At 51.2% G+C, this 726,903-nt stretch carries 749 protein-coding genes, 34 tRNA genes, 2 rRNA genes, 1 other RNA gene, 1 pseudogene and 1 riboswitch (1 of these 788 only partly in view); of the genes and pseudogenes, 349 read left to right on the forward strand and 438 right to left on the reverse strand.

Going from position 1 to position 726,903, the window contains the following annotated elements; genetic code table 11:
- Window positions 1-173, reverse strand: the beginning of a protein-coding gene (locus WC813_00925; GenBank protein MFA5946567.1) for a hypothetical protein. It extends 1,927 nt beyond the left edge of the window; only the first 173 of its 2,100 coding nucleotides appear in the window; it begins with the start codon at window positions 171-173; the stop codon falls past the left edge of the window.
- A 51-nt stretch (window positions 174-224) separates the two neighbouring features.
- Here WC813_00925 and WC813_00930 point away from each other — a divergent pair, with 51 nt between their 5' ends.
- From WC813_00930 to WC813_00965, 8 genes are all read left to right on the forward strand, one after another.
- Window positions 225-854: a hypothetical protein gene (locus WC813_00930; GenBank protein MFA5946568.1), complete on the forward strand. Its 630-nt coding sequence runs from the start codon at window positions 225-227 to the stop codon at window positions 852-854.
- Window positions 851-1,222: a hypothetical protein gene (locus tag WC813_00935; GenBank protein ID MFA5946569.1), complete on the forward strand. Its 372-nt coding sequence runs from the start codon at window positions 851-853 to the stop codon at window positions 1,220-1,222. The genes WC813_00930 and WC813_00935 overlap by 4 nt, the downstream gene beginning before the upstream one ends.
- 71 nt (window positions 1,223-1,293) lie before the next feature.
- Window positions 1,294-2,715, forward strand: a complete 1,422-nt coding sequence (locus tag WC813_00940; protein ID MFA5946570.1) for a hypothetical protein — start codon at window positions 1,294-1,296, stop codon at window positions 2,713-2,715.
- Between the two features lies 1 nt (window position 2,716).
- A complete protein-coding gene (locus WC813_00945; GenBank protein ID MFA5946571.1) occupies window positions 2,717-3,751 on the forward strand; it encodes a glycosyltransferase family 2 protein in 1,035 nt (344 codons plus the stop codon).
- Between the two features lie 5 nt (window positions 3,752-3,756).
- Window positions 3,757-5,844: a DUF4012 domain-containing protein gene (locus tag WC813_00950; GenBank protein ID MFA5946572.1), complete on the forward strand. Its 2,088-nt coding sequence runs from the start codon at window positions 3,757-3,759 to the stop codon at window positions 5,842-5,844.
- A gap of 9 nt (window positions 5,845-5,853) precedes the next feature.
- Window positions 5,854-6,858, forward strand: a complete 1,005-nt coding sequence (locus WC813_00955) for a rod shape-determining protein (GenBank protein MFA5946573.1) — start codon at window positions 5,854-5,856, stop codon at window positions 6,856-6,858.
- 1 nt (window position 6,859) lies between these two features.
- Complete coding sequence (locus WC813_00960; GenBank protein MFA5946574.1) at window positions 6,860-7,948, forward strand: glycosyltransferase family 1 protein; 1,089 nt, start codon at window positions 6,860-6,862, stop codon at window positions 7,946-7,948.
- 3 nt (window positions 7,949-7,951) lie between these two features.
- Window positions 7,952-8,719, forward strand: a complete 768-nt coding sequence (locus WC813_00965; GenBank protein ID MFA5946575.1) for a helix-turn-helix domain-containing protein — start codon at window positions 7,952-7,954, stop codon at window positions 8,717-8,719.
- 66 nt (window positions 8,720-8,785) lie between these two features.
- Here the strand turns inward: WC813_00965 and WC813_00970 are convergent, their stop codons facing one another.
- The 4 genes from WC813_00970 to WC813_00985 all read right to left on the reverse strand — a co-directional run bounded on the left by WC813_00970 (window position 8,786) and on the right by WC813_00985 (window position 11,063).
- Window positions 8,786-9,277, reverse strand: a complete 492-nt coding sequence (locus WC813_00970) for a hypothetical protein (GenBank protein MFA5946576.1) — start codon at window positions 9,275-9,277, stop codon at window positions 8,786-8,788.
- A gap of 308 nt (window positions 9,278-9,585) precedes the next feature.
- Window positions 9,586-10,461 carry a hypothetical protein gene (locus tag WC813_00975; protein MFA5946577.1) on the reverse strand — a complete coding sequence of 292 codons (876 nt, stop codon included), beginning with the start codon at window positions 10,459-10,461 and terminating at the stop codon, window positions 9,586-9,588.
- Between the two features lie 141 nt (window positions 10,462-10,602).
- Window positions 10,603-10,830 (reverse strand): hypothetical protein, encoded by a 228-nt coding sequence (locus WC813_00980; protein ID MFA5946578.1) that lies wholly within the window; start codon window positions 10,828-10,830, stop codon window positions 10,603-10,605.
- Window positions 10,830-11,063 (reverse strand): hypothetical protein, encoded by a 234-nt coding sequence (locus WC813_00985; protein ID MFA5946579.1) that lies wholly within the window; start codon window positions 11,061-11,063, stop codon window positions 10,830-10,832. The genes WC813_00980 and WC813_00985 overlap by 1 nt, the downstream gene beginning before the upstream one ends.
- Before the next feature lie 223 nt (window positions 11,064-11,286).
- On the opposite strand from WC813_00985, the gene WC813_00990 reads away from it, so the two are divergent.
- From WC813_00990 to WC813_01020, 7 genes are read left to right on the forward strand one after another with little or no spacing between them, the layout of a single operon-like run.
- On the forward strand, window positions 11,287-12,162 hold the full coding sequence (locus tag WC813_00990) for an AAA family ATPase (GenBank protein ID MFA5946580.1): 876 nt from the start codon (window positions 11,287-11,289) through the stop codon (window positions 12,160-12,162).
- The gene (locus WC813_00995) at window positions 12,159-13,223 is read left to right on the forward strand and encodes a hypothetical protein (protein MFA5946581.1); all 1,065 of its coding nucleotides are present in this window, start codon (window positions 12,159-12,161) and stop codon (window positions 13,221-13,223) included. Before WC813_00990 ends, WC813_00995 begins: the two co-directional genes overlap by 4 nt.
- Before the next feature lie 60 nt (window positions 13,224-13,283).
- Window positions 13,284-13,823, forward strand: a complete 540-nt coding sequence (gene frr / locus WC813_01000; protein ID MFA5946582.1) for a ribosome recycling factor — start codon at window positions 13,284-13,286, stop codon at window positions 13,821-13,823.
- 11 nt (window positions 13,824-13,834) lie between these two features.
- Window positions 13,835-15,142, forward strand: coding sequence for a glycine--tRNA ligase (locus WC813_01005; GenBank protein ID MFA5946583.1), 1,308 nt, complete (start codon window positions 13,835-13,837; stop codon window positions 15,140-15,142).
- A 2-nt stretch (window positions 15,143-15,144) separates the two neighbouring features.
- The gene (locus WC813_01010) at window positions 15,145-16,416 is read left to right on the forward strand and encodes a pitrilysin family protein (protein ID MFA5946584.1); all 1,272 of its coding nucleotides are present in this window, start codon (window positions 15,145-15,147) and stop codon (window positions 16,414-16,416) included.
- Between the two features lie 26 nt (window positions 16,417-16,442).
- Window positions 16,443-17,180, forward strand: coding sequence for a triose-phosphate isomerase (locus tag WC813_01015; protein ID MFA5946585.1), 738 nt, complete (start codon window positions 16,443-16,445; stop codon window positions 17,178-17,180).
- Window positions 17,171-17,941 (forward strand): tetratricopeptide repeat protein, encoded by a 771-nt coding sequence (locus WC813_01020; GenBank protein MFA5946586.1) that lies wholly within the window; start codon window positions 17,171-17,173, stop codon window positions 17,939-17,941. Before WC813_01015 ends, WC813_01020 begins: the two co-directional genes overlap by 10 nt.
- A gap of 8 nt (window positions 17,942-17,949) precedes the next feature.
- Here the strand turns inward: WC813_01020 and rpmG are convergent, their stop codons facing one another.
- Together rpmG and WC813_01030 are read right to left on the reverse strand one after the other, a co-directional pair.
- Window positions 17,950-18,105 (reverse strand): 50S ribosomal protein L33, encoded by a 156-nt coding sequence (gene rpmG / locus WC813_01025; GenBank protein MFA5946587.1) that lies wholly within the window; start codon window positions 18,103-18,105, stop codon window positions 17,950-17,952.
- Between the two features lie 57 nt (window positions 18,106-18,162).
- Window positions 18,163-18,237: transfer RNA gene (locus WC813_01030), tRNA-Thr, on the reverse strand.
- 87 nt (window positions 18,238-18,324) lie between these two features.
- Between WC813_01030 and WC813_01035 the strand changes: the two genes are divergently transcribed.
- The 3 genes from WC813_01035 to WC813_01045 all read left to right on the forward strand — a co-directional run bounded on the left by WC813_01035 (window position 18,325) and on the right by WC813_01045 (window position 18,800).
- A tRNA-Thr gene (locus WC813_01035) sits at window positions 18,325-18,400 on the forward strand.
- 30 nt (window positions 18,401-18,430) lie between these two features.
- Window positions 18,431-18,516 (forward strand) — tRNA-Tyr (locus WC813_01040).
- Between the two features lie 77 nt (window positions 18,517-18,593).
- Entirely contained in the window at window positions 18,594-18,800 is a 207-nt protein-coding gene (locus WC813_01045; GenBank protein ID MFA5946588.1) for a DUF5668 domain-containing protein, read from the forward strand.
- Window positions 18,801-18,894: 94 nt separating this feature from the next.
- Here WC813_01045 and WC813_01050 read toward each other — a convergent pair whose 3' ends face one another.
- The 6 genes from WC813_01050 to WC813_01075 all read right to left on the reverse strand — a co-directional run bounded on the left by WC813_01050 (window position 18,895) and on the right by WC813_01075 (window position 26,954).
- Window positions 18,895-19,140 (reverse strand): hypothetical protein, encoded by a 246-nt coding sequence (locus WC813_01050; protein ID MFA5946589.1) that lies wholly within the window; start codon window positions 19,138-19,140, stop codon window positions 18,895-18,897.
- A gap of 127 nt (window positions 19,141-19,267) precedes the next feature.
- Window positions 19,268-22,105, reverse strand: coding sequence for an Ig-like domain-containing protein (locus WC813_01055; GenBank protein MFA5946590.1), 2,838 nt, complete (start codon window positions 22,103-22,105; stop codon window positions 19,268-19,270).
- A 59-nt stretch (window positions 22,106-22,164) separates the two neighbouring features.
- On the reverse strand, window positions 22,165-23,457 hold the full coding sequence (locus WC813_01060; protein ID MFA5946591.1) for a ferric reductase-like transmembrane domain-containing protein: 1,293 nt from the start codon (window positions 23,455-23,457) through the stop codon (window positions 22,165-22,167).
- Between the two features lies 1 nt (window position 23,458).
- A complete protein-coding gene (locus tag WC813_01065; GenBank protein MFA5946592.1) occupies window positions 23,459-25,321 on the reverse strand; it encodes an adenylate/guanylate cyclase domain-containing protein in 1,863 nt (620 codons plus the stop codon).
- A gap of 3 nt (window positions 25,322-25,324) precedes the next feature.
- The gene (locus tag WC813_01070; protein MFA5946593.1) at window positions 25,325-26,341 is read right to left on the reverse strand and encodes a FecR family protein; all 1,017 of its coding nucleotides are present in this window, start codon (window positions 26,339-26,341) and stop codon (window positions 25,325-25,327) included.
- A 97-nt stretch (window positions 26,342-26,438) separates the two neighbouring features.
- Window positions 26,439-26,954: a hypothetical protein gene (locus tag WC813_01075; GenBank protein MFA5946594.1), complete on the reverse strand. Its 516-nt coding sequence runs from the start codon at window positions 26,952-26,954 to the stop codon at window positions 26,439-26,441.
- Window positions 26,955-27,191: 237 nt separating this feature from the next.
- Here WC813_01075 and pyrH point away from each other — a divergent pair, with 237 nt between their 5' ends.
- On the forward strand, window positions 27,192-27,941 hold the full coding sequence (pyrH, locus tag WC813_01080) for a UMP kinase (GenBank protein MFA5946595.1): 750 nt from the start codon (window positions 27,192-27,194) through the stop codon (window positions 27,939-27,941).
- Window positions 27,942-28,098: 157 nt separating this feature from the next.
- Here pyrH and WC813_01085 read toward each other — a convergent pair whose 3' ends face one another.
- Complete coding sequence (locus WC813_01085) at window positions 28,099-28,482, reverse strand: hypothetical protein (protein MFA5946596.1); 384 nt, start codon at window positions 28,480-28,482, stop codon at window positions 28,099-28,101.
- Between the two features lie 68 nt (window positions 28,483-28,550).
- On the opposite strand from WC813_01085, the gene WC813_01090 reads away from it, so the two are divergent.
- Complete coding sequence (locus tag WC813_01090) at window positions 28,551-29,054, forward strand: hypothetical protein (protein ID MFA5946597.1); 504 nt, start codon at window positions 28,551-28,553, stop codon at window positions 29,052-29,054.
- Window positions 29,055-29,064: 10 nt separating this feature from the next.
- Here the strand turns inward: WC813_01090 and WC813_01095 are convergent, their stop codons facing one another.
- From WC813_01095 to WC813_01125, 7 genes are all read right to left on the reverse strand, one after another.
- A complete protein-coding gene (locus WC813_01095) occupies window positions 29,065-29,679 on the reverse strand; it encodes a hypothetical protein (protein ID MFA5946598.1) in 615 nt (204 codons plus the stop codon).
- Window positions 29,680-29,686: 7 nt separating this feature from the next.
- On the reverse strand, window positions 29,687-30,280 hold the full coding sequence (locus WC813_01100; protein MFA5946599.1) for a class F sortase: 594 nt from the start codon (window positions 30,278-30,280) through the stop codon (window positions 29,687-29,689).
- Window positions 30,281-30,327: 47 nt separating this feature from the next.
- Window positions 30,328-31,743, reverse strand: a complete 1,416-nt coding sequence (locus tag WC813_01105) for an ice-binding family protein (GenBank protein ID MFA5946600.1) — start codon at window positions 31,741-31,743, stop codon at window positions 30,328-30,330.
- 124 nt (window positions 31,744-31,867) lie between these two features.
- Window positions 31,868-33,097, reverse strand: a complete 1,230-nt coding sequence (locus tag WC813_01110; protein ID MFA5946601.1) for a multicopper oxidase domain-containing protein — start codon at window positions 33,095-33,097, stop codon at window positions 31,868-31,870.
- A gap of 25 nt (window positions 33,098-33,122) precedes the next feature.
- The gene (locus WC813_01115) at window positions 33,123-34,328 is read right to left on the reverse strand and encodes an ABC transporter permease (protein ID MFA5946602.1); all 1,206 of its coding nucleotides are present in this window, start codon (window positions 34,326-34,328) and stop codon (window positions 33,123-33,125) included.
- Window positions 34,325-35,143, reverse strand: a complete 819-nt coding sequence (locus WC813_01120; GenBank protein ID MFA5946603.1) for an ABC transporter ATP-binding protein — start codon at window positions 35,141-35,143, stop codon at window positions 34,325-34,327. Before WC813_01120 ends, WC813_01115 begins: the two co-directional genes overlap by 4 nt.
- Window positions 35,144-35,194: 51 nt before the next feature.
- Window positions 35,195-36,865, reverse strand: coding sequence for a biotin/lipoyl-binding protein (locus WC813_01125; protein MFA5946604.1), 1,671 nt, complete (start codon window positions 36,863-36,865; stop codon window positions 35,195-35,197).
- A 201-nt stretch (window positions 36,866-37,066) separates the two neighbouring features.
- Here WC813_01125 and WC813_01130 point away from each other — a divergent pair, with 201 nt between their 5' ends.
- Together WC813_01130 and WC813_01135 are read left to right on the forward strand one after the other, a co-directional pair.
- Window positions 37,067-38,257: a hypothetical protein gene (locus tag WC813_01130; protein ID MFA5946605.1), complete on the forward strand. Its 1,191-nt coding sequence runs from the start codon at window positions 37,067-37,069 to the stop codon at window positions 38,255-38,257.
- Between the two features lie 81 nt (window positions 38,258-38,338).
- Window positions 38,339-39,493 carry a hypothetical protein gene (locus tag WC813_01135; protein MFA5946606.1) on the forward strand — a complete coding sequence of 385 codons (1,155 nt, stop codon included), beginning with the start codon at window positions 38,339-38,341 and terminating at the stop codon, window positions 39,491-39,493.
- Between the two features lie 174 nt (window positions 39,494-39,667).
- Here the strand turns inward: WC813_01135 and WC813_01140 are convergent, their stop codons facing one another.
- From WC813_01140 to WC813_01155, 4 genes are read right to left on the reverse strand one after another with little or no spacing between them, the layout of a single operon-like run.
- Complete coding sequence (locus tag WC813_01140; GenBank protein ID MFA5946607.1) at window positions 39,668-40,363, reverse strand: alpha/beta family hydrolase; 696 nt, start codon at window positions 40,361-40,363, stop codon at window positions 39,668-39,670.
- Window positions 40,347-41,240, reverse strand: a complete 894-nt coding sequence (gene prs, locus WC813_01145; GenBank protein ID MFA5946608.1) for a ribose-phosphate diphosphokinase — start codon at window positions 41,238-41,240, stop codon at window positions 40,347-40,349. Before prs (WC813_01145) ends, WC813_01140 begins: the two co-directional genes overlap by 17 nt.
- On the reverse strand, window positions 41,237-41,869 hold the full coding sequence (locus tag WC813_01150) for a phosphoribosyltransferase family protein (GenBank protein MFA5946609.1): 633 nt from the start codon (window positions 41,867-41,869) through the stop codon (window positions 41,237-41,239). Before WC813_01150 ends, prs (WC813_01145) begins: the two co-directional genes overlap by 4 nt.
- Window positions 41,870-41,877: 8 nt before the next feature.
- The gene (locus tag WC813_01155; protein MFA5946610.1) at window positions 41,878-42,231 is read right to left on the reverse strand and encodes a rhodanese-like domain-containing protein; all 354 of its coding nucleotides are present in this window, start codon (window positions 42,229-42,231) and stop codon (window positions 41,878-41,880) included.
- A gap of 206 nt (window positions 42,232-42,437) precedes the next feature.
- Here WC813_01155 and WC813_01160 point away from each other — a divergent pair, with 206 nt between their 5' ends.
- Window positions 42,438-42,740: a hypothetical protein gene (locus tag WC813_01160; GenBank protein MFA5946611.1), complete on the forward strand. Its 303-nt coding sequence runs from the start codon at window positions 42,438-42,440 to the stop codon at window positions 42,738-42,740.
- A 105-nt stretch (window positions 42,741-42,845) separates the two neighbouring features.
- Here the strand turns inward: WC813_01160 and WC813_01165 are convergent, their stop codons facing one another.
- The 8 genes from WC813_01165 to WC813_01200 form a co-directional block, all read right to left on the reverse strand.
- Complete coding sequence (locus WC813_01165) at window positions 42,846-43,133, reverse strand: type II toxin-antitoxin system RelE/ParE family toxin (protein MFA5946612.1); 288 nt, start codon at window positions 43,131-43,133, stop codon at window positions 42,846-42,848.
- Entirely contained in the window at window positions 43,130-43,351 is a 222-nt protein-coding gene (locus WC813_01170) for a hypothetical protein (protein ID MFA5946613.1), read from the reverse strand. The genes WC813_01165 and WC813_01170 overlap by 4 nt, the downstream gene beginning before the upstream one ends.
- Window positions 43,352-43,494: 143 nt before the next feature.
- Window positions 43,495-44,352, reverse strand: coding sequence for a hypothetical protein (locus WC813_01175; protein MFA5946614.1), 858 nt, complete (start codon window positions 44,350-44,352; stop codon window positions 43,495-43,497).
- 92 nt (window positions 44,353-44,444) lie between these two features.
- Window positions 44,445-44,765 (reverse strand): hypothetical protein, encoded by a 321-nt coding sequence (locus tag WC813_01180; GenBank protein ID MFA5946615.1) that lies wholly within the window; start codon window positions 44,763-44,765, stop codon window positions 44,445-44,447.
- A 15-nt stretch (window positions 44,766-44,780) separates the two neighbouring features.
- Window positions 44,781-45,083 (reverse strand): hypothetical protein, encoded by a 303-nt coding sequence (locus WC813_01185; protein MFA5946616.1) that lies wholly within the window; start codon window positions 45,081-45,083, stop codon window positions 44,781-44,783.
- Window positions 45,084-45,170: 87 nt separating this feature from the next.
- Entirely contained in the window at window positions 45,171-45,452 is a 282-nt protein-coding gene (locus tag WC813_01190) for a hypothetical protein (protein MFA5946617.1), read from the reverse strand.
- 58 nt (window positions 45,453-45,510) lie between these two features.
- Window positions 45,511-45,585, reverse strand: a tRNA-Trp gene (locus WC813_01195).
- The gene (locus tag WC813_01200; GenBank protein ID MFA5946618.1) at window positions 45,576-46,250 is read right to left on the reverse strand and encodes a hypothetical protein; all 675 of its coding nucleotides are present in this window, start codon (window positions 46,248-46,250) and stop codon (window positions 45,576-45,578) included. Before WC813_01200 ends, WC813_01195 begins: the two co-directional genes overlap by 10 nt.
- A gap of 108 nt (window positions 46,251-46,358) precedes the next feature.
- Between WC813_01200 and WC813_01205 the strand changes: the two genes are divergently transcribed.
- Both WC813_01205 and WC813_01210 read left to right on the forward strand, forming a co-directional pair.
- Complete coding sequence (locus WC813_01205) at window positions 46,359-46,889, forward strand: DUF1003 domain-containing protein (GenBank protein ID MFA5946619.1); 531 nt, start codon at window positions 46,359-46,361, stop codon at window positions 46,887-46,889.
- Between the two features lie 16 nt (window positions 46,890-46,905).
- A complete protein-coding gene (locus WC813_01210; GenBank protein ID MFA5946620.1) occupies window positions 46,906-48,660 on the forward strand; it encodes an ABC-F family ATP-binding cassette domain-containing protein in 1,755 nt (584 codons plus the stop codon).
- Between the two features lie 19 nt (window positions 48,661-48,679).
- On the opposite strand, the gene WC813_01215 is transcribed toward WC813_01210, so the two are convergent.
- The 6 genes from WC813_01215 to WC813_01240 form a co-directional block, all read right to left on the reverse strand.
- Window positions 48,680-49,228 carry an NUDIX hydrolase gene (locus WC813_01215; GenBank protein ID MFA5946621.1) on the reverse strand — a complete coding sequence of 183 codons (549 nt, stop codon included), beginning with the start codon at window positions 49,226-49,228 and terminating at the stop codon, window positions 48,680-48,682.
- A gap of 3 nt (window positions 49,229-49,231) precedes the next feature.
- A complete protein-coding gene (locus tag WC813_01220) occupies window positions 49,232-49,573 on the reverse strand; it encodes a cupin domain-containing protein (protein MFA5946622.1) in 342 nt (113 codons plus the stop codon).
- A 2-nt stretch (window positions 49,574-49,575) separates the two neighbouring features.
- Window positions 49,576-49,908 (reverse strand): ASCH domain-containing protein, encoded by a 333-nt coding sequence (locus WC813_01225; GenBank protein ID MFA5946623.1) that lies wholly within the window; start codon window positions 49,906-49,908, stop codon window positions 49,576-49,578.
- Window positions 49,909-49,975: 67 nt separating this feature from the next.
- Window positions 49,976-50,323 carry an SEC-C domain-containing protein gene (locus WC813_01230; GenBank protein ID MFA5946624.1) on the reverse strand — a complete coding sequence of 116 codons (348 nt, stop codon included), beginning with the start codon at window positions 50,321-50,323 and terminating at the stop codon, window positions 49,976-49,978.
- Between the two features lie 4 nt (window positions 50,324-50,327).
- Window positions 50,328-51,074 carry a slipin family protein gene (locus WC813_01235; GenBank protein MFA5946625.1) on the reverse strand — a complete coding sequence of 249 codons (747 nt, stop codon included), beginning with the start codon at window positions 51,072-51,074 and terminating at the stop codon, window positions 50,328-50,330.
- Between the two features lie 9 nt (window positions 51,075-51,083).
- Window positions 51,084-51,965, reverse strand: a complete 882-nt coding sequence (locus WC813_01240) for an NAD(P)H-dependent glycerol-3-phosphate dehydrogenase (protein MFA5946626.1) — start codon at window positions 51,963-51,965, stop codon at window positions 51,084-51,086.
- Window positions 51,966-52,022: 57 nt separating this feature from the next.
- Between WC813_01240 and WC813_01245 the strand changes: the two genes are divergently transcribed.
- The 3 genes from WC813_01245 to WC813_01255 all read left to right on the forward strand — a co-directional run bounded on the left by WC813_01245 (window position 52,023) and on the right by WC813_01255 (window position 54,920).
- Window positions 52,023-53,258: a trypsin-like peptidase domain-containing protein gene (locus WC813_01245; protein ID MFA5946627.1), complete on the forward strand. Its 1,236-nt coding sequence runs from the start codon at window positions 52,023-52,025 to the stop codon at window positions 53,256-53,258.
- Between the two features lie 87 nt (window positions 53,259-53,345).
- On the forward strand, window positions 53,346-53,627 hold the full coding sequence (locus tag WC813_01250) for an HU family DNA-binding protein (protein ID MFA5946628.1): 282 nt from the start codon (window positions 53,346-53,348) through the stop codon (window positions 53,625-53,627).
- A 78-nt stretch (window positions 53,628-53,705) separates the two neighbouring features.
- Complete coding sequence (locus tag WC813_01255; GenBank protein MFA5946629.1) at window positions 53,706-54,920, forward strand: hypothetical protein; 1,215 nt, start codon at window positions 53,706-53,708, stop codon at window positions 54,918-54,920.
- A 43-nt stretch (window positions 54,921-54,963) separates the two neighbouring features.
- Here the strand turns inward: WC813_01255 and rpmB are convergent, their stop codons facing one another.
- A complete protein-coding gene (rpmB, locus tag WC813_01260; protein ID MFA5946630.1) occupies window positions 54,964-55,194 on the reverse strand; it encodes a 50S ribosomal protein L28 in 231 nt (76 codons plus the stop codon).
- 87 nt (window positions 55,195-55,281) lie between these two features.
- Between rpmB and WC813_01265 the strand changes: the two genes are divergently transcribed.
- The 11 genes from WC813_01265 to WC813_01315 all read left to right on the forward strand — a co-directional run bounded on the left by WC813_01265 (window position 55,282) and on the right by WC813_01315 (window position 72,210).
- Entirely contained in the window at window positions 55,282-56,640 is a 1,359-nt protein-coding gene (locus WC813_01265; GenBank protein ID MFA5946631.1) for a hypothetical protein, read from the forward strand.
- Window positions 56,641-56,668: 28 nt separating this feature from the next.
- Window positions 56,669-57,343, forward strand: a complete 675-nt coding sequence (locus WC813_01270) for an RNA methyltransferase (GenBank protein MFA5946632.1) — start codon at window positions 56,669-56,671, stop codon at window positions 57,341-57,343.
- Entirely contained in the window at window positions 57,327-58,487 is a 1,161-nt protein-coding gene (gene tgt / locus WC813_01275; protein ID MFA5946633.1) for a tRNA guanosine(34) transglycosylase Tgt, read from the forward strand. Before WC813_01270 ends, tgt begins: the two co-directional genes overlap by 17 nt.
- A gap of 21 nt (window positions 58,488-58,508) precedes the next feature.
- Window positions 58,509-58,883, forward strand: a complete 375-nt coding sequence (locus WC813_01280) for a four helix bundle protein (GenBank protein MFA5946634.1) — start codon at window positions 58,509-58,511, stop codon at window positions 58,881-58,883.
- A 145-nt stretch (window positions 58,884-59,028) separates the two neighbouring features.
- Window positions 59,029-59,325, forward strand: coding sequence for a hypothetical protein (locus WC813_01285; protein ID MFA5946635.1), 297 nt, complete (start codon window positions 59,029-59,031; stop codon window positions 59,323-59,325).
- Window positions 59,315-61,909, forward strand: coding sequence for an ATP-dependent Clp protease ATP-binding subunit (locus WC813_01290; protein MFA5946636.1), 2,595 nt, complete (start codon window positions 59,315-59,317; stop codon window positions 61,907-61,909). The genes WC813_01285 and WC813_01290 overlap by 11 nt, the downstream gene beginning before the upstream one ends.
- An 89-nt stretch (window positions 61,910-61,998) precedes the next feature.
- Window positions 61,999-63,030, forward strand: a complete 1,032-nt coding sequence (locus WC813_01295; GenBank protein MFA5946637.1) for an MraY family glycosyltransferase — start codon at window positions 61,999-62,001, stop codon at window positions 63,028-63,030.
- 35 nt (window positions 63,031-63,065) lie between these two features.
- Window positions 63,066-63,551, forward strand: a complete 486-nt coding sequence (locus WC813_01300) for a DUF192 domain-containing protein (protein ID MFA5946638.1) — start codon at window positions 63,066-63,068, stop codon at window positions 63,549-63,551.
- A 95-nt stretch (window positions 63,552-63,646) separates the two neighbouring features.
- On the forward strand, window positions 63,647-67,993 hold the full coding sequence (locus WC813_01305) for a hypothetical protein (protein ID MFA5946639.1): 4,347 nt from the start codon (window positions 63,647-63,649) through the stop codon (window positions 67,991-67,993).
- Between the two features lie 211 nt (window positions 67,994-68,204).
- Window positions 68,205-71,621 (forward strand): hypothetical protein, encoded by a 3,417-nt coding sequence (locus WC813_01310; GenBank protein ID MFA5946640.1) that lies wholly within the window; start codon window positions 68,205-68,207, stop codon window positions 71,619-71,621.
- Complete coding sequence (locus WC813_01315) at window positions 71,590-72,210, forward strand: sortase (protein MFA5946641.1); 621 nt, start codon at window positions 71,590-71,592, stop codon at window positions 72,208-72,210. Before WC813_01310 ends, WC813_01315 begins: the two co-directional genes overlap by 32 nt.
- Here WC813_01315 and WC813_01320 read toward each other — a convergent pair.
- Complete coding sequence (locus WC813_01320) at window positions 72,207-73,214, reverse strand: CAP domain-containing protein (GenBank protein ID MFA5946642.1); 1,008 nt, start codon at window positions 73,212-73,214, stop codon at window positions 72,207-72,209. The two genes, WC813_01315 and WC813_01320, sit on opposite strands and share 4 nt — an antisense overlap.
- A 245-nt stretch (window positions 73,215-73,459) precedes the next feature.
- On the opposite strand from WC813_01320, the gene rplU reads away from it, so the two are divergent.
- Complete coding sequence (gene rplU / locus WC813_01325; protein ID MFA5946643.1) at window positions 73,460-73,771, forward strand: 50S ribosomal protein L21; 312 nt, start codon at window positions 73,460-73,462, stop codon at window positions 73,769-73,771.
- A gap of 82 nt (window positions 73,772-73,853) precedes the next feature.
- On the opposite strand, the gene WC813_01330 is transcribed toward rplU, so the two are convergent.
- The 4 genes from WC813_01330 to dnaB all read right to left on the reverse strand — a co-directional run bounded on the left by WC813_01330 (window position 73,854) and on the right by dnaB (window position 77,888).
- Entirely contained in the window at window positions 73,854-74,522 is a 669-nt protein-coding gene (locus tag WC813_01330) for a hypothetical protein (GenBank protein ID MFA5946644.1), read from the reverse strand.
- Window positions 74,523-75,264: 742 nt separating this feature from the next.
- The gene (gene recR, locus WC813_01335) at window positions 75,265-75,864 is read right to left on the reverse strand and encodes a recombination mediator RecR (protein MFA5946645.1); all 600 of its coding nucleotides are present in this window, start codon (window positions 75,862-75,864) and stop codon (window positions 75,265-75,267) included.
- Window positions 75,865-76,058: 194 nt separating this feature from the next.
- A complete protein-coding gene (locus WC813_01340; GenBank protein ID MFA5946646.1) occupies window positions 76,059-76,364 on the reverse strand; it encodes a YbaB/EbfC family nucleoid-associated protein in 306 nt (101 codons plus the stop codon).
- Between the two features lie 9 nt (window positions 76,365-76,373).
- Window positions 76,374-77,888: a replicative DNA helicase gene (dnaB, locus tag WC813_01345; GenBank protein MFA5946647.1), complete on the reverse strand. Its 1,515-nt coding sequence runs from the start codon at window positions 77,886-77,888 to the stop codon at window positions 76,374-76,376.
- Window positions 77,889-77,964: 76 nt separating this feature from the next.
- Between dnaB and WC813_01350 the strand changes: the two genes are divergently transcribed.
- Window positions 77,965-79,104 carry an aromatic amino acid transport family protein gene (locus WC813_01350; protein ID MFA5946648.1) on the forward strand — a complete coding sequence of 380 codons (1,140 nt, stop codon included), beginning with the start codon at window positions 77,965-77,967 and terminating at the stop codon, window positions 79,102-79,104.
- On the opposite strand, the gene WC813_01355 is transcribed toward WC813_01350, so the two are convergent.
- From WC813_01355 to WC813_01380, 6 genes are all read right to left on the reverse strand, one after another.
- Window positions 79,101-79,946: a bifunctional 5,10-methylenetetrahydrofolate dehydrogenase/5,10-methenyltetrahydrofolate cyclohydrolase gene (locus tag WC813_01355; GenBank protein MFA5946649.1), complete on the reverse strand. Its 846-nt coding sequence runs from the start codon at window positions 79,944-79,946 to the stop codon at window positions 79,101-79,103. The genes WC813_01350 and WC813_01355 overlap by 4 nt on opposite strands.
- A 2-nt stretch (window positions 79,947-79,948) precedes the next feature.
- A complete protein-coding gene (gene glyA, locus WC813_01360) occupies window positions 79,949-81,184 on the reverse strand; it encodes a serine hydroxymethyltransferase (GenBank protein ID MFA5946650.1) in 1,236 nt (411 codons plus the stop codon).
- A 183-nt stretch (window positions 81,185-81,367) separates the two neighbouring features.
- Window positions 81,368-81,718: a hypothetical protein gene (locus WC813_01365; protein MFA5946651.1), complete on the reverse strand. Its 351-nt coding sequence runs from the start codon at window positions 81,716-81,718 to the stop codon at window positions 81,368-81,370.
- 128 nt (window positions 81,719-81,846) lie between these two features.
- Window positions 81,847-82,137: a hypothetical protein gene (locus WC813_01370; protein MFA5946652.1), complete on the reverse strand. Its 291-nt coding sequence runs from the start codon at window positions 82,135-82,137 to the stop codon at window positions 81,847-81,849.
- Window positions 82,138-82,264: 127 nt separating this feature from the next.
- Complete coding sequence (locus tag WC813_01375) at window positions 82,265-83,092, reverse strand: hypothetical protein (protein ID MFA5946653.1); 828 nt, start codon at window positions 83,090-83,092, stop codon at window positions 82,265-82,267.
- Window positions 83,093-83,216: 124 nt separating this feature from the next.
- Window positions 83,217-83,483 (reverse strand): hypothetical protein, encoded by a 267-nt coding sequence (locus tag WC813_01380; protein ID MFA5946654.1) that lies wholly within the window; start codon window positions 83,481-83,483, stop codon window positions 83,217-83,219.
- A 101-nt stretch (window positions 83,484-83,584) separates the two neighbouring features.
- On the opposite strand from WC813_01380, the gene murB reads away from it, so the two are divergent.
- From murB to murC, 4 genes are all read left to right on the forward strand, one after another.
- The gene (murB, locus tag WC813_01385) at window positions 83,585-84,544 is read left to right on the forward strand and encodes a UDP-N-acetylmuramate dehydrogenase (GenBank protein ID MFA5946655.1); all 960 of its coding nucleotides are present in this window, start codon (window positions 83,585-83,587) and stop codon (window positions 84,542-84,544) included.
- A 3-nt stretch (window positions 84,545-84,547) separates the two neighbouring features.
- The gene (locus WC813_01390) at window positions 84,548-84,916 is read left to right on the forward strand and encodes a hypothetical protein (GenBank protein ID MFA5946656.1); all 369 of its coding nucleotides are present in this window, start codon (window positions 84,548-84,550) and stop codon (window positions 84,914-84,916) included.
- Between the two features lie 103 nt (window positions 84,917-85,019).
- Complete coding sequence (raiA, locus tag WC813_01395; GenBank protein MFA5946657.1) at window positions 85,020-85,322, forward strand: ribosome-associated translation inhibitor RaiA; 303 nt, start codon at window positions 85,020-85,022, stop codon at window positions 85,320-85,322.
- 2 nt (window positions 85,323-85,324) lie between these two features.
- Window positions 85,325-86,719 carry a UDP-N-acetylmuramate--L-alanine ligase gene (gene murC / locus WC813_01400; GenBank protein MFA5946658.1) on the forward strand — a complete coding sequence of 465 codons (1,395 nt, stop codon included), beginning with the start codon at window positions 85,325-85,327 and terminating at the stop codon, window positions 86,717-86,719.
- 46 nt (window positions 86,720-86,765) lie between these two features.
- On the opposite strand, the gene WC813_01405 is transcribed toward murC, so the two are convergent.
- Entirely contained in the window at window positions 86,766-87,140 is a 375-nt protein-coding gene (locus WC813_01405; GenBank protein MFA5946659.1) for a hypothetical protein, read from the reverse strand.
- 94 nt (window positions 87,141-87,234) lie between these two features.
- On the opposite strand from WC813_01405, the gene secA reads away from it, so the two are divergent.
- Genes secA through murI form a run of 3 tightly spaced genes read left to right on the forward strand, consistent with a single transcriptional unit; the run spans window position 87,235 to window position 91,131 of the window.
- The gene (gene secA / locus WC813_01410; protein MFA5946660.1) at window positions 87,235-89,889 is read left to right on the forward strand and encodes a preprotein translocase subunit SecA; all 2,655 of its coding nucleotides are present in this window, start codon (window positions 87,235-87,237) and stop codon (window positions 89,887-89,889) included.
- A 1-nt stretch (window position 89,890) separates the two neighbouring features.
- Window positions 89,891-90,325 carry an NUDIX domain-containing protein gene (locus WC813_01415; GenBank protein ID MFA5946661.1) on the forward strand — a complete coding sequence of 145 codons (435 nt, stop codon included), beginning with the start codon at window positions 89,891-89,893 and terminating at the stop codon, window positions 90,323-90,325.
- Window positions 90,322-91,131, forward strand: coding sequence for a glutamate racemase (murI, locus tag WC813_01420; protein MFA5946662.1), 810 nt, complete (start codon window positions 90,322-90,324; stop codon window positions 91,129-91,131). Before WC813_01415 ends, murI begins: the two co-directional genes overlap by 4 nt.
- On the opposite strand, the gene WC813_01425 is transcribed toward murI, so the two are convergent.
- On the reverse strand, window positions 91,100-92,110 hold the full coding sequence (locus WC813_01425) for a rhodanese-related sulfurtransferase (protein MFA5946663.1): 1,011 nt from the start codon (window positions 92,108-92,110) through the stop codon (window positions 91,100-91,102). The genes murI and WC813_01425 overlap by 32 nt on opposite strands.
- A 73-nt stretch (window positions 92,111-92,183) precedes the next feature.
- Between WC813_01425 and WC813_01430 the strand changes: the two genes are divergently transcribed.
- The 8 genes from WC813_01430 (at window position 92,184) to WC813_01465 (ending at window position 101,364) form a co-directional block, all read left to right on the forward strand.
- Window positions 92,184-92,531: a hypothetical protein gene (locus tag WC813_01430; protein ID MFA5946664.1), complete on the forward strand. Its 348-nt coding sequence runs from the start codon at window positions 92,184-92,186 to the stop codon at window positions 92,529-92,531.
- 74 nt (window positions 92,532-92,605) lie between these two features.
- Complete coding sequence (gene secD / locus WC813_01435; GenBank protein ID MFA5946665.1) at window positions 92,606-94,672, forward strand: protein translocase subunit SecD; 2,067 nt, start codon at window positions 92,606-92,608, stop codon at window positions 94,670-94,672.
- A 4-nt stretch (window positions 94,673-94,676) separates the two neighbouring features.
- A complete protein-coding gene (gene secF, locus WC813_01440; GenBank protein MFA5946666.1) occupies window positions 94,677-95,570 on the forward strand; it encodes a protein translocase subunit SecF in 894 nt (297 codons plus the stop codon).
- A gap of 32 nt (window positions 95,571-95,602) precedes the next feature.
- Complete coding sequence (locus tag WC813_01445; protein MFA5946667.1) at window positions 95,603-97,075, forward strand: hypothetical protein; 1,473 nt, start codon at window positions 95,603-95,605, stop codon at window positions 97,073-97,075.
- Window positions 97,076-97,078: 3 nt separating this feature from the next.
- Window positions 97,079-98,986, forward strand: a complete 1,908-nt coding sequence (locus tag WC813_01450) for a type IV secretion system DNA-binding domain-containing protein (protein MFA5946668.1) — start codon at window positions 97,079-97,081, stop codon at window positions 98,984-98,986.
- A gap of 2 nt (window positions 98,987-98,988) precedes the next feature.
- Complete coding sequence (gene uppP / locus WC813_01455; GenBank protein MFA5946669.1) at window positions 98,989-99,789, forward strand: undecaprenyl-diphosphatase UppP; 801 nt, start codon at window positions 98,989-98,991, stop codon at window positions 99,787-99,789.
- A 62-nt stretch (window positions 99,790-99,851) separates the two neighbouring features.
- Entirely contained in the window at window positions 99,852-100,706 is an 855-nt protein-coding gene (locus tag WC813_01460) for a class I SAM-dependent methyltransferase (protein ID MFA5946670.1), read from the forward strand.
- A 1-nt stretch (window position 100,707) separates the two neighbouring features.
- Complete coding sequence (locus tag WC813_01465; GenBank protein MFA5946671.1) at window positions 100,708-101,364, forward strand: RluA family pseudouridine synthase; 657 nt, start codon at window positions 100,708-100,710, stop codon at window positions 101,362-101,364.
- A gap of 50 nt (window positions 101,365-101,414) precedes the next feature.
- On the opposite strand, the gene WC813_01470 is transcribed toward WC813_01465, so the two are convergent.
- The gene (locus tag WC813_01470; GenBank protein MFA5946672.1) at window positions 101,415-101,783 is read right to left on the reverse strand and encodes a hypothetical protein; all 369 of its coding nucleotides are present in this window, start codon (window positions 101,781-101,783) and stop codon (window positions 101,415-101,417) included.
- A gap of 80 nt (window positions 101,784-101,863) precedes the next feature.
- Here WC813_01470 and mnmA point away from each other — a divergent pair, with 80 nt between their 5' ends.
- The gene (mnmA, locus tag WC813_01475) at window positions 101,864-102,967 is read left to right on the forward strand and encodes a tRNA 2-thiouridine(34) synthase MnmA (GenBank protein MFA5946673.1); all 1,104 of its coding nucleotides are present in this window, start codon (window positions 101,864-101,866) and stop codon (window positions 102,965-102,967) included.
- A gap of 4 nt (window positions 102,968-102,971) precedes the next feature.
- Complete coding sequence (locus tag WC813_01480) at window positions 102,972-103,895, forward strand: DUF475 domain-containing protein (GenBank protein MFA5946674.1); 924 nt, start codon at window positions 102,972-102,974, stop codon at window positions 103,893-103,895.
- A gap of 37 nt (window positions 103,896-103,932) precedes the next feature.
- On the opposite strand, the gene WC813_01485 is transcribed toward WC813_01480, so the two are convergent.
- Entirely contained in the window at window positions 103,933-104,448 is a 516-nt protein-coding gene (locus WC813_01485) for a hypothetical protein (protein MFA5946675.1), read from the reverse strand.
- A 58-nt stretch (window positions 104,449-104,506) separates the two neighbouring features.
- Window positions 104,507-104,926 carry a hypothetical protein gene (locus WC813_01490; GenBank protein ID MFA5946676.1) on the reverse strand — a complete coding sequence of 140 codons (420 nt, stop codon included), beginning with the start codon at window positions 104,924-104,926 and terminating at the stop codon, window positions 104,507-104,509.
- Window positions 104,927-105,038: 112 nt separating this feature from the next.
- On the opposite strand from WC813_01490, the gene lepA reads away from it, so the two are divergent.
- The 8 genes from lepA (at window position 105,039) to WC813_01530 (ending at window position 112,336) form a co-directional block, all read left to right on the forward strand.
- Window positions 105,039-106,838, forward strand: coding sequence for a translation elongation factor 4 (lepA, locus tag WC813_01495; protein ID MFA5946677.1), 1,800 nt, complete (start codon window positions 105,039-105,041; stop codon window positions 106,836-106,838).
- Between the two features lie 63 nt (window positions 106,839-106,901).
- Window positions 106,902-107,213: a hypothetical protein gene (locus tag WC813_01500; GenBank protein ID MFA5946678.1), complete on the forward strand. Its 312-nt coding sequence runs from the start codon at window positions 106,902-106,904 to the stop codon at window positions 107,211-107,213.
- Between the two features lie 198 nt (window positions 107,214-107,411).
- On the forward strand, window positions 107,412-109,109 hold the full coding sequence (recJ, locus tag WC813_01505; protein MFA5946679.1) for a single-stranded-DNA-specific exonuclease RecJ: 1,698 nt from the start codon (window positions 107,412-107,414) through the stop codon (window positions 109,107-109,109).
- On the forward strand, window positions 109,103-109,528 hold the full coding sequence (locus WC813_01510) for a ribonuclease HI family protein (protein ID MFA5946680.1): 426 nt from the start codon (window positions 109,103-109,105) through the stop codon (window positions 109,526-109,528). The genes recJ and WC813_01510 overlap by 7 nt, the downstream gene beginning before the upstream one ends.
- A gap of 11 nt (window positions 109,529-109,539) precedes the next feature.
- The gene (gene pilM, locus WC813_01515) at window positions 109,540-110,676 is read left to right on the forward strand and encodes a type IV pilus assembly protein PilM (GenBank protein ID MFA5946681.1); all 1,137 of its coding nucleotides are present in this window, start codon (window positions 109,540-109,542) and stop codon (window positions 110,674-110,676) included.
- A 1-nt stretch (window position 110,677) separates the two neighbouring features.
- Entirely contained in the window at window positions 110,678-111,055 is a 378-nt protein-coding gene (locus tag WC813_01520; protein ID MFA5946682.1) for a hypothetical protein, read from the forward strand.
- The gene (locus WC813_01525; protein MFA5946683.1) at window positions 111,052-111,537 is read left to right on the forward strand and encodes a hypothetical protein; all 486 of its coding nucleotides are present in this window, start codon (window positions 111,052-111,054) and stop codon (window positions 111,535-111,537) included. Before WC813_01520 ends, WC813_01525 begins: the two co-directional genes overlap by 4 nt.
- Before the next feature lie 4 nt (window positions 111,538-111,541).
- The gene (locus WC813_01530) at window positions 111,542-112,336 is read left to right on the forward strand and encodes a prepilin peptidase (GenBank protein ID MFA5946684.1); all 795 of its coding nucleotides are present in this window, start codon (window positions 111,542-111,544) and stop codon (window positions 112,334-112,336) included.
- A gap of 2 nt (window positions 112,337-112,338) precedes the next feature.
- On the opposite strand, the gene arfB is transcribed toward WC813_01530, so the two are convergent.
- Both arfB and WC813_01540 read right to left on the reverse strand, forming a co-directional pair.
- Complete coding sequence (gene arfB / locus WC813_01535; protein MFA5946685.1) at window positions 112,339-112,743, reverse strand: alternative ribosome rescue aminoacyl-tRNA hydrolase ArfB; 405 nt, start codon at window positions 112,741-112,743, stop codon at window positions 112,339-112,341.
- Window positions 112,724-113,068 carry a helix-turn-helix transcriptional regulator gene (locus WC813_01540; protein MFA5946686.1) on the reverse strand — a complete coding sequence of 115 codons (345 nt, stop codon included), beginning with the start codon at window positions 113,066-113,068 and terminating at the stop codon, window positions 112,724-112,726. Before WC813_01540 ends, arfB begins: the two co-directional genes overlap by 20 nt.
- Before the next feature lie 705 nt (window positions 113,069-113,773).
- On the opposite strand from WC813_01540, the gene ligA reads away from it, so the two are divergent.
- From ligA to WC813_01565, 5 genes are read left to right on the forward strand one after another with little or no spacing between them, the layout of a single operon-like run.
- Complete coding sequence (gene ligA / locus WC813_01545) at window positions 113,774-115,747, forward strand: NAD-dependent DNA ligase LigA (protein ID MFA5946687.1); 1,974 nt, start codon at window positions 113,774-113,776, stop codon at window positions 115,745-115,747.
- Window positions 115,748-115,753: 6 nt separating this feature from the next.
- Window positions 115,754-116,038: an Asp-tRNA(Asn)/Glu-tRNA(Gln) amidotransferase subunit GatC gene (gene gatC, locus WC813_01550; protein ID MFA5946688.1), complete on the forward strand. Its 285-nt coding sequence runs from the start codon at window positions 115,754-115,756 to the stop codon at window positions 116,036-116,038.
- Between the two features lie 3 nt (window positions 116,039-116,041).
- Window positions 116,042-117,490, forward strand: coding sequence for an Asp-tRNA(Asn)/Glu-tRNA(Gln) amidotransferase subunit GatA (gatA, locus tag WC813_01555; GenBank protein ID MFA5946689.1), 1,449 nt, complete (start codon window positions 116,042-116,044; stop codon window positions 117,488-117,490).
- On the forward strand, window positions 117,487-118,257 hold the full coding sequence (gene lgt, locus WC813_01560) for a prolipoprotein diacylglyceryl transferase (GenBank protein MFA5946690.1): 771 nt from the start codon (window positions 117,487-117,489) through the stop codon (window positions 118,255-118,257). Before gatA ends, lgt begins: the two co-directional genes overlap by 4 nt.
- A 36-nt stretch (window positions 118,258-118,293) precedes the next feature.
- Window positions 118,294-119,046 carry a thioredoxin domain-containing protein gene (locus WC813_01565; protein MFA5946691.1) on the forward strand — a complete coding sequence of 251 codons (753 nt, stop codon included), beginning with the start codon at window positions 118,294-118,296 and terminating at the stop codon, window positions 119,044-119,046.
- Window positions 119,047-119,097: 51 nt separating this feature from the next.
- On the opposite strand, the gene WC813_01570 is transcribed toward WC813_01565, so the two are convergent.
- Complete coding sequence (locus tag WC813_01570; GenBank protein ID MFA5946692.1) at window positions 119,098-119,472, reverse strand: hypothetical protein; 375 nt, start codon at window positions 119,470-119,472, stop codon at window positions 119,098-119,100.
- A gap of 82 nt (window positions 119,473-119,554) precedes the next feature.
- On the opposite strand from WC813_01570, the gene WC813_01575 reads away from it, so the two are divergent.
- Window positions 119,555-120,046 (forward strand): hypothetical protein, encoded by a 492-nt coding sequence (locus tag WC813_01575; GenBank protein MFA5946693.1) that lies wholly within the window; start codon window positions 119,555-119,557, stop codon window positions 120,044-120,046.
- A 1-nt stretch (window position 120,047) separates the two neighbouring features.
- Entirely contained in the window at window positions 120,048-120,926 is an 879-nt protein-coding gene (locus WC813_01580) for an FAD:protein FMN transferase (protein ID MFA5946694.1), read from the forward strand.
- Between the two features lie 35 nt (window positions 120,927-120,961).
- On the opposite strand, the gene WC813_01585 is transcribed toward WC813_01580, so the two are convergent.
- From WC813_01585 to WC813_01595, 3 genes are all read right to left on the reverse strand, one after another.
- Window positions 120,962-121,037: transfer RNA gene (locus tag WC813_01585), tRNA-Pro, on the reverse strand.
- A gap of 24 nt (window positions 121,038-121,061) precedes the next feature.
- Window positions 121,062-121,149: transfer RNA gene (locus tag WC813_01590), tRNA-Ser, on the reverse strand.
- A gap of 15 nt (window positions 121,150-121,164) precedes the next feature.
- Window positions 121,165-121,239: transfer RNA gene (locus WC813_01595), tRNA-Pro, on the reverse strand.
- A gap of 104 nt (window positions 121,240-121,343) precedes the next feature.
- Here WC813_01595 and WC813_01600 point away from each other — a divergent pair.
- From WC813_01600 to WC813_01700, 21 genes are all read left to right on the forward strand, one after another.
- Complete coding sequence (locus WC813_01600; GenBank protein ID MFA5946695.1) at window positions 121,344-121,820, forward strand: hypothetical protein; 477 nt, start codon at window positions 121,344-121,346, stop codon at window positions 121,818-121,820.
- A 21-nt stretch (window positions 121,821-121,841) separates the two neighbouring features.
- Complete coding sequence (locus WC813_01605; protein ID MFA5946696.1) at window positions 121,842-122,435, forward strand: hypothetical protein; 594 nt, start codon at window positions 121,842-121,844, stop codon at window positions 122,433-122,435.
- A 6-nt stretch (window positions 122,436-122,441) separates the two neighbouring features.
- Entirely contained in the window at window positions 122,442-122,990 is a 549-nt protein-coding gene (locus WC813_01610) for a hypothetical protein (GenBank protein MFA5946697.1), read from the forward strand.
- 77 nt (window positions 122,991-123,067) lie between these two features.
- Entirely contained in the window at window positions 123,068-123,778 is a 711-nt protein-coding gene (locus WC813_01615; protein ID MFA5946698.1) for a hypothetical protein, read from the forward strand.
- Entirely contained in the window at window positions 123,775-124,299 is a 525-nt protein-coding gene (locus tag WC813_01620; GenBank protein MFA5946699.1) for a nucleotide exchange factor GrpE, read from the forward strand. Before WC813_01615 ends, WC813_01620 begins: the two co-directional genes overlap by 4 nt.
- Before the next feature lies 1 nt (window position 124,300).
- Window positions 124,301-126,199, forward strand: a complete 1,899-nt coding sequence (gene dnaK / locus WC813_01625) for a molecular chaperone DnaK (protein ID MFA5946700.1) — start codon at window positions 124,301-124,303, stop codon at window positions 126,197-126,199.
- Window positions 126,200-126,214: 15 nt separating this feature from the next.
- On the forward strand, window positions 126,215-126,598 hold the full coding sequence (locus WC813_01630) for a hypothetical protein (GenBank protein ID MFA5946701.1): 384 nt from the start codon (window positions 126,215-126,217) through the stop codon (window positions 126,596-126,598).
- Window positions 126,599-126,633: 35 nt separating this feature from the next.
- Window positions 126,634-126,825 carry a hypothetical protein gene (locus WC813_01635; protein ID MFA5946702.1) on the forward strand — a complete coding sequence of 64 codons (192 nt, stop codon included), beginning with the start codon at window positions 126,634-126,636 and terminating at the stop codon, window positions 126,823-126,825.
- Between the two features lie 36 nt (window positions 126,826-126,861).
- Window positions 126,862-127,221 carry a four helix bundle protein gene (locus WC813_01640; GenBank protein ID MFA5946703.1) on the forward strand — a complete coding sequence of 120 codons (360 nt, stop codon included), beginning with the start codon at window positions 126,862-126,864 and terminating at the stop codon, window positions 127,219-127,221.
- 43 nt (window positions 127,222-127,264) lie between these two features.
- Entirely contained in the window at window positions 127,265-128,317 is a 1,053-nt protein-coding gene (gene dnaJ, locus WC813_01645) for a molecular chaperone DnaJ (GenBank protein ID MFA5946704.1), read from the forward strand.
- Window positions 128,318-128,384: 67 nt separating this feature from the next.
- Entirely contained in the window at window positions 128,385-128,984 is a 600-nt protein-coding gene (locus WC813_01650; GenBank protein ID MFA5946705.1) for a hypothetical protein, read from the forward strand.
- A 56-nt stretch (window positions 128,985-129,040) separates the two neighbouring features.
- Window positions 129,041-130,423: a cysteine--tRNA ligase gene (cysS, locus tag WC813_01655; GenBank protein MFA5946706.1), complete on the forward strand. Its 1,383-nt coding sequence runs from the start codon at window positions 129,041-129,043 to the stop codon at window positions 130,421-130,423.
- 75 nt (window positions 130,424-130,498) lie between these two features.
- Complete coding sequence (locus tag WC813_01660) at window positions 130,499-131,011, forward strand: ORF6N domain-containing protein (protein ID MFA5946707.1); 513 nt, start codon at window positions 130,499-130,501, stop codon at window positions 131,009-131,011.
- 49 nt (window positions 131,012-131,060) lie between these two features.
- A complete protein-coding gene (locus WC813_01665; protein MFA5946708.1) occupies window positions 131,061-131,507 on the forward strand; it encodes a hypothetical protein in 447 nt (148 codons plus the stop codon).
- 376 nt (window positions 131,508-131,883) lie between these two features.
- A complete protein-coding gene (locus WC813_01670; protein MFA5946709.1) occupies window positions 131,884-132,408 on the forward strand; it encodes a hypothetical protein in 525 nt (174 codons plus the stop codon).
- Window positions 132,405-134,999: a type IV secretion system DNA-binding domain-containing protein gene (locus WC813_01675; GenBank protein ID MFA5946710.1), complete on the forward strand. Its 2,595-nt coding sequence runs from the start codon at window positions 132,405-132,407 to the stop codon at window positions 134,997-134,999. Before WC813_01670 ends, WC813_01675 begins: the two co-directional genes overlap by 4 nt.
- Before the next feature lie 146 nt (window positions 135,000-135,145).
- Complete coding sequence (locus WC813_01680; GenBank protein MFA5946711.1) at window positions 135,146-135,538, forward strand: hypothetical protein; 393 nt, start codon at window positions 135,146-135,148, stop codon at window positions 135,536-135,538.
- Between the two features lie 152 nt (window positions 135,539-135,690).
- Entirely contained in the window at window positions 135,691-137,370 is a 1,680-nt protein-coding gene (gene dnaX, locus WC813_01685) for a DNA polymerase III subunit gamma/tau (protein ID MFA5946712.1), read from the forward strand.
- A gap of 29 nt (window positions 137,371-137,399) precedes the next feature.
- A complete protein-coding gene (locus WC813_01690) occupies window positions 137,400-138,683 on the forward strand; it encodes an FAD-dependent oxidoreductase (protein MFA5946713.1) in 1,284 nt (427 codons plus the stop codon).
- Between the two features lie 53 nt (window positions 138,684-138,736).
- A tRNA-Gln gene (locus WC813_01695) sits at window positions 138,737-138,810 on the forward strand.
- A gap of 174 nt (window positions 138,811-138,984) precedes the next feature.
- On the forward strand, window positions 138,985-139,155 hold the full coding sequence (locus tag WC813_01700) for a hypothetical protein (GenBank protein MFA5946714.1): 171 nt from the start codon (window positions 138,985-138,987) through the stop codon (window positions 139,153-139,155).
- Between the two features lie 29 nt (window positions 139,156-139,184).
- On the opposite strand, the gene dusB is transcribed toward WC813_01700, so the two are convergent.
- From dusB to WC813_01735, 7 genes are all read right to left on the reverse strand, one after another.
- Window positions 139,185-140,147: a tRNA dihydrouridine synthase DusB gene (dusB, locus tag WC813_01705; protein ID MFA5946715.1), complete on the reverse strand. Its 963-nt coding sequence runs from the start codon at window positions 140,145-140,147 to the stop codon at window positions 139,185-139,187.
- Window positions 140,148-140,238: 91 nt separating this feature from the next.
- Entirely contained in the window at window positions 140,239-140,832 is a 594-nt protein-coding gene (locus WC813_01710; GenBank protein MFA5946716.1) for an AAA family ATPase, read from the reverse strand.
- The gene (locus tag WC813_01715; GenBank protein ID MFA5946717.1) at window positions 140,765-141,805 is read right to left on the reverse strand and encodes a hypothetical protein; all 1,041 of its coding nucleotides are present in this window, start codon (window positions 141,803-141,805) and stop codon (window positions 140,765-140,767) included. The genes WC813_01710 and WC813_01715 overlap by 68 nt, the downstream gene beginning before the upstream one ends.
- Window position 141,806: 1 nt before the next feature.
- A complete protein-coding gene (locus WC813_01720; protein ID MFA5946718.1) occupies window positions 141,807-142,856 on the reverse strand; it encodes a hypothetical protein in 1,050 nt (349 codons plus the stop codon).
- A gap of 35 nt (window positions 142,857-142,891) precedes the next feature.
- Window positions 142,892-144,121: an ABC transporter permease gene (locus WC813_01725; protein MFA5946719.1), complete on the reverse strand. Its 1,230-nt coding sequence runs from the start codon at window positions 144,119-144,121 to the stop codon at window positions 142,892-142,894.
- Window positions 144,118-144,780, reverse strand: a complete 663-nt coding sequence (locus tag WC813_01730) for an ABC transporter ATP-binding protein (GenBank protein ID MFA5946720.1) — start codon at window positions 144,778-144,780, stop codon at window positions 144,118-144,120. The genes WC813_01725 and WC813_01730 overlap by 4 nt, the downstream gene beginning before the upstream one ends.
- Window positions 144,781-144,782: 2 nt before the next feature.
- Window positions 144,783-146,513 (reverse strand): efflux RND transporter periplasmic adaptor subunit, encoded by a 1,731-nt coding sequence (locus WC813_01735; protein MFA5946721.1) that lies wholly within the window; start codon window positions 146,511-146,513, stop codon window positions 144,783-144,785.
- Between the two features lie 80 nt (window positions 146,514-146,593).
- On the opposite strand from WC813_01735, the gene WC813_01740 reads away from it, so the two are divergent.
- Together WC813_01740 and WC813_01745 are read left to right on the forward strand one after the other, a co-directional pair.
- The gene (locus tag WC813_01740; protein MFA5946722.1) at window positions 146,594-146,824 is read left to right on the forward strand and encodes a hypothetical protein; all 231 of its coding nucleotides are present in this window, start codon (window positions 146,594-146,596) and stop codon (window positions 146,822-146,824) included.
- Window positions 146,825-146,827: 3 nt separating this feature from the next.
- The gene (locus WC813_01745; GenBank protein MFA5946723.1) at window positions 146,828-148,171 is read left to right on the forward strand and encodes an MBL fold metallo-hydrolase; all 1,344 of its coding nucleotides are present in this window, start codon (window positions 146,828-146,830) and stop codon (window positions 148,169-148,171) included.
- 4 nt (window positions 148,172-148,175) lie between these two features.
- Here WC813_01745 and WC813_01750 read toward each other — a convergent pair whose 3' ends face one another.
- Entirely contained in the window at window positions 148,176-148,694 is a 519-nt protein-coding gene (locus WC813_01750; protein ID MFA5946724.1) for a hypothetical protein, read from the reverse strand.
- Between the two features lie 77 nt (window positions 148,695-148,771).
- Between WC813_01750 and WC813_01755 the strand changes: the two genes are divergently transcribed.
- Both WC813_01755 and WC813_01760 read left to right on the forward strand, forming a co-directional pair.
- Window positions 148,772-149,035, forward strand: coding sequence for a thioredoxin family protein (locus tag WC813_01755; GenBank protein ID MFA5946725.1), 264 nt, complete (start codon window positions 148,772-148,774; stop codon window positions 149,033-149,035).
- Window position 149,036: 1 nt separating this feature from the next.
- Window positions 149,037-149,936: a hypothetical protein gene (locus WC813_01760; GenBank protein MFA5946726.1), complete on the forward strand. Its 900-nt coding sequence runs from the start codon at window positions 149,037-149,039 to the stop codon at window positions 149,934-149,936.
- Between the two features lie 33 nt (window positions 149,937-149,969).
- Here the strand turns inward: WC813_01760 and era are convergent, their stop codons facing one another.
- Window positions 149,970-150,821: a GTPase Era gene (era, locus tag WC813_01765; protein MFA5946727.1), complete on the reverse strand. Its 852-nt coding sequence runs from the start codon at window positions 150,819-150,821 to the stop codon at window positions 149,970-149,972.
- A 97-nt stretch (window positions 150,822-150,918) separates the two neighbouring features.
- Between era and WC813_01770 the strand changes: the two genes are divergently transcribed.
- Together WC813_01770 and uppS are read left to right on the forward strand one after the other, a co-directional pair.
- Window positions 150,919-151,737, forward strand: coding sequence for a hypothetical protein (locus tag WC813_01770; protein ID MFA5946728.1), 819 nt, complete (start codon window positions 150,919-150,921; stop codon window positions 151,735-151,737).
- A gap of 76 nt (window positions 151,738-151,813) precedes the next feature.
- Window positions 151,814-152,596, forward strand: coding sequence for a polyprenyl diphosphate synthase (uppS, locus tag WC813_01775; protein ID MFA5946729.1), 783 nt, complete (start codon window positions 151,814-151,816; stop codon window positions 152,594-152,596).
- A gap of 510 nt (window positions 152,597-153,106) precedes the next feature.
- Here the strand turns inward: uppS and rlmD are convergent.
- From rlmD to WC813_01795, 4 genes are all read right to left on the reverse strand, one after another.
- Window positions 153,107-154,246 carry a 23S rRNA (uracil(1939)-C(5))-methyltransferase RlmD gene (gene rlmD / locus WC813_01780; GenBank protein ID MFA5946730.1) on the reverse strand — a complete coding sequence of 380 codons (1,140 nt, stop codon included), beginning with the start codon at window positions 154,244-154,246 and terminating at the stop codon, window positions 153,107-153,109.
- A 114-nt stretch (window positions 154,247-154,360) separates the two neighbouring features.
- Window positions 154,361-154,654 carry a hypothetical protein gene (locus tag WC813_01785; GenBank protein MFA5946731.1) on the reverse strand — a complete coding sequence of 98 codons (294 nt, stop codon included), beginning with the start codon at window positions 154,652-154,654 and terminating at the stop codon, window positions 154,361-154,363.
- Between the two features lie 137 nt (window positions 154,655-154,791).
- Window positions 154,792-154,868 (reverse strand) — tRNA-Arg (locus WC813_01790).
- On the reverse strand, window positions 154,859-155,287 hold the full coding sequence (locus WC813_01795) for a TrmH family RNA methyltransferase (GenBank protein MFA5946732.1): 429 nt from the start codon (window positions 155,285-155,287) through the stop codon (window positions 154,859-154,861). Before WC813_01795 ends, WC813_01790 begins: the two co-directional genes overlap by 10 nt.
- A 519-nt stretch (window positions 155,288-155,806) precedes the next feature.
- On the opposite strand from WC813_01795, the gene WC813_01800 reads away from it, so the two are divergent.
- The 7 genes from WC813_01800 (at window position 155,807) to WC813_01830 (ending at window position 163,343) form a co-directional block, all read left to right on the forward strand.
- Window positions 155,807-156,532 carry a glycosyltransferase gene (locus tag WC813_01800; protein MFA5946733.1) on the forward strand — a complete coding sequence of 242 codons (726 nt, stop codon included), beginning with the start codon at window positions 155,807-155,809 and terminating at the stop codon, window positions 156,530-156,532.
- 41 nt (window positions 156,533-156,573) lie between these two features.
- Window positions 156,574-157,854: a PKD domain-containing protein gene (locus WC813_01805; GenBank protein MFA5946734.1), complete on the forward strand. Its 1,281-nt coding sequence runs from the start codon at window positions 156,574-156,576 to the stop codon at window positions 157,852-157,854.
- Window positions 157,851-159,473 (forward strand): murein biosynthesis integral membrane protein MurJ, encoded by a 1,623-nt coding sequence (gene murJ, locus WC813_01810; GenBank protein MFA5946735.1) that lies wholly within the window; start codon window positions 157,851-157,853, stop codon window positions 159,471-159,473. The genes WC813_01805 and murJ overlap by 4 nt, the downstream gene beginning before the upstream one ends.
- Before the next feature lie 36 nt (window positions 159,474-159,509).
- Complete coding sequence (locus WC813_01815) at window positions 159,510-159,692, forward strand: hypothetical protein (GenBank protein MFA5946736.1); 183 nt, start codon at window positions 159,510-159,512, stop codon at window positions 159,690-159,692.
- Between the two features lie 83 nt (window positions 159,693-159,775).
- Window positions 159,776-161,551, forward strand: a complete 1,776-nt coding sequence (locus WC813_01820; GenBank protein MFA5946737.1) for an alanine--tRNA ligase — start codon at window positions 159,776-159,778, stop codon at window positions 161,549-161,551.
- A 74-nt stretch (window positions 161,552-161,625) separates the two neighbouring features.
- Window positions 161,626-162,453, forward strand: a complete 828-nt coding sequence (locus tag WC813_01825) for a hypothetical protein (GenBank protein MFA5946738.1) — start codon at window positions 161,626-161,628, stop codon at window positions 162,451-162,453.
- Between the two features lie 44 nt (window positions 162,454-162,497).
- Window positions 162,498-163,343: a RimK family alpha-L-glutamate ligase gene (locus tag WC813_01830; protein ID MFA5946739.1), complete on the forward strand. Its 846-nt coding sequence runs from the start codon at window positions 162,498-162,500 to the stop codon at window positions 163,341-163,343.
- 46 nt (window positions 163,344-163,389) lie between these two features.
- Here WC813_01830 and WC813_01835 read toward each other — a convergent pair whose 3' ends face one another.
- Both WC813_01835 and WC813_01840 read right to left on the reverse strand, forming a co-directional pair.
- Complete coding sequence (locus WC813_01835; GenBank protein MFA5946740.1) at window positions 163,390-164,355, reverse strand: D-alanine--D-alanine ligase; 966 nt, start codon at window positions 164,353-164,355, stop codon at window positions 163,390-163,392.
- A 117-nt stretch (window positions 164,356-164,472) separates the two neighbouring features.
- Complete coding sequence (locus WC813_01840) at window positions 164,473-164,805, reverse strand: hypothetical protein (protein ID MFA5946741.1); 333 nt, start codon at window positions 164,803-164,805, stop codon at window positions 164,473-164,475.
- A 164-nt stretch (window positions 164,806-164,969) separates the two neighbouring features.
- Here WC813_01840 and infA point away from each other — a divergent pair, with 164 nt between their 5' ends.
- The 20 genes from infA to WC813_01940 all read left to right on the forward strand — a co-directional run bounded on the left by infA (window position 164,970) and on the right by WC813_01940 (window position 179,811).
- Window positions 164,970-165,185, forward strand: coding sequence for a translation initiation factor IF-1 (gene infA, locus WC813_01845; protein MFA5946742.1), 216 nt, complete (start codon window positions 164,970-164,972; stop codon window positions 165,183-165,185).
- An 81-nt stretch (window positions 165,186-165,266) separates the two neighbouring features.
- Window positions 165,267-165,380, forward strand: a complete 114-nt coding sequence (gene rpmJ / locus WC813_01850) for a 50S ribosomal protein L36 (GenBank protein ID MFA5946743.1) — start codon at window positions 165,267-165,269, stop codon at window positions 165,378-165,380.
- 2 nt (window positions 165,381-165,382) lie between these two features.
- Complete coding sequence (gene rpsM / locus WC813_01855; GenBank protein MFA5946744.1) at window positions 165,383-165,769, forward strand: 30S ribosomal protein S13; 387 nt, start codon at window positions 165,383-165,385, stop codon at window positions 165,767-165,769.
- 93 nt (window positions 165,770-165,862) lie between these two features.
- Window positions 165,863-166,246 (forward strand): 30S ribosomal protein S11, encoded by a 384-nt coding sequence (gene rpsK, locus WC813_01860; GenBank protein ID MFA5946745.1) that lies wholly within the window; start codon window positions 165,863-165,865, stop codon window positions 166,244-166,246.
- A 9-nt stretch (window positions 166,247-166,255) separates the two neighbouring features.
- Window positions 166,256-166,879 carry a 30S ribosomal protein S4 gene (gene rpsD / locus WC813_01865; GenBank protein MFA5946746.1) on the forward strand — a complete coding sequence of 208 codons (624 nt, stop codon included), beginning with the start codon at window positions 166,256-166,258 and terminating at the stop codon, window positions 166,877-166,879.
- A gap of 30 nt (window positions 166,880-166,909) precedes the next feature.
- Window positions 166,910-167,659 carry a DNA-directed RNA polymerase subunit alpha gene (locus WC813_01870; GenBank protein MFA5946747.1) on the forward strand — a complete coding sequence of 250 codons (750 nt, stop codon included), beginning with the start codon at window positions 166,910-166,912 and terminating at the stop codon, window positions 167,657-167,659.
- Window positions 167,660-167,661: 2 nt separating this feature from the next.
- A complete protein-coding gene (gene rplQ / locus WC813_01875; GenBank protein ID MFA5946748.1) occupies window positions 167,662-168,012 on the forward strand; it encodes a 50S ribosomal protein L17 in 351 nt (116 codons plus the stop codon).
- A gap of 1 nt (window position 168,013) precedes the next feature.
- The gene (rplM, locus tag WC813_01880) at window positions 168,014-168,370 is read left to right on the forward strand and encodes a 50S ribosomal protein L13 (protein MFA5946749.1); all 357 of its coding nucleotides are present in this window, start codon (window positions 168,014-168,016) and stop codon (window positions 168,368-168,370) included.
- 1 nt (window position 168,371) lies between these two features.
- Window positions 168,372-168,767 carry a 30S ribosomal protein S9 gene (gene rpsI, locus WC813_01885; protein ID MFA5946750.1) on the forward strand — a complete coding sequence of 132 codons (396 nt, stop codon included), beginning with the start codon at window positions 168,372-168,374 and terminating at the stop codon, window positions 168,765-168,767.
- 56 nt (window positions 168,768-168,823) lie between these two features.
- Window positions 168,824-169,837, forward strand: coding sequence for a DUF4328 domain-containing protein (locus WC813_01890; protein ID MFA5946751.1), 1,014 nt, complete (start codon window positions 168,824-168,826; stop codon window positions 169,835-169,837).
- A gap of 99 nt (window positions 169,838-169,936) precedes the next feature.
- Entirely contained in the window at window positions 169,937-170,401 is a 465-nt protein-coding gene (locus tag WC813_01895; protein MFA5946752.1) for a hypothetical protein, read from the forward strand.
- Between the two features lie 100 nt (window positions 170,402-170,501).
- A complete protein-coding gene (locus tag WC813_01900) occupies window positions 170,502-171,965 on the forward strand; it encodes a flippase (GenBank protein ID MFA5946753.1) in 1,464 nt (487 codons plus the stop codon).
- Window positions 171,962-173,077 (forward strand): glycosyltransferase family 4 protein, encoded by a 1,116-nt coding sequence (locus tag WC813_01905; GenBank protein ID MFA5946754.1) that lies wholly within the window; start codon window positions 171,962-171,964, stop codon window positions 173,075-173,077. The genes WC813_01900 and WC813_01905 overlap by 4 nt, the downstream gene beginning before the upstream one ends.
- A complete protein-coding gene (locus tag WC813_01910; GenBank protein ID MFA5946755.1) occupies window positions 173,061-173,618 on the forward strand; it encodes a hypothetical protein in 558 nt (185 codons plus the stop codon). Before WC813_01905 ends, WC813_01910 begins: the two co-directional genes overlap by 17 nt.
- A gap of 3 nt (window positions 173,619-173,621) precedes the next feature.
- Window positions 173,622-174,335 carry a glycosyltransferase family A protein gene (locus tag WC813_01915; protein MFA5946756.1) on the forward strand — a complete coding sequence of 238 codons (714 nt, stop codon included), beginning with the start codon at window positions 173,622-173,624 and terminating at the stop codon, window positions 174,333-174,335.
- Between the two features lie 99 nt (window positions 174,336-174,434).
- Entirely contained in the window at window positions 174,435-175,301 is an 867-nt protein-coding gene (locus WC813_01920) for a glycosyltransferase family 2 protein (GenBank protein ID MFA5946757.1), read from the forward strand.
- Between the two features lie 80 nt (window positions 175,302-175,381).
- Window positions 175,382-175,942: a LemA family protein gene (locus tag WC813_01925; GenBank protein MFA5946758.1), complete on the forward strand. Its 561-nt coding sequence runs from the start codon at window positions 175,382-175,384 to the stop codon at window positions 175,940-175,942.
- Window positions 175,943-175,944: 2 nt separating this feature from the next.
- Complete coding sequence (locus WC813_01930) at window positions 175,945-177,645, forward strand: DUF2207 domain-containing protein (protein MFA5946759.1); 1,701 nt, start codon at window positions 175,945-175,947, stop codon at window positions 177,643-177,645.
- Window positions 177,646-177,653: 8 nt separating this feature from the next.
- Window positions 177,654-179,237, forward strand: coding sequence for a hypothetical protein (locus WC813_01935; protein ID MFA5946760.1), 1,584 nt, complete (start codon window positions 177,654-177,656; stop codon window positions 179,235-179,237).
- Between the two features lie 58 nt (window positions 179,238-179,295).
- The gene (locus WC813_01940) at window positions 179,296-179,811 is read left to right on the forward strand and encodes a hypothetical protein (GenBank protein ID MFA5946761.1); all 516 of its coding nucleotides are present in this window, start codon (window positions 179,296-179,298) and stop codon (window positions 179,809-179,811) included.
- Between the two features lie 54 nt (window positions 179,812-179,865).
- Here the strand turns inward: WC813_01940 and fmt are convergent, their stop codons facing one another.
- The 5 genes from fmt to WC813_01965 are packed head-to-tail and all read right to left on the reverse strand — an operon-like array spanning window position 179,866 to window position 185,081.
- Window positions 179,866-180,804, reverse strand: coding sequence for a methionyl-tRNA formyltransferase (gene fmt / locus WC813_01945; protein MFA5946762.1), 939 nt, complete (start codon window positions 180,802-180,804; stop codon window positions 179,866-179,868).
- Window positions 180,725-181,204 carry a peptide deformylase gene (gene def, locus WC813_01950; GenBank protein ID MFA5946763.1) on the reverse strand — a complete coding sequence of 160 codons (480 nt, stop codon included), beginning with the start codon at window positions 181,202-181,204 and terminating at the stop codon, window positions 180,725-180,727. The genes fmt and def overlap by 80 nt, the downstream gene beginning before the upstream one ends.
- On the reverse strand, window positions 181,170-182,912 hold the full coding sequence (locus WC813_01955) for a helicase-related protein (GenBank protein ID MFA5946764.1): 1,743 nt from the start codon (window positions 182,910-182,912) through the stop codon (window positions 181,170-181,172). The genes def and WC813_01955 overlap by 35 nt, the downstream gene beginning before the upstream one ends.
- Complete coding sequence (locus WC813_01960) at window positions 182,909-183,667, reverse strand: class III extradiol dioxygenase subunit B-like domain-containing protein (protein MFA5946765.1); 759 nt, start codon at window positions 183,665-183,667, stop codon at window positions 182,909-182,911. Before WC813_01960 ends, WC813_01955 begins: the two co-directional genes overlap by 4 nt.
- A 4-nt stretch (window positions 183,668-183,671) precedes the next feature.
- Window positions 183,672-185,081 (reverse strand): hypothetical protein, encoded by a 1,410-nt coding sequence (locus WC813_01965; protein ID MFA5946766.1) that lies wholly within the window; start codon window positions 185,079-185,081, stop codon window positions 183,672-183,674.
- A gap of 48 nt (window positions 185,082-185,129) precedes the next feature.
- Here WC813_01965 and WC813_01970 point away from each other — a divergent pair, with 48 nt between their 5' ends.
- Window positions 185,130-185,657 (forward strand): Gmad2 immunoglobulin-like domain-containing protein, encoded by a 528-nt coding sequence (locus tag WC813_01970; GenBank protein MFA5946767.1) that lies wholly within the window; start codon window positions 185,130-185,132, stop codon window positions 185,655-185,657.
- Between the two features lie 7 nt (window positions 185,658-185,664).
- On the forward strand, window positions 185,665-186,171 hold the full coding sequence (locus WC813_01975) for an inorganic diphosphatase (GenBank protein ID MFA5946768.1): 507 nt from the start codon (window positions 185,665-185,667) through the stop codon (window positions 186,169-186,171).
- Window positions 186,172-186,233: 62 nt separating this feature from the next.
- Here the strand turns inward: WC813_01975 and WC813_01980 are convergent, their stop codons facing one another.
- Both WC813_01980 and clpB read right to left on the reverse strand, forming a co-directional pair.
- On the reverse strand, window positions 186,234-187,166 hold the full coding sequence (locus WC813_01980; protein MFA5946769.1) for a hypothetical protein: 933 nt from the start codon (window positions 187,164-187,166) through the stop codon (window positions 186,234-186,236).
- A 178-nt stretch (window positions 187,167-187,344) separates the two neighbouring features.
- The gene (gene clpB, locus WC813_01985) at window positions 187,345-189,975 is read right to left on the reverse strand and encodes an ATP-dependent chaperone ClpB (GenBank protein ID MFA5946770.1); all 2,631 of its coding nucleotides are present in this window, start codon (window positions 189,973-189,975) and stop codon (window positions 187,345-187,347) included.
- A gap of 86 nt (window positions 189,976-190,061) precedes the next feature.
- Between clpB and WC813_01990 the strand changes: the two genes are divergently transcribed.
- From WC813_01990 to WC813_02005, 4 genes are read left to right on the forward strand one after another with little or no spacing between them, the layout of a single operon-like run.
- Window positions 190,062-190,490, forward strand: coding sequence for a hypothetical protein (locus WC813_01990; GenBank protein ID MFA5946771.1), 429 nt, complete (start codon window positions 190,062-190,064; stop codon window positions 190,488-190,490).
- A 20-nt stretch (window positions 190,491-190,510) separates the two neighbouring features.
- Complete coding sequence (locus tag WC813_01995; protein MFA5946772.1) at window positions 190,511-191,332, forward strand: WecB/TagA/CpsF family glycosyltransferase; 822 nt, start codon at window positions 190,511-190,513, stop codon at window positions 191,330-191,332.
- 15 nt (window positions 191,333-191,347) lie between these two features.
- Window positions 191,348-192,811, forward strand: coding sequence for a glutamate--tRNA ligase (gene gltX / locus WC813_02000; GenBank protein MFA5946773.1), 1,464 nt, complete (start codon window positions 191,348-191,350; stop codon window positions 192,809-192,811).
- 53 nt (window positions 192,812-192,864) lie between these two features.
- Complete coding sequence (locus WC813_02005; GenBank protein MFA5946774.1) at window positions 192,865-194,070, forward strand: peptidoglycan DD-metalloendopeptidase family protein; 1,206 nt, start codon at window positions 192,865-192,867, stop codon at window positions 194,068-194,070.
- Window positions 194,071-194,537: 467 nt separating this feature from the next.
- On the opposite strand, the gene bcp is transcribed toward WC813_02005, so the two are convergent.
- The 15 genes from bcp to WC813_02080 form a co-directional block, all read right to left on the reverse strand.
- Complete coding sequence (gene bcp / locus WC813_02010) at window positions 194,538-195,011, reverse strand: thioredoxin-dependent thiol peroxidase (protein MFA5946775.1); 474 nt, start codon at window positions 195,009-195,011, stop codon at window positions 194,538-194,540.
- Between the two features lie 102 nt (window positions 195,012-195,113).
- Entirely contained in the window at window positions 195,114-195,482 is a 369-nt protein-coding gene (locus WC813_02015) for a phosphomannose isomerase type II C-terminal cupin domain (GenBank protein ID MFA5946776.1), read from the reverse strand.
- A gap of 14 nt (window positions 195,483-195,496) precedes the next feature.
- Complete coding sequence (locus tag WC813_02020; GenBank protein MFA5946777.1) at window positions 195,497-196,366, reverse strand: hypothetical protein; 870 nt, start codon at window positions 196,364-196,366, stop codon at window positions 195,497-195,499.
- Between the two features lie 9 nt (window positions 196,367-196,375).
- Window positions 196,376-197,521 (reverse strand): alanine racemase, encoded by a 1,146-nt coding sequence (gene alr, locus WC813_02025; GenBank protein ID MFA5946778.1) that lies wholly within the window; start codon window positions 197,519-197,521, stop codon window positions 196,376-196,378.
- A 2-nt stretch (window positions 197,522-197,523) separates the two neighbouring features.
- A complete protein-coding gene (gene serS, locus WC813_02030) occupies window positions 197,524-198,786 on the reverse strand; it encodes a serine--tRNA ligase (protein ID MFA5946779.1) in 1,263 nt (420 codons plus the stop codon).
- Window positions 198,783-199,184, reverse strand: coding sequence for an adenylyltransferase/cytidyltransferase family protein (locus tag WC813_02035; GenBank protein ID MFA5946780.1), 402 nt, complete (start codon window positions 199,182-199,184; stop codon window positions 198,783-198,785). Before WC813_02035 ends, serS begins: the two co-directional genes overlap by 4 nt.
- Window positions 199,181-200,665 (reverse strand): lysine--tRNA ligase, encoded by a 1,485-nt coding sequence (gene lysS, locus WC813_02040; GenBank protein ID MFA5946781.1) that lies wholly within the window; start codon window positions 200,663-200,665, stop codon window positions 199,181-199,183. Before lysS ends, WC813_02035 begins: the two co-directional genes overlap by 4 nt.
- A gap of 2 nt (window positions 200,666-200,667) precedes the next feature.
- A complete protein-coding gene (gene greA / locus WC813_02045) occupies window positions 200,668-201,129 on the reverse strand; it encodes a transcription elongation factor GreA (protein ID MFA5946782.1) in 462 nt (153 codons plus the stop codon).
- A 58-nt stretch (window positions 201,130-201,187) separates the two neighbouring features.
- Window positions 201,188-203,098 (reverse strand): penicillin-binding protein 2, encoded by a 1,911-nt coding sequence (gene mrdA / locus WC813_02050; GenBank protein MFA5946783.1) that lies wholly within the window; start codon window positions 203,096-203,098, stop codon window positions 201,188-201,190.
- Window positions 203,076-203,591 carry a hypothetical protein gene (locus WC813_02055; GenBank protein ID MFA5946784.1) on the reverse strand — a complete coding sequence of 172 codons (516 nt, stop codon included), beginning with the start codon at window positions 203,589-203,591 and terminating at the stop codon, window positions 203,076-203,078. Before WC813_02055 ends, mrdA begins: the two co-directional genes overlap by 23 nt.
- Before the next feature lies 1 nt (window position 203,592).
- Entirely contained in the window at window positions 203,593-204,396 is an 804-nt protein-coding gene (mreC, locus tag WC813_02060) for a rod shape-determining protein MreC (GenBank protein MFA5946785.1), read from the reverse strand.
- A 6-nt stretch (window positions 204,397-204,402) separates the two neighbouring features.
- Complete coding sequence (locus WC813_02065) at window positions 204,403-205,443, reverse strand: rod shape-determining protein (GenBank protein MFA5946786.1); 1,041 nt, start codon at window positions 205,441-205,443, stop codon at window positions 204,403-204,405.
- A gap of 85 nt (window positions 205,444-205,528) precedes the next feature.
- Entirely contained in the window at window positions 205,529-205,930 is a 402-nt protein-coding gene (locus WC813_02070; GenBank protein MFA5946787.1) for a hypothetical protein, read from the reverse strand.
- 10 nt (window positions 205,931-205,940) lie between these two features.
- On the reverse strand, window positions 205,941-206,252 hold the full coding sequence (locus tag WC813_02075) for a hypothetical protein (GenBank protein ID MFA5946788.1): 312 nt from the start codon (window positions 206,250-206,252) through the stop codon (window positions 205,941-205,943).
- A gap of 85 nt (window positions 206,253-206,337) precedes the next feature.
- Window positions 206,338-209,322: an ATP-dependent DNA helicase gene (locus WC813_02080; GenBank protein MFA5946789.1), complete on the reverse strand. Its 2,985-nt coding sequence runs from the start codon at window positions 209,320-209,322 to the stop codon at window positions 206,338-206,340.
- A 48-nt stretch (window positions 209,323-209,370) separates the two neighbouring features.
- On the opposite strand from WC813_02080, the gene WC813_02085 reads away from it, so the two are divergent.
- Window positions 209,371-209,709 (forward strand): hypothetical protein, encoded by a 339-nt coding sequence (locus WC813_02085; GenBank protein ID MFA5946790.1) that lies wholly within the window; start codon window positions 209,371-209,373, stop codon window positions 209,707-209,709.
- 48 nt (window positions 209,710-209,757) lie between these two features.
- Here the strand turns inward: WC813_02085 and atpC are convergent, their stop codons facing one another.
- The 14 genes from atpC to WC813_02155 all read right to left on the reverse strand — a co-directional run bounded on the left by atpC (window position 209,758) and on the right by WC813_02155 (window position 221,209).
- Window positions 209,758-210,195 (reverse strand): ATP synthase F1 subunit epsilon, encoded by a 438-nt coding sequence (atpC, locus tag WC813_02090; protein MFA5946791.1) that lies wholly within the window; start codon window positions 210,193-210,195, stop codon window positions 209,758-209,760.
- Window positions 210,196-210,280: 85 nt separating this feature from the next.
- Window positions 210,281-211,645, reverse strand: a complete 1,365-nt coding sequence (atpD, locus tag WC813_02095; protein ID MFA5946792.1) for a F0F1 ATP synthase subunit beta — start codon at window positions 211,643-211,645, stop codon at window positions 210,281-210,283.
- Between the two features lie 6 nt (window positions 211,646-211,651).
- A complete protein-coding gene (atpG, locus tag WC813_02100; GenBank protein MFA5946793.1) occupies window positions 211,652-212,512 on the reverse strand; it encodes an ATP synthase F1 subunit gamma in 861 nt (286 codons plus the stop codon).
- Window positions 212,513-212,517: 5 nt separating this feature from the next.
- Complete coding sequence (atpA, locus tag WC813_02105) at window positions 212,518-214,026, reverse strand: F0F1 ATP synthase subunit alpha (GenBank protein MFA5946794.1); 1,509 nt, start codon at window positions 214,024-214,026, stop codon at window positions 212,518-212,520.
- A gap of 1 nt (window position 214,027) precedes the next feature.
- The gene (locus WC813_02110; GenBank protein MFA5946795.1) at window positions 214,028-214,411 is read right to left on the reverse strand and encodes a F0F1 ATP synthase subunit delta; all 384 of its coding nucleotides are present in this window, start codon (window positions 214,409-214,411) and stop codon (window positions 214,028-214,030) included.
- 1 nt (window position 214,412) lies between these two features.
- Complete coding sequence (locus WC813_02115; GenBank protein MFA5946796.1) at window positions 214,413-214,955, reverse strand: ATP synthase F0 subunit B; 543 nt, start codon at window positions 214,953-214,955, stop codon at window positions 214,413-214,415.
- 28 nt (window positions 214,956-214,983) lie between these two features.
- The gene (locus WC813_02120; protein ID MFA5946797.1) at window positions 214,984-215,202 is read right to left on the reverse strand and encodes an ATP synthase F0 subunit C; all 219 of its coding nucleotides are present in this window, start codon (window positions 215,200-215,202) and stop codon (window positions 214,984-214,986) included.
- A 102-nt stretch (window positions 215,203-215,304) separates the two neighbouring features.
- Window positions 215,305-216,153, reverse strand: coding sequence for a F0F1 ATP synthase subunit A (atpB, locus tag WC813_02125; GenBank protein MFA5946798.1), 849 nt, complete (start codon window positions 216,151-216,153; stop codon window positions 215,305-215,307).
- The gene (locus WC813_02130) at window positions 216,092-216,352 is read right to left on the reverse strand and encodes a hypothetical protein (GenBank protein ID MFA5946799.1); all 261 of its coding nucleotides are present in this window, start codon (window positions 216,350-216,352) and stop codon (window positions 216,092-216,094) included. The genes atpB and WC813_02130 overlap by 62 nt, the downstream gene beginning before the upstream one ends.
- A gap of 55 nt (window positions 216,353-216,407) precedes the next feature.
- Complete coding sequence (locus WC813_02135; GenBank protein MFA5946800.1) at window positions 216,408-217,268, reverse strand: TatD family hydrolase; 861 nt, start codon at window positions 217,266-217,268, stop codon at window positions 216,408-216,410.
- Between the two features lie 7 nt (window positions 217,269-217,275).
- Window positions 217,276-217,755 carry a CvpA family protein gene (locus WC813_02140; protein ID MFA5946801.1) on the reverse strand — a complete coding sequence of 160 codons (480 nt, stop codon included), beginning with the start codon at window positions 217,753-217,755 and terminating at the stop codon, window positions 217,276-217,278.
- A gap of 70 nt (window positions 217,756-217,825) precedes the next feature.
- A complete protein-coding gene (gene metG / locus WC813_02145; protein ID MFA5946802.1) occupies window positions 217,826-219,268 on the reverse strand; it encodes a methionine--tRNA ligase in 1,443 nt (480 codons plus the stop codon).
- A gap of 56 nt (window positions 219,269-219,324) precedes the next feature.
- Window positions 219,325-220,020 (reverse strand): 16S rRNA (cytidine(1402)-2'-O)-methyltransferase, encoded by a 696-nt coding sequence (gene rsmI, locus WC813_02150; protein ID MFA5946803.1) that lies wholly within the window; start codon window positions 220,018-220,020, stop codon window positions 219,325-219,327.
- A complete protein-coding gene (locus WC813_02155) occupies window positions 220,007-221,209 on the reverse strand; it encodes a DUF3179 domain-containing (seleno)protein (protein MFA5946804.1) in 1,203 nt (400 codons plus the stop codon). The genes rsmI and WC813_02155 overlap by 14 nt, the downstream gene beginning before the upstream one ends.
- A gap of 118 nt (window positions 221,210-221,327) precedes the next feature.
- Between WC813_02155 and WC813_02160 the strand changes: the two genes are divergently transcribed.
- Window positions 221,328-221,852, forward strand: coding sequence for a peroxiredoxin (locus tag WC813_02160; GenBank protein MFA5946805.1), 525 nt, complete (start codon window positions 221,328-221,330; stop codon window positions 221,850-221,852).
- A 764-nt stretch (window positions 221,853-222,616) separates the two neighbouring features.
- Here the strand turns inward: WC813_02160 and WC813_02165 are convergent.
- Window positions 222,617-224,116, reverse strand: a complete 1,500-nt coding sequence (locus WC813_02165) for a leucyl aminopeptidase (protein ID MFA5946806.1) — start codon at window positions 224,114-224,116, stop codon at window positions 222,617-222,619.
- Between the two features lie 59 nt (window positions 224,117-224,175).
- Between WC813_02165 and WC813_02170 the strand changes: the two genes are divergently transcribed.
- From WC813_02170 to WC813_02180, 3 genes are all read left to right on the forward strand, one after another.
- On the forward strand, window positions 224,176-224,544 hold the full coding sequence (locus tag WC813_02170; protein MFA5946807.1) for a hypothetical protein: 369 nt from the start codon (window positions 224,176-224,178) through the stop codon (window positions 224,542-224,544).
- Between the two features lie 102 nt (window positions 224,545-224,646).
- Entirely contained in the window at window positions 224,647-224,784 is a 138-nt protein-coding gene (locus tag WC813_02175; GenBank protein MFA5946808.1) for a hypothetical protein, read from the forward strand.
- Window positions 224,785-224,883: 99 nt separating this feature from the next.
- The gene (locus WC813_02180; GenBank protein MFA5946809.1) at window positions 224,884-225,381 is read left to right on the forward strand and encodes a hypothetical protein; all 498 of its coding nucleotides are present in this window, start codon (window positions 224,884-224,886) and stop codon (window positions 225,379-225,381) included.
- A 34-nt stretch (window positions 225,382-225,415) separates the two neighbouring features.
- On the opposite strand, the gene WC813_02185 is transcribed toward WC813_02180, so the two are convergent.
- Complete coding sequence (locus WC813_02185; GenBank protein MFA5946810.1) at window positions 225,416-226,435, reverse strand: hypothetical protein; 1,020 nt, start codon at window positions 226,433-226,435, stop codon at window positions 225,416-225,418.
- Between the two features lie 66 nt (window positions 226,436-226,501).
- Complete coding sequence (locus WC813_02190) at window positions 226,502-227,329, reverse strand: TspO/MBR family protein (protein MFA5946811.1); 828 nt, start codon at window positions 227,327-227,329, stop codon at window positions 226,502-226,504.
- A gap of 22 nt (window positions 227,330-227,351) precedes the next feature.
- Here WC813_02190 and WC813_02195 point away from each other — a divergent pair, with 22 nt between their 5' ends.
- Window positions 227,352-228,251 (forward strand): hypothetical protein, encoded by a 900-nt coding sequence (locus WC813_02195; protein MFA5946812.1) that lies wholly within the window; start codon window positions 227,352-227,354, stop codon window positions 228,249-228,251.
- Here the strand turns inward: WC813_02195 and WC813_02200 are convergent.
- The 7 genes from WC813_02200 to WC813_02230 form a co-directional block, all read right to left on the reverse strand.
- A complete protein-coding gene (locus tag WC813_02200) occupies window positions 228,226-228,732 on the reverse strand; it encodes an SRPBCC family protein (protein MFA5946813.1) in 507 nt (168 codons plus the stop codon). The two genes, WC813_02195 and WC813_02200, sit on opposite strands and share 26 nt — an antisense overlap.
- A gap of 46 nt (window positions 228,733-228,778) precedes the next feature.
- Entirely contained in the window at window positions 228,779-229,147 is a 369-nt protein-coding gene (locus WC813_02205; GenBank protein MFA5946814.1) for a DoxX family membrane protein, read from the reverse strand.
- 72 nt (window positions 229,148-229,219) lie between these two features.
- Entirely contained in the window at window positions 229,220-229,834 is a 615-nt protein-coding gene (locus tag WC813_02210) for a hypothetical protein (GenBank protein MFA5946815.1), read from the reverse strand.
- 48 nt (window positions 229,835-229,882) lie between these two features.
- Window positions 229,883-231,334, reverse strand: coding sequence for an ATP-binding cassette domain-containing protein (locus WC813_02215; GenBank protein MFA5946816.1), 1,452 nt, complete (start codon window positions 231,332-231,334; stop codon window positions 229,883-229,885).
- Window positions 231,335-231,717: 383 nt separating this feature from the next.
- Window positions 231,718-232,014, reverse strand: a complete 297-nt coding sequence (locus WC813_02220) for a HigA family addiction module antitoxin (GenBank protein MFA5946817.1) — start codon at window positions 232,012-232,014, stop codon at window positions 231,718-231,720.
- A gap of 1 nt (window position 232,015) precedes the next feature.
- The gene (locus WC813_02225; GenBank protein MFA5946818.1) at window positions 232,016-232,300 is read right to left on the reverse strand and encodes a type II toxin-antitoxin system RelE/ParE family toxin; all 285 of its coding nucleotides are present in this window, start codon (window positions 232,298-232,300) and stop codon (window positions 232,016-232,018) included.
- 45 nt (window positions 232,301-232,345) lie between these two features.
- Window positions 232,346-234,022: a helix-turn-helix domain-containing protein gene (locus tag WC813_02230; protein ID MFA5946819.1), complete on the reverse strand. Its 1,677-nt coding sequence runs from the start codon at window positions 234,020-234,022 to the stop codon at window positions 232,346-232,348.
- Between the two features lie 91 nt (window positions 234,023-234,113).
- On the opposite strand from WC813_02230, the gene WC813_02235 reads away from it, so the two are divergent.
- On the forward strand, window positions 234,114-234,548 hold the full coding sequence (locus WC813_02235; protein MFA5946820.1) for a hypothetical protein: 435 nt from the start codon (window positions 234,114-234,116) through the stop codon (window positions 234,546-234,548).
- Window positions 234,549-234,593: 45 nt separating this feature from the next.
- Here WC813_02235 and eno (WC813_02240) read toward each other — a convergent pair whose 3' ends face one another.
- The 6 genes from eno (WC813_02240) to WC813_02265 all read right to left on the reverse strand — a co-directional run bounded on the left by eno (WC813_02240) (window position 234,594) and on the right by WC813_02265 (window position 239,469).
- On the reverse strand, window positions 234,594-235,898 hold the full coding sequence (eno, locus tag WC813_02240; GenBank protein MFA5946821.1) for a phosphopyruvate hydratase: 1,305 nt from the start codon (window positions 235,896-235,898) through the stop codon (window positions 234,594-234,596).
- A gap of 7 nt (window positions 235,899-235,905) precedes the next feature.
- Complete coding sequence (locus tag WC813_02245; protein MFA5946822.1) at window positions 235,906-236,163, reverse strand: hypothetical protein; 258 nt, start codon at window positions 236,161-236,163, stop codon at window positions 235,906-235,908.
- 153 nt (window positions 236,164-236,316) lie between these two features.
- Window positions 236,317-236,502 (reverse strand): hypothetical protein, encoded by a 186-nt coding sequence (locus WC813_02250; protein ID MFA5946823.1) that lies wholly within the window; start codon window positions 236,500-236,502, stop codon window positions 236,317-236,319.
- A 6-nt stretch (window positions 236,503-236,508) separates the two neighbouring features.
- Window positions 236,509-237,837: a hypothetical protein gene (locus WC813_02255; protein MFA5946824.1), complete on the reverse strand. Its 1,329-nt coding sequence runs from the start codon at window positions 237,835-237,837 to the stop codon at window positions 236,509-236,511.
- A 12-nt stretch (window positions 237,838-237,849) separates the two neighbouring features.
- Window positions 237,850-238,266: a hypothetical protein gene (locus WC813_02260; protein MFA5946825.1), complete on the reverse strand. Its 417-nt coding sequence runs from the start codon at window positions 238,264-238,266 to the stop codon at window positions 237,850-237,852.
- 33 nt (window positions 238,267-238,299) lie between these two features.
- Window positions 238,300-239,469, reverse strand: a complete 1,170-nt coding sequence (locus WC813_02265; protein ID MFA5946826.1) for a glycosyltransferase family 4 protein — start codon at window positions 239,467-239,469, stop codon at window positions 238,300-238,302.
- 54 nt (window positions 239,470-239,523) lie between these two features.
- On the opposite strand from WC813_02265, the gene WC813_02270 reads away from it, so the two are divergent.
- Window positions 239,524-240,867, forward strand: coding sequence for a glycosyltransferase family A protein (locus tag WC813_02270; protein ID MFA5946827.1), 1,344 nt, complete (start codon window positions 239,524-239,526; stop codon window positions 240,865-240,867).
- 39 nt (window positions 240,868-240,906) lie between these two features.
- Here the strand turns inward: WC813_02270 and WC813_02275 are convergent, their stop codons facing one another.
- Together WC813_02275 and WC813_02280 are read right to left on the reverse strand one after the other, a co-directional pair.
- Window positions 240,907-241,344 carry a CxxC-x17-CxxC domain-containing protein gene (locus tag WC813_02275; GenBank protein MFA5946828.1) on the reverse strand — a complete coding sequence of 146 codons (438 nt, stop codon included), beginning with the start codon at window positions 241,342-241,344 and terminating at the stop codon, window positions 240,907-240,909.
- A 61-nt stretch (window positions 241,345-241,405) separates the two neighbouring features.
- Window positions 241,406-242,644, reverse strand: coding sequence for an NAD(P)/FAD-dependent oxidoreductase (locus tag WC813_02280; protein ID MFA5946829.1), 1,239 nt, complete (start codon window positions 242,642-242,644; stop codon window positions 241,406-241,408).
- 133 nt (window positions 242,645-242,777) lie between these two features.
- Here WC813_02280 and WC813_02285 point away from each other — a divergent pair, with 133 nt between their 5' ends.
- Window positions 242,778-243,698, forward strand: a complete 921-nt coding sequence (locus WC813_02285; protein ID MFA5946830.1) for a glycosyltransferase — start codon at window positions 242,778-242,780, stop codon at window positions 243,696-243,698.
- A gap of 8 nt (window positions 243,699-243,706) precedes the next feature.
- Here the strand turns inward: WC813_02285 and WC813_02290 are convergent, their stop codons facing one another.
- From WC813_02290 to WC813_02320, 7 genes are all read right to left on the reverse strand, one after another.
- Window positions 243,707-244,414 carry a hypothetical protein gene (locus WC813_02290; GenBank protein ID MFA5946831.1) on the reverse strand — a complete coding sequence of 236 codons (708 nt, stop codon included), beginning with the start codon at window positions 244,412-244,414 and terminating at the stop codon, window positions 243,707-243,709.
- 16 nt (window positions 244,415-244,430) lie between these two features.
- The gene (locus WC813_02295) at window positions 244,431-249,545 is read right to left on the reverse strand and encodes a hypothetical protein (GenBank protein ID MFA5946832.1); all 5,115 of its coding nucleotides are present in this window, start codon (window positions 249,543-249,545) and stop codon (window positions 244,431-244,433) included.
- Between the two features lie 122 nt (window positions 249,546-249,667).
- Window positions 249,668-249,847 (reverse strand): PLDc N-terminal domain-containing protein, encoded by a 180-nt coding sequence (locus WC813_02300; protein MFA5946833.1) that lies wholly within the window; start codon window positions 249,845-249,847, stop codon window positions 249,668-249,670.
- A 47-nt stretch (window positions 249,848-249,894) separates the two neighbouring features.
- Window positions 249,895-250,953, reverse strand: a complete 1,059-nt coding sequence (locus WC813_02305; protein ID MFA5946834.1) for a DUF2914 domain-containing protein — start codon at window positions 250,951-250,953, stop codon at window positions 249,895-249,897.
- A gap of 109 nt (window positions 250,954-251,062) precedes the next feature.
- Window positions 251,063-252,853: a glycoside hydrolase family 3 protein gene (locus WC813_02310; GenBank protein ID MFA5946835.1), complete on the reverse strand. Its 1,791-nt coding sequence runs from the start codon at window positions 252,851-252,853 to the stop codon at window positions 251,063-251,065.
- 142 nt (window positions 252,854-252,995) lie between these two features.
- A complete protein-coding gene (yihA, locus tag WC813_02315; GenBank protein ID MFA5946836.1) occupies window positions 252,996-253,571 on the reverse strand; it encodes a ribosome biogenesis GTP-binding protein YihA/YsxC in 576 nt (191 codons plus the stop codon).
- A gap of 37 nt (window positions 253,572-253,608) precedes the next feature.
- Window positions 253,609-254,094, reverse strand: coding sequence for a leucine-rich repeat domain-containing protein (locus tag WC813_02320; GenBank protein ID MFA5946837.1), 486 nt, complete (start codon window positions 254,092-254,094; stop codon window positions 253,609-253,611).
- 99 nt (window positions 254,095-254,193) lie between these two features.
- On the opposite strand from WC813_02320, the gene WC813_02325 reads away from it, so the two are divergent.
- A complete protein-coding gene (locus tag WC813_02325; protein MFA5946838.1) occupies window positions 254,194-254,562 on the forward strand; it encodes a hypothetical protein in 369 nt (122 codons plus the stop codon).
- Between the two features lie 116 nt (window positions 254,563-254,678).
- On the opposite strand, the gene WC813_02330 is transcribed toward WC813_02325, so the two are convergent.
- The 6 genes from WC813_02330 to WC813_02355 all read right to left on the reverse strand — a co-directional run bounded on the left by WC813_02330 (window position 254,679) and on the right by WC813_02355 (window position 257,063).
- Window positions 254,679-254,828, reverse strand: coding sequence for a lmo0937 family membrane protein (locus tag WC813_02330; protein MFA5946839.1), 150 nt, complete (start codon window positions 254,826-254,828; stop codon window positions 254,679-254,681).
- 3 nt (window positions 254,829-254,831) lie between these two features.
- A complete protein-coding gene (locus WC813_02335; protein MFA5946840.1) occupies window positions 254,832-255,158 on the reverse strand; it encodes a hypothetical protein in 327 nt (108 codons plus the stop codon).
- A 3-nt stretch (window positions 255,159-255,161) separates the two neighbouring features.
- A complete protein-coding gene (locus tag WC813_02340) occupies window positions 255,162-255,410 on the reverse strand; it encodes a GIY-YIG nuclease family protein (protein MFA5946841.1) in 249 nt (82 codons plus the stop codon).
- A 10-nt stretch (window positions 255,411-255,420) separates the two neighbouring features.
- Window positions 255,421-255,876 carry an SRPBCC domain-containing protein gene (locus WC813_02345; protein ID MFA5946842.1) on the reverse strand — a complete coding sequence of 152 codons (456 nt, stop codon included), beginning with the start codon at window positions 255,874-255,876 and terminating at the stop codon, window positions 255,421-255,423.
- Window positions 255,877-255,885: 9 nt separating this feature from the next.
- Window positions 255,886-256,197, reverse strand: a complete 312-nt coding sequence (locus tag WC813_02350) for a hypothetical protein (protein ID MFA5946843.1) — start codon at window positions 256,195-256,197, stop codon at window positions 255,886-255,888.
- 74 nt (window positions 256,198-256,271) lie between these two features.
- Window positions 256,272-257,063 (reverse strand): hypothetical protein, encoded by a 792-nt coding sequence (locus WC813_02355; GenBank protein MFA5946844.1) that lies wholly within the window; start codon window positions 257,061-257,063, stop codon window positions 256,272-256,274.
- A gap of 128 nt (window positions 257,064-257,191) precedes the next feature.
- On the opposite strand from WC813_02355, the gene WC813_02360 reads away from it, so the two are divergent.
- On the forward strand, window positions 257,192-257,488 hold the full coding sequence (locus WC813_02360) for a hypothetical protein (protein ID MFA5946845.1): 297 nt from the start codon (window positions 257,192-257,194) through the stop codon (window positions 257,486-257,488).
- A gap of 30 nt (window positions 257,489-257,518) precedes the next feature.
- Here WC813_02360 and WC813_02365 read toward each other — a convergent pair whose 3' ends face one another.
- Complete coding sequence (locus WC813_02365) at window positions 257,519-258,463, reverse strand: hypothetical protein (GenBank protein MFA5946846.1); 945 nt, start codon at window positions 258,461-258,463, stop codon at window positions 257,519-257,521.
- Window positions 258,464-258,609: 146 nt separating this feature from the next.
- Between WC813_02365 and WC813_02370 the strand changes: the two genes are divergently transcribed.
- Together WC813_02370 and WC813_02375 are read left to right on the forward strand one after the other, a co-directional pair.
- A complete protein-coding gene (locus WC813_02370; GenBank protein ID MFA5946847.1) occupies window positions 258,610-259,863 on the forward strand; it encodes a peptidase U32 family protein in 1,254 nt (417 codons plus the stop codon).
- Between the two features lies 1 nt (window position 259,864).
- Window positions 259,865-260,101: a ferredoxin gene (locus WC813_02375; protein ID MFA5946848.1), complete on the forward strand. Its 237-nt coding sequence runs from the start codon at window positions 259,865-259,867 to the stop codon at window positions 260,099-260,101.
- A 54-nt stretch (window positions 260,102-260,155) separates the two neighbouring features.
- Here WC813_02375 and WC813_02380 read toward each other — a convergent pair whose 3' ends face one another.
- From WC813_02380 to WC813_02390, 3 genes are all read right to left on the reverse strand, one after another.
- Window positions 260,156-260,551 carry a hypothetical protein gene (locus tag WC813_02380; protein ID MFA5946849.1) on the reverse strand — a complete coding sequence of 132 codons (396 nt, stop codon included), beginning with the start codon at window positions 260,549-260,551 and terminating at the stop codon, window positions 260,156-260,158.
- 82 nt (window positions 260,552-260,633) lie between these two features.
- Window positions 260,634-261,029, reverse strand: a complete 396-nt coding sequence (locus WC813_02385; GenBank protein MFA5946850.1) for a cupin domain-containing protein — start codon at window positions 261,027-261,029, stop codon at window positions 260,634-260,636.
- An 18-nt stretch (window positions 261,030-261,047) separates the two neighbouring features.
- Window positions 261,048-261,356 (reverse strand): YdeI/OmpD-associated family protein, encoded by a 309-nt coding sequence (locus WC813_02390; protein ID MFA5946851.1) that lies wholly within the window; start codon window positions 261,354-261,356, stop codon window positions 261,048-261,050.
- Window positions 261,357-261,564: 208 nt separating this feature from the next.
- Between WC813_02390 and WC813_02395 the strand changes: the two genes are divergently transcribed.
- Window positions 261,565-262,509: a hypothetical protein gene (locus WC813_02395; GenBank protein ID MFA5946852.1), complete on the forward strand. Its 945-nt coding sequence runs from the start codon at window positions 261,565-261,567 to the stop codon at window positions 262,507-262,509.
- A gap of 135 nt (window positions 262,510-262,644) precedes the next feature.
- On the opposite strand, the gene WC813_02400 is transcribed toward WC813_02395, so the two are convergent.
- Window positions 262,645-263,613: a Gfo/Idh/MocA family oxidoreductase gene (locus tag WC813_02400; protein MFA5946853.1), complete on the reverse strand. Its 969-nt coding sequence runs from the start codon at window positions 263,611-263,613 to the stop codon at window positions 262,645-262,647.
- 45 nt (window positions 263,614-263,658) lie between these two features.
- Between WC813_02400 and WC813_02405 the strand changes: the two genes are divergently transcribed.
- Window positions 263,659-263,856, forward strand: a complete 198-nt coding sequence (locus WC813_02405) for a hypothetical protein (protein MFA5946854.1) — start codon at window positions 263,659-263,661, stop codon at window positions 263,854-263,856.
- 213 nt (window positions 263,857-264,069) lie between these two features.
- Here WC813_02405 and WC813_02410 read toward each other — a convergent pair whose 3' ends face one another.
- The 3 genes from WC813_02410 to WC813_02420 form a co-directional block, all read right to left on the reverse strand.
- On the reverse strand, window positions 264,070-265,017 hold the full coding sequence (locus tag WC813_02410; protein ID MFA5946855.1) for a hypothetical protein: 948 nt from the start codon (window positions 265,015-265,017) through the stop codon (window positions 264,070-264,072).
- 1 nt (window position 265,018) lies between these two features.
- Window positions 265,019-267,001: an ATP-binding protein gene (locus WC813_02415; GenBank protein ID MFA5946856.1), complete on the reverse strand. Its 1,983-nt coding sequence runs from the start codon at window positions 266,999-267,001 to the stop codon at window positions 265,019-265,021.
- A 459-nt stretch (window positions 267,002-267,460) separates the two neighbouring features.
- Window positions 267,461-267,535, reverse strand: a tRNA-Asn gene (locus tag WC813_02420).
- 46 nt (window positions 267,536-267,581) lie between these two features.
- On the opposite strand from WC813_02420, the gene WC813_02425 reads away from it, so the two are divergent.
- The 3 genes from WC813_02425 to WC813_02435 are packed head-to-tail and all read left to right on the forward strand — an operon-like array spanning window position 267,582 to window position 268,795.
- Complete coding sequence (locus WC813_02425) at window positions 267,582-267,962, forward strand: DUF2809 domain-containing protein (GenBank protein ID MFA5946857.1); 381 nt, start codon at window positions 267,582-267,584, stop codon at window positions 267,960-267,962.
- A gap of 50 nt (window positions 267,963-268,012) precedes the next feature.
- On the forward strand, window positions 268,013-268,471 hold the full coding sequence (locus tag WC813_02430; GenBank protein MFA5946858.1) for a hypothetical protein: 459 nt from the start codon (window positions 268,013-268,015) through the stop codon (window positions 268,469-268,471).
- Window positions 268,472-268,498: 27 nt separating this feature from the next.
- Window positions 268,499-268,795 (forward strand): SemiSWEET family transporter, encoded by a 297-nt coding sequence (locus WC813_02435; GenBank protein ID MFA5946859.1) that lies wholly within the window; start codon window positions 268,499-268,501, stop codon window positions 268,793-268,795.
- 19 nt (window positions 268,796-268,814) lie between these two features.
- Here the strand turns inward: WC813_02435 and WC813_02440 are convergent, their stop codons facing one another.
- The 5 genes from WC813_02440 to WC813_02460 form a co-directional block, all read right to left on the reverse strand.
- On the reverse strand, window positions 268,815-269,237 hold the full coding sequence (locus tag WC813_02440) for a hypothetical protein (GenBank protein ID MFA5946860.1): 423 nt from the start codon (window positions 269,235-269,237) through the stop codon (window positions 268,815-268,817).
- A gap of 7 nt (window positions 269,238-269,244) precedes the next feature.
- A complete protein-coding gene (locus WC813_02445; GenBank protein ID MFA5946861.1) occupies window positions 269,245-269,748 on the reverse strand; it encodes a GreA/GreB family elongation factor in 504 nt (167 codons plus the stop codon).
- A 1-nt stretch (window position 269,749) separates the two neighbouring features.
- The gene (locus tag WC813_02450) at window positions 269,750-270,955 is read right to left on the reverse strand and encodes a hypothetical protein (protein ID MFA5946862.1); all 1,206 of its coding nucleotides are present in this window, start codon (window positions 270,953-270,955) and stop codon (window positions 269,750-269,752) included.
- Between the two features lie 83 nt (window positions 270,956-271,038).
- Entirely contained in the window at window positions 271,039-273,615 is a 2,577-nt protein-coding gene (locus WC813_02455; GenBank protein ID MFA5946863.1) for a putative metal-binding motif-containing protein, read from the reverse strand.
- Window positions 273,616-273,866: 251 nt separating this feature from the next.
- A complete protein-coding gene (locus WC813_02460) occupies window positions 273,867-274,286 on the reverse strand; it encodes a MopE-related protein (GenBank protein ID MFA5946864.1) in 420 nt (139 codons plus the stop codon).
- A gap of 158 nt (window positions 274,287-274,444) precedes the next feature.
- Between WC813_02460 and typA the strand changes: the two genes are divergently transcribed.
- On the forward strand, window positions 274,445-276,256 hold the full coding sequence (gene typA / locus WC813_02465; GenBank protein MFA5946865.1) for a translational GTPase TypA: 1,812 nt from the start codon (window positions 274,445-274,447) through the stop codon (window positions 276,254-276,256).
- Window positions 276,257-276,352: 96 nt separating this feature from the next.
- Window positions 276,353-277,696, forward strand: coding sequence for a hypothetical protein (locus WC813_02470; protein ID MFA5946866.1), 1,344 nt, complete (start codon window positions 276,353-276,355; stop codon window positions 277,694-277,696).
- Window positions 277,697-277,743: 47 nt separating this feature from the next.
- On the opposite strand, the gene WC813_02475 is transcribed toward WC813_02470, so the two are convergent.
- From WC813_02475 to WC813_02500, 6 genes are all read right to left on the reverse strand, one after another.
- Window positions 277,744-278,817 carry a sigma-70 family RNA polymerase sigma factor gene (locus tag WC813_02475; protein MFA5946867.1) on the reverse strand — a complete coding sequence of 358 codons (1,074 nt, stop codon included), beginning with the start codon at window positions 278,815-278,817 and terminating at the stop codon, window positions 277,744-277,746.
- A 226-nt stretch (window positions 278,818-279,043) separates the two neighbouring features.
- Window positions 279,044-280,927, reverse strand: coding sequence for a DNA primase (gene dnaG, locus WC813_02480; protein MFA5946868.1), 1,884 nt, complete (start codon window positions 280,925-280,927; stop codon window positions 279,044-279,046).
- Between the two features lie 151 nt (window positions 280,928-281,078).
- Window positions 281,079-281,522: a hypothetical protein gene (locus tag WC813_02485; protein ID MFA5946869.1), complete on the reverse strand. Its 444-nt coding sequence runs from the start codon at window positions 281,520-281,522 to the stop codon at window positions 281,079-281,081.
- Window positions 281,519-282,007: a YbhB/YbcL family Raf kinase inhibitor-like protein gene (locus WC813_02490; protein MFA5946870.1), complete on the reverse strand. Its 489-nt coding sequence runs from the start codon at window positions 282,005-282,007 to the stop codon at window positions 281,519-281,521. The genes WC813_02485 and WC813_02490 overlap by 4 nt, the downstream gene beginning before the upstream one ends.
- A gap of 74 nt (window positions 282,008-282,081) precedes the next feature.
- Window positions 282,082-282,657 carry a thermonuclease family protein gene (locus WC813_02495; GenBank protein MFA5946871.1) on the reverse strand — a complete coding sequence of 192 codons (576 nt, stop codon included), beginning with the start codon at window positions 282,655-282,657 and terminating at the stop codon, window positions 282,082-282,084.
- Window positions 282,658-282,659: 2 nt separating this feature from the next.
- On the reverse strand, window positions 282,660-283,232 hold the full coding sequence (locus WC813_02500) for a carotenoid biosynthesis protein (protein MFA5946872.1): 573 nt from the start codon (window positions 283,230-283,232) through the stop codon (window positions 282,660-282,662).
- Between the two features lie 48 nt (window positions 283,233-283,280).
- On the opposite strand from WC813_02500, the gene WC813_02505 reads away from it, so the two are divergent.
- On the forward strand, window positions 283,281-283,808 hold the full coding sequence (locus WC813_02505) for a hypothetical protein (GenBank protein MFA5946873.1): 528 nt from the start codon (window positions 283,281-283,283) through the stop codon (window positions 283,806-283,808).
- An 86-nt stretch (window positions 283,809-283,894) separates the two neighbouring features.
- On the opposite strand, the gene WC813_02510 is transcribed toward WC813_02505, so the two are convergent.
- Together WC813_02510 and WC813_02515 are read right to left on the reverse strand one after the other, a co-directional pair.
- Window positions 283,895-283,969, reverse strand: a tRNA-Glu gene (locus WC813_02510).
- Between the two features lie 84 nt (window positions 283,970-284,053).
- Complete coding sequence (locus WC813_02515) at window positions 284,054-284,353, reverse strand: hypothetical protein (GenBank protein ID MFA5946874.1); 300 nt, start codon at window positions 284,351-284,353, stop codon at window positions 284,054-284,056.
- Window positions 284,354-284,630: 277 nt separating this feature from the next.
- Here WC813_02515 and WC813_02520 point away from each other — a divergent pair, with 277 nt between their 5' ends.
- Together WC813_02520 and glmS are read left to right on the forward strand one after the other, a co-directional pair.
- A complete protein-coding gene (locus WC813_02520) occupies window positions 284,631-284,789 on the forward strand; it encodes a hypothetical protein (GenBank protein MFA5946875.1) in 159 nt (52 codons plus the stop codon).
- A gap of 445 nt (window positions 284,790-285,234) precedes the next feature.
- On the forward strand, window positions 285,235-287,064 hold the full coding sequence (glmS, locus tag WC813_02525; protein ID MFA5946876.1) for a glutamine--fructose-6-phosphate transaminase (isomerizing): 1,830 nt from the start codon (window positions 285,235-285,237) through the stop codon (window positions 287,062-287,064).
- Window positions 287,065-287,433: 369 nt separating this feature from the next.
- Here glmS and WC813_02530 read toward each other — a convergent pair whose 3' ends face one another.
- The 17 genes from WC813_02530 to WC813_02610 form a co-directional block, all read right to left on the reverse strand.
- Complete coding sequence (locus tag WC813_02530; GenBank protein MFA5946877.1) at window positions 287,434-288,726, reverse strand: Mur ligase family protein; 1,293 nt, start codon at window positions 288,724-288,726, stop codon at window positions 287,434-287,436.
- Between the two features lie 12 nt (window positions 288,727-288,738).
- Complete coding sequence (locus tag WC813_02535) at window positions 288,739-290,643, reverse strand: penicillin-binding protein 2 (GenBank protein MFA5946878.1); 1,905 nt, start codon at window positions 290,641-290,643, stop codon at window positions 288,739-288,741.
- A 15-nt stretch (window positions 290,644-290,658) separates the two neighbouring features.
- On the reverse strand, window positions 290,659-291,087 hold the full coding sequence (locus WC813_02540; GenBank protein MFA5946879.1) for a hypothetical protein: 429 nt from the start codon (window positions 291,085-291,087) through the stop codon (window positions 290,659-290,661).
- Between the two features lie 110 nt (window positions 291,088-291,197).
- Complete coding sequence (locus WC813_02545) at window positions 291,198-293,102, reverse strand: ribonucleoside-diphosphate reductase subunit alpha (GenBank protein ID MFA5946880.1); 1,905 nt, start codon at window positions 293,100-293,102, stop codon at window positions 291,198-291,200.
- A 9-nt stretch (window positions 293,103-293,111) separates the two neighbouring features.
- Window positions 293,112-294,050 carry a ribonucleotide-diphosphate reductase subunit beta gene (locus WC813_02550; protein ID MFA5946881.1) on the reverse strand — a complete coding sequence of 313 codons (939 nt, stop codon included), beginning with the start codon at window positions 294,048-294,050 and terminating at the stop codon, window positions 293,112-293,114.
- 270 nt (window positions 294,051-294,320) lie between these two features.
- Window positions 294,321-295,070: a phosphodiester glycosidase family protein gene (locus tag WC813_02555; GenBank protein MFA5946882.1), complete on the reverse strand. Its 750-nt coding sequence runs from the start codon at window positions 295,068-295,070 to the stop codon at window positions 294,321-294,323.
- A gap of 87 nt (window positions 295,071-295,157) precedes the next feature.
- Entirely contained in the window at window positions 295,158-295,733 is a 576-nt protein-coding gene (locus tag WC813_02560) for a ribonuclease H-like domain-containing protein (GenBank protein MFA5946883.1), read from the reverse strand.
- Window positions 295,726-296,268, reverse strand: a complete 543-nt coding sequence (locus WC813_02565) for a DoxX family protein (protein ID MFA5946884.1) — start codon at window positions 296,266-296,268, stop codon at window positions 295,726-295,728. Before WC813_02565 ends, WC813_02560 begins: the two co-directional genes overlap by 8 nt.
- Entirely contained in the window at window positions 296,265-297,671 is a 1,407-nt protein-coding gene (locus WC813_02570) for an NAD(P)/FAD-dependent oxidoreductase (GenBank protein ID MFA5946885.1), read from the reverse strand. The genes WC813_02565 and WC813_02570 overlap by 4 nt, the downstream gene beginning before the upstream one ends.
- Window positions 297,672-297,674: 3 nt before the next feature.
- Window positions 297,675-298,682 (reverse strand): beta-galactosidase, encoded by a 1,008-nt coding sequence (locus WC813_02575; GenBank protein MFA5946886.1) that lies wholly within the window; start codon window positions 298,680-298,682, stop codon window positions 297,675-297,677.
- Window positions 298,660-300,228, reverse strand: a complete 1,569-nt coding sequence (locus WC813_02580) for a hypothetical protein (protein MFA5946887.1) — start codon at window positions 300,226-300,228, stop codon at window positions 298,660-298,662. The genes WC813_02575 and WC813_02580 overlap by 23 nt, the downstream gene beginning before the upstream one ends.
- Window positions 300,229-300,231: 3 nt before the next feature.
- Entirely contained in the window at window positions 300,232-300,981 is a 750-nt protein-coding gene (locus WC813_02585) for a TIGR00730 family Rossman fold protein (GenBank protein MFA5946888.1), read from the reverse strand.
- A 58-nt stretch (window positions 300,982-301,039) separates the two neighbouring features.
- Window positions 301,040-303,148 carry an Ig-like domain-containing protein gene (locus WC813_02590; GenBank protein ID MFA5946889.1) on the reverse strand — a complete coding sequence of 703 codons (2,109 nt, stop codon included), beginning with the start codon at window positions 303,146-303,148 and terminating at the stop codon, window positions 301,040-301,042.
- Window positions 303,149-303,195: 47 nt separating this feature from the next.
- Window positions 303,196-304,461 (reverse strand): UDP-glucose/GDP-mannose dehydrogenase family protein, encoded by a 1,266-nt coding sequence (locus WC813_02595; protein ID MFA5946890.1) that lies wholly within the window; start codon window positions 304,459-304,461, stop codon window positions 303,196-303,198.
- Between the two features lie 24 nt (window positions 304,462-304,485).
- Entirely contained in the window at window positions 304,486-305,046 is a 561-nt protein-coding gene (locus tag WC813_02600; protein MFA5946891.1) for a hypothetical protein, read from the reverse strand.
- A 2-nt stretch (window positions 305,047-305,048) separates the two neighbouring features.
- Entirely contained in the window at window positions 305,049-306,197 is a 1,149-nt protein-coding gene (locus WC813_02605; GenBank protein ID MFA5946892.1) for a malic enzyme-like NAD(P)-binding protein, read from the reverse strand.
- Window positions 306,198-306,207: 10 nt separating this feature from the next.
- A complete protein-coding gene (locus WC813_02610) occupies window positions 306,208-306,636 on the reverse strand; it encodes an NUDIX hydrolase (GenBank protein MFA5946893.1) in 429 nt (142 codons plus the stop codon).
- A gap of 103 nt (window positions 306,637-306,739) precedes the next feature.
- Here WC813_02610 and WC813_02615 point away from each other — a divergent pair, with 103 nt between their 5' ends.
- Window positions 306,740-306,898, forward strand: coding sequence for a hypothetical protein (locus WC813_02615; protein MFA5946894.1), 159 nt, complete (start codon window positions 306,740-306,742; stop codon window positions 306,896-306,898).
- Between the two features lie 46 nt (window positions 306,899-306,944).
- On the opposite strand, the gene WC813_02620 is transcribed toward WC813_02615, so the two are convergent.
- Entirely contained in the window at window positions 306,945-309,068 is a 2,124-nt protein-coding gene (locus WC813_02620) for an ATP-dependent helicase (protein MFA5946895.1), read from the reverse strand.
- Window positions 309,069-309,141: 73 nt separating this feature from the next.
- Window positions 309,142-309,624, reverse strand: coding sequence for a type II secretion system protein (locus tag WC813_02625; protein MFA5946896.1), 483 nt, complete (start codon window positions 309,622-309,624; stop codon window positions 309,142-309,144).
- Window positions 309,625-309,761: 137 nt separating this feature from the next.
- Between WC813_02625 and WC813_02630 the strand changes: the two genes are divergently transcribed.
- The 6 genes from WC813_02630 to WC813_02655 are packed head-to-tail and all read left to right on the forward strand — an operon-like array spanning window position 309,762 to window position 314,471.
- Window positions 309,762-311,066: a GspE/PulE family protein gene (locus tag WC813_02630; GenBank protein ID MFA5946897.1), complete on the forward strand. Its 1,305-nt coding sequence runs from the start codon at window positions 309,762-309,764 to the stop codon at window positions 311,064-311,066.
- Between the two features lie 3 nt (window positions 311,067-311,069).
- A complete protein-coding gene (locus WC813_02635; GenBank protein ID MFA5946898.1) occupies window positions 311,070-312,152 on the forward strand; it encodes a type II secretion system F family protein in 1,083 nt (360 codons plus the stop codon).
- A gap of 1 nt (window position 312,153) precedes the next feature.
- Entirely contained in the window at window positions 312,154-312,648 is a 495-nt protein-coding gene (locus tag WC813_02640; protein MFA5946899.1) for a type II secretion system protein, read from the forward strand.
- 3 nt (window positions 312,649-312,651) lie between these two features.
- Window positions 312,652-313,533 (forward strand): hypothetical protein, encoded by an 882-nt coding sequence (locus tag WC813_02645; GenBank protein MFA5946900.1) that lies wholly within the window; start codon window positions 312,652-312,654, stop codon window positions 313,531-313,533.
- A 1-nt stretch (window position 313,534) separates the two neighbouring features.
- Window positions 313,535-314,086 (forward strand): hypothetical protein, encoded by a 552-nt coding sequence (locus tag WC813_02650; protein MFA5946901.1) that lies wholly within the window; start codon window positions 313,535-313,537, stop codon window positions 314,084-314,086.
- 1 nt (window position 314,087) lies between these two features.
- Window positions 314,088-314,471 carry a hypothetical protein gene (locus WC813_02655; protein MFA5946902.1) on the forward strand — a complete coding sequence of 128 codons (384 nt, stop codon included), beginning with the start codon at window positions 314,088-314,090 and terminating at the stop codon, window positions 314,469-314,471.
- A 10-nt stretch (window positions 314,472-314,481) separates the two neighbouring features.
- On the opposite strand, the gene mltG is transcribed toward WC813_02655, so the two are convergent.
- The 10 genes from mltG to mraZ form a co-directional block, all read right to left on the reverse strand.
- The gene (mltG, locus tag WC813_02660; protein MFA5946903.1) at window positions 314,482-315,510 is read right to left on the reverse strand and encodes an endolytic transglycosylase MltG; all 1,029 of its coding nucleotides are present in this window, start codon (window positions 315,508-315,510) and stop codon (window positions 314,482-314,484) included.
- A gap of 4 nt (window positions 315,511-315,514) precedes the next feature.
- Window positions 315,515-316,255: an NDP-sugar synthase gene (locus tag WC813_02665; GenBank protein MFA5946904.1), complete on the reverse strand. Its 741-nt coding sequence runs from the start codon at window positions 316,253-316,255 to the stop codon at window positions 315,515-315,517.
- Window positions 316,256-316,342: 87 nt separating this feature from the next.
- Complete coding sequence (locus tag WC813_02670) at window positions 316,343-316,834, reverse strand: phosphatase PAP2 family protein (protein ID MFA5946905.1); 492 nt, start codon at window positions 316,832-316,834, stop codon at window positions 316,343-316,345.
- A gap of 144 nt (window positions 316,835-316,978) precedes the next feature.
- Entirely contained in the window at window positions 316,979-317,794 is an 816-nt protein-coding gene (locus tag WC813_02675) for a hypothetical protein (protein ID MFA5946906.1), read from the reverse strand.
- Window positions 317,795-317,924: 130 nt separating this feature from the next.
- The gene (locus tag WC813_02680; protein ID MFA5946907.1) at window positions 317,925-318,497 is read right to left on the reverse strand and encodes a hypothetical protein; all 573 of its coding nucleotides are present in this window, start codon (window positions 318,495-318,497) and stop codon (window positions 317,925-317,927) included.
- A gap of 67 nt (window positions 318,498-318,564) precedes the next feature.
- Window positions 318,565-320,007 carry an HD domain-containing protein gene (locus WC813_02685; protein ID MFA5946908.1) on the reverse strand — a complete coding sequence of 481 codons (1,443 nt, stop codon included), beginning with the start codon at window positions 320,005-320,007 and terminating at the stop codon, window positions 318,565-318,567.
- Window positions 320,008-320,104: 97 nt separating this feature from the next.
- Window positions 320,105-321,700: a 2,3-bisphosphoglycerate-independent phosphoglycerate mutase gene (gene gpmI, locus WC813_02690; protein MFA5946909.1), complete on the reverse strand. Its 1,596-nt coding sequence runs from the start codon at window positions 321,698-321,700 to the stop codon at window positions 320,105-320,107.
- Window positions 321,701-321,727: 27 nt separating this feature from the next.
- Window positions 321,728-322,048 (reverse strand): hypothetical protein, encoded by a 321-nt coding sequence (locus tag WC813_02695; GenBank protein MFA5946910.1) that lies wholly within the window; start codon window positions 322,046-322,048, stop codon window positions 321,728-321,730.
- A 14-nt stretch (window positions 322,049-322,062) separates the two neighbouring features.
- On the reverse strand, window positions 322,063-322,911 hold the full coding sequence (gene rsmH / locus WC813_02700) for a 16S rRNA (cytosine(1402)-N(4))-methyltransferase RsmH (protein MFA5946911.1): 849 nt from the start codon (window positions 322,909-322,911) through the stop codon (window positions 322,063-322,065).
- Window positions 322,912-322,944: 33 nt separating this feature from the next.
- Window positions 322,945-323,370 carry a division/cell wall cluster transcriptional repressor MraZ gene (gene mraZ, locus WC813_02705; GenBank protein MFA5946912.1) on the reverse strand — a complete coding sequence of 142 codons (426 nt, stop codon included), beginning with the start codon at window positions 323,368-323,370 and terminating at the stop codon, window positions 322,945-322,947.
- Window positions 323,371-323,708: 338 nt separating this feature from the next.
- Here mraZ and WC813_02710 point away from each other — a divergent pair, with 338 nt between their 5' ends.
- Window positions 323,709-324,047, forward strand: coding sequence for a hypothetical protein (locus WC813_02710; protein ID MFA5946913.1), 339 nt, complete (start codon window positions 323,709-323,711; stop codon window positions 324,045-324,047).
- 46 nt (window positions 324,048-324,093) lie between these two features.
- Here WC813_02710 and WC813_02715 read toward each other — a convergent pair whose 3' ends face one another.
- The gene (locus WC813_02715; protein ID MFA5946914.1) at window positions 324,094-325,446 is read right to left on the reverse strand and encodes a UvrB/UvrC motif-containing protein; all 1,353 of its coding nucleotides are present in this window, start codon (window positions 325,444-325,446) and stop codon (window positions 324,094-324,096) included.
- Between the two features lie 38 nt (window positions 325,447-325,484).
- Between WC813_02715 and WC813_02720 the strand changes: the two genes are divergently transcribed.
- Window positions 325,485-325,970 carry a vitamin K epoxide reductase family protein gene (locus WC813_02720; GenBank protein ID MFA5946915.1) on the forward strand — a complete coding sequence of 162 codons (486 nt, stop codon included), beginning with the start codon at window positions 325,485-325,487 and terminating at the stop codon, window positions 325,968-325,970.
- A 216-nt stretch (window positions 325,971-326,186) separates the two neighbouring features.
- Here the strand turns inward: WC813_02720 and uvrA are convergent, their stop codons facing one another.
- Window positions 326,187-328,718: an excinuclease ABC subunit UvrA gene (gene uvrA / locus WC813_02725; protein ID MFA5946916.1), complete on the reverse strand. Its 2,532-nt coding sequence runs from the start codon at window positions 328,716-328,718 to the stop codon at window positions 326,187-326,189.
- Window positions 328,719-328,753: 35 nt separating this feature from the next.
- Here uvrA and WC813_02730 point away from each other — a divergent pair, with 35 nt between their 5' ends.
- Window positions 328,754-329,137 carry a hypothetical protein gene (locus WC813_02730; protein MFA5946917.1) on the forward strand — a complete coding sequence of 128 codons (384 nt, stop codon included), beginning with the start codon at window positions 328,754-328,756 and terminating at the stop codon, window positions 329,135-329,137.
- On the opposite strand, the gene uvrB is transcribed toward WC813_02730, so the two are convergent.
- Window positions 329,127-331,184, reverse strand: a complete 2,058-nt coding sequence (gene uvrB, locus WC813_02735) for an excinuclease ABC subunit UvrB (GenBank protein MFA5946918.1) — start codon at window positions 331,182-331,184, stop codon at window positions 329,127-329,129. The two genes, WC813_02730 and uvrB, sit on opposite strands and share 11 nt — an antisense overlap.
- Before the next feature lie 170 nt (window positions 331,185-331,354).
- Entirely contained in the window at window positions 331,355-331,993 is a 639-nt protein-coding gene (locus WC813_02740) for a hypothetical protein (protein MFA5946919.1), read from the reverse strand.
- 159 nt (window positions 331,994-332,152) lie between these two features.
- On the opposite strand from WC813_02740, the gene WC813_02745 reads away from it, so the two are divergent.
- Entirely contained in the window at window positions 332,153-332,683 is a 531-nt protein-coding gene (locus WC813_02745; protein MFA5946920.1) for a hypothetical protein, read from the forward strand.
- 60 nt (window positions 332,684-332,743) lie between these two features.
- Here the strand turns inward: WC813_02745 and WC813_02750 are convergent, their stop codons facing one another.
- From WC813_02750 to ftsE, 5 genes are all read right to left on the reverse strand, one after another.
- The gene (locus WC813_02750) at window positions 332,744-333,235 is read right to left on the reverse strand and encodes an adenylyltransferase/cytidyltransferase family protein (protein MFA5946921.1); all 492 of its coding nucleotides are present in this window, start codon (window positions 333,233-333,235) and stop codon (window positions 332,744-332,746) included.
- 23 nt (window positions 333,236-333,258) lie between these two features.
- The gene (locus tag WC813_02755; GenBank protein MFA5946922.1) at window positions 333,259-334,035 is read right to left on the reverse strand and encodes a hypothetical protein; all 777 of its coding nucleotides are present in this window, start codon (window positions 334,033-334,035) and stop codon (window positions 333,259-333,261) included.
- 70 nt (window positions 334,036-334,105) lie between these two features.
- Window positions 334,106-334,179 (reverse strand) — tRNA-Gln (locus tag WC813_02760).
- A gap of 50 nt (window positions 334,180-334,229) precedes the next feature.
- Complete coding sequence (locus tag WC813_02765) at window positions 334,230-335,141, reverse strand: permease-like cell division protein FtsX (protein ID MFA5946923.1); 912 nt, start codon at window positions 335,139-335,141, stop codon at window positions 334,230-334,232.
- Window position 335,142: 1 nt separating this feature from the next.
- The gene (gene ftsE, locus WC813_02770) at window positions 335,143-335,826 is read right to left on the reverse strand and encodes a cell division ATP-binding protein FtsE (protein ID MFA5946924.1); all 684 of its coding nucleotides are present in this window, start codon (window positions 335,824-335,826) and stop codon (window positions 335,143-335,145) included.
- A gap of 86 nt (window positions 335,827-335,912) precedes the next feature.
- Here ftsE and WC813_02775 point away from each other — a divergent pair.
- Window positions 335,913-335,987 (forward strand) — tRNA-Gly (locus WC813_02775).
- Between the two features lie 4 nt (window positions 335,988-335,991).
- Window positions 335,992-336,067, forward strand: a tRNA-Thr gene (locus WC813_02780).
- A 34-nt stretch (window positions 336,068-336,101) separates the two neighbouring features.
- On the opposite strand, the gene WC813_02785 is transcribed toward WC813_02780, so the two are convergent.
- From WC813_02785 to WC813_02805, 5 genes are read right to left on the reverse strand one after another with little or no spacing between them, the layout of a single operon-like run.
- The gene (locus tag WC813_02785; GenBank protein ID MFA5946925.1) at window positions 336,102-336,821 is read right to left on the reverse strand and encodes a peptidylprolyl isomerase; all 720 of its coding nucleotides are present in this window, start codon (window positions 336,819-336,821) and stop codon (window positions 336,102-336,104) included.
- The gene (locus tag WC813_02790; protein MFA5946926.1) at window positions 336,818-337,231 is read right to left on the reverse strand and encodes a septum formation initiator family protein; all 414 of its coding nucleotides are present in this window, start codon (window positions 337,229-337,231) and stop codon (window positions 336,818-336,820) included. Before WC813_02790 ends, WC813_02785 begins: the two co-directional genes overlap by 4 nt.
- The gene (locus tag WC813_02795; GenBank protein ID MFA5946927.1) at window positions 337,228-338,499 is read right to left on the reverse strand and encodes a UDP-N-acetylmuramoyl-L-alanyl-D-glutamate--2,6-diaminopimelate ligase; all 1,272 of its coding nucleotides are present in this window, start codon (window positions 338,497-338,499) and stop codon (window positions 337,228-337,230) included. Before WC813_02795 ends, WC813_02790 begins: the two co-directional genes overlap by 4 nt.
- A gap of 44 nt (window positions 338,500-338,543) precedes the next feature.
- Window positions 338,544-340,001 (reverse strand): UDP-N-acetylmuramoyl-L-alanine--D-glutamate ligase, encoded by a 1,458-nt coding sequence (gene murD, locus WC813_02800; protein MFA5946928.1) that lies wholly within the window; start codon window positions 339,999-340,001, stop codon window positions 338,544-338,546.
- Window positions 340,002-340,013: 12 nt separating this feature from the next.
- Window positions 340,014-342,530, reverse strand: a complete 2,517-nt coding sequence (locus tag WC813_02805) for a cation-transporting P-type ATPase (protein ID MFA5946929.1) — start codon at window positions 342,528-342,530, stop codon at window positions 340,014-340,016.
- A gap of 67 nt (window positions 342,531-342,597) precedes the next feature.
- Between WC813_02805 and WC813_02810 the strand changes: the two genes are divergently transcribed.
- Window positions 342,598-342,948: a hypothetical protein gene (locus WC813_02810; protein ID MFA5946930.1), complete on the forward strand. Its 351-nt coding sequence runs from the start codon at window positions 342,598-342,600 to the stop codon at window positions 342,946-342,948.
- Between the two features lie 61 nt (window positions 342,949-343,009).
- Here WC813_02810 and WC813_02815 read toward each other — a convergent pair.
- Window positions 343,010-343,084: transfer RNA gene (locus WC813_02815), tRNA-Lys, on the reverse strand.
- 132 nt (window positions 343,085-343,216) lie between these two features.
- On the opposite strand from WC813_02815, the gene WC813_02820 reads away from it, so the two are divergent.
- The 3 genes from WC813_02820 to WC813_02830 all read left to right on the forward strand — a co-directional run bounded on the left by WC813_02820 (window position 343,217) and on the right by WC813_02830 (window position 345,037).
- Window positions 343,217-343,747 (forward strand): YdcF family protein, encoded by a 531-nt coding sequence (locus WC813_02820; GenBank protein ID MFA5946931.1) that lies wholly within the window; start codon window positions 343,217-343,219, stop codon window positions 343,745-343,747.
- A gap of 346 nt (window positions 343,748-344,093) precedes the next feature.
- On the forward strand, window positions 344,094-344,456 hold the full coding sequence (locus WC813_02825) for a hypothetical protein (GenBank protein ID MFA5946932.1): 363 nt from the start codon (window positions 344,094-344,096) through the stop codon (window positions 344,454-344,456).
- A 236-nt stretch (window positions 344,457-344,692) separates the two neighbouring features.
- Window positions 344,693-345,037, forward strand: coding sequence for a hypothetical protein (locus WC813_02830; protein MFA5946933.1), 345 nt, complete (start codon window positions 344,693-344,695; stop codon window positions 345,035-345,037).
- 47 nt (window positions 345,038-345,084) lie between these two features.
- Here WC813_02830 and WC813_02835 read toward each other — a convergent pair whose 3' ends face one another.
- From WC813_02835 to WC813_02860, 6 genes are read right to left on the reverse strand one after another with little or no spacing between them, the layout of a single operon-like run.
- Complete coding sequence (locus tag WC813_02835) at window positions 345,085-345,777, reverse strand: hypothetical protein (protein MFA5946934.1); 693 nt, start codon at window positions 345,775-345,777, stop codon at window positions 345,085-345,087.
- Window positions 345,743-346,837: a UDP-N-acetylglucosamine--N-acetylmuramyl-(pentapeptide) pyrophosphoryl-undecaprenol N-acetylglucosamine transferase gene (locus tag WC813_02840; GenBank protein MFA5946935.1), complete on the reverse strand. Its 1,095-nt coding sequence runs from the start codon at window positions 346,835-346,837 to the stop codon at window positions 345,743-345,745. The genes WC813_02835 and WC813_02840 overlap by 35 nt, the downstream gene beginning before the upstream one ends.
- Window positions 346,834-347,925 (reverse strand): putative lipid II flippase FtsW, encoded by a 1,092-nt coding sequence (ftsW, locus tag WC813_02845; GenBank protein ID MFA5946936.1) that lies wholly within the window; start codon window positions 347,923-347,925, stop codon window positions 346,834-346,836. The genes WC813_02840 and ftsW overlap by 4 nt, the downstream gene beginning before the upstream one ends.
- Before the next feature lie 2 nt (window positions 347,926-347,927).
- Window positions 347,928-348,998: a phospho-N-acetylmuramoyl-pentapeptide-transferase gene (gene mraY, locus WC813_02850; protein MFA5946937.1), complete on the reverse strand. Its 1,071-nt coding sequence runs from the start codon at window positions 348,996-348,998 to the stop codon at window positions 347,928-347,930.
- Window positions 348,991-349,383 carry a hypothetical protein gene (locus tag WC813_02855; GenBank protein MFA5946938.1) on the reverse strand — a complete coding sequence of 131 codons (393 nt, stop codon included), beginning with the start codon at window positions 349,381-349,383 and terminating at the stop codon, window positions 348,991-348,993. Before WC813_02855 ends, mraY begins: the two co-directional genes overlap by 8 nt.
- A 3-nt stretch (window positions 349,384-349,386) precedes the next feature.
- The gene (locus WC813_02860) at window positions 349,387-349,614 is read right to left on the reverse strand and encodes a NifU family protein (protein MFA5946939.1); all 228 of its coding nucleotides are present in this window, start codon (window positions 349,612-349,614) and stop codon (window positions 349,387-349,389) included.
- 79 nt (window positions 349,615-349,693) lie between these two features.
- Here WC813_02860 and rpmA point away from each other — a divergent pair, with 79 nt between their 5' ends.
- Window positions 349,694-349,966 carry a 50S ribosomal protein L27 gene (rpmA, locus tag WC813_02865; GenBank protein ID MFA5946940.1) on the forward strand — a complete coding sequence of 91 codons (273 nt, stop codon included), beginning with the start codon at window positions 349,694-349,696 and terminating at the stop codon, window positions 349,964-349,966.
- Between the two features lie 118 nt (window positions 349,967-350,084).
- Here the strand turns inward: rpmA and WC813_02870 are convergent, their stop codons facing one another.
- From WC813_02870 to WC813_02885, 4 genes are read right to left on the reverse strand one after another with little or no spacing between them, the layout of a single operon-like run.
- On the reverse strand, window positions 350,085-351,704 hold the full coding sequence (locus tag WC813_02870) for a CTP synthase (GenBank protein ID MFA5946941.1): 1,620 nt from the start codon (window positions 351,702-351,704) through the stop codon (window positions 350,085-350,087).
- An 18-nt stretch (window positions 351,705-351,722) separates the two neighbouring features.
- Window positions 351,723-352,142 (reverse strand): 50S ribosomal protein L9, encoded by a 420-nt coding sequence (rplI, locus tag WC813_02875; protein MFA5946942.1) that lies wholly within the window; start codon window positions 352,140-352,142, stop codon window positions 351,723-351,725.
- The gene (locus tag WC813_02880) at window positions 352,085-352,642 is read right to left on the reverse strand and encodes an NUDIX domain-containing protein (GenBank protein ID MFA5946943.1); all 558 of its coding nucleotides are present in this window, start codon (window positions 352,640-352,642) and stop codon (window positions 352,085-352,087) included. The genes rplI and WC813_02880 overlap by 58 nt, the downstream gene beginning before the upstream one ends.
- A complete protein-coding gene (locus WC813_02885) occupies window positions 352,590-353,795 on the reverse strand; it encodes a S41 family peptidase (GenBank protein ID MFA5946944.1) in 1,206 nt (401 codons plus the stop codon). The genes WC813_02880 and WC813_02885 overlap by 53 nt, the downstream gene beginning before the upstream one ends.
- A gap of 50 nt (window positions 353,796-353,845) precedes the next feature.
- Between WC813_02885 and WC813_02890 the strand changes: the two genes are divergently transcribed.
- Genes WC813_02890 through WC813_02905 form a run of 4 tightly spaced genes read left to right on the forward strand, consistent with a single transcriptional unit; the run spans window position 353,846 to window position 357,459 of the window.
- The gene (locus tag WC813_02890) at window positions 353,846-355,036 is read left to right on the forward strand and encodes a PEGA domain-containing protein (GenBank protein MFA5946945.1); all 1,191 of its coding nucleotides are present in this window, start codon (window positions 353,846-353,848) and stop codon (window positions 355,034-355,036) included.
- A gap of 17 nt (window positions 355,037-355,053) precedes the next feature.
- Window positions 355,054-355,893, forward strand: coding sequence for a glycosyltransferase family 2 protein (locus WC813_02895; protein ID MFA5946946.1), 840 nt, complete (start codon window positions 355,054-355,056; stop codon window positions 355,891-355,893).
- Window positions 355,883-356,977, forward strand: coding sequence for a glycosyltransferase family 2 protein (locus WC813_02900; GenBank protein MFA5946947.1), 1,095 nt, complete (start codon window positions 355,883-355,885; stop codon window positions 356,975-356,977). Before WC813_02895 ends, WC813_02900 begins: the two co-directional genes overlap by 11 nt.
- Window positions 356,978-357,027: 50 nt before the next feature.
- Entirely contained in the window at window positions 357,028-357,459 is a 432-nt protein-coding gene (locus WC813_02905) for a GNAT family N-acetyltransferase (GenBank protein MFA5946948.1), read from the forward strand.
- Between the two features lie 52 nt (window positions 357,460-357,511).
- Here WC813_02905 and WC813_02910 read toward each other — a convergent pair whose 3' ends face one another.
- The 10 genes from WC813_02910 to WC813_02955 all read right to left on the reverse strand — a co-directional run bounded on the left by WC813_02910 (window position 357,512) and on the right by WC813_02955 (window position 367,021).
- Window positions 357,512-358,591, reverse strand: a complete 1,080-nt coding sequence (locus tag WC813_02910) for a glucose-1-phosphate thymidylyltransferase (GenBank protein MFA5946949.1) — start codon at window positions 358,589-358,591, stop codon at window positions 357,512-357,514.
- A 70-nt stretch (window positions 358,592-358,661) separates the two neighbouring features.
- Window positions 358,662-359,528 carry an inositol monophosphatase family protein gene (locus tag WC813_02915; GenBank protein ID MFA5946950.1) on the reverse strand — a complete coding sequence of 289 codons (867 nt, stop codon included), beginning with the start codon at window positions 359,526-359,528 and terminating at the stop codon, window positions 358,662-358,664.
- Window positions 359,529-359,624: 96 nt separating this feature from the next.
- Window positions 359,625-360,323, reverse strand: coding sequence for an NUDIX domain-containing protein (locus WC813_02920; protein ID MFA5946951.1), 699 nt, complete (start codon window positions 360,321-360,323; stop codon window positions 359,625-359,627).
- Window positions 360,324-360,388: 65 nt separating this feature from the next.
- Complete coding sequence (locus tag WC813_02925; protein ID MFA5946952.1) at window positions 360,389-361,246, reverse strand: sugar nucleotide-binding protein; 858 nt, start codon at window positions 361,244-361,246, stop codon at window positions 360,389-360,391.
- Complete coding sequence (gene rfbB / locus WC813_02930) at window positions 361,243-362,262, reverse strand: dTDP-glucose 4,6-dehydratase (GenBank protein ID MFA5946953.1); 1,020 nt, start codon at window positions 362,260-362,262, stop codon at window positions 361,243-361,245. Before rfbB ends, WC813_02925 begins: the two co-directional genes overlap by 4 nt.
- Before the next feature lie 16 nt (window positions 362,263-362,278).
- Complete coding sequence (locus WC813_02935) at window positions 362,279-362,731, reverse strand: NUDIX domain-containing protein (GenBank protein MFA5946954.1); 453 nt, start codon at window positions 362,729-362,731, stop codon at window positions 362,279-362,281.
- A gap of 1 nt (window position 362,732) precedes the next feature.
- A complete protein-coding gene (locus WC813_02940) occupies window positions 362,733-363,308 on the reverse strand; it encodes an HIT family protein (protein ID MFA5946955.1) in 576 nt (191 codons plus the stop codon).
- A gap of 1 nt (window position 363,309) precedes the next feature.
- Window positions 363,310-364,755, reverse strand: coding sequence for a hypothetical protein (locus tag WC813_02945; protein ID MFA5946956.1), 1,446 nt, complete (start codon window positions 364,753-364,755; stop codon window positions 363,310-363,312).
- On the reverse strand, window positions 364,733-366,421 hold the full coding sequence (locus WC813_02950) for a hypothetical protein (protein MFA5946957.1): 1,689 nt from the start codon (window positions 366,419-366,421) through the stop codon (window positions 364,733-364,735). Before WC813_02950 ends, WC813_02945 begins: the two co-directional genes overlap by 23 nt.
- A 12-nt stretch (window positions 366,422-366,433) precedes the next feature.
- On the reverse strand, window positions 366,434-367,021 hold the full coding sequence (locus WC813_02955; GenBank protein MFA5946958.1) for a CDP-alcohol phosphatidyltransferase family protein: 588 nt from the start codon (window positions 367,019-367,021) through the stop codon (window positions 366,434-366,436).
- A gap of 19 nt (window positions 367,022-367,040) precedes the next feature.
- Between WC813_02955 and WC813_02960 the strand changes: the two genes are divergently transcribed.
- Window positions 367,041-369,011 (forward strand): hypothetical protein, encoded by a 1,971-nt coding sequence (locus tag WC813_02960; protein MFA5946959.1) that lies wholly within the window; start codon window positions 367,041-367,043, stop codon window positions 369,009-369,011.
- Between the two features lie 65 nt (window positions 369,012-369,076).
- Here WC813_02960 and WC813_02965 read toward each other — a convergent pair whose 3' ends face one another.
- The 12 genes from WC813_02965 to WC813_03020 form a co-directional block, all read right to left on the reverse strand.
- Window positions 369,077-369,379, reverse strand: coding sequence for a GIY-YIG nuclease family protein (locus tag WC813_02965; GenBank protein ID MFA5946960.1), 303 nt, complete (start codon window positions 369,377-369,379; stop codon window positions 369,077-369,079).
- 173 nt (window positions 369,380-369,552) lie between these two features.
- On the reverse strand, window positions 369,553-370,782 hold the full coding sequence (locus WC813_02970; GenBank protein MFA5946961.1) for a glycosyltransferase family 4 protein: 1,230 nt from the start codon (window positions 370,780-370,782) through the stop codon (window positions 369,553-369,555).
- Window positions 370,779-371,855, reverse strand: a complete 1,077-nt coding sequence (locus tag WC813_02975; GenBank protein MFA5946962.1) for a glycosyltransferase family 4 protein — start codon at window positions 371,853-371,855, stop codon at window positions 370,779-370,781. Before WC813_02975 ends, WC813_02970 begins: the two co-directional genes overlap by 4 nt.
- Before the next feature lie 7 nt (window positions 371,856-371,862).
- The gene (locus WC813_02980) at window positions 371,863-372,198 is read right to left on the reverse strand and encodes a DUF2304 domain-containing protein (protein MFA5946963.1); all 336 of its coding nucleotides are present in this window, start codon (window positions 372,196-372,198) and stop codon (window positions 371,863-371,865) included.
- Between the two features lies 1 nt (window position 372,199).
- Window positions 372,200-372,877 carry a glycosyltransferase family 2 protein gene (locus tag WC813_02985; GenBank protein MFA5946964.1) on the reverse strand — a complete coding sequence of 226 codons (678 nt, stop codon included), beginning with the start codon at window positions 372,875-372,877 and terminating at the stop codon, window positions 372,200-372,202.
- 12 nt (window positions 372,878-372,889) lie between these two features.
- Complete coding sequence (locus WC813_02990; protein MFA5946965.1) at window positions 372,890-373,909, reverse strand: NAD-dependent epimerase/dehydratase family protein; 1,020 nt, start codon at window positions 373,907-373,909, stop codon at window positions 372,890-372,892.
- A gap of 9 nt (window positions 373,910-373,918) precedes the next feature.
- The gene (locus tag WC813_02995) at window positions 373,919-376,000 is read right to left on the reverse strand and encodes a S8 family peptidase (GenBank protein ID MFA5946966.1); all 2,082 of its coding nucleotides are present in this window, start codon (window positions 375,998-376,000) and stop codon (window positions 373,919-373,921) included.
- A 21-nt stretch (window positions 376,001-376,021) separates the two neighbouring features.
- Window positions 376,022-376,723, reverse strand: coding sequence for a hypothetical protein (locus tag WC813_03000; GenBank protein ID MFA5946967.1), 702 nt, complete (start codon window positions 376,721-376,723; stop codon window positions 376,022-376,024).
- A gap of 101 nt (window positions 376,724-376,824) precedes the next feature.
- Window positions 376,825-379,707, reverse strand: coding sequence for a putative metal-binding motif-containing protein (locus tag WC813_03005; protein MFA5946968.1), 2,883 nt, complete (start codon window positions 379,705-379,707; stop codon window positions 376,825-376,827).
- 214 nt (window positions 379,708-379,921) lie between these two features.
- Window positions 379,922-384,175: a hypothetical protein gene (locus WC813_03010; protein MFA5946969.1), complete on the reverse strand. Its 4,254-nt coding sequence runs from the start codon at window positions 384,173-384,175 to the stop codon at window positions 379,922-379,924.
- 161 nt (window positions 384,176-384,336) lie between these two features.
- Complete coding sequence (locus tag WC813_03015; protein ID MFA5946970.1) at window positions 384,337-385,497, reverse strand: DUF5667 domain-containing protein; 1,161 nt, start codon at window positions 385,495-385,497, stop codon at window positions 384,337-384,339.
- Window positions 385,472-386,023 carry a sigma-70 family RNA polymerase sigma factor gene (locus WC813_03020; protein ID MFA5946971.1) on the reverse strand — a complete coding sequence of 184 codons (552 nt, stop codon included), beginning with the start codon at window positions 386,021-386,023 and terminating at the stop codon, window positions 385,472-385,474. Before WC813_03020 ends, WC813_03015 begins: the two co-directional genes overlap by 26 nt.
- 146 nt (window positions 386,024-386,169) lie before the next feature.
- On the opposite strand from WC813_03020, the gene WC813_03025 reads away from it, so the two are divergent.
- The 4 genes from WC813_03025 (at window position 386,170) to WC813_03040 (ending at window position 393,241) form a co-directional block, all read left to right on the forward strand.
- Window positions 386,170-386,445, forward strand: a complete 276-nt coding sequence (locus WC813_03025) for a helix-turn-helix domain-containing protein (GenBank protein ID MFA5946972.1) — start codon at window positions 386,170-386,172, stop codon at window positions 386,443-386,445.
- A 113-nt stretch (window positions 386,446-386,558) separates the two neighbouring features.
- Window positions 386,559-392,231, forward strand: coding sequence for a SpvB/TcaC N-terminal domain-containing protein (locus WC813_03030; protein MFA5946973.1), 5,673 nt, complete (start codon window positions 386,559-386,561; stop codon window positions 392,229-392,231).
- A gap of 9 nt (window positions 392,232-392,240) precedes the next feature.
- Window positions 392,241-392,630 (forward strand): hypothetical protein, encoded by a 390-nt coding sequence (locus tag WC813_03035; GenBank protein ID MFA5946974.1) that lies wholly within the window; start codon window positions 392,241-392,243, stop codon window positions 392,628-392,630.
- Window positions 392,631-392,872: 242 nt separating this feature from the next.
- Entirely contained in the window at window positions 392,873-393,241 is a 369-nt protein-coding gene (locus WC813_03040) for a hypothetical protein (GenBank protein ID MFA5946975.1), read from the forward strand.
- A gap of 35 nt (window positions 393,242-393,276) precedes the next feature.
- On the opposite strand, the gene WC813_03045 is transcribed toward WC813_03040, so the two are convergent.
- Window positions 393,277-394,437, reverse strand: a complete 1,161-nt coding sequence (locus WC813_03045) for a glycosyltransferase family 4 protein (GenBank protein MFA5946976.1) — start codon at window positions 394,435-394,437, stop codon at window positions 393,277-393,279.
- A 163-nt stretch (window positions 394,438-394,600) separates the two neighbouring features.
- Here WC813_03045 and WC813_03050 point away from each other — a divergent pair, with 163 nt between their 5' ends.
- Window positions 394,601-395,047, forward strand: a complete 447-nt coding sequence (locus WC813_03050) for a DNA-directed RNA polymerase subunit alpha C-terminal domain-containing protein (protein ID MFA5946977.1) — start codon at window positions 394,601-394,603, stop codon at window positions 395,045-395,047.
- A gap of 80 nt (window positions 395,048-395,127) precedes the next feature.
- Here WC813_03050 and WC813_03055 read toward each other — a convergent pair whose 3' ends face one another.
- Genes WC813_03055 through WC813_03070 form a run of 4 tightly spaced genes read right to left on the reverse strand, consistent with a single transcriptional unit; the run spans window position 395,128 to window position 398,234 of the window.
- Complete coding sequence (locus WC813_03055) at window positions 395,128-395,952, reverse strand: C39 family peptidase (protein MFA5946978.1); 825 nt, start codon at window positions 395,950-395,952, stop codon at window positions 395,128-395,130.
- A 1-nt stretch (window position 395,953) separates the two neighbouring features.
- Window positions 395,954-397,342: a TM0106 family RecB-like putative nuclease gene (locus tag WC813_03060; protein ID MFA5946979.1), complete on the reverse strand. Its 1,389-nt coding sequence runs from the start codon at window positions 397,340-397,342 to the stop codon at window positions 395,954-395,956.
- Entirely contained in the window at window positions 397,339-398,010 is a 672-nt protein-coding gene (locus WC813_03065) for a peptidylprolyl isomerase (GenBank protein MFA5946980.1), read from the reverse strand. The genes WC813_03060 and WC813_03065 overlap by 4 nt, the downstream gene beginning before the upstream one ends.
- Before the next feature lie 5 nt (window positions 398,011-398,015).
- The gene (locus WC813_03070) at window positions 398,016-398,234 is read right to left on the reverse strand and encodes a hypothetical protein (protein ID MFA5946981.1); all 219 of its coding nucleotides are present in this window, start codon (window positions 398,232-398,234) and stop codon (window positions 398,016-398,018) included.
- Window positions 398,235-398,327: 93 nt separating this feature from the next.
- On the opposite strand from WC813_03070, the gene WC813_03075 reads away from it, so the two are divergent.
- A complete protein-coding gene (locus WC813_03075) occupies window positions 398,328-398,717 on the forward strand; it encodes a DUF1294 domain-containing protein (protein MFA5946982.1) in 390 nt (129 codons plus the stop codon).
- On the opposite strand, the gene WC813_03080 is transcribed toward WC813_03075, so the two are convergent.
- The gene (locus tag WC813_03080; protein ID MFA5946983.1) at window positions 398,718-399,755 is read right to left on the reverse strand and encodes a methionine adenosyltransferase domain-containing protein; all 1,038 of its coding nucleotides are present in this window, start codon (window positions 399,753-399,755) and stop codon (window positions 398,718-398,720) included.
- 115 nt (window positions 399,756-399,870) lie between these two features.
- Here WC813_03080 and WC813_03085 point away from each other — a divergent pair, with 115 nt between their 5' ends.
- The 5 genes from WC813_03085 (at window position 399,871) to WC813_03105 (ending at window position 404,090) form a co-directional block, all read left to right on the forward strand.
- Window positions 399,871-400,362: a hypothetical protein gene (locus WC813_03085; protein MFA5946984.1), complete on the forward strand. Its 492-nt coding sequence runs from the start codon at window positions 399,871-399,873 to the stop codon at window positions 400,360-400,362.
- 151 nt (window positions 400,363-400,513) lie between these two features.
- Window positions 400,514-401,359, forward strand: coding sequence for a hypothetical protein (locus tag WC813_03090; protein MFA5946985.1), 846 nt, complete (start codon window positions 400,514-400,516; stop codon window positions 401,357-401,359).
- Between the two features lie 210 nt (window positions 401,360-401,569).
- On the forward strand, window positions 401,570-403,117 hold the full coding sequence (locus WC813_03095) for a DEAD/DEAH box helicase (protein ID MFA5946986.1): 1,548 nt from the start codon (window positions 401,570-401,572) through the stop codon (window positions 403,115-403,117).
- A gap of 103 nt (window positions 403,118-403,220) precedes the next feature.
- Window positions 403,221-403,622, forward strand: a complete 402-nt coding sequence (locus WC813_03100) for a hypothetical protein (GenBank protein ID MFA5946987.1) — start codon at window positions 403,221-403,223, stop codon at window positions 403,620-403,622.
- Between the two features lie 207 nt (window positions 403,623-403,829).
- The gene (locus tag WC813_03105) at window positions 403,830-404,090 is read left to right on the forward strand and encodes a hypothetical protein (GenBank protein MFA5946988.1); all 261 of its coding nucleotides are present in this window, start codon (window positions 403,830-403,832) and stop codon (window positions 404,088-404,090) included.
- A gap of 38 nt (window positions 404,091-404,128) precedes the next feature.
- Here the strand turns inward: WC813_03105 and WC813_03110 are convergent, their stop codons facing one another.
- Complete coding sequence (locus WC813_03110) at window positions 404,129-404,644, reverse strand: hypothetical protein (protein MFA5946989.1); 516 nt, start codon at window positions 404,642-404,644, stop codon at window positions 404,129-404,131.
- A gap of 114 nt (window positions 404,645-404,758) precedes the next feature.
- Between WC813_03110 and lexA the strand changes: the two genes are divergently transcribed.
- Genes lexA through WC813_03130 form a run of 4 tightly spaced genes read left to right on the forward strand, consistent with a single transcriptional unit; the run spans window position 404,759 to window position 407,153 of the window.
- Window positions 404,759-405,379 (forward strand): transcriptional repressor LexA, encoded by a 621-nt coding sequence (gene lexA, locus WC813_03115; protein ID MFA5946990.1) that lies wholly within the window; start codon window positions 404,759-404,761, stop codon window positions 405,377-405,379.
- A 41-nt stretch (window positions 405,380-405,420) separates the two neighbouring features.
- Complete coding sequence (locus WC813_03120) at window positions 405,421-405,612, forward strand: hypothetical protein (protein MFA5946991.1); 192 nt, start codon at window positions 405,421-405,423, stop codon at window positions 405,610-405,612.
- A gap of 18 nt (window positions 405,613-405,630) precedes the next feature.
- Entirely contained in the window at window positions 405,631-405,876 is a 246-nt protein-coding gene (locus WC813_03125; GenBank protein ID MFA5946992.1) for a hypothetical protein, read from the forward strand.
- A gap of 2 nt (window positions 405,877-405,878) precedes the next feature.
- Window positions 405,879-407,153 (forward strand): DNA polymerase IV, encoded by a 1,275-nt coding sequence (locus WC813_03130; protein ID MFA5946993.1) that lies wholly within the window; start codon window positions 405,879-405,881, stop codon window positions 407,151-407,153.
- Here the strand turns inward: WC813_03130 and eno (WC813_03135) are convergent.
- The 8 genes from eno (WC813_03135) to rpsB are packed head-to-tail and all read right to left on the reverse strand — an operon-like array spanning window position 407,150 to window position 414,581.
- Window positions 407,150-408,415 carry a phosphopyruvate hydratase gene (eno, locus tag WC813_03135; GenBank protein MFA5946994.1) on the reverse strand — a complete coding sequence of 422 codons (1,266 nt, stop codon included), beginning with the start codon at window positions 408,413-408,415 and terminating at the stop codon, window positions 407,150-407,152. The genes WC813_03130 and eno (WC813_03135) overlap by 4 nt on opposite strands.
- Window positions 408,416-408,417: 2 nt before the next feature.
- Window positions 408,418-409,203: an SIMPL domain-containing protein gene (locus tag WC813_03140; protein MFA5946995.1), complete on the reverse strand. Its 786-nt coding sequence runs from the start codon at window positions 409,201-409,203 to the stop codon at window positions 408,418-408,420.
- A 53-nt stretch (window positions 409,204-409,256) separates the two neighbouring features.
- Window positions 409,257-410,384 carry a phosphoglycerate kinase gene (locus WC813_03145; GenBank protein MFA5946996.1) on the reverse strand — a complete coding sequence of 376 codons (1,128 nt, stop codon included), beginning with the start codon at window positions 410,382-410,384 and terminating at the stop codon, window positions 409,257-409,259.
- Between the two features lie 2 nt (window positions 410,385-410,386).
- Window positions 410,387-411,649: an NAD(P)/FAD-dependent oxidoreductase gene (locus WC813_03150; protein MFA5946997.1), complete on the reverse strand. Its 1,263-nt coding sequence runs from the start codon at window positions 411,647-411,649 to the stop codon at window positions 410,387-410,389.
- Window positions 411,650-411,652: 3 nt separating this feature from the next.
- Window positions 411,653-412,060, reverse strand: coding sequence for a hypothetical protein (locus WC813_03155; GenBank protein ID MFA5946998.1), 408 nt, complete (start codon window positions 412,058-412,060; stop codon window positions 411,653-411,655).
- A gap of 2 nt (window positions 412,061-412,062) precedes the next feature.
- Complete coding sequence (gene gap / locus WC813_03160) at window positions 412,063-413,073, reverse strand: type I glyceraldehyde-3-phosphate dehydrogenase (protein ID MFA5946999.1); 1,011 nt, start codon at window positions 413,071-413,073, stop codon at window positions 412,063-412,065.
- A gap of 57 nt (window positions 413,074-413,130) precedes the next feature.
- A complete protein-coding gene (gene tsf, locus WC813_03165; GenBank protein MFA5947000.1) occupies window positions 413,131-413,724 on the reverse strand; it encodes a translation elongation factor Ts in 594 nt (197 codons plus the stop codon).
- 11 nt (window positions 413,725-413,735) lie between these two features.
- Entirely contained in the window at window positions 413,736-414,581 is an 846-nt protein-coding gene (gene rpsB, locus WC813_03170; GenBank protein ID MFA5947001.1) for a 30S ribosomal protein S2, read from the reverse strand.
- A gap of 240 nt (window positions 414,582-414,821) precedes the next feature.
- Here rpsB and WC813_03175 point away from each other — a divergent pair, with 240 nt between their 5' ends.
- Complete coding sequence (locus WC813_03175; protein ID MFA5947002.1) at window positions 414,822-415,076, forward strand: hypothetical protein; 255 nt, start codon at window positions 414,822-414,824, stop codon at window positions 415,074-415,076.
- 52 nt (window positions 415,077-415,128) lie between these two features.
- Here WC813_03175 and WC813_03180 read toward each other — a convergent pair whose 3' ends face one another.
- Together WC813_03180 and queA are read right to left on the reverse strand one after the other, a co-directional pair.
- Window positions 415,129-415,683 carry a non-canonical purine NTP pyrophosphatase gene (locus WC813_03180; GenBank protein MFA5947003.1) on the reverse strand — a complete coding sequence of 185 codons (555 nt, stop codon included), beginning with the start codon at window positions 415,681-415,683 and terminating at the stop codon, window positions 415,129-415,131.
- A 27-nt stretch (window positions 415,684-415,710) separates the two neighbouring features.
- Window positions 415,711-416,718, reverse strand: coding sequence for a tRNA preQ1(34) S-adenosylmethionine ribosyltransferase-isomerase QueA (gene queA / locus WC813_03185; GenBank protein ID MFA5947004.1), 1,008 nt, complete (start codon window positions 416,716-416,718; stop codon window positions 415,711-415,713).
- 46 nt (window positions 416,719-416,764) lie between these two features.
- On the opposite strand from queA, the gene rpmE reads away from it, so the two are divergent.
- The 3 genes from rpmE (at window position 416,765) to prmC (ending at window position 419,251) form a co-directional block, all read left to right on the forward strand.
- The gene (gene rpmE, locus WC813_03190; GenBank protein ID MFA5947005.1) at window positions 416,765-417,076 is read left to right on the forward strand and encodes a 50S ribosomal protein L31; all 312 of its coding nucleotides are present in this window, start codon (window positions 416,765-416,767) and stop codon (window positions 417,074-417,076) included.
- 90 nt (window positions 417,077-417,166) lie between these two features.
- Window positions 417,167-418,249: a peptide chain release factor 1 gene (prfA, locus tag WC813_03195; GenBank protein MFA5947006.1), complete on the forward strand. Its 1,083-nt coding sequence runs from the start codon at window positions 417,167-417,169 to the stop codon at window positions 418,247-418,249.
- A 78-nt stretch (window positions 418,250-418,327) separates the two neighbouring features.
- The gene (gene prmC / locus WC813_03200; GenBank protein ID MFA5947007.1) at window positions 418,328-419,251 is read left to right on the forward strand and encodes a peptide chain release factor N(5)-glutamine methyltransferase; all 924 of its coding nucleotides are present in this window, start codon (window positions 418,328-418,330) and stop codon (window positions 419,249-419,251) included.
- On the opposite strand, the gene WC813_03205 is transcribed toward prmC, so the two are convergent.
- From WC813_03205 to WC813_03220, 4 genes are all read right to left on the reverse strand, one after another.
- Window positions 419,190-420,350 (reverse strand): DUF3048 domain-containing protein, encoded by a 1,161-nt coding sequence (locus WC813_03205; GenBank protein MFA5947008.1) that lies wholly within the window; start codon window positions 420,348-420,350, stop codon window positions 419,190-419,192. The two genes, prmC and WC813_03205, sit on opposite strands and share 62 nt — an antisense overlap.
- A 64-nt stretch (window positions 420,351-420,414) precedes the next feature.
- Entirely contained in the window at window positions 420,415-421,122 is a 708-nt protein-coding gene (locus WC813_03210; protein ID MFA5947009.1) for a 50S ribosomal protein L25, read from the reverse strand.
- A 40-nt stretch (window positions 421,123-421,162) separates the two neighbouring features.
- A complete protein-coding gene (locus tag WC813_03215) occupies window positions 421,163-422,236 on the reverse strand; it encodes an FtsW/RodA/SpoVE family cell cycle protein (protein ID MFA5947010.1) in 1,074 nt (357 codons plus the stop codon).
- A gap of 12 nt (window positions 422,237-422,248) precedes the next feature.
- The gene (locus WC813_03220) at window positions 422,249-423,157 is read right to left on the reverse strand and encodes a hypothetical protein (GenBank protein MFA5947011.1); all 909 of its coding nucleotides are present in this window, start codon (window positions 423,155-423,157) and stop codon (window positions 422,249-422,251) included.
- 107 nt (window positions 423,158-423,264) lie between these two features.
- Here WC813_03220 and gyrB point away from each other — a divergent pair, with 107 nt between their 5' ends.
- Window positions 423,265-425,286: a DNA topoisomerase (ATP-hydrolyzing) subunit B gene (gene gyrB, locus WC813_03225; GenBank protein MFA5947012.1), complete on the forward strand. Its 2,022-nt coding sequence runs from the start codon at window positions 423,265-423,267 to the stop codon at window positions 425,284-425,286.
- 104 nt (window positions 425,287-425,390) lie between these two features.
- Here gyrB and WC813_03230 read toward each other — a convergent pair whose 3' ends face one another.
- A complete protein-coding gene (locus WC813_03230) occupies window positions 425,391-425,819 on the reverse strand; it encodes a hypothetical protein (GenBank protein MFA5947013.1) in 429 nt (142 codons plus the stop codon).
- Between the two features lie 230 nt (window positions 425,820-426,049).
- Between WC813_03230 and secE the strand changes: the two genes are divergently transcribed.
- The 6 genes from secE to WC813_03260 all read left to right on the forward strand — a co-directional run bounded on the left by secE (window position 426,050) and on the right by WC813_03260 (window position 429,647).
- Window positions 426,050-426,262, forward strand: coding sequence for a preprotein translocase subunit SecE (gene secE / locus WC813_03235; protein MFA5947014.1), 213 nt, complete (start codon window positions 426,050-426,052; stop codon window positions 426,260-426,262).
- A 5-nt stretch (window positions 426,263-426,267) separates the two neighbouring features.
- Window positions 426,268-426,813 carry a transcription termination/antitermination protein NusG gene (gene nusG, locus WC813_03240; GenBank protein MFA5947015.1) on the forward strand — a complete coding sequence of 182 codons (546 nt, stop codon included), beginning with the start codon at window positions 426,268-426,270 and terminating at the stop codon, window positions 426,811-426,813.
- 53 nt (window positions 426,814-426,866) lie between these two features.
- On the forward strand, window positions 426,867-427,274 hold the full coding sequence (locus WC813_03245) for a hypothetical protein (GenBank protein ID MFA5947016.1): 408 nt from the start codon (window positions 426,867-426,869) through the stop codon (window positions 427,272-427,274).
- Between the two features lie 140 nt (window positions 427,275-427,414).
- Window positions 427,415-427,840 carry a 50S ribosomal protein L11 gene (gene rplK, locus WC813_03250; GenBank protein ID MFA5947017.1) on the forward strand — a complete coding sequence of 142 codons (426 nt, stop codon included), beginning with the start codon at window positions 427,415-427,417 and terminating at the stop codon, window positions 427,838-427,840.
- A 69-nt stretch (window positions 427,841-427,909) separates the two neighbouring features.
- Window positions 427,910-428,593 carry a 50S ribosomal protein L1 gene (rplA, locus tag WC813_03255; GenBank protein MFA5947018.1) on the forward strand — a complete coding sequence of 228 codons (684 nt, stop codon included), beginning with the start codon at window positions 427,910-427,912 and terminating at the stop codon, window positions 428,591-428,593.
- A 61-nt stretch (window positions 428,594-428,654) separates the two neighbouring features.
- Window positions 428,655-429,647 carry a hypothetical protein gene (locus WC813_03260; GenBank protein ID MFA5947019.1) on the forward strand — a complete coding sequence of 331 codons (993 nt, stop codon included), beginning with the start codon at window positions 428,655-428,657 and terminating at the stop codon, window positions 429,645-429,647.
- Here WC813_03260 and WC813_03265 read toward each other — a convergent pair.
- On the reverse strand, window positions 429,642-430,193 hold the full coding sequence (locus tag WC813_03265; protein ID MFA5947020.1) for a hypothetical protein: 552 nt from the start codon (window positions 430,191-430,193) through the stop codon (window positions 429,642-429,644). The two genes, WC813_03260 and WC813_03265, sit on opposite strands and share 6 nt — an antisense overlap.
- Before the next feature lie 64 nt (window positions 430,194-430,257).
- On the opposite strand from WC813_03265, the gene WC813_03270 reads away from it, so the two are divergent.
- Window positions 430,258-430,809 carry an adenylyltransferase/cytidyltransferase family protein gene (locus WC813_03270; GenBank protein MFA5947021.1) on the forward strand — a complete coding sequence of 184 codons (552 nt, stop codon included), beginning with the start codon at window positions 430,258-430,260 and terminating at the stop codon, window positions 430,807-430,809.
- A gap of 98 nt (window positions 430,810-430,907) precedes the next feature.
- Window positions 430,908-431,720, forward strand: coding sequence for a deaminase (locus tag WC813_03275; GenBank protein ID MFA5947022.1), 813 nt, complete (start codon window positions 430,908-430,910; stop codon window positions 431,718-431,720).
- Here WC813_03275 and WC813_03280 read toward each other — a convergent pair.
- From WC813_03280 to WC813_03290, 3 genes are all read right to left on the reverse strand, one after another.
- Entirely contained in the window at window positions 431,717-432,157 is a 441-nt protein-coding gene (locus tag WC813_03280; protein MFA5947023.1) for a hypothetical protein, read from the reverse strand. The genes WC813_03275 and WC813_03280 overlap by 4 nt on opposite strands.
- A gap of 80 nt (window positions 432,158-432,237) precedes the next feature.
- Complete coding sequence (thyA, locus tag WC813_03285; GenBank protein ID MFA5947024.1) at window positions 432,238-433,128, reverse strand: thymidylate synthase; 891 nt, start codon at window positions 433,126-433,128, stop codon at window positions 432,238-432,240.
- A 101-nt stretch (window positions 433,129-433,229) separates the two neighbouring features.
- Window positions 433,230-433,772, reverse strand: a complete 543-nt coding sequence (locus WC813_03290) for a hypothetical protein (GenBank protein ID MFA5947025.1) — start codon at window positions 433,770-433,772, stop codon at window positions 433,230-433,232.
- On the opposite strand from WC813_03290, the gene WC813_03295 reads away from it, so the two are divergent.
- The 5 genes from WC813_03295 (at window position 433,762) to gatB (ending at window position 437,905) form a co-directional block, all read left to right on the forward strand.
- Entirely contained in the window at window positions 433,762-434,286 is a 525-nt protein-coding gene (locus tag WC813_03295) for a dihydrofolate reductase family protein (GenBank protein ID MFA5947026.1), read from the forward strand. The two genes, WC813_03290 and WC813_03295, sit on opposite strands and share 11 nt — an antisense overlap.
- An 81-nt stretch (window positions 434,287-434,367) precedes the next feature.
- Window positions 434,368-434,790 carry a dUTP diphosphatase gene (locus WC813_03300; GenBank protein ID MFA5947027.1) on the forward strand — a complete coding sequence of 141 codons (423 nt, stop codon included), beginning with the start codon at window positions 434,368-434,370 and terminating at the stop codon, window positions 434,788-434,790.
- A gap of 14 nt (window positions 434,791-434,804) precedes the next feature.
- Window positions 434,805-435,665 (forward strand): hypothetical protein, encoded by an 861-nt coding sequence (locus WC813_03305; GenBank protein ID MFA5947028.1) that lies wholly within the window; start codon window positions 434,805-434,807, stop codon window positions 435,663-435,665.
- A complete protein-coding gene (locus WC813_03310) occupies window positions 435,637-436,380 on the forward strand; it encodes a hypothetical protein (GenBank protein MFA5947029.1) in 744 nt (247 codons plus the stop codon). Before WC813_03305 ends, WC813_03310 begins: the two co-directional genes overlap by 29 nt.
- Before the next feature lie 13 nt (window positions 436,381-436,393).
- Window positions 436,394-437,905, forward strand: coding sequence for an Asp-tRNA(Asn)/Glu-tRNA(Gln) amidotransferase subunit GatB (gatB, locus tag WC813_03315; protein ID MFA5947030.1), 1,512 nt, complete (start codon window positions 436,394-436,396; stop codon window positions 437,903-437,905).
- Here gatB and miaA read toward each other — a convergent pair.
- Window positions 437,886-438,860 (reverse strand): tRNA (adenosine(37)-N6)-dimethylallyltransferase MiaA, encoded by a 975-nt coding sequence (miaA, locus tag WC813_03320; GenBank protein ID MFA5947031.1) that lies wholly within the window; start codon window positions 438,858-438,860, stop codon window positions 437,886-437,888. The genes gatB and miaA overlap by 20 nt on opposite strands.
- Before the next feature lie 54 nt (window positions 438,861-438,914).
- On the opposite strand from miaA, the gene WC813_03325 reads away from it, so the two are divergent.
- Entirely contained in the window at window positions 438,915-439,235 is a 321-nt protein-coding gene (locus WC813_03325; GenBank protein ID MFA5947032.1) for a hypothetical protein, read from the forward strand.
- Between the two features lie 54 nt (window positions 439,236-439,289).
- Here WC813_03325 and WC813_03330 read toward each other — a convergent pair whose 3' ends face one another.
- The gene (locus WC813_03330) at window positions 439,290-439,940 is read right to left on the reverse strand and encodes a hypothetical protein (protein ID MFA5947033.1); all 651 of its coding nucleotides are present in this window, start codon (window positions 439,938-439,940) and stop codon (window positions 439,290-439,292) included.
- Between the two features lie 115 nt (window positions 439,941-440,055).
- On the opposite strand from WC813_03330, the gene WC813_03335 reads away from it, so the two are divergent.
- The 3 genes from WC813_03335 to WC813_03345 are packed head-to-tail and all read left to right on the forward strand — an operon-like array spanning window position 440,056 to window position 443,336.
- Window positions 440,056-441,822 (forward strand): hypothetical protein, encoded by a 1,767-nt coding sequence (locus tag WC813_03335; GenBank protein ID MFA5947034.1) that lies wholly within the window; start codon window positions 440,056-440,058, stop codon window positions 441,820-441,822.
- A 9-nt stretch (window positions 441,823-441,831) separates the two neighbouring features.
- Entirely contained in the window at window positions 441,832-442,962 is a 1,131-nt protein-coding gene (locus tag WC813_03340) for a hypothetical protein (GenBank protein MFA5947035.1), read from the forward strand.
- A gap of 8 nt (window positions 442,963-442,970) precedes the next feature.
- Window positions 442,971-443,336, forward strand: coding sequence for a hypothetical protein (locus tag WC813_03345; GenBank protein MFA5947036.1), 366 nt, complete (start codon window positions 442,971-442,973; stop codon window positions 443,334-443,336).
- Here WC813_03345 and thrS read toward each other — a convergent pair.
- Window positions 443,320-445,065: a threonine--tRNA ligase gene (thrS, locus tag WC813_03350; protein ID MFA5947037.1), complete on the reverse strand. Its 1,746-nt coding sequence runs from the start codon at window positions 445,063-445,065 to the stop codon at window positions 443,320-443,322. The genes WC813_03345 and thrS overlap by 17 nt on opposite strands.
- Window positions 445,066-445,380: 315 nt before the next feature.
- Here thrS and WC813_03355 point away from each other — a divergent pair, with 315 nt between their 5' ends.
- Window positions 445,381-445,812, forward strand: coding sequence for a hypothetical protein (locus WC813_03355; GenBank protein ID MFA5947038.1), 432 nt, complete (start codon window positions 445,381-445,383; stop codon window positions 445,810-445,812).
- 60 nt (window positions 445,813-445,872) lie between these two features.
- On the opposite strand, the gene WC813_03360 is transcribed toward WC813_03355, so the two are convergent.
- Together WC813_03360 and WC813_03365 are read right to left on the reverse strand one after the other, a co-directional pair.
- Window positions 445,873-447,093 carry a hypothetical protein gene (locus WC813_03360; protein MFA5947039.1) on the reverse strand — a complete coding sequence of 407 codons (1,221 nt, stop codon included), beginning with the start codon at window positions 447,091-447,093 and terminating at the stop codon, window positions 445,873-445,875.
- A gap of 19 nt (window positions 447,094-447,112) precedes the next feature.
- The gene (locus WC813_03365; GenBank protein ID MFA5947040.1) at window positions 447,113-450,649 is read right to left on the reverse strand and encodes a DNA polymerase III subunit alpha; all 3,537 of its coding nucleotides are present in this window, start codon (window positions 450,647-450,649) and stop codon (window positions 447,113-447,115) included.
- 117 nt (window positions 450,650-450,766) lie between these two features.
- Here WC813_03365 and WC813_03370 point away from each other — a divergent pair, with 117 nt between their 5' ends.
- Window positions 450,767-451,414 (forward strand): hypothetical protein, encoded by a 648-nt coding sequence (locus WC813_03370; GenBank protein MFA5947041.1) that lies wholly within the window; start codon window positions 450,767-450,769, stop codon window positions 451,412-451,414.
- Between the two features lie 79 nt (window positions 451,415-451,493).
- A riboswitch (SAM riboswitch) is annotated at window positions 451,494-451,590 on the forward strand.
- A 28-nt stretch (window positions 451,591-451,618) separates the two neighbouring features.
- Entirely contained in the window at window positions 451,619-452,578 is a 960-nt protein-coding gene (metK, locus tag WC813_03375) for a methionine adenosyltransferase (protein ID MFA5947042.1), read from the forward strand.
- Here the strand turns inward: metK and WC813_03380 are convergent.
- From WC813_03380 to WC813_03415, 8 genes are all read right to left on the reverse strand, one after another.
- Window positions 452,575-452,826 carry a DUF1653 domain-containing protein gene (locus WC813_03380; GenBank protein MFA5947043.1) on the reverse strand — a complete coding sequence of 84 codons (252 nt, stop codon included), beginning with the start codon at window positions 452,824-452,826 and terminating at the stop codon, window positions 452,575-452,577. The two genes, metK and WC813_03380, sit on opposite strands and share 4 nt — an antisense overlap.
- Window positions 452,823-453,848, reverse strand: coding sequence for a DUF2779 domain-containing protein (locus tag WC813_03385; GenBank protein MFA5947044.1), 1,026 nt, complete (start codon window positions 453,846-453,848; stop codon window positions 452,823-452,825). Before WC813_03385 ends, WC813_03380 begins: the two co-directional genes overlap by 4 nt.
- A 12-nt stretch (window positions 453,849-453,860) precedes the next feature.
- Window positions 453,861-454,175 carry a hypothetical protein gene (locus WC813_03390; protein MFA5947045.1) on the reverse strand — a complete coding sequence of 105 codons (315 nt, stop codon included), beginning with the start codon at window positions 454,173-454,175 and terminating at the stop codon, window positions 453,861-453,863.
- A 10-nt stretch (window positions 454,176-454,185) separates the two neighbouring features.
- Window positions 454,186-454,512 carry an HNH endonuclease gene (locus WC813_03395; GenBank protein MFA5947046.1) on the reverse strand — a complete coding sequence of 109 codons (327 nt, stop codon included), beginning with the start codon at window positions 454,510-454,512 and terminating at the stop codon, window positions 454,186-454,188.
- Between the two features lie 102 nt (window positions 454,513-454,614).
- On the reverse strand, window positions 454,615-455,331 hold the full coding sequence (locus tag WC813_03400; protein MFA5947047.1) for a hypothetical protein: 717 nt from the start codon (window positions 455,329-455,331) through the stop codon (window positions 454,615-454,617).
- A complete protein-coding gene (locus WC813_03405; protein ID MFA5947048.1) occupies window positions 455,328-456,065 on the reverse strand; it encodes a hypothetical protein in 738 nt (245 codons plus the stop codon). Before WC813_03405 ends, WC813_03400 begins: the two co-directional genes overlap by 4 nt.
- Window positions 456,066-456,079: 14 nt before the next feature.
- Window positions 456,080-458,503, reverse strand: coding sequence for an N-6 DNA methylase (locus WC813_03410; GenBank protein MFA5947049.1), 2,424 nt, complete (start codon window positions 458,501-458,503; stop codon window positions 456,080-456,082).
- Between the two features lie 2 nt (window positions 458,504-458,505).
- The gene (locus WC813_03415) at window positions 458,506-461,073 is read right to left on the reverse strand and encodes a DEAD/DEAH box helicase family protein (protein ID MFA5947050.1); all 2,568 of its coding nucleotides are present in this window, start codon (window positions 461,071-461,073) and stop codon (window positions 458,506-458,508) included.
- A 191-nt stretch (window positions 461,074-461,264) separates the two neighbouring features.
- On the opposite strand from WC813_03415, the gene WC813_03420 reads away from it, so the two are divergent.
- Complete coding sequence (locus WC813_03420) at window positions 461,265-461,474, forward strand: DUF3892 domain-containing protein (GenBank protein MFA5947051.1); 210 nt, start codon at window positions 461,265-461,267, stop codon at window positions 461,472-461,474.
- Window positions 461,475-461,720: 246 nt separating this feature from the next.
- Here the strand turns inward: WC813_03420 and WC813_03425 are convergent, their stop codons facing one another.
- Both WC813_03425 and WC813_03430 read right to left on the reverse strand, forming a co-directional pair.
- The gene (locus WC813_03425; protein ID MFA5947052.1) at window positions 461,721-463,268 is read right to left on the reverse strand and encodes an AAA family ATPase; all 1,548 of its coding nucleotides are present in this window, start codon (window positions 463,266-463,268) and stop codon (window positions 461,721-461,723) included.
- A gap of 55 nt (window positions 463,269-463,323) precedes the next feature.
- A pseudogene (locus tag WC813_03430) lies at window positions 463,324-463,426 on the reverse strand.
- A gap of 109 nt (window positions 463,427-463,535) precedes the next feature.
- On the opposite strand from WC813_03430, the gene WC813_03435 reads away from it, so the two are divergent.
- Complete coding sequence (locus tag WC813_03435) at window positions 463,536-464,075, forward strand: M48 family metallopeptidase (protein MFA5947053.1); 540 nt, start codon at window positions 463,536-463,538, stop codon at window positions 464,073-464,075.
- Window positions 464,076-464,100: 25 nt separating this feature from the next.
- On the opposite strand, the gene WC813_03440 is transcribed toward WC813_03435, so the two are convergent.
- The 8 genes from WC813_03440 to WC813_03475 all read right to left on the reverse strand — a co-directional run bounded on the left by WC813_03440 (window position 464,101) and on the right by WC813_03475 (window position 472,209).
- Window positions 464,101-464,379, reverse strand: coding sequence for a hypothetical protein (locus WC813_03440; GenBank protein MFA5947054.1), 279 nt, complete (start codon window positions 464,377-464,379; stop codon window positions 464,101-464,103).
- 2 nt (window positions 464,380-464,381) lie between these two features.
- The gene (locus WC813_03445; GenBank protein ID MFA5947055.1) at window positions 464,382-464,699 is read right to left on the reverse strand and encodes a hypothetical protein; all 318 of its coding nucleotides are present in this window, start codon (window positions 464,697-464,699) and stop codon (window positions 464,382-464,384) included.
- A gap of 18 nt (window positions 464,700-464,717) precedes the next feature.
- Window positions 464,718-465,335 (reverse strand): hypothetical protein, encoded by a 618-nt coding sequence (locus WC813_03450; protein ID MFA5947056.1) that lies wholly within the window; start codon window positions 465,333-465,335, stop codon window positions 464,718-464,720.
- Window positions 465,317-466,045 carry a hypothetical protein gene (locus WC813_03455; GenBank protein MFA5947057.1) on the reverse strand — a complete coding sequence of 243 codons (729 nt, stop codon included), beginning with the start codon at window positions 466,043-466,045 and terminating at the stop codon, window positions 465,317-465,319. The genes WC813_03450 and WC813_03455 overlap by 19 nt, the downstream gene beginning before the upstream one ends.
- 15 nt (window positions 466,046-466,060) lie before the next feature.
- A complete protein-coding gene (gene pheT, locus WC813_03460; GenBank protein ID MFA5947058.1) occupies window positions 466,061-468,481 on the reverse strand; it encodes a phenylalanine--tRNA ligase subunit beta in 2,421 nt (806 codons plus the stop codon).
- A gap of 101 nt (window positions 468,482-468,582) precedes the next feature.
- Window positions 468,583-469,665: a phenylalanine--tRNA ligase subunit alpha gene (gene pheS / locus WC813_03465; GenBank protein MFA5947059.1), complete on the reverse strand. Its 1,083-nt coding sequence runs from the start codon at window positions 469,663-469,665 to the stop codon at window positions 468,583-468,585.
- A 108-nt stretch (window positions 469,666-469,773) separates the two neighbouring features.
- Window positions 469,774-470,856: a M50 family metallopeptidase gene (locus tag WC813_03470; GenBank protein MFA5947060.1), complete on the reverse strand. Its 1,083-nt coding sequence runs from the start codon at window positions 470,854-470,856 to the stop codon at window positions 469,774-469,776.
- Between the two features lie 18 nt (window positions 470,857-470,874).
- Entirely contained in the window at window positions 470,875-472,209 is a 1,335-nt protein-coding gene (locus tag WC813_03475) for a phosphomannomutase/phosphoglucomutase (protein ID MFA5947061.1), read from the reverse strand.
- A 57-nt stretch (window positions 472,210-472,266) separates the two neighbouring features.
- Between WC813_03475 and WC813_03480 the strand changes: the two genes are divergently transcribed.
- The 11 genes from WC813_03480 (at window position 472,267) to WC813_03530 (ending at window position 484,921) form a co-directional block, all read left to right on the forward strand.
- Window positions 472,267-472,818, forward strand: a complete 552-nt coding sequence (locus WC813_03480; GenBank protein MFA5947062.1) for a LemA family protein — start codon at window positions 472,267-472,269, stop codon at window positions 472,816-472,818.
- A gap of 104 nt (window positions 472,819-472,922) precedes the next feature.
- Window positions 472,923-473,795, forward strand: a complete 873-nt coding sequence (locus WC813_03485) for a M48 family metallopeptidase (GenBank protein MFA5947063.1) — start codon at window positions 472,923-472,925, stop codon at window positions 473,793-473,795.
- Between the two features lie 96 nt (window positions 473,796-473,891).
- Window positions 473,892-476,198 (forward strand): ATP-dependent Clp protease ATP-binding subunit, encoded by a 2,307-nt coding sequence (locus WC813_03490; protein MFA5947064.1) that lies wholly within the window; start codon window positions 473,892-473,894, stop codon window positions 476,196-476,198.
- 20 nt (window positions 476,199-476,218) lie between these two features.
- Window positions 476,219-477,181 carry a hypothetical protein gene (locus WC813_03495; protein MFA5947065.1) on the forward strand — a complete coding sequence of 321 codons (963 nt, stop codon included), beginning with the start codon at window positions 476,219-476,221 and terminating at the stop codon, window positions 477,179-477,181.
- Between the two features lies 1 nt (window position 477,182).
- Window positions 477,183-478,409, forward strand: a complete 1,227-nt coding sequence (locus WC813_03500) for a hypothetical protein (protein ID MFA5947066.1) — start codon at window positions 477,183-477,185, stop codon at window positions 478,407-478,409.
- Window positions 478,410-478,411: 2 nt separating this feature from the next.
- Complete coding sequence (locus tag WC813_03505; GenBank protein MFA5947067.1) at window positions 478,412-479,053, forward strand: thioredoxin domain-containing protein; 642 nt, start codon at window positions 478,412-478,414, stop codon at window positions 479,051-479,053.
- A complete protein-coding gene (locus WC813_03510; GenBank protein ID MFA5947068.1) occupies window positions 479,050-480,408 on the forward strand; it encodes a 3D domain-containing protein in 1,359 nt (452 codons plus the stop codon). The genes WC813_03505 and WC813_03510 overlap by 4 nt, the downstream gene beginning before the upstream one ends.
- 3 nt (window positions 480,409-480,411) lie before the next feature.
- Window positions 480,412-481,683 carry a DNA repair protein RadA gene (gene radA, locus WC813_03515; protein ID MFA5947069.1) on the forward strand — a complete coding sequence of 424 codons (1,272 nt, stop codon included), beginning with the start codon at window positions 480,412-480,414 and terminating at the stop codon, window positions 481,681-481,683.
- A gap of 62 nt (window positions 481,684-481,745) precedes the next feature.
- Window positions 481,746-482,036, forward strand: coding sequence for a GIY-YIG nuclease family protein (locus WC813_03520; GenBank protein MFA5947070.1), 291 nt, complete (start codon window positions 481,746-481,748; stop codon window positions 482,034-482,036).
- A gap of 175 nt (window positions 482,037-482,211) precedes the next feature.
- Window positions 482,212-483,210 carry an AAA family ATPase gene (locus WC813_03525; protein MFA5947071.1) on the forward strand — a complete coding sequence of 333 codons (999 nt, stop codon included), beginning with the start codon at window positions 482,212-482,214 and terminating at the stop codon, window positions 483,208-483,210.
- Between the two features lies 1 nt (window position 483,211).
- Window positions 483,212-484,921, forward strand: a complete 1,710-nt coding sequence (locus tag WC813_03530; GenBank protein ID MFA5947072.1) for a hypothetical protein — start codon at window positions 483,212-483,214, stop codon at window positions 484,919-484,921.
- Between the two features lie 238 nt (window positions 484,922-485,159).
- Here WC813_03530 and recG read toward each other — a convergent pair whose 3' ends face one another.
- Entirely contained in the window at window positions 485,160-487,235 is a 2,076-nt protein-coding gene (recG, locus tag WC813_03535; protein ID MFA5947073.1) for an ATP-dependent DNA helicase RecG, read from the reverse strand.
- Window positions 487,236-487,642: 407 nt separating this feature from the next.
- On the opposite strand from recG, the gene WC813_03540 reads away from it, so the two are divergent.
- Genes WC813_03540 through WC813_03550 form a run of 3 tightly spaced genes read left to right on the forward strand, consistent with a single transcriptional unit; the run spans window position 487,643 to window position 490,231 of the window.
- A complete protein-coding gene (locus WC813_03540) occupies window positions 487,643-488,017 on the forward strand; it encodes a hypothetical protein (GenBank protein MFA5947074.1) in 375 nt (124 codons plus the stop codon).
- A 1-nt stretch (window position 488,018) separates the two neighbouring features.
- Entirely contained in the window at window positions 488,019-489,587 is a 1,569-nt protein-coding gene (locus tag WC813_03545; GenBank protein MFA5947075.1) for a hypothetical protein, read from the forward strand.
- A 5-nt stretch (window positions 489,588-489,592) separates the two neighbouring features.
- A complete protein-coding gene (locus WC813_03550; GenBank protein ID MFA5947076.1) occupies window positions 489,593-490,231 on the forward strand; it encodes an L-threonylcarbamoyladenylate synthase in 639 nt (212 codons plus the stop codon).
- Here the strand turns inward: WC813_03550 and WC813_03555 are convergent.
- A complete protein-coding gene (locus WC813_03555; protein ID MFA5947077.1) occupies window positions 490,209-490,763 on the reverse strand; it encodes an rRNA adenine N-6-methyltransferase family protein in 555 nt (184 codons plus the stop codon). The two genes, WC813_03550 and WC813_03555, sit on opposite strands and share 23 nt — an antisense overlap.
- Window positions 490,764-490,826: 63 nt before the next feature.
- On the opposite strand from WC813_03555, the gene WC813_03560 reads away from it, so the two are divergent.
- Both WC813_03560 and WC813_03565 read left to right on the forward strand, forming a co-directional pair.
- Complete coding sequence (locus tag WC813_03560) at window positions 490,827-491,084, forward strand: hypothetical protein (protein MFA5947078.1); 258 nt, start codon at window positions 490,827-490,829, stop codon at window positions 491,082-491,084.
- Entirely contained in the window at window positions 491,065-491,868 is an 804-nt protein-coding gene (locus WC813_03565; protein ID MFA5947079.1) for a hypothetical protein, read from the forward strand. Before WC813_03560 ends, WC813_03565 begins: the two co-directional genes overlap by 20 nt.
- Before the next feature lie 63 nt (window positions 491,869-491,931).
- Here WC813_03565 and WC813_03570 read toward each other — a convergent pair.
- Both WC813_03570 and WC813_03575 read right to left on the reverse strand, forming a co-directional pair.
- A tRNA-Ser gene (locus WC813_03570) sits at window positions 491,932-492,019 on the reverse strand.
- A 20-nt stretch (window positions 492,020-492,039) separates the two neighbouring features.
- A tRNA-Ser gene (locus WC813_03575) sits at window positions 492,040-492,129 on the reverse strand.
- A gap of 77 nt (window positions 492,130-492,206) precedes the next feature.
- Here WC813_03575 and WC813_03580 point away from each other — a divergent pair.
- From WC813_03580 to WC813_03605, 6 genes are all read left to right on the forward strand, one after another.
- The gene (locus tag WC813_03580) at window positions 492,207-492,734 is read left to right on the forward strand and encodes a hypothetical protein (GenBank protein ID MFA5947080.1); all 528 of its coding nucleotides are present in this window, start codon (window positions 492,207-492,209) and stop codon (window positions 492,732-492,734) included.
- A 34-nt stretch (window positions 492,735-492,768) separates the two neighbouring features.
- A tRNA-Arg gene (locus WC813_03585) sits at window positions 492,769-492,845 on the forward strand.
- A gap of 51 nt (window positions 492,846-492,896) precedes the next feature.
- Entirely contained in the window at window positions 492,897-494,600 is a 1,704-nt protein-coding gene (locus tag WC813_03590) for an ABC transporter ATP-binding protein (protein MFA5947081.1), read from the forward strand.
- Window positions 494,584-496,323, forward strand: a complete 1,740-nt coding sequence (locus WC813_03595) for an ABC transporter ATP-binding protein (GenBank protein ID MFA5947082.1) — start codon at window positions 494,584-494,586, stop codon at window positions 496,321-496,323. The genes WC813_03590 and WC813_03595 overlap by 17 nt, the downstream gene beginning before the upstream one ends.
- Before the next feature lie 64 nt (window positions 496,324-496,387).
- Window positions 496,388-497,164, forward strand: coding sequence for a DUF5677 domain-containing protein (locus WC813_03600; protein MFA5947083.1), 777 nt, complete (start codon window positions 496,388-496,390; stop codon window positions 497,162-497,164).
- Window positions 497,165-497,269: 105 nt separating this feature from the next.
- A complete protein-coding gene (locus tag WC813_03605) occupies window positions 497,270-497,758 on the forward strand; it encodes a hypothetical protein (protein MFA5947084.1) in 489 nt (162 codons plus the stop codon).
- 43 nt (window positions 497,759-497,801) lie between these two features.
- On the opposite strand, the gene WC813_03610 is transcribed toward WC813_03605, so the two are convergent.
- Window positions 497,802-498,233: a hypothetical protein gene (locus tag WC813_03610; protein ID MFA5947085.1), complete on the reverse strand. Its 432-nt coding sequence runs from the start codon at window positions 498,231-498,233 to the stop codon at window positions 497,802-497,804.
- A gap of 78 nt (window positions 498,234-498,311) precedes the next feature.
- Between WC813_03610 and WC813_03615 the strand changes: the two genes are divergently transcribed.
- On the forward strand, window positions 498,312-499,319 hold the full coding sequence (locus WC813_03615; protein ID MFA5947086.1) for a transporter substrate-binding domain-containing protein: 1,008 nt from the start codon (window positions 498,312-498,314) through the stop codon (window positions 499,317-499,319).
- Here WC813_03615 and WC813_03620 read toward each other — a convergent pair.
- From WC813_03620 to WC813_03675, 12 genes are all read right to left on the reverse strand, one after another.
- Window positions 499,316-500,122, reverse strand: a complete 807-nt coding sequence (locus WC813_03620) for a metal ABC transporter permease (protein ID MFA5947087.1) — start codon at window positions 500,120-500,122, stop codon at window positions 499,316-499,318. The genes WC813_03615 and WC813_03620 overlap by 4 nt on opposite strands.
- Window positions 500,115-501,155 carry a YibE/F family protein gene (locus WC813_03625; protein ID MFA5947088.1) on the reverse strand — a complete coding sequence of 347 codons (1,041 nt, stop codon included), beginning with the start codon at window positions 501,153-501,155 and terminating at the stop codon, window positions 500,115-500,117. Before WC813_03625 ends, WC813_03620 begins: the two co-directional genes overlap by 8 nt.
- A 1-nt stretch (window position 501,156) precedes the next feature.
- Entirely contained in the window at window positions 501,157-501,834 is a 678-nt protein-coding gene (locus tag WC813_03630) for a metal ABC transporter ATP-binding protein (protein ID MFA5947089.1), read from the reverse strand.
- A gap of 18 nt (window positions 501,835-501,852) precedes the next feature.
- Window positions 501,853-502,533 carry a phosphoribosyltransferase family protein gene (locus WC813_03635; GenBank protein ID MFA5947090.1) on the reverse strand — a complete coding sequence of 227 codons (681 nt, stop codon included), beginning with the start codon at window positions 502,531-502,533 and terminating at the stop codon, window positions 501,853-501,855.
- Window positions 502,500-503,060: a hypothetical protein gene (locus WC813_03640; GenBank protein MFA5947091.1), complete on the reverse strand. Its 561-nt coding sequence runs from the start codon at window positions 503,058-503,060 to the stop codon at window positions 502,500-502,502. Before WC813_03640 ends, WC813_03635 begins: the two co-directional genes overlap by 34 nt.
- A 3-nt stretch (window positions 503,061-503,063) precedes the next feature.
- On the reverse strand, window positions 503,064-504,983 hold the full coding sequence (locus tag WC813_03645) for a DUF87 domain-containing protein (GenBank protein ID MFA5947092.1): 1,920 nt from the start codon (window positions 504,981-504,983) through the stop codon (window positions 503,064-503,066).
- A gap of 1 nt (window position 504,984) precedes the next feature.
- The gene (locus tag WC813_03650) at window positions 504,985-505,680 is read right to left on the reverse strand and encodes a hypothetical protein (protein ID MFA5947093.1); all 696 of its coding nucleotides are present in this window, start codon (window positions 505,678-505,680) and stop codon (window positions 504,985-504,987) included.
- Window positions 505,681-505,686: 6 nt separating this feature from the next.
- The gene (locus WC813_03655) at window positions 505,687-506,127 is read right to left on the reverse strand and encodes a PrgI family protein (protein ID MFA5947094.1); all 441 of its coding nucleotides are present in this window, start codon (window positions 506,125-506,127) and stop codon (window positions 505,687-505,689) included.
- Window positions 506,128-506,142: 15 nt separating this feature from the next.
- Window positions 506,143-507,750, reverse strand: coding sequence for a hypothetical protein (locus WC813_03660; protein ID MFA5947095.1), 1,608 nt, complete (start codon window positions 507,748-507,750; stop codon window positions 506,143-506,145).
- An 18-nt stretch (window positions 507,751-507,768) separates the two neighbouring features.
- Window positions 507,769-510,645 carry a hypothetical protein gene (locus WC813_03665; GenBank protein MFA5947096.1) on the reverse strand — a complete coding sequence of 959 codons (2,877 nt, stop codon included), beginning with the start codon at window positions 510,643-510,645 and terminating at the stop codon, window positions 507,769-507,771.
- 68 nt (window positions 510,646-510,713) lie between these two features.
- A complete protein-coding gene (locus WC813_03670) occupies window positions 510,714-512,462 on the reverse strand; it encodes a M23 family metallopeptidase (protein MFA5947097.1) in 1,749 nt (582 codons plus the stop codon).
- A gap of 462 nt (window positions 512,463-512,924) precedes the next feature.
- Window positions 512,925-513,146, reverse strand: a complete 222-nt coding sequence (locus WC813_03675; protein MFA5947098.1) for a hypothetical protein — start codon at window positions 513,144-513,146, stop codon at window positions 512,925-512,927.
- Window positions 513,147-513,321: 175 nt separating this feature from the next.
- Here WC813_03675 and WC813_03680 point away from each other — a divergent pair, with 175 nt between their 5' ends.
- From WC813_03680 to WC813_03700, 5 genes are all read left to right on the forward strand, one after another.
- The gene (locus WC813_03680; GenBank protein ID MFA5947099.1) at window positions 513,322-513,603 is read left to right on the forward strand and encodes a hypothetical protein; all 282 of its coding nucleotides are present in this window, start codon (window positions 513,322-513,324) and stop codon (window positions 513,601-513,603) included.
- A 96-nt stretch (window positions 513,604-513,699) separates the two neighbouring features.
- Window positions 513,700-514,155, forward strand: coding sequence for an HIT family protein (locus tag WC813_03685; GenBank protein ID MFA5947100.1), 456 nt, complete (start codon window positions 513,700-513,702; stop codon window positions 514,153-514,155).
- A gap of 90 nt (window positions 514,156-514,245) precedes the next feature.
- Window positions 514,246-514,680: an NUDIX domain-containing protein gene (locus WC813_03690; GenBank protein MFA5947101.1), complete on the forward strand. Its 435-nt coding sequence runs from the start codon at window positions 514,246-514,248 to the stop codon at window positions 514,678-514,680.
- A 173-nt stretch (window positions 514,681-514,853) separates the two neighbouring features.
- Entirely contained in the window at window positions 514,854-515,621 is a 768-nt protein-coding gene (locus tag WC813_03695) for a hypothetical protein (protein MFA5947102.1), read from the forward strand.
- A gap of 170 nt (window positions 515,622-515,791) precedes the next feature.
- Window positions 515,792-516,394 (forward strand): transposase, encoded by a 603-nt coding sequence (locus WC813_03700; GenBank protein ID MFA5947103.1) that lies wholly within the window; start codon window positions 515,792-515,794, stop codon window positions 516,392-516,394.
- Between the two features lie 39 nt (window positions 516,395-516,433).
- On the opposite strand, the gene WC813_03705 is transcribed toward WC813_03700, so the two are convergent.
- The 23 genes from WC813_03705 to WC813_03815 all read right to left on the reverse strand — a co-directional run bounded on the left by WC813_03705 (window position 516,434) and on the right by WC813_03815 (window position 540,154).
- Complete coding sequence (locus WC813_03705) at window positions 516,434-525,037, reverse strand: hypothetical protein (GenBank protein MFA5947104.1); 8,604 nt, start codon at window positions 525,035-525,037, stop codon at window positions 516,434-516,436.
- Window positions 525,038-525,157: 120 nt separating this feature from the next.
- Window positions 525,158-525,844: a hypothetical protein gene (locus tag WC813_03710; GenBank protein ID MFA5947105.1), complete on the reverse strand. Its 687-nt coding sequence runs from the start codon at window positions 525,842-525,844 to the stop codon at window positions 525,158-525,160.
- Window positions 525,845-525,945: 101 nt separating this feature from the next.
- Entirely contained in the window at window positions 525,946-526,719 is a 774-nt protein-coding gene (gene rsmA / locus WC813_03715; GenBank protein MFA5947106.1) for a 16S rRNA (adenine(1518)-N(6)/adenine(1519)-N(6))-dimethyltransferase RsmA, read from the reverse strand.
- Complete coding sequence (locus tag WC813_03720) at window positions 526,680-527,609, reverse strand: NAD-dependent epimerase/dehydratase family protein (protein MFA5947107.1); 930 nt, start codon at window positions 527,607-527,609, stop codon at window positions 526,680-526,682. The genes rsmA and WC813_03720 overlap by 40 nt, the downstream gene beginning before the upstream one ends.
- 12 nt (window positions 527,610-527,621) lie before the next feature.
- Window positions 527,622-528,731, reverse strand: a complete 1,110-nt coding sequence (gene prfB, locus WC813_03725) for a peptide chain release factor 2 (GenBank protein ID MFA5947108.1) — start codon at window positions 528,729-528,731, stop codon at window positions 527,622-527,624.
- A 10-nt stretch (window positions 528,732-528,741) separates the two neighbouring features.
- Complete coding sequence (locus WC813_03730) at window positions 528,742-529,149, reverse strand: hypothetical protein (protein MFA5947109.1); 408 nt, start codon at window positions 529,147-529,149, stop codon at window positions 528,742-528,744.
- An 84-nt stretch (window positions 529,150-529,233) separates the two neighbouring features.
- Window positions 529,234-529,470, reverse strand: coding sequence for a hypothetical protein (locus tag WC813_03735; protein MFA5947110.1), 237 nt, complete (start codon window positions 529,468-529,470; stop codon window positions 529,234-529,236).
- Between the two features lie 124 nt (window positions 529,471-529,594).
- Window positions 529,595-531,217 (reverse strand): chaperonin GroEL, encoded by a 1,623-nt coding sequence (gene groL, locus WC813_03740; protein ID MFA5947111.1) that lies wholly within the window; start codon window positions 531,215-531,217, stop codon window positions 529,595-529,597.
- A gap of 83 nt (window positions 531,218-531,300) precedes the next feature.
- Complete coding sequence (locus WC813_03745; protein ID MFA5947112.1) at window positions 531,301-531,603, reverse strand: co-chaperone GroES; 303 nt, start codon at window positions 531,601-531,603, stop codon at window positions 531,301-531,303.
- A 102-nt stretch (window positions 531,604-531,705) separates the two neighbouring features.
- Window positions 531,706-532,110 carry a hypothetical protein gene (locus tag WC813_03750; protein MFA5947113.1) on the reverse strand — a complete coding sequence of 135 codons (405 nt, stop codon included), beginning with the start codon at window positions 532,108-532,110 and terminating at the stop codon, window positions 531,706-531,708.
- A gap of 57 nt (window positions 532,111-532,167) precedes the next feature.
- Window positions 532,168-533,487: an O-antigen ligase family protein gene (locus WC813_03755; protein ID MFA5947114.1), complete on the reverse strand. Its 1,320-nt coding sequence runs from the start codon at window positions 533,485-533,487 to the stop codon at window positions 532,168-532,170.
- Window positions 533,484-534,383, reverse strand: a complete 900-nt coding sequence (locus WC813_03760) for a hypothetical protein (protein ID MFA5947115.1) — start codon at window positions 534,381-534,383, stop codon at window positions 533,484-533,486. The genes WC813_03755 and WC813_03760 overlap by 4 nt, the downstream gene beginning before the upstream one ends.
- Window positions 534,373-535,389, reverse strand: coding sequence for a lysylphosphatidylglycerol synthase transmembrane domain-containing protein (locus WC813_03765; GenBank protein MFA5947116.1), 1,017 nt, complete (start codon window positions 535,387-535,389; stop codon window positions 534,373-534,375). The genes WC813_03760 and WC813_03765 overlap by 11 nt, the downstream gene beginning before the upstream one ends.
- A gap of 60 nt (window positions 535,390-535,449) precedes the next feature.
- Entirely contained in the window at window positions 535,450-536,232 is a 783-nt protein-coding gene (locus WC813_03770) for a YidC/Oxa1 family membrane protein insertase (protein ID MFA5947117.1), read from the reverse strand.
- Window positions 536,233-536,234: 2 nt separating this feature from the next.
- Window positions 536,235-537,482, reverse strand: coding sequence for a transcription termination factor NusA (gene nusA, locus WC813_03775; GenBank protein MFA5947118.1), 1,248 nt, complete (start codon window positions 537,480-537,482; stop codon window positions 536,235-536,237).
- A 65-nt stretch (window positions 537,483-537,547) separates the two neighbouring features.
- Window positions 537,548-537,982, reverse strand: a complete 435-nt coding sequence (locus tag WC813_03780; GenBank protein MFA5947119.1) for an HIT family protein — start codon at window positions 537,980-537,982, stop codon at window positions 537,548-537,550.
- 4 nt (window positions 537,983-537,986) lie between these two features.
- Window positions 537,987-538,319 (reverse strand): hypothetical protein, encoded by a 333-nt coding sequence (locus WC813_03785; protein ID MFA5947120.1) that lies wholly within the window; start codon window positions 538,317-538,319, stop codon window positions 537,987-537,989.
- Between the two features lie 2 nt (window positions 538,320-538,321).
- A complete protein-coding gene (locus WC813_03790) occupies window positions 538,322-538,678 on the reverse strand; it encodes a YraN family protein (GenBank protein MFA5947121.1) in 357 nt (118 codons plus the stop codon).
- A 1-nt stretch (window position 538,679) separates the two neighbouring features.
- A complete protein-coding gene (locus tag WC813_03795) occupies window positions 538,680-539,084 on the reverse strand; it encodes a hypothetical protein (protein ID MFA5947122.1) in 405 nt (134 codons plus the stop codon).
- A gap of 42 nt (window positions 539,085-539,126) precedes the next feature.
- Window positions 539,127-539,672, reverse strand: a complete 546-nt coding sequence (locus WC813_03800; GenBank protein ID MFA5947123.1) for a methyltransferase domain-containing protein — start codon at window positions 539,670-539,672, stop codon at window positions 539,127-539,129.
- Between the two features lie 15 nt (window positions 539,673-539,687).
- Window positions 539,688-539,930, reverse strand: coding sequence for a hypothetical protein (locus WC813_03805; protein ID MFA5947124.1), 243 nt, complete (start codon window positions 539,928-539,930; stop codon window positions 539,688-539,690).
- A 70-nt stretch (window positions 539,931-540,000) separates the two neighbouring features.
- Window positions 540,001-540,076 (reverse strand) — tRNA-Ala (locus WC813_03810).
- A gap of 1 nt (window position 540,077) precedes the next feature.
- Window positions 540,078-540,154, reverse strand: a tRNA-Val gene (locus WC813_03815).
- A gap of 87 nt (window positions 540,155-540,241) precedes the next feature.
- Here WC813_03815 and WC813_03820 point away from each other — a divergent pair.
- Window positions 540,242-540,326 (forward strand) — tRNA-Leu (locus tag WC813_03820).
- 63 nt (window positions 540,327-540,389) lie between these two features.
- Window positions 540,390-541,103 carry a thioredoxin domain-containing protein gene (locus WC813_03825; GenBank protein MFA5947125.1) on the forward strand — a complete coding sequence of 238 codons (714 nt, stop codon included), beginning with the start codon at window positions 540,390-540,392 and terminating at the stop codon, window positions 541,101-541,103.
- Here WC813_03825 and WC813_03830 read toward each other — a convergent pair.
- Genes WC813_03830 through WC813_03845 form a run of 4 tightly spaced genes read right to left on the reverse strand, consistent with a single transcriptional unit; the run spans window position 541,072 to window position 544,322 of the window.
- Window positions 541,072-541,566 carry a hypothetical protein gene (locus tag WC813_03830; protein MFA5947126.1) on the reverse strand — a complete coding sequence of 165 codons (495 nt, stop codon included), beginning with the start codon at window positions 541,564-541,566 and terminating at the stop codon, window positions 541,072-541,074. The genes WC813_03825 and WC813_03830 overlap by 32 nt on opposite strands.
- A 2-nt stretch (window positions 541,567-541,568) precedes the next feature.
- Window positions 541,569-542,273 carry an anaerobic ribonucleoside-triphosphate reductase activating protein gene (locus WC813_03835; GenBank protein ID MFA5947127.1) on the reverse strand — a complete coding sequence of 235 codons (705 nt, stop codon included), beginning with the start codon at window positions 542,271-542,273 and terminating at the stop codon, window positions 541,569-541,571.
- Entirely contained in the window at window positions 542,267-542,458 is a 192-nt protein-coding gene (nrdD, locus tag WC813_03840) for an anaerobic ribonucleoside-triphosphate reductase (GenBank protein ID MFA5947128.1), read from the reverse strand. The genes WC813_03835 and nrdD overlap by 7 nt, the downstream gene beginning before the upstream one ends.
- A gap of 19 nt (window positions 542,459-542,477) precedes the next feature.
- A complete protein-coding gene (locus tag WC813_03845) occupies window positions 542,478-544,322 on the reverse strand; it encodes a ribonucleoside triphosphate reductase (protein ID MFA5947129.1) in 1,845 nt (614 codons plus the stop codon).
- A gap of 406 nt (window positions 544,323-544,728) precedes the next feature.
- On the opposite strand from WC813_03845, the gene WC813_03850 reads away from it, so the two are divergent.
- A complete protein-coding gene (locus tag WC813_03850) occupies window positions 544,729-545,214 on the forward strand; it encodes a vitamin K epoxide reductase family protein (GenBank protein ID MFA5947130.1) in 486 nt (161 codons plus the stop codon).
- Here WC813_03850 and WC813_03855 read toward each other — a convergent pair.
- The 5 genes from WC813_03855 to WC813_03875 all read right to left on the reverse strand — a co-directional run bounded on the left by WC813_03855 (window position 545,165) and on the right by WC813_03875 (window position 551,877).
- Window positions 545,165-545,905 (reverse strand): diacylglycerol kinase family protein, encoded by a 741-nt coding sequence (locus tag WC813_03855; GenBank protein MFA5947131.1) that lies wholly within the window; start codon window positions 545,903-545,905, stop codon window positions 545,165-545,167. The genes WC813_03850 and WC813_03855 overlap by 50 nt on opposite strands.
- Before the next feature lie 12 nt (window positions 545,906-545,917).
- The gene (locus tag WC813_03860; GenBank protein ID MFA5947132.1) at window positions 545,918-546,283 is read right to left on the reverse strand and encodes a polymer-forming cytoskeletal protein; all 366 of its coding nucleotides are present in this window, start codon (window positions 546,281-546,283) and stop codon (window positions 545,918-545,920) included.
- A 95-nt stretch (window positions 546,284-546,378) separates the two neighbouring features.
- A complete protein-coding gene (gene argS / locus WC813_03865) occupies window positions 546,379-548,082 on the reverse strand; it encodes an arginine--tRNA ligase (GenBank protein MFA5947133.1) in 1,704 nt (567 codons plus the stop codon).
- A gap of 2 nt (window positions 548,083-548,084) precedes the next feature.
- Complete coding sequence (tyrS, locus tag WC813_03870; protein ID MFA5947134.1) at window positions 548,085-549,275, reverse strand: tyrosine--tRNA ligase; 1,191 nt, start codon at window positions 549,273-549,275, stop codon at window positions 548,085-548,087.
- A 10-nt stretch (window positions 549,276-549,285) separates the two neighbouring features.
- Window positions 549,286-551,877, reverse strand: a complete 2,592-nt coding sequence (locus WC813_03875) for a valine--tRNA ligase (GenBank protein ID MFA5947135.1) — start codon at window positions 551,875-551,877, stop codon at window positions 549,286-549,288.
- Window positions 551,878-551,969: 92 nt separating this feature from the next.
- Here WC813_03875 and WC813_03880 point away from each other — a divergent pair, with 92 nt between their 5' ends.
- The 4 genes from WC813_03880 to WC813_03895 all read left to right on the forward strand — a co-directional run bounded on the left by WC813_03880 (window position 551,970) and on the right by WC813_03895 (window position 556,248).
- Complete coding sequence (locus tag WC813_03880) at window positions 551,970-552,830, forward strand: hypothetical protein (protein MFA5947136.1); 861 nt, start codon at window positions 551,970-551,972, stop codon at window positions 552,828-552,830.
- Between the two features lie 84 nt (window positions 552,831-552,914).
- Window positions 552,915-553,592 (forward strand): HAD family phosphatase, encoded by a 678-nt coding sequence (locus tag WC813_03885; GenBank protein ID MFA5947137.1) that lies wholly within the window; start codon window positions 552,915-552,917, stop codon window positions 553,590-553,592.
- A 164-nt stretch (window positions 553,593-553,756) separates the two neighbouring features.
- Window positions 553,757-554,890 (forward strand): hypothetical protein, encoded by a 1,134-nt coding sequence (locus WC813_03890; GenBank protein ID MFA5947138.1) that lies wholly within the window; start codon window positions 553,757-553,759, stop codon window positions 554,888-554,890.
- Entirely contained in the window at window positions 554,890-556,248 is a 1,359-nt protein-coding gene (locus tag WC813_03895; GenBank protein ID MFA5947139.1) for a hypothetical protein, read from the forward strand. Before WC813_03890 ends, WC813_03895 begins: the two co-directional genes overlap by 1 nt.
- Before the next feature lie 85 nt (window positions 556,249-556,333).
- Here WC813_03895 and WC813_03900 read toward each other — a convergent pair whose 3' ends face one another.
- From WC813_03900 to WC813_03925, 6 genes are all read right to left on the reverse strand, one after another.
- Window positions 556,334-557,068, reverse strand: coding sequence for a hypothetical protein (locus WC813_03900; protein ID MFA5947140.1), 735 nt, complete (start codon window positions 557,066-557,068; stop codon window positions 556,334-556,336).
- Between the two features lies 1 nt (window position 557,069).
- Window positions 557,070-557,630, reverse strand: a complete 561-nt coding sequence (locus tag WC813_03905) for a sigma-70 family RNA polymerase sigma factor (protein MFA5947141.1) — start codon at window positions 557,628-557,630, stop codon at window positions 557,070-557,072.
- A gap of 74 nt (window positions 557,631-557,704) precedes the next feature.
- A tRNA-Val gene (locus WC813_03910) sits at window positions 557,705-557,781 on the reverse strand.
- Window positions 557,782-557,819: 38 nt separating this feature from the next.
- Entirely contained in the window at window positions 557,820-558,224 is a 405-nt protein-coding gene (locus WC813_03915; protein ID MFA5947142.1) for a hypothetical protein, read from the reverse strand.
- Between the two features lie 3 nt (window positions 558,225-558,227).
- Entirely contained in the window at window positions 558,228-558,386 is a 159-nt protein-coding gene (locus tag WC813_03920) for a hypothetical protein (GenBank protein ID MFA5947143.1), read from the reverse strand.
- Window positions 558,387-558,403: 17 nt separating this feature from the next.
- A tRNA-Ile gene (locus tag WC813_03925) sits at window positions 558,404-558,480 on the reverse strand.
- 72 nt (window positions 558,481-558,552) lie between these two features.
- On the opposite strand from WC813_03925, the gene WC813_03930 reads away from it, so the two are divergent.
- From WC813_03930 to WC813_03940, 3 genes are read left to right on the forward strand one after another with little or no spacing between them, the layout of a single operon-like run.
- A complete protein-coding gene (locus tag WC813_03930) occupies window positions 558,553-559,455 on the forward strand; it encodes an RluA family pseudouridine synthase (protein ID MFA5947144.1) in 903 nt (300 codons plus the stop codon).
- Window positions 559,452-560,006, forward strand: a complete 555-nt coding sequence (locus WC813_03935; GenBank protein MFA5947145.1) for a cytidylate kinase family protein — start codon at window positions 559,452-559,454, stop codon at window positions 560,004-560,006. The genes WC813_03930 and WC813_03935 overlap by 4 nt, the downstream gene beginning before the upstream one ends.
- 12 nt (window positions 560,007-560,018) lie before the next feature.
- Window positions 560,019-560,357, forward strand: coding sequence for a 50S ribosomal protein L19 (locus WC813_03940; protein ID MFA5947146.1), 339 nt, complete (start codon window positions 560,019-560,021; stop codon window positions 560,355-560,357).
- A 52-nt stretch (window positions 560,358-560,409) separates the two neighbouring features.
- Here WC813_03940 and WC813_03945 read toward each other — a convergent pair whose 3' ends face one another.
- Both WC813_03945 and WC813_03950 read right to left on the reverse strand, forming a co-directional pair.
- The gene (locus tag WC813_03945) at window positions 560,410-561,696 is read right to left on the reverse strand and encodes a pilin (GenBank protein ID MFA5947147.1); all 1,287 of its coding nucleotides are present in this window, start codon (window positions 561,694-561,696) and stop codon (window positions 560,410-560,412) included.
- Window positions 561,697-561,838: 142 nt separating this feature from the next.
- Window positions 561,839-562,582: a DsbA family protein gene (locus WC813_03950; protein MFA5947148.1), complete on the reverse strand. Its 744-nt coding sequence runs from the start codon at window positions 562,580-562,582 to the stop codon at window positions 561,839-561,841.
- Between the two features lie 47 nt (window positions 562,583-562,629).
- Here WC813_03950 and secG point away from each other — a divergent pair, with 47 nt between their 5' ends.
- From secG to WC813_03985, 7 genes are all read left to right on the forward strand, one after another.
- Entirely contained in the window at window positions 562,630-562,845 is a 216-nt protein-coding gene (secG, locus tag WC813_03955) for a preprotein translocase subunit SecG (protein MFA5947149.1), read from the forward strand.
- Between the two features lie 60 nt (window positions 562,846-562,905).
- The gene (locus tag WC813_03960) at window positions 562,906-564,708 is read left to right on the forward strand and encodes a peptide ABC transporter substrate-binding protein (GenBank protein MFA5947150.1); all 1,803 of its coding nucleotides are present in this window, start codon (window positions 562,906-562,908) and stop codon (window positions 564,706-564,708) included.
- A 61-nt stretch (window positions 564,709-564,769) separates the two neighbouring features.
- A tRNA-Leu gene (locus WC813_03965) sits at window positions 564,770-564,856 on the forward strand.
- 245 nt (window positions 564,857-565,101) lie between these two features.
- Window positions 565,102-566,796, forward strand: a complete 1,695-nt coding sequence (locus tag WC813_03970; GenBank protein ID MFA5947151.1) for a ribonuclease J — start codon at window positions 565,102-565,104, stop codon at window positions 566,794-566,796.
- An 84-nt stretch (window positions 566,797-566,880) separates the two neighbouring features.
- On the forward strand, window positions 566,881-567,864 hold the full coding sequence (trpS, locus tag WC813_03975; protein MFA5947152.1) for a tryptophan--tRNA ligase: 984 nt from the start codon (window positions 566,881-566,883) through the stop codon (window positions 567,862-567,864).
- Window positions 567,865-567,999: 135 nt separating this feature from the next.
- Window positions 568,000-568,188, forward strand: a complete 189-nt coding sequence (locus tag WC813_03980) for a hypothetical protein (protein ID MFA5947153.1) — start codon at window positions 568,000-568,002, stop codon at window positions 568,186-568,188.
- A 33-nt stretch (window positions 568,189-568,221) separates the two neighbouring features.
- Window positions 568,222-568,464: a hypothetical protein gene (locus WC813_03985; GenBank protein ID MFA5947154.1), complete on the forward strand. Its 243-nt coding sequence runs from the start codon at window positions 568,222-568,224 to the stop codon at window positions 568,462-568,464.
- 32 nt (window positions 568,465-568,496) lie between these two features.
- On the opposite strand, the gene WC813_03990 is transcribed toward WC813_03985, so the two are convergent.
- Window positions 568,497-568,883, reverse strand: coding sequence for a hypothetical protein (locus WC813_03990; protein MFA5947155.1), 387 nt, complete (start codon window positions 568,881-568,883; stop codon window positions 568,497-568,499).
- Between WC813_03990 and WC813_03995 the strand changes: the two genes are divergently transcribed.
- The 6 genes from WC813_03995 to WC813_04020 all read left to right on the forward strand — a co-directional run bounded on the left by WC813_03995 (window position 568,872) and on the right by WC813_04020 (window position 574,300).
- Window positions 568,872-569,246: a hypothetical protein gene (locus WC813_03995; protein ID MFA5947156.1), complete on the forward strand. Its 375-nt coding sequence runs from the start codon at window positions 568,872-568,874 to the stop codon at window positions 569,244-569,246. The genes WC813_03990 and WC813_03995 overlap by 12 nt on opposite strands.
- Before the next feature lie 169 nt (window positions 569,247-569,415).
- On the forward strand, window positions 569,416-570,024 hold the full coding sequence (locus WC813_04000; GenBank protein MFA5947157.1) for a hypothetical protein: 609 nt from the start codon (window positions 569,416-569,418) through the stop codon (window positions 570,022-570,024).
- Window positions 570,025-570,112: 88 nt separating this feature from the next.
- An RNA gene (gene rnpB / locus WC813_04005) (RNase P RNA component class A) lies at window positions 570,113-570,595 on the forward strand.
- Window positions 570,596-570,642: 47 nt separating this feature from the next.
- The gene (locus WC813_04010; protein MFA5947158.1) at window positions 570,643-572,043 is read left to right on the forward strand and encodes a sugar transferase; all 1,401 of its coding nucleotides are present in this window, start codon (window positions 570,643-570,645) and stop codon (window positions 572,041-572,043) included.
- Window positions 572,044-572,052: 9 nt separating this feature from the next.
- Window positions 572,053-573,159, forward strand: a complete 1,107-nt coding sequence (locus WC813_04015) for a glycosyltransferase (protein MFA5947159.1) — start codon at window positions 572,053-572,055, stop codon at window positions 573,157-573,159.
- Complete coding sequence (locus WC813_04020; protein ID MFA5947160.1) at window positions 573,143-574,300, forward strand: glycosyltransferase family 1 protein; 1,158 nt, start codon at window positions 573,143-573,145, stop codon at window positions 574,298-574,300. Before WC813_04015 ends, WC813_04020 begins: the two co-directional genes overlap by 17 nt.
- Here WC813_04020 and WC813_04025 read toward each other — a convergent pair.
- Genes WC813_04025 through WC813_04035 form a run of 3 tightly spaced genes read right to left on the reverse strand, consistent with a single transcriptional unit; the run spans window position 574,297 to window position 579,752 of the window.
- Window positions 574,297-576,174 carry a hypothetical protein gene (locus WC813_04025; GenBank protein ID MFA5947161.1) on the reverse strand — a complete coding sequence of 626 codons (1,878 nt, stop codon included), beginning with the start codon at window positions 576,172-576,174 and terminating at the stop codon, window positions 574,297-574,299. The two genes, WC813_04020 and WC813_04025, sit on opposite strands and share 4 nt — an antisense overlap.
- A gap of 3 nt (window positions 576,175-576,177) precedes the next feature.
- Window positions 576,178-578,613, reverse strand: coding sequence for a DUF4012 domain-containing protein (locus WC813_04030; protein MFA5947162.1), 2,436 nt, complete (start codon window positions 578,611-578,613; stop codon window positions 576,178-576,180).
- 2 nt (window positions 578,614-578,615) lie between these two features.
- Complete coding sequence (locus WC813_04035; protein ID MFA5947163.1) at window positions 578,616-579,752, reverse strand: glycosyltransferase family 1 protein; 1,137 nt, start codon at window positions 579,750-579,752, stop codon at window positions 578,616-578,618.
- Between the two features lie 121 nt (window positions 579,753-579,873).
- Between WC813_04035 and WC813_04040 the strand changes: the two genes are divergently transcribed.
- Window positions 579,874-580,107, forward strand: coding sequence for a hypothetical protein (locus WC813_04040; GenBank protein MFA5947164.1), 234 nt, complete (start codon window positions 579,874-579,876; stop codon window positions 580,105-580,107).
- A 720-nt stretch (window positions 580,108-580,827) separates the two neighbouring features.
- Here the strand turns inward: WC813_04040 and WC813_04045 are convergent.
- Genes WC813_04045 through WC813_04060 form a run of 4 tightly spaced genes read right to left on the reverse strand, consistent with a single transcriptional unit; the run spans window position 580,828 to window position 584,255 of the window.
- On the reverse strand, window positions 580,828-581,793 hold the full coding sequence (locus WC813_04045) for a peptidoglycan bridge formation glycyltransferase FemA/FemB family protein (protein ID MFA5947165.1): 966 nt from the start codon (window positions 581,791-581,793) through the stop codon (window positions 580,828-580,830).
- 5 nt (window positions 581,794-581,798) lie between these two features.
- On the reverse strand, window positions 581,799-582,347 hold the full coding sequence (gene ruvA / locus WC813_04050) for a Holliday junction branch migration protein RuvA (GenBank protein ID MFA5947166.1): 549 nt from the start codon (window positions 582,345-582,347) through the stop codon (window positions 581,799-581,801).
- Window positions 582,344-583,420, reverse strand: a complete 1,077-nt coding sequence (locus WC813_04055) for a hypothetical protein (GenBank protein MFA5947167.1) — start codon at window positions 583,418-583,420, stop codon at window positions 582,344-582,346. Before WC813_04055 ends, ruvA begins: the two co-directional genes overlap by 4 nt.
- Window positions 583,421-583,424: 4 nt before the next feature.
- Entirely contained in the window at window positions 583,425-584,255 is an 831-nt protein-coding gene (locus WC813_04060) for a hypothetical protein (GenBank protein ID MFA5947168.1), read from the reverse strand.
- Between the two features lie 61 nt (window positions 584,256-584,316).
- Here WC813_04060 and WC813_04065 point away from each other — a divergent pair, with 61 nt between their 5' ends.
- Window positions 584,317-584,748, forward strand: a complete 432-nt coding sequence (locus tag WC813_04065) for an ATP-binding protein (protein ID MFA5947169.1) — start codon at window positions 584,317-584,319, stop codon at window positions 584,746-584,748.
- A gap of 64 nt (window positions 584,749-584,812) precedes the next feature.
- Here the strand turns inward: WC813_04065 and WC813_04070 are convergent, their stop codons facing one another.
- The 3 genes from WC813_04070 to WC813_04080 all read right to left on the reverse strand — a co-directional run bounded on the left by WC813_04070 (window position 584,813) and on the right by WC813_04080 (window position 586,918).
- Complete coding sequence (locus WC813_04070) at window positions 584,813-585,130, reverse strand: hypothetical protein (protein ID MFA5947170.1); 318 nt, start codon at window positions 585,128-585,130, stop codon at window positions 584,813-584,815.
- Window positions 585,131-585,134: 4 nt separating this feature from the next.
- Window positions 585,135-585,617 carry a hypothetical protein gene (locus WC813_04075; protein MFA5947171.1) on the reverse strand — a complete coding sequence of 161 codons (483 nt, stop codon included), beginning with the start codon at window positions 585,615-585,617 and terminating at the stop codon, window positions 585,135-585,137.
- Window positions 585,618-586,135: 518 nt separating this feature from the next.
- On the reverse strand, window positions 586,136-586,918 hold the full coding sequence (locus tag WC813_04080; GenBank protein MFA5947172.1) for a hypothetical protein: 783 nt from the start codon (window positions 586,916-586,918) through the stop codon (window positions 586,136-586,138).
- Between the two features lie 115 nt (window positions 586,919-587,033).
- On the opposite strand from WC813_04080, the gene WC813_04085 reads away from it, so the two are divergent.
- Window positions 587,034-587,369 carry a hypothetical protein gene (locus tag WC813_04085; protein ID MFA5947173.1) on the forward strand — a complete coding sequence of 112 codons (336 nt, stop codon included), beginning with the start codon at window positions 587,034-587,036 and terminating at the stop codon, window positions 587,367-587,369.
- A gap of 81 nt (window positions 587,370-587,450) precedes the next feature.
- Here the strand turns inward: WC813_04085 and WC813_04090 are convergent, their stop codons facing one another.
- A complete protein-coding gene (locus WC813_04090; GenBank protein MFA5947174.1) occupies window positions 587,451-587,858 on the reverse strand; it encodes a hypothetical protein in 408 nt (135 codons plus the stop codon).
- Window positions 587,859-588,236: 378 nt separating this feature from the next.
- Between WC813_04090 and WC813_04095 the strand changes: the two genes are divergently transcribed.
- On the forward strand, window positions 588,237-588,473 hold the full coding sequence (locus WC813_04095; protein ID MFA5947175.1) for a hypothetical protein: 237 nt from the start codon (window positions 588,237-588,239) through the stop codon (window positions 588,471-588,473).
- 63 nt (window positions 588,474-588,536) lie between these two features.
- Here the strand turns inward: WC813_04095 and ileS are convergent, their stop codons facing one another.
- Together ileS and WC813_04105 are read right to left on the reverse strand one after the other, a co-directional pair.
- Window positions 588,537-591,401, reverse strand: coding sequence for an isoleucine--tRNA ligase (gene ileS / locus WC813_04100; protein MFA5947176.1), 2,865 nt, complete (start codon window positions 591,399-591,401; stop codon window positions 588,537-588,539).
- A 70-nt stretch (window positions 591,402-591,471) separates the two neighbouring features.
- Window positions 591,472-591,846: a hypothetical protein gene (locus WC813_04105; GenBank protein ID MFA5947177.1), complete on the reverse strand. Its 375-nt coding sequence runs from the start codon at window positions 591,844-591,846 to the stop codon at window positions 591,472-591,474.
- Window positions 591,847-591,979: 133 nt separating this feature from the next.
- Between WC813_04105 and WC813_04110 the strand changes: the two genes are divergently transcribed.
- From WC813_04110 to WC813_04135, 6 genes are all read left to right on the forward strand, one after another.
- Window positions 591,980-592,429: an RpiB/LacA/LacB family sugar-phosphate isomerase gene (locus WC813_04110; protein ID MFA5947178.1), complete on the forward strand. Its 450-nt coding sequence runs from the start codon at window positions 591,980-591,982 to the stop codon at window positions 592,427-592,429.
- A 2-nt stretch (window positions 592,430-592,431) separates the two neighbouring features.
- Window positions 592,432-593,088: a hypothetical protein gene (locus WC813_04115; GenBank protein ID MFA5947179.1), complete on the forward strand. Its 657-nt coding sequence runs from the start codon at window positions 592,432-592,434 to the stop codon at window positions 593,086-593,088.
- 21 nt (window positions 593,089-593,109) lie between these two features.
- Window positions 593,110-593,901, forward strand: coding sequence for a hypothetical protein (locus WC813_04120; GenBank protein MFA5947180.1), 792 nt, complete (start codon window positions 593,110-593,112; stop codon window positions 593,899-593,901).
- Between the two features lie 84 nt (window positions 593,902-593,985).
- Window positions 593,986-594,870 carry a transketolase gene (locus WC813_04125; GenBank protein ID MFA5947181.1) on the forward strand — a complete coding sequence of 295 codons (885 nt, stop codon included), beginning with the start codon at window positions 593,986-593,988 and terminating at the stop codon, window positions 594,868-594,870.
- Between the two features lie 23 nt (window positions 594,871-594,893).
- Window positions 594,894-595,880, forward strand: coding sequence for a DUF4349 domain-containing protein (locus WC813_04130; protein ID MFA5947182.1), 987 nt, complete (start codon window positions 594,894-594,896; stop codon window positions 595,878-595,880).
- Between the two features lies 1 nt (window position 595,881).
- Window positions 595,882-596,892, forward strand: a complete 1,011-nt coding sequence (locus WC813_04135; GenBank protein ID MFA5947183.1) for a transketolase C-terminal domain-containing protein — start codon at window positions 595,882-595,884, stop codon at window positions 596,890-596,892.
- A gap of 66 nt (window positions 596,893-596,958) precedes the next feature.
- Here WC813_04135 and WC813_04140 read toward each other — a convergent pair whose 3' ends face one another.
- Entirely contained in the window at window positions 596,959-597,429 is a 471-nt protein-coding gene (locus WC813_04140; protein MFA5947184.1) for a hypothetical protein, read from the reverse strand.
- A 40-nt stretch (window positions 597,430-597,469) separates the two neighbouring features.
- Between WC813_04140 and WC813_04145 the strand changes: the two genes are divergently transcribed.
- The 9 genes from WC813_04145 (at window position 597,470) to WC813_04185 (ending at window position 604,495) form a co-directional block, all read left to right on the forward strand.
- Window positions 597,470-598,189: a pseudouridine synthase gene (locus WC813_04145; protein ID MFA5947185.1), complete on the forward strand. Its 720-nt coding sequence runs from the start codon at window positions 597,470-597,472 to the stop codon at window positions 598,187-598,189.
- A gap of 1 nt (window position 598,190) precedes the next feature.
- Complete coding sequence (locus WC813_04150) at window positions 598,191-598,727, forward strand: methyltransferase (protein MFA5947186.1); 537 nt, start codon at window positions 598,191-598,193, stop codon at window positions 598,725-598,727.
- A 6-nt stretch (window positions 598,728-598,733) separates the two neighbouring features.
- Complete coding sequence (locus WC813_04155; GenBank protein MFA5947187.1) at window positions 598,734-599,702, forward strand: carbohydrate kinase family protein; 969 nt, start codon at window positions 598,734-598,736, stop codon at window positions 599,700-599,702.
- Window positions 599,703-599,708: 6 nt separating this feature from the next.
- Window positions 599,709-600,539: a DUF2090 domain-containing protein gene (locus WC813_04160; GenBank protein MFA5947188.1), complete on the forward strand. Its 831-nt coding sequence runs from the start codon at window positions 599,709-599,711 to the stop codon at window positions 600,537-600,539.
- An 11-nt stretch (window positions 600,540-600,550) separates the two neighbouring features.
- Entirely contained in the window at window positions 600,551-601,525 is a 975-nt protein-coding gene (locus WC813_04165) for a carbohydrate kinase family protein (protein MFA5947189.1), read from the forward strand.
- 16 nt (window positions 601,526-601,541) lie between these two features.
- Window positions 601,542-601,709, forward strand: a complete 168-nt coding sequence (locus WC813_04170; protein ID MFA5947190.1) for a hypothetical protein — start codon at window positions 601,542-601,544, stop codon at window positions 601,707-601,709.
- A 30-nt stretch (window positions 601,710-601,739) separates the two neighbouring features.
- Window positions 601,740-602,471 (forward strand): hypothetical protein, encoded by a 732-nt coding sequence (locus WC813_04175; GenBank protein MFA5947191.1) that lies wholly within the window; start codon window positions 601,740-601,742, stop codon window positions 602,469-602,471.
- Between the two features lie 3 nt (window positions 602,472-602,474).
- Entirely contained in the window at window positions 602,475-603,464 is a 990-nt protein-coding gene (locus WC813_04180; GenBank protein MFA5947192.1) for a D-glycerate dehydrogenase, read from the forward strand.
- A 119-nt stretch (window positions 603,465-603,583) separates the two neighbouring features.
- Window positions 603,584-604,495 carry a 2OG-Fe(II) oxygenase family protein gene (locus WC813_04185; protein MFA5947193.1) on the forward strand — a complete coding sequence of 304 codons (912 nt, stop codon included), beginning with the start codon at window positions 603,584-603,586 and terminating at the stop codon, window positions 604,493-604,495.
- Between the two features lie 61 nt (window positions 604,496-604,556).
- On the opposite strand, the gene WC813_04190 is transcribed toward WC813_04185, so the two are convergent.
- The 4 genes from WC813_04190 to WC813_04205 all read right to left on the reverse strand — a co-directional run bounded on the left by WC813_04190 (window position 604,557) and on the right by WC813_04205 (window position 607,943).
- Window positions 604,557-604,985 (reverse strand): hypothetical protein, encoded by a 429-nt coding sequence (locus tag WC813_04190; protein MFA5947194.1) that lies wholly within the window; start codon window positions 604,983-604,985, stop codon window positions 604,557-604,559.
- A 112-nt stretch (window positions 604,986-605,097) separates the two neighbouring features.
- Window positions 605,098-605,173 (reverse strand) — tRNA-Ala (locus WC813_04195).
- Between the two features lie 56 nt (window positions 605,174-605,229).
- Window positions 605,230-605,799, reverse strand: coding sequence for a hypothetical protein (locus WC813_04200; protein ID MFA5947195.1), 570 nt, complete (start codon window positions 605,797-605,799; stop codon window positions 605,230-605,232).
- Window positions 605,769-607,943, reverse strand: a complete 2,175-nt coding sequence (locus WC813_04205; protein ID MFA5947196.1) for a DUF3160 domain-containing protein — start codon at window positions 607,941-607,943, stop codon at window positions 605,769-605,771. Before WC813_04205 ends, WC813_04200 begins: the two co-directional genes overlap by 31 nt.
- Before the next feature lie 39 nt (window positions 607,944-607,982).
- Between WC813_04205 and WC813_04210 the strand changes: the two genes are divergently transcribed.
- A complete protein-coding gene (locus WC813_04210; GenBank protein MFA5947197.1) occupies window positions 607,983-609,365 on the forward strand; it encodes a L,D-transpeptidase family protein in 1,383 nt (460 codons plus the stop codon).
- Window positions 609,366-609,677: 312 nt separating this feature from the next.
- Here WC813_04210 and WC813_04215 read toward each other — a convergent pair whose 3' ends face one another.
- The 4 genes from WC813_04215 to WC813_04230 form a co-directional block, all read right to left on the reverse strand.
- Window positions 609,678-610,901, reverse strand: a complete 1,224-nt coding sequence (locus WC813_04215) for an endonuclease Q family protein (protein MFA5947198.1) — start codon at window positions 610,899-610,901, stop codon at window positions 609,678-609,680.
- A 1-nt stretch (window position 610,902) separates the two neighbouring features.
- Window positions 610,903-611,541, reverse strand: a complete 639-nt coding sequence (locus WC813_04220) for a hypothetical protein (GenBank protein ID MFA5947199.1) — start codon at window positions 611,539-611,541, stop codon at window positions 610,903-610,905.
- 99 nt (window positions 611,542-611,640) lie between these two features.
- Window positions 611,641-612,399: a helix-turn-helix domain-containing protein gene (locus WC813_04225; protein ID MFA5947200.1), complete on the reverse strand. Its 759-nt coding sequence runs from the start codon at window positions 612,397-612,399 to the stop codon at window positions 611,641-611,643.
- Window positions 612,396-613,172, reverse strand: coding sequence for an NTP transferase domain-containing protein (locus WC813_04230; GenBank protein ID MFA5947201.1), 777 nt, complete (start codon window positions 613,170-613,172; stop codon window positions 612,396-612,398). Before WC813_04230 ends, WC813_04225 begins: the two co-directional genes overlap by 4 nt.
- Before the next feature lie 292 nt (window positions 613,173-613,464).
- On the opposite strand from WC813_04230, the gene WC813_04235 reads away from it, so the two are divergent.
- The 4 genes from WC813_04235 to WC813_04250 all read left to right on the forward strand — a co-directional run bounded on the left by WC813_04235 (window position 613,465) and on the right by WC813_04250 (window position 615,637).
- Window positions 613,465-613,896 carry a hypothetical protein gene (locus WC813_04235; protein ID MFA5947202.1) on the forward strand — a complete coding sequence of 144 codons (432 nt, stop codon included), beginning with the start codon at window positions 613,465-613,467 and terminating at the stop codon, window positions 613,894-613,896.
- A 145-nt stretch (window positions 613,897-614,041) separates the two neighbouring features.
- Window positions 614,042-614,245, forward strand: a complete 204-nt coding sequence (locus WC813_04240) for a hypothetical protein (GenBank protein MFA5947203.1) — start codon at window positions 614,042-614,044, stop codon at window positions 614,243-614,245.
- A 131-nt stretch (window positions 614,246-614,376) separates the two neighbouring features.
- Window positions 614,377-614,736 carry a hypothetical protein gene (locus WC813_04245; GenBank protein MFA5947204.1) on the forward strand — a complete coding sequence of 120 codons (360 nt, stop codon included), beginning with the start codon at window positions 614,377-614,379 and terminating at the stop codon, window positions 614,734-614,736.
- Between the two features lie 169 nt (window positions 614,737-614,905).
- On the forward strand, window positions 614,906-615,637 hold the full coding sequence (locus WC813_04250; GenBank protein ID MFA5947205.1) for a hypothetical protein: 732 nt from the start codon (window positions 614,906-614,908) through the stop codon (window positions 615,635-615,637).
- Window positions 615,638-615,747: 110 nt separating this feature from the next.
- Here WC813_04250 and rrf read toward each other — a convergent pair.
- Both rrf and WC813_04260 read right to left on the reverse strand, forming a co-directional pair.
- A 5S ribosomal RNA gene (gene rrf / locus WC813_04255) occupies window positions 615,748-615,856 on the reverse strand.
- 81 nt (window positions 615,857-615,937) lie between these two features.
- Window positions 615,938-618,967, reverse strand: a 23S ribosomal RNA gene (locus WC813_04260).
- Between the two features lie 196 nt (window positions 618,968-619,163).
- Here WC813_04260 and WC813_04265 point away from each other — a divergent pair.
- Complete coding sequence (locus WC813_04265) at window positions 619,164-619,586, forward strand: 23S rRNA (pseudouridine(1915)-N(3))-methyltransferase RlmH (protein MFA5947206.1); 423 nt, start codon at window positions 619,164-619,166, stop codon at window positions 619,584-619,586.
- 322 nt (window positions 619,587-619,908) lie between these two features.
- On the opposite strand, the gene WC813_04270 is transcribed toward WC813_04265, so the two are convergent.
- The 4 genes from WC813_04270 to WC813_04285 form a co-directional block, all read right to left on the reverse strand.
- Window positions 619,909-620,421: a hypothetical protein gene (locus WC813_04270; GenBank protein ID MFA5947207.1), complete on the reverse strand. Its 513-nt coding sequence runs from the start codon at window positions 620,419-620,421 to the stop codon at window positions 619,909-619,911.
- A gap of 6 nt (window positions 620,422-620,427) precedes the next feature.
- Window positions 620,428-621,024, reverse strand: a complete 597-nt coding sequence (locus WC813_04275; protein MFA5947208.1) for an alpha/beta fold hydrolase — start codon at window positions 621,022-621,024, stop codon at window positions 620,428-620,430.
- 97 nt (window positions 621,025-621,121) lie between these two features.
- Entirely contained in the window at window positions 621,122-622,288 is a 1,167-nt protein-coding gene (locus WC813_04280; protein MFA5947209.1) for a TMEM43 family protein, read from the reverse strand.
- Between the two features lie 36 nt (window positions 622,289-622,324).
- Complete coding sequence (locus WC813_04285) at window positions 622,325-623,308, reverse strand: C39 family peptidase (protein MFA5947210.1); 984 nt, start codon at window positions 623,306-623,308, stop codon at window positions 622,325-622,327.
- Window positions 623,309-623,363: 55 nt separating this feature from the next.
- On the opposite strand from WC813_04285, the gene WC813_04290 reads away from it, so the two are divergent.
- From WC813_04290 to WC813_04325, 8 genes are all read left to right on the forward strand, one after another.
- Window positions 623,364-623,448 (forward strand) — tRNA-Leu (locus WC813_04290).
- A 203-nt stretch (window positions 623,449-623,651) separates the two neighbouring features.
- The gene (locus WC813_04295; protein MFA5947211.1) at window positions 623,652-625,475 is read left to right on the forward strand and encodes a lamin tail domain-containing protein; all 1,824 of its coding nucleotides are present in this window, start codon (window positions 623,652-623,654) and stop codon (window positions 625,473-625,475) included.
- A 56-nt stretch (window positions 625,476-625,531) separates the two neighbouring features.
- Complete coding sequence (locus tag WC813_04300; GenBank protein ID MFA5947212.1) at window positions 625,532-625,777, forward strand: hypothetical protein; 246 nt, start codon at window positions 625,532-625,534, stop codon at window positions 625,775-625,777.
- Window positions 625,778-625,852: 75 nt separating this feature from the next.
- Window positions 625,853-626,164, forward strand: a complete 312-nt coding sequence (locus tag WC813_04305) for a hypothetical protein (protein MFA5947213.1) — start codon at window positions 625,853-625,855, stop codon at window positions 626,162-626,164.
- A 53-nt stretch (window positions 626,165-626,217) separates the two neighbouring features.
- A tRNA-Gly gene (locus WC813_04310) sits at window positions 626,218-626,292 on the forward strand.
- Window positions 626,293-626,429: 137 nt separating this feature from the next.
- Window positions 626,430-627,566, forward strand: coding sequence for a hypothetical protein (locus WC813_04315; protein MFA5947214.1), 1,137 nt, complete (start codon window positions 626,430-626,432; stop codon window positions 627,564-627,566).
- 64 nt (window positions 627,567-627,630) lie between these two features.
- On the forward strand, window positions 627,631-628,335 hold the full coding sequence (locus WC813_04320) for a hypothetical protein (protein ID MFA5947215.1): 705 nt from the start codon (window positions 627,631-627,633) through the stop codon (window positions 628,333-628,335).
- A gap of 11 nt (window positions 628,336-628,346) precedes the next feature.
- Complete coding sequence (locus WC813_04325) at window positions 628,347-629,384, forward strand: CapA family protein (GenBank protein ID MFA5947216.1); 1,038 nt, start codon at window positions 628,347-628,349, stop codon at window positions 629,382-629,384.
- A gap of 23 nt (window positions 629,385-629,407) precedes the next feature.
- Here the strand turns inward: WC813_04325 and WC813_04330 are convergent, their stop codons facing one another.
- Both WC813_04330 and WC813_04335 read right to left on the reverse strand, forming a co-directional pair.
- On the reverse strand, window positions 629,408-630,727 hold the full coding sequence (locus WC813_04330) for a hypothetical protein (protein ID MFA5947217.1): 1,320 nt from the start codon (window positions 630,725-630,727) through the stop codon (window positions 629,408-629,410).
- A 40-nt stretch (window positions 630,728-630,767) separates the two neighbouring features.
- Window positions 630,768-631,244, reverse strand: a complete 477-nt coding sequence (locus WC813_04335) for an NUDIX domain-containing protein (GenBank protein MFA5947218.1) — start codon at window positions 631,242-631,244, stop codon at window positions 630,768-630,770.
- 34 nt (window positions 631,245-631,278) lie between these two features.
- Here WC813_04335 and WC813_04340 point away from each other — a divergent pair, with 34 nt between their 5' ends.
- Window positions 631,279-632,808 (forward strand): DUF4173 domain-containing protein, encoded by a 1,530-nt coding sequence (locus tag WC813_04340; GenBank protein ID MFA5947219.1) that lies wholly within the window; start codon window positions 631,279-631,281, stop codon window positions 632,806-632,808.
- Between the two features lie 53 nt (window positions 632,809-632,861).
- On the opposite strand, the gene WC813_04345 is transcribed toward WC813_04340, so the two are convergent.
- Together WC813_04345 and WC813_04350 are read right to left on the reverse strand one after the other, a co-directional pair.
- Entirely contained in the window at window positions 632,862-633,563 is a 702-nt protein-coding gene (locus tag WC813_04345) for a hypothetical protein (GenBank protein MFA5947220.1), read from the reverse strand.
- 97 nt (window positions 633,564-633,660) lie between these two features.
- A tRNA-Leu gene (locus tag WC813_04350) sits at window positions 633,661-633,747 on the reverse strand.
- Between the two features lie 109 nt (window positions 633,748-633,856).
- Between WC813_04350 and WC813_04355 the strand changes: the two genes are divergently transcribed.
- Window positions 633,857-634,405, forward strand: coding sequence for a hypothetical protein (locus WC813_04355; protein ID MFA5947221.1), 549 nt, complete (start codon window positions 633,857-633,859; stop codon window positions 634,403-634,405).
- 57 nt (window positions 634,406-634,462) lie between these two features.
- Here the strand turns inward: WC813_04355 and WC813_04360 are convergent, their stop codons facing one another.
- Window positions 634,463-634,816: a hypothetical protein gene (locus WC813_04360; GenBank protein MFA5947222.1), complete on the reverse strand. Its 354-nt coding sequence runs from the start codon at window positions 634,814-634,816 to the stop codon at window positions 634,463-634,465.
- Window positions 634,817-634,930: 114 nt separating this feature from the next.
- Between WC813_04360 and ruvB the strand changes: the two genes are divergently transcribed.
- From ruvB to WC813_04375, 3 genes are read left to right on the forward strand one after another with little or no spacing between them, the layout of a single operon-like run.
- Complete coding sequence (ruvB, locus tag WC813_04365; GenBank protein MFA5947223.1) at window positions 634,931-635,941, forward strand: Holliday junction branch migration DNA helicase RuvB; 1,011 nt, start codon at window positions 634,931-634,933, stop codon at window positions 635,939-635,941.
- 36 nt (window positions 635,942-635,977) lie between these two features.
- Window positions 635,978-636,247, forward strand: a complete 270-nt coding sequence (locus WC813_04370) for a hypothetical protein (GenBank protein MFA5947224.1) — start codon at window positions 635,978-635,980, stop codon at window positions 636,245-636,247.
- Window positions 636,244-636,816 carry a PH domain-containing protein gene (locus tag WC813_04375; GenBank protein MFA5947225.1) on the forward strand — a complete coding sequence of 191 codons (573 nt, stop codon included), beginning with the start codon at window positions 636,244-636,246 and terminating at the stop codon, window positions 636,814-636,816. Before WC813_04370 ends, WC813_04375 begins: the two co-directional genes overlap by 4 nt.
- 26 nt (window positions 636,817-636,842) lie before the next feature.
- On the opposite strand, the gene WC813_04380 is transcribed toward WC813_04375, so the two are convergent.
- The 4 genes from WC813_04380 to WC813_04395 all read right to left on the reverse strand — a co-directional run bounded on the left by WC813_04380 (window position 636,843) and on the right by WC813_04395 (window position 643,149).
- The gene (locus tag WC813_04380) at window positions 636,843-638,675 is read right to left on the reverse strand and encodes a SpoIID/LytB domain-containing protein (protein ID MFA5947226.1); all 1,833 of its coding nucleotides are present in this window, start codon (window positions 638,673-638,675) and stop codon (window positions 636,843-636,845) included.
- Window positions 638,676-638,774: 99 nt separating this feature from the next.
- Window positions 638,775-640,019: an O-antigen ligase family protein gene (locus tag WC813_04385; GenBank protein ID MFA5947227.1), complete on the reverse strand. Its 1,245-nt coding sequence runs from the start codon at window positions 640,017-640,019 to the stop codon at window positions 638,775-638,777.
- Window positions 640,020-640,025: 6 nt separating this feature from the next.
- Entirely contained in the window at window positions 640,026-641,486 is a 1,461-nt protein-coding gene (locus WC813_04390) for a flippase (protein MFA5947228.1), read from the reverse strand.
- 97 nt (window positions 641,487-641,583) lie between these two features.
- Complete coding sequence (locus WC813_04395; GenBank protein MFA5947229.1) at window positions 641,584-643,149, reverse strand: hypothetical protein; 1,566 nt, start codon at window positions 643,147-643,149, stop codon at window positions 641,584-641,586.
- A gap of 250 nt (window positions 643,150-643,399) precedes the next feature.
- On the opposite strand from WC813_04395, the gene WC813_04400 reads away from it, so the two are divergent.
- Both WC813_04400 and WC813_04405 read left to right on the forward strand, forming a co-directional pair.
- Window positions 643,400-644,173, forward strand: coding sequence for a hypothetical protein (locus WC813_04400; protein ID MFA5947230.1), 774 nt, complete (start codon window positions 643,400-643,402; stop codon window positions 644,171-644,173).
- 118 nt (window positions 644,174-644,291) lie between these two features.
- Window positions 644,292-644,939 (forward strand): hypothetical protein, encoded by a 648-nt coding sequence (locus WC813_04405; protein MFA5947231.1) that lies wholly within the window; start codon window positions 644,292-644,294, stop codon window positions 644,937-644,939.
- Window positions 644,940-645,039: 100 nt separating this feature from the next.
- Here WC813_04405 and WC813_04410 read toward each other — a convergent pair whose 3' ends face one another.
- The 10 genes from WC813_04410 to WC813_04455 all read right to left on the reverse strand — a co-directional run bounded on the left by WC813_04410 (window position 645,040) and on the right by WC813_04455 (window position 651,807).
- The gene (locus WC813_04410; protein MFA5947232.1) at window positions 645,040-645,420 is read right to left on the reverse strand and encodes a hypothetical protein; all 381 of its coding nucleotides are present in this window, start codon (window positions 645,418-645,420) and stop codon (window positions 645,040-645,042) included.
- A gap of 70 nt (window positions 645,421-645,490) precedes the next feature.
- Window positions 645,491-645,877, reverse strand: a complete 387-nt coding sequence (locus tag WC813_04415; protein ID MFA5947233.1) for a hypothetical protein — start codon at window positions 645,875-645,877, stop codon at window positions 645,491-645,493.
- 1 nt (window position 645,878) lies between these two features.
- Window positions 645,879-646,271, reverse strand: a complete 393-nt coding sequence (locus tag WC813_04420; protein MFA5947234.1) for a hypothetical protein — start codon at window positions 646,269-646,271, stop codon at window positions 645,879-645,881.
- A 47-nt stretch (window positions 646,272-646,318) separates the two neighbouring features.
- Window positions 646,319-646,729, reverse strand: a complete 411-nt coding sequence (locus tag WC813_04425) for a pilin (protein MFA5947235.1) — start codon at window positions 646,727-646,729, stop codon at window positions 646,319-646,321.
- Window positions 646,730-646,785: 56 nt separating this feature from the next.
- Complete coding sequence (locus WC813_04430; protein ID MFA5947236.1) at window positions 646,786-647,370, reverse strand: pilin; 585 nt, start codon at window positions 647,368-647,370, stop codon at window positions 646,786-646,788.
- 1 nt (window position 647,371) lies between these two features.
- Entirely contained in the window at window positions 647,372-647,908 is a 537-nt protein-coding gene (locus tag WC813_04435; GenBank protein ID MFA5947237.1) for a pilin, read from the reverse strand.
- A 19-nt stretch (window positions 647,909-647,927) separates the two neighbouring features.
- Window positions 647,928-649,313 (reverse strand): extracellular solute-binding protein, encoded by a 1,386-nt coding sequence (locus WC813_04440; protein ID MFA5947238.1) that lies wholly within the window; start codon window positions 649,311-649,313, stop codon window positions 647,928-647,930.
- Complete coding sequence (locus WC813_04445) at window positions 649,306-649,866, reverse strand: class I SAM-dependent methyltransferase (protein ID MFA5947239.1); 561 nt, start codon at window positions 649,864-649,866, stop codon at window positions 649,306-649,308. Before WC813_04445 ends, WC813_04440 begins: the two co-directional genes overlap by 8 nt.
- An 86-nt stretch (window positions 649,867-649,952) precedes the next feature.
- Window positions 649,953-650,837, reverse strand: coding sequence for a UTP--glucose-1-phosphate uridylyltransferase GalU (gene galU, locus WC813_04450; protein ID MFA5947240.1), 885 nt, complete (start codon window positions 650,835-650,837; stop codon window positions 649,953-649,955).
- 94 nt (window positions 650,838-650,931) lie between these two features.
- A complete protein-coding gene (locus WC813_04455) occupies window positions 650,932-651,807 on the reverse strand; it encodes a methyltransferase domain-containing protein (protein MFA5947241.1) in 876 nt (291 codons plus the stop codon).
- Window positions 651,808-651,832: 25 nt separating this feature from the next.
- Here WC813_04455 and WC813_04460 point away from each other — a divergent pair, with 25 nt between their 5' ends.
- Entirely contained in the window at window positions 651,833-652,444 is a 612-nt protein-coding gene (locus WC813_04460) for a methyltransferase domain-containing protein (protein ID MFA5947242.1), read from the forward strand.
- A 28-nt stretch (window positions 652,445-652,472) separates the two neighbouring features.
- Here the strand turns inward: WC813_04460 and WC813_04465 are convergent, their stop codons facing one another.
- Together WC813_04465 and prs (WC813_04470) are read right to left on the reverse strand one after the other, a co-directional pair.
- The gene (locus tag WC813_04465; protein MFA5947243.1) at window positions 652,473-653,534 is read right to left on the reverse strand and encodes a DUF84 family protein; all 1,062 of its coding nucleotides are present in this window, start codon (window positions 653,532-653,534) and stop codon (window positions 652,473-652,475) included.
- Between the two features lie 9 nt (window positions 653,535-653,543).
- On the reverse strand, window positions 653,544-654,503 hold the full coding sequence (gene prs, locus WC813_04470) for a ribose-phosphate diphosphokinase (GenBank protein ID MFA5947244.1): 960 nt from the start codon (window positions 654,501-654,503) through the stop codon (window positions 653,544-653,546).
- A 119-nt stretch (window positions 654,504-654,622) separates the two neighbouring features.
- Here prs (WC813_04470) and WC813_04475 point away from each other — a divergent pair, with 119 nt between their 5' ends.
- Window positions 654,623-655,399: a helix-turn-helix domain-containing protein gene (locus tag WC813_04475; protein ID MFA5947245.1), complete on the forward strand. Its 777-nt coding sequence runs from the start codon at window positions 654,623-654,625 to the stop codon at window positions 655,397-655,399.
- A 9-nt stretch (window positions 655,400-655,408) separates the two neighbouring features.
- On the opposite strand, the gene WC813_04480 is transcribed toward WC813_04475, so the two are convergent.
- Genes WC813_04480 through WC813_04495 form a run of 4 tightly spaced genes read right to left on the reverse strand, consistent with a single transcriptional unit; the run spans window position 655,409 to window position 656,931 of the window.
- Window positions 655,409-655,876 (reverse strand): HIT family protein, encoded by a 468-nt coding sequence (locus WC813_04480; protein MFA5947246.1) that lies wholly within the window; start codon window positions 655,874-655,876, stop codon window positions 655,409-655,411.
- A 33-nt stretch (window positions 655,877-655,909) separates the two neighbouring features.
- On the reverse strand, window positions 655,910-656,320 hold the full coding sequence (locus WC813_04485; protein MFA5947247.1) for an NUDIX hydrolase: 411 nt from the start codon (window positions 656,318-656,320) through the stop codon (window positions 655,910-655,912).
- Entirely contained in the window at window positions 656,317-656,673 is a 357-nt protein-coding gene (locus WC813_04490; protein ID MFA5947248.1) for a hypothetical protein, read from the reverse strand. Before WC813_04490 ends, WC813_04485 begins: the two co-directional genes overlap by 4 nt.
- An 18-nt stretch (window positions 656,674-656,691) precedes the next feature.
- Window positions 656,692-656,931 (reverse strand): hypothetical protein, encoded by a 240-nt coding sequence (locus tag WC813_04495; GenBank protein MFA5947249.1) that lies wholly within the window; start codon window positions 656,929-656,931, stop codon window positions 656,692-656,694.
- A 73-nt stretch (window positions 656,932-657,004) separates the two neighbouring features.
- Here WC813_04495 and WC813_04500 point away from each other — a divergent pair.
- Window positions 657,005-657,094, forward strand: a tRNA-Ser gene (locus WC813_04500).
- 108 nt (window positions 657,095-657,202) lie between these two features.
- On the opposite strand, the gene WC813_04505 is transcribed toward WC813_04500, so the two are convergent.
- Window positions 657,203-657,922 carry a hypothetical protein gene (locus tag WC813_04505; GenBank protein ID MFA5947250.1) on the reverse strand — a complete coding sequence of 240 codons (720 nt, stop codon included), beginning with the start codon at window positions 657,920-657,922 and terminating at the stop codon, window positions 657,203-657,205.
- A 4-nt stretch (window positions 657,923-657,926) separates the two neighbouring features.
- Window positions 657,927-658,592 (reverse strand): hypothetical protein, encoded by a 666-nt coding sequence (locus WC813_04510; protein ID MFA5947251.1) that lies wholly within the window; start codon window positions 658,590-658,592, stop codon window positions 657,927-657,929.
- Between the two features lie 250 nt (window positions 658,593-658,842).
- Between WC813_04510 and WC813_04515 the strand changes: the two genes are divergently transcribed.
- The 3 genes from WC813_04515 to WC813_04525 all read left to right on the forward strand — a co-directional run bounded on the left by WC813_04515 (window position 658,843) and on the right by WC813_04525 (window position 661,087).
- Window positions 658,843-659,754 carry an EamA family transporter gene (locus WC813_04515; protein ID MFA5947252.1) on the forward strand — a complete coding sequence of 304 codons (912 nt, stop codon included), beginning with the start codon at window positions 658,843-658,845 and terminating at the stop codon, window positions 659,752-659,754.
- 3 nt (window positions 659,755-659,757) lie between these two features.
- Entirely contained in the window at window positions 659,758-660,567 is an 810-nt protein-coding gene (locus tag WC813_04520) for an endonuclease/exonuclease/phosphatase family protein (GenBank protein ID MFA5947253.1), read from the forward strand.
- A 103-nt stretch (window positions 660,568-660,670) separates the two neighbouring features.
- The gene (locus WC813_04525; protein ID MFA5947254.1) at window positions 660,671-661,087 is read left to right on the forward strand and encodes a hypothetical protein; all 417 of its coding nucleotides are present in this window, start codon (window positions 660,671-660,673) and stop codon (window positions 661,085-661,087) included.
- Between the two features lie 58 nt (window positions 661,088-661,145).
- Here the strand turns inward: WC813_04525 and WC813_04530 are convergent, their stop codons facing one another.
- The 7 genes from WC813_04530 to WC813_04560 form a co-directional block, all read right to left on the reverse strand.
- On the reverse strand, window positions 661,146-662,210 hold the full coding sequence (locus WC813_04530) for a bifunctional phosphoglucose/phosphomannose isomerase (GenBank protein MFA5947255.1): 1,065 nt from the start codon (window positions 662,208-662,210) through the stop codon (window positions 661,146-661,148).
- A complete protein-coding gene (locus WC813_04535) occupies window positions 662,200-663,363 on the reverse strand; it encodes an FAD-dependent oxidoreductase (GenBank protein MFA5947256.1) in 1,164 nt (387 codons plus the stop codon). The genes WC813_04530 and WC813_04535 overlap by 11 nt, the downstream gene beginning before the upstream one ends.
- 1 nt (window position 663,364) lies before the next feature.
- Entirely contained in the window at window positions 663,365-663,631 is a 267-nt protein-coding gene (locus tag WC813_04540; GenBank protein MFA5947257.1) for a ferredoxin, read from the reverse strand.
- A 117-nt stretch (window positions 663,632-663,748) separates the two neighbouring features.
- Complete coding sequence (locus WC813_04545; GenBank protein MFA5947258.1) at window positions 663,749-664,381, reverse strand: class I SAM-dependent methyltransferase; 633 nt, start codon at window positions 664,379-664,381, stop codon at window positions 663,749-663,751.
- A gap of 39 nt (window positions 664,382-664,420) precedes the next feature.
- Complete coding sequence (locus WC813_04550) at window positions 664,421-665,566, reverse strand: cysteine desulfurase family protein (GenBank protein ID MFA5947259.1); 1,146 nt, start codon at window positions 665,564-665,566, stop codon at window positions 664,421-664,423.
- A gap of 11 nt (window positions 665,567-665,577) precedes the next feature.
- A complete protein-coding gene (locus WC813_04555; GenBank protein MFA5947260.1) occupies window positions 665,578-666,573 on the reverse strand; it encodes a redoxin domain-containing protein in 996 nt (331 codons plus the stop codon).
- A gap of 1 nt (window position 666,574) precedes the next feature.
- On the reverse strand, window positions 666,575-667,279 hold the full coding sequence (locus tag WC813_04560) for a VIT1/CCC1 transporter family protein (protein MFA5947261.1): 705 nt from the start codon (window positions 667,277-667,279) through the stop codon (window positions 666,575-666,577).
- A gap of 96 nt (window positions 667,280-667,375) precedes the next feature.
- On the opposite strand from WC813_04560, the gene WC813_04565 reads away from it, so the two are divergent.
- Window positions 667,376-667,786, forward strand: a complete 411-nt coding sequence (locus WC813_04565) for a hypothetical protein (GenBank protein ID MFA5947262.1) — start codon at window positions 667,376-667,378, stop codon at window positions 667,784-667,786.
- A gap of 36 nt (window positions 667,787-667,822) precedes the next feature.
- Here WC813_04565 and WC813_04570 read toward each other — a convergent pair whose 3' ends face one another.
- The gene (locus WC813_04570; GenBank protein MFA5947263.1) at window positions 667,823-669,622 is read right to left on the reverse strand and encodes an ABC transporter ATP-binding protein; all 1,800 of its coding nucleotides are present in this window, start codon (window positions 669,620-669,622) and stop codon (window positions 667,823-667,825) included.
- Between the two features lie 47 nt (window positions 669,623-669,669).
- On the opposite strand from WC813_04570, the gene WC813_04575 reads away from it, so the two are divergent.
- A tRNA-Cys gene (locus tag WC813_04575) sits at window positions 669,670-669,745 on the forward strand.
- Between the two features lie 184 nt (window positions 669,746-669,929).
- Here the strand turns inward: WC813_04575 and WC813_04580 are convergent.
- Entirely contained in the window at window positions 669,930-670,478 is a 549-nt protein-coding gene (locus WC813_04580) for a hypothetical protein (protein MFA5947264.1), read from the reverse strand.
- A gap of 100 nt (window positions 670,479-670,578) precedes the next feature.
- Complete coding sequence (locus WC813_04585) at window positions 670,579-673,440, reverse strand: PBP1A family penicillin-binding protein (protein MFA5947265.1); 2,862 nt, start codon at window positions 673,438-673,440, stop codon at window positions 670,579-670,581.
- A 140-nt stretch (window positions 673,441-673,580) separates the two neighbouring features.
- On the opposite strand from WC813_04585, the gene WC813_04590 reads away from it, so the two are divergent.
- Window positions 673,581-674,105: a hypothetical protein gene (locus tag WC813_04590; protein ID MFA5947266.1), complete on the forward strand. Its 525-nt coding sequence runs from the start codon at window positions 673,581-673,583 to the stop codon at window positions 674,103-674,105.
- 36 nt (window positions 674,106-674,141) lie between these two features.
- Here WC813_04590 and dnaN read toward each other — a convergent pair whose 3' ends face one another.
- Together dnaN and dnaA are read right to left on the reverse strand one after the other, a co-directional pair.
- Entirely contained in the window at window positions 674,142-675,275 is a 1,134-nt protein-coding gene (dnaN, locus tag WC813_04595; GenBank protein MFA5947267.1) for a DNA polymerase III subunit beta, read from the reverse strand.
- Window positions 675,276-675,630: 355 nt separating this feature from the next.
- Complete coding sequence (gene dnaA, locus WC813_04600; GenBank protein MFA5947268.1) at window positions 675,631-677,034, reverse strand: chromosomal replication initiator protein DnaA; 1,404 nt, start codon at window positions 677,032-677,034, stop codon at window positions 675,631-675,633.
- A 301-nt stretch (window positions 677,035-677,335) separates the two neighbouring features.
- On the opposite strand from dnaA, the gene rpmH reads away from it, so the two are divergent.
- From rpmH to yidD, 3 genes are all read left to right on the forward strand, one after another.
- Window positions 677,336-677,488: a 50S ribosomal protein L34 gene (gene rpmH, locus WC813_04605; GenBank protein MFA5947269.1), complete on the forward strand. Its 153-nt coding sequence runs from the start codon at window positions 677,336-677,338 to the stop codon at window positions 677,486-677,488.
- 54 nt (window positions 677,489-677,542) lie between these two features.
- Window positions 677,543-677,884 (forward strand): ribonuclease P protein component, encoded by a 342-nt coding sequence (gene rnpA / locus WC813_04610; protein MFA5947270.1) that lies wholly within the window; start codon window positions 677,543-677,545, stop codon window positions 677,882-677,884.
- Between the two features lie 70 nt (window positions 677,885-677,954).
- Complete coding sequence (gene yidD / locus WC813_04615; GenBank protein ID MFA5947271.1) at window positions 677,955-678,119, forward strand: membrane protein insertion efficiency factor YidD; 165 nt, start codon at window positions 677,955-677,957, stop codon at window positions 678,117-678,119.
- Here the strand turns inward: yidD and WC813_04620 are convergent.
- The 4 genes from WC813_04620 to tig all read right to left on the reverse strand — a co-directional run bounded on the left by WC813_04620 (window position 678,091) and on the right by tig (window position 681,086).
- Window positions 678,091-678,360, reverse strand: coding sequence for a DUF167 domain-containing protein (locus WC813_04620; GenBank protein ID MFA5947272.1), 270 nt, complete (start codon window positions 678,358-678,360; stop codon window positions 678,091-678,093). The two genes, yidD and WC813_04620, sit on opposite strands and share 29 nt — an antisense overlap.
- A gap of 1 nt (window position 678,361) precedes the next feature.
- Window positions 678,362-679,210: a deoxyribonuclease IV gene (locus WC813_04625; GenBank protein MFA5947273.1), complete on the reverse strand. Its 849-nt coding sequence runs from the start codon at window positions 679,208-679,210 to the stop codon at window positions 678,362-678,364.
- A 102-nt stretch (window positions 679,211-679,312) separates the two neighbouring features.
- Window positions 679,313-679,654 (reverse strand): hypothetical protein, encoded by a 342-nt coding sequence (locus WC813_04630; GenBank protein ID MFA5947274.1) that lies wholly within the window; start codon window positions 679,652-679,654, stop codon window positions 679,313-679,315.
- Window positions 679,655-679,796: 142 nt separating this feature from the next.
- A complete protein-coding gene (gene tig / locus WC813_04635) occupies window positions 679,797-681,086 on the reverse strand; it encodes a trigger factor (protein ID MFA5947275.1) in 1,290 nt (429 codons plus the stop codon).
- 145 nt (window positions 681,087-681,231) lie between these two features.
- Between tig and WC813_04640 the strand changes: the two genes are divergently transcribed.
- Window positions 681,232-682,524, forward strand: coding sequence for a M23 family metallopeptidase (locus tag WC813_04640; protein ID MFA5947276.1), 1,293 nt, complete (start codon window positions 681,232-681,234; stop codon window positions 682,522-682,524).
- Here the strand turns inward: WC813_04640 and WC813_04645 are convergent.
- The 9 genes from WC813_04645 to WC813_04685 form a co-directional block, all read right to left on the reverse strand.
- Window positions 682,496-684,070 carry a YifB family Mg chelatase-like AAA ATPase gene (locus tag WC813_04645; GenBank protein MFA5947277.1) on the reverse strand — a complete coding sequence of 525 codons (1,575 nt, stop codon included), beginning with the start codon at window positions 684,068-684,070 and terminating at the stop codon, window positions 682,496-682,498. The two genes, WC813_04640 and WC813_04645, sit on opposite strands and share 29 nt — an antisense overlap.
- Before the next feature lie 27 nt (window positions 684,071-684,097).
- Entirely contained in the window at window positions 684,098-684,562 is a 465-nt protein-coding gene (locus WC813_04650; GenBank protein MFA5947278.1) for a signal peptidase II, read from the reverse strand.
- 1 nt (window position 684,563) lies between these two features.
- Window positions 684,564-684,947 carry a TraR/DksA C4-type zinc finger protein gene (locus tag WC813_04655; protein MFA5947279.1) on the reverse strand — a complete coding sequence of 128 codons (384 nt, stop codon included), beginning with the start codon at window positions 684,945-684,947 and terminating at the stop codon, window positions 684,564-684,566.
- A 563-nt stretch (window positions 684,948-685,510) separates the two neighbouring features.
- Window positions 685,511-686,734 (reverse strand): hypothetical protein, encoded by a 1,224-nt coding sequence (locus WC813_04660; protein ID MFA5947280.1) that lies wholly within the window; start codon window positions 686,732-686,734, stop codon window positions 685,511-685,513.
- A 41-nt stretch (window positions 686,735-686,775) separates the two neighbouring features.
- Complete coding sequence (gene pnp, locus WC813_04665; protein ID MFA5947281.1) at window positions 686,776-689,001, reverse strand: polyribonucleotide nucleotidyltransferase; 2,226 nt, start codon at window positions 688,999-689,001, stop codon at window positions 686,776-686,778.
- A 116-nt stretch (window positions 689,002-689,117) separates the two neighbouring features.
- On the reverse strand, window positions 689,118-689,771 hold the full coding sequence (locus tag WC813_04670) for an NYN domain-containing protein (protein ID MFA5947282.1): 654 nt from the start codon (window positions 689,769-689,771) through the stop codon (window positions 689,118-689,120).
- Between the two features lie 73 nt (window positions 689,772-689,844).
- Window positions 689,845-690,111: a 30S ribosomal protein S15 gene (gene rpsO / locus WC813_04675; GenBank protein ID MFA5947283.1), complete on the reverse strand. Its 267-nt coding sequence runs from the start codon at window positions 690,109-690,111 to the stop codon at window positions 689,845-689,847.
- A gap of 181 nt (window positions 690,112-690,292) precedes the next feature.
- Window positions 690,293-690,481 (reverse strand): hypothetical protein, encoded by a 189-nt coding sequence (locus tag WC813_04680; GenBank protein ID MFA5947284.1) that lies wholly within the window; start codon window positions 690,479-690,481, stop codon window positions 690,293-690,295.
- Window positions 690,481-690,702 (reverse strand): hypothetical protein, encoded by a 222-nt coding sequence (locus WC813_04685; GenBank protein ID MFA5947285.1) that lies wholly within the window; start codon window positions 690,700-690,702, stop codon window positions 690,481-690,483. Before WC813_04685 ends, WC813_04680 begins: the two co-directional genes overlap by 1 nt.
- 126 nt (window positions 690,703-690,828) lie before the next feature.
- On the opposite strand from WC813_04685, the gene xerA reads away from it, so the two are divergent.
- Together xerA and WC813_04695 are read left to right on the forward strand one after the other, a co-directional pair.
- A complete protein-coding gene (gene xerA / locus WC813_04690) occupies window positions 690,829-691,758 on the forward strand; it encodes a site-specific tyrosine recombinase/integron integrase (protein ID MFA5947286.1) in 930 nt (309 codons plus the stop codon).
- A 66-nt stretch (window positions 691,759-691,824) separates the two neighbouring features.
- Window positions 691,825-692,595, forward strand: a complete 771-nt coding sequence (locus WC813_04695) for a hypothetical protein (GenBank protein ID MFA5947287.1) — start codon at window positions 691,825-691,827, stop codon at window positions 692,593-692,595.
- Window positions 692,596-692,637: 42 nt separating this feature from the next.
- Here the strand turns inward: WC813_04695 and WC813_04700 are convergent.
- Window positions 692,638-692,712: transfer RNA gene (locus WC813_04700), tRNA-His, on the reverse strand.
- Between the two features lie 82 nt (window positions 692,713-692,794).
- A tRNA-Arg gene (locus tag WC813_04705) sits at window positions 692,795-692,869 on the reverse strand.
- Between the two features lie 154 nt (window positions 692,870-693,023).
- On the opposite strand from WC813_04705, the gene WC813_04710 reads away from it, so the two are divergent.
- Complete coding sequence (locus WC813_04710) at window positions 693,024-694,013, forward strand: hypothetical protein (protein ID MFA5947288.1); 990 nt, start codon at window positions 693,024-693,026, stop codon at window positions 694,011-694,013.
- A 50-nt stretch (window positions 694,014-694,063) separates the two neighbouring features.
- Here the strand turns inward: WC813_04710 and WC813_04715 are convergent, their stop codons facing one another.
- Window positions 694,064-695,314: an NAD(P)/FAD-dependent oxidoreductase gene (locus WC813_04715; protein ID MFA5947289.1), complete on the reverse strand. Its 1,251-nt coding sequence runs from the start codon at window positions 695,312-695,314 to the stop codon at window positions 694,064-694,066.
- Between the two features lie 35 nt (window positions 695,315-695,349).
- Between WC813_04715 and polA the strand changes: the two genes are divergently transcribed.
- Window positions 695,350-697,980, forward strand: coding sequence for a DNA polymerase I (gene polA / locus WC813_04720; GenBank protein MFA5947290.1), 2,631 nt, complete (start codon window positions 695,350-695,352; stop codon window positions 697,978-697,980).
- Window positions 697,981-698,037: 57 nt separating this feature from the next.
- On the opposite strand, the gene WC813_04725 is transcribed toward polA, so the two are convergent.
- Window positions 698,038-698,676, reverse strand: a complete 639-nt coding sequence (locus WC813_04725; protein MFA5947291.1) for a hypothetical protein — start codon at window positions 698,674-698,676, stop codon at window positions 698,038-698,040.
- Between the two features lie 20 nt (window positions 698,677-698,696).
- Between WC813_04725 and holA the strand changes: the two genes are divergently transcribed.
- Both holA and rpsT read left to right on the forward strand, forming a co-directional pair.
- Window positions 698,697-699,668, forward strand: coding sequence for a DNA polymerase III subunit delta (holA, locus tag WC813_04730; protein MFA5947292.1), 972 nt, complete (start codon window positions 698,697-698,699; stop codon window positions 699,666-699,668).
- A 121-nt stretch (window positions 699,669-699,789) separates the two neighbouring features.
- Window positions 699,790-700,056, forward strand: coding sequence for a 30S ribosomal protein S20 (gene rpsT / locus WC813_04735; protein MFA5947293.1), 267 nt, complete (start codon window positions 699,790-699,792; stop codon window positions 700,054-700,056).
- Window positions 700,057-700,154: 98 nt separating this feature from the next.
- Here rpsT and WC813_04740 read toward each other — a convergent pair whose 3' ends face one another.
- The gene (locus WC813_04740) at window positions 700,155-701,258 is read right to left on the reverse strand and encodes a DNA recombination protein RmuC (GenBank protein ID MFA5947294.1); all 1,104 of its coding nucleotides are present in this window, start codon (window positions 701,256-701,258) and stop codon (window positions 700,155-700,157) included.
- A gap of 131 nt (window positions 701,259-701,389) precedes the next feature.
- Between WC813_04740 and WC813_04745 the strand changes: the two genes are divergently transcribed.
- From WC813_04745 to WC813_04775, 7 genes are all read left to right on the forward strand, one after another.
- Window positions 701,390-701,465, forward strand: a tRNA-Arg gene (locus WC813_04745).
- 162 nt (window positions 701,466-701,627) lie between these two features.
- Window positions 701,628-701,703: transfer RNA gene (locus tag WC813_04750), tRNA-Ala, on the forward strand.
- A 595-nt stretch (window positions 701,704-702,298) separates the two neighbouring features.
- On the forward strand, window positions 702,299-703,135 hold the full coding sequence (locus WC813_04755; GenBank protein ID MFA5947295.1) for a hypothetical protein: 837 nt from the start codon (window positions 702,299-702,301) through the stop codon (window positions 703,133-703,135).
- A 1-nt stretch (window position 703,136) separates the two neighbouring features.
- Window positions 703,137-704,000, forward strand: coding sequence for a hypothetical protein (locus tag WC813_04760; protein ID MFA5947296.1), 864 nt, complete (start codon window positions 703,137-703,139; stop codon window positions 703,998-704,000).
- Between the two features lie 112 nt (window positions 704,001-704,112).
- A complete protein-coding gene (locus WC813_04765) occupies window positions 704,113-706,458 on the forward strand; it encodes a carboxypeptidase-like regulatory domain-containing protein (protein ID MFA5947297.1) in 2,346 nt (781 codons plus the stop codon).
- Between the two features lie 7 nt (window positions 706,459-706,465).
- A complete protein-coding gene (locus WC813_04770; GenBank protein ID MFA5947298.1) occupies window positions 706,466-710,527 on the forward strand; it encodes a hypothetical protein in 4,062 nt (1,353 codons plus the stop codon).
- A gap of 8 nt (window positions 710,528-710,535) precedes the next feature.
- Entirely contained in the window at window positions 710,536-712,890 is a 2,355-nt protein-coding gene (locus WC813_04775) for a tetratricopeptide repeat protein (protein ID MFA5947299.1), read from the forward strand.
- A 59-nt stretch (window positions 712,891-712,949) separates the two neighbouring features.
- On the opposite strand, the gene WC813_04780 is transcribed toward WC813_04775, so the two are convergent.
- On the reverse strand, window positions 712,950-713,648 hold the full coding sequence (locus WC813_04780; GenBank protein ID MFA5947300.1) for a hypothetical protein: 699 nt from the start codon (window positions 713,646-713,648) through the stop codon (window positions 712,950-712,952).
- 112 nt (window positions 713,649-713,760) lie between these two features.
- Window positions 713,761-714,306, reverse strand: a complete 546-nt coding sequence (locus WC813_04785; GenBank protein ID MFA5947301.1) for a hypothetical protein — start codon at window positions 714,304-714,306, stop codon at window positions 713,761-713,763.
- 104 nt (window positions 714,307-714,410) lie between these two features.
- Here WC813_04785 and ychF point away from each other — a divergent pair, with 104 nt between their 5' ends.
- Both ychF and WC813_04795 read left to right on the forward strand, forming a co-directional pair.
- Window positions 714,411-715,487 carry a redox-regulated ATPase YchF gene (gene ychF, locus WC813_04790; GenBank protein MFA5947302.1) on the forward strand — a complete coding sequence of 359 codons (1,077 nt, stop codon included), beginning with the start codon at window positions 714,411-714,413 and terminating at the stop codon, window positions 715,485-715,487.
- A gap of 212 nt (window positions 715,488-715,699) precedes the next feature.
- Complete coding sequence (locus WC813_04795) at window positions 715,700-716,710, forward strand: hypothetical protein (GenBank protein MFA5947303.1); 1,011 nt, start codon at window positions 715,700-715,702, stop codon at window positions 716,708-716,710.
- A gap of 111 nt (window positions 716,711-716,821) precedes the next feature.
- Here the strand turns inward: WC813_04795 and WC813_04800 are convergent, their stop codons facing one another.
- The gene (locus WC813_04800) at window positions 716,822-717,286 is read right to left on the reverse strand and encodes a hypothetical protein (GenBank protein MFA5947304.1); all 465 of its coding nucleotides are present in this window, start codon (window positions 717,284-717,286) and stop codon (window positions 716,822-716,824) included.
- A gap of 38 nt (window positions 717,287-717,324) precedes the next feature.
- Window positions 717,325-718,500 (reverse strand): DNA methyltransferase, encoded by a 1,176-nt coding sequence (locus WC813_04805; GenBank protein MFA5947305.1) that lies wholly within the window; start codon window positions 718,498-718,500, stop codon window positions 717,325-717,327.
- Window positions 718,501-718,627: 127 nt separating this feature from the next.
- On the opposite strand from WC813_04805, the gene rpsF reads away from it, so the two are divergent.
- Genes rpsF through WC813_04835 form a run of 6 tightly spaced genes read left to right on the forward strand, consistent with a single transcriptional unit; the run spans window position 718,628 to window position 723,679 of the window.
- Window positions 718,628-719,110 carry a 30S ribosomal protein S6 gene (gene rpsF, locus WC813_04810; protein MFA5947306.1) on the forward strand — a complete coding sequence of 161 codons (483 nt, stop codon included), beginning with the start codon at window positions 718,628-718,630 and terminating at the stop codon, window positions 719,108-719,110.
- 12 nt (window positions 719,111-719,122) lie between these two features.
- Window positions 719,123-719,596: a single-stranded DNA-binding protein gene (locus WC813_04815; GenBank protein ID MFA5947307.1), complete on the forward strand. Its 474-nt coding sequence runs from the start codon at window positions 719,123-719,125 to the stop codon at window positions 719,594-719,596.
- 2 nt (window positions 719,597-719,598) lie between these two features.
- Window positions 719,599-719,829, forward strand: coding sequence for a 30S ribosomal protein S18 (rpsR, locus tag WC813_04820; GenBank protein MFA5947308.1), 231 nt, complete (start codon window positions 719,599-719,601; stop codon window positions 719,827-719,829).
- A gap of 2 nt (window positions 719,830-719,831) precedes the next feature.
- Window positions 719,832-720,755: an amino acid--tRNA ligase-related protein gene (locus WC813_04825; protein MFA5947309.1), complete on the forward strand. Its 924-nt coding sequence runs from the start codon at window positions 719,832-719,834 to the stop codon at window positions 720,753-720,755.
- A 1-nt stretch (window position 720,756) separates the two neighbouring features.
- Complete coding sequence (gene efp, locus WC813_04830; protein MFA5947310.1) at window positions 720,757-721,323, forward strand: elongation factor P; 567 nt, start codon at window positions 720,757-720,759, stop codon at window positions 721,321-721,323.
- Between the two features lie 58 nt (window positions 721,324-721,381).
- A complete protein-coding gene (locus tag WC813_04835; protein ID MFA5947311.1) occupies window positions 721,382-723,679 on the forward strand; it encodes a DNA translocase FtsK 4TM domain-containing protein in 2,298 nt (765 codons plus the stop codon).
- A gap of 54 nt (window positions 723,680-723,733) precedes the next feature.
- Here the strand turns inward: WC813_04835 and WC813_04840 are convergent, their stop codons facing one another.
- The gene (locus WC813_04840; GenBank protein MFA5947312.1) at window positions 723,734-724,048 is read right to left on the reverse strand and encodes a hypothetical protein; all 315 of its coding nucleotides are present in this window, start codon (window positions 724,046-724,048) and stop codon (window positions 723,734-723,736) included.
- A gap of 93 nt (window positions 724,049-724,141) precedes the next feature.
- On the opposite strand from WC813_04840, the gene WC813_04845 reads away from it, so the two are divergent.
- The 3 genes from WC813_04845 (at window position 724,142) to WC813_04855 (ending at window position 726,378) form a co-directional block, all read left to right on the forward strand.
- Window positions 724,142-724,840, forward strand: a complete 699-nt coding sequence (locus WC813_04845; protein MFA5947313.1) for a helix-turn-helix domain-containing protein — start codon at window positions 724,142-724,144, stop codon at window positions 724,838-724,840.
- 81 nt (window positions 724,841-724,921) lie between these two features.
- On the forward strand, window positions 724,922-725,995 hold the full coding sequence (gene recA, locus WC813_04850; protein ID MFA5947314.1) for a recombinase RecA: 1,074 nt from the start codon (window positions 724,922-724,924) through the stop codon (window positions 725,993-725,995).
- Window positions 725,996-726,012: 17 nt separating this feature from the next.
- Window positions 726,013-726,378 carry an inorganic diphosphatase gene (locus WC813_04855; GenBank protein ID MFA5947315.1) on the forward strand — a complete coding sequence of 122 codons (366 nt, stop codon included), beginning with the start codon at window positions 726,013-726,015 and terminating at the stop codon, window positions 726,376-726,378.
- The last annotated feature ends 525 nt before the right edge of the window (window positions 726,379-726,903 follow it).

Below are 726,903 nucleotides of genomic sequence, written 5' to 3' on the forward strand. Positions count from 1 at the left end.
ATGTGTAGCAGGCGATCTCGACCTTCTTCATCCTTGGAATCAATCACCATGACGCCAAAAATCGCACTCTTTCCTCCGGGGAGAGAGTGAAGCATTGTTTTGGCGCCCATCTGCGGACGCTGGGGGAGCACAAGCAGCTCGCCACTTTTCACGCTGTGTTGGTATTCCGCCATGGTTGCTATTCTTCTGAACTTTCAGTATACAGTATACTCAAAGTACTCATTATGGATACCCCTAAGAGTGAAGAAGAGTTCGAAGGCGGGGCTTTTCGCATAGAACAACTCTTTGGTTCGCGAACGCGTGCTCGGCTATTGAGCGTCTTTTTGGAGCATGCGGATCGCGCTTTTTATGTTCGAGAATTGGCACGGCGAGTGGATGCCCAGATTAACGCTGTACGCCGTGAACTTAAGAACCTTCTCGCGATTGGGATTGTTATTGAAGGCGAGGAGAAGGAATCAACTGATAAAGAAAATAAGAGGTTCTATCGGGCGGACTCGAATTTTCCACTATTTGATGACTTAAAAGCGGTGATGAAAAAAGCGGCGGTTCTTATGAATCGTTCCTTGCTTGAAGCGCTCAAGGCCGCGGGAGAAGTTGATCTTGTGCTCCTTACGGGAAAGTTTACGGAGTCGGCCAATGTTCCTACTGATGTGCTGATTGTGGGCGATATTGTTCCGGACGCCGTGCAGAAAGCCGTGCAGGAGTTCGAGCGCGAGATTGGCCGAGAAGTGAACTACACTTTTATGCCGCGCGAAGAGTTCAAATATCGCTCGGACGTAGGCGATCGGTTTTTGACTTCGCTCTTGAGCGGCAAGCGAATAGTGCTTTTAGATGCGCTTGAAAAGAAGCTATGATTTTGACGCTCGATGGTCACGACATCACGCAGCTCTCGCTCGGTCTCGTCAACGACGACCGAACGGAGTTTGTGCCCCCGCAAATCATTCCCTGCGTCCCAGAGGGTTATCTTGGTATCATTGATGGGTTTTTGCAGGCCCATGAGCTAGGGCTATCTAGGGTGACCGGGATCGTAGTGTCCTCGACCGACGGTTCGGCAACCGCGTTACGCGTTTCCCACGCGATTGCTAATGCCTGGGGATTTGCCCGCGGGATTCCGCTTTACCGATCGCTTGAGGCTTCTCCGCTGGCCATTCTTCTGCCTGAATATAGGGAGACTGCACATGTGACGGCGAGAAAGAAGGATGCATTGTATAGAAAAACATGAACCAAACTTTTGGCCAATACGGGAAACACAGATTCTGGGAAATGGTCCCGGGAGCTTTAGTCTGGTCGGTTTTGCTGAGCTCGCTTTTCTTGTCGCTCTTTGCGCCGACTGTGGCGATTGTTTGTATCATCATCTTTGATCTTTATTGGATGCTGCGGGTATTTTATTTTGTTATTCACGTGGTAGCGGCTTACAGTTCTTACAGACAGACTTTGAAGGTTGATTGGCGGAAGAAGGTGGAGGAATTGCCGGGTTACGAACGTCTGTACCACGTAATCATGCTGCCGACGTTCCAAGAAGATCTTCAGATTGTCGAGGAAGCTTTCGAATCACTCCTGCGTACGAAGTATCGAACTGACCGCATGATTGTGGTACTCGGCGGCGAAGAACGTGATGAGGTTAATTTCCGTAGCTATCAACAGGTGATCGAAGGGCGTTACGCGGGGAAGTTTGCGAAGTTGTTATTTACAGTTCATCCGAAAGATATTCCCGGCGAGATTCCGGGCAAAGGTTCGAACTTGAAACACATGGCCACCGTTCTTCAGGGGGTGATCGACGAGCTCCAGATTCCGTACGAGGACATTGTTGTCTCTGCCTTTGATGTTGATACGGTGGCGCATGAAATGTACTTTGCGCGGCTGGCGCATTTGTACCTCACTGAGCCGAATCCGACGCGCAGCTCTTATCAGCCGGTGACGCTTTTTTCCAACAACATTTGGTCCGCGGCCGCGCCGATCCGTATTGCCGCGTTCGGTACGACTTTTTGGTTGCTCGGCGAACTAGTTCGACCGGAAAGAATGTGGACCTTTTCTTCGCACTCCATGCCGTGGCAGATGCTTGTCGATGTCGGTTTTTGGGAGCCGGATTTGGTGAGCGAAGACTCGCGCATCTTCATGCAGGCACTTTTACATTATGACGGCGCATATCGGGTGACTCCGGTGTTCTTGCCGGTCTCGATGGACACTGTCGCAGGCGGCTCGTATCTTCAAAGCCTGGTTGCTCTTTACAAGCAGCAACGCCGTTGGGCGTGGGGCGTGGAACACTTGCCGTACATGATGACCAAGTTTCCGCAGCATCCAAAACTTTCTTGGAAAATTAAGGCGCTCTATCTCACTAATTATCTAGAGGGCATGTTGACCTGGTCCACGGCGCCGTTTCTAATTTTCGGTCTTGGATACATTCCGTTTTTGACCGTTCATGATGCCACGAGTGCGCTCGTGGTAAATTCGCCTTACACGCTGGAGTTTATGATGCGTGCAGCCACAGGCGGTACGCTTGTGACCGGTATCTTGAGCTATTTCTTGTTACCTCGAAGGCCAAATACGACCACGCGTTGGCAATGGGTGACGATGATTCTGCAATGGGTACTTTTACCGGTGACCTTCATTCTTTTTGGTGCGTTGCCAGCGCTTGATGCTCAGACTCGGCTCATGCTTGGCAAGTATCTTGGTTTTAACGTCACGAGAAAGGACGCGTCTTCGCGCAAGAAATAATATGGATGTCATTGCTCATCTTTTGACCTGGAATGGCGAGAAGTATCTTGCTGATTTGTTTGCATCGCTCGACCAGCAATCGCTACGACCGACGCTGCGGGTGGTAGATAACGGCAGCACGGATGGTTCAGTGACGTTCATTCATGAACGCGCCTCTCAGTCGCTCGTGGCACGCAACGTGAAGAACCTGGGTTTTGCCGGCGGGCACAATCAGCTTTTTACGTTTACCTTCGAGCACCTGACTGAGCATGAACTTGCACACACGGGAATTCTGCTCGTGAATCAGGACATGGTGCTTGATCGAGGTTTGGTTGAGCAGCTGGCCAAAGCACTGGAGGCCGACCCGACGCTCGCGGCAGTCCAACCGAAAATTTATCGGGCCTTTCGTAACGCCGATGAGGTCTTCGATGGCACAAAATCCGATGTGCTCGATACGACAGGGCTCGAGCTCACCCGATCTTGGAGATTCGAAGACCGCGGAGCCGGGGAGATTGACCATGGGCAGTTTGATGCGAAAGCAGACTTGATTGGGGCCTGTGGTGCGCTCGTGATGTTTCGAGCGTCGGCCTTAAAAGAGGTCACGACCAACGGCGAAGTTTTCGACGGTGATTTTTTTGCGTACAGAGAGGACTGCGATCTTGCCCTTAGACTTAAACGTGCTGGTTGGAACACTGCTTTTGTTCCGACTGCCAAGGCTTGGCACTACCGCGGAATGTTCGGCGCGCAAAAGCGTAGCTGGTTTGAACGCTTGCGCGACCGTCAGGGTAGGAGTCCATTTTTGGCCGCTCTGGCTCAAAGAAACCAGCTCCTCATGCTAATCAAAAACCTGCCGTGCAGCGAGGTTTTCCGATCGGGACCGTTTATTCTTTTCCACGAAGTTACCCGTCTGACGTATTCGTTCTTTTTTGAGCGCGAGACTCGCAAGCTGCTTCTTCGGTTCATTCCATTTGCTCTGCGGGCACTCAAAAAGCGCAAGGCAATCTTTGGTTCTGCAAAAGTTCCGTCCACGGTATTTAGGAAGTACGTGGTAAAATAGGGTTGATGCACCCGACGAATTTTTTAGAGCCGGAGGCGGGAGTGCACTTGCCAAAGCTACCGGAACAGGCTCCGGAGCTTCACCATGCACACCCCTCAAGAAAAAGACGACGCCGAAAAATGACTCGACGGATTGTTTATATTTTGTTGGCGACGGCGTTTATAGCCGTGGCTATATTTTTGGGTATTGGCGGATCAAAGCTCGCTCAAGATTCGCTGGCCCTGAAGGCTGCTGGGGAAGGTGCTAAGACGGCGCTAGAAAACGGTGACGTTCAGGGTGCGCATGTGGCTCTCGGCGAGGTAGTTACAGGGATTCACGCAGTTAGGGCTGACCTTTCTTATTTTGGATTTGTGAAGACCGTACCGTTATTGGGCGACCAAGTAACAGGCGCGGAGGCGACGCTTGATGCAGCTGGTCAGGCTGCGGACGCACTCTATTCTGGTTTGACGGTTTTTCTTGACGCTCTATCTTCTGTTGAGGGCGCGTCGGACCTTATCGGCGTGGGGAGCGGTGCTGGTGAATCAAGGTCCTACAGTACGTTGACTGAAGAAGAAAAATATTTATTGTTGCATTCGTTGTCAGTCGCGCTTCCGGAACTCAGACGCATGCAAGTAAATCTGCGCTTGGCCAAGTTGGACCTTGACCGGCTCGACTCGCTGAACCTGGCACCGCAGTTTGCGCGAGCCGTACTGCCGTTGCAACAGAAGCTGCCGGAATTAATTGACGCCGTAGATATTGTCGTGCCCTTTGCGGCTATCGCCCCTCAATTCGCAGGACTCGGGAGCGAGCATCAGTTTTTGCTCATGTTCTTGAATAACCATGAGCTCAGACCGGGCGGGGGATTTATTGGTAACTATGCGCTTTTGACCATGAAGAACGGAGACATCAAGTCCATGGTGACGGATGATTCCTATGCTGTTGATGCTCTGGTTCTTGGACATCCTGATTATCACGTTGAGCCACCAATCGCCCTCAAACGGTTCATGAACCTAAGCAATTGGTATTTCCGTGATTCCAATTGGTCGCCTGATTTTAAAGAAAGTTCAGAAGTTAGCGTGCAACTCATGCGCCAGGAATTTGCCTACGGTGGAAAACCAGTTCCCAATCTGGCCGGTACGATTGGTATTACGACGGACTTTTTATCGCGGGTAATTGAGTTCATCGGACCCATTACGGTGGATGGCGAGACGTTTACCAGTGATAACGTGACGGATAAGCTGGAATATATCGTGGAACAAGCATTTGATTGTGCTAATGCTCCGCTGGCAGACCGCGCTCGTTGTGTGAATGTGCCCGTTTCACAACGCAAGCTCATTATTAAGCACATGACGGAGGTCATGATGGATCGTCTGAAGGGACTTTCGCCCTCTAAATGGCCAGCCTTTTTCCGTGTCCTCCATGAGGCCTTCGCTAAAAAGGAAATTGTTTTCATGAGCATGGATGGCAAGACGCAGGCCGTGATTGAAGACGCGGGCTGGGGCGGGGTGCTGAATCCTATCGCTTCCGACGATGTGTTCATGATGGTGGACGCCAATATGGGTGCTTATAAAACTGACCGTGTAGTGGATAGAGAAGTCACCTATTCTGTGAGACCAAACGGCGCTGGCTTCCGGGCGACCGCTAGTATTCAGTATGCGAACACGGCGACTAAGAAAGATTACCGGACGATCGATTATCGGACTTACTCGCGAGTTTACGCTCCGCTTGGCTCGACGCTAGTTTCAACCACCGGCGCTTCGCTGTCTGTGCCGCAATGCAACCCGCAGTACTTCCCGAACACTCCGTCCACCTTTGACGAGGTAGGTTTAACCAGCTTTGGGGCCTGTGTATTTGTGCCGATTGGCCAAACCCGTACTCTGACCTTCACCTATGACCTACCAGCTCATGTGGTGGATGCTATTCGGCGAGGCGACTACGCGCTCCAGGTCTATAAACAGATAGGCGCACGGGATAACCTTTTGACTATAGATGAGGACTTTGGTAAGGCAGTGAGGGACGCTACTCCCGCGGAATCGCCGATTGATTGGGGTGACAAGAAATATCATTTGGAGACGGTTTTAGACACTGATAAAGAGTTTCGCGTGAGACTGTAAAGGCTTTCTATGTTCGGCAAAAAGTTAGGCATTGACCTTGGCACTACCACGGTCCTCGTGTTCGTCCCTAAACGGGGGATCATAATTAATGAGCCTTCTGTAGTTGCGATTTCTAAGGCGGATAAGACCGTGTTGGCCGTTGGCAAAGAAGCGAAGGACATGCTTGGCCGTACGCCGGATACTATTATTGCGCGCCGGCCGCTGAAGGACGGCGTTATTGCGGATTATCGGACTACGGAGGCCATGCTCCGTTATTTTATTAACAAGGCGCTCGGCGGTGTTCGCATGTTTCGCCCAGAGGTGATGATTGCGGTGCCGGGTGGGATCACTTCTACTGAGCGACGCGCAGTTATTGACGCCGCGCTTTCTGCTGGTGCAAAAGCTGCGTACATTATTAAGCAGCCTGTTGTGGCTGCTATTGGCGCGAACATTCCGATTGGCAGTCCGAATGGCCACATGATTGTGGAGATTGGAGGAGGCACGAGCGAGATGGCCGTGATTTCCCTTGGCGGCATTGTCGCATCGACTTCGGTGCGCATCGGGGGAGTGAAATTTGATGCTGCCATCCAGGAATTTGTCCGTCGGACATACAATCTTGCGATTGGTGAACGCACCGCGGAAGACATGAAGATCCGCGTCGGCTCCGCTATGTATCTAGAAGAAAAGCTGCGCATGGAAATCAAGGGGCGCGACATGATCACAGGTCTCCCCAAGATTATCGAGGTTTCGAGCGACGACGTGACCGAGGCGATTCAGCCTTTACTTGAAGGTATCATCACCGCACTTAAAGAAGTTTTGCACGAAACGCCTCCGGAACTTTCGGCAGACGTGATGGACAAGGGAATCGTTATTTCCGGCGGTTCGAGCCAGTTGCGTAACATGGATCGGCTCATTGCAGAGGCTACAAGCGTTCCTACATACGTCGCCGACGACCCGCAGCTTTGCGTGGCTCGTGGAACCGGTCTAGCTCTCGAGAACCTGGACGCATATAAGAGAAGTCTGTTTAATGCTTAGCATGAAAACGATTGGCATAGACGCGTCAGCACTTTTGAAGGCGAACCCGACCGGCGTAGAAAATTACGCCCGGTTGCTTTTGGGCGAGATGATGAAAACCCCGCTGCAGGAGGGGGAGTCCGTCGTTCTCTACGCGCGCGGCGAGCAACCGAGCGACCTCGGTCTTCCTGCTGGTTGGACTTGGAAGGCGTTGCCTTTTTGGTTCCCTAAAGGCTGGACGCATTTTAGATTAGCTAAAGAACTTTTTCAGCATCCGGTAAGCGTGTTTTTTTCTCCCGCGCACGAAGTTCCACTCGCGACTGGTTCGGCGAAAGTGGTGACGACCGTGCACGATGTAGTTTTTGCAAAGTATCCAAAGCTCTACTCGCCGCTGCAAAATATCCGACAACGTGCTGCAGTGAAACATGCCGTGCGAGTCGCGTCTAAGATTCTGACGGTGAGCGCGAATACCAAGCGAGATTTGATGTCCCTTTTTAAGGCGAGCGAGGAGAAGATCATCGTCACGCATCTGGCGTCGTCGATTGAGCCGCGCTCCGTTGAGACGAAAGCTGGCGAGAAGTATTTTTTGTATATTGGACGAATCGAAGAAAAGAAAAATGTTGGTCTGCTCGTGGAGGCGTTCAGACAGTTCAAGGAATTGATGCCTGCAGGGGATACTACGAAGCTTGTTCTCGTCGGAGGGATTGGATATGGCGGGGAGAGGATCCTGGGCGCGGCGCAAGGGTTTGGCGACGCCAAACCCTTACATCTAGGATATGTGCCGAACGAGGAGATTCCTGGTCTCTATGCGGGCGCAATTGCCTTCGTTTTTCCGTCGCACGATGAAGGGTTTGGCCTGCCGATTCTCGACGCTATGAAGATGGGGACGCCTACGCTTGTGAGTGATATCCCGGTCTTTCATGAAGTTGCTGGTTCGGCTGCTGAATACGCTTCGCCGAACGACGCGACGGCGTTTGCGGTCAAGATGAAAGCGCTTGTTGAAAATCCTGCGTTGCGTTCGTCACTTTCGTTGCGCGGTATGGCGCAGGCGGAAAAATATTCCTGGACAGACACGGCTCGACTAACTTGGCATGCCTTGCGCAGCGTCTAACATATGCAAGACGAATTATTAGAGGGACTGGCTCGCCTAGGTTTTACCGATAAAGAAGCCAAGGTTTTCATTGCGCTGTTGGCACACGCCGGTGCCAGCGCTCAGGAGGTGGCGATGGATAGTGCGTTACCACGGGCGACGGTATATGACATTCTGGCTGACCTTATTGGCCGCGGTTATGCTACGGTGGGCGAGGGGGAGTTTGGACGGCGTTATTTTCCTCAGCCACCGGAGAAAATTTTAAAGCTACTGGAAGATCAGCAGGATGTTATTGAGAAACGTTTAAGCGACGCGGTGGCGATTGTGCCAATGCTGAACGTGTTGTACTCGCCGATGGGCGCTCGCCCACGCGTTAGATATCGCGAAGGTTTACATGGTCTTCGGCAACTGCAGGCCGAGTATGGCGCGCTAGAGGGCGACTATATTCAAATGGTTGGATTGGACGCTTTCCTGAAGCTGCATGACCCTGATCGGACCGACGACTATCGCGACACGCTGCAGACTGGTCAGCGCAAGATTCGAACAATCTTTGTTACTACAGATCCCTCGCTCGTGCCCAAGATTCCTGGGATGGAAACGGTGGTCCTTTCGCCCGGAGTTTTGCCTATAGAGGGCGAGATGACGGTTTGCGGTGACCGAGTCGCCTTCTTTTCTTACAAAGATGACATCATCGCGGTTGAGATTCACTCTGCACAAATCGCGGGAGTTTGTAGGGAAACGCTCGAACTCGCCTGGAATTACGCCAAGCTGCTGGAAGAAAAGTTAAAATGAAAAACGCCCGCGTACACGATGTACGAGGCGCTTGTTTTTCGAGCCAGCTTAAGGCGTGGCTTGTGCCTAGGTTGGGTTATTACCGAACCGTCGGGCGATGAATCGCTCCGGCGGCCCGTGAACCCAGTTGAGGGCGTACCAGGCCAAGGCGGCCAGAGGCAAGGAGATGATCAGATGGCTCCCAAAGGTCCCGCGGAATGGCCCGTCATAGACGGGATGCCACAGAACCCACTGGATGTGCCACCAGAGGTAGAATGCGCTCCAGGCGGCTAAGAGACGCGTCAATGTGTCTGACTGGGCGTGCTCATCCGCGTTAAAGAATCTGAAGATCCAGAACGGGATGAAGAATGCTGCCAGCGTCACGGTCAGGGCCAGGGCATTGGCGAGCCCAGGATTCTTTCTCAGCTCTTCAAGGGACAGGACCAGGATGGCCGAGCCCACGAGCATCAGCACGCCGGTTGTGAAGGTCAGGAAGCCGGCGCCTCCACCTCCTCCGCCACCACCCCCACCTCCGCTGCCGGACGCTTTGGCCGGTGCGGGCCCATGATGATCTGACATGAGAGTCTCCAAGTTCTAAGAGAAAATTGTCCGCACATCCCTGGGGAGAGGAGCCCAGTGACCGGCCGAAGACGGTATGGGCTGTGACAGTTACACTGCAGAAGAAGAAAGCCGGAGCCTAATTCTCTACCAAACTGCCGAAGCACTACGCCACTTGCGCAGAATAATGCTCCAACTCTCTCCTCCAGAGATGTAGGGACAATTGTGAAAGGCAGGTCACACGCATGCCTCGATCTTTTTAGATCAAGGAATATGTGTGACCCGTGAAGGAGAAGTGTTGCTTCTCAATTCACGGGATGGGCCTACTTTTACATAGGCGAGGTGTGGCGGCGCCGGTCGCGGCGTCCGTTGACGCTCTTGCACTGGACCCCGCGCCGGGCGTCCTTCCAGCTCACCCGCCGGGGCAGGTGATCGCGACAGCACTTGCGGTTCAGGACGAATTCCACGTACCCCGGCTTGTCCCGGAACACGTCGCGGACCTTCGGGCGGTAGGCTGTGGCCAACCACTCCAAGTCGTCGGAGCGGAAGCGCAACTCGTCCTCGATCGTGACGCCGGAGTCAAACGGGTCGCGTGCGGTCTCGGATTCCAGGAAGTTGACCCAGGCTTCCGAACCGTCTTCCTCGTCGTCGACGTCGGTCAGGTCCCAGTAGGAATCCGTGTCGTCGTCGAGACCCCGCCAGCTTTCGTTGAGCGGGTTCAGGAGGTCGAAGTTGCGCGCCGTGTTCTTCACGGGCGTTTCTTCCACGACGAGCACGGCGTCCATCTCCTTGCGGGAGAGGACCGTGATCAGTGCGTTGCCCTTCGGAGTCCAGTAGCCAGCGTCGACATCGTCTTTGAGACCGAACTTGCCGTAGGCGTTGTAGTCCGTGTCCCAGTCTTCGTCGCCGTGCTCGAGCGCCATCTTGGCGTACTCGTCGGGCTCCGCGTTCGGGGCGACGTTGTCATCGCTTTCGAGCTCAACCTCGTCGTTCTCCTCGTTGTCGACCGACTCCGGTTCGTCCACGACCATTTCATGGGTCATCAACTCCACCTGCTTCGGTTTGATCATTTGGAAGAGATCGACGTTGGCCATCGCCACTTCGTCAAAGAGGTCGTCCGCATCAAGCGTGACGCCTTCGAAGATACCGAACTGATCTGCGGTCAGGCCGTCGACTTCTTCGTGAGCGAACTGGATAACGAACATTAGATTCTCCGGGGTGGAGTTCGGGCGGTGAGTTGTGAGCAGTGCGGGAAAGCACGGTCACACGCATGGCTCGATCCTAGGATCAAGCAATCTGTGTGACCCGTGAAGGAGAGGCGGTTCCTCTAATTCACGGGTAAGCGATCAGTTTTCCGTCGAGACGATGTATTCGTCTCCGACGTGATCGATCAGGATGATCAGGAGACGCGACTTCAGTTCAAGGTCGTCGACGTCACCTTCTGCCAGGATTGGTACCGTGCTCGGACTGTCCCAAGCGAAGTGGTCCCGGTGGCACTCCTCATCGAGAATGATCAGTGGTAGCTCTGCGAGATGGCCTCCCAGCGCTTCTTCGGCTGCTGAGCGGTGACCCATCAGGTCACCATCCGCGGTTTATGCTTAGCGGCCAGGGCTGCTTTGCGACGCGCTTCGGAGCGAGCGTCCCAGGCGTCTTCAATGCGCACCACGACGGCCGGATTGTCCTCGAGCGTATCAAGGCTCGTAGTTGGGTCGGCGGCGAGCATGATGTCCGCTTGGTCTTCTGCGCTCAGTTTGTGCTGGCGTCGACGAATACGTTCGCGGTGTTCTTGGTCTAAGGGGAAGGGCATGGTGCCTTCTCCGCGGGGTACGAGGGTTTCGTTTTTCTGGCTTTAAAAGCCAGCCTGGCAGGGATTGCCAGAGAAGTAGTGTAGCATAAAAAGCGACTTTTGTCAAGGTAAAATGCTTGTAAAATGGCTAATATTAGTTAAAAAAGCTAAGAAAGTTAAAAAGGTTAAAAAAGTGGGAAAATCCAGTATTCAATAAAATGCTCCATGATATAATCCTTCCACTATGCATTCTGCTTTTGGTGACATCATTGGCCACGAATTACAGCTTTCGTATTTGAGCAAAACGCTCGAACGTGGGAGTACGGCGCATGCTTATATTTTCGCGGGTCCGCGGGGCGTAGGCAAGACGGCTATTGCTGAACGCTTCGCGTGTGCGCTTTTGGGGACGCAACAAGCTGCGTCCGTACAGGCGCATCCGGATTTTATGCGGGTCTCACGGCCTGTCGAAGAAACGGAAGGCGGGAGAAAGAGAGATATTTCTATTGAATCCGTTCGCGAACTCACGGCTCGGTTGTCACTCGCTGCAATTCATGGAACGAAAGTGGCGATTATTGACGACGCTGACGCCATGGGGATTGGGGCGCAGAATGCACTTTTGAAAACACTGGAAGAACCATCCGGTCACGCGATCATTATTTTGATCACGGATGATATAGAAGAAATCCTACCAACTATTCGTTCTCGTTCGGTGCCGCTCGCGTTTGCTCGCGTTCGTTCGGAGTCAGTGGAGCTGGCATTGACTGAACGTGGCACTTCCCCAGAACTGGCGCGGGAAATTTGTTTGCGTTCGCTTGGCCGGCCGGGAGTAGCGCTAGCCTTGCTTGATATGGAGGTGTTTCAGTCAGTTAAAGATGCCGAGGCAAAAATTCGCGCCTTCCTAGAGAAGCCTCGGGCTCAGCAGATCGCTGAGGTTGGTAAACTTGCCAAGGCAGAAAGTTCCGGGGAACGTGAAGCTTGGTTTGAAACGCTTGCCCGTGAGCTACGGATGGATTTGCCACGCCGGGCGGACGCTCTGTCCGCGCTCTTGGACGCCAGGTCATCATTAAAAAAGAATGCTAATACCTCTTTAGCACTTGAACATATTGCGCTTTCTCTATGAAAAAACTTCTCATGGTTGCGGGTTTGTCGATCGTCTTGCTCGGAGCTGGTTGCGCGGGATCAAAGGCTCCAGCGAGCGGAGCTGGCGGCGTGTACGGCACCACAGACGGCGGCCGATCATGGATTGCGATGAATTCTTTGCCGCTCCCAACCGGTGTTAGCTCTATTTCCGGAGCCGACATCACTTCACTAACCCGCGATCCAAGCAACGCTAACGTGGTCTACGCTGGAACTCTGGCGAATGGCCTTTTGATGAGTTTCGACGCCGGCAAGAGCTGGCAGCGTCCGCCGGAAGATAAGGCGTTCGAGGCGGTTAAGACCGGCGCTGTCCTTGATATAGAAATTGATTCTCAGCGTCCTTGCGTCTGGTATATCTTGAAGTCTGATCGGTTGATGAAAACTGATACTTGCGGCCGAAGCTACGCGCAGATTTATCAGGAAGGCCGAGCCAACCAGAAGCTGACAGCTCTGGCCCTTGATTGGTATAACCCGTCTATTGTCTGGCTCGGCTCAACCGCCGGTGACGTCTACAAGTCAGCTGATGCTGGAGCAACTTGGGCTAGCGCTACTAAACTTAAGGATGACATCAGCGCCATTGAAGTTAGCCGATCTGACAGCCGGGTGGTGCTCGTGGCTTCGCTTAGACGAGGAGCTTCTCGCTCTACGGACAGCGGAGCTACTTGGGTAGACCAGGAAAAAGATTTGAAATCATTTGCTAAGGCTTCAAACATTCATGGTTTTGCGGAGACGACAGATGGAAAAACCTTGGTCATGAATACTGACTACGGAATTTTTACTTCTGCTGATGCCGGGGCTACTTGGACACCGTTAACTCTTGTCACCGCCCATGGCGAAGTGAAGATTACGGCCGTGGGTGTAGCTCCAAAGAATGGCAAGGTGATTGTTTACGGTACGAGCTCAACTTTGTATCGATCAGTTAACGGCGGACAGGCTTGGACCACGACCGATCTGCCAACCTCACGCATGGCCTCAGCCTTCCTATTTTCGACCGACAATGACGCGTCCATGCTCTTAGGTGTTCAGGCACCAGTGAAGAAGTAGTTGGATGCCCGTTTTGCCCGACTTGCCCGTTTTGCCCTCTTCACATAAACTCAGCTCACTATGTCCCTACTCGACGAATACAAGCCAGAGTTTGAGAAAATTGTTGATCATTTGATTGATGAATTATCGGTTATCCGTACTGGTCGAGCCAGCCCGGCACTCGTTGAGAACATTCAGGTTGAAGCATACGGCACTTTCCAGCCCGTGAAAGCGGTTGCTTCGATGTCCACACCCGACGCGAAGACGCTTGAGATCACGCCGTGGGACACTTCTGTTTTGAAGGCTATTGAAACCGCGATTATCAAGTCCGACATCGGCATCAATCCGGTCGTGGACGGAAAAATGGTACGTTTGAACATGCCGATGATGACGGAAGAAACGCGCAAGAAAATGGTGAAGGTGATGAACGAAAAACTTGAAGACTCCCGCGTACACATTCGCAAGGTTCGCGAAGAAGCCAAAAAGAAAGTTTCCGCCATGGAAGGCGGGCAGGACGTGGTTCGCAAAGAACTCGAAGCCCTGGAAAAGATGGTGAAAGGATACGTTGAAAAGATTGACGCCGTGGGGGAGAAGAAGGAGAAAGAAGTAATGTCGATCTAGCCAAACAATTTATGTCTGTTTCCATGGATACACTGGTTACGCTGTGTAAGACTCGTGGTTTTATTTTTCCTGGCTCTGACATTTACGGTGGTCTAGCCAACTCCTGGGACTACGGTCCACTTGGCGTTGAACTGAAGAACAACATAAAGCAGGCCTGGTGGAAGAAGTTTGTTACGGGTCGTCTCGATATGGTCGGACTCGATGCTGCGCTTTTGATGAATCCCAAAGTTTGGGAAGCGTCTGGCCACGTCGCGACATTCACCGACCCGCTTGTTGAGTGTAAAGAATGTCACGAACGGTATCGCGCCGATAAAATTGACCTCGCCGCTCCCTGCGCGAAGTGTGGAAAAAAGGGCACGTTTACGGAGCCAGCCACCTTTAACCTAATGATGAAAACGTGGCTTGGTCCAAAAGAGGATGCAACAGCTACGGTGTATTTCCGTCCGGAAACTGCTCAGGCTATCTTTGTCGATTTTCCGCTCGTTCTTACTGCTTCGAGAAAGCGCGTTCCATTTGGCATCGGCCAGATCGGAAAAGCCTTCCGCAACGAGATTACGCCGGGAAACTTTATTTTTCGCCAGCGCGAGTTTGAACAGATGGAGATTGAGTATTTTGTGCACCCTGATAATTGGGAGAAGGCGTTTGAGATGTGGCTTGGGCTCATGCACGAGTGGGTAACTGAGTGTGGTATCGCTCCTGCGAGTGTTGTTGATCATGAGATCGACAAGGCTGATCTGGCGCACTATTCAAAGAGAACGGTGGATATTGAATATCACTATCCGTTCGGCCTTGAGGAGCTTTACGGTTTGGCGTATCGCACGGATTTCGATCTGACGAATCACGCGAAGGCATCTGGCAAAGAGATCATTTACACGGATCCAATGACGAACGAAAAATACGTTCCGCATGTCATTGAGCCGTCGTTTGGCGTGGACCGTACATTGCTCGCGGTGCTTCTTTCGGCGTATTCAGAAGAAGAAGTAGAAGGCGAGAAGCGTGTAGTTCTAAAGTTCCCGAAGCATTTGGCGCCAATTAAAGTTGCGGTGTTGCCCCTTTCAAAGAAGGACGAGCTGTCGAGCATCGCTGAGCCCCTGGCTGAAAAACTCGCCAAGAAATTCCGGACCGAATACGACGAAACGCAGTCCATTGGTAAGCGGTATCGCCGCCAAGACGAAATCGGCACGCCATTCTGTGTGACGGTTGACTTTGAAACACTCAACGACCAGGCCGTGACTGTGCGTGAAAGAGATTCCATGAAACAGGAACGTGTGAAACTTGATGAACTTGAGGCCTACCTCGATAATGCCCTGAAGAGCTAATTATGTTCACCACCCACAAACTCAAAAACGGAGCGCGCGTAGTGCTTTCGCCTTACGGCGGCACGGAAGCGGCGACAATTCTCGTCATGTTTAAAGTTGGTTCCCGAGATGAAGATTTGAAAGTGTGGGGCGGAAGCCACTTCATTGAGCACTTGATGTTCAAGGGCACAAAGAAGCGTCCAGAGACCATGGATATTACGCGGGAGCTTGACCAATACGGCGCCGAGTTTAATGCGTATACAGGCAAGGACCTGACGGCCTATTATGTAAAAATTACGGCTGAGCGTTTGCCGGTAGCAGTTGATCTCTTGGAAGATATGCTGTTTCATTCAAAATTCGACGGCAAAGAAATGGCCAAAGAGAAGAAGGTGATTCAGGAAGAGATTAAGATGTATGAGGAAAACCCAATCATGCACCTTGAGGACATGCTTGAGGAAGCCATGTTTGACGGTCATGTGCTAGGGCGAAACATTGCTGGCACTGGCGAGACCATGACTAAGATGAAGCGTGATGACGTGATTAAATATCGCGATCAGTTTTACGTGCCGGAGAATATGGTCGTGATTGTTTCCGGAAAAGTACCAAAAGATATTTTGAAGTTGCTCGAATCAGGTTTTGGCAAAATACCTCATGCCAAGCGGGCAATGTTTGAAAACGTATACCTGCCAGGCAAGCATCAGGCGAGTGTGCTTCGCCGTCAGGAGAAGCCGCTGGAGCAGATTCAGGTAGCGCTTGGGTTCCCCATTCCGGGCCGAGCTCATGATGACTCTTATGCTATTAAAGTACTAGCTACTATTCTGGGCGGTACAATGAGTTCACGTTTGTTTATCCAGGTGCGCGAGAAGCGCGGGCTCTGTTACACGGTGCGAGCGAACGCCGAACAGTATGATGACGTAGGCTTGCTCTCGGTGCGCGCCGGATTGGATGCTAAGCGTCTGCCTTTGGCCGCTAAGACAATCATTGCCGAGCTCAAGAAGATGGCTAAAGACGGAGTCACTTCTAAAGAGCTGTCAGATGCCAAAGAGCACTGGCGCGGAGCTTTGACACTGCAGCTTGAAGATTCTTCCGCCCGGGCTGAATTCTTCGGCCGCCAGGAGTTGTTTGAGGGGAAGGTTGAGACGCTCGATGCTCGTATGAATAGGGTGAACGCAGTTAAGGCTGGCGATATTAAGCGCGTGGCTCGGGAGTATTTGAATCCCGCGAAGATGTCACTGGCGGTCATTGGTCCATACAAGACGGATGCGGAAGTATTAAAGATGTTTGGAATCAAGTAGGGGCGGGGCTAGCCCCGTCCGTACATATGAAATACATTGTAGCGAATTGGAAAATGAATCTCGGAATCAGGGAATCCGTAGCACTGGCACGCGGAACACTTTTGGCGCTCCAGGGAAAGGAGATAGTGCCCGAGGTGATTTTGTGTCCGTCCGCCACGGCGCTGGCGGAGGTGCATAAGACGCTCGCGCGCACGCGGATGCATCTTGGCGCGCAGAACGTGGGTCCAGGGCGTTCTGGCGCCTTTACGGGGGAGGAGGGCGTGGCCCAGCTTGAGGATGTAGGATGTAAGTATGTCATTCTTGGCCATTCGGAGAGCAGAGCTTTGGGTGAAGGGCCGGAGACGATTGCGAAAAAAATGGCCGCAGTGTGGGAATCAGCGTCTTTGACGCCGATTCTTTGTGTGAGCGAGATGGGGGAGTTGAAATCATCGTTGAGTTTGGTTAAGCCGTCACGGAGCAAAAAATTGTTTTTAGCCTATGAGCCAACTTGGGCAATCGGCACCGGGAACCCGGCTACCCCCGCCGACGCCGTGCGCGAACTGACCGCGCTTAAAACAGAGTTGACGGCGATAGGCTTTTCAGCTGATGCACTTGTAATGCTGTATGGCGGTTCAACTAATGCCGAGAACGCGTATTCGTACCTGCGCGAACCTGTTATTGATGGACTGCTTGTAGGCGGAGCAAGTCTGAAGGTTCAGGAGATTACCGGTATTATTAACGCTGCGCATGAGGTCATAACCGCCTCGCCTGAAATATGGTCTTAACCATTATTCTCATCTCGGTGTTCGTGCTGTCTGTGGGCGTTCTCGGCGTCCTTTTAGTGCGCAAGGCACCGAGTGTTTTAGTGATTGATCCTTCCGCCTCGAAAGATGCTAAAGCTAAGGAGTTGAAGCGTGATATTTTAAAGAAACGCCTTGAACGAGCTACGGCAGTTCCTATTAGTAGCGCGCGCGATGTGTTGGTTGCGCCTTTTGTATTTATGCAACGAGCTGTGCGGTCAGTGGCCGGCCAGCTTAAGGCGCTTGAGGATTCTTATGCCAAGCTCCAGAAAGGCGGGAAACCGGTTAATGAAGATGCTGTTCGCCAACTGTTTGAAGAATCTGAAGCTGCTTTTCGTGCCGGGAGAACAGATGACGCAGAAAAGAGGTTGATTGAGCTCATCAGCTTGAACCCAAAGTATGCTGAGGCGTATGAGCTTTTGGGGCGTGTATATATGCAGACAAAGGACTATGCGCTCGCTCGCGAAACGTTATTGCATGTACTGAAGCTCTCGCCCAAGAACGCGAGTGTCTATGCTAGCTTAGGCGAGGTGTCGGAACTGGAGGGCAAGGTTGAGGCCGCGTACGAGGCTTATAAGAGGGCGATGGAGTTGAGCCCGAATAACCCTAAGTATTTAGATTTCTTTATTTCAGCTGCTATTACGGCGGACAATTTTGAAGAGGCTAAGGAAGCGTTGGAACGTCTGAAGGAGGTTAATCCACAAAATCAAAAGATCGCGGAATTTTCCGCGATCCTTCTCAAGTAACGCGTTCGTTACTTTGTTTCTTTGTGCGGCGTGTGCTTCTTACACGGCTTGCAGTGCTTCAAAAGCTCAAGGCGATCCTTCAGCGTTTTCTTGTTCTTCTTGGAGCGGTAGTTCAAGGACTTACAGACCGTGCACTCCAGCTTAATGAGGTTGTCTTGGGACATAAATGGGGTTCAGTGAAATCGGGGGAATAGTAAGGAAATTGTCTAATCTTGTCAATCTGGAGCCGTTGATGGGGATTGAACCCATGGCCTCTTCCTTACCAAGGAAGTGCTCTACCACTGAGCTACAACGGCGTAAAAAGCAGGGAAATTGTAACAGGGACCCCACAGGTAGTCAATTGCAATGCTTAAAGGGCTGTGATACGATTTTGCCACTTTTAGGCCGACATAGCTCAGCTGGTAGAGCAACGGTTTTGTAAACCGTAGGTCGTCGGTTCAAGCCCGACTGTCGGCTCCATAAAGTTTTGATAGGTAGTATTGCTGATTTGGGTAGATACTCAAGTGGTCAACGAGGGGAGACTGTAAATCTCCTGGAGCAATCCTTCGTAGGTTCGAATCCTGCTCTACCCACCAAAGACCTCCTAGCAATAGGAGGTTTTTGTATATAAAGTCCGTGTATACTGTTGATAGTTAATTCTTTTCATTATTCTATGCACGACGGAGGTATGTGCGGTTGTCCACATCACAAGTTGGTTCCGTTAATCATTGTGATAGTTGGTGTAGCCTTTTTGCTACAAACGCTTGGTGTTTTGACGGCGGCCACGGTTAGCATGGTTTGGCCGATTGGCTTGATCATGATCGGACTGATGAAACTAAGCAGTGGCATGTGCGGCTGCTGTTCCATGAAGAAGAAGTAGAGTGAGAAACCAAAAGCACGAAGTCTCGCTAAAATTTGAGTCGGGTTACCTCCTAAAAATTTTATCAAGACTTCGTGCTTTTGGTTTTAGGGAGTTACTTAGTCGCGCGGAAGCCGAACTGTGCACCGAAGATGGCTCCTAAGATGGCGCCGAAGATCATAGCGGCCATGCCCATTTGGCCAAGCCAGTGTTCCCAGAGGTTATTGTAGGGGACTGGGTCAATTGAGATGATCAAGGTTACAACAAAGGCAATGGCTAGACCCGCTGCCGCACCGATGAGTGAGCAGGTAACGGCGTAGCCAATAATTGTGGCCAAATCCCGATTATTTTTTGAAGTCATAATGACTTAAGGATTAATTATTAATGTTATCACGCACCGAGCAGACATCTAAATACAGAGTATCCAATTATAGCCAGCAAGTAAATAAAACACGCCCAGGATTTTTCCGGGGCGTGTTTTAGATGGACTATCGATTAAGGAAGGCGCGGGTCTGCATGATGTTGCGGTTCACGATGTCAGAACCAGTCATATCTGAGCCGTGACCGAAGTGCGTGTAGATGGTGGAGGGGATATCTATCACATAGTCAGCCCAGGTTGAGCCGTAGAGCGTGTTGGCGACTGTTTCGCTCGGAACCCAGCGGAGTGAGACTTCATGCAGGCCATCAAGGCTTGTCTCTAGAGCGTAGACACGCGGGTCGGACACGATCTTCACGAGGACCACGCCTGACTTTGGCAACATGGGTTTGCCCATGGTGAGCGTGCTTAGGGTGGCGTCAGTCACCGTCCGAACCGTTGCCCAGGATGAGTAATGGGTAAAGTATGTTTGAGAATCTTGGAATGGTCGGCGCAATAGGTTGGCATCAATGTAGTAGACGGTCGAGTAGTGCTCACCGCGCAAGACATCGCCAGCGGAGACTACGTTGATCACTTCTGGCAGGCCAGTAAGTGGTGAGGTGCCGGTACCGGTGGTCGGCTGACTCTGTGGCGGAACCGGAGTAGGCGTAGCTGTGGTCGTACCAACTATGCTTAGAGTCGAGTCAGAAGTATCGCTGGCCAGGAAGACGCTACCGTCATAGCCTTCAGCTTTTATCCAGACGGTTGAACTAGTAAGGTCCGGAACTGTCCAGTTGTACGTGCCGCTGCCTGCCAAGTTGGAAGCTATGGCGGTGTACGTTCCACCGGTTGAGGTAGCGTAGGAAAGATTTGTAGTATTGATGTTAGAGCCTGTCCAAACAATCGAAACTATGTCTCCAGCGTGGTAGACCTGCCCGCCATTGGGCGAATTGACTGCAATGGAATGGGTCAAAGGCGTGGATGTTCCGCTGCCGGTACCGCCCGCAGTGGTGCAGCTGGTGGTGGTGGTGAATGACCAGTCGCCGGTTGAGGGACCGGTGGTGACAAGCGTAGTTGGGGAGCCAGCTGACGCGCTGATTGTGGCTTCCGCCGTAGCTACGGTATAGGCCGTGTTACAGCTTAATGTCGGCAGGGCAATAGTGACAATTGTGTCGCCTGCAGAAAAGACGGCACTTTGTGTGCCAGTTGGGTTTGGGGTGATGGTAAATTGAGTGGCCTCGTTGAACGTCGTGGTCATGGCCTCTGAGAAAGTGATTACAATAGATGCGGTACGGCTGACGCCGGTGGCGGCGCTAGCTGGCGAGACTGTAGACACGACTGGCGCGGCTAGGTCTGAAATAGTTTCATTGGCCGTAGCGCCAGTGATGTGGGCGGCATTAGCCACGGTAGCCGCGTCCTTCCATTTAGCCGAAAGATCGCCGGAGATGGCGGTTGAACCGGCGCCTGTGTTCACGGTTACCTGCGCGGTTACGCCGGTTACTTGGAGCGTGGCGCTGGCGCCGGCTGGATCAGAGAGAGTGGCCGAACCGAAGGTGGCTGCTGTACCGTCAGGTAAAAGTGTAGTCGGAAGGTCGGCTGCTACAGGGGCAGCGCCATCATCCGTGTCCACGTTTTCCGACCAAATGTAATCAATACGGTCGATCATACCGTTAGTGTTTGTGTCCCTAACCTCCACTGTCTTGATGATTGGTTTGGCAGAGTCGGTGAAGGTGAGCTGGGCCTGTGCGCCAACGTAACCAGTGGAATTGGTGGCGGCATCAACCAGGTTAAAAGCACCGGCCGAGGAAATGGTGAGTGAGGTGGACGCGGTATCAACTACCGTTGATTCAGTACCGAGCGGAACGCTGACAGATGAGACTGTGCCGGTGGCTAGATCCGTGCTCCCAGCACCAAAGGCGGCACTAGTGAAATCGCCCACGCCAGTAAGGCTTAGGCTGGCAGCGGTAATTACGCTAGAAGCGGTGATGGATTCAGAGAAGGTGAAGGTGAATTGATCAATTTTTCCGTCATTATCACTATCTTCGTAGGCGGCGTCTTTGAGGCTTGGACCGGCGGCATCAGCAAAGGTAATGCCAAGCGCTCCTAAGGTAGTATTCGTGTTTGTGCCGTCCGTGAGTGAAAAGGCATTCTGTGTGCTAACGGCTATAGCTGCGCCTCCGTTATTAGTATCTACCACTGTAGACTCTGTACCGAGAGTGATTACTTTGAAAGCCACGCTACCAGTGATGAGGTCTGTGGCGTCCGCACCAAAAGCTGCACTGGTGAAATCTCCGACACTTGTCAGAAGAAGATCATTGTTAGCAAGAACGCTGGCGGCCGTTACGGTTTCCGAGAACACCACCATGAGGGCATCTATTTTCCCATCTGGAGTAACATCCGCATCGCGGTATTCTCCGGCATATATCACCGGAGCTGCACCATCCGCTTCTGTGTTTACTGCACCAGCGCCGTCCCCGGTAGCAATGGCGTTTAATTCTTCATCGGAGTCACAAATTGAAGGCGTGGCCCCGAGCGTACAAGTACCAAAAGTAACGGCCGTGTAAATAAGTTCGACCGCGGAAGCGGAAGTATCAATATCCAGATCTGCGTCTCCCTCGTTTAAGTTTACTTGAATGGTGACCGGATTAGCGGCGGCTGCCGAGGTGATTGAGACCGAGGCGAGAGCTACATCCAACCCATCGTCCGTGACTGATAGTCCGTAGGGTGACGCGCCCTGGAGGACCCAGGTATCGAGCGAAGTGTTTAAAATGCTAAAGGTAATGCGGTCGATTTTTCCGTTGGCGTTTGTATCAAGCAGAGTAACTGCACTTGAGGTTGCTCCGTCCACCGCCGCGTGAGCTATCGGCGTCTTCATGAGCAGTGTTGAAGCGATTGACGAACAAACGAGCGCTATCGCGACGAACGCGAATAAGCGGGTTGAAGACCGGCGAAGTGACGTGGCTATTGGCATAGACAAGGTCAAAAATAAAAGAGTATGTCCAGATTATAGCAGGCTTTAGCCACTTTTGGTTATTTGGGTGGAAGAAGAGTCCGGGTAGCGAACCGTTCCGTATGAATGCGCCCAGGTTTGACCCCGTGCTTACTGAAATCTGTCTCAAGTGCCTGCATCATGGGGGCGGGGCCGCATATTAGGACATCGTCAGTGTTTATGAGATCGAGGCCGTCTTTTATGAGAGCGTCAACGGTGCAGTAGCCTTTGTCCGCGGTAATCCAGATATGAACCTTAAGGCCGGGATAGTTTTTGACAGCTTCATTAAGCAGTGTTTGGCCAACTTCTTCGCCGGCAGTTTTGATCGAGTAGTAAAGATCGACCGAATAACCCAGCGGAAGAGATGAGGCAAGGGAAAGAAACGGCGTAATGCCTATGCCACCGCCAATCCACAGCTGTCGTTTGCCTCCGAGTGCATAGGAAAAATTGCCGAAAGGACCCTCTACGTCCACATGGGTTCCAGGTTTCAGGTTTTCGAATTTGTTTGTGTCGTCGCCAAGCATCTTGGCCATAAAAACTAATTCATCGCCCGAACCTTCTTTTGAGACAATCGAAAATGGATGCTCATCTACGATACTCGGGTCATGGATGGTGAGATAGGCAAACTGACCGGCGCGGAAAGACAGATTTTTCTTAATTGGTTTGAGCGTGAGTTTGACGACCGTTCCGAGTGTCTCGAGTCGCTCCAGGGTAAACGGTGTTTTGCGGACAAAATATTTCCTGAAGAGAATGCGGTAGTAAATAGCGCCAATACCCAGCAGTCCGAAGATCCCTACGATAATGCGAACAGTTGGGGTGAACGCGATTGACCCGTCGATGAAAAAACCGTGTAGCGCGCCAAGTAGGAAGGCTAGTCCCATGAAGCGGTGAATTCTTTTCCAGACGTGATAGGGAAGCGAGACAAAGAAGGTGGCGATCATGACGATGACGAGTGTCAGCAGGGCAAGAAAACCAAACGCCTTGAAAATCAGGTTATAGGCGTTCAGGAAGGGCAAGAAGTTTTCAGGCGAGGCGATGAGCGTCGGACCAAAGAGGAGAGCGGGATGGAGGACTAGGAGGACGGTCGCGATCGTGCCGCACCATTGGTGAAACCGGTATGACATGGCTAGGTTGCCGAATATTTTTTCGAAGACTGGCAGACGCATCGACAACAAGAGGGCGAGGGTAAACAGCGTGAAGCCAAGGATGGCAAAATACTGGCCGAGCGAAAAGGAGAAGCCGGTAGCGCTCGAAAACACTAGTGGATTGACGCGAAGCCAGAGGACGCTCGGCAATAGGATGATGAGGAAGACTACGAGAAGACCTTTTTTCATATTATTTTTCTTTGGCGGTGTAAGAGCCGTCCCATGAATCTCCCGGCGGGTGTGCTTTGAGATATTTCGTGCGCTCAAGAAAGACCGCTGACGGCTTATCAGTCTTCGCGAGAGACTCGAAAATGCCCGCTGATTCATCCCATCGCTGTTCACGATAGAGGCTGAGCGCTATTTCAAAGTTTTCGATGTCGTTCTTCGCGAGCTGGTCTACTTGAGCGGATTCCTCGACAAGTTCATAGACGCATACTGGCTTGGTTCGTCCCTTCACGGCCACGAGGTCCAGTTCACGAACGACGAATGCCTCGCCAAGTTTCTTTCGAGTCGATTCGCTAATGAGAATGGTGGCTCCATACTGCTTGGTGAGCCCTTCGAGTCGAGAGGCTAGGTTCACGTCGTCACCAATGACGGTGTAGTCGAACCGTTGCTTGGAGCCCATGTTGCCTACCAACACCTCACCGGTGTTGAGGCCTACGCCGATGTCGATTCTCGGCTTCCCAGATTTTGACCACCCCTCCTGCAGCTCTACGAGCTTGCGTTTCATTTTTACTGCGGTCATGGCCGCGCGGACGGCATGATCTTCTTGGGTGATCGGCGCTCCCCAAAACGCCATGATTGCGTCGCCAATGTATTTGTCGACAACGCCCTCAGACGAAAGAACGATGTCCGTCATGGCGGTGAGATACTCGTTCAGAAACGGGACGAGCTCTTCAGGTTTCATCTTTTCTGATAGCGATGTAAAGCCGCGGATGTCTGAGAACAAAATGGTGAGCTCGCGTTTCACCCCGCCAAGTTCAAGCTTGGTTTCGCCCTTCACGAGCTTCTCGATAACTGCCGGAGCGAGGTAGTGGGCGAAGGCTGCATGGATGAAGCGGCGCTGGTTCTGTTCGGCGAGATAGCGGGAAGCGAGGTCAACGCCACCAATGAGCGTAATGAGCAAAGTGGGCGCAAGAATGGGTAGAAGAAGGTCAGTGGTAGCGAGCCCGACGACGAGGAGTAAATAGGCAATGAGCAGTGCGAGAATGAAGACGGCCAGATATCTGAGTCTGAGTATGATTGATGCGAGGACGACGATGAGCGCGAGAGCCAGAAGAAGCAGTGCGCGCTCGTGCAGAGATGGCGTACGCAAAGACCGTCCTTCAGAAAAAGCGTTCAGGATGTTTGCCTGAACCTCTACGCCTGGCATGAGACCTTTCGGCGTAAGGACAATGTCATGAAGATCCGGGGCGGTGGCGCCTACCAGTACAAATTTTTGTTTGAAGAACGCTGCTGGTACTTTGCCACTGACAACGTCAGCGAATGAAACCTGTTGAAAGGAGCCGGCCGGGCCGATGTACGGAATCCGTGTAGGCACACCGCTTGCCGGAATCCATTCGGCGACTGATTCTGTGAGGCTCCCTTTGATGATAGCGCTCCGCACCACGCCGTCAGGATCAGTAATGAGTGTGGTTAAGCCTGTTCCTTCCGGTTCAAAGAGTGGAAGGGGATTGAGCCCGGGTTCTGAAGCCAGGATAATCTTTTTTGCAGCTTTTATGGCCTGGGCGAGTTTTACATCCTCATCTGGCGCACTGGTTTCTGAAAAGGTTACGTCATACCCGACGTTGCGGGCTGCTGTTTGTCGTAAGAAATCAATAAGTTGCGCATGAATACTTCTTGGCCATGGCCACACGCCAAACTCCTGAATACTTTTATTATCAATGGCCACGATAACAATGCCTGTTGTTTCCGGATGAGAAACGATGAGCCTGTCGGTAAGCCGGCTGTCGGCCACTGCGAAATAGTTGGCCGAATCCAAAAGTCCGAGCGTTAAAACGCAAACAAGTCCGAAGAGTGCAACAAAGAGCTGGCGGCGGACGGACGTTTTCACAGTTTAGTAGAGCCGTGGGACAATAACTTTGGGCTCGGTGACGATCGGTTCAGTATTTAGCGGATACGTTTGTGATTCGCCGGGCAAGCCTTGGATTATGATTGACTCCACTGAAGTGGTTGTAGTGATTTCCGGTTTGATAGTTGCTGGAGCTGTTGGGAGATCGTTATGGCGCACACTTTCAAGACGTGTGAGGAGTTTAGTGCGCAGACCAAATCGTTTCTTGAGCGCTTCTTTCTTTTGGCCGTCAAACGCAGCCGCGAGCCTAAGCGGTTCGGCAATCCGAGTGAAGGTCATGAGCTGAGACAGCTTCTTGTGCCACTTGGCGCGGATGCGGGCGTCAAAATCAACATCGCGTTGGCGGTTTTTGGAAATCCAATCAACAAACTTGTCATCGGGAATATCTTTCCGCGTAATGGCGAACCGGCCAGCATCTTTGGCTATTTGGGCGTGCTGTCCGCTCCTGATGGACTGTGAGTCCGTCGGGGTTTTGATGTTGACCGTGTGGTCGTCAACGTACACCCACGCTCCACCATCCGGGAGTGCGCTGACCGAAAAGACCGTACCGCGAACGGTGGCCACGGTTGACTCGGTCCGTACGTTGAAGCCGGAGTCAGGAGAGACGAAGTCGAAAAGCCTGGACCATAGTTTGCCCGTAGAGAGAAAAACACTGCCTAAGAAGACATCCGGGGTATTCGCGTTCCACACGGCGTCAGTGAGCGTTATTTCTGTATCGTGGTCTAGCCTGATTTCACCTTGATCAAAGAGATTGATGCTTGCTTCTCCGGTGCTATCGGTTTTGAGCGAGTCACCTGGGATAATGACGGCGCCTTCCGTGGCCTCGATCCACGTTTCGGTGTTTATCTGTTTGAGCTCGACGCGTCCGGCTTCAACATGGAGCGTGGCCGGTTCGTTTGGTACAGACAGTGGGGCAGTAGCCGCGCCAACGGCCAGCGAGAAACCACCGACTCCCAAGCTCACGAGCATAATGAACGCCACGAACCATTTGTAGGCTTGCATATTGACGGCCAGCGTACACGAGCGGGACTGAGCTGTGAAGTTAACTTTCCCCTCAATAACAAACATCCGGATGACCGGATGTTTGGGTTTAGTTAGACTATCTGTTTGGCATGCCCATGTGTCGCGCTCCAACTTTATGAATCCCACCCATCATGGGCCGGCCGAAGCCGGGGAGGAGATTGGTAGGGATGTCATTGTCTTTCATCCAGGTTTTAATCTCGTCCATGTGCGTCTTCATGATCTTCTCTATTTCTTGGGGAGTTTTGCCTTGTAGGTTTGGTTTGTTGGTTTGTAGCTCCTTGAATTTTGCGGTGATCAAGTCGGCTTGCGCTTGGGTAATTTTTCCGTCTGTCACAGCCTTTGCAAGTTTATCTGCGGCGTGACTTTCAAACCCGGCCCGATGTTCGGCTTGGCCTAGAGCACGCTGTTCATCAAAAACTTTCTGCACTTCGTCTTTGCTTAGATTGAATTTTGTAGCGATGGCCTGCACCAGGCTATCGGCTCGTGGGTGGGCGGGGGTTTCTGCGGCAAAGGCAGTACCGATACCAACCGATCCTGCGCCAATAGTAGCGGTAGCCACGGCTGCGATGAATGCTTTTTGCATGGAGGTCATAGAACAAAAGGTGAATGATAAGAGCTGAGCGCTCACCCTGTACTACACCTTGACCGGGGGATTATTTCATCGGGTTTGTGACTACGAATGTTCGCCGTTTTTTTTGGGACTCCGAATGTCTTCGTAAAAATTGGAGTCGGATTACCTCCTAACAATTTTTTCGAAAACATTCTGCGTCCCTTATCCAAGGCCAGCATTGACGAGTGACGCCTTCATCCGTATAACGGAGAGCAAAATATGTCTGACCAAATGGGTAGTTTGAAATACAAACGGGTACTGTTGAAACTTTCCGGGGAAGCTCTTGGCGGGGGAGAAAAAGGCATCATTCATCCTGATCGGCTCGAGCGTTTTGCGTCCGAGATTAAGGAGGCGGCCGAGAGGGGCGTCGAGGTCGCGGTAGTTGTCGGTGGAGGGAATATCTTTAGAGGTAGGACAGCTGACGAGCTAAAGATTCCCAAAGAAACAGGGGATCACATGGGGATGCTCGCGACCATGCTGAACGCGCTCGCCTTACAAAGCGCGCTCGAGAACCTCGGCGTAAAGACCCGAGTGATGTCCGCCATCGAAATGCACCGCATTGCCGAACCGTACATTCAACGTAGAGCCGAGCGCCACCTAGAAAAGGGGCGCGTTGTTATTTTTGGCGCCGGGACTGGCAACCCGCACTTTACGACTGACACGGCGGCGGTCCTCCGAGGTGCCGAGATCAAAGCAGATATTGTTATGAAGGCGACCAATGTGAACGGCGTCTTTGAAAAAGACCCAAAGCATCATCCGGATGCTCGGCGCTTTACTCGATTATCCTTCGATGAGGCGATCAACAGGCAATTGAACGTGATGGACTCAACCGCTCTCGCCTTAAGCAGAGATCGAAAATTACCGATCCTCGTTTTTAGCTTGTCGGAACCCGGGAATATTACAAAAGCCTTGCTTGGAGAAGACGACGGGACACTGGTGAGCTGTGATGAGGTGTGCTTGCTCGTCTAGTGTTAGTCTTCTTTTGGAACTTCAATGTAGGCCCAGATGTCACAATGTAAACAGCGCCACTGAATGGCCTTATATTTTTTCCCGCTATTTGATGTGGTGACACTGGTACTAAGATCTTTCATTGAGCGATCGCAGGTAGGGCAAGTCATAAATAAATCTATTGAATACAGCTTCTAGCCTTTAGATAATCGCTCGGGCCAATAGCTGAGCCATTCTCAATTTCTTGGACGCGGGCTGCTCCAAGTTTGGTCGTGAAGCAAGCAAGCTGAGCGGCAGTGATGGAGGTAGGCAACGTTTTAGTGTTTACACCTAGGGACTCCAGGGTTTTTTCTTGTTCGGTGGTTAAGAGGGGATGATCGTATGTACTGACGGCGGAACCGGTTTGTGATTTGATGATGGCGGAGGGGAGATCTTGAATGCCGATACCGAAGGGCTTATAAATGGCCAGTATGAGCACTAGGCTGAGCACGAGGAGTACAAAAAATGCCCCTAAAATAGCCAGAACTATTAAGATGATCTTTTTCACGGGAATATCTTTCATATATTTGTAGCGTATCACGCTCGGCAAACTTGTGCTACGCTTAGTAAAATACTTATTTCTTGCATTTTATGTTGTCAAAACAGCAACAGATTATCGTTCTAGGGAGTGTGCTCGGAGGAGTGGTGGTTATTGGTCTTTTGGTGTCAGTTCTCAGTAAGAAGCCGGTCTCCGTTCCCGCCGCGCAAATTCCTTCAACGGTTTCAGAAGTTCCAACTGAAGTTCCGGCTGCAGCTCCGGTCGAGCCAGTTCCAACCAAACCCACGCCCGCTAAGAAACCAGCTACGATCACACCAGCGGTTCAAACGTACGATCAAATTGTTGAGTCCTATAAGGCGAGCGGGTACCGTTTTCAGTTTTCAACCTGCTCTGGCTCGCCGGGTTCTATTACGATAAAAAAGGGTCTTAAGTTTATGATGGATAATCGTGACGCGGTATCACATGCCTTTGTGGTCGGGTCGCAGAAGTTCACTATTGGTAAATACGGCTACAAGATTGTAACCGCAAGCGAGCTTGGCAAACTTAATATCACCTGCGACGGCCGCGGTTCAGCCACCTTGAACGTTCAGCCGTAATCACTCTGGATCACTCGGGCCAGTCTACAAGTTCGCCCATCCGTTTTTCAATATCGTCCGCTTTCCTGAGGCGGGCGATTTGATTTCTGTTCAAAATGGCTGAGTGAGGAATCTCGAGCAGATACTCGGGGATATACCAAATTGATTCCTCGCTCGTCTCCCAGCCCTGTTTGTCGAAGCGTGAGAGATCTATAGGTTTCGAAAATGCTCGCAGCGTTTTCGCTCTCGTCGATTGCAAAAAGTACTCGTGAAAATAACTCATCACGAGCTCGCGGATTGTTCTATACACGGGCTCCCGATACCGGAGAACGCCGTGATTTGTTTTGGAAATAGCACCCCAGTGACCATGAATCTGATAAACGGCAAGCACGTGATCGTAATCGTTCTTGGTGGACTCGAGATCGACAATGAGCGGTGGAAAACCATTAGCCCTGAGCGCGGCGGCTGCGAACATAGCTCCCTCAATACACTGAGCGTTTCGTTCTTGGAGTACACGGCGTGGCGATAGGCAGGTGTCGTTATCGCCTAATACTCTGTACGTCAGTGTGTTTACGAAGTCTTGAATTTTTGCTGGAGTCGTCAATGTTTCTAGAAGACGACGTTCGTCTGCGGTCCACGATGCCATACTCGATCTAGATTTTTTTATCAGTGAATACAACGAGTCTTTCTGAATACTGTTTAGTAATTTTGTTCCAAACCCCGCCGCAAGTGATTAGATTTAAATGGGCTTGGCTGTCACTTGAAGTAAAGACAGATGCGGCATCGGTAGCGGGGTCAAACTTTTTTACTTCTCGAACGATGAAAATTACTTTGGCGCCGGTTGCGTCTTCAATGATAACTTCTTGTCCGGGTTTTACTTTATACAGTCTTTTGAAGACGGCTGAGGATTCATTGAACCAGTTAACATGGCCGTCAATAACAGCGCTACCAATTTCACCCGGACGTGGACCGAGCTCGTACCAGGCCGCGTTCAAAGGGTTCTTTGGCACGTCCATGGCGCCTTGGGGCGTCAGGGCCACTTTCTCAATAGCCGCATTCACTCCGATGCTCGGAATGATAATGCGGTCAGATTTTTTGGTATTTTTTTCTGTAGCCACTTCCAAGGCTGGTTCTATCTGTACTGCGAGCGCTGGATCCGTGCTGGTTTTTACAGCGCGGGGTTCCGGAATTTTTAGAGCGGCAGCGTAAGAGAAAGCACCGTGATAAAGGAGAAGAGAGAAGAGCACTAAGAAACCCGTGAAGCCGATAAGGGTATGCTTGAGGATCTTTAGTATTAGGCCGTGCGTTTTTTTCGTAGGACGAAGAAGAGTGAGGCTGCAGAAAGGCCGGTAGCTAGGGCGCCCCAGACGAGTGTGTTTTCAGGAGGGGTGAAGCCGGTGTTTGGGAAGGTTGGAACTGCGCTAGCCACCACAACTGTAGCGACGGCCACGTCTCTCACGGTGTAGCCGTTTCCAGAGCCTGTAGCTGTAACTGTGTTGGTCGTGGTAGCGGTGAGGTTTGTTCTGCAGGTGTAGGTCCATGTTTCTGATGGATCAAGCAGGTTATCGCTATTGGTGTCTCCGGAGACAAATACTACCGGGGAGCATTTATCATCAGTTAGGTAGACGTTGCTGAGCGGTACCGTGCCTGGGTTGGTTACTCGTTTTGTGTAAGTTACCATTCCTCCGCCGAAGGGTAGAGTGAACGGAGCGGGGACTTTTGTGATGTGAATGAGGGGTGGAACTACTGGCGTACCTACTACTACCGTAGCGCTAGCAATGTCCACGGAGCTCAATCCATTAGCCCAGCCCGTGGCCACGACAGTGTTAGTGTGGGTTTCGGTTAGTGTTGTGGTGCAGGTGTGCACCCAGACTTCACCAAGATCAAGCACGGAGTCTCTGTCGGTATCGCCAGACTGGAGAACGATGGGGCTGCAGGTGTCGCCTACGAGCGTGACGTTCGTCATTGGTACCGTGCCAATGTTTCTGGCTGTATAGGTGTAGGTGACTGAACCGGGGCCTAGTGGCAAAGAGAGTGGGCTTGGGACTTTTACTACATCAATAAGCGGTGGAACGGGAGGGATGATGGCCGGTGAGCCGATGTCATTATTCGTAACGATGCAAAATAGATGTTCGGCAGCGTGTAAGTACATTACTCCATCTGCATCACAGTCGCCGGAAAATGAGGCCGTATAGCCTGCGCCGTTACTCTCGGTTACTTGGTATCGGGAAGAGTTCGCGACGTAGCTGTTGGTGGAGCCGGAGAGTACCTGGGTGCTGTTTACAAAAAGCGGGAAATCATCAAAGGTAGCAGTTCCGCCGTTATCGTTGATTACGTTTTTAACTACGTTGATAGTTCCGGTGTACTGGGTAGAGCCTTCGCTAGAGGTGGCGGCGCAGGTTGGTTCAGTGATTTGGTTGTTATCCATGGTCACCTGAGTAGCAGCCCAGGCCCGACCCTGTAGGGCTACGCCGGAAACGAATGAGATTAATCCGGTGTTTGTGATGATGGTTCCCTTGATGCTCCCAGCTGCGGCAAAGGTCATGGAAGTGGGAATTTGCCAATAAACATTACAGGCCGTGGCACCACCGGTTAAAACCATGGTACCGCCGGCGGTCTGGGCAATACTTGAGGTGCTGCGGAATATATAAACGCCGGCACCGTTTAAGGTCAGGGTAGAGTTAAAAGCGGTGGCTGCTACGTCATACATCGCAACGCGATACAGATTAAGATAATTACTTGAAGGATAGCACGTTTCTTCTATGAATCTTCGTCCCCACTTTAATGTGGGGATATTCAGCTACGGCCGGCGTACCGGTTAATTTGACGATCGCTTATTCCGATGATGATTCTGACGGTAGAGCAGTAAAGATGTCTGGATTCTCTGGCCCTGTCACCTCAAGAACTGCCCATGCGCCTTTATTCATACGAGCCAGGGCGTGATCCACTAGGAGGTATTTTCCAGGAACATTGACAGTGAACTCAACGATCGTAGCCCCGCCCGGCAGGACAGTTGTTGTCTGAACATTTTTATAGATAGCGGAGCCTTCACCTATAGCCGCTTCGGGATAGACGACATCAAAGATTTCTCCGATTAGGTGCAATGAAGAAACTAGGTTGACCCCGCCGTTTCCCACGTACATACGGACACGGTCGCCTACCTGTGCTTTCATGCGAGGCGTATTTTCGATTCGTCCGTTCATGGTGACGTAGGTCGGATCGCCATCGATGAGTCCTTTAGAATTGAAGACTACCAGCCCTTTCTTGCCAATTTCACCGCGCGTATAGAGTTCGCCCTGCATGACATAGAACTCTTTATCAACCGGTGCCAGGCCGCCAGTAGGCTCGACTAGGATTAGTCCGTACTGGCCATGGGAGTTATGCGTGCTGACATTCGGCATCGCGCAGTGATATTCGTACAAGCCAGGATTTAAGGCCTGCCAGCGGAAAGTTTTTGTTTCGCCGGGTTCGACGTTAGTTACCGCCGCGCCACCGCCCGGTCCGGTTACGGCATGTAGATCAATGTTGTGCGGGTGGAGGCTTGTTTGGTCGTTTGTCAGACTGAGCTCAACCGTGTCGCCAACTAGCACTCGGTACATGGGTCCTGGAACACTGCCGTCATAGGTCCAGTAATTAAAGAAGATCCCCGGAGCAATTTCCGAGATGACTTCTTTAGCGGTGACAGAAATTTTGATTGTTGCCGGAGCTCTGTTGCCGATGGGCACTGGTACGTCATTTGGGTCTCGACCGATATCTTGAACGCGCGGAATGTTGTTCTCATGGAAAAGGAAATTGAGGGCTGAAAAGAAGGGAAGCGAAGCGGGTTTCCCGTCGTGGGTCATGGCGTGCATGGTGGGCGGCATGGCGAAGTTGATTGGATATGAGACATCTGCTAGAACAAAAACTAGAACCGCAATCACGAGCGCCACGGCTCCAAGGTCAATATGTTTACGGGTTTGTTTGTCAGATTTTTTTCTGAGTAGCAGTAGTCCGATGAAAACGAAGATCGTGGCGGCTAATCCAAGGATGACGGCAAACAACTGGATAAACAGAGGGAAGAACATACTGGAGTTAGATATTTATAGTTCACTATTCATACCGCAGGGCCTCTGCCGGTTCAAGGCGCGCTGCGGCGCGAGCAGGGAGAAAACCGGCTACAATACCAACGATAAAGGTAAAGACGAGTAGGGCCAATGCGCCCAAGTAGTCAACTCCGGCCCAAGAGAACAGCCCAGGAACCCCGGCTTGGGCTGCGAACCGGGAGATGATGTCTGCAAAAATAAGACCGAAGGCAATGCCAAAGACTCCGCCGACTGTTCCAATGATGCCCGATTCAATTAAGAAAAGCATGAGAATTGCTTCGCGGGTGGCGCCTATTGCCTTCATGATGCCGATCTGTTTAGTCCGTTCAAAGACGGATGTATACATGGTGTTCATGATACCGATTCCGCCCACCATTAAAGACACCAGCGCAATGATCATGAGAAAAATTTCAATCATGTTCAATACGTTATCTACGAGTAGATTCGCCTTGTCTGGTGTCAGGATAGTGAAATCCTGGACTACGGATTGTTTGCCAAGCTGATATTTAACCTCTTGTGCCACATACTTAGGATCGGCCGTTGGCAGTACTTTAATGACCGCCGAGTAAGCTACGCCGGCCGTGCCGGTTAACGCCTTAAACGAGTCAAAAGAAATGAAGATAGCGTTGTCGTGGCTTTGTTCGCCTTGAGAGGTAGCGATACCCACGACGCTGAACTTTTTTGCTTTAATAATGATTTCACTGCCGAGCGGGATGGCATCTTTAAAGAGCTCTCTCGAAGCCGAGTAACCGATTACTACCTCGTTCACGCTGTCGTTTGCGGGATAGCGTCCCTGTTCAAGCCGGCCACCTTGAGATTGTTCAAGAATTTCTTTGTAGTTATCCCAATTTTGGGCGTGGAGCATGACCGATTGTTTTTCGCCGTGATATTCCGCGGTTACGATTCCAGTTTCAACAGGCAGGACAAACTTAACGCCATTAACATTTTCCAGATCCATTAAGTCTGCGGTTCTGAATCTTGCGCCGCCAAGCAGGCCAAGAATCGGATTTGATTCTTTGCCTGGGAAGACCATGATCAGATCCGGACTAAACATCTGAAGTGTTCCTTGTACTGCTTGTTTAATGCCGTTTCCGAGGGCAAGGATAACGGCCACCAGCATGATACCGACAACAATCCCGAGAACCGTCAACCAGCTTCGCAGCGGGCGAAAGCGAAGGCCTCTGAAAATAAGTTGGAAAAAGTTTCCGATCATATTTTTCTGGAAAAAGTTCGGAGTTTGGGCCGGCTTGGCACTGGTAAGCCGTCTTGGATGGTGATGATCTGATCCGCACTTTCCGCAATTCTGGCGTCATGGCTTACCACAACGAGAGTTTTTTTCTCTTTACGATGCAGAGTAATGAGTGTTTGAAGAATTTTGGTGCCGGTTTGGGAATCAAGATTTCCCGTGGGTTCATCTCCGAGCACAATAGCAGGGTTATTTATAAGCGCGCGTACGAGAGCTACGCGTTGTTGTTCTCCTCCGGAGAGTTGAGTCGGCCTATGGCCGAGCCGGCCGCTGAGCCCGACGTTGTTAAAGAGCAGTTCGGTAGCGGATCTATTTGCGGTCTGACCAGCAAAGATAAGCGGGAGCACGGCATTTTCATACGCAGTGAGCCAGGGGATGAGATTGTACTGTTGAAAAATGAATCCAAATGTTCTTGACCGTAACATTGCCCGAGCATCTTCAGAGAGCGAATCGGCATCTTTGTCTTTGATGAAGACTCGGCCGGTTGAAGGCCGATCAAGGAGGCCGATGAGGTTGAGCAGGGTACTTTTTCCGGAACCGCTCGCCCCAATAATAACTACGAAATCACCTTCCCAGACGTTTAGGTCGAAGCCTCTGATAACCGTTGTTTCAACCGCCCCGGTACGAAATATCTTTTTAACATTTTCTAGCCGAATGAGGGGAGTGCCGAGGAATTTTTCTGGATTGGCAACAAATCTTGTTTGGCAGGCAGACCCACAAAACTCAAAGGTTTTCTTTCTATAGCCATGCGAAATAACTTCTTTAAGTCCTTTGAGCCGCATCCCGCACACGGGATCGTTTCCTTTGCTTGTTCGTCCGGTAGGCATAGCGGGCTATGTTGCTGAAGCGACCAGCTCGTCTCCCTCTTGTACCCCGGAAATAATTTCTACGAATTCATCATTTACAATCCCGGTTTGAACTTCTATTTCCGTTAGTTCTTTTCCATGTTTTATGAGTACAAACTGTAGCCCGTCTCGATTGCTGACCATGAAAAGAGGAGCGTAAAGAGCGTTCTCTTTTTCGGCGATGCGAATCAATACGTCAGCGCTCATCCGGCGTCTGAGCTCTTCAGTTGATTCGGCGATGGTCATGTTTACGATGTAGTAGGTGTCTGCGTCGCGCACAACCTCTTTGGGATCAATAGAGACGATTTCGCCGGTGTACGTTTTATTTGGAAAGGCGTCGAAAATAATGGAAACACGGTTGCCATTTCCGGCGTGGATCTTAGGAATATCTAATTCCGATATCTCCGACTGAATTTTAACGCCGGCCGTGGCTAGGGAGATGGCCGGCATGCCCTCTAGGCTTTGTTGGTACTGTTCATTTTGTTTGACCCATACTTTGGTAATGACGGCATCGGCTGGGGCAAAAAGGCTGGAATCTTTAATTTTTTTGTTGGCAATGCCGATATTTGCGTCAATGACAGAGATGGCTGACTGTGCTTGGCTGATGCCGGCGTCCGCGGAGGCCATTTGCGCTTCTGCTTGTCTGACAACTGCTTCTTGAACGGCGATTTCTTCACTGGCGGTTCCGGTCTTAAGCGCGGAGAGCTGCTGTTCAGCCACAGCTAGAGAGGCAGCGGCCGCCTGTTGTGACGTGTTGGCGTTGGTTACGTTTTTGGTGGCGGTATTTACGGCTGATCTTGCCAGAGATACGTCTGTTTGCCAGCCGGAAATGGTCAGAGAAGTAACGCTGCCGGTTGAAATGGCGCCATTGAGGGCGAGCGCTAAATCATTAAGGAAAACTGAGACGGTTTCTAGGTTTACTTCCGAGGTTGAAGCAATTGCCGTGGACGTTGTTTGAGTTAGCAGGGAAGATTGCCAGGAATCTAACATGGCCTCAATAGCGACGCGTTGAATTTCAAGAGTGTTCCTGAGTCCGTCGTCTACGATTAGAAAGGCGAGGATAGGATGATCCGTTCGCGGGTTATCAAACATTTGGTCGGCGGTAGTTCGTATGGCGTCATCAGCGGCAGTGTAAGCAACATTTGCCGCGTCAAAAAGAACTTCATTCGCTCCACTAACTGCCAGCCGCGCAGCAGCTGTTTGCGCCGTTTGAACCTCTATAGTTTCTGGCAGGGTTCCGCGTTTGAGCGCAGCTAGCCGAGCCAGTGCGGCGTCTACTGCGGCGCGTGCTTCTGCTTTTTGTGCTAGGGCGTTTGTCAGCATGGCCTTTGCTTGCGTGCGTTCAGCTAGGAGCCTGGAAAGTTCGAGCGTTGCAGTGGTTGTATCAAGTCTCATGAGAAAGGCGCCCTTCTTCACGGTTTGTCCCTCCTCTACGGCTACTTCTTGTACGTTGCCGAAGCTATTGAAGGCCATGTCATACTCGCGTTCGGCTGCTACTTCACCGCGGACGCGGAGCTCGTCTTGAATATTTCCCCGCTTAACTATGTATGTCAAAGGCGCTGAAACGTCTTTTAGAAAATATCGGGAATAGACCCAGTAGGAAACAAAGGCGCTGCCGAGAGCTACCAGCAAGATGATCAGAAGCGTTATTTTTTTCATAACGGAGGAGGATTAGCTATCTTGATTCGCCAATCTTAACTTTGTGAAGATATTCAAAGGCAGCTTTCGCATACAATTGACACAAGAGGAGCCGTACACTCCTGTTCGGCTCCTCTTATTAATCTAATTGTATATAGAATAGCACATATATTCCGCTAACCCCACGCCCCAGTAATATACGGGTATAATGCGTTCATCTATATGAACATTCCTTTTTTTCGTATCGCGGCGACAGCTATCTGTTCACTTGGTTTCTTGTTGATTAGTTCCACTTCAGTCTTCGCGGCGGACTCTGTCCGGCCAACGGTTGGCACGGTTTTGCCAACGTCTGCCGTCGCGGGGGTACCAGTGAATATCACAGTGTCGTATGCAGACGATGATTCGGGAGTAACATTGTGTGAGTTGTATGTGGAATTTAATAATGAAGGAGTGATGACGCTGTCGGGCGGGGTAGCGAGCAGGGCATATACTTTTCCCAGCAAAGGCGTCTATACATTGTTCGTCCACTGTAAGGATGCGGCCGGCAATGCACAGAACGGACATAATACGGCGGTCAACGTTTCAGCCGCTCCCAATAACGGCGACGTAATTGTGCCGGTGGTAGGGCAGATCACCCCGGCGGCGGCCCAGATTAATGTGGCCGTGAACCTGCAGGCGTCTTATTCTGATGCCGGGGGAGTCACGGCGTGCCGTTTGATTGTTGGGGGGTTTGATAATGGAGCGATGACACTTTCTGCCGGAGTAGCAAGTCGATCATTCGTGTTCGATTCCACCGGCTCATATTCAGTGCATGCTCAGTGCGTGGATGCCGGTGGTAACATTGGCGTCGGGTCGAGTGTGACCGTGGTTGTTTCTAGTGCAGCAGTTCCATCTACGGTGATTGTGACTCCGGTGGAAGTAGTGCCACCGACGGCCGCGCCAACTACTACTCCTGGCTTGGTCAAACTTATCTGTCCCTCGGTGGCGGCCGCTGACCACCCGTGTCATTCCGTCTATTATCGAGCGAGTGATGGTACTCGTCACGCCTTTCCAAACGAACGGGTTTTCTTGACTTGGTACTCTGATTTTTCGAGCGTGACCGAGATTAGTTCGTCTGATATGGCCGCTCTACAGCTAGGAAAGAACGTGACTTACAGGCCAGGCGTCCGTATGGTGAAGTTCACCACGGACAATAAAGTGTACGCTGTTGATCAGGGCGGGGTTTTGCGCTGGGTTTCCAGCGAAGCTATGGCTATGAGTCTCTATGGCAGCGATTGGAATAAAAAAATCGACGATATTGCTGATGTCTTCGTTTCTAACTACGACCGAACCGGTGCCGAGATCATGAACGATTCTGATTACTCTCCGTCAATAGTTACCAATGAAGTTGAGAGTATTGAAGAAAATTTCTAGAAATACACAAAAGTCTGTTGCATCTATGGTCGCAGAATAAGCGAATGAGGGGTATCATGGATAAAATTAAATACGCGTTTTATGAAATCATTACGTATCTTCATGGTAGTTGCTCTTGCGGCGTTTGGCCTGATGGGTCAGGTCCGTCCTGTCTTCGCCGCCAGTGCGGGCGATGTCGTTGTTTGTCCGGAGTCCAGTTCCGTATATTATCTTGGTGAAGATGGGAAACGGTACGTTTACCAGAATGAGCAGACCTATTTTAGTTGGTATGACAATTTCGACATGGTGCAGACGGTTAGTTGCCGAGACCTGGCGGCATTTCCGCTCGCCGGGGTTGTTTGGTACCAGGCAGGAACATCGCTCGTAAAAATCCCAAGCGCCCCGACTGTATATGCGGTTGAACCTAGCGGTGTCTTGCGCCCGCTAGCGAGCGAGGCGGAAGCGATCACGCTTTTCGGACCGGACTGGGCCGACCGCGTGGACGATGTTTCGGAAGCTTTCTGGCCGCAGTATTCGGTTGGTAATAAGCTCGAGGCCGGCGAAATTCCGGAGGGGACTATTTTAAAAGATGATGTTGGCGATTTGTTCCGATACCAAGATTTAGATAACGACACTCAGGACGAAGCTGTAGAGTTTGACGAGCTCGATGATGATCACGTGCTGGACAATTTTGCGCTTGACCTTGAAGAAACGGCGGCGGAGCTTGATATTAAGATTGAACGGGTTGAGCTTGAGGGATTGTCTGAGACATTGATTGATCTGCTGCGCTCAGCGCTCGACGAAGATGTCTTTGTACCAGGGGGTGAAGAAGTTGAGGTGATGGATTTGAACGAATTGGATAAAGAGGCAGACAATGATAACGACGGGCTTTCCAATGAGGAAGACCTTGATGACGATGACGATGGCAAGCTCGACAGAGAGGATGCTGATCCGCTGGACCATGATAACGATGGGCTAGATGACGCGGCGGATAGTGACGATGACGAGGACGGAATTCGGGACGTCAACGACAGCGACCTGCTCGATCATGATAACGACGGGTTAGATGATGAGGAGGATGCGGATGATGACGGGGATGGTATTAAGGACGTTAGCGACAGTAAGGACGCTGACCACGATAACGACGGGTTGGAGGATGCGGAGGATCTTGACGATGACGGGGATGGGGTCAAGGATGTGGAAGATGCGGATGACGATGAGAGCGAATCAGCGGAAACTGAAGACAGTATCAACTGATAGCATGACGGAGGCGGTTAGGCAGAAAATTCAGGCTACGCCCCTCTGTAGTCACCTGACCACAAAACCATCAGCCGTAAGGCTGATGGTTTTGTGGTAGGGACTAGTGCGTGTCATTAGAGCTGTTAACCAGTTTTCTACGCCTTAGGAACGAAGAGCTTCAAAATAAGTAAATTAAGTATTTTCCGAATTAGGCAGGGAGATTTCTTTTAACCGCGATTCTTGTGGGCTTGGTGTGTGCTCAGTAAACCAGGCGATTGCCAGCTGAGATACTTGTTCCAGGGCGCCTGGTTCCTCAAAGAGATGAGTCGCTCCTGGAATAATCGATAATTGTTTTACTCCGGCCAACTGATTATATGAGTCCCGATTTAGGGCGAGGACTTCATCATCAGCTCCGCCAATAATGAAGAGGGTTGGCACAGTGACTTGTGAAAGACTGTCGCCGGCTAAGTCTGTACGTCCGCCGCGTGAAACAACGGCTGAGACTTCCTGTGGACTTTGGGCGGCTACAATGAGCGCCGCGGCCGCACCGGTGCTGGCGCCGAACAGTCCGAATGGTAAATGTTTGGTGTTTTCTTGGGCGCGTAACCAGGTTAGCGTTTGAGCTAGTCGCCTGACGAGGAGCTCGATATCAAATCTAGTGGCGTACGTTTTGTCCTCAGCCTCGGTGAGTAGATCAAAGAGCAGACTCCCGATACCTGTTTGATATAGACTATCAGCCACGAATTCGTTGCGCGGACTGAGCCTACTACTGCCGCTACCATGCACAAATACCACGAGTAGCGTGGCTTTAGGCGGGAGACGAATAATTCCTTCCAGCGACTGTCCGTCAACGGGAATTGAGATGTTTGATTTAATTGGTCTCGACATATTCTTTGAGCGCTTGTCCAAGCAGCGGAGCTACGGAAATAACCGAAACCCAAGGCATATTTGTTCTCGGCGCGAGCGTATCAGTGACGATAATTTCCTGGACGCCAACATCCTTGAGCTCTTTCCACGCTTCACCCGTAAATAGCCCATGCGTTACCATGATAAGGATTTCTTCCACACCCTTGTCTTGCAGCTGACGGCAGGCTTGAAGAAGCGTAGCCCCTGTATCGAGTTGGTCGTCAATTAGCACGCAGCGCTTGCCCACCTCGCCCACCAGATCGTGCACGGTAACGCCGTCCGGTGTCCTTTCTTTTTTAAAGTACGCCACGGGATTTGCTGATTGAAGGGCGCGAGCGACGGCTTCGCATCGAGGAATAGCGCCATTATCTGGAGCAACCAGCGTGGCATCTGTCCAATTTTTTTTCCGTATTTCTTCGCCGAAGAGAGGAGCAGGGGAGAGGGAGACGAGTTCGACTGGCATTAGCTCACGATCGTGTTCGCTGTGAAGATCTATGGTGATGATCGTATCAATGCCTGACGCCTTAGCAAGAGAGCCGACCCAGGCTGTGGTCAGACTCAACCCAGACTTCACTTTGTCATGCCGCGTATAAGCAGCGAAAGGGAGAATTGCGAGCACGCTTTTCGCTCCCTCTTTTTTCAGTGTATGGGCCGCGAGTAACGTGCCGAACAGGGAATCGTCTGGTGGGGTGAATGAACCGAATAAGAGAGCGGCTTCTCCGTTTACGGGAGAGCAATTAGTTATGTACATCTCCCGATTATCGTAACGCCGCAACTCGAGCGTTCCAGGCTTATAAAGTGATGACTTACTGAGAACACGTGACAGCGGGTGCAGTATTTCGGTTGAAAAAAATTTCATAGAGCAAGATCACTCATCATTTCTATCACTTCTTCGTCGGATACCTGGCTGAAGTTTTTATAGTAAAAACCAATTGATCCTTGAAATTGAAGCGGGCGCTTGAGAACAATGAGGCGATCAACCAGTTTTTCTAGTTCTCTAATAGTATCTCTAGGGGCTACAGGCACGGCCAGTACGACGGCTGACGGTTCCTTGGCTCTCGCTTCATCAATTGCCGCTTTCATGGTTAAACCGGTAGCTATTCCATCGTCCACAATGATCGCGGTTTTGCCTTTGACATCAACTGGCGTTCGGTCAGCCAGGTATTTGACGCGCCTTCTTGCCGCCTCGCCGCGCTGCCGTTCTACCTCGGCCTCAAACCAGGCCGGATCTATCCGTGAAACTTCTAATTCATTTTTTATGACTTTCCCTTTTTCTGAAACGGACGCAATGGCATATTCCGGGTTATCCGGGTGCCCAATTTTTCTTGGAATGAGCAGGTCTAGCGGTGCATGGAGATGTTGGGCGACAATTTTGCCGAGCGCTACGCCGCCTCGGGGGAGTGCAAATACAACTACGGGTTTGTCCTTGTATTCCTCCAGGCTCGTGGCGAGGAGAAACCCCGCCGCGTTTCTATCCGCAAAAGGCATATTAATTACTAGGCATTCGTCACTTCACAGTAGCCCGTGTAGCCACCCTCTAGGTTACGGATATTCTTATAGCCAAGTTTGAGGAGTGCTTGTCCGCAGAGTGCTGAACGGCCACCAGTTGCGCACTGCACAACGATTGGGGCATTTTTGTCCGGTACAATTTCTGAAATTTTGAATTCCACTAAGCCGCGGGGGAGGTGAACGGCGCCTTGAATATGCCCCGCATCCCACTCGTTCCGCTCCCGAACATCCAGCAGTGTGTGAGCCTCTCCTCTCTCGCGAAGTGCTAAATAATCCTGACAAGTGATGGCGGGAACTTCTGCTTTTGCCTGCGCTACCAAATCTTGTGCGGTCATTTCCATAGGGATGATAGTTATTATGCCTGAAGTGTACCCCATAGCTTATGTATTCGGTAAAACAAAAACACCAGCCGTGCGGCTGATGGGTTTGTGGCAGGGGCTAGTACGTGACGTTAGAACTTTAACTTGGGAATCTTCGCGGGAGCCTCTTCATTTTTCTTGACTATTCTCAATATTTCTGATACGATATTTCGTTACATGGAGTGAAAATGATCAAGAAAATCGGCAAGGTAACGCGCGTGGCGAGCAGCCCCGCAGGCGACAATCGATCGGTATTTACCAAGCTCAAACTGACGGGGTTCAGCCACACGGTGTCGGCCTATCACTTGCCCCGGATTAATGTGGGCGAGAACGTGGCCATCTACTCGGAGGGCGATTCTTGGAAGCAGGAGGAAGATGACGAGGGGAGCGTCCAGCCTTGCCAGATCGAGATTCTCGGCAAGGGGGGAGAGGTGTTGTTCACCTGGTTCCGTACCTTTGTTGCCGTCAATCGCTACATGGAAGAAAAGTAACTACAGCACACGACATCCAGGAGACCGCCAACGAAGCGCGGCGCTCCCCCGGGTGTCGTTCTTTATTTAGAGTGTGACGATACGGCATTTTCAGATTAATCGAAGTTAGAACTCTTTCCGTACTCGGTTCATGAGCATTTTATACACCACGGAACGATGCTCGATTAGGTAGATATTGATCTTTTTGCCTTTGATGCGAAAAATGACGCGATAATCCCCGACACGGAGTTTTCGATCACCGCTTTTCGAGTGCCGAAGGGGAATCCCAAATACCTCCGGCCTCGTCATCAACTTTGTTTCGATCGCGCTTTTGGTTCGTTTCCTGATTGCCGCACCCAACTTCGGAATATCTTCTTTTACAACGAGCGGATGATAGGAGACGGCAAAACTCATACCCATGCATCATCATGGGAGATAAATTTGCCCTTTACCTTTTCACGTTTATTTACAAGTTCGACGAACACCGCATCTTCCTCGATTTCGAGCGCGGCGCGAACGAGCTCCAAAGTCTTGGCAGCAACTGACGTCTGATCACGAACCGCGAGCTTTTCAAGAGCTCGACCCATGTCCGCCGTGACTGAAAGATTAATTCGCTGTTTGGTAGTGGGCATAGAATAATGAAAGTGTAACACCGCAGTAACACCTGGTCAAACAGTTTATCACAACAAAAAATCCAGCCATTGCTTGCTGAATGTTTTGTGGTAGGGGTTACTCTGCGACGTTAGAACTCTAACTCTGGTTATGGCTTCGTAGATTAATAGAATTTGACCTGTACTGCGGAAGTCGTAGGAGGAATAGAGACAAGCGCCCGACCACCGCCCGGTAAGCTGAAGGAAATTCCTGGGGCAGATGTTTGCAGATCTGTGGGCCAAGGGGGAGCGGTCCCTCCATCAATGACCGCACAGGGCGCTGTTTGGGGTTTTGGAAGCTGGAACAATGCTGACTGCCCTTCAGAGGTTACGACGACTCCCTCTATGGTAGTGGTTTTCTGAATGTCGTATTTTCCGTCTTGTGTAATGGCCTCCTCGTACTGGCAAGCATCAGGAGTTGCTTGAAGCGCGATGGTGTAGGACGGATATCCAGGCTTGATGAGCGTGAGGTCTTCAACTGCTCCCCAGTCTTCGGCGTACGTGGACCGGATTGTTTCTTTCCCATTCTGGTAAACGATGTCGGTATAGTCCGCTCCTTCTGAATAGCCCTCCACCAGTTGTAAAATAAACGCAGACTCACTTTTCGTATATGACCAATCAATAAATGGATACGTAGTAAGATCGTCTTGCGTGTAGACGACGGATTCTCTGCCGAGCGAGTCTTTTTTGACGAGGATAAATTGTTTATCAGTCACTCGCCCTTCCCATGTGGAGTCACCAAAAGACGCGATCTTGACTAGGCTATTAACATAATAGTCATTCGGGTGGGGTTCGGGCGAGGTTTTGGTCGTGGTCTTGGGAGATATTGCCGGCCGGGAATAAGCCGGGTTCGCGGGAGCGCTAACATGTTTATTATTTGAAGGAAAGACACGAGATATGGATCCAGCAATTGCAATGGTCATCAGAATTACCGACAGGATAATGATTACAAGATTGCGCTGACGAGACACCTTTGTCTTCATATTATGCGAGGGTAGCAAGAAAAACAAAAACCGGCCAGCAATTATACTGGTCGGGCTTTGGCAGGGGCTAGTACGCGACGTTAGAACTTTAATCATCCTCTCATCGCATTCCACTGCTGAATATCTTCGTCGCTCTTGCACCAATATCCGCCAATTACTTCAGACATCCAGGCGTCGTCGGCTCCTATTCGACGATATTGTTTATCGGGGTGAAATAGCTCGCATTTTAACCGTCGTATTACTGAGTATTGATAGCGTCCACCTGAGCCGGGGAAGATGGTCATTCTTCCGTCTGCCATGAGCGACCAAAAGAACCCGAGATCAACTAGAATAATGAAAGTTAAAGTAATGAAGGTCGTAGTAAGGACCGTTGCGCCTATCAGGCCACCGATTAGTTGAAGTCGACTTTTCATACTTGATGAATAATATCACTCAAGCGTATACCGCTCGTCCAAATTTACTTTGAGTTTTGAAAGCACGGGATTTGGTAGGTTCTCTTGAACCCGCTCGATCTGCGCACCCGGCACAACAGAAAGAATGTAGTTTTTCATCGGCGACGCATCAGATCCGGTCAGTACCGCGAATCGAACGATCACTCCGTCCTCGTCATTTTCTACTAAAAGATTCTCGCCGAGTTGATTGGCAAATTTTCGTAACCGACCGCGGAGCATCACACCCTGGAGGGAAGTTGATGATGTCATTTCGTAGATATCCCAATGAAGAAGCTCCATATTATCGATAAGCCTATCATAAAAGAAAAGACCAGCAATTTCTGCTGATCTTGTCTTGGCAGGGGCTAGTGCGTGACGTTAGAACTATCATGGCCCATGCGACGACCTGAATCGCTCTATATCGTTGTCGCTCATACACCAGTAGCTGCCGTTTATTGTATCGGTTGACCAGGCGTCTTCGCCGATTAATCGGTATTCCTTCCCTGGGTGAAAGACTTTGCAGGCCAACATATTTCTCAATGAGAATATGTATCTCGGCGGGCCACCAAGTATGACGACTGGGAAGAAAAAATCCAAAAAGAAATACATACCCGCCAGCAATATCATGGCAACTATAAGAGCTCGTTTGAGGTTTTTGCTGAATTTCATAGTGTGCCCGTTTATTGATTATAACAAAAACCGGCCAGCTTGACGACTGGTCGGGCTTTGGCAGGGGAACTGGGATTCGAACCCAGAACTTTTCTTTTGGAGAGAAAAATGATAGCCATTTCACTATTCCCCTTTAGTTTCGTTTGCGAATGCATGGTATATGGCGGCGATGGTTTTTGCAACCTTCGCGTCATGATATCTGATGGAAATGCAGCCTTCGTAGTCAGGATGGATTTGAAGGCCGGAGTGTGGTTTATGGAAAGATTTATTGAATTGACCTTGTGGGATGTTGGTTAATTGAGACCAAAATAGCTTTTGCGTCTTTTCATTGTGATACGAGTGCAGGTGCATGAGTACTCTGAACTTTCTTTCATCTAGTTCAAATCCGCTTCTCATGGCTTTCAAAAAAGAGACGATTAGTTCCGGGTCAGAGTTTGTAAAGCGAAGCGTAGAAAAATTAGTTTTTTCTCCCTCGCACCAGTAAAGTAATGCGGTTGTTAATCGCCAAAAATTAGCGGAGGCAGATTTTAATATCCTATTTACATCTTTTTTGGCAGCTACCTCTCTAGTTCGTTGCTCAAAGGTGCGTCTGGCTTTGCTTGCGGCTCTTCCTTTTTCTCGCCCACTCAGCTGTGCTTGTTCGAGTGTAAGTCTGATCGATTTTGGGAGTACGATTTTACGTACCCAGAGTGAGACGGTACTTTTTGCAAGACCGGTTTTATGAGCGATGGTTCCAATTGAATCTCCTTTCTTACGCAGGGTCGACACAAGGTTCTTTATTTTTTTATCGTATGCCATAGTGTATATAACCGCTTGTGATGGTTCGATTATATCATGGCGTTGCGATGTCACGTGAACTTTGTTTGCTTCATCGGCATTGATAGTCTGTGGTATTATTTTGTTGATATGACTCCAAGGAGGAAAGGTTCGGCCAAAAAAGATACAGCTAAACCCGAGAGAGCGTCGCTTAGAACAGCGGCGATTTTTGCGCAGAAGATGAATGATCGGCGGAGTTATAGTCAGAAAGCGGCTGACGCGCTTACCCAGTATTTTGGTCGCATGTGGTTTTTGCTTGCGAATGGCCTATTTTTTCTGGTGTGGGTGTTAGTGAATGTCGGTGCTATACCATTCATCCCAGTCTTTGATCCATTTCCGTTTTTCCTGCTAACCACCTTTGTTTCTCTCGAGGCGATTTTGTTGGCAGTAACGGTTTTAATTTCTGAGAACCGTGCGGCCCGAGTCGCGGAGCTGCGCGAAGAAATGGATTTCCAAGTGAATGTTCAATCGGAACGGGAGATTACGAAGATTCTGCACATGGTAGATGAAATCCGAACGGCCATGAAGATGAAGTCAAAGCATGATCCAGAGCTAGCGGCGATGAAAGAAACGATTGACGTTGACAGGCTGGGCGAAGAAATTGAAGAAGAGATGGGGTAGTGGTAGGCTGTTCCGCATGAACCGGCCCTTGCTCGAGGTGAAAAATTTGCACAAGACGTACGGCAAGCAGGTTGTCCTTGATGACCTATCTTTTGTGGTATCTGAAGGACAGAAGATTGCCCTTATTGGCCGGAACGGGGCGGGGAAGTCGACGCTTTTGAATATCCTTATTGGTAAAGAAGAATCTGATAAGGGCGAAGTAGTCATTTTGCCGTGGACGCGCGTTGGCGTGGTTGCTCAGCACGAAGTGCTGCCGGAGGACATGACCACTGAGCAATTCCTTGAGGCTCGCGGCGGGAAGCCACAGTGGGAAATAAGAAAACTTGCAGCGAAGTTTGGTTTGGGCGAAAGGGAGCTCAATCTTCCGCCATCGAAACTCTCTGGCGGTTATCAAATGCGCGTGAAAATTGTCGCCATGTTACTTGCCGAGCCGAATCTCTTGCTCCTCGACGAGCCGGTGAACTATCTCGACTTGTCGACCTTGCTTCTCCTTGAAAGATTCCTCGCTGAGTACGAGGGAAGTTTTATCGTGACGGCGCACGATCGAGAATTCCTCCAGAATACCTGTACGGATACTTTTGAAATTGAACGCGCCGAGCTGACCACATATCCTGGAGCTGTTGAAGAATACTTTGCGTGGAAAGAAGAACAAAAAGAATTTCAGTTAAGAACAAATAAAAGGTTGAAGCGGGAAATCGCACATCACCAGGATTTCGTCGATCGATTCAGATTCAAAGCGAGCCAGGCCTCGAGAGCTCAAAGTAAGATTAAGCACATCGCAAAACTGCGTCATCAAATTGCCGCTGTTCACGGCGCGTTGGCTACTTCGAGGATTGTCATTCCGACACCGCACGTTGTTCCCGGTACTGCTGTTCGAGCCGATAAACTTTCGGTTGGCTACGGCGACAAAGTGATTGCGAGTGATATCACTTTCGAGTTCAAGCGCGGTGAGAAGATCGTTATCGCCGGAGAAAATGGAAAGGGTAAGTCGACGTTGCTCAAAACCCTCGCAGGTAAACTCGAACCGCTTGCTGGGTCATATAAGTGGTTCTATAAAGCGGACATCGGGTATTACGACCAGAAAACGGATGCCTCGTTGATTCCTCAAGAGACGATTCTCGCCTATTTGACGAAGATGGCGCCAGTCATGACTTCTGGCGAACGAATCCTGATGATGGCGGGGAACTTCTTATTTAGAAATGATGACCTGGAGAAAACTTGCAGCGTTCTGTCCGGTGGCGAACGGGCTCGGCTGTGTTTGGCCGGCATTTTGCTGCGCGAGCATAACGTCCTCATTCTCGACGAGCCGACTAACCATTTGGATGTTGAAACCGCCGAAGCTCTGGCCCTCGCCCTTAAGGAGTACGGAGGCACGGTTATCTTTGTGTCCCATGCTCGAACTTTCGTGAATGCGTTGGCTGATCAAATCTACGAGATTCGAGGAGGCACATTGAGGCATTACATTGGGACGTATGAGGAGTACGTGGATGATCTAGCAGAGCTAGCTGATGCTTCAGTAGCCGAGGTGACGACGAAGAAAGACAACTCTGCCGCCCGCATTGAAGCCAACGCTTTACAGAAAGAAGAACGCAAGCGTCAGGACAAATTAAAACAAAAACTCGCTGGCTTGGAAAAAGAGCGAAGCGAGATTTTGGCGTACTTTTTTGAGAATCCGACGGACTACGCACCGGCCAAAGCTACAAGGCTCAAGGAGATTGATGAGGAGATCGAGAAAATCATTCGACAGTCCCCGACACCAGGAGGGGCCTAGAGGCGGTGCAATTGGGTCGCTATTTAAATAGCACCTTCCTGAGTTCTTCGATATTTCCCTCGGCCTTCATTCGATAGACCAGATTTGAACTCTCTTTTTCAAGGAATGTTGAGGAACGAACCTTTTCGACGAATTCATCAAATGTGTACTCTTCCGGATAGATTTTCTCTCCGGGGTCGAGTTTTTGTTCGGCGACCTTTTTGCAGTTCCGGGCAATGAACACGCACATCTTCCACTCCATTTTGCCGAACGAATCATAGGTCCAAAGAAGTTCCCAGTCGTCAGATGCTAAGCCCGTCTCTTCCAGGAGCTCTCGTTTTGCGGTTTCCAGATCCGTTTCTCCTTCCTCTTGTCGCCCACCAATGAAAGAATATTTTTCCTCGGCAAGTGGCTGCTGTTCGCGTGCGAGAATGATTTTATCTCCCATAACGGGAATGACTTGAATAGTTGCGGGCCGCTTTAGTCGCTCAAATGTTGCCATTGAGCCATCGAACATTTCTTGCTCCCATTGGTATACGTCAAAAATAACACCTTTAAATACTCGTTTTGCTGAAGCGGGAATTTTCATAATTTAATTGACCTGCCTATGTTGCTCCGGATACCACGCCGGCGTGCAGGGAAGGAATACCGTAAGCGTTCCTTCCCAGTGGTACTTTTCTCCAGGCTCAATGACGACGAGGTCGCCTTCGTTAAGCGGAACTTCGACTCCCTCGACGACTACTTTCCCCGAGCCCTTGATGACATAACCCATCTCTTTACATTTGAGGTTTGTTACTCTGCCTTGTGACGGGTATCTTCCAGTAATTTCCGCCACCGCGCCGTTCATTTCCTTGTCATCTGAAGGGTATCCAAAGACAACGCAGTTTTCGTTGTTGCTATGCTGTTGTACTTGAGATTTTTGAACGATCCGCATATCTATTTTATGGGCTCGAATTTCAGCATCTTAACCATCGTATCCTCCGTTACTTGGTCACCGTAATACTTTTTGTACGCCCGCAGTCGGTCATCAGCGTCTTTGAAGCGTTCGTGTCCTTCGGAGATTTCGTCTTCGCCCGTAATATCGCCGAGTCTTTTCTCGCGTACGGCCGTGATACGAGCACTGGCGAATTCTTTGCCCGTGTCTTTATCGATGAATATCAATTCATCGCCTACTTGGAGATTTTTCTCGTCGAACAACCTCCACGTCGACGTCTTCTCGCCGGAAAGGACGAGTGGGACGAGGTTAGGGGCAAATTTGAGAGTTTTCATATATGCAATCCAATAGCCCACCTCTAGATCCTTCGCCTACGCTCAGGATCGAATGCTGTTGGCCAACCTACACACCATGGCACTCTTTAAACTTTTTTCCGCTGCCGCAGAAGCAGTCAGAAAGTTCCTCTTCCAGTTTACCGATTTCGCTTTTTGAACTCCCTGGATTGAGACGGAGACGGTAAAGGCGCTGGTAGGGGCCGGTGTGTTGTCTGATTTCTTCGAGGGCTGACTTCCATTCTTCAAATTCGGTGGCAGAGTCGGCCTTTTGCTGCAGTTCTTGTTCGCGGTCGACAATTTCTTGTGGAATGACTACGGGATATCTTTCTAGGTAGGTGGCAAACTTCTGGTGATTCTCCACGAAGTGATCCGTACGCTTCATTCGAGCTTCCCGTTCTTGGTCGCCGGTATCCATAAGGTTATTTCTTAAATCCCGTCATCGCCTGTAAAATCTCGAGCGGCACTGTGAAGACCACTGTGTTTGATGCATCTGAGCTGATGTCGTTGATGGCGTTCAGCGTGCGCAGATGGAGAGCTCCTGGAGTTTCGGCGAGTAACTTAGCGGCCTTTGAAAGGTTTTCGGCAGCGGCTAGTTCACCTTCGGCGTTAATGATAACGGCGCGGCGCTCGCGTTCGGCTTCAGCTTGTTTTCCAATCGTTCTGACCATGTCACCGAGCAAGTTGATATCTTTTAACTCGACCGAGGTGACTTCAACGCCCCAGGCGAGGGTGACTTCGTCCACTTGCTTTTCAATCTTTTCGGAAATGGTAGCGCGCTGAGAGAGAAGTTCGTCGAGCGTGACCTCGCCAATGATGTTGCGCATGGTGGTTTGGGCCAGTTGAAGGACGGCGTAGCTCACATTTTCTACATCAATGATTGCCTTGGCGGGATCAACAATCTTGTAGTAAATGACGGCGTTGATTTTAGCGGACACGTTGTCTTTGGTGATTGTTTCTTGCGATGGGACGTCTACGGCTTTTAAGCGGAGGTCAACTTTACGCATAAATTGAAAGACGGGAATCACCACGCGCCAGCCCGGTTCCGCCATGCTCGAATATCTACCCATGGTGAATCTGATACCGCGCTCGTACTGGTTGACTTGCTTCAACGTGGCGAGAAACAAGACGCCGAGCCCGATGATAACGGGAAACAATAGTTCAAGCATATCTATTGATTAAAGAAAACGAGTTATTTTAGAGGCAGGAACGTTGCCTGCCGTTACGTCTATAAGGTAGTGAAGAAAGGGTAGACGCGCAAGATCATCCGCCAGGAGCTTTTTGAAGCAGGGAATACTCATGGTGCCTTCGCTTTTTAGTTCAGCACCGATCACGTTTTTGCCGATAGCTATGCCGACCATGTGATTGCGGGAATTAGTGCTTTCGCCGGTAGTGAATAGATCACCTAAGCCAGCCTCAGAGAGCACGGTGCTGGCCTTACCACCTAGCTTACTAATAATTTGTCTCATTTCTTTGACCGCCCGAGACATGAGTACACCTTTGGCGTTGACGCCGAGCTCGAGTCCGTCGGCGATACCCAGGCCGAGCACGTAGGTATTTTTTAGCACTCCGCATAAAGCAACCCCGCGGACATCAGCCGTTCCGCGAATATGCAAAACAGTTCCTTTGAAGAGTGAAATGACGAGCTTGCGCACATCCGTATCTGCGCTTCCAATAATTCCGGTGGTATGTTTGCCGGCCATTAGTTCTTCTGCAATCATCGGGCCGGCCAGGATGCCGACCGGATGTCCCGGAACCATTTCTTGTAAGAGTATGTCTGTAGTTTTACAGGTTTCGGCTTCAATGCCTTTTGATAGGGAGATGAGCGGTACCCCCTCCTTTAGATGAAGGTGGACCGAATGTAGAACGCCGCGCAGAGTCCAGGAAGGAATACATAGAAAAATAAGGTCACTGGCCTCGACTACCGATTCTAAAGTGCCTTGGTTGGGATATTTTTCTGTGTTGACATCCCAGGGTCTTATTACGATATCTGGTTTCCCTTTGAGTACCGAGTGAATGGCTGAACCAATTTCTCCGTAGCCGATAATGCCAATGTTCATATGAAAGAATTATACCAGTTGACTAGTAATAGAGGATAGGCAAATAATATTTACACTATGGATAATGAATCTTTAAAGAAATCTTTTTTGTTTGGGTTTCTGGGTGCCTGTGCTTGTAACGCGATGTTGATTTTTGGGGTGGTGGCTGTCATAAAACATACTGACGTTGGCTCTTGGGTGGCACAAAATCTGAATATTCAGCCGGCGGCGGCCTCGAGTTCGCCAGTGATCCTGACTGACTCGACGGGTAAAGCCGACAATATTGTCAGCGTGGTAGAAAAGGCGAATCCAGCGGTAGTCGCGATCGTTATTAGTAAGGACGTGCCGGTGATGGAGCAATACATGCAGAATTTCAATCCGTTCGGAAACGGCAGGGGAGGATTTCAGATTCCGCAGTACCGCCAGAACGGAACTAAGAAGCAGGAAGTAGGCGGGGGAAGCGGGTTTTTTGTGAGCGATGACGGTTATCTCGTGTCGAACGCCCACGTGGTGGCTGATGACTCGGCCGAATACACCGTATTTTTGACCGACGGAACAAAGTACGAGGCGAAGATGATCGCCAAAGATACCGTGCTCGACATCGCCCTCTTAAAGGTGGAGGCGAAGGGCGTGCCATATCTTTCGTTCGGCGATTCTGAGTCGCTCAAGGTGGGCCAGTCGGTGATTGCTATTGGGAATGCGCTCGGCGAATACCGCAACACCGTTTCCGCGGGCGTGGTGTCTGGTCTTGCTCGATCCGTCTCGGCTTCGACAAATTATGGAAATTCGGAAACCTTGCCGAACGTGATTCAGACTGATGCAGCGATTAATCCGGGGAACTCGGGCGGACCGCTCCTTGACCTCGTTGGCCATGTCATCGGAGTAAACGTGGCGGCGAGTACGGGCGGGGCAGAAAATATTGGTTTCGCGTTGCCAGCGAATGCCGTGAAGAAGGCGGTTGATTCGATCAAGGAGAACGGACGGGTCATTCGACCATACATCGGCGTTCGCTACATCCCGATCACCGACGAGGTGAAGAATGCGAATGATCTAACCGTTGATTATGGGGTACTTGTGCTGCGCGGGGCGAGGATGGGCGATCTAGCAGTTGTCCCCGGTTCGCCTGCTGACAAGGCGGGACTAGAGGAGAACGATATTATTCTGGAAATTAATGGTGAGAAGGTGACCTCAAAGACGCCTCTTGAAAATATGATCGCCTCGCACAGTGTGGGCGACAAGATTTCGCTCAAGATTCAACATGATGGGAAGGATAAGACGGTGACCGTAACTTTAGAGGAGCGAAAAACCGATTAGTTGGGCTTGTGGATAGTTTTTCCCAGCATTTTAAGGCCTGTGCTACGCTTGCCGGCGTAAAAGGTTAATGAATTAAAGAATTTCCATATGGCACGTCTAACGAAGGCACAGATCATGACCGCACTTTCAGAAACCTGGGGCGTCTCCAAGAAGGATGCTTCTGACATGTATGACAAGTTCATGGCTGTAGTTTTCTCTGAGATCAAGCGCTCTGGCGAGTTCGTTATGCCAGGCCTCGGCAAGCTCGTTAAGAAGAACCGTCCAGCACGCATGGGCCGCAACCCAGCCACTGGCGAGACCATCAAGATCCCAGCCAAGACCGTTCTCAAGTTCGGCGTTAGCAAAGCAGCTAAGGAAGCTCTTCTCTAATTTCAGAGAAGTTAAGCACACGTTAAAACAAAAATCCTCGACAACAGTCGGGGATTTTTGATAAAAGGGGTACAGACTATGCGTCGCCTAGTAACCATTATCCCAACCAGCTTTGTTCTAGCCGCGATGGTTTTGTTTGGGGCGTTTGTTAACCAGCCTTCTGCTCCTCATGATTTGGCTGCGGCCGAACCGGCGGTGAAGGACGCTGTGGCCGTTGTTTTGAAGAGCCGAGAAGCAGAGATTTTGCGCTCTGATGACGCTTCTTTTGGCGACAAGGACACCATTAATATCCTGACCCTCGGGCTGGACTCGCGTAAGGAGGGAGCTTACGCGCATTGCGACGCCATTCACATGGTGAGCCTGAACGTGAAGACGTGGACGATGACCATCATCTCGGTGCCTCGCGGAACTTCTACTTCGTTGCCGCCCATTGCTGGCCACACTTATTTGCCGACCGACTATTACCTAGCGAATGCTTGTTACTTTGGCGGACTCGACTACGGGGTGAAGCGGATAGAGCAGGTGGCCGGCGTGAAAGCTGACTACGTAGCCACCGTTGGTTTTTCTGAGGCGATTGGGATTTTTCGAGCGCTCAATCTGCCGACTACTGACACGCTCGAGTTTTTGAGACATCGACGAAGCTACCAAATTGGCGATCCACAAAGAAGCGCCAACCAGGGCGTGTTCATGAAAGACATTTTGCTCAAGCTCACGAGCGGGGATAAGATTCCCACTCCGTTCCTGTATCTCATGTACAAGTTCGTACATACAGATATGGACTTCGCGACGGTGAAAGCACTTTATGATGCGTACTACGCGGCGGGGATTGGCCAGCATCCGGAGTCTGTTGCCTTGGCCATCAAGCCTGAGTATGCAGTGAAGGAAATGCATTTTGATTCGACGAACGCTGATGAACAGGTGGGCGCACTAATCGACTTTTTAAAGGGCAAGGTTTCCAAAGATGATTTGTCGCTGCGCACGATTGATGACGTTCAGACTGAACTTGTTACGTATTTGCGAGCTGGGTTATCGAATGACGAAGTAGTGGCACGAGTGTACGGTGCGCAGTTGTGGCAACAGGTGGAAGATGATGACGTGCGCGAAGAACTTGAATTTAGATACCTTGATAAATATGTTTTGCAGATCGTCGAGCAAGACCCGCAGGCCGCCGAGCAAACCATTAGTGATTACATTTTAGTGAAAGACTATTACGGATTGACGGAGTGGAAAGATAAGGGCGCCAGGTTGCTTGACTCCTTCCTCCGGCTTCATCCAGAACTTGCTCCTGAATAGCAAAACCCGCCGTCCAGCTTACGCAGGACAGGCGGGTTTTTAGTTACGAGGCGAGCTTACGAAGGTCGAACATTTTTCCTTCCTTCATCCACTTTCTAAGCGTGCGGAGACCGCGACCAGAAACTGTGATCCGGTGGGCTTTCCCAGTAGCCGGGTTCACGACCGTTCTCGGCTGGAGATTCGGCATCTGGCGGCGCTTCGTCTTCACGTTGGAGTGGCTGACGTTGTTACCCGTCAGTGGCCGCTTGCCCGTAATAGCGCAGACTTTGGCCATACGAAACGAAAATTAAGACTGTAGGAGTTTACTTGAAAGGAGGAATTACGTCAAACGGTAACTCACCTTTGTTATACTTCATTCAATATGAAAGAGCTTCACGGGGGAGAGGGCGCGGCGCATGTGGTGGCCGTGAGCATGGGCTATGGGCATGAACGGGCGGCGTCTAGCCTCAAGCCTTTTGCGGTGGACAAGAACATTATTATCGCTAATGACTATCCAGGCATTCCGGATAATGACAGAAATACCTGGGCCTTAAGCAGGCGCTGGTATGAACGAATTTCTCGGTTTAAGAAGTTTCCAGTGGTGGGCGAGGCCGTATTTAGCCTCCTTGATTGGTCACAGCAAATCGAGCCTTTTTATCCCCGCCGTGACCTGTCTGAGCCGACTCTTCAGCTTCGGAGCACCTACGCGCTTATTCGGCAAAGGGGCTGGTGCAAACATCTCGTGGAGACGCTTGCTAAGCATCCTAAACCGCTGGTCTCAACGTTTATGAGTCCGGCTTTTGCGGCCGAAGAATATAACTATCCCGAAGATATTTATATTGTGTGTTGTGATGCGGACGTTGCCCGCCCATGGGCGCCACTTAATCCGTACAAGAGTCGCATTAAATATCTTGCGCCCACGGGTCGAGTTGCAGAACGGTTGCAGCTTTACGGTGTTAAGAGCGAGAACATCATGCTCACGGGATTTCCGTTGCCGATGGAAGCCGTTGGCGGTCCGGAAGCAAAACAAGCAATCAGCGACCTGTCCCGTCGCATGTGCCACCTTGACCCGAAGGGTATCTTTTTGTCACAAGCCGCGGTCATGCTGGAGGCGCAGATGGGCTCTTTGTTTTGCGAGAATGTAAAGAAAAAAAATGGCAACGCAGTCTCCGTGACGTTTGCTATTGGTGGCGCTGGCGCTCAGCGCGAGATAGGGGCGACGGCAGCGAAGTCTCTCGCGCAAAGTATCCTGGCCGGTAAACTCCAACTCAATCTCATCGCGGGCATCCGGCCAGAAGTCGGCGAATATTTCCGTGGGGAGCTCAAGAAAGCTGGACTAATGGACGCATTGAACGACGGTCGCGTGGTCATTGTTGAGAACAAAGATCGCAACCAGTATTTCTCGACGTTTAATAAGCTGATGATGGAGACCGACATTCTTTGGACAAAGCCGTCCGAGCTTTCGTTCTACGCCGGTCTTGGTATTCCTATTTTAATGTCACCAACGGTGGGAAGCCAAGAAGACTTCAACCGCGACTGGCTCTTCCAGGTAGGCGCCGGAGTCATGGCGCTTGATCCCCGTTACGCTGACGAATGGCTCTGGGACTGGATTAACGGCGGCGCCTTTGCCCGCATGGCTTGGAACGGGTATATCAACGCTCCCACCCACGGCGCTTATAGAATCGAAGACGTGGTGAGGGGTCGGCCGTTTACTATGCATGCATTGCCGATTGTGGTTTAATCCGTGCAAATCAATATAAACAATAACTGTGTCCCTCGAAATAGCAAAACAGAAGCTAGTTAAGGAGTTAGTCAGCAACAAAAAAGCGCGCCGGGAGCACGGGATGTTTTTGATTGAAGGAGCAAAGTTCATTAAAGACGCTAAGAAGTACCTGGAGTTTTCGTTTACAGACAAGGACGTGGCAAACTTCCGCGAATTGATTTCGACCGAAACGCCCCAGAATGTTGCTGGCGTAGCAAAGATTCCGCAGTTTACCCTCGATAACGTCAAGAAGTGCAAAGTGATCGTTGTTCTTGATAACGTGCAGGACCCAGGGAATGTGGGAACGATTATGCGCGTGTGTTTGGCTTTCGATGCCGGACTCATTCTCGTCGAGTCCGCTGATCCAACCAACCCGAAATCTGTTCGCGCAAGCGCTGCGTCTATGCTGAAAACCCCATGGATTGAGGTTTCCAAATCCGACGCCCCAGAAGTGATCGCGAGTTTGGGTAGACCTGTCTACAAACTCGAGCTCAGAGGCGATGCAAAGATGATTAGCGAGATTCCGAAGGGGCCACTCGTGATTGTGGCTGGTAATGAGGGCAGGGGAGTGACGCTCGAACTCCCAGATGCATCAAGCGTGTATATTCCGCAGAATGTGGAACTGGAGTCCTTGAACGTGGCGATTGCCACCAGCATCGCACTCTATGAGCTCACCGTTTAAGGTTTCGAATACCAAGGGTCTGGCGCGTGCGGGGGAATTAACGACCGCTCATGGAGTTATAAAGACTCCAGTATTTATGCCGATCGCCACTTCTGGCGCGATCAAGACAATGACCGCAGAAGAAACGAAGGCTCTCGGCGCACAGATCATCCTCGGCAACACCTATCATTTGCTTTTGCGTACTGGGGAGGCGGACATGAAGACGTTCGGCGGGCTTCACAAATTCATGAACTGGAACGGACCGATTTTGACAGACTCCGGCGGTTACCAGGTTTTTTCACTCGCCAAGCTGAACAAGACGGATGAAGACGGTGTGACATTCCAATCGCATATCGACGGACACACTATTCGATTAACCGCCGAAGATTCGATGCGTATTCAGGCTGGGATCGGTTCAGACATTCGCATGCAGTTTGATGATGTTGCTGCGGGACTATCGACGCGCGAGAGATACGAGGAAGCGATGGAACGGTCGTTGCGCTGGGCGGAGAGGTCAAAAACGGCGTTTAAAAATTGGTCGACGCATGGGTCGACCCCTACGCCGCTTCTCTTCGGCATCATCCAGGGTGGAACCTACGAAGACCTGCGTGCCCGTTCACTCGAGGGTCTTGTCCGAACTGATTTCGACGGCTACGCCATTGGTGGTCTTTCTGTCGGCGAGCACCGGGAGGACACGTTCCGTATTGTGAAGAATCTAGCTTCGAAAATGCCAGACGACAAGCCTCGGTACTTCATGGGTGGGGGAATGCCTGAAGAAATCATGTATTACGTCGCCCACGGCGTGGACATGTTCGACTGTGTCATTCCGACCAGACATGCACGCCACGGACAGATTTTCGTTTGGAAGGGCAACCCCGCCGATTGCGTCGCCGAAGCCTTTACTCGAGCCCAGGATGACTCGGCTGATTTCAGAATTGCTGAAGCCATGTACGAAAAAGTCGCCATTACCAATGAACAGTACACGCTCGACCAGTCGCCGATTGATGCGTTCAATGATTGCGAGACCTCGAAGACTTACACGAAAGCCTACTTACGACACTTATTTAAGAATGGGGAAATGCTTGGGATGAAATTAGCGACGGCACAGAATCTGCGCTTCTATATAAGGATGATGGAGGAGCTGAGGAAAGTGATAGAGTTGTAAAGTTATAAAGTTGTAAAGATTGTGGAACCTGAGAAGGTGAAGTCATTTAGAGATTTGAGAACCTGGCAGGAGGCCCAGGCGTTGGCGGTCGAGATTTATCGATTGACCGAGTCATTCCCGAAGGAAGAAAAGTACGGACTCATCGCCCAACTGCGTTCTGCGGCGGTTTCGGTGCCAAGCAATATTGCAGAAGGAAAGGGGAGAAACACACCGAAGGATTTTATTCGTTTTCTCATTATGGCCCGGGGTTCCACTCAAGAGATATTAAGTCAGGTCGATTTTGCGGTCCGAGTTGGATACTGTTCGGTAGTGATCGGAGAGGTTTTTCGGAATCGTTATCAGGGGCTTTGTGCAGGAATTAATGCTCACATCGGGTCCCTTTCTCTTCAGGGTTAGCTTTACAACTTTACAACTCTATAACTTTACAACTTCTCCTGTATACTTTCCCTGTATGCCCTCGATCGAGGCCTCTTTCCGCATAGTAAGGGATTTAACCCTCGATCTTTTGTATTTCCCGATTTGGTGGTATTCGACGGGTTTGATGGAAAGAGTTAACGGGGCGGGGGAGTTGATTACGGGGGCGAGTAGGAGTTTGCAGATTGGACTTTGGATCAGAAATATTTTTGTACCAATGTACGGGGCGTATGACTGGCAGAGTCGGTTGATTAGTGTGTTCATGAGATGCGTGCAGATTGTCGCTCGAGTCATCGCCCTCGTGTTCTGGGTTCTCGTCGCCTTCGCATTCTTCGCGCTGTACGTCTTTGGACCGATCATGCTCATCCTGCTTTTTGCGTATCACGCGTTCTTGTCCGGACAAGCTTCCTATTATGGCGCGTAATCAACTACCACTTCCGGGGATGCGCGCGGGGGATGAGGTTTTTATTTGGCGAAAAGAAATTGATGCAGTGTCTATTGCGCACGAGCGAGGATTAAGAAAAGCCCGAAAAGCATTCGCAGCTGTGGCGTTTGTGCTAGGGGCATTGTCGATTGTGATATTCGCTGCGATCGTGAGGACGTGGCAAGCCACGTCCGTACAACAATTTTTGGATCCGCATCCGGTGATTGTTTTTTTGCCGTTGGGATTTTTGCTCATGTTATTCGCGTACTTTGAGCGGAAGATTTCGTCGCCCATCCCCTTATCATTCTCGAAGAATATTTCCGCTGATTTTGAGGAGTCCGTGAGCGAGAAATCGAGTGAGCTCTCGCTGTACGCGGCTGATGAGGCGGTGAAGACGGTCGAAGACTCGTATCTTTTAGCGAAGAAAAATGGCGATGCTGACGTTGGTCCGGCGCATTTATTCGCCGGATCCCTTGGTTCGCGACCGGGGCAGATTTTGTTTGCGCGTCTTGGACTGACGATTGATTCAGTTCGGGATCCGTTGCGTCGAAAGTTATCGGCTGAGCCGAAGGGTGATACAGCGATTGCCGAGCGTGGCGCACATGTCCTGGCACTCGCAGGTATTACTGCTGTAAAAGGAGGCCGGGCACATCTGACGAGTCTAGACATCTTTGCTGCCGCCTACCAGTCCGACGAATTTTTCAAACAGTTATTCGACGAGCAGGGGATTCCGCAGACAGAACTCGAAAATGCTTTGCACTGGATGAGAATCTCGGAAGAACAGCAGGAGCGGTATAAGGTGTTTCGTCAGGCTGCCGCGTTCAAGCCACAGAACAACATGGACCGCGCCATGACGGCCATTGCGACGCCGTTTCTCGACTCCGTGAGCGAGGATCTGACCCGTGCGTCGGCTCGGGGATACACGGAGCTGCTGGTAGGACGCGACGAAGAAATTCAGTCAATCTTTAGAGCTATCGAAGGCGGGGGAACGAGTGTGGTCCTGGTCGGCCCGTCCGGCGTTGGCAAGAGTGCAATCATCGAGGGTATCGCAGACCTCATGGTCGAGGAGCGCGTACCGAGAGTGCTCGAAGACAAGCGACTTTTGAAACTTTCAGTCCCGCATATTGTGAGCGCGCAGGGAGGGAACGGCGCTGAAGAACGTTTCTTGCACGCCATGAATGAAGTCGGCCATTCTGGGAACATCGTTCTTGTCATTGAGAATATCGACGAACTAGTGGGAGTCGGAAATTCTATAGATCTTTCGAGCATCCTCGCGAGCGAACTCGAAAAGGGTTATACGTTCGTGATCGCGACAACAACTGCCCAAGGATACGCGGATAAAATCGAACGATCGGTGATTGGCAGAAGGCTCGAGCGCGTACAGATTGCGGAGCCAGCGCGTGATCTCGCTATCCGTATTGTCGAGTCCAAAGTTGGCCTGATGGAGGCGAAGAATCATGTGGTGTTCACGTATGGCGCCGTTGCGTCGGCCGTCGACCTCTCGCTTCGATACTTGCACGATAGCGTTTTGCCGGACAATGCAATCTCTCTTTTAAAAGAAGTTGCCCTCACGGTAGGGAAGCGGAGTCAGAAAATTACATGGGTGGTGAAAGAGGACGTTGCATCAATGGTCGAACTCAAGACGAAGATTCCGGTGAGCGATGTGAAAGAAGGCGAGGGTGCAAAATTGCTCAACCTCGAAGAGAAGCTCCACGAAAGAATCATCGGCCAGGAACACGCTGTCGCCGCAGTATCTAGTGCTCTCCGTCGAGCAAGAACCGAGCTTAGAAGCACCGGCAAACCGATTGCCAACTTTTTGTTCCTCGGTCCTACCGGTGTAGGTAAGACCGAACTCGCCAAAGCAACGAGTGAAGTGTTCTTCGGCAACGAGAACGCTATGGTTCGGTTTGACATGTCGGAATATCAAGCGGCCGAGTCCGTCACTCGACTCATTGGCGGTAACGGACAGACGGGGCTTTTGACCGAGGCGATCCGAAGAAACCCTTTCTCATTATTGCTACTCGACGAACTTGAAAAAGCTTCTCCGGATATTTTGAATTTGTTCTTGCAAGTCATGGATGATGGCCGACTCACGGACGGCCTTGGTCAAACGGTTGATTTTACGAATGTGATTCTCATCGCAACAAGTAATGCGGGAACGCAATACATTCAAGACGAGGTAGCGAAGGGTGCGGAACTCTCGACTATTAAAGAAGCGTTGCTCGCCACAGAACTGCGATCACTTTTTAGACCAGAATTCCTGAACCGTTTTAATGACGTGATCGTGTTTGCACCGTTGACCGAAGCTGATGTGACCGCGATCGCCTACTTGCTCGTTGAAAAAGTGAAGAAGCAAATTGAGGCCAAGGGCATGACGCTTGAGGTGACGGACGCTGCTATCCACGAGCTCGGCCGCCAGGGATTTGATCCGAAATTTGGTGCCCGACCTCTCAGACGCACCATTGAGGAGAAACTCGAGAATAAACTTGCTGACGAACTGTTAAAGGGAAATATCGCTCGCCGAGACACGGTCGTCTTTGACGAAGGCGGGAAAATTGAGGTAAGAAAAGCCCAGAAACTTTAGCTCTTATCCCATCCTGAGCGAGAGCGAAGGATCCGACTTTCCCCTCTGAGGGTCGGACTCTTCGCAAAGCTCAGAGTGGAGACAATGCTATGCCAGTGTGGTTTCCACTCCCCATTGCTCTCGCATTTGTTGTATCCGCGAGCGTTACGCCGCTCGTGATTTTGCTTGCGACGAAATTTGGCCTCGTCGACGAGCCAACGGGAGGACGGAAGATTCACCGCGTGTCAACGCCACTGCTTGGAGGAGCTGCAGTCTTCCTCGGCTTCTTCGTTCCGACCGTGCTCGTGCTTGGGTTTTCCAACCATCTCACCTCCGGTGAAATTGATCTTACGCAGTACTTGGGATTTTTTGCTGCTGCGCTCATGCTCATGATCGGCGGAGCACTCGACGACAAGCTTGGACTCTCGCCTAAATATAGCGTGTGGTTCCCCGTACTCGCGGCACTCATCGCGAGTCTAGTGGGTATTGGCGTGTCGAAGCTGACGAACCCAGTTGGCGACGCGATCATTGTCAGTTCGATGGCCTCCGCAATCATTACTTTCGTCTGGCTTCTCGTGATGAGCTATGCGACCAAGCTGCTCGACGGAGTTGACGGACTTACGACGAGCGTAGCGACGATCGCTTCACTAATGATCGCAGCCCTCGCCTTGACCAAGATGTACTTCCAACCGGACGTCGTTCTCCTCGCTCTCATGTTTGTCGCAGCGCTCGTTGGTTTCCTGCTCTGGAACCTGCCTGTTGCGCGTATCTTCTTGGGCGAAGGGGGAAGCACCTTCCTTGGGTTTACCCTGGGCGTGCTTTCCATTATTGCTGGGAGTAAAATGGTGACACTCCTTCTTGTCCTTGGCGTGCCATGTCTCGACGTCATCCAGGTGATGTATCGACGGCTGCGCGAGCATCGCTCAATCACGAGCGGGGACAGATACCATTTCCATCACCTCTTGTTCGACGCGGGACTCTCTGAGTGGCAAGTGGTTGCGGTGTATGCGTCATTCTCGTTATTGTTCGGCCTGACGACGCTCTTCTTTTCCCATTTGATTAAATTGGTTATCCTGGCAGGGTTGGTATTTCTGTTTATGGGTGTCGTTCGGACGCTTGCTCGACGGTCTCAGGCTTTATAACTTTACAACTTTATTACTTTATAACTTCTCAGCTTATGTCAGAACATCACGAAGGCATGCCGGGAGTGGTACGAACAAGTTTGTGGATTTTAGGTATTTTTGTGGCACTGATGATTGGTCTCACTGTTTACTCGAAGATCGCTTTACCGGTGATTGCGCAGACGGTCACTATTGGTGGAAGAAGCCATACGGTGCTGGTGGCTAATACCCCAACTGCGCGGTACCAAGGATTGTCCGGCAGAACGGCAGATAAGCTTGGCGCAGAGGGTATGATGTTCACCTTCGGTAACAGCGAAGAGAGGACCTTTGAAATGCGCGGGATGTTATTTTCGCTCGATTTTTTGTGGGTACAAAACGGTTCGATCGTGAGAATTGATGAAAACATCCAGGCTCCACAAAAAAATGAAAAACCGGCTCAAATTTCTTCTAAACCAGCTTCTGCGGATACTGTTTTTGAATTTCCGGCGGGCTTTGCCGCTAGAAATGGTTTGAGGATCGGAGACCGCATCTCTGGGCGCTAGAGGATAACTGAATATTTGCTGGAGAGGTAAGAGTATAATGTAAAGGATTTTGAATCTGATTTTGTTCGGTTACCCGCATTATTTGAAGATATAGTATGAAGAAAATTCTTATCATCTTGGGGGTGGCTGGATCAATGGCTATTTCCTTTTTGTTCCTCTTTAAGATTCCGTTGACCCACGCCGTTGCCTTCACGTGGGATGGCGGCGGTACAACTGATAACTGGAGTGATTGCGCTAACTGGGTGGGTGACGCTTGTCCAACGGCGAGCGACACGGTTGTTTTTGACGCTACTTCTGCCGCGGCGCCACATAATAATTCAACGATTGATGCTGGATTTGGCTCGGCTATTGGCGGGATCACCATCGCTACCGGGTATACTGGCACGATTACTCAGGGCACGGCCCTCACTATTGGTTCCGGCGGGTATACTGAGGCTTCGACAACGGGTACTTGGACAGGCGGCTCGTCCGCCCTCACGATAAACGGTGCGTTCTCAATTACGGCCGGTGCCTACACACCAACCTCTGGTACTTGGACCTTGAATGGAAATTTTTCCATGACCGGCGGAACAATGGCCGGCACGGGTAAGACTTTGATCGTTAGTTCAAGTTTAAGCACGTTTACTTATACTGCCGGGACAGGGAACTTTAACGTCGGGCCAGGAGATACGGGCGTAGCTGTCACGATTAGTTCTAACAGTTCGGCTAAGACAATTAAAACCGGAACTACGCTTATCGCTACGATCAGCGGAGACCCATACATGACTATTGAGGCTGGGGCGTCTCTCACGACTATTGGCGATTCCCTATATTATATCTTTACAAACAACGGTAGTTATACAAACGGAGCCGGTTATTTTCGTGCTGAAAGTACAGCTACTTTCAGCGGTACTACAAATAATCTAGACGCAGCTACCGGGGTCCAGGTTGGTCTTGCTTTCTCCCCGAATGGACCATTTACGATCGGTTCCGGTGCCACACTTACGCTGAACCCCGCGGTCACCACTCTTTATATTGGAGGTGCATACAATAACCAAGGAACATTTAATGTAAGCGGACGAACTCTTGAGTTTGATTCGGGTTACGGTGCCGGCCAAATCACCAATTATTACGGAGCGGTGAGTACTGGCGATTATTCGGCTCTTACTGGTGCCAGCGTTACAATCGGTAAGGCAGCGGGCGCAGCTTTTACTGTGCTTGCCAACCAAAGCATTACCGCTTCTACAGTAACAGGCGCCACTCCAAGTATAGTTGTAGATGCCTTAGGAACACTGACGACTACTGGTGATTTCAGAGTCCACAGACTAACTAACAACGGAAACTTTGTCATGGGTACTGCCGGTTTTTTTCATGCAGAACGTGGTGTTACCTTTGACGGCGCCACTAATGATTTGAGCAATGCTACGGACTTTCAGGTTGGTATGGCCTATAATCCACCGGAAAATATGGTTATTGGATCAGGTGATACGCTCACGCTGAATCCGGCCGTTACCACCCTTTATATTGCTGGTGCATTTGATAATAACGGCACTTTTAACATTTCTGGTCGAGTGCTTAATTTTGGCGCTAGCTGGGGTTCATCTGAAATCATGCACTATACGGGGGTCACTAATACTGGGGATTTTAATACTATCACTGGAGCGACCGTGGTTCTAGCTAAAACTGGTGGGTCATCATTTACGGTCCGTAACGGACAAACTATCGCCGCCTCCGATACCGGTTCTGGCTTTAATCTAGTCATTGATTCGGGCGGAACGTTGAATACCACGGGGAATATTAACGTGTTTACTTTGACTAATAATGGCGCCTTTACAATGGTCGGTTCCGGAACGTTCGTATCAACTAACGGTTCTACTTTAAACGGCACGGTTAATGATTTTACTAATGCGACATCAATGAACATTGCGACTGGCTATAATCCGGCGGGGTTGTTTTCTATCGGTTCAGGTAAGACTGTTCTCTTTGGCGGATCGGGAATCACTGTCGGCGGAAGTTTTACAAATAGTGGAACGCTTACTTCTACCGCACCGATGACATTTGCTAGCGGGTATGGCAATTGCACGCTCACTACTGGCGAGGCTTTTGGTGGGGGCATCATCGTGAATAAGGGTTCTGGTCAGAGTGTTATTCTGGCCCAAAACACCGTAGTCAATGGCGACGTTACTATCACCGCCGGTGTACTTGATGTTTCTGCTTCTAACTATAGTTTGACCGTGGGCGGGAATTGGTCCAACAGCGCAACGTTTACGCCTCGGTCTGGAACGGTAACCTTGAACGGGACTGACCAGAGCGTCACCGGAAACACCACTTTCTATAATCTTACAAAAACGGTAACCGTGGCCCGGACTCTAACCTTTGCCGCTAGCTCAACAACGACTATTTCAAACACCCTCACGCTCCAAGGCGCAGTTGGTCAGAGACTTTCACTTCGGAGCTCGACGCCAGCAACTCAAGCGAACATCAATCCGCAGGGAACTCGCGTTTTAGCTTCGCTGGACGTGAAGGACAACAATAATACAAACGTTACCCAAATGTCCTGTATAGATGATTGTTTTGATAGCGGCAACAATACCAATTGGTTCTTGAGCGCCGCTGTGCCTGGTGTAACTCTCGTCGAGAGTGCTAGTTCGACGGATGTTACGGAAGGTGGAGCGACGGACACATATTCTGCGGTTTTAGATAAATTGCCGACTGCCAACGTGGTGGTCACGGCTACTGGCAATGCCGATGCTACAGTCAGCGGCCCGCTAACATTTACCACGGTTAATTGGGCCACACCACAGACTTTTACGGTTACAGCTGTGAACGATTTGATCGATGAAACGAGTCCGGAGAATGCCGCAATTACTCATGCTGTGACCTCGGCTGATCTGGGTTATGACGGACTTTCAGTGGCGAGCGTTACTGCTCATGTAACTGATAATGACACCGCTGGCGTCACGGTTGGCGCGATCTCTGGCCACACCACTGAGTTGCTTGGCACGGCGACGTTTACCGTTGTTCTCGACACTCAGCCAACTGCCGATGTTGCTATTGGTGTAACCTCCGACAACACAGCCGAGGGCACTGTATCCGCAGCATCGCTAACCTTTACAAGTGTGAACTGGGCTACTCCGCAGACGATTACGGTTACTGGAGTTAATGATTCTATTGATGACGGTAACATTACCTATCACATTGTTCTGGCTACAGCCTCCTCCGCTGACTTAATTTATAACGTTATCAATCCCGCTGACGTAACCGTCATCAATGACGATAATGACACTGTAGGAAACTCAGTAGTTGAATCTGCCGGGACAACGGACGTAACGGAGGGCGGAGCAACGGATTCCTACACGATCGTTCTGCTCACTGAGCCAGTGACAAATGTAACGGTTACGGTATTTCCCGACGTCCAGGTAGAGGTTGATTCGTCCAGTGTTATTTTTACTACGCTCAACTGGAACGTTCCGCAGACAATAACTGTGACTGCAGCTAATGACGCCGTCGTTGAGGGTAATCACACGGGTACCATTACGCATACAGCATCTTCTGCCGATCCTCTCTATAACGGTATCGCTATCGCGTCTGTCGTGGCTAATGTCACGGACAATGATAGGGCTGGTTCCTCTGGTTATTCTCCGCCACAGATCGTTATTCGCCCACCAACCATCAATGTTATTGCTCCAGTCGAGGCGGATCGTCTTCTGGGTGGCCAGCCTTACCTCATCACTTGGAGTACAGGCGGAGAGTATGTGAATTATGCCGACATCTCTTATTCAATTGATGGAGGTTGGAACTATACTCTCGTGGAACAGGGCGTTAGAAATTCCGGAAGTTATCAGTGGGCGGTGCCAAATATCAGCACATCGTCAGCTATAGTAAAAGTTGCTCTAACTGATTTGACAACGCAGGCCGTAACGGGAACTTCCGGGGTATTTACCATTCAGATTCCTCCCGAACCAGTCATTGAGACCCCGCCAACTCCAAACGTCGATGTTCCGTCTGTTCCTATATTTCCGGAAGGGGTAACTCCGGTTACGACTGGGGAGTATATTCGGTCTTCGTCCTATACCACCGTGTATCTTGTTGAGCCGGGTCTAACTCGTCGTCCGTTTGCTAACCCTCAAATATTCCACACCTATCAATCGACGTTCGACAACGTACGGGTAGTTACGGACGCTACATTGTCGTTTCTTGCTTTGGGGTCTCCTATGCCTCCGAAGCCTGGCGTTGTTCTAGTGAAGGTTCAGACATCTCCGAAGGTTTCTTCGGTGGCGGATGAGGGCGTTATTCACCATATTCCGAATGAAGATATGGCCGCCAGTCTTTTTGGCAGTAGCTGGGCAGATTATGTGATTGATATTCCTTCAACGCTCATGAACGAGCTTAACGAAGGCACACCGATGACTGGAGATGAGGTTATCGATAGATCGATTCTAAGGCGCCGGATTGAGCTTTGATTAGCTCCCCAAAAAAAATTCCGGGATATATTTCCCGGGATTTTAGTTTCAGTTATTTTGCAACTGCACTGAAAATATCGGTTGTCGTCAGACCCTCGCTTTCGGCTGGATTTATTAATAAAAATCATGTTATCATTGGGCACATCGTAATGGTTTGTTAGACAGTTTTGGTGACTTACATTAAGCTATTGCTTTCTATCCTTACTGTTCTATGCAATTCATCCAGGGGCTCATTTCAGCTGCACGACGCGCAACAAGAAAATTCAATAAAAAAGGTAGCGGGATGGCCAGGTCATTTTTGGCTCCTACCGCCTTCATTGTGTTATTTTTATATACTACGTCCATCTTGACGCAGACTATTTCTGTTGACGCTGCGGACTCTAACCTTGATCTCGTTCCGTTCCGGTTGTCGGGATCAATGACCAATGACGTTACAAGCCAGTCTGGAGCAGGTGCTTTTGCAAACGGAAGTTTGCGGGGCTATTCAGAAGCCGCTTGTATTCCTTTTGTATTGTCGCTTGAAAATACGAATGACAGTGCAGGAAATATTGTCGCTCAAATTCAGCATGACTATTCAGCAACCGGTGAAGCCTTTACTCAACTGGAGAATATCACCTCCCTTTTGCCAAACCCTCTTCTGGCGGATGATTTGAATGACTTTGTGTATGCCGGGACACAGCTTTCTAACGGAACAACCGTTGGTGGCGCGCTGACCGTGAGTGTTTCTGGTCCAGTTTCTAATAATAATGATTCGAAGCGTACTTATAGTATTACGGCAAATGGCGTTCCAGCTCAGACAACAGTGCAGGTGGTCTTTTGTGCCAGATTAGGTGTTGACGCTAGTGCAGCTAACGGTGCCAGCTTGGATGTTCGTTTTTCGAATGGTGGCGCTCAGCCGTCAGGGGTGAATCCTAATGACGTGGTCCAGCTTCCTTCGCTGACGATCACTAAAATTGTGTCTGGTGGCACCGCTCAGCCATCCGACTGGTCATTTACGGTTACTCCGGGCATTGATGGCATTTCAGCATCTAGTGTAGTTAATATTCCGGCCAACCAGTCATCTGTTGTGCTTGATAATGTTCGAGCAAATGGCACGCAGGCCTTCACGGTGACTGAAGGTGCCGGACCTTCTGGATATGCCTTTTCAAGCGGATCGGGAACGAACTGCGTCTTTAGTGGTGCGACCGCCACCGCAACGGTGACGGCTGATTTTACGGGCGTCAATGCCTCTTGTGCCTTCACTAACGCTCAATTGACGCAGCCTCAGCTGACTATCATTAAACAGGTGGTGAACGATAACGGTGGCACCGCGGTGGCTGCGAATTTCTCCTTTGAGGTTACTGCTAATAATCCTTCATCAGCGTTTGTGTCTGGTTCGGAGACCGGCATTACTATTACTCTTGATCCAGGTGCTTATTCAGTGGCTGAAATAGCCAATATTGGTTACTCTGATTCACCTAGCGCTGATTGTTCGGGCACTATTGCTTACGGGGAAGCCAAGACCTGTACTATCACGAACAACGATATCCCTGGCACCCTGACGGTCATTAAACAGGTAGATAACACGGCTGGCGGGACCATGAGTTCAAAAGATTTTTTAATGACCGTGACCGGATCATTCCCAAACTCAGTTCAGTCAACTCAATCATTTGAGGGGTCATTGTTTGGTACTTTGGTGCAGATGAATGCTGGTGCGTATTCGGTTGACGAGAGCTTGGCGGTGAATTATTCCGGTCAGAAGAGCGCTGATTGTTCAGGCACTATTTCTAACGGTGAAGCTAAGACCTGTACTATCACTAACACCTACGCGGTTCCTTCGCCAACTCAGGGTACGATCATCGTGCAGAAGCATGTGGTCAACGACAGCGGATTCGGCACTAAGGTAGCAGCGGATTTCATGCTGGAAGTTCGTGATACGCATGGCGCCGTAATTCCGGTCACTGGTGATGAGGCCGGGGTATCTGTCTTGGTTGATCCGGGTCAGTACGCGGTTTCTGAAGCTATAGATCCAGCCTATGCTCAATCATTCGGCGCAGGTTGTGCTGGTAGCATTGCGGTTGGCGAAACCCGAATTTGTGTAGTGACGAATGACGATCGCCCGGCTCTTTTGCCAACCCAGGACATCTTGCCTTCTGTACAATGCGTCGCTCCAACCAACCACAATACTTACATTGCTTACTTCGGCTTCAACAACACAAACCAGACCGCTGTCTATCTGCCCATTGGTGCAGATAACTCAGTGACCGGGGGAGGATTGCAGGGCAATAGCTATGGTCAGCCAGAGATCTTTGCCGCTGGTGCTTCAGCCGCCTACCCTGATGCTGCATTTTCAGTTGAGTTTGATGGCACGCCAGTAACCTGGGCATTAACTGTGGCTAACGACATGACCCCAGCTACCGCGTCATCTTCTAGCGAGGCCTGTCCAACGATTGAGCCTGCGCGGCTGCACGTTTTCGGTATCATCACTAACGATAATGGCGGTCCAACCCTAAACGTTTATGAGACGGCATCGACCTTGCAGAGTGCAGGCCCGAACCAAACATTTGAGAACGATAATGATGGGGTGTGGCTAACTGTTAATCCTGGAACCTACAGCTTAACTTCTTCTGATGAAGCTGGATACGTAGTTTCATACAGCCCAGACTGTGTGGGTAGTATTGTTCAGGGTGAGACTAAGATTTGTACTGTCACGTATGACGATCTGCCAGGCGAAAATGAAGATGGCTTTATTCGCGTCACTAAAGTCATCACCAACTATACTTCTGAGGAAGTTCTAGTGACTGATTTCGTGCTCAATGTTCGCACCTCCAGAATTAGACGAACCTCGATTCGTGGTACAGATGTAGACTCTGGAGTTGAGAATGCTTTTGCACCTGAGACTTATCAGATCAGCGAAACACCGGCTGAAAGTCAGACTTTCACCGCTGAGGATTACACAGCAGTATTCTCTGGCGACTGTTCAGACGCTGGCGTCATTGTGGTAGAAAGCGGTCAACACTATTCCTGTACCATCACAAACACTTTCGGTACTGCGCCAACTAGCGGTGGCGGGGGAGGTGGAAATGGTGGTGGGGGCGGCGGTGGAGGAGGAGGTATGACTCGGACTACTGGCGTCACTGTGATCACCAATGTGATCAATAACAACGGTGGCAGCTTGTTAGCTCCGTCCTTTGAGGCCCACGTTAATGGTGAAGATCCTGCACTGACCTCAACGTTTAACATGTCAGCCATTTCCACGATCAGCTTTGCTGGCAACACTGGCGGGGTAAACGTGGCTTTATCAGCTGGTTCATATACGGTCACACAGACCAACTCATCCGGGTATGCAGTTACTATGAGCGCTGGTTGTTCCGGTACGCTTATCACGGGCCAAGTTGCTACTTGTATCATCACCAATGATGATCTAGCGGCCGCAGCTGTAACTCCTGTTCCAATTCCGGCGCCAACTCCGCTTGTGCTTGGCGATACTGATACGGCTGATAACGCGGTAGTTTTGCCTACGCCCACCCCAGAGGTTTTGGGCGCTACTGACGAAGAATTGCCACGCACTGGATTCCCAGTAGGCATGTTGGTAGTCTGGATTGGCGGTGCGGCATATGTCGCTTCAAGAGCTAGTAAAAAACAATAAGCATTGGGGAAGAAGCATCCTGATTTTCTTCGGGGTGCTTTTTCTTTCGCTGTTCATCGCGGAAGTGGATTATGCCTTTAAGAATTTGAAGGTCTTTTTTATCCGAGAAATGGCCAATGAAGTGTCGGTCGAGGACTCGCTCCAAGTTTTATACGTCCCCGATACGCTTAGCATTCCGTCGCTGCAGATTTCTGCACCGATTATCTACATCACTAAAAAGGGCGAGGGTGCTTATTCCGAAGCCCTGGCCAGAGGCGTAGTCCATTATCCGGGTACGGCCATGCCGGGTGAGTTTGGCAACGTCTACATTTTCGGTCACTCTAGTGACTTGCCGTGGTCAATCGGCCAATACAAAACCATCTTTGCTCCTTTGCCGCAAATTCAGAACGGCGAAAAAATTACCTTGACCGATCACGCTGGCCGGCAGTTTGTCTATGAAGTTTTTGAGACTAAGGTAGTCATGCCCAATGATCTGTCAGTGTTAAGCCAATACGAATTTAAAGAAAAGCTACTCTCCGTTCAGACTTCTTACCCGCTTGGAACCGCTCTTAAACGGTTTATAGTGCTAGCCAGACTGCTTGAAGACTAGATAGCCATGAGAATGATAGCAATGCCGATGACTCCAAGCACGTGAGCGGCGAGCGGCAGACGACGCCAGTGCATTTTGGCAATAAGAGTAATGAGGAGCAGAGAAGAAAGAAAGATGATGGCGATTAAATAGACTTTGGTCACGGAATCATTCAGGCCGCCAAGTTTTATTCCGAAAACCTTTGCTTCTGGCTGGCTGCTGCCAAAGGCGTATAGGTCTTGCGTAGTTGAGGTTGGGGCAATGATGGCTGCTGACTCTACTTTTTGTTCATTGTTGTCTGAGGCGATCACCATTAATTCCTGTCCAGAATTTGGGATCGTCTTGGTGTTGACCGGAACCGAACCAGTCCATTCGCCGGCGACTGATTTTTTCAGCGGGACAGAGACAGTACCCAGCTGGGCCGAGACCGCAGTAGCTTCGGTATTTTTTACGGAGATGTGATACGAAGCTTTGGCGGGGGTTACAACTGTTGTTTCGATTGGAAGAGGCTCCTCGGTTGGCTTGTTTAGTCGCGTCTGGTCCGAGAGTACTGCGGCCACAACTACCGGCTCACCAAAGTGTTGAACCACAAAAATAGCTGGATACCCGTTGTATTCTCCCTGCGCAACTCCTACGCCGATATCCGTGTAGCGGGTGTCTACTATGTTCGCGCGGTGGGTGGGACTGGCCATCCAGCCGGCGGTTACGTCTTCAGCTTGGGTGAAGTAAACGGCCAGGTTTTCGCCGGCGTTCTGATAGTAATAGCCCTGTCCCTTGATCCATGACCATGGCGTTACTCCGTCCGGCGAAGTATGGGCAAAGTACTGATGGGCGAGCATGTCTTCTGCTTTTGCTTGGGCAGATGCGTCGAGCCTGTAATTTTCGACGAGTTGGGTGAGGCTGAGGCTCGTTCTCGATGAGTTAGTCAACGAGATGATGTTATTTGGAGTGATCGCCGACGAATATAGACTTGCGGCCGGTAGGGCGATAGCGGTTGCTAAAACAACAAATTTGAGTCCCACCATTCCCACAGAATACCCAAAAAGCGCCCCATGGCTCAAGACATGCGGGGTGTGCTTGTTCCCGTGGTGCGGGACAAAGTGGTTTTTCAAAAACCCTTTTATTCCTTTGCTTTTCACAGTTATGCCTCCATTGTACCATGCAGAGGTTGACTAATCCTCCCGTGTCCGTTACACTTTTGCCGTTAATCATTGGCTTGCGTAGGGCTTAAGTTCAGGGAAACCTGACGCCTGGGCAGCACTAAATTATTATGTACGCAGTAATTACCACTGGCGGTAAGCAGTACCTTGTAAAAGAGGGACTCAAACTCCAGGTAGAAAAAATTGACCTTGAAGTGGGTAAGACTATTTCTTTCCCGGCCATGCTCGTGTCTAACGAGGACGGAACGGACGTGAAGGTCGGCAACCCAGAAGTAAAGGGTGTGTCCGTCTCGGCAAAAATCGCCGAACAGGGCCGCGATACTAAGATCTCTGTGATCAAGTATAAGCGCAAGGTCCGCTATCGCCGCAACGTCGGCCATCGCCAGCCCTTCACCATCATCGAAATCGAAAAGATTTCCTAAACAAGAATGAGGCCCCCGGGCCTCGTTTTTGTTTGAAAAAGAAACCCCCTCCGCGCGCCACGTTGGCGGGGAGGGGCAGAGACTAGGGCGCCTTCGGCGGTTCCCAGTCAGGAGGGATGATCGCGGCGGCGTGGAGATTGCCGGTAGCGATTTGTTTTTGGAGAGTTTCCATGGCCGGATTGTACCGATTCCGTCCGTCGCAGTATGACGGCGAATGTGGTCGGTTACGGCTTTGTCGGCACCTGATGAGGAACTCGCCCATGGTGGTTCCTTTGAACCAATGGTAGCGTTTTCCGTCCTTCCAGATTGGCACCTCACCGTACGTTTCGGGCGCTCCGTTGAGTGCTTTGATAAACGTTGGCTCCTCCCAGTAGGGAGGCCGCCAGCCTGCAGTGAGCGATCGAGTACTTTGTGGCAGTCTCAGCTTCTCTTCCAGCTCTCCAAAGACGTCGGGGCGCATTGGATAACCCTTGCCGGACTTACCCTCGATGCGGAGCATGTATGCTTCGCCTACGAAGACGACACCACGGTTGTGCAGGTATTTGAATACCTTTTGCGATAGGCCCACTTCAGAAATCCGCGTGGACATCTTGCTGAATAGCTCTGTATGTTCCTCGGTTTTACCGCTCAGCGGTCTCTGGATGAAGTTTTGGAGGGCAGTTTTTAGCACCTCGTTTTCCTCATTGGAACGGGCGCCTGCATGTGCCAGGCGGCGAGCTTCGTCGAGTAGGCCAACGAGCGGATAGGACATCTGATCCTCCAGTCAGTGTTGTGCGGTCGATGATAGTCGACAAGAAAGCGTAGCAGTTTGCAAGGATTTTTGCAAGTTTTATAGTTAATATTGGCTACATTGTTTGACAATTATTCAAAAGGTTGGTCTACTCCAGCTCGCATTAAGGAGGTAGGGATGCCGTTTAATCCGTTTGAGGATGTTCGGCAGCCCTGCAAAACAGAGGGTTGCCCGCGCAAAGCGTTTAGTGGTGATGGGCTGTGCACGGTTTGTGTCTCCAGAGCGACTGTGGCGAAGCATTTCGGCATAGAGCCTGCGTCTGTTTCTGTCGCTCCCGACACGCCTGTTGCTGAACGATGCGCTATTCCTGGTTGTGGCAGTCGCCGGGTGTATCGCGAGTGGTGTATGCCGCATTTGGTGGTATTCGCTAATCTGTTTCGGCTGACGAAGCTGAAGAAGGGTCATGGGAGAGAAATCCTGTGCATTGAGCCGGGCTGTGGGAAAACCGCTGACTCCCGTCACCGATGCGGATCCCATCTTCATCGTTGGCGGAAGGCGTTCAAGGCGGTGGGGCAGCCGTTTCCAAAAGTTAAGAAACCACCGCCGACACCGTGCCCGGTTCCTGGGTGTGGTGATACGGTCAGGGTTAGAGGATTTTGCTTGAAACACTTCGGTGATGTGAATTATGCCGTTCGGGCTAACATCGTTAAAGCCGCGTGAGTCGGGTGAGGCTTCGTGCCGGCAGACTAGCTGCCGGTTTTTTTTATGTTTCACTTCTTCCATTCAGTGCACTTGCCAGCGTTACTTCGTCTGCATACTCAATATCAGCGCCCATGGGGAGGCCGCGGGCAAGCCTCGTAATCTTTTTGTCGACGCCTTTTAAGAGGCGGCTTAAATATAAAATAGTAGTTTCGCCATGAACGTCCGGAGAGAAGGCTAAAATAATTTCTTTGATTCCGAGGTCTGCCTTGAGCCGGTCGTTCAGCTGGCGGACGTTCAGTGTGTCTGGCGTATAGCCGTCGATTGGATTTAACACGCCACCGAGCACGAAGTACCGGCCTTTGTACATGCCGGTCGCCTCAATGGTCGAAATATCTCGCGCTTCAGCCACGACGCAGAGGACATCGGTTGCACGCCGAGCATCCGAGCAGATATCGCAGATGCTACTTTCGGCGTAGGTAAAACACGTGGTACAGGTAGCCACGCGTTTGAGGTTTTCGATCGCGCGTGCCACGAGATCGAGCTCGTCCTTTCTCAGATGCAGCAGCGCAAAAACATACCGAAGCGCAGTCTTCGGCCCAACTCCCGGCAATCGACCCATAGCCGCCATTGCGTTGTGAATTGGAGCGGGGAATTTTCTCATGCAAATGCATCCATCAGGTGTCAGGTTTCAGGTTTTGGAGCCTGAACAAAGAATCCAATTTCGTCCCCACTCTGAGCCATGCGAAGAGTCCGACCCTCAGAGGGGAAAGTCGGATCCTTCGCTCTCGCTCAGGATGGGATCCAATTCAGTAATTCTCCTTCCTTAACCTGACACCTGAAACCTGATGGTTCAGGTTAGCCTCCGATTCCCTTCATCATATCTCCCAGTGCTCCCATTCCGCCCATGGCCTGCATTTTTTTCATGAGCTCGCCCTGGAGTTTCTTGTTTACGTCCGTAATGGCTTCTTTGACCCCTTGTTCGGTTCGAGATTTATCGAGTCCTTCCTCGATTGCAACTCCGAGCACTTCATGGCTGCCGTTCATGGTGATCATGACTTTACCGCCAGCACCAGAGCCAACTATTACAACTTCGTCTAACATGGCTTTCATCTTCTTGCCTTCGTCACGCATTTCTTTGAATTGTTTCAATTTGTTGAACATAGGTTTTAATTATACTGGCTTGAAGCCTTTAGGGGGAATACCGGGAGGGAGGTTGCGGTTTTGGAGATTAGGAGCGGGAGGTTGTTGGTGGTCGGAGGTTGGCGGTTGGGGGAACGGATTCGATGCCGTGGTTGGGGTCGACCCATGCGTCGACCCGCCAGCCGACCCTCCTGAATACCGCGTATCCATATTTTTGAATGACGCTCGGGCCGCATCCCAGAAGAGTTTCACCATGCCCGTTGGACCGTTACGGTGTTTAGCAATGTGCAGCTCGGCGCTCGATTTCTCCTCCGGCGTTAATTCTTCCGGCTGATAGTTTCTGTCGGCTGCTTTGCGATATAAGAACATGACCACGTCAGCGTCTTGCTCGATTGATCCTGAGTCACGCAAGTGAGCAAGGCGCGGGATGGCTGGTTTCTGAAGTTCGACGGCACGCGAGAGCTGAGCAAGGGCGAGCACGGGGATGTTTAACTCGCGGGCGATTTGTTTCAGTCCTCGAGAGATCTCGGCCACTTCCTGAACGCGGTTATCGGTTTTCTGTCTGGCTTCCATGAGCTGCAAGTAGTCGATCACGATCATGGAGAGTCCGTGCTCGCTTTGCAATCTTCGAGCCTTAGTTCTGATACTCATGATACTGGCAGTCGGCGAGTCATCAATGAAGATGGGAGCCTCGGACAATCTGCCGAGGGCGTCGCCGATGCGTGGGAAATCATCGTCCTTGTCGCTAAGTCGGCCTGTACGGAGCTTCCAAAGGTCCACGCCTGCTTCTGCACAGATCATGCGGTCTACTAGCTGCTCCTTGGCCATTTCTAGAGAGAAGAGGCCTACCGGTAGTTTTGTCTTCATGGCCACGGCCCGCATGATGTCTAGTGCAAAGGAGGTTTTGCCCACGGATGGACGGGCCGCGAGAATGATGAGATCGGATCTTTGCAGACCAGCGAGTAGGTTGTCGACGCCCGTAAACCCTGTTGGCACACCGCGGAGCTTCCCTGGATCTTTGTGAAGTTCATCGATACGTTCAAACGCGGCGGTGAGCACTGAGTGAAGCGGGAAGAATGTTTGTTTGATGAAGTTTGTGGAAACACTAAAAAGTTTTTGCTCGGCTTCGTCTAAAACGGAATCAACATCGTTTTCTTCATCAAAACCAAGTTCGGAAATTTCGCCAGCAGCTTTTAAGAGTCTGCGGAGTGCAGCTTTCTTGCTGACAATTTCTGCGTAGTGCGCCGAGTGTGCGCCGGTCGTGACCGAGTTGGTGAGTTCGACGAGCGCCGTACGTCCGCCAATATTTTTGAGCGTGCCTTTTTCATCGAGTCTGTTGCCAACGGTTAATAGATCAACCGGTTCGTGTCGCTCAAACAACTCGACCATTGTTTCAAAAATAATGCGGTGAGAATCCTTGTAAAAATCTTCCGGTCGTAAAATATCGCCCACTTTCAACATGACTTCTTGATCTAGAAAAAGCGCGCCTAAAATAGACTGTTCAGCTTCAAGATTATGCGGCGGAATTCTTCCCACAGTGGCCATAGACGTACGGATGGTAACCTGGCCGTCAAGCGAGGGGAAGTGGACGAAGCGGGGATAAGCTATAATGAGGGTAATTATGGAGGCTAGACAGGTATGGACAGGAATGAGGCCGCTTTTAGGCACCGTGATCGGGGTGGGTATTTTTGGGCTACCCTACGCCTTTGCCCAGGTTGGTTTTGCTATTGGGCTAGTCGCTCTGGTGGCCGTTGGCTTCTTGAGTTTGATGGCGCTGTTGCTTTATTCGGATTTAATTTTGATTAGAAATGGCCACGGACGGTATCTATCAGTAGTTGGCCATGAATTAAACGGTGTAGAAAAGGTGCTGGCGGGTATTGCGTACTTTGGGGCGCACTACGGAGCCTTGCTGGCTTATGTGATCGTAGGCGGATCATTCGCTCATGCCGTTTTCTCTCAGTTTTTGGGCGGTTCAGAGCTTATTTATCTGCTAGTTTTTTGGTTAGTCGGCTCGCTGTTAGCCGGCGGCGGGTTATCTTTCTTGGTACGTTTGCAAGGGATTTTGTTTCCGTTAATTTTGCTGCTCGTGATTATTCACGCGTTCGTCTTGGCGCATCATATGTCAGTTTCAAACCTCGCTAGTTTTCAACCGCAGAATACGGTTTTATCGCTGGGTATTTTATTGTTCGCCTTTAGCGGTTTGTCGGCTGTGCCTGACATGCGGGACATCCTTAAGAGAAATCGAAAATTAATGCGCAGGTCGCTCATTGTGGGCATGACAGTGATTGGTATTCTCTATGCGGTATTTAGTTTTTTGGTGGTTGGCGTCACGGGAGTCGGGACTTCGTCGGAGGCAATTACTGGACTCGCGCCAATTATTGGGCCTTTAGCTGAATCTCTCGGCTCACTTCTCGGGCTTGGAATCGTGATGAGCGCCTATTTATCAACTACGGTTAGCCTGACGAACGCTCTGGTTTATGACTGGCGGATGGGGTATTTGTTGGCCTGGGGCGCGGTGGTTGCTTTGCCGATGATTTTTGTCTTAGCTGGCGCTACTAACTTTATCTCAGTCATTGGTTTGACTGGTGGCATTTTAGGTTCGCTGTTGGGTATCTTCTTGATTTTAGCCTATGAACGCGCCAGAATTTCCCATGACATACCAAAAAACACCCTGTCTATTCCGCAGTGGTTAGTGTTACTAACTTTCTTTATGTACTCAGGGATGCTGCTCTTAACTATCACTGAACTGGTCCAGGGCTAGTTGTGATTAAGCGCTCGGTCTTGTAACTCTTTCGCCTTGATGACATTCATGAGGAGATAGGCCACGGTAAGCGGGCCGACACCTCCAGGAACCGGGGATAGGAAACCAGCGTGGCCGAGGAGGTTTTCTGAAGCGTCACCAGTGGTTTTGCCATTCGTTTTGTTTGTACCAACATCAATAACAATAGCCGCATCTTTTACTTTGTCCTTGGTCAGAAAATTAGCCTCGCCCACGGCCACAACCAAAATATCGGCGGCCCGAGTGATAGCCTCAATTCCCGGGGCATCTTTTCTAACAAATGTGGCCGAGATTCCGGCCTCGCGCATGAGTTCAATAATTGGTTCGGCAAAGATTTCTGAGTTGCCAATGATCACCCCATGTTTGCCAGAAACTGGCTGACGTGAGGCTTGGACTAGACGCATGATAGATAGAGCTACCGGCGGGACAAGGACTGGGGCGTTCTGGAGCAGAGCCTTACGATTTTCTGGGTGAAAGCCGTCTATGTCTTTAACTGGGTGGATAGCAGAGATAACGGCGTCTGTGTCTTGGTTAGGTAGAGGGAGCTGGACCAAAATTCCGTTAATGTCTTTGCGGGCATTCAGCTCGTTAATCTTTTCGACGATATGTTCTGTTGACGCATCATTGGTGTACTGATGGCGCTCGACGTAAATCCCAACCTCTTTTGCCGCTTTTTCTTTGAGGCTCACATAGAGCGAGCTGGCTGGATTATCGCCCACTAGAATCACGGCCAGTCCCGGCGGGTGCTCAAAACCGGCTACACGCTTGGTAGCTTTGTTTCGAATGGTTTTGGCCAGGACGGAGCCGTTCAGGATCTCGGTCATAATTACATGTAGAGCGGGAACTGGGACATGAATTGTTTTACTTCTTCTTTGATTTTTGCGAGCTCGGCCGGATCTGCTTTGGCCATGATGGCTCGGTCGAGCCATTCGCTGACTTTCACTATATCATTTTCCTTGAGCCCTCTAGTGGTAATGGCCGGCGTACCGAGACGGATGCCGGACGGATCCATGGGGGAGCGCGGGTCATCTGGGATCATGTTTTTGTTCACGGTGATCCCTGCTTCATCAAGCGCGTGCTGCGCTTCACCGCCGGTGACACCCTTCGAAGAAACATCCACAAGCAACAAATGGTTGTCCGTCCCGCCGAACATGAGTTTGTAGCCCTTGGCCGAGAGTTCTCGTTCAAAGACTTTGGCGTTCAGTTTGATTTGTTTAGCATACTCTTTGAACTCTGGCTTGAGTGCTTCGCCAAAAGCAACGGCCTTAGCGGCAATAACGTTCATGTGTGGACCGCCCTGTAAACCTGGGAACACTGTTTTGTCTATTTGCTTGGCGAACTTTTCCTTGCACATGATCATGCCGCCGCGTGGTCCGCGGAGGGTCTTGTGTGTGGTGGTGGTGACGACGTCAAATAAGGGGACCGGGTTGTTCATCTCGCCTGCCGCGATTAGCCCGGCGATGTGCGCAATATCTGCCATCGTCATCGCCCCGACCTCGTCAGCAATTTGTTTTACTCGCGCGTAGTCGATCTCTCTTGAGTACGCGGAATAACCGACGAGGATCAATTTCGGTTTATGCTCCCGCGCCATGCTCGCCAAATTGTCATAGTCGAGTTTGCCAGCCGCATCAGTCTTATAACGGATAAAGTTGTAACGCTTAGCGCTATCGGTAACGGGGTGACCGTGCGTTAAATGTCCACCGTGAGACAGATCCATGCCGAGCACAGTGTCACCCGGCTGCAAAAGTGCAGTGTAGACTGCAATGTTGGCCGGTGCACCAGAATGCGGCTGGACGTTCACGTGTTCTGCGCCAAAGAGTTGTTTAGCGCGATCAATCGCTGTTTGTTCGAGCACATCCACCGCATAGCAACCGCCGTAATAGCGTTTGCCGGGATAGCCTTCGGCATATTTGTTCGTGGCCACAGAGCCGAGAGCTGAGAGCACAGCGGGCGAGACAAAGTTTTCACTGGGGATGAGCTCAAGTCCCTCGCGCTCGCGTGTGAGTTCGAGCTCTAAGGCGTCAGCAATCGCGGAGTCTGCAGTTTTGAGGTCTTCGTACATATGGGGGAAAGTGTAGTCGAATTTTATTCGTCTGTCATCCTGAGGAGCACGGCGACGAAGGATCTGAATGGTTAACCAATCAGATTCTTCGCAACGCTCAGAATGACTGAAACAAAAATCCCCTCATTTCCGAGAGGAGTTTTGGGGTGCGCGGAACCTCGTGGGGTTCCGCGGAAGGGGTGGCTACTTGGCCGCGGCGTTGCGCTCGCGGTTGGTCTGGCCGGGGGCCTGGCGCATGGCCAGGACGTCGTTGGACATCTTCTTGAAGGTCTTTTCGAGGTTGGTGACCTTGTTCGCGAAGCTGTCCCTGATGGCCAGCTGATCGTCCTTGAAGGTCGGCATGAAGTCGAACTCGAGGGAGTTGTCCTTCATGGTGATCTTGAAGGTGCCGGTCAGGCGGCGTCGGACCATGACGAGGGTGTCCTCATCCTTGAGCTCCTGGGCCTTGGTCCAGACCGCGCGGATGCGGTCCATGTAATTCTGCGTGGTCAGCGGAGCGCGCTCGAGGCGCTTGGGGGGCTTGACGGTCGGCATCGGTTCCTCACTTTTTGCAATGCTCGTAAGAGCGGTTAGCTGGGGAATAATGCCTGATCAAACACAACGAGTCAAACGAAAACCCCCACATTGCTGCGGGGGCTGTGTGCCTCGGGGAGGCGGACGAATTACGCGGCCAGGCGGACAGGCCGTTTACCGCGTTTCTTCAGGAAGGCGTTGTAGTCCTTCAGGAAGGCGTCGCGGATCTTGTTGAAGTCCACGATGAACGGGCGAGCTACGTGCACGCCGCCCTCGAGCGTCGGCACGGCGCCGTAGGTGATGCGGTTGTTGGCCACGGTAACGCCGAACTTCTGCAGCTCAGCCATGGCCTTCTTGGCCGTAGCCACCTCTCCCTTGTCCATCGACTGTTCCATGACCTGGATCCACTCGACGAGCTCGTTGATAGCCTTCTGAATCATGTTGACCGTCACTAGTCACCTCCAAAACTTTGAGCTTTCCGAACCAGCTATCATAACGAAAAATCCAACCCATGTCAAACAAAAACCCCCTCGTTGCCGAGGGGGATGCGTAGTGTCACGCGAGCCGCTAGGGAGCTAGGGGAGGCGCCGTAATGGCGGCATCCGTCGTTCCGTCTGCGAGCGGATCCACGGACTTCATGAGGGTCTCCATGATGGACAGTCGAACGTCCATCTCTTTGAGATCCTTTTTGAAGAGCACGTTCTGCCCATCGGTCAGATCCCGCAGGCCGGCAACCTCCGTCTGCAGGGACGTGACGTTCGTTTCGAGGACGGAGACCTTGCTCTGCAGCGAGGTGACCTCGCCCTGCAGGTCGGCGATGTTGACCTCGAACCCCGCGCTTTTTTCCTGGAGCTCCGCGATGACTTCGTAGAGAGCGTCGACGCGGGTGGACGCGATCTTGATCTTTTCGTCCTGCAGATCGAACTCTTCTCCGATCATCTCCTTCATCTCCTTCCACCAGATATTGGCGGAGGAGTTTCGGAGCGTCGGTGCCGACGTCATGAAGGCGGACACGTCGTCCATGCTCTTGATGATTTTGCCCTTCACCGCCTGCTGCCACATCGTCTTCACGTCCTTGCTCGAGTCGCTTTGCGACACGCACTCCATGTACGCGAGGTACAGGACGGTCCACTGGTCTCCGGTAAGGTCCAGATCTACGACCTCGCCCTCCACGTACAGGGAGGCGTTGTTTTTGACGCCGACCTGCGCCGTGCCGGTCTTCGCGACCACGTCCGCCTGACCTTCAGCTGAAACATCTTGCGCGTTCTCGGTCGTCTCCTTGTACTTGGCGTATTGAAACGCTTCCCACGGTACCGGACCGCAGACTTTGTCCACGTGGATGTCTTCCGACCGCTTGATTTCTTTTCCGAACGCAACACTTCCAATCAGGAACATAATCAGACTCAGCACGTCGCCTCCTATTGTGAGCGGGACGGAGCGTACAGAGATTTTTCGCTTTCGTCAAACAAAAACCCCCTCGCGAGAGAGGGGGGGGGGCGGATGTATACCGCACGGGGAGCTAGGCCGGAACCGAGACCTTGATCCCGAGCTCGTCGAGGCCGGTCTGGAGGGTCTGGATCATGTCGCGGGCCTTCTTCTTGAGCCGGCGTTTGGGAGGGAGGATCATCTTCTCGTGGAAGTCGATGATGTTGTTGTCCCGGGCGATCTGCTCGCCGATGTTCTCGCAGGTGAGCTTGATGGCGTCCACGCGGTCGTAGTACTTCTGATCCTTGAGCACGATCCACAGCGCTTTGTGGAATTCCTGCCATTCGCGAAACGTCTTCATGCTACCTCCTGTATCGGTTGCTTGAGCCGACGGTATAGGATAGTATAAAGTATCAGAAAATGCAAGTTATAAAGTGATAAAGTTGTAAAGGAAATCCCGATATGATCGAAGAACTAAAGCAGCGATTTGGAGCGCAGTTCAAAGAGAATGAACCACTCGCAAAACACGTGAACATGAAAATCGGCGGGCCGGCGAAGTTTTTTGTTGAGGCGAAGTCTGTGCAGGATGTTGCGGATGCAGTGAAGCTAGCCAAAGAAAACGGGCTCAAGTTTTTTGTGCTTGGCGGAGGATCGAACACTTTGGTCGCTGATGAGGGATTCAACGGACTGGTGATCAAAATTGCGATGCGCAATATTTCGATTAACGGAGATACTGTTGTGGCCGAAGCTGGGGCCATTTCGGCGAGTGTCGCTCGCCAGACAGCAACTGCGGGCCTTCGAGGTTTCGAGTGGGCCGTTTCGTTGCCAGGTACGATCGGAGGAGCTGTGCGAGGAAACGCCGGATGCTTCGGTGGCGAGACGAAAGATAATTTGGTGTCCGTGAAATTGCTTCGAGAAGGCGAGGTTATTAACGTCGCCGCTGCTGATTTGAAGATGAAATATCGTCACAGCGCTTTGAAAGAACTCGGAAACCATGACGTGGTGCTCGAGGCGACGTTCAAGCTTACTCCTGGTGACAAGACCGAGGCATTAGCACTCATCGATTCAAACCTCGACAAGCGAAAGAAGACTCAGCCTCTCGGTGCCGCCAGCGCCGGCTGCATGTTTAAGAATTTTGAATATACGGATGAGTCCACACTCGAAAAATTAAAACAGGATGCTGATGTGCCGGAGGCGATGCTGAAGTCTAAACGTCTGGCTGCTGGTTGGCTTATCGACCAAGCTGGACTTAAGGGTGCAAAGATGGGGGATGCTATGGTTTCTACGGAGCACGGCAACTTCCTTATGAACACCGGAAAAGCCACGGCTAGCCAGATTGCGGAATTGATCTCTCTTGTCAAAATGAAGATTCGAAATAACTACGGAATTCAACTAGAGGAGGAAGTACAGTTTTTGGGGTAGGATTTGCGCGGTGATTTCTTCCGTGTTACCATCATCTGTTCGAAGATAAACACGGAGGGTGCCATGAAGATCCTTGATTTGAAGCTAGGTGACCTGTTCTATTGTGTTGAAAACGCTTCGATGACGGCCAGGGGACGGCAGGGGGGCGCAGAGCTTCTCAAGGAAAGGACGTTTCTCGTCATAAGATCTCCATACTCAGAACACGTCGGTATGGGCGAGATGGCGATGCTCGTTGAAATTGTCCCGGTCGAGGTATCAAACGAGCCTCCGGTCGTCGTTCACCAGGCTGAAGTCCTCATTCTCGAGACTGTTGGTTATACCAATCCCGAGGTGCGCAAGCTCGGACAGCTGAGGATGGCCTTCATCCATTGACTCGCCGTCGATCGTTCCAGAGCCCGTTTCCTCAACGCGAGGGGACGGGTGTTTCATTTTGTCCACTTTCAACTTTTAGCTTTTCCCTTTAGACTACAGCTATATGAACATTTCTGAAATCAAGGGCACGAACATGGAGCTGACAGAGGCAATTAAGACGTACGTTGTAGAAAAACTAGACATGCTTGATAAATTTACGGAGCGTTATAACCCATGTGTAGTGGCGGTTGATGTGGGCAAGACCAGCAATCATCATAATAAGGGCGAGATTTTCCGTGCTGAATTTAACATGAGCATTCCTGGTGAACTTTTGCGAGCTGAATGTGTGAAGGATGATTTGTACGCCGCAATTGATGAGGCGAAGGATGACTTGAAGAGACAGCTCGTTGATCGCAAGGAGCGGTAATTGTGTTTCTCGACCAATATTCTAAAGTGCACTGTATCGGAGTAGGTGGCATCGGCATTAGTGCCGTGGCCAAGTTTTTGGTGGTCAAGGGGAAAGATGTGAGCGGGTCCGACGCCGTGGCGTCAGCGATTGTGGATTCGGTAAAAATGCTTCTGGCGAAGGGGCTTGGCGGCGCCAAGCCCGTACACCAGGAGATCTGGATAGGATCGAAGCCGGAAAATATTTCCAAGGAAATTGATTTGATTGTGTATTCCGAAGCTGTGCCTGCAGATCATCCCGAGCGTGTGAAGGCGGCTGAGCTCGGCATTCCACAGCTTGGGCATTTTGATTTCTTGGGCGAGTTGTCGAAGGAGTACCGAACCATCTGCGTGACGGGAACGAATGGGAAGTCGACCACCACGGCCATGACGGGCAAGATTTTTGAAGAGGCAGGCCTCGACCCGACTGTGTTTGTTGGTACGCTCGTCCCTGGCTGGGAACTGGGCAACCTGCGCGTCGGCGCGAGCGACATTCTTATTATCGAGGGCGACGAGTACAAACAGAAGATGGTGAAGCTCTGGCCAGAGACCACGGTGATTACGAATATTGCGGAAGATCATTTGGATGTATACCGGGACCTCGAACATATCATTTCGACCTTCGCCGAGTGCGCTGATAAGACTAAGGGCATGGTCCTCTTAAACCGAGACGATAAAAATTCAATGCAGCTTTATAGCCCGCAGCGCCGGACGTTTGGGCGTTATGCTACGCCGGTCTATTACCGAGTGAATGAACGTAAGGTAGTGCCAGGCGGTCAGGAGTTTGTATTCGATGGACCGATGAATTTGGGGTCTATCGAGTTAAAAATTCCCGGCGAGTTTAACGCCTACAACGCTGTGGCAGCGGCAGCGGTGGCTCGTGAGTACGACATTCACATGACGCATATTCAGAAAGCCATGAAAGCATTTCCTGGCGTGTGGCGCAGATTCGAAAGAGTTGGTGAGTACCGGGGCGCAGAAATTATTTCCGATTACGGCCATCATCCTGATGCGATCCGAGGGACGATCGAGGCTGCTCGCGAATTGTTTCCAAACCGTCGAATTGTCTTGTGCTTCCAGCCTCATCAACATTCTCGCACAAAGGCGCTGTTTGCAGATTTTGTGAAAAGTTTTACGTACGCTGATGCTGTTGTTCTGCCAGAGATCTATCACGTCGAAGGACGCAACGAAGAAGAAGGCAAGATTTCGAGCCAAGATTTGCTCGATGCACTGCAGCCAACGTTCGACAAGCCGATGTTTTACGCGAAGGATCTTGACGAGGCACAGAGAATACTCGAAAAAGAAATTCAAGCAGGTGACGTTGTCCTTATCATGGGTGCGGGGAATGTTGATGACCTTGCTCGGAAACTTGTTCAATAAAAACCGCCGCCCCGTGTGCAGGGCGGCGTGTCGATGAACGTGTGAACTACCTGATCGGCGGTTCTGCAGTCAGCTGTCTGTCTTGGTTCGTGAGTTCAACCAGACCCGCGATGCTGCCGCTGCGGAAGAGGATGTTGCCGAGCAAGGTACGTACGAGCCGGGCGTGCGGCTGGCTGAAATTGCACTGGAGCTGCCAGAGGGTCCGGTCCAGTTCCCACGGTTTTGGTTTTTCCCCGGGCACGCGGACATCCAGTACGGCAAGGCGTGCTTCGATGGCTTTTCCTTGGTGAGAGGAGAGGCGGTTGTAGACACGAATGTCTTCCAGGATGCCCTTGCGGAAGATTCCGTTTGAAATGAAGCTAACGGGTTGCCGCTTCCACTTTTCGGCTTCGAGAAAGAACTTGTCGAAATCTGATTGCATGGTGCCTCCGGAAAATGCTGGCTCAAGTTAGCAGGTTCCTTGAAATATCTCAAGCCTTCAGGCAAGATACCCGAGCCGTACATAACATCAAACTATGTCCTTGTTGACCAAGATTTTTGGAGACCCGAACGCTAAAGTAGTTAAAAACCTGCGAGCCGAGGTGGATAAAATTAACGCTCTTGAACCGGTTATTTCGGCGCTTCCTAACGAGGCTCTGGCTGCAAAGACGGCAGAATTTAAAGAGAAACTTTCAAAGGGCGCCAAACTTGATGACATTGTGCATGAGGCGTTTGCTGTGGTGCGCGAGGCGTCCAAGCGCACACTCGGCCAGCGGCAGTATGACGTGCAGATGATGGGAGGGCTTACGCTCCACCGCGGAGGAATTGCAGAAATGAGAACCGGTGAAGGAAAGACGCTCACCGCCAATGCGGCAGTATATTTGAACGCGCTCACAGAAAAGGGTGTCCATTTGATTACGGTGAATGATTACTTAGCCAAGCGCGATGCAGTGTGGATGGGTCAGGTGTTCCATTTTCTCGGTCTCTCGGTTGGCGTGATCCAGCACGAAGGCGGTTATCGCTACGATGAAAAATTTAAAGTAGAAAAGCCTGCAGAAGAGGTTGCCGCTGAAGAAAAAGCGCGGGATACAAAAGGATCATTCTTTGTGCAGATGGATTTCTTGCGCCCGTGTTCGCGCAAGGACGCGTACGCTGCAGATATTACATACGGCACAAACAACGAATTCGGTTTTGACTATTTGCGCGACAACATGGCAGGACGTGTTGAAGACTTGTCACAACGCGGTTTGCATTTTGCGATTGTGGACGAAGTCGATTCTATTCTTGTTGACGAAGCCCGTACGCCGCTCATTATTTCGGCGCCCGCAGAAGAATCTGCCGATCTTTACTACAAGTTCGCGGAGCTTATTAAAGGATTGGTTATTAAGGACGACTTTAATCTCGACGAGAAGCTTAAGGCTGCTACGTTTACGGAGCCTGGCCTCCAAAAGTTGGAAGTGCTGCTCGGGGTGAAGAACATTTATGAGGAAGGCTTGCAGATGGTGCACCACGCGGAACAGGCGCTCCGGGCGCACGCTATGTTTAAGGTTGATCGTGATTACGTCGTACGCGATGGGGAAGTGATCATCGTTGACGAATTCACCGGTCGATTAATGGAAGGCCGTCGCTATTCCGAGGGTCTCCACCAAGCGATTGAAGCCAAAGAAGGCGTAAAGATTCAGCGCGAGAGCAAGACGCTCGCCACCATTACGTTCCAAAACTATTTCCGCTTGTATGAGAAGCTTGGTGGTATGACAGGTACGGCCGCGACTGAGGCTGAAGAGTTTGAGAAAATCTATAAGCTAGAAGTCACCCAGATTCCAACTAACCGCGACAACAACCGCAAAGATTTACCGGACCGTATCTATAAGAATGAGCTAGGCAAATGGATGGCGGTGGTACGTGAAGCAAAAGAGCGACATGAAAAGGGCCAGCCCGTACTGATCGGCACGGTGTCGATTGATAAGAACGAACGCTTGTCAGCTTTGTTGCATGCCGCTGGCGTGCCACACAAAATGTTGAATGCCAAGAACCACGAGAAAGAAGGTGAGGTCATTGCGCAGGCTGGACGCAAGGGTGCGGTGACGCTCGCCACTAACATGGCCGGTCGCGGGGTGGACATTATTCTTGGCGGCAACCCGCCGGATAAGGCTGAGGCTGAAGAAGTCCGCGCCCTTGGTGGTCTGCATGTTATTGGTACGGAACGACACGAGTCTCGCCGCATCGACAATCAGTTGCGGGGTCGGGCTGGCCGTCAGGGCGATCCTGGTAGCACCCAGTTCTTTGTCTCGCTTGATGACGATCTCATGCGCGTCTTCGGCACTGACCGTGTGAAGGGCATGATGAACTCGCTCGGAATCGACGACGAAACACCAATCGAGAGCGGTATGGTGACTCGTTCGCTTGAGAAGGCGCAGGAACGAGTTGAGTCTCATCACTTCGATACTCGCAAACATGTTTTGGAATATGACGACGTGCTCAACCGCCATCGTTTGACGGTGTATAGCGAGCGCAAGGATCTGTTAACTGGTCGAGAAATAAATCCGCACACTGAAGTGATGCGGATGGTTGAGTCTGAAGTTGAGCGTATTATTTTCTTCCATACCTCTAAACAGGATGTCGAAGTTCCGGCCGAGTTCGCTGACCAACCAAAAGGAGATTGGAATCCTAAAGAGATCGTCGAAGCACTTTCAACCATCACGCCATTGTCTAGCGAAGCATCAGCGAAAGTCGGTGAGACCTTGAAGATGATTTCGCGCGATAAAGAAGAGCTCGCTCGTCAGCGTACGGCGGTGATTGAAACCGTTATGGCTGAAGTGAACGCGAAGTATGCGGAGGTAGCGGAAAAAGTTTCTGATCCGCAGACTATCGAACGCCTCGAACGCGCAACACTCTTGCGTGCGACCGATAACCTTTGGATGAGACATCTGGATGACATGACTTATTTGCGTCGCACTATTGGTCTCCAGGGTTATGCCCAGCGCGATCCGCTCGTGGAGTACAAGAAAGAAGCCTTCCGTATTTACGGCGAGATGCGCCACGCCATCATGCGCGAGGTCGCCTACAATATCTTCAAGATTTTCGATCAAGCCATCCAAGCCCGCGCCGCCATCGACGCCGCTCCAAAGATGATGAAGATGCTGAATAGTATGTTGGGCGGGGGAGGAAACAGTTCGAAGACGGGAGGGTAGTATGTCTGATCTCATCGAACCATATTCCGTTCCTCGTGTGGGCGTGGGTGTTATTGTATTGCGCGATGGAAAGTTTCTCCTTGGTAAGCGACGAAACGCTCACGGAGAAGGGGAGTGGGCGTTGATAGGCGGGAAGCTTGATCATGGAGAGTCGATCGAGGATTGTGCGCGTCGAGAGATCCACGAGGAGTCTGGTATGGAGATTGCCAATATCAGATTCACCACCTTGTTTAATAGTGTCCGATATCCACCGAAGCATTTTTTGGCAATTGGGGTAGTAGCCGATTGGGTTTCTGGAGAGGCGCAGGTTTATCCGGCAGAGAAGATTTCTGAGTGGGGTTGGTTCGATTTTGACCAGTTGCCAGCACCGATGTTTCTAGACTCGTTGACTCTCATTCAGAACTATCGGTCCGGCAAACTATTTTCAGACCTATGATCGGCGTCTTTGATTCCGGTCTCGGTGGCCTTGTCATCATGAAGGAACTCGACAAACAGTTTCCCGAATATTCTTTTTTGTATTTGGGTGATAACGCGCGAGCACCATACGGATCGAAAACTCCTGAGCAGGTGTACGAGTACACGTTGCAGGCGGTCGAGTATCTGTTCGCAGAGGGATGCGAGCTTGTCATTCTGGCGTGCAACACGGCGAGTGCGAATGCGCTCCGACGAATTCAGCAGGAGGTTCTGCCAGCGAAGTATCCAGGGAAGCGGGTGCTAGGGATTCTCGTTCCGACTGTCGAGCAGGTACATGGCGGAACTATTGGGATTTTTGCGACTCCGGGAACGGTGAAGAGTGAGGCGTATGTTCATGAAATCATGAAGCGCCAGCCAACGGCGGAGGTATTTCAAGTTGCGTGCCCGACGTTAGTTGGGATGATCGAAGCGGGGGAGAGCGCTGAGAAGATTTTGGTCGAAGTTGAGAAATACGTCGCCGAATTGAAGATGGTGATGGGCGAGAAGTTTCCGCCAGAAAATGTTTTACTCGGCTGCACCCATTTTCCGCTCGTGCATCACCTCTTCGTAAAAGCGTTGCCAGCGAGCGCGAACGTCTACGACCAAGCGAGCATGGTGGCGAAGAGCTTGCGTGGCTACCTTTTACGACACTTGGAGTTGGACGCGAAATTAGCGAAGAGCTCGTCGAGAACCTTTATGACAACTGGAGAAGCCGGCGATGTAGAAAAGAAAGCCAGTGCGTTTTACGGCGTGCCCGTTAGCTTTGAGACAGTGAAGATAGGACTTTAAGCGTAGCTTTTTGGCCTTTGCGGAGTTTGACGCGTTCGTCCATGGGCAACGCGACTATTTGTCGACACTCGTCTGAACAAGCGCCGAGCAGAGAGGTCGCGCAATTGGCGCATTGAATAAATAGCGCATGACACATGTCATTAGGGCAGTTGGTGTAAGTATCAGCGGGGGAGGCGCAGTTAAAACATTTGCCAATCACGTCGTCCGTCACTTTCTCAGCGCCGCGACCGTCAAACACATAATTCTTACCGATGAACTTGGACGCGAGTCCTTGTTCTTCAATCTCGTGCTTGTAGTTAATGATGCCGCCGTAGAGCTGGTTTACGTCCGCAAAGCCATGATGTTTCAAAAAGGCGCTCGCTTTTTCACAACGAATACCGCCCGTGCAATAAAGCAAAATCTTTTCGTCTTTTTTATCAGCGAGTGTATTGATCACTTCCTGTAGTTCTTCTCCGAAGGTTTGTGAGTTGGGTGTGACCGCGCCGTCAAAGTGACCAATGTCGCTCTCGTACTTGTTACGCATGTCGACGACTGTGGCGCCGTTGTTCATCTCTTCGTGAAACTGGACGGCATTCAAATGTTTACCGACATTTGTGATGTCGTAAGTATCCGCCGGGAGATTGTCGGCTACAATTTGTCGTTTAACTTTGATTGCGAGTTTCCAGAAGGCGATTGTTGGTTCCTCGATCGCATACTTGAATGGCACGTTTGCGAAGTATGGTGATGCGTCGATCAACGCGCGGAACTTTTCGACATTTGGCTTCGGTAAACTAATTTGAGCGTTGATGCCCTCGCGTGACACGTACACTCGACCAAGAACACCGAGTTCCGTCCACGAAACAAAAAGCTCATCACGCAGTTTCTCTGGTTCCTCGACAATCACGTAGCGGTAAAACGAAAGCGTCTGCCGCGGGGCAGTTTCTTGGGCTAATTTCGCCAGAGCCTGCTCGTGGCTCAAGTGGTTTGCGAGTTTACGCATATTGATGAAGGACTCTACCTTAATATCCCTTATGTTACAATAATCGCCGTTCACGAGATTCATCAACGAACATATGCAATCACTTGAAGAGGTCTACACCCGTTTGAAGACAAAGAAGGCAGAGCGGAAGGATTTGCGGACGTCGTTCCAGGATCAGTTGAGAAATAGTGCCCAGTATACGGAAATTTCAGAAAAGATTGCGGAGCTTAAGCTTCAGAAGAAGGCCATTGAGAACGAGATTTTGTCTAAAGAGATGGATAAGGCTAAGTTGGAGGAGATTAACGTTGATATTAAGAGCGATGCCGAGCTATTGACCGATATTTGTTTGAACAAGTTCATTGCTGGCGAGCCAGTGCAGTATGTTGATGAGATTTCCGTGACTTGGGTGCCAGCGTTCCAGGTGAGGTTCATTAAGTCGTAATCGACCCCAACACAAGCCCGGGGATAACCTGGGCTTGTGTTTTTTGTTTGAGTTCACTAAAATGCCCGGGAACTATGAAAAAACTTGGTGGAGTGATGCTCGTACTCGCATTCCTGCTTTTTGGACTTTTTAGCTATCCACAGCCGTGGAATAAGGCCATGGCTGGTATGAAAGATAAGGTGGGATTCCACCTTCCGTATATTCCGGATTTGCCGTTTACCTTAGGTCTAGATCTGAAGGGCGGGGCGCACCTAGTTTATGAAGCGGACATGTCACTCATTCCGGACGGCGATAAATCGGACGCTCTGGCTGGTGTGCGTGACGTTGTTGAACGCCGGGTAAACTCCTTTGGCGTTGCTGAACCGCTAGTTGAAACGACCATCGCTGATGGCAAGTATCGCGTTATAGTGGATCTTCCAGGCATTACGAACGTAGCTGAAGCCGTCAAGAACATTGGCGAGACCCCGGTGCTTGAGTTTAAGACGCCGGATGAAAACCCTAAGCTTGATCCTACAGCTGAACAGCAAGCGCAGATTGAGGCCGCTCAGAAGACTGAGCGTAAAGCCGCGTTGGCCGTATTGGAGCTCGCGCTGAAGCGTGGCGCTGACTTTGCAGCGTTAGCTAAAGAATATTCGATTGATCCGGCTGCCGGTGGCGCGGGCACTCCGCAGATTACCCTGGAGGGCTCGGGCACGGTCACTACCGGCAACGGCGGTGATTTAGGCTTCCTCATGAGTGATGACTCAGAGTACGGAGGATTTATTTCTGAAATAGAAAAGAAACGTTTGCGCACGGGGGTGGTTGACGGCCTTTATGAAGGGACCAGCCGCATCCATATCATGAAGTACGTGTCACGGAAGAACGTAGTAGAGCCGGCGGCTTCCCACATCTTGATTTGTTACGCCGGTGCGACCAGCTGTCAGAGCGACCGCACAAAAGAAGAAGCGCTTAAGCTGATCACTGACCTCAAGGGTCAGGCCACAAAGTCCAATTTTGCCGAACTTGCTAAAACGAACAGCGATGACCCAGGCAGTAAGGACGGCGGCGGAGAGCTTGGTTTTGTGAAAGAGGGAATGATGGTGAAACCTTTTGAAGAGGCACTCTTCGCGCTTAAAGACGGACAGTTCTCTGACATCGTCACGACAGATTTTGGTTACCACCTTATTTACAGACCAAAGAGTCAGACGGTTAAGGCCTACGAACTGGCTCACATTGAAATGCCGTGGACCACGGCTTCTGACCTGATTAAGGTTGATCCTTGGAAGAACACTGCTTTGTCCGGCAAGGACGTGAAGCGCGCTTCCGTTGCTTTTGATCCAAATACGGGCGCTCCTTATATTGTGCTTGATTTCAACGCTGAAGGCGCAAAACTCTTTGGCGAGTTAACGAGTGCTAATGTTGGCAAGGTGATTGGTATTTTCTTGGACGGCAACCCGGTGACCACGCCAGTGGTGAATGAGGCTATCTACGGCGGGACCGCGCAGATTACCGGCGCCTACACGCTTGAGGAAGCCAAGACCACTGCTCAGCGCTTGAACGCTGGCGCTCTGCCAGTACCGATTAAGGTGGTTAGCCAGCAGACTATTGGCGCTTCGCTCGGCGAGTCATCACTTACTAAGTCTATTGAAGCCGGTTTGGTTGGCATCATTCTGGTCGCGATCTTCATGTTGCTTTACTACCGTCTTCCTGGAGTTATGGCTGTTTTGGCTCTCGCGTTTTATTCAGTCGCTGTGTTGGCTTTCTTTAAGGCTTTCCATGTGACTATGACGCTGTCAGGTATAGCCGGCTTTGTCTTTTCGCTTGGTATTGCGGTGGACGCGAACGTACTCGTCTTCGAACGTCTCAAGGAAGAACTTTGGAGCGGCCGAGACCTCCCGAGCGCCGTGACCGAAGCATTCCACCGTGCCTGGCCGTCTATTCGGGATGGTAACTTGACCACACTCATCGCCACACTCGTGCTCTATTCTATGAGCACTGGCTTTATTCGCGGCTTCGCATTGACGCTGACTATTGGTGTGCTGGTTTCAATGTTCTCCTCCATGGTCGTTACCAAGTTCTTCATGGTGCGGGTGGCTAAGTTTAAAAAGCTGAGAACTCGGCTGTTTTACAGAGGCTACAAATCCGTAAAGGCTGTAAAGTAACCCTATGAAAAACGTAAATATCATTGGTTACTCAAAAGTTTGGCTGGCCTTGTCCGGCCTGATTGTTGGTCTAGCTGTGGTTTCTATCGCCTTCTTCGGCTTGAACTTCGGCATTGATTTTACTGGTGGCAGCTTGCTTGAGATTCACGGAGTTGAGTCATCCGTTGAAGACGTGCGCAAAGCCGTTGAGGCCACTGGCCACGAAGCGACGGTTCAAGAGAGTGATACCGGTGCTTATTTTGTTCGTCTCTCGCCCATCAGCGAAGAAGAACATCAGGCAGTGTTGGCTGCGATCAAGAAGATTTCGCCCAAGACTGAGGAAGTTAAGTTTGACTCCGTCGGTCCAACTATTGGTAATGAACTCAAGAAGGCTTCCGTTACCGCGCTAGTTTTTCTGTTGGTTCTCATCGGCGCGTACATCGCTTGGGCTTTCCGTAAAGTGTCTTACCCGGTTAAGAGCTGGAAGTATGGCGTCGTCACTATGGTCGCAGCGTTTCATGACGTCATTATTCCGATGGGTGCTTTTGCTGTCCTTGGAAAGGTTTTTGGCTATCAGGTTGATACGGCTTTCGTGGCCGCCATGCTGACCATTCTCGGTTATTCGATCAATGACACTATCGTGGTGCTTGATCGTACTCGCGAAAACTTGTTCCGCCACCGCTACGCTGACCAAACTTTCGGCGAGATTGTGAACACTAGCATCATTGAAACCCTCGGTCGTTCGCTCAATACCACACTTGCAACCATTATTCCGCTGATCGCCATCTTCTTCTTGGGTGGAGAGACGACTCGTCCGTTCGTGCTCGCCCTGATCATCGGTATTATTTCTGGTGCGTATTCCTCGATCTTCGTGGCCAGCCCGCTCTTGGTAGCCATGCAGAAACTTGGCAAGAAGTAGACTGTAGGATGTGGTATCCTATACCCATCCTTATGCTCGGAATTATTCTCAATCTCCCGCCTGCGGTTACCGGCTATTTGGCTGTAACCCCGCCGGAGGTGATGGCCGCTCAGGCTCTTCTAGTTTTTGGTTGGATCCCGATCTTTGCAGTTATTGTTTGGGGCATGACTCACGTCTGGGTTGATTACAAACAAGAGCAGTACGCCCACCATCAAGAATACGTGCTCATGGAGGTGACCGTGCCACAGACGGCCATCCAGACACCTAAGGGCATGGATAACTTTTTTTCTAACTTGGCTGGGACACGCAGTTCTATTACTTGGCGCGAACATTGGCTGTTAGGTAAGGAACAGGCAGTTTTTTCTTTTGAGATAGCTAGCCATGAGGGCAGCATTCACTTTTATATTCGTTGTACTGAAAAATTGCGGGATTTGGTGGAGGCTGATCTGTACGCTCAGTATCCAGAAGCCCAAATAACGGAGGTAGAAGATTACGTACATAACATTCCCACGAAATACCCGGATAATGAGTGGGAGGCTTTTGGTGCCGAGTTTGTTTTGTCTAAACCGCAGTATTTTCCCATCCGGACCTACGAAGATTTTGAGCACCAGGGAGAAAAAGATTTCAAGTTTAAGGACCCGTTGTTTCCTATTTTGGAGTTGATGGGCAAGATGCGGGCGGGCGAGAATTTTTGGATTCAAATTGTGCTTCGCATGCCGCATGATCAGGACTGGACTAAGCCAGGTCTTGAGTTTGTGAATAAGATCATGGGCAAAGAAGAGAAGCATAAGACCACCATGATGCAGGAATTAGGCGGCATGGTGTCTGGTATTCCCAAAGAGGTAGCTAGACAACTGTTTGTGGGCGGGGAAGCTGGCGGGGCGGAAAAAAAGCCTGCCAAGAGTGATTTTCAGATGTTTAAATTGACGCCGGCCGATAAAACACAGATTGAAGGCGTGACTGATAAAATTTCTAAGGTCGGTTGGCAGTCAAAAATTCGCGTGGTCTATTCTGGCAAAAAGACTAACTTTAGAAAGGGTATGATGGCGGCCGGCATGAAGGGCATGATGCTGACTTATGCTAACTCCGTGTTGAACCAGTTCGGCATGCACGGGCCGTCTATTCCAAAGGACGATTATTTCTGGATGGCTTGGCAGTACGCCGGAAAACAATCAAAACTTACTTCACGCTACGCTAAGCGCTCGCTTGGTCCGGGTGCTACACCGTGCATTTTAAACTCTGAAGAGCTGGCTACGCTTTGGCACTTCCCAGGAGCGGACTCTCGAACGCCAGTCTTGACCGCTCAGGGATCTAGGAGGGCGGAGGCTCCTGGCGGTTTGCCTATGGCTCCGGTTGGTGAACCAGAGATGGTGGATTGGAAGAAAATGCAGGGTAACAAACCTTCGGCACCGACTGATGAAGAAATAGAGCGAGCCTTCTCTCTTCCTACTCCGCACTCGCCATCTGCGCCGGAGGATGAGGCTCCTAGTAACCTGCCGGTTTAGCCTATGATGCGCTACGAGCACGATCACGAGAACGACATCATCTATTTTGGCCAGACCAACTTCCGTAATGCCATGCGGAAATTTGGCATTAAAACAGATGACCGCCGGCGTCACATGTATATTATCGGGAAGACGGGTATGGGCAAGACCACCCTGCTCGAGAACATGATTCTGGCCGATATTTACGCTGGTCACGGTTGCTGTTACGTGGATCCGCACGGTGATACTGCGGAGAAAATTATTGACTTCATTCCGTCCTGGCGCATTAATGACGTGGTGTATTTCAATCCGTCAGATGTTGAGCATCCCATCGGTTTTAACATTCTTGAGGCTACGGATCCAAAGATGAAGAACCTGGTGGCGGCGGCCCTCATGTCCATCTTTAAGAAGATTTGGGAGAACGTGTGGAGCGCCCGCATGGAGTACATCTTGAACAATACTATTTTGGCGCTTCTTGATACCCCAGGGACTACGCTTCTCGGCGTGAACCGCATGCTGTCTGATAAAGATTACCGCTTGGAAATCGTGAAGAATATCCAGGATCCAATTGTGAAGCAGTTTTGGGTGCAGGAGTTTGCGGCTTATGACGCAAAGTTCGCGTCAGAAGCGGTGGCGCCTATTCAGAACAAGGTTGGCCAGTTCCTTTCCTCTTCCGTCATGCGCAACATCGTGGCGCAGGCGAAGTCTTCAATTAACATCAGACAGATGATGGATGAGCAAAAGATTTTTATTATCAACCTTTCAAAAGGCCGGGTGGGAGAAGATGCGATGCGTCTACTCGGGGGCATGTTGATTACAAAAATTCAGATTGCGGCCATGGAGCGAGTGGATATTCCTGAGAAGGAGCGCGTTGATTTTTACTTGTACGTGGATGAATTCCAGAATTTTGCCGTGGATAGTTTTGCGAGTATTTTGTCTGAAGCTCGCAAATACCGCCTAAACCTCATCATGGCGCACCAGTACATTGCCCAGCTGGATAGTTCAACCAGCACCGCTGTTCGTGACGCGGTGTTTGGTAACGTGGGTACGATTATTACCTTCCGCGTAGGCTCGCCAGACGCCATCTTCATGGAGAATGAGTTTATGCCGCGCTTCTTGCCGGATGACCTTATCAATCTCCCCAAGTACGGTATTTATTTGAAGCTCATGATTGACGGCGTTTCCAGTCAGCCGTTTTCCGCCTTTACCTTGCCGGCCATTAGCCAGAAGACAGACAGCTCGCAAAAAATTATCGAGCAATCTCGTGAACGTTACGCGGGTAACCGCGAGCAGATTGAAGAGCGCGTGTCGGTGTGGAGCGGATTTGGTGCCGATGTTGATGTGGAGAAGATGATTAAAGATGTGACGACCGCCAAGAAGGAAGCAAAGAAAGCGCGATTTGCGTTTGAATACGCCTGTACACGTTGTGGCAAGAGCTTCACGTTGCCCATCGAGCTCGACAAATCCCGGCCTATTTATTGCGAAGAATGCAAACCGATTATTGACGCTGAACGGCAAAAGTCTAAGGACAGAGGTGGTAAACGCTATGACGTTCCCGCACCAGTCGCATCACTCCCTGCGCCAAAGGTTGTTGACGGTGCATTGGTCGAAAAGCCAGCCCCCGCAGTTTCCCCGGCTTCACTCGACTCACTGAAACCCGCCGTTCCCGCTTCTGCTCCGGTCAGAGCATTGCCTGTTCCCTCGAGGGTTGCTGCGCCCGTTCCGGGCGCCCCGAGTGGTCTCACTGATTCCCAGAAGAAACGCCGCCGCAGAAAGAAGAAGCCTCAGGCTGTTGTTCCAGGCGCACCGGCGAGAGAACCGATGTCCGTTCCTCATCCTGTTTCACCGACCGCTCCGGTGGTACCTCGACCAACCCCAGTAACGCCACCCAAACCCGTTCTTCCCGGTGAGCGCATTTCGTTTGAAGAGTAAGTATGCCCATTCTTCATGCGATTATCCTTGGGTTAGTTCAGGGGCTGACGGAATTTTTGCCGGTTTCTAGTTCTGGTCACTTGATTGTTTTTCCGGAATTGCTTGGCTGGGATGTTTCGAGTGTGACCTTTGATGTAGCTATTCACGTGGCGACACTCGGGGCCATTGTTGTGGCGCTTAAAGACGACATAATAAAAGTTATTAAGGGCATAGTTAAAAATAACGAGAACGACAAATCGTTGGCCCTGAAGATCGTTGTCGCCACCATTCCAGCCGTAGTGATCGGCGGACTGTTCCATAACGCCTTCGAGTCTTGGCGGTCAATGACCGTCGTGGGCGCGATGTTGATTGTTTGGGGCGTGGTTTTGTTTGTGGCTGACGAGGTGGCCAAACGTACACCGCGAATGGTGCTCTTGACTGAAAAAATGCCTTGGTTGGCGGTTTTGTTGATTGGCTTGGCTCAGGTGTTGGCATTTGTGCCAGGTACATCTCGTTCCGGCGTCACTATGAGCGTTGGTCTATTAGCCGGCCTGTCAAAAGAAACGGCGGCTAAGTTTTCTTTTTTTCTGGCCATTCCGGCTATCCTGGGGGCGGGCGCGGTGACCTTTCTGGAGGTTCTTCAGAACGGTCTAGACGTGCCGATCCCGTCTTTGGTTGCTGGCTCAATTGCTGCCTTCGTATCTGGCATTTTTGCTATTAGATTCCTCCTTTTGATCATTAAGAAATGGTCATTTGCTCCCTTTGCCATCTATCGGGTAGTGTTTGGCGTGATTCTGCTTATTGTCTCAGTATTAAAGTATTAAAGCGTAAAGTGTTAAAGTCTGACGAATTGGCTTTAATACTTTAAAACTTTATTCTTTACTCTATGCTTAACCGAGAATCTGCTGTTTGGAAAGATTATGCTTTGCTCGACTCCGGTGACGGAGAAAAGTGCGAGCTTTTTGGCGGGGTGCTGATGGTTCGTCCTGAGCCACAGGCTCTTTGGCGAAAGGCGGATGCATCAAAGCATTGGCCCGAGGCGCATTTGGTTTACTCTCGTAAAGGTAAAGAAGGGGAGTGGCAGGTGAACAGCGAGGTGCCAGAATCTTGGGAGGTGAAGTGGGAGGATCTGACTTTTATTGTCAGACCGACTAACTTCAAGCACACGGGACTTTTTCCTGAGCAGGCGAGCAACTGGAAATATCTTCGCGAGAATATTAAGCCGGGCATGAAGGTTTTGAACTTGTTCGGTTACACGGGCGGCGCATCAGTTGCGGCGGCCTCGAGAGACGCCGAAGTTACACATCTCGACGCCAGCAAGCCGGTTGTCACCTGGACGAAGGAGAACCTGGAGGCTTCAGGACTTGGCGATAAAAAGGTTCGCCTCATTGTTGACGATGCTATTGCGTTTGTCGCGCGAGAAATTCGTCGAGGAAATGTCTATGATGCGATTCTGATGGACCCGCCAGCTTTCGGTCGCGGACCAGAGGGAGAGGTTTGGCAGTTTGAAACAAATCTTCCAGCGCTCATTGAGTCTTGCACGCAGATTCTGAATAAAGATCATGGATTGCTCCTCGTTAATGCTTATTCACTAGGTTATCCAGCGACGGCGATCGAAAACCTTGTGCGGTCGACAGTCCCGTTCGCCAAGAATATTGAGAGCGTCGAGCTTACTCTTAAGGAACAATCGGCGAGAGGATTTGAATTACCGACAGGTGTCGTCATCAGAGCTACTTGGTAATGTGGAGATTCTCTACGAAGATAACCACGTCATTGCCGTAAACAAGCCGCATGGCATGTTGACCCAAGGGGATGACACGAATGATGTTTCACTTTTTGATGAGGTGAAAAAGTTCATCAAAGAACGGGACCAGAAGCCGGGAAATGTTTTTGTTGGTCTTTTGCATCGGTTGGATCGACCAGTCGGCGGAGTTGTGTTGTTTGCAAAAACAAGTAAGGGAGCGTCGAGAATTTCCGAGCAGATTCGCAATCACTCTGTCGAAAAAGTGTACTGGGCAGTCGTTGAAGGAAAGCCGGAGCGACAAGCCGGCGAGGTGATTCAATGGCTCGTGAAGGATGAAGCCAAAAATATCGTGACGCCATTTGACCACGAGGTTACGGGGTCTTTGAAAGCCGAACTTGCCTATAAAGTTTTGAACACGAAAGAAGGGAGATCATTAGTTGAAATCCACCCTAAGACCGGCCGCCCGCACCAAATCCGCGTTGCCATGTCTTCACTCGGCACGCCGATTGTGGGCGATCTGAAATATGGTGCGAAGACAAAGCTGGAACATGACATTGCTTTGTTCGCGCGGTCATTTTCATTTGCTGGCCCGACGACGAAAGAGCGAATCACGGCGATTGCCGAGCCGACTTTGCCCGTTTTTGCGAATATGTAAAAAAACTCGCCGGCCCCCGAGAACGGAGGTCGGCGGACGAGGAGCTGATGTTACGTGAAGCGCACATGTAAAAATGTTGTTTCCAGCGGATGGTCGCCTTCGGCGATGAGCGCCCATTTCGCGGATTTCTCTCTCCAGGTGAGCCGATCAATCCGACGATCGAGGATCCGCTCCACGGACAGCCGGATCACGAGCTCGTGTCCATATCCCTGCGTCATGATTATATGGACGCTTTTCAGGTCACAGTAGACTCGTTCGGACGCGAGCCGTCCCACGCCATCGTGGCCAGATACCATGAGGGAGAGGAGACATCTGTGGAGGTCGTGTATGTCCTCTAATTCTTGTCTGCTGTCAGGATTCCCACGGACTAAGGCCTTAATAAACTGCTGTTCGGGGGCACTGAGCGGAAAGGCGGGCATGTATCCTCCGGGAAACGCCGCGAGTTTAGAAGATAATTAGTCACTTGTAAAGACTGGGTAATGTTGTAAAGTAATCAGTTATGGAAAATAATTCCAAAGCTAAAAGCCTAGAGCCCCGTCAAAGGGTACTCCTCGGCATGTCCGGCGGCGTTGACAGTTCAGTATCGGCTATTTTGTTATTGGAGCAGGGGTATGAAGTCATTGGGGGGTTCATGAAAAACTGGTCGGCTGGCGCTGGCACAGAAGAATGTGATTGGCGAGATGAACGAAGAGATGCGATGCGCGTGGCCGCGCAGCTGGGAATAGAGTTCCACACGTTCGACTTTGAGGACGAGTACCGCAAGCTGGTCTACGAATACATGATCAGCGAGTACAAGGCGGGGAGAACGCCGAATCCTGACGTGCTTTGTAATAAGTACATGAAGTTTGATTTGTTCTTGCGCGAAGCCGATAAACTCAGCTGTGATTTTATTGCCACGGGACATTACGCTCGAAAGACTGTCGACGAGAATGGTGTCGCGCATCTCTTGGCGGGTGTTGATGCGAACAAAGACCAAAGCTATTTTTTGTGTCAGCTAACGCAGGAGCAGATTTCGCGTTCCCTGTTCCCGATCGGTCATCTCGAGAAGCCGAAGGTGCGTGAGCTTGCGAAAGCTCATGACCTTGTAGTGGCTGATAAAAAAGATAGCCAGGGGATTTGTTTTATTGGACAAGTCACCATGAAAGACTTTCTAGCAGAGCGCATAACTCCGCACGAGGGAAATATTGTGACGACTGACGGAAAGATTATCGGTCAGCATCAGGGCTTCGAGTTCTATACCATTGGCCAGCGTGAAGGTCTCGGCATTGGCGGGGGAACGCCGCTCTATGTGGTTGAGCGTAAACCCGAGACGAACGAGGTGATTGTGGCCGTTGGCGATGAGGATCCGGCCTTGTATCGCTCGACACTAACTGCGACGGATATAACGGAAACTATCCCAGGGAATCTTAACAAGTACGCTGGTAAGAAAATTCAAGCTCGAGTTCGTTATCGCCAGCCACTCGCCGCGTGTTCGCTGACCTCAAGCATGCGACCCGCAACTATTTCCGTTCTGTTCGATGTTCCTCAAAGAGCGATTGCTTCCGGACAATTTGTTGCCTTTTATGATGGGGAAGAGCTTCTCGGTTCAGGTATAATTGCATAATCCTATGTTTACTTTTGCCATGTTGTTTACGGTCATCGGGTTATCTTTGTTCGAGGTTATCTCGAGCATCGACAATGCCATCATTAACGCCGAGGTACTAGGCGGGATGAGTGCAAAAGCTCGCCGGTGGTTTCTCTTTTGGGGCATCCTGTTTGCCGTTTTCGTTGTTCGCGGGACGTTGCCGTGGTTGATTGTTTGGGCAGCGACTCCCTCGCTTGGTTTGCTCGGTTCCCTGACCGCCACGTTCAGCAACGATCCAAGTGTCCATGCAGCTATCGAATCATCTTCGCCCATTTTGCTTATGGGCGGCGGAGTATTTTTGCTCTTCTTGTTTCTGCACTGGCTATTCCTTGAGCCGAAAACCTTTGGACTGCCCGGAGAAAAGTTTATTCTTCGTCAGGGGGTTTGGTTTTATGCGGCGGTTTCTATCGCCCTAACTTTGATCGTTTGGTATGCCATGGCCATTAACCCGATGCTAGCTTTTGGTGCAGTGGTGGGCTCAACCGCCTTCTTCATTACGCACGGCTTTAAACAGAACGCGGAAGAAGCCGAGAAAACACTCATGCATGGCCAGAATCACATGTCTGATATCAGCAAGATTCTCTACCTGGAGGTTATTGACATGACTTTTTCTATTGATGGTGTGCTCGGCGCTTTTGCTTTCACCATGGCCGTGCCGCTTATTCTGCTCGGTAATGGTATAGGTGCGATTGTTGTTCGTTGGATCACGGTTTCAAATATCGAACGCATCAAGAAGTACCCACTCCTGAAGAATGCCGCCATGTACTCCGTTTTGGCGCTTGGTGCCATCATGCTCGCCCACGCTTTTGGGGCCCACGTGCCAGAATGGCTGAGTCCGACCATTACTACTTTTATCATCGCCTTCTTCGTTTTACGATCATTTCAGACTAAGCCAAAAACAACTTAAAAAAATCGAGCCGCCGGTAGGGCGAGCTCGACGAATATTAGAACGGAACCGCCAGGTTGAGCCCCGGGTTTATTACCCAGAGATCTTCCCCGATCATGTAAGCACCCTGGCAGACCACGCTGACAGCCACTTCGTCCTTGAACAGGTAAGTGGCGCCGGGGCCAAAAGCCAGGACGGGAATGGTGCCCTCGCTCGTGGTGTCCTGCAGGAGCGCCGGGACAAGGTCCAGTCCGACATGCTCACTGACGGCGTAGTCGAACGTGGCGGTCAAGGCGAAGCCCCAGGCACCAGAGCCGGGCGCGGCTTCGATGGTGAGACTGGGAATGAAACCGAGATGCTCTGACAGCGGCAGGTATACGCTCGGACCGAAGTAGATGTATTTGGCCTCCAAGCCGTGTTTCAGCGTGACCACGCCAAATCCGCCGACGTTCATGCTCACGGGCAGTTTGGTAGGCTCTTCGGCGAGCGAGACAGACGCGAGGAGCGTCAAGAATACGGGGATCATCTTTACCTCCGGCGGAATAGTGGCAGAGCAGTCTTGACTCGTCAACAAAAAAACGCCCCCGCAGCGTTAGGTGTACGGGAGGCGTGGAGTTGCAGAACGATATCGATCAGGTTTTGGGCGGCGTGTGCGGCATCGTTCCTGCTAGGATTGCGTCGTAATGCTTGAGCCGGTAGTTAATAAGTTTTCGTTGTCTTATTAATGCCTTGCGGGTCGGCATTTTGATCGATCTTGCAGATCCGATTTCCTCAGCGGTCTCGAGCGGAGGAATGAACGGAATCTTGAGGGCGAGACACAGGTCTTCGGCGAACGTCAGATTGAGCGAAAGATTCATCTCCCGCAGGATATCCTTTACTTCACTCAACATTCCGCGGGTGAAGCCTTTGTTGTTGAGGAGTGTTTGCTCGGTTGTTCTTGCAAGGTCATAGACCCGCCAGATGGACTGACTCACGAGAAGCTCTGATGTTTTATCGGACAGCCCTATGCCGTCGGTACTTCTTGATAGGTGCCAGTATGCTCGTGTTCGCATTGCCTCTGTAAGCGTAAGAGTTGTCATGACCGCGCTCCCCATGTCGGAATCGACTGGTGATATTAGTGTATTTTTGCTATTTCGTCAATCTTTGCGTACACTTGCGCCTACTATGGTTCCCCAGGATCGCATCAGAAATTTCTGTATTATCGCGCACATTGACCACGGAAAGTCCACGCTGTCGGACCGGTTGCTTGAGATTACGGGAACTGTCGCGAGCCGGAACATGAAGGACCAGCTTTTGGATTCCATGGATATTGAACGTGAGCGGGGCATCACCATTAAGCTCGCGCCGGCTAGAATGAACTGGAAGAAGAATGATGTTGAGTTTACTCTGAACCTGATCGACACCCCGGGGCACATTGACTTCAACTATGAGGTTTCTCGATCGCTCGCCGCAGTAGACGGCGCCGTGCTTCTCGTCGACGCGACGCAGGGGGTTCAAGCACAAACCGTTGCGAACCTTTATTTGGCTATCGAGCAGAACTTGGAGATTATTCCGGTGCTGAACAAGATTGACCTTCCGGCCGCTGACGTACCGAGACGAAAGGCTGAACTGGTAAAACTGTTGGGTTGCAAAGAAGAAGACGTGCTGGCGGTTTCGGGCAAGACGGGGGAGGGAGTTCGCGAGTTGCTCGACGTGATCATTGATCGCATCCCGGCACCCGCCGGGGACCCGAGCGGCGCACCTCGCGCGTTGATTTTTGATTCTGCCTACGATGATTATAAGGGTGTGGTTGCATATGTGAGAGTTGTCGACGGCACATTCAAGAAGCGCGAAAAACTGCACATGAACGCTACGCAGTCTGACGGCGAAATTCTTGAGATTGGCGCACTCAAGCCAAAGTTTTTTCAGCTTGATGAACTCGAGACGGGGCAGATTGGGTACATCGTCACTGGTCTCAAAGACATTCGTGCGTGTCGCGTGGGAGACACCATTGCGCACTTGGGCGAGACCGCAAAGTCCCTCGACGGGTACCGCGAAGTAAAGCCAATGGTTTATGCCGGCGTTTTTCCGGCACAGGGAGATGAATATGGTGCGCTGCGGGACGCGATGGATCGCCTGAAGCTCAATGACGCCGCCTTGATGTTCGAGCCTGAACATTCGCCCGCGCTTGGCTACGGTTTTCGTTGCGGATTTTTGGGCATGCTCCACCTTGAAATCTTGAAGGAGCGCCTTTCTCGCGAGTACACGATCGATCTTATCGTCACTTTGCCGTCGGTTGCGTATCGCGTGTACATGGCCGGGACCGAGGAATATCGCGTCATCAAGGGTGCGCTCGACCTCCCAGATCCGTCGCATATTTCAAAGATCGAGGAACCGTGGGCGAAGGTCGACATTATTACGCCCGCTGACTATATCGGTAACGTGATGACCTTGTGTCAGGAACGCCGAGGGATCTATGTGAATACGGATTATCTCTCGGAAGGGCGCGCGATGTTGCATTACGAGTTGCCGTTGTCCGCGATCATTGTTGATTTCAACGACAGACTAAAGAGCGCGTCGAGCGGTTACGGCTCCATGAGCTACGAAATATTCGAATATCGAGTAGCAGACGTTGTGAAGCTCGACATCATGGTTGCTGATGACACCGTCGACGCCTTCGCCATGCTCGTGTACCGAGATGAAGCTGAGCCAGTTGGTCGCAAGGTGCTCGACATCCTCAAAGAAACCATCCCGCGCATGCAGTTCGTGATCAAACTCCAAGCTGCCGTGGGTGGCAAGATTGTGGCTGCCGAGAGAATCTCTGCGATGAGAAAAGATGTGACCGGCGACTTGTACGGCGGTGACTACACCCGAAAATTGAAGCTCCTCCAGAAGCAAAAGAAGGGTAAAGCTAAAATGATGGCCATGGGAGTAGGAAGCGTTGAGATCCCAAGTGAGGCGTATATGAAAGTACTAAAAAGATAGCCAATATTGGCTAATAAAAGCAGAAAATGGCTTGACAAAAGGCCATTTTTTTGCTATACTGAAATGGTTTTCTCACACCGTTTGGAGGTTCAAATGACCGCTTCAACCAAGCCCCGTTTGATCATCTTCTCCTCGATCGGCAACATCCCGCAGAAGACCGACAGGGATCTCAAGGAAGGCGACCTGAATTGCGCTGCGTGGCACATCAGCGATTGGCCGTTTGAGTGGTGGGCCATCGTGTACCGGCCCAAGACCAACGAGGTCTTCAGGCTCCACTGTTCCGACGGAGAAGACGGGGGCTACACCCCGGACCTTCCCAGCGGAAAGCTGCCGGACCATGTCATCATCCCCAAGCAGAAGCCGCGAAAGTACTGACCGCACCCCGAAGAGCCCACCGGCCTTCGCGGTGCGGTTCTTCTTTTTCATCCACCACCCCTCTACCATCGATGGGGCAATTTCGCTACCATGTCGGAATGAAAATCTCGAAAAAAACGATACAGAGATTCTGGGCGGTTATTGCGGGGTTGATTTTGGTTTCTATGCTGGTGTCCATGGTGGCTTTTGGTTTTTAGCATGAAAAAGATTTGGGATATTAAGCCGAGGACGGAGGTTTCTTTGCTGCAGCAGATTCTCGTGAACCGAGGAGTCCCCGCGACGAACGTCGAGGAATTTTTAGTGCCAAATTTTGAGCGTGACACCCACTCTTTTGATAAATTTACGAAGATGCCAATTGCTGTTGCGAGACTATTCGACGCGCTGGCGAATGAGGAGAAGATTGTGATTCATGGTGATTACGACGCTGATGGCGTGAGTGGGACGAGCCTTTTGTATGCGGCTATTCGGGACATTTGCAAGGCTCTCGAAATCCCTTTTATGGTCGAGGCTTTCCTGCCTGACCGCGAGAAGGATGGCTATGGAGTAGCGATGCACAATGTCGAAAGATTTGCGCGCGAGGGGGTCCGCCTTCTGATTACTGTTGATTGTGGTATCGCGAACGGGCTTGAGCTTGGACGGGCGCATGAACTCGGCGTCGACTCTATAGTCTGTGACCACCACCAAATGGGCGATCATTTCCCAGAACACTCGATTATTCTGCACCCGTTGGCGCCGGGGGAGACGTATCCGAATAAGACGCTGTGCGGAACCGGCGTAGCGTATAAGTTTGCGTGTGGCCTTATTAACGAGGCACGAAACCATGGCGCCGACATTCCTGAAGGCTACGAAAAGTGGATGCTCGACCTAGTAGCAGTCGCGACTGTCACCGATGTCATGCCATTAATCGGCGAGAACCGCGCGCTCGAATTTTTCGGTCTCAAGGTTCTGCAGAAGACTCGCCGACCTGGACTGAAGGCGTTGATCGACAGCACAGGAACGGAGCCGGCGGATATAGACACTCAAGCTATCGGATTCCGGATCGGACCTCGCTTGAACGCAGCCGGAAGACTTTCGAGTGCTAAGATTGCGTTTGATGCGCTTTCGGCGGATACGTTCGAGGAAGCTGCGGCGCCGGTTGTCCGGCTCGAAGCACTGAATAAAGAACGGCAAGCGTTGTTTGCGGAGATGTATAAGATTGCGAAGGAGCAGGTGAAGGGGCATGGCGACGCCATGCCCGTACTTGTGGTGCATTCTGAGGGTTGGTTGCCAGGTATTGTCGGGCTCATCGCAGGTCGATTAGTTAGCGAATTTGGGAAGCCAGCCTTTGCGTTTACAAATGTAGGCGAGCACGTTGTTGGCTCTGGCCGTTCGCTCGGCGGATTGCATTTAGTTGAGGCGATGAACTCATGCGGCGATCTTTTTGTGAAGAAGGGCGGACATCCGCAGGCGTGTGGCTTGACGTTACACTCGACGGAAACGGTCCCGTTATTTAGAGAACAGGTGAACACGTTTGCGCGTGCGTATTTTGGCGAAGTAGGACCCGTCGACAAGCTGTTGATCGATGCCGAGGTTCCACTGGCCGAAGTGACCTTCGAACTCCTCAAGATGTTGAACTCATGTCAGCCGTTTGGGGAGGGGAATAGACCACCGGTGTTTTCAGCGACCAAGCTTAAAGTCCGCGAGGTTATGCCCATGGGTGCCACGGGTGCGCACGTTCGCCTTAATGTGAATGACGACGTCGGCCTCCCGTTCAAGCTCGTGGGATTCTCCATGGGCCATCTTCTTGGCACTGTGAAGATCGGCGACACCATCGATGTTGCCTATGAAGCGGGGGAGAACGAATGGAATGGGCGCAAAGAGGTACAATATCGGATAATCGATGTGAATATATGTTGAAACCGGTGATCATTTACGCAGACGGAGGAGCGCGAGGAAATCCGGGACCAGCGGCTGGGGCCGCGGTGTTATTTGAGAAGAACGACGACGGCTCACGCGGGCAGCGGGTTGCTGAGGCTTGGAAATATTTTCCGCATGCCACGAACAATGTAGCCGAATATACGGGAATTATCGTCGGTCTCCAGAAGGCTCATGAGCTTGGCTATAATGTTGTCGAGTATTTTCTTGATTCAGAACTCGCCGTGAAACAGCAGCTTGGCATCTATCGAGTTAAAAATCCCGAACTCGCCAAGTTATTTCTTGAAATCCACAATCTGAAAACCCATTTTCGCAGCGTAAAGTTCACGCACGTTCGCCGAGAATACAATACGGAGGCTGATGCGGTCGTAAATAGAGTCATCGATGAAAATGTGCTATAATTTCACCATCTATGGCCCTCTTTGGCGGGAAGAAAGCTGAACCGACAAGTCAAGGTTTGCTTGGCGTTGATTTGGGTACGGCAGGCATGAAAATTGTGGAGCTCGCGCCAGCAGAAGGTGGACGCATGAAGCTTGTAACGTATGGATACGCGGAACCGTCTGTCCCGGTGGGCGCTCGTGCTACGCCTCTTGATGATCTTCCAAAGACGGAAGCAGTTTTGAAGCGTATTTTGGCAGAAGGCGGGTTTACAGCTAAGCGGGCGGTGGCTGCCTTGCCTACCACGAACGTTTTTCACGCAATTATTTCTATTCCCGTGCCGAAGAATCCGAAAGAAGAATTAAAGGGACTCATTGAGCAGCAGTCCCGCAAGCTGTTGCCGCTCCCGCTCGAAGAGATGGTGCTCGATACGAATGTTCTCGATAAGCATTTATTGACTGAAACTATTTCGCCAACTGCGGTTCAGTCTGCGCAGACCGGAGTGACGGGAAATGGCATGGAAACTAAGTTCATGCGCGTCCTCATCACGGCTGCACCGAAGACACTGGTGGCGTCTTACGTTACTTTGTTTAAGGACCTTGGAATCGAGCTCATGTCGCTCGAAACTGAAACTTTCGCCATGACTCGCTCACTGGTGGGCAAAGAAAAGTCGCACGTGTTGCTTGTTGATGTTGGAGCGGAGCGCTCTAACTTGGCCATTGTCGACCAGGGTATCCCGCTTCTAACTCGAGTGATTAAGGGCGGTGGGAACGCGATCACTCAGGCATTGTCGCAAACTATGGGTATAGGATTTGATGAGGCTGACGCTATGAAGCGTGATTTGGGATTTGCGGCTGACGGGAAACTTCCGCTGCCGATTCTTGAAGCTTTGAAACCGATCGTGCATGAAATTCGTTACGCCCTTGGGCTGTACGCCGAACAGGTAGGGGGCTCTGCTAAACCAGTTGAAAAGATTGTGGTGACAGGCGGCTCGGCTCACTTGCCTGGACTTAGCCAGTATTTGACGCAGTCGCTCAACATGAACGTGTACTTGGGCGACCCGTGGGCCAGAGTGCTGGCGCCGGCTGGGTTACGAGGTATCCTAGAAGAGATCGGGCCGAGATTCTCTGTGGCTGTTGGCTTAGCTGAACGGCTAGAGGAGAAGATTTAGTATGGTCACAAAACCTTCCGTCATGTTTGTCATGGGGGATCAGAAGCTACGAGCCATTTTGATGGCTCGTTTTGAGCGTGAAGGCTGGCAGGCTGACGGAGCTGACGACCGCGTGGAGGGCGAGCGTAAATCCGTCAGGCTTCGCCCAAAGATTTTTGCTCTAGAATGGTTTGAGGGGGCTGAACCGATGAAGAAGTTGTTAAAGCATTTTCGCTCCTTGCCTACCTTGCACACGGCGAAAATAATTTTCTTCCTTAAACATCCGTCGCGCGAACGTGTTGATGAAGCTCGCTTATCAGGGGCCGATGGCGTTATGCTATGGGGGAGCTTGTCCCCACGGGAGGTTATAAAATCGTTTTCTAAACTTTTATCGGTATGAGCAAAGTAGAATTATTGACCGTGGGGTTAGTTATAGGTGTCGTGGGTATAGCCTCCGGCTTGTCTATCATGAACGCGCGTTCACATGCTCGTGATATCGCCCGCCTAGCCCACGTGCAGGAGATCGGCATCGGACTTGAGCTCTATTTTAATCAGCGCGGTGCTTACCCGGTAGCGCAGGGTGTGACCGCGCTTGGCCAGCCCACCACTGCTTGTTTGTCTGAGGACGGTTTCTCCGGACCATGTTCGGCCGGGAGCGTCCAAGCGCCGTATATTGAATTTATTCCTTCGCCGACCGCTACCGGTCTGGCGGGAAAATCGTCGTGCGCGGGGCTAAAGAACGCTTACTGTTACGCCACTGACGGTACTACTTACCGCGTGCAATTTGAGCTTGAGGCAGCAAATAAATTGATCGGTTTAGTTAAAGGTGCTAATTGCGCCACAGAATCCGGCTTCAAGCCGGGAGCCTGTCAGGCCTACTAAAATTATGACTATTGCTCTTTTGACTTTGGCCGCGGGAGTGCTTGGCTTGTTTCTGGGGGCTATTCTGAACGCTAAGATTTTGCGTTCAGAGGAGTCTATGGAGTTTACGAGCGAGCGAAAATGCGGCTTGTGCGCCGTGTCTTTATCTCATAGCGAGATGTTGCCGATTGTGGGCTACCTGGCCATGAAGGGCCGGTGCAAGAAATGTAAATCTGTGGTGCCTTGGCAGTATCCAGCAACGGAATTAGCTATTGGTATTCTCTTCGCACTCTTTGCGGCTCGTGCCTTGTTGCATGTCGAGCTTCCCGACTTCGTAACGGCAAATGAAACCGGTGTGTTGTTTTTGCGCGATGCCATCATGATCCTCGCCCTGTCCTTAGTCTTCATGTTTGATTTCAGGGCTTCAGTCATTCCTGATCGCGTGACCATTCCAACTATCATCATTGCGATCATCATGAATCTCTGGCTCGGTATGGATCCGGTGATGATGTTGCTCGGCGGTTTGATCATCGGCGGGTTCTTCGCGGTTCAGTATCTCTTGTCTAACGGTCGCTGGGTTGGCGGGGGAGACGTGCGCATGGGCTTGCTGATGGGCTTTTTGCTCGGCCCAGTGCTCGGCGTGGTCGGTCTTTTCTTATCTTATGTGTTCGGCGCGCTGATTGGAATCTTCCTATTGACCGTTAAAAAACGTGAGCTTGATAGCCACGTTCCCTTTGGCACATTCCTTGCTCTCGCCACTTTCGTCTGCATGCTCTACGGCGAGCGATTGCTCAACTGGTACATGAGCATGTTCAGCTAACACTAGAAGAAAAGATACTCAATGATGCTCCGGCGAATTTTTTTCTTGGTGTTTAATTTTTTACTTTCGAGTCGTCTCTCTTTCGAGCCTCTCGTCGGTTTTGTCGGCACACGAACTTTGAGTGGTAGTAGGGCTTTTTCTACTAGACTATCTAACTTTTTAATCACTCGTTCTTTATTTTGCAATTGCGAGCGAGTTTCATCGGATTGTAAAATAACTTCATTTTTCCAGGTGAGGTAGGGGGCGAGTTCTTTGGTTAGCCTAATCTTTTCATCGGTTGAATAGGCCCGGGAACCCCAAATATCCCAACGGAGTTTGGCTTTGGAGGAAACTTTATTCACGTTCTGTCCTCCGGGACCGCTAGAGCGGGCAAATGTAATTTGGAGTTCATGCATGGGCACCGGCATACGGGGAAAGTATACCCTTCATTGCCTTGAAAAATGAAACGAATTGCAATCTTTGATCCTTCAGCATTTTTTTCCCCTCGTCTGTCAGTTTGTAGTAGCGTCGAGGCTTTGATGTAACAGTAGATTTAAAAGAACTGTAAACCAGCCCCTGATCTTCTAGTCTGTAGAGTAGGGGATAGATAGTTCCTTCTTTCAAATCAAACGCGCCATCAGTTTTGAGTTTGATGTTCTGGATAATCTCGTAGCCATACGACTGCCCTCGCGAAAGGGTTTCGAGCACTACAAGATCAAGTGCGCCTTTTAGTATTTCTTTTGAGAATTTCATAGAGTTTCCTTCGAAGGAACCGTGGAGGAAAGAGGAAAAAGCCAGCAATACCGCACCAGAGGATGCCTGTAAAGATAGGAAGTAGTGTATTCAGCCCAGCGGACAAGAGGGATTGCATGAAGGGCATTCGGAGGAAGAACGTGGGGACGCCGGTTCGATGGAAGAGAAGATAGAGAGGAGCGAGGATAATAAGCCATGGCACCATGAAAATTGAGGACCCGATATTGCTCAACGTGTGCTGAAGATTTTGAAAGGTACCTGCATTGGCGTCATATGTCGTATGCGGCAATGCTTGAAACTGGGTGAAGAGAAAAGCGACAGTTCCGATAGCGATCATTGCGACAATTTTTCGGTTACGCCTCGGACGAGCGTAGACATTGAATGTCTCAGCGAGTTCGGAGGAGTTGCCGACGGAGGCGGGGTCTCCCGAGTCTTCTATATGATCTGAAAGTTCCTGAAGATACCTGCTCTGCCTGGCGTCGGAAACTAAGTCCCGGGTGTCTAGTGTGTCTTTGGGCATAGAAAAAAAGTGCTATGTAATACATACTATGTATCACATAGTATCTTTTTGGCTACCGCGTTATACACATCCCTCTGCTCCGTTCGCGTTTCTCCTCCTTTCTCAGGAGGAGTGAGAGGAGGTTCAGTGGGTCGACCTCTCCCTATTAAAAGGTTTCAGGATTTGATACTATCTCAGCATTGTATATGACGAAACCAGAGGCTAAAGAGCGTATTGCCAAGCTCCGAGAGGCGATTAATAAATACCGCTACGAGTACCATGTACTTGATAAGCTTAGTATTTCTGAGTCTGCGCTTGATGCTTTGAAACATGAATTGAAACAGCTCGAGGACGAGCATCCAGATTTGATTACGGCTGATTCGCCAACCCAGCGTGTGGCGGGCGCCGCGCTTGATAAGTTTTCTAAGATTGAACACGTGACACCCATGTTAAGCATGGAAGACGTTTTTACTATTGCTGAGTTTGAAGATTGGGCCAAGAGAATCACTAAGCTTGAAGAGGGTAAAGAGCAGGAGATGTACTCCATGTTGAAGATCGACGGCTTGGCTGTCTCGCTCGTATACGTGGATGGTCAGCTGGTTTCTGCCGCCACGCGTGGTGACGGCAAGATTGGCGAGGATGTGACGCTGAACGTGAAGACTATTGAAGCGGTGCCGTTGTCGATTGATGCAAGGGGACGCGTCGAAATTCGCGGTGAAATCTTTATGCCTCGCAAGGCGTTCGACAAGATGAATGCTGAGCGAGCAAATAAGGGAGAAGAGACTTTTGCGAACCCGAGAAACGTGAGCGCGGGCAGTATTCGACAGCTCGATCCACGAGTGACGGCCAGCCGGCCGCTCGATTTTTTTGCGTGGCAGGTGCTCGATGGAGAAACGAAGACACAAGTCCAATCAGTCGAGAAATTGCATGAGTTTGGTTTCAAGACATCTCCCGGTGAGCTGACCAAGACGGTCGTGGATGTTGAGAACTTCTATAAAAAGATGCAGAAACAGCGCGAGAAGCTAGACTATTGGATTGATGGCGTGGTGGTTAGAGTGAATGACCTCGACGTTTTTAGGAAACTTGGCGTAGTTGGTAAAACTCCGCGCGGCATTATTGCTTTTAAATTCCCGCCAGAAGAAGCGACAACTATTGTCGAGTCTGTTGATTGGTTTGTTGGCCGGACAGGTTCGCTTACGCCCGTGGCCAATGTTCGAGCTACGTTCATTGCCGGGACAACGGTGACGCACGCCACGCTCCACAATGCCGACGAGATCGAACGGCTCGGTCTGAAGACGGGCGATACAGTTATTCTGACTAAGGCCGGAGATATTATCCCGAAGATCGTGAAGGTGCTTACCGAGCTTCGTACGGGGAAGGAACTGCCCATCGAAATTCCTGAAAAGTGTCCCGTGTGCGGTTCGCCCATTGAGCGACGCGAGGGCGAAGTTGCTTATTACTGTACGAACAAAAACTGTTTTGCCATGGAAGAGGAAAATCTGGTTCATGCGGCTAAAGCTTTTGAGATTGACGGACTCGGCTGGAAGATTATTGAAAAATTGTTGACGGCCGGGCTAATTAAAACTCCGCCGGATATTTTCCGCTTAAGTGCGGACGATCTGATTAATGTTGAAGGATTCGCCGAGCTGTCCTCGAAAAAACTCTATGACCAGATTCAATCCAAGAAAGAAATTGATCTAGCCGACTTCATCGTCGCCCTTGGCATCAGACATGTTGGCGAAGAAACGGCGTTCTCGCTCGCGACTTCATTCGGTTCGATCGACAAACTCGCGGCGGCTTCGAAAGAAGAACTAGAGAACGTGCCAGATATTGGCGGAGTGGTAGCCGAATCTATCGCTGAATTCTTTGGGAGTGATCGAGGCAAGCAAATGCTCGAAGACTATTGGGCTGTCGGCGTGACGGTTTCGAAAGCCAAAGCAATCAAGCGAGTGCTCGACGGCAAAACATTCGTGATCACCGGAACCCTCGAAAAACTTGGTCGCGAAGAAGCGAAAGATACCGTTCGGATGCTTGGTGGTGGTGTCTCCGAATCCGTCAGCAAAAAGACTGATTACGTAGTAGTTGGCGAAAATCCTGGCAGCAAAGCGGCTAAAGCTGAGGAACTTGGCGTACAGATATTGTCGGAATCTGAGTTTTTGCGTATGGTAGGCCGGAATTAGAACATTATGGATATTGATATTTCCCACGTAGCCAAGTTGGCGAGACTTAAGCTAACTGAAGCCGAGCAGAAGACACTCGCCGAACAGTTGCCGGGTATTGTTGACTACATTGCCAAGCTGCAAGAAGTGAATACTAATGATATTGACGCTCGGGCGTATCTGACAGATGCGACGAATGTTTTTCGTGAGGACGAAGTTGTTTCGACTATCGAGGAACGCGATGCAGTTGTGGCTGGGTTCCCAAAGAAAGGAGGAAACGCGCTTGAAGTACCCGGTGTTTTTGAAAAGTAAATTATGGATGCTTTTAAAACGGTACGAGAAATTCGTGACGCGATTCGGGATGGGAAGCTGACGGCTGTTGAAGCTACAGAGTCAACCTTAGCAGATATCAAAAAGCGTGATGGCGAAATTCACGCATTCTTGGAGTTGTTTGAAACAGACGCGCTTGCCCAGGCTAAGAAGATAGATGAGTTGAAGAAAAATGGGGAAGTCTTGCCGCCCCTCGCTGGTGTTCCGGTCGCAATCAAAGACAACATGCTCTACAAGGGGCATACGGCAAGTTGCGGTTCAAAAATTCTCGCCGAGTACAAGAGCGCGTACACCTGTACCGCTGTTCAGAGACTTGTCGATGCGGGCGCGGTGATTATCGGTCGTACAAACATGGACGAGTTCGCCATGGGATCGTCTACGGAGACGAGTGCCTTTGGAAATACGATGAACCCATGGGATAAGAAGAAGGTTCCTGGCGGTTCGTCTGGTGGTTCAGCTGCTGCCGTGGCTGCAGGCTTTGTCCCGGCCTCCCTCGGTTCTGATACGGGTGGTTCGATCAGGCAGCCGGCGTCACTCACGGGTATTGTTGGCCTGAAGCCAACGTACGGTCGAGTTTCGCGTTATGGTGTAACAGCGTTGTCATCCAGCCTCGACCAAATTGGTCCATTTGCTCATACCGTTGAAGATGCGGCGATGATTCTTGAGGCCATAGAAGGACGCGATGAGCATGATGCAACAAGTGTCGACCTTGAAGAAACGACTGTTGGTGAATTGTTGACCCCGGACTTCAAGGGCTTGCGAGTTGGCGTACCGAAAGAATATTTTATTGACGGGATGGACGAGGATATCGCTAAACTGACACGCGAGGCTATAGAAGTGTTTAGAAAAGGGGGAGCTGAAATTATCGAGATGTCTCTGCCACTTACGCCTTACGCCTTGCCAACATACTACATCATTCAGCCAGCTGAAGCGTCGAGCAACTTAGCTAGGTTTGACGGCATGCGTTACGGCACTCGCGCACCTGGGACGCTTGAGGAAAGTTATTTGAACGCTCGTGGTGATGGCTTCGGCGCAGAGGTCAAACGACGTATCATGCTCGGCACGTTTATTCTGTCCGCCGGTTATTTTGACGCCTTTTACAAGAAAGCCCTGGCTGTAAGAACTGCTCTCAGAAAAGAATTTGATGAGGCTTTCAAGCAGGTCGACGTGATCATCGGTCCAACCTCGCCAACTGTTGCTTGGAACTTGGGCGAGAAGTTCAATGACCCGCTGGCTATGTACTTGGCCGACATCTTTACGACTGCTGGGAACATTGCCGGTATTCCCGGAATTTCGATTCCTTGTGGTTTTGCGCATGATCTTCCGGTAGGTCTCCAGCTCCAGGCCAAACCTTTTGGCGAAGCTGTCCTCTTCCGCGCCGCCGCCGCCTACGAGAAACAGACTGGCTGGAATAAATACTATCCAAAAGCATGATTCCCTTTATTGAGTGGCACACAATCCAGTTTGGCCCAATAACCCTTCAAGTTTGGGGATTATTCGTGGCTCTTGGTTTTCTGCTTGGTGGGTACATGGCGGCCCGCATGGCAAAGGCCCGGGGGGAGAATCCGAACGTGGTGTATGAGCTTGGGCCGTGGTTGATTCTCGCCGGACTAGTCGGCGGCAGACTGGGCGACGTACTGTTATATCGTCCCGGCTTCTACCTTCAGAATCCGCTCGAGATCATCATGTTGTGGCACGGGGGAGCGAGTTTTTTTGGCGGATTGATTGCGTGTATTGCCGTGATCGTTTGGTATCTGCGTAAGAAGCAGCTCGACTTCTGGAAGTACGCTGATGTCATGGCGTTTGGTTTGCCATTTGGTTACGCGCTCGCGCGGGTTGGCTGCTTTCTCATCCATGACCATCCAGGGACAGCGACTGATTTTATCCTTGGCGTGAGATATCCTGACGGCATTATTCGCCACGATCTAGGTCTTTACCACATGATCGACGGCGCAATCCTCGGCCTCTTGTTTTTGTGGCTCTCGCGGAAACCTCGTCCGGTGGGTATGTACCTGGCGACATTTACAGTATGGTACGGCGTCACCCGTTTCTTTTTAGATTTTCTCCGCGCCGCCGAAACCATGTATCTTGGTCTGACTCCCGCGCAATATCTTTCTATCGGCCTCGTTATTTTTGGCGTCTGGCTTTTCCGACGCATGTGGACAACGTCGTTCGTGAACGACGTTGTGGATAACACATAGCTCGAAAACTTCCTAGATAAAGTAAACTTGGCCGGTATGAATGAACAAATCCAGCCACAGCCAGCTCCTCAGGTCCCACAGACAGCAAACGGTTTCTTTGATGGAAACCCACGCACCATGTACGCGTTCGGTTTGGTGACTGGTCTTGCCTTGGCACTTCTTTTAAATAATTTTACGGGCATCTCCTTGGCCTCTAACGGCGCACGCACTCCGCTCCCCAGCACTCCGCCTTCCCAGCAGGATCCTGGTACCCCGCCAGCCGCCGGTCCGCTGGCTGCAGTTCAGCCGAACGAGCACATTAAGGGCGATTTGAAGAAAGCTAAGGTGCTCGTTGTTGAGTATTCCGATTTCCAGTGCCCATTCTGTGGGCAGCATCATCCGTCACTTCAGCAGATGGTGTCTGACTACGGCGATCAAGTGGCCTGGGTTATGCGCAACTTCCCGCTCACGAGCATTCATCCGAATGCCGTGCCGGCAGCTAACGCCGCAGAATGTGCTTCAGAACAGGGTAAATATTGGGAATTCGGCGACGTACTCATGGAGAACCAGACTTCACTTAGCGACGACTACTACAAGACAGTTGCTGGTAATTTGAAGTTGAACATGAAGAAGTTTAATGACTGTTACGCCAACAAGAAGTATCAGTCAGTAATTGATGCCGATGTGGACAGCGGCAGCGTGGCCGGCGTCAATGGCACTCCAGCCACCTTCATTAACGGTCAATTAGTTTCTGGTGCGGTTCCGTACTCAACACTCAAGTCAATGATTGATGCTGAGTTGGCAAAATAAAGTTATTAAATAACTACAAAAACATCGAGCCTAGCGCTCGATGTTTTTGATTTAGCCGAATAATTTTGCGAAGAGACCCTTTTTAGCTTTTTTTACCTGTTGATTCGTTCGGTTATCCGTTTTGGCTTCGTGATTCACCCAGCCATTAATTCTTGCCATCTCTTTCTCAATCGTTGGCCCGTCATATTCGCCGGAGTGGGCGTGGCCCTCACCGTAGCTAGGTTTCTTTTGGTCTAGATGCAGATTAAATGAAACCGATGACGCGTCGCCTTCAACGTATAGGTGGAAGCGCGGATAGAACTCCGGAGTCAGACGGATAACAAAACTTTCCTCGCCAGTTTGCGGGTCACGGAAAGGGGAATAACCAGCCTTGCGTAGGACGGCGAGGGGATTTTGAACGACGGTTGCAGGGTAAGCTTTTTTCATACTGCTGAAATATATCACCAGAAAGGATTGTAGACACGTGCGGAGGCTGGTACAGTTCCTCCGTTATTTTTTTCTTTTTTGTATGCGCAAGCAATCAGTTGATACATATTTGAAGACGGCGGGAGCTGTCACCATGGCGGCGTTGGTACTTATTGGCGCCGGCTGCGCCGGGAACGCTCCGGTAGTTACAGAATCAACCGTACAGGAGGTAGCTGAAGGAGAATCGCCTTTCGAGCCAGTTGCCACGCCCACGGACAAACCGGCGGTTGTTTCTAATGTCTACAAGAATGGAACTTATACCGCTGTTGGCAACTACAATTCGCCGGCCGGCTCTGAAGAAATCAAGGTGACCATTACGCTCAAAGAGGACATTATTACTGATGCTACCGTGGTAGCCATGGCGACTAACCCAAAGTCTGTCTTCATGCAGGGGCGTTTTATTGAAGGCTACAAGACGCTCGTGATCGGGAAGAAAATCGACGAGGTACAATTGACCGTTGTTTCAGGTTCTTCATTGACCCCAAAGGGTTTCATAGAAGCATTGGCAGAGATTAAGGCGCAGGCCAAGGTCTAATATGATTGAACGGTTCGAATTCGACGCGATCGGGACCCACTGGACCGTTGATATTTTGGGCGAAATCACTTCAGACGCGCTGACAGAGCTGAAACGTCGAATCGCAGAACGGATCGAAACATTCGATCAAACATATTCGCGTTTTCGGGATGATTCGCTCGTCACGCAGATAGCAAAAAAAGAAGGGGTGTACGCCTTCCCAAGGGATGCGAAGCCTCTTTTTGCTTTGTACGAGCAGGTGTATCGCTCGACGAACGGACACGTTACGCCGCTCATTGGCCAGGTGCTCGTGGACGCCGGCTATGATGCGCAGTATTCATTAGTTGAAGGCACACTGACGAGTCCGCCGCCTTGGGAAGATGTTATGAAGTTCGATCCTTCCAATAATCATCTCGTGGTCATGCATCCCGGCGTACTCCTTGATTTTGGCGCGGCGGGCAAGGGCTACCTTATAGATATTGTTGGCGAGCTCATTGAGCGCGAAGGATTCCCGGCCTACATGATTAACGCGGGCGGCGACATTCGCCACCGAGGAGCTGAAGCGATTCGCGTAGGACTTGAACACCCCGACAGACTGGACATGGTCATCGGCACAGTGCTGATCCAAAACCAAAGTATTTGTGGTTCAGCTGGTAATCGCCGGACGTGGGGGAGGTTTCATCACATCATTGACCCGTTTAAGCTTGAAAGCCCGCGCCACATTATTGCGATTTGGACGCTCGCGAGTTCCACCCTCCTCGCCGACGCGATGACGACGGCCTTTATGTTCGCCGATGCCGACGTTTTACGACGCGAGTATCCGGTGGGTTATCTCATCATGTACGCGGATTACACTTTCAAATATTCTTTCGGTTTCGAGCCCGGTATTTTTGCGGAATAAAACAAAAACACCCGCATCTTGTGCAAGTGATTTTATGGTCGGGCTGGCGGGACTCGAACCCACGGCCTCTTCGTCCCGAACGAAGCGCGCTACCAACTGCGCTACAGCCCGTCGATGAATCAATATATAAATCAATGGCGGAAGGGGCGAGATTCGAACTCGCGGTGAGTTTCCCCACACACGCTTTCCAAGCGTGCGCACTAGGCCACTATGCGACCCTTCCGTATTTTTTTCTCAATGGTCGGGCTGGCGGGGGTTGAACCCACGACCTCTTGCACCCCATGCAAGCGCGCTACCACTGCGCTACAGCCCGTCTGTAGAACGGCCATAGAGTACCGTATCTTTTCTGCAGGCGCAAGAACGACGTTCTTGTCGTTTTTCTTGTATACTAGGATCAACTTATTGATCATCATCTGTATGCCTGAAGGAATGGGCTCGCCGGAGAGAAAACTGTTTGATCCCGCAAAGAAGGTCGAGAACAAGGCTTCTTTTGCGGCCATGAATAAAGAACTGGGGGTGAGGCCGGCCGTTGAGGCTGCGGGCAGATGGAAGAAGGTTGATCGTTCTGAAAAGAAAGCGGAAGTCGTTCCAGTCCAAGAGTTAGCTCAGGATTCGTTGTCAGAAGATGACATTGGGACGGATGAACAAGAATTAGCTGTAGAGAATAAAGAAAATGAAGCTGACGCGCTGTTGGATCAATGGGTCGATTATTTATCTGATCCGGGGGTTAGCATGATGTCAGAGTCGGGTAAGGTGTTGGTTGACGTCCAGAAGCTTTATGATCTGGGACTGACCGAGAAGAGCTTGGGCGATATTCGGAAGAAAGCTGCGGCCAGAAGCGCCCCAGTCAAACGTGACGTATACGGACAGGCCGGACAGGAGAAGGCCGCATAACTACGGGTAAATAAATAATTTATGCAGAAGACAAAACACGCTGAACGAGGGGATAACCGTGAGACACTGGTCGAACATCGCGACACTTATGAACAGTGGCGCGAGCTTTTGGTTGCTGAGCACATTCTGTCTGAAAACGGTCTGATTGATGTTGAGCTGCTCGAAAAGAAACACCCGAACGTGCTCGATAAGAACCAAATTATTTGGCTTGAGGCCATGCAGAAGGGCGAGATTATTGAAGAGGGGGACGACGTTGAACTGGACGATCCCGAGGCTGTCGAAGAAGCCCAACCAGTGACTCCTGTTAAACAGCCGGCTGAAAACCGTGAACCCGAACCTGAACCAGAGGCTGCTGAAGATGAGTCTGTCGAAGAAGTTGATAAGGATCTAGCTCTGCCGCCTGTGCCTAAGAAAAATCGCAAGGCAAAGGCTGAGGCTGAGCGGACTTATAAAATTGGCGATGTCTTTAAAATTCAAGTTGAGGCGGGCAATGCACCGGAAGAGGTGACCGTGACAAAAATAACTAGGGACGCAATTCATTTGGCCCCTTCTGAAGATGATGAGTCCGAGTATTCAGTTCGCCCTGAGGAGTTAGCGGAGATGATCGTTTCATAGCTGTCTATGATGGGCGAACGCCGGCAAGAATCAGCTCCGCCAATGTCTGAGCGTGAAGCTCGGAAGGTTAAGCTTGGAGAAAAACTGAAGCAGTTGTACGCGGAAGAGGACGCATATAAAGAGCATGGTGATGCTGGCGAATTAGCTACGGTTGAGGATGAAATTCAGAATGTTCAGCTAGAGATGGATGATGTCCCCAAGACTAAGTGGGCCGAGATTAAGGCTAATGCCCGAGCAAAGGATAAGGCTGAGGTCAGGCGGATCATGGGTGATCAATATATTCCTGAACACACCATTTCTGATAGACCTATTTCTGAGTTAGCTGGAGAAGCGGCGGCCGATGTAGAGCAACGGGAAAACGAAGAGATTCTTTTGGATCCTCGCGAGATGTTTGCTGATGCGGCTGATGCCGATGAGCGTGGGGAGTCAATCACTGGAGTTGGATCAACCGAATACGCGTCACTCAAGCGCGCTGATCGGGAAGCCAGAGTAGCGGTGCTGAAGAAAGCGGTTGAGAAGATGTTCAAGGAAACAAGTACCAAGAAGGTTGCTTGATACGTCGTTCGCGAACGACGTATCTTGACACTATAAACTGGCAGTCTATAATTGAGAGTGCTAATGTACTCTCTTTTATGTTGAATGAACGCCAGGCCCAGGTCTTGCGCTATATCGTTGACGAATACGTCCGTACAGCGGAACCGGTCAGCTCTAAGGGGCTGTGTGACCGCTACGCGCTTGACTGTTCGTCCGCTACGGTCAGAAATGACATGGCTGTGCTAGAGGCCGAGGGTCTCGTGACCCAGCCACATACGTCGGCTGGCAGAGTGCCGACGGAACTCGGGTATCGGTACTACATCGCGAACTCGATTCCATCTGACAGGCCGCGGACAGTGCATATCAATGTCACCATTAAAGCCATCGGTCGAGCGCCGGACTTTGAAGAACGGCTGAAGGGTCTCGGTGAAGCGCTAGCTGATGCGTCCGGCGATGCGGTGATGCTCGCGACTACTAAACCTTGGAGTGCCACGCTCGGCATTCCGAACCTGCTGCGCAAACCCGATTTTAGAACCGAAGAATCAATTCTCAAGTTAGCCGAGTCACTTGACCAGTTCGACGGCGCGTTACGAACGCTCCTACACAAAACCGACGATGACGTGCAAGTAATTCTAGGCGAAGGCAATCCGTTCGGGTCAGACCTCGGCAGCGTTGTCATCAGACATAGATTACCTGACGGCGAACGCGGCATCATGGGCATAGTTGGCCCCATGCGCATGGACTACGGCAGAAACATCGCCCTCTTAAACCAGGCGAAGAAAATGATTGAGCAACCATTATTAGTATGAGCGAAGAACCGAAAAATGTAGATGTAGGGGTCGACCCAGGCGTCGACCCAATACCGAACGATTTGGAAATCAAATGCGCCGAATATCTCTCCGGCTGGAAGCGCGCCTTAGCCGATTACGAAAATCTGCAGAAATCGAACGCCCAAACCCGAGAAGAAGACCGCCGACGTGTGCGGATGGGCATGGCCGACGATTTGCTCCCCGTCATCGACAACTTCGGCTACGTGACAAAGCATGTGCCCGACGTTTCCGGATGCAGCGATGAGTTCAAGAAAAAGTTCGACACCTGGTTTACCGGTATCCAACACATCGATCGACAATTCACTGAAGCCTTGAAAGGTCTCGGCGTCGAAGCGATCGAATCCGTTGGTAAGCCATTTGACCCAAAATTGCACGAAGCTGGCGGGTCGAAAAAGGACGAATCGAAGCCAGACGGCGAAGTGCTTGAAGAAATAATTAAAGGCTGGAAGTTTGGTGATGTTGTTTTGCGACCATCAAAAGTAATTGTGAATGAAAAATAATATGGGAAAAATTCTTGGAATCGATTTGGGAACTACGAACTCCTGCATGGCCGTGATGGAAGGCGGACAGCCGAAGGTTCTTGAAAACAAAGAGGGAATGCGCACCACGCCGTCCATGGTTGGATTGACGAAGGGCGCGGAGCGCGTTGTTGGCATGCCGGCTAAGCGACAGGCGGTGACGAACCCGAAGAATACCCTTTACTCCGTGAAGCGCCTTATTGGACGCCGGTTTTCTGATAGTGAAGTGCAGCGCGATATCAAGATGATGCCGTACGAAATTGTGCAGCGCGGCGAGGGTGTTGCTATTAAGCTCGGCGACAAAGATTTTTCGCCACAGGAAATTGCGGCGATGATTCTTGGAAAGATGAAGGCTGATGCAGAAGAGAAGCTTGGCGAAAAGATTTCTGAGGCAATCATCACCGTTCCAGCGTATTTTGATGACGCTCAGCGTCAGGCCACGAAAGATGCAGGCGAGATCGCCGGCCTCAAGGTTTTGCGTATCATCAATGAACCAACTGCTGCAGCTCTTGCCTACGGCTTCGACAAGAAAGTTGGTCAGAAGATTGCGGTGTATGACCTCGGAGGCGGAACGTTCGACGTTTCGGTTCTCGACGTATCCGAGGGAACTGTCGAGGTATTAGCGACCAACGGTGATACGCACCTGGGTGGTGATGACTTCGACATGGTCATCATGAAATGGATCATGGACGAGTTTAAGAAACTCGAGGGCGTTGACCTCGGAGGCGATGCGCTTGCTATGCAGCGTATTAAAGATGCGGCCGAGAGAGCGAAGATCGAACTCTCGACGGCGAATGAAACGGAAATCAACCAGCCGTTCATTACATCTGGTGCAGAAGGTCCAAAGCATCTGGTGCTGAAGCTTACGCGTGCGAAGCTTGAAGAACTCGTCATGCCACTCATAGAGAAGACCTTTGGTCCCGTGAAGCAGGCAATTGCTGATGCTAAGCTCGACGCGAAATCTATCGGTGAGATTGTTATGGTGGGTGGAATGACCCGCATGCCGTTGGTTTTGAAGAAGGTAGAAGAATACTTCGGTAAGAAACCAAACGTCACCGTGAACCCGGATGAAGTTGTGGCCGTGGGCGCAGCGATTCAGGCTGGTGTTCTCCAGGGCGACGTGAAGGACATTTTGCTCCTCGACGTGACCCCGCTTTCCCTTGGTCTTGAAACGATGGGTAATGTGTTTACTAAGGTCATCGACAAGAACACGACCATTCCAACTTCCAAGTCTCAAGTATTCTCGACGGCCACGGATAACCAGCCGGCCGTGACGATTCGTATTGCCCAGGGCGAGCGCTCCATGTTCGGCGATAACAAGTTGCTCGGACAGTTCGACCTTTCCGGTATTCCGCCAGCCCCGCGCGGTGTTCCGCAGATTGAGGTGAAGTTCGATATCGACGCGAACGGCATCTTGCACGTTTCGGCGACCGATAAGGCTTCGAACAAGACGCAAACGATTGCAATCACGTCGTCTTCTGGACTTTCAAAGGACGAAATCGAGAAAATGAAGCAGGACGCTGAAGCCCACGCAGATGAGGATAAGAAAAAGCGCGATTTGTCCGAAACCCGCAACATTGCTGATACAACCGTGTACACTGTTGAGAAGATGATGGTAGATTTCAAGGACAAGATGTCTGACGACGAAAAGAAAGACCTCCAGACCAAGATCGACGCCGTGAAAGCTGTGAAGGACGGCGAGGATGTCGAAAAGATGAAGTCTACGGCCGAAGAACTCTCGAAAGCCGCACAAACAATTGGCGCCAAGATGTATCAGCAGAACCCCACGCCAGAAACCGCACCAGCTGGTGAAGCAAAGCCGGAAACGAAAGATGCAGAGTTTACGGAGAAGAAGGATAACGGACAGGGATCTTCCTCATAATTCATAACTCATCTTGTGAACCCCACCAAAGAATACGCCTTGATCTGTGAGTTCGCTTCAATGAGCGTCAACGGACTCCAGAGCTACATTCATGTATTCGACCGCACCACGTTCCAGCCGGGCGCGCCGGTGGCGTTGCGTGGGTTCTTTGCGACGCGATTGACTAACCTTCCGGAGGAGAGCGACATGGAGGTTTATGTGACGGACGGATCGAATACCCTCGTAGACGGCGGGCAGTTGTTTAAGAACAAGATTAAGGGCCCGGCCGCCAACCTGGTTGCACGGATTCCTAATCTTCCCGTAAAGTCTGTTGGCGAGTACCGCATCTGGGCGCGTGTTGACGGCGGAGAGCCGGTGCACCTCTGCACCTGGGAGGCCGTCACACAACCCACCGCTTAACCCACTCATTAACCTTCTCTTTTACCTACTTCTCTATGTCATTTATAGACAAGCTCAAGGGCATGTTCGGCCCCAAGCACGCACATCATCCGCACGAACACTCGCGGGAGGAATGTGATTGTGAAAACGATCCAGAGGCAAAGGAGGTTTGCGAGTGCGGAAAAGAAAACTGCACGCCGGAGAATTGTGAGAAAGAAGGCGGTTGTGATTGCGGGCATGCACACTAGTGTAAAACGTAAAGTGTTAAAGTATTAAAGTCTGATGTGATCAAGAGGAAAGAATTTTTGCAGTTTGAGAATCTTGAAGTATGGAAAAAATCGCGAGAGCTGGTTTCTTTCATCTACTCCTCAACTAGACTGATACAGGACCGAAGTTTCAAAGATCAACTTCAGCGTGCGGGACTGTCCATAATGAATAATTTGGCCGAAGGGCATGAAGCTGGCTCGGCGAAAGCGAATATTCGATACTTGAAGATCGCGAAGGCATCCAGCGGCGAAGTGAGATCGATGTTTTACGCAGCAAAAGATCTCAAGTTTGTGGGTGCGGAGAGATCGACGGACGGGATTACTCGAGCTACCGAGATTTCGAAAATGATCACCGGATACATCAAGAGCCTTCAGTAGGATTTCAGACTTTAATCTTTACGCTTTAATACTTTAATCTCCTGTGCCCAAAGACTACTACTCAATCTTGGGCGTCGACAAGTCCGCCAACGAGGACGAGGTTAAGCGTGCCTTTAGAAAACTGGCGCATGAGCATCATCCTGATAAGGGAGGGAAGGAGGAGAAGTTCAAGGAGATCAATGAGGCGTACCAAGTACTCGGCGATAAGGAGAAGCGCGCGAGATATGACCAGTACGGAAGCGCCGAGGGGCCTCAAGGCTTTGGAGGTTTTGGTGGCGGTGGATCTGGGTTCGAGGGATTCGACCCGAACCAGTTTGGCGATCTCGGCGATATTTTTGGAAATTTCTTTGGCGGGGGAGGAAGAGGTCGAACGCAGAAAGGCTCTGATTTACAAATGGATGTCACGCTCACTTTTTCGGAGAGCGTGTTTGGGGTGACTCGAGAAATTAATTTGAACAAGTCGAACGCGTGTGACCGTTGTGCAGGACTCGGCGGAGAGCCGGGAAGCAAAATGCATGAATGCGAGACTTGTAAGGGTAAAGGATTCGTCGTTGTGAATCAGCGGACGCTTTTGGGAACCATGCAGGTTCGCCAGAATTGTTCTACGTGTCATGGCAAGGGCGAGAAGCCGGAGAAGGTTTGTTCAACCTGCAACGGACAAGGAACCGTGCGTTCGAAGAAGACACTTCGAGTTGATATTCCAGCGGGAGTTGAAGACCGCATGCAAGTGCGCGTACGCGGCGAGGGCGAGAGCATTGGCGTGGCTGGTGAACCCGGCGACCTCTATTTGAACTTGCACGTTACGGCCGACAAGCGATTCAACCGAGACGGCTCGACTATCTATTCTGAAAAGAACATCGGCTTCACTCAGGCAGCACTTGGCGACAGCGTCGAAATTGATACCGTTGATGGGAAAGTCGACCTGAAGATTCCCGCCGGCACACAGTCCGGAACCGAGCTAAGGCTACGAGGCAAGGGAGTGCCGACCGGTCGCGGACGGGGTGATCATATTGTGGTTATTAAGGTAACAACGCCGACTAAACTCGATAAAAAAACACGAGACTTTTTAGAGCAAGCAAATTTGCGGGAGGCTTAGTGTTTGTAAGCTCGTGTATATTTTTTCGGGATGTGTTAACCTCCGAATGTTTTATAGGGGGGGTAACATGGTTTATCGGACATTCGACGTGACTGACGTGGGGAAGGTGGCGATTGCCTTCTATGATCGGGGGCCGTTTGACGAGGTGGTGTGGAGCGTGATTGCTGAGGTGAAGGGGAACCTGCTGATTCCTGCCGTGTGTCGTTCCCAGCTTGGGCTCAGATCCTTTGAGCGGCTGGAAGATGGTGAGATCGTAGCCCGCTACGCGGGCGGAGGTCTTAACAAATTCCCGTGCGACGCTTTCTTCATTGGCACGCCGGAAGAATGTGCCAAGGAGTGGAACTCGAAGATGAAGAAGTACTTGCCGCAAATCACGAAAGTCGTGGAGAACGTGGGTTTCGAAGTACCCATCCCTGACTACCTGATTCGCCAAGTCATGTTGCTCAAAGATCACGGGCAAGATGCTATTTTGCTCGCCCTTGATGGGGTAGCGGTGCGGAGTGACGGACGGGTAGAGCTCTTCCAGCGGCCACCGAAAACCGGCACCTACATCCTTCCGCGAGAGATTTCTCGGATCCCTGAGCGTCGGTACAAGAACCTCAAGTTCACGTACACGCCGGCGGAGGCCAGCGAGGAGCCGTTTCTCGTGCAACTCGCGTCGTTGTGACCGTTTGCGTTGACCGCTTGCTCTTCATGGGGCGAGCGGTTATTCTTTTACTAACTATGTTGCCCATTTTCTTCACGAACACCCTGTCTAAAGCTAAAGAGGAGTTCAAACCCCTCGTGCCTAAAAAAGCGGGCGTCTATACGTGCGGTCCGACCGTTTATGACCGAGCACATATCGGGAATTTGCGGTCGTTTATTTTTGCTGATGTACTTCGTCGAACACTCGAAGCAAACGGCTACGAGGTGAAGCACGTTATCAACATTACGGACGTCGGTCATCTTGTCAGTGATGCTGATGAGGGCGAGGATAAGATGGAGAAGGGTTCAAAGCGGGCAGGGAAGACTGCATGGGAAGTGGCCGAGGAGTACACGAAGTTATATTTGGCTGATTCCGAGCGATTGAATTTGCTCGAGCCGACCGTTCGACCAAAGGCGACAGATCACATCAAAGAGCAAGTAGAGATGATCGAGGCGCTCGAAAAGAACGGACACACATATCGGATAACTGATGGCATCTATTTCGATACTTCAACGTTGGCAGATTATGGTCGACTCTCCGGTCAGAAACTTGAAGACAAAGAGGCTGGTGCTCGAGTAGACATGGGCGAGAAGAAAAATACGTCAGATTTCGCGCTCTGGAAGTTTTCGCCGGAGGGGGAGAAGCGGCAGATGGAATGGGAATCTCCTTGGGGCGTTGGTTTCCCAGGTTGGCATATTGAATGCTCGGCCATGAGCGAGAAGTATCTTGGCGTGCCGTTCGACATCCACACTGGCGGAATCGACCATATCGCTGTTCATCATGAGAACGAACTCGCACAAACCGAGGGAGCTCGAGGCAAGCTCGAAGCCAACTATTGGCTACACAACGAGTTTCTGATGGTTGATGGGGGCAAGATGAGCAAATCGCTCGGGAATGGTTATACGATTGCGGACATTGCCGACAAAGGCTTCTCGCCGATGGCTTTTAGATACTTTGTGCTCGGTGCGCACTACAAGACCCCGCAGAACTTCACCTGGGAGGCGATGACGGGTGCGCAGAATGCTCTCGATAACCTAATCGACGCAGCCCGTGAGTTGCCAGAGCCGAGCGAGGTAGACGAAGTACTAAAGGAAAAGTTTTTGACGATTATTAATAATGATCTTGATACGCCAAATGCGTTGGCGTGCCTTTTTGAGGTGTTGAAGGATGACGGTCTCATGCCGGCCACCATTTCCGCTACGCTCACATTCTTTGACTCGGTGCTTGGTCTCGGACTCTATCGGTACATTGGCATTCCTCTCCTCGTCCCACAGGAAGTCGAGGAGCTCGCCGAACAACGCGCTGAGGCACGAAAAGAAAAGAACTGGAAAGAATCTGACAGACTCCGCGACGTCATTGCGGGTCTTGGTTTCGTTGTCGAAGATGGCAAAGTGGGGCAGAAGATTCGTGAACGTCGATAAAACTGAAAGTCACAGATTGTGACTTCCAAACTTGAAATCACAAATTGTGATATCAAGTTATAAATTTCAACAGATATGAGTAAACCAGATATTTCTCTGATTCCGGGTGAGCGAATTGAGTCGCGTATTTTTTTTGTCAGGGGCAAGAAGATCATGTTTGATCGGCATCTGGCCGAGCTCTACGGCGTGACAACGGGCGCTCTCAACCAGGCTGTCGTCCGCAACAAGTCTCGATTCCCTGAAGACTTCATGTTTCGTCTAACAAAAGAAGAGATCGAGGTTTTCAAATCACAATTTGTGATTTCAAACCGTTCACTTATTCGAGGGCGGTACGTTCCTTATGCGTTCACAGAACAGGGTGTAGCTATGCTGTCGACCGTTCTTAAGAGCAAGAAAGCGATCCAGGTAAACATCCAAATCATTCGAACCTTTACGAAGCTTCGTGAGATGATCGCGAGCAATGCGGAGTTGCGAAAGAAGCTTGATAATCTTGAACGGAAATACGACGATCAATTCAGCGCGGTTTTTAAGGCGATCAAATCGCTGATTATTGAGAAGGACGTCCCGAAGAAGCCGATTGGGTTTTAGTTGACGTAGGCTGTTGAAAGGTCTACTTTGGTTTGGCTTTGGAGGCACCATGGACGAAGTGCGTATTGGTCCGGGAGTGAAAGTAAGGACGTTGACGCGACAGGTGCTCGAGCGTGGCCCGGTAACGGGAATGTTCCGTCCCTACACGCGTGGAGCTGACGACGTAACCACGCACGCGGCTGAGCCAAACCGTCGGGCGTTGAGCGGGTTCATGTTTTCCGTTCAGGGGCAGACTGAAGAGCACATGCTTCACTACGAGCACAAGCTCGTGGAGGACTATTGTCGGAGCAACAACGTGGAGTTCAGTGGCTATGCGCGGCTGTCGCTTGATGGTGACGTACTCGTCCTGCAGCCGCTCAGCCGTCACGGCGAGCCAGCCAGTCCGCCGCACCGCATCCCGTTTGTTCCGAAGATGGACTCGGCTAAAGAGCCGGCCCGACAGATGTTCCTCATCGAGACACCGAGCGACGAAGCTCCAGAGCCAAAGAAAAAGTGACACGTTTTCGTATAGGCCGTCCGGCGTCCCGGGCGGCTTTTCCTTTTGGATACAAAAAAGCCGCCGAGCCCGTATAGGGTCAACAGCGGATTTTTATTTCGGCACAAGCACCTCTGCCATGACAAGCAAGAAAGAGGGCTTAAACAGTAGACCTGGTCTAGATACTATCCGGACGCTTTAACCTTTACCTAGGACGTGAGTCTTCGTGAAGGGGAATACTGTTCAATTACCTTTCTACTGCGTAACAAGCTGTTCGCTCTAGAAACCTCTGAAATCGTTGCTTTTTGCAAAAAGTCACGTATTCAAGAAGAGATTATTATACCACAACGGTGGGTTTCTGTCAATGCTGGCGCGGTTTGTATGATAAAATACTGTTATGGCCTTTGATTTGACATCACCGTCGCCGGAGATTAAGAAATCGCCGGAAGTTCTACAAACCCCTGAGGCCCAGGAGGTTTCAGTTGAAGTTCCGCATGTAGAGCCGGTGGTTGAACCGCAGCCAGCAACTCAACAGCCTGCGTCAGAACCTGAAGTTGTTGTTGTTCCCGCCGCTCCGGTTGCAACTAACGTTCAGATGGCGACCGATGATAAGTACGCGCGTATTTATAAAAAAGTTGATGACGCCTTTGGAAATAAACGAATAGCCCCGCTCTTTAAGGGGCTGTCTCCGGCGGGTCAGCAGGAAGCTTTAACCGAGGGCGCAAAGCTTACGCGGAGGATTGCGGACATGATTTATCGGAATGATTTAAAGGATCATGAAGTGCTCGTTGGGACACGAAAATGGCTGAGTATTTTTCCAAAGCACGAAAAGAAGACACAAAAAGCATTTTTGGAACAAGAGGCCAAGCTTGATCTTGAGACAGCTCAACGAATTGCGGAAGAAGAAAAGCAAATTCTGTGATCGAAGACGGAGGAATTCAACTTGCACAAAATGATCTCGGCTTAGGAGCTGATCCAATTTTTGGTTCAACAGACACTGCGGGGATTGCTGAGCAGGCGGCGCAGTTTGATTGGGTGTCTTTGGCCTTGCCAATCGGCCTCGTACTCGGGTTAGTTTTCTTTTTTGCTCTACTAATAAATATCGTTCGCACAGCCCTGCACAAGCGCGCGCACGCCCGCGGTGGAGAGGAGCAGCTTATTACCTATCGGATCACTGTTCCCAAGTTTAAGAGTGAGGAAGAGGCTAAGAGCAGTGATTCGGCTCAGCAGACGAAAGAAAAAGTAGCTATTGCGGAGAGCATTTTTGCGGCCTTTGGCGGCTTAAAGCCAGATTCCGGCATTCACGCCTGGCTGTACGGCGAAGCTGACATCTTTTCGTTTGAGATGGTGGCCATGGATAAGCTCGTCACCTTCTTTGCGACGGTTCCCAAGAAGTACGCTAACTTCTTCGAAGAACAGATGCACGCGCAATATCCAGACGCGTACATTGAAGATGCAGGGGATTACAACATGTTTTCACCTACGGGCGTGGTGCTCGGTGGCTACTTGAAGCTGAAGCGAACAAGCGCGTTCCCCATTAAGACATATAAGGAGCTGGAGGTTGATCCGCTTAACTCGCTGACCAACGCGTTATCGAAAGTTGCCGAGGGCGACGGTCTCGCTATCCAGGTGCTCGTTCGACCAGCTCATCACCATTGGCGCGAGAAGGGCATGAAGATTGTGAAGAACATGCAGAAGGGGATGACGCTCGAGCAGGCACTCAAAGGCAGCAGCGAAGGAGGAATCGGTTCTTGGTTTGAAAGCAAAGAAGACAAAGAAAAGGCCAAGGAGAAACTGCGTGAGCGCAAGATGTCGGCTGCGGAGACGAAGATGCTCGAAGGCATTGAAAACAAACTAAGCAAGGCAGGACTCGAAACAAATGTTCGTGTTATTGCTTCAGCCTCGAGCCCCGAGGCTGCGCAGTTGTATCTGACGAACGTGATTCAAGCGTTCAGCCAATACAACATTTACGAATACGGTAATTCCTTTGAAAAGAGCATCCCGAGTTCTAAGAAAGCCATTATCGAAGGATTCATTTTCCGAACATTCGCCGAAGGGCAGAAACTCGTCATGAATACTGAGGAGCTGGCTTCACTTTGGCATTTGCCGCTTTCGACGAGTGATACGCCAAACATCCGCTGGATGCTCGCCAAGACTGCGCCAGTGCCGACGAATATCCCTACAGAAGGGTTGTGGCTCGGTACCAACACCTATCGCGGAAAGACGACAAATGTGTTCATTAAGGATGCGGACAGACGTCGTCACATGTATCTCATTGGTAAAACCGGATCCGGTAAGTCTGAGTTTATTAAGAACTTGGCCATCCAGGATATTCGCGCCGGAAAAGGTGTCTGTATTGTTGACCCGCACGGAGACTTGGCTGACGGCGTACTCGAATTGATTCCGAAAGAGAGAATCGACGACGTCATTTACTTCAATCCTTCGGATACGGATAAGCCGATGGGACTCAACATGCTCGAGTGCCCGAGCGAGGACATGCGTGATTTTGCGGTGCAGGAAATGATTAACATCTTCATGATGCTTTTTCCGCCAGAGATGATCGGTCCAATGTTTGAGCACCAGATGCGTAACTACATGTTGACCTTGATGGCTGACATCGAAAATCCTGGAACGCTCGTCGAAATCCCTCGAATGATCGCGGATGAGGAATTCCAGAAGAAGTGGGTGGCGAAGGTCAAAGATCCGGTTGTTCGAAGTTTTTGGGAAGATGAGATGGCGAAGACTTCTGATTACCACAAATCAGAAATGATGGGCTACCTTGTTTCAAAGGTTGGTCGTTTCGTCGAAAACGAGATGATGCGTAACATCATTGGCCAATCAAAATCGGCCTTCAACTTCCGCGAGATCATGGATACTGGAAAGATTTTACTCATTAACTTGTCGAAGGGTAAGACCGGTGAAGTGAACGCGTCGCTGCTTGGTTTGATCATTGTGGCGAAGATTCAGATGGCCGCTTTTGGTCGAGCTGACATGCCAGAGAAAGACAGAAAAGATTTCTATCTGTATATCGACGAATTCCAGAACTTTGTCACGCCGTCTATTGCGACCATCTTGTCCGAGGCTCGAAAGTACCGACTCAACTTGATCATGGCTCACCAGTACATGGGCCAGCTGACAAAGGACGGTAAGTCCGAGATTCGCGATGCGGTTATTGGTAACGTTGGTTCCACCTTCGTCGCTCGCGTCGGTCCGGATGACATTGACGTGCTTGGCAAGATTTTCGAGCCGACCTTCTCCGGCTATGACCTCATGAATACCCAGTTCCTCTACTGGAGCGTGAAGATTATTATCGATGGCGCTCAGGCTCAGCCCTTTACGCTTAAGGTCAACGAAAAAGAAGACGGCAATCCCAAAGTTGGTGCCGCCCTCAAGGAGATTTCGAGAATCATGTACGGCCGAGATAAGGACGAGGTAGAAGCCGACATTGCTGAACGTTCGGGGCTTAATCTGAAGAAGAAGGTCATCCCGCCTCCACCTCCGCCACCGGCTTAAACCCCGGTGGTTTTTGGTTGACGCGACTCATCTAATATGTTATACATTAGTGTCGTTTTGACGATAGAGAGACCGCTTCCCGCGGTCCTCGAGGAGTGTGGCTCATGGCAACGGACCCTAATACAAGCACCATAATGGATGAGCCCATGAGCTCTCCAGAGAAGCAGGAGGAGAGACGTAGGTGGCTAGAGGACATCGCCGCCCACCAGCAGATCATGGATGACGGCGTGCTTGCGCTTGAAACGCTTGACTTCACGAACCTCTCTGATGTGATCGGATGGATCGAAAAGATCCGTGGTAGCACCGCTCACGTAGGTGTGAAAGTACCGGTACAGCAGATCGTGGTTGCGTTCAACGCGAAGGGCTATTTCGGTGCTCGCGCCGTTAGCAGCACCGATCTCGAAAACAACGAGGAATTGTACGCTCGGCACCTCGTTGGAAACGTGCTGAACTATCTGACAAGGGATGGCAGCGTTCACCAGGTGGTCGATTCCTTTGCGGAGCAATGGCGCAAGAAGTTCAACCGTCCCGCGCGCTGACATCAGTAGTCGTCCGTTCAAGCCTCGTACCTCACGGTGCGGGGCTCTTCTTTTTGTTGATATTTGCATCCACGCCGACGTTAGGAGGGGTAGAATTTCATGTGTGTGGTTTGATTGTTTTTTCTGATGAATACAGTTAGTCTAGTGGCACTATGGCCGAAGCTCTGTACCGAAAATACCGACCAAATACGTTTGCGGAAGTGGCTGAACAGCAGCATGTTGTTCGGACTGTAACCAACCAGTTGCGAGATGGGAAAGTGGCCCACGCCTATCTTTTTGCGGGTCCTAGGGGCGTAGGGAAGACAACTATTGCGAGACTGCTCGCTAAGGCTTTGAATTGTGAAACGCGCAAAGAGGGTGAGGCTGAACCGTGTGGAGCTTGCGGGGCGTGTTTGGAGATGCGTCAGGGCAGGTTCATGGATCTAGTGGAGATTGACGCTGCTAGCCAGAGCAAGGTTGAAGAGACCCGCGAGAACATCATTGAGAACGTCCGCTTTGCGCCCACGCGCGGGAAGTTCAAGGTGTTTATCATTGACGAGGTGCACATGTTGTCGACCGCGTCATTCAACGCCATTTTGAAGACACTTGAAGAACCACCGGCTCATGTAGTTTTTATTTTGGCGACCACCGAACTCCATAAAATCCCGGCGACGATTATTTCCCGCTGCCAGCGGTTTGATTTCCATCGAGTTCCTCCGAAAGAGATGATCGAGAGACTACAAACTATTTCTAAAGCTGAAGGATTCACCGTCGACGAGAAGGTTCTCGCGTCCATCGCGCGCTTGAGTGAAGGATGTCTTCGAGATGCTGAGAGCCTTCTCGGTCAGCTTTTTTCACTCGGTGAAACTACTATTGGCGAGGATCAGGCCTCGCTCATTTTGCCAGCCACCCATACCGGCACAGTGGCGGAGATTGCGGAGGCGGTAGCGAAGAAAGATGTAGAAACCGCGCTTAAGACCGTGAATAGTTTTGTGGACGGGGGAGGATCACTCCGCCATTTGATCGACGAGCTGCTAGAGTATGTACGTTCGATGCTGTTTGCATCGCTCGGATTCTTGTCTACTGAACAGTACGACCCGTCGACGCTCCAGAAACTGAATGCGACTGCGAAGCTTGCGTCTTCGGACGTCCACCGAAGGTTCCTCGATGCGCTTTTGACTGCCAGAACCAGACAGAGTATTTCCGCGTTGCCGCAGATTCCGCTAGAGATTGCGATTGTGGAGGCGACGGGAGGGCAAGACGGGCTAAACGGGCAAATCGGGCATTCAGAACCAAGACCAGTTGTCGCTCCAGCTCCTGCCCCAACTCCGACACCAGCACCGGCTTTTGTTCGACCAACGGCGCCACCTCCACAGCCTCTTCAACCTTCACAACCTTCCTCCGCTTTCCAGGTTTCAGATTTTGATCTCCCGCCATCTACGATGGATACTGAGCATGCCACGCCGCCGCCTGTTACGGGTGCGGGGTTGATAACCCCTCCTTCTCAGGCCTCGGCGCCGACCACTGGTGCCCTGCCATTCACACTCGACGAGCTTATTGAGAAATGGGGACGCTGTTGCGCACACGTGGGGGAGAGGAACATGTCTATGCCGCTCATTTTGGGTTCGTCGAAGCCGGTGGCGATTGATGGCTCAACCATTACTATCAGCCTCGCCTATCAGTTCCACGTAAAGGCCATGGAAGACCAAAAGAGCCAACGGCTAGTTCAGGAAGCTATCGGCGCCATCATGATGGCTATGCCCACGCAAATTCTCTGCATCATTGAAAAAGGGAAGGAGCCGAACAACCCGGTTGATACCTTGGTTGAGGCGTTTGGCGGGCAAGTGCTTTAACTCAAAGCGTATACTGTCTGCCATATCCTATGAAGAAGAAAGCAGTGGCGGTGGTAGGTGGAGGTGTAGCGGGTTTGTCGGCCGCCTACCGGTTATTACAAAGTGGTCAGTGCGAGGTGGACATTTTTGAAGCGAAATCGTATCTGGGGGGCAGAATTCAAAGCCGAGAGGTGCAGGGTCAAAAGATCGACTTCGGGGGATTTTTGATTTATCCATGGTACACGCATTGTCATCAGCTACTAAAGGATCTTGATCTTGAGCGTTTGCTGACGCGAACGCCAATTAAGGAACTCTACTACGTGCTCGAGAAGAACGGTTCGCCCTTGAAACTTCAAGAAATTCCTTTTTCTAAAATACAGACCTTACAGATTTGGTCGAAATCTCTTTTGCGATTATTACCGGAAAAAGATGTGGCTGATCCAGGTCTTGATCGCTTTGATCGCAAAACAATCTCAGAATACGTGCGTTCAAGCTTGGACGTCGCCACCCACGCGGGTTTATTTGAAACTTATCTTGATACCCTGAACCAGGGGTATTGCTACGGTCCGGTTAGTTCAGTTAAGGCTTCTTTCATGGCACCCATTTTCCGCCAAACTGCACTTTATGGTGATGTGCGCAGTACTTCTTATTTTTCACATGGCACGAGCGCTATTATTGATCAGTTAGCTACGGAAATTACTCGTTTGGGCGGACGGATTCACTTGGGTACGCCAATCACTCATGTAAAAGGTCGAACTCTAATGAGCGACGGGCAAAGTTTTAAAAACCAGGCGGTCATCTTTGCTCAGAACGTTACACCGGACTTGTATAGAGACATTTTAAAGGGCGTAGAGGCGGAGTGTTGGTACACGCATTTTGTGACCGCGACGGTTAAACTGGATGTTCAGCCTAAATGCCGAGAAACCGATGACTGGGGGGCTATATTCTATGCGCCGGACGAATTATTGAGCCAGCAGGTTCTGTCAGCGATTAACTTGGATGTTCTGTACGGACCGCACTTGAGAAACTATGTGACTCTAAACGTGATTATTCGGGGCGACAGGGATCAGCCGATCGCGGCGTCTAAAGTGAAAGCAAAGCTGCAAGCAGAAATCCTGGAACTTTTTCCAGAGTGCTCAACGGCTAGTATTGAAGCTTTTGTCCATTGGGAGAAGACTATGCCGGTGGCTCAAGAGGCCTTTGTGGAGGCTGTTAGAGCGGCTCAGGGAAAGAATCGGTATTATTTTGCCGGGGATTTCCTTGGAGCGCCGAGCATCGAAGCCGCCATTTCAACCGGCAAAGCCGCTGCCCAAGGTGTTATTGACGCTTTATAACGGTTTTGACATTAAGGTAGAAACCTCGTATTCTTCTGGTCGAAACTAACTAATCCGAGATCGTCTAACGGCAGGACAGAGGACTCTGAATCCTCTAATCATGGTTCGAATCCATGTCTCGGAACCAAAAAAATACAACCGTACGGTTGTATTTTTTTGCCCTGAGCGAGGCTTTCCGGTCGAGTCGAAGGGCCTCGGCTCAGTAAATAAGAAATATCCACAGTTCCCGGGGTGCGGGGGGCTATTGCATTATTGTGGGAGGTCTATAATATACCGGCACTTAAATAATTTAGTATTGCGTATGTCTACTGCAACCGCATCTGAATTGGAGCTTTTGGTCTTGGGTATGGATGGGGACGATATGGATAAGGATGCTGATACCGATGAGGAGGTAGAGCCAGAGGATGGCGATTTGGAAAATGCAGCCACGGGTGAGGGTGAGGGTGAGGTAGATCCAGCCATGGCTGAATAATAATAACCCGTCGGGAAACCGGCGGGTATTTATTTCAGAAACAGGTCGAGCACTGAAAGGAGCTCGTCTTTTGTTTTTGCGGTCATCATGGCGTCACGGTGCTGCTTGGCGTTTGGCTGTCCTTTGAAGTACCAGGAGAGGTGCTTGCGGAAGGTGTTTACGCCGTGCTCGCCGTATTCTTCGAGGTGGAGATCGAGGTGACGCTTCACGACACGGATTCGTTCCTCCATGGTGATGACTGGCGGTGTTTGCCCGCGAGCAATCATGGCGTAGTCGCGGAAGATCCAGGGGTTGCCGAGCGCACCACGGGCAATGAGTACGCCGTCGCACTGGGAAACCTCGAGTGCTTTGTTAATGAGCTCGGCCTTATGAACGTCGCCGTTACATAGAACGGGGATCTTTACCTGCTTCTTGGCCTCGCCAATCATGGCCCAATCGGACACGCCCGAGTAGCCCATGGCCTTCGTTCTACCATGAATGGTGACGAGGTCGGCACCAGCAGCTTCGACCACTTTAATAAACTCGAGACACTCATGCGGGTCGCTCCAACCGAGGCGGATCTTGACCGAGAGCGGGACGGTAATGACGGCTTTAATGGCCTTGATAATCTCGGCTGCTCGAACCGGGTCCTTCATGAGCGCTGCGCCGTTAAAATTGTGAACGATTTTGTAAACAGGACAGCCCATGTTGATATCGAATCCTTCCGGATGATATTCGGCCTCGATAATCTTTGCAGCCTCGGCCATTGTCGCTGGGTCTGAACCGAAGAGCTGCTGGACGAGGGGGCGCTCGTCATCATGGATAGCTGCCATGCCCAGGGTCTTCTCGTTGCCTCTGACGACAGCCTCGCTCGACACCATTTCTCGAAAAACAACCGGCGAATCCGCGCCGGATACCTCCTTTACCAGACGACAAAAAGCACTGTCCGTCATGTCAGCCATGGGCGAAAGCGCAATAATCGGGCGGGGGAGTTTGGACCAGTCGAGTATCATAGGTCGTTCAGTCATCCTGAGGAGCTCTTAGCGACGAAGGATCTGATTGGTTAACCATTCAGATTCTTCGCTACGCTCAGAATGACTGACTTTACGGTTTCTTTATCACTTCGTCAAACCCCTCTTCTACCGTCGGCCACTCGGCTACTTCATCGAGCTTTCTGATCATCTCGGGCGTCACCGTCGCTCTGAATCCCGATGACGGAGACTTCGACAATCTTTCGATGCAAACATCTGCCGGGGTCTTCACGGCAATGGCGATTTTTCGATACTCCGGTAACTGCTGGATAAAGGCGCGTGACAATTTCTGCAGGTGAGTGCCGTCACAAATAATTGTGTTCGCATCAGACACCTTGATACGCTCGACCATCTCATTCACGTACAGCACCGTGAGCGCGTCATTCATCGCGTTCGCTTCTTTTGTTTCGCGTGCTCTCGATACAGGCTCAGCGATCTGCTCGGCCAGATTCTTCGCAATCATCTGCTTCACCGGATCCTTCAGCATGGCCTCGACTATTTCATCGCGCGATAATACAACACCACCGCGCTCGGATTTGAGTGCGGCGGCGATTGTTGATTTCCCCGAATAGGGAAGACCGGAGAGCACGATGAGGGTTTTAGTAGCAATAGTCGTAGATACAGTTTGGAGTGAGTTTTGTTTCTGGCAGGAGACGTATGATTCCATCGGCAGAGGCTTTTAGTGTGGGAATTTCTTTCGGATCATAGTAATGGAGGTCTAGTTCCATGAGTCCGTAGTAACCATTTTGCAGGTTGGATTGCATCTCTTCTTTTTTTGCTACGCGCATCGTGATTGTTGGGCGGTAGACGAGCCCGGCACCGCCCCGTTCCGGTACCCCTTCTTTGAATGGTGTGTCGAGAGTGTAGGCGCTGACTTCTGCATCAGGATATCCGCTATCTTTGAGAATCGATTTGGTGATGTGCTTGCAAGCGTCTACATCGGCGGCGACTTGTGGGTAGATCTCTGCGAAAAAGTTTGCCGCAACGGCGATATCGTCGGCTACCCCAATAGCGCAGGAAAGTGTATTCCATTTTACATCTTCAGAGCTGATCCATCCCTCGTTGCCGTTTAATAACGATACGGTAATTTCTGGATCTCCTTCGCCGAAGAATCCGTAGCCCTGTTTCTCTTTTTTAAATGCAATACTGAAAGGTCTTGTGTTCCAGGGCGCTGCGAAGTTTCCCGACCATGCCATCAGGGTTGAAGGGACGCTGATTTGTTCAAACCGACCCGATAGACGGTGGACGTTGAAATCCGTTATGGAAGAATTGCCAACTCTTGGCGATGTATACGTTCTTAGCCAGTAGTCGCTCACGCTTTCTTGCATGTACGTCAGATATTTTTCCAGGGTTGGAGCCTGATAGGGGTCAGAGAATCGCTCCCAAACAGGACCCGGGGTCTCCGGTATTAGTGCTGGGGAAACAACTTCCTTCGGTGGCGTGTTCGAAGGAACTGCCACCACATGCTCAGCCAGCGTCGGAGTCGGCGTTGGGGTTGGCGTGACGACTTGCGGATTCACCGCCGTGATTTTGGTTTCCTGGGTCGACAAGACTGCCACTGCTCCAAGCCCACCGGCGAGGAATGCCAAGACGGTGATGAGGAGAATGAGCGGGAGCTTGTTCATTTTTTCGTTCGACATATTAGTAGCAATTATCATAACCGCACCAGCCGTCGACTTTGAGATCGCCCATGAGGGAGACGATGAGGTCGGCTGCGGGGGTGAGGACGGAGACTTTGTCCTTACCCGTTGTTCGGAGATACATTTCAACCATGGAGAAATGGCCCTGCTGCGCAGCCTCAATCATTTCTTCTTTTTTCGCGGACTTCATGACGATGGTTGGACGATAGATACCGCCTTCTCCACCCATCCAGCCGTCACCGCCGTCAAAATAAGCAAAGGGGGTATTGAGCGTGTAGGCTTTTACTCCTGCGTAATTCTTGCTTGGGACATCCATTGAGGTGATATGCGAACAGATACCCTTGTCGGTGAGTGCTTGTGGGTAGGCATGGACAAACATGTTCGCCATGAAGGTCACGTCTTCAGCGGTATTTGCAGGACATACGACGGCCGTCCACGGTATGCCGTTCTTTGTGTCGATTCCCGCTACGTACCCGCCAATATACCGAACATTTATAGAATTGCCGAAATCAAATGTGCCTGACCCTTTGGCTTTGGAGAATTCAATGGAAAAATGTCCTGAGGTCCATGGCGTGGTTGTTACCGTCGGCCAGGTTGTGAGGGAGGCGGGGATAGAAACTTGAGGAAGCTGCTCTACCCAGTGATCAAGGTCAAGATCCACAACGCCAGAAGCCCCGACGCGCGTGGACGAGTAGGTTTTCAGCCAATACTCGCTGACGGTTTTTTCAAGGATGTAGCGGTATTCATCGAGCGACGCAACACTCGATGGGGATCTTCCTGTGTAGTCCAGGATAGAAATTCCTTGTGCGTACGTGCTCACAGGCGTGCCGGAGATAACTGGCTCGGCTGGGGGAGTGACGGGCGTGGTTGGGGTTGTCGTCGGTTTTGTCGGTGACGGGAGCGATAAGGTTGGCGGTGTAGTTACCTTGATAGTTGCCGGTGAAGGGGCTGGGGTTTGTAGACTCATGAGAGCCACGGTGCCAAGCGAGCCAGCCAAGACGGCCACGGCAGCTATAAGAAGCGTATACGAGACTCGTGCTGACTCCTTCATAAAAAAATAGTTACTATTGCCAAAAGTATAGCATCTTATTCGTAGCGAAGAGCTTCAATTGGATCAAGCTTTGCTGCACGTCTGGCGGGGTAGTAGCCGAAGATGATGCCGACGGCTCCGGAGACGAGGACGGAGGCGACGATGGCGGATGGCGGGATGACCAATTTCCAGCCTTCGACAGCCTGTGAGAGGCCAAGGGCGATGAGTGCAGCGGAACCGACGCCGATGATGATGCCAAGCACGCCGCCGAACGAGGTGAGAAAGACGGCTTCGAGTAAGAACTGGCGCAAAATTTCTTTTTCTGTGGCGCCGATCGCTTTTCTGAGGCCAATTTCTTTCGTTCGTTCGGTCACGGAGACAAGCATGATGTTCATGATACCAATACCGCCAACGATAAGCGAGATGGCCGCGATGGAGGCAAGAAGGAGTGTCAGCGCAGTGCCGACCACGCCAATAACGGCCACGGCGTCGCCTTGCGTTGAAACAGAGAAGTCGTCTTTGGACAGCTCGCCGTTTGGGTTCACAAGGTCATGCTCATCGCGCAAGATGAGGCGCGCTTCTTCTTTGGCGTCGTCAATATCGCCCACGGCTTTTGCAGCGATGTAGGTGATGTGATCAATACCGAGGACGTCGCGCTGCGCAGTGGTAACCGGCACATGGATGTAGCTATCGACATTCTGGAAGAAGCGCGAGCCTTGCGCTGCGAGTACTCCGATCACTCGGAGGGTTGAATTTTTTACGGTAATCTTTTTGCCAATGGGATCATTATCGCCAAAGAGGTTCGTGGCGGCGTCTGAGCCGAGTACGGCCACTTTCGCGTAGTCTTCCACATCAGAGGTGTCGATGTAACGGCCAATGGCAACTTCTGCCGGAAAGACATCAAGCTGGTATTCGTCCACGCCGGTGATCTGGGCAATGACGTTGGCGTCCGCGCTCTTCACGGTGCTCGAGCTGATGAGTTGCGCGGACACAAAAGCAAACGGTCCTTTACGGAGGGCGTAGACGTCATCGAGCGTCAACACTTGTTCCGTAAACGGTGACGGCGGGCCGCTTGTCTGTTCGCTGGAGCCGGATTCCACAAAAATTTGGTCACTGCCCAAGTCTGCAATTTGGTTCAAAATAAGCGCCTGCGCTCCCTGGCCGATCGAGAGCATCAAAATCACAGCAGCGATACCGATAACAATGCCAAGCACGGTCAAGATTGATCGTGATTTGTTTTGCACGAGAGAAGTGACGGCTGAAACGGTGAGGTCATGAAACATCATACGATTTTTCCGTCCTTCAAGCGGACAATACGTTTAGCGTGGGCAGCGATGTCCGGCTCGTGCGTGACCATGACGATGGTTCGGCCTTCGGCGTTCAAGCGTTTTAAGATATCCATGACTTGTTCGCTGGATTTAGAGTCTAGGTTGCCGGTTGGTTCGTCCGCGAAAATCACCTTCGGATCATTAACGAGCGCTCGTGCAATGGCTACGCGCTGGCGCTGGCCGCCAGAAATTTGGTTTGGCAAATGATCCAGTCGGTCGCCCAGGCCGACGGATTTCAAGGCTTCTTCGGCCAATCGCTTCCGCTCGGGTCCCGCGGTTCCTTTATAGGTGAGGGGGAGCATGACGTTTTCCAGCACGGTTGCCTTTGGAAGCAGGTGAAACGCTTGAAAGACAAAACCCACTTCGTTGCGGCGCATTTGTGCGAGTTCATCTTGGGAGAAACCCGCTACATTTTTACCATTGAACAAATAGTCGCCGCTGAGCGGTTTGTCGAGGAATCCGAGGATGTGCATGAGGGTCGACTTGCCGGAGCCGGACGGTCCCATGAGAGCTACAAAATCACCAGCGTCAATGGCGAGGTTGATGCCGTGAAGTACAGGAGTAGTGACGTCGCCGTTTACGTACTCTTTGGCAAGGTTTTTGAGTTCAATAAGCACAATTATTTCTTGATTGAAATCACAATCGTCTCACCTTCAGTCAAACCGGTGAGAATTTCCGTAACGCCGCCGTCTGCGCGGAGGCCGATGGTGACTTCTTTTTCAACGAGGGCTTCATTCACGAGCACGCGGACGATTTTCTTTCCGTCTTTTTCCAGGACGGCGCGGGTAGGGACAGAGAGTGAGTTGGTGTGCAAGTCTGTTGCGACCGTGACGTCTGCGGACATACCGCTTCTGAGTTCGGCCAGGCGCGGCCCCTCGGTCACCGCTACGCGCGCTTCATAGAACACCACGCCTTCAATTATCTTTTCTGAAAGATCAAGGGACGTCAGTAAGCCGGTGAACTCCACGTCTGCGCCAAAAGCGTCAAAGGTAATAGTTGCGGAGTCGCCGAGGGCTACGTGCGTGACATCACTTTCGGAAACGTCGACGATAACCTCGAATGCGGGTTTGCTTGGAGAAACGCTGATCACGGCGCGGCCGGGTTCTGCAGCCTCGCCAACACGAAGATTAATCTTGCCCACCTGGCCATCGAGCGGGGAGATGATGGTTGATTTTGCGTAGCGCGCCCAGGCAGCATCTACACTGGCTTCATAGGGAGCAAGATCGACGGCTCGCGGACCGGCGATGAGTTTGTTGTATGTGGCGTGTGCTTTCTGCAGGGCTGCTTGTGCGCTTGTGGCGTCCGCAATTGCCTTGGTGTTTTCTTGTTCAGCGGTGCGCTGTGCATTTTCAAGGTTGAGTTCAGCGGTGCGGACGCTATGAACGGCGCTGAGCGCGTTGTTTGTTTTATTGTCGATAGCTCTCGTGAGACTGACGCGTGCAGACTCAACGTTCGATCGAGCAGAATCAATTCCAGCCTTGTAGGCGATGAGATCGGTGAGTGAAAGATCGACGGAATCAGCACTGGTCGCGTCTAGCATTTGGCGAGTAAAGAGCAGCGTACTGCCGGTTTCTTCGAGTGCTCGGCGGGTGATCGCTACGGCGTTTGCGTCGCCGGCAAGGAATGCCGCTTCAGCCAGGTCTCTGTCCGTGCGGGCAAACGCAAAGAAATCTTTAGCACGCTGAACCGTAGCCGGATTGAGTGCGCCAAGTTCGCGTTCGAATTCGTTTCCAAAGAGGAGATTTTCTAAACCGAGCAATTCGTCGGCTTTAGAAAGACCCGTACGGACAGCGGCGAGTCCTGCGTTCTCGGCATCAAAAAGCGCGCGCGCATCATCCTGGGCGGTTTGGGCTGCCTCGTCCGTCGCTTTCTCAAGCGTGTCTTCGGCCATGGTGATTGAGGAGTCGTTTAACGCCTTAATGAGACTAATCGAGTTGTTGGCAAACCGGGCTGCGGACTCGGCACTAAGCACATCACTATAGGCCGCGCTAATATCTTCTTCACGGGAGCCGGCACGTTCTCGATCAAGATCGGCCTGGGCCCGGCGGGCGTCTCCCGCAAGGTCGGCGGCCGAGAGTGTTGCGAGGACTTGGCCTTGGCGGATGAAATCGCCAACCTTTACGTTTACGGACGTAATGTTTCCGTTAGACTGGAAGCTCAGATCAGCATGAGTAAGAGGGTAGAGCGAGCCGGTAATGTCTACCGTTTTACTGATATCCGCACGTTTAACAGTGTCCGTTAGGTAGATTTCTTTGGCTTGGCCCTGGCTCGCCAAGAAGCTAATGATAAGCACGGCCGCTAAAATGACGGCGATAATGAGGGTGGTTCTGCGGGAAAGAGGGTATTTCATAACTGGCGGACGTTACGCGTCTTTGCCTATCTTTGCAAGTCCCCGTGATACAATTTGTTCATCGAATTAATTGAGCTCGTATGGTTGAGAATCTGACGTTTTCGGTAGAAGAATTGTTTGAAGAAGTGGTTGCGGCCGGGGTTGAGCAAGCGGTGAATGAAGAGACGGCGTATTTTGACCTGGTGGATAGCGTTATTGAAGAGCACAGGAGTATTGGCGAGCTGCATGACGACCAGAATTTGGACGCGCACGCGGATGTGCTCAAGGCTCGGTTTGCTGAGTATCTGAAGCGTCTTGAGGAACAGGGATAAAATATGCGCTTGTCATTTCACGGGGCGACCGAAGAAGTGACGGGCTCATGTTTTTTATTGGAGTCTGGTGAGGCTAGGATTTTGATCGACTGCGGCATGAAGCAGGGGGAGCGTATGTGCGTGATGCGCAGTATTGACCCGTTTAGTTTTGACGTGACCAAGCTGACCGCGGTCCTGGTGACTCATGCACACTTTGACCATACTGGCCGATTACCAGAGTTGACCAAGCTCGGTTATCAGGGACCGATCTACATGACGGCGCCAACTAAAGCGTTGACGGATATTATTCTGGAGGATTCGCTCAAGATCATGGGCGAAAATGCTAAAAGATGTGGTGATCCAGTGCCGTACGAGAAAGCAGATAAGGATAAGGCGATGTTACAAATAGCGGGTGTAAATTATCACACGGCCTTTGAACCGGCGCCTGGAATATCCGTTATGTTCCATGACGCTGGACATATCCTTGGTTCGTCTTTTATTTCGGTCGAGTGTGAAGGAAAGAAGGTAGTATTCTCGGGAGATATCGGCAACGATGACACGCCAATTTTGGGCGAAACGGAAATGCTCCACTCGGCGAATTATGTTGTGTGCGAGGCCACGTACGGCGACCGCGACCATGAACCGACGCGGATGCGGGCGGGACATTTGAAGGACTTTGTAAAAAAAGTTATTGGCCGGCATGGAACGCTGATCGTTCCCGCGTTTTCTGTCGAGCGTACCCAGGAGCTTTTGTACGAACTCGACCAGCTCATTACGAATGGGGAGATCCCAAAGGTTCCCATTTATCTTGATAGTCCGCTCGCCATCCGCGCCACGGAGATTTATCGACACTATAAAGATTATCTGTTGCTTGACCATCCCGCGATTGCCGGCCACGATTTCTTTGCGTTTCCTGGCCTGCACGAGACGCTTCATACGGACGCTTCAAAGGCGATCAACGAGGATCACCGGCCGAAGATTATTATTGCTGGGAACGGCATGATGACCGGTGGGCGAGTACTGCATCATCTTATTCGCTATTTGCCTGACCCGAAGTCCGGTTTGCTCGTCGTCGGTTTCCAGGCGCCGGGCACGCTCGGGCGACGAATCCAGGAGCGCGTGCCAACTGTTAAAATTTTTGGCGAGGAGATTACTGTACAGGCTGAGGTGGGGAATATTGAGTCTTTCTCGGCGCACGGCGATAGAGCGAAGCTCGCGCGTTGGCTGCATGCCAAAGCCGGACATATTGAAAAGGTATTTTTAGTGCACGGGGAAATGCACACCAAAGAAGAATTTAAAAAGTACCTCGGTCAGACCATGTCTGCCGAGATACTCATTCCTCGCTTGAACGAGGTGTTTGAATTGTAGGCCGTTATTTGGGTTGAGTGTTATTTGAACTGAGCGCCCATTCGTAAAAGGTGCGTGCAGACGAGGCTGAGGGGTTGAAGTTATAAAGTTCAGGAGTTGTAACATTGTGGAGAGTGTCGACGGAATACGCCGCCTTGTTCGTGATATCGACTACATCAAGTTTATCGAGCCAAGAGTAAAAGATAAAACTCATGGTTCCGGTAGCATGCACGGTGGTGTCGCGAACGGAGATATCGACCGGGCCGGTTGTGATAACGCGACCCTCGCGCATGGCGAGTTTTGGCGTATTTGTGGACGTGTCTTCAAGTGTGAGCGTAGTATTTTCCGCGAGCGAAATCCTGGTAGCGCCAATATTATAGGCCTTAAAACCAGAAGCGGCAGTCTTTAAATCTTCACCTCGGCGGACAGTCTCTGAGCCGCCGATTTGATAGGCTGAGGGCTGTTTTGGCTCGTTTAGTCTTAGATACGTCAGAAGACCGAAACTCCCGAGGATAACGATGATAGCTAAAATTCGAGACTTCATAATGCTTAATATCGTATCAAGCTACCCGTGGGAAGTCTAAGCGTGGTAATATTTCCTTACGATTATCTGAACTTATTATGGCTCTCTTTGAATACTACGGTGACACCTGTCCGCATTGCATCACCATGAAGCCGCTTGTGGAAGAAGTAGAAAAAGAACTCGGCGTACAAGTTGAGAAGCTCGAAGTTTGGAACAATGAAGAAAATCTAAAAAAGCTAGAAGCGGTAGATAATGGTCGCTGTGGGGGAGTGCCGTTCTTCTATAACAGCGAGACTGATGATTTTATTTGTGGTTCGGCCAATAAAGAAAGACTGCTAGCCTGGGCGACTGGTAAGAAATAATATGCGTTGGTTAGCCGCCTCAACCTTGGTCATGTTGCTCGGCGCAGGCTGTGTTAATTTGCCATTTGGCGAACAAGCACCAGAAATGTCCGCCGAGGAGTTGGATTTTATGGTGGGCGATGGTTTTGAGATTTCGCAAAGCGCTTTTTCTTTTGGCCTGGGGGAAACTATTCTTAAGAACGTGACCGTTGAAGAGCATCAGTCAACTCGGTACGCGGTTTTGTCTTGGACTATGGACGTGAAGCAGGAGACGGCTGCTAGTAAAACTGCCCGTGATTACGCCATGACTCACGCGCCGGTTGGGGAAGACGCTGTCATTCCTGAACCGGTGTATGAGAATGTGACGCTTAAGGGGGTGGTGCGGACAGATTCCCTGGCTAACGCCGAACGCCTGCTTTTGCCTTCGTATTGGCCAGAGGGCGAGTATGACGTTTCGCACATGGGCAATAGTGTGATTTGGCTGTCTAACCAGCAGTATGCGGAATTGCTTGCCACTCGTTCGTCACATGTACAGCTTGGTTTGTTTGATTCGACCCTCAAGGACGCACTCGACTTTACGGAGTCGGCAAAGTCGGCGCTCGATAGACTACAAGGGAAGATTGCGGCCACGCCCACCTCAAATAAAGATTTTACTAAACTTTCTGCCAAGGGCGACTGGGGGAGCTACACCTTAAAGGTGAACGGTGAGGATGTTCGAGTGAGAACCATTGAAGCCGCGAACGCTTTTGCGAACTACACCATTCTGGCCAACGCAGATAATCCGGTGATTCTTAAGGTCTCGATTCTTCCTTGGGCTCTTGGACCGAGCCTCTTCACCTCGCTGAACGAACTGAAGGACGAACTTGGGTATTCGGTGAAGAGTGTCTCCATGCAACGAGCAGAGCTTGGTAACACCGAATAAATAAAAAATCTCCCGTTATTGGGAGATTTTTTATTAGGTAAGCTTTTTCAGCCAATCCGGGTTGACATCAACTGTCAGATCTAGGAAGTATTTGGTGTTGGTCACGGCTTCAAGTTCGCGGCGAGTTGACTGACCGATTTCTTTGATACCTCGGCCGCCGGCGCCGATGATCATGCGTTTGTAGCGTTCGGCAGTCGTGTAAATAACAGCTTTGACGTACATGGTGCCGTCCTTGCGTTTATCGATCTCCTCAACCTCCACATGGGTGGTGTAGGGAACTTCTTCGCGCAGACGCAAGAACAATTTTTCGCGGATAATTTCAGCCAGCCATGATTCGTTGCTCTGGTTTGTCACTTGGAATTCCGGGTACATGAGTTCGCCCTCGCGCAGCTGAGCAAAAATCCAGCGCGTCACCATGTCCATGTCTGTGCCGTTCTTCGCGGAAACTTCCGCGTAGGCGTCAAACTTGGTGGCGAGGTCTCTGTAGTAATCTATATACCGACGCGCGTCTTTGTCGTCGATCTTGTTAATGACCAAAAGTTTCGGCTGTGTGGAATGTTCGATCAATTTGAACGAAGCCTTTTCTTCGTCGCCAATGGCGCGGGTAGGATCAACGACGTAAAGAATAGCGTCAACTTCTTTGAGCGAATCTTTGGCGTACTGCAAGAGACGTTTGGTCAGCGGATCGCCGGCTTTCTGCATGATGCCCGGGGTATCTACAAGTACAGCCTGGCCGAGCGGCGAGGTGATAACGCCTTGAATAGGCTGGCGGGTGGTTTGCGGCTTTGGGGTAGTGATAGCCACCTTAGAACCGACGAGCGCGTTTAAAAGCGTGGATTTACCCACGTTAGAACGGCCAATGATAGCGACAAATCCAGATTTCATAGAAGTGATGATAGTACAGAATAACTTAGTTTTGTACAACTTTGGTTGCGATTGTCCTAAATATGTAGTAAACTCTAGCAAATCTTTAATGATTCCTATGGACATGAATTTCACTTGGAAACAGGCCGAGTCACTTTCACCGGGCCAGCTCGCTATTCAGGGTATTGAGCTCGCAACTAAGACTTGGGGCCAGTTTGTGAAGTTTGTACTGGCCGTCGTGGCTGGTGAAATCGTGGTTGGCGTTGGTTCGATGATCCTGATTACGGTTGGTGCTGGGTTGCTTAAGGGCGTAGGTTTCGCACTAGCGGCCATTGTGTGCGCCGTGGTGATGGCACTTTTCATGCTCGCAGTTGGCGTAGGCGCTGTTCGTCTCTCGCTTGCGGTGGTTGACGGCAAGAAGCTGTCTCTCAAAGAGATCTTTGCGATTGACGGGACCATGGTCGGCACACTTATTGCTGCTTACGTTTTGTACTTGGTCGCTGTTATCGTCGGCACTTTCGTGTTGATTGTTCCAGGTATCATGATCGCTCTTGGCTGTACCTTTGCCTTGTTCGTGATCGTTGATAAGAAGGACGTTGGTCCAGTGCAGGCACTGAAAGCTAGCTGGGCAATGACGAACGGTGATCTCTTGAGTATCGCCTTGCTCTCTTCGGCTATTGGTTTGATTGCTTACATCGTTATTCTCCCAGCCTACGAAATTTTCGTGATCGGTTTCATGCTGACGGGACTTTTGGCCGCGATTAAGATGGCGACGCTCGGTGCACTGTTCATGGGTCTCTTGGCCTTTGTCCTCGGCGTGGCTTTGTTTGTTTGGGTAGTCTTGGTCATGATCGGTGGTTTTCTCTCCTACGCTTTGGCCTACCGCAAGTTGTCCGTCTCCCGCGCTAGCGTGATGGAAACGGCGATGCGTTCCTAATATTTTCGGTGTTGGGGTCGACCCATGCGTCGACCCATTGAAGGGCCTGGTGGATAAAACCGCCGGGCCTTCTTCTATGAAAAAAATTCTCAAATATATCTTGTATCTTATTTACGAAAAGCGTCTCGCCAAGAGATTGCTCGTTGGTCCTGCGCCAAAGCATCTTGGCGTGATTCTCGACGGCAACCGCCGGTACGCGAAGACACTTGGTCTGCCCGTTACGGAAGGACATAAGTATGGCGCCAGGAAGGTGAAAGAACTTTTTTCTTGGTGTATTGAATTTAAAATTCCAGTAGTGACTGTTTGGGGTTTTAGCACACAGAATTTTTCTAGGGATCCCGGAGAAATCAAGGTGCTCATGGATCTAATTGTCGAGCAGGCCAATGCCATGCGCGTGGACGAAGATTTTAAAAAGAACGACATCCGCGTAAAAGTTATTGGCCGAGTCGACCAAATGCCAGTTGACGTCCGCGAAGCACTCGCCAAACTTGAAGCGTCGACTGCAGACCGAAAAGGCATGCTCGTCCAGCTCGCGCTCGGTTACGGTGGCCGTGAAGAAATCGTCGACGCCGCGAAAGCCTATTTGTCGACAGCCGAGAAGTCGGGGAAGTCGCTTCATGACGCTATCTGTGGACTAACCGAGGAATCACTCTCGACGCATCTCTATTCCGGCGATGTTCCTGACCCCGATTTCATTATTCGTACTTCCGGTGAGGTTCGGTTATCCGGTTTCCTGCTCTGGCAGGCAGCCTATAGCGAATACTACTTCCTGGACGTAAACTGGCCAGCCTTTAGACGAATCGACTTTTTGCGTGCATTACGATCGTTCCAGGCGAGACAGAGACGGTTTGGAAAATAGCCAATATTAGCAATAAAACCGCCTTCCGGGCTTGACGGAAGGTGGTTTTTGTGTTATAGTAAAAAGGTTAGTTAAATTGGCGACCAGTTAGGCCTCGAGGCTAAAGAGCCGGTCAATCTGGTAACCATTAGGAGCCCAAAGGCTGAAATGCCGATCAATTGCCCTCGGGCAGTGAACGTGTAACTCACGCGTCAGGGATAGATGCCGATAACCTAATACGGCATTGAGTCACCACCACCGAGCGATTAGGCGCCCGCGTCATAGCCCCCTTGCATTCAAACGCAAATCGTATCCATCCAACATACAAACTACCCGTAGACCTGGCAATTCTGCCTTTGGTCCACAAGCGTCTTTCCTAGGAAGCGCAATCAATCAGTCCGGTAGTGCTGATACTTCACGGAGGTGAAGTTGGATGAGAATCACGAAATGCTCTTGCAGGGGGGCATTTTATTTATTTTAAACCAAAACCCCGGAATTTCTTCCGGGGTGTTTTCTTTACTCTTTAATACTTTACGCTTTACGCACCAGCTTGGTGACAAGCTCCACATGCGGCGTGTGGGGGAACATGTCGATAGCTCTCATGGCCTCGACATCGTAGTATTTTTCGAGGATTACCATTTCACGGGCAAAGTTCTTGTAGTTACAAGAGACGTAGACGATTGTTTCTGGCTTGGCTGCGATAACGTCTTGGAGAACTTTGTCGACCATACCTCCGCGGGGCGGGTCGAGGATAACTACATCCGCGCCGGTTTTCATCCAGTCGAAGTCTTCGGTTTTTACGTCATGGAACTCGATGCTCGCGTTATTGAGCTCGGCGTTTACTTTAGCGTCGACAATTGCCTCTTTAACCATCTCAACGCCAAGCGTGCGCTTGAATGAGGCGGCGAGAGCGACGGCGAAGAAGCCGGTGCCACAATACAAGTCCATGAGGGTCTTCTTGGTTGTGCCGACGGCGCCATTCGTGGCGAACTCGCGAACCGTATCAAGGAGCTGAGCCGCGCCCTGGGGGTTTGTCTGGAAGAAGGCGTTTGGGGAAATGCGGAAGCGGTAGCCGGCGATGGATTCCTCGATCATTCCAGGACCAGAGATGGTTCTGAGCTCGTCGCCGAAAGAGACATCACTGATGGTGTGATTGATCGACCACACGACGGTGGTTGCTTTCGATGTAGCGGCGAGTTCTTCGAGGGCTTTCTTTGCCGCAGCTTCCTCGTCTGCGTCCTTAGGCGCGCTCGTGACGATGATGATCATGGTCTCGCCGAGCGTTGTTGAGCGGATTACTGCGTAACGCAAGAAGCCTACATTGGCTTTGCGGTCGTAGAAAGAAAGGCCGCACTTCTTGGCCCAGTCGCGGGAGATGAAGAACGCGTCTTCGATTTTTTGATCGGCAATGAAGCAGGGGTGATTGTCGATGACGCTCCACCATTTGCCCTTTTCGCGCAGGCCTACGTTGCCTTGCCAGTCGATAACAAAGTCCATTCGGTTGCGGTAATGATGGGTGACGGGGGAGGCGGCGATTTCTTCGACTTTGAGATCGAGCTTCTTAATGGCAAACGAGCCATTGATGTCGGCAAGTTTTTGTTTGAGCTGTTTCTCGTACGGGATGTGTGACCAGCCGCAGGAGCCGCAGCGTTCGGGATTAGGACATTGCATATAAATTTGCGCGAACTGTACGGAAAAAATAGACTGAAGTCAATAAAATGGAGACGTCCGCGGGGCCGAAGCGCCGCGGACGCGAGGGTAACGTGGCATGCTGGAGCATGTCTCCTACGCCGCTTTCCTGGCCTGTTTGATGGTTTCCGCGAACGGAACCGGTAACAGGGACAGTGAACGGTCGAAGAGATGGGTGAAGAGGGCGTTGACCACGCTCTCGAATTGGAGCTCACGGCCGTGATTGGCCGCAAGGGTGTCGTGCAGCTCCCGGGCGAGCTGTTGCTCTTCCGGGGTTCTGGTTTCGGACGGTGCGTGCTTGACCGTGCCGTAATCATGCAGCTCGACTATGTCATCCCAGGTAATACGTCCTGCCTGGATCAGGGAGCAGAGGCTCTTCGGTGTTTCCATGTCTGCCGGGGAATCCGGCGGAACGGGTGGTATTGACCCACTCATGGCAGCCCTCCTTTAAGGCCAGGTTGAGCATATGACAAAATAGGAAAAAAGAGAATAGATAACAAAAAACCGACTATTTAGTCGGATTCTTGTGGTGCGCTTGAGACGATTCGAACGTCTGACCCCTTCCTTCGGAGGGAAGTGCTCTATCCAGCTGAGCTACAAGCGCGAAATGATGTACATAGCGACACCGGAGGCGACAGAAACGTTTAATGATTGTTTCTTGGCCATTGGGATCGTAACGAGTCCGTTGAGGAGTCCTTGAGTCTCAGCGTCGATTCCCTCTACCTCGTTGCCGAGGACGAGAGCAATCTTGCTGGATTCGAGCGATTCAATAGCTTCTCCGCCCGTCTCTAAACCGAGGACACGATAGCCGTTTTTCTTGAGCGAAGCAATGACCTCAATAATATCGCCCGATTCCCAAGCGACGAGCTGTTCTGCGCCGAGTGCTACTTTGGCGATTTCTTTTCTTGGTGGCTTCTCCGTAAACCCCGTTAAATAAAGTTTCTCAACCCCAAAAGCCGCCGCATTCCGAAAAATAGAGCCGATGTTATGGAGCGAACGAATATTGTGGGCAATCACGATCACAGTTCCGCCATTCTAGCCAAAGAAGGAACTTTTTGCTAGTCTTCGCCGGTCACCCAGGAGATTGCATGTTGTTCGAACGTTTGTCGCCAGACGGTGTGCTCGAGGTGCTCTTGCCTCGGTTCAAAGAGTTGAGGTGGTGGACGTATGGAGAGCGGCGCCAAGTGTTGGCCGATATTGATGCAGAGCATCGCCTCGTTATGACAGTGCTTGATCCAGTCAACATGCCGCAACGATGCATCGAGATCTGCATTCGCAAGCAGAGGGATGGTCGTCTGATCGACGCTCCGCTGATACGTTTCCGTACTTCTCATGTGAATGACCCGCGTCCTACGCAGATACGTGACATGTGGTCCTACGCGTTGGGGTGCGCCGAGACCCGAGCGGTAACGTTAGGCGATTCTGTCGCTGTCTAGATGCCTTGAGTTTTACGTTAGGAGCTTGGCCTGTGCCTGGCTCTTTTTTTGTTTGGTTCTTGGTTCTTTGATTGATTTTTCCCCTTTTGCTATCCTTCTGGCATATATGCCATCATTCGTCGTCGTTATTCCAACCAAGAACGAGGAAGAGTATTTGCCACGGTTGATTGAGTCTTTGAAGAAACAGACTTTGCAACCTAACGAGGTCGTGCTCGCGGATGCTGGGTCAACTGACCAGACTACGCAGATTGCGGAGGCAGCGGGGATGCGGGCAGTTGAAGGCGGACTCCCGGGGCCGGGAAGGAATGCGGGCGCGCAGGCCACGAAGAGTGATCTTATCTTTTTTATCGACGCCGATATAGTTTTGCCTGATCCTCAGTTTTTTGCGAAAGCTATTGCGGATTTCGAAAAGCGACAGCTGGGCGTGGGTACATTCGACCTCCAACTCGTGAAAGGATCGTGGGTCGAGCATCTTGGCCATAAAATTTACAACGCCTACGTACGCTTCTGGGGCGGCTGGAATGCACACGCCATGGGCGGATGTATTTTAGTTCGTAGGAGCGTTCATGAAGCGATCAACGGGTTTGATCCAACCGTGTTATTCTGCGAGGATAACCATTACGGTAAACGAGCGCACAAGATTATGCCCTTTGGCGTGATTAACGGCGTAAAAATTGGCGTGACTAACCGCCGGCTGGCGCGAGATGGCGGTCTGACGATTGTTGTTAAATACTTGTTGGCTGAACTGCATATTATTTTTTTGGGGCCGATTAGAACCAATTGGTTTAAGTACGAATTTGGCTACAAGAAGGGAATGGGTAAGGGGGAGTAAAGACGGACGAAATCGTGCTACAATAAAGAAAATACACCACTATGCGATATTTTCTTTCGCTTGTCGTCGCGTGTCTGACGCTTTTGCCGTACTCGGCTTTAGCGGCTACGCCTGACCTTTCAATCAAAGCGTCCAGCATCCGTTTCTCGCAACCAACGCTGTACGCCGGTGATCATATCCGGGTTTACGCCACGATTAAGAATGAAGGCGAGGTAGACACCATGGCTCAGGTGTTCTTTTATCAAGGTCCAACCTTAGTCGGCACGAGCCAGGTGGTTTCGGTAGTGGCTGGAGGCAACGGGGATGATGTGTATGTGGACTTTACGGTTCCGCAAACTGCCTTCAATATTTTGGCGCGTATTCAAGGCCAAGATCCAGGCGACGTAGTGGCTGCTAATGATGAGGCCATGACGTCGCTCTATACGCCGGTAATTGACGGCGACCGCGATGGAATTGCTGACGGTATTGATAATTGTCTAAACGCCGCCAATGCTGATCAGCTTGATACTGACCATGACGGAGCGGGGAACGCCTGTGACAGCGATGACGATAATGATGGTGTCTCAGACACTACAGAAATCGCCAACGGCACTTCGCCCACTAATGCCGACACAGACGGTGATGGCTCGCCAGACGGCAGTGACGCCTTCCCGCTTGATCCGAATCGTTCTACTAACCCACAGCCAGTCGTGGTTGCGCAGGCACCAACTGGTGGTTCAAGTGGATCGACGGGGGTGTCGACCCCTACAGCGCCAGTAGCGCCGACAAAACCCGCACCGGTTATCGCAAGTGCGACAGATGAATCTCCAGATCCTCAGGTTGCCGGTGATGCCGATTCATTAGGTGGGGCAGAACCCGTAGAATCCAGCACGCCGGATAATGGAGGAACGGATCTCGCTCTTGCCGATGCATCGGGCGCCTCGGCTAACGAAAGCGCGAGCGAGTCACCGACCATGTTGACCCTAGGAGATTTGAAACTGTCGCCCGAGGCCCGTTTCAGCTTTCGGCAAATTGATTGGCGGACGTATGAATTTGATGCTAAACCACAAGGTGAAGTAGCGGGTGCTTTTGGGTGGGACTTCGGCGACGGTTCAACTAGTGTGAACAGTAAAGTTACGCACACTTTTCCTAGAGCAGGCGATTATAAAGTGACGCTTGCGGTCGCTACGGATGACGGGAAAATGTTCACGGATTCGCAGGTAATCAGTATTTCATTCTTCCATCTTGGTAATCCATTGGTTGATCTGGTATTGTCGCTTCTCCTCTTGCTATTGCTCGCGCTCACTATCTACATCTACCGGCTCCGCAGACAGTCTCTATGATCCGGAAATTGTTTAGTGCCTCATCTACCGTCGCTTCCGCAGCTTTTATTGTGGGAGCGATGTCGCTTTTATCACGGATCGCTGGCTTAGTCCGCGACCGGGTGCTTATTGGTGCGTTCAACGGACAATCCGGGAACGTCTTGGACGTTTATTACCAGTCGTTCCGCTTACCGGATTTATTTTTTCAATTACTGGTAGTTGGCGCTGTCTCAGCTAGTTTTATTCCGGTCTTCACTAGAGCCTGGGCGGGAGACGATAAGACTCGGGCCTGGAAGTACGCGAACAATGTTTTGCATGCCGTAGTTTTATTGTTCGCGGTTATTTCGGCTGTGGCTATCCTTGGCGCACCGGCTTTGGCTCCGCTCTTGGCTCCTGGGTTTACTGTAGAAAAACAGATGGCGGTGGCGGAGATGACGCGGATTATTTTCTTGGGTCAGTTATTCTTTGCCGCTTCAATTGTTTTTGGTTCGATTCTTCAAGGCACTAAACGATTCTTTTTGCCCGCCTTTGCGCCAATTGTCTATAACGCCGGTATTATCTTGGGTGCGCTGTTCATCGTCCCGGTGGTCGGTCCGATTGGTTTGGCTTGGGGCGTGGTCCTCGGTTCGTGTCTCCACATGCTGGTTCAGTTGATTGGGGCAATTTCTGTTGGCTATAGGTATCAGCCATATCTGCATCTTAAAGATCCGGACTTCCTATTAACCGCTAAACAGACTCTGCCTCGCGTGCTCGGTTTAGCAGTTAATCAGATCGAGTTTTTGCTCATGAGTATTCTCGCGACTTATATTGCAGCTGGAGCGGTGCGAGATCTGAACTTGGCGTACACCTTGAACTTTGTTCCGATTGGTATTGTCGCCGTTTCCTACGCTATCGCTGCCTATCCAACCTTTTGCGAGCGGGCTGCGGCCAAAGATTTGGCCGGTTTACGCGCTACGTTTTCGCTGACTATGCGTCAGGTAATGTTCTTCATGATCCCGGCGACTGTTTTGTTTTTGTTACTCCGTGCCCAGATTGTTCGCGTAGTTTATGGAGCTGACGGACTTGATTGGCCGGCGACTATTTCTATTGCTGATACGTTGGCGATCTTCGCGCTCAGTTTCTTTGCTCAGGCAGCCAACTTTATTCTGGTCCGAGTTTATTACGCCCTAGAGGACACCATGACGCCGTTTATTTTCGCCTTGCTTGGCGGTCTCTTAGCGGTTGGCACGGCTGTGCCGTTGTCACAGGCTTACGGCACTTTTGGTCTAGCTATTGCTTTTTCTGGCTCAGCCATGATTCAGGCCGCTTTTCTTTGGGTGTTTCTCCATCATAAAATTGGCGGACTGGATGAAAAGAAAATTTTGTACTCGGTCTTTGTATTTTCGTTGGCCGGCATCCTCTCAGCATTTGCGACTCAAGGAGCTAAGTACGGCGTGGTGAAATATATTACGCTTGATACTTTTGCTAACGTCTTTTTGCAGTTTTCAGTGGCGAGCGTAGTCGGTCTTGGTGTTTATCTCTTAGCTGCTTACTTTTTCAAGAGTCCCGAGCTACGCAGTATTACTGCCGGCCTACAAAAGAAATTCCTGAAGGCCGCCCAGCCGGCTGAAGTGGGAGACGTGACTTCAGCTGGTACATAGTCAAATGTTTTGTTACCCTCACGCCCGGAGGTGCTTGTGTTGCTTTTTTTCGTGTCCTTGGCTCACGCGTTTCCTGATGCTCCGTACAACATGCACGACGAATTGTCGGGCAAAAATGGAGACCCCGCGAATTTTCTCCGGGCACTCGGCGTCGGCGTAGTCCTGTTCGTCGTGGTCGCCGGCATTTTCTGGTTGGTTACGCCGAAAGAAAAACAGTGATCAGTTCTCGTCCAGCCGTCCGGCACCTCGGGCGGCTTCTTTTATTGCGAAAGTTTCGCAAATACGTTACCCTTTTCCCATCTATGATCACTGCGAATGACCTCAGAAAGAAGTACGTTGAGTTCTTCAAATCAAAGAACCACGTGGAAATCCCCTCGGCGTCTGTTGTTCCGGAAAATGACCCAACGGTGCTTTTTACGACTGCAGGCATGCACCCCTTAGTGCCGTATCTTTTGGGCGAGCCGCATCCAGCGGGAAAGAGACTCGTCGACTATCAGCGTTGTATCCGCACTGGCGATATTGATGATGTGGGCGATGACACTCATCTAACATTTTTTACAATGTTGGGAAACTGGTCGCTCGGCGATTATTTTAAGAAGGAGTCTATCGAGTGGAGCTTCGAGTTTTTGACGAATTCCGAATGGCTGAATATTCCGCTCTCGCACTTGTCGTTTACTGTTTTCGAGGGAGACGCGAATACGCCATTTGATCAAGAAGCCTATGATCATTGGATTCGTCTAGGAGTTTCACCGGAAAGAATCGCCAAACTCGGCAAAGAAGATAACTGGTGGGGACCGGCAGGGAAGACTGGCCCATGCGGTCCGGACACAGAGATTTTTTATTGGGTAGGGAAGGGCGAGCCGACCGGCAACAAAGGCACGCATTCCAAAGAATGGATGGAGATTTGGAATAACGTGTTCATGCAGTTTAACAAGCAGGAAGACGGCACATTGTTGCCACTCGAGAACGGGAGTGTAGACACGGGAATGGGCATGGAACGGACGATCGTTGCGCTGCAGCACCGCTCGAACGTGTACGAGACCGAACTGTTTTCAAGCGTGCTCAAGAAACTCGAAGAACTGTCTGGTTTTGAATATGCCGCTGCGCCAGAGACGATGAAGTCGATGAGAATTATTGCAGATCATCTTCGCGCTGCCTCAATCATGTTCATGGACGGTGTTGAACCGAGCAACAAGGACCAGGGCTATATTCTCCGCCGATTAATTCGTCGCGCGATTCGTCACGCCAAGAAGCTGGGTATCGATACACAGAAACTGATTGCGCCAATTGTCGATGAAATTGTTTCTTCACTCGGTGAAGCGTATCCAAAGCTGGTCGAGAAGCGCGACGTGATTGTACTTGGCGTTGAGACTGAAGCGAAGAAGTTCGAGAAAACACTCGCCCAGGGACTGCGCGAATTCCAGAAGATGTTTGAGAAGAACAAGGCTATTTCCGGCGAAGATGCGTTTAATCTGTACCAGTCGTACGGTTTTCCACTCGAAGTAACACACGAGCTTGCACATGAGCAGGGACAGGAGGTTGATCGCGAGGCTTTCGCCGCTGAATTCAAGAAGCACCAGGACCTGTCCCGACAAGGAGCAGAGAAGAAATTCGCCGGTGGTCTTGCCGATCACTCGGTAGAGACGACGAGACTCCACACCGCAACGCATTTGCTTCACCAGGCTCTTCGAAACGTTCTCGGCGACCATGTAGAACAGCGCGGCAGCAATATTACTGCTGAGCGTTTGCGTTTCGATTTTTCGCATAACACCAAGATGACACCGGAGGAGATAGCGAAGGTTGAGGCTATCGTCAACGAGCAGATTAAGAAGGACATGACCGTGACTGCGGCGCAGTTGAGTGTGGAGGAGGCTAAAGCATCTGGAGCGATCGGCTTGTTCGAAGACAAATACGCGAATATCGGCGGGAAGATTAATGTCTATACAATCGGTGATTTTTCAAAAGAAATTTGCGGCGGTCCGCATGTGCAACACACCGGTGAGCTTGGTGGCTTCAAGATCCAGAAAGAAGAAGCCGTCTCCTCGGGCGTGAGACGTATCAAGGCGATCTTGGGCTAATTAGCTTCATCGAGCACGATGTCGGGGTCGACCTATGCGTCGACCCTTTTAGTTTCATGTATACTTTCCTCATTATGGAATCCAAATCTCATTTTCTCGTTCACTTCATTCCCGGCATGCTGCTCGGATCCGTTGTGGGCCTCGCGTTTGGGTCGCTGCTCGTGGCGAGTCAGATTCCGCGTGTGGTAGTCCCGGCGAGTGAATGTGCGGGTTCTTTCAAGGATTTGTCATGGAAACCAATTGACGAACATAATTTCGGTATCTATCTAAAAAACATGAAGGTTGCTGAAGTTGATTTTCCAGATGGTTTATTTAACCCGGGAAATTTTTATCAGGTGAATCCCGACTCGAATAACGCGTATCTAGATTTTAATCCAGATGGACTCGGAGGATACATTTTGTATCCAGTTACTTATGACATGATTCGTGTGAATACTTGCACGGGCAAGGTTGATCGTTTGCTCGACTCAACATTTGGCCAGGGAGGCATTCGTCAGGGATTAGATATTTCACCAAATGAAAAATATTTGGCGGAATTCTTTCAGGATATTGGCCCAATCACGTCATTACGTATAGTGAGCACCGACAACGTAAACATCACTAGCGATTATTCACTGCCGGATCAGAAGTACACGCAGTTCGATGCTAAGTTTTCAAAAGACGGCACGCAGGTCATCGTCATCGCAGCTCTTGGAGACGCCGAGCATGAAAAGGGCATTAGATGGGTGTTCGATATGGCGACTCGTAGTTTTATTGGCCAGGGTGAACTGACGGAGACAAACAAATGGTGTCCGACCAATTATTGGACACTTTTCATAAATAAAAATGGAAATGTCGGCGTCGCTCCAGCCAACGACCTCTCTTCGGCGCTTTGTGGCGGCGGACCGACCGGGGGGCGTTGAGTAGGGTTTTACAACCGAATCCCGATACGCTACCGTCCTAAGGTATGCGCGTCGGGATTTTGATTTCAGTCCAACAATTTGAGTCCGTGGTGGGTGTTGAGCGTCTGGAAGAAACAGCGCGTCTTTTGGGGCACGAACCGATTCGGATTTATGAAACTTCCATAACCCTTTCTCACCCTTTCTCACCCTTTCGAACCTTCCCTGAGGTAATTATCGTTCGACCAAACTTCACCGAGGAACCCTCCCATCATCAGGCGATGTACGACGGACTTCGAGTTGCGGGTGTTCGACTAGTTAATGGGGAAGTTCTTCGCACAAAAAATAAATTGCTTCAGCGAGTTGATTTGCTCTCGGCGGGCATAGATATGCCAAGGGGGATGATTGTGCAGAATACTGGAACGGCGGTGCAGTGCGCGAATGAGGTTCGATATCCCGTCATTATAAAAGTGCCATTTGGGACGAAGGGCAAGGGGGTTTTCTATGCGCCAAGCGAAGAAGTCTTACGACCAATCGCTGATTACATTTCTGTTCGTGATAAGAATCCATTTATTGTCGAGGAGTTCATTGCCGAAGCAAATCGTTCTGACATTCGAGTCTTTGTTATTGGCGGGGAAGTGATTGCGGGTATGCAGCTCGATGCGCCAGCAGGGGATGTTCGCAGTAACGCAGGAGGCACTGGCCAGACTGTCGAGCTGACAGACGAAGAGCGCGCGATGGCGATCAAAGCAACGGCGACGATGAAACTCGATATTGCCGGCGTCGACATCCTTAGATCGAATCGCGGTCCGCTCGTTATGGAAGTCAACGCCAACCCCGGCTTCAAAGAACTTGAACGCGTGACTGGAGTCGATGTCGCAAAAAAGATTGTCGAGTTTGCCATAAAAAAATAACCCGCCTGCCCTCTGATAGCCGGGCGGCGGGTCGTCGAGTCGTGGCCTACGCGGCGGGAGGGAATTCTTCCTGCTCACACGTGGCGCTCTGGAGAATGGCTTCGCACAGCTCACCGTAGTTCATGCCGGACGCGGCGGCGGACATGGGGGAGAGGCTGGTGGGGGTCATGCCCGGGATCGTGTTGATTTCCAGGAAGATAGGGGTTGGAACGAGACGTCCGGCGTCGGGGATGATGAAATCTACGCGCGACAGACCTCGGCAGCCGAGTGTCTTGTGGATCGTCTCGGCTGCAGTAGTGGCATACAGGGCGGTATGAGCCGCCAGTTGAGCGGGGCACTCGTACTTCGCCTCGCCTTTCTGGTACTTGGACTCGAAAGAGAAGATTCCTGATTTCGGCTCGATACTGACCACGGAAAGCGCTCGGCCATTCAGAACTGGTACGGTGATTTCCTCGCCCTGGATGAACTTCTCTACCAAGACTATGGAGTCGAACTTCCGAGCTTTAGTCACTGCGGCAACAAGCTCTTCCCGGGTTTTCACTTTGGTGATTCCGATGGACGAGCCGGTATTTCGGGGCTTTACCATGAGCGGAAATGAGAGCCGTCCGGGATTTGGTTCCCAGCCAGGTCTTACCACCAGGTATTCCGCCATCTCCACCCATTTGGACGCGACCCCATCCATCACTTGATGCGTCATGAGCTTGTCCATGGCACTCGCTGACGCCTGCACACCGCTACCGGTGTAGGGGATGCCCATGGTCTCGAGCAAGCCCTGGACGCAGCCGTCTTCGCCGAACTTGCCGTGGAGTGCCACGAACGCGACGTCGATGTTCGCGTTGCGAATAGTCTTGTCGGCGTGGCGGTCAATGAGCACCTCGACGGCATTCCAGCCCCGCTCACGCAGTGCGTTCAAGATGCCCTGCCCGCTTGCGATCGAAACAGCTCGTTCCGCTGACAAGCCTCCCATAAGCACGCCAACCCGTACTTTCCCCTTTTTAAATGGTGTGTTCATTCGTCCTCCTTAGTGAAACTTCAATGCGTCGGCGACTATATCTCATCGTCAAAAACCAAGCAAAAAGAAACCCCGCCAGCTTTCGCGGACGGGGCGTGATGGTGACAGCTCGCCGATCTACAGGGTCGGGAGGGACTCGAGGACCACATAATAATATCGTCGTTCCTCGTCCCGTTTTCTGACGAGCTTTCCGAGTTCGTTTTGGTTCAACGCACCAGGCCTGGATTTCATGGTGATCTCCGTGTTGATCTCGGCCAGCCGGGTCTGCACCGTGGCTTTGAGCCTCACGTAGGCCACAATGAGCTCGTCCACGAGCTTGGCGTCATCGCCAACCCGATCAATGCACATAGGGACGATCATTCTTCGGTCGATCTCCGCTTTTCCCCTCAGCTGGTTCTCGATTCTTTCGATTTTTTCCCGAAAATCGTTAATGTGCTCCAGTGCGGTCATGAGTCACTCCAATGAAAGCCTGGGTAATTTGGCTCATTTTAGGGATTTTGTCCACTCCACAGCCATTTCTTGACACTCCCAGGGTCTCCGAGTACAATTCCCCCGCATTTCTGTGTAGAGGTTTCTTGTTTAATCCTAGCGCACTCTGGTATATTCCAACGGCTATGGCCGAAAAAGATTTTCTAGAAATGCGCGGGGAGGTGCTGGAATCGCTTCCTGGTGGAGCGTTCCGCATCAAACTCGAGAACGACATGGAAGTCATTGGTCACCTTGCGGGTAAACTCCGTAAGAACCGCATCCGGGTAATGCCCGGTGATGACGTCAAGTGTGAGATCAGTCCTTATGATCTCACCAAGGCTCGAATAACGTTTCGCTTCTAAGCGAACGGCATCTCGAGCTTCTGCCAAATCATCCAAGTATTATAGGATGATTTTGCTTACAAGAATACTTGTAACCACTTTATGAAAGTCCGCTCGTCTGTTAAGCCAATCTGCCGTGACTGTAAGGTCATCCGCCGTGAGGGCCGTGTTCGTGTCATTTGTAAAACTCCTAAGCATAAGCAGCGCCAAGGCTAACTATGGCTAGAATCGCCGGTGTCACAATCCCAGCTCAGAAGCGCATTGTTATCGGACTCCAATACATTTATGGAGTAGGTCAGACGCGCGCTCATGACGTTTTGAAGAGAGCAGGTGTCTCAGAAGACATCCGCGCTAAGGACTTGAGCCTTGACCAGGAAAACGCTATTCGCGTAATCGTGGAAAAGGATTTCCGCGTAGAGGGTGAACTCAGACGCGAGAAACTTTCAAACATCAAGCGTTTGAAGGATATCGGTGCACGTCGTGGCATCCGCCACTCCAAGAACCTGCCGGTTCGCGGACAGCGCACTAAGTCTAACTCCCGCACTACGCGTGGCAACGTTCGTAAGACTGCAGGCAGCGGCCGCCGTGTCCTGACCAAGACCTAATCTATGATTGACGAAGAAGTAAAAACAGACGCTCCAGTGCTTGATGGCGCAGGTGAAGCCGTCGTAACGGGTGCCAAGCCTAAGTCAGACAAGATGATGACGGCTAAGGGCAAGAAGCGCACTTTGCGCCAGATCCCAGCCGGCCGTGCTTACGTGCACGCCAGCTTTAACAACACTATCGTGTCCCTGACGGACCCGAACGGTAACCTTGTTGCTTGGGCATCTGCAGGTAACTGCGGTTTCAAGGGTCCAAAGAAAGCTACCCCATACGCCGCCTCCGTGGTGGTGAAGAAGGCGGCTGATAAGGCCAACTTGTTCGGTCTTAAGGACGTGCACGTGTTTGTCACCGGTATCGGCAACGGCCGTGACGGTGCGCTCCGTGCTTTGAACGCCAGTGGTTTCAACGTGCTCTCTATTAAAGACATGACTCCGGTTCCGCATAACGGCTGCCGCCCCCGCCGGGCTCGCCGCGTGTAATTTCTCCCTATGGGTAAAACTCTCATTCCACGAGGTAAGATGTCCCGCCGTGAAGGCGTGGCCATTTCTACCAGCTCGAGCGTCCTCAAAGTGATGCAGAAGCGTCCGTATTCTCCAGGCGTGCACGGCAAGCCTGGCATGCGCCCACCCAAGGTGAGCGCTTACGGTACTCAGCTTCGCGAGAAGCAGAAGGCCAAGCGCCTCTACGGTATTATGGAACGCCAGTTCCGTAACTACTTTGAAAAAGCCAAGAAGCTCACTGGTAACACCGGTGAATACTTGACGCGTTTCCTGGAAATGCGTTTGGACAACGCCGTGTTCCGCATGGGCATGGCTAAGACTCGCCCTCAGGCTCGCCAGATGGTGAGCCACGGTATGATCATGGTGAACGGCGGAAAAGTGAATATCCCGTCCTACCAGGTCAACGTGGGTGATATCGTTGAAATCCGCACGAACAAGCAGGCCAAGAAACTCTTTACGGATCTTGCCGAACGCCAGAAGACGCACAATGTCCCTGGTTGGCTCGCTCGTGAAGAGGCCATGAAGGGAAAAGTTGTCAGCATTCCAGCGGGCGAGGACCTCAAGGAAGCGTTTGACCCTAAACTCGTCGTCGAATTTTATTCAATGCGCTAAGCGTAATTGCTTACCGCTTATACACGATGTATGGAAACCATTTTCCTGCCTTCAAAGATGTACTTCACTCCAGGCAACACTCCGTCTGAAGCAGTACTCACGATCGAACCGCTCCACCACGGGTACGGCACTACAGTTGGCAACGCGCTCCGCCGCGTGCTTCTGTCCTCACTCCCGGGTGCTGCAGTCACGGCCATGAAAGTGAAGGGCGCCCAGCACGAGTTTTCAGCAGTGACTGGCGTAAAGGAAGATGTACTGGACATCATGCTGAACTTGAAGAAGCTCCGCCTGCGTGTCCATTCTGATGAACCGGTCATTCTCAAGCTTCAAAAGAAGGGCGAGGGTCCCGTCACGGCCGATGACATTACGGCCAACGGTGACGTAGAGATTGTGAACAAGGACTTGGTCATTGCCACGCTGACGGACTCTAAGGTGACGCTCGACATGGAAATCACGGTTTCCAAGGGCCGCGGCTACCTCCCAACAGAGGAGCGCGAAGAAGCGCCTACGGAGATTGGCGTGATCGCCATTGACGCGATGTTCTCTCCAGTACGCACGGTGGGTCTCAAAGTAGAGAACACCCGCGTGGGCGAGATCACAAACTACGACAAGCTACTCATGACCATTGAGACGGACGGTTCCATCACTCCACAGGAAGCTGTCGAGCAGGCCACGAAGATCATGCTGAACCACTTCACTTGGATCCAGAGCCAGCTGAACAATTCTGAATTAACTGAACAAATCAACCGCGCCTCGGAGGAAGCGCCTAAGGAAGAGTAAGTATGCGCCATCGCGATAAGATAAAGAAATTGAGCCGCAAGGCACCAGCACGTAAGGCCCTTCTCCGGGACCTCGCGTTGGCTTTGATCACGTACGAGCGAGTTGAAACCTCTCTTGGCCGCGCCAAAGTTGCCCGCCCGCTGATTGAAAAACTCATTACTGTCGCGAAGCGCAATGATTTGCCTTCCCGCCGCTACTTGCTCGGATTTTTCACCACGGAACAGCCGGTGAAGAAGCTGATTGAGGTGCTTGGACCACGCTACGCTACGCGCGCCGGTGGTTACATCCGTTTGACCAAGCTTGGCACACGCCAGGGCGACCGCGCAGAAACGGCGTTGATCGAACTTGTCTAATATGGAAAAAATCGAACGCAAAACAACTAGCTTTGATGCCACGGACAGAGCTCCTGGCCGCTTGGCTTCAGAGATCGCTCGCGCTCTCATGGGCAAGACTTCAGTTGCTTACCAGTCTAACGTAGACGCCGGAGACTTTGTCATTGTGAAGAACGCTGGCAAGATGAAGTGGACCGGTAAGAAGATGGACCAGAAGGTTTATCATCACCACACCGCTCATCCAGGTGGTCTCCGCACGAAGAGCTTGAAAGATATGTGGAAGGCAGACCCAACGGAAGTTCTTCGCATGGCTGTGTCCCGCATGTTGCCTAAGAACAAGCACCGCACGCCTCGGATGATTCGCTTGACCGTTGAATAATATGGCCGAAAAATATTTCCAAGCACTTGGTCGCCGTAAGACGGCTGTCTGTCAGGCCCGCCTCACCCCAGGCGGTTCCGGCGTCATTACCGTTAACGGTAAGAAATTTGAAGAGTTCTTCACCACGGAGGCCCTCCGCGGCATGGTCATGCGCCCGCTCAAAGAAGTTGGCAAGACCGAGAAGGTAGACGTTTCGCTCAAGACCTCAGGCGGTGGCATCATCGGCCAGGCAGATGCGTCACGTTTGGCAATTGCTCGCGCTTTGATTCTGCTCGAAGTTCCACTTCGCCCAGCCCTCAAGGCAGCCCATCTTCTGACCCGCGATCCACGCAAGAAGGAACGCAAGAAGCCAGGTAAGCACGGCGCTCGTCGCTCACCACAGTGGAGAAAGCGTTAAACTAAAAACAAAAGACGGTGTTCCCGTCTTTTGTGTTATTGTGAGAAAATATTTATATGGCTATAAAAAATCGCAAGTTGGTCGGTATCCTTCTCATCGTTCTTCCTCCGCTTGTGCTCATGTGCACGCTCGCCATGTACGCAATTTCGTCGTTTGTGCTTTCGCAATTGGTAACGTCCACGAGTGTCCAGCAGTCATTATTGAGCATTCCAGAGGCTCATGCTGCTCCGCTGACCGATACTCCGAGTGAGTTTGGAACGCCCGTTCCGCTGAGACAAGATTTTGCCGAATCCACCGGTTTAGGTGTTGCTCAACGTTCTGATGAAGGTGATTTGCCATCTACAGTTGGAAATCTCATGAAGGTTGGTTTGGGACTCCTCGGTATCTTCGCGTTGTTGGGTGTGCTATTCGGTATGCCGTTCGGTATCTACTTGATCGCGACTGACGATTCGAAGTCGGAACACAAGGCAATCTCGGTTCTGCCGTTACACGGTCAGCAAACCATCTTCCTCTTTTTTGCGGGTACGGTTGTTTTGTTAAATGTGATTGGGATCGGACTTAGTATTCATAGCTACCTGACTGTCCAGATGGATCCGCTGAACGATCAATGGTCTATTGCAGCGTTTATACTCGGGGGCATCGCCTCGTTCTCAATGTTTATCTCTTGCATCATCTATCTCTTCTGGCTTGGTCGAGCGGCTAATAACTTGTCCGTGCATCACAAGCTTAAGGATTCATCAGGCTGGTTGGTTTGGGGGCACATAATTCCGCTCTACAGCATGTTTCATCCTATCATCGCTTGGCCACGTTTTTGGAACGAGGTTGTAGCTTTTAAGCATTTGTCGCTCGACAAGAAAAATCGCGGTAAGTACGCCATCATTGTCTTCTTTGTGGCGACTGTTGTAAGCGCTATTCTGCCCTTCTTCCACGTGGCCATGAACCCTGGTCTGAGTGAAGCCGTTCTCCAAAACATCGCCCTATTCACGGGTCTTCAGCAACTCATGACCATCACTTGCGGTGTCGCTCTGATTGCCTTCGTGCAATCGGTCACCGAGGCCCTCGAAGGTTAAGCACACTGCCCACCAACAAGAATCCCTCGAAAGAGGGGTTTTTGTTTTGACGAAAGCGAATAGTAGTGATACGCTCTTTCGTCTTTCTGCGGAGGCAACATGAAGACGAGGGACAAGGGTGCGCGACAGTTGGATGAGCACGAGATCGGGACGGTGACGAAGGAATGTCTGGAAGTGAAGGAGGACGTGCAGTTTTCCATTCGCGTCAGTGATGTGAGCGAGGTAGTAGTGTTCGCGCTCGCCGTCTGGGATCCGGACGAGCAGGAGACCGTGGAATACCCCGTGGACGTCACTCTCGAGCTCGCCCTTGTGTACAAGGACAAGGCGAAGGCTGTGCAGGCCTTCCTGACTGAGCAGGAGGGGGCATTCGACCCTGCCGACTTTGCACCGGGAGCGGTGGCGAAGCGGATCATGGACGGCGGGAAGCTGTTCCTGGAGGCGGGAGGCACGGAGATGAACGCCTACTTCTCGTTTGGCTCCTACGGGGACATGGTTTCCATGGAGCGCGAAGAGGCCGAGCGGTTTGTGGTCTTCGACGAAGGCGACGGCTCGGAGGACGAATAGCTACGCATTCGCGTAGGGAGTGACCGGTATCTCGTGCGCGCCCAGCAATGGGCGCGCGCTTTGTTTTTTACGGGGTTTTAGCGTATAGTAGGGGGTAAATATGTCCCAACTTGCTAGGAATACGTTCCTTTTAACGGCAGCGTCTATAGGGCAAAAAGCGATTGCTTTTATCTATTTTGCGGTCATCGCAAGGACGATTGGGGCGGATGCGACGGGATCATACTTTTTGGCACTGGCGTTGACGACTACGTTGGGAGCTATCGACGATGTCGGACTCACCTCGGTGCTGGTGCGCGAAGTAGCAAGGGAGCCGAAGCAGGCGCTTGAGTATGCGCGGAATGTTATAGGCAATAAGTTGCTGTTGATTCCGATCACCGTGCTACTCGCGTTTCTTGCACCCCGGTTGCTCGGCTTCAGCGTAGAGGCGACCATGTTGACGCAGATTGCGGTGTTCGTGATGTTGCTCGACACCATTTCCTTATCCATGTACGGCGTCTTGCGAGGGCAACAGAATTTGAAGTTTGAGTCGATTGGCATTTTCATCGGTCAGTCATTGACCACGCTTGCCGGAGGAGTCGCGCTGTACCTTGGGACGCACGATTTGCGATGGCTGATCGTCGCACTCATTGTGGGCAGTGGTTGGAACGCGGCGTTTGCGGCGTATAACGTGGTTCGACGGCTCGGCATTCAGGCACTCATGCCGAGTTACTCGCTCGGCTGGAAGCCACTCAAGATGGCGAGCATGTTTTTCGTCGCGGCCGTGTTCGTGAAGATTTATTCTTACGTCGACTCATTCACACTGAATATGGTTCTCGGTGCGGGCGCGGTAGGTGTCTACGCGGTGGCCTATAAACTCACATATTCCTTTCAGTTCCTACCACTCGCATTTATCGGTGCCTTGTACCCAACGATGAGCGCCCAGGCGCATAGCCCGGAGAAACTGAAACAAACGCTTCTTTCTGCCGAGTGGTATCTGGCCCTGCTGGCCGCGCCGGTTGTCTTTGGTCTTTTTGCCCTTGCTCCCGAGATAATTAACTTTTTCTACGGTGTTAAATTTGCAGACGCGGCGCCGACGCTACAGATTTTGGTCTTCGCTTTGCTTTTTATCTTCCTCGATTTCCCGATCGGTGCTTTGCTGAACGCGAGCGGACGGCAGGCGACGAAGACGGGAATTATGGGAGTAACGATGATCATTAACATTGTTGCTAATTTGCTCTTGATTCCTGTGCTCGGTATTCCTGGTGCAGGTGTTTCGGCACTGCTCTGTTTTTCATTTATGTTTTTTGCGGGGTTCTATTTTGTTCGCCAGTCTGTAGACGTTACCGTGTATGACATTGTGTCCTTTACTGGAGGATCGATCGCTGCGGGAGGTGTGATGGCGGCGGTTGTCATTATTTCGAAAGCATTTATTCCGTGGTTCGCGACCATCCCTCTGGGCGGGCTCGTCTTCTTTGGCGTCGCCTTTGCTACGAAGTCGCTAACACTCGACCACCTGAAGTCCCTTGGTCGTTTGCTTCCGGGGATGAAGTCCACGAACGTAAAGGAGGAGATTGCGGAAGTATGAGGCGCATCGTGATCCCAACGCTCGAAAAAGCTGACGGCCGTGGAGGAATTGGCCGTTACATTGACGCGATAGTTTCGACGTACCCTGATGCTAAGGTTGTTCGACTAGAGGATGCAAAATATCCGACGATCTATCGCGCGATCTCCCCGTATAATCGTGATTTTGTACAATTTGTACATGAAGTGATTCCTGTAGGAACTGTGGCGTGGCTTTTGCGAAAATCGTACATCATTTTTTTGCATGGTAAGGATTTTGATCTCGCCCGAAGAAATGTTTGGAAGCGGTGGTTAACCAAGCGGATCCTGAGGGGAGCGGAGGCGGTGGTGGTGAATTCTGAGGGGCTAAAGAAGGAGGTAGACGCGTTCGTCGGGGCTGAACGCGTTCAGCCCATACTCTGCGTCTATCCTCCTGTGAGTGATGAGATGGTAGAGGCGTCGAAGGGGACGAGAAAGGGCAAAGGCTGGACGGATTTGAGGGATCTGGCGAAGTTGGCGGCGGGAGCGATCGGATTGTCGATTACCGCCCCCCAGCCCCCTCCTTCGAAAGGAGGGGGAGCCACCCTGACCACACTGATCACGGTCGCGAGGCTCGTTGAGCGGAAAGGGCACCTGAAGGTTCTCGACGCGATGGTGAAGTTGCCGAATACGAAATACGTCATCGTCGGTGATGGGCCGATGAGGGAGAAGATTGAGATGCGCGTGGCAGAACTTGGTCTGTCCGAGCGGGTGACGATCATGACGGATATTGCCGACGAAGACCTGCCGACTCTGTATGCTGATGCAGACATTTTTGTGATGCCGACCACGCAGTCGAAGACTGACCGTGAAGGATTCGGCATTGTGTACCTCGAGGCAAACCTTTTCGGCCTGCCAGTTGTCGGTACACGTACTGGGGGCGTGGCTGAGGCCATACTCGACGGAAAGACGGGGGTGCTTGTTGAGGACGCTACCGACGACCTCGTAAGGGGTTTGCAGGTGCTGATCGACAGTCCCGAGCTCCGTTCGGCCATGGGCTCCCGCGGTCGCGTGAGAGTCCTCGAGCAGTTTACGAGAGAGGAACAGATGGGTAAGCTTAAAGAAATAATTGAAGCTTCGTATGACAAGCGAACATAAGCCATTTTCTTGGTTGAGGACAAGGGAATTCTGGTTCTTTTTCGTTTCGCAATTCGTGCTGGTACTTGCGATTGCGTATGTGTTAAGTCCGTACGAGTTTACGGCGTTCGATCTTCATCCAGGCCGGAATACGCTCGCATTTCGTAATAATTGGTTGACGGTGATCATCTCTTTATCTTTAGCTCAATTGTTAACCGCGGCGCTTCTTCCGAAGATCGCTTTTTGGAAAATGGCGGTTCTTGTTGTGCTTAATGCTTCGTCTTTTTTTCTTCAGCCATACGGGTCAATCGGCGTCGCATTGGCACTCGTTTGGCGAACGCTTTCCTGGAAGCGTCTTCACGAGTATGGGAATGGAGTTCGAACGGTATTTGGTGTTTTCATGGCCGCGCTTTTTTATGCAATGACAGTAGCGGGGCTAATGATCATCGTATTTACCTTGGCAGTAGTGACTGTCTTCATTATTATTTTCGTAGCGTTCCTTCCAGCTGGTTTTCAGATTGGTCAGGAAATTGGTCGAAATATCCCGCCACCATCTCTATAATCTGTGTCATCATTGATTTCTGTCATCATTCCCACATACGAACACGCTGAATCAATCTCGGCGTGTTTGGATTCGGTTTTTGCGCAGACATACAGCCCCATCGAGGTAATCGTTGTCGACGATGGCTCGACGGACAACACGCAGGAGGTTTTGAAGAAGTACGAGGGGAAGATTGTTTCCGTTAAGCAGGAGAACCAGGGATCCAATCCGGCGCGCAATCGAGGGCTTCAGGAGGCGCAGGGGGAGTTCGTGATTTTTGTTGATGCGGATGTGATTATGGAGAAGGAGATGCTCGAGAAGATGACAAAGACACTCGCCGAGCATCCTGAGGCGAGTTATGCGTATTCGGGTTTCTCATTTGGTTGGAAGACGTTTTGGGGCACGACTTTTAATGCCGAAAAGCTAAAGCAAATGAATTTCATTCATACCACGTCACTTGCTCGTCGCGCCGACTTTCCGGGATTCGATAATGCGATCAAGCGTCTGCAAGATTGGGATGTCTGGTTGACTATGCTCGAACACGGCAAAAAAGGCATTCTTGTTCCTGGCGTTCTATTCCAGGTCGGCATTCATGGAACGTCCCGAATCGGCTCGGCCTGGCTGCCAAAGTTTGTGTATCAGTTGCCCTGGAACCTCTCGCCCTGGAAACCGGTGAGTATTAAGAAATATGAAGCGGCTCGGGCTATAATTGCCGAGAAGCACAAGTTATCTCCCTAAGATTGGTGCATCCACTCTGAGCCATGCGAAGAGTCCGACCCTCAGAGGGGAAAGTCGGATCCTTCGCTCTCGCTCAGGATGGAGACACTCGAAAATACTATGAATACTGAACTAAGAGATGTCACCATTGTCATTGTCACTTATAAGACTGATCCCGCGGTGCTCCGCGAGTGCTTCATGAGTCTCGCTGCGGCGAGGGACGTCAATTTCGACGTGGTGATTGTCGACAATGCTGGTGATAAAAAGATGCCGAACTTTGTGCATGAGATTCTGCCGGAGGCGCAGGTGGTTGTGAATGAACAGAATCGAGGCTTCGCGGCGGCGGTCAACGTTGGTCTCAAGCAGACGACGGGTCGTTACGCACTGCTTTTGAATCCGGACACCATTGTCCCGCCGGGGGTGATGGCGAAGATGATTCGTCATCTCGACGAGGACAAAGAGGTCGGAATCGGTAGCTGTGTTATTCGGTATCCCGACGGTTCGCACCAGGAGAGCATTCGCCGGTTTCCAACCTTGCTCGACCAGCTGGAGATTCTTTTCAAGCTGCCACACGTATTCAAGCACCTAAAAGCCGTCGACCATTACATGATGCGGGATGTCGACCCACTCCAGACGCATGATGTCGATTCCATCATGGGTGCGTTCATGTTTATTCGCCGAGAGGTGATGGACAAGGTTGGTCTCCTCGACGAACGGTATTTTATTTGGTTCGAAGAAGTAGATTACTGCAAGATGACGGTGGACGCGGGGTTCAAGGTTCGCTCGTACGGCGATTGTGAGATCATCCATCACAAGGGCCACAGCTTCAATAAAGTCGCGACGATTAGAAAGCAGAAGTGGATTCGCCAAAGTCTGCGCAAGTACATGAAGAAGCATCACGGAATTCTACCGTGGCTACTCTTATGGGCGTTGACCCCTAAGTTTATTGTGCTCGCATACCTGGCTGCTTGGTTAAAGAAAACTTAATCCGTCATTCTGAGCGTAGCGAAGAATCTGAATGGTCAACCAATCAGATCCTTCGGCAAAGCCTCAGGATGACTCATAATATGCTTCCCATTGTCATCGTAGCGGTACTTGGTGCAGTGATTACAGCGATTATTCTTACGTTTAACAAGCTCATCAGAAACAATAATCGTACAAAGAACGCGTTGTCAGACGTGGATGTCCAGCTCAAGCGACGCTATGACCTGGTACCGAACTTGGTCGAGGTCGTGAAGGGCTATCAACAGCACGAAGCTTCGGTCCTTGAGGAAGTGACGCTCGCGCGTACAGCGGCGATTGGGGTACAACGTGGGACTATTGCCGAGAGAGCCGTGGCCGAGACTGCACTTTCCGGTGCACTCAAGAGTTTCTTTATGGTGGCCGAGAATTATCCTGATCTCAAAGCTTCCGAAAACTTTAAGCAGTTGCAGATGCAATTGGTTACGCTCGAAGATGATATTCAGTCTGCTCGTCGCTACTACAACGCTTGCGTGCGTGAAATGAATACGGCTACTCAAGTATTTCCGTCGAGCATCGTAGCCTTGGCCTTTGGATTCAAGGAGGGCGAGTTTTTTGGTGCCGATGAAAAAGAAAAGGCGAATGTGAACGTCTCCTTTGCAAGGTAACTATGGCCGATGAACTGATCAAAAGTTTTGACGCTAAGCTCGACGTCGCAAAAGACGGTAAGGTGCATGTCACTGAGACTATTCGCTTTGATTTTGGCAACAACCAAAAGCATGGCATTTTTCGCGATATTCCGCTGACAGCCGTTGACGGACCGAATATCGGTATTACGGTAAACAGCGTCACGAATGAGACGGGCGGTTCGTATCGTTATGTCGAGTCCGTAGACCGCGGAGTGCTCGATATCAAAATCGGCGATGGCAACGTGACGGTGACGGGGGAGAAGGTCTATGTCATTGATTACGTCGTGACGAATGCAATCAGACCCTTTGAGGACCATGACGAGCTGTATTGGAACGTGACGGGAAACGAGTGGGTCGTTCCGATCGAGCGAGTCTCTATGACGGCTGGTGTTGAGGGTCTGCTAATCGACAAGTTGCAGACGGCTTGTTTTATTGGCGAGGTAGGAAGCACCGAGAGCTGCAATCAGAATTTCTCTTCAGATTCAACTACATTTCGTACAGTCAACCCTCCTGCTCGGCCGCTTGCTCCAGGGGAGGGAATGACTGTCGTCTTGGGTTTCCCGCTTGGCATCGTGAACGACACGGTAGTCGAGACTCCGGTTTCGAGTGGCTCGACAGATTTTTCGTTTTCCGACGGTGATTGGATTTTTCTTTTGGTGCCGCTTCTTTTTCTGATCGCTGTTGGGGGAGTGACTATTGTTGTCATCTCAAAACTTTTCAAGAAACAAGGTTACAAGGGGCCGATTGTTGTGCAGTACAAACCACCGGAGGGATTACGACCGATCGATGTCGGCTCTATCCTCGACAAATCGGTAGACACAAAGGACATTTCCTCGGTCATTCTTGATTTGGCTGTTCGCGGGTACATCAAGATCAGATATACCGTTCAAGAAATAAAATTCTGGCCCGATAAAAAAGATTTTGAGCTCATCAAACTGAAGGACGGATCCACGTTGAAGCATCCCGGAGAGAAGATTCTTTTCGAGTTGTTCTTTGCGGGTCGTGAGCGTGTGATGTTGAGCGAGATGTTGGCCGATAAGGACGCGTTTCACGCTGATATCATGAAGATTAAAGAGAACACGGGAGAGTATCTGCGCGGAGAGGGATATTACGACCAAGCGTCCAAGGAGCGGGCGGACAAGCAGATGCAACAGCTGGCGCTAGCTATGGGAGTCACGATTGTTGTTTCTTTCCTTATCAGTTTTGTGACGGCTGGGATTGGAATGGTGCTCTTCTTTCCAGCCATTCTGTATATCATTTTACGCATGGCAGGTGCCTCAAATTTAGCAAAGCAGTTTACGCCGAAAGGCATAGCCGCACAGGGGGAGATTACGGGGTTTAAGGAGTTTCTGCAGCTGACAGAAAAAGATAAGCTCGAATTACTGAACGCGCCGAAGCTGGAACCAGAGACATTCGAAAAGTATTTACCGTTTGCCATGGCGCTCGGGGTTGAAAGCCAATGGGCCAAGAAGTTTGAAGGTCTCTATCAGTCAACGCCAAATTGGTACGAGGATCCCGGTCACAATGTATTTTCGAGTACACTACTTATTGGCAACCTCCAGCAGTTTAATAGCGCGTTTAGCCAGACTGTAGTGAGCTCCGCACCAAAGTCTTCCAGCAGCGGGTTCTCGGGCGGCTCGTCAGGGGGAGGATCAGGCGGCGGGGGAGGAGGTAGCTGGTAACCTAGATTATGATCAATCAATTTTTTGACAAACGTTCACTCTACGTCTTGCTCGGCTTGCTCGGCGCGCATATTCTGGCGGCGCTCGTGCAACACTCGTGGGTTTCGATTTTTCCCGTGGCTGTGGCAGCGATAGTGACATTTGCACTTTCGATGAAGCGCCTGGAGTGGGGAATCGCTTTGGCATTCCTCGAAATCTTTGTTGGCGGACACGGACATCTCTTCGACCTGTCGTCGATTGGCATGCCGATCTCCATACGTATCGCAATTTTCCTAGGCGTCATGGGCGCGTTTGCGCTACGTGTCGTGACCAAGCAATCGACGTTGTTATGGAATCCTAGGCGCGATGTGCCGTGGGTCGTCTTCGGCCTCGCCGTTGTCCTCGGTGCACTTGTCGGTTTCTTGCAGAATGACAAGGGCAATGCTTTTGACGACTTCAATTCTTACCTGCCGATTCTCTACGTACTACCGATCATTTCCATTCACTGGGATAACGCGAAGAAACGTCTGATGCTCATGACGCTCGCGGTATCGGCCGTGTGGGTTGCTGGCACAACGCTCGGGCTACTGTTCGCCTTCACGCATTTGCCTGGAAAGGTGTTGACTCACGTCTATACATTCGTGCGTGATGCGCGGTTATTTGAAATTACCCTGCTCACCGCACCGGTAAAAATGGCTGCATTTTTTCCGAACGGCGCCTGGTATTTCCGGGTCTTTGGACAGAGCCAGATTATAGTAGCGGCGTTTGCGCTGTTGTTTTTATCTGGGGTCGTGTCAATACCGACTACGCGACGGGAGAAGCTGGCGAGCGCAGGTGTTTTGGCCATCTGTTTTGCCGGCTTACTCGCCGGTCTATCTAGAACCTTTGTTATTGCGGCGGTTCCGGCTGGTGCTCTGCTTTTGGTGTATTCGTTGTTACTTAAAAAGACTATTTGGGAGCGGGTAAACAGAAAGAGCGTGTTATTTTTTGGAATTGTCACGAGCCTTGCTCTGACGTGGCTGATGGTAGTTTTTCCATTGCCCGTCCGACCTGATTTTACTCAGTCAGCTTTTTATAAGGCTGACGCCGGGCAAGATCGAAACCTTGCAGTGTCGAGCCGCTGGAACCTTCTGCCGCCAATGATGACCGAGATCATGAAATCGCCGGTGGTTGGTTCGGGTTTCGGCCAAGAAGTGACCTTCATTTCTGATGATCCCCGGGTTCGAGCAATTAATGGCACTGGCGAGTGGACGACGTATAGGTTTGAATGGGGCTATCAAGACTTGTGGCTCAAAACCGGCCTCCTTGGCCTGGTCGCTATTTTATTGATCGCGGCCTCGTATGCGATTGCGACTCAGACGCATTTGCGCAAGGGACATGATGATCAATGGATCTTGATTGGTCTCCTGTCTTCGATCGTCTTTCTGCTTTCGGTTCATGTCTTTACGCCGTATCTGAATCATCCGCTGGGCCTCTCGCTGCTTCTCCTGCCGCTCGTTTTCCTGGCGTTCGAGGATCCAAAGCTAAAGACGCGAGCCGAGCTTTCCCGTCCAATGGTCCGGGCTCCACAAGGCCTTGGTGCGGCTGTGGCAACTTCAGCAACGGCTGAATAACTCGGTTGAGATAAACCTGTCCTGCCGTTATACTCGAGCAAATTCTTTACCGTGTTCTATGATGGATTACAGAAAGGCACTAGGAGTTGCAGTTGTGGCCATTTCTCTAATGGGTGCAGGTTGTGCGGGCTCAACTCCGTCCGCGGCTACGCCTACCTCTCAAGTTCCAGCGGCCGTTCCAGCTCCAGTAGCAGAAGTACCGAAGGGTCCGATGAAGTTTTCAGAAGCGAAGTCAGATCTTTTTGGGATTTCCGGAAAGTACAGTGCGTTGCTTATTTCGAGCGGTGCAGGAACGTGTCTAACTAAGATGCCATACACGGATCTCTCGTTCTCACCGTCTGCTCCAGGTAGTAATTTTATGCTTAGAGACAAAGGTGAGACGATTGATGCCAAGAAATCATCATCTACCCCTGGCAGCATGATGTTTGACGGCAAGACTGTAGATGGCAAAGATGTTCGTTGCATCATGCGAGTACCTTTTGCCGGTGAAGCAGCTACGCTTTCCTGTGCCGATGCAGCCGAAAAGGAGGTCTGTTCAGCTACGTACGCATCCCTCATGCTGAACCCACTCTAATAATCATGTTTGGCAAGTATTTGAAAACCGAGCACATGCTCGGTTTTCGTTTTGCTAGAGTAATTTACCGTAGCCTCTGGTGAAGTCTGCGATAGGCATCGGCTTTCCGCCTTCTGGTTGGACTTCTTGGATGTCGAGCTTTCCGTCCGCGAGTTTGGCCCTGAGGATTTTGACGCGGAGTTCTTTGCCGTCATGTTTAACAAGCGTCCAAATACCGGGCCAAGGATTTAGGGCACGGATTTTCCGGTCGAGGATTATGGGATCTTCCGAGAGCGAAATCTTGCCGTTTTCGCGGGTGAGGATTTTACACAGCGTGGCCCGTTCGTGGTCCTGTTCGACCGGGACGATGTTGCCCTCGTGAAATGCTTTGAGGGTTTTGCGAAGCAACGGTTCACCGAGTGCGACAACTTTGTCGGTGAGCGTCGCGACGGTCTCGTCGTCAGCGATGTCGAGTTCTTCTTGTGCCAGAATCGGGCCGTGGTCCATGAGTGCATCGATCTTCATGATCGTCACGGCCGTCTGTTTATCACCAGCTGTAAGCGCGGCTTGCATCGGCGACGGACCGCGATATTTGGGAAGCTTCGACGGGTGGACATTGACGCAGCCTAAGCGCGGCATATCGAGCAAAGCCTGCGGGAGAATTCGACCATAGGCCACAATAACGAAAATATCAGCCTTTAGTCCTTCAATAGCTTTTAAGAAGAATTCGTCCTTAATTTTTGTTGGTTGATAAACGGGTACGCATTTTTCTAGGGCGAGGGTCTTTACGGGAGGAGGCGTCAAGATTTTCATCCGGCCAACGGGTTCGTCGGGCTGGGTGACTACGCCAACAACATGAAAATACGGGTCGTCAATTAAACCTGAAAGAAACCGGGCGGCAAATTCCGGCGTGCCGAAGAACGCGACGCGGAGCTTAGATCCGGCTTGACCCGGTCTTTCGCAGCTCTGTGGCTCGGTCAATAAAAAGGATGCCGTCAAGGTGGTCGATTTCATGTTGGAAAATGATAGCAAGAAGTCCGGTGGCCCGAACAGTGAGTTCGTTGCCGTCTTCCTGTAGTGCCTTAACGGTAACAGAACGGTGGCGTTTCACAATGCCCCAAATCCCAGGCACGGATAGGCAGCCTTCCTCACTGTCTACGAGTTTAAAGGCCCGCTCCGTGATTTCTGGGTTAATAAAGGCCGTTGGACCGTCTTTGGTCTCCGCAATGATCACACGGTCATGTACGCCCGTCTGCGGGGCCGCAATTCCCACACCGTTTTCCTCTTTCATCGTAGCTTTTAAATCGGCGATGAGTTTGTTAAATGGTTTGGTTTTCAAACGCGAAACATCTACGGGGGCGGACACCACGCGGAGTTCTTTATTTGGGTTCTTGAGGACTGGCAGAGGGGGCATAAGAGGTGTCGGGGGTGATTTTGATGGAGTCGGGGAGTAGGTGTAGCGGCAAGGCGGCGCCTTGTCCGTACGCCGAGGGGGATCTGATTTCGATTGCATCGCCATGAGGGCGAGCGAATTGTTTGAGGGATTCGGGCAGGTCGCCGAGGGTCGTGCCATCGAGGAGATAACGGGAAGCGAAGGGAGGGAGTTTGTAGCGGACGCGGAGTTCGCGTTCGTTGGTTATGAACTGATCAAGTCTGAGCATCGGCTGGATAATGTCGGGCAGCCAGGTTTGGATGATGCATTCGGCGCCTTCACGTTTTGCCAAGAGCACAAGGCGGGAAAGTTTCCTGGCCGTTTCTTCGGCGCTTCGGAAATCATCATTCTGTAGACCGAGATCGCCGGCAAGGTCAGCTACGACTCCGAGGGTCATTTTATCAAACGGTTTGTGAAAGGAGCTAAAGAAGTATTCAGTGACGAGGAGAATATTGGCGTCGGGATTTTCGATTTTGCCCTTCTCGATCACGCCGATTTTCTCGCCAGGAAATTGTTTCTGCAGGTCGTCTGAGACCTTTGCTCCGCCTATCCCGCGAAGATGAATCTTGGCCTTGCCGCAGGAGGGACAAACTTCCGGCAGCCACATCTCCGTCCCACAATGGGCGCAGACCAAATCGTCTTTCCGAACACTCGGCACGTTTCCGCACGTTCCGCATAAGGGAATGTGGCCGCAGGCTCCACATTGGAGACGCTTGGCAACACCCTTACGATTAAGGAAAAGTAGCACTTTTTTTCCTGAAAGTAAAGTCTGCTCCATGACTTCGAGTAATAAAGCGGAGATGAGGTCAAGGGAGGTACGTTCAAGGGGGTCTTTAAGGGAAACCAGGTTGCAGGTTGCAGGTTGCAGGTTAGAGAGTCCATTTAACTCCTCGAGTCGCGGTAGAGGGTCGACGAAGAAGAGTTTGGCCTTGTGTTGGGCGGCTAGAAGTTTGGCGGCTTCGCGGGCGTCGAAGCGAGGGTTCCTTCGAGTACTTGCGTGTTCGTTGTTGCCGGAGTCGAGGACCACGATGGCGGAGATTTTTTGGGCAGAAAGAAGGGAAGCTAGACGAGTACCGACAAGGAGCTTTATTTTGCCCTGTCTCCAGGCTGATGCAATTGACGACCGTTCTTTCGGTTTTGTGTGACCGTGCAGCATGGCGCCGGTGCCAACGAGTTCCACGTCGCGCTCTGTAGGAACGAGTACGAGAACCTGGTCCTTGGCAGATTTTTGTAGAGCGTGCACTAGGACCACACCGAGCGCGAAGTCACCGACGATTGCTTGGGTGGATTCTGCTTTGCCTAGTATTTCCGTAACCTGTTCGACGTCAGTACGTTTTACCGAGTGTGAGGATTTTTGAGGGACGGCAGTAAACGCGGGGGAGGCGTATGGGCTCGGGGCGAGGGCGTGAAGTAGGCTCGACGGAGATTGGGCAATGCATGAGGCGATGCGCTCGATACGTTCGACATCGCGAATGGAGCACCACTCACGTAAGGCTACGGAGCGGACGGGGGCGAGTTTGCGAGCTTCGGAGGTTAGTTTTATTCCGCGAACAACACCGACAATTTCTCGCCCGTGAAAAAGTACATTTACTAAATCGCCCACGCCGACTTCCATGGAGTCGGGGATTTGATAATCGAAAAAAGAAAAACGGCGGGGGAGGCGCAGACTAGGAATGACCTCAGCAATCACAGGACAAAATTAACCACGGCGTACCCGACGCCGAACGGTTTAGCGTAGGAGAGAAGCTCGGGCGTAGTATTCACGCCGTCTAAGGCGCCGAACAACATACAGATTTGGCGATAGGATGTGTCTTGCGCTTTAGTGATGTCATCGGGATTTACTTGGAGAAGGCCGGAGCTGTTCCTTTCCTTTAAGAAAGTAACAAGTTTTTCGTTAAAATCTTCAGCATCTTCCGCGTGTCCCATATCGCCCGTGGCGATGAGCGCGATGCGCTTGTCACTTTGCGAAACAATATGTTGGAGAGTGTTGCCAAAAGAGAAGTGGGCTTTGCCATCAAGCGATGACGGAGCGACGGGGACGATCCGAATATCTTTGAGGTGACTCGTCAAATAATGGAGAGGGACGGTGGACGGAAATGCCAGTTTTTCATCCGTTGAAAGGGAGACCGGGATGCCATTTTTTCTGGCAAATCTTTGGAGCGTATCAATGAAGCCAAAATCCGGGTGATAGGTTTTGTGATAATCCAGATCACCGACAGCTGAGAGATCAGCCGTATAAGGATCTGCTACATTAATTGAAAAAGCGTCCTCATAAACTGGCGTGCCATGAGACAGAATGACGATGGTGTCTGGATGGGCGGCATAAAGATCATCGGCGAGTTCATGCAGGGCCTCTACGGTCTCTTTGGCTTCAGGAAATCTAGTTGTATTAATTCCCGGCATGAGGAGGGGGGAATTTGGGACAAATCCAGCGAAGACGAGCATAAAATTATTTCAAGGCCGTTTGGACTTTGTCTTCAGGCGCGGACGTAAGCGGCTCGCCCAGCGGGTGCAAGTTTAAGACGCTCTGCGGAACGGTGACGATATTTTTCCAGGAGTAGCCGTAGGAGGTGAAGACAGATTCTGTCGGAATGGAGCGACGCAGGCCGTCGGAAATCACGAAAACTGCCGGAGCGTCGTTAACTTTGACGAGCATCCCGTCAGTTAGACCCACGGCACGACCTTCTTTGTACTGTTCAACGTCAATCGCGTCCGCTGGGAAGAGGGCGTCGTTCGGGAAGCGAGCCAGGAGAACACTCTTGTCCAGGACCGCGTGGCGCGTACCATTTTCAATATAGAACACCGCGCCGTTTGATTTCAACTGTAAGAGCCGACCTTGAGGGTAAAGCGTTTTGGCCGTGATAGCCTCGCCTACGTCATATGCTGAGGCGTCGCTTGAGGAGATAGCGACGACTTCATCTTCCGAGAACCCAATCGCGCGGAAGGTGTCCATGGTGTCGATATGTCTGAGCGAGTCATCGACTAGGAGTGAAATTTGTCCGGCTTCGTCCTTGACCAGCGTGTAGTTTGGCAGGCTGATTGTTTTGCCGATTGCAAAACGTTCGAGCGTGTCTTTTGAGGTTTTTACAACCAGGCTCGTGTTGAAACGCGAACGGAGTGCCGATTGGCTGGTAATCGCTCGGCGATAACCATCTTGAATCAGCCATACACCGGAATCGCCGGGGACCTGCATGAGCGTTCCGTCAGGATAATCGCGTCCGAACCATGCATTCCAAAGCGTAGCAAAATTTTTATTGCCGTGGATGTGCGGGGTGTAGGCGTAGAGGGCAGCTGTGGCTGCATTGGCAGGAATCACTGTAGTGCCATCAATGGTAACCGGTTTGCCAGGACCGTACTTTCCGTAGGTTACGCCGCGTGCGTCAATATCAGCCATGTAGCCTTCAATAAACTGTAACCCAGCTGAATTGATCTGCTTGGCGAACCCCTGGAACCGAGACATGGTGCTGTTACCAACATGACAACTGTCACAAACGCCGTAACCCGTAGCCCAATCAAGCTGTCCACGAGATGGTTCCTTGTCTGTAATTAAGCTCTGTTCTTTTTGGAGGAGGACGAGGAGAACCTGCGGATTGATACCGTAGGTTTGGCTAGTGGCGTAAATAATCTGCGCGGCGTTTCTGTAGAGACCGTTCACGTCTTCAGTTCTATAATTCGCTAGATAGCCGCGGGAAAGGAAGGCGGCGATCTGCGGAAAATCCATAGTCGATGAATCACGCATCTCTTCATCGGAAATAATATAGTTGGGGTCAAAAGCGAGGACTCGAGAGGTCGGGATGAGGGCGGGGGAGAGGAGGAGTCCAGTGGCGGCTAAAAAGGCGAACATCTTGGAATGCTGCATATACGTCCAGTATACAAAACTTACGCTTTGCCGTATACTTTGGCACATATGTTAAAGAAAATGCTTATCGGCGTTGCCATGTTTGCCACCCTCGGTCCGGGGTGTGTATCGACGCAGGTCACGGTCTCTCAAGAAAAGTTTCTTGCGTGCCAGCAGGCGGGTGGATCAACAGTGCAGGTTTATCCTCGTCGATGTCAAACAGAACATAACGTGCAATATGAAGAAGAGGCTGTTAGTAACTACGGCGATAAAATTTCGTTTATCCGTCTGAACGCCCCTTGGCCAACAGTGCCGGTGAATGGTTCGGTGACCGTAACCGGGGAAGCACGAACTTGGTATTTTGAGGCAAGTTTCCCAGTGACAGTCGAAACGCCTTCTGGTACGGTACTCGGGACCGGGATTGCGCAGGCTCAGGGAGATTGGATGACCGATGCATTTGTTCCTTTTGAAGTGACCGTCAATTTCACCCCACAACCAGCGTTCACCCAGGGGTTCATGGTCTTCCATAAAGACAATCCGTCCGGGTTGCCTGAACACGATGACTACATGAAGGTGCCGATTACATTTGGTAATTAATAATGCTATGAAACTCTCTATCGGTTCGAAGGCTCCAGAAGTTTGTCAGGCAATTATTGAGGTTCCAAAGGGATCTCAGAACAAGTACGAGTTTGATAAAGAACAGGGGATCGTGAAGCTGGACCGTGTGCTCTTTGCTCCCATGTTCTACCCCGCTGATTACGGTTTCTTCCCAGAGACCCTAGGCGGCGATGGCGACCCGATTGACGTCCTCGTGCTTGTGACGAACCCGCTTCATCCAGGGGTAGCTGTCGACGTTCGCCCCATTGGTGTGCTCGTCATGAGTGATGACAAGGGTCAGGATGAGAAGGTGCTCGCTGTAGCCAAGGACGATATCCGCTTCAAGCACATTAATGACTTGGCCGACGTGACTCAGCACATCAAAGATGAAATCGCCTTCTTCTTTCAGTACTACAAGCTACTCGAAAAGAAAGCGGTGAACATTGAAGGCTGGAAGGATGCCGCCGCAGCCAAAGCGATCATCGTTGAGGCGATGGCGAGAGCGAAGGCATAGTTTAAAAAGAAGACCCGCTCATCAAGCCTAGCTCGACGGGCGGGTTTTTACGTTTGAGTGACTTACGGACTCTGCGTCGGCGCGGACTGCTGCGCCACGAGCTCGTTAAACACTTCTGTTTTCAGCTCGTTGACCAGCTCCTCGTCTCCGACGTGCTTGAGCATGTCTTCAAGCGGGCCCTTGATCGCCTGGGCGTGCTTGGTCCGGCCCACGGTAGTCTTCATGGCGTCGAACATGTAGAGCATCCGAATGACGTCCTTGGCCATGCCGCTCACGCGGTCCTCTTCACTATCCAGCCGTCGCTGCAATTTGTCGACCGTGTTCACGAGGTTCGGCTTTTCGTACCACATGACGTCGAAGGCTTTTTCCACGAACGCATGTGTAGATCCATACCTGGCCATGATGCGCAGCGCCTGTTCAGCGGGGACCGACATCATGCTCGGCCAGGGGGTTTGGTCGGAGCGTCGGTTTTGGACACTTTGGATTTTCATCCAGCAACTTTCGTCCGGGCCATTTATAGGCGATGCCCACTCGATCTGCCAGACCAGCTTCGGGTCGCCGTCGGTGATGATGACACTACGTCTCCACCACCCGCCATGGGCAACCTTACAGTGGAAGGCAAGTGTTTCCGCTTCCAACGGGACACTCCGCGGGTCGTAGTCGTGGTGGTGGTATTCACCCATCTTAGTGAGATAGTGGTGAAGCCAGTACACATCGATGTACTCGCGTTTGTAATCTGCGAGATGGAAAAGGGTGAACATCACGCCAGCGAGGCAGAAGATACACCCGAAAAGTCCGGTTAGTCCTCCGAGAATAGTGACCACCGCATAGTCTACATCTCTAAGTTTCTCGACCAACCTTCCCATCACGACGATCGGAGCAATGATCAGGACGAGACCGATGCACGTTTGATACATCGCTGACTTTAGACCGTCCTTATAGAACAGTTTGTACGGTCGACCGGCTGCCCTTCGACAGGCATCGCATTCTTTCATCTCTTCTCCCGCAGGGCAGACTTGTTTCATTCTGCCGGGTTGGAGTGCTAGGAAGGGCTATTCCGCCGGGATGGCGGACGTTCCTTTCGAAGCACAGATGCTGGCTTTCCAGCAGGGACATGTAATCATTTTTTGCAGATAAAATCAAAAAAGAGGCCCGGGAAGCCTCTTTTTTGCTTTACTTTGTTTTGATTTCAATCTCGTCTTTCTTCGCATCGACAGTAACTGATCCGTCCTCCTTCACTTCGCCCGAGACGATCTTCATCGCTAATGGGTCAAGGATCATGTGCTGGATGACGCGCTTGAGGGGGCGGGCGCCGTAGTGAGGATCGTAGCCCTTTTCAGCGAGGAGCTTTTTCGCACGCTCCGTGACCTTGAGGGAGATGTTGCGCTGTTCTTTGAGGCGGGCAGCGACGAGTTGTAGCTGGAGGTCCACAACGCCCTCGATGTTGTCTGCCGTGAGCGCGTGGAAGACGATGATGTCGTCTATACGGTTCAAGAACTCGGGACGGAACTGATCCTTCAAGAGTTCCATGATCTTGTTTTTGGTAATGTCGCCGGCCTCCGTTTTCGATTCGCCGAAGCCGATACCGTCGAGCTTACCGTTTGAGAGGATCGCCTCAGAGCCGATGTTGCTCGTCATGATGACAATGGTGTTCTTGAAGTTGACGACTCGTCCTTTCGCGTCGGTCAATCGACCGTCTTCGAGAATCTGCAAGAGCAAGTTGAAGACCTCGGGATGAGCCTTTTCAATTTCGTCGAAGAGAACTACGGCGTAGGGATGACGGCGAACCATGTCCGTCAACTGACCGCCTTCGTCATAGCCAACGTACCCCGGGGGAGAGCCGATCATCTTGCTGACGCTGTGGCGTTCCATGTATTCGCTCATGTCGAGACGCACCAGGGACTTCTCGTCATTGAACATGAAGCCGGCCAGCGCCTTAGCAAGCTCTGTCTTTCCAACGCCAGTTGGACCTAAGAAGATGAAAGAGCCAATAGGGCGCTTCTCCTCACTGATGCCAGCGCGGGAGCGTCTGAGTGCATTGGAGACAGCGGTGATGGCCTCCTCTTGGCCAACCACGCGATGCTTTAGTTCATCTTCCATGCGCGCCAGTTTTGACATCTCGCTCTCGAGCATTTTGGAAACCGGAATGTTCGTCCAGCGGGCAACTACATGTGCAATGTCTTCTTCGGTAATGACCTCTTTGAGTAACCCGCGCTCAGCCTGGAACTTGCGAAGTTCATTCTCTAGCTTTTCGAGTTCGGTACGCTTGGCGGGAATATTGCCGTAGCGAATCTCGGCGACAATCTCCAGATTGCCCCGGCGCTCCTCAAAGTCAGCCTCGCTCGTCAATTTGTCGAGCTCAGCTTTTACCTCTCGGATTTTGCTAATGATATCTTTTTCGCCTTTCCAGCGGAGTTCAAGCGCTTCGGATTTCTCCTTAACATCGGCAAGTAGTTTCTCAATATCCTTGAGGCGATCCTTAGAATCCTTGTCTTCTTCCTTGAGGAGAGCTCGGCGTTCAATGTCGAGTCTCATCTCCTCGCGCTTGAATCGGTCGAGTTCTTCAGGCATCGACTCGATTTGGAGACGCAGGGCACTCGCGGCTTCGTCAATAAGGTCGACGGCTTTGTCCGGGAGTTGTCGGTCGGAAATGTACCGAGCTGAGAGCTCCACGGCCGAAACAATCGCGCCGTCAGCAATACGCACGCCGTGGTGAAGCTCGTATTTTTCCTTGAGACCACGCAACATGGCAATGGCATCAGGAATGTTTGGCTCATGGACAAAAATTGGCTGGAAGCGGCGTTCCAAGGCCTGATCCTTTTCAATGTACTTGTGATACTCCTTGGTCGTAGTGGCACCCACAACACGAAGCTCGCCTCGTGCGAGGGCAGGTTTGAGGAGGTTGCTCGCGTCCATAGGGGACTCGTCGCTTTTTCCTGCGCCGACCAGCATGTGAAGCTCGTCAATAAACAGAATGTACTTGCCGGACGCCTGTTGGATTTCTCGCATGACGGCCTTCAAGCGTTCTTCAAATTCCCCGCGGAACTTTGTACCAGCAATCAGCGCGCCCAAGTCGAGCGAGACCACTTCTTTGTTCTTGAGGGTCTCAGGAACGTCACCGGCAACAATACGCTGAGCGAGGCCTTCCACTATAGATGTTTTGCCTACGCCAGCTTCACCGATCAAGACCGGATTATTTTTTGTTCGTCTGGAAAGAACCTGCATGACGCGGCGAATTTCTTCGTCTCGACCAATGATCGGGTCAAGCTTGCCGTGGCGCGCGCGTTCGGTAAGATTCAAACTATATTTTTCAATGGCTTGGAATTTGGCTTCCGGTTCTGCGGAGTCCACTTTCTGTCCGCCGCGTAATTCCTTAAGAGCACCGAGAACCCGTTCTTCAGCGATAGCGTGAACGGAGAGAAGCTCATGCAGAAGACGGTCGCCAATTAAACCAAGGAACAAATGTTCCGTAGAAATATATTCATCACCAAACGATTTTGCTTTTTGGGTGGCTACTTGGAGTGCCTGGGCGAGCGGGGGAGTAAGCATGACTTGGCCGCCGGGAGCCCGTTCTACAGTTTGTACCTTAGGAAGGGACTCAAGCACGCGACCAATATCAGAACGCAAGGCCGGAATAGACACTTCCATTTTTTTAAGCACGGTGACTACGAACCCCTCTTCTTGGGCGACAAGCGAGGTTAAAAGATGGATGGGTTCGACCCCCTGCTGGCCATTGGCGTGCGCAATCATTTGCGCTTCTTGAATGGCCTCTTGAGATTTGCTGGTGAAATTATTTGGCGTCATATTAGCAATCTCTATGTTAGAGTGCTAAAGCACCCGTGTCAACTTGTTTTTCCACGCCTATTTTGTATAATAGGGACAGTCATTTTATGATCAAATCTTTTCTCAAACTTTTTGGCCCGGCCATCTTGGTATACGGTCTAAACTTCATGGCGGTAGCGACCGGAGTGTACGGAATGGTGCCGTGGTTTGATAGTGTTATGCACTTTTCGGGCGGGGTCGCTATGGCCATGTTAGCCTACGGTCTTTGGGGCATGGGCCTTGGCCTATATGACAAGAAGGTCATGGACAGTATACCCGTTCTAATTCAAGTAATTACGGTTATCGGTTTTGTTTCGTTCATTGGGGTCGCTTGGGAGTGGCATGAGTTCTTGATTGATCAAATGCACCTCAGGAATCTGGTTGCGTTTATCCCGATGCAGCCTGGAATAGGGGACACTATGAAAGATTTGTTTCTGGACATTTTAGGAGCCACCTTGTATTCAGGCGCAATGACCTTTGTTTTGCGACGCAAGTAACAGTGTTTTACGACGCAACTATGCCAACGGGTTCTCATAAAATTCTCGGGGTTCGCCTTGATGACCTAACCGAGGCGGAACTGCGCGCCAAGCTTGTTAGTTTTCTGCGCGGTGACAAACCGAAAGTTGTGGTGACGCCAAATCCGGAATTTCTGTTGTCCGCCATGCAGGACCCGGAGTTTAGAACTATTCTTGATCGCGCCGATCTGTCGATTCCCGATGGCGCTGGATTGCGCTTTGCGAGTGCCGCCCTTGAAGACATGGAGGTCCTGAAGACACGGCACACGGGCGTGGCCACACTCGAACTGTTAGCTGCACTTTGTTCGCTCGAAGGTAAACGCCTTCTGCTTTTAGGCGGTTCCGGCAAAGATCCTGAAATCGTGGCCGCTGGTTTTAAGGTTAAATTTCCTACACTCGACGTAGTGCCTCTTGATCCCGGCATTGTCGACGACGTGACACCGAGACTCTCTGAAGCAGTCCTCGCTCGTCTGGCCTCACTCGAGCCCGTCGTCATCGCTGTGGCGCTTGGACAGGGGCGGGGACGCCGGCAGGGAAAACAGGAAAAGGTGATGGCGGCCATGAAGGATAGATTACCGTCTGTACGCTTGCTGATTGGGGTTGGCGGAGCTATCCACACCCTGTCGCATCCCAAGTTGATTCCGCCGCTTGCCTGGCGCCAACGTGGAGTAGAATGGCTGTGGCGTCTGATCAAGCAACCCTGGCGTTGGCAGCGTATTGGCCGGGCGGTCGTCATTTTCCCCGTAGTTGTCGCCTGGGAAGCTCTGATGCGGAAACGATTCGTAACTGCAGTCAAACGAGTGTCACACGAATTGTTTCGATAACCCTTTTCTCTTTCTATGTCTGTTAGAACTCGCATCGCACCCTCGCCAACCGGCTACATGCACATTGGAACGCTACACACAGCGCTGTTTAATTATTTCTTCGCAAAAAAGCACGGTGGCGAGTTTATCATCCGTATTGAAGATACGGATCAGAAGCGTTTAGTAGATGGCGCTGTCGAAAACCTCTTGCAGACCATGAAGATACTGGGTCTCACACATGACGAGGGTCCGGTGTTGCTCGCTGACGGTACGCTTGATGAAAAAGGCGCGTTCGGCCCGTATGTGCAGTCACAGCGGCTCGAGCTTTATAAACGGCACGCCGAGCAATTGCTTGCGGAAGGACATGCCTATCGCTGTTTTTGTACTTCTGCGAGGCTCGAAGAGATGCGCGCGGTACAAACCGCCGCCAAGCAGACACCGAGATATGACCGCACGTGTTTGAAAATGTCGCCGGCTGAAGTACAGGCGAAGATTTCCGCGGGCGAGACGTTTGTTCTTCGCATGCAGGTTCCGGAAGGGTCGACCACCTTTAATGATTTGGTGCGCGGCAACGTGACTATCAGCCACAACGAAATCGACGACCAGGTGATTATGAAGACAGACGGTTTTCCTACATACCACTTGGCGGTAGTCGTCGATGATCACCTCATGGACATTACGCATGTGTTGCGCGGCGAGGAGTGGTTGCCGAGCACGCCCAAGCAGACAATTCTGTACGCTATGTTTGGTTGGAAGGCGCCGGAATTCGGGCACGTTCCGCTCTTGCTGAATGCAGATAAGTCGAAACTCTCAAAGCGTCAGGGGGATGTTGCAGTCGAGGATTACTTAAAGAAGGGCTACTTGCCACAGACGCTGATTAACTTTGTGGGCACGCTCGGCTTTAACCCGAAGTCTGATCAAGAACTCTACACGCTCTCCGAGCTCACGGAATTGTTTGATATCTCGCGCGTAAATAAGGGCGGCGCGGTGTTGAACCACGAGAAACTGGACTGGATGAACCATCACTACGTGAATGCGCTGGGGAATGACGCGCTTCTCGCAACACTCGCTGCGTTCGCTCCAGAGCTCGACTTGGCAGATGAGACCGCCAAGAGAGCGGTGATTGTGGAAAAGTCCCGTGTGAATACACTGGTTGAACTCGTAGCGGCCGCGCATAATAAATTGGCGTTGCCGGAATACAATGCAACTATTCTGGTATGGAAAAAAGCAGATGCCGCAGATGCAAAACTTCAGCTTTCTGGCGTGAAGGAGTTTCTCTCGGCGAGTGACGAGCAGGTCTTTGCGGATATTCTGGTTCTCGAGAAGAGCGTAAAAGAGTATATTAGCAACAAGGGACTATCCGCCGGTAATGTGTTGTGGCCATTGCGCGTGTCTCTGTCCGGCGCTGAAAAGTCTGCAAGTCCATTCGAGCTCCTTTGGGCTTTAGGGAAGAACGAATCGATTAAGCGGATGACGCTGGCTATTGAAAGACTGGACTAGTGTTTTGCGACACTTGTTGGATAATGGTTGGACACCGGAAACCCGATGGTCATATGCGTCGATGGGGGATAGGGGAGACACTCATGGTTATTGCCCTGCTCGCAAGTGCTGCGAGTCCTGCTTTCGTGTCGGCGGAAAATGATCCTGTAGATCCAGCTCAGTTGCAAAAAGAAATTGCTGACCGTAAGGCACAAATTCAAACTATTAATTCTAAACTTGGAGACTACAAAAAGAAAATAGTTGAGTACGCGAAGAAATCATCATCGCTCATGAATGAGATCGCGTTGATTGAGAATGACACGGCCATGGGCCAGCTTGATGTTCTGGCTACGGAGGCTGAAGTTGATACCGCTCAGTTGGAGCTACAGATTGTGAATGGCCAGATTGATGAAACGAACGCGAAACTCACGCATGAACGTGATTTACTCGCTAGCATGCTGTTGGCTATTCATAAACAAGACGCTCAAGGTGGCGCCTTTGAGCTTCTGGTTAACGCTAAAACGTTCGATGACGTGTTTAAGGCCGCCTCGGACCTTCATGCGGTGAATGGCGATTTACGGAAGACAGTCGCCGCCACAAAGACCACCCGTGAGTCGCTGCAGGATGACCTTGAAACACAGACGGATAAGCTGCAAGGACTTGAAGAGCTTAGAGTGAAGCTCGAAGTCCAGATTCGTCGGCTGCAGGAAAAGAAAGCCGCAAAGGAAGTGTTGGCCGCGCAGACTCAAAGCTCAGAACAAGAATACCGAGAATTAGTTGGCGAACTAAGACAAGAGCAACAAGCCATCGCATACCGCATTAACGAACTGCAGAACGAAGTTGATGCCAGTATTGATCTAAGCGACCCAAATCCGAGCGCCATTACTTGGCCGGTTCGTGGAATCATCACTACATTATTTCACGACCCTACGTACCCGTTCAGATACCTGTTCGAACATTCCGGACTAGATATCGCCGTACCGCAGGGCACGCCGCTTGAAGCAGCTGCGCCGGGTGTTGTCGCTTGGGCACGTACCGGAACCCGGGATTACGGTAACTATGTCATGATCATTCACACTAACGGTTTAGCCACGCTGTACGCGCACTTGTCGCGAATTGACGTGAAGCAGGATCAGATTGTGAGTCGCGGGGATATTATTGGGTTATCAGGCGGCAGGCCTGGTAGTCCTGGTGCAGGCTTGTCTACGGGACCGCACGTGCACTTTGAGGTGCGTAAAGGAGGCATTCCAGTAAACCCACTTCCTTTTTTACCTAAATAGACCTGTATTGGTAGCCCTCGTTTAACACAGCGCATTTAAATCGGTCGTCGTATTTTCGCGTGTAGGGACGAGCGAGTTAACACCTAGGAGGTAGTCTAGGTTCATCGTGGTCAAAACTACTCAGTAATAGCGATTCGTTAAATAGAGCGGATAGTGGAGAACAAGGCGTATTACTGAGATTTACTCCTATATAGGATGATTACAGCCCTGTAGTGTCGTAGAAGATATATTGTGCGACGCCACTTTACTTTCTTTTTTTATCCTCAATACAACCCAATTAACATCCCCCACTACCCCGTCTATCAAAAGCGTAGAGGTGGGTGGATCTCGAACTTCTTGTCGCTCCCTCTACCGTGAATTTAACTTGTCGCCGAATTGTTCGTTCTCGTTTTCTCGATCGTATAAAACAAATGACCGACAGAGCGAAAGCCTGTCGGTCATTTTTCCTATTCCAGTCCCCCACCGTTTTAAACGCTCTGGAATGTTTTGAGGTCTGCTAGTACCTCTGCAATATGTTCTGCGGGCTTTACACCTTGATAAACCTTCTGCACGGCGCCTTCGGGGTTGATGAGATACGTGTTGCGATAAATGCCCTCGTAGTTACGGCCCATGAATTTCTTCTGACCGAATGAACCGTAGGCTTTCGCGATAACGTTGTCTGTATCGACGAGAAGTGGAAACTTCAGTTTGTGCTTAGAGGCAAACTTGCCGTGGCTCGACTGCGTGTCACCGGATACACCAAGGACGACTGTGCCGATGTCTGTCAGGTCTTGCGTGGCATCACGGAACGAACAGACCTCAACTGTACAGCCAGGCGTCATATCCTTTGGGTAGAAAAACAGGACGACCCATTTACCGCGGTACATGTCGAGCGAGTGCGTCTTGCCATCTTGATCGATCATGGAAAAGGCAGGAGCTGTTTTCTGTTCAAGTTCATGCATAGGATATGTTTTGTGACGTCCTCAGGTTATCGAGGAATTTCTATTTTGTTTTGAGAGGTATATTGATACCCCCAGTTTAACACAACGCATTTAAATCGGTCGCTATTTTCGTCCAAAATCATCATCGAACCGTTCAATGTCATCTTCCCCAAAATATGTTCCGCGCTGGACCTCGATTACCATGAGCGGTTCGTCTCCGGGATTCGCGAGACGATGTTTTGAACCTTGCACGATAAGAATGGTGTCGCCAGGAACGTGTCGTGTTGTGACATCGTCGAGTGTAATGTCCGCGATGCCAGCAATGACCACCCAATGTTCGGTACGCTGCTTGTGGCGCTGATACGAAATGCGCTTGCCGGGATGTAAAATGAGACGCTTCACCTTATGGTTCTGCGTGTCCTCTAAAACAATGAACCGTCCCCAGGGACGATCTTCCGCGTAACCGGCCGGTAATAAAATAAATTGCTCCATACAACCAGAATAGCTTACTTCATGTACACGCGATTGCCAAACCGCAGATCAATGTAGGACATTCCTTCAATCTCTTGCTGTTGCGAAAGGACCGAGGAAAACGTCCGCAACTGTTCATTTATAGGGTGTTCTAGGTCAACATAGATGACGTATGGTTTTTCGATTGTATCGACAAAAAGCCAGGTATCTTTGCGTTTTTCAAGCTCGTACCGATGTGGCGTAAGGCCAAGCGCCCGCAGGCCCTTATCAAGCTCGCCAAGCGCCGTGAGCATCTTTGGTGAATAAATCGGTTCGTTCAAATCAGCCTGAACTCCTTCGCGCAGGAGAATTTTTGGAATCTTATCTAAAGGCAGGGCAGGGGGAAGCGCTCGGGAATCAAGAAGCGCTATTTCATCGCTAGAAAGAGACCGTAAAACCTGCCCTCCAAGGTCAGTTAAGAGCCAATTGTCGTTTGAATGGACAAGTACCATAACCACGTCTTCGTTAATTGCGACGTGGAGCGTGTTGCCGTTGATTACAATATCAGCATGATCAATAGGGAGGTTGCGGGTCAGCCGATCCGCCAGCTTATTCGGGCTAAAGAGCAGCTTATTTGAACGTGTAAAAAACAGGGCAACGCGTTCAGCCAACTCGTCCTCGATTTCTTTTTTTACCACGCTTTGATCAAGGCACGCTGTGCCGGCTATATCAATGGTCGAGAGGGTGAACTGCGGCTGTGACAATATCCGCACGCCGAGCGTACCTCCGCCAAGCGGCAGCGCGATGGCAGAAAAGCCGAACAGCCATCGCTTCCAGCGAGGCATTTTTGGCGCGGGGAAGAGGGGATTGGTCCTCCCCTCTCCTCCCCTGCCCTTGGCAATAGATGCTCGAAAGAAATCACGCATGCTGCTATTTTAACCGACGATAACTCTCGGGAGAAGCGGATTGATCCTGGTGACGACTTCGTAATTGATTGTACCTAGTTTTTCGGCCAGCTCGTCTGCGAGAATAGTTTGCACACCATCACGACCGAGTAAAGTGACGGGTGTTTGTGGTGACAATGTTCCAGGAACAGTCGACACATCCACCATCATCATGTTCATGCAAATACGGCCGAGAACTGGGCATCGTGTCCCGTGGATGATAACGGAGCCGTTGTTCGAGAAGCCTCTGTCAAAGCCGTCGTAATACCCTACCGGGAGCACAGCTACTCTGGTTAGTCGGTTCACGATCACCGTTGGGCCGTAGCCGATAGCAGCACCAGCGTGGACATCCTTTACTTGGGCGATAGATGTCTTCCAAGACAATACCGGCTTTAAGTCGGCGTGGCGCTTACCAAGCGTGCCAGCGCGTTTTGCGTCAGTCGATGGCCACAAACCGTAGAGGTTAATGCCGTAACGAATGTGCGTACCATGGTTCAGTTCATGTATGATGCCGGCCGCCGAGCACGCAATATGTAGGTGTTCGGGTTGATGGCCTTTGCGCGTAATTTCATTAACCGCCTTCCAAAAGACGTCATATTGCCCCGCGGTGACTTTTGCGAGTGACAAGTCCTCGGCGCTCGAAAGATGAGAAGCGACACTGACGACGTAAACAAGACCGCAAGAAAACTTCAGTTCATCAAGCAGTCCGGCGAGTTCCCTTTCCTCGGCGCCCAGTCTGTGCAACCCGGTTTCAACCTCAAGCGTAATCATGGCAGGGATACTAAGCGTCCGAGCCGTTTCTCGAATAGCCTTAAGTTCCGCCAGACTAGCGACCATTTGAATCATCTTTCCTCGCACCACGTCATCGAGTCTTTCAGGGATGGTCGCGCCCATGATGAAGATAACGGCGTTTGGGTTCTGTGAGCGCACGATCATCGCTTCGTCAACGCTGTCAACGCCGTAGAGTTCGACATTCTCATTCTTGAGGACCGAAACGACCTCTGTTAGGCCGTGACCGTAGGCGTTCGCTTTCACGACTGCACAAAAACGAACGCCAGGATTTAGCGTTCGCTTCAGTTCAGATACATTATGCTGAAGCGCCGGGGCGGAGATTTCAACCCAGGTGCGATGGCGCATAGTTAGCTGATTTTTGCCTTGCCGCCCATGAATGGCCTCAAGACTTCTGGAATCGTGACCGAACCGTCGGCGTTCTGGAAGTTTTCGAGAATGACGGCCATGATGCGGCCGATAGCGAAGGCGGTGCCATTCAAGGTATGTACGAACATAGTCTCCCCTGCCCCAGTTTTGTACCGAGTGTTCAGACGGCGGGATTGAAAGTCAGTGCACGTGCTGGTCGAATGCGTTTCACGGTAGGTGTCCTGCGTTGGCATCCAGCACTCGATGTCGTATTTGCGAGCCGCCGGGAGACCCAGATCCCCGGTGCACTGTTTGATGACGCGGTACGGCACGCCGAGACCCTTTACCAAGTCTTCCTCGATCGAAAGAAGCAATTCGTGCTCAGCATCCGAATTTTCCGGCGTGGTATAGCTGAACATTTCAATCTTCTGGAATTCGTGCATGCGAATTATGCCTTTTGTGTCCTTCCCATAGCTGCCCGCCTCGCGACGGAAGGCGTTTGATAAACTCACGTAACGAAGCGGCAATTTCTTCTCGCTCAAAATTTGATCTACATGCAAGCCGCCGAGCGGTTGTTCGGCTGTGCCGATGAGGTAGAGGTTATCTTTCGGGAAGTAATAAATTTCATCGTGGCCGCCGTGCTCCAGGTAACCCATGGCGCGCATCGTGTGGGCGTTCACAAGGTGCGGAACAACGACCGGAGTAAAGCCGCTCTGCATGACGCGACCCATGGCGTACTGAACAATCGCGTAGGCTAAGCCTGCGCCGTCGCCAATCAAATAGTTGAAACGGGAGGCGCTAACCTTTGCCGCCTGCTCAACGTCGATAATGCCCAAAGCTTCGCCAAGTTGAAGGTGATCCTTGATCGGAAAATCAAAAACCGGCTTCTCGCCAACCTCACGCAAAACCTCGTTTTCAGACTCGTCTTTGCCGATCTTCACGTCTGCAAGCGAAGGGTTAGGAATATGGAAGAGCAAGTTTTCAAGGTCAGTCTCGATAGGCGTCAGCTCCGAGGAGAGAACGCTCGCTCGCTGATCGACTTCACGCATTGAACCGATGAGTTGCTTACGTTCTTCTGCTGTGGCCATGGGGATGCGCTTTGAAACGTCATTTTTCTGGGCATTGATGCCTTCCAGCTCTGTTTTAAGCAGCCGAACGCGGCGGTCAAGCTCAAGGATTCGCTCGACATCTATTTCAATATTCTTGGCGCGCGAGGCGTCGCGGAAGAAATTTGGATTCTCACGAAACAGTTTCATGTCGATCATACGATTTTCGAGGACTTGTATTTATCTGGTTCGAACGGTGAGAGCGTAACAGTCTTTACTTGTTTACCAGTTTTCTCAAGAAACTTCAAAAAGTTTTCCTTCAGTTCAACCTGGTCATAGCCAAAGGCAACAATGTCCGGATGCACGCGATTGAGAATATTATAGGTGCCATTTTCTTTGTCACTGGTCGCGATCTGATCAACCAGTCCGCTGGCCATGAGTGCGTCACGGCGCTCTTCAAAAAGGAACTTCGGCATACGCCCCTTGATCCGCTCGATGACGTTGTCAGGCGCGAGAGCCGCAACCACATGCTCGCCCTGTCCCCTAGCTTGTTTTAACATCGCCTCGTGGCCGGGGTGCAGACCATCGAACGAACCGAAAACTAAGACGGTCTTCATACTTGGTCGGGTTTTTCCGGTTTCAACGTTGGGAACAAAATAACTTCCTTCAAGTTTGGTGCGCCGGTTAAGAAGGCAACGAATCTGTCGATACCGATGCCCACGCCGCTGGTTGGCGGCATGGCGTGCTCGATAGCTGATAGGAAAGCTTCGTCCAGGTGCTGAGCCTCCTCGCTCCCCTCTTCGCGGAGCTGTTCTTGGGCGACAAACCGGGCGCGTTGATCGATCGGGTCATTTAGCTCATGGTAGTACGCATTAACTACTTCCGCGCCCTGGATGACGAGCTGGACGGTTGAGCTCCTTGTTTTATCAACTGGGTGAGCTTTCGCGAGCGGCTTCAAATCAACGGGATAGTCAAAAATCCAAATAGGACCTTCAAGCGTCGGTCGAGCCGTCCGCTTCCAGAGTTCATCAAGATGTTCGCCCATGCCAACGCACTTACTGAAGTCGATCTTGACCTTTGCCTTTTTTACCGCAGCAACAACGTCTTTGGTCGAGGTCAGTTCGTCTATATCGATTCCGCAAGCGTCGAGAATCGCCTCGCGGAATGTCTTACGGGGCCATGGTCCTGCGAAGTCGATCTCCTTAGAGCTTTCCGAAGCCGCGACTTTCAGCGTTCCGAGACTCTCAGCAATCACCGTGGTCAACAATTCTTCAAGAAATGAAATAAACGCATCTTTGTTCGCGTAGGCCCAGTAGAGCTCCAGCATGGTGAACTCCGGGTTGTGCGAGTAGTCAATCCCTTCATTTCTAAAGCAACGGCCAATCTCATAAATCTTTTCGAAACCGCCAACCACTAGACGCTTCAAGTAAAGTTCAGGCGCGATACGCAAAAAGAAATCCGCACCAAGGGCGTTGTGATGGGTGACAAACGGCCTGGCCGAAGCGCCACCGGGGATTGGCTGTAGGATAGGCGTTTCGACCTCAAGAAAACCTCGAGTATCCAGATAGGCGCGCAGACCCGAGACAATCTTCGAGCGAATACGGAAACGTTCGCGCACGGCGGCGTTCACAATGAGATCAAGCTCGCGCTCTCGATAGCGAGTTTCGACGTCTGACAGCCCATGCCACTTCTCGGGGAGCGGCTTAAGAGCCTTCGACAAAATTCGGATAGCGGTCACGAGTACGGACTTCTCGCCGGTTTTAGTGACATAGGCTCGCCCCTTGGCCTCAAGGATATCGCCCACGTCAGCGTGCGACAAAAAGAAATCGTACTCGGTCTCTAAATCGGTTTTCCGCAAAACAACCTGCATCACACCGGAGTCATCCTGGACTTTTAAGAACGACAACGCGCCAATATCCCGAATGGCCATGGCTCGGCCGCAGATGACAATTGTTTCTTCGGACTTCTCAAGCTGCTCGAATGACGCGAGAGCTTCGGTCACGAGGTGTGTCCGCTCGGAATTATCCGGATACGGATTGACGTTACTTGTCTGAAGAGACTGTAACCGTGTTAACCGGTCCTGTTCTTCGCGAGTCATAGTTAGACGATCGAAAGGATTTCGTAAGTCATAGTGCCGGACGGAACTTTGGCTTCTACCGTCTCCCCTACTCCCTTGCCAAGAAAGGCGCTGCCAAGCGGCGAAACGTTGCTTATTTTTCCCTCCATCGGGTTAGCTTCGTTCTCACCAACGATCTCGTATGTTTTCTCTTGTCCGCCAATCTTCACCTTAAAAGATGAACCGAGGCCAATGGAGCCGCCTTTCTTTTCTTCAACTACCACTGCAGTTGAAAGCATTTCGGTAATTTCAATAATTCTGCTTTCATTCAAACCTTGTTGTTCGCGCGCTTCATGATAAGCGAAGTTTTCTGACAGATCACCCATCTCTTTAGCTTCACTAATACGCTGGGCAATTTCTGGGCGGATAACTTTAATGCGATTAGCCAGTTCTTTCGTTACCTCGGCTAATCCTGAGGCCGAAATATAGGTCACGTTGTTTTCCATAAAAGAAGAAAAGACGCGCCCCAAATGGACTCGCGTTATGAGGCCATTATGCCCAGGATTAGCGGGGAGTCAAGTACCATTGGAGTATATCTCGGGCTACTGGCGTGGCTAGGGTGGCATCGCCCCCTTCTTCAACGATAACCGCGATAGCGATCGTCGGGTGATCAAAAGGGGCAAAACCAGTAAACCAAGAGTGCGGAACCTTTTTAGCGTTCCACTGCGCAGTTCCTGTTTTTCCCGCCGCCGTCACCGGTAGCTGCTGCAGTGAGCTCGCCGTTCCGTTGGTGACGGTTGTCCGCATGGCATCTCGGATAATACTGACAGTTTTTGGGTCAGCTACCGAGACTGCCGAAGAGCCACCCCCTATCACCAAATGCGGCGTATACATTAAGCCGTTATTGGCTACCGCGGCCGTCCCGCGAACCATCTGAAGCGGGGTAACAAGAATATCGCCCTGCCCAATGGAAGCGTTGTAGGTGTCGCCGATATACCAAGGCTCGCCTTTGACCTCCTGTTTCCATGCTTTGCTCGGCAAGAATCCGGCAGCCTCACCAGGCAAATCGATACCCGTTTTTATGCCCAGACCAAATTTTCTAGCCCAGTCCATAAGCTTCTCAATACCAAGTCCTTTAAATGATTCATTACCGCCGCCGATCATGTAAAAGTAAGTGTTCACCGAGTCCGCAATGGCGTGATAGACGTTAGTCAACCCGTGGCCGCCAGGCCGCCAATCCGGAAAGAACCGGTCACCAAGCTGAAGACCGCCGGTCGATAAAAAAGTTGTCTGCGGAGTCACGATTCCTTCAGCCAAGGCAGCGGTCGCGAAAAACGGTTTGATCGTTGAACCGGACGGGTACGTGCCGGCGGTTGCTCGGGGAAAGAGCGGGGCATTCGGGTCATTCACCAGCCGGTCATAATCTTCTTGCGAGATGCCTTTAGAAAATTTATTCGCGTCATATGCCGGATAGGACACAAGTGCGAGCACTTCCCCGTTCTGCGGATTCATCGCCACCACCGCCGCACGCTTCACCGAACGATTTTTTAAATGATTAGCCAGAACAAGCTCCGAGTAGGCCTGCAAGCGGGCATCAATGGTTAACTTAAGATTTTGGCCGTCGACCGGATCCGTATGCGACAGTATGCGCAGCGGCGCGCCTTGGGCATTAACTTCAAACACGTCTTCACCGTATGTTCCCCGAAGTTCAGCTTCGTGCGAGGATTCAACCCCCTGCTTGCCAATAGTATCGAATGAACGATATCCCTCATCCCTCAGGGCTGCATATTCAGCTTCGTTCACGCCTGACGTGTAGCCGATGACATGCGAGAGCGAAGGAATAGCATCTGTCGGATAGCCTCGCTTGGGAGCAAGTTCGACTGATAGCCCGGGAATTGACCGCCCAGAGCTCATAAACGATAAGACCTTTTCGTAAGATAGGTCTTTGGCTAGCAAAATTTCCTCTACGTCTCCAGCCTCATTGGCATTTTTCTCCAGCTCGGCTAGCGTTAAATTAAAGGCGGCGGCAGCCTGTGAAAAAATGTCCTGCCGCGTAACAATAAACGGCCAGGACCAGGCTTTAGTTTGTGGCGGCAAAATGGACGTGTAACCGACCAATCTAAATGAAGGCAGGTTTTCGGCCAAGGGAATATTGTTGCGGTCAACCAAGATACCCCTATGTGCCGGAATAGCATGAACGCGGATACGATTGGCTTCGGCAAGTGCTCGATAATGATTACCATTGACTACTTGTAGGTAAGCGCTCTTACTCAGAAAAATGGCCCCGACCAAGGTAAAGGCTAGGACACCCCAAAGAAAACGGCGTCTGTCTATGGGCGAAGAAACTGTAGCGCGCGACATGGAACGGCTGGGGTCAGCCATCACGTCATCCACATTACTCTCTACGGACATAGCCCAGTCACCAGCGGCCTCGCCGATCCCGAAAATACCGTTACCGTTCTCCTCGGACTTCATAGGTTTCGCTTTTAGTCACGAACCGTTTGCCAAACCCTGACATGGTCCGTTCAAGCACGAGCGAAGCGACGACAGCCAAGAGTGCAGTCATCGCCGCTAAAAACAGACCCATCCACGGAAAAAAACCATGAACCCGAGCGACCACGCCGAATCTCAATAAAAAGTACACCGAACCGGTAACTAGGGCGAGCCCACCAAAGGCCGCGAGCGAGCGCCTGGCGAACACATGGGTTGATAGACCATAGGCAGTAAACACACAAATGAACGCCACCACAAGTAAACCAACTGGCGCTAAACCGGACAGGATCATGGCGGAAGTTGAGGCTAAAAAGAACAGCGCACCTAACTCAAATGACACCCGGTGCATTAAAGCCAGGGCCAACACCAGGGAGGGCGGAATCAGCCTCCAAGGCAACGGCAGGACAACAAAAACAGTCTCCTCCATGAGAAAAGTGACGAGCATGACTACGGCTGCCAACAAACCCATGGTCATATTAAGATGCGCTGGGCGGAAGAATTAAAACATGAGACCACTCGAGGGGGTCAGCAAACGGCTCAAGGAGAGCGCTCTTAAATGGAGCGCTGGGCAAATCGATCACTTCAGTAACCGTGCCGAGCAGCAAGCCTTCGGGAATATTTCCATTAAGTCCGCTCGTCGTGACCACGTCGCCTCGCGCCACGTCTGCATCACGCGGAATAAAATTAATATTCATCACGGCTCCATTGCGCCCCTCGGCGAGCCCAATGGTCCGCTTCTTGCCGATGATCGCCGCCGGAACCTTACTTTCAATTCCGGTTAACAACGTAACCAAACTGCTATGCTCATCAATGCTCTTGATTGTGCCCAGAACCACACCCTGTCCTACAACCACTACTGAACCTTCTTTCACCCCATCGGCACGGCCGCGGTCAATCACCACCCGCAACGGGTCTTCCGGCAGTGACTTGGCAATTATCATCGCAGCTATTCCTGCAGTATTGACGTGCTCAGTGTAAGCCAGCTCTTCACGCAATTCCGCATTTTCATCTTTCAGTTTTTCAAATTCGACAGCATCTCGAGCCAGGGCTGTTTTATCTTCCAAACAAACGGATAATCTAGCGGTCAACGAATCTTCTGAGGCAAAGAAACGCGTTACCCCGCGGGAAATAACCGCTCCGGCGTCAGACAGTATCCCCTCTCCGGTCCGAATGCCCCCGCCGATGATTGGCAAACGTTTGACAATAAAGAACACAACGATCACCGCCAGAAACGCGAGGAGAGGCTTGAGCCTTGAAAAAAGTGTGGGCTTGTCTAACACACGCGGTTAGTTATTAGCGGTTGGCAGCGACACATCCTTTAGGAAGTCTGGCCTATCCAGAAGAGCTCCAGCTCCACGCACCGTGCAGGTCAATGGATCGTCAGCAATCCGCACCGGGATATCAGTTTCGCGAGCGATAGTTTTATCGATCCCCTTCAACAGTGCCCCGCCCCCGGCGAGCACCAAGCCTCGTTCATAGATATCAGCAACGATTTCCGGCGGCGTAATCTCAATAGTTGCCTTGATGTTCTCCACGATCATTTGAACGTTTCGGTAGATCGCTTCGCGGATCTGAGCATCAGTCACCATGACCTGCCGAGGAAGCCCGTTAATTAAATAGCGGCCGCGCATTTCCATCTCCATCGGTGAACCCAAATCCATGGTCGTACCAATTCTCCATTTCACTTCTTCCGCCACGCGTTCACCGATCAACAAGTTAAAAACGTCGCGGGCGTACTGCGTGATACTCTTCGTCATTTCATCGCCAGCCACGGTCAATGACTTCCAGGTGACAATCCCGCCGAGAGCGACCACGGCAATCTCTGTTGTTCCCCCGCCAATATCCACAATCATGCTGCCCACGGAATCCTCTACAGGCAGCCCAGCACCGATAGCTGCACAGAGCGGAGCTTCAACTAGAAATGCTTCGCGAGCTCCGGCCGAGAGCGCGGCGTCTTCAACAGCCTTGCGTTCTACTTCTGTAATCTCGAGCGGAACAGACATCACCATGCGCGGGCGCGGGACGAGAGTGAAGGTGTCCTCATGCACTTTGTCTACAAAGTACTTCAACATTTTTTCCGTAATTTCAAAATCGGAAATGACACCCTTGGTCAACGGACGCGTGGTCACAATATGCGGCGGTGTTTTGCCAAGCATATCTTTGGCTGAAGTACCAACGGCCAGAATGTGATTCGTGCGGGTGTTAACGGCAACAATCGACGGCTCGTGCATCACGATTCCACGCTCACGCACAAAAACTCGGGTATTTGAGGTTCCGAGGTCAATCGCAATATCTTTTGAAAATCGTCCAAAAACTCGGCTGAACATAGGCTGTCCGCTCGCATTTCATCACGGGTCACTCGCACAAACAAGGAGGGGTGTGGGCTAAGTACTGAGCCCGGGAGGATTACGTCTATTCGGTGGGATGCTCAAATGATCTCCGATCTTGGAAAATGAGAAAGAAAAACTCGATGAGCGCCAAAAGGCCAATGAGTACAAGTAGAACGGGGCTCGAGAACATCTCAAGACTCATGAAGACTAAAGAGACGATAATCAGCACACTCAATAAAACACTCTGTCTAAAAGAGCGAATAACCGCCACCCCAGCCCCTGCTTCTGGGAATCTACTCGCGCGGAGAACCGTGCCTATAATAGTCAGGAGCCCAGCCAAACCACTGCCTAGCGTGATGTAAAAAATCGCCAAAGCTAACGGGCCGGCGGTAAAAGGGTCCATCGCCTGAAGAATAATGACCCAAGCGACTAAGGAAACGGTTGTCCCGAGAGCAAGAATAGCAATGTACTGTCGAAGGTTCATAGCAGCCTCATTATATATCCATAAACGCTTCTGGCCGAAGCTTGGCCACACAGATGATAGAGAGCTGCGGAAAATCTTCCTCGAGCAACCGGGCAACCTGTGGCGCAACCGTATCAGCCTCATACCGGGCAGTTGGATTTTGGCAGGCAATCGTCACCTCCTTATCCTTGAAACTCAAAATTTTCATGTCGCGCTGAAACTCCGGCGGGATAAGGGCAACAAGCTTCTCCTGCGCCTTCCGGACCACCTGAGCAGCCAAAACCTGCTTGCCAATACCATGGCGAGCGAGAATTGAATCAGTAAGACTGCCGAATGTTTTCATAAGAAGCGTAAAGTATTAAAGAATAAAGCGTAAAGTTCTGAATGGATTTCAGGCTTTAATACTTTAATCTTTACGTTTTACTCTATTACTGTTGCGAGAACGGGCAGATATCTTTAAAGTCACAATACTTACAGGTAAACGGTCCGGGTTTTGGCTCGAAGGTACTGGTTCTAATGGCGCCCACAGTGTCCTTGATTTCGTCCAACAGCTTTTCCTTGTCCTTGTCAGTCGGCGCAAAGCTCATCGTCTCATTTGTTTCGACATAATAGTACGTCAACGCCTTCACGACGAGGGGCGGGTTAAAGCACTGCTCGGCCGCAAGGGCGTAGAGGACCAGCTGACGGCGATCGTCCCACTCTAATTTTTCTTTAGCCCGGCCTGTTTTGTAGTCAATGATTTCTACGCCGCCTTCTACGGAATCAATTCTGTCGATCCGACCCTTCATGAGAATATCGCCGATCTTAAGCGTAAAGCCAGCTTCAAGCAGAAATGGCTTCGGCTGGTTTTCGACGACCTTGCGATGAAAGACCGTGAGAGCATCAACTCCCTGCCGTCGGTACTGCTCTCGGGTCTTTGAATCCGGGTACCACTCGTCGATGAACGTAGCTGCGTACATCTCGAGCAACTGACGTTCTGAGGGAAGATGGTAGGTACTAGGTGATGGGCTACTGAAGAGATCCACCTGAATGTCGGTTTGGTCGGGGAGCATGGCTTTGACGAATTTCTCGAGCGTCAAGTGCATGCTTTGACCAAAGCTGAATTGATGACGGCCAAAGGTAGGAATTTTGAGAATGTGTGCGTACTTATACTGGAGAGGACAGGAACCGAAGGCGGCGACCTGAGAAAAAGAAAACTTTGTCGGCAACTTTATTTCGGCCTCACCGGAGCTGACCACAACCTTGCCTCGTTCATCGAGAATATCATCCGTCGTTGTTTTCTTTTTCTTCTCCGTCGGTTGAACCTCGTAGCCGAGTTCGGCAAGGAATCGGGACGGCTTGCGCTTACGGGTTCCACCATAGTCTTCCGCCGAACACAAATACAGCCCTTCTTTGGCGCGGGTAATAGCGACGTAGAATAGGCGTCGCTCCTCGGCCACGTGGTCATCAAGAGCCGCATCGACTTTTCTTACTAGCGTTGGGGGGAGAGGCAGCTGGTCGCTCCTTGAGACGGACGGGAACCGCTGTTCAATCATGTTCACCACGAACACATACTTAAACTCCAAACCCTTAGCGGCGTGAATGGTCATGATGTTAACCACATCCGGCCCCTCCTCATTATCCGGTTTCAAACCGCCCGCCTCTCCTGCCTCACGTTCGGCGTCGAACTCCTCTAAGAACCCGGGGAGTAATTTGTTGTCCGGGCTAGCAATAACGTAACGTTTCAGGCGAGCGAGAAATCCTTCGAGGTGCCTGAATATCTCCTGCTGTTCAGCCTCGGGGAGAATTTTCAGGTCGCCGAGGAGCCCGGTGTCCTTGAGGACGGATACGAATAATTCGGTAACCGGGAGACGCTTAGCCTTCTCCCGAAGTTCTTCGATGATCCGTGTGATCTGCATGACACGGTTGCGGCCGTCGAGTGACAGACCAATCGCCTGCGTCATAGACCGCATGCCGTCGATAATTGCGCCTCCGGATTTACGGCGAACATAGCGCATGAGTTCGGACAGGTCGTTCTCGGTCAGACCAAGCCGTGGGTGACTCAGCAACCGATACATGGCCGGGGAATGATAAGGCTCGCACACGGCACGCATGTAGGCCATGGAGTCGAGAATAATCGGTTTCGTGTACAGGCCAGAAAGCGCCACGAAGTGATACGGAACTCCGACTCGCTCAAGAGCCTCGAGGAATGGGTCCGTGGCGTCATTAGAACGAGCAAGGATGGCAAAATCACTCCACTCCGCTTCCCCACTTTCGTGCTTAGCGATTATTTCGTTCACGACTGACTCTACTTCTTCGGTACTCGTCGCGCAGTGGAGATGATGAACAAGGCCGTTCGTCTCGGTGTGCGACTGTAGCTTCTTCGACAGGCCCTCACTCGCCTCAAGACGGTGTGGGTTGTTCGTTTGGATCAACTTGTAGGCAGCGTCAAGAATGGTTGCGCCGCTTCGATAGTTTCGCGTCAACACCACGCGTGCTGCATCTGGGAAGTCCGTACGGAACTCTAGAATATTGGCGAGGGCTGCCCCACGGAACTTATAAATAGCCTGATCATCATCCCCCACTACCGTGATATTTCGTGGTTCGTGCACGAGAATCTTTACGAGTTCGTTCTGAATGCTGTTCGTATCTTGGAACTCGTCGACAATAATGTATTTAAAACGCCGCTTGTATTCCTCAAGAACATTTGGCCGAGTTTTAAAGAGCTCGAGAGTCAACAAAAGCAGACCGCCGAAATCAATAGCGTGTTGCTCGGATAACAACTTTTCGTACATAGCGTACGCGCTCGAAAGTTCTTCCCACTTCTGGAGTTCGAGTTTCGAAGAGTCATCCTGAGGCCCCGCCGAAGGATCTGATTGGCCATTCAGATTCTTCGCTCCGCTCAGAATGACTGATTTCAAGTCCTCGACCGCAACCAAATATTTCTCCGGCGTAATACCTTCGTCTTTGGCGCGCGAAAAATGCTGGAGCAATTGCCTTAAGAACTTGGTCGGCGAGCCGCGGGGCTTAAAATAGTCGAGCTCAAATCTGTCGATGTTCCGGCGCATGAGTAGCCAACAATCGACCTCTGTGTACATTTTAAAGTCCGAGGGAATCCCAATATGAATGCCGTGCTCACGTAAAACTTTTTCGCAAAAAGAGTGAAATGTCGAGATCGAGAGGTCGAGGTAACCCATCGGCAACAATCGGTCGACGCGCTCCTCCATTTCATTCGCGGCTTTGTCCGTAAAGGTCAACGCCAGGATTTCGTTCGGCTCGGCTAGCTTTTGTTCAATCAGCCAAGCAATACGCGTGGTTACTACCTTAGTCTTACCCGTACCAGCACCAGCAATAATCATGAGCGGGCCTTCCCCGTGGGTCACGGCTGCCAATTGTTCCGAGTTCAAGCCATCAAGTAAGGAGTTTGCGTCCATAGTCCGGCTATTGTAACCTCATTACAGACCTTCTCAGCTAGAGGGGGTGTGGAGGGAACCGTGGCTGATCTCCTTACGCCCGGGGAATACGAAGAAGAGATGACAGATGCGAACGGTCGTCGGGCCATCACGCTCAAGGTTATCGATATCACCGGTGACTTCGAAGACGCAGATCAGACTCTGCTCGTCTACTACGGGATCGACGAAACCGACAAGCTCGTAGTTCAACTAGTGGAAGACCGGATTACCTCCAAACGGCGATCCCTCATCCTCCCGCGTGAAGCCTACGACAACATTCCACCCGTCACCATCCAGCGATTTATCGGTGCCAGCCGTCGGGTGGCCGTCGTAGTCGTTGCCCGTCTGGTCCGCGAGAACGACAAATGAACGTCCTAACGAAAGAGCCCCAACGCATCGCGCGAAGGGGCTCTCTTTTTATTCTGGAAGATTTCTCTGTTTACCCTTTCCTTTGAGCGCAACGCGGTAGCGCGCAAGTTCGCGTTCGAGGTGGGCGGCAGCGTCAGCGTAACTGACGGCGTCTTTACCGCGGGCAGCGGTCAAAGCTTCCTCGGCACGTTTCTTGGCTTCCTCGATAGCTCCGAGCTCAAGCTCATGAGAATGCTCGGCGGTCTCAGCCAGGATGAGAATGTTGTTCCCAGGTTCGATCTTGAGGAGCCCACCGGAGACAGCGAGGAGTTCCTGGTTTTCACCAGTTCCAACACGCATCTCGCCTGGCATCAGAAGCGTGGCGAGCGGAATATGTCCGGGTAAGATAGTAATCTCGCCAGCTTCCGTCATCACGGTCAAAGAAGGCGTCTCGCCTTCAGCAACCACCCGGTCGGGAGTGACTAGTTTGTATTTAAGAGTTCCCATATGGTTCCCATCCTGAGCTATGCGAAGGATCCGACCCTCAGAGGGGAAAGTCGGACTCTTCGCTCTCGCTCAGAGTGGAGACGAATTACTTCGAAACTTCCTCGATCGATCCCTTCATGTAGAAAGATTGCTCTGGCTTGTCGTCGTGCTTACCCTCTAGGATCTCCTTGAATGAGCGGACAGTGTCTTTGAGGGACACATACTTACCTGGCGAGCCAGTAAACTGCTCAGCGACGTTAAAGGGCTGGGAGAGGAACTTCTGAATCTTGCGGGCGCGGGCTACGGTCTGCTTGTCATCTGGAGAAAGCTCGTCCATACCAAGAATGGCAATGATGTCCTGGAGGTCCTTATAGCGCTGCAAAACTTTCTGGACAGCACGAGCTACATCGTAATGTTCCTGACCAACAATGTTCGGGTCAAGAATGGTCGAGCTTGAGTCGAGTGGGTCAACGGCTGGATAAATGGCGAGCTCAGACAAAGCGCGGGAAAGAACCACTGTCGAGTCGAGGTGACCGAACGTCGTCGCTGGAGCTGGATCGGTAAGGTCGTCTGCAGGAACGTAAACAGCCTGAATAGAGGTGATCGAACCTTTCGTGGTCGAAGTAATGCGCTCCTGAAGAAGACCCATTTCTGTAGCCAAGTTTGGCTGGTAACCCACAGCAGACGGGATGCGACCAAGAAGGGACGACATTTCAGCGCCGGCCTGCGTAAAGCGGAAGATGTTGTCGATGAACATTAGAACATCGCGGCCTTCGTCATCGCGGAAATACTCGGCGAGAGTAAGACCAGTCAAAGCGACACGAGCGCGAGCACCTGGTGGTTCGTTCATCTGTCCGAAGACGAGCGCCGTCTTTTCAAGAACTTTCGAGTCCTTCATTTCCATGTACAAGTCGTTTCCTTCGCGAGTTCTTTCGCCGACGCCAGCGAAGACAGAGTAACCACCGTGCTCTTTAGCGATGTTATGGATGAGTTCCTGAATGAGCACGGTCTTACCCACACCAGCGCCGCCAAAAAGACCGGTCTTTCCACCTTTCAAGATAGGACAGATGAGGTCAATGACTTTAATACCTGTTTCAAAAACCTGAGCTTCCGTGGACTGCTCGGTGAAAGGTGGAGCTTCGCGGTGAATAGGATCCTTGCGCTTGCCCTTTACTGGACCAAGGCCATCAATCGGCTCGCCAGTCACATCAAGCATACGACCAAGGGTCTCGGGACCGACGGGCACAGAAATCGGCTTGTCAGTCGCCGTCACTTCGCTACCGCGAGTAAGACCGTCCGTAGCGCCCATGGCGATAGTGCGGACAATACCACCTTCAAGGTGCTGAGCGGCTTCAAGCGTCAAAAGAGTCGAACCGTTTTTTACGGTCAGAGCTGAGAGTACCGGGGGGAGTTCACCTTCAAAGCGGACGTCCACCACCGCACCAATGATTTGAGAAATTATTCCTTTCATATGTTTTTATTCTAGAGCTGCCTTACCCGAGCTGATTTCTGCAATCTCCTGCGTGATGCCCGCCTGACGTGCCTGGTTGTAAGTAAATGTGAGGGCGTCGAGCATGTCCTTAGCTGCGTCTGAAGCATTCTTCATGGCGAGCATGCGCGCCGCGTGTTCACTGGCCCCAGATTCCAGCAGTGACTGCCAGAGCATGGTTCTGGCAACTGCCGGAAGCATTCGGTCGAAGACATCCGCGGGAGAAGGTTCGAAGAGGATTTCTTCTGACTTCTCACCAGTCTTCTCAAACTTCATTGGCAGAAGGTCGATCATTTCTGGCTTCTGAGAGATACCCGAGATGAAATGTGTAAACCCGATTGTAACTTTCTTATATTCGCCCTTCATGAAGGCGTCTAGCGCTAGACGCGCGACGGGGAGTAAATCAGCGAAAGCGGGATTGTTCGACAAGGCTCCGAAGCGGGCAATTACTTTAACCCCTGCCCTATCCATAGCGTCTCCGCCCTTTTTGCCCACTGCTACAACATCGAGCTTCTCCGTTCCCGTGTTACGCGCGAACTCGAGCGCGAGGCGTGCGAGGTTTACGTTAAGTCCTCCAGCCAGTCCTCGGTCAGAGGAGAAAAGCACCAGGAGTGTTTTTTCAGCTTTTGGATTTCCGGTGAGCAAAAGGTTCTGAACATTGGCAGGTGCTCCGGCGGCGGCCGAGCGCATAGCCTCAGTCACCGTTTCCGCATAAGAGCGGCTCCGCAAGGCAGACTGAACCGCGCGGCGCATCTTAGATGCAGCCACTAGTTCCATAGCCTTCGTGATCTTGCGCGTGTTTTTCACGGACTTGATCCGAAGGCGAATTGCCTTTTTGGACTGAGCCATAGCGTTTAGGCTTTCTTGAAGCCTTCAATGAAACTCTTAAGTAACTTCTCCAGCTCGGCCTTATTCTCGGCGACCAAATCCTTCTTCTCGGTAATATCTTTGAGCACGTTAGCGCCTACGCCGTGCATCAGGGCCAAGAACTCTTCTTCAAAGCGCAAAATATCAGCCACTGGAATAGAATCGAGCAAGCCGTTGTTTAGGGCGTACACCACCACCGCTTGTTCGGCGAAACTCATTGGCGAATACTGCTTCTGCTTCATGAGCTCCATGGAGCGGCGACCGCGTTCGATCTGCTTCTTGGTAGCTTCGTCGAGATCTGTAGCAAACTGCGCGAACGCTTCAAGCTCACGGAACTGTGCGAGGTCAACTTTGAGGGTCTTAGCTACGTTCTTAATGGCCTTAGTTTGGGCGGCCGAACCCACACGCGACACCGAGAGACCGATGTTCAAAGCTGGGCGCTGACCCTTGTAGAAGAGATCGGACTCAAGGTAGATCTGACCGTCCGTAATTGAAATTACGTTAGTCGGAATGTACGCAGCTACGTCACCTCCCTGGGTTTCAATGATTGGAAGAGCGGTGATAGATCCCCCGCCGTTTTCTTTGTTAACCCGAGCTGAACGCTCAAGCAAACGAGAGTGCAAGTAGAAAACGTCACCTGGATAAGCCTCGCGTCCTGGTGGGCGGCGCAAGAGCAAGGAGATTTCACGATAAGCCCAGGCGTGCTTAGAAAGATCGTCGTAAACGATCAGCACGTCTTCGCCCTTCGCCATGAAGTACTCAGCAATAGCACAGCCAGAGTATGGCGCAATGTAAAGCATGGCGGCTGGATCAGAAGCGCCGGCCAAGACAATCGTGGTGTATTCCATGGCTCCTGCTTTTTCAAAGCGGGCACGGATCTGTGCGACTTTCGATTCCTTCTGACCAATAGCGACGTAAACGCATTTCACGTTGCCGCCTTTCTGGTTCAAAATCGTATCAATAGCAATAGCTGTCTTGCCGGTCTGGCGGTCACCAATGATTAGCTCGCGCTGGCCGCGGCCAATCGGGATCAAGGCGTCAATCGCCTTAATGCCTGTCTGCATCGGCACGCCCACAGCCTCACGAGCCATGACGCCCGGCGCAATTTTCTCAACTGGCACGAAGGTGGTATCAGTCACCGCACCCTTGCCGTCAATTGGATTACCAAGAGCATCCACTACGCGGCCAATAATGCCGTCACCCACCGGAATAGATAAAATGCGGCCAGTGGCCTTAACAGAGTCACCTGCTTTAGTCGTCGGACTAGCAGTCAGCAAAATTGCACCGGTTGTTTCTTCCTCAAGGTTTAGGGCGATACCAAAAGTGCCGCCGCCGAAATCAAGCATTTCTTGGCTCATGACGTTAGACAACCCGCTCATGCGGGCCACACCGTCAGAGAAAGAAACGATTGTTCCAACTCGCTCTTCTTCAACGCCTGATTTAAAGGCGGCTACCTGAGCACGCAATGATTCAATGATATCCATTTTTTTGGCCATACTATGCGAGCAAGGTGTTCTTCAGTCTTTGGAGGGCACCAATAATGGAACCGTCCAGTCGCCTATCATCAATCCGGATCACAGCCCCGCCCATTAGCCGCTCGTCTACCCGCTCAATCAGCTCGGCTCCTTTGACAGAGTCTTCCAGTTGCTGACGAGCGGTCTTGGAAAGTTCGTGGGCAGAGAGAACAGTGACCTTGCTGGCGCCAAACTTATTACGCCAGGCTTGATGGATTTCTTTCTCCAGTTCGCGCCAGCGGCCGAGCAAACTTTCTTCCTGAAGAAAACGGACAATTTTGACCATTTCTTTCTCAACCTCGGCCGGCTTGAGCTCGGCGAGCTGTTCGACGATACTCCGCGCAAGAGGTTTCAAGCTTTTCTTCATATTAAGTGAGCTTGCGCACCACCTCTTCGGCGAGCGATTTTGATTTCTTCTCGTCCATATCAGTTGAAATGATTTTAGCCGCGGCTTTCACCGCAATTTCCACCAGATCTTTTCTGGCTTCAATCATCATGGCCGTGTGTTCGTCTTTCAGCTGCTCTTTGCCCTTCTGAATGACGCGTTCCACTTCCCGCTTAGCGGCCTCAACCATCTCCACTTTACGAGCCTCAGCTTCCAGCACCGTTTTAGCATGCAATTCCTGAGCCTCTTTCTGCGCTGACGCTAACAGTGCGGCCCGTTCTTTTTCATTAGCCAGGACGCGCTTCTCAATTTCCTGAGCGTCTTTCACGCTCTTCTCAATCCGCGCTTCACGCTCAGCCAGCATCTTGAGAATTGGCTTGTACGCAAAAATCCACAACACCCCAAGAACGATGAGGAAGTTAACCAGCTGACCAGCAAACAGCGCGGGCTGCAGACCAAAGGTCTGAGCAACTCCGGCAATGCCTGCTGGCGCAGCTTCTTCTGAGTGTGTGGTGGATTCGGCCATAGCTCGACGTTAAACAAGGCTCACTTTTTTAGAGGGTGAAGGCAATGATCAAAGCGTAAATAGCGATAGCTTCAGCAAAGGCCATGCCGAGCAACATTGGCACGAAGATCTTACCAGCTGCGTCTGGGTTGCGGCCGATGCTGTTCATAGCAGCGTAGCCAATCAAACCAATGCTGAAGGCTGGAGCAAAACCACCAACTGCGATAGCCAAGGCCTTAGCAATTAACAACATCGTTTCTGCGTTCATAACGTATACATTTAATGGTTATAACTTACGGCTTGGAGACTAGGGGTATCTGCCCTAACCTGCAACCCGCAACCTGTAACCAGCAACCTGTAACCAATCGAATTAGTGCGCCTTGGCCTCGTGATGTTCCTCGTCCCCATGTCCGTGCGAGTCCGTGGCCACGGTCAAGAACGCCAAGACAAGGATAGAGAACACCGTGGCCTGAATAGCGCCGACGAGAATCTCCAAGAACATGAAAGGGATAGGAAGAACAAACGAAAACAAACTCATCATCACGCCGATTAAAATTTCTCCAGCAAAAACGTTGCCGAACAAACGTAGCGACAGCGAAACAATTTTAGCGAATTCACTCACGATCTCAATGAGCCCTACGCCGAACTCAATGATAGCCACTGCAATGGCCGTTGGCCCCTTAGGAATAGCTAGGAAGATGCCGCGAATGTTCATGAATTTGCTGCCGTAGTTTACGAGCCCAGTAGCTTTCACTCCGGCAATCTGCACAATGGCCACGGAAAAAACCGCGATCGCCAGGGTAAAGTTCAAGTCAGCTGCGGCTGGTCTAAAAAGCGGCAAAAAACCATGCTCACCACCGGTCCAACCGATTGTTCCTGTACCCGGCAACAAGCCCATCCAATTGTTCACTAGGATGTACAAAAACAAAGTGGCGACCACCGGAAAGAACATGAGGGCTCGTTTCCGGTCACCAGTCACTTTCTGCACTTCACTCAGAAGTCCTTCGATGACGGCTTCAATCAAATTGTGCACGCCGCGCGGAACAATCGTTTTGCGACGGGAGGCAATAAACGCCACAACGCAAAACGCCGCCACTGAGATCCAAGCGTTCAGCAAGGAGTTTGTGACTGTGAACTGACCAATATTGAACAACGGCTCAGCTGCCAGAGCGGCGAAGCTCATCTTGAGACCGGTTGAGTTGTTGGAACGATCGGCCATACTGAGAAATCTTTTTCGCGAGGACAAGAGCCGTCAGAATGAAGGCAGCTACCAGGAGGGCGAGAAAGATGGTGGTCGGAAGGTGGAACGCGTTCTTGATCACGACCGCCGCAACTGCCGGAACCAGAATGGTCCCGAGCACGTCTGCAAACGCCCGCAAGGCAAACACATAGTATTTCCGCACATCATCCCCTGCCATAAAACGCGGGTAGTATATGTGATCCTGAGCTGAGGGTCAAGAAGAGTGTGGAGAATTACAAACCAAACAGCCTCATAGCGTTTTCTGTAGTAACCCTAGCCACTTCATCCACGCTCACCCCCTTCAACTTCGCGATAGTCTCGGCAACATGCACAACGTTACTCGGCTCGTTCCGTTTCCCGCGCATGGGTGCTGGCGATAGGTACGGCGAGTCTGTTTCAACTAAAATTTGTTCCAACGGAATCTCTTTCACAGCGGCCATGACGTTTTTGCCAAAGGTCACGATGCCGGTGATAGAAACATAAAAACCTATCTCTCTATACTTAGCGGCTTCTTCAGCTGAGCCGGTAAAACAATGAATAACGCCCCGGCGCTTCAGACCGCCGTTATCGATTTCATCCTTCAATAATTGGAATTGATCTGCGTGAGCGTCTCGGCAGTGAATGACAATCGGCTTTGACGATTGTGTCGCAAAACGCATTTGTTCACGTACCGCTAAAGACTGTTCGGCCTTTAAGGTTTCTAAATCAACCCCGGGCGGAACTCGAAAATAATCTAAACCAAATTCGCCAATCGCCACTACTTTTGGATGCTTGACTAGCTCGCCGTAATAAGCGGCGTCAAAATGTTCAGCCCGAGTCTTAATCTTCACGCCATGCGTGTGTTGAGGGTCACTCGGCGATAGCTCATTGTCATCAGCAAATTCCTGAGCGTGCAAGTGGTTCGGGTGAAGCCCGATGGTGCACCATACCCCGTCATAACGCTCGGCCAAGGCCAAACCATTCTTACTCGTCGTGGACTGGGTTCCCACGGTAATCATCCCTACGCCGTTCTTGAGCGACCGTTCGACAACCTCGTCCATATCATCCTTGAAGGCCTGGAAGTGAACGTGGCAATGCGTGTCGATGAATTTCATAGTGTTCCTACAGGACGTTCATCTTCACGAGCGCATTTATAGCATTGGACACGGTATACGACTGCACAAAAGCATTTCTAATATCACTCTGCGGGAAAAAGTTCACCGTAGCAAAGGCAATAGCTAAGGCCACCATACCAGCTTCGACCGCGCCAACCGCAAAGCCCAGGATGCTGTTCAACATGCTAATCCCGGGAATAATTGAAAGTACTTTGCGAGCCAGATCAAGCAGCGTGATCACGAAGCCCATCAGCTTCGTCAAAACCAGGGTCACCAGCAAAAAGACGATAATAAACAGAACGGGGTTACCGCTGAAATGCCAGCCGCTCACGCTTTCAAACCAGGCCACCCCCCAGGTGGCGATAACCACGGAAACTGCCAAGGCAATCAGACTGCCAGCCATCTTAACAAAGCCCTTGTGCCAGCCCTGAAGACAGAGAAGGAGTGCAAGAACTGCGAAAACAATGTCGACAAAGATTGGTTGCATAGGGGGTCATTCTGAGGAGCTCCGAGCGACGAAGAATCTGAATGGTAACCAATCAGATCCTTCACTACGTTCAGGATGACTGAACATCCTCTCGTTTCGGGAACAGTGGCTCGCCATGAATGAGCTTCTCCGTATTATAACGCTTTAGAATCTCTTCACTCGTGGCAGGGATGACCGGAGCCAAAGCACTTGCTACCCAGCGGATCATGGCCGCTAGTTCTGCCAGGGACTTCTTTGCTGCCTCTGCATCCATTTTGACGAGTCTGAAGGGAGCCTCGACGTCGATTTTGTGATTGGCCGAGTCGATGACTGTCCAAACGTGCTCGATGTACTGTTTGAAGTTGTATTCAGCGAGCGAGGCGTCGAGCGACTTGTCGAGCCCCGCATGGTCGAATACTGCCTCACCAACTACTCCTTCAAAATACTTGTTCGCCATGGCGGCTACGCGGCCGGCCAGGTTCCCCAGGTTGTTGGCTAGCTCGTTATAGCGTTCTTCCATGCGCATTTCTGAATAGTCACCGTCCGTGCCGGTTGGCATTTCGCGTAACAAGAAATAGCGGACAGCATCCGTGCCGTATTTCGCGACAAGGTCCTTTGGATTAATCACGTTGCCGAGCGACTTGCTCATCTTCTGTCCGTTTACCGTGATGAACGAGTGAATGAAGATCTGCTTGCTCATTGGTAGGCCAGCCGAAAGCAGCATGCCCTGCCACATCGCACTCTGCTGTCTCAAGTTGTCGATTCCGGCTACCTGGACACCGGGCCAGAATTTCTCGAAGTCGCCCTTCTTTGGCCAGTCGAGAGTTGAAATATAGTTTACCAGCGCATCGAACCAGACGTACATGACGTGTTCCTCGTCACCCGGCACCGCAATGCCCCACGGCATCTTTTCTTTAAGGCGCGAGATGCTGAAATCGTTCAAACCGCCTTTCACGAAGTTTTTAATCTCGTTGAACTTTTCGTTCGGGATAACGAAATCTGGGTGTGCGGCGTAATGGTCGAGAATCGCCTTCTCATACTTTGACCAGCGGAAGAAATAGTTTTCTTCATCACGAAGTTCTATCTCCATCTTCGGGTGAACCGGGCATTTGCCGTCGACGAGGTCCGAATCTGTCTTTTCGAGCTCGCAACCAACGCAATATTTGGTCTGGTACTGCTTCTTATAAATGTCACCTGACGCATCACCACGCTTCCAAAATTCCTGCGCGGCTTCGATGTGTTTCTGGTCAGTCGTGCGAATGAAATGCGTGTACGTTAAGTTGAGCTGATCGCGCAGCTCGTGAAACTTGGCCGCGTACTCATCGCAATAGGCCTTTGGGTCTACGCCGAGTTCAAGAGCTTTCTTGTAAATCTTCTGGCCGTGCTCATCAGTACCAGTATTAAAAATCACCTTATCACCTTTTGCTCGGTGATACCGTGCGATCATGTCCGCCTGGATGATCTCAAGCGCAAACCCAATATGCGGATCGGCGTTGACGTACGGAAGTGTGGTGGTGATGTAGTAGTTTGGCATAAGTGATGTCAAAGTTTGTCCAGGATATCTAGGACAAACACGGAGTTCAAGTAGCTTTAACGCTTGCCAACCACAACCACGAACTCTCCCTTCATACTCGTCTCCTTCAGGGCTTTCAGTACCTCAACAGCTGTTCCACGATATATTGTCTCATGTAACTTGGTCAGCTCGCGGCAAACCACGAGGGGCTTAGGGCAAGAGCTGAGGGACTCGAGGGCTTTTTCGATCCGATGAGTTGCTTCGTAAAATACTTGTACGTGGTCAGCCTCAATGACTTCACGGAAGAAGGTCTCTCTCCCCTTCTTGTGTGGTGGGAAGCCAAGGAAAGTGAAACGGTCGAGCGGGAATCCAGAAATCGATAGCGCGGCAATAATTGCACTCGCTCCGGGGATTGGCGTTACGGTAATTCCGTTCGCCACCGCGTCGGCCACGAGGAATCCACCAGGGTCTGAGATAGCCGGCGTTCCCGCATCTGTGACGAGCGCGATCTTCTTGCCCTCAAGGAGCATCTCGACTATGTGCTTGCGCTTGAGCGGGTCCGTGTGTTCGTGAAAACTCATCGTGCTCGGCGTAATCTTGAGATGCGCCAAGAGTCGGCTGGTGACTCGAGTGTCCTCGCACAACACAAGATCGACAGAACCAAGGATCTCCTTCGCGCGCGCAGAAATATCACCGAGGTTACCAATCGGCGTGGCGACAATGAAGAGCCTGCCCTGAGCAGGGTCGAAGGGTTGGCCTTTAGAATCCGACATTTATTTCAGTTGGCGCTGGCGTAGGCGCTGGTATGTTTGCCTGATCGAACATTTCATCGCCCAGGAGCTTGGCCGTTGGGAAATGAGAAACATAAGCGAAAGCAAAGTAGCGGGCGCTCGGGAAAATCTCCGCCAGCTGTTTGCCTTTAAGCTTACCCTTAATGCAGAGTCCTTCCGGAGTCCAACGAGAATCTGTTTCTTTGTCCTTGGTCTCGCCATTTTCCTTAATAAAGGTCAAGGTCCGGTCACCAATAGTTCGGTTGAACAGATGAACTTGGTTGTGCTCGCTCACGAACGCCACGTAATCAGCCTGACCAAAACCTGCCTCGGCTGAAAAGTAGTTTGGCTCTTTAACGAATGACAAGAACTTGGCCGTTGCCCCCACGTGCGTCTCACCGAACTGAAAATCCTGCACCACATCTTTTGAACCTAGACGAGTATCGGTTTTGTTAACCGGGAAAAAAAGCGAGGTATTCTTTTCGTAGTTGCCGTAAGGATGACGGCGGTAGTCACGAACAAAACCAGTTTCCGTAGACAGAGCCTCCCCATTGGGATTGGCCTTCTTCCAGGCATCCCAGGTCATAACAACGCTTGAGTAACGAGTGAGTGACGTGGCGTGATCATGACCAGCGACGAGCGCGCCTGAAGCCTGGTCCCACAAATTCGTAGTAGTTGAGTCGTAAAATACCGGACAGTTGTTATAAACTTGGCCGTTGTCGCCAAAGTTTCTAGTGACGCCGTCCTCAACTACGCGGTCATAGACCACCGCGCTGCCACACAAGGGCGAGTACGAAACGAGCAACTCCCTATTGCCGAACTTGTCATTCACTATCTGGTGCCAGCTTAAAATTTGAAAAGAGTAAAACCGGTGCTGACCGTCTACTTCAACATCAAGACCTTCCACCGTGTCATCCAATACTTCATCCGCCGTAGCTACCGAGACATACACAGGAGCGTTCAGGGCCGGGATACCATCCTTCCCCATGCCGTTGTCATAAAGTTCATCCGGCGGCACAAAATAGTTAACCCCGTTCTTCATGACCGGCGTGGAGTACGTGCCGCCCGCCACATTCGGCCAGCGTCCGTCAGCCGGCATAATAGACAAACGCCAAGCACGTACCGAAACTAGAAGCACGAGGACAATCAAACCGACAATTAAGGGGAGAAATTTTTGCAGCTGTTTCTTCATAGGAATGCATACAGAGTAATGGGAACTGAGTAAAACGTAAAGTGGTAAAGTATTGAAGCCTGAAATCACTCCGTAGGCTTTACGGTTTACCCATTAATACTTTATACTTACACAACCTATGATCTCCATCAACAAATCGGCTCCTAGTTTTGAAAATGTGACCTCGTATACAAAGGGCGAATTCACTAAAACAAGCCTCAAGGATTACCAAGGCGGCTGGCTTATCTTATTTTTCTACCCACGTGACTTCACTTTTATCTGCCCTACGGAAATTAAGGGCTTCCAGAAAATGGAGGCAGACTTTGCCAAACTCGGTGCAAAGGTGGTCGGCGCGTCCACGGACTCTGAGTGGAGCCATAAAAACTGGTTCGAGAAAGACTTGCCAGAAGTCACCTATCCTATCCTGGCTGATACCACGCAACGCGTCTCCAGAGACTACGGTGTGCTGAACGAAGATGACGGCAGCGCTGACCGCGGGCTATTCATCATTGATCCAGAAGGAATTGTGAAGTACGCAGTGATTTCTGCTGGCTCTGTAGGCCGCTCGGTTAAAGAAGTTCTGCGAGTACTCGAGGCACTTCAGTCCGGCGAGCTGTGTCCTGTAGAATGGGAACCTGGCGAGAAGACACTCGGAAAAGCATAATTTAGCTAATACTGGCTATATAAACAGAGAAACGGCTTGACAATAGGCCGTTTTTTTGATATACTAATTCTTGTCGAATGTGGCGGTACGTAGACCAAGAGGGGCCCTGCCTCAACTAGCGAACACGCACCACACGTTAGGCACCCAAGCCAGGACCGCGAACCCCACGACCCTAACCGGAATTGTGCCCTCTGAAATTATGGGGGTGTGCGGTAGGAGCAAGGTACGCTGTTGGGAACGGCGATCGGAACCTGGTGATTCTCTGCCAGACCGAACCTCAGACAACGAGTTAATACCTCGGGTCAGAGGTCAGATGATGAGATAGCAACGGAGGGTTCAAAAGCGCGCAGTAATTCAAAAACGCGCAGGACCCAGTCCAACCGGTGCGAACCGTGCTGGCCGGCCAAACCGACCAACAAGGAAGAGGACTAGGAAGCCGATGGTGGACGAGAGGACGCTCTCGTTAGGAAGCATCAGGCAACCGAAATATAAAAAGGCCGTGGATCCACGCACAGGCCAACGCGCACAAAAAATTAAACGCGCGTCTTGACTCGCTCGTTACGTCCTAGGGTGACTTTCCAAGTTCGCCACCGCTGAGCTCGCTCGGCGATGACGGCTCGTAACGATCGCTTGATCCCCCACTTGCAAACGATGCAAGGAGGGGGATTTCGCTTTTTATAGATACGAGAATAAATAAAAATAGTGTTGACGAGAAATTGTTAGGAGGTAATCCGACTCCAATTTCGAGACAACACTATTTTTATTTATTCGAGATTCTGAACGTACTTGACGAGCGTCCCGACTCCGAATCCTGTTCCGCCTTTTCCAACATACGTCGACAGTGGTCTCTCGGCAAAAGCGGGGCCGGCGATGTCTAAGTGAACCCACGGCGTGTTGTCCTCCACAAACTCGGCCAAGAACAAACCAGCTGTCAGAGCTCCCCCGTAACGCGAAGTTGAAATGTTACGTAGGTCCGCCACCTCAGACTTAACAAGTGAGGCGTAGCGCTCAAAGAGTGGGAGCTCCCAGGTGCGCTCCCCCGCCTCTTCAGATGCGTCCAGAACTTCTTTCATGAGCTTCTTGTCATTCCCCATAGCTCCGGCTACTTCCTCCCCCAGCGCAGCGACTACAGCACCAGTCAGCGTAGCGAGGTCGATCATCGCGTCCGGCTTCACTTCGCGCTGAATGTACGTCATCGCGTCAGCCAGCGTGAGGCGACCTTCTGCGTCCGTATTCAGTACCTCGATTGTTTTTCCGTTCATCGATTTAACGACGTCTCCAGGCTTAGTCGAGTGTCCGCTTGGCATGTTCTCAGTGGCAGCGATAACGCCGTGGATGTTTACGCGTGGTTTCAATCTGGAAAGCGTAGCAAAAAAACCAAGCACGGCCGCTGCTCCCGCCATATCGCACTTCATGGTCATCATGCCGTCAGCAGGCTTGAGTGAAAGGCCACCCGAATCGAACGTCACACCTTTCCCGACAACAGTTACAGTCTTCTTTGAGGGTCTCGGCGATTTGTAAATCAGATGAATAAACTTTGGCTCTTGCCCACTGCCTTTTGCGACAGATAAGTAAGACCCCATCCCGAGCTTCTCACATTCTGCAGCCTCGAGAATTTTTACGTCGACCATCTCGTTTGAGGACTTGGCAATTTCGATCGCTGCGTCTGCAAGGAGTGAAGGTGTCATATGTCCTCCCGGCGTGTTCACGAGGTCACGAGCTACAGTCAACCCGTCGCACAACGTCTCGGCGTGTTCCACTGCCTTCCGCATGGCCAGTAACTGCCCACGTTCTTCCGTCGCGACTACGAACAGGTCGAGATGTTTATTGCTCGCTTCCTTCTTATACGTGTCGAACGAGTAGTCGCTCAGAATCGCAGCCGTTGCTGCGGCCTCTGCAATGGCTGACTTCGACAACTCCTTAGGCAAAATCAAACCAACAGACTTCATGCCGTTTTTTCTGGCCATGCCTGTAGCCATCCCAACGGCTTCACGAATGGCCTGGAGATTTGATGACTTCTTCTCCCCCAACCCGATCACAAGAATTGCGTCCGCATTGCCACCAACCGGGAGTTGGAGCGAAACCGTCTCGTACAGCTTCCCCGCAAATCCTGTCCGCTCAACAGACACCATGAATCTATCGACAAGTTCCGCCGGAATCCCCTTCACGTTCTTAATGCTAAAAGTCTTCCCGCCAAACACCGGAATAACAATCAGGTTCGCCTGACATGTTCCCGCCGTAGCCTTGAGGACGTTGATCTGCATATAGTGTATTTTTCGCGCATTTTTGGAGATTAGTCAACCCTTGTGTCTCTCCTATCTTTATGATAGTGTTTACGGTTACTTTGGAGGTCCCCATGCTCCCCTTTTCAGCGTTCGTGCTCTCTACGCTCATTGTGGTAACTGCCTTAATAGATTTCTTCCTGCCACGCTCCACCTGTTTCAGGGAGTACGTCATTGCCATCCGGGTGGCACTCTTAGTTCTTTCCGTCTTTACCGTCGCCATAGGTGGTCTGACAAAGGAGCAGATATACTTCACCATATCCTACAGCGCCATTCTCGGCGGTAATCTGCTGAGCCTGGCAACCGGGATCTATAGCTGGGTGCAGCCCCACGAGAAGTCCGCGCCAAACGGAAGGAAGTCCGTACCAGACGGAAAAAATGTTTTCGAGCCTCCAGGCAGTGACTCGTGAGCCGGCAGAACCACGCTGCCGGCAATTATTTTTAAAATATGCTAAGGCTTGACGAAAATTTGGGTTACTGTATAATCCCGGCCATATTATTGGGTCGATTTTATGCCACAACGACAACACACATCCCGCAAGGACCAGAACGCTATGTTCGCTGTTAAGCGAAAGGAGGCTGAGTTCCGCCGCCGCAAGCAGAAGGCCCTCCGTCTTGGAAAGCTGGAAGCGAAAGCCAAAGCAAAGTAAAAATGAACCGCCTATAGACGAAAGTCAGGGCGGTTTTACTTTTGTGCGTCTTTTCGCTAAGGTAACGCGAGTTCATTCAACCCGTACACGGAGGCAATCATGGTTACGCTTCCGTACTTCACGGACGTCCATTTTGATCAGGTCATGCGCCAAGAACTGCAAATGACCAGACTGGCACTGGCCTCAGAACGAAACATCATCTTCCGAACCTTTCCCTGTCTCATGGGTAATGAGTCACGGCGCGTCCTCAGAGACAAACGCTACCGCTTTCTCTGCTGGTTCATAGCCATGTGCGAACACTGGAATACGTGCGTCACCCTATGTTCGGAACTTGATGACATGGTCCGAGCGGATCTACTAGCCGAGAACGAGGACATAATGGTGGTGGCTCACGCGGTGTTCCAGCTCGAGGCATTAAAGCAAGCAGTCAGTACGCAAATCACGCTGGCTGAGCATTTGACCAGCGAGTTCGGTCCGATGGGCACAGCTCCCGCGACAAAAGGACGCCACGTCCGGACAACCCACGTCAAAGAGCTCGCCATGTCACTCGAGCGAACCGCCGCTCGACTCCGCAAATTGTATCCTCATGGACCGTAATCCGCCTTCCCAGCGCATGGGTCTGGCGGATTTTTTATAGCGCCTCTTTCAACCACTGTCCGTTTTCGAAAACAACCGTACCGTCGATCAGCACCCGCGTGACATCAGCAAAAACATCAACGTGGAACTTTGAGTGCTTGCGCGAGAATCCCTCTTTTGCATAAATTGCATGTTTGCCACCGAGGGAGAAATGCACACCGCATTTACGCTCGTAGGTTCCAATATCTGGCACCGTTCGCTCTTTAGTGAAGGCTCGGTTCAAACTGAGACCGAGCTCACGCAGGATAGCAATCTCTTCACGCACCTCTTCAAGGACTGCATCAAATTCCGGTGTTGAATTTCTCGTGTCGACCACAACGCCATGCTCGACGATAATTTCAATAGGTTCAGGGGGAATATTCGTAAAGAAATGACGATCGCCAAACGCGTGCAGCTTTACCGAACCATTCACGTTCTCTAAGTTTTTTGGTTCAGTAAACACCTCGCCGATTGGGAACATGCCGCCCCAGTTTTTCATGCCGGAATAATCCCCCACGTTTAGCTTGGCATCTTCGAATGGTCCCTCGTAGCGGAGCTCGCATCCAGGAGACTCCACAACAATTTCTTTTGCGCTATCAACCTTCGCCTTGAGCTTTGAACCGACGCCTCGATAATAGTCCTTGTCGTAATGAAGCGAGTCTACGTAAATGCCGACGGTCTCGTCCGTATCCATGCGCGCCAGGTGCGGGTGCTCGATGACTTTCAGACCCTTCTTAAAAAGTTCGACCCGAATACGAAATTCGTTCAGACGAAAACTTCCAGACTGAATGAGGACGACAAGGTCGCCGGACTCAAGCGCCATCAATGATTCAACGATCTCCGTCGCGCGAAGCTCGTCAAAAAGAATATGCTCGGCAGCTGGCAAGGCTGATTTGTAGGCTTCAACAAGTACCTGGCTGAGCGCACACCCCTCATCAAAAACAACAATGGCCCTGTGTGATACGTCGTGTTCGAAAACGTCCCGCACGATGCCGAGGACGTTCTCTGCAGCTCTTTGTTGGAGGTCTTTTTCCATAAGGGAGAAGTTTACGCGAAATCCAAGAAATGGCCAACTTCACCCCTTCGGTGTCGTAAAACACTTTTAGGGAAGCCTGATTATCAGCTTGGCGCTTTCCAGTCCTGCATCTACTAGCGTCAGATGATACGGGCCAACATCCGCATTTTTGACTGTCACAGTCCCTAGGCGAACCTGAGAATTCACCCCGTCCAGGATAGCCGTGAACTCAGGCGACAGCTCCCCCTGCCAAATGCATTGAACGTCAGCAGGGCAACGGGAATCATTCACCCGATCAAGAGTGAGGGACAAATGGCTGTCGATCACTTTCTTCACGCCCGTAGCAAACGTAAAGGTCGATGATTTAGGCTGGCTAACCTCGTCTACCCTGTCACCAGGCATGGGCAAGGAGACACCGTTGTTGGCGACTGGGGCGGCCGGATTTAGCAAAACGATTTCAACATTTAACACGGTAGCGAACGACACCCACAAAAAATATGGAACGAGCAGACCAGCAGCTATTTTTGAAACCTTCAGGTTAGCAAAAATCAGCACCAGTACGGAGAATCCAAGGATGCCGGCCGTAACAGCAGCGGCAGTCAGATCATGGAGGCTGAAAAACACAAAACTCCACAACACGTTCAAGAGGCCGTTGGTGACGTAGAGCGGACCGACCGATTTAAAGAAGTGTTTTCCGGCGGCGTTCCAAGAAAAGATTATCGAGGCAGCTAAAAGAGCGAAGAGGAGAGTCCAAACTAGTCCAATAATGTTCCCAGCTGGCGCGTACGACGGAAGACGCAGGGTTTGATACCATGGCGCGAGGCCGGACATAGTGAAGGCGCTCCCCAGTCCGCTAACCGCACAAACAAAGACTACGGCAGCAAAAACCCGAATCCCAATTTCATTTTTTGGCATACTTTCACAGTATACCGTTCCTATGGACACACGTCGCCTAAAATATGTGAACGACATCTCCCCCCTCTACCAATCGGGGTCCTTACCGCCGTATGACGCTACCCGCTGGGCGTCTGAGGCGCAGATGAGCGTAGACGACATGGTTTATCGCCCAAACGGTTTTACGACCACAGTCTTCAGGAATCCGTTGTTTACGTGGAAACGGTCTTTTTCTACGGATAATAATCCGGTCCCTTCGTCATTTGCCAGTGCGGGGTTGATAACCCCGTCTTCTCGATCGTTGATCTTCATTGACGAATGGGTACCGGGGTTCGGTAACGATATTTCCAAACACGGTTATTCTTCTTTTGGCGCGCCGAGGAAGCATGCTATTGCCGAGGTTCCTCTTGAGGGCTTAGTTGAACAGAACTGGAGCACCAACGCCCGCCGACATCTCAAAACATTTCAAAAACAAACAGACGTCACTATTCGCCTAGGCACATACGATGAAATCAAACTGCCATATAAACTATCGAGCGTCCCGACCAACATGCGGGCCAGCATGTGCCACTTAGTTGACCGGCATCTGCAGGCGCATCCAGAAACCGTCGAGGTGCTTGTAGCTGAGTCTAAAACACACGGCATCGTGGCGGCCTTCGTCGCCGGTAATTGTACCGAAGCTTCGTCGAGTTTCTATCTCCTCGGCTTCTACTTATCGCCAGCCCGCGAGTCCCAGGCCATGACCGGTCTGATTCATCACTGGTTCGAGCGCACTCGATCAAGCGGGCTCAAGCTCTGCAACTTCGGCGACATCTGCGGACCCAACCCGCTCCCCCTCCAATCGGATCGAGGATACTCAATCTTCAAAACGCACTTTGGCGTGCGTCGAATTCATTACCCGGGGAGCCATTGGAAGATTAAATTTTCTCCACCATGGTTTTAAGGGGCTTCAGCGTATAGCGCATCATTGCCTGAATAGCGGGCACGAAAAAGAAATTCAAAAAACCAAAACTCTGGACGGTTTCGTCTTCCATCGCCCACGTAAGTTTAGTTCCGCCACTCCCTGTTGGTTCAAGGGTAAAGGTAACCTTCGTAATTGAACGAGTCGGCGAGGGTCTACCCTTCCCGTAAGTTGAACCATACGGAACTTCCGTTCTAAACTCGAACAATGTTGGCTTGCTGTATCGTAGAATCTCGCCGTTATAACGCATGACTGCCTGGGTGTATTTGTGAGAGATGAGATCAATGAACTTTGTCCCAACCGGATTAGACTCGTCGAAGCCATTCGGAAATTCAGTACTAATTATGCTGTATATGCCGCCGAAGCTTTTCTGCATCCATACAGTCCGTTTAGCCGGGTCGGCCACGAATGGAAAAACTATCTCCGGGGCGGCTGCAATTTCGATCGAGGCTTGATAGTTCATACAAGTCTTAAAGTCGTCTAGCTCTTTAGATGTCGTTCTTGCATACTTAAGAAAGATTCTGAGAAAGAAGCATCAGCAACGCCGCAGCCAGGGCGATGTTCTTTTGGAAATTCACCATGTTGGCCATGTGCGCCTGCGGATCAGTATCGGCCCAGAAGTTATGAAGTGTAACGGCTGCAATCACCAAAAATGCGATCAACCCGCCATAAGAATAAGGCAGGTACATTTGGGTCATGATACCGACGCCGCCGAGCACGAGCAGGGCGCCAGTAATATAGACGCTAGCCAGGGCTGCGGGAAGTTTCTTACTCGCCACCCAACCGGCCATGTCCTTACCCTTGGCAAAGTGCATTAAACCAGAAAATGTGAAGTAGGCGCCCAAAAACACTTGTCCCACGAGAAAAAGGTTATTCATATGCAGATACGATAGCACGTAGCCTAGAAACACAAAACCGCCCTGGCCTAAGTCAAAGGGGCGGTTCGTGCCTTAGTTCGTAACGAGGGTCAGCTCACGATCAATGGCAACAAGCTCAGTGACTAGGTCTGAGATCAAACTCTCCTCCTCGCTAGCCTTTTTCTTTTCGGGAATAGCAACAAGTGCAACCAGAAAACAAAGCGCTGAAAGCAGAGTTCCCATAGCCGTTGCGTCCTGCGCCGCGGAAATGGTCGCCTTATGAGTAATGTTTGAAATCTCAATGGACACTGATTCTGGCAAAGCTATGCCCATATGCCCCTTTGCCCCGAGCGCGATATCCCAGGTTTGGGCGGCGAGGCGGCGTGAAAAATGCCCCTTATACATTTCGGGAATGACCTGGCTTTTCTGGACACCGACCGACAATTGTAAAGAGAGGGCGCTTACAAAAAATGCGGAAACAATGGCCAGGATGAGAGTCAACCCAAGAAGCACCAGCCATGACCGATAGATCCGCGGGAGGGACAAGCCTAGGAAAGCTCCAGAGAGCGCAAACACCGGAACCAGATCAATGGCCGTCATATGCACGTCAAGGACATTCCACGCCACCAAAAAAGTAGCGCTCAAAAGAAAAAGGGCCACATGCACCATGCGTTCGCGAGAAATAGTGGGTAGAGACTGGGCATCCATAGAACGGGACAGCCTAGCCCAAAACACCAGAATTGTCAAACTTTTACGCTAAAGCTGGGCAAGATTCAGCTCTTCGCCAAACCTAATCTGGCTGACAAAGTCCGGGGCGTGGGAAACCATAACAATCGTTCCCTCGTAGGCGTCTAGGGCTTTGGCGATAACTGGCAGATGGCGGAAGTTGATGTGGTTGGTGGGCTCGTCCAAAATCAATAAACCAGGCTTCTGGATGACAAAACGCGCAAAACAGAGCAAGCCTTTCTGTCCTTCGGAAAGCGAACCAACTCTAGTGGCGAGGGCATCGCCGTTCAAAAGAAACATGGCGCCGGTTTTTCTGATAGTTTCGTTGTCTGGAACCGGCATCATCTCAGCCAACGAGTCATAGGCGGACTTGCCGAAGTCGAGGCCTGAAAAATCCTGACGGTAATAGCCAACGCGTACGTCCTTGGCAATCTTTGCTCCCTCGTCCTTGCCCTCGGCGAGCGTGCGCAAGAAAGTGCTCTTACCAATACCGTTTGGTCCGGAGATCAAAAGTTTCTGGCCCTTGCGCAAATAAACCTTCACCGGCTTATCTTCCGGTTCGTGATTCTTAATGACCTTAATAGAAGAAATAGACAACACGTTATCACTCCACGGTTGTGCTGGAATCTGGAAAGCACGAATCGTCCGGTCATCTTTCTTCACGTCAACCATGTTCTCTTCTGCTTCTTCTACCTGGTCCTTCAGCTTGCTCGCGAGTTTGCGCATCTTTCCGCCTTTGTGCGCGAAGAAGTTTACCTTGTCTTTTCTATCTTGAATCTCTTTGAGCAGGCGAGCGTTCTTCATTTGCTCACGCTCAACACGCGCCGTGATTTGCACAACCACGTCAGCATAGTTACCGTCGTACTTATCGACCTTCCCGGTGTACACATCAAGGTGCAACACGCCGTCAGTAAACGAGTTCAAAAAGTCTGCATCGTGGGAAATAACCAGCACCGTTTTTTCGTACATGATCAAAAACGCCGTCAGCTCGGCAATGCCGTCAGAGTCCAGGTTATTCGTCGGCTCATCGAGCAACAGAATGTCAGGTTCTTGGATAAGTGCGTAGGCGAGGAGCAAACGAGCCTGTTGTCCACCAGAGAATTCCTTGATGATCTTTTCGAGCGGTGCGACGAGGTTCACAACCGCGAGCACGTCGGTGATTCTCTTGTCGAGGTCGTAATGCTTCTCTGTAAACGCCGAGGCAAAAAACTCCCGAACTGAAAAGCCGAGTTTCTCGAGTGGCATTACCTGGGTAGCAATCGCGATACTCGCGCCCTGTTTAATATGGATCTCGCCACGATCTGGCTTTAATGCACCGGTGAGCAATTTGAAAATGGTGCTCTTCCCCGCCCCGTTCTGGCCCATGACCGTCAGCTTGCTATTCTCACGTACCGAAAAATCGGCTTCGTCGAGGAGTGGGTTCTCCGCGTCGTAGCCAAACGTCACTCCCTGAAACCGAACAATGACATCTCCATGGTCCATAAAAGTGGCGGGATCATACACTAAAGGACTGAAAATAGCCAAATTTTGTTGACTAAAGCCAAAAAGATGTTTATTCTGAAGTGGGGTAAAATCACTCATTGGAGGCTGCGTGTCTCAGACTGAATCGGCTCAACAAGTACAAAGTCAACCGTCCATTTTCGACTGGACTCTGACGGTGTGCATGCTCATCTCAACAGTTCTTATCTTCGCCATCGTGATGATATCGATCATCACGCCCCCGCTCATTCTCCTCAGTTGTCCGCTCGCTACCTCTCATCTCGTTTGTCTCGTCATACTCCACTACAAGGGCGCAACTCGTTCCTAAAGTCGCCCCGCTCCGCGAAACACCTCGACCGAGGATCGCGTTAGCGGGGTGTTTCATTTTAGGCAGCCTGAAATACTCGGACTTGTTTTTCGATGGTCCTTGACCAACTCTCGCCGAGGATCTCGAGATCGTAGTGCGCCTGGAGGTTCATCCAAAATTCAGGACTATTGCCAAAATATTTTGCGAGTCGGAGAGCGGTGTCGGGACTGATGGCGCGATCGCCGTGGACAATCTCGTTAATGCGACGGGCAGGAACATTAATATCTTTGGCGAGCCGGTACTGGGTGAGCTCGAACGGAACCAAAAAGTCTTCAAGCAGGATCTCGCCGGGATGAATGGGTTTAAGTTTTTTCATATTATTTGTGATAATCGATCAGACAGACTTCGTATGCATTTCCCTCTCTCCAGCTGAATCGGATTCGCCATTGATCGTTCACCCTGATGCTGTACTTGTCCGAATCTTTCCCCTTTAACTTCTCAAGTCGATTGCCCGGCGGGACTTTGAGATCCTCGAGTTTTGCTGCGGCGTGAACGTGCAGAATTTTTCGCAGTGCAGCTCTCTGCAGCTCGACGGAGTATCTTCGCACGATCGTCCTCCGAAAAATATGCTCCGTGTCGGCGTCACCAAATGATCGGATCATACAGCTGAATGATAACGTAATGCGTTATTAGTAGTCAAGGCTCTACTAAAAATAGAACAACCTGGCCAACTTAATATCATCGTACGAGTACTTACGGTTCAGATGTGTGAGTACCGGGCTCAGTTGCTGGGTTTTCAACTTTCGGAAAGCACCATGAATGTCAGCCAAAGCTTTCTCGTTCTTAAGGTGTTCCAGACCTGTCTTTGGCAAGCCGCCGAGCTCTTTCAATTTCTCGAGGTGCTCGATAATAGTTCCGGCCTTTCTCCCCCGCTCGGCCGCTACCTCGTCGATAGTTTTACCCTCGAGTAGAAGCGCGAGCGTTTGTTCGTAGCGCGGCTCCTTACTACGCTTAGTTGGCGTTAACGGGGCGGCGAGCATTTCAATGGGTGTGCGAGCAGTCACCCGGCCTCCACAAGCGACAATAAAACCCTTTTGCTTGAGTTCGAGTTTTGACGCATCGGCGCTGCCATACTTCTCGCGCGCAATATCTGACTCCTCTCTAAACTGACCGTCTTGAACCAGGACATTCTGGTCGACCTCAAGCGCTCGTTCATTCAAACCGCCGAGGAACAAGCCGTCGAGGGTACGCACGCGCGACAGTGCAACATAACCTTGTCCGAAAGCAAACGCACCAGAAAGATCAACATACGCCGCGTCGAGCGACATCCCCTGACTCTTGTGTACGGTCATCGCCCAAGCTAGCCGAAGCGGGATTTGCGAAATCGCGGCGAGCGACCGCGACTCTCCCTCAATAGCCCAGCTGGCAGGCTTAGCCTCAATAGTTCTGCCTGACCGCGTCTTCACGATCGGGAATCCCGTGTCTCTCGAAAATCCCTCTACCTCCCCCGTCGTACCGTTAACGTAACCATCGTCGAAGTTGTTGCGAGTGAACATAACTCGTGCGCCGACCTTCAAGTCGAGTCTCTCGGGCGACAAACAACCGCGTCGTAAAGCCTCGCACATTTTAGGATTTCCCATGTCTACCATCTTAAATGACTTCACTTCGCCCGGGATCTTCGCGAGTTGCGCGGTGTTTATACGATCGACATCAGCATTGTGCGGGAACAGTTTCGTAATCTCCACGCCCGAGCCTACTGGCTGTTGGCGAGCGAGCAATCGCTCCCTATGTTCCTCGGGCACGCGCCCCGAACGCAAAGATGTCAGCACCTCCAAGAACGCCGGGTCTTCCTGGCGGTGTTGTTCGCTCAAATAGCAAATAATAGGCTTGGCGGAATGCCAGGCATCAGCCATGAATGAAAACTCAGCCGGTTCTTCGTCGTTCCGACTCACCGGTGGGAGCTGGAAGAAGTCACCAACGAAGATTACTTGCATTCCGCCAAACGGCGCGTGGTTCTCGCGGACTCCGCGCAGCACGGCGTCGACGAGCCCCAATATATTCGCGTCGAGCATGGACACCTCGTCAATAATCAAAACATGCATGTTGCGCATGCGCTTAGCCACTCGATCGTTCGTCCCGATCTCGCGAATGTCGTACTTACTGAGATCCTTCTTAATGCCGATCCCGCTCCACGAATGGATAGTCAACCCGCCAATATGGGTCGCCGCGATGCCGGTCGAAGCGGTAATGGCCGGTTCGACCCCGTGGGTACGCAAATAGTGCACATATTCGCGCACCGTATGGCTCTTGCCCGCGCCTGGCTCCCCCGTGAGGAAGACGTTGGCGCCCGTTTTCAGAATGGTCAAAGCTTCGGCTTGGGTCATAGTTGCGACATTCTACCACCCTCGGGCGTAGCCCTATCCCCTACGGGCGAGCCATGCTACCCTTTACCCACTAACTCTTTGTTAATTGGTTATGACAAAGTCATTTTTGGCCAAGTTTGGACTAACGCTCGGCGCGATTGCCTTAGTAGGTGCCGGCTGTGCCGGCGGATCATCCGGTTCCCCAGCTGACGCCTTCAAAAAAGGTCTAGAGGAAGCAAATACGGCCAATGCAAACGTGCAGGTTACCTCCCCTAAAGCTAACGAAACCGTGACGACCGTCCCACTCCAGGTAACCGGAACAGGCGCCACGCCAGGAGCAGCGGTTTACGCGGGTTTGTATGAATTCGGTAATAAGAATGTGGAAGTCCAGGTCACGGCTGACGACAAGGGTGCCTTTTACTTCAAAGAAATCTGGATGATGGGAGAACATGATCCAAAGATTGAACTGCGGGTAGGGGAAAAAGACGAGGCCGGCAATTTAATCAAGTTTACAAAAGTTCCGCTCACTTTCTCCGCCGGCAACTAATACAAACCAAAAACCATCGAGCTCGACTCGATGGTTTTTTTGTTCCTAACCTACGTTCTTAATATTCCCGAAGGCGCTCATACCAGGATACATGGCCACGGCCCCAAGTTCTTCTTCAATACGCATCAGCTGGTTGTACTTGGCCACGCGCTCAGACCTGTTGGCCGAGCCAGTCTTGATCATTCCTGTACCGAGGCCGACAACAAGGTCAGCGATGGTCGTATCTTCGGTCTCGCCGGAACGATGTGAGACAACTGCGGACCACTTAGCCGCGTGCGCCAGGTTCACGGCCTCGATAGTTTCTGACATGGAACCGATTTGGTTGATCTTGATCAGCGCAGAGTTCGCGAGTTTGTCTTTAATGGCTTTCTTGATGATCTTCGGGTTGGTCACAAGGAGATCATCTCCCATGATCTGAATTTTCTTGCCGAGCGTGATGTAAAGCTTCTTCCAATTCTCCCAATCATCCTCGCCCAAACCATCTTCAATAGAAATGATCGGATACTTGCTCACCCAATCTACCCAGAACGCAATCATCTCCTCCGAGTTCAACACTCGGCCATCACGCTTCAAATTATATTTGCCGTTGTCCCACAGCGCACTGCAAGCCGGATCGAGGGCAAGATAAATGTCTTCGCCGGGTTTGTAGCCAGCCTTCTCAATGGCCTCCACAATAATCTGCGGGTAGTCATCGTTCGACTTCATAGCCGGAGCAAAACCGCCCTCGTCTCCCACGGTCGTTGTCAGTCCGCGATCATGCAGGAGTTTCTTCAGCACATGGAAAACTTCTGCACTCCAGCGCACGGCTTCCTTGAGGCTCGGTGCGCCAATAGCCGCAATCTTGTACTCTTGGAAGTCTGACGACCCTTCCGCGTGGAGTCCGCCATTCAAAATATTAAACATCGGCACCGGCATGACGTACGGCGTATTTGGTCGATACTTTTCTTTGATGTATTGGTAAATAGGCAGGTTAGACGTTGCTGCGCCAGCCTTCAAGACTGCGAGTGAGACGCCGAGGATAGCGTTCGCGCCGAGTCTGCCTTTATTCTCTGTGCCGTCCAGATCGATCATCATCTTGTCTATCTTCTCAAGCTCGAGCGGGTCTTGACCGATGACGAGCTTGGCAATTTCCGTATTCACAAAATTAACCGCGTTCAAGACACCTTTGCCCGCGTAGCGCTTCTTGTCGCCGTCACGCAGTTCAATAGCCTCCCGTTTGCCAGTCGAGGCTCCCGAAGGAACCGAAGCACGTACCATCTCTCCTGAGTCGATCACAAGGTCTACTTCGACTGTCGGGTTGCCACGAGAGTCCAGAATTTCTCGTCCGTGAATTTCAGAAATTTTTGCCATATTACTTCTATTGTACCGCAATCTTGGCTAGGAACGCCGACAAACACTGTGATGACTGATCAAATTCTTTTTGTTTCATCGAGCCTGTCCTCAAGTTCTCGTGCATAATACCAAGCACCTGTTGAATTGCGGCCGCACATTCCTCAGGAGTTTTTAAAACCTTGCCACCTAAAATTAGCGGCGGGTGATCTGCCCAAAAATAATCCATCAGCCACACCGCGCCACAGTCTGGGCAGTCGCGAATCTCCAGTCGTGGATAGGACATATTCGGATACTCCGGCGCATAACAAAGCCCGCAATGGACTCCGGGAATCCGTACTTCCTCGCCAAAAATATCAGCCCCGCTGTAGTAAAAATCTGTTCTGTTTTCTGTGCAGGAGGGGCAGGGCATAGCTAAAAAACTGAGTTATTATCGGTCTCACTGCTGAAGGATATCGGCATGCAATTCCTCCACCGATTGGTACGCCTTCCCATGCGCGAGAGCCTCATCAGCTTCCTTCATGAGCTGTCGCTGTTGTTTACTACTCAGGTTCATCGCGCTCAAGGTGCCGTCCTTGCAGGAGTAATAGCTGGAATGACTACTTTTGCAGATCGTGCATTTCATAAGTGATTAGCTTTGGAGTTCTTTAATGTCCTCCCTATACTGCTCCGTCCGCGTCATAACTTGATCCCCGTAAAAACGGAATCGCGTGTTAGTCGAACCGCTGAAGTAGCGCATAGCCGCCGCCCACTCCCCCTCGTCACCACCGCCAGCTCCGTCGTTCATAAGCTTTAGAGCCGAAGCAACAAAAGCGTCACGAATATCCCACGGGTCCGCCGCCTGGCCAGTGAGCTTAGTTACTTTAGATGAGTAGCCGACCCAGGTAGACGGAATGAACTGGGCCGGGCCCATGGCGCCACCCCAGCCAATCTGTCCGCCGGATTTGTCACGCATGGGGCAAGAGATGGGCGTGCCTTCGGGACTTCGGTCGAGGTCATCCATAATCGCCAAGAATGGCGTGTGGTCGCGCGTCGGCTTCATGACTACTTTCCAATTCTTGCTTGGCGGATCGCCCACACGATTACACGTGCCGACGTTTGAACCGAGATTTGATTCTTGGCTTAGTACCGATAGTAGGAAGGCCGGTTCAATTCCCGTTTGATCGCCAACCCACGTAGCAATCTTGACGGCCTCGCCAAAAGTGATGTGCGTATTCCCAGTATCGAGCAGTTCGTAAATACGGTTTCTAATGGCAGCGGCCTGCGCCTTATGATCGCCAAGCTCGGCCTGATATTCGGCTTCCTGTCCCTTCGTCTCCGTTAGGAGCGTCTTCTGTTCACCCACACTCATCCGCAAACTTACCTGTTGGAGGCCATGCAGAGCCTGCAACCTAGCCGCTTCTTCTTGTTCAAGCGCGTACTCAGACTCCTGCTCGGCGAGCTTAACCGACGTCTCCTTCGCTCGAACAACCGCTCCCGACAAATCTCCGGTTAACTGCTGATATTCGTTAGCTGTATCTAAAACATCAAAAATATTCTTACTGGAAATAAACGTCAGTAGAAGATTTTTATTATCCGCCACGTGTAGTCGTCGAATAACTTGAGCTAGCTGGTCACGGAGAATTTCTCGCTGTTTCTCATTATCCTGAAGCGCGATCTGCGCGTCTTGCAAGCGGTTCTCAGCATCACTCAAGGTTACCTCGGTGGACTTGATCTGCAATTGCAACAGCGCCTGTTGCTGTCCCAGCGCCTTAATCTTATTCGCGAGTGTCTTCGCCTGTCCCTGCGTCTTGGCGATCTCAGCCTTGTCCTCAGCAATTTGCCGTTCGATTTCTTTTAACTGCTGTTGAAGTGGTGTCAGCGTGTCATCGGCGTGAGTGATTGAGGAAACTCGAAAAGAGGTCACGACGAGGAGTGTGAGAAGACCAATACCAAGTTTTCGATGACGACCGCTGTTCACTGCCCAATAATACTACCGAGCAAGTTTAAGCGGAACCAAGAGCGTATTTACCCAATCGTAATTATCGTCGACGTTATAAAATTCGAGTGTAAACGCACCATCGGGAACGCTCGTCATAATCGGGCTTGGCATAGTGAAATTCCCAGCCGCATCAGGATCTGCATATGTCAGAGAGACTGGATTTTCACCCACCAGCACCGCGACATATACCGACTTACCAGCTGGAGCTTGGCCAGTAATAGTGTACTCGTCCGTAACCGTCGAACCGGCCTTGGGCGAGGTGACACTGATGGTCGAAGTTGAGGCTAAATTAGTCGAGTCTGGCGCGGGAGTGCCCGGCGTCACTGAAGACGAAGTTGTGCAGCCTGCGCCCATGAGTGAAAGAACCGCCACCACGGACAAAACTCGGCCGACCAAAGACATGTGCATAGGGGGAGAATTACTTACGGCCAGTATAACGCATTATTTTTTCTTTTTGGCCGATCTATCCTGAGCGATAATTTCTGTATAGAAAGCCTTCATCTGCTGGGCCATACGTTTGGTAGTAAAAACCTCCGCCGTCGCTCTGGCCTCTTGGGAAAGTCTTGTTCGCAAAGCGTTATCCTGCAAAAGTTGCTTAATCACTGTCTGAGCTTCTTTCGTGGAATGCACAATGTACCCGTTCTTCCCGTTCACAATGATCTCTGGCGCAACGCCAACCGCAAAGGTAACCGGCACCAGTCCACGAGACATCCCCTCGATCAAACTCAAGCTGAATCCCTCGTACCGTGAAGAGATGAACAGCACGCTGCCAGACCAAGCATCAAGTAAAGCGGGAATCTGCTCTTTCAAGGTATTCAGCTGAAGGACCGTATTCTTAAAATGCGTTTCCATCCACGGGATCAGCGTCTTGCTATCAGTCATGCCGACGATCATCTTTGGCACACTCGGCAATTTGAGAAAGATATGTGCGAGACGGTCAAAACCCTTCAGCTTCAGCGTAAACACATCGCCCCCTAAGCGACCAAGAAAAACCACCCCCGGCGTGGTCTCGCCAGTGTGTTTGTTCGGAAGAAACCAGTAATCTTCAATGGCATTATGAATGAGGCGGATGTGCTCCGTCTTAACCCCCATCTCTTGTAGCTCCTCGACCACCCCTTGCGACGTCGCGATAACTCCCTCAGCGCGTTTGGCGACATACTCCTCAATCTCCGCCACATCTCTGAGCGGCCGGCGAGTCTTCACGTTCAGTTCAGTGATCGCACCCTGTTTTCGCAACGCGTACCACTGCTCACGAACCTCTCGTTCATCAGGATCTTTGGCTTGTGGAACCGCCTTCAAGAATCCGTAGGTAGTTGATCCAAAATGAGACACCACCGGAATAGAAAACGGCAACAGGGCAATCGGCGTATACGTGGTTCCTTGAATCAAATCACAATGCTTCAGGATGGTCCGATGTTTCTCGAGCAACGACTGAAAGAAAAAAATGTTCTTCAGGCCTTTGAGGTGCACCGGAGCGTCCAACAAATTATCTCGCGGATAGAATTCTCGCACAGAGACCCCCAACGCCGAGAGGCTTTTACGGATCAGGTCATTAATGTACCAAGCTCCGGTACCTACTTTTTTTCCGGAATGGATCAGGGCGATTCGCATAGAATGATAAGAAATGATACAGTGAAATTCAATTTTCCCTATACTACCCGCTTTATGCAATTGATGAAAGGCTTCTCCCTTGATCTCTATCCGACGCCTGACCTCACCCGAGCCGCGCAGGCGATAGAATCACAGCTCGCAAGCTACCGTCTACCACTCCCGCCACTCGCACAAACATGCGTCTTGACCATATTCGTACCCATGTTTAATGAAAGTCTCCGGCGTCTCAAAACACAACTCGACGCTTTTGCTAAGCAACAACTCCCCCGGGATATGTTCGAGGTTGTCTATCTCGTGAACAACGGCGAAGATGCATCTTCTGAGGTGCGCCAAGAAAACGCTCGGACCATGGATTATCTCCAAAGGTCTCCGCATGGCCTCCCTATTCGTCTTCTTGATCGCAGCTCACGGGGGCAAGAAATCCTGCACTGCAACGTCGGCAAGGCCAGAAACTTTGGGCTCCACGCAATAGCCAAAAGGTATCTTGAACAAGAGCGGGATGGCGTCCTGGTGCATATTGACGCTGATACGTTCCCGGAAGATCCGACATATCTTCAGAAAGTCTATCGAGCCTTCCAAAAAACGCCATCGGCCATTGCGGCCTCAGGGGGGTTGCGTATGATTCTCGACATGGACAATCCTGATCCACAAAAAACTGCCTTCTTCAAAAAACATATCAGCGCGCTCCGAAACTTTGGAAAATGGTACCACCTCTCGCACGCCTTAAATGCCACGGACGATAAACTTTCTCCCTGGATGACCCCAACGACCTTGTCTGGTCCTCATATGATCAGCCGGGTCGTGGCGAGTGTCTGCGCCGGAGGGATACCTGACGCTTCGCTTGGCGAAGATGCGATGTTCGGTTTCAATCTGGAACAGTACGCAAAAAAGATTCATGGCGTCTTCTTGAGTAAACGAGATGTCTGGTTTTTACGCATGGCCATCCGTGAGTCGACGCGCGCCGGCGCGTCATACGCCGAAGTGTTCCGAAATATTGCTGAACACAACGGCCGGCCGATCGTGCGCAATCCGCAGACTCCGCGGTACCAAGACTTCCTCAGGGACGAACTTCGACAACTCCAGCAGCAGCCCGAGAAACACGTGCAGGAACTGGCTCTCTTCTTTCACCTCCCCGAGGAACAGCTGACACGGCTTTCAGCGCAGCTCAAACGTAACGCGATCGATGAACTCATCCCGACACTGGAAATCTGGTTTAAAAAAGAACACCTCACAAACCAGGCAACATTTAACCTGCTTTTTAAAGCAAAATACAAATCCGAGTTCCCACTCACGCCGTACCGGCTTGCTTGGTTACGCACGCTTGTCTACGCGAATCCAAAAAGAAAGGCCTACGCCAAAAACGCGATTAAATACTTCTCTAATTTTAAGGCCCGATAAAACAAAAAACCGTCATTGCTGACGGTTCTCTGCGTTTCATTATTCTTTGGAAACCGTGAGAGCCTTCAAGATTGCTTCAAGCTTGCTGTTCATGATGCGCATTTCTCCAAGTACTTCGGCCAGCTGACGATCATTGCTTGGGCGCTCTGGAGCGCGTTCAGCACGCTCTGGACGATCAAAGCTGCGGTCTGGTCCACGGTCAAAGCTGCGGTCAAATCCACGGTCACCACCGCGGTCATCGCGGAAGGAGCGCTTCTCTGGGTAAGCTGGACGATCATCCTGGTTTTCATCGCGTCTGAAACAGTCGCTACAGAAAACTGGCTTGCGACCATTCGGCTTGAATGGAACTTCGCAGGTCTTGTTACACGCGCTACAGACAGCCTCGTGCATCTCCATGGGGCGTGAATCACTGCCACCATAACTCTTCTTCTTATCCTTCCAACCACCGGCACTCTTGGCCTTAAAGCTATTAAACATAGGGGCTTGCGCTCATTGCTACTCGTTTCTTAAAGTGATTGGCGAATATTAGCGGAAAAAATCATTCTTGGCAAGTGCTGACCCCAACCAGGCGTCCGGCAGCCCAAGAAGCCTGTAAATTGAACCCGCCGGTGTACCCGTCCACGTCCATGATCTCCCCCGCGAAATAGAGGCCCGGGCAGATTTTCGACTCCATGGTATTTGGATCAATTTCGTCTAGGCTGACTCCCCCAGCTGTTACGAACTCGTCGCCAGCTCCTCGCTGGATCACCGAAAGAGGAATTGCCTTCAGCCAAGAAAGCGCCTTATTAATTTCTTTCTTCGAAACCTGATTCGCGCGCTTTGAGGTCGAGATGTCGAGCTCGGCCACGATGATCTCGGCGAGAGACCTCGGGATCAGCAAACTCAACACGTTATCGAATTGTTTGTTGTAATTTTCTGTACAGATCGTTTCGAATCTCACTCGCAGATCGTCGAGCGTCTCGTCCGAGAACAGGTCAATGGTGATCTCTAGTGGATTAGTCGCGTCGTACTTTTCAAATGCAACCAGCGAAGACAACGCAAAGACCGCGGGACCGCTCACGCCTTTATGAGTAAACAAAAATGGTCCGGTAAAATGTGGTTTCTTGTCCCGCTTCGCCATAATCGTCGCCTTCTCGAATGACAGACCCGAAATCTTCGATGGCCAGGTCTCTTTTGTGAAGAACGCGTTCAAGCTCGGCGCGAGCGAAGTGATCGAGTGACCCAAAGACGCGGCGAAGGCGTAACCATCACCCGTCGAACCTGTTTGTCGATACGCCTGTCCGCCCGTGGTCAACACAAGTTTGTCGACAATAACGGGCGCGATCTGGTCTTTGGTATTCACGTAGAACTCGTCACCGCGTTTTTCGACGGACACCACGGACTTCTTCAGCATCACGTGGACCTTCGAGTCAGCAAACATCTGCTCAAACACGCCGACGATGTCATGGCCGTCGTCAGAAACAGGAAAAACTCGAAGGTCGTTCTGCGTCTTGAGTGGAACGCCGTGAGACTCGAACCACTCATACACGGCTTCCGGTGGAAACGCATACATGGCGTGGGTCAAAAACTTCCCCCCGCGCGGGTACTTAGTCAGCACAGTCTTCACGTCGAGGATGCCCGTCGTCACATTGCACCGCCCGCCTCCCGAGATGATCACTTTCTTTCCCAATCCATCGTTGCGATCCAACAGAAAAATCTCCGCCGAGGGGTCAGCCTCGTGGATAGTAGCGGCACACATCATGCCCGCTGCTCCCCCGCCAATAATCGCGACGCGCATACGGCGCAGATGTTAGCAGAAATCTATTGCCAAAACAAATATGAACCAGCCTGCTATACTGAAGTCATGAAGATCGCTACAAATGTACAACGCGATGCCTTTGGCGGGATTACTATTTCTAATCTCGCTCTCTTTGAGCGGAAACATTCGAAAAAAATGGGACGTCCTTATTGAAACAACTAAAAATATCTTGCGAAAAGAAGCACCAGATATTGTCCTTATTAACGGGACGTATTCTGCACCATGGATTCTGGCCCAAGCAGCCCAGGAGCTTGGCATTCCGATGGTTTTGCGTTACGCGGGCGTGCTGCAAAAAGAAGTTGGCAACAAGGGATATTTCGTCCGAAGGCGGTTGCTCACCTACGAACAGTCAATAGTCTCAGCAGCCAATGCCATTATTTTTCCATCAACGTTATGTCGAAAAGTCGTTGAGCACGAAATTGTCCATCGGTCGGTAAAAAAAGGCATCGTCATTCCGAACCCCGTCTCGCATGTTGGGACGGTTCATCAAAAACACTCGCGAAAGGCGCGCTTCACCATGGCGGCGATTGGACGCTGGTCCGCCATCAAAAATTTCCAAGCCTTTCTAGCACTCCATGATGCCCTTCAGGAAGAACAATGGCCGCATCGGGCCATCATGGTGACCTCATTCTGGGATGAACGGTTTGGGATCTCAGAAACCATCGAGCGAAAAGATCCGATGAATCAGGAAGACTTGCAAACATTCTATCAGTCACTTGATCTGCTAGTTGTCCCGTCGCATTTCGAAACGTTCTGTAATGTAGCGGCCGAGGCGTTAGTTCACGGCTGTTCTGTCTTAGTGTCAGAAAATATTGGGATTGCAGACGTACTTCGCAAGGCCGGACTTGATCGAATGGTCATCAAATCATTCGCAGACCCCGCCGTTGTGGTGGCTGCGGTCAAACGCCTGTCAAAAACAAAACTGAGCACTAAAGAACACAAGCTAATTGTAAAACTCCTCGACCCTCAAGAAATTCATGAAGGGATCGTCCGAGTACTTAACCAGGTACTTGAAGGCGACTCGCTCGCGTAACCTCTTTGTTATTTCTTTTCGCTCCAAGGTATCAGTGTGTTTCCAATGTCCAGAACAATTTTGTTCTCTGACTTGGCAATTTCTGGTCCGATAATTTTTCCTCCAGGACCCGCACTAAATAAAACCAGTTGCATTCCCGAGTGGAGAGCAGCTGCAACAGCCTCGTCATTATCTTCCCAACTATTCTTTGGAAAACCGGCAAATCGTACAGGCTTCGAAAATGAATAGTGGGTATTAAAATTATCGACAATCTGTTGGTAATCTCGATGCATAATAAATACGCCATCGCTCGCCTCAATCAGCGTCTGGACCATCTCCTTCGACCAATCATTCACAAAGAAATTATCAAAATAGTACGGACGAGGTTTAAAGAAATTATATAAATAATACTGCGGAAATGAGATACCAGAAATTGATGGTGCAAAATATGTACAGTTATTGCCAGCGATTTCAATCTTTTTCTGCGGGTCGCTGACCGATATCCCCTCCACACCGAGTCTCACATTCCAATTGTCACTTGCTTTGTTAAAAGTGGTAAATGGTTTATTTATATCCGCCTCCAATATTTTTCGTTCGCCATCCCCCATCCGCACCACAGATAGGCTTTCCTTGTTTAGAATCGCACATCCCACAAGTGCATACAGGGATTTTGGGCTCAAGGTCTTGAGACAGATCTCCCTTTCAAGGTCAGTCAATTTTTTAATCGAGAAGATCATAAAAGTTATTGATATTTCAACGAGCCGAAGAGCGCCATCTGTCTAAGCAGGCTAATCCTTCACCAGGCAAAGAATCAGTGTAGCCGTCAATGCCCATTCCGTCACTTGGATACGTCACTGCTTTTCTTGCGGTAAGTGAATTGTAGTCACTCGCAGTAGAAATTTCCTTCCCAAGTGTGTACCCATCAAAATTAACGACGTCAATGATGGTTTTATTCCAATTCTTTCCGTAAAGAGCCGAGGCCAGTTCTTCGCTCACTATCCAACGGAGCACCGAGCCTTTTTCAATCGCGTAGACTTTTGAATCTTCTGGCCGCTTGATCATGAGCACTCCCGGAGCAAAGGACACATCCGCGCCACGCCCAAGTTTACTGAAAAGCTCCTGGTCAACAATCGCAAGATCCCCGTAATCACAATACCAGGTGAAAAAAATGCGTTCTCTTGGAAAAGGATGAGCCAGTCCATCGGCACCGATGTAGTAGACCGCTTGGTTACCCTTGACCTTTAGCAGGGCATGCATCGGAATTCCCAGCTGTTTCAGACCTTCCAAACCTGGCTTGATCCCTTCTCCCGGTACAACATCAAACGATTGCTCTTCAATTGAAATGGTGACCTGTGCATCGTCCTGTACAGGCAAACCTTTTGCTATTCCCGTAACTAGCCCCTTATTCGTGGTCGTTTCTGTAATCATATCCATGCATGAATAAACCCAAATCTCATCCGGATCTAGCTTTCCATCATTATCAACGTCTCCTGATGCGTACGAAACTGGCTCACAATAATCATCGGTCACCTCAACATCTGTTATATGAACCGTGCCGGGGTTAGAAACCTTATAGGTAAAGGTGGCCTGTCCGCCGGTAGAGGGCAGGAACGTGGGGATAGCTGACTTATCCAGAGAGATGCCAATACTTACTCCTAATTCCATAACTGGCACATACAATTCCGCCGTATCTGTTATTTGGCGGCCACTGTGTTCCGCGGTCACGGTCGCGATATTGAACGTACTCTTATCAAGGACCGTAGAGCATGAATATTTCCAAACTTCGGCTAAGCCAAGGGTACCGTCACCGTCTGTATCTCCTCCGCTAAATGTCACCGGCCAACATGTGTCATCAGTCACCCGAATGTTATATAAAACAGTGTTCCCGCTGTTAAATACCTTATAGCCGTATATCACTGGCAGTCCCACAGAAGACAGCGTCGGAGGCACGGTGTCTTTTGTGAGCCGGATAGAGGCAATCTGAACATTCAGGAAACCGGCTTGTTGCGGAGAAGAGACGGAAAAAGGACTGACTGCCAACACATTGCTGTCATTATCAGCTGCGTCGCTGACCGTAATCGTGCAATTGTTATACGAACCGACGGTTAAGGTTGAAAAAGTAATGGTATTGTCACCTGCGGTTGCGTTCACAGTTACGCTCGTACAGCCACCGCCGTACGTAATCACGCCCGCTGAAGTGGAGTTAAATACGTATGACGGCGTAGTATCAATGGTGGGCGTATAAACAGGTGTAACTTCAAAGAGAAAAGGGGCGACGGTATCAATCTCAATATTTTTATTAGCTCCAAGCGAACCCGTAGCTCCAGGAATCGGTAAAGTGAGCAAAGCTGAATTACCGGCCTGATCTTCAATACTTCCACCATCATAGGTGAGTGCCGAAGAGTTCAGGTAGTCAAGGCGAGACGCCGAGTCGCCTGAACTAACGGTGTAATTAAAAGTTAAAATGGAAGAATTAGAACCGCTCACATAGATGGCATGAGCATTGATCGAGCCGGTTTCAAGAGTGATTCTCGGCAAACCGGAAGCAATCACCACCTCATCAAAGGCGACTTGAATTGGAATAACCGCCCCTACACCGTAGATGCCATTGGCTACCGATGAAGTTACATTAATCACCAGCGGGATAGACGTGTTCACTGTAAACGGAGTGACCGCCAAGGCCACGTTTTCGTTACCTGCAGTATCTCTGACTTTAACAGTACAGTTATTGTGAAGGCCGTCTGCTAGGGTATTAAAAGTAATGAGATTTGACCCAGAAACAGCGGAGGTCATACCGCTCGAACAGTCACCACCAAAAATAATCGTACCCGCCTCACTAGAATTGAACGTATAGGCTGGCGTCGGATCATTCGTAAAGGTGTCAACGGGGGTGGTTTCTGACAACGTAGGTGTGATTGAATCAATGAGGAGCGCCGAAGTTGCACTTAATGAACCAATTCCCCCGGGAGATGGCAAAACAAGGTCAGCGTTATTACCCGCTAGATCCATGATTGTCCCACCGCCAAGAGACAACGCTGACACGCTTGCGTAATCAAGATCCGATGCCAGCATATCCGCGCCAACAGTAAAGCGGAAAAGGAGTTCGTGATCACCGGAACCGCTGACGTATGTAGCAACGGCCGCGACCGGCGCAGTGTTTAAGGTCAGTTCGGGCGTGTTGGTCACCACCACCGTCTCGCTCCAATGTACGAGCAAAGTAATTACCGAACCGGCCGCATAGGCGCCATTCGCGGTCACACTAAACACATCATTCACAAACGGCGCCGTAGTATCAGCCGTCGTTGGCACGATAACTAAAGCCTTGTTCGCACCAAGTGATCCTGCAGCGCCTGGCGCTGGCAGCGTCAAAACAGCCGGATCAGCGGCGGCGTCTTTAATTGTGCCTCCATTCAAGGTTAGCGAAGTAGTAGCTAAATAATCTAGGTCTAAACTTGCATTTCCAGTCTGAACGTAATAATCGAAGGTTAGAGTGTCCGTACCATTTCCTGCTTCGTACAGGGCGTACTCATCCGTGTCGCCCGTTTCAAGCTGGAGCCTGGGTCTATTTGTAACATACACCGTTTCGTTGAAGGTAATGGTAATCGGAATCGCGGCGCCTGGTGCATATTCCCCATTGGGGCTAGATGAGGTGACATTCATAACAGACGGCGGGGTGGTATCTACCTCGAACGTAGAAACAACCAGCAAAGCACTCGGATTTCCTGCCGAATCCGTTACCGTAATACGACAATTGTCATGTACGCCGTCGGCCAAGGTGTTAAACGTGACCGTGGTGTTCCCCGCGTTGGCGGATGTATTAGCGCTTGAACAATCGCCCAAATATGAGATGGTGCCAGACTCAGTAGAGAAGAATGTGTAATCCGGCGTCACGTCAAGAGTTTCAACCGGAACCGGCGTCGTTTCCGAGAGCACGGGCGCATCAGTATCGACCGTAAAAGCACTGACCGCCAAGAGGTTGCTCTGGTTAGTCGCCGCGTCTGTTAGTCTAATCGTACAGTTGTTATGCAAACCCTGTCCTAGGGAATTAAAGGTAATGGTATTAGTACCTACCACCGCATCACTAGTTGAACTTGCACAATCACCTGTATAAGCGATTGTGCCTACTTCGTCCGAACTAAATGAATAATCAGGGGTGATGTCTGAAGTAGCTGTGGGCACCGGAGTCACTTCCGCGATAGTCGGCGCCGTCACATCAATAGTGAAGGCGGAGACAGCTAAAATCGCGCTAATGTTACCAGCCGTATCAGTAACTCGAATCGTGCAATTAGTGTGCGAACCGGCTCCGAGCGTATTAAACGAAATAGCGTTAGACCCGGCCACCGCGGTTGTAATGCTGCTCGAACAGTCTCCACCGTAGGCAATAGAACCAGCCTCGTTTGAAGTAAACGTATAAGCTGGCGTAGTGTCATTAGTTGGGCTAGATACCGGAACACTTTCTGTTAGAGTCGGCACCGCAGTATCTATCACCTGACTGGCAGCGTTCAGGAGGGCTCCGTCAGTTGGTCCGTCGTTAGTTGAGGCTACAAACACGCCAACATCGCCGTTTTGGCTGACTACCAAGTCCCCGCCAGCGTCTGAGTACACCGGTAGCAAAAAGGTTAAAAGAGAATTGTTGGTTGGCGTACCGGCAATGTCCGTTGTCACGTAAAGCCGCAAGCCTCCAGCTGGAATTGTGTCCGTCAGCGAGCCGAGGCGCCATTCTTGATTATTGGTCGAGTTAACCGTCATGGTGCCGAGAACTACATCCTGAGCGTTCTGGAAACCGGCTGTAGTTCCATTCTCCTTCCACACTTTTACGGCAGCAATATCCGTGGCGTTAACTGCTCCGCCGTTATTTCTGACGCCCAAGCCCCGCAATTGATCCGCCTGAATATCAAGTACACTATTTGGCGCAGCGCCGCCAGCCGTACCCTGATCCACCACGATACTCCGGGTTGAATCTATCGGCGACGAACCCGTGTACCCGCAACCCTGCGTACCTGCTCCAGCCCCATCACAGTCAGCGGCAAAGTTCACCAACGCGTTCCCAGCCACCAGACCGGCCAACGAATACACGTTATCGTCAGCAGTTGAAGAATAGGTTAGTTCGCCCGCAAAGTTTTCAATAAAAATATCTTCACCGTTATCATAAGCAGCATCACCGTCACCACCCATGGCCACGGAAGTAGCGAAAGCCCAAGCATTGGTGACTTCAGTAGCGGCGGCTGTAGCAGAAGTACCTAAAATGTAAGTGCCGTTGTCACTCCCGGCGTTGCCACAGTTACCGTCCGTATCAATCCTAACAGCCGTTGGAGCCGTCAGACTGTTCGTGCAAACAGCCCGCCCTCCCTGAGCGATGTTATTGCCCATGGCCACCAGAGCCCCGCCAATATCAATTGAGGCGCTGACCGTGCCAATGCCGGTCGTAGTAGAACCATCGCCGTCCACTAGCGTATCAGCGGCGGAGGTGTAGACACTGTCCGCATCGAGATCACGCACAACCTGTTCGGTTCCCTGGAACCCGCCCGTACCATCCTCTTTATAACCAACACCGTTCACCGAGCCAAGGGCTGTAAAAATAGACAAAACGTTCCCTTGAAAGAACGTAGCCGAGCCAGCCTTCTTTACAATATCCGCGGTGTACGCCGTTCCGTTCCACGCGTCAGGTATCCCAACATCGAGCACCAAAATATTCGTCGCGTTGGCCTTGGCTCTGGCCGCCGGGGCGCCGTTATTTGTGTAATGCGTCAGCAGTGCTGCGACCGCTATTTCCGTTCTGTGAAGTCTTGAGCTTAGAACGAGCGCGATCGTCGAACCGCCAATCAACGTCACAGCCAGAAGCATTACTGCACGGGTCTGTTTATGCATAAACATTTAGTAGATTACGCTGAGTATAGCAGTTTTTGCACTACAAAAAAACATACCCCCCTTTGGGAGGGTATGTAAAAAACTGCTTGGCTACCCCAAGTAGAACCATGGAAGTATGCGTCTTACTTTCCGCGCCCTAGGAAGTAATAGATCAGCAGACCGACAAGCGGGAAAAGCAGAATGAGCAAGGTCCAAAGTAACTTTGTAACCATGTCCTTTGAACTCTTGAAGATTTCGATGATCACGACAATGTCGAGGATCAAAATGATCAAACCAATCAACCCACCGAAGCGAAAGTCCATAGAAATAGATAATGGATACTGAATACAAAGAGTATACGCTATTCCCGTTACGGTGCGGATACCGTAAACGGAACACGACCCAACACCTGCCCTCGCTCTGTTTCAATACTCACCCGCCATCTGCCCGGAGCGAGATTCGACTTATACGTATAGCCCCGGTAGCCAGCGCTTCTCCCTCCTACCATGGGAAATGACAGCCGGCTTTGTGTGACCCATTTTCGCTCATCTGCATCATAGAATTGCCACTCATGGTAGATCACCGTGCTCAAATTCGTAGGGGCAAAGATGGCCGTGTAGGCATACACTCTGCCGGCTGAACCTGCCCTAATTTTCTGACCAGGTATAAGACTGGCGAGCAATGATTCTGGTTGTCCAACGAGCTCGTACCCACCGTTCCGAACCACAATGTCTTCATACATTCCCGCATCTCTGATAGAAAGCGGTATGGGAGGAATAATATTCAAAAAGTAGAGCGCGTTCATGCTGATGAAGACGGCCGCTACAGCAAAAAGAATTTGTGTGCGCTGCTTCCGAATGTGGGGAGTAAAGTATGCGAGCACAAGGGTAAACAAGACTACAAAGAGCACGCCCGTAACTCCTGCGGATACAAACGTCCAGGCGCTCAGTGAAGTGAAGACAAACGGAAACAACAGCGTAAAATAGGAGAAGACAATAAACGCGTAGACGCCCACCTGGACTTTTGGCAAGAGATAAAAGTGCCGGAAGACTTCGTTTGAAGCCATGAGAAGCACAATGAGGATCATGATCGGCCAGCTCGCAGAAACAGACCCGCTGAACCAGTAGAAAAGCAACGAGGAGCTTAACAGCGAACCAAAACTGATCTGCAAAAGAAACGGCATCCCTGCACGAAGATATTTCAAGATGATGTTTTGAGGCACCGTCTGCCTTCCGTCATAGATGTTGCTATACATGATGGCAAAACCGGAAAACAAGGCGTGGGCGCCAAGGAGAAGAAATGTGCTATTTATCTGGAGGGCGCGGAAGGTAACAATGTCAACCAAGAAACCGAACAAGAGCAGGCTCGGGATCAGCACCCGTTCATACTTCTCGTAAAAAGCGCGCAATTGTTTATCGAGTCTGGCCATGCACCGTTAGTTGGTTCGCGATACCTCCTTGCCGACACTATATGCCGGGAGGAAACCTTCGGGAAGGTCACGCACCGGCTAGTCGCACTGTAGCACTAAATTAATTAGATTAATCAAGCGGTTTGCAAACAGGTGAGTTGGCCACTAACAAGGTAGTGGTCAGTCCGTAACCATAAGCCCAGCTCGCTTTGAGCTTGGTGGCGCGCGTCATTGGCAGATCACTCATGCTTGATGGCCAAGTGAAGGGGAGCTTTCCAGTGAATGGTTCATCGCCGAACAAGACATCGGCTAAACCCTGGCCCTCTGTGCCGGGCAGCCAAGCCATGACCAATGAATCCCAGTTCCCTACCTGATCAGCGATGATCATTGGTCTGCCGCCGAGTAAAATAACCACTACTTTATCGGCTTTTTCTTTTACTCGAAGGATAATATCTAGATCGTGCTGGTCGAGATGTAGGTCTGCGCGATCCCCCACTCCCTCCGCGTATGGTTTCTCGCCAACAACTACAATCGCCACCGAAGCATGAGCCTTAAAATATCCGTCAGCGGAAAAGTCCACGACCGTGCTAGGCGAAACGGTGGCTCTGACAGCTTCAAGGATGGTGGTACCGGGCGTGATCTCGCCCAGACCACCCTGCCAGGTCATGGTCCAACCACCAGATTGCATACCAATGTCATCCGCCCCCGCCCCGGCCACCAGAATGAGCGGAGTAGTCTTAGGCAGCGGCAAGAGGTTATCCTCATTCTTAAGGAGTACAGCCGACTGCGATACTGCCTGACGAGCCAGTTCGCGGTGAGCGAGCGAGCCAATAGCACCTACGTCAGGTAGGACGTACTCGTCACTGTCAAAGTAACCCTTCTCAAACTTTACCCGGAGAATTCTACTGACCGCGTCATCAACTCTCGACTCGGCCACTTCTTTGCTGTCCACGGCTAACGTAAGTTCGTGAATAAAAACTTCCGGCTCTTTCGACAGCATCACCATGTCCAAACCGGCGTTCACCGAGCGGACAATATTCGCGTGGTAATCCGGTCCCAAGCTTTTCAACCCATCCCAATCGGAAACTACAAAACCCGTAAAACCCAGCTCGGTCTTCAATATGTCTGTCAGGAGGTGCTGGTCAATGTGAATCTTTGTTAACCGCCAAGAATTAAGTGACACCATGACGGTTTTAGCCCCAGCCTGAAGAGCCGCCTTAAAAGGTGGCAAATAGACTTTTTTAAGTTCTGTCTCAGAAATCTCCGAACCTCCCTGGTCAATCGCATATTGCTCGTGCCCAGAAGTTCCCCACACGGCTGCCCCAGCACTCACGTAATGCTTAGCCGTAGCAAGTACGCCCTCAGCTTGCAAACCCTTTATATAAGCGGCACCGAGCTGGCCTACCAGTTCAGTATTCTCAGAGAAACCCTCATATGTTCTTCCCCAGCGATAATCCTGCGGAACCTCCAGCGCCGGTGCAAAATCCCAAAAAATACCGGTAGCGGCTAATTCCTGAGCGGTGGCCGCGCCAATTCTTTCTACCAGTTCTGGGTTACGCGTGGCACCGAGTCCGATATTATGCGGAAAAATAGTTGCGCCGTAGACATTGCCATGGCCATGCACGGCGTCAATGCCGTACAACAACGGAATATGCCAACGCGACGTGACCCGCGAAGATTCGTAGCTCTCTACCATGGTCCGCCACGCGTCGGACGTGTTGACCGTCGGGACAGCCCCGCCGCCTGATAAAACTGCCCCCAGCTGAAGCTGGCTAACCTGTTCCGGTGATACAGAGCGAATATCAGCCATGGTCATCTGGCCAATCTTCTCCGTAAGCGACATCCGTCCGACTAAATCCTGAACACGTTTTTCCACGGACAGCGCCTGATCTTCATAAGGCAAGCTTGCTGATTGTGGCATAACTGGTTGATTAACAAAATCATCGGCCGCCCAAAGTGGTGGGGCCAGCAATAACACGATGAAAAAGATAATTAGCGGCTTAATCCAGATCATCAAGTCAATGTAGCTGACTCACCTGGAATGTCAACTAATTTTTTGCGTATTATTTTACTTTTACTGCCCGTTCAACCTCCTGCCAAATTTCATTTCTATTCTTGGCCGAATCGACAGAATGTTCGATAACCTTTACGCCAGGATATTTTTCGGCGAGCGCGTCGTGCAGCTTAGTCACTTCGAGCCTCTTCAACTGATCCATCTTATTCGCAATGAGCACAAACGGAATCTTATTTGCTTGCAGCCAGCCGAGCATTTCTGCGTCAAGCGCACTCAAAGGAATTCTCGCATCGATAATTAAAAGAACGAGCTTTAAGTGCGGTGACTCCTTTAAATAGTCCAGGATCATGTCCGCAAAGGCTTCACGCTGTTGGAGCGATTTTCGAGCATACCCGTAGCCCGGCAGATCGACAAGGAAGAACTTCTCGTTAATCTCGTACATGTTAATCGTCTGCGTTCTGCCCGGTTGCGAAGACACGCGTGCGAGGTTCTTTCTGCTCGTCAGATGGTTAATCATGGAGGACTTCCCCACATTCGACCTTCCCACCATGGCCACATGCGGCTTCTTCTCCTTTGGTAGTCCATCGAGTGAAACAGCGCTTGAGTGATAGGTGGCGGAGATCATATTTTGTCTAAAGTGTAGCCCAAAAGACAAAATTGAACTACTCAATGATCGTAGTGTTCGTCAGTTTTAGTCGAATTCCGGCGAGGTCTGGCTGGGATACATCATTACCTCGGAGATCAAGAAGACGGAGATTACTTAACTGACCGAGCTCGTTGGGCAGGCCAGTCAGCTGATTATTAGACAGGTCAAGTGCTTCCAGTTTTGACAGCTGACCAATTTCCGACGGCACACCGGTCATCTGATTCCTACTAGCATTCAGCAAGCGCAGATTTTTCAGCTGACCGATTTGTGACGGCAAAGCACCGGTCAACGAGTTGTTAGAAAGGTTGAGTTCGGTCAGATCTCCCCGATCAAAGATATTGCCTGGAACAGCCGTTAGCCCGGTCCCACTTAAATCCATCTTGGTCGATAACATTCCAGATTCGGCAAAGTTATTAACTTTAGAAGCCAACTCATTACTAGCGCACCCAGCCCCAAGCAAGACAACTCCCATAACCAAGCTAAGTGCAAAAGGCAGCTTCATAGAACTTCACGCTACCACGAATATTCGATTGTGACGATCGATTGACAAAACCACTCTCAACCGCTATGCTTTTATGTTCCTTGGAGGTACACCGTGAGTTTGCAACGATTCATCATTCACTTCCCCGAGCCGAACGACGGCAAGGGTCCGGACACACTGGAATACATTTCGGTCGATTCCGAGTCCGATGTCAGTGCGGAGACCGTGCTCAATATGCTCTCGGGTCTCCATCTCGGCTGGTCAGATCCCGCGGTACGTGTGGTCAAAGAAACAAAGGAGATGGTGCCGACGCTCGAAGAGTTCGTCACCGCCCGCCTGGAACACATCATCAAGAGGCTGGACCGTACTCCTGAGGGATTCGTCAAGGAGTCAAAGGGACACCGCACAACCCGGCTCAGAGAGAAGCGCGACGCCGAGGCTCTGCTCAAGCACAAACTCGTTGAGATCAAGCGTCTGACCGGCAAGTGACCCCTCCGTCAATACCCCGTTGATTGTCCGCCCACCGGCACGATCAGCGGGTGATTTTTTTCCAGTAAAAAAAGAGCAAAATATCTTCGCTCTTTTCTCTTATTGATTCGCCTAACCTACACCGGGCTTTGACCCTTAATTAGTCTAATGAGAACCACGATCACCGCAATCACGAGGAGAATGTGAATGAATCCACCGAGCGTGTTTGCGCTGACAACACCCAGTAGCCAGAGAATGATGAGGATAACGGCGATGGTCCACAACATAGGTTAGGCTTTATGGTCGGCTTTATATTCTGCCTCCATCTCGTGCCACTTGGCTTGGAGCGTGTGCACGAGTGAGTTTCTGGCGTCAATGACGAGCGCCTTGTCCTTGGCGTATTCGTCTACTACCTTTTCCACCAACTCATTGTACTTATCCTGCGTCACGTCCTCGAGCTCATGAAGCGCCTTGGTCAGATGCTTAGCAATGGACTTCAAATCTTTTTGTAAATCTTCACTGAGGTCTTTACCCTCTTTAGTCATGGCAAAACCAATCGCTGCGCCCGCGGTCAAAATACCGCCCAAGATGAGTCCTTTCTTAAAAATATTTTTCATATCTTAAACTCTACCACACATTTTCTCCTTTTCTTTCTTTGTCAATCTCTTCACCTCCGCTTCTCGAACCCTCGCCGCAGTCGCGGATTTCATCTTCTTCGAATACGCCAACACTACAGGCCCAAACGCCCGTGTGTACTTCGCGCCCTTACCGGCGTTGTGAACCAAAACACGAGCAGCCACGTCTGTGGTGATGCCCGTGTAAAGGCTGCCGTTCTTGCAGCGGACGATGTAGAGGAACCACGCAGGAATATGGTGTGCGTTATGACCGTTCGACAATTTCCTTCAGCTTTGCCAATGCCTTTGGCCAAGTGTCATTGAACATTTCTGCAAGTTCCGAAGCACCTTCAAGATCGACGGCGACTTCCGTGCCGCTATCAACGGTAGTGAATGTGTAGTTTTCAAATGCGTTTGCCCACTTCTTTACCTCATCGCTCGTCGTATCTTCCACACCATTTTTATACAGCCCATAGTGGTGCAGAGAAATAAACTCATACGGTTTGTTCTCTACAACTTCCGCCACCATTCCGCCTTCTACGCCGTCTCTTGGATCAGGGCCAAGGAAGAGCATCTTGGATCCCTTGCTCCAGTCACCCTTGAAATACGATCCCGCGTTAAAGGCTGCGGTCCACTCTCGATAGCTCTGGTCTTCAAGCATGGTGCTCCATACTTTTTCTTTTGGAGCGTTGATAACAACGGTGTAGTGCAATTTTTCCATAAAATATATTTAAAGTTTCGCCATTGATACTGCGAATTCTTCGTCCGTAGCCTGTTCTCCGTCAAGCTCGGCAAAATGATGTGCTTGCCAGTACGGAAGTTCACTCATGTTCTTTCTCGTCAAACGTTCTGCGAGTGATCGATCTCCCCCGGCAACCGCGTCCAAGAAGAACAACACGCCGCCTTCGAATATCTCTTCGGCCGGCTTGATCTGACCCTCGACCGAATCAAACTTACACACCGGCCCATCCGGTGATTCGAATCCCATATCGCCCGCATGTGCTCCCTCCAGTGGCATTCCGCACGTGATACATGATTTCATATGGGGATAGATTACCATCTGCGCCTAACCTCGACAATACAAAAATCCCAGCGTTGCAGCTGGGATTTTGATTCTTAGTAGCTCGTCTCGCACTTGGCGAAATCGAGATCGCTAGTAGAATAGGTATCGTGTTCCCAGTTCTTCAGCACGGCTACGAGCTTTGAGACATCGTTTGATGTACACGTTCGCGTCACCTCAACGGAACCCGCGATCATTGATTCGACATATCGTTGCATCATTTCTACTGCTGCGGCTCTCGCGATCTCCTGAGGAGTCTTCCCTGCGGCCACCTGCGCTTCATATGCACCGCGCTCTTCAGGCGTCAGGGTATTCAGTTCTTCTTCTGTCAAAGGAAGTGCGCCGGCAATTTGCTCCTGAACGGCGTTAGGAACAACCCCGCTCGCAACGAGTTTATCAAACCAGTCCGCGCCGAAAACAACTTTCATACCAGTCGTCTCTGTAGCGAACGTATACGACTTTCCGTCGCTCGACATACGGAAATCCATCGTCGACGCATGCCACATGCTGACGCCAGGCATGAGCTGTCTGAGGCCTTCTCCCCAAAAGTGCGCATTTTTCTTTGCAGAAACTGCATTATAGAAACACGGAACATTGTGGTCGCAATTCACCACATTGGGAACAGCGATCGGAGTAAGGAGGGGCACGGCTTTTTCCGGTTCGATTGCCGTCTCTTCTTTTTCAACTTCCGTTGCCTCCACCGGAGCTTCAGCTTCGACAGACACCTCAGCGACAGGCATCGAGACTTCAGTTTGAGCTTCAGAACGAGGCTGCAGAGCAAAGGCCACCCCTCCCCCAATCAGGGAAAGCCCCAAAACCGCAAGCAGGATAGACAGTTTAGTATTCATATATGGAACCTATATTAGCGGAAAAATGAGGAAAAGTCAAGGAAAAACCGAAGGCGAAAACATTGACTTTCCTTGAAAATCTCGTTACAGTGCCCCGTTACGCATTTCCCGTTACCAGGAGTGACAAAATGGCCACGACCATCAAGAAACTCAAGCCCAAGGGCGGGTTCGAAATCAATGACAAGCGGTTCAAGATCCCGGTCCACGTCACGTCCACCTGCCCGCACTGCGGCAAAAGCGTGAAGAAGAAACTGGATGAAACCGATGGGGAGAGCTACCTCAGCTTCCCGAAGATAGGAGTGCCGATCGATCTCAACTTCTGGCATTACTTCGAGGGCAACAAGCACGCCGAGGCCGACGACCACGAGTGGACCGTCAGGGTCATCCTGGATTTCACGCTCACACTCACACCGGAACAGAAGTGACTTATTGGACCGCTCGCAAGGGCGGTTTTTTTATTGGTACTGAATAAACGACGGCTGGGGTGTGAGTTTGAGAATCTCGGCCGGGGTCATCAGGCGGGAGCCGGCGTAGCGGGTGTCATTGCGATAAAATAACTTGAAGCCGGTAAATTGGACTGGATAGAGATGAATAAACGCATGGTACGTTGCCCGCTTCGCAGCCGGATAGCCCCAGCCGTCCATATCCATAACAAATTGTACTTCGGGTAGTGGTGTGATCTTATCCGAGTTTGTCACCATGGCTTTTGTGTAGCGATGAACGACGAGGACCTTAGGCGGGAGATTATTTTCTTTGACGAGTCCGGCCAAGTAGTCGGCAATAGCGTTGAGTTCTACAGCGTCGACGGTTCCTACGCGCGTGCCTGGCCGGCTGCCGGATTTCTTCATGGCAAATTCTGGATCAATCGCCAGGTGCACGTTCGGCAAAGACAAGTATGGTTCGAGTTCTTTCACTTCGGTCATGACCTCAGACAACCCCGCTTGCACTTCAAGAATGACGATGCCGTCAACTTGATCAGCCATGGTAATTGCCTTTTGGATTTGCGAATCTGGCATGCGCCAGCGATATTTTCCGTCGGCACCAGGAGCTCGTTGCGCAGTGACGGCGATGTAGTCGATTGCTGGAACAACGGGCGTCGTTGGATCCGCTGTCTTCCAGGCTTCGACCTCGATCTTCAAACGTCTGATCACTTCGTCAGTCGAATACTGACCAAGCACGCCCATCCCTTTTGAATAAAAATTGCCGTAGTACGCCACAATGCGATTGAATGGCAAGAGCGCATCAACATTCGGATACACCGCCTTGGCCGGCCACAACCCCGGCTCCTCGTCCTCTTTCAAATGTGCGAGCTCTCGAAGCTTCAAATTATACGCGGCCGTTCCTTCGGCGGTTAGCTCAGCCCCAACAACGCGTTCCGGTAATAAAAAAGACCAGATCATTACCAACGTAAACGCTGATACAAAAATCGCCCCGGACGCTTGTAGAACCCCTCTCTTCAGCATAGCCAAACGAGTATAACAAAATTTAAGCCTCAATGATGAAATAGTAGCTTTTGTTAAATATTGAGAGTACGCTTTCGCCTATTATGATTTTCACCAAACACATCAAACTCCTGGCCCCAGCCGGCAGCTACGAATCTTTACAGGCAGCTATTAAAGCCGGTGCGCACGCTGTTTACTTCGGCGTTACGCAGCTGAATATGCGGGCGGTGGCGGCAGCTAACTTTGATCTGAATGATTTAGCGGAAATCGCCCGTATTTGTCATGAAGCCGGCATCGAGGCCCATCTGACAATGAATACTATTCTTTATGAGCACGATCAAGTCCTCATGAAGAAAATCCTCGACGCGGCCAAAGCCAGCAACGTCGACGCCATCATCGCTAATGATATCTCGGCCATACTATATGCCAGAAGCATTGGCTTGAATGTTCATATTTCAACCATGCAATCCATTTCAAATTATGATTCGGTAAAATACTTTGCGCAGTTTGCGGATGTGATCGTGCTCGCTCGCGAAGTCACCATCCCAATGATGAAACGCATTCACGAGCAGATTGTCGAAAATGATTTGCGAGGCCCCAAAGGTGAAATCATCCAGCTTGAAGTCTTTGCCCACGGCGCGCTCTGTATTGCGGTCAGCGGACAGTGTTTTATGTCCCTTTATAATGACAACTCCAGCGCCTGCCGCGGGGCCTGCCGCCAAGAATGCCGACGCGAATATCAGATAATCGACAAAGAATCGGGTCACGAAATGACTTTGAGAAACAATTACGTCATGAGTCCAACCGACTTGTGTACTATTGATATCCTGGATCAATTGGTCGATGCCGGAGTCACAGTTTTGAAATTCGAGGGCCGGGGTCGTCCGCCAGAATATGTAGACACGGTCATATCAACCTACAAAGAAGCCTTACAAGCTGTCGAGGACGGAACATACGCCAAAGAAAAGTTCCCCGGCTGGCTCGCCAAGCTAGGCGAGGTCTACAACCGCAAATTCAGCACTGGCTATTATCTCGGTAGACAAGGCGGCTTCTGGACAGAGACCAGCAGCAATCAAGCCACCGAAGAACGCGTATTCGTGGGTAAAATTACAAAATATTTTGCTCAGCCTAAAGTAGCTGAGGTGATTCTTGAGGCAAGCGACTTAAAAATCGGAGAAAAAATAATCATCACCGGCAAAACTACCGGCCTAGTTCGCGCCACCGTTACGGAAATGCGCGATGAACAAACACAGCCAATTGAAACTGCCCACAAACAAATCATCACCCTACCGATTGACTCAATCGTCCGCACGAATGACAAACTCTACAAACTCATTCCACGAGCTGATTTTGTTTAGTATGAAATTCTTCACCATTACCCATGAGCGGGCCGACTGCATAGGCTGCGGCTCATGCGAATATGAAGCACCTCAAACCTGGGAGCTTGATCCAACCAATGGCCTATCAAGACTTAAAGGAGGAACAGAGAAGGGCAAATACACTACCGTTGAAATAGACGAAATGGATCTGGCCGCCAATCAACGAGCCTGCGATAGCTGTCCGATGAGAATTATCTCCATCCAAGAAAAAAAGTAGCTACAAAAAACCCCAGCAAATCCGCTGGGGTTTTTTGGTTCAATCCGCGATCACTTAGTAAGTGGACAATGAAACGTTGATGGTGGTTTCGCCACCTACAGAGAAAATGCTGATGGGCATGGACTGATTGCCCTTCTCCCAAACTGCCGCGACGCTCTTCTCTTTTCGTTCTGCAGTGTTCTTCCAACCGGCTGCCGTTAACTGTTCTGAGTACCAGGCATACACCACTTCCTTACTGTCCGAGGTAGTCATGTCTAATGAATCAGCTGAAGCGTCATCAACCTTACCGTTCGCGTATACCGGAATCGCCTTTGGAAAATCCGCTGGCAAAGAGATACCCTTATCAGCTACCGCTGAACTTCCCGACGTTGATGTGGAAGCACCTCCCGCGCAACCTGCGCCCAAAAGCACCATAGCCAAGGCTGGAGCAAGCAAAGCGAACTTTTTCATAGCAAGCGAATAATAGTCAGACTTCACCTAGAGTAGCGAAACCGGTCTGAAGATGCAAAACAAAAGTCCCCACCTCACTCTTCTATGCTTCAGTGGTCTTTCCATCGAAATGCTCCGTGTCCGCTTCTGCCTCGGCTTTGGTCTTATGAATGACGCCGTCACGATGATGCGGTGGCATGTAGAGCGTATAGAGTTTCATGGCATCAGAGCCGCTATTGATAATATTGTGTCTGGCTCCGGCGGGAACAATAATTACGCTCCCGTCAGTAATGTCATGTGCAACGCCGTCCAAGACCGCTTTGCCGGCCCCCTTCTCCACCCGCAAAAACTGATCAACATCATGCACCTCTTCGCCAATTTCTTCTGCTGGCAAAAGCGACATGAGGACGAGCTGGCTGTTCTTATCCGTGTACAACACTTTTCTAAAGTTATCATTCTCGAGCGACAACCTTTCAATATTTGCTACGTATCCTTGCATAGATATCCGTTTACTATTTTATCTTTTAGATCGTTTATCAAGCACCCACTTCACCGATGGACTGACTGCCTTATCCGTACGGTGAGGGCAGCCAATCCAGCAGCACGGTCGTCGCTTCCCCTCTTTCAGTTCGGTCACCGTTCTTTTGACGTGATCTTTTCTTGTCTCTTCCTGTTTGACAAAGGTCACCCAACAAATCCATTCGTTGCGCGCAAGGGGCGTAATATCTTCCCAAGCCGCTAGCGCCTTTTTGTCAGCCATGAGCGCCTTCCCGAGATCGGGCGGCATCAGATGAACCGTACCAACAGGTAGTGTGTCTTTTTTCATAGGCTTCCATGCGCCTCACCTCCCGCTACGACTCGATTACATCACGCTTAATACGGTAACAGCAATCATCATACAGCCGAGCGCCCCACCAGCCATAAAAAAGCCACGAAAATAGCTAGATCGCTAGTAATTTATTGACAAAATGGCCCAGATCCGCTACAAATCCCTGTTGTTCTTTCAGAAAAATCAAGTAATTTTGGAGGTTCCATTGGAAACTGCAATCGTCAATCGTCCTGAGGTTACCGCCATTACCTCATTCCGCCGGACCGGCGTCCTGATGTTCGAGCTCGAGATGTTCCGTCCCAACGGCGAGAACATCATCGCGCAGACGCACGCGTTTGCCATCTTGCAGAAATACTTCGAGGCCTCAGCGACCGACCAGCAGGTAGTCACGTTGCCCGTCGCCTTGAAAAAGGCACGCATCGGCCCGCTGGAAATAGATGGCGGCTATCAGGGCTTTCCAGCGAAGCTCTTGGTTCCTACACAGGCCCTCGCCACTCCAATCGCGTCGGGCTGTCTCCTGCAGAAGGCTCAGGAGACGGTGAACCATCCGATCGTGAAGGCTCTGTCTGGAGAGATGCCCTACCAGGGCGAGCGGTACGACATGCACATCACCGGCTCTGACCGGAAAGGTGTGCTCATCGTGCGCGCCTCCCAAATCAATCTTGGCGACATAGGTGCACAGAGGCCGACGGTGAGAATCTACGCCCTGGACCCAAAGTGGAAGGGCGAAGAACCCTATCTGCGCGTTACAGGTCCGCCCGGCGATACATTCGCGCGTTCCGGTGCTTGCACGCATTTGCGCGAGCAAGTGAAGCGCGCAGAACGGGTGGCTGCGGAGATCACGGAAGCTTTCCGCACCATGACCCCGGAAAATCCACCCCAGTTGCCGGACGACGTGAAGCGCGACCTCGACCTCCTCGGCGAACACGCACTCGACAACTGGTGCGAGGGAGCCGTCAAAGGGGATGCAAACGCGGTTCGGCAGTTAGCGGGCAAAGCCTGCTCCATCAGAGTGAGAATCCTGATGCGAGAAAAAATCAGCAACGGTTCAGACTTCACGTCTGGATTCCCACTGATCAGTCCCGGCATTTGTATCCTCCCTCTCAACATGGCGAAAACGCTACTCGAACTCTGCGACGCCAGCCGGTAGACGTCGACCTTCCGCCACGAGCGCCCACTGTATACAGTGGGCGCTTTTACATTCCCTAAAAAATAAGACCCCAGCATTACTGCTGAGGCCGTAGGGGTGGTCCCGACGCACCGCGAGGCGCGCCGAGATCAGTGGCTAGTAACGGATGTTGCGGATACTGACGCGCTGCACGCCTTCGTTCTGCAGAACGATACCCGCCTCGGTGTTCATCAGCATCTCCGCTGGCAACAGGTAGCCCGAATGGCCTGGGGTGAGCAGGGAGTCGTGGAAGTCGGTCATGACCTTCTGGAGCCGGCCTTCGTAGTCGATGGCCAGGCCGGGCACCACTTCGGCGGTCTTGTGGTCGTGGTCGTACACGGTGGCCTGCGCCATCATCATGTCCAGAGCCACTTCACCGCACTCGAATCGGACACGGCACCACTCCGGGTACACATGTTCCTTCAGACGACGGGTGCCGCGGAAACGGAAGGTGATCCCGTCATCGCGCCGGCCCACCGCGTCGTAGTGATCGAACCCGTCCTGGAGTTTCCAGGCCTCGAAACTTTGAATGCCGAACAGGGCATTCATCAGATCGACCTCGTGGTTGATGTGGTCGAGCAGGAGGCTGCGGGTGTGCTTCCAGGCGTTCGACGGCGCGTGGTAGGAGAAATCGAAGTCGAAGCTGACCACCTTGCCAAACCGCTCTAGGAACCCGGGCTTGTCCGGCTGCGAACCCAAGCCGTCTTGCAACCAGCAGATCGGTCTATCGAACCGGCGCGGGTGGCAGGACGTGAGGATAAGCCGCTTCTTCTCAGCCAGGTCGAACGCGGCTTCCAGCTGAGCGAGATCCTGACCAGGGACCATGAGCGGCTTCTCGCAGAAGACGTGCTTCCCCGCCACGAGCGCGCTCTCGATCTGCCCCAGATGGTACTCATCCGGAGAACAGATCATCACGGCGACGATCTCCTTGTCGGCCAGGAGCTCTGCGAGCGAGGCGTATTTCTTGTTGCTCTCGATCATCTCCATGGCCTTGGGATCCGGGTCCCAAACGCCGTGAGTGGTGAAGTCATCCAGGTAGTTCTTGGCATGATGTTCCGCGTGCGTACCGCAACCGATAATTCCCATCAAACGTGACATTGTTGTAGCCCTCCGTAAAATTAATGCGGCCTAATGTTAGCAAAAAAATACAAAAAAGTCAAGCAAAAAAACAAAGAACCGACACCATTGCTGATGTCAGTTCCATGTGGCTCCCTAGATTATCTTTTTACCGAACTGGGGAGTATCTACGCCGAAGTGAAGATCGGCATGGATAAGATGCGAGCAAATTGTGAATTTATCCGATTGCCATCCCAACAATTTGCAAAATAAAACCTAAAGCAAATAGTAAGAATGCAAAGATTCCCAATCGGCGATCTTTTAGATGTTTTTTCTGCGTATAGTTGCCGTCTACATCCATTTGCGTAATAAAGTCGTCATCGACATTCCTCTTGGTGATTAGGAACGGATATATAGCCACAATTGATGCAACCGTATTAAAGATCAACCCCGAGATAATTACACCGTTACTTAATGTCATATCTGCTAAAATAAACGTTCTAATCTTTCGGGTATCAATACTTCCTCAAGATCCCCACCATCATTCCGTTTGTAGAAAAACAATTTTGCCAAATTCAAATTTTGATCCTGCAATTTTACTGCATCTTCCTGTTCAAGGCGATCTCCAACAACGATCACTACCAATCTCTTTATACCAAATATTGCAAGCTTCTCTTTGAATCTAGCGAGAATAAACCTTAACGCTTCATAATTTTTTGAAGTGAAATATCGAATTTCGATTGCGGTGGGTTTACCAAGTTTCTTAGAATAGAGAAGACCGTCTAGAATAAGATCCTTTTTTCCTTCCATTGTCAGTTTAACTTGGGATTTATATTTTTCACCATATCTCTCAATAAGCCTCGTCTGAAGAATCGTCTCAATTCTCGAAGCTTTTTCATACCGATCAACATTCTTTTGATCTAGAGTGGCAGCGTCTTGTTTGTTGCTTAGTGCATTAGCGGATGTTTTTGAAGAAACCTCAACTTTCTTAGTTTTTGGCTCTGTCTCGATCATTTCCTGAATTGTTTTTTTCTTTGCTTCAGCATCAGTGGCACTTGATTCGACTACGGCGGCATTTATTCCATCTGATCCCACGTGAGTCATTCTATTTTTAATGAAGTGATCTATGGCATCGTGATGTCGCCATAGGATGATGAGAGCAATGAAAAGTATTGAAGCAGACCAAGAGGTTAAAATTATTTTGAGATATTCGTCGATAACAAATAAAATTGTCTCCACACCAAATTGAACTTTGAATAAAGCGACTATTAATGAGATCGTAAACGCCAAAAGCAAACCATAAGGAAGCGCTACCTTACAAAGAAGGTAAAATACCTTCGCAATAATCGTTCCACAGCTTTTTAAAAAGCCGAGGGTGTAATACCAAATCTTTCTAAAAATATTTTTCGTAAAAAGCAAGAGTCGTTTGACCATATCAAACTAAATTAACACTTGCTTCAGTGACGATTTCTTCAGGAGAAGCGAAGTCCTTGGCTATCAAATTTTGATCGATTTGTAATTTGTCTTGGATAAACTGATGTCTGAGTTTTGCGGCGGTCAAAACCTCGCTCCATGTTCGAACGTAAATTTTATAGTTTCCTTTATTGAAAACTAAGCCCTTATTTTTCTCGCCATGATTTTTATTATTTTCAATCTCATCTTCTATATAACTATCCATGCGGTTGCCCACAAGAATAAATTCCCAATGCATATTTGAGGCATTGAAATCAGCAACCGACAAAATTACACTCATGTATTTTTTGACCTGAGATAACTCTTCCTCACCCAAGATTACAGATGGTCTCTTTAATTCAACGACAATATTTTCAATTGTACTTATTGTTTTATTTTGCCTGCACAAGAAAAGATCCATTTCCTTATTTTTGTCCCTATGCTTAATAGAAATCGTTTCTATCTCCCCACCAAGATGCTCATGATAATTAGCGAGTGCTTTTTCAAATTTTTGTTCGGTGGATGCTAATAGATGGTATTGCTCTCCAAAAATCCAATAATTTAGATCAAGAAATTTTTGGAGATGATCACGTTCGTTTGCATTAAAAGAAGTTTTGAAAACTAAATCATTCAACTGATCAAGAGCAATGAAACGCTCTTTGATCAAACGCGTGGCATGAATAATATTTGATAGATGCGTCACCTTAAGTAACTCGCACAATTCATCAATATCTTCTGAATCCAATTCAAGTACAGCCTTGAGAATCTCAAATATCTTTTCTTTCTCTCCCGATTCCAACAATACATTTAATAGTCCAACCAACGTCTTCTTCTCCTCGATGGAAGAAGTGGAGAAAATCTTTGGTTGAACTTGATACAGTCCTTTGATTACTTCTTCAAGCTCATTCTTTTTAACAAGATCCCATTGGTCTGTACCAAATTTCGGAATAATCCCTTTGCTCTCATATTCCTCAATCAACTGTTTCGCGTAGTTAGCCAAAAATGGCTTACGTTTTTTTCTTAAAAACTGAGTTAATTCTTTTTCTAAAAACTTAAATTCTGCGTCAGATTTAGAGTGACCGAAAAGAGTGCGATCTTCTTCCCCAGAACCGCCCTCGGCATTAAACTCATCGAAATAATCGCTCTTAATGTAGACGCTATGATAAAAGCTATCGCCTTTGTTATTTAATTTTGTTGTCTCTTTCCAGATCTCATCATCTTTTGAATTAACAAGGTAATAGCGGGAATACTCGTCGTGAAGTTGCCTACTCCAACGAACAAAATTAATTTCAAACTCTGTATTTGATGCAGGATAAATAAATTTTGTTGAAGCTTGCTCTCCAATTATTGAAGCGTAGTCGAGTGGCTTGCCGTTGATAAGAACGGCGAATCCTCGTTTTTTGTTTAATTCCAAAAACCAGCCGAATTCAGCTTTTAAATATGCTTCTACCTTATCCTGAAACATCGTAAACGTGAGGGAGTTTACAGAGTCGAAGGTAACGGTAGTCCCAGTATTTTTTTCAGCAGACTTCTTAGGGGTCGAAGAGTTGGTCTCGTAGTGGTTTAACTTTTGAGATTCGATGGTGATGTCGTATTCAAATACCTCGTCTTTGTTTTTAAATCTTGTAGTCCATACAGCCCTCTCTGAAAAAGTAAAAAAGGTAAGGCGACCAATCCCGTTTCTTCCGTGCGTTAAGGACTTGTTCCTGGAAGGACTTTTAGCCATTTTTTCGGATTGAAAAAACGGTCTAAATTTTTGATCAAGAAGGCTTTTATCGATACCGCTTCCATTGTCGGAAATACTCAGGCTTCGAATCCCACCAAGACCCTCCACGTCCACATCTATTCTGACATCCGTTGCGCCAGCATCGAAGCCATTCCAAATAAATTCAGCAAAAGCTTCTTCGGCGGTGTATTTACGTAAGATTTGCTTTATCCCTCTTTCGTTCACTTCAATGATTGCCATAAGCTTATACCGATTCTATCAGTTTAAGCAGACTTAGCAACCGACTCTCGTAGTACAAAAACGTATTGAATTTATGGCTTAATTAATGCCTCCATTCCGTCAACAAGTTTCACTTCAAATTTGCTCAATCCAAGGAGCAATGGATCCCGTAGCGTACGCCAGCGAGGTTCAGAGGCTTGAGGGGGAGCTTCAGGAAGTCGAAAAGAATCTCATAGCCACAAAGGAAACAGCCGAAGAAATGCTTAACACCATTTTAGAGTTTTCCGAACTCGTAAAAATGGCTAGCATCACATATAAATACGCGAATCCTCGTGAACGTCACAATCTTCTCACGCAAGCGTTTACCGAACTCAGATTAGCGAACGATGACTTTACATACGATCCAAAAGAGGGCTTTTTAAAGCTTTTTCAGCGACACGATAAAAAGAAAACACACCTTGATGAACAAGATGTGGTTTCTGGCTCGGGGGGTGGGGCTCGAACCCACGACCCAAGGATTAACAGTCCTTTGCTCTGCCACTGAGCTACCCCCGAATATTAGGCTATTTCAACAATAACCCGTCGGTAGTATAAAGAGCGTATGCAAAAAAGGCAAGTAAATGAATTGCGTACTGTTTTTGGAGTTTTGGCCATCATCAGCCTTCTTTTTGGACTTCTCATCTTTTTCTTTGTCCACAGCGGTTTTCTCCGTAACTACGGCGGTGATGTGGTGGCGGTTACTTTCCTGTATTCGCTGCTTAGACTCACCCTTAGCCCAAAACCAAAAACCGCGGCGGGCATGGTGTTTGCCGTGGCGGTGTTCATTGAAGTTCTTCAGGCGCTCGTCAGCCTCCCCCATTCAACCGTAACAACTTTAACGCTCGGGAGTACGTTTGATCCCCTGGACCTGCTCGCCTATTTCCTGACCGTACTTGCGCTCTACTTGCTCGACAACGGTTTGCGCGCTTCTCTTGCAAAGTGAACCAGAGGCGCTCGAATGGTCTGATGTTTTGTTATACTCCGTTGGAACGTATGAACAAAAAAATACTGCTTGCGATTATCAACATCGTCGGGCTATGCATTGTCATCGCCGCAGTCACCATTGGGCTTGTCAATCACAACCAATGGATGGGACCCGTACTCATTGGTCTTGGCATCCTTTGCCTGCTAAGCCTCGTGCCATTTAAAGTAAAGGTCACATCCGCAGGCCCGGATATTCTTTTTGGAATCATCGATAACGGTATATTGGCCATCATGGCGATTTTTGGTGGTCATTTTGGTGGAATTGCGGGCGCGGTCCTAGGTGGAGTTGTGGGAAACGCCATTACTGACGGCATCGCGGGTATTTTTGAAGGATACATCGCGGAAAAGTTCGACTCTCAGGACCTTTCAAGTCATCGAACGCTGCTCAAATCAGCTGTAGGAAAAATGGCGGGATGCCTTCTGAGCGCCGGAGCCGTGCTGGTTGTTGCAGAAGTATTCGGCTGGTAATTCGTCAAAAACACAACCAAGAAACCTATGCGCCCTCCTTTTCTCGGGCTTATGAATAATCAGCGCCATAAACACGCCATTGACTACGTAGCCGATGTGAATAGCGGTGTTTCCGCCGTAGCCCTTTTACCGCAACTCATTACGGTCTTGGGACACAAAAGTACTGTAGGACTCTCGCCGCTAACATTTTTCTTGATTGCGCTCAATAGTTCCGTATGGTTTGCGTATGGAATCCATCGTCATGCACCCCCGCTCATTATTTCATCCTCGCTAAACGCGCTTGTGTCGATCGTAATTTTAGGCGCCATGTACATCTGGGCATAATGCGAAAGCCGATGACGCACTATTCACTCTTACGTGGCTTGCGCTTTTCTTCCTCGGCCGCGGAGTTATGAGTGTCCTTCGGCATGCGCTCCTGGTTAGCAATAGCGTCCTTCATTAAGCTCTTTTTATCTGCCTCAGTCATCGGTCTCAAGGGTTCGACGTACCTGGGAATAGGTTTAGGGGTAACAATTTTTGCCGGCGAAGGTTTCGATTCCTTGATTGTCGTTTGCTTCATCGCTTCTTTCACTTTCTCGAGTAGCACCGCCCCATCATGCTTTCTGTAGGCCGGGAAGGAATTAATGGCCAGATAAATACGACGGTTCAAATCAGCCCACGGTTTTTGTTTTGGGTCTTTAGGAAACTTTTCCGCCTCCTTGGCAATGTTTTCAAGCTCTGTCTTTGAATACGTCGGCCCGCTTCGGCCGTGCTCTGGGGTAGACATAAAAATATTAGTTTACGGATTTGATTTCAATTTTCGCCAGCCCGTTTCCAATATGTTTATCATACACGTCTCCCGCGCTATGGCCCAAGAGCGCCGCCCCAAGCGGACTGGAACGAGAAATCTTGCCTAATCCGGGAGCTGTTTCTAAGGAGCCAAGAATGGTGACGGTGAGGGGCGAGCCATTCAACAGCAATGAGATGGTTGAACCCACGTGCACTTTGCCGTCAGCTGTCCCTTGTTCGATCACCCGCGCATTGGTGATACGGTCTTTCAAATTTTCTATTCTGCCGTCCATTGACCGGAGCGTAGATTTAGCCACGTGATACCCAAAATTTTCCGAGCGGTCCCCCATCTCAGCGAGTCTCTGAACTTCGAGCAGCTGTTTCGGACGCTCGGTTTTAACCAGACGATCGAGAGTTCGTTTCATGCTGTCGAGCGCAGTCTGCGTCACGAACCGATCCGGTTCCTCAACCTTCTTCAATGTTTCCGAACGCCGAGTAGGGACTCTCATACTAAAAAGTAACGCGAATACCAGACAGCGTGACGCCGGACTTCACCACGGTAAATGGAGTTTTCAAGCCGTGCTGCGGGGCGTGTTCGATGACGGATGATTCAAGAAACAGAGCATTCCGTTCATCTGTATCCTCGGCGAGCTTCGACGCAATGTTCACGGGCGAGCCGGCGATTTGTTCTTTGCCCTGTCCCATGTCGAACAGCAAGACCTCGCCCGACACAACCGCAATATTACAGGTCAGTTCGGCCTCCTGTGCAGTGGCGTGAAGCGCGATTGATAAATCGACAGCTTCACTAGAGCTCTCGAGCGTAATAATCATGAGCGAGCCGTTCGCGCTGACCAAGTTTGCGCTGTATTTACGCAGTACCTCATTCATGAGCGAATTCGTAGCTACGCCTTGGGCTAGCTGGTCCAAGAGTAAAGGTTCGTGTCCGTGGAACACCCGAACAAGCACCACGGTTCGAGCAATCAATCGTTCTTTCTCAAGAGCAGCGATCGCCTCTGGATTAGTTGCATCGAGTTTACGGAGGGCGTCGGCGAATCCTGAATCAAATGGGGCCGGGAACACCACATCGTCGCCCTTGGCTACCGGCGAAATATCCGCCACGTTTTCTAATACAAAAAATTCCGCGCGCTCTTTGTCAACCTTAAATGTATCGCCAATTGCTTTCTTTACTTCGGCCGATATCATGACCTCCCCCGCCTTGGATTCTTCTTCTGTTACCTGCTCGACGGCATCGGCGTCTGCTCCGTATAATCCACCGCCAATCTCGTAAGAAAGTCCGACGTGAATACCGAGTCCGACTTTGACGGTGCAGCGTGCCGCTTCTTTCTGGAGGGCGAGCATCTGGCCCACCACCGTGGCCGCTGGAATACTTTCTGGATAGAACATCTGCGTGTTGTCCGCAATCCAAATACCAATCGGCTTCCCGCCAATGGCCTTGCCGTAAGCATGAATCAGTTCTTTCGGCTCGCTCACTAGCTTCATCACTTCGATCAGCGATTTATTCATCGAAAGTTTTGAAAGACCGGCTGAATCTGAAGAAACAATTATCCCTTCTCTTTTGTATGGAGCGAGCAACTTCTCGTGGGTTTCTGGAGTGCCGTCACTTTTGACCCACTCCTCAATTAAATCAACGGGAATCTCGCCTGCAATGTCTTGCGACAGATCAGCGAAAACTGACTGAAAATGCTTATTTTGCATACGGCCATCAGATTAGCATAAAAAAAGAGCGGGCGCCCATGGACCGTGAAGTCCAAGGGCACCCGCGTGAGAGAGCTGACTGCCTACTTGACGCTGCCGCCGTAGCGCTTGCCGGTACCGTCCGCGACATAGGTGATGTCACCCGTGTTCTGGCTGACGGTGTACCCGCCGGTCGGACCGGTGGCGCTCAGGATGTGGCCGCCGTGCACGTTGCTGGCACACCAGTCGGCGTCGTTGTTCAGCCAGCACTGGATGGACAACGTGTCGTTGCGCATGGTGGTCAGCTGCACGGTCACCACGGACCCGCTGCGGATGGCCGTGGAAACCACCGCGCCCGTATTGACGTTCTTCACCTCGAAGTTGTTGAGGGTCATGCCCGTCGCCGCGGCGTCGAGCGTGAACGTCCAGGTGTTCGTGGTCCGGCCAGTCGAGCTCGTACCGTCCTGCCCGTTGCAGTCCTGATCGTGGCCGTCGACCGAGAGGTCGAGGGCGCCAGGGTACGTGTCGCTCCGGGTGTCATCGCAGTCACCCGAGGCCGCCACGTAGCCGGCCGGCTGGGAAGCCTGCGCGACCGAGACGAGCGGGTTGCCGAACTTGTCGCTGTCACCGTCCTTGTACCAGGTGTTCGTGGACGGCAGCGAACAGACCAAGTCCCCGCCCGAGCAATCGTCGTCCACGGCATTGCCGCAGACCTCCACCGCTCCCGGCTTCACGGCGGCATTGCCGTCGTTGCAGTCGGTCTTGTCCGTCACGTAGCCCACGGGCTGGGAAGCCTGCAGGAGGGTGACGAGCGGGTTGCCGAACTTGTCAGCGTCCTTGTCTTCATACCAGGAGACCGCGCAGACCGCGTCACCGCCCGAGCAGTCCTCATCCAGGTTGTTGCCACAGGTGTCCGTGGCCCCGGGGAACTGGAGCGGGTTGCTGTCGTTGCAGTCATCCACGAGCACGGTGCTCGCCGCCTCGTTGGCGTCCAGACAGTCCAGATCCGTACTGATGATCGCGGTGGACTGGTTGGCCACGGACCGGTGCTTGTCGTTGTCGCCGTCCAGGTAGCACGACTCGAGCGAGTCGCAGTTCTGGTCCACGCCGTCACCGGCCTGTTCGATCGCACCGGGGTGGATCATGGCCCTGATGTCGTCGCAGTCGGTGGCGGGGTCCGTGGCCTTCGCCTCGAACGGATCCGCGCAGCTGACGTTGGCGCTGCCGATCGGCAGGTTCAGGCTCGTGCGGAACGTGTCGTCATCGAGGTCAATGTAGCAGACCTCCGTCCCCGTGCAGTCCTCGTCGATCTCGTTGCCGATGATCTCAGACGCCAGCGGATGGACCGTGGCCTTCGTGTCGTCGCAGTCGGTCGAGAGCGCCACGTAGCCCGCGGGGGCCACATTGACGTTCACGGTGGTCGGCTGCGACAGGTTTCCGTACCCATCCACGTCCGCGTCCTTGTAGAACGTGAACGTGCTGGTCGAGCACACGTTGCCTTCGTCGATTCCGCTGACGCAGTTGTTGTCCTGCGCGTCGCAGATCTCCACCGCCCCAGGCTTCACGGCGGAATTGCCGTCGTTGCAGTCCGTGGCACTGGCCACGTACCCAGCCGGCTGGCCAACCTGCACGGTGAACACGAGCGCGTTCCCGAACAGATCGCCGTCCTTGTCCTGGTACCAGGTGGTGCCATTCACGCACACGTTCCCTTCGTCGATTCCGCTCACGCAGTTGTTGTCCTGCGCGTCGCACACCTCGGTCGCGCCGGGCTTCACGGCGGAATTGCCGTCGTTGCAGTCCGTCGAGTTGTTCACGTAGCCCGCGGGGGCAACGTTCACATTGACCGTGGTCGGCGACGAGAGGTTCCCGAAGCCGTCCGTGTCCACGTCCTTCCAGAACGTGTAGGTGTTGCTCGAGGGGCCGTCCTTGCCGTCGCAGTTCTGGTCCACGCCATCGACCGTGGGGTCGGGGGCGTTCGGATTCACCGCCGCATTCGCGTCGTTGCAATCCGTGTTGTTGGCCACGAACCCGACAGCCGGAACGGCGCTCGTACCGCCGGCGGAATTGCCGAAGGTGTCGCCGTCCCCGTCCTTGGAGTACACCACGCTGCCCTTGTCGGAGGTCAGCGTGTTGCAGTCATCGTCGAGGCCGTTGTTCAGCACCTCCGCGCGGTCCACGTTGATGGCCGCGTTCGCGTCATCACACTCGCCGGCGGGCTCGGAGAAGTAGGCTTCCCCGCTGCTCTCGCAGTCACCGTCGGGCGAGGTGAAGAACGTCTCCAGCCGGTGACCGTCGTTGTCACCGTCCGTCCAGCACTTGACGGAGTTCGCGTTCGGCTCGTCCACCTGCAAGTTGCAGTTGTCGTCGTAGCCGTTCTGCTGCTCCTGCGCGCTCGGGAAGATGGCGCTATCCGCGTCATCGCAGTCGCCGATCCGCTTGGACTTGCCAGCGGGCACGACCGTGACGCACGTCGGAGTCTCCATGGCCCCCCAGCCGTCACCGTCTTCATCGTCCGTCACCGGCGATTCCGTAAGGGTACAGTACGCGTGGCGGGCGGCGTCGTTCGGATCCGCCTCGTGCACCGTGGCCCCGCTGTCAAGAGCGGTGTCCTCGGTCAGGTCCTGGTTGTCACACGCGCCGATGGAAAGGAAGCCCATGAGCACGAACAGTCGATTCTTCATCTCTACCTCCTGGCTGGTTAGCCGTTACACTGTCTTCTCGAACTCACACACTAATGAAAGAAGTCCCCAAATGCGTTCGATGGAACATTTGAGGAACGGGTGACCTTATAGAATTTACTGACTATTGTCAAAAGATTCGGCTTCGATCAGCGAAAAATGCACACAAGGCGTTGATTAGTGGCTATTATTAGCAAAAAAAAGACGGCCCATACCCTAAGGCTGGTGCCGTTTTGTTCGATGAGAAGCTGATATCAACGATTCGCGTCCTGACCGTCGCAATCCTGATCGTGGCCGTCGACCGAGAGGTCAGGGGCTCCAGGATACGTATCGCTTCGAGCGTCATCGCAATCACCGGAGACCACGACGAAACCCGGAGGGGCCACGTTCGTCTTCGTCATCCGCCACCGCGCTGCACTCCCGTACCTATCGCTGTCACCGTCGCGGTACCAGGTAAACGTACCCGGGCCGCACATGTCATCCTCGTCTACGAGTCCGTCGCAGTCGTTGTCGATCCCATCACATGACTCGACGATAGTCTTGCAAACAACCGGCTGATCACGCGTGGTGACGGACTGCTTGAATTGCCCAATTCGGATCCCGATCGCGGTAAGGAGGAGGCACAGCGAGAGCACAAGGACGATTGCCCCACACCGACCACGCGATTCGAACATATTCATGAAACCCCCAAAATGGTCGTCTTCTGCCCGGAATGGGTGGATGACGAACGGGAAAGGTTAGCAAAATTATGTGAAATTGTCAACCAAAATGGTGCTAAAGCTGGCTAAAACTTTGACAATTTACGGTTTGCCCTATATACTTCCGCCCACTTATGGAATTCCGAAATATTGCAATTATTGCTCACGTTGACCACGGTAAGACCACGCTTGTGGACGCCATGCTCAAGCAATCCGGTACGTTCAATGAACGTGACGTGATTGAGAATTGTGTCATGGATAGTAACGAGCTTGAACGCGAGCGCGGCATTACCATTTATGCCAAGAACACCGCCATTGTGGTGGATGGCATTAAGATCAACATTGTTGATACCCCAGGCCACGCTGACTTCGGCTCTGAAGTAGAACGCGTGCTCCGTATGGTGGACTCGGTGCTGTTGCTGGTGGACGCCTACGAAGGCCCGATGCCGCAGACAAAGTTTGTGCTCCGCAAGTCGCTCGCCCTCGGTCTTAAGCCGATTGTGGTGATTAACAAGATCGACAAGCCAACGGCTCGCCCAGACTGGGTGCTGAACCAGATTTTCGATTTGTTCGTCGAGCTCGGCGCCACGGATGCCCAGCTTGATTTCAAGCACATCTACTCTATTGGACGCGATGGCATAGCTAAGATGGAGCTGACGGACGAGAGCAAGGATCTTCGCCCGCTGTTCGATTTGATTTTGAAGACTGTTCCCCCAGCTAAGAGTGAAACTGAAAAGCCGATGCTCATGCAGGTAGCGAACCTTAAATACGATAACTACGTTGGTCGTATTGCGGTTGGTCGAATTGTTGAGGGTATTGTAAAGATGAACTCGACCGTTACCGTTATTAAACAGGACGGCACGCGCTACACCGGCAAGATCACGAAGCTTTACACCCACCAGGGTTTGACGAAGGTAGAAGTGAACGAAGCTGTGGCTGGCGACATTGTGCAGGTGGCCGGTTTCCCGGACATTTACGTAGGCGAAACGATCGCCGAGTCTCCTGATGCTGAAGCTTTGCCGACTCTCGCTATCGACGGCCCGACCTTGACCATGAACTTCATGCCGAACTCTTCCCCGTTTGCGGGACGAGAAGGCTCGCTTGTTACTTCTCGCCAGATTCGCGAGCGTTTGGAACGCGAGCTTGAAATCAACGTTGGACTCCAGGTTGCTTTCCCGGAAAGCGATGGTGAGTTCCGTGTTTCTGGCCGCGGTGAAATGCACCTGGCAATTTTGATCGAACAGATGCGCCGCGAAGGCTTTGAGCTCCAGGTGTCCCAGCCGCAAGTAATCATGAAGACGGAAAATGGCGTGAAGATGGAACCCATGGAATCGGTAGTGATTGACGTACCGGATGAGTACGCCGGCTCAGTGATTGAAAAGCTCGGCAAGCGTAAGGGTGACATGACGAACATGATGAGCGAAAACGGTTCAACCCGTTTGGAGTACACCATGCCAACCCGCGGTATTCTTGGCTTCCGCACGGAGTTCATGACGATTACCAAGGGCCAAGGTACGTTCTCCCACATTTTCTCCGGCTATGCTCCGCATAAGGGCGAAATCACCCGCCGCACTTCCGGCTCCATCATCTCCGGTGAAACCGGTAAGACCACACCGTACGCTCTCGCTATGGTCCAGGAACGCGGTGCCATGTTCGTGGCTCCTGGTACGGAAATTTACGAGGGCATGGTGATTGGCGAAAGCGCCAAGGAAACCATGACCGTGAACGCGGTCAAGGAAAAGCAGCTGACCAACATGCGTGCCTCTTCCGCTGACCATATCGTCGTGATTACTCCAGCGATCGACATGAACTTGGAACGTGCTCTCGAATACATCGACTCCGATGAATACGTGGAAGTCACGCCACAGAACGTCCGCATGCGCAAGAAGTACCTGACCGAAACAGAACGCAAGCGCTCGGGTAGATCCAACGCGAATGATGTTTAAATAAAAAGACCCTCCGCACATTGACGGAGGGCTCTTTTTTTGCTAGCCTTACATGTCTCCTTATGGAGATTCCTTCACAATCACCCAGGAGTTTTCATGGAAAAGTCAGCTAGGAATATCATAACCTTTAGAGGTGAATTCCCTGATTCTCTGCTCGTTCCCGCCAAGATGATCGCCGACGCGTTAGCTCCGTACGACGCCCTCACTGATGCGTTTGAACAGCCGGGTGACACAATCGCCCTGTTCGAACTACTTGATCTAGAAGGTTGTTTCACCGAAGAGCTCATCCGCCACATCCCCGCTGGCGCCAGTCTGCTCAACGAATACTCCGTCAGCCAAATCAAGGTCTGTAGGTCGCTGCGCGAACACCGCCGGTATCTCCAGCGACTCAACAACTCGCTGAAACGCATCATGCGCGAGCTTAAGGCAAACGGCTTTCCGATCACGTGCATACTGCTGAACGAGATGATCGCGACCATGGATCATCAGGATCTCGGGACACAAATTCAGTCCATGGGACTAATGGCCACCAAAACAGCTCGGCATGAGAGCAGCGTGGCTTACAAGATCCCACCCGGCGACGTTATTCGGTCAAACCGCGACTTCGCCTGGTACGAAATCGCCGAGGCAGCCAGCCGAACGCCTCAAAACAAGTTCAAGACCATCATCGGAATGAAAACCGTACGGGACATGATGAAAACGGTCGACCTCCTGTTTCTGAAACGCAAGGCCGTCTCTATGAAGTATCGGTTCGCTGTTGGACTCAACGTTCCACATCTCACTTTCTGCTTCATGGCGAGCAATCACTTGCTCAGCGTCTGCAAGCTCGCAGCCATAGACATCAAGACCAAAACAATCGTGGCCGACGCGGAAGTTGCCAGGGACAACGGCGAAATCACCTTCGCCGGATGCAATTTTCTGTCTGTCGCCACAGCCTTTCAAGTGTTCAACGCCAAGCGCGGGTATATGTTTTTGCGCGACATCGTGTCAGCGAACCTATACGCGTTACTCACTGAGGGCCAGATCCAGGAACGCGAATACATTACAGAGACCGAAACGGGACCAAACGTGCCTGCAGATGTGCCTATCGCCGTAACCGGCGTCCTCGAAAACGCACAGCAGGCAGAACAGACGGTCGGAACCTCAACCGCGGATGTGACTGAGCGGTTGTCCGAGGAAACACCACCAGAGGTCTGTGTTCCCTCGCCCACGGTGGTGGGCAAAGGACGGTTCGGCTACCGCAACATCCTCGCCACGCTGTTCCGGTTCGGAGTGACTATAGAAAAAGGGGGCCGACACGTGAAACTAAGGTTCGGGGATAAAACCACCCCATTCCTGAACCGGCATCAGAAAGAAGATCCAGTTCACAACAGACTAAACCTGTTCCGTGCTCTGGAGGCTCTCGGCATTCCGAAAGACCAGTTCGTCAGCTCACTGTAACAACGTAAAAGGCCGTCCGGACGCAAGTCTGGACGGCCTCATTCTTTTTAATAATCCCTCAGCTTCTGAATAATTTCCTTCTGCTGAATCTTCTCAAGGGCCTTCGCCTCAATCTGACGAATGCGTTCGCGGGTGACGTCGAATTCGCGACCCACTTCTTCGAGCGTATGGGACACGCCGTCTTCCAGGCCGAAACGCATTTCAAGGATCTTCTGTTCGCGGGGCGTGAGGTCACGCATGGCCTCGAGCACGTAGTCCTTAAGGAGCTGGCGGGCAGCGGCTTTGTCTGGGGACAGATTCTTCACGTCAACCACGAAGTCGCCGAGCGTAGAATCATCGTCATCATCACCTACCGAAGTATCAAGCGAAACAGTTTCCTGGGAGATTTTTTGGATGTGCTGAACCTTCTCAAGCGCGAGCCCCATTTCTGCGGCCAGTTCTTCGAGCAATGGTTCACGGCCAAGATCCTGAATGAGGCGGCGCTCAACCTGTTTGTAGCGGTTGATCGTCTCCACCATGTGAACCGGAATACGAATGGTCCTAGATTGGTCGGCCAGCGCGCGGGTAATGGCCTGGCGAATCCACCACGTGGCGTACGTAGAGAACTTGTAGCCTTTGCGGTACTCGAACTTTTTAACAGCTCGAAACAAGCCGACGTTACCTTCCTGAATCAAATCGAGAAGTGACAATTGCTTGCCGACGAACTTCTTGGCAATAGAAACCACAAGACGCAGGTTCGCCTCAATCAAACGACGCTCTGCTTCTTTCTCGTTGCGTTCTTTGCGCTTGGCGAGGGCGACTTCTTCTTCGGCGTTCAAGAGTGGAATCTTGCCGATCTCGCGCAAGTACATCTGAATAGAATCCTGCGTCAGCTCGGACGAGAGGACGCTGTCAGACTTCTTATCTACCGTCATGCGCAGCTTCTCGTACACGTCGTCACGGCTCTTGCCGCCGCCGAGCAATCCGCCCTGCATTTCTACGAAGTGCAAACCTTTCTTTTCGAGACGATCAAGAAACTCGTCGAACAATTCGAGATGATCCTCAATGTAATTAAAAGCAAACATCACTTCACTTTCCGTCACGAAGCCGCGGGTCATGCCACGCTCTACCAGACGAGCCATAGCCTCTTCTGTAGGCGGCGGGCTCTTTTTGTCAACAATGAGCTTCACTGGCGGCTGTTTAGCGCCGTCCTTAAAAACCTTAGAAGATTTCTGAACTTTCTTAAGGCTTGCTACCGGCTTTCTAGCTGGCGAGCTCTTGCCCTTCACTGCCGGCTTCTTAACCACTGGCTTTTTAAAAACAACTGACTGTTTCTTCGCCATAAAAAAAGACCGCGAGCCCGTGAAGTTATTCGCGGGGGTGCAGTAGAAGAGCAAAATCATCCATGAGCGCGGTCAAGCGGGCGTGATCTCCGGAAATTTCAGCTTCCCGAATTTCTGCCTCAAGTGCCTTCCGGCGGGACTTTTCTCGCTCGTCCTTAAAGAGAATAAGATGGCGGTCTACCTCGGCACGCACGTCTTTTGGCGGCAGACGGGCAAGCATCTCGTCAATCTTGAGTGCGAGGGCATCGAGCAGTTTGAGCAGCTCAGGTGCGTTCACACTCTCGAGATGTGCGCGTAGTCGTGTAAAAAGCGATTGCTTTTGGGGTGCGGCACTCAGTTCCGTTTGCGCGGAATTATATACCAGGTCCATATGAGTGTAAAGCGACTTCCACGGATCCCGCAAAACCTCTGTGGGAACACGAGAAAGAATCTCCCCCGCCGCTTTCTCGTACTTGAAGCAAACGCCGAGGAGAAAGACGGCGGCTTGAGTAGGTTTGTCGAGATCTGGAGAGAAAGAAGGTTGCGGAGGTTGTGCAGGTTGAGCAGGTTTTGGAGTCTGACTTGCCTGAGCTTTGTCGGGGAACGTCTTCACAACTTTATACCCCTGAGCCATGGTTCGTAAAACGTCGACGCTCACGTGCGTGGCGTCTGACAGGCGCATCAAATACAAGTGTCGTTCATCTTCTCGAGTAAGCCCCGCCACTTGTGGCAGAAGTTCGTCAACCAATCGACGGCGAGCCTCCACGCTTACGTCCTGCTTTTCATTGAATACTCGAAGGGTCTTTTCGAAATAATACTCAACAATCTCAATAGAGTGCGCCGCAATCTTTTGCCAGAGCTCGGGGTCTTTTCGGACAACATCATCTGGGTCCTTCCCGGCTCCTTCAGGAATCACGAGACAACGAATTGATACGTCGAGCGTCGGTTCTTTCTTCTGCAGTTCAAGCGCGAGGGCGAACACACGCTTGGCAGCGGCGAATCCGGCGGCGTCGTCATCAAGACAAAAAACCAAACGCTTTGTGTAACGGAAAAGCGTCCGGAGCTGCGTCTCGGTGAGGGCCGTGCCCGAACTCGCCACAACGTTTTCGACTCCCGCCATGTGGGACGCGATCACGTCCAGGTTTCCTTCAACAATAATTACTTCGCCCGCTTTTCGAATCCCCGACTTCGCCAAATGCAAACCATAAAGGACAGCTCCCTTGTGATAAATGGGCGTTTCTGGAGAGTTGATGTATTTCGCTTCGTCCGGCAATCCTCCAGGCAATATGCGCGCTGTGAAGCCGACCACGCGACCATTCGCGTCGGACAATGGAACCATCAAACGACTACGGAATCTGTCGATGAGTCCGGAACCGTTCTTACGACGATGACAAAGTCCACTTTCAACAAGCGCTCCCTCGGCAAATCCTTTCTTCTGCAAATGAAGCGCGAGGGCGTCCCAATCGTTCGTAGACGTGCCGAGACGAAATTTGATTTGCAGTGCTGGCGGAAATTTTCGCGTCAACAAATAATTGCGGGCAATTCCCGTGAGCGATGACGCGGCGAGGACGCCTTCGTAAAACTTCGTCGCCTCCTCATGAATTTTATAGATGACGTCTGCTCGATTGGCCTCGGCGGTCGGCTTGTACTCGGGAAGTTCTATGCCCGCGCGCTTGGCGAGCATTTTTAAGGCTTCGATAAAATTGAGTCCTTCCATCTCCATGACAAAAGAAAATACGTCTCCGCCTTTGTCACAGCCGAAGCATTTGAAAATCTGTCGCTCCCGAGAAACGTGAAAACTCGGCGAGCGCTCAGCATGAAACGGACACAGGCCCTTAAAAGCGCCCGAGCCCGCAGGCTTGAGCGTCACATACTCGGCAATCACTTCCGCAATATCGAGCTTTTGCTTGATCTCCTCTTTGGCGTCCATGGCGTCATCCTAGTCTATCGCACCTTCCTCCCGCAACCGCTCCTGTTTACGCTTTTCCCCGCCATTGTATGCTACCTCTTTATAGGTCAAAACAGACCCTCGTGGGATCTGTTTGACGACTGCGTGGACTTTTTCAGAAAAGGTCATGAACTTATTTGCGGCCGAAAAATTTGGCGATGCGACCAAAGACAGATTGCTTTGGTTTAAGGTGTGCGGGAAAACCCTTACCGATCAGCTCATCCTGACCAGCGTTTTGTGTGTAGGTTCGTCCTGTTAATCGTCCGATCTCTGGTTTTTTTAAATACGGAATACTGGTGGGGTTCGGGACGATTGTTACTCCTGCCGAAACCGCCTTCGCTCGTTCCTTCTCTAAGCTCGCTTTGTTATTTTTTATACGCTGTTCTATTGCTTCGGGCGTAAGGTGAGGGACTTCGGGCGGTTCCTCGTTATTCAACGCATGTATAACGGCTCGTTCTGTGTGAACAGGTTCTATCTCCGCAGGCTCGCTCTGCAAATAAAAATTCTCGCGCTTGGGACCACTGCCCATATCATATGGGTCTACCTCGCTCACGATCTCGGGGTTCTTTCTCTTCATACTTTAACCGTTGCTTTCGAGGCTTTGCTTATCCGCGCTTCCTTTTTCACCCGCTGATAACGGCCGGTTAAAAATGCCGAGCTCAAAATGTGCCCTTCCAAGGCTTTCTCAAGCACCGGACGAGATGACTCATGCGGAACTTCAAGCTCCTTATCTAAGGCGTAAATGGCAAAACGATACACATGTTCGCCGTAACTTGGGCACGGGCCGCCGTAACCGACTTCTGAGAAGTCAGTCTCCCCCTCACGCGCGCCCGCGGGCACAGAGTCTTCCTTGATCACCCGCGTATCAGGAGAAATATTCCACACTGACCAATGCAACCAATTTCCACTAGGCGAGTCCGGGTCATCAACCATGAGTACTAAACTCTTTGCAGCGGCTGGTACTGCATCAATCCGTAATTCTGGATTTACGTCGTCACCGTCACAAGTAAATTGAGGAGGAATCCGATCACCGTTTTTAAATTCGGGAGATGAGATGCGCATATCTCCTCGCATGATAGTGTTGTGCAGAAAGAGCGACAAGATGATTCATACACATGTGCACACTCATCTTGACGTTACGGATTTCCGTTACATGTGTCCGGAGACCACAGTCCAATTTTTTTCGTCTTAGCCTCCGCTTCTGCGGCTCGATAGACTTTTTGATTAACGTACGGCGTGTTGTACGTGTACTCATGAGCGTATCCGTCTTTGATCATTTGCAAATTAATATCCGTACCGTCAGCGGTGTACACGTAACGCAACCAACGATCATACTTATCCTCACTGGCCTGCGAAGGATCAGTCGATAAACGAACCGACGATACATTTAAAAGGGCCTTCAGATGCTCAGTAGCCTCATGGCCAAAACACTCCACCGGCTTGCGCGGATCCACACTTTCCGGTGTATTGATACCAATCAACCGCACCTTATACTTGTCGGTGTCGCTAAAGGCCACCTCAATCGTGTCGCCGTCAACCACTCGCGATAATACCGTGTAGCCCTCGGGGACATTTCTGTAGTCTGCTTTACTGACTTCTTCGTCGAGCGTCGAAAACTGGGGAGGCGTGGTCGAAGCCTGCCAAACACCAAGCGCGATTACGACGATCGAGAAAATTGCCCCAAGCAATTTCTGCTGTTGCGATTTGCTCATACTTAATTTCCTGAAGTCCAGCCATGTCTCTTGAGATCAAACCAGGAAATAGCGAGCACAAATAGCAATCCAAAAATCGCGGGCATGATTAATCCGTGACGAATTGATTGCAAAGTAGCGAGCGCAACAAAGATCAAGAGGAGTGCGACAGCTTTCTCGCTTCTCAAATTATTCGGTAAAACAAACGCGGCCAGCGAACCAGTAAACAGTATGCCCACAAAATTTGCTACTGGAACGTTTAGGTACTCTCCCCCATTTCTAAACGCCCATAAGCCTTCTGCGACCGCGCCCGGCTCGACTATTAAATCAACCGCCAACAACACCAAAGCTACGGTTAGCATAAAAGGCAGGCCTCTAGGCACGCCCGCGCGGTTGGCTAGGGCGGTCGCACCCGCAAACACTAAAGGGAAACCAAGAACAAACAACAGCGGGACCTGCAGAATAGCCAATCCCCAACCGCTCCCGTACCAAAAATAGCCGTAAGGAAAGCCAGTTTTCAAAGCGATAACGTTCATGACCAGACTAAAGGCCAATAAACCCATGAACCACAGGACATTCTTTTGCGTAGGCAGCATATGCCCCAATAATACCAGAACACTTTACAAAAAACTCTCCCGAGCGCTATGCTGATCAGCCACTTTCAAGGAGTTCCCATGTCTCACGTTCCTCCGCCCGCCGGAGCGATGTCCGGCATGTACTCGCGTCTTCGTACGTCTCTTTCAAGTATCGAGCCAGGACAGTGGGCCTGGATGTCCCTCTTCTTGACCATCGGCGTCGTCTTCTTCCTCTGGAAGAATGTGTACGTGGCCGGAATGAGCCTCGAGAAGTCCGTTCTGTTCCTGATACCGCTCGTACCCATAAAGGCCGTCAGTGGGTACATCTTCGCGCCCGTGCGCGACAAGCTCTTGACCTACGTGAAGAACAAATACCCGCGTTGGGTAGTAAAGTGCTTCGTCTACGCCGTGGACATGACTGTCGGCTGGACGATCATCGCAGTCTTCTGCGTAGACCCAGAGCTGTTCCCGCGAGCGATGACCTTCACCTTTGGATCATCGTTCGTCATCTACACGCCGGTCGAGTACGCGCAGAAATGGCTCCAAGAAAAGTTCGAAGGCGCCGGTGCGTTCTTCCCGTTTTTCAGGAAACCGTAAGTTCCCCGTCAGCCGGCATCCCTCATATGGGGTGCCGGTATTCTTTTTACCATACAAAAAACCAACTCATGGCTGAGCTGGTTTTTTGGTGACCTCACCGGGAATCGAACCCGGATCTGCACCGTGAGAGGGTGCCGTCCTAACCGTTAGACGATGAGGCCAAAATTGTAGGCGAACAGTAACAAAAAGATCACTATCCGTCAAAAAAGGAAACGCCGTCGAGCTGGGCTCGACGGCGGAAGAACCTACACCTTTTCCTGTTCCGGAGCCCAGTGAACGCTGAGGTACTGCGGATCCGGGTCATCGTGCTGCGTGGCAATGGTGCAGCTTGCGTCGCGAGAGCCGTCCTCGTTGAAGCGGACGATGATCTCCCCTGGAATGTCGAACTGCAGGCCATGAGAGGCCGGCGCTCCTTCAGGCAGTTGACCGAGCGGTGGTCCAGACAGTGCCCGGATCCAACGTTTGGCGGTATTGATGTCAGGAGCCTCTTTCAGGATTCCCCGAATGGCGATCCTGAGTTGATCAGGATTCTCAAATGTTGACATGGAACCCTCGGGTTGTAATTGGTGCAAACAGATTCTACGGAACATTACCGAAGAAACGTAACAATAAACCTTCGTTCCGTCTATACGGAAACGCCAGCGAGCGGACGTGCCCTACAACGCAGCGACTGGGAGAGCCATCCGATGAGGTCGTCGAAAAACCACCTCTGTCGTGGATTGGTTTTTTGTAGCCTTGCATTATTTGACTGGATATTTTCTATAGCGTAATAATGTGTCGTTCGATCCAAAATACTAGCTTTCGAGCACAGGAGAATGAATCATGGAAGTCAGACCGATCGCCGGAGCAGTTATCGTTGTCGCTATATGCGCACTCGGCTCTTTCACCGTCTGGGTGACCCAAGACATGACCCCGCTCCCCTGGACCGTGGCGGGAATCGCGATATGCGTCGTGATGTTCCCGTGGATCGAGAAGAAGTAGTGTACACGCTCATTTGAGCGGCTGGAATGCTCGACGTTGCCCGATCCTAACGGATCGGGTGTTTTTTATTCGAATTATTTCAATCAAAAAGAAAACCGTCCGGAGCTGAGGCTCGACGGACGGCGGTGAGGGATGCTCCAGCGAGAAGGGCGTGAAACGCCAGGGGGGACGGACGCGCCAGACAATGCAGCAACTAGGGGAAGGACGTCCGCTGAACGACGTTACGTCTTCTCGCCAGAGCAAGTGAAAAGTGAGGAATGTTCCGGGCTCAACCCCTGCAGGAGGTTGCTGTCGGCCACGACACCGACGATTGGAGGAGACACAATTGCCTAGAGGCGAGCCCGGAACACGTTTTCTATAACGGACAAGATATTAACATGCTTTCCTTGCCCGGTCTAGAGCAAGCGTGACAATATAAGTCCTGTCAGTTTTAAGATAAACGCCTATGTGTGGCATAATCGGCTTTGTTGGTAACGAAGATAGTGTCAATTATTTAATTGACGGTCTGTGCATCCTGGAAAACCGCGGATATGACTCGGCGGGAATCGCCACGATTGGCAAGGACAAAGTCCTGACCGCTACAAAGTTTGCGAGCCGAGGAACTTCAGACGCTATCGCGACACTCAAAGAGCACGGCGCTGCGCACGTGGGCCATCAGGTTGGAATCGGCCACACGCGCTGGGCCACACACGGGGGCAAGACGGACGCGAACGCCCACCCACACATGGATGCGAAAAATCGCGTGGCTGTTGTTCATAACGGGGTCATCGAAAATTACCAGGAGCTGAGATCGACACTCGAATCAACTGGAATCACGTTCCGATCGGAAACGGATACGGAAGTTATCGCCCAGCTGATCGGCAAATTTCTTGACGACGGCCTGTCGCTTGCGGACGCGGTGAAGGCCGCATTGCAGAGACTGGAGGGCACATGGGGACTTGGTGTCCTCTCCCCCCTCATGCCCGATACGATTATTACTGCGCGAAACGGGAGCCCGATCGTAATCGGCCTTGCTCCCGGAAAAGCATTCATCGCGTCTGAGCCAGCGGCTTTCGGAATGGCGACTCGCGATTTCATCTCTCTGCAAAACGGCGAGATGGCGTTTGTGCGCGCGGACGGCTCAGGACTCGATCTCACTCGAGTAGAAAAAGCAGCTGATGATGTGATCACCGCAACTCCTGCGCCATTCCCCCACTGGACTATCAAAGAAATTCTCGAACAGCCCGAAGCGGTCAAGCGCACACTGAACCACGGCGCTCGGCTAAAGGACGACGTCAGCGTGAAACTCGGCGGACTTGAATCGCGGGCTGAAGAGTTATTGTCCATCCGCCATTTAGTCATCGCCGCGTGCGGAACTAGTTATCACGCAGGATTGTACGGCGCGCTGGCCATGCGAGCCATGAAATCATTTCAAACCGTCCAAGTTGTCGACGCGTCCGAGCTAACCATGCATCACTTCCCCATGAACGGCGCGGGGCTCCTCGTTATTTCGCAATCCGGCGAAACGAAAGATGTGCATCGAGCCGTGATCATGGCGGAGAACCTCGGTATCCCGTCGTTCTCGATTGTGAACGCCGTTGGTTCACTCATTGCGCGCTCGACAAAATGCGGAGTCTACTTAAATGCAGGACGCGAGCATGCTGTAGCTTCAACCAAGGCGTTCGTGACACAGGTCACGGCGCTTGAACTAGTCGCCACCTGGTTCGCAGAAAAGCGCGACATGGAAGTAAACCGGCGTCGCACACTGCTCGAGGATCTGCGACGCCTGCCGACGAACATTCAGATGACATTCTCGGTGCGCGAACAGTGCCAAAAGATCGCCGCGACGCTCATCAATACCGAGCATCTCTTTGTGCTCGGCAAAGGTGCTGGCGAACCGATCGCTCGAGAAGGCGCGCTTAAAATTAAAGAAATTACTTACCTGCACGCTGAAGGCTACCCAGGCGGCGCACTTAAGCACGGACCCTTTGCCCTTATCACAGAAGGCACGCCCGTCATTCTTCTCATCTTAAATGATCGTCATGCAGGCCTCATGAAAACGGCGGCTGAGGAAGTAAAGGCCAGAGGCGCACGAAACATTATCATCACGGACGAGCCTTCTCTTGCTCGAGGAATCGCTGATCCGAATGATGTCATCGTCATCCCACCAGACGGCGTACTGACGGGTCTGCTAACGACAGTGCCGCTTCAATTCCTCGCCTACGAACTCGCAGTATTAAAAGGCATCAATCCGGACAAGCCGAGAAATCTGGCGAAAGCTGTCACCGTTGATTGAGTAAATGGAAACCCCCTCGCGGAAAGCCGAGAGGGGGTCTTAAGAACGAAGAAACAACGAGTAAAAAGAACACGTGAAATGCGGCCTGCCAGACCCGGTCGTGATGTCTCACGCTTCTCCCTCTACCCTAGGCTGAACTCAACGCTCAAAGCCTTTGGGCAACCATTCCCGCCTCTCGGTACGTTAGAGCTTCAGAGCAATCGTCTGCCGCCCTTTTTTTGCTCTTTTCTCACAAGCTCGATAACGCGAGGTGTCACACCAGGGGTGTGTGGCCCGTGCGGCTCTCAGTTCCAGGTCTGGCAGACCGAGCGGGATAATACACAAAATTGACCCAGAGGTCAACTTTGTGCCTAACGTTAGATATGTTTGTTAACTGTTTAGCCAATATTCCTCCTGCCGAACGAGGAGTTCGGGAGCCTTGAGTGGCTCCCCCATGATGTCCTTGACGGCTTTTTCCATGCGCATGGACTGCGAGCCTTTTATAAGGACGACGTCGCCTTTTTGGATGTTTGCGTCCAGATATCGGCCGGCTTCGACAGATGTGCTAAAGCGTTCAACCTTGTCCTTCGGCAGGCCAGCGGCAATAGCGGCTTCGGCAGCCAGGCCCATTCCTGGACCGACGGCGATGAACAGATCGCACGCACGAGCTACATGGGCGCCTACAGCGCGATGTTCTGATTCGGTTCGAGGGCCGAGTTCGGCCATATCGCCCAAGACGGCGATGCGGCGGTCACGCTCTTCTCCGGGCGTGAAGCGCATGAGAGCGTCAAGGGCAACGCTTACCGAGGCGGGCGCAGCGTTATACGAGTCGTCGAGTACGAGCGCGCCCTTAATTCCTGGGAGTGGATTCAATCTGCCGTTAATTGGCAGCATGCCTTTTTCCAGAGCTCGCACCGCGTCAGAAAGCGGGACGCCGAGCTTCGTGGCAACAGCTACAGCAGCCACGGCTGCAGACATAGCGCCCATCGACACACAGTTTTTGAGTGCTATTTCCATCTCGTCAGTCTTCGTCTTAAGAGTGGCTCGCATGATGGCGAACGTTTCTCCCGGGTCAAAGCTTTCTTCAAGCTTCGTTTCAATACGAACATTCTCGGCGCGCACGTCGCCGGCGTCAATCCCGTACATCTCAACTCTTGCCTCCGAGTATCGGCTGGACAGCAAAGAAACAACCTCATCATTCGCGTTCAGTAGCACGAGGCCGTCCCGTTTTACTGCATCGCCAAGAGACGCTTTTTCCTCGATCAAGGCTTCAATGGCTGGATAGTTTGAAAGATGCACCGAAGAAATAGCTGTGATGACGGCGATGTCCGGCTTGGCAATTGATGCAAGATACGAAATGTCTCCCGGTTTGTCAGCACCGTACTCAAGCACCAAATATTCCGGCATCTCTTTCATGGTGACTGCCCGCTTCCAAAGCTTAAACCATCCCCAAGCATCTTTCCCGGGACTCTTCTCACCGAGAATGGCTAAAGGCAAACCGAATTCATTATTATAATTCTTCATTGGCGAACGGACTCGGTATTTTGCCTCAAGCGCGATGGCGATAGCTGATCTAGTCGAGGTCTTACCAACCGAACCAGTAACGGCAATCACCGTTGGCTTAAATTTAGCGAGTTGGCGTTTAGCAACTCCGGCAATGATCTTCTGAACAAGCTTTTTCATATTAACCTTATTTTACTCTATCTTCCTTTCCGGTGCTATCCCGTAATACTCAAGCAGGAACTTTGCAATCTTGCCGAAGACCGGCGCAGCCGTGGCTTCAGCAAAAAGCACGTCCTTTGGTTCCTCAATCTTTACAATCATGGCGAACTTAGGATCATGCACCGGCGCGTAACCAGCAAACGAACCGTTAAAGGCAGTCTCCGAATACTTGCCGTGCGACGCCACCTGAGCAGTACCGGTTTTTCCGGCTACGTAATAGCCAGGCACGCCGGCCTTCTTTCCGTGCCCATACTCGACTACAGACACCAACATGGCGCCAATAGTCGTCGAGGTGTGTGCTGAAATAACTTGTCTAACAGGTTCTGGCGCGATCTGTTCGATAGTTCCATCGGCGTGACGGAATTCGCTCACAATGTGCGGCTTCATGTACGTGCCCCCGTTAGCCAGGGCAGCGAAGGCGGCGACAATCTGGATGGGCGTCATGGTCACGCCCTGTCCGAAGGCAGCTGTAGCCGCGTACACCTCTGCGGGTTCATTCAACGGCGCAATGGTTCCCGTGGACTCGCTCTTGAGCTCAATGCCGGTCAACGCGCCGAAGCCGTAGCGAGTAAAATATTCACGGAGAACGTCTCGGCCCATGTGGCGCATCGTCCAAACCATGCCCGTGTTAATGGACTGTTCAAGGACTTCAATCATGGACACCGTACCAAAGATTTTGTCGTTGGCGTTCTTAATGGTCACATCGTCAACATCCACGCTCCCGGTATCCGTAAACGTGCTTTCTGGCTTGACCGCGTCAACGTCAAGCGCCGCCGCCATGGTCAGTGGCTTGATAATAGAACCTGGTTCATACGGCGTAAAAATAGCCGGGTTGTTGTAGACGGAAAAGTCGTCCACCTTGCCGTATGTGGCCGGGTCAAAATCTGGGAAGCCGCACATGGCAATCACCGCACCAGTTTTTGGCTCCATGATCACGAGCGCTCCACCTTTAGCTTCATAACGGCTGACGGCTTCCTTTAAGATCGCGCACGCCTTCACCTGCACGGTTCGGTCAATTGTTAACAGCACATCACCACCGTCAACCGCTGGCGTGAATTGCCGGCCGCCTACACCTAAAAGGGCGCCGGAACGAGAAACCTGCGAGTACAGTGTCCCGATCGTGCCTGACAAAAAATCGTTAAAAAAACCCTCTATCCCGTAAAAGCCTTTCGGCTTGGTCTTGTCGTCCTTCCCTAGGAAACCAAGCACATGCCCGCCAAAATCTGGTTCGGGGTATGAGCGAGCGTTTTCAAGGTCATAGGTGAGGGCCTCCTCGCCTAGCCCTTTTAAAAGCTCAAGTTGTTCTTGAGAAACACCGTGGGCGACAGGCTCATACGGATCATCTTTCTTAGAAAGCCGAGCAATCAAGGCTTGCACAGCGTTCGGGTGTTCTTTTAATTCCGACTCAAACAACGCGGGAATATCATCGATGTTTTCCGGCAACATCACGCCGCGCTTTTCCAAGATTTGTTTCTTTACGTCTTTTGCGTCCGTGATTCTGTCAGCCCGTTCAAGGCTAGCGATCAACTCGAGCTCGGCACCTTCGTCAAGTCCCGGCAACGACAAAATTTTAGCCACGCTCGTCCCGAGCACCACCGGGTCTTTCACTTTACGGGGATCGGCGTAGACAAAGCCTTTCTGAGTGGTGGTGGCGACCGGGTATTCCGTGGGGTCGTTAAAATCTTTCACAAAAATTCGACCGCGCTCTGGAACGAGCTCTTCGTACAAAGTATGCCGACCATCAGCTAGCGCGTTATAAAAACTCGCCCCCAGCACTTGGATGGAAAAAAGCTTAAAACTAATAGTGCCTAGGAACGCTATAAAGAAGAGCCGAATGGCGCTTATTCTCCAAGAGCGTCCCGAGGCACTCTTTTTCATACGCCGAAAGGGCGATTAGGCTTCCTGCAGGTCTTCTTCAGTCAACTTCACGCCGTAAGCGGCGGTTTTATCGCCGGTCGCTTCTTCTTCCATGATACGAACAATCTCCCCGTCGCCAGAAGCGTAATCCTTAAAGGTCATAACTTTGCTTCCCTCCTCAGCACTCATAGTAGCTGTGCCTTCCGTGGCCAGTTCATGGTCTTCTCCGCCGTAGACAACGATGTCATCCTCGACCTCCAGTTCTTCGTTAATATCCTCGAACAAAATAATCTCCTCCCCCTCAGGGTCAAGCGACAGCCAAACCCCTTCCACGCTAGGCACCCAATACACCTTTTCACCGGTTTCGAGCGAGATAGTCTCTACACCGCGAGGTTTAAAGGTTTTATCACGAACCACAATAGCGGCGTCATTTCCCAAAACTTCAAGCGCTTGAGCGATTTCCATATTTTTTGTAAGAGGAGAAAAAACCAAAAAGAGATAACGGCCTGATTATACCCATCATCTCTTTCCAGCAAACTTATTGTCCACAAGCGGGAACCTACCCTAGAAACGTTTTATTGGCAAACGGCGCATTCTTCATTCGCAATATCGCGCTTTTCAGAAGCCATGCCGATGGAGTCTGCCTCAATGGGCGCCGCAGAGCGGAGGTAGTAGAGGGACTTCACACCCAGCTTCCACGCCATCATGTGTACTTCATTCATGTACTTGCCTGACACCGGGGTCTGGAAGAACACGTTCAAAGACTGAGCTTGATCGATATATGGCTGGCGATCGGCGGCCTGCTGCACAATTTCCCGCATGTTCATCTCGTAACCAGTGCGGAAGATAGCCTTCTCTTCTGGCGAGAGGAACGTCAGGTTCGCCACACTGCCTTTATCCGCAATAACACGCTTCCAAACGTCTGATGTGTTCATCCCCTTCTTTTCGAGGAAATTCTCCAGGTGGCGGTTCTTTACCAGGAAGCTACCCGACAAAGTCTTTTGGAGGTATGCGTTTCCAGCAATTGGTTCGATAGCTGGCGTTGCTTCACCGCACAAGAAGGCAGTAGAAGCGGTCGGTTGAATGCTCGTCACATAGCTGTTGCGCTGGGTGCCGCCATCAAGTGGCAAACCCCTCTCTTCGCCTAGCTTCTTTGACGCACCACGCGCTGCCGTGCCGAACTTCTCGAAGATTTGTTTGTTCAGCAACCGAGCCTGCACGGACTCGAAGGGAATCCCCTTGCTCATCAAATATCCATGGTAGCCCATGACGCCAAAGCCGATAGAACGCTCGCTCTTCACGGAGAAAATAGCCTTCACGTATTCTTTTTGGTCAGCCTGCTCGCAGAATGTTTCAAGATTATTGTCGAGCGCTTTCACGGCTGCATAAGCCACTGCGTCAATCTGATCAGCGAATTCATCCCAGCGTTCCAAGTTGATCGAGCCCAAACAACAAACAGCCGTGCGCTTCTCATTAGTTGGCAAAACGATTTCCGTACACAAGTTACTCTGGCGTACCTCAAGCCCTAAATCTTTATGGTGCTGTGGCCGAGCCTTATTAACAGTATCAATGAAAATCATGTACGGTTCGCCCGTTTCGGCGCGCATAGACAAGATCTTGCGCCACATGGTCAACGCGTCCAGCTCTTTCGCGACCTTCTTCGAGTGCGGGTCGACGAGGTTATACGGCTTACCAGCCTCAACTGCCTGCATGAACTCATCAGTAATAACAATGCCGTTATTAATGTTCATGCACTTGCGGTCCTGGTCTCCACCTGGCTTGCGCATTTCTAGGAAGTCTTCGATATCCGGATGATCGATGCGCAAATACGCAGCAGCCGCACCTCGACGCACGCCATTACGAGCAATCGCGATCGTTTCCGAATCCATGATCTTCAAGAACGGAATAACGCCGGATGAACGAAGGCCCGACGAAATAAGCGGTGCGTTCTGTCCGCGCAACTGTGACCAATCGGTACCAATGCCTCCTCCGTACTTAGCAAGGAAAGCGTTCTCGCGGAAGATGTCGAAAATCCCGCCGAGGTCATCCGGCACTGTGTTCAAAAAACAAGAAATTGGAAGGCCCTTCTTTGTCCCAATGTTCATGAGCGTAGGCGAAGACGGCAAGTACCAGTTCTTGCTCATGATGTCATACAGAAACTGCGCGTGAGCTTTATCCCCGCGAGCCTGACCGGTAGCAATGCGGGCAAAAAACATTTGCGGATCCTCAATCACCTGCCCTGCAACATTGCGAAGCGCGTAGCGATCACGGAAGTTCTCTAGACCAAAATACGTAAAGTTCTTGTTGCGCTCTGGCACCAGAACGATCGAGTCCTGAACCTCTCGACACTCCGGCAGGTAGTATTCAGAATCCCAGCTCCCCTTGCCCTTGGTCGACTCAAGAATCTCGGCCAACAACATGTCGCGTGCAGCGACGAGATCATTCGCAGACAAAGCATCGATCACGCTCGGATAACCCATAAAAAAATATTAGGTCCAATCTTCTAATACCGCGCCCTTAGAATATTCCGTAGCCCTGCTCTCAAAGAAGTTCGCGTGCTCTTTGGCATTAATCATGGTGTCAAGCCATTCCAAAGGATTATTCACGTTATAAACCGCATCAAGCCCGAGATCATTCAGCCGACGATCGGCAATGAAACGAATGTACTGCTTCACGTCCTCAGGCTTGAGTCCAGCGACAGCTCCCATGTCAAAACAAGTATCGATGAAGTTATCTTCGAGTTTAACCATGTCATCACAAGCACTCGTCAATTTCTTTCTAAACTGATCTGTCCACAAATAACGATGCTCGGCCATGAGATCTCGGAACATGTGGCAGACGCCTTTACTGTGCAGGCTCTCGTCACGAATACTCCAAGTAACAATCTGTCCTACGCCCTTCATCTTGCCCATGCGCGGGAAGTTCATGAGGATAGCGAAAGAAGAAAAGAGGCTTACGCCCTCCATAAAACCGCCGAAGACGGCGAGGTTTGTGGCAAGGTCCTCAACGTTATGAACATCGAACTGCTGAATATAATCGTATTTAGCCTTCATTGAGGCAAAGTCCAGAAAGGCCGAGTACTCCTTCTCCGGGAGACCTAACGAGTCGTTCAAGTACGAATAAGCCCAGACATGCACGCTCTCCATGGCCGCAAAGGCCGAAAGCATCATCTTGATTTCCGGCTTTGGGAAGGCCGGAATGAGCTTTTGGTTGTAATTGTTGTTCACCTCAATGTCTCCCTGAGTGAAAAAGCGGAGGATTTGGATGATCAAGTTAGATTCCTCTTTACTAAGTCTGAACCGATAGTCGGCGATGTCGCTTTCCATGGGCACTTCTGTTGGCAGCCAATGCGCTTGGTTCTGTTTCTGGAAATATTCGTAGTACTGCGGGTATTCAAATGGCCGGTACACCTTCCGGGGCGTCAGCATGGTGGAAGTCTTACCCTTTTCCGGAGCAGCAAAGGTGGTCAGGGATGTTTGATACATAGCGATCGGACTCATATCTCCTTTTTTTGCTTTTTGATGAAAAATAGACCCAAATGGGGTCCATTTCTTATGGAATCCCCCACCGACGGCGTACACAACAGGTTGTGTACTGCCCGATTAGTATACCACTACCCCTAGTGTTAGGGTAACTCTTGGGGATAAGGCCGGAACGTGGCGAAGTTGAGCGCAGACTCCCCCGTTGCGTCGCAAAAATTACTTTGAGCCGACAATGACATTCGGCACCGGAGCTGACGGCTCGTCAAAAATTCTCTTCCCATCTGTGTATGAAACGCCGGTGGAAGGGCCGCCGTCTAGGTTACCGGCCAGTGTGAAGCCTTCGGGCTGGCTAAGGAGCCATGAGGCGGCCTCATAGAGCGAGATGCTGCCTTGCTCTACGATGATGAGATACACGCTACCCCTTGCGTCTTCGGCGAGGATCGTGCGGGCGGCGCGCAGGCCGGTATCTGCTTTTACGAGGGACTGGCCGTTTGCAATAAGCGTGGGGAACGAGAGGAACCCATTCGTGGGAGCCTCGGCGCGCGGTGCGTCCGGGAGATAGGAAAGTTCGAGCCGGTCGTCTTGTGCCTCGACCAGGAACGAATAACTAGCTGCCGTTTGCTGGTCCTCAACCTTAGGCCACTCTGTAGTGCTCGACAAACCGTTGAGCGTATAAAAGCCCGTTGGCGTGCTCTTCTCATCAAAATAGGCGCCATTAACTACAAGATCTGCGCCCGTCTTTGACCGCCATTCCTTTACGTTCTTCGGCGCTGATGGATCGTTCATGAGGCTCATCGAAAGGCCCTGCGCAGTGAGGTCGATCACGTCAAAAATAATATGCCGATCGTCGATCTCAAGCGTTCGTCGTGAGAGTCCCGCTGGCAACTGCTCGCGCAATAAGAAAACCGAACCGGCAACGACGGAGAGAAAAGCGGATGCTATGAGAAGTACGACAAGTTTTTTCATAATCGAGTCATCCTGAGCATAGCGAAGGATCTGATTGGTAACCATTCAGATTCTTCGTCGCTCGGAGCTCCTCAGAATGACTGAACATCAAAACCCGAGCGTCATGTTAACGGTGGTTGTTGGCTTCTCCTCGGCAAAGTTAACGGGAATGGCCTGGCGCTCGCCTTTGCGGTCGTCAAAGAGCAGATAGCCATTCTTCCGACCGAACTCGTAGACCTCTTTAGTCACTTTCACATCTTGCAGACAGTATTCTCGAATAGCCTCAATATTCCCCTCCTTCCACCAAGCGACCGCCTGCAGACCGTGCGCGGATTTTTCGATGCCAACCGTAGCCTGGCCAACGGCGTCGAGCTTGATTCTGTAGCCGAGTGCTTTGTTAATATGGACGAGCATGTCCAATTGGGCGAGGTTCAACAAATTGCCCGTGTAATAGTTATTTAAAACCGGCATGTCGAAGCCAATGGAGTTGTAGCCAATAATGCGGCCAGACTTTTCGAGTCGCGCAAAAAGCTTTGGCAACTCTGGCTCTAGGTACGACTCGTACGTATCAGTCTCGTAAAAGTAGACGCCCACGAGCGAAACCTTCAATTTATCAGTAAAATATCCGCCAACCTCATCAAAAGTATTCTGGGTTTCAATGTCCAAGACCACTTCATTATTCATACCATTTTGTAATCGGAGTCTCAGCGTACACGTACAAACGCCATTTTTCAATGGGGTACTTTGTTAAAATTTTGCGAGCGATCAACCCGTCCACAGAATATCTGCCGGGACCGGAGAACATGAGAAGCGAAGCAATGCCGAACAGTAGAGTTTGAGTTTGCAAGTCACCGCTAAAGGCAAACGGAATCTGCTCAAACATGATGGCAAAAAACATTTCCACTAAAATGGCCATGCCCACAAATCTGGTCAGCACCCCCGGAATAGTCATGACTCCACCGACAATTTCGATGACTGAAAAAACGATGATTAGTGTGAGTTGCCATTCGTGTGGCAGCTGAGCTAAGAGCGAGTCTTTGTTATGTCTGACAAAAGTAAACCGAGAAATACCTTCAAGAATCAGCACAACACCGAATACAATTCTGACTGGAATCATGCCCCAGGCTGGACGAGTTCTGGTAAAGGTCAGCCAAATCTTGGCGTTTTGCTCTTTTAAACGTTCGAGTTTCTCTTCTTTTATCTGAATAAACTTTTTCATACTTCAAGGGCTGAAATAGCTTCCGAATAGGTTGGATAAGCTCGTAAACCAGCGCGAACTGCGCTAAACGGTAAACCATGACGCATGGCCAGCGCAAGTTCATGGATCACCTCCCCCGCCCGCTCGCTCAGCATATGACCGCCAAGGATTAAATCGGTTTTCTTGTCGACAACCACCTTCAGCACCCCCGTCTGCTTGCCATCGACCGCGGCTCGGGCGAGCGTATGGATGGCCGTTCGATAAATCACAGTTTCGAATCCGGACTTCACAGCCTCGGCTTGAGTGAGGCCGACGCTCGCTAGCTCAGGGTCAATGAAGGTTACCCGAGGGATAACTGAGAGATCGGTGTCATACGCCTCTTTTGGCTTGATCGCATTCCAGCCGGCAATAAAACCTTCGTAATGCGCGGTATGAGTGAACATAAGACGGCCAGAAACGTCCCCCGCTAGCAAGATGTGCTTGGCGTTGGTCTGCATTTTGCTATTGACGAGCACTCGACCAGTCTTCTCAACTTTAACCTTCGCTCGCTCAAGCGCTAGGTTAGCAATGTTCGGCATTTTACCAGCGGCCACTAAAACAGCCTCCACCCAAATATATTGCCGTGGACGTTTGCCGACTTGATAAGTAACTTTAGTTCCCCACTTTTCATTTAATAAACCCAGCGGTTTAGTTTTTGCTAAAACGGTGACGTCTAAATCTTTAAGCGCGGTTTCGGCGAGCAGTGAAAGTTCCTCGTCCTCATGAATCAAGAGATGATCAGCGGGCTCGATGAGCGTTGTCTTCACGCCGACCGAAGCAAAAAAAGTAGCAAATTCACAGCCCACTGGTCCCCCGCCAATAATCGCGATCGATTTTGGCAAACGCGGCAGGCTAACGGCATCAGCATAACCGAGCACCTCAACATCCTCTAGGCCGGCAATCGGCGGAACCAAATCGGTAGTGCCGGTAGCTATAACAATCGACTTCGCCTTCAGCACTCGCGAACCAGCTCGCAAAGTATGGGCATCTTCAAAAACTGCCTTGCCTCTTATCACATCAACCCCCTGACTTTTCAGATAATTCTCAAGGCGGCCACCACCGACGATCGCCTGGATCACCGACTCTTTTCGGGCCATGGCTCGCTTTAGATCAAATCGCGGAGAGCCAAGTACGCCGAACTCTAGACCATCTTTAAGAAAACTTTTGTACATCTTGGCCGAGGCGAGCAACGACTTGGTAGGCACGCAGGCTCGGTTGGGACACTCTCCGCCGAGATTTCCTGATTCAATCAAGCAAATACGTGATGCCCCAGCTGCCTTAGCCCCTTCAACCGCGGCCATGCCGGCACCCCCGCCGCCAATAATCACCACCTCAAAAGTTGTGGAAGCAGAGGAGGTTGCGGATAGCTTGGAAGATCGTTTCATACTTTATCTGAAGATGGTTCTGGCTTCGTCATAAAGCCGCGAGTTGCCATGAGCCTTTAGGAAGTACCACCATTCTACGCCCCACAAATATACCTCAGAAAACCCGGTTCGTTTGGCAAAAGCTACATGGTCGCGCAACCGTTCTGCAGGGAAAGCCGTATACGCCTTAGCCAAATCTTCCGGCATATTGCCACCGTCAAACCACGGCTCGGCCTGAAGCTCAGAAATGATAGTTTGCTTCACCCAGAGGGCAATGGTTTGGCGCTCGACTGCATACCAAGCCGCAGAATGCGGGTAAACCACCGGACCAATATGCTTGTTCCACACCACCCTATACAGACTTACCCCAAGCACATCAGCACTCTTAGCCAGATCTAGCCACGGTTCGCTTTCACCGCTGACGGTTAGCTGAATATCATGTGTAGGATCCGTTAACCGAACTGCTTCAATCTCTCGCTTGAGTAAACTTAGGTCAGGCGGAGGACAAAGACCAAAAGGAAACAGCGGCTCGTTCTCTACTTGATAGCGCAAGAGTGCCGGACTGTCTTTGTAGCGTTCCACAGTAGTCTCAAGGAAACCTACTAGATCATCACCGTAGGCCGGCGTCCCAATTTCGTCCTGAATAAAAGCTGGCAAATGGCATTCTGGCCAACGTGGAACTTTGGCTCCGATAACTAGCGTAATCTTCACCCCGCGTTTAGCGGCTTCCTGCATGAAGTAATCCGTCTCCTGCCAATCATACTGGCCGCGTATTTTCTCAGTCTCGTTCCAGTAAACCGGCACGCGAATGTACTTCACTCCTAGATCATCCATGAGGCTCAGGTACGTCTCCCAAGCGTTCAATTTGAGATACCTGGCCTGAGGCGCAGAAAACGTCACCCCAAAGTTAACTGATCGCGGCCATAGAAATATTTTACCGAAGACAAGCGTCGCGACGAGAAAAAGGAGGACAAAGAAAAGTCCTCCGAGCACCTGAGGAACACGCAGATTAAATTTGTTCGCGTTTTTCACGGATATAAGCTAGCCAACCCTCAATAAACTGAATGGCGACTTTAAGCGGAGCTTCAATGATGAAGTCAAAGAAATAAATAAACACATTGATTTTAGAAACTTTTTCTGATAGCCAAGAGCCGGCACGAACTATCGGCAAGAGCAAAATATCAAAGATGGTGCCAAAGAAGCCGCTCCTGGAATCAGAAGCGATCACGTCATTGGCGCTGGTACGAATACGGATACCGAAGAACGTTACCAGCGAGATAAAGAACAGGAAGAGACCGATGGACAACGCATGGAACTGAGCCAAGTGCAGCACCCAGGCAATAGCTCCGTAGACGCCAGCGAATAATAAGGCGTATATAGCGTCAAAGAAAATTTGCCACTTGCCACGAACGATCCGTTTCACGCGCACATGAAGAACCGGATGGTCAGCGCCAACCGAGAGCGCACGGATTGCATTTTTATAGTCCTCGGTATTTTGTTTCTCCGGGATCTTAATGGTGAGCGAAATAATGGCCAAGAAAATAGGATGGAACAGAATATTTACGAAGAGCGGATAAAGCGGAGCCTTGCCCTGAAAAAAGATGGCATCATAAGGCACTTCCAACAACATCGCCAAAAACATCTTCGTGATGATCAAGAAAATAATAGCTCGGACGGTGGTGCGGCGGAGGCGAACCTTAAAATCCTTAGTTCTGACCGAGAGCGCCTCAGTCACGGCCGAATCAAGCTCGGCCGGATCCTCATGAACGTCTTCCTTGGCACCCTTCAGGACATCGCCGAGCACACGGAAGATGCCGGCGCGTCTACGCAATAGTCTAGTCAGCCGCTCGGTTAGCGGATGTGTAATCTGGCCCTCAATAGCACTAACTACAGCCGGGAGATTAGCCGCAATCTCGGCCACGAGCGGATCTGTGGCCGTGGCTTCCCGCCAGGTAGGATAATAGAGAGTAAATAAACGGAAACGCAGAGTAGCCGGGGTAGATTTCAAAAGCGAACGATGAACGGCCACGTAAAAACGCAAATCCTTATCTTCCGCTGAAATGGCTAAGGTCGGGTCCCATTCAGTGCGAACTTTCATCTCTTCATACATGAAGCTAGCCAGCGCCTCATCGGCATTGGGCGGTTGAAGCAAGTACTCAATCTCCGTCGCGAGGATATCGAGCACCACGTGAAAAAGTACATCTGCCTGTTCCTTGTCTACTTCGGCGGATTTAAGCAAGACTTCGTACTTCGCGAGAATCGGTGCGATCTGGTGGACAAAAGACGTTGGGACAACTTTGTTCGGCAAGTACTTCGCCCAAACTAGTTCACGCAGAAGATTTCCGGCGGTGCTTTCAAGACTAGCGTGCGTACCAACGTAGCGTTTCAAAATTCGCAAAATTGCGTTGCGACGAAGCAAGTGCTCTTCCTGATACTCTAAAGAATTCCTAATTTTTTCGTAAATAGAGGCTGCGGTGGATGCCGGAGCGCTCACCTCAATAAACTCATCGCTCGCTTTAGAGCCAAAAGCCTTATCCGGAACTAGATGCTGGGCCAGGCGCAAAAGACGTTCGGACATAAATTAAAAGAAGTGCCGTTCTGATGTTTTCTTGCAAATATCGTAGGCTTCCTCTGCCGTATCCACAATCCTAACCAAATCTAGATCTTTTCTATCAACGGCGTCCATCTTAGCATAAACCTCACTCTGAATCCAGTTCCATAGACCGCCCCAAAACTCCTTACCGACCAGGACGATGGGGATGTGTTCTGACTTGCCAGTTTGGATCAACGTAATAATTTCAAACATCTCATCAAGCGTCCCGAACCCGCCTGGAAAAAAGACGTAGGCCTGGCTAGAAGCAGCCAGCATCACCTTCCGGGTAAAGAAATAATAAAAGGCCTTGCTGTCAGTCACGTATGGATTGATTCTTTGCTCTTTAGGCAACTGAATGTTAAGACCAACGGAACGAGCTCCAACTTCAAATGCCCCTTTGTTAGCCGCCTCCATGATGCCAGGCCCGCCGCCAGTCACCACCGTAAAGCCTCCCTTGCCAAGCAAGGCGCCAAGTTTAACCGCCTCTCCGTACCAGCGCTGGCCCGGCGGGATACGCGCCGAACCAAAAACTGAAACCTCTTTTTTTGTAGTAGACAAAAACTGGAAGCCCTCAACAAACTCCGCCATGATCCGAAAAATTCGCCACGTGATATCACTCATGCGTGGCGGCGCACCTAGGTCACGACAAATTTTCTTTTCCTCATCCGTAAGCGGTATCCTAGCGTGGGGATCATGCTGTTTCCCGCTCACAGATTTTGAGCCTCCGAACATATCCATACGGTAACTATTGTAACACAAAACACGCGCCCCATTCAGATGGAGCGCGTGTTTTTTTCTAGTGTGAGTTGAGAGCTGACCGGGTCTTCATGTTCGTCATGTTCACCGGGAAAGCAGTGTCAATCTCTTTTCCTAGCGTAAATTTCTTATAGAAGGCTGGGGACACGTCAATCACGTAGTCTGCCCAGTGAGTGCCAAACACATATTCGGCCGTCATCTCATTAGGAACCTCTCTTAGAATGGTATTGCCAGAAGCGTCATTCTCCAGGGCGTACACTTCGGTAGCGCTCTGAATTTTGACGAGAACTGTTCCGGCCTTCGGCAAGACGAGAGACCCCATTGGATAATTCGCCAAAGCTTCATCCGGCAAGGTCTTCACTACGTCCCATGAATCCTGGTAGGTGAAATAAGTTTGTTCGTCGATCAATACATGGCGCACCATATCAGCACTCACGTAGTAGACGGTGGACCAAGAAGTTCCGCGAATATAATCGCCGGCCATGACGCCATTACCATCAACCAATGCGCTGTCAGTGGTACCGAGCACCTGGGCTGGCGGGGCAACTGGGGTGATTACCGCCGCTGGTGCCGGGTCAATACCTGGAAGATTCGGAGCAATGTAACCGCTACCACCCCGACTACCACCAGAAGACTGGTTTGTAGTGAAAGTAATGGTACGACGCGCTGTCCGATTGCCACGCAAGTCTGTCATGTCAAGCACTACGCCCCTGCGCATTGCTGCACCAATCTGTATGTGATACGTGTTATTAATCAGCAAATCTGTGTCCGGATTTAATGTCACAACAGGACCAAAGCCCCCAACTATACTGGATTGTTCCTGCAAACTAACGGAAGAAGAAGCAATGGAATCTGTTGAGATATCCTCCGAGAAAGTGAGCGCTAAATCTGACGACAAATTAGCCAGATTGCCACCGTCTGCAGGCGTTGATGACACAAGAACCGGAGCGGCTCCGTCAAAAACCTCTAACGTGGCATAAAACTGCTGATAGGCCCGGGACTGGTTGCCACTTGAATCAGTAAGCAGGAAGTCTGGACCATCAGTTACATCCGCAATAGAGAAAGCTGAACCAGCTCCCGTAGAAACTACAGAAGATTCAACCAACGGCAAACGGATCGTAGAGGAATCAACCGTAATCAGGTCAGTCGAGTCATTACCAAAACTTACACCGGCAAAACCACCATTTCCTACAATCATCAGGGAATTTGGTGCGAGCGAGCTCGAAGACGCACTCACGGTCTCCGTCAACTCAAGATCAAGGCTGTCAATCATGCCATCGGCATCACCATCAAGGTAAGTCAAAGACTTCATGAGCGGCTTAGCCAAGTCAACAACTGAAGCCTGGGGCTGTGCGCCCACGTTCAAATCAGGGTTCAAGAAGACATCGGACGCGCTATAAGTAGGCGTCGTAGCTAAGGCGAAGGCGCCAGAATCATCATGCGTGTCAATAGCTGAGCCTTCGCTCAACAGAACGGAAACCCATTTCATGTCTACACCAATTTCAAGATTACCGCTGATACCGTCTGGGCCAACGGCAGCTACGGTCGTACCCGTAAAATCACCGGCATTAGCTATTTCAAAACTACTAACAGAAAAGAAGGCTCCATCGGAAAGCGCCTCAGAATACCGGACAATCAAATGGTCGATTTTTCCGTTCCAGTTATCATCCGTATACTCGATTGAGCGGATCACCGGACCGGCGCCGTCTGTAGCCGTCACTGAACCGTCGGCAGAAGAACCGGAAGTATCAAGAACCCCGTTCACGAGAACGTTACAGGTAACACCGGTATCCATATATATCACACTCTCTTCAGTGATAGAGAGTGAGACGGAGTCAGGTCCAGTTGAAGCAGCTGCGGTAACTGGAAAAGCTGGAGTGAAAAAGGTGCAGCTAGCGGTAGAAAAATCCGAGGCGGCCAAAGAAGTCGCGTCAATCGGGCCGGAAAAAGTGACATCAATGTGATCGAGTCGACCGTTATGATCAGCGTCTCGCATGACAGCGCCGGAAACCGTGGTGACAGAAACCGCGAACGCCGCAGAAGGCAGCGCGGCAACGCCTGAACCCACTAACATCAATGAAAAAATACCGGCGATAGATTTACGAATATTCATAGGAATAACAATAATTACTGCGCGAAATAGTAACATAAAAACCGACTTTTGTCAATGTAAAAGCCAGTTTTACAAGGCTGTTTCTACTGTTTCCTTAGGAATCCTCGGGCATCAAGTACAACCCCGCTGCGAACCCGTGTTCGAAGTTCGGACAACGAGTAAGAGGCGAATTCTGGCCATTCCGTTAACAGGGCCAAGGCGTCTGCACCGCGCAGGGATGATTCTGGATCAAGCGCCACCTCAACCAAAGGGAACTGCCCCCTAATTTTCTCCCCAACTTTTGGATCACACGTAACAACAGATGCGCCTTCGCGCAACAAACGATCAATAAAGTATAACGCCGGGGATTCGCGCGTGTCATCCGTTCCCGCTTTATAAGAAACACCCCAGAGAACGATACGTTTCCCGCGCACTCCGCCAAGCGAGTTCGATAACGATTCATACATTCGTACGCGCTGGCCTACGTTTACCCGGTCAACCTCCGGAATGATCTGAAACCTGTAGCCTGCCTCTTTGCCGGCAACTACTAGAGCCCGCACATCTTTTGGCAAACAACTTCCGCCATAGCCAATGCCTGGTTTTAAAAACTTCGGCCCGATACGGCTATCAAGACCCATGCCCTTGGCCACATCCTGGGCGGAAGCACCAACAAGCTCGGCGTAATTAGCGATCTCATTAATAAAACTAATTTTTGTGGCGAGAAAGGCGTTCGCTGCGTATTTAGTAAGTTCACTGGTGGGAATATTTGTAGAAACCAACGGAATACCGCGGGCGATGAGCGGTGCATAGAGCTCGCGCAAAGCTGATTCGCCAGTCTCGCCTTCTGATCCAATAATAATGCGCTCAGGTTCGAGCGAATCTTTGACCGCACTGCCCTCGGCTAAAAATTCAGGATTTGAAGCAACCGCATATGGCTGCGTCACACCGCGCAAACGTAGTTCCTCGCCGATAATTTCCTGACAGTGCTTGCCCGTGCCCGGCGGAACTGTAGAGCGGACAACAAACACGCTTCCCCGCTCAATGCCTCGCCCAAAATCACGTGCAACGTCATAGACCGCAGAAAGGTCAGCGGCGCCGTTGGGGAGTGGCGGCGTACCGACAGAACAAAGCACGATATCTGTCTGCGCGACGGTATCAAGCGTGGCGGCAGAAATGATCAAATTCCCCGTTGAAAGACCCGCAGAAAACAGCTCGGGCAAGCCGGGCTCAAAAAACGGCAAATCGCCCCTCTTCAGGGCGATGATCCTCTCTTCACGATTGTCCGTTAAAACGACATCGTGTCCCAGGTGTGCAAGCACGGCTGCGGAAATAATCCCCACCCAACCGGCCCCAACCACAGTTACTTTCATACCCATCAGGTTTCAGGTGTCAGGTTAAAACGACGCCTCGGCCACCTTCTGCCCTTTTTGGTCGGCTGATTTCTGCTCCTTCATGATGACGAGCGTCCGGTAAGCGTCAGGTTCAGCAATACCACTAAGCGCGCCCGCCGTAAAGTCCGCTACCCAGCTGCCATCCGCTCTCGGCGACAAGTCCCCCATTCGCTTAACATCGGCCAATCCATCTTTCAAGAGCCAGACTGCGTACGTTTGAGTGAGACCGTCTATTCCTGGAAGATACACGATCAAGTGATAATCGGCACTTTTTTCTCCAGGGGTTCTATTTGCCACACCCGTCGCTTTACCGTCAGTTGAAGAAATAATATCCGAGCGGAAAAGCATGGGTTCGGCCGCGGAAACTGAGCCAGGAGAAAGTAAATCGGTCACCGTCCCGGAACCAGCCGCAATTTTTTCCGTAGTTGACGCACCGCCGCGCAGCCAATTCATACCGCCCCAAAATAGCCCTCCTCCAAGGACAATAAGAAAAGCTGAAGACAAGAGCGACCGGCCAAATGAGGATCGTTTTCGGCGAGTGTGCCGAAAAACGCGTTGGGTCATAATTAGGCCTGGAGGATTGCGCGCCTAATACTCTCCGCAGGGTTCTCCTCCAAGATGCTAGGTAGTATACACTGTTTTTCTGGGCTTTTTACTGTCCCAGCCAGAGCCTGTGCAGCAGCCAGTTTCATCTTCGAGGTTAGTCGGCGAACACGGCCATCGAGCAAGCCTCGAAACAGTCCGGGATACACGAGAACATTGTTAACTTGATTTGGATAATCAGAACGTCCAGTGGCGATAACTTCCGCTCCCCCAACAAGCGCTTCTTCCGGCATTATTTCCGGCGTGGGATTCGCCAGCGCAAAGATAATTGAGCGCGGAGCCATGGTCGAAACCATCTCGCGGGTCACGAGACCTGGACGACTCACGCCGATAAACACATCAGCGTCTTTAAGAGCATCGGCGAGCGTTCCAAGTTTCCCGTCGAGGTTAATGATCTTCGCGAGTCTATCTTTTTCTGAGTTCATTTTCTCACGGCCGAGGGCGATAATGCCGACAGAGTCGAGAAGATCAATCTTCGTGGCGCCTGCGTCGATCAAAAGCTGAGTGATCGCAATGCCTGCCGCACCAGCGCCACTAATAACCATGCGAACATTCGACAATTCCTTCCCGACAACTTTCAAAGCATTGAACAGTCCACCAACAACCACAATCGCCGTGCAGTGCTGATCGTCGTGCATGACGGGAATGTCGAGCTCCTCGGTTAATCGACGCTCAATCTCGAAGCATGCCGGAGCTGCGATATCTTCAAGATGGATTCCTCCGAACGTCGGCGCAATCATTTTCACGGCCTGCACAATGTCGTCGACGTTCTTACTCGCAAGGACAATCGGCATGGCGTCTATGTCTGCATACTTCTTGTACAAGACCGCCTTCCCTTCCATCACCGGGAGTCCCGCCATCGGACCAATATCGCCCAAACCAAGCACCGAAGTGCCATCGCTTACCACCGCCACCGTGTTGCCCTTCATGGTCAGCTCGTAAGCAAGCTCCGGGTTCTTCTGAATCGCCAAACACGGCTCAGCTACGCCCGGGGTGTACGCAATAGATAAATCATCCTTGGTTTCAAGGGGCATCTTTGAAGTAATGGCCCATTTACCCTTCTTTTCTTTATGAGCAGCTAAGGAGAGCGCGGCGTAGTCTTTCTTTTCCATAAAACGAAAGTTATCGTTGGGCAAAATATTCTGTCACTGCCGTATATTCCTCCTCATTTGAGAACTCCTCTCGCATGAATGTTTTCTCGTTCGGGTTGATCCATTCAGCGCCGGCATGCTCGTCCGATAACACTTCAGTGCCCGAGACGTACTCGGCTTCAAATACCGTGAGAAATACGTATCGATCCATGGTCTTGAGATATCTGCGAAACTGGCATGCGACTGCACCGAGCGTATAAACGATGCCTTCACCCAGCTCTTCCCGAATTTCGCGGGTAAGCGCGTTCTGCAATGGCGTAGTGTATTCGTCGTTATCAATGCGGCCGCCAGGAAAGTCGTATTTGCCACTATGCATCTTTAAAAACAGATATTTCCCGTCTTTCTTCAAAAGAATCTTCTGACCCACATGAAAAAGCCCGTAGTCTTTCTTCATTTCCATAGTGAGAGGATATTACTCCCAGACCCTGACGCCAGGAAGGGTCTAGAGGTGGATGAATTAGAAAGTGCCCGGGATTCCTGTAATATCTTTCAAGGAGGTTCGAATGTCTCGTGGGAAGCCGAAGGACAAGACAGAGAAGCAGAATCCGCAGAAGAAACCTGTGAACCGGTACCTGATCATCAAGCCCGCGCTAGAAGCGGACGCAAAGCTCGCGACCCGATCAATGCAGGTCATTCGTCACCGCCATTGCAAGGTGCGCTAGTTCAAATCGTCGCCACCGCCCGGAACCACGCCGAGCGGTATTTTTTTTAGTAATCTCCCAAAAAACTAGTCGGCATTTTCTTTTGGACACGCTCGCCGTTATTGTCGAGAACGATTGTGGGCTCGTCGTCATACACGTTCGCGGAAGGCTGACGAGGAGTAGTCGAACGATACGCAGTCGACGCGCCCCAGGAAGGGATGCTGGTTTTAAGGCGGATTTCTTCGATGAGTTCTTTGGGGATTTCGTCGAGGAATTGAGACGGCTGGCGAATCTCAACGGATTCATAGCCGGTTGTTACTGGGTATGTGAAATAGAGATTTCGGCGGGCGCGGGTTGCAGCTACATAAAAGAGTCGTCGCTCCTCGGCCATGCCGTTCTCCTCGCTATACGCCCGCGAGTGTGGGAATGCTCCTTCGGCGAGGTGAATGATAAAGACGCTGTCCCATTCGAGTCCCTTTGCTTGGTGAATGGTCGAAAGAATCAATTTGTCTCCCCCGTCTTCTTCCCTCGGTTTTTCAGGATCTTGCAACGTCACGCCAAAGTCGCCGGTAAGTGTTACCGCGTCCAAGAAGTCACCCAGCTTCTCGTACTGCTCGGCGAACAAGCCGAACTGCTCAAGATCCTCCTGCCTATCACGAGCATTTTGATATTCGGCTTCTAAGTATTGTTTGTAGACATCACTCGACGCAAAAGCACGCAACATTCCGGCGGGCGAAGATTCAGCCAACATGGCGCCGAAAATCTGCACGCACTTCTGCCAGCCGAGTGCAGCTTTGGCGCCAAGCGGAGGAAAGCTGACGATCGCTGACTGCGCGTCCGGCAACTCGCCCAAGTAGTTAGCGGCCTTGCTCGCCGTCACGAGACCCATGCCTGGGTGAATCTGAAGCGCCCGCATCCAAGCCATGCCGTCTTTTACATTTCGGATTACTCGAAGGTGAGCAATGGCGTCCTTCACATGCGCGCGCTCGAAGAACTTTAGTCCCCCGCGATATTCATAGGGAATATTCCGCCGCATGAGTTCAAATTCCAATGACTGCGAGTGAAACGCGGCTCTAAATAGCACAGCGATGCTTCTCATTGGCGCGCCTTCGTCGATCAACTCAAAAATCTGCTCGGTGACATATTGTGCCTCCTGCCTTTCGTCTGTCGCCGGGACAAGAGACGGCTTGTCACCGTGCGCGACGACGGCCGTCAGATCCTTCGAAAACTGTTCCTTGTTATTCTTAATAACAGCGTTCGCAACAGCCAGAATTTCCGGCGTCGATCGGTAGTTCGTGACTAATCGAAACACCTGCGCGTTCTCGTACCGCTTCGGGAAGTCGAGAATGTTTTTGATCTCGGCAGCTCGAAAAGAATAGATGCTCTGCGCGTCATCACCAACGACTAATAAGTTCCCATTCACGCTCGACAACAAGTGAACGATCTCGGCCTGGATCATGTTTGTATCCTGGAACTCGTCGACCAAAACATAAGCGAACTTGTTACCGAGTTTCTGTCGAAGATCGTCGTCGCGTTGCAGGAGTTCGAGGAGCTTTACGAGGAGATCGTCAAAATCCATGGCCTTCTGGCGCTCTTTTTCTTTGCCGTACATGTCGATCACGGCCAGAATGTCGTCCTTAAAACCTACAAGTGCGGGATGCTTCCACTCGATGACCTCATCAGCAGACTTGCGCGCGTTGACCGCATAGGAACCGATCGACCGGCACACCGACGGCGACGGAAACCGCTCCCCCGTAATCTTCACGTGTCGCTCTTTAATACAAAGCTTCATCATGTCATTCGCGTCCTCTTCGTCCAAAATCGAAAAGTCTCGACCAAAAACTGTCCGGTCGCCGTACATGCGCAAAAGTCTGTTCGCGATCGAGTGAAATGTGCCAGCCCATAACCCTTGCGGGAATACCTTAAGCAAGGCTTCCGAGCGCGTCATCATTTCCTTGGCGGCCTTATTAGTAAACGTCAAAAGCAAAATACGATCAGGCGGTACGCCATGTTCGAGCAACCATGCCACGCGATACGTGACTGTTCGCGTCTTGCCAGAACCCGCACCAGCGAGCACCAAGCATGGCCCATCACCGTTCTCAACAACTGCGTACTGTTCATCGTTTAATTCGGCTTTATAGTTTATGTTTAAATGGACCTGACCGCCGCCGGAGAGTACGAATTCCTTCATAGATGCGCCCAGATTAACATAAATAAAAAGACGAAGCCATGCGGCTCCGTCTCTTTAAAACTATATCTGCCAATTATCGGCTGAGTGAGATAGGTGCATTTTCTGGGTCACAAGCACCCGCAGTCAGCGTACCGGAAGCATTCCTGATCAAATAGTAATCAGTCTTGGTGGCGGCGCCGCTGGTTGGGTCCATCGGGACGCTGCCGAGGTAGCCAGCTGTTTGCAAGGCTGTAAGATCTGCACAAGCAGCGGCCGTGGTCTGAGCCGTACAACCTGTGTCACAACCGATAGCATCAGTTCCAATCACGTAAGCCGTTCCCGCAGTCATCGCGGCAACCGAAGCTATATAGGCACCGCCGTTATCAACCTGCGCCGTCTTCAGCGCAGCCACGATGTTTGTAACATCACTTGAACGACGTGAATCGCGGGCATCGGCGAAACGCTTAGCTGGGTTAAGAGCTACGAAAACTGCAGCGGCCAGCACCACGATAATAGCGATTACAATCAATAACTCAATAAGAGTGAATCCTTTTCTCTCCCGCTGCACGCTCTTCATAAAAATTGATTCGTTTAAGAATAAACATATTATAATCTATTTTTACCGGTATCAGGCGCAGCTGCTGTTTAATGTGCATAACCTCATGCACACCCGCCCTCACCAAAAGCCAGTCTAGCAACTATAATGATACGTATATGGCCACCGAAAAAAAACCTAAAATCATCAAATTAATCACCAAGGGGCCTAAAACAACGAATGGCAACCTTCCATCAAAAAAAGACGTTGAAGATCTCATTGCCAAAGCAATTGCCGGTACTACATCAGATGCAGCCGTTAGGCTCTTTGAGATGATCATGATCTTTGCTCATGCTGCCCGCGCCTCAGACGTTCATCTTGAACCGTGGAAGGATCACGCTATTATCCGCATTAGAATAGACGGCATTCTTCATGATGAATTCACTCTGGATACCGATCTCCATACCCAGTTAGTAGCCCGTATAAAGATTCTAACCCGGATGCGAACCGACGAGCATCATGGCCCGCAAGATGGAAGATTTAAATTTACTTCTCCGCTCGGAGACGTGGATGTTCGCGTCTCAATTCTGCCCGATTCCTTTGGCGAAAAAGGGGTTTTACGCCTCCTCTCCAGCCAATCGCATCAATTAACGCTTGAACAGCTTGGTTTTTGTGAAGAAGATTTGGCTCGTATCACTAGAGCCATAAAAAAACCTTGGGGCATGATTCTAGCCACCGGTCCAACGGGCAGCGGAAAAACTACGAGTATTTACGCGATTCTTGAAGTAATTAACAGGCGAGAAGTAAATATCGCCACCATTGAGGATCCAGTTGAATTTGAAATCCCCGGAGTCAATCAAAGCCAGGTTGATCACGTGGCTAAACTGACATTTGCTACCGGCCTACGAGCGCTATTGCGACAAGATCCGGATGTTATCATGGTCGGAGAAATTAGAGACGAGGAAACTGCAAAAATTGCGGTCAATGCGGCCCTGACCGGACACAAACTCCTATCCACTCTCCACACCAATAACGCCGCCACCAGCATTCCGCGGCTTATCGATATGGGCGTTGAGCCTTTTCTTATCTCGTCTACATTTATCTGCGCCATCGCCCAAAGACTGGTTAGACGCGTCTGCAAAGATTGCGTAGAAACACAAAACTTGGGAATTGCTGAAGGAAGTAAAATGTTGCACAAACAAACAGCCGATGCTCTTTTCAAAGATAGGAAGACCATCGAAATCGCCAAAGCTAAGGGCTGCACAAAATGCAACGATACCGGGTATAAAGGGCGAATCGGTATTTATGAGGTACTAGAAAACTCCGTCGCCATTCAAAGCCTCATCAATAAGCGGGCAACGAGTGATGAAATTCAAGAGGTAGCAAAAAAAGAAGGCATGACCACTATCATGGAGGATGGCGTGCGAAAAGTCCTAACCAAGGAGACCACGATAGAAGAACTTAGTCGCGTCATGGAAGAGTAAGGTATGAACAGCAAAAAAAAATCTGGAGTGAGTCTTTACACTAAACTCTCAGTTCAGCTGTCGCTGACTGAGCAGCTTCTGCTGACTAAATATTTAGCTGTGCTGCTCAAATCTGGACTACCGATTGATGATGCGATTGAAATTCTTTCGAACCAGTCAAAAGGCTCCTTAAAAACGATCTTAACCAGCCTCAGGGAATCTGTTAGAAGCGGCAACACACTGGCTGACGGCCTGGAAAAATTTCCTCATGTTTTCTCCACGACCTTCATAAACCTGATTCGAGCCGGCGAAAACTCAGGAACGCTCCAGGGAAATCTTCAGCAACTAGCTGATCAGATGCAAAAAGAACACGACCTGCGGGTAAAAATCCGGAGTGCCATGATGTATCCGTCCATTGTTTTCATGAGCGCTATCACTATCTGTACTGGAATTGTTGTCTTTGTCCTGCCGAATATTACCGCGCTCTTCAAATCTCTTGATGTTCCGTTGCCTTGGACTACCAAAGTTCTCCTCTGGATTGCCTTCGTAGTCCAACATTATGGAATTTTGATTGCCACGGTTACAATCGCGTCAATCGTCATATTCATGTTTATTCGTAATTTATCTTTCGTAAAACCAATAACGCATTTCTTAACCCTCCGTGCGCCAGTTTTAGGAAAAATCGTCAGAAATACTAATCTAGCCAGAATCATGCGACTGCTCGGCACCCTTCTTAACACCGGTATGGCGCTTGACGAAGCCCTGCCGGTAACCGTTTCTGTAATTAAAAACCACTACTACAAACGCCTCTTTACTAAAATGGAAACTACTGTTTCCGAAGGAAATACTATTACCGTAGCTCTCGCCTCGAATAATTATCTTGTTCCGCCCATCGCCCTGCGACTAATCAGAGTCGGCGAGGAAACTGGCACCCTAGGAGAAATGCTCATCTACCTAGCTAATTTTTATGAACAAGAAATTGATGAAGCGACAAAAAACGTCACCACGCTCATTGAACCAATCATGATTGTCGGGATCGGACTCATGGTTGCCTTGCTGGCCTTCTCTATCATCTCGCCTATTTACCAAGTAGTCGGCTCTATCTAACGTGAACAATCCAAAAGGCTTCACATTTCTAGAGATCATCATCACCCTCGGGGTCTTCGGGATTCTTTTTTCAATCTCCGGAATAGCCTTAACAAAATTTCAACAATCCGTAGCCTCAAGTGCCAGCGACCGCGAGATCCTCCATATTCTATCAACCGCCGCCCGTAAAGCCCGCCACGGCCAAGGGGGCGCTCCTTGGGGGGTTTATATTCCCTACAGTGAAAGCACGAGAGCAACAACGACCGTCACGGTCTTTTGCGGAGCCACCTACGCCACCAGAGATATAACCTGTGACGACGTCTACACGGTTAGCAACAATATCCATTTTTTGGCCGTAGATTTTAGTGGAGCAGCTCCAGACACTACAAATGATCATGAAATAGTTTTTAACCCGCTCTCTGGGTCTACCGCCCAATACGGCTCAATCTCACTTGGCTGGTATAACACTACTCGCTCGTTGTCCATTAGTCCGGACGGCTTTGTAAATAGGCAATAATCTATGCGTAACTCCAGACGTTCTATTCAAAGAGGCTCATTGCTTCTTGAAGCCATCGTGGCAATTGGCGCCACCGCATCTTTCATGACGGCGTTGATCGGTTTTGTAGTTGTCGCCAACCGTGGCAGTGACCGAGCCCAAGAAATCCAACAGTCGTTATGGAATACAAATGAAGGCGCCGAAGCGCTTAGAACCATCTCCTTCGCCAGCCTAACAGATACGCTAACCGGCGCCCTGACCTTCGTAGCTCCCGCCTGGGCATTAGCCACTAACGGACCGCAAACCTTAGCCGATGGTTCAACTCGAATAGTTAAAATATACCCAGTCTACAGAGATGCGTCCTGTAATGTGGTGGTCTCTGGAGGCACTGCTGATCCAGATAGCAAAAAAATTATTAGCGAAACTAGCTGGATCGATACCGCTGGCAGAACCCATACCACCTCAACCACTACGCTGCGCACAAACTGGCTAAACCCGACTGGCACTTGTTTTGCCCCTAGACAGGCTGGACAGGTCAGCTTCGCCGTTAATGCAGCCCAATTCTATGGAGGCAAACAGCTTAGAGAACTTTATTTCACCAACACCGGTGGAACGAGCGTGACAATCGATAAAATAACCTTCACCTGGAGCAACGGTTCTGAATTCGATCAATTGTTCATCGATAACTCAAAAGTCTGGTCAACCTCTGGTCCGGGTACGCCCACGGGAGTCGATGTTTATTCAGGAACCACGCTCGACATCCAAAATTTCACCATGGCGCCAGGACAAACTTCGCAAATCACCAAGGGACAATTTGAAGATCTAATGTCGGGTGCTTCAATGACCATGTCCGTAACCTTTGCCGACGGCTCGGTCTTCACTTCAGGTTCGTTCAATCCCCTTTAGTATGAACAACAAAGGCACAACTCTGCTTGAGACCGTTCTCTACATTGGCATCGTGATGATCGTCTTGCCGACCTTCGTAATGTTTCTAATAAACCTGTGGCAGACTTACACCTTGCTTGATGCTCGTTCTAGAATAGAACAAACTGCCTCAGTAGTGTTTTTGGAACTACAAAACTCACTCACTGAGGCTGATGCAATTAGCATTAGTACCTCTACCCTGGCAAATGACAGCGGAGTTTTAAAATTTCTTGATGCCACGGGACAACTAGTAACCATTGACCGACCAACCGTAGCGGTGACCTTAGTTGGAGCACCGCAAAATGTACGGAGATTACGGATGCAAAAAGGCACAAACCCAGCAACCTATCTGACAGATCCGGAGATAGACGTGACCCAATGGCGCATAGAGGCAATTCGGACCGACGCGACCCTATCCGGTCTAAGAATAAGTTACGATATGGCCATGCTGAATCCCGGGATCGGCGCCTATCGTCATTCCGCCTTCTCGGCTGATACTACCTTTGCTCTCTCCGGACACACTATAGAAAATTAATATGCTCGTCCGCTCGCCCAAAGGTGTCGTCCTTCTCTACACCATGCTAGTCATGGGCTCTGCTAGCCTATTGGCCCTCACTATCCTTGCTCATGGAAGCATGGGTGGGTTCATTGACGCTAACCATGAGGTGGCCACGCTCCAGGTCAGATCATCCGTCATGGGCTGTACTGACGAATTTATTATTCAGCTCAAAAAAAATAGTGGCTACGCACCGGCTACTATTCCAGTTGGAACCGCAACCTGTACGCTCACCGTAACCGCCAACGGAACTACTCGTTCGGGCCTAATCAAGCTCACTCAAAATAACATCACCCGCGGGGTGCGTGTAGACATGGAGACGAGTCCTTTTTCCGTCACTCAAGTAACTGAAACCTTACAATAATTTTTTCAATCTACCTGAGATACTTCGCCTTATTTTGAATATGCTGTTCAAACGTCTCGGCGTAGTACACATTCCCTAAATCATCAGTCAAGAAATACAGGTAGCCGTTAGTCGCCGGATGAATAACGGCTGTCAGCGCATTCATCCCTGGATTGCTAATGGGGCCCGGAGGCAGGCCAGGATTCTTGTACGTGTTATAAGGCGAAACGGTGTCACGCTCGTTTAATGAGATGGACGGATCCTTGCCACCGGTCACATAATTTACTGTGGAGTCTGCCTGCAGAGCCATGCCGATAGACAGGCGCTTCAAGAAAATATCCGCCACGTTTTTCATTTCTGAGGGCTTCCGCACTTCGCGCTCAACAATTGAAGCCAGAGTCAAAATTTCGTGCATGGTCATACCCTTAGCGTCCCCAGTGGGTTCGTCTAGTCCATCCACCTTTTCTTCCATGGTGTCGATCAGCTTCTGCACTACGTCGTCAGCGGTTGCGTCGGCAAAAAACCGATATGTATCAGGAAAAAGATAGCCTTCAAGATCAACGTCGTCCGGCTTCTGGGCGCGCACCACGAATGGATGCGTTTCGAACTTCGAATATTGCCCCGTGGCCTTTGACCAATCCTCGGCAGAAATTTTGAACTTAGTCTGTACCAGCTCGCCCATCTGCTTGAGGGTCAAGCCTTCGGGGAACGTGATTGAGATATCCGTGACCTCGCTCGTAGTCAGATGCGCTAAAATATCTGCGTAGCTCTGGCCAGGGGTAAATGAATAAACACCAGTTTGTACGTCATCAGTCAGCCCGGCAAACTCTGCCGCTACGCGAAACCAAAGTGCATTCGCAATAATGCCACGCTCTTTAAGCAACGTAGCGTAATTCGAGAAGGAACCGCCCGGTGAAACCGTAAAGGAAATTGCCGGAGTACCCGCTTTTGGCGTTTGAAAAAAAATGTGGTTGATTTGATTTACGGCCACTACCAAGCAAACCAGCCCGATCGCAGCAGCAAGAATAAGCGCACGGACAAGAAGACGAAGAATATTCATAGGTTTACAATGCCCTATTTTTCAAAAAATCCTCAACCCGTGCGAGTCTCTCGTGCGTCCCGGAATCAAACCAAGGTTCTGTACCGTGATAGAAGCCGAGTGTGCGGCCGGATTTCGACAAAGCTGGCCAAACATGTGTTTCGTGAGAAAGCGGCATCTCATCTGGCGCGATGTCGAGCACGTCCGGCGTCATAATATACCAGCCAGAAGAAACGAACACGGAGGGCGACGCAGCACGCAACGGCTCGGCGAGGCTTCTATCAACGTACGCATTGAGCTTAGTCTTATCGGTATTCGTATCGAGAATCTCGTAGTTGTTGGCCGTCTCGCTCGGAATAGAAATACCGGCAATAGTCGCCGTGGCCCCAGTTTCCTCGTGACGTTTTAAAAAAGCCGAAACATCAATCCAAAAGAGATTATCCGCGTTGGCTACAATAAACTTTTCGTCGAGCTGAGATTTATCGACTAACTTCATCCAGCCGCCGGTGCCCATCATTTCTGGCTCGCGCAGGTATGTCAGCTCCAGGCCCATGGACGAACCGTCGCCGTAGGTTTCCTCAATGAGGTGGCCGAGATAGGCAGTCGAGATCGCCACGTTCGTAATGCCCGCAGCTTTCAAATGTTCAAGGACGTACGTCATCATTGGCTTGCCCAAAATTGGCACCAAGGGCTTAGGCATGGTGTCGGTCAGGGGGGCGAGACGCGTACCTCGACCGCCGGCAAGTAAGATGGCTTGAATGGGCATAACGAAACGTAAAGTATTAAAGAATAAAGTGTTAAAGCCACTCAGAAACTTTAATACTTTAATCTTTACGCTTTATTCTTATAACAATTAATACATTACCCCAAACCCAATCCCCAGGACAAACCCAACCAGTACATCGCCAAAGTAGTGCACGCCGACCACAATACGCCCCAGGCCAATCAACATCTCGGCGATCACAAACAAAATAGCGAGAGAAACGAGGATCAAGGGATTTGGAAAATGTACTTGGAGCAAAATGACGGTCGCGACTGCTGCAGAAATGGTCGCATGCCCGCTCGGGAGGGAGTACGTGCGCCACCACATTTTGTAGCCGGTCTTCTCCTCAAACTTGGGCCGCGCGCGTCCCACAATCGCTTGCGTGCTGATGGTCAAAATCCAAGACGAAAAAGCGATCAGCGGCAACACCCACCAAGCTAACCAGCCAAGTAAGCCAAGCGCCACCCACGCTATTACATAAACATTAATCAGCTGGACGGCAAAGAAATACCACAATTTATAGTGTGGCTTGCCCCAAGCTTCAATCCGTGTGCTGAGCGGTTTGTCTAAGTTGAAATCCATGTCAGCAGAATATCATTTCTTCCCTCTTTTCAAAAGCCCTCGGGCGTAGCCCTAAGTACATCTATCAGTCCCTACGGGCGAGCCCCGCCGCCAGGGTATTGGCGACGGAGCGTTTTGAGCGATTAGAAAGTTTCCCTGTGGTCTTTACTGATTAGTCGTGCAAAACGTCCCGTTTGTTGTTTCACCCCCAATATAAGACGGCGTGTACCAGATTCGAGCGATAACGCACGCATTGTCCTTCCACTCGAATGCGACAGGGCCAAGGCCTCCCGGAGAATTAGAATCCCCTTCCTGAATAAACGTGAAGCCTTGCGTGGTGAACGGCGTATTCATTTCGGAAAGCCTACCAATACTGTCCGTCGTACCAGTTAACAAATCGAAAATATAGAGGTCTGGAGCTGGTGTATCGCCCGTAGAACGCGAATCATCAAACGGGATGAAAGCGATCTTAGTTTGATCTGGAGATACTCTGACTTGAGAAGAAGCAAGATGCATGCCTGGTGCGAAGGCAATAACTTCCTGGGGTATAACATCACTCTTTGTGAGATCAATTGTGTATACCTTCACTGGATTAAAATCACTTCCTTCGCCAAGTAAATTGACGAATACTCGCCCGTCGTATCCGATCTGCGGAACAGCAACGAGCTCAACAAAGCTGTCTCCGCGGTCGAGAATTAGCTTCTTCTCACCCGTTGTCCTATCAAGCTGATAGAGCTTATTTCCAAACGGAGCATCAGGATATGTTTTCTCTACAAACAACAATGGTGGAACTGCACCCTTGCCTGTCAGACCATCATCCCCATAGGGAATCGCCGTCTTCCCGGGGATTGCCGGTGCGCCAAGTTTCACCATGGCATAGCCGAGCGTAGCGGTTTCAACAACCATGAGCGCGACCAACATCATGATAATGATGGCGTGGGTTCCGTTCTTGTGGCCTGTGGCCATTGGCATTTCGGCCATATAGAAGAAGAAGAAGAAGAATTACTTGTTCTCAGTATACATGAGCGCAACCTTAAACGCCCCGCCGCCAGGATATTGGCGACGGAGCGTTTTTAATGCGAGAGTAATTTCCTCTTCCCTGGACATGATGCTATTTCGCCTTGAATGTTTTTATAATTGCGCTCGTTTCTGCAAGCATCTCAAACTGCTTTGGATCATCAATTCCTCCGCGGCCAGCGTTATCTCCGCCACCGACGTAGTAATAACTGAAGCCATTCTTTGAGGTAATGAACGTATTCGGGTAATCAATAATCATCGGATCCTTCGCGTAGGCGTCGGCAACCACCTGAATAGTGATGTATCGAGCAGGATCGTTCTCAGCCGTAAGAGTTGCCTGGTACGTCATCTGTGTGACCTCAGGAGAGTAGTCCTCCTTTTCATGGATCATTCCCCAAGATGTGGGGAGCACAAGAGAAAAACTGTACACATCGCTGGTGTATTCAGTTCCCTGTGGCGTGATTCGAATATATGAGTGCAGACCGCGAGATTCATCGCCGGTCAAGGTATCGATATTTGGCGGAGTGTCTGACGCTACAATCGGCGAAGTGGTCGTTGATGGAACAGTCTTTACGATACTGTTCTTTGCCGGCGCAGGCGTTGCTGCTGGCTTAGACACTATATAGCCGAGGGCTACCGCCTCGAGTACAACCAAAACCACTAGCATAAGGCTCACGAGCATCCAAGGGCTTCTGTGGTGCATTGAAGACATTTCGTCCATATAAGGATAAAAATTATTTGTTCTCAGTATACATGAACTCCCGCACAAAAACGCGGGCGTCGTCTGGAGTTTCGAGCTGGCCTTCGTCGCGAGCTGACTCTACCGCCTTCATAACCTCGCCAATCTTCGGACCGGGGGTCATATTGAATTCGGCCATCAGTTCAGCGCCGGTGAGAAGCGGTATTTTAGCCGCGGATTCTAGGTCAAACTTTTTCACCGTTTCACGTAAGTACAAACCGGGCGTGTAGTCTACTTTAGCTGCGTCAGTCCCCCGTCCGCGAGTGTCAGACTCGGTCACCGCTAGGAAGGCCTCGAGCGAGGTACCGCCCAAGCGCTTGATTAACCGGCGCACGGCGTTGGCGTATTGTTTTTCATTGAGTTCGCCTTTTTGAAAAGAACGATAAAGCATGGTCGGCTTCAGGTGATCACGAACAATGGCGGCTACGTCATGGGTAACGTCATCGCCAAAGGTAAATTTCTGCAAGAAAGATTTAGTCAGCGAAACGCCAGCTTCTTCGTGACCCAGAGCGCGAATTTTACCGTCGATTGTTTTGGTAACCAGTGGTTTGCCGATGTCATGGCACACCGCCCCAAGCATCGCGATCGTGTCGTCGGGGTCAACCTTTACGTCGACCCTCCCCCGCACGATCCGCGCGCATTCGTCTACGGCGAGCAAGGTGTGAATCCAAACATCGCCCTCGGGGTGCCAGTCGGGCTCTTGGGGAGTGCCAATCATCGCGAACAACTCCGGGTAGTAGCGTTCAATGATGCCGAGGTCGCGCATGAGTGTGAAACCGATCGAAGGCTTTGGAGATTTGAGCAACAGCTTTTTCCATTCATCAGTGACACGTTCCTTCGAGAGTTCGCCGAGCGCCCCGTCTTCCACCATCTGCTTCATGAGCGCGAAGGTCTTTGGTTCGACCGAGAGACCGAACCGTGCCGCAAACTGCACGCCGCGAAAAACACGGAGAGGATCCTCAACAAATGTCTTCTCGTCGACGACACGCAAAAGTTTATTCGCGAGGTCAACACGTCCGCTGTACGGGTCGATCGTTTCGTTCGTCGACACATCCATCGCAATCGCGTTGATGGTAAAGTCGCGCCGACGCAAGGCTGCCTCGACGGAGAGTGACGGGTCACCGATCACTTCGAACCCTTTGTGACCCTTCCCTGTTTTTGACTCTGTTCGAGGAATGGCCACATCGAGCATCCTCCCCTCATCGAGCGAAACTTTGTACACACCAAATGAGGCGCCGACAACATCAACTTGCGTAAAAAGTTCTCGCAAAATCTTTTCGAGCGCGTCCGGTTCGATCCCGTAGACCTCAACATCAGCATCTTTCGTCGGCACGCCGAGGAACAGGTCGCGAACTGCCCCGCCAACCAAAAGAGCGCGCGGAACTTTCCCGGAGAGTGTAGAGACGGCGTCTTTTAGGATTTTATCTGATAGTTGCATATTCTGTCTCCACTCTGAGCCATGCGAAGAGTCCGACCCTCACCGGTGAAAGTCGGATCCTTCGCTCTCGCTCAGGATGGATGCGGGATCGTCGAGTCTATAGCAAGGGAGTACCGGTCATGTCAGGCGGTTGCGGTATTCCAAGAATGGCAAGCATGGTTGGGGCAACGTCAGCGAGCATGCCAACGGGTGGCATAAGGGAGAGATCGCCATTAGGCACGTCACCGGCAATTGACTGTTTGCCCTCAAACTGATTGCCGATAATAAAGAACGGAACAGGATTTGTGCTGTGCTCTTTATCCATGGCGTGTGTCTGGAGGTTCAGCACTTCTTCCGCGTTGCCATGATCAGCCGTGATCAATAAGACGCCATCGTGCTTCAAAATGGTTTCCACTAGCCGGCCAACGCACGCGTCGACAGCTTCAACGGCCTTGATCGTCGCCTCTAAGTTACCCGTATGCCCCACCATGTCTGGGTTAGCAAAGTTACCAATAATGACGTCATAGTTTCCGCGCTCGATCTCCGCGATCACTCGGTCAGTCACGGCCACGGCACTCATTTCTGGCACGGCGTCATAACTCGCCACGTGAGGCGATGGAATAAGTGCGCGATCTTCGTTAGGAAAGGCTTCCTCCCGCGTACCGTTCATGAAGAAGGTAACGTGCGCGTATTTTTCTGTTTCGGCAATGTGAAGTTGAACGAGTCCAGCCTTAGAAATAGTCTCCGCCAGTGAATTCTCGATGACGATTGGCGGGAAGGCAACGTCTACCGGCAATCCCTTTTCATAATCAGTCATGGTGACAAAAACAAGATCCTTGATGTACTCACGCGTAAACTTTTCAAAAGTCGGCAACACAAAGGCCCGCGTTAGCTCACGTGAACGATCTGGGCGAAAATTAAAGAAGAGCACAGCATCACCCATATTTACGGTCGCGACCGGTTTGTTACCTTTCACAATTACTGTGGGCGGGAATTCTTCATCGTAAACCTCTTTTGAATAACTGTCTTGAAGTGCAGCGAAAGGATCTTCAGAAGTTTTATCGGACTGGCCAAGGGCGATAGTGTTATAAGCCTTCTCTACGCGATCCCAACGGTTGTCACGATCCATAGCAAAGTATCGCCCCATAAGCGAGGCGATCTCGCCCACTCCGTACTCCTTCATCTTGGCATCCAAATTGCGGATGAAATCAATTCCTGAGTTATAAAGGGTGTCGCGACCATCAAGAATAGCGTGTACGGCAACTTTTTTGATGCCTGCTTCCTTACACATGCGCAAAAGCGCGTAACAATGATCATCGTACGAGTGGACTTTACCACTCGAAACAAGACCGAGGAGATGCAGGGTGCCACCACTTGATTTCACTGTGGAGATCGCTTTGGCGAGTGCGGGGTTAGACGCAAACGAACCGTCTACCACGGCCTTGTTAATTCTCGGTAAAGTTTGGTAATACACACGGCCCGCACCAATCGCCAAGTGGCCCACTTCCGAGTTCCCCATCTCGCCCCAAGAAAGTCCCACCTCCTCGCTCGAAGCCCGCAAGGTCATGACCGGGTAGCGGCTGGTCAGCATGTCAAATGTCGGTTTTTTGGCCCGAGTGATGGCGTTTCCTTCAGAATCCGGGGCAACGCCAAAACCATCAAGGACAAAAAGGACAGCTGGCCGCGGACGGCCACCGGGATTTGGTGAATCCATACCGAACCATTTTAGCACGAAAATATACTACCTCCCAAGAGCCACTTCATTAGAAGAAATCTTCATGTACTTCACTTCTACTGGCTCAACCAGGCCCAAAAAAGCTTGCCGATCAGAAATGCTGGCGAGTGAACGCAAACGATCAATCTCTGTTAAAAGCCGATCGCTATCATGGGCGAGCGACTGGCGCTGATTTTCTAAATCGCGAATCGTGTAAGCTTTCATGGACGCCTCGTTCATTTGAAAAACATACAACAGTCCAAAAACCAGGGCGACTATGCCAAAAAGGGCCTGCAGCATCTTCTGCTTAGCGGCACTGCCCAAAAAATTGTTTCCTCCTTCTGACATATCCTCCGATATGGTTATGCACGCACCGCGATCCGCAATTTTGCACTGCGCGATCTTGGATTAGTTCGTATCTCTTCCTCGCTGGCCTCGATCGGCTTTTTGGTTGTGCCCTTCAAGACTGCGCTGTCCTTGAAAAAGTTTTTGACCATTCGGTCTTCCAGCGAGTGGAACGTGATGATGGCAATTCTGCCCCCCGGATTCAGTATCTGTTCAGCGGCTTTAAGTCCGCGCTCAAGCTCGCCAAGTTCATCATTGACCGCAATGCGCAAGGCTTGAAAAGTTCGAGTCGCCGGATGAATTTTACCGCGCCCCTTTGAGAGGCTGGCGATAAAATCCGCGAGTTCAAGCGTGGTCGCGAACTTCTTCTCTTTCCGTTTGTCCGTGATTGCCTTAGCTATCTGGTTCGCGAAAGGTTCCTCGCTATAGATCCGCAGCATCGCTGCAATCTCTTCGCGCGGTGCACCATTCACAATGTCCGCGGCCGTCTCCCCCTTTGACGCGTCATAACGCATATCAAGCGGTCCGTCCTTCATGAAGGAAAACCCGCGCGTGGCGTCATCAACGTGCATGGACGAGAAACCGAGGTCGAACAGAATGGCATCTGCCTTTTCCACGTGCGCCACCATGTTCCCGAAAGAATCATGGACATAGGTCACGCGGTCAGAGCTACCCTTCATGCCGTCACAAGCAATTTCGAGATTTCTTGCATCTCGATCAAAGCCGATGAGCCGGCCGCTTGGTGCGGTGGCTGCGAGCATGAGTGCGGCGTGCCCTCCTCCGCCAAGCGTGCCGTCAATGACGGTTTCGCCCGGCCGTAGCGCCAAGCCTTCTAATACCTCTTTCGCGAGAACGGGAATGTGCATAAGGGCAAAACGGGCTAGTGGGCAAAATGGGCATTAAATTCCTCCCAATTGCTCTGCAATGGCGCCGGAATCGGCTTCGGCCTTCTTTGCGTATGCATTCCACGCATCCTCGTCCCAAATTTCCAAACGATTCTGAATACCGACCACGACCGCGTTCTTTTTTAGTCCGGCGAATGTCCGAAGATATTCGGGAACTACAAAGCGTCCGTGGCTATCTAACTCGACGTCCATTGCGCCTGCGAGCATAAAGCGCGCAAAAGCTCTAGAGTTGGCTTGTCCCAGGGGCAAACTAGCGATTTTTTCCGCCAGCTTTCCCCACTCTTCCAAGGGCAAGACAAACAGTGAAGTGTCGAGGCCTCGCGTCACCACCGCTCCTTGCGCTAAGGCCCCGCGAAACTTCACCGGAACGCTGAAGCGTCCCTTGTCGTCGATGGTGATGTGGTATTCGCCAATGAACATAGCGGTGTGTGTTCCGTCACGAGCATTTGATGCCGAGAGGTGTTCAAATGTTCATGACGGGGGAAATTCCTCGAAGGGAGGCCTATAACAAACCAACGCACGACCCCACTTCGTACTTGCTTCGGATGATACCATCCCACTTTAGCCCACTCAATGCCATTTCATCCCACTTGGGGATAACAAATAGGGGTCGACGCATGGATCAACCCCTACCACGATCCGATGTAAGGGCGGACCCATGCGTCCGCCCCTTTACGAAACTCCTGAAATATGCTATATAAATAGACGCTTTCCATCCCAGAAAGCTAAAACTCCGCGCCCCGAGGTTCCCCTTGTCCATGGACCGCTCCCCGCAAGAACCCGAGATCGCCAGAACGACCACCATCGTGCTGAGTGTATTCATCGGCATCCTGTTCATCACACTCTTCATCGGCATGACCATTCTGGCCATGACCGGATGTGAGGCTTCGCCTACGCCGATTCCGTGCGTACCGCCGGCGATCGATCTGCACGAGGCCAAGTACCTGGCGCTGTGCGACGACTACAAGACCGCTGCCGGAGTGTCAGATCCGCTCACCGGCCAGGACTGCGAGGACTTCCTCCAAATGGCCTGGACCACGAGCGACGAGACCGTCAGTCCCGACTTCGCCCTGCCCGCGGATTGCCTGTCGGAGTAACAGAAAAGGGAGCGCAAGCTCCCCCGTCTAAGCCCCCACGCACACGTTATGCGCGGGGGTTTTGCTTTTTAGGAATGCCGGAACGTTGCGCCCGCAGCACTCGATGATAACTTCCTGCAAATCTATGCGCTTCGTCGCGAACTTTTTGAAGAGTTTCCTTAAAGGCTTCGGCAACTCTTCGCAGATCAGCGTTTGATTGGTCGAAAACTAAACGATCCTGTTTACGATCAAAGCCTTTGGCGATACCAATAATCGGCACTTTGATCTCCATCTCGTCTAGCACTTCGCGGACTCGATTCACCTGACCCTCTCCCCCGTCGATAACCAGCAAGTCGGCCCGTGGCCAGTCGTCATGCGAGAACCGGCGGCGAATAACTTCTTCCATGGCTCGCACATCGTCAGTGCCCTCGAAGCCCTTGATTCTGAACTTTCGATATTCGTCCTTCGCCGGCTTACCATTCTCGAACACGGTCATCGCCGCGACGTTCGACGTTCCAGAAATGTGAGCAATGTCATACGCCTCAATTCTACCGAGAGCATTAATGTGACCCGTGTCAATGTCACGCAATGGCAACGTCGACGGTTCATCTTCACGAGTGATTAGAGCGACGTCTTGAATGTGCTCGAGCGCAAACAATTCATCACGCAATTTTGCAGCGACCTCAAACTCGCCCTGCTTCGCCGCAACCTCCATCTCCTTTCGCATCGACTTCACTATTCGATCTTTCTTGCCCTCAAAAAATAACTGGAAATTCTTGATAATTTTTCTGTACGCCGTTTTATTGATCGCGCCCGTACATACGCCGGGACACTTTCCGATTTGTGCATCGAAACACGGCCGTGGCAAGGCGGGGTTAGTAACCCCGCCTTCCGACGCGACCGGTGGTTCACACGTCGACCACGGCAGCGCTCGGCGAATGAGATTAAGCGCGGTGCGCAATGACCGACCGCTCACATACGGTCCGTACACAGCAATAAACTTTCTCTTGGCGAGGGCTGACAATTTCCGCTCAAACGGCTTAATGCCAAGACGCTCGAGATCGAAGCCTCTCATCAAGACTGGCCGAGGAAACTCGTCGTTAGTCAAACACAAGTACAGAAAACTTTTGTCATCGAGCAACATCACGTTGTACGGTGGCTCGTTCGCTTTAATCTGGTTCGCTTCGAGCACGAGAGCCTCGATCACCGTCGGCGTCTGGATGTAATCGATCCGTCGAATTTTGCTCACGAGCTCGCCGATCCGGGCGTCATGGGCCTTCGTAAAATACGAACCAACACGCTTCTTCAAGCTGGTTGCTTTCCCCACGTAAAGCAGTTTTCCCCCTTCGTCATAATGAAAATACACTCCCGGGGAATCCGGAAGCTCGCCGTGAAGGATTTTGACGTACTCGGGAATCATGTCTTCTTTTATAGCAGTTCTGCTATCATGTGGGCAATATGGGAAATATCTTCTTTCTACTCTTGGCTTTTATTGGTGTCATCAACACTACATACCTCATCATCAAACGAAGAAAGGGAAAGGCGCCTATATGTCCCCTCAGAGGGGATTGTGCGATGGTCCTCAATAGCAAATACACCAAGACTTTTGGAATACACAATGATGTCATCGGGCTCGCCTATTTCATAGCCGTTCTCCTGACCCCGGTCGTCGTTCTCGCGACACTCATATACGGATCAGACGAAACGTTCGCCCTAGGTATCACAACGCTGACGCTGCTCATAGGAACATTCGTAGCCATACACGTCGGAACCTTTCTTGCGACGGTCATGACCATCCGGCTCCTCTACGTGCAATTCTTTATCATCAAAAAGATGTGTTTCTGGTGTCTCATCTCTTCCTTCTGCGTACTCGGAATGACTGCCATGCTCATGCCGTCGCTCGTTACTGATATCTCAAATTTCCTATCTGCGAGCGCTGGTTAGTTCTTGTGTTCAGGACTCTTTTCGCCCTCCTCATGACTCTCCGCATGCTATTTCTCCAGTTTTTTGTCATTAAAAAGATGTGTTTTTGGTGCCTTTTGTCATTTGATATGTTCATCATTATTCACTAGTATTACCGGTTCACGTTTCACGGAATGTTTCTTGCAATTCCCCCAAAACCTCCACCCCGGAACCAACGTGGTTCCGGGTGTTTTTTTTTTACTTCAAGTATTTCTTCAGATACTGACCGGTGAAACTTTTTGGCTTGCGGGCGATGTCTTCCGGCGTACCAACAGCCACGACTGTCCCACCAAGGTCACCTCCTTCAGGACCCATGTCAATCAGCCAGTCAGCAGTTTTAATCACGTCGAGGTTATGTTCGATAACGACCATCGTATTCCCCTTATCGACTAAACGATGGAGTACTTCGAGCAACTGCTTCACATCGTCGAAGTGTAAACCCGTCGTCGGTTCATCGAGGAGGTAAAGCGTCTTCCCGGTTTGTCTGCGGGCGAGTTCGGAGGCAAGTTTTACGCGCTGAGCTTCGCCACCGGATAAAGTAGTCGCACTCTGGCCGATTTTAATATAGCTCAAGCCGACCTCGTTCAAGGCTTTTAGCTTCGTGTCGACATCCGGAATATCCTTAAAGAACTTCGCCCCCTCTTCGACCGTCATTTCTAGCACGTCCGAGATGTTTTTATCCTTGAAAGTTACTTCGAGCGTTTCACGGTTAAAGCGCTTGCCCTTACACACTTCACAGGTCACATAGACAGTCGGCAGGAAGTGCATTTCAATTTCGATTAACCCATGTCCTTCGCAATGCTCGCAACGACCGCCGGGTACGTTGAAGCTAAAGCGACCGGGCTTGTAACCGCGGAATCTTGCCTCCTCAGTCGACGCAAACAAATCGCGAATCGGTCCCCACGCCCCCGTGTACGTCGCAGGGTTCGAACGAGGCGTACGGCCAATGGCGCCTTGGTCGATCAAAATAGCCTTGTCGATATATTCCACGCCTAGCACGGCCGTCGCTTTCCCGCCCTTATCTTTTCCGCCGTTTAATTTGTGATTAATAGTTTGATACATCACGTCATGCGCCAAGGTCGATTTGCCCGAACCCGAAACGCCGGTGACGCACACAAATTTACGCAACGGGAAATCAACATCTACATTCTTCAAGTTATTTTCGACGGCTCCACGAACCTTAATTACGCCGTGTTCTTTCGTTCGTCGTTCTGCGGGAACAGGAATCTTCAAGTCGCCACGCAGATACCCCGCCGTTCTTGATTTCTTGTCTTTGAAAATCTCGGGCGTGGTACCAATAGCGACCACCTCTCCCCCATGAACGCCGGCTCCGGGACCAATCTCGACCATGAAGTCACAGGCACGAATAGTGTCCTCGTCATGTTCAACGACGAGCACGGTATTTCCGATATCACGCAAGTTTTCAAGTGTCTTAATTAGACGCTCGTTATCTCTTTGATGCAGGCCGATGGTTGGCTCGTCGAGCACATACATCGCGCCGACCAATTTCGATCCAATCTGCGATGCAAGACGAATACGCTGTGCTTCGCCACCGGACAATGTGCCGGCCGTACGGTTGAGCGTCAGATAATGGAGGCCGACATCTAACATGAAGCTCATGCGGTTTTCGATTTCCTTCAAAATGGTCGCCGCAATTACTTGCTCACGCTCGGTCAGTTTCAATTCGAGGAAGAATTGGATGGCTCCGTCAACTGAAAGATTCGTCACGTCGACGATCGATTTACCGCCAACGTAAACGTGCAACGCTTCTTCGCGCAGACGTTTGCCGTGACAGGTCAGACACGGCTCGTCGGAGAATAACTCGACGGTTCCCAAGCCTGAACACGCCGGACACGCGCCATACGGCGAGTTGAACGAAAACAAACGAGGTTCGATCTCGGGGAATGAGAAACCGTCATCAGGACAGCTGAATTTACTTGAAAGCAATCGATCTCCGTTCGGTGTAAGCACCTGAACTAGGCTCTGACCGCGATCAACAGCCTGCTCGAGTGCATCGCTCAAACGCTGGCGTGCGTCAGGAAGTGCGCTCGCCGGAATAGTGTCGATCACGACTTCGATTGTATGTTGCTGATACCGCGAGAGTTCGATCTTCTCGCTCAAGCGGTGCATCTTGCCGTCGATTCTAACTTTCGCAAAACCAGAATTATAAAGATCGTAGAGCAACTGGTAGTACTCGCCCTTGCGACCGCGGACGACTGGGGCAAGAATGACGACCTCGCGGTCGTATTTGCCCTCACCCCTACCCTCTCCCCTACGGGGAGAGGGAGAAGCGACCATTAGATCCTTCAGAACGATGTCGACCATTTCGTCGATCGTCAGTTTTTCGATCTTACGACCACACTTAACACAGTGTGGTTCGCCGACGCGGGCGTACAAGACACGCAGGTAGTCGTAAATCTCGGTAATGGTGGCGATCGTACTCCGAGGATTCCGTGAGTGCGCTTTCTGGTCAATGGAAATCGCGGGCGAGAGACCCTCGATTTCATCTACATCTGGCTTCTGCATGCCGCCCAAAAACTGGCGAGCATACGCCGAGAGAGATTCCACATACCGGCGCTGACCTTCAGCAAAAATGGTGTCAAAAGCCAGGCTGGATTTGCCCGAACCAGAAAGGCCCGTAAAACATACGAGCTTGTTTCTGGGGATCTCAAGCGAGATATTTTTCAGGTTATGTTCCCGGGCACCTTTGATTTTTATCTTGTCTTGCATATAGAATAGAGACGCACACATACTTAGGAGGCAACATGGGCGGCGGAGGACTAACAAGCGTCTACGGTGAACCGATTACAGAACCCGAGGACTCACTCCCGCGAGATCTCTCGACCGTGACCGAGACGGCCGACCCGGGTGGCGACTTTGTGGGCCGGGCAGAGGCGCCGGCACACAAGTCCTACGGGCCGTGGTGGGAGCAGCTCAAGCCGCACAGAAACGCGATCAAGAAGCCGCGGCACCAAGAGGAGTTTGACGAACTCATGACCATCTGCGTCAAGTCAGAAGAACCAGGCATGGGTAGTCTGCGCGGTGCGTGCGTCCGCCAGCTGCGTATCTTCTACGCTAAATATCTGCACGACGAACAGGCCAATCTGGAATCTACCCTCAGCGAACTTCCGGAAAGCCTCACGGCGTGACCTTCTTCCGAGCTCCCCGGTTCTTACCGCGGGGGCTCGTACTTTTTTTAGCAGCTAATTCTTTTTCTAACTCGACTAGTTCGTCACGTAACAACGCAGCTGTTTCAAAGAGCAAATTCTCGGCCGCCCGTTTCATGTCATCTTTCTTGTCCCGGATAGCTTCTTCGAGTTCTTCTGGGCTAGCCGTCATTTCAATCTTCAGAATCTTCTTCACCTTTTCTTCATCGATTCCATCCGCGCCGAGCATCTTTCTGATATCGCCGATTTTTTTCTCGATGCTCTTCGGCGTAATGCCGTGGTCAGCGTTGTACTTGAGCTGAATCTTTCGACGTCTATCTGTTTCAGCGAGTGCTCGATTGAGTGAGCCGGTCATGTGATCGGCATAGAGCAGGACAAGTCCGTTCACGTTACGAGCCGCACGACCGATTGTTTGAATGAGCGACGTTTCGCTACGCAGGAACCCTTCTTTGTCCGCGTCGAGAATACCGATCAGCGACACCTCCGGCAGGTCGAGTCCTTCACGCAACAAGTTCACGCCAACCAACACGTCATACACGCCTTTACGCAAGTCCGACAAAATGGTGATGCGTTCGAGTGTTTCGATGTCGGAGTGGAGATAGGCGACGTTCATGCCATCCTCCTTCAAATAACCCGCCAGGTCCTCGGCCATCTTTTTGGTTAACGTCGTAATCAACGCTCGTTCACCCTCCGCGACTCGCACTTTGATGCGCGCCATGATGTCTTTCACCTGTCCGGGATAGTCGTCAGTGGCGGTTACCGGCAAAATAATGGTCTGCGGATCAACGAGTCCAGTAGGACGAATGATCTGTTCGACAATGGCGTTTGACGTCTCGCGTTCGTACGGGCCAGGCGTGGCGGACACATAAAGGGTCTGTCCCGTGCGCTCAATAAATTCATCAAACTTCAGTGGGCGGTTGTCCTTAGCGCTCGGCAAGCGGAAGCCGTGATCGACGAGCGTTTGTTTACGCGCTTGGTCACCGGCGAACATGCCGCCAATCTGCGGCAGCGTGACGTGGGATTCATCAATGATGGTCAGAAAGTCTTTCGGGAAGTACGAGATTAGACTCGACGGCGGTTCGCCCACAGTGCGACCGTCAAAGTGACGCGAATAGTTTTCAATGCCGTTACAGTATCCAATATTTTTGATCATCTCCAAATCATACTTTGTCCGGCGCGACAAACGCTCATACTCAAGTACTTTTCCTTCAGCGTCGAGTTCTTTCAGGCGTTCGGCGAGTTCATGCTCGATGGCCCGGTACGCTCGCTCTCGCTCATCGAGTGAAGCCATGAAGTGTTTGGCGGGAAAAATCCAAGTGTCTTTCAGCTTCTCGTCGATCTCTCGCGTAATGTGATTTAATCTAAAAATTTCCGCAATCTTAGAACCGTCGAAAACTATTCTGAACAAGATTTCCTCGTTCACCGGCATGATTTCCACCACATCGCCGCGCGCACGGAAATGGCCTCGCGTGAGGTCAGTGTTAGTGCGTGTGAACTGCATATCAATCAGCTTGCGCATCATCTCGTCGCGCTCAACTATGTCACCCTCGATCAAATGCAATACTTCTTTCTCATATGCTTCCGGCGAACCTAAACCATAAATGCAGGACACCGAAGCGACGATGATTACATCGCGTCGGGTCAAGAGCGCCGAGGTAGCTGCGTGCCGTAGACGATCAATCTCCTCGTTAATCGTCGCTTCTTTTTCAATGTAGGTATCCGTCCGCGGCATGTACGCCTCTGGCTGGTAGTAATCGTAATACGAAACAAAATACTCAACAGCGTTGTTTGGAAAAAACTCTCTAAACTCCTGACACAACTGCGCGGCCAACGTCTTGTTATGGGCAATGACGAGCGTAGGGCGCTGAACATTCTGAATCACGTTCGCCATGGTGAACGTTTTGCCGGAACCCGTAACTCCAAGAAGAGTCTGTCTATCCAGACCTTTATTGAGTCCGTCGGTCAACAACTCAATCGCCTTTGGCTGATCTCCGGCTGGTTTGTACTCAGATTTAAGATCGAACTTCATATGAATAGACAAAGGCCCCAAGAGCCGGGGCTCTAGGGGTATGTTCGTATTTTGTACGGTTACAATAACATGGCTCTTTTCTGGTGTCGAGAGTTGTCCACAAATTCGTTGAATAAAAAAAACGGCTCTTCCCGGGTGGGCAGAAGCCGTCACTGGCACAGAACTCCCAGCTAACTGTCCGCCACCCGCTCCTTCAGGTACTTCCGGAATATCGCCGAAACCTCTCGTCGCTCCCGCGGAGCGAGCAGGGGCAGAAAATCTCGGGGAGCATATTCCTTCTCTCGTTCGACTGACCCGAGGAAAAGAATCTGGTAGCTAAGGTCGGACGTTCCATTCTTTGGAACGGTCACCGCGTAATCACCGATCCCGCGGATCCGTAGAATGCGAACCGTCTTTGATTCATCGTCGCCGAGAGCGAGATGTAGGCCGTTCGCCATACCCACCTCCTCTTCAGGAGCGAACTGTACCTTGAGGGTGCCGTGATTGGACACAGTTTTCTGTATTTTCAGACCACGCTCCTGGCTAGCGCGCAGCAGATCGGCATAGGTAATGAGCTGCTTCCCGTAGGCCGATACCCGCTTGCCCACAACGTGAACCAGGGCAATAAGCACCACCACGCCCAGAACACCAGTGCAGGCCACCAAGAAGGTCCGAAAGGCATACGGCGCCGAATAGACCTGCCAGAACACCAAGATATCGCCGACGAGCACGATCAAGAAAATAGCAACGAAGCTCAACAGGGAAAGCGCGGCAAAGATCACCGCTTCAGTCCATGACGGAACACGAATGTCGTATTTTGACTTCTTCACGTTTCCTCCAAAAGGCCTGCTTATATTAGCGAAAAAAATAAGAATTGTCAAGCGATGAGCTCAAGGTTTAAAGCCTCACCCAACATCTGCCGGGGGTTCGGTAAATTACTAGGATTAATGGGGTTTTCGTTTGACAAAACTGAAAAAATATGGCTAAATATGGCCACGTTTTTTGGATCAACTCGGAGGTACTCCATGGAAATGACCGATGCGCTCGCCGCAGTCTTTGACCCGCATTACTCAAACCCCCGGCTGCAGGCGCTCCGCGACCTCATGCGGGATCCGGCGTGGGCGGCGATCATCACGGATCACGAAGTGACCCGGATCACCGGAAACCCCAAGGACTACGTGGAAGTGACCATCCTGACCGCGAGCGTGCTCCTCAAGTCCCCCATGGCGGGCGTGGCGCTCGAGCGACTGCAGGAATACCTGACGTCGTCCACGACATTTAACCAATCGATGGTCAGGCTCCGAGTGATCACAGTTGCCGGCGACACCCTTTGCTTGCGCAGGAACTTCATACGTGAGCTCAGTGAACTCATTGACGTACTCGAAAAAACGCTCGTAAGCGTCGCCCTGAGCTGGCCTCGGGAGAATGAGAAAGACGCTGAAACCATCCTCGACGGCCGTGCACTCGACGCCTTCCGCAGGCGGTGCATCAAGGAAGGTCTCGAGAGCGTAGGCGCGTAACGCCCAGAGGGCCCGTACCCAGTATCCCCGCTTACCGTAAAAAGTAAGACGGGGATTCTTTTAACCGTTGGTCTTAGCAATTACCATTTCGACAACATCCATAGCACCCGCTGGAACCTTCTTGCGCCAGTCGTGATTTTTTGAAGCGATCATCTTGCGGATGTCCTCGCCCACAATCCCGGGAACAGGGACAATTTTCTTAGTGGCGATCTTTTTGTTCTCGAAAATTTTACGCACATTCTCGTCGCCGCTCCAGACAATTGCGTCGCTTGGGTTTCCGGCAGCATCAAGAACGTGATGCGCCCATGACTCATCTGACTCCGTGTCTTTCACCGCCACAATAGTCGCGTCCATGATGTCAGCCGACAATAACGCAGCGCTAATCATCTCGCGGCGTTCATCAAGTGAAAATGGATCTTCGGCACTTCTTGGGTCTTTGGCTTCGCAAATAACAATGGTCGCGTTGCCGCAGGCCTTCATCATGCCCTGGACCACCATGAGATGGCCGTTATGAAAAGGCTGAAACCGACCGGGAAAGATACAGATGTCCATAAGAAAAGGTGTTAGGTGGTAGGTTATGGGTTGCCTGACAATAATTCTTGCAGAACAGCCGGTGGCACGTCAATCTCAGAAATCTCATTCGTCCACTGAGAATCTTGAGCCAAGTCTTCAAGATGTGAAATCTCGTGGGCATCTTGTCCGGCGATAGTAGACATGATCGTATCAACGGCAACTGGATCCAGACTGGCTAGAAAACCTTGCCCAGACAGAATACCATCACGCAATGAAGCGTGGCAGGGGTATGAGCGGAAAAGAAAGGCCAGTAAACGTTCTCGCTCAAGCAGTGATAACGCCTCAATGAATGGCCCCTTGCTCCAGCTTCTGCCCTGTGAGGTTTCGCGTGACGGGACTACCCAAGTACCGAGCCCCCAATCAGCCACGCTCCCGAGAGCCATTCTAAACGGTGCTTGAACTGCCGTCTTGGCTCGACGTATATGGAGCCCTCCCCCATCAGCTCGCACAAAATCCTGCTCGACAACCTCATCTTTGGTTAAATCTAATAAATGCACGTTCGAATATAAGTTAGGTATCTCCTCAAGTCCGGCTGCTTGGAAGGCCTTCATAGCGCCCCTCTCTGGCGCATCACCAATGACTACCGGGGCATTCGTATAAAGGCGTAGAACGTCGAGTGTGCCCCTTAAACTCTCAAGTACGTCTCTTGAGACATCCACATACACAAAAACATAACTGGCGTCCTTCAGTTTTCGCAAAAACTCATGCCCCAAATCATCCACTGCCTTCCGGGCAGCTCGACGTTTATCCTCCCCCTCAGTGAACGCTACGTGAACCATAGTATGGGTATGGTACAACAAAAAAACACCGGTGCAGGACAAAAAAATCCAACCTTGCGGTTGGATTTTTTGGTTCGGGGACTTGGAATCGAACCAAGATTCATGGCTTCAAAGGCCACTGTCCTGCCGTTAGACGATCCCCGAGTAGTTGAAAACTTGGGAAATCGTACTCTATCGCGCCGGAAAAATCAACCCTAGATCTTCAAATATTTTCGCATAGCCATGAAAGACGTGGCCATGCTTAAGAACGACAAGGTCAAGAACTCGAGCAAAAAGAGGATCGGCCCCTTGGAGTAGAAGAAACCTAACAGATTTAAATCCACGCCAGCAAAAAAAGCGTTAATGGCTGGCTGCCAAACTTTCAATAAGCCATACATCAGACCGGCGACTACCGCCGTGGCCACCAATGAGTAAACAACCCCCTCTATCAAAAATGGAGCGCGGATAAACCAATCATGCGCACCAACTAGCCGCATGACGGCTATTTCATCGCGATGCACATAAATAGCCACGCGAACCGTGTTAAAAACCATCAGGAGCGCGATCATAGCGAAGAAGCCGGCCACGATCAGTCCACCGTAACGCACTTTATCACTGAGCGCGGTCAGAGACCGCACTACATCCTCATAGTCAGCCTGGCCGGTCTCCTCAATGTGCGGTGAGAACTCAGGAGTATTAACCGCTTGAAGAATAAACGGAATATCAGCCGGCGACCGAGAGCTTACCCTTAAAGTGTCGCCGAGCGGGTTAGAGCCGATTTCGTCGAGCGCGGCCAGAATATCGGCGTCACCGGCATGCTTGGCCTTGAAATCAATCAATGCTTCATCGGCCGGTACGGCGATGACTTGCTTGACCTGAGCCAGCCCGGTCAAATAACCGCGAATGGCCGCCTGAGTATCCTGGCTAGTGCCTTTTTTCAAATAAACGTCTACATGAACCCGGCTCTCTATTGAGCTAATAGTGGACTGACCCACTACGTTCATAAACACAACAGCGTTCACGGTGATAAGTGTCAGGAGAAAAACGCTAGTCGTCACAAAGGACAACCAAAAGTTTCTAAAAATGCTCTGAAAAGCGAATTTAATGGTGCGCAGAATGGATCGCATATCAGACAATGTGATATTTACCGTGAGCAGCATCACCAGCAATCTTGCCCCGGTTGATACTAATCACTCGACGATTCAAAGCGTTAACAATGTCTCGATCATGAGTTACGAGAACGACAGTCGTGCCGAACTCATTAATCTTTTTTAAGAGCGATAAAATCTCCTGCGCCGTAATAGCGTCGAGATTTCCAGTCGGCTCATCGGCCAGCATGATCTTTGGCCGGTGAACCAGCGCCCGGGCAATTGAAACACGCTGCTGCTCGCCTCCCGAAAGTTCCTGCGGGAAGCGGTGGCCTTTTTCTCCCAGGCCGACAATCTTTAAAACATGCGGAACTACCTCGCGAATCCGAGCTCCTGGTGCGCCAGCGACTTCTAAAGCAAAGGCTACGTTCTCGTACGCGGTTTTCTGCTGTAATAATTTGAAATCCTGAAAAACCATCCCAATCTGCCGGCGCAGGCCCGGAACGTCTGCCCTGTGGATATTTGTGATATCCCAATCACCAACCTTAACTACCCCCGCCGTTGGCCGTTCTTCGGCAAACAAAATCTTGGCGAGCGTAGACTTCCCGCTGCCAGAAACGCCAACAACGGACACAAACTCCCCCGACCGAATATGAAGACTCACGCCATCCAAGGCGCGGATATCTGGCTTATAGACCTTAGAGATGTTTTCGAACGTGATCATGTAGAACTAGTATAGCAGAGGCCAAAGCTGCGCAGGATGGGGCAGCTAGACGCATAAATAGGCCTATGCTAGTATTCTTCGCGATTGCAGGAGTAGTTCAGTGGTAGAACATTTGCTTCCCAAGCAAAGGGTCGCGGGTTCGAGTCCCGTCTCCTGCTCCAATACGCCGATTTAGCTCAGCTGGTAGAGCAATGCTTTCGTAAAGCAGAGGTCCCGAGTTCAAATCTCGGAATCGGCTCCAGGAAAAATCATTCCGCAAGGGATGGTTTTTCTTTTTACCACACAAATATCCACGGGCGGTTGTTTTTGGCGGATTTGGTGATGATTTCTGGGAGTTCTTTCTTTTTTAAAGCAATGCCGTAAACACGAGGAATATCTGAAACTTTAGTCAGTAGCCAATAGGCGTCCGAACCGTTCAAAGTTTCCGAAACATCTTTAACGGACAAACTAAAAATCGGGCTCATCCAGGCCGGCGATCCGCTGACAGTCACGTTTCCCAAGTCGCCGTTCAGCCTAGCCGATGAATCTTCCGAATAGCGCATGGCCGCATCCGTAAACGGGAGACCATCGTTCACGATCCTCGAGCGTAAACCGTCCAACCGCAGCTTCACGTCGGACTGCAGTTCGATCGACGAAAATACAGCGGCATTCGCGGCCTTGGAAAGCTCGACAACCCCGGCCACGGGATCTTCGCGGTTTCGTTGGTCAAACGGAGCCTTCGTTTGCTTCAGGATGTTCCGCACTCGAGCTTCGTAAACCGTTTCTTGCAGACCAAGTTCAATCGCCTCGCCTTTCTTCATCGAAACGTCCTCGTTGCGAGCGACTTGAGCAAACGCAGCCACGCGCGGGTACCAAATAAGTCGACCGCCGACCACGCCAGCCGGTAAAACAAAATGCGACAGTGATAGAAACGGACCCGACAACGGATGAAAAACAAAAACAATAAAATTTAGACCCAAATAACCCGCCATGAGGAGACGAACCAATGTCCTCATAGCTTGCTCATGTCCTCAAACTTGGTGCGATCAAAGAAATAATAAAACCAACGAGTAGGATTGTTAACGCCTGCAAGCGAATCCGTTGCGCCGAGCACTTTTCCGGAGGTCACTGGAATCGCGGATTGGCCAGCGTCAACTACCAACAGAGTTTCGCCAGGCTTGGCAAGTCCCTCTTTAGTTCGCGCCTGTCCTTCGAGGTAATATTGGCTCGAGAGTTTATCAATGAGATCAAGGAACTCCAGTTTCTTGCCGTCAAGCCTGTAATTCTCCGCTTCGAGCGAGGCAATCTGCGCAGCAATTTCGCGTTCGCGCAGGTATTCTCGGCCAAAACCGAACACAAAAATTCCGGCCACAATCATCGTCGCCAAAAGAAAGATACCTTTTTTTCCGCCGCCTCCCTTGCTCATACGCTCTTATGATACCCCATCTCACCTAATAGCTCACGCGCTACTTTTCTGTCATCCCAAGCAATTTTTTTGCCTCCAGCCACCGCCATGACTGGTTCTGAACCTTTGCCCGTCAAAAGCACTACGTCGCCTGCCTCTGCCAAGCTGAAAGCTTTTTTAATCGCTTCTTTGCGGTCGTCGACCAAAAACAAATCGGTTCCCTCAACCTTCCCCGCTTCTTGTGCACCGCGAGCTACGGCCTCGATAATTTCACGCGGATCCTCGTCGTATGGATCCTCATTGGTCACAATAACGACAGCCTCATACTCACCAGCAAGCTTGCCAATAATCGGCCGTCGAGCAATATCTCTCCCTCCCCCAGCTGAACCGTGAACGCCAATCAATCGCGAACCTTTCACCGCGTCGAACAGCGCCTCAAGCGCATACGGCTCGTAGGCGTAATCGACAATGACCATAAACGGCTGACCTTGATCGATCTTCTCAAAACGCCCAGCGAGTGGTCGCAGTAAACTCGCAGCGTCCATCACGCGCTTCAACGGGAAACCAAGGGACTCGACCGTCGCAATTGCCGCGAGTGCGTTCTTCTGTTCAAACTCGGCTCGCAGTGGCAGCTTGTCGACAGGATGTGCAACGTCACCGACACGAATCAGTTTATCGGCAAAGCTAAACGACACGCGCCTGTCAGCCGGAAAACTTGCGAAATACGCCGCGTGCTCGTCATCACTATTCACCACGATCGTTTTCGGCACGTCATGCCCCTCTAGTCTCTTCTTTCGTCGAGCGGTCAAATGTTCGAACAATTTCCCTTTCGCCTTTCTGTAATTATCAAAACCGCCATGCGCCTCTATGTGCTCTGGGGTGAGGTTCGTAAACACTGCGACATCGTAATTGATGCCCAAATGTCGAAATTGGTCGAGTCCCTGGCTACTCGTTTCGATAATGGCGTACGAACATTTGGCCTTTACCATCTCGCCCAAAATATTCTGCAAATAAAACCGTCCCGGCATGGTCATCTTCATCTTATTCTCAACTTCTTTTCCAGCAATGGAAAACCCCGCCGTCGATGTATAACCAACCGTCTCACCGAGATTCGTCAAAATCTGGGCGATGAAATTAACGGTCGAGCTCTTCCCGTTCGTCCCCGTTACACCGATGACGATCAGCTTCTCCGACGGATGCCGATAAACCGCCTCTGCCGTTTTAGCGAGGACGTAGTGGTAGGCTTGAAGCGCTGGTCGAGGAATCATTTTCTTGAGCTGGTGCAGCATAGATCGTTTCGAAGTTCCTCCGACTTTCTATTTTCTACTTCTAACTACAGATTTCTTACCTCTTCTCTGAACTGCTCGCCGCGATCGAATTCGTTCTTGAAAATATTAAAGCTAGCTGCGCCTGGAGACAGAAGAACGATGTCGCCGGTTTCCGCAAGTTTACGAGATTTCTGAACCGCCTCTTTCATATTGGCTGCGTGCTCGATCGGTACTTTGCCGAGTAGCCCCTTCTCGATGATATCTGAAGCATCGCCAGGGAACAGAACGACAGCCTTACAGCCCTTAGCAGCCTCAGCGATCATTTCTTCGTACGGCAATTTCTTATCTACACCGCCAGCAATGAGAATAGCTTTCTTGTCCTTGCCATAAACTTTTAGCGCAGCAACAACCGCAGTTGGCGCGGTGGCCGCCGTGTCATTGATGTACATAATCTCGTCGACCTCACGGACGAGCTCCTGACGGTCAGGAACCCCCTTGAACTCCTTGAGGACTTTCGCCACACCTTCGACCGTAACCCCGCGCAACATAGCGGCACAAGCAGCCGAGAGAACATTTTCTAGGTTGTGTTCGCCCTGAAGTGCGACGTCTTTATAGGCACAGATGGGAGTTTCGACGCCGTCTTTACGGAAAATAACAGCCTCGCCCTTCAAGAAACAGCCGTTAGCTTTTCCGTCATCAGTCTTCGAGAACCAGTACAGTTTGCCCTTTACGCGTGGTTCCATCGAACGCACTAAATCGTGATCGCGATTTAACACAGTGTACTGCTCGGGAGTTTGGTACTCGAAAATAATCTCCTTGGACTTTTGATAGTCTTCGAAAGACGCGTAACGGTTCAAGTGATCCGGAAAGACGTTTGTGAGCACCGCGATGTCTGGGCCTTTCTTCATCTCGGCGAAGGCTCCCGGCAAACTCTCTAGCAACCATGATGAAAGCTCGAGCACGACTGGTCGCTTAATGTCAGAGACAAGTAGATCATCCAGAAACTCGAGTGGCGATACCTTCACGTTACCCGCAATAATCGTCTCAGGATCCATGGTCTTCACCATCTCGCCCAAGAGCAACGTGGTGGTAGTCTTCCCCTTCGTGCCGGTAACCGCGATGATCTCATGCGGGTAGTAGCGGAAGAACAAGCTCACGTCGGATTCAATGTGAATGTTTTGTGCTTTGGCTTGCTGCACAAATTCGCTCTCACTAGGAACTCCAGGATTCTGCACGACACAGTCGACGCCGGTGAAATCTTCCTTTCTGTGCTCGCCCAAAATAAAGAGCGGCTGATAAATGGTGCGATCTGGGTAGAGTTCCTTGTATTTATTAAACCATTCCATGACCAGGTCCACGGACTCCTTCAGCTCCTTCTCGTCCTTCAAGTCCGTGATAACCGTCTGCGCCTCATGACGCATCAGCCACTTAGCGGTCCCAAGCCCGCTGCCCTGCTTGTATCGACCCAACCCCATAACCGTTACAATTGCGTCCTTGAAACTAGCGATTTTGCTCAGATCCATAATGCGGACATTCTACATGATGCCTCTTGATTCAGGAATAACTAGGTGTTTAAGACTTTCAAAGAGGCCGAGCTTCACCAGAAGCACAAGGAAAAGCCCGACGAACCCGATAACTGGCAAAAGCGACAAGCCAAAAATATCGCGCAGGCTAGGAATGGCCAAAACTAGACCGACTGAGATTAAACTAGCCAGAACAGCCGGTAGAAATGCTCGGTTACGTTCAGTAGCACGCGTAAACGCATAGCCTCGCAAGTGACGAATCACGAACACGGCAATTACGCCGTCCAAACAGAGCGACAGGAAGAGAACGGTCCGAACAACTTCAACCGGCATCTGCCAGCCAGACAAGACTGCCTCCATCACGAGGAGCGAAATAACTGAGACGGCGCCGATCGCGCCCATGAGGGCCAGTAAATTAGAATTGATAACCGCCTCATCTTTCTTTCTCGCGCCAGCTCGCATGATACCCGGCTCGGCTGACTCAAAGGCCAGAGCCATAGCCGGGAACCCATCAGTCACCACGTTTATGAAGAGCAGGTGGATGGGTAGGAACGGCACCGGAATGTTAGCTACAAGCGCAAAGACAATCACGGCCACCTCGCTCAAACTGAAGGTCATGAGATAGGCTACAACTTTACGCACGTTGTCATACAACACCCGTCCTTCGCGAATAGCGGAGAGCAGAGTGGCGATGTTGTCATCAAGCAAGACCATATCAGCCGCTTCCTTGGCCACGTCTGTGCCGCTACCCATCGCTACCCCGATATCTGCTGTCTTCAGCGCCGGCGCGTCATTCACGCCATCACCAGTCATCGCTACGACATGGCCAGCCTGCTGGAAGATCTTCACAATACGCACCTTATCTTCAGGCAGAACTCGGGCAAAGACGCGAATCGAGTTAATTCGTTTTAACAACTGTCGATCGTCGAGCGTCGCCAGCTCGGCATGCGACACCACAGCCCCGGCGTGGATGGAGAGACCGAGGGCGGCAGCGATTCCGCGCGCCGTATCTTCATGATCGCCCGTCACCATGACCGTACGCACGCCAGCGAGCAAAGCGTTGGCTACCACATGTTTAGCCTCAACCCGCAAAGGGTCGCGTAAACTCAGAAAGCCAAGCGGTTCGAGATCCTGGACTGCTTCGACATTTAGCTTTTCGCCATGCCAAGATTTTTTAGCCAGCAACAAAACGCGCAAACCCTTTGACATGAGTTCTTTGTGCGTGGTCTTCAACTTCTCGAGTGCGTCAGGGTAAAGATCGAGGTGTTCGAACAAAATATCCGGAGCGCCCATCACACAAAGCGTTTCTTCGTTATTTGCTTTAGAAACTACGGCCGAGAATTTTCGTTTTGAATCAAAGGGCAACTCGTGAATCACCTCGGCGGCTTGTACGTCGATGTTCCGTTCAATGAGATACGCCTGGCCAGCCTTTTCGAGCGGTGACGAGTGGCCGTCTTCCAGTTTCAAAAGCGCCGACAGCACATTCAGCGACTCGTCGTCCCCATCAAACAACTCAACCTTCATTTCGCCGGTCGTCAGCGTGCCCGTTTTATCCATGCACATCACGGTCACAGCGCCAAGTGTTTCCGCGGCTACCATGCGACGCATCAGCGCTCCGCGTTTGGCCATACGGCGCATCGCGGCCACGAAGATGACCGTTAGCGCTACGGTTAAACCCTCCGGTACAGCGGCCACAGCCAGCGCCGCGGCGAGCGTCAGCATAGAAACCATCGGTTCGCCCCGAGCAATCCCCAGAATAAATACAGCTACCGCAATTAGTGCAATAAAAATGGTTATCCGTCGCGAAAATCGCTTCAGCTCGCCGGTCAACGGCGTGTCCATCTTGGCTGCACCGAAAACAAGTTGAGCAATTTTTCCAAACGCCGTCTGTTCGCCCACCGCCACCACGACCACCTGTGCCTTACCAGCCACCACGACCGTTCCAGCAAACATCATGCAGGTCTGTTCAACGATCGACGCTTCTGATTTGACGTGGTGACTGGATTTCTCGACCGGTTCAGACTCCCCCGTTAAAGGCGCCTCGTTTGTTAAACAATTACTCGCTGACAGCACCCGCGCATCCGCCACAATTTTGTCGCCGCTCGTTAAGTGCATGATATCGCCTGGCACCACGTCTTCTGCGGCGACGGTCATGAGAACACCCGATCGACGAACGACAGCCGTTCTCGGCAACAGTTGTGCGAGTGCAAAGAGCGCCCGGTCTGCACGGTACTCCTGAAAGAAACCGAGCGTAACATTAAACAACACAATAAAAATAATAAGCACCGCGTCCTGCCACTCGCTTGAGAACGCGCTCAACGCCACCGCAACAGCCAGAATGAGCATGAACGGGCTCACAAACTGGTTCATCAAAATCTTAAACGCGCTTGTCGCCCGCGGTTTCTTAAGCCTCGGCAACTCCGCCAGCCGTTTCTTCGCCTCAGCTTCCGACAACCCTTCGCGCCCCGAACCAAGCGACGCCAAAACCTCCCCCGCCCCCAAATGATGCCAAATCAACCCCTCAGTCATATTGGGATCATTTTATCACCTAATTGCCTCCTGCGGGCAAATGGCATAGGCTTATCCGGGAGGTTTCATGAGCCATCGCCAATTGGTTCGGACCGCGTCACGGAGACTGGTTCACAATTTCATTTGGCATCATCTCAAAAATACGCCCTGCGAAGAGGGTCGAAAAGTTGAGATCCCGTCCATCTCGGCCTTTGACCATGCGTTCATGGTCTACTGGAACGCGATAGAACAGCGGCACAAGCAAACGTGCAAACCCTGTAAAGAAATACAGGCCTGTTTCTTTGGCGATACGATCCAGAAACTGCGGCCAGATCCCGTCACCGGAGTATCCGTTTACTTCCACGAATATCTCCTCGCCAACGGCCAGTTCGACCTCGTCACCGGCCACGGCACGGTTCTCCTCGAAGCCCTGCGTTGAAAGACGTGGGGCTATTCTTTTCTCGGCAAAAAGAAAATCCCCGATTTCTCGGAGATGTTCTTGGTGCGCCGGGTGGGGATCGAACCCACGACCATAGGCTTAAAAGGCCTGTGCTCTACCACTGAGCTACCAGCGCATAGCTTGTAACGGCGGGAATCGTACACGAAAATCCCCTATTTGGCAACTACGCAATCATGCAGGGATTGCGGATTATCTCGTAATCTGCTATCATTATCCGTTCCTTTCACGGAGGTGACTCTTGGCAAAAGTGTTGTTCATTCCGAGTTGCGAAGTGGCGGCCATCGACACCCTCGAGGGCACGGAGACGGAAATCCGCTTGAAAGCGGGGCTCGAAGAGTGGAAAAAGGGAGCGTTCGACGTCATCGCCGTGGCTGGCGGGGTGTACCTACCGCCGGAGCTGCAGACGCGACCGTCGGGAACCCTCATGAAGGAGTGGCTCCTCACGCGCGGACTCACGGAGCACCAGGTGGTGGCCGAGACGAACTCTCGGGACACGTACGAGAACATCTCCGGCGTGGTCTCTGCACTCTGGGGACGGCCGATCGAACGAATCGCCGTCATCACGCAGTGGCAGCACGCGTTGCGGTTCTGGGTGACCTTCCGACGCGCCCACGGCGTGAAGGCGGAGATCATCCCGTTGTGGTACTCCCCCGGGCTGAGTCGGTTCCTCAAAGAGTGGCTGTTCCTGCTCATTCACGTGTTCGATGCCACAGGAACAAGTCCGCTCGTCATGAAGAACAAACAGAACTGCACGTTCCCCAAGCCGGCGACCAGCTGACAGGAACATCTCGCGACAACCCCGCACCAAGTGCGGGGTATTTTTTTGACAAAACACCTCTTTTTTGCTAATATTTCTGGTCGATTCTCCTTTCAATGTAGAGGAGTTCGATCACCTTTAGGGAATAATAATCCCAATGTGGATTTTATTTCTGAGTGGCAGACTTCTCAAGGGAATGTCTACAGACCTGGGTACGGAGGCAAAAAAAACGCTCGCAGCCGGAAACGGTAGCGAGCCACGTCGTTCACGAACGACGTAGCGGGTCAACCCAAGTTCGGAGAGTTTCATGGGCAAGCAAGTCATCATCCGGCGTCGCGGAACCGCGGCCTACGAGAGGGCGGTCGGTGTGTACGTGCAAGAAGGACAAGTGTTCGGCGACACCAAGTACATCGACCCGCAGGCAGAAATATTAAAAGCCACTGGCAGGCTCCTCGATCGGGGCATGTGCATCCTGGACTTTGCGAGCGGCATCAAGGCGTCAGGCTGCGTGGTCTGGATCGACGAACGGCGAAAGGGCCGTCTCTACTCGTTCAAGGCGTTCATTGACTACTCCCCAACCGGCTTTTACTCGGACTACTACATGTTCGGACTGCTGTGGGGACGAGGTCAATGGAACCTCCTTAAGGACGGTTTCGCCCGCGACGTACCGCTCCGCGATCAGACCTACACATTGGGGACGCTCGTGGACGCTGGCATCATCCGCGTGTGACAACTCGAACATCCCGATCGGACATCCGGTCGGGACTTTACTTTCTTACCACATTTTGCTATCGTTCTCTGTTCCTTCATGGAGGTTACATGCCAGATGTTTTGCCATTCACTCAGAATCGCGCACGAAGGTTGATCGTTCCCGATACAAGGTCGAGCGAATGCATCGCCCTGCCTCCACCGACCCACTCGAGTCCCCCAGAAGAGAGGAAGATCGCTTACCGTACGTCCGAAACGATGCGTCTGCAGATCCTCCGGGATCACAAGTTCGTGGAAGACGTTCAGGCCTTGCTCACCGGCGAACGGTGGCTTCTCGAGCCAACGTCAACCGCTATCTTCAACCACCATCACAAGTACCAGATCGATGCCAAACCACAACGACAGTCGTGGCGAAAACGTGGTGACATGAAGTCGAGCGATGCGGGGCGTTACTGTGTGGGTTGCCGGTGGCAAGTAGCGGATCATCTGGCTCCCCATCTGCTTGCTATCGTTCCCTCCATCTCCCGCAAGCGAGCCGAGGCGTTCATCAACCACGGCCACACGATCGTTGAGCGACGGGGCCAATACTCAACTCGCCGCTAAAACCATCAGTTCCCGTCAGGCCCTGCACCACGTGCGGGGTTCTTTTTTTAGTACCTTCCGCACTGAACTTCGTTGCCGTTGGAAATTATTTCGGCAAAGGGACCCGTCGATAAACTGATGCGGAAGAAACGGCTTGAAAGTTTAAAATCTATGCCAGTCGGTGTGTCTGTCCAGTAGGTCACGATCCTGCCCGTGCGGGCGTCTACAATGGCGAAGCCTTCATGTTTCTGAGCGTCGTCAGACGGCATGCCCCAGCGAGACACCACGTAAGCGCCGGCGAAGTTTACCCCGCGAGCGACGTCTTTGGTGATGGCGGTGCGATACCTTGCGGCGTCAGGCCATGTCGAGAAATCCGGCCGGTGCGGGCGGCCTTTGTAGAATTCTGTGGCGGGATAGTCAGCAAACTCGCCTTGCACGCCGTAGCCGCACTCGGGAGCGGGATCGGTGGCGGGAGCAGTCGAGTAGTCGGAGGGAGTGACGAGAGGAACGGGAGAGGGCGTAGGTGGGCGTGTGTCTTGTGTCTCAAAAACAACGAGTTTGCCACCGGGAAAGACGCAAGTAGGTTTTTGAGCATTCCATAGCCACTCCCCGCCCTGCTCTTCGCAGGATGACCGATAGGAGGCCGAGGTTGGTTCGCCGCCGGTGAAAAATTTAAAAAGAAGAACGAAAGCAATGAGGCCGAAAAAGACGGTCGGCGACAAAAGTTTAACCCAATGTTTGTCCGGCATTTCCCAGGTCATGGATACACTCTACCGCCGACACAAGTTTTTCGTCGAGTTCAAACGCGAACAACTTTCCTGCAGCTTCCGACAGATCCGCTCGCTTCAGGTCATCGTGCGAAAGTTTTTGGATTACTTGAAGAAGGTTTTGCGGAGTTGCGCCTGGAGACAAGACGAAACAGGCGCCGCGAGATTCGACAGCCTGCGCGTTTTGTTCTTGATGCGAACCAGCGATTGGAATCAAGATGGTCGGTTTCTTGAGTGCAGCTACTTCCATGATGGTTCCCATGCCCGCACGGGCGACGACGACATCCGCAAGTGCATACGCATCAGCCAGCGACTCGCCCAAAAACTCAACGGCTTTATAACCGTCGCCGATCTTTTCCAGAGCTGGCAGCATCTTGCCCTTCCCCGTTAAGTGAATAACATTCGCGGATTTCACGAGCTCAGGACCAATGGTCACAAACATGTCGTTCATGCTAGCCGCGCCAGTACCGCCGCCAATAATAAGGACTGTTGGCAATGGCCGATGAAGCCCAAATCTTTCGCGAGCCAGATGCGCTTCGCCGAGCAACATGGACTTCCTAACGGACCCACCAGCCACCTCGGTCTTCCCTTTTGGAAAGACTGAAAGATTTTCTGGCCAAGTGACGAAAATCTTTTTCGCAATTTTTGCCATCAGTTTGTTGGCAATGCCCGGCGTCACATCAAGCTGCTCGATTACCACGGGGATTCCAAGAACCTTCGCCATGAATGCGACAGGCACACTCACGTAGGCGCCCGCGCTTACAACAGTCAACGGCTCGATATCCTGGAGCATCGAGTATGCCTTGATCGAACTCACAATAAATTGCGGAATAATAAACGGCAGCGTCCAAAGTCTAGTACGGTCCAACTTGGGCGCCGAGAGCACTCTAAACTCGTAGCCGTCACGCTCGACCAGTTCTCGCTCGGGTCCCTCCGGCGTACCGATCCAAACAATTTTCACCTCCGGATTTCTGTCACGCAAAAGCCGCGCCGCTGACAAAAGCGGAGTGACCGGACCAAGCGTACCTCCACCGGTGAATAAAACGGTTTTCATACCTCTTTCATCTCCTTCGAAATATTCAGGAGTATCCCCGCTGCCGTTAAGCATACCGCAAGTGACGTTCCGCCGTAGCTGACAAACGGGAGCGGTACACCGGTGATGGGCAGAACGCCAACCATGGCGCCAATATTCACGAACGCTTGAATACCGATCCAGGCCACAATCCCGACAGCGAGGTATCGGCCAAAAGCATCAGGCGCCTTATCAGCGATCGTCAGGCCTCGCCAAAGAAAGGCGACGTAGAGGACCAGAAAAGCCAAGATAAGAATAAAGCCCAGTTCCTCACCGGCCACGGCAAAAATGCTGTCGCCTTCTACTTCTGGCAAATACTGAAACTTCTGCACACTATGCCCGTAGCCTCGGCCAAAGATTCCACCGGAACCAATGGCGAGCAAGGCTTGGTTAATATGATAGCCAACCCCCTGCGGGTCGAGCTCTGGATGCAGGAAGGTCATGAACCGGGCGGCTCGATAGGGTGAAAACCTTATCAAAAGCCAAAATAAACCGGCGCCAAGTCCGCCAAAGATAAAAAAATATCTGAGCGGCGCCCCCGCCACAAAATAAACGGCCAGCGACATCGCAACAATAATGGCCATTGATCCGGTATCGGGCTCGAGAATTAAGAGGCCCATCACAATGCCAAGGATGGTCATGAACGGAATCAGTCCGGTATTTATGTTGTGCAAATCGTCCTTTGATCGTTTCTCCATCCATGCCGCAAGGTAGATCAAGAAAGTAAGTTTAACGATCTCAGACGGCTGAATGGAAAAACTGCCAAGTGTAATCCAACTCTTAGATGAACCAAAGTCAGCCTGCAATCCGGGAACGAACACCAAGACAAGAAGACCAATCGAAACGAGCAACATGAGAAACGCATAATCTCGGTAAAACGAGTACGGAATCCGGGAAGCGATAACAGCGCCAATGACACCCGGAATGAGACCGAAGATCACCTGGTGCTTCAAAAAATAGTAGCCGTCGTGAAACTTATCAAAGCCAAGCGGCCAGGACGCAGATGCCAACATCGCCAGGCCGAAGAGCACGAGACCGGAAAGCAGGACCAAGAGTGTTCGGTCCGACATAGCTAAGAAAAGAAACTTGGATCAAGAAGGGCAAGGATCAGGCCAATTCCGGCGCCGATCCACGAAATTACCCAAAAGCGCATGACCACTTTTGGCTCTGGCCAGCCCTTGGCCTCAAAGTGATGATGAATAGGCGCGATCAAAAATACTTTCTTCTGCAAAAGTTTCATTTTGACGAGTTTCTTCGAGGCGATCTGAATCAAGGTGGTGAGCGCTTCGACTACAAACACGATACCGATGATCGGCAAAAGGGCTACCGTGTTTGTCAGCATCGCCACCACTCCGAGCGTGACCCCAAGACTCATTGCCCCTGTATCCCCCATAATAAAACGCGCCGGATAGATGTTGAACCAGAGGAAGGCAAGCGTCGCGCCAACAATGACTCCGCACAGGGCGGCCAGTTCAAATTTACCCTCGAGCAAAGCAATAATGGCGTAGGCGGCAAAGGCCGAGGCGAGCGTTCCACCAGCCAGTCCGTCAAGCCCATCAGTCTGATTAACGGAGAACGAAGTAGCGACAATGACGAGGATAAAAAGGAGAATGTACCAAGGTCCAATGGAAATATCGCCGGCAAAAGGAATGTGGAGCGCGTCAAAACCAAGTTTAAAATAAAACCACCACGCGCCGATAGCCGCAATAATAGTGTAGAGGACTATTCGCTCGCGGAAACGAATTCCGCCACCGTCAGGACCGATCTTCAAGATATTAAATAGGTCGTCGACTATACCCACCAAACCAGCGGCCACGAGCACGGCGAGCGGGAGCCAAGTCTGTGAGCGCGTCAGAAAACTTAACGGAGCAAGAGGGCTGCTGGGAAATAACCCGGCGATCAAGGCAAAAAATAAGGCCAAAAACAGCGCCGTACCCCACATGAGAGTTCCGCCCATAGTGGGCACGCCAGCTTTCTTTTTGTGCAGCTCCGCAAACATGGGCGCCTTCACCGCGCTCCGAATACTTTTGCCTAAGCGGTACTTATACAAAAAGTGCGTTAAAGCCGGCGTCCAGGCTATAGCCACGACAAAAGCTAAAGTAGAGAGGAGGAGTATTTTGCCAATCGCGAAGGGATCAACCATACGAGATGTTCAAGAGGATAATGAAGATGGTAGCCACAAAGAGAATCGATTCTATAAACAAAGTGGCTCCGGCCGCCATATATGAAAGTGCCCGCTCGCCCTTCATGAAATAACGAATCAGTCCCATATTGAGTAACAGCATAACCAATCCAATCGTTGGCACAGTATAAATTCTCCACCATTCGCCGATGGTGTCTACGCCAAAATGAATATTGTAGTGAAGCGGAACCGCTGTTTGGCCGTAAACCATGGGCAACACCCGCCAAGAAATAAGAGCGATCTCCGTCAGGATCAACAACACACAAATGATAGGCACGAAACGAAAAAAACCGACGCTCCAGAGCCGTTGATCACTGCCTTCGTGCAAGGTAAATAATGAGCGCATGTGCTAAGCAACCTGAACCACTTCTTTAATTTGAGGCACCGTTTCATGCAACATGACCGCCACCCCGTCTTGAAGCGTAACGGCCTGGAGCATACAAGAAGAACACATACCCGTAAAACGAACCTTCACCACTCCCGAAGCTTCGTCACAATCCACTAATTCTATGCCCCCGGCATGGATTTTAAGGGCTTCTGACACCCCCAAAAGGGCCTTTTCAACAGCTTCACGCATAGCATTTTCATTATACACCTCTAATCCTTGACTAATTATACGGTTTCGCGTAATCTTCCGCCATTCGTATTTACTTTCTATGGCACATAAACTTGCCCAAGGTTCTACAAGAAACGGCCGAGATTCGCAACCCAAGCAGCTTGGCGTTAAGCGTTCTGATGGCACCACCGTCAAAACCGGCGAAATTTTGATCCGCCAGCGCGGTACCAAAATCCACCCTGGAAAGAACGTGAAAGTCGGTACCGACTTCACTATCTACGCCATGAAGGACGGCGTAGTAAAGTTCATGAAGAAGCAATCCCCGAACTTCGTGGGTGCGCTCAAACTCCGCACTTACGTGTCCGTTGTCTAAATACTCCAAACCCAAAAACGAGCCCGAAAGGGCTCGTTTTTGTATCGCGGGCGGGAATAATACTGTCGCGATGAGGCTGCTTAGTCGGTAATCCGACGACAGCCGAAGAGCAACAGTATTATTCCCGCCCAGTAAGGAGAGCCACAAAGAGCGGGTGTGGAGCTAGCGGCCGGCTTTGGAACTCGGGGTGAAACTGCACGCCTACAAAGAACGGATGCTCTTTGTGCTCGATCATTTCTACGAGTGAGCCGTCGGGCGAGGTGCCGGCAATTATCAAACCAGCCTGTTCAAGCTCGACGCGAAAAGTATTGTTGAACTCATAGCGGTGACGGTGTCGCTCTGAGATCGTCGTGCGCCCGTAAGCATCGATTGACTTCGTGCCAGGTGCTAAGAGACAGTCATAGGAACCGAGGCGGAGCGTTCCGCCGTACTTACCCTTCTCCACATTCTCGTCCTGTCCCGGAAGAAAATCAATCACCGGATGACTAGTCAATTTGTCGATCTCGGTCGTGTTCGCATCAGCCCAACCGAGCACGTTCCGGGCGTATTCGATAACCGCCAATTGCATGCCGTAACACAGACCGAGGTACGGAATCTTGTTCTTGCGGGCGAACTCGATGACTTTTATTTTCCCCTCGATGCCACGCGAACCGAACCCGCCAGGGACGACGATCGCCTGGAGATCTCTAAGCGATTCTAACTTGTCCGGATTCTGATCAAACTCTTCAGCATTCAACCACTCGATCACCGGTTTAACGCCAACAGCCGCGCCAGCATGCTTGATCGCTTCAAGCACCGAGAGATACACGTCCGATAACACAAAGTCGCCGGTAGAAAAATACTTGCCAACCACGCCCACGCGGATTTCCTTTTGCGCCGATCGAATCTTAGCCGTGAAGGCGTTCCATTCCTCCAGCTTGTTGCCGTGTGGCATAAGGCCAAAGCTGTGCAGAATCTTCATGGCGAATTCCTGACCTTCAAAGATATCGGGAATGTCGTAAATGCTTTTTACGTCCGGAGCGGAGATAATATGCTCGGCCGGAACAGCACAAAACTGCGCGATCTTTTCCTTACGAGGCTTATCGATCGGCATTTCTGAGCGACCAACAATAAAGTTTGGAAGAATTCCCGTACCGTTTAACTCGCGTACGGCGTACTGAGTAGGCTTCGTCTTCATCTCACCAATTGATCTCGGCACCGGCAAATAACTAACGAGTACAAACTGCACGCGGTCGCGTCCGAGCTCGCCCTGCATCATGCGGGCAGCTTCAAGGAACAAAATGTTCTGGTACTCGCCGACCGTCCCGCCGACCTCGATAATCGTAATATCGGCCTGTGCATTTTCTGCTGCAGCTTTGATTCGTCGGATGATCTCCTCGGGAACATGTGGAACTACCTCCACACACTTCCCGCCGTACTCTAGATTCCGCTCGCGGGCGATGACCGATTGGTAGACTCGACCCGTCGTCATGTAGTTGAGACGAGTAATGTCTTCGTTTAAAAAGCGTTCGTAGGTTCCAATATCTTGATCGGTCTCGTCGCCGTCGATGGTTACAAAAACTTCACCATGTTCCAAAGGATTCATCGTTCCCGCGTCTACGTTTACGTAAGGATCGATCTTCATCATCGTAATTTTGTACCCTTTAGCCTTAAGTGTAAGGGCCAAAGCCGCACTCGATGTCCCCTTGCCCACACCACTCATGACTCCGCCCACAATAAACAAGTAGGAATGTTGCATAAAAAGAAGAGCCGACCATTAGGCCGGCTCTAGGGTAACCTTTATTTGTGCTTCGAAGCCAGAGGAGAACTCCACAGGGACATCTGAAGTTGTAAAGTTGTTGAGTTGTAAAGTTTTAATAGCGTCCTTAGGCACAGTGTAGCCGAGTTCCTTCAGCCCCTTTCTGATCTCGGTGGCAGTGACTGCGGACTTTGGTTTGCCTTTGACCGACTTCACCGGGATGACAACCTCGAGACCGTCAATCTCGGCTGCCAGTTTCTCTTCTGCCAGTTCAGCCTTTGTTGGCTCTTGGCTCTTGATCTCCTTTAGTGTCTTCTCTCCGCCCTCGACAGCAAGGTGCTGAGGAAACAAAAAATGCGTAGCGTACCCTTCCGGGACTTCTACACTTTGGCCTTCGGCGCCAAGCGACGCGACGTTTTCCAAGAGGGTGACGAGCATAGGCGTAATGCCTTCTTGATTATACCAAGCATATCCTTGTAGCTCGAACGTTTAAGCAGTTCATCGGCCGGGACCCAGGCTACGTCCTTAATGGTCTCCCCCTGTTCCTGCGGCGCTGGTTTTATCAGGATGGCGTCCGGATGGGCTTCGAACAAGAAATAGTGGATGTACTTATGGATCAGGCTGCCCTTATGGACGAAGCGATCGCGGAACCAGATGTCGATCGTGTCGAGTCTGGCGATGGTTCTGAGGCGCGTGAGTCCCATCTCTTCACGAATCTCGCGCACGGCCGCTTCCCGGTAGCGCTCGTCCAGCTTCACATGGCCTTTGGGGAACGCCCATTTGCCGTAACTATCCACGACCATCGCAAAGACCACGCCGGTTTTTGTGCGCTTGAAAACTAAGCCTCCAGCGGAGACTTCCGTGCGGTGCTTGCCTCCTCCTGGCTTATTTCTTGAGGAGATCGATCGCCTTTTGAAGTTGGGGGTCTCGGTTTGCATGTAAGTCTTCTACCGTAAATGGGACAACCGTGTCAGGCATGATGCCTTCTTTATCAATCGACCGGCCAAGCGGAGTCAACCAGCGAGCCACGGTAATCTTCACCGCGCTGCCATCTGGCAAATCATGATATTCCTGAACCGAACCTTTACCGAATGTTTTCTCGCCGACCAAACCTGCAAAGTGATAATCCTGTAAGGCACCGGACAAAATTTCCGAAGCCGAGGCCGAACCGCCGTTCACAAGCACCATGGTTGGCATCTTCGAGAGAAGATTGTTTCCGCGGGCAATTGTCTCGGTACGCTTGCCGCGCACTTCTTCCATGACCGCGGTTTTACCATCCATCCAATAACCGGCCAGATTAATTGCCGAATCGAGCAGACCACCTGGATCATTCCGCAGGTCCACAACCAAGCCCTGGGCATTTTTCTTCATGATGTCCGTTACGGCGTCAGCAAACAATTTAGTTGTGTCTTCGTTAAAGATCGTCACGGTAATCACCGCGATGCCATCATCACGCATTTTCCACGTTACACTCTTCACGGAGATTTCATCGCGAGTAATCTCCACTGTCTTTGGCGTCTTTGCGCCTTTAGAAAGAATCACGAGCTTCACTGACGTGCCCTTTTCACCGCGAATCTTTTTCACTGCCTCATCAACACTCATGCCGGTAGTATCGACCGTATCAATCGCCAAAATATGATCCTCAGCCAAGATGCCGGCTTTATCAGCCGGCGTCCCCGGCAGTGGGGCGATCACGGTAATAAAACCGTCTTTATCAAGGCCGATCTGAGCGCCGATACCAAAAAACGTACCGTCCAGTTCGTCATTAAACGCTTGCGCGCTCTCCGGATCAAAAAATGTAGAGTAGTGGTCCTGCAAACCAAACACCATACCATCGAGCGCACCGTAAAAGAGATCTTTATCTGAAACTGGCTGGTCAACGTACTGTGATTTAGCTAACTTCCAAACATCCCAAAACATATTAAAGTCCACGTCCTTCAGGGCGAAAGGCGGGAGTGCGCCCATGTTAGAGATGGTATCGGAGCTTGGAGCAGCCCCGCTGACAGACGGCACTCGGCCGGCAATAAAGCCCCCAGAGAAAACCGCCGCGGACCCGACTACCAAAATAAGTGCCTTAAAAGAATGGGGCAAAGAAGAGGGAGACATTCTCATAGATTTCTAAGCCATGCTACCATACTGATATGCGTAAAACAACCCGCCAAATCCTCTTTTTCTTCTTTGCTGGGGCTTTCTTAGTATCTGCACCGCTCGTGGTGCTCTACACCGCTGGCTACCGGTTAAGTTTGAACAACTACCGCGTGCTGGAAACGGGCGCGATTGCCACCAGCACCAGTCCACGGGGAGCAACTGTGTTGGTTGACGCCAAAAAAGAATCGGCCAAAACCCCAGCCGTGATTCAGAATATTTTACCGCATGACACGCGCGTCAGGTTTGAACGCGCCGGCTATATTCCCTGGGAACAAACCGTACCGGTCAGCGCCGGCCGAACCACCTACGTTTCGGCGGTGCTCTTTGCAGACACTGAGCCAGAAAAGTTTATGGCGTTTGGCACAGGCTCGGTCTTTGCCCATTCAACCAACGGCCGATATCTCTTGATCCTAAATCCAGACATGGATGGCACAAACGTGACCCTCTACGATAATTTGACTCGTTTTGCCAAAACGCTGTCCAAGTTGCCACACGCCACGACTCCTTACAGCGCAGCCTACGGGGAAAGCGAAAATCTTTTTGTCGTCTCAGCCGGTGGTACGCCGGTCATCGGCTTCACCGTTAACGGCGAACGAGTGGACGGCAACGCGATTCCCCGGACCGGTACAAATGCTCCGGTCACGCTTGTGGACAACGGGGAGAATGTAGAAGTCCGCCCGGCTCGGAGTAATACGCAAACTGTCCTAGCGCTTCTACCGAAGGGGGCGTACTCGACCGTTGCCTTTGATGATGAATTTGTGGTTTTGAAAGATGAGCGTCGGGTCCTAACTGTTGTTTCGCTGGCTGGAAATAATGCCATCTCTCTAGACTCCCCCGCCGTCACGCTCAGCTGGTTGCCTGATTTTCATCTCCTAGCCTGGTCTGATGGCGTTGAAGTCAACAGCTATGACGCCACCACCGGTGAGCGGACATTCTTCACCCGCCAAAGCGATCTCATCACCTCGCTTGCTTGGCATCCAAGCGGTTCGGCAGTCCTAGTCGGCACCTCGACGCACATCACAGCCATAGACAAAGAGGCCTTCAATAACCGTGTTTCAACCTTACTCTTGGACTCAAAATCTGCTCTCCTTGATATGTGGCTCGATAAAGCCGGCAAAAACCTCTACATCATTAGGAATAGAGATGGATTCCCTACTCTTGAACGAAGAAGGCTGGTGCAGTAAGGTGGGAGGAGAAGTTTATGACCGATGTAACAGTGGTATTTGTAAACTATAAAATGAAGGATGATATCCTCCGCGCGGCCGCGGCGGTCCTTTCTGACCTGGATGATTCTTCACTATCGGCTGAAGTGGTGGTGGTCGATAACTCACAAAACGCGGACGGCATCCGTGAGGCACTCGCCCAAGCGCTCCCTCGCGTGCGGTACGTAGATGCCGGCGGGAATGTGGGTTTTGGCAAAGGAAACACTATTGGCTTCAAGGCATTCCCAGCGCGCTATTATTTTGCGCTGAACCGAGACACGGATATTGCCAAAGGGACAAAGACCATGGAGCGCCTCATCGCCTTCATGGACGCCAACCCGCTCGTGGGCATCTGCGGACCCAAACTGGTCTACCCGGACGGCCGTCTGCAGTATTCCTGCTACCGGTTTGATCTCCCGTCGCTGTTTATCAAACCGTTCAAGCAGGCCCGGCTCGATGGAAAATTGCCGCTTGCCAAGAGACTCGTCGACCGCCTGCAGATGACGGATTTCGACCATGAATCCACCAGACCCGTCGATTGGGTTCTCGGCGCGGCGCTACTTGTGAGGGGCGAGGCTATCCAAGAGGTGGGCTGGTTTGACGAGCGCTATTTCATGTACTTGGAAGATTGCGACTGGTGCCGAACCATGTGGGAAAAAGGGTGGAAAGTCTATTACGTCCATGACGTAGAGATCACCCATGTACACGAACGACAGAGCGCCAGAGTTCCTGGTATTCTGTCCGCGATTCTAAAAAACAAACTCGCGCGAGTCCACGGCGCCAGCTGGCTCCGCTATCTTTCAAAGTGGGCGTTCAAACACCGCAACTATGCCGAATAAAAAAGTAGCTGTTATTTATCTGTCGTTTCATTCGGAGCCGTACTTCCCGGATGTTGTCGACGCGCTCAAAAAACTGAACTACCCGAAAGAGCTGATGGAATTTGTTATCGTCGACAACCCGCATCCTGTTCATGGCCTATCAAAAGCATACGTCGAGGAGCACATCCTCCCCATCTCTGGAACGGAGATTCCTCACGTCACCTATCTCCCCCAGCCGGAAAACGGCGGCTTCGGTATTGGCAACAACGCCGGCGTCACGTGGGCGCTTGAACATGAGTGTGACTACGTCTTCTTCCACAATAATGACGCCGCCCTGGGTGAGGATTGCATCTTAAAACTCGTCGAAGCAATGGAGGCAGATTCGACTATTGGTATTGCGCAGTCGATGGTCCTGCTCTTCAACAACAAGGAGCTTGTAAACACGTCGGGCAATGCTTTTCACTATCTCGGCTTTGGCTATTGCAACGACTACATGAAGAAGCTGGCCGATCTTCATCTGCCGGCTGTATATGACGTTCCCTACGCCAGCGGTGCAGCACTCATGGTCAGCGCAAGTGTCCTTCGAAAATTTGGTGCGTGGGATGAAGACTTTTTCATGTATCACGAAGACCTGGAGTGGTCCCTGCGTCTCAGAATCAACAAACTCCGCGCAGTCTGCGTTCGCGATTCCCTCTTCTATCACAAGTACGAATTCTCGAAATCGATTACGAAGTTCTTCTGGATGGAACGCAACCGTTACGCCGTGCTCCTCATGTTCTTCAAGTGGCCGACGTTGCTTCTTATTCTTCCGATCCTTGGTCCCCTCGAACTCGGCCTTTGGGTCTTTGCGCTTAAAGGCGGTTGGGTAAGCGAGCGCGTCAAAGTCCTCAAATACTGGATCAAGCCGTCGAACTGGAAACTGTGGTTGTCAAAACGAAAAAAGACGCAGGCTATGCGTCAGATTTCCGATAAAGCAATTCTCGAAACCTGCGTCGGCTCCATTCTCTTCCAGGAATCTTCGATGGAGTCCCCGATCGTCACCAAGTTCGCAAACCCGATTATGGAGTTGTATTTCAAAATCGTGAAAGCAATTGTCCGATGGTAGTCCCCTTTTAAAAGAATTGGGGAATTGGTACCCTCTCCCCGGAGGTTTCCATGTATCCCATTGTGCGTTGTGACAATTCTCCGCATACCGTGCGCAGGTATCTACCGGAAGTGAACAGGCTGTGTGCTCGCATTAGTCCGAACCATGAAGAAGTCACGTTTAGTGCGCTCATGGAAAGCGCGCTCAAGAGCTGTCTTCTTTTCTGCTGGGATCAAGATTCAAGCCTGGCGGGCATGGGCATGCTGAGCGCCGTGCCGAGCTTCCATCCGTACGGCATCATCGACTACGTGGTCGTCGACGAACGTCACGAGGGCAAAGGCGTTGGGAAAATGATCATGCACGCGCTCATCAACGACGCGCGAGCGCTCAAGCTCCATCACATCGATCTCACGAGCAAGCCCTCTCGGGAACGGGCGAACAAGCTCTACCCTAAGCTCGGGTTCGAACTCCGTGAAACGAACGTCTACCGGCTCAAACTCTGAGCTCAAACAAAAATGCCCGCCAGTCCGGAACACGGACGGCGGGCTATTATTTTTATAATTCTACTCGTGCATGGTCTCCAACGACCAACTTGTGACCATGTGGCAATGATTCTTCAACTCGTGTCACAACTGCGTTCTTGCCGATGAGGCTATCGACGATACGCTTGCCGCAGCGAATAGCAGCGCCGTCAAAGACGATGGAGTGCTCTATTTCTGTACCGTCAACGGTAACGGAGTTGCCAATAGCGGTGTAGGGACCAATGTACGCGTCGTTAATAATGCAACCTTCGCCGATGACAACAGGACCGCGGATCAAAACCTTGGGGCCGATTTTTGTGCCGGCGCCAACGCTGACCTTGCCCTGGATAACTGCACCGTCCATGACCTCACCCTGCATAACGGTTTTTTCAATGGGCAGTTCGTTCAAGAAAAGTGCGTTGCCCTCAAGCAAGTCTTCTGGATTACCCGTATCTTTCCACCAGCCAGTAATTTCTTCGTGGCCAACGTTGTAGTTGTTCTGCAGAAGCCAGGTGTGAATATCAGAAATTTCATACTCGCCTCTAGCAGATGGCTGAATGTGCTTAAACGCCTCAAAAAAACTCTTGTCGTAGACGTAAATACCCGTCACCGCGTACTGGCTCTTGGGGTTTGCAGGCTTCTCCTCTACGCTCGTAATTTTTCCAGCTTCGTTAAAAACAGGCACGCCAAAACGGTTTGGGTTCTTCACGCGGGAGAGAGCGAGCAAGCAGTTCAACTTTTCAGTTTCAAACTTATCGACAAAACGCTTCAAGCTACCGAGCACAATGTTGTCGCCTAGGAAAAAGATAAAAGGCTCATCTCCCAAAAATGCCTGTTGCGCGTTCACGGCGTGCGCAATACCAAGCGGCCCGCCTGGCTGTTCAAGATAAGAAAGTTTTGCCCCAAATTTGCTGCCGTCGCCAAAAGCTGCGGCAATTTCCGTGTCTCCTGCGTTGACGTTGATTCCAATCTCCGTAATCCCCGCGTCAACGAGTTTTTCAATGGCATACCCAAGCATCGGCTTATTCGCCAATGGGATAAGGTGCTTATTCAAAGTCCACGTAATCGGTCGCAACCGTGTGGCACGTCCCCCAGCTGTCAAAAGTGCTTTCATAGCACAGGGAACATTAGCAAAGAAAAGCGCCCGGCGTCAACGAAGACGACGGGCGTTCGAGACTAAGGGCCTACCTGTTCAATCGTTCGAGCAGCTGCTCGGCGATCCGCATGTTGGCGGCCAAGATGCAGGGAGTCTGCGTCTTGAAGTCGTACGTGCGCGTGCCGAGGTCCTTCCCGTCCCAGTCCACCGCCACGCCGCCCGAACCTTTTACGAGCGCGTACCCGGCGCCCAGCTCATGCTGTTTCTGGCGATCGCAGACGAACGCCACAGCCTGACCGCTCGCCACGGAAGCCATTTCGTAGGCTGCGGAGCCAGGCGAACGAAGCCAGCCTTTCTCCCCTGCAAACGCACGGAAGAGCTTCTCCCGATTCTCCGGGTAGTACATCTCGCCGATGACGTTCATGCGCCCGAGATCGAGCGTGCCGACGTCCATAGTCGATCCGAACGCGTGGTACGACTTGCCGCTACGAAGTCGAGTCGAGTATCGAGACTCTTTAGAGCGCCAAGTGGCGGTCCAGCTATCACGCAACGTACCACGCAAGTCGAGCACGGCGACGTCAGTGATGTCCGCAAAGGTAGCTCCCGCCTTCTTGTTCAACACTGTCACGACGGCGGTGACGGGGAATCCCGTCATGCCACCGGCGTGCAGATAGTTCAAGGATCCGTCGAGCGGATCCACCGTAACCCACGTGTGCGAAGGATCATCCGTGTCCTTGTCCGGCAATCCCTCCACGCTGATGCACGCTCCGGGAAAAACTTTCCGGAACTGCTCGGCCAGATACTGACCGATGACCTTGTCTGCAGTGAGCTCGGTGTCATTCTGCAGATCACCGAATGCCCCGCCTGCTCGGGAAATGTCTTTTCCTGTTTTCAATTCGCGCAAACGCTTCTTCGCCAACAGAAGTGTCTGTAGCAATACCGCTGATGATTTCATGAAACCTCCGCCGGGAATGTGCCATATTTCTCTACAAATGAAAAGCGCCCGACGAATCGTATCGTCAGGCGCCTGAAGTTGTGTAGCGTGCCGCGGCTAGCTCTTCAGCATGCCCCAGAGCCGGCCGACGCCAGCGACGGTGAACATGTCGCCGAGCATGATGGCCTCGAGCGCCGGGATGAAATGGCAGCCCGTGATCTGCTCGGCCGCACGGTTCTCCTTGTCCACGGTGACGGCGGACTTCCGGAACTTCACCAGACCGTTCTTGGTGACGAGAAGGCCGGGCGACACTTCTACCGTAGAGAACTTCACGCCCTCATCGACCTGGACGGTTTCGAAGAAAGCGCTATTCGGGTTTGTGGGCTTGCCCGGGAGGAGCCGAAGGCTTCCCACGAACTTGCCGACTTCTTCCGCGAGCTCACGCTCGGCACCGACCCAGTGGGGCTCTCCGGGCTTCAGGAACCCACGCGGGACGTTCAACACCTTCCCGCCCTGGTTCGGCCTGTCCTGCTCCACCACGCCGATCAGCAAGTTGCCGTCAACCGTTGCGTACGGAACGATGACTGCTCCGCCGCCGCCGTTCTCGTGGAACGCCCACGAGTCGAAGTTCCCGCCCGGGTTCTTCCCGTACGCGAGCGTACCGTATTTCGGATTCGTCAGCTCCATGTAGGCGAGCTGGCTCAAATCCGCTTCGGTTCCGTCCCGGAGATGGCCCTTGGCTTTCCAACCCACATTCACCCCGTCCACAATCGGACGAATCAACGTGGGAAACTCATTCGTATCAGGATCACTCATCGTACCTCCTTAGTCCGCAAGGGACCCCGTAACCTACATGACGCAAAAAAATTGTGCAAGAAAGCCTATAAAAGGGCTCCTTTTACGCGTGCGGCGTATTTCTCCATGGTATCGCGTAACGCAATTGAAATCGGGCGCATCGAAATACCAAACTCGCCGAGGCGTTCAGAGGCGAGGAAGTTATTTGAGCGTAGTTTGGTCGCTAAGCCCTGGGCGACCAGGTCTTCGGCGGTGATCCACTCATTGGTATGTGCGGGATTTACAAGCTCGACGTACAGCGCCATGAGCTCGCGATGCTTCATAGTGCCGGGGTTTGTCACGTGAAAAATACCGGGAGCTTTTTTCTCCATGAGCTGATAAAAAACGGCAAGCATATCGTCAATCACCGTGACGGAGTTTTCGACGTCAATGATCTTTGGATATTTGGAAAGCTTGTCGATGAGATTTCTCGAGCCCGGAATATGATCAATCGGCATGCGCACACGGCCGATGCCGACGTTTGGCAAAGTCGACAACATCAAGTCTGCGGCCAACTTTGACCGTGAGTACACAGGCTCTGGATTTCCATGGTCATTTTCTCGCCAGGCTTTGTCCGGGTGCGGAGAATCGCCGTAGTAAATACAACCAGAACCCATGTGCAAAAGATACACCCTTGCTTCTTGGCACGCGTCAGCAATCAGCATCGGCAAAATAGCGTTGCCACGCATGGTAGCCACACGGTTATCAACCACATCGCACCAGTCCACGTTTGGCTTGCCGGTCACACCAATAGCGTTCAAGACAGCGTCAGGCTGGTACTTCTTAATCTCGGCCAAAGCATCCTCGCGACTTGAAATACGCTGATCAGAAAGAATCGCGTCATCTCCCCACGCACCCTTAGCGCGTGCGCCTAGGAAGCCCTTACCCAAGATTAAAATCCTCATACTTTAATGTGTTCGTTGACGCCTTTTGATCGCTCTATTGCACGCGCAGCCCAATCCTGGTGCGCCAAGAACCACTCTACAGTCTCCTTCATACCCTGCTCAAATGTTTCGCGGCCATACTTAGGTTTCCAGCCGAGCTCGCGACGCAATTTTTCACTCGACAATGAATACCGGCGGTCATGCGCAGGACGATCAGTCACATATGTCAGCAAATCTTCCGGCTTGCCGAGCATTTTCAAAATCATCTTGGCTAAATCAATATTCGCCCACTCGTTGTCTGCGCCGATATTATAAACCCCGCCAAACTTTCCGCGCTCGAGAACGGCAAGAATGGCCGAACAATGGTCTTCAACATGCAGCCAATCGCGAACATATTTTCCGTCACCGTAGAGCGGAAGTTTTTCGTCGCGCAATGCACGCGTGATGAAAAACGGAATAATCTTTTCTGGAAAATGATACGGGCCGTAATTATTCGCCGCGTGGGTGACAATCACCGGGAGGCCATAGGTTTGGTGATACGCGCGACACAGCAAATCCCCGCCAGCTTTACTGGCCGAGTACGGAGAATTCGGTTCAAAGGTGTCAGTCTCCACTTTCGGAAAACCGGAATCAAGGTCTAACGCGCCATACACTTCGTCCGTCGAGATGTGTACGAACGCGGTGGTCTTATGTTTCTTTACGGCTTCGAGCAAAACCTGAACGCCCTGCACGTTCGTTCGTACAAAGTCTGCAGCTCCCCCATGAATAGAACGATCAACATGCGTTTCTGCGGCGAAGTTGACGATGGCATCTGGCTTGAAATCTTCAAAAACTTTGTCGACAAATCCCGGAGCCGCAATATCGCCCTGTACAAACTTGTAGCGCGGATCCCCCTCGATGTCTTTCAAATTCTCCGGATTGCCCGCGTAGGTCAGAAGATCAAAGTTCAAAATCTGCACAAACCGGCGCTCGCGCAAAACATGGCGAACAAAGTTCGAGCCAATAAACCCCGCGCCTCCGGTAACGAGCAATTTCATATCACCTGTTACGTTACTAACCTTCTACTCGATCGTCAACTTCTGCGTAATGTTCGCCATTTTTCATCCCCTCAAAAACAATCTTGAGCTTGGAAATGAGGTTGTCCGGCAAGGCGTCGTAACCGAACCAGCCGAGGTCATCGCACTTCTCCGGCTCAATATTCTTCGGCTCCCCCTCCCACGCCTTGATTCTGAAGTACGCGTCGACTCTATCTCCGTCAGTCGCGAAAGGTCGGTGAAGTGTAAACACGAACTCCGCATCTTCCGGCTTGATCGTAATGCCGAGTTCTTCGTGTGCCTCGCGTGCGACAGCTTCGCGAAGTGTCTGCCCGCCATCATGATGCCCGGCCGGCAAGCCGTACATACCATCCATGTATCCCGTATTAGCACGGCGCATCAAAAAAATCTGCCCGTCCCGCTCTAGAATCATGTACACGGCCACGATGCTTTTGAAGCGTTCTTTGGTCATACTACAGCTTTGCCCGAATCTCATCAGCAACAGCTTGGAGCTCTTCCTTCACCGGGTGCGTCTTCACAAAACTGCGCACGTCGCCGTTATAGCGGGGCATGATGTGGATGTGCGTGTGCAGCACTTCCTGGCCGGCGTCAAAGCCGTGATTCATGCCGAGGTTATAACCAGATGCGCCGACAGCTTTCACAATCTTTGGCGCGAGGTCGTGGATTACTTTCATGAGCTCGAGGGAATCCTCGACGGAACCTGCGGCGAGATCGTTTGCATGGTTCTTCGGAATCACGAGCGTGTGGCCTTTTGCGACAGGGTTAATATCGAGGAAAGCGATAACCTTATCATTCTCGTAAATCTTAAGCGCGGGAATATTGCCAGCCACAATCTCACAGAAGATGCAGGACATAGTTTTTGGTTTAAAATTATTGGTTGAAAGAAAATAGAACAGCGCGGTCGCAAAGATGAGCCACGGAAACGGAAAGGCGTAACTCACAAACCCCGGCGCACGCCATTCAATAAACAAGAAGACCGCGGTCGCGATGGCTGACACTTTAAAGGCAAAATCGTAAGTAGCTTTCATATTACCAGATGAGGTCTTTCACGAATGCCTTGAGGGATGAGGCGAGCGAGCGGAACGTCAGGGGCGGTTTCTTGAAGGTGATGTCAATAGCGTGAATGTTCACTCCCCCGTCTTTTTCTTTCACGAGCGGCGCCGAAAGCACAAACTTGTAGGCTCCCCGTTCTTTGGCCAACGTTCTCAAATCGAATGTCGACGTCGCCACTCGCCAGTCACCCTCTTTCATCTGCGGCGGGAAGTACGCGATCAATGCTTTAAAAGCCTCTGGCGCGGCGGTGAAGTTTGTAAACCCCGCGGGCTCTGGCGCGAAAAATAGCGCGTCAGCAAGCGCAAAGAACCCTTCACCCGTAACCTTCACGCTTCCTCCCGGAAGAATAATCGCCGAGATATCGCGCACTGCAGTGATGCCCGTCCGTTTGGCGCGCACGGTGTCTAGCGTGATAGGCGTAGCGCCAAAGATCGCGGAACCCAGCGCGTCCGCGGTAAGCGGTTCGACCGCAATCTTCTTAGCGTTTGTATTGAGAGCGACAGGACCAACATGCGCGGCGAGCGTGATGGAATTCTTAACGACCAGATAATTCTGTTTAGTAGTAAAAGTCGAAAACACCACGTCAGACGTCCCCGAGAGCACGATGCGATATACACCTGCCGGCAAACCGTCAGGGGCGATCGTTACAGACTGGAGCGATCCCATTAAACCGTCAGCCGTGGCATTGCCGTCATCTGCAAATCCTTGTTCGGCAACCATCTCACCGTTCTTTGTGTAGACGCGAATTGCGCCTTCATCGGCACCGACGACTTGGTTCAGGTCAGACGCGTTAATGGTGATCTTCAGCGTCTCCCCATCTCCAATAGCCGTAAAAAGTTCATGCGGTCCCTGGAGCGAAAGAGAAAAAGTATGTTCTCTCTTTGAGCTCGTAGCTCCTCTGGGCGGGGCCCAGGGAAGTGCTGCCCGATAAACCCCAATTTCAGAATCCTTAATAGCTGAAGGGTCTGCACCCACAAATTCTTGGCGAACAAAGGCATTGATATTTGCTCCGAGCTTGGCGACTGGTCTCCCCGTCCAGCCATTTGCCTCCAGATTTTCAACAACAGTATTAGCGAACGGGCGAAAATCAAAAGCCTGAGCAAACAAATCCTTCAGCACGCCAAGCTCAAGGATGGCGTGACTGCCTGTGTTGAACGACAATTTCACGTCAGCCGTCTCCCAACCTCCTGGTGGAGCAAACACCGAAAAATAGACGGGCTCGTCGAGTAGCTTCACGGATCCATTTTCGACTTTGCCGACTCGCTCGCTCGGTAAAAGCGACTGAATAAAGGGCGAGGAATCGCCGACCACATAGCGGACCGTCTTCACGCCGGACAGTCCGAGATAATTATAAAGAAGACCGAGGAAGAGGATGATTGGAACGACAACAACGCCTATTTTAACGAGCGGTGACTTTTTCATGTGAGAATTTATACAGGGACTCTTCATGCATGGTTTCCACAAGCTCGATCTTGAGGCCAAGGGCTTTCAGTTTATCGCCATTCAGGTAGTCGAGGTCTGCCTGTGGGAACGTAATGCCAAAGTAATACGTTGGCACGTCTTTCACAAGTTCCGGCAGTGCAGCGTAAGTTTTATCATCGCGCAACGGAACAATTACTCGACGATACGGGAACAAATATTTGTCCGAACGATCAACTACGATCACCGATTCCGGCTCGGTCAAAGTCATGATCCGCGCGCGTTTGCCAATGAACGAATCCATCGCGCGACGCGAGGCCAAGATGCCGTCGTGGCCGAAGAAGACGAGGTTTACATTCGCGGTGAGACCGGCCAAGACGGCGAGGATGAGGACGAGGCGCGCAAGTACTCGAAGCAACCGTCGCGCACCCTGACCACCCTGAGACTCCCCCGTAGCATCCTCTTTGAAAGAGGGGGAATTCCCCAATACCCGCCAGAGTGACAACACGAAGTACGCGGCGAAGGGAATGGAGAGCGCGAAAATCGGTAGCCAATAACGGACGTGAGAATTACCAATTGTCACCAAGTCGGTGTTTGGATTATCGAAAAAGTTCCAACTGCCATAGAATGCAAACAAAGAGCCTGCGACAAGAATCGAAATCACCGTCAATGTTTTCCACGCTTTGTTTTTGTCGAATCTCCGCAGGACAAGGAGCAAGAAACCAAACACCGACGCGATCGTCATCCATGGATACAGCACGATGCCGTAGTTCCAAACATTGTTCATCACCGCGCGGGGATGAAAACCGAAAGGCGTCGCGGTAGGGGTCGACCCTTGCGTCGACCCTCCTTCGACAGCGATCGCAGGTGTAGTCGGTGGAATGTTGTACCCCGTCACCAAAGGAGATCCGTAGACCCAAGAATTCGAGGCACCGATAGCCAACCCCATGAGGCCTAACCCAAAAAGAAAGGACGCGATATTCCGCCAACCAATAATGTTGCGATAGGCGATAAGGAGGCCGAGAGCGATTGGCAAAACCCAGGCGGCTTCGCTCAACCGGAAGAAAAGTGCGGTGCCGACCATGATTCCCGAAAGCACGAACTCGAGCCGGCGGAATTCTCGAGTAAAGAGTGACCTTGTCCCGAACGGTCGGGCGACGGCAAAGAACACCGCAAAAATCAAGAAGTCGACAAACGCCACGTTGTGCATCATGACGCGCCCAGAAAAATACAAATAGGCGGGATGCGCCATTAGAAACAACGCCGATAGATCAGCTAATCCGTCATCCTCAAACACTTTCTGCAGGACGGCTCGAAAAGCCAAGACACCTAACAGGGCGAGCACTGGAGTTAATAAGAGTCCGCCGGCATCGCCAAAGCCCATCATTAAGACACCGGCTAAAAGTGGCAGACCAAGAAAACTGCCGGGTACTAAAAATTCGCCCATCACCGCTACACTCCGCGGATGAATGAGACCGCCAAGTTTTTCATTAAAGGTTTCGTGAACGGCCAAAGAACCAATGTCGGCAAACTGTTTAGCAAAAAAGAAGGCCGCATTTTCATCCGGGGAAACGAACACTCGCTCGCCGTAGGCGCTCAAGCACAAAGTCGAAACAAAAAAAGAAACAATTATCAGGCCCTTCAAAAAATCCTTTAAAAATCGGCTCATAACGGCCGTATCCTACAAGGAATAGGTCACAACTGCAATAAAGGCAAAGACGAGCGAAATCCCGAGCGTTACCTCGCCAAAACTGATCATCCCAGGGTTATTCGTCATGATACCAATGAGCAGTACGGTCATGCTCAGCACCTGTAAAATCATCTTTGTTTTGCCCCACCAGTTAGCCATCATGACCACCATCCCGCGTTTAGTACTGGCCCAAAGAATGGACGGCATGACGTCGAGCACCAGGGCCAGAATGATAATAATCGGATGGTAGTAATTGATCGCGACCAGCAAAGCCGTTCCACCGATCAACAGCTTGTCAGCCAGCGGGTCGAAAAATATACCCCACGGAGTAATCTGATTACGGACGCGGGCAAGCGAACCATCAAGTGCGTCAGTGAAGGCTGCGAAGATAAAAGCTGGAACGGCGAGGGTAAAATAACCCTTCATAAAAAGATAAAAAATGACCGGCGTAAACAACAGCCGGAACGCCGTGACGTAATTCGGCTTCACAAAAGCCGGGACAAACGGCAGCACAAGCGCCTTCATCACTTTGTCATGCGGATAGAGCTTTGGGGCTGTAGTTTGCACTGTTTCTTCCATACAAGTACCATCATTTTACATGTTTACCCGCTTTCTTCAAGCCATCATTTCCGCCGGTGCCGCCCTGGCTGTCTTTAGCATTCTAGCCACCGGAATGTATTATGTCATGCCGGTAACAACCATCGGCCTGATTGTGTGTGCGGTGGCCGGCTCGGCGATCGTCGCCGTCATCCTGAGGAGCTCCGCGACGAAGGATCTGATTGGCAGTGTCATCCCGATAACGGAGGGATCAGAACGGTTACCAATCAGATCCTTCGCTACGCTCAGGATGACTGCATTACTTTCAGTCTCCCTCCTCTCGCTCGGCCTCTGGTGGCACGCGGTGCTCACACATCCCATTCTCGAATCCGTACGGTCGCCGTGGCTGGTTATCAATTCGGCGAATTTGCTGTGGCTGTTTATCCCGGCGGTTTGTGCGGCGGTTTTATTGATAGGAGGACGCGAGGACGGGGCGAGCCCCGTCCGTACAGCCGCGGGGTTCGGTGTAATCGTAATCACGTTATTTTCCGCGTTGTCATTTGCCGCTGCGGCATATCCCCTCGGTTTCGGTTTTGATCCGTTTCTGCATCGAGCGACCATCCAACATATCGCTGAGCATGGGACGATCACGCCGAAGCCGCTCTACTACATTGGCGAATATGTGATCGAATTGTTTGCGATGAAGGTGCTCCATTTGCCACTCATGTTGGTCGACGTATTCTTGGTGCCGCTCTTGGCGGCGACGTTGATTCCGGCGGCGGTGTTTTTGCGGGCGATACGCCAGGGCGGGGCAAGCCCCGCCCCTACCGCGGCGATTTTATTATTTCTACCTATCGCCGCATTTGTCCAAACCACACCGCAGGCGTTGGCGTTCGTTTTTACAACGGTCGCGATATTGATCACGCAAAATACAAAAACCGACAGCGGGGTTAAAAACCCCGCCTTCCCGATAATCCCATCGATCTTTGCCGTTGCGGCGCTGACCGCGCATCCGATTGCCGGACTCCTCGCCGTCTTCTTCGTCGTTTTGAATTTCTTGGCCGATAAGAAACGCGCGTGGTTCATCTGGACGTCCGTCTTGGCGACATTCGCCCTTCCCTTTGCATTTATTGCGCAGTCGTTCAAAGCACATCAGCCTTTTGGCATTCAAATCCCAGGGCTTCACGAAATTGCAGCCCTGCCCCTGTCCTCATTCTTTGGCACGCATTTCAACGCCTGGGGCGACACGGCGTATTTGGTGATCGGGAACATGTTCCTCGTCACGGTGACGATCGGGATTTTCGGTGCATGGCGAATGCACAAGGGGGCGCCGCAAGGGGCGTCCGTACGATGGATTCCCTTGATTTGCGCGGGGATTGCGTTTTCGAACTTCTTGATCTTGGGATTATTCTTTGAGTTCCCTTTCTTAATTTCGTACGAACGGACGGATTTTGCGGCGCGGATGCTCACCCTGACGGTGTTGTTTTTGATGCCGTATATGCCGTACGCGATGACGCGTGCGAAGGGCGGGGCAAGCCCCGCCCTTACAGCGCGACGCGCGTTTGGTGTCGCCATTGTCGGCGTTGTATTTGTATCGTCGGTGTACGGCGCGTTCCCACGGTACGACGCATATGCATCTTCAGCGGGGTTCAATGTGACAAAGGCGGACTTTGACGCCGTTAAGGCCATCGAAGAATACGCCGCCGGACGGGATTACGTCGTTCTTGCGAACCAGGCCACATCGTCCGCGGCCATCTCGACTCTCGGTTTCAAAAAATATTATCACGGCGACATCTACTTCTACCCTATCCCCACTGGCGGCCAGCTGTACCAACTCTATCTCGCCATGGCTGACAAACCGCGTGAAGCGATCATCGACAAAGCTCGTGCACTCACCGGCGCCCAACTGGTCTTCTTCGTCATGGACGATTATTGGTGGGACTCCAAACGCGTCGTGGAACAAACAAAAACCATCACGGACATCACCTGGACCTTCGGCGACCACGAGGTGATGGTGATGGTGTTTGAGTAGGATGGATTGGTCCTGATCAGGATCCATCCTGAGCGCGAGCGAAGGATCAGACCCTCCCCTCCACCTCAGGAGAGCTCGACGAGCTTCTCAAACAGGTCTTCCCACTTCGGATTCTTCGAGGTAACGAGCTCAGCCTTCCTCGCTCGGTTCCATCCCTTCAATTGTTTCTCTCGAAATAATGCCGTGTCTCGATCTGGAGTAGTTTCAAAATAGACGAGCTTCACACAGTTATTCTTACTTGCAAATCCAGGCACGAGTTTATCTTTATGTTGCTGAATCCGTTCCGGCAATTGCGTGCTCATCCCAATATACAAAACATTGTTCGTTGGGCTCGCCATGATGTAGACGCCACATGAATCGTCATTCATACAATGCTTGGAGGTGAAAGTCTGACTCTTCGCTCTCGCTCAGAGTGGGGACCATGATAAATTCTCAAGCATTCCATCCTGAGCCATGCGAAGGATCAAACTTTCACCGGTGAGGGTCGGACTCTTCGCGCTCGCTCAGAGTGGAGACCGGAATAATTCGCAAGCGATCCATCCTACCGCCCCACAATCATTCTCTCTTTCCGGTGCTTGATGGCTTCTGCACAAACACGCTCTAGTCGCTCTGCGTACTTCGGCAGCGAATAGTCGGCGACTGTTTTACTAGTCTCGTCGCGGCGCTGGGCGAATTCGTCCTTGCGTTGATCTAGGATTGTGAGCGCGCGCAAGAAGTCGCCTCGGTCGCCGGGGATAAACAGGAAGCCGTTTTTACCTTCCTCCACCAGTTCGCCCACGCCGCCAATTCTCGAAGCCAGAATCGGCAAACCAGCCTGGAGGCCTTCGTAAATAACCGTTGGAGAATTCTCGTAACACAGGCTCGGCACGACGAGTGCGTCAACAACTCCAAACACGTTCACAATCTCCCCCGGCGGCATGTAACCCAAGTAAGTGATGCGTTCGTTTTCGCTGGCGTGCTTCTCTGTCCACTTTCTGAGCACCCCGTCACCCGCAATCATGAGGCGCGCATCAATCGGCAAGGTCGAAATAGCGTCGACCAAAAAGGCTAGACCCTTATGCTGGGCGAGCTGGCCCACGAACAAAAGTTTCAGCGGTCCGCCAGAACGGCCTTTCTTTGGCGAAATATCATAGGTCGGTGCCGGGTTAGGCATCACCTCAATGTTAGTACCCGTGAAAAAGCCGGACCGGCGATACATGCGCTCAAGATAATGCGACGGCGAAATAACGACGTCCGGATTCTTAAATTTAGCGCGACAAAAAAGCTGGTACACCTTATAGAACGGTTTAATGAACCACGGCGTCTGCTCTTTACCGAACATGACGAGGCCGGAGGGAACGATAAGCTGCAAATCGTGAATCACGTGCACATGCGGAATCTTCATCTGACGCATGACCTTCGGAATAGACAGGCCGAGTCCTTTTAGGTTATGCGTAATGACCACGTCCGGCTGTTCATTAACCATAACCTTGCGCACCACCTCCGCTCCATGTCCAGAGAAGCCGTCTATTAGATGCCAAAATAATCTGATGAGCCACGGATATTTATAATCGTTCAACGTGAAGTACAAATTGCGCGGATAAAAACGATAAACACGCTCAACCGTTGAGCGATCCAAAATAATTCCCCTCCCTTCAGAGCGCGGCTGGCCGGTAATCACAAACACGTCATGTCCACGAGCCAGGAGTTCCTGGACCGTGCGAACAATGACCGTTTCAGCTCCCCCGCGGGCGTGGGGCGGATAGAGATTTGTAATGATTCCTATCTTCATACCTTGAGTACTCCGTTATACGCCTGGAGCAATTGGCGTGCAATAGCCCCGCTGTCATACCTTTCCATAACACGTACGCGAGCGGCTGAGCCCATGATTACTGCGTCTTCTGGGCGATCGGCGAACTTCTGAAGCTGGTACGCCAAATCATCTACGTCACCAGGTTTGGCGAGGTAGCCCGTACGGCCTTTTTCGACGAGTGTCCTGACGCCAGGAAGGTCGCTGACAACCGAAGGCAGGCCTGAAGCAGCGGCCTCGAGGGTGACGAGACCGAAGGCTTCCCCGCCGTTAATGCTCGGCAGTACGTGCACATCTGCAGAGCGATAGACGTTCGGCAGTTCTGTGTCTGACACGCGACCGAGAAATTTCACGCGGTCGGCGATCATCAAGTCAGAGGCGAGGCGCTCGTAGAATGCCTTGAGGTCGCCATCGCCGGCAATCACGAGTCGGGCACTCGGCGCAAGTTTAGCGAAGGCACGCAGAAGAATATCCACGCCTTTGAAGTCGTGCGCTTTGTCGAGGCCGCCGACGAAGAGGTAGACCACCGACTTCCCCGTAGCCCCCTCTTTGAAAGAGGGGGAACACGCCACACCCGGCGCGAAGCGCGTGCTGTCCACGCCGAAAGGCATTTCGGTCAGGCCGTCGTGAGAGAGACCGGAGGCTTCTGCGTACTCAAGCGAGCTCACGAAAATCTTTTTGGCGATGAGAAAAATAAATGGTTCGATGAACCAACGATGCAAGGTAAAAATAACGTTGCGCCAATCCTTTGTCACGGCCTTCATGTGATACGTGAGTACAAGAGGCGTTTTGTGAATTATCGACGCGAGCACAGCAAACACGTCCATGCCGTAACACGGATAGTGAACGTGGATCACGTCGAAGCCTTTCAGCTTCATGACAAGTGACGGCATCAACGCTGCGTTGCCGTACGCAAAGAGTGACTTGGTCGTGCTCGGCTCAAAAACGACCACATCATGGCCAAGGGCTTTAAGAGCGTTGGTCTGGGCTTCGGCAACATGTCCAATACCCCCCTTATAAGGAGGGAAAACTGCGGAAACGACAGCAATTCGCATAGATGCCCTATTCGTTGGGCTTTTTGACGTTCTCAATGGCTACCGCCCGCACAAGCGATGTCATCTCCGCGGACAGCTTCTGCTGGGCAATCATGAGCCGATACACGGTGAACGTAAGGACCACAATGGCAGAGTAGACAATGACGTCTGCGCCGCGGCCGATGCCAACAAAGTTAGCAACAATGTTCGCTAAGTTCGGCACGAGCGCGACCGCGATAACGACGATCCACAAAAGCGTGAAGGCGATGGCCCAATATTTGGAAGCTTCTTTTTTGGAATACTGCTTCCACGTTTTATAAATGGCGTACGCAGCGAATGAAACAAGGATGATTTGGAAAATCATATTAGCCAACAAGTTTCTTTTTCAAAATATCGGTAGCCGTAGCCATTGCTTTTAGCGTTGATTGTCCCTTCTGCAACGTCTCCTCGCTGTAGCGAATGGTCACGGGACGCTCGACGTACTTTAAACGCTTGTTCACAATAATGTCGAGAATCTCTGAAGCATGCGCCATGCGGTCGAGTGAAATACGAACCGACAAACCGGCGTTCCTCGAGAAAGCTCGAAAGCCGTTATGAGTATCGGTCACTTTAATGCCAGAAAGTCCGCGCGTAAACAGAACTCCAAGCAGGATCATCGCTCGGCGAAGTCCTGGCATATTCTCCGCTTCGCGCCCAAGAAAACGAGAGCCGAGCACCACGTCAGCCTCGCCCTTCATGATTGGTTCGAGCATCAGCGGAATCTCACCTCCCCGCATCTGCCCATCAGCGTCAAAATGCACAATCGCCTCCGCGCCAAGAACGTTAAGCGCGTAGTCCATGCCAGTTTGGAGCGACGCCCCCTGGCCGCGGTTTAATATATGCGTCAGCACATGCGCACCGGCTTTACTAGCAACCTCGCCGGTCTTGTCTCGACTCCCGTCATCGACAACTACCGCGAATGGCACGTACGCCAAAGCATCGCGAACTGCGTCTGCAATCCGCGCTTCTTCGTTATAGCCAGCAATAACCGCCACCACGCGCATAGATGGGGTTATCTAACCTATATTTCCACCATTCGTCAAAAGAACCTTATTAGCACGAACGTAATCTATTGCTTTCTTAAGTCCGTCCTCAGTCCTAACGAGCGGAATCCAACCAAGCTTTTCACGAGCTTTATTCAAGGATGGGAGACCAAGCGGCACCATGTGGGCTGCCTGAGCCTCATAACTAATCGCCACTTCCTCACTTTCCGTCAGCGTCATGATCTGTTTGGCGATATCTGAAATTTTCACCTCAACATCGCTGCCAAGATTTACGGGACCAATCCCCTTCTCCGCCCGCATCAGACGCGTCAAACCGTCTACCACATCTGTGACATAGGCCAGTGTTGTCGTTGAGTTCTCATCGCCCATGATTACAATTGGCTGTCCGTCAAGCACATTTAAAATAAAATCTGGAATCTGGTGGCCCTGGAACAACGGCATGCGCGGACCGAAGGTCCTAAAGATACGGGCAATCTTGCAATCCAATCCGTAAACATCCGCATAAGTGGTGAACATGGTTTCTGCGAAGCGTTTGCCTTCGTTAAAGCAGGCACGGGGGTTCAAATGATCTAGCACGCCGAGCTCTGACTCATCAATCCCTGCTTTTATGCTCGCATCACGGGCGCCATAAACTGTAGCCGAGGAAGTTAAAAGGGCACGCGACTTATATTTAACCGCCAAATCAAGAACATTTTTAGTACCCAATGAATTAGTGAGCAAAGCCGGCATCCGATACTTTTCAAAACCTTTTACGGCTGTGGGCAGGGCCAAATGATAAATTTCCTGGACACCGAGAAATTTTACTTTAAATGGTTCGAGCTCCGGAAAGGTCTCAAGGTCGAACGGAACGGAAATGTCGAGCTTCAAAAACTGGAAGTCGGGATTGCGCAAAAGCGATTCAATATTGCGAACATGCCCCGTAGAAAAGTCATCGACGCAGATGACGTGATTCCCTTCTTTGAGAAGCACGTCGCACAAAAACGATCCAATAAATCCTGCGCCTCCCGTAACCAAGACATTTTTTTTATCCATATTATTTATTTACCAAGCTCCAAGTGAAGTGCCCAAAGAGCCGATAAGTTTAGAGCCAAGTGTGCCCATTATATTCCCATGCGAAGTAAAAACCTGTACTTCACCGGCGCCATGTTCTGGGGCCACCACAATATCCTCTTTACCGTCTACATCTATGTCTGAAACGGCTACCACCGCGCCGGTTTTAGAAGATTGATCACCCACCCAGAACTGTCCCCATACCGCACCAATCTTGTTAAAGATGCGGATATTGGAGGCCCCTGGCGCACGCGGGGCGGTCACAATCTCGTCTCGATCGTCGCCGTCAAAGTCGCCGGACGACAGTGAGATGCCATAAGTCATGGTTGGCGCATATGCCAAGAAATCCACCAAAGCTTTTCCATCATTATCATACACGGCTACACGGGGGATTCCAGACAAGGCGCCAAACACCATTTCTTGATCATAGTCCTCATCAATGTCAGCCACCGTGGCGGTGAGCGGAGTGTCGGCGGCGAACCCGACCACCGGAAACCGGAATTTCTCTACACCATCTTGGCCGAACACCACAGCATCAGTGCTGACTCCGGCCCCAACCACGGCTACAATGTCATCCGAAAAATCCCCGTCCACATCACCCAGGGCCACAGAGACTCCTTGTCTTGTTTTCTCATCAAAAGCAAAGAACGAACGAATGAGTGCGCCAGTAGCGGTGAAAATTCGTATCTGTGGACCGCCGCCTTTTCCAGCCGAAGCAATAACCTCAGGAACACCATCGCCCGTCAGATCAGCCAGGCCCACCCGAACACCGCCCAGAAAAGTTGGCGCAAAAACATAGAACTCTGCATATGGCGTACCGTCAGCCTTATATACTCTGACGTTCGGCGGCTCGCCAGGCGCTGCGCCGAGGGCAATAAACGAATATGCCGAATCTCCAGTCAAACCGCCACTACTCGCCGCTGGCGGCTTAGTGGTTGAAGGAATTGGCGCAACTGGGAGTGGTCCGGCCGGGGCGGTGCCCGCCAATGATTGAGCCACGGATAGCGCGCGAGCGATATTCAATCGGCCGACGCCTAGCGAACCCGGACCAGATAAGGTCACTTTCACCGGGTCAACCGACAGCTTGATGGCAGTCCTGACTTGATCAACCGTCAGCGTTGGGAAAGCTGAAAGCATCAAGGCGGCGGCTCCGGCCACCATTGGGCTAGCGGCGGACGTGCCATCCCAAGAAAGCTGGGTACCAAATAATCCAGTGTCTCCGTCACTCAAAGTTAAACCCTGAATATTCGTGCCGGGCGCGCTTAAATCCGCACAGGCGTTTCCAAAATTAGTGAATTCAGTTTCAGAATCACTCTCGTCAGTAGCGGCCACGCCGATCACCCAATCCTCCGTTTCTGATCTGAAACAGGCCGGGTAGACCGGCGAGCTGTTCACATCCCTTCCATCATTCCCGAGCGCGGCCGTAATGGTCACCCCGGCATGATAAGCATCAATCACCGCCTGCCGCAAAGCCGAACCAGACACGTCCCCCACAAAACTGAGATTAATTACTTTCGCCCCATTTTTCACCGCGTAACGAATAGCGCTGGTCGCCTCCTCTTCTCCCCCGCCGCCTTGTTCATCTAAAATTCTGAGCGGCATGATACGAACGTGCCAATTAATTCCCGCGTAACCAATACTATTATTCGTGGCTGCTCCAATAATGCCGGAGATCAGAGTTCCGTGCGATGTAGCAAGCGCTGAAGAATTCGCGTCCGGAATAGTCCCCTTGGGAACCGGAGAATTGTCATGATCCACAAAATCCCAACCTTCGACATCATCAACATATCCGTTCCGATCATCATCCAGGCCATTGCCCGGAATCTCATTAGTGTTCTTCCAAAGATTGTGGACTAAATCTGGATGATCAAGATCCACCCCAGTATCAAGAACGGCCACGATCACCGAGCCATCACCGACCGACGTATCCCAAGCGGCCTCAACATTAATCAGGCGCAAGTACCACTGCTCAGCAAGATATGGATCGTTCGGGGTTTTTGCCAAGACGCACAAAGGCGGGGTTAATAACCCCGCCATCACAAAACAGATCGCGACGTTCCCAAGAAAGCGCATATGCGCACAGTATACCCGAACCTACTTCACAATACATGTCGTTTTCAGGGCCTGGAGTTCATCCGCAATACTTTGGTTCTTGGGCGAAAGAGTTTTGGCTACAGAAAAATGGTCAATAGCGCGTTGGCAATCTCCAGCGTTCTGATACCACCGACCAAGCTGCACCATGTTCCAGGAAGTCTGCCCGCGCTTGGCCACGTAAACTTCTAAAAGTTTTTTCACCGAATCCTGGTCAGCCGGGAAATGCACCTCCAAGAGCTCGACTAAATTAATATAAAAACTTTCTGGTCCCTGGCCAGCACTGAGTTCTATAGCGTGCTCAAAGGCTTTTCTGGCACCAGAATAATCACCCATCTTGGCCAGTACGTTGCCGTAAGAATTGGTTGCCGCGTAGTTAAGCGGATTGCCTTTTAGTTCGGCTTCATATGCTTCACGAGAAGTGATCAGGTCGCCAAGAACCAAGGCATAGTTACCCACCGCATCATATCTATTCAAATTCACCTCTCCGCCATCAGCCTGATCAGCCGCTAAAGCTGCCTGCGCGGTCCTCAATTGATTCTCAACATACGCCCGCGTAGCTGGATCCATATCAACCTGAACATAAGTGGTCAGTCCGCGATATTTAGCCGACGGTCCAACCAAGAGGAAAACTCCATACCCTAAAGACAGGAGAAGAACGAGAGAAACGGCACCAATAATATAGTGTGTGCGAGTCAAAGCCATATGGGCGAAAGTATAGAAAAACCTGGTAAAAAGAGCAACCCCGCGTTTCATCCCTGTACCCTCAAGCGAGAGGGAGGATAAAACACGGGGTCACGATGGTCTCACTGTACGGTAGCTGCCCCGATCCACGCTTCGGTGAACCCGACCAGGTCAGTGGCCGTGACGCCACCGGCGCAGAGGACGAACCCTTCGGTCGTATTCCCAGCGGTCAGCCAGGTCACCACCTGCCGATCCGTACCGGCAAGCACGGTCGACGTCGAGTAGAGCTCTGTAGCGGCCACATGATCAACCACGTAGTCAGACAACCGATACACTCGGAGGATCTGTCCGTTGGTCGACGACTGGTTAGCGTAGTCGAACGTCATGGCGTACTTGTTCCCTACGCCCGCGGTAAAGGTGTACGCACGACACTCGTCCGCAATACCGGCCGCACCACCAGTGTTGTCAAAGTACGCAGCGTTCCGCGTACTCCCGAGCGTGGTGGTGAAAGCGAGCGGTCCAGTAGGTCCCCAAGTGGAGGGTCGACCGAGCGTGTACGAGTACGTCGTCCAACTTGAGAGCGCCCCGCACCCCATCGTCACGTCACACGAGTTGCCAATGAGGTTCGGTCCCGTGAACCGAGCGACGAGCGCGCTGCCGGAAACTGCAAAGGTGGTCACTCCGTCCGTGTGGGCAAAGGTACCGTCACAGTTGTCATCAGACGCCGTCTTGGACGACTCCGCCACGCCCGGGTGGACGAACGGCGCACGGTCGTCACAGTCACCGGCGGCCGAAGCGTAGCCAACGGGCGCACTGCACGCTTGCTTGGTTGGCGCAGATGTTCCGTACCCATCAGCGTCAAGGTCCTGGAAGAATGTCGGCATAACGCCTTCGTCAATCCCGGACCCGCAGTTGTTGTCTACCCCGTCGCAGACCTCTACGGCCCCGGGGTTCACGAACTTGTCAGTGTCATTGCAGTCCGTCGAGACGCTGGCGAACCCGGCCGGAGCCGAGCAAGCAGCAATAGTCGACGTCGGAATTCCGTACGCGTCTCCGTCACCATCCTGGTAGTAGGTGTTCTTCACGCCTTCGTCAACTGCAGTATCGCAGTCATCGTCGGCCCCGTTGCACGCCTCAGCGGCCACGGGATTGATCAGGCTCTTCGTGTCGTCGCAGTCCGTGCTGTTGGCTGCGAAGCCGACGGGCAGGCTGCAGGCGAGCGTGGTGACGAGCACGTTGCCGTACTGATCACCGTCTGTATCCGCGAAGTAAGTGTTCTTCACGCCTTCGTCAATTCCGCCTTCGCAGTCGTCGTCCACCCCGTTACAGACTTCCGTCTTCCCGGGATTTACGCCGCTCTTGGCGTCATCGCAGTCAGTCGCGTTGAGCACATAACCCGCGGGCGGGCTGCACTGACTGACGGATTTGGAGCTGTCCCCATAACCGTCATTGTCACTGTCCCGATAGTACGTGGCACTGCCAGTGGCGCCGTTATCCACGGAGCCGTCGCAGTTGTCGTCCTTACCGTTGCAGACTTCCGTTCCGGCAGGGCTGACGAGCGCAGTTGCGTCATCGCAGTCCGTGGAGGCGGCTACATACCCGGCCGGAGCCGAGCACGCTTTGGTCGAGGTGACTCCCCCGTACCCATCTTTGTCGCCATCCAAGTACCACGTCTTTGCGTCAGCAGCGTTGTCGTCGATCTTGCCATCGCAGTTATCGTCGAGACTGTTGCACACCTCCGTGGCGCTCGGGTTCACAGACTTGCTCGCGTCGTTGCAGTCGCTCTCATTGGCCACGTACCCGGCGGGCGGCGTGCAGGCTTCCGTAGAAGTCCCGCCGCCAAACCCGTCACCGTCCGTGTCCTTGTAGAACGTCAGCAAGACGCCTTGATCGATGACGCCGTCACAGTCGTCATCACGGTCGTTGCAGACTTCGCTCTCGTCCGGGTTAACGGCCGGACGGGCGTCATCGCAATCACCGTTCACGAGCGTGTACCCGGCCGGAGCCGAGCACGCCTGTTTGAACACGTCAGAACCGTAGTTGTCCTTGTCCGTGTCCTGGTAGAACGCGATGAGCGTCCCTTCGTCGATCCCATCCGCGCAGTTGTTGTCCACCCCATCGCACACCTCTGTGGCGGCAGGGTTGACCTCAAACGCAGAGTCGTCGCACTCGAGACAAGCAAAGAAGCCGTCTCCGTCACCGTCCTCTGCGCCGTAAAAGCCGTCGCAGTTGAGGTCCTCCGGGTCCGTGCAACTCTCGGCCGCACCCGGATAGACTGCGGCATTCCCGTCATCACAATCCTTACTCTGGGCTGCGTACCCTTCCGGCATCTCACAGGCCAGAATCTGACCAGACTTGCTGTTCGTACCAACTCCGTCCTGGTCAGCGTCCTTGTAGAACTTGTCCTGACCGATCACGGAAGCGTCTTCGTCGTCCACGAGCAAGTCGCAGTCGTTATCAATGAGGTCGCAGACCTCCTGTGCGACCGGATTGACGGTGGGGTTGTTGTCATCGCAGTCAACAAAGCCATCGAACCCGTCTTCGTCATCGTCTTTGATCTCCACCTCCGTCGTCTTGCCGTCGCAGTTCCGGTCGACACCGTCGCCAGGAAAGTCAGGAATACTCGGGTTGATGTCAGGATCCGTGTCATCGCAGTCATCGGCGTTGTACACGAGTCCCTCAACTCCGTAGACCTCACAGCCCCAGAGCTCGGCACTGCCGTCTCCAAAACCATCACTATCTTTGTCCGCGTAGCGCGGCAAACGCTGATCGCTGCCCGCGTCTCCCTCCTCGCAGTCATTATCAATCCCGTCACACGGAATTTCCTCGACTGCCGGGAGGTCATTCTCCTCATCGGTATCACCATCCCAAACGTTCGGGTGAACCAACGCGTCATTGTCGTCGCAGTCATCAATTTCCACGAAGAATCCATCGCCGTCCGCATCAACTAGCGGAATGTGATCCGGCAGGATCAACGCGCAACCAGAGAACATGAACGAAGCCATAACCAAACAGTTGCTGTAACGCATTGAAGCACCCCTAAAAGCTGTGGCTTGATAGCCGTTTTCGTAACTCAAGGCCAAATAAAAATAGCAAAAAAATGCTGTTTTGTCAAGTATTTTACCTAATGTTAGCGAAGAAAAACCAAAATCCCCCTCAGCTTTCGCTTTGGGGGATTTTGCTGTCTTAAACCTTTTGGCTTAGGACGTCACACTAGTCTTAGAAGACCAATGTTCCGCCGGAGACCGTGAGGCTGTCGACCAAGTACGAACCCCAGTAATCACCGGTGTTCGTAGCCGAAGCTGCGGAGTTAGTTCCATCATCCTGCCAGAGCAAGGTGCCCGGGAGGCGCTGGATGTCGTCCGTAAGATCGTATGCCGTACCAGTGAGCGTAGCATCAGATGTGTAGATTCTGGAACCAAGGTATCCACGAACAACGTAGAGGTTGTGAGTTGCGATACCGGTCACCAACATCTTTTCATCTGTAGAAGCCACCGTCGTAGCATCAGCCGTGCTGTAGTTGATCACATCGCCTACCTTGAAGGCAGTGCCGTCATCAACTGCGAGCGTGTTAGCCGTTTCCAAGAGATCCGTCACGTTCGAAGCGTCAGCAACGTTCAAGTACGTTGAAACGATTGGATCGGTCGGAAGATCGAAACGGATAGAGTCGTCGTTGGCTGAGCTTGCACCAGTTGAGTCAAAGTACACAGCGAAGTTATTCGAGGTGCCCTTAGCTACAACCTCAGCAACTGGGAGCGCGATGCCCACAAAGCTGAGATCCTGGGTGAAGTTCGTAGTGTCACAAGCTGCACCTGTTGACTGGTAAAGTGTCCAGTCAGCATCTGCAGTGTCCAACGTCTGAGACGTGCCATCCATCGTCAAGTTGTATAGATCGAAGTCGGCAGTCGTCGTTGCGACAGCTGGGTTATCCGTGTCACATTCGTTCCAGTCAACACTGGTAGCGTCTGTGTTGGAAGTGTCGTTATCCGTCAAAGTCACCTTGAAGAGCAGCTTGTTCAATACTACGTCTTCGTTAGAAGAAGCAGCAACTGAGAAGCGGAGCACTTCAGAGCGGCCTGGAACAGCGCTACCGGAAGGTGAAGAGGAGCTGAGTGTAACCACCGGCTTAGTTTCCTTAACCACGAAGGTAGGAACACTGTCGGTTGCGAACACATCATCACCAAGATCAGCAATTCCTGAAGCTGCCTCGTCAAGCGTGAAGCCAGAACCGGCTCCAGTTGCCTTGAACGATTCGCTGCCGGAGTTGTCTCCATCAGAGAAGGCCATACGGATCTTTTCGTTGCTGGTAGCGGAACCACCAGAATCACGATCCGTAGGAGGCAAGTTCACGTAGACCTTAACATCCTTAGGTGTACCAACCGGTACGTACATCAATAGACCAGAGAACGTCGCAGCGTTTCCAGACATAGAGGCCGTAGCCGTACCCGTGGTGCCGTCGGCCTTAGGGTAAGAGAGGGTCACGAGAGAGATGTTGTTAGCGTAGACACTGGAATCAGCTGTAGAAGCCGTTCCAAGCATATCGTCTTCAGCCTGTTCTTCCGTGAAAGACAGCGTCTGAACGTTGAAGGATTCAAGTGTCGCTGCGAAGCGATACTGAGCTACTTCTACGTTGTTGGTACCTGTCAGCGCGAAGTCTGCGCTTGGGGTGCTTGAACCAACAGTCACTGAAAGCGTACCGGAATCAGATACCGTGACAGTGCGAGTAGGTGCAGTTCCACCGTTCACCGCGTTGCCCGTAGCTGTAACCGAGTTGCTTGAAGAATCTTCAGCTGTAATGTTGGTACCAGCCAAAGCGATGTCGAATGCGAAGAACGCATCGCCAGTCGTTGAGGTGTTAGCAAAGTTACACTGAACAGTCATGTTCTTAACGGCACCGGCTGCAATAGTCCAGCTCATGGTGCTGAAACGAATAGTCTGACCGTTAGTTGCTGGAGCTTCTGGACCGGCTACGCGCGTAACACCGTCATAGAGCGAGCAGGAGTCAACGTAATCGTTAACGTCTGCGCTCTCAGAGGTTGTGCTAACGCCACCACCGATATCGTAAGTACCGCTCACAGACGTGTCCTGACCGTAAGCAGAAAGCGTCAGGTCAGTGATCGTTACTGGAGAAGCCAAACCAGTAGTCATAGTGAAGCCGACCACAGATACGTTCTGTGTACCGTCAACAGTGGTGACGCTGGTTGGCGTGCTGGCCAAGGAAACTACCAAGGAAGCCTGTCTGGCAACCTGGGTGTAACCAGTGATGTCTGAACCAGGGATGATATCCGCGGTAGCAAGAGCATCGCCGTTCGTGTCTTCCGTAACAAGACCACTCATGTCAAAGATGGCAGCAAGGGATTCACCAGAGGTGAGGCCGTTGTCTACGTCAGCCGTGACCGCCAAGTTCAATGTCTCACCGGCGTTCAAGGAGAAGTCATCTGTGAAGTCAATGATCTGAAGAGCGTCTTCTGCAGTACCAGTCAAGCTGGTTTCTGAAGAAGCGTCATCCGTAGTCGTGTCAAGCTCCAAAGGACCCATGATTACAGCGCCGGTGTCAGCGTTGATGATCTTGATGTCCTTCAAGTTAGCTTCAGAACCGGAGTTAATCAAACCGTCATCATCAGCGTCACCAGTTTCCTGACCTTCTGTAACGGTGCCATCGTCGTCATCATCAGCAGCTACCTGGATGTCCAGGTCCTTAATGGTGATGAACTGAGTAGCCGTGACCGAGAATTTCAAGAGGGTCTGGTCCTGAGAATCTACCTGGACGTCGCCAGCAGCTGGGCCATTGAAAGCAAACGTAAGTTTGCCGCCCTTAACCGTGCTGAAGGAACAGTTACCAGATGAAGATGTGCAGGAAGCACCGTCATAAGTACCAACGGTTCCGGTATCAACCGTGAGGCCGAATCCGAAGTCACCGCCGATAGCTACGATGTCAACATTGTTGTCGATGAACACCTTAACGGTGTCAGCTGACTGTCCACCAATATCCGCGGATACTGAGAAGATGTTGTTGCCACCTTCATTGATGTGGAAAGGATGTGCGGAGAGATCAAAGACCACCCAGTCACCGGAGGAGTTAACACCAGTGGTAAGAAGAACACTGCCATCCCACAGACGGAAGTCTGAGTGATCAGAAGCGTTGTCTACCTTAACGGTGATAGCGGAGATGTCAGCTGCTTCGGAGCCGTTAGCGGCTGCCTTGAAGGAACCGATTTCTGCATCCTGAGCGCCAACCGTTGGGTCAGCGATCGTGCCGGACTTTGTGATCAAGAGAGTTCCAGCATCAGCACCAGTGAAGGTGAAGATGTTACCCGTGATTGGGAAGGAACCGCTCACTGATCCTGCAGACACTACGTCAGCAGAGTTGGCAACCTTGAAGCCGAACGTATCAGCTGCTACCTGGGAGGTGGAAGTGGTCACGCGCACCGTGTAGGTGTGCATGCTGTTGGCAGCGATGGAGCGGTTCAAGTTGTTGAAAGATACCTGGCGAGTGGAGGAGTTCACAGTGCGTGATTCCGTCAAACGCGTGCTACCTTCGTACAAGTAAACGCTAGAAATGTTGTTGGTGGAACCAGCTCCAATCATGGAGAGGGTTACGCCGCTAAACGTTGCTGCTGCGCTACCTGCCTGTACGTTGAAAGAAAAGACCTGCACGGAGTTCGATCCACCTGGGAGCGAAGCGCCGGCTGGCATGGAAGAAGCTGCGGAGACCGTCAGGCCGCCCGTAGAAACTACCGTACCAGTTACCGTCTGTGCGTCATCGGACACCGAAGCTTCCTTCGTGGTCAAATCTGCACCAGCGGACAAGGCACTATCTACAACACCGGCGCCATCCATGACGTACATGGACTGGAGACCGTTAGCTGACATACCAGCTGAGGATACCAAGCGCTTTGCACCATCCCAGTTAAGGTAGGTGTTTCCAGCACTCGAGTACATCATGCCGTTGTAAGCTGTTGCACTCATAAGAGATGCACCAACCGTGTAGTCCGTGAAGAAGACATCTGGCACGTCCATGATGCGCTGGTTCCAGTCGGATCCAGCGTAAGCGACGGCCACTGCTTCTGTTTCAATCCAGTAAATCTTACCGTTGCGGCCTACTGCGTAGGTCTTCGGGTCAGAGGTCACCTTGATCCATGAAGAACCTGGGCGGAACACGATGTTGCCACCAAGAGTAATGTCAGAGATCGTGCTGTCAGAGACAGTCATGACGCCGCTGAAATCAGCTACGCCAGAGCTGTTGGAGTGCCAGCTTGAGTATGTTTTGAGGTTAGGGTACGTGTAGCGCATACCGTCATAACCGTAGTAGTAAACCGTAGAGAGCGAAGCGCTCCGGATACGGTCACCAGCGGCTGCAGCGTGCGTCACGGCTGGGCTCATAAGAGCACCGGCGCCAATCGAGAAAGCGATCGTCGCTGCAGCTACTGCGGCAGAGAGAGCGCGCTTTCCTGTTTCTAGAACATGTTGCATAAAGTTACAGAAACCATTTTCCCCTTTTAAGGGGTAAAGAGATAGAGGTTTGCACGGGCCTGCGGCCCCGACCTTTGAAGCGTGCTTACCCGGGATGCGTTGAACGCAGTCCCTTTCGGGAGGGCATCGTGCGATGCCCTGCCTGAAGGAAATGCCTTGCTCTATTCTGAGACGGGGACGGGGCAAGCCCCGTCCGTACAACTCGCTTCGCTCGTTGCCGCTTCGGCTTTGGCGGCTTCTTCCGCGGCCTTAGCGTCGGCTTCGGCCTTAGCTTCGGCGTCAGCCCTGGTCTGCATAATGAGGATTTCTGTTTCCGCAATGTTCGCCTCAAGTTTGAGCAGTTCTGCGTCTATCCCCTGGAGCGTAGCGAAGGCGCTTCTGTAACCACCGGCGGCGAAACCGTTCATAGCCTCCGGAATCTGTAGCTTGGTTTGCTTAATCACGTAGCTCAGTCTCTTTAGGTCATCGCCGGAAGGAATCCCCTTCACTCCGTCAAACATCTTCACTCCGAGCACCGTCTTGCTAATAGTGTCTAACCGATGCTCATCGAAGGTTTGTCTGGCCTCTATAGATCCGAGCTCCTTAGTGAACATGGCCTTCAGTTCAACGGTTGATTTCTCTGTAGCTCCTTGCTCATGGACATCTACCGCAACGGTAGTTGCGACAGTCTGCGCCTCCTTCACGGCCTGCTTTGCGTCAACGGTTTCCGTGCCGGCTGCTGAAGTTGAGTTGGTCGATGCCGTTTCTTCGATCACTGCCTTCATCGAGTCGATCTTATTCTGCACGTCAGTCACGACGGCGAGTGCCGTGGACGAACCAACACTGTCTTTCAAGTTTTTCAAATCGGCTGAGGCCTGAGAAAGTTCCGAGGCGTATTCCACCATGGCTGTCTTAGCGAGTGCCTGATGGCCCTCGTCCGTAGATCCTGATGAGCGAAGTTCTGCCGCTTCTCGCAATCTGCGCTCGGCGAACTCGGTATGGAGCACAGCGCGACGATCGAGCGACGCCAACCGAAGCTGAGCCTGTTCCGTAATACGTTTTACTGAGTAGAGGGTTTCGCCCGGCAAGCTCGACGAAGCCGCGCTCACCGTAGAAAGACTACCGGCAAAAAGAGTAACTGAAGCCACACCGATAGTTACCGGCTTAGAAATAAAAGAACTGACATACCAAGAGACGTAAGACTTGGAAGTCTGGCGAACTGGCAAGTCAGCGCTCACACGTGAAAGGAGGCGGGACTTAGCCGCGCCGTGCTCAGAAAGAGAAAGGGCCCCTGCTCGGGGATTATTTTTCAAACTCTTAAGTTGTGATAGAAGGTTCGACACAAAGTTCTTGGAGTGCTTTTTTGGCCCGGTGAAGGGTTACTCTGACATTATTCGGTGTCTGTTCAAGCGTACTCGCGATCTCGCTAATACTTAGCTCGTTCAAATACCTGAGCACTAGCACCTCACGGTATTCATCCTTGAGAAGTTTCATCTTCTCTATAAGGTCATCGCTCTCCCCTTTCTGCGTGACTTCTTCAACCAAGGAACCGCTCGCAGGAACCTGTTCTAGCACCGAGTCCTCGACCACCTCCACCGGCGTATTCTTCCTATAGAAGTCCGCGGTGATGTTTCGGGCGATCCGGAAGAGCAAAGCTCCTACGTTATCTACCGCACTCGACGTCATGTATTCCCAACCGCGGAGAAACACCTCGCTCGTGATCTCCTCGGCGTCCTCTTTGCGAGGGACCTTAAAGACCAGGAACCGACGAATGCGGTCAGCATGGATGTCATACAACTCTCCGTACGCGTCCGTGTCCTTGAACCGGTACACGCGGAAGGCGAGGAATTTTTGACGGTAAGCTGACATGTATGAAGTCGTTGTTAATCGGAAAACATTACAGTCTAGAGAAAATGTTGGCAAGATTAGCCACATGCCTCCTCTTGACCAGCTTTCTGAGTTTGTCTACACTAGTATGGACAAGTAAAAAAGTTTGTCCACGCTAGTGTAGCATTATGCAAACGCCCATTCGCCTCTCCGTTTCTGAAGCTTCGAAGCTATTCGGTGTCAGCCCGCGGACTGTTCGCCGTGCAGTCTCCGATGGAGCTGTAACCTATATAGTCGTTCAAGGGCGGTATAAAATTACATTCGAGTCCTTGCTCAAGTGGAGCCAAGAAACCACGACCGTCAAAAACAAGCTGAACAAGTCCGGTCTTGGCCAGTACGTTGGCCAGTGGAAGATCAAAAACAAACTCTACTCCCCCAACCCAAAATCGCTTGAAAATGAGTAATTAAAACCCGCCTGTCCGGCACAACTGGAAGGCGGATTTTTGTTATCCACATCAACCAACCTTTAGAGGCCGCTTTCGTGTTAGAACGAGCATAAGAATTAAATGAACGCTCTATGAGAAAGCTGCTTCGTTCGGGATTCATAGCAACACTCTGTGTGCTCGCAACTACCCTGCCGGTGCGTGCGATAGAACAAGACAGTTCGCCGTTTATCGCATCCACACCAGTTCGTGTTGCTCCAGAAGACTCTTCGGGGTCTTTTTCATATTCCTATCCCATCTCCGTTCCACCCGGACGCAATGCCATGCAGCCAAACATTTCGCTATCTTATAACAGCGGCGTCGCGGATGACGCTAGTATTACGGGCTACGGCTGGAGCCCCTCAATCCCAAAGATTGAGCGGGTCAACAAACGCGGGGTCGACAAGCTTTACAACAGACACGACTTCACTTCTTCGCTTGGCGGAGAGCTGGTCGACGTATTGTTGTCCGATGGTTCGCACGGAACCTATGCGGTCAAAGTCGAAAATGGAAATTTCCTTACCTACGTTTACAACACGAACGAAACCTGGACGGTGACGGACATGCTTGGCACGCAATACACCTTCGGCGGGAGCAGCAACTCGCGGGTCATTGACCCTGCCAACAGTTCTCACGTCTTCTCTTGGTACCTCACAGAAACTCGTGACACGAATGACAACGTCGTCACCTACTCATATTCCAGTACCAATAACCAGGTTTATCCGAGCAACATTAACTATACTGGACACGCCAACACTGCCGGTATTTTTGACATCGCCTTTACTCTGGAAGCAAGCTCGACCACAAACGAATCATTCGCCACGGGATTCTCTGTAAAAACCGGCCAGCGAATTTCCGCGATTACCGTAAAAGTGAATAATACAAATGTTCGTATCTACGACATTAACTATACGGTCGGAGACAACACCACCCGACCGCTTCTTTCAAGTATCACAGAGACCGGGATAGACGAGGCTAGCAACAGCATCACTAAACCCGCTACCACGTTTACATATTCCGCAAGCCACCGGACCTGGACGGAAGATACGACTGCCTCTATTCCTATTGCCATAGCGGCAGGAGGCGCGTCTAGCATCGGCACGTTTGTCTTTGATGTAAATGGAGATTCGCTGCCAGACATCGTAAAATCATTAATAATTGACAACGGCGGCACGCCCATCATTGAACGTGGAGTATATCTGAACGATGGAAATAACAACTGGGTAGAAGATGCAGGCTACACCATTCCAGTCTATTTCGCTGGTAATGGCTATGACCAAGGCGTGCGCATCGCCGATTTTAACGGTGACGGCTATCAGGACATTTTGAAAGCGCGGAGAGATCAGAACACCGGTGTTTTATACAGCGAAGTCTATATCAACGATGGCGATGGAACTGGGTGGACCCAAGATACTACAGTTGTCATTCCTACAGCCTTTGATAACTCAACAAGGATTTTTGATGTGAACGGAGATGGTCTTCCTGATATTGTCTATGGACGAATGAATCAATGGACAGCTGCGATCGAGAGCGAGTTCTACATCAACAATGGCGACGGAACTGGCTGGACCCTGGATGGAAATTATGTACTGCCGATAAACATTTCCACTGAAAAGGGAAAAGATGCGGCGTTCCGAACGGCCGACGTCAACGGCGATGGGTTAACAGACCTCCTGCAAGCCGTATCAACAACCAACGAGGTCTATATCAATAAGGGGAACGGAACTGGGTGGATCAAAAACACCAGCTACGTCATTCCCGCAACCTTCCTCGCGACAGGAAAAGATACCGGCACGCGGCTTCTTGATATTAACGGAGATGGTCTCACGGACGTCTTCCACTCTCGTCTTGACTCAACAGGAAACCCTGAAAGCAACCTCTACATCAACCGGGGAGGAGAGGAGGGATGGGTTGAAGATACAAACTTTCAAGGAGCGCCGGTCGCCATGACTACCAGCGCTGGCGCTGACCGTGGCGTCCGAGAAGATAATTTCTCTGGATCGATGTTGACGGACTTCATGCACTCCGTTAGAACCGGAACGCCCGAGGTTCTCTATACCTACCTGTTCGTCCAAGACGGAGGCAGGGGCGATCTTCTAACTAGCGTCTCATCAACAAGCGGAGCGACGACAGATGTAGCCTACACCTCTTCCACCGTTCCCAACCCCTCACTTCCTTTCTCTCTTCAAGTTGTCGATACCATCACGACGGATGACGGATTCGGGAATGTTTCAACGCAATCTTATACATACGAAAATGGTTCATTTTACTACAACAATGAATACGACAGAAAGTTCGCTGGGTTCGGAAAAGTAACGACAACGGACGGGCTTGGAAATGTGACGATTAGCTATTACCATCAGGGAAATACTTCGGACTCCGCTCATGGCGAAGCAACGGATGACGTCAGCAAGCTCCTACATCGCTATCGCGAAGAACAATACGACAGTAATGGAAACCTCTATCGCACGACAATTGACACGTGGGTTAATACTGACATCGGAAATGGCAGAGACTTTGTCTACAAAACGCAGACACTGGTCATGGACTACGATGGTGATGCCGATCACCGGGATACTGCCGTTCGGTATACATACAATACGAACAACGGAAACCTCGTTGAGAAAATCGAGTATGGTCTTGGCACTGGAAACGATAACGGATCCTTTACGGATTCTGGCACGGATGATCGGACGACTGCCTACGCCTACGCGCAGTGGACGAGCGGTGAATCCGGCTACCTGGCCTCCGAAACGCTCACGGATCATGTCATTGACACCATTCGCCGAACTACCAGGTTCTATGACGGGAACACGACTAACGCCGTAAGCATTGGCAACGTTACGCGAGAGGTGAAAAAGATTTCGGCTACTGAAAATGCGGAAACAAACTTCGCCTATGACGCGTATGGTTTCCGTACGGCAGTGATTGATGCAAATGGCAATACTACAACCATTACTCCCGACGCAGTGGAACTCTATCCGGCGAGCGTCACAAACGATCTCAGTCAAGTCACTGAGTACGTCTATGATTACTCGTCAGGCAAGGTTATAGAGACCACGGATGCGAACGGCTTCATCAGCCAGACGGTGCTGGACGGATTCGATCGTCCTATCACAGAAAAGAAACCAAATCCGTCATCGCCGGCGTCACTCTTGAACGTTCGCACGTTCTCATATGACGACGTAAGTTTCCCTTCTTCGATCCATGAATCAGACCTGTTCGACGGTTTAATACAGAAAGAAACCTACACGTATTTTGACGGTTTCAGCCGGCCAGTGCAGACCCGCGAAGAAGCGGCCAGCAGCTACAGCGTGATCGACACCGCGTATGACGAACGTGGAGATGTGAAGAAGGCCTCCCTTCCCTATTCTTCTGCCGGCTCAGGCCACACGAGCCCAACCACTACCGTCGCGCTCTACGAGACTTACGCCCGTGACGCACTACATCGTCTCACCAGCAAAACAAATGCTGCAGGAAGCACCGTCACGAGTTACGACGAAGGTATTTCAACAGAAACAGACGCGGAAAATAACACCAAGAAATATCACTGGGATGGTTTCGGTCGGCTCGAGAGTGTCATTGAAGTCATCGATGCGACCGAGCTCGAAACGTCTTACGAGTACGATGCTGCCGGAAATCTTACCGGACTAACAGACGCGGAAAATAACATTCGCACGTTTGCATACAACGGCCTTGGCAACCGGACTGCGATGACTGATCTCCACGCAAGCGGCGATATTTATTTTGGCGAATGGAGCTACGGTTTCGATCCCCTGGGCAACATGATTCAAGCCGTGAGCCCGAACGGTGTCACCACTACCTACGCGTACGACGAGCTCAATCGCCTTAAAACAGAAAACGCCTCCGGCACTAGCGGCACAGACCTCACGTACACCTATGATTCCTGCACGAACGGTGTTGGCAAGCGTTGCTCCGCTGCGGTTCTGGGAGGCGCAACCACCGCCTACACGTATGACGCGTTGGGACGCACGGCGACTGAAGTAAAAACCATCAGCGGCATTGGCTACACCACCGCCTACGCGTACGATCGCCAGAACAACGTGTCGACCGTCACCTACCCAGACACCAGCACGGCAACCTACGCGCTCAATAGCGCCGGGCAGATTACTTCTGCAGCGTTCGATGACGTTCACGGAGCTCCCGTCACCGAAGTCAGCAGCATTACCTACGGTCCGCACGGCAAAGTGACGGCAGCTACTTACGGCAACGGAGTTACTTCCACCTGGAGCTATGATGCAGCAGAGCTCTATCGCCTCCAGAACAAGACCACCACGTCAGGCACGAATGGCATCGAAAACTTCATCTACGGTTATGATAACGTAGGCAATCTTGCAACACTCGCAGACGCTTCATCGCTCTACGGCAGCCTGGCCATCACCTACGGCTACGATGACCTCTACCGCCTCACGGGTGCCGACTCCGTCAGCGCAGACAGTGCGCTCGACTACACAAAAACCTGGTCCTACACGGACATTGGCAACATTGTCTCTTCCTCAGACAAGGGTTCTTATACGTACGGCGGCACAGCCTCCGGCAACTACGCCAACCCTCACGCCCCTACTCACATTGGCAGCAGCACCACGCTGACGTACGACTACAATGGCAACATGACCGGTGACGGGACGTGGACAAATACTTGGGATCATCGGAATCAGCTTCTCACTTCAGTAGACGGAACAACGACGGTCACTTATCAGTACGACGACGCTGGTAACCGTGTGGTCCAGGATGGCTCGGGTGCGACCAGAATCTATCCGAATTCGTATTACTCCGTAGACGGATCCAACGTCGATCGCAACATTCTCGTCGGCGCCCTCGGCTCCGTAGCCACCTCAAACTGGAATGGTACAGTCGACAGCATCACCTACCATCACACTGACCACCTCGGTGGAACCCATATTGAAACCAACGAAAACGGGGCTACGGTTGAGTACATCATCTATTCTCCATTCGGTGGAACGCTCGTTGACGTAAAAACCGGAGCGTATGAGAACAAAAACAAATACACAGGAAAAGAAAAGGATATAGATACAGGTTGGTATTATTACGGTGCACGTTATTACAATGCGGAGAATGGAGTATTCTTGAGTGAGGACCCGGTGTTCTTGAACATGGGAACTTCGAATCATGAGTCCGAACAGAAACGTGTACTTACAGATCCTCAGCTTGGCAACAGTTACGCATACGCACGTGAGAATCCAATCACATATGTGGACCCCAACGGAGAGTTCATCCCTGTACTGGTGGCCGGACTTCTAGCAATGGCTCCTGAGATCGCTACAACGAGTGCGATCATAGCGAGTGGCGTTGGAGTTGCGGTCTTGGGCAACGCCCTAGACGTCGCCAGAAATCCGAATTCAAGCATGGTCGAGAGGCTGATGGCTGGAGCAGACGTAGCGGGCATAATTACCCCGTTTGGTGCGACCGAAAGACTCGGCACCCAAGGCTTCAGATCATTCACCGCATTCAAACGATTTGCCGGAGCGGCGGGCGAAGGACGGCAATGGCACCATATCGTCGAACAAAGTGCATCTAATATTGAACGATTTGGAGGGCAGGCAATCCACAGTACAGACAACCTCATCAGTCTTCCAAAAGAAATCCATCAACAAGTCAGTGGATATTATTCTTCAAAAATTCCTGAACTAACCGGAAATCAAACGGTTCGAGAGTGGCTCAGGCCACAATCCTTCGAAAAACAGGTAGAATTCGGCAAACGGATGCTCGATAAATTCACCAAGTAATACATGAATATGAGTAATCAACTATCTCCATCAAACAAAAAAACGCTTCTCTTGAGCCTCAATACACTCATTCGAAAGAACGGTGCGGAATCACTAAATAGGATCGCTAATAATGAATACGAGAAGCTATTCTTTTATCCTCCAAATGAAAAGCTAACGGGAACAGAATCAGAAATGTTAATAGCCCTCCAGAAGAATCCGGCCATCTATCCTGTACTTCAAAAAATTATCACAAACGAATCTGCACGGGTAATTTTTGAACTACTCAATTGGGTGGATGGAACCGGCGATCCAGATGGACCATGGAGCGGAGTAGCTCTCGTCGATAGAACGAGTGATGAAGACACGGAGATGCTGCATGATGCATTCTTGGAGGCTTACTGGGAGACACAATCCTGATCCACCAAACACAAAACCACCCTCATGATCTCTACCTCCTCACAAATGCCGACTCCGTCAGCGCAGACAGTGCGCTCGACTACACAAAAACCTGGTCCTACACGGGCATTGGCAACATTGCCTCTTCCTCAGATAAGGGTTCTTATACGTACGGCGGCACAGCCTCCGGCAACTACGCCAACCCTCACGCCCCTACTCACATTGGCAGCAGCACCACGCTGACGTACGACTACAATGGCAACATGACCGGTGACGGGACGTGGACAAATACTTGGGATCATCGGAATCAGCTTCTCACTTCAGTAGACGGAACAACGACGGTCACTTATCAGTACGACGATGCCGGTAGTCGTGTTCTTCGGGACGGCTCGGGTGCAGCGAGAATCTATCCGAACTCTTATTACTCGGTAGACGGCACGAATGTTGATCGCAACATCCTCGTCGGCGCTCTCGGATCCGTCGCAACATCGACTTGGAACGCTTCTACTGCCACGACCATCTACCATCACACGGACCACTTTGGTGGAACACACGTCGAAACGGATGAGAACGGTGATGCAATCGAATACAACATCTACTCCCCCAACCCAAAATCGCTTGAAAATGAGTAAACAGAAAACCGTCGAGCTGAGCTCGACGGTTTTCGTTATCGGGTTGCGAGAACGGGCTTTGCTTGGCTCGCGTGCTCTTCGTAGACATGAAGCGTCTTCTTCGAAATCGCGTCCCAGTTGAACGTGTCCTCTACATAATGACGAGCCACGTGTCCCATGGAGGCGGCCTTCATAGGGTCCTCTGTTAGCTCGATAATCTTCTCGGCGAGTTCGTTAATATTTCCCGGCTTGAATGGAATACCGTGGTCACCAATTGCCTCCATGTTCTCCGGAATACTCGCGGCAATCACAGCCTTGCCGTAGCTCATCGCTTCAAGAATGGCGATCGAGAGGCCTTCGCTGATGGAAGGGTGCACGATGAACCGGGAGCCCATGAAGATGGACTCAAGCGTTTCTCCGCGCTGGTAACCGGTGAAGATAATTGAATCATCGCCCTTTGCCATCTCCTTCAGTTCTCGAACATACGCGTCCGTAAAAGCTGAGTCTCCCACGATTGCGAGCTTCAAATCTTTGAAAAGCTCTGGTCGGAGTTCGCGGGCCTTCTTCCAGCCAGAAATAAGCGTGTGCTGGCCCTTGTGGCGGACAAGTCGCGACACCATGGCGATGTACCCAAATGGCTCAAGCTTAAATGGCTTGAGTAAAATTGGGTCAGCGGAGGCTCGACGTGGCGAAATACCGTTAGGGATATACGTGGCAGTGACGCCGTATTCTTTCTTCACGTAGTCGCGAAGAACTTTCGATACTGTGATCGTTTCGTGCGGAAAAGTAATGGCGCAGTATTCACCCAAATGCAACATCAAACGCGCCAACGGATTCCATTTATCATGGAAGCGGTCAATGGCGTGGAATGTAACCACCACGCGGGCGCGAGGGGCTAGGACGCGAGGAATCCACGAGAGCAGGGACTGCCCGACTCCGTGAAAATGGTAGACGTCCGGACGTACAAAGAAACAGGCGTGCATGGTTGAAAGAAAAGTATGCGAAATTGCGTCCAGCATCTTCGTCTTAATGCTCGGCAAGCGAACAACCCGGATACCGTTAAACATTTTTGTACCGCGCGGCGTATACCAAAAACGCGCGTAAGCAATTACGGTGTTGTCGAGTCTCACCAAGCGGGTAGCCAACTCCGTGACATGCGTTTCCACGCCGCCGAAAATATTTGGCACTCCCTTTTGTCCAATCATGGCAATTTTCATAACCGCCAATCTTAGCAGAAAAATGGCTTTCTGTCAACCCAAAACTCGCCTTTTTTCGCTAGGTTCAGCGGTAAGTATAGCCTACTTTTGGTTGACTTTTCGCTCAAAAAATGGTACTGTGTGTAGTCGACCTCGCGTTGAGGTTGCACATTAAGGAGACGTCATGAAAGTGCTCACCTGTGACAAAGTTCTTGGTTGGCCGACGCGAGCAAACAACCTGTACCTCGCGCTCCAGTACACAATCGAGATCCTACAGCTCTCGATCACCGCGTCGAAACGCGCAAAAAAGGCGAACATCGAGTTCGTCTGGCAGCTGATCGAGAAGTCCGAGGTCGAGTACCTGAATGAAGAGATTTTTACCAAGAAAGACCTGTCGGAAATAAAAGAGAGTCTGGGCAAGGATGGGCCGAAACTGGGCGTGCAGCTCTCCTGGGAGCTCAAGATCGCGCTCGGGATCCCAACCAATGGCACGGAACCACGCGAACGCGCAATTCCGAGCGAAGCCCTGCCCACGGTCAAAGAGCTGAACGAACGGATCAACCGTCTCATCTGGCTCCGCGACAACTACGACGCCGTGAAAGCGGGGCTGAAGGCCTTCGACAGTCCGTGACGCTCAAGCATACGACAACAAAACACCCCACCCTCTCACCGGCACGAGCCGGAACGTTGAGAGAACGGGGTGTTGTTTTTTTATTTTGGCTCAATGACGACTACTCGAGTAGCACCGTTGGCTGGGTCGCCGTTGTTCCAGTCACCGATGGCGGACATGAAGATGCCTTCGTTATAGGAGTAGTTTTCGCCGTGGCGGGTGCCGGGATCGTTCGTGATAAATTTTCCGTCTTTGGTGTAGCCGCGGATAACTAGCATGTGATAGAGCGGGCCCTCGCCTGTAAAGAACGGATTGCCGAGCTCTCGACCGGCGGCGGGAACAATGATGGGATAGCCTTTGCGCAAAAGTTCCTTGAGTTCTTCCGCGGTCGGATCCTCAACTACACGCGCCGAAAAATCAGAATATTTTTGAATAGTGTCGACCGTCTGTTCGGCCGTCATACTTAGACCGTAACTCAAAGATTCTTCGAGCGTGGTCATCTTCAAATATTGGTCATCAGCAAATTGTGGGTCAACTGTTTTGGCTCCGCGGTAAAACTCGAGTGTCATCAAGATTGAAGCCTCCTCACAGGTTTCTTCATGATACGGATCCCAAATCATAAAGGGCGCCTGGGAGGCGAACGGGACCGCGAGATTGAATTCGATGGGAGACGCGGGAACATCGGCAGGCGGGGTTTCTAACCCCGCATCTGGTGTTCCCGTCGGGAGCGGCGCCGAAGGTGCGACAGGCTCCACAACTGGCGTCTCAACAATTTGGTCATGCGCCACGGAAGGAACGGTGGCCGTGGGGACATCGGGCTGAGATAGATAGGATTTTACTTTTAATCCTCCAGCGATCACGACGATGATCAAAATCGGCCAAAAAGATTTCCACGTCAGTGATCGCTTTGCTTTGTATGGTTGCATACTATTTCAAGTTCTTCTCGGCCCATTCTTTCAAGAGGAGCGTAGCACGAACGTCATCTTCGTTGTACTCGATGATATCTTTAAGCGCAGCTTCATCACCCTTGGTCAGCCATTCGTTAAACCAGAGCACCGAGTTCAAGCCGGACGCGTCCTGGTGCCGCCACTTAAAGCCGAGGAACTGTGCAATGTCTTTTAGCGAATAGAACGAGAGCGGAAAGACGACCGCTTCGCGCAAACGAATCAGAAGATCAACGCCCTGTTCTTCGAGCATCTGCAGCGTGTCGATGGGTGTTCCGTATTTCTCGCCGAGATCCTTGAATGTTGCCTGCTCGCTCCAACCGTAATGATAAATCGGCACGCCAGGATAATTTTTCATGAACGCCACAAAATCTTCCCACGCCCTGCGCTCGTCCTTTGGATCTTTGGCTAGGAACGAATGGTACACGTCGATGCCATCGCCCTTCTCAAGCACGCCGAAGAGATAATGCACGTCGCGGAGTGGATCAGACTCGACGTCAACAATCAACGCGAGATCGCTCTTGGGAAGATCCACGGAACCGACCTTGAGAAATCTATTTTCGAGCAGTGCCCGAGCCTGCAGATGCAAAAAAGTTAGACGTTCGCGCGTGATGCCTGTCACCCTTCCCGCAATGAGATCCAGATGAAGACGTGCGAAGTCTGTAACGGTCTTAAATCCCGCAGCTTCCAGCTCTTTCACCTCGCTCCGCCAGATTCTATTCAGACGCGACAAGGAATCACACTCGATAGCTTCTACTTTGCACGCGGAAAACCACGGCGACTGTTTGCAGTCGCTCGTCAAAAAATGCGGCTCCTCCTCCCCGTCCATAATTCTCTCAATCGAGTCGAGCGTCAGACGGTATTTCACCGCGGTCTCTTCGAGCAAGTAGCTCTCGACCTCTTTGTTGGGATGCATGATGTAACCCTGTAGTGGCCGAGTGCTCTGAATTAGGTTCAATAACTCTGCGTAGAAACACCCTTGAAGTCTATATTCATCTTTTAGTCGGCTAGACCGTTTAATGTCACAGGCTACGTAGTAATAGTCGCCAAGTTTTGACCGTCCCTCAACTCGCTCGAGAAGATCTGGTTCGGCAACAAATCGACCATGAACCAAGACTCCTCCGTAAATAGTCGGCGTGCCCTTCCTCATCTCTTCGAGAGTTTTTTCGAAGGCCTCCCCAACCTCCCCAACCCTCTCGACCTCCACCACCTTCTTCCCTTTTAGCATCTCCTTTTCATGCGATGGCAAAAGACCGTCCTGTTGGAGGCGGTCTTTTAGCTGATTCTCTGCCCTCGCCTCTTTAGCGTCATGAGAAATCCACGAGGGGCATTTGAGATACTGATAGAAATGTTTTTGAGTTATTCGTTTCATTTTACGTCTTCGACCGTCACTTTTACTATCTTCTGCTCAGCGAGCGGACGGTCGCCGCCATCAACCGTTGTTCCTGCAATCGCATCAACGAACTCCAAGCCGGAAGTCACTTTGCCAAAAATGGAATAAAGATGAGGGAGCGGAACGTCCTGGTGCATGATAAAGAACTGGCTGCCGTTTGTATTCGGACCAGAGTTAGCCATGGCCACCGTGCCGCGCTCGTATGTATGGGTATCATTAAGTTCGTCTTCAAACTTATATCCCGGGCCGCCCATACCGGTACCGGTAGGATCTCCGCCCTGGATCATGAAGCCCTTAATAACACGGTGAAAAATTAGTCCGTCATAGTAACCCTTGCTCGCCAGCGAGACAAAGTTGGAAACTGTCAGCGGAGCAGTGTCTGGATAGAGCTGGATGACAATATCGCCCTTCGCAGTCGTTAAACGAATCTGCTTGTTTTCGATCTCGCTAGGGGTTAGTTTGCCTGGAAACGTGTTGGCCATAGGAGCAGTTGTTTTTGAAGATGAAAAATCCGACGATGGTTTTACCACAGCGTCGGAAGATTCGGAAGGGGTCGGTAACGTAACCGAACCCTGCACACAACCCGCGCCGAGAAAAAGCGGGGTTAATAACCCCGCCATCACGAAAGCAACAGGAGCAATGCGCATAGAATTTACTGTTGGTAAGTGAGTTGGGTCTTCAGCTGAGCTACCTCTGCGTGGGAGAGGTTCAGCGCGTAAACCGTAGTGAACAACACGGCTGACAACGAGAACACTAACACCAGCATGAGCGCCGTCAAATCCATACTGCCAACCGGCAAAAGGTGGCAGCTACGGCACACAGTTCCTGAGTGCGGCATGTTTGATGCCGTAGACATTACTTTCGTCTTCATAGATTTTGCACGTGGCTTTTTTGCAGTTTGAATTGGCGTGGACATATCCTCCGACATAGAAGTATTCTTATGACTACCGCCCAAGTATAACATATGCGCCCACGCGACATCAGATTAAAATCCCCACACACCCGCGCGCTTGTTCCCTGGCTATTTTTCTCGTTCGCCTCGGCTTTATTAATTGGAAACTACTTTCATTTTTCGTGGTTGCTTGCACTTTTTATCGGTCTCAACATCGGCGCCTTCCTGTTGTACGGTCTCGACAAAATGATTGCCGGCACCGGAAGCCAACGCATCCCCGAGCGTATTCTTTGGCTCTCAGCATTTCTTGGCGGATCGATCGGCGCCGTTACTGGCATGTATTTATTTCGCCATAAAACAAAGAAGACGAGTTTTCAGCTCGTCCTCGCCATCCTTGTCCTTGTCCAAATTGCGCTAGTAGTTCTGTATCTCAAATATCACACGTCCATTCTTACCCAGTAACTATTCCTCCCATGGCACCCCCTCTCGGCCGAACATGCCGTATGTGGCACATGACGTATAAAAAGGGCGGCGCAAGTTAAAGCGTTCGACAATTGCTTCTGGACGAAAGTCGAAGCGGTCTTTGACGACCTGGGAAAGGTCTGTTCCGTCACCCGCACGAGCCGACAATAAAACTGGGTCAGCGAGACCCACGGCGTAAACGGCGTGAACGAGGACGTTGCTCGCTAAACCTTCTTTGACTAGCTCGCGCGCGGCGTAACGGGACATGTAGGTGCCGGCGCGGGCGGGCTTGAGCGGATCTTTGCCGGCGAGCGCAACTCCCCCGTGCGGAAGAAGTCCACCATATGCGTCAGCGAGAATTTTTCTGCCAGATACGCCGGCGTTCAATGCAAAACCACCGTTCGTAAACGGACCGCTCGGGTTAATAAATAATTTTACTCCTTCGACGTTTCCAAGAACCGGAGCGACAGCATGCTCGAGCAACAGCGACTGCACCTGCGACACATCCATGTTCGCGTCGTGCTCGGCGATCACGGTTACATGCTCGACGCTCTTGCCGTCCATGACTAACTGAATCTTCCCGTCGGGCTTGAGCCAAGAAAATCGAGGATCGGTTTGTCTGAGGTCGTCGATGCGTCGCGCGAGTGCGTGAACAAGAACAACAGGCAACGGCAAAAGTTCGCGCGTTTCTTTTGTTGCGTATCCGTAAATGATCGCCGTCCCCTGTGCTCCCCCGCCACGCTGACGTGGGACATCGCCGACGCCGTTCACCGACGGCTTTTCAATGTTCACAAAAAATTCGAGCGAGTCTGTATAGCCAATCCCGCCGTACGCTTTGCGCGCAACTTCCGCCACATCGAAATCGGCTTTCGAATCTGCCACGCCGCCCATCATCACCATACCGTTACTGCCGAGCGCCTGAATGTCGAGCTTGCTCAAGGGATCACGACGCAAATACTCGTCCACAATAGACTCAACCAAAATATCGCAGATTTTATCCGGATGTCCGGACAGTGGCGCTTCGACTGCTTTGAACATAAGTGACCTGAGTTTAAAGAGTAAAGCGTAAAGAGTAAAGAACGGAAGTGAACATTGACTTCCTACCCGTCTTCTGACATGATTATTCGTTACTCGTTCCCTCAAAACTCGCCCTTTGGAGACGCTCGTGGACACCGCAGTCACCATCAAAATTTACGACAAAACCATCGATCTCCCAGATATCAAGCTATCCGACATACCACTCGAGAAACTTGTCGCGCTCCTCGAGCAGACATCGCACGTGACGTTCACCGTGCGTTCGACACCGAAAGCCGTGAAGATCGTACAAGAGCTCGCCCACCTGAACGGAATGTCTAACCTGTCTCACAAGCAGCTCCTAACTCTCGCATCGCCGATCGAGCAACTATCGCTCGACACTCGTTGCAAGACCAGCCTCATCATCGACGCGGAACCGCCCCATCTGCTCCAGCTAGAGTTCATCTGGGAACTGTGCGAAAAGACGGAATCGGAAGTCAGGCGGATCAAACGTATCGGCGCGAAATCCCTCACCCGCATCGTGGAATCCCTGGCAAAACAGAATCTTACGCTGGGCATGAAAGATGAGATCGGCAAGATCAGGCATCTCCTCCCGAAGCGCGAACCGTGATTTAACCACCGCAACCCGCCCCGCACCTCTCGCCAGCTCGAAGCTGGAACGATTGAGAGCGCGGGGTGTTTATTTTTGTTGACTTTTTAGCTGACATTTGCTACAATTATCCGTTACTCGTTCTGTTATAACCCTTTGTTTTGGAGGATACATGCCTGAAATTACGAAAGAACAGCTGGACCTCATCCGCACACGCTGTAGCTGGCTCCTGACCGCGGTTCGTCAAGGGCAAGTGTCGCCTGAGCTGGCACTCAAGGGACTGGAAGAGCTCATTGGCGCGGAGGCCCTCAAGGCCCGCCAAACGCTCCCGAAAAATCCCTACAGAATCTCCGTGAAGGCGGCCATCACGCAGCTACGCAGAATGAACAAGACGCTCAACCTCGGCTTCTCTGAAGATGAGGTCATTGAGCTCGAAGACACCGCGCCGGCCTGGCCCGATGGAAAGTACATGTTTCGCGTGATGCGCCCGCGTCTGGACACTGGCGACAACAAAGTCCTCGACACGTTCAACATGCACCTCGCGTGCATCGACAACGTGCGCGGACTGTCCGGAGTGTGGAAGAAAAAAGACCTCCGTCGGACGGACTTCAAGCTCTCCTTGGCCGGCGGGGACGCTACGCATACGCGCGGGCTCAGCTGGGCCATCATCAATGCGCATGGACGGCTGCGACTCACTGCGGAAAACAAGATTCCGCCGGAAGCTGCGGCCGACGAAGCCTTGGCGCTCGCCTGGCAATTCCCGAAATACATGACCGAAAACGCCGGACTCCGGCACTGGCTCATGGGCTACCAGATGAGTCAGAGACCCTTCGAAGAAAGCGATCTGGCCGCTAGGGAGCCTGGCAACGAAGAACAACAGCACTTCCTCGCCGTGAGCGTCGGAAAAGTAGGACAGCAAATCCGTCTCAACAACGAATGGACCTACCCTGGCAAACGCGAACAGTACAAGGCACTGAGGTCAGAGGCCGGCCAATGCTTCCCCGTCATTGCCGGTTAGATCACCCAACACGCCCCGCCTTTCTCACCAGCCACTGCTGGAACCATGAGAGTGCGGGGTGTTTATTTTTGGGCTAAAGTTTGACTATTTACTGGGTATAGTGTATACTTCCGCCTTAGATATTTGTGCCATTTCAGGCACCTCGAACTCCGGTTTTTTGCAGATTTTGCAGCGAAATCATAGGGGTCCGGGTATCAATCTAATACCCTTATGGTTAATGCCACCGAGGCGCAAAGCGTAAGCTTTGACGATCTCCCTTTGGCTCCGCAGATGAAAGAAATCTTGCGTAGCTACAAGTTTGTAACGCCTACTCCTATTCAAATCAAAGCCATCCCAGTCGCCATGACTGGTGGTGATGTTATTGGCATTGCGCAAACTGGTACCGGTAAGACTCTGGCTTTCGGCTTACCGATGATTGAACGACTCGCCCGCCACAAGGGCCGTGGTCTAGTTATTTTGCCGACCCGTGAACTCGCCCTCCAAGTTGAGGAAGAGTTAAACAAACTTGGCAGCAAGCTTGGCATGAAAACTGTGGTCCTGATTGGCGGCGCCAACATGGGCAAACAAATTCGTGATCTTAAAGCTAAGCCCCACGTTATTGTTTGCACTCCAGGTCGTCTAATTGACCACATGGAGCAAAAGACACTCAGTCTAGCTGACGTGAAAATTTTAGTACTCGACGAAGCTGACCGCATGCTTGATATGGGTTTTGCTCCGCAGTTGGCGCGCATCATGACGGCCGTTCCTAAGGATCGCCAAACGCTTTTGTTCTCCGCCACCATGCCGCAAGACATTGTGACTATTGCGAACAAGCATATGAAGACACCGGTGCGCATTGAAGTTGCCCAACAGGGCACAGCTTCTGAGCGCGTGTCTCAGGAGCTCATCATTGTTCACAAAGCTGAAAAGTTGTCGCTCTTAAAAACTATCTTGAGCGAATACAAGGGAACCATCTTGGTCTTCTCTCGTACTAAGCACGGCGCCAAGAAAATTTGTGCTGCTGTGAAAGTTATGGGCCACACGTCGGCTGAACTGCACGCGAATAAATCCTTGAGCCAACGCCGCGAAGCACTTGAAGGCTTCAAGATTGGCCGCTATCGCGTCTTGATCGCTACGGATATTGCTGCTCGTGGAATTGACGTTAAGGGCATTGAGCTCGTCATTAACTATGACTTGCCAGATGCTTCTGAAGACTACGTCCACCGCATTGGCCGCACCGGCCGTGCTGGTAAAGAAGGCAAGGCAATTTCTTTTGCTACACCTGATCAAACTACGGATGTTCGCTCTATTGAACGCTTGATCCGCATGAAGTTGCCAGTCAGCAAGCGCACAGGCCTGACGCGCATTGAATTCCCAGCGGGATCTGATGACCGTTACCCATCCCACGGTGCGCGCCCATTCTCTGGACCACGCGCCGGCTCTGGCTCTTCAGCCATCAAGCCTTACAGCAAGTACCGCGCTCAGGGTTCTTCTTCCTCACGCCCAGCTGCTCGCACACCATACGTAGGCAAGTCTTACCCGGTGCCAGCGCCAAGTGCGTTTGGTGCCCCTAAAGTAGCGAGCACGAGCGAATACTCGACACCAGCTCCTCGCCCCGCAACAAGCTCTCGCCCTCCCTTCAAAAAGGACGGCTTCAAGGGTCGCAGCGGTGCTAAGGGCAAGGCTCGCGGTTTCCGCAAGTACGAACCAGCCGAACGTTTTGACAAAGACGATTCCGCACCCGCGACCGGTCAGTACTCGTTCAAAACAACGATCTAATGAAAAGCGCCTCGCAAGAGGCGCTTTTCTATTTCATTGACATTTTGCTCTCTTTCCGCTAGAATAATCAGTCGACCTTCATCCCGTCGGCACAGGAGGACGTTTGAAAAACTGGATTGAACTTTATATTGCGTGGTACGGCCGCGACCCACATGACGATCATGATCGTTGTCGCGGTCAGGAGACGCTGAACTTCTACGCGGAGCCGCTTCCGTTTCACGAGCGTACGCTCGACCGCATCCGTCATCTGGCGATGATCGACTTCGACTTCGGTGAAAACCCCCTCCACGCTGACGAACCCCCGGACGAGGAGCGCGTCATTATCCAGGAAATTGCCTTCCGCGTCGTCGGCAGCGAACTGCCCACACCGAACGGAGACACCAGCATCCCGGAGGCCTACGTCGAGGCGCTTCTATATCTGCGGAATACCTGCCACGAAAAACTGCAGATGATGATCGATGATACGATCTGGTGGCTCTTACACACCTATCGGATCGGCAACTGATCCCGCCCCGCGACCATGTCGTGCGGGCGGATTCTTTTTTATCCACACCTCGATTACGTGTGGCTCGGAAACGTGGTGCAATAGAAGGGTAAGAAATCAAACTCCCCATTAACTTGGCGGGGTTTATTTTTTTGAAAAATCTTAATAAACGGAGGGCCTATGTGAACAAATAACGGTGCGGTATACTTTATTCAATAACTGTTTTCTATGAACGAACAGAAATTCAGGGAATCGCTCACGCAGGACTTCAAGGGAATCCTCATACAGGCACTTACCGACCAATCTCGCGATATGCGCGATTACACAGATGAACGGGTCGCGGTGTCCGAAGCTCGTCTCGAAAAAAGAATCGACGAATCGGAAAATAGAATTCTTGACGCAATCGCCGAAACACAAGATATGTTCATCAAGCCCAAACTTGAGGATCATGAACGACGCCTCCTGAAACTAGAAGCAAAAATTGCCTAACAGAAAACCCGCCGTCCCCAAGGGACAGGCGGGTTTTTCTATTTAATCTTGAACGAGTCAAAGATCGACGAGATATCTTTCATCGGCTCTGCATAAACGTCCTGTCGGCCATCATACAAATACGACCATTCCTGACTATTCCTGGTGACTACTCCGCCGTAAAAAGCGCTTAAGGAGTTCTGACCGAGGAACGTATCCTCTGCGGGAATTGATTTGTGACCTTTATACTTAAGATCAACTTTTATCACGGCAAAAAGTGGCACCATGTCTGCCCCAAAACCAAAAGTTCTAACTTTTCCCGGCACATCAAAATCTGGTGGTCCGCTCTCGCCTACGTATCCACCAAAATCCTCGACGCTCTCCACACCAAACCAGCTATTGGGAAAGGTTAACGAATAACTCAGATCTCCCGTATATTCAAACGTGACCGGGCCTAACTCTGACTCGTCTGCCGGCATGGAGGTTTCTGTACTTGGCGACGGAGCGGTCGGTGAATTAGTGCAGCCCGCACCGAGAAGCGAGAGTACGAAGAGAGAAAAATAAATCTTTTTCATATGCAAAGATGGTAGCACGACCAAGAGACGACAACTTATCCCCACGAACTTCTTGCGTTCGGTTCCTGTTCGGCTATGATCAAGACAAGACCGAACGTAATACAGACATAAACTATGACCTCACTTCCCCCGCTGACCAAGAAGCAACGCGAAGTACTAGATTGCATTGAAGCTTTCGTACGGAAAAACAGCTACACGCCGTCGTACCGAGAGATCGCCGAGGAATTAGGTCTATCGTCCCCCGCCACGGTACATCAGCACATTCGCGCGCTGTGCGATAAAGGCGTGATCAACACAGGAGAACATGGCATTGCGAGATCAATTGAAGTAGTCGAGACCGAACCATTGTCCCCAATGGCGATCATGCTGCCGCTCGCCGGACTCATCACCGCTGGCGAGCCGATCGAAGCCATAGAGACTCGAGAGACTATCTGCGTGCCGACAGACTTTGTACTGGATTCAATGAACTCGTATGTGCTCAAGGTCAAAGGCAGATCGATGATCGAGGATGGCATCTTTGACGGAGACTTTGTGGTCATTGAACGGAATCCTTCGCCAAAAAATGGAGACATCGTTGTAGCCTTGCTCGATAACGCTTTTGCCACACTCAAAAGATTCTACCGAGAAAAAGACCACATCCGCCTGCAGCCAGCCAACAGCACCATGAAGCCATTCATCATCAAAGGTGACCTTAACATTCAGGGAGTCGTCCGCGCAGTACTGAGAAAGTTCTAATTCTACAACTTTATAACTTTACAACTCTAGAACTCCTCACTATGTCCATATTAGCTCTTCGCCACATTCAAGTGGCGCCTGATTATCGCGTCTCAGTGGTGACTGTTCGTGACCGAAACAAACGCATTTCAAAACTCCGCATTCATCGCCGTAAGATCAAACAACATTTCAGAACAATCCTAGCTCAGCTTTCTCTACCGAGAACGATCCATCTTCGTTACAAGCTTCGATAATTCCTAAAGGAGGACCATATGCACGAATATCTCAATGACCCAGTTGACGTAGACGTAGCGTTTGCGGGACGGAAAGTGCGACCAAGCAAAGTCACTTGGGGCAAGCGAGAGTATGCAGTTAATAAAGTAAATTTAGTTCACGGCGCTCGTGAGGGAGCAAAGCGGATATTCTATTTCTCCGTTTCGGACGCCGTTAACTTCATGAAGCTGAGACTTGATACAGAAACTTTAGAGTGGAGGCTGGTTGAGATGTATTCGTCGTAAGTATGCGTATCATCCTGCACGTCGACTTCAATTCATTCTTTGCGTCAGTCGAGCAGCAGGCCAACCCCTTTCTTCGAGGGAAACCGATTGCGGTTGCGGGAAAGGGACGGGAATCGATTGATGTGTCAGCGACTCATGCGGGACGGGCGAGGGTCGACATCGGGCAACTGAGATACACGAGAAGCGTGGTCACTACTGCCTCGCGCGAGGCGAAGAAACGGGGAGTTAAGACAGCCATGGCTACTTGGGAAGCCAGAAAGCTGTGCCCCGAACTTATCATCATTCCAGGCGATCCGCACAAATACAGTGTGATCACCGCACGACTGATGAAACTTCTTCGCTTAACCGCCGACGCGGTAGAACAGTTCAGTACGGACGAGGCCTTTGCTGACATTACCGCAGCGAGCGGCGGGGACTACTTTGGCGCAACATTACTCGCCGAGCAGCTGCGATCCGATATTCGTCGAGATTGCGGCGAGTACTGCACGGCTTCAATTGGCATCGCACCAAATCGCCTAATAGCCAAACTAGCTTCTGAATCCCATAAGCCGGATGGCCTCACGGTTGTCCGGCCAGAAGCCGTTCTTGATTTTATTGACTCACGTCCGCTTGGGGACTTTTGTGGCATTGGTTTTAAAATCGAAAAACATCTAAACATGCTCGGCGCGACTACCACAAAAACAATGCGCGAGCTTTCTTACGCCCAACTCCGTACCGAATTCAAAAGTTACGGTGATTTTTTGTACGCCGCCGCTCGAGGCCTGGGCGATGATTCAGTTTTCAACGACACCGACGATCCTAAGTCCGTCGGTCACTCTTACACCTTCCCCACCAGCCTAGACAATGACCGGGACGTCCGCCGGCATCTCCTCGCCCTCGCTGACCGGGTTTCCTGGCGCATGCGCAAACAAGGACTAGCTGGCACGCATGTCACCACCTACGCGAGATATGATGACATGGGCGGCGTGGGCTTTGGCAAACAATTTAAGGAACCAATGTTCGATGGGCTCGCTATTGCTAATACAGCGCTATCAATTCTGCTCCCAAACCTTTCAATCCCCCGAGGCATCAGGCTCCTCGGCGTCAGCGTAAGCGGACTCGTCAAGCTGGCCGGAGCCAACCCCCTCCTTCCAAGGGACATCAAAAACCGAAACGCGCTCATCTCGCTCGATAAAATATCGACTAAATATGGAGGTGGCACCTGGCAACGACTCTCAACCCTCGGCACTGTCTTCAAAGAACGCGTTAGCGGATGGCACTATGACCATGAAGTCTAACTGTCCACCTCTTCTTCAATCTCAAGTAGCCGATTGTATTTCGCGAGACGCTCCGAACGTGATGGCGCGCCAGTCTTAATGTATTCAGCGTTCACGGCAACGGCCAGATCGGCAATGGTCGTATCGGTCGTCTCCCCGGAACGGTGTGAGATAACCATTTTGTATTTTTGTTTCTGACCGTATTCGATGGTGTCGATCGTTTCCGAGAGCGTGCCGATCTGGTTAGGTTTGATAAGCACTGCGTTTGCGCAGTGTTCGGCCACCCCGCGTTTAACGCGTTCTATGTTAGTTACGAACAAGTCGTCACCGATCAAAAGAAGTTTATCGCCTAGTCGTTTGGTCAGCTTCTGCCAGCCGCTCCAAGCATCCTCCGCCAAACCGTCTTCAACAGACAACATGGGATACTTTTCCAGCCACTCTTCATACAAACCGATCATCTCATCTTCCGCCATCTTTCGCCGATCAGTATTTAATATGTATCTGCCGGTTCGCTCGTCGAAAAACTCACTCGCGGCCACGTCAATTCCAAAGTGTATCTGTTTGCCTAGTTTGTAACCCGCAGCTTTAGTTGCTTTTACTAGGTACTCGAGCGCCGCTTCGGTCTTGCCAACGTCTGGAGCATATCCGCCCTCGTTCCCTACGTCTGTATCGAGTCCGTCTTTACGAAGAACATCGCCGAGAGCATGAAAGATCTCACTGCCAGCCTGAAGTTGCTTCGAGTATTTTTTAATGCCATCAGGCACAATAATAAACTCCTGCATGTCTAAGTTCGTATCCGCATGCCGTCCCCCGTTAAACACGTTCATGAGCGGAGTTGGAAGATTCCAAGTCTTGTGGTTAATACCAAATATTGCCCGCAGATGAACATATAACGGAGTGCCAGCTCGACGAGCTCCGGCGTGCACACAAGCCATCGATACACCAAGAATCGCGTTAGCACCCAGCTTGGCCTTGTTATCAGTCCCGTCAAGAACTCTCATTACATCGTCAATCTTCCGCACATCAAAAACGTCCATTCCACGAATAGCTTTTGCAATGGGACCGTTCACGTTATTCACGGCCTTCATGACGCCAAGGCCTCGATACCGCTTCTTGTCGCCATCGCGGAGTTCAAGCGCCTCATGTACCCCCGTTGACGCACCCGAAGGAACCGAAGCCGATCCCCTCGTGCCATTTCTGAGCGTAACCGTAACGTTGACCGTCGGATTTCCACGGGAGTCCAGAATCTCATGAGCGTGAACCTCGGAAATCCTGTCTAACATATTTATTCGATGGCAAACTCGATCTGCACGGTCTTAGAAACCTCGGTCTGACCGGGCTGCAAACTAGGAGCCTCGCCAGCACCGCCCATGGCTTTCATACTATCAAAAGCGTAAGGATAGGGAGACGGTGAATTGTCATATTCTGAATAAGAAATTACGCCGCCAAGTCTAGCGTGCATAGCAGTTGCGATAGCCGCTGCCTGTTCATAGGCTTTAGCGATGGCATTCTTACGAGCTTCCGCCTCTACCGCGGCCGGTTCCTCAACCGTATATCGTAAACCGCTGATGTTAGTCGCGCCGAGCGACAAAACTTTAGCTAAAACGCTGCCGGCAATATCAGTATTACGAATTTTAACCGTCAGGGTCTCATTCGCGTCATAACCAACAACTCTGGCAGGAGAAACGTCATAGTCATAGGACGGATTAACGCTGTAATTGGAAGTTTGGATATCCTTAGCATCTACGCCGAGCGCTTTCACCGCTGCAATAATCGCGTTAGCCTTACTGGCGTTATCAAATCCCGCTTTATCCGGAGTGCTCGCCGTATTGCTCACACCCAGGTCTACCGTAGCCACGTCGGGAGCAACACTGGCTGTATCAGTCGCTGACACAGAAATAGATGGCGGCTGACGATCAGCAACTCCAATTCTATTTGTCTCAGCCAAGGACTTCCTAATCAGCACGCCCGTATACACAATTCCGTAGACAAGAAAAATAGCGAGCAGAAGCGCAAACAATTTATTCTCACTCCACTGCGGCCAAAATCCGCCCGAAGATTCTTTAGGCATAAAACGTAAAGAAAAAAGTATTAAAGCGTAAAGTACTAAGTGAATAATACCATCTATGCCTGGAGAGCTTCGAGTCCGGGGAGTTTTTCTCCAGACAGAAGGGCGAGCATAGCACCGCCACCCGTCGACACATGCGTGAAGCCCTTGAGGAGATCCAATGACTCAAGAAACTCGACGGTGTCTCCCCCGCCAACGATTGCAGTTTTTGGCAGAGCGTCACCAATAGCTTTGGCAACAGCCTTAGTTCCCGCTCGAGCCCCAGGTTCTTCGATTATGCCCATCGGGCCATTCCAGAGGACGCTCATCGCGCCGGCAATTTTTAATGCATACAACTCAGTCGTCTTAGGGCCGATGTCGATCACGCGTGAAGCACCCTCTATGTGCAGGTCCTCGGGCAGAATAATTTTCTCCATGTATCTTCGTAACAGACTCTCCGCCGCCTTCACGTCTTCTACTTTCATGTCTTTCTTCACTTTCTCGGGAAGTGGTCTATCAAGCGCATGCAAGAGCGGCAAACAGAGCGCTCCGCCCACGAGAACGACATCCGCCGGCTCGGCCAGGTGTTCGACTAGCGGCAACTTCGTCGCAAGCTTGGCCCCGCCGAGCACAACGACGTATGGATGACTGTGCTGCTTCTCGAGCGTCCTTACTTCACGAACAACGAGTTCGCCCGCAAAGCTCGGAAGCTCGCGGGTAATGGCGTCGACCGACGCATGCGCCCGATGACACACGCCAAAGGCGTTATTCACGTACACATCCGCCAAGCGCGCGAGGGATTTTGCGAAAGCAACGCTATTTTCTTCTTCGCCAGGATCAAAACGTAGATTTTCGAGCATGAGAATCTCGCCTGCGTCAGCACCAAGCACCTCGCGCTCGACAGCCTGCCCGACGATACCAGATAACACGCGCACAGGCTTGCCAAGCTTCTCCGCGAGCAGTCTAGCAATGGGCACAACCGACAATTGATCGTCGACTTTTCCGCCGGGGTCGCCGAGATGCGTCGCCAAGATGATTCGGGCTCCATGCGCCCTAAGCTTCACAATCTCCGGAATCGTTTGTTGCAACCGCCCATACGCGCCATCCTTTGCCTGGCCTCGAACCACCGGGACATTACCGTCGATACGCAAAAAGACCCGCGTGCCTAATGTAATATCGGAAGATGTCCAAGTTCGGAGATGCATAACTAATCATTCTTATTATACAAAACAATTCCTTTTAGCCATTTCCGCAGGGCGTATGGCCAAGGGAGGATAGAAAAGAAATAGCGGCCATCAACTAGCCGACGAAGATAAAAGGCTAGCGGGCCTTTAATAGAAAGGCCAAAGACGTAACCAACGCCGTATGTACCGCCAACGGCAATCAAAGAATCCCAACGCGCTCTAAAGGGATACGCCGTCATCGAACGACCGGTGAGTTGCGCAATAAGATTCTTAGCGATCCATTTCGCTTGAGCAACTCCGCTCTGCGCAGTCATTGGCTCGACTGAATTAGAAAGCGGATTCATAAGCGAAGCACAGTCCCCGGCGCAATAGACATTCTTCTTACCCTTCACGGCAAACATCGGATCAACCAGAATTCTGCCTTTTGGATCCAGTGGCAGACCCAGGCTCTTGATAACAGAAACCGGCGCGACTCCCCCGCTCCAAATCGCCAAATCACAGGGATGAACCATGGCGTCACCCGCGGCATTCTTGAGCTCAATTACTTTCTGGTTAACAGACATAACCGCCAGATTGCACAGCACATTAACACCTAGTTTTTCTAAACGCTTCGTAGCTGCGCGCGTTAGCGAATCCGGAAAGGCCCCGAGCGGACATTTTCTATCGATCAATGACACTTTTACTGCGCCAGTTGCAAGCTCGCCACGTTCTATTTGTTTTCGAATAGACATCATGAACTCACCGGCAAATTCAACTCCGGTTGGTCCGGCGCCGATAATAGAAATGTTCTTTTGGTTAGCTGATGAAGCATCAACCAGCAAATCCCTAACCTGTCTCTCAATATCTACCGCATCAGATGCAGATTTCAGCGGCGAACAATGTTCCGGCAAGCCGGGAATACCGAAATAATTAGACTCAGTTCCGAGCGCAATAATCAAAATGCTATAACGAACTGTTAAACCGTCAGCCAGAAATACTGAACGCGATCGAAAATCAACACCGGTAATCGCTTCCTGGCGAAAACGGACATCCTTGTATCCCGGGATCCCCACAAATGGCACGCTCGCCGAAGTGTAGAGCTGGCAACGGCCCTTCCGACCATCATTCCTCGACAAATAGCCTGAGCTCACCTCATACAGCCAGGGTGTATAGGTGTGCGACGAAGATTTATCGATCACAGTCACTTCACAAGACTTCCCAACCACCCCCGCTTTAACAAGTCTCCGCGCCAAAGTAAGGCCGACAAAGCCCCCGCCTAAAATAACAATATTCTCCTTCTGGCTCATATGTTAGGAAAAGAGGAACTTAACGACCGCACTGGGGTTTTTAATGTTACGAAGAATCAAACCGTTGAGTCCGAAGGCGTTACCCAGACCGCCAGCAAGTCCCATAAGGGCCACACTCACTACTATAAGCTGTGGCCAGATGAGCATCTTCAGCATGGGGAGCGGCATAAGCATAATATCGAGCACGATCAAGGCCAGGAGCACGACTAGGCTAGCGGGTCTCACAAGAAGTCCGGCGATGAATAGAACACCGATCACGAGCGCGAATGGTTCAAGCCAAAATAGAAACGTGGTGTGATAAGACATGACGAGTATAGCGCCGAAAGCTATGCGCAGAAGCACGAGCGCCGGCCCAAAAAGCTGTTCATTCGTTCCTGCTATGATTCGACCAAGCATTGTTTGCACTCTCATACTTAGAGTTTATGTGCGGCAGCCATGAGAACAACTTCAACCAGTCTGTTTGAATAGCCCCACTCGTTGTCATACCAAGCGACGACTTTTACGAGGTTGCCAGCGACGACATTTGTGAGTTCGGCGTCGACGATTGCCGATCGAGAGTCGCCAACATAATCACTCGAAACGAGCGGCTCAAAACTGACACCGAGAATGCCTTTGAATCTTGGCGTCTCGCTCGCCTTTACGAGCGCGTCATTCACTTCTTCAATAGTCACATCGCGTTTGAGGACGAAGGTCATATCGGAAAGCGAGACCGTCGCGAGCGGGACACGAATAGATAGGCCGTCAAACTTTTCTTTAAGTACTGGAATAGTTTCGGTGACCGCAATAGCGGCACCGGTTGAAGTTGGCACCAGGTTCTCAGCCGCGGCTCGACCCTCCCGAAGATCCTTTCTCGGCGAATCAACAAGAGCCTGCGAGGCGGTGTAACCATGAACCGTGGTCATGATCGCTTTTTCTATGCCAAAGGCTTCCTCAATAACCGCTGTAACCGGAGCGACGCAATTAGTAGTGCACGACGCATTATTGATCACGGCATGGCGATCAGTGGCTATGCCGTCACAATTCACGCCTCGAACATAAGTAGGCACATCTCCCCCCTTGGCTGGGGCCGACAAAACTACGCTCTTAGCGCCGGCCTTAATATGAGCCTCAGCTTTTTCCTGAGTAGTGAAAAAACCGGTTGATTCAATAACCACATCAATACCCAGTTTCTTCCAGGGCAACATGGCCGGATCTTTCTCGGCTAGTAACTCGACTTTCTTCCCGCCAATCACGAGCGAGTTGCCCTCAGCTACAACCTCCACGTCCCACAAACCATAATTAGTATCGTGCTTCAGCAAGTAAGCCAAGGTCTTAGCGTCAGTTAAATCATTAATCGCCACAACATCGAATCCATTCTTACCCCAACCCACCTTCAGCGCGCTTCGACCGATTCGCCCAAAACCATTGATTGCAATTTTTGCCATAAAAAAGAAAAGCCTTCGGAGGTATTTTACCACGAAGGCTCTCTTTTTATTCGTCACTTATGCGCCCAACTGCATTCTCACGAAGCGGCCAATCTTCAGACTCTCGCCAATGGAGAGCACTTTGCTTTCCATGAGCTGCTGAACCGTCATTGAATCGTCTTTCACGAAGGGCTGATCCATGAGACAGATTTCTGCGAAGTACTTGGCCAGTTTACCCTCAATGATCTTCTCGGCTACCTCAGCCGGCTTGCCTTCAGCGGCCAGCTGCTCCATGTAAATCGCCTTTTCGCGATCAACCGTTTCCTGCGGGACGTCCTCGCGTGAGCGATAGATTGGACCGGCAGCGGCGATATGCATAGCTAAGTCCTGACAAAGGGACTGGAACTGTTCAGTACGCGCCACGAAGTCCGTTTCGCACATAACTTCTACGAGTACTGAGAGCTTACCGTTGCCGTGCGTGTACGCATGGACGCGGCCTTCGCCCGTCACGCGATCAGATTTCTTGGCGGCCTTCATGGCTCCACTCTTGCGAAGTCCGTCAATGGCCTTTTCCATGTCACCGTCAGCCTCCGTGAGCGCTTTCTTGGCATCCATCATGCCTGCGCCCGTCATGTCGCGAAGTTTTGCGACGTCACCTGCGGTAAATGCCATATCTGTAGGGATTATTTCTTTACTTCAGCTACTTTCTTAGCAGCCAGTTCTTCTTTCACCTTTTCGTCAATGTCCTGGACAGCGTCATGAGACTTTTCGGAAACCTTCACATCATCTGCTTCGGCATCAAACTTTTTGATTGGCGCCAGAGCCGCTGCACGTAGTGTAGCATTCTTGGTCTTACCTTCCTTCACTGCTTCAGAAATCATCTTGGTGATGAGGTCAATGCTGGCGGAAGCGTCGTCGTTGCCAGGGATAACGTACTGGATACCTGTGGAGTTTACGTTGCTGTCTACCAAAGCGACGATTGGTACTTTAACCGTTGTAGCTTCGCGGACAACCGTCTTTTCAATGCGCGCGTCCAAAATGAACACAGCTTCTGGCAAGCGAGTCATGGTGGAGATACCACCGATCTTCTCATCAAGTTCAGCAATTTCACGATCAAACTGGAGCTGTTCCAGCTTGGTGTACTTGCGGAGTTCACCCTTCTCGCGCTTATCCTTCAAATCCAAGTAGTGGCGGATGAGGCGCTGGATCTGTGGGAAGTTTGTGAGCGTACCGCCCAACCAGCGAACGTTCACGTACGGCATACCGCACTCCTTACCGTACTTAGCAATAATATCCTGAGCCTGGCTCTTAGTGCCGACGAGCAAAATGCTGCCGCCCTTAGCCACCACGTCAGTGACGAAAGTCATAGCCTTCTCAAGCTGAGCCTGAGTCTTCTCTACGTCAATTACGTGCACGCCCTGGCGAATTCCGAAAATAAACGGTCTCATCTTTGGGTGCCACTTAGCGGACTGGTGTCCAAAGTGCACGCCCGACTTCAACATCTCTTCAATGCTTGGCATTTTAGCCATAATGTTTCCTTTTTAACCTCGATTCCCTGCTACCGGGCCCCGTCGATTACTCGACAAGGGAAGGTTCGATAGCGTTTGTAGTGGGAATCTGTGAATTAATAGTTTCTAAATCCCTAACGGGACGGCGGTAGAGTACTTGATCAAAAAGCTCCGGTCAAGTAGGATCCGGGGGTCTTTTAGGGGGATAAGATGTCTGAGGTTAGCGCAAAAAAGAAACCAAGCCGCCCCGGCGCACAGTTTGTGGTTCGCTGCGAACCAGAGCTCGCCACAAAGGTTAAGGAAAGGGCGAAAGCTCACGGACGGAAAACAGAGCCGTATATCCGAGAGCTTCTCATGGAGGACGTGACAAAACCCGCTCCCGTAGCTCCCCCGGTTCCCTTACACCCGCTCGAGGCGCGGATCGAGCTCATGCTCAAAGCGATGCGCCTCCAAGAAATGTTTCGCGGGATCGAGATTCCGCTCACACTCCCGGGCGATGCAGTGTCAGTGAGATGACTCCAATTCGCGAACCCCGTACTGGCCACATGCCGGTGCGGGGTCTTTTTTTTTAGAGGGTGATGCCGGCTTCCTGGAGTTTTTCTTTCATGGCGAGGAAGGCTTTTGTGCGGTGGGAGATTTGGATCTTTCGTTCGGGTCCCATTTGGGCGAAGGTTTCGGTCTGGCCGTCGGGAATGAAGTAGAAATCAAATCCCCAACCTTTGCCGTCTGTTTTTGCTACATGACGGCCGTAGAGCGTTTCGAGCACAATGATCTCATGTTCTGCATCTTTGTAGGCTACAGCGCACAACACTTTTGCTTTGCTATTACCCGTCTTTTCAATATTCGCCATGACGCCGTCATGCAGGCCGGCTTTTTCCCAAAATTTTACAAAAGGCCCTGGAAAGCCATTAACGGCCTCGACCTCATAGGAGACATCTTCGACGAGCACAGGTGCGCCGACCCACTTAAAGGCGGCCTGAAGTTTCTCGGTCACGATCTCCTTGAGATCCATCGATTGTTTTTCGGGGAGATCAATCTTTGTACTCATGAGTCCGGGCATGTCCAAAATGGCAGCCACTTCTCGGCGTTTGTTTTCGTTACCGGTGACGAAGGTGATATTCATACAAGGTGTTAGGTGATAGGTGGTAGGTTACCTGATGAACATCGCGTCGCCGAAGGAGAAGAAACGATAGTCGTTTGTCTTGGCAGCTTCGTATGCAGCGAGCATACGCTCTCGGCTGGAAAATGACGAGACGAGGACAAGCAACGTTGATTTTGGGAGGTGGAAGTTGGTAATCAAACCATCAATCACTTTAAACTCGAACCCTGGCGTAATGAAGATATTGATCTCGCCTTCGTAGCCCACGAGCGAACCCCGCGTCGACGCAATGCCCTCGAGCACTCTTGTCGTCGTTGTCCCGACCGCGATCACGCGACGTCCCTCGGATTTGGCGGCATTGATCCGTTCGGCGGTCTCTTTCGAAAGACTCACCCACTCGCTGTGCATTTCGTGCTCTTCAAGGGTTTCTGTTTTTACCGGACGAAAAGTGCCAATGCCGACATGAAGCACGACTTCCTCGATTTGTACGCCTTTTGCTTTTATCTTTTCGAGGAGTTCTGGCGTAAAGTGAAAGCCTGCGGTTGGAGCGGCGACGGAGCCAACTTGCTTAGCGTAAATGGTTTGATACTTCGACTCGTCCTTGAGAGAACCTTCGACGTACGGCGGTGTTGGGATATCCCCATATTTGTCACAGAAGACGAGCATCTCCGCGGCGGTCATCCCTGTTCTCAAAATAACGACCCCGTCGGTACTTTTTTCTTGCACGATGAATTCGTGCGCTGCGACGTTAATAACGTCGCCTTCTCGAAATTTGCGACCGGGTTTTAATAACACCTCGGCCTCGCCCTCTTTTATTCGAAGAACGAAAATCTCCAATCCCTCCTTTAAAAGACGGGCCTTAAATACCTTCGAGGTATTAAAAACCAGCACGTCACCGGCTTTTAGCTCCTCGATAATATTGAAAAACTGCTTATGTTGGACCTCTCCTGTTGCCCGGTCGACAACCATCAATTTGGAGTGATCCCGGGGTTCAACTGAAGATTGGGCGATAAATCGCTCGGGGAGATCGTAGTCGAATAAGCTGATGGGGGTATTCATTTGACAAAGACTAGCCCATTTTGTACTATTTGGCCAATCTTTTCTTATGAAAGCCGATATCCACCCAACGTATTTTGAGAACGCCGTAATCGCTTGCGCTTGCGGAGCTAACTATAAGACCGGTTCTACCCAGGAACGGATCGATATTGAATTGTGCGCCGCTTGTCACCCATTCTTCACCGGTAAGCAGAAGATTGTAGATGCTGCTCGCCGTGTGGAAAAGTTTGCTACTCGTTCTACTGAGAAGGCTGCTTCCGTAAAAACCTCAGCTGACAAGACCGCTGAAAAGGCCGCTCGCTCCAAAGCCAAGGCCACTAAGAAAGCTGCCCGCGATACTTCCATTAAAACAGCACGTTAGGAAAACACAACGCCTGGTCGCCAACGCGACGGGCGTTTTTGTTTATCTGTAATGTTCAATGTTGAATGTGTAATGTACGATACCTCTACTATGGATTTCGCTTCGGCAATTGCCGTGAAAAGACAAGAATTTCAGAAGCTTGAACAGGCCCTCATGGACCCGGCTGTTTTGGCTGACCGTAAAAAGTTGAAGGAAACCAACCAGGCTTACCAGGGCATGCGCAAAACCATGGAAGCTGCGGCGGCCTACGAGAAAGTCGCAAATGACCTCGATGGCGCAAAGAAGACCCTCCATGATACGGATCCAGACATGCGAGCAATGGCAGAGGCCGAAGTCGCAGAACTAGAACCTAAGTTGCCCGCACTTGAACGTACCCTCGAACTTGAACTCGTGCCAAAAGACCCAATTGACGAGAACGACGCTATTGTGGAAATCCGTGCTGGCGCAGGAGGAGATGAAGCTGCACTTTTTGCATCTGAACTTTTCCGCATGTATGTGCGCTATGCAGAACGCCACGGCTGGAAGGCGAGCGTTATCTCTCAGAGCCAGAGCGACTTGGGCGGTTTCAAAGAGGTAATCTTCGAGATCGGGGGTCCAGGTGCATACGGTACAATGAAACTTGAAAGTGGAGTTCATCGCGTACAGCGCGTGCCGGATACGGAGAAAGCTGGTCGAGTTCACACCTCAACAATTACCGTCGCCGTTCTTCCTAAACTTGAGGAGGAAGACTTCGAGCTCAATCCGAAGGACCTCACCATCGAAGCGACCACGTCGCAGGGAGCTGGCGGACAGAGCGTGAACACCACATATTCCGCATGTCGCATTGTCCACGTGCCAACGGGTCTCACGGTGCACTGTCAGGACGAACGTTCGTTCTCCCAGAACCGCGAACGTGCCTTATCGGTTCTCCGCGCCCGTGTGTATGCCGCCGAGCAGGAAAAGAAGCGTGCCGCCCTGGAAGCCGAACGCCGAGGACAGATTGGAACGGGTGATCGATCGGAGAAAATCCGCACATATAACTTTCCTCAGGACCGCATTACCGACCACCGTCTGAAGCAGTCATGGCACGGCCTTCCAGGAATCATGGACGGAGATATTGAGGATATTATCGAAGCCCTCCGTCTGGCCAGCCGAGATGAGAAGTTTGGAGCGATTATCGAGGATGAAGAGTAATCAGGACGTCTCCACTCTGAGCCATGCGAAGAGTCCGACCCTCAGAGGGGAAAGTCGGATCCTTCGCTCTCGCTCAGGATGGAGACACTCGATCACATGACCATCTTCGAAGCACTAACGGTTGGTGCTGACAGACTCAAATCGACTCAGCACGAAAAACTACAGGCGCCGGGGAGCCCCAAGCTCGACGCGCAAGTTTTGCTTTCGTTTGTGCTCGGCAAACCATCGAGCTATCTGTTTGCACATGGAGACGATGCTGTCGATGCGCCCGCACTCGACCGGTACCTCGCATTCATCGAACGGCGCATAACGCATGAACCGATTGCGTACATCACGGGCGAAAAAGAATTCTTCAAGCGTCCATTCATCGTGACACCGGCAACATTAATCCCTCGACCCGACACGGAGGTTCTCGTCGAAGAAGCATTGAAGGCCGCTAAGCCAGACTCGGTCTTTCTCGACATCGGCACGGGCAGCGGTGCGATCGCAATTACGCTCGCAGCAGAATCTTCGAGCGGGGTCTTCGCGACGGACATTTCAGCCGAGGCACTCGACGTTGCAGTGCGTAATGCAAACAAACTCGGCGTTGCTGACCGTGTCATATTCCTGCATGGCGACCTGCTTAAACCATTCATCGAGAAGCTCAGAGAATGGAAAGATAAGGCTAGTATTCCTTCCCTCATTATCACGGCAAATCTTCCCTACATCGCCCGCCGACAATACGAAGGGCTAGACCCAGACGTGCTCAACTTTGAACCAAAAAGCGCGCTCCTCGCAGGAATTGACGGGCTTGATCTCTACGATCAATTGCTCGACGAACTCTACGAATCACGCGCTCTTTTCCCAGCCGACCTTCAATTACTTATCGAGATCGATCCCTCGCAAGCATTTTCTGCCGAACGCTTGATCAAACACTACTTCCCGAAAGCGTCGATCTCACTTATTGCTGATTTGTCACGTCAACCGCGGGTGCTTTTGGCTGTGATTCCGACACGTTCTTAAGGTCAGGAACAACTTCCATCCAGGTCTTTCCGGCGTTCATAGCAATTTCTGAACCTCCAAGGTCAATAAAGCGTAGGCGGTCAGTCCGCTCGTGTTTTACCCATCTTGCCTCAAGACCCTGCTCACCGTTCTGATACACAAGCGCCAGCGACTCACCCTCCCCCGTTGTGCGAATATGGCGTCGACCAGTGGAGTCCACAACAGAAATATCACTTGCAAAAACGATGACGTTATTTGCCGTGATGTTTGCGCCCGAGCTGGTCTTCATCATCTGTTTGCCCTGGTAGCGAATATACAAATTCGTAGCTTTGTCATACTCCCACGTCACGTCATACGTTGAGCCGCTCTCCCAGTCGATCACCGGTGAGATCTCCTTGCCAGAGGCCTCTCCGTCAACAAACAACCACGACGTGTAGGCCTTCGTACTCCTACCAATCTCGTCTAACGAACTCATGAGCAGATCCATCGACGTGTAGACGTTATGCGGAGCAAAGCGCCCCACATTATCGCGCCAGAAATATTCGCTCTGGAAAAACTGGTCAAAATCACGCGTCGTTCCATTCTTATGAATGAGGTCGAGTGCCTCTGGGCTGCCGCCAACGTGTGCGTAAATAGATTCAAACTCATCTGCCCAGTCCAAGTAATACGGACGAGCCGAACGTACTGGACCGATCTTCTTTGAAACCGCTCCTTCCTCAAAGAAGGTGATGAACCGCGGAATATTTCCTTCCACTGGTGCTTCAATCACAAAGAACGCCTGGTCAAGTCCAGACAACGGCCACGCTTCATACGAGTTCTCGATCATGACAGCAAATACTTGTGGAAGCGTGGTGAGAGGTGCGGGAATAACAAGGCCGGTCAAGGGATCCCGAGGGAACGCATCAGCCGATTCAGCGATGACCGGTACCGGAGCGATCTTGGCGGTAAATGACCGTCTGATCACGAGCGCAGAAACGCCAACGGTCATGATGGCCACGATCGCTAACACCGGAAGAACGCGTGACCAGCTGGCTTTCCTAGCGACGCCAACAAAAGCGCCCCGCAATTCCGGGATAGTCTGTTTAAAACGTCCTTTAATATATTTGAGTCGGGATTGCATAGGTCTTATTTAGTATACCAATTGAAAATCCCCCTTCGCCAAGCTTCCGGGGGACTTTCTTTGCTTACTTTTTGTCTGACTTTTCTTTCTTCTCTGGCTTTGCGTCAGCCGGAGCAGCACCTTCAGCACCAGGTTCTTCTTTCTTCTCTGTAAGAACCTCTACCTTGGACACGTCAGTGTCAACGGCTGCATCAAGAGCGGCCATTTCAGCTTCAGAACGAGGCGGCTGAACCGTAGCTACAGTTTGCTCGGCCCAGGTCTTGACTTCAATACCTTCTGGCAACTTCACATTCTTCACGCGGATCATATCATCAAAGGTCACAAGAGCGGAGATATCTACCTCGATCTCATGCACGAGCGCATCTGGAAGAGAGAGCACTTCCACTTCCTCCAAGGACTGAACGAGGGTACCACCGAGAGTTTTCACGGCTGGCGCTTCGCCCACGAGCTTGAGTGGAATCTTGGCTTCAATCTTGCGCTTCAAGTCCACGCGGCGGAAGTCCACATGCGTGAAAAAGTCCGTGAGAACGTTGCGCTGAATGTCAGCAATAAGCACTGGGTGCGTCTTGCCATCAATCTCCAGGTCAACGACCATGGATTCGCCGGCCTTAGCGTAAATTTTATTAAAGGCGTTGCGGTCAACGGTCACAGAGACCGGAGCCGTTACTTCGAAACCGTACATAACTCCTGGAACTTTTCCTTCAGCGCGAAGGATATTCGTCTTTCGGCCCTTCTCCTGTCGGAGCCCGGCGGTAATTTGAGCGTGTTGCATAGTGGCGGTATTTTACTGATTTCTGCGGAGAAGTCAAGCCTTATCCCCTAGTTTTAGACGCCACGCTCTCAACCATACCCAAGAGAGCCAAAGAAAGCATAAGCGAGGTGCCGCCGTAGCTAACCAAAGGAAGCGGGATGCCCGTAGCGGGCATGAGGGCTAGGTTCGCCCCCACATGAATGACGATTTGCATGAAAAAGAGAGCTAGCACTCCTATAACAAGGTAAGAGCCGAAGAAATCCCGGCCCCTGTAAGCTAATAGGAGCATGCGAGAAAGAAGGAGGAGAAACCCGCCAAAAAGCAGCATGATGCCCACAAACCCTAACTCCTCTCCAATAACCGCAAAGATAAAGTCTGACTGACTCTCAGGAAGGAATCGAAGCTGGCTCTGGCTCCCCCCGCCAAGACCTCGACCAATGATGCCACCGGAACCGATGGCCACCAGCGCCTGCGTCACGTTGTAGCCGGAACCCTGAGGATCAGAAGCGGGATTCATAAAAGTCAGAATGCGTTCGCGCTGGTAGCTAGCAAACAAGGCAAACCAGCCGATCAAAAATCCGCCGAGTAGAATTCCGGAAACTGTAGCGACGTGCTGGGCACGCAAGCCGGCAAAAAAAGCCATCACAAACCAGATACCACACAACAAAAGCGCACTGCCAAAGTCTGGTTGTAGTAGGACGAGAAATACAGGAAGGCCGAGGCGAATACCACTCCCAAAAAATTCTCGCCAAGCGAATGGTCTCTCGGCGTCGTCAGCGAAATACCGGGCGAGCTCCAGAATAAGGCCAAGCTTCATAATCTCCACCGGCTGAAAAGCGAATCCGCCAACAATGTACCAACCTGTCGTACCGTTCAACGTCGAGCCGAGCACAAAGAGACCAAGGAGCGAGAGAACTCCCACGCCATACATAATGCGGGCGTACGAACGAAAAATTTGATAATTCGCCCGAGCGGCGAGCACGGCAACGACTAAGCCGAGAACAAGTGCGATCAGCTGCTTCTCGACGAACGCCGAATGTCCGCCACGAGACAACTCGACGGAAGCAATAGCCGCAATGCCAATAGAAAAAAGCAAAAAACCCGCAAGCACTAATAGCCAATCAAAGCGGCGCATACTCTGCCTCTTTTACTCTCCTAGCGGATTCATGTAAACGCCGTCATCAAAAAAGTTTATGGCCGGGGTAATTTTTACGCCGGCTCCGGCTGGAACGGGCTGAAACCACCTGACGCTTACAGGCCTAGACTCGCCGGCCATGAAAGATGAAACCGTAACCTCCTGAATGGCAACCGGATTACCACCGCGAACTAATTGAATAATAAATTTTGGTTCCCAATAGCTATAGGCGGTACGATTTTCCACCGTAAAATCCGTCCGAGCTACTGCGCTCTTCCCAATCACAATATCAGCGGCCGAAACAATATTAGAGACAGGAAACTCATTGTGGTTGGTCAGAAAGGCAGCCGTATCCGCAATCAGATGACGATTAACTCTGTGCCAAACGATATCTCTGAGGACAATCTGTGGATTCTTAGCTAGGCTGTCTGTTTTTACATGAAGCACAGTCAGCGGCCGGGATTCGCCGGGATTCAAAAAACTGATCACTGGCTCTGTTTCACCGCCATCATAAGAAAAGGCGTAAGAAAAAGTTACATACCACTCGCTATTTGGGTTAGTCGCGTCAGCCAGGAAGTCTGTGGTTCCAGTGTCTCCGGCCAAGGCCTTAGCATTACCCACCTCCAGCGACTCGGCGGCCTGAGCCAAAACGAGCGCATGGGTGTTGCCACTGTTCGCTAACATCCCCGCCGCCTGTCTGGAATCGGCAAAACTGCCAGAAATTATGTAGACCGGTACGGTGGCCACGAAAATGATCAGCAAAATCACATCTGCCATGCCCCACAGAATAATCCCCCACTGTTTTATTTTGGGCGCAGCCTCAAGAATGGTCACGTCCCGGCGGTACGCGCCCTCAATAGCCCTATACTCGCCCGCCAACGGATTTGGGGGAACGGTTTTTTCGTTCGCCTGCTCAGCCATATTTCATCAAACATTTTACCACATCCCGGGGTTGTTCGGCATCCGTTAACGTGATACGATGGACGCCGAACGAGGGTCGACACCTGGGTCGACCCCTACCTCAAAATATGGCCTCAAAACCCGACGCAAAATCATCCGACTACAGCGCGAAAAATATTACAGTCCTGGAGGGACTTGATCCGGTGCGCAAGCGCCCGGGCATGTACATTGGCTCAACCGGCCCCGAAGGTCTCCACCATCTTATTTGGGAGGTGGTAGACAACTGTTTTGATGAAGCCATGGCCGGCCACGCCTCCATGATCACTGTCCATGTCCAACCGGACAACTGGATTAGTGTTGAAGATGACGGCCGCGGTATCCCTGTAGACATTCACCCCGAGCAAAAGATTTCGGCTCTCGAACTTGTCCTGACCAAGCTGCACGCCGGAGGTAAATTTGGTGGCGAAGCTTCTGGATATAAGGTGTCTGGTGGTTTGCACGGTGTTGGCGTATCTGTCGTGAACGCACTTTCCGATCATCTGAAGGCCGAGGTTCATCGCGACGGCGAAATTTGGGTGCAGGAATATAAGAAAGGCATCCCAGTAGCAAAAGTGAAGGCTATTGGCAAAACCAAAAAGCGCGGAACCATCATCAGTTTTCACGCTGACAAAACAATTTTTGAGTCTATCGAGTTCAAGCTCGACACTATCATTGACCACTTGCGCCAGCAGGCATATCTAACCGCCGGGATTCACCTTGAAATTATCGACGAAACCGGCGCCACACCAAAGCCCTACGGCTTCTTCTTTGAAGGAGGCGTAGCCTCATACGTTCGCCATCTTAACGAACGCAAAGAGGCCAAGCACCCGAGCGTGTTCTACGTGCACAAGGCCGTAGAAAACTGTGATGTCGAAGTCGCCTTGCAATACACGACGGAGTACCACGAGAGCGTGTATTGTTACGCAAACAACATCGTGAACCCTGAAGGCGGTACCCACATGAACGGCTTTAAAACCGCGCTCACTCGCGTCTTGAATAGCTACGCACGCGTGAAGGGTTATCTCAAAGAGAAAGACCCAAGCCTGACTGGCGATGATGCTCGAGAAGGCCTGACGGCAGTGATCAGCGTCAAGATTCCTGAACCGCAGTTTGAAGGTCAAACCAAGGGCAAACTTGGCAACCAGGAAGTAAAAACCGCGGTTGACGCCGTCTTTGGCGAAGCGCTCCAAATTTTCCTAGAGGAACACCCGCGTGATGCCGAAGAAATAATCGGTAAATGTTTATTGTCCGCTCGTGCCCGCGCGGCTGCCCGCGCCGCCCGCGATACCGTACTCCGTAAGGGTGTGCTCGACGGCCTGACTCTTCCCGGTAAGTTATCCGACTGCTCAAGCAAAGACTCCACGAGCACCGAGCTATTCATCGTTGAGGGAGACTCCGCAGGCGGCTCAGCTAAACAAGCTCGCAACCGCGAGTTCCAAGCCATTCTTCCTCTGCGCGGTAAAATCCTGAACGTTGAACGCGCTCGGCTCGATAAACTCCTGGCCAACAATGAAGTAAAGAACCTGGTCATTGCGCTCGGTACAAACATCGGCGAAGCTTTTGACATTACGGCCATGAGATATGGCCGAGTAGTCATCATGACCGACGCTGACGTGGACGGCGCGCACATTCGCACACTTCTGTTGACGCTCTTCTATCGTCACTTCCCACAACTAGTTAGCAACGGCAACATCTACATTGCCATGCCTCCACTCTTCCGAATCCAAGTTGGCAAGGAAGTTCGCTATGCCTTCGCCGAAGAGGAAAAAATTCAGTTCGTCAAAGAAATGACCGGCGGCAAGGGCGAAGAAGCGCTAAAAAATCATGGCGAGACCACACCGCTTGAAGAAGGCGAAGAAACCATGACTGAAGTAGTTACTGCTTCCGGCGTAAAGGTGAACATTCAGCGCTACAAGGGTCTTGGTGAAATGAACCCCGATCAGCTCTGGGAAACCACCATGGATCCAGGCACGCGCAAGATGAAACTGGTTACCATTGAAGACGCTGCCCTAGCTGACGAAACATTCGACATTCTCATGGGTGCTGATGTAGCCCCACGCAAGAAATTCATCCAAACACACGCTAAAGACGTAGCCAACCTCGACGTCTAACACCAAAACAAAACACCAGCATTGCCTAGAAATTTGAGTCGGATTACCTCCTAAAAATTTCTCGACAATACTGGTGTTTTGTTTTGGAAAGGCTCTGCCTTAGGTTACGGAGCTACCGGAGTGGTGCCCGGGGTCTCACCGGTTGGGGCGCCAATGTTGATTGGGGCGACTTCGATGATCTTCTTGTTGATTGGATCGTAAAGAATTGCCTTTTTGGCCGTGGCATAAAGAAGAACCTTGTAACCCCTCTCAGCGCTAGCGAAGAACGCCTGGCTCTTCAACTGCTCCGGATCAGTCACCGTGGCGATAGTTGGCTCTTCGCCCTGTGGAAGGACAATCAACCTACCGACTTCTCTGATCAAATCTACGACTTCCTGCTTAGCTACTAACTGAGGATCGGCGCTCAACTTCTTAACTTTTATGACTAGATAACCGTTACCAGCCAGCGAAAGGAGCAGAAAAGCTAAAAGGACCGGGGCCAGCAATCTCTCGCTTATCCCTCCAGTAACCTTCGGTGAAGTTGATTTTTCCATAGAAAAGTACCGGTGAAATTCCTCCATACTTTAGCACACCTCCCTACTTTACGCGCTGGTCATGTGTACCAAGAAACTATAGTGCGCCTCTGGAACAGGCCCAGCGAATTGGTTGCAATGAAAGGCATACCTTCTTCCCACAGGCCTTAGCCGAACAGCTTGCCAAGCTGAAAACTCTTTGCTATAGTATAGCCAAGAACTTCCCCGTCAGGGGATTTTTAAAATCTTATATGTTTAGTCTCACTAAGAATCCAGTGACCCGCTACTTCCTGGACGTCCGGGATGAAATCAAGAAAGTAACCTGGCCCACCCAGAAACAAGCCCTCATGTATTCCGGCTTCGTGATTGGCGGCTGCCTGGTGATTGGTACGTACTTCGGACTCATTGACCACCTCTTTACCATTGGCCTCCAAGCTTTGGTTGGCCTGGTGGCCAGCAAATAATTTCTATGGCCAAACAAACCGCTAATTACGGCCGGCGCTGGTACGCTATCCACACTTACTCCGGCTATGAGGAGAACGTGACAGAAAGCTTGAAACAGCGTATCGACACGATGGACATGAGTGAGAAAATTTTTAATGTCATCGTTCCGAAAGAAAAGAAAATCAAAATCAAGAACGGGGCGCGAAAAGTCATTGAAGAGAAAATCTTCCCTGGCTACGTGCTTGTTGAAATGATCGTGACGGATGACTCTTGGTACGTTGTTCGCAATACGCCAAACGTCACCGGTTTCATTGGCACCGGCAACACCCCGACACCAATCGCCCAGGAGGAAGTAGACGCGCTTATGAAACGCGTCGGTGTCTCAGAACCTGAATTCAAGATTGACGTATCTAAGGGCGACACAGTTGCCATTACGGACGGCCCCTTCAAAGCCCAGCAAGGCAAGGTGGAAGAAGTGGACGAAGCCCGTGGCAAGATCAAAGTCATGGTCTCTATGTTCGGCCGCGAGACTCCTCTCGAGCTCGATTTCCTCCAAGTCAAAAAGGTCTAGAACCAAAGCGAGCCACCCGGCTCGTTTTGTATTACCGAGTATAATGAGGACATATGCACAAAGGCTCATCATGGATTCTGCGTCTGTACTTTGCAGTAATCGCTGCGATCACGCTCATCACACTTATGTTCGGGGCGATTGACCTCCTGGCCACGGGGCTCAAGACGTACGTCATCACGGCCGCGGACGCACCAGACTACATGGAAACATGTGACGGCTCTATCCTGGCTAGCCGCAACCCGGCACCTGTACCCACGCCAAAAGACTATCCGATAGTCACCACGGAACAGCTAACGAAAGAATGTGAAGCTCGCAATAAAGAAAACATCGCCAGCTACAACCGCATGAAGGCCAGCAACGCCGTCAGAAACCTGGCCCTCATCATCATTGCCGCCCCGCTCTTTGGACTGCACTTCCGGTTCGTATATAAGGACTGGATTGAAGAACATAAAGGTAAGTAAAAAAATCGAGCCACGCCCCTATGGGGCGTGGCTCTTGAGTATATTTGACATTTTTCGCAAATAACCGCACTATTCCGCTCGTAATTCACGAGGTAGTCGCTCGGGTAAATTCCCGGGAATCTACTATAAAAACACTCGTTATGGCCAAGAAGATCAAGGCTATTATCAAGGTTCAGGCAATTGGTGGTGCAGCTACTCCGGCCCCGCCGCTTGGTCCAGTGCTCGGTCAGCAGGGTATTAACATCCAGGCTTTCGTCCAGGAATTCAATGCGAAGACCCAGGACCGCCGTGGAGAAACTGTGCCAGCCCTCATCACTATTTATGATGATCGCTCGTTCTCCTTCATCCTGAAGACCGCTCCGGCTTCAGACATGATCAAGAAGATTCTGAACCTCAAGGCAGGTTCTGGAAAGCCATTGACCGAGAAAGTCGGCAAGCTAACTAAGGCTCAGCTCCGCGATATCGCTGAGCGCAAGATGCCAGACTTGAACACCAAGGATGTAGACGCGGCCATGAAGATCATCGCTGGGACTGCACGTCAGATGGGAGTGGATGTAGAGGCGTAAGTGATAAAGTTATAAAGTTGTAAAGTAATAAAGTGGGAGCCCAAAAGGCATTAAAACCACACCAAACATATGCACGGTAAACGATTCACAGAATTGAAAACGACGGTTGAAAAGAAACTCTACAACGTAAAGGACGCCGTTGATCTCGTCAAAAAGGACGCGACCGCCAAGTTCGATGAAACTGTTGAGTTGCACTTCAACCTCGGGATTGATCCAAAGATGGGCGACCAGCTCATCCGCGGTACCATCACCCTCCCTCACGGGACGGGTAAGAGCAAGAAAGTTGTTGCATTCGTTGACGCTGGCAACGAAGCAGCTGCCAAGGCTGCTGGTGCCGACATCATTGGTAACGAAGAGTACCTCGAGAACCTGGTAAAGACCGGCAAGATCGACTTCGACGTCGCCGTTGCTGTGCCAAGCATGATGCCTAAGCTGGCCAAGGCCGCTAAGATCCTCGGACCTCGCGGACTCATGCCTAACCCAAAGACGGACACTGTTGGACCAAACATCACCAAGATGGTGGAAGAACAGAAGGCTGGTAAGCTGTCTTTCAAGAATGACAACACCGCTAACGTCCACATGATTGTGGGCAAGGCGTCATTCCCGGCCGAGAAGCTGGTCAGCAACGTGAACGCGGCTATGGACGCCATCAGCCGCGCCAAGCCACAGAGTGCCAAAGGTATCTACATGAAGTCTGTCACCATGACTTCTACAATGGGACCCGCTGTGCGTTTGGAAGTTATCGCCTTATAAGAGAGAGGCACCGAGATTCCCTCGGTGCTTTTCTTTTTGCGCGCCTGTATACTTGGGCCATATGGCTGAAGGGAGTCGAGGCGAACCGCGCGTCCAGGAAAAATCTTGGCTTGAGCGGCAACGTGAGAAAACGCGTCTGGCAGCAGTTGCCGGCGCGCTTGCGGTTGGCACGGTCGGCGACGAACCGATACCGGTTCACCATCGAAAGATTGAGGTGATCGTGGAAGAACCTGAGCTGAACCCGGTGTTTGATCGTCCGGAATTTTTTGAGCGCGGCCGGGGGCGTCTCACAAAAGAAGAACAACCAGACAGAATCAAAGAGCTGCCAAATGGCGAGGTCGTGTTTAAGGATACGGGCCTCACATTTTACAAAGTAGAACCCGGCGACACGATTTCCGAAATTCGCGAGCGGCTTTCGCGGTATCCGGAATACTCGCATCTCAAGAGTCAGAAAGTGAAACTCGAATCATTTAACATTCCACCGCTTGAACTGAAGGCTGGCATGTGGCTCCCAATTCCCATGGAGAACGCTGATCGGTTGCTCACGGACGAGGAATTTGAACGCTACGCCAAACTTGCCGTAAAGGACATGAGCGAGAACGAAGGACCGTATCACAAGTCTGTCGAAAAGATTCTCCGTAAAATTTCACCAGATGAACTTGTGGCATCTCTTGAGGCAGTAGCGAAACAAGAATCCGGAGGAAAACCCATTGGCCAGTTTGAATTTCACCGGTACGAACCATCACACGACACGTTCTCCTATTCCCTCTTTCACGTCCTTATGGAAGGACCGGGACTTGAGGCTCGACGAAACCTCGATCTCACCGAGGGACAAACCTATCATCCGCAAAATGCCGTGGAGCTTATGGTGGGGTTCCTAGTAGAAAAGGGCGAGGAAATAGACGTGAACCCCGCGTCACTATTCCCGCTTGATAAAGGCAATCATGCGGAAAAATTTGCACGGTTCTATAACGGCGCGGGATGGAAACGCACAAATCCGGACTACACAAAAGATCTCCTGGGGTATTACAAAGAAGCACTGGAGAATCTATGATCCGCAGTTTTCTTTCTGGTTCTCCGCTTTTTTGATGGCATTAACGGTTACTGCTTTGTTAAGCTTATCCTGGACATCGCCGAGCTCGTACCCAATGATGAGCACCACGCTGTCATATGCAGCAATGGGATACTCGCGAATGTCGTTGATCTTCTTCCCGTTTACATAACCGTAGATTCCCTTCTCACTTAAATTCTCCGGCGCAAACTGCTGGTGGGTCTGCAAGTATTCAACCAGATTCTTCCAGGTCGTGCCCGCGCGGTGCACGTGAACTACATCACCGACTCCATTATGGAGATCCAGAGTTTCGTCCTTTTCGTCATCCGTTTTGTTTGAACCAACATCGCATGGCGCCAATTCCATGTATTCCATGGCTGAAAAGTCCTGCAACACGTCGTCCACATAAATCTGGAAGCCGGCGTGATAATGGACAGATTCTACCTCTGGAGCAACGACTGCGGTTGGCCGAAAAACAAAAGCCAAGACCCCGGCAAGCAAAAAAAATACCCCAAGTCCAAAAACTGGCCTCAGCCGACGATCAATCATAGAAAAGTTTTCATACACATCCTACTCTTTCCGCGCATATCTGCAATTGCTAAGGTGTGGACGTATGCATATCCCCCAGCGCTATATCACGGACACCGCGGAGCTCAAGAAGATAGTGGAAAGCATGAAAACGCTGGGCATGAAGATTGTCCTGACTCAAGGCGTTTATGACCTAATCCATGAAGGTCATGCCCTTTATTTAGAGAAGGCCAAGGCACTGGGCGATGTTCTCATAGTCGCTGTCGACTCCGATGAACTGACAAAGATCCGAAAAGGTCCTAAGCGTCCGATTGTCCCCCAAAATGAGCGTGTGAACATGTTGTTGCACTTGAGGCACGTCGATATCGTGACCATCAAAGAAGCTCATCAAGGGCTGGGCGACGTCATTCAAGCTGTGCGACCTGATGTCATGGTGTTTTCGGGATCGACCAAGGATATTACGCCGGAACATGTAGCTGAGTACAAAGACTGTTGCGGTGAAATTGTCGTCCTCCCCCCACAGGCGACTACGACTACTACGGCTCGCGTTCGCAATTTAACGATCGAGGGCGCCGAAAAACTCGCCAAAGAAGTAAACGAACTCATCGCCAAGTTTCTACAACAGATCGGCGAGTAATCATCGGCCGCAAACCTGTTGCCCCAAAATTTGGAGTCGGCAACGAATAAGTACGCCTCCTAACAAATTTTGTGACAACAAGTTTTCGTCCTCCCTGTATGCTTATTGCATTCGTGCCGGTGCTGCATAAGGGCTATGTTGAGCTCTTCAGAAAGTATCCGGGGCAGCTCGGCCTTCTTGGAGCAGATGTTATCTCAGATTTCACCTCGCTCATCAGGGACCTTCGAGTGATCGACCCGGCGGAGATGCGAAAGGCTGTTTTCTCTTTAGAATTGTTTGACGAGGTGTTTGTGATGAATAAGCTCGCTCTCGAAGCGCTCGACGGCCAGTCCCTCATCATGCCGGAAGACGACATTTCACACGCGATCCACGCCCAATATTTCCCGAACGCTGAAGTGATCTTTGAGCCGATCTTTTTACGCTGGGACCGGCAGATCTCGACTGCTGAGCATATTGTCGACCCTCAGCGAGTGATCTCGCACGAAGAACTCCACAAACACCTCATCAACTTAGCGAGCATAGAATCTGCCAAAAGTGCTGACTGGTGGCGGCAGATTGGGGCGCTAATCGTGAAGGACGGCATTATCGTGGCCCAAGCGCACAACCATCATCTCCCCACAGACTTTCACCTGAGCGCGCATGGTGACCCCAGGAGCAACTTTGACGCCGGTACGAACCTAGACATCTACACGTCTATTCACGGCGAAGCAAGCGCTATTGCTCAAGCCGCACGAGACGGCATCGGTCTCAAGGGTTCCTCGCTGTACTCAACCGTCTTCCCCTGCCCCAACTGCGCCCGAATCATCTGCGAAGCGGGAATATCGAAGGTGTATTACGAGAAAGGCTACTCACGCGTAGATGCGGAACAAATTTTTAAGGCGTTTAACGTTGAGATAATTCTCGTCGCCTAACCAATCCGACACAGGACGCCTTTCGACGAATCGTATTCAGGACTATCAGGATCGCCTTGGACGACTTGTGCGTGAAGATGGGTAACCGAAGCTCCTGTGTATTTGGTGTCGCCAAAACGCATCATGAGGGCTCCCCCGGCCATATTCCTTGTTTTCGAGAGCTCGACGACGATGTCCTGAAGTTCGCTCCAGGCTTCCTTAGACAACTCCGAAACCGTCTCGATGTGCGTCTTGTGCACGAGTAGCAAATGCTGCTTCACCGGCTTATACGGATAGGCGTTGTCCGTCACTAACCAGTACGTCTTTTCGACGATCGGATTCGGGTGAATTCTGTGAATGTGTTCGGGACAAAAAGGACAGATTTTCTCTTTGGCGATGTCGTCGATAACTTTGGCGTAACCGCCGCGTTGGGAGTTGAAAGGGTTAACGTAGTTCATAGTTTCTCCACTCTGAGTCTTGCGAAGAGTCCGACCCTCAGAGGAGAGAGTCGGATCCTTCGCTCTCGCTCAGGATGGGATCAGACAGGCGTGGGGATCAACATCGCAGGATGCGCTTGATATTCAGTGACGACGAAGTGTTCGGGACGGAAGGCAAAGATGTCGGTGATAGACGGATCGATGGTCATGGTTGGGAACGGCTTTGGTTCGCGAGCGAGGAGTTCCTTCACCTTCTCGTACTGACTTTCGTAGATGTGTGCGTCGCTGATGGTGTAGACGAGTTCCTTGGGGGTATAGCCCGTTACCTGGCCGATCATCATGAGGAAAGCGGCGTACTGGATGAAGTTAAAAACGACGCCGACAGGGATATCGCCCGAGCGTTGAAAATGGTGCACGGAAATTTCCTTCGTTTCCGGATACACAAGAATGTGCAGGTAGCCGTGGCATGGGGCGACGACAACCTTGCGCGGAGGCAAACTCGAGTTCTGAATGCAGTACTGCGGAATCCAGGGAGAAATGATGTGCGTGCGTAGGTTTGGCTTGTCTTTAATCTGCTGGACGACTTCTTTAATTTGATTGAACGGTGCTCCTTCGGCGGTCGGAAACGCAGTCCATGCTGGTCCGTAAGAACCGGGACCAAGGTCGCCTTCGGGGAGCCCGAAAATATCGCAGCGTTCTTTTGTGACCCACTTCTTCCACCAGGCGCAGCCCCATTCGGTCAGCTCCGCCTGCGTTCTGGCGCCGTGCAGAAAGGCGATGTGTTCGGCCAAGGCGCCGATCATGAACTTCCCCGATAGATCGCGCTCGGTAATCATGGGGAAACCATTTTCAAAGAGAAAACGCATCTGGTGGCCAAGCACCATTTTGGACTTCTCGCCTTGAATCGGTGAAACTTCGACGCCCTCGCGCATAATGCGTTCAAGCAAATCATGATACTGATGATCCGGCGTGCGTTCGGCGTAAGGTTTCATACGGAGTGATGTTATAGGTAATCAGAAATTTAGGAAACCTATAAACGGGGATAATTAAAGAGCCCGACGCATCTGCGCCGGGCCCACGATGATCCTCACTTCTAGCCGATCGGGAAGTTCACAGGTACCGCACGAGTGACCCCGGGATCTTCGTAGAACTTCTGGCGAGGACGGAAGAAGTGCATGTGACGATGAACGATGGTGCGGCCGGAGATGGCCGGATCGCCGAACCGCCATCCGACTCCTCCGCCCTGCCAGCCCAGCTCTTTCGTTACGAAGTCGTACGCTTCGCCGAGGGCAAGCCAGTCGGACAGGCACATCTCCTCGCCGTGGTGAAGCGGGTAGAAGAGCAGGTGGTCGTCCACCTCCTGTCCCTCCGTGTCCCGACGCTTAGGACGGCACTCGCACAAAACCCAGTCGTGAGCCTCCCAAACGATCCGCTGATCGTTCGGGAAGCCCGGCGCACAGAAGATGCATTCGCCGGTGCGAGCTGATTCGAGCAACTGTTCGTAATACGCGGGACTGCGCTTGGCGTAATCCACATTGGCAACCGGAGACTTCATCCAATCAGGAACCTTAGACATTTGACCTCCTTGATCTCGCGGCGAAAAGGTACCATACTCTTCCCAATCTATGAAAACCATTCTCCTGGCTGCTGTTACCGCTAATGGCTTCATTGCCCGTTCAACCAATGAACTCGCCAATTGGACCAGCAAAGAAGACAAGAAACTGTTCGTCGAAGAAACCAAAAAAGCAGGCGTCATGATCATGGGTCGGACAACTTTTGCGACCATTGGAAAACCCTTGCCAGGCCGGCTGATCATAGTGCTAACCGAAAAACCCGAAGAAGTTGCCGTGGTTCCTGGAAGCGTGGAAACCGCGTCCGGTGATTTGAAAATGATCCTCGAAAACCTTGAAAAGCGTGGCTATTCGTCGGTGATCGTTGCTGGGGGCTCAAATGTCTACTCACAATTCTTAAATGCAGGCTTAGTTGACGAACTTTTACTCACAGTTGAGGCGGTCATGTTCACAGACGGCATCAGACTGACCCAAAATCTCACCCGCGAAATTACCCTTGAACTCTTGAGTGTCGAAAAACTTGGAGAGAAGAGCGTTCTTTTCCGCTACTCGACACATCTGTCCACATCTCCTCGTTGATTTGTTTCCCGGGTGATGGCACATTCGGCTCTGAAGCCGACGCACCCCATGCTTGTACGTCGGCTTTTACAATACGCACCTATGCAAGTCATCATTCGCAGGCTTACTCCGGAAGTTCCAATGCCTGAATACAAAACTTCAGGCGCCTGTGCGTTCGACATTGCGGTGATTGAAGAAGGAGTCTTGCAGCCGAATGAACGCCGACCATTCCGGACCGGACTAGTCGTCAAAGTACCAGACGGACATATTCTTTTACTCGCCCCTCGCTCAAGTAATGCCAAAAAAGGCGTCAGACTAGCAAATGGCATAGGCTACATTGACCGCGATTACTGCGGACCAACAGACGAGCTCTTCGCCTACCTCCATAATGTCGGGAACGAACCATACACGGTTCAAAAAGGCGAAAGAATCATGCAGGGCGTTATTGTTCCCTGCCCAGTCGTCACCTTCATCGAAGGCGAAACGGGAAACGCTGACCGAGGCGGATTTGGGACAACGGGATGATATAATCCCGCCATATGGCTTCTCTCATCTCTCTTGGGCAAGTGATCGATAAGACAATCGCCCACTATCGCAAACACTTTGTTGAACTCTTGAGCATTACGACTTGGATAGTCATCGCTTCAGTGCCCGCAGCGGCCGCTAAGATTTTGCAGCCATACACGGCTGGTACTGAACCTACGCCACTCCATATTTTCTATCTGGTCTTGAGCTACTCGGGCGCCATTCTGTTGGCAGTAGTCAGCACCTGGGTTTTACTAAGCATCATCATTGCGGTGGCCGAAGAAGCCTCCGGCACGACCCGTGACCAGAAAGCTCAAGGCAAAAAAGCCTGGAAATTATTTTTCTCTTACGTCTGGGTATCTATTCTGGTCTCCCTCGTCATGGCGTTAATTCTAGTTCCGCCATTCCTCGGGCTGGTCCTCATCATCATTGATGCTGCTCGCAATACGTCCACCGTTCTATCATCAATTGGCGGCGTACTGCTCTTCGTGGGAGCGCTCGTTTCTTTCATTCTCCTCGTTAAATACAGTATTCAGTACGGCTTCGCCCCATACTCGCTGGTCTTAGAAAACGAGCATGGCGTTAAAGCACTTCAACACTCAGCTACGCTCGTCTCCGGACGCTGGTGGGGCACGTTCTTCCGTTTTGTGGTCCCCAAGCTCATCTATGCGCTGGTAGTTTTTGTCCTGAATTTCCTCCTCTTGGCGGTCCTCGCCATTCTCCTCATTGTTCTACTCGGTGAAGGCCAGCTCTACCAAGGGATTGGCAATGCGACCTGGCTTATATTAAGCTCAGTCGTAACGGCGCTCTCGCTACCGCTTATTGCCGTAACGGACTTCTACATTTATGACAGCCTCAGAACTACCCGAAGTTAAGCCCTCTCTTCCTAGCGTCTCTTCTCTCATTTCGACTTCCTACAAGTTCCTAGCCACTCCCCCGCACACCTCCGTGCTCTTTGGCTTTGCCGGCTGGCTCTTGATACCTATTCTACTGAACCTTGGCTCAACTTTTCTGAGCCCGCAGGTGGGCGAAGTGGTTAATCTAATTTCCAACATCCTGGTCTTTGGTCTCTCCCTCTGGGCAACCGCTGCCATGACCATCATGATCACCGGTTTAGTCCGTCCCGATCTGGCGCCAAAAGATGTAGCCACGAGCGTCAGTGAACTAGCGTGGCGACGTGCCCCATCACTCCTCTGGGTTGGGCTGTTAGTTGCTGTTCTGCAAGCCTTTGGTCTCCTCCTGCTCGTCATCCCTGGGATTATCTTCACTGTTTGGTTCGCCTTTGCTGAAACCGAAGTGATTCTTACCGGGGCTGGCGTCTTCTCAGCCATGGAACAAAGTCGCGAGCGAGTACGAGGGCAATTCTTCCCAGTACTCTGGCGCATGGTGGCTTTCTCGCTACTACTGACCACACTAGTCATGATGATTATTTGGCCCGTGCTGGTCCTCTCCGGCAATACCGATCTAATGATTGTCCTCACCACTCCCCCGGCGTGGTTAGACACTCTCATGAGCCTCCTTTCCGTCCTCCTCATGCCCCTCATTTTGACCTACGAACTCCATCTTTACTTTAGCCTCCGAAAGCCGTAAGGTACTCACCGATATGAAACTCGAACCAGTCATCGGATTAGAAACGCACGTCCAGCTGAACACCAAGACTAAGCTCTTTTGTTCTTGTTCGGCACACGTGAATGACGCTGAGCCAAATGCAAACGTCTGCCCGGTCTGCACCGGACATCCAGGTACGCTCCCGGTGCCTAACCGTCAGGCCATTTCTTGGGCTGTCATGCTCGGTCTAGCACTTGAAGGACGCATTACGCCAAAGAGCAAGTTTGACCGCAAGAACTATTTCTACCCAGACCTGCCAAAGGCCTATCAAATTTCGCAGTTTGACCTCCCGATCATGAGCGAAGGAAAGCTCGATGTAGAAATCCCCGGCGAAAACAGAGTCGCTCGTATTCGCATTGAACGCATGCACTTGGAGGAAGATGCCGCTAAAAATATTCACGGTGAAAACGGCAAGACGTATGTGGATTTCAACCGCGGGGGCACGCCTCTGTGCGAAATTGTTACTCGACCAGATTTCAGAACAGCTGCCGAAGCAAAAGCGTATGTCCAGGAAATTCGCTTGATTGTCCGCACTCTTGGCATTAGCGAGGGCGATCTCGAAAAAGGTCACCTGCGTTGCGACGTGAACATTTCGATGCGCGAAGTCGACGACAATGGCAAACCAGTTTCGCCGGACCTGTCGCCCAAGACTGAAATCAAGAACATCAACTCTTTTAGAGCTATCGAACGTGCCATTGCCTACGAGATCAAGCGCCAGACAGCCCTTTGGGAAGAAGGCAACGCGCCTAAAATTACAATTACTAGAGGCTGGAACGATGCCAAGCAGATGACAGAAGGTCAGCGCGAAAAAGAAGACTCAGCTGATTACAGATATTTCCCGGAACCGGACATCCCACCACTGGAGCTTGAGAGCATCGCAAAGGACGCCAAGCATTTCATGCCAGAACTCCCCGCCGCTAAACGTCTCCGCCTAAAGCGCGAATACGGCCTTAAGGATGATGACATCAAGCAGATTGTGGATGATCCCGCGCTCGCCAATTTCACCGAGAACGCCATGAGCGAACTTGGCGCGTGGCTCGAAGCGAGACCAGATACAACCCCGGAACAAGTCGAGGAAGAACGCCGCAAGCTGACTAAGCTGTTCTCCGGCTGGTTGCTGTCAAAGCTCATGGGTCTGCTCCAGGAACGCGGAAGTGACGTGCGGATCATGAAACTTACTCCAGAAAACTTCGCGGAATTCATCACGCTCCTAGCCGACGGAAGAATTACCGGCCCGAAGGGACTTGAAGTGCTCGGTAAGATGCTCGACGACGGTTCAGACCCATCTCATGTAATAGACGAACTCGGTGCAACGCGAATGGACGATCTCTCGGCGCTACAGAAAATTGTCGAAACAGTTGTAGAAGAAAACCCCAAAGAAGTTACGCGCTACAAAGCCGGAGAAACAAAACTCCTGCAGTTCCTAGTCGGACAGGTCATGAAAATCTCAAAAGGAAACGCTGATCCTGAGAAGACAGCGAGCGTCATTAAGAACGTACTCGGATAGCTTCAGCTACAGCCTCCTTTGCACTCGCGACCCAAGTGATTCGCGAGTCATGCTTGAACCACGTTTCCTGCCGTTTGGCGTAATGACGCGTATCAATCTTGATACGCGTTATTGCATTAGAAAGAGTACTTTTTGCGTCCAAGAATTCGCAGATTTGGCGGTAGCCGATTCCCGTCATGCCCGGGGCCTCACTGCCGTACTTAGCGCGGAGGGCGCGGACTTCGTCCACCAGCCCTTTTGCGACCATAATGTCTACGCGGGTGTCGAGCCTGTCGTAGAGTGTCTCGCGAGGCACGCTCATACCGATCATGACGGGTTCATAAATCTTTTCGCCCCAAGAACGAGATTCGGCCAGCGGTTTTCCTGTGCCTCGAAGGATCTCGAGGGCGCGTTCGAGCCTTCTCCGATTCTTTTCGTCGATTGTGGTCGCTGCGTCAGGATCCAATTCGGCGATCTCATCAAACAGTTCAGTGTCACTCTTTGTAGCAACCTCCACGCGGAAGTTTGGATTCGGTGGAACCTCGGCAAAAGTTGGTCTGTCGACCACAGCGCGAATATACAAACCCGTACCGCCAACAAGAATTGGCATTTTCCCGCGCTTAACAATATCCGCAATTTTCTTATCCGCATACGCCTGAAACTCGGAGACCGTGTAAACCTCGTCGGGGTCAGCGATGTCGAGACCCCAGTGAGGGATGCCGTCCACCATCAGAGGTCGTTCCTGGCCCAAGCCCGACCATCCACCCGGGTTAACCTCCTCCCTTCCGCCTCCTTGGTAAGGAGGAGGGGTCCAATCCCGGACACCCTCAGGTTTGGCCGTTCCGATGTCCATCCCCTTATAAATAGTTCGAGAATCGGCGCAAATCACTTCCCCATCCACCGCCCGGGCAACCGCAAGACCAGCGTCGGTTTTACCGGAAGCTGTGGGGCCAAGAATGACGATAAGTTTTTGCATACTGTGTATAGTTAACTATATAACAAATGTTCCATAAAGTACCATCAGGACAATATGAACATGGAAAGAGGACCTAAATTTGTAATCGAGAGAAAGCCGACTGAGGAAGATAGAAAAAAATCCGAAGCCGCCTACGAGCAAGCGCACATGAATAGGACGGGGATAGAACTCCTACCGGATGACCCCATCAATCTCGCCCTCGAAGCGCAAGAAAAGGCAGCTGCCGAGAAAGTGGCGGTTCGCGAGGCCTATAAAAATCGCTCACCGGAAGTCGTCGCGGCAGCGAAAGCACGTGAAGTCACGCTCGAATCACAGGTGGCACGTTTCAAAGCCGAGGCACTTAAAGCCTACGACGAAGATCAAGAAGCTGCATAAAAAAAGGCGCGAGCGTTCCCGTGGGAGCGCTCGCGTTTGTTGTGACCCTAGAACTTAGGACTTAGGAGACGCCTGACGGATCACGCGCCCGGCCGGCAGCTGATCCTCCACACACCGATAGACAGTGATGAGAAGGAGACTACAGTGAGACCAAGCCGTCGAATCCTTGTACTTTTCCGGGTTCGTGGTCTTCAGGCCGAGCGCCTGACGAATAGGCCGGTAGAATTCCTTCTTGTAGTACTCGGTCCGCGAAAATGCCTCGCGCTCAGCACATTCGAGGCTGTGCAGCATGTCGCTGTCACTGGTCTCGGCGAGCTCCTGCCGCACGGCCCGGATTACGTCTGCGCTGGGATCGTGGAGCTTGAAGGCCGAAGACTCGAGCAGAGCTTTGAGAGCCCCGATCAGATCAGCTGCCTCGCTACCCATGATTAGCTTGTTTCTCACCCGAATCTCGACCAACTCCTGGATCAAGGCCCCCAGGTTCGGCCAACGCTTCTCCCGCATGCTGGCAGTCAGCCAAGAGGCAATGACCTCCGGGCTGGCCGGCTCAAGCGGTTCTGATGGCGGCGGCGGAGGCGGAATGGCCAGCTGGACGCCTGGCTTGACTCGCTTGGCCGACTTAAAGTCGATCTTGATGACCTTCGACTCCCCCGTCGGGCTGACTGGTGTAGAGCTCCCGACGTACTTGCCTGTGAAATTCAACACATTGTCACGTTCAGAAATGGACATGCTTCCCCCTGGCATGAGGCTAAAACTAGCAGAAAATAAGCGTTTTGTCAACTGATGTATACTTGTAGCAATCATTCCCCCTTATTTTGTTATGGCCAACGCGGATTCAATCAACGAGATCCAAATAGATTCCTCACCCCTGGAAGAAGCAGAGGTGACGTGGTCTGGCGAAGCTAAAATCACCCCCATGCCGTCTCCGGAGGGTGTACCCGAACGCGGACCGGAAAAGCCCGCCACCACCCCAGTTGAGCGCCTAGGAAATAATGGCGAAATTGAGGTCTGGAACGCTTATGCTTTAGATACGGATAAAGGTAAAGTGTATTTTATTAACCAAAGAAATAAGGAACGCTGGGCGATGGTCCCGGAAGCAGAATGGCTGGTGGAGCAGGAATTACTTGAGGCGACTAAAAAATTCTCTGGAGGCAAAACTTGGAGTACGTTCACTTCCCTACTCACCGAATCAAAAGATGGGTCGGCTGAACAAACAAAACTGAAAGAATACCTAGACCAAAATAAGGGTCGAATCTTGGAGTTTGCCGCCTGGATGGCCAAAGAGTACAAAATCTCCAAAGAACAGGCCATCGAGCACACTAAGGAAAAAGTAAAAGCCGAGGCCGACAAAGCAACCGACAAGCGCTATTTCGAACTCGACTACGCCGTCATCGCTAAAGCAATCAATGAAGAAACGAGCGCTTTTAAAGTCCGCGAATGGGCCACGGAAGACGCCATACTAACGGCTCGTGAAAAAAGCGCAGCCGTGGTCAACTGGATCTCTCGCCAAGTGCAAATTGGAGAGGCTAAACCTTCGGAAGAAGTGACTTTAAATTTGGATCTTAGACGAGCGATTCGTGGTGATCAAAAATTGGAACGTCTAATGCTTGACCATGAGCTGGAAAAACCAGCAAATAAGGCCGATCTTGAAACGCCACTGGCCGCACTTTATGCCAAAGTAGCTACCGAGCTAGACGCTCTTTACGGTGAAATTAAAAATAGCCAGCCGTCGCTTGGAGAACTCCGCCAAGAGAGTGAAACGCTGATTAATGACTTCAAACTTTACAGCTACGCAGCCGCGCGTGACTTAGCCAAAAGTGCTTCTGACTTAAGTCCCCAGCTAAAAGAGTTCTTTGGCTTATCAGCCGAAACCAAGACAAAACGAGCTTCTAAAACAAAGGCTAGCAAGCCGTTAGAACCCATTAGTGAAGCTTTCGGCGGGCGAATTAAAAATATCCAAAACATTCCAGGCGACACAGGTGCTGATGAAGTTCCGTTTGGTTTTGCTAATCCGGAACAAGTCTCCGTCTCTAACAGAGAGGCTCCCCAGAATCTCCCAGTCGAACCAGAAAAGGCAGAGATTACGGCAGTAATGCCCAAACGGCCAAAGCAGGTCACGCGCCGGTACGTAGTCCCCGAAGCGCCCAGAACCATCAGCGAACAGCTCCAAAACCTTCCGGAGACGATTGAAGCCGAGAAAACGGAGCTCATCACGCCGGAAGAGAGACAGGCATCTTTAGCTAAAACAAAAATCGAGAAACCACCCAGAATCAAATCAAAAGCCAGGATGATTCTGGATCAGTCGTTGATGGAGGAGGGAAAGGCTAGTGAGCCAGGCTGGCTCGAGACACAGAACGCTGACGTTATCCCGCTCCCAGAAAAAGAACAACCTCTAGAACCAGGGACGGATGTTCCAAAGTCGCGCAAAGCAAAAGAACTCGAGGCAGACTTCGATAAAGCGCATGAACCGCGCATGAGTACTTTTGAAGAACAGTATCTGCCGAGTAAGAGCAGAAATCGTCCGAATATCTTTAAACGCATGTGGAATGCTTTATTCGAAGCAGAAGACGCGGCGTTCGAAGAATAACCAAGACATATGCAAATGTACAAATTCCCCAACTCGGATGCCATTCCTGGAGCGCCAAAACGAATGTTCAGTCCCAAACGACCACCAGTAGGCGAAGAACGCGCCGACCACACAAAAGCTCTGTTTGAAGCACAGGCTGAAAGACGAGCGAAGACGCCAGAAAATAACAGTCGCGTCGCAATTACCGGAGCAGATGGAAAAGAATACACCGGCACGGTGTTATTAGCTGATGCAGAAGCTGGGACTTATGAGGCTGTCTACAGAAATGACAAGGGCGAGTTGGTAGTGGTCGAACAAAACGTCGAGCAGGCTGAAGCGCCAAAGGCCGAGGCGGTCGAAGCCAAGGAGGCAGCTCCGGAGGTTTCGGCTGAGCAGGTAGTCGAGGCAAAGATGGAAGAACTGAAAGAAGAACAAGAAGGAATGGCCGCTAAACTCAAAAAAGGAGCCACAGGCTTCATGAAGAGTTTTAGTAAATATTTTGCTGCAAAAACTGGTGAACCGTTGAATGAAGATGCTTGGTTAGCCGAGGGCGATAAAATGACGGAGGTTAATGAAGAAGCGCAGGACGCACTCGAGCAGACATCCTCAGCTAAGAACATTAAAGCTGCAGCCATGGAGCTTGGTGTTGGCGTATTTGAACAAAGCGCTATTCCAAAGATGATGAAAGCTGTGGCCGAAACCGTCGCCGCAGATTTAGTCACTGATGAACTTACCCCGGGACGAAAATATATGGAGCGCGCCGCCTCTTGGCTGTCCGAAAAATTATCGCCGGTTGATTTTGAGATGGATGAAATCAACAAAGCAGAAGGCAGTCTTGAGTTTAGCAAAATGGCCCTTGAACAGAGCGTCTCGGCAGAAAATACTAAACTAGACAATGCTGTCACGGATCGCCGGCTAGAGAAACTCAAGGCAAAACTAGCCAAAAGCATTGGCGCTAAAGCAAAACTCATGACTCAGCCAAAAAACATGAGTCTGAGCGGACGACGGGACCCTCTGCGCGAACTTTCAGCCTCGATCGAAGCACAGTCAGGTGAAATCAGCGCTGAACTCGCAGATAGAGCCACACTTCTTGAGGCACTTAAAACTATTAGCGGCGCGGAACAAACAAAAGACGAGCTCGACGAACTACTCGCTGCTTAAACTATATTATGGAGAACGCAAAGGAGAAGATTCAAGGGATTCTAGATCGAGCACCGTTGCCAGTTCAGATGCGTGCCTATTACAAGGCTCGACTGGAACGTGAAGGCGTTACGCCGATTTTGATCGAGAGCATCAAGAGCGCTATGCGCGCACTTGAGAATGACGCTTTCGGTCGAACCGGCATCACGGTAGACGAAGACGATGACGTAGAAATTCAAAAAGCGGTCAACATGTATTCATCTGCAGTTGCAAAGGCTGCCGATGCTTACTTGAAGGCCGCTAATGAAGCCGTGGCTCAAACTGTGAAAATAACTGGTAAAGCTACTAAGAAGATTGAGAAGGCGGAGGTGGAGCTGCTTAAACAGGCAGCCTAGCCTCGTCAGCGATACGTGAGAGAAGATCCGCTTGCGTAATAGTGAGCGGATTTTCTGTTCCAAAGACTTTTACCTGCAGGTCTCCCCCGTTGGCTTCTTTTTCGCCAATAACTATAGTCCACGGGACTTTGGACATAGCTGCTTCGCGGATTTTTTTGCCGAGTTTTTCAGAAGAATCGTCGAGCGACACGCGGACACCGGCTTCGACAAGTTTCTGCTTCAACTCAGCGGCGAACGGCACAAATGAGTCAGCCACCGTGGCCAAACGAACCTGTTCAGGCGCGAGCCAGAATGGGAAGGCGCCGGCGTAGTGCTCAATCATGATGCCGATGAAGCGTTCAACGGAACCAAGGATGGCGCGGTGAATCATGACCGGGCGCTTTTTTGTATTGTCGGCGTCTGTGTACTCGAGCTCAAAGCGTTCGGGCAGGTTGAAATCGAGCTGGATAGTGGCCAACTGCCATTCACGGCCAATAGCATCTGTAGCGATGAAGTCGATCTTCGGACCGTAGAAGGCAGCTTCGCCAATTCCCCACTCAAAAGCCTCGCCTACTTCCGCGCGGAGGATGCCTTCAAGGGTGCTAATCGCGTTCTGCCAGACTTCTTTGCCACCCAAGTACTTCTCAGGCTCTTTCTCGTCCCAGATCGATAGACGAGGGCGGATGGACATGCCAAAAGCCTTATAAAACTTCTTCACGATCTCATAAATGTTCTTCGCCTCCACTTCAACCTGATCCATGCGACAGAACACGTGGGCGTCGTCCTGAGTAATCGAGCGAACCCTCGACAATCCTTGGAGCTGGCCGGTGTTCTCGTCGCGATAAACCGTTGTGACCTCAGAGAAACGCAAAGGCAAGTCGCGATAGCTACGAGGACGAGAAGCGAAAATCTGCGTGTGGTGCGGACAGTTCATCGGCTTCAGCACGAAAGTTTCGTCCGTCTTCTTGCTCGACACGTGGAAGATGTCGTCGGCAAATTTATCCCAGTGGCCAGAAGTCTTATAAAGATCTGCCTTGGCCATATGTGGAATGTTCACTTTCTGATAGCCGTACGGCTTCATGAGCGCCCAAACAAAGTTTGTCAGCCCTTCGCGCAACAGAGTTCCCCGAGGAGTAAAGAGAGGGAGACCGGGACCAACGAGTGACGAGAAGGCGAAGAGATCAAGCTCTACGCCGAGCTTGCGGTGGTCACGCTTCTTAGCCTCTTCCTGCATCTTCTCGTAGGCTTCAAGCTCAACGGCAGTGCCAAAGGCCAAACCGTAAATACGCGTCAGCTGCGCGTTCTTCTCGTCTCCGCGCCAGTAGGCACCGGCGAGCTTAGTCAGCTTGAAAGAGTTAACGTCCACGCGCGACAAATCCTCGTCATGTCCGCCGCGACAGAGGTCAACATACGTTCCCGAGGTGTAGAGCGACAATGTCTGGCCTTCAGTGGCGAACTCCCGGATAAGCTCAAGTTTAAACTGGTTGTCGGCGAACAATTTCTCGGCTTCTGCCTTTGTGATCTCGGAGCGGTCAAACGAGGTGAACATGGAGATCATCTTGCGCATCTGTTTCTGGATCTTTGGGAGATCATCCTCCGAAATAGGAGTTGAAAACTGGAAGTCGTAATAGAAACCGTCGTCGATCGCTGGTCCGATCGTGCGTTTGGCATCTGGATAGAGTTCGAGAACTGCCGCGGCTAGTAAGTGAGCAAGTGAGTGTCGGCGGTGTTCGAGTTCTTGTGGAGACATATATAGAGATTAAAAAACGGCCCAAACCTTCAAATAAAGGCCTAAGCCGGGACCAGGATTTCTCCCGGTGGTTCCACCCGTATTCCCTTTACAGGGCACTTTTCTGAATTGTCTTTTCGCTCGCGGATTCGTGGTCCGGTCAGTGCGAATAGAGACATGATAAACCTCCTAGGAATGATGTCAAATGTGGACAAGGCGGTCATTTTATGATAACCTTTCTGGTCACGACGAGACGCATTCCGCAACTCGTTTCGACACCTCCTAGCAATAGCTCGGAGTTCACGGGTCTGCCGCCCATTCACCAAGAGGTGCAAAATGGCAGCGTTCACCATCCCGTCAGTCCTGATCGAGACCACCCGTCAGCTGAACCAGCTACTCGGAATCAACCTCGGAGTTCCCCTCAGTGGAATGTTACCGAAAGAATGCAGCGAAGACATCGGAGTGGCTATCGAGCTCTACTTCCCCAACTGCTCCGACGACTCATTCCGGCGGGTCAAAATCGAAGCCGGCATCCACACGGGAGTCTCTGACGATGTACGGAAGACTGGTCTCTCCCGTTGGGTTGCACTCGAGCACGTATCCTTCCGAGGCTGGCTGCTGCCCGGCCGCAAGCTCGGACGAGATCTTCTTCAGAGGCTCGAGCGCATTGAGGTCGAGGTCACGGGGAAGGATTCTCCCCAACTCGGTTGTTCGTTCGCGCTCAATCTCCACCAAATGGACCTACTGAAGTGGGTAGACGTCGCCTAGCCAACACCGCCAACGAAAAACCGACCCCGCAGGGTCAGTCTCTCGGGGCGGTTTTTTTAATTACTTAGGATCTACTATTTCAATCTTAATATGATCCTTAAGCGTTGGCACGCGCTTCAGCCAGAATGGGGTGAAGGAAACCGTGACCTCCCGTACGCCGTCGTTGGAGCGGAGAAGCGTGAGGACTTCATTTGGCGAACGGCCGACGAAGCGGTCCTTACTCAAAGCGGAAGATTCGAGCGAGAGACGAGCAGTGCCGTCCAAGTAAATCGAGATTCTGGCCTCGCCGGTTTTTGCGTCAGCTGCTTCAACCTTCACTTGCATACCGTCCACGTTAACCTTAGTCGCCTCGTAACCTTCTGAAATACGCTTCTGGAACAAGTTCTGCGCGTAGGTCTTAACGAGGTCACCCTGATAGTAAACGCCGGTTACATCGAGTGACAGCGTCAAAGTAAACGATCCAGTCTGCGTACCAACAGGGACATCCGTTTTCTGATCAACCACGCTCGACTTCAAAGAGATGCCATTGAGCGCTAGGTCAAGACCCTGTGCGAACTCTGCCTCGGCCTGCTTCAGCAAGTCGTCCGATAGAGCGGCGACAGCATCCGTAATATCCTTTTCAGTCAGTGAGCGAACATAGACTACGCCGCCGACCATGGGATTCGAGCTCGCACCCGTGATCAGCTTCTGGGCGTTAGCGTTCAAGCCAGGAACTGTAAACTTAGCTGGATCAATCTCCCCGCCCTTGCCGGGCAGATCAGCATGAACTATGGCCTCAACTTTACCATTAGCTGGCACATTAACGGCCTTATCGATCCTGAAAAGTACGCCCGTATCAGAGAGTAAACGCGTGGTAGCTACCAGTGCCTGCGCAGAAGTACCAGCGTTCGTGATAGTCACCGTGCCGCCAGCCTTAGCTTCAACGGCCTGGGAGCCTTCGCTTGGCAAAGTAAAGGTCTTTGAGCTAGTAAAAGTCTTCTCTTTCACGGCACCAGCGATCTGACCGTCCGCGGTTGGATTAGCCACTACATCAGCCACCGCATTCACAGTGATAAGTTTTGGATTGGCGACGATCTTGATCGTAGCGCGGGAGACCGACAAATAAAGTACGGCCAAAAGCAAGGCAAAGGTCAGGGCCACGAAAACCACCGCAATTCTCTGATAGAGACGAAGTGACCGGGAGAGCGGTTTTTTTCCGGCACTGACAAACTTGGCCCCACCATATCTGGTGGATGGTGGCGGTGGCGGAGCTGGCGGACGTTTCAAAGAAGAGGCAGACATAGATAGTGCAATTATAGCACTAGTATTTGACGTTTTCTTCCCCAACTATTTCACCGACTTTGCGGGCGACCTCTCGAGTGGCAGCGACACAGTATTCTGTCGCGATTTTCTTGGGCTCGCCAGCGCTCATGACCTCGAGATGTACACGAACCGTGCCAGGTGAAGCTCGGAAGATGTCGCGTAGCTTCATGATCATTTCATTGGATGGTCGATCCGGCACCTTGATGGTGAAGGTTGTAGGTTGCTGGGTGTTGGTCGTCGGGGAGAATTCAACCTTCTTTGGTGCGACACGCTCCGCATCAAATCCGCCCTGGCCAAGCATGCCGGCGATTTCGGGAATTTCAGCCTCGGTAAAGGAGATGACGCCGTCGACGAGGATCGAATGCTCTTCGATCTCTGAATCTTCGCGCTTGCGGACAGATACTTTGCCGGTGATGACCACGAAGGCGTCAGGATTCAGCTTTTCGCGAACAACAACGTAAGTCTTTGGGAAAACCACGCACTCCACTCCCCCACTTGGGTCTTCGATTCGCACAAAGGCCATGGGTTCGTTCTTCGCTTTAGTGTAGATCTGCTTCACCGCAGCAATAACACCACAAACTTTCACCATGGTCTTGTCCGTAAGCTCGTTGATCTTTTTAGTCGGCACGACGAACCGCGAGAATTGGTCGAAGAATAGTCCAGCCGGGTGACTCGACACATACAAACCGAGCAATTCTTTTTCCCAGGCCAGCATGGCGCTCTTAGGAATCGGATCAGCTGGGCGAAGAATGAGTTTCTTCGAGTTCATCTCCGGCGTCAGCTCGAACAATGACGACTGGTTCCGTTCGCGCTCTTCGTTCACCTGCTTGTTGTACATGACGAGGCTGTCGAGGTTGGTCACGAGCGTGATTCGGTCGCCGAACTTATCGAACGCGCCGGTCTTAAGCAAAGCCTCGAGCGTTTTCTTGTTAAACGCACGTGAATTGACTCGAGCCAAGAAGTCCGGAAGATCAAGAAACGGTCCGCCCTTCTTACGCTCCTTCACAATCAGTTCAGCAACCTCCGTGCCCACGTTCTTAATAGCCATGAGTCCCCAGCGAATGTTCGTAGTCCCCTTCACCACCGCAAAACCCGCGAATGATTCGTTCACGTCCGGCGGCAACACCTTCATGCCCATGCGGGTACACTCGTCCACCTCAATGGTGATGCGGTCGATATTCCCCGCGTCCGAGTTCATGAGCGCCGCCATGAAGCAGGCCGGGTAATACGCCTTCAGGTACGCGGTGCGATACGCAATCATGGCATAACAGGCCGCGTGCGATTTGTTAAACCCGTAAGCGGCAAAGTCCTCCAGCTTTTGGAAAATCTTCACAGCTACCTGCTCCTTAACGCCATTCTTCATGGCGCCTTCTACAAATTTCACTTTCATCTTGGCCATGAGTTCAGCAATCTTCTTGCCCATGGCTTTACGCAAACTGTCAGCTTCTCCCCCAGTGAAACCAGCGAGGTCCTTCGACACCTGCATAACCTGCTCCTGGTAAACAGGAATACCGTACGTTTCCTTAAACGCGTTTTCCATTAAAGGATGCTCGTAGATAACCTTTTCGAGTCCGTGCTTTCGACGAATGTAGCTTTCAATAAACTGCATCGGTCCCGGGCGGTACAGGGACACCATAGCGATGATGTCCTCGAAGGCACTCGGCTGAAGTTCCTTGATGTAACGCTTCATGCCGTCGGATTCCAACTGAAAGACGCCAGTAGTTTCAGCGCGACCAAGAAGAGCAAAAACTTTCGGATCTTTTAAGTTGATGGTGTCAATATCAATCACGTCGCCGGTGACAGCTTTAATGATCGCCATCGCGTCCTCAATCACCGTTAAGTTCGACAACCCAAGGAAGTCCATCTTCACCAGGCCCGCTGCTTCAGACGAGTTCAACGAATACTGCGTGATGAGGGCCATGTCTTCGTGCTGACCAGCCTGCAGCGGCGCTCGCTCGACGAGCGGACGATCGCCGATCACAATTCCGCAGGCGTGCTGAGACGCATGACGAGGGTTACCTTCAAGTTTCATGGCGAGATCAATCACCCGGCGGGCCATGGGATTGCCCTCATACATCATCTTCATGTCCGGCGCCTCGACAATGGCCACCTTGAGCGGTGTATGTTTGCCCTGCACGGGCGGCGGAACGACTTTCGCGATTTGATCTCCTTCCTGGAACGAAAGGCCAAGAACACGCGACGCATCGCGAATGGCAGCGCGCGGCATAAGTGTTCCGAAAGTAATAATGCCAGCCACGTGGTCAGCGCCATACTTGGCCGTCACATACTCAAGCACCTTGCCGCGACCAGTATCAGCAAAGTCCGTATCAATATCTGGCAAACTAATACGATCAGGGTTCAAGAAACGCTCGAAGAGCAGGCCGTAGGCAAGTGGGTCGATGTCCGTAATCTTCAGCGCGTAAGCGATGATGGAACCAGCGGCCGAGCCACGACCAGGACCCACGAGCACGCCGTGATCTTTAGCCCACACAATGTAATCTTGCACGATTAAGAAGTATGACGGGAAGCCCATCTTCACGATAGTCGAGTACTCAAACTCGAACCGCTCCATCACGGCCGGCGAGATCGGGTTGCCATAGCGAAACTCGAGGCCCTTCAGACACAGCTCGCGCAACTCTTCCGCGTCTGTTTTGCCTGGTGGCAAAGGATAATTTGGCAAAAAGTTCTTGCCGAGTTCCATCTGGAAGTTGATTCTGTCCGCAATCTTTCGAGTATTCTCGAACGCTTCTGGAGTGTCAGCGAACGCGTGCATGATCTCGGCCGGCTCGCCAAAAGAGAGATCAACCTCGTCCGTGCTGGTCCGTCTGTACTCCTCGAGCGTTCGGCCGCGCTGAATACAAAGCTGAGCTTCGTAACCTTCGCGATCTTCCGTGTCCAAATAGAAGGTATTTCGAGTGGCAACGAGTGGCGCGCCAGTCTCGATGGAGAGCTTTCGAAACGCCTCATTCACTTCAACCTGTCTTGGCATGTCCGGATGATGAATCATCTCCAAGAAAAAGTTTTCTTTACCAAAAATATCCTGATACTCAGCAATCAATGTTTTAGCTTTTTCGAGATCTCCATTACTCGCCGCATTAGGAATCTCGCCGGCGACCGCGCCAGAGAGTGCGATAAGTCCCTTCGAGTGCGCTCGCAGATATTCTTTATCGACACGCGGCTTGTAGTAGAAACCTTCAAGGAACCCCGCCGTCACGATCTTACAAATATTTCTGTAGCCTTCTTCGTTCTCAATTAAAAGAACAAGCCGGTACGGTCGATCATCTAGCCGAGCCCGTCGATCAGTCATGCGGTGTTGCGCGATATACATGTCGACCCCAAGGATCGGCTTCATCTCCGCATCCTTACACGCCTTGAAAAACTCGACCGCCCCGTAAAGGTTCGCATTATCCGTCAGCGCCACGGCCGTCATGCCGAGTTCTTTAGCACGCTTAACCACCGCTTTTGGCTTTGGCAGCGCCTCAAGCAGTGAATAGTGCGAATGATTGTGGAGATAGACGAAGTCCTTCGATTCCATGTGGCTGAATGGTAGAAGGTAGAGGGTAGAAGGGCAATGCGTAAATCCCCAATACATTCAATGCTTCCCCAGGTTATCCACAGGAGTTTGACCTGGCATAAGCAGAGTTCCACTACTATGCCGCCGGGAGGAATCATGATTGGACTCAAAAACCTTGCTAATGATGGAAAACGCCGCCCGGAAATCCTGGTGGATATGGACGATGTACTCGTAGATTGGCGAGGTGAAGCCCTCCGCCAAGCGACCGATCACCCAGAGTTGAGGAGACTCCTCGACGCGGAAGCCTGGACGCATCACGATCTGTTTACAAGCGTACGGGACGTCTGCGGAGCCCACCTGAATGCGGAACTCTACCGCGTTATTGAGCAACCGCACTTCCACCGCGATCTCCCGTGGATCCCCGGAGGGAAAGAGGCGCTGGCAGACATGGAAGAGCTGGGCTACGAGGTGCGGATTGTCACCTGGCCATGGGCCGGTCATCAAACTTGCGCCTCGGAAAAGCTGGAAAGCGTCCGGCGCCATCTGGGACGCGCCTGGGAGTCCCGTGTCATCATCACAAGCGAGAAAGCGGCCGTACTCGGCCAAGTGCTGATTGATGACAAGCCGCACGCTGGCACGCTGGACGGCTACCCGCCGCCTTGGGTCCATGTGCTCTTTGAAGATTCACCCGTGTGTGTGAAAAAGTTTGCTACGCACCCGCCGGAATATCGCCTCCCCAACTGGTCAAAGTGGCGAGAGGTCATTCAACCGCTGGTTTCGCGGTAAGCCCCATCGCCGTCCGTCACTACGGACGGCTTTTCTTTTTTTGGGACATCAATTACAATACGGTTGTTCCAAAATTGAATACGTATCAAGAGTCCGTCGAGGGTCCTGGCCCAATGACACGGCAGCAGCCTACGCAAGTAAGGTGCTAACTCCAGCCCTAACGGGAAAGATAATTATTATCCGACGCCGTCATGGCGTTTTTTTATGCTCACTCCCCTAATCTATACCGTCGAATCCGTCACAGTTGGTCATCCGGACAAAGTCTGCGATCAGATTTCCGATGCAATTCTCGACGCGTGTGTAAAGCAAGACCCAAATAGTCGTGTCGCGATTGAAACATTCGGCAGTCATGGACTCTTAGTTCTTGGCGGTGAGATTACGACGAAGGCGAAGGTCGATTATTCAGCGATCGCGCTCAAGGTCTACAGAGATATTGGTTACACGGATGATCTCAAAGTCCTCGTCCATATCACCGAGCAGTCCCCGGACATCGCCCAAGGCGTAGACACCGGCGGCGCAGGTGACCAAGGAATTATGTACGGCTTTGCCACGGACGAAACGCCAGAGTTCCTCCCCCGCGGCCTGGTGTACGTTCGACAATTAACCGACAAACTGACGGAACTCAGAAAATCCGGCGAGGTTGCTTGGTTGAAACCCGACGGTAAGGCGCAGATTACGATGCAAAACGGCAAAGCGACGGTCGTTTTAATCAGCACACAGCATGACGAAGCCGTCTCTCAGGATGAGATCAGAAAAACCCTCATCGAAAAAGTCATCTACGCCGTCATCCCCGAAGAATATCGCGCACTAGGAATGGAAATCCTCACAAACCCCACGGGCAAGTTTGTCATTGGCGGATTTGCTGCAGACACCGGACTCACTGGTCGAAAGTTGGCCGTCGACTCCTATGGCGGAATCGTCGCCCACGGCGGTGGTGCTACAGCCGGCAAAGACATGACCAAGGTCGACAGATCAGCCGCCCGCAAAGCCCGCGAAGTCGCCCTCGACATTGTTAAATCTGGAAAGGCGCACGAGTGTTTGATTTCCGTGGCCTACGCAATTGGCAAAGCCGAACCCGTCATGCTTTGGGCACAAAACGAAAACCAAGAAGACATCACCCCATTACTCGCCGGAATTAGTTTCTTGCCGAAGGATCTCCGCTAGTCCTCTCTCGTGAATCTCCGCACCGACTCCCCTTTCAACTCAACCATCTCTCCCCATTCTCGCAATGGTCGCGTAAAAAATGGCGCGTCGGGGTTTTCGTACAGAGGTTCGTACACCACCATCCACTCGGCGTCATTCGAGTGCTCGGCGAGCAAGATAATCCGATACAGGTCGCCTTTGTAATGGCGATACGTCTCCCCCGCCTTGGGGGCGTCGGGTGGGAGGGGTGGGACGGGGTCTCCTCTCATAGTGCAGCGAGAAATTTCTTGTAGATCTCAACCATCGCCAGCGTGTCCAGTTCGCAATAGGCGAGCATGTCTTTGCGTAGCTGAGATTTTGTTTCGGGAGCCGCCCCGGGATCAGTCAGAACGGGCCAGCTAGCAGAGGCCGTGCCGCCTTCATGAATCGTCAGGGCGTCGTAGGAGAGCTCGGGACACATGACGGGGAGCACTTTTTTGAGTGATGCGCTGCCACCAAAACGGGAGTCGTCGTAATAGCCCTTACTCACGATAGTCTTCAAATCAAACATTCGCTCATTCAAAGACGACATGAACGCGTCATACTTCGGCACCATGCGGGCGAGCTCGGCGTTGCGTGCAGCTTCAAAGGACATATGCCAAACGATCACACCCCCTGTGTCACCAACATGTCCCCGCAGGGATTCGACGAGAGTCGCGGCCGGGTCTGCGAACTCGTCCATCAAAAATTCGACGTGCTCGAGTCCCGCGTCCGGCGACGTGAGAATATGAATCGAGTATTGAAACGGGCATTGCTGATACGGTCGATATCCGTCAAACGGCGGAATAGCGGGTCCGTAGGTTTCGTAGTCGAGGAAATAGAGGGGATACTCGAGCGCGTCCAGCTCTTCACGAATAGCCTCCTTGTTCACGGTCAGCCCAGGTTTCCCCGAAGACACAATGGGTTCTTCGACCTCGCCTTCGATAGCCTGCAAGATACACGCCCGGAATTCGCATTTGGCCGGATCAGTACAATTTTTAATAATGTCGAGGTTCGGCTCAGTCCCCCATCCCAAAACCGCCAGCGCACGAGGGATTTCCTTCCTGCACAACGGCAACAATTCTTCGACCTCATGCGTCACGTCCGTCCGCGCGAACAATTTCTCTGGGTCGATTGCACCCTGCTTCACATACTGGTTGTCGATGTGGACGTGGACGGTTTTTCTAATCTTCAGCCCCGCATCTTCTAGACATACGCGCTGGAACGCCATATCCATCAAATGCTCCGGCTTCACCTGGGTAGTGCTTTTCACCTCTAGCAGATCTCAAGAATCATCGCTATTCTTTTTCAGGATATCCGCGCGACACGTGATCTCCCCGGCCATAAACGTTGGCTGGAGTAAAACCTTCGCACCGTCAGCGATAGCCTTCTCCGTATTCCCCGCCCCAGCCTTCCCAAAGCCCATCACGTTCACGCCCTTTGGGTATAACTTCATCGCCCACGCATCCACCTCGTTGCCGGTTGTGAAAGCTCTCAATGTATCGGCGTCGAACGCCGGCGCAAGATCGGGGCGTTGCTTGAAGAGCCAAAGTTCGCACGAGCAACGAAGAAATTGGTTGAAGTTAGACTTCGAGATCATAGGCTATCGATCAGTTACTCAACGATCGGAGATATTCTTTAACCGGCTCTGCTACTGTTTCTTCGCTTATGTTTCTCTCAATACAATAAGCCGTCTTGAACCAAACTGACAGATCCTTCGCTCCTCTACTCGAGTTACAACTTCCACAGCAAATAGCGGCATAAAACTTCTCATTAAAAGGGCCGTCATTATGAAAGTGCTCAATAGTAGCTCTATCTTTGTAGTGATCCTTCGTGCCGATGCCACCACCCATCACCTTGCGACAATAAACACACGCACTGTCTCTTGCGCGAATCTCCGCCTCGTCACTAGCTGAGATACCGTAGGTGTTGGACATAAATAATAGCGGGGGCTACGAAGCACCATCTTACAATCGAAAGCTCGAGGAGCAGCGGAGGAAGGAGGTGAAGTGAGATTTGGAGAGCATAGACATGACCAACTATACAACCTTTCCATTCAGATAATTCGTAGCGATGTCCCGAAAAACTGCCTCAGAGAGTTCGAAGTTGAATAAACGGAAAAGTTCATCTGTGACATTCCTCGCCAAAAGGAAGATCTCTTCATCATTATTCAATTTATCAATATTCGTAGTTAAAACCGTCTCACTCGTTTTCTCTCTAACGCATAAGTATTCCCAAAAAAGCATTCGTGAAGAATTTGCCGACATCAGCCGTCTCCCTTGAAGTTGATGGTGACGAACGGTGATAGATACGGTGGTGTCGCCGGCGATCTTTGCTAAGCGAAAAAAATTACGGAGATACATCAATGTTTCCGTCACTCGAATGATACGCGTATCGAAAAATACCGCGTTCTCTTTACGCTCATCTTCAAAGATTGTTTTGTATAAATAGAAAGCCCCGATCGCGTTCCAAGCCCAAAAATCTAAACTTCCTCGGCTTTTGTCGAATACCCGAGCAACGTGACCATCACGATCAGGTTGCGGCTTAAACTCACTACGATCCAAAAATACAGCAATCGGCCAACCAAACGTCTTAATTGTAGAATCCTTTGCCCAAGTGAGGATATCTCTCTTTTGAAGGCTAAGCTCATTATCAAAAAATACCTCAACCTCCATAATCCCTCTTTTTTTATCCAACGGAATGGACCTAGCTTCAGTCTTCATTCTATCGAACCACTGTTTTTGATTTGCGGTCATAAACCATTCTTTTTATCATCCTGCTCTCTAGCCTGCTTTTGTACAAGTTGCCACACCTTTTCACACCCCCTATGAATCAAAGAAATTGCGTCGCTCAGGTCCTTGGAGTCACCTTTCTCGTCTCTGCCATATAGATATTTCCTATCTTGCACTGCCCAGGCATCACCCAAAACCGTTCTAAGTTGAATTTCACAATGCAAATCACGCGCGATTCGGTCGTATCTCATTGTCTTGGTTACAGTAAAATGGATTGCGTCATAAAACGGACTTGATCGTCTATCCAGTGTAGCAGTGTCAGTTTTATTGTTAGTCAATCCTAAAGGAGGTTGATTCCTCATTGGAGTCTTAGTGTCGAATACACCATGTTCATCTTTCGATGTTTTTACACACTTACCCTCAAGGCGATATGCCTTCAATTCATTGTCTAATCGGTCAGCAAATTTCCAGAGATCGTCTGCACAATTCAACGTAACCCTTACCCCTGCTATGTCTTTAAAAGAAAATAGACTTTTATACTTTTTCTTCCCAGAGTTTTTATTCCCATCATTATAATTCTCTAAAATCTTACCGATGTCTTTTATATTCTTTCTAGCGCCGATTGTCTCCACATCGATTCCAGCCTCCTCACACTCCTCACAGATCTGGTTTACAAACCGTAGAATATTTCTTTGCAACTTTAAATACACAGGAGCCCAAACCACATATTCCTCTCTAATCTTATCCTCAGCCTTCATAAAACCCGCTTGGGTCAATCGCTCCAAAGCTTCGCGATCGTTTCTTTAGTTTTTTGCTCGTAAATCTCAATCAGTTTCTTGGCAGATTCCATGAGCACACGCTCAGCCTCGATTTTTTCCACTATTTGTTTTTGGATGACAAGAGGTGGAAGAGGGATTATTACATTTCTAACGATCTCGGAATTAAGATTTCTAACTACCCCACCCGTAGCGGCGTTCTCGAATTGTTCCACCACAATATCTGAACTCAGAATGTAGTACAGAAAATCTTTTCCGATCTTCTTAGCGTCTTCGGTTAAGCGCAACCAACCGTCATGAATATATCCGTCAATTTTCATTATATATGGACGCCCAAAACTCATTGAGTTTGAAAGTACAAAATCACCAACAACGACTTTACGAGATTTTTCTGCGCCCTCCTTTGTCACTCTCTCCGCCGTATGAGTAATATATTTATCAGCATTTTTTGTATCCCCAATTTTTACCCAATTAAATCCATCTGAGCTCTCTGTTATAAACTTATCTATCGGGCGCGGCGATGCCCCTCTTTCGATTTTACAAACTTCGCTGATTTTTACCTTCTCCCACTCTAAACCGATGTCAATTTTTGGTTTCCAATTTTGAGCGATTTGTTTCGCGCCAGCTATGATACCTGCGTAGCCGCTCAACTCCGCCACGATTTGCTCTTGAAATTCGAGGGAAGGAAGAGGAATCTTGAATTTAGAATATTGAGATATCCAGTATCGCTTGTGCTCACCGGGAGTAAACGGGATATTCTGCATTACGTAATAGACATAGCGTATGTTCGCCAACTCTTTTTTTGTGTGTAGTATCTTCATTGCGGAAGACTTCACCTTGAACGGAAAATCGACAAATTTAGTTGCGGTTGTAAAATCATCAAATATTATCACTGGCAACCCCTCACGAAAAATACCCGTCGTCTCGTTGGTGTGGCCCAATACAAACGTCTTCCCTGCAGTGAGAACGGGGGTCAGATATTCATCTTTATAATCAACGGATTCGACCAAATACTTAGTGGGCTGCTCGTAGTCCAGAACCTCGCCCAATTCTACCATCGGCCATTTTACGTTCGAGTGATCCATAGCGACCCGATATCGATCCGCGGAGAGATTGTAATCATCATTCTTCGCTATGTCCGTTTTTTCTACATAAATAACGTGCGCATCTTGAGCTTTCTTTCCCTTGGTCCATTCTCTCAAGATATTGACGGATGCAGGTAGATCGTTCTTGCCGATGGGTCTACGAGTAGCACCGAGGTCGAATCCATCGTTTTCTATCTTAATAAATACTATTTCATTGAGCGTTTTGGCCAAAGTCACGTCAAAGAAAAGGATGCTTGTTTTGACGCCGGCGTATGGATTAAATACACCACCGGGAAGACTCACGACAGCAAAAAGACCATCTTCTACCAGATTCTTTCTTAGTTGTTTATACGCGCTACCCGACTGAAAGATGACCCCTTCTGGCACAATCACGCCCGCCCGGCCGCCTGGTCGCAAGTGGCTCATGATGTAATCGACGAAAAGCACCTCCGCACGGTTAGATTGAACTCCAAATTTAGTATGCGGCTTAATCCCGCCTTTTGGAGACATGAATGGTGGGTTAGCTAAGATCACATCGAACTTATCGTTCCAACGCTCGTCGCTGGAAAGAGAGTCATACTGGAAAATCTTTGGATTCTTAAATTGGTGGAGGTATGTATTTACCTGGGCAATACGAACCATTCCAGGATCTATATCGTAACCCTCAAAATTATTCATCAGCTTGCGCTTCTCGTCTGGAGTAAGCGGTTTCTCTTTCTTTTCTGGGTCATCCTTACCATCGTGTTGCTCTAAAATGTGCCTATACGAGCTCACCAAAAATCCACCCGTTCCACAGGCAGGATCGAGGACCTTATCATCTTTGGTTGGGTTAACTACATCTACAATGAAATCGATAATGTGACGCGGCGTGCGAAACTGGCCGGCATCACCCTGGCTAGACATGATCGAAAGAAGGTATTCGTATGCGTTACCAAGTTCTTCGGAATGCGAATAATCAAAATAGTTAATTTCATTCAAAAACAAACCGAGAACTTCAGGCGATCTGTATGGCAAAAAAGCGGACTTAAAGATTCCACGAAATAATTCTGGTAGCTGTTTCGCCTCAGAAAACTTCAGAAGCGCTTCAGAATAGAGATTCATGCGCTCCTGGTTGCCCATACGTTGATCCATGAGGCGCGTCCAAGCGTAACGCTCGAGCTCACCCACGAAGAAGGACGGATCTCCGCCAGCCTTAATAGCAGCCTGATCCATGTCATCCATGAACTTATAGATAAGTGCGTTGGTGATCTGGTCAATTTGAGATGTTGGATTTGGCACTACGCCTACCAAAACCTGGCGAGCAGCATCAATGTGGCGTTTTGTTTCGGTATTCATACTTATCCTAAATTGGTTAGCTGATAAGCGTAGTCACGGACATATTGCGGAACTGTAGTTTTGAACCCGTTAAGTTTTTGATAGTCATCGAAATCAAATGAACCACGAACATTAAATTCGGCCGGCTTGTTCTGCTTTACAATGTCGCGAACCTCTTCGTCCACAATATACGCCTTAAAGAAGTTTTTGGTTGGTTGGTAGTGTTCCTGGTCTACTTCATAAATATCCATGAACTTCTGCCACTCTGACTCCAGAACGTCATCCTTCATCTCGAATGTATCTTTTTCACCAAATGCTACCTGCAAAAACTCTCGAACGGTGATCCGGCGATCAACACCGAAAATTTTACGGATCTTATCAAGGTTAAGGAAGTATTTTGGCTTGTCGAAAATCTGCTTTTTCGCAAAATCCTCGGCGCCTTCGGTGTCGCCATTACTCCAGAGATTCTTAAGCGTTTCATTGCCTAGCACATCTTCCTCAACAGCACGCTTAAAACCTTCACGATCAATTCGCATGCCTTCCTCACCGACTGGAGTCTCCGAAATAGTGGCCAGCTCGTCAGAAGTGGCCAAATCCACGATCCCCTTAAATATCTTCTTGCCATTCTCATCTACAAATTCTCCCTGCGCTAATTCCTTACCCGTTGCGGTCTTTTTCTCCTCTGCCTTCTTAACTACCGGAAGCTTGATCTTCTCGTCGTACTTGAATTCTTTTTCAAAATACTCGCACGTGGCAAAGAAATCGAAAAACTTAAACTTGTCTTTAGCTACCGCGATAACATCACTGTCTTTATAATCCTTATGTTCAAACAAATATGTTCTAGTTCCACGTCCCTTTATCTGAACAAAATCTGCCGGACTAAAAACCGGACGCATTAGACCAATGTTGAGAAGATCCTGACAGTCGTATCCCGTGGTCATCATGCCGACAGTAACAACAACGCGTGTCTTGCCCGTATCATATCCCTCCGGCTCCTTTGCATGACCGCCGAGGCGGTTATTCGCAAAATTAATGGTCATTTGTTGTGCATCTTGCACCTGAGAAGTAACCTGCATGGCAAAATCAGATTCTCCGTATTGTTTTGGCCACTTTTCAAACGCTAATCTATTGAGAATATTAGTGACTCGCGCTGCATGTTTCTGTGAGACACAAAAGACAATGGACTTGCCGAATAATTGAACGCCCAATTTTTCTGCCACTGGATCAAAGATGCCGTTATCAACAAATGCCTTACACATGGCAATATTCGTTTCTTCGTTGAAAAACTTTCGCTCGTAGTGCTTTGCGCTATATGTCTCGTCGACCGTTTCTCCACTTTCAGCTGCAGTGTGAACGCTATACCCTTTTTCCGACAACAACTCAGTCGTGATTTCCGTTCTTGCGTCTACTATCACGGGATTAATCAAATACCCATCTTTTACACCAGACAACAAATCATATCTAAATGTAGGCTCGCCGGATTCGCAGCCGAAGGTCTTGTACGTGCTTAAAAGCACACGTCGCTCATATTCACGCTGAGTATCCGCGTCCTCAGCGTCTACGCCCTTTAAGTAGTCCTTCGGAGTCGCGGTTAAACCGAGCTTATAGCCAACAAAGTATTCGAATACTGCCCGACTATTACCACCAATTGAACGGTGAGCTTCGTCAGAAATCACTAGCTCAAAATCTGTGGGTGAAAATTCTTTCTTATACCGATCACCTGCCATGAAAGATTGAATGGTCGAAACCACTACACTCGCATTCTGCCAAGAATCACGGCTCTCTTTATAGATAACACTTCTAAAATCCTTTCCAAGATACTGAGAAAATGCCTTCTGCGCCTGGTCCTCAAGCTCGATTCTGTCCACTAAGAATAAAACACGACGAGCATTGCCAGATTTCAGGAAAAGCTTAATAACCGCCGCAGAAATAAGTGTCTTGCCGGTACCCGTCGCCATTTCAAACAAGAATCTTTGTTTTCCCTCCTTGGCTGACTCTTGCAACGCCTTGATTGCCTGTACTTGATACGGACGAAGCTGTTTAAGATTATTATTTCTCAAAAATTCGCTTCGCGTTTCCGCATCCTTAAATGCTGGATCCTTAAAAAATCCAGGCATCTGCGTATCTACTACATAGTTCCCATCAACTAACGTTTTTGCTAGTTCGTCAGGATTCGGGGTGTATTTCTCATATTGTGTAATGGAATCCTGAGTGGGAAAACGAGAAATAGTATCAGGATTTCCTTGCTTTGTATCCCAAAAATAGTGAATATTCCCATTTGAAAGAATGATAAATCTCGCTCCAACATTCCGAGCATAATTCCTCGCCTGTTCTTTTGCTGACAAAGGATCAACAGACTCTTTTTTAGCCTCAACCACAACTAATGGCCTACCGTCTTTATCTAAAAGAAGAAAATCTATAAAACCATGAGCCTCATACTCAAAATCATCGCCAAGATCAGCGTATTTCACGCCTGGCTCCAGCTGAATATTCGCCCTGCCCTTCTTCTTATCATCCTCAAACCGCCAGCCTGATTCTTCGAGGAGTTTGTTAATCTTTATTCTAGCCTTAGCCTCTTTTGCATTTGCCATAGTCCTGGAGATTCTATCACCGGTCTAAAAACCCCGCCACATCAAGTAAAGTCAGCTTGCCGACGAGTGCATGCCTTATGCGCAAAGTATCCCCTTCCCCCGAAGCCTATTATCAGCGAGTATAGGCATGGCGGATCGGGAGGTGGTCGAACCCGCGAAGTCAATTAATATTAACCCCAGTACACACACCTATGACAGACATCAAAGGGAACCAGGACGGACCCGGCGGTCGAAACGAAACGTATAAAATCGGTTCGCGCCGTGAAGTCCCCCGAGTGCAGGCAGTACGAGAGGTAAAGGCCGGAACACACGACGGAGCTCATGTGGTCAAAATCAATGGCCGGGAGTACGTTCGTGACAATCCGGACAGCTCCAAGCGTGACAACGTCAACCAACGTTAAGGTTAATGGAAAAGCTGCACGAGTAGATAGAGCCCGCTCGGAAGGAGTAAATGAGGCAGTTGTAATCTGAAAATGGCGCTCGAAAGGTAGCACCTTCCAAAGTCACACAAAACCCCGTCGGCCAGGCGGGGTTTTGCTTACGCTCTCTCTTCATCTTCGCGGTTTTGAAGTCTTCGCCTCCCCTATAAAGGGACTGCTGCGGGTGCCCGCCGTAGTCAGTAAACCTATGGCTTTAAACATCTGCGCTTACTGCGTCTTCTCACCTGTGAGTAAAAAGTCTAACTCGTTGTCAAAGATTCTTTTAAATTCCGATCGTGGATCCGCATGATCAATAATCTGTTTTGCAACTAGATGGGCGTATTTATCTTTAATTATTCCCTCAGGATAATTAATCCTGTGATCTACGCTGCATCCAGAAAGTTCAGCATCGAAATCATTCTTCATTTCATTATCGTAGTAATCTTCAATCTGCTTCCTTGATAATACAACGAAACGTTTGGCCGCGATATCCACGTTCATCTTCTGCATCTTCTTGTATTCGGGAGTATTTTGGTATTCAGGATCAGTGGGGCTATCAATGATAATGCTGTATTTATCGTAGTAAAATGGGTTGCACTTAAGGAGTGTCTGCTCGGTGTTGAACCTTCGAATGTGTTCTGCAAAAAGTGGTACATTATTTGCCCCTGCGGCTGAAATAAACCCCCAATTCTTCACGATCCCTTTCTTCTTTAATGCGTCAAGCAATTTTTGAAGACTAGCCTCCTCGAGAAGACAATAATTTTCAACGTAGCCAAAATCCGTCTCGTCAGCCCCCACCATCTTTGCAGCAATATAGTTAACGCTCTGATCATCGAACCCGTCGTTGCCTTTCCCCGGATTACCGTGCTCGTCTACGGTTTGTCCGCCATCAATTAAATATACCTTTTGATCTCTTGGAAAACTTCCGGATTTCGAAACAATAAATGGCGAATGTGTAGTTACGAAAAACATTGCGTTATTGACTGATGATAAATCGTTTAAGATTTTTGGAACCAATTTTTGATACTCAGGGTGAAGAGATGTTTCCGGTTCCTCGATGCAGATGATGTGAAAATAATTTGGGACCTCCGGTCTATCGTTCCTTTTGTAGGACTCCAAATCATTGATCAATTTCTGCAAATTGAAATAAATCGAAATAAGGCGGATTTGTCCAGACGACAATGCCTTGAGATTAATTCTAGAGCCATCTTCAAGAAGTAACTGAATTGATTCAACGCCCGCTGCCGATCTCATTACGTTCGTCACGGGAGAGTTGGTGTATCGATGTCTATTAATGAAATCTCTTAGATCACGTTCTAAAATGAAACTCGGCAACTTATCAAGATTGATCGCGAGACCCTCCTTGTGGGGCAACGTTCGTCTTGTGTCACTGAAATCGAAATATCGGGCAATATCTCCTAGGGGGAGAGTTGTGGCCCCTCCTTCAGCCTTCTGCATAACAGCTTTCCCATTTTTAATGAGTGAGGGATCCAGATGCACGTTTACTGTATTGCCTATTCCTTCCGGCTCGTCATATGAATACGAGAAGTTGAAGTCTGGATGGAATACTTCGAGAGGATCGCCAAAGGCCTCGTCGATGTTGGCGTCACTACGATTGTAATATTGGGAATTAAAAGCCATCATGATCAATTCGAGAACCGAGCTTTTTCCTGCGCCGTTTTTTCCAATTAAATAATTGACCTTCTTTAATTTTGTAATTTCAAATGATGAAGCCTTGATATTTTTATACCCAGAGATACTTAATTTGCTCAACATAAACTCCATTTGATCTTACGCGTTATTAAAAACCGCCACGCAAAGTGACGGTTTTTGGAGGGCCCGGAAGGAATCGAACCTACTTCGGGGCATTGCAGTGCTGACATCGAGGATATCGTCACTGTCAGTGCCTCTTGTCCGCCACTGGACTCGGGCCCATATACCAAGGCTAACACGCATCAATCTTGAGGTCGAGCGACGGAAACGGGGATAACTTATGAAACGCATAAGGGGGCTCCGGGATGACTTCCTGCTACCATTCTCCCTATGCCCCTCCCTCTCTTCACCTTAAAACGCCACCCCCGCTCCCGAGGCGTTCGTATTCGTATTCGTATTGGGGCTGATGGGCAGTGTACGGTCACGGCGCATAAACGAGTCCCCGTCTGGATGATCAACCAATTTGTAGAGCAAAAGTCCGCTTGGATCCAAGAACACGTCGCCAAAGCCAAAAGCAGGCCGCAGAGTTTGCTTCATGGGGGTACGAAGGCGGATTACACTCGCCTAAAAGTACGCGCGCTTGAGCTGGCGCATGCAAGGCTCGAATATTTCAATGCAGTCTACAAGCTCACCTACAAAAAAGTTTCTATTCGCAATCAAAAAACCCGCTGGGGCAGTTGTACAAGTAATGGGGCGTTGAGTTTTAATTATCGGATCGTGCAACTGTCGGCGGAACAGGTTGATTACATCGTTGTTCATGAACTCTGCCACCTGGCGCAGATGAATCACTCGGTGAAGTTTTGGAGGTTGGTTGAGAAAACTATTCCAGACCACAAACGACTCCGAGCGACGATTAGGAACGCAAAGTAAAACCCCGCCATTACAGCGGGGATTTTTACTTTTTCTTTTTTGCATTCACGAACTGCAGCGCGATGGCGAGGAGCGTTGGGATGGTAAAACCGATCAACAGCGGCCATGCGACAACCCATTCTTCGTGCGGATAACAGTATGCAGGAACGTCGCCGGCGAATAACGCAACCTTACAGATCGCGCTGCCTTCTACAAGCATTTTTCTTACGAGCAGCCCCGAGGGCACTGCAATAAGCCACGCGCCCAAACAAAGGCCAAGAAGAAAACCTCGATGCTTTATTAGTAAATTCCCGAGGTTCTTCATAGTTACATCACATCCTCATCCTCCCCCTTATACGTCTTTTTTTCTTTCACCGTGTAACCGTCTCTTGATTTGAGTGCTTCCATGATTCGGCGGACACCGTCAGCAATACCGGTGATGAGAGCGACGTTGCCGTCAAACTTCCGCTTCATGCCCATGATGGAGTTTTCGAGGTCGTCGAGTTTTACTTTTACTTCGTCAACAAGTCCGTGCAGGCGCTTGAGTAGTCCTGCAGCCTGGAAGAGAAGCCAGCAAAGAAAAGCAGTAAACCACAATGCACAAAACGCAAGCACTATGAATAGAATGTCTTGGGTTCCCAGCATATTAACTAAATAATACCACTACTTAATCGGCGTTGTCCGCAAATCCGGGGTAACCTCCAAACACGCATCACGACATTGTAAAGGAATTTCCCTTTTTAACATAACATCGACCTGATCCCTAGTATAGATGTACTCATTGTTCGAGTCCTCGAGTCGGCTCTCGATACGTTGATCCAAAAGACGCTGAAACTCGATCGACTCCGGCGGAGGATTCAGTGGCGCGAATCGCAATAAGCATACTGATCCAATCCCCAACAAAATTAAAACACAAAACAAAATCATTCTTACGTCAGACAAACCTTCGATTTTCTTGATCAAAACAAGATCCATCACCAGAATAAACAACGTCATCGCACAAAAAATTAATACAATAAACAAACCCGCACTCCAGGCGTCCGCGATTCGACCAAAAATCTGAATACTGACTGAAACAAAAGTAAAAAGTGCGACAAAAACTCCCAGTGCTTCAATCGACCTTATCTGCCTCTCATCCGCGCGCTTATCGTAGTCATCGATCTTGGCAACAAGGTCCGCTCGGAGAGTTTGAAAATCGTTCAAGGAAGGGACGTTGCCGGATCCAGCCTGGGATGCGACACCACGCTGAGGGTACGCGCTGCCTATTCCAAAGTTGGCCATAATGTCTTTTCAATCTCTTTAAGCTTAAAACTTTCTTTGGATTGCTCTATAAACTTTCTTATTGAAAAATTAGAAAATTTGGACGACAAATTCTCCGTCGGATTTGAGTTAAAATCGCGGGTGATCTGGATGCCCGCCACCTCAGAGGGTTCGCCCGAAAGTCTCGCACTCATCCTTTCCAAAGTAACGAAATTATTTACATTAAAGTCGAACTCATCAAATTTAACGCTCCTGACATACCTCACAAAAACTTCAACAAACGCGGATTCTGATTCAATGCCGAATAGATCTCTAAATCCCGGAACAATTGCCTGCTCAATAACTTTATCCTGACTTTGTTCCGGAATAAAAAAACGAGAAACGAACCCAACCCGTTTGATCGGCAGAGATTCGGCTCCGCAAAAAGCAATCAATTTCTCGGACAATTCGGTGATTGTCTTCATCTTAGCCTCAAACGGCTGCCTCCCTTCCCCGGCCACAAATAAATCAATTCGCCCTCGCGCAATATTGCAACCGTATATGCCATCTTTGGAACTCAGCTGAACCACCGGGATATCGCTAAGCTCAATAGGGATAGGAAGCGCTATCAGATTCCCATCCATTATTCCACCCAGTGCTTCATTAAGACGCTGATAACGATCTTCCGGGCGATCTATTAAACGATCTAGAAATAATGCCAGCTGGGTGTTAATGAGAATCTCATCCTTCATAAATCAACGAGTTAGCTACCCCCTCAACGCCGCACCGAATTTGCCTTCGAGAGCCGTCGTGATGCGCTTAATTTCATTTTCTACCTCGTCGCTCGTCAGTGTTCGATCATTAGCCGAAAAGGTCAGAGAAAGGGTCAACGACTTCTTACCGGACTCGACTCCTGCGCCGCGGTAAATGTCAGTCAGCGAGATGTCGGTGAGTAACGGGCCAGCGACAGCGGCGGCGATTTCGTCGTAGGCGGTGCGTTCGTTCAACATGAAAGACAAGTCTCGTCGAGAAGCTGGGAAGGCACTGAGGAGTTCGTAGCGGAGAGCTTTTTTGAGATGCGGCAGAAGGGCTTCGAGGTCTAGGTCGATAAGGAAGACCTGCTTCTCAAGTCCGAAAGCACGTTCGTAGGCAGGCGCAACTTCCCCCATCATGCCAACAAGGGTGCGGACGCCGTTAATCTCGGCATGAATGTCCGCAGCGCGGCTGGGGTGATAGCGTGGAGTGTCCTGTACGCGGGTGAGCGAGAAGGCGACGCCGGTTTCTTTGCCGAGGCGTTCGAGCGTGCCCTTGAGGCGCATAAAAGCGGCCTCGGAGTTGTCGTAGCCGTAGTCGGCGATAACTAAACGATACTGTTCGAGAGGTAGGTTGCTGGTTGCGGGTTGCAGGTTAGAGAGGAGATGCACGCGAGAGAGTTCGAAAATACGAGCCGAAGGAGAGGTAGCCTGGTTCTTTTCGATATCCCGAAGAATCGAGGGAACTAGCGTGGGGCGCAGGTAGCTCAAGTCTTCGGCAAGCGGGTTGAGCAGCTTAACTGCATCAAGCGGGGTGATGCCGTAGCGTTCCAAGTCCTTGCCGTCAATGAGCGAAACGCCGAAGAACTCGGTATAACCAAGAGATGCAAGAACGCGCTTCAGTTTGCGTTCCCAAACGACTGCAACGTCATTAACTGCTGGAGGAGGCGTCACGGCAGGCAACGTGCTCGGCATGTTGTGGTAGCCGTAGATGCGCGCAACTTCTTCGGTGAGATCAACCTCGGACTCAATGTCGTGATCACGCCAGAATGGAACGGTGGCCGTGATGATGTGGCCTTTCTTCGTCAGCATGAAGCCGAGCTTCGTCAGAATCTTCTCGATCTGTTCGTCCGAAATATCAACGCCGATTCTTGAGCGAATCTTCTTCGTAGACGTCTTGTACACGCGAGGTTTATACGCCTTCTCTTTTTCGTGGCGCGTGTCTGACAGTCCTTCGACGGTACCGCCAGCGAGTTGTTGTACAAGCTCAAGTGCGCGCGCCATGGCAATTGGCAACGCCTCCGTGGACAAACCTTTTTCGAAGACTAACTGAGAGTCAGAGTAAAGGTTCAGGTCGCGTGCGGTTCTGCGAACAGAGACGGCATCAAAAGCGGCTGCCTCGAAAACAACCGTCGTCGTTTCGTTCGTGGTCGAGCTCGCTTCCCCGCCCATGACACCAGCCACGGCCATCGGTCCTTCTTGGTCAGCAATGATGAGGTTTGTCTTTGAAAGTTCGTATTCCTTGCCATCGAGGGCTTTGAGCTTCTCCCCCTTCTGCGCGTCACGAATCACAATCTGATTACCGCGGATTTTGCTTGCGTCAAAGGCGTGCATCGGCTGGCCGAGCTCATGCAAGACCAAGTTTGTGATGTCAACAATGTTATTAATCGGCCGATGACCAGCGAGCAACAATTTCTTCTGAAGCCACCACGGTGATGGGCCGACTTTTACGTTTTTTACCACGGCTGCCATGTAGCGTGGACACTTTTTGGAGTTGATCGAGACCCTGAAACCCTGAACCTCCTCCGACTCCTCCTTGGAAAGGAGGAGAGGAGCGAAAGTGAACTGACCATCGGTCGAGGCTGAACCTTCGCGGGCGAGACCGACGATGCTCATGCAGTCGGGGCGATTTGTAGTTACCTCGATATCAAAAATGGTGTCATTGAGTTCAAGTGCTTCGACAATCGGCGTGCCGGCTTTTGCGTCGGTTACTTTCGAAAGATCCCAAATCTCATGTTCGCCAGCGGGAATCTTGTCGAAACCGACTTCGGCTGCCGCGCAAATCATGCCAATGCTCTTTACTCCACGGATTTCAACCTCGGCGAGCGTGACCAGTTCGCCCTCACCATGCCACTTAACCTTTGCGCCCGGGAGCGCTACGAACACGCGCTGGCCAACTTCAAGATTCGATCCGCCACACACAACTTCGACAGTCTTCTCGCCAATATCCGTCACCGCAATGCGAAGTTTGTTCGCATTGGGGTGCGCTTTGATCTCCTTGATAACGCCGACCACCATGTGTTCAAATTTGCCCCAAAGAGCGTCGATTTTTTCGACGGACATGGACTTGAGCGAGAGTTCTTTAGCAAACTCATCCGCAGAAAGCGTGGTGTTCAAGTATTCGCGGATCCAATTGTAAGAGGCGAGGATGTTCATAGTCGATAGCTGAAAAGTTGAAAAGGTTGAAAAAGCTGTAAAGTGGGAATCTGATTGAATTACTTTTTTAACTTTCTTTGGCTTTTTTAACTTTTTTAACTCTAAAACTGTTCAAGAAACCTCAAATCATTCTTATACATGATGCGGATGTCGTCGATGTTTAAACCGGAACGCATCATAGCGGTGCGCTCAACTCCCCAACCGAAGGCAAAACCTTGATACTCTTTGGGATCAAGTCCGCCGGCTTTCAAAACATTCGGATGCACCATGCCGGCGCCGCCGAGTTCAAGCCAACCAGCTTTACAAAGCTTACATTTCACACCAGCGACAAGTCCTGTGCCTTCGCACATACCGCAAGAAATGTCGAGTTCAAAGCTCGGCTCGGTAAAGCGGAAATGATATGGACGCAAACGGGTAACGCGCCCTTCGCCGAAGAATTGTTTTGCGAAGTAATCGCAAACGCCCTTGAGTTCCGTGACGGTCGCGGTTTTGTCGATAACTAAACCTTCGAACTGGTGGAACATCGAGAGATGACGAGGTGTGGATTGTCGACGATAGCATTTGCCGATGTTGATCATGCGAATTGGCAACTGGCCTTTCTCCATCTCGCGTACCTGTGCGTTACTTGTGTGTGGAGTTAATACAATCTTGCCTTTTTCGCCTGTCGCGGTTGTTGGTTGTCGGCCGTCGGTCGTCGAGGCGACAAAAAATGTTTCCCAATCATCACGAGCCGGATGATCCTTTGGCATGTTGAGCGACTCGAACGCGTAATAATCCCAATCGATCTCGGGATGACGAGCGCGGACAAAGCCGATGCGCGAAAAAATATCGGAAATTTCCTCGATCGCCTGGCTCGTAATATGGAGATGGCCGACAGCGGGCTCGGTTCCTGGCAAAGAAATGTCCAGCCATTCTTTTTCTGCACGTGAAGCAGACTCCGTGGCGTCCAGTCTCGCCTTTGCGGCCTCGAAAGCTCCCTCTATGGCAGCTTTCACTTCATTGGCCTTCTGTCCGGCAGCTCTCTTTTCTTCGTTCGATAAGCTTGGCAAGTCAGACATGATGTCCGCCAGTCTTCCCTTTCGGCCAAGGAACGCAACTCTGGAAGCCTCAAGTTCTTCCGCGTTCGCGATTGTCGAAAATGCTTTGAGGCACTCGGTTTCAAGTTCTTGTAGTCGGTTGATCATAGAATTTTGTTCGGCTCAGTCATCCTGAGGAGCTCCGAGCGACGAAGGATCCGATTGGGCAACCATTCAGATTCTTCGCTCCGCTCAGAATGACACTACCGTTTGTCCTCAAAAGAGTTTCACGATGTCCTTATATGTAACAAACAATACCAGCAAGATCAACAGCGCAAAGCCAATGGTGTGGGCGGCTTGTTCGAACTGGAGGCTATTGGGTTTTCGACGAACGGCTTCGACAAAGACAAAGAGGGCGCGACCGCCGTCTAGGGCTGGAAACGGAATAGCATTTAAGACGGCCAAGTTAACAGACAAGAGCGCGGCAAATTGCACCAAATGCCAGAAGCCTAGGCGTGCCACCTGACCAGTCAAGGAGGCGATTCCGATCGGACCAGAGAGGTCAGCCGCCACGTTCCGATGTTGGAAGAGACCCGCGATAAGTCCAACAAATGCACCGACTATGTCATACGTCATGCCCGCCGTGGTCACCAGTCCCTTAATAGGCGCGACGTAGAAAGGAAAACGCACCGTACCTGTCTCCACAATGGCTACACCAATAATCGGTCTGCCCGCCTCAGCGTTGAACTCAGGGATGATGTCCGCCTCTTTAGTTCCGCCATCATGTGTAAAAACAACATGTACCGGCGAGCCGTCCGCATGCGGTACGAGTGCGGCACGAGCCTCTTCGCCGTTAGCGTACGTTTTGCCATCAATAGCCGTGATCTGATCCCCCTCACTTAGTCCAGCTTTGTGCGCGGGGCTCTCAGAAAGAACCTGCATGACGTTCACGGCGCGGTTTGAAATAATGGCTGATTTATAATCCACGCCCTCAATGATTGAGGGCAGACCAAACATAAAACCCGCGGTGAATAACACCCAGGCCAACAGAAAGTTCATGATGACGCCCGCGAACAACACGTACAGACGCGCTGGAATACTCTTTTGGGCAAACGCGTCATGTTCGCCTCTCTTCTCCCCATTCTCACCCTTAATACGCACAAAACCGCCGAGGGGGATAAGGTTCACGCTCCACAGCATGCCGTTTCTGTCTTTCTTCCCAAAAAGCCTAGGCGGAAAACCAAAACCAAATTCTTCAACACTCATCCCCATCTGCCGCGCCGCAATATAGTGGCCAAGTTCATGCACGAGCACGAGCAAGGAGAGAACGAGAAGAAAAACAAAGATGGTGAGCAGCATAATATCGGGGAGATTGTACTACCCCTGGATGATTTTCGCGAGTTCGTCGCGTTTTGCCTCCATCAGCTCCTTAGAAGTCGCTTCGACGATGAGGCGGAGCAAGGGTTCGGTGTTTGAGGCGCGCAGAATAAACCACCAGTCGCGACCAAATTCGCAACGGATACCGTCCAGGCGGTTGACGGAGCTCGCCTGCGAGACGTATGCGTCTTCCACACGCTTTGTGGCCGCGACCTTATCATGGACTTCGAAGTTTACTTCCCAGCTGTTCGAGTATTTGCGAAGAGGGGCGGAGATTTTGCTAAGGGGTTTCTTGGCTTTGGCGATGAGCGACAACATTCGGCAGAAAGCAAAGTCAACAGCCTCCAGGCCGGCGAATTCGGCAAAAAAGAAGTGACTAGACACTTCCCCGCCGAGCTTTGCGCCTTCGGTTCTCATGCCTTCAACCACGCGCGTGCGGCCGATTTGTCTCTGTACGCCTTTGCCGCCGTGTTCATTGATAGCGTCGAGTGTAGCCCAGGTGTGATTTGGCTGATAAATGATTGTCGCTCCTGGATTTCTTTCAAGTTCGTCGGCCGCTAACAGCGCAAGGGTTTCATCCCCGCGGAGCGGGACACCCTTGTTGTCGAGGAACCCGATTCTATCTGCGTCACCGTCGAGCGCTGCCCCAAAGGCAAAGTCGCCTGAAGCAAGAAGCTTCTCAATCTCGGCCAATGTTTCGCGCTTGTTTGGGTTGGCTTCGTGATTTGGGAATCGGGCGTCGGGCTCGGCGTAAAGCTCCGTGAGTTCAAGTCCGAGACGCTTGGCGAGCGGCCGGAAGGCAACCGTTCCCATGCCATTGCCGTAGTCCACAGCGATCTTCATGCCCTTCACGTCCGGGAGATTTGCGTTCTTGATGCAGGCCTCCACGTACTCCTCGACCACGTTGTGATCAGTCACTTTTCCTAGATCGAGCAGTGCGCCATCGTCCTTTTTGATCTCGTCGAGAATAGCTGGCCCGGAAATCGGCAACCCCGAACCATCTCCAAATTTAATACCGTTGTACTCCGCGGGATTATGAGAAGCAGTCACCATGAGCCCGGCGTCGACATTCTTGAGACTTGATATGGCAAAATTGAAGACACTCGTAGTCGTTAGACCGATATTGAGTGCATCGGCACCCATGCTTCTGATGCCTCTGATCGCCTCCGCTTGCAGTGCCTCGCTCGTGCTGCGCATATCACGGCCGACGACGACTGTTTTTGCGCCAGTCTTACGCACAATTGCTCGACCGGCCAGGTACGCGACCTCTGGCGAGACCTCTTCAAGTAAACCGCGAATGTCATTAGCTTTGAAAATATGTTCCGGAAGTTGCATAGATGGCTGAAGAATACTACAGTAATGCTAATACTCTTTAACCGTTGAGGCAAAACTATGATGTTTCTACCAATCATTGTCTTGATCCTAGTGGCTGTCGGTTTCTGGCTGATCGGAGTGTACAACGGATTGGTCACACTCAAAACTCGCGTAGAAGAAGCTCTTGGCGATATTGAGGTTCAGCTCAAGCGCCGCTATGACCTCATTCCAAACCTGGTAAACACGGTTAAAGGTTACGCGCAGCATGAAGATTCTGTTTTTACGAAAGTCACCGAGGCACGCAGTCACGCTATGCAAGCTTCCACGCCGGCTCAACACGCGGAGGCCGAGGGCATGCTAACGAACACGCTTAAATCGCTCTTCGCGGTTGCCGAAAGCTACCCAGACCTTAAGGCCAATGACAACTTCCGCCATTTGCAATCAGAGCTAGTGGACACCGAAGACAAGATTCAAGCCTCCCGCCGTTTCTACAACGGCCAGGTTCGCGATTTCAACATTCGCCTAGCCGTCTTCCCAAACAACATGATCGGCAACTCTCTTGGTTTCAAAAAGTACGATTTCTACGATGCACCAGATGAGGCAAATGCAGTGCCTGAGGTGAAATTCTAAGACGACGAAGGAAAGCGAATACAGTCATTCTGAGCGTAGCGAAGAATCTGAATGGTCAACCAATCAGATCCTTCGTCGCGGAGCTCCTCAGGATGACTGAACTTATGTACTCCCAAATCACCGCCAACAAACGCAAGACCTGGTTATTGATTGCAATTGCCTGCGCGGTGATTGTGGTTTTAAGTGTGGCCTTTGGCGCGGCATATAACGTGGACGCGGGGTCGTCTGTTGTCATCGGTACAATCTTTGCGAGTATTTACTCGCTCTTCAGCTATTACTTCTCCGACAAAATTGCGCTCTCGGTAAACGGAGCAAAACAGATAGAGAAAAAAGATGCGCCGGAGATTTGGAACATTGTGGAGAACCTGTGTATTGCTGACGGCGTCCCGATGCCGAAGATCTACATCATGGATGACGCCGCGCCAAATGCGTTTGCCACAGGTCGAGATCCTCAGCATGCATCAATTGCGTTTACAACGGGTCTCCTCTCAATTCTCGATAAACAAGAACTGGAAGGCGTGACGAGCCACGAGCTGTCGCACATTAAGAATTATGATCTGCGCGTGATGACCATCGTTGTCGTCCTGGTGGGCGCGATCATGATCATGAGTAACATCTTCCTCCATTCTCGATTCAGTGGCGGGGGAAGGAAAAATGACGCGCTCGTTGCTTTTGTGCTCGTCGGTATTGTGCTTTCAATCCTCTCCCCCATCTTCGCCCAGCTCATTCAGCTCGCCGTATCACGACAGCGGGAATACCTCGCCGACGCGTCTGGAGCGTTACTGACGCGGTTCCCCGAGGGACTTGCAAGTGCGCTTGAGAAGATTTCCCGCGCCAACGTACCCATGCAGAATGCGAACAAAGCTACGGCCCACTTGTTCATCGCCAACCCGTTCGGGAACAAAGTGGCCGGCTGGTTTTCTACGCATCCTCCCGTCGAGGAGAGAATTAAACGATTGAGGGAAATGGGAGGTTAAGCCGTCTCCACTCTGAGCCTTGCGAAGAGTCCGACCCTCAGAGGGGAAAGTCGGATCCTTCGCTCTCGCTCAGGATGGGAACCATCGATAATCCATATGTCCGACTTAGTTGATAAATTTTCTCCCCACTTAAACACCGCGCTCACCCGGGCGTTGACTTTGGTTCTCCAGGAAGGAAGCGAGTCGATTACGCCGGAACATTTGTTTTGGGCAATTGGAACGGAAGATTCCTGTCTGGGCGCACAGCTCCTCAAAAAGTCAGGACTCGAGGCGGCTGCTTTTGAAGAACTCACCAAACCGGCCGGCCGTAGCTCAATGACTGACCCGAAAGCTCCAAAAACTAAACCCTTTCTTTCGGTCGACGCTAAGGCTGCCATGGAGAAGGCAATGCTCGCTGCCAACCTGCACGATCACCCGCTCGTGACAACCGAGCATCTTTTATTTGGCATCCTCGCCCTCCGTCCGCTCGCGATCAGCGCCGTGTTCAAAAAAGCTGGTGTTGATGCCGAGAAAATACAGGAAGAACTCACTCAAATTTTTAGGGAGACGCGCGCACCAGAACCACAGCCCGCCGAAGTTCGCCCGACCGGCGTGCGCGAAGTTAAGAAAGCGCCCGCTCAGCCGTGTATAAAGTGTGGACACGTTCACGATGAAGTAGCTGACGCCAACGAGCAATCCGCGCTCGAGTTTTTTAGTACTGAGTTAACGGGTGCCGATCACGTCAAAAAGATCGATGCCTTAATTGGTCGTAACATGGAGATCGATAGACTCGCGCGCATTCTTACGCGGAAAACAAAAAATAACCCGCTTCTCCTTGGTGCTCCGGGCGTAGGCAAAACGGCGATCGTCGAGGGTCTCGCCAAGAGAATTGTCGACGGTTCCGCTCCGGCCGGGCTCAAGGGAACAAAAATTTACATGCTCGATATGTCCGCCATGCTGGCTGGCACTATGTATCGAGGTGATTTCGAGGAACGCTTGCACGATGTTATCGAGGATCTTAAGGAGGCAAAGAATGCTGTTTTATTTATTGACGAAGTCCACACGCTCGTCGGCACTGGTTCTGGATCCGGCGCACTCGACGCGGCGAACATTATGAAGCCGTCCCTGGCCCGTGGCGAGATTCGCGTCATTGGGGCCACGACGCGCGAGGAGTACAAAAAACACATTGAAGATGACGGCGCGCTAGCGCGCCGTTTCGCCCCCGTTTCGGTTCGTGAACCATCTGCCGATGAGACCAAATCGATCTTGATCGGCCTGGCCCCCGCCTACGCCAAGCATCACGGTGTGACCTTTGCCAAAGAAGCCTTTGCGACAATTGTCGAAATTTCTGGCCGTTACTTCCCGCATAAAGCATTTCCAGACAAGGCTATCGACCTACTCGACGAAGTTGGCAGCGCCTGCCGGACAAAGAAACTCGACATCACCACAGACGACGTGCGCCGTGTGGCCGCCACCGTAACCGGCGTTCCGCTCGAGAGGCTCGAAGCCAATGATAGTGACAAACTCAAAACGCTCAAATCTCGACTTGCCGACCGTGTCCTTGCTCAGACAGAAGCCGTCGAAGCCGTAGCATCAAGCATCATCCGCGCCAAACTCGGCTTTCACCGCGCCGAGAAACCGCTCGCCTCTTTTCTGTTCGTCGGTCCGTCCGGAGTTGGGAAGACAGAAATGGCCAAGGCCGTAGCAGCGGAAGTTTTTGAAGATGAGAAGGCTTTGATCCGGCTCGACATGAGTGAATATGCGGAAAGTTTTAGCGCCAGCAAACTCATTGGTTCTCCCCCAGGCTACGTGGGTTACAAAGAGGTCGCTCGATTAACTGATGCGGTCAAAGCTCGCCCATACTCGGTCGTCTTGTTCGACGAACTTGAAAAAGCACACAAAGACGTTCATCACCTACTTCTCCAAATTCTCGACGAAGGAACCATTACTGACGCGACTGGTACGGCCGTTAATTTCAGAAACACCGTCATCATCATGACTTCAAACGCCGGTCGAGAGTTGTTCGAGCGCGGTTCCCTTGGCTTCACCGGTAAGGCGATTAAGGAGAAGATCGATATGCGCACGATTCTCGAAGACGAGTTTAAGGCCGAATTTTTGAACCGCATCGATCGCATTTGTTTGTTCGGTGCGTTAACACCCGCCGACATGGAAAAGATTGCCAAGCGCGAACTAAAAGAACTCGAACTTCGCCTCAAGAACCGTGGAATCTCGCTCAAAGCCGATGCTGCCGCTCTAACTCAACTCGCGAAGTCCGTGAACCCCAAACTCGGTGCCCGGGATGTCCGCCGCGTCATTGCCGAAGCCATCGAACGACCGCTGGCAGACAAGGTACTAAATAATCTTGGAAAGAAAGCAAAAAACTATCGAGTCCGCGCCGGTAAGAAAGGGGTAGAGATCGCATAATTTCTGGTATACTGGCGCATATGGCAGCTACTGCCACAGCGCAATTTTCTAATACGCAGACCCAGGCTGCGTCTACTTTGCGTCAAGATAGAACGGCGGCCAAACGAACCCAACCGGGAATGATCGGCCGGATGAGTGAACATGCCACCAGAACCATGCGGGCGGCCGTGCTTGGAGCCTCCCTCATGGCTGACAGCGGTTTTTCACGCGGAGCTGAACTCGAAGATGTAGAAGGAGACAGAATAGAAGAAGCTGGCGGAAACGTAGAGAGCCATACTGCTGGACTCTCTGCTCAAGCAAGATTTGCTGAAGCAGAACAGCGCCAGCGAACCTTAAACGCGACTCGCCGCGATGTGCTTCCAGAACAACGTTCTGAGGACATGACGCCGGAAAATCAGGCAGCTTCAGCTGAGGCTCAAGAAGCCATCAGACAAGACAGCTTAATGCGCGATGTAGCTGAACTCGGGCCAACCCGGGCCATGCGTCAACAAGTGGCGGATGAAGCGGCTAAGATGGCAGCTAAACTAGCTCAAGATAAGGCTCAAGAATTAATTGCGCGTCTAGCGGTGTTCGCAGCGGATGATGTAGGCGGAGGGCTAGTGGAAGTAACAGAAGGTGCGGCCCTGGAGACGGATCTCGGCATTGGAACGATAACGGACGTGTCTTACAAATACACTCGGTTTGGCCGCACCATTCTAATCCCCCAAGCCACCAACGTGGGCACCACAGCCAGAGACGCTGTTCAGTACACAGCTAATAAAGCTCTTGATCTAGCACTTCCGCCCTACAAATTTATCTTTGGCGGGGCCAACATGGCTGATCTGGCCGATGACGCAGATCTGGCGTTTACCTTACTCGTAACCGTCCCAGTAATTCTGATCATCGGGCTAACGGCTTTTATTGTCTTCATGATTTTAGCCTACGGGTATTATTATTTAGGTTCTCTACTTGATATAAACGCCATCTTATCGCTTTTAACATAGTATGAACGAGCGTAACCAAATGATCGTCCGGCTAGTTATCCTAGGCGTAGTGACCCTCGCCCTGGGCGCCGGCATGTATTTCCTCTTTTTCCGCGCCAGACCGAGCGTAGTTCCGGTCACGCCGGGCACCGGAGTCACCACGCCAGTAGGCGGCGGCCTGCCAGCTGCCGGCGGGGCTGCGCCGTTTGTTCCTGGCGCGGTTACCCAGCCAACTGGTCCCGGCGGTCTGCCTATTTCACCCGTGGCGAATGGCGGCCTGACCTCCACCACTACTTTGACGACGAGCGCCGTTAAATCGCCTACCATCACAGCTGCCGGCAAGGTGTCCTACTATGACCCGGGTGACGGCAAGTTTTATACGATCGATGAGAACGGCAATAACATCGCACTCTCTTCGGCCAAATTTCCAGAAGCCTCAAGCGTGGTCTTCGCCACCGGTGGCGCCACCGCAGCTATAGAATTTCCAGACGGCAGTAACGTAGTCTATAACTTTGACACCGGGGTCCAGTCTACTTTGCCCTCACACTGGGAAGATTTTTCCTTCTCTCAAGATGGCGGAACAATCGCCACTAAAAGCGTGGCCACTGATCCTTCCGCGCGGTCACTAGTTATATCATCGGCAGATGGCTCCTCGGCCACGCCGATTGCCGCGCTTGGCACGAACCAAGACAAAGTCAGCGTCGTGATGTCGCCCGACGGCAGTATTGTCGGCTTCTCAGCTACGGGCTCAGTAGCCACCAGCACGTTTGGTCAAAATAGCATTTATCTAATCGGCAAAGACGGCAAAGACGCTGGTGTGCTATTTGTTACCGGCTCCAACTTCACGCCAAAATGGTCACCGGACTCTGCTCATCTAATCTACTCGGTCGCGGATGCTGGTGAAGACTATAAAGCTTCGCTCTGGTACGCAGATAAAGACGGCGATCAGAAAACTGCTACCCGCAAACAAATTCCGCTCCAAACGCTGGCTACAAAATGCACCTTCGGCTCAAACACTCTGCTGTATTGCGCCGTGCCAACGGTCATGCCCCCGGGCGGTGGATCTTCAGCCTCCCTCATCACCTCTACGGACAACCTATACAAAGTCGACTTAAGCACATTAAAGGCTACGCTCGTAGCAAAACCGGCCGTTGACACTCAGATGTCTAACCTGTCCGTCTCCCCCGCCGGTGATCTACTGTTCTTTGCCGATAAATTTGGCCGATTAAATTCTATCCGGCTCAAATAACTATGAAGTACTTCTGGCAATTCTTCGCCGTTATCATTGGACTCAGCGCCGTCATCTTTCTCTTTTTTGTACTGTCCGTAAAAACGAAGGATTCCATCACCTTTACCGGCCAAAGAATCGTCACCACGCCGGAAATAACTTCAGCTGATCCAAGCCGTGGTCCGGCAAACGCTCCGGTTACGCTTGTCATGTATGAAGATTTTCAGTGCTCAGCCTGTGCCGAACTCGAACCAGTGCTTAACACGCTCCTAGCAAACTACGGTACCGCTCTCCGCTTAGTCTGGAAGGATCTGCCAAATAACGGAGCGCATCCGGAAGCTATCCCAGCGGCCGTAGCTGCCCGCTGTGCTGGCAAGCAAAATAAATTCTGGGAATTCCATGATACGCTCATGGCTAACCAGCCCCTCTTGGGTGACGATCTCTACACCCGGATTGCCGGCGAACTAAAACTAAAAGCCAACGCCTTTAGCCAGTGCGTTAAAAACCAGGACACCCTACCACTAGTCGAGCGCGGTTATGACGAAGGCTTAGCCCTCCAGATCGCCTCTACGCCAACTATCTTCTTAAACGGCACACGGTACAGTGGGTCACTCTCCCTAAGCGAACTCACCCGCGCCATTGACGCCCTACTCCCAACCATGTGAAGCACCTCTTCCTCGCCTTTCTCCTGGCTCTCACCCTCTCCCCCGCCCCAGCCCTGGCGGTCGGGCTAAATTGTGGTCAGCCAAACGCGCTCAATGCCACCTGTACGTGCATGTACCCAAATGGGTTTACCACCTTTGAGGCAAGCCAGGAAACAGTCTGTATCTCAACCTGCAACGATACCTATCATGGCGACTCCTACCAATACGACTATTGCGATGAAACGGATCCTACTATTCAGCGCTCAAGCGGCAGGCTGAACCTGCATGATGCTCCCGTAGCCTCAGATCTAGTAGCCCCTGATGCGCCGGTAACTCCAGGCATAGTGGAACAATTCGTGACTGCCCCAAGAGAAATAGTTATCCCTATTTTGAACGTGCCGATTCCTGGTCTTGATCTAGCGGGGTCAGTCACCAAATCTGATGGCACTGTCCGCTCTAACCTCATTGGTCTGTATGTCCAAGCCGCCTACAGATTCCTACTAGTGGCCGGCACACTTATGGCCGTGACCATGCTCATGGTGGGCGGGCTGGAGTATGTGATGTCGGGTGGTAGCTCAAAGCGCGTAGACAAGGCCAAGACCCGTATTAAAAACGCGGTCATTGGGCTAGTGCTTCTGTTTGCGGCATTTGATTTGGCGTTTCTGATTGATCCGGGAACTGTGCTCTTCAAATCGCTGGTGGTTGAATCTGTGCCTCAGATGGCCAGCGACGTGCGGTCCAGCTTCATGTTGGCCGAGTCTCAAGTTACAGGCGGTGCGTCGGCCAAGAGCACTGATTTAGAACGCTTCAAAGCCATGGGCACACCAACCAAAGACGAATTAGAAAAAGGCGTCCCATTCTTTATAACTTCTTATTACGCCCCAGCCTACGGCGACAAGCAGGGCGATCTAAGTTTTGAATGCAACATTGCCATGCAGTGTTCCTGTCCAGATTCACCTATCAGTGGTCGAAAAAATGCTCCCCAGTCAGCTAAGACCTGCTACAGCAAAGGCTTGAATTACTACTGGGAACCATGTACTCCATTTGCTTCGACTGTTCCTTTCTGTAACAAAACAACAGCTTTCAAAGAAGGCCTCGTGACTACGCCGCCAGAAGGCCACCATACGGCGGCGGTCAGCAGGAACGTCCTGCCGCTCGGCACAGTCTTCAAAATATTCGGGGCGCCGGACGCGGCTTCAAACAGTGCTATCTGGTACGCGGAAGACACCGGTGGAGAAATCAAAGGAAGACGTGTAGACTTGTTCATGGGTAGCGGCTCATCAGCGCTGGCTACGGCCAAAAGAAATATTGGCGAGGTGACGCTCCGCGTCTGCCCTGGCAACGATCCGGCCAAATGCCCAACAACATTGAACTAGCATATGTTTGTCTGCTCGCACTGCGACGCCCAGGTCCTTAAGTGGTCTGGGCGATGTATAGAATGTGGAAAATGGGGAACGTTGACCGAGGAGGACGGCCACGCGCCGTCTTCTTTATCTCAACAAAAATTGTCCTCTAAACCGGCGCCCGTTTTAAAGTTGGGCGAAGCATCCGCCACGGTAACTACACCTATCCCCACAGGTCTTTCCGAGCTTGATCGAGTTCTGGGCGGAGGCATCGTGCCCGGATCAGTCACCTTACTTGCTGGCGAACCCGGAATCGGCAAGTCGACAATCGTTGCACAAATCGCCGGCTTCCAGAGCGCGTACTATGCGTCCGGCGAAGAGAGCGAAGGCCAAGTTCGCCTGCGGTTTGAACGCCTCGGCATTAACCCGTCGACTATTTTGTTTTCGAACGCTGTCGACGTTGGCGCGATCATTGCCGCGGCGAAAGAAGCTAAGCCGTCTATTGTCATTGTCGATTCTATTCAAACGATGATGGTGGCGGAGGCTGACGCATTTCCAGGGACGCCGACCGCGGTGCGTGCGGCCACGACCGAGCTGATTAGTTTTGCAAAATCCACCAACACGCCTGTTTTAATCATCGGCCAAGTAACTAAAGAAGGAACCGTGGCCGGTCCAAAGACACTCGAACATCTAGTCGACACCTTGCTCACCCTCGAAGGCGACCCGGAATCGACCTATCGCATCCTTCGAGCGAACAAACATCGTTTTGGCAGTACGGAAGAAATAGGCGTTTTTGAAATGACAGAAAAAGGATTAATCGCAGTCGAGAATCCCTCGGCACGGTTCCTCAAGGAGCGGGTACCGGGCCCAGGCTCCGTGGTCACCTGCATCATGGAGGGCAGTCGACCGTTCCTAGTAGAAATCCAGGCGCTCGTCGATAAGTCTTTCTTCCCAAACCCGGTTCGACGAACCAGCGGCTATGACGCGTCTAGGCTTCAGATGGTCCTCGCGATTGTTTCCAAACGTGCTGGCATCAAGGTGTATGACCAGGACGTATTCGTAAATGTTGTCGGTGGAATCAAGATCGATGAACACGCCGCGGACCTTGCCGTGGCAGCCGCCATCATCTCCGCCATCAATGACAAAACCTTCCCCGCTGACACCATCATTGTGGGCGAACTAGGCCTGGGAGGCGAAGTGCGCTCCGTCCCCTTCCTCGAACGTCGGCTCAAAGAAGCCGAACGCCTCGGCATGGCTGCCTCGCTGACACCGAAGAATACTAAACACATCCGAGAGCTTGCTCGATAGTATTTTCAGTCCTTGCGAGACCGGCTGTAATCAGCCGTGTCGAAGCAATCTCAATGACATCTATGGAAGAGCGAAACTACTACGTGTATTTCATGACGAATCCTAATAATTCCGTCATCTATACAGGAGTTACGAATGATATCTCTCGTCGAGTGCAGGAGCATAAGGAGAAGTATGTCGAAGGATTCACGAAGAGATACAACTGCACCAAACTTGTTTACGTTGAGGTGTTTTCGACTGCATACGATGCCATTTCTCGCGAAAAACAGATCAAGGGCGGATCGAGGAATAAAAAGATGCTTCTTATTGCGCAGGAGAACCCAACGTGGCGAGATATTTCTGAGGAGCTCTAACTCCTTCAGTCTTTGCGAGACCAGACGTAATCGTCTGTGTCGAAGCAATCCCAATGCTATCTTTTTCGAGGTTGCTTCGAGTTGCCGTCAAACGGCACTCTCGCAAAGACCCTGACCACCCTCGCCTTCGCTCGGGGACCTGAACAATGCGGTATACTTAGGCAAAGTTTTGCCTATGGATCCGAATGTCTTGTGGGGCATAGCAATTATTTGCGGCATCGTAGGTGCCATTCTTTTGTATCAGGGGAAATCGGGAGGATCTGGCAGTGTGAAGAAGTCGAGCAAACCAAGCGCGTTTTCGACCGATCTCATCGACCAAGCCAAAAAAGGCAAACTTGATCCTTTTTCTGATCGCGAAGGCGAGATTGAGCGAACAATTCATATTCTTTTGCGTCGAAGTAAGAATAATCCCCTTCTAATCGGCGAGCCTGGAGTTGGCAAGACGGCGATCGTGCATGGACTCGCAGACAGAATCGCGAAAGGCGATGTTCCAGCTTCGCTCAAAGACAAATCGCTTATTGCGATCAACCTAGCTTCCCTCTTTGGGGAGACGAAGTTCCGCGGAGAACTCGAGAAACGGGTCAGCGACTTTTTGAAAGACCTCGAAGGCCAGTCTCGAGAAACTATTTTGTTTATTGATGAAGTGCACATGATTGTTCAAGGCAGTGGCAGTGAAGGTTCACTAAATGTTACCGATTTGTTCAAGCCCGCCCTCGCGCGTGGCGATCTGCACATCATTGGCGCGACGACATGGGATGAATACGCGAAATACATCAAGACCGACGCGGCCCTCGATAGACGGTTCCAACCAGTACTCGTCGACGAGCCAGAGCCGGAGCAGGCGGTGCGGATGCTCAAAACACTCAGACCCGAATACGAAGCCTTTCACAAAGTAACTATTCCAGACGACGTGCTCAAAGAGGCGGTTCGACTATCTGACAAGTACATAAGAGGACGTTTCCTTCCGGACAAGGCGATCGATTTAATCGACGAAGCCTCAGCCAAAGTATCAATTGAGTTCGAGGACAAACAACACGGCAAACATCTCGGGATTGTCCACGGTGCAGCCAAACAAACCAAACACCCCACAGTCACAAAAGACGACGTCGAAGACGTAGTAAACCAGTGGCGGGAACACATGGACGCGCAAAAATTACGACAAACCAATAAATAATATGAAAACAACTTCATCAACCGCAGTACAAACAACAACAGCTACCCTCGTCGGAATTGCCATCATGGCCACCGGATTACTCGCGGCCGCAGCCGGGTTTGTCGTCGCGGCAAGTAATACAGGGCCGGTTCTCAACATTAAGGCAACGCCTCTACCTGGCGCACACGGAACCGTACAGGGCGCTCAACGAGAACCCATGCTCGGCTTCACGCTCGAGGCGAAAAATAAGGCTATCCTCATCGAATCGCTCACCTTTAATGTCCTGGCGGACAGCGACGGGAACTTCAAGGAAATTCAAAACGATCTCTCCGCCAGTGATCTCCTCCTGTCGTGCATGCTGATCAACAAGCGAACCGGGGCTGCAGTAGCGAGCCCGGTTTCTGTAACCAACGGGAACATGATCACATTTGAAGATAAGTTTACCCTTACTGCAAACTCAATCACCCCTTTCACCATTCTCTGCGACCATGCAAATACACTCATCACTAATCCGTACATCATGGGCGTTGAGCTGACCGGATATCCAGGGTATGTCGTGGCGACGGTCGCGGCTACCGGAAACAATTTGCCGGACAACCGTATCAATGTAGGAACTATCACGGATGCTGGAGTGAACGTAGCACTCACCACCTCGGTAACGATTCGTTCACGCGGCATGCTCCAGGTTTCATTAAGCCCCATCGCCCCAAGCAGCGACCTCACCATCAAAAATAGCTCCGTCAAAGCAGCAGCATTTAAATTCACCGCGGCAGGTGAAGCTTACACAATCCAAAAACTCACCATTCAAAATATAGGCGATGACGCAGCGGTGAAAACAATCAAAATCACCTATAAGAACGCCTCTGGAGCCACAATTACAAACACCTCGACCCTTTCGAACCATTTTGCACAGTTCTCTGGGATTGATATTGCAGTGCCGACTGGCGCAGCGAACGCTGCAACGGTTGAAGTAACTGTAGATACAGCCGATATCAGCGCTACGGGCTCCGGCTCGTCCGGACAGACCTTTAGTGAAGCAATCGCCTTCTTGCCGGGCGGACTCTTTAAGGCCGTAGGCAACACCTCAGGCTCCGTTATCACCGAAAGTGAAATGGGCTACGGTTATCAGGGCGGAACCTTTACCCTCCGTGAAACTCGCCCGACCATTACCCTCCATTCAGCAAGCCCAACCGGTCCAGCTGTACCAGGTCGCAACGAGGTCTTACGATTCAACGTAGCTGCTGATCCAGCCGAAGATCTGAGCATGTCCCAAATAACCTTCAAAGTTAACGCAACGTCCGTTGACTCGCCGTGGGCATCATGCGGTTCTTCAACAGTTAGCGGACTAGGCGATGTCACCAAATGGGAACTTAAAGACCTCACAACCGGTGAAGTGCTAACCAATAACAATTCTTGGATAATCATGAATGCGGATGGCGGCCAGTGTGGTCCGACTGATCGTGTGCAATCCGTGATCGCCTACGCACTCGCAAACCTGGTACATGGCACCATCTTCGCAGGAACAACTCACACGCTCTCACTTATTGTAGATTCAACCGGCGCAAGCCAAAGTCAGGACGATCAAATTCAAGTTGAAATAACAAGTGAGCCAACACATGAGTTTCCACTTCTTCATAGCATCCAGTGGCGCGAAGGAGTTAATGGACCAGATCTCATAAACGGTAGTTTTATTAAGAACCTCCCAATTCGTGGCTTTACGCTCCAGTTCTAAAACCAAAAGCTTGCTTCGAGCTGCCGTCGAACGGCACTCTCGCAAAGACTGAGCAGACAAGGAAAAACAAAAACCAGTGTTGGCGAGAAAATGTTAGGAGGTAATCCGACTCCATTTTCGAGACAATACTGGTCTTTTGTTTTAGTTGAAAAAGTTAAAAAAGCCGAAGAAGGTTAAAAAGTAAATGCACCATCGGGATGGTACTTTACAGCTTTTTCAACTTTTTTAACTTTGTTAACTACTCAAAATGCACCTCGTCCACGTACTCGTAGAGACGCTCGCGGAGTTTGGGATAGTTCGTCAGGTCTGGGCTTTCGTCGAGTAGCTCTTTAGAGAAGTCCTTAGCAAAGCTCATGAGGTCAATGTCGTTCATGGTGCCGAGCTTGAACTGGTCGAAGCCTGACTGGTTTGTGCCGAAGACGCTACCGGGGCCACGGAGTTGGAGATCGCGCTCAGCTAGATCGAATCCATCCTGGCTGCCTTCAATAGCCTTCATGCGCTCACGAGCCACGTCGCCGAGCATCCCTGACGGATGCAGATAACAATAGCTCTGATGTTCGCCACGACCAACGCGTCCGCGGAGCTGGTGGAGCTGAGCCAGACCGAAACGCTCGGCACCTTCCACGTACATGACCGTGGCGTTCGGCACGTCCACACCAACCTCGACCACAGTCGTCGAGATAAGCATGTTGGATCTCCCCTCGGCGAACTCACGCATAACAGCATCCTTCTCTGCCGTCTTCATTCGACCGTGCAACATGGAGACCTTGTAGCCACGGAAAGCCTCAAGCATGAATTCCTTGTACACCTCATGAACCGAGTTCACACCGAGCGCGTCGGATTCCTCGATCAAAGGACAGACCACAAAAATCTGCCGACCTTCATTCATCTGCTCGCGCATCATTTGATAAATGGGCTCCTCACGGCCGAGCTCGACAACTTCCGTCAAAATCGGCTTACGGCCAGCCGGGTACTCGTTCAAAATAGAACGGTCGAGATCGCCGTAAAGCACGAGAGCAAGAGAGCGAGGGATCGGCGTAGCAGTCATCGAAAGAAGATGCGGGATGCCATCCTGGTCACCCTGTTTGTCCTTGAGCGCTTGGCGCTGTTTCACACCAAAGCGGTGTTGTTCATCGACGACGATAAGTCCGAGGCGATCGAAAAGTACGTCCTGCGTTAGCAAGGCGTGCGTGCCGACCACAAATTGCGCTCCCCCGTTTTTAAGCGCTGAAAGTAGCTGTGCTTTTGTCACCTCTTTACCGCCCACGCGACGCTTTGTCCTCGTATAAAGCGCGATCGTTAGTCTGCTACCAAATAGCTTCTGCAAAGTCTGGGCGTGTTGTTCAGCCAGGATTTCCGTGGGCGCCAGCATAGCCGTCTGCCAACCGTCTTTCTGCGCGTTACAAGCAACCAGCGCGGCCACCACCGTCTTACCACTGCCTACGTCACCTTCCAGGAGACGGTTCATCGGTTCCGGGCGGTTCATGTCCTTAATAATCGCCCAGACCGCTTTCTTCTGCGCGCCGGTGAGCTCAAAAGGCAACCCAGCGACGAGTTCCTTCATGTACGCCTCGTTGAACGGAACCTTTGGCGCCTTGCGCATTTTCAATTCTCGACGGCTCTTGGCATGGAGTAATTGGTGCAAGAAAAACTCGTCGAATTTTAATCGGCGCAGCGCTTTGTCTTTTTCTTCAGTCGTCGACGGAAAATGGAGCTCAGTAATGGCTCCGTGGAGTCCCATGAGCTCAACCTCGGACACGATCTTGTCAGGCATCCATTCCTCAACCTCTTTCACCGCACCAAGAGAGGCCTCAGCCACCTTTCTACGAACCTTTTGTGTCAACGCACCGGTCAATTTATAAATCGGAACAATCCGGCCGGTTTCTTTGCCGATTTTTCCACTGCCAACCACCTCATACGCTGGGTTTACGAGCGAGAGCCCGTAGCGATCATCCACCTTACCGGCCATGGAAATAATTTGACCCGGCTTCAAAACCTTAGTTAAAAAACCTTGATGAAACCACACGCCTTTAATCGCGCCAGTGCCGTCCTCGATAATCGCTTCCGTCACCATCATCTTTCGAGACTTCTGACTCTGGCGGTTCTCGATATTCATGATCGTGCCCTGAACCGTCACCTTCTGGCCAGGCTTCACGTCGGCAATAACGACCGCGTGCGAGAGGTCATCGTAACGAAACGGAAAATCAAAGAGCGCTTCGTGTAGTGTGTTGATGCCAAGCCGGGCAAAGTCTTTCGCCTTTGCGGCTCCGATCGTCGCTATAGAAGCGATGGTGTCCTTCAAATGGATCGCCATAAGTTCCGCGGATTATACCAGGTCGTTGCCAAAATGCAAGTTTACGGTTCCCTCCAAATACGCTAAGGTAGCTTGATATGAAATGGGCTCTCGGAATAATCACTATTATCCTCACTATTTTCATCGCAAGCACAATTGTGCCGATGTTTTTCACGCCAGAAAACGCGATACGCCAGCGAATAACCCGCACGACGAGCGCAGCGATATCAACGAAGGATGTCTCCAAGTGCTCCGCTCTTCCTAAGACCCTAGAACACCAACGAGACCCTAATGATGAAAAAGGTGGCGGACCGTACATGACGTACCCGGCCGACGAATGCCTGAGTTCTTTCTACAGAGCCATATCGGATCCCTCGGCTTGTGAACGCTTCTACCAGCCCACGTCGGCGAATGTTTGTTTTGAATATATGGCAAAAACTCTCTCCGATGCATCATTCTGCTATCGCACCACTAACCCGCGGAAAAATTCATCCAATGCCTGTCGCGCCGCCGCGACAGGTGACATTAACGAATGCGACGTCTACAAAACAAGCCCCTACGTCTTCGCTGGCTGCGTCGAATCCGTCGTCCTACGGACGCACGATAAAAATCAGTGCCTCCTGCTACTGCCAAATACCGATGAACACGGAGTTCAGTCGAGGTTCAATGATTGCCTCCGTATCGTAGGCGAGACGAAACCGGAAGAACGCCCTGAGCTTTGCGCCCTTATGCAATATCCGGAGTGGACTCTTCCAGAAAAGAAAGCCCAATGTATTGCCGAAAACTGGCCAAATGCCGAATAATATGACGAAAGAAACTAAACTTTGGAATGCGTCCGTCCTTCTTTGGATGATCGCGCCCGTTCTCACCTTCTTAGGAATACTCGCCGTTGAAAGATTGCTGTTTACCAACACAGACGATGGATCCATCATGCTTTTTGCCGCGGTGGGATCCGCAGCGCTTTGCATAGCCGCAGAATTGTTTCTCGTGAGATCAGCCTTGCTCCGACAAGAAAAATACGGCTTCGTGCTCTTTTTTGCCGCATTATTGCAGTTTCTCATTCCGCTCTCACTGGTGATCGCGCTATCTCATGCCAAATACGACGGTGACGCGTTGGTCACCCTCGCTTTCATCGCCGGCTTCAATTTCTTCATTACTGTCCTAGAAATCCTCGCTCTTGCAGTCTTCTCTGCCATTGTAAAAATTCTCCAGCATACGCGCCACTCATCACGCGCCGAGAAAGTACTGCTCGCAGGAGCTATCCTCAGTATTCATGTCGCCGTTCTCTTTCCTGTTCTCATTTTGTTGATTACAAAGCCTCCACACCATAAAACCGCTACTCCGAGCTATTTATATGACGCGTCTTCAGTTGATTTTCGACGGGACGAGAAGGTAAAAACGACCCTCGGTCAACTCCCAAGACCATTGAAAATCTTCCGCAAAGCAGACGAATTCTTCGCCATGAGTCCTACAGGCCAGACAGTCTCATTACCTTTCATGGAGAATGTAGATGCCGATGCGGGCAAATTCATCTTCTTTGATGTCTACACGGATCGCGTCTACTACGAGCAGCATGGGGATGTCATGATGCTCGACATCAATTCTAAAAAAATCAAAAAGCTACCGGACGCGTTCACTCGTGCGCTCAAAGAGGAATCTTGTTTCTCAACCATGGTCGCCAACTGTAACCCGCGCCATATTCTCGGGGCACATAATAACGAACTCGCCCTGGGGTTTCAGGGGGATGTCGCAGTAATCAACATTGAAACCGGCGAAAGAACTAATACTAGCTACGAGGGCGGCGACTACGGCGGACTCTACTTCTTCTGGGTCAATAGCAAAGGATATCGCCTATTTCTAGATACCCATCCCGCTATCCGCGAGCAATTCTCCAGGGCGGATGAACAAATTGGCAATATTCTTTGGGTGTATTTCGACGACAAAGGCGACGCCTATAAAACCCTTGGAGGCGAAGACTTCGGCCCAGATCGCTGGGGATCAGTGATTTACGGAGGCGGAGAACGGTCATATTTCTTTAAGGACAAAACACCAGTCCTCACTCTAAAAACAGACTTCCCCTCGTCAAACTCTTATTCTGAAGCGAACAAGAGTCAGTTCAGTGTGCGTGAACTCTATCTCCTCGATGAAAAATCAGTTGGGTTAGTTATAGAAAATAAACTTATCGTCATCAATCTCGTAGACAAAGAGGCGAGGATTGTAAGGAATCAAAAAGAAATCGAGAGACTGATTTCGGGCGCATCGTTGCTCTCGGTAGATTATGGCAGCTACCTCGGTAATAACTGCGTCTGGAATAAAGATGCCGAGATAGCCGCAGGAAAGGACGGTGCTCGAGATATCTTCTGCCTTCAATAATCTCTGTGAAAATCCTTTCTCCCGACAACATCGCTGAAGCCGTCGATCTCCTAAAACAAGGCGGCGTGATTGTGTATCCCACGGAAACTTCTTATGGGATTGGATGCGATGCGACGAATGCGGAAACGGTTGCTCGAGTGTTCGCGATCAAAGGCCGACCAGAAGGCAAAGGCGTTACCCTTCTTTTGCCATCGAGTAATCCGTTCGGTGAAGAACTTGTCGATTGGGATCCGAAGCTTCGGGAAATGGCCGAGAAATACTGGCCAGGGCCGCTAAACATCATCGTCGAGGTTCGCATGGGATCATCGATCGCAACGCAATGTATGACCGGCTCGCCCGTAGGGCGGTCTACGCCCGAGGGTTCGACCATTGCGGTTCGTCGATCGAGTCACCCTATCGCACAGGCGCTCGTCGATGCCCTGGGTGTCCCCCTTGTATCAACCAGTGCGAATATCTCTGGGGAAAAAGAGCTGTATGACGCAAAAAGTATTGTCGAACTTTTCGGTGCTCGAAACCTACAACCAGATGCGATCATCGACGCAGGTTTACTCAAAAAAAATCCCCCGTCGACCATTATCACTTCACAAAACGGCAACGTCGAGGTACTTAGGCAGGGCGCAATTACGCTCGAGCCTTCCAGGTAAGGAGCGGCGGGATATTCATGAGGACCAGGCCGGAATCAATGTGGTGAAATGATTTTTTTAGGAACTTTTTGCCTCGCGGGTTAAACTGAAACATGACGAAGACACCTTTTTCTCCCAACAACTTGGCGGACTTAGCAATGAGTGTCGTGGCCTCATGTTTCTTCAGTAAAGTAAACGGGATACTGGACATCATGGCGTCCACCTGAGAAATGCCAATAGTCGCCAGGAGTTCGTCGACCTTCTCCGCCGAGGCAGTGAAGACTGTTACGCGAGGATCGGCGAGAATCTTTCGCAGATGATCAGCCAACACCGGGTTCTGCTCGATCAAAATTAACTTTCCATCTGCCGGCATCCGCTTCAGCATTTCTTTACTGACCACCCCCTCCCCCGCGCCGTACTCCACAATCACCATGCCTGGTTTAGCAAAATCAATTTTCTCACAGAGTTTTTTCACCGCATGCTTGCTCGTGGGCGTCACCGAGGCGACCGAGATATCCTTAAGAAAGGTTTTGAAGAATGCGAGCTTATTCATACGTACAAATTGAGCGAGAGATGCTATTATAGGTCTAGAAGTAACCTTATCTTAGCCTGTTTTATGAAACATTGGAAATTCCTGGTCCCTGCGGCATTTGCCGTCGTGACCATGGGCGCGGGTTGTTCGAGCACAGGCAAGGTGACGTCAGATACGTCCGTATCACCTCAGGAACAGGTCGACGCGTCAGTCAACGCACTTGTGAACGTCTCGGCCAGTGAAGACACTACGCTCGCGCCAGAAGACACCAATGCGACGACAGCGAACGATACTGAATCACTAAATAACCTCGGCTACGCCTATGACACGAACAACTTCTAAGCGCGTAGCGATGAGTGCCGTCAGCCTAGCTCTCCTGTTTGGTCAGAGTCTCCCGATCGCTTTCGCCGAAGAAAACCGTGACGGTGAGCGGCCAGACAGCCGGTCAGCGGTTGGCGATAACTTTTGCACCCGCTTCACGAATGCCTCCGACAGCGTCACGAAGGAACTCTCAAAACGGGTTGGCGAGCATGAGAAGCGTCTGACAGACAAAGACTCATCCATCATCAAAAAAGAACAGGAGACGGACACGCATCTCGGCGAGGTTCGTATCAAAGAAGACAAGGCCCGCACCGCGGAATTCGCCAAGATTGACGCGCTCGCTAAAACAGATGCTCAGAAGGTTGCTGTTACCGCTTTCAAAGTTGCCGTGACTACAGCTATCTCCATCAGACGCACAGCCGTAGACGCTGCGCTCACCACTTTCCGTGCTGGCGTTGAAAAAACAAAAACTACCCGCCGAACCAGCATGGAAGCGATCGCGAAAACTTTCAAAGCCTCCGTGGAAACGGCTCTCACAAAGGCCAAAACATCCTGCGCCGCAGGAACAGATCCAAAGACAGTAAAAGCAACGCTAACGAGCGAGCTGAAGACTGCCCAAACCAAACTCCAAGCTGACCGTAAAGCACTTGATGGATCCGCGGCCATCAAAAACCTAGTCGCCACAAAAAAGAAGGCCATCGAATCTGCCATGAACGTCTTCCATGCCTCCATGGAAACCGCCCGCGGAGCACTCAAACTCGCACTCGGCAGTGCCGTGCCAAGAGTTAAAAAAGAAAACGATTAGTAAAGACTCGGCCCTTCGACAAGCTCAGGGCACAAAAATACGACCAAGAAGGTCGTATTTTTGTGGCGGAGGGAGTGAGATTCGAACTCACGGAGGCTTTCACCTCGACGGTTTTCAAGACCGTTACCATAAACCACTCGGTCATCCCTCCTAAAAATTGTAAAAACTCACTGGCGGAGAGGGAGAGATTCGAACTCTCGGTACTCTTTCAAGTACGCAGGATTAGCAATCCTGTGCCTTAAGCCACTCGGCCACCTCTCCCCGCGATAGAACGGGCGTACACTACCTGAATTGTCACTCTTTTTCAAGCGTGCTCATGTTATACTGTGGGCAAGCATATGGCAAAGGGGGAAGGCAAAAAAAAGATTCAGGCTGAAGAACATGAGCATATTGACGTTGGAAACGTCATTTGCACCTGGGAAACTTGGGAATATCCGCCGTCTGATCGTTCAACTGGCTGGTACGTGGCGGCTGGCGCTATTGGCTTGGCGATGCTGCTGTTTGCCCTCATGACGGCCAATTTTGTCTTTGCACTTATCCTCCTCATGTTTGCTGTTATTCTGCTAATGCGTGACCTGAAAAAGCCAGCGCGAGTTAGAGCGTACGTCACTACTTCAGGAGTAGTTCTCGGCGACGAGTTCTACCCGTACGAGACGATTAAGGATTTTTCGATCTCCTATTCTCCGCCTGACATTAAGTATCTCTACGTTTCTTTCCAGGGGCGGTTGAAACCGACGTTATCTATTCACCTGGACGACAAAAACCCCAACGAAGTCCGTCAAAGCCTTTTGCCCTACGTTTTCGAGAACCTTGACCGCGAAGGCGAAAGTTTGACAGACACCCTCCGTCGCGTGTATAAATTATAAGCTTTTCAGCAGTATTTTAAGAGTTTCTGCGTATGCGCGCGTAGCTCAGCTGGATAGAGCATCAGCTTGCGGAGCTGAGGGTCGTAGGTTCAAATCCTGCCGCGCGCACCACAAACCGATCCCTTTACGGGGTCGTTTTGTTTAGGCATACTAGCCAATTCTATGATTTCCCTCCTCAAGTCCTATAAAGCGCTCGTCACCCTGGTGATTGCCCTCGCCTTGGGTCAGCAGATGCTGAACCTCATTGTCCCAAAGATCATCTCCAAGGCGATTAACACCTTTGCGCTTGGCGTTTTCTCCATGCCAACTATTTTAACGGAGTTTGCGGTGGTAGCTGGCGGCATTTTCATTCTTGGCGCTTTGCTCGCCGTTTTTCAAACGTATGTTAGCGAGAAAGTCGCGCGCGATCTGCGTAACCAGCTGGCCAGTAAAGTTTCTCGCCAGGATTTTTTATACGTCCAGCGCAAGACCCCTGGCATCCTCCTCACGAACTTCTCGTCTGACATTGACGCCGTGAAGCAGTTTGTCTCCCAGGCGGTGCCGACGGTCCTCTCTTCCCTCTTCGTCATTATTGGCGCGGCGTATTTCCTGTTGAGCATTAACTGGCAGCTCGGCCTCGCGGTTCTTTCGATCGTCCCCTTGATCGGCACTGCGCTCTTTGGGCTCTTTGGCTTTATCCGCCCGCTCTTCAAAAAAGGCCAGGAAGTCATCGACAAACTAAACTCCGTGATCAACGAAAGCATCCTGGGTGCGGCGATTATTCGCGTACTGAACTCCCAGGTCATCGAATACAACCGTTTCATCAAAACGAATACGGAAGCCAAAGACGTAGGCATGCAAATTCTCAAAATGTTCGCGGGTTTGATTCCGCTCATTACGCTGATCGCAAACGGTGCCATGCTCGTCATGGTGCTTTTGGGCGGCCGGTTCATTATCAACGGCACGCTAACCATCGGCGACTTTGCGGCGTTCATGACGTACCTAGGCATTCTCATCTTCCCTATCTTCATGCTCGGTTTCATGAGCAATGCCATCTCTCGCGCAGGCGTCTCATATGCACGCATCGAAGAAGTGCTGAAGGCACCAGAAGAAAAAGAAGGCGGTGATGACGTAGTGAATTTTAAGGGCGAGTTATCAGTGACTGATGTATCGCTCGCGTACGAAACAAAAACTATTCTCAAAAATGCTACGTTCCATGTTCACCCAAACACCAAAACGGCGATCATCGGCCCAACAGCTGCCGGTAAGACCCAGTTGCTCTATCTGCTTTCTGGCCTCACAAAACCTGACGCCGGAACCATCGCCTACGACAGCAAACCGATGTTTGATTACGACCAAAAACAGCTCCGCCAACATCTCGGCATTGTTTTTCAGGACAGCGTGCTCTTTAACCTCACGCTCCGCGAGAACATCGCCTTTGGCCAAAATGTGGGCGAACGCGATTTGCAGTTGGCTATCGAGACCGCCGAGCTTGGTGATTTCGTGAACTCGCTCGAACATGGCCTCGACACGCTTGTCTCTGAACGCGGCACGAACCTCTCTGGCGGACAGAAACAGCGCATTATGCTCGCTCGCGCCCTGGCCCACGCGCCAAATATCCTGTTCCTCGATGACTTTACCGCGCGCGTCGACGCGAACACTGAACGAAAAGTCCTCGCCAACATTGAAAATAACTACCCGCACCTGACGCTCGTGTCGGTTACTCAAAAAGTGACGAACACAGAAGCCTACGACCAAATCATTCTCCTTATGGAGGGCGAAATTTTGGCAGTTGGGACACATACGGAGCTCATGAAGACCTCGCCGGAGTACGTACAGATTGTTGATTCACAGCGGAGCACCAATGCGTATGAACTACAGTCTTAATAAAACTACCGGTAAAGCCAAACTCAAGTTCTTTTGGCCGTTCTTAAAGGACGAAAAGCTCCCGATGTTTATTGCACTCATCGGCATCCTAGTCAGCTCTGCCTTGAACTTGCTCGCTCCTGTACTCATCGGCCGAGCGATCGACACGTATATAGCGGCGCGTGACTTGGCCGGGCTCTCTCTAGTAGCGGGACAACTGGCGCTCGTATTCTTCGGCGCCTTCATTGCTGGTTATGTTCAAACTACTACCATGGGTGGCGTTGGCCAACGCGTACTCTATAAGTTGCGCAATACTATTTTCAGCAAACTCGAATCTTTGCCTGTCGCGTTCTTTAACCAGAACAAAGCCGGTGATCTTATTTCGCGCATCAACAATGACACGGACAAGCTAAACCAATTCTTTTCCCAAGCCATCATGCAGTTTGTGGGCAATGGCTTCATGATTATTGGCGCCGGTATCTCGCTCGTATCCATCAACGCGAAGCTCGGTCTAGCCGTGCTTGTTCCGGCGCTGATTCTTCTTGTCATTACTCGGGTGACCTCGGGCCTCATCAAAAAGAAGAACGCGGAAAGCTTGCAAGCTACAGGTTCTTTCAGCGGAGCCGTACAGGAGAGTCTAGAAAACTTCAAAGTCGTCGTGGCCTTTAATCGCCAAGACTACTTCCACACCCACTTGGCCGAGTCCAACGAAAAGAACTACGACGCAGCTCTTGGCGCAGGCGTAGCAAACACGGCCTTCACCCCAATCTACGGCCTCATGGGCAACGCTGCGCAGCTAATTGCTATCACGTACGGTATTACGCTCGTCATGTCTGGCCAGTTGACCGTAGGACTACTCGTGAGCACGCTGACTTACATCTCCCGCTTCTATGACCCCGTGCGCCAGATTGCCTCTTTCTGGGCGTCTTGGCAGTCTGCACTAGCCGCAGCTGATCGCATCCATAACATCCTGGAGCTCTCGTCCAACATGGAGACGGTCGAAATCACTGCGCAGGCGTCCGGCGACGCCGTACTCGAGTTCAAGGGTGTTAACTTCAGCTATCCGGAGGGTAAGTCCGTTCTGCACAACGTGAACCTCGCGTTCAACGCCGGAAAAACCTACGCCCTCGTCGGCCCCACTGGTGGAGGTAAGACGACAACCGCCTCCCTCGCCGCACGCCTGTACGACCCGACCGCAGGAACTGTCTTCTTGGACGGCCAGGATATTCGCTCATACTCGGCGGATGAACGAACAAAGCGTATCGGCTTCATTCTCCAGGATCCGTTCCTATTCAAGGGAACTGTGCGGGACAACGTGGTCTACGGCAACGAAAAGTTCGCGAACATGACCGAGGAGGCTCTCACAAAGCACCTCGAAGAGATCGGCCTTTCTAAATTACTGACACGCTTCGACAAAGGTCTACGGGCTGAAATCGGCAACACGGGCGGAACGTTGTCCGCTGGCCAAAAACAAATCCTCGCCTTCATGCGCGCCATTCTCCGCGAACCAAAGCTACTCATTCTCGATGAAGCTACGGCGAACATCGACACCATTACGGAGCAACTCTTAGGCGAAGCACTGGATGCGCTCCCCAAATCAACAACCCGCATCATCATTGCCCACCGTCTTAATACGATCGAGAACGCTGATGAAATCTTCTTCGTCAACAGCGGCGAGATCATCCCCGCCGGTTCGCTCAAGGAAGCGATTGACATGTTGCTTCATAAAGAACGCACGAGCTAAACCAAAAGCACTCGCCGAAAGGCGGGTGTTTTGGTATGTTGATCCACAAGATAATAACAACTATATGGTTGCATCTTTAGTCTTTGATGAGAAATATAAAAAGCTGGTCACAACAACTCGTGAAACCTTCGAACCCTTCTATAAAATCTGCTCTTCTGCACTATTAGAACTGCTAAAAGTTAAAGAAAAGCTCATCGAAGAGGTCAGGTTGGATCGAGACAAAGAGTTTAATGAAGCAGCACTGCTGCTTATTAGTCGTTCTCTTCAGCACCACGAAAGCATCTTTATACTCATAGAACGAGGACTCTACGGTGACGCGTTCAGTATCGCTAGAAACATACTTAGTGATGTTTCCATGTTTTATTACCTTCACCACAATCCAGAACTAATACCGATGTTCATCAAAGAAAGCGACACGTCGTACCAAGATGACGCAGCCTTTAAAAAAGCCTTCAACGAAGGAACAATTCAAAAAAATCTTAAAGTCAATGGCCACTCCGCTCCAGTAAAATCCTTTCAGCTGCTGAGTAAAACTGCTCATGCCAGCGCGTGGGGTGCTCAGCTATACGGAACAGGAGACCGAAAAGACCCAAACGTATTTATCGCTAAGTTTGAACCGCAGTTCGAGTCAAAGAAAGCGCTAGGTCTCCTAGGTATTATCCTATCGGTCAACTGGGACTACCTAAATATGGTCCTTTGGCATAGACATCATAATAAGTTGGATGTTAATTCAAAGTTTTGGCTAGGAATTCAAGAAAACGTAAAGAAGTTGCGCCCGCTCATTTTGGGGCTTGGCGAAAAAAGCGAAGAAATACTAAAGGGGCTTAACGGCAAAGAATAAATTCCGTAGCTCGTCGCCTCGTTAGCAACCCAGCTCCTTCACACTAACGTTGTCGGAAACTCTTCTATCCCGTGACACCTAGAAACCACTAGCTCCTACCTCACTATGGATAAAGATAATTTCTTCGTTAAAACACAAATTGAATCAAATATAAATGCGATCGAAAGCCTGGCTAACACCGGCGTATTTAGCGCTCCGGCATTGAGGGTTTTCGCGGAGCCTTCCTTTGTTTCTATAATTCTGAAAATGCACGACCTCCTACAAAAACTTAATGCTCTCGGGCATAGGGTGGACTTCAAAGATGATGTAGAAAATGGTGATATTACGGATCTAATCAGCAAAGTAAGAAATGCGATTTGTCATCTTGACTCTCCAGAAAATCTACTCGATAAAGATGCCCAGATTAAATTTGTGTTTTGCATGGCCTACGGTAAGGCGAACCTCGTGCAGATTGGAGAAAAGTGCGCGCAGTCAGAGTACGAAGATGACATCGCCTTCTTCTACGGTGAACATCGGGTGTACCTCAAAAGGCATATCTTTAAACTGGTTCACGAAACAAAGAATGTGTACGAACGTCTTTATCGTTCCCAATAACAAATCCCCGACGCATGGCATCGGGGTCGACGAACTCACGTGTTCAGTTCTTCGGCACGAGGTCTAGGAGATGGTCGCGGAGTTTTTCGCGCCAGGCTTTGACTTCGCTCTCGAAGCCGAGCTTGATGCCGCCGACGAAACAGCCTTCGCCGAGCAACGCCTCGAAGTCCACGTACGGGACAACGGGCTCGGAGAATTCGCCGAGGTCTACTGATTCCGTATTCATGCGCCCCGGTGTGTGAGGATCTGGGTCGCCGTCAAGCGGAGGAGCGAAACTCGGATGCGCGATGACCCGTTTACCGTCGATCTGCATGTGCCAATCTAGATACTCGCCACCACAGCGGTTGTTTTGTGGCAATAGCGTGGCGCGCTGGAGAACCCTCAGCTCTTCGCGTGCCTTGGGACTGAACCTCCTCCCATCATGCAGCGGGTGCCGTATGGCCTGCAACGATTCGTCTAACAATCTCTGATCCATGTGACCTCCAATAACGACCCAATTCTTACTCCGAAAAAGAACATTCGTCAAAAAAAAATGGTATTCTAGTCACAAATTGTGGCTAAGAAGAAATTACAAGTGGCGGTGACGGTAAACCAGCCGTTCATTCTAGAAAAGAACGGAAAATATTCTGGTTTTGAGATTGAGTTGTGGGAAATGATCGCCAAAGAAATGGGGGTCAAATTTTCCTACACTAAACATGCGTTCAAGGAACTGATTCCCCTCGTTGCAAGCAAAAAAGCAGACGTCGCCCTTGGTGCGATCACCATTACGGAGAAGCGCGAAAAGATTGTTGATTTTTCACACCCTACGTTTAACTCAGGACTACGCATTTTGCTCTCAAAGAAACGCTCGCAGATAGACTTCGCCGGAACTATTCGAGCCTTCGTAACCCAAGGCTACAAACAACTAATAAAACCTGGACTCGCGTTATTGGTCATTACTATTCTGTTCGGCCACCTTTTGTGGCTGAGCGAACGAGCCGGTACAACCATCGACCCAACATATTTCCCGGGAGTTTTTCAAGCAATCTGGCTTTCGTTGAGTACGATTCTCGGGGCTGGCGACTGGAATGGAGTCTACACTGCCAGTACGTGGTTCGGCCGTTCAGTCTTAACCCTGGAACAGCTCGCCAATCTAGCTGTGCTTGGTCTCTTCATTGGAGAAGTTACAGCATTTATTACGACGAGAAAAATCCGCCTCAACATCGAGGGACCGAACGGATTGAAGGGAAAGACCGTCGCAACAGTCCAAGGGACGACGAGCGAACAGGTGCTGAAGGACCTCGGCGCAACTGTTGTACCAGTAACTAAGATTGACGAGGCCTACGAAAAACTCAAAAAGAACAAAGTAGAAGCAGTTGTCTTTGATGCGCCTGTGCTGCTGTACTACTCGTTAAACGAGGGCGCCGAATGGTCTGAAGTCGTGGGTGAATTATTCGATCCCCAAGACTACGGCGTCATGATGCAAGATGACAGCCCACTCCGCAAAGACGTAAACATCGCCATCCTGGCCCTTCGAGAAAGCGGAGCTTACGATGAACTATATAAGAAATGGTTCAGCTAAGACCTAAGCGCCCTAACAACCAGACCAAGCAAGAAGAATGCGATCGCTACCAGTACAATCGTTCCACCGGTTGCCAGATGAAGGAAGAATGATAGACACAAGCCTGTGAACACGCTTAAAAGCGAGACACCAGCGGCCACGAGCGTGGTCTTTTTGAAGCCCAAATTAAGTTCCTGCGCGGCTAGGACCGGGATAACCATGAGCGCGCCCATAAGCAGAACGCCCACCACCTGCATGCCCACGGCTACCACCACTGCGGTGGCGATAGCTAGGAACAAGTTATACGCGTCTACCCGCATCCCCTGAGCGCGGGCGATATCTTCGTCGAAGGCAATCAAGAACAAGCCGCGGAATGACCAAACGAGACACGCTAGAACAGCCATCGAAGCAATTATTATAGCAATCAGCTGAACAGCGCCCACCTGTCCGATATCACCGAACAAAAATTCGAGCGCTTCCACGTCTAACTGGCCCGAGGCGGACAAAATAACTACAGCCAGGGCCAAGCCGCCACTCATGACGACTGCAAGCGGAGCATCGCCGGACAGCACACCGCCACGCCGCTGAAGGCGTTGGATAATGACGGCAGCCAAGAGCGCGCAGACTACCGCGCCAATAATCGGATTCACGCCCAGGGCGATACCCATCGCCACACCAGAGAGCGAAGCGTGCGCCAAGGTGTCCGCAATCAAAGACTGACGCTTGACCGTCAAAAACATGCCGAGCACTGGCGCCACCGCACCCACGCAAAGCCCGGCTAAAAGGCCAAGTAAGGGAAAATCTGCGGGTAAGAAATTAATCATAGTTGTGTTTAGTAACTTTGCGGTTGGCGAAAATGTAAGCCGCGAGGACAGTCGAGATCGGCACGGCAAGAATTAGAGCTCCCCCGCCCACGAGCGCGCGCACAGCTTCTTCCATTATTTGTTCCGTGTTCAAGAGCACCCAGAGCGGTGGGTTATCTGGCATCGAGAACAAAAGAAAGATCGGGAACGAGGCGCCCACATACGCCAGGGCGAGCGTGTTCACGAGAGACGCAATATGTTCGCGACCAACCGAAATACCGCGCTGATACAATTCTTTGGCGGTTAGTCGATCGTTCGCATTGTGAATCTCTTCGACGGACGCTACCTGTGCCGTGGTTACGTCGTCGAGAACACCTAGGGTACCGATAACCATAGCGCCGAGCAAAAGACCCTGTAGATCAAGACCGTTCGCTACGCTCTGCTGAAGGAAGACTGCCTCTTCCGTGCCGCCACCAGACAAAGCAGCGAGTTTCACGGCAATAGCCGACAGCACAAAGGCAACAACTAAGGCGATCAACGTCGATCCGAGGGCAACGAAGCTTCTCAATTTAATCCCGTGCGACAACAGAATTGAAATCACCGCAATCATGGCCGCGCCCAAACCGCAAATTAAAATGGGATTCTCGCCAACGAATATTCGTGGCACTACAAAGACCATCAGCACTAACAAACTGACACCAAGTCCAAGCACGGCTCGGGCGCCTGAACCACGACCAAAAAAAGCAGCCAGGACAAAGAAAATAAGGAGAAAAATGCCGACAACAGGCAATCTGAAGCTATCAAGCACGTAGTAAGTATCACCGCGCACGTCAGTGGTCTTAGCCATCACCACCTGTTCGCCGACATGAAGTTTTTGCCGCTCAAAACTGGCTGCTGCAGTAGAATACTCGGTATTCACTACTTTGCCGTGCTCAGCACCGCTTTGGATTTCAAGCGTGACATCTTGGAACATCGTCGAGCCGCTAGCGTCGTTGACTGCACCTTCTTTACTGATGTTCAGCACCTTCCCACGGGCATAAAAAGAATTATCCATATTATTTGTGCCCATGGATAAAGTGGGGATGATGCATGACTTCTTCTGTTGGACCATGACACACCATGTGGCGGTTCAAGCAAAGTACCTCGTCGACCTCGTGGGCGACTACATCAATATCATGCGAAACGAGGATCACGGTTAGCTTGAGCTTATCTCGCAGTTCACGAACAAAGTGAAAGAAATCCTCCTGGCCTTTAACATCCACCGCGCTTGTGGGTTCATCGAGCATAATCACCTTCGGCTCAGCCGCCAAAGCCCGCGCGATGAGCACACGCTGACGCTCGCCGCCGGACAAAGTGCCGATTCTGCGAGCAAGCAAATGTCGAACGCCCGCGGCGTCAATTGCCCGAGCCAGAGCCTTCGCGTTTTTCTTAACCGGCGTTTGACCGCTTCTAATAATCTCATCCACCGTGGCGGGAAAATTCTCGCCCATCGCGTTCGCTCGCTGCGGAACGTACCCCACGCGTGCCCGATCTACCTTGCACTCAACGGACCCCTCGCTAGGATCAATTAGTCCGAGCAGGATTTTAAGAAATGTCGTTTTGCCTCCCCCGTTCGGACCAATAACGCCAAGATAAGCGCCTTCAGCGATATCAACCGTGACGCCGTCTAAAATGACGTTGCCGCCCACAGAATAGCCCAAGTCTTTGATAGAAAATGCTGGCGTCTTAGCCATAGAGATAGTGACAGTATATTACCCTTTCGCCAGGGTCAAAAATTTAACGTGCTCGACACCCGCTTCTTTCAAGGTCCGTTCGGCGGCTTTCATAGTGGAACCGGTAGTCCAGACGTCGTCGATGAGAACCACTCCACCCTCCGACCCCCTGACCTGAACCTCCTCCGACTCCTCCTTGGAAAGGAGGAGAGAAGCGAGCCTGAACGGACTACGCGTCATGGCCGTTTCGCGTTCTTCCACCGTGCGTTCGGCCTGGTGGCCTTTTGTTTCTTCCCGGCGTAGTAGTTCATGCATTTGTGCGCCAGTGGTCGTGGCGAGCCACGACCCCACAGCCGCGGCCTGATTGAATCCACGCTCACGCAGACGTAACGGGGCTAATGGCACGGGCACGAGAATCGACTCGCCAATAAATGACTTTACTGTTTCTATCTTCGGTTCGGCGAGCTTCTGGAGGATACGAAACGCGGAATGGTCGAACTCGTATTTGTAAGCTTTAATAAGGTCACGAATAATGGGGTTGCCGTACGCGAACATGGTCAAGTGGTTGTCCTCGACCTTGAATACACGGTCGTCGAAGGCAGCGAAACATGAGGGACAGAGCAGTGCGCCCTCCGCTTTGCACGAAACACAATAACGGGGAAAGACCGCGTCTAAAAACGGTTCAATTATTCGCCCCAAGAAAAATCGTTGACTTTCCATGTATCGCCCTCCTTTATCAGCCTAACCGTGATGTCTTGATAGCGTACCTTAGTGTTGCTTGGATTTCCTATTGCCTCGACCCGCTGGGTGCTGACTATAATAGTGGCGCTCGAGTTGGATTCCTCGACCGTCTTCTGAGAGATAACTTTGGTCGAGATGCCGTAATAAGCTGAACTAGACTGGGCGGCGCGCTGATCCTGGGCAACGCTCTGTAAGCTAGTCGCCAGAGTAGATGTAACGAGAGGCAGAACATCGGTCACGTTTGCAAAGTCTGATTCCGAGGAGTAGCTAGCAAAGCGCTCAACGAAAATCATCGTCGTCGTCTGCGGATTAGCTACGGGGATTGCCTCGGGAGCAACTGGCGTCTCTGTTGCGGGAGTTGTCGTCGAAGTTGATGGCTGAGAAGGTTCTTGGTTACTGGTTGCAGGTTGCGGGTTAGACCCTGGTCGCAAAAAGATCGCGAGTAGCACGATAATCAACAAGACTAGGACACCAACCGCCAGACCGATTTCTGTTTTTCTAGTCATACATTATTTCTTAGCCCCTTCGCCTTGGAGCGACTTCTGCAATTCTTCACGAGCGCGCTCGATCTTCAAGAGCTGCTCCGGATTAGTCGTAATGATTTGATCTTCCGTGTAAGACGCGACAATCTTAATAGCCGCATGCTTCTGGCCGGCAAAGAAAATGCCTTCGCCAATGGCCGCTTCGAGCAACAAATACTTTTCGCTCTGAGTGAGGTTGAACGTGTTAGCAATAGTATCAATACCGGCCGGTGATTGCTTGAGCAGAATCTGCATGGACGAGTTTGTCACAATGGCCTGGCCGTACTGGCTGCGCAGGAAGTCATTCACGTCTTGGGTAATTGTCGTGACTCCGAGATAGTATTTTCGAGCCCGCTTGACGAGGGCGAAGATAAACTTGGCCGAGTCCTCATTTTGCATGAGCCACCAGGCTTCGTCGATGGTCAGAATGCGTTTCTTGCGCTCCGAACGCACCACGTTCCAGATGTAGTTAACAATCGTGTAAATAGCCATCGGACGGAGCTCGTCTTCAAGATCGCGAACGGAGAAGATGACGAGCTGGTTGCGCATCTCAACGGTAGTGGGCGAGTTCAAGAGTCCAGCGAAGGTTCCTGAAGTGAACTTCGTTAAACGCGCCACCAGGTTCTCACCGCCTTCCATGCCTTCCAGAATTTCGACGAGGTCAGACAAGGTTGGATACTCCGTTATGCCCGCCATGCTAGGCAAATCAGCAGTAATGTCTTTTTTCGCGTAGGTTTCGAGCAGTGCTCGGTCCAGTAGCGAATCTTCCTCTGGCGTAAAACCAAGTACCGCCTTCTCCCCCATCGGTTTACCGATCATGATACGCAACAAGCCTTTGATCGTAATAACCGCACTGCGTAGAATGTCTTCAACAGAGGTCTCTTCGCCTTTTGGTCGCGGGAGATCGAAGGGGTTAATGCGCGCTTCACTCGACAGCGATACATTCACATACGTACCGCCGACAGCATCAGACAGCTGGCGATATTCCATTTCCGGGTCAATAACAATCACGTCCGTGCCCATCATCATGGAGCGGAGGATTTCGAGTTTAACGCAATAGCTCTTACCCGCACCAGACGTAGCGAAAACAATCGAGTTCGCATTTTGGAGCGAGAAACGATCGAACAAAATCAACGAGTTGTTGTGGCGGTTAATGCCGTAAAGAATGCCGTTATCGCTCGACACGTCAGACGAGATGAACGGAAACGAGCTCGCGATAGGCGAGGTGTTCATGTTAAACGGAATCTGCAGTTCGTCATTACAGAGTGGCAGCGTCGAGTTGAAACCTTGTTCAGCCTGGTACAGCCCACGCTTAGAGTAGATAAGTTTGCCGCCGAAAATAGCCTCGATCTCCTCGGTTCTCTTGTCGAGGTTCTCCTTAGTATCCGAATACATGGTCACGTAAAAAGCAAATTGGAAAAAGTGTTCAATACCCTGCGTTAAGTCGTCACGCAGTTGCTCTACGTCGCGCAACGCCGTCTCCTGAATAGGATCACGGGGCTTGCCGGTTTCATTATCGGACACGATCTGCGATTCGATCTGACCTACTTTATCGCGCAGTTGTTTCAAAATAACTTCGGCTTTCACTGGGTACACAAACATGCCGATGTCGATCGTCCCCTTAAAGTTAATGATCGGCGCGCCCCAGCCGATACCAACGTATCGAGGATATGTGGTAACAAAGAGGGTTCGACAAAATCTGTCGCCCACTACTAGGTACGTCGATTGGACTTCGAAAGCCGCTGGCGCAATTAGATCACGAACGCTAACTGTGCCTCGCCTAAAAGACCGCTCTTCCTCAAGAGTAGCCCGCTCATCAGCCGACTTCATTTCTTGGGGCGAAAGCTTGCGAGCTGTTTTGACCGCGCTCGTGGGCTGGCGTTTTAGATCCTCTACGTTAAAAGCCATATTAGAAGCGGGTGTCTACCTGCAATTTATCAATCGGCGCCAACTTTTGTTCTTCAGAAGCACCAGGGTTGTACGAATTGTAGTAGAGCTCGATCAATCCCTGCGTATCCAACTGAACTACCTGAAGTCCCATGCTCTGCAAACCGCCGGCAATATTTCCCACGCGTTGGTTCAACACATCTTTGCGATCCTTAAACTGTTTATTGTTCAGCTTCAAGATGGCGGCTGGAGAAATGGCTGCTTGCAATTTCTGCATAAAACCGCTCTTCTTGCCGGCTTCCAGCGGGTCATACGGAATAATGCAAAAGAATCGCTTCTGCATGATTTCGCCGAGCTCAACCAGCTCCGTCACGAACGACATGTAATCCCTAATCTGGCCGCGCAAAAGTTCATTAGTAATAGTCTCCTCCTGGGACTTCATTTTCATCATGTACGCGTCCACGTTCATCTTGCGCGACTGGATACAAATCTGGATTGGATGTTCGAGCCCATTCAAGAACTGCATGTAGCCCTGAATGGTGGCCTGCTGTTCATCTTCGCTCTTAAGCGCGAAGTTAATGCTCGACACCAGTAGAACCGCACGCAGAGTGCCATCTTTCATAACCACCGCGTCTTCCCTGATTTCCGCAATATCAAGAAACCGCTGGGTTGGCGGACCCACTTTTGGTTTTGCGAGTTTATTGACCGATGTTGCCATAAGACGCTACTCATCTCCCGAATAAACTCCGCCGGTATTCACCACCAACGTCAGTTCAGACAGACGCGATCCTTCGAGCGGAGCCTTTCTGATTTTTGATTCGACCGGAGGTGGGGCTTCTTGGAGCATCAACACTTTAAGTTCACCGTCAGACAAAGTTTTATCCCAGACGCGCTTACCAGGGCGCCGGATAGTCTGGATGACGTTAATCACAATCACGTGAAAAGGCTGGCCGTTTACTTTGCCAAAGGCGAATATACCGCCAAGCGCACTCGTGGGTAGCGCAGTGGCAATCAAGAACGGAATGTTATTGGCGAAAAGCCGGTAAAAAACAAAGTCTACCAGCACTACCACTAACATAATAATAAACTGCCGAGCCGTAATCGGGCCGATGATCCTTGGTTCGATATCAAGAAATTGCGGAACAACAAATTGATTCCTCGGCATGCGTATATTCTACCATCAAAAACGTAACTTCGCGTTCAGTCCTATAATAGCCTTAATCTCCGCCGGACTCAGACAATCTTTCTTTTCTTTGCGGCGCTTACTACAAACGTCCGGAATAGACATGCTATTTGATAAAGCTTCTTCGGAAATCTCCAAATACATCTGGTTGAGCGGACTCTTGCGCCAAGCATTAATGCCATTGACTCTCTCCTCGTAGCCAGTAGCTAAGAGCGCTGTCAACAAATCCTCCACCTTCCTTGCCCCTTCAGCCGGGTCGCTCGACATGCGGCGGAATTCGATAGTCGACAAGTTCTTGATTTGGTCGACCGGGCCCATTAGCCGAGAAGCAGCCACCACGTCCGTCAGTTTCCTATCCACGGCCTTCGGCGCCACACTGCCCACGGTCAACTCCGCCTTAGCTGGTCTAGGTTTTAATGGAATAATCTTCTTCTCTGCCGGCGCCTGCGTGTCACGAGCAGCCGAAACCCTGGCTCCCGGCATGATTGGCGACACCGAATCCTCCGGCTGTGTCTTCGTCACCTCTGCGAACTTTTGATCCATTGCGACTGATTCTTGCGAATCAGTTATTGCGGGGTTTAAAACCCCGCCTTTTTCGATCTTCTTTTCGCCGTCATATTGTTTCTTCCCCATCGCCAGCGCTTCCAAAACAACCCGCAGATCAGCACCTTCTAGTTTATATTCTTGCTCCATGATATCCCTGGTCTGTCCCGGTTCACGCACACCGCGGATATTTTTTTCGACGAGCGCCCTAAACTTCTCGAGCGGAATATTCTTAGCGAGCACGATCTCCTTCGCTGCATCGAGTGTTGCGTCAACTGCCATCTTCAATCGATCCATCGTCACCGGAACTTCAGCCGCTAATGCTGTCGATGGGGCGATTTCGACGGCTTGCGATGGCGCATCCGGAGTCACCGCGGGGTTTAAAACCCCGCCTTCTTCCGGCTCCTCCGTCGCCTTCTCCGCCTTCTCCCTCTCCGCTTCCAGCTTCTTCCAATCTTCTTCTGACACAATTTCAATATACGGCGCTTCGCGTTCTACTTCAGCAAGCAAGGCATCCACTTTTTCTTTAGACAGTGCAAGTCCGCCGATAGTTAATGGCCGGCCAAAAAAGGTCTTCAGCGCCTCGGCGTCCTTCTCCCCCTTCACACGCCCCTCAATGAGCAGGCCGAGACGTTTAACGAGCACATCAGAAAACCCAAGACCCGCGGCCTCGTCCATTCTTTTAGACCACAGAAAGGCAGAAATTTTCTCTTTGCCGATTGGTCTAGCTGGATGGTCTTCAACCTTTCCACCCCAAGCAATAATCTGTTCGCGAATCCCCGGAACGAAAGATTCAAGCGGCAAAATTCGATAGCCAAAAATATCCGCCGAAATCTTCTTAGACGTCGCCTCATCCTTACCAAAGGCCTGACCGATAATTCCCGGAACCTCGGCCATGGGCAACGTTCCATCAATAACCGCGTTACACAAATCAAGAAACTCCGGCGCCCGCTCAGTTGGTAATTCATTCTTTGCCGCTACATCCCTAAACTCAGCAAGGACCTTGCCATCAAAGAGAAAAGACCGGACTGGTGGTATTTTGAGAAGGTCAACAATTGCCATACGGCGCGATACTCACGATTACGGCAAGGTCCGAAGAGTGGTCTGGATCTGATCGTGTAAATCATCAATACGTTTACGTTCATCGATACCCTTTGGCTCTGTAGGAGCGGCCCCCTGCATGGCTCGAGTATGTTCGATGGCAACTGCCTTGCCCAAAATCTCTAATCGCTGTCTTAGATCAGTACGAGTTGTCCCTTCTGACTTACCTATTTGACCGGCTAATTTATCTACATCGGGCGCTTTATATTTTCCATCTGCTCCCTGAGCCAACTTTGTATTCTCGACCACTACTCTAGTTACAGCGTTAGACTTGGTAGCGTCCTTAATTGCTGGCTCTAAGTATTTCACATTTCCGACATCAGCCTTAATGAGCTGAGCCGTGTAGGCACGATCTTCCTTTGTGAAAGTTGGTGTTTCTGAATCCAGTCTTACGCCTGGAAGCACCTCAGCCAAAGGCTTACCGGCTCTAAGCAGCATGCCATGCGCGACGGTTGCGTCCTCATCGCTGATATTCTTAGTGGCCTTCATGTTGCTGACAGAAGTGGCAAATGCATCACGAGCTTCCGTCCCCATGTACTCCTCCTTCACCTGCTCGTCAGCACGAATAACGCCACGCGTAAGCTCAAATCTTTGAGCTGTATCAGCGCCTGTAAAATCAGTAGGCTTGATCTCGGCTAATGTCACCTTTCCGCTCGACAAAGCGCTCGTAATGACCGGTGCTTTCTGTTTAGAAACAACATTATTTACAAATTCGCGTCTGACTGGGTTGTCCGTCACTACAGAAGGATCGAATGAACCAGCCCCGAGGTTATCAACATTAACTTTCGCGCCGACAAGTGCCTGTGCTAGCTGGTTACCCTTGGCGCCCTGGAAGTCCTCAGTTCTAACATCTGCAACGTTTATGCGTTTATCATCAAATGCTTCCTTAAGCGCATCCGGTCCAGCCGTAGCTTTCAACTGAGTAAATACCTCGGCTGTTTTAGCGGTATTGGCCTGGGCTTTATTCTCTTCGGTCAAACGACCCTTATACTTACCGGCCGCAAAACGATCAAGATAAGACACGTCCTTGTCCTTAACGCTTCTATCCTTTTCGGAAGCAAGGACCTCAAGAACTCCCGGATCCTTCAAGGCAGTATCGCTCACCTTAGAAGCCTGGAAGTCATCGGATTTCACAAACTTCTTAACTGCCTCCTTATCAAGAGTGCCATCCGACTTCTTCATCAAATGTAGATTCTCGCTCTGTGTCTTGTAGAACGTGTCCTTCTCCTTATCGTCGAGTCTTCCCTTCGATTCGTCTTCACGTTGAGTATTCATGGCCATGGTCAACAAGCTATCGCGATCCTCGTCGGAAACACCAAGATGCGCTGCTTCCTCTCGAAGTTTCTTATTAGCACTGTATTCAGCAATAAGAGCCCGGTCAGCTTCAGGTGAACCGAGACCAGAATTGCCACCCTTCGTAAGCATCTGTAGAGCAGAAACTTGATTCGCTCCACTCATGCCACGGACACGGTCAGTCGCAGCTTTTCTGCGAGCGCCACGTTCATGTTCGCCGGCCAATTCTAGTTTTCCACCAGCCCCAGTAATTGCTTGTCCGGCGTATGCCGCTCCAGGAAGACTAGAAAGCCCAACTCTTTGTCCGGCTCCAATAATCCCCTGTCCAATAGATTCGCGAATACTACTAGATCCCTTCGGGGCATAGCGGGTATCGATCTCACTTCCTACATATCCACCGGCTCTACGAGCGGCCGTAAATGGCATGGTCAAAGCTCCACCCACAACTTTTCTGCCCATACCTTCATTAATAACTTGAGAGGCTAGACCGCCAACTTTAGAGGCTTGTTCACCGGCTACTTGCATGCCGACGGTGAGTAAGATTAGAGCCAGAAGAAGACTGGTAATGTGACTGGAATCAAGTGCGGCTACGGAGAAATAGGTATCACCGGCAGGAGCCGGGGTGAAGCCTTCGCTGGCGGAAATAGACCCGCTAGATGAGGCGGCCAGCGCCAACCAGAGGAAGAACGTAAGAATGGGTCCCATCATGAGTGCGCCGGTAAACTTGCCCCACCATTGGCCGGCAGATTGTTCGGCGCCGTGGAAGATGCCCTTGATACCTCCCAGGAAAAAAGCCATGGGAGAGAGAATAACCAAGATCCACAGGAGAACAATACGATAGAGGAAAGCTAGCGCGAGCAAGAACAAAATAGCGGCGATTGAACCGTAGAGAGGGATCTGCAAAAAAGCCGCGATGAATTGCGAGAAAGGCGTGATGCCTTCGCCGGAAGTGATTGAAGCCTGAATAGCGGCCTCCTGCATTTTGCCAAAATCATTCAGCTGGAACATTTGGGTAAAGTTACCCGCCGCGATATCTAGCAAAGCATTCACAAAAGTAAACATGATGACCTGGCTGATATCAATCAAGAGTCCACAAATAGTCCGGCTGAAGTTCATGAGCACAACGGCAATGAACAGCTGTGGCAGCTGCTGTTCCCAGTGCGCCCGATGGTTACCAACAATAGTGAAGATAGCTATAAAAATCAGGGCCACGATGACAAACATGTTCATCACGTCACGCACCAGTGACCAGCCGAGGCCAATGATTGGGCTGGTAGAAAAAGAGTTGTAGTTTAAAATTGGAACAATGATGACTTCAATTAACAGTAGGATCAATTTTCCTAAGCCAAGAACAATATAGTTAAGAATCCAAGTAAGAGTTGTAATGATCATGTTGCCCAGCGCCGTGGCTCCCAAAACCGTATTTTCGCCGGTTGCAAAAACAGGGTACACCTGACCAAAAATAGCGCTCACCGATACAAAAACAACAATCACCAAAGAGATCGTCCCTTGGTGACGAGAAAAAAACTGCAATCCTTTCCGCAAAAGCGGTCGTAAGTCCATAACATGCAGATTATAACACGAGAGAAAGAATGGAGGCGCCCGTATTTCCACGAGCGCCCCAAGAGTTTCTACGGAATTTCGAGTTCAAGCTGACACCCCGCACTGTTCGGATCAGCAACAGCGCGAGTCGTGACCGACTGACCGTTGACCTTGGCGTCGATAATCCCCTGGATCGTTCCGGGAGGAAATGGTGCCAGACATGACCAGGACTCAACGCTCCCAATGCCGTAGGCCACGGAGAAGCGGAGCTTGTCGCCGGGCTTAGCATCAGAACGGCTATAGTCGAGCGAACTCGAGCTGTGCGCATCTGCCAGAACCGAATTCCAGTCAGTCACTTGCCCGGACGAGTAGGTCCAGATGCCGGCAACGGTGAGCCAGTCGGCGCGGACTTGGCCGGGAGTGGTCCAGCGGAGCTGGAACGCTTCCCCTTCCACCGCCGCAGCTGTGTCATCACCTGAGTCCGTTCCTTCGGACACACCCGATCCCGAATCTTCATCGCCTTGCTGTTCATGGTCTACCTCCTCGGAGTGAGCGCACTCCGTGATGTCGTTTTTGGTGATGCAGAACATGTCTGTCTGACAGTTTCCCTTGGCTTTCACGTTCGTGGCGAGTTCGTCGCCGGTCACCGGAATGATGTCCCGCTCGCCGAACCCGAGGAGGAGGAACGTATCCCAGTCCGCGATCGGCATGGCTACGCCCTCATCCATGATGTACACGTCGGGTTTCCCGACCTGGCTCAAGAGCGCCCCGTCGCGGTAAGTGGCTCGTCCCGCGTTCGGGTACAGGCTGATGCCCGCGTCACTTCCGTGATCGATGTCGTCGTAGGAGCTGGCTCGGATGCCATAGCTGGCGAGCAAACCCGCAGTGCCCGTTTCATCCACGCGGAACCGCTGGCGCTCGGGATCGGTCGATTCGCCGATCAAAAGCCAGGCGTCATCGTGCGAATCACGGAGCGCGCTGACGTGGCTGGCGCTGAACTCGGCCACGGTCTCGCCGTAGCACTCGAGCTCCTCCGGAGACACGAGCACGACATCCGCGAAGTTGAGTCCGCGCGACAAGAAGGCGCCCTCGTTCATGAAGGCCAGGAGGCCGTTGCCAGAAGTGCGTTCATAGACGAGCGAGTCCCCCGCCTGCTTGAGCAGACTGCCCACCGGATGCCAGTGCGCAGTCGACAGTTCCGACTGGTACACGTGGCCGCCCGAGAGCGAGCAAACGGCGTCCGTGGTCATCACTTCCACCTCGTTTCCACTCGCGAGGTCAACTGCTCGGAGCTTGAGCCCCGAGAGACTGGCGCCCACGTCCGCCGGCTTCTGGGCATTGCCCGAGTGCCGGCCGAAGTGCACGTGATCGCCGGTGGAAGCCCCGGTGGTTCCTTCGAACCCCAGGATCTGCCCCGCCGTCACGTCCGTACCGTTGCCCACGAACACGTCCTCCAGATGGCCCATAAGCAGATACGTACCGTCATGCAGATCCAGATTCACGTGCCGGCCGAAGCCGTGCGAACCGTCATCATGCACATAGGCCGTGCCGTTCATGGGCGCGTAGACCAGGTCATTCTGGTCATTCGGCGTATCGAGGTCGAGGTCGTACTTCGTGCTCGTGTACTTGTGCGAGTACGAACCGTTCGCGCCCTGGACACACCGCGCCTGATACCCGGCTGAGAATGGCAAGTCCGCCACAATGGCATCCGTGCCGCCGCCCTCGCCATCCGGCGGATTGACGACACGATCGAACTGGCATTCCTGGCCACAACAGCCGTGAAGGAAGAACGAAACCAAGAAGAACACGGGAACTTTCGGATCCATTGGATCCTCCAAACGTGATTGGGGAAGATTATTCCGCCCCGAACGTCATGGGAGTAACGGTGACGTTCGGAGGGAGTAATCACTGACCCGGTTTGATACTCTTGGGAATTTGCATTGATCGAGAACGGAAATGGAGTCAAACTCCCCAGTTAAAACTCCATTTCCGGCAATGTGCTACCAGTTCGCGGCTGTGTTTCCATGGCGCCCTTCCCTTTTGTTCAGTCAGGGCGCGAGAGATTGTCAGCTGCGAGGTTGCTAGGTGGCCGCCTAGCGTGGAACGTCCTAAAGACATTTCACCCCGAATCAAAAACGCGCTCAACGCGCGCCTGGCCAATACTTGTCGGTGACCGCCGACATCATCAAACAATCCTGAGTTCTGCTATGAAAATAGCCTGCCGGTGATGACCGACAGATACTGGGGATAAGAAAAGAAAAAGCCCCGAGCAGTGGCTCGAGGCGTTTACGAAATACTTCTTACAACGGATCTTGATAGACCCAGCCCAGAAAAAAGCGCAGACCAATAGCAACAAACATCCAAACCACTAACCAAACAACCGCAAACGCAAACTGTCCTCTCGTCGCATCGCGCTCCGTCATCATGGGGACGCTTGCAGCAATCAATCCAATGATCATTGCCGGAATGTACCAACGCCATCCGAGCGGATCTGGAGGAATATTTGTGGGAACAATCATCAAAACACCTCTTGTTGCAAAAACAACATACCGTAATGAAGAATTAAATAGTAGCGCATTATCAAGTCTTCTCTATTTATAGCTAATATTAGCATATTTATTGACTATTTTGGTTGACAGAAACCCAGTTTTGTGCTATCATGGAATGTTTGAAAACGTTTACACATAGGAGTCAACAATGTCTCTCACGAACCTTATCGTCGCCTACCCGTTCGGCCTCATCGGCTGCGGACTGTCGCTGCTCTACACCGTTTACGGCATTCCCGTTCAGATGTACCGCATCTGGAAAGTGAAGAGCGTAAAGGAAATCCCCGCCTCGCCTCAGTGGATTGGCCTCACGATCGCCTTTCACATCGGCATCCAACAATATCTGCAGGGCAACGATGGCCTTGCAACCGCCATGCTCGCAAACTTCATCGGAACCGGACTCGTCCTGTGCCAGATCCGCTACTACCGGTAGCAACCGCCGCCGGCCACGCCGCACCTCTCATAGGTGCGGTTTTGTTTTGCGTTGACGAAACAGCAATGAAACGCTAGTCTCAGCATGGAGGTTCCAATGTCCGTCTGTCTCTTTTGTTCATTCGTGGCAGGAGAAATACCTTGTCACCGCGTGTGGGAAGATGAAGGTCACCTAGCATTCCTGACCATCTTCCCGAACACTCCGGGTTTCACCGTAGTGATCCCGAAGGTGCATCGTTCGAGCTACGCGTTTGACCTGCCGACTGAAGAGCTATCAGCCCTGGTCGCCGCAGCAAAAACCGTCGCCAAGCTGATCGATCGCGCATTCGATGACGTCGGACGGACCGCGCTTATCTTTGAGGGGTTCGGCGTTGACCATGTACATGCCAAACTCATCCCGCTCCATGGGACGCGCATGGAGGAGTGGCGGCCGATTCTCTCCGCCTTGCACCCGTTCACCGAAAAGTACGAGGGCTTCATCACCACCCACGACGGCCCACGCGCCAGTGATGAAGAACTCGCCCGAATTGCCGATCGTATCCGAAACGCATGACCCCCTGGGGGGCTGCGTTTTTCCTTATCTAAATCCATCGTACAAAGATTGACCAAAACGTAAATTTACACTAAGGAAAGAGAACAAACTATGTCCCACATTCATAACATTGCCCGTGGACTGTGCGTAAAAAATGGAGCCGTTCTGCTCGCTTGGCACAAGGTGCAACAGTACTATTTCCTTCCGGGTGGCCACGTGGAGACCGGAGAATCCAGCGCAGCGGCTCTGGTCCGCGAATTCATGGAGGAACTGGGGATCGCCGTTACGTGTGGAGACTTCCTAGTCCTCTTTGAGCACGCGTGGAAGAATGGCGAACTCATACAACATGAACTGACTAGTGTCTTCATGGTCGACGACGTCAATCCGAATGCCCCGGTGCAGTCACGGATCGAGCACCTGGAATTCAAGTGGGTTCCGTTGACCGAACTCTCGGCCGTGAAATTCCTCCCGTCAGAATTGAAAGAAACGATCATGGATGCGGCCGCCGGAAGGTCCACTCCCCACTTCCTTTCTACCATGCGCTAGAGCCCGAATATCGGGCTAAAGCGACGAAACCACCCTTCAGGCAGCCTGCCTGGTGGGTGGATTTTTTAACAGCCTTTCTTGACTTTTCACTCTTTTTCTGCTAATCTCAGCTCACCAGCCGGGCAAGTGCCTGGTCGAAGTTTTCACAAAGTTTCACCAAGTAGGAGACGCCAATGCGCGCCAATATCACGGTTTCGTGCCTTGTTCTTTTCACCCTGTCCGCCTGCCACCCGTGCGAGGACTGTCAGGAAACGGATCCCGACTGCCAGGCCTGCGAAACGGGCGACACCGGCGGCGATACGTCCGTTCATGGCTTTGCCCACATCACGGCCGTGGCCTACCGACTGGGTGTGGCCACGACGGATTCCCTGATCCGCCTCGTGGGCGACATCAAGCAGTACAGCCTCACGAGCGGTGGTGCCGAGGACATCGACGCCCCCGGCGACTACACCGCGGAGGTAGGCGACGTGGTCGCTCCGTTCACCTTCCCGGTGGACCAGAGCGGCAACGACTTCTGGGCCGCCCCGATCGTGCCCTTCGCCGTCCAGCTGAACGTCCCCGACACCATCCGCCTCGACGAGTTCAAGCTCTTCGAACCGGGAACGTACCGGTGCGGGTATGACATGTGGCGATACGATGAGGCGGCGGCCGATCACAAGGGTGTCTTCATTCGCCACACCGACCTCGACGATCAGCACATCGAGGTTGGCCACGACGGCAAGGTATGGGTACAGGGAAGCAATCCCATGATGGACGTCAACGGCGACGATGACGACTACATGCAGGTGGAAGGCGATCATTTCGTCCTCCATCTCGAAGGGTTCTCCTCAAGCTGGGGAATCGTGATCACAGCCAGTTCCATCAACAAGACCTCCTTCACCGAAACGACGGAGGCGGCTGCGGACAACAACGTCGCCGAGATGTCCTGCGTCAAGCGCTGACCGCGTCCGTTCGGTGACAACACGAGTCCTTCCATTTTCGAGAGAAAAATGGCAGGGCTCGTTCTTTTTTATCCCCACCCATTTTCCATCTCCACAGAAAACATGGTGCAATATATTTACCTCCCCAGGCGTAAATGTCCGACGCATATCGGTCAAACACATGGGGTTTTATGTTTAATCGGAGATCAATTCGATTGCGTCACCACGACTATACGGAATCAAATACATATTTCGTCACGATCTGCACTGATAAAATGCGCGAATTATTCGGCACCGTGATCCACTCTGAGATGGTATTAAATGATTTTGGAAAAATCGCCCACGATGAATGGAGAAATACACCAATCATTCGCCCATACGTGATTCTGGATGAATTTATCATCATGCCAAATCATATTCATGGAATAATCGATATCGGGCCGCGGAAAAAGGGCATGGCAGCGCCATGCCCCTACACCGGACCCGAATCGATGGTGGCCGCGCCACGCACATTCGGCCATCCGCAATCGCATTCATTGGGATCCATCATCGGATCCATCAAATCCGCCATCTCCAAAAGGATCCGAAATTCGGCGTACGGGCATGGCGGTGCCATGCCCGTTGCCTTGCCCTCTAGCCCAACCTTGCCTCCAAAAATCTGGCACACAAATTATTACGAAAATATCGTACGGAAATATGGGGCAATTGATCGTATTCGCAAATACATCAGAGAAAACCCCGCCAAGTGGGAACGTGATAGAAATAATCCCAATCCTCACCCGGTGATCAGCTAAATACAAAATCCCCCTCACCTTTCAGTGGGGGGATTTTATTTATGGCTTCACGATCACCTGTCCGTCGTAGTAGACCCATGGGTCAATGGCGGGATTATTGAAGGGATAATTTAGATAAGCGCATTCACTTCCCGTGACACTAGCATCCCCCAAACTCATCCCAAAACATCCACCGTTTGAAGCACCGATCGAAGTCGTGTTACGCGTGTTCGTATCCGCGCACACGCCTGCGCACCATCCCCAGTTATCTCTTATGTGCACTCTCGGTTGGTAGACGCACGAGGCCTCTGCTGTTCCTCTACCGGTCACACATGGCGAGACTGTGTTTCTGCCGTTTGCATCAAGCGTGCCGCAAGCTGGCGCGGAAAGAACGGTTTCCGTAGAACACGTATAGATGTGGCTATAGGTAATGTAATTAGGATCACAGCTCTCCGCAGTCATGCCCCATTCTGAATTCTTGTCACACAGACTAATGTCACCGCCCGACTGGAGACCACGGTGGTTCTTGTAGAAGTTATCGTCTGAAGAGGAACCAGACACATTCTCTCCGTCTCCCCAGTCCATAATTACTCGGCGCAGTGGCAGCTGGTTCTTATCCGCCGCCGCATAGAATTTTACGCTGGCCCGCAAGAAGTCCGAGCTCGAGATATCACCTGTGTTCTGGTCGTTAACAGTAATTTGATCCACCGGTCCTTCTTCACACTCGGAACCCTTACAAGTGGTCGGATCAATAGCCCAAATCTTTGGGGAGTGTCCCTGCGTGGCCCGGACATCCCATTCGTCTTTAGCGGCAGTATTAATCGTAGTGATAGGCTGAGTGACAAGATTCTTCGTACCTGTGGTATAGGATTCAGAGTACGTAATCCTACCCAAACTCTTGGCGAATATTTGGGACAGCAAATCTTTCACTCCCTGTGCAAGCACGCCTACTTCCGAGAAGGCGGTTTGAGATGCCCACTCGGAGATAGAAACTCCTGTGGAAGCCCCGTTCGGGGCAGATAGATTAGCGCTCAGGTCTGTGTAGGCGAGAGCTTCAGCCTTGTTAATATCAGGTGTTAAGTCGCTAGCGGTGTAGTCACTCGGTGAACAAGTAAATGCACCCGGTGTGCCTCCTTGTGGCTCAACATATCCATTAACTCCTGGAGGTCCGTCTGCTCCTATCTTTGTACACTGCGCCGGAATAGCTGGGTAACCGCGTGACTTCATCTCTGAAAAGACAGGCGTCGCGCCAAATGCTCGAAGCTTGATAGATGGAGTGAAAGCGAAGTTTGGCCAAGCAGAACCGACGGTCAATGCATACGCAGCGGCTGAATTATTCAGCCTGTCTGTCCAAGGAGCACCGCCTAACGTAGAAATATCCTGTACCTGAGCCATTTGATTACAAGCAACATACGACTGATAACGCGACTGATAAGCCCTCCAACCTTTTCTATCCGTCGTGCCAACCAATCCCTCAACGGATAGCCCGAAGGTAGATGCTACCTTTCCAAAGGATCTTGGACCATCCGAAGCGTCACTGGAAACATCAAACCTCTGAAATTCCCGTCCCTTAATTACACAGTTGTTAACAGCTGCCTCGATCTTATCGAAGTTTTCAGTAGTTTCTACCCAATACAACTCAAATGTATATCCTCCACGGTTTTTTGGGGTCTGCCGAGTCATCGGCGCGACACCTTGAATCGTCGAAGACGAGCATGATGTGCCTGAATCTGCGTTCCTAGAACCGATTGGCACACAAACATACGGACAACTGTTGTTTGCATCCCAGCATTTCTTAGTCTGACCGGTTGAGTTGCCGTCACCGAATGGACCGACTACACCATATGTTCCAGGAGGACATGTGGTGCCAACGTTGATACACCGCTGTTGGACAGAACCACTCGCTTCACGTTCAACACATCCCTCGCCCGTGTATACATCTGCGTAAAGCTTCATCGAACTGCAATAGTTCGCCTCCTGGCTGAAGCCAGCTTCTACGTTCTTACCGTAAAGATCTGAACTGCCGGCCAGCTGGTCAACTGGCAGCCAAGTAATACAGGCGTTCTGATCGCGGTCGCCGTTAACGTTGATTGAGCCATCGCGCTCCAAACAGTAGCCGTCCATGCCAAGGAGGACGTCTTCGCGACTTGCTTTGGAGCATGAGCCGGGGTTGTTTGTTTGATCGTCAGAGCAAGCTGCGTCGTTTTCACAGGCCGCGCCTTTATGCGTGCCAGTAGCACAGACGCCAATGCTGTTAGGGACGTAATTCTTAGAGAAGTAGCGCGATTGACCGCCCTCGCCATAAGTTACTTTTTTATAGCTACATAAACAGTCTTCACCGTAAGCACAGAAACTGGCGTGTTCAAAACCGCTCCGCGTGTCATACGGAAGGTCATCAATAGTTGGTGTCTCACCGGTGTCTACCTTTGTCTGGTCAGTAGTATCAAGCCAGGTTTCGACTATATCAGAAGAGAAAGGGCTAGTTGTTTCAGGGTAGGCTCGACATGATTTTCCTTCTGTTGTACCGAACTCAAAAGGTGATCCGTTAGGCGCCAAGAGACATTGTTTATTGATACAGGTTCCGCTCTTAAGACCAACGGAAGCCGAGAAAATCTGGCCGAGACCGCACGGCAATTCAGGCTTCATGCGAGTTGGTGGCCGGTATACCACCTGGCCTGAGGTTGCGCTATCAGTTACCACCTTATCACCACGCTGTGAACAAACCTCACTAATACACACGGTGCCAGCGCCGGGACAGTCCGAATTGGTAACACAGTCTTTCCCTGGCTGCGGCACGTAACACCGTCCTACCACGCAAGCGCCGCCGGAATTGCCACAGTTATCCTGAGTAGAGCAAGCCGCGCCAGTGTTTTCACAGGTACCGACCGTGCAAGCAGCGCCATAGCTCTGTCCGCACACGCCGGCATTCAAGACCAAGCGGAAATCATTACTCACCTGAGGACCAGAACAGAGACCAGCACTGTAGGTGGGAGAAACACCACATTCGGTATCAACCGAACACGGCTTAGCGTTATTCGCCTCGAAAACTTCGTCAGAGATGTTTCGATTGTCATGTAGTCTGGTCAAATCGCAAGTGAATGGCAAGGCCACGTTGGCCTGTTTAAGGGCTTCAACTGGGAACAAATTAGGAATAGCCATGCCGGAGTATTCACTGCCGTACCAGGTGACGTCACGGGATGTATACCGATCGTTATCAAGAACCACTTTTGGATCTTCAAAATTCCATTTAGAACAGAAGGATGAACTGCCCTGGGCAGAATATTCAGTACAGAGAGCAATATCAGCACAAACTGTCTTATAGCTGTTAGTGCGCTCGTCCCAAACTGTCTGCGCGTCAGCACAAGAGAGCCATTCGGAACACTGACGGTTGCGGTTAACAGCCAAGACAGTGTTGGCGTCGTCTTTTAGGCGCGGCACGGTAGCGCCGGAAGCACAACTCGTAGCTTTTACCAGTTCGCCCTTTTCACTATTCACCGGCGCACAGTCCGCTGAGTTATAACAGGAAGAACCGTAAATATTGAGGGTACTGGCCTGGGCCGTCAAATCTTTCACCGCACTTTCTGCGTACACACAGCGCTTGGCACACAGGTCTACGCTAGCGCCTGACGGAGTGGTGATAGTGGTAGCGTTGCTATCGCAGTCGATCGGATCAACAAGCGAGAACGGCTGGGCATTAAACAGCGCGTCAGCGTGACGAGAAGACATTTCAGTGGCAGAACTGTTGGCATTTTTAGCGGACACTGAAGTGTCATTAAACAGGGCACAGCCGCCCTTGAGCGAAACCTTGCCATTACATTCCGTACCGGTGACTGATGATCGAGCTGAGCCAAGTGACGATGACAGCGTGAAGTACGGCGTGCCGTCAGAGTTAGCGTAAATTTCATTATCGCCAATAGCTAACGGATCCTGATACTCAGAACAAGAGTTGTACTGGTTGGCACAAGTACCCACCCAACCGGCATAGGCGGTATCACCATTCTTCCAAATGCCGGACTGATTCCCGCCAATTACATAGTTCGGCGAGTTGTAGCACAGCTCAGTCGTGCCAGTCTTGAACCAACCGTCATAGGACGTGGTGCCGACGGTCACGTTGGTCTTGTATTCACAGGTCCTATCGCCTGGATCCTTAAAGTAATATTGCGTACCACCAGTCCCGGTCCAAGCAGAACAGAAGAGAGCATTCTGGGTACAGAGAGTGGTGGAGTAGGCTGCTGGGTCATTCTTTAAGAAGATGGACTTAGCGCCGGTGGTAGCAGTTTTTGTCTGGTTGTAGTTAGGCTTGCCATATTCAGTGCAGCCCTTGGCGTCATCCGTACATTTTACAGAATCGTTCACCACTAAGAACACGTCTTTATCAGCCGGCGTGACGAGCGTCGATGGCACGTATTTGAGATGAGCTGGCAAATTTACCGGAGCTACATACCAGCTCAAGTTAAATGGACAGCTAGTAAAGCCGGTGCCAATAGTACAAAGGAGCGGGGTAGCCGTGTTGTAGACAGCACCGGTGGTGCCGTAATAACAAGCAGTAGCTGTCAAAGCAACTGACCCGTCAAGCGTGCCGCAGGTAGCATTATGAACTTCAGCATGAGGCGACTCGCTCTCCTGCGTCATGAAGAAGCTGGCACAACCAACCTTATCTTCCGCACAAAGCTTGCTAAAACTCTTAACATTTACCGTAGCTCCAGTCTGGGTAGAGTAAGCTTGGCAACCCAAGTAATACTGAGGAGCGGCCGTGCCGGTTGGCGTCTTATCACAAACCGCTGGGGTGACCCATGAGTTCTTAATCAACATGACCTTATCCTGACCCTCGCGGAGCACGATGTTGTCTACAAACACCGAACCAACTGGCACAAAGGCTAGCGCAGTCCCCACGCCAAACCTAGAATCATTCATGTTCAATGGGCCAAGCGAATATTGCTGCCAACCAGAAGTCAAAGCGACCGTACCGAAGTTTGCATCCAGAGCAGGCGCGCTAGTGGCCTGATAATCAAAGCCAGCGGCAAGATTGCCTGAGCCCTTCGCTAAGAAAGACAAGGTGTAAGTTTTACCGCTGAATAGTTGCCCCTGAAGTGCGCTGACTGTGGTCGCAAAAGCGGCGGAAGTTGAAATTGAGTGACCACCGGTAGCCAATGATTCGTTGCTCAAAACGAGCGAAGCTGGAACCGTTGAAGTCCACTTGGTTAGGTTGCCGTCTTCAATCAAATCTTGATACGCAACTCGACTATTACGACTACGACCACCAGTGTATTCTCGACAACCATTAGCTGTGGCAGGACAAGTCCGGCTCTCAGAAGTTAATCCGTTGTAGCGACAAGTACCGGCAGAAATATCGAAGAATCCGCCGGAAGCTACACAGGTAGACTGTCTGGAAAGCTCGTCGGCGCCGGCAATATCTGTCTTGCGGTAGTTAGCGCAAGCAGCATCGACCGTCACTGTATCTAACCAGGTTCGATAGTGAATAATACCGTTTGTGTCATAGAACTCTCGGCAGTCAGCGTTGCTAAAAATGTCCGCATGCGAGTTGCACGAAGCATCAGCCGCCCAATCGTAAGTATCACTACAAGTGATGCCAGAAACAGTCGAGGTCCAATGGGTACATGGGGCATCAGAAGGAGCCGTGTCAGTCGTGACCGGAGAAGTGTTCGAGTAATCGCGCGGCGTTGGGCCAAGATTTGACTCGAGGAGTGTCCACGTTTTCAGCTGATAACCAGCGTTATCAGAACCTTCCCACGTGTAGAACGTAGCCGCTTTGTCATCCTGCGTGTTAGCTTCCGCCTGGGCCGGTGTCACACAAGCACGAACGTAAGTGAAATAGGCCTTGCTCTCATCAGCTAGATTAGTAAACTCATCGCAACCAGCATTCTGGGCAGTACAAGTCTTAGCCGAAGCCGGAATAAAATGTAATGGGAAAAGGCCATTCGGCTCATACCGCGTAGCTTCTTGCTTGTAAGTATCGTAGCCTACGCAAATAGCAGGACAGAAATCTAACTCGCTAATCACCCCCGTAACTGCTGGATCTCCATTCGCTGGAGTGTAGGCGCTACAACCGTTGTCATTTTCGCCACAAACTTTAGCGTACTTGGCACATTCCACGGAGTCTGTCGCGGCTCCCGTACATCCAAGATATGACGGAGGAACCTTAACCACCTCTTTGGCCAATGTGGTCGAGGAATATCCGTCATGGAAGTTAGTCGCGAGCGGTCCCTGCTCGACCTGGACGTCATCGATCCAAGCCTGACCAGGCATCAGGTCAACAAAGGCGAAAATTCTGGCCGCCGCGTTAGCCTGAATGGGCGAAGTAAAAGTACAGCTAAAACGCTCGTAGGTAGTGCCGGTTGGCTGACCAGTCAAAACCACAGCATCCATCTTTCCGTCATTGTTGCCATCTTTAAAATCACAGGAGATGGCGTTAGCACTCGCCGACTTGCTGGTTCCTCCAAGGTCAACCGACGGCGGAACAGCCGATCCATCGTCAACTCCAAAGCCAATATAGAGCTGTCCTTTATCCGTGCTGCCAGCAGCCGTCTGTCGGGCATAGAAAGACATGGTGTAGAAACGGCTCTGAGAGAACTCCACTCCCGGTTCATAAACAATTCCCGCTCCGGTCTTGATGGCATTAGAGCCTGAGCGCGACAACGTACCGGTTGTATCCCAAGTCGGCCCGGTGCTCGGCGAGAAATACCAGCCGTCAGGCAACGTGTTGTTATCTGTATTGGCCTCAAGACTTGGGTTAACCAGCATGTTCAAACTCAAATTCTTGTCCCTAATAACTAGTTCCTTACAGCCCCCGTTCTCAGCCTCACACTTTTCAACTTTGCCAGTGTAGTAAGTTCGGTTCTTAAAGGCGTTAGCGTCTGCATCAGCAGTGGCTACGCTTGAAATGATTGGATAACTAAAGGTCCCGGTAGAATCCTTCGTCTTATTATTCACGTACCACTGACACCCAGCATTATCCGCCGTACATGGGCCTGGATCAGTGGTGTTGCGCAAATAAGACGCGGTCTTCTCCGAGTTCTTGACCGTAATACAAGAAGCAAATTGTTTTGGACATGACTGTCCGCGGAACTGCCAGACATTTTCTTCACGCACACAATATCCGTAGCCGCCAGTACAATTTCCGTTTTCATCTTCCGCAATACAACTTGGCATGTCTACACACTCATCCTGACGCTCGTTGGAAGCATTGGAAGTCAAAAGCTGGCCATTCACGCTCGCCCGACACTGAGTTTGTGGATACTTGAGTACCCAGTTTGGATCAATCAACTTACACCATGGGTGATCCTTATTAGGCCGACCGGCCGAATCACAATCATTAAACCCGGCCACTACTTTGCGCAGAGTAACCGGATCATTAGCTGAATTGAACTCTGAATCGGCTGCAAACTCCCAACCAACAGACAGGACACGAGCCTTTCTTAGTTTAACCAAATTTGAATAACAATATCCGTAGGTAGAACAAAATGGGTCCTGATTTCTGGCATGGTCTGAACTTGGAATTAGCGGCCAATCGGACTTCAGGAGCCCGTCATCCATAGCCTCCTGCACAGTCATAGGCACTCCCGATGAAGCACGAGCGATAGCTGAGATAAATGAACTATCAGCTACACAGTTATACAATCCCCGGTTTGTTTGCGGGCATGAACTAAAATCTGCCAAGATGCTGTAGTTAGAAATCTGCAAAGGCGTGGCAGTGAAGATAGCCTTAAAACGTGCGCGTAAAGCGTCAGAGTTGCCCTGCGCAAAGGAACTTGGATCGAATGGATCTGTATTCTGCAGGGCCGGATCAACATCAAATAAACCCGTGTAGACTCGTTCGGAAAGTTTCGAAAGCAAAGTGTTAGTAAAAATACTGCCGGCGTGAATACCGACTTGCAATAACGCATCAGTATTTGCCAAAATACCAATCAACGCGTCTTTACCAATGTTCTTTTGAGCGGTGAAGGCGTTAGTCGTAGTGGTATCAATCATTTTGGCTGGCGTAGTCACCTGACCGGAAATAAAATCAGTTACAGATTTATAATCTCCGTTACTCAAACGTTGCTCAGCCTGCAAATTAGCCTCGGCGTAAGAAGAATTAATTACGTTCGAGGTCAGCGCTATTCCTACCGAAAATTCTGTCGTACTTGGGTCAAAGGAATCGGCTAATTTAGTTAAAATATGCTGATTTCTTGCATCTCCACCGCTGATTTGAGTTGATACATCAGCAATAAAGCCCTTCCAGTTTGAAACGACTTTATTCAACTCACATTTTGGCTTAACGTCAGCTGGCTTAAAGGCTGATTTGATTCCGAACTTAAACGACAGCAGCACGTTGGCGCTACCCGGAGCACACAAGTTAAAATTCTTAAGCACGCCTCCTGGTCCATTTATCTCGTCGCTCAACAAACCGATAGCTTCTCCGGCCGTAGCATCTGCCCAGTCTTTCTTAAAGGTCTTCCAAGGATGCTGATCTACCAGTGGAGTGCCACCAGGACCCGCCCCGCCCAGACGAACTGCGGCCTCATAAGCTGCCTTGTCTGCAGCAAAGGTCATCAGGTTAATCAAGTAAGTGACAATGGAGGTGGTGAGAGTATTTTTCGCGACTGCCTTCCCATTATCTACAACGCGGTTCGCAATATCCTGCGCGGTAAGATCAGGACTCACAGTGGCTAATTGAGCGGCAGCAACCTGAGGCAATGTCAACACGGAAACCAAAATACCCCCAATAAAGAGTTGCTTAACAATCTTGAAAGAGAGGGGAATTTTGAAATTTCTTTGCACAGTTTATGGGGTAGGCGTTAAAGTCGCTAGAAGCTCTAGATACAGTTTCTGGACATCGGCGTCTGCCATCGCGTTTATTTTCGTTGCCTCGGCACCGGAAGAAATGAGAGTCTCTCTAACCTTATCAATTGGCAAAGACTTCAGTTTCTCAATATCACCTGCTGTTAATGAACCGGAAGCCGCACTAGCAGAAAGCGAGGCGTCTCCCCCGACTCCAGTTGGTGGAACTGGTGCAACCGGAGCGGGAAATTGATCTGTAAAACTGCTCGCACTCGTATCCGGGACGAACGCCCCCGAGTCAGCCACACCAGCGGTACAGGTCGCCCCGGTCTTACAAAGAGGATCTGTGCCACTCGTAACCTCAGTCCTATCATCTATCCCATCCGAATCCGTGTCAGAAAGATACGGACTGGTGCCGTAGACGTTCTTTTCGTCATAGTCTGACAAACCGTCACTATCTGTATCCGCTGCCTTTGCCCTAGCAACTTCCGCCTGCGTAGCGCTGTCCCCAATAAGAAGCTGGGGACCAGTGTAGGTAATGATGAACGGCGCAGCTAAGTGATTCCAAACATAGAAGGCGCCTAAAATGACAGCACCTGCTCCACAAATTATAACAAAAATAAGGCCGACTTTTTGTTCTTTCCCCAACTCCGGCCGGGGCTCCTGCAAAACGAACCCTTGCTCATCCATACCGGATAATTATATCACGCTGAAACCGAGAATTCGTCTCCACTCTGAGCCATGCGAAGAGTCCGACCCTCAGAGGGGAAAGTCGGATCCTTCGCTCTCGCTCAGGATGGGGACAAGAAGCTAAGATCAATCCAATCTTTCAAACTCAACTCTTCAGCGCGGGCAAGGGGCGAATGGCCGAGTTCGACGAGTTTAGCCTTCACGGCTTCGCTCAAAAAAAGAGACGCTTCTGACAAATTTCTATGCAACTGCTTCCGGCGGTTCGCAAAACCGGCTTTAGCTACCTCGATAACTCGGAGGGGGTTCGGAACAAGGGGCGAAGGATGCGGCACAAGTTTCAAAACCATGGATTCTACCTTTGGCGGAGGAGAAAAGGCGCCCGGAGGAACTATACATACCCTTTCCACCTGTGCGTAAAGCTGAACGGCGACGGAGAGTACACCCGGGTTGATCCAAAGCATCCGCTCCCCTACTTCTTTCTGGAGCATAACAACCGAGCGTGTCGGCGGATTCTTCGACGTGAGCACGTTCATCAGGATAGCGTTGCCGGAGTTGTAGGGAAGATTTGAAACGAATGTCCAAGTTTTGGAGTTGTAAAGTTGTAAAGTTGTTGAGAAATCGTATTTCGCGGCGTCAGCCTTGATGATAGTTGCCTCTGGAAACTGAGCTGTTAGGCTAGGAATCAACTCGGCGTCAGCTTCGATCAAAACAAGCTTTGAGGAAATAGGAGCTAGACCCTTGGTCAACGCGCCAGTTCCCGGCCCGACTTCAACTACAAGATCGCCGGGTGCAATTTCTGCCGCGGCAATGATCTTATCAATGACCGACTGATCTTTTAAGAAATGCTGGCCGTACGATTTTTTCGCGAGTACCACAAAAGAGTCTGTTTAATGCCTTTCTTAAGTCCGGTCTTTGGCTTCCAAGCGAAAGTTTTCTTGAGCAAGCTATTTTTAAGTGACATACGTGCTACCGCGTCCCTAACTTCTGGTCTCCGTACAGCCTGAACATCAGACTTGGCTAAGTCCTTAACCAGATTAAACAGATCGCTCGTGGAAGTTTCTTTGCCTGTGCCCACGTTGAACACGCCGGACACGTTGCCCTCGCCGGCTTTAACTAAAGCCGAGACCACATCACCCACAAAGACATAGTCACGCGTAGTGGTACCGTCACCATTAACAAAGGGCGCTTCATGAGCTAAAAGTTTAGCAGTGAAGATAGCTATCGCTCCAGATTCTTTGCTGCCATCTTGGCGCGGGCCGTAGACGTTAGCGAACCGCAAAGCCACCGTCACCATTTGGTGTTCAGTGGTGTATGAGTCTAAATATTTTTCGCCGGTTAATTTAGAAATACCGTATGGGGTGCGAGGCCGTGGCGTATTTTTTTCGGTAATTGGCACCTTCTCCTGTACGCCGTAAACAGCACAGCTAGAGGCAAAAATAATCTTCTTCGCCCCGGCACGTTTGGCACTCTCAAAAACGTTAATTGAACCTAAAACATTATGATCCGCGTTCATGACGGGATCATTCACGCTGGCTCGGTCATCAATATGCGCCGCTAAGTGAAAAACAACTTCCGGCGAAATGTTCTTCACTATGCTCTCAAGATCCTTGTCCCGAATATCCTTGAGTACATATTGTGCCCGGCTGTTCTTTCTGTCCCCCGGCTCGGCCCAATCAATCACCGTTACCTCATGACCACCCTCAATAAGCGCATCAACGAGATGTGAACCAATAAATCCCGAGCCACCAGTTACGATTGTGCGCATATTTATTACGTTCTACTTTCTACCTTCTACTGATTTTCTCAGATACGCCTCCATAAACATCTTCAGTTCGCCGTTCAAGACACTCTCAGCCTCCACCGTTTCAATATCCGTCCGATGATCCTTCACCATTTTATACGGATGCAGAACGTAGGAGCGAATCTGGTTTCCCCAGGCAGCCGTCTTGTGCTCGCCCTTCACGTCCGAGAGTTTTGTTGCTCTAGCCTCCACCATGAGCTTATACAGGCGAGACTTGAGCACTTTCATGGCTGTATCTCGGTTCTGCAGCTGTGAACGTTCGTTCTGACAGGTAACGACGGTGTTCGTCGGAATGTGCGTGATACGCACGGCCGAGTAGGTAGTGTTCACACTCTGTCCACCCTTTCCGCCGGCCATGAACGTATCGATTCGCAAATCCTCGGGATCAAGCTCAATAGCCTTTTCGTCGACTTCACCGAACTCGGGAAGTACTTCGACCAAAGCAAAGGTAGTATGCCTCATTTTTTCAGCATCAAAAGGAGAAATGCGCACTAAGCGGTGCACGCCATGTTCGCTGCGGAGCCAGCCGTAAGCAAATCTGCCATGAATAGCGATCGTAATGCTCTTGAATCCCGCTTCTTCACCACGTGATTCATCGAGAACCTCCACCGTCCAGCCGTGTGCCTCAGCAAACTTGGAATACATGCGCAAAAGCATGGCGACCCAATCGTTCGCATCCGTTCCTCCTGCGCCAGCATGGAACGACAAGATGGCATTACGGGTATCGAACTCCCCCGACAGCAACATCTGAAACTCCATCTCCGAGAATTGCTTTTCAAGTTTTTCGAGTGTCTCATCCGCGGACTTCTTCATTGACTCGTCCCCTTCTGCTTCATTCAATTTCACGAGTTCGTCGAGCTCGGTCAAGTCTTTCTTAAAACCGTCCCACAGTTCCAGCTCCTTCTTCAGTTCGCTCCCCTCCTGCGAAATAGTGCGAGCCTGTTTCTGGTCATTCCAAAAACTCGCCTCGCCCATAATTCCCTCAATCTCTGCCGACCGCGCTCTCGTTTCTTCGAGTCGCAAAGCATCCCAGGCCTGTTGCAGCCGTTCTTCGAGCGCAGAAATGCGGTTATCCAAGTGGGACATGCCCCACAGCTTAAGCTAGCGCGGTCTTTTGTTCAAGCTTAACAATGCGTGTTTCGTGTTCTTCTATTTGAGGAATAATTCCGATATCTACGAGATTAGAGACATTCTCGATTATTCGCTTCTCCATCGCTTCCGCTTTCGCGTCCTGTCTGTTTTCTGAAGCGTGAATCTCGGATCGCATTTGATCTACGATAAGCTTCCCCTCCTCATGAACAGCCTCAACAATCAACTCCTTAAAATCATGTTTTAGTTCACTTTTAATTTCCTCTTTGTTCTGCTTAAATCGAGCGTCAAGGATTTCAATAGTCTCCTCTTTGTTCTGTTTGAACCGAGCATCCAAAAGTTCAACGGTTTCTTCCTTGCTCTGTTTGAACCGCGCGTCGAGGATTTCAATGAATTCCTGTTTGGAGAGTTCCATATATTCTTATTACACCATACTTTTTTCCAAAAATAAACGCCCTCAACGCCTGGTGGCTATGAAGGCGAAACGAGTGAAAAGTCGTCACGTGAACCAGTTGGATGCTCGCGCTACCTCGTCCCTTTTAACCTTAAGCAGGATCTGCCGATACCGCTCCTCACCCCAACGCTGCAGCCGCCGATCGATTTCGTCTTCGTCTGAGGATCCACCCTGAGCCTCGCGCTCAGTCATCGGGCCAAGCTGTAGGATTAGAATCTCCTCTTCAGTGAGTCCGGTGTCAGTCATGAAATCCCAAATCGCCCCAAGAAATGCAGACAACAAAAGCACCTCCCGATCAGGAGAGTGCGTTAGGGATAGACTTTTGTCAACGAAAAAGACGAGGCCTGCGCCCCGTCCATTTCTGAATCCAATAGCTCTACCTCTACACCCTTCCTAGCGTCAGGGTCTAATACATGTCGCCCATGCCTCCCGGAGCTCCGCCTGGTGCGGATCTCTCGTCCTTTGGAATCTCTGTGATAGCGGCCTCGGTCGTGATGATCATGACGGCTACTGATGCAGCGTTCTGCAGGGCTGAGCGAGTGACCTTGGCTGGGTCAACAATACCCATAGCGACCATGTCGCACATCTCGCCCGTAACGGCGTTCCAGCCCATGTTGCCGGAGGCGTTTTTTACGTGTTCAACCACTATACCGCCTTCTTTGCCGGCGTTCTCAGCAATCTGTCTGATGGGAGCTTCGAGTGCTTTGTCGAGAATATCGGCACCGAGCTTTTCGTCGCCAACCAAGTTCAAGCCCTTCAGCGCTTCTTTTGCGCGAATCAAGGCAACTCCACCTCCCGCGACGATTCCCTCTTCGATAGCAGCCTTTGTTGCCGCGACTGCGTCCTCGATGCGATGTTTCTTTTCTTTCATTTCGACTTCTGAAGCGGCACCTACTCGAATCACTGCTACACCACCGGACAGCTTGGCCATGCGCTCGCGCATCTTTTCTTTTTCGAAATCTGAAGTCGCTTGCTCGATCTGCATCTTAATAGCCGACACGCGGTCAGCGATCACCTGCTTGTTGCCAGCACCTTCAACAATTGTCGTCGTGTCTTTGGTCGACACCACACGGCGAGCCCGACCGAGAATTTCAAGTCCTGCGCCTTCAAGTTTCATGCCCTTGTCTGGTGAAATGCAGGTTGCTCCGGTGACTGCAGCGATATCTTCGAGCATGGCCTTGCGACGATCGCCATAAGCCGGGGCTTTCACGGCGAGTATGTTAAACGCACCGCGGAGCTTGTTCACGATGATAGTGGACAAAGCATCGCCCTCTACATCTTCCGCAATGATGACAAGGTCTTTCTTGCCGGTCTTGGCAATGCTTTCGAGGAGTGGCACGAGGTCCTGGATAGAGCTAATTTTCTGGTCAGTCACGAGCACTGGTACATCGCCATACTCAGCTTCCATGCGCTCAGCATTAGTCACCATGTAAGGCGTCACGTAGCCCTTATCGAACTGCATACCCTCCACGACGTCGACTTCGATACCGAAAGAGGTTCCTTCCTCAACGGTAATCACGCCGTCCTGGCCAACCTTGGCCATCGCTTCAGCGATCATGACACCGAGCTCGGCGTCATTCGCGGAAATGCTAGCCACCTGCTTAATGGCATCGCCAGCAACAGGCACAGAAATCTCCTTAATCTTCGCAACAATCGCCAAAACACCCTTCTCGATTCCTCGACGCAAAGCCTGGGGGTTCGCACCGGCAGTGACGACGCGCAAACCGTCTTCCACGATTGCCTGTGCGAGCACGGTAGCAGTCGTCGTACCATCACCGGCTACGTCGTTCGTCTTTGAAGCAACCTCTTTTACGAGTGTTGCGCCAAGGTTCTCGAGCTTATCTGCGAGTTCAATCTCCTTGGCAACAGTTACACCATCCTTCGTCACCATTGGCGCGCCAAAGCCGCGGTCGATAATGACGTTGCGACCTGTGGGACCGAGGGTGACCTTCACTGCGTTTGCGAGTTTATCGACACCGGCTTTAATCTTTGAACGAGCGTCTTCTTTGAAAGTAATGTTCTTTGGCATAAGTACAACAGATTAAAGTGTTAAAGCGTAAAGTATTAAAGCCATCCCGAAACTTTAATACTTTAAAACTTTACGTTTTACTCTTATTCGATCACCGCAATCAAATCATCAGCAGATACAACGAGCAGCTTCTTCTTCATCCCGTTCTCTTCAATTTCTACTTCTTCCTTTCCCCACTTCTTAAAAAGCACCTGGGCACCGACGACGAGGTCGATTGCTTGGCGAGCACCGTGATCTGTCAGCTTGCCGGGACCAATAGCGATCACCGTGCCGCGATCGGACTGCTCCTTCTCAGCCGTGTCCGGAATGATGATGCCGGAAGCGGTCTTAGTTTCCTTAAGAGCTGGCTCAACAATCACGTGATTCCCGAGAGGTCGCAATTTCATAGTTTGGTAAATAAATACGAAGCGATTTTGCTCTGTTAGCAGTCCAATGTCAAGTCTGCCAAATTGAAAAAGAAAAACCCTCTGAGCTCGGCGCAAAGAGGGTCACGGAGTCACGCGAGTGAAGGCACAGAACGATCTCTGTTTGAGCACCTTTCGGCCAATGTCTGAGTCTTCCTCCCAACGGAGATCGCCCTCACCCAGCACTACCTGGCCCAACTCTTTGACCAGAAAGGCTAACGGGTCAGCTCCGTCAAACACGCTCTCCACTGAAGCCGGCAACTTCAGAGGATATCTATACTCACCCTCGGCCGTACTCATCCACAGTCGCTTCCAGTTCGGCTGAAGCAGTCCCATGGCTACGTCACGAAATGAATCGGTGCGAATCCTTTTTGGACCCGGCAATCGCTTCACTCCCCAAAAAAGATGGTTCCGACCATCAATCACTAACCTATCCCCAGGCCCGAGCGGCACCGGCAACCACATGCCATCCTTATGTAAAAAATACATAGCTCCCCCAAACGGAGCTTAACGGAAACGTGCTTTTTCGGCAAAGACTAAAGCACTTTAACTAACGTCCGTATGCTCTGGCTCGCCCATTCTGACTGTTAAGGCCATGACAAACGCAATGAGCGCGAGGCCGGACCAGGAGGACCAGATGTAGTGATCGAAGAAGAGAATGACGAGGACCACGTTGCCCATGGCAAAAGCGGAGACGGCGTCACGCTTTGGGAAGCGAGCGAAGTTCATTTTATCGATAGTCGTCTGCCAAACGATGATCAAGATACAGCCGATTATGCCGACGTCGAAGAATACGAGGAGAGGCATGGAGTGAACGGGCTGGTAAGCAAAGACGTCACGGCCAGGGAAGATTTTGGCCACTTCAAATGTGTAGGTTCCAACCCCGTGACCAACGAGCACCTGAAGTGGTGAAGATTTCTTTTCGACGTTGCCGAACTCAACATACTGTGCCGCGCGTTCCTCGATCGATCTCGTCTCATTTACTCCCCCGCCACGCGTATCAGCGGCAACCCCTGGAGCAAAGATCGTTAACCCGAGTGCTCCGCCGATAACGAACACGGCGATAGGGATGACGGCGATTCTGGCAGCCGCGACACTCTTCATCCGCACGACGAGGAGCGACAAGCCCGTCCCGAGAGCGAGGCCAAGCGCTGCGGAGCGCGACGCTGTCAGAAAAAGACCGAGAAGCAGGATGATGGCCAGAGCCGCGTAAGCGTACCGATAACGGAGCGATCGGGCATGATACCAAAGTGTCCCCGCGGCCACAGTCCCAACCGCCAGGTATCCGCCAAAGACGTTGGGGTGGGAAAAACTGCCGTATGCCCGGAGCATTCTCGACCCGTCCGCGAGAGATATAACCGAGTCGCCCAGGTGGTCAGCGTTACGGGTAGCAAGTCCAAAAATAGAACTTGAGGCCGAGTAGCCCGTAAGAACCTGGATAGCCCCAAGGATTAGTGGCAGGACCAGGCCAGAAGCTAAACCGAGAAGTACTTTCTTAAGCTCGACCCTAGGATCAAGCAGCGCTAAGAAGAACACCAACGCACCGCCAACATGAATAAACTGCGCGAGCGACAAAGACAAACGCGTCGAAAATAATACGCTCACAAGTGCAGCCCCGATCAAAATGAGGGCCCGGATAGCCGGCGGACGATTTTCTTGGCGTAATTTTGGAAAACCGAGCCAGGTGTAACCAACCGCAAGGCCAACGACGAGCAAGAGCTCGGTGGCGTACACGCTCATGATGCCGTACTCGCCTACCAGGTTGCCGATCGGTGCGGCACCAAAGATATAACGCGTTTGCCAGGGCAAAAGGAAAGCAAAAACCGTTATCAGGAGAGTGAAGTAGTGGGCTTTGGTTATTTTCATATGAGGGCATTCATTCGCTCGTCAAGGGCGAGTTTAATTTCTTCGCGGCTATCTCTATCATGAAACTTGAGCATGTCATCCGTAACAATGACTCGAGTATCTATGTTCATCATAGCCCTCATGTGTCTTGGCAAACGGTCTTCCTGTACTTTTTTCAACAGTTTTTCCGACAAAACACTAGGCAGAGATAGTCTACGTTCATTAACCCGGAAAGCGCGAGCCCGCTTCACTCCATGCGCGTTTGGCAAGTACTCGCCAACCCAGCGGTTGTCCTCATGGAATTGCCTCTGCCAGAGAGATCGATCAAAAAGCGGCATGAGGGTCATAGACCAGAAGGCTAAATACGGATCCTGCTCGCCAATGCGTACGTCAGCTAGCTTAAGAGCTGATTGTGAGGCAAAAAAACTCAAACAAATTGGATCCGTCTTAGCTTCGCCAGGACGCCGTCGAAATAAAATCAATGGTACGGCTGCTAAAAATCTAGCTGTCCAAGTCTGGCCGGGCTTAGTAATAATAAATAAATCAATGTCACTCTCATTCGTGGTGTGGTGAAAAGCGAGCGAGTTACAGACGGCTACCCCCTGGATCGCCGGCAGACGAGAAAGGTACGCCAGATACTTAGATACTGTAGCGTACTTCTGCAAAGCATTCACCAGCCGGCGGGAGCGATCATTGATCTGTGAGGTAACATCTCCGAAGCCTAAAAAACCGGAAGCTCGAGATAGTTTTTTCTCAAGAAACTCAGAAGTTTGGAGTGCCTCAAGCACTTCGCGGTATGAATACGGCAAGGTTGGATTAAGCAGCCACTTCCAAAGTTCAAAAGCAGTCAACGGATACGAAAAGTAGGAAAAATAAGCGGTTGTCCGCAGGATAGACGTTTCAAGGTCACTTCCCATAACGTCTCGTCACCAGCCTCTCACTATGAATGATGGCGTAGGTCACACCTATACCAATGAACACAAAATCTCGCATGCGGATTATAACCGTATAGGCGACAGCGTTTATAGGCAAACCAAGGACCGAGAACATCGCCTCATTACTTCCTTCATAAACACCGAGTCCAGCGGGAACTGGCAGGAGGAGCGAAACACCAGGCAGGGTACTCATCAGGAACGCATCGGACAACTTAACGTTTACGCCCAAGAAATGAGCAATGTAAATCGCTTCAACCGCCTTAAACATGGCCATGATGAAAGAAAGACCCACGACTGTAGCTACAACTTTTAATCGCCCAACGAAAAATTCGCTCATCAGCGCTTCCGTCTCAATCAACCAATGCTCTAGATTGTTAATGGTCTTAATACGGCTAAGTTGCGAGACCCTCATGAGCTTGTGAAAAAAACCGCCGCCCCGAATAGTCATTACAAAAAAACCAATTAAGATAATCAACAGGGCAGAAATAAAAATAATCGAACCAGTCACGCCGCTGCTATTCGCCAAGCCATGAGTCAGCGCAAAACCTAGACCGAGGGCCACGTAAATCACGAATGTTGTCACTTCAAAAGCAAGATCGAGCACAACCGAACCAGTTGCCACTTTTCCTGACACGCCGTCGGCCAACAGCATAGCTACACGGATAGGTTCGCCAGCCACCTGAGCGCCAGGCGTCAGATAACCAGCCGCAAAACCGCTCATACGATTCATAAACATCTTGCCATAGGAAACCCGCTCCCCTTTTGGCAACATCGCGTCTAAAATAATCTTCCAACGCAATGAATAAAGACTAAAATTCAAAATAGAAATACCGAAATAAAGCAGGAGAGGCAGGATACCGAAGGCCAGCAAGCTATCTATCACGTTAGAGATTCCAGTGCGCCACAAAAGAAAAAAGAAAAGCCCGCCACCGGCCAAAAGCCCAAGGATGAAGAGTACTGTTTTGAAGATTTTTCGTTTAACCGCCATAGACAGAGGCATTCTAACACAAATCCCCCGAAGCAGATGAGCCTCGGGGGATGTCTGTGATTAGGTTTTGGGCGGAGCCGGCAGGACCTCCACCACCGGACCGCTCGGAGCGGGCGGTTTCAGGAAAAACTCGTAGATTCCGTAGGTAATGAGGGCGCTCACAAAGATATAGAGCGTCGTGCCGCCTGGAAGCGTGGTCACGCCCATGATCAACATCATAATAGGGAGCATGATCAGAGTCATTCGGTTCATCGTGGCCGTCATGTCCTCGTCCATGGCCTGCGAACCTTCTGGGCCCTGAAGCACGGCCTTGGGCGGTCGCTTGCCTACCATCTGCCTGGCCTGCAGGTACTGCATGGCGGCGGACAAGATACCAAGCGGAATAGAAACCACACTCAGGTTCATGCCAAGGAACATGTGGCTGATCACACCCGGATCACGGACGAATGGGTAGAGTATGCCTACATCGACCGTCTTCATGCCTGCGGAAAGCACATGAAAGAGTGAAATAAAAACCACAAGCTGAATTATGGTCGGCAAGCATGACGCAAACGGATTCACGTTATGCAGCTTATAGACACCCATGAGCTCCTTGGCCATGTCTTCCTGGTTCGGCTTGCCCTTGTATTTAGCTTTGATAGCTTCAATCTTCGGCTGAATCTCCTGCAGCTCCTTTTGGGCACGCATCGACTTATACGTGAGCGGCATGGTCGCCAGGCGCACAACAATCGTCATGATAATGATACCGAGTCCAAGCCCGCCCCACGGCGCAACGCCGTAGATAAAGATGAGCAGGTTATAGAGCGGCTGGTAAAGAACTGCCGTGAAGATTTCGCCGATCATAGTTATTCAACGTTGGGGGTCTCTACTCCTTCCGGGGCTCCCTCAACTGGCACCTCGCCCTCGGGGATGACGGGTGCAACGGGTGCGCCTTCTGGCGTGACTTCCTGGATGTTCACTTTCCAGCCGGTCAAACGGGCTGCAAGGCGAACGTTCTGTCCACCGCGGCCAATAGCGAGCGAGAGCTGTTCAGGAACCACCATAACGGTAGCGAGCTTCTCGTCATCATTCACCTGGACGCCCTGAATCTTGGCCGGGGCGAGTGACTGCTCAATGAACTTAGCAATATTCTCGCTCCACTCAATGATGTCAATCTTCTCTCCGGCGAGTTCCGCAATAATCGTCTGAATGCGGGTTCCGCGCTGACCAATACACGCGCCAATCGGATCAATCTGCGCATCGCTAGAAGTCACCGCAATCTTGGTGCGAGCGCCAGCCTCACGAGCAATGGCCTTAATGATGACCGAACCTTCGGCGATTTCTGGGATTTCAACCTCGAACAAGTATTTTACGAGAGCCTCGTGCGTACGGGAAAGGAGAATTTGTGGGCCACGGGGTCCAAGGGAGACTTCGCGAACGTAGACCTTCACGCGGTCGCCGGTGCGATAGCGATCCGTCATCATCTGGTCTTCTGGCTTCAAGATGCCCGCGGTGCGGCCAATGTCGACCAGGATAATGCGGCCCTCGCGACGCTGCACAGTGCCAACGATAACGGTCCCCTCAACACCCTTAAACTCGTTGAAAATAATTTCGCGTTCTGCCTCGCGCAACTTCTGCGTGATGACCTGTTTGGCAGTCATGGCAGCCATACGGCCGAATTCGCCAGGAATTGGCAGCTCGGTTCGCAATATGTCCCCTACTTTAGAACCGCTCTTCAAAATCTTGGACTCAGAAAGCATGACGTCCGTCTTCGGGTTGTACTTTGGTTTCTCTTCGGTCGAGACCTCTTCGATCGCTGGGGTATATTCGCCCAAAGCGCGGCGAGCTTCACGGGCAGCCGACTCCTCAGCTTCTTTCTTGCGAACCTCCTCAAGTTCTTCTTCCGAAATATCCTCAACCACCGTCTTCACGTCAAAAACACGAACTCCGCCCGTCTCCGGGTCAAACTCCGCTTCCAGGTTGTGATACTTATCGCCGAAATCCTTGCGGTACGCCGCGGCGAGTGCAGACTCGATCGTTTCAATAACCGATTCATAAGAAAGTCCTTTCTCCTCACAAATCTGTCTAATGGCTTGTTCTATTGGGCTGGACATAGTCTATTTAAGCAACGAACCCGGCAATCAGCCGAGTTCTATGCAGAGATAATAGCATGAGTTTTCTAGGAGGGCAAATCGCTAGTGAAGTGCGACCGGAGTTGATCGGATTTTTGTTTCAACACCTCACGATCAAGTCTGGTACGAAGCGGGGTGCCTTCGGCGGCCACGTACAAATCTCGCAAGCTGTTTTTGCTCGGCAGGACGTGCGCGTGAAAATGTTCCTGACTCCGGTACTTCCAGCCGTTGATCATGCACATTGGCCCCTCGTCGCCATATAACTTCTCGACGATCGTCATGGCTTTGTCGCATGCAGAAAGAAACGCAGCTGCCTCGACCTGATTCAGGTCCGACATAGTTCTTGCGTGGCGCACCGGTAAAATCATAATATGGCCGTCTTTCACCGGCTCAATGTTCATCGCAATAAAAACATGTTCATCCTCATAAAGGACTTGGGAATCCTTATGTGAATGCAAGACATCGCAGAGTACGCAGTCCATAAAGTTAGGAAACTTTCTGAAACACCCCCACAATGTGGGGCTTGCTGAGAGACCAGGGGATCTTTGAAAAGAGTGATGTGTTCGTTGGGTCATCTTTCAAACGGAGGACGACGGGGATGAGGCCGTATTTTTGGGCGAGCTTGCGAAGGGTTTTGAGGTCATTCGCCTTACACGGCAGAGGTGTTTTATATCGCTGCAAAAAGACTTGAACACTATTTTTATTCAACGTGATAAACGAAAACTTTCCGCCAGGCGGTAGCTCCCGAGCAATCTCGGCGAACCGCGCGTCGGGGTTCTCAAGGAGTTCAAGCTCCCAAGAAGAGGAAAAGTCATTCATAGCTAGTACACGTTTTCGAGATGGACGATTTCGGGTGGGAACAGGTCTAGTCTGATCGCAATCACGTCAATACGGAACGGGGCGTCAATCATGCCCTTTTCGCGAATATAGAGCTCAGCCGTGTTGGCAATCTTGCGGAGCTTGCTTGGCGTGACGGATTCCTCCGGGTGACCAAAGTCTAACCCATATCGCGCCTTCACCTCAACAAAAACGATCTCACCGCCATCACGGGCGACAAGATCGATTTCACCTAACCGAGTTAAGTATTGTCTATCAAGGATTTCAAAACCTTTCTTGGCTAAATATTCTGCCGCCAGGACTTCACCGTCGTCCCCCTTCTTACGACGGATATCGGTCACATTAGCGGGATCGGCGAGGAAGATACTGGTTCACCGACGACTTTGAGGCATTCTTTATACGAAGTGCGGGCGCTTTACGAACAAAGACGAAGACTCTAACGGCGCAAGCGATGAACAAAAGCGCCCAAAGAAGAAACCAGGCACGAACGCCAAACACCTGAATTTCTTCGTAGGAGCAAAAAAGCCAGAGGAAGCCAAAAGCCGTCAACCAAGCAGCCATATTGCCGGCCATACGGAAGGCCTGTTTGTCATACACATCGCGTATCGTTCGCTTGGAAACTATCCGGAGGACAGCCGCCGTGATAGCGAAGAGCGCAAAGAAGACAAAGAAACCGTAGGAAAACGCCGCGCCCATGGCTACTGGAGCCGGATTAAACCAGAAATGCAAGGTCAAAAGTTGGGACATATTTTCGCCAGATGGTAACTCCGAGACAGGTGGTCGTCAATCCTACAGTCGCTCGTACGCCCGAGCCCAATGATGCGGGGTGATTCGGACCTCATATGCGGGATACCAATCTGCTTCTGCAAAAGACACATCTACGAGCTCCGGATGCTGTCGATATTCATCGAGCGGAGCCAAGGGGTGCAGCGCATTCTGACGCCAGTCCATCACAAAGATGCGACCGCTATCTTTCATCAGGCGACCGAGTTCTTGAGCAACTTCCACCGGCTGTTTCATGGACCAAAGCGCATTCACAAGGAATGCAACGTCGAGTGATTCCTCAGGAATAGCCAGCGATCCCTGCGCTTCTGCATCACCCCACACCGGATGAATGTTTTGCGTTCCCCGTGTTCGGCGGAGACTTTCCACCATCTGTACACACTCGGGATCAATGTCGACTGCATAGACCCTGCCCTCTTCACCAACTCGCCCAGCGAGAGGAAAAACGAGGTGGCCAGTGCGCCCGGTACCAATATCCGCCACGTGATGCCCAAAACGAACGCCACCTGCGTCCATGAGCTGTTCCGGATTAAGAAAAGCACTTCCCCCCATAGAAAGCTGTATCAATTAACCGAACAAAGACTTAATGCCTCCCCCAACAATGTCATTAAACAAGTTCGTGATCACCATGAACCCAATAAGAATTATGACAACCCCTAACAGCTTATAAAAAAGTCTAGATCCTCCCCCACCCAGATTCCTCTCTGCCCATTCAATCGGACCAACGGAGTCCAACATAATCTGGGTCTTCCACACAATCAAGCACCCTGCAAGAGCAACAGCAATTCCAATTAAAATTCGTGTAATCATACATTTGCAATATTCTTCAAGCATTGTACCCCAAAAACAAAAAGACATCTCACATGGAGACCTCTTCTTGTGGTGGACCCTAGCGGGATCGAACCGCTGACCTTTTCCATGCCATGGAAACGCGCTACCAGCTGCGCTAAGGGCCCGTGGTGGACGCTGGGGGGCTCGAACCCTCGACCTACTCGGTGTAAACGAGTCGCTCTAACCAACTGAGCTAAGCGTCCGTATTCTAAAACCTGCGTTATCGTACATGAAAGGGCATTGCTTGCCAAGAGGAATCAGCTTCAGTATAGTGTTGCGGCAATCGTCATGCGGATGTGGCGGAATTGGTATACGCGCACGTTTGAGGGGCGTGTGCCTTCGGGCTTGAGGGTTCGAGTCCCTCCATCCGCACCACAAACCGACTTCCTAACGGAGGTCGTTTTGTTTTTTATGGTGCTGTGCTACCCTTTTCAAACTATGGACAAACAAATTGTGATGAAGAAGGTAGGGGTAATTGTGGCCTGGGCGGTAGGGATTGTGGCGATGCTTGGCATACTTGTTCTAGTGGCAACGCTCCAGGACAACACAAAAACTGGCGCCCAATTAACAAGCGAGATCCTCTCCACTGACCATGTGGCGGGCAAGCTGGACTCTAAGGTCACCGTCCTTGAGTATTCAGATTTCCAGTGCCCGGCCTGCGGCCTGTACGCACCGATCGTTGAAAAGCTCATGGCGGAATATACGGATCAGGTTCGTTTCGTTTATCGCCACTTCCCCATTTACAGCAAGCATCCAAACGCAGAAACAGCTGCTCGAGCTGCTGAAGCCGCCGGCCAGCAAAACAAGTTCTTTGAATACGCGGAGATCCTGTTCAGCAAACAACAAGAGTGGTCTGACATTCAAGATCCCCGCAATAAGTTCAAAGAATACGCTTCGTCCCTCGGTCTGAAAGTCGATGAATTTGAGAAGTACATGAACAGCAGCGAGAGCAAGTCGGCCGTGACTAAGGATTACCAAGGGGGCCTTAAGGCTGGGATCAACGGCACGCCTACTTTCTTCCTGAATGGCAGTTCAATCGACAGTCCCAACGGTTACGCAGCGTTTAAGAAGGTGATCGATGACGCGCTCGCGGCAAGTACGGTCGTGGCTAGCCCCGACCCTACTCAAGCCACTGATACTTCTTCACAATAGAAACACGAGCCCAAGCCTGGCCGAGACCAAAAATCCGGCCGGGCTTTATGTTTGTAACCGCCAAGCCAATGAGGACCAGGATATATACTGTGTGGTCGTCAATTACTGGGTTCTGAACTGGCGGGAACTTAGCCATCCACATGAGAAACACCATCAAAGCACCACTCCACCCAGCCACTTTCATTCCCACTCCTAGTATAAGCGCGAGCCCAACAAGCAACAGACCAGCCATAAAGAGAACGTCGACGACTGGAGAACCAGCAAGGCTCTGAAAGAAACTAGCAAACCAACCAGACGAATGACTTAAAAATCCTTTAGTCGGTGAGACACCGTCAAGCCAGGCCTTGCCTGACGCTGTGGCAAACCCTAAACCGAATAGCTTATCAACGAATGCCCACAAAAACATAAAGCCCATAACAAACCGGAGGCCTACCCACACTTGCTGTTCGATTGTATATTTCATATTTATGAGCGAATTATAACATTAGGCACAGTGGCTCGAAAGAAATCGGCGATCTGCATCATCTCCCTGTCAGAAAACGGGTGATAACTCGACGCTTCTGGCTTTAACACAACTCCCGGACGAAACTTCTGTAAATATAGAATCTTCGCCCCAACCAAAAGTTTAGCCATGTCATCAAGCACGCTTGGCGGATGGAGCTCCTGAAGAATGGTCGAACGAAATTCGCTCGGTACTGCACTCGCTTTTAATAGTTCAATGCTCTCGGCAATCGCCGAGGGATCAGCCAGCGGACCCGCGAGATTTTGGTACTCAGCCAAGCTAGTTTTTACGTCCATCGCCACGTAATCAACGAGTCCTTCATCGAGCGCCCGTCGAAGAACTGCGGGACGGTTGCCGTTCGTGTCGAGCTTAGTCTTGAAGCCCTTGTCCTTTACTTTGCGCAAGAAGTCTAGGAGATCCGGCATGAGAGTTGGCTCGCCCCCGGTTACAACCACACCGTCTAACAGGTCTTGCCGACGATCAAGGAACCGAAAGAATGTTTCTTCCGGAATAAAGCCCGGTCGAAGTTCCTTGATACGCTCAGGAAGAACAAACTCAGGGTTGTGGCAGTAGGCACACCTAAAATTACACCCAGGTGTGAAGACAATACAGGCGGTTTTTTCTGGGAAGTCTAAGAAGGTACAGGGCTGAATGCCAGAAATTAGCATACCGCGGCAGCAGCCGGGGAATATTCAGCTACAAAGGCCGCGTTGGCCGTCAAACATTCCTCATAATGCTTACGGGAGTAATGCTCTGACTTCTTGCCGATGTTGAAATGCGAAACTGGACGGTGGTAGCCCATGACGCGCGTCCAAACTTCGCACTTGGTTCTGGCCCGGATGATCTGTTGCATAGAATGATTATTTGTTTATTTATTTTGCAGATGCTGTACTGGCATGTTTGAGGCGAATCACTGAGTCTAGTCGCGGAGCACTTTCTACCCCATTTTCCAAGTCACACTTTGGGCACCAGTCCCACTCCCCAGTCAGATACCCGTGGTTCGGGCAGATCGAGAAAGTCGGCGTGATGGTGATATATGGCAGGCGGAACTTCGATAAAATCTTTCTAACCAAATCTCGGCACTGGGCACCGCTCGAGATCTTTTCCGTCATGTAGGCGTGGAAGACCGTACCGCCAGTGTATTTGGTCTGCAGGTCATCCTGGAGTTCGAGAGCTTGGAATACATCGTCCGTGTAACCAACCGGCAACTGCGAAGAGTTCGTATAGTAGGGAGCTTCGATGGTGCCTGCCTGGAGAATGTTTTCAAACCGTTTCTGATCCTCTTTGGCGAACCGGTAAGTTGCACCCTCCGCTGGAGTAGCCTCCAGGTTATAGAAATGTTTGGTTTCCTCTTGATAATTGGCGAGTTCTTGGCGCATGACGTCGAGGATTTCGACAGCGAATTCGTGGCCCCAGGGAGTGGCAACATTCTCTTTATCATCCGTAAAGTTTCTGATAGCTTCATTGATGCCGTTCACCCCAATAGTCGAGAAATGGTTACGCAAGAAGCCTAGGTAACGCTTGGTGAACGGGAATAAACCGGCATCAATCCACTCTTGAATGACTCGACGCTTGATTTCGAGCGACTCCTTGCCAAACTGCATCAGCTCTCGCAAACGCTTCATGAACGCTTCCTTGTCGCCCTTCGTTTCGTAGCCAATACGAGCGGCATTAATCGTCACGACACCGATCGAACCGGTCATTTCTGCCGAACCGAATAGCCCTCCCCCGCGTTTTCTAAGTTCGGTCAGATTCAGCTGAAGCCGACAACACATGCTCCGCACATCGCCAGGATTCAGATCCGAGTTTACGAAGTTTTGAAAGTACGGCGTCCCATACTTAGCGGTCATTTCAAAGAGCGGTAGGTTCTTTGGATCAGTCCAAGCGAAATCTTTGGTAACATTGTAGGTTGGAATTGGAAACGTAAACGTCCGCCCTTTTTCGTCGCCCCGCATCATGACCTCAATGAAGGCTTTGTTGATCAGGTCCATCTCATGGCCAAGCTCGCCATAGGTGTACTCGAACGGCTTACCGCCGAGCAATAATCGTTTCTCTTTTAGGTCATCTGGGCAATCCCAATCAAGAGTAATGTTTGTAAAAGGCGTCTGGGTTCCCCAACGGGAGGGAATGTTCAGGTTAAAGACGAATGATTGAATCTGTTGGTGAACGTGCTTGTACAGCCGGTCAGCGACGTATTTCTCGCGGGCTTCGTCACTTGGAAAGGTTGCGCCCGAATCAGCTAATTCTTTGCGTATCTCGAGCTCAAACTTCTTAACGAACGGCGCGAGGTATGTATCAAAACTCGAGAATGCCTGCGCTCCGGCCCACTCATTCTGGAGCGTGCCTAGGAAATTCACCATTTGGGCCACGGCCGACGATAAATGCTTGGGCGGACCGGATTCAATCTTTTCCGAGACGCCATTAAAACCTTCTTCAAGCAAGGCGCGCAGGCTCCAGCCAGCGCAATAACCGGAAAACATGTCTAGATCGTGAATATGAATAGCACCTTCTCGGTGAGCTTCGCCAACATAACTAGGATAGATGTGCGATAACCAATAGTTAGCCGTGACTTTACCGGCGGTGTTCAAAATCATCCCACCCAGGGAAAAACCTTGGTTAGAGTTAGCATTAACACGCCAATCCCCCTTAGCGAGATATTCGCCAATGGTTTTCTGCACGTCCACCGTCGCGCCCGTTTTCTTGAGTTCCTCAGTCATAAATTTTGACGAACAAAAAACTCACATCATGTGAGCTTCTTGAGCTTCTTATGGATTTTTCTAAATTTTGCCAACCGGCACTCTGTGGGGACATGGCACGATGCCGCACAAATACTCGTTCGCACTGTGTTCCTCAATGGTGCTTAGGGCATGGCACGTCTTACACTTTATCTCGATCACACTATCCACGATGACTCCCTTAAAAAGGAGTTTTTGGCACCCGTGGCAACGGTATTCTTTAAGAACACAGGACATACGCTATTTCCAGCATATAGTGGTGTGGAACTTTCCTACACACTATATGTTGTGTTTATGAGTATAGCACTTTATAAAAAAATAACCTCGCCTTGTGCACAACTCTTGAATGCCTTTTCTTTCATAGAGAAAGCGCGTATTCTGACCCTGTATGCCTGAACGCCACCTTCGTCTTCGTCTGGTCTCGATCGCTATCATGGCGCTCTCACTCATCGGATTATTAGACTCTGGCTACCTGACCGCCCATAAGCTTTTTGGCACACCGCTTAGGTGCGGGGTAGTTGGCGGGTGTGAAATAGTTTCACAAAGCCCTTATTCCATGGTCTTTGGCGTGCCCCTGTCATTGATCGGCATGCTCTTTTACCTCACCATGTTTTTCGGCGCCCTAACCTACCGAGAGTTTGGCTTAGAAAAAGTTCTTAAAGCGGTAGCCATCTTAAGCGTAGTCAGCATTCTGACTTCAGCCTGGCTGGTAGGCGTTCAATTGTTTGTCATTAAGGCGATTTGCATCTATTGCATGATCAGCGCCGGTATCTCATTTGTCCTAGTAAACCTAGGCGTGCACATTCTACTCACTCTTAAAAAAATTACGCGACAAACTTCCGTTCCTTCCCCGTTACCAGACGCAAGCGATTAGGAATCGCTCTAATATCAAAATGTTCGGCCTCGATCTTCTCGCCGTCAACGGTCATCGTACGAACGTTCGGAAAAGATAGATGAGCGCGCTTCAGATGGAGGACGCCTACGTCCTCTTTTCGTTTAAACAGGGAGAGCCGCGGCAGTCTAGTGACCATCGTCATGCTGCCGTCAGTCGGATCTACTGAACCAATGTCATCAGGGTGATATAAATTACGAATTTCGAGCGTGCACTTCCGCAACGGAACCAGTTTGTACTTATCTTCGCATTCCATCACTCCCCCGCTCGCGTCTATAGTGGCGGCATGCAGGAATCGCCGGCCGTTCACCTCGCCCAGATCCATGTCTGCAACCAGCCGGGCGGAGAGGATGTCGCAAGCTAGAACGCCCGTTGGGATACCCAACAGATCGGCCATTGGGGACGTGCCACCAACAGGAATAAATGCAACGACGACACGTGAGTCGCCCACGGCCTCAATAACCCGGTATAACGTATCGTCATTCCCAACGGCCACGATTGTCGTTGCCCCTGCTCGCACCTCTTGCCGAACCACTTGTACGGCATCGCGAAACAAGGCAAGGCGGACAATCTTGCCGGTGATTCCAAGATCCGTCAGGCGCGTTTCTATGAGAGCTAACTCGCGTTCGTACCTGCGATCTTCAAGAAACTCATCGTAAACGTAGGAATACACAGTTGTGGAGTTTTACTCCTCAACCTCCTTTTTACCTTTTTTTGCCTCCTCGCCCATATGCACCATACCGTTTATTTCTGAACCTGCTTCAACAGCCAGCACGCGGGCATTAATGTCTCCTGACACGTGAGAAGAGGCCATCAAATCTAACCGAGCCTCAATCTTAATATTGCCATGCACCCGACCGGAAATGACCGCGTTCTGCGCGTGAACGTCAGCTTCAATCTGAGCATCTTCCCCAATTTTCAAATCCCCGGCCGTAGAAATAGTTCCGCGTACCTCGCCCTCAATGATGATATCGCCTTCAGCAATAAACTCACCCTCAATTCGCACTCCTCGCGCAATGATCGTCTCACCAACCTGGTTATTCTTAGCCATATTTTAAGATTAAAGTCTTAAAGATTAAAGCGTAAAGCCTGACGGAAGTTGCATTGGAAACTTTAATACTTTAATACTTTACTTTTTAATACTTCTTACATCTCCTTCACTACCACGAGTCCCAAAATGCCACAAAGGTTTGCTAACACCTGTCGCACAGACTCCATGAGTGCCAAACGGGCGGCGGCGAGCTCAGAAGACTCGGCATCCAGGATGCGGACGGATTCATAATACCCTGCAAAATCTTGAGCGAGCTCGAATCCATACTGAGCGATAGCATTCGGGCTATATGAACCACCGGCGTGAGCGACCACCGAAGGATACTGAGCAAGCTTTCTGAGAAGCGCGTGCTCTTTCTTGTCCGTCAACAACTCCGGTTTTGGCAGAGGCTTCACGGAAGCTTTACGCTTCAAACTTTCAACGCGGGCAATTGAGTACATTAAGTACGGGCCGGTAAAGCCATCTGTGGCCATGGCCTCTTCCATATCAAAGGTGATCATCTTTTCTGGATCTTGGCGAAGCATCATGAACGTCACCGCCGAATGCATGAGAGCGCTAGCCGTGTCTGCAATCTTGCGTTCGCGCCAGTCTGGGTGACGGCCTTTAGTGGCTTCGACTAGTTTCTCAAACATAGCATCACGCAAATCTGACCAGCGAACAATGTTCCCCTTGCGCGAGCTCATGGCGCCTTCTGGCAGGGTCACAAAATCAAACGCCAAGTGAATAACTTCCCGAGGGAAGCCCATCTTCTTCAGTGTTGCTGATAGCTGCTTAAAGGCGAGCGACTGGCGAGCATCGACGACGATAATGGATCGATCGGCGACGTAATCTGCCTCTTTCTTGTAAGCGAGGGCTAAGTCTTTTGCATTATAAAGCAATGTCCCGTCAGATTTTCTAAGCAGGTTCACCCCAAGCTTCTCGGCTTCCAGGTCAACAATCACTGCACCTTCAGAAACTCGCGCGATCCCTTCCGTCAGGAGACGTTTTACGATGGCGTGCGTTTCGTCAATCAACTCATGCTCCAAATAAATGCGGTCGAGCTCAAGGCCAAACTCGGCAAACACTTCTTTCATGCCATCCATGGACCACTTCTGTGTCTTCTTCCAAAGCGCGATGTTGTCGCCCTCCATGTTTTCAAGATCCCGCTGGATCTTTGATACCTCCGCGCGTTTCTCTTCATCCTCACCGATAGCCTTGGTAGCTTCCGTGTAGGCACGGCCAAGGTAATTCAGCTTGTCGCCGATGGGTTCCTCGCCCATGTTCAAATGCGTCAACCCCCACAAACAGCGCGCGACGTTGTTGCCGAGGTCGTTTATGTAAGACACCGGGGTTACGTCAAAACCATTTTGCCGAAGAATATTCACGATGGCTTTTCCGTAGGTGAGATTTCTGAGGTGGCCAACGTGCACTTCTTTGTGCGTGTTGAAGTTCACATATTCGACAAGCACCTTCTTGCCTCTGCCCGTTGTGGACTTTCCGTAGCGCACCTTTCCGCCGAGTACATCCTTAAACACATGCGTCGCAAAGGCAGTTTCTTCAAAGGTGAAGTTCACGTACGGCCCAAGCGAGCTAATCTTTTTCACCAGAGATGACGGCGCAATCTTAGCGGCCAACTCCGTGGCAATCTCCGCCGGGTTTCGTTGCATTCCCTTGCCGAGCGCAAAACAAGCAAACGAAAGATCGCCATACTCCGGCTTAGGCGGCGTCATGAGCATATCCTGGTTCACGGCATACGTTTTGCCGAGCGCCTTTTTCAAGGACAGGAGAATCTCTTTTTTAGCTTGATCAAGTGCGTACATAGTTAAACTAATCGAACAAAGAATCGCTTGCCTTTCTGGACGATCGAACCGGCGGAAACCACGAGCATCGGGTCTTCGACAACATTGCCGTCAACCTTCACACCAGCCTGCTCAACCTGGCGCTTCGCCTCTCCGCGGGACTTAACGATGCCGGAACCGACCAAAACGTCGACGATAGTCATCCCCGCGCCGACAGCAAACTCTGGGGCATCAGCCGGCACCTCACCAGATTTGTGAACCTGCGTAAAGTGTTCGCTGGCTTTATCAGCGGCTTCATCATTCAAAAAAGCGGCGACGATCTCATACGCAAGACGGTGCTTAAACTCTACCGGGTTCTCCCCTGCTTCCATCTTTTTACCGATCTCGACGATCTCGTCGACCGGAACGTCAGTGCAGAGCTCAAAACCGGACAAAATCATGCCGTCCGTCCAGCTCATGACCTTACCGTACATGTCCTCGGGGCTGTCGTTCAAAGAAATCATGTTGCCTTCACTCTTGCCCATCTTCTTGCCAGTTGGATCTGTCAGCAACTTAGTCGTGAGGACGAGCTTTTCCTTCCCTTTCATCTCGCGCAAAAGGGTGCGGCCAGCGAGCATGTTGAACGTCTGATCATTGCCGCCGATTTCCAGGTTCACCTCCATAGCTACAGAATCGTAACCCTGCATCAAGGGGTACATGAACTCGTGGAGGCCGATCGGCTTCTCTTCCTGTAGACGCTTCTCAAACATGTCACGTTCCATCATCTGTTGCACGGTGAAGTGCGAGGCAAGCTCAACCACATCAGCAAATGACATCTTGCCGAGCCAGTCGTTGTTAAACATGAGCTTGGCTGGGTTCTGACCGCCAAAATCAATAAATGCCGAAGCCTGGGTCTGGTAATTCTTGCAGTTAGCGAGCACCTCATCACGCGTCAGTTGTTTGCGAGTGGCGGTTTTGTCCGTAGGATCACCAATCATGGCCGTGAAGTCGCCAATCAACAGAATCACCTCATGCCCCATGCGTTGCAGCTCACCGAGCTTGCGGAGCGGAATAGCGTGGCCAATGTGGAGAGTGGTTCCCGTAGGGTCAACGCCAAGATAGACGCGGATTTTTTTGTCGCTCTCAAGTAGCTCTAGCAACGCCTCCCGCTTGGGATATACGTTCTCAACGCTTCGGGTCAAAAATTCGGCAATTTGTTGGTCGGTCGCTTTCATATGTCCCCTATTATGCCTTAGGCATTGAATTCAGCTCTTTCTCAAGTGTCGAAACCTTCTCTTGAGCCTTAGCTAGCTTCTCGCGTTCAAGCGCAATCACCTTCTCAGGCGCGCGACCAACGAAATCTTGATTCGAAAGCTTTGTCTCCTGTGCCATGGCGTATTTCTTTGCTTCGACCAGCTCTTTCTCAAGCGACTTCCGTTGTGCGGCAAAATCGACAAGCCCATCGAGTGACACGGAAATGGTCATGCCGCCAATCACTGCCTTCGCGGCGTTCTCGGAAGCAACGGAAACAAACGCGCTGTTAGTTGATTCCTCAATAAGCGTAGCCTGATCCTTCAAAGACTCACTCAGGTTAATAGCTACGTCAAGCGTCTTCTTGTTTTCAATATTTCGCTCGGCTCTGATGACACGAATAGCCGCAATAACCGACTGTAAATCTGCAAATGCATCAGCGTCACCCTTTGAAAGCTTGAACTTAACATCATCCGGCCACTTGGCGACCATGATCAATCCCTTGTCGAAGTTCTTGTAAATCTCCTCCGTCACAAACGGCATGAACGGGTGCCACAAAATAAGAAGTCTTTCGAGGATAAAGATCAGGATCTCGTCCTTCTCACCTTCAATCTTGGCAATTTCGAGGTACCAATCGGCAAACTCACTCCACGTAAATTCGCGTAGTACTTCGCCAGCGAGCGAGAGGTCATACGCCTCCTGGAGCTTCGTTACCTTTTCGACCACCTCACTGAAGCGACCGAGGATCCAGCGGTCTGCGAGTGTCTTCGGCTCTGGAACTCCACCTTTCGACTTTCCACCTTCGACTTTCGACAAAATGAACCGCGAAATGTTCCAGAGCTTGTTCGTGAAGTTTCTGAAGCCAGCGATCTTCTCCTCGGACAGTTTCAAGTCGTTGCCGGGAGTATTTCCGAGTACCAGCGACAATCGAGTAGCATCGGCACCGTACTTCTCAATCATGTCGAGCGGGTTGATGATGTTGCCAAGTGATTTCGACATTTTTCTGCCTTGTTCATCACGAACCAAGCCGTGCAAATACACGGTTTTGAATGGCACCTCGCCAAGCAGGTACGTCGACATGAGAATCATGCGAGCTACCCAGAAAAAGAGAATGTCGTAGCCCGTCTCAAGGACGTTCGTTGGATGGAAGAACTCGAGATCCTTCGTCTTATCGGGCCAGCCGAGAGTAGAGAATGTCCAAAGACCAGAAGAAAACCAAGTATCGAGCGTGTCTTCGTCCTGCGTCCAGCCCTCACCCTTCGGCGCTTCGCCAACAGCTAGCTCCTCACCCTTGTACCAAACCGGCACACGATGGCCGAACCAAATCTGGCGGCTGATGTTCCAATCGCGGAGGTTATCGATCCAATGAAAATAAGTTTTTTCGAATCTGTCGGGCATGATGTCGATCGCTTTTGAGCGAACCGCGTCCTGCATGAGTCCCTTCAGCGTCACCTGTTTTCCATCACGGGTAAATTCTGTATTCACGCCAATAAACCATTGCAGCTTAGGCAAAGGCTCAATGATTCCGCCCGTTCTTTCAGCGGTCGACAAATTTTGCGCAGAATCTTCCTCGCCCTCAAGCAAATTATTTTCACGCAACCACTCCACCACTTTCTCCCGAGCACTTTTTGTACTCATGCCAGAAACTAGCTCGCCGGCTGCGGGAAGCATGTTCCCGTCCTCGCCAATCACCTGGATCATGGGGAGTTCATGGCGCTTGGCAATATCAAAGTCAATCGAACTGTGGGCTGGAGTGACACCAAGCGCACCCGTACCGAACTCTGGGTCAACGGATTCATCGCCGACAATCTTCAAGTGCAACTTTGAGCCGGCAAAAACAACATCAAACTCCTGACCAATAAACTTCTTATATTTCCCCTTCGGATGCACTGCCACCGCCGTATCCCCCACTTTTGTCTCTGGGCGAGTGGTGGAAATCGAAATTGGAAAATCCTTTGAGTACTTAAACGTGTAAAGCTTGGCCGTGGTCTCTTTGTAGACGATCTCGTCGTCGGCGATAGTCGTTTGTCCGATTGGGTCCCAGTTGACGACGCGGTAGCCACGGTAAATCAAACCATCGTCATACATCTGCTTGAAGGCAACGTTCACGGCCTTATTCCGAGCATCGTCGAGCGTATACGCCTCGCGGCTCCAGTCAACCGAGGCACCCATTTTTTTCACCTGGCCCACAATCGTGTCATGGCTTTCTTGCGCAAAGGCGTTAACGCGCTCAAGCAGTGCCTCGCGACCTAGGTCATAGCGCGTCTTCTTCTCGGCCTTAAAAATCATGCCTTCTACCTTTGACTGAGTGGCGATTGCCGCATGATCGGTGCCGGGAATCCAAAGTGCGCGTTTCCCTCGTAATCGAGCAAAGCGAACCATCGCGTCCTCAATAGCCAACATCGTGGCGTGGCCCATGTGCAAAGTGCCGGTGACGTTGGGCGGCGGGAGAACAATAGAAAAAGCCTCAGTTCTCTGTTCGAGATCAGGCAGTTTATCCGGGTTAAAGTACTCGCTATCGAGCCAAAGTTGATACAAGGAGTCTTCCTTTCCCTGGGGCTCGTAGGCTTTTGGCATTTCATTCATAACTCACATGAGGATAGTAGAAATGTTCAGATATGTCTATTGATCTTTGTTGAGGCTGAAGTTACGACGTGCTACGCTAATGCTAACCAAATATGAAAATCAACTTCCTCAAATGGAACGAACGCGTGCAGGCATTCGTCGTCATTGCATTCGGCATTACCGGAGCAGCTTTCATGATGATTTCTTCCCTGAAGGTGGAGTGGACTGGTGTGGGAGAATCTATCGCCTTATCACTCTTTGTCGCGTTCGTTCTGGATCTACTCGGCACAACGGTCATCAATCGAACGGAAAAAATGCGGGCCGACTTCGGCACCGCGCCAAGTACGTTCGAAAAAGCTTCGCTCGGAATAAATGTCATTCGCTTTATTTTGGGAGTAGCCTTCTACGTCGCAATAGTCGTCGCGATGGGCTATTTCCTCATGAATGACCCCAGACCGCTGCACATCACTTCCATATTCCTAGCTCAAGCTGCTACTTTCCTTGTCTACTTCTTGATTCTTCGAAGATTCCTTTGGATTATTCTCAGAAAAATCGGTCCTACCCTCCAACCACCCAGCAGTAAATTTCGCGCGCGATATACACTAACCAATCAAGGAATCCTTCTCGATCTCGGCATCGTCAACCTAAGCGACCGCGATCAACCCTCTGTGGTCGAACTCCCCTTTAGCGACCTACAAGAAATCCAGGTGATGACATACGGAGAAGTCGAGCAATACATGCGATTCAAAGCCGGACTCAGCTTCACTGATAGAGTGCGGATGCAGGCCCAATCCGTTACCGACATGATGAAATACCTCAAAAAGGAAGTGGCGCGTCCTCGCTATTATCTGCACGGCGGAACTCAAGGAAAAACTCTCGTGCTGAAGGGCAATGAATTGCTCTACGTCGTCAGTGTCGCCAATGAAAACTGCGATGACCTCCTGAGCGCGTTTGCTGAATACCGAAAAAATTGATAGTTCAATAAAGAAACCGACTCCTTCATGGGTCGGTTTTGACTTTGCAGTAAGTATGCCGTAATTTTTGAAGCCGGAGGTCTCATGACCAATGATCTTCTCAGGGCACTTCTTTTTGACATGGACGGAACGCTCGTGAACACGGAAGAGCTCAAGCGCAAAGCGCACGAGCGGACGCTAAAGGGACAAGGAGCGCGAAGACTCCTTGAGCTGAACGACTACGCCGAAGTCATGGGACGCCCCTTCTCTGAGGTGTCCAGAGAACTCATGGAAAAGGCCGGCACCAACCTGGCCCCTCATGACTACCGCCACATCTGGAACATCCACTATGCCAAACTGGTGGACGAGTTCGCCGCCGCACATGAAGGCGCTCTCCGCCTCTTCAAGATGATTCGCGAACGGCGACTCAAGATCGCCATCGTGAGTTCTAGTACGCGGATAGAGATGGAACGAGTCCTCCGGAAAACCGGCCTCGCCCCCTGGGCGGTAAACCTGGTGTCCGGGGACGACGTGACGGCAGTCAAGCCGTCTCCAGAGCCGTACGTGAAGGCCATGAAGCTCACGTTCACAGATCGCGACAGCGCGCTGGCCCTAGAGGACACGGACGCTGGGTGCGAATCTGCCCTCGCAGCTGGATTGTCCGTCATCGGCGTCCGGCACGAGCTGAACGCGCGCCACCGCCTCCAGGGCACCCGCCATATCCTCTCCGTGCACGAGATGGCCAACCCCGAGCTCTTCCTGAGCCGCCTGCTCGAACCGTGACGCATCGTCCCCTGCCCGCCTTGGCACTCTGCTAAGGCGGGCTGCTATTTTTCAGAGCCAGAAGGATAATGTCCGAGGGCTCCAAAAGGGTGGACGTCAGAGAGGCCTCAGGATGGACACCTTGACCGCATCCCGCGATGCATATAAGGTTCACCCCTTCAGGTATGTCCCTCTCCCCCTCCGATCAAATTTTCCATACTATTAAACGCTCCGAGCGTCCGGTCATCGTATTGCCGGAGGTTTCGACCGTTGATCATTTTGCCTCAGCCTTTGGTCTGGCGGCGGTTATTAAGAAACTCGGTAAAGAAGCGGAGATTATTTCCTCAGGCGGCCGAGCACCAGAAGCATTGTCATTTTTGAAAACTGCAAAAGAAGTGAAGGGCGACGTCCCAAACATCCGCACGCTAACCATTCACCTCAAAACCGCGAAGGCGGCTATAGACGAACTCTCCTATTCGAAGGTTGGCGAGGAGCTCCGCATTCACATCTCACCAAAGAACGGTTTTTGGACGCGTGATGACGTGACGATCTCAACTACTGCCTACCGCTATGACCTGGTGATCGTGCTCGGGGCCGCGGACATGAAGTCCCTTGGCACGCTGCAGGAAAAGTACGCAGACTTTTTCTATGAAACACCCATCATGAACATTGACCACGCTCAGGCCAATGAACATTTTGGTCAATTCAATGTAGTAGACGTTGGCTCCACAAGCGTTGGCGAGGTTCTATATCGTTTGTTCGAGAAGATCGACGCTACGTTGATCGATGCCGACACGGCTACGGCATTCCTAGCTGGCATGATTGCCAAGACGAAGAGCTTCCGCACACCGAACGTGACGCCAAAAACACTCGAAACCGCCAGCGGACTCATTGCAAAGGGCGCAAACCGCGAGGAAATAGTCGAGAAACTCTACAGAACAAGATCTGTCGAGACCTTGAGACTTTGGGGCCGTGCCCTTGCCCGTCTCAAGTCTGACGCCTCGATCGGACTGGTCTGGACTACCCTCACGCGCTCAGATTTCGCCACCGCGAGCGCTGACGAAAGCACGCTTGATGACATCGTTTCCGAGTTGCTGTCCACTGCTCCTGATGCGAAAGTTGTTGTACTCCTGCACGAAACCAAGGACGGACACGTTGCCGGCCGTCTCTTCGCCGAGCGCCCGCATGATGCCCTGGCTCTCAGCTCCCCTTTCAAAGCCTCTGGCACTCGAGAAGCTACTCGGATCATTTTGACGCACAACGATATTGTCGAGGCCGAACGAAACGTAATTGGGCATTTGAAGAATGTACTGAAGTAATGAACGGTTTGTTTTGGTATACTTGGTTCATGTTCGCGCTCTCTTACGCACGCCACGTTCCTGCACACGCGAGAATAGGAAAGTTTGTAGCCGATGAACCCCGGCTCAATGTTGCGTTTAAGCTGCTCAAAGATCATCCGGAGGCGGATGTACTAGTCACCGGCGGGACCGCCAGAGATGCAGTGATTGGAAAAGTGCCAAAGCATGTGCACCTGACCGTTCAAGGAATTCCTGAAAACGAGCTTCAAGAATGGTGTAATCGCCGGAATACTTCTAAAGACCTGGACATTCGTGTCCCTGCGTCCAGCATTTGGCATCCTGCCACAAGAACCCTTGAGCACACTTCTCATCACACACTCCCCCTCGTCCATGACTTGGCACGCCGAGACGCAACCGTGAACGCTATGGCCTATTCGGTTCGCGACGGCATTTTGCACGATCCTTTTGACGGCTTAAACGACCTCGAAGAAAAGAGGCTCCGCACTATTGGCGATCCTGAACAACGATTCCATGAGGATCCCATTCGTATGCTGCGCTTCCTGCGGCTTGCGGGACATCTTGGGTTTTCTATCGAGGACCACGCCCTCCATACTATCCATAAGCTCGGGCGCAATCTGAACAGACTCGTTAGCGATGAAAACGGAAAGGCTCGCTATCACATTCCTCGCGCGCATCTTGGACGAGAATTCGTGTCTTCCCTCTCACAAAATGCCGGTGAAACCATCACACACTTTTTCAAGTCTGGCGTCATGGGACACCTCGTGCCGGAAATCGCCAAGCTTGAGCACCTAGTCACGAGCCGCGGCATTCCGGGACATGAACATGCCGAGACCGTCCTCTCGGACTTGCATGGCCACGGCGCTTCACCGGCCGTGACGCTTGCCGCCCTTCTCGCCATACTGGAGGACGAGAGTGTTGCCGCCTTCCATAAAGCAACTGAACGTCTCCACCTGCCCCTCCTTGAAAACGGTAGAAACCTTGTCGCTGATGTTGATCACCTTCTCAAACACCGGAATATCCTTGTCGATCAAGACCCGCTCGAGCTTTCACATGCCGAATTCGAGCACGTCTTTGGTGGACCAAAAGGGGACGATCTCCTCCTATTCTTACACGCACTGGCCGTCACTGGCGGACACAATTCGCAGGCTCGCGAACGCTGGTACGTGGCCAAACGGAGAAAAGACGAGATGCCAAACACAGCTCCGCCTGAACTCGTCCGCGGCCGGGATTTGCTCTCCCTTGGCCTCTCCCCCGGCCGTCATCTCCGAGAGATTATGCGTAAAATCAGGAACGAACAACTGTCCGGCAAGCTTTGGACCAAGGCCGACGCCCTCGAGTTTGCGCGATCGATCACTTGAGACGAAACAAAAGCCCGTGAGGAACTGTTAGGAGGTAATCCGACTCCAGTTCCGAACGGGCTTTTGGTTTGTCGAAACAGAGTGGTCAGGGTCTCATCCCTGGAGCAGATGCTCGACCAATGGCCGGCATGTGCTTCACTCCAATTGCGTGAATAGATCCATCAGCGGCTTGCCCGAAAACAATCACCATTTCCCCTACTCTGACCGCAACCGGAGGAGCTAAACGGGTCTGGCGCGTAACTTGAACATCAACAATCTGCCCTCCCCGACCTCTAAGTAAAAAGCCGTGTTCCTCTACCTCGGCCACCATACCTCGGTGCAACTTCGGTAGATCTGGCTGGACAACCGAGTGGTAAAGCGGGCGCATGATTGGCACATTGGCTGATTCAGCAACCTCATATACGCCTTCATGTACCTTGGCGGTAGCCACCAGAACGGTACCGAGCGTCAAACACGCGGCAATGCCGAAAACTGAGTACAAAAGCGGCTGGCGATACGCAAAGGCGTAACGGAGAAGCCAGAACTCGAGCGCGAAAGCGGCCACGAGAAGAAGTGCGATCGGCACCCAGGGTAGTGACAGCAAAAATTCACGTAAACCCTCGCCGCCAAACTCCGGCAAAGCCAAAACGCCGGATTCGCGCAGAGAAAAATGGATGAGAGTGATCACGAAGAGCACTATCAGGAAGCTGGCCAAAAGGCCGATCCCGGAAAGAACCGTCACCGCGGTAAAACGCCACTTCGGCGTAACCAAAACCGCGCCCTCATCAATTTGCTGAAGGACCAATTCTTTTATCGTGGGTTGTGCCTGGAGGTTTTCCATACTAGGAGACGTGCGAGGGATCAATCACCTTTTTGAGAGCGTCACGGCCTCGTTTGAGACGAACACCCACCGTTGATACCGGAATGTGCAGAATGTCCGCAATGTCTTCATACGACAAGTCTTCGAAGTAGTAGAGGACAAGCGGTTCTCTGTATTTCGCATCCAGTGTGCCGAGTGACTCGTCGAGCGCTCGCCGAAGTTCCTTATCTATCACTTCCCTATCTGACGATTCCTTGCCGGCGACGTGAGGAAACAAAGTATCGGGGTCAAAGAACGATAACGGCTCACGTGAGCGTTTCTTTATGGCGTTAACAAAGACGTTATGGGCTATCCGGTATATCCAGGGCGAAAATTTCCTTGAGGAATCATAACTTTGAATATTCATGTACGACTTCAAGAACACCTCCTGGACTAGATCCGCCACTTCCTCTTTTTGCGAAAGGAAACGCCGGCCGTACCCAAGAAGTTTCTTCTCAAACCGTTCCAGAAGGAGTCCAAAAGCTAACTGGTCTCCATTCTCCTGGACCCGGCGCGCGAGTTCTTCGTCTGAAAGATCTTGCATACTGCGCATTTGGTACTACACCAGAAAAACTGGTTTATTTCAACAAAAAATCCCACCGCTTGGATGGGATCTTTTGGTGCGCGCACCAGGACTCGAACCTGGGACCTTTACAATGTCAATGTAACGCTCTAACCAACTGAGCTATGCGCGCAAATTGCTGAGAGAGTGTACGTTTCACTCCCGTCCATGTCAATCATTCCCGTGAATGTCGCGCGGGCGCTCAGGGGCGCGGGAGATGAAAAGCAAGATAATGCCGGCACCGAGCAAAAAGAGAAACCACAGGCCGGCGGCGGAAAGTATCTCCCGTGACGCACAAGTGAATAAACTGGGCAAAAACTGCGTGATGTCAGACGTGGGAGCCGTGGCTAGGCATGCGCTCGGGCCGCGCGTGTGTGTCGCCAGTAAACCCATCCAAGCTGCGCCAAAGGCAGTGCCGGCTGAAAAAACGGTAAACAAACAACTAAACCGATTTTTGTTCAAACGAAGGAATCGAACGAGTCCGACCACTGCAAAAATGACTCCGCCGACAGTCCAAAAAAGCACAAACCACAGGAGGGCGAGAATCAAAAGATAACCAATTGGTTCGTTCGACATAGGTTAGTTAACGGACATGGCCAGTAAAACGACGATACTGGAGCCGATAGCGGCAATCGCGAGTACCCAAGCCAAGGTTACAAACAGTGGCAGTTCTCTGCGAGAACCAACGATCGCAAAAAATACAGCAAGAAATAAGAGGGAAAAGGGAACGAAAATCATATTAGGGTTAGTTTTTCTGGTGGATCCGCCTGGACTTGAACCAGGGACCACCGAGGTATAAGCTCGGCGCTCTAACCAACTGAGCTACGGATCCACGTTTATTGGCTAACCTTACTTCATTTCACCCTTTCTGGCAAGGAACTGAATGGCATGGTAGCATTTTGCCATGAAATCCGCGACTGTTAAGATTAAAACTCCGGGCAGACTTGATATCGCGTTAGCTGAAGCCTTAGATATCAGCCGATCCCAAGCACAAAAACTTGTTCAATCAGGCCGAGTTTCAGTTACTGAAAAAAAGGCCTCGCCTCACCTTGAGGTGACAGAAACAAGTGAGATTAAGGTCGAAGCGGCCCCAGCCAAACCAAGAAAGAAGGCCGCCGCCAAGCTCGATATTATTTTCGAAGATGACGATGTTATTGTGGTTAACAAACCCTCCGGTGTCCTCGTGCACCGCGCAGAAGGCCAGGATGGCGCAGCCTTGCTCGACTCGCTCTTGAAGCACTCGCCCAAAATGAAGAAGGCTGGCGCAGAAGAAAAGCGTTCCGGCATCGTGCATCGTTTAGACAAAGAAGCGTCAGGAGTGCTCATCGCCGCCAAAACCCCAAAGGCCTTCGAGTTCCTGAAGAAACAATTTAAGGAAAGACTAACTGAGAAACACTACACCGTTTTTGTCATGGGCAAGGTTCGCGATGAACTCGGCACGATCAACTTCCCTATCGCCCGCTCAACGACCAGAGCTAGAATGGCCGCTCGACCACTCAGCCAAGAAGGTAAAGAAGCGATTACCCATTACGACGTTATTGGTCGCTATTCTGTCGGTACATTACTCGACGTAAAGATCGAGACTGGCCGCACGCACCAAATCCGCGCCCACATGTTCGCTATTGGCCACCCTGTTGGCGGAGACACCCTCTACAAGCGCAAGGACATCAAGGACATCAAGCTCCCCCGCCTGTTCCTGCATGCTCGAGCCTTGACGATCAACCTCCCGAGCGGTGAACGAAAGACGTTCGAGGCGCCATTGCCGAAAGAACTCGAAGACGCGCTCGCGGCTTTGAAAAAAGTATGATCATAACCCTCTCCGGGCTGCCTGGTGCTGGAAAGTCGACCTTGAAGAATCTTCTGGCCGAACAACTCGGCCTGAAGAAATACTCGATGGGCGACCTTCGCGGGAAAATGGCCCAGGAGCGCGGGATGACAATCGACGAGTTCAATAAGCTCGGCGAGACTGAAGCGTTTACAGACAAAGACGCAGACGAATACCAAAAAAAGCTCGGCGAAACTGAAAATAACTTCGTGATTGATGGGCGGCTATCCTGGCACTTCATCCCACAGAGCTTCAAAGTATTCCTAGATGTTGATACTCGTGCAGCTGCAGAACGTATCTTTGCCGACCGAAAGGCCAACACGACCAGAGACGATGAACCCGAATATCAAACAGTCGAAGAAGTGGAAAAAGCCATCACCGACCGGCTAAAAAGCGACCAATCGCGTTATAAAAAGTGGTACAACATAGACTTCCTAGACAAGAGCAATTACGACCTAGTTATTGATACTACCCATATTCCGGCTTCTGAAACGCTGGGAAAAGTCCTTGACGCGGTTCAGAATCTCCGCTAAACTCCCGCCCGTATGACCGAAGCAGAAATGAATCTAATTGTCCCCGGTGCCGTCCTTAAAGTCCACGAGAAGATCGAGGACGTGAACGGTAAGGGTGAAAAGCGCGAGCGCGTGCAGATTTTTGAGGGCCTAGTCCTCGGAGTTCGCGGTGCCAGCACGTCTAAGACCTTCACTATCCGCAAGGAAACTGATGGCTTTGGTGTAGAAAAGATTTTCCCAGTCTCCTCCCCAAACCTGGTGAAGATTGAATCCATGAAAGTCTTCAAAGTCCGCCGAGCCAAGCTCCAGTTCGTGAAAGACTTTGACCGCAAGTTCAAAGAAGTGAAGAAAGTTAAAGTAGCAGTAAAGTAAAACAAAAACTTCCGCCTGAGGCGGAAGTTTTTGTTTTTACGAGCTATCAGCGCTAGCCTTCTGTTAGGCACTGATTATTAGTTATACCGGTAATGAAATTAACTATAGTCCCATAAACTGGTACGTAATCAACCGCCGAAGCTATTCCTGACGGCACGTAAAAACCGCATTTCTTACCAATAGCCTTTGCAACTCCGCATGGATCAGTTTCACAGACTTTGGCAGCATGAGAATAATCATATGATTCCACGCTGCTGATAGCCACTGCATTATAGCTGAGGAGGTCGGCTTTTGGGCGATAAATATTTACCTTATCATAGGCAGAACATGGATTTTCGGCGGTAACGTCCGATTGCACTGTCTTGCAGTCAATGTAAGTAGGGTTCAGACTTCCCGGAGTGAATGCAGATACGCACACACTAGTCCCCAAATATCCGCCGTCATCAAACGAGCAGAAGTATTTATGGTTATCGTCTTTGTCACTTGTATCGGCTACTTTAAGGGCCGCGGAACAGGAAGCATCGCTTGGTGTCAGACCTTCGGTGGCAGTTATTGTATTAATGTTCGGACACAATATGCAACTCATTTTACTGCCGGAACCCATACAGGCACCGCCATCAAAACAATGACTATACTGACATTTATCCCCCACTTTCCAATTTGTATTTTTAACCTCTAGCTTAACATTATCAATGCTCTGAATAACGCCCTCTTTACCGCAAACCTTCTCAGCTGACGCATTAATATCAAAGCCATTATCCTCCAGGTACTCACATGAAGCGTTTGGGTCTATAAGGATAATTCGCTTGATGAGAGGGGTGCGAAGAGCAATAAGATTTACCAGTCTGGGATCAAGAAGAGAGGCTATGGCGTAAGCAGACAAGAGAAGCACTAGGCCAATGAGAGCGTTTGAAATACGTGTTTTTGCCTTATCCAGTCTCTTAGAATTACCGCCCGCCACTACATATTCAAGACCGCCAACCATGATCATGACAACCGCAATCAAGGACATGGCAGGCAGAAGAAACTGATAGGCCAAGGCTAGATACTCATGAAAACCTAACACGGTAGTACGGCCAAGGATCGGAACGTTCAAGTTAACCCCGGTAGCTGGGGCAAAACAATAACCTCTGGCTTCTCTGTTTTTAGTCTCAGTGCAGTTAATATTCTGGCCGGCCCAGGTGCCAGGTTTGGGCGCTCCGTTGCGATCAGTCGCGTATTCGGCACACTCCTTTTCCGTCCAACATTTACCATCATTGTCTGGCAACGGTTGACCGGCAGCGAAACAACCAATGGGGGTCAGTTTTCTCTCGTTACATAGAGAGGAACATTCGGCCATGGTTTGCTTAGTCCCAGAATTGACCGCTCCATGAGCGTCACTTCCACAATAGCACTGGCATGACCCAGCGGCTGGTGGTACTTGAGCAGAAACTTTCGGCAACGAAAAAACTAACGACTGGAAACAAAGTGCCAAGAGTAAACTAATTTTGCAAAAATGCCTGGAGAACTTCTTTAAAAATTGCATAGGGTACCGCGCCTTCTACTTTAACGCCGTTTACAAAAAATGTTGGAGTGCCAATAACGCTGGCGTTCACGCCGTCGGTCAGGTCAGTTTGGACTTCATTAGTATACTTCCCGCTCGTGAGACATGTCTTAAAAGTATCCGCATTCAAGTCCAAGCCTTCGGCTAAACCAATCAGCTTATCCTGAGTTAGCTCGCTCTGGCGGGCAAAAATAGCATCATGAAACTCCCAAAATTTGCCCTGCTCAGCCGCGCACTCCCCCGCTTGAGCTGCGAGCGTAGCACCCGGGTGCAGTTCGTCGAGCGGGAAATCTCGATAGATGAAACGTACCGTATCCGGAAACTCTTTGGCTAGCGCTCGCACAACGTAATTCTCTTCGGCGGAAAACGGGCAGCCAAAATCAGCAAACTCGACCACCGTTACCTTTGCCGTCTGTGAACCGAGTGTCGGATCGTCAGAACTCGCCAGAACCCCGCTTCCAGGAGCCTGCCCGGCTAATGCCTTTAAACTTTCCAGGCGAACAGCGGTTGAGCCATACCGCAGCCTACTCAAATCCACCGTGCCGTGTTTGATCTGCTGAGCGTAGGTAAAAACACGCCAAGAGAAAACAAAAAGAAGGATAAGTACTATCCCTACCCCAATGGTTGCAATGACCTTTTCGGTCCGACTACCCGGCTCTTCCATACCCACATAGGATAGCATGCTTAACCTTTACGAATTTAGGCAGGTTTGGTAGCATAGGCAGTAATATGATTCTCAACATTGCCCAACTGGTACTCTCAATTCTCCTCACCGCCGCGATTCTTATGCAGGCGCGCGGAAGCGGAGCTGGAATTGCCTTTGGCGGAGATGGCAACGTTTATCGCACTCGCCGTGGCGTAGAAAAGAAGCTCCATGCTGCCACCGTAGTTATTGCTATACTGTTCCTAGCCGTTGCACTTGCCAACGTTTTGCTTTCAATCTAGACCGTCAGGTTTCAGGTATCAGGTTCTCTTCTCCATATTCCCAAAATCGCCTTTTCTAATTTGTTTTCCAAAAAAAACCGGGATGCTAAATCCCGGGGGACTAGTCGTACCTTTGCCAGTCCGGATGCTGAAACCCTAGCCCGAAAAGAAATTCTTTCCGTTAAACCAGCTAGACGGTTACCGTCCGTGAGCCAGTGGAAGCATCTCCCAAAGTTTTTAAGTCTAAGTGAAAAACGGGTGGCGCTTGGTGCGCTGACTATTGCTCTCTTGGCCGGCACCGCCCTTGGGCTCAGGTTCCTGTCTGCTCACCAGTCGCTCTCGCCAGCCGTTGGCGGCAGCTATACAGAAGGACTCGTTGGCACTCCCGCACTCATTAACCCGCTCTACGCTTCGGCTAGCGACGTGGACAATGATTTAGCTCATCTCATGTATTCCGGGCTCATGCGATTTGATCCCCAAGATGGACTGGGAACTGATTTAGCTTCCTCATATACAGTTTCGCCTGACGGAAAATCATACACTTTTGTTCTTCGTGATGGCGTTCGTTTTCATAACGGCGATTCATTCTCAAGCGAAGACGTAGCCTTTACTTTTCGTGCCATTCAAAATCCAGAATACGGCAGCACGCTGGCCCCAACCTTTGCTGGAGTCACAATTGATACTCCAGATGCCCGAACAGTAACTTTTACCCTACCGGAAGCCTCCTCAGCTTTCCTCGGAAACATGACCGTTGGTATTTTACCGGCAGGCGTTTGGTCAGATATCCCGAGCATGAATGCTAAGCTGACCATCCTCTCGCTCGAACCAATCGGCACAGGCCCGTATAAGTTCGAAAAACTGACCAAGGATAGCCGAGGAACCCTTCGCAGTATGACGCTCGTGCGTAACAAACAGTACTACAGAGGTGTACCGTTTATTGATTCGCTTCAATTCAAATTTGCTGGCTCAGCTGACGAGTTAGCTAATCTGTTACGCAATAAAAACATCGAGGGAGCGGTGACCGTACCTTTCTCTGAGGCCCCTAAATTTACCTCTGACAGATCTTTCCAAGTGCTCCAGCCGCTCATCCCCCAGTACACAGCCGCCTTCTTTAATCTGAAATCCACAGGCCCGATCGGGGATAGCAACGTCAGAAAAGGACTTGATCTTGGGCTTGACCGACAAGCTGTTATCACCAAAGCCCTGGTAACTAAAGCACTTCCTCTAAACTCTCCGCTCGTGACCGGCATGCCGGGAGCGAACACAACCGGTGCCGGTAGCTTTGACTTAGCAGCAGCTGATGCGGCTCTGGAAGCTAGCGGTTATAAAAAACCGGAAGGCGGAGGCACTCGCGTTAAAGGAACTACGGCTCTGACTCTTAACGTAGCTTTTGCTAATACCACAGAACTAAATTCCGTTGCCACTGAACTCAAACGCCAATGGGAACTCCTGGGAGCAAGTGTTAATCTTGAGGCAAAAAGTGCTGATTCGCTCCAGACCGATATACTACGAAACAGAAATTTTGATGTACTCCTGACCGGCGAACTATATGGCGCTTTCCGTGATCCATACCCCTACTGGCATTCTTCCCAATCAACCTACCCAGGACTTAACATCACGCAACTGGTGAATAGGTCAGCGGATGAGGCGATGAGCATAATTCGTTCAACCACGGATGAAACTAAACGAGCTGAAAGTTACGCCGCCTTTGCCAAAGTCCTGGCCGATCAACACGTAGCCGCTTTTCTCTACGAGCCGTCGTACGTATACCTAACCAGTAAATCGATCAAAGGCGTTGACTTGCCTGTGGTAAACTTGCCGGCGGATAGATTCGCGGATATAAACGAGTGGTATATCAAGACAAAACGGGTCCTCAAGAAGTAAGAACGTTGACGAAAAGCGGAAGAAATGATAGTGTACTTTCTTCTTAGGAGTGAGGATTCGTGCGGGCGTGGCGGAATTGGTATACGCGTAGGTCTCAGAAGCCTATGCCAGTAATGGCTTGAGAGTTCGAGTCTCTCCGCCCGCACCACCAGTAACTTGTTCGAACATAACTGCTCGCAGTTGATTCTCTCGAAACCCTTCGAGGGAGCCGACTGTCAGGAGTGAAGCATTTATTCTTTAACTTTTCATTCGACAGTTTGATTTATGGGAAATTTTAAACCCAATACGTTCCGGGCTGCGCCACCTCAGAAGAGTGCACCACCACGTGGACGAAAACCGTTCCCGGAAACAGCGACAACTTCTCGCCCGGTAACTGCGCAGCCAGAAAAATCCATGACCCTCACCTCCCCCACGGGAGATCAGGTGCGTGTCATGGTGCTTGGCGGACTTGAGGAAGTGGGACGCAACTGTACCCTCATTGAGTACAAAGATGACATCATCATTGTTGACCTCGGCCTGCAGTTCCCCGATGAAGACATGCCTGGCGTGGACTACATCATCCCGAACATGACCTATCTCCGCGGAAAGGAGAAGAATGTACGCGGCGTGATCATCACGCACGGTCACTATGACCACATTGGTGCTATTCCACACGTAGTCCAGAACATTGGCAATCCTACGGTGTACGCACTCCCTGTGGCTGCCGGCATTATCAAGAAGCGTCAGACGGACTTCCCTACCTCTACGGTAAACGTGAAGACTATTGCGATCACCACTGAACTACAGCTTGGTGCTTTCAAGGTGCATTTCTTCCACATTAACCACAACATTCCAGACTCAGCGGGTATCGTCATCGAGACTCCAGCTGGCGTCATCTGTCACACCGGCGACTGGAAGTATGACTTCCACCCGGTTGGCGCGCCTCCGGCTGACTTTCACAAGATGGCTCGTTTGGGCGAAGCTGGCGTCACTCTTCTCATGGGCGACTCCACTAATGCTGACCGCCATGGCCACCAGAAGTCCGAGAAGATTATCGGCGAAGAGCTGTACTCGATTCTCGAGAAGGCGAAAGGCCGCGTTATTGTCGGCACCTTCGCTTCCCTTCTCTCCCGCGTAAAGCAGCTCATGGAAATTTCCGAAAAGCTTGGTCGCAAGATCGCGCTCGACGGTTACTCCATGAAGACGAACGTAGAAATTGCGAAGGAGCTCGGTTACATCCAGGTGAACGAAAAGTCCATCATCCCGATTGAAGAAGCGAACAACCTCCCACCAGAAAAAGTAACAATTATTTGTACTGGCGCTCAGGGCGAAAAGCGTGCTGCACTTTCCAGAATCGCTAATGATGAGCATCGTTTCATTCGCGTCGATCGCGAAGACACGGTTATCTTCTCAAGCTCGGTCATTCCGGGTAACGAGGCCTCTGTTCAGCGTTTGAAGGACACGTTCTACCGCAAGCGCGCTCGCGTGATCCACAAGGATCTTATGGATGTGCACGCTGGTGGCCACGCCATGAAAGAGGATATTAAGCTCATGCTCTCCCTCTTCAAGCCAAAGTACTACATGCCAATTGAAGGCAACCATTTCTTGCTCCGCGAGAACGCAGAAGTTGCGTACTCCATGGGCTGGAAAGAGGAAAACGTCTTCGTGGCTGACAACGGCCAGGTGGTAACCCTGGCGAAAGGTGCTGACGGCGTAAGCCACGCTGCACTTACCCCAGAGAAAGTCCCGTCGGATTACGTCTTCGTAGACGGTCTCGGCGTGGGCGATGTTTCCCAGGTAGTTCTCCGCGATCGCCAGGCGCTTGCCGAAGATGGCATGCTCGTGGTCATTGCGCAGTTCGACAAAAAGGCCGGTACTCTGACCCAAACGCCAGATATGGTCAGCCGCGGCTTCCTGCACATGAAGGACAACAAGGAATTCATTGACATGACCCGCAAGACTCTTGAAGATATGATCCGCGCGCACAAGCACGGCGTACCGCTCGACCCGGATGAAATCAAAGAATTTATCCGTGAAGAGCTGGGCAAGTTCCTGTTTACCAAAACAGAACGCCGCCCGATGATCCTGCCAGTTATTATCGAGGTTTAACTTACCGCAGAAGGCGCTCGCAAGGGCGTCTTTTGCTTTTCATAGCCGAACTGCGATAAACTGCTTGGCAACTAGCCAACCATTATGCGAATTCTTACCGGCATTCAACCAACCAACATCCTCCACATTGGCAATTACTTTGGCGCTCTGAAGCCAGCGGTCGAACTCCAGAAGGAACATGACCTAACCATGCTGATCGTTGACCTGCACGCCATCACCGTCCCGCAGAACCCCATCGAGCTCAGCAATAACATTGCGTTTGCAACCGCGGCGTACCTGGCTGCGGGAATAGACCCAAAGAAGGCAACAATTGTGCAGCAGTCGAGAGTTTCTGCGCATGCGGAACTTGGCTGGATGATGTCGTGTATCGCCAAGACCGGTGAGCTAGATCGGATGACACAGTTTAAAGATAAAGCGACGGGCAAGGGCGAGAAAGTTTCCGTTGGCCTCTATACATATCCCATTTTAATGGCAGCCGACATCCTCCTGTACAACACTGATGCTGTGCCGGTTGGTGCTGATCAAAAACAACATATTGAGCTGGCACGCGACCTGGCCGAAAGATTCAACCGAGATTTCGGCGAGACGTTTGTGATTCCGAAGCCGATTATCGCTGAACATGGCGCAAAGATCTTGGCACTCGACAACCCGGAAAAGAAAATGAGCAAGAGCTCCCCCGCTCCCAAGAGTTATATTTCACTAATGGACGATGCAGATACTATTCGCAAGAAAATCCGTTCGGCGGTTACCGATTCAGAACCGACGGTACGATACGACGAAGCTCGACCAGGCGTAGCGAACCTGTTGACGATTCTCTCGCTGGTCGAAAAACGCTCGGTCTTCGCTATCGCCGATGAATATGTCGATAAGGGCATGAAGGACTTGAAGGACGACGTAGCCGAAGCATTGATTGTTCACCTCGAGCCTCTCCAAGCTGAAATCGCCGGCTACCTGAAACACCGAGATGAGCTCGAAAAGGTTATCGCGGAAGGCAGTGCTCGAGGAGCCCTAATTGCAGGAGCAAACGTGGAAAACGTGAAGGTAAAAATGGGTCTAAAGTTAGCATAATAATAGCATTTTTAGGTTGACAAACAGCCCAAAAAGTGCTATTATTGTTATTGTGTTTACGATGAATAGTTGTCTTCACACCCACCGGAAAGGCATCTCGCCTTTTCAACCCTCACTTCCTACCTTGAGGTTTCAATGTCTTCGAAAATCGTGAATGGGTTCCTCGTCATGGTCACCATTTGTGGCCTGCTCGGTCTGGCTGTTCTCTGTACCACAGAGGGCATCAAGTTCGATGGCGAGATGCTTCTGCTCGCGCTCGCGATCATCTGCATCCCGGCCTACCTGTCGACGCTCCCCATCAAACAAACCGAAAACAACACCTAAGGGGGATCAATGGAGAAACATCAGGATGAACCTTTGACACTCGCTCAGTGCACCTTGGTAATGGTGATCGGCGTGCCGATCATTATGGCCGTCTGCGCCTGGGCAATTTTCTGCCTAGCAGCGGTGGTCGCGATCTTCAAGATGATCGCCATCGGAGCGCTCGGGTACATCTTCAGCGAGCCGGAGCCAATCTTCAAGCTCATGATGATCGCCGTAGTCTTCCCATTGCTGTTGATCTCGATCGTCGGGCATGAATGGAGTGCTCAAAAAAGTTAGGCTGACCCGGTGGGTTCGTCTAGACGCTCGTCTCAACTGAGGCGGGCGTTCTTCTTTTTGAAAAGCTGACGTCGGCCGAACTCGCCTTCTTCTTTGAAGGGGGCTTCTTTTATCTGAGCGAAATTATTGACCACTTTCATTCCAAGATGTAGTATTCTGAAGCTCATAACGAGCAACCCAGTGAGGTTCCCCAGATGATCCACGCCAGCAGTCGTACCATCTCCCTCGATTCCCGCGACCTCAGGAAGCCCCGCAAGCGCGAATCGCGTCGCCCGAAACCCCCGCACGGCCAACGCCGTCTGGACCCGCTCAACGAGACCCTCTCGTCCACGGCCGCCAGCGCGCTCACCCTCGATGACCGCGTGTTCCTCTTTGCCCTCTCGGCCCGGAGCAGCTGCCGTGGACCCATGCGCGCACATGGCGCCTTCAAGAAGAAGGGCAATGGCAGCGAAATCAAAGAGCCGAAGCGCACGGAAGAACTCCTCGCGCACCGCAAAAAGGGCCGAGCCACGCTGTCCCAAGCGATCGAGTTCATCGACCAGCTGCGGACTCCGGCGGCGCGCCTGGAAGTCCTCACCGTCTTCCTCGGGAGCATGTCCCAGTTCATGGGAACGGCGAACGGCGAGAAGATGCTCGTGAAGCAGATGATGGCGGGCGCCAGCGTGATCCGCCAGTTCCTCTCGGAAATCACTGCTCTCAAGGAAAATCCTGTCGAACTCATGAAGAAGACGAGCAAGTCCGCCGTCCTCGACATGTTCGAAGGTGCCCTCCCCTCGGCCTAGAGCCGAGAGATCATGACCCGTGTACCCGTCAGTCCGAACTCCTCTCGGGCCGGCGGGTACTTCTTTTTATTGACCGTATCGCCTTTTTGGTGTACCGTCGGCGTGCGTTTCTACCTCCCGGTAGGGGCGTTTTCCCAAGAACAGTATTCTTCCCCGCTTGAGGTGCCGCATGGCTCGTTCCCCCGATACGTTCAAACCGCGTCCTGTCCTGGCTCCGCCGCCTACGCCCAGCCAGCGACCCTACAAGTTCGCTCACCCGGTCGATACGTCCTGGACTGAAGCTGATCGACGGCGCGATCGAATCCGCCACGGTCTCCCGGCCAACCGGAACCTCGACGAAGAGATGCCCGTGAAGAACTACAGCGATCTGGGGCACATCGATGACCGGCTGAAGATCATGCTCGAAAGCGTGAAAAACGGCCTCGGCTTCGAGAACCGCTACCACAAGCTGGCGATCTACTCGTTCGTGCTCGGTGCCAACGCCGCAGTCCACGGAAATGAACAGCTGAACGCCGAAATCACCCGGCTGGCCACCGAGTGTCTGAGCGATCGCCTGCACCACCTGCGCGCGGAGCACTGCGACGCGATCGTGGCCTCTGAGCTCACGCCTGACCAGGCCGTTGCCACCGTGTCCATGGTCCTCAGCATCTGGGGAAGCAAAGCTGGTATTCGGGCTGTCACCAAAGCCCGTCGTATCCAGGATGGGTACAAGCACACCCAGCACAAGATCCGTCCCGCCCAACTGATTTCGCAGTTGACCGACGCTCTCCGGAGCTAGTCGACAACTGCATTCACACGTCTAGAGCTCCGCCAAGCGGAGCTCTTTTTCTTTACAAGTTCGCCGTTTTTTGCTACAATCGCCCTGCTTGGAAAGCAAGACAATCGCCCCGTAAAAAGGGAGGAAAGTCCGAACACCCGTGGTGCAGCAATGCATCATTGAGAAAAGGCGTTGCTAACAGCAACCGGGAAAAAGTGATGCCAGTGAGGGACTGGATGGCGGCTTCGCGCTGTCCCCCACAGGCCTCAAGAAGCCCAGGGAAAGTCTTTAGGAAACGTAAGAATCCTGAAGGTCAAGACTTGCGGGAAACCGCAGGAAAGACGCAACAGAGACTATGATACCCGTCTAAGGCGCAAGCTATGGCGGAGTACAGTGAAAAGTGAGGAGCCCACTCCTCTCACCCGCGTGGCGACGCGCGGGTGCGGCAAACCCGCCTTGGTGCAAGAGCAAATTAGGTAGCTCGCATGAGTCTGATAGCAATATCAGAACTAGAGAGATGATTGTCACGAATCGCTGTGCACGAATGCGCACAGAGGCTCGACAGAATTCGGCTTACTAGCTTTCCAGCCTGAAAAACCGTCCGCAAGGGCGGTTTTTCATGTTAAAATGAGCCAAGCTATGAAGCGTATAGATTTGGCTTTTGCCGCTCTCTTTGTTCCACTCGACTATCTCATGCTTCTTTTAGCTGGGACGGCTGCCTATGCCTTGCGTTTTGCACCGGTGTTCACGGCCTTCAGACCAGTTACCTTTGAACTTAGCTTCAGCGAGTTTTTAGCTCTCGTCCTCCCGATTGCCGCCATTTATATCCTGGTTTTTTCGCTCTCCGGCCTTTATAACATCCGACCCCGAAGTATTCCGGGCGAAGCGGTTCGCGTCATCGTAGCTTCTGCGGCAAGCATTGCCGTGGTTCTCGCTATTGCCTTCTTCTCGCGTGAACTCTTTGATTCTCGATTTATTGTGCTCGCAGCCTGGGTGTTTTCGGTTGTCTTTCTACTCGTCGAGCGGCTCTCGCTCCGCCTACTCCAACGGACACTGCGGCGATTCGGCTATGGCGTGCAATACGTTGCGGTGATCGGCAAGACGAAGAATGCAAATGAACTCGTAGCCTACTTCGGAGAGCATCGTGCGCTCGGGTATGTAACAAGCTACCACACAGCGCACTTCAATAACGACACAGCAGATCGTCTAAAACGATTGAAAAATGAAAACAAACTCGATCTTATTCTTCTTGCGAATACTGAGGCCGAGCGGTCAGAAGTTACTTCGATCAAAACTTTTTCTGATGTAGAGCATACGTCCTTCATGTACACGGCTGATTTGTTCCCTGGCAGCACGCTCCGGCCGATTGTCTTTACCTTCGGCGGCAGCCCCGTGATCGAGGTGCCAAAGACCCCACTCGATGGCTGGGGTGCAATCTACAAGCGAAGCTTCGACATCATGGTATCGCTTCTCCTCATCATCGCTACCCTCCCCCTACAACTCTTGATCGGGCTCGCCATCTTCATCGAGAACCCGGGGCCGATTTTCTTCACCATCAAGCGCGTGGGTATGCGTGGAAAACCGTTCCCATTCATGAAGTTTCGCTCGATGATCAAGAACGCACATAAGTTGCGATTTGATCCAAAGTTTATTGAAAAATACGGCAACGAACGCGAAGGCACGCCACTTTTCAAGCTGGCCGACGATCCTCGGGTTACACGAGTTGGTCGATTTATCAGAAAGTGGAGCTTGGACGAGATTCCCCAGTTTTACGCCGTCTTCGCTGGCTCCATGAGTCTCGTTGGACCTCGACCCCACCTGCCTGAAGAAGTGGCTCGCTATAAACCCGGCGAGCGGCGCGTTTTGACCATTAAACCGGGCATTTCTGGTTTATCCCAAATTAGCGGGCGGGCAAACCTTGACTTTGAAGACGAAGTCCGCCTAGATATGTACTATATTGAGAACTGGAGCCCCTGGCTGGATCTCATTATCCTAATCAAAACACCGATTGCTGTGCTTTTTAGGAAAGGGGCATATTAGGAAAGTCTTATGCGTGTTGCGCTTGTCCATGACCATTTAATTCAGCACGGAGGCGCTGAACGTGTTCTTTCCGCGCTCCAGGCCATCTTTCCTGAAGCGCCTACCTACACGCTTTTTTTTGATCGTGATGCCATGAAGGCAGATTTTGGACACAAAGATATTCGGACTTCTTTTCTCCAACATATTCCCGGTGGCAAACGTTTCTTCCGCTATCTTCTCCCCCTCATGCCTTCAGCGACCGAGAGTTATGATCTCTCGGGTTTCGACGTCATCATTTCTTCGGCCAGTGCCTTCGCCAAAGGTATCGTGACGCCCACGGATAGCGTTCACATTTCATACTGTCATACGCCAACGAGATATCTATGGAGCGACGCCCAAAGCTACGTCGAAGAACTCAATGCGCCAAAGATTGTGAAGTGGGCACTCCCGCCGGTTATTTCATTGCTTAGACTTTGGGATAAAGCTGCTGCAGACCGAACCGATCTGTTCATTGCTAACTCGAAAACCGTTCAGAACCGCATCAAGAAGTATTACCGCCGCGAAAGCGAAGTTATTAATCCGCCGGTTGATACCGCACGCTTCTTTGTTTCGAATAACCCTAAACATTACTACCTCGCTGGCGGACGTCTTGTGTCCTACAAGCGGTTCGACCTCGTCGTCGAGGCGTTTACGAAGCTCGGGCTCCCACTCAAAGTCTTTGGCTCGGGTCCGGCTGAGGAATCGCTCCGCAAAATCGCCGGGCCGAATGTCGAATTTCTTGGTCGAGTATCTGACGATGAACGCACGCGCCTGTTTGCGGACGCAATCGCCTTCATTAACCCGCAAGAAGAAGATTTTGGCCTCACGGTTGTAGAAGCGATGGCAGCGGGCCGGCCGGTTATTGCGTATCAGAAGGGCGGAGCGACTGAGACCGTTATCGAAGGCGTGACGGGCGTGTTCTTCAATAAACAAACCGTCGACGCACTCGACGAAGCCGTGAAGAACTTCGACGCGACCAAATTCGATCCCGCAAAAATTCGACAGCACGCTGAAACCTTCTCAACTGAAAGATTCCGCAGAGAACTTCTCGCTTTTGTAGAAAACGCGTATCGTAAGGCGTATGAAGATCGCCATTGATGGCCGATCCTTGCTGGACGAACGCCTGACAGGGGTTGGTACATACACACTGAATCTCATCACTTCCCTGGCTGAACTGGCTCCCCGGGATGAATTTCTGGTTTTTGTAAGTGGCTCATTTCATACCCGGAACAGAGCACCCATTTTCAAGGCGACGAATATTAAGTTAGTCGAGGCCAAGATTCCTAATCGCCTTCTTTCCCTGCTCTTGATTCTTCCCTTGTCACCAATTTCCCTCGATTCTTTCCTCCCGGAACACGTCGATGCCTGGTTATTCCCCAACCACGATGCCATCGTTACTCACCGACCGTATATATTTACGGTTCATGATTTGAGTTTCATTCATCTTCCACGGTTTTTTTCTAAAAAAGACAAGCTGGTTCGCAAACTACAGAATATTAAAGCGATCGCAACAGAGGCCAGACACATTCTTACGCCCTCACGGGCGACTGCTGACGACGTATCGTCCATCTATCACCTCCCCGCTGAACAAATTACCATCACTCCACTCGGCCTAGACCACACCCATTTTGTCCCCCGCGAACAGCCTTCTGACCGCACTTTCAGGGCCGCCTATGATCTTAACCGACCGTACATTTTAGCCGCCGCAACGATCGAGCCGCGTAAAAACTTCGAAAGCGTCATCGAGGCCTACGATGCTTTCCGTTCCCGCGGCGGCGAAGCCTTGCCGCTCGTGATCCTAGGCAAACCAGGATTTGGATTTGAGCGCGTTAAAAAAACCGCCCAAGCGGCCATGTTTGCGGACGACATCCGCTTCCTTGGTTTTGTCCCTGAAAAACATAAACCTGCGCTCTTCCGCGGAGCTTCATGCTTTCTTTTTCCCTCTTTTTACGAAGGCTTCGGTCTTCCGGTTCTAGAGGCCATGGCTTCCGGGGTTCCCGTCATCACTTCTTTTACCAGCTCCCTCCCTGAAATTGCCGGAGACGCCGCTCTTTACGTTGATCCATTCAATGTCGAGGACCTCACGCGCGCTCTTCAAATACTTTTTGATCCCACAGACGGCAAAACCCTGCGCGACCTGCTCACAAAAAAAGGCATCCAACGTTCAAAGCTGTTTACCTGGGAAAAAACCGCTCAAAAAACCCTCCAAGCACTTTGGCAGCTCGAACACAAAAACTAGTTAGCCGCCACAATCCCCTTCCCCTCGGCAAATTTATCTTCAGGTAGCGCAGTGGTGAGGGCGTCTGCTTCTTTTTCTATTCTATTTGACGTCGTCGAATCCGTGACGCGGAGCGCACTACCGGAGAGGATTTTCATGACTTTACCCACGTCTGCTGCGGTGGGAGTGGCTTTAACGTAGAATTTCGCATGAATAACCGCAGCTTCCTTGGTAATGCCAGTCGCATCGAACCGAACTATGTTTGCGCTCGCATCATACGTTACCTTGCCAAGGTCTGAGGCTACATTACCGGCAAACGTGACGCCAGGAGGAAGCGTGGCCGTAACCACCAGGTCCTCGAGCGGATGTAGTGCGTGAGGAATAGTCCACATGACTTCAAACGTAGTTCCAGAACCAACGGCCGGTGGCAACGGACCCTCGCCAATAGGCGCGCCATCCGTTGAAAAATAGTGGGCAGAGGCAGTCAGAGCAACCGCAGCGTTTATATGAACGGTTAGCGGCGATGATTGAATCGTCGAACCAGCCACAGTCGCGCGGGCGATAACCGTAAAGGTGTCGACATCGGTCGGTGCAAGCTCGGCCTTCACGGGAAACAGTAAGTTGAAGCTCTTTTTATCGGCCGGGTTTATCACACCTATTTTCTTGGCATCAAATATTACGCCGTCCTTATTCAGCACTCCCCCGTCCAGGCTAGCCTTTGACCAGGTGATTGGAACACCGGTTCCAGGCTGGAAATCAAGCGTAACAGCCGCATCAGACAGTGGCGTTGTGCCCGTATTTTCTAATCTATAACCAAGCCTGAGCGCGTCGCCAGGCGCAACCGAGGTATCGCCTGATAAGCCGTTGCCAACAAGGGTTAAACGAAGCGCACCACCGGAAACGTCCGTCGGAACCATACCGGCCGCCTGCACAAGAGTTTTCGAGTCTATACCCGTGCCAACTGGCAGGGAAACCTCGGCCTTCATCTGTTCTACGTCCGTCACATCAGAAGCGAACGAACCGCTCACCGTGATTGAAACCTCCTTACCGGCATCGATATTCTCAAAAGTCCACTTAGGACGCTCACCGGCACTAAAGGTAGGGGTGCTCTTGGCGACCGTAAAACCCGTAGGAGGAGAGAGAGTGACTACCGCGCCCTTAACGGGGAGCGATCCAGAATTAGTCACCTTAACCACATAGGCCAGGACAGCTCCGGGAGTGGCCTTCTCTGGACCGGTAACACCAAGCGCTAGCACGCTTGATTTTGTACTAACAGAGGCCGTAGCAATCTGGGAAAAGTCTGAACTAAAGTTAGCTGGCTTATACCCGGCAATAGCTTGCACGGTGTTAGTCGACGGCGTAGTAACGATCCATGTTCCCTCAATGGAAATAACGCCCTTGCCATGGGCAGCCACACTCCCAAGTGTAAAAATAAGTTCCTTTTCATCAAACGGGACCGGGTCCATTCTTGTAACTATAAAAGACGGCGGCAAATTAACGTTCACCTCTAGCTGAGCGAGCGGGATATTCTCCGGATTCTCATACGGCACCTTAATAGTGACCGCCTCCCCACTCTTTATCTCAACTGGCATTTCGACCGCCAACACAAGTGGAGCGTAGCCCTGGTTCATGAACCAACCACGGGAAGACAAAACAGTTACAGCAAAAATTAATACGGCCGCGAAGGCCAGCCAGCCGACAATTCTCATTAACCAATAAGTTAAACGTGACCCACCCGGAGTAACGACGGATAGATCCTCCGGAGATTCGCCATAAATAGCCCGCAACCCTTCATCCATGTCCGCCTCCTTCTCTTGAGTGGACCGAACACGCTCGCCTTTTCCTGGAGGGACGATCTTTTTTACCGGATGGATATGTATGATCTTCTTGACCATATCTTAGGGCTGGAAAAGCCAACCAAAGAAGGAATCGCGCTCATTAGTAGCCACGCCAGTGACGTTAGAATTAGCGTCTGAGCTGGTCCAAATAACTTCTACCGCGTGTGGGAGCGAAACCCGCACATCTGTTCGGCGATTTTCTACACCCGACTGTTTTTGAACAAACAATGAGTAAGGGACTGGACTGGTAGCGGCAAACATACCAGTCGCCTTTGCGAGCGAGACTTTGAATGGCAGTTTATAGGTGAAGGTGACGGTTGAAGAAGTGCCGGGAGCAGTCTGCACCCAGTTGCCAAAGACGGTCTTGCCATTTTCATTCCAAACATCTGTACCGGTAGATTCATCCTTGCCTATATCCTGCATGTTAAGCGCCAAATCTTCATCTGTTGAGAGCGGAACATCACTCTTCTTAAAGAGTGCCTCGGCGGGCGGGGTAAAACCGGAAGCGTTCATGATCTGACTGCCTTCCGGAACATATAAACGTATGTAATCCACGTTATTCACGCCACGGAAGAGCTCGCTCTTCATACCGCGGTGAGTGCGCGTGACAGTGACCGTATTCACAACAGTTCCGTCTTCGCTGATCTCAACCTCAACATTCGCCTGTTCATCAATCACCCCATCAGTTTTTCCTCCGCCCAAGTTTGTATCAACAATCATGAGCGAGTCACCCGTAGTCTGCTTCAGGCTACCCGTGAAACCGAGTTTATCCATGGTTGCCTCCAAATCATTCTGCGAGAAATACACCATGATGTCTTTTTCCTGCAGACCCTGGCCAACCAAACTCAACACCTTGGTCAAGGTTGGAAAATCAGCATCTGTCACGCGTTTCAAGAGAAGCGGGGCGAGGTCGCCAATGAAGGCCTTAGGCTTGTTAGCACTCTTGTCGTATTCAAGTTCGACGATCTTTTGAGTTTCAATTAAAAAGTTATCGGCATTGATCGTTCTCTTGTATTGCGGCATGTCCACCGGTCCAACAATCTTTAAGAGGTCCACAATAAATGAGGCATTAACCGCAATCACCCCGTCCATAGTGGGTCCGCCAGAATGCTCCTGGAACCAGAGCATCTTCTTAGCCGAAGTGGGAAAATCAGGAAACCAGTTGGCGTCTTGGAACTCCCAGCGCGGACGCAGGAGGTGCATTGGCCCAGGTGCGGCAACGTATTCGGTTAACTGACCCTGCGCTGAGTACGAACCACCGCCCGGAACCGATAAGCGCTCGATGACTCCGTTTTTTACGTCGAGTTCTGCGAAACTGCCGACGAATCCGCCAGTCGCTCGAATTTCAGTGTTATTCTGGAAAGCTGCCAGGTATCGGACTTCGCCCTTGCCCCCGAGGATGATCGTGAGCGCGTTAGTAAACTGCGTAAACTCATGGAGCGCACTGGCGAGTGCGGGAACGGTCGATTTCAATTCGTGGATTTTTCCGGCGTATTCCTCCGGCATTGAGCCTTCATCTATCTTTTGGATTGCTTCAGCTGCCGTAATGACATGCGGTTCCGCACTACCGACATACGTAGAGAGCAAATCAATCTTGTCGACCACGGTTAATGACTTCTTGCCTGCAATGTCCTGCCCAGCGAGCGATAAAATCTCCGCCGTGTTAGCTAACTCCTCCCCCGCAGTTGCCAGATGCCGTACTGAACTCATGGTCCGCTCAGTCTGAGGAATAACACTGGCCGCCGCGGTCACCACGGCATGCATACTATTCAGCGAATCCTCAGCGTTGGCGAAATCTTCGGCAGCTTTTGAGAAATCCTTACCGGCAGAAGCAAAATCCTTGCTTGAAAGACTGGTCGCACCTCTCAAGAACGCATCGAGCGCGGTCGAACCATTGCTCTTCACGGAATCGGTAGTCGAGCGCACGTTGGCATACACCTGCGCGGCATGGAGCGGCGCAGAAATGAATAGCGCCAAAAGAACAAATGACGCCAGCGCGCGCTTGGATGAGAAAACTCGAGCGATACGAGCCGTCAGATCAGCCAAAGGAGTAACCGCAGAAAAGACTTCGGCGACCTCTATATCCTCGGTAGCGATAGGGTCGAGAATGGGAACGGCGATGGTTGTCGGCGCAGTCATCCTGAGCGCTAGCGAAGGATCTGAATGGTAACCAATCAGATTCTTCGTCGCGGAGCTCCTCAGAATGACTGAATCTTCGTTCTCTCCTTCTACCGGCACCGCATCTTCCATGAGCTGGTCTCTAAATTCATCAAAAGTAATCGCCAAAGAAACTCCCCCATCTGTCGCTTCCACCAAATCTGCCTCAGCTGATTCTTCTTCGTCGCCGTCAATTACAAGGCTAGCGCGGAGATCTGCGAGCGGGTCAGAGGTCTCCACGATTTCGCCGGGACGGGAAAGACGAACAATAAAAGGGGAAACGGTGGAATTACCGCCTCTCCTAATGCGAATTATCTTTTTTCCGTCCTCGTTTATCACAGTTAGATGCGGCGCTGGCCGTAGAGCAAATAAATTTCTAGCGTCTGCCTGGCTGCCTTCTCCCAGCTATACCTTTTAGCAAAATCGGCACCTTTTTCTTTCAAGCCAGCCCATTTCTCTGGGCGTTCAACCGCGTCCAGCATCACCTTAGCCATGTCATCAGTATCGTCCGGATCAACGTAGCGGACATAGTCTCCCAATACTTCTGGCATGCTCGACGCGTTGCTGGCCATCACCTTTGTCCCCGCGAGTAATGCTTCGACGGGTGGGATGCCGAACCCTTCGATTCTGGATGGATAAGCCAGCAGCGCAGCATGGCGATAAAGCGCACCAAGTTCTTCATCAGTTGGTAAATTGAGAAAACGTACTTCCCCGCTGCCGAATCCATACTCAAGCGCGCGCCCCTCAAGTTTCTTCCCAAACTCATCAAACTTTCCGGCCATGACGAGCTGAATTCCTGGATGACGCGCGTGTGCGCCAGCGAAGGCGTCAAGTAAAGTGTCCAAATTCTTGTGCGGATACATGTTGCCCACATAGAGAATGAACGGCTCGACGACTCCGAGATCTCTGAGTGACACTCCTCTACCTTCCAAAGGCGCGTTCACGCCGTTATGAATCACGCTCACTTTGTTTGGCTTCACGCGAAAGTGCCCCAGAATAGACCTGCGACTCGCCTCTGAAACCGTGATGATGTGGCGAGAACCATGAATGGCTTTTTCGAGTACTAGACGGTGGCCAAGCTGCTTGATTCCGTGAACCAATGGCCCGCGTGTTGTCGCCCTGGCGCTCGATGGGTCGTCAAGAAGAATCAAATCGTGGATTGTGACGATAAACGGCACGCGAGATAGGACAGGCACGTTCCAGTGCGAATAGTGCATGAAATTGACCTTGGCGTGCGCTATTTCCCTTGGCATCACCGTCTGCTCCGCAAGCGAATACCAAGGCACGTCAACCATCTTTTTTGAAAAATTCGCCCCAGTGACCACGAACTCGTGGAAGTTTTCTTTTTTGAGAAAAATAACGTACTCATTTTCATGATCAATCTTTTGCAAATTGTTCACTAATTCTGAGACATAGCGGCCAAGTCCGCCTCCCCCCGTACGTGGACCAAAAAATCGTGCGTCTATGCCTATTCGCATATCCCCATTTTATCACGGGTGGGGACAAATTGTGTTCAACTTCTATGACAGTGTGAACAAGTCGATTAACATTGACCAAGATACAGAATTAAGCTAATATACTTGTCTGTTTGGAGACAAAATGGCCGGCAACAAAACGTACGAGGATCCTCTTTCCGAGAATCACGCCCTACATCTCAATCTGCTCGTCCCAGCCTTTTCCGTGTTGATAATTATTCTGCTGGCCACATTTTGTTTTATACAGCAACAAAGAATCTACGGCCTACAGGAGACAGTCGCCGAGCAAACCATCAACGCCGCCGTGCAAGAAAAAGTTCTAGCGGCCTGGAAAAATGGCTGCAAAAAGAACCCCTAGCCCGCCCGCGCGCGGGACAAACTACCCCCTGGACAACATGTCTAGGGGTGCTTCTTTTTTTGCTAATATTAGCTACCATTTAGCTATTTCTGCTTGACAAAAGTCAGAATTTATGCTATACTAGTTATTGTGACTACACACCGCGGCGACCGGGAAATCGATCGTCCCAGGCCGCACAACAGGAGCCAGAGGTGGCTAACAACCCCAGAGATGGTCCGTAATGACCAGTGTCTAAACCCTGTTGCAGGCGTTCCACTCGATGGACGCCTAGCACAACCCATCGGAGAGATCTGATGATTCGCGCACGCGATCGACCGTAGCGATACGGCCCCCACAAGGGGCAAACCTCCTGCTGCTTGGGCTCTCCAATTGGAGGCCTCAGCACAACCTACTGACGATGATTCGAGGAATCGATGATTCGCGCACGAGACCAGCCCTAAAAAACCAATAAGTTCCGCAGACCCGGGTAAAACCGGGACCAACGACCCTCCCACAAGAGGGCATTGACTAGGTATAGGCTGTAGTGACTGAGCCATTCTATGACGGTTCCAGGCGTCTCGGACCAGCATATCCGAGCTCCTGCCTGAAATCTGCTAAATGGCCACGATCAAGAGCCCGCCCTAGCTCAAAAACGTAAGACATCAAAGTTGACCCTCGCCCCGCTGATTCGAGCTTCGTCCTATTGAGGACGTGAGCTCATCAGCGGGTGTTGCGTTTTAATTACTTAAGTCCACTTGCTTTCCGTGCCAATTTATAAATGTTGTACCAAAATTTTGAGATGGGGACATCAAAAGTTCCGGGCATGACTACAACATCTGCACCAAAACCTAATTTGAAGCGAGTAATACCATTCCAGGGATGATTCTCGTCGGCGCCGACTGGAGCAATACCCCAAAAGTCGTACATGGTCATTCCTTTCTCGACGGCGTCTTTGATCAAATGCCAATGGAGTGCGTAGGGCGCCATGACGTTCCTATTTTCGCTACTCGACGCACCATGTAGGTATGTCCGCTGACCAAAACTGTCGATCATAAGATTCGCCGCGAGCGCCTTGCCTTCAAAGTCCGCAAAGGCGAAATAGGCCTTGCACTCTCCCCCCTTGAGAACCTTTAGCATGTTCAAATATCGGTTCGGTTGATGAAGCGCGAACCCATCCCGCTTAGCCGTGTCCTTCATCAGTTCCATAAACTCGTCGAACGCCTCTTCGCGCGCAATCCGAATAGTCACGCCCTTCTTTTCCGCGAGTTTGATGTTGTAACGCGTTTTCGGTTTCATCCGTTCGAGCAGGGTGTCCGGTAAGGCGGGGTTATCAACCCCGCTCAAATCGACAATCGCCGTCGTAAACGGATGCCGTTCATGCACCAACGTAGTTCCGGCCAATTTCTTTGGCGGTTCAATCTTCAAAAATGATGCGCCGGAAAGTTCCTCTATGAGTACGTCGAGTGTGGCCTTAGCCGAAGCGTCCCCAAGAGGACCCTTGGGAATCAAAAAGTAATTTTTGCCGAATCTGAGCGGCTGTTCGATGCATTGCGCAACTACTGTCCCCTTCTTGGACTCTTCGAAAACTCGCTTAACTTTAAAACCGAGCGACTCTTGAAACTCCCCCCACTCATACGACTGCAAAAATCCGCCAAACGGCGGGAGAAAAGGGCGAACTCGATCATTCCACTCTTGCGCTGGCGTCATAGTGATCACCTCGAAAGCATCTTCAATGCACATTTTACCTTACTTTCAATAGTCGCGCCGACTACGTGGGGCATGACTTTGCGAATATCATCAGCCGAGTAACCCAAACTTTCTAGTGCCTCAGTCACGTCATCGGAATGTTCGGTCTTGCCAGTTGAGTCAGTGTCTACGAGTACACCTTTTAAATCGAGGATAATTTTCTGCGCGGTTTTCTTGCCGACGCCGGAAATAGAAGTAAAAAATGACACGTCATCTTGTTGAATATGCTTACGGAGGGCGTCGGATGAAGCGGCCGAAAGAATCTTCTGTCCCATCTTTGGACCAACGCCCTGCACGTCAGTAAAAATATAAAAAAGCTCTCGTTCGTCCTTTGTTTCAAAGCCGTAAAGATCATGTTTGTCCTCCCTAATCACCTCGGCCACAAAGTATTTCACCTTGTCCCCTACTTCATGCTTCGTTCGTGTAATCATGACGCGATAGCCAACACCACCAACGTCTACCACGACAGCATCCGATTCGTGTTCGGCGAGTATCCCTTCAATGAATGCGATCATAGTTTTACATTAGAAGCTCGTCGACGAATCTCGGCCGTGTGTTCCCCAAAATCTACCTTTGTATCGGGATTTTTAACAAGTTCGTCAATTTTCTTCATGATCTCGCCCCTGATCGGACCAATGGGCGTACCAAGAAGTTCAAAAATTTCTTCTGGCGAAAGATGCGCGTCAGCATACGCCTTTTTCACCGCCATTTTTGACGCCTTCTTCTCCCCAGCCTCCCGCGCTTCGTGCCTCTCTGGCATAGCCTCCCGCTCCGCACGGTACCAATTTAACAGAGGCGTCAGATCATGGGACTTCGTTCTGCCATCACTGTGCAAACTCCCTGCTACCGCGTCTAAGAACAAACATACAGGCGCGAGATCAAGAAACAAATCCTTATTCAGTCCCGCGCGACCAGCGAGAGCCGCAAAGGCCCTAAACTCAGCCGCACTTGGCGAAGCGGTAAACGTCGTAATGATATCCATGTGCAGCCGAATAAGCTCGGTCAACAGCTTGGCACTCGACGACGGCAGTTCAAAGTACTTCAATATCGCCTCACGGGCGTAGGCGAAAGCGGGCGACGCTCCCACGCGGTCATGGCCAAGGTAATGTACGCGTCCGAGTTCGTCGGTCTTCACGCATTCAGGTTTTCCGAGGTCATGCGCCATCACATACGCCGAAAGAAATTTCTCGTTGGTAGCAATAGTCGAGAAAAGCGAGGTCCATTCGGCAGAAAGTGTTTTTTCGCGCGCAAATTCCTCGATGGATGACGGGCCGGTCCCCGACGCCAGGACCCTTCTATCCATCAGGGTCGCTGAGCTTATCGAAGCGAGGGGCCTAGAGGTGGAGGATTGGATGGCGAACAATACAGATAAAATTCTCACGAGGTGCGATTCTACGGTCGGCCCTTCCGCATGATGCGGTGGCGTTTGCGAACAATCTACAAGCTTCTGAACCTCCGGCAGCTTCTTTGCAAGTTCAGCCACTATTTTTCGAGCCCGCTCCCCCGCTTCGGATAGCAAAACATCCTGCTCGATCCAATCGAGAAGGAAAACTCGGTCTGGCGGTGTCGATACAGGCTTTCCGAACATGAAGCTATTCTAGCACCCGTAAGATTTCCTCAACACTGGGGCCTGGTTTCTCGACGGTCGACGGATAGCCCCAGCAGCGGTCTTTGCCGAAAACGTACCCGCCGAAAGTTTCGTGCAGCTTGGGCGCAAGCGCGGTGTCTTGAACCGAAATTCGTTGGGTACCTTCAACAACCAGTGTGACGGGCGGCTCGTCGTAGTTTTCGGCGAGGATAATGGAAAGTGCCTCGCGAATTCTAGTGTCTGTCGGCGTCCCCACAATGATCACGCCGTCTCGCTCCTCTCTGGCCTCCCACGCTTTGCGTGCCTCGACCATACCTTCAGGTCGAGAACCGCCGAGTTCATCCAAAAATGACAAATAGTAGTCCATGATGCGCTTGCGATCGGCCTTTCCTATCCCCTCGCGTGATAATTCCCACACCCAACCTCTATCCATCATGCCAACGCCTTTAACAAGGAACGGATCGAAACCAAGCTCCACGAGTTTTTTGTCGCTCAAATCGAACATGACCAAGAATTGATCGAGCGAGCTCTCCTGTTTCATACGGTTCAGCCCTTCGTACCGGTGATGATCAATAATAACTACTTCGAACCCCTCTTTTTCGAGCTCTGCTTCACGTACTGGGCCGGGTGTTTCGACAATAACAACAGTTTTCGCTTCCGGGTTCGCCTTTGTGAGACGCGCTTCGAGATCTTTCTCAAGTTCAAGCTTTGCGCCATGTTGCTGAGGCGAAACCACCGTCGGAATCCCCGCGGCCTGGGCGATTTTCAAGATAAGTACGGATTCTTCGTCGTTTTTTGGGCACAGGAGGACGACTTTTGCGAGATCGATTATCATACGGGCACATCTTACCGAAAATTCCAGGATCGGTCGACGCACTGGTCGACCCCTCTCTCATATGCCCAATCTTTTTATTCTGCGAGGAATCCCTGGATCCGGAAAATCCACCTACGCAAAATCTCAACCCGGTGCAGTTATCTGTTCAGCGGATGACTTTTTTGTGCAACCGGACGGTTCGTACGCATATGACAAGTCCAAAATCCAACTGGCTCATGATTTCTGTTTCAAAAAATGCCATGACGCGCTCCACGCCGGCGAGCAAACGGTGATTATAGACAACATGAACACTACGGCCTGGGAAATCTCCCCCTACGTCATGCTCGGCCGGAATTTTGGGTATAGGGTTGAAATTCTAAACTTCCCGTGCGACCAACAAGTCGGCGTATCCCGTAATGTCCATCACGTTCCACTGAAAGATATAGAAAAAACTGCCAAACTCATAAAAACTACAAAGCTACCCAAAAGCTGGCTCCAAAGCGATGCGTGCTAATCACCTAATAGTAAACAATCAGTGGTGAATCCGGCTTCATAGAAGTCTGATTCGCGGAGTTATATTATTGCGTTAAAAAGTGCCAAGTAAAATATCCGGCCAAAATAATCACACCACATAATGTGGTTACAAGTGCAAAAGTAAGTGCCTTTTTCAAATGATCTACTTGTGGTTTAAAAGGCATGACATAAAAAAGGGCGGTAAAAAGCGCATAAACCGCCACGGAAAAAATGCTTTTTGTGGTCCAATGATGGCCGGATAAGTTTTTTAACCAATCTTTTAAACCAGCCGCTTCTTCCGCCCAAATAACTACAATAACTACGAAAAAAATAGTGATGATGGAGGAGATTGTCGAAGAAAAAATCAATTTTTGCTTATTCATAAAATTATGCGGCTACGCCCCATCTAGCGGCCGCTGACACTATGAAACCCAAGCCACCAATTAACAAACCAAGCGCCGCTACAGTTATAGTCAACCAAATAGCGTGTTTTTTCAACTGTGATCTTTCATATTCGCCCTTTGGTAAGAGCGTTATAAAAAATACTGTCATGGCCAATGGAATGATAAACAAAAAGATGTGTTCTTTTGTTTCCATTACAATTCCGTGTACCCATGGAGCTACGCCGGATTTTATTACCGGTTTTACCAACGAGCCATAATAAACTACATAATAATAACCACCAGCCAACCAGCTTAAAACGAACGCTACTAGCCCCACTAAAGAAGTAATCATCCTACTCTTAGAAGAACCGGCATTATCTTTCAATTTCCCGAGCAACCACAAAAACGCATCAATTCCTATAATTGCGCAACCAAGGTGTAAACCTATAAGTACCGGCTTACTGTGTAAGATAGCGATAATGTCCACGGGCAATATTATACAACAGCGGTTTACCTTATATTTAGAGCTGGCTTGTATCTAAGTCATCAGATCTTCTACCTAACCAGCAAATTTAATTCAGGTTCTCCATTTTTGGCCAACTTTAGCCACTTTATAGCCAGTCCCACTTGACAATGATGGGATTTTTTGCTATGATAACCCTCGTCCGCAGCGGCTCTCGAGCAATCGAGTTCACCCCCGCTTCGGCGACAAGACGAGGTGTTCGATGACGAACTATTTGCCCGAGATCACGAAGAGCGACCACGCGGTTGCTTCTCACGACTGTAAGTTCAACCATCTGTTCGACAACACGCTCGGCGAGACCGACGCGAGCTGATCACCGACACGTCGTCGGCGATAGCTACACCTATCCACCGGAGGACCATCAATGGTTCGTAACCGTGACCCGCCTTTCAACCCCGCAACCCCCGCGTATCCATAACATTCTCGCGCAATATAACGCTGGAATCTGGAACGCGGGGTTTTCTTTTTGGATGAACACCCGTCTAACCTAACAGTTTCTTCACGAACCTATCAGCCGTGATTTCAACTTGTCTGACTTCTGGTTTTTCGCCGGTCTTTAGATATCGTTCGAATGATTTGTTGTTATGCTCTAAAGCTGTCTGCTGAATGGCCTCCACCTCTTTATCTTCTGGATCTGTATTACGTATTTCAATATCCTCGCCCAAAAGTGCCTTAACTTTCGCTTCACTGCGTTTACCAAGAAGCCATGACTTCATGATGATAGTCTTGGCTGGAATCTCTCCGCTTTGTAGCTTTTTGGCGAACAGTGCAAATCCTTCAATAGTTTTGGCAAGAAACTCTTCACTCGATACCCCGGAAGCACCCAGATGAAGTGAAATAACGCCGTTTCCCTCATCGTTATAATGCACAACTGCATTCAAACGATATTTATCCGCGCCTTCCCCGCCAAACTCCTGGTCAGGATTCCACATGGCCAGCATTTCATCAGCCAAACGCAGGTTCACTAAGTTTTTTGCAAAACCCAGCGCCGTAAAATCCCCCGCTTCACAATCGTTTAATGCCCCCTCGAGCAAACTCTTGGCCTTTTCTACATTTGGGATAGCCTCATTAATTGGTTGAGAAAACCTAGCCAGATAAAAATCATGCATCCGGCGCGCCATCTCGTCGTGGTTTGATTCCGACGAATAGAGCTTCTGATAAAGCTCAAAACTGCCGGTAAATCTCTTAAATGCTGGATTGCTAACAAGCGCTTCAGCCTTCTCTTTATCTAGATCCCGCCCCTCTTCTCGCCCTTCTTCCTTCATATGACCGGATTTTACCATAATTTCCTCTTTTGGCTCATATTAGCCACAAAACATTGACAAAAGCGCGTTTTTTTGCTATACTAAACGGGTTTTCTGTTAGCAAATTTCACACCGTTTGGAGGATTTAATGGAACGTAACAAGCTTTCAATCGCCATTCCCGCAGCGCTCGTGAGCATAGCGCTCTGTGTGGCTGCCGCCATCTGGAATCACCATTTGGCGACCCGCCAACAGGATTCGCCCAAGGCCGAGCTCCAACCATTCATCAGTGGCACATGGACGTGCGAGGATCAGTCTAGCGCGACCAGAGTCGACGCCGAGGCTATCTCGGGTGATTTCGGAGACAAGATCGTCTCCGGAAGCTTCACGAGCCCGACCACGCTCGAGCTCAAGGTCCAATCGAAAGACGGGAGCGCCGCTAGCGAGAACATCCGCTGCTGGCAACAGCAGTAGCCAGACCCGTCAAAACGACAAAACCGCACCCCGAAGAGCCAATCCGGCGCTCCTCGACGGTGCGGTTCTTCTTTTAATTAACTAGTTGATCAGAAACCATAAAACGCCCGCGATACAAACTAAACCGAGAATAAGAAAAGCGTAACCAAGGATCAGGTATCCTTTCGCCGCCGTAATGGCTCGCGCATCAAAATGATATACACCAGCATAGGAAAGATGCTTAATGTACTTACGAATAAAGGCCGCTTTAGCCGTGTTAATCATGGAAAAACCAAAACTGATAGCCACGATACTCACGACTAAACCGATGACTGAGCCGAATCCGGTCATCTGCTCAAATCCGAAAAAAATAACTGGCGTTCCTAAAGTGACCGCTAGACAAAGAAATGAATACCATGCGTACCGATTGGCTCTGTACAAGTCTCGCGGTGTGAGGCGATCGTCGTATGCGTATACCTTCTTCATGTAATCCTTCTTTGTCATTTCCATATATGATCTCAGTATAAACCAAACTCCGCCCTTTTATGGCGGAGTGGTTGGTGCCGAGTTATGTGGACCCGACGGGAGTTGAACCAGTAACTCCCAGGTGATAATCCGGGGTGGTTACCAATTACCGCACGGGCCCAATGGGGAGTAGTCCTTGGCTTGGCATAAAACAAATACAAACCCCGCCAATAAAGGGGAGTTTGCTTTTGTATCACCTGGGATAAGCCCGTGCGGGTAACCTACCCGGTACATACATTCCACCATATCTCCCGGCACCCCGTCAAAACTTATCCACATTCACCTCATTTTCGCTCATTTTAGCCATAATACATTGACAAAACCTCACTTTTTTGCTACACTAAAAGGGTTTTTAACAACAGTTTGGAGGATTTCATGGGCGAACAAAAGCAAGACGGACGTATCCGAATCTTGGTCTACGGCTCCGCCATAGGCATCTTCCTTCTCGTTGTACTCTTCTTGATCGCCGCGACTACCATGGGCAAACCGTCCATAACGCAGTCCGACCATGATTCCTGGATCTGTACCGGTTGGGCGTACGACCCCTCATGGGGCTATTTCAACTGCCGAGAAGTCGACAACAACAAGCCTTCGAAGTAATCACAACAAAACCGCACCCCGAAGAGCCACACGGCGCTCCTCGACGGTGCGGTTCTTCCTTTTCTAGAACCCAACCGACAAATCCTGCTCTGCCACGCGGAAACTTGCGACGTTTGCCAGGCCTTCTTTTTTCCCGAATTCTACTTTGCTCGAAAGGGTATCGTTCTTCATGTCCTCGCCGAATTCTTCGTACATCTTCATCACTTCGGCGGAATCAGACCAAATAAACAGATGAATACGGTCGGCAATAGTCATGCCGGCGTCTTTGCGAAGGCCATTAACTTTTCGAGTCACCTCGCGGGCGATTCCCTCGCGGACTAACTCGGGTGTGAGCTTGAGATCGACCTCAACTTTAAGATCGCCCTTTTTGACAGAGGCTTTTTTGATGTTTGTTTCGTCGAGGATTACGGCTTGAAGGTCTTTACTGATCTTACCGGTCGGCGTAGTGATTTCGGCTGAACCGAGAGCCTGTTTCACGGCCATTCCAGATTCGACACGGACTTCCATGATGCGGGAAACAATCGCCCGCACCTCCCCCATCTGTTCAATGGACTTCGCACTCACCTTTTCAGCCTTTGGCCACATTTCAAGGTGAACAGAATCCTTTTTGCCGAGTTCCTGCCAAATCATTTCAGCCAAGAATGGCATGAAGGGAGCCGTCATCTTCGAGAATACTTCGAGAACATGTCGCAACGTGGCCAAAGCCTCGGCGCGGTCGTCACCATCCACTTTGACTCGGTCGCGAGAACGGCGGACGTACCACTGAGAAAGGTCTGTCACGAATGACTGGAGAACGCGGGCGGCTTCAGAAAGCTCGTAGGCTTCCATCGAGGCAGTTTCAACGGCGAGTGTCTCGTTCAAGCGAGCAAGAATCCAAGCGTCGAGGACATGTTTACCATTCGGGGCGCGACCGTCATCGTGCTCAGCGTAAAGCTTATAAAAGCTGACGCAGTTCTTCATGATCGTAATGAACTTCTTGCTTACTTCATCCACGCCAGCCTCGCTAAAGCGAAGATTCTCGGCGCGGACAACAGGGGTAGACATCAAATAGTAACGGACAGCATCAGCGCCGTACTTTTCCATGACTTCCATGGGGTCCGGGTAGTTACTGAGGCGCTTGCTCATCTTCTTGCCGTCTTCTGCGAGCACGATGCCGTTCACAATGACGTTTTCAAAAGCTGGCTTCTGGAAAAGGGCGTTCGCCAGCACGTGAAGCGTGTAGAACCAACCGCGTGTCTGGTCCTGACCCTCGGCAATGAACTGGGCAGGAAACTTGGCGTCGAATGACTCCTTGTTTTCGAATGGATAGTGAAGCTGTGCGTACGGCATTGAGCCAGATTCGAACCAGCAGTCGAGCACTTCTGGAATTCGGCGGAACTCCTTGCCGTCGCGTTCAATGACCAAAGAATCAACCACATGTTTGTGGAGGTTATCTACCTTGTGGCCGACGAACTTTTCGAGCTCTTCAGCTGAACCAATGACGATCACTTCGCCGTCTTCACTCTTCCAAACCGGCAACGGCGTGCCCCAATAACGGGAACGTGAAATGGCCCAATCACGCGCGCCCTCTAGCCACTTTCCAAAACGGCCTTCTTTCATGTTATCCGGCACCCAATTAATCTTTTGGTTGTTCTTCAAGAGCTCGTCGTTCATTTCTGAAACACGAACAAACCATGAACTCGTGGCGTAGTTCAAAAGCGGAGTGTCACAGCGCCAGCAGTGCGGGTAGCTGTGAACTATTTTCTCTTTGCCGAATAGTTTTCCGTGATGCGCGAGCCATTTGATGACTTGGATGTCGATGACCGAGTACTCCCCCTTTGCCTTCATCGGGATCCCTTCGACGGGATAGCCTTCTTCCGTCATCGGCTTGGCTACCTCGTCTACAAACTGGCCGTTCATCTTCACGTGCATGAGCGGTTTTACCTTTTCAGCCTCGCCCAACATCATGTCGTCGCTGCCAAAGCCGGGAGCGATGTGAACGGTTCCTGTTCCGTCAGTATCAGTCACGAAATCGCCAGAAACAATCCGGAAAGCGTTTCCGTGAGTAGCGAAGTACGGGAAAATGGGGCTGTACGTAGACTCCGTAAGGACGTTCCCGGCGAAAGTCTCGAGAACCTTCGGCTCCTTGCCCTTGAAAACGTGGCCGAGCCTACTCGTCGCGCAAATATAGCGTTCGCCGGATTCTTCGACGAGCGAATATTCCATGTCCGCGCCGACCGCAAGGAGAACGTTACCAGGCAAAGTCCACGGAGTAGTCGTCCAAACAAGAATCTTCGCGCCTTTGTACTTCCCGCTCGTGATTTCAACAGCAACGGTCACCGAAATATCGGTTACGTCTAGGTAGCCCTGAGCGACTTCAAAGTTCGACAAAGAAGTCTCGCAGCGCGGACAGATTTGCATGGCTTTTCTACCCTCGTAGATGTAACCCTTCTCCCAAAGTGTAGAAAATACCCACCAAATAGACTCCATGAATGGACGGTCCATGGTGCGGTACGCGTTGTCCATGTCTACCCAGCGGCCAAGACGGTTAATGACCTTTTTCCAGTCCTCGGCGTACTGTAATACGGTCGATTCACATTGATCGTTAAATGCGCCCACGCCGTAGTGCTCAATATCTTTACGGCTCTTCAAATCAAACTTTTTCTCAACAATGTTTTCAATCGGCAAGCCGTGACAATCCCAACCCCAACGGCGGTCAACACGGTAGCCGCGCATGGTCCAAAAACGAGGCACTGCGTCCTTCATGACGGAGGCGACAATGTGGCCGTAATGTGGCAAACCAGTTGCAAACGGCGGGCCGTCGTAGAAGGTGTAGGGCTTTGCTTCCGGGCGTTCGCTGACCGAGCGCTCGAAAACTTTATTCTTTTCCCAGTACTTGAGGATATCCAGTTCTTGGGTGGAATGAGCGGATTTTTTGTCGTCGGACATAGAGGTTTGATACGTGAAAGTCTAAAGGGAAAAGCCTAAAATCGCAAGTTAAGAAAAAGAAGAAGGGGCCTCATGGCGAAGCCCCTTGACGAAAGGTCTGACGGAAACGGCAAGCATGCGGGATGACGCGTTCACCCGGCAAACGACGAGTGTGCCACTTGCCGTCAATTATTGGCTCATGATGCAAGACGGCGAATTCGAGGAAGTGTAGTGAGAGCGGCCGATAGCCGAGCGCGGCGTACCGGATCTCCCAAAAACACCATTCGTAGATCATCCTCTCCGTGAGTTCAGGAGTTCCCTGAACACGTGCATGGGCCACCATAGCTGCCTTCCAGGAATAGAGGTAGCAAACCTCTTTCTTTGGCAAACAGCCCAAGTAGACAGCGATCATCGCTAGGACGGAGAGGAATCTATCCACCAGACCTCCCGGCCAATCGCTCGGCACATCCAGGTTGCAATGCGGTTGTGAGTCACGTGCCAGGACATGCGATTAAGCGCGTGAAGCGTGATGCCAAGCGGGAAAATCATGGACACCTCCAGCGCAGGAGGTTAGCACTTCTGTATACTTAAGGCAACCTATGGAGAAAACTGTCTATTTAGGAGCTGATCACGCGGGTTTTGCCCGAAAGGCCAGTGTGTTCGAGTATCTGAAGAACGAAGGACACATTGTTGAAGACCTCGGCGCCCACAAAAACGATCCAACTGACGATTATCCGGAATATGCGGCCAGGGTTGCGCAGGCCGTTCGCGAGCATCCCGGGTCGCTCGGCGTCCTCTCCTGCGGAAATGCAGAAGGCATTTGTATTGCGGCAAACAAATTCCAAGGAATCCGCGCCGGAGTGGGTTACTCGATCAAAGCTGCGGAAACCATGAGAACCGATGACGACGCGAACATCATCTGCGTTCCCGGACGACTCGACGTGAACGACGATCCGCTCGAAATCGTTCACGCCTTCCTCTCGACGGACTTCTCGGGAGCAGAAAGACATAAGAGAAGAATCGAGGAAGTAGCAAAACTCGAAAAATAACTATGGAAATCACCCCTGCCGTGCTAGCCACTGACGAACGCGATTGTCATGACAAACTCTTTCATCCAGGTCTTCGACGAGTCGCCAAACGATTCCACATCGACGTCCTAGACAACACGCTCGTACCGGGAACCTGTTGGGCTGATCCAAAAATTATTGGGTCATGGCCGAATCTGCCGGAAATTGAACTTCACCTAATGGTTACCCACCCTTCTAGGCACGCTACTTTTTGGAAAACTAAAGTTCCTACCCTCAAAAACGTCATCATTCACGCAGAATCTATTAGTGATCCAGCTAGAACCTGCGAGAAAATGAATTTCATGGGTATGTCCGTAACCATTGCAGTTAATCCAGAAACCCAAGTTGAAACATTTGATAATATGAGAAGCTGCGCCGATGAGTTATTAATCATGGGTGTCCACCCCGGAGCATCTGGCCAAGAATTCCTGGAAGAAATTGTCCTCTCAAAAATCAAACGAGCTCGGGCACTCTTTCCTGACCTATCGATCGCGGTCGACGGCGGGGTGAACACTAAGAGTATTAGAGCTATCACTGAAGCAGGAGCCAGCCGAGCGATTGCGGCCTCAGCTTTGTGGGAATCCCACTCGCCGGAAGATGCACTTGAAGAGCTAGGCCACTGTGCTATTATGAATCCATAACCCTTATATTTTCTTTTGGGTATGAAATTTACTCGAACCTTATTGGCAGCTGCGGTTATTGGCGCTTTTGGCGCTACGTCCTTTGGCCTGTCCCGCCAGCACGCTTTTGCGGTCAGCGTCTCCTCTGGAGATTTGATCCGCGGCCAAACATACGCGGCCGTGTACTATTTGGGCGCCGACGGTTTCCGCTATGTCTTCCCTAACTTCAAAACCTACAGCACTTGGTACGCCAACTTTGATACCGTGAAGTACATTTCAGATGCTGAACTGGCTAAAATCCAGATTGGCGGCAATGTCACATATCGCCCAGGTGTAAAGATGGTCAAAATTGACTCTGACCCAAGCGTGTATGCAGTTGATGCCGGCGGTACTCTCCGCCATGTAAACGGCGAAGCGGTAGCCTCGTCCCTGTATGGCGGCACTTGGAACAAACAGATTGATGATATTCCAGACGGCTTCTTCGGCAACTACAAGAAAGGTGCTGATGTAAACGGTCTTTCAGATTTCACGCCTTCAGCTGTGACCACCGCTGCCGTCAGCATTAACGGAGATAAGCATCTCCAAGCACCTTCCACCATAAATCTAACGGATGCCGGTGTTTCGCCAATTGATGTTCACATCACGGTCGGCCAGAGCGTTCGTTTCACAAACACGGGTAGTACCAAGCACACCGCTACCGGAGATGACCTCACCTGGGGTACCGGTACCTTGAACGCCGGCGAAAGCTTCATCCAAACTTTTAAGAAGGCCGGAACGTTCACCTTCTTTGATAGTTACAATTCCCAGAACACTGGCGCGGTATACGTACAGTAAGAGAAAAGGTGATAGGTGGTAGGTGGTAGGTTCAAAAGATCGGGGCACAGGCTCCGGTCTTTTGTTATATACTACGAACAACTTATGCCAATCGTTCGACAAACAACAGTGCCACTGACAGATAATAAACTCCGCGAGCTTGAGCTCTTAGCGAACACCATCCGAGAAGATCTCCTAAAGATGCTGACCACAGCCGGGAGCGGACACTCGGCTGGACCGCTTGGCATGGCGGATATTTTTACGGCGCTGTACTTCCATGTCCTGCATCACAATCCGAAACTTCCGAACTGGGAGGATCGTGATAGATTGTTCCTGAGTAACGGCCACATCGTTCCTATTCGCTACGCCACGATGGCTCATGCGGGATACTTCCCCAAGGCGGAGTTAGCAACGCTCAGAAAATTTGGCTCACGTCTTCAGGGGCATCCTGAGGTTCGTTTCTTGCCTGGTCTGGAAAATACATCTGGTCCGCTCGGCGATGGGTCTCCCCAATCGGCCGGTGCCGCCTACATTGCCAAGCTAGAAAACCGCCCCTGGCACACCTTCTGTATCATGAGCGATGGCGAGCTAGCCGCTGGAATTACCTGGGAAGCGGCCTTATTCGCAGGAAAAAACAAACTACATAATCTTACCTGGATCATCGACAGAAACAACATCCAGATCGATGGCTATACTGAAGACATCATGCCGCTCGAGCGTCTGCGCGATAAGTTCGAAGCCTTCAATTTCACGGTCATAGAAATCGATGGACACAACATTAAAGAGTTCGTTGAAGCGACTGATCGAGCCAAAGCCACCTGGGAAACACCAACGGTAATCATCGCTCACACCATCCCAGGCAAAGGCGTCAGCTACATGGAGTTTGAACCAAGCTGGCACGGTAAGACGCCCAAAGCTGGCGATGAACTAAAAAGCGCCCTGAAAGAATTACGAACCTTGGGCGGTACTATCAGGTCTGAGATGGAATAACCTAAACCTAAAATACGCAACATATGGCCATCAAAAACACATCATCAGTAGGGTTCTGGTCGGTGATCATCGGCGGAGTGCTTCTCATAATTCTGTTGGGCAGTTTTTCTTGGTTCCAGACACGCGGACACATGTTTGGCGGAAATACTCTGCTCCTTCCGGGTACCACTCGCACTATGATGGGCGGCGTGACCGTTGGCTCTAGCGGCCAAGCGGTGTCTATTGGGGCACCCATGATGGACGCCTACTACGGCACAAAATCCGCCAGCGAATCAGCCTTCATCTCGCCCATGCCGCCTGTGTATTACAACGGCGGTGACACGGCCGCTACCGCCACGCCGCGGATTATAAAAAATGCCTCACTGACGCTTGAGGTGAAGTCATCACGTGAAAGCGCCACCATGGTTGCGAATATAGCCAAGCTAAATGATGGCTTTGTCGAATCATCAAACGTGGTCGAGAACCAAGACGGTACGGTCTCCGCCTACGTCACTATCCGAGTTCCGGAAAACAAATTCGACGACACTATTTCTTCGCTCACTGGCCTGGCTCTCCGCGTGACCACGCAAACGGTCAATGGCCAGGATGTTACCGAACAATATACAGACCTGGAAGCCCGCCTCAAATCAGCCAAAGCGGTTGAGGAACAGTATTTAGAAATCCTGAAGAAAGCTACAAAGATTGAAGATATTCTCTCTGTTACCGAACGCTTAAACCAGATCCGATACGAAATTGATTCAGTAGCCGGACAAATTAAATACCTCGGCAACCAAACCACTTATTCAACTATCTCGGTTAATCTCACCGAACAAGCAAATCTTAACATTCCAGCCGGAAAATTTGATCTTGGCCGTGACTTCAAGCAAGCCGGGCAAGCAGTCATTCTGCTAGCCGAGGCCTTCCTAACCTTTGCCATCTGGTTCGTGATTATCGGTGGCGCGCTCGCTATTCCTTCGGCGGTTATTATCTTCCTGGCGTACAAGCTGATCAAAAAATTGATCCGATCGTGATATGGCAATCGCCAAATCAGCCAACCTGACCAAAAAGTTATTCGACACTGACATCCAGCAAGCCCCCACGCGTGATGGGTTCGGAGAAGGTTTGGTAATAGCTGGCAAAGCAAGTCCGGATGTCATGGTGCTCTGCGCTGATTTAACCGAGTCAACCCGAGCTCAATCTTTCAAATTAGCCTTCCCAGACAGATTTGTACAAATGGGGGTTAGCGAGCAATCCCTCGCCGCCATCGCCGCCGGCATGGCACTCGCCGGCAAGATTCCATTCATCTGTAGCTATGCCTGTTTCTCTCCGGGCCGCAATTGGGAGCAGGTGCGTACCACCATTTGCCTTCAGGAAACAAATGTAAAAATCGCCGGCGCACACGCGGGCGTATCAGTTGGCCCTGATGGAGCAACACACCAAATGGTTGAGGATATTGCCATCATGCGCGTCCTACCGAACATGACCGTGCTCGTCCCATGCGATGCGCTTGAAACACGCAAAGCAATTGTGGCCGCAGCCGAACACGAAGGACCGGTCTATATCCGCTTTGCTCGTGAAAAAACACCGGTGTTCACCACCGAAAAAACTCCTTTCAAGATTGGAAAGGCAGAGGTTTACCGAACCGGCAAGGACGTTGCCATTCTGGCCTGCGGTCCCCTATTGTATGAAGCTCTCCTGGCCGCAAAAGAACTTGAGACCAGAGGAATCGAAGCTCGGGTCATCAACCTGGTCAGCATCAAACCAATGGACGAAGCGACAGTCATCGCCGCGGCTCGGGAATGCGGCGCCGTAGTCACCGTTGAAGAGGCTCAAGCCGCCGGCGGCCTTGGCGGGGCGGTCTGCGAGCTCCTCGCAAAGACTGTCCCTGTCCCCGTTGAACGCGTGGGCATGGAAGACACCTTCGGCCAGTCCGGGGAACCGCGAGAATTGCTCGAACATTACAAACTGACTGCACCCTGGATTGCCAAGGCTGTGCATCGAGTGATGAAGTTGAAAAAACATTCCATCTCTTCCAAAAAATAAAATACAGCTCGGAGAAAAATTTGGGAGGTAACCCGACCCAATTTTCGAAGAGCTGTATTTTATTTCCTACAATTTGGCTACCCAAACCGGCGTGTTCAGGTACCAAGCTCCGTCCGTACCAAGCAAATAGTCAGCAAATAACTCACCCTCATAACTATATAAAGTAACCTTCTTCTTATCTGCCGAGGTCACTGTCTTCGACCAATCAATACTCGGCACGTTCATGATGTAATCGCTCATCTGCTTGCAGGCGTCCGCGGTAAACGAAGGTTGAAGCGCTGGCATCAGATAGAGTTTGGCTTCGTCGCAGTTTTTGTTGTCTGCAATGGCGAGCACAAAACCGGCCCATACTCCCTGCACCGAAATATCTGGGTTATCACCAGGATAGGCTGGTTGAGGGCCTAGTTTGGCCGGAATTTGGGCCACCGGCACGTAGGGCGAGCCGTCGCTATTTCGCGTTAAATCACCGCTGTCCGAGCCGGAACAACCAGCGCCCAATAACAGAACTGCCGACAAACCAAGGAGAAGCTTCTTCATATGGGCAAATTGTACACTACGTGCTACGATCGGCGTTAATATGCCCGTCAGACTAAATAAGTTCATGGTTGAACAAGGTGTTTGCTCGCGTCGAGAAGCTGACCGGCTAATCGAGGCTGGGAAAATCACCATTGATGGCAGAAAGGCGGTCATGGGCGAAAAGGTGGAGGGCACCGAAGAAATTGTCGTTGACGGCAAGAAAGTAGACACCTCGCCCAAAGAAAAGGTGTACCTAGCCTATAACAAACCGGTCGGTATTATTTGTACGGCTGACCCGGAAGCACAGGATAATATTGTCGAAGCCGTCCATTACCCGGAACGAATTTTCCATATCGGTCGACTCGACGTAGCCTCTTCTGGCCTTATTTTATTGACCAATGACGGCTCGATCGTCAATAAAATTCTTCGCGCAGAAGGTGAACACGAAAAAGAATACATCGTGACGGTAGACAAAAAAATAACCCCCGATTTCATCCAAAAGATGAAAAAGGGCGTCCAGCTTGAGGATGGCCGCACACTCCCAGCAAAACTTGATGAACGAACCGAAAATACTTTCGCCATTACTATCGTCGAAGGCAGAAACCGACAAATTCGCCGTATGTGCGAAGCGCTCGGCTATCAAGTCATTGGCTTAACCCGTGTGCGCATCATGCACATCAAACTAGGCGATCTTCAGGTTGGCGAATGGAGACATCTGACCCGCGAAGAAGAAACGATCCTCTGGAAAGGGCTTGAGGAGATTGGCCAAGACCAGAAGTAGTATGTGGCTCCTGCAAATAATAGTGCTCGCTATTGTTATCTCCGCGGCTATTGCTGGCGTTTCTGCAGCCCCTTGGTTGCCGACAAAGCCGAGAGATCGGGCCCATTTGCTTAACCACCTCAAGCTCACACCAGGACAAAAAGTAGTGGACCTCGGCTGCGGGGATGGTTCCATGCTCTTCGCAGTAGCTAGAAAGTTCCCGGAAGTCGTGTGCGTTGGCTATGACATTTCCTTGCTCCCCCTCTTCTTTGGCTGGGCACGTAAACTTCTCTATTTTAAGAAATACCGCCACGTGCATATTCGTTTTGGTAATCTTTTCAAGCAATCCGTGGAAGATGCAGACCTGGTATTTATCTTCTTACTGTCTAAGAGCTATCCAAAACTGGTCGAGCTTCTCAAACGTGACATAAAAGATGAGGCCCAAGTAGTTGTCGAAGCTTGGCCATTTCCTAACACCACGCCCCTTAAAACTCTCAAAGAAGACAAACTGTTATCCATTTTTCTCTATACCGGGAAGTCCCTGCGTCATGTAGAATAGGGGTATATGCTAGATTTGATCTCGGTTGGCGATGTGAAGCTTGATACGTTTATTGTCATCCATGATGCCAGCGTGAAGTGCGAGCTAAAAATGCCGGACTGTAAACTTTGTCTGGCATACGGCGAAAAGATTCCGGTCGAAGCCTTTGTCACCCAGATTGCGGGCAGCGCTCCGAATGTGGCTGTAGGGGCGGCCAGGATGGGTTTATCCACCAGCGTCTTGAGCCACATGGGTGAAGACGACGTATACAACCAGGCGCTACATTTCCTTTCGAAAAATAAGGTCGACTCCTCGAACATTAAAACCAAAAAAAATATCCGCTCAAGTGCGGCCGTAGTACTCAACTTTAAAGGTGAGTCAACTCAGCTCGTGGACTTCGTGCCACAGGAATATCACTTGCCAGCTAAGATTTTAGCCACTAATTTTCTACATATTTGCGAGGTGGGAGATGGCTATGAGCATCTTTATAAAGATGCCGTTCTTCAGGCCAAAAAAGGAATCCGCATCAGTTTGAATCCTGGAGCTATCCAGATTAAAGAGAAAAAACGCGAACTTTTTGATCTCCTCGCGACCTGCGAAGTATTGTTCGTCAATCAGAGCGAAGCCCGTGTTCTCTTAGAAAAAGAGGGTGATACCATCCACGGTATTATGGCTATGCTGAAAGCTCTTGGACCAAAATACGTCGTTGTCACAGACGGCCCGCAGGGCGCATATGCATTTGACGGCAAGCAGCTGAACGTAGTCCCAGCCTTTCCTGGAACCATGAAGGAAGCAACTGGCGCTGGCGATGCCTTTGCAACCGGATTCCTAGGTGCGCTCATCAAAGGAAAAACGCATCGCGAGGCTCTCCGCTGGGGGTCGGTTAACTCGGCCTCCGTCATTGAACATGTTGGTCCTACCCTTGGCCTACTCACGCATACGGAAATCGCTAAACGCCTAAGAGCGCATCCAAGCTTTCAAACTAAAGAGTTGTAGAGTGATATGCATTTCCCCCTCTTCATCTTGCCGTTTGATCACCGCTCGGGATTTGCGAAGGAAATTTTCGGCAAGCCATATCCGCTCAAGGGTAAGGACATCGTTACGGCGAAGGCATTAAAGACGGTCGTCTGGGAGGCCGTGCAATTGGCTTTTGATGAAGCGAGTGAAGCAGGGACGCCAGGCGTTTTGGTTGACGAAGAACTTGGGGCGCAAGTTATTTCAGAGGCTAAAGCAAAAGGTATCGTTCATATAGTTTCAACGGAAAAGAGCGGCTCGACCCTAGAATTTATTCATGGGGATGAGTTCGACAAAGCTCTGCTCGAGGTAAAGCCAACGTATGCAAAAGTGTTAATTCGCTACAACGTGGGCGAAGAAACAGTAAACGAACCACAGCGCGAAAAACTGCAGCGTCTGTCAGACTTTTGTCGGCAAAGCGGCATCCCCCTCATGCTCGAAGTCCTGACAAAGGCAACGCCGATAGACCCCGATCCTGTTATTGCCGCAGTCAAAGAACTTTTGAAACATAAAATTGTTCCGGCTATTTGGAAACTGGAAGGATTCTCGTCCGTCGAGTCCTGGCACAAGCTCGCAGAGGCAACAAGCATCCCCGTGATCATGCTTGGCCGAGGAGAATCCGCGAGCGCGGTTGAATCATGGACAAAGGCAGCTGCACAAAGCGGTGTAGTCAGCGGATTTGCCATTGGCCGAACCATCTTCCTAGACGCACTCAAGAAATATCACAACGAAGAATGTTCCCGGGAAGATGCAGTCAAGGAAATCGCCAAAAACTATCTTCATTTCATTGATGTTTGGAAACGGAATGCCGCGGTGTAGAATGGGAGCATATGTACGACATCATTACGATCGGCTCTGCAGTTCGGGATGTTTTTTTACTATCCAAATCGTTCCAACTCATCAAATCCGATAAATTTTCCACCGGAGTCGGTGAATGTGTTGCGCTTGGAGAGAAAATCGACGTCGAACAGCTCGTACTATCAACTGGGGGCGGGGCTACCAATGCTGCCGTGACCTTCGCTAATCTTGGATTTTTGACGGCTATTGTTTCTCGAGTAGGGCTAGACGAACCCGGCGACGATGTATTGCGCGATCTGGCACGCTATAAAGTCGACACGAGCCTGGTAAAGCGCATCAAAGGCGGTCAGACGGCCTACAGCACGCTTTTAACAGCCCCTAACGGCGAACGAACCGCCCTGGTGCACCGTGGCGTATCGTCCGAGTTTGCCTTGGCCGATGTCCCGTTCAAAACTCTCGCCACAAAGTGGTATTACGTGTCTTCCCTGTCCGGAAACGTCGCATTGCTTGCAAAAATCATCAGCCATGCCCAAAAAACAGGCGCGAAAATTGCCGTGAACCCCGGCGGCGGTGAGCTTCTCAAAGCTTCTGAGCTTAGAGCGCTCTTGAAAGACGTTGATGTACTCCTCGTGAACCTAGAAGAAGCGCAGAAGCTCACCGGACTATCGACGAAAGACGGAAAAGAGTTAGCCGCAAAGTTATCGAGTGAAACCACGCTGGCGGTCGTCACCGACGGACCTCGAGGGGCCTACGCATCCTTCAGTAAAGTTCGGTACTCCGCGCGCAACCGCAATGTCCCATCAATCTCGCGCACCGGCGCAGGCGACGCTTTCGGCTCCGGAGTAGTCGCGGCACTCGCTAAAGGCATGTCGGTCGAAGACGCGCTCAAAGTCGGCACGCTGAACGCGGAAAGCGTCATTCAGCACATTGGCGCAAAGGCCGGCATCATGGCCAAGTGGCCAAACAAGAAACTTCTAGACGAAATCCGTGTTTTCGTTTCAAAATAGCGTATACTTTAGGTATATGGCAGAACAAAATAAACGCAAAGGCTGGGCAATAATGTTTTTGCTGTGGAATTTAGGTTTACTTATTGCCGTCATTGTCCTACTCGTGCAGCTCTATCAGACCAGAGTTGATACGAAAACTATAGCTAAAGCTTGTGCCGAAGCGGCAGTCGCCGCCATAAAGTAAGGGTTTGGCGTCGCCAAACCCATACACCATATGCCTACCCCATCAAGAACCCCGGTACTCGTGCTCTCGCTCATCTTCACGATATTGTGCTTGTCCATGGCCGCTATTGCGCTCATCATTTACTTCAACGCCAACCGCCCAGACTCCGCCGCTATTGCCGCAGCCTGTAAGAGCGAGGTGGGCGCCGCAATCAAGACGGAATCTGACAAAGTAGCTAAGGCGTGTGAAGAAAAAGAAGCTGTGACTGTCTCTAAAACGGTGGATGGCAATGCCAATCATCCCGGCTTTAAGTACCCAGAAAATATTCAGGTAACGGGCGAGATTCAACGCGAAATAAGTGGAAATCGTTTTTCTATTGGCATGTATCCAAACGCTCCAATCTTTGAATGCTCGGAATGTGACGGAGGGCCAACGGCCGCAATTCGTATCCAAAAGACACCAACGGCTCTCCTCCTAAAGACTGGCGAGACACTTACTACGCATATTCTCTCGATATACCCAGCTAGCGGAACCTTCTATCGAAACATTGCCACTAAACAGGAAACGATCAATGGACAGGTTGCAACGGTAGTAACGGCTGAGTATGACGACGACTTCTTTAGCGAGAAGAACGTGAAGATTGAACATATTTTCGTACAAAAAGGAGCCAGCACTGTTGAAGTTAAATACGTGCAGTACCAAAATACGAGGTTCGTAGACTACATCGCGCCCAGCGTTTGGCAGACCGTCCGTGCATCACTCGACTTCTCAAAAATTGAATAGTTTATGACCAAAATCTTCGTGACGCGTGATATTCCGGATGAAGGCTTGAAAATGTTACGCGCGAGGGCGGACATTGAGGTCAAAGTATACGAGGAAAACAAAAATATCCCGGTTGGCGTTCTTAAAGCGAACGTAAAAGGCGTCGACATCATCCTTGCGCTCCTAACCGATAAGATCGATGACTCTGTCATGCGCGCCGCGGGTAAACAGCTCAAAATGATTGCTAATTACGCGGTTGGGTTCGATAATATTGACCTTGAAGCTGCCAAGAAGCGCGGGATCATGGTCACGAACGCTCGTGCACCGGAAGTTTCAGAAACGGTGGCCGAGCATACCATCGCGCTCATCTTTGCCCTCGCCCATAGGATTGTCGAAACCGATGATTTTACGCGCGCCGGTAAATACAAAGGCTGGGGACCAAAGATGTTCCTAGGGGTAGACATTGCCGGCAAGACGCTCGGCATTATTGGCGGCGGAGCTATTGGTGAAGCACTCGCCAAGCGGATGCACAGCGGATTCGGGGTAAAAATCATCTATAACGACATCAAGCCAAACGAAAAATTCGAAAAAGAATTTGGCGCGACATTCATGGAGAAAGACGAGCTCCTGAAACATGCAGATTTTGTCTCGCTCCACGTTCCTCTGCTCCCATCGACCCGTCATTTGATCGGCGAGCGGGAGCTGAAGCTCATGAAGAAGACCGCCTACTTGCTTAATACCTCGCGAGGTCCCATTGTCGACGAGAAAGCACTCACCGTCGCCCTGGCACATGGCGATATTGCAGGAGCAGGACTGGACGTTTACGAATGTGAACCGTTAATCGACTGCGATCCGACCGATACCTACGAACTCCGCAAACTTCCGAATGTTGTCCTCACGCCGCACACAGCGAGCGCGAGTATCGAGGCCCGCCAGGCCATGAGCCGGGCCGCCGCAGAGAACATTCTCGCATTCCTGGACGGAAAAACCCCACCGAACGCCGTAAAGGGATAAAAAGAAGCCGCCGAAAAGGCGGTTTTTCTTTCGGTGGATAACCCGGGGATATCCTTTTTCCCCTGATGCACCGAGTGCCGTAGCATAGTGGTGGTATTCACTCTTTTCAGAGGTGACTCGTGGACATTCAAGGACTGACCAATTTTGGTACCAAGCAGGGATACGAACTTCTTCGCACACAAGGTGGCCTGACCAGCTGCCGGCTCGAGTGCCGAGATGATGCAGAGAAGGTGGCGGATGGACTCAAACGTCTCATCATCGCCCCACCGGAAGAACAGCGCAGATGGCGTTGGGACACGCCGGAGGATATTCCGCGGAGTATCCCAGAGGAACGCCGCCAGGAACTCATCGAGGTCATGTTCCATCAGGGACAGTGCGATCTCGGACTCATGCGCCGTGAAAATGAAGTGAACAAGGAGACCGGTGAACCGCAGGATCCCAAGTGGCTCTTCCACTACAAAGTGCAGCTGCACGAAGTGCTCGCGGCCAGCGGCGCAAACATGGAGGAGTATGGCGAGCTTCTTCACGCCGCGGACAGGCTCCTCACAAAGGGGCGCGCGCTCTGGGACCTGGCCATGGATACGTTCGAGATTCTGCACCCGAATTCGGCCATGGTGCTCCGCTGCGCGCTCTATGACCCGCCGTCAGCTCCAAGCAAGGTCGGGGCGCAGTGCCACTGGGACCGCAACGACGGCACGATTCACTTCGCGGACAGCAAGGCCGGTCTTCTCGTGCCAAAGAAGGAGGACTACCAAGTCAATGAACCGCAGATGACGGTTCTCGGCCGCGCGTCAGATGATCTCGTCTACCTATTCGTATCCGCCAAGCTGGCCTACCTGGACCCCCAACGGTTCAATCCCGTATGGCATGGCGGCATGAACGCGGACGTGGGAGAAAGCCGCTGGGCGATCATCGGCTTCTACCACTTGAACGAACATTCGTACCTTCCGCCGGAATTCCGCGGCAAAACTAGGGATCCCGTCTGCAAGTGGATCCGTGAAGCAAGCCGCGTTCCCGTCTCGTCGCGTTAGCACGAACGCAAAAATCCCCGCCCGCGGTACGCCGCTGACGGGGATGCTCTTTTAAAGACGTTCACTCCTTCACGGGAGCCGGAACATCTGAATGCACGACTTCTGGTTCGGGAAGTCTCCGCAGGCGCCGGTAGAGGCGCTGAGCGCAAGCCCCGATGCGGGATGCGATGGCTTTGGCGTGGGCAACCCACTCCACCTTCTGCGCCCGACGCACGAGCTCGAGTGCCGCCAAGAGGCCTGCGCCGTCGATGATCGCTCCGTCGATGAAGACAAGCGGCACGTCGACCAGCTTAACCAGATACACGAGGCCCGGAACGGACTCGGCGGCATCCTGCGCGAGTGTAAGTGTGGTAGAGGCCACGAGCATGAGGGCGAGCGCCCAAGTGGGCATCCCCTGCACCGCAGAGAAGATCCAGCTGGCAATGCCGGCCTTGATCTCTGTAACGGCTTCCTTCAGCTCTTCTTTCTTATCCTTGATTTCGTCTTGCATAAGCATCCTCCTCTAGGGTTTCTCAGACCTTGTAGTATAGCAGAAAAATGGCAAAAAGTCAATGAAATTAGCGTTAAAATACAAAAAAACACCCATATTCTGGATGTTTGTTTGGTGGACTGACGGGGACTCGAACCCCGGACCCTCTGCTTGCAAAGCAGATGCTCTACCAACTGAGCTATCAGCCCAAATACTCAAAAGCTAGGAAAGGATACTTAAAAGCGATAAATTGTGCAACTTCCAATTACTCCTCCCTAGCAAACCCCCAACCGTTCCATTTCCACACTCCTTTCGCCCTAGGAATACAGTTCGGCGCGTCAGCGTAATCCCCTTCGACCGTCAGCAATTCGTTCTGCCCGTCGACATTGATATCCCTAACCTCGAAGGAACAATTGGGAGCCTCCAGGTTCGACGATTGCCAAATAGCCCTCATCTCGCCATTGACCAGATCAAAGACAAAAAAGTGATTCTTAACACTCATGTCATTTTCTTCTATCCAAAAAGGTTTCGAAGAACCGAAGTTTCCCGCTTTCCAAACCGACAAACTTAGATCTGATGTCCCGTCATTGGTAACATCGGCGAGTGAAAAGTCGGTTACGCGCCACGCAGAATCAGACTGCCAAATCAACTTGTTCCGCACTCGAACATCGACGACCCCCTTATTAAGGGTGTATGTCTCACTTAAACTGTTACCGTCCAGGTCGGCGCTGGCGCCTCGACCACTAACAAAAACAATCACCCCCGCGGCACCGATTGCCACCGCGAGGATGAGTCCAACTGTCATTATTCGGCTGAAGTGAAATCTTTTGTCCATGCTGGCTGAGGAGGAGCGTCTTGCGAGTTAATGAGATCGCGCCACTTTTCATCCGTTAGTCGGTCGCTCAAAGGCCACGGGAACTCATAGTATGAGAAGACACCGCCTTTGACTATCTTTTTAACGCCCTCAATTGTCATCACTACCAGGAGCTTAGACACGTGTCCGTTCCCAACCTCCAACACCTGGCCGTTTGGATCCGTGGCCACGTCAGCAATTACGGCAGCCGGGTTTTGGCTTAAGTAATTTCGTACTTCGTTATTCATTTCTGCCAACTTTTCCTTATTAATATCTAGCCAGAAATGCTCCAATTGCCCACCATAAGTCCTAATAAGCTCGTAGTCAGCTTCGGTCAGCTTCTCGCCGTTTAATTCTTTGTTGGAAATCTCTTCGAGCATGGTGGCCAACGTCATCATCTTGGCCAAGTTGTCCTTTGAGGTAGAGTCGATAATACCGCGAGCCGACAAACCGTCAGAGGTCTTCTTGAGAAGTGAAGCTAGCTTGGCGTAAACCTCTGGGTATGGCTCTACGTAGCCGCGATCATCCTTAACCACTATCTCTGGCCCACCGCCCATCTCCGAGTAAACCTGTTTAGCGTAAAGAATGGTGTCGTGCTTGAGCTCGGCCCAGCTGCCAAGGAACGCGCCGAGTGACTTACGCGTCCAGGCGTCCGTCTTCATGAAGGCCGGTAGCTTGGAGTTCGAGGAGCCGACCGCCAATAATGGTCGAAGCGTATCAATCCAGCTCCAATAAAGGTTCTGAGTCCAGGTAGCGTTGTCGAGTCCGCCTAGGTATGTTCGGAGCTTATCCATGTTTTCTGTGTAGTGCTCCATCTTGGTATCGCCATTAGCCTCAAGGATGCTCAAGGCTTCTGCCGAGCCAAGCGCGGCTGGGATGTCTAGTCCATTCGGCAACATGCGTCCCGTAACTTCCCTATCGACCAACCGCTGGAAGATAGAGGCGTCGACGGTGAATCGCTGACCCATAAAACGGAAACCCTTCGTGGCCAAAGTTCGGTCTGGCGTGATCGACGAGTTAAAGATGGGAATTGAGTTCAGTTGAGGTGGGCGAAGGTCTTTCAGAGCTTCTTTGAGTGCAGTGAACCCAGTCGTGTTCGATGAAATAGCGGACAGCGAAGCGCCCTTACCGTAGGCTTTTTCTACTGCCCCGATCATCTCCGTATAAGTAATGTCATCACTCTGGCCCACGAAGAAGACGGTTGGCTCATAAATCTTCTGCCAAGAAGCAGAATTATTCGCTTTTTGCAGAGCCAGCGTGGTCAAAACCGCCGAGCGGACTTCGTCATCATTCATGAACCGGAAATTCATCCGGCCGTACCACATCATGGCCTTAAAATAGGCGGTAAGCTCGGGGCTCTTCGTGTAATGTCCACGGGCAATGTACTGGGAATAGTCCTCTCGTGACTTATCTATAGAAGGAGTGCTGGCGGGCACGCCCATATTCATCATGGGCGACTCCGCAATACCGTCATGCGCGTTGATTAACGCTAACTCTGCCTCCACTTCCGTTTTCACACTCGCCGGAATGGACGACGAACCATCGAGCAAGCGGGCGCCGACCGTAAAGAAGGTTAGATTTCGTCGGGCTGAGTTTTCGAAAGAAGTTCCTTTAAGAGTAGCGAGGTTAGTCGTCGCTTCCTTTAGCATCGAGGCAGTCAGCGCTTTTACTTCGGCCAGTAAATACTTTTCTTCGGTCTTTTTTAGGAGATCGTCGAAAATTAAATGATAGTTATGCAAAAGTGAATCCGTGGTGACGAAACTGGGAGTATAGGAGTACCGATTAGCCTCATATAACGAAAAGAATTCATCCTCGTAAGACGAGGCATCAACCACGAAGCCATTCTTGGCCAGAAGTGCGAGCGCGCTATCCGACAGAGTAAAGTCGCCTAAATTAGTGACATCAGCCAAAGCTTTCAAATCAGCTTCTCGGGTAGATGGGACTTCTGAAACAACGGGAACCTCCGCCACCTCGGCAATAGGCGTCGAGGGAGTAGGTTTGGTACCTGGTGTTAACAGGATGAGACTGACAATTAGACCAACGGTTGTTGCCCCGAGCAGACTGAGCAAAATATACAACCGTTTGTGACTCGGCTTAGGCACTGTTTCCTCTGGTAATTGTGGCATATTTTTTGAATACTGTATGATGCCGAGTATAACACTCTTATGAAATCCACCGTTTTAGCCTTGGCTGGAATTAGCCTTCTTTTTTCCCCGCTCTCGGCTTTCGCTGCACACGGGAAAGCACCGAAAGTTACGCCTCCCCCAGCGGCGACCGAGTTAAAAATTTTCTCGCCCAGCGGAGATCTAGTCACATCTTTTCTGCCCTTTGATAAGGCTGGAAATCTGGCTGGTAGCGTAGCGGTAGGCGATCTCGGTACTGATAAAATCAGCGAGATTATCGTTGGTGCTGGCGCAGGCAACAAGCCGCTTATTAGAACATTTCGGCTTGACGGCACGCTGATCAAAGAGTTTTCGGCTTATGGAAACGGGATGAAAAGCGGCGTAAATGCGGCCCTTTGTGATCTAAATGGCGACGGCCTAAACGACATCGTCACCGGCGCTTCTGTTGGCGGCGGCCCTCAGGTTCGAGTGTTCTCGTCTGAAGGTAAATTCATGGATCTTCAGTTCTTTGCCTATGATGAAAAGTTCCGTGGCGGAGTAAACATCGCTTGTGCTGACGTGGACGCGGACGGCAAGGCCGACATTCTGACCGGCGCCGGTCCAGGAGGCGAAAAAACGATTAAAGTTTTTAGTTCAACTGGCACGTTAAAAAATACTATAACGGTCAGCAGTGGTCCGGAAAAATCCGGCACATACGTTTTTACCGCCAACCTCGACCAAGATGCAGAAAGCGAAATTGTGACGGCTCCGATGGCCAACGGGACGTTCGATTTGACCCTCGTCGACCTTACACCAGCCGGCTATATACAGAATGTTAAATCACTCAGCCAGACCTCGCCCAGTTACGGGCTCTCCATCACGGCAGACAAGCGGACGCTCATTTACGTAAACGGTGCTTACTCGGCCAAGACGCAAGTTTCTAATCTCTTGAATGGGGCTACTTTTGTCCCCTTCGCCGACGCTACCGAGATTGCCCCGCGCCTCGGCGTCATTCCTGAAACCGGTAATATCGTGGCCCTAGGCGCGAAAAATGTTGTCCCACTGGATCCCGCCACCCAATCCATTAAAGTAGACATCTCCGAACAACGTCTGTACGCCTACACCAACAATGTCCTCACGAAAACTTTTCTGGTATCAACCGGAAAGCGCGGATATAACACGCCAATCGGTAAAACAACGATCATGAAGAAGATTCCCATCATGAGCTACGTCTGGAACTACGGCCCGGGTAATCCAAACAACTACAACCTGCCCAACGTGAAGTGGAATATGCGCATTTTCCCGCATATCTACATTCACTCCGCCTACTGGCACAACAACTTCGGCCATCCTATGAGCCACGGCTGCATCAATACTTCTATTCCCGATGCCGATTGGATCTTCCACTGGGTTAGCGAAGGTACGTCAGTTGAGACGGTGCTATAAACCACAAACAAAAAATTCCCTCACGGGAATTTTTTGTTTGACGAGCGTCTCCTCCATGGACACGTTCGTCTTCCGAGCCTAGCGGCGCTTCTTAGCGGCTGCCTTCTTAGCTGGCTTGCGCTTGGCAACAACCTTACGCTTTGCTGGCTTCTTAGCCACCTTCTTCTTAGCTGCCATATGAAATATGGTTATGAATCTTCGGGTCAAGCAATGCTCGACTTGAGACTAGTATATCGAGCTTTGCTCATGCATGCACATTTATTTGCGTAACCTGTGTACAACTTGAAGCTGTAAAGTTAAAAAAATAAAATATTAAAATATTTTCACTACGCCGAAGATGCCATCGTAACCCGGAGTAATAGAAAGTTTGCCGGAACGCACGCGCGCGATTGCCTCTGCAACGGTGTCACCAAATTGTGAACGGATTTCTGCAACAGGAATGTCGAGGAGAATAGAAAACTCGTTGCCAAGTTTTGTAATCATGACTTCGTAGAGCGCAATTACTTTCTTCGAGGATACGCTCGACACATTGAGACACTCGGCGAGCACTTCCGGGAGCGGAACAATGGATTTAAATGGTACATGTCCTTTCATCGAGCTGAGATCGATCGGGCGATCGGCCAAATCAGCCACACGCGAGGTAACGCCTACAGTTATTAGCTTTCCGCACTTGGGACAAAGCCCGCCCAGACGCTTCGTTTCCTTGGGTTCAAACGTCAGTCCACAGGGTGCGTGACCGTCCACGTGGTACTTCCCTTCCTCAGGATAGAACTCGATCGTATACAAAAAGTGTACAAGATCCCGGTCACGCAAGACGCGCATGAGTTCGGCGAACGACAACATCGCTTCATCGATTTCAAAGACATTAGCTTCTCTTCCGAAGTTTTGCGGCGAGTGCGCATCAGAATTCGAGATCAAAGAAAGTTGGTCGAGTACACTTAGTGCTCGATTCATGATGGGGTCACTGCTCAAACCGGTTTCGATCGCAAAAATTTCTTTAGACATCTCGCCGTAACAATCTTCAAGGCTGTCGAACCCGCTCTTCGAACCAAAAACAGAAAACCACGGTGTCCATGCATGTGCGGGTGCAAGAACAATTTTATCGTCGATATTTTTTAATTCACGATACAAATCTTCGGAGTCGATGCCGATGATTGGGCGGCCGTCACTCTTGCGGTTAAACTTTTTCTCATCAAGCCACGCATTAATCTTTTTTACCGTCTCAATGTTCGGCGCAAAAATTAAATTGTGCACTCGTCTCACCTTCCCTCCCCTTTTATAAATCTGCGACACTTCGCTCGTCATCATGAAACGCATTTTCGAATGCTCTCCGCTCTTCAACTTATAGAGTCCAGGCTCTGCTTCGACAAGTTTTTCCTCGATCTCCTTAAACCAAAGTGGGTGAGTAAAATCTCCGGTTCCCAAAACGTTTACTCCTTTCTTCTCACACCACAACGCATTGTTCTCGAGGGTAAGATCTTTCGAGCACGCGCGCGAAAAACGGGAGTGAACGTGAAGGTCGGCAATTATTCGCATACTATTCCCGTTTCAAAAGCACGCCGGAAACCACCACCGCATACATTCCCGCGGCGGCCACGGTTGTCATAGCTGCTCCGACGGTTACGGCGCGGATCGAAGCGTACTGGATCACGTTTGTCGCGCACGATAAGAACAAGAGAACGACGGGAATGACGGAAACGAACTGAAGGTACGGCACTTTCTTCAAAATGGTGCGAATGACGAGCAGAACAACCGGCCAAATAGCGACACCGTACCAGCCCAAGTTCAAAAGCATGACCGCGAGAACACCGAATGCGCCGAGCCCGTATGCGGACCGTGCAAGAACACTCGCCTTCCCCTCGAACCGACTCAGGAACATCTCGGCGAGGAAACCAACTACCGTCGCACCGGTGAGGATACGAATCGCGCGCGTGACGTCGATCGTCATCGTGCCAACCCCTCGAGCACCGATAATTGCGTCTGTCAGCTTGCCGATATGTGTCGCAAACACCGCGGGAAGGCCAGCAATAGCGATGATGGACAACGCAAACGGCACTGCCCAGATACCAAGCGCTTTTGCGAGCTTCAAGAAGTCAGACGCAAAGAATTCAACGTCTTCACGAGCTGATTTAAGGCCGTCGAGAAAAAACTGTTGAATCGTATTTGCATTGATCATAAATGGTTCCCACTCTGAGCCATGCGAAGAGTCCGACCCTCAGAGGAGAGAGTCGGATCCTTCGCTCTCGCTCAGGATGGAGATGAGACGCCATCCATTCTACAACCTCTCCCAAAGCGATGCGAACAGCAGTTTCTGGGTCTCGTAAATGCCCTTGTTATCGATGATGAGACCTACCAGTTCGCCCTTCTTATCCAAGAAAATGTTCGCTACTTTGCCCGCGTAGATCAAAATATACGTTGGCGTGCCTTCGGTAGCCGGGATCCACTTTCGTTCGTCGAGTCCGGCGGTCGACCCGCCCTTGCCGAGCGAAATGTTCTTTACGCTAATGCGCGCGTCGAGACGCTCTGCCGTATACGTAGGAAATGCCGAGTATAGCCCCGCATCGCGGACCGCGCTCGACGAATAAACGTAATACTCTTTCGACTTTGTCTCTTCCATACTCGAAAGGACGTCTAGGAGAATCACTTTGATCCCCTCTGGCCCCTCATACATGCGCGCCACCGGCTCCCGAGAGCTCCCCCCGTCATACACGCTATCAAGTTCAGCGATAACCCTCGCGAGCTTCTCGTCTGCTCGCTTTAACTCGTCCATGCGGTCACGAGCGAGTTCTTCGAGCTTCACGGGCGGCTCGGCTACAAAATACTGTTTAGTCTCCTTATTATAAAAACGCGCAAGCCGCATGGCCTGCAAGTTTTTCAGAGAATCGTAAACTGTCCCCCGGTTAATCCCCGTCGCCGCCGCCATTTGACGGACAGAGGACGGCCCTTCCTTTAAAAGGGTCACATAAACTTTTATTTCTTTAGGCGAAAGTCCAAGCTGCTCGAGCACGTCTTCCGCAGGTCTTTGGGGGCTCATAAGCGTTTGTTTAACAGCTCTTCGGCCTTGCTAAGTTCATCTGGCGTGTTGATGCCAACCACCTGCAAAGGATCAACTGATGCCGTGACGATCTTCCGGCCCTCAGCCATCGCCAAACCAATCAAATCCGTCAGGTAGTATTCTCCGCTCGCGTTCTCGTTCTTTACGTCCTTCAAGCGATCAAATACCCACGGCACAGGGAATGCGTAGATTCCTGGGTTCACTTCCGTAATCATCGCTTCTTCGGCCGAGGCATCCTTGGATTCACGCAACGCCTGTACGGGCATGACGCCGTCATGCCCCTTCGCCGAGGATGCACGAATAATTTTTCCCCATTTGATGAACATCGAATAATCGCCGACAAAATTCGGCACCGTAGCCGTGAGCATCGCAATATCTCCCGAATTCTTCGAGGAAAGATCCGCGAGCTGTTTCAAAACCTCAGGACCAATGAATGGATGATCGCCGTAGAGCACAATAATGCGAGAAGCGCCTTTGCAAGCGTCCTCCGCATACCGCAACGCGTCGCCCGTTCCGTTCTGCTCGAGCTGCACGCCGTACGTCACAGAATCGCCAAGTTCAGCGAAAAAAGTGTCCTTACCGTCAGGAGAAACTATGACAACCGGCTTTTCATCCAGTCCCGATTTCCGAATACGATCTAAAAGATGCGAAATCATGGGCTTCCCAGCCACCGGAACCAGGGGTTTCGGAACAGAAGCGCCCATGCGCTTCCCCTTCCCTGCCGCCAAAATGACCACCTTGGTGTCATTCATATTGGTGACAGTATGATGGGAAGTTATAAAGTTGTAAAGAAGTAAAGTTTTAAAGCTAATACTAGCTCAATACTGGAAAAAATGAGATACATCGGTAACACTTTACAGCTTTTTAAACTTTTTCAACCTTTTTAACTGAGATTAGCAATAAAACATTGACAAAACGTCATTTTTTTGCTATACTTTTATGTTACTTCCGTGCTTTTACGGGGGTGATACGGGCAACAGCCCAACCAACCGACCCAAGACTGATGCCGGGACCACTCGGCACTGATCAAGGGAGGAGGTTCCCATGAGCGTTCGCGTCTATCTGGATCCCAAGAAGTGCGTACTCCACACCAACCCCCATGGCGCACGGTACATCCTCGTCGATGGCGCCAAGCAGTACGTCCAGGAGGAAGGCGGTCTGATCTTCTTCAGCACGGAGCTCCTGGCTCCTATGAACCCGAGCCTCCGCAAGGACATCGTGTCAGTGACCTACCAAACGGTCATTGAAGACGTGACACACATGGCCAGGATCGCCCGTGGGCGCTACGCGCACGGAAAATTCGGAGCCCTGGTCCGCCAGACGATTCGCAACGGACGCCAGACGCTCGATATCAGCGTCAAGGCCCCGACGCTGCAGAGCCTGAGCCGCTGGCTGCACCCGCTCCTCGCCGGCCAGGACACGCCGATCGAGCTGTACTCGGCAGCCCCACAATCCCAGGCCGTCATCGAGGCCTAATCAAGAACTCTCGCGCATTCGCGAGGCATCGAGCCACCACCCGGTCGGCCCCTTGCCTCCCGGGTGCGCTCTTTGTTTACTGGACATTTTCTCACTTTTATGGCAGTATGTTCTGTCGCAAACAACGCGATACTGGGGAGAAATCATGTGTCAGCTAAAGGTTATCACCGTGGGCAACGAGGACGGTCCCCTGAGCACTGGGATGGAAGATGACACCGGTTCGCTCGAGAAGCAGGTCAACGAATGGCTTGCCGAGCAGAAGGTCGAGGTGATCTCTGCGAGCGTCGTCCCGGACAAATTCCAACGCCCGCAGGCGTTCATCTTCTACAAGACAGGTCCAACATCCTAGCCCGCCACCGCGCGCACCCCACGCCGAGTGCGCTCTTTGTTTACTGGACATTTTCTTGCTTTTATGACAATATGGTCGGTCGAAAGACAACCCACGGCGGGTGAGCCGAAGAAGAATTTAGGGAGGAATCCATGCCGACCAAAAAGGCTAGGTGGCTACTAGAAACCGTGAACGAACGAGAAAGGCGGGAAGCAATAGATCGAGGATCGAGTGAGGACGCGCAGGCTCGGGAATGGCTCCCGACTCGCGTGATGCAGCTCAGCAAGGAGCTTGCAGAAACTCCTTACGGGACTTCAATCGTCATCCTCAATCTCAAGGACGACGGGCTGTCGAGCCTCGAACGCAAGCAGATCGCGCTGCTCGACAAAGAACTGGGCATCAACATCCTGAGCAAAGCCGAGGTCGTCAATCAAGGGCATGGCCCCAACGAGGCCTTCTGGGCAGTAATGATCGAGCTCCGGACGTTGATCGATCTCCTCAAGGCGACGTGAAAGCTCGTGCTCCACCGTCACGCGCACCCCTCCCGGGTGCGCTCTTCTTTTTCTTTGACATAAATCATATTTTTTGCCATACTTTCCTGTCGGATCTCACTATTTGAACCTATCCAGGCTCGATAAATCACCGCGTGGCCGACCACGCAAAACCCTTGAAGGAGGGAACATGAATAGGACGAATGCGATCGCCCGGCTGAAGGGCAACGCGCTCATGGTTGTCAGCCTCTCGGTTGGCTTCATGGGTCTCTGTGTGGGCGGCGGTGGGCTCATGCTCGCTGCCCGGACCACACGCGAACTTCACGCGCTCGAGTACAGGGTGCAGAACGACCTCGGGGATCCCGATGCCACCCGGCTCGGCAAGTTTGCCCAAGTGCCAGTGTTCGATGCGGACGGCAAGCCCGTCATGATCCCGTGCCCAGGCCAACCGGGAGCGCGATGCACAAAGACGCACCGCCTCCGCCAGTCCGCATGGGAGGAGATGGAGTCGCTCGATGGGCGCATTCACAAGATTGCGTCCGAACTCGAGACCCACCGGCTCTACTCCGATTTCGAGTTCAGGCGCATCGCCCGCGAGCGGAGTGACGAAACCACGGATCAGTGGAGAGAACAGGTGGATACCCTGCTCGCTACCAATCCCCCCGCCGAGGTGGTGGCCGACGACTCGGATCCGCCGGCGATCATAGAAGGAGCGTTGGATGGCGACGTGTTGCCTGGTGACCCCGGGTTCGATGCGCAGGTCAGTGAATTCTGCCCGCAGAACCCGGAAAAGCATGCGGACGGCAAGTTCTACTTGACCGGCTGCACGGAAGGCGGCACCGCCTACGTGCACACCACCTTCGTGTGCAACATCTGGGACAGCACCCCGCCGTACCTCCACGGCTGTGACATCGTCCGTTAGTTCTCGTCTCGTTCCCCTCGACAGCTCCGCGCCCTCTGGTGCGGAGCTTTTCTTTTGTAACAAAAAAGCCGAGTCTTTCGACTCGGGCTCTTTGTTGAAAAATCGCAGTGTCCTGGCGGCCACCTACTCTCGCTACACTTAACTACCATCGGCTCATGCAGGCTTAACATTCGTGTTCGGGATGGGAACGCGTGTGACCCTGTAGAAAGTGCCACCAAGACACTGCGATCTTTCATTGTTTACGTCAGTATATATTTTGAACTGTACTTCACTTTGCGCGTCTTTCGACGCCGCAATCAGTGGGTGAAGAGCTGGACTTATTAGTACGGCTCGGCTTCACGTATTGCTACGCTTGCACCTACCGCCTATCAACCTAGTAGTCTCCTAGGAGTCTCATATGAATACTAATCTTCGAGTCGGCTTCGCGCTTAGATGCTTTCAGCGCTTATCCGAACCAAACTTCGCTACCCAGCGGTGCCCTTGGCAGGACAACTGGTACACGAGCGGTTTGTCCGTTCCGGTCCTCTCGTACTAGGAAAGGGTCTCGTCAGTATTCGATGTGTGTAGTAGATAGGAGACCGAACTGTCTCACGACGTTCTGAACCCAGCTCGCGTACCGCTTTAATTGGCGAACAGCCAAACCCTTGGGGCCTTCTTCAGTCCCAGGATGCGATGAGCCGACATCGAGGTGCCGAACCTGCTCGTCGCTGTGGACGCTTGGAGCAGACTAGCCTGTTATCCCCGGAGTAGCTTTTATCCGATGAGCTTCCGCCGTCCTATGTCGTACGGTCGGATCACTAGCTTCTACTTTCGTATCTGCGCGGCGTGTCAGCCTTGCAGTTAAGCTGGCTTGTGCGCTTGCACGTCCAGTCCGATTTCCATCCGGACTAAGCCAACCTTTGTAAACGCCTCCGTTACTTTTTGGGAGGCGACCGCCCCAGTCAAACTACCTATCAGCCACTGTCTCAGCATCCCGATTCAGGGACGCCGGTAAGAATTCACATTACGCAAGGGTGGTGTCTCATTGGTGCCGAAGCTCCCACCTATTACTGAACATGCGAAACATGAACCCAATGGCAAACAGTAGTAAAGCTTCACGGGGTCTTTTCGTCTAACTACACATAGAGAGCATCTTCACTCCCCTCGCAATTTCGCCGAGGACATGGTTAAGACAGTTATGAAGTCGTTATGCCATTCGTGCAGGTCGGAACTCACCCGACAAGGAATTTCGCTACCTTAGGACCGTTATAGTTACGGCCGGCGTTCATCCGCGCTTCAGTCGAAGCCTTTGGGGTTACCCCCTAAGCCCCTTCTTTAACGTTCGGACACTGGCCAGGCATCAGCCCCTATACATCGTCTTGCGACTTAGCAGGGACCTGTGTTTTTGATAAACAGTCGCTTCATATCTTTCGCTGCGGGTCTTCCCCTCCCGGGGAAAACCAGGCCTTATCCCGAAGTTACGGCCACTTTTTTGCCTAGTTCCTGAACCATGTTTCTCTCGTACGCCTTAGTGTTTTCACACTCACCCACCTGTGTCGGTTTACGGTACAGGTAGATAGAAGTTAACTCTAGAGCCTTTTCTTGGTCCGCATTGCTTTCCCCTCCCCTGCATTGCTGCAAGGTTGCGATGGCAAAAGGTCTTGTGCCCGGCGGATTTGCCTACCGGACAACCCTCTGCCCCCAACGTCATAGCCATAGGACGCGGGAATCTCATGCGCACGTCAGCCCATTGAAACTTCTACCTAGTGCTGGAATATTAACCAGCTGTGCATCGACTACGCCTTTCGGCCTTGCCTTAGCTCCTGACTAACCCACAGTCGATTCTCGTTGCTGTGGAAACCTTGGATTTTCGGCGGACAGAATTCTCATCTGTCTTTATGCTACTCATGCCAACATTCTCTCTTCCCATCGCTCCACAATTGGTCACCCAACTGCTTCAGCGCAATGGAAATGCTCCCTTACCGCTTGATCCTAAAAGGATCAAACCCTCAGCTTCGGTATGATATTTAGCCCCGGTATGTTTTCGGCGCAAAGAAACTTGACCAGTGAGCTGTTACGCTATCTTTAAAGGATGGCTGCTTCTAAGCCAACCTCCTGGTTGTATAAGTCTCTTCACCACCTTTTACACTTAATATCAATTTAGGGACCTTAGCTTGAGATCTGGGCTGTTGCCCTCTCGACCGATGGAGCTTCGCCCCCATGGTCTGACTGCCGGGAACACAAACTGGCATTCGGAGTTTGGCTGGGTTGTCTATCTTGCGACGACAGACCCAATCAGTGCTCTACCTCCAGTTTGTTATTGACCGACGCTAGCCCAAAAGCTATCTCAGGGAGAACCAGCTATTACCCAGTTCGATTGGAATTTCTCCGCTAACCACAACTCATCCCCGTGTTTTGCACAGCACGTGAGTTCGGACCTCCATAGCCTGTTACAGCTACTTCATCCTGGTCATGGTTAGGTCACTGGGTTTCGGGTCTTTTGCCTGCCATAAGCGCCGGTTAAGGCTCGCTTTCACTGTGGCTCCGTCCCAAAGGACTTAACCTAAAACGGCAGACAAAAAGTCGTTGGCTCATTCTTCAATAGGAACGCCATAATCCGAACGCTTGCGCGCCGGACGTTGACTCCTTGTAAGTGTAGGGTTTCAGATTCTATTTCACTCCCCTTCCGGGGTTCTTTTCAGCTTTCCCTCGCGGTACTGGTTCACTATCGATCTGAATATGTATTTAGTCTTACCACATAGTCGTGGTAGATTCCGACAGGATTTCTCGTGTCCCGCCGTACTTAAGAAAACGTGAACGTATGGCAATGTATTTTCGCGTACAGGATTATCACCTTCTTTGATCGCGCTTTCCAACGCGTTTCGCTAACACATGTCAGTGACGCTCTGGACTACCGGTCCAGAATCACATTTCTTTCAACCCCCGTGCGGCAACGGCCGGCACCTTTCGTATCAACTACATTCCCGAAGGAGTTTCATTGGACTTCACGGCACGGGTTTGGACTGTTCCGATTTCGCTCGCCACTACTCTCGGAATATGAGCGCGGTCCGTCATCCCGTCACTCGAAGCATCGAGTAACAAGATGAGGATCGTACCCCTTCTTTTCTTTTCCTCTAGGTACTGAGATGTTTCACTTCCCTAGGTTACCTCTGCTTACCTATGTATTCAGTAAGTCAGTTATCAGACATTCCTCTGATAGGGTTTCCCCATTCGGACATCTTTGGATCAACGGTTGCTTGCCACCTTCCCAAAGCTTTTCGCAGGCTGCGGCGTCCTTCTTAGGCATATTCAGTCTAGCCATCCACCTCTACACCCTTAATGCTCTCCACCCACTGATTACGCACAACTTCAACAGTTGTGGGTTTCACAGTGAGTACATTTCTCTATATATACGTTTCGTGACGTATGAAATTGTGAACGATCAGTGGCGGAATAGTACAGAAGCCTGAAAGCACTGTCAAGATTGGGCCTCCCCCACTTTTCCACTGTTGCTACACAGCCAATTCTTGGCTAAGATCAAGGATATATGTTTAAAGTCTCTTTATTCACGGTCGGGACTATCCCCAAGGGCCCATTCCTAGAAATAGCCCAAGAGTTCCAAAAACGCCTGGGAAAGTTCTCAGATTACGGGGAACGATCATTTAAGGACGAGGCAAAGCTGGTCGAGGCCATCCCATCCGGCTCGGTGGTCATCGTTCTCGACGCCGCGGGCAAAGAAATGACCTCAGAATCCCTCGCGGCTAAGCTCTCCTCCTATATAGACGCCGGTGACAAACTTGTCTTCGTGCTCGGCGGCCCGCATGGATTGTCGAATGACCTCAAGAAACGCGCCCACCTTTGCCTATCGCTTTCTCAGATGACGACAACGCATGATTTGGCGCACCTGTTCTTTTTGGAACAATTGTATCGAGGGTTTACCATCGTCAAAGGGATCCAATACCATTATTAATTTGATGTCACAATGACGTGGTGTGATTCGGAAGATGGATTCATATTCGGGCGCCACGTACGTCCACGGATAATCCCGCCGATGTTTTACAATCCCATGTTTGACGGCATTATTGGCCACATAAAGCATCCGTTCCGCGATGATGCGCGGCAACGGATCTTCAGAAATGCGTTTGTGGTATCTGAGTGACTGCATAGACAGGATGTTAAAAACAAATCCAAACTCCGCATTTCTGGGGAGTTTGGATTTATTTGCCCGCGGATTGCTCCTTGGGATGCTTCTAAGGATGTGAATAGGTGAGAACACCCAGTCAATTCTTCGACTAATTAACAACACTTTCCGTAACCATGACCCCAGTTGGTCCGCCGTCTTCACCGGCGGAGACAATGACAGCCAGGTTTAAACTGCCGTTTTCGTACATCTTAGTAGCCATCCCGCGAGCAGAGTACGCCCCGGAAACCGTCCAACCAGCAGCCAGTAATTTTGCATCATACCAACTAGCTGCTTCCTCAACGGTCTTGTCAGTGGTCAGTGAGATCCAGGAACCTTCCTTAAGCGTCACGGCGACCCCAAGAATTTTTGCCCCATCAAGAACCGGGATCTCTTTAGGGAAGTTATCAGGCAGCTGTACGTTCTCTCCAAAGCTAGCTGAAGTGCCTTCTTCGTCGTTATTGATAGTGATACCGTTATTATCTAAATCAACGGTGGCGTCACCCTTTAACTCAGAGTTAATCTTATTCTCCACGGCTCCTTGAATAAGCGACTGCGGGGTAGGAATACAACCAGCACCAAGGAGAAGTAGTGAGGCGGAGGCAAGAACCAAAGCTTTTTTCATATACCTCTACTTTATCATGTCCGCGTATTCGTCAGCCAGTGACATCCCCGGGGCATATTCAACCGGTTCGCGGGAAATATCGAGAATCGTGTCCAAGATGACCTGATATTCCGAGCCGTCAAAATGTCCGCCAGTCTCAGGAGCGACTAATTTAGCGTGGAACACTTCAGCATATCGCTTGGCGTGCTCGAACGGAATCACTGGATCATTCTGGGCGTGAATAACCACAAACTTACTAGCTCGCCACATGAGAACGTCATGATCGAGTTCGGTCAAAAAGAATCCACGAAACTTTTCATCTTTAATCATCCAGGGAGTAGAAATCAAGATGCAAGCATGCGGGGTTGTTCTAGCGGGAGCAGCTTCGAGGAACCGCAAAGCTGTTGCTCCGCCAAGCGAGTGACCAATAATGATGTCCTCGTGCGTTAGAGGGCCAAGGGAATCGAGCACAGCCTTTGTCCAGGCATCGCGATCTGGCTCGGCTGGGTTTGGTAATTCAGGCATCACGACCTCAAACCGACGGTCGATCAATTCGCGTTTCAACCACGGCCAAAAGTTGGACTCGGGAGAAGATTTATAACCGTGGATCAGAATTGCGCGCATAGGAATATGCGTAGAGTAAAGGATTAAAGCGTAAAGAGTAAAGCCCTGAAACAAAAAAACCCGGCCGGAGCCGGGCATTTTGTTCGAGTGGGCTCGACTATTTTCCCATCATCTTACCTGCCATGTCGCTCATGGAAGGCATCTTTGGCATCTTAACCCTGTCCTTATTCTTATACATGAGGTAGCCAATCCCACCGAGGGCGAGGGCAAGGACAATCAAGAGCGCCACAACGGAGTGCAGAATTGCAGACACGACGATCGTGATGATCGCCAGCGGCAAGGCCACGGCGAGCGTGACGATGCTGATGGCCGTCTTACCGAGACTACCCAGAATCGGGAAGAAGTCCAAAATGATCGCGATGGGCGCCAAAATCATGGAGAGGCCAATCCACATCATCATGAAACCGACCAAGCGGAAGATCCAGAGCATCATGACAAATTCGCCATGCATGGTGGCGAGGGCAGCCGAGCGGTTGCCAGTGAAGACGCGGTAGAGCGTGTTGCCCTTAGCGTCCGTGTATTTGGTAATCTTAGCACCGTGGAGTTCACCGAATACTGTACCATCGAAGCCTGCTTCAAGTGCCGTGTAGCTGACGCGCTGATCACCGACAATCGAGTTAGAAGGGCTAGCGTTATTCAAGTACACCGCGTTGCTGGAAACTGTTGCGCCCACTGGAGCCACAATGTTCGTGGTCGTGAGAACAACCGGAGCTTCGCCAGGGAGCGAAACGGTCTTGCCATCAAGCGAGTACACTCCAACTTTCAATGTGCCAACCTGGTAGTCACCAGCTTCTGCAGTCAAAGTTGGGTTCTGATGACCAGCTGGTTCCTTAAATGAGCTGGAGTTCTGTGGAGTGGAGGTCCATTCTTTCACGTAGGTGTACGTGGTGGTGGTCGTTTCCGATCCGCCGGTGTTGCTTTGCTTCTTTTCTTCTTTCTTTTCTACCCAAGCGTACATTTCTGCTTTGCGGGAGATGGAGAGATACTTCCCGGGAACAAACATCGTGCCGTCACCGAGCGATTCATCACTAGTCACTGTCCCGCTCGCTGAAACGAAGGCTCCATCCTGGTCCTTCGCCAATTCGGTCCCACTAATTTCAATCGACTTCTTGGCGATAGACGAAAGATCAACCCGTCCCTCGTTCCAAAACAACACACCGAACGAGACAATAAAAAGAAGGAATCCAACCAGGACTCCTTGAATAGATGACATGATGCGTGAACCGTAGCCTTGCGTGGTCACCGTGGTTACTTGGTCTACCATAAGAAAAATTAATTACTCCTTGGGTCGTATTTTACCTTAATTCTTAGAAATTACAATCATAGCCGTGGGTAAAGCCGTGAGTGGCGCGTTATCACCAGATGGATAATCGCGAAGCGCAGAAGCAACGGTTACTGCTGAATACCTATAGTGTTCACCTACCCTGGTTCCAGGATCGTTCGTTATAAACTCGTCGGTTGATTCGTCGAAGCCAGTGACAACCAACATATGACGAGCCGGCCCACCGGCAGTAAAGTTTGGATTGTTGAGTTTGGTGCCGTCGAGCGGGATCAGCACAAGCTTGCCGAGGTTCAACTCAGCCTTAATTTCTGCAATACCGATATTTTTCTTCACCTCGAAGTTTTCGAAACCGAGGTATCGTCGGACAAGTCGGTCAGCGGTGTCGTCGATCGACGTGTCCATGAATGCACCGAAGGTCGATTTCTCCCAGTCTGACATACTGATAATCGCCGATCTTGCTTCTTCGAGCGTAAACCTCTCTCCCCTCGCCCACTTTACCGCCATAAAGGCCGAAGCCTCTTCACAACCTTCCTGCTGACGAGGATCTGACCATTCGCCAAAAGGGGCTTGCGACGTGAACTGAACCCCCTCTATCCCCCTGGAAGGGGGAAGGAGCGAAACACTCGCGACAGGCACTTTGGCCAGGTCAGCGTTTGTAATACCGAGACCAAGCTCGGACATGACTCGGAAGGCGTCAGCAGGGCGACCGAGGTAGCGAAGTTTCAAGGTGAGCGGGTCGACGTAATACGCCTTACCGTGATCCTCGACAGCCAAGAGAATCCTACCAGCCAGGCTGACCGGCAACGGACGGGCTAGATCAGCGTCTGAAATGCCCAGCGCCAAAGAACGCATAATCAGCCAAGCATCATCCGGCGAACCCAATGAGTACCTCTGTTCATTCACCGGGTTCACATACCAAGCCCTGCCGGAATCCTCAACTGCTAGGAGTATCCGGCCAGAAAGCTGATGCGCTAGGACAAGTGCAGCCAACGAAAAAACCATATGCACCATTCTAGCATTGCCTAAGGTCAATTTTTCGCCTACACTCCCCAAGCATGGGCGAGTGGTGAAATTGGCATACACGCATGCCTTAGGAGCATGTGGAGCAATCCGTGGGGGTTCGAGTCCCCCCTCGCCCACCAACAAGATAGTAATAAAACTTCGGCGCCAAGCCGATGTTTTTAGTTATCCCCATCGCAAAATCAGAGAACGCCTAAAAATATGGTGCAATGAATGTACAAACAAATTCCCCATGGCTTGCCTCTTCCCCAAGAGGCGAGCTGTGGGGTTTGTTGTTTGCACGATCGTTTGTTGAATCCGGTTTGCTGATCCTTAACAATTAACTATGAACCTAGCATATGGACTCTTGGGAATCCTCACCTTCATGCCCGCTTTGTCTGCTCTACCCGCCAGTGCGGAAGAGGCACCCGAAGCCGCGATCATCGAAACGGCTCCTGCCGAAGCAGTGACCACCCTGACGGAGGACGCGGGAGTGCCCGCGCCCTTAGACCACCCCCCGGCCCCCTCCTTGGCAGGAGGGGAAGTAAGCGAACCACCCCTGACTGATCCGTGCGCGATCTGCCCGATCCCAGTAGTCGCCGTTGCGCCGGCTGTTCCACTGCCAGAACCCGTCGTTACTCCTGCGCCGCCGGAACCAATCGCCGTACCGGTAGCTACCATGGCTGAAGGCACGGAGGAGCCGGCGATGACGACCGCACCTATTCCCACGCCAACACTGAAACCTGCCCCATATACCGCGCAGTCCGTACTCATCAACGAATTCGTTTCTGATCCTGTAGACGGTGTTGAATGGATCGAAATTGTGAACACCACAGAAGATGAAATCGATCTGACCGGCTGGACGGTAAAGGACGCGACAACGAGTAAAACTGCGCTTTCCACGCAATCACTTCCAGGACACGCGTACTTCGTCCTCCAAAACCCGAAAGGCAAGCTCAATAATGACGGCGATAGCATCTTCTTGTTTGACCCGACCGGCGCCACCATAGATGCGATCTCGTATGACAAAACAACCGCGCCACAGAAAGGAAAATCGCTCGCTCGGACAGAAGACGGATCGTGGAAATCAGGAGACCCTACCCCACTAGCACCTAACACATTGCCGACCCCTCCATCTGCCCCAGTGGCGGATGGAGCGGCCAGCTCCGAACCTACGACGTATGAGACAACACACGACACTACAGCCACTATCACTAATCCTGAACCCAATCCGGGAACGGCTCAAGGGACTGACAATGTTACCGGAACCGCATCCCCTGTTCGGGTGGAGCGCGTCACTCCGGTGGAAGAAAGCATAAGTGCCGCGAGTACGCGGCCCGCAACCACCGACTCCCCCGTAGCCCCCTCGGGCATAGGCCCTACGGGCGAGCCCACTTTGAAAGCGGGGGAAGTACACCAATCCACACCAGTCATCGACGCGGCGGAGATCATTAACTACGACGCGAATTCGACAGTCACTGTCGATGGCGTGCTCGTGGCAACGCCGGGAACATTCGGCAGACAGCTCGCGTACATTGACGGACTGGAAATCTACTTCAACAAAGCTGATTGGCCAAAGCTCTCGCCTATGACGCGTGTGCGCATGACCGGAACCGTAGACGTCAAAGCCAATTACACTCGCTTAAAGATCAAAAAGCGATCAGATGTCAAAATTATCGGTGATGACGCGGTTGCTCCGGACGATCTTGAAACGCTCGACGACGCCCGGCACGGACTCCTCATGAGCCTGTCCGGTTCCGTTCTAGACGTCGCCGGCAAAAAACTCACTATCGGGCTCTCTAACGGCGAACTCATTGCAGCAACCTCGGCAAAAGACGCATTAGTCGACTTTTCAGCCCTTGCTTATGATGACCAAATCGCGGTGACAGGGATCATTCGACTCGTCAAAGAAACCTGGACGCTGACGATTCTTGATCAATCAGGTTTGACCACCCTGACTGGAGGCGCGGGGGTGTCCGCGCTTACGACCACCGACTCCCCCGTAGCCCCCTCTTTGAAAGAGGGGGAAGTTCCCCACCCGCTTGCGACAATCAAAGCACCGACGAAATCGGTTCCCTGGGTTGGCGGCGGGTTACTCACTACAAGCATTGGCGCTCTTGGCTACTGGTTCGCCAAAGCTAAAGGCATTACGCTACCTTCATTCACTTAATATCTAACGCGGGTCGACGCATGGGTCGACCCCAACCTCGAAATAATAACTATCATATGGAAAATACAAACAAGGCTCCGAAGAAGACATGGTATGACGTTCTTGAAGAACGCTATAACACTCTCATGGTGAAATTCGACATGCCGGAAGATATTGCCCACGAGATCTACAGCTTCATCAATGAAATTGCCCGAGAACAGTATAAGAGTGGCAACAAACAAGGCATTAGCTGGCTTCTCAAGAAACAAGCGATCGAAGGTATACGACCACGAAATCTGGCCGCTGCTCCAGTCGCTGTCTAGCATTTACTTAAGGAAACGGGCCGGATTTTCCGGCCCGTTTCCGAGTGCTATACTCAAATTAATAATTTGAAATCTATGGAAGACGCAACAAAAAATGAAATCCTCACAAAACTTGATAGCTTCCAACAAGAGAACCGAGGGCAATTCCACGTTATGCGTGACGAATTCCAAGTAATACGTGAGGAATTCCAGGTAATGCGTGATGAATTCCACAAGATTCATGGCGAATTGAAGGTGGTCGATGCATTGCTTCACAGCGTTTCGGAAACAGCCCAACGTACAGAGATAGCCGTTGATAGACTAAACCCCGTATCTCGAGATCACGAAGAACGCATCAGTGTCCTAGAACGCTCTACGGCACGTCTACGTCTTCTTGTAGACCGCTAATCTTCCAGCTGTTTGACGCTAAAAAGGCCACATGATAATCTACTGGCCGAAACGCGGCGGTAGTTCAGTGGTAGAACATCTCCTTGCCAAGGAGAGGGTCGAGGGTTCGAGTCCCTTCCGCCGCTCCACAAACAACTCTCGGAAACGAGGGTTTTTTGTTTTGCTAAATAGTTGACATTAGCCATTTTTTTCGCTATAAACGGGCCGTCCTTTTTGGCTCGCCCGTAGGGCATAACAATCATGGGCTACGCCCGAGGGAGGTCAGATGTTACTACCCACTGTTCACGACCCGAGAACCGAGATTCACGACGACGCAATTGAGTGCCTGCTCTCGGGGCGTATCTTCCGCATCACCGCGAAGGTGCACCGCTACATGCTCAAAGAGGGCATGATCCTCATGTGGAATAAGAAGCAAAGCTTGTTCCAGCTCCACGACAACGCTGATAATGCCTACCGTGCGTGTTTCCACACCATGGGAACCTACGGCTGGAATGACGTCACCGCCACGGAGGGCGAGCTCCGGCGGATCGAGGACATTAGCGCGAAGAACATGGAGCTTTGCTACTTCCTGTTCGACTGGAAGACCATGAAACCGGCGCAACGCAAGCAGTACGAGCAGACATCTCTCGAAATCGCCGCCGAACTGAAAGACGTGACGGACGAGCACAAGGTGCGGATGCGGGACTGGACGCTCCAGGCCGCCACCGTACGCGACAGCCTCGGGCGGACGAATCCGAACGTTGCTGGTAACCGCCAGTCCGGCAGCGCACGGGAAGGCGAACAGCGTGCAGCGAATATCCGCGAAATTTGTAAGCGATACGACCCGCGCAAAGTGGTTCTCTGGGAGGAAATCCGCAAGAACGAATCGGATCTCCGTAAGGTGCTCACCGCGGTTCGGAGCGTGCTCGACATGCTCAATCGAGGTCCGGTGTCGGCAGCACCCCTCCTTGGATCGTTGCCGCCGCTCGTGGATATCCTCGGGCGCACGCACGACCTTCAGTGGCGCCACGCGTTCCGCAAAAGCGCGAATGACCTCAAGGCGGCAACCAATGCCGCGATGAAGCAAGATCACCGTGAGATCAAGAAACGCTTGCACTGGGTCGAGGCGTCTCTCGGCAACCTAGAAAAAGAGCGCGAGCTGGCACAGTGGCGATTGGAAACGGCGATGGCCGTATCCCGCCGTCCGCACCGGAATGACGAGCTAAAGCTCCAGTTCGACCGTCTCGTAGCATTCCGACAGAGCTGCGAGGTGACGCCCGACGGCAAGTGGAAGACGGAGGTCATGAACCGCTTCCGCGAAGGTCTCGATAATGCCATCCTCGCCTGGCCCCACGTGCACGCGAGCAACAGGTCCTTCGAACTCGTGTCTGCCTGGCTCGACGAATCTATCGTCCGACTCTAGCCTCTGGACCGCTCTGCACCTGCAGGCGGTCCGTTTATTTTGTTATGATGGATGTAACAACTCTATGCAACGCTATTCTATTTTGTTCGGGATCCTAGGATTACTCGCCGGGCTGTCGCTTCTTTTTTATATCAATCTCTTCCCCAGCTCGCCTAAAATAACGCCTCCGCTTCCACCTGAAACCCTAGTTTATAACGTCGGCCCTGCGCATCAACTGCCAGGAACTGAAGCTATGCTCTACGAGAACTCGGCCGTTGGTATCCGTTTTGGTTATCCGAAGAGCTATGGAACAGTGGTGGTCGAGAAGCGCGATGGTGGAGTGTTCTTTTCGTTCTCACCAAGCGGAGTCTCGAATGATCCCAAGCGCGTGTACTTTATGGCTGGGGAGTACGCCGAGCCGGTAGGTCATAACGGATATTGGGGCGATCTTTCTTGGTATGTACAACCGGATCCGCGCTGGATGGCGCAACCTGACGTTTGCGCGCTCTTCAAAGAAGCAGCCAAAACAATGCCCGCCTGGACAGCCGGTTTTGCAGCCGCCCAGTGTGAAAACATTCCGCTAGGCCCAACCACCATGATGGCCAAACTCACTACTCCCCCAAACGCCACTTTTCTCATCCCCTCGTTTCACACCGCAACTGACGGTGTGACCATCGATATGTTCACGGCCTCGGACGAGCGTCTCCTAGGTAAAGAGGGTTTTACTGATCCTGCTGTGAATATAGAGCGTCTCGTTAAAAGTATTGAATTTATCGAGCCAACCAAGTAAGCTCACCGGTCATGTCGCCGAAATCATCCTTACTTCTCATGCTTCTCGGAACCACGGTCTTAACCGGGTTTCTTGTCGTGCCCCCGTTCACGAGCGTTACATACCGAGCAACCAATCCGACCAGACATTACCTGACGCTGGCGGGGGCGCGATCCGTTGAAGGAGGGTCGACGCATGGGTCGACCCCTACCTCCGCGACTATTCAATTCGTGGGCGATATCATGCTGGCGAGAAATGTTGAACAATACATTGCGACCTACGGCCAGGATTATCCTTTTGCAAAAGTTGGCGATCTGCTTTCAAATAATGATTTATTGATTGGAAACTTCGAAGGGACAGTTCGCGCAAAGCAAAATATCGAGGGAACGAATGTCATGTACTTTGATACAACTCCGGATAACGTGTCCATGCTCGCAAAACAGGGTTTCGGCCTCTTATCACTATCGAATAACCACGCGGATGACTTCGGTCGGGACACACTAGTGCTAACTCGACAGACAATTCTCGACGCCGGTATTACACCCTTTGGCGATGCCTGGGAAAGCGAGAAATTCGTAGCGCATAAAACTATCAATGGAATGAACTTTGCGTTTATCGGCTACCACGAATTCAATGAGAAGACCGACGGCGTGATCGAGGCAATCAAAACAGAGAAAGCGGCGGGAAACTTTGTCATCGTCATGCCACACTGGGGAGTTGAGTACAAACATGATCCGTCGGGTTCTCAAGTTTTTGCGGCACATCAGTTTATCGATGCCGGAGCTGACGCGATCATTGGCGCACATCCGCACATTATTGAAACCGTTGAAACGTACAAGAACGTTCCGATCGTTTACTCGCTTGGCAATTTTCTCTTTGACCAGGATTGGTCGGAAGATACGAAGCGGGGCATGGCGGTTCGGTTAACCGTCGAAAACGAAAAGCTGACGCTCAAATTCGAACCGTTGTATCTCGAAAAAAGACAAATGACCCCAGCAACGGGAACCAAGAAGCAAGAAATGCTGGATGCGCTCGGGGTGACGACGGGAGTGCTCGAACTCAGTCGATAACCTCCTCCGCGAGATCGTTACCCTCAAGCCGGCAATACTCTTTGATTCCGAAAAGACTGGGTGATCAATTTTGGATCAGTTTTTATTTTTGCGACACGGTCGGTGAATCGTTTGAGGGCTCCTGGACCTCCGTAAAACTGACTCATCTCTTGAGCCAGCTTTCCAAATTTTGGCGCTTTTTCCCCTGCTGGTGCATAGACATCCGGATTCTCAGAGGCAGCAGCATAAATCGTCTCAAGGCTCACGCCCGCATCAACGAGTTCCCAAAAAGCCATACGCTCCGCCGCATACATCACCGGCGTAACACCCTCAAGAAAAGCTGCTAATAATTCCACCCTTGCTTCATTGATAGAAGTGGTGGTGGAACGATCAAAACTGAGACCAGTTTTTTGCTGACGCACCGAAACGGCTGGAGAAAAGAGGTCGGCCAAATAGGGATCCGTGTATTCCGTTGTGGTCTGCAAGAAGTTCATGCCGTCGGTAACGTGCACTAGCTCGTGAAATACGATGTGATGCAACGAAGCCCGCCCATCTAGTGATTTCTTTGAGTTCCCGTACTCATCACTGCGAATGCCAAATTCTCTCGCATAATAATGACCGGCCTTCCAATCATGGGCGGGATCAAGACTATCAAGTAATACAACATCTACGCCCTTAATACGACGCTCCAAGACTTCTGGAGATATGTTCACGTACTTTCCAGCCCTCTCGGAGGTGATCGCGGTCTGGAATTCCTCGACAATCGGTGATACCGCCTCACGCATCTCAGACTGTTCTGCTTCAAATCGTTGTTTTTCTGCCTTGAGAAATGCCTGAAGAATATTTAACGGCAATTCCTTTTCACCTAATACCTCGATAAAACGTTCAGTGTTAGTAATGTCGAGCCGTTCCATCTCGGTACGAAACGAGTCATTGCTAGCCCAAATTTCATCACATCGACGAGATAGCTCCACAAAAGAAGATGAGATCGCATGTCTGCCGCTTGGAAGTTCCAGCTTTCTACGCTCAATGATGGAGGAATAAAATCCAGCAATTCCCGCCTGCATCGCAAGGAGATCTCTTGCACTTTTCTCATGCGCCACGGAAATTGTCTCCATCCTTCGTTTCACCGCTTGCCCCTCTTCTGATCCGTCATCAAGCAGAGCCATGGCGCCACGCACCTTCTCTAACCCGGCCTCCATCCTCCGATTCCATTCCACTGCCTGAGTTAGATTTTCTAACTGAAACGTACCTACGCTACGCGAGTTATGCTTTTTCAATGTCTCCATCGCTTCTGTATTCGCCTCAGTTGTGTGCTCGGTTTTCTTGCGAGTACCCAAATCAAACTCAATTTCTCTCTTCATATTGAAGACATCTTACCACCAATGACTAACTTCGAACTACCTAACCCAACAACCCAAATTCTTTGAGCGACGCCTCTATCCCGGGGCGTTTTGCTTCCCAGCAATATTTGACCAAGTCGGCTGGACTTCCCCACTTTACTTGTCTGAACTCTCCGTGGCCGGCAGTGTCCAAATAAAATTGCGCCCCGAGATGAACCTGAGCCAAGAAAAACTGTTGTTCTTGTCCCACAAAGGCTCGAAAAGGATTCACCAACTGATAAGCCTCGGTCCATTCATAGCGGTGCTTCTTGGAAGACTCGCCAATAATCTCAAATTCCTCAGGTGCAAGACCGAGTTCTTCGCCCAGTTCACGCTCGGCGGCTTGGCGAGCGGTTTCCCCAGGGTCAATTCCTCCCTGAGGCGTTTGCCAGGTACCTTCGTACTTCAAATCATTGCGTTCACAGAGGAGAACATGGCCTTTTCCGTCCGTGACGATAATGGCGGCGTTCGGGCGATATTTTGGATCATGCGCTTGCATACGCCTGGAAGTGTACTACTATTAGAGAACATCTATGAAAAATTCACTGAAGATAGCGCTTTTTTCTCTGCTGTTTGGGGTAATTGTGGACGTACTGTTCTATAAAGCCTTCGGCGTTGGGATCAACGTTCTCCTCATGGAAATCTCCTTCCTGGCCATTGCTTACGCCCTAGCCCAACTCACTCATCACAAGTTGCCAACCAGTGCCCACGTCAGCGCCGTCCTCTCACTCGGTTTTTCCTTGCCGTTCATGCTGTGGAACTCAGAAATTGGTCTATCGGTGGCCGTCATCGGCCTATTAGTCTCAAACATCCTGTTCGTCACCTTCCTAACTGGTGAAGATGCCCGCTTCCGTCATCCGTTTGAGTTGTTCGCAATCTACGTACCACTCATTGTAAACGTTTTCTCGCAGCTTCCTATCTTTGCCGATTTATCGTTCAAAGTATCAGCCTCTGACAAAACAAAACGTATTCTGATTGGGGTGGCTATTCTAATCCCGATCTTCATCCTCTTCACTGCGCTATTCGCTTCAGCTGACGCCGTTTTCCAATCATATGTGAACGCGCCATTTAAAGATCTGGGCAATTTCCTACATCTATCAGACGTAGGCGAAGCATTTACTCAAGGAATTCTCATTCTCTTTGTAGCTATCTTCTCAACTCTCATCTTTGCCGCGGCTTTTTGGAACCGTATCGCTCCCCGCGAAAAGCACGTGCCCGCCTTCATGGGCGAAACCGAAAGTGCCGTTGTCCTCTCGGGCGTGATCGCTCTTTTTGCGCTCTTCCTCTTAGTACAGGGCATGACTATGTTTGGCGGTGAAGCAGCCATGCGCTCGCTCGACATGACCTATGCGGAGTACGCCCGCGAAGGATTTAACCAGCTGATCGTGGTCGCCGTTCTGGTTGCCTCGCTCGTCCTTACCCTGCGCTACGTACACGGCGAACATGCTAAGAAGCATCTCCTAGTGTTACATTCGATGCTGATTGTCGAAACCTTGCTCGTACTAGTCTCCGCTTTCCTGCGTGTAAACCTCTACATCGACACCTACGGCTTCACGCCTGAACGCCTGCTCGCGATGGCGACTATTGGCACCCTTGGCGTGCTCTTCCTGCTCTTGCTCGGCAATATTATTCAGCGCGAATCGCAAGCGCACTTTGTCGAGCGTGGCCTGGTTGCCCTCGGCATCTGTGGACTCATGTTCTCCATGAGCGGACCAGACGCCATGGCCGCTAATTTTAATGTGAAGCGCGCAGAAACAGGTAAAGCGATCGACTTAAAACAAATCGCAGACTTGTCGACCGATGCCGATCCGGCACTCCTCAATGCACTCATGCTCACAGTCACCGGCAAGATTAGATTGGAACATCCGACCGACTATCTTGGCTTCGCGTGTCGCTCCAAGCCAATGTATAACGGCCAGTTAGTTGATGACTGGCGCCTCTGGAATCTTTCCCTACTCAAATCCGGCTATATTACCGATGACATCAACACAACCATCAGAAAAATCGATAACTCGGCTCACTGCGAAGGTACCGGACTTCAATACAATCCAGGGGTAGAATAAAAAAACGCTCCCAACCGCGAGGTTGAGAGCTTAGACAAGACTAACCGGTCAACCTAGACGCTGGTCCCAGCCTGGAGTGATTCTTTGAGGGCGTTCACGAAACTTGTTTCGTCGCCCATCACCTCACACGGTTCAAACCGGCGGAGGATGTTTTCGTTATCGTCCAGTTCCATCAAACACTCGACCTTGATCTCCCCTCGGCCAACGGGATCGACTTGAACCCGCAAGACACGAAATGGCGGTTCAGTCTCTTCGTTCCAATCCCACTCGTCCACCACCCCGACCGCCGTAGGCATAAAAATACCGGAACATGACTGCACGTAAACCTGGTGACGATCACCCGCCTCACGATGGCGCAGGGTGACGATAACTCCGCCCTGCGGATCTTCGAGCACTTCCTTGAGCGTACTCGGCTTCGCAAGCAGAGTCTCGAAGTTCGCGACGTGCTTGGCATGATCTGGCTGGTACACGGTGAAGTTCCTGCGGAGCCCGTGGACGAGCAAACTGTCGTCTTGATTCCGACTAATCCGCGGATGTACCAAGACCGGCGGGTAGGTACAACGCGACCAGTAATCATTTCCGCCCTTACGCCCCGCCGGGCCAAGCACGAGCTCGGTCAGCCCACCATGTCCAACGGACCGGCGCACCTCCGTAATCGTGGCCAACAGGGCATCCGACTTGGGAAAACGCGGTGACAAAAGATCAATCTGAGCCCCCACAAAGCCCGACTTCAAAAACCGCTCAACGCTTTTCATGACTCCTCCCGAAGCGATTGTTAAAGAAGCGCGGGAAATTTACCAAGATAAGCAGAATGTTTCAATACAAAAAACCGGGCGTTAAAGCTCGGTTTTCTGGTACCGGGAGTGGGACTCGAACCCACGATCCATTTCTGGAAGCAGATCTTAAGTCTGCCGCGTATACCAACTTCGCCATCCCGGCATGCCGGAAATACTACCAAAATACCAGAAAAACCACAAGTTCAAAACTCCGCTAACCATTGACAAAAAGCATAAAAACTGCTAGTTTAATCACATGCAAGGAGGCATGCATGTCCCAATCACCTCGTGGTCAGGTTATCAATGCAAGTGATCGTTTTACCGGTAAGAACACCGGCAGAACGGAGGGCTCTGGCGAAGTGAAGGAGTACAAGGATATTCACCGGCCGTCGCCACCAGCCGAGCACCCGGGCAATATTGCCCACCGGCTCACTACCCAGCTCAGAATGGAGTGGCCCAACCTTGGGGCGCATGTCCAAGTGCTGATTGAAAAGAGCCTAACAAACAAGGCGCTCGATCAAGCACAGGCGGTACTGTTGATCGAGGCGCTCGAGGCTAGGCAGGACGAGCTGGAACTACAGGATGTGTCCGCCAACAGGCTCCTTGAAGTCAAAGATCAGCGGTATGAAATGCTCCGACATTTGATCGGCGCACCAAGAAGGCTAGAAAGGCAAGACATGCTATTCGGGCAGCCGTGCGATCGGCACATGTGTCCCGCTGGCATTGAACTGTCCGCCTTCAGAGCATCCAAGACTGGACTCGACGCCAGGACAATCATCATGTTCGTGTACCTGTGCATCGAATCTCAGCTCGACGTCTAGAAGACGGGAAATCGAAAGGCCCCACTCAGCAGAGCGGGGCAATTTTTAATAAACTTCTTAGCCCTGTTTCTGAACCCCAGTTCCAGCCGCAGCTGCTTCTTTAGCTGCCTGCTCCATGGCGTGTTCAGCCACCAGCTTGGCCTGAAGTCTGGCTGCGTCACGATCTGTTTCTGCATCGATTAGTGCCTTATTCTCAGCGGATGATTCATCAAATACCGCCGGACCGGTTTCCTCATCGCTCTTGGAGGATAGCTCGCCTGCCACAAAACCTGGACGCTCGTCCGAATCACCATATTCTGGTGCCATTTGGGCGTGCTGCTCTTTTGCTTCCGCTGCCTCTCTTTTAGCCTGCAACTCTCTAGCTAGCTTGTCTGCCTCTGCCTCATAGCTGTGCCCGCCTTCTCCTGCCATAATATTTGCTTAGTAAATAAATAAATTCGCATGAAATGTACCGCTTTCAGAGTAGCGCCTTCAATAGCTTATCCCCACACCCCGTCTGGAAAACTGGAGTAAACTGCAATCAGTATGATCGAAATAGACGCCGAGGAACCCCGAGCGGTAGCTCCAGAAGCTGTCGAGGAAGAACAGAAAATTGAACTCGGTCTGCGCCCTGAGCGGCTTTCGGATTTCATTGGACAAGATGAACTGAAAACGAACCTTGGTATTTTTATCGAGGCCGCCATGAAGCGCAGCGAACCGCTCGAACATATTCTCCTGTACGGAAACCCTGGACTCGGCAAAACCACCCTCGCCCATATCATTGCGCGCGAGATGGGCGCGAATGTACGTATTACGAGCGGACCTGCACTTGAAAGAGTCGGCGACCTGGCGGCTATTTTATCGAACCTCGCAAAAGGCGACGTGCTGTTCATCGACGAGATCCACCGGATGAATAAAACTATCGAAGAAGTACTGTACCCGGCCATGGAGGATTACGCGCTCGATCTCGTGGTCGGCAAAGGGCCATCGGCGCGGACACTACGTCTCGGACTCGAACCTTTCACAATTATCGGTGCGACGACGAGACTATCGCTCCTCTCCTCACCCTTACGCGACCGGTTTGGTTCAACGTTTCATCTCAACTTCTACAATGAAGAGGACATGGCACGGATTGTGGCTCGCTCGGCGGGTATTCTCGAAGTGAGCATCGACTCCCCCGCCGCTAAAGCCATTGCGGACCGCGCACGACGCACGCCTCGTATTGCAAATCGCCTTTTGAAACGAGTCCGCGACTTCGCCCAAATCAAACATGACGGCTCTATCACTGAAGCGGTGGCAAATGACGCGCTCACCATGCTTTCCATTGACCCGCTCGGCCTCGACAACGTTGATCGACACCTCCTAAAGACGCTGATCGAGAAATTTAACGGAGGGCCGGTTGGTCTCGGCACCCTCGCCGCAGCTACCCAAGAAGAAACTGAAACGATAGAGGAAATCTACGAGCCCTTCCTGCTCCAACTTGGGTTTCTCGAACGCACACCTCGAGGTCGAATGGCCACTTCTCGCGCCTACGAACACTTGAAGTTGTCGAAATAAGATTAAATGTTCCTTCATGCTACAATTGGCTCATCTATGTCCTTCCCAGTAGCGTATTTCCTGATTCCTTTTGTCATTCTCGCCTTAATTGCCGGGCTGTTCCTGTTCTTTAACGTCTATCATATCCTCAAGTTTGGCATTGAATCTACTAGCACATTCGCTCTAGTCACCATCTACGTCATTGGTTTTGCCTTTCTCTTGCTCATCAGCATGCTGCTCTTGAGCGGGTACAACTGGAACCAACAGATTGACCCGGCAGCCATTTTGCACCTGAACAATTCGCCCGCCAATAACTTCGGCCTATGATGCGCTTAGAAGAATTGCCTAATAGTGAACCGGAAGAGAAGACTGTTCTGATGCTCCGCCGCCACTGGATAGACGTGGTCCGCATGTTCTTCTTTTCCGCCATGCTCCTAGTCATTCCAGTAACTATCCTCATCTTCTTTTCAATAACTCAGACGGATGTCTTTGCTGACCCGCTCTGGGGACCGCTAGCCAGCGTGCTTTTCCTTGGTTATTTCTTCATGGTATTCATGCTCAGCGTTACAGAAATGACCGATTACTGGTTGGACGTCTGGATTGTGACCACAGAACGGGTAATCAACACCGAGCAACTTGGCCTTTTTAATCGCGTCGTGTCTGAACTCCACCTTCGCCAGATCCAAGATATTACTAGCGAGATGAAAGGCGTCTTAGAAACATTTCTAACTTTTGGTGATGTTTACATCCAAACGGCCGCCGCTAAGGATAGGTTTCAATTTAAAAATATTGATAATCCGGACGATATCAAGGTAAAGATTACTGGCATGGTAGAAATCTGTAAGACGAAACATACGCACCGGGACGAACATACAGGTATCGTAGTAGAAAAATAAACGAGTCCCGCAAGGGACTCGTTTTTTTATGGCCACTTTGGATTGATTTCTACACCGGTATAGAAGTATTTGAGAATTGACTGCCAATCCTTCCCCTCCTTAGCCATACAGATGGCACCGGAAGCGGACATACCTACGCCGTGGCCCCAAAGGGTCTTACCAACATCACAGGGAACCGGTACAGACTTGGCGTAAGGCACATTACCGCCCCAGACCTCTGACCAATCGCGAGTCCTACCGTCTGAACGTGAGAAGAACGAGGTAATAGCCGTGTCTCCATTGTAAGTAACGATTAATCCGCGAGTAGCGAGCACGCCGGCAGTAATTCTCGGTGTACGCGCCTCCTGGTCGTAGCCCCAATAAACCTGATCGCGGTAAGCGTCTACGTGGAAACCCTCGGCCTTATGCTTTGAGGCGTGTGTCCAGTGATAAAAGGCGTAGGTTCTAGCGGCCGTCATCAGCGTTTTCTGGAACTCGGGGTGTGAAAGGTCTGAAGTTTCGGCGAGTCCTCGCAGGTAAAGCTCGATAGGAAGCTCATTAATCACCCACACCCGATCATTCGGCAAGTTCCACCTGAGTTCGAGGACATTGCGAAACGTGTTATTAGCAAAAGACGTACCACGAGTGACTCGACGATCAAAATTGGTGATGGTCATGACCGCGTTCGGTGTTTTTGGCACGAATCGCAAAGGCTTAGCACTCTTCTTATGTGCGCCGTCATTATAAAGATACGTCGAGCCGTCCCACGCCGCTCTAATCTCCTTCCCTTTTGGGTATGAGCCTAGAACAGTTCCGGTTTCATCAGTCAGGTCAAAATCACTCTCGAAAGAAGTGATTGCCACCTCATCCTTAGTCTCCTCGTCGACCACTAGAACGCCTACGCGAATGGTTGGTTCGTCGATTTGTTGTAGAACCGGTGTCACGTTCTCGTTGGCCGGTGCGGAAAAAACCTCCGCCGAACCACCCGTGACCTCCACAGGAATCTCGACGAACATCCCCGGAATACTCAGATCATCCGCCGTGATTTGGAATTTGGCCGTCTGCAAGCCATTAACATTTGGCGCGGTGAAGAAAAATTGCATGGCGGCCGTCTCGCCTGGCTTAACTTTCTGCGAAAGCATCGCGACTTTCTGGCCCTGCCAGCTCAGATGGCGGAAATCACTTGCCCCAGAGGCCATACTGACATCCGGTGCCGTCAAACCGATGTTTTTCCAAGTGGCAGTCCCAGTATTCTTTACAACAACGGAAAAAGACACCGTCTTTTTCGCCAGTACCTTGAGCTTGGTCGCGGATTGGGTGACGATCGAGGCCGAATACCCTGCAATGCCGGATGAAGATGGCGCAGCCGTTGTAGGGGTCGACGCCCCCGTCGATCCACCCGCGTTCGACGCCACCGTAATATTCAACGTGAATTCCCCGCCCGTGACCCAAGCCAAGTCTTGGGAGGCCAGGGCGAAGGTCTCCTTGTACGTTCCAACAGTCTTCGGTGCCTTCAGATTGAACGCAAATGTACTGACAGCACCCGGTTTTACCGAGCTTTCGATCATCCGCTTAACCTGTGAAGGTGACAACCATGAGCCGGGATCAAAAACGCTCGCGCGATACTTTGGGCCGTATGTATAGATAGAAATGTAACCTTTGCCGTCATTTGCCCAGGTGGATGACCCCTTATTTTGAAAAGAAATGGCGATGTTCTTCACTTCCCCTGGAGTCATCGAAATGTTTCCCCCTCCCGTCGTAGTTACTCGAAGAGCTGAATACGGGGCTGTCGAGGCTGCTGAAACCGAGAGTGGCACGCCCAAAACTAGCGTTGCCAGCAACAAAAACCCCGAACAGGCTCTTTTAAGAAGAGAAGGCATAAGACTTTCTGATTATACCCCACCCCTGAGCCACCGACTCCCCCGTAGCCACTCGGGCGAGCCCCTCTTTGAAAGAGGGGAACGCAACCATCCCATTCGCTACTCTCCTCCTTTCCAAGGAGGAGTCGGAGGAGGTGCAAGGGTCATGGCCAGCATGGCTACGGTCAGGATGGCCAAATCATTCTTGAAGAACGGCACATCGACAAGCCCATGGATCACCATGGTTGCAAGCGCACCAAAGGCCATGAGTGTGAAGACATCGCCCCGGCGCATGAGTGTAACCCTGCTCGTCGAGACAATGAAGCCAAGAAGGGCGATAACGCCCAGAAGTCCGAGCTCGACCCAGAAGTTCAAGAGGATGTTGTGCGGGTACTGGAAAATCTCGAAGATTCTTCCGTCATGATACGGCTTGATGGCCGTTGGGTATCCGGCGAGTCCTGCACCGGTCAGCCAGTGTGACTTCAGGTACGTTGTCGTCTCGTGCCATTGGGCTAGGCGAGCCTGACCGCTGATGTCTTGAAGTAAAAGCTTCTCGTGAACCGTTGGCACGAACATGAAACAGGCAAACCCAATCAACAAAACTGCTGAACCAATGTAAGCCTTTATCTTCAGGGGCGCGGTCGAAAACATCAGTACGATCAACAATGCTGAAGGGATCGCCACGAAGACTGCTTCGGTCTGCGACAAAAAACATGCGAGAAGACCAAAAACTGCGATGACGATTGCGGTTATTCGTCGATTCATCGCCAATGGATGGCCGAAGCACGAGGCATATACCACCGCCGCGGTCACGATGGGCGCGACGAACAGGCCGAGGGCATTTGGGAAGTCAAAGAAGCTCGTGGCCCGCAACTCGATGTCCCACGGCGCCGGGATGCCGAGGCCTGTTGCTCGCTGAACAAGGGCGAAGAGCGACAGAGCAACAACGGTCCCACCGAGTGCAAAGAAAGCGCGCTCCCAATCCTTTCTAGCGGTGAACGTGGAACGGAAGACGAAGAATAAGAGGAAAGGCTCGATGAAATAGGCCTTCCAGATACCGAGAGCGGCAAAGGTGTCAGGTTCGACAACCACCGCGAAACAAGAAGATGCAAGGAGGAGAAGCATCGGTACCCTATACGGTCCCAGCGAGCGAAGGAACTCGAGCATTCTCCCCTTCTCCTTGAAGAACCAGAAACCGAGTATTACGAGCACGAGACACTCGAGCAGTGTTGTCGGAACAGGACCGATCGAAAAACGAATCAAGTATGTAGGCAACAATGCCAAAAGAATTACGAGCGCGAGTTTGAAATCACGATAGGTAAGATATGCAAAAGAGAGAAGGACGAGAACGGCAAGAATCATCATAATTATCTACATTCCGCTCGAAGGATTCTCCGGCAGGAACAGTTTAGCAATAGCCTTTGGTCTTGGTCCGCCGAGTGCCATGACGGCAAGAACATACACGACGATGCCAGCGAAAACAGTAGCGGCAGTCAACAAGGGATTATCGAACTCCCCAACTTGGGACATGATCAAGCCGATAATTCCAGCCATCGCAGCCGTCGAAACAATCGCGCGGGCCGTCATCTTGAGGTTCGGCAGGCGCTTGGTAGCCTTCGACACGACAATGAACGCGAAAAGACCGATCAACGATTCTGAGAAAAGCGTCACCCAGGCTGCTGCCCAGGCGCCGTATACGGGAATGTAGAGGACGTAGCCCGTGATGGCAACCGCGGCCACAAAAAGATAGGCCAAGACCATGATCTTCTGCTTTTTTACGGCTACTACGGCGTGACCGTAAAGCGAGTTGAAAAACACCACGGCTGCAGCCGGACCGAGCACTGCCAAGACTTGGCCAGCAAGAATCAGATCTGGTTTTACTGCAGTCATAACTGGTACGCCGAGCATGATAGCGCCGACGGCAAATGGGATGGCGATCAAGGCGAAGATATCAAACGTGTGCTGAAGATTGCGATCAAATTTCTCTCGATTCTTTTCGCTCCAGGCTAGCGTCAAAATAGGTAGTATGAGTCCCATGAAGGTGACTGGAATCATCGTCATTACATCCACCACCTTATACGCTGAACCATATTGTCCGATCTCGATGAAACGACGAGCTGGGTCAAGCAGTACGGCCATGAATAAAATATCTCCCTTCAAATATAGGAGATTAAAGAAGATGGAAATTCCAATCGGCCAACTCCGTACAAGCACCTCGCGCCACACGTGCCACTGCATCCGAGGACGAAGTTTCACGTAACGCGCCGTACCTAAAAGCATGATGGCGAGCTGAACAAATCCGCCCACAAAAAATCCGAGCGAGGCTTCGAAAAGTGAGAGATGTAACGTGCCGGCGACAATCACCCAAGTAAGGGCGATAAGTCTGTTCAACATCTCCCCCATCACCGGCGCCGCCAGCTCGAGTCTTTTCTGAAACACGCCAATATACGTTGAACCGACTGACGCAAAGAAAGATGACCCCGTGGCGATGCATACCAAAAGTACCACTTCACGAACACCCGGAATAAAGATGGCCGTTATTGGCGCAATCGCCATAAAGGCCAAAGCCGAGATCACTCGCAGAGTCAGCAAGTTACCGAGAATCTTCTCCTCATCTGCTCCCCTTTCCGAAATCATCTGCGTCGTGGTCAACGTCAGACCGAAATCGACAATCACGCCAAAAATCGCCACATGAGTCATGGCGGTAGTCAGCAAACCGTAGCCCTCCGTCCCAAAATAATTGAGCAGTAAATAAAAGGTGGCTAGGCCAAAGATTGTTCCAAATAACTTGCCTCCAATCTGTAAGGCCGAATTCTTAGCGAGGGCTGACATATATGAGTAAGCATACCCCACCAAATATCTCTCGTAAAAAAAGCGACCGGCGCACAGTGGGTTTGAAACCCACCGCACACCGGCCATTACGAGTCACCTAGTCACAGGTACAGGTCTTGAACTCCGGGTGCCGAGCACAGTAGCCCGGCCGGTCGTTCTCCATCTGCACTTTGTCTGCCAGGCACAGGCTTTGTGCCTGTGACCGCGCAATCAGCGGGAGCCCTCCAGACGACAGGCTGTAAGTGTTCCGTCCGGAATCCGCTTCCAGCATGTTGTCCGTGTACGCGTGCAGGTTGCCCACCAGCTTACGCTGTCCGGCCTGGCTGAAGAACAAGGCAAAGAAGAGCGCCACACCAGCCATCCCCACAATGGCCTTCGGGGAACCGCCGAGCAGAGCAGTGATCAGGTCCTGCACGAGTACTGGCAGAATGTAACCATTGAAGTACTGAGCGACCGTCAGGATGGTCAGGAGAAAGAACCACGCCGCCACGAAGAGCCCCTTGTCCAGGACCACCTCACCGGTCATGGCCCAAAAAACGTTCACCGCAAGCCCAACGAGCGTCGCGCCCATTGAAACCTTCAGGTTGGCCGCCCGGGTCTCGCCCTGAACGGTCAGGTACTGCTTGTTCTGCCGTTCCTCGATCAGGTGGGCCGTGCTGGCTCCTGCCGAGGGTGAGGCTTCCTTAGCGTGACCATGAGCGTCTTTAGCGGCTGGCTTTGCTTTCGGCTCATCGTGAGCCGTGGGCAACACCACCTTCTTTCCGTCTTCGCCGACGTAGATGTCCTTCACCTGCACCGTCCACGGATCATCCACGAGGACGAAGAAGATGGAAGCCCAAACGGCGAAGAAGCTGACATCGCCCCAAAAGGCCAAGGGGCTGAAGCCCGGCCTAAGCCAGGTCGCCAGCACAATCACGCCAACCGTGAGGCTAGACGCTTTGAGGAGCTGACCGAAGGCCTGGGTCAAGCTGAACTTCTTCTTCTTTCCTTCCGAGCTGGTTCGACCAGTGCGGAAGGCGAGGTAAGCCACGACGCCAGTCACGCAGAGAGGGGCGCCCACAACGACGAGCGTCGCAATAGCCGCCACCCACCACCATTTGCCGGTAGACGGAGCAACCTTGGCCGGCACACTGGCCGGAGCGCCAAAGATGGTGTGTTTGGCCCACTCCACCTTGGCCTTCATGCCGTTGGTCACCACGTTGTCATCAATCCAGTCCTTCATCTCGAGCGAAGCCTGCTCAGCCATCGGGACGTTCTTGAACCCTTCGTCGAGCGCTGCCTCCAGAAACGGAGCCAACTCATCGAGCACACCGTGCAGGAACATGGTGGACTCTTCCCGCTCGGCCTTGCTCGGCCGAGCAGTCGGATCAGGATCGATCACTCGGGTCAAACGGACCGCGTGATCGTGCGCCAGGTCGGCACGCGCCTCAGTCATGTCCGGCAATTTGCCGTACGGCTGAGCGCCTTCCGTCAAGGCCAGAATGGCCCGGCGGAGCTGACGCCGCTCTTTGGGGCGTTCAATGATCTCTTCCTGCTCGTTGTTACGGAGCATGAAGATCTCAGTCCACGCCAGGAGGGCGCGCTTCTGGCCTTCCTTCAGAACCACCGGCTTGGGCAGTTCAGGAGTCTTGGCCGGATCAGGGGTAGCAGATGCAGTAGACATTGATGTTTCCTCCAGGGGCAGGCTTGCCCCAATTCAGTTGTTTTTCGGTTGTAAAAGGACAAATGAGTTTAACTGAAACGACCAAGAAAGTCAATGGTTTAAGGTATTAGATTTCATGTTTTATTGGTCTTTTTCACTAAAAACATTGACAAAACCCCTTTTTTATGCTATTATTGTTAGTTGAGTAACGATCGGGGAAGGTCCCTGAAACGTGCTCAGACGCTTGAGAAAACCCAATGTGAGGTGACTAATGTTGACCCTTATCCTGTCCTTGTTCGTTTCCAGCGCCAACGCTGGTGACTCCGTCTACGTCCCCCGCGCCACGCTCGGCAGTCGCCCGGCGGTGGTCAGCGTGTGCCCGGACGGCGTGAGTGTGGTCGGGCGCATCCGCGCCGGCACCATGCTCCCGTACGCGGAGCTGTGCGCTGATCACCAGGAGGCCATGGCGAGCATCGCCACGGACCGCGCCCTGGTGGACGGCCAGGTCGACGTTGATCGCATCGACGCGGTCACGCGCCGCCAGGAAGTCGAAAGTGACCGCACGATCGGCGTGATCGACGCCAACACCCGGCGCGAGGTGTCCCTCCAGGGCATCGAGCACGGCGTGGCGACCTACGCCCGCGGTGACATGGTGGTCACGGGTGACAAGCCCGCCGCCATTGCCGCGGAGTTTGACAACCTGCCGGCCGGCGGTGGCTACAGCTTCTACGATCGCCGGGTCGGACAGTCGTTTACGGCGTTCGACACGCTGAACGCACTGGACGGCAACGGCGGGTACTCCGGTGGCCTGGTCGGACAGACGACGCAGTCGACCTCGTCGACCAGCGCCACCACCGCGACGGTGAACTCGACCGAGCTCCAATCCGACCTGCAAAAGGCGGACGAACAGAGCGCCAGCCTGCGGACACAGGTGGGCGGTCTGCAGGGCCAGGTCTCGGTCCAGGAAGCCGAGCTCAAGGCGAAGCAAGCCGAGATCGACAGGCTGGCCCCGCTCGCCGATGAGTCCTGGTGGCCCGGCTACTAGGAACACGTGACTGGTCTCCTCAAATACACGCAAGTGTGTTTGAGGAGACCGGATCTACTGAGTGACGAACGGAATTTTCCGTTGGCCACTCACAAGTCCCTGTTCGGAGGTAATTCACATGCGTTCCTTTCTCATGGTCATGCAGTTCATGATTGTCTTCTTCACGGGCATGGCCCGCGCGGAGGACAGCCGCGTCCTGCCACACGCCGCGGACATCGCGTCCCTGGGCTGCGTGAACGGAGACGTTCCCGTGCCCGTGGGCGTCATCCTCACCTGGCGTCCGCCCAACTGTACGGCCGCGGACGGCCTGGTAGAGATCACGAATGACACCCCCGGGTGCATCGTGCCGAACATCTCCGGGGTCTCCAAACCGAAGGTCGTGGAAGCCTTCGGAATGAATCTCGCGGTCATTGGCTTCTACAAGTCGGACGGCCGGTTCCTGCCCTGTATCCCCCAGCGGAAGAAGGACCAGAACACCGGCAACACGACCATCGGTCACTACTGGATGTTTCTCCCGACGCCGATCGTCACGATCTCCGGGTCGGGGTACACGGTGCCGCGAGACTGGCACATCACCGATGTCACAATCGACGCCACCACGGACGTTCCCGTGGTTGCGTTGAACGGCAGCATTGGCGGTCTGACGAAGACGGCCCCGCTCGCCTTCACCTGCTCCACCGTTGAGTTCAACTCGGCGAGTGACAGTGAACTGTGGAGCAACGGACTCCCGGTCTTCAACTTCCAGTACACGAACTGCCCGCACTAAAGCAGTTCAGCTACATCTGCGCCGGTCCTTGGGAACATCCCCTGGATCGGCGTTTTGCTTTACACAAACAAAAAACCGCCCGAAGGCGGTTTTTTTAGTCTTAGACGTTGCCCGTAGCCTTACTGAGGTTATCGATCACGAAACTGCTGATGGCGTAAGCTGAGAGGAGAACCACTAGACCAACCACTGCCGAGATCAAAATGTTCTTTGCGGAATCAACTTTCTTAGAGTCACCAGCGGCCGTCATCCAAGTGAAACCGGCGTAGATGGTCAGAACCAAGAACACGATACCGAGGATGCCCAAGAAAGTTTGGATTAGCGATCCAACAGTCTGAGTTAAATCCTGCTTCTGTTGACCAGAGCTGGTACCGACGGCATCAAGGTTATCGTTTAAGTTAATTGCATGCACCGTAAGCACGGATGGTAACAATGTCATTGCGGCCAAACCAGCACCGAAGGCAAACTTTTTGAATTTGTTCATAGACATATTAAATGTTGAATAAAGTATACATCGCCCATAACTCATGTGAAATAACTATACACACCCGTGCCTAACAATTGGGTGGAATACATCCCGGCGTGCTAGTAGGACTAAGGCTTCCCGAGTATGACGAGTCTGATGTGGCCGACTGCGACTGCTGTAGTGCGTTGATAATGAACGAAGAAATAGCGAAAGCCGAAAGAGTGATAACAAGACCAACGGTTGCACTGATTAGCATACCCTTAGCTCTATCCACTAACTTTGAATTCCCCGCAGAGGTCATCCAGATAAAACCGGCGTAGACCACAAGTATAAGAAAAACAACTCCCAAGATACCAAAGACCGCACTGATAATGACACCAATCAGCTGAGGCAAGGTTTGCGAAACCGTATATCCGGCGTTACCGCCGGCCTGGGAGAGCCCCGTGGTTGTCACAATCGCCAAAAGCCTGGTCATATTATCCTCCCTGTGGATTTCCTGAAATTCCGCCCGTAGAAAGTGCGGTGAAAAGTGCGCTAGTCACCGCATAAGCAGCTACAATGATAACCGCGCCAATAACTGCGCCGGTCATAATGTCTTTTGCTTTAGCTACTCGCTTATCATTTCCGGCAGCCGTCATCCAAAGACCACCAGCGTAAACCATGAGACAGAGAAAAGTAAGTCCTAGAAGACCAAGAACCGGCTGAATAACGCGAGCCCCAATAAACTGGGCGATATTCATGTTCGAATCAATCTTCGCGGCTACTCCGGTCTGAGATAGGCCAGAATCCCCAACGCTAAATTGTGCGGATACGCCAAGAGGAAGCAGGAAGGACAACGCCATGAGCCCAGTTACTACCAGTTTTCGCATATCGTGCCCGCACCTTCAGAGAAGATGCGGACTTCGATAGGTGACAACTAACCTTGAGTAGCGGTGAGGAAAGAAGAAATAACGAACGTGGTGATAGCGTAGGCTGACAGGATGATCGCCAGACCAATGATACCGCTGATGATGAGCTTCTTAGCTTCACCAACTTTCTCATCGTTACCACCGGAAACCATCCACTTGAAGCCACCGTAGAGCACAATGACTACAGCTACTACTCCGAGGAAACCAAGGGCTACCTTAATGAGGTTGCCGATGGTCTGCTTCAGGTCACCCTGGCCAAGACCAGTGGAATCACCGAAGTCAGAGCTGATGATATCCTCAGCGCCCAGTGGCTGAGCATGGGCTACTGGCGCAAATGACGGAACTAAGCGCATGAACGGAAGTGCGAGCGCGAGCCCGAGCACGGCGCTCATCCCAAATCGTACCAAGGATTTCACCATAGGAATGGTAAGTAATAAATTAAAAATGAGAAATCTCCTGAACATTATACACCAGACTAAGTACCGAGGACTGATCCTGTGGTCAACCCAGTAATGACCGCCTGGGTCAGCGTATAGGCTCCGGCAATAACCGCCAAACCTACAACCGTCCAAACTAATACCGCCTTACCTTTAGCCACCATTTTGTCATTACCCATGGAAGTAATCCACAGCACTCCGCCGTAAATGAACATGAGCAAGGTGACGGAACCAATGATTGATAGAATGGCCTTGATCAAGTTACCGATAATGACCTGCGGGTTTGCGGTGCCGAGAGGATTAATAAGCGAGACCGACGCGCCTGTGGCAGAACCAGAGGTTAGAGCATTTGAAGTCGTTGATGGAAGCGTTGATTCATTGGCGGCGAAACAGGCTCTTCGCTGATCAAAACAGCCCTGAGTGTCACGGTCAAAGTTTGCCACACAATCTGGACAAGCGTTGCCAGTACACTGTGCATCAATACAGGTCTGCTGAATAAGTTCCGCAGGCGCAATACACGTATCGTATTGTGCGGCACAGTCTACAGCGGCAAAAACATGTGCCTTAGGAGCCAGGAACAGACCCAGGGCCGCAGTAAAAAGAAGAAACGCTTTGATTCGCATATTACTGGGTATTGATAATATTTTCTGCTCCTACTCCGCTTGGGGTACAACCTGTTGTTTGCCCAGGTCTACAGGTAGTTGAAGAATTAACAGTGTCTTCAATGGTGGCTCCAGGGGCAACGCCGGAAATAGCGGCGATCAAGAAGTTAACAAAAGCGTAAGAGCCGAAGATTATAGCGAGGCCAATCACGGCGCGGACGATAATTTCTTTGCCTTGTTCAATCTTCTTTGGATTACCCATAGAGGTCACCCAAGTGAAACCGCCGTAAAAGAACATCAGAAGCGCGACTGAACCACTGATAGCTAAAATGCCAATAGAGATGTTAACGAAGATCTGCAACATGTCAGAGAGCTGGCACTGTCCTGAGTCTCGACAGGGACAAGGGGCTGAAGCGGATGAGCAAATGTTCGCAAAAATAAGACCCTGGCTCATGATGCTTGAGTATCCCCCGCTCACTGTCTGCGCATGCGCTACTGCCGGCAACCAAAAAGAAACAACTAGACCAAGTGCTAAAAAAGCGTTGCGAAGAAAACGCATACTCACAAATAATACCACGCTAATAGGTCTGTCCCACTACTCGAGCTGCTTGAGAAACGGCTTTCTTAGGATCATCAGTGCCAACTAGAATAGTTGTCGATAGATCGCTCAGGGCTTTAAAGGCCGCGTCTGAGTCTGAACCATGATACCAACTTTGGGAAGTTAGCAGCTGGCTAGCAAAGACACCCAGGGTTTCGTCTTCTAGTTCCGCGCCAATCAAACTGCGGACAGCTGTGGGGTGTCCTGACTTAGCCAAGAAAGAAGTAACGTTTTTGGGATTAGAGGCGAAGTCCAAGAAATTCCAGGCGTAATCACCAAATTTTGAGGTTTTAGATACGCCCTGCAACCAGTAGTTGGGGTAGTTAACAATTCGTCCGCCGGCGATTTGCGGGAGAGGAGCAATACCGTAATTCAATTTTGGAGCAGCCGCTGTCAGGATTGGCACGTCATAACTGTACCCGAGCATGAACGCTGTTTGACCGCGGGCAAAGGCGCTAACCGAATTTGGAAAGCCATCATTCCAGGTGTAAACCTCTTTTACTGGATTAGCAAAGTCCGTGTAGAAAGTCACGGCATCAAGCGCTGGAAACACGCCCTGTGGCGTGCCCTTTGGTACGCCATCAAAGGTTGGGTTGCCGTTTTCATCAGTCATCTGAGCACCATTTTGCATCATGAGAACGGAAATAATATCGCCGGAACGGTCAACGTTCTTCACCGTTCCGAGAGCTGCTCCTGACTGAGCTACTCCCCCGGTAGCATCATACTTAGTCAGTTTTTTCACGGCCTCGTTAAACTGATCCCAAGCTGCGGGCGGCTCAGCAATACCGGCTGAGTTCAGTAGATCCTTGTTATAAAACAAGGCCAGCGTGTCCATAGAGAACGGGAAGCCGTAAATCCTGGGCGTTGCTGCCATCTTAGGATCAGCGGTGTAGTTCAAAATAGCATCTGAAGAAACAACATCAACAAACTGTGACTTAAAAGTTTTCTGTGACATGGTGGCTTCCTGCTTGGCTACCAGCGCTGTTTCTTTTCTGAGTGTTCCTTGGGTCACCAAATAGCTAATATTGAGCTGTGGCGGCATGGGCGAAAGCAAACTCTGGAATTCGGACATCTTAGTATTATGAACTGAGAAAATATCCGGCCCGGTACCATCGGCCAGCGCTCGGATCAGTTCTTTTTCATATTCTTCTGGGCGAAACTTTCTATACTCGATGGTCACGTTAGGATGAGCCGCTCTATAGGCTGAAAAAAGCTCGCGGTAGGCTGTTTCATCATCAAACACGCTCCAAAATTTAAGCGTTACTTTTTGTTGTACTGGAGCAGATGAGCTGCCACCGGAACAACCGGCACCCACCATAACCAACGTAGAAAACAGGAAGAAAATTGAGAGTAAGCGCTTAATCATAGATATAAAGAGTGGTTCCGCGTTTGAGTCCGGCGAGTTGTTGTTCAACGGTTCTCGTAGGTTTTCTGTGCTCGAGGGGGAAATCGATCGCGACAATACGAGTTCCAGGCTTCAATTCTTGGTCTAGCTTAGCTTCAACCCGTTCCATGAGCGTCGGAAAGAGGTAGGTTACGACGTGAGTCGCCTCAACGAGGTTTTCTTTGAAGAAATCGCGCCTAAGTATTTCGATCCGTGTCCCTCTGGTCCGGTATTTCGCTATGAGGTACGGCAAAAGAGCTTTCTCAAGGCCAACTGCGCGGATATTCAGATTTCGCCGAATGACCGCGAGCAAAACCCGGCCGTCTCCACAGCCCATATCATACACCACAGCGCCATCAGCGAGTTCGAGTGCGTCGACAATGCCCTGAACAGCCTTTGATGGTACTGGCACGAACGGCGCACCGCTGCCAACAATACTAACGAACCAAAGAATGACCAACGGCAATACAAAAAAAGTGAGAAAAATGGCAAAGACTACAAGGAGAATCGTAGCGATTGTAGAAGTGATCAACATGCCATTATGTCATTCTGAGGAGCTTCGAGCGACGAAGAATCTGATTGGTTACCATTCAGATCCTTCGCTATGCTCAGGATGACTGACTACTCGCGAGACTTCAAATACTCTGCTAAACCTTCTTTCACCTCCGGATGCAAGAGGCCGAGTTCAATCTGGGCGATAATGAATTGGAGTTTATTACCGCAATCGTAGCGTTTGCCGGACAAAACATGACCGTACAGCTGCTTGCCGGCATCAACATAAGTAGTAAAAGCGTCGGCCAGACGAATCTCTCCGTCCTTACCCGGTTTCTGTTTCTCAAGTAGGCGCAAAATTTCTGGCGTAACAATATATCTGCCAACTGAGGCCAGGTTAGACGGTGCGTCCTCCGGGGCTGGCTTTTCGACGAATCTTTTTACTTGCCAAGTATTCCCAGCAATTTCTACGCCATCGATGATTCCATAGCTAGAAACCTTCTCGTGCGGTACTTCCTGCACGCCAACCACTGGTGCACCGAACTTTTCGTAGGTTTCGATCAGCTCGCTAATAGCCGGACGCTCGCCGGAAAAAATGTCATCACCGGTAAAAATCGCCACCGTTTCATCGTCACCCACAAATGGAGCGGCGGCTAGAATGGCATGGCCATCGCCAAGCGGTTTCTGCTGACGCACGAACGCAAACTTAGCAAGCTTACCGATGGCTTGAATGGCTTTCAGCTCGGCCATCTTCTTCTTTTGCTCCAGGCGATACTCAAGCTCAAAATTGCGATCAAAATGATCTTCGAGCGCCCTCTTGCCCATGGCGGTGACGAAAATAACTTCCTCAATGCCTGCAGCCACTGCTTCTTCGACGATGTACTGAATCACTGGTTTGTCGACAACCGGCAGCATTTCCTTTGGCTGTGCCTTGGTGGCTGGCAAAAAACGCGTACCCATTCCAGCTACTGGAATAATTGCTTTTCTAATCTTTTGCGATTTTTTGGGGGGCATAGTGGTTCAGTCATCCTGAGCGTAGCGAAGGATCTGATTGATCAACCATTCAGATCCTTCGTCGCTAAAAGCTCCTCAGGATGACTACAGTTTATCACTTCTTAGCAATGACGATAAAACTCAGTACCCCCAGCGTTGGGTCTTTACGGTATCTTCGACGAACATGAGGACGGTCGCGCTTGAGCTTAGCTTCGTCCATCACAATCTCCGGGATGATGTCGATCAGCGTAAAGCCGAGGTCGCTTAATGTCTTCTCGTACACGCTCGGACGAACGCGATTGGGAATTCCCGAGAACTTGGCGAGTCTGTAGAGCAAACGAGGGTAGCGATAAATGTTCAATGGGTCGCGGTCACGAATCACTCGCGTATGTGTTTGCAAATCAACATGAGCCACGAGTGCTCCGCCGGGAGCGAGAACTCGACCAACCTGCGCCAAAATTTCAGGCACATGGTCAAAATGCTCAAAAGCGGCGTTACTAACTACGAGATCAACACTTTCAGCTGGCAACCAGTTAAATGAAAAGGACTGATCCTGCTTGAAGATCAGGGTAGTTGGCTGCTTAATTTCATAAGCCAACAACGCTTCTTCCGCACGCTTCCTGGCGCCAGCGTCATTGATCGAGGCGATGACCGCATTATGCAATTCCTTCGGCGCGCGGTCAGCGAGTGGATTCTTATCATAGGCCGTATACGACTCGGCGCCCTTGGCAACCAAAATTAAGCCGACGCCCAGGTCTGCGCCAGGGCCAAGCTCGAGGATGCGCTTGCCCGCAAATGGTTGAGAGCCGAAGCCTTTCTCGATGAGCGCCCGTTCCCAACGTTCCACCACTTCATGGTCGTATTTCACGGCTCGACGCGTGTCGTCCACCGAAAATTCGCGCGGGCGGTGATAGCCCGTTACCCGATATCTAAACTTATTAGCAAAGAGGATTCCAAGCCCCAGCCACCAAAAAAACCATTGTCGCAACATATACGAATAGTGTAACATCCTTTGCATGTCCTGGCTTTTTGAACGGAAACTTTATCAATCTGAGAAAAACGGCTTGATTCTCTGTAAGAAACTTTTCGGCCACTGGGAAGTCTTTGTAGACGGCTTCTATCAGTCCGCGCCCTACATCAAAAAAATGTGGCGAACCGGTCTGCGCCAAGTTTCGTCGATGCCAGCCGTGTCGAGGATCCTCGTCCTCGGGCTCGGCGCTGGCAGTATCATCAACGATCTGCACTCGAGATATCCCGACGCGTTCATCACCACTATCGAGTACGATCCGACCATGGTGGTAATCGCCAGACAACTAGAAATGTTCGATCAAAAACTCCCCGTAAATATCATTGTCGCCGATGCAGTCACGGCAGTTCCAGCCCTCGAAGGCTCCTTCGATCTAATAATCGTGGACCTCTACAAAGGCGGAGTAACAGCCGAGGCGCTCCAGCATCCTGACTTTGTCGAATCGATTACGCAGAAACTTTTACCGAACGGAACTCTAATCCTGAACGTCTTTAAGAACGTCGAATTATTTCCGCTGTTCGACCGATTCCTAACCAGACAGAACACGTGGAAGTATTCGTTCAATGCATTGGCAATGTATAAAAAATCGACCCCCCGTTAAGCGGAGGGCCGAACGAGTCACGTGAGAACTAGAAGAGCGGGAGGTTGCCGAGCGAGATCACGTCCGGGCGAACGTCCGGGCCTTCCGTGAAGACCGCAAGCGTGCGCTCGTAGATCGCACCGACCTTCTCGAGCAGCTGCTTCATGGCATCGAGCGTTCCACCAGTGGAGACCACATCATCCACGATCACCACGTGCTTGCCACGGAGCATTTCCGCGTCGCTGACGGAGATGTACAGCGTCTGCACGCGGTCCGTGGTGATGCTCTTCACCTGCACGGACACGCAGTCGCCCATGTAGGGCTTCTTCTCCTTGCGCGCAACCACGGTGGGCAGCTTGAGTTCGCGACCGATGACGTGGAGGAGTGCCTGCGCCTTGCCATCCGGCATGATGAGCACGTCCACTGGTGGCATGAGCTTGGCCGCCAGCTGCTGCCCCAAGAATTCGGTCAGCTCCCAATCTCCGAGGAGGTTGAAGAGCGCAACGGAGATGCCAGGAGCGACCTCCCGGATGGGGAGCTCGAGCGTGCGCGAACCGATCTGCACCTTGTGAACACGAGACACGGTCACCTCCTTTTTGCCGTTGAACACCTGATCGAACAGTTTGATGAGTGCTTCTTCCAAGAACTGCGCGCGCGACTTCTTCCCATCGGTCAGGAAGGAGTGTGGATCCGAGCTGGAGCATCCATACCGCTCCGCCATCACAGCCCCTACCGTTGTGTTGAAGAACCCGATCGCCAGGGCTTCCTCGACCGCTTCGGCCGGGAGAACTACGTACTCGGTCCGGGCTTCGTACTCACGACCGTTCGGGTCCACGAGGACGATGTCCGCGGCATCCCGCCACACGCCATTCCCCAGGAACGCTCCGTTCTCGATCCCCAAGCCCCACGAGCCGGGCCTGGTCTTCTGCGCTCCGATGGCACGGGTGCGGGCTCCTCTGCGCGTCTGGCCCTCGAGGGGCTGACAGTTTTCGCCTGAATCCATGTTCTCTTGGTAGAGCTTGAACACCTTAGGGCCAACAGCCAGCAAGGCGTTGGTCGTGCCCAGGAACTTCTCTTGGCTATGTGAGCCAACCACGATCTCCAGAATCATGTTCTCCCCCTAACCGTCCATGACGGCGTTGATCATTGATTTCACGAGGCTCAACACCTCGAACGGCGGCTGATCCTTCACGAGTCCCGCAGTGACCGGACACGAGTCCGTGATCCACACGCGGTAGAACCCGGCGTTCAGAAACCGCTTCCAGGCGTCCTTTTCCATGACGCCGTGCGTAGCAAAGGCACTGACCTTCACCGCGCCTGCCGCCTTCATAGCATGCATGCACTCGATGGTCGTTCCGCCGGAATGCACGAGATCATCCACGATGACCACGTTCTTCCCCGCGGGATCGCCCTCAATCACCGTCACGATCCGTTTGTCGCCGTGCCGCTGCTTGCGGCAGATGACAAACGGAAAGAGCGGTTTGCCCTGGTCGTCCGAGAAAAGCACCTTGAAGCGCTTCCACGCCCCCTCGTCCGGAAACGCGACAGTGACGTCGCCCTCCTGTTCGAGCCGGGCCTTGAGCACCTTCGTGCCAGTCTTGAACCGCGGCGCGATGTTCGCCCCGAAGTAATGCCGGATCGGCAGGGCATGAACGTCCCACATGTAGAGCGGGATCGGTCCAGGACCAGACGGCGGCAACGCAGAGAGGAGCCGGGCGAGCGTACTTGCCGTGGCAACTTGTCCTTCCATGTCGATGCGTTCCATGGTTCCCGTCGGGAAGTACGGAAGCAGGAGGCGAAAGGACTTCGGACGGGCCTCGGCAATGGCGAGCATCACGCTCCACTGTTCGAATACCGTTTCCGGGGAATCGAGCGAGGCAAGATACGCGACGTCGCGGTTGCGGAGGTCATCGAACCCCCGGATCATGATGTTCGGCCAGGCATCGGGGAACCGTTTCCAGTCCACGACGCCGAGCTCAATGCGCCCATCGAGCTCGGCCATCTGGCGAGCAATCGTCATGGCCTGCGGGCAGTGAAAGAGCAGTCGCTTGTCCATGTGATGTGTCCTCCCGGATAACAAAGTAACTTGCCGGGCAACTTTTGTACACTCTATGTCGTAGATGCATGGTGACACTTTAATCACTATTGCTAATATTAGTGATATTATTTATTCTATAAACAACGAATAACGTCGTTGATATGAAATTGAGCCCCGCCGAGCATAAAGAAGTGAGCGAATCTTTAGAGGTGTTTGGCATGGCTGCTTCCGAGCAAAAGGCCTACACTGCCCTCCTCGGCATGGGTCAAAGCACCGCTACCCCGCTCGCAAAGTCGCTGCAATTGCCGACGACGACCATTCAATCCATCCTTCACCGCCTCGCCAAACGCGGAACCGTGCATGTGAGCAAGCGTGGCTCGCGGTCCGTTTACGAAGCAAAGGATCCGCGCGTTCTAAAACAACTCGCTGAGCAAACGTTGCGTGAAGTGACGCAAGCTATTCCCCTTCTCGAACGATTGCGATCCGAAGCGCCGACGAGTGCCAAGATTCGTATCTACGGACGCGGGCGGGCAACGGATGTTTTTCTGCAGGCACTCAGTGCCAAAGACAAAACCATTTACGAAATTGTTTCCGCACGTGATTTACAGACCTGGCTTGGTGAAAAGCTTCACTTTAGCCAGCGCCGAATCTCTGCTGGCGTTCATCTGAAGAGTTTGCGAGTAGAGGCGCACGAAATTAAAAAATATAGTCGAGAAACCCACGTCAAAGAGTTACGCGAAGCGAAATTTCTGCCCCACGAAATGAATTTTCGCTCGTCGATTCTCTTCTGGGACGACGAATGGGTCGCCTTCTTCAGCGACTCCGGCGAAGGCCAAATCATCCTGGCCCACAGCAAAAGCATGGCGCTCATGATCCACCAGTTGTTCGATCTCCTTTGGAGTGTTAGTCGAAGAATGGAAACGGGAGACCAGAAATAACACTCGATATCATTTCGCAAACCACTCTCGTAACTTTCGAGCGTACTCGACTCGCTCCTCCGGTTCTGACTTTCGTGTTTTCCAAAGCGCTTCGTGGAAATTATCGCCGGTAAAACGCGGAATGACGTGCATGTGATAGTGAAAGGCGTGCTGATCGCCGGCGGGTTCATTGAATTGGGCCGTCGTGACTCCGTCGCAGGTGCGAATTTCCTTTAGCGCGATCGCTGTTCGCTTCGCGAGATCAAGAACCCTGCCGCCAAGTTCGCTCGGCAGATCATAGAGGTTCTCAACGTGTGCAATTGGCACGATCAGCGGATGGCCCTCGTTGCCCTCGATAAATTTTGAACTAATAAATCCCAATACAAGTTCATCTCGATAAAAAATGTCGGCCTGCTTGATCCACGTAGCATCATTTTCGACACCTTGTATCGCCAAACAAATGGGACACTTGTATTCCTCGTCTGCGTGATTAAACATATTTCAACGCTCATTCAGTTCGTAATCTCTAGCTTACAAGATAGCTTGATGGAAATTGGTGCCGGCAAGCATGACCAAAAATGCATGCGTAGCTGGATACGCTGGAAGATTCACAGCCTCAACCAATGAGAACCAGCCTGATTCAGCGATTTCTGTCTGCTGGATCTTGAATTCCGCCCCCTTTGGCACCCGTGCAGTAAAACAATGCACCTCACCTTCACCAAAATCAAACGGAACGACCGAAATCTTCTGTAGGTCACTCGCCTGAAGGTCGAGACCGGTCTCTTCTAGAACTTCACGAACAGCCGCAGCTTCTGCAACCCCATCCTCTGGTTCTATTCCTCCCCCAACTGGCTGCCACTTATCAGGATAATCGTGCGTTCTAACCAAAAATATCTTCCCCTCCTCGTTCATCAAAGCCACAATCGCTACATCTCTTTTCATAGATTTTCAGCAATCTTGCTCACAAGCTCCTCACTAGTCGAGTACTCAATAAACGTTTTCGACACAGCCCTCAACGAGCCGGCGACTTTGGTTCCGGATTTCGAAATGCAAATGATTGGCACTTCGAATACGTCTGCCCAGCCGAGTTCGATGCCGACGCCGGTGGCGGGATAGGAAACTTCGGCAATGACGAGGTCGCAGTCGCCCAGAAGTAATCGCTTAGAATCAAACTCCTCCGCACCATCGTGCGGGAAAACAAAGGTATGCTCTTTGGCTAGCGCGCTCTTTTTCAGCGGTTCGTACAGGTCTTGTTGGTAGTCAAAACTCACTGAATGGGCAATGTAGATAACCATAGTTCTCCAAAAATAACCCTATCGAACAATCTCCCCAGGACACGCATCAAACTCGCAGTTGGGGCCGTGGCGAGCAACGTAAGAACCATCTGGGCATTGTTTGGCATCTTGCGTACAGAAGACGGGTTCTTCTGGGGGCATCGGTGTTGGCGACGGAATAGGTGTCGGAGTCGGTCTCGGTGTTGGCGTCGACAACGACATGCAGCCCGCGCCCATGAGAAGCATCGATCCAATGGCGAGCGCGAGAATCTTTTTCATATATGACTATCGTAACACACGCTTGCAAAGACTCCTCAAAAAAGCTACCCTTTTACTGGTTTTTACCACGCCTGGAGAGGTGTCAGAGTGGTCGAACGTACACGACTCGAAATCGTGTGTACCTGAAAGGGTACCGAGGGTTCGAATCCCTCCCTCTCCGCCACGAAAATGTCTTATCGGATAACCCGCTCGCCTCAGGGCAGACGGAGCGATCCATAGGATCTTATCGATGCAAAACAACCCTTCGCGGGGTTGTTTTGTTATCACAGGTCTACTGTACAGGTATTGCGAGCGACCAACGTTCCTCGAAGTTTTTTCGTGTGATCATTGAAATGTCTTCACTAAGGCTAATGAGCATACTTTCTTTCTCGCCAAGATGGTTCAAACTATTTCCTGAAAACCAGAAATGCTTTTTATCGGTGAAGTATCTGTCGTGCAAGTCGCCAGCTGCGTTAGTTCTAACTTCAATGGTGTAGCCCTCCTTTTTTAAGTCTTGAAGGGCTCTTGCGAATGAACCGCTGGGTTTGTCCGCAATCTTTTGGGTTAGGAGCTTAACAACAACTGCTTTCTTTAATCCTGCAATCACAACATCTAAGGTATGGCAGTCCACGTACGGATCACAGACATATACGTTTCCGGATAGCTCAGAGATCATCGCTGCAAGAGACCTTTTGGCTGTGAAGGGTTTATTTGGCTCAATAAAAGTAGCCTCGGCCCGGTCATTTTTAGTAGCCTTGAGCTGATTTTTGCCTGCCTCCATCAACCGATAACCCTCGCGATTTTTATGCACCGCATGCCTTGCTGTCTTCAAAGCGTATTCAACAGCCTGATACGAAGTATTGATGCCGTGCGAATCTACAAGGTACTTTGCAATACCGACCGCCGTTAACCGTCCGCTACCATGGTCTCCAATTTTGTCTAGTACCCAAAGAGCCTTCAAACGAACGGAACTGAGACTGTGCACATCAACCTGCTCGCTAATTCTTGGCATAACTTTACTTATAGACAACATAGAGCCACCGAGACTTCCCCTTCCCATCATTTTTTACCCTCGTCAGTATTTTCCGAGCAATAAAAGAGTCACGAATGGTTTTATCAATTACTCGAGAGTCACGAAAGACGTTGTTTTTTTCTAACTCGCTTACGACATCAAACATCGGTTTTGGAGTCGAGAAAAAGCCGTCATTAACCAGTGTCTGAATATGGGAACCAATACCGGTGAATGCTTTTGATGACCTCGTTTTCTTTTTCATGGTCCGCACACCCCCTTCAGTGTCAGCGCTCTTCTCCAACTCGGACAGGAATGCGTCAATTTTGTAAGTATAAACAGAATACTCACCGTGACCCTCCTTTTTAACAAATCCTTCACTGGCCAATTTGCTTAGCCCCGAACCAATGGCCTCCATTCGCTGCCCGAGCACCTTAACAAGTTCACTCGGGCGAACTGTCCCAGGAATTTCCTCCTGAAAACAATGGGCAATGTGCCGGATCACCAGACAAAGCCGCAATTGCTGAACTTTTGACAAATTCTTTGCATCAACAACAACCGTACCGTCACTAGTTATTCGGCCGAACTTAATCGCCCTGGTCGCCTGTTCTTCTGCGGTTTGTTTGTTGAAATCACCTTTGACAATAAACAAATTTTTAATATCGTCAGACATATCTTATCGGTTAGTTTTATTTCTTAGTTCGTATAATAGTCCTATTCTACAAGACATATTACGTTACGTCAATAAGGTAATATCGTATGGGATGAATATGAAATGACCGAGCTGGCCCACATGCCCTAAAATCTCCGCCCGATGAATCTTCAAAAACTCTTTCAAAGACCCTTGTGAATTTGGTGCTAAACCCACAGACACCGCCAACAAAACCCCATTTTGGGGTTTTGTTGTATCATCCTAACATTATATGCACACGTTCCTTCTCGCCCTCATCTCCCCCGCGCTCTGGAGCATGAGCAATCACATTGATAAGTACCTGGTCAGTAAATACTTTAAAGGCGGTGGCACAGGAGCACTCATTATCTTTTCTTCGATCGTTTTTGCCTTTCTTCTCCCCGTCATCTATCTGTTTAACCCGAGCGTAGTGGACGTGACCATAAGTCAGGCTCTTTTCATGATGCTTGCGGGAATTGTCTGGGTGTTTTCGGTTCTTTTCTACCTCTATGCCATGCAGGAGGGCGAGGCAACATATGTTGCGATGCTTTTTCAAACCATTCCCGTCTTCAGTTTTATTCTTGGTACGATTTTTCTCCATGAAATCCTATCTGGGCGACAAATCACCGGTGCAACAATCGTGCTCCTTGCTGCGATCGGTCTCTCCCTGGAGCTCGGTGGAAGATTGCCGAGGTTAAAATCCAGGATGCTCCTGCTCATGCTGGGATCAAGTTTCCTCGTCTCACTCGGCTGGCTTATTCTGAAAATGGGTGCCATTGATGCCGGTTTTTGGACCGCCATGTTCTGGACGTATGCGGGCGATACAGTTGTCGGCGTGTGCTTCATCACACTCATACCGCGATGGAGAAAAGAATTCGTGATGAATATCCGGAGCAACTCGCTGCCGGTTCTGGGACTCAATATGTTTAACGAAGGCATTACCATCATTGCCGGGCTGAACTTTGCCTATCTCAGCCTCTCCATTCCCCTCGCCATTCTTTCAACATTGAATGGTTTTCAACCATTTTTCCTCTTCTTGTACGGCATTATCCTGACCGTTTTCTTTCCCCACATCTCCAAAGAAAGCTTGGCAACTCGTCATATCATCCAAAAAATTATTGCCGTCATTATCATGATCATTGGAACGTACATTCTCAACACATAACCTATGAAAATCATCTCCCTCAATACCTTCGGCGGCAATGTTTTCGAGCCTTTAATGCAGTTTGTCGAGAAACTTGCGGCTGATACGGATGTTTTCTGCTTCCAAGAAATCATGAATGATGCGCACGGCGAGTTTCCGCAGCCAGAGAAGGGAGCGCGGCTTACCCTTTTGAAGGAACTGGTAAAGCGGCTGCCGGATTTTCAGATGTCGTTTATGGTTGCACAGGAGAAATATGATTTCGACGCGAACGAGAAAGGAAGTTCGGATGAAGGCCTGGCAATCTTTGTAAGAAATGGGATTAGCATCGTGGGCAGAGGAAACTTTTTCATCATGAACGGCCTCAACACGTTTGTGCCTCATGACTATTCCACACTCGGCTCCCCCGCGATGTTTGTCCAGATCCCCTTTGGCGATACGATGCTAACCATTTGCAACGTCCACGGCAACTCTGAACCAGCCAACAAGCTCGACTCCCCCGCTCGCCTTCTGCAGTCGAAAAAGATTATCGACACGCTCGCGCATTTTAAGGGCGAAAAAATGGTGATGGGCGACTTCAATCTGTTTCCGGATACTGAAAGTATAAAAATGTTTGAACCCGCCGGTTACAAAAACCTCATCAAGGAATACGAAATCGCCACCACTCGCGGTTCACACATGCGCAAACTACATCCTCAGTTTGAGCACGGTAAATATGGTTTTCAAGACTTCGCTGACTACACCTTTGTGACCCCAGGAATCAACGTAAAGTCTTTTGAAGTTCCCGATGAACCAATCTCCGACCACTTGCCGATGATTATAAAGATCGAGGGCTAGCGGAGAAAAACTTGCCGACTAATTAAAACTCCGCTAACATGCGCCCTTGTCTAGGAAACCCCCTGGATAAGACCCGCCTCAAATGCCGCGTTTTGGAGAGTTCATGCGCCTTATTGCCGCCGCGTTCACTGGTCCTTGTCCGCTGTTTGACCTCTTTCCTGGTCAGAAGCGCCAGGACCCCGTCATGGACAACGCCCTGTGGTTCAATCACCGCGGGATGTTCCTCCAGAAGGGCGCGCTCGACGCCGCGGACATCCGCCGCATCCAGGAGAACCTCGCCCTCGGCGAAGCGTTCGTCATCATGCGCCCCCACAAGTCCTTGGACGCCGCCGCCCAGGACCTCGAGTACGTGGCCAGTCATGCTGCGTACATCCTCACGCATGACCGCCTGATCCACGTGGACCCCGACGCCACGGCCGAGGACGAGAACTTCTTCCGGCGCAATGGCCTCGTCTTCGAGGTGATCTGTCTGACGGAAGCATTCGTGCTCCTCGATGAGATCGAGGTCGTTCCGGTCTAACGAGCGATTCGCGCGCGTTCAAACGCAAAACCCCCTACCGCAAGGCAGGGGGTTTATCTTATTCATTCATTCTTTTCTTGAACTCGAACACGGTGGCGGTGTCTGTGGTTACGACACTGTTCAGAAGCGCGAGGTACAAACCAACGTAGCTGCCAAACTGGAGGACTTCGCCTACTTCGTCGAGTCTGGATTCACCTTTCGCGCCATATTCGATCACCGTAATGCCTTTTTTCTCCAAAATGTCGGCCGTGATGTCACATCTCTTTTGCGTCCTTGCATGATAATGGTTCGAACGTAGAAGAATGACCGTTGTATTTTGTGCTTGACCGACGGGATATGAGAGCCCTTCCAAGAAATGATGGTTCAACTCGGGTAGTAATTGATATGTTGCAAACTGTTTAGCTGACTCATTCATTTGATTCTGCAGTATGTGAGCGTTGCCGGAAAGATGTTCTGCGGCAATGATGACAATCGAACGGTTTACAATTTCTTTAGCCACTTCTTTGGCCGGATTCTCAGTTGCCGGTACATCAGTTGCGCAGTTATCGATCACCTCGCCCATGGCCGACATCATGGAGGTCACTTCGGACTCTTTGATTTTCAAGATGCTCATTCTTTCAAGCATGCCCACGATCCCGACGAGTGAAAACCCGGTGCCGTAACGCGGCTGTTTAGCCAAATCGCCTGGTTCAAAAATATAAGCTGGCCAGTTTTCTGCCTTGGCTAGCTCGGCAAGGGCACCGCCCGTGCAAATAACCGCCACTTTTGCTCTAAGTGCCTTAGCCTGTTCAGCGACAGCCAGCGTTTCTTCTGTCGTTCCTGAATAGCTCGACAAAATTACGAGCGTGTCTTTGTTTACAAAATTTGGCAGGGTGTAATCACTGAGCAGTTCGAATGGCACTGACAAACGGTCTGCTAAAACACACTTCAACATGTGCGGACCAAGAATCGAGCCGCCCATCCCGGAAATCACGATGTTAGAGATTTCGCTGTAATTTTTAGGAAAAGTCAGTTCGCGCGTGTCATGCCAAGCCAACCGTGCCTGCTCTGGCAAGTGCTCAATTCCGTACCCAATATCCTCGGGGTCAAATTTTTTATAAACCTCGTCTTGATCAAGCAACATAGGCTGAACCAATATTTTTTGTGAGCGCTGCTCGGTTAGAAACGTCACCGATCAAAATCGCTCCAACTAGCTTGCCGGCACGAATAAAGTGTTCCTCGTGCGGATTTAATTGTTTAATCTCATCAGCTAATTCACGGCTCGTATCGCCAATGAAAACAATCTGTAAGCCTAGGAAATTAGTGGAGTATGACGAGGTCAGCGCGAATTTAGTTCGCTCGCCAGCCATAGTCTTTCCTACTGCTCTACCTTGCATGAGCGCGTTCATCCAGTTGCCGTAGCGGATGCGCCGGCCGACCGTGGTGTCATCAAATTCAGCCGCATCACCTGCAGTATACACATGGGCAATGCCGGTTTCGAGATACTCATTAGCCAAGATGCCACTCTTCGTGGGGATGCCAGCTTCCATAACCGTCTTCTCCGTGGCTCTAGCGCCGATTCCTACGCCTAGCAAACCGCACGGAATAGTTTGGCCATTTTTCAACTTCACGCCCATCAGTTCCTCGTCTCCTAAGAGCTCCGGCATGGGTTCGTCAAAATAAAGCGGGATATTGTGCTTCTTAGCCTGGTCAGCGAGCACTTGCTGGCTTTCGACTGAAAGTAACTTGGACCAAAAGCCGTGGCCGCGCATGGCAATCCCAAAAGGAATTTCAAAATGAGCAAAAATGCCCGCGTACTCCAAGGCGATAAATCCCCCGCCGTAAATAAATGCCCGGCGCTCCTCAACTGGCCGAGTTTTTAACTCGCTAATGAGGGCGATTAGATTATCAGCATCATCGACCGTTGATAAATACGACACGCCGCGCCGGTCATCGGGCAAGAGATCTATATCCGTACCGGTTGTTACCAACAAATCATCAAACGGCAACTCTCGCCCTTCGCTCGTGCGTACGAACTTATTTTTCAAATCAATCTCCTCAGCTCTAACCCCCAGCATCACTTCTATTTGGTGATCGTAATACCACTGCGGTTGTTTTAGAAATACTTTCTCGCGTCCAACCTTGCCTTTCACATAATGCGGCAACAGGACGCGTGAGTAACATGGGTGCACTTCCGCGGACAAAATAATAATCGAACATTCTTTGTCGCGTGCTCTAAGCTCCTCGGCTGCAGTGGTGCCGGCAATTCCTCCGCCGATTATGAGTACGTTGCGCATGTTAAACGTTCGGGTAAAGCTGAGCTCCGCTCTCGTCAAAGATAGAAATTGCGAGCGTTGGGCAAGACTGAGCAGAAACAATCAGATTTTCTTTCTCGGCCTCGGTCATTTCTACCGTTCGCTCGTAAGTAGGCCCGTCCGGAGACCGGCCCTGGTCTAGCACTTCGGCTTTATTTTCAGTATTTATTACAAACGAGTCCGGCGCCACCGTGACGCAGCTGGCCGCACCAATACACAAGTCTGGATCAACAACGATACGAAGTTTCATACGGGGGAAAGAATACAAGACTGCTATACTTTGAGCAATATATGCGCACACTCCTCACCCTGCTTCTTATTCATCTTTTATAGAAAGGGGGCATCAGACCCTGACGCCAGGAAGGGTCTAGAGATGGCTGCTATTAGCTTTCTCGACAATGAATTCTAGAACATCCGCTCGCTCGTACTCAGATGCTATTCTTGGAGAAAAATCGACTATCTCAAACCCAGCTTCGACAAGCAATGATCGGAACTCTTCTTCAGTAAAATATGTGTAGTATTTTTCGGCGCCCTCAAAACGTTCATCTTTCACAAGTCCTTCTTCTGTACCAAGATAGATTGACCCGTAGAGCTTTCCCTTCTCAGCTAGCGCACCATTAAGTTTCTCTAATAAAGCAGAGATATCCTGCTTTGGGATATGGACAAACAGTCCTGACGCCCACATTCCATCGTATTTCTGCTCCTCCAAAGGAACGGATCGAATGTCACCAGTGAAAAATTTACCCTCCGGAACAAGCTTCTGAGCTTTCTCGACCATAGCTTCCGAACCATCGATGCCCTCCACTCTCATTCCAGCGTCCGCAAAAGAACGGGAATCTCTTCCGTATGCGCAACCGATATCCAGGATCTGACCATGCTCCGGCACCAAGGAAGTGAAGCGATCAACCCAAGCATGTTTCTGGAGGTCTTTCGTCTTTGCCTCGAATGCCTCTGCCTGTTTGTTGTAAAAATCCGTCGTCTTTCTAAAGGCTTCATCCATATTGACGGCATCCTACCACATGACGACATTAGCGATCCACTAATGCAACTGAGTAGCTTTAAGGATTTCCTGCGCCAAATGAAGAACATCTTTTCTCTTTGTTCCGTGCCCAAAAGATACTCGAATACTCGCCTTCACCTCGTCTTCTGAGAATCCCATCGCTCGAAGGACATGACTTCTTGCTCCAGGGTTGGTGCAAGCACTCGCCGAGGAGATGAAAATACCCTTTGCATCGAGTCTGAGAACAATTTCTTCAGAATCTTTTCCTGGAATTTGGATATTTACAATGTGCGGAGCCGTAAGTTTCTTGTCGCCATTAATAACGACCCCAGGAATTGCTCGGGTGACTTCACGAATGAAGGCCTTGCGAATGCGGGCGAGCTTTTTTGACTCTTTCTCGCGTTCGGCTAAGGCGAGTGATGCGGCGACACCAAAGCCGACAATGCCGGGAACGTTTTCCGTGCCGGCGCGAAGGCCATGTTCCTGGTTACCACCAAAAAGTAGCGCCTCGATGCGCGCATTCGGTCCGATAACAAGCGCGCCAACGCCCTTTGGCCCGCCAATTTTTGCTGCGCTGAAGCTGACGAGATCAAGATGGTCGCGCTCAACGGAAAGATCAAGATAGCCAACAGCCTGTGCAGCGTCAACGTGAAAAAGCGGCGTCTTTGGGGGCGGCAATCCGTCTTTTGGCTTTTTTAGTCGAAGAATTTCTCGGCCGATTTCGTTGATGGGATTGATGGTGCCGACTTCGTTGTTCACGGCCATGATGGAGACGACAACTGTATCCGGTCTGATCGCAGCGACAACATCCTCGACCTTCACCAGCCCGGCGTAGTCAACAGGAACGAGAGAGACCTCGAAACCTTCGTTCTTAAGCGCCTCGAGCGTAGCTTTGTGTTCTACGGCAGAAGCAACAACATGCCGGCCAGTCCCTCGGTGAGCCTTCAAGGCACCGAAGAGTGCGAGGTTGATCGACTCGGTCGCACCAGAGGTGAACACGACGCCATCGGCACGTGCACCGACGAGTGCCGCGACATGCCCGCGAGCCTCCTCAATCGCTTTCTTCACCTCTACTCCCATTTTGTGGATGCTCGATGGGTTGCCGAAAGACTTCGAAAAATACGGCAACATAGCCCTTAAGGCTTCCTTGCGAACAGGCGTGGCGGCGGCGTGGTCTAAATACATAATGCCCCACCCTACTCCACGCACCCTCCAAACGTAAAGGCGAACATTCTCAGGTTCCCGCTCGCCGTTTTCAACTTTAGCGTTCCTTTATGATACATCTTCGCGTTCACGACGCGGTACATCCGCGCGTCCTTAACAACGAGCTCGGCAGTACCGTCCTTCGCGATGTGAACATCCGGACCGGCGAAGTCTTTGGGGATAGGCTTGCCATCAAGTTCGACGATAACCGTGGCCGTCTTCCCGTTTGTCGTGCTCATGACAAGATTAACCGAAAAAGCATTATACTTAAGCGCTAGATATTCGTTCGGCGTCGGTAATGTCTTGGTATGTTCAACAAATTCGGAACCAATTTTCCAATGTCCGTGCAAATACGGAACATCGTCCTTCATTTCACCGATGGCCGTAAACGCCTCCTCCATGTCCGGCAAGTTCTCGCTCATGTTGCCAATGTGCCCGCGTAAATAACCGAGATAGGTTTCAGGAGTCGTTCGATAACAGACACTGCCGCCAACCGAATCATCGGGTCCGATCGCTGGCAAGTCTTTCGCGCCAGATTCCAGCAACGCCTTCTGAATTTCATGCTCAGTCTGCGCATAGGAACCCTCGCCTGCGTGGTCGTAGACAATATTCCCCAGCTTATTGATGAGATATTTATGCGGCCAGTAGCGATTTGCGAATAAGCTCCACACTTTATTATCAGGATCAAGAACCACGGAATACTCAATTCCTGCCTCGGCAATTGCAGCCTTCACATTCTCCTCAACCTTTTCAAATGCGAACTCCGGCGTGTGCACACCAATCACGACCAAACCCTTGTCCCGGTATGTTTTGTCCCACCGCGTCACATGCGGGAGCGTCCGTTGGCAATTAATACAGGAATACGTCCAAAAATCGATGAGTACTACTTTCCCGCGCAAATCCGCCATCTTCAAAGGCTTCCCGTTCAGCCACGTAAGGCCGAGAGGAAATTCTGGCGCCCGAGTTTTTGCGAATCGCTTCAAAAACATATTAGGAAGCTGCTATTCCCGTGTACGCTGAGACAAAATGTCCAATAACGATGCCCAAAAATGCAGCAGCCAAAGAAACAAGCACCATTTCAATACCACTGCGAACCGGTTTCACATTGGCCACGCTCGCCTTCCAGAAACCAAGCAAGAAGAGAGCAACGATGGTAACTAAAATCGCTGATGGCAAAGCATAAATGATTGGCAGGAAGATGTACGGTGACAACACGAGTAAACCGCCGAACACATAACAGATGCCCATAATAAACCCTGCAAAAAGCGGTGTACCGGAAGCCGAGGGAGAAAGCCTGAACTCAGAACGATGAGCTTCATCAAGCCAGAGCCTCCGTTCTCGACCTATAGCCTTAAGGGCAATCCCCATTTCGACTTTAGAAAACCCTTTTCGGATGAAAAAATCACGCAGAGACTCAGTATCCGTTACTCGTTCAGACAGAACTCGAGCCTCATCCTGTTTAAATCGCTCGGTATAAACTTCAGTGGCTGCTTTTGAAGACAAGTAGCTGCCGGCCGCCATGGAAATTGCTTCAACCCCCACCAACACAAACCCGGAAAGAAGTACGATCGATGAATTTCCGCTGCCAACGGCAATGCCCGAAACCGCCCCCATAGTAGAAACAAAACTATCTTCAAGGCCGAAAACGACCTCGCGGACACTACCCGAAAGTATTTCCCCCAATCTAGAGCCCATATAGGAAGCAGTATACCTGAAGAGCAGTGGGTTAATGAGTAGGTTAATGTGTGGGTTGTGGCGTAGACCAGGCCTTCGTGCTAAACTCTCATTAATATGCACATCAGCGACCATTACACGCCTTTTGAAAAGAAAACCTTGATCGTCGTGACAAATAACGAAAAGGCTCGCCTCTTCAAGGCTGAAGACCGAGACGTTGAGGAGATTGAATTAGTGAGTTCGCCTGAAACAGCCGAAACCGACCGCGTCACTGAAATTGACGTGGACTTTGACCAGATGAAGATTAACCGTTTAAAGGAGCTCTATCACGCCCTTTCTAAGCGTTTACTAGAAATGATCGATCACGAGGGCTACGAAACCATCGTCGCCTGCGTGCCAGAGGTGAACAAAACCCATTTCGCCTCAGACATGCACACCGATGTCCTGAAACACATCAGCGAAACCATCCCCAAGAACCTGGCTAGCATGGATATTAACAACATTGTCCGCATCCTGGTTGAGGGTTAAACAAAAAAGACCTTCGAGAAACCTCGAGGGTCTTTTTTATTCTGGAAGGTAACCACCGGACTGCAACCTCCATAACTTTTCGTACAATCCGCCTTCTGCGAGGAGCTCATCATGTGTGCCGAGCTCGACGACTGAGCCTTTTTCGATCACGGCAATCTGTTCGGCCATGTATACCGTCGACAACCGGTGCGCGATGATGACCGTTGTTCTGCCCTTCATGGCGGAAGTGAGTGCGGCCTGGAGTTTGGCCTCTGTTTCGGAGTCGAGGGCGCTTGTAGACTCGTCGAGGATCAAGATTGGCGCGTCGGCCAGGAAGACGCGGGCTAGAGCGAGGCGTTGGCGTTCACCACCTGATAACCGAGCTCCACGTTCGCCGACAATGGTGTCGTAGCCGTTCGTCATCCTCGTAATGAACTCATGGGCCTGGGCTTTTTTACAGGCGGCTATCACGTCGTCCTTGCTCGCCGAAGGTTTAGCAAACTTAATGTTCTCGAGAATTGATTCGTTGAACATGACGGTGTCCTGATGCACAACACCGACTGACCGGCGGAGCTCGTCTATGTCTGCGTCCTTTACATTTACACCGTCCAAGAACAACGCGCCGGACGTTGGATCTAGGAAACGGTTAATCATGCGCACCAACGTACTCTTGCCGCCGCCGGACGGGCCGACAATGGCCAAGCTGGTCCCCGCTTTAACATGAAGCGAGACATTCGACAGTACGTCAGTGTTCGAGCCTTTGTAACGGTAGGATATTTTATCGAAAACTAACTCGCCTTTTGGTTCTTTGAGGTGAATTGGGCGAGCAATCTCGGCCACTTTACGTTCTGCGTACCAATCATCTTGTAGGCGAGCAAAGGCGTTCTTTGTTTCGCTCGTGCGGCGCAGAATGTCAGCCAACAAGTAATCGAACGGCGCCAAGATGTACGTCATCATGCCGAGAAACGCAACAAGAACGCCGAGTGAAAGCGAGCCCTCCGAAATAAATAAAATACCTGCACCGAGGGTTAAAAAGCGCGCTACAAAACGCGTCGCCGAGTTCAAAAAGTCGAGCGTTGTCCAAACGGTGTTAAGGCGAGTCTGTCTGACAAGGCCGACGTCGATCAGCGTAGCGTACTCGCGCAACATGCGTTTTTCTGCGACAAACGATTTAATCGGCACAATGTTCGCGACGATTTCATAAAGCTTACGAGACACATCCTCCCAAGCTTCATTCAATTGCTCTTGCCGCTTATCCGCCCACCGATATGCGAAGATCGTCAGCGCGAGGAGAACGGGAACTGTCGCCAGTGAGATCAATGTCATGCGCCAGTCGAGAACGAGGCCGACGACAAAAAAGACGACGAACGTGACGAGCGTCGGCACAATGTCGACAACTGCGCGGGCTGCAATTTCCCATGAGGCTTCGCCGGCCCTGTCGAGCCGCTTTGCGAGCGCGCCCAGGGACACTCGTCCAAAACGTTCCGGGTCCCAATCGAGAATCCGTTTCAGCGCTACGTGCGAGAACTGATCCCACACTTTATTACCGGCTTTATAGCTCAGCCACTGGCTAAACTCTTTTGCTGCCGCACCAAGAATGGCGGCGCCACCCCAAAGGAAGACAACGATAATGAGGCTCTCAAAAAGGCGTTCTGGTAGAACATTAGTCTGCCCAGAGAGAGAGCCAACTATCCCGTCCACGATCATTCCGTAAAGTAGGGGCTCTGCTACCTGGCCGATTGCCGCCAAAAGAATGAAAAACAAAATGCCGACGTAAAAACCGCCGGTCCCTCGGAACGAACCGCGGAGCATGCCCCACGCCTCCCTCCAGCCGAATTTTTCCTCCTTATTAGCCATTACGGTTGAATTATAGCGCACTATCTGTTACATTTCTTGGCGTTCACGGCCGCGTGGCGAAGTGGTTAACGCGGGAGTCTGCAAAACTCTTATGCGCCGGTTCAACCCCGGCCGCGGCCTCCACATATCCCCCAAATTTGGGGGTTTTGTGTTTTTACGTTACAACCGCGTACTTCACCTCGGAAGACGCGGCGACGACGGAGCTAGAAAAGACCATCACGTACATGATCGCCGCACCAATCAAAGATGCTCCGAACTGACAGGCGAGCGAACACAAAAGGAGCCGCGACGCGCGCGGCTCCTTCTTTTATTTCACCTCAACCGTTGGTAAATCTGTATAGTGAGTTACAACCTTCGCGGATTTGATGATGGATTCAACATCCTGCGCGTCGCCTCCGTAGCTGAATGTGAAGTTGCCCTTTTCTGTCTCTAGATAATAGGTGTAGTTACCCTGATTACCAATCTGACATTCTCCGCCTGCCTCGCAAAGCTTAACACGAGAGAGACCGTTCTTCAGATCCTCGCGTTCTTTGGGCAGTGTCCGGTGAGAATCGAGCTGGGAAGCGCTGATCAGCGTGCCCTCAGTGACTGATCCCTCAGCGCACGGTCCGCCAGAGGTGAAACAGATCGGCTTATCAGTGCTCTGCAGATACACCTCTGTGTCATTCCGACGAACAGCCTCATTCACTGGCTTGATCTTGCCTTCTCCAGAGGCTTCATATGGGGTAACCATGACCCAACCCTTGGGAAGGTCAAAGGCCAACTGCCACTTGCCGTCAACGGGTTTGTTCGCGATTGGCAGACAACCAGCACCGACCAAGAGAAGACCGAGGAAACCAACAAGTATTTTTTTCATATATTTGTATTTGCATCCACTCTGAGCCTTGCGAAGAGTCCGACCCTCAGAGGAGAAAGTCGGATCCTTCGCTCTCGCTCAGGATGGGAACAGAAATGTTTTAGGGAATAATCACTGCCGACACGGGATCTCGTACGTAGACCTTCACGGGGGTGGATTCGAGCACCTGGCCGGTAGTGCTCGTGGCTTCAGCCTCCAGAGTGTAGTCGCCGGCTGAGGGTAATGTCCAGCTGATTGAAGAGATGGAAGGGGGTGATGAAATCGCCCCGACTGGAACCGTGGTTCCAGTCAACAAGTTTCGAGCGGTCAAGGTCAGGCTTGAGTAATCGCTAGCATGAGGAACCTCAACAATCACGGCGTAGGTGGGCGCGGAACGTTCAATCGTTTGTCCGTTAAACGGGTTAGTGATCGTGAAAGATCCCTGACTACCTGCCTCTAGAACATTGATGATGGCGGTCGCCGTGGCGTTATTGTCTACGTCGTCATACACCGTGGCGGCAAACGAGTGACCGCCCTGCTTGACCCAACCCGGGAGCGTGATCGAAGCTCCGTTAGTTGAAAACGAGGTAGCAATATAGACGCCGTCAACCGTATATTCAACCCGGGAGAATGATCGATGAATCTCTACGGCGATCAGAGTATTGAACGTTCGGCCAAGCGCCAGATCATTTACCGGTGACATCATGGAAATGGCCGGCTTATTAGCGAGCGTATGCACGTCGTCGAGCTCGGTCGGCGCGGTGCAATTTTCCAGCGGTTTCTCGCCGTCCTTTAGTTTTGCATTATGGCGCGTTATGTAGTCGAGGAGATTTGCTTCCCAAACTTTATAGTTTGGATCATTTTCTGGGCGCTCGGGGATTGGGTCGGTTGGATGATCCTTGTCTACATAATGCAGGATGTCATGATAAGTTCCACAAATAACTTCTTTTCGGAAACGATCTGGTGTGAGCTCGGTGGCGAGCTTGCCGCTTGAAGTATCGATTGTCACTGGCGTACCAGTCATCTTGCCATCAAGCACATCTTTGCCCGTCTGCGGAATATCTGCCTTCGGGAAGCCCTCAACCGGCGTCCCGTTAAGCGCTGACTTCATGTACTGGTTCCAAATTGGCGCGGCGATCTGCGAGCCATCTGCCCGTTTCATCTTCGTGCCGTCAGCATTACCCACCCAAACGCCAGCTACAAGGGACGGCGTATAGCCCATGGTCCAGGCATCTTTATACTCATTGGTCGTTCCCGTTTTAGCGGCCACTGCACGCCCAGGCACAACTAGCCAATTATTTGAGCCAAAAACGTAAGAGCGAGCCTCGTTATCAGACAACACATTGCTCATAATCGCGGCCAGGTTTGAATCTATCACTCGTTCCCCCTGGTGCTCTTCGTCCTTCCATTCTTCGAGGACTGAACCATCAGCGTTTTCGACGCGAAGAATACCGGTCGGTTCATGATACGTTCCACCGTTAGCAAACACTCCGTACGCAGCCGCGTGATCGATCAGTTTCACCTCGGCGCCACCGAGCACCATGGACAGACCAATCTTAGACGGATCATTGAGCGTAGAGTAACCCAGACGCTTAGCAAAGCGTACAGCGTTGTCTATGCCTACCAAGTACAGTGTTTTCACCGCCGGAATGTTGAGCGAGCCCTGCAACGCCTTACGCATGGACACGGAACCGTGTTCGCCAAGGTCATAGTTCTTCGGCGAATACGGACCAGTTGGTGTAGCAAATGTGGTGTTGTCATCCCACAAAAGCGTATTTGGCGTGTAGCCCTTCTCAAAGGCGGCCGCATAAATAATCGGCTTCATGCTAGAACCCGGCTGAAGTGGCTGAATGGTCACGTTTACCTGTCCATCAATCTCGTTATTTGAGTAGTCCGGTGAACCAACCATGGCTAAAATCTGTCCGGTCTTTGGATCTAGAGAAAGCAAACCAGCGTCGGTAAAGTTATAGAGCTTACCGTTCTTCTCCACGCCGTCAGTCACAGCCTTTTCCGCTAACACCTCTTTGTCATAATCAAGAGTGGTGATGACCTTCAAGCCGCCGGTTTCTACCAGCTTTGTAGAATACTTATCTTCAAGGATACCCTTCACCCACAAAACAAAGTGCGGACCGACGCTAAGATTCGTCACCTTGGTCGTCAAAGTAGTGTCCTCTTTTAGAGCCACATCGGTTTCTTCGCGCGTCGCATAACCCAAGTCCACCATGCCATTTAATATCCAGTCGCGGCGCTCTTTTAGCAGGTCTGGGTTGTTAACGTAGGTGGTCGGCCGCTGAGGAATGGCGGCAAGCGTAGCGCTTTCTGCCAAGGTTAAGTCCTTAGCCGACTTACTAAAATACTGCTCGGCCGCTGCCTCAATGCCATAGTTCGCGGAACCATAAGCAATTTCATTCAGATACATCTGCAAAATCTGATCCTTGGAATAAATTTGTTCCAAGGCAACGGATAAGATCAACTCCTTGAGCTTACGGATCAAACTCCGTTCATTCGTCAAAATAGCATTTTTCACCAGCTGTTGAGTGATGGTAGACCCACCGCCGCGCTGACCAGCAAATAACACCGCGCGAGCAGTTCCTTTTAATGTAAATCCATGATGGGTATAAAACGCGCGATCTTCAGCGGCAATAGTCGCGTTCTTAACATAATCCGGAATTTCGTCCAGTGTCACCAACGTGCGTTTACCGTTTAAAGCAATTTGATAGAGCAGGTGCGTGCCGGTTCGGTCATAAATCTTGGTCGATTGGGAGATATCCCTGTTAGCTAGCCCGTTTGGGTTAGGCAAATCCTTGGCATACCACGCGAACGTTCCAGCAATTACGATTATAAAAAATAAACAAAACGCTAAAGATGCTAAAAATACGTTCTTCAAGAGAGCCTTTTTATTTGTGTTGCGCCAAAGCTTCTTTAAGCGTTCGGGAACAGCTTTCAAACCTCTTTTAAGCTGTCCCTGGATAAATTTCTGCATAAAAAAAAGCTCTTGCCGAGCATCATACCTGAGCGATAGTTTTTCGACAAAGTGTTCTGTTTAAACTTTGGCTAGGGTTAGCCATAAAAGTGCCATTTTTGCTTGACAAAAAGGCCATTTTCTGCTATACTAGACCTCTTATGATCAACACTCTCCGCCACATTCCTATCTACCTTAAGGCTTCCCCGGTTGAATCCGGTGTAGTAGCTGTTATGATCTTGGCGCTTGGCTATTTTGCCCTCCCCTTGAACGTAGACGCTACCACTAACCTTGGTATCAATGCGGATAAAACCGTTGCCCTTCAGGTGGCTGCTATGCAGAACCAGACGAAGAATTTTGGTGCCTTGCCTGAAAACAAGGACCGTGACGGTGTTTCGGTGCGTTATATGCAGGTTTCTGCATACACGTCCCGTGTTGAGGAGTGTGATTCTACCCCGTTTATCACAGCGTCCCAGACGCATGTGCGTGACGGCGTAGTTGCCACCAACCAGCTCCCGTTTGGTACGCGTATCAAAATGCCGGAAATCTACGGCGACAAGGTCTTCATCGTTGAGGACCGTATGAATACGCGCTACAAGAACAATATGGACATCTGGATGGATGATCTCGCTACTGCGCGCCATTTTGGCCGCAAGACGGTAAAGATCGTCGTCTTCAAGAAATAACAGAAAAGACTCCCGATTTCTCGGGAGTCTTTTCATTTACTGGCGGATCGGCATCACGATATACAAGTATTTCTCATCAGCTTGTTCATGTGGGACGAGGAGACAGGGGTTTGTGGCATCGATAATTTTTACGATTACCTTCTCGCTCGTCATGGCGTTGATACCGTCGAGCAAATAACGGAAGTTCAGCGTCACCGAGTTATCGATTCCCGTCACGTCGCCTTCGACCGCAACGGTATGGTCGCCGCGGCCAGCATCTGTAGCCGAGAGAACGATCTCATTCACGCCCGCCTTTACTTCAAGCTTCACGTCGAACAATCCCGCTTTCGAGAAAAGACTGGCGCGCTTTACGGCCTGGCCAAAAACAGTCTTGTTTACAATGATTTCCGTAGCGCTTGTCTTGGGGATAATCTGTCGATAATCGGGATAAACTCCGTCGATCGTCCGTGAAGAAAGTTCGACTGACCCGTAACGGAAAGCAACCTGGTTGTCAGTGATCTCGATCTCGAGTGTTTCTGGGATTTCGACCGCGTCGCGAAGGACACCGAAGATTCTGCGTAGCTCGGCCAATGTTCTGCTGGGGACAACTACCTTTCTTTCCCCCATGATATCCCCAGTTAAGGCAATCTGGCGCTCGCCGAGGCGGTAAGAGTCAGTCGCGGCAATTGTCAGCAGCTTTTTGTTGCCATCGAACTCCAAATAACATCCAGTAAGTACCTGGCGAGCCTCGCTTGTCGACACCGAAAACAGGGTCTGTGCGAGTGCAGCATCAAAAGGAGCAACAGGAACAGTGAATTTTACCCCGCCGGTTACCTGAGGTACCAACGGAAACTCGCTTGGAGCTAAACCGTTGATCTTGGTCTTGGATGAACCACAAACAACAAGCAAAGAGGTGTCGAGCAGGTCGAGATCGACCCGTTCGTCCGGAAGTAATGAAACGTAATCTGCGATAAGTTTAGCGGGAACGGTGTATTCACCTGCTTGGTCGACCTTACTACGAACGGTACAGATCACCGTCATGTCGAGGTTTGTGGCCGTCAGCTTGAGTCCAGCCACTTCTGCCCTTAAGAGCACGTTATTCAAAATGGGAAGGTTCGCGCTCTTCCCGCTAATGTGACTCACGATGGTCAGTCCCTGGTGGATGTTTTCTTTTGTACAGGAGAGTTTCACAGGTGCTTCTGATATTTATATATAAGATAACTAGTAGTAACAGTGAGTCTGTGGATGAAGTGGATAACGCTTGTTGTCCCCGTCCCATTTGAGTTCCTGACGATTTCACCTGTGTGAAAAGTCTGTGAACAGCTGTGAGGACGTTTGGGATAACTGGCAGTAGTCTACACCATTTAACTCTGTCCCCGTTTTATCCGCAATCCTATCCCCAGACTTATCCATCCCCATATCAACAGACTTATCCACATTATGTGCACCTCGGGTGGTCGAAATCATCCTGAGGAGCTCTTAGCGACGAAGGATCTGATTGGTTGACCATTCAGATTCTTCGCTACGCTCAGAATGACTCAACGAATTACGCTCCCGTGTACATCTTCTGCTTGATGAGTTCCAGGTCTTTCTGAAGTTTCTCGTCAGAATCAATGAGATTCTTAATCTTTGAGTGCGCGTGCATAGCGGTAGTGTGATCTCGGCCGCCAAGCTCAGCGCCAATAGTAGGATAGGAGCTCTTCATTTCTTCGCGGAGCAGGAACATGATGATTTGGCGTGGGAAAGCCAGGCGTTTCTCACGGCTCTTACCGAGAACGTCCTCGATCTGAATATCGAAATACGCTGCAACGACGATAATAACTTGGCGAGGAGTCACGGTTTTCTTCACATTTTCGGATTCGAAGCTTGAGATAATCGGTTTGATGGTATCGAGCGTCGCTTCCATGTTCCTAAACTGGTGAACGGCGATGATTTTATTCAAAGCGCCCTCAAGTTCGCGAACATTCGAGAAAACGGTCGAAGCCACATACTGAAGAACGTCCTTTGTTAGTGGGAACGCCTTTTCAATACACTTCTTTTCGAGAATCGCGATCCGTGTTTCGAGATCGGGAGTTCCGACGTCGACCAACATTCCCCATTCGAGGCGGGACTGTAGACGCTTTTCAAGGCCAGCGATCGATTTTGGCGGTCTATCTGACGAGATGACGATCTGTTTGTTGTCCTGATGGAGCGTATTAAAGGTATGGAAGAATTCTTCCTGCGTTCCCTCTTTGCCGGTAATGAACTGAATGTCGTCAATCAAGAGAAGGTCGACATTGCGATAGCGATCTTTGAACTCCTTACCCTTACCAGTGCGAACCGAGTGAATAAAATCATTAGTAAAGTGCTCGCAGGTGACGTACATGATGCGTGCGCCCTGCCACTTACGACGAATCTCGTTGGCGATAGCATGCAACAAGTGAGTTTTACCGAGTCCAACACCGCCGTAAATGAAAAGCGGGTTATATGTGCCTCCTGGTTGCGAGGCGACGGCCTGGGACGCAGCGTGCGCTAGTTCGTTTTGCTTGCCGACTACGAACGTATGGAAAGAATAGGAAGGATTCACCGTAATGTTGCCCGTTGGTGGCAAACTTGGCGCTCCGCCATCTGTAGTTGTGAATCCGTAGTCCTCGGCTCCAGCAATCTTTGGTGTCACAATCTGAATTGGCTGATATGCCGCGGGTTTTGCCTCAATTCGACATTTTAAGCTCCTAATCGGGTTCGGTGTGAGGGTCTGTAAGGCTTCGAGAATCTCTTTGTTAAACTTTTTCTCTAACCAAGTTTGGGAAAGGCTATTGGGGACGCCAATAACGTACGCGCCCGGCTGGTAGTCACAAATAAAGGTGTTCTTGAACCACGTACTAAAATGCGCTCGGCTTATCTTAAGCTCTACATGGGCAAGGACTGCTTGCCAGAGCTCATGAGTATCCATGGGAGTACCAATCTCCATAGCGCGAAGCGTTTAGGAATAGACGACAAGGCGCATCATAGTGAATATATCCACAGCCCACAAGCACCCGCAACCATTGGTCTATCTTCACAACTGTGGATAACTTGGGGGCAAGTCGGTTAGCCATCGCGAGACTGGCAGTCAGGCTAACGGATTGAAGCAACTTTGTGGGGCCTCTTACTTGATGGCAGGCCGGCCTCTGATTTTCGTCGAACAGACTCGTCACAGGAACTGGTCGGTGTATACTGCCCCTAGGATTTGACTGTTTTAGCGAACTTCGCTATCCTCACGCTACTTTTATATGCCCAAGCGAACATATCAACCCAAGAAGAAGCGTAGAGCTAAAGTCCATGGTTTCCGCCAGCGGATGAAGACCAAGGATGGCCGCAACGTTGTTGCCCGCCGCCGCCTAAAGGGCCGCAAGAAGCTGACGCTGAAGAAGCGCCCACGTTAGAAAGTTGAAACCCCCGCCGTCCAGCTATCGCAGGACAGGCGGGGATTTTATTCTATGCTGAAAAAGCCTAACAGATTGCGCAACGATAAAGACATTAACGACGTCCTCAAAGGCAAGAAGGGCGTTTTCGACGCGGTCTGTGGGATTAAGTACACAAAGACTAAACTCGAGGTCACTCGAATTACTGTAGTGGTCGGCACAAAGGTGAGTAAGAATGCCGTCGACCGTAACTGGGTGAAGCGACAGTATCGTGAGATTACGAAAGTATTGTTACCTCGAATCGCACCAGGCTATGACATTGTTCTCCTCGCCGGTAAAGGAGCGCTGGATCTCGACTTTGCAGAAAAAGCACAGCGCCTTGAAGGCATTTTCAAAAAATCCGGGCTTTTATCGTAACGCCTTGCGGACAGCGGCAACCGTGCCCATTTTGGCGTACCAGAAAACATTTTCCTTCGACCATGGCCCGATGAAAATCCTGTATCCCAACGGATACTGTCCCTTCTATCCGTCTTGCTCAGAGTACACGCGGCAATCCATTTTAAAAGACGGAGTTATTGTGGGGATTGCAAAAGGCGGCTGGCGTATCTGTCGGTGCCACCCATTTACAGAAGGCGGGGTTGATCTTCCCTAAGCGCGTCGATCTTGGCCGAATCAGGCAGTTCGACGCGTTTTAGTTTGGCCATGGTGCCGGACACAATCGAGATCGAGGTTTTCGACGTATCGAGCTTGTCCGCGAGAAAGCGAATGAGTTCCGCGTTGGCCTTTCCCTCTTTCGGCGGTGCGTGAATAGCAATTTCGACGGTTTTCTCGTCGAGCCACTTAGTTACTTTTGTAACTTTCGCGTTTGGTTTTACTTTGACCCAAAGAAACATATTACCGGAAGCTCTTCAGGAGCTTCATATCATCGACTCTTCCTGGATCGTCGCCTCCCCCGCCTTCGTAGGGGGTTTCGAGGATGAGGTCGATGTGTTTCAAGAGTTTGTTTTTGACGATAGCCTCGAAGGATTCTGCGCCCATGAAGCCTTTTCCGAGATGCTCATGGCGGTCTTTGTGGCCGTCGAACTCGATTTTGCTGTCGTTACAATGACTGGCGACGAGTTTCTTAATGCCGATGATTTTGTCGAACATTTTAAAGGTCTTATCGACGTCCTCCTTCGTTCTCAAATCGTATCCGCTCGCGAAAGCGTGCTGCGTATCAAAACAAACGCCGATTTCCTTTCCGCGCTCGGCTCCGTCGATAAATGCTGCAATTTCTTCGAAAGAATCGCCCATGATCTCTCCCGCCCCCGCCGAAATCTCGATGAGTAGCTGGGTCGAACTATCATATCCGTCGAGAACCTTGTTTAATGCCGCCGAAACCATTTCAATCCCCTTCTCGCGACCAATGTCTTTGGCCGAGCCCGGATGGAACATGATTGCTTTTGCTCCGAGTTGAGTTCCGCGATCGAGTTCCTGGCGGATCATGTTGATCGAGCCGTGATAGACGCGATTATTCGCGGACGCGAGGTTAATCAGATACGGTGCATGAATATAGACGTCCTCGATCTTATGTTCCTTCATGGATGCCTTGAACTTGTCCGCATCCTCGTCCGTAATCGGTTTAACCGAAAAACTTTGCGGAGGCCGAGAAAATATCTGAATTACCTCGCATCCCAACTCTTTGCCGTAAATGCCGGACTTCCATAATCCTCCCGCTGCCGATACGTGTGCGCCGAATCTCATATAGGGAGAGTGTAGCTGAAAAAGTTAAAAAGGTTAAAAAAGCTGTAAAGCATAAAAAGAACTCGCCCGCCGGATAGCCGGTCGGGCGCGAAAGTTTCGAATTCATTTGCGGTCGTGGCCTTCGGATCTCTCCACTTCCGGCACAAGGGCCTTGATGGCGATGGCGAGCGAGTGCGGAAGTCCCGGCATGTTGCGGAACTCCTCGGTGCCGTCGTACGTGATGTAGTAGCTCTGGCGTTCACGGCCATCTCCCCCAGCTGCGGATGGGGGCTGGAGCAGACGCCAGCCAGGCACCGGACCAATATTCCAGACGTGATAGCGTTCCGCGTCAGCCCGCACGACGGTCGAGCCCTCGCCAATGAGGATCAGTGCAAGCCGTTCAGCGAAGTGCTGACCCGGCACACCAGGCTTCAGCGTGAAGTCCACAATAAAATCACGAGCCATGTATTCCTCCTGCCAGAGGGTATATCGACACAAAGATGCTTGGCAAATGAAAAAGCCCTCGACCTGAGTCGAGAGCCATTCCAATAACCACCACCTCCAAGCCCCTCCTAACGTCGGGGCGGGTCGACGCAGGGGTCGACCCCTACTTCACCATCATCTTCTTGAGGAACTCGACTACTTTGCGGTTGCGGACCTGGTGTTCGATGCGGTCGCGGAAGGCTGGGGAATAGACGTATTCCTTTGCTTCCTTGTTTTCGCCAACGGTTTTCGCTACCTCATCGACTTCGTTGTCGATTTCTTGAGAGGCAGGATCGATCTTTTCGATTTTAGCCACTTCGTTCAGGACAAGAGCGACTCTTAGGCGCGTAATGGCCTGTGGGGTGAAGTCTAACTTCATCTCTGTTTCTGATTTTCCGATCGAGGAGATGTACTTTTCCCACTCCATGCCCTGGTCAAAAACCCACTGCTTGAGTTCTGAAACCATCTTGTCAATCTCCTGGTTAACGAGGAGATCGCTGAACTCATCAAAATTAGATTTTTCGGCGAGTAATTCGAGCAACGCTTTTTCCTGGCGACGTGATTCTTCAACGGCCTTTTCTGCGCTCAAATTTTCCGTCAGTTTCTTTGTCAGTTCGTCCACAGATCCAATGCCGAGTGATTTGGCGAACTCGTCATTATAATCAGGGAGTTGAATCGCGAAAATTTCGTTCAGCTTCACGGTGAAGTCCACATTTTTTCCGGCAATGTGCTTCTGATAATGATCCGTTGGGAACATGAGCGCGAAGGTTCGTTCCTCGCCCTCCTTTGCTCCGAGGATCGCCTCGACAAAGCCCGGAATGTAATGCGGCTCATTTGTGTACACCGCATGGTTTTGTGCTTCGCCTCCCTCAATCGTTACGCCGTCTTTCTTCATCGTCAAATTGACGACTGCCTTGTCACCCTTCGCGAGCGGGCGACCAGCCTCGGCCTTCGTCTCCTTCATCTTCATGGTCATGAGATCGGACTTGGCCTTTTCGACCATCTCTGGAGTTGCGCCGGCTGGTTCGGCCTTGATTGACAGCGTCTTGTAGTCTGCAAGTTTGGTTACTGCTGGCATGAGAGACATTTCTGCCGTAAACACGAGATCATTACCCGGCGCCATCTTTTCTACGCCAAAATATGGCTGGCCAACAGTTTCTAAATCTTCCTCGATCATGGCTTTGACGAACGCGTTCCTTATAAGTTCCTCGGATGCGGCTTCGAGCAGTTTCATCTCGCCCATACGCTTCACGACCGTTTCATACGGGGCCTTCCCTGGGCGGAAACCCGGGATGCTGGATTCCTCACTGACGTGTTCAGCGGTATGTTTCATTCCGGCGAGCACTTCTTCCGCGGGAATAGTGATAGTTAGCTTAACGCGATTCTTTTCTAGCTTTTCTAATTTGTGGGCCATAGATGGGCTCGATGATGCTAGATTCTTCTTGTTTCGTCAACTGAATTGCGGTATACTGGGTCAGTAACTCTACTTTCATATTTCTCGCTTTAATTCGCCATTTTTTATCAGATTGGGCCTCTTATTTGTGGGCTTGCTTGTGGTTTTGAAGCGGCTTGCTTTTACTTTGGGCAGACTTTTTGGACGCATGTTTTCGCCGCTAGCTCGGTTCTTTTTGCACTATTTGGTACTGCCGGTTTATGGCGTGTTATTTGCGCTCCACAAACGGTTGAGTACTTGGTATCGCCCAGCGAAGAACAGATTCATGTTTTTTCTTTCTAACCGCTACACCATTCATGGAGCAGTTTTGTTAGTCGTGCTGATGGCGGTTGGCGCTAACCTGCAGCTCTCCCAGGCCCGCGCCGAGGCTGACACCTTTGGAGAGAAGAGCTTATTGTATGCCATTGTTACGGATCAGTCGGTGGAGGTGATTGATGAGTATGTAGACTACTCGCGTCCGGTGGCTTCGCAAATTATCGACGAAAGTACGCTTAGGCCTTTTGTCACCTCAAACTCAACTAATCCAGCTACTCCTACCAGCTTAGTTTTAGGCGAGGGCATTCTGTCCCAGGGCTCAGTTAGTTCGACTACTGCGGATACCCTGGCTCCGCGCGAAGGCCTGATTGCTTATACCGTTGGCAACGGCGATACCCTGTCTACGATTGCCCACAAATTTGGGATTACGCTTAACACGCTTCTCTGGGCTAACAATCTAACTGTTCGTTCCGTGATTAAGCCTGGTAACACCCTTAACATTCTTCCGGTATCAGGCGTGGCTCACACTGTGAAGAGCGGCGATACAGTGACGGCTATTGCTAAGAAGTATGGAGTGAATGCCGCGGAGGTGATTGCCTACAACAAGCTGCCAAGCGGATCTGGATTAACTGTTGGCGCAAAACTCATTGTGCCGGGTGGAGAATTTAAGGCGCCTGTGCCGGTAGCAACTGTGAGAAATGTAGCCGTGAAGGATATTTTCACCGGCGTACCTTCTTCGGTTGGCACGTCCGGTAATAAACCGGTGGCCGGGAAAATGCTTTGGCCAACTGACCTGAAGTACGTAGTGCGCGGCTTAAGCTGGACGCATACAGGGCTAGACGTTGATTGTAATGGGCACGCCAACGGTACAAGCACAAATACAAACTATGCAGCCGCTGACGGGATCGTGCAGTTTTCGGGAGCCAAGCGCGGATATGGCAATACAGTTGAGATTAATCACGGCAACGGTATTGTGACGCGCTATGGCCACTTCTACCAGCTGTATGTGAAGGCCGGCGAGCAAATCACCATGGGTACACCGCTCGGTCGTTGTGGTTCAACTGGTAACTCCACCGGCACGCACCTGCATTTTGAGGTCGTGGTGAACGGTAAGTTTAAGAATCCGCTTGATTATCTCCGGTAAGCGTCGAGCGAAATTGCAAAGCTTCCATGAGATGCCCGCGTTCAATCGCGGGGTTTTCATTGAGGTCGGCGATTGTCCGAGCGACTTTGAGAATTCTCGTATACGCGCGAGCTGAGAGACGAAGGGACTCGGCGGCTTTTTGAAAGTAGGCAAGGTCATCCGGTTCTAGGATACAGAAATGCTTGAGCGTGCTGGCGCCGAGTTCTGCGTTCGTCGAGATACCCACGGACTCGTAGCGCGTGCGAGAAATCTCGCGAGCTCGGGTCACGCGATCACACACCGCCTGCGAACTTTCTCTCGACGAATCGCTGAAGGCGGAGAGCGGGAGTCGAGGGACTTCGACAATGAGATCGATTCTATCTAAAAGCGGGCCAGAAATTTTTTGTCTATATCGTTCTTTGACAAAGTCTGTACAGACGCAGGTGCGTTCTTGGTCGAAGGCGTACCCGCACGGACACGGATTCATCGCAGCCACGAGCATGAAGCGTGCAGGGAAGGCCACGCTTCCGGCAGCGCGTGAGACTGTAACTCGACCCTCCTCGAGGGGCTGGCGAAGGTGCTCGAGCGCGCGGCGCGGAAACTCAGGAAACTCGTCGAGGAAGAGCACCCCGCGATGTGCGAGCGTGATTTCGCCGGGTTTGGGGTTGCCTCCACCGCCGACGAGAGCTACTCCACTCGCGCTGTGATGCGGCGAGCGAAATGGTCGATCGCGGAGTAAGACTTCGTCTTTATCGAGACTGCCGTGAACTGAGTGAATCGCTGTGATTTCGAGCGCTTCGTCAAAAGAGAGGGGCGGGAGTATCCCCGGGAGTGCACGCGCGAGGAGTGTTTTGCCACTGCCGGGAGAGCCTATAAGGAGAACGTTGTGACCACCTGACGCGGCGATTTCGAGCGCGCGTTTAGCTTGAGACTGGCCGGCGATGTCCGCGAAGTCCGTTCCACTCTTCCTGAACTCCCTCCCGACATCCCCTTTCGTAAGGGGAAGATGCAGCGAACTGTCCAGTTCATTGGGCGGTGTGTAGAGCGGGAGGATGCCGTCGTTTAGCGCCTGAACGATTGCTCGCAGGTCTTTGACGGGATGAACAAGGATCCCTTCAATAAGCGCTGCTTCACGGGCGTTTTCTTCGGGGACAATGACGCCTGTAAATCCTGTTTTTTTCGCCATCATGACGCAGGGCAGTATTCCGGTTGTTGTCCTGATACGGCCGTCGAGGGCCAACTCGCCTAAAACGAGGATGCGATCCAGGGCTTTTGGCGGAATAGTGCCGTCGGCTACCAGGATTCCGAGCGCGATGGGTAAATCATAAGAGGCGCCGTGCTTTTTGAGACTCGCTGGCGCGAGATTGACCGTTATAACAGGGCGCGGGAAGGTGAGCCCGCTATTTTTGATTGCCGATCGTACCCTTTCGCGCGCTTCGCTCGTGGCCGTATCGGGTAAACCGACAACGTGAAACTTCGGTAGACCCTTCGAGATATCGGCCTCGACCTCGACATGCACCGCTTCAAGACCAAATACCGTAGCCGCACTTACAAAAGCAAATCCCATACACAAAATGTATGGGGAGTTTTTAATTTAGGTTTTCTCGATCTGGGGGTTGCCTTTATGGTACCACAGAAAAAGTCCCATGCCGAAGAGAATCAGCAGGTCAGAAAGATTAATTGCCGAAGTGTGCAGGAGAATCAGGTAATCAGTGGTGAACCCATTCACGGCTCGATCCAGGAAATTGCCGAGTGCGCCAATACAGACCATGAAACAGGCTAGGGCTTCCTCAAATCTATGATCAACGAGCGCTGGGCGACCGAAATAGTAGCCGAATAGCACGATAATCGTGAGGGTCAACGGCAAAATAATGAAAAACGGCACCGGGATGTCAAAAGCAATGCCTGGATTTTTGTGTAACGCGAAAGCGAACAATGAGGGGATGGCCGATGAGCTGGCCGGAATTGCGTGGCCTATAGCCCACCATTTTGTAAAGGCGTCGACAAGAGCGAGTGCCACGACCGAACCTGCGCCCGTGAAAAAGTGGGCGCGGGTCATACTACATTTCTTGGGTAAGCGTCTTTTTACAGGCCACGCACGAGGTAGATGTCGGACGAATTTTCAAGCGGGCCTCGGTAATTGGCTGCTGACAATATTTGCAAGTGCCGTAAATACCCTTTTCCACTGCTTTCAAAGCTGAATTAACATCTTTAAGCGCTGATTCGAGTTCCTGCTCGAGTGAAAGGTTGTCGCTGAACTGAGCAACTTCAAAAGCGTTTTCGCCTTCATCGCTTCCTGTGTCTTTGTACTCGGTGACAAAAGTGCCAGGAGCCTTGGGATCGCGATGTGCAAATTGGGTCAGCTCTTTTTCTAGCTTAGCCTTCTCAGCAATAAGCAAGAGCTTCATTTCTTCGATAATTTTTGGTGATACAACTTTGGCCATAAAAAAGGGGTTTCGATGACAATAGCCGATTCCTTAGAAAAAGAAAAGGGGGCTCGGTTGCAAAGGGCGGTGCAAAGCATCTCCCGGCGGTTGAACCCCGATGGTCGAGCTAAGCTCGACCGGGCGGCATGGGGACCCAGGTATGTGATATTGGGTTCAGTGCACCGAGATTTCGGTGCGTTCAACTCAATAACCCATGTCCTCCTGTCCTTCAGGCCTAAGTGACGCCTGCTCTACCCCTCTCTTGGGTTCACGAATTGCTGTCCTTGCTTCGACAGTCATTCATTGATCCAAAAGAGGAGGAGCGCAAGTGAGGTATCTTCCGAAGTGTTTGTGGGGCTTCGGGAAATTTCCCCTGTCATTGCCCGTGCCTAGAAAGGCACGGATAGGTTTTGTGGAAAGAACGATTACCAGTCCAGTATAAACCCTGAGTACAATTTGTATATAAGATACTAACGGCTGACATTAGCCAAATTACTTTGCCATGTGGATAAGGTGACACTAAAGGTATTCAACTATTGAGTACAAGAAGTGTGCATAAGTCGTCACTTATCCACAACTTATCACCAGCAGATGCGAGTTCGGTGGTTCGAAAAGGCTATTTCTTGGCTATTCAACAGATTTTGAATAAATGTCCAGCCTGGCGTGGACAAACGTGCCGGGAGGAGATCAGTGAGCCCTCCGATGGAAACCCACTGGTTGGCTCTCGGCAAACACACATTCTTAGCCGAACCGGTTGTGGTTGAACCGTCCAGATTCACTTGGCGGTTGGTTAGGACGAGACCATGGGCCGTTTGGGCTGCGCGAACGATTGTCCCACTGTTATCTGTGATACTCGTGATAGTTGCTGAGGGATCGCTGGTTGTGATCGGCTGAGCTGATGAGGTTGAGATGATTTCGTCCAGGCTAGTGTAGACATCCCCGGACGACAGCAAAACTAATGACTTGGTGTAGTAGAGCTCGTTTACCGTACTTTCCATGTCTTCTTTGGTCAGATTGCCTTCTGGAACCGTTACGGAATAGGGAGTTCCTTCAATGTCTTGACCGAGGGAGACTACAAATCCGTGAGTAATCATTTGTTCTTCAAGGGCGCGCAGGCCTGGATAGACTAATGGAACGTCGAAGCCTAAGAGGTTCTGCGCTTCTGCCGCTGTAACGGTCATTTTCGCTAGCGATTGGTCAGAATTTGTATTATTTATATCCCCAGAACGGCCGAGCCCGGAAATAGTAAGGCTATGCTCGGTTAGTCTGATGGGCGCGCTCAATTGATCCTCGGCCGAGTTGATCTCGCCATTAAACCAAGGAAGTAAGGATTTTACTGGCAGTCTAAACGAAAATTTAGTGGATCCCGGGGCTACGGTACCTATGTACGTGCCACCAAACCGTTGCACGACCACCAAGTTGAATGCCTTTGCTTCATTGAGCTTGGCCTGGGGAATTTTGCCGGCCACAGCTACGCCCACGACCCCAGTTTCGTTGATAAATATGGCGCTTCCTCGTTTTGACCAACGTCCAAGCTCGTCGAGGGTGAAGGGTGCGTTTTGAAAAAGGACCGTGCCGTGAAACTTGTTCTCTAAAACTGCGGAAGTTTTCGGCGTTTTTATTATCCTCACGGTCATTTCGGCGTCATTCGGCACAAAGGACGAGATTGTATCGAGGGCGAGATAGGTGCGAACTACTAGTATCGACAGACCCGTAGCGAGGAGTAGTGGAGCCACAAATACCACAACCCGCCAGATCTTTTGGCGGGTTGGGTTATCGGTGAGTGGGATGTTGAGGGGGTTCATGGTGTATGGGCAAGGCGGCGCCTTGCCCGTACGACTAGCTGCTAGTCGTACCGTTTGCCTTGGGGCGGTTTTGCGCCGCGTCGGCTGGTTGATTCGCTGTCTCCGGAGCCGGCTTTGGCTTTCATCTCATCTGTGTAGACGTTGCCCTCGGCTTTTTTCATCGAGAGGTTCACGCGTCCTTTTTCGTCGATTTCGATGACCTTCACATGCACCTTATCGCCCACATTGACGACATCGGTTACTTTCTCAACTCTCCACGGGGCCATTTCGGACACATGGACAAGCCCGTCCTTGCCGGGAAGAAGTTCTACGAACGCACCGAAGTCCATGAGGCGCACCACGTTGCCGTGGAATACCTCGTTTACTTCAATGTCACGCGTTAGGTTGTAGATCCAATCATACGCCTTCTGTGCGGATTCCGCATCAGGCGAGGTGATCATGACCAAGCCAGTCTGTTCAATATCAATGTCAGACACGCCGGTTTTCTCGATAATCTCGTTGATCGTCTTTCCACCAGGACCAATTACTTCGCGAATCTTATCTGGGTTAATGTTAATGGTGATGATGCGAGGCGCGTTTGGTGAAAGTTCGGCACGCGGCTCAGGAATTGCCTTGGCCATGACATCCAGAATCTTCATGCGGGCAGACTGCGCGCGGGTGACGGCTTCGACGACTACGGTATGAGGAAGGCCATCGGTCTTTGTATCAAGCTGAATAGCCGTAATACCTTTGCGCGTACCGGTAATTTTGAAGTCCATGCCACCCTCGCCGTCTTCGAGGTCTTGTAAGTCGGTGATGACCTGGTAGCGCTTGCCGTCGGACGCGAGGCCCATGGCAATACCGGCGACTGCAGCCTTAATCGGCACGCCAGCATCCATAAGTGCCAACGAGGCACCGCAAGTTGAGCCCATCGAGCTTGAGCCGTTAGAACCGAGAACCTCGGAAACTACGCGAAGCGTGTACGGGAAGACTTCTTTTGCAGGGATCATGAAGGCGAGTGCTTTTTCTGCTAGCGCGCCATGTCCAACCTCGCGACGGCCAGCGCCACGGAGTGGTTTTGCTTCGCCAACAGAGAACGGAGGAAAGTTGTAGTGGTGCATGAATCGGCGTTCGCCGACCAGTTCCATGCCGTCGAGCGTCTGCTTGTCGCCAGGAGCACCGAGCGTAACGATGGACAGAACCTGCGTTTCGCCACGGTTGAACAATGCAGAACCGTGCACGCATGGGAGCAAGGCGACTTCGCTTTCCAGGTTGCGGATTTCATCGAGTCCTCGACCATCAACGCGCTTGCCTTCTTCAATGATCGTGCGACCGATTTCGAGGTCAAGTAACTCGCCGAGCAATGACTTGCCGAGCGTAATACCTTCTTCGTCCTGGCCTTGTTCCGTTAAAAATGCGACGGCTTTCTTCTTCATCTCATCTTTTGCAATTGCGCGTTCGACTTTGCTCGCTTTCGGTGCTGCGAAGAATAATTCCTGAATAGTTTTCTTCATGAACGGCGTTAAAAGCGCTTTGATTTCTTCGCGCTTGCCGGCGACACGTTTGGCTTCGTCCGTCTTTGGCGTCAGAAGGTCAACTTTGGCCTTTCCTGCTTCCTTGCGCACCGCTTCGATGAGCTCGATAACTGGACCAAGGTTCTCGCGACCATAAGCAATAGCGTCAATGACTTCAGCTTCTGGAGCTTCATCGCAACCAGCTTCGATCATAATCACCTTTTCGGCTGTACCAGCAACGTCCACGTCGAACTTTGCAACCTCGCGTTCTGCGTAGGTGCCGTTCAAGATGAAATGACCCTCGGCATCAGTGTTGACGCGAGCAACGGCGATTGGGCCGTTCCATGGAATGTCAGACATGTGGAGCGCGCACGATGCGCCGATGAGCCCTGGAATGTCGGCATCATTTTCTTCGTCGAAGGCCAGTACCGAAATAATGACCTGCACATCGTTGGCGATGCGCTGATCAAACAGTGGGCGAATAGCGCGATCGATGAACCGAGCAGCGAGAACTGCTTCGTCCGTTGGTCGTCCTTCACGCTTAATGAAGCGCGAACCCTTGATGCGTCCCGCGGCGTACAACTTTTCCTCGAAATCAACCATGAGCGGGAAGAAACTCAATCCTGGGCGAACATCCTTGCTCATAACTGCAGTCGCGAGCACCACAGTCTTGCCGTATGTAACTACGCAAGCGCCGTTTGCTGCTTTTGCGAGCTTGCCTGTTTCAATCGTTAACTTCTTTCCTCCAAAATCAATCGAGTGCGATGTGGTCATAATATGGTTATTGGTTCTCTTTCACGTTCTTCTTCTTTCTCCATCCTGAGCGAGAGCGAAGGATCCGACTCTCTCCTCTGAAAGTCGGACTCTTCGCATGGCTCAGAGTGGATGCGTTATGTGATCTTCGCTGGTCGGCCACGTCGCTTCGGTGCTTCGACGACTGGAGCGGCAGGAGCGGATTTGAATTGATTCTCACTCTGCTCGGCAATGACGTCATCAAACGTGTCCGTGGTCGATCCTCTGCGTTGCTGCGCGGGGCGATATTTTGCGTCTTTGATGAGGAACTCGCCCAAGTTGTCTGACAAGTTTGTGTAAATGTCTGCGGCCTCCACGAGCTTGCTCGATGTCGACTCGCGGAAACTCACGACATGGAAAATGCGGCCGCGGTTCTTAATGTATTCGCCGAGCGGAACGTAATCTCCGTCACCGGACACGATCACCACGACATCGAACGTATCAAGCATGCGGATGATATCAACGGTGATGCCTACGTCCCAGTCCCCTTTCTTTTGGCCTGACTCGTACTCGAGCAGTTCCTTGGTATTCACTTCGATGCCTGACTTGTGGAGAGCTTCGAAAAAGGGCAACTCATCTCCTGTCTTAGTCGAAATAGTATACGCAATTGCTCGAATAAGTTTCTGATTTCCGGTTGCGGCCTGCACGATGTTTCCGTAGTTGACTTTGCTTCCGTAAATATTTCTCGCACTGTAATACATGTTCTGCACATCAATGAAAACGCCCACTCTCCGATTCGAAAAATCTAACATATGTATAAAACGTGATTAAGTTTTGAAAAACCGACCTCTACACCAACGGTGCGGAGGTCGGTTGTTCTTTTTATTACTTCTTCAATCCAAGCTCTTCCAGAATTTTCCGGTAAGCAGCTTCGTTCTCGCGCTCAAGGTACTTGAGGAGGCGGCGGCGTTCCGCAACCTTCTTAACAAGTCCTCGGCGTGAGCTGAAATCCTTACGATGCGTCTTTAAATGGTTAGTCAGTTCCTTGACCTCTTCCGTTAGGATAGCGATCTGGACCTGAGGGGAACCAGTATCAGACTCATGCGTGCGGAACTTCTTAATGAGCTTCTCTTTCTTGGCCTTATCGAGCATAGCAATATGGTTTCAATCGATCGTCTCAGTAAAAGGCTTGCTCAAGCCATAAACCGGGGCGAACGCTATATAAATTGGCACGGGGGAAGGATAGCGAAATATGGTCGAATTGTCAAAAAAGAGAACCCCACGAGCGGACCTCGTGGGGCGTAGGTCGTTTTGCGACGACGAGTCTGGCGTGCTAGTTGCCGCGATGACCTCGGCCACCGCTTCTGAAGTGGGACACCGGGGTGCCGGTGTACTGGCCGATTTTTGGTTCCAGGGGAACCGTCAGGGCCGGGGCAAGTTCCTTGGACGGCGGGGTCTCTTTCAGTCCCTGGATTGATTCCGGGGTAACGCCGCTATCGAACGGATCGATGGCTTTTTCCATCAGTTCAGACCATCGCCCTTGGTCCGCTTTTCGGCCGACAGCCGTCCGCGCTCCCTTTGGAGCCGCTCCATGCGTATTTGCGCTTTGATCGCATCATTCATGCACTCTGGTGGCATGGTGTTGGGAAAGGTCCCGACGAGCTCAAGCCCGATCAGGTCCGTTTCGTCGGGGATATCAAGCGGGCGCTCGGTATCCGAATGGTCGTTATCGCGGGGTGACACTGTTCTTAACCTCGAGGTTGGGATAAAACTCGGGATCCGCGCTTTTTACACGCAGAATTGATAGGATAGGCGAAAAAATGTTTTAGGTCAAGAAATAATCGAGGGGGTGTACAATGTACGACACATATGCCCAAGAACATTCTGGCTAAATACATTAAGGAGTTTCTAGAATATCTTGAGATTGAGCGCGGGCGCTCGGAGAAAACCATTAAGAACTACCGTTTTTATTTGTTGAGGTTTTCGGAATGGGCTGGTTCGCCGAATCCATTGGAGATTACGGGAGAGATGGTTAGAAAATACCGATTACACCTGAACCGCGATATTGCCGGTCGCGAGGAAGCAAAGCTCCAGAAAAACACCCAGAACTATCATCTAATTGCGCTTCGATCATTTTTGAAATATCTCGCCAAGCGTGACGTGCAGAGCATGGCGCCGGAGAAGATCGAGCTGGCCAAGCAAGGGACTCGCCATGTGAGTTTCCTTGAGGCGGATGAGTTTGAGCGCTTCCGTAAGGGCCCGACGAATGATCCAACGATTGTTGGCTATCGTGATAAAGCTTTGCTTGAGTTACTTTTTTCCACGGGCATGCGTGTGTCTGAGGCGTCGACGCTCAAGATCGACAACATCAATTTGAAACGTGACGAGTTCACAGTGCTTGGTAAAGGCAAGAAACATCGGGTCGTCTATCTTTCGGAGGATGCTCGTCGGGCAGTAAAGACATATCTCGAACATCGCAAGGACACTTCTCCGTACCTCTTTGTCCGCCACGACCGAGCCCGTCACTCGATGCCAACTGCGCATCCTCTTACTCCCCGCTCCGTGCAACGCATCGTCGACAGATACGCACGCGAGGCCGGCATCACCAAACGCGTCACACCCCACACGCTGCGTCACACTTACGCCACGGACCTTTTGCGTAACGGGGCGGACATCCGCGCAGTTCAGTCGTTACTTGGCCACGAGTCGATCACAACGACGCAGGTGTATACGCACATTACAGACAAAGAACTGGGGCGTGTATATAAGGAGTTTCATGATAAGAAAAAGAAAAGTTAGTGCAGCATTTCGTCCTTTTCACCTGCTCGAGTGTGGTCATAAGCGTTGTATACTACAGGTTACGCTATGCGCAGTCATACCACCACCACACATTCATGGACGTACATCAGAATATTTTTTGGTCTGGTGGCCGCGTTACTGATCTCCCTGTTTATTCCCTACTTGGGCGATACGGAGCTTGATCAATATTTATATTCGAGTGCAGTTAATATCGGCATTCTTTATGCGATGGTTGTGGGATTTCTCATGATGATTGTCATTAATCGTAAGCAGGCTCTCGACGGGCAGATTTCTCTTGAGTTAAACAAACTTCGGCGTATTTATCATTTGGGCAAGCACGTTTCTACGGGTAAAGAAGGCGGGGCAACATGGTTCAAAATTCTGGACAAGGCACTGACGGACTATCTCAAAGCCTTCGGTAAGCGTGATTTTTCCGAGTACGATGCCGGTAACGCGCTGCACCGAAAAATTACTTATGCTGTTTACGCCCTTCCGGATTATGTGCAGGATTATGTGTCGGAACTCTACACGTCACTCTTAGAGGCAACGGGCGAAGTAACCGAGGCTCGCGAACGGCTCCATTCGCTTAAGGATGCGTCGATTGGTAATTTTCAGTGGATCGTTACTATTTCCATGACACTTATTTTTGGTCTGCTCCTAGCTATTGATTCCCCTCTGACTTTCCTCACGCGTTTCATCACCTTTGCTCTCCTGTTTAATTTGTCTCTCATGATCCAGCTTATTTACGAGTACGATCAAATGAACGACAAAAAACGCCGGTTTTATTCTCAGCTCTACACGGACAATGTTAAATCGATGCGAACGATTGGGAAATAGATCACAAAAGAAAAAAAACTTCCCAAATGGGAAGTTTTTTCTTGGGGTGGCTAACGGGAATTGAACCCGTACTAGAGGTACCACAAACCTCTGTGATAACCATTTCACCATAGCCACCATAGCGCGGGCGTTGCCCGCCAAACCAATACGTTCAATCGGCATCGACAATATCATTTGAAGAACGCGGTTGTCCATCTGTTGGTGTCCCGGGTTGGAATCGAACCAACATCAAGGCCTTAGAAGAGCCCTGCTCTATCCATTGAGCTACCAGGACATCAAAAGTGCATAACCCGAGAAACAATAGCAGATATTGGCGAGAAAATCAAGTTTTTGGGTTGACAGATGTTGATTGTTCGTATAATGTTCGTTGTCCCTGTATCCTGCAGGATGTTGCCTTCCATCTTCAGACTTCCCCAGAGGTAGCCCCCATGAGTGACTTGGATCAGGAAACAGACATGGATGAACTCCGCGGTGGTCCTAAAGGAATTCGTGCAATGATGGATCGAACTGTGAATGGACGCCCATTCATCACGCGTCACAATCTGTCGGCCCTGGGAGTTAGGGAGCCGTTTGGGACGCGTTTGACGCTTCGCGTGGTCACCACTAGGACCACGGACTCTCGTAAAGATGAGTTTGCGGAGATCTTCAAGGTAGGGTATTTCCATGTGGACGGCTTGCATCATCTGCTCTTCATGTACGATTGGAACATTCCCGATCCCGTGATGAAGGAGGTGATCGCTCCCCTGTTCATGGAACTGTTCGACTATGCCGATGGAGATCTTCTCACATCGGCACTCCTTGAGATCATTTCTACGACCGAGCGGATCAAGAAGACGGAATCCGTGCTGACCTGGATTCAGCGGTATTGGTCAGGCACCGAGCCGAAGCCGGAAGCCGAAGATGGTCAGACGGACGAAGTGTCACTCATCATTTCGCTCCTGACGCTCGAAGAACGTGCGGGCAAGCCACCGAAGTGGAGGCTTCGCCAGGCGACGAAAGTGATTGATGATTTCCATGTGTCTCCGAAAGGACGCTTGGCGGTCTTGAGTGCCGAGCAGGCGTTTGAGGTCAATCCGCGGGCGTTTGTCCGAGCCATCAAAGGCGCCGGCGCACGTGATGAAGACTTTATGGCAGCCAAACGCCTGGGCGTGAAGGTGGGGCCGAACGCGGTACTTTCACGCTACACGCCTGACGACTTCCAGTTCAACATTCCGGTGTATGACAACGGTGCGCTTACCGTCTATCACCCGGATACGGGCAAGGTGCTTTTCACTCGGCCGTCGGACAGGTTCATCATGACCGCGGCGGATGGTACGGGGAGTTTGATCGCCCTTGAGCGCACGCAGCATGGCCGGCGCAAGGTCGCCCCTGCTCGCGCACATCCCGGACAGGAGACGCTTCCGCTTCACGCACACTAGAGCTTGCAAGAGCTGCTCGCGCCTTGACCCCACGTGGTCAGGGCGCTGTTTTATTTGATGAAGTCGCAGATGATGTACCAGGCGTACTTCCCAAGTTTTTCGAAGTGACGTGGCTTCAGGACGGTCCAAGCCAGTGAGCGATGCTTATCTTTGCTGTCGCAAAATTGTTCCAGGAATGTTTCATGCTCGGAGGCGATGATGTCATACATGGCGCGGAAGCTGCGGTCTGTTTTCATGAGATCCCAAATCATCCGGTAGCCCATTTGGCGATAATAATATTTCATAATGCCGCCGTGTTCGTTCATCCATTTTCGAAGTTTCTTTGTCACTTCGGTTCTGCCGTCGAGATAATGATGAATGACGCGCGCGGCTTCCTTGCCGGAAATGACAGAACCCTTAATGCCGTCAGCGGCGAATGCGCCACAAAAACCTGCAGCATCGCCAATCAACAAAATATTTCCGTCCGCGATCTTCATTCGGGGGCCACCGATCGGAATGTGCGAGCCAAAGACGTAGCCGGGAGCAGTGATCTCGCCTTCGACTCTAATATGGCCGAGCTCGACCAGCTTTCGCATGAAAGATTCCATGAGATTCTTCGCCTCCCCTCTATCTTTCATTAGTTTGGCGAGGCCGATACGGAATGCTTTGCGTCCATCGACAACCGTAGGCGACAACCAACCGCCGTAGCCGAGCGAAAACTCGCCGAACCAATAGTGGAAGATCGTCTCTTCGGGTTTGGGACCGAGGAGAACGTCGCCAAAGAACACTTGTTCGTAGCCAAAGAGGAACTTGCTGTTCTGGCTGAGCGCTGGGTTCGTCGACGCGACTTTCGAGTGACCTCCGTCGGCACCAACGAGGAACTTGATGCTGATCGCTTCTGGCTCTTGGCCGAGCGTGCGAATCGTGGCCTCGGTCGGATTATTTGGTTTGTTGGTGGCGAGGAAGACGGTCGAGGTCTTCAGCGATACGTTCGCCGGTAGCGTTTCGGCTAGGGCGGCGACGAGTCCTTTTGTATCAGTTTGATAAATCCAAGGTTCTTTAACAGTTGAGATGAAATAGTCGGCAAAGCCCGGCGCAATCACTCCGATGGCGCTGATCGGGTTTGTAATATAGCGATCAATTGGAAAAAACGAGGAAAACTCGGCGAGAGTCTTAGAAGTGATGAGGCCTGTCGACTCAACGGTGCTTCCGGCGGACGGTTTTGCGTCTACTACGAGTACTTTTAAGTGTTTTGGAAGATGATGCGCCAGGGTTAGCCCAGAAAAGCTTGCACCCACTATCAATACATCGAAGTTTTCCATAGATTCGCGTATGATGTTCTCGAACTACACCCCTTATGTCAACCGAGAAAAAAGTATTTTTAGTGCTTGATGGCAACGCGCTTTTGCACCGCGCCTGGCATGCTATTCCCCCGCTCACTACCGCCGATGGTCGAGTAGTGAATGCTGCCTACGGCTTTACGAACGTCATCGAGAAAATGCTGTCGACCTTTCACCCGGACTCGATGGTCGTCGCTTGGGATTTGCCTGGTGGTACGTTTCGGAACGAAGATTACGCACCCTACAAGGCACACCGTGAGAAGAAAGCTGATGAACTTTATGCGCAAATTCCTATTATACAGGAGATTTTGCGCGCGTACGGTATTCCATCACTCGATGCGAAGGGATTTGAAGCTGACGATATCATCGGCACCATTGCAACCATGAATGAGACTGGCGGAGACTTTGAGACTTTGATTGTAACGGGTGATCTCGATTCCCTTCAGCTTGTTTCGCCGAATACGAAGGTCGTTTTCTTTGTGAAGGGGCTGTCCGAGGTGAAGATTTACGACGAGAAAGCAGTCGAGGAACGCTACGGATTGCCGCCGAGTGGACTGATTGACCTGAAGACGCTCATCGGCGACACGTCTGACAACTTGCCGGGCATTGTTGGTATTGGCGAGAAGGGCGCGGCCGAATTATTGAAGGCATATGGCTCGGTGAACGGTATCCTTGAGGCGATGAAGACCGAGTCGCTTCCAGAGAAATATGTAAGAAAATTCAAAGGCCAGGAAAAGACGGTGGAACTCATGCGCAGGCTGGTGACGGTTGTTCGAGACGTACCACTTAAGAATTTTTCATATGAATCGGCTAAGCGAACGCCGATTGATCCTGCGAAATTGTTGCCCATGTTCCGTGATTTGGAATTTCGCACGTTGATTAAGAAATATGAATCTCGAGAAGGCGGGGTTATCAACCCCGCACCGGATGAAAGACCGAAAAAATCAACAAAGAAATCCGCATTAACGAAATTTGTTGGCAGCATGTTTGAATTGAACCCGAAACAGATAGGGATTTTATTAGAGGAGAAGCAACAGGATCTGTTTGGCGAGTCTGTGGGAGCGATAATCCTGACGGACGGTTCTTTGTTTTGGAAGGTTGCTTCGACGAATATTGCCGAACTACGGCACGTGGTCGAGGTTCTTTCCAAGACAGACCTCGTCGTTGGACATGACTTGAAGGCTATTTATCATGTGTTTGCGAAGCATGACGTCGAGGTTCTTGAGCCGCTGCGCCAGAAGACGATCTTCGATACGATGGTTGGCGCGTATCTGTTGGCGCCAGGTGGCCGTGAGTTAGCATTCATAGAGGTTCTGAATGAAAATCTCGGACTTCAGCTTGAAGAAACGGCGACTATCGACGAAATCGCCCCGCACTTGTTCGCGCTCAAGGAGAAGATTGAGAAGAAACTGGCCGAAGAGAAGATGACGAAGCTTTTTGAAGAGATTGAGATGCCCTTGATTCCTGTTCTGTTCAAAATGGAGCTCGACGGCATTTTGGTCGACAAGGAAATGCTGACCTCGCTCGCCGATCAATTCGAGAAGACCATTGATAAGCTGACGAAGAAGATTCACAAACTTGCGGGCAAAGAATTTAACGTGAACTCCCCTTCTCAGCTGGCCGAGATTCTTTTCGTCGATCTCGGACTCCCGACAAAGGGCATCAAGAAAACTAAGACCGGTTACTCGACGGCCGCACAGGAGCTTGAGAAACTTGAAGACGAGCACGAGATTGTCCCTCTAATGTCTGAATATCGTGAGATCGCAAAGCTGAAGTCGACTTACGCTGATTCCTTGCCAACACTGATTGCGAAGGATGGCAGAATCCACACCACGTATAACCAAACGGTTGCGGCCACGGGTCGATTGAGCTCGGTGAACCCAAACATGCAGAACATTCCGATCCGCTCAGAGCTTGGCCGTGAGATTCGCAAGGCATTCATTGCACCGAGTGGTTTCGAGCTTCTCTCCGCCGACTATTCGCAGATCGAGCTTCGACTTGCAGCCGTGCTATCGCAGGACGAACCATTCCTCAAGGCGTTTAAGGAAGGCGCGGACATTCACCGCCGTACTGCGGCCGACATTCTCGGTATCGAGGAAGACAAAGTGACTAAAGAACAACGCGAGGCTGCGAAGGCAACGAACTTCTCGATTCTCTACGGAGTTGGCGCGCGAGCTTTATCGAGGCGTATCGGCATGAGCTATGAGGAAGCAAGGGATTTTATTGAACGCTACTTTGCCGTGCATCCTGGTATCGCAGCTTTTATCGATGCGTCGAAAGTGAAGGCGAGAGTCGACGGCTATGTAGAAACGATGTTCGGCCGCCGCAGATATTTGCCCGACATTCAATCAGGAATGCCCCAGCTCGTCGCGGCCTCCGAAAGAATGGCGATGAACATGCCGGTGCAAGGTTCAAACGCCGACATCATCAAAATGGCCATGATCAAAATGGACGAATGGATCCGTAAGTCGGGACTGCGGGTGAAGATGTTGCTGCAAGTTCACGATGAACTCGTTTTCGAGGTTCACGCGAGCGACATTGAACAGGCCACCAAAGAAATTCCCAAAATTATGTCGGGCGTGGTCAATCTGGAGATTCCACTGATCGTTGATACGGGAATCGGAAAGAGATGGGGGGAGATCGAGTAATTTAAAAGCGAACCGCAAATAACAACGCCCGGGCTTTTGGCCACGGGCGTACGTGTGTCAGTTGTCACCCTTGATATCCTTCTTTTGCCCGAGCATCTCTTCGGCATATTCCCACGTCACTGCGGCAATGAGCTGACGGAGATCTCGTTCGTCATGGACGGGCTGCGCGTCTTTCGCTTCACTCTTGAACTCGAAGAGCACGGTATCCATGACGTTTTTCAAGATGGCATCAAGTGCTGCCTTCTCTTGTTCGTCGGTGAGGAATATTTGTTGCGAAGCACAGACGGCAGCAATCGATCCTTGGATCCACGGGGGGAGCCTATCGAGCTCAAGCTGAGTCGTGAGCACGGCGTGGCAGACGGCACGAGATTCAGGGCTCAGCGTGATACCGTAGTCCTTCAGATTGTCCGTTTCCACCACGACCCACAAGTTCAGAAGCCCCCCGAAGGTGAATTCTGTCTCTGGTAGCTCTCGTACTCCCGAGGACCTCAGCTCCTTGAAGTTGAGCTTTACCACCTCCATGTTCGCGCTCATCACAGAGAGAAGCTCAGAGAGTTCCGTTTTCCGCATCCCGTGTTCCAGGAGCGTTTTCATTGCATCCCGCAACGCGTTCTTGTTGTTGAGGGCCTCGGTGAATTGCTCTTGAAACATGGAACCTCCGCGCAAGAGCTTAATCGCCTTTTCATTCCTGGTCAAACGTGTTTTTATACCGGTATATGTTGTTATTCGTTTACGGCGACGATCATTTGCGCGTGAAAGAACGCTCGGATGATTTGAAAAAGAAATTTCTTGAAAAGTATGACCCCACCGGAATGAATGTGGACGAGTTTGTGATCGGGGCGAAGTCTGACCTTGAACCCGGAAAGATTTTGCAGGCTGTTCAAGCATCGCCATTTCTCTCTGAGAAACGGCTGGTGATAATTCGAGGTCTGGTCGAGTCCGTGACCAAGGCGGAATCGAAACCTTGGATTGCGGGATTTGAGCGAGCGCCTGAATCGAGTGTCGTAATTTTTGCGGACGATCTTTCCGTTGAGGACTTCGCAAAGAAAGAACTCGGAAAAACGTTGTCGACGCTGCCGAACGTCCACACCTATCCCCTGCCGCGGCTGGTCGGCGCTGAACTTGTTGCTTGGGCGCGTGAGCGCGTGGTCAAGCTCGGTCTCGTGATGACGCCGTCAGTGCTCGATGAGGTACTTCGACGAACAAAAGATGATGCATGGCGCACCGGGGGCGAGCTCGAAAAACTTTCGGCGTATGCTCGAAAAGAACCGGTGACCATGGAGATGATCGATTTACTGGTGCGCACAGATTATGAAGCAGATATTTTTGGCTTCATGGATGCGCTTGCCTCGCCCACTCCGCGCAAGGCTCTCGAAAAACTGTATAGCGAACGAAAAGCCGGGGGAGATGAATTTGCGCTCTTTGGCATGCTGTTGCGACAGATTCGACTGCTCGTGCAGGCCCGCTCAGTCCTAGACGACAACCCCCGGGCTCAAAAACAAGACGTGGCTTCCCTTCTGGCTGTTCATCCATTTGTAGCCCAAAAACTGCTGTCCGAGGTTCGTGCTTGGACTTCGACCGATCTCGCCCACACCCACGAACTCGCCCAAAAGCTAGACCTGGCCATGAAAAGCGGGATTAAACCGTCTATTTCGGTTGATCGGCTAGTCAGCGAGTGGTTACTTTAGGCTTGACTGTCCCACCCTTTTCCTCTATAGTTTTCCCACTTAATTGAGGTCTGGCTTTCGCTGGACTGACTACGGCGCCAATGTGCCGTAAGGGGCTAGCTAAGCTGGCTCTCGACTACCTATGCCAATTTTGAAAAATGCAGAGAAGGCCCTCCGTAAGAGCAAGGTGCGCGGTGAACGCAATGCTGACGCTAAGTCCAAGATCGCTTACATGCGCCGAAACCTGCGCAAGTTGATTGAGGCCAAGAAGTTCACGGAAGCTGATGAAGTGATGAAGGGTCTGGTCCAGTCTTTGGACAAGGCCGTCACTCAGAACCTCATGAAGCGCAACACTGTTGACCGCATCAAGAGCCGAGCCATGCTTGGACTCGCGAAAGCACGAAAGTAATTAGTCCACGCACTCGCACGTTCGACAAATCAAAAACCCCGTTCGGAACTGGAGTCGGATTACCTCCTAACAGTTCCTCACGGGGATTTTGTTTTGTCTCACTCCAAGGCTGGTTTTTCGACCACTTCGATCTCAATGGCTTCGACGATATCTGTTTGAGTAATTTTTGCGACGTCCTTGGTGATCTTCTTCAGTTCCCCACTCGATAAGTTGAATTGATTGACCGTTGTCGCGAGGTTTTTCGCCACCTTGCCGTGATAGTCGTGATAGGCGCGGACATGTTTTCCTAACTCCCCTACTTGCTGTTGAATGATTTGTGCGTCTTCTTCGATCTTCAGTGCCCGCAGGCCTTGCAGTACCGTTTGCAGATAGGCGAAGAATGACGTTGGCGACACAATGATGACGCGATACTTGCTGGCAGCACGGGCGAGCAGGCTGTCGGTCTCGTCCGTGACCGCGCCGACTTTATTTACGAGAAGATCGTAGTAGACGGCTTCGTGCGGAATAAACATGAAGGCAAAGTCCATTGTGTTTTCTCCGGGGCGAATATATTTTGCCGTTTCTTGAATGCGTAATTTCAAATCGCCGACGAAAGTTTTTTCGAGTTTTTCGCGCTCAGTCGGATTTGTTTCAACACTCATCTTGTTGTAGTTCTCCAAACTAAATTTGGCGTCGATCGGAATAATTTTTCCTTCAATAAAAATAGCCGCGTCAACAATTTCACCGTTTTGAAATTTATATTGCATCTGATAGTGATCCGGCGGCAATACATTCTTGAGCGCGGTTTCGAGGAAATATTCGCCGACGATGCCGCGTTGTTTGGGGTTTTTTAAAATATCCTGTAACTGTTTTAACTGCGCGGAGAAGTCTAGTACCTGCTTATTGGTAGCGTCGAGCGAGGCTAGCCGATTAGTAATGTCCTGGATGATTTTAGAAGTGTGCTCATGCTGCACCTGCTGTGACTTCTGTGAGTCTGACATGCCCTTGTAGACATTGTCATTTACGCGGGAGAGGTGCGTCTGCATCTCTTGGCGCGATTCAAACTGCGTGCGCTGGAGTTCTTCGCGCATTTCTTGGAGACGTTTAGCGAGATCATCAGTGCTAGATGAGCTCGGCGAGAGGGATTTACGGACCACAACGACCAAGAGGCCGAGAACGGCGAGCAGAAGTACGAGAATGAGAGGAAGAAGTACACTTTGCATATTGACCGTGTGAGTGTGTTCTCTTATACTTTTTATGCGAGCGAATAGTATAGCACGACGTAAATGCGTTTTGCGACGCTTGTTGGTATATTCTGCTAAGGTTAGCCGTATAATCTTGATATCAGGATTGTGCTCCCGTAGTTCAAATGGATAGAACAGGGGCGTCCTAAGCCTTAGATCGTGGTTCAATTCCGCGCGGGAGCACCAGTACACAAAACCCCCTAAAATACGCCCTGGCGTTGTCGCCGGCTACGTTTCTCCTCAACGTACCATTAAGTACGTTTCGTCGAAGCCTCGCCGGCTCCTAGCCAGGACCTATTTTAGAGGGTTTTGTAAAGCAAATGTCTTGGCAATCGTCGTTATAACTATGGGCCAATAGCTCAGTTGGTAGAGCGCGGCATTCGCATTGCCGAGGTCTGGAGTTCGAGCCTCCATTGGTCCACCAGTACACAAAACCCCCTAAAATCGGCCCATGCGTTGTCGCCTCTGTCGCTCCAGTCTCAACGTACCAGTAAGTACGTCTCGACTGTCGCTCGTCGGCTCCTAGCCTGGACCAATTTTAGAGGGTTTTGTAAATTCGGTCGATTGCAGTTGAAGATCAGCTTTAGGGCTGATTTTTTGTTATAGGGATGCTTGTTCGGTAAAAGTACGAATCATATGAAACAAAAATCTGGGGATAAACTGTTAACTGGTGTGAACAAGTCCCATGTGTGACCTAGAAAACCTTAAATTTGAAGCTGTAATTAAATTAGAAAAGCTACGCCACTCCTACTTATAGGCAAACTATGTTGAATAAGTCGTAAAATTAGCGAAATTGTTACATATCACTGTTGATAAGCTGTGGATAAAGAATATGCAGATTTGGCTACGCTAGTGTAGACAAAAATTACACAGGTTATCCACAGTTTTTGGCTTGTGGATAAAGTGGTGAACACTTATAGTGTTCATAGAGCTGTATGAGACACTTAAAGTTTTTTAATTTGTGTTGCGCTCTGACGATAATTTGGCTAATATCAGCTACTTTTCATGCTGAGTCAAATATGTCCTCAAGCAATTATCAGATTCAGTGGGACTCGATCGGACAGGGTGGCGAGAACACGAGCACTTCTGCTTCTTATAAGGTAAGGGATACATTTGGAACTATTCAGGGGGTATCGTCGTCGACGTCATTCAGACAAGACACTGGGTTCCGGGCCGGTGTTTATGATCCGACGGTTTCATTTTCCGTTTTTTCGCAGGATACTTCCTCCCAGGTTGCAGCCACCTCCCTGGTTGGCAATGTGGTGACTATTACTTCGGTAGTTGGCTATGCGGTTGATGATTACATCGCGGTAATTCAGGATCAGGGCACTTCACAGATTTCCGCGATAGGTCGAGTCACAGTGGTTGGCGGCTCAACGCTGACTATTGATGAACTCAAAGATGGTGGAGTTGCCCCGGTAATCGATGGATCTAGTGACTTTGTTTATAAATTAAGCGGCAGTTCATTGCCTTTTAACACTTTTTCTACCAGCGTAGTTAATACTGGCATTGTGGGCTGGGACGCGGCGGCTGATGTTTCGAGCGGGTACAGCGTCTTCCTTTTTGAAGATCAGAACCTGACTTCTGGCACGGATACCATTCCAGACATCTCCGACGGTTCAGTGACTGCTGGCGTTAATGAATACGGGGCGCGATCGTCAGATACTTCACTCACTGGTTCAACGTTTGATACGACTGATTCACCAATTATCGGATCGTTCCAGGAGGTTGCGAGCAGAGCTGATAACTCTCTGAAGGCGCGGGATTTTTTGACGCTAAAAGTAGGCATTAGCGGTACTCAGCCTAATGGTACCTACACTCAAACGTTAACTTTCGTCTTTGTTGGTAACTACTAATATGCGACTCTGCGGACTCGTTCTGGGTTTATTTCTATCTTTTGCGACGCCACTATTTGCGTTGGGCGCGACCGTTGACCCGAGTGCGAGTGATCTTACAGTTATGCCAGGTGAAACGGCGGTAGCGACGATTTCCGTAAAAAATGATGCAGATTGGTCAAAGAATTATGAGGTTTCTTTCGCCCAGGTGAAGTTTGGTACTACGGCAGAAGAGGTCTCGTTCACCGCGTTGTCTACGAGTTTAAAAGGGGCGTTGTTAGCTGCGCCGAAACTTTTTACTCTTGAAGCTCATGCTTCGCGAACGATCGATGTGTCTGTGCAGCTGCCGGTCGGTCTTGAGGCTCAGTCGCCGACGATCGCCATTTTGGTAACTGAGAAGGGTGACCAGGGACAGACGGGAGGCGTGCAATCGTCCGTAGCCTCGATGTTATTTTTGCATGTTCCAGGTAATTTGACGCGTTCCATGTCTCTGGATTCGTTTATTGCCGTGCCAACCTTTACTTGGGGGAGAAATACAATGATTTCCGGGTTATTTAGGAATGACGGAGAGGAAACAATAGTCCTGCCAAACGAGATCCGAGTTTTTGGTCCATTTGGCGGTGAGGTTGGCCGAGGTTTATTCTCGAGTGAACCTAAGCATTTGCCTCCAGGAACCACGCGCGGGGTGACGCTAACTTGGCCGGCGAGTGACGGATTTTCTAAGTTTTTGATAGGCTCATACCGTTTTGAGCTGTGGGATGGTGATCAACAGCTGGCCAAAACTAAAGCTACTTTTGTTCCGATTACGGTGTTCGTAGTGCTTGGAGCCAGTTTTATTGTCATTTTTCTTGGTATAATTACTCTCGTGCGGCGTCGCACTAAATAACTTTGTGAGATTTTTTTTCAAGCGTGCTGCGGTGTTTTGTATTTTCACCCTCTTGCTGATGGGTGTATTTCCTGTTTTTCACACTTTTGCAGTTACTGATGTGGTGACTAGTTTGTCCGACCAACCGAGCACGTTGGTTACGAGCGCTTTATCAAATCATTCGTTTTTATTCACTACCGCTGACAATTGGACTGATGGTTTTACTGTGACCTTGGTTTTCCCGGCCGGGTTTACGACTACCGCTATCATTGAGGATGACGTTGACGTTGCCGATGACGGGGTGGATTTGACCACCGCTGCTACTTGCGCCGGAACAGAGCAGATGTCTGCGGTCATGAGTGGCGGAACCCTCACTTTGACGGTCTGCACTGGTGATGGGGGAACGGTAGCCTTAGGCAGTGTGGTGACTGTTGAGATTGGGACAAACGCGTCCGCGTCTGGCACTGGCTCTAATAAAATCACTAATCCTTCAAGCGCCGGTACCTATTTCGTAAATCTTGCAGGTACGTCTGGCAACCAGGGTTCTATCCCTTTACCTATTGTTAGTTCATTAAGCAGTGGCGTTTCCGGATCAGTTGGTTCATTCGTTCCACCGCCATCGGGCGGCGCGCCGCCATCACCTCCGCCTGAACCTCCGCCAGCACCTGCTCCGGAACCGGCTCCAGAACCAACTCCTGAGCCTGCGCCTACGCCAACTCCCGAGCCAGCACCAGCTCCCACTCCCGAGCCCGCGCCTGCACCAGCCCCTGCGCCATCACCGGCGCCAAGTCCTGCGCCGAGCGCGCCACCTGGAGGGGGTGGTGCTTTGCCAACTGATATTGACGTGTCGGCTACGTTGTCAGCTGGCGGGATTCCGCTTGCCCTAGAAGGCGGCGCAGTTAGTCTTTTACCTGGCACGACTCCGGTTGTCAGGGTATCGGTTACTAACCCTGATGATGTTGGTTCAGTAACAGTGGTAATCGCAGACTCTACTTACATCTTGTCCCAGGTTGCGCCTGATACATATCAAGGCTTGATTCAGGCTCCCTCGGCGAATGACGTCTTGAACGTCATAGTGGCGAGGAAGAGCGGAGGTTCAAAAATCATTTCGATGGCCATTCAGATTGCGTCATACGGGCAGGTCTATGAAATTATTGATGGCTTACGACGACCAGTGGAGAACGTTATTGTGACGGCCTATACTGGGGGTCGAATACTTTGGAATGCTTCTGATTTTGGCGGGGTGAATCCAGAGCGGACTTCATTTTCCGGCAGTTTTGGTTGGTATGCGCCAAATGGTTCGTATGTCCTAGTGGCTGAGCGAGACGGGTATGAATCGGCGAGCGTGACAGTCGGGGTGAGTGATCACGTTTTATCTTCCTCTATTCAACTAACAAGATCTTCCGAGGTTATCGTACCGCCTGTTGTTCCGCCGGTCGTACCCCCAATTATTGCCGCGCTTCCTCCGAGCGTTGGTCAGGCGGTGGTTTCGGCTAGCGCCGCTGTTGCCGTGGCTACTGAGGCAGTGGCGGCGGTGTTTGCCTCCCCGGAAGCGCAGGCTACGGCCACGGTGGCAGCCCCGGTAGCCGCGGCTGTGGCGGCCTCGTCAACGATTGTGCTGGCTTCGAGTTTTAATTTGGCAGCTTATCTTCAGTATTTAATTACTTCGCCGTTATTGCTTCTCAATAGACGCAAACGAAAAGCGTACGGCATGGTTTATAACGCGATGACCAAAATCCCGATTGAGCTGGCGGTGGTACGACTTTATAGAGTTTCGGACAACCGACTCATAAAGTCAGTAGTCACCAACGCTGAAGGAAAATACTTTCTGTTCGTCCCTGAGCCGGGCGTATATACCTTGAAAGTAGCCAAAGGTGGCTTTGTTTTCCCGAGTGATTATTTGAAAGGCATCAAAGACGATGGGACGTTTCTTGACGTGTACACTTCTCAATTGATTACAGTCAACGAGCGCGACGCCACGATTGCGGCTAATATCCCAATGGATCCGTCGCAATCTAGCGAGCACCATGGTGAGATGCGTTTGCGAACCAAGCGGTTCCTGCGTTCATTGCAGAAAGTGGCGGCTCCAGCTGGTGTTGTGTTATCGGTTTTCGTTTTTCTAACTTTTCCTGGAGTATTTTCCGGCCTTGGATTGGTGGTACAGGTAATTGCACTCATGATTTCTATCCGACTCGCTTGGCCAAAGAAACCAAAAGGTTGGGGTCTGGTTGATGAAGCTACCGGTAAGGCGCCGTTGGGGAATGTTGTCGTTCGTCTCTTCGAACCGCGGTATAATAAGCTAGTCGAGTCTACGCTCACGGATAACCGTGGCCGATATTCTTTCCTTTTGGGTCCGAACGAGTACTACGTAAGCTACTCTAAGACGGGGTTTGCGGAAAAAATTGTTCGTCCCATTGACTATAGGGACAAGAAAGAGCCGACACCATTAACGGTGAAGGTGGCACTCGACAAAGCTTAGGAGGTACATGAACCAACGTGCACACCATGGATTCCCGCAAGTGATTGCGAGGTTTCTCCTCGTGTCCGTTTTGTTCGGCAGCGCGGCGCTCTCCGCGCTTTTCGGCGTGTCTGTCCAGGCCGCAAGTGCTCCAAACATCATTAGTTATCAAGGAAGAGTACTGAATACGAACGGCGTTCCTGTTGCCTCCGCCTCCGCTACCATGGTCTTTGAAATTTATGACTCGCTCGCAGCCGGCACGTGTCTCTGGTCTAACTCGTCCGCTACCTGTGCAAGTGCAACCTCGCGAACCGTTACACTAACCGACGGCTTGTTCTCCGAGCCACTCGGCGACACGACCGTTGGAGTTCCATACGCGGCTATTGCTGACACAGTTTTTGGCAGTAATGCTGGTACCTACCTGCAAGTCACGGTGAACGGCGAGACGCTCACTCCCCGCAAACAGATTGTGGCTGCTCCGTATGCACTTAATGCTGACACGCTTGATGGCTTGGACTCGTCTGCCTTTACATCTCTCTTTACTGACGGCGGCACTTTTACATACCTAACTTCAGCCACAGACGACCTTGTTATTGGCGGGGTTACGGTGCCGGCGGCCTCGCTCTTCTTTGATGCATCAGTCGCGGAACTTAATCTTGGAACGGAGGGCGCCCTGAACGGACTCGTACGGCTTTATAGTTCTGGTGCTGTTGTTGATGCGACAATTGGTACGAACGTGTCAGGTGATTTAGTTTTGACGACTCCTGGAATCATTTCTGTTGCGAGTAACATCACGAGTAGCGCAGACCTGGCTCTAAACGGCGGCGATCTTACTTCTACCTCTGCTGTCTTTAAGCTGGCTGACGCTGTCGGAAACTCGGCCACTATTCAAATTGGTGGTGTCAGTACTGACCTTCTAAATACCGTGAACATTGCTACGGATTCTACGAGTGCCGATTTCATAGTTATTGGCAGCATAAACGCTGCCAGTACCGCTCAATTACGTGGTGCCATTACTACTCTGAACGGCACCTCGGCCATTAATCTGAATGACGCTACGGGCGCTAAGATCACGGACGTCGGCGGTGTTGACAATGACGGCGGAGATACGGTCCGCATCGCAACTGAAGGTACGTCGGCTGATGTTATTACCATTGGTAATAGCAATGCTTTGACCACATTAGGACTCACCGGTGGCGATGATTGGAGTGTCACGACCGCGGGACTGATTACTACGGCTAATGACGTGTTTATTAATGGAGGCGATTTGCAATCAACTTCCGCCACTTTTAACTTTTTGGATAACACTGGCGACGCGACAACGATTGATATTGGAGGCGTAACTACTGCTCTCAGCAATACCATTAACATCGCTACTAATGCCACAGGTTCCGATACCATTAACATTGGTAATAATGGAGCGGCTACTTCACTGGTTCTTACGTCTCAGGCCTGGAGCATCACTGGCCCTGGTCTGATAACTACGGGGGACGATCTAGCTGTTAATGGTGGTGACTTGACCTCTACTTCGGCTACCTTTAATTTTCTTGATGCGGCCAGTAGTTCCACAACGATTGATATTGGCGGCGTGACCACTTCGCTTAGTAATACGATCAATATCGCCACTAATGCCACCGGTTCCGATACCATTAACATTGGTAACAATGGAGCCGCTACTTCTTTGGTGCTGACGTCTCAAGCCTGGAGTATCACCGGTCCGGGTTTGATAACTACATCTGATGATGTGGCGATTGGCGGCGGAGACTTAACCTCCACCGCTGGAACCTTTAACTTCTTAGATGCTGCCGCAAACTCGGCCGCCATAGATATTGGAGGGGTCACTACTGATATCGGAAATACCATTTATATTGCGATAAACTCAACTACCGCGGATACGCTTAGTTTTGGAAATGCTAACGCCTCCACTGTATTCTATCTTGATGGTGGTGATGACTGGGCTATTAACGCTACGGGCGATGCGCAATTTGAAAATGTTTTGATTGACATGACGAATACCGCTACCACGAACGGTGTCTGTCACTCTGGTGTAGATTCAGATACCACAGCGACAGTTCGGGAGATGGTTGTTTGTTCTGCAGCTCCAGACGACTACGCCGAGTGGTATGAAACAGACGGTTCTGCGGTTGCCGGTGATCTTGTAGCGACGACGTCAACTACTTTTACGTACAATGCCAAGCAGAGCAACCCGTTTACCGGTGAGATTTTGCCTGGCACGATTAGTAAAACCTTGCCGGTACTCACGAAGGCGACATCGAGTTCGGTCGACGTATTCGGCATCATCTCTACTTCGCCAAACCAGGTGATTGGTAGCGATGTGAAGAATCAGGGCGCGCATCCTCAGCCGATTGGTCTAGTTGGCCGTGTTCCGCTTCATGTGACTAGCGAGAACGGCCCGATTGCTGCGGGTGATTATCTAACTGTGTCATCGACTCCCGGTTACGCTATGAAGGCCACTGCTCCTGGTCGAGTGATCGCTCGCGCACTGACAAACTTTAACGGCGTCGGCGTGACTACTATTACCGCGTTTATTGACAATTCTTGGTACGGCGGCGAAATGCTCGCAGCCGATGGCTCGGCCTTGGCACTGACCGGGGACCTTAAGCTTTCGTCGCTTGCTCAGGCAACGCCATCGAGCCAGGCTATAAACTCGCATGCGCTTTTACTCACGGGTAGCGGTTGGGATGGCTCAAGTGCTCTAGACGTAACGATGGGTTTGCGAACTAAAGTAAATTCGCTCAGTAATTATCGCCTCGCTTTTGAAAATAACCTTGGCGGCGAGATCGCGTCGATTACCAACTCCGGTGATGTGCTGGTGTCCGGCAAGTTGTATCCCTCTGACAGGGGTTTGACTCAAACCAACGCGTACATTTTCTATGATTCATCGGCTGGCGGGGGATACATGAAGACGAATGCTGCCGGTTGGAACGTGGGTTCGTACGACTTTGCTGAAATGTTCCCATCTGACGACGAACTGACCGCTGGCGAGGTTGTTGTTTTCGCCGACCGTTCACAGGCGGTGAAGAAGTCAGGTTCGACGACTTATGATGATAAGCTCGTCGGTGTTGTTTCAACACGTCCAGGTTTCTTGGCCGGTGAATACAAAGCTGGTTCATACCCGATCGCCCTTTCAGGTCGAGTGCCAACGAATGTGTCGGACGAGAACGGCGCTGTGGCTATCGGCGACCCGCTGACTACCTCCTCGACGCCTGGCGTAGCGATGAAGGCCACGAAAGCTGGTCCGATTCTTGGCTATGCCATGGAGCCGCTGCCTGGTGGAACCGGTAAGGTAGTCGCCTTTATTCGAGCTTCTTATTACTCAGGAAACGGAACTAACTCAGCACCGGATGTCAGTAACACGGTTACCGGCTTGTCAACGGCCGGTAGCCTTGATCTCTCAGGCTCTTTGAATATGAACGGCGGCAATATTCTGTCAGTCGGTTCTATAGGGGGTATCGGCGGAGTTTGGAAGATCGCTGATAATGGAGATTTTACAACCGGAGGGGCATTGGTTAAGCAGGTTCGTTCATTTATGGGTGATCTAGTAGACACTTATCCTTCTACCGCAACGGAGCGAACGGTTGAGCTGTCGGGGACAAGTACATTGCAGAACGGCTTAGCTACAGTTACCTTCTCAGAGGAGGATCCGCATTTTAATCAGATCATTTCTAACACTGCGGCTTATCGTGTACTAGTTACTCCGGCGGGCGCCACCGGACAGGTTTTTGTAACAGATCGTTCAAATGGAGGATTTATCATTCACGATACCGGCTCATCTACCGGAGTGATGGTTGACTGGCTCGTGATTGCCTACGAAAAAGATCATGAACCTCAAGTGGTGACTCCCGTTGTTGTACCTGAACCCATTCCGGAGCCAATCGTGGCTGGCATAGTTGATCCTGTGCCGGCTGATCCTGTCGTAGTTGTAGATACAGTGCCAACTGAACCGATTCCCGTTGTCGACCCGGTACCAATCCAGGCGGTCATAGAGGTCGCGCCTGTTGAAACGCTTATTGATCCAGTGCCTGTGCCTGAGCCAACCTTGCCGACTGATCCTCTTCTGACACCATAGAAATACATATGTCTCACAAAATAGGCGTCTTTTTACTGAAACTTTCTCGCATTCTCTGGTGCTCTGCAGCCATTTTGGTGCCTCTTGTCATGTTCCCGTGGACGACTGATCATTTTGATTTTAACAAAGCCTTCGTACTTGTCATCCTGGGCACCGGCATTGCCGCATCTTCTTTTTTTGGCATGGCGCTGACTAAGTCGTTGCGAGTGAAGATGCATCCGGTTCTACTTCTGCCCGCAATCTTTTTACTCGTTACCGCACTGTCGAGCGTTTTTTCTCTTGATCAGGCCACGAGTTTTATCGGCGAAGGGGGACAAGAACATACGAGTTTGTTGATGGGTATTTTTCTTTATATTTTATTACTTTTAGGCGCCATTTTTCTTGAGGATGAAGGATTTCAGAAGAGTCTGTCTTCTGCGTTGTTGGTTGGATCGGCCATCACTGGCGCGCTGACTCTGGTGACTTTTGTGGGCATCTCCATTCCGCCGTTCCAAAATACGGTCGGCGTGCCAACGGCCTTCGCTGTTTACATGATAACCATGACAATGTTTGGAACGTGCGTATTTCTAACGGAGATGGGACAAGAAACAAAAGCTAAGTCATGGGCGATGAAAATTAGTTTCGCCTTGACGGCCTTAGCGACTGCTTTGACTTTGATCGCTTTCGACTCCATATTATTGTGGGCTCTGGTGATCGTTTCAACCTTGGCGCTCTTCACCTTTGTCTTTGCTCGTCCCGAACTTCTCCAGAAGACAGCAATTTTAGCGGTTCCAGGACTATTCTTGTCTTTGGCCATCGTTTTTATCTTTGTTCAGTCGCCACTTCACGGCAAGTTCCCACTTGAGGTCAGCCTTAACCAGAACTCGTCTTTGACCGTTGTCAGACTTACTCTAGCTGCACATCCGATTATCGGTTCTGGTCCTGGAACCTTTGGTATTGATTTTAATCGATTTGCACCGCCCGAACTGAACTCGAGTTTATTTTGGGATACGCGTTTTAGTTCAGGCATGAGCGAATTCTTTACTCTACTCGCAACACACGGTGTCCTCGGCTTTATTGCTTTGTTACTCTTTCCTTTGGCGCTTGGCTTGTTTGCCTTCAGAACGGTCGTGTCAACTCGCACCGACTGGCATCGGGTGCTCCCGCCGCTTGTCGGGGGAATCACTTTACTCGGCGCTTTCTTCTTATTTGCTTACACAGTTACCACGGTATTTATTTTGATGATTTTCGCTGCCTGGATCGCTGCCATAACTTTGCCGCCGAGCCGAGACGTCTCACATGCCCATTCGCCTCGCTTGGCCTTGGTGTCGAGTTTTGGTGTTTTGCTTGGCAGTGTTGGCATTTTGGTCGCGGTATTCGTTTCACTTACCCGTTACGGTGCAGAGATAGCTTTTGCTAAAGCAGTTGCCAGAGATAGGGAGGGCGGTGAGGCCATGGAGATCATAAAGCTGCTCAATACGGCCGCTACATTAAATGGCCGTAATGACGGGTATTATAGAAATTTGTCCAACGCACTGTTAATTCAAACTTCCAAAGTAGCCGCTGATACTAAGGCTGATCCAGCAGTTATTCAGAGTTATCTCGCCTCAAGCGTGAATGCTGCCGTCATGGCTGCGAATATTGGGCCAAACGATGTAGCTAACTTCCAGATGCTTTGCACTGTTTACCGAGAATTTTCGTCAGTGGTGAAAGATGCTAATAATCATGCTATTTCTACCTGCGAAAAAGCCGTCACTCTAGCTCCTAACAATCCTAAATATCTAGTAGACGTGGCTCGCACGTACATAGTTCGCGTAGATTTATTGAACGCGTTGGCTAACGGCGATGATAAGGAGGTTGCCAAGACAGCTAAAGACGCGCAGGCCGAGGCATTGACTAAGGCTGGAGATGCACTCTCTAAGGCCATCGAGTTAAAGGGTGATTACGCGTCGGCTCGTTACTACTCAGCTTTTGTTGAGGAGCGAAAGGGCAACCTGGCTGCCGCTATCCAAAGCATGGAGGTAGCCCGCGCTCTTAACCAGAAGGATGTTGGGGTTAGTATTCAACTATCGCTTTTGTACTTGCGCCAGGGCAAAAATGATTTAGCCGAGAAAGAACTATTGCGCGCATTAGATCTTGATCCCAAGAATGATAACCTAAAGTGGTATCTCTCGGTGGCCTATGAGGCTAAAGGAGAAAAAGAGAAGGCAATTAATCTTTTACAGGATCTCGTAAAGACTAACCCGGATAACGAGACGGTTAAAACCAGACTTGAAAAACTTCAGAAGAACGAGCCGGCACCAAAACCCGTGATACCAGAACCGATCGAACCAACGCTTCCACCAGCGGAAAGCACGGCACCGTCAGCCCCAGTGACTCCGTAATTTGCTGATTTCCCTAAAAATAACACCCCGTCGGTTTAGGCCGGCGGGGTTTCACGATTTCACGGTTTCACGATGATGGCGACCAGTTCGTCGTAGAAGAGTTGGAGCGCGTCCATGAACTCTTTGGTGCCCTGCTTCACATGCGTGAAAGCATTGTCGCTGTGCGGAACGATCATGAGCGCGCTCCGGAGCTTGAGCCCGTGGACCGCCGCGGCAGAGTACTCGGCGTAGTGTTTGCGCAAGTACTCCAACTCTGATAGACGCACCCCGTACTTTTTGCTTTTCACGAAGGCGTTGATTTGTCCCGGAATGATGTGGTGGTCAGTCATGACGTCGAGCGCCAGGTAGGCGCCGAGCGATTTATAGACGCACGCGTGGTCCTCGTAGTCCCGGTTAACAAAGATGGCTTCCATCTGCTGAATGGCCGGGGTTATGGTCTCACGGAAGATGACGGGTTTTCCAAGAAGCCGCTTGGCCATATCCTGGTACAGCGCGCCGTGTTGTCGTTCGTTCTCCCGTACCTTCTCAATGACGAGGGCGATTTCATCAAGCTCGTGATAGCGGAGGTTGCTCGGCATGGAGAACACGTTACGCGCGAGTGCGCAGAAGTGAGCCACGTGGCAGAGCCAGGCCTCCAGTTTTTCTGGCGGCGGCCTTCCTTGTGCCAGCAGGATAAAGACCAGATGGCGGTTGACTGGGTGCTCTTCAATCAGCGCCACGAGTGGTTCAACGAAGCTGGTGTCCTGGTTGTTGTTCAAATCTCCTCCCGCGTAGATTATTCAAGTAAAACAGCGAATAGTCAAGAAAACAGGGGCAATGACGTGCAGAAAAAAAAGACCCACAGCGATGCGTCGCTGCGAGTCATACTCATTACGGTTTTTTTGTGGTTGCTCTCCGTTTGAATCCATCCTTTGGCCAGTCAGTGATCTTGAGTATGGAACAGGCTGTTTGCCATTCGGGGTTCACTCCGTCTGGTGACTGCTCAACCATGGCGAGCAGCATTTCGACCACATGCTTGGGCAGCGGGCGTTTCCCATGTAAGAATTTGGAGAGTTCTGTTGGGCTAGCTCCTACCTGTTTAGCGATTCTATAGTGCTGGTCAATTCGTCTCAGATACTCGGCCAGTACTTTGAGTGCATGTTCCAGAGAACCCTTTGGATCGCCACAGACCACTGGTCCTACCCGGGTAGGCGGATGGTGGTTGGTCCGTTGTTTTCGGAGCATCACGGACACAGTGGCGGACCTCCCGACCACCAGGCAGCGAAAGACGTGTTGAACCATCTTCTCGCACGCGGCCTGAGCGGCTGCCTCCATGTTCTTCAAGTCAGCGTCTTTGGGAACATTCACCGTTAGTTCATGCCTGAACTGCGCGAACCCCCTCTGTTCGAAATCAAAAGATAGCTCCTCATCTTTCATGCCATCTCCCTATTTTGATTGAAACCTAGCTATAGTTAGCAAAATTATTGGTCCGCGTCAAGAAATTGGTATATTTTCATATAATTCTTTATCATCTTGGCACTATGCTAAACGTCGGTATTGTTGGCCTCCCGAACGTGGGAAAGTCGACCCTCTTCACAGCCCTTACAAAAAAGCAGGTAGACTGCGCTAATTTTCCTTTCTGTACTATCGAGCCGAATGTCGGCGTAGTTGAAGTACCGGACACGAGAGTAGATGTACTGGCTGAGATTTCAAAAACGACTAAGAAGATTAAAGCAGCGATCGAGTTTGTCGATATCGCGGGACTCGTAAAGGGAGCGCACAAGGGGGAAGGACTTGGTAACAAGTTTTTGGCGAATATCCGAGAGGTGGACATGATTGTTCATGTAGTTCGATCTTTCGTGAACAACGATGTCATTCACGTTGACGGATCCGTCGATCCCGCACGCGATGTAGAAGTGATCGAGCTCGAACTGGCCATGGCTGATCACGCTACGGTCCAGAAACTCCTCGACAACGTGAACAATAAGATGAAGGGCGGAAAGAATACTGACCTCGCACCGCAGGCTTCGGCGCTACAAAAGTGGTTCGATGCATTGAGTCAGGGTCAGATGGCGTTGTCGGTCGAACTCACGGATGAGGAAAAGGAAGCGGTTTCGACAATCCAGTTGCTAACGAATAAACCAATTTTGTACGTTGTAAATTCTGACGAAGAGTCCGCTAAAGATCCAAACTGGGTGTCACCGCTTGGTCCGAATAGACTCGCGGTTCCTATTTCGGTAAAGATCGAAGCAGAACTCGCAGGACTGCCACCAGAAGAAGCAAAAGAAATGCTCGACGCGCTCGGGATGACTGAATCCGGACTCGATAAAGTAATTAAAAAGTGTTACGAGTTACTTGATCTCATTACTTTCCTCACAACCGGTGAAGTCGAGACGCGTGCCTGGACAGTCCACCGCGGTGCCAAGGCTCCAGAAGCTGCTGGCGTGATTCACACGGACTTTACAAAGAACTTTATTCGCGCCGAAGTAATTTCTTACCAGGACTTTGTGGATTGTGGTGGCGAGTCTGGGGCGAGAGACAAGGGAAAGTTGAGAGTTGAAGGCAAGGAATACGTGATGCAAGATGGAGACGTTTGTCACTTTAGAATCGGAGCATAAAAAAGACCCGCCACCCAGCTATTGTCGGGTAGGCTGGTTTTAGGTGGTGATATACCACAGATTTTATCTAATATTAGCTATATTATCAGGTATTTTAGTGGACAAAAGGCTGTTTTTATGCTATAGTCCTTGGTTCGGTTTTTTTCTGGGATATTCCTAGGAATGGGCCGAAGAACAAGCGAATTCTTTCCCAATCACAAGAGAGGTGACTCATGTCGCAGCAGGAACAGCAGAATAACACCGGCGCAAAGACCCGCCCGATCCAGCCCCGCATCAACACCCGTTGCGGTGTGAACATGGATACGGCCTTTTCGGTCGCGCTCGTCGGGTGTTTGGTCCCGGAGTTTGAGAACGCGGAGATTTTCTTCCGCGACGCCGGCTGGAGCTGGCAGATGGGTCCCATGGAAGTGGCCATCGATCTCGACGCGGGTGGCGTGAGCTTCATGGCCGAGCCGGACTCCGAGGGCCGTGTGCGCTCGACGTTCGATCTCATCCGTAAGACCTACGGCCCGCAGGCCAACGACAAGCGGGTCGTGGACGCGCTCGAGCCTCTCGCGCAGTATCTGGACAACCAGAAAGCATACGGGTCCGAAGGGATCCGCATGATCGCTCCGAGCTTGACCGAGGCCGATGCCGAAAACGTCTCGGACTTCACCCTCGCCGGGGTCTTTCGCAGGGAGAGCAGGGCCATCCGTGGACGGGCGAAGCGCTTGGGCGAGTCCCCCGAATGGGCGGACTACCAGATCGTGTGCTGGGCCCGTGACCACCTGCGCGAGTACATCAGCGAGAAGATCTCCTATATGAACGCCGAGGCCAACGTGGTCCGCGCGATCCACCGCAAGAAGATCATCATGCAGGAAGGAGGCGCGGTGGCCCTGTGTCTGGACCCGATCAAGTTCGTCCAGGAAGTCCTCTTCCGTAACTACGGCATCCGTGCCGTGGTGATCGTGGAGGACACGGACAACATCGTGGTCCGTCGCAAGGACTCCGAGCAGACGCGCATGGACCACCTGTTCATCCGCGAAGTGCTTGGACGCTTCGGTGAGAAGATCGGGAACGGGCAGAACGACTGGTTCTCCCACCCTTCCGGATTCCTCCTTGCGTGGCAGACCCGTAGGGGCGAGCAGCGCGGGCGCGGAACCAAGGTGGATCCCTGGGACATGGCGGAAGCTGTGGAGCGTGCCATCCTGTTCGAGGATGCGCGTATCGCCCAGTCCAAGTGACATATCGGAGCTGAAACGCAGCTCGCCGGCATTCCCCTCTGGGAGTGCCGGTTTTTAAATTTAAAAGCAGAACCCCGCCGGTCGAGCTGAGCTCGATGGCGGGGGAACGATTTATTGATCACCCGGGTACCCGTAGAGGACGGGGGCATTGCTGTCCGGGATAGTGCTGTAGAGCGTGAAAAGTTGATTCACGACTGTGAGCACGCGGCTTGTGCCATGCCACCGATGGATTTCGCAGGCTTCCTTGAGCGCGTCGAGCCGCTCGAGAATGGGGTATTCGCGGGAGAATATGTCCATCCCGCCCAGTCGCCAGTGCATGAAGCGGGCGAGGGTTTTGATCTCATGTCCGGGCGTGAACGGTTCAAAGCCTCGTTCTTCGAGCTGACCCAAGATCATGTCCATCTCGTACCGGTCGTATGCATCAACGGCCACCAGGTCATCGGCGTTCGTGAGGATTTCAAAGACGGTGTATCGGTCACCACTCCGAATGCGGGGGAGTTCCAGGCACAAGGGAAGGAACATGCGCAAAAAAGCCGTAGGATTGCGAGCGATCTGTCGGATCGTGGGCGCGTCCATGGAGCCTCCCGGAAAGGGGACAGAAAAAGCTTACCTGCTTACGCGCGGAAAATCAAAATCTTCCGGCCGACCAGTTGGTTCTGGTGGCGGTACATGAGGGGATCAAAGGGTGTCGGCACATGTTTGTAGCCGAGTTCTTCCATGATCCGTACGGCGTCGAGTTCGAGAATCTCGTCGTCGACAACATGGAACGGAGCGGTGAGCACAACGATGCCGTCAGGTTTTAATGTTGTTTTCAAAATCGAGAAGCTCTCGCGGTAGAGGGTTTCGACGTAGTCAATCGTCGTCTGTACATCTTCGACAGATTCAACTCCCTTGCGCGGGCGACCGAGGTAGGTTTCCGTAATAATTGCGTCTACAGAATTCGGTGCCATCTTCGACGCGATGTCGGACGCCTTTGAGACGTACACTTCGGCCACTGGCATGGATGGATTCTCTGAACGAATCCAGTTCAAGTTAGCAATCGAGTCTTCAGCGGCCATCGCGGCGATGTCTCCACCAATTAACCGTTCAGCGCCGAGTAAGCCAGCTTCCATGAGCACAGTTCCAGAGCCACAGAATGGATCCATCACTGTCTTTCCGTTCATGTTTGAACCGGCCAAATTTACCATCATGCGAGCGAGCTTCGGGGGGAGCATGCCTTGCTTAGCATTACGACGTGGGCGTTCCATGTCGCGGTGTGACCAAACGTCTACATCCTGAACAGCCAAAGTCTTGCCAATCAAAATGTCATTCTTGCGAACAATGAAAACAAACTCCGCGCCCTTTTTGAGCAAGTCATTGTTCTTGATGACCACGCTCGACAATGTTGGTTCACGGGAAATAACGTAACGCGCAGAGCGACCAGCGTCCTTTAAGTACGTCTTAATATCAAAACCCAAGTTCTTCAGCTTTGCACGGGTATCTCCCAGCTTCTGGCCATCTTCGCCGTAAACGCTGACACCCACGTGCACCTTTCCCTCGGGGAACTGCTCGATGAGGTCTGCACCGACAAACGCTGCCAGTTCTTTCGTGTCCACGTTCGTGATTGAACCGACAATGCTGCCTAGCTTCTGAACCCCGCCGAGGCGGTTCTGTAAATCCCCAAAAGCCCACTGAACATCGTCAAAAACTCCAAATTCACCCTCATGCCAGGACGGCTGAGAACCAGTTGCGGCATGGATTTCTGCCAATGAAATGTTGGGATGGGCTCCCAGAAGGGCGAAGGATTGCATAGATTCGGCTATGCTAGCAGTTCTTTCTTGACTTTACAACCCCTTTTCGGCTAATCTTCGACCACTAAATATTGTCCAAAGGTTCCCATTCGGGGACCTGTCGAGCAGAACTCGACCAAAGACCCTTATGATCTACGAGATCATGACAGTTATTCCGGGACGTTTTGCGGATACGGAGATTGAGAAGGTGACCGGTGATATTCAGAAGGAAATTGAGAAGGGGGAGGGAAAGATTGAGAAAGTGTTGAATTTGGGCAAGCAGAAGCTGGCTTATACTATTGAAGGTGAGCGTTACGGTACGTATGTCATTTTCTACACGGTTGCTGAGAAGGCTGCTATGGCGAAGATTGACATGAACCTCCGCCTTTCTGAGGAGGTGCTCCGCCACATCACGATTGCTCGCCCAGAAGGTATCCCAACTGGCGCGTACAAACTGGTTTCTTACGTCGCCCCTCTCACTACAGAAGGTCGCCGCTCGAGCGAACGTGAAGATCGTCCAGCCCGTGAGCATCATGAAGCTGCTGTAGCTCCGGTGAAGAAGATGTCCACGGAAGAACTTTCAAGCAAGCTGGATCAAATCCTCGATTCGGATATCATGAAGAATGTCTAAAGGATAAAACCTATGGCTTCCTCACTCAATAAAGCAATGCTCATCGGAAACCTCACGCGGGATCCCGAGATGCGGAAGACTACCGGTGGTCAGTCTGTGACAAGTTTTTCCATGGCTACGAACCGTTCTTACACGGACAAGGCTGGGAATAAGAAAGAAGAGGCAGACTTTCACAACGTGGTTGCCTGGGGACGCCTGGCAGAAATCTGCGCGCAGTACCTCACCAAAGGCAAGAAAGTGTACGTTGACGGTCGCATCCAGACTCGCGATTGGGAAGGTCAAGACGGTGTAAAGAAGTACCGAACCGAGATCGTGATTGAAAACATGATCATGCTCGGCGGTCCTGCCGGTGCGCGTGGTCCGTCAACGTCGACCCCATCACCGGAATACGTTGCTTCCCCAAACTTTGAAGAGACGCCCATCGCCGCGTCTGAGCCCTCGCAAACACCCGACGACGAAATCAAGCTTGAAGATATTCCATTCTAAATATGAATCCCCCAAACACTAAACAAACAACGGAACGGTACTGTAACTTCTGCGTGAACAAGGACATCGTGATCGACTACAAGAACACGGACATGTTGAAGCGCCTGGTTTCCTCTTTTGGAAAGATCGTGCCTCGCAAGCGCTCTGGCGTTTGTGCCAAGCACCAGCGCGAAGTAGCGACTGAGATTAAGCGCGCACGCATCATCGGTCTTCTCCCATTCGTAAATGCTTAAGCATGCTCGGTAAGGACGACTTGAAACTTCGTGCGGAATTATGGAATGGCGTGATCTCCCAAGTTCACGCCTTTTTCCAATCCAAAAATTATTTGGAAGTCCGCACCCCAGTTCTCGTGAAATGCCCTGGCATGGAACCGAACCTGGATCCTGTCGGTGTCGACGTGCGACTGATCGACGGAACCAAGCATCGAAGAGGATTGATAACCAGCCCCGAATATTCAATGAAGAAACTCCTTGGCGCAGGACTCGATAAGATTTACACGCTGACACCGGTTTTTCGTAACGTGGAAAAGATGGGGGAGAGATGGAGTGTCGAATTTACGATGCTCGAGTGGTATCGAACGAACGCGGATTATCACGAGTGCATGAAGGAGACGGAAGAATTGGTTGATATGATTTTAGGCTCAGAAAAGGCGGGGTTATCAACCCCGCGGTGGCCCCGCATCAGTTACGTCGACGAATATCAAAAGTATTTTGGCGTACATCCGGCCGATGAGACGCTTGACGCTTCAAAAGTGGCTGATCGATTTCAGTTTGAGGTTATGCCGAAGCTTGAAGCGCAGTATCCTCGATTTTTCCTGACCGAGTATCCGGTGGCCGAGGCCGCCCTCGCCCAAAAGAATGCGGATGGACGCTCGGCTCAGCGATTTGAGGGATATGTGAATGGGCTGGAGATCTGTAACGGGTTCACGGAGCTGGTAGACTCGACCGAACAACGGAAGAGATTCGAGCTAGAGGCCGAGGAGCGCAGATTGGCGGGTAAAGAAGTCTTCCCAATTGACGAGGAACTGCTCGCCGGGCTATCCTCCGTGCCGTCGCCGACCTTCGGCAATGCTTTGGGCATAGATAGACTGATTATGCTTAAAGCAGGTGCGAAAGATATCGATTCTATTCATTTGTTCCCTCCTTCCACGAGGTTTTAATATGGCATCACCAAACGACATTAAGAAAGGCACGGTTATTAAGATGGACAACGGCTTGGCTGTGGTTGTTTCTTTCCAGCGCGTCTCCCCGGGTAAGGGTAGCTCTTTCGTCCGCACCCGCATCAAGTATTTGTCTTCTGGCAAGGTGGTTGAAAACAACTTCAAGAGCGCCGAGTCATTGACCTTTGAAGAGGTTGGTCACAAGAAGATGCAGTTTATCTTTGGCGATGCTGACACGCTCACCTTCATGGACGGAAACACGTTTGAGCAGGTAACCATGGGCCGAGATCTGGTTGGCGAGGATGCTAAGTACTTGAAGGAAGGTCTGGATGTGACAGTCATCATGCATAATGACGCCGCCATTTCCATGGAGTTGCCGCTCAAGATTGAATATGTAATTGCTGAAACTGAACCGGCAACTAAAGGCGATACCGCTTCTGGCAACGTGCTCAAGGATGCAAAGACTGATAACGGTTTAATGATTCGCGTACCAATTTTCGTTAAAGAAGGCGAGCACGTGATGGTGAACACGGATACGGGGGATTACGTGGAGCGCGTATCAAAGTAAAGGAAATACAAGCCGGCTGAATAGGCCGGTTTTGTATATCTGTTACAATGGTGAGGTTATGGCGAAGCGTAAAAAGCAGGAACCGGAAGATTTTGGTTTATCTGAGGAAGTTCGGCGCAGCATTGTTGCTGTAGTCCTGATTGCCATTGGGGCAGTGGGGCTGCTTTCTGTTTTTGGCCTTGCGGGCGCTGTCGGTCATAAGGTGGACGACGTTCTGGCGATGGGACTTGGCCTGGCACGGGTGATTGTGCCTGGTCTTCTGATTCTCGTTGGTATCGGCATGGTCGCCGAGCGATTAAACGTCCTTCGACCCCGGGTGCTTTTGGCTCTGATCGTTTTTATTATTAGCTTTAGCGGGTTGGTAAACCTTTTCTTTGCTTCCGGAATCGACGATCCAGCCGTGCTAAAGAATGCCGGGGGAGCGCTCGGTCTGCTTTTTTCGAGCATCCTTGTCCGATACATGGGATTTGGCGCGGCGCTTATTGTGGCGCTTGCATGTTTGGTCGTTGCAGGTCTTCTGATCATGAATAAGCCAATTCAGACGCTAATGGCGATGTTCAAGAAGGAAGAGAGCGAGGATGAGCCGAAATTTGTCGGCGACGGTATTCCGGACGTCGATGACGAAGGCGGGGTTATCAACCCCGCACCGGATGATGACGCCGATGATGACACCGAATCCGAAGAACCCGAGGTGAATGAAAAAGCCGTTGCATATTTTGCGGCAAACAAAGCCGGGGGAGGCGCTGGAGAGACGGTTATGACGTCCGCTGCTCGCAGAAAGATTGAAATCCCGCTCGATCTGCTTGATAACAAGCGTTCAGAAGCGAAACCGGGGGATATCGACAGAAACCAGGAGATCATTGCAAGAACCATGGAGCAGTTTGGTATTCCGGTTGAGATGAGCGACGTTCGCGTTGGTCCAACTGTGACGCAATATGCGTTCCGTCCTGCCCAGGGCGTGAAACTCGCTCGCGTGGTTGCCCTGCAGAACGACCTCGCGCTCGCTCTCGCGGCTCACCCTATTCGTATCGAGGCGCCAATTCCAGGAAAGGCGCTTGTTGGTGTTGAAGTTCCTAATCAGACCGTTGCGCGCGTGGGTCTTCGCGAGCTGCTCGAGAGTAAGGAGTTCCGCACGCACAAGAGTTCGTTCGCCGTGCCACTCGGCAAGGATATTTCGGGTGCGACGCAGATGCTGGCTGTCGACAAAGCTCCGCACATGCTCGTTGCAGGTGCGACTGGTTCTGGTAAGTCTGTCTGTTTGAATGACATCATCATTTCGCTTTTGTACCAAAACGGCCCAGATGATCTGAAGTTCATCATGGTCGACCCAAAGAGAGTCGAACTTGGCGTGTATGCGGGTATTCCGCACCTCCTCGTGCCGCCGATCGTGAAGGCTGAAGAGGCCGTCAACGCTTTGAAGTGGGCTATTCGAGAGATGGAACGCCGTCTCGACTACTTGGCGAAGTTCGGCGCGCGCGACATTGATTCCTACAACGCAAAGGCGGCCGAAAGAATGCCTCGTATCGTTATTATTATCGACGAGTTGGCCGATTTGATGATCCAGAACAAACGCGATGTTGAAGCCGTCATTGTTCGCTTGGCTCAGATGGCGCGTGCAGCCGGCATTCACCTCGTCCTTGCTACCCAGCGACCGTCCGTAGACGTCATTACTGGTACGATTAAGGCGAACATCCCAACCCGTTTAGCTTTCGCCGTGGCGTCACAGGTCGACAGTAAGACTATCCTCGACACTGCTGGTGCCGACAAACTACTCGGACGCGGAGACATGTTGATTTCGACACCTGATTTGAGCAAACCCCGCCGTGCGCAGGGTGCGTACGTTTCTGATGATGAGATTGCCCGCGTGGTAGACTTCTTGAAGAAGGAGAGCGAACCAGATTACGATTATAAAATTACGGAAGGTGGTAAGGGAACTGGAGACTCCGGGGGAGTATCCCTAGGTTCTGATGATGCCGATGAATTGCTCGAGGACGCGATCAATATCGCTATCGAAGCCGGCCGCGTTTCGACGTCATACCTTCAGCGCCGCATGAAAATTGGCTACTCCCGCGCCGCGAGAATTGTTGATCTCATGGAAGAAATCGGTGTGGTCTCCGCTGGCGAAGGCGCAAAGCCTCGTACCGTGTTGGTCACCGAATGGCCACCAGCAGGCGTGGGCGTGAACACCGACCTGACGGGCGCACCAATGCCTCGCGCAGCTGATGAAGAAGAGGACGAGGAAGACGAAGAAATCGAAGACGAGGAATCCGACGATGAAGTCGCGGACGTAGTGGTCGTTGACGCCATCGAGGGAGACGAAGATGAGGAGGAAGACGAAGAAGAATCTACGAAATAAAAAGAGGCGGCCTGGAATTTCTTCCGGTCGCCTTTTGCGTTTGTCACTACGGCTCTATTTGCCTTCTTCGTACAGCTCCCAGGTTTCGGTATTGGCGCGAGGAGGGCCGATTTTGCGGACCGCTAGTCCGCTGATGGTCGAGATAAGCCTGAGAATCTGGCCTCTCTCGAATTTGCCACCCGATCTACCTACTTGCTTACTTGGACGGGACTGCTCGTCCAAGAAGATGGTGTTGATGGTCGGGCGACCTTTCGCGTCGGGAAGCACGATCTTCATGTTGCCCGTCGACTGGTCGAAGACCAGGAGGGTACCGGCAACGATTTTCAGCGGAACATCCAGCGCTTTTCTGCGGACAATCTTTACGAACATGCGTGGCTCCTTTTGATCGGTTTTCGTAACTATTGAGATTAACAGAATCTGGGGGTTTTGTAAAGTTGGGTAATCCGGTAGAATGGCCTTGATATGGTCTTCGTGATGCGAAAACTGGAAACCCAGCCTAAGTTGTTGGGCGAAAAGTTGAGAACCCTGCGCCGCAGCCAAGCGGTGAGCTTAGAGATGATCGAATCACTAACCCGAGTGAGAAAGAGTTACCTCGAGGCCCTCGAGTGGGGTAAGTACGATTTGCTGCCGGATCCCATGTATACGAGGAATTATATTCGTTCCTACGCTCGCGCACTGAACGCCGACGAGACGTACTTCCTTGAGCTCTACGAAGAAGAGTCCGGACGCATGGATTTGCTTGCGCCGCACCGGTTGCCGCGGGAGCGTGTGAAGAAACATCGTTTTTTCGTGGCCACGCATTTGTTGTCTGGTGCGGTACTTGCCGTTTGCGCGCTCGCGGTTATTGGCTATCTCGGTTATCAAGCAAATCGACTTCTCTCGGCCCCCGAAATTGCGCTCTTGAATCCGTCGGACGACTCGGCGGTGACCTCTGCACTTCTGCCTGTCTCGGGAACGGTCGAGAACAAAGAAGTGCAGGTAAAAATCAACGGCCACGACGTGGTTGTGAAGGACGACAATACATTCTCTACAACGCTCGACCTTGTTCGCGGTTTGAATGTCATTACTGTAGAGGCGAAGCGACGCTATTCACATCCCGCCATCATTTATCGACGTGTAGTTTTTGATGGAACCACTAGTCCGGCAGTTTCTTTGAAGTAAAAGTGGATAAGTTTCTATCGAGTGCCAGTGAGTTGAGGTAAACTCTGTTCGAGTTTTGTTCGGTTACTAATAATTTCTTCTATGGCGAAAGTTAATCCACGCATCGCTGCTGCAGGCGAAGCAATTTCACAAATTAAACAACGATTTGGAGAGGGGAGCATTATGCGCTTTGGCGAGTCCAAGCCGACGAACGTGGACGCGATCCCTACGGGATGCTTGTCGATTGACTTAGCACTTGGGGCGATGGGAGTTCCTCGAGGACGCATTATCGAAATCTACGGACCAGAGTCTTCTGGTAAGACCACGCTTGCCCAGCACATTGTGGCTGAGTGTCAGAAGCAGGGAGGTATTGCCGCCTTCGTGGACGCTGAGCACGCGCTTGACCCAGAGTACGCTCGCAGACTTGGAGTTAATGTCGACGAATTATATATTTCGCAGCCAGACACTGGAGAACAGGCGCTCGAAATCGTCGATACGCTCGTCCGTTCTAATGCAATCGACGTGATTGTCGTCGACTCCGTAGCTGCGCTGACACCGAAAGCCGAAATTGAGGGCGAAATGGGCGATAGCCACATGGGTTTGCAGGCCAGACTCATGTCACAGGCCCTCCGAAAGCTCACTGGCTCCATTTCAAAGTCCGGAACGGTGGTTATCTTCATCAACCAGATCCGCATGAAGATCGGCGTCATGTTTGGCAACCCGGAAACTACTCCTGGAGGCAACGCGCTTAAATTTTATGCCTCGGTACGCGTCGAAATCCGCAGAAACGCGCAGATTAAGCAGGGCGATAAAATTATTGGTAATCGTGTAAAGGTAAAGATCGTGAAGAACAAGGTTGCCCCGCCATTCCGCGTGGCCGAGTTCGATATTATGTATAATGAGGGCATCTCGCTGTCCGGCGATTTGCTCGACCTTGGTGTCGAAGTCGGAACCGTCGAGAAGCGCGGAGCTTCATACGCCGTGGGCGAAGAAAAACTCGGCGTTGGACGCGAGACCGCGAAGGCGTACTTGAAAGCCCATCCTGCACTCATGGAAAAGTTGCGCGCCGTTACCCGTGATGCCGCCATTGCGAAGGACGCTGGCACTGTCATGGGCGGAGCCGCGAAGGACGCCTTTGATGCTGCAGAAGCTGCAGGAGCGGTTGATGAGATTTAACGAGTCTTGTTTCTTCTATGGAATCAGAAAACGAAAAGTCTTTATCGATCGCAAGGGAATTTCTCGGCAAGACTGTTGAGGTGGTGATGGATCGACCGCTCGGTAGCAAACATCCGAAGCATGGCTTTGTGTATGAAGCCAATTACGGTTTTATTCCCGGCACCAAATCACCAGATGGCGAAGAGCTAGACGCCTATTATCTCGGCGCGTCAGAACCGGTAGAAGCAGTATTCGGTCGTTGTATCGCTATTATCCATCGTTTAAACGACGACGATGATAAATGCATTGTTGTTCCAGAAGGAATCGAGTTGTCCGATGAGCAGATTGAAAAACTGACGAATTTCCAAGAGCAATATTTTAAGCACGTTATTATTCGAAAATAGAGTCATCCTGAACGTAGTGAAGGATCTGAATGGTAACCAATCAGATCCTTCGTCGCTCAGAGCTCCTCAGGATGACTGAATAATGCTACTTGAACGAGCGGGCGAGTTGCGGTAAAGTAAGAGAGCTCCCGCTTAGAAGTTGCGGGGTAAGACGCATCGTTTTCTTGCTATATCTGTGCGTGAACACATTAATGGGGATCGCCCGTTAGTGAAATTTCTCTCTCCTGTTCATGCGCGGGTTTGGCCAAAATCGTAAACATGATTGCCGTTCTCACCCTGCATCTTCTCAGCGGGAGTTTTGTTTGGGCTAAATAAAACACCCCCGGTGCACATCCTGTGTTGACTCCTTCTGGTTAGTCAGGTACAATCCCGCGTACGCGCGTCAATTTGACAGGCTATGGTTTAAAACATAGCAAAGCGTAGCGAAAATTCGTAACTCGTCTGGCATGCAAAACAGCATCCCGGTCACTGTCTCAGGGGCTAAAACCTCTGCCGCGGTGTCCATTCAGCACGAGAACTAAGGAT

The sequence above is a fragment of the Patescibacteria group bacterium genome, assembly GCA_041659765.1.
Taxonomy (GTDB): domain Bacteria; phylum Patescibacteriota; class Patescibacteriia; order UBA9934; family UBA9934; genus JAGORL01.

Bases quoted from the DNA above. Each gene is read 5' to 3' on its own strand.
- WC813_00930 (MFA5946568.1), top strand. From the start codon at position 225: ATGGATACCCCTAAGAGTGAAGAAGAGTTCGAAGGCGGGGCTTTTCGC.
- WC813_00935 (MFA5946569.1), top strand. From the start codon at position 851: ATGATTTTGACGCTCGATGGTCACGACATCACGCAGCTCTCGCTCGGT.
- WC813_00945 (MFA5946571.1), top strand. From the start codon at position 2,717: ATGGATGTCATTGCTCATCTTTTGACCTGGAATGGCGAGAAGTATCTT.
- WC813_00950 (MFA5946572.1), top strand. From the start codon at position 3,757: ATGCACCCGACGAATTTTTTAGAGCCGGAGGCGGGAGTGCACTTGCCA.
- WC813_00955 (MFA5946573.1), top strand. From the start codon at position 5,854: ATGTTCGGCAAAAAGTTAGGCATTGACCTTGGCACTACCACGGTCCTC.
- WC813_00960 (MFA5946574.1), top strand. From the start codon at position 6,860: ATGAAAACGATTGGCATAGACGCGTCAGCACTTTTGAAGGCGAACCCG.
- WC813_00965 (MFA5946575.1), top strand. From the start codon at position 7,952: ATGCAAGACGAATTATTAGAGGGACTGGCTCGCCTAGGTTTTACCGAT.
- WC813_00970 (MFA5946576.1), bottom strand. From the start codon at position 9,277: ATGTCAGATCATCATGGGCCCGCACCGGCCAAAGCGTCCGGCAGCGGA.
- WC813_00975 (MFA5946577.1), bottom strand. From the start codon at position 10,461: ATGTTCGTTATCCAGTTCGCTCACGAAGAAGTCGACGGCCTGACCGCA.
- WC813_00980 (MFA5946578.1), bottom strand. From the start codon at position 10,830: ATGGGTCACCGCTCAGCAGCCGAAGAAGCGCTGGGAGGCCATCTCGCA.
- WC813_00985 (MFA5946579.1), bottom strand. From the start codon at position 11,063: ATGCCCTTCCCCTTAGACCAAGAACACCGCGAACGTATTCGTCGACGC.
- WC813_00990 (MFA5946580.1), top strand. From the start codon at position 11,287: ATGCATTCTGCTTTTGGTGACATCATTGGCCACGAATTACAGCTTTCG.
- WC813_00995 (MFA5946581.1), top strand. From the start codon at position 12,159: ATGAAAAAACTTCTCATGGTTGCGGGTTTGTCGATCGTCTTGCTCGGA.
- frr (MFA5946582.1), top strand. From the start codon at position 13,284: ATGTCCCTACTCGACGAATACAAGCCAGAGTTTGAGAAAATTGTTGAT.
- WC813_01005 (MFA5946583.1), top strand. From the start codon at position 13,835: ATGTCTGTTTCCATGGATACACTGGTTACGCTGTGTAAGACTCGTGGT.
- WC813_01010 (MFA5946584.1), top strand. From the start codon at position 15,145: ATGTTCACCACCCACAAACTCAAAAACGGAGCGCGCGTAGTGCTTTCG.
- WC813_01015 (MFA5946585.1), top strand. From the start codon at position 16,443: ATGAAATACATTGTAGCGAATTGGAAAATGAATCTCGGAATCAGGGAA.
- WC813_01020 (MFA5946586.1), top strand. From the start codon at position 17,171: ATGGTCTTAACCATTATTCTCATCTCGGTGTTCGTGCTGTCTGTGGGC.
- rpmG (MFA5946587.1), bottom strand. From the start codon at position 18,105: ATGTCCCAAGACAACCTCATTAAGCTGGAGTGCACGGTCTGTAAGTCC.
- WC813_01045 (MFA5946588.1), top strand. From the start codon at position 18,594: ATGCACGACGGAGGTATGTGCGGTTGTCCACATCACAAGTTGGTTCCG.
- WC813_01050 (MFA5946589.1), bottom strand. From the start codon at position 19,140: ATGACTTCAAAAAATAATCGGGATTTGGCCACAATTATTGGCTACGCC.
- WC813_01055 (MFA5946590.1), bottom strand. From the start codon at position 22,105: ATGCCAATAGCCACGTCACTTCGCCGGTCTTCAACCCGCTTATTCGCG.
- WC813_01060 (MFA5946591.1), bottom strand. From the start codon at position 23,457: ATGAAAAAAGGTCTTCTCGTAGTCTTCCTCATCATCCTATTGCCGAGC.
- WC813_01070 (MFA5946593.1), bottom strand. From the start codon at position 26,341: ATGCAAGCCTACAAATGGTTCGTGGCGTTCATTATGCTCGTGAGCTTG.
- WC813_01075 (MFA5946594.1), bottom strand. From the start codon at position 26,954: ATGACCTCCATGCAAAAAGCATTCATCGCAGCCGTGGCTACCGCTACT.
- pyrH (MFA5946595.1), top strand. From the start codon at position 27,192: ATGTCTGACCAAATGGGTAGTTTGAAATACAAACGGGTACTGTTGAAA.
- WC813_01085 (MFA5946596.1), bottom strand. From the start codon at position 28,482: ATGAAAGATATTCCCGTGAAAAAGATCATCTTAATAGTTCTGGCTATT.
- WC813_01090 (MFA5946597.1), top strand. From the start codon at position 28,551: ATGTTGTCAAAACAGCAACAGATTATCGTTCTAGGGAGTGTGCTCGGA.
- WC813_01095 (MFA5946598.1), bottom strand. From the start codon at position 29,679: ATGGCATCGTGGACCGCAGACGAACGTCGTCTTCTAGAAACATTGACG.
- WC813_01105 (MFA5946600.1), bottom strand. From the start codon at position 31,743: ATGTATGACGTAGCAGCCACCGCTTTTAACTCTACCCTGACCTTAAAC.
- WC813_01110 (MFA5946601.1), bottom strand. From the start codon at position 33,097: ATGTTCTTCCCTCTGTTTATCCAGTTGTTTGCCGTCATCCTTGGATTA.
- WC813_01115 (MFA5946602.1), bottom strand. From the start codon at position 34,328: ATGATCGGAAACTTTTTCCAACTTATTTTCAGAGGCCTTCGCTTTCGC.
- WC813_01120 (MFA5946603.1), bottom strand. From the start codon at position 35,143: ATGCGGCTCAAAGGACTTAAAGAAGTTATTTCGCATGGCTATAGAAAG.
- WC813_01125 (MFA5946604.1), bottom strand. From the start codon at position 36,865: ATGAAAAAAATAACGCTTCTGATCATCTTGCTGGTAGCTCTCGGCAGC.
- WC813_01130 (MFA5946605.1), top strand. From the start codon at position 37,067: ATGAACATTCCTTTTTTTCGTATCGCGGCGACAGCTATCTGTTCACTT.
- WC813_01135 (MFA5946606.1), top strand. From the start codon at position 38,339: ATGAAATCATTACGTATCTTCATGGTAGTTGCTCTTGCGGCGTTTGGC.
- WC813_01140 (MFA5946607.1), bottom strand. From the start codon at position 40,363: ATGTCGAGACCAATTAAATCAAACATCTCAATTCCCGTTGACGGACAG.
- prs (MFA5946608.1), bottom strand. From the start codon at position 41,240: ATGAAATTTTTTTCAACCGAAATACTGCACCCGCTGTCACGTGTTCTC.
- WC813_01150 (MFA5946609.1), bottom strand. From the start codon at position 41,869: ATGCCTTTTGCGGATAGAAACGCGGCGGGGTTTCTCCTCGCCACGAGC.
- WC813_01155 (MFA5946610.1), bottom strand. From the start codon at position 42,231: ATGGAAATGACCGCACAAGATTTGGTAGCGCAGGCAAAAGCAGAAGTT.
- WC813_01160 (MFA5946611.1), top strand. From the start codon at position 42,438: ATGATCAAGAAAATCGGCAAGGTAACGCGCGTGGCGAGCAGCCCCGCA.
- WC813_01165 (MFA5946612.1), bottom strand. From the start codon at position 43,133: ATGAGTTTTGCCGTCTCCTATCATCCGCTCGTTGTAAAAGAAGATATT.
- WC813_01170 (MFA5946613.1), bottom strand. From the start codon at position 43,351: ATGCCCACTACCAAACAGCGAATTAATCTTTCAGTCACGGCGGACATG.
- WC813_01175 (MFA5946614.1), bottom strand. From the start codon at position 44,352: ATGAAGACAAAGGTGTCTCGTCAGCGCAATCTTGTAATCATTATCCTG.
- WC813_01180 (MFA5946615.1), bottom strand. From the start codon at position 44,765: ATGAAAAGTCGACTTCAACTAATCGGTGGCCTGATAGGCGCAACGGTC.
- WC813_01185 (MFA5946616.1), bottom strand. From the start codon at position 45,083: ATGGAGCTTCTTCATTGGGATATCTACGAAATGACATCATCAACTTCC.
- WC813_01190 (MFA5946617.1), bottom strand. From the start codon at position 45,452: ATGAAATTCAGCAAAAACCTCAAACGAGCTCTTATAGTTGCCATGATA.
- WC813_01200 (MFA5946618.1), bottom strand. From the start codon at position 46,250: ATGGCATACGATAAAAAAATAAAGAACCTTGTGTCGACCCTGCGTAAG.
- WC813_01205 (MFA5946619.1), top strand. From the start codon at position 46,359: ATGACTCCAAGGAGGAAAGGTTCGGCCAAAAAAGATACAGCTAAACCC.
- WC813_01210 (MFA5946620.1), top strand. From the start codon at position 46,906: ATGAACCGGCCCTTGCTCGAGGTGAAAAATTTGCACAAGACGTACGGC.
- WC813_01215 (MFA5946621.1), bottom strand. From the start codon at position 49,228: ATGAAAATTCCCGCTTCAGCAAAACGAGTATTTAAAGGTGTTATTTTT.
- WC813_01220 (MFA5946622.1), bottom strand. From the start codon at position 49,573: ATGCGGATCGTTCAAAAATCTCAAGTACAACAGCATAGCAACAACGAA.
- WC813_01225 (MFA5946623.1), bottom strand. From the start codon at position 49,908: ATGAAAACTCTCAAATTTGCCCCTAACCTCGTCCCACTCGTCCTTTCC.
- WC813_01230 (MFA5946624.1), bottom strand. From the start codon at position 50,323: ATGGATACCGGCGACCAAGAACGGGAAGCTCGAATGAAGCGTACGGAT.
- WC813_01235 (MFA5946625.1), bottom strand. From the start codon at position 51,074: ATGCTTGAACTATTGTTTCCCGTTATCATCGGGCTCGGCGTCTTGTTT.
- WC813_01240 (MFA5946626.1), bottom strand. From the start codon at position 51,965: ATGAACATTGGCATTATCGGCTACGGAGAAATTGGTTCAGCCATTCAC.
- WC813_01245 (MFA5946627.1), top strand. From the start codon at position 52,023: ATGGATAATGAATCTTTAAAGAAATCTTTTTTGTTTGGGTTTCTGGGT.
- WC813_01250 (MFA5946628.1), top strand. From the start codon at position 53,346: ATGGCACGTCTAACGAAGGCACAGATCATGACCGCACTTTCAGAAACC.
- WC813_01255 (MFA5946629.1), top strand. From the start codon at position 53,706: ATGCGTCGCCTAGTAACCATTATCCCAACCAGCTTTGTTCTAGCCGCG.
- rpmB (MFA5946630.1), bottom strand. From the start codon at position 55,194: ATGGCCAAAGTCTGCGCTATTACGGGCAAGCGGCCACTGACGGGTAAC.
- WC813_01265 (MFA5946631.1), top strand. From the start codon at position 55,282: ATGAAAGAGCTTCACGGGGGAGAGGGCGCGGCGCATGTGGTGGCCGTG.
- tgt (MFA5946633.1), top strand. From the start codon at position 57,327: ATGAGCTCACCGTTTAAGGTTTCGAATACCAAGGGTCTGGCGCGTGCG.
- WC813_01285 (MFA5946635.1), top strand. From the start codon at position 59,029: ATGGAAAGAGTTAACGGGGCGGGGGAGTTGATTACGGGGGCGAGTAGG.
- WC813_01290 (MFA5946636.1), top strand. From the start codon at position 59,315: ATGGCGCGTAATCAACTACCACTTCCGGGGATGCGCGCGGGGGATGAG.
- WC813_01295 (MFA5946637.1), top strand. From the start codon at position 61,999: ATGCCAGTGTGGTTTCCACTCCCCATTGCTCTCGCATTTGTTGTATCC.
- WC813_01300 (MFA5946638.1), top strand. From the start codon at position 63,066: ATGTCAGAACATCACGAAGGCATGCCGGGAGTGGTACGAACAAGTTTG.
- WC813_01305 (MFA5946639.1), top strand. From the start codon at position 63,647: ATGAAGAAAATTCTTATCATCTTGGGGGTGGCTGGATCAATGGCTATT.
- WC813_01310 (MFA5946640.1), top strand. From the start codon at position 68,205: ATGCAATTCATCCAGGGGCTCATTTCAGCTGCACGACGCGCAACAAGA.
- WC813_01315 (MFA5946641.1), top strand. From the start codon at position 71,590: ATGTCGCTTCAAGAGCTAGTAAAAAACAATAAGCATTGGGGAAGAAGC.
- WC813_01320 (MFA5946642.1), bottom strand. From the start codon at position 73,214: ATGGTGGGACTCAAATTTGTTGTTTTAGCAACCGCTATCGCCCTACCG.
- rplU (MFA5946643.1), top strand. From the start codon at position 73,460: ATGTACGCAGTAATTACCACTGGCGGTAAGCAGTACCTTGTAAAAGAG.
- WC813_01330 (MFA5946644.1), bottom strand. From the start codon at position 74,522: ATGTCCTATCCGCTCGTTGGCCTACTCGACGAAGCTCGCCGCCTGGCA.
- recR (MFA5946645.1), bottom strand. From the start codon at position 75,864: ATGAGAAAATTCCCCGCTCCAATTCACAACGCAATGGCGGCTATGGGT.
- WC813_01340 (MFA5946646.1), bottom strand. From the start codon at position 76,364: ATGTTCAACAAATTGAAACAATTCAAAGAAATGCGTGACGAAGGCAAG.
- dnaB (MFA5946647.1), bottom strand. From the start codon at position 77,888: ATGGCCACTGTGGGAAGAATTCCGCCGCATAATCTTGAAGCTGAACAG.
- WC813_01350 (MFA5946648.1), top strand. From the start codon at position 77,965: ATGGAGGCTAGACAGGTATGGACAGGAATGAGGCCGCTTTTAGGCACC.
- WC813_01355 (MFA5946649.1), bottom strand. From the start codon at position 79,946: ATGACCGAGATCCTGAACGGCTCCGTCCTGGCCAAAACCATTCGAAAC.
- glyA (MFA5946650.1), bottom strand. From the start codon at position 81,184: ATGTACGAAGACCTCAAAACTGCAGACTCCGCGATTGCTGACGCCTTA.
- WC813_01365 (MFA5946651.1), bottom strand. From the start codon at position 81,718: ATGCCGACCGTCAAGCCCCCCAAGCGCCTCGAGCGCGCTCCGCTGACC.
- WC813_01370 (MFA5946652.1), bottom strand. From the start codon at position 82,137: ATGATTCAGAAGGCTATCAACGAGCTCGTCGAGTGGATCCAGGTCATG.
- WC813_01375 (MFA5946653.1), bottom strand. From the start codon at position 83,092: ATGTTCCTGATTGGAAGTGTTGCGTTCGGAAAAGAAATCAAGCGGTCG.
- WC813_01380 (MFA5946654.1), bottom strand. From the start codon at position 83,483: ATGAAGACGTTTCGCGAATGGCAGGAATTCCACAAAGCGCTGTGGATC.
- murB (MFA5946655.1), top strand. From the start codon at position 83,585: ATGATCGAAGAACTAAAGCAGCGATTTGGAGCGCAGTTCAAAGAGAAT.
- raiA (MFA5946657.1), top strand. From the start codon at position 85,020: ATGAACATTTCTGAAATCAAGGGCACGAACATGGAGCTGACAGAGGCA.
- WC813_01405 (MFA5946659.1), bottom strand. From the start codon at position 87,140: ATGCAATCAGATTTCGACAAGTTCTTTCTCGAAGCCGAAAAGTGGAAG.
- secA (MFA5946660.1), top strand. From the start codon at position 87,235: ATGTCCTTGTTGACCAAGATTTTTGGAGACCCGAACGCTAAAGTAGTT.
- WC813_01415 (MFA5946661.1), top strand. From the start codon at position 89,891: ATGTCTGATCTCATCGAACCATATTCCGTTCCTCGTGTGGGCGTGGGT.
- murI (MFA5946662.1), top strand. From the start codon at position 90,322: ATGATCGGCGTCTTTGATTCCGGTCTCGGTGGCCTTGTCATCATGAAG.
- WC813_01425 (MFA5946663.1), bottom strand. From the start codon at position 92,110: ATGCGTAAACTCGCAAACCACTTGAGCCACGAGCAGGCTCTGGCGAAA.
- WC813_01430 (MFA5946664.1), top strand. From the start codon at position 92,184: ATGCAATCACTTGAAGAGGTCTACACCCGTTTGAAGACAAAGAAGGCA.
- secD (MFA5946665.1), top strand. From the start codon at position 92,606: ATGAAAAAACTTGGTGGAGTGATGCTCGTACTCGCATTCCTGCTTTTT.
- secF (MFA5946666.1), top strand. From the start codon at position 94,677: ATGAAAAACGTAAATATCATTGGTTACTCAAAAGTTTGGCTGGCCTTG.
- WC813_01445 (MFA5946667.1), top strand. From the start codon at position 95,603: ATGCTCGGAATTATTCTCAATCTCCCGCCTGCGGTTACCGGCTATTTG.
- WC813_01450 (MFA5946668.1), top strand. From the start codon at position 97,079: ATGATGCGCTACGAGCACGATCACGAGAACGACATCATCTATTTTGGC.
- uppP (MFA5946669.1), top strand. From the start codon at position 98,989: ATGCCCATTCTTCATGCGATTATCCTTGGGTTAGTTCAGGGGCTGACG.
- WC813_01460 (MFA5946670.1), top strand. From the start codon at position 99,852: ATGCTTAACCGAGAATCTGCTGTTTGGAAAGATTATGCTTTGCTCGAC.
- WC813_01470 (MFA5946672.1), bottom strand. From the start codon at position 101,783: ATGCCCGCCTTTCCGCTCAGTGCCCCCGAACAGCAGTTTATTAAGGCC.
- mnmA (MFA5946673.1), top strand. From the start codon at position 101,864: ATGGAAAATAATTCCAAAGCTAAAAGCCTAGAGCCCCGTCAAAGGGTA.
- WC813_01480 (MFA5946674.1), top strand. From the start codon at position 102,972: ATGTTTACTTTTGCCATGTTGTTTACGGTCATCGGGTTATCTTTGTTC.
- WC813_01490 (MFA5946676.1), bottom strand. From the start codon at position 104,926: ATGCGAACACGAGCATACTGGCACCTATCAAGAAGTACCGACGGCATA.
- lepA (MFA5946677.1), top strand. From the start codon at position 105,039: ATGGTTCCCCAGGATCGCATCAGAAATTTCTGTATTATCGCGCACATT.
- WC813_01500 (MFA5946678.1), top strand. From the start codon at position 106,902: ATGGTTTTCTCACACCGTTTGGAGGTTCAAATGACCGCTTCAACCAAG.
- recJ (MFA5946679.1), top strand. From the start codon at position 107,412: ATGAAAAAGATTTGGGATATTAAGCCGAGGACGGAGGTTTCTTTGCTG.
- WC813_01510 (MFA5946680.1), top strand. From the start codon at position 109,103: ATGTTGAAACCGGTGATCATTTACGCAGACGGAGGAGCGCGAGGAAAT.
- pilM (MFA5946681.1), top strand. From the start codon at position 109,540: ATGGCCCTCTTTGGCGGGAAGAAAGCTGAACCGACAAGTCAAGGTTTG.
- WC813_01520 (MFA5946682.1), top strand. From the start codon at position 110,678: ATGGTCACAAAACCTTCCGTCATGTTTGTCATGGGGGATCAGAAGCTA.
- WC813_01525 (MFA5946683.1), top strand. From the start codon at position 111,052: ATGAGCAAAGTAGAATTATTGACCGTGGGGTTAGTTATAGGTGTCGTG.
- WC813_01530 (MFA5946684.1), top strand. From the start codon at position 111,542: ATGACTATTGCTCTTTTGACTTTGGCCGCGGGAGTGCTTGGCTTGTTT.
- arfB (MFA5946685.1), bottom strand. From the start codon at position 112,743: ATGCCGGTGCCCATGCATGAACTCCAAATTACATTTGCCCGCTCTAGC.
- WC813_01540 (MFA5946686.1), bottom strand. From the start codon at position 113,068: ATGAAATTCTCAAAAGAAATACTAAAAGGCGCACTTGATCTTGTAGTG.
- ligA (MFA5946687.1), top strand. From the start codon at position 113,774: ATGACGAAACCAGAGGCTAAAGAGCGTATTGCCAAGCTCCGAGAGGCG.
- gatC (MFA5946688.1), top strand. From the start codon at position 115,754: ATGGATATTGATATTTCCCACGTAGCCAAGTTGGCGAGACTTAAGCTA.
- gatA (MFA5946689.1), top strand. From the start codon at position 116,042: ATGGATGCTTTTAAAACGGTACGAGAAATTCGTGACGCGATTCGGGAT.
- lgt (MFA5946690.1), top strand. From the start codon at position 117,487: ATGATTCCCTTTATTGAGTGGCACACAATCCAGTTTGGCCCAATAACC.
- WC813_01565 (MFA5946691.1), top strand. From the start codon at position 118,294: ATGAATGAACAAATCCAGCCACAGCCAGCTCCTCAGGTCCCACAGACA.
- WC813_01570 (MFA5946692.1), bottom strand. From the start codon at position 119,472: ATGAAAAAAGCTTACCCTGCAACCGTCGTTCAAAATCCCCTCGCCGTC.
- WC813_01575 (MFA5946693.1), top strand. From the start codon at position 119,555: ATGCGCAAGCAATCAGTTGATACATATTTGAAGACGGCGGGAGCTGTC.
- WC813_01580 (MFA5946694.1), top strand. From the start codon at position 120,048: ATGATTGAACGGTTCGAATTCGACGCGATCGGGACCCACTGGACCGTT.
- WC813_01600 (MFA5946695.1), top strand. From the start codon at position 121,344: ATGCCTGAAGGAATGGGCTCGCCGGAGAGAAAACTGTTTGATCCCGCA.
- WC813_01605 (MFA5946696.1), top strand. From the start codon at position 121,842: ATGCAGAAGACAAAACACGCTGAACGAGGGGATAACCGTGAGACACTG.
- WC813_01610 (MFA5946697.1), top strand. From the start codon at position 122,442: ATGATGGGCGAACGCCGGCAAGAATCAGCTCCGCCAATGTCTGAGCGT.
- WC813_01615 (MFA5946698.1), top strand. From the start codon at position 123,068: ATGTTGAATGAACGCCAGGCCCAGGTCTTGCGCTATATCGTTGACGAA.
- WC813_01620 (MFA5946699.1), top strand. From the start codon at position 123,775: ATGAGCGAAGAACCGAAAAATGTAGATGTAGGGGTCGACCCAGGCGTC.
- dnaK (MFA5946700.1), top strand. From the start codon at position 124,301: ATGGGAAAAATTCTTGGAATCGATTTGGGAACTACGAACTCCTGCATG.
- WC813_01635 (MFA5946702.1), top strand. From the start codon at position 126,634: ATGTCATTTATAGACAAGCTCAAGGGCATGTTCGGCCCCAAGCACGCA.
- WC813_01650 (MFA5946705.1), top strand. From the start codon at position 128,385: ATGGTTTATCGGACATTCGACGTGACTGACGTGGGGAAGGTGGCGATT.
- cysS (MFA5946706.1), top strand. From the start codon at position 129,041: ATGTTGCCCATTTTCTTCACGAACACCCTGTCTAAAGCTAAAGAGGAG.
- WC813_01660 (MFA5946707.1), top strand. From the start codon at position 130,499: ATGAGTAAACCAGATATTTCTCTGATTCCGGGTGAGCGAATTGAGTCG.
- WC813_01665 (MFA5946708.1), top strand. From the start codon at position 131,061: ATGGACGAAGTGCGTATTGGTCCGGGAGTGAAAGTAAGGACGTTGACG.
- WC813_01670 (MFA5946709.1), top strand. From the start codon at position 131,884: ATGGCCTTTGATTTGACATCACCGTCGCCGGAGATTAAGAAATCGCCG.
- WC813_01680 (MFA5946711.1), top strand. From the start codon at position 135,146: ATGAGCTCTCCAGAGAAGCAGGAGGAGAGACGTAGGTGGCTAGAGGAC.
- dnaX (MFA5946712.1), top strand. From the start codon at position 135,691: ATGGCCGAAGCTCTGTACCGAAAATACCGACCAAATACGTTTGCGGAA.
- WC813_01690 (MFA5946713.1), top strand. From the start codon at position 137,400: ATGAAGAAGAAAGCAGTGGCGGTGGTAGGTGGAGGTGTAGCGGGTTTG.
- WC813_01700 (MFA5946714.1), top strand. From the start codon at position 138,985: ATGTCTACTGCAACCGCATCTGAATTGGAGCTTTTGGTCTTGGGTATG.
- dusB (MFA5946715.1), bottom strand. From the start codon at position 140,147: ATGATACTCGACTGGTCCAAACTCCCCCGCCCGATTATTGCGCTTTCG.
- WC813_01710 (MFA5946716.1), bottom strand. From the start codon at position 140,832: ATGGAATCATACGTCTCCTGCCAGAAACAAAACTCACTCCAAACTGTA.
- WC813_01715 (MFA5946717.1), bottom strand. From the start codon at position 141,805: ATGTCGAACGAAAAAATGAACAAGCTCCCGCTCATTCTCCTCATCACC.
- WC813_01720 (MFA5946718.1), bottom strand. From the start codon at position 142,856: ATGAAGGAGTCAGCACGAGTCTCGTATACGCTTCTTATAGCTGCCGTG.
- WC813_01725 (MFA5946719.1), bottom strand. From the start codon at position 144,121: ATGATGTTTCATGACCTCACCGTTTCAGCCGTCACTTCTCTCGTGCAA.
- WC813_01735 (MFA5946721.1), bottom strand. From the start codon at position 146,513: ATGAAATACCCTCTTTCCCGCAGAACCACCCTCATTATCGCCGTCATT.
- WC813_01740 (MFA5946722.1), top strand. From the start codon at position 146,594: ATGGTTGAGAATCTGACGTTTTCGGTAGAAGAATTGTTTGAAGAAGTG.
- WC813_01745 (MFA5946723.1), top strand. From the start codon at position 146,828: ATGCGCTTGTCATTTCACGGGGCGACCGAAGAAGTGACGGGCTCATGT.
- WC813_01750 (MFA5946724.1), bottom strand. From the start codon at position 148,694: ATGAAGTCTCGAATTTTAGCTATCATCGTTATCCTCGGGAGTTTCGGT.
- WC813_01755 (MFA5946725.1), top strand. From the start codon at position 148,772: ATGGCTCTCTTTGAATACTACGGTGACACCTGTCCGCATTGCATCACC.
- WC813_01760 (MFA5946726.1), top strand. From the start codon at position 149,037: ATGCGTTGGTTAGCCGCCTCAACCTTGGTCATGTTGCTCGGCGCAGGC.
- era (MFA5946727.1), bottom strand. From the start codon at position 150,821: ATGAAATCTGGATTTGTCGCTATCATTGGCCGTTCTAACGTGGGTAAA.
- WC813_01770 (MFA5946728.1), top strand. From the start codon at position 150,919: ATGGACATGAATTTCACTTGGAAACAGGCCGAGTCACTTTCACCGGGC.
- uppS (MFA5946729.1), top strand. From the start codon at position 151,814: ATGAAAAAAATTCTCAAATATATCTTGTATCTTATTTACGAAAAGCGT.
- rlmD (MFA5946730.1), bottom strand. From the start codon at position 154,246: ATGCAATGTCCTAATCCCGAACGCTGCGGCTCCTGCGGCTGGTCACAC.
- WC813_01785 (MFA5946731.1), bottom strand. From the start codon at position 154,654: ATGGAAACACCGAAGAGCCTCTGCTCCCTGATCCAGGCAGGACGTATT.
- WC813_01800 (MFA5946733.1), top strand. From the start codon at position 155,807: ATGCCATCATTCGTCGTCGTTATTCCAACCAAGAACGAGGAAGAGTAT.
- WC813_01805 (MFA5946734.1), top strand. From the start codon at position 156,574: ATGCGATATTTTCTTTCGCTTGTCGTCGCGTGTCTGACGCTTTTGCCG.
- murJ (MFA5946735.1), top strand. From the start codon at position 157,851: ATGATCCGGAAATTGTTTAGTGCCTCATCTACCGTCGCTTCCGCAGCT.
- WC813_01820 (MFA5946737.1), top strand. From the start codon at position 159,776: ATGATCACTGCGAATGACCTCAGAAAGAAGTACGTTGAGTTCTTCAAA.
- WC813_01825 (MFA5946738.1), top strand. From the start codon at position 161,626: ATGGAATCCAAATCTCATTTTCTCGTTCACTTCATTCCCGGCATGCTG.
- WC813_01830 (MFA5946739.1), top strand. From the start codon at position 162,498: ATGCGCGTCGGGATTTTGATTTCAGTCCAACAATTTGAGTCCGTGGTG.
- WC813_01835 (MFA5946740.1), bottom strand. From the start codon at position 164,355: ATGAACACACCATTTAAAAAGGGGAAAGTACGGGTTGGCGTGCTTATG.
- WC813_01840 (MFA5946741.1), bottom strand. From the start codon at position 164,805: ATGACCGCACTGGAGCACATTAACGATTTTCGGGAAAAAATCGAAAGA.
- infA (MFA5946742.1), top strand. From the start codon at position 164,970: ATGGCCGAAAAAGATTTTCTAGAAATGCGCGGGGAGGTGCTGGAATCG.
- rpmJ (MFA5946743.1), top strand. From the start codon at position 165,267: ATGAAAGTCCGCTCGTCTGTTAAGCCAATCTGCCGTGACTGTAAGGTC.
- rpsM (MFA5946744.1), top strand. From the start codon at position 165,383: ATGGCTAGAATCGCCGGTGTCACAATCCCAGCTCAGAAGCGCATTGTT.
- rpsK (MFA5946745.1), top strand. From the start codon at position 165,863: ATGATGACGGCTAAGGGCAAGAAGCGCACTTTGCGCCAGATCCCAGCC.
- rpsD (MFA5946746.1), top strand. From the start codon at position 166,256: ATGGGTAAAACTCTCATTCCACGAGGTAAGATGTCCCGCCGTGAAGGC.
- WC813_01870 (MFA5946747.1), top strand. From the start codon at position 166,910: ATGGAAACCATTTTCCTGCCTTCAAAGATGTACTTCACTCCAGGCAAC.
- rplQ (MFA5946748.1), top strand. From the start codon at position 167,662: ATGCGCCATCGCGATAAGATAAAGAAATTGAGCCGCAAGGCACCAGCA.
- rplM (MFA5946749.1), top strand. From the start codon at position 168,014: ATGGAAAAAATCGAACGCAAAACAACTAGCTTTGATGCCACGGACAGA.
- rpsI (MFA5946750.1), top strand. From the start codon at position 168,372: ATGGCCGAAAAATATTTCCAAGCACTTGGTCGCCGTAAGACGGCTGTC.
- WC813_01890 (MFA5946751.1), top strand. From the start codon at position 168,824: ATGGCTATAAAAAATCGCAAGTTGGTCGGTATCCTTCTCATCGTTCTT.
- WC813_01895 (MFA5946752.1), top strand. From the start codon at position 169,937: ATGAAGACGAGGGACAAGGGTGCGCGACAGTTGGATGAGCACGAGATC.
- WC813_01900 (MFA5946753.1), top strand. From the start codon at position 170,502: ATGTCCCAACTTGCTAGGAATACGTTCCTTTTAACGGCAGCGTCTATA.
- WC813_01905 (MFA5946754.1), top strand. From the start codon at position 171,962: ATGAGGCGCATCGTGATCCCAACGCTCGAAAAAGCTGACGGCCGTGGA.
- WC813_01910 (MFA5946755.1), top strand. From the start codon at position 173,061: ATGACAAGCGAACATAAGCCATTTTCTTGGTTGAGGACAAGGGAATTC.
- WC813_01920 (MFA5946757.1), top strand. From the start codon at position 174,435: ATGAATACTGAACTAAGAGATGTCACCATTGTCATTGTCACTTATAAG.
- WC813_01925 (MFA5946758.1), top strand. From the start codon at position 175,382: ATGCTTCCCATTGTCATCGTAGCGGTACTTGGTGCAGTGATTACAGCG.
- WC813_01930 (MFA5946759.1), top strand. From the start codon at position 175,945: ATGGCCGATGAACTGATCAAAAGTTTTGACGCTAAGCTCGACGTCGCA.
- WC813_01935 (MFA5946760.1), top strand. From the start codon at position 177,654: ATGATCAATCAATTTTTTGACAAACGTTCACTCTACGTCTTGCTCGGC.
- WC813_01940 (MFA5946761.1), top strand. From the start codon at position 179,296: ATGATGGATTACAGAAAGGCACTAGGAGTTGCAGTTGTGGCCATTTCT.
- fmt (MFA5946762.1), bottom strand. From the start codon at position 180,804: ATGAAATCGACCACCTTGACGGCATCCTTTTTATTGACCGAGCCACAG.
- def (MFA5946763.1), bottom strand. From the start codon at position 181,204: ATGCCCCCTCTGCCAGTCCTCAAGAACCCAAATAAAGAACTCCGCGTG.
- WC813_01960 (MFA5946765.1), bottom strand. From the start codon at position 183,667: ATGCTCGTCTTCGCTGGATTTGTCCCAAATTCCCCCCTCCTCATGCCG.
- WC813_01965 (MFA5946766.1), bottom strand. From the start codon at position 185,081: ATGCAGCATTCCAAGATGTTCGCCTTTTTAGCCGCCACTGGACTCCTC.
- WC813_01970 (MFA5946767.1), top strand. From the start codon at position 185,130: ATGTTAAAGAAAATGCTTATCGGCGTTGCCATGTTTGCCACCCTCGGT.
- WC813_01975 (MFA5946768.1), top strand. From the start codon at position 185,665: ATGAAACTCTCTATCGGTTCGAAGGCTCCAGAAGTTTGTCAGGCAATT.
- WC813_01980 (MFA5946769.1), bottom strand. From the start codon at position 187,166: ATGAAAGAATGCGATGCCTGTCGAAGGGCAGCCGGTCGACCGTACAAA.
- clpB (MFA5946770.1), bottom strand. From the start codon at position 189,975: ATGACGCCAAATAATTTCACCAGCAAATCTCAAGAGGCCATTCAAGAA.
- WC813_01990 (MFA5946771.1), top strand. From the start codon at position 190,062: ATGATCAAATCTTTTCTCAAACTTTTTGGCCCGGCCATCTTGGTATAC.
- WC813_01995 (MFA5946772.1), top strand. From the start codon at position 190,511: ATGCCAACGGGTTCTCATAAAATTCTCGGGGTTCGCCTTGATGACCTA.
- gltX (MFA5946773.1), top strand. From the start codon at position 191,348: ATGTCTGTTAGAACTCGCATCGCACCCTCGCCAACCGGCTACATGCAC.
- WC813_02005 (MFA5946774.1), top strand. From the start codon at position 192,865: ATGCGTCGATGGGGGATAGGGGAGACACTCATGGTTATTGCCCTGCTC.
- bcp (MFA5946775.1), bottom strand. From the start codon at position 195,011: ATGCATGAACTTGAACAGAAAACAGCTCCTGCCTTTTCCATGATCGAT.
- WC813_02015 (MFA5946776.1), bottom strand. From the start codon at position 195,482: ATGGAGCAATTTATTTTATTACCGGCCGGTTACGCGGAAGATCGTCCC.
- WC813_02020 (MFA5946777.1), bottom strand. From the start codon at position 196,366: ATGCGTGATTTCTTTCGAGCATCTATTGCCAAGGGCAGGGGAGGAGAG.
- alr (MFA5946778.1), bottom strand. From the start codon at position 197,521: ATGCGCCATCGCACCTGGGTTGAAATCTCCGCCCCGGCGCTTCAGCAT.
- serS (MFA5946779.1), bottom strand. From the start codon at position 198,786: ATGATCGACATGAAACTGTTTCGTGAGAATCCAAATTTCTTCCGCGAC.
- WC813_02035 (MFA5946780.1), bottom strand. From the start codon at position 199,184: ATGAAGACCGTCTTAGTTTTCGGTTCGTTCGATGGTCTGCACCCCGGC.
- lysS (MFA5946781.1), bottom strand. From the start codon at position 200,665: ATGACTCGCGAAGAACAGGACCGGTTAACACGGTTACAGTCTCTTCAG.
- greA (MFA5946782.1), bottom strand. From the start codon at position 201,129: ATGGAAAACAACGTGACCTATATTTCGGCCTCAGGATTAGCCGAGGTA.
- mrdA (MFA5946783.1), bottom strand. From the start codon at position 203,098: ATGAAGTCCGAGGAGAACGGTAACGGTATTTTCGGGATCGGCGAGGCC.
- WC813_02055 (MFA5946784.1), bottom strand. From the start codon at position 203,591: ATGACCATGGGTTTGTTGGCAGCCGTAGTCATGCTCGTCACTTTTCTC.
- WC813_02065 (MFA5946786.1), bottom strand. From the start codon at position 205,443: ATGTTCAGCCGAGTTTTTGGACGATTTTCAAAAGATATTGCGATTGAC.
- WC813_02070 (MFA5946787.1), bottom strand. From the start codon at position 205,930: ATGAACCTTCGACAGTACATTGCTATTCTTGCTCTCGGGACAACCGTT.
- WC813_02075 (MFA5946788.1), bottom strand. From the start codon at position 206,252: ATGAAAACATTCGGCAGTCTTACTGATTCAATTCTCGCTCGCCATGGT.
- WC813_02080 (MFA5946789.1), bottom strand. From the start codon at position 209,322: ATGGACGCAAACTCCTTACTTGATGGCTTGAACTCGGAACAATTGGCA.
- atpC (MFA5946791.1), bottom strand. From the start codon at position 210,195: ATGGGAACTCTTAAATACAAACTAGTCACTCCCGACCGGGTGGTTGCT.
- atpD (MFA5946792.1), bottom strand. From the start codon at position 211,645: ATGAAAGGAATAATTTCTCAAATCATTGGTGCGGTGGTGGACGTCCGC.
- atpG (MFA5946793.1), bottom strand. From the start codon at position 212,512: ATGGCTCAGTCCAAAAAGGCAATTCGCCTTCGGATCAAGTCCGTGAAA.
- atpA (MFA5946794.1), bottom strand. From the start codon at position 214,026: ATGGCCAAAAAAATGGATATCATTGAATCATTGCGTGCTCAGGTAGCC.
- WC813_02110 (MFA5946795.1), bottom strand. From the start codon at position 214,411: ATGAAGAAAAGCTTGAAACCTCTTGCGCGGAGTATCGTCGAACAGCTC.
- WC813_02115 (MFA5946796.1), bottom strand. From the start codon at position 214,955: ATGGCCGAATCCACCACACACTCAGAAGAAGCTGCGCCAGCAGGCATT.
- WC813_02120 (MFA5946797.1), bottom strand. From the start codon at position 215,202: ATGAACGCAGAAACGATGTTGTTAATTGCTAAGGCCTTGGCTATCGCA.
- atpB (MFA5946798.1), bottom strand. From the start codon at position 216,153: ATGGCCGATCGTTCCAACAACTCAACCGGTCTCAAGATGAGCTTCGCC.
- WC813_02130 (MFA5946799.1), bottom strand. From the start codon at position 216,352: ATGGCAGGGGATGATGTGCGGAAATACTATGTGTTTGCCTTGCGGGCG.
- WC813_02135 (MFA5946800.1), bottom strand. From the start codon at position 217,268: ATGAAATTCATCGACACGCATTGCCACGTTCACTTCCAGGCCTTCAAG.
- WC813_02140 (MFA5946801.1), bottom strand. From the start codon at position 217,755: ATGCAACCAATCTTTGTCGACATTGTTTTCGCAGTTCTTGCACTCCTT.
- metG (MFA5946802.1), bottom strand. From the start codon at position 219,268: ATGCCAAACTACTACATCACCACCACACTTCCGTACGTCAACGCCGAT.
- rsmI (MFA5946803.1), bottom strand. From the start codon at position 220,020: ATGTCGGATTCTAAAGGCCAACCCTTCGACCCTGCTCAGGGCAGGCTC.
- WC813_02155 (MFA5946804.1), bottom strand. From the start codon at position 221,209: ATGAAGAAACAGCTGCAAAAATTTCTCCCCTTAATTGTCGGTTTGATT.
- WC813_02160 (MFA5946805.1), top strand. From the start codon at position 221,328: ATGATCTCCATCAACAAATCGGCTCCTAGTTTTGAAAATGTGACCTCG.
- WC813_02165 (MFA5946806.1), bottom strand. From the start codon at position 224,116: ATGCAGATCAACGTCCTCAAGGCTACGGCGGGAACATGTCAGGCGAAC.
- WC813_02170 (MFA5946807.1), top strand. From the start codon at position 224,176: ATGATAGTGTTTACGGTTACTTTGGAGGTCCCCATGCTCCCCTTTTCA.
- WC813_02175 (MFA5946808.1), top strand. From the start codon at position 224,647: ATGCCACAACGACAACACACATCCCGCAAGGACCAGAACGCTATGTTC.
- WC813_02180 (MFA5946809.1), top strand. From the start codon at position 224,884: ATGGTTACGCTTCCGTACTTCACGGACGTCCATTTTGATCAGGTCATG.
- WC813_02185 (MFA5946810.1), bottom strand. From the start codon at position 226,435: ATGGAAAAAGACCTCCAACAAAGAGCTGCAGAGAACGTCCTCGGCATC.
- WC813_02190 (MFA5946811.1), bottom strand. From the start codon at position 227,329: ATGCCAAAAAATGAAATTGGGATTCGGGTTTTTGCTGCCGTAGTCTTT.
- WC813_02195 (MFA5946812.1), top strand. From the start codon at position 227,352: ATGGACACACGTCGCCTAAAATATGTGAACGACATCTCCCCCCTCTAC.
- WC813_02200 (MFA5946813.1), bottom strand. From the start codon at position 228,732: ATGAACTATCAAGCCTCGATCGAAATTGCAGCCGCCCCGGAGATAGTT.
- WC813_02205 (MFA5946814.1), bottom strand. From the start codon at position 229,147: ATGAATAACCTTTTTCTCGTGGGACAAGTGTTTTTGGGCGCCTACTTC.
- WC813_02210 (MFA5946815.1), bottom strand. From the start codon at position 229,834: ATGGATGCCCAGTCTCTACCCACTATTTCTCGCGAACGCATGGTGCAT.
- WC813_02215 (MFA5946816.1), bottom strand. From the start codon at position 231,334: ATGGACCATGGAGATGTCATTGTTCGGTTTCAGGGAGTGACGTTTGGC.
- WC813_02220 (MFA5946817.1), bottom strand. From the start codon at position 232,014: ATGAAAAAACTTAAACCCATTCATCCCGGCGAGATCCTGCTTGAAGAC.
- WC813_02225 (MFA5946818.1), bottom strand. From the start codon at position 232,300: ATGATCCGATCATTTGGTGACGCCGACACGGAGCATATTTTTCGGAGG.
- WC813_02230 (MFA5946819.1), bottom strand. From the start codon at position 234,022: ATGACCCAAGCCGAAGCTTTGACCATTCTGAAAACGGGCGCCAACGTC.
- WC813_02235 (MFA5946820.1), top strand. From the start codon at position 234,114: ATGACAAAGTCATTTTTGGCCAAGTTTGGACTAACGCTCGGCGCGATT.
- eno (MFA5946821.1), bottom strand. From the start codon at position 235,898: ATGGCAAAAATTTCTGAAATTCACGGACGAGAAATTCTGGACTCTCGT.
- WC813_02245 (MFA5946822.1), bottom strand. From the start codon at position 236,163: ATGTCCTATCCACGACTGGAGATTCGCGACTGCCCAGACTGTGGCGCG.
- WC813_02250 (MFA5946823.1), bottom strand. From the start codon at position 236,502: ATGAAATGCACGATCTGCAAAAGTAGTCATTCCAGCTATTACTCCTGC.
- WC813_02260 (MFA5946825.1), bottom strand. From the start codon at position 238,266: ATGCACATGTCTTTGGTCGGCCGAGTTTTGTCCGTGGTGGCGGTTCTT.
- WC813_02265 (MFA5946826.1), bottom strand. From the start codon at position 239,469: ATGCGAATCGCCCTGATCCATTCCGGAAAAAAAGTAGGTACCGGAGCT.
- WC813_02270 (MFA5946827.1), top strand. From the start codon at position 239,524: ATGCAATTGATGAAAGGCTTCTCCCTTGATCTCTATCCGACGCCTGAC.
- WC813_02275 (MFA5946828.1), bottom strand. From the start codon at position 241,344: ATGTTTAATAGCTTTAAGGCCAAGAGTGCCGGTGGTTGGAAGGATAAG.
- WC813_02280 (MFA5946829.1), bottom strand. From the start codon at position 242,644: ATGCGCGTCGCGATTATTGGCGGGGGAGCAGCGGGCATGATGTGTGCC.
- WC813_02290 (MFA5946831.1), bottom strand. From the start codon at position 244,414: ATGATCTTCTCGATTAAAAAATTGACTGACCTTGAAAGGGAGATCTGT.
- WC813_02295 (MFA5946832.1), bottom strand. From the start codon at position 249,545: ATGCATAAACAGACCCGTGCAGTAATGCTTCTGGCTGTGACGTTGATT.
- WC813_02300 (MFA5946833.1), bottom strand. From the start codon at position 249,847: ATGGACTTTCGCTTCGGTGGGTTGATTGGTTTGATCATTTTGATCCTC.
- WC813_02305 (MFA5946834.1), bottom strand. From the start codon at position 250,953: ATGGCCAGACTCGATAAACAATTGCGCGCTTTTTACGAGAAGTATGAA.
- WC813_02310 (MFA5946835.1), bottom strand. From the start codon at position 252,853: ATGCCACAATCAGCAAGCTTGCCTTATGAAGATCAGGCGCTGTCCGTG.
- yihA (MFA5946836.1), bottom strand. From the start codon at position 253,571: ATGATCTCCGCCACCTATCACTCAAGCGCTGTTTCACTCGATGGACTA.
- WC813_02320 (MFA5946837.1), bottom strand. From the start codon at position 254,094: ATGAAGCTGCCTTTTGCACTTAGCTTGGTTATGGGAGTTGTCTTGCTT.
- WC813_02330 (MFA5946839.1), bottom strand. From the start codon at position 254,828: ATGTTGTGGACCATCGCCGTTATCCTCATCATTCTCTGGCTACTGGGT.
- WC813_02335 (MFA5946840.1), bottom strand. From the start codon at position 255,158: ATGAAAAATATTTTTAAGAAAGGACTCATCTTGGGCGGTATTTTGACC.
- WC813_02345 (MFA5946842.1), bottom strand. From the start codon at position 255,876: ATGGAAAAATTGCACTACACCGTTGTTATCAACGCTCCAAAAGAAAAA.
- WC813_02350 (MFA5946843.1), bottom strand. From the start codon at position 256,197: ATGAAATCATGTATCACGTGCGGAATGCCACTGGAGGGAGCACATGCG.
- WC813_02355 (MFA5946844.1), bottom strand. From the start codon at position 257,063: ATGAATACTAAACTGTCTATCCTGCTTGCGGTTTTGGGGCTTTCCCTG.
- WC813_02360 (MFA5946845.1), top strand. From the start codon at position 257,192: ATGGCCACGACCATCAAGAAACTCAAGCCCAAGGGCGGGTTCGAAATC.
- WC813_02365 (MFA5946846.1), bottom strand. From the start codon at position 258,463: ATGATCTGGTCTTTTTTATTACCGGAACGCGTTGTTGGGGCTGAGCTA.
- WC813_02370 (MFA5946847.1), top strand. From the start codon at position 258,610: ATGATTTTCACCAAACACATCAAACTCCTGGCCCCAGCCGGCAGCTAC.
- WC813_02375 (MFA5946848.1), top strand. From the start codon at position 259,865: ATGAAATTCTTCACCATTACCCATGAGCGGGCCGACTGCATAGGCTGC.
- WC813_02380 (MFA5946849.1), bottom strand. From the start codon at position 260,551: ATGAAAAAGTTCGCTTTGCTTGCTCCAGCCTTGGCTATGGTGCTTTTG.
- WC813_02385 (MFA5946850.1), bottom strand. From the start codon at position 261,029: ATGCAAGGATACGTAGCAAATATTGAAAGGTTGTCGCTCGAGAATGAT.
- WC813_02390 (MFA5946851.1), bottom strand. From the start codon at position 261,356: ATGAAAAAAGACACACTACCTGTTGGTACGGTTCATCTGATGCCGCCC.
- WC813_02400 (MFA5946853.1), bottom strand. From the start codon at position 263,613: ATGGGAATTATCGGTTGCGGTACGCACGCGGAACATCATGCCAAGAAC.
- WC813_02405 (MFA5946854.1), top strand. From the start codon at position 263,659: ATGTTAGCAAAAAAATACAAAAAAGTCAAGCAAAAAAACAAAGAACCG.
- WC813_02410 (MFA5946855.1), bottom strand. From the start codon at position 265,017: ATGGTCAAACGACTCTTGCTTTTTACGAAAAATATTTTTAGAAAGATT.
- WC813_02415 (MFA5946856.1), bottom strand. From the start codon at position 267,001: ATGGCAATCATTGAAGTGAACGAAAGAGGGATAAAGCAAATCTTACGT.
- WC813_02425 (MFA5946857.1), top strand. From the start codon at position 267,582: ATGCAAAAAAGGCAAGTAAATGAATTGCGTACTGTTTTTGGAGTTTTG.
- WC813_02430 (MFA5946858.1), top strand. From the start codon at position 268,013: ATGAACAAAAAAATACTGCTTGCGATTATCAACATCGTCGGGCTATGC.
- WC813_02435 (MFA5946859.1), top strand. From the start codon at position 268,499: ATGCGCCCTCCTTTTCTCGGGCTTATGAATAATCAGCGCCATAAACAC.
- WC813_02440 (MFA5946860.1), bottom strand. From the start codon at position 269,237: ATGTCTACCCCAGAGCACGGCCGAAGCGGGCCGACGTATTCAAAGACA.
- WC813_02445 (MFA5946861.1), bottom strand. From the start codon at position 269,748: ATGAGAGTCCCTACTCGGCGTTCGGAAACATTGAAGAAGGTTGAGGAA.
- WC813_02450 (MFA5946862.1), bottom strand. From the start codon at position 270,955: ATGCAAAATAAGCATTTTCAGTCAGTTTTCGCTGATCTGTCGCAAGAC.
- WC813_02455 (MFA5946863.1), bottom strand. From the start codon at position 273,615: ATGAAGAATCGACTGTTCGTGCTCATGGGCTTCCTTTCCATCGGCGCG.
- WC813_02460 (MFA5946864.1), bottom strand. From the start codon at position 274,286: ATGTTCGAATCGCGTGGTCGGTGTGGGGCAATCGTCCTTGTGCTCTCG.
- typA (MFA5946865.1), top strand. From the start codon at position 274,445: ATGGAATTCCGAAATATTGCAATTATTGCTCACGTTGACCACGGTAAG.
- WC813_02470 (MFA5946866.1), top strand. From the start codon at position 276,353: ATGGAAAAGTCAGCTAGGAATATCATAACCTTTAGAGGTGAATTCCCT.
- WC813_02475 (MFA5946867.1), bottom strand. From the start codon at position 278,817: ATGGCTCGTCTGGTAGAGCGTGGCATGACCCGCGGCTTCGTGACGGAA.
- dnaG (MFA5946868.1), bottom strand. From the start codon at position 280,927: ATGGACGCCAAAGAGGAGATCAAGCAAAAGCTCGATATTGCGGAAGTG.
- WC813_02485 (MFA5946869.1), bottom strand. From the start codon at position 281,522: ATGAAGAGAAAGAACCCCGAGATCGTGAGCGAGGTAGACCCATATGAT.
- WC813_02490 (MFA5946870.1), bottom strand. From the start codon at position 282,007: ATGCGCATCTCATCTCCCGAATTTAAAAACGGTGATCGGATTCCTCCT.
- WC813_02495 (MFA5946871.1), bottom strand. From the start codon at position 282,657: ATGAGCAAATCGCAACAGCAGAAATTGCTTGGGGCAATTTTCTCGATC.
- WC813_02500 (MFA5946872.1), bottom strand. From the start codon at position 283,232: ATGCTGCCTACGCAAAAGAATGTCCTGTGGTTCATGGGTTTATTGGCC.
- WC813_02505 (MFA5946873.1), top strand. From the start codon at position 283,281: ATGCTGATCAGCCACTTTCAAGGAGTTCCCATGTCTCACGTTCCTCCG.
- WC813_02515 (MFA5946874.1), bottom strand. From the start codon at position 284,353: ATGTCAACATTTGAGAATCCTGATCAACTCAGGATCGCCATTCGGGGA.
- WC813_02520 (MFA5946875.1), top strand. From the start codon at position 284,631: ATGGAAGTCAGACCGATCGCCGGAGCAGTTATCGTTGTCGCTATATGC.
- glmS (MFA5946876.1), top strand. From the start codon at position 285,235: ATGTGTGGCATAATCGGCTTTGTTGGTAACGAAGATAGTGTCAATTAT.
- WC813_02530 (MFA5946877.1), bottom strand. From the start codon at position 288,726: ATGAAAAAGCTTGTTCAGAAGATCATTGCCGGAGTTGCTAAACGCCAA.
- WC813_02535 (MFA5946878.1), bottom strand. From the start codon at position 290,643: ATGAAAAAGAGTGCCTCGGGACGCTCTTGGAGAATAAGCGCCATTCGG.
- WC813_02540 (MFA5946879.1), bottom strand. From the start codon at position 291,087: ATGGAAATCGCTCAAGCGCTTGAAGTTTTGGGAAATGACGCCGCTATT.
- WC813_02545 (MFA5946880.1), bottom strand. From the start codon at position 293,102: ATGGGTTATCCGAGCGTGATCGATGCTTTGTCTGCGAATGATCTCGTC.
- WC813_02550 (MFA5946881.1), bottom strand. From the start codon at position 294,050: ATGCTGACGCCCCGGAAGGTGTACCGGCCATTTGAATACCCGCAGTAC.
- WC813_02555 (MFA5946882.1), bottom strand. From the start codon at position 295,070: ATGAAAAAACTTGTCGTACTTCTCATAGCATCCGCTTTTCTCTCCGTC.
- WC813_02560 (MFA5946883.1), bottom strand. From the start codon at position 295,733: ATGAATAATGAAGTGGTCTTGGACATTGAAACCCAGAATACTTTTGAT.
- WC813_02565 (MFA5946884.1), bottom strand. From the start codon at position 296,268: ATGAAAAAGTTTATTCAGATAAAAGAAGAGAAACTCGAACGTTTAAAA.
- WC813_02570 (MFA5946885.1), bottom strand. From the start codon at position 297,671: ATGAAACGATCTTCCAAGCTATCCGCAACCTCCTCTGCTTCCACAACT.
- WC813_02580 (MFA5946887.1), bottom strand. From the start codon at position 300,228: ATGTCCGAACGTCTTTTGCGCCTGGCCCAGCATCTAGTTCCGGATAAG.
- WC813_02585 (MFA5946888.1), bottom strand. From the start codon at position 300,981: ATGGATATGTTCGGAGGCTCAAAATCTGTGAGCGGGAAACAGCATGAT.
- WC813_02590 (MFA5946889.1), bottom strand. From the start codon at position 303,148: ATGTTACTATTTCGCGCAGTAATTATTGTTATTCCTATGAATATTCGT.
- WC813_02595 (MFA5946890.1), bottom strand. From the start codon at position 304,461: ATGAAAGTAACTGTGGTTGGGGCCGGTTGGGTGGGGATTATTTCCGCA.
- WC813_02600 (MFA5946891.1), bottom strand. From the start codon at position 305,046: ATGACCCAACGCGTTTTTCGGCACACTCGCCGAAAACGATCCTCATTT.
- WC813_02605 (MFA5946892.1), bottom strand. From the start codon at position 306,197: ATGGAAAAGAAAGACTACGCCGCGCTCTCCTTAGCTGCTCATAAAGAA.
- WC813_02610 (MFA5946893.1), bottom strand. From the start codon at position 306,636: ATGGAAATGAAGAAAGACTACGGGCTTTTTCATGTGGGTCAGAAGATT.
- WC813_02615 (MFA5946894.1), top strand. From the start codon at position 306,740: ATGTCTCGTGGGAAGCCGAAGGACAAGACAGAGAAGCAGAATCCGCAG.
- WC813_02620 (MFA5946895.1), bottom strand. From the start codon at position 309,068: ATGAAGGAATTCGTACTCTCCGGCGGCGGTCAGGTCCATTTAAACATA.
- WC813_02625 (MFA5946896.1), bottom strand. From the start codon at position 309,624: ATGAAGAGCGTGCAGCGGGAGAGAAAAGGATTCACTCTTATTGAGTTA.
- WC813_02630 (MFA5946897.1), top strand. From the start codon at position 309,762: ATGGCCACCGAAAAAAAACCTAAAATCATCAAATTAATCACCAAGGGG.
- WC813_02635 (MFA5946898.1), top strand. From the start codon at position 311,070: ATGAACAGCAAAAAAAAATCTGGAGTGAGTCTTTACACTAAACTCTCA.
- WC813_02645 (MFA5946900.1), top strand. From the start codon at position 312,652: ATGCGTAACTCCAGACGTTCTATTCAAAGAGGCTCATTGCTTCTTGAA.
- WC813_02650 (MFA5946901.1), top strand. From the start codon at position 313,535: ATGAACAACAAAGGCACAACTCTGCTTGAGACCGTTCTCTACATTGGC.
- WC813_02655 (MFA5946902.1), top strand. From the start codon at position 314,088: ATGCTCGTCCGCTCGCCCAAAGGTGTCGTCCTTCTCTACACCATGCTA.
- mltG (MFA5946903.1), bottom strand. From the start codon at position 315,510: ATGAATATTCTTCGTCTTCTTGTCCGTGCGCTTATTCTTGCTGCTGCG.
- WC813_02665 (MFA5946904.1), bottom strand. From the start codon at position 316,255: ATGCCCATTCAAGCCATCTTACTTGCCGGCGGTCGAGGTACGCGTCTC.
- WC813_02670 (MFA5946905.1), bottom strand. From the start codon at position 316,834: ATGGATTTCAACTTAGACAAACCGCTCAGCACACGGATTGAAGCTTGG.
- WC813_02675 (MFA5946906.1), bottom strand. From the start codon at position 317,794: ATGGCCGAAATGCCAATGGCCACAGGCCACAAGAACGGAACCCACGCC.
- WC813_02680 (MFA5946907.1), bottom strand. From the start codon at position 318,497: ATGCTAGTGGTTTTGGTTGTACTCGAGGCGGTAGCCCTCGGCTATATA.
- WC813_02685 (MFA5946908.1), bottom strand. From the start codon at position 320,007: ATGCAACTATCAGATAAAATCCTAAAAGACGCCGTCTCTACACTCTCC.
- gpmI (MFA5946909.1), bottom strand. From the start codon at position 321,700: ATGGATTCACCAAATCCCGGTGGCCGTCCGCGGCCAGCTGTCCTTTTT.
- WC813_02695 (MFA5946910.1), bottom strand. From the start codon at position 322,048: ATGTCAGAAGGAGGAAACAATTTTTTGGGCAGTGCCGCTAAGCAGAAG.
- rsmH (MFA5946911.1), bottom strand. From the start codon at position 322,911: ATGCACATTCCCGTTCTCGCGAAAGAGGTATTAGAAGGCTTGGCGCTA.
- mraZ (MFA5946912.1), bottom strand. From the start codon at position 323,370: ATGTTCATTGGCGAATACCACATCACCATCGACGACAAGGGACGCTTC.
- WC813_02710 (MFA5946913.1), top strand. From the start codon at position 323,709: ATGGACCGCTCCCCGCAAGAACCCGAGATCGCCAGAACGACCACCATC.
- WC813_02715 (MFA5946914.1), bottom strand. From the start codon at position 325,446: ATGATTCCCGAGTACGTCAAAATCCTTCACGGCGAGCTTCCGGATTCC.
- WC813_02720 (MFA5946915.1), top strand. From the start codon at position 325,485: ATGGGAAATATCTTCTTTCTACTCTTGGCTTTTATTGGTGTCATCAAC.
- uvrA (MFA5946916.1), bottom strand. From the start codon at position 328,718: ATGCAAGACAAGATAAAAATCAAAGGTGCCCGGGAACATAACCTGAAA.
- WC813_02730 (MFA5946917.1), top strand. From the start codon at position 328,754: ATGGGCGGCGGAGGACTAACAAGCGTCTACGGTGAACCGATTACAGAA.
- uvrB (MFA5946918.1), bottom strand. From the start codon at position 331,184: ATGAAGTTCGATCTTAAATCTGAGTACAAACCAGCCGGAGATCAGCCA.
- WC813_02745 (MFA5946920.1), top strand. From the start codon at position 332,153: ATGGCCACGTTTTTTGGATCAACTCGGAGGTACTCCATGGAAATGACC.
- WC813_02750 (MFA5946921.1), bottom strand. From the start codon at position 333,235: ATGGACATCTGTATCTTTCCCGGTCGGTTTCAGCCTTTTCATAACGGC.
- WC813_02755 (MFA5946922.1), bottom strand. From the start codon at position 334,035: ATGGTTCACGTAGCGTTCACTGAGGGGGAGGATAAACGTCGAGCTGCC.
- WC813_02765 (MFA5946923.1), bottom strand. From the start codon at position 335,141: ATGCGATCCATTCTGCGCACCATTAAATTCGCTTTTCAGAGCATTTTT.
- ftsE (MFA5946924.1), bottom strand. From the start codon at position 335,826: ATGATCACGTTCGAAAACATCTCTAAGGTCTATAAGCCAGATATCCGC.
- WC813_02785 (MFA5946925.1), bottom strand. From the start codon at position 336,821: ATGAGGACATTGGTTCGTCTCCTCATGGCGGGTTATTTGGGTCTAAAT.
- WC813_02790 (MFA5946926.1), bottom strand. From the start codon at position 337,231: ATGAGCAAGGGAGGCGGCGGAAAAAAAGGTATCTTTCTTTTGGCGACG.
- WC813_02795 (MFA5946927.1), bottom strand. From the start codon at position 338,499: ATGCTGCACCAGCTCAAGAAAATGATTCCTCGACCAGCGCTTCAAGCC.
- murD (MFA5946928.1), bottom strand. From the start codon at position 340,001: ATGGATCTGAGCAAAATCGCTAGTTTCAAGGACGCAATTGTAACGGTT.
- WC813_02805 (MFA5946929.1), bottom strand. From the start codon at position 342,530: ATGACTGAGGGGTTGATTTGGCATCATTTGGGGGCGGGGGAGGTTTTG.
- WC813_02810 (MFA5946930.1), top strand. From the start codon at position 342,598: ATGAGCCATCGCCAATTGGTTCGGACCGCGTCACGGAGACTGGTTCAC.
- WC813_02830 (MFA5946933.1), top strand. From the start codon at position 344,693: ATGCGTCTGCAGATCCTCCGGGATCACAAGTTCGTGGAAGACGTTCAG.
- WC813_02835 (MFA5946934.1), bottom strand. From the start codon at position 345,777: ATGACCTGGGAAATGCCGGACAAACATTGGGTTAAACTTTTGTCGCCG.
- WC813_02840 (MFA5946935.1), bottom strand. From the start codon at position 346,837: ATGAAAACCGTTTTATTCACCGGTGGAGGTACGCTTGGTCCGGTCACT.
- ftsW (MFA5946936.1), bottom strand. From the start codon at position 347,925: ATGTCGGACCGAACACTCTTGGTCCTGCTTTCCGGTCTCGTGCTCTTC.
- mraY (MFA5946937.1), bottom strand. From the start codon at position 348,998: ATGGTTGATCCCTTCGCGATTGGCAAAATACTCCTCCTCTCTACTTTA.
- WC813_02855 (MFA5946938.1), bottom strand. From the start codon at position 349,383: ATGCGCTCATTATTTACCTTGCACGAAGGCAGTGATCAACGGCTCTGG.
- WC813_02860 (MFA5946939.1), bottom strand. From the start codon at position 349,614: ATGCGTGAAGCTGTTGAAAAGGCCCTTTTGGGGGTGTCAGAAGCCCTT.
- rpmA (MFA5946940.1), top strand. From the start codon at position 349,694: ATGGCACATAAACTTGCCCAAGGTTCTACAAGAAACGGCCGAGATTCG.
- WC813_02870 (MFA5946941.1), bottom strand. From the start codon at position 351,704: ATGCAACATTCCTACTTGTTTATTGTGGGCGGAGTCATGAGTGGTGTG.
- rplI (MFA5946942.1), bottom strand. From the start codon at position 352,142: ATGCTCGTCACCCTCTTGGAAAACGTCGCGTCGCTTGGCGCCGAAGGC.
- WC813_02880 (MFA5946943.1), bottom strand. From the start codon at position 352,642: ATGCAAACCGAGACCCCCAACTTCAAAAGGCGATCGATCTCCTCAAGA.
- WC813_02890 (MFA5946945.1), top strand. From the start codon at position 353,846: ATGCGTAAAACAACCCGCCAAATCCTCTTTTTCTTCTTTGCTGGGGCT.
- WC813_02895 (MFA5946946.1), top strand. From the start codon at position 355,054: ATGACCGATGTAACAGTGGTATTTGTAAACTATAAAATGAAGGATGAT.
- WC813_02900 (MFA5946947.1), top strand. From the start codon at position 355,883: ATGCCGAATAAAAAAGTAGCTGTTATTTATCTGTCGTTTCATTCGGAG.
- WC813_02905 (MFA5946948.1), top strand. From the start codon at position 357,028: ATGTATCCCATTGTGCGTTGTGACAATTCTCCGCATACCGTGCGCAGG.
- WC813_02910 (MFA5946949.1), bottom strand. From the start codon at position 358,591: ATGAAAGCACTTTTGACAGCTGGGGGACGTGCCACACGGTTGCGACCG.
- WC813_02915 (MFA5946950.1), bottom strand. From the start codon at position 359,528: ATGAAATCATCAGCGGTATTGCTACAGACACTTCTGTTGGCGAAGAAG.
- WC813_02920 (MFA5946951.1), bottom strand. From the start codon at position 360,323: ATGAGTGATCCTGATACGAATGAGTTTCCCACGTTGATTCGTCCGATT.
- WC813_02925 (MFA5946952.1), bottom strand. From the start codon at position 361,246: ATGAGGATTTTAATCTTGGGTAAGGGCTTCCTAGGCGCACGCGCTAAG.
- rfbB (MFA5946953.1), bottom strand. From the start codon at position 362,262: ATGAAATTGCTCGTTACCGGAGGCGCGGGGTTTATTGGCTCGAACTTT.
- WC813_02935 (MFA5946954.1), bottom strand. From the start codon at position 362,731: ATGACCAAAGAACGCTTCAAAAGCATCGTGGCCGTGTACATGATTCTA.
- WC813_02940 (MFA5946955.1), bottom strand. From the start codon at position 363,308: ATGAAAGCTACTTACGATTTTGCCTTTAAAGTGTCAGCCATCGCGACC.
- WC813_02945 (MFA5946956.1), bottom strand. From the start codon at position 364,755: ATGAAAAAGTCACCGCTCGTTAAAATAGGCGTTGTTGTCGTTCCAATC.
- WC813_02950 (MFA5946957.1), bottom strand. From the start codon at position 366,421: ATGAGCCGATTTTTAAAGGATTTTTTGAAGGGCCTGATAATTGTTTCT.
- WC813_02955 (MFA5946958.1), bottom strand. From the start codon at position 367,021: ATGGAAGAAACAGTGCAAACTACAGCCCCAAAGCTCTATCCGCATGAC.
- WC813_02960 (MFA5946959.1), top strand. From the start codon at position 367,041: ATGTTTACCCGCTTTCTTCAAGCCATCATTTCCGCCGGTGCCGCCCTG.
- WC813_02965 (MFA5946960.1), bottom strand. From the start codon at position 369,379: ATGAATGACGATTCATGTGGCGTCTACATCATGGCGAGCCCAACGAAC.
- WC813_02970 (MFA5946961.1), bottom strand. From the start codon at position 370,782: ATGAAGATAGGAATCATTACAAATCTCTATCCGCCCCACGCCCGCGGG.
- WC813_02975 (MFA5946962.1), bottom strand. From the start codon at position 371,855: ATGCGAATTGCTGTCGTTTCCGCAGTTTTCCCTCCTTATAAGGGGGGT.
- WC813_02980 (MFA5946963.1), bottom strand. From the start codon at position 372,198: ATGATTTTCCAAATCATCCTTGTTTCATTCGCTGCGTACGCCATTTAT.
- WC813_02985 (MFA5946964.1), bottom strand. From the start codon at position 372,877: ATGCGCGTGGTGGCGGTTATTGCTGGCTATAACGAAGAAGCGCGGATT.
- WC813_02990 (MFA5946965.1), bottom strand. From the start codon at position 373,909: ATGGATAAAAAAAATGTCTTGGTTACGGGAGGCGCAGGATTTATTGGA.
- WC813_02995 (MFA5946966.1), bottom strand. From the start codon at position 376,000: ATGCGCTTTCTTGGGAACGTCGCGATCTGTTTTGTGATGGCGGGGTTA.
- WC813_03000 (MFA5946967.1), bottom strand. From the start codon at position 376,723: ATGGCTTTGACTCGCACACACTATATTATTGGTGCCGTTTCTCTCGTT.
- WC813_03005 (MFA5946968.1), bottom strand. From the start codon at position 379,707: ATGGCTTCGTTCATGTTCTCTGGTTGCGCGTTGATCCTGCCGGATCAC.
- WC813_03010 (MFA5946969.1), bottom strand. From the start codon at position 384,175: ATGCAACATGTTCTAGAAACAGGAAAGCGCGCTCTCTCTGCCGCAGTA.
- WC813_03020 (MFA5946971.1), bottom strand. From the start codon at position 386,023: ATGTCAGCTTACCGTCAAAAATTCCTCGCCTTCCGCGTGTACCGGTTC.
- WC813_03025 (MFA5946972.1), top strand. From the start codon at position 386,170: ATGCAAACGCCCATTCGCCTCTCCGTTTCTGAAGCTTCGAAGCTATTC.
- WC813_03030 (MFA5946973.1), top strand. From the start codon at position 386,559: ATGAGAAAGCTGCTTCGTTCGGGATTCATAGCAACACTCTGTGTGCTC.
- WC813_03035 (MFA5946974.1), top strand. From the start codon at position 392,241: ATGAGTAATCAACTATCTCCATCAAACAAAAAAACGCTTCTCTTGAGC.
- WC813_03040 (MFA5946975.1), top strand. From the start codon at position 392,873: ATGACCGGTGACGGGACGTGGACAAATACTTGGGATCATCGGAATCAG.
- WC813_03045 (MFA5946976.1), bottom strand. From the start codon at position 394,437: ATGAAAATTGCCATGATTGGACAAAAGGGAGTGCCAAATATTTTCGGC.
- WC813_03050 (MFA5946977.1), top strand. From the start codon at position 394,601: ATGAAAGTGCTCACCTGTGACAAAGTTCTTGGTTGGCCGACGCGAGCA.
- WC813_03055 (MFA5946978.1), bottom strand. From the start codon at position 395,952: ATGCAACCATACAAAGCAAAGCGATCACTGACGTGGAAATCTTTTTGG.
- WC813_03060 (MFA5946979.1), bottom strand. From the start codon at position 397,342: ATGAAACGAATAACTCAAAAACATTTCTATCAGTATCTCAAATGCCCC.
- WC813_03065 (MFA5946980.1), bottom strand. From the start codon at position 398,010: ATGCGCATTGCTCCTGTTGCTTTCGTGATGGCGGGGTTATTAACCCCG.
- WC813_03070 (MFA5946981.1), bottom strand. From the start codon at position 398,234: ATGAAGACGAAAGTAATGTCTACGGCATCAAACATGCCGCACTCAGGA.
- WC813_03075 (MFA5946982.1), top strand. From the start codon at position 398,328: ATGCGCCCACGCGACATCAGATTAAAATCCCCACACACCCGCGCGCTT.
- WC813_03080 (MFA5946983.1), bottom strand. From the start codon at position 399,755: ATGTTCAAAGCAGTCGAAGCGCCACTGTCCGGACATCCGGATAAAATC.
- WC813_03090 (MFA5946985.1), top strand. From the start codon at position 400,514: ATGCCTGAAATTACGAAAGAACAGCTGGACCTCATCCGCACACGCTGT.
- WC813_03095 (MFA5946986.1), top strand. From the start codon at position 401,570: ATGGTTAATGCCACCGAGGCGCAAAGCGTAAGCTTTGACGATCTCCCT.
- WC813_03105 (MFA5946988.1), top strand. From the start codon at position 403,830: ATGAACGAACAGAAATTCAGGGAATCGCTCACGCAGGACTTCAAGGGA.
- WC813_03110 (MFA5946989.1), bottom strand. From the start codon at position 404,644: ATGAAAAAGATTTATTTTTCTCTCTTCGTACTCTCGCTTCTCGGTGCG.
- lexA (MFA5946990.1), top strand. From the start codon at position 404,759: ATGACCTCACTTCCCCCGCTGACCAAGAAGCAACGCGAAGTACTAGAT.
- WC813_03120 (MFA5946991.1), top strand. From the start codon at position 405,421: ATGTCCATATTAGCTCTTCGCCACATTCAAGTGGCGCCTGATTATCGC.
- WC813_03125 (MFA5946992.1), top strand. From the start codon at position 405,631: ATGCACGAATATCTCAATGACCCAGTTGACGTAGACGTAGCGTTTGCG.
- WC813_03130 (MFA5946993.1), top strand. From the start codon at position 405,879: ATGCGTATCATCCTGCACGTCGACTTCAATTCATTCTTTGCGTCAGTC.
- eno (MFA5946994.1), bottom strand. From the start codon at position 408,415: ATGTTAGACAGGATTTCCGAGGTTCACGCTCATGAGATTCTGGACTCC.
- WC813_03140 (MFA5946995.1), bottom strand. From the start codon at position 409,203: ATGCCTAAAGAATCTTCGGGCGGATTTTGGCCGCAGTGGAGTGAGAAT.
- WC813_03145 (MFA5946996.1), bottom strand. From the start codon at position 410,384: ATGCATCTCCGAACTTGGACATCTTCCGATATTACATTAGGCACGCGG.
- WC813_03150 (MFA5946997.1), bottom strand. From the start codon at position 411,649: ATGAGCCAGAAGGAGAATATTGTTATTTTAGGCGGGGGCTTTGTCGGC.
- WC813_03155 (MFA5946998.1), bottom strand. From the start codon at position 412,060: ATGAGAGTGCAAACAATGCTTGGTCGAATCATAGCAGGAACGAATGAA.
- gap (MFA5946999.1), bottom strand. From the start codon at position 413,073: ATGGCAAAAATTGCAATCAATGGTTTTGGGCGAATCGGTCGAAGCGCG.
- tsf (MFA5947000.1), bottom strand. From the start codon at position 413,724: ATGGCATTTACCGCAGGTGACGTCGCAAAACTTCGCGACATGACGGGC.
- rpsB (MFA5947001.1), bottom strand. From the start codon at position 414,581: ATGGCTAAAATGCCAAGCATTGAAGAGATGTTGAAGTCGGGCGTGCAC.
- WC813_03180 (MFA5947003.1), bottom strand. From the start codon at position 415,683: ATGAATATCACCTTCGTCACCGGTAACGAAAACAAACGCCGAGAAGTG.
- queA (MFA5947004.1), bottom strand. From the start codon at position 416,718: ATGAATACCCCCATCAGCTTATTCGACTACGATCTCCCCGAGCGATTT.
- rpmE (MFA5947005.1), top strand. From the start codon at position 416,765: ATGAAAGCCGATATCCACCCAACGTATTTTGAGAACGCCGTAATCGCT.
- prfA (MFA5947006.1), top strand. From the start codon at position 417,167: ATGGATTTCGCTTCGGCAATTGCCGTGAAAAGACAAGAATTTCAGAAG.
- prmC (MFA5947007.1), top strand. From the start codon at position 418,328: ATGGAGACACTCGATCACATGACCATCTTCGAAGCACTAACGGTTGGT.
- WC813_03205 (MFA5947008.1), bottom strand. From the start codon at position 420,350: ATGCAATCCCGACTCAAATATATTAAAGGACGTTTTAAACAGACTATC.
- WC813_03210 (MFA5947009.1), bottom strand. From the start codon at position 421,122: ATGCAACACGCTCAAATTACCGCCGGGCTCCGACAGGAGAAGGGCCGA.
- WC813_03215 (MFA5947010.1), bottom strand. From the start codon at position 422,236: ATGCGCCGCTTTGATTGGCTATTAGTGCTTGCGGGTTTTTTGCTTTTT.
- WC813_03220 (MFA5947011.1), bottom strand. From the start codon at position 423,157: ATGGCTGAGCAGGCGAACGAAAAAACCGTTCCCCCAAATCCGTTGGCG.
- gyrB (MFA5947012.1), top strand. From the start codon at position 423,265: ATGGCCTCAAAACCCGACGCAAAATCATCCGACTACAGCGCGAAAAAT.
- WC813_03230 (MFA5947013.1), bottom strand. From the start codon at position 425,819: ATGGAAAAATCAACTTCACCGAAGGTTACTGGAGGGATAAGCGAGAGA.
- secE (MFA5947014.1), top strand. From the start codon at position 426,050: ATGTTTAGTCTCACTAAGAATCCAGTGACCCGCTACTTCCTGGACGTC.
- nusG (MFA5947015.1), top strand. From the start codon at position 426,268: ATGGCCAAACAAACCGCTAATTACGGCCGGCGCTGGTACGCTATCCAC.
- WC813_03245 (MFA5947016.1), top strand. From the start codon at position 426,867: ATGCACAAAGGCTCATCATGGATTCTGCGTCTGTACTTTGCAGTAATC.
- rplK (MFA5947017.1), top strand. From the start codon at position 427,415: ATGGCCAAGAAGATCAAGGCTATTATCAAGGTTCAGGCAATTGGTGGT.
- rplA (MFA5947018.1), top strand. From the start codon at position 427,910: ATGCACGGTAAACGATTCACAGAATTGAAAACGACGGTTGAAAAGAAA.
- WC813_03260 (MFA5947019.1), top strand. From the start codon at position 428,655: ATGGCTGAAGGGAGTCGAGGCGAACCGCGCGTCCAGGAAAAATCTTGG.
- WC813_03265 (MFA5947020.1), bottom strand. From the start codon at position 430,193: ATGATTGATCGTCGGCTGAGGCCAGTTTTTGGACTTGGGGTATTTTTT.
- WC813_03270 (MFA5947021.1), top strand. From the start codon at position 430,258: ATGCATATCCCCCAGCGCTATATCACGGACACCGCGGAGCTCAAGAAG.
- WC813_03275 (MFA5947022.1), top strand. From the start codon at position 430,908: ATGCTTATTGCATTCGTGCCGGTGCTGCATAAGGGCTATGTTGAGCTC.
- WC813_03280 (MFA5947023.1), bottom strand. From the start codon at position 432,157: ATGAACTACGTTAACCCTTTCAACTCCCAACGCGGCGGTTACGCCAAA.
- thyA (MFA5947024.1), bottom strand. From the start codon at position 433,128: ATGAAACCTTACGCCGAACGCACGCCGGATCATCAGTATCATGATTTG.
- WC813_03295 (MFA5947026.1), top strand. From the start codon at position 433,762: ATGAAAACCATTCTCCTGGCTGCTGTTACCGCTAATGGCTTCATTGCC.
- WC813_03290 (MFA5947025.1), bottom strand. From the start codon at position 433,772: ATGGTTTTCATAGATTGGGAAGAGTATGGTACCTTTTCGCCGCGAGAT.
- WC813_03300 (MFA5947027.1), top strand. From the start codon at position 434,368: ATGCAAGTCATCATTCGCAGGCTTACTCCGGAAGTTCCAATGCCTGAA.
- WC813_03305 (MFA5947028.1), top strand. From the start codon at position 434,805: ATGGCTTCTCTCATCTCTCTTGGGCAAGTGATCGATAAGACAATCGCC.
- WC813_03310 (MFA5947029.1), top strand. From the start codon at position 435,637: ATGACAGCCTCAGAACTACCCGAAGTTAAGCCCTCTCTTCCTAGCGTC.
- gatB (MFA5947030.1), top strand. From the start codon at position 436,394: ATGAAACTCGAACCAGTCATCGGATTAGAAACGCACGTCCAGCTGAAC.
- miaA (MFA5947031.1), bottom strand. From the start codon at position 438,860: ATGCAAAAACTTATCGTCATTCTTGGCCCCACAGCTTCCGGTAAAACC.
- WC813_03325 (MFA5947032.1), top strand. From the start codon at position 438,915: ATGAACATGGAAAGAGGACCTAAATTTGTAATCGAGAGAAAGCCGACT.
- WC813_03335 (MFA5947034.1), top strand. From the start codon at position 440,056: ATGGCCAACGCGGATTCAATCAACGAGATCCAAATAGATTCCTCACCC.
- WC813_03340 (MFA5947035.1), top strand. From the start codon at position 441,832: ATGCAAATGTACAAATTCCCCAACTCGGATGCCATTCCTGGAGCGCCA.
- WC813_03345 (MFA5947036.1), top strand. From the start codon at position 442,971: ATGGAGAACGCAAAGGAGAAGATTCAAGGGATTCTAGATCGAGCACCG.
- thrS (MFA5947037.1), bottom strand. From the start codon at position 445,065: ATGTCTCCACAAGAACTCGAACACCGCCGACACTCACTTGCTCACTTA.
- WC813_03355 (MFA5947038.1), top strand. From the start codon at position 445,381: ATGGCAGCGTTCACCATCCCGTCAGTCCTGATCGAGACCACCCGTCAG.
- WC813_03360 (MFA5947039.1), bottom strand. From the start codon at position 447,093: ATGTCTGCCTCTTCTTTGAAACGTCCGCCAGCTCCGCCACCGCCACCA.
- WC813_03365 (MFA5947040.1), bottom strand. From the start codon at position 450,649: ATGGAATCGAAGGACTTCGTCTATCTCCACAATCATTCGCACTATTCA.
- WC813_03370 (MFA5947041.1), top strand. From the start codon at position 450,767: ATGCCGCCGGGAGGAATCATGATTGGACTCAAAAACCTTGCTAATGAT.
- metK (MFA5947042.1), top strand. From the start codon at position 451,619: ATGCTCACTCCCCTAATCTATACCGTCGAATCCGTCACAGTTGGTCAT.
- WC813_03380 (MFA5947043.1), bottom strand. From the start codon at position 452,826: ATGAGAGGAGACCCCGTCCCACCCCTCCCACCCGACGCCCCCAAGGCG.
- WC813_03390 (MFA5947045.1), bottom strand. From the start codon at position 454,175: ATGATCTCGAAGTCTAACTTCAACCAATTTCTTCGTTGCTCGTGCGAA.
- WC813_03395 (MFA5947046.1), bottom strand. From the start codon at position 454,512: ATGTCCAACACCTACGGTATCTCAGCTAGTGACGAGGCGGAGATTCGC.
- WC813_03400 (MFA5947047.1), bottom strand. From the start codon at position 455,331: ATGACCGCAAATCAAAAACAGTGGTTCGATAGAATGAAGACTGAAGCT.
- WC813_03405 (MFA5947048.1), bottom strand. From the start codon at position 456,065: ATGAAGGCTGAGGATAAGATTAGAGAGGAATATGTGGTTTGGGCTCCT.
- WC813_03410 (MFA5947049.1), bottom strand. From the start codon at position 458,503: ATGAATACCGAAACAAAACGCCACATTGATGCTGCTCGCCAGGTTTTG.
- WC813_03415 (MFA5947050.1), bottom strand. From the start codon at position 461,073: ATGGCAAATGCAAAAGAGGCTAAGGCTAGAATAAAGATTAACAAACTC.
- WC813_03420 (MFA5947051.1), top strand. From the start codon at position 461,265: ATGACAGACATCAAAGGGAACCAGGACGGACCCGGCGGTCGAAACGAA.
- WC813_03425 (MFA5947052.1), bottom strand. From the start codon at position 463,268: ATGTTGAGCAAATTAAGTATCTCTGGGTATAAAAATATCAAGGCTTCA.
- WC813_03435 (MFA5947053.1), top strand. From the start codon at position 463,536: ATGCCCCTCCCTCTCTTCACCTTAAAACGCCACCCCCGCTCCCGAGGC.
- WC813_03440 (MFA5947054.1), bottom strand. From the start codon at position 464,379: ATGAAGAACCTCGGGAATTTACTAATAAAGCATCGAGGTTTTCTTCTT.
- WC813_03445 (MFA5947055.1), bottom strand. From the start codon at position 464,699: ATGCTGGGAACCCAAGACATTCTATTCATAGTGCTTGCGTTTTGTGCA.
- WC813_03450 (MFA5947056.1), bottom strand. From the start codon at position 465,335: ATGGCCAACTTTGGAATAGGCAGCGCGTACCCTCAGCGTGGTGTCGCA.
- WC813_03455 (MFA5947057.1), bottom strand. From the start codon at position 466,045: ATGAAGGATGAGATTCTCATTAACACCCAGCTGGCATTATTTCTAGAT.
- pheT (MFA5947058.1), bottom strand. From the start codon at position 468,481: ATGAACATCCTCGCCTCTTACAATTGGATCCGCGAATACTTGAACACC.
- pheS (MFA5947059.1), bottom strand. From the start codon at position 469,665: ATGATCAACCGACTACAAGAACTTGAAACCGAGTGCCTCAAAGCATTT.
- WC813_03470 (MFA5947060.1), bottom strand. From the start codon at position 470,856: ATGCTGCTCACCATCTTTGTTTTTCTTCTCGTTCTCTCCTTGCTCGTG.
- WC813_03475 (MFA5947061.1), bottom strand. From the start codon at position 472,209: ATGCAACTTCCGGAACATATTTTCAAAGCTAATGACATTCGCGGTTTA.
- WC813_03480 (MFA5947062.1), top strand. From the start codon at position 472,267: ATGATGTTTCTACCAATCATTGTCTTGATCCTAGTGGCTGTCGGTTTC.
- WC813_03485 (MFA5947063.1), top strand. From the start codon at position 472,923: ATGTACTCCCAAATCACCGCCAACAAACGCAAGACCTGGTTATTGATT.
- WC813_03490 (MFA5947064.1), top strand. From the start codon at position 473,892: ATGTCCGACTTAGTTGATAAATTTTCTCCCCACTTAAACACCGCGCTC.
- WC813_03495 (MFA5947065.1), top strand. From the start codon at position 476,219: ATGGCAGCTACTGCCACAGCGCAATTTTCTAATACGCAGACCCAGGCT.
- WC813_03500 (MFA5947066.1), top strand. From the start codon at position 477,183: ATGAACGAGCGTAACCAAATGATCGTCCGGCTAGTTATCCTAGGCGTA.
- WC813_03505 (MFA5947067.1), top strand. From the start codon at position 478,412: ATGAAGTACTTCTGGCAATTCTTCGCCGTTATCATTGGACTCAGCGCC.
- radA (MFA5947069.1), top strand. From the start codon at position 480,412: ATGTTTGTCTGCTCGCACTGCGACGCCCAGGTCCTTAAGTGGTCTGGG.
- WC813_03520 (MFA5947070.1), top strand. From the start codon at position 481,746: ATGGAAGAGCGAAACTACTACGTGTATTTCATGACGAATCCTAATAAT.
- WC813_03525 (MFA5947071.1), top strand. From the start codon at position 482,212: ATGGATCCGAATGTCTTGTGGGGCATAGCAATTATTTGCGGCATCGTA.
- WC813_03530 (MFA5947072.1), top strand. From the start codon at position 483,212: ATGAAAACAACTTCATCAACCGCAGTACAAACAACAACAGCTACCCTC.
- recG (MFA5947073.1), bottom strand. From the start codon at position 487,235: ATGGCGATCCATTTGAAGGACACCATCGCTTCTATAGCGACGATCGGA.
- WC813_03540 (MFA5947074.1), top strand. From the start codon at position 487,643: ATGGCAAAAACTCTCTCCGATGCATCATTCTGCTATCGCACCACTAAC.
- WC813_03545 (MFA5947075.1), top strand. From the start codon at position 488,019: ATGACGAAAGAAACTAAACTTTGGAATGCGTCCGTCCTTCTTTGGATG.
- WC813_03555 (MFA5947077.1), bottom strand. From the start codon at position 490,763: ATGAATAAGCTCGCATTCTTCAAAACCTTTCTTAAGGATATCTCGGTC.
- WC813_03560 (MFA5947078.1), top strand. From the start codon at position 490,827: ATGAAACATTGGAAATTCCTGGTCCCTGCGGCATTTGCCGTCGTGACC.
- WC813_03565 (MFA5947079.1), top strand. From the start codon at position 491,065: ATGACACGAACAACTTCTAAGCGCGTAGCGATGAGTGCCGTCAGCCTA.
- WC813_03580 (MFA5947080.1), top strand. From the start codon at position 492,207: ATGGCAAAGGGGGAAGGCAAAAAAAAGATTCAGGCTGAAGAACATGAG.
- WC813_03590 (MFA5947081.1), top strand. From the start codon at position 492,897: ATGATTTCCCTCCTCAAGTCCTATAAAGCGCTCGTCACCCTGGTGATT.
- WC813_03595 (MFA5947082.1), top strand. From the start codon at position 494,584: ATGAACTACAGTCTTAATAAAACTACCGGTAAAGCCAAACTCAAGTTC.
- WC813_03600 (MFA5947083.1), top strand. From the start codon at position 496,388: ATGGTTGCATCTTTAGTCTTTGATGAGAAATATAAAAAGCTGGTCACA.
- WC813_03605 (MFA5947084.1), top strand. From the start codon at position 497,270: ATGGATAAAGATAATTTCTTCGTTAAAACACAAATTGAATCAAATATA.
- WC813_03610 (MFA5947085.1), bottom strand. From the start codon at position 498,233: ATGGATCAGAGATTGTTAGACGAATCGTTGCAGGCCATACGGCACCCG.
- WC813_03620 (MFA5947087.1), bottom strand. From the start codon at position 500,122: ATGATTAATTTCTTACCCGCAGATTTTCCCTTACTTGGCCTTTTAGCC.
- WC813_03625 (MFA5947088.1), bottom strand. From the start codon at position 501,155: ATGGATAATTCTTTTTATGCCCGTGGGAAGGTGCTGAACATCAGTAAA.
- WC813_03630 (MFA5947089.1), bottom strand. From the start codon at position 501,834: ATGGCTAAGACGCCAGCATTTTCTATCAAAGACTTGGGCTATTCTGTG.
- WC813_03635 (MFA5947090.1), bottom strand. From the start codon at position 502,533: ATGGAAAGTCAACGATTTTTCTTGGGGCGAATAATTGAACCGTTTTTA.
- WC813_03640 (MFA5947091.1), bottom strand. From the start codon at position 503,060: ATGACTAGAAAAACAGAAATCGGTCTGGCGGTTGGTGTCCTAGTCTTG.
- WC813_03645 (MFA5947092.1), bottom strand. From the start codon at position 504,983: ATGGCTTTTAACGTAGAGGATCTAAAACGCCAGCCCACGAGCGCGGTC.
- WC813_03650 (MFA5947093.1), bottom strand. From the start codon at position 505,680: ATGGCAACATCGGTCAATAAACTCGCAAAACCAAAAGTGGGTCCGCCA.
- WC813_03655 (MFA5947094.1), bottom strand. From the start codon at position 506,127: ATGCCGAGGAATCAATTTGTTGTTCCGCAATTTCTTGATATCGAACCA.
- WC813_03660 (MFA5947095.1), bottom strand. From the start codon at position 507,750: ATGGCAATTGTTGACCTTCTCAAAATACCACCAGTCCGGTCTTTTCTC.
- WC813_03665 (MFA5947096.1), bottom strand. From the start codon at position 510,645: ATGGACTTACGACCGCTTTTGCGGAAAGGATTGCAGTTTTTTTCTCGT.
- WC813_03680 (MFA5947099.1), top strand. From the start codon at position 513,322: ATGTCTCTCACGAACCTTATCGTCGCCTACCCGTTCGGCCTCATCGGC.
- WC813_03685 (MFA5947100.1), top strand. From the start codon at position 513,700: ATGTCCGTCTGTCTCTTTTGTTCATTCGTGGCAGGAGAAATACCTTGT.
- WC813_03690 (MFA5947101.1), top strand. From the start codon at position 514,246: ATGTCCCACATTCATAACATTGCCCGTGGACTGTGCGTAAAAAATGGA.
- WC813_03695 (MFA5947102.1), top strand. From the start codon at position 514,854: ATGCGCGCCAATATCACGGTTTCGTGCCTTGTTCTTTTCACCCTGTCC.
- WC813_03700 (MFA5947103.1), top strand. From the start codon at position 515,792: ATGTTTAATCGGAGATCAATTCGATTGCGTCACCACGACTATACGGAA.
- WC813_03710 (MFA5947105.1), bottom strand. From the start codon at position 525,844: ATGGATGAGCAAGGGTTCGTTTTGCAGGAGCCCCGGCCGGAGTTGGGG.
- WC813_03720 (MFA5947107.1), bottom strand. From the start codon at position 527,609: ATGCGCACAATCGTAACTGGTGGCTCGGGATTTATTGGTTCACATCTC.
- prfB (MFA5947108.1), bottom strand. From the start codon at position 528,731: ATGTCCCACTTGGATAACCGCATTTCTGCGCTCGAAGAACGGCTGCAA.
- WC813_03730 (MFA5947109.1), bottom strand. From the start codon at position 529,149: ATGGAACTCTCCAAACAGGAATTCATTGAAATCCTCGACGCGCGGTTC.
- groL (MFA5947111.1), bottom strand. From the start codon at position 531,217: ATGCCAAAGAACATTACTTTCAAAGAAGACGCTCGTTCAAAGATTAAA.
- WC813_03745 (MFA5947112.1), bottom strand. From the start codon at position 531,603: ATGAAATTGCGACCTCTCGGGAATCACGTGATTGTTGAGCCAGCTCTT.
- WC813_03750 (MFA5947113.1), bottom strand. From the start codon at position 532,110: ATGTATTTTTTACATAAGGATGGCATGTGGTTGCCGGTGCCGCTCGGG.
- WC813_03755 (MFA5947114.1), bottom strand. From the start codon at position 533,487: ATGAAAATAACCAAAGCCCACTACTTCACTCTCCTGATAACGGTTTTT.
- WC813_03760 (MFA5947115.1), bottom strand. From the start codon at position 534,383: ATGGGAAGTGACCTTGAAACGTCTATCCTGCGGACAACCGCTTATTTT.
- WC813_03765 (MFA5947116.1), bottom strand. From the start codon at position 535,389: ATGGCGGTTAAACGAAAAATCTTCAAAACAGTACTCTTCATCCTTGGG.
- WC813_03770 (MFA5947117.1), bottom strand. From the start codon at position 536,232: ATGATCGGCGAAATCTTCACGGCAGTTCTTTACCAGCCGCTCTATAAC.
- nusA (MFA5947118.1), bottom strand. From the start codon at position 537,482: ATGTCCAGCCCAATAGAACAAGCCATTAGACAGATTTGTGAGGAGAAA.
- WC813_03780 (MFA5947119.1), bottom strand. From the start codon at position 537,982: ATGGACTGCGTACTCTGCGATGTCTTGCATTCACATAAGGATTCCCAA.
- WC813_03785 (MFA5947120.1), bottom strand. From the start codon at position 538,319: ATGAATGACTTTTCCTCTTCTTGGGAGCTTGAACTCCTTGAGAACCCC.
- WC813_03795 (MFA5947122.1), bottom strand. From the start codon at position 539,084: ATGTCCCAACTTTTGACCTTGCATTTCTGGTTTAATCCGGCTCCAGTA.
- WC813_03800 (MFA5947123.1), bottom strand. From the start codon at position 539,672: ATGGGGGGAAGTGCTTTTCTTAATCCGGAACAGCTCATGGACGCAGGT.
- WC813_03805 (MFA5947124.1), bottom strand. From the start codon at position 539,930: ATGATTACACGAATTTTAATTGGAATTGCTGTTGCTCTTGCAGGGTGC.
- WC813_03825 (MFA5947125.1), top strand. From the start codon at position 540,390: ATGGACAAACAAATTGTGATGAAGAAGGTAGGGGTAATTGTGGCCTGG.
- WC813_03830 (MFA5947126.1), bottom strand. From the start codon at position 541,566: ATGAAATATACAATCGAACAGCAAGTGTGGGTAGGCCTCCGGTTTGTT.
- WC813_03835 (MFA5947127.1), bottom strand. From the start codon at position 542,273: ATGCTAATTTCTGGCATTCAGCCCTGTACCTTCTTAGACTTCCCAGAA.
- nrdD (MFA5947128.1), bottom strand. From the start codon at position 542,458: ATGCAACAGATCATCCGGGCCAGAACCAAGTGCGAAGTTTGGACGCGC.
- WC813_03845 (MFA5947129.1), bottom strand. From the start codon at position 544,322: ATGACTGAGGAACTCAAGAAAACGGGCGCGACGGTGGACGTGCAGAAA.
- WC813_03850 (MFA5947130.1), top strand. From the start codon at position 544,729: ATGCCTGAACGCCACCTTCGTCTTCGTCTGGTCTCGATCGCTATCATG.
- WC813_03860 (MFA5947132.1), bottom strand. From the start codon at position 546,283: ATGGCTAAGAATAACCAGGTTGGTGAGACGATCATTGCGCGAGGAGTG.
- argS (MFA5947133.1), bottom strand. From the start codon at position 548,082: ATGTACGCACTTGATCAAGCTAAAAAAGAGATTCTCCTGTCCTTGAAA.
- tyrS (MFA5947134.1), bottom strand. From the start codon at position 549,275: ATGAAAGCGACCGACCAACAAATTGCCGAATTTTTGACCCGAAGCGTT.
- WC813_03875 (MFA5947135.1), bottom strand. From the start codon at position 551,877: ATGAATGAAATGCCAAAAGCCTACGAGCCCCAGGGAAAGGAAGACTCC.
- WC813_03880 (MFA5947136.1), top strand. From the start codon at position 551,970: ATGAAAATCAACTTCCTCAAATGGAACGAACGCGTGCAGGCATTCGTC.
- WC813_03885 (MFA5947137.1), top strand. From the start codon at position 552,915: ATGACCAATGATCTTCTCAGGGCACTTCTTTTTGACATGGACGGAACG.
- WC813_03890 (MFA5947138.1), top strand. From the start codon at position 553,757: ATGTCCCTCTCCCCCTCCGATCAAATTTTCCATACTATTAAACGCTCC.
- WC813_03895 (MFA5947139.1), top strand. From the start codon at position 554,890: ATGAACGGTTTGTTTTGGTATACTTGGTTCATGTTCGCGCTCTCTTAC.
- WC813_03900 (MFA5947140.1), bottom strand. From the start codon at position 557,068: ATGGAAAACCTCCAGGCACAACCCACGATAAAAGAATTGGTCCTTCAG.
- WC813_03905 (MFA5947141.1), bottom strand. From the start codon at position 557,630: ATGCAAGATCTTTCAGACGAAGAACTCGCGCGCCGGGTCCAGGAGAAT.
- WC813_03915 (MFA5947142.1), bottom strand. From the start codon at position 558,224: ATGTCGAACGAACCAATTGGTTATCTTTTGATTCTCGCCCTCCTGTGG.
- WC813_03920 (MFA5947143.1), bottom strand. From the start codon at position 558,386: ATGATTTTCGTTCCCTTTTCCCTCTTATTTCTTGCTGTATTTTTTGCG.
- WC813_03930 (MFA5947144.1), top strand. From the start codon at position 558,553: ATGAAATCCGCGACTGTTAAGATTAAAACTCCGGGCAGACTTGATATC.
- WC813_03935 (MFA5947145.1), top strand. From the start codon at position 559,452: ATGATCATAACCCTCTCCGGGCTGCCTGGTGCTGGAAAGTCGACCTTG.
- WC813_03940 (MFA5947146.1), top strand. From the start codon at position 560,019: ATGACCGAAGCAGAAATGAATCTAATTGTCCCCGGTGCCGTCCTTAAA.
- WC813_03945 (MFA5947147.1), bottom strand. From the start codon at position 561,696: ATGGCCGAATGTTCCTCTCTATGTAACGAGAGAAAACTGACCCCCATT.
- WC813_03950 (MFA5947148.1), bottom strand. From the start codon at position 562,582: ATGCTATCCTATGTGGGTATGGAAGAGCCGGGTAGTCGGACCGAAAAG.
- secG (MFA5947149.1), top strand. From the start codon at position 562,630: ATGATTCTCAACATTGCCCAACTGGTACTCTCAATTCTCCTCACCGCC.
- WC813_03970 (MFA5947151.1), top strand. From the start codon at position 565,102: ATGACCCTCACCTCCCCCACGGGAGATCAGGTGCGTGTCATGGTGCTT.
- trpS (MFA5947152.1), top strand. From the start codon at position 566,881: ATGCGAATTCTTACCGGCATTCAACCAACCAACATCCTCCACATTGGC.
- WC813_03980 (MFA5947153.1), top strand. From the start codon at position 568,000: ATGTCTTCGAAAATCGTGAATGGGTTCCTCGTCATGGTCACCATTTGT.
- WC813_03995 (MFA5947156.1), top strand. From the start codon at position 568,872: ATGCGCGCACATGGCGCCTTCAAGAAGAAGGGCAATGGCAGCGAAATC.
- WC813_03990 (MFA5947155.1), bottom strand. From the start codon at position 568,883: ATGTGCGCGCATGGGTCCACGGCAGCTGCTCCGGGCCGAGAGGGCAAA.
- WC813_04000 (MFA5947157.1), top strand. From the start codon at position 569,416: ATGGCTCGTTCCCCCGATACGTTCAAACCGCGTCCTGTCCTGGCTCCG.
- WC813_04010 (MFA5947158.1), top strand. From the start codon at position 570,643: ATGAAGCGTATAGATTTGGCTTTTGCCGCTCTCTTTGTTCCACTCGAC.
- WC813_04015 (MFA5947159.1), top strand. From the start codon at position 572,053: ATGCGTGTTGCGCTTGTCCATGACCATTTAATTCAGCACGGAGGCGCT.
- WC813_04020 (MFA5947160.1), top strand. From the start codon at position 573,143: ATGAAGATCGCCATTGATGGCCGATCCTTGCTGGACGAACGCCTGACA.
- WC813_04025 (MFA5947161.1), bottom strand. From the start codon at position 576,174: ATGGTCAAGAAGATCATACATATCCATCCGGTAAAAAAGATCGTCCCT.
- WC813_04035 (MFA5947163.1), bottom strand. From the start codon at position 579,752: ATGCGAATAGGCATAGACGCACGATTTTTTGGTCCACGTACGGGGGGA.
- WC813_04040 (MFA5947164.1), top strand. From the start codon at position 579,874: ATGGCCGGCAACAAAACGTACGAGGATCCTCTTTCCGAGAATCACGCC.
- WC813_04045 (MFA5947165.1), bottom strand. From the start codon at position 581,793: ATGACGCCAGCGCAAGAGTGGAATGATCGAGTTCGCCCTTTTCTCCCG.
- ruvA (MFA5947166.1), bottom strand. From the start codon at position 582,347: ATGATCGCATTCATTGAAGGGATACTCGCCGAACACGAATCGGATGCT.
- WC813_04055 (MFA5947167.1), bottom strand. From the start codon at position 583,420: ATGTTCGGAAAGCCTGTATCGACACCGCCAGACCGAGTTTTCCTTCTC.
- WC813_04060 (MFA5947168.1), bottom strand. From the start codon at position 584,255: ATGATAATCGATCTCGCAAAAGTCGTCCTCCTGTGCCCAAAAAACGAC.
- WC813_04065 (MFA5947169.1), top strand. From the start codon at position 584,317: ATGCCCAATCTTTTTATTCTGCGAGGAATCCCTGGATCCGGAAAATCC.
- WC813_04070 (MFA5947170.1), bottom strand. From the start codon at position 585,130: ATGAATAAGCAAAAATTGATTTTTTCTTCGACAATCTCCTCCATCATC.
- WC813_04080 (MFA5947172.1), bottom strand. From the start codon at position 586,918: ATGAAGGAAGAAGGGCGAGAAGAGGGGCGGGATCTAGATAAAGAGAAG.
- WC813_04090 (MFA5947174.1), bottom strand. From the start codon at position 587,858: ATGGAAATGACAAAGAAGGATTACATGAAGAAGGTATACGCATACGAC.
- ileS (MFA5947176.1), bottom strand. From the start codon at position 591,401: ATGTCCGACGACAAAAAATCCGCTCATTCCACCCAAGAACTGGATATC.
- WC813_04110 (MFA5947178.1), top strand. From the start codon at position 591,980: ATGGAGAAAACTGTCTATTTAGGAGCTGATCACGCGGGTTTTGCCCGA.
- WC813_04115 (MFA5947179.1), top strand. From the start codon at position 592,432: ATGGAAATCACCCCTGCCGTGCTAGCCACTGACGAACGCGATTGTCAT.
- WC813_04120 (MFA5947180.1), top strand. From the start codon at position 593,110: ATGAAATTTACTCGAACCTTATTGGCAGCTGCGGTTATTGGCGCTTTT.
- WC813_04125 (MFA5947181.1), top strand. From the start codon at position 593,986: ATGCCAATCGTTCGACAAACAACAGTGCCACTGACAGATAATAAACTC.
- WC813_04130 (MFA5947182.1), top strand. From the start codon at position 594,894: ATGGCCATCAAAAACACATCATCAGTAGGGTTCTGGTCGGTGATCATC.
- WC813_04135 (MFA5947183.1), top strand. From the start codon at position 595,882: ATGGCAATCGCCAAATCAGCCAACCTGACCAAAAAGTTATTCGACACT.
- WC813_04140 (MFA5947184.1), bottom strand. From the start codon at position 597,429: ATGAAGAAGCTTCTCCTTGGTTTGTCGGCAGTTCTGTTATTGGGCGCT.
- WC813_04145 (MFA5947185.1), top strand. From the start codon at position 597,470: ATGCCCGTCAGACTAAATAAGTTCATGGTTGAACAAGGTGTTTGCTCG.
- WC813_04150 (MFA5947186.1), top strand. From the start codon at position 598,191: ATGTGGCTCCTGCAAATAATAGTGCTCGCTATTGTTATCTCCGCGGCT.
- WC813_04155 (MFA5947187.1), top strand. From the start codon at position 598,734: ATGCTAGATTTGATCTCGGTTGGCGATGTGAAGCTTGATACGTTTATT.
- WC813_04160 (MFA5947188.1), top strand. From the start codon at position 599,709: ATGCATTTCCCCCTCTTCATCTTGCCGTTTGATCACCGCTCGGGATTT.
- WC813_04165 (MFA5947189.1), top strand. From the start codon at position 600,551: ATGTACGACATCATTACGATCGGCTCTGCAGTTCGGGATGTTTTTTTA.
- WC813_04170 (MFA5947190.1), top strand. From the start codon at position 601,542: ATGGCAGAACAAAATAAACGCAAAGGCTGGGCAATAATGTTTTTGCTG.
- WC813_04175 (MFA5947191.1), top strand. From the start codon at position 601,740: ATGCCTACCCCATCAAGAACCCCGGTACTCGTGCTCTCGCTCATCTTC.
- WC813_04180 (MFA5947192.1), top strand. From the start codon at position 602,475: ATGACCAAAATCTTCGTGACGCGTGATATTCCGGATGAAGGCTTGAAA.
- WC813_04190 (MFA5947194.1), bottom strand. From the start codon at position 604,985: ATGCAAGACGAAATCAAGGATAAGAAAGAAGAGCTGAAGGAAGCCGTT.
- WC813_04200 (MFA5947195.1), bottom strand. From the start codon at position 605,799: ATGGACAAAAGATTTCACTTCAGCCGAATAATGACAGTTGGACTCATC.
- WC813_04205 (MFA5947196.1), bottom strand. From the start codon at position 607,943: ATGCCACAATTACCAGAGGAAACAGTGCCTAAGCCGAGTCACAAACGG.
- WC813_04210 (MFA5947197.1), top strand. From the start codon at position 607,983: ATGAAATCCACCGTTTTAGCCTTGGCTGGAATTAGCCTTCTTTTTTCC.
- WC813_04215 (MFA5947198.1), bottom strand. From the start codon at position 610,901: ATGCGAATAATTGCCGACCTTCACGTTCACTCCCGTTTTTCGCGCGCG.
- WC813_04220 (MFA5947199.1), bottom strand. From the start codon at position 611,541: ATGATCAATGCAAATACGATTCAACAGTTTTTTCTCGACGGCCTTAAA.
- WC813_04225 (MFA5947200.1), bottom strand. From the start codon at position 612,399: ATGAGCCCCCAAAGACCTGCGGAAGACGTGCTCGAGCAGCTTGGACTT.
- WC813_04230 (MFA5947201.1), bottom strand. From the start codon at position 613,172: ATGAATGACACCAAGGTGGTCATTTTGGCGGCAGGGAAGGGGAAGCGC.
- WC813_04235 (MFA5947202.1), top strand. From the start codon at position 613,465: ATGAGCGTTCGCGTCTATCTGGATCCCAAGAAGTGCGTACTCCACACC.
- WC813_04240 (MFA5947203.1), top strand. From the start codon at position 614,042: ATGTGTCAGCTAAAGGTTATCACCGTGGGCAACGAGGACGGTCCCCTG.
- WC813_04245 (MFA5947204.1), top strand. From the start codon at position 614,377: ATGCCGACCAAAAAGGCTAGGTGGCTACTAGAAACCGTGAACGAACGA.
- WC813_04250 (MFA5947205.1), top strand. From the start codon at position 614,906: ATGAATAGGACGAATGCGATCGCCCGGCTGAAGGGCAACGCGCTCATG.
- WC813_04265 (MFA5947206.1), top strand. From the start codon at position 619,164: ATGTTTAAAGTCTCTTTATTCACGGTCGGGACTATCCCCAAGGGCCCA.
- WC813_04270 (MFA5947207.1), bottom strand. From the start codon at position 620,421: ATGAAAAAAGCTTTGGTTCTTGCCTCCGCCTCACTACTTCTCCTTGGT.
- WC813_04275 (MFA5947208.1), bottom strand. From the start codon at position 621,024: ATGCGCGCAATTCTGATCCACGGTTATAAATCTTCTCCCGAGTCCAAC.
- WC813_04280 (MFA5947209.1), bottom strand. From the start codon at position 622,288: ATGGTAGACCAAGTAACCACGGTGACCACGCAAGGCTACGGTTCACGC.
- WC813_04285 (MFA5947210.1), bottom strand. From the start codon at position 623,308: ATGGTTTTTTCGTTGGCTGCACTTGTCCTAGCGCATCAGCTTTCTGGC.
- WC813_04295 (MFA5947211.1), top strand. From the start codon at position 623,652: ATGAACCTAGCATATGGACTCTTGGGAATCCTCACCTTCATGCCCGCT.
- WC813_04300 (MFA5947212.1), top strand. From the start codon at position 625,532: ATGGAAAATACAAACAAGGCTCCGAAGAAGACATGGTATGACGTTCTT.
- WC813_04305 (MFA5947213.1), top strand. From the start codon at position 625,853: ATGGAAGACGCAACAAAAAATGAAATCCTCACAAAACTTGATAGCTTC.
- WC813_04315 (MFA5947214.1), top strand. From the start codon at position 626,430: ATGTTACTACCCACTGTTCACGACCCGAGAACCGAGATTCACGACGAC.
- WC813_04320 (MFA5947215.1), top strand. From the start codon at position 627,631: ATGCAACGCTATTCTATTTTGTTCGGGATCCTAGGATTACTCGCCGGG.
- WC813_04325 (MFA5947216.1), top strand. From the start codon at position 628,347: ATGTCGCCGAAATCATCCTTACTTCTCATGCTTCTCGGAACCACGGTC.
- WC813_04330 (MFA5947217.1), bottom strand. From the start codon at position 630,727: ATGAAGAGAGAAATTGAGTTTGATTTGGGTACTCGCAAGAAAACCGAG.
- WC813_04335 (MFA5947218.1), bottom strand. From the start codon at position 631,244: ATGCAAGCGCATGATCCAAAATATCGCCCGAACGCCGCCATTATCGTC.
- WC813_04340 (MFA5947219.1), top strand. From the start codon at position 631,279: ATGAAAAATTCACTGAAGATAGCGCTTTTTTCTCTGCTGTTTGGGGTA.
- WC813_04345 (MFA5947220.1), bottom strand. From the start codon at position 633,563: ATGAAAAGCGTTGAGCGGTTTTTGAAGTCGGGCTTTGTGGGGGCTCAG.
- WC813_04355 (MFA5947221.1), top strand. From the start codon at position 633,857: ATGTCCCAATCACCTCGTGGTCAGGTTATCAATGCAAGTGATCGTTTT.
- WC813_04360 (MFA5947222.1), bottom strand. From the start codon at position 634,816: ATGGCAGGAGAAGGCGGGCACAGCTATGAGGCAGAGGCAGACAAGCTA.
- ruvB (MFA5947223.1), top strand. From the start codon at position 634,931: ATGATCGAAATAGACGCCGAGGAACCCCGAGCGGTAGCTCCAGAAGCT.
- WC813_04370 (MFA5947224.1), top strand. From the start codon at position 635,978: ATGTCCTTCCCAGTAGCGTATTTCCTGATTCCTTTTGTCATTCTCGCC.
- WC813_04375 (MFA5947225.1), top strand. From the start codon at position 636,244: ATGATGCGCTTAGAAGAATTGCCTAATAGTGAACCGGAAGAGAAGACT.
- WC813_04380 (MFA5947226.1), bottom strand. From the start codon at position 638,675: ATGCCTTCTCTTCTTAAAAGAGCCTGTTCGGGGTTTTTGTTGCTGGCA.
- WC813_04385 (MFA5947227.1), bottom strand. From the start codon at position 640,019: ATGATGATTCTTGCCGTTCTCGTCCTTCTCTCTTTTGCATATCTTACC.
- WC813_04390 (MFA5947228.1), bottom strand. From the start codon at position 641,486: ATGTCAGCCCTCGCTAAGAATTCGGCCTTACAGATTGGAGGCAAGTTA.
- WC813_04395 (MFA5947229.1), bottom strand. From the start codon at position 643,149: ATGTCTACTGCATCTGCTACCCCTGATCCGGCCAAGACTCCTGAACTG.
- WC813_04400 (MFA5947230.1), top strand. From the start codon at position 643,400: ATGTTGACCCTTATCCTGTCCTTGTTCGTTTCCAGCGCCAACGCTGGT.
- WC813_04405 (MFA5947231.1), top strand. From the start codon at position 644,292: ATGCGTTCCTTTCTCATGGTCATGCAGTTCATGATTGTCTTCTTCACG.
- WC813_04410 (MFA5947232.1), bottom strand. From the start codon at position 645,420: ATGAACAAATTCAAAAAGTTTGCCTTCGGTGCTGGTTTGGCCGCAATG.
- WC813_04415 (MFA5947233.1), bottom strand. From the start codon at position 645,877: ATGACCAGGCTTTTGGCGATTGTGACAACCACGGGGCTCTCCCAGGCC.
- WC813_04420 (MFA5947234.1), bottom strand. From the start codon at position 646,271: ATGCGAAAACTGGTAGTAACTGGGCTCATGGCGTTGTCCTTCCTGCTT.
- WC813_04425 (MFA5947235.1), bottom strand. From the start codon at position 646,729: ATGGTGAAATCCTTGGTACGATTTGGGATGAGCGCCGTGCTCGGGCTC.
- WC813_04430 (MFA5947236.1), bottom strand. From the start codon at position 647,370: ATGCGAATCAAAGCGTTTCTTCTTTTTACTGCGGCCCTGGGTCTGTTC.
- WC813_04435 (MFA5947237.1), bottom strand. From the start codon at position 647,908: ATGCGTTTTCTTCGCAACGCTTTTTTAGCACTTGGTCTAGTTGTTTCT.
- WC813_04440 (MFA5947238.1), bottom strand. From the start codon at position 649,313: ATGATTAAGCGCTTACTCTCAATTTTCTTCCTGTTTTCTACGTTGGTT.
- WC813_04445 (MFA5947239.1), bottom strand. From the start codon at position 649,866: ATGTTGATCACTTCTACAATCGCTACGATTCTCCTTGTAGTCTTTGCC.
- galU (MFA5947240.1), bottom strand. From the start codon at position 650,837: ATGCCCCCCAAAAAATCGCAAAAGATTAGAAAAGCAATTATTCCAGTA.
- WC813_04455 (MFA5947241.1), bottom strand. From the start codon at position 651,807: ATGTTGCGACAATGGTTTTTTTGGTGGCTGGGGCTTGGAATCCTCTTT.
- WC813_04460 (MFA5947242.1), top strand. From the start codon at position 651,833: ATGTCCTGGCTTTTTGAACGGAAACTTTATCAATCTGAGAAAAACGGC.
- WC813_04465 (MFA5947243.1), bottom strand. From the start codon at position 653,534: ATGATTCTGGAGATCGTGGTTGGCTCACATAGCCAAGAGAAGTTCCTG.
- WC813_04475 (MFA5947245.1), top strand. From the start codon at position 654,623: ATGAAATTGAGCCCCGCCGAGCATAAAGAAGTGAGCGAATCTTTAGAG.
- WC813_04480 (MFA5947246.1), bottom strand. From the start codon at position 655,876: ATGTTTAATCACGCAGACGAGGAATACAAGTGTCCCATTTGTTTGGCG.
- WC813_04485 (MFA5947247.1), bottom strand. From the start codon at position 656,320: ATGAAAAGAGATGTAGCGATTGTGGCTTTGATGAACGAGGAGGGGAAG.
- WC813_04490 (MFA5947248.1), bottom strand. From the start codon at position 656,673: ATGGTTATCTACATTGCCCATTCAGTGAGTTTTGACTACCAACAAGAC.
- WC813_04495 (MFA5947249.1), bottom strand. From the start codon at position 656,931: ATGAAAAAGATTCTCGCGCTCGCCATTGGATCGATGCTTCTCATGGGC.
- WC813_04505 (MFA5947250.1), bottom strand. From the start codon at position 657,922: ATGCCAAGAATTAGCGAGCAGGTTGATGTGCACAGTCTCAGTTCCGTT.
- WC813_04510 (MFA5947251.1), bottom strand. From the start codon at position 658,592: ATGTCTGACGATATTAAAAATTTGTTTATTGTCAAAGGTGATTTCAAC.
- WC813_04515 (MFA5947252.1), top strand. From the start codon at position 658,843: ATGCACACGTTCCTTCTCGCCCTCATCTCCCCCGCGCTCTGGAGCATG.
- WC813_04520 (MFA5947253.1), top strand. From the start codon at position 659,758: ATGAAAATCATCTCCCTCAATACCTTCGGCGGCAATGTTTTCGAGCCT.
- WC813_04525 (MFA5947254.1), top strand. From the start codon at position 660,671: ATGCGCCTTATTGCCGCCGCGTTCACTGGTCCTTGTCCGCTGTTTGAC.
- WC813_04530 (MFA5947255.1), bottom strand. From the start codon at position 662,210: ATGTTGCTTGATCAAGACGAGGTTTATAAAAAATTTGACCCCGAGGAT.
- WC813_04535 (MFA5947256.1), bottom strand. From the start codon at position 663,363: ATGCGCAACGTACTCATAATCGGCGGAGGAATTGCCGGCACCACTGCA.
- WC813_04540 (MFA5947257.1), bottom strand. From the start codon at position 663,631: ATGAAACTTCGTATCGTTGTTGATCCAGACTTGTGTATTGGTGCGGCC.
- WC813_04545 (MFA5947258.1), bottom strand. From the start codon at position 664,381: ATGGATGAAGCCTTTAGAAAGACGACGGATTTTTACAACAAACAGGCA.
- WC813_04550 (MFA5947259.1), bottom strand. From the start codon at position 665,566: ATGTATTTAGACCACGCCGCCGCCACGCCTGTTCGCAAGGAAGCCTTA.
- WC813_04555 (MFA5947260.1), bottom strand. From the start codon at position 666,573: ATGTTTTTGAAGCGATTCGCAAAAACTCGGGCGCCAGAATTTCCTCTC.
- WC813_04560 (MFA5947261.1), bottom strand. From the start codon at position 667,279: ATGGGCTCTAGATTGGGGGAAATACTTTCGGGTAGTGTCCGCGAGGTC.
- WC813_04565 (MFA5947262.1), top strand. From the start codon at position 667,376: ATGCACATCAGCGACCATTACACGCCTTTTGAAAAGAAAACCTTGATC.
- WC813_04570 (MFA5947263.1), bottom strand. From the start codon at position 669,622: ATGGCTAATAAGGAGGAAAAATTCGGCTGGAGGGAGGCGTGGGGCATG.
- WC813_04580 (MFA5947264.1), bottom strand. From the start codon at position 670,478: ATGAAAAAAATACTTGTTGGTTTCCTCGGTCTTCTCTTGGTCGGTGCT.
- WC813_04585 (MFA5947265.1), bottom strand. From the start codon at position 673,440: ATGCAGAAATTTATCCAGGGACAGCTTAAAAGAGGTTTGAAAGCTGTT.
- WC813_04590 (MFA5947266.1), top strand. From the start codon at position 673,581: ATGATCAACACTCTCCGCCACATTCCTATCTACCTTAAGGCTTCCCCG.
- dnaA (MFA5947268.1), bottom strand. From the start codon at position 677,034: ATGGAGATTGGTACTCCCATGGATACTCATGAGCTCTGGCAAGCAGTC.
- rpmH (MFA5947269.1), top strand. From the start codon at position 677,336: ATGCCCAAGCGAACATATCAACCCAAGAAGAAGCGTAGAGCTAAAGTC.
- rnpA (MFA5947270.1), top strand. From the start codon at position 677,543: ATGCTGAAAAAGCCTAACAGATTGCGCAACGATAAAGACATTAACGAC.
- yidD (MFA5947271.1), top strand. From the start codon at position 677,955: ATGAAAATCCTGTATCCCAACGGATACTGTCCCTTCTATCCGTCTTGC.
- WC813_04620 (MFA5947272.1), bottom strand. From the start codon at position 678,360: ATGTTTCTTTGGGTCAAAGTAAAACCAAACGCGAAAGTTACAAAAGTA.
- WC813_04625 (MFA5947273.1), bottom strand. From the start codon at position 679,210: ATGAGATTCGGCGCACACGTATCGGCAGCGGGAGGATTATGGAAGTCC.
- WC813_04630 (MFA5947274.1), bottom strand. From the start codon at position 679,654: ATGGCTCGTGATTTTATTGTGGACTTCACGCTGAAGCCTGGTGTGCCG.
- tig (MFA5947275.1), bottom strand. From the start codon at position 681,086: ATGGCCCACAAATTAGAAAAGCTAGAAAAGAATCGCGTTAAGCTAACT.
- WC813_04645 (MFA5947277.1), bottom strand. From the start codon at position 684,070: ATGGGATTTGCTTTTGTAAGTGCGGCTACGGTATTTGGTCTTGAAGCG.
- WC813_04650 (MFA5947278.1), bottom strand. From the start codon at position 684,562: ATGACCCGCGCCCACTTTTTCACGGGCGCAGGTTCGGTCGTGGCACTC.
- WC813_04655 (MFA5947279.1), bottom strand. From the start codon at position 684,947: ATGGCCAAAGTTGTATCACCAAAAATTATCGAAGAAATGAAGCTCTTG.
- WC813_04660 (MFA5947280.1), bottom strand. From the start codon at position 686,734: ATGAACCCCCTCAACATCCCACTCACCGATAACCCAACCCGCCAAAAG.
- pnp (MFA5947281.1), bottom strand. From the start codon at position 689,001: ATGACCACATCGCACTCGATTGATTTTGGAGGAAAGAAGTTAACGATT.
- WC813_04670 (MFA5947282.1), bottom strand. From the start codon at position 689,771: ATGTTAGATTTTTCGAATCGGAGAGTGGGCGTTTTCATTGATGTGCAG.
- rpsO (MFA5947283.1), bottom strand. From the start codon at position 690,111: ATGCTCGATAAGGCCAAGAAAGAGAAGCTCATTAAGAAGTTCCGCACG.
- WC813_04680 (MFA5947284.1), bottom strand. From the start codon at position 690,481: ATGGAAAAAGCCATCGATCCGTTCGATAGCGGCGTTACCCCGGAATCA.
- xerA (MFA5947286.1), top strand. From the start codon at position 690,829: ATGCCCAAGAACATTCTGGCTAAATACATTAAGGAGTTTCTAGAATAT.
- WC813_04695 (MFA5947287.1), top strand. From the start codon at position 691,825: ATGCGCAGTCATACCACCACCACACATTCATGGACGTACATCAGAATA.
- WC813_04710 (MFA5947288.1), top strand. From the start codon at position 693,024: ATGAGTGACTTGGATCAGGAAACAGACATGGATGAACTCCGCGGTGGT.
- WC813_04715 (MFA5947289.1), bottom strand. From the start codon at position 695,314: ATGGAAAACTTCGATGTATTGATAGTGGGTGCAAGCTTTTCTGGGCTA.
- polA (MFA5947290.1), top strand. From the start codon at position 695,350: ATGTCAACCGAGAAAAAAGTATTTTTAGTGCTTGATGGCAACGCGCTT.
- holA (MFA5947292.1), top strand. From the start codon at position 698,697: ATGTTGTTATTCGTTTACGGCGACGATCATTTGCGCGTGAAAGAACGC.
- rpsT (MFA5947293.1), top strand. From the start codon at position 699,790: ATGCCAATTTTGAAAAATGCAGAGAAGGCCCTCCGTAAGAGCAAGGTG.
- WC813_04740 (MFA5947294.1), bottom strand. From the start codon at position 701,258: ATGCAAAGTGTACTTCTTCCTCTCATTCTCGTACTTCTGCTCGCCGTT.
- WC813_04755 (MFA5947295.1), top strand. From the start codon at position 702,299: ATGTCCTCAAGCAATTATCAGATTCAGTGGGACTCGATCGGACAGGGT.
- WC813_04760 (MFA5947296.1), top strand. From the start codon at position 703,137: ATGCGACTCTGCGGACTCGTTCTGGGTTTATTTCTATCTTTTGCGACG.
- WC813_04770 (MFA5947298.1), top strand. From the start codon at position 706,466: ATGAACCAACGTGCACACCATGGATTCCCGCAAGTGATTGCGAGGTTT.
- WC813_04775 (MFA5947299.1), top strand. From the start codon at position 710,536: ATGTCTCACAAAATAGGCGTCTTTTTACTGAAACTTTCTCGCATTCTC.
- WC813_04785 (MFA5947301.1), bottom strand. From the start codon at position 714,306: ATGAAAGATGAGGAGCTATCTTTTGATTTCGAACAGAGGGGGTTCGCG.
- ychF (MFA5947302.1), top strand. From the start codon at position 714,411: ATGCTAAACGTCGGTATTGTTGGCCTCCCGAACGTGGGAAAGTCGACC.
- WC813_04795 (MFA5947303.1), top strand. From the start codon at position 715,700: ATGTCGCAGCAGGAACAGCAGAATAACACCGGCGCAAAGACCCGCCCG.
- WC813_04800 (MFA5947304.1), bottom strand. From the start codon at position 717,286: ATGGACGCGCCCACGATCCGACAGATCGCTCGCAATCCTACGGCTTTT.
- WC813_04805 (MFA5947305.1), bottom strand. From the start codon at position 718,500: ATGCAATCCTTCGCCCTTCTGGGAGCCCATCCCAACATTTCATTGGCA.
- rpsF (MFA5947306.1), top strand. From the start codon at position 718,628: ATGATCTACGAGATCATGACAGTTATTCCGGGACGTTTTGCGGATACG.
- WC813_04815 (MFA5947307.1), top strand. From the start codon at position 719,123: ATGGCTTCCTCACTCAATAAAGCAATGCTCATCGGAAACCTCACGCGG.
- rpsR (MFA5947308.1), top strand. From the start codon at position 719,599: ATGAATCCCCCAAACACTAAACAAACAACGGAACGGTACTGTAACTTC.
- WC813_04825 (MFA5947309.1), top strand. From the start codon at position 719,832: ATGCTCGGTAAGGACGACTTGAAACTTCGTGCGGAATTATGGAATGGC.
- efp (MFA5947310.1), top strand. From the start codon at position 720,757: ATGGCATCACCAAACGACATTAAGAAAGGCACGGTTATTAAGATGGAC.
- WC813_04835 (MFA5947311.1), top strand. From the start codon at position 721,382: ATGGCGAAGCGTAAAAAGCAGGAACCGGAAGATTTTGGTTTATCTGAG.
- WC813_04840 (MFA5947312.1), bottom strand. From the start codon at position 724,048: ATGTTCGTAAAGATTGTCCGCAGAAAAGCGCTGGATGTTCCGCTGAAA.
- WC813_04845 (MFA5947313.1), top strand. From the start codon at position 724,142: ATGGTCTTCGTGATGCGAAAACTGGAAACCCAGCCTAAGTTGTTGGGC.
- recA (MFA5947314.1), top strand. From the start codon at position 724,922: ATGGCGAAAGTTAATCCACGCATCGCTGCTGCAGGCGAAGCAATTTCA.
- WC813_04855 (MFA5947315.1), top strand. From the start codon at position 726,013: ATGGAATCAGAAAACGAAAAGTCTTTATCGATCGCAAGGGAATTTCTC.